Source organism: Tatumella morbirosei, assembly GCF_000757425.2.
GTDB classification, from domain to species: domain Bacteria; phylum Pseudomonadota; class Gammaproteobacteria; order Enterobacterales; family Enterobacteriaceae; genus Tatumella; species Tatumella morbirosei.
On record NZ_JPKR02000005.1, the window covers coordinates 346,029 to 1,050,954 of the forward strand.

Here is a 704,926-nt window from a genome sequence, read left to right on the forward strand (position 1 = left end):
ACGCGCGAGGTTTTCCAACCCCATATTTTCGCCGAGAGTAATCAGCTCAGACACCGGCGTATTTTTTAGTTCGGTAAGATTCATAGTGATGGGTTCTTGACTCGGGGTGTTACTCGAAATGTTAGTCATGAGTGGTATGGCTAAAATCCATGCCTGTAAATAGAAACATATTAACACTGAACTCGACAATGGAGTCGTTATTAAACAGCGACAGACTATGACGAGACGGCCTTGATGCGACGTGGTGGTAAACCACCGGATTGTTAATCCATCTAAATGGAAACACAGACTGGCTTAACAAAGGAAATCTTAGATTCTGACTACTGGTAAGAGCGTAATGCAGTGGGGATAACTTATCACGACAAAATGCAGACGTCCAGTGATAGCACAAAAATAAACCACCACTGGCGTCAGTGGGCATAATTAGCCCAGGTTAGCGTTCAGGAACTCTTTCAGCTGACCTTTAGATAAAGCACCCACTTTAGTGGCTGCGACTTCGCCGTCTTTGAACAACAGCAGGGTCGGAATACCACGGATGCCATACTTAGGCGCGGTGCCCGGGTTGTCATCAATATTCAGTTTCGCGACAGTGAGTTTGCCCTGATATTCTTCGGCAACTTCATCCAGAATTGGCGCGATCATTTTGCAAGGGCCGCACCATTCAGCCCAGAAATCTACCAGTGTCACACCGTCAGCTTTCAGGACGTCGGTTTCGAAACTGTTGTCGGTCAAGTGAACGATTTTATCGCTGCTCATATTTTGCTCCACAGAATTATGCCTGGCGAATTGGCGTATAATGAATCAACGTAAGTTGACTTTATTTCATTGGATACGCTTTCGTAAAGCGACATTAAGCTGATATTCTACCACACTATGAGCAAAACACACTTAACAGAAAAGAAGTTTTCCGACTTCGCCCTGCACCCTAAGGTAGTTGAAGCCCTTGATAATAAAGGATTTCAGTACTGTACACCGATTCAGGCATTAGCACTGCCTTATACCCTTTCAGGGCATGATATCGCGGGTCAGGCGCAAACCGGTACGGGAAAAACGATGGCGTTCCTGACGTCAACGTTCCATTATTTGCTGTCTCATCCGGTGGCTGAAGGCCACAAAGTGAATCAGCCTCGGGCATTAATCATGGCTCCCACCCGCGAACTGGCGGTGCAGATCCATGCTGATGCCGAGCCTCTGGCAGATAACACCGGGTTGCGACTCGGCCTGGCCTATGGTGGAGATGGCTATGATAAACAACTGAAGGTTCTTGAACAGGGTGTAGATATTCTGATTGGCACCACCGGACGGTTGATCGATTATGCCAAACAGAACTACATCGACCTGAGTGCCATTCAGGTGGTGGTACTGGATGAAGCCGATCGTATGTTCGACCTGGGCTTTATCAAAGATATCCGTTGGTTGTTCCGCCGTATGCCTGCGGCGAATCAGCGCCTGAACATGCTGTTCTCTGCCACCCTGTCATGGCGGGTACGGGAACTGGCATTTGAGCATATGAATAACGCAGAATATGTCGAAGTTGAACCTGAACAGAAAACAGGTCACCGCATAAAAGAAGAGCTGTTCTACCCTTCTAACGAAGAGAAGATGCGCTTACTGCAATCCCTGGTAGAAGAAGAGTGGCCAGACCGTGCGATCATTTTCGCCAATACCAAACATCGTTGTGAAGATGTCTGGGGACATCTGGCTGCAGACGGCCATCGCGTCGGCCTGTTAACCGGTGATGTACCACAGAAAAAGCGCCTGCGGATTCTGGAAGACTTTACTAAAGGTCAGTTGGACATTCTGGTGGCTACCGATGTTGCAGCACGGGGGTTACACATTCCGGAAGTGACCCATGTATTTAACTACGATTTACCGGATGATCGTGAAGATTACGTACACCGGATTGGTCGTACCGGCAGAGCGGGTGCCAGCGGGCATTCTATCAGCCTGGCATGTGAAGAATATGCACTGAATTTACCGGCCATTGAGGAATATATCGGCCACAGTATTCCGGTCAGTAAATACAACAGTGACGCTTTATTGACGGATTTGCCTGCACCAAAACGTCTGGCTCGTCGCCCGGCGAACAATAACCGCAGGGGCAACAATAATAACCGTCGCAGTGGTCCTCCACGTAACAATAACCGTAAACGTTCAGGTTAAACCAGCTATGCAGAACGCATCATCACTTTATGCTGCTATTGATTTAGGTTCTAACAGCTTTCATATGCTGGTGGTGCGTGAAATCTCCGGAAGCATCCAGACTGTTGCCCGAATTAAACGTAAAGTGCGGCTGGCGACCGGGCTGAGTCAGGATAATCATTTGTCTGACGAGGCTATGACTCGCGGCTGGCAATGTTTGCGTCTCTTTGCTGAACAACTTCAGGACATCCCTGCCAGTCAGATTCGGGTGGTCGCTACTGCAACCTTACGTCTGGCGACCAATGCGCAGCAGTTTCTTTCAACCGCTGAAAACATTCTGGGATGCCCTGTTGAAGTCATTAGTGGTGAGGAAGAGGCACGACTGATTTATCAGGGTGTCGCTCATACCACCGGAGGCTCTGATCAGCGTCTGGTGGTGGACATTGGTGGTGGCAGTACCGAATTAGTCACCGGTTCCGGGGCAGATACCACGGCATTATTCAGCCTGTCCATGGGATGTGTCACCTGGCTCGAACGTTACTTCACCGACCGTTATCTGACCCGCGAAAATTTTGAACAGGCGGAGCTGGCGGCAAGAGAAAAAATCCGTCAGGTAGCCCCGGTTCTGTGTGAGAAAGGCTGGGAAATTTGTGTCGGCGCATCAGGAACCGTTCAGGCATTGCAGGAAATCATGGTCGCTCAGGGGATGGATGAACAGATCACCCTTAGCAAACTCCGGCAACTGAAACAACGCGCCATCCAGTGTGGCAAACTCGAAGAGCTGGAAATTGAAGGACTGACTCTCGAACGCGCATTGGTATTCCCCAGTGGCTTATCTATTCTGATCGCTATCTTTCATGAATTGCAGATAGACAGTATGACCCTGGCGGGCGGTGCATTACGTGAAGGGCTGGTCTACGGCATGTTGAATCTGCCTGTCGACAAAGATATTCGCACCCGGACATTACATAATGTCCAGCGCCGTTTTGCTATTGACGGAGAACAGGCTCTCCGTGTGCAGCAACTGGCGGATGTTTTTTTTCGTCAGGTCAGCCAGAGCTGGAAACTGGATGCCCGCTGCCGCGAATTACTGCTGAGTGCCTGCGCTATCCATGAAATCGGCCTGAGTGTGGATCATCGTCAGGCTCCTCACCATGCTGCCTATCTGGTTCGTTCTCTTGATTTACCGGGCTTTACCCCCGCACAGAAAAAACTGATTTCTTCTCTGTTACAAAACCAACAGGGCAGTATCGACCTGGCACTATTAACCCAGCAAAATGCTCTGCCTCCGCGCCTGGCTGAACGTATCTGCCGCTTACTGCGACTGGCCATTATTTTCTCCAGCCGTCGTCGGGATGATACTTTGCCGGCCCTCAGGCTACAGGCCAGCGACGAGGCGATGCATCTGACGCTACCCGCAGGCTGGCTGGAAACTCACCCGTTACGGGCTGAATTCCTGGAGCAGGAGTGCCACTATCAGAGTTATGTTCACTGGCTGCTGACTCTCGGCTGATAACAGACACCGGCCGCTTCCCCTGCGGCCGGCGACATTCACCCGCTCTGTTTCTTCGACTTTTCCAGCATAGCCCGCAATCCGGCCACCCGACTCTGGCTGTTAATCATCCGTTCTTCACTGCTGACCTTCTTGCGGTCACCTTCCCAGACCAGATCATCCTGTGGCAGTTCCAGCAAGAATCGACTCGGCTCAGGACGCACCTGCTCGCCATATTGCCGGCGTTCACGACACAGAGTAAACGTCAGCTCTTTCTGAGCCCGCGTAATCCCGACATAAGCCAGGCGTCGCTCCTCTTCAATATTATTTTCATCAATACTGCTCTGGTGAGGTAACAGCCCTTCTTCCATTCCAACCAGATAGACATAGGGAAACTCCAGCCCCTTTGAGGCGTGCAGAGTCATCAGCTGCACCTGGTCCTGATCATCTTCGCTCTCTCCCCGTTCCATCATGTCACGCAGGGTAAAGCGCGTTACTACCTGAGTCAGTGTCATCGGCTCATCCAGTTCATTGCCTTCGAGCATTTCGGTCATCCACTGGAACAGCGTGTTCACATTTTTCATTCGCATCTCAGCGGCTTTCGGACTGGCAGAATTCTCAAATAACCAGCTTTCATAACTGATGCCGTGGATAAGGTCCCTGACGGCAGCAACCGGTTCGCGTTCACTCAGGGTGATCACTGAATTCAGCCAGTGAGTAAAACGTTGCAGATGTTCAAGACTTCTCGCCGGCAGACGCTCCGCCAGCCCCAGGTCAAAACTGGCATGGTACAGGCTTTTATTACGAATGGAGGCCCACTCACCCAGCTTTTGCAACGTTGCCGGACCAATTTCACGACGCGGTGTATTCACTATTCTCAGGAAGGCGCTGTCATCTTCCTGATTTGTCAGAACCCGCAGGTAAGCCAGGATATCTTTAATTTCCGGACGGGAGAAAAATGAGGTTCCCCCGGAAATCCGGTAAGGAATACGGTTCTGCATCAGCAATTTTTCGAACACCCGCGACTGATGGTTTCCCCGGTAGAGAATCGCATAGTCCTTGTAATTCGTTTTCTGGATAAAGTGATGAGCAATCAGCTCACCGGTGACCCGTTCCGCTTCATGATCTTCATTGTTCGCAGTGATCACCTTCAGCAAACTACCTTCACCCAGTTCTGAAAATAATTTTTTCTCAAATACATGTGGATTGTTGGCAATCAGAATATTGGCGGATTTCAAAATTCGCTGCGAGGAACGATAATTCTGTTCCAGTTTGATCACTTCCAGCGCCGGGAAATCCTGACTCAGCAGCACCAGATTTTGCGGTCGTGCACCACGCCATGAGTAAATTGACTGATCATCATCACCCACTACCGTAAACCGGGCCCGTGATCCAACCAGAAGTTTTACCAGCTGATACTGACTGGTGTTGGTATCCTGATATTCATCGACCAACAGATAACGGATGCGCTGCTGCCAGCGTTCCCTGACCTCTTCATTGCGTTGTAGCAACAAAGTCGGCAGTAAAATCAGATCGTCGAAATCCAGCACATTGCAGGAACGCAGATGTTGATCATAGAGCTGATAACAGTGAGCAAACACATTATCCTGTGCCGATTTCGCTAAACCCGCTGCACCCTCCGGTAATACCAGATCATTCTTCCAGTTAGATATGGCAGAAATCAGGTTCTGTAACAGCGTCTTATCTTCTTCCAGCCATGGCTTTGTCAATTCTTTCAGCAATGCCATCTGGTCCTGATCATCAAACAGAGAAAAGTTGGACTTCATGCCCAATGCGGCATATTCGCGTTTGATAATTTCCAACCCCAGTGTATGGAAAGTCGAAATCAGCAGTCCACGGGCTTCTTTACGGCCTAAAGTCTGCGCGACACGCTCTTTCATTTCTCTGGAAGCTTTGTTGGTAAAAGTCACCGCTGCGATATGCCGGGCCTGGTAACCACAGGCTCGGATCAGGTGGGCTATTTTGTTAGTGATGACCCGGGTTTTGCCGGAGCCGGCACCCGCCAGCACCAGACAAGGACCGGTAACATACTCAACGGCATGTTGCTGACTGGGGTTTAAACGCATAAAAAATCGCTCTGTCGATAACTGAAAGAATGGTATATAAAGCGGCAAGTATACACATCTCAGACTGCCGGAGCAGAAATATGGCTAAAACAGCCGCCGCACTCCATATTTTGGTCAAAGAAGAAACTCAGGCGAAAGAATTACTGCTTCGTCTGCAAAAAGGGGCCAGTTTTCAGCAACTGGCAAAAAAGTACTCCACCTGCCCTTCCGGACGAAAAGGCGGTGAACTGGGAGAATTCAGGCGCGGCCAGATGGTCCCGGCCTTTGATAAAGCGGTCTTTTCCTGTCCGTTACTGACCCCATATGGTCCGGTAAAAACCAGCTTCGGGTACCATATTATCAAAGTCCTGTGGCGTAACTGAGTCCTTCCCCTTACGCCACAGACCTGCCCTGATTCTGCCGTTACTGATTTGCTGCCGGTGCCGGCGATGGGGTTTCGCCACTACCTGTGGGAGGATTAAGAATTCCGTCAAAGCGTGTTTTCAGGCTGTTGACGGGGATTTCGGCTTCCCCCTGAGGCTGAACCAGCACCATACTTAATGGCTGTGACAGTTGCAGATGCAGCTCGTGATTCAGCGCCTCCAGGGTTAATCCTCCCAGGAAAGCCTGGCGTAACCGCTGGTATTGTTCCGGTGATATATCCACTACCGCATTCTGCTGCGAACGCAGACGTTGTGACATCAGTGTCTGCGTCCCGGTCCGTGCATAGGTGGCAAAGAGTGTATTCAGTTCTGTCAGTTTTCTGGCCATCAGGCTATCGAACTCACTCTGAGTCAGACCTTTATCCCGCAGGTTGGCAAAATCTGTTGCCACTTTATCTACCTGACCAGGCATGTTCTCCGCAGAGGTATCAATGTTCAGGCCACACTGGGCCCGCTGGTAAAATACGCGACAATCCAGACCAAAGCGGGTATCGGTATTCGTCGTTTCCGGCTCAGCAGGTTGCAGATGCCAGTACAGCACTTCACGGGCCAGGTCTCCCAGCCAGTATTGCTGCAAAGAATGAGAGTCAGTGATCGGTGACCATGGCATATCCCAAATCAGCGATAACCGGTCTCCGACTCCCTGATTATCGACCAGATTGACTGCCTGGTCAGATAACGGAGGTAACACGGCCACCGAAGGTGGAGTATTACGCTTTCCGGAAAGTGACGAAAAAGTTTTGCCTATCTGTTCCGATAACGCACGGGTATCTACATTTCCGACCACATACAGTGTCATGGCATCCGGGGTATACCATTTATGGTAAAAGCTATTTAACTGCGCAACATCTACCGGAACGGCACTGCTGGCCTGTGGGTCATGGGCCAGTAGTGCCGACCCTTTCAGACGATAACGCCACCAGACATCCCCGGGATTGGCAGGCCAGCTGGCCGTAGGATCAGAAGCGCTCAGTGCGGCATTAACCATTTGCGGGTTAATCACCATGCTGCCGGCAGTACCCGCCAGCCATTGTAATGCCTCTTTGAGTAAATCCGGGCGATTAGCAGGTAGACTCAGGTTGTACTGAGTAAAGTCATAGGACGTCACTGCCGGCGCTAAGGTACTATTTTGATCAATACTTTGCCGCCATAATTTTCTCTGCGTGGCGGCATTAATGGCTGTGTTATGAACCAGCGCCAGCCGGGTCAGCAGATGGCTGTAACCCGTCTGTAATGCACTTTCGTTTAATGATCCACTCTCGACCACTAACCGTAATTCAATGCTGTCTGTCGGACGCTGGGGTGTCGAAAGCACCTGCCAGCTGAAACCATTTTTTAGTTTCCCCTGTTGCCAGGCAGGATCTGGCTGAAGGGCCTCAGCGTGCAACGTGAAACTGGCTACGGCGAAGAAAGCCCCGCCCACCCAGTGCATAAATTTGGTGCCCTGCATGTGAACCCCTACATTCAAAAGGTGAAAAACATAATTTTCACTGGCATTTCATTGCCATACATACATTCCAGGTGTTTCTGAATACTGTTTTGATAGAACATCGTTTTTTTGACCACAGAAAAAACCGGATGTCGCGCGACAACGTAAAAAAACATTCAGAAAATTTCGGGCTTTATTATCCAAAAGTCAGGCACTGCGGCAAGGAAAAAGCGAAAAATATCGGAATTGTTCAGGGAAATAGCATGATTAAAGAAAAACACGCCGCCAACGTCGGCAGAATGACGGGAAATCTCCCGGTTTTCACAGAACAGTGACGGCACAAAAAGTATCATCCCTGCCCGTCTGCTTCACGGGCAAGGCAACAACGCAGCTATTCCGACGCCTTATCCGTCAGTCTCGCGGCATCCCACAGTGTCAGTATCTGTTCAATCGCCTGCTCTATACTCTGCTTAGGGGCATTATCGCGGGCCAGAGTGGAAATCCCCAGCATAAAGCTGTCAAACACGGTGGTTAGTGCCTGGGTCGCGGGGCTATTTTGCAGTTCACCACTGCGGATACCCCGGTCAATACAGAACTGAATACCGTCCCGTGTTCTTTGGCGAGAAGCCGTCAGAGGTGCCAGTATCGCCCTGTCCTGTTCAGCGATACAGGACATTACCCCCAGTGCGACCATACACCCCCGTGGATGACCTTCCTCATATTGCATCCGTAGTGATCCTCTGAATGCACTTTCCAGGGCCAAACGTGGCCCCAGACTTTCATCCCAGAGCGTTTCCGTAACCTGCGCATGGGTTTGCAAATAGCACTCTACCGCTTCACGGAATAAAGCCTCTTTCGAACCAAATGCCGCATAAAAGCTGGGAGCGGTAATCCCGCCTCCGATGGCCGCTTTCAACTGAGAAAGCGATGTGGCGTCATAGCCATTCTGCCAGAACAGATGCATGGCAGTGATCACCGCTTGCTGTCTGTCGAATTGTCTTGGTCGTCCGGCTTTCATGGTTCCCCCCTTATGTTAATTAGATACTAATTGATACATATTTATTTGACAACCTGAGCCAGGGCATTTAATTATATATCAACCGGTACATAATTAATTTCCGGCGTATGGCAGACTCTGGCTTAGCCAGGGACCCTGCTTTTCTTTCCCTGCACAACGGAACCTAAACACATGCAATCTCCCCCGGAAGGCGCGAAAAAGCTCCCCGTCTCAGCCCTGCTGGCCCTGGCGATGACCGGATTTATCTGCATCCTGACCGAGACCATCCCGGCAGGGCTATTGCCGCAGATTAGCCAGAGCCTGGCGGTTTCCCCTTCTCTGGCCGGTCAGATGGTCACGGCCTATGCTGCAGGCTCGCTGCTGCTGGCTATCCCGTTGACCTTACTCACCCGTTCATGGCCGGGACGCCGGGTGTTATTACTGACGGTCCTGGGTTTTCTGGTATTTAACAGTCTGACCGCCATTTCCGGTAACGTCACGATGATTATGTTCGCCCGCTTTATGGCCGGAGCCTGTGCCGGCCTGGCATGGAGCCTGCTGGCTGGATTTGCCCGCAGGATAGTCATGCCATCATTACAGGGGCGGGCGCTGGCAATTGCGATGGCTGGCACTCCGGTAGCTCTCTCTCTGGGGGTTCCGGCAGGCACCTGGATGGGTGAGTTGGCTGGCTGGCGGCTGACATTTGCGATAATGTCCGGATTATCACTGCTCCTGACGGGCTGGATAATGCTGTCTGTCCCGAAAGTCGCGGCGGAGTCAGAGTCGCAACAAACCACACTGCGCACTGCTCTTTTGGTACCCGGTGTCCGGCCGGTGCTGGTGGTGGTGTTAGGCTGGATGCTGGCTCATAACATCCTCTATACCTATATTACCCCGTTTATTGCCCCGGCCGGTCTCGCTCCCCGGGTCGATTTGGTACTACTGGTGTTTGGACTGACAGCGCTGGCTGGCATCGTGATGACCGGATATGTGGTTGATCGCTACCTGCGTCAGGCAGTATTACTGTCGGTCGCCGGGTTTGCCCTGGTAGCACTGTTATTTAGCCTGTATGGCACTTCAGCCCCGGCTATTTATGGCGGAACAGCACTGTGGGGCCTGACTTTCGGCGGAGCAGCAACTTTGCTGCAAACAGCCCTGGCCGATGCCTCCGGAAAACATGCTGATGTGGCGTTATCACTCAATGTAGTGACATGGAACAGTGCCATTGCGCTGGGTGGCGTATGTGGCGGGTTGCTGCTCAGACATGGCGGTAGCGAGTCGATCCCACGGGTATTACTCTTGCTGCTGTTAATCACTCTGGGGATTGTATGGCGGGCCGGTAATCATGGATTTCCTGCAGGCAGCAGAGGTAGCAGATAGAAAGTAAACCGGGGCCTACAGGTACGGCCCCGGTTTTTAGCAAATTTCACTGATCGGCGCGACCAGCCACTGTTCATTAAACACCTGTTCCGACAATGCCGGAGAATAAAGATATCCCTGAGCAATATGGATCCCCCTCGCCAGCAGCCAGTCACGTTGTTCTGTCGTTTCAACTCCCTCAGCAATCACATCCAGCTGCATAATATCGGCAATGGAACCCACGATACGTACCATCGTATCATCAGCAGGCAGTCCGGCCACAAAGCTACGGTCCAGTTTCAGGCGACGAACCGGCAGAGAACGAAACTGGTGCAGGTAATGCAGGTTGGAATACCCCATACCAAAATCATCCAGTACCACCGACACGCCGGTTTTTTCAATGGGTCGCAGCAGTTCCATCGCCCGTTCGGTATCATCGATTTTGGCCGTTTCGGTCAGTTCCAGCACGAAACTACCGGGATTAATTTTCAGGTCACTGAGTAAATTCTGCAGATGGCTCACCATCATCGGATCCTGCAATTGTAAGGCCGAAGTATTTACACTGAGTGGCAACATAATTCCGTGAGCCTGCCAGTTCGCCAGAATCCGGCAAGCTTCCTCAAAAACCCAACGTCCAATTTCCGGCATGACACCAATATCTTCGGCCGTGGTGATAAAGTCTTCCGGCAGTGAATATTTTCCGTCATCACGACGGATGCGTAATAATGCCTCTGCTCCCACCAGTTTCCCGCTGTTCATATCGACCTGCGGTTGCAGATAGAGCGCATACTCTTTTTCATGAATCCCCTGCAGGATGTCATGAAATTGTGCCAGCCGGACTTTTGCCCGTTCGGTCATTTGCGGATCAAAAAACAGTATCTGGTTGCCGTTTTCCCGGGTGGCCGACATCATTGCTGAAATCCCATGTTCCAGAAAATCAACAGCGTTCAGATTTTCGGCATGTTGGCTGGCCAGACCAATGCTGACCACAGGACGCAACGGCATATCCTGAAGAGTCAGGGGCTGTGTCAGCTCGTCCATGACAAGTTGGGCCTGCCGCATCAGCAATAAAGGCTGCACACCATGCTCATAAAACATCACAAAATCGGTAGCGGATAGCTGAGCCAGTTGAGAACCTAATCCCAGCGTACGACGCAGTTTATCGGCCAGCAGTCTCTGCAGCAGTTCTTTGTTTTTGGGGCTCAGAATATCGGGAAGTACCGCAATACGCAGCACCATCAGCCCCACAGACTGTCCCTGACCTTTCTGACGCAGATACTGTTCGAGCAGCGCCAGAAAAAGTGTGCGGTTAGGTAACCCGGTAAACCTGAAATGAGTATTCAGACGTTCAACTTCTTCATGTGCTGAATCGGCAATGGCCTGGTTCTGATTGACAGAACGCACCAGCACACCGATTTCATCATCATGGTGGTTTTCCGGCATCATTAATTGCCTGCCCGGATTGTCCTGCAAATCACGGCAAATATTACGCAACGGGTGAATCATCAGACGGTTGATAAACCAGCTGACCGAAACAGATAACACCAGCGCCAGTAACAGGCTGGTAATCACCATGGTCGACAGAGTACTTAGGATAAACTGATACACGCGAACAGAATCCGCTTCCAGCACCAGCCAGGCCAGAGGCTTAGGCAGGCCAGCCGGCTCTGTCGAATAAAGCGGAACGGTTATTCTGACCGGCAACTGAAAAATACGGGCAATCAGCGGCGGAACTTTGTCCGGCTGATTATGCGTAAAATCAATCTGCAAGGCATCCAACTGGTCGGGCAAGCGAATATCCGCATGCCCCAGAATTCCGGCAGGCTTCAACGTATTTAACAGCTGCTGCGCCGCCGGTATATCGGCTTTCAGGACCGCTTCGGACAGCGGTTGACGTATGGTATGAGCAATATTTTCCATTTGCTGCGCATACTCAATCCTGCGCTGTTGCACAAAATGGAATAGCTGTACTGAGATAAAAATACAAATAACCACAATTGCTACGGCGGAGACATTTGCCATCTGCTTAATTGTGAGAGAGCGTTGAACGCGCACAGTAGTCTCCGGACGGATGTCATAAGTATCCAAGTATATCGTAAGACACTATTCACGCTATCAGGTAACTCAGGAAATCGGTAAATTCCTGGCTAAAAGGTGAAACGGCCAGCAAATGACTATCCCCTGCCTCGTACCTGAGGCAGGGAAACGCCCTGCAAGGTTCAGAAAGCGACGGAAGACTCCTGCTGTTCAACCATAAAACAGGCTATCTGATGATCACCATAGGATTTCAGTAACGGCTGGCTTTCAGTACAACATGGCATCCGTTCACGACAACGGGCAGCAAAAGCACATCCGGGAGGTGGATTCAGCGGACTGGGTAATTCACCGGTAAGTTTTATCCGCTGTATTTTGTTTTGCTGGTTGAGACGGGGTGTTGCTGATAACAATGCCTGGGTATAAGGATGACGCGGATGACCAAACACATCCGCTTTACGGCCTTTTTCTACACAGCGCCCGAGATACATGACAATCACTTCATCCGCCAGATGTTCAACCACTGACAGATCATGAGAAATGAAAACATAAGACAATCCCAGTTCCTGCTGTAAGTCCATCATCAGGTTAAGTACCTGAGCACGCACAGAAACATCCAGCGCAGACACTGGCTCATCGGCAATCAGTATTTCCGGGTCCAGCATCAGTCCCCGGGCGATAGCAATTCGTTGCCGTTGCCCACCAGAGAACATATGTGGGTAACGATCATAATGCTCTGCTTTCAACCCCACTTTACTCATCATTTCCATGACTTTCTCTTTCCGCTGCGACTTCGTCAAAGCCGTGTTTATCAATAGCGGTTCTTCAAGAATCTGACTAATTTTTTTACGCGGGTTCAAAGAACCATAGGGGTTCTGAAAAATGATCTGAATTTTTTGTCGGCGTAATTTTTGTGCCTGCGCATCCGGCACCAGCAGATCCTGCCCCTGCCAGAAAAGCTCACCCGCGGTGGGGGTTTCTATCATGGTCAGTAAACGGCCGAGAGTGGATTTACCGCACCCGGACTCGCCCACCACCGCCAGTGTTTGTCCACGCTGTAACGTAAAAGAGACGCCATCAAGAGCTTTAACCAGACGTTCTTTACCAAACAACCCACCGCTCACCGGATAATGCTTTTTCAGCCCATTCGCCTGAAGTAAGGCGGTTCCATTTGACGTCTTATTTATCACAGGCAGGTCTCCCGGCATCATCTAAGGGGAAATGGCATTTCACTTGCCGGCCAGTCATCTCACGTAACTCAGGCTCTTCATTCCGACAAAGCTCAGTGGCATAAGGGCAGCGCGGGTTAAGCAAACAACCGGAAGGGCGGTCATATTTACCGGGTACCACTCCGGGTAAAGATGCCAGCCGGGCTTTATCCGCTGAAAATTCCGGCAGCGAGCGTAACAATGCCTGGGTATAAGGATGACGAGGCGCTGTAAATATATCCTCTGCAGCACCAATTTCGACCACCTGCCCGGCATACATCACAATAATCTGTTTCGCGGATTCAGCCACCAGCGCCAGGTCATGGGTAATCAGGATCAATGCCATATTCTGTTGTTGTTGTAACTCCAGCAACAGTTCAATGATCTGCGCCTGAATGGTGACATCCAAAGCGGTCGTCGGTTCATCAGCAATTAACAGCTTCGGCTGACAGGCAATCGCCATCGCTATCATGACCCGCTGACTCATCCCCCCGGAGAGCTGATGAGGGTAGACATTCAGTCGGGATTCCGGGTCCGGAATCCCGACACTTTCCAGTAATCCGATAGCCCGTTGCCGACGCACCCTGCGACTCCCCCCCTGATGTACCTTAATCGCCTCCATAATCTGGAAACCCACGCTATAACAGGGATTTAAACTGGTCATCGGATCCTGGAAAATCATAGCAACATCCGATCCGACCAGCTGTCGCCTTTGTCTGGAAGATAAGGCCTGCAGATCGGACTGTCCGAAGCTCAGTTTATTTGCAATCACCTTGCCGGGGAAATCAATCAACCCCATAATGGCCAGAGAACTCACGGATTTCCCGGACCCGGACTCTCCGACGATTCCAACCACTTCACCTTGTCCCACCGTATAGCTAATGCGATCGACCGCACGGAACGGAGACTTTTCGTCTCCAAAATGAACCGATAAATTCTCAACACTCAGTAATGTCATTGCGCGGCCTCTTATTGCTTCAGTTTAGGATCAAGGGCATCGCGTAAACCATCACCCACCAGATTAAAAGCCAGTACTGTCAGAAGAATAGTCACCCCCGGAAAGGTAACGACCCACCAGGCACTTTGCGCATATTGCAGTACATCGGATAGCATCGTTCCCCATTCCGGCGTGGGTGGCTGAGCTCCCATTCCTAAAAAACCCAGCGCGGCCATATCCAGAATCGCATTAGAAAAACCGAGTGACGCCTGTACAATCAGCGGAGCAAGGCAATTGGGGAGAATGTTTACAAACATCTGGCGTAACGGCCCCGCACCTGCAACTTTGGATGCCGTGACATAATCACGATGGACTTCTGCCAGTACCGCCGCTCGTGTCAACCGTACATAATGGGGCAGAGCGACAAAGGTCAGAGCCAGTGAAGCATTGATCATTGACGGACCGAAAATAGCCACCAGCACCAGTGCCAGTAACAAACTCGGCAGAGCAAGCATAATATCGACCAGCCTCATAATAACAGCATCCACCACCCCGCCCAGGTAACCTGCCAGCAGCCCGAGAACGATGCCAGACACCAGTGACAGTACCACCACCAGGCAGCCGACCAGTAATGACAGCCGTGCGCCATACATCAGCCGGCTGAGAATATCGCGGCCAACATCATCAGTTCCGAGAATAAAACGCCATTCTCCCCCCTGCTGCCATACCGGAGGGTGAAGTAAAGCATCGCGAAACTGCTCCGTGGGCTGATGAGGCGCAAGAACGCCTGCAAATACCGCCATTAACAACATCAGGGTAATAAATATCAGCCCGACCACCGCTCCGTTATTTCGGCGGAAGTAGTGCCAAAACTCCTGAAACGGCGTCATGGGTTTAGGTGCAGCACTCACACTGCCGGATTCAACAACAGACATGATGCCCCCTTATTTATGATGACGAATACGCGGGTTCACCACGCCGTAGAGAATATCGACAATAAAATTGACCAGTATGATCAATAAGGCCACCAGTAACACGCCCCCCTGAACGACCGGATAATCCCTGCGTTGTAACGCTTCGATGAGCCAACGTCCCAGACCAGGCCAGGAAAAGATGGTTTCAGTCAGGATAGCTCCCGCCAGTAACGTTCCAACCTGCAGTCCGATGACCGTAACGACCGGCAACATGGCATTGCGCAGTGCATGAACGACAATCACCCGCAGCGGCGTCAATCCTTTAGCCCTGGCGGTACGGATATAGTCTTCTCCCAGGACTTCAAGCATCGACGAACGGGTCATTCGTACGATAACTGCCAGAGGAATAGTGCCCAGTACAATGGCCGGAAGGATCATATGCATCACGGCATCTTTAAAATCTCCGGGTTCCCCCCAGAATAAGGTATCAATCAGATCAAAACCGGTCAGCGGGTGACTATCATCAAGGAATACCGTATCGCCAATTCTTCCGGAAACCGGTGTCAGGTTGAGCTTTACCGAAACCAGCATGATCAACATGATCCCCCACCAAAAGACCGGCATCGAGTAACCCGCCAGCGACAGACTGATAGCAGTATGATCGAATACCGAACCCCGTTTAACTGCCGCCAGAACGCCTACCGGGATACCCACCGCTACCGCAAATAACATAGCGCAGATACCCAGTTCCAGTGTGGCTTTAAAGCGGGGGACAAATTCATTCCAGACCGGAATACGACTTTTCAGGGAGACCCCTAAGTCGCCATGCATAATGCCATTGATATAGGTGAGATATTGTTTCCACAAAGGCTGGTCCAAACCAAACTGGGCCAGTAACTGTGCATGTCTTTCGGGGGAGAGCCCCCGCTCTCCTGCCATGATCATCACAGGATCGCCTGGGATCATATGGACAAAAGCAAAAGTCAGCAGGGTAATGCCGATAAATGTCGGGATGACCAGCCCCAGACGTTTCAAAATAAACTGCAGCATAAACAAGTTCTCTTTCATGCCGCCATCCCAAAAGATGGCGATCATTGCTCACAACCCATCGCAGGGTGACCGCAATAGCGCAAAATACGCCACTAAAAATGAAGCACCCCGGCAGTTTCACTCTCCCGGGGTGTTGATATTTGCTGTTATTGTTGAATATCGACGTTATCGAAATGGTGTTTACCTAACGGATCAACCACATATCCGGTCACTTTTTTGCTCACTGGCTCGTAGACTGTAGAGTGAGCAATAATCAGTGCCGGAGCCTGATCATGCATAATCACCTGCGCCTGCTGGTAGTAAGCAATACGTTTGTCATGGTCAGCTTCTGACCTTGCGGGCTGTATTTGATCCTCGAAAGGTTTATAACACCAGCGGGAATAGTTGGAACCATCTTTAGCAGCAGCACAACTGAACAATGTGGCAAAGAAGTTATCCGGATCGCCATTGTCTCCGGTCCAGCCCATCATTACCGTCTGGTGTTCCCCGGCTTTGGCTCTTTTCAGATATTCACCCCACTCATAACTGACGATATTGGCTTTCACGCCAATTTTTGCCCAGTCAGCCTGGATCATCTCTGCCATTCGGCGGGCATTAGGGTTGTACGGCCGTTGTACCGGCATCGCCCACAGATCGATGGTAAATCCATCCGGCATTCCGGCTTCCTTCAGCAAGGCTTTAGCCTGAGCGGGGTCATAAGGATAATCTTTGATCTGACTGTTATAGCTCCACATAGTCGGTGGAATAAGGTTTTTGGCTGCCTGACCCGCCCCCTGATAAACCGCATCAATAATGGCCTGTTTGTTCACTGCCATCGTCAGCGCCTGGCGAACTCTGACATCATCCAGTGGCTTTTTCTGCGTGTTAAACGCCAGATAGCCCACATTCAGACCTGGCTGTTCCATCAGAGTGATATTCGGATCTTTTTTCATGCTGGCAATATCAGCGGGATTAGGATAAGGCATGACCTGGCATTCACCCTTCTGCATTTTGGCATAACGCACAGAGGCATCCGGGGTAATAGAGAATACCAGCCGGTCAATCTTCGGTTTAGGGCCCCAGTATGTCGGATTAGCTTTATACAGAATCCGTGAGTCTTTCTGATACTGCAGTAACTGGAAGGGCCCTGTTCCCACCGGATTCAGATCCACTTTTTCCGGTGTCCCAGCCTTCAGCATATTATCTGCATACTCTTTTGACAGAATCGATGCGAAGTCCATGCCAAGGTCTGCGATAAAAGGCGCCTCAGGGCGGCTGAGGGTAAAGCGGACAGTATCATCATCCACTTTTTCGATTTTAGTAATGAGTTTAGGCATATCCATGCCTTCAAAATACTCATAGCTGCCACCGGAAACGTTGTGATAGGCATTGTTTTTATCCAACTGACGCTCAAAAGAAAACACCACATCATCAGCATTGAAGTCGCGGGTAGGTTTAAAATCTTTAGAGCTCTGCCATTTAACACCTTTGCGCAAATGGAAGGTATACACCTTACCGTCACTGCTCACATCCCAGCTTTCGGCCAGTCCGGGTTGTAACTCCGTAGTCCCGGTTTTGAACTCAACCAGCCGGTTATAGATGGGGACCGAACTCGCATCATAGGTAGTACCCGAAGTGAATAATTGCGGGTTAAATCCCTCCGGAGATCCTTCAGAACAATAGACCAATGTTTTTGCGTGTACAGCAGCAGAAAGCATCAATGTCAGTAATGTTAAACCCGTCGTCAGTGCGCTTTTGCCGGACCGGAATTTGCTCATCTTCGTTGCTCCGTTAAGATGTGATGTGTGTTATTTACTTTTTGTTATTCGTTATTTTGTCAGCAGATTTTCTTATAACAGACGTAACACGCCATAAAACCTCGGATAAAAACGCTAACTCAGGTCAAATAGCGGGATAATCTGCTAAATCGATCTTCTGGTATCTCCCAATTTGTCAACAGATGTGATCAGCTGTCAATAACCGGCAAGCGTTTTTCTTAGCATTACGCTAAAATTCATTAAAATATTTCACCAGATAAAATGACCATAACCACTAAAATTAACAATAATTAATCAATTATCTGGTTCATATCACCATATAGTGATAATAAATTAGTTAATAAAACTATTTAAAAAAGAAGAGAAAAAACAAGTTTTATGCAATCTTCATTTACTATAATTCACTGATTATTCATTTATTCGGATTGTAAATTGATCAGAAGCCTAAGCGGATAATCTAAAAACCATTTATGGCATAAGAAAAATGTTTGACTAAAATTAAGTGCGGAAAGGGTTATTCTACTGCACGAACTTTATACAGTATTAAAGCCGGGAAAACTGTCGGGGAGAGACGGCAACAGGAACGATAAAGAAAAGAATATCCTGGACACCTCACTGGCAGGGCGTGAAGAAAAGCTCAAACCTCCTTCGGAGGTTCTCATCCTCTTTAAACTCCGGACGTAAAAAAACCCGCTGGAAGCGGGTTTCTTAAAATTGGTCGGCGAGAGAGGATGATTCCCCTGCGGGCCGTTGCGAACGCAACGTTGTCTCGCTTCGCTCGGCTCAAACCTCCTTCGGAGGTTCTCATCCTCTTTAAACTTCGGACGTAAAAAAACCCGCGAAAAGCGGGTTTCTTTGAAAATGGTCGGCGAGAGAGGATTCGAACCTCCGACCCACTGGTCCCAAACCAGTTGCGCTACCAAGCTGCGCTACTCGCCGATGGGGGCGAATATTACTGCCGCACTCAGACAGCGTCAACCGCTTTTTAGCAAATCAGCCGCTGATTGACTAAAAAGCAGCCTTCAGCCGCACCATTTATTATCAGCACATATGAACTCAGGACTATCTGACTGATTTATCAACGGATGACTGGCGGCACCAGTTATTCTTCGGATTAATGCCACCATCCGGTGACGTGTATCCCAGGCAACCCAGCAACGAGTCATATAACTCCCGGTGATGGAGAATAATACCGTCTTTCGCCTGTTGCTGAAGTAATGTAAACCTCTGACGGTTAGCATCATCCACCAGATACTTGTCAGAAGCCCACACCAGCACAGGTACACGAAATTGCTCAGCGGGTGCCATCTCACGGGGGGTTCCATGGAAATGCGTATTGCTACTGATTGACTCCCCATGATCTGCAACATAAAACACGATAGCCTTCTTATCCCGTAGCTGACTCAGTACCCCTTCGAGCATAAAGTCTACATAACGTATTGAATTATCGAATGAATTAATCAACTGCTCTTTTGAACAAGAATCATCGACACCGAGGCATTCGGGCTTATATACGGCAAAACTCCGTGGATATCGTTGCGAATAGAGATAATGAGAACCTTTAGTATGCAGTATCACCAGATGATGTCCCTGTGGGTGTCCCTGCAAGGATTGCTGTAATTTCGGAAGCAATAGCAAATCATCTACCGGCTTACCATTATTAACCGGCTCAGAACCTATCTGCTCGCGGAAAGCCATATTATCGACATCGGTCAGCCCATAGAACCAGATTTCACTTTGCATGGCATACAGATCGGAGCTAAACCCCAGTTTCTTCATCACCGCGAATACATTTTGTTCTTTTAAGGTTCTGCCCGGGTCATTAGCGGCCCCTCCTTCGCGGACAAACATACAACGTAATGACAGCTTGGTCGCGGTATCACAGGATTCACCTTTAAAAGCCACCAGATTTTTTTCTTTCGACAGAAGTGGTGTGGTATTCCTTTGATAGCCTAACAGTCCCATGTGATCCCAACGGGTCGTCTCCCCGATAACAAAGACAACATAGGTATCATCAATACCTTTCGGGGCCTGGTAGGTAAAATGGCGGGCTGGATCGAACAGATCATCGCCGGATAACTCTTCATCCAGTTTTGACCAGCCAAACAATCCGGTAGCAGTCAACCAGTTCACCGGAAGATAAGAGTGCGCCACCATTCCGCCATAGCTGGGGAGATCAACATTGGTTTGATGTTCACGGTGCTTGTACTGTTGATCCAGCAAACGTAACGGCAGCCATACCAATGCAATACAGACCACCAGTCCCGCCAGTGCCCGAAAACATTGCCTGCGGCTGGTCACTTGTGCTAATAAATTTCCTTCCAGCCGGCCGTACCATATTAACCACAGTGGTCCGGCACTGGCCAGAACCAGCCACAGATAAAAATAATATCCCACCACCTCTTTCGAAAGGTCAGTATCCGTCGTGAGTACCGAGGCAATAATCCCGTAACCGATAACTACATTAAAGACCATCATGTAATATGCCGACGCCACGGAAATCACCACCACCAGTGAAGCAGAGATCCGGAAAAACAACTTACCACCCAACGATAACATCCGAAAAATAACAAAACTGGTGAGTAGCGCAGCGACTATTTCGGCTGCCGCAGATGACCATTTCAGCCAGTGGCCGTCTGACCATAACCATAGCCCCTGAAATCTGCGATTAAAAACCGACCAGTTAAGTAATAGTCCGATATACACTGCCAATATCCAGCAGAGTTGGCTATTCGTTAACAATTTGATTTTATTCATTATTAAATTCCGGAATATCGGACGTGAGAAAATATATTTAACTCAGAGTCCGAATCCCTCCCGGAGTTCGACATAACTTTAAATATTATGAAATATACGGAATATTCCGGAATACACTAAAAATTAAATAAAATTAATATTATCCATTCGTCTGATACTAAAAACTATTATTCTCCACTTGCTGAATCTGTTGCCGGCATTCTATAGTCAGATTCTAAATAATGGCCTGGAGAGGACCTATGCATTATTCACTGGAAGAAAAAGCAAAGTTGTTTGCCCGCCAGGTTCACCATCAGGCAGATCAAAAACGCAAATACAGCAATGCTCCCTATATTGTACATCCCCAGGCAGTCGCCGAACTGATTCGTCATACAGGAGCTGATGAGGCAATGCTGGCAGCGGCCTGGCTGCATGATACTCTGGAAGATACCCCGACCACTTTTGGCCAGTTACAGCAGCTGTTCGGCCAGGAAGTCGCGGTTCTGGTAGAAATGCTCACCAACCCTCAGACTTCCGAAAATGACACCCGGCTACAAAAAAAACAACGCCATCTGCAGCACACAGCCAAAGCCTGCGCCAAAGCACAAACCATAAAACTGGCAGATATCATTGATAACACAAAAGATATTGTCGATAACGATCCGGAATTTGCCCCAGTGTATCTGGTAGAAAAGCAGATACAGATAGAGTTACTGCGCGACGGAGATCCGGGGCTCTGGCAACAGGCCGAGGCACAGATAAGCCACGCCATTGCGCGGTTATGCCAGCCCCCCTACAATATGCCCGCCAGTTGGTTTACACATCAGGCAGAAAAATATCTGTCCGGCCCGCTGACCGGTTGATAAGACAGAAAGATGATATGCCGCACTTTTTCTGCCTAATTCCCCGTTGGCGGGAGCTGCGCTTTGCACTATCCTTGTGGTCTCTCTGCCTGTAAATATTACAGGTCGTCGAATAACAGGAGTCCGTTCCTTATGGCGTCAGGCATTTTACGTGTTGCGAAGCAGTCCGGAATACTGCTGGCCACAGTGATTATGGTTTTCCAGCTTGCAGGCTGCGGTGATAAAGAAGCCGGGCAAAGCAAGGCATTCAGTGATTTTCTGCAAAATACAGTCATGCGCAGTGGTTCACAGCTACCCACGCTGAGTGAAAATCAGAAAAAAAACTTCGGCAATTTTGCCGGCGATTATGCCATCCTTTATGGTTTTTCTCAGCAGCTAAACAAGGCGATTAACGACGGTATCCGTCCGGTCACCGATGAATTATCGGCAATTAAAGTGCCTGCCGACTATCAGTCACACCGTGACACCCTGCGTCAGGCTGCAGGAGCCCTGAATGTAGTCACTCAGCAGGTACAAAATGCCCGCAATCTGGCCGACAGCAGTAAGTCATCACTGAAGTTACCTGCCGACCTACAAAAAACCTATGATGCCGCCTATGCAAAAGTAGTCACTCAGCCGGCTAATAGTGTGCTGCCATTACTGCCACAACTGCAGGCCCTTAGCCGCTCCGTTATCGATACCGGTGATTTCCTGCAGGCACAAAACAACAGCGTGAGTTTTGCTAACAACAATGTTCAGTTTGCAACCCAGGACCAGGTGAAACAGTACAACACACTGGTCGCAGACATCGCCAGTGCAGCCCCGGTATTGGTTCAGCTAAAAACCGCCATCAGCAACGTTCAGTAATACTGCCAGCTCCCCGCTATCGCGGGGACTATCTTTTTTCTGTCCCCGAATAGTGAGTTTTTTCTGATAATAAACAACCAGAAATTACCCGGATGATTATCCAAATTTCCCGGGGTTTATTATTAATCATTCTGTACACTCACCGGTTTACCTTATATTTTATCTTAGTCTTAACAAAAAGAGCGTTTTCCGGAATTTAAACAGAGGGTTAGTCACCTCTGTCGGCAGATAAAAGGCTGTTAATTAATTTATAAGCGTAATAAAATCCTTCGCGGTAATCTATCAGCTTACACAATAATTTTCTTTGGTATGACGACAGCGGAATATGTGGTCACCAGAGACAGATCTATTTTATAAAAAATAAAGGCACAATAAAAAGTGAAAAAAGAAATACCAGTGATTCTCTGTGGGATATTATGCATGGCCCCGGCTCTGGCGAGCGATCAATCACAAAGTAACGGTTTTATTGCCGACAGCCATTTCGATGTTCTGTTACGTAATGCTTATATTAACCGTCACTATAAAGCTCAGGGAGTCCGTGATCGTGACGAATGGGGCCAGGCCCTTATCGCTAACTGGCAATCGGGTTATACCCAGGGGGTTGTGGGTTTTGGTTTTGATGCTATTGGTCAGTATGCGGTGCGTCTGGATGGTGGTCGCGGCAGAAGCGGTGCGGGCGGTATCGATTTCTTTAAACAGGGCCATGATGGTAAAGCAAAATCTGATTTGGCAAAATTTGGCGCAACAGCAAAAATGCGCATTTCTGATACCGTCATCAGCTACGGTACTCAACGCCCCGAGCTGCCGGTAGTCTCTGCCGATAATTCACGCCTGCTGGCAGAAACCTTCACCGGAGCGATGATCACCTCCAAAGAGATCCGTGGGCTGGAAGTGAATGCCGGTTATCTGACCGATGAACAACGTAAAAGTGATGACCGGCATAACAGTGGCCTGAAAAGTCTGTCATTCGGAGGGGCCAGCTACCAGTTTAACGATCAGTTCAGTGGCTCGTTTTACGCGTCGAACGTCAAACAAACGCTTAGCAAGCAGTATCTGGGTCTGAGTTATAAACAACCGCTGGCAGCCGAACAATCTCTGGCAGTCAATTTCAATGGTTATAATTCCCGCTTAACAAAGAAATATGCCAGCCAGCTTGATACCGGACGTAGTAACACTATCTGGAGCCTGGCGGCAAATTATACCTGGTGGGTTCATACCTTTAAACTGGCTTATCAACAGAGCGACGGTAGTACCGGTTACCAGTATGGTGGATACCGCGATCAGGGCGGCGTCGGTGACGGTGGCAACAGTATCTGGCTGGACAACTCCTACTGGTCAGACTTTAATGGCAAAGGGGAGCGCTCCTGGCAGGCTGCCTATGGCATCGACTTTGCAGGTCTGGGGATCCCGGGACTGGCCTACAACATCGCCTATGTTCGTGGTGACAATATTAAAACCAGCCAGACCAGCAATGGCCATGAACATGAACTGTTTAATCAGATCCAGTACACCGTGCAGAGCGGCGCAGCAAAAAATCTGACACTGAAACTGCGTTACTCCATTCTGCGTGTATCCGGAGATGCTGCTGACTACAACACCAGCGGTAACGAGATCCGTGTGTTTGCAGAATACCCGTTCAGCTTCTTCTGAGTCGGACTTCGCCCCTTTACGCAATTCGGCGCAAAGGGGCCATACTCCCGACGTCCATGCTAAGCTATGACATCATATCCAGCCGACAGACGGTTCTGGTTAAGTCCTCTGGAATTTTGGTGTATCCTTGCCCGCTGATTAACAGGAGTCAACAATGAAAGAACAAGAAAAAGCTGAGATTAAACGTCTGAGCGATCTGCTGGATGCACTTAACCACAAGTCACAGGCACTGATTACAGCCGGTGATATGGAAAAGCTGGGGGAAATTCAGCAGGAAATGCAGACGCTGGAAACTGAAATTACCCGTCTGCGTAATGTCCGTGAGCAGAAACTTAGCACTGAGGCTCAGAAACTGGAAAAACTGCCCTTCCGTCGAACCATCACGAAGAAAGAGCAGGCAAATCTGGGTGCACTGAAAAAAACCGTCCGTGGGATTGTCATTGTCCACCCGATGACTGCACTCGGCCGTGAAATGGGTCTGAATGAAGTCACCGGTTTTGCTAAAAAAGCCTTCTGATCTGCCACTCAACTGCTACCCGTGGGGTATAGCCAGCGCGTCGTTAAACTGCTGATGCAGTTCGCTGAGCAACTGATAACGACGCCGGTATTCTGCCCGTTTTTTACTGGCGATCTCTTCCAGAGGTTTACGTAGCACCTGCAAAGGTAAATCGTAATTCCCATAACTGTTTTGCCAGCCCCCCAGGCTTTCCCAGAATTCACTGTAGCTGGCAAAGAACTTATCCTGCTTGCTGTAGCGATAACGCAGGCTGCGAAATACATGGCTCTTTTCGCTGACAGCCTGAATACCTTCAATTTTTCCAGCCGCCGATAACCAGAAAATCACATCCATCAACAATCTTTTCGGAAACACACCAAAACTGGCGCGGGTAGCCTGACGGATAATATCAGGGGATACTTCGCTGCCAGGCCCCTGTAAACCACCAATAAACAGGACTTTTTTACCGTTCAGTTGGATCACTGAAAACGTCATCATCGCCACGACCTGCTGCTGGTAGTAGAGACATAACATGACCTCACCTTCCCGATCAAACCTGGCAGGACCACAGGTCAGAGAAAAGTGTTGATCATCCTGAGTTGTCCATTGCAACATCGGGGTGGCCGACGGCTGAGTCAACCATTGACGTAAGCGTGGGTTTTCCAGCCCCGACAGTAACTGATAGTGGCTGACAATAGCCTCTGCACGTTGCCGGACACCTAATCCGGCACTCAGATAAGGGCGATGTATTTTCGCTGGTAGCAATCCCTGCCGCTCAAGCAGCGACGGAAATAACTCCAGAGTGGTCAGAGAATTCAGATAATGGTAGCTGACCGCGGGATAACAGCAGCAGCGCAGCAGAAATTTAAGGCTGAAGGATTTGCTCCTCCAGGCTTTATCCGGGCGATACTTGCCACTGATCACTGACCAGAGTAGTGAGATGTTATTTTTTTTCAGTGAGTCATTAATAAGTTCAGACATAACAATGCCAGGGGTCCGGAATCAATCCACCTGAGACTAACGCAAGCAAATTCAACGAAAGTACAATCAGGAACAGGCATCAGCCAACACCAGGCAAAATATGAGTGACGTTTACCTTGTGTTTATTTTTCGTAAGGAGTGATGGCATTTCATTAACAGACAGTCTGTTTACGGTAAGGCAGGAAGTGGTGATTAACACCTTTCAAACAGGAAAAAACAACCTGAGTTTTACTCAGCCGGATAAATGCAGCACAAAAAAAACCGGCAGCACGCAGGCTACCGGTATCAGTGGCTAACGGTAAGATAACCGTCAGAAACGCGTCAGATTATTTTGCTGAAGCAAAACGCGCTGCAGCTTCATCCCAGTTAACAACGTTCCAGAACGCTTTGATGTAGTCAGGACGTTTGTTCTGGAATTTCAGGTAATAAGCGTGCTCCCACACATCCAGACCCAGGATAGGGAAACCGGAAACACCGGCGACAGCTTCACCCATCAGCGGGCTGTCCTGGTTAGCAGTAGAAACGACCGCCAGTTTGTCACCTTTTTTCACCAGCCACGCCCAGCCGGAACCAAAGCGGGTTGCAGCCGCTTTTTCAAATTCTTCTTTGAATTTGTCTACGCTGCCAAAATCTTTCTCGATGGCGGCTTTCAGGTCACCCTGCAGGGTAGTCCCGGTTTTCAGGCCTTTCCAGAACAGGCTGTGGTTAGCGTGACCACCGGCATTGTTACGCAGCGCGGTTTTTTTATCTGCCGGAACCTGATCCAGTTTAGTGATCAGTTCTTCTACCGGCAGAGCAGCGAATTCAGTACCTTCCAGCGCTGCATTGGCATTATTAACATAAGTCTGGTGATGTTTGGTGTGATGGATTTCCATCGTTTCCTTATCGAAATGCGGCTCCAGCGCGTCATAAGCGTAAGGCAGGGATGGTAGTGAATAACTCATGTTCAACCTCTCCATTCTAATGTAAGGACAGCACATCCGAAGGGACGTACTGCATAAGCACTGGCTTATATTATAGTTAAATAATTGATCGGGAAAAGGAGAATCAGTGCATTATGGTCACTAAGGAATTGTTTTCCGGTAAAAAAAAACTGCTGAAATAGCACAATTTCAGCAGTTTCTCAGAACTATGCTACCTGTCAGCGGCCAAGTTCAGTCAGTGACTTGTCCAGTGCTCCCACCAGCCAGTCAATGTCGGCTACCTGAAATGCCAGTGGCGGACGCAGTTTCAGCACATTTCCGTAAGGCCCGGCGACAGACGTCAGTACATGATGCTCACGCAATTTTTCTATCAGGTTAAGTGCCAGTGTTTTATCCGGGCTCTTGCTGTGACGATCTTCTACCAGCTCGAAGCCAATAAACAGCCCGGCACCGCGAACATCCCCAATACATTCGTGTCTGTCCATCAGCTTACGCAGTTCAGCCAGCAGCTGTGCCCCTACCACACGGCTGTGTTCCTGTAATCCCTCTTCCTCAATCACCCGTAACACTGCCTGTGCGGCTGCCATCGCCACCGGATTTCCGCCGAAAGTATTAAAGTAAGGAATATCATCACTGAATGCTGCCAGAACATCACTTTTCGCCAGCAACCCGGAGACCGGAATACCGTTACCCATCGGTTTGCCGGTGGTAATAATGTCCGGCACTACACCATGACGGCCAAAGCCCCAGAATGCATCACCGGTACGGGCAAAACCTGGCTGAACTTCATCGGCAATAAAGATTCCACCGTTTTTGTGTACCACATCGACTGCCTGTTGCAGGAAACCACGCGGATTAGGTAACACACCATCCGAAGAAAAAATCGAGTCTGCCAGAAAACCGGCAAATTTGATCCCGTGAGCTGCCATATCATCAATCTGTTTCTGAATTTCGGCCGCAAACCAGGCGCCAAGGTCAGGGGCATCGACACGATAATCATCCGGGGGAGATACCAACCGGGTGGTTGCCGCCAGTGGCTGACCACTGCCCAGCGCCGGCGATGCCCCGGAGGTGAGGTCACTGGTTCCATGATAGGCTTCTTTGGTCACTATAATACCGGTACCGCCGCTAAAGGAGCGGGCAACACGAATAGCCAGGTCATTAGCCTCTGAACCGGTGCACATATACATCGCTTTATTAATTTCTGCCGGCGCCGTGGCCAGCAGAGCCTCGCTGTAATCGAGGATAGCTTCATGCAAATATCGGGTATGAGTATTCAGCATCTTCATCTGCTGAGTGACCGCTTCAATCACGGCCGGATGACAATGGCCAATACTGGCAACGTTATTATACACATCAAGGTATTTATCCCCGGCGGCATCCCACAGATACTGGCCCTCACCACGCACCAGGTGTACGGGTTTACGATAAAACAGGCGATAAGAGTCACCCAGCACTTTACTGCGTTTGTCGGTCAGATGACGGGTATCCGCATCCAGTGAGGCGGCATGTTCCGCCCGAAAGCTGTTGGTATCCATGATGGTAGAACGAGTGACCATAATTACTCCTGTCGCAATAATCAGTGGGAAAGCCGGGAAGAAATCATCTCTGAGCTCATCATCGCTGATTTTCAGAAAAATGCAACCAAATACACAAAAGCAACAAAATACACATACGGGTTAGCCGGGGCTGCGCTACACTGAGACAACTGTTATCATCCGGCGCAGTTTGCATTGAGGAAATCCTATGTTGCAGGAAACGCGATTACACCGTATACGCTCATTAATCAGTACTCATCATCAGGTCAGTACTGAACGCATTATCAATGAGCTGGGCGTCTCTAGAGAAACTGCCCGCCGTGACATTATCGCGCTGGAACAACAAGGTGTGGCACGCCGGGTGCATGGCGGGATTGTCGCGATAGATGCCCCGGCAGAACCTCCGCTCCCTGTACGTTACGCCGCGCGGGAAAAGGAAAAACGCAGCATTGCCCGCTGCGCGACAGAACAGTTACATTCGGGACAAACGATATTCCTCGACTCCGGCAGCACCACAACCTTGCTGGCACGCGAACTGAGAACCATGTCCGGGCTCACTATCATTACCAACAGCTTGCAGGCAGCACTGGTTCTGACGGCAACCGAGGAAAATGACCATCAGCTGCAACATGAAGTGATTCTGTTGGGGGGAAGCATGTCAGCCGGAACTCAACAAACTCATGGCGGGATCACGGTGAACGAAATCCACCGCTACCAGGCAGATGTGGCCCTGCTGTCACCGGTAGGAGTAGATGCCCTGACAGGTGCCAGCAGTTTTTCTCTGGCGGAAGCGGCAATTGCCGGCGCGATGGCCCGCCAGGCGAAACAGCTCTTCCTGCTGGCCGACCACAGTAAACTGGGGGTCACCAGCCGTTACTGCTACGCTGAGCCGGCAGATATCGGATTACTGATATCGGATAGTGCCGCGGCTCAGCATTATGCCTGGCCTTCGCTGAGTCAGACATTCAGTCAGGTGATTTGTGCCTGATACAGGCGTTGCGGATGGCTATAAATGATTGCACGACCTGGCTTGCTGAATCCCACCAGCGTCAGGCCGCAGCGTTCAGCCACCTCAACGGCGAGCGCGGTAGCTGCTGACACAGCAAACAAGATTTCAACGCCACACATCGCCGATTTTTGCACCATCTCATAGCTGGCACGGCTGGAGACTACGACTGCTCCCTGCTGCCAGCCCTGCCGGCTGCGATGCCCAAGCAGCTTATCTAACGCGACATGTCGGCCAACATCTTCACAGCCCCCGGTTAATTGCCCTTGCTCATCCATCCAGGCTGCCACATGAGTACAACCGGTCTGACGTCCAATGGGCTGAAAGTCAGACAGTTGTGACAGGCCGCTATCCAGTGCCTGCAGATTGAAACGACGGGTAAAAGGCAACGGTGGAACCGGCTTACCGATTTGTTCAAGCTGTTCCACCCCGCAAACCCCACAACCCGTGCGGCCGGCCATCGCCCTGCGATGCTCTTTCAGCGCCATAAAACGTCGTGTCGAAAGTTCAATATGGACCTCAATCCCCTGGCTCTGTGGCAGGACATCAATACCATATATTTCTGACGGAGAACTGATAATCCCTTCAGAAAGAGAGAAGCCCACAGCAAAAGCTTCCAGCTGTTGCGGTGTGGCCATCATGACCACATGAGAAATACCGTTATAGACCAGTGCTACCGGCACCTCTTCTGCCAGCCAGTCCTGACGGGGTGCGGAGTGAGGCCCATCCTCAACGGCCTGACGCGTCCAGACCTGACGGGTGGTTAGCCCTTCGATTGGCGATGCTTCTTCGCCGGAATTCACAGAAGAAATATTCATATGATAGTTCCGCAGATCTCACTGCTGATAATAGTTATCACGGGGTTTTAGCACATTACCCCGCACAAGTGTTAACCACATCAGGGGATGTTATAGCAGCAAGGCAAAGCTTTCCTGTGCGGGTTAACTGTGGCAGAGACAAAAAAAGCGAGCCAGTGGCTCGCTTATCTGAATCATACTTCACCCGTAACGACTTACTGCAGCAGAGAAATATCCGCAACCTGCAGGAACAGATCACGTAATTTAGCCAGTAATGTCAGACGGTTAATACGAATCTCTGGTTCTTCAGCATTCACCATCACCTGTTCGAAGAAGTTATCTACCGCTTCACGCAACTGAGCCAGCTCAATCAGCGCTTCCTGGTAACGGCCTTCGGCAAAGTAAGGTTGCAGTTTGCTGCTCAGTGCACTCACATAGGTTGCCAGAGTAATTTCCGCATTTTCCTTCAGCAGGGATGCCTGCACGCTGTCATTCAGCGGTTCATCAGATTTTGCCAGAATATTGGAAACACGTTTATTGGCTGCCGCCAACGCTGCTGACTGCTCAAGCGTCCGGAAGTGAGAGACTGCTTTCATCCGTGCATCGAAATCTGCCGGTCGGGTTGGCCGGCGAGCCAGTACCGCCTGCAACGTATCAACGCTGTGCCCTTCTTCCTGATACCAGCTACGGAAACGGCCCAGCATAAAATCAATCACATCATCAACTACCGAAGGATTGGTCAGCTTATCCCCGTACAGGCGTACCGCTTCTTCAGTCAGGGTCTGCAGATCCAATGGCAGATTTTTTCCGACAATAATTCTCAGCACACCCAACGCAGCACGGCGCAGAGCAAACGGGTCTTTATCGCCTTTCGGATGTTGTCCGATACCAAAAATACCGGCCAGGGTATCCATTTTATCAGCAATCGCCAGCGAACAGGACACCAGACTCTGCGGCAGTTCATCACCGGAGAAGCGGGGCTGATACTGCTCGTTCAGTGCCACGGCCACATCTTCGGCCTCGCCATCATGACGGGCATAGTGCATTCCCATCACGCCCTGGGTGTCGGTAAACTCAAACACCATATTGGTCATCAGATCGCATTTTGACAGCAATCCAGCTCGGGTCGCATGGCTGACATCGGCACCGATTTTACCGGCAATCCAGCCTGACAATACCTGGATACGATCGGTTTTATCGCGCAACGTTCCCAACTGTTTCTGGAACAGAACACTTTCCAGCCGCGGCAGTTGATCTTCCAGACGCTGTTTACGGTCAGTGTTAAAAAAGAATTCGGCATCGGCCAGACGCGGGCGCACCACCTTCTCGTTACCGGAGATAATTTGCTGCGGGTCGGTCGATTCGATATTGGCAACAAAGATAAAATTCGGTAGCAGTTTTCCGTCCTGGCTATAAACCGGGAAGTACTTCTGGTCACCTTTCATGGTGTACACCAGCGCTTCAGAAGGCACCGCCAGGAATTTTTCTTCAAAGGTCGCCGTCAGCACTACCGGCCATTCCACCAGAGAAGCCACTTCTTCGAGCAGACTGTCATTCAGATCGGCTTTACCCCCGAGTTTTTTGGCCGCCGCTTCCGCATCTGCTTTAATCACAGCCTTACGCGCTTCGTAATCAGCGATCACTTTCCCGCGCTCCTGCAGGATCTGCGGATATTGATCAGCATTCTCAATGCTGAACTCCGCTTCCCCCATAAAACGGTGACCACGGATGGTCCGCCCTGAACTCACCCCCAGCAAGGTAGCAGGGATCAGTTCATCTCCCAGTAACAGAGTCACGGTATGCACCGGACGGACGAACTGTACATCGCTGTCAGCCCAGCGCATCAACTTCGGTACCGGAAGTTTCGCCAGCACACCGGCAATCATCTCAGGTAACAGAGAAACAGCTGATTCTCCTTTCACCACAGCGCGGTAAACCAGCCATTCACCCTTATCAGTCACCAGCCGGTCAGCCTGCTCCACGGTGATGCCATTACCCCGTGCCCAACCTTCAGCAGCCTTAGTTGGCTTACCTTCGGCATCAAATGCAGCCGCAATCGCCGGGCCACGTTTTTCTACTTCACGATCGGCCTGAGAAGCACTGAGTGAAGCAATTTTTACCGCCAGACGGCGCGGGGAAGCAAACCACTCCGTAGCACCATGGCTCAGTCCGGCATTGTCCAGTTCGCTGGTCAGTTGGGAGGCAAAAGATTCCGCCAACTGACGTAATGATTTTGGTGGCAGCTCTTCGGTGCCAATTTCCACCAGTAAGGTTTTATCTGTCATCGCTGCCTCTTACTTGTTGTTATTGCACATCGGGAAGCCCAGGGCTTCACGGGAAGCGTAATAGGCTTCGGCCACGGCTTTGGTCAGGGTACGGATCCGCAGAATATAACGCTGACGTTCGGTGACAGAGATAGCTTTGCGGGCATCCAACAGGTTAAAGCTGTGAGCGGCCTTAAGAATGCGTTCATAAGCCGGCAGCGGCAGCGGTTTTTCCAGTGCCAGCAGGGTCTGCGCTTCTTTTTCGTACTGCTCGAAACAGTTGAACAGGAACGGGACATCGGCATATTCAAAGTTATAGGTCGACTGTTCCACTTCGTTCTGATGGAATACATCACCATAAGTGGTGGTGCCGAACTGACCATCACTCCAGACCAGATCATAAATGCTGTCAACGCCCTGGATGTACATCGCCAGGCGTTCCAGGCCATAGGTGATCTCACCGGTGACTGGCTTACACTCCAGACCGCCTACCTGCTGGAAATAGGTAAACTGGGTCACTTCCATCCCGTTCAGCCATACTTCCCAGCCCAGCCCCCAGGCCCCCAGCGTCGGGTTTTCCCAGTTATCTTCAACAAAACGAATATCATGAATCTGCGGATCAAGGCCCAGCGCCTTTAATGAGCCCAGGTAAAGTTCCTGCATATTCTCCGGCGAAGGTTTAATCATCACCTGGAACTGATAGTAATGCTGCAGACGATTTGGATTTTCGCCATAGCGGCCGTCGGTCGGACGACGTGAAGGCTGGACATAGGCAGAGGCAACGGGTTCTGGCCCCAGTGCACGCAGGCAGGTCATTGGATGTGAGGTGCCCGCACCTACCTCCATATCCAGTGGCTGTACAATGGTACAGCCCTGTTGCGCCCAGTAATCCTGCAAGGTCAGGATCAGGCCCTGAAAGGTCTTGGTATCAAACTTTTGCATGTTGAATTTGCACGCTTTTGGCCGGATGAAAAAAGTGGGTCGTAGTATACCCTTTGACCGGCCGTTGTGCAGCCGGAAATCCTTACATCGCGGCGTTGTCCGCGAAATTCATGTAATGCGGTTTTATCTCACGAGATCTATAAATGGCTTCCTGTGACCAGGGTTTCAGGGTCAACACTGTTGAAACCATTTGAAACCACTGCCGTTCTCAGGAAAGATTCCTTCAGAGTCAGCCTGTGTATACCACCGCCCACTTTAAGGTGCCCGAAGGAGAAACCATTGAACGAAGACATCAAAGCCAGAATGATGGCCATTTGTGATGAAAAAATTGCTGCGAAAGGGAGTCATGTCGGCCTCTCTTTCTACGCATTTTTCTCTAATAAAAATAAGGACCCGGAAACACTAATGGAAGTGGCGCAATGGTGGATTATGGAAATGAAACTGGATCATTTTGAGAAAGCAGAGAAAATCAAATCCCTGCTCAGTGCTCTTTAAGCTATATCAGCTCACTGGTAGCCTTGCGCCTTCAGCAACGGACTCACCGGAACTCTCCTGCAATCTGGATCGGGTACGCCGGAACTGTCTGGCGGAGGAGAATCCTGCCGCCAGCGCCGCTTTCTCGATGCCTTCTCCTTGTTGCAGGCGTTGCCCTGCGACCGCTACACGTAACTGTTGCTGATATCCATGTACAGAGATCCCCAGATAACGACGAAACAGCCGGGTCAGATGGCGGCTGCTGATATGCACACGATCCGCGAGCTCACTCAGCGGCCAGGTCTGTTCAGGGTGCTGACTGATTAAATCCTGAACCTTATGAATGGCCGGATGCAGGTGATTGCGGTAACGCAGCCACGGAGATAATTGCGGATCATCACCGGAACGCCGGAACCAGACCACCATTTCCCGGGCCACTTCAAGCGCCTTCCGGGGCCCGAACATCCGGCTGATCAGGTGCAGCGAGAGATCAATCCCTGTCGTGATCCCGGCACTGGTCCAGATCCCCCGGTCTTCAATAAAGACCCGGTTATCCAGCACACGGGAGTGGGGAGCCAAGTCCCGTAAACGGTCCAGCACCTGATGATGTGTGGTACAGGCCACGCCATCCAGTAATCCGGAGCGGGCCGCCAGTAATGCCCCTGCACAGATACACACCAGGGTCACGTCTCCGCGACGGATGGCAGCCTGTTGTGTGAGCAGCCAGTTTCCGGCTTCTCTGGCTGCTGTCTGTTCCAGTTGCCAGGCTGAATTTTCCACCCCGGGGATAATCAGTAAACTCCCTGTCGGCAACTGTTCCGGCAGGGGAGCAATATCGCTGATGGTCATCTGCGTGGAACTCACCACCGTTGAACAGGGGCCGATGTACCGCAGTTCGATTTCCGGACCGGCCAGCCGCAGAGTTTCCGCCGGACCGGTCATATCCAGAGCCATCACTCCGGGCAGGGTCAGAAACCAGACTGTTACCGCCATCGTCGTTTCTCCTCAGGATACAAGTCAGGATTACTCGTTGAGTCTCTGCAGGCATTCATCTACCGAACAAATCTGCGCAAACCTGCCATTCAGTACCAGTTCAGTTCGTCGTACAATCTGTTCGACAGAATAGGTGACGCCCTGCCACTGCATGTCGAATGTCAGGGTCGCTTCACTGACAAACAGCACCTTAAACCCTAAGTCGCTGGCCACCCGCGCAGTGGTTTCGCAACATTGCTCCGTCCGGATACCGCTAATCACCAGTTGCTCTACCTGGTGCTGTTTCAGCCATTCCAGCAGCGAAGACTCCGTCAGCGCATTATGCACTCTTTTCTGTACACTGACTGCGGCATTATGGTTCAAAAAGGACATCCGCTTAACATAGCCGGACTCCGGCGCAAACGGTCCGCTACTGAGATGAAACACATCAACTACCGGTATATCGAGTTGCTGGCACCCGGCGATAAGCCGGGTTAACTGCTGCGAAAATTCAGGAAATCCGTCGTCTGACCAGAAATCCCGGTGTAAAAAAGAGTCCTGAACATCGATGACGAGTAATGCGCTTTTCATATCCACTCCTGGCGGCTGTGAGGTTCTGCCGACAGTATCACTGCGATAGCCACAGAAAATAATGCCAAATCGGGACATCCTTCCGCCTGCAGCAGACCAGTTTGTGGTTCACAGTGAAAACCCCGCCCAGCGCCACAGAATAATCACCGCAAACAGAATTAGTATGCCGCCTGCCAGCCGTTCCAGTCGCCAGAGAATCCCGGATAATCGTTGCCTGATGCCCTTCAGCCCGAGTAAACCCGCCACACCTAAATCCCAAAGCAGCACGACCATCACCATCCATACCCCGCAACTGATTTGTTGCAGCAGCGTGATATCCGGACCAGTCACGCTGGTCAGTAGTGCCAGGTAGAACAATGCATTTTTGGGATTCAGCGCGGAAGAAGCCAGGCCACTAAAAAACTGGCGGGAAAATGAGGGACACTGCCCGGTCACAGTTTTTGGCAGACGACTATCTGGTTGACTTCGGGATAATTGCCAGCCTGCCCACAACAGATATCCGGCACCGGCCAGTTCTGTCAGGCTATACAGCCATGGGGTGTGGCTCAGCCCACTCCAGCCGGCAATCGCTAATACAATATATCCGCCGTTACCGGCCGCAATTCCGCAGCAAACCCCGGCACTGCCGCGCACCCGGTAGCGGAGAGCATAACTACTGAGCAGGAAAAAATCGGGGCCGGGGCTGAGCAATGCCACAAAGTGTGCCAATGCCAGTAACCAGAAATGCTCAGGAAACAGGAGATGTAACAGTGACATGATAACCTCTGCAAATAAATACAGCGGTCATGCTATGCAGCAGGCAGGATCAGGTATTGTCAGATATTGATCGCTCTTTCACATATTGTCCCGGAGTGGCGGCCATATAACTGACAAACATCTTGTGAAAATGGCTTTGGTCAGCAAACCCGCTGAGATAACTCACCCCGGCAATCGTCTCCCCTTCCCGCAACGCGGCTTTTGCCAGCTCCAGCCTCGCCTGGGTCAGATAACTGCCAGGGGTCATACCGGTATCACGCCGGAAGGTACGAATCAGCGTCTCTTTACGTTGCGAAAACTGCGTTGCCAGTAAATCCAACCCCGGGGGGGCTTGCAAATTTGCCCGGAGCTGTTGTTGCAAACGTATACTGGTCTCTGATAACGCGGCATCAGACTGCCAGCACAATCCGGGTAAATCGACTAAGAACTCTGTCACCTGGCGGATAAGCTGGCTGGCAGAAACTGTGGCTGAGTGCTCAACAATCTGCAAATAACGCCTGAATAATTGCGGATCACGGATAACCGGTAGCTCACTACTTAGCAACGGCTTATTATGCGTCACCCTCATCTGCTGGCGACACCAGACACTGTCCAGGTACAACATATGATAACTGCGAGGCTGGCTTTCCAACGGGTTACAGCTGTGCATTGTGCCGGGCGGTATCACAATCAAATCGCCGGGTTGCAGAACCCACCACTGGCCGTTCAGCTCGCAGCAGGTTTGCCCGTCGGTAACGGCACCGACCGATAACTGCGGATGATAATGGCTTCTGTAAGCCTGAGTGCTGCGGGCCGTGGAGCGTAATTCAAACCAGGGGGCATCTCCCCTGCGGCGAAACTGCTGACTGATAGCCTTTACCTTACTCATAACCCTGCCTGAATCCTTGAACAGACCGTCAGTATATGAGCGTATTAAGAAATTTTCATCGCTAAATCATCGCTTGCTGCCCCCGGATACGCTTACCCGCAAGGTTTCCCGTCGCCAGCCACCGTCGGATAATGATTAAAATAAGTCATCATTTCATCCGTATTTTTCCCCATTAAATCTCCCATGAGAGCACCAATCCGGTCGGATCAACCCATCCACCGATTAGACAAATCGGCCCACGATTCTATACTTAAATTATTCTGAAGATTGTGACCATCGGGTCAGACTGGCCTCTGTTGCTTAAGAGGTTGTTCAGACAGAGGCCGGACCCGGCTGATAAACTCAAACGGAGGAAATATGGTTCAGAAGACAACAATTCATGCACAGTCGCAAACACTGCCAGGCAGTGATGCAAAACTCCAACCCGAAGCCTTGTTTATTCGTGAGGACTACAGGGGAAGTGGTAAGCTGGCAGGAAAAGTTGCACTGATTACCGGCGGTGACAGTGGTATCGGTCGGTCTGTCGTCCAGCATTTTGCGCGTGAAGGGGCTGATATTGCTCTCACCTGCCTGCCAGACAGTGAAGATGAAGCCAGGGATGCCAAAGTGGCCCGGCAACTGGCTGAGCAGGAAGGTCGTAAATGTGTGGTTTATCCGGTAGATCTGCGCAGTGCCGAAAACTGCCGGCAGTTAATTGCCAGTGTGGTCAGTGAATTTGGTCAGCTGAATATTCTGGTGAATAACGCAGGTACCCAGTATCCGAATGAAGATATTACTACCCTGAGTGATGAGCAGTGGATGAATACGTTTGATGTGAATATTCACTCCATGTTTTTTCTGACCAAAGCCGCGATACCTCACCTGAAAGAAAACGACAGCATTATTAATACCACCTCAGTCAATGCCTATATTGGCCCCGAGTTCCTGCTGGACTATACGGCCACCAAAGGTGCCATTGTCAGCTTCACCCGCGCCTTATCGAATCAGATTGTCAGTAAGGGGATCCGGATTAACGCCGTGGCCCCGGGTCCGGTCTGGACTCCGCTGCAACCCGCCACGCTGGGTCACTATAATCCCGAATGGCTGGAGAATTTTGGGCACGAAACCCCAATGGGACGAGCCGGTCAGCCTTCGGAGCTGGGTCCTGTGTATGTGTTTCTTGCCAGCCAGGATTCATCGTTTATCAGTGGCCAGGTTCTGCATCCGAATGGCGGAACCATGGTTGGCGGTTAACCGTAGATTCTCGTTTTCGTGGGGCTGGCATAGCGCACCCACGACCGGTGTCTGAGAGGCGCCTGCCAGAGCGTGCCCTCAGACATAATGCCCGATACCACTGATTAACAGAGGGAATGATGCTATTTACTCATCTGACTGACAGCTGGCTAAGCAAACCTTATCACCATGACTGGCTCGAAAAAGAGAGCCGCAGACTGATGTCATTTTACCGGCGTTCAAAGCACCCTGACGCTGGTTTTGCCGCACTGGACATTCACGGCGAGCTACCTTCCGACAGCCAGCCGGACACCATGCTGACCGCCCGAATGACACACTGTTTCGCTATCGCCAGCCTGCAGGGAGAGCCTGGTGCCGGCGCCCTGGCCCAATGGGGCGTGGAGGCTCTGCTGGGGCCCCTGCGTGATTCAGAGTATGGTGGCTGGCTGGAAGGTAAACCAGAGCAGACTCCGGACGGACGGAAGCAGGCTTACCTGCACGTTTTTGTGACCCTTGCCGCGCTTAGTGCGTCACTGGCAGGGACAAAGGGTGCCAGCCAGTTGCTGGAACAGGCAACATCGGTCATCGACAACCACTTCTGGTCGGAGGAAGAAGGTTGCCTGCAGGAAAGTTTTAACCGTCAGTGGCAGGATCCGGAAGATTATCGGGGCGGTAACAGTAATATGCACGCGACCGAAATGTTTGTTCAGCTCGCGGATGTTACCGGTGACAGTCGCTGGCGCCAGCGTGCCCTGTCGATTGTGACTAAAATCATTCATCAACATGCCCGGGCTAACCACTATCTGCTGGCCGAGCACTTTACCGCACAATGGCAGGAATGGCATGAGTATAACAAGGACAAACCTACCGACGATTTCAGGCCTTACGGGGTGACTCCGGGCCATGCCTGTGAATGGTCCCGGTTGTTGTTACACCTTGAAGCCGCATTACTGCAACACCAGGAAACCACACCAGAATGGCTGTTGGAGGATGCAAAGGGGCTGTTTGAGGCCGGGATAACTTACGGATGGCATGCCGATGGGGCCTCCGGAATGATTTATACACATGACTGGCAGAAAAAACCGGTGACACAGAATCGTCTGCACTGGACGGTGGCTGAAAGCTGTTGTACAGCGGCCAGTTTGCTGAAACGCACCGGTGATATGACCTATGAAAAGTGGTACCGGACATTATGGGACTATATCGCCAACTATCTTATTGATACCCGACACGGCAGCTGGTGGCATGAACTGGATGCCAACAACCAGCCTTCGTCGGTGGTTTGGTCAGGTAAACCAGACCTGTACCATGCCTGGCAACTGACCCTTAACAGCCGTCTGCCATTGGCTCCCACTCTCGGTACCGCTGTCAAAGCCGGGTTAGACAGGATATAACGCAGTGAAACTGACCCGGCGGCGGTGACAGAGCAGCCAGGTCAGCGTTATTTTTTTGCTTTGCGAACCCGTTCCGCCAGCCCTTTCAGGACATAGCGCAATACCTGGTCGCCACATTCGCGGTAATTTTTATGGCCTTCTTTACGGAAGAACGCACTGAGTTCGTTTTCTGACATCGCGAAATCAACCGATTTCAGGATTTGCTGTAAATCTTCGGTTTTCAGCTCAAAGGCTACCCGCAGTTTCTTCAGCATCACGTTATTCGTCACCCGCTTTTCAACTTCCGGAGCAGGAAAACGCGGGTCACGTCCACGCCGGTAGAAAATCAGTCCATTAAGAAAATGCGCCATCACTTTATCATTACAAACCTGATAACCGGCATCTTCTTCCTTAAGCAGATAAGCATGCATTTCCTGCAGGCTGACTTCAGCGCCGCCGGAGATCAAAATCTCCAGCATTTTTTCATCACGCAGATCAAGCATATATCGAACACTGCGTAAAACATCATTGTGCATCATAGTGGTAAGTTCCTGCCGCGCTCAGGCCATAGGCCGCAAGCTGTTTATGTTCATCTGGCGGGCATTATACAAGTCTGCCAGGCCGGGTCGCCTGTTAGTTGAAAAAATAGCGAAATAAACCCGGGCCACCGCAGAGGTTGTCGGGGAAGTTGCCCCGCCGTCAGGCTGACTCGCCGAGGGCTTTATTGACCGCGGGCATAACCTTATCGGCCAATAGCTCGATAGAACGGGTCACTTTTTCATACGGCAGCGCCGCCCGATATTTTAGAAAAAATGCGTCCAGGCCGAGGATATTGGCATAGCCAAAACCAGGGCTGGCAACATATTCGCCACCGGAAAATGTTTAATTCCACAAATCCTAAACCCTGTCGCAAACATTAATACACCACCTACCGCCGAAAAATCCGCCTGCATATTGGGCGTAGTCAATGGCAGAATATATATCGCACCATAAGCGAGAAGTAACTGAATAATCAGCTGTGGAACTGCCACAATGGCTACCGCAAAACCTAAAGAAGTGGCAAAAATTGCCGACGTGAACAGATCCAGGAATGATTTCGCAATTAACACACTGGAATCCCCGGTCATCCCCTCATGCATTGAACCAAATATGCCGGTGCCGCTGGCACAAAACAGCACGATGATCGCCACATAACTTTGCAGAAACGCTTCCTGAGACTGTTGATCACTGCCTTTGGGAGCAAATAATATTTCAACTAACCCTTTGGCTTTTGCGCCCAGCTTACCAATACCTTTTTCCAGATAAACCAGTTCACCCAGTAATGAGCCCAGGATGACGGATAACACCATCACCGGCATATGTGACAGCTTAACCACCAGTACCACCCCCATACACATCGAGGCGGCACCAAAAATCTGCGGCATACTGGTACGAATGCGTTCCGGTAACCGGGTACTTAATACCGCACCCACAATACCACCGACTAATACCGCAGAACCGTTAATAAAGGGTCCGATTATCATTTATTATTACTCCCGTTTATTGCTGCTATCGACTCTCCCCAACGCGGTAAATCGGCACAGTCCACACCCAGTAATCCCAGAGAACGGGCAGCACTATGAGCAATGATTTCTTCTACGCTTTGAGGACGAGCATAAAGTGCAGGCACCGGTGGAAAAATGATTCCTCCCATCTCTGTGACCTGCTGCATATTGCGTAAATGCCCTAAATGTAATGGCGTTTCTCTCGCCATCAAAACCAGTCTCCGGCGCTCTTTAAGAATCACATCAGCGGCCCTGGTGAGTAAATTTTCGGTCATGCCTGTCGCAATGGCTGCCAGGGTATGCATCGAACAAGGGGCAACAATCATGCCATCGGTCCGGAATGAACCGCTGGCAATCGCTGAGCCCACAGCGCGGAAGGGGTAGACCACATCAGCCAGCGCCAGCACATCCTCCTCACTGAGAGTCGTTTCCTGCTCGCGGTTAAGGTGCGCTGAAGGAGAAATCACCACATGGCTTTCCACTCCGGCTTGTCTCAAATAATGCAGTATCTGTACCCCGTATGAGAAACCGGAAGCACCACTGATACCGACAATCACCCTTCTTTTTGCCGTTGTCTGTTGAGCAAACCCTGACATTTTCTTCTCCTCAGTCCGTGATTATTTAGCGCTGAAACCCGGGATAAAACGATTCACATCCACTTCAAGGAATGCACTGCGCTGGAACCGGTCTTTCATATCAAAAGGTACGGTACAGTCGAAGATTGTTTTACAGGCGATACCATGACCACGGACAGAGTGGCTGAATTCCGGATCGTTAGACGGATCTAACGGATGGCAGCGTACGCCAGGAATAAAAATAGTGCTGACATCGCCCTGGTAGCGGGTGGTCATCGCCCACATCACGTCATTCATGTCGTAGATATCGACGTCATCATCCACCAGAATCACATGTTTCAGTTCGATAAAGGCGGAGAATGCCAGTAAGGCTGCCTGCCGCTGTCTGCCTTCGTCGGAAGGGATGGTTTTTTTCACTTTCAGAACCGCCAGGAATTTACCGGTACCTGGTGACGGACAGTGAACTTCCTGAACAAATCCGGGTAAGGCGCGCTCAACTAACTGCAAAATACTGGCTTCAGTCGGGATACCGGCCAGGTTGGTGTGTTCATCGCTTGGGCCGATACAGGTTTGCAGAATCGGATGTTTACGGTGGGTAATGGCTTTCACTTTAATTACGGGTAATGCTGCATTCGCCGGGCCGGTGTAGCCCGGGAATTCAGGCATCGCTTTGCCGGTGTTTGAATTCTGGTCTTCACGCACGGTCACACCAGGCAGGATTTCCCCTTCGATGACCACTTCAGCATTCGCAATCCCGAAGGCACCTTTAACAGAAACCGCTTCGGTCAGCTCTACCGCCTGTTGACGCAGTGCTCCGGCAATCGACAATTCGTCAAAGCCCAGTGGAGTTGTGGGTGGCTCAAAGCAGGCACCGATTTCGATAGCCGGATCAACACCGATACTGATGGTGATAGGTAACGCTTTACCGGCAGCTTCGGCTTTTTTACGGAACACATCCAGGTGGCGGCCCGGAGCAAAGTACATGGAGATTTCATCTTTGCTTTGCACACACAGGCGGTGAATGGTGACATCGTGCTCACCGGTCTCAGGGTCAGCGGCATAGCACATACCCAGAGTGAAATACGGACCGGCATCTTCCGGAGTATTGGTCGGTGCTGGCAAAATTTTCAGGATATCGAAGTCAGGGTCGGTAGCCCGGTGAACCACTTGCTGGCATTTTGCCTGTGAATTTGGGATGACCACAGGGGCGATTGGAGTCGCCACAGCATCCTTCAGCATAAATGCCAGTTTTTCTGGTTCAGTACCGAACAGGCGGGCTACGCGTTTACGTGATGACAACAGGCCAATCAGGACCCGCATATCATTGTAACCTTTAATTTTGTTGAAGATCATCGCCGGACCGACACGGGTAGGACGCTGGACGGTACCGTGTGCTCCGACATAACGATAAACCCCGGATAATTCGGCGATAGGATCGACCGGCTCATCGGTATAAATCAGTTCGTCGTCATACTGACTTAAGACTTCAATCGCACTTCGTAAGTCCGTTACTTTTTTCTGGTTATCTGTCATGGTAAAACCTCTCAGACTGATGTCATCGGTAGGAAATCAACGGCAAAAAATCTCAGGCATGTCATTATCATCCCTCAGGATTTTGATCAGTACCTACTGACCTGCGTCGATTTATTTCCCATCCAGTGTCTGAATTTTGGTGATTATTGTCTAATCACAATAACCGTATTTTTAATAAGTAATCGTTATCAGAAACTCCCCGGAGAGCGGCATGGAATACCGGCATTTACATGCATTTGTGGTCCTGTCTGAAGAACTTCATTTTGGCCGGGCGGCAGGGCGACTTAACATCGCTCAGCCCGCCCTGAGTCAGCATATTAAGGCGCTGGAACAGGAAACCGGACTGCATCTGTTTAAACGCGACCGGCGAAATGTGGAACTTACCTATGAAGGTCAGCAATTACTGCCGCAAGCCAGTCTGGCGCTGAGTCACTTCTCTCAATTCCGCGATCATGTCCGTATTCTGAAACAGGGGCTCAAAGGACATTTAACACTCGGTTATGTCGGCAGTTCGATTCTCGATCCAGCACTATCAATGTTAATTAACAGTTACCGGCAGCATCAGCCGACGATGAGTATCACAATTGAAGAACATAGCGTTGACGGTCAGATATTACGTCTGCTGAATGATCAACTTGATGCGGCATTAATTCGCTCACCGGTGCCCAGAATTCCGGAACTTGATTACCTGGATGTAGTGACCCGATCAATGATTGCTGTGTTACCGGCGGGCCATCCACGGCTGAAACAACCCTGCCTCACGCTGGATGAACTGGCGGATGAAACTTTTCTGATTCAACAGGACCCTCCGGGGATTGGTCTGGGCTGGACCGTGATTGAAGCCTGTCGTCGTGCCGGAATCACCCCAAGACAGGTCATGCAGACCCGCGATGTTTCGGTGGCCTGCGGGTTGGTATCCATGGGAATGGGTGTGGCTATTGTACCGGAAACACAGCGCTCGATTCTGATTCCGGGGGTAGGCTACTGTGAACTGAAAGATAAGCAGGCCACCACTACCCTGACGCTGGCCTGGCAGCGCCGTCGCTATCATCATGCACTGAAGGACTTCATTATGTTTGTGAAAGAGGTCACCGGGAAAAACCATTACTGATCAACAGGCTTTTCGCACTTTCCTCCGGGAAAATCCAGCCAACAGGATTTTGCATTTTGTGATTATTGCCGGTATAACCATCGTCGCACCCGATTTGGATGTCTGTACGTATAGAAGGTTATATGCAGGTGGATACCACAAACGCGCCACTGAAGCGCACTATGAAATCCCGTCATCTGGTGATGTTGTCACTGGGCGGGGTCATCGGCACCGGATTATTCTTTAATACCGGTTACATTATTTCTTCTACCGGGGCGGCCGGGACATTGCTGGCCTATCTGATCGGCGCACTGGTTGTCTGGCTGGTGATGCAATGCCTGGGAGAACTGTCTGTTGCCATGCCGGAAACCGGCGCATTCCATGTCTATGCCAGCCGTTACCTTGGCCCTGCCACCGGCTACACCGTGGCCTGGCTCTACTGGCTGACCTGGACGGTGGCACTGGGCTCAAGCTTTACTGCCGCCGGTTTCTGTATGCAATTTTGGTTTCCACAAGTCCCGGTCTGGATCTGGTGTCTGGTGTTCTGTGTACTAATTTTCGGGCTGAATATTGTCTCCACCCGCTTCTTCGCCGAAGGCGAATTCTGGTTTTCACTGGTTAAAGTCTTCACTATCGTCCTGTTTCTGGTGCTGGGTGCCGCAGCAATGACAGGGGTTCTGCCAATGCACGACGGTAGTCCTGCCCCCGGCCTGCATAATATTACCTCACAGGGTTGGTTCCCCCATGGCGGACTGCCGATTCTGATGACCATGGTGGCGGTTAATTTCGCTTTTTCCGGCACAGAGCTGATTGGGATTGCCGCCGGTGAAACCGAAAATCCGCATAAAGTTATTCCGATCGCTATCCGTACGACCGTGGTCCGGTTGATTATTTTCTTTGTGGGTACCGTGTTCATTCTGGCGGCACTGATCCCGATGCAACAGGCAGGTGTCGAGAAAAGCCCGTTTGTACTGGTGTTTGAAAAAGTCGGTATCCCTTATGCGGCCGGTTTTTTTAACCTGGTGATTCTGACAGCCATTTTGTCGGCCGCCAACTCAGGATTGTACGCTTCAGGCAGAATGCTCTGGTCACTGGCAAATCAGAATACCCTGCCCAATTGCTTCACGCGGCTGACAGCGCGGGGGGTTCCGCTGACCGCCCTGTCCGTCAGTATGCTGGGGGGAATTCTGGCCCTGGCCTCCAGCGTGATTGCCCCGGACACGGTGTTTGTCGCCCTGTCCGCAATTTCAGGTTTTGCGGTCGTCGCCGTCTGGCTGAGTATCTGTGCTTCGCATTTTGTGTTTCGTCGCCGCCATTTACAGCAGGGGAAATCTGCAACCGAATTGCTCTACCGCGCCCCCTGCTATCCGCTGGTGCCGGTACTGGGCTTTATTTTATGCCTGATCGCCTGTGCCGGGCTGGCTTTCGACCCGGATCAGCGCATCGCCTTATGGTGTGGTATTCCGTTTGTCGCGGTATGCTATCTGGCTTACTTTATTACCCGCCGACTGAAAAATCGCGGGACCCCATCAGCGCAGGAGAAACAGTATGCCACGAAATAATCCGTTACCCTTATCCGGTAAACATCAGTCGTTTCTGCTGCTGGACGGTGCGATGGCGACCGAGCTGGAAAACCGTGGTTGCGACCTGACCGACAGCCTGTGGTCAGCAAAACTGCTGAGCGAAAATCCTGAGCTGATAAGTCAGGTTCATTATGACTATTTTAGGGCCGGAGCACAGTGCACCATCACCGCCAGCTATCAGGCCAGCCTGCCAGGGTTCGCCGCCCGTGGCATCTCCGCGGCTGAAGCTCAGGCATTGATTCGTCTCAGCGTCACCCTCGCCGCGGATGCCCGCCACCGTTATTTATCGGAATATCCGGAGGCCGGCCCGTTACTGATTGCGGGTTCGGTCGGACCTTATGGGGCTTTCCTGGCTGACGGTTCTGAATATCGCGGGGATTATCACTGCACAGCGCTGCAATATCAGGAATTTCACCGCCCCAGGCTCGCTGCCTTGCTGGAAGCGGGTGCTGACCTGCTGGCCTGTGAAACTCTGCCCTCTTTTGAAGAAATTCAGGCCCTGGCTGAACTGCTGACTGAATTTCCGCGGGCCAGGGCCTGGTTCTCGTTTACCCTGCGCGATGCACAGCATCTGAGTGACGGCACACCGCTCAGCGAGGTGATTGCGTTTATCGAATGTTATCCGCAGATAGTCGCCGTCGGGATTAACTGTATCGCCCTGGCCGATACCACCGCCGCCCTGAGATATCTGCAGACACTGACACCTCTGCCACTGGTCGTTTACCCTAACTCTGGTGAGCAATACGATGCGGTGAGTAAACACTGGCATTCTGCAGGAGAAGGTTGCGCCAGTCTGGCGGAGTATTTACCTGACTGGCTGGCAGCAGGAGCCAGGCTGATAGGAGGTTGTTGCCGGACGACCCCGGCAGATATCGCTGCCCTGAAGCAATTACAACATCAGGACAGATAAGGGTATTCGCCCCGGTGACAGGCTTCTGGCCTGACACCGGGGCTCCGGTTACCGCTGATGGCGTTTAAGAAAACGCTGACGTACCGGTTTCAGCACCAGCAATGCCAGAACTGCGGTCACAACATCCAGCGTAATTGCGCTGCTGAATACCGGCATCCAGCTTTGGGTATGCTGATACAGCATCGCCGCCAGTGGACCGCCTATCACCGAACCGACGCCCTGAGAGATGTACAGGCAGCCATAGTTGGTGGTGGCATGCTGTGATCCAAAAGTATCGGTCAGGGTTGCCGGGAATAATGAAAAGATTTCGCCCCAGCCAAGAAAAACCACCCCGGATAACAGGACAAATAATACCGCATCATGTCGGCACATCAGCCATAGCGTCATCGCCACAGCCTCCAGCGCAAAGGCAATAAACATGGTCTGTTCACGGCCGAGTTTATCCGAAATAAAACCAAACAGAGGCCGTGTCAGACCGTTGGTAAAACGGTCAATGGTCAGGGCCAGTGGCAATGCGGCCATACCGGCAATCACGATATGGCTGACACCAAAATCACGGGCAAAGGTCGCCATTTGCGAGGTGACCATCAGTCCGGAGGTTGACATAAAGGTCATCATAAAAAACATCAGCCAGAACAGCGGCTGGCGCAGCATCTCACTGGCGGTAAACTGCTTCTGCCGTACAGAACCCCCACTCACCACCTCACTGGCGACTGAGACCGGAGCCTGCTTCAGGCCCTGGCTGGCCAGCACCCCAATTACAGCAAACAGCAGACCAAATGCGGTCAGAGTCATGTTCAGGCCATGCCTCTCCAGAGTCAGAGACACAGGGAAAGTAGTGACAATCGCCCCCATACCATAACCCGCAGCGACCATCCCGGCGGCAAAGCCCCGTTTTTCCGGAAACCAGCGCACGACCAGCCCGACTACACCGACGTAGACAATACCGGTGCCCAGTCCACCGATACCGCCATACACCAGATACAACATGGCGATACTGTGTACCTGGGCAGTTAACACCCAACTGAAACCGGACAACAGGGTACCGATAGCAATCAGCTTTTTGGCACCGAAATAGTCCACCAGCTTGCCCTGAAACGGAGAGAAAAAGGTTTGCAGGATAATCAGCAACGAAAAAGTGACCTGTAGTTCCGGCAACCCGACCGAAAACTGTTCCATCATGGGTTTAGTTAACAGGGTCCAGACATACTGTGGGCTGGAAATTGATGCCATGCAGATCAGACCAAATGCCAGTTGTTTCCATTTTTCACTGGCTGCCACGCCGTCTCTCCCGGCTATTTCAGACGCATAAAGGCTCATACTCATCCCCCTGGGGTATTTTAATTTTTAATCGTCAGGAGAAAGCAATTTATGTGCCAGCCGTCACAGTAGGTAAAACCGCTTACCGGGGGGGGTTGTCACCAGGCGCGAAAAATCCTGACTGTTCGGGTGCAAAGGAAGGCAAGGTCTGGTGCAAAGGGAGCTGAGCTCTGGTGCAGCCGATAAGTCGCAAAACCGTCGGGGACAAGGGAAATGGCCGGAACAGGCTGACATCGACTGCCCGTTCCGGCCAGAGGGATCAGATACCGCCGCTGACCAGTCCGTCAATATGGACCTGAGGGACACCCTGAGAGCACAATTCGATGCGCCCGCGGACTCCATAGACTTCAGCCAGGCTCTGCGGGGTGATCACGTCGGAAGGTGCGCCGCTGGCCACAATACGTCCGGCTTTCATCATCACCACGTGATCACTGTGGCGCAGAGCGATATTAATATCGTGCAATACCACCACCGTGACCATATCCCGGACCCGGGTTTCACGGGACACCAGGCTCATCACGTGATACTGATAGTTTAAATCCAGCGCGCTGAGAGGTTCGTCGAGTAAAAGTAATGAAGGGTTACGCACCAGCGACTGAGCCAGTCCGACCATTTGCTTTTGTCCGCCCGATAATTCATCCATATATCTTAGCGCCAGCGACCCAATACCTACCTCTTCCAGTAGCTGCATGATCCGCTCAGGCGTAAAAGCAGCACCGTGCTGACCGGTCGCCCGTGCCGCCACCAGAATGGACTCCAGTACCTGCAGATGGACTCCGGAAGGCAGGCTTTGCGGAAGATAAACCACTTTGTCGCCACGGTCTGCCAATGTCATCTGATTAAGATTCTGGTCATCCAGCCAGATCTCACCCTGTGCCCGGTTTAGCCCGGCCAGAGCACGTAATAACGTGGATTTGCCGCAACCATTCGGCCCCAGCAGTACCGTCACTTTCCCTCGGGGGATCTGTTCCAGGGTCATATTGTTAATCACCGGACGACGGCGGTAACCGGTGGTTAGCTGCCGTATATTCAGGGAATCGGTCATAAATTCCCCCGGTGACGCAGAATAATCACGATAAAGAACGGCACTCCGACCAGCGAAGTAATGATACCAATAGGAATGATGACTCCTGGTTCGATATTTTTCGACACCACAGAAGCCAATGACAGTACCAGAGCACCAATCAGACCACTGGCCGGCAGATAGAACCGGTGATCTTCACCGACCAGTTGCCTTGCGATATGGGGTGCCACCAGCCCGATAAAACCAATCGGCCCGACAAAGGCCACCGCCAGTGCGGATGCCAGGCTGATACGCAACAACGAAGTCATCCGCAGCCGTGCCACATCAATCCCGAAGCTGGCTGCGCGGTCTTCCCCTAAACGTAATGCGGTCAGTTGCCAGGAACTTCGCATTGCCCACGGCAGCAAAATAACAATGGCAGCCGCCATTATCCCCAGTTTCGGCCAGGAAGCACGGCCCAGACTGCCCATCGTCCAGAAGACCAGTGACTGTAATGTATCTTCACTGGCAATAAACTGCATCATGGCGACCAGGGCATTGAAGGTAAACACCAGTGCAATCCCAAACAACACTACCGTAGTCCGGGTTGCAGCTGTCCGCCGGCTGACCAGATTCAGAATAAAGGCGGTCAGCATGGCAAAGATAAAGGCATTGCCGGTCACCAGCCACTGACCCGGTATCCAGGGAATACCAATACCCAGTACCAACGCCAGCGCAGCGCCGAATGACGCCGCCGAAGAGACCCCAAGCGTAAACGGGCTGGCTAACGGATTATTCAGGATGGTCTGCATTTCACTGCCAGATAATCCAAGGGCAAAACCAATAACCACCGCCATCAGGGTAAAAGGCAGGCGAATATCCCAGACAATCACCCGTGTCGCATCATCAACCGCTGAGGGTTCAACCAGCGCAGTCAGTAAGGTGGTCAGGTTAAGTCGGGCAGGACCGATAGTAAAATCGAGGATGACACTACAGCAAATTGCGATAATCAGCGCCAGAAGCAGTAACACGCGCTTACGAATAATTTTTCGATATTCAGCCCCAACGCTTTCATTCTGGCTGGCAACCGACTCTGTAACAGTACTCATTAATGATACTTCCGCGTTCTGAAAACTGAGAGCATTGTTTGTCAAAGGCACTGGCAGGTGATCTTCTTCTGCGGAAAGGTGAAAACAGCACACTCAGAAGATAATGCTTATCCGTCGACAAAATAGAATAATAATCATTACGAATGATACCCTGAAAATATCCGAATTCAACGTTAAACAATTTACACTGCCTAAACAGCGGTAAGAATTTATAAGTCATCCCCTTCTCTAACTGTAAATCCGCCAGACGGCAATATTCGCTTCCGGATATTTACCAGTCGTAACAGATGCCATTGTTTCCGGCTACTTTTCTGAAGATTGATTGTATATGATTTCAATTCTCATTATTGTTTAGATACAGTTTTACTTAACTGTGACAAATTCGAGTCCATGGCCCATAAACTATTCAGGAATCCTCATGAAGCACGCTAAACAACGTATTCAGGGAGTGGTGCGCTATATTGCAGCCGCTTTGTGTTTATCCCCTCTGGCGGCCCTGGCGACCACTTATCCGCTCACGGTGAAAGATATGGATAATCAGACCGTCGTGATTAACCGTGAACCTCAGCGAATTATCCTGCAGGACGGGCGTGATATTATGGCACTGGCCCTGCTGGACCGCGATAATCCATTTGCCCGGGTGGTTACCTGGAACAACCTGATAAAAAAACAGGACAGCCAGGAGTGGGCATTACTGCGTAAAACCTGGCCACAGGCAGCGGCTATTCCTGATATGGGGCAGTCGGACCAGGGCAATGTCGATCCTGAAACGGTGATTGCCAGCCACCCTGACCTGCTGATTGCTCAGTTGCGTGCGAAACCCGCGCTGGAACAGACCGGGGTCCTGAAACGCTTTCGCGAACTGCATATCCCCGTACTGTTTCTCGATTACGAGCTGCATCCGATTCAGGATACGGTGCCAAGTATTACCCTGTTAGGGAAAGTCCTGAACAAAGAGCAGAATGCCAAAGAGTACACCGATTTCTACCTTTCCCGACTAAAACAGATTAATGATGTTGTTGATCATCAACAGAAAAAACCGCTGGTGTTTATTGAGCCGATTGCCGGTAACTCCGACAACTGTTGCTTTACTCACGCCGGTAATGGCTGGGGAGGACTGGTGGCGGCAGCCGGTGGGATAAATATCGGTACAGAATTGCTGACGGGTTCCAGCGGATTTATTAACCCGGAGAAAATTATTGCTATGCGCCCGGACTGGTATCTGATGACCGGCTCAAAACGTGGTGCCCCCGGCAATCCGGTACTGCCGTTTGGCTACAACACCAAAGTTTCAGATATCAAAGCCAGTTTTGATAAGTTGCTGCAACGCACTGCGGTAGCCAATATCCCTGCCGTATCGGAAGGCCATGTCGGTGGCTTGTATCACCACTTCTACAACCATCCGTGGAATATTATTGGCGTTGAAACTCTGGCTCACTGGTTCTACCCAAAACAGTTGCCAAACCTGGATGCGACTGCCGATTATCACTACATCGTGACCCATTTCACTAAACTGCCCGATGAACCAGATAATCTGAGTTACCGCCCGGCAAAATAAGTCATCCACAGCAGGTGGGGCCCGCCGGGAACTGCCTGCTATCAGTGACCAGCCCCCTCTCACACCGTGGGTTTTTCAGAACAACGGAATGCCCGCAGAAAGGTATCGACTGCCTGCTCTACCCAGCGTTCAACCTGTCCGTCTGTCGGAATCGCCGCCGGATGCGTCAGATATTCATTATAGGATTCTCCCCGCAACAGGCTGACAAACTGGCGAGCTGCCAGATGAGTCCCTGTGCGCTGCAATGCAATATCCCCGGCCTGAACCGCATTCTGCAAATGTTCTTCGACCATTTTAACGATAGTCGCCGGTCCGCTTTGCCAGAAAATATGTCCCAGTGCCGGAAAACGCTGACATTCCCCCATCACGACCCGGTACAGCGCCAGTCCTTTCGGCGAAAAGATAATCCCCAGATAAGCAAGACCCAGTTTTTTCAGAGTCCCTTCCAGGTCACCACTGGTCGGCAAAATATTGCGTACCGCCTGAGTCATTTTGGCACACTGATGCTCAATAACCGCACTGAACAGTGCTTCTTTACTGGTACAAAACGCATAGACGGTGGCCTTCGATACCCCCGCCCGTTGCTGAATCATATCGGTGGTGGCGGCACTAAAACCATGTTCAAGAAACACGTCTGAAGCAGCCTGCAATACTGTCAGTTGTTTCTCTGTCAGCGGTTTCGCTGTCACGACTTGATCCTGCATATTCTCTCCCTGACCGGTACTCACCGGTACATCTTTAACATCTCTGTACAAACCGCATTATAACACCATCTTATAGCACCACATAACTTGACAACTTTAGGAATATGCCATTAACTGTACCGATTAGTACAGCTAATTATCCCCCCTGGTTATCAAAGGTCAGTCTATTTTATGAGTAGTCTTCGTTTTTGCCGTTTTCCGGCACAACTCTCTCTGGCTGTTTGCCTGCTGTTGTCTGGTTGCCTGTCGCCTGCCGGAAAAGTGCCGGATGAGAGCACGGTCGGAGCACAAAGCAGTCAGTACTGGAAAGCTTTGGCTTCACAGCTGCCGGCAATGACGACTGCCGATGTTCCCGACCAATGGTGGTCGGTATTTAATGATCCGTTGCTGAACAGACTGGAGCAGAATGCCGGGCAAAATAATCCGGACATACAACTGGCCGCCACCCATGTGGAACAAAGTGCCGCAATGGCTGGTATGGCGGCTTCTGCACTGTACCCGCAGGTCTCGGTGAATGGCAGTGAAACCCGTTCAGCACTGAGTGCTGACTCCCCCTACGCCAGATTAGGTGCACCGGACAGCAGTTATGAGCTGTGGCAATACGGGATGCAGGCCAGCTGGGAAGTCGATTTATGGGGCCATCTGCGACAACTGCGTAATGCCGCCGCCGAAAATGTGATGGCCAGCCAGTATGGCAAAGACATGGTTCAGGTCTCTGTCAGCAGTGATGTTGCCCGCCAGTATATTTTGCTGCGTGAACTCGATGCACGGCAAAAGGTTCTTCAGGAAAATCAGAAGATTGCCGAAGATATGCTGAAGATTGCTGAAAGCCGTCAACGCAACGGTGTGGCGACAATGAATGAACAGGCATCAGCCAGTGCCGATGACCAGCAAATTGACGCAGAACTGATTGCTCTGCAACAGCAAAAAAATCTGTTAATGAATGCGCTGGCCCTGCTCGCGGGTCAGCCACCGCATCAGTTGGATAATCAGCTCAGTAGCGCCCCACTGCCTGCAATGCCGGCCAATATTCCTGCCGGTATACCTTCTGAGCTGGCACAACGCCGACCAGATATACTGCAGGCTGAAGCACAACTGCGGGCAGCAATTGCCGATACCCAGGCCGCGAAAGCCGATTTCTATCCGCGCATTGGTCTGAACGCCGAAGCAGGATTCCAGTCATACAGCTTCTCCGGACTGGGTGAACCCCATAACCGCTTCTATGGACTGGGCCCGACACTCTATCTGCCCATTTTCCAGGGGGGACGTCTGAAGAGTCAGCTGGCTCTGAGCAAAGCCAGCCAGAAAGCAGCGGCGCTCAACTACCATAAAACGGTATTACAGGCCTGGCATGAGGTGATTAACGCCCTGGATGAATGGAATAGTCAGCAACTGCAATATCCGCGCCTGGTGGCTGCCGAACAACAGAACCGGATTGCTTTACAGGTGGCTGAACGTTCCTGGCAACAGGGTGCCGGCGAATTTAGTGATGTGTTGATTGCTCGCCGTGGTCTGTTGCAAAGCCAGCTGGCCGTCACCCATTGTGCCGCTGCCGGAGAACTGGCACTGGTTGCCTTATATCGCTCACTCGGCGGAGGATGGCAGGCTGGCCTGAGCCAGCAGAGGCATCCGTCATGAGTCAGCCCGCCACCCTCCCTGCACCTGGTAGTACGCCGGGGGCAGCGCCTGCTTCGCCTCCCGCGTTTAGCCTGCGACTGGCCTGCGGACTACTGGGAGTACTGCTGGCCGCTATGCTGGCGGGCCTCAGTGACCGGCTACCCGGTCTGGCACTGGCTGATATCAGTGGCGCCCTGGGGTTCAGCCACGACGGCGCATCATGGCTGAATACCGCCTATGCGGCGGGAGAGCTTGCGGTGATGCCATTTGCGACCTGGTGCGCGATTACCTTCTCGCTGCGCCGTTTTCATCTGTGGATGTTGGGGACTACCCTGGCACTGGCTGCAGTACTGCCGTTTTTACACGCCCTGTCGGTGATGATTATTGTCCGTGCCATTCAGGGGTTCACTGCCGGAGCCCTGATTCCGCTGCTAATGATGTCAGCACTGCGCTTTTTACCCCTGTCAATCCGCCTGCACGGACTGGCGTTATATGCCATGACCGCCACTTTTGCACCCAACATCGCCTTATGGCTGGCCTCACTGGCGGTAGATAAGCTATCTGACTGGCACTGGATTTACTGGATAATGCTCCCGCCAGGTCTCCTGGCCTTTATTCTGGTCGCCTGGGGGATTCCGGTGATGCCACCGGCGCTGGCGCGTATTAAGCAGGGTAACTGGTTTGGAATGGCTTTCGGAATTCCGGGCCTTAGTTTGCTGGCGATTGGCTTGGATCAGGGGGTGCGCCTTGACTGGTTCAACTCACCGGTCATCTGTGCGGCTTTTCTCTGCGCCGCAGTATTCTGCAGCATTTTTATTATCAGTGAATGGTTTCACCCTACCCCCTTCATCCGCCTGCAGCTACTGGAACGCCGTAATTTGTGGCTCGGCTTTATTCTGTTTATCTGCCTGCTGGTGATCATGAGCACGGCAGTCGTTCTGCCGGCCACCATCCTCGAAGATATTCAGGGATTCCGTCTGCCTCAGGTCGCGGTTATGGGGCTGATGGTCGGTGTACCACAGTTAGTGATTGGTCCACTGGTCGCCTTGCTGCTGTATCAGCCGTGGGTCGATGCGCGTAAAACCTTTGCCCTCGGATTATTGTGTATAGCCCTCTCCTGCTGGCTGAACACCCGAATCACCGACCAGTGGATGACTGCTCAGTTTACCACCTCAGTGCTGTTGCAGATGATTGGTCAGCCGCTGTCCATCATATCCCTGCTGTTTCTGGCCACCAGTGTCGTACAACCGATGGAAGGTCCGTATGTCTCGGGGATAATCAACACACTGCGTGCCGCCGGCACCGTGTTTGGCGCGGCGCTGATTGAACAAATCAGTTACCTGCGCGGCAGTTTTCACAGTGAAATGCTGTTAAACAACCTCGGCGGTCGCTGGCCGGAAGCCTCCTCTTCAGTCAGTACCGGACAGGTAGCTGAATGGGTCAGTCAGCAGTCCGCATTGCTGTCCACCGCCGACATTTATTACCTCTTTACCTTTGTCACCCTGCTGTTAATCCCGGCGGTGCTATGCCTGAAATATATTCCGGCCCCGCGTTTGCCGGCCAGTACACCGCCGGCTGCGCCAGCGCCAGCTTCTCCGTCAACGACAGCCAGTAATGGATAATACAACCCGCTATGAGTAAATCATCACGTTTTAAAATCACCGCCATCGTAGTTGCCGTACTGGTGGTCATTGTCGCCCTCTGGCTGATGAACCGGCCGGAATCTGACGCGTCATCACAAACCACCGATGATGCCTACATTCAGGCAGATCTCACCTCGATTTCCCCACGGATTTCCGGGGTCATCAGTCAGGTGATGGTCAGAGACAACCAGTCGGTGAGCGCCGGACAACTGTTATTTACGCTGGACTCTCGTGACTATCAGATTGCGCTGCAACGGGCCGATGCCGGAATTCGCAGTGCTCAGGCTACGCTGGATTCATTAAAAGCACAGATCGAACGCCAGGGAAGTGAGCAGCAACAGGCACAGGCAACTATCGATGCCAGCCAGGCCGATTTACAGTTAGCCGCAGAGAACCGTCAGCGCTTTAGTAACCTGGCCCGTGACGGCTCAGGCACCCGTCAGGCTCAACAAGCCGCTGAGGCGACCTGGAAAACTGCCCGTGCCACGTTAATGAAAAACAACGCTGCGTTACAGGCTATTAAAGATCAGACTCAGGTGTTGCGTGCCGACCAGGAAAAAGCTGCCGCTGATTTACAGCAGGCGAACGTCGCTCATGCCGATGCTCTGCTTAACCTCTCTTATTGCCAGGTGAAAGCACCTGAGGACGGGATTGTCGCACAGCGAGTGGTGCGTACCGGCAGTTATGCCCATACCGGCGAACAGCAGCTAACGCTGGTTCCGTTAAATCGCCTGTATATCAATGCCAACTACCGCGAAACCCAACTGGCGAATGTTCGTCCCGGACAATCGGTCACCTTCCATGTGGACGCCCTGCCGGGAATCACCTTTACCGGTAAGGTCGAAAGTTTGTCGCCAGCCAGTAACGTGAGTTTTTCTCCGCTCCCGGCACATAATGCTACAGGAAATTTTACCAAAATAGTGCAACGTATCACGGTACGTATCGTTCCTGATGCCGGACAGAAAAACCTCGATCGTCTGAAAGTGGGTATGTCAGCAGAACCGACTATCCATACCGATAACCCTTAATCTTTGACTCAGGAGCCGGCGATGCAAACAGGTTACCAGATTACCTTTTTCACCCAGCAGGAACGGGTACATAAACAGCAGACTGTGGCCCAATGGCTAATGGCAACAGCCCGCCAGATGGGGCTTCGCGGCGCGACTCTGACCGGCGGCATTGAAGGGTTTGGTCATGACGGACTCGATCACTGTATCACTCTGTTTGATGTCTCTGCTCAACCCGTCCAGGTGATCCTGGTGGTGACTGAACCTCAGGCTGATCAGTTGTTTGCCTTGCTGGCGGCCGAGAAAATTGAGGTGTTCTATACCAAAACCGCGGTCTCATTTGGTGTCAGTGGTGACAGCAGCCGTTGATTCCTTTGAACTCAGAGACGACCCGCAAGACACTATTAACTAACGGCGTTATCATGCCCGGCAGTTAATCTGCGCACGGCCATTCCCCCGCCGGGGAGTGGCCACTGCATTAACCTCGATGTTCTGCAATCAGCAAAGCTTCAGTATCTGGCTCCAGCGCCCTGAAAATATGCCGTAAATCGCCCGGGTAACACAGATAATCCCCCGGATTCAGCTCGACCGGACTATCTGCCAGCCCCACCAGCGCCCGTCCACGGACTAAAATAATATGCTCGACTGAACCGGGCAGATGAGGCTCAGACAGACGATCACTGCCTGGCTGGACATACAACGAATAAACATCACGACGCGCCCCCGGCGGGCAGTTAGCCAGCAAAATCGCCTGATAGTTTGCCTGGCCTGAATTTACCGCCAAACCTTCTCCCTTGCGTAACAGACGCACCGTGCTCTGTTCCTCTTCCAGTAATCTGGCAAACGGCATATCCAAAGCCATACACAGCGACCAGAGGGTTTCCAGGCTCGGGTTTCCGCTACCGGACTCCAGCTGTGACAGGGTGGACTTGGCAATACCGGCACGACGTGCCACTTCAGCCAGAGAAAGCCCTGAACGTTGCCGTTCCCGGGACAGACTACGGGCGATAACCGAGATAGGCGGATTCATAATTCCCCGAACGTTCGCCATAACGAACGAAATGTTCTTCTTGTAAAACACCGCACAGGTGTTCATTATATCGTACCAGCGTTCATTTTAACGGACTTACTATGGATAAACCACACTATTCCGCTCTCCCTCCGGATGTGATCAAAGCTATCTTACTGGTCTCTTTGGCGGATGGCATTGTCGCTCTCTCTTATGGCTCACTGGCCGGTAGCCTGGGTTTTCCACTCTGGGTCCCGTTAGCGTTGTCCCTGTTGGTGATGGCCGGAGCTTCAGAATTTATCTTTATCGGCATGGTCGCCGGCGGGGGAAGCCCACTGGCCGCCGCTGCCGCCGGGTTACTGGTTAATGCCCGGCACATCCCGTTTGGAATAGCCGTGCGCGATCTGGTAGGGCGTGGCCGACGTAGTATTGTCGGCAGCCATATTATGAATGATGAAAGTGTCATGTTTGGGCTGTCACAACCCGACAGGGTGCAGCAGCGGGCCGCATTCTGGCTGTGTGGTCTGGGTATTGCCATCTGCTGGCCCGGGGGCGTATTAGCCGGATTACTGATTGGTCGCCATCTGCCAGACCCTGGGGTGATTGGGCTCGATGCCGTTTTCCCGGCGATTATGCTTGCCCTGGTGATTCCGGCTCTGAAGAAAAGAAATACCCGCCACCGTGCCGGGGCGGGAGCGTTACTGGCACTACTGACAGTGCCGTGGTTGCCGGTCGGCTTACCGGTACTCCTGTCACTGGCCGGAGTCACACTCAGGGGGAAAAAACATGACCAGTAATCCACTGTTAATCACCGGTATTGCTCTGCTGGCAGCAGGCACCTTTCTGATGCGTTTTGTCAGCAGCCGACTGGGTCACCGGATAGCACTGCCGGATGAATGGCAGCAACGTCTGTCAGACGCCGCCACAACCCTGTTACTGGCTGTGGCGTTAATTGCGACCTTTTACCAGGACGACCACTTTGCCGGATTTGCGCGGCTGTGCGGAGTCGGCGTTGCCGTGTTACTGACGTTGCGTAAACTACCGCTGATTGTAGTCATTGTCGCCTCCGCAGCAGTCACTGCCGTCTTACGGTACTGCGGATTACAATAACCCCTCATGGATAGCCGTCATGCCGCCACTGCCATCCGCCGCCGCGGCATGACGGCAGCGTCTGTTAGTGACGTAGTCTGGATTTCAGCCCCTCCAGCATTACGGCGGCGATAATAATGACACCTTTCACCACTTGCTGGTTATATCCGGAAATATTCATCAGGTTCATCAGGTTAGAAATAATACTCAGGATCATCACACCAATGATGGTATTCAGGACATTCCCCCGCCCGCCCGCCAGACTGGCACCACCGACGACTACCGCGGCGATAACATCCAGTTCAAAACCGACCGATAACACCGGAGATCCTACTCCGGTACGGGTCGAGGCCATCAATCCCGCCAGTCCGCAGGCAAAACCACTGACCGCATAAACAGCAAACTTATACCAACCCACCCGGATACCCGCAAAGCGGGTTGCTGTTTCATTTGAGCCAATGGAGATCACCAGCCGGCCAAACACCGTGTATTTGTAAACCAGATAAGCCACGACAGCGAACAGCAGCAGAATATAAACCGGCAGCGGGATCCCGAACAGGTAACCGGTACCGAAATCCACCAGTGTCATATCGTCGATAAACACCGGCTGTCCCTTGGCGATGATCAGGGCCAACCCGCGGGCGATGGTCATCATCGCCAGGGTGGCAATAAAAGGCGCGATATTAAACAGTGTAACCAGCGTACCCGCTCCGGCCCCGATAATAGCCGCTGCAAACAGACTCGCGAACACTGCCGGCCAGAGACCAATCTCCGGGATCAGAATCGCAACCAGTACGGAAATAAATGCCATCACTGACCCGACCGACAGATCAATACCTCCGGTCAGGATAACAAATAGCATGCCTAACGCAGCCAGTCCGAGAGGTACACTCTGTCGTAGTACGTTGGTAATATTATCGCCACTGTAGAATTTATCAGACAGGAAGCCGGCAACCACCAGCATCAGAATAAAGACGATCAGTGTTGAGTTATTCAGTAAAAAAGTGACAACTTTACCGGATGAGGTTGCTGTCGGTTGCGATGTTTTAACCTGTTCCATAATGTTCCTCATTCAGCCAGTGCACGTTTAGGAATAGCATGCTTCATAATATTTTCTTCAGTAATGTGTTCGCCCTGAAGTTCACAGGTAATACTGCCTTCACTCATGACATAGACACGGTGAGAAAGATTGATCACTTCGATCATCTCGGAAGAGATCAATAAGATCGCAAAACCACGGCGCGCCAGTTCATGGATCACATTATAAATTTCTACTTTGGCCCCGACGTCGACACCGCGGGTAGGTTCATCGAGAATCAGAAAATCGCATTCCGTATTCAGCCACTTTGCAATCACCACTTTTTGCTGATTACCACCGCTCAGACTGGAGACCGGATGTTCTGTCGAACCCATGCGGATTTTTAATTTCTTCTGATAATCACTGGCCAAAGCCCGGTCGCGGGAATGGCTGATCAGTCCCCAGCCAACACAGACCTTTTTAATACGCGACAGCGAAATATTTTCACGAATACTTTGTGGGAGTATCGCCCCCTGATGCTTTCGGTCTTCCGGCACCAGGCCAATACCATGCCGGACTGCATCTGCGGGATGGCGGGAGGTAATTTTGCGGCCATTCTTGAAAACAGTCCCGCTGCTTATCGGGTCAATACCGAACAGGCAGCGCGCGATTTCACTGCGCCCGGCCCCCACCAGGCCCGCCAGACCGACAATTTCACCCTTACGCACCTGCAAATCGATATTGTTTAGCAAACTGCGGGTATTCAGATTTTCTACCCGCAGAATTTCTTCCTGCTGAGGAATATTTTTTTCCGGATAGAGATTTTCAAATTTTCTGCCCACCATCGCCGAAATAATGTCATCTTCGGTACAGGTATGCGGATCAAGTTCCCCGACTGATTCGCCATCTTTAATCACGCTGATAGCATCGGCAATTCTGAATATTTCTTCCAGACGGTGAGAGATATAAAGGATCGTCACCCCCTGCCCTTTCAGTAATTTAAGCTGGCTAAACAGAATATCGATCTCACGTTCGGATAAAACAGCCGTCGGCTCATCCAGAATTAGAATTTTCACATCACGGGCCAGAGATTTCGCAATTTCCACCATCTGCTGATAGGCAACACTGAGATCACCCACCTTCTGCCCTGGCGCAATATCAAATCCCAGACGGCTTAATACCCGCCCGGCCTGCTTATTTAACTCACTCCAGTGAACAATACCTTTTCCGCGGCCTAAACTGTCGAGATAAATATTTTCAGCCACGGTTAAATCAGGTGCCAGTGCCAGCTCCTGGTAAATAATGCCGATACCATTTTCACGGCTCTGTGCCGGTGAGGTAAAATGCAGTTCTTCGCCGTTAATTTTTAATATTCCGTCATCCTTTATATAAATACCCGACAGAATTTTCATTAATGTTGATTTTCCGGCACCATTTTCACCGACAATCGCGTGTATATCACCATGCTTCACCTTTAATGAAACATCTTTCAGAGCATGAATCCCGCCAAAGCGTTTTTTGACATGCTCAATTACAATCGCGTAGTTTTCCATTGGCAGGCCCTCTGCAACCAGCCTCTCCCCTGTCACCAGGGGAGAGGCCATTATCAGAAAATCGAATCTTTTTTATAATATTTATCCACATTATCCTTGGTGATCAGAATAGACGGGATATAGACATAGTCAGGGAAGTCTTTCTGCCCGGCCTGATATTTCTGAATGACATCCAGTGCCGTATTGGTCAGTAAATCAGGGTTATTCGAGGCGGTCGCCTGTAAATCACCGCGTTTAATGGCTTCCAGGCCTTTTTTATAACCATCGTGGGAGAATACGCTGACATTTTGCAGTTTATTCGCCGCACGCAGAGAAAGGATCGCTCCTAAGGCCATATCGTCCATTTCACTGTACACACAGTTAATTTTATCGCCCTGAGCAACAATCATATCCTCCATGGCTTTCAGACCCCCTTGCTGGTCCCAGTTCCCCCAGCCCTGGCTAAGGATCGTCAGTTGAGTATGGTTATATTTACGCAACTGGGCTTCGAGGACACCACGCATAAAGTTATCCCGGCGCGCTTCTCCCACCAGATTTCCCTGATTACCACTGATTAAAACGCAGTTAAGCGGTTTGTCACCGAATTTGTCGACCGCATATTCACCAATCAAAATATTGTTTTTTACGTTGTTTGCCTGCACACGGGTAATCACCGGCGCATCCAGGGAAATATCACTGTCCAGTACCACGACGGGGACATTTTTCTGTTTGGCCATTTGTGTAATCCGCAAACCGGCTTCAGGATCCTGAGGGTTCAGAATTAAATAGTTGATCCCCTGAGAAAGCATATCTTCCACATCAGAGATTTGCTTATTCAGGTCACCACGTGCATCCGTAGTAATTAATTCATAACCGTGCTCTTTGGCATGAATTTTCATATATTCGGTCAGCCCGTTAAAAAAGGCACCATTTAGCGTCCGGTTAGCAAAACCGACTTTAATAGTATCCGCCGCATAAGCGGCTGACGAAACAGAAGCCATAACCAGTGCCATACTACAAACCAGCGTTTTTATTTTCATAATGCTTTCCTATACGTAGGGACAGAGCAGCCAGAGTTTCCTTAAACAGAGGACGCTACCGGCATCGGTTACACCCTTCCCCCGGGATGCCCGGGGGAAGGGTTAAGCTAATATTTTTCGGGCCTCCAGTTGCTGCTGATACATCAGCCGGAACGCTTTCAGACGTTTTTGCAGGTACTCCCAGTGGTCTGCCTGTGGTTGGAAACGTTGTTTTTCCGCCGGTTTGACGCACACTTGTGCTTCATCACCGCCATCGGCAAGCCAGGCTAGCCTGGCTGCGCCTAATGCACCGCCGGCTTCGCTGCCTTCATGGGTAATCATCGGCAGATTAAGGACATCCGCGATTAACTGAGACCATTCAGCACTGCGGGCCCCGCCTCCTACCAGAGAACATTCACTGAGTTCGGTCCCCGCTTCATTCAGCACCCGCAGACCATCGGCCAGGCCGAAGGTAATACCTTCAATCACCGCATAACCGAGATGAGCGCGGGTAACGTCATGTGTCAGATAATGAAAAGAACCGCTCGCCTGAGGATCGTTATGCGGAGTACGTTCGCCAGACAGGTACGGCAGGAAGATCGGCGCATTGCGTCGTTGATCCAGCGTCAGCCTGCCGACTTCTGCCATCAGGGTCGTTTCATCACAGCCAAGGATCTGACAGACCCAGCGCAATGCGCTGGCCGCACTTAACATCACACTCATCTGGTGCCAGCGTTGGGGTAAAGCATGACAGAAAGCATGTACTGCCGATTGGGGGTTTGGCCGGTAGCACTCATTAACGGTAAACAGCACTCCGGAGGTTCCCAGCGAAATAAAGGCGTCTCCCGGTCTGACCGCGCCGATCCCCACCGCACTGGCCGCATTGTCACCGCCACCACCCGCCACCACTAGTCCGGCGGGCAAATGCCATTCGGCGGCGATCTCCGGGGTCAGACGCCCGCCTGCCGCAGAGCCTTCCACTAACGCCGGCATCATTTCCCGGGTCAGATCGCAAGCCTGTAACAGTTCATCTGACCAGTCACGTTTCGCCACATCCAGCCATAACGTGCCGGCAGAATCAGACATATCGCTGATGAATTCACCGGTCATCCGCCAGCGCAGATAATCTTTCGGCAGCAAAACATGCGCGATCCGTGCAAAAATATCCGGTTCATGACGGGCAACCCAGAGCAATTTTGGCGCGGTAAACCCGGGCATCGCCAGGTTACCGGCGATACGATGCAGAGAAGGTGCTTTTGCCGTCAGTTGCTGGCATTGCTCCGCACTTCGCGTGTCGTTCCATAAAATACAGGGGCGTAAAACTTCGCCCTGTTTATCCAGTAACACTGCACCATGCATCTGACCGGATAAACCAATGGCTTTAATCGAGGACCAATGCTCCGCAGCTTTTTCGCGTAACTGACCCATCGCACGCTGTAATGCCTGCCACCAACTTTGCGGGTCCTGTTCTGACCAGTGAGGATGCGGACGTTGAATGGTTAATTCCGCACCGGCAAAGGCCACAATCTTCCCCTGCTCATCAATGACCAGGGTTTTTATTTCGGATGTTCCGACATCAATCCCAAGATACACAGTGCCTCCGGTCAGTGTGCTGCAGATGCCAGCAACGGTTTCAGTTGCGCCACCGTGTCACGCAGCAGCTGAGTAAAACCAGACTGGTTGGCTGCCAGCTCACCGAATAACGCCTCATTCGACGCGAAAAGACCCAGCGGATCTTCTGAATCAAACATCCGGTGTAATTCGTCGGCGTTCATGACCCCGTCCTGATATTCATAAGGCAGCTCACCACGATGCCAGCGCTGCATAAACAGGAAGAACAGTGCCGGCAGGACAGCCGTAGCACGCGGTATCTCTCCTCTGGCATAACATTCCATCAGTGTCGGGGTAATAAAACCGGGGATTTTAGAGAGACCATCTGCCGCCACGCGCTGGTTAGTATCCTGAATATAGGGATTACTAAACCGTGACAGGACAACATCGCGATAAACCTGCAGGTCGAGCGGGCTCGGTGACAGGCAGGGAATGACATCTTCGGTGACATAATTCCACGCCAACTGTTTGATGGCCTCAGTGCTGGTACTTTCATGAATATAGGACTGACCAATCAGCGTTCCTGCCCAGGCAATACAGCTATGACTGGCATTCAGGATACGGATTTTAGCTTCTTCGAATGCCTGCACGGATTCCACCAGTTCGACATCCACATTCTCCAGTGCAGGTCGGCCGGCGATAAAATTTTCTTCAATCACCCACTGAATAAAGGCTTCCCCCATCACCGGTACGGCATCATGGATACCAGTAACTTCCAGGACCCGCGGCGCAATATCCGGAGTCGGACGGGGTGTAATACGGTCAACCATGGTATTCGGGGAGGTGGTCTGTTTTTCTACCCAGTCATGTAACTGTTGCTGGCCGGACAGTGTCAGGAACGTCAGAAATCCCTGACGGAAACGTTCACCATTATGCCGCAGATTATCGCAACTCAGCAGCGTAACCGGTTCTCCTCCCGCCTGTAGCCGGCCGTTCAGGATACGTGTCAGGGCACCATAGATAGTACAGGCTCCACCGGCTAAATCAGCCTTTATATCCGCTTGCTGCGGGTCCAGTCGGTGTTCCGTATCCAGATAATAACCGCCTTCTGTCACAGTAAACGCAATCACTTTGGTGGCCGGCGACGCGCCCTGGGCAATCAGCGCACTCAGTTGCGGGTCGTGAGGTAGAATTTTACGAATCGAGGTAATGGTTTCATAGTCGCGTACTCCTTCCGGAGTGACGGTTTCCAGGGTGTATTGACCGCCTTGTTGTTCCAGTGCGGCTAACAGCGCATCGGCATCATTACGGATATTCCCCAGCGCAATTGACCAGCGTTCATCCTGTTGTTGCAGTAAACGATGCAGATACCAGGCCTGATGTGCCCGGTGAAAAGAACCGGCGCCAAGATGCATCCAGACATTCGGTGTAGTAGTGGTTTCAGACATAATCAGCACCTCCTCAGAGGAATTCATATTTTGGGCAAATGTTTATGTTGTGAATAATTATTTAAAATTAATATATGTGAACAATTACCCTAAATATGAGCAATAAATCACATTTTTATTATTTTAAATCAGCCTGACGGGATTATCAGGCGCTATAGTAGTCATGAACACCCCCGGACACGATGGATGAATAATGGCAAAATCAAATAAAAAACAGGAGCTTGCAGCAAGAGCCGCCTGGATGTACTACGTAGGCGGACAAACCCAGCATCAGATTGCTGAGGTGCTCGGTGTCTCACGTCAGGTTGCACAACGACTGGTCGCCGCCGCCAGTGAGCTCGGGCTGGTAAGGGTTAATATCAATCACAATATTGCAGAATGTGCTTCACTGGCCACACAACTGGCAGAAAACTTTCAGCTGGTCCGCTGTCAGGTTGTTCCTTCTGCGGGACTGGATTCCAGCACCTTAAACCGGATGATAGCCGTAGCCGCAGCCGAAGAACTGGAACGGGTGATTAACCGTGAGCAGCCGCAGATTATCGCGTTAGGCTCCGGCCGCGCGCTTCGTGCTGCTATCAAACAACTGCCGGATTTACACTATCCTCAGCACAGTTGTCTGTCACTGATTGGCGCTATCGCCTCGGATGGCTCCTGTACCCAATATGATGTTCCGCTCAGTATTGCGGAGAAGACTCATAGCAAATACTTTATCCTGCCAGCCCCTCTGTTTGCCGACAGTCCGGAAGATCGGGATATCTGGTGTAACCAGCGGATTTACAAGCTGATCTACGGTAAAGCCAGCCAGGCTGATGTGGCTTTCCTGGGTATCGGGCAAATCAGCTTTCAGTGCCCGCTGCATGCCGACGGCTTTATCGATAGCAGTGACGTACAGCGGCTGGTGTCGGCCGGGGCCGTCGCTGAAATGTTAGGTAATTTTATCGATCAGAACGGTCAACTGGTGGGGGATCTGCTGGATCAGCGCCGTACCAGCATTCCGCTGACACCCTGCCCGCAAAATGAACGGATTGCCTTTGCCGGGGGCACCGAAAAATTCCAGGCAATACAGGCAGTACTGCGTGGACGTTGGATTAACGGACTGGTGACCGACGAAGATACCGCACGACGGCTGCTGTTTAACCATCCGGCAGAAAGCTAATCGCCGGAGAGCTTAGAGAAAGAATAACGGCACCGGGTCGTTCATTTTCCGGCATTTTCCGTGAGGTCACATGGAGGAATGGCAACAGCGCCTGTCAGACGCTGCCACCAGGTTGTGACTGGCCGTAGTGTTAAATGCCGGCCTCCCAAAATCCCGGGGGTGCGTTCTACCGGTCAGCCTTGTTGTAACGAGAAAAAATCCACACTGTCATCCAGTACCAGCATATGGCCGGGATAGTGGCTGCACATCCACTCCGGCTTCAGCGGAGGCAGTACAATCTGCGGAGTCACTCCACAGGCCCAGAAGACCGGCACATAGCCCTCTTCCAGCCCCGGGTAGACGCCAAAATCTGGCACAGTAATATCGCTAATCCCAATGGTTTCCGGCGATCCGTAATGCACCGGCATACCATGACCTGAGGCGTAACGCGCGGTCACTCCGGTGGCCACCGCAATTTTAGAATGATGTACAGGTCGCATGCTGACTGCCATAGGCCCACCTATCTTCCCTGCACTGACACAGGGAATATTGGTGATATAGACCGGAGGGGCCTGATGGCTGACCGGTATTCCTGCCCGGCGAAGCGGGCCATCAAAGGTATGGCTGCACCCCAGCAGGAAAGCGACGGCATCTTCCCGCCAGTGTTGTGTTAAATCATAGGGTTCATCGGCCAGTTCACCGTGGTGCCAGACCCGATAGCGCGGCAGCATACTGCGTACGTCGAAACGGGTGTTTCCGGCAGTGAGCAGATACTCTCCGGGTTCCCCTACCGCCAGCAACGGGCAGACTTTAGGATTACGGACACAGAACAGCAACAGATCCCATGCCTGCGCCGCAGGTACAATCACCAGATTAGCCTGCTGGAAATCATCCAGCATTCCGGCGGTTGGTTGCCGCCACTCTCCGGCGGCAGCCAGTTCACGCAACTGTTGCGGAGTCGTCACCTTCATTTTGACAGCTCCTGTTTATGGGTATCACGCATCCTCAGCAGTACCCACAGACCCGGCACGGCAGCGCAGGCCATAAAGATACCCGGCATAAACAACCAGCCAGTTTTTTCGATAAGCGCAGTCACCAGGTAAGGGGTGATCCCGCCACCGAGAATAGCGCCAATGTTGATACTCAGCGCCATCCCGCTATAACGAACCCGGGTCGGGAACTGTTCCGCATAAGTCGGGTACCCGACTGACTGTACAATCGGCATCGGCAGGCTGGCGATAAACATCGCGACACACGCCAGCCAGTAGTTATGGTGTCCCATCACCGACATCATCGGTAGTACCAACACAACATAGCCCAGGAAACCAATTTTCAGAACTTTACTGCGTCCCAGTTTATCGGACAATCCACCCCAGAAAGGCATCATTGCCGCCATCGCCAGACTTATAAACGCCATTAACCAGAACACCTGCTGCTTGTCATATCCAAGCCAGGTCGTCAGATAGATATTCATAAACACAATGCCAATCCAGTAGCCGGCATTCTGTCCGAAGGTCAGCACAATCACCCGCAGTAACGCAAAACGGTGTTCGCGGATCATGGTGATAAACGGTGTATGTTCCGGTTTTTTTCCCTGACTGAACTCTTTAAAGGCCGGAGTTTCCTCGACCTGATGGCGCATTACCGCCGACAGAATGACCAGTGGAATGGTCAGCAGGAAAGGTATCCGCCAGCCCCAGTGCTGTAACTGTGTGGCATCTACCGTATGTAACATGCATCCACAGACAAACGCGGCCAAAGCACCGCCGAGCGCAACGCCAACCGGAGTAAAGGAGCCATAGAAACCGCGTTTACCCTGCGGGGCCGACTCTGCCACAAAGGCCGCGGCCCCGACAATTTCTGCTCCGGCAAAGAATCCCTGTGCCAGTCTCAACACCACCAGCATGACTGGCGCGGCAATGCCGATGGATGCAGTATCCGGTAACACCCCAATGGCAGCCGTAGACCCCCCCATGCCAAGCACGGTGAGCAGTAATATTTTTCTGCGCCCAAGACGGTCGCCCATCCGGCCCAGTAAAATACCGCCCAGTGGCCGAATCAGAAACGCGCTGCCGAAGACAGCCAGAACGGATAATAATGCTGCCGCAGGGCTGGAGCCGGGGAAAAATAATGGCCCAATAACCGATGCCATAAAACCATAAATACCGAACTCATAATATTCAATTGCAGTTCCGGTCATGGCGGCGACCGCTGCACGCCGGGCCAGTAAATGACGGGCGGCATTTTGCTGGTGTACAGACACCGGCACAAATTCCGCTTCAGTTTCATAGGACATGGTGATTTTGCCTCACAGGTGAATTATTAACAGAACTGCCACAACATCCGGCGTTCTTTTTTATTGTGTGGATATAACAAGCAACCCGGAGACCAATTCCGCCATTGATAGAAATTATTCGTCAGTCGTTATCCTGTATTAAAATAAATGCGGATAACGGGTTATGAATAATATTCATTCTCATTAAAAGGCTAAAAAGACAATATTTCACCTGCCGGATAGCGACGGCAATTTAAAAGGAAACGGGTAAGGGGGAAATATATCCCGGACATTTTCACCAAAATGATCCGGGCTCACCAAAAAGGTGCATTAGAGGATAATTAGCAGGCAGGGATTTTTTCCAGCCACTGCTGGCGTTGCCAGGAAAGCTGTTGTGCAGTATGTAATGATATTTGCTGAAAGCTGTATTGTGCACCAGGTAATGATTGTGCCAGATAGGGCAGATCAATCGCCGCAATGTGCGCAATTTTCGGGTAGCCGCCGGTCGTCTGGCTGTCAGCCATTAATATAATCGGCAATCCGTCAGCAGGTAATTGCACTGTACCGCAACTGACGGCTTCAGAATAGATATTTGCCGGTTGCAACAGAGACAGCTTCTCTCCCTGTAAGCGATACCCCATCCGGTTTGAGTTTTGACTCACGGTAAACTCACCGTTAATAAATTGTTTCTTTGCTTCTTCGGTTAATAAATTCCAGTGTTTACCCGGAATAAAACGTAATGTTTGCTGAGGCTGCGGGAAAATATCTGGCATGCCAAAAGGTGCCCGTAACCGGCTGATATTATGCAGTGGCCAGCGAAAATTCAGTCTGTCACCTTTTTGCAGATTGCGCCCCGAATATCCCCCAAATGTTGCGGCGAGACAGGTACTCTGGCTGCCCATTACTTCCGGCTGAGCAAATCCACCCTTAACCGCCAGATAACTACGCGCCCCTTTACGCCGCGCGCCGAAACTCAGTATTGAGCCGGCCGGCACACTCAGTGGGCGCAGCATTTCCACCGGCTCACCATCCAGTGTCGGAGAGAGATCAGCCCCGGTCAGTACAATCACGGCACGCCGCAGAAAGCGTAGTTTCGGTCCCTGCAATGTCATCTCCAGAGTCGCGGGATCATCACTGTTGCCTGCCAGCCGGTTAGCCAGCTGGTGAGAAAACAGGTCCATCACTCCACAGACCGGAACTCCGAATTGTTGCCAGCGATAACGTCCACTGTCGTATAACGCGCTGGCCAGCCCGGGATGTAAGATTTCAATGGCCACGCAGTGCCTCCTGTTGCAGTTTATCAAACTGTTTACGACTGATGGCCGAGAATCGCACGCTATCTCCGGCCTGTAACAGGCAGGGGGTTGGATGGTGAGCGCGGAACATTAGTAACGGGGTACGACCAATCAGGTTCCAGCCGCCAGGACTCTGCTGCGGATAAATCACGCTTTGCCGGTTAGCAATCCCGATAGCGCCCTGAGGCACACTTAATCGGGGAGTCGAGCGGCGTGGCATGGCAAAACAAGGATCCAGCATTCCGAGATAGGGGTGCCCCGGCAGGAAACCAATCATCATCACATCCACGGCCACAGACTGATGGCGTTCAATCACCTGTTTCGGCGTTAAACCACAGTGGTCAGCGATTTGCGGCAGGTCAGGAGCAAATTCAGGGTGATAACAGACAGGGATCACCACTTCCCGTGGCGTGTGTCTGCTGGCAGGTCGCCAGCTGTTGAGCAAGATTTCCAGCCGGTTATACATCTGGCTGTAGGGCGACAGTTGATTGTCCTGTGCCCAGAGTAAGCCGGGCTGATAATAGATCCCCAGAGTGGCGACCCCGGGCACAATATCGGTGACACCGGGCAACGCCTGTGAAGTCAGCCATGTAGCCAACTGACTGGTCAGCCGCCACGGGGTTTCCGGAACATCCAGGGTAACTATCAGGCAGTCTTCACCCGACGGGTCACAGCGCCAGCGTAGCGCAGAATACGACATTATTGACTCCACAAAGATGCCGGGAAACACTCCCGGCAGACACCCACTGACCGTTTATAATTATTTTGCGAACAGTTGAGACATATCTTTAAAAGCTTTGAATTCCAGAGCGTTGCCGCAAGGATCCAGCAGGAACATGGTCGCCTGCTCACCCACCTGCCCTTTAAAACGGACATAAGGTTCAATCACAAATTTGGTGTTGAAATCGCGCAGACGGGCCGCCAGGCTTTCCCACTCATCCCAGCTCAGGACAATCCCAAAATGAGGTACCGGTACATCGTGACCGTCCACCGGGTTGGTGTGAGCAGACTCCTGGGTCGCAGTGCGCGGATGCTCATGAATCACCAGTTGGTGACCATAAAAATCGAAATCGACCCACTGGGTACTGGAACGACCTTCAGACAGACCAAACACTTCACCGTAGAAATGACGGGCTGCAGGTAAATCATAAACCGGGATTGCCAGGTGAAAAGGACTTAGTGCCATAATTATATCTCCGACTGCTCAGTATTAGCTCAAGGGTGAGATGCCATTTTTATTGATATATTTTTTGATGAAAAGCGAATATTATTAGTTTCAATCAACAATTATTTTGATGAGTGGTAAGCCTGATGCTAAGAGAACTCAAAACCTTCGTTGCGGTCACTCAGTACGGGACCTTTGCCGCTGCCGGACAACGCATTGGGCTGACACAATCCGCGGTCAGTGCTCAAATGCGAATCCTGGAAAATGCCCTGGGTGTTCAGTTATTTGACCGCTCCGGGCGCAGTGTCATGCTGAGTGCAGCCGGCAACCGGATTCTGCCGATGGCCGAAGAGATCCTCGGTATTTTTGCCCGCATGTCCCAGCCAAATAATGTCAGTGAATATCGTGGAGTGGTTAAAATTGGTGCCATTTCTACCATTCAGTCCGGGCTGTTACCCGAGGTTCTGGTAGATATTCAACAGGTTGCTCCACATCTTGAAACCCGACTGGTGCCTGGCGTTTCGTTCAATCTGTTGTCGATGGTAGAAACCGGTGACGTGGATCTGGCGATTACCATCAAGCCCTCATTCAGCCTCGCTAAAGAACTCTGGTGCGAAACATTGTTACGGGAACCCTATGTGCTGATTGTTCCCGAAGGGGTAGACGGAGACGATGCCAGAACACTGCTGCGCGAACAACCTTTCGTTCGATATGACCGCACCTCATTCGGTGGCCGGCTGGTCAGCCAGTTTCTCCGCGAGCAACGACTGGAACCACGACAAATTCTTGAACTGGATGAAATTGAGGCCATTGTCAGGATGGTCGAAAATCGTCTGGGCGTTGCGCTGGTGCCACTTTCCGGCCAGTGGCTGAGCCGTAATGCCAGAGTACGGATTGTTCCGCTGCAGTCCAGAACCTTCTATCGTGAACTGATCATTGTCATGCGCCACGCTAATCGCCGTTCGTCACTGCATATGATGCTCACCCAATGCCTGTTGTCAGGCGCTAAAAGGCTGGAAAGTCACTGGCCAGCACCCGATGCTGAGTGATATTCCATGAGTACAACTCAGGACTGGGTATCGGTGAAATAGTTACGCAGCAACTGCCACATATGCTGAGCAGCAGGGGTAAACCGACGGTCTGAGTTACGCAGCAGGTGGCACTGTGATTCACGGGCTATCGGGTGGTCAATCGGAATCGCCACCAGTTTACCGGCAGAAATCATCTGACCCGCGGCCCTGGCCGACATACAGGAAATCCCTAATCCGGCGACACTGAGTTCCATCGCCGTTGAAAACAAATTACAACGGTAGGCCGGGGTAAAAATTAACCCGCAACTACGAAACATCGCGTTCATGTAACGTTGAAGACCAAACTGTTCGGTCAGCGCTATCAGCCGCTGATCCGCCAGGGTTTCGATACTAATCGTTTGCTCGCCGCTCAACGGATGGTCTGGCGACATTACTGCACATACCGGCCCCCAGCCAAAACTATGCCGTTTCACTTCCGGGTTGCCGATAGGTCCGAAAGCCATGGCCATATCGGTTTCGCTATGAATGACCGCGTTCAGCATCTCCTGCATGCTGGCTACCGTAATTTCAACAAACACCTGCGGATAAGATTTGGAAAAATGGGTCACAATTTCATGAATAAAGGTTGTCACCAGCCCGCCGCCAATCCGGATGGATACACTGCCCCCTTGCATATGGCGCAGATCTTTCAGATGCCCTTCCAGTTTCAGTCTGCGCTGACGGCTTTCGAAAAAATCCTCAGCCAGCAAACGTCCTGCTTCGGTCAGTACCACATTACGCCCACGACGTTCCAGAAGCGGCAACTGTAAATCACGCTCCAGTTGCGCAATCTGCCGGCTTATCACTGACGGATTAATTCCCAGAATATCGGCAGCACGGCGAATACCTCCCTGGATACCGACTTCATACAGGTAGCTCATTGGCTTTTCATGAAACATTTGCGGAGGATCCAGGGTAAGTGTTGACCTGAAAGCAACAATAACACCGTTTATCTGATATTTATATTCTTAAAACGCTTTTAGATAATCGGACTGAATAACGGCAGGTGACAGGCAGTAAATTTTGTTTTTATCACTGCACCATAATAGCGCCACTGCACCAATATAATGCCGATTATTTACTGATAACCTTATTGATATAACTCATTCTGCGCGGTCGGTTGTAAATTTATACCAATATAAACAATCACCCGGACAGATATTGTTTATCCAGCAAGCTTCAGTTTTATTGCAGGCACAATCCCTGCTAACACTCTATTTTGTGGACAGACAAAATAAAGCCCGGCATCTTCCAGCACCAGGGAAATAACCGACTGAAATATGACAGAGAATAATTATGAGCGATAACAACATGACCAAACCAAGCCCGGCGGAGGATGAAACCGCCCTGAAAGTCACCCCCGGGGCATGGATCGCCCTGATAGCTGTGTTACTGGTTTTTTCCGGCCTGTTTTTCAAGGTCAAAGGAATGGACTGGCTGGGGGCCTTTGATTTCACGACGCTGGGAGGTGCCTTCGGTACTATGAAATCCGCAGGCGGCACATTTGTTGGCAGTGGGGGATTCGGCGCCAAAGCCGGCTTCCTGTTTGCCTTGTCACTGGTCCCCACCGTCATGCTCGCCCTGGGATTACTGGAAATTTTCACCCACTACGGGGCAATCCGCGCCGCCCATAAACTCCTGACACCGCTGCTGAAACCACTACTGGGGCTGCCAGGCTTTACCGGACTTGCGCTCATCACCGATCTGCAAAGTACCGATGCAGGGGCCGCTCTGAGTAAGGAACTGTACGACAGCAAACGGATAACCCGTAAACACGTGATTATTATGGGTGCCTGGCAATATTCCGGCGCAGGACTGATTAATAACTATTTTGCGATTGGTTCAGCGCTGTTTGCCTCATTAACGACCCCGCTTATCGTTCCACTACTGCTGATGTTCGTACTTAAATTTGTTGGCGCAGGGCTGGTCAGACTGGCCTTAAACACAGTCTATAAAAAGGATTTCATCAATGAGTAATCAGCTAAATACCCGCGCGAACCCGTTCGACATTTTTGTGATTGGCGCCCGTAAAGGGTTCAATATTGCTATCAATAATCTGATGCCGAACGTAGTCATGGCCTACGTGATTGCCGAAATGCTGAATTTGCTTGGGGTGATGCAGTTTATTGGCCATGTTTTCGCGCCGGTAATGGGAATTTTTGGTCTGCCCGGTGAAGCGGTCACAGTATTACTGACGGCCTGGCTCTCCTCTTCTGCCGGAACCGGCGTCGCCGTCAGCCTGCTGACAAAAGGTACCCTCGATCCTGCACAAATCACCATTTTAATTCCGGCTATCTTCCTGATGGGTGCTCAGTTGCAATACATGGGCCGGCTACTTGGTGTGGCAGATGTGCCGAAAAAATACTGGCCATTACTGATGCTAACCAGCATCGTCAATGCCGTGATTTCTATGCTGATTATGCGTTTTATTGCCTGAAACTATCCACGCGTTCCCGGCGGTATTCCCTGGCCGTCGGGCAGAAAAGATCAAGGAGAGAAGTATGTCACGCACTTTAGAGCACTTTAACGTGCTGCACGAAATTCCCGAGTTAGGTTTTAAAGAGTTTAAGACGTCAGCTTACATCGCTTCGGCGCTGGAAGCCGTCGGATTTAAGGTGACCCGCAACTTTAACGGTACAACCGGTATCATTGCTGAACTGGACAGCGGTAAGCCAGGCCCGGTGTTAGCCCTACGCGCCGATATGGATGCACTGGGCCACATTATTGACGGGCAGCATGTCGCCCGCCACACCTGCGGCCACGATGGCCACTCCTCGGTGGTCCTGACTGCCGCAGAAGAAACGCTGCGTGAAGGCCTGGTGAAGAAAGGTCGTCTGAAAATATTGTTCCAGCCTGCCGAAGAGTTGGGAACCGGAGCCATCGCGCTGGTCGAAGGCGGCGCGCTGGATGATGTGGATATGCTGCTCGGTTTCCACCTGCGCCCTCTGGAAGAGTGTTCAATGGGTCAGGCTGTCGCGGCGATGTACTATTCCGCTTCCGCCACCGTAGAAGCGGTATTTACCGGCAAAGCTGCCCATGCCGCACGTCCACACCTTGGGGTCAATGCTCTGGATGCCGCCGTCCAGGCAGTACAGGCGGTAAACACCATTCACCTCTCCCCTTCTCTGACCTTCAGTGCCAAAGCCACGCGCTTTCTGTGTGATGCCGGAGTGACCAATTCAATTCCTTCTGAAGCCACCGTCTGCTGGGACTTACGTTCTGCCGAAAATGCCCCGATGGCTGAGCTGAAACAGAAAGTCACCGCTGCCCTTCAGGGAAGCGCTACCGCCCTGGGCGCTACGGTCGACATAAAAATTCTCAAGGAGATGCCGGCTGCGATTATTGATGATGAAGCCACCCAAATCATCAGCCAGGCTATCCGCGAGAATCTGGGGGAAGACGCTCTGCTCCCGGCGCGGGCAACCCCTGGCAGCGAAGATTTTTTCCATTATCTGCGTCTTTGCCCGCAGGTGAAAGGCGGGTTCTGGGGACTGGGCTGTAACCTCACCCCGGGCCTGCACCACCCGGAAATGCACTTTGATCGAGATGCTCTGGCGATTGGGGTAAAAATCTTTAAATCCTGCGTACAGCAGGTGCTCGGCGAATAATGGTCACGGCCTCCCTGAAACCGGAGGCCGTCATTTTTTCTGAACATATTGTTGCACAACACCCGCCATATCCACATTCCGTAACCTTAATTCCGGGTCCTCTCTGCCACGGGCTGTTTATGATAAGACATTGCTTGTCATCAACCTTTATCAGGGAGAACTCATGCTGTTAGCCAAACGTCCCAGCCAATTTTTTACTCCGTTGGCCCTGGGGGTTGTCACTTTACTGGCGACTCTTAGTTGTTCCGCGGCACAGGCCGCCAACCGGCAGTGTTCACTCTCTCTGCCTCCCTCCAGCCAGCCGGTGACCGGGGAACTACAGCAAGCCATCGATCAATGCAGTTTACAGGGTGGCGGGACGGTAACATTACCTACAGGAGTCTGGGTAAGTGGACCCCTGCAACTGAAAAGTCATGTGACATTACATCTGGCTGCCGGCAGTGTGCTGAAATCAACGGCTAACCCTTCCGATTTTACCCCGGCATTTATAAGCCAGCCTCTGCGACCTCATGAAGCATTAATCATCGCCAGCCATGTCAGCGATATCGGGCTCACCGGACCGGGAACTATTGACGGACAAGGTCAGCACGGCTGGTGGCCACTGGCCAGCGAGGCGCGGGACCATCTGAAACAGGGAGACAGCCAGTGGTTTAGCCAGCACTGGCCGGGTATTCCTGCCGCTAACGGGATGCCGCGTCCCTGGCTGATTGAATTTGATCATGTTCAGCAAGCCAGAATTAACCAACTGCGGGTCATTAACTCGCCGATGTGGAACGTAGTACTGCGCAACAGCCAGAATATTGCCATGACTAACAGTTCGGTGACTAATCCGCCGGACTCACCGAATACCGACGGGGTAGACATCGTGTCTTCGCAGAATATTACCCTACGCCATCTGACACTCTCGACCGGGGATGATGATATCTCGATAAAATCCGGCCTGGCGGGCTCCGGAAAGGCTGCTGCCAGCCGTGATATCACTATCGAAGATATTGATGTACACCGTGGCCACGGTATTTCCGTAGGCAGTGAAACGGCTAATGGTATTGGTCGTATTACCCTAAATAATCTGACATTTACCGGTACCGATAATGGCCTGCGTATTAAATCCGGACGCGACCGGGGCAGCCGTATTGGCCCGTTAATGGCAAATAATCTGAAGATGAGCCATGTCCGTGTTCCATTGGTGATTACGGACAGCTATGGCGGTAATGGCGGATATTCCGCTGACAGTGTCAGTGCCCTCAGCCCTGAACCTGTCAGCCGCTACACACCCTTTATCCACGATATTTCGGTCAACCATCTGACCGCGACCGGGGCAGACAGTGCCGGGATAATCAGTGGGTTACCGGAAGCGCCACTGCAAAATATTCAACTGAAAAATATCAGAATCTCCGCCCGCCACGGGCTACAGAGTCGTTACGTTGTCGGCCTGCGCAGTCACGTAGATGTCACAACGTTGCCGCATGTGCTGCCATGGCTTCAGGGACCGGACAGTCACTGGACAGCCAGCTAATCACAGAGTAGGTTAAACGCCGCCCGGGAGCCCTCTTCCGGGCGGGATTCTGTGCCTTGCGGGCTTTCCGGGAGAAAAGGATGATGCAATATTCCGATCAATTTTTACCGCAATACCAGTTTCGAGAACAGCATCAACGCCAAATCCCTGCCACCCCGCAGCGTGTCATTATTGCCGCTGAACACTACCGTCCCGAACAAGACCCGTTCTTCCGGAAAATGATTCAACTACGGGAATGGCCACAACGGCTACTGGAACGCACAGGGTGCCGCCCGACATCAGGACATCCTCCCTTCAGCATGGACAATTTCACACTGTTGGAGCGTTCCCATAATTTCCAACTGGCTTATGGGTTGATGGGCAGGTTTTGGGAAGCAGGCTACGGGTTAACTCCTGTCGCAGATATCGACTTTTTCACTGATACCCATCTGCCAGGTACCGCCCGGCTATTACTCACTTTCCAGGCCCTGCCAATCGATGCACAGGTCAGCGTACTGATCACCGAAACCCGGGTATTTTGTCCGGACTCAGCCAGCCTGAAGGCATTTACACCCTACTGGTATCTGATTCGTCCGGTCAGCGGGATGATCCGTCGTCGTATGCTGTCGGCCATTGCCCGCAATGTTACCGGGGGGTGATCCCGTTTTCCGTGGGCAGATGCCATTTACCTGCTGTCTGTCACAGCTAAGGTATTCCAACCCCCCGGCAAAGCCCTGAGCCGCAAAATTATCCTCTGCTCCGCGCCAGCCATTGTACTCCATGGTCTTCACAGACAATCATTGCTCCCTCTGCAGCGCAGTGATACCATCAATCAGCCATATAGATGGCTAAAACCTGCTTAAAAAAATCACCTCAACACTGAATTACGCGTAATAAGGAATGGGTATGTGGCAACAACGACTGGCGGACTTAGTCACCGCCTGCCATTGGATTGGCAGCAAAGGCTGGGCGCCCGCGACCGGTGGCAATATGTCTGTCCGTCAGGACAGCCAATGGTGCTGGCTGAGTGAATCCGGTCGCGATAAAGGCGCTCTGACCACAGATGATTTCCTGCAGGTTGATATTACTACACTGCAGGCACCCTCGGGGCGCAAACCCTCCGCTGAAACCGGCCTGCATACCCTGATTTACCGTTTGTTTCCTGAGGCCAATGTGGTTCTGCATGTCCATACCTCGAATGCCACAGTGTTGTCGCGCATCGAAACCGGCCCACAACTTAACCTGTCCGGTTATGAAATGCAGAAAACCCTGAGCGGCCAGACCAGCCACCTGGATACCGTACCGATTGCCGTGTTCGACAATGATCAGGATATTGCCGCGCTGGCTGAGCGAATAGAACAGTGGTCAGCCACCCATCCGCTGAAATACGGCTTCCTGCTGCGCGGCCACGGCCTGACCTGCTGGGGTAAAGATGTCAGCGAAGCCCGCCGCCATCTGGAAGGACTGGAATTTCTGTTTGAATGTGAGCTAAAACGCCGACTGTACCAGCGCGATTAATCTCCCGAATGAAAGGCCATCAGGATGGCTCATACAGAATGAGTTACCCACACCATTCACTTATTGATACGTTTCCCTGCATTCGGGGAACACAAATTTTCACCGATATGACAGGCAGTAACTGATGAAAACAGCAAACAACCTGACCAGTACCCACTGGGGGAGTTACCACGTAGAAACGACGGGTGATAAAATCGCGTCCATGACACCAGTGGCCTGGGATAAAAACCCGTCCCGGATTGGTCAGTCAATGCCAGAGGCCATTACCGGCAATACCCGCATCCGCCGCCCGGCGGTACGGCTGGGCTACCTGAAAAACGGGCCGGCTTCCCGTGAAGGACGAGGCAAAGAACCGTTTGTCGAAGTCAGCTGGGAGCAGGCGCTCGATTTGGTCGCCCGTGAAATGCAATCGGTAAAACAACGCCACGGAAACCAGGCCATTTATGGTGGCTCATACGGCTGGGGCAGTGCCGGTCGTTTTCATCATGTTCAAAGCCAGTTGCACCGGTTCTTGAAGGGGTTCGGCGGTTATACCGCCAGTACCAATACCTACAGCAGTGCCGCCGGTGAGCGCATCCTGCCCCATATTCTCGGGCCACTCAGTCCGCTGCATACCCGGCATACCCACTTTTCGGTACTGGCAGAACACTGCGAAGTATTTGTGGCGATTGGTGGCCTGCCGCTAAGAAACTCGCAGGTTAATGTCGGTGGAGCCAGTGACCATATGCTGAAACACTGGCTGGAAACCCTGCAGGCAAACGGGGTCAAATTTATCAATGTCAGCCCGGTCAAAAATGATCTGAGTGCCGTCAGCAATGCGCAGTGGCTGCCGGTCAAACCCGGCACCGACACCGCACTGTTGCTGGCCCTGTGTCAGACCTTAATCAGCGAAAATCTGCATGATACGGATTTCATTGCCAGCCACACCGTCGGCTTCGAGCCGTTACGTCAGTATCTGGCGGGTGAAACCGACGGGGTGGTTAAAAGCGCGGCGTGGGCCGCCTCCATCACCGGGTTGGCGGCAGAACAGATTACCGGGCTTGCCCGGACTCTCGCCGGTCACCGCAGCATGGTGAATATTTCCTGGTCATTGCAGCGTTCGCGCCAGGGTGAACAGGCTTACTGGGCCACAGTAGCGTTAACTGCGCTGCTGGGTCAGATAGGTACGCCGGGCGGTGGACTGGCGTTTGGCTATGCCTGTACCAACCTTGCCGGTGCTGACCGGGTCGCATTTTCCGGGCCACGCCTGCCCGCCGGGGAAAATAAGGTGAACACCATAATCCCGGTCGCCAGACTGTCAGATATGCTGTTAAATCCCGGTGGTGAGTATCAGTTCGATGGTCAGGACTGTCGCTATCCGGATATCCGGATGGTCTACTGGGCCGGAGGGAATGCATTTCACCATCACCAGGATCTGAACCGGCTGGTCGACGCGTGGCGACAGCCTGAAACGGTGGTGGTCCACGAACAATACTGGACCGCTCAGGCGAAATTCTCCGATATCGTGCTGCCTGCTACGACAGCACTGGAACGCAATGATATCGGCAGTGGCAGTCACGACGGTTTTATGGTCGCCATGCGTCAGCATATTCCGCCGGTCGGCGATGCGCGTGATGATTATGCCATTTTCTGTGGCCTGGCAGAGCGCCTTAACTTTGCCGATACCTTTACCGAAGGGCGTAATCCGGAACAATGGCTGAAACATCTTTATGAAGAATCCCGCCCACGGGCCGAACAGGATGGTATCAGTCTGCCGAAGTTTGATGATTTCTGGGAACTGGGTAAGCTGGAGTTCGATCGTCCTGCCAGCCCGCAGATATTCTTATCGGCGTTTCGTGCTGACCCGCAGCAAAATCCGCTCTCTACGCCATCCGGTAAAATTGAGCTGTTTTCTGAAACCGTGGCCGGGTTTGGTTACCGTGAGTGTCCGGGCTATCCGTTCTGGGATACTCAGGAATATGATTATCAACAGCAGCAGGCAGCAGAATGGCCACTGCATTTACTTTCCAGCCAGCCCAGAACCCGGCTACACAGCCAGTATGATCATGGCAGCGTCAGCCGTCAGACCAAGATTCAGGGCCGCGAACCCTTATGGATGCACCCCGAAGATGCTGCAGCACGTAATATCAGTGAAGGATCGGTCGTCAGGGTCTTTAACCAGCGCGGGGCAATTCTGGCAGGAGTCCATCTGAGCGACCAGATCCGCCAGGGTGTCGTGCAAATCTCAACCGGTGCCTGGTATGATCCGCAAGATCCGTCAGTTCCGGGATCACTGGATAAACACGGCAATCCTAATGTTCTTACCGAAGATCGTGGCAGTTCACGGCTTGGCCAGGGGTGCAGTGCTCAGAGCTGTAAAGTTGAGATTGAGCACTGGCTGCAACCCGTTCCGGAAATTACTGCTTTTTCCCCCCCGGAATTTGTTGAAATAAATTAATCTTACAACTCTGATGACCCGCGAACCGGCAATAGCGCAGCAACAGCCGGTCAGCGAGGTTATCGCATACTTAAGCCGGTTAATGTTAGTACCTTAAGAGAAAAACCTGGGTTCTGCTGGTATAAATTGTTGCCCGGCGGCACACTGACAGAGTCAGATGCACAGTACCGGCCTACCCTCCTCAGCATACTTTGTGGATCGCTGGCTGGCATCTGTCTCTAACGCACTACTACGGCTGAATGAATGACCCCGGCGGTCGGCTGGCAGAAAGCTGACCACCCCGGCGATTTTTTATCACTACGGAGTTTTACACTGTGTCTGAACCGCTTTTATATCCGGATGAACCTGCCGCCTTTACAGTGACCAATCCTGAAGGCACCTCACCCTTTCTCATCCTGTGCGACCATGCAGGAAAGCAGATCCCACGTCGGCTCGGGAGCCTTGGCCTGAAAGAGTCTGATATTCAGCGGCACATTGGCTGGGATATTGGCGCACTCGCGGTCTCAACACTTCTCAGTCAGTCACTAGACGCGACACTGGTTTCTCAGACCTATTCACGACTGGTGATCGACTGCAACCGGACCCCGGGGGTGGAAAGTTCCATCCCGCTGTTATCTGAAGATACGGTGATCCCTGGCAATGAAGGGATCTCCGCGCAACAAAAAGAAGCCCGTTGCCGGGAGATCTTCACCCCCTATCACGATCAGATCCGGCAGATCCTGGAACAACGACGCCAGCGCGGCCAGACCACCTGTATTCTGGCCATGCACAGCTTTACCCCGGTCTATCTTGGCGTTGCCCGCCCGTGGCATATCGGCGTTTTATACAACCGTCTGAAAGCCTATCCACATGCCTTACTGAAAAGTCTGCATCAACGTAATCAATGGGTAATTGGTGATAACGAACCGTATTCGGTCTCGGATGCCACTGATTACGCGCTGCCACAACATGCCGAAAAGAACGGGATTCCTGCGGTTGAAATTGAATTACGTCAGGATTTAATTGCCGAAAGTGAAGGGCAACAACGCTGGGCAAAAGATCTCGATCTTCTGTTCCGTGAAGCCTGGAGCAACTATCCTGGCGAAGCAAACTAACCCTTCAGAGTGAATCTGCATTTTTCGTCCCCGTCGACCCGGGGGCTATCTGACCTGTGAATATTCATCGGTCTGTTCGGTTTTCCCGACATTCATTGCCACCACCATGCCAGCCATGGCGGCCCAGGTCAGCCACTGAAATGCCTGTTGCCATTCGCTGGCGTTCTGCCCTTTGCCCGGGAATACGCCGAGAACCGCTAAAGTGATCGCCCCGCTCAGATACTGGCTGGTGACAATCACCGCGCTGGCGCGCCCCTGTGAATCCGTGGCGACCCCGCTAAGACCCAGACTGAATATCGCCGGATAGACCATGCCATGACCGAGACCGCTTAGGATCACCCCGACTACAAACCACAGCGATTGCTGACTCAACGCCTCGCTTCCCTGCAGGTAAAACCCTGCAGCGCAGATTAAAAAACCCATGCATAGCAGTTGCGGCGCACGGTATCGGCCCGATAAACCACGATAAACACGGTTACCGGCGATAATTAACACCGCCAGGGGGACAAATAGCATCCCCGTCTGCAGGGCACTGAAATGGTAATATTGCTGCCAGAGCAAAGTCAGCAGGTAAAACTGACTACCGGCACTGGCCATATAACAGGCACTGGCCAGCCAGCTGGCCTGAAACGAAGCCTGCCGTCTTAACGCCGGGGATATCAGTGGCCGTGACGACCATTTTTCGTGCAAAAAAAAACCCCCTGTCAGCACGGCTGCCAGCCGGTTCAGCAGATAATCAGGCCCACCGTCCTGACTGAGCCGTAGTAAAGCCAGAACCAGACAACCTGCCGCCGCACTACCGACTAAGGCTCCTGGCGTGAAAAGCACCCGGGTTTCAGGACGCGGTAGCACTGGAAAATGTCGCCATACCAGCCACAGGATCAGCGTACCTGCCGGGATATTCATTAAAAATATCAGTGGCCAGTAGAGCTGACTGAATATCCCGCCCAGTATCACTCCGGCCACTAATCCCAGGGCGCCGGTAGCACTCCAGACTGTCAACGCCTGCCGGTACGCTTTGCCTGCAAAACGACCTGCCATCAGCGCCAGAATTGACGGTTGCATAAAGGCAGCGGCTACGCCCTGTAACGCCCGTGCCACCAGTAACCATTCCGGCCGGTACGCCAGCGCCCCGGCAACGGAAGCCAGCATAAACAGACCCATCGCCATGCTGAACGTTAACCTTGCGCCCGCCCGATCGCATACGGCTCCACCCGCCAGTAAAAATGCCGCAAAACAGAGCCCATATACCGCCATAATGCCCGTAGCTTCCGCGCTACTGAGTTGCAGTTGACGGGTAATTACCGGCAATGCCACAAACATTACCGCATAATCCAGTGCAATCATTGCCTGTGCCAGACCGGGGACAACCCTGGCGAAAGTGGACGGCCTGCCAGACCATGGGCTTATACCAGGATGCATCTCTCTCTCCGTCATAAAAATGAATAAAATTCATGATTGAATGTTCCGGAGAACAGATTAATGCTTTGCTATACTGGATGACAAAATCATATATTTCATTTAAAGATGAGTTTAATTCAGCTATGAAGCCCACCAGACTGCCACCGTTACTTTCTCTGCGTGCTTTTGATGCGGTGGCCAGACTTTTAAGTTTCAAGCTGGCCGGTGACGATATTGGCGTGACACCTACGGCGATCAGCCACCAGATCCGCACCCTGGAAGAGTCGCTGCAATGCCGGTTGTTTGAGCGCTCCGCAAGAGGAGTCTCCCTGACTCATGACGGAGCCATATTGTTCCGTGCGACCTCTGCTGCCTTTTCCACACTACGGCAGGCGGTTGAAGAAATTACTTTGCCGCGCCCCCGGGGAGCAGTGACCCTGAGTACCACCTCAAATTTTATGACTCACTGGCTGATCCCCCGGTTACCCTCTCTAAAAATCTCCTGCCCTGATCTCGAACTCCACCTGCACACCAGCACCGCTGTGGTGGATATCCGTGGTTCACTGGCCGACTGCGCAATACGCTACAGCCAGCACGTGAACCCGTCCCTGGCCAATACGCTGCTGTGCCGGGACCGTTTTATTCTGGTGGCCAGCCCTTCGCTGGCCATCACCGGGAATGATGACCTGCGACATCAGACTCTGTTTCATATAGATAACCGGCAAATACCTCAGCCTTCACCTGACTGGAAACACTGGCAACAGGTATTTGGCCCGGCAGAACTCGATATCCAGGCGGGAATACATTTCAATGATGAAAGTCACGCCTTACAGGCAGCGATTGCCGGCCAGGGCGTACTCATTGCCAGTGAATTACTGGCCAGAGATGCGCTGAATAAGAAGATATTGCAGGCGCCTTTAGCGCAGAGTCTACCCGGGGGAGAATATTATTTTGTGACCAGCCCGGAGAAACAACAGTGGCCGGAGATACAGCAATTATCCCGCTGGCTGGCAGAGGAATTTTCAACAGCGCGGTCTGCAAATTCCCTGAAATAATCAGGGCATAGCCCTACGTCATTCCACGTAAAAACGCACTTGTCAGCGTGAAAATATTTGTGATAATTTTATCTACGCGGGGAAAATATATCTCCCGCAAACTTCGCCCATAACTCCAGGCAATTAACCTGTATAATCGATAAATATCAAAATATAATTCTGTTCCCAGGAATACATTTAGCTATTTTAGCCCGAAACTTGAAACCCGTCACAGTTTTATACTAAGGTAAATATATATCGATTTATGTCGATATTTTTTTGGCCTTATTCTTTTGGCTTCTTATAGCTTTCTTTCCCTTCTTTATTTCCTGTTTTCTCCATGGCAACGAAAGCTATAAGGCGCCCTCATTGACCACGTTACTGAGGACTGTATGACGAGCACCAGCAACAGCACCGAAAAACAGAAAAAACATTTCTGGAATAAAAAACAAAAAGAACTGACCGTCGATGATATTACCATCGTCGATAACGATATGCTGAAACGCGCCGTGGGCGCTGCGGCACTGGGTAACGCCATGGAATGGTTTGATTTTGGCGTATTCAGCTACCTGGCGGTGACTATTGGTAAAGTGTTCTTTGCTGATGCCAGTGCCACTGCTCAGCTGATTGCGACCTTTGGTACTTTTGCGGCCGCCTTCCTGGTCCGCCCGCTGGGTGGGCTGGTATTTGGTCCGTTAGGTGACCGTTATGGTCGCCAGCGTATCCTGGCGATTACCATGATTATGATGGCTATCGGTACCTTCTGTATCGGGCTAATCCCTTCTTATGACAGTATTGGTATTATGGCACCGTTGCTGCTGCTGGCAGCCCGGTTGTTACAGGGCTTTTCGACCGGCGGAGAGTACGGCGGAGCGGCGACATTTATTGCCGAATACTCTACCGATAACCGTCGCGGATTTATGGGCAGCTTTCTGGAGTTTGGTACCCTGGGGGGTTATCTGCTGGGCGCCGGATTGGTCACGCTGCTGACTTCGGTCATGCCGGCACAAACGATGCTGGACTGGGGCTGGAGAATCCCATTCTTTATTGCCGCCCCCCTGGGTCTGTTTGGGTTATATGTCCGTCTGAAGCTGGAAGAAACTCCGGCGTTCCAGCAACATATGGAAAAACAGGAAGCCCTGGAACACAGTAAACCCCGGCTGAATTTATGGCAGATGCTGAATAAATACCGTGCACAGATGCTGAAATGTATCGGCCTGGTATTACTGTTCAATGTCTCCAACTATATGCTGACCTCTTACATGCCAAGCTATCTGACCGGTATCCTTGGTCTGAGCGAACTGAGCAGCCTGTTACTGGTGATGGTGGTGATGTTTGTGATGATGCCACTGACCCTGTTCTGGGGCCACTGGACCGACCGAGTTGGCCGTCGTCCCGTGATTGCGGGCGGTGCTATCGGTCTGCTGGTGCTTTCTATCCCTTGCCTGATGTTGATTGGCTCCGGAAGTATGTGGGGTGTGTTCGCCGGGCTGATTATTCTGGGTGTGGTACATACCTGTTTCAGTGGAACCATGCCTGCCACGCTGCCAGCACTGTTTACCACAGATATCCGCTACAGCGCACTGGCGATTGGCTTTAATGTGTCGGTATCACTGTTTGGTGGGACCACTCCGTTACTGACCGCCTGGCTGGTAGATAAAACACATAATGTCATGGTGCCGGCCTATTATCTGATGGCTGCGGGTGTCATTGGCCTGATTACCGTATTTACCCTGCGTGAGACTGCACGTAAACCATTACGTGGTTCCACCCCTGCGGTAGCCACCAAAGCGGAAGCCATGCTGCTTATCAAAAAGCTGCAGCGCCGTAATAAGAAAAACGCTGAACCCCGGACTCCTGCGCAATAATTCTCGCCAGGTTTCACACCGCTCAGTCCGGTGTGAAACCTGTTTACCACCCTTGCCCACCCTTTCCCTGTCCATACTACCCCCCCTCCTGACTATTTTGCGTTAACCACGCCACCGTCACGCTTCTCTCTTACCTGTTTCAGCAACCCTTACAACGTGTATTTTTGCCTGGCTCAGCACTCAACATAGTTAACGGCCAGCCCACCACGGGAAGTTTCTTTATATTTTTCATGCATATCTTTCCCGGTATCCCGCATGGTGCGGATAGCAGAATCCAGAGAAATAATATGTGAGCCATCGCCACTGAGTGCCATTTGTGCGGCATTAATCGCTTTCACCGCAGCGATAGCATTGCGTTCAATACAGGGGATTTGTACCAGACCGCCGACCGGGTCACAGGTCAGCCCCAGATTGTGTTCCAGCCCAATTTCCGCAGCATTTTCCACCTGAGCGGGAGTCCCCCCCAGAACTTCGGCTAGCCCGGCTGCCGCCATGGCACATGCCGAACCCACTTCCCCCTGGCAGCCCACTTCGGCACCGGATATAGAGGCATTTTTTTTACACAAAATACCCACAGCAGCAGCGGCCAGGAAAAAACGTACCACATCCCCCGGCGCCGGCGCGCCGGAAAACTGCATGTAGTAATGGAGGACTGCCGGAATAATCCCTGCGGCTCCATTGGTCGGTGCAGTCACCATCCGCCCGCCCGCGGCATTCTCTTCATTGACCGCCAGTGCAAACAGATTCACCCACTGCATTGCGGACAGGGTGGAGGTAATGACATTTGGCTGGCTGGCCGCAATCAATGACTGATGAAGGGAATGTGCCCGCCGGCGGACCTTCAGCCCTCCGGGTAATATCCCTGACGACGACAGCCCGCGCCGGACGCAGGACTGCATCTCCTCCCAGAGCAGCATAATCCCCTGCTCTGTTTCTTCTGTGCTGCGCCAGACTTTTTCGTTTTCCATCATCAGTTGCGATACCGACAACCCTTCACGGCGGCACAGTACCAGCAGTTCTGCCGCAGAAGAGAAATCGTAAGGCAACAACGTCTGTTCGCTGGCTGCCTCCCCCTGCAAAGCCTGCTGTTCATCCACCACAAAACCGCCGCCCACCGAATAATAGGTCGTCTGAACACTGTCACCATTATTGAAAAAAGCCAGTAATGTCATAGCATTAGGATGATAAGGCAGAAACTCATCCCGCAGTTGCATATCCTGAGCCCAGTTAAAACGGATGGGGTGACACCCTGCCAGCAACAAGGTACCGGTTTCCAGCAATTGCTCAATTTCCTGCTGCGCCTCCAGAGGATCGACCTCATCTGGCCATTTTCCGGTTAACCCGGTTATAGTGGCGCGATCACTGCCATGACCTACGCCGGTTGCCGATAACGATCCCCAGAGACGGACAACCACCCGGCAGGTATCGTACAACTGGCCGTTTTCCTGAAGCTGCTTCACAAATAACGCCGCCGCTCTCATAGGGCCGACAGTATGTGAACTGGAAGGACCAATACCGACTTTAAATAAGTCGAAGACGCTAATAGCCATAACAATATCCTTGAGGACGGTTTTCCTGAATTGCGCTAGCCTGGGCTAATTGAACGCCGTCAACAATCGATATTTCCTAAAACAATGATTAGCAGGACTGACAGATGAAAAAAATTGCAAACGCACAGATGCATGCTCACTTGCAGGTTTTTGCCTGTGCAGCCCGACATATGTCGTTTACCCGCTGTGCCGAAGAACTGAATGTGACGCCGGGCGCTATCAGTCAGCAAATTAAGCAACTGGAAGATAAACTGGGATTTTTGTTATTTCACCGGGCCGGCAGAGGTCTGGAACTTACCGCTCCGGGCCAGCGGCTGGCGGTTGTCGCGAATGAAATGCACAGCAGGGTCATTGAAGAGTTAAGGTTACTCAATTCTGCCGGGATTAGCGGTGAATTCCGACTACGGTGTATTCCGTCATTTCTGAATAAATGGCTGATGCCACGTTTACCCGCGCTGGTGCATGATTTTCCTAACATTGAATTAAGGATTACCGCTGAAGACAGCAGTGATTCATTACACGGTAATGACTTTGATTTAGCCATCGATTTAAATGACGGCAGTTACCCCGGGCTGATAACCACCCCACTATTTGAAGAAGAGATTTTTCCGGTATGCTCACCTTCTTTACTGATTAACCGGCCGCCACTGACCGATGTCAACCAACTGAAACATTATCCGTTATTACATGATGTCACTGCCTGGCGTGGTAGCCATGAATATGCCGAATGGGCATTTTATTTACAGGCCGTCGGGGCAGAAGATATCGATGTTCGCCGCGGTCATAAATTTAACCGCAATCATCTGACTATCGATGCGGCTAAACGGGGGATCGGCGTGGCTATTGCCCGCAAAAACCTGATCAACGAAGATCTGGAGGAAGGTTCACTGATCATCCCGTTTGGTACACCGGTCAACGTGAAAAAGAGGTACGTGGTGGCTTACAGCGAAGGGACGCTAAATGAACCGGCAAAACGGGCTATTTATGACTGGTTGCTGGAACAGGCAAGAATGTCCGACAGGAAAATCGCTCTGTAATCTGAAAGGTATTGTCCGACAGTGATCTGCTTCCAGGGCAGTTCACCGGAATGACCAGACTGTCGGACAGTACTGAGCCATCGTTTCATCCTGAAATTTTGAGAGTGCCTGGTTGATAAGTCATCACAGGGGCTTCAAAGCCGCCGCTGCAGTGTTCCGATGATTAAGCAGATTTTATCTTTAATCCCCACGAATTCTTCCTTTTTTCTTTTTATGGCTTATTTTGGGGTGTTTCTGAATGTCATTGTCCGCAGAATAGCCACCAAAATGACAGGTTATTTCCCTGGCAACTGAACATAACAGGCATTCGGTAATAGGATTTATTCAAAAATATATTAAGGAATAGGATTATTCCACCCCGAACGCAGGCCGGATAATCCATTCATTCTGGCGAGAAAACCTCTGTATTTATGGCCACTACCGACTTTTATCTCCTGTTAACTAAAACTCACCGGCGATCACAGAAAAATCCACAATTATTTTCAAAACAGAGGCATAAAAACCTGCACTATAACTTTAAATAATAGCAACCACCTTCTCTGAAGAATAATAACCTACAGAAAAATATACCGCGCAATGATATTTAAAATAAAAAAACAACCCACCCGGTTAAATTTAATTCACTTTTTACCCCTATCTCTGACATGTTAAAGTCATGGTATCCCTCACTCGTCAGGATTTTATTTTATTAGCCGACTGACTTTACTGAGGGATGAGAATTTTTTATGGATAATTTCCTCTATGCAGCCTACGGGTTAATGATAACTCTGAGTAGCGCTGATGTTTTCATTTATCAGGGATTTGATATGAAACTTAATATATTCAGCGGAATGGTATTTTTATTTATTTTATTGCCCGTGACTTCTCAGGCATCAGAATCCACCGCGCAGGCCGTCGCAAGCTGGTCTGCGACAGCAAAAAAAGACACGACCAGCAAACTGGTGGTAACCCCTCTGGGTTCACTGGCTTTTCAGTATGCAGAAGGTATTAAAGGCTTTAATACCCAACAAGGACTATTTGACGTCACCATTTACGGGGATAAAGAATCAACAGCCTTCCGGCTGACATCCCGTGTATTAACCGACACCCTGACTCAGTTAGATAATTCCGGTTCAACATTACAGGTAGGTATTAATTATCATGGCACTTTACTCAATAAAACCACTGATACCACCCTGATTGATACCGCCCGGGGGATTTACGGCGGTGAGCTGAGTAGCTTATCGCAGGGATTTAACCAAAATAGCCGGGCCATGGCTCAGGACCAGTTCACTTTTTCAATTATTAACGGCACAACCGATGGTCAAACTAAGGTCACTGACTTCAGTAGTTTACCGGAAGGAATCTGGAGTGGGGACATTAGTGTGCAGTTTAATGCTGTCTGGACCAGTTAACTGACTATTGTGGCCGGTTTAAGGAATGATGATGAAATACCCAATATTCTGTTTTAGTCTGTTATTTGCGGCTATTCCCTGCTGCCGGGCATTAGATGTCGGTGATATCACAACGTTTATTTACAGCGACCAGAAAAGTATTGGTAAAGAAATTACCAACTCTACCGATAATGGTCGTCTGATTACCCTGCGAATTGAAAAGTTATCATCACCGCTCGCGGACGGAAAGATAATAAATCCTCAGGGCAGAACACAGCAGGAAGTATTAATGACGCCCGCCAGTATTTTATTGCCAGCGAAAAGTAAAGAGCTGATACGCTTTTTCTACCAGGGCCCTGCCGATAATCAGGAGCGCTATTACCGGATAAACTGGAAGGACCAGTCAGTCAGTCAGGCTCCGCAGGAAAAAGCTGTCAGGGAGGCCATTGCAACTTCCTCTGCTCAAATCGGGACCCTGCTGGTGGTTGCTCCGCGCAAGATACACTACGCCTACCTCTATCAGAACGGCAAATTGTCCAATACCGGTAATGCAACATTACGTGTCGTTGCGTATGGGCCCTGCGCCAAAGCGGCAGACCGTTCATCCTGCCGGGAAAATTACTATCTGATACCAGGCAGAAACCGCACGTTCAGCCAGGTCAATGTGGCCGATAAACGCGCCCGGATAGGCATGTGGCAAGCCGGGAAATTTGTGGCAGTGAAATAGAACTTCAGGGAGCCCAACTATGTCCCGGCCGCTAATTAACCGGCTTTATCTGCTGTTGCGGCCCGGGCTTATTGTTCTGGCGCTGATACCGGCAGCCGGATTTGCTGACCGGGAGATATCGCAGGTGAACAATGTGCTGATTCCCCCGGCATTTGCCCGGGCGCTGCAGGAGGGCATGAATATTCCATTATCACTTCATTTGCTGGGCAACAAAGATCGCAGCAATGATCAGCGAATGGGTTATGCTGCTATCCGCCTGCAAGGTCAGCAGATCATTGTCCGTTTTATCGACCCCGAAGAGCAGCAGGATAATGCTGAAGTCAGTGAGTTGGTGCGTCGGAAGCTGAGTGAACTCACCGATATTCCTTTTGACGAACGGTTTCAGATCCTGATTACCGCCAACGCTCGGCTGCAACTGAATCTGCAACAACTGGTTCTGCAATTAGTGGTTAACCGTTCGGCGCTGGGGGAGCGGTTACAGAAGAGAAGCCAGGATATAGGCGCATCGGATGTCCGTGCTCTGAGCAGCAGCCTCCGATACAACCTCGGTATGTATCATAATCAGGCCCGTAATCGCCAAAATAGCAGCTCAGGTTACCTGTCCTTCAATGATGTCACTTCCCTGAGCGAGCACCATATGATTATCGATGGCGCATTATATGGCACGGCCCGTGGTCGTCAGACCGCAACCCTGTATAAAACACTCTATGAACGCGATTTTTCAGGCTATCGGTTTGCTGCCGGAATGCTGGATAGCTGGAATCTGCAATCATTAGGGCCGGTCAGCGCCCTGGCCGCCGGAAAAATTTATGGTCTCTCCTGGGGAAATCAGTCCCGATCGACGGTATTTGATAACAGTCAGTCGGTCACACCGGTCATTGTATTCCTGCCAGCAGCAGGAGAAGTGCATATATCGCGCCAGGGGAAATTGATCAGCGTGCAAAACTTCACCATGGGAAACCATGAAGTTGATACCCGTAATTTCCCTTACGGGCTCTATGATGTCGATATCGTGGTCATGGTGAATGGCGCTGAAGTAAGTCAACATACTGAGAGGATCAACAAATTATTTAATAGTAACAATCTTGCGGGCAGGCCGCTGGCCTGGCAATTCTGGGGCGGGCAGATGAATACTGAACGCTGGCAGGTGTCCGGAGGACGTTCGCTGCCTGGAAAGCGGAGCCTGTTGATCGGATCATCAGGACAAGGATCCTTTGGCCAACTCAGTTGGGCAGCCAGTGGCTATAGCTACGACAGCAATCTGATTGGTGAAACCCGTTTTTCTCTGCCGGTCACAGAGACTTTCTCGGTTAACCACCAGATGATGCTGGCCAATGATAACTCCTATAGCACTCTCAGCAGCCTGACAACCACTCTGCCTGGCGGTTTCAGCTCATTATGGCTGAACCATGAAATTACCCGCATAGGCCATCGGCTTAGACGCAGTGATGCCAGCAACCGGGCCATTGGCGGGACACTGAATCTGAGCGCATGGCAAATCCCGGCCGGGACTCTCAGCGCCAGTTACAACGACGACCGTCTGAATAGCAGCCATTATTATACCGCAGATTATTATCAGACACTGTTCAGCGGAGCCGCCGGAACCCTGGGTCTCAGGCTTGGGGTACAACGATTTAATAATGGTGATAATGGCAGCAGCAGTAATAAATATATTGCTCTCGACTTCTCACTACAATTTGGACAGATTTTCAGTATCGGTTTGACCCATCAGAAAGGTTATACCCTGGCCAATCTGGACGCCCGTCAGCAATTCACTTCAGGGACTTTACGCGCCGCAGGAGCGAATCTGGCCACGGTCGTCTCCGGGGATCCTCGTAACGATAACCGTCTGAGTGGCGGAGGCTATGCACGCTTTGATAACCGCTATTCCGCAGGAACTGTCACTGTTAACAGCAGCGCCGAAGGTAATATTAGCTCCAGCCTGACCGCAAGCGGCAGCCTTGGCTGGCAAGGCAATACCCTGGCCGCCAGCAGCAATGCCGAAGATACTGCCGGCGTGCTCTTCAGGACCGGTCTGCAAAAAGATGAACAGTTAAGCGCCAGTATTAATGGCCAGACATTCGATCTACGCGGCCCGCAGAGCTACTTACCGCTACCAGCCTATGTGCGTTATGACATTGAAATCCTGAACAACCAGCAGTCTGCCGACAGTTTTCAAATCACTCGCCAGCGTAAACAACAGTTGACTCTCTACCCCGGCAATGTCGCAGTCATTGAACCACAAATACAACAACAAATTACCGTCTTTGGTCGGTTATACCGTCAGGATGGCGCGGCACTGGCCAATACTCTGATACAAAATGGTTCACACCGCAGCTATACCGATAGCCAGGGAGAGTTTGTCATTGATATTGATAAGAACCGGCCACTTATCCGGGCTGGTTCAGGAACTCAATCATGCCGCGTTGCCCCTGATCTGCAAAATGCCAGGGGGGCGGTATGGATAGGGAATGCCACCTGCCTTCCGGAGGGATTAACCGATGCAGCAAACTGACCGTCGCTATCAACGCAGCAGAATTATCTGCGGGTCTCTGTGGTTCCTGTTGTTGTTCAGTGCCTGCTGCTTCCCGACACTGAAGGTCACCCGCTGGCCCGACAGAGCCCCGACAAGTTTTGTTTTTATTGAAAACAGTACCAACGATACCTACTTTATCACCCCGGGCGGGGTGATTGATCCACGTCTCACCGGCAGTAATCACTGGACCAGTAAAAAATATACCGGCTCCGGCAGAATTGATCAGCAAAGCCTGGGTTATATCGATAACGGGCACAATACTCTGTTGGTCAATGGCCGTTATTTTGATATGTGGCTGGAAAATCAACCCATTGCTTATCCCCTGCTCGGGCTACGCTGCATCAACTGGTATAAAGGATGCGATTTATCCACCAGCATGATCCCGCCCCGCGCCAGTGATGCCTCAGGATTCTATGGGGTAGACGTGCCTGCCGGAGGGGCTAAATGGATGCATGGCCTGCTCTCAGACAGTTTTTATTACTATCTGGGGCAAATGCCGGTGGGCGGTAAACTCAGCCTGACCATCAATACCTGTGAAACCCCGGTCGCTTACAATGCCGCTGCGGGTCAGCGATGTACTGAACAGTCATCGGGTCGATGGTATCAGGCTAACGTGACTTATCTTAAGGCTGCACATATCCGGTTTATCAATACCAATAACCTGTCTGAAATATTGATTACCAGTGATGGCGTACCGGTGCCGGGAGGCAACAGTACAGACTGTAAATTACAAACAATCAACGGTATTGATGGCCTGAGCTGTAAAATGGCCACTTATCAGTTGCAGAATTCAGGGCTAGTCAACTCTTCTATCCGTATCTTCCCTGTGGTAACAAACCCTGTTCTGGAAGCCGCTATCAAAAGAAATGAATTACAATTCAGCCTCGACGGCAACCAGTGGAAACCCGTCAGTGGTTCTCTGTATTACTACACCTTTGAGCAGATGAAAAAATCAAACTCGTTGTATATTTTCTTTGCGCAGTCTCTATTCAAAAAAATGATACAACTTGGCATGAATGATATTAATACCCAAAAATTCCTGAGCTTTTACCTGAAGAATGCCAGCGTACCAGAGTCCGGCTGGTACGAGTTTCCGGCATCAAATACTATCCGGATAAAACCCGCTGATCTGAGCGTGAGTATTATTTCTGATGATTATTCCCCCTTGCCTGTGAAGACCGGCCAGGTTGGGGCAGGAAAGCCCTCTCTCAATTTTGGTTATCTCATCACGACCAGTGGTAAAACAGCCGCAGATAGCGTCGCCATTAAGGTCACAGGTCCACAGGTAAGTATTTCAGGCAAGAGTTATTGCCTGTTTACATCTGCTGACGGGAAGTTGCAGGTCCCGTTTCCTGGCTGGATAACGTTCACCTCGCGTAACGGAAACCTGAAACGCCTTCCCGGTGGCTGTGATTCGCAATGGCATGACATCACTGAGGCTTTGTGGCAGCCACAACCTTGGCAGGATAGCTATGGTAATCAGGGGATGATTAATAAAACCAGGATCACTTTTTCATTACCTATGGATGATCCCCGCTCACAGCTCACCATCGATAACCAAAACTGGTTCGGTGATGTCAGTTCCTCCGGAGAAATTCATGTTAAAGCCACCTGGAAAAATTTACCCTAATCTGAGGTTATGGCTGATGGTGGGGAGCCTGGCCCTGCCACCTGTGTCGGCCTTGGCGATTGCATCTGCTCATTTAACGCTGGATCTGCCGGCTGACCGCGACTTTATCGCCAGGAAAGTACTCAACAATAATCGTACTCCCCGGGTGTACCAGCTCACACTCTATGCCATTCAACAACCCGCAGACCACGAACAGCGACTCCCTGCCGTTGACGGGGAGTTGCTTTATTCACCTAAAACGCTGGTTCTCCGGCCGGGAGAGAGTGATATTTTCCGGTTTTATTACCGGGGTCCTGCAGATAATAAAGAACGTTATTACCGGATTCTGATTAATGAAATCCCAACCCGACAATCATCAGCGACGGGTAAACCCGGCAGCCGGATCAGTATGGAACCGGAAGTGATTCTTGAAACACTGTTTGTGGTGCGCCCAAGAAAAATTAACTTTAGTTATCAGTGGCAACCCGGCATCGGCCGGTTGATCAATAACGGAAATACTTATTTTAAACTGCTGGTCAAACCGGACTGTCAAAGCAATGAACAACAGGAACAGGCATGGTATTTGCTGCCAGGCAGACAGGTCACCAGTCAGATACTCGCCCGTGCTGCCAGCAGTTATCTGGTTTATTCCGGGCGTTTTATTCCTCTGCGCCAGAATTGCGCCGGGGAATAATTAGCGCTCCGCATCATTCTTCAGAAGACCTGGCGATGACCGGCAATAGCATTGCTGTCCGGCAGCGTCGCCCACAAGGGCTGCAACCGCTGAAAGGCCTGGCGTAATGTGTGCTCATCTGCACTGAAAGGCATACGCAGGTAACGGTCAAACGCCCCTGACAGGCCAAATCGTGTGCCGGTTCCCAGTAATATCCCAGCATCGCTGGCCCTCGCGGCAAACCCGGTGGACTGCATACCTGGCAGTTCAACCCAGAAAGAGAGCCCTCCTGCCGGAGTCAGTGTCTGCCATTCGGGGAAATACTCCTGCATCAGGCGCTGGCAGGTATCACGATGCTGTTTCAGCATGGCACGACGCTGCGGCAAAAACTGCTCACTGTTATCCAACAGCCATCCGGTCGCTAACTGGCTGAGCAGCGGTGAACCTAAATCCAGCGAATCCCGGATTTGTATCAGCGAGGTAATCAGCGAAGATGAAGCCCGAATCCAGCCAATCCGCAACCCACCCCAGAAGCTTTTTGCCGCCGACCCCAGGCTTATCACTCTCTCACTGTCAGGAAAAGCGGCCACCGGCAGGGGAGGTGGCCGGTGATACCAAAGTTCGGATAGTGTTTCATCAATGACCAGCGGTGTATGTGTTCTGGCCGCAATCGCTGTGACCTCAGCCCTGCTGGCTTCATCCATGCAATAACCGGTAGGATTATGATAATCCGCAATCAGGTAAGCCAGCCGTGGGGAAGTCTGGGCAATGGTTGCTTTTAGCCCGGCAATATCCCAGCCCCCGGATAATAAAGGAACCCCCACCGCCTGACAGGATGCCCCACGAATGGCCGCCAGTGCCGACGGATAGGTCGGATGATCAACCAGTACCCTGTCACCTGGCCCTGCCAGCAGCCGCAGTATCAGGGCCAGTCCACTGACCGCACCATTCACCACCATGAGCTGCTCCGGCGTTGTAGGTAAACCACGCTGGCAATAACGCTGTGCGATTGATTCCCTCAGAGACAGCAAGCCTTTCGGGTTATAGCCGGAAGTTTGCAAATGGCCTGGTAATAGTTCCATGGCATGGCTGTAGGCCTGATGAATCTCCGGTCCCGCCACCGGAGAAGCCGTTGACAGATCCAACTGAGTGCCGGAAAGCGCTGTGCCAGCTACGGCCACACGGTTGGCAGGGATCACTACCTGACTGCCGCTTCCCTGGCGACTTTGCAGGAAGCCCTGATCCCGTAGCTGAGTCAGTGCACTGCTAACCGTGGTGCGGCTGATATTCAGGCCAGAGGCCATTTCTCGTTCACCAGGCAACCGGGTCCCCTGTACCAGACGTCCGTCCAGAATCAGCAGGCGCAATGCCGCAGCCAGTTGCTGCCATAAAGGAATCCGTGAAGGTGTCTGTTGCCAGTGCCCGAGCATCTGAATCAGTGACTGATGACCAAACCGTCTTGACGACATATGCGATCCACTTTTTATTAACTGGCTATTAATTAGTAATCCATTTCAGATAACAATCAGTCCACTGTCAACCGGAAATAATGAGAACCACGATGTTGAAGAGATTACTGCAACTCTACCTTGGCCTGACGCTGTACGGAATTTCCTGCGGGATGTACATGCATACCGGGCTGGGTGCCGACCCCTGGGATGTCTTTCATCTGGGCGTAGCGCAGACCCTTTCAGCGAATGTGGGAACCGTGATGATTGTGACCGGGGCCCTGGTACTGTTGCTGTGGATCCCTCTGCGTCAGCGGCCCGGACTGGGTACTCTCAGCAATGTGGTGGTACTGGGACTGGCCGCGGCAGCCGCTCTGGCCGTCATGCCGCCGCTGACTTCCCTGACAGCCCGCTGGCTGATGCTGGCCGCCGCCATTGTTCTCAATGCCATCGCCACGGTGATGTATATATGTGCCGGATTTGGTCCCGGCCCGCGTGACGGCCTGATGACGGGCCTGCACCGCCGTACCGGCTGGTCGCTGCGCTTGATCCGTACCTCTATCGAGGTCACCGTCTTACTGATTGGCTGGGCTCTTGGCGGTAACTTCGGGCCAGGCACGATTATTTATGCACTGGCTATCGGACCAATGATTCAGTTCTTTCTGCCCTGGTTCGGACGAGGCAGACATCTGATATCACCGCAACCCAATAAGCAAGCCGCTATGGTGGTGTCTGATGCAGAAAAGACTCCGTAGTCGCGAGACCCTGTCCGCCAAACCGGCGTATATTCCCGGTGAATGACCAGCTGCTCCTCAACAACTGTAAGCTGCCTGGTTAATTCAGCGAATGATAGTCGTCCAAAATCATGTAGTATGGACGGCTATCGTTTTGACCATAACGGGAAATCAATGAAAGAGACCGTCATCAGTTTTATTTCCAGTGCCGTTTTTTTTGCGGTGTTCTGGGGACTGGCAATGTGGTTCTGGCAATGGAAAAAAGCACACGTCAAAATACCACGGGCCGTCACAGTTTCCTTGATTTCAGGGTTGCTTTATGCCGTATTTCAGTTGCTGGTTAAGAATATGAGGTAACAATTTGTCCGTAAAATTATCCTGCCCGGGCATTTACCTTCCCGGGCAGGGGCTCTGTTCACCGGTGTTAAGCTCATGGCATAGGTTTCGATTTCGACCAGCAGTCCTGTCCGCAACATTAAGTTGACCTGAACTCCGGTACTGGCCGGACGAATTCCCCCAAATGTTTTCAGAATAGCGGCCCTCTGCTGACAGGTATCCCTGTGTTCATCATCCGGCGATGCACAGGTCCCGGATACAGGCAGAGGGTTGCCAGCGTTTACCGTTCCGGAATAACCGGATACAGTTTCAGGTGCATCCCCGGAAGAAATCATGACTCAGTGAGAGTTTTTCATAATATTCTTTTATTAATTGTATTATCCGAAAATGAATAAATGGGTTCAGATAAAATCTCGCGGGCTGCCATTATTATTCACCGGCAGAACTAATGATGGCGAGATGACACTGCCCGCTAAATGGCTTAAGTCAGTTTACCCGGGCAGATAAAATTAACCGGGATATTTTGCCGTTTGTTTTCACCCGTGATACACAGAGATTTCCTGCGAAGTGGCAGAAGTCATGCCGAGGGTTGCTGTATTTAACAATTTATTTACTTTCATTCGTTCGCATTATTATCACTGCCTGTATAACTGACTGGCGGGTCCGCAGCAGAGGCCCGGAGACGAGTGACAACTGCAAGTCCCGTCCCCGGGCTGACAGAATGCAGTACCGGCTGACCGTCGGGATTCAGAAAGGCTTATAATAATCACTCTCTGATTAATGAAGAAAATATTGATACAGCGAGACTTTTGTCCCTCGGCCTCCCCCGGGGACTGGCTGGTAATTTTTTATGTCAGGAGCCATTGACCGCTAAACAAAGGCCGCGCTGAATATTAAAATTTATTTTACTGAATGTTGAATTATTTTATCGGATTGCCCACAACCTGTTGGAAATATCAATAAATTTATATTATGGATATTCGCTATTTTTATCGCTATTATTATTCCGGTCATTAAAGGAGTAATTAAATGAATACGTTTACCCGTGATCTTATTGACTGGATTGAAAAAAATCTGGAAGGAAAACTCACTATCGATGATGTCTCGGCAAAAGCTGGTTACAGCAAATGGCATCTGCAACGTATGTTCAGGGATGATACCGGATTTCAGCTGGCCTCTTATATCCGTTACCGGAAACTTAATAAAGCGGCATTGATTTTGAAAATGACCGATATGCCTGCGGTCGAAATCAGTGAGTTACTGGGATTCAGTTCACAACAGACATTCACCCGGGCATTTACCCGTCATTTCGGTAGTGCACCGGGACAATATCGCAGCAGCCACGAATGGCATTTTCGCGGTATGGTCGCCAAAGCTCATCATTGTAATGACGTACTGCCCCAGGCAGAAGTTGTGACCCGCGGGCCGGATGCTATCCGGGGAACCAGCCTCAGTTATTACTGTGACCATAATGAACTTGAAGATATTGCTTATCATCATCTTCATCGCGAACGCATCGTCGGGGAGATCCTGGCGATGAGAAAAGGTTCACTCCCTGGTTGTGTCGCCGAACATTTTGAACCGGACCCGGAGAGCGGCAAGGTCCGGTTTACTTTGACGTTTAATACGGCATCTCAGGACATCATCATCCGTCCACCTGCATCAGGCCGGTTTTTACGCTTTAATTTTACCGGGACACAGCAACAGTTTGTGGATATGCAGGCCACCATTTATCAGCATGTGATGCCGTTTCGCCCGGAAGCGCGCCGTAACGGCCAGGATATTTTTATCTGTCAGCACAAATATCAGCCTGACCAGCCGTTACCAGAAACTTTCTCCGGCAATTATTATATTCCCGTCTCTCAGGCAGTCATGACAGAGCCGGACTGGCTGTTATAGCCAGTGATGGCCGGATGTCCGCTATCTGTATCGCTATACATCGTTCGGACCGGGCGATGTTACTACTGACTCACTGACTTCCCCGGAGTTTCAGAAAATGAAAAAACTGTTCACACTTCTGCTGCTATCATTCGCTACAGCGACCTCATTCTCCGCCGCTGCTCAGTGGCCACCGGAAACCGGAGCCAAAGTACCAGGCAATGCACTGGAATATCCCACCCGGCTGTCCCCGGTCAACCAGTCACTGGAGCAGATGCTGAACCAGGGAGGTGAGATTATTGCCTCATCCCTGGCCTCTGATGGCCCGGTGGTCACCCTCAGGCTGAACAAACATTATATTTTCTGCCTGCTAAAAGGCGCGGGTAGCGGTTCAGACCAGAATGTTGCAACGTCAAAGTGTTACGCCATGAACTAACGGTTTCCCTGGCAATAAAATGAGCGTTACGATGCATTGATTGATATTTTCCAGTTTCAGAGGGTGGATATTTTCGGCATTCATACAGATGTCGATAACGCGCTCTCCGGAATTTTCTTCCCGCTCTGACCAACAATGAGGCTGCCTGATTAAGGGTTAACGTTGCGTAAACAGTGCCTGCCCTACACTGGCGGCACTGCCGGCAGGTGGGCGGCTGAAAATATTTTTTCTGTCATTAGAAGGCGGCTTTCGGGTCACGCACCCGTACTGATTTATGCAGGGTTTTACACTACCTTCAGTCCGTAAAATTTAACCTGTGACCACGCTCTTTGGCTCAAGAAAAGATTCCAGGCCTGAAATGCCCAACTCCCGCCCTATTCCTGACTGCTTAACCCCGCCAAAAGGGGCCATCAGTTCCGGCACAATGCGGTTAATCAATACGCTTCCTGCATCAAGCTGCCTGGACATCCGTAACGCTCTTTGCGGGTCCTGACTGAAGACATAAGCCTGTAAGCCATAATCGGAATCGTTGGCAATCCGTATCGCATCGGCTTCATCCTGGTAACTGATCACAGACAAGACAGGACCGAAGATTTCTTCACGGGCAATATCCATCCCGTTACTGACCCGGGTAAATACGGTCGGCCTGACAAAAAAGCCATTTTCCAGTCCGTCAGGATGACCTTCCCCACCCGTCAGCAATCTGGCACCTTGCTGTCTTCCCCGACGAATAAATTCCTGTACCCGATCGTACTGGCGCTGACTGAATAAGGGGCCGATCACTGTGCGGGGATCGGCTGGATCTCCGACCTTCAGTTCATCCACCCGCTTTTTAATCTGTTGGCTGACCATTTCCAGTTGAGATTCAGCGACCAGCAAGCGACTACCGGCAACACATGCCTGTCCGTTATTCATAAATGCCGCAGACAGCACCATTGGCAGCGCTACCGCGATATCGGCATCATCCAGTAATACGGATGCTGACTTACCACTCATCCCGAGCGTCAGACGCTTACAACTGTCCATCGCTGCACGGGCAATGATTTTCCCTACCGCGGTTGAACCGGTAAACGAAATCTTAGCGACCCGGGGATGGACGGACAATTCGTCCCCGACTTCTTCCCCCCGCCCGGACAGAATATTGAATATCCCGTCTGGCAACCCAGCCTGATGCAATGCTTCTGCCACTATACGATTCTGTAATGGACTGAATTCGCTAGGTTTGATAACCGATGTACACCCGGCAGCAATCGCAAACGCCAGCTTACTGCACAGAGTGCCCGCGGTACTGTTCCAGGGAATAATCAGCGCCGACACCCCCACCGGTTCCATAAATATTTCCGCATCGCCCGCTTTTCGCTGTAACGGATACTCTTCGAGTACCCGGGCTGCATTCAGAAAACACTGTGCGGAGTACTGACTGACCCAGCGGGAACGGGATACCGGGCCTCCGTATTCCTCAATGGTAGCTTCACAGATAGCTGCCGAATGTTTCAGCACCGCCTGATGAAGTGCCTGCAACATCTCCAGGCGTTGTGCCTTTGTGCTCAATCCAAAAGAAGGTTGCGCCACTGTAGCAGCCCGTATTGCCTGCCGGGCATCAGCCCGACTGGCCAGCCGGGTCGTGCCAATCAGCCTGCCGTTGGAAGGATTATAAATTTGAATAACTTCATTGCCGGTGACCGGTACAAATTTGCCATCAATATAGGCATCTTCTGTCTGCCACATCACTGTACTCCCGAACTGATTAGGTTGATAAGCATGGAACTACAGTCTGGCAGCGAAAGATTGTTTTGATAATATGTTCAGACAGAATCGAAACATCGCGAAAACCGAAACAATGCAAAAAAACGGTCTGGCTGAATTCAGCGTCATACTGGCAGTCGCAAAACATCAGGGCTTCCGCCGCGCGGCAACAGAGCTGGATATGTCTGTTAGCGCAGTCAGCAATGCGGTTTCAGGGTTGGAATCCAGACTGGGGGTTCGGTTATTCCACCGGACAACCCGCAGCGTTTCGCTGACCGAAGCCGGACAACGCTTTGTTTCGCGGGCAGAACCCGCGGTCAGACAACTACTCGACGCGATGGACGAAGCCAGCAGCGACGATACACAGTTGTCAGGTACATTACGGATCAACAGTTCTTTAGGGGCTGCACTCATGGTATTTGCTCCCGTATTCCGGCGGTTTACCGAACGGTTTCCGGCCATTAGTCTGGATATCGTCACCGAAGGACGCCGGGTAGACATTGTCAGTGAGGGTTTTGATGCCGGAATACGCCCTGACTCCCGGCTACCACAGGATATGATTGCTGTACCTCTGATACGGGAAATTCCCCTGGTCGTGGTGGCTGCAGCAGGATATTTTGGCCAGACAGCGCCTCCGCAATTTCCGGCAGATTTACGGCAATTCTCCTGTATTCGTAGCCGGTTACCGGGAGGATTACCCTCTGGCTGGCATTTCTGTCAGAACGCTCAGTCCTTCACTCTGGATGTGTCAGGGCCACTGATACTCGATTCCCCGCAACTGATGCTTGAGGCCGTAAGACAACGTTGTGGCATTGCACAAGTCCCCCTCTGGTATGTCGAAGAAGATATACATGCAGGGAAGCTGGTGAGTGTACTGGGCGACTATGCCGCCACTTTGCCCGGGGTGTCGCTGTACTATACGGGACGGCGGCATATTCCCGCCGCTCTGAAAGCATTAATCACGATTATTCATGAAGTCAATGATGAGCAAATCCGTTAACTCCACCACTACAACGCACCGGCGCAGGCGGCGGCCGAGCTCCATGCCCACTGGAAGTTATAGCCTCCCAGCCAGCCGGTCACGTCCACCACTTCACCAATAAAGTAGAGACCCGGCACATCGCGGGCTTCCATGGTACGTGAAGAAAGCTTATCGGTATCGACTCCCCCGAGGGTAACTTCGGCAGTCCGGTAACCTTCGGTCCCGTTAGGCTGCACCGCCCAGCAGGTCAGCTGTTCCACCAGTTGCTGTTGCTGTTTGTGGTTCAACTGCTTCAACGTCAACTCCGGAACTATCTGCAACTGTTGTAGTGTTTCGGTCAAGCGCTTAGGCAATACTTTGGCCAGGCAGTTCTTCAGACTGAGATTAGGGTGAGCGGTGCGCTGGATATTGAGAAACTCTTCCAGGTCCATTTCCGGTAACAGATTAATCATCAGCCGTTCACCTGGCTGCCAGTAGCTGGAAATCTGCAACATCGAAGGCCCGGACAATCCGCGGTGAGTAAACAGCATGGCTTCTTTAAACAGTGTGCCTTGTTGCGCAGTGACCGTCACCGGCAGTGCCACGCCGGAAAGGGTCTGTAGCTGTTCGAGTAACGGTTTGTGCAGCGTAAATGGCACCAGTGCCGCACGGGTCGGGAATACCCGTAATCCAAACTGTTCAGCAATCTTATAACCCCAGGGGGTTGCCCCAAGGCCAGGCATCGACAGCCCCCCGGAAGCGACAACAAGTTTGTGAGCACTTACTTCAGAACCATTCACGTTTAGCCGGTATTCACCTTGCTCGTCTCGTTCGGTGGTGAGGATCTCGCTGCGTAGTCGCAGGGTAACTTGCCCTTTCTGACATTCCGCCAGCAACAAGTCGACAATTTGCTGGGCAGAATCATCACAAAACAGTTGCCCGAGGGTTTTTTCATGCCAGGCGATACCGTGTTTACCCACCAGCTCAATAAAATCCCACTGTGTATAGCGAGCAAGTGCTGACTTACAGAAGTGAGGATTATGTGACAGGTAGGCGGCAGGCTCGGTATACAGATTGGTGAAATTACAGCGACCGCCTCCGGACATCAGGATTTTTCGGCCGGCTTTTTTACCGTTATCCAGCACCAGGACTTTCAGACCTCGCTGCCCGGCCTGTGCCGCACAGAACAGCCCGGCAGCACCGGCACCCACCACAATAACGTCAAACTTTTCCATATCGCCCCCGCCCGAAAAACGGCTGATTGTAGAGATATGCGTTGCCGGACTCCAGACTGAAAATTTCTTAACACCTCCGGGCTTCGCATAACATTATAATTTTTAAGTATTTTTAAAATTAAACTTTCATGAATCTGTCACATTACTGCAAAAAAAAAGAGATTTTTCTTTCCTGAAAGGACTTATCTCGCCGATAATGCGCGGGGTTCATGTCCTCAAAAAATGGCGTAACGTTTATGCTGCATCTTTTTGCTGGTATCGATTTAAGTACTGGCCTACTACTGGTAGTTGCTCTGCTGTTTGTTTTGTTTTACGAAGCAATCAACGGATTTCATGATACCGCTAATGCTGTTGCCACGGTAATTTATACCCGTGCGATGCGCGCGCAACTGGCTGTTGCAATGGCGGGGATCTTTAACTTTTTGGGAGTTTTGTTAGGTGGTCTGAGCGTGGCTTACGCTATTGTTCATATGCTGCCGACCGATCTGCTGCTCAATGTAGGTTCTGCTCATGGTCTGGCCATGGTGTTCTCTATGTTACTGGCCGCAATCATCTGGAACCTGGGGACCTGGTACTTTGGTCTGCCTGCCTCCAGCTCCCACACTTTGATTGGAGCGATTATCGGCATTGCGGTCACCAATGCCCTGGTCACCGGCACTTCGCTGGTTGACGCCCTGAACATTCCGAAAGTCATCAATGTTTTTATGTCACTGATTCTGTCACCGCTGATTGGTATGGCACTGGCAGGCGCATTAATATTTCTGCTGCGCAAATACTGGAACGGAACACGTAAACGTTCACGGGTCCATATGACGCCAGCAGAGCGGGAAAAGATTGATGGCAAGAAAAAGCCGCCTTTCTGGACACGAATTGCGCTGATTGTTTCTGCCATTGGTGTCAGCTATTCCCACGGCGCCAATGACGGACAAAAAGGCATTGGCCTGATTATGCTGGTACTGATTGGTGTCGCCCCTGCCGGATTCGTGGTGAATATGAATTCTTCAGGATACGATATCACCCGGACCCGCGATGCGGTGGAACATCTGGAGCAGTATTACCAGCAGAACAGCCAGTCACTGCAATCTGTCATCGCTCCGACGGTCAGCCCTGCGGCAATAGCCACTCCGATAGAAGAGTTCCATTGCAGCAATGAGCGCGCGCTGGAAGCCGTGGCCCATGCTCAGGCAATGCTGACCAACCTTAGCAGTTACGACCAACTGAGTGTCGAAAAACGTTCTCAGATGCGCCGCCTGTTGCTGTGTATTTCTGATACGGCTGATAAGGTCGCCTCGTTGCCACAGACCAACAGCCAGGACCGTAAATTCCTGGGCGATTTGCGCCACGATTTACTCGGCACGGTTGAGTACGCCCCGGTGTGGATTATCTTTGCAGTAGCGCTGGCGCTGTCTGTCGGGACCATGGTCGGCTGGCGTCGTGTGGCTACCACTATCGGTGAGAAAATCGGTAAGAAAGGGATGACCTACGGTCAGGGGATGGCGGCTCAGGTGACTGCGGCGGCTTCTATCGGGATTGCCAGTTATACCGGTATGCCGGTATCTACCACCCATATCCTGTCATCTTCCGTCGCCGGCACTATGCTGGTCGATGGAGGCGGTTTGCAGGGTAAGACTATCAAGAATATCGCGATGGCCTGGGTCCTCACTCTGCCGGTTTCGATTCTGTTGTCTGCCGGGCTGTACTGGATTTCACTGCATCTGGTTTAGTGATTTCAGCAGCACGACTGAAAAAGGCTGTCCATATGGACAGCCTTTTTATTATCTGCCGACCTGATTATCCGCCGACGATTTCGCTCTGCGCATAGTAGTCCCGGGCCGCCTGCATACCTGCCCCCTGAATCCCCTGTCGGGGATTAATGCCAAATCAACAACCCGACCAGGCTTATCACAATAATCGCACACAGGCTGCTGGTCAGAATAAACTGCCCGCGCACCCGTTCGCAGCGACGAATAAACTCTTCATCATGGTGTTCAAGATAGCGCTTTGCATGGATATAACGCACCAGCCGCATCTGTTTCGCCGGCTGTCCGTGGGCCGTGAAAAAACCGGCACCATCCACCGACTGATAGAGCAATGGGTCACAACCTCGCAGCACCACCAGCAAGGCCCGTAATGAAGAAAAGTAACGCAGCATATTAATCACACAGACAATACATAAACAGGTAAACAGTACCGTGGTATTAATCATCTCTCCCTCCACCATTCCCCTGAGTGGCAGCCAGTATTACAGGTTTCTCAGGCCGTTTTATTGATAAGTGTAGGTAATATTTCACCCACCGGCGCAATCATTAGTGATAACTCCCCTGAAAAAAAGAACTCTCCCTTTGACCTGACTCACACTTCCCGCTGCCGGTCTGGCAGACAATGATTCTATACTCAGTTGTATAGCCCTATGGTAGGATAAATTCACAGCACACAGTAGAAAATCGCCATAGTGGTCAGCAACCTGTCTGTTGATTGTCCTGTATTAGTGACAATACTGCTGATCCTTACCTTTTTCGTATTTGAGGAGTCTGCCATGTCTTATAAACATATTCTGGTCGCTGTTGATCTGTCTCCGGAAAGCCAGCTACTGGTAGAAAAAGCCGTTTCTCTGGCACGTCCGTACAATGCCAAAGTGTCATTAATTCATGTAGACGTAAATTATTCTGATCTGTATACCGGACTAATTGATGTCAATCTGGGAGATATGCAGAAACGTATTTCTGAAGAAACTCAGACAGCACTCAGCGAATTATCTACCAATGCCGGATATCCGATGAGCCAGACATTAAGCGGAAGTGGTGATCTGGCGCAGGTACTGATTGATGCTATCAACAAATATCACGTCGACCTGGTCATTTGTGGGCATCACCAGGACTTCTGGAGCAAGCTGATGTCATCAGCACGCCAGTTAATCAATACCGTACATATTGATATGCTGATTGTGCCAATGAAAGACGAAGAGTAACTCTCTGAGGTGCCAGGGTCCGGCGACTGCCGGCCCTGACTAAAAGACTACCGGACGCTGAAGCTGTCCGACGATATTACTCTTGCGTAGCCGACACTTCCGGGGCCAGCGAAGGGTAAATGTCAAACCGGTGGCTTTTGGTCACTACCGCCGAAGATGTCGGTACTCCATCCAGAGGTTCAGCATAATCCGGACGTTTGACGACTATCCGTTTCTTAGCCAGCAGACGTGCAGGCTGCAGCAGACTATCCGCATCTTCATCAGCCCCCACCAGCGACTGAAATACCCGCATCTCTTTTTTCACCATGGCACTTTTTTGCCGGTGCGGATACATCGGGTCCAGATAAACCACATCCGGTCGCGGGGTGATTTCACTCAGTGCCTGGTGGCTGGTTGCGTGAATCAGTGACAGTCGCTGTTGCAGCCAGGGGCCTATCTCAGCATCCCGGTAGCCTCGCTGCAGACCATCATCCAGCAATGCTGCCACGACCGGATGGCGTTCCAGCATACGTACCCGACAGCCGCTTGACGCCAGTACAAACGCATCACGCCCCAGCCCGGCAGTGGCGTCCACCACATCCGGCAAATAGCTGCCTTTAATTCCGACCGCTTTGGCCACCGCTTCGCCACGGCCTCCACCAAACTTACGCCGGTGAGCCATCGCTCCCGAGACGAAATCGACGAAAATCCCCCCAAGCTTTGGCTCATCGAGCTTACGAAGCTCCAGGTGGGTCGGGGTCATCACCAGCGCCATGAGCGCCTGCGGGTCATGGCTCAACTGCCAGCGTTCGGCTAAAACAGATAAGGCGCCGTCTCCGGCGCCTGTTTCATCGATCAGACAAATCTTCACCCGTGGCTTATCCCTGGATACCGTAATGCTCCAGCATCGCATCCAGTTGTGGCTCACGACCACGGAAACGGCTGAACAGTACCATAGGTTCCTCAGAACCACCGCGGCTCAGGATATTGTCGAGGAATGACTGACCGGTTTCGCGGTTAAAAATCCCTTCCTCTTCAAAACGTGAGTAGGCATCTGCCGCTAACACATCTGCCCACAAATAGCTGTAGTAGCCCGCGGCGTAACCCCCGGCAAACACATGGCTGAAGGAGTGCGGGAAACGGCTCCATGATGGCGTCGGTACGACGGACACCTGTTTTTTCACTTCCTGCAGGGTTTCCAGCAGACGGGCACCTTTCGTCGGGTCATATTCAGCATGCAGGCGGAAATCAAACAGGCCGAATTCCAGCTGACGCAGGATAAACATGGCGGCGTTGTAATTTTTCGCTGCCAGCATTTTTTCCAGCAATTCCTGAGGTAACGGCTCTCCGGTTTCATAGTGCCCGGAGATAAATGCCAGTGCTTCCGGCTCCCAGCACCAGTTTTCCATAAACTGGCTTGGCAACTCGACAGCATCCCAAGGCACACCACGTGATCCCGGATACGCCTGCGGTTTCGATTTCGGTTAGCATGTGATGCAGACCATGCCCGAACTCATGGAACAGTGTAGTCACTTCACCATGAGTAAACAGAGCCGGTTTACCATTCAGCGGCCGGTTAAAGTTACAGGTCAGATAGGCGACCGGTTTTTGCAGTGAACCATCCGCTTTACGCATCCGTCCGACACAGTCGTCCATCCACGCACCACCACGTTTGTGCTCACGTGCATACAGATCCAGATAGAAACTTCCGCGCAGTTCACCGGTTTCATCATACAGTTCAAAGAAACGCACATCCGGGTGCCAGACATCAATATCCTTACGCTCCTTAGCGGTGATCCCGTAAATACGTTTCACCACTTCAAACAGACCACTGACCGCTTTATTTTCCGGGAAGTAAGGGCGCAGCTGCTCGTCGTTGATGGTATATAAATGCTGTCTTTGCTTCTCGGCGTAGAAGGTGATATCCCACGCTTCCAGCGTATCGACGTTATAGTGGGTTTTGGCAAACTCACGCACCTGATCCAGCTCTTTCTCAGCCTGTGGCCGGGCACGTTTTGCCAGGTCAGTCAGGAAATCCAGAACGTGCTGCGGCGATTTCGCCATTTTAGTCGCCAGCGATTTTTCAGCGAATGAACCGAAACCTAACAGCTGAGCTAACTCATGGCGCAGCGCCAGTTCTTCTTCGATCAGTGGGCCGTTATCCCATTTGCCGGCATTCGGTCCCTGGTCTGATGCACGGGTGCTAAATGCACGGTACATCTCTTCACGCAACGCCTGGTTTTCACAGTACGTCATCACCGGCAGGTAACTGGGAATATCCAGCGTCAACAGCCAGCCTTGCTGATCTTTCGCTTCAGCCTGCTCTTTGGCCGCATCCAGTGCGCTTTGCGGCAATCCAGCCAGTTCGCTCTCATCAGTAATCAGCTTGCTCCAGCCCATGGTGGCATCCAGCACATTGTTGCTGTAGGCCGCGCCGATTTCTGACAACCGTGCGGCAATCTCACCATAGCGTTGCTGTTTGTCTTTGGGTAAACCAATCCCTGATAACTCAAAATCACGCAGTGCGTTATCTACCGCTTTTTTCTGTGCGGTATTCATAGAGGCATAGCTGTCACCCTGTTTCAGGCTGACATACGCCTGATACAGACCTTCATGCTGTCCAACCCAGGTACCGTATTCTGATAACAATGGCAGCACCTGCTCGTAGGCTTCACGCAGTTCCGGGCTGTTTTTTACCGAATTAAGATGGCTGACCGGTGAAAACAGCCGCCCCAGCCGGTCATCGGTCTCAGCCAGCGGCTCGCATAAGGTGTTCCAGGTGTAAGGACCGCCCTGTGCGACGACTTTTTCGACGGTTGCCCGACAGTCCTGCAACGCCTGAGTGACCGCCGGAACAACATGTTCAGGTTTAATCAACGAAAACGGCGGCAGAGTGAATGAGGTCAGTAACGGGTTAGACATAGCTCAATCCTGTTGAAGTTAGAGGCGCTCGGTGTGCGCAATATGATCAGGATGGGGTCATAACAGCAGAAAATCAATCACCCTGTCTGCCAGAAGGAGGGAAACTGTTCACTCAACTCCAGGTTAGTCAGTCAACCGGCAGGAAACCGCCCCGACACCAGCAGGATAAATCGCGGCCTTTACTACTGCCCGCCAGCCAATACTGCTATACTCGGCCCCCCGGCCAAGCAATGCTGCCGGACAGGCTGGAATTTGTCTCTGCCGTGAGGATGTGACGATAGCCGGGTTTGCACCTCACAGAACAAAAGATTTTACAAAGGTTAACAACATGCTGAGCTATCGTCATAGTTTCCACGCAGGTAATCATGCGGATGTCCTGAAACATACCGTCCAGAGCCTGATTATTCAGTCATTACAGGAAAAAGATAAGCCATTTCTTTATCTGGATACTCATGCCGGGGCTGGCCGCTATCTGCTGGGCAGTGAACATGCTGAACGTACCGGCGAATACCTGGAAGGGATTGCCAGAATCTGGCAGCACCCGGAAGCCCCGCCGCAGTTGCAGCCGTATCTGTCGGCCGTCAATGCCCTGAACCGCTCTGGTAAGCTGAAGTATTACCCGGGATCACCGCTGATAGCCCGCCATCTGCTGCGTCCACAGGACTTACTGCAACTGACAGAACTGCACCCGTCAGATTTTCCGTTGCTGCGTAATGAATTTCTGAAAGATGACCGGGCACAACTGTCCCGTTCCGATGGTTATCAGCAACTGAAAGCGAAACTCCCCCCTGCGTCACGTCGTGGACTGATACTGATCGACCCGCCTTACGAAATAAAAACCGATTATCAGGCCGTGGTAGCCGGAATTCAGGAAGGCTACAAACGCTTTGCCACCGGCATCTATGCGCTATGGTATCCGGTGGTATTACGCCAGCAAATCAAACGTATGATTAATGAGTTGCAGGCCACCGGCATCAAACGCATTCTGCAGATTGAACTGGCGGTGCGCCCGGACAGTGATCAGCGCGGAATGACGGCGTCAGGGATGATTGTGATTAACCCACCGTGGAAACTGGCTTCAGAGATGGAAGCCGTGCTGCCATGGCTGCACCAGCAGCTGGTGCCTGCCGGCACCGGCCATACCCTGGTGGATTGGATAGTCCCGGAATAACCGGCTCAGATTTCAACGACCAAAAAATCGTTTGCCAGTTCGGTCGCGGAAAAGACTGACTGGCATTCGGCCAGCAACCGCGGCAGATCCTGTACGCCGTAGCGTGAACTGAAATGCGTGGCAATCAGTCGTTTAGCCCGAGCCTCCCTGGCGGCCTGTGCCGCCTGAATCGTCGTCGAGTGCCCACGACCATTCGCCTTCTCTGCCATCGCAGCTTCCAGTGTCGTTTCATGCACCATCACATCAACATTCGCCGCCAGATTCAGGCTTTCACTGCAGGGTGCCGTATCGCCGAAAATAGCTACCGATTTTCCTTTTACCGGCGGACCGAGATAGTCTCTGCCATCCACCTGGCGACCGTCCGGTAAGGTAATCGTTTCGCCCTGTTTCAGTTGCTGAAACCACGGGCCGGTAGGTATCCCGTCCGCTTTCAGCCGCGGGGCATCCAGCAATCCTGGTTTGTCATATTGTTCAATACGATACCCAAAACAAGGCACCACGTGATTCAACGGGTAAGCCGTGACCCGATATTCACCGTTGTCCACAATCATCCCAGCGTCAATTTCGATAATCTCCAGCGGAAAACTAACCCATGAGCTGCTGAGCGACAGAGCGTTATCGACAAATGCCCGAATTCCGGGCGGACCGTAAATAGTCAGTGGCTGGCTGATACTGCCCATGGAACGGCTGGTCAGCAAGCCTGGCAGGCCAAAGATATGGTCACCATGTAGATGAGTAATAAAGATTTTTTCCAGTTTGCCAGGCTTAAGCGCACTGCGCATGTACTGATGTTGGGTGGCTTCCCCGCAGTCAAACAGCCAGTCTCCGGCCGCCGGTAACGTCAGGGCGATTGCCGTGACATTGCGTTGCAGGCTGGGAGTCCCTGCACAAGTGCCCAGAAAGGTAAGGTACATGATATGCTTCCGCAAGTTCAGTCAGACCAGTTCGCATCCTATCACAACTATAGGTGCAAACTTTGCGGCATTTGCCTGAGTCGCGTTACACTGGACAACATAGATGACAGTACAGCAGATACAGCCTCACCCACCCGGTGACTGGCCGGCTTCCCGGCCCCATGCTCTGCTTAACCCGAAACGGACGGACTTTTTCAATGACTAAACATTATGACTATCTTGCTATTGGCGGCGGCAGTGGCGGAATTGCCTCGATTAACCGTGCAGCAATGTATGGGAAAAAATGTGCCCTGATTGAAGCCAAAGAGCTGGGCGGTACCTGTGTTAATGTGGGCTGTGTTCCGAAAAAAGTCATGTGGCACGCGGCACAAATCTCCGAAGCCATTCGGCTGTATGGCCCTGACTATGGTTTTGATACCACCATTAATCGTTTTGACTGGGCGACGCTGGTAAAAAGCCGCAGTGCCTATATCGACCGTATCCACACCTCTTATGACAATGTGCTGGGGAAAAATAAGGTCGATGTGATTAAAGGTTTTGCGAAGTTTGTCGATGCGCATACTGTTGAAGTCAACGGCGAGCAGATCACTGCTGACCATATTCTGATCGCGACCGGCGGACGTCCGAGCCACCCCGATATCCCGGGCGCTGAGCTGGGAATTGATTCAGACGGTTTCTTTGAACTGGAAGCTCTGCCGAAACGCGTCGCCGTAGTCGGTGCCGGTTATATCGCGGTAGAGATTGCCGGTGTGGTTAACGGGCTGGGTGCCGAAACTCACCTGTTCGTCCGTAAACAGTCTCCGCTGCGCCAGTTTGATCCAATGTTGTCTGAAACGCTGGTAGAAGTGATGAATGCCGAAGGCCCGTCACTGCACACTCACGCAGTGCCGCAGAAAGTGGAAAAGAATGCTGATGGCAGCCTGACCCTGAGCCTGGAAAACGGCGATAAATATACCGTCGACTGCCTGGTGTGGGCGATTGGTCGTGAGCCGGCCACCGATAACCTGAACCTGCAAGCCAGTGGTGTTGCACTGAATGAGCAGGGTTACATTGTGGTGGATAAATTCCAGAATACTAATGTCGCGGGGGTATATGCGGTGGGCGATAACACCGGAGCTGTCGAACTGACGCCGGTCGCCGTCGCTGCAGGACGTCGTTTGTCAGAACGATTGTTTAATAACAAACCGGATGAGCATCTGGATTACAGTAATATCCCGACCGTTGTATTTAGCCACCCGCCAATCGGCACGGTGGGGCTGTCTGAACCTGAAGCCCGGGAGCAGTATGGTGATGATGCTGTCAAAGTTTACAAATCATCATTTACTGCCATGTACACCGCAGTCACCAGCCACCGTCAGCCGTGCCGCATGAAACTGATCTGCGTAGGGCCGGAAGAAAAAATTGTCGGTATCCACGGTATCGGTTTTGGTGTGGATGAGATGTTGCAGGGCTTTGCGGTCGCACTGAAAATGGGTGCCACCAAAAAAGACTTCGACAACACCGTCGCTATCCACCCGACAGGCGCCGAAGAATTTGTGACTATGCGCTAAGCGCCGCATTACTACCTGAAAAGCCCGGAAACGGGCTTTTTTTATGCTTAGCGCTCTGTATTACTCTGCCGACGGATCGCCCGGTTTAGGTAATGTCGCTTTGCCACATTATCTTTCGGTATTTTACCCGCCACATTCAGCAACCGCAGGAATGTCGGGCATTCCAGATGTGAGGGTGCCGGACAGTCAGCCACGTGGCGTAAAGTATCGCGCATCACCATAAGCTGCTCTATCTGTCGGTCCAGTTCATCGGCTTTTTGGTGTAGCCTTTCCCTCGGCAGATCTGACACACGTCCCTGACCCAACATCCCGGCAAGCTCCTCCAGCGAAAATCCCGCCAGTTGCCCCATCGAGATCAGACGAAGCTGTAGCAGGACTTCCGGCAGAAACTGACGCCGTAAACCATGTCGTGCCACCGATGAAATCAACCCCAGCTTTTCATAATGTCGCAACGCCGAAGGCGTGTTCCCGCTTCTGCTGGCGACTTCACCAATATCCAGATACACCATCTCTGACCTCATTCTGACAGTAAGTTGCAAACTGATACTCCGAATAATTTATGCAGAATCCCCGCAGGAGGGAACAGATAACCAGATTTTTAACCGGAAAATGGCGAATGGGAGGCCTTAGCCACAGAATATCGCTGGAGGAAAGAAGGTCAGTTTGCTTCGTGCCAAAAACAACAAGGCCGGGCTTTTTGCCCGGCCTTCAGGAAGACATCCACAGGTATTCCTGTCAGGCAATCTGATGCAAAGCTTCACCCACCGCATCGAACAGACGATCCAGTTCTTCAGGGCGGGTATTAAACATCGGGCCAAACTGTAAGGTATCGCCGCCAAACCGGACATAGAAACCGGCTTTCCATAATGCCATACCGGCATCGAATGGCCGGATGACCGCATCGCCGTCACGGGGTGCCAGTTGGATAGCGCCTACCAGCCCACAGTTACGGATATCGATAACATTCGGGCAGTCACGCAGGCTATGCAGCGCACGTTCAAATACCGGGGCCAGCTCTGCTGACTGAGCAATCAGGTTCTCTTTCTCCAGCATTTCCAGAGTCGCCAGCCCTGCCGCACAGGCCACCGGATGTCCGGAGTAAGTGTAGCCGTGTCCAAATTCGACTGAATGTTCCGGCAATGCCTGTGACATATAGGTATGGTAGATCTCGCTGCTGGCAACCACCCCGCCCATCGGGATCGCGCCGTTGGTGATCTGTTTGGCGAAATTCAGAATATCCGGCGTGACACCAAAGTATTCAGCCCCTGTCCAGTGCCCCATCCGACCAAATCCGGTGATGACCTCATCGAAAATCAGCAGGATATTGTGCTGATCGCAGATTTCACGCAGCCGTTGCAGATAACCCTGCGGCGGAATAATAGCCCCGGCAGACCCGGACAAGGGTTCAACAATCACTGCGGCAATGTTGGAGGCATCATGCAGTTCAATCAGCTTCAGCATTTCGTTCGCTAATTCTACCCCTCCGGTGGCGGCCATGCCTGCCGTAAATGCCTGATCGGTTTGCAGTGTATGTGGCAGATGATCAACATCCATAAACTGACCAAACATCTTGCGGTTACCCCCGATCCCACCGAGGCTGGTACCGGCAATATTCACGCCATGATAACCCCGCGCCCGGCCGATAAATTTGGTTTTCGCCGGCTGACCTTTTGCACGCCAGTAACCACGGGCCATTTTGACCGCCGTGTCGGCTGATTCTGAGCCGGATCCGGTGAAAAAGACATGATTCAGTTCACCAGGCATACGCTCCGCAATCTTCTCTGCCAGTTTAAATGACAGAGGATGCCCGTACTGGAAGGCGGGTGCATAGTCCAGCGAACTGAGCTGTTTTGCCACCGCCTGCTGAATTTCGCTGCGGCAGTGTCCTGCACCACAGGTCCACAGACCCGAGAGGCTGTCAAATAACTGACGCCCTTTATCATCTGTCAGCCAGCGGCCCTGCGCCGAGACAATAAAACGTGGGTCACGTTGAAAATTACGGTTAGCACTGAAGGGCATCCAGTGAGACTGCAGATTAAGCGCAGAAGTATCGATTGATTCAGACATGGTGATTCCTCATAAAGCCGATAAAGAACAGTTTGCAATCAATCGATAGTTAAGTTAAATCCATATAACCATATCTTTAGTTACAGAAAGACTTACCTATATGAAAAGCTTATCGCTCGCACGGGTCAGTGACTTCGACCTTAAACTGCTGAGGATTTTCCGGACCGTTGCCGGTTGTGGCAGCTTTTCTGCCGCCGAAGGAATACTGGGGATTTCCCGACCGGCGATCAGCCAGCATATGAGTGATCTGGAAAAACGTCTGGGGATGCGGTTATGTCAGCGTGGTCGGGCAGGATTCTCTCTTACCGCCGAAGGACGGGAAGTGTTACAGCTCAGCGAAACCATGATGGCATCCATCGAGACGTTCCGCCAGCAGGTTAACCAGATGCACAAGCAACTGCGTGGGGATTTTAATATCGGTATTATCAATAACCTGGTCACCCAGCCAATGATGAAACTCACCCATGCCCTGGAGAGTTTGCGCCGTCAGGGGCCGGGGATTCACATTTCATTAACCATGACCACCCCGACCGAAATAGAGCAGGCCCTGATGGATGGCCGCTATCACGTAGGTGCCCTGCCACTGACGTCACCCTTGTCAGGACTGGATTATTTGCCGTTATACGAGGAAAAATCGTCGCTGTATTGCAGCCATACACATCCACTGTTTTATCGTGATGATGATGCCGTCGCTGACGAACTGGGGCGCTATGATGCCATTGCCCCGGCCGAACGGATGACGGCCGAAACCGTTCGTCTGCATCAGCGGCTGAACTGTACTGCCACCGCCTCCGACCGGGAAGGTATCGCTTTTCTGATCCTCACCGGGCGCTTTATTGGCTTTCTGCCTGATCATTATGCCGCCCACTGGCAGGAAAAAGGGCTCATGCGGCCGGTGGCACCACTGCAACTCCATTTTACCCATACCATCGCACTGGCAACCCGTAAAGGGCGGCAACCGAATGCTATCCTGCAACTGTTCACTGACTCCCTGTCTGCTGCAGGATAATGGCCGGCTTAGGACTGATGGTAAACAGGGATGGCCCCAAAGATAATGCCCCCCACCAGCAATGCCAGACTGATGAAGATCCCCCATTTGATGGAAAAACGTTGGTGGTCTCCAATATCAACCTTAGCCAGTCCGACCAGCAGGTAGACGGAAGGAACCAACGGGCTTAATAAATGAAACGGCTGCCCGACTATCGACGCCCTGGCAATCTCCTCTGCCGAAATACCGTAACCTGCCGCAGTCTGAGCAATTACCGGCAAAATGCCGAAGTAAAAAGCGTCATTAGACATAAAAAAGGTAAATGGCAGGCTGACTAATGCAGTAAAAATAGCCAGATAGGGCCCAAAACTATGCGGAATGACCGATAACAGGCTTTTTGCCATCGCATCGACCATCCCTGTCCCTGATAAAATGCCGGTAAAAACCCCCGCAGCAAAAATTAAGGAAGTGACTGCCAGTACATTCCCGGCATGTGCGGCAATCCTGTCTTTTTGCTGTGAAAGAGAGGGGTAATTCAGCATAGCAGCGACAGCAAATGCCAGCATAAACAGGATCTGAATAGGCAGCGTACCCATCACCAACATCACCAGTAACACTGTTGTCAGTATCAGGTTAGGCCAGAACATTTTTGGCCGCAGATGTTCTGAACCGGAGTCGTCATCTGACAGTCCTGACGTTGCGGGGCCTGCATACAAAGTCTCTGGCGAAATGACCCCCAGCCGACGGCGCTCCCGCAGGCCAAACCAGACCGCAACGCCTACCAGTGAACAACAAGCCAGCAGCATGGCTGGTATCATAGGGATAAAGATATCTAAAGCATCTATCCGGAGGGCCGCCGCGGCCCGGGCCGTGGGGCCTCCCCACGGCGATAAATTCATGATTCCGCTGGCCAGATTGACCAGACAGGTCATTGCCAGGATATTCATCCCCAGTTTGCGATACAGAGGCAAAAATGCCGCAATGGCAATCATATAGGTGGTTGAACTGTCTCCGTCCAGTGAGACCAGCAAGGTCAGAATAGCGGTCCCGGCCAGAACTTTCAGCGGATCACCGCGTACTATTTTCAGAATAAAGCGGACCAGTGGGTTAAACAGTCCTGCATCAATCATCAGACCAAAGTAAAGGATGGAAAATGTCAGCATAACACCGGTCGGGGCCAGTTTTTTTACCCCGTCCAGCATCATCTCGCCTAATCCCTGATAAAATCCCCCTGCCAGTGCAAACAGGGTAGGCACGATGATCAGGGCGATCAGGGCCGACATCCGTTTAGTCATGATCAAATACATAAAGCAGACGACCATTGCAAAGCCCAGTATAGTCAACACAATACACCCCCCGACATTATCCAATGTGCCCCATCTACGTATTTCCCACATCCGACAGGTTGCTTAGCCTTCCCTGAAACCTCCCTAAAAATAAACAATTTGAAACATATAGATCCAACCAAATCAAACTAGCAATAAACTGCAACAATTAAGTAACTTTCGCTCTAAAAATCGAGGTGCATCAAGTTTTGCAGGAGTAGTGCAATATTTTTGTGAACAGGATCGGGTCAGTCAGAGGAATGAGCAGCTGAAAACGGGCAGGCAAACGAGGCAGCAATAACAATGAAACCGGTATCATGAGTAGATATCGGTAATACCCGCCGGGAGAAATGTGTTCTGGCAGGGTTTCCGGACAACTCCCTCCGTCCGGGAAAACAGTCACATAACAATTGTGATACTCACAGGTCTGCAACAATACTGGCAGCCTGTCTGAGAGATCAGTTGCTTTTTCTGAGTCTGATACGGCAGGCTTCAATCACCCAGGCAGAAAAGTTCTCACTACTTTCTTTCTTCAGAGATTCCTGAATATCATTCAGCATATGGTGCGGAAAGCGAATATGTTTAGCGCGTGTTTTCGAGGTGCTCATTTTCATTACTTAGGATTCCTTTAACTCTTTGCTAACATTTATTTAGTATTTATGACCAAAATAAAACAAAATTATAATATTCTGACGATATTAAGAATGTTCAAAATTCTAAAGAATTATATATTCAGATAAAACCAGTCAGGTAAAAAATGTGGAAAACGGCCAGGTTATGCCGGAAGGCAGCATAAATAACCAGATTTTCGACGGTGCAAATTTATTTGTAGTGAGATCTCTGCATACCTCCGGCATTTCAGGCGGCGAAGCCGGGGCAGTAAGCCTCTGCAAGGGTCTGGCGCTGGAATGTGATAACAAAATTTACCGTGATTCACTGCAACTGTGGCGTCATCCTGAGTTATTACAGCAGATTTTAATATTTCTATTAATGAATTTTTGTTCCAGAGAATGTGTCTGTCACAATAAATAACCTTCGGTTATCTGAGTAAATGCCGGAAATAGAGCTATGCCGTACCTCAGCGGAGAAAAACATATTGTCAGTGGCCACCCTCAGCCAGAGATAAATAAAGGATAAAGAAAGATTGGCCGGTAAATTAGCCCGTGAGGTATGAGAGATGCCCCCTGAATCTGTCTGGCAGGTGAAGTATTACGGACAGGTTATCTTCAGGATAATGATAACCATTAAACCTGCACTGACCAGACCAGGAATGAAGGATGAAATAAAGAGTCACAGCCTCCCAGCGCGAAGCATCGCCCGGGAAACAGGTCCGGACGATCTTCCGCAGGAGGTTTAACAGCCCTTAGAAATGGTAATTCGCGCCCACCTGCCAGCTGCGGTCACGGCCAATCCAGCAATAACTGCTGCTGTAACACGTGTAAGTCATCTTATTCGTCAGGTTCTGGGCGCCAGCTTTCAGCGTCAGACCTTTCAGTGATGAACTCAGCACACCCATATCATAGCTGACGGCCAGATCGTACTGAGTGTTGCCCCCGACAGGCGGTAATGAGTTATCTTCCGTGATCTCACTTTTCCCGGTGTAACGCAGACCCGCCCCCAGCATCAGACCATTCAGTACACCGTGATTAAAGGTGTAATCGCCCCACAGATTAAAGCTGTTCAGCGGCACCTGAGTGGCGCGTTTGCCCTGATAATAGTCATCCTGAGTATTCACCGCGTGGGTATAGGCATAATTGGCAATGATATTCACATTGTCGGTCGGCCGGCTGACCACGCCAAACTCCGCGCCCTTAGAGGTGACTTCACCAGTCTGCCGGTAATTAAGTAACCCGGCAGAAGTATAGGTATAGTCGGTTGTCAGAACATTTTTCTGTTTAATCTGGAAGACCGAGGCTGTCAGAGTGGTGGCATAATCCGACAGCAGGTATTTTACCCCGCCTTCCAGCTGCTTGCTGGTCGTTGCTTTTGCCTGGCTGGCGGTCAAAGTTCCTTGCGGTGATACCGGCAGAAAACCTTCAGAATAACTCAGATAAGGCGCAATACCGTTACTGAACTGATACAACGCGCCCAGCCGTTTGGTGACTTTATGCTGATCAATAGACGCTTTACTTCCGCCATCCAGATAATCCGTAGTAGTTGACTGATAGTCGTCGTAACGGGCGCTGGCCAGCAGGTTAAGACCACCAAACTCCAGCTGGTCCTGCAGATAATAGCCTCGCTGGTTGAAACTCAGGCGATCATTCGTCGCTGTATACAGGTCCAGATTACTGCTGGTGACCTGGCTGTAGTCAGGGTCCAGCATATTGATGGAAGGATACTGAGTCCCGTATCGCCAGGTCATATGGGAATTCAGGTGCTGATAGTCGAACCCGGCCAGCAGATGGTTCTGCCAGTCGCCAAAGCTGAAGGTTTTGGTCAGTTGGTTGTCGATATTAAAGCTGTCGACACTCTCATCGGTGGTATAACCGAACCGGGACAGATCGGTATCACTGCTGCCGGTGCCGGTGGAGTAGATACTGCGCTGATGGCTGTCGAGGGTGAAATAACGGGCACGCTGTACCACGCCCCAGCCACTGTCAAACTGATGTTCAAAACTGTAACCCAGCATCCCTTCACGCTGTTTAAATCCGCTCCAGTGGTCGCCGGCATAGGCGCGGCGGGATGCATAACCACTTTGCAGATAGGCCAGTGGCAGCGGATTCGAGGGTGTGAGGCTGGGCATATCTTCATATAACGCACTCAGCGTCAGCCGGGTCTGAGCATCCGGGCGCCAGCTGACCGACGGGGCTATCAGATAACTTTCGTGCTTAGTGGTCTTCGCCTGATCATTACCCTCACTGCCTTTGGCAATCAGACGATAATCCCAGTTGCTGTCTGCAATACGGCCCGTAGAATCGATATAGCCCTCTTTGAGGCTGCGGTTGCCGGTGTTAAATCCGACATCGGTACTCTGCTCTGACTGTGGCTGCTTGCCCTGAATATTGACCAGGCCGCCCGGAGAGGCATTGCCGTACAGCACAGAGGAAGGGCCTTTCAGAATATCGACCTTATCTATCAGAATCGGATCGATAAACGCTTTGGTATTTCCTGCAACATTGTAAGGCAGTTCCAGACCGTCAAAATACTCGTGTTCAGCATCGAAACCCCGAATCTTATATTCGCTCATATAGGTGGTGGAACCACGCAGCTCCGTGGATACACCTGCCTCATAACGCAGGATTTCATTCAGCGAATTGGCATGACGTTTTTCGATTTCCTGATGGCTAATCGAATCTGCAGCCTGTGGGGTTCGGCTTTCGGGGACGGCCGATTTTGTCGCGCTGTTAATATAGGGAGCAACCGCATTCTGCTGACCACCCGGACTGCCATTGGCTGTGACCACTAACGTGTCGGTGGTAGCCGCCTGAACTACAGGCATCAGGGCGAATGCGCTGGTCACCGCCAGAGCACAACAATGCAGACGAAAGTGCGCTGTCTTAACTTGCCTTGCCATAAAAAATATCACCATTTCTTATTGTCAGTAGACGCCTATTATTGCGTTGTTAGGCGGCCTGGCGACTATGCCTGGTGACGGGTTGTGTATGATAAACGACAAAAACCAGCTATCCTGGCGTATTTTTACGCACGCAACGCCAGTTGTGAGGTCAGATGACTCGGGCTGACGCCGTAGCGTCGCCGGAAGGCTGTCGCAAAATTAGTGGCATGCTGATAGCCGGACATCCAGGCCGCCTGCTGCACACTGTAGCCCTGTTGCAGATAACGACGGGCCAGTGCCAATCGGCAATCGCGCAGATAGTTGAATACCGAATCCCCGTACGCCTGGCGAAATTTAGTCCGCAGACTGCTGCTGCTCATCGCTGCCGTTTTCGCCAGTGATTCCAGCGAATGATTTTTCTCGGGGCTGGACTCGAGCAACTGCCGCACCGCCTCCAGCCGGTGATGATCACCCGGTAATGTCAAGAAGCGTGCCCCTTCCGGCTCACTCAGCTGATTCAGTGTCAACCCCAGTAGCTGCAACATCAGTCCTTCCAGCATCAGTTCTCTGGCGACTGCAGTTGCCTGACGGCTAATCGCAAAACGCATACTGACCTGCATATATTCAGGAAGATTCCAGACTGCAACTGGGGCCCGGGTACGTTGCCAGCTCTCCGTGAGAGCCGCCAGTGGTGACGGGGCCTGACATTGCGCAGAGTTCATACCCAGTGAAACTGTCACCAGCCGCTGATCTTTCTGGTGGCTGGCTGAAAGGATGGATTGTCTACCCAGCCTGGTGCTCATAGCGGTGCCCGGCGACATCCGGACCGGTTTGCCGTTGAGGCGTAAATCCACATGGCCGTCCAGTACCACCAGCAAATAGAGCGGTGAACTCCCCACCGAGGTCGACTCATATGGTTGCAGGATTTGCAGATCAGAATGAGTCACACTCATTCCGGAGGCCAGCCGCCACTCTTCCACCTGTCCTCTGACAACATCGATACTCTGATCCTCATCCCCGGCAGGAAAACGGTAGTCAATGGCATAGCGATGTCCGAATTCACGAAAATCCGCAATCCGGAATAACCGTTCATCAGTGTCGGAAGATAGGCTGTTCATAGAAAGTAACCGGCAATGGCAAAATAAGTATTCGCTGGTGAATTATTGGCCGGCATTTTACCACTGTGGATAGCGGAGAGTAAATTAAATGATACTCATTTTCATTTGTGGAGGGGTACAGCAAAAAAGGTCAGAAGAGTCAGTGAGGTGGGAGAGAATACACACCGGGAGCAAAGCTCCCGGTGCAGCGATCAACTATGCAGATGGCGACTACACAGACGAACCACCAGCGCTGCCAGTGCAGCCAGAATTGACAGAATAACAACGCCGTTCCAGCCACCGTGAGTCAGCGCCAGACTTCCCAGTGCAGAACCTGCTGCCATCCCGATAAAAACGGTGGTGAACAGTAATGCATTCAGACGGCTACGTGCTTCCGGCACCAGCCGGAATACGATGGTCTGGTGAGCGACCAGTGAGGCCTGAATACCCAGGTCAAAGATAACCGCACTGATCACAATCAGAACCAGTTTTCCCTCCGCAGGCAGCAGCGGCATCGGTAACATAATCGCAAAGGCAACTATCACCAATCCTGCCCCAAGCTGAGTAACCCGCGCCGGGCCAATACGATCGGCCATGCCTCCTGCCAGCGGTGCGGCCAGGGCACCTGCTGCACCGGCCAGGCCAAATGCCCCGGCCACAGCACTGTCCAGATGAAAATCCTGATATAGCATTAATGCCAGTGTTGACCAAAACGCACTGAATGCCACCGATAACAAGCCCTGCGCGTACGCCGCACGGCGCAATGCTGTGTGCTCATGCCACAGTTTCCACAGCGAATGCATCAGTGAAGTCCAGGGAACCGGAGCTGATGGACGAAATGCCGGGAGAATTCGCCATAATGCCAGAGTAATCAGTAATACCGAGGCGGCTGCAATAAAATAGAGATTACGCCAGCCCAGATATTCGCCAATCAAACCACTGACCACCCGCGATAACAAAATTCCTGTCAGTAGTCCTGTCATTACCGTGCCGACTATCTTCCCGCGGCTATGCTCCGGAGCCAGTGCCGCCGAGGCCGGAACGATATCCTGTGCCACCGTGGCGGCAAGCCCGGTCAGCAGGCTGGCAGCCAGTAATAAATTCAGGTCGGGTGAAATACCGCACAGCAGTAATGCAACCACCAGCAACATACCTTTCAGTGCAATCAGTTTCCGCCGGTCAAACCGGTCTCCCAACGGGGTGAGCAGTAAAATACCCAGTGCGTAGCCAATCTGGGTCAGCATCGGGATCATACCTGACTGGGAGGTTGTGGCATTAAACTGCTTGCCCATAATACCCAGCATTGGCTGACTGTAATAAATGGAAGCCACTGTCAGTCCGGCACCGGCAGCCAGAGTAAACAGTAACGGGGCTGATAATTTCTCTTCGTTCATGGTCTGCTCGATTGCTGACATGATAATTTCTCCGAATCAGGGTTGCATTAAGTAGACCTGAACTCTTTAATGCATGGTAGTCGCAAATTAAACAAAACTGTTATACGTGGTGCGTATGAAAGAGATCTCAGCCGGCAGCATAGACCGTATTGAACTGATGCAAACCTTTATTCGTATTGTGGAAAGTGGCAGCCTGTCGGCCTGCGCCCGCCAGCTAGATGTCAGCCAACCTACCGTGAGCCGACGATTACAGGCATTAGAGAAAATGCTGGGTCAGAAACTTATCCTGCGTACCACCCATGCATTGAAACTAACCGATGACGGAGAACGCTGTTACAGTCGTGCGCGGCAGCTGGTCGGTAACTGGTATGCTTTGGAAGATGAACTGACCAATACCCATGACGAACCAGTAGGGACACTACGCGTACGGGTACCCCATGCCTTTGGCCAGGACCAAATGATAGAGCCGTTGGTCGGCTGGCTGCAAAAATCTCCGGCCCTGAACGTGGAGTGGATGCTGAATGACCGGACACCGGATTTTGTCGCCGAAAACATTGACTGCGCAATACAGGTAGGTGCTCTCAATGACCCCGGACTGGTTGCCATCCAGATAGCCGAAGTTCCGCGCCGCATGGTGGCAACGCCTGATCTGTTGGTCCGTTCCACGCCACTGCAAACTCTTGAGCAACTCGCTGCCCTGCCCTGGCTGTCCCTCAGTACCTTCTACCGTACCGAAATCACCCTGAAACATCAGTCTGACGGCCAAAGCAGAACCATTACCATCAGTCCGAGATTATACAGTGACAGTATTTACGCCATCAGAAAAGCCGCGCTGTCAGGAATGGGGGTTGGCCTGGTATCGTCATGGCTGGTAGAAGAAGACCTTGCTACCGGCCGGTTGCAGGAGCCACTTCCCGAATGGCAGGCCCCGCCACTGCCGGTATGGCTGACTTACCCCTGGGCTAGTTACTATCCCGCCAGGTTACGTCATTTTTTCAGCCTGATAAAACAAGTGATGCCAACCCTGACCGGCACACGGCCGGCGGGCAGGTAAGCCCTGCGCCTGCCAGAAAAAGACACAAAAAGTCACAGTTATTTTTTATACAGAATCCGTTATTTACCATGAGGCATAACGAATCATGTTATTGCTGCCAGAACCCGGTACCACCAGATAATATCCTGGAGTCAGGAAATCACAGTTCTGATTCTGCCGGGATATCTGCCGCTGCCGAAAACCACCATTAACCCATTGAAATTAAAATACATTCAGGAATAACGCACCCGTTATCGCCAAAAAACACTCCCTGAGAAATTCTTCTGACAACTCAAAAATAACGACAATCAACCGGATAAAACATCACACTTAGTGGTGATTAACCAGCATAAAATTCCGAATAAACCCTTAAAAAAATACAGCAGATGATTATTTGCATGCTATATTCAGAAACTTAAGGTAAACATTTATTTAACCTTTAACTACATTTCTTTACTAAGAGTAGGGGTATTTATCTTCTTTGGGGATGTTTCGATGAATAAAGTGTCACTATTTGTAAGGATAATGTCCATTATCCTGTTCCTGTGTGCGATACCGCTGATTATCGGAGGCGGTTATCTGATTTCCCTGGGAGGCTCCTGGTACTACCTGGTCTCCGGGATTGTTCTGCTTATTTCCTCCGTGTTGCTGTTTAAGGGGAAAGCAGCGGGTGTTACCCTGTTTTACGTTCTGTATGTTGCCACTATTGTCTGGACCCTATACGAAAGTGGTTCAGATTACTGGGGCTGGATCCCCAGACTGTCACTGCTCACGGTGATTGGCTTACTGCTATCACTGGCCCTGCCGTCACTGAACAATGGCCAAAAGAAACCTCTGAGCCGTGGCCTTGCCGGGCTGTTTGTGGTGATTTTTATTGTGGCGTTTGCATGGGCTTTTGTACCTTTCCAGAGTTTCCAGTCAACTGACGCTCCGCCGAATGCCCCGCTGGCCAGCCAGGACAACCCACCGGCAAACTCACAGCCGGACAGCGACTGGACCTATTACGGTCGCGACACACACGCTACCCGCTTCTCACCACTTAAGGAGATTAATACCGGAAATGTGGCCAAACTGACCCGGGCATGGACATACCGCACCGGCGATCTGCCGCAACCCGGGCAGGTGAATAAGTGGGCTGCCGAAAACACCCCGATTAAAGTCGGTGATGCGGTTTATGTCTGTTCAGCACGTAACAACATCATCAAGCTGGATGCAAAAACCGGCAAACAAATCTGGAAACATGACAGCGGCGTAAAATATGAAAGCATCCCTTACACCGCCGCCTGTAAAGGTCTGACCTGGTTTACCTCTAAGGTCGTGCCGGAAGGCCAGGCCTGTCATAACCGCCTGATTGTCGGCACCCTGGATGAACGTCTGCTGGCAGTGGATGCTCAGACCGGTGAATCCTGCGCAATGTTTGGTGATAACGGTCAGACCAACCTGTTGACCGGTCTGGGCCACACTGTACCAGGCTTTGTTGCAGTCACTGCGCCGGTACCTATTGTTAACGGTGTGATTATCGTTAACCACGAAGTACTGGATGGCCAACGTCGCTGGGCACCTTCAGGTGTTATCCGTGGTTATGATGCCGAAACAGGTAAGTTCAAATGGGCCTGGGATGTGAATAATCCGGGTGTGCATAGCGAACCGACCGGTGACAAATATTACAGCCGCGGCACTCCGAACTCCTGGGCAGCCATGACCGGAGACGACAAGCTGGGACTGGTGTATGTACCGACCGGTAACTCAGCCGCTGACTATTACAGTGCCATGCGCTCAGCAAATGAAAACCGTGTTTCCTCCTCGATTGTTGCACTGGATGTGAACACCGGCGATGAAAAATGGGTCTTCCAGACAGTCCATAAAGACGTCTGGGATTATGATCTGGGTTCACAACCGACCCTGATTGACTTCCCAGGTCAGAACGGCCAGTCAATTCCGGCAATGATCGTTCCCACTAAACGCGGACAAACGTTTGTGCTGAACCGCGCGACCGGTCAGCCGTTGAGCAAAGTGGAAGAAAAACCGGCACCGGCCAGTGTCATAGCCGATGACCCCCGCAGCCCGACTCAACCCTGGTCAGTCAATATGCCACGTTTGGGATTCAAACCCCTTACCGAAGCGAAAATGTGGGGTATCTCGCTGTTTGACCAAATGGCGTGCCGGATCAAATTCCGCCAGGCAAACTATGTCGGAGAATTCACTCCCCCTTCTCTGGACAAACCCTGGATCGAATACCCGGGATATAACGGCGGCAGTGACTGGGGTAGTGTTGCTTATAATCCGCAAACCGGACTGCTGATCGCTAACTGGAACAACACCCCGATGTACGACCAGCTGGTTACCCGTAAAGTGGCCGATCAACAGGGTCTGGTTTCCATCGACTCTCCGGCGTTCAAAGCCGGTGGTGGTGGTGCGGAAGGTAATGGGGCAATGGCGGATACTCCTTACGGAATTAATGTCTCACCATTCTTCGCTCCGTTCACCCAGATGCTGTGTAACGAACCCCCTTACGGGATGATTACTGCCATCAATATGCACACTCAGAAAGTGGTGTGGCAGCATCCGTTAGGCAGCGCGGAAAATAACGGTCCGTTCGGTTTACCGACCAAATTACCGATCAATATCGGTACACCGAATAACGGCGGACCAATCATCACTGCCGGTGGCCTGACTTTTGTTGCCGCGACCACCGACAATAAAATCCGCGCCTATGACAGTAACACCGGTAAAGAACTGTGGAGCGATACATTACCGGCTGGCGGCCAGGCGACGCCAATGACCTATTCGATAGATGGTAAGCAGTATCTGGTGATTATGGCCGGCGGCCATCACTTTATGCGCACCAATGTCGGTGACTATGTCATTGCTTATGCTTTGAATTAACCGGTCTGTAAAAAGCAACGGCCCCGCCAGATGACGGGGCCGTTTTGTTTTCACATCAGGCGATGGCTAATGGCCAGCCTTGCTGTCACGGGACATTTTATCCAGATACCCCATCACAAATGCCGATAATACAAAGGTCAGATGCAGCAGGATATACCAAAGAATTTTACTGTTATCGATATCCCGCATCTCCATAAACACCCGTAACAGATGAATCGATGAAATGGCAACAATCGACGCGGCCACTTTATTTTTCAGAGAGCCTGAGTCCATCTTACCCAGCCAGTTAAGCTTCTCTTTATGCTCATCAATATCCAGCGCGGAAATAAAGTTTTCGTAACCTGACAGCATGACCATGATAAGCAAGCCACCCACCAACGACATATCCACCAGCGACAGCAGCAGCAGAATCAACTCATTTTCGGTCACAGAGAGAATATGTGGCAGGACATGAAAGATTTCCTGAAAAAACTTAATTGTCAGCGCCAGTAATCCAAGCGATAAACCCAAATACACCGGCGCTAACAGCCAGCGTGTGGCATACATCAGATTTTCGGTAAAACGTTCCATAACAACCCGGGGGATCCTGAGAAAAGAAGGCAGTATACCTGAGCCGATCTCCTCGCTGTAACCCCCGGGATATATTCTTTGCTTCCCGGGGCTACCCTGTGGCAGTTAATCGCTGCCAACAAAACCACCGGTCTGACGCTGCCACAAGCGCGCATACACGCCCTGCTTTTCCAGCAATTGTTGATGATTGCCGGTTTCGACCACTTTCCCCTGTTCCAGCACAATCAGCCGATCCATCCGTGCAATGGTGGATAAACGGTGAGCAATCGCAATCACTGTTTTACCGGTCATCAGCGATTCCAGACTTTCCTGAATGGCCGCTTCCACCTCGGAGTCCAGTGCCGAAGTCGCTTCATCCATAATCAGAATTGGTGCATTTTTGAGTAACACCCTGGCTATCGCGATACGCTGGCGCTGTCCGCCGGAAAGTTTCACTCCACGTTCACCGACATGAGCATCCAGCCCGTAACGACCCTGCGCATCCGACAGCTGCGGAATAAACTCTTCGGCCCTGGCACCGCGGATCGCGGCCTCAATCTCACTGTCGCTGGCATCCGGGCGACCGTACAGCAAATTATCGCGGATTGATCGATGCAATAATGAGGTGTCCTGAGTGATCATACCAATCTGACTGCGCAGGCTCTCCTGGGTTACCGCCGAAATATCCTGACCATCGATAAAAATATGTCCCTGATCAAGGTCATACATCCGCAGCAGCAGGTTCACCAACGTTGACTTACCAGCCCCTGACGCACCAATCAGGCCAATTTTTTCTCCCGGACGGATGGTCAGGTCGATATCAGAAAGAATCGGCCGACCATTACCATAACGGAAAAACAGATGGTCAAAGCTGATTTCACCCGCAGTGACCTTGAGCGCCGGCGCGCCGGGTTTATCCTGGACACTCAATGGCTGAGAAATGGTCGCCATACCATCCTGTACCATGCCGATATTGGCAAAAATACCGTTCACTACCCACATGATCCAGCCGGACATATTCACCAGCCGAATCACCAGACCGGTCGCCAGGGCAATCGCACCTACCGAAATAAGTGACTGGGTCCAGAGAATTAATGCCATTCCTGTGGTACTGACGATAAGTGCTCCATTCAGCGTCGACAGCGTCACATCCATGACGGTAATCATCCGCCCGGCGTGCTGAGTTTTCACTGTCTGCTCCTCAATAGCTGCCTGCGCATTTTTCTGCTCCAGAGAACTATGAGCAAACAGTTTCAGGGTCGCGATGTTGGTATAACCATCGACGATAAATCCCATCAGTTTAGAACGCGCTTCGGAAGAAACGACCGAACGCTGCTTTACCCGTGGCACAAAATACAGCAGGGAAACTACATACAGCACCAGCCAGATAATTAGAGGTACCATTAATTTCCAGTCAGCTGCGGCAAATAATACCAGGGCGGTAATGGCATAGATAAGCACATGCCAGATAGCATCCACCAGCTGTACGGCTGAATCACACAACGAACTGCCGGTCTGCATAATCCGCTGAGCAATCCGACCCGCAAAATCATTCTGGAAAAATGTCAGACTCTGGCGCAATACATATTTATGGTGTTGCCAGCGCATCATGCTGGTCATACGTGGGTTAATGGTCTGGTGAATGAGGACATCATGCAAGGCAATGAACAGTGGGCGAATAATCAGTGCCACCGCCCCCATCCAGCTTAGCAGCAGCCAGTGTTCGGTAAACAATGTGGCTGGTTTTGAGGCGTTAACCAGATCAATAATCTTACTCAGGTAACTGAACAGAGAGACTTCGATCAGAGAACTGATCAGGCCAACCACCAGCAGTCCGGCAAAGCAGGGCCACACCTGACGCAGGTAATAGGCATAAAAACGGCCTATGGTTGTTGGCGGCGCATCAGTGGGAGGTTCCCGGAAAATATCGATTAATCGTTCAAAACGTTCAGATAACATAACAACAAGACCCGATGCGAAATAATGAACCGATAGCTTAGTGCAAAAAATCCTCTCCTTCAGCATTCTGTTAAAAAACAAGTGACCGGCATTAGCCGGCCACGTTGATTACAACCAGTGTTGAGCCTGAATTTTTTCTCCATCAGTAAACCGGCTGAAGCGAAACGGGCGCGGGTCAACAGAAGGCGTACTACCTGACACCAGATCCGCCATCAACTGGCCAGCCCCGGGCCCGATACCGAAACCATGGCCGGAAAAACCGGTGGCAAGAAACAGTCCGGGAACCGACTCGATTCCTGATATCACCGGTATGGCGTCCGGCATGGTATCGATATATCCGGCCCAGCTTTGCTCCGCCTGTAGCGACGATAGTTGTGGTAGCGTCTGATGCAGATTAGACAGAATACGAGCCACCGCTGCGGCATCTGGCTGTGGATCCAGTACGCGTATTTTTTCATACAGAGAGATCTGATCCGCTTTCCCCGGCTGCCATTGCAGCATTTCATGCCAGAAGCGCCCGCTGAGCCGCAAATTGATACTCTGCCGCTCCTGTCGGTAAGCCGGCAGATAGGAGCGCATAAACCGCAGGCTGTCCGGGGTAATATCACTGATACTGGTCGCCGAACTGGCGACCGTCAGCCCGCCGTCCTGGCGCTTACGGATAGCCACACTGCCAAAACTGGCGCTCATACCGGGATCAAAATCCGTGACCGCAGTTCGCAGTACCATACTCAGGACTTTCAGCTGGGGTAAAGTGAGACCACAGCCCTGCATCAACAACCGCGACCAGGCCCCTCCGGCCACCACGACTGCTCCACAACGTATCACGCCACGTTCGGTAATCACTTCACTCACTTTACCGCCGGAATAGCCAATTTGTCTGACCGCGCAATGTTGTTGCAGATTCAGACCCGCCTCACAAGCCGCCCTGGCCAGGGCCGGTGCCGCCAACTGCGGCTCTGCGCGGCCATCACCAGGCGTGTAGAGTGCGCCAAAATAATTCCCCTTAACCCCGGGCATTTTAAGCTGTAGCTGCTCCCGGCTCAGCATTTCGCTGTGAATATCATGCTGCCTGGCTTCCTGCAGCCATTGCTGGTGAGTTTGTAATTGCTGTTCACTCCGGGAAGCATACGCGATTCCGGTAACTGTAAACCCACAATCCTGCTGTAAGCGCTCATTCATTCCTTCCCACAGCTGCATACTCAGGTTAATCAGCGGCAGTTCCCTGATGTCCCGACCGGTTCTGCGACACCAGCCCCAGTTTCTGCTCGACTGTTCGCCGGCAATATAGCCTTTTTCCACCAGTACGGTGGGGATCCCCCGGGAGACCAGAGATAACGCAGTAGCGACACCAATGATTCCGCCACCTATCACTACCACTTCCGTCTGCTGCGGAAACTGTGCAGTAGAATGAACCACCCCGACATTCAGCCCCATAAATCACCTCAGTAATTGTCTTCCACAGCCCAGTTCACCGGAATCTCAGCCACACTTGCAGTGTTGGGCAGCATCAGTACCGTTCTGACCAGTAGCGCAATATCTGCCGGTTGAGTCATTCTTTCTGCAGAAACTTCGGTTAATGCCGTTCCCATATCGGTCGCCACAAATCCCGGACATATAGCGCAGGCACGAATCCCGTCGGCATCTCCGGCCTGTCGCAGCGCATGTGTTAGTGCCAGCGCAGAGAACTTACTCATGGCATACAATCCTGATTGCGCGGATTTCACACGTTTAGCTGACAGGGAGGCCAGTGTAATCACCCTCCCCCGACCACTGACTTTCAGCCACGGCCAGAGTTTGCGGGTCAGCCGCATGGGGGCTTTAACATTGACCGAAAATTGTCGATCGAACTCTTCATCCGTCGCTTCCAGCACCGATCGTGGCAGCATAATCCCGGCATTGTGGATCACGGCATCAATCCGCCCGTAAGCTTTGAGGGTGTTGTCAATCCACTGCTGATCACTGTCACTGTCCAGCGCATCATAGTGACACACCAGCTGTTGCCCGGGTTCCGTCACTGTGACCTCTTGCGGCGATCTGCAACCCAGGCTCACAGCCCAACCATGTTGCATTAGTTCCGCGGCTATTGCTGCACCTATGCCACGCCCACCACCACTAATCATGGCGACCGGATATACTGAAACTGTCATTCTGCCTCCCGAAGTTAACAACACTCTTTCTTTATCGCGGGTTTACCGGTAGTGGCACCCTAATGACTACGGTTATCCAGAGCATCGCGCAGCCCGTCGCCGATGCAGTTAAAACAGGTCACTGCCAGGGTAATTGCCAGCCCGGGCGCCAGCGCCAGCCACGGCGCCTGCTCAAGATACTGCTGAGCACTGTTCAGCATATTGCCCCAGCTCGGCAGTGGTGGCTGAATGCCGTAGCCCAGAAAACTGATGTAAGCTTCCATCAAAATCGCTCTGGCCACCGTCAGGGTAGCAGCCACAATGACAGGTCCGATGACATTCGGTAACAACTCGCGGAACATAATCCAACGCCCTGACAGCCCTAACATTTTGGCTGCCAGGATAAATTCACGCTCCCGCAGTGATTTCACTTCGGTTTCGACAATTCGTGCAACTTCCATCCAACTGGTGACGGCAATTATCACGGTAATCATGACAGGACTGGGCTTGAGGAAAGCCGAGAGAGCCAGTAACAGAAAGACGCCCGGGAAAGAGAGAAAGGCATCGACAATACGCATTAAAATTGTATTGATTTTTCCGCCATAGTATCCGGCAATAATGCCTATCACCGCCCCGAAAGCGATGCTGAGCAGCATGGAAAAAAAGCCCACCAGCAATGATATCCGCCCGGCCATCAGCAAGCGGGCCAGAGTATCTCTTCCCAGCGGATCGCTTCCCAGCAAATGCCAGCCACTAAAAGGGGGTGCAAAGCGATGTCGCAGATCAATATGCAGGTCATCGAATGGCAGTAATGAAGGACCGATGATGCATGCCAGAGTCATCAGCAAAATGATAATCAGTCCGGCACAGGCGAGACGATGATGAAGAAAACGTTGCAGAGTTCGGTTTTTCCACCAGCGGGATGCCGGAGGGAGCGAAATAATGGCAGAGGTATCAGACATAATCTTCTCCTTACTCAGGGCGGATTCGTGGATCGATCAGTGCCGTTACCACATCAGCCAACAAATTGCCTGCCAACACCATGATGGCAGAAAACATTAGCAGCCCCATGACCACCGGATAATCGCTGTATCCCAGGCTGTCGAGAAACAACCTCCCCATCCCGGGCCAGGTAAAAACAGTCTCGGCTACCAGCGCACCGCCCAGAATGGTCGGGAGTTGCATGCCTGCCAGCGCCACCATAGGCAGCAGCGCATTCCTTACCACATGCTTAAGTAATACCTGGCGGGGAGAAAGGCCTTTGGCCCGTGCCGTTTTGACAAACTCCTGGTTAATGGTCTCCAGTGTGGCGCTGCGCATATAACGGCTCCATACCGCAATATCCACGAAAGTCAGCACCAACACCGGCAATACCAGATGATGCAGGATGTCACCCACCGAGCCATCACCAATGGTGTACATATTGCCGGCAGGGAACCAGTGCAATTTAAGAGAGAAGAAGTATATGGCGACCAGACCAAACCAAAAGGTCGGAATCGACAGTGCTATCATCGAAGCCATGGTTGCCACATCGTCAAACAGACTGTAACGACGGACGGCACTTTTAACACCAACCCATACCCCGATGGTGACCGCCAGCAGGGTCGAGGTCACCATTAGCAGCAGAGTCGCGGGAAGATGGGACAAAATAATATGCAGAACCGGCTGCCCGTCCCGGTAGGAACGCCCCCAGTCACCCCTTAACAGATGACTTAACCAGTCAAAATATTGCACTGGCAATGGGCGATTAAGCCCCATTTGTTCTGCCAGCCGGTGTAACGTTTGTTGGCTCATTCCCGGAGTGAGGGCGAACTGGGACAGAGGCCCGCCCGGGGCCAGGTTAAGAGCGGCAAACCCAATCACCGAGACCAGAAACAATACCACCAAGCTTTGGCCGCTTCGCCGTAACAGAAAATTCAGCATCATCCCTCCTTTTCACTTATTGAGCGCGCAGAATGGGTTATGCCCAGTACCAGCGACCGACATTCCAGCTGTCAATCCGTACATTCACATTCGGGATAATATTCATCGCTCCCTGTTTATGCCCCCGTACATTGGCAAACGGGAACAATGGCAGGAAAGGCAGGTCCTCTCTCACAGCCTGTTGAATCTGAGCATAAATCGCTTTTCGCTGGTCCGGGTCAAACACAGTGCTCCCTTTTCTCAGCAATTCATCCACCTTCGGATTCTGGTACTGGAAGGTATTCTGCCCGGCCCCCCCTTTGGCCGGAATTGAGGCTGAAGACATATAATCGCTAGTGTCAGGATCGGCTCCCGTCAGGAAATTCAGCCCGACAATTGAGGTATCAAATTTGGACATCATCCAAAACTCACCCCACATCACCGCTGGCGGAAGATTCGATATTTTCATTTCAATACCGATATCCTGTAATGACTGCTGCATAAATTGCTGCATTTGCTCACGCAGATGATTTCCTGCAGTGGTTGAATTGGTGAAAGATAATCTGACGCCATTTTTCTCGCGGATACCGTCCTTACCAGGCTTCCAGCCGGCAGCATCCAACAATGCTTTCGCTTTATCGGGACTATATTCATGAGCAGGCAGGGAAGGATCGTAATAATAAGATCCCTCCGGCATATAGGTTTCCGTTTCTTTCGGCAAGCCATAATAAAGAGAATCGATAATTGTTTTTTTATCGATAGCATAATAAATAGCCTGTCGGACGACTAACTCTTTGAATTGTGGTCGTTCAAGATTAAATGCAAAGTTTTCCAGCGTGGCGCTGGAAGCGACATCAACCACTTTCCCTGGTAATTTTTTAGCATCCGCATAATGATCGGCAGAAATCCACTGCAGACCCACAACATCGATATCACCAGAGACAAACTGGGTGTACATCACGTTCAAATCGGGGATATATTTATAAATCACCCGTTCCAGACCGGGCCCACCGGCATAATAGTGCGGGTTTGCCACCAGTTCAATATGGTCGCCTGCAACCCGTTGCTGCCAGACAAAGGGCCCTGTACCTACCGGTGCATTATTAAATGGCGCATTATTTTTGTCTTTTACCGGACCCAGTATATGCTCAGGGACGATAAACGTTGATGCAAGAATTGACGGATACGGCGCAAAGGGTTTCTCCATTCGCCAGCTAATTTCAGTCGGAGAGATCACTTTAATATCACGGACTAATTCATGCCCGGTCTTACGCCAGCTCCGAAAATTAGGGTCAACCAGTAGCTGCAACGTGAATTTTACGTCATTGGCAGTGAAAGGTTGCCCGTCATGCCATTTGACATCATCCCGCAATTTAATATGAAAATTCAGTCCATCCTGTGAAATCCCACCATTTTTGGTCGTCGGAACCTCTTGCGCCAGTGCCGGAGTAAATTCACCTTTCTCGTTAATCGCAAATAACGGATCAAAGATACTGAAATGAATCCCTTCATCCACTTCGATATGGGGCAAATGGGGGTTAAATACCGTAGGTTCCTGTGAAAAGCCAATGACCATTTGGCCTTTAGGCTTTGCCGGCATAGCAGCAAATACCTGTCCGAAACCGAACAACTCAGGCAGAGCAAACGTCGTAGCACCGGCGGCAAGATAGATAAGTGCCTGACGGCGGGAGATTTGGGGTAATGTTGTTTCCGGTTTTTTTGACATCGGGACTCCTCGGATTGTCTTCTGACCATAAGAGATGGATGATGTGCCATTGAATTAAAAGTCCGGCGACCAGAGAAACAGAAATGACTGAAAACAGTTCACCTACAGCAGAATTGTCCTGCCAAAATAAGATGTTTAGTTATTATTTATTTCGCAACTCACATTACTGTTAAATAAAATTAAAACAGGCCCGGAGACTGATGAAACTTCAATATTTTATGACACGCATGAATAATGATATTTTTCTCAAATTCAGTGACCATATGAAAAAAGTCTTCATCCTGTTTTCTGGCGAGCCGAATCACTTTTGAAGCAAGCTGATGGCCTTTCGCCGTCAGATAAAGTTCCTGAGAACGTTGATCAGCCGGAGAAACTCGTCGAATAATCAATCCCTGATTTTCCATTTTCTCCAGCAGGCGCCCCATTGAGGAACGATCGCGGACAATAATATCTGCAATATCTGAGGGTCTAATCCCAGGGTGACGGGAAACAATCAACAGCGTGCCTATTTTTCCGGTACCCTTCGCCACATCCAGACCTGAAAGTTTATTATCAAGATCCCGGGAGACCGCTATATTCACACGGCGAATATAGAAGCTCAGCAGTGACTCCAACCCACCAAAATCGGCAGAAGGATTATTAAAATCTGTTGTGGTTAATTCATCCATCGCTCACCTTTTCGAGTAAGACCGGCTGATAAATTCAGTATTCACAGATTAGTGGACAGTCACAACCAGTTTATCCATACGATTTTGTGATTTTATTAAGTAATCAACCTTACGCTCTGAGTCATAATAAAATGATCTTTCCTGATGGGTAATTCAGTTGCTAGTTTGTAATCACGGTAAAATCATCCCTCCCTGAACTACCGCTGATAAAGGATACGATGATGGAATGTCCGGAAATTACTGCCGAGAAAAATATTTTATTATCTGTTCGCCATTTGACTGTGGCATTGCCTGAAGGTATGGACCGCGATTATGCGGTTGAAGATATTAGTTTTGACCTGATGGCGGGCGAAATTCTTTGCATTATCGGCGAGTCTGGATCAGGAAAATCAGTGACTGCACATGCGGCGATGGGGCTGTTACCCCCGGTGCTCAGCGTAAAGCAGGGCGAAATTATTCTAAAAAATCAGAATATATTAGCCTCTGACCCGACAGTGATGCGCAGAGTGCAGGGTAAGACGATTGCCATGATTTTTCAGGATCCCCTGTCTGCACTTAATCCGGTCATGTCTGTAGGCAAGCAAATTTCAGAAGTCATGGTTGCACATGGGGTCGGTACCCCGCTATCACGGCAACAGAAAGTGGTGTCATTACTCGAGGAAGTCGGTTTACCTGACCCGGAAACCCTTCAGCACCAGTATCCTTTTAACCTTTCCGGAGGTCAGCGTCAGAGAGTGATGATTGCTATAGCGCTGGCATTAGACCCCGATGTACTGATTGCAGACGAGCCGACCACCGCGCTTGATGTCACCACTCAGGCACAAATTCTGCAACTTATCCGCAGCCTGCAAAGCCGTAAGGCTATGAGCGTCATGTTTATCACCCACGATTTTGGGGTGGTTGAAGAAATTGCCGACCGTGTCGTGGTCATGCGCAGAGGAAAAGTGACTGAACAGGGGCCGGCGTCACAGGTGCTTCAGCATCCGGAACACGACTATACCCGGCAGCTTATCCAGGCCGTACCACGGTTGTATAACGCACCACGGCCCCGGGAATCCAGCGCGCCGGTGGTTCTTGAAGCCATCAATCTCTGTAAATCCTACCGTAAATCATCAGGGTTATTTGGCCGCTCCCGGCAGGTCACCGCGCTGAATAATGTCAGTTTTACACTACGAAAAGGTGAAACGCTCGGAGTGGTGGGAGAATCGGGGTCAGGAAAATCATCACTGGGCAGGGTGCTGGTAAAATTACTTGAGGCCGACTCAGGGCAAATTATGTTTGATGGGCGGGATATTATTCCTGTCAGGGATAAAGATTTCCGGCCTTCACGCCCGTTGATTCAGATGATTTTTCAGGATCCCTTCGCCTCTCTCAATCCCCGCCAGACTATAGGGACTATATTATCAGTAGGCCCACGAACTCACGGGGGAATGACAGAAACAGAAATCCGGACCAAAGCTCTTAACTTACTGTCATTAGTAGGCCTGGAAAACAGTGCTTACGAGCGGTATCCTCATGAATTTTCCGGAGGGCAGCGCCAGCGGATTGGTATTGCCAGAGCGCTGATGTTTGACCCTCTGTTGCTGGTTGCCGATGAATCCGTATCCGCACTCGATGTTTCTGTGCAGGCACAGGTACTGGAGCTGCTGGTAAAAATTCAGCAAAAAACCCGGGTCGCCATACTGTTTATCACGCACGACCTGCGGGTCGCCAGCCAGGTATGTGATGAACTGCTGGTATTGTGGAAGGGAAATGTGGTGGAACAGGGAACTCCGCAAAAACTGCTCTCTGCTCCGGAGCATGCATATACGCAGACTCTGGTGAATGCTATTCCTGGACAGCGGATGTAAGACTACCCGACAGGGTGCAATCCGCTTAATCATTTCCGCAAGACAGATCTTTTCACCTGCGGACCTTGCCGTGGGTCCAGGGAGCATTCCGGGCCGTTCCGGATATCGGCTGCCTGGAAATTGAGTGGTGAAATGGGATAGCCTGCGAAATATTTTGGCAGACAAATAACCCAAAGTTAGCAGGTCACCCTGCTGTAAACGATTGATTCTGACAGCTGAGATGTCATACAGCTCTCTTATCAAGGTTAAAACGCCGGGAAACTCCTCCCGGCGGCGATAAACCTGAAGAAAATCGATAAAACCGACCCTTATTAATGCATCAGAAACCATGAGACGTTCTGTTTTTCCAGAGCTAAAGCTTTATTCCAGAGTCCCCCGGTCATTACCTGCATCAGAGGAGCGATATAAAAAAATCTTTCGATAAACGGTAGGTATCTCCCTCTTTGATCTGCTGAATCATTATTTTTTCTTTCTGATAATACGATTTATTTTCTTCATTTAATGCGGCCCAGTCAATGTATAACGAATCGTTATATCCCTGGCTATAAATATCCTTACCTGCTTCATTATCAGCCTCGTATTTTTTTCTAATCCATTGTGTTCTTTCACGAGGCACATCAAATATCTCCCTATGCGTCCAGTTATTTATCAACTGATATTTAAGTTCATAAAAGCAGTTACTCAGCATCGAAAAAGCAGAGATATTCTGGCTATGATTAACATCCACCGGAGGAGAGTGACTAAAAATAAAGGCAGAAAGGTAATACTCCAATTCTGAGCCAGGCGGGCAATTGCTTTTTAACACACTGGCTTCAGATTCTATCTCTTTCCATACCGATAATGCTAATGGTTTATCATCAATAACATCGCTGATTGCCTGACACCAGGCATGGAGTAGCTTCTGCTGCTGGTCACTCACTTTGACGATTGTACACTCTGACACCTCACTCAATAACCAGTGCCGGATAACCTGCAGGTGAATAAGACTATAATCCTTACCCAAAATAATCTTTTTTGACAGTTTATTGATTTCGTCAACCTCCTTAAAGGAGAGAAATGACAAAAGGCTTAAAAAAATATCAGGCAATCCAAAAACACGTGACAAATAATCATTATCAGGTTCTATATGCATGAGTAAATTACCCTGCCTTACAGGGCCGCCGGTCATTTTATCTGCTTGATCAAAATTTTCATGTTCCGGCATTAACTGGCTGATAAAAAATTCCATCACATATTGATCATTATAAAAAGAAGGCCAGTCAAAAATTTTATAATGATAAGTGGGTACACCGGAATCATTTTGACAATTATTAACTGTCAGCCATGTGATGAAGTCTGCTTTACTGGTTACACCCTGCTTCCGACCAACCTCCTTGCCATTAGAAAACAAAATAAATGCCGGGATACTCCTGACATTAAGTTCTGTAGAAACTTTAATATAATCATCAATATTAACTTTAACTATGTTGAGGTTTTCTGAATAATCCTCAGACAACTGTTCCAGGACAGGCTCCATTGATTTACAGGGGCCACACCAGGGCGCCCATAAATCAAGTAAAACAAAACCACGCTGTTCACTGACAAACTGAATAATGTTTTCTTCAGTAAAGTTTATCATCATAACCTCTTATAGTATTCCGCTGGTAAAATACGGGTTAGCATGTAATAAAACATCAGATGCTAACCTATATAAATTCAAATATTAAAAAACAGCTAAAAAATTTGATCGCTATAGTGTAATAGCTATAAATTCTCTACTGGTACATATTCCCACTGGCCGTTGGTCGATAATGCCAGATTCATACTATGGTAGCGAATGAGTGTTTCCCTGTGAGCAACACTAACCACATAAATATGGTGTTCCGATAACAGACTATAGACGCGGGCTTCAGTTTCATAATCCAGTGCGCTGGTTGCCTCGTCAAGGAATATAAATTCAGGTTTACGTAATAACACCCGCACAAAAGAAATTATTTGTTGCTCTCCCAAAGAGAGTTCCTTTTTCCAGTCAGATTGAGCATCAAACCCTCCGTGTTTAATAAGAATATCCTCTTTTCCTAACCGATGGAGGATATTAACTATTTCTTCATCAAAATCATTATTATCCTGCAAGGGATAGGTAAATTGTGAACGCAAATTAGCAGTGGTCATATACGTCTTTTGTGGTAAAAACATGATATCATGTTCATTCGGTATATAAATATTACCCGTGGCATAAGGCCAAATTCCAGCAAGCATACGTAATAACGTACTTTTACCAACACCGGTCGGGCCTGTAATAATAGTATTCTCTTTTATTGAAATATTCAGGTCTTTTATCAGTAAAGTAGCATTATCAGGAAGGTAGACATTCACATTGTTGAGCTCTATTTCCCCGGAATAATGACGATCAACCCCCTGGTCTTTACCGTCGTCCTTACTGACAGCACTGTGGATATCTCTTATCTCGTAGACACGATTAACACTCGGCACCATATTAATCACGGATGGGATAATACTGAGTAATCGGTTAGCCATCATCCAGACAAATGTAACACTCCCCGTAACCTGATCGATAGTTCCATATTTAATTAAACCAGAAAAATAGAGTGGTATGATAAAAAAAAGAGGAAAAATAGAATAGAAAGAATCTACAAGTGTATAGACTACTGAAATAGAAAAATTATAAAATATTAATTTTCGTGACCATAGTACACTCTGTGTCAGCAGGGAAAACAATCTATATTTTTCTGAATCCTCACCACGATAGAGTGAAATGACTTCTGCATCATCTCTCAACTGTACTAGCCCGCTACGATAATTTGCAGTTGACTTAATAATATTCCAGTTAATTTTAATCAATGGGTTATTAATTAGTATATAAATAATCAAAACGAAAAACAGAGAAAAAACAACTGAATAACTCAATACGGGAGATACTGATTTTATAATACCTAACTGAATATTAAATCCCATTAAAATACCAAACACTGTCGTTGGAAGAGCCACAATTGCAAGACAAAACGCGCTGATATCCTGTTGAATCCTCTGGTCTGGGTTATCGATTTCCGGGTACATGCCTAATTTATAGTACAAACGGTCAGACAGATAGTCTGCTACTATCTCTTTTGTCAGATTTTTACGCCAGTCCTGAACCAGCCAGGATGAAAAAAAGTCTGTTGTTTGAAACATAACGCCTAATGAAATGCTAATAAAACTTATCCATGTTAATAAACGCCAGTATATGGGCTGTTTTCCTACCAGCGCATTAGTCTGTTCTGCAATTAAATTTGAAATATATCCCCCCAGATAACTGGTACATACTGAGATAAAAATGCACAGTAGCAGCATCGCCCAAGGCCTGTAAGCATTCTTTCCAAACCAATAGCCTTTGCAGAGCTTAGCCGCTCGCTTAAAAAAGGTGATACTTATCCTGTAACGTTCATTATTATTAAGTAGAGATTCATTGATCATTTTTTTAACCCTGGTTCTATTTCATTAGAAGGTAACAGGAGGTTTTCAATTGTCCATTCCCCATCGGAGTGAAGCTGTAGCAGATAGTGATGATATTTTATTACAGTGTCATTATGCGCAATGGTAATTATATTTATATTCATATTAAACAATTGATAATAAATATTTGCTTCAGTATCAGGATCCAGAGCGCTGGTCGCTTCATCAAGAAATACATATCCGGGTTTTGCTAAAATAACTCTTGCCAGTGCTATACGTTGCTGCTCACCGAGTGATAAACAATTTTTCCAGTTTTCAACCGAATCAAGTGAGCCATACTGATTTACCATCTCTGATAAATTGACTAATTGTATTACTGCCAACAATTGCTCATCATTGTAAGCACTCACCGGAAAGGGATAACAAAACTGGTCACGCAACGAGCCACTGATAAGATATGGCCGCTGCGGCAAAAAAAAGATATCCTTTTCAGGGGGTAACTCAACCACTCCTTTTCCTTCAAACCACAATCCTGATAAAACACGAAATAATGAACTCTTACCACTACCTGTTTTTCCCATAATAACTATATTTTGTCTTCCGGATTTATCCGGAGATAACTCAAAATTAAAATCATTTAATAATAAGTTTTTGGTTCCTGGAATATAAATCGTCAGGCCAGTTATTTTCAAACTGTTTCCAACTGCACGTATTATACAATTCTCCGGGTGTTTTCCCCCGGACATATTACGCTCATTGCTTTCCTGAACTTCAGCCAGTCGCGTGATTGAGGGGGCAACGTTTATAATCTGCGGTATTTGGAATGTCAGTATACTAAAGCTCATCATCATCATGCTGGCTGAAGCGACACCTTGCATGACTTCACCATAGCTCATATGACCTTTAAAATACCAGGGCACCAGAATAAGCATCGGAAGTACATCCCAGAGCAACATGATAATACTGGAGGTCATCCCAATAACCCATTGATATCTCACATTAATCATTGTTTTGTTTATGGCTTGTCCCAGAAAACCATGAATAGATGAGGTTTCCGCCTTCTCTCCCCGTAGCAAAGCAATTTGCTCCGCATTATTTCTTGTTTGCATCAGAGAGTAACGGAAATCACCCTCTGCAATTTTAATATTAAAAATTTGGCGGATAGCGGGACGATAGATAAAATAGGTCACGAAAAATCTGAATAACGTATATCCCAGCACCAGCGTAATCAGTTGTGGCGACAACGTATAAAGAATGGATGCCTGGACTATCGTATCACCAACAGATCCGATTACTGCCCTGGGGTTCTCAACAAGTGCACTGCATACCGGAGAAATTTCCTCCTCGATGCGTTGGTCAATATTATCGATTGGACTATCGTATTGAATATTATAATAGTTATTTTTATAAAGAAGTTTTCCTATAGTATCTTTTGCGAGCCATGGCCACCATCTTATATTAATCAACCCCTCAATAAGTGGCATAAGAGAGGTAAGTAACGATCGAAAAAATCCGTAAACAGACAATAAGATAATAAACTTTATGTACTCATCCTGATGCTTAGCGACTAAGGCATCTGTTGCTTCCCTGGTCATTACGGAAAAAGATGCTCCGGAATAAGTGTAACCTGCCATAACTGCGCCCAATAATCCTAACAGCACCCATGATTTCCAGGCTGTTTTCCTTAGCCAGTACATCCGGTATAATTTCCAGACCCTTCTGAAAAATAATGCATTTATTTTGAAATTTTTATTATTACTTTCTGTTTTTTGCATAGACATGATTTTTCCTGAATATTGATAGTTTATATACCTCAGGTTATAAGCACCCTTGATAACACCCTGGAGATTTAATAGTCTAAACACCTTAATAAAAAAATAATTATTCCTGGCAACACTTAAAGAAATGTAACAGGCCCTCTTTTAATTTTTATCACCATCCACCATCAAACAAATAAAATCCAACTATATCTATTCATTTTAACTTCGCATGAGTTTTCCCTTGTGTCACTCAAAAGTACCGGTCAGAGACAACACGTAGTTTCTTGGAGCCCCGTAAAAATAACCAAATGTGCCATAGTTATTTCCAGTGGTTGAATAATAAGTTTTATCAAAAATATTATTCACTAAAAAATCAATATTCCAGTTATTCGTTATCTTATAATCTATATGGGCTGAATAAATTGCATAAAATGGCTGTTTAACAGTAAATGCAGGTGCATAATAAAGGTTAACACGGCTCTGAGTCTTACTTTGGGCAATCACTCCTCCACCAATGGTTATTTTTTTCATCTGTTCATTACCATTGACGAAATTATAGTCTGTCCACACTCTTATCATATGCTTAGGAGTATAGGTATTTACCGTAGACGCATTACCATCAGGGGAGGATGGAGGATTGAAACTGGTTAAATAGTTATAGGATGCCATCAATTGCCAACCGGCAGCTAAACTTCCACTGATTTCACTGTCTATTCCCTTAACTATTTTTTCATTAGGATCCACATCCCAGTAGTACCCATACATTCCATTTTGATTGTAATCAGGGTCATTTATGACGATTCCTGTGTCTGACAACCGTGTTTTATAAAAAGAGACAGAGGCATTAAGGGTACCATCTGCCCTGCCATATTTCAGACCCGCCTCCATGTTAACCCCTTGTTGCGGGGGTAAAGGGGCGCCCTGCTTATCCAGTGACGAAAGCTGCGGACTGAAAACATAGGAGTAATCTCCGAATAATGACCAATCATCACTCAAATCATAACTTATTGTATAGGCCGGACGTTCCCATTTTCTCAGATTGTAACTCGCTTCCTCGAGAGCTGTTTGCTGTGAATTGATTGTTCTTGTATAGATTTTATATCCATCGAGCCGAATACCTATCCCAAGGTGAAGGCGCTTTATCGGAGTAATAACGGCACTGCCAAATACATTCCAGACAGTTGTATCTATTGCTGACAGAGGCCCATAATTTTGTGGATCCACAGGTCCCAGAGGGATGACATGCCAGTTGAAAGGGCTAAGTCCCGGCGAGGTATTTCCAAAAATTCCATAATCAGGAAAGTAACCTGGTGAAGGAATTGTGTAGTCATTGAAAGACTTAGTATAATTTCCACCAAACGTAAATTTTTGTGTTAACCCGCCAACATCATAATTTCCTGATAATTTACTATCCCAGCTATTATCCCTGTTTTTACCTCGGGATACATATCCACTAATAGTACTAAAATTTTCGGTATTCGGGTTTAATCCTCCGGAAGTAGTGATTATCTGATTACCAAACTGTCGGTAACTACCATCATAATTATTTTTCAGTGTCCAGTGTTCAGAAAAGCTCTGTTGCCAGCCGAGGAAATACTCTTTATTTTCTATATTATTGTACGCCCAAGGTTGGGTAAATGAAGTATTTCGTGGAAATTTTGGATCAGTTCCATCATTATACCTCGACAGCCCGCTAATCCAGGGAGTCGCATGTAGACGGCGGTAGTTTACTCCAGCAGTCAGCAGAGTTGAGGGTATGGGATTATACTCCAGGATATTGTAGATTGTGCGATCATCACGGCTGGCATAATGGTAGAAATAATCCTGCTTTTGCCAGGAGAGTACGCTTCTGCCTCGTAAAGTGCCTGTAGCATTAAGCGGCCCGGAAACGTCCAGCATATTTTGATATTTATTCCATGAACCTGCAGCACCGGTATAAATCAATTGAAAGTGATCAGTAGGACGCTTACGCACCAGATTCACTGAACCAGATACTCCTCCTGAAGGGGAAAACCCTCCCAGCAAACTATCTCCGCGCAAAATTTCAATATGGTCATAAATTCCACTGGAAAGATCATTACTGAAACCGTAGGTACTACCATTATTGGAAATATCTATCGTAGTTCCGCCATCTACAGTAGCCTGAGTGAGTGCAAATCCACGAGAATAAAAAGAATTTCCCAGGTTACCGCTAGTCTGAGCCACAGTAATACCGGGCGCTCTGCTTAAAACATCACTCAGCGTAGTACTATTTTGTTCTGTCATCTGTTTATGACTAATCACTGAGACAGATTTTGCCATATCTTTCACATTAACCGCCGTTCCATCCCCGGCACTGGCCATGCTGCCATTAAGACTTCCGGAGCCTTCGGTCGCTGTAATATCACTGCTGCCATTAACCCCCGTGGCAGTCGCAGAGCCCGGTTGCAAATTTTGTCCTTCAACATTCACTACACCGAGTGTTTCTCCTGCGCCATTTTGATTGCTGGTAATATCTACAGGAATAATTTTCAGTTCATGCGTCGAGACCGTTTGCCAGGTTAGCGTGGTCCCGGCCAGTAGCCGGGTGAGCACCATATTGGCATTACCTGTTCCTTTGAAACCACCACTCACTAATCCATTAACCAAACTGTCGTTGGCCTGTACTAAAATATTTGATTGTCGCGAAAATTGGTGTAGTGCTTCCTGTAAGGAAATACCCTGAGGAATACTAAACGCTATCTCTGCACCCGAAACTTCAGATTCAGAAGCCAGAGTCGCAACTGATAAATGACTATAAATTATAATAACAAAAACATTCAAAAATAACTTTTGTCTTATTTTATACATGGCGAAATCTTTCCCCATTGGATTTTATACAGTGGCTATCATTGATATTGCTAATTTTATTAATATTAAATTTCTATTTTTTAATTAAAAAGCCTGGTGTTGTTATTTCATAGAATATTACCTGAAAATAATAATGGTTTTATCTTAATATAAAATTAATTGGTACAGTTAATCTCATTGATGTTCTCCCTGCCATAACTTCTTCAGGAGGTGGTGGCAATTTCCCAACGCGTTCTAATAACATCCGTGATTCCCGGTCCAGAGTGGCATAACCACGACTACGAACTAATTCAATATTACTTATATTCCCCGCTGTATTAATATCAAAGCTTATAATAACGACATCCTGTTGTTTCATTCTTATTGCGTAGGACGGGTATTGCATGTTTTTTTGCAAAATCATCAATATCTGTGACTGCCATTGTTGTTTGACATTAGTTTGAATATTACTTACCGCCCCCACTACTTTTTCATGAGGAGCAGCAGGCTGCTGTGTCAGGGCCTGAGGCTGTTCCTGCTTTTTGGTCATCGGTATCGGTTTATCTCGAGCCGGATGTTTTTGAACGTGAACAGCGTGTGATTTTCTGACAACGTTCTTTACCAGCTTAGGTTTTAACTCTTCCTTTTCTGTGGCGGAAGGCACGTTAATCATAGGTTGCTTTACATTTTCTTTCTCCGGATGAGTTTGTGGCGGGGGCGATATCGCCTCCGTTTCGGGTGGTAATTTTTTTTCAGTCGTAATACTTTCCTGACTGACCATATTAGCTTCTGCCAGGGAGACCTCAAAAGGCATCGCCTGCGGGCTGGCAACAGGCATATCATGATGTAATAGATTTCGTCCGTACAAAAACAAAATAAATATCAAGCCATAAGCAGTAACAGTGGCCAACCCAACCAATAACCAGTAACGAATCTCTTTGCCGGAAATTATAGGTTGATTGAAATAAAATATATGGGAAAGATCATTCATATATAACATCCCCGGACTTATTTTTGTTTTCCTGACAAATCTACCAACGCAATTTTTGTATAACCATTTTGATGCAAAGTTTCCATAATGGTGATCAGCTGTTGATATTCAATCCCTTTATCTGCCTGCAGATAGATGCGGTTATCCCCACCTGGTTTAATAACCCGTTTAATTGCAGAAATTAATTCCTCCTGTTTTACCGGCAGGTCGTTAACATACAGAGTCCCATCTTTTTTGACACTCACCATCGGAGGATGTACAGGAGGTTGCTCCGCTTTTGCCATACCGGATGGCAGGTCAATTTTAATGTTACTCGTCGAAAGCGGTGCTGCAACCATGAAGATAATCAGCAATACCAACATGACATCGATAAAAGGAGTCACATTAATTTCCGATATCTCATTAATTTCGTCAGCTCCGTGATTCAGAGTTGAGAAGCCCATTATCAATTCCTCCGGACACGTTAGGGGCATGTGCCATTACATCCAGTTCCCGGCTTAGCAGAGACATCACGGTAATAGCAACATTATTCAATATTAGTTTATAGCCATTTATCATACGCCCCAGAATGTTATATAGAATCACGGCAGGTACCGCGACTAATAATCCTAGTGCTGTTGCAAATAATGCTTCAGCGATCCCCGGAGCCACAACACTCAGACTGGTGGTTTGTGACTGAGCAATAGAAACAAAACTGTGCATTATTCCCCATACCGTACCAAACAACCCGACAAAAGGAGCGACTGCACTTGTCGTCGCGAGTATGGCTGTTAGCCTGGATATTTTTCTGACCTGCAATACCTCCATATACATAATTTTCGACATTGCGCGTTCTTTTATCGATTGATGATTATCACCTCCCGGGGTCACAGTTTTAGAAATTTCCAGTTCATCTTTTGCAAGTAGTACTGCCTGAGAACAATAGCCTTCCCCTGCAATTTTTGCGTCATTGAGTAATACTGAATTTGCCATTAAAATATTATTTTTTTAATTCTTTTTGACTCCAAAAAAACCTCAACCGTTTTTCCTATCCAGATAAACCAGACCATAAAAGAAGCCAGAACCATAATAATTATTACTGATTTAACAACCACATCTGCATTCTGGTAAAGGTCTAAAGGTGACAAACTGATATCTGCCATAGCAATAATATTCTCCTGATTAAGCCGATGAAATCATCATCCGGTTTAACGTCACGCTAAAAAACATCATCAAAAATCCTGCCGGCTTTGTAAGCCGACACTCTGATGCATACGTAATTAACAACATCACTTAGCCATCATAAAAACAGCTAAACATCGCTCAATAATTTATGGAGAAGGCTACTAATGAGCTTATACACTTACATATTTTAAAAGAAATATAATAATCCGGATTGCTTATATATCTATTGTATAAGAAGCAATGAGTTTAATAACTGCCGCGAATCCTGAAGTCCTGGTTAACTAATAAATTTAATTTATTATTTTTATTTTTTATTTTTTCGGTATGAAATTCAAGGATTACATATTTTACCCCGGCCCCGGGTACCGGCTGAAAGCCTGATGAAAACTTCAGAAATAATTATTATCGAAATGCTAACGGGATTGAGTAATGATATGTACAAAAGGGTTTACTTATTTAAAATGCATGGGTTACCCCGGGCATCCCGAGGGGGCAATTCACTTTCGGTGAAATGGGAAAATCCAAGAAGATATATATAGTGTACTTTATCAGTATGATAGAAAATGATTCCGACAGTGCCAGTGAAGACGGGAGAGAAGTAAATTCGGTCTGGCATCGTAAAAACTTATGACTGAGAACATTTCTGAGAGCTACAAATTAGGAAAATGTGCGCACCAGGTTCACCCGACTACGACTGAAAGGGTCCATATTGAGGTACAGAAAAAATTTTTGGATTTGCTGTATTTCATGGGGTAACGGTCATATCGCATTCTTTAAAAAGAATGCCACCTAAAAATGAGCGACGGAACACATCCTGTCTGTCCCGGACGGCCTCATTCCCGAGTACTCTGTTCGGTACTTTTATCAAAATATTGAGTTACTGTACCCCAGCGAAGCAAGTATTTTGGCTGCCTGATTTAATTGTTGCTGGATTGAGCCCACAGCAGGATTGGCGACAATACCCACAGAGCCGGTGTAACCGCAGCTATCTAATTTGTCAGCAAAACGGGACAATTCCGTCTGAGGACTATCTTTCTTTTCGCCAACAGTACTTCTGGCAACGCTTAACCGCAGGTCCAGGGGATCATAAAACTGCACCGCGTAGATCTGTTCAGTGGAGATTTTATCCAGCCAGGAGGTGTCTCCTCCCTGGGACACAATATGCAGCCAGTCAACCATCAACCCAATATTGGGTTGACCCAGTTGCCGCAGGTGTTCCAGAGCCACAGGCAGAGTAGTGTCTGTACAACCACTGCTGAGTGGCTGGTAGATGATCTTCATATTGTAACGGGCAGCCTCGGAAGCCAGCCATCGCATATCATCATCCACCTGTGTTGCGACAAAATCAGGATGCTCCGGGGGTGTGACTAACAGAGTGTCACATCCGGCCTGCAAAGATAATGCAATGCTCTGACGGACTTCTTCACGCCTTTGCCAGCGCAAGGCATGAGGGGCACCAATAAAGTTTTCCAGCGTTCGCAAATGAGTCAGATGTAATCCATAGCGTTGAAGCAGGATTGAGCATCTCTCACCAATAATAAGCCCTGACTCCGAGGGGTCTGCGGATAAATCAGAGGGTGACGCGTCAATCTGCGAAAAACCGGCGTCATGTATCTGCAGTAACAGTTCGTCATTTAATAACCCGGCAAAACCGGAAGTATTCAGCCAGCGAGTAATGGCCATCAAACAGCACCTCCGCAAAGCACGTATATACAGCCGCCTCCGGCGGGTAACCGGGGCGGAAGGTCAGGGATCAGTGTTTAATACTCTGTCAGTGACCACATTAACGGATCTGCCATCAAAGCTTAATGAAATTTACTTATTAACCGGCTCAGCCAAGAACGTTGACCAACGCGAAGCCGGCAAAAGTCATCAGCAGTGTTCCGAATAAATGCAGGCTGGCGCTGGTCATCGCCCACAGATATTTTCCGGATTGCAGCATTCCCATCAGTTCGGCCGAAAAGGTAGAAAAAGTGGTCAGACCGCCACACAACCCGGTGGTAATCAGCAATTTCCACGCCGGATCCAGTTGTGGATGGCGGGCAAACCATGCCAGCGCTCCGCCGATAATAAATCCACCCACCAGGTTAACCAGCAATGTGCCAAGTGGCAGATCGGCAAACAAGGGATTAAAGCGCATGGCGCACCACCAGCGCAGTAAACAGCCGGCACCACCACCCACTAAAACAGCTATGAAAGAATTGAACATATCGGATTCCTGAATCATTGCGCCGTAGGGGGAAAAGGGAAGTGGCAGACATAATCACCTGACACACCAACCTCCCCCGCAGGCAGGTTAAGTATTATGTCAGGCGTCATCAGCCGCTCAGGTCTCAGAGCGGCGGTTGGTTGAGGTGGAACACCATCACCCCGAAGTCATCATGTACGGCTTTCCGTGGAGGTCAGCGCTAATGAGTTCTGCAATACGGATAATAACCTGTGAACGATAAACAGACAATATTCCCTGACAAGGCGAGATAACCGAACAACAACAGTCATTAGCTCAACAGCCCCAGATGTTCGACAAGGATGGTACAACCGATACCCACCAGCACCACACCGCCAAGCACTTCGGCCCATTTTCCCAGCAACGGGCCGATAAACCTGCCCACTAATACTCCCGTGGTGGCCATAATGGTCGTAGCCGCTCCAATCGCAAACGCAGTCACCACAATGTTGACCTGCAAAAATGCAAGGCCCACCCCGACGGCGAGGGCATCCAGGCTGGTAGCAACCGCGGTCATTGCCAACACCATAAAGCCATGACGTTCAGGTGCTATACATTCATCAGCAGCCCCCTGACGGAATCCGCCAATCACCATTCTGCCACCCAACACAGACAGCAGAATAAAGGCAATCCAGTGATCCCATGCCATAACATATTTGCTGGCCGCCAGGCCAATGCCCCAGCCAATCAACGGGGTCAGCATTTCAATTCCACCAAAAATGAATCCGGTACGGAAGGCTTCTTTAATCCCCGGTTTTTTGAGCGTTGCGCCTTTCCCCAATGCTGCGGCAAACGCATCCATCGACATGCCAAAGGCAAGTATAATTGTGGTAATCACGTCCATTAGGTTTCATCGCTCAGACTTGTCTCTCAGGACAATATAAGGGGTGACAATGAATACCTGCCACCGAATGAAGCGCAGTTTACCATGATTGTATGAATTAAAAAAGACAGTAAAATCATGGTGTTAGTTATAGCAAAGGCTATATTTCATAACATTCGCTAAGTTAGTGCTAAGTTAATGGAAAATAAGGAACTCCCGGTAAAAATCTACCTTATGCTTAGCCATTGGCACCGTACTACACCAAAGTGCCCTCGCATATAGCAACGGGCTGGCGATTGAAACCTGGTGTAAATTCCCGGAGAATACTTCGTAATCTCTTTTGCCCTGGCAGGGTCACAATGAAAAATCCGCTCGAAAGCTTACTTATCCCCGGAGGTATATTATTACTGGGGTTCCTGTCTGCATTATTGCTGCCTGCACCCGCCTTCGGGTTATCGTTGGCGAAAAAGCTGATGTCAGTGTTACACATTATGGATTTGAACCAGCTGTACACGATAGTGTTTGGAATCTGGTTCTTATTGCTCGGTGCGGTGGAGTTTTTTGTAATCCGTCTTCTGTGGCGAAAATTTGCCCGCCAGTGACTGGTAGCCTCTCCCCGGGTAACGGGGAGGCCTGGCCCGGGAGAAACAAGCTGATAACAAAAAAGATACAAAAACTGCTATATTACTGCGCGACTTTCCCCTCTCCAATAACACAATAAATATATTTTATTATCAATTAGTTAATAAGCTGCTTTTTTTTGAGCTTGCTCACGGTTTTATGTTCTGCTTTCTCAGTCTCGTTGACCAACAAAAAAAATAACCATATGAAAATAAACATATTTAATTTTATTAAATGCTGTTTTTTAGGTTATTTTGGATTTAATCATTTATTAAAAACTCTCGGGCAAACACTTGTTTAAATTCGGGGCAAAAATGTTATATTCATAGGTAAAACATATAACCTGCTATTAACTCCTGGCCACAGTAGCCCGGAAAAATTACAGGATAACTTTTGGCCAGTCAGACAAGCCCATCGCTTACCTAAACGGCCCCTTATATTGCTGGTAAACCTGTCAGGGTCAGGCTCCTGACAGCCAGAGGAGATATTGCCTCATGTGTAAATCAACCATGAACCTTTCTCTTGCCATGAGTACCGCCGCCGGTGCCGTGCAGAAGGTTCAGCATGGAAAAGACGTTGATGTGCTACTGATCGGCGCCGGTGTGATGAGTGCGACACTGGGAACTTTTCTGCAGGAGCTGGAACCCGAATGGACGCTGGAAATGGTGGAGCGGCTGTCTGATGTCGCTGAAGAATCCTCAAATGGCTGGAACAATGCCGGTACCGGACACTCTGCACTGGCCGAGCTGAACTACACTCCCCAAAAAGCTGACGGCTCAATTGATATCAGTAAGGCTGTCGCGATTAATGAAGCCTTCCAGATTTCACGTCAGTTCTGGGCCGCTCAGGTTGAAATGGGTCGCCTGAATCGTCCGGAAACCTTTATCAATACCACCCCACATATGAGCTTTGTCTGGGGTGATGATAATGTGGAATTTCTGCGTAAGCGGGTTGCAGCCCTGAAAACCAGTACCCTGTTTCGCGGCATGGAATATTCAGAAGATCCACAGCAAATTGCCCGCTGGGTTCCTCTGTTGATGGAAGGTCGTAAACCCGGAACACGGATTGCGGCCACCCGTACCGAAATCGGAACCGATGTAAATTTTGGTGAAATTACCCGTCAGTTGATTAGCGCACTGCAGAAAAATGATACCTTTACATTACGCACCCGGCAGGAAGTTCGTGAAATTAGTCGCTTACCTGACGGACGCTGGCAGGTCACATTGCAGGATCTGCAATTAAAATCTCAGCGACAACTGATTGCCAGACATGTGTTTATCGGGGCCGGCGGTGCAGCATTACCTCTGTTGCAAAAATCCGGGATTCCGGAAGCCCGCCGCTTTGCCGGCTTTCCGGTCGGTGGTTCGTTTCTGGTGACCGAAAATCCACGACTGGTCAGCCAGCATCTGGCAAAAGTTTATGGAAAAGCCAGTGTCGGAGCACCTCCGATGTCGGTGCCGCATGTTGATACCCGTATGCTGGATGGAAAACAGGTCCTGTTATTCGGCCCGTTTGCGACTTTTTCGACCAAATTCCTCAAACAGGGCTCATTGCTGGACATGTTCAGCTCCATGACTGCCTCTAATTTGCTGCCAATGCTGCAGGTAGGGACCAAAAATATCAATCTGATCAAATACCTTATCGGCCAGGTGTTACAGAACGATAATGACCGGATGGAAGCCTTACAAAATTATGTACCGAATGCCCGTCCGGAAGACTGGCGGCTGGTGACTGCCGGGCAACGTGTGCAGATCATCGAAAATGACAGTAAACAAGGTGGCGTATTACGCCTGGGAACCGAAATTGTGACTTCACAGGATGGCACTATTTCAGCCCTGCTGGGTGCTTCTCCCGGCGCTTCAACCGCAGCCAAAATCATGCTGGATTTGATGAGTAAAATTTTCCCGTCGGAAATGGCCTCTTCCGGATGGCAGCAAAAAATTCGCCAGATGATACCCTCCTTCGGTACTTCTCTGGACGGAGATGTCGCCGCGACCGAGCAGGTATTATCCTCCACCAGCCGTATTTTGAAGTTAGATTACCGGGCACCTGAGTCTTCTGCCGCTGACCCCGTGAGTCAGCCAGTTCCGGCAGCGAATGATGAAGGCCACGACACGGAGAATGTCGTGGGAAAGTAAATAAAGAGTGAATGCTTACTCACTTTTGTCGGCAGATAAAAGTGAGTTAACTCCTTCAGCAATCACTCATCACCGTTGGCTGCAGTGTATTGACTATGCATGGCAGTCATAATCTGTTCTCTGGTCTGGCAGTCACTTTCCCGACACTATTGTTAGTAAGCACACACTCTCTCTGGTGTGCCTGCTCATGCGGCCAGACAGAATTATGGAGTTCCGTTTCGTCCCCAAAGCACATAGCCTTGTCGTTCGGTGAGCAACTGATAATACTGTCGGACTGCCGGGTAATCTGGTCGTTCCAGCGGAGTCTCATACCAACGATTCACGGCCAGCCCGACCGGAATATCTGCCAGCGTGAAATCATCACTGGCGACATAACTACCGGTTTTCTCCAGTTGTTGGTTGAGTATACCCATCGTGTAATTCCAGCCTTTACAGGCCGCGGCCAGCAATTGTGGATCCTGGTGACCAGGCGACTGACGGACCAGTGCGGTAAAAGCATACCGCCATGAGGTATTCAGTTCGGTCGCTTGCCAGTCCATCCACTGGTCAACCCGCGCCCGCAGTTGTGGTTCCACCGGGTAAAGTGCTTCGGCCTGCCGTGAATTTGCCAGGTAACGCAGGATGGTATTAGATTCCCATAACACAAAATCCTCGTCACGGATCACAGGCACCATCCCGTTTGGATTCATTCTGAGCAACTGTGGACAACGACTAACATTGTCGTTCTCTCCGATGTCTTCTCGCTGGTAGACAATATCCAGTTCTTCACATAACCATAATACCTTGCGGACATTAATTGATGTCTCTTTCCCGTAAATGACCAGCATCCGCTATTCTCTCCTGTCAGCAGCCTACAGCCAGCTATCTGCCAGCCTGTAAGAGTAAATATAATACAACCTGCGGCTCCGGGACTGTAAAAATAGCCATCCGCACAACCGGGACAAGGTTTCGTGGCGGAAGGTCCACTGATCCTGACAACCGGCAGGGAATTTCCGGGGGGCATAGGCTCACCACCTGAGCCAGTAGGATACCAGCAGCCCAACTCATAAGGGTCAGGCCCCCGGTATAAGCGGTTAGTCGCCGAGCAATTTGCCAGCTATACTTATTCTGTTATTCATTAACTTAAACAAGGATCCCTGACGTTCATGGTGGAAAAAAAGCTCACGCCCGACGGAGAGAATCAGCAGCCGGCCCCCCTTCTTAAAACCGGTAACCCGTCAGTTGACCGTTCAATCACCCGCGCCTCGGAAGGCATTCACTGGTTTCGCAAAATACCGGCGGTTGCACATTTTCTGCGGGCTCTTGAACGTTTTAATGACCGGCTGGGAAGCCAGTTTGGTGCGGCTATTACCTACTTTTCCTTCCTGTCGATCATCCCGATTTTAATGGTTTCCTTTGCCGCCATCGGTTTTGTTCTGGCATCAAACCAAAACCTGCTTGCTGAACTTATAGAAAAAATTGTCAGCAGCATCAGTGACCCCACCCTGGCAGGGACATTAAAGAGCACGGTAAATACCGCTATTCAGCAACGTACCACTGTGGGTATTACGGGGTTATTGCTGGCGCTCTATTCTGGTATCAGTTGGGTAGGTAATTTACGCGAAGCCATACGTGCACAGTCGCGGGATGTCTGGGAGCGAACTGAGCGTGACCACGAAAAATTATGGCGCAAATATATTCGTGACTTTATCTCTCTGACCGGACTTATGCTGTCGCTGGTCATTGCCCTGTCACTCACGTCAGTTGCGGGGTCTGCACAGGCAGCGATTGTGCATGCACTGGGTCTTGACCATGTTGACTGGCTACGCCCTGTGATGACTATTATTGCCCTGACAATATCTGTTTCGGCTAATTTCCTGATATTCCTGTGGATCTTTTGGATACTGCCACGCCACCAGCCACCGAAAAAAGCATTGCTACGGGGTACTTTGTTGGCGGCCATTGGCTTTGAAGTGATCAAGTTTATTATGACCATCATGCTGCCTAAAGTGGCTTCATCACCGTCCGGGGCGGCATTTGGTTCTGTGCTGGGACTGATGGCTTTTTTCTATTTTTTTGCACGCCTGACCCTGTTTTGTGCTGCCTGGATTGCGACAGCTCAGTATGAAGGCACATCAACGGAAGGTAACGACCCGCAAAACAGTTCTCAGGATGAAACATCTCAAAATGTAAGAGAAAATTAATTCAGTTAAAAACTTCACTCTGCGGATGTTTTTAATACAAAAAGGCCAGATTAAAGTGACCACCTCACTTTTTTTTGGCCTTAAATTAGTGGAATACTCTAAAAAAAACCACCCCCTACTGCCATCTTTCAACAAACACAAATCTTCAAAAATTATCGACTTTTCAGCATCACATCCGCGCCGAATCAGGGAGTTTCTTGATTGAAGGCCATAAAACAGCTGCGTAATATGGTTCGTCCACTGTTACAAAAATAAGAATCTATTATTATGCAAAGCAGCAATACTGAGCCTTACCCGTCACCTGCAGAATCTCCCCCGGTGAATTCAAGAAGCAAAGTGCTTGTCGCCTCTCTGGTAGGTACCGCCATCGAGTTTTTTGACTTCTATATTTATGCGACCGCCGCGGTCATTGTATTTCCGCATATCTTCTTCCCTCAGGGGGATGCCACGGTAGCAACACTCCAGTCGCTGGCGACCTTCGCCATCGCTTTTGTTGCCAGGCCTATCGGCTCTGCCATTTTCGGTCACTTTGGTGACAGAATCGGCCGTAAAGCCACGCTGGTTGCCTCATTACTGACCATGGGCGTTTCTACTGTAATTATCGGGTTATTGCCGTCTTATTCGACTATTGGCGTTGCAGCACCTCTGTTGCTGGCACTGGCCCGTTTCGGTCAGGGGCTTGGGCTTGGGGGAGAATGGGGGGGAGCCGCTCTGTTGGCGACTGAAAACGCCCCGGCAAAAAAACGTGCTTTATATGGTTCTTTTCCTCAGTTGGGCGCACCGATTGGCTTCTTCTTCGCCAACGGTACTTTTTTACTCCTTTCGTGGTTGCTGAGTGATCAGCAGTTTATGGACTGGGGCTGGCGAGTGCCCTTCATTTGCTCTGCGATACTGGTCATTATCGGTTTATACGTCCGTGTTTCGCTGCACGAGAGTCCGGTGTTTGCCAAAATTCAGAAAGAAAACAAACAGGTCAAAGTCCCCATCGGCACTTTACTGTCAAAGCACCTTGGCGCAACTGTGCTCGGCACATTCATTATGCTGGCGACTTATACGCTGTTTTATATTATGACCGTCTATTCGATGAGCTTCGGGACTGCACCGGCACCGATCGGACTGGGCTTCTCGCGTAACAGTTTCCTGTGGATGTTGATGATTGCAGTGATTGGCTTCGGAATCACGATCCCGATTGCCGGAATGCTGGCTGACCGTTTTGGCCGCCGTCGGACCATGATTATTATCACTTTATTGTTGATTGGTTTCTCACTGCTGTTCCCGGCGATGCTGAGTTCCGGCTCGTCATTAATGGTGATGCTGTTCCTGCTGGCCGGTCTGAGCATTATGGGTCTGACCTTCGGCCCCATGGGAGCGTTGCTGCCAGAACTGTTCCCGACTGAAGTTCGTTATACCGGCGCTTCATTCTCTTATAATCTGTCGTCTATCCTGGGTGCCTCTGTCGCTCCTTACATCGCGACCTGGTTGAAAGCCGAGTATGGACTGTTTGCGGTCGGCTTATATCTGGGGACTATGGCTGTCATTACCTTGCTGGCACTCATTATCAGCAAAGAGACCCGCCATCAGACCTTATTTGATGCCACCTGATTTACCGGTTCTTCCCTGACCCAAGGGAAGAACCTCTCTCCAGCCTCTGCTGCTGCGAATACATTGTCAGTACTGACAGCAATTGTTATAACCTTTCCTTCTGCCCCTGCCTTGTGAGATTGAATAATGACTGTCACAGAAAGCCTGATTGCTTATACATTCACCGCCGGATTACTGACTCTGACACCGGGCCTGGATACTGCGCTGGTTCTGAGAACTGCCACTGTTGAGGGGCGTAAGCAGGCAGTCCGTGCTGCTCTGGGAATCAATATCGGATGTATTCTGTGGGGGTTCGCCGTCGCCTGTGGACTGGGCGCTTTGATCGCTGTTTCTGAACTGGCCTATGATGTGCTGAAGTATTGCGGAGCGGCCTATCTTTGCTGGCTGGGCCTTGGAATGTTGCTGCGCCCGCGCAAAGGAATTGCCGGTGCTGATGACAAACACTTCAAAAAAGACACTAACTGGCTGTTGCGTGGCATCACCGGTAACCTGCTGAACCCGAAAGTCGGTATTTTTTACGTATCCTTTTTACCGCAGTTTATTCCGCAGGGCCATTCACTGTTCTTCTGGACTCTGGGACTGGTCGGTATTCATATGTTACTGGGAATCAGTTGGCTGATGACATTGATTGCTGCAACCCAGCCGCTGAGCGCCTTTTTCAAACGCCCGGCAGTCGTCACCACCATGGACCGTGCTACCGGTGCCGTTCTGCTGTCATTCGCCGCAAAGCTGGCCTTTAGTAAGCGTTAACTCCCTGTCACCGGCCCATTCGTGGGAGGGACCGGTAAAAGACAGCGATTCGCCACTTCTGCCTGCCCCTTATCAGCGACACAATAAATATTGCAGACAAAAAAAACTGCCCCCCGAATACGGAGGGCAGTTCATCTGATAATACAGTACGTCGCTTATGGCGTGTAGTTAGCCGGCAACAGCAATACGTTTCATGTCTGTCATATAGCCACGCAGTTTGCTACCTACAGCTTCGATTGGATGGTGGCGAATCGCTTCGTTAACATCACGCAGTTGCGCATTGTCCACCGCATTTCCGCTCAGGGTTTCCTGGCCTAAGTCACCAGTCTGCAGCGAAGCCATAAAGTCTTTCAGCAACGGTACCGCAGCAAATGAGAACAGGTAGTTACCATATTCAGCGGTATCAGAGATAACCACGTTCATTTCATACAGACGCTTACGCGCAATGGTGTTAGCAATCAGTGGCAGCTCATGCAGTGATTCGTAGTAAGCTGATTCTTCGATAATGCCGGAAGCCACCATGGTTTCAAACGCCAGTTCAACTCCGGCTTTAACCATTGCAATCATCACTACGCCCTGGTCATAGTAATCCTGCTCAGCAATTTTACCTTCGAACTGAGCAGCGGTTTCGAACGGGGTTTTCCCGGTTTCTTCACGCCAGGTCAGCAGGTCTTTATCGTCATTCGCCCAGTCAGCCATCATGCCGGAAGAGAACGCACCGGAGATAATGTCATCCATGTGCTTCTGGAACAGTGGCGCCATAATCTCTTTCAGTTGCTCAGACAGCTCATAAGCACGCAATTTTGCCGGGTTGGACAGACGATCCATCATCAGCGTAATACCGCCGAATTTCAGGGATTCGGTGATAGTTTCCCAACCGAACTGGATCAGTTTTTCTGCGTAAGCCGCATCTGTACCTTCTGCTACCAGCTTGTCAAAGCACAGCAATGAACCCGCCTGCAACATACCACACAGAATGGTCTGCTCACCCATCAGGTCAGATTTAACTTCCGCCACGAAAGAGGACTCCAGAACACCCGCACGGTGACCACCGGTCGCTGCTGCCCACGCTTTCGCAATTGCCAGACCTTCACCTTTCGGGTCATTTTCAGGGTGAACCGCGATCAGGGTAGGAACACCGAAACCACGCTTATATTCTTCACGGACTTCAGTGCCCGGACATTTTGGTGCAACCATCACTACAGTGATGTCTTTACGGATAGTTTCGCCAACTTCAACAATGTTAAAACCATGTGAATAGCCCAGTGCAGCACCATCTTTCATCAGCGGCTGAACGGCCTGGACAACGGCGGAGTGCTGTTTGTCCGGAGTCAGGTTAACCACCAGGTCCGCCTGTGGGATTAACTCTTCATAGCTACCTACTTTAAAACCATTGTCGGTGGCTTTACGCCATGAAGCACGTTTCTCGGCAATCGCTTCTGTACGCAGGGCATAAGCAATATCCAGACCGGAATCACGCATATTCAGACCCTGGTTAAGCCCCTGAGCACCACAGCCGACAATCACGACTTTTTTGCCTTTCAGAAAGCTGGCGCCATCTGCAAATTCGTCACGATTCATAAAGCGGCATTTGCCTAACTGCGATAACTGGTTGCGCAGATTCAGAGTGTTGAAATAGTTAGCCATGGGTACTCCGGTTTGGTTGTGTTTGTATTTATCAGGTATTCAGCGGCATTGATTGCATCACTGAGAATACCTCCATCATATGTCAGGATTTCTATTGCTTAAATTGATATATTAACAACGTCATATTGCAATAAGTGCAATACATTACCAGGACAGGCAATGATGGATTTACGCGACCTGAAATTATTTCTTCATCTGGCAGAAAGTCGACATTTCGGGCAAACTGCACGAGCCATACATGTCAGCCCTTCTACGCTATCGCGCCAGATTCAACGGCTGGAAGAAGAGGTCGGTCATCCGTTATTTGTCCGGGATAACCGCTCAGTTGCCCTCACCGAGGCAGGGGAGACATTCAGCCAGTTTGCCCGCCAGACTCTGCTGCATTACCAGCAGCTGCGACATTTAATGGACCTCAACAGCCCCTCACTGAGCGGAGAGTTGCATCTGTTTTGTTCGGTCACCGCAGCTTACAGCCACCTGCCACCGATTCTCGATCGCTTCCGCGCTGAACACCCACAGGTTGAAATTAAATTATCTACCGGTGACCCCTCGGATGCGGTGCAGAAAATCAGTTCGGGTGAAGCGGACCTTGCAATTGCCGGAAAACCTGAATCACTGCCTTCCGGGATTGCATTCAACCCACTGGATGTCTTGCCGCTGGCACTGATTGCCCCAGCCCTGCCCTGCCCGGTTCGCAGTGCAGTCAGTGAGGCAGACCCCGACTGGAGCAGTATTCCGTTTATCTTTCCTGAACAGGGACCGGTGCGGCGCAGTGTTGATCTTTGGCTGCGTCGTCGAAAAATTACCAACCCCATGATTTATGCCACGGTCGCGGGGCATGAGGCGATGGTCTCGATGGTCGCACTGGGATGTGGAGTGGCGTTATTGCCGTTAGTCGTACTGGATAACAGCCCTGAACCGGTCCGTAACCGTATTATGTCGCTGCCGCTAAGTGATACCGGTGAACCCCTGGAGCTGGGGGTTTGTGTGCAGAAAAAGCGGCTCGGAGAGCCGCTGGTGAATGCATTCTGGGATTTACTGTAATTACCGTCCGGCCAGGAAGAAACGGAACGCCGGGTTATCACTTTCATCATGAAAGTCATAACCCAGGGCGGTCAGATGCTCAGCGAAGCGTGGTTCATTATCGCTCAGTTCAAAGGCCGCCAGCACCCTGCCGTAATCCGTACCGTGGCTACGGTAATGGAACAACGAAATATTCCAGTGAGTCCCCAGGGTTTGCAGGAATTTCAGCAATGCGCCGGGAGATTCCGGAAACTCAAAACTGTACAGCCTTTCCTTCAATGGTTTACCCGGGCGCCCCCCGACCATATAGCGCAAATGCAGCTTCGCCATTTCGTCGTCAGACAGGTCAACGACCTGGTAGCCACCTTCGCTCAGTTGGCGAACAATCTCGCCACGTTCTTCGAGCCCACGGGTTAAGCGGACTCCGACAAAGATGCAGGCATTTTGATCATCGGCATAACGGTAGTTGAATTCGGTCACTGCGCGTCCGCCAAGGATCTGACAGAATTTCAGAAAGCTGCCCTGTTGTTCCGGGATAGTAACGGCCAGCAAGGCTTCCCGCTGTTCTCCCAGCTCACAACGCTCTGAGACATAACGCAGTCCGTGGAAATTCACATTCGCCCCGGAAAGCACATGCGCCAGTCGCTCATCTTTAATGTCATGCTGCTGAATATATTTTTTCATACCTGCCAGTGCCAGTGCTCCGGAAGGTTCGGCAATGGCACGCACATCTTCAAAAATATCTTTCATCGCTGAACAGATAGCATCACTGTCTACGGTCACAATATCGTCCAGATATTGCTGGCACAGGCGGAAGGTTTCATTGCCTATCCGTTTCACCGCCACACCTTCAGCAAACAGCCCGACCCGCGGTAAATCGACGGGTTCTCCGGCATCCAGAGCTGCTTTCAGGCAGGCAGAATCCTCAGCCTCTACCGCAATCACTTTGATCTCCGGCATCAACTGTTTAATCACCACCGCCACACCAGCAGCCAGACCGCCACCGCCCACCGGCACAAAAATCCGGTCAATGTGCGCATCCTGTTGCAGTAACTCAAGAGCCAGTGTTCCCTGCCCGGCAATGACCGCCGGGTGGTCGAACGGAGGCACAAAGCTGTACCCATGTTGCTCTGCCAGTTCTATGGCTTTCGCTTTGGCTTCATCAAAGTTAGCACCATACAGATATGCTTCTCCGCCAAAAGCACGCACTGCATCCACTTTGATGTCCGCAGTCGCCACCGGCATGACAATCAGAGATTTTATTCCCCGACGACTGGCAGAGAGCGCTACTCCCTGAGCATGATTACCTGCCGAAGCAGTAATCACACCCTGTGCTCTTTGCTGTTCATTCAGGCCGGCAATCATTGCGTAAGCTCCACGCAATTTAAAACTATGAACCGGCTGACGATCTTCACGTTTTACAACGATGGTATTGCCGAGTCGCGCTGACAGTTTCTCCATTTTCTGTAACGGAGTGACCTGAGTAACCTCATAAACCGGAGAGCGTAAGGCGGCATGAAGATACTCCGCACCCGTAGGTGCGGAAGAAAGAGGTTTGGAAGCAGCCATGATCCGTTATCCTCCCAACTTACTCTTATCGCGTACGGCACCTTTATCGGCACTGGTCGCGAGGGAAGCGTAAGCACGCAGTGCGAAAGAAACTTCACGCTGACGATCATGCGGGGTATATGCCGCACTGCCACGAGCTTCTTCTGCCGCACGACGAGCTTCGATTTCTGCTTCGCTAATATCCAGGCTGATAGTACGGGCAGGAATATTGATATCGATGGTATCGCCATCTTTTACCAGGGCAATTGCCCCACCATTGGCCGCTTCAGGGGACGCATGCCCGATAGACAGGCCCGACGTTCCTCCGGAAAAACGCCCGTCGGTAATCAATGCACAGCTTTTGCCCAGCCCCATCGATTTCAGATAGGTCGTTGGATACAACATTTCCTGCATCCCCGGGCCACCCTTTGGACCTTCATAGCGGATCACCACAACATCTCCGGCAACCACTTTTCCACCCAGGATAGCTTCTACCGCATCATCCTGGCTCTCATAGACTTTCGCCGGTCCACGGAAGGTCAGGATTTCTTTATCAACACCGGCAGTTTTAACAATACATCCATCCAGCGCCAGGTTGCCATAGAGTACAGCCAGCCCACCGTCCTGAGAAAACGCATGCTCACGGGTACGGATACACCCCTGTTCACGGTCATCATCCAGCGTATCCCAGCGACAATCCTGAGAGAAGGCCTTGGTAGTACGGATACCCGCAGGGCCGGCGCGGTACATTTTTTTCACTGCTTCATCGGATGTCAGCATGATATCGTAGTTATCCAGGGTCTCACGCAGAGTCGTACCCAGGATGTTTGGAACAGAAGTATCCAGTAGTCCTGCGCGATCCAGCTCACCCAGAATCCCGATGACGCCACCGGCACGGTGTACGTCTTCCATGTGATATTTCTGAGTGCTCGGCGCCACTTTACAAAGATGAGGAACTTTACGGGACAACCGGTCAATATCAGAGATATCGAAATCGATTTCGCCTTCCTGAGCGGCAGCCAGCAGATGCAGAACCGTGTTTGTCGATCCGCCCATCGCGATATCCAGCGTCATCGCGTTTTCAAAAGCAGCCTTGCTGGCAATATTACGCGGCAGTACAGAAACATCATCCTGTTCATAGTAGCGTTTAGTCAGGCCAACAATACGTTTACCTGCATTGATGAACAACTGCTCACGATCCGCATGGGTTGCCAGCAGAGAGCCGTTCCCCGGCTGAGACAGACCCAACGCTTCTGTCAGACAGTTCATTGAGTTAGCGGTAAACATCCCTGAACAGGAACCGCAGGTAGGGCAGGCAGAACGTTCAATCTGCTCACTGTCAGCATCACTGACATTCGGATTTGCGCCCTGAATCATCGCATCCACTAAATCCAGCTTGATGATTTGGTCAGACAACTTGGTTTTACCGGCTTCCATCGGGCCACCTGAGACAAAGATGACCGGAATGTTAAGACGCAGAGACGCCATCAGCATTCCCGGGGTGATTTTGTCGCAGTTAGAAATACAGACCATCGCATCAGCACAGTGCGCGTTGACCATATACTCTACAGAATCAGCGATCAGTTCACGCGACGGTAGTGAATACAACATCCCGCCGTGACCCATGGCGATACCATCATCAACAGCGATGGTATTAAATTCTTTGGCGACACCCCCGGCAGCTTCAATTTGTTCGGCAACCAGTTTCCCCAGATCACGTAAGTGAACATGGCCGGGAACAAACTGTGTGAATGAGTTAACAACTGCAATGATCGGCTTGCCGAAATCATCATCAGTCATTCCGGTCGCGCGCCACAGTGCGCGGGCTCCCGCCATATTGCGACCATGGGTGGTGGTAGCGGAACGGTACTTAGGCATGCTCTGTTTACTCCAGTCTGAAAATAAAATCGCGGACATTTTCTGTCCGCGTTATCTGTCGAATTATTATGGGTTGACCTGATCCAGCCAGCCCCATTTATCTTCTGTTTCACCGGTAAACAGGCCAAAGAACGCCTGCTGAATACGCTTCGTCACCGGACCACAACGGCCTTCACCTACCTGAATTCCGTCAACACTGCGCACCGGGGTGATTTCGGCAGCCGTCCCTGACATAAAGACTTCATCCGCCAGATACAGTGATTCACGGGACAGAACCTGTTCGCGAACCTCAATACCCAGATCCGCAGCCAGTTTGATGATGGCATCACGGGTAATTCCCGGTAACGCTGAAGAGGTGAATGGCGGGGTAAACAGAATGCCATCCTTGACTTCAAACAGGTTCTCACCTGCCCCTTCAGACACATAACCATTCACATCCAGGGCAATACCTTCCTGATAACCGTGGCGACGTGCTTCGCTGCCAACCAGCAAAGAGGAGAGGTAGTTACCGCCGGCTTTTGCTGCGGTAGGAATAGTATTGGCTGCCACACGGTTCCAGGAAGAAACCATCGCATCAATACCCTGCTCCAGCGCTTCAGCACCCAGGTAAGCTCCCCAGGGGAACGCGGCAATAATCACATCAGTGCTGAACCCTTCTGGTGGGTTAACGCCCAGGCCGACATCACCAACAAATACCAGTGGACGGATATACGCACTTTTCAGATTGTTGACGCGTAAGACTTCACGGCAGGCTTCCATCAGCTCATCAACGCTCTGTGAGACAGGGAAGCGATAAATTTTGGCAGAGTCACGCAGACGTTGCATGTGTTCACGGTGGCGGAAGACAACCGGCCCCTTGTGCGAATCATAGCAACGCACACCTTCAAAGACCGAAGTACCATAGTGCAGTGCATGAGACATGACGCTGACTTTGGCCTCTTCCCATTTAACCATTTCCCCGTTGAACCAGATAAACTCTGCTTTTTTAGTACTCATTTTTTTGTCCTTTTACGCTTCGGCGTGGATTTGTTGTGTTGTCTGTTGTGTAACCCGGACGCTGGTCACGTCCATCAGTTTGGTAAGTTGCGTTGTCAGTAAATCAACCGGACGCAGACTGGTTACGGTCATGGCGATACTGACCTGGAAACCGTCATGCGCCTGAGACATATTCATGGCACAGATGCGGAAACCCCGGTGGCGAACCACCCGCAAAATACGCTCTAATATTTCAGGGCGGGACTGCGCTTCGATAGACAATTGATGCTGGTTCATAAGGTTTCCTCCATCATATCGGCATTACTGGCGCCAGGTGGAACCAATGGCCAGACGTTTTCATACTCATCAATGCTGACATGCAGGAAATAGGGACCGTCACTGTTCAGCATAGCGTCCAGCGCACCATCAATCTGGTCTTTACGGCTGATTCTTTGTCCCGGGATACCGAAGGCACTCGCCAGGGTCAGGAAGTCCGGGTTATCCGTCAGATAAGTTTCGCTGTAGCGTTGGTCAAAAAATAATTGCTGCCACTGGCGCACCATGCCCAGTCGTTGGTTATCCAGCAGCAGGATTTTTACCGGCAGTTTACGCCGTTTAATTGTACCCAACTCCTGAATATTCATCATTATCGAGCCATCACCCGACACGCAGACCACAGGATCCTGCGGGCAGGCGACCTGTGCCCCAATCGCTGCCGGCAAACCAAATCCCATGGTTCCCAGGCCACTCGAGGTGATAAAACGATCCGGTGCATCAAAGTCCATATGCTGGGCAGCCCACATCTGATGCTGACCCACATCGGTCGTCACAATAGTCTGCGGGGATTTTCGTTCTGAGAGGGTTTTTAATAATGCCGGGGCAAAAATGGCTTCCCCTGGATGGTTATAAGCAGGAGAAAAATCGCGCTTCATCGCCGCTGTGGAACTTCGCCATTCTGCGATATCCATTGGCTGACTTAAGGCCGGCAACAACTGCTGCAGGCTGCCCTGCAAAGATACATGTGCCCTGCGCAGTTTATTCAGTTCGGCAGGGTCAATATCCAGATGAATGACAGCGGCGTTAGGTGCAAAGGTATCCAGTTTTCCGGTAACCCTGTCATCAAAGCGGGCGCCGACAGCAATCAGTAAATCACATTCCTGAACCGCCAGGTTTGCCGCCTTGCTGCCATGCATGCCCAGCATGCCCAGATAGGTTTCATCCTCTGCAGCAACGGCTCCCAGGCCTTTCAGTGTGCATACAGAAGGAATACCGGTCATCTCCAAAAATTGACGCAGTGCCGGAACAGCCGCGGCCATGCCCACTCCTCCCCCGGCATAAATCACCGGTTTCTTCGCATGAGCCATGAGTCGGCGAGCCTCGGCCAGATCACCCTCCGGCAATGGCATCATGTCAGCGGGTTGTGGCTGGCGCTCAACAAAGTCTGCGGAACCCAGCTGAATATCTTTAGGAATATCTACCAGAACAGGGCCCGGTCGACCAGAAGCTGCAATTTCGAAAGCACTGGCCAATACCGCTGGCAGCTCTTCCAGTGACTGTACCAGGAAACTATGTTTGGTACAGGCCAGCGATAAACCTAAGACATCGATTTCCTGAAAGGCATCGGTACCCATGACAGCAGAAGAGACCTGTCCGGTGATAGCGACCACAGGAACGGAATCCATCATTGCATCGGCCAGTCCGGTAATCAGATTCGTGGCTCCCGGACCAGAGGTTGCAATACACACTCCGGTTTTTCCTGTTGCCCGGGCATAACCAATGGCTGCCATTACCGCACCTTGTTCATGCCGGCACAGCAGGTGTTCCACACCTCCGTCATACAGCGCATCGTACACTGGCATAATTGCCCCGCCCGGATACCCAAAAACGGTCTGAATCCCTTGTGTCCGTAATGCCTGAACTACCCACTGTGCTCCAGTCATGGCTATTCTCCTGCCTTTTGCCGGGAACAACAGAATTTTGTGCTAGGTTTCATCTTCTGCTCCACATTAAAATACTGTAAGACCTTAAGACCAAAAAAAACCCCCGGACCTGTCGGTGCGGGGGTTCTCTTTCGATTAAGACTTGATTTCTAAGCCTTTCTTTCTCCGAGTGCAGCCCCGCACGATGGTAGAATAATCACCACCACACTAATCACGACCAGGCTAATCACTCGTAGAAGGGCTTTCATAATAAGTACAATAATTCGCTTAATTCGAAGTAATGCCTAAAGAGTTACCATAGATTTATGATCGGTGACAACTTTTTTCTGTGTTTAATTTCCATTTCAACCCGGTAGATTTTTTTAACCCACTGATAAGTATTAGTTATATGTAAAAAACATTTTTGGTGTTTTTTTTGGCAGAAAAACAGAGGACCGACTGCAGGCGCTCACAGTTTAAGCGAAAACCATCTCCTTGCAGGTAGGCTTTTTATGCATCGTCACGCAAAAATGGTCATTTTACCCGCAACATTTCCAGCCGGCGTTTTACACTGCCATTTAACACAAGGAGAGAATATGTCATTAGCCAGAGTAATGACCCGGGCGAGTATTGGCGTTAGTGCCCCGTTGGTGACCATCGAAGCCCACCTGAGTAGTGGATTACCCGGACTAACCCTGGTTGGCCTTCCTGAAACAGCAGTAAAAGAAGCCAGAGAACGGGTACGTAGTGCTATGATTAACAGCGGGTTTAATTTTCCCGCCAGACGTATTACCGTCAATCTTGCCCCGGCAGATATGCCTAAAGAAGGAGGTCGCTATGATTTACCCATCGCTATTGCGATTCTGGCCGCCTCAGAGCAGATCCCGGCATCATCTCTTATGCAGCTGGAGTTTTTGGGAGAACTGGCGCTGAATGGCTCTCTGAGAGCGGTCAGAGGGACTATTCCTGCGGTACTGGCCGCACTGAATGACCAACGAACCATGATACTCTCCCGGGCTAATGAAGCCGAAGCAGGATTAGTCACCCAGGGACCCTGCTATGTGGGAGATACCTTACTCAATATCTGTCACTTCCTGCATGGCAAGAGTGAACTGCCAAAGGCCGAAAATAACCTGCCCGTCCCGCGTCGCCAGCATCCGGATCTTCAGGATATCATTGGTCAGCAGCACGCCAGACGCGCACTGGAGATCACTGCTGCAGGTGGCCATAATCTGCTGTTGATAGGCCCGCCAGGAACCGGAAAAACAATGCTGGCAACCAGACTGCCTGGCATTCTTCCACCGCTCAGCCGTGATGAGGCACTTGAATGTACCGCCCTGCTAAGCCTGAGTCGGGATATTCCCCCTGCAACACTCTGTACCGATCGCCCTTTTCGCGCTCCACATCATAGTTCATCGATGTTTGCTCTGGTTGGCGGTGGCTCGCTACCTCTGCCGGGAGAAATCTCGTTAGCACACAATGGAGTATTGTTTCTTGATGAACTGCCGGAGTTTCAGCGCAAATCGCTCGACTCATTGAGAGAACCTCTGGAATCAGGCGTCATCGCCATTTCCCGGGCGAAGGCAAAAATTACCTATCCGGCGAGATTTCAGCTGATAGCAGCCATGAATCCTGGTGCCTCAGGGAGCTACGAAGGCATTCACCAGCGGCAGACACTCAGCCAGTTGCTACGCTATCTGAATCGCCTCTCAGGGCCTTTTCTGGACCGGTTTGACCTTTCCCTTGAAGTTCCCCTGTTGCCCCCGGGAACTCTTGCTCAGCAACGCCATGTAGCAGAGTCATCGGCCCGGGTTCGTCAAAGAGTCATTAAAGCCCGGGAATTGCAGCAGCGAAGAGCAGGAAAAGTAAATGCGTTAATGGATAACAGAGAGGTCAGAAAATTTTGCCAGCTAAGCGTCGCAGATGCACAGTGGCTTGAACAGGCATTACTGGCACTCGGGCTTTCAGTCAGAGCATGGCAGCGAATTCTGAAAGTTTCCAGAACTCTGGCAGATCTTCAGCAACAGCCGGATATTTCCAGGCAGCATCTGCAGGAAGCACTAAGTTATCGGGCGATGGACAGGTTACTACAGCGCCTGCATAAGCAGCAGTCATGACAGACAGGGTGACAGTTGACCTGCCAATATCAGGCATAAAAAAAGGGCCACAGGCCCTTTCTGATATTCTGTCTTAATCGTCGCTGTCATTAAACTCTTCGACGGTATCCATCTGCGGCTTACCGCCAGACAACGTGTGGAAGCGTTTTGGACGTTTAATTCTGGCCATGTATTTAGACCAGACACGTTCTGCTTCCGTTTCCGGCTCACGTATACCGCGGCAAACTTCGACAAAGCGGCGTTCTTCTTCGGTCACTGGCTCACGCTTAGCAAGATCAAGTTCGTTGAAGGCAAAGCCATGACGCTCAAGTAACTGAGCTTCCTTAATGGTAAAATCACCGTGGCGTGAGAACCCGCGCGGGTAGTTTTTGTTATCAAAAAAACGATTGGTTGTGGTAAAGCTATCCGTCATTTTACACGCTCCTAACTCTTTTATGGTCGTGTGATTTATGGCGCGGAGTATTAGATACGCTTGACAAAGTGTAAAACAAAAGATTTAAATCAATACGATTAGTATTTTTGGAGATGTGATTGTGGACACTGAATTGCTGAAAACTTTCCTGGAAGTAAGCAGAACACGCCATTTTGGAAGAGCTGCAGAAGCATTGTATCTGACTCAGTCAGCAGTAAGTTTTCGCATTCGCCAACTGGAAAATCAGTTGGGTGTAAATCTGTTCACCCGTCATCGCAACAACATACGCCTGACTTCTGCCGGGGAGCGTTTGCTGCCCTATGCTGAAACGCTGATGAATACGTGGCAAATCGCTAAAAAAGAGGTATCACTATCGCTCACGCACCATGAGTTGACCATTGGTGCCAGTACTGCGCTATGGGAGGCCTACCTGACCCCGTGGCTAAAAAGTCTCTATGAGACCAGAGAGAATCTGCATATCGAGGCCAGAGTCGCGCAAAGGCACCTCCTGGTTAAACAGATTCATGAAAGACAGCTCGATGTACTGATTACTACTGAAGCCCCAAAAATGGATGAGTTATCCAGTCAGCAAATTGGCCATATTTCGCTGGCATTGTTCCGCTCGCGACATTCAGAGAAAAAGGAGAAATATCGCTATATCAAGCTGGAATGGGGTGCCGATTTTCATCAGCATGAGTTTTATCTGTCTGGCAACGAAGATACCCCGGTATTGACCACCACTTCAGCCCACATCGCCCGTGACTTACTGCATACCACGGAGGCCTGTGCATTCCTGCCTGAATACTGGCAAACACTGTACAAAGATCTGGTCCAGGTGGCAGATACGGCTACCGTGGTACGGCCACTGTATGCTGTCTGGCTGCAAAATAGTGATCAACAGTCAGCACTCAAACAGCTGCTAAAGGTTCCGGTAGTTTCCCGCTAACAGTTTCCGCTCTTTACATGCCATAACGGGTAACATGACCGGCGAAATCCGGTCAGCAGAGACTACTGATGAGTGAATTTCAGGCAAAAAAAAATCCTTTGCTAAGCAAAGGATTGATTTTTCTGGCAGGGGCGGAGGGACTCGAACCCCCAACACCCGGTTTTGGAGACCGGTGCTCTACCAATTGAACTACGCCCCTAAATAGGGTGGCGGAACGGACGGGACTCGAACCCGCGACCCCCTGCGTGACAGGCAGGTATTCTAACCAACTGAACTACCGCTCCACCGATTCTGTACTGAACTCAGAAACTGTCTGAACCCAGGTATTTCACCTTTTACCCGTCACGGTAAAAGTCATGACCACTGTTCTGGTCGTAATTGGATGCCTGGCAGTTCCCTACTCTCGCATGGGGAGACCCCACACTACCATCGGCGCTACGGCGTTTCACTTCTGAGTTCGGCATGGGGTCAGGTGGGACCACCGCGCTCTAGCCGCCAGGCAAATTCTTGTGCTCGGAATGAATCTTTTATACAGATACTGCGTTACTTCCCTCGCGTTCCTCAGTCACATACTCTGTGTATGCTCCTTCATACCGTCTCAGTCAGTGCCTTGTCTCTGCACAAAATCTTTCATTCCCGCTAATTCTTAAAACCGCTCTGCTCTTACGGATAACACTCATGTCCGCAGAACACTGCTAATTCTTAATTTAACTATCAGGAACTCACTGAAAATCTTTGCGTCTCTGCAAAACGCCTCTGGCGTTGTAAGGTTAAGCCTCACGGGTCATTAGTACCGGTTAGCTCAATGCATCGCTGCACTTACACATCCGGCCTATCAACGTCGTCGTCTTCAACGTCCCTTCAGGACCCTTAAAGGGTCAGGGAGAACTCATCTCGGGGCAAGTTTCGTGCTTAGATGCTTTCAGCACTTATCTTTTCCGCACTTAGCTACCGGGCAATGCCATTGGCATGACAACCCGAACACCAGTGGTGCGTTCACTCCGGTCCTCTCGTACTAGGAGCAACCCCCCTCAATTCTCCAGCGCCCACGGCAGATAGGGACCGAACTGTCTCACGACGTTCTAAACCCAGCTCGCGTACCACTTTAAACGGCGAACAGCCGTACCCTTGGGACCTACTTCAGCCCCAGGATGTGATGAGCCGACATCGAGGTGCCAAACACCGCCGTCGATATGAACTCTTGGGCGGTATCAGCCTGTTATCCCCGGAGTACCTTTTATCCGTTGAGCGATGGCCCTTCCATTCAGAACCACCGGATCACTAAGACCTGCTTTCGCACCTGCTCGAACCGTCACTCTCGCAGTCAAGCTAGCTTATGCCTTTGCACTAACCTCACGATGTCCGACCGTGATTAGCTAACCTTCGTGCTCCTCCGTTACTCTTTGGGAGGAGACCGCCCCAGTCAAACTACCCACCAGACACTGTCCGCAACCCGGATAACGGGTCCACGTTAGAATATCAAACATTAAAGGGTGGTATTTCAAGGATGGCTCCGTACGAACTGGCGTCCGTACTTCAGTGCCTCCCACCTATCCTGCACATCAAGGCTCAATATTCAGTGTCAAGCTATAGTAAAGGTTCACGGGGTCTTTCCGTCTTGCCGCGGGTACACTGCATCTTCACAGCGATTTCAATTTCACTGAGTCTCGGGTGGAGACAGCCTGGCCATCATTACGCCATTCGTGCAGGTCGGAACTTACCCGACAAGGAATTTCGCTACCTTAGGACCGTTATAGTTACGGCCGCCGTTTACCGGGGCTTCGATCAGGAGCTTCTCGCAGAGCGATAACCCCATCAATTAACCTTCCGGCACCGGGCAGGCGTCACACCGTATACGTCCACTTTCGTGTTTGCACAGTGCTGTGTTTTTAATAAACAGTTGCAGCCAGCTGGTATCTTCGACTGGCTTCAGCTCCGGGAGCAAGTCCCTTCACCTACGCGCCAGCGTGCCTTCTCCCGAAGTTACGGCACCATTTTGCCTAGTTCCTTCACCCGAGTTCTCTCAAGCGCCTTGGTATTCTCTACCTGACCACCTGTGTCGGTTTGGGGTACGATTTCGTGTTACCTGGAGCTTAGAGGCTTTTCCCGGAAGCAGGGCATTTGTCACTTCAGTGCCGTAGCACCTCGTCATCACGCCTCAGCCTTAAGAGATTCCGGATTTGCCTGGAATCTCAGCCTACACGCTTAAACCGGGACAACCGTCGCCCGGATGACATAGCCTTCTCCGTCCCCCCTTCGCAGTAACACCAAGTACAGGAATATTAACCTGTTTCCCATCGACTACGCTTTTCAGCCTCGCCTTAGGGGTCGACTCACCCTGCCCCGATTAACGTTGGACAGGAACCCTTGGTCTTCCGGCGAGCGGGCTTTTCACCCGCTTTATCGTTACTTATGTCAGCATTCGCACTTCTGATACCTCCAGCAGACCTCACAGTCCACCTTCAACGGCTTACAGAACGCTCCCCTACCCAACAACACATAGTGTCGCTGCCGCAGCTTCGGTGCATGGTTTAGCCCCGTTACATCTTCCGCGCAGGCCGACTCGACCAGTGAGCTATTACGCTTTCTTTAAATGATGGCTGCTTCTAAGCCAACATCCTGGCTGTCTGAGCCTTCCCACATCGTTTCCCACTTAACCATGACTTTGGGACCTTAGCTGGCGGTCTGGGTTGTTTCCCTCTTCACGACGGACGTTAGCACCCGCCGTGTGTCTCCCGTGATAACATTCTCCGGTATTCGCAGTTTGCATCGGGTTGGTAAGCCGGGATGGCCCCCTAGCCGAAACAGTGCTCTACCCCCGGAGATGAGTTCACGAGGCGCTACCTAAATAGCTTTCGGGGAGAACCAGCTATCTCCCGGTTTGATTGGCCTTTCACCCCCAGCCACAGGTCATCCGCTAATTTTTCAACATTAGTCGGTTCGGTCCTCCAGTTAGTGTTACCCAACCTTCAACCTGCCCATGGCTAGATCACCGGGTTTCGGGTCTATACCCTGCAACTTAACGCCCAGTTAAGACTCGGTTTCCCTGCGGCTCCCCTATACGGTTAACCTTGCTACAGAATATAAGTCGCTGACCCATTATACAAAAGGTACGCAGTCACACCCCAAAGGGTGCTCCCACTGCTTGTACGTACACGGTTTCAGGTTCTTTTCACTCCCCTCGCCGGGGTTCTTTTCGCCTTTCCCTCACGGTACTGGTTCACTATCGGTCAGTCAGGAGTATTTAGCCTTGGAGGATGGTCCCCCCATATTCAGACAGGATACCACGTGTCCCGCCCTACTCTTCGAACTCACAGTATGTGCATTTTCATGTACGGGACTTTCACCCTGTATCGTGCGCCATTCCGGACGCTTCCACTAACACACACACTGATGATGGTTCAGGGCTGCTCCCCGTTCGCTCGCCGCTACTGGGGGAATCTCGGTTGATTTCTTTTCCTCGGGGTACTTAGATGTTTCAGTTCCCCCGGTTCGCCTCGCAACACTATGTATTCATGTTGCGATGATGCACTGAGTGCACCGGGTTTCCCCATTCGGACATCGCCGGCTGTATCGGTTCATATCACCTTACCGGCGCTTTTCGCAGATTAGCACGTCCTTCATCGCCTCTGACTGCCAGGGCATCCACCGTGTACGCTTATTCGCTTAACCTCACAACCCACAGACGTCTTGCAACGACTATGAATCGTAAAAGTTTTTGAGAGACTCTGAATAACTCGCGTTATTCATTGTTTTCAAATTTTCAGCTTGTTCCGGATTGTTAAAGAGCAATATCTTAAACATGACTCGTAAGTCATCTTTAAGATAATTTGGCCGGTGACTTTCACTCACAAACCAGCAAGTGGCGTCCCCTAGGGGATTCGAACCCCTGTTACCGCCGTGAAAGGGCGGTGTCCTGGGCCTCTAGACGAAGGGGACGTGAAATTTGCTGTCGCGAATCACTGATTCGCTAATTTCACGTAAGGGCGAGGTTTTTCTTCAGAAAACCGAGCGACAATGTTATTTGTCACCACCCCCAACGTGTAAACGCCTTGCTCATACTTTCTATCAGACAATCTGTTGTGGACACTTCGCCGGAGTGTATCTTCAGGTAAGGAGGTGATCCAACCGCAGGTTCCCCTACGGTTACCTTGTTACGACTTCACCCCAGTCATGAATCACAAAGTGGTAAACGCCCTCCCGAAGGTTAAGCTATCTACTTCTTTTGCAACCCACTCCCATGGTGTGACGGGCGGTGTGTACAAGGCCCGGGAACGTATTCACCGTAGCATTCTGATCTACGATTACTAGCGATTCCGACTTCACGGAGTCGAGTTGCAGACTCCGATCCGGACTACGACGCACTTTATGAGGTCCGCTTGCTCTCGCGAGGTCGCTTCTCTTTGTATGCGCCATTGTAGCACGTGTGTAGCCCTACTCGTAAGGGCCATGATGACTTGACGTCATCCCCACCTTCCTCCGGTTTATCACCGGCAGTCTCCTTTGAGTTCCCGACCGAATCGCTGGCAACAAAGGATAGGGGTTGCGCTCGTTGCGGGACTTAACCCAACATTTCACAACACGAGCTGACGACAGCCATGCAGCACCTGTCTCAGAGTTCCCGAAGGCACCAGGGCATCTCTGCCAAGTTCTCTGGATGTCAAGAGTAGGTAAGGTTCTTCGCGTTGCATCGAATTAAACCACATGCTCCACCGCTTGTGCGGGCCCCCGTCAATTCATTTGAGTTTTAACCTTGCGGCCGTACTCCCCAGGCGGTCGACTTAACGCGTTAGCTCCGGAAGCCACGCCTCAAGGGCACAACCTCCAAGTCGACATCGTTTACGGCGTGGACTACCAGGGTATCTAATCCTGTTTGCTCCCCACGCTTTCGCACCTGAGCGTCAGTCTTTGTCCAGGGGGCCGCCTTCGCCACCGGTATTCCTCCAGATCTCTACGCATTTCACCGCTACACCTGGAATTCTACCCCCCTCTACAAGACTCTAGTCTGCCAGTTTCGAATGCAGTTCCCGGGTTGAGCCCGGGGATTTCACATCCGACTTGACAGACCGCCTGCGTGCGCTTTACGCCCAGTAATTCCGATTAACGCTTGCACCCTCCGTATTACCGCGGCTGCTGGCACGGAGTTAGCCGGTGCTTCTTCTGCGAGTAACGTCAATCACTGCGGTTATTAACCGCAATGCCTTCCTCCTCGCTGAAAGTACTTTACAACCCGAAGGCCTTCTTCATACACGCGGCATGGCTGCATCAGGCTTGCGCCCATTGTGCAATATTCCCCACTGCTGCCTCCCGTAGGAGTCTGGACCGTGTCTCAGTTCCAGTGTGGCTGGTCATCCTCTCAGACCAGCTAGGGATCGTCGCCCAGGTAGGCCGTTACCCTACCTGCTAGCTAATCCCATCTGGGCACATCCGATGGTGTGAGGCCCGAAGGTCCCCCACTTTGGTCTTGCGACATTATGCGGTATTAGCTACCGTTTCCAGTAGTTATCCCCCTCCATCAGGCAGTTTCCCAGACATTACTCACCCGTCCGCCACTCGCCACCCGAGAGCAAGCTCTCTGTGCTGCCGTTCGACTTGCATGTGTTAGGCCTGCCGCCAGCGTTCAATCTGAGCCATGATCAAACTCTTCAATTTAAAGTTTGATTTGCTTAAACTTATTTAAGCGATGCTCAAGTGTAAAACACTCATAATGAATTTCATTATGTGTTCACTCTTAAGACTTGATATTTTTTACGTCCGGAGACGTTTGATATCAATCCTGCGAGTGCCCACACAGATTGTCTGATAAATTGTTAAAGAGCGTTGCAACTCAACCGCTTAGGTTGTCGCTGCGAGGTGGCGTATATTACGCTTTTCACCTCAGGAGTCAACCACTATTTCGTGATTTTTTCTCCGGACCGAATCGCTTCAGTCCCTGTCACGCCTTGGCGTATCGCGCTTTGCCGTGTCAGTGGGAGCGCATTATAGGGAGATTAATTTTTCCCGCAAGGGTTTATTTTAAAATAATTTCTGAATGACGTTTTTTTATGCATTTCAGTACTAAACTGCGAGTATTTTAAGCGAAGGGAAGCCGTAACGCTGTAAAACGGGCAATAAACGTTCAGTATCAGCGTTCAGTTCAGTACAAAACGCCACATCAGGTAAAAAAGAACACGAAGGCGCAGATTCATGTTGCAACAACCAAACAGTCCTTCTGGCAATCGCGGCCCCGGAATCAATCAGCCTTGTTCCTTCGGGTAATACAGCCTGCAATTCTTCTTTTAACAAAGGAAAATGAGTACAACCCAGTACCACTGTGTCAGGCGGCTCAGGTAAGCTCAGCCACGGACGAACAATCTGCTGTATTTCATTTAACGGAACAAATTCACCATGTAGTTTTTGTTCTGCCAGTAATACCAGCTCAGCAGAACCCAGCATTTCTATCTGACACTCTTTGGCGAACTGCTTCACTAACTGGTGGGTGTAACTACGTTTCACCGTTCCACGGGTCGCTAGCAGACCGACGATCCCGTTTCGGGTAAGCCGGGCAGCGGGCTTGATGGCAGGAACAACACCCACGACCGGAAATTCAAACGCCGCCCTGAGTGCAGGTAAAGAGACGGTGCTGGCAGTATTACAGGCAATGACGGCAATGGAAACGGTGTAATCATGCACTACTGCAGCAGTAATCGCCGTCAGTCGTTCGATAATATATTGTTCGGTTTTCTCCCCGTATGGGAAACCTACGTTATCAAACACATATATATAATGAGCATCGGGCAGTAACTGCCTGATTTCATCATAGACTGACAAGCCACCGACACCTGAATCAAACACCAGAACTGTCGGCCGGTCCCCGGTTACACCAGCGGTAGCGGGCATTAACTCATCCTGAACAACTATAGCCATACACTGTCTCATCGTTATCAATTAACGGAGGGGTTATTCTATCACGATCCCGGCAGCCAAAACCGAACAGCCTGACGGGAACCGGAGAATCTTCACAACTATTCCCTGGACCTCCGGGGCTGGACATCAGCGACGGAATCCCTACAATCGCCGCCTGAAACTCAATAACCAGGATTAATTATGACCCCGGAACATCTTCCCGTTGAACACTATGACGACCAGCTGGCGGAAAAAGTTAATCGCTTAACCTCTATGATGGTGCCCTTTAATGCACCTCAGGCAGATGTTTTTCGCTCACCTGTCAGCCATTACCGTATGCGTGCCGAATTCCGCATCTGGCATCAGGGAGATGATTTGTACCATATCATTTTTGATCAACAGACCCGCCAGAGAATCCGGGTAGACAGTTTTCCGGCAGCCAGTGAGCTTATCAATACGATGATGCCACGGATGATCGCGGCCTTACGAAACAACCAGCTGTTACGCCATAAACTGTTTCAAATAGATTATCTTTCTACCTGTAGTCAGCAAATTATTATTTCTCTGCTTTACCACCGGAAATTAGATGATGCATGGCAGGCAGAAATGGCTCAGTTGCGCGACAGCTTTCGGGCCGAAGGGTTTAACGTACAGTTTATTGGCCGTGCGACTAAAACCAAAATTTGCCTGGATCACGATTATGTCGATGAAGTACTGACTGTCGGTGGTAAAGAAATGATCTATCGCCAGGTCGAGAATAGTTTTACCCAACCGAATGCGGCAATTAATGTGCTAATGCTGGAATGGGCATTGGCAGCGACCGAAGGATCTCAGGGAGATCTGCTGGAGCTCTACTGTGGTAATGGCAACTTCTCATTAGCACTGGCCCGCAATTTTCGTCGTGTACTGGCCACTGAAATCGCGAAACCCTCTGTAGAGTCGGCACAATATAATATTGCCGCTAATCAGACAGATAATGTGCAGATAATCAGAATGTCTGCTGAAGAGTTTACCCAGGCAATGCAGGGGGTGCGTCAGTTCAACCGCCTGGAAGGAATTGATTTAAGCAGTTATGAATGCGAAACCATTTTTGTCGATCCACCCCGCAGCGGGCTGGATTCTCAGACGCTGAAAATGGTCAGCGATTATCCGGTGATCATGTATATCTCGTGTAACCCGGAAACGCTGTGCGACAATTTACACACCCTGTCAGCGACTCACCAGATTGAACGGCTGGCCCTTTTCGATCAGTTCCCCTACACCCATCATATGGAATGTGGGGTACTGCTGCGTCGGAAAGCTTAACTACACCATCGCCCCGCGGCCGGGGCGATAAGCGCTTCAACGTTTCCGACGAAAACGGCTCAGAATCCAGAACACCAGACAGACCATTAACAATGTAGGTACAAAGTTAGAGCCAATCTGCGGATATTGCGCGCGGATCACTGCACTGTACATCAGAATACCCAACAGAAAAAAACCACCAGACAATGAAGGCATGCCTTCCGGCATACTCCTGTTCAGATAACGTTGATGGAGGTACCACACCGCCAGTGCCAGCGCAATGATCGGAAAAAATGAAAACGGGACATAGTGATTAAATAGAGCCGTGAAAGTGCCATTAATCGAAAGGCCGGTGATAAAAGCCAGAATCAATGTCCCTTTATCACGGGGATTTTGCTCAGTCATGTGGTTACCTGTGTTGATTACTGTTCTGATTTGTCTGTGGCTAGCGCCAGCCTCTCCTGCTCGCGGCGATACCAGTAATAAGCACCTTTCGAAATCATTCTTAACTGCAGAACCAGTCGGTCTTCCAGTTTCCGGCGCTGCTCTGCATCCACGTCCAGCGCTTCTGCGCCGGCACTGAATACAATAGTGACCATCGCTTCTGCCTGCGCTTCAGTAAAACTGCGGGGCATATGATTTTCTAATTCAAGGTAGTCAGCAAGTTCGGCGATAAAGTGCTGGATCTCGCGGGCAACAGCGGCACGAAAAGCGGCAGAGGTACCGGAACGTTCACGAAGCAACAATCGAAAAGCATTCGGGTTGTTACCTATGAATTCCATAAAGGTTGAGACCGAGGTTTTAATAATGCTGCCGCCTTTGGCGATACGCTGTCGTGCCTGGCGCATCAGTTGACGAAGCATCAATCCGCTCTCATCGACCATAGTCAGGCCGAGTTCATCAACATCTTTAAAATGCCGGTAAAAAGAGGTCGGAGCGATCCCTGCCTCGCGGGCAACTTCACGCAAGCTTAAGCTGGCAAAGCTACGTTCTGCACTCAACTGGCTGAACGCTGCTTCAATAAGAGTACGCCTTGTACGTTCTTTTTGCTGTGCTCTGACGCCCATCGTTTCTGCCTGTTTACACTTTATAGTCGCACTATATCAAAAATATCAGCGTACAGTGGGGCAAACTTTGTGAACGCCTGTTACCCTGTGTATCGGACATAGAAACAAGAAATAACACGATTAGCGTTAAGCTGCCCTGGTAAAAATGTTATATTTACGTTGTTAGAATGTTTAAAAAATAGGACGTACCGGTATGCAAAAGTCTTACGATTACGATGCCATTGTGATTGGCTCCGGACCCGGTGGTGAAGGTGCTGCTATGGGACTGGTCAAACAGGGAGCCCATATTGCCGTTATTGAGCGTTATCATAATATCGGCGGCGGTTGTACCCACTGGGGAACTATTCCGTCAAAAGCTTTGCGGCATGCTGTTAGCAGGATAATCGAATTTAATCAGAACCCGTTGTATAGCGATCATTCCCGCCTGCTACGCTCTTCATTTTCAGATATTTTGAAACACACAGAAAATGTCATTCAACAGCAGACAAATATGCGCCAGGGGTTTTATGAACGAAACCACTGCGAGATTTATCAGGGCGATGCTCATTTCGTCGATGCCAACACCATTGAAATAGTCTTGCACGACGGAAGCCGTGAAAGGCTCACTGCTGAGAAGTTTGTGATTGCCTGCGGTTCACGTCCTTACCATCCCGATACCGTTGACTTTAGCCACCCACGCATTTACGACTCCGACTCTATTCTCGATTTACACCATGAACCTTCACACGTCATTATTTATGGCGCAGGGGTGATTGGCTGTGAATATGCTTCGATTTTCCGTGGGTTAGGGGTAAAAGTTGATCTTATCAACACCCGTGACCGCCTGCTGGCATTCCTTGATCAGGAAATGTCAGATTCACTTTCTTATCATTTCTGGAACAGTGGCGTGGTTATCCGTCATAACGAAGAATTTGAAAAAGTGGAAGGGAATGATGATGGTGTCATTGTCCATCTGAAATCGGGCAAGAAAATGAAAGCCGACTGCCTGCTCTACGCCAACGGACGTACCGGTAACACAGATTCACTGTCGCTGGAAAACGCCGGACTGGAAGCTGACAGCCGCGGGCTGGTCAAAGTCAACAGCATGTACCAGACCGCACAGCCACATATTTATGCGGTCGGTGATGTGATAGGTTACCCTAGCCTGGCTTCTGCTGCTTATGATCAGGGAAGAATTGCTGCTCAGGCGCTGATCAAGGGGGAGGCAACCGCTCATCTGGTTGAAGATATTCCGACCGGTATTTACACCATTCCGGAAATCAGTTCCGTTGGTAAAACAGAACAGCAACTCACCGCAATGAAAGTTCCCTACGAAGTGGGACGGGCACAGTTCAAACATTTGGCGCGGGCACAGATTGTCGGCATGAATGTGGGTAGCCTGAAGATACTGTTCCATCGTGAAACCAAAGAGATCCTCGGTATCCATTGCTTTGGTGAACGTGCAGCCGAAATTATTCACATCGGCCAGGCAATTATGGAACAGAAGAACGGTGGTAATACCCTTGAGTACTTTGTAAATACCACCTTTAACTACCCGACAATGGCTGAAGCTTATCGGGTTGCGGCGTTAAACGGTCTTAACCGCTTATTTTGAGATCTGACCTGACGCAAACATATGTGCGCTAATCGTCTCTGCCAACTGCTCATAGCGGCTGCGCAGAGGCGAACCAGGACGATAAATCAGTGCAATGGTACGCTGTGGTACCGGCTTATCACAGGTGATATAGCAAACACCGTCTCTTTCACGCTCGTTAGGTACCGCCAGTGAAGGCATCAGCGTAATCCCACTGCCTGCTGCCACCATATTACGCAGCGTTTCCAGACTGGTTGCCCTGAAATGGGTATCTTCATCTGCTCCCGCAGAAAAACAGAAGCCCAGAGCCTGATCCCGCAAACAATGTCCGTCCTGTAGCATCAGCAGTTTTTCACCCGCTAAGTCAGACATCGGGACACGTTCACGATTATGCCAGGGGTGGCCGGAATAGACCGCCAGTTTCATTGGCTCATCAAATAACGGAACTTCGATAAAGGCTTCGGTTTCTTTTACCAGTGCCATGATTGCACAATCAAGTTGCCCGCTGTCCAACTGAGCAAGCAACTGCTGAGTCTGTGCTTCATGCAAATACATCTCCAGCTTCGGGAATGTCTGATGCAACATTGGAATAATTTGCGGCAGCAAATAAGGACTGATGGTAGGAATTAAACCAATATGCAGCGGCCCGGACATGGTTTCACCTTGCTGGCTGGCCATCTCCTTCAGCACTTTCACTTCGCGCAGAACGGTACGAGCCTGATCCACCAGCAATAAGCCAGCCTGAGTGAACAATACCTTACGGCTGGTTCGCTCCAGTAACATCACTCCCAGTTCATCTTCCAGTTTGCGGATTTGGCCGCTGAGAGTTGGCTGACTTACGTGACAGGCATCAGCTGCCCGTCGGAAATGGCGATGTTCTGCCAGTGACACCAGGTACTCAAGGTCGCGAATGTTCATTAAATTCCTTCAGTCTGTGATAGCTCATGGCGATAGATAGCATAGCAATCAACGATTAGCCCTATCAAGATGCGATAGCGATAATAGCCACAATAAATCACAAATACCGTTAAACGCGCAGAAAAGCGCAGGACAGGAGCGATTATGTCAGACAACTACGAAGGCCGTTTAGTACCCGAAGTGACATTCCATACCCGCCAGGGTGATAAGTGGGTGGATGTGACCACTGCCGACCTGTTTAAAGATAAAACAGTTATCGTATTTTCACTGCCAGGCGCATTTACGCCAACCTGTTCATCCAGCCACCTGCCACGTTACAACGAGTTATATAGCGTATTCTCACAGCACGGGGTGGATGATATTTTATGTATCTCCGTAAACGATACTTTTGTAATGAATGCGTGGAAAGCCGATCAGCATGCGGAAAATATCACCTTTATTCCGGACGGTAATGGGGACTTTACCCGTGGTATGAATATGCTGGTCGAAAAAGAAGATCTCGGCTTTGGCGCACGTTCATGGCGTTACTCCATGCTGGTGCGTAACGGCGTGGTAGAAAAAATGTTTGTCGAACCTAACAAACCGGGTGACCCGTTTGAAGTCTCTGATGCCGATACCATGCTGCAATATCTGGCTCCGGACGTGAAACTGCAGGAATCCGTATCACTGTTTACTAAACCAGGCTGTCAGTTCTGTGCTAAGGCAAAACAGATGCTGCAGGAACGCGGTATTCAGTATGAAGAGATCATTCTGGGTCAGGACGCTACGACCGTGAGCCTGAGAGCAGTGACCGGCAGAGCGACCGTACCACAAGTCTTTATCGGTGGGCGACATATTGGTGGCAGTGATGACCTGGAACAGTACTTTCTGAGAGGCTGAGTCGCCATCACTCTGTAACTGAGAATAAAATAGCGGACTCAGGTCCGCTGTTTTACTTTAGGGATCAGGCAAGGCGTTGTTTCGCTTCACCGATGGCCAAAGCGACCTGAGACGGAGCCACACCACCGCGAGCATTACGCTTATCCAGGCAGGATTGTAAAGACAGTACCGGATAAACATCGTCTCCGATGACCGGGCTGAACCCCCGTAACTCATCCAGAGACAGCGCTTCAAGTGCCACACCTTTACTGATAGCCGCAACAACGGCCTCACCCACAATATGGTGAGCTTCGCGGAAAGGTACTCCTTTCGCCACCAGATAGTCGGCCAGTTCGGTTGAGTTGGCGTAACCCTGTTCAGCGGCCTCCTGGCAGCGCGGACGTTTGACCTGAATACCATCCAGTACCAGACCAGCCATATGCAGGCAGTCCAGCCAGGTATCCAGTGCATCGAACAGCCCTTCTTTATCTTCCTGCATGTCCTTGTTGTATGCCAGAGGCAAACCTTTAAGGGTCATCATCATGCCGGTGAGTGCCCCCTGGACACGGCCACATTTACCGCGAATCAGTTCCAGCGCATCCGGGTTCTTCTTCTGTGGCATCAGGGAAGATCCTGAGGTGACCTTGTCAGACAGTTCAACAAATCCGGCTTCCCCGGAATTAAAGAAAATCAGGTCTTCAGCGAAGCGGGACAGGTGAACCATTCCGATAGAAGCGTCAGACAACAGCTCCAGCACATGGTCACGGTCAGAGACTGAATCCAGGCTGTTGCGGGTCGCAGATGCAAATCCAAGCCAGCCCGCCAGTTGTTCACGATCAATCTCATAAGCGGTACCGGCCAAAGCTCCACAACCCAGCGGGCTGACATCCAGGCGTTTCAGAGCATCCTGCAGGCGGCTTTCATCGCGGGCCAGCATCTCGGTATATGCCAGACACCAATGAGCAAAAGTCACCGGCTGTGCCCGTTGCAGGTGAGTATAACCTGGCATCACGGCATCCTGGTTCGCCGAGGCGGTCGCGACCAGTTCCTGCTGGAGCTGGCGAACTGCGTTCAGAAGCTCACTGATTGTCGCTTTACACCAGAGTTTCAGATCAGTGGCTACCTGGTCATTACGGCTACGACCGGTATGCAGTTTTTTGCCCAGCGCACCGACTTTATCAATCAGTTTACCTTCGACCCAGCTGTGAATATCTTCCGCATCACTTTGCAAAATCTGTTCTGGGTTGACCTGTACTTCACTCAGCAGTTCGTGGAGTGCCTGCTCCAGTTGCTGCTGCTCTTCCTGACTCAGCACACCCACCGTGACCAGCGCTTTTGACCAGGCAACAGAACCGGTAATATCCTGTTCTGCCAGCCGGTAATCGAAACGCAGTGAATCATTAAATTGTTTAAAACGCTGGTCTGCTGCCTGCGTAAAGCGTCCACCCCACAGTGCCATTATGATGCTTCCTCTACTGGGTTATTCTAAAAACAGGGCGGCCTTAGCGCCGCCCTGATTCGGGTCTCTTTCTGTTACCGGAACTTATTTGTGATCTTTCAGCGCACGGATACGTGAAGAGAGTGAATACAACCGGATAAAACCACCCGCATGACTATGGTCATACACGTCATCTTCACCAAAAGTCGCAAACTCTTCAGAGTACAGGCTGTTGACAGATTTTTTACGGATGGCCGTCACCTGCCCTTTGTACAACTGCAGAACCACTTCACCGTTAACAATTTCTGCCAGTGACTCTGCAGAAGCCTGCAGTGATTTACGGATTGGGGTGAACCAGCGTCCGTCATACACTACATAGGACATTTCCAGGCCCAGTTGCTCACGCCATTTGAAACTGTCACGGTCCAGTACCAGCTGCTCTACAGCACGCAGGGCATTAACCATGATGGTGCCCCCCGGAGTTTCATAGCAACCACGGGATTTCATACCCACCAGCCGGTTTTCGACGATATCGATACGGCCAACGCCATGTTTGGCACCCAGGGTGTTCAGTTTATTCAGGCATTCAAACGGACTGAGTGCTTCGCCGTTTACTGCAACTACCCGGCCCTTCTCAACAGTAACAGAGACTTCTTCTGGCTGATCAGGGGCTTCCAGAGGATCAACCGTCCAGACCCAGCAATCTTTGTTCGGTGCATTCCACGGGCTTTCCAGTACTCCACCTTCGGTAGAGATATGCCATGCATTCTCATCACGGCTATAAATTTTTTCAAGCGTCGCGGTGGTCGGGATATTACGCTCTTTCAGGTAAGCCAGCAGAGCTTCACGGGAACGCAGGTCCCATTCACGCCATGGCGCAACCACTTTCAGCTGCGGAGCCAATGCGGCATAGGTGCTTTCAAAACGTACCTGGTCATTGCCCTTACCTGTCGCTCCGTGGCACAGCGCATCAGCGCCTACTTTCAGTGCCAACTCAACCTGAGCTTTTGCAATAATTGGACGCGCCATTGAGGTGCCCAGCAGGTAGGTACCTTCGTACAATGCCCCGGTCTGTAGTACCGGATAAACATATTCACTAATGAATTCTTCGCGAAGATCAACAATGTGACACTCAGAAGCGCCGGATTGCAGAGCCTTACTTTCCACCCCTACCAGATCTTCAGGGTCCTGGCCCACGTTGGCGACAAAGGCAACAACTTCACAACCATAGTTCTCTTTCAGCCATGGAATAATCGCGGAGGTATCAAGCCCACCGGAGTACGCCAGAACGAGTTTTTTTTATGCCTTGAGTTTGCATCGTATAATCCTTGAATCAGTCTTTGTCGTTAAGCCAGAATCCGGGTGCCAATTGACACGCCGTTAAATAAATCAGGAAGCTGCTCGGCATGCCGCCAGCTGGCGATATCGACCGGGCGCCCCAGTGTTTTTGCTGCGTCGAGAGCAGCATGAACTTTAACGATCATGCCGTCGGTTATGATGCCCTGAGCGATCAGAGCTTCCGCTTTTTCGGTGGTCATTTCTGCAATACGCTGCCCTTTACCATCCAGAATACCGCTGACATCTGACAACAGTACCAGGGAGGCACCCAGCGTCGCGGCCAGGGCAGTCGCTGCCTGATCGGCATTCACATTCATCAGCAAACCATCATCGGTAATCCCGATAGAGCTGACGACCGGTAAATGCCCCGCGTCCAGTAACGTATTCACCAGCGCCGGGTTACCGGGTGTGGCCTGCCCGACATGCCCCAGTTCTTCATCGAACTGTGCAACATTGACAATACCACCATCGCCCAGTGAAAGCCCGACAGCATTGATGCCATATTTTTTTGCCCAGGCCAACAAGGTTTTGTTGGCGGTCCCTGCCAGTGCTCCGGTGATAATATCTATCTGATCTGCCGGAGTCACACGTAAACCATTTTTCTTACTGACCGGCAAAGCCAGTTTCTTCATCAGTTCATCGACCAGGCAGCCACCGCCATGGACAATCAGCAGAGGGCGCTGGTGACTGTTGCGATACGCCAGTAGGGCATCAAACAGCCGGCCAAGGGCTTCTTCGCTATCCAGCAAAACACCGCCCAGTTTAATGATCAATGGATTTGTCATGGTTACACCCAAACTTAAATCAGAGAAAGTGTTTCAGGGTACCCGAAACGTATATTCATACACTGCACGGCCTGAGAAGAAGCTCCTTTTAACAGGTTATCTTCTGCGCTGACCACAATCACATGTTCGCCCTGCACAGCAAAACCAATATCACAGAATGGCAGACCGACGACAGATTTCAACGCAGGGACACCACTGTCATACACTCTGACCAGTGGTTTATCGTCATAGGCATCATGGAATGCTTTTGCCACATCTTCTGCACTAACACCCGGCTTTAACCGACCGGTAATAGTCGCCAGAATTCCGCGCGGGAAATTCCCCAGGTGTGGAGTAAAAATAACCTGAGTGCCTAAATGAGCAGCAATTTCCGGCTGATGACGATGCGTAAACAAGCCGTAAGGTTGCAGGCTGACTTCACAAAAACTGGTGGTCAGAGAAGCTTTACGTCCGGCACCGCTGACGCCACTGGTGGCATTAATCACCGGCCACTGTTCGGTATTCAGCAATCCTGCTTCCAGTAATGGCCGCAGTGCTAACTGAGAAGCTGTCGGATAACAACCTGGAACGGCAATCAGATTTGCCTCACGCAGGCTGTCACTCTGCCACTCTGCCAGGCCGTAAACCGCTTTTTCCAGCAGTTCCGGATGCTGATGAGTGAATCCGTAATAACGGGTATAAAAACTGGCATCTTTTACCCGCCATGCACCAGACAGGTCAAAAACCACACAGCCTTGCGCTAAGAACTGTGGTGCCAGATCATGACTCACTTCATGTGCCGTAGCCAGAAACACCACGTCGACACCTTTGGCCAGCTCAACAACATCGGTCAGCGGCTGCAACCGCAGATCCACGACTCCTTTCAGCTGCGGATGCAAATCAGATAACAATTTTCCGGCATCCGGGCTTTGCGCAGAGACCGCAACTCCGGTTATGTTTATGTGCGGATGGCGATTCAGGTAAGTGACCAGTTCAACACCAGCGTAACCACTGGCGCCCACAATCAGCGTATTCAACATCAGGCTGTGTACCTTTTACGTAAAGTCTATATTTCAGAAGGGGTACTTGCCGCCTTCCGGATTGCCTTCGTGAGCGAAAACAGTTCACATACTTAAGGCCATAATGTATTTTTATTCATAATAAGTGCATGAATATTGATACATCCTAACCCAAGGACCGTCAACAGTGAAGACAAAATTACCGCCATTTATCGAGCTTTATCGTCAGCTCATCGCCACCCCATCTATCAGTACCACAGAAAGCGCCTTAGATCAGAGTAATGAGGCTCTAATCAATCTGCTGGCTGGCTGGTTTCGCGACCTGGGTTTCCAGACAGAAGTCCAGCCAGTGCCTGATACACGTAATAAGTTTAATTTGCTGGCCCGTGCAGGTAGCGGTACAGGCGGGTTAATGCTGGCCGGCCACACTGACACGGTGCCGTTCGATGAAGGACGCTGGTCACAGGATCCTTTTACCCTGACAGAACGCGACAATAAGCTCTATGGTCTGGGCACTGCAGATATGAAAGGTTTCTTTGCTTTTATTCTCGACACACTGCGTGACATCGATATTACTCAGCTGAAAAAACCGTTGTATATCCTGGCAACTGCCGACGAAGAAACAACCATGGCTGGTGCCAGCTATTTCTCACGCACCACCCATTTGCGTCCCGACTGCGCCATTATAGGCGAGCCGACATCGCTGAAGCCGGTACGCGCCCATAAAGGCCACCTGTCTAAAGCGATCCGAATTCAGGGACAATCCGGCCATTCCAGCGATCCGGGTCGGGGAGTAAATGCCATCGAACTGATGCATGAGGCGATCACGCATCTGACCGGCCTGCGCAATACTCTGAAAGAAAAATATCACCATGACGGATTCGTTATCCCCTACCCAACGATGAACTTTGGGGCGATCAACGGTGGCGACTCCCCTAACCGTATTTGTGCCTGTTGTGAATTACATATGGACCTTCGGCCTCTGCCGGGGCTGGAACTGAATGATTTGCACGAACTGTTACTGGAAAGTCTGGCACCGGTTAGTGAGCGCTGGCCAGGGCGACTGACACTCAGTGATCTTCACCCGCCAATCCCGGGCTATGAATGCCCACGTCATCACGGTCTGGTTCAGGTTATTGAAAAACTACTGGGTTGTGAGACAGAAATTGTAAACTACTGCACTGAAGCGCCATTTATCCAGCAACTCTGCCCGACACTGGTGCTCGGCCCTGGCTCTATAGAGCAGGCCCACCAACCGGACGAGTACCTTGATACTGCCTTTATTCAGCCTACCCGCCAGCTGATTGACCGTGTTGTTCACCATTTTTGTCTGTAATGCTCACGCCGGGTTGTTTTGATTAAATACCCGGCTATTTTTCTTTTTAATAAGAATAACTTATCAAAGAGCGACAATATCAAATTTTATTAAATTCAATGGGTTATGTCATGCCTGATGACTATCAAGTCATTTGACGAATCGTGTGTTACATGGCTAGATAAAAGACAGGGTTATGCTTGACTGGTAACAAACTCAAATAAATACCATAAAGGGTGTCAGGGTCACATGAACGAACAATATTCCGCAATGCGAAGTAATGTCAGTATGCTCGGTAAACTCCTGGGCGATACTGTAAAGGATGCTTTAGGAGAAAATATTCTCGACCGGGTGGAAACCATACGAAAACTGTCTAAATCATCCCGTGCGGGCAATGACACCGATCGCCAGGAGCTACTTTCTACCCTGCAAAATTTATCTAATGAAGAATTGTTACCGGTCGCCAGAGCATTCAGCCAGTTTCTTAATCTGACCAACGTCGCCGAACAATACCAGACCATTTCCCATCAGTCTCAGGGGGCAAATAACCCTGAATTACTGAAACAAGCCTTTGAACGTTTAAAGCAGCAAAAAGGGTTGAGTGAGGCCGATATTCTAAAGGCCATCGAAGACTTATCGATTGAACTGGTCCTCACTGCACACCCGACAGAAATTACCCGTCGAACACTGATCCATAAACTGGTTGAAGTGAACAGCTGTCTGAAACAGCTGGATCACAGTGACCTGACAGATTATGAACGAAACAGTATTCTGCGTCGTTTACGTCAGCTGGTTGCCCAGGCCTGGCATACCGACGAAATCCGTAAAATTCGCCCGACCCCCGTCGATGAAGCCAAGTGGGGTTTTGCGGTGGTCGAAAACAGCCTGTGGGAAGGTGTCCCTGCCTTCCTGCGCGAGCTTAATGAACAGGCGGAAGAGACTTTTGGTATTAAATTACCGGTAGATTTTGTGCCGGTGAAATTTACCTCATGGATGGGTGGCGACCGTGACGGAAACCCGAATGTTACTGCACCTATCACCCGCCATGTGATCCAGCTAAGCCGCTGGAAGGCTGCTGATCTTTTTTTACGGGACATCGGAGTCCTGATTTCCGAGCTATCGATGTCAGTCTGTTCTGACGAAGTGAGAGAACTGTGTGGTGATCCGGAAGCACTGGAACCTTACCGCATGATCCTCAAGCGTATCCGCAGTCAGTTGATTAACACTCAGACCTACCTCGAACGCCGTCTCAAAGGGGATTTCCCGACCCGGCCAAAAGACCTGCTGGTGAATAATAGCCAGCTTTGGGATCCGCTGTTTGCGATCTATCAGTCATTACAGAAATGCGGCATGGGGATTATCGCTAACGGTCAGTTGCTGGATACCCTGCGCCGGATAAAATGTTTCGGGGTTCCGCTGGTTCGTATCGATTTACGTCAGGAGAGCACCCGGCATACTGAAGCATTAGCGGAAATTACTCGCTATCTTGGCCTGGGTGATTATGAAAGCTGGTCTGAATCAGACAAACAGGCTTTCCTGATCCGTGAACTGAATTCTAAACGTCCGTTGTTGCCACAGCAGTGGGACCCAAGCGATGATACCCGTGAAGTACTGGAAACCTGCCGTGTCGCAGCTGAAGTGCCGCAAGGGTCTATTGCCGCTTATGTCATTTCAATGGCTAAAACTCCTTCTGATGTACTGGCCGTTCATTTGTTACTGAAAGAGGCCGGAATCCGTTATGCAATGCCGGTCGCTCCGTTGTTTGAAACACTGGATGACCTGAACAATGCCAACGATGTGATGACTCAACTATTGAGCATCGACTGGTATCGGGGATTTATCCAGGGTAAACAGATGGTCATGATTGGCTATTCTGACTCGGCGAAAGATGCCGGAGTGATGGCAGCCAGCTGGGCTCAATACCAGGCACAGGACGCCCTGATTAAAACCTGCGAAAAAGCCGGTATTGCACTGACTTTATTCCATGGCCGCGGTGGCTCGATTGGTCGTGGCGGTGCTCCCGCCCAGGCGGCGTTATTATCTCAGCCTCCGGGCAGCCTGAAAGGCGGCTTACGTGTCACAGAACAGGGAGAGATGATCCGCTTTAAGTTTGGTCTGCCGGAAGTCACCATTGCCAGCCTGTCACTTTATACCGGAGCAATTCTGGAAGCTAACCTGCTACCACCGCCGGAACCAAAAGCGCAATGGCGTCAGATTATGGATCAGCTATCTGATGATTCCTGTGCCATGTACCGTGGTTATGTGAGAGAACACCCGAGCTTTGTCCCTTATTTCCGTTCAGCAACCCCTGAACAGGAGTTGGGCAAATTACCTCTGGGTTCAAGACCGGCGAAACGCCGTCCGACCGGTGGTGTGGAATCGTTGCGGGCTATTCCGTGGATTTTCGCCTGGACACAGAACCGTTTAATGTTACCCGCCTGGCTGGGTGCCGGTGCCGCATTGCAAAAGACGATTGAAAAAGGTCAGCAGGATGAGCTGGAAGCGATGTGCCGTGACTGGCCATTCTTCTCAACCCGCATTGGAATGCTGGAAATGGTATTCGCCAAAGCAGACCTGTGGTTAGCTGAATACTATGATCATCGTCTGGTAGATGCTTCACTGTGGCCACTGGGTCAGCAGTTACGTGATCAACTGGCAGAAGATATAAAAACCGTACTGACTATTTCGAATGATGCCCACCTGATGGCCGACCAGCCGTGGATTGCAGAATCTATTGCATTACGTAATGTCTATACTGACCCGTTGAATGTGCTACAAGCGGAACTACTGCATCGTTCCCGCGCCCAGGAAGCAGCCGGAGAGGCGGCTAATCCTGAAGTTGAACAGGCACTGATGGTCACTATTGCCGGGATTGCCGCAGGTATGCGTAATACGGGCTAATCTGCTGCCGCGAAAGAAAACTGAAGGGCGCCTGCTGCGGTGCCCTTTTTTAATCACTGCGTCAGGCAGCTACGCTGTGTGGGCGAACACCCAGGGTGTGGCAAATGGCATAGCTCATTTCAGCCCGGTTCAGGGTATAGAAATGAAAATCTGTCACTCCCTCCCTGGATAAAATCTTCACCATATCCATGGCAATATTTGCCCCCACCAGTTTTCGGGTTTCAGCATCGTCATCCAGCCCTGCAAACTGAGAGCTCATCCAGTGAGGAACCCGGACATTAGTCAGGGCAGAAAAACGCTGTAACTGTCTGAAATTACTAACTGGTAAGATCCCCGGAACAATTTCTACCTCAATACCTGCCGCCGCGCAGCGATCGCGAAATCGCAGATAACTTTCAACATCGAAAAAGAACTGGGTAATAGCCCTGTCCGCTCCGGCTTCGACCTTACGCTTCAGGTTTAGCAAATCAGCCTGCGCACTTTTCGCCTCAGGATGAACCTCCGGGTAGGCTGCCACAGAGATGTCGAAATCGCCGACATCTTTCAGCAGTGCCACCAGATCGGCGGCGTGCATGGAGGGCTTGCCACTGCTGTCAGGCAAATCACCGCGCAGAGCCACAATATGACGGATACCACTGTGCCAGTAATCTCTGGCAATGTGACGTAATTCATCACGATCCGCATCGATGCAGGTCAGATGAGGAGCCGCTTCCAGCCCGGTGCGTTCTTTAATCCCTTTAATAATATTGTGGGTACGTCCCCGCTCCCCGGAATTCGCGCCATAGGTGACCGACACAAACTGAGGTTTAAGGATGCTGAGACGATCGATCGAACGCCACAGAATATCTTCCATCTCCTGCGTTCGTGGCGGGAAAAACTCAAATGACACATGAATCCTGCCGTTTAGCTCCGAAAGGCTCTGATTAAGTGCTTCGTACTGATTCGCATGAAAGAAACTCATTCTGTTACCCCGCCACTCACCGCTGTGATTATCATTTACACATCCATACGTTTAGACGTCCAGATGTTCAAAATGACGAATCCCGGCGACAGGGTCAACTGAATTATCGGCAAGTCAGGATGATGAAATTTCATACAGCCTGTCTGCTGTCAATAAACCGGAACGAGGTGTGTTTACAGAGGAGGTCCGGGCAGAGAGAACCCCTGCCCGACAGGATCACAACAATTGTGCCAGACGATTCAGATCTGACTGAATCGCCCCGGCAGTAACATCTCTGCCGGCCCCCGGCCCGCGGATAATCAGGGGATTATCTCTGTACCAGCGGCTTTCAATCGCAAATACGTTATCACAAGGCAGCAGAGCGGCCAGCGGGTGATCAGCACGTACGGCTTCAACCCCTACTCTCCCTTTACCATGAGCATCAAAACGTGCGACATAACGCAGCACTAACCCCATTTCACTGGCAGCTTCATAGCGCTGGAGCATCTGTTCATTCAGCAGATCGGCATTTTCAAAAAAGTGGTCAATCGACTCCCCGGCACAATCATCCGGCACCAGTGATTCTACCCTGACCTGATGAGGTTCGATATCATAGCCTGCTTCACGCGCCAGAATAACCAGCTTGCGCATGACATCCTGACCCGAGAGGTCAACGCGTGGGTCTGGCTCTGTCAGCCCTTGCTGCCAGGCCTGATCCACAAGTTCGGTAAAGGGTACTGTTCCATCATACTGCAGGAACAGCCACGATAAGGTCCCGGAGAAAATACCACTGAGCGATAAAATAGCATCGCCGCTGTCCCGTAAATCACGCACTGCATAGTTGATCGGCAAACCCGCACCTACAGTAGCATTATACAGCCAGTAGCGCCCGGTGCGGGTAAATGCATCACGAATCTGACGCCAGTGAGCACTAGCTGATGAACCTGCGACTTTATTGGCACTGATCACATGGAAGCCGTAACTGGCAAAATCAAGATATTGCCCGGCAATACGACTATCTGCGGTAACATCCAGTACTACCAGATCATCAAACGGATGATCCCGCATCCACAGGAATAATGATTCCTGATCACGAAATTCAGATTCATCTTCGAAAAATGCCAGCGTACGGCTGGCATCCAGACCATCATAATTCAGCAGGCTTTTTTGACTGTCCGCAACACCAGCCAGTACAAATTCAAACCCGGTACGGTCTGACAGGTTTTCCTGTTCCCTGGCAAACAATTCCAGCCAGCGTGATCCAATATTACCTTTTCCAAACAGTACCAGACCGATGCGTTTTTCAGCCCGGAATAGTGACTGATGTAATCCCTGAACCAGCTGCAGCGTTGGCCCGGAGCGCAAGACCGCGACCAGACTGATGTTCTGCTCAGACTGCCAGACAAATTCTACCGGCTGATCTTTAATCTGTTGCCAGAAGCGATGCGCATGCAATGGGTTACGGGCTACCCCGGCCCCCACCATCGCCACCAGAGCCAGGCCATTACGCAAACGAACATTAACCGGCAGTCCGCTACTTTGCAGCATAGACAGTGCACTATCGACCACCTCAGCGGTGTAGCATAACTGCAGCAGGAAGCGATCCGGGTGAGCGCCGGTGGCCAGAGGGCGTAGTTGCGCGCGCGCCAGTAACTGCTCAGCCTCCTTCTTCAGGGCGGCAAAATCCTGCTGTTTCGATATTTCAATTTCAATCAGGCAGACGTCATCATGGCTGGTGACGATCCTGGCACCGGTTCCTGAGGCGAGCACCCGCTCGATACGCGTAGACCCGGCATCCGGCTGATAGCTGCAGCGTAACTGTAATTCAATATCGCTGGCAGATACCGGTTGCAGAGTGCGGGTATGGAGTACCGGAGCCGCCAGCCGCGCAAGCTCACTGGCCTCATCCAGCCTAAGTAATGGCAGTAGGCAGGCATCGTTTACTTTACGAGGATCAGCACTGTAAACCCCGGCGACATCACTCCAGATTGTGACACGCCCTGCACTTGCCAGCGCGCCAATTTGGGTCGCGGAATAGTCAGAGCCGTTACGGCCCAGCAGTACCGTTTCGCCCGCCTGATTACGGGCAATAAAACCGGTGATGACCACCCGTTGACCTTGTCTCTCTGCCAGCAAAGACTGTAAACGTTGTCTGGATTCCGTTTCTCTGACTTCCGGCTGAGCAGCACGTTCCGCACACAAAAACTCACGGGCATCGAGCCAGCTGGCAGCAATATCCTGTTGAGCCAGCAGGGCAGCCATCAGTCTCGCTGACCAGATTTCACCATGCCCTACCACCTCGGCATATACGGCATCGGTGATAGTACTGTCCAGTAACACAGCCAGACGTTCCAACTCGTGTACAAATTTCTGAATCAGTTCGTCAGCCTGTGCTGCAGGTAACAGACTACTCATCAGACTGGTCTGAAAGCGGCGCAAATTCTGCTGCACCTGATGGGCAGATAGGCGGTCAGTCTGGCTAAGCTTTAGCCAGCTAATCAGTTGGTTAGTTGTGCTTCCCGCGGCAGAAACCACCATCAGGTCGCCAGGCTGGCTATGTTCAGCCATAATCCCGGCTACCCGCTGATAGCATCGTGCATCTGCCAGGCTGCTGCCCCCGAATTTATGCAGTTGCCTCACTTCGAGCGCTCCACAGTCTGATGAAATTGTCATGCTTACCCCTTCGTTACTACCCGAAATGCATTTTCCAGATCAGCAACTAAATCTTCATGGTCTTCGATACCTACTGATACCCTTAATAAGGTATCAGAAATTCCGGCCGCGGCCCGTGCTTCCGGAGACATTCCAGCATGTGTCATGGTAGCGGTATGCGAAATCAGGCTCTCCACACCACCGAGGGATTCTGCCAGCGTAAATAATGACAGAGCTTTCAGGAAGGTTCTGACGGTCTGCTCGTCACCATCAAGCTCAAAGCTTAACATTGCCCCAAATCCACGCTGTTGACGCCGGGCAAATTCATGGCCTGAATTTTCAGGCAATGAAGGATGGTATAGCTTCTTCACTAACGGCTGTTTTTTCAGCGCATCGACAATGGCCAGTGCATTGCGTTGTGCTGCCGCCATTCTCGGTCCCAGGGTACGCAACCCACGCAGTAACAGGTAACTGTCAAAGGCGGCACCGGTTACCCCGATATTGTTCGCCCACCATTTCAGCTCAGTCACCAGCTCCGGGTCTTTCGCAATAACTGTACCGGCGACCACATCGGAGTGCCCGTTCAGGTATTTTGTACAGGAATGCACCACCAGGTCCGCCCCCAGAGCCAGAGGATTCTGCAAGACAGGGCTTAGGAAGGTATTGTCGACGACCGACACTGCACCGGCGGCTTTGGCCGCACGACAAATACCCTCAATATCCACGACCCGCAACAACGGATTGCTGGGACTTTCGACCAGTACCAGTTTAGGGCCTTCTGCCATCGCTTCCGCCAGCGCCCGGGGATCCCCCTGGTCAACAAATTTTACTCTGAAAGCACCACGTTTGCTTAGGCTGTCAAATAAGCGATAACTGCCACCGTAGCAATCATGCGGAGCGACCAGCAAATCACCGGGCTTAAGAAAAACAGTAGTCACCAGTAAAATGGCTGACATTCCGGTATTGGTCAGGACCGCTCCGGCTCCACCTTCCAGCTCAGCCAGCGCCTGCTGCACAACATCGCGTGTAGGATTTCCTCTGCGTGAGTAATCGTGGGTACGTGGCTGATTGAAATCCACAAAGTTATAAGTACTGGAAAGATGGATTGGTGGTACTACACAGCCATACTGCTCATCATCATTTAAGCCGCTGCGGACGGCGATAGTCGCTTGCTTATGTGTCATGACGTCATTTTCACTGAGAAGGGGAACAGGTGCACAGAATAACATTCACAAATCGGACGTCAATACATCTAGACATCCAAATGTCTGTGAGTGTAGATTGAGCAATAGAGCAAGAAACGCTAAAATTACCTGGTAAAGTCAAATATCGCCACAATTGTCACTACCTGGATCATCATTTATCAGCAGAGACAAAACTATAATGCAGATATCTGGCATAATTAGCTGAACCCGGCAAGTTAACTTTTTATTAATAAGGTACCCCATGGCTGAATGGAATGCCGAATATATCAGCCCTTATGCTGAGCATGGCAAAAAAAGTGAGCAGGTAAAAAAAATAACTGTCTCTATCCCTCTGAAAGTTCTTAAGATTCTTACTGATGAGCGGACGCGCCGCCAGGTGAATAACCTGCGTCATGCCACCAACAGTGAACTGTTGTGTGAGGCCTTTTTGCATGCTTTTACCGGACAACCTTTACCGGACGATAACGATTTGCGGAAAGAGCGTGGTGATGAGATCCCTGAAGAGGCGAAGGTCATCATGCGTGAAATGGGCATTGACCCGGACAAATGGGAATACTGATTGCGGAAAATTCGCCAGTATGACGGTTCTTTCAGGTAAAAAACGTAAAAAAAACCCGGCCATGCCGGGTTTTTTTACATCCGAATCCGCAGACTCGTCTGTGGGAAACTTATTTTGAACCCGGGATGCTGAAACGTTTGTTGAAACGCTCAACACGACCACCGGTGTCAACAACACGCTGTTTACCAGTGTAGAACGGGTGGCATTTACCACATACGTCCAGGTTTACATCGTGGCCGACGGTAGAATGAGTGTTGATAACGTTACCGCAAGAGCAGGTAATGGTGACAGCTTTGTATTCCGGGTGAATACCTTGTTTCATGGGAGAACCTCTGTAAAAGGCCGTGTCGCTCTCCGTGCCAGGCGAACCTGCACAGCACCACACGCGGTTAAAAGAATTTTTCGTATCTCTGCAGCCACTCGCGGCAACAGAGGCGCTGTATTATACAGAACCCCACCGGCATGATGCAAATAAATTCACCATGTCGGTGATGGGCTTCACCGTGTACACTACGCTTTTTACCCTCCGGAGTTACTGAATGCCCGTCATTAAGGTTGCACTGCCCGTTCCTCTGCCCCGACTATTTGATTACCTCGTCCCCGAAGGAGACGTACCTGTCATTGGCAGCAGGGTGAGTGTGCCCTTTGGTCCCCGAAAAATGACAGGCATTGTGCATGGCATTGCCGCACAGAGTGAGCTGCCGGAAGCACAACTGAAAACCATTGATGCGGTCATAGACAATAAGACTATCTTCCCTGATTCATTGTGGAAACTGCTCAACTGGGCAGCAGATTACTATCATTACCCTGTGGGTGAAGTCTTTTTTCATGCATTACCGGTACAGCTCCGTCAGGGACGGCCCGCACAACCGTCCTCCTTATGGCAATGGTCTGTCACTGAGCAGGGATTATCCACCTCACCTGACAGCCTGAAACGCTCAGAGAAGCAGCAGCGTGCACTTGCCGCATTACGTCATGCACCTCTGCAACGCCATGAACTCAGGCAGCACGATTTGAACGATGCTGTCCTGCAGGCATTACGTAAAAAAGGGATCTGTGAACTGACAGAAATTCTGCCCCCGTTAACCGACTGGCGCTCAGAATACCGGGTTAAGGGCGAACGTTTACGGCTGAATACCGAACAGGCCACGGCTGTCGGTGCCATTCGAAGCCTGGATAATCAGTATGCTGCCTGGCTACTGGCGGGAATTACGGGGTCTGGGAAAACTGAAGTGTATCTCACTGTGCTGGAGAACATTCTGGCTGAAGGGCGGCAGGCATTAGTACTGGTGCCGGAAATTGGCCTGACACCACAGACTATTGCCCGTTTCCGGGAGCGGTTTAATGCCCCGGTCGATGTCCTGCATTCTGCACTGAACGACAGTGAACGCCTGAATGTCTGGCTACGGGCCAGCAGAGGCGAATCCGCCATTATCATTGGCACCCGCTCGGCACTGTTCACCCCCCTTGCCCGCCCCGGTATTATTATTATTGATGAAGAACATGACAGTTCTTATAAACAGCAGGAAGGCTGGCGTTATCATGCCCGTGATCTGGCCGTCTTTCGGGCTCATCAGGAAAACATCCCGGTAGTGCTTGGATCAGCCACCCCTGCGTTGGAAACCTTACACAATGTCAGTACCGGAAAGTACCGTCAGTTAACCCTGACTAAACGAGCGGGCAATGCCCGTCCGGCGTTACAGCAAATTATCGATCTGAAAGGTGTCCGCTTACAGTCGGGGCTTTCCCCGGTACTGATTAATAAGATGCGCCAGCATCTTCAGGCCAATAATCAGGTCCTGTTGTTTCTTAACCGACGCGGCTATGCCCCGGCTCTGCTTTGTCATGATTGCGGCTGGTTGGCGGAATGCCAGCGTTGTGAACATTACTATACCTTTCACCAACAACAACGCCAGTTGCGCTGTCACCACTGTGACAGCCAGCGTCCTCTGCCATATCAGTGCCCGCAATGCGGCTCGACTCATCTGATGCCGGTAGGCATGGGAACAGAGCAGTTGGAAGAACAACTGAAAACACTGTTTCCGGGAATTCCGGTGACCCGGGTTGACCGTGATACCACCAGTCGGAAAGGAACTCTTGAGCAACATCTTGAAGACATTCATCAGGGAGGTGCACGGATTCTGGCCGGTACCCAGATGCTGGCCAAAGGCCACCATTTCCCGGATGTCACCCTGGTGGCACTACTGGATGTCGATGGTGCGCTGTTTTCCGCTGATTTCAGGGCTGCCGAACGCTTTGCTCAGTTGTACGTTCAGGTTGCAGGTCGGGCAGGGCGGGCAGGGAAACAAGGTGAGGTAGTGCTGCAAACTCATCATCCGGAACACCCGCTGTTACATACTCTGCTGTACAACGGCTATTTTTCATTTGCCAGCCAGACGTTACAGGAGCGCCGCCAGGTGAGCCTGCCACCGTTTTCCAGCCATGCGCTGTTCCGTGCTGAAGACTCAGATAATCAACAGGCGGAACAGTTCCTGTTACAACTGCGTAATTTACTGGAGGCCAGCCCACTGAAAGATGAGCACTGTTGGATTATGGGGCCGGTACCGGCACTACAGTCTAAAAGAAATGGTCGCTGGCGCTGGCAGTTACTGGTGCAACATTCTTCAAGAAAGCAACTGCAGCGCATACTGCGACATACCCTGCCACTTTTCTCTACCCTGCCGGCACTAAAAAAAGTGAAATGGACGCTGGATATCGATCCCACCGAGAACTGATTCAATGCCTGATTTGCGTAACAACACGAAAATACAGCGTTGAATAACCGGATTATTGCAAATCTGATATCAGCAGCCACAGATAATCTGCTAACAATAAGGGATACCGTGGTGTACGCTCACCGCTTTGTTAATGATTAACCTAATGCCGGAGTTTGTGTCTTGGAACAGAATTCACTACCGGGCCGCGCCACAATGAAAGACGTTGCCGAAAAAGCAGGTGTCTCCACAGCAACCGTTTCGCGTGCTCTGGCATCCCCGGATAAAGTTTCCGCCATTGCCCGTTTAAAGGTAATGCAGGCGATTAGTGAGCTGGGTTATGCTCCGGACCTGCTTCCTCGTCATCAGCGCAGAAATGATTCTCAGACACTGCTCATCCTTGTCCCCGATATCTGTGATCCCTTTTTCCATGAGATGATTCGGGGCATTGAGGTCACGGCAGCGGCGGAAGGATATCTGGCTTTAATTGGTGATTGTGCTCACCAGGATATGCAGGAAGTCGGCTTTCTGGACCGGATTCTGACCCGCCAGATAGACGGGCTGTTATTACTCGGATCGCAGATCCCTCCCCTGCAGAAACTGGTTCACCGGGATCAATTGCCTCCACTGGTCATGGCTAATGAATTCTCAGCGGACCTGGAATACCCAACAGTACATATCGATAATCTGACATCGGCATTTAATGCGGTGAATTATCTGCTGGATACCGGACTGAACCGGATAGCCTGTATTACCGGTCCCGACACCATTTCACACTGTCGTTACCGACGGCAGGGATACATCCAGGCACTACAACGACAGAATATTGATATCAATCCTCATTACCTGGAGCGTGGCGATTTCTCCTTCGATTCTGGAGCTGAAGCTCTGATTCGTCTGATGAAGTTACCTTCTCCTCCGGAGGCTATCTTTTGTCACAATGACCGGATGGCATTAGGCGTCTTACATCAGGCCGAAAAAATGGGTATCAGAGTTCCGCAGCAGCTATCGGTGATCGGCTTTGATGATATTGACGCGGCCCAGTACAGCCATCCACCGCTGACGACCATTACACAACCCAGATTTGATATTGGCCGGGAGGCGGCGACATTATTGATGGAAATTATTCGTGGCGAGCGTGTTAATGGTGGCTCACGTTTACTGGAAGCCAGACTGCAGGTACGACAGTCAACCTTGATCCCGGCCAAATAGCAGTCTTAGCTCCGCTTTCGGTGATTTTCAGGTATTTTCTCAGGCAGAGTTTACTGGTCAAAGTTCATCCCCTTGAGTAAACTGGAACAGTTATTGCCATTGTATAGATAACCGGGCGGTTCGCCCGCCAGGCTGATTGATAAATTTTCGGAACGAATGTGGCACAAAAAGACTATGTAGGCCGCGGGCGTTCAACAGGGACGCAGCGCAAAAAGAACTCTCCACGAAGCAAGAAGAGCAAAAAAAGCTCAGGACTACCCAAACTGATGATCGTGGTGGCCGTCGCGGTACTGGTCGCCTTTATCGGTGGTTTATGGTTTATTGCTCATCATAAAAAGGAAGAGTTAGAGGAAGTGATGCCGCATAAAAATGCCGGCAATGGTTTACCTCCGAAACCGGAAGAGCGCTGGAAATATATCAAGGAACTGGAAAACAGCCAGACAACGGTGCCTCAACCTACTGAACCTTCCGCAGGCGGCGAAATCAAATCACAAACTCAGTTGACTGATGAACAACGTCAGTTGCTGGAGCAAATGGCCGCTGATATGCGTCAGCAGCCGATCCAGCTTAATGAAGTTCCGTGGAATGAACAAACTCCGGCGCAAAAACAACAAACTTTGCGTCAGCAGGCGGCTACCCGACAGCAACAACAGAATTATCAACAGCAACATAGTTACCAGCAGCCGCAGAATTATCAGCAACAGTCTGATTATCAACAGCAGCAGCTATTGCAGGCTCAGCAAGCTGAGCGCCAGCGTCTGGATAGACAGCAACGTCTTGAGCGTCAGCAACAAGCAGAGAAACAACGCCAGGCTGAACGGCAACAGCAGCTACAGGCAGAAAGACAGCAGCGACTGGAAAAACAGCAGCAGGCTCAGCAACAGTCCGCTCAACAGCAAGTGGATCGTCGTCCTGCAGCTCAGGCTCCAACACCTGCAGCACCCCGTACCAGCCAACCAGCACCGGTCACCCGGGAAGCACCTAAGCCTGCGGCAACAGCGGCTTCCGGAAAACGCTGGATGATTCAGTGCGGTTCCTTTAAAGGCAGTGAACAGGCTGAATCAGTGCGTGCATCTCTGGCTTTTGAAGGTTTTGAGAGCCGTACGACTACCGGCGGTGGCTGGAATCGGGTTGTTATCGGGCCTTATTCAGATCGCGCTAAAGTTGACAGCGTAGTCAAACAACTTCGTAGTTCTGGCCATACAAACTGTATAACTCTCTCCCTGGGGGGTTGAAAGCCTTAACCCCCCTCCCCATATATCCCCTTATGTGACTCCGCGCACCGCGCGGAGTGTTTTTTTCTCTAAAAAGGGGCGGCCCGTGACAACGATTGTAAGTGTTCGACGCAATGGCCAGGTAGTGATTGGCGGTGACGGCCAGGCTACTCTTGGTAATACAGTAATGAAGGGTAACGTAAAGAAAGTACGTCGCCTGTACAACGACAAGGTCATTGCCGGCTTTGCCGGGGGGACTGCCGATGCCTTTACCCTGTTTGAACTGTTTGAACGTAAGCTGGAAATGCACCAGGGGCATTTGGTTAAAGCGGCAGTTGAACTGGCAAAAGACTGGCGTACTGACCGGATGCTACGACGCCTCGAAGCTCTGCTGGCGGTGGCTGACGAGCATGCCTCGTTAATTATCAGTGGTAATGGTGATGTCATTCAGCCCGAAAATGATTTGATCGCTATCGGATCTGGCGGACCTTATGCACAGGCAGCAGCGCGTGCTCTGCTGGAAAACAGCGAACTCAGTGCCCGGGAAATTACCGAAAAAGCACTGGATATCGCGGGTGATATTTGCATTTACACCAACCACAACGTCACTATCGAAGAACTGGCGTCCAGCAAGTAAGGATTTCTAATATGTCTGAAATGACTCCCCGCGAAATAGTAAGCGAACTGAATAAGTTCATCATCGGTCAGGATGGTGCTAAGCGTGCCGTTTCTATCGCCCTGCGTAACCGCTGGCGGCGGATGCAGCTCGAAGCTGAACTGCGTCACGAAGTGACTCCGAAAAACATTCTGATGATAGGCCCGACCGGGGTGGGTAAAACAGAAATTGCCCGCCGTCTGGCGAAACTGGCCAACGCGCCATTTATTAAAGTTGAAGCAACGAAATTTACTGAAGTGGGTTATGTCGGTAAAGAAGTTGATTCTATCATCCGTGATTTGACTGACGCTGCAGTAAAAATGGTCCGCAGTCAGGCTATCGAACGTAACAAGTCACGAGCCGAAGAACAGGCTGAAGAGCGTATTCTTGATGTACTGATTCCTCCGGCTAAGAATAACTGGGGCCAGCCAGAGGCAAACAGTGAACCTTCTGCTGCCCGTCAGTCCTTCCGTAAAAAATTGCGTGAAGGGCAACTGGACGACAAAGAAATTGAAATTGATCTGGCTGCCTCACCGATGGATGTTGAAATCATGGCACCTCCTGGCATGGAAGAAATGACCAGCCAGCTGCAGTCCATGTTCCAGAATCTGGGCGGACAAAAGCAAAAAGCTCGCAAGTTAAAGATCAAAGATGCACTTAAACTGTTGATCGAAGAAGAAGCCGCCAGACTGGTGAATCCGGAAGAGCTGAAGCAGGAAGCTATCGAAGCCGTTGAACAGCATGGCATTGTTTTTATTGATGAAATTGACAAAATCTGTAAGCGTGGACAGTCCTCCGGTCCGGATGTTTCCCGGGAAGGTGTGCAGCGTGACTTGCTGCCTTTAGTTGAAGGCTGTACGGTATCGACTAAACACGGTATGGTCAAAACTGACCACATTTTGTTTATTGCCTCCGGCGCATTCCAGGTTGCCAGCCCTTCAGATCTGATACCTGAACTGCAGGGTCGTTTACCTATCCGCGTAGAGTTGCAGGCGCTGACGGTTAACGATTTTGAACGTATTCTGACAGAACCGAGCGCGTCGGTGACTGTACAGTACAAAGCGTTAATGGCCACTGAAGGAGTCAATGTAGAGTTCAGCGAAGATGGTATTCGCCGGATTGCTGAAGCTGCATGGCAGGTCAATGAAACGACTGAAAATATCGGGGCTCGTCGCCTGTACACCGTGCTGGAAAAACTGATGGAAGATATTTCTTTCGATGCCAGCGATCGTCCGGGAGAATCTGTGACTATAGATGCCAACTATGTCAGCAGCCACCTGGACAAACTGGTTGCAGATGAAGACCTGAGCCGTTTTATCCTGTAACTGAGCGTCTGGCTGTGGGTTTTTCGGCTGTCTGCACTCCGGGACAGACAGCCGGATAACCCCTTTGTTTGACCAGGATTAATATCCTCCCCACGGCATTTCGCTACTCTGATCCCCGGCCTGATAGTTTTTTTCCTGGATGCCGGTAGCCGTAGTTAAAGCACCGTCTCTGAGTGATGATTCGGCGTTTCTGTCATAATAAATGCCACCGTAAGATATTCATCCCGCAACACAGGCCACGTGGCAACGGAGGCTTTTTTGCTATCCATAGAAAGAACGCGATATACTTTAACCACCTCTGGCAAACAGATGATACCGCTATGAAATACGATACCTCCGAACTTTGTGATATTTACCATGAAGAAGTGAATGTAGTTGAGCCTTTGTTTTCTAACTTTGGCGGACGCACGTCTTTTGGTGGTCAGATAACAACTGTCAAATGCTTCGAAGACAATGGCCTGCTTTATGACATACTTGAAGAAAACGGGCTGGGCCGGGTACTGGTCGTTGACGGAGGAGGTTCCGTACGTCGCGCATTGATTGATGCCCAACTGGCGCAACTGGCAACACAGAGTGAATGGGAAGGTATTGTAGTTTATGGATCAGTTCGTCAGGTTGATGAACTGGAGGAGCTCGATATCGGTATTCAGGCCATGGCGGCCATTCCTGTAGGTGCCGCAGGTGAAGGCATTGGTGAAAGTGATATTAGGGTGAATTTTGGCGGTGTCACTTTTTTCTCGGGTGATTATCTCTATGCAGATAATACCGGCATCATCCTGTCAGAAAACCCACTGGCGCTCGAAGAAGACGAAGAAGAAGACGAGTAGTCGTTCTGGCGGCAAACCGGGTGCTCTCGCACCCGGCTCTGGTTTCATTCCGTAACAGAATCAAACCTCATCCATTTTTCCCAGCAGTGCACGCAGGCGTTCCTGCCACTGTTGTTGTTCTTCTTTTAACTGCTGATTTTCACGGGTAAGTGAATCATGATTACCAGCAACCTGTAACGCTTCCTGCTTCAGCGTATTATTTTGTTCTTTCAGCTCTTCAATTTCCATCTGTAACAGGGTGATAGTATCAATCGCCTGCTGTACTTTAGCTTCCAGTTTTTCGAACATTTCAAATGACATTTATATAACCTCTCCTATATCGCAAGGCGTTGATGTGCCAGCTACGATCCTGACAAGCCCTGTAAAATTCCTGTAGCTGGCTACGATAACACGATTGTATGAAGCCTGATCACGCAAGTCCAGTGACCAGGCGAATTCCGGAGCAGTCTGTAACACTTTTCGCCCCGCCCTCACTCTCTTTCCCCTCCGGACTGTTGTTTTTTACCCGTCACAGACAGCAAAATGATCATCCGGCAGGACAATTCAGCAACAAAATACGCGAATTCGCTCATTTTTTTTGACATGGCACACAAATTTCAAGTTCGGTATTTATCGTTTTTGCTCGTTAACGATAAATTTAAATCAACCCTACATAAAAGTCGGGTGACTCAGGGAACGAGTACATAACACCGATAAATTTAACCTCTCTTAAGGAATTCATCATGAGTCAAACGACAAATTCGCTCACAGGCCAGTGCATCGCAGAATTTATAGGTACCGGTTTAATTCTGTTCTTCGGTGCCGGATGCGTGGCGGCAATGAAAGTTGCCGGTGCCAGCTTTGGGCAATGGGAAATTTGTATCGTCTGGGGCCTGGCAGTATCCATGGGTGCTTATGTCAGTGCAGGGATCTCCGGTGCCCACCTGAACCCGGCCGTTACCATAGCACTTTGCCTGTTTGGTAACTTTGAAGGTCGTAAAATCATTCCTTATATTATCGCACAGACTGCCGGCGCGTTTTGTGCGGCAGCATTGGTATACGCGCTTTACCATAATCTGTTTATTGATTACGAACAGACACATCAGATGGTCCGTGGCAGCGTCGATAGTCTGAGTCTGGCCGGAGTGTTTTCGACTTATCCGAACCCGCAAATCAGCGTCCCTCAGGCATTCTTCGTTGAAATAGTGATTACTGCCGTCCTGATGGGAGTCATTATGGCTCTGACCGATGACGGCAATGGCTTGCCACGTGGACCGTTAGCTCCGCTGCTGATTGGTTTACTGGTCGCTGCAATTGGCGCAGCAACAGGTCCTCTGACCGGATTTGCCCTGAACCCAGCCCGTGATTTTGGACCGAAAATGTTTACGGCTCTGGTCGGATGGGGAAAAGTTGCCTTCACCGGTGGACAGGAAATCCCTTATTTCCTGGTTCCAATCTTTGGACCACTGATTGGTGCGTGCGTCGGTGCATTTATCTATCGTAATTTCATTGGCCGCTACTTACCAGTAAACCTTCCTGCGCCTGTGAATGAAAAAGAACAGCCACTGTCACGCTCAGAACAGCATAAAGCGTAAACTTAATAACGAATTCATCAGGAACAGATCATGACTAACGCTGAAAATAAATACATTGTTGCACTGGACCAGGGAACCACCAGCTCACGAGCGGTGGTACTGGACCACGATGCGAATATTATCGCGGTTTCACAACGTGAATTTACCCAACATTATCCTAAAACAGGTTGGGTTGAGCATGACCCGATGGATATCTGGGCAACCCAGAGTTCAACTCTGGTAGAAGTACTGGCACATGCCGATATTCGTTCTGACCAGATTGCGGCGATTGGTATTACAAACCAGCGTGAAACCACCATCGTCTGGGATAAGAAAACCGGCAAACCCGTGTACAACGCTATTGTGTGGCAGGATCCTCGTACCGCTGACTATTGCTCAAAACTGAAAAAAGAAGGTCTTGAGGAATATATTCAGCAAACTACCGGACTGGTCATTAACCCATACTTCTCCGGGACCAAAATCAAATGGATTCTGGACAATGTGGAAGGCGCCCGTGAACGCGCCAAGCGTGGGGAACTGTTGTTTGGTACTGTCGACACCTGGCTGGTCTGGAAAATGACTCAGGGACGTGTGCATGTCACCGACTTCACCAATGCTTCACGTACCATGATATTTGATATTCACAAACTGCAGTGGGATGACCGTATGCTGGACATCCTTGATATCCCTCGTGAGATGTTGCCGGAAGTTAAAGCATCTTCAGAAGTCTACGGCCAGACGAACATCGGTGGTAAAGGCGGGACCCGTATACCGATCGCAGGGATCGCCGGAGATCAGCAGGCGGCATTATATGGTCAGCTCTGCGTACAGCCCGGTATGGCGAAGAATACTTATGGTACCGGCTGCTTTATGTTAATGAATACCGGTACTGAGGCGGTAGCCTCTACCCATGGTCTGCTGACCACTATCGCCTGTGGCCCACGAGGTGAAGTTAACTACGCCCTGGAAGGCGCCGTCTTCATCGGTGGTGCGTCAATTCAATGGCTGCGCGATGAGATGAAACTGTTCTCAGAAGCACTGGACTCTGAATATTTCGCGACCAAAGTGAAGGATTCTAACGGTGTCTATATGGTACCGGCATTTACCGGTCTGGGAGCCCCGTACTGGGACCCCTATGCCCGCGGAGCAATCTTTGGTCTGACCCGGGGTACCAACGCAAACCATATTATCCGTGCCACCCTGGAATCCATTGCCTACCAGACCCGTGATGTGCTGGAAGCTATGCAGAATGATGCGAATACTCGTTTGCAGTCATTACGGGTAGATGGCGGTGCTGTGGCGAATAATTTTCTGATGCAGTTCCAGTCAGATATTCTTGGCGCCCGGGTTGAGCGTCCGGAGGTTCGTGAAGTGACTGCCCTCGGAGCAGCCTATCTTGCCGGTCTGGCGGTTGGGTTCTGGAAAGATCTGGAAGAAGTCCGTTCGAAATCAGTTATCGAACGCGAGTTCCGTCCGTCAATCGAAACGACCGAACGTAACTTCCGGTATGCCGGTTGGAAAAAAGCCGTATCCCGCGCCCTGCGCTGGGAAGATGAACACGAACAATAATCCATCTCCTCTGCCCGCTCGCTGGCGGGCAGAGTCCAATTTCTGAACGCCCGCGTTGTGTTACACTAGCCTCCCTTTTCTTCCCGGTAAGACAGACAATGAAACGAGAACTTGCCCTCGAATTTTCACGGGTGACCGAAGCAGCAGCACTGGCCGGACATGCCTGGCTTGGACGCGGTGATAAAAACCTGGCCGACGGCGCAGCAGTCAATGCAATGCGGGTATTGCTCAATACTCTGGATATTCGTGGTCGGATTGTAATTGGTGAAGGTGAGATTGATGAAGCCCCGATGCTTTATATCGGAGAGCAGGTTGGCAGTGGGCAGGGTGATGAAGTCGATATCGCCGTCGACCCGATTGAAGGCACACGTATGACCGCAATGGGGCAATCTAACGCACTAACAGTGATGGCCGTCGGGAATAAAGGCAGCTTTCTGCACGCTCCGGATATGTATATGGAAAAACTGGTTACAGGCCCGCAAGCCCGGGGATGCATCGACCTGGATCAGCCACTGGAAGCCAATCTGCAGTCTGTTAGCCGGGCTCTGGATAAGCCGCTGTCTGAACTCACCGTGGCTGTGTTAGCCAAACCCCGGCATAACCCGGTCATCACACAACTTCATAAAGCCGGTATCAAAGTCTATGCATTCCCTGATGGTGATGTGGCTGCATCTATCCTGACCTGCATGTCAGACAGCGAAGTCGATGTGATGTATGGTATTGGCGGCGCACCGGAAGGCGTCATTTCTGCCGCAGTCATCCGTGCGCTGGGGGGAGATATGCAGGCTCGCTTACTGCCAAGACATCAGGTCAAAGAAGATTCGGCGGAAAATCGCAGCCTTGGTGAACAAGAGATCGCGCGTTGTACAGAGATGGGAATTACCCCTGGTGAACGGCTCACTCTGCAGCAACTGGTCAGCGATGATGACGTCATTTTCTCCGCGACAGGAATCACTGATGGTGATTTACTCAAAGGAATTACCCGGAAAGGAAATATCGCCACCAGTGAGACGTTATTAATTCGCGGTAAAACGGGCACTGTCCGGCGGATCCAGTCGATTCATCGACTGGATCGTAAAACATCACTACAGTCCTAGCCAGCGACAATCTGGTGGTCACTTTCACGCTGTCTGGAAAGCGACCACCAGCACAGCAGCATAAGTAACGATGTCATAAACATCAGCATACCAAGGCTAAACTGATCGTTCTGCGGTAGTTTTGCTGATAACCAGGCCACGCCCCCGGATCCCAGATTTTGTAAGCCCCCAATCAATGCCCCGGCACTGCCTGCGACCCAGGCATAAGGCTCCATCGCGCCTGAAGTCGCCAGCGGGAACAACATCCCTGCACCGAAGAAATAGAGTGCCGCAGGAACCAGTAAAGTCCAGATATTCATCACATGGAACCAGCCAGGGATCCACATCAGTACCCCCGCCAATAAGCAGCTACAGACCCCAAGCCACATCAAACGATACCAGTCACCCTCACTACGGCGAACATACCAAGCCCCGAAAAAAGCTGCAGGAATTGGCAGGATAAATAATATACTGACGGTAAAACGACTCAGACCCAATACTCCCCCCATCAGTCCCCCACAACTGGCCTCAAACACAGCAATACCCGCCAGTGCACCAATTAATATCACCAGATAGCGAAGGAATGCAGCATCACGCAGCAGCAATGAATAACGGAATAAAAAAGGCCTTGGGACGAGAATTTCCGGCCGGGTTTCTGGTAACCGGCAGGCAATGACTACCATGACCAGCAGGCAAAGCACCAGTAGGAAAGCAAAACAGGCATGCCATCCCCAAAATTTTGTCAGTACCGCACCAATTACCGGTGCCAGCAAAGGACTAATCAGGATTCCCATGTTCAGCACGCTGTTCGCTTTACGCAACTGCCCACCGGAATAGATATCCCTGGGCAGCGTCCGCGCCATCACCCCGGCAACCCCTGTCCCCATCCCCTGGATGGCACAACCGATGACCAGTTGATTGATTGAACCTGCCAGCAATGCCGTCACTGCACCCACACTGAAGATCAGCAGGCCACCAAGGATGACCGGACGCCGGCCAATACTGTCTGAAAGCGGGCCATAAAATAGCTGAGAAAGACCATAGGTGATCAGATACGCCGCCATAATGCCCTGCACATTGCCGCCGGACACCTGTAACGATAGGGCAATATCACTCATCGCCGGCACATAAACCGTCTGAGCCATTTGCCCGACAGCGACCAATACTACTAACAACAACATTAACGGGGTGTGATTCAGATTCTTTTCCATTTTTGTAACAGTAAATTCTTATCCATGATGATTAAACAGCAGTACAGGCTGATCATATAAAAAAAAGCAGCCTAAAATACCATGATTCGCCTTTAAACAATCCCCTGCTAATGAGTGATTATCGGCCTGATTGTCAGGTTTTTTCGGCACAGGTGTACATTATTAGTGACAGTCCGTGATAATTAATGGCACGGGTTTGTCGATATGAGCTTAACCGCGGTCTGAAGGGTGGAAAATTAGTGCTTCACCAGAGATGATAATTCGATGTGCTACACTATTTTTAACTGAGGAGCTCACGATGGCCGATTGGTGTGAAGGTAAAGTCGTCGCAGTAACACACTGGACTGAGGCGCTTTTCAGCCTGTACGTCACTGCGCCGGTAAAACCATTTACCGCCGGGCAATTTGCAAAACTGTCACTGGAGATCAACGGAGAGCGGGTACAACGAGCCTACTCTTATGTCAATGCTCCTTCAGATAAAACCCTGGAGTTCTATCTGGTTAACGTTCCTGAAGGCAAGCTTAGCCCCTCTCTGCACCGGCTGTCGGCCGGGGACTCAATCAGGGTCACCGAAGAAGCTGCTGGTTTTTTTGTCTGTGACGAATTGCCTGACTGTGAAACGCTGTGGATGCTGTCAACGGGAACGGCAATCGGCCCGTATCTGTCCATCTTACAGCAGGGGGAAGGTCTGGAGAGATTTGAAAATATTGTACTGGTTCATGCCGCCCGCTATGCCGCAGACCTGAGTTACCTCCCACTGATGCAGCAACTTCAGCAGCAATTCAACGGAAAATTACGTATTCAAACCATCGTCAGCCGGGAGAAAAGTGAAGGCAGCCTGACAGGCCGAATCCCCGGGTTGATTGAAAACGGTATGCTTGAACAAGCCACAGGTCTGACAATGTCTGCGGACAACAGCCATATTATGCTGTGCGGTAACCCGCAAATGGTCAGAGACACCCAACAGCTACTTAAACTCACCCGCAACATGAATAAACATCTGCGTCGTAAACCGGGACATATCACCAGCGAGCATTACTGGTAATATCTGTGCCGGAAGTTATGATCACTGCCTTAATTAAGGCAGGCTGTCATCATCTCTGCCGAAAAATTAGGTAAGATATATGTCAGTCGTCAACTCAGGGATACCGGAATGAAACACAGGATAAGTCGTTGGTTAACCTGCTGTATGCTGTTAACAGCAGGTGGTGTTGTATTTGCCGATCCACCGACCGCTCCAAAGCTTGCTCCTTACGTTCAACCAGGTGCACCGGTTTTCAGCGAGACCATCCCGCAGTTCCGGGAAAAATTCAACAGTATGAATCCGGGCACGCCGTTACCGGAATACCGTACGGTAGATACCGGCCAGGTACAGAATATGGTTGTACTGGCGGTCAGTAAAATTAACGACTCATTTTATTCATCAACCGCACTCGAACCCGGCACAGGGAAGATAAAATCTCTGCAAATGACCTGGGTTTCTCCCCAGGGGACCGGTGAAAAACAGTCCAGAGATCTGGCATTCCGTTACATGACCGCATTGATCCGTTATTTCTCACCGCAACTTACTGAACAAACCAGTCACCTAAAGCTCGAATCTCTGTTAAAGGCCGCTAAAGTAAACATCCCCTATTTTGATGCCGAAGGCGCACTGCGTTATGTCATCTCAGACCAGGGAGAGAAAGGTATTACTCTCGCCATCGAACCTGTCAGGCTGATACTGAATAACTCGTGAACAACTGACGTTTTATGACGAAAAACAAAGCAGTGATTTGCATTGATCTTTATAATGCTTCACAGACACTATTGCCCGCCGGCAGTAGTCTTTTATGAATCGCGTAATGCGGAGGATATGATGCGACATCCATTAGTTATGGGTAACTGGAAGCTGAATGGTAGTAAACATATGACTGACGAGCTGATTGCCGGTCTGCGTAAAGCATTATCAGGTGTGGACGGTTGTGGTGTGGCTATTGCCCCGCCCGTGGTTTATCTCGACCAGGCTAAGCATGCCGTTTCTGGCAGTCATATCGCTCTCGGTGCGCAGAACGTTGACATTAACCTCTCTGGTGCATTTACCGGTGAAGTTTCTGCGGAAATGCTGAAGGATATTGGTGCCAAATATATCATTATCGGACACTCCGAACGTCGTACTTACCACAAAGAAAGCGATGAACTGATCGCAAAAAAATTCGCCGTCCTTAAAGACGCAGGTCTGACGCCGGTACTCTGTATTGGTGAAACCGAAGCAGAAAACGAAGCCGGGAAAACCGAAGAAGTCTGCGCACGTCAGATTGATGCGGTACTGAATACTCAGGGAGCTGAAGCGTTTAAAGATACCGTCATTGCCTATGAGCCCGTCTGGGCTATCGGTACCGGTAAGTCAGCTACGCCGGCACAGGCCCAGGCTGTGCATAAATTCATCCGTCAGCATATCGCTAAAAAAGACCCAGCGATTGCTGAGCAGGTGATCATTCAGTACGGCGGTTCTGTTAATGATAAAAATGCGGCCGAGCTCTTCACTCAGCCGGATATTGATGGTGCGCTGGTCGGTGGTGCATCACTGAAAGCTGATGCTTTCGCGGTAATTGTTAATGCTGCTGCGGCGGCAAAAAAAGCCGGTTAATATTTATCTTTCAACGGCGCACCAGCGCCGTTGTCTGTTTTAGTATGCCGCACTGATGATCCTGTAACTCTTCCGCTGACCCCATGTTTCCTTTAAGCAGCTGTTTTTTTATGGCCAGTAATACCAGTCTCCCATCAGGCAGGGCTGTCAGCGCCAGACCATAATCCCCCATCTGCCCGGCAGCTCCCGGGATTTCCTGCGCAATACGCACAAATACACTCTGCTGTTCCAGTTCAGCAGGCGTCAGGACCCTGAGCAGATAAGGATGTGAGCGCAGGGTCAGGGATTGCCACTTTTCTGTCAGTCCCGGGTCCAACTCTTTCAGTCGTTGGCGTATATCCGCACGCAGACAGGACATATGAATATGCAGCTGATTTTGTGTCCTCCCTGACTCTGAGTTAATCGTCATCGCCAGATCACTGTCACGTACTGGCGAATGATTTTTATCGGAGAGCAAATGGCGTTCATTCCAGGCAAGGGCAAAAAAGTTAGGGGTGTGTTTTTCCAGTAATAGTGGGCTTTCGATACCGGTAATCTTACTGACAGGCATCAGCAGATATTGTAATGGTCCGACCCTGTCTTTAAACAGAACATAGCCGGCAGATAAATCAACTTTTTCACAAGGCGCAGGCTGATGATTTTTTTCCATATCAGGAACACATTGCTGACTGATAAACTTCCATAAAACGTCAGAATGCTCTTCAAACCGATGTGCCACAAACAGTAAAGCTGCCATCAGAACAATCACCACTCCGATGGCCAGCCTTAGTTTTGCTTTTCCAGAAGATGTCATGAGCCCGGTCATTCCCGATTAATCCGGACTTCATATTACGTTAATCGGGCGGAAAGTCACCTGCGGTGAATTATGGCTTCATAATCTGGTCGTAAGTACCGCCGTCACTGAAGTGGGTCTTCTGAGCTGCCGTCCAGCCACCGAATTTACCATCCACAGTGAAGAGCTTAATTGGCTTAAATTCATTAGAGAATTCTTTCGCCACCGCCGGGTCACGTGGACGATAATAGTTTTCCGCGGCGATTTTCTGCCCTACAGGAGAATAGAGATATTTCAGATAATCTTCAGCCACTTTACGGGTTCCGCGCTCATCAACTACCTTATCAACCACAGCCACCGTCGGTTCAGCCAGGATAGACTCACTTGGGGTAATAATTTCAAACTGCTGGTCTTTTAACTTATTCTTTGCCAGATATGCCTCATTTTCCCAGGCAAGCAGCACGTCACCCAGTCCGCGTTCAGCAAAAGTGTTGGTTGCACCACGGGCGCCGGAATCCTGAACAGTGACATTTTTAAACAGTGCTTTCACAAACGCCTGAGCTTTCTCCTGCGAACCATTATTATGGTCCAGGGCATAACCCCAGGCAGCCAGATAGTTCCAGCGAGCACCCCCGGAAGTTTTAGGATTAGGAGTGATAATCGAAATGCCTGGTTTGATTAAATCATTCCAGTCATGAATATTCTTAGGGTTCCCTTTGCGTACCAGGAAAACAATGGTTGAGGTATAAGGGGCTGAGTTATCCGGTAACTTTTTGATCCAGCCCGGGTTAATTCTGCCGCTGTTAGCAATAGCATCAACATCAGATTGCAAAGCTAGTGTCACCACATCGGCTTTGATACCGTTGATTACCGAGGTTGCCTGTTTTCCGGAACCGCCATGCGACTGGCGAATCACCACATTGTCACCGGTTTCCTGCTTATAATGAGCACTAAATGCTTTGTTGTACTGTTCATAAAATTCTCTGGTCGGATCATAAGAGACATTCAATAACTGAATATCTTTCGCCAGTGTACTGCCGGATACCAAAAGTAACGCTAATCCCACATGCCACTTCTTCATTTTATGCCCCCCTGTTTTATATACCGGTAGGTTGGCACAATCATGGAAATAACTTAAAGAACTAAAAAGACATTTTTATATCACAATTGAATAAACAAGCAGCAGAAGCAGAAGCAGAAGCAGAAGCAGAAGCAGAAGCGACTGTCGGCGAAGAACCCGCCGACAGCAAAGATAATCAATACAATCTTTTCGCGGTGTCCAGCATATCCCGACGGAAAGGACGTTTCATATTTTCGATGGCATCAATAATATCATGGTGTACCATTTTTTCGTTCTGTACACCGACACAACGCCCACCATAACCCTGCAGCAGCAGGTCTATGGCATAGGTTCCCATCCGGAAGGCGAGAATACGATCATAGGCACATGGCGCCCCCCCCCTCTGGATATGCCCCAGAACGGTAGCGCGAGTTTCACGCCCGGTCTCTTTTTCAATATAGCGAGCCAGTTCACTGGCATCACAAATCAGCTCTGTTATCGCCACAATCGCGTGTTTTTTTCCTTTGGCGATACCGGCTTTAATTTCTGTCACCAGTTCTTCGCGGGTATATGGAATTTCCGGGACCACAAAAAATTCACATCCCCCTGCAATCGCTGCAGACAAAGTCAAATCACCACAATGGCGTCCCATAACTTCTACGATAGAGATTCGCTGATGAGAAGAAGAGGTATCACGCAGCCTGTCGATAGCTTCGACCACTGTCTCAAGTGCAGTGTGGTAACCGATAGTATAGTCAGTGCCGGCAACATCATTGTCGATGGTTCCGGGCAGCCCGATACAGGGAAAACCCATCTCTGTCAGCCGTTTTGCGCCCATATAGGAACCATCACCACCGATCACCACCAGCGCATCCAGACCGCGTTTCTTCATATTTTCAATAGCAATCTGGCGGGTTGATTCTTCACGGAATTCGGGAAAACGGGCAGAACCCAGAAAAGTCCCTCCCCGGTTGATCATATCAGAGACGCTATAACGGTCCAGGCTTACCATACGGTCTTCATACAGCCCCAGATAACCATCATAGATCCCAAAAACTTCCAGTCCTTCGCCCAGTCCAGTCCGGACCACGCCACGGATAGCCGCATTCATACCAGGGGAATCTCCACCGCTGGTTAATACACCAATTTTTTTGATCATGACAACCTCAGGATAATTTGACGCTAAGGGTTAATCTTTTCAGTTAACGCGACTGCTGTCTGTGCCGACGCCTGCAAATAAGAGCTTATCTTGCTTAATCATATACCAAATGCCTTTGGCAGGATTGATTTAGGTCACTCAACCCCGTGGTTGCGCAATAATAGCGGTTAAACACAACATTGAACATTTGATCCGCAGCCTAAAAGATAAAACGACCTCGTTTTTCTTCCGCCACAGAGGAACATGGGTCCTGATGAATAATCACATCAGCCCCGGGAAAGTGGGCTTTTAGTGCCTGTTCCAGCTGGTCTGCCCGTTCATGGGCAGTCATTAAAGGCAGGCTGTCATCCATTTCCAGGTGTAATTGAATAAACTTTGTCGGACCTGACTGACGGGTACGCAGATCATGTGCGCCACGCACTCCCTGCCATCCCGAAACAATGCTGATTATCTGCTGAATTTCGTTATCCGGCAATGCTCTGTCAAGTAATGCCTGAACAGCTTCATAGCCCATCCGCAGTGCACAGATCAGAATATAGATACCAATACCAAAGGCAAACAAGGCATCGGCAAATGTGAAACCATACCAGCTTAGTGCCAAAGCAATCAGGATGGCACCATTCATCAATACATCAGACTGGTAATGTAACATATCGGCACGGATTGCCTGGCTGTGCGTTTTTTTGACAACCTGACGCTGGAAATAGACCAGTAACAATGTCGAAACCAAAGCAATCAGCGTCACCACCATACCGACCAGCGGAGCACGAAAACTTCCGGGAGTAATCAAATGCTGAATACTGGTCAGAAACAGAAATAATGCTGAGCCACTAATAAACATACTTTGCGCCAGAGCCGCCAGTGACTCGGCTTTTCCGTGACCAAACGCATGATCGTCATCTGCCGGTTGCAGGGAATAGCGAACTACCAGCAAATTCGTTAACGATGCCCCTATATCCACTAACGAGTCTACCAGTGCAGCCAGTACACTGACCGAACCGGTATACCACCAGGCGATGATTTTGATAATCAACAGTAGTGATGCCAGAACGGTGGCCGCAATGGCAGCGGAGGTTACCAGATTCGCGTAATTCTTTTCCATCATTCACCCGACGTTTATCAACCCTCAGCAGAGAATAGTCTACTGCATCTGTACCGACGTTAAACCTGGGAATGACAGTAAAACCGTTGTAATGCCTTTTGGCCAACTGGCGGGTGTTAACCATTAGTTATAATTTAAGGTAAACACCGAACTGGCGTTCGCCTGACCTGCACTGACCTGGCTGGCTGTGCTGATATAGCGGGCATAAAAATTAAATGTGGCATTACCGTTTTCATCAGCGGTGACCGGCTTTGAAGCATCAGATAAACCGAGCCTACTCATATCGCTGTTCAGCAATTCTATCGCAACGTTTTTAGCTGTGTCTGTCCCACTATCAATGGCTAATAAATCACTGCTCCCGTCAGCCCCTTTGCCGGTAAAGATAATGCTGATGGCAACCGCCGGACAGCCTTCCAGCTGTATAGAAAACGGTTTTCCCGCCGAAACCTTGCCTGCTGCGCCGTTTAGCGTCTTTGCTGCCCAGTTGCCAAGGTCAACTGAGAAATTGTCACTGCCGGCAGAGGCTGCACAGGTCTGTTCTGTCACATTACCCTGCAAAACAACATTAACGGAAGCATTACCAGCAATTGGCATCAGCACACTAATCATAGCGATCAACAGCCCGGGTATATTACGTGTCAGCATGATTTTTACCCTCAATCCCAGGAGATATGCAGTAAGGCATTACTGGTAAAGCTCCCGGCTACCGGCTTTTCCCCGGTCACACTCACCGGCACGGCTTTAATCGCGACAGAAGCTTTTCCCTGGTTATCAAGCTTTACTGTATAACTGCTGGAGGACTGATTAGGCGTCAGCGGTTTCACCGTCGGATCATTTTCCCCTGCACTCAGCAGAAAACCAACATCCTGATTGGAAGATACCAGCATATTTCCGGATGCTTTATTGGTAGTCACCCGAAGTTTGGCCAGGGCAGCCTCCGGGGAACTACAAGATACGTTCAGGGTACGTTGCTGTACTGAGGTGCCGGAAGGCTTACCACCCGCACCTGCATTAAGAAATGCCGTCGATGAAATATCGCCAAAATCCATCACACTGTTATCTATACTCAGGTCGCAATTGGCCGGGACAGGGATCGGCGGGATATACCCGACGCTACACACACCACCTAATTCTGTATTAGCTGTAAGACCATTCCCACGTTCATATTTCCACACGCAAGCCTGGACCTGAAAACCGGGTCGATTCAGTGACGCGGTATTTTGGATAGTTTTACCTACCAGTTTCTTAATCTCTGATACCCCTCTGGCATTAGTGAAGTTTTTTACCGTATCATATACCTGTATAAAGTAAGGATTATAATCTGTACCATCATCTTTTTTGACCATAAGCTGGATTGATAATCCGCATTGAGTCCCGATCAGGCACATACGCCTTAGCGGATAGTCTGTAGATGCCGCAGCAGAATCAATAACAATACCATTCGGGCCAAAATACCATGAAAAATCGTCAACTCTTAGATCACTACTGACCGCAGGTTTAATACATAAGACAGACACAAGAATAACAAGAAAATATTTTAATCTCTTCATCATAACCTCGTAATATTATTTATCACAGCTGATGTTTCGGCGGATAATCTTCTGACGCATTTCCTGTTCCGACAGAGAATAGTTTACTGAGCAGCTCTCATTTTTATTTCCCCCCCATTTGATATTTAATTTTCCCCGTTCTTTAAGGCCACTAAGATAGACCTGCCCATTGTCGCTGATGATCCCTGAGGCCTGACCATCAACCTCTGTTACCATCGAACCAAACGGAATTGGGGTGTTATCATTTTTTCGTAAATTAAATAAGGCCCTATAACCCCGGGAAGTTTTAAAGTCTGCCCTGACAATAGCGCCTTTGGTTGGCACTACATTACGTACGTTATCCTGAATATCGGTGTAATCATCCAGAGAGTTTAAATCAAGCGCGATACGATTATTGCGATAAGCCGTCGCATAAGGCTGATAGGTATAACCTCTGGTGTCGGTTTTTACCCCGGTCTGGTTTTGTACCTTAGTCCCACCTGAGCCGACAGCCTTAATTAATACATTTGTGGTACCCAGTGGCTGACCAAAGGTTATTCCATTACTGTGAATAATTACCCCACCGGAAACGCCATAGTTCAGACTATGGTAAGTATTGCTATAGTTATAACCCAGGTTAGAAATACCGTAAGTACCACGGTAAGCGGTATTCAGTGATCCTGTATTGCCGTTTTGTCCGCTACGCCCTTGGGTAATGCTATAACTCAGATTACGGTCATCCAGAGCCGTGCCACTCAACCCTGAATTCCATACCGTCCCACCACTGGTGCTTTGGTTAGCACTGAAAGTGGCAAACATACTGTCTGTCGGTCGGGATTTATAGGAATTTCCCCCGTTAAACATCGACAGAGGAACCGAAAGGTTAAATGACAGCATACGCTCACCGGTCCCTCTGTCGCGCATTTGATTATAAGACCACGCGAATGTATAAGACATTCCTTTCCAGCCAGAAGTATACCCCGCCTGATAATAACGATCTTTTGCTCCGGTATTCCAGTAAGTTTGTTCAGACCCTGTCAGATAGACTGAACCGAAGTCACCTAACCGCTGATTGATATTTAATCTGACATTCCCTTTTCGGGTATTTTTAAATTATAATAACCTATTGGCGTGTTATTTATCCCTCCCTGTTCATCTGGTAAGGAATCATAGTCATAACCGGACATCCGCTTATAGGTTGAATCACTTAATGTATAAAATCCCCGGGTAGAATAACGATACCCAAGTAAACGAACGGTAGTACCAAAGCTTTCGAGTGATTTTGCGTATAAAAATCGCAACGACTGCCCGCTCTTATGGCTTCCGTCGTTCAGGGTCGCATTTGACTGAGTAAAATCAAAGGATGTGGCCCCCCATTCTCCGATGTTGATACCCAATCCAAGTGCGTAAGACTGATAATCATTACTTATCTGGCTTCCGCCATAAAAAGTAAAACCACGGGAAAGGCCATATAACAATGTCCCCTGCCCATAAAAGGGATTTCCCTGGTCATTAATACCGCTACGAAAACGCCCGACTACGAAATCATATTTCGCACGACCTTCGCGCTGTAATACCGGCACGGTTGAGTAGGGTTGCACATAACGTTGAACAGAACCATCTTTCTCTTCGACCATGATTTCCAGATCACCATTGGTCATCTGAGGATTGATATCTTTTAACTCAAACGGCCCCGGAGGTACATAGGTCTGATAAACAGTATAACCATTTTGTCTGACAACCACTTTAGCATTGGTTTTTGCAACACCACGTACCGTGGGTGCATACCCTTGCAGTGAATCCGGATACATATTGTCTGAAGAATACAACCGAACCCCCCGGAAGGAGTTACTGTCGAACACATCATTCCCGGAATCACTGTCGCCCGCGACCAGTTGCCCTTTTAACGGGATAATATCCCGCTCCAGATAACTGTTAATGTTGTTCCATTGAGACTTACTGTCATAAGACGATGTGGAACGACTCCATGAACCATTATTTCTGAAACGCCAGGCACCAAGGTTAGCGCCACTCATCAGACTCAGGAAATATGAGTCACCATAGGTGCTTCGATCACCATTAAAATTATAGTTAAATAATAGTCCATTGATTCCTTCATCCCACTGTTCCGGGGGTATATAACCTTTTTCTGTCCCTTTAAGAAACGCCTGCGGGATGTTTACGTTTAGCCTAAGTTTTTTAACGTCAAATTCGGTTGACGATGAAGGGACGACATTCGTAATGAACAGGCATTGTTTACCTGACATTCCCTTTTTCAATGACTCTTCGTCCACCATCGCACCAAACCGGCTCAGCCATGACTCATCCAGACAAGGTAATAATCCTTTATTTTTCTTGCTGTTTTCTGCAGATGATGCATCCGGATAAACAAAATTAATATCCCGGGTCATCACAAAGTCTTCATTGAGAAAAATATCAACCTTATAGACTCCCGGGGGAACAGAAGAGCCCGAATCAATAAAACGGGTAAGATCAGCAACCGCACCGGGTTCTTCACTCAAAAACCGTGTATTAAAATAAGATTCAGCATCACTGAACACAGGAGCAGCCAGTAACATGGCCGTAATGATATTAACTCCGGTCTTTATTTTCCGAAGTTTACTACTTTTAAGTATTTTCATTATCAATACTCTGGCTAGCACTTAGCGGCGTTTATTTTCCCTGTGTTGCTGTGACCTGCGGAGTTACAGCACCAAAATCACTGATTGCGCTAAACTTCACTACGCCAGATACTCCGGAAGGAAGATTCACTGTCGTACTCTCCTTCGGAGAAGCCATAATTGCATCAATACTTTTCCCACCCACAGTAATGTTTACCATGTTAACAAAATAGGGTGTCGGATTATTGATAATGAGTTTATTACCCTGAATGACATAAGTTATTTTACCCGGAGCCTGGGAAGAAGCCATCGTCAGTTTAGACGGGCGCACAAATATTTTAATTCGGGTAAGAATCGCCAACTGTAACACATTTTTACTGTCTACATTCTCCTTATCCACCTCAGGAATTGCTTTGACATTTAGCCAGTATACAGATTCTCTGTCTTTCGGAAGCGTGTCGTTGGTACTAATAATCCGGAGGGTGTTTTCACTCTTTTTATCAATCACAAATAAGGGTGGAGTGATAATAAAATCAGAGGTTTTCTTTTGATTCTTATCTTCCGTCCAGGACTGGACCAGATAGCGACTTTTCAGATCACTATTGACAATAGCCAAAGATGTCTGTTTATCAGACTGATCATAAATTACCCGTGTAGCACCTAAAGAAACACCTCCGCCAGCCATTGTAGTTGATGGTATTAATACCATAAGCAGATACAGACTTTTTAATACTCGTCTTAAGTTGACAGGGTTAATATTAATACTCATTATTTATTTCCTCCGGGGAGCGTCAGTTAATGACGGAGAAACCGGTGAATACCGGAATCCATGTCATCTTTCTATGTGATATAAAACGAAAGCTGAAAGTAAAATTATCCGGGCATAAACCCGCCCGGACAATGTGCTGACTAGCATTCTGATATCAGGTAGTTATTCCGTTTGCTCCCTGACACGAAGAAAGCTGTCAGAATTAGTTGTACTGCATGGTAAAGACAGCATCAGCATTTGCCTGACCCGGAGTAGGCTCTGCTGAGGTGGCTTTGTAGCGCGCGGCAAAATTCAGGGTGTTAGTCCCGTCAATCAGGCTGTGTCCCTTGCTGAAGGTTGCGCCATCAGGAGTCATCACTGAAGAGTCTTCATCCAGAATTTCAATTCCGACACCCGTGGCGGTAGCCTCATTACTACCTGAATTTATTGCCAGTAATGTGTCATCTGAAGCCTCAGTCTGTCCGGAGAAAGCGACTTTAGCCGTTGATGCTACTGTGCTATCACAATCATTCAGGACAATTTTAAACGGAATAGTTGCGCTGGTATCGCCGACGCTCTGGAAAGAAGCCGTACGATATTGTCCAAGATTTACGGTCTGATTAGCAGATTCTGTACTCACCGCACAGGCTGCATTCACCAGGCTTCCATTAAAGTGAACCACACCGCCCTGAACTGTCACTGTCGATCCACCATCGTCCGGAGGTGTTGGGTCATCTCCTTCTGCCTGGACACTGGCTGCAGCCAGCAGAGAAGCAGATGTCAGCATTGCTAAGATAATTTTATTCAGTTTCATTATATAAGTTCCTGGTGTTCATTAAATAAATTAACAATTAATATTCATGAGTAATCTTATGTCAGACGATTGCAACTAGAATAAAGAGAACAATACAACTGACTGTTACCTGAGTTCTGACATCACAGCTCTATCCATTTAAGACACTAAACATTCATAAATGATGAATACTTAGGTGATGAAACATTAACCCAGCAACTAACACAATGTTAAGTGGTTAGTTACTTTCATCCTCTGATGTCGTAGAAAATAATAAATTAGGAATATTTCATAATATAATCAATTCTTATCACTTTTTATTATTTTAGATAAAACGCATCCAAAACAATATGTTAAAAAAATAATTGAGATGTAAAATGACATCAATTGATGAAACAGAGATTCTAAGTTAGACTTAATCTCAGAATAAATCACCTTGCAATGGCATCACACATGAAAGAACATGCTAATTATTATTGCATTGCCAATAAAATCATTTATGACACAGGACTTCAGACACTCAATGACCTCAGTATGACGACCACTACAAGATTACTAACCTCAGCTGCTGCATGTTTTACCTGTTTACTTGAAGAGAAAGGAAGAGTTGTCAGTCGGAAAGCATTAATGCATGTAGGCTGGGAAAGAAACGGGTTTATCGTTACTACAAACACTTTTAACCAAAATATCTTATTAATAAGAAAGGCTATTGCAAAAATCACTGAAGAACCTGTTCTGAAAACCATCTTCAGACAAGGAATTACTATCCCTGATGAAGTGAGTGTAATTTCTTTCCAAACTAAAGAATCCCTGAATAGTTACATCAATAATTATTTTAAGACTGTCACCGGAGTCATTACTCCTCTCACAGAAAAAAGTGATAGCAATATTGTGAGTTTAGAATCCGACGTTCCCGAAGTGACAGCAGCAAAAGAAATATCAGAGACACTGGCACTCAACTGTGAGGATGATACTCAAGCGATACTGACTACGGATAATCAGTCATCCTTCAAAAATAAATTATCCGGGAATTTATTGACTAATATCATTGTTATCTTGGTCATATTAATAGCAGCTCTTTTATTCCCAACCTTTGAAATATTCAATGACTATAAGAATAGTAATGCGAAAAATTACCTTCCTCTTGTTCACTATAAAAAAACAACCAGTTTCGATGGTCTCGCAGTCTATCTTGAAGATGATAAATGCCCGACAGACTATGCGTTACCATTCCTTGAAAAATATAGTGATGATTTTAAGAATACTCAGGCTAAAAATCTCTATGTGAATTGTGAAAAGAATATCAACCGGATATCAGTATTCCTCTGCAATAAGGATGTTAATGATCCTACAGCTGAGTGCTCATTTTTTTACTATTTATAGGATGCCGCATGAATACTAAAATGATGTCAATAGGGATAGCGATACTTCTGCTCACTCTGTCCGGTATGTTTTATATCATCAATAAAAACAGGTCAGATGACAGTGCTATCGACTGCTCAGGCCAAATCACCGTCACCAATAACAATAGTAAGCTGACGATGAATGTCCTTTTCTTTATTGATGACAATGTGAGCACAATTTATCTGAAGGGAGTCCTGAATCGCAACGGTAAATCCTTTATCCTGAACCGGAGTATCTATGCCAATGTCACCAGTAATAACAACCACTACCGGTTTATCACACAAAAAATATCTAACGCACAGGAGTCACCTTCCAGCGCGCAGGAATTTTCCGATATGTTGCCAAAATACCTGCAATCGGTGAACGCACCACAGGACTTTTTTATCTATAAAATCAATGCGTCCAGATATGTATTCACCAACGGTTATATTCCGTCACTATATTGTAAAAAAATCAACTGATGCCCGGGCTACACCAGTCACGATGAATACAATAAAGTAAGAAAACCAACGCATATTTATAGAGTTACAGTCTCAAAAGCCCGCAATTCTCCCACTGATGAGTGTTTACTCACTATGTGTATTGCAGGGTTAACATTAAATCCTGAAGCAAAGGCAGGATGGTTAAAGGGGTACTAAATTTCAGGCAAAAAAACCCCTCATTACTGAGGGGGAAGACAGGGATGGTGTCTATGGCAAGGAAAAAGGGATACTACATACTGTTGGTACTGCCTTACGGTAATCAGCCTCGCTGCTTACGGTAACCTGCTGACGCTACGTATATTTTCCATACGTAACTCAAAATTCTTCTGTAAAACAGCCTTTTGGTCAGCTGTTAACAGGTTGTACATCTGATGACGAACTTTCGACATTTCAACTTGTTCACTGGCATGAATCTCAGCCATTTTTTCAACCTGGGCCCGAACCGCTGATTCGTTAAAATCTTTCGCTGTTTCAAGGTCATGCATTTTTTCGATATCCGAAAAAGTCATCCCGGACCTTACGTGACGCGCCTGATACATTAAATCCCGCATTTGCTGGCGCTGCTGTTCAGATAATTCGATACCATCAAACATATGATTTTGTGAATTCTGCGCCATACTATCTGCTGCCACCGGGATTTTCTGTTCCATCTTATCTTCCATCATCCCGTCACATTTTGCAGAAACCTGACCTGCAAAGACCAGCGACGAAAGTGCGATGACGATAATATGGCGCATCCTTGACTCCGGGATTGTTAAACGTTTCTCGACTCAACGGAAACCAGTGTAATCCAGTGGCTGCAAACATCCGTCAGGGGGTGTAAAACTACGTAAAGTGACAACCGGATAACCATGGAACACGGTATTTTTCCTGCGGAGGAAAACATAATGAATAAAATATTGCTGGTTGATGACGATCGTGAACTGACTTCTTTATTGAAAGAATTACTTGAGATGGAAGGGTTTGAGATCGTTGTAGCAGACGACGGCGAACAGGCACTTAGTTTACTGGACAGTTCAATAGATCTGCTGTTGCTGGATGTCATGATGCCAAAGAAAAATGGTATCGACACCCTGAAAGAGTTGCGCCAGCAACACCAGACTCCGGTCATTATGCTTACGGCCCGTGGCAGCGAGTTAGACCGTGTTCTCGGTCTGGAATTGGGTGCTGACGACTACCTGCCGAAACCCTTTAATGATCGTGAACTGGTCGCCAGAATTCGCGCAATTCTGCGTCGTTCAAACTGGAGTGAACAGCAACATACTGACACGGCCTCATCCTCATTACAGGTCGACCATCTGAAACTGAATCCGGGCCGACAGGAAGCCAGCTTCGATAATGAAGTGCTGGAACTGACAGGCACAGAATTTACTTTGCTCTACCTGCTAGCCCAGCATCTGGGACAGGTCGTTTCCAGAGAGCATCTGAGCCAGGAAGTCCTCGGGAAACGTCTCACCCCGTTTGATCGGGCCATTGATATGCATATTTCAAATCTGCGCCGTAAACTTCCTGAACGTCGCGATGGACACCCGTGGTTTAAGACCTTACGTGGCAGAGGCTATCTGATGGTTTCGGCTTCATGATAAGCAGTTTAACCACCCGTATCTTTGCTATTTTCTGGCTGACACTGGCTCTGGTATTGATGCTGGTATTAATGGTACCAAAGCTTGATTCACGGCAAATGACATCATTACTGGAAAGTGAACAACGCCAGGGGATAATGATTGAACAGCACGTGGAAGCCGAACTGGCCCAGGACCCGCCAAACGATCTTATGTGGTGGCGGCGGTTGTACCGGGCCATCGATAAATGGGCCCCGCCAGGGCAGCATTTGCTGCTGGTCACCTCAGAAGGTCGGGTGATTGGCGCCCGCCATAATGAAATGCAGATTATTCGTAATTTCATCGGACAATCTGATAATTCCGATCATCCGCAAAAGAAAACCTATGGCCGTATAGAAATGATCGGCCCGTTCTCTGTCGCGGATGGTGAAGATAACTACCAACTGTACATGATCCGTCCTGCGACCAGTTCGCAGCTGGATTTTATTAATCTGTTATTTGACCGGCCGCTACTGTTGTTGATTGTCACCATGTTGATAAGCTCCCCCTTACTGTTATGGCTGGCATGGAGCCTGGCAAAACCGGCCCGTAAATTAAAACAAGCGGCTGATGAGGTTGCCAGTGGTAATTTACGACAGCATCCTGATCTTGAGTCCGGTCCACAGGAATTTCTGGCCGCCGGGGCCAGCTTTAATCAGATGGTCAGTGCGTTGGAACGAATGATGACAGCACAACAACGTCTTCTGTCAGATATCAGTCATGAATTGCGTACCCCTCTGACACGCCTGCAACTGGCTACCGCCTTACTACGGCGACGTGGGGGGAGAGTAAAGAGCTGAGCAGAATAGAGACAGAAGCGCAGAGGCTAGACGGGATGATCAATGATTTACTGGTATTGTCCCGCACCCAGCACAATAATGCGCTGGTGAGTGAAGCGATGAAAGCTAATCACCTGTGGAATGGCGTTCTGGAAGATGCAAAATTTGAAGCTGAGCAGATGGGGAAAAAGATGGAAGTCCCCTATCCGCCAGGACCGTGGCCATTATATGGTAACCCACACGCTCTGGAGAGTGCGCTGGAAAACATTATTCGTAATGCTTTACGCTATTCTCACTCGAATATCAGCGTCAGCTTTTCAGTTGACAGAGAAGGCATTACTATCCATGTGGATGATGATGGCCCCGGAGTCAGCCCGGAAGACAGGGAACAGATTTTCCGGCCATTTTATCGTACCGATGAAGCGCGTGATCGTGAGTCCGGCGGTACGGGTCTTGGGCTGGCGATAGTGGATACGGCGCTACAGCAACATCACGGTTGGGTTAAAGCTGATGACAGTCCGCTGGGAGGATTACGTCTGACTATCTGGCTTCCGTTATACTCTACAAGGTAATAATTTGATATTCTGCGGCTCTCGTCAGCGGGAGCCAATATGATCAATATCGTTTTATTTGAACCTGAAATTCCACCTAACACCGGTAATATCATCCGACTGTGTGCTAATACCGGTTTTTCCTTACATATTATCGAACCACTGGGATTTGCCTGGGATGATAAGCGGCTACGTCGTGCCGGGCTGGACTATCACGAATTTACGTCTGTCCGCCGGCATGCCAGTTACCAGGCATTTATCGACAGTGAGCAGCCTGCTCGCTTGTTCGCGCTCACCACTAAAGGGACTCCGGCGCACAGTGCGGTAGCATGGCAGGCAGGTGATTATCTGATGTTTGGACCGGAGAGTCGCGGCATACCCACAGACATTCTGGATAGTTTACCGCCCATGCAAAAAATACGCATCCCGATGGTACCGGAAAGCCGAAGTATGAATCTGTCTAATTCGGTTGCCGTGGTGATTTATGAAGCCTGGCGCCAACTTGGCTACGAAGGGGCTCTGGTCCGATAAACCGTGAGATGGTCGGGGGGAAGACTTCCCCCGGAACTTTTAAATCCCGTCGCCAAATTCAAATCCGGCAATGACACCATTGAAATGCTGATCCATATCCATTGAAGGTTTTTCGCTGGTCGGACGGCCAACGATCCGCGCCGGAACACCCGCGACTGTGGTATGCGGAGGAACGGGTTGCAGAACGACAGAACCGGCACCGATTTTAGCCCCCCGGCCAACCTCAATATTACCTAATACTTTCGCTCCGGCCCCAATCATAACGCCTTCCCGTATTTTAGGATGACGATCACCACAGGTTTTCCCCGTACCGCCCAGTGTGACGGATTGCAGGATAGAGACATCATTCTCGATCACTGCCGTCTCACCAACAACAATGCCCGTTGCATGATCCAGCATGATACCGCAGCCAATGGTGGCTGCCGGATGAATATCAACACCGAAAGAGACAGAAATTTCATTTTGCAGATAGACAGCCAGAGACCGACGTCCCTCTTTCCAAAGCCAGTTGCCGATACGATAGGCCTGCAGCGCATGGAAACCTTTCAGATACAGTAATGGTGTTGAATATTTATCTACTGCAGGATCTCGCTGACTCACCGCAGTAATATCCCTGGCCGCAAACCGAATCATCGCCGGATCTTTACGGTAGGCTTCTTCAACAATTTCACGAATGGCAATTGCTGGCATAATCGGATTTGCAAGTTTATTGGCCAGCATATAACTCAGAGCACTACCGAGATCTTCATGTTTAAGCAGTGTCGCATGAAAAAAACTGGCCAGCATTGGCTCACCTTCAGCCAGACTTCTGGCTTCAGCAATAATACTCTCCCAGATTTGTGCTAATTCTTCAGACGACATGACTACACTCCCGATAAAAAAGCGCCCTGTCAGGCGCCTGTATAAGCTTCATGGCTGGTAAAACAAAGATAAATTCAGAGAGCCTCTTTTTCATCTTTCCTTTCACGCCCCAGCAGTGAAAGTGCGGCCTCTTTGGCCGGTTTTCCGCAATAGAGTACCTGAAAAATCTGTTCAGTAATTGGCATTTCGACACCGGCTCTGGCGGCTAATGCTTTCACTTCTTTGGTATTACGATAGCCTTCTACTACCTGACCAATACTTTTTTCTGCATCAGTCACACTATTACCCTTGCCCAGCAACATACCAAAACGACGATTACGTGACTGATTATCAGTACAGGTCAGCACTAAATCCCCCAGCCCAGCCATTCCCATAAATGTGGCAGGATCGGCACCCAACGCAGCGCCCAGTCGACTCATCTCAGCCAGTCCCCGGGTGATCAATGCCGTTCTGGCATTCGCACCAAAGCCAATACCATCCGAGATTCCGGCACCAATCGCAATTACATTTTTGACCGCCCCCCCCAACTGGACGCCGATCAGATCATGATTACTGTAGACCCGAAAGCTCTTACCACAATGCAGCTTATGTTGCAGTGCCTCTGCAAATACCGGTTCAGTCGAGGCGAGGGCAATGGCTGTTGGCATACCTGCAGCCAGTTCTTTGGCGAAGGTTGGCCCCGAAATCACGGCCAAAGGGATGCTATCGCCGAGGATCTCTCTGGCGACATCCTGCAGCAGTCTTCCGGTTTCACGTTCCAGACCCTTCGTTGCCCATACCAGCCGGGAATCAGCTTCCAGGCAAGGTTTAATCTGACTAAGTACGTCACCAAACACATGACTTGGTACTACGACCAGAATGTCCTGGCTGGCAGCTATAGCATCAGTGAGACAGGGTTCAATCACCAGATTTTCGGGGAAAGGTACGTCAGGCAAAAATTCCGTATTACAACGGTCAGCCTGTAATCGTTGGAGATGTTGAGGGTTATGCCCCCACAAAACGACCGGATGACCATTACGAGCCAGCGTAATGGCCAAAGCGGTGCCGTAAGAACCGGCACCGATCACACTGACAGAATGGCTACGGCTATTCATCAGGCTTCCTGTGAAGCACTACCTTCTTGTTCCTGCAGGTAGTTCATGAATAAGGCATCAAAATTGACCGGAGCCAGGTTCAGCTGCGGGAATGTACCGCGTGAAACCAGACCAGAAATACACTCACGTGCGTAAGGGAACAGGATGTTCGGGCAGTATGCACCCAGACAATGCGCCAGTTGGGTCCCTTCAATTCCGGCAATGGTAAAGATACCTGCCTGCTGAACTTCACACAGGAACGCTGTATCTTCGCCGACAGTCGCGGTAACGGTAACACGCAGCACGACTTCAAAAATACCGTCTGCCAGTTGTGAGGATGCGGTGTCCAGGTCCAGCTTAACTTCAGGTTCCCACTCTTTCTGGAATACCTGAGGGGCATTTGGTGCTTCAAAAGAGATGTCTTTTGTATAAACACGTTGGATCTGGAAAGTCATTTCACTGTTATTTTGTTCTGACATGGTACTTGGTCCTGTTAAGTTGAAATTTGTTTCACCCGGGTTTCAGGCTTGCAATAAAGGGTCCAGACCTTGTTGTGCCTCAAGAGCATACAGGTCATCACAACCACCAATATGTTTTCCGTCAATGAAGATCTGAGGTACCGTTGTACGACCGCTACGTTCGATCATACCCGCGCGCTTTTCAGCATCACCATCAATAGCAATCTCATTAAACGCTGCACCTTTTTGTTGTAACAGCGCTTTCGCACGGTGACAAAACGGACAGGTCTGCTTAGTGTAAATATCGATTGTTGGCATTGTCAGCACCTCTGATAAATTATTTACCACGAACCAGCGGGAGGTTTTCACCACTCCAGCCACTGATACCGTCTTTTAATACTGAAACATTAACAAATCCTGCGGCAGACAACTGGCTGGCGGCTTCACCGGCTGACTGTCCGGTCGCACAGACAACAATCACCGGCTGAGTTTTAAATTTTTCAATTTCAGCCAGATTGCCTTTTTTTGATATCAGCTGCGGTCAGATTTACCGCGCCAGAAATATGACCTTTTCGATAATCATCACGGGATCGCACATCAACAACCACGGCATCCTGTTTGTTAATCAGGTGAGTCGCTTCGCCACGACTGACAGTTTTAACTTTAGAAAACAGCCCCTTAAAAGTAGTAACAATCACCAGCACCAATAAAACAACCCAGGCCAGACACAGGACCAGGTGATTGCGCGCAAATTCCATATAATCTTGCATGAGGGGTAACAACTCCAGACCGGACAAAAATAAGATAATATAAGGGTTCTGAGTATACCTGCGCAGCCTGGCATGTACAGACACTAAACACCTGAAGGCGTGATTTATCCGTCATTTTACCAGGCAAATGCCAGATTCCGACACTCTTCCCTTACCTGTTGTCTGATTATGCCATTAATGCCTCATACAAACTATAAATCCCTGCTGCTATGCTGGAAAGCAACCATGCATCGTGAAATAATCAGCGTCCTATGACGAAAAAAAAGCCTGTTACCTGCATTTCGCCAGACATTGCAATTCTGCACCGTCACCGGGGCCGGGAATTGCCAAAACTGGCCTCCTGTCTGCTGTGTGCGGGCATTTTGTGTTTGCCTTTAGCCCTCCATGCTGCTGACGATAACAAAGCGCAACTTAAATCAATACAACAGGATATTGCGAATAAAGAGCAACGCGTCCGTGCGCAGAAAATTAAGCGCAGTGATCTGCTGGACCAACTACAGAGTCAGGAAAAAGTCATCGCTCAGGCCAGCAGACAATTACGGCAAACTCAAACCATTTTGAATGGCATAAACCGCGATATTGCCGCTCTGACCCGCTCGATTAGTGCTCTGGAAAAACGGCAGAGCCGGGAAGAGGATTTACTGGCGCAACAACTGGATGCTGCATTCCGCCAGGGCCAGCATAGCGGGATTGAACTGCTCCTGAGTGGTGCGGCTGGTCAGAGAAACGATCGGATACTCACCTACTTCACTTATCTGAATCAGGCCCGCCAGCAGAATATTGAATCTCTGAAGCAGACCCGTGCGGAACTGGCAGAGAAAAAAGGGGCGCTGGAACAGAAGCAACAGCAACAACAAGGGCTACTCACCCGGCAACAGGCTCAACAGGCTAAGTTGCAGCAAGCTAAAGCAGCCCGCCAGAAAACACTCAGCATTCTTGAGTCATCTCTCGAAAAAGATCAGGCGGATTTAGTTGAAATGCGCCAGAACGAAAGCCGGTTGCAGGCGAAAATCGCCCGTGCAGAACAGGCAGCCCGAGCTCGTGCTGAGCAGGAAGCCCGTGAAGCAGAACAGGTCAGACAGCGCCAGGCTCAGGCTCAGGCCAAAGGCTCCACTTACCGGCCGACTGAAGGTGAGCAGGAGTTGATGGCCCGAACCGGAGGGCTTGGAAGGCCTGCAGGGCAGTATCCATGGCCGGTAAAAGGCAAACTATTACACCGGTTTGGTGAGACACTGCAGGGTGAACTACGCTGGAAAGGATTAGTGATCGGTGCCCCGGAAGGTACCGAAGTCAGGGCTATTGCCGACGGACGTGTGCTGATGGCAGACTGGTTGCAGGGTTACGGACTGGTCATCGTCATCGAGCACGGAAAGGGGGATATGACCCTCTATGGTTATAATCAGAGTGCTCTGGTCAATGTCGGAGCTCAGGTCAGAGCCGGTCAGCCAATTGCCCTGGTGGGTACCAGCGGCGGAAGAGGCGTACCTTCGTTGTATTTTGAAATTCGCCGCCAAGGCCTGGCCGTCAATCCCATCAGCTGGTTAGGAAGATAATGTGTTACATCGTTTAAAGATTGCCACTTTTATCAGTACATTACTTGTCTGTCAGGCGGCATCAGCCGGAAAGCTGGCTATCGTCATCGATGACTTTGGTTACCGGCCAAAAGAGGAAAACCAGGTATTACAGATGCCTGCCGCCATCTCAGTCGCGGTATTACCGGATGCGACTCATGCCCGCGAAATGGCTGTCAAAGCGCATAAGACAGGGCATGAAGTATTAATTCACTTGCCAATGGCTCCTCTCAGCAAGCAACCACTGGAAAAAAACACCCTGACTCCGGACATGAGTAGCACTGAAATCGCCAGAATTATACAGCTCGCCGCTGAGCATGTCCCTTATGCGGTCGGTCTGAATAATCATATGGGCAGTAAGATGACCTCAAGCCTGCCCGGAATGATTAAAGTGATGCAGGTGCTGAGCCACTATAATTATTATTTCCTGGATAGTATGACCATCGGTAACAGTCAGTCAGTGAAAGCCGCTCAGGGGACCGGAGTTAAGGTTCTGAAAAGGAGGGTTTTTCTTGATGACACACAGAACGAAGCTGATATCCGCCAACAATTTCTGCGCGCCGTGAAACTGGCCGAACGTGACGGCTATGCGATCGCCATAGGCCATCCTCACCCGACAACCGTCAGAGTGTTGCAACAAATGCTGCCACACCTGCCAGCGGATATTACGCTGGTCCGGCCCAGCCAGCTACTGAACGAAAGCGTGCGCTCTTCCGCAGCCCGGCCTGATAAAGCCCCAACAGCTCCGGCGAAGAAACCATTGACCGGAGAGGCTCTGTCAGCACAGTGCCACACTCAGTCGCCACCGAAACCGCTGGTGCCGGCAAAAGGAATTGAGATTATTTATAACAGCGTCAAAAACAGCCAGTTTATCCGTGATTTAAAAGCTATTTTTTAATCGTGACTGCCATCTTTTCCATCGGGAAAAGATGGCGTTTCGGATTGCAGTTTTCTGGTCTGCCCGCCTCCCTTTTGCCGCCATCCTCTGACCCTGAATGCGCTTTTCAGGTAAACCTTTCATCATCATAGTGAAAAAATGTGTAGCAGATCGACGGAAGCAAGGTTTCAGCGAGAACATACCCTGCCTTTACGGTGTCTGAAATGGTATGATCGCCCGATATAAACGTGGTATTCCATACTTCACGTCCTCACTTAAAGGTACGCTTATGATTATCGTTACTGGTGGCGCCGGCATGATCGGCAGTAATATTGTAAAAGCCCTCAATGATCGCGGGCATACTGACATTCTGGTCGTAGATAACCTGAAAGATGGTACTAAATTTGCCAATCTTGCCGACCTGAATATCAGTGATTACATGGACAAAGAAGAGTTTCTTGTCAGCGTACTGGCAGGGGATGATTTTGGTCCTGTCGAAGCGGTATTCCACGAGGGTGCCTGCTCGTCCACCACCGAGTGGGACGGTAAGTATATGATGGATAACAACTACCAGTACTCAAAAGAGCTGCTGCACTTTTGTCTGGATCGCCAGATTCCTTTCCTGTATGCCTCTTCTGCAGCCACCTACGGTGGCCGGGATGATAACTTCATCGAAGAGCGCCAGTACGAAGCGCCTCTTAACGTCTATGGCTACTCAAAAATGCTGTTCGACCACTATGTTCGCAGCATTCTGCCTGAGGCCGAATCCCCGGTCTGTGGGTTCCGTTATTTTAACGTTTACGGCCCGCGGGAAGGCCACAAAGGCAGCATGGCCAGCGTTGCATTTCATCTGAATACGCAAATCACTAACGGTGAAAACCCGAAACTTTTTGCCGGCAGTGAAAACTTCCAGCGTGATTTCATCTCTGTCGGGGACGTTGCCGCTGTTAATCTTTGGTGCTGGGAAAACAACGTTTCCGGTATTTATAACTGTGGTACCGGAAGAGCAGAATCTTTCCAGGCTGTGGCGGATGCCGTTTTGGCCTGGCACGGTCAAGGCGAAGTGGAATATATCCCGTTCCCTGAAAAACTCAAAGGTCGTTACCAGGCCTATACTCAGGCCGATCTCAGTAACCTGCGTGCTGCCGGTTATGATAAGCCGTTTAAAACGGTAGCAGAGGGTGTGAGCGAATATATGGCGTGGCTGAACAACAAAGCATAAGAGATTTTCCGGCGATGAAAATATTGGTGATCGGCCCTTCGTGGGTTGGCGATATGATGATGTCTCAAAGCCTCTATCGTACGCTGAAAGCACAATACCCGGGGGCTATCATCGATGTGATGGCTCCAGGCTGGTGCCGGCCGTTATTGTCCAGGATGCCTGAAGTCAGCCAGGCAATTGCAATGCCAATTGGCCATGGTTCACTGGCCATCAGTGAGCGCCGCCGTATCGGTCGTTCACTGCGCGATAATCATTATGATCGCGCCTATGTGCTGCCAAACTCCTTTAAATCTGCACTGATCCCGTTTTTTCGCCGGAATTAAACAACGTATCGGTTGGCGGGGAGAAATGCGCTATGGCTTACTGAACGATGCCAGAGTGCTGAACAAACCGGCTTTTCCTTTAATGGTGCAACGTTACGTTGCTCTGGCCTACCCCGCCGGGGAAGTAACATCCGCGACCGCCCTGCCCCAACCGCTATTATGGCCTCAACTGAGTGTAACCGAAGCTGAGAAAACAGAAACAGCCAGCCTGTTTGAATTACCCGCAGACCGGCCCCTGATAGGGTTCTGCCCCGGAGCCGAATTCGGACCGGCTAAACGTTGGCCGCACTACCATTATGCGGCTCTGGCACAGAAACTGATTGCCAGAGGATACCGGGTGGTATTGTTCGGTTCAGATAAAGACCATGAAACCGGTAACGATATCCTCAACAGTCTTGATACAGATGACACGCCGTTTTGCCATAATCTGGCCGGAAAAACCCGGCTTGAGCAGGCGGTCATTTTACTCGCCAGCTGCGACGCCGTAGTGAGTAATGATTCCGGTCTGATGCATATTGCCGCAGCCTTACATCGTCCGTTAGTGGCATTGTATGGCCCCAGCAGTCCCGATTTTACCCCACCACTATCAAATCAGGCTCGGGTGATTCGCCTGATTACCGGCTATCATAAAGTCCGAAAAGGTGAGGCAGACCTCGGTTATCATCAGAGTCTGATTGATATAAAACCTGCGCGTGTTATGGATGAACTGAGCTTATTACTGACACCTCCGCAGGAGAATGAATGCAGGTCCTGATTGTTAAAACGTCCTCTATGGGGGATGTAATTCATACTCTTCCGGCACTGACCGATGCTATGCAGGCTATTCCGGGGATACGCTTCGACTGGGTCGTAGAAGAAAATTTTAGCCAAATCCCTGGCTGGCACCCGGCCGTTGATCAGGTATTACCCATCGCTATTCGTCGCTGGCGCAAGCACTGGTTTGGCATCCAGCAGCGGGAAGAACGTTTTCTTTTTAAACAAAAACTTCGCCAGCGTCAGTACGATATTATCATCGATGCCCAGGGGCTGATAAAAAGCGCGGCTCTGGTGACCCGTCTGGCACATGGCGAAAAACATGGCGCTGACAAAAACAGTGTCAGGGAGCCTTTTGCCTGTTGGTGGTATGACAAACGTCATGCGATTAAACAGCAACAACACGCCGTTGAACGTATACGAGACCTGTTTGCGAAAAGTCTCGGGTATGAAAAGCCCGCTACGCGTGGAGACTATGCTATCGCCGGGCACTTCACTCATGATCTACCTGCCGATGCCGGGCGTTATATGGTATTTCTGCATGCCACCACCCGTGATAATAAACACTGGCCTGAACAACACTGGCGTGAGTTGATTAAGAAAGTGACGGAACGTGGTTATTGCATAAAACTGCCCTGGGGCACTGAAGCCGAATATCAGCGCGCCATCAGACTGGCAGAGGGACATCCGCAGGTCACCGTCTTACCGCGACTTACACTGGCCGAAGTTGCCCGTGAACTGGCAGGTGCAAAAATCGTTGTGTCAGTCGATACCGGCCTGAGCCATCTGGCTGCGGCACTGGACAGACCCAATATCACACTATATGGCCCGACCGACCCGGGACTGATTGGCGGTTATGGTAAAAATCAGTTAGCCCTGCGCCCGGAGAGTGGCGACAGCATGGGAACTATCTCAGCAGAACAGGTAGACCAACAAATCCAGTTGTTGCTGAATCAGTAACCAGTACGCAGTACCGGACAAACTGTCAGGCGCTGACAGTTACCAGACTTTTATCTAAAACGGTTGATGATGATGTGGAAAAAAATAAAGTACTGGAATCGACAAAAAAACCATCTGCTTCGTCAACTGAAGTTAAAACTGGTAAGGCTACTCTTTGATAGCACTTACCACCGGACAGCACTGGATCTGAGCACAATAAAAAAAGTGCTGATTCTGCGGGATGACAACAAAATTGGCGATATGATTGTCTCAACGGGGCTGTTCAGCCAACTGCACGCTGCCGGTATTTGCGTGGATGTTGTCGCCGGAAAAGATAATGCCTTTATTGCTGAGGCTATGCCTCAGGTGAACAGTGTTCTGCTTTATCCCCGCAAGACTGGAAAAATTCTGCAGACCGCCAGGAAACTGCGTCGCCGCAACTATGACATGGTTATCGACTTTGGTGACTATCTGTCACCGGTTTATTACAGTTTTATCAGCCTGATCAATGGCCGCCATACTCTCGGGTTTAATAAATCAGCATTTTACCGATACGACCTGAATATTGACGCCCCAGCGCTTGATGAGCATGTCACATCTCGCTATAAGCGTGTATTAGCCTTATTCGGGTTACCCTCAGAGCACTACCATTACCAGCTTGCAGTGCCAGGGGCCGAACAACAGAAAGCGCTGGCATTTATTCATACTCTGGTCTCACAGCAATTCGTGGTGATAAATCCTTTTGCGGCAGGTAAAGACCGTACTCTGTCAGAGCAGCAGGTTGTCACACTGATAAACATGATTGCTGAAGCTGATCCACAGCTTCAGGTAGTAGTGATTGGACCGTCGGCACCACTGTCTGCCTTACAGCTACCGGAATCAGCCAGAAAAAACCCGGAACACTCATTCTGGAGTGCTGTAGTACTTGTACAACATGCAAAACTCATCATTTCACCCGATACCTCCTGGGTACATGTAGCCTGTGCTTACCAGACACCGCTTATTGCACTGTACAAAAGTAAAATTATCGATGGCGGGTTAATTAACAATAAAGTCTGGGCGCCAAACTTTCAGCCTTCAACTCAAATCATCACCGATAAGCAGAGTGTTGCGGAGATAGACCCCCTGGACCTGACTGCTGCATTACAAAAATATCTTACTCCTCTGTCTGGCCCTGAACAGGCCCGCGAGGCGCATAAAGACATGACAGCGTAATCATTAACCCGAAAAATATGGTCTGTTCGCGGCTAATCAGTAATACATCGGTCAGACCATATCCAACAAGGCATAACAGCGTCAGCAACAGCAGCGTATTTCTCTGTCTGATACTTTGGCGTAGCACGACCAAATAGAGCCCCCAGAGCACAATTAGCCCGATAATTCCTTGCAGGCTGGCTGTTTCAATACTTTCATCATGCAAATGCACCATCGCATAATCCAGGGCCGATTTATCGGTTCCGTGCTGATCCACATAGCGACTCATCCAGACGAAGCGCTGTTCGGTACTCATACCCCAGGGATGCTGTGCAAACACTGCCAGACCAACCTGCCACATAGCCAAACGCGTTCCCAGAGAGGTTGCATCATTGCCTTCACTTTTCAGGTAGACACTCAAATCATTGCTTGTTGAACGCACACGCTCGGTCACTTCCCCTTTAAACGTGAACATCAGACAAACCATCGCCAGCACCGCTGCCAGAACGATTCGAAACTTGTACCGGGAACGGGAATTGAACAGCAGACAAACCAGAAAAATTATCGGGTGCAGTGCTATTGCCGAGCGGGTCCCTGTGTGCAGGACCAGCCAGTAAGAACTCAGGAAAACAGCAAAAGCCAGCACATATCCTCGTAGTGACTCACGTGACAGCAACAGAAAAGCCAGAGTCAGACTGATACATGAATACATATAAGAGGCATCAGTCGCCCGGGTATTATGAAATTCAATCCGGTCCATGCCTCTGGCTACCTGGATGACACCAATCACCGATGTCAGCAAAAATGCCAGCCAGAAGACAGCCTTGAGCAACCAGGTTTTCTCCGGAAGAAAGTGGCGATATTTCGTCAGGCAGGCCATGATCAGTACGACAAATAACAAGCGTTTTCCTGCCTGCATATGTGAATTATACATATTCGCTATTGCTGCATCTCCGTAGAAAACCAGAAACCAGACGACTTTCACCAAAGCCAGCAGCAACAGCATCAGTGATACAGAGGTCAGAAAGTGGCGAAAATGGCGAATATTGAGACAAACAACCACCAGCGCGATATAACCGGCGATAAAAAAGCATTGTCTGGACAGAGATGAATCTACCAGCGTAAAGATAACCGATACACAAACGAGTAAAAAACAGCACACCGGCAACAGGCGATGACTAATTTTTCCTCCGGAAATCCCGGAGATTCGGGAGGAAAGTTCAGTAAAAAGAGTATTCATTTCGTTACGGTTACCTGTTGCAGTCAAAAATTAGGGCTGTCAGGGCAGATACGCCCGGCAAAGTCTGAGACTGGTATTTTATCCGGTGAAAATCAGCATAACCTTAACTAATCAGCAAAAAATCAGCCTGGTCTGGAAAATAAAAACCACAATTGGTGAGAAATGTCAGAGTGTGGTTTGTCAGCTGATGGCAGCAACTGAGTGGCTATGATCCCGCCGGGAATACCTGCTTTGAACGTTAAGAGACTGGCGCATGACGCTCTACGTAATACTGGTAATATTCAAACAATGTCATGCCACGGGTTCGGGAACTCAGCCATTCAAACAATTGCTCAAGATTTTCATACAGCCTCTCAATATCTGCCGCAGTTTTGAATGTCGGGCTACCGCCAGGCATAAATTCGGAAGAGTGCAGCATAAATTCCACATAATCACCCCCTGTAGCCAGATTTTTCTCTACCACCCGTTTCATCGCCGGCAAATTATCTCTGGAAGGACGCAGCCAGTAGACCGAAGGTGCCCGTTGCCGGCCGCGCAACTTATCAATACCCTGCTTCAAGCGAGTGACTAAGGGGGAGTGCTTATTATCTGTACTCATAGGAACTTCCAGCAGTCCCCCGGATGCGGGTCTGGAAATATCTTCTGCATCTATAAAATATGCCTGGCGCGGAAAATGTGTGTAATCAGTGCCACCGTTACCCTGAGGTGCTCCCTGATTAAAACGCCAGTTAACACGAGGAGTTACAGAGCAATCAACACAGTAGCCCAGTTCAAGTAATATCGCCGCATAACGTTCATCAAACGCCCAGCGGCCCGCCCGATGGCTGCGCATAGGCGTACCAAAGGAATTTTCCAGTAATTCGGTCATAAACCGGACTTTAGCCTTCAGCAAATCATCGGGATATTCAATCAGATAAGGTTGCCATTTCCAGTCATCCTCCGTCAGTGGTTGTTCAGGAGGACTGTTCCAGGCATGCAGGTGCATACCCACTTCCCCCTGATTTCTGGTCACCACATCACTGGCAAACTCGACATAAGCCGGGTCACTTGCCATCTCATAATTTGTCAGCCAGGTCGGCTTAAACTGGTATTTTTCACATAATGCCTGAAAACGCGGCAAAAATCGGGTGTTATCGGTAGTGATTTTACGGTGATTTTGCCAAAGGTTATCACCTTCAGTATCGATTGTGATAAGAAAAGCCGGTTTGGTCATGGGTTATCTCTGATGTTTACCTGAAGGTTTTCTGTTATTTTTGCATACATTCGCAGGAGTGCCGATCTGTATCTGTGACGGCCCCTTCAGCCCGCGGCGATCAGTTAACGCATTCACAGTAAAAGGATATCAACAGTGTCACAACATCATATCGTAATGATTATTGATGGTTTGCCCGGAGGCGGTGCTGAAAAAGTGGTTATCACTCTCAGCCAGGGTCTTCTGGCGCTCGGTCATCGTGTCTCACTGCTTTCGTTACGTGATGTCTGTAATTATACACTACCTGAAGGTATTGATTACCGGGTGATTACCGATACTTCCCGGAGCCCGTGGAGAAAATTAACAGAGCTGTCACGCCGTGCGGGACAGCTCGATAAGGTCTTCCGCCAACTAGTTTCGGAACACGGGTCTGCCGATCTGGTAGTCTCTCATTTACATAAAACCGACCGTATTGTTCGCCGCAGCAAAGCTATCGATCCGCAAAAAACATGGTTCTGCCTGCATGGTGTCTTCTCCCGCTCTTACCTTGGACACCGTACCGGCTTATCCCGCTGGCTGAAAGTAAAAAAAATTCACCGTGTTTATCAGCAACGTAACATTATTGGGGTTTCCCGTTATGTGGCCGATGATCTTTGCCAGCATTTTTCGGTTATCCCGGCAAAACAGCAAGTGATTGCAAATCCGTTCGATTTCGATGCCATATTGGCCCAGGCCACTGAACCGGTTTCTTTACCGGAAAAAAGCTATTTGTTGCATGTCGGTCGTTTTCACGAAGTTAAGCGTCACGATCGCTTGCTGAAAGCCTACGCAATGAGCGACCTCACCTGGCCACTGGTGCTGTTAGGTGAAGGCAGTACAGAACGCACCGAACTGTTGAAACAGCTGGCCCGTGAACTCCATATCTCAGAGCGGGTCATTTTCGAGGGGTTCCACAGCAATCCCTATAACTGGATAAAAAATGCCCGGATGCTGATTCTGAGCTCCGACAGTGAAGGATTTGGCAATGTGCTGGTGGAAGCTCTGATATGCGAAACACAGGTCGTCAGCACACGTTGCCCTGGCGGGCCACCCGAAATTCTCACCGGCAATTTAGCCGCCGGACTGGCAGACCTGACGGCTGAGTCGCTGGCCGCAACAATGCAGCAAACAGACCGCCATCCGGTCAAAATTGAGCCGCAGGTGGTGAGTAATTATCAGCTGGATACCATTTGCTACCGTTACCTGAACCTGATAACCGCAGGAAACACCGATAACTAAACCTGCCAGCCCAACCGCTGTCAGATCTTCTCAGGCAGAAGCCTGCAACGAGATTTTCATCTCACTGAGCAGGGTAAACACATCGTCGACTGGTATGGCCTTCAACGGCTCAAGCTTATCAGTGACCCGCGGATCGCTCATTGGCAGATAGACATAACGATGCAGATGGCGATCCTGGTACGGACCGCTACTTTCCGGTGATTCGGTCACAAACAGACTGAGGGTGGGGGTTTTCAGGGCAAGGGCCAGATGTAATGGCCCGGTATCGCCAGTGACCAGGATATCCATTGAAGAAATAACCCCTAACAGTTCCGGCAGACTGGTTTTACCCACATAACTGGTGATAGCGGCGATCGTTTGCGGCTCTGCACTGGCCAGAACCTGTTCAGCAAGTCCTGTTTCCGCAGGCGACCCAATTAATACGATCTCACTTCCAGGAAACTGCTGAACAATCCGGTCAGCCAGTTCGGCAAAATAACGCGGAGGCCAGCAACGAATACTGGTTGATGCTCCCAACTGAAAGCCGACCCGAAACGTTCCGGGCTGTTTATCTATAGCTTTATAATCACAAGGAACGGCCATATCAACATTCTCTCTGGCGCATCCCAGAGCTGATGCCAGTTCCATTTTCCGGGCAATAATATGGCCGGGAAACTGGTCAAGACCGTAGGTCAGCCAACGGGACATTTTTCCCGTTTCTTTGCCGTAATTATCGCGTACCAGATAGCGACAACCACTCATGGCAGCACTAATCACATCATAAGGAAGATGAGAATGCAGCATTATCGCTAATTCCGGAGAAAAACGTTTTGCCTGACGAGAAAAATGGGCTAATGAACCAAACTTGTTATTCCAGAACAGCACATCATCGTAGAAATCACGCCGTGTAAGTAACTGTTGATATTTTGGATGTGCAACCAGAACAATACGAGCTGCGGGATAACGCTGACGGATAGCCCGAAGCGCCGGAGTGTTGAACATATAATCGCCCAACGCAGTGGTAGAATACACCAGAATAGAGCGAAACTCCTGCTGTGGTAGCTGCTTCCTTTTCTCTGGTGTGCTAAGTGACCGACGATAGAAAAGCCCCAGCCAGGCATCCACCAAACCTATTTTTCTTTTCTTACTTTCTCTCATTTTTAACTAACTAGTTCCTGATAGTGTAAACCGGCGAAAAAAATCTAGTAGAATCAGATACAAATAAACACTCATTTCGCGCACCCCGCAGTCCCCGGGTGTCACTGTCCCGGCAAATCCAACATAAACAAAAGCGCACTTTGCAGGATGAAACAGGCCGTCATATAGTACCACTATGCCTATTCTGTCAGTCGGTTGTTTTGTGCGCGCGACAGGTTTGCACTGCTATACAGACCCTGTCAGGGGGAAAAAATTCGATAACAGCTGATACTCCCCCGGCAAGCCGTGAATTACCGGCCAACCCACAAAATTTTCCGCACACTACACAGGTAACTGGCAGTCACAGGAATTTACCCCACATCCATTTTTATTTGTTACAGTGTGGCGGTTTCGATAATGATTCACCTTTTGGTTAATCATCAGTAATACATTCTGAATATGCCAGACACGAACTTGCCGTAAAAAAACGGGTCTGAAAATAGCACAGAAACCGGATCACTCAGTTTTGGGACTGCCTGATCCCATGAGCCGGAGTTATTTAAATTTAACATAAGTGACAAGTATGAGTCATACGCCAGTATCAGCTTTATCCCCGCAGAGAATACTGATTATTAAATTGCGCCATCATGGTGACATGTTGCTGATAACTCCGGTTATCGCATCACTGCACGATAATTATCCTGACGCCAAAATTGATGTTCTGCTGTATAAAGAGACTGAGCCAATGCTGGTCAACCATCCTCTTATCTCGCACTGTTTTTTTATCGATCGTCGCTGGAAAAAACAGGGTGTACTCCGCCATATTGGCCATGAATGGCGTTTACTTCGAACACTCCGGGTACAGCACTATGATTTAGTCATTAATCTCGCCGACCAGTGGCGAAGTGCCTTGCTCACCCGTTTCACCGGCGCCAGACAACGTCTCGGTTTTGATTTTCCTAAACGCAAAGGTATGCTCTGGAAAAAGTGTCACACCCGGTTGGTCTCTGTCTCCGATCATGAGCAGTTGCATACCGTCGAACAAAATCTTTCCCTGTTGAAACCTCTGCATCTGTCACATATCGATACCCGTGCGATGATGAGCTACCGGCCAGACGACCACGAATTTATTCAGCAATTACTGGCAGAACAGCAGGTAGCAGGACGGTATATCGTGATCCATCCTACATCACGCTGGTTTTTTAAATGCTGGTCAGAAGAAAAAATGGCCAGTCTCATCACACAACTGGCTGCGGAAGGCTATCCAATTGTTCTGACTTCTGGCCCGGACCATGCTGAGACTGAGATGGTAAGCCGGATACAGGCAATGAGTAAAGGTGAGCACATTGTTTCTCTGGCAGGAAAAATGACACTGCCACAGCTGGCGGCACTGATCGATTATGCCGCACTATTTATTGGTGTTGATTCAGTGCCGATGCATATGGCTGCCGCACTGGATACCCCCTATGTGGCATTATTTGGCCCCTCTAAACTCACCCTCTGGCATCCATGGGAAGGCAGAGGAACCGTACTGTGGGCCGGAGATTTTGGTCCTCTACCTCATCCGGATGATATTAAAACAGATACCGACGAACGCTATCTGGATTTAATTCCGGTTCAGGCTGTTCTCACCCCGGCACAGGATCTGCTGAAATGAAAAAAATTCGTCTGGCCATCGTGCGCCAGAAATATCGCCCGGATGGAGGTGCCGAGCGTTTTGTTTCCCGTGCACTGGAAGCCCTGGACCACAAAGATATAGAACTGAACGTCATTACCCGCCAGTGGCAGGGTGACAGCAATCCTGACTGGCATATTCATATCTGTAATCCGATAAAATGGGGACGGATCAGCCGTGAAAAGGGATTTGCTAAAGCAGCGCGTAAACTCTGGCATCATAAGGGGTTTGACATTGTTCAGAGCCATGAACGTATCGCAGGATGTGATATTTATCGTGCCGGTGATGGCGTACATAAACGCTGGCTCTTGCAGCGTTCGCGTATTTTACCAGGCTGGCAACAGCGAAGGTTAATGGCCGACCGTTACCATCGTTATGTAATGCGAGCCGAACGTGAAATGTATACTTCACCGCATCTGAAAGCTGTCATCTGTAATGCCGAAATGGTAAAGCGCGAAATTATCGAAGACTTTGCGTTACCGGCCGAAAAAATACATGTCATCTACAATGCTATCGATCATCAAAAATTTTGCCCGGCAGACGCTTCACAGCGGGAAACCTTACGCCAGCAGTATTCCGTGCCACCACAGGCTCACTGTCTGATTTTTGTCGGTTCAGGATTTGAACGAAAAGGACTCAGGGCAGCAATCCATGCCATTTCTGCTACCGACAGCCATTTGCTGGTCGTTGGCCGTGATAAAACTGAGCAGCAATATCAGCAACTGGCACACTCCCTGGGTTGCGAACAACGGGTTCATTTTGCAGGAATGCAGCCACAAACCTTGCCATTCTATCAACTGGCAGATGGGTTATTACTACCGACACTCTATGACCCCTTCCCGAATGTTATCCTGGAAGCAATGGCCTGTGGTCTGCCAGTGATTACCAGCACTCATTGTGGAGGAGCGGAATTTATCCGCCCCGGGGAGAATGGGTTTGTGACGGACGCTTTGGATATCCCGGCATTGATTCTGGCAATTAAAAAATTACCCGCCAATGGCCCTGACTCGCCAATGGGACAACAGGCAAGGCAAACTATTCTGCCGTACACTCCCGCGTATCTCTCTGAACAACTGTTCCGGCTTTACGAAAAATTATTGTCCGCTTAATCATGTGAAATAATCATTTCTGACGGGAAAGTCGCAGGTCGGTTTCCCCGTCGGCCTAACGTTTTGAAGCTGGGTGGTTTATCCGTCTGCAACGTGCCTAAACAGTTACATTTATGCTACCATTGCCGCAATATTCCAAGCCGATATTCACAAAATGCTGTTGCGTGTATACCAGACTCTGCTCTACCTGATTCAACCCTTTATCTGGGTTCGATTACTTATCCGCAGTCGTAAAGCGCCGGCGTACCGTAAACGCTGGGCGGAACGTTATGGATTTTGCGAAGGCAAAGTCAGACCTGAGGGTATCGTACTACATTCGGTTTCTGTCGGAGAAACACTGGCCGCCGTCCCTCTGGTCAGGGCATTGCGATATCGCTATCCGACGCTGCCGATTACCGTGACAACCATGACACCAACGGGTTCTGAACGGGCTCAGTCGGCCTTTGGTAAAGATGTAGACCATGTCTACCTGCCCTATGATCTGCCCGGAGCCACGCACCGCTTTCTGAATACAGTCCGCCCCCGGCTGGTCATCATTATGGAAACCGAACTCTGGCCAGGTCTGATTCATATTCTGCATCAGCGCAAAATCCCACTGGTCATTGCCAATGCACGGCTTTCTGAACGTTCTTTCCGGGGTTACCAGAAACTGGGCAGGTTTATGCAGAAATTGCTGCAAAGTATCACGCTCATCGCGGCACAAAATGCCGAAGATGGTGAGCGGTTTGTGGCATTAGGATTAAAACGCAGCCATCTTGCGGTCACTGGCAGCCTGAAATTTGATATTTCGGTCACCCCGGAACTGGCAGCCAAAGCGATAACTCTGCGTAGCCAGTGGGCACCCCATCGTCCAGTGTGGATAGCGACCAGTACCCACGACGGGGAAGAAACGATTGTTCTTGAAAGTCACCGTCAGTTGCTAAAACAATTTCCGGACCTGTTGTTGATTCTGGTCCCGCGCCATCCGGAACGCTTTGCGGATGCTAAAGCACTGACCCAACGGGCTGGCCTGAAGTTTATCAGTCGCAGCAGCGGAGACGTTCCTTCGGCCGCCACTCAGGTCGTGATAGGCGACACTATGGGTGAATTAATGCTGCTCTACGGTATTGCAGACCTGGCCTTTGTCGGGGGTAGTCTGACAGAACGCGGCGGACATAACCCGCTGGAACCGGCAGCTCATGCCATCCCGGTGCTGATGGGACCACATACATGGAATTTTAAAGACATCTGCAGCAAACTCGAAGAAGCTCAGGGGTTAATAACCGTGACCGACAGCACCTCTCTGACCAGAGAAGTCAGCACCCTGTTACAGGATGATGACTACCGCAGATATTACGGCCACCATGCTGTAGAGGTATTACGGCAAAATCAGGGAGCCTTGCAACGATTACTGGAACTGCTTGAACCCAATCTTCCGCCACGGACACACTGATGAGTACACGCCAAAGACTTTCGGTGGTGATGATCACCAAAAATGAGGCTGAATTACTCCCGGATTGCCTGCAGTCTGTCGCATGGGCTGATGAGATAATTGTACTGGATTCCGGAAGTACCGATCAGACCGCTGACATTGCCCGTCAGGCCGGAGCCCGGGTGTTTTACAGTGAGCAATGGCCGGGGTACGGGCTGCAACGCCAGCATGCGCAGCAATATGCCAGCGGCGATATGATTTTGATGATCGATGCAGATGAAAGAGTGACTCCGGAATTACGCGCAGCCATAGAAGAGGTATTGCAACAGTCAGCATCCCCGGACAACGTTTACAGCATTGCCCGCAGCAACTGGTTTTTAGGGCGGTTTATGCGCCACAGTGGCTGGTATCCGGATCGCGTAACTCGTTTATATCCGGCCCGCTTTCGTTATAACAGCCACCTGGTTCATGAATCACTGGAGCATTCTGGTGCCAGTGTGATCCGGCTATCCGGAGATTTAAAACATTTAACCTGCCGCGACCTGCATCATTTCCAGCAAAAACAACTGGCTTACGCCAATGCATGGGCAGCCCAGCGTTTCAGTCAGGGCCGCTCCTGCAGTCTGTATTCCGTCTACAGTCACACAGTGGCAGCCTGGCTGAAAACAGCTATCCTGAGAGCAGGAATTCTCGACGGCAGCCAGGGTTGGGTGCTGGCATTGGTCAATGCTCAGTATACGTTCAATAAATACGCCATACTCTGGGCATTAAACAAAACAAAACCGCCAGGAGTGCAATAACCATTATGACAACCCGAGCCATTTATCCAGGAACATTCGATCCACTGACATTAGGGCACCTGGATATTGTTACCCGTGCTGCCAGATTGTTCGATCAGGTAATCCTGGCCATTGCCCGTAACAACACCAAACAGCCCATGTTTAGCCTTGATGAACGGATTGATCTGGCGCAACAGGCGACTTCGCATCTGTCGAATGTCACGGTGCTTGGGTTTGGCGATTTGATGGCGAATTTTGCCAGGCAGCAGCAAGCGAACGTTTTAATTCGGGGTGTACGCTCGGTGTCAGATTTTGATTATGAGCGACAGCTGGCGCAGATGAATAATCATCTGCTGCCCGGACTGGAAAGCGTATTTATGATACCTGCGGAAGCCTACGCATTTGTCTCATCGTCGCTGGTCAAAGAAGTTGCCCGTCATGGCGGGGATGTTTCCGGTTTTGTCACAGGGCAGGTTTGTCAGGCATTGCTGGTCAAACTGGCCCCATGAGATATCATTTCTGACAGTGAGGGCACCAGTAAGTACTGCGTTGCGCGTGTCTGCCACTCTGAATAACCGTACCACAATGCCGACACGGTTCGCCTGCCCGCCCATACACCTGAAGTTCCTGAGCAAAATATCCGGGCTTGCCATCGCTTTGCAAAAAATCCCGTAAGGTCGTGCCACCCTGTTCGATTGAACGTTGCAGTACCTGCTTAATACATTTCACCAGTCGTTGCGCATCTTCATCACTAAGCTGGCAGGCCAGCCTGTCGGGCAGAATTCCTGCAGCAAACAACGATTCACTGGCATAGATATTCCCGACCCCAACCACCAGCTTGTTATCCATCAACCATTGTTTGACAGGAATACGTTTACGCTGCGATTTGTCCTGCAGCCACTGTGCAGAAAACTCATCACTCAGAGGTTCAGGCCCCAAATGTGAAAGCACGCGACTGGCGACTAAATCTGTTTCCCATAACCAGGCCCCAAAACGCCTGGGATCGGTATAACGCAGCACTTTTCCATTACTTAAAACCAGATCAACATGGTCATGCTTTTCTGCCGGTAGTTCTTCCGCCAGTACTCTCAGGCTACCTGACATCCCCAGATGGATGATAATCCATCCCTGTGGCAGTTCCAGCAGCAGATATTTAGCCCGTCTCTGCACGCTTAACACCGGCTGATCACTCAGAGACAATATTTCCGGCGACACTGGCCAGCGTAACCGTGCATTACGCACCACTGCGTGCAATACCGTGGCACCGACCAGATGTGGCTCTATACCACGGCGACTGGTTTCAACTTCAGGTAATTCAGGCATCACAGCTCCTTAACGTCGGTAATGGCTGGCAGTCCCGGAAAACAAAAAACCCGGCCGAAGCCGGGTTTTTTCAGAATACCAAAATTACTTAATTTTGGCTTCTTTGTATACTACGTGCTGACGTACAACCGGATCGAACTTTTTCAGTTCCAGTTTCTCTGGTTTAGTACGTTTGTTCTTCGTAGTGGTATAGAAGTGACCTGTACCAGCAGAAGAAACCAGCTTGATCTTCTCACGAATACCTTTAGCCATGATTTAGTTCCTTAGTACTTCTCACCGCGGGCACGCATATCTGTTAATACAGAATCAATGCCCTTCTTATCAATTACACGCATACCTTTAGCAGATACACGCAGGGTAACAAAACGCTTTTCGCTCTCAACCCAAAAACGGTGTGAGTGCAGGTTAGGCAGGAAACGGCGTTTCGTCGCGTTCAGTGCGTGGGAACGGTTGTTTCCGCTCACCGGGCGCTTGCCAGTTACTTGGCAGACTCGTGACATGTCATATCTCCAAAAATCAAATCAGCTCGAGCTTTGTACTTAGGTTCTGGCCGCCTCGTCAGGCTTTTAACCCATCCAGGCGAGTTCTATGTGAACCCGCTGAGCAGGCCTAAACGCCAAACCCGAGATTCTCAAAGGTGGCGTAGTATACGCTCTGTGGCTCAAACGCTCAAGTCCCGAACAGATAAAGATCTCCCGGGATCGATTAAAAAATGATTGCATTCACCCGGAAACCGCATTGAGCGGCTATTTTTCATACTACAACCAGCCACGTTCGGCGAAGGATACATACTGTCCTTTACCTATCACCAGATGATCTAAAAGCCGGATGTTCAGTAACATACAGACATTCTGAATTTGTCCGGTCACTTCCTTATCAGCAAGGCTCGGCTCAGCATGACCGGACGGGTGATTATGCGCCAGAATTAATGCCGCGGCATTGAATTTCAGTGCTTCTCTGGCGATTTCCCGGGGATGGACTTCCACAGAACTCAGAGAACCCGAAAACATCTTTTGTACTGACAGTACCCGATGCTGATTATCCAGAAAGATTACCACAAAAATCTCACGTTCCTGATGAGCCAACTGACTGGACAGATAATTGAGGGTAATCTGCGGGCTTTCCAATAAATTTCCGGCTTCCATCTGAGCCTGAAAGTAACGCCGTCCTAATTCTGCCACCGCCTGCAGTTGCGTCATTTTGGCCTTTCCGATACCACGCACTGCCAGGTAATCATCTTCTCCTGCGCTCATCAGTGCATACAACGAGCCAAATTGCTTAAGTAGCATTTCTGACAATGCCATCACTCCCATACCGGCCAAACCGGTACGCAGGAAGATGGCCAGTAATTCGGTATCGGTTAATACTTCGGCGCCGTGCCTGATTAACTTCTCTCTGGGTCGTAACTGTTCCATAATTTTTCTCTCCCTGAACAGACTTCATTATCACGGCCCTGAAGGGCCTTTTCTATTACAGTGAAAGCCGCATTCAACCGTCATCACATCACCGCTGACAGATTTACGAGGACCTTCATCCTGTTACCGGATACCTGCACATTTCTCTGTCGGCAAGAAGCAAAGCTGAATAGCTGCCAGGTGCAATGGCAGTTTTGCCGGACGGCGATTATGATAAAATGTCAGGGTCGGGCCAGAGTTCACGGCACCAGACTCAACAAATGAGGCGTTAATGATGGAATTAGACGGTAAAAAAATTCTGCTGGGGGTCAGCGGTGGCATTGCTGCTTATAAAACACCGGAGCTGGTGCGCCGCCTGCGTGACCGCGGAGCCGATGTCAGAGTAATGATGACCGATGCGGCCAGAGAGTTTATTACTCCATTGAGCCTGCAGGCTGTGAGCGGTTATCCGGTCTTCAACAATCTGCTGGACCCTGCTGCGGAAGCCGCCATGGGCCATATCGAACTGGCGAAATGGGCTGACATGGTGATTATCGCCCCCGCGACAGCAGATATCATTGCACGTATCAGCCACGGAATGGCAAATGATTTGGTGACGACAGCGTGCCTGGCAACCGCGGCTCCGGTGGCCATTGTACCGGCGATGAATCAGCAAATGTACCGTTCCCCAATTACCGGTGACAATATCAGTAAACTGGAAAAGTTCGGGATAGCCGTCTGGGGGCCAGACAGCGGCAGCCAGGCTTGTGGTGACGTCGGACCCGGAAGAATGCTTGACCCGGAAGAGATCGTTCGCCATGCTATTCGTCTGGCTGTGCCTGTCACAGACCTGCAACATCTGAAAATTATGATCACTGCGGGTCCGACCCGGGAGCCACTGGATCCTGTCCGGTTCCTGACGAATCACAGTTCCGGCAAAATGGGCTTCGCTATTGCTGAAGCGGCAAAATCCCGTGGTGCCACGGTCACTCTGGTAACCGGTCCGGTATCATTGCCTACCCCTGTTGGCGTTAAACGCATCGATGTGACTACTGCGCTTGAAATGCAGCATGAGGTCATGTCTGCTATCCACGACCAGCACATTTTCATCGGCAGCGCAGCCGTAGCCGACTATCGCGCGGCGATGATTGCCAGTGAAAAGATGAAAAAACAGGGGGAAAGTGATGATTCACTGACCCTTCAACTGATCAAAAATCCGGATATTGTTGCAGGGGTAGCCGCACTGTCAGAAAACCGCCCTTATGTGGTCGGATTTGCGGCTGAAACCCGTAATGTGGAAGAATACGCCCGGCAGAAAAGAATACGAAAACAGCTGGATTTAATCTGCGCAAACGATGTATCGCTGTCGGAACAAGGGTTTAACAGCGATAAAAATGCGCTTCACCTTTTCTGGCAGGAGGGAGATAAAATGTTACCGCTTAGCGATAAACAGCTCCTTGGCCAGCAATTATTAGACGAGATAGTCCGCCTTTATGATGAAAAAAATAGACATTAAGATCCTTGACCCCCGGGTTGGAAAAGAGTTTCCACTGCCAGCCTATGCCACCAGCGGATCCGCCGGTCTGGATTTACGTGCCTGTCTTGATGAACCTTTGGTTCTTGCTGCCGGTGAGACCCGGCTCATCCCTACCGGGCTCGCGATTTATATCGCCGATCCACAACTGGCTGCTGTTATTCTGCCACGTTCTGGTCTGGGCCATAAACACGGGATTGTTTTGGGAAATCTCGTCGGGCTGATTGATTCTGACTATCAGGGACCTCTGATGGTTTCTGCCTGGAACCGCAGCGAGCAGTCTTTTACCATTGAGCCGGGTGACAGAATCGCACAGTTGGTGTTTGTCCCGGTAGTCCAGGCAGAATTTAATCTGGTCGAAGAGTTTACTACCACAGATCGTGGTGAAGGTGGTTTTGGCCATTCCGGCCGGCAGTAATTAATCAGCATCAGCTTCTGTACCTTTCCATCTTCCGGCCTGTCGTCCTGTGACGATAGTGGCCGGAACTTTTGTGTGCATGGGTAGCAATGCAGGAAGATGCTGTTAACCCATATATGCGCGATCAGTAACAGGTACAGCATTTTTAAGGTGATTTTCAGGGGTCTTTAAGGTCATGGCAGAAAAAAAGAACACGAAACGGAATCGTCGTGAAGAAATTTTGCAGGCACTGGCACAGATGCTCGAGTCAGGCGATGGCAGCCAACGCATCACCACAGCCAAGCTGGCAGCTAATGTCGGGGTATCAGAAGCGGCACTGTATCGGCACTTTCCCAGCAAAACCAAAATGTTTGACAGTCTGATCGAATTTATTGAAGACAGTCTGATTACCCGCATCAATCTTATCCTGAATGACGAAAAAGAGACGCTCACGCGTTTAAAGCTGATCGTGCAACTTATTCTGGGATTTGGTGAGCGTAATCCGGGGCTGACCCGCATCCTGACCGGCCATGCATTAATGTTTGAACAGGATCGCCTGCAGGACAGGATTAATCAGTTGTTCGAAAGGATAGAAGTGCAGCTTCGTCTGGTCATGCGCGAGAAAAAATTGCGTGAAGGTGAAGGTTTCAGAACCGATGAAACCCTGCTGGCAAGTCAGTTACTGGCTTTTTGCGAAGGTTTACTGTCACGCTATGTGCGCTCAGAATTCCGCTTTCGGCCGACCGCCGACTTCGATACCCGCTGGCCTTTGCTGGCACTTCAACTGCAGTAATTCAGCGGGCAGAAGCCCGCTGTTGCTGGTAAATATCAGACACCATATTGTTGCTGATAGGCTCTGACAGACGCCAGATGATTAGCCATTTCAGGTTTTTCTTCCAGATAGCTTATCAGGTCCTTCAGGGTAATGATGGAGATGACTTTGCACTGGTAATCCCGCTCAACTTCCTGAATAGCAGAGAGCTCACCCCGTCCGCGTTCCTGACGGTCCAGCGAGATTAATACACCCGCGAGTGTCGCTTTATTTGCCGCTATAATTTCCATGGATTCACGAATAGCAGTACCTGCGGTGATCACATCATCCACCAGCATAATGCGCCCCTGCAACGGGCTTCCGACCAGCAAACCACCTTCCCCGTGATCCTTCGCTTCTTTGCGGTTAAAGCAATAAGGAACATCTCTGTCATGGTGGTCAGCCAGAGCAACGGCGGTCGTCGTCGCAATCGGGATACCTTTGTAGGCGGGTCCGAACAACAGATCAAAATCGATGGCTGAATCTGTCAGCGCCTGCGCGTAAAAACGTCCCAGCAGAGCTAAATCACGTCCGGTATTAAACAGCCCTGCATTGAAGAAATAAGGGCTCTGGCGTCCGGATTTCAATGTAAATTCGCCAAACTTCAGGACCTGCTTATTTAATGCAAACTCGATAAACTGACGCTGCCACGGTTTCATTTTTATTCCTCACATAAAAAAGCGACCCGCAGGTCGCCTGGAAAATCAGTTAGCTAACGCGGCTTTCTGCGCGTCAATCAGGGTATCGATGCCACCGCGGGCCAGTGCCAGCAAACTCAGCAACTCTTCATGGCTAAAAGGTGCGCCTTCCGCTGTTCCCTGAACCTCGATCATTCTGCCGTCTTCCATCATCACGACATTCATATCGGTATCTGCGGCAGAATCTTCGACATATTCCAGATCACAGACGGCTTCTCCGTCAACAATCCCGACAGAGATTGCGGCTACCATCCCTTTCATCGGGCTGGACTTCAGTTTACCTTCAGCTACCAGTGAGTTAAGTGCATCGGCCAACGCCACGCAGGCGCCGGTAATAGACGCTGTACGGGTTCCGCCATCCGCCTGAATAACGTCACAATCCAGCGTAATGGTGTACTCACCGAGTGCCTGAAGATCGACCGCTGCCCGTAATGAACGGGCAATCAGGCGTTGAATTTCCAGAGTCCGGCCGCCCTGCTTACCTTTGGCCGCTTCTCTGGCCATCCGACTGTGGGTTGAGCGTGGCAACATGCCATATTCTGCAGTGACCCATCCCTGGCCTTTACCTTTCAGAAAACGCGGTACGCTTTCCTCAATTGTCGCAGTGCAAAGTACTTTGGTTTCACCAAATTCAACCAGCACTGAGCCTTCAGCGTGTTTGGTATAGTGACGGGTCAGGGTAACTGGGCGAACCTGGTTCGCGCTACGGCCTGCTGGACGCATGATGTATCTCCGGCTGCTATTAACTGGCTGCGCATTATACGGATTTCACCAGCGAATGCCTATGGTCGCGGTGATCAGTCCAGAGTTTTGCGATAACTGTGTAAACTAATTAATATCACCAGACCTCCAATAACAGCCAGTGACAACAACTCCGGCAAAAGTTCAGCCATGGTATATCCCTTCAACATAACCGCTTTGATTAAACGGATGAAATAGGTCAGCGGTAAGCAGGAACCCACCATTTGTGCCCATACAGGCATACTGATAAACGGGCTGATAAATCCGGACAACATTACCGAAGGAATAAAGTAAAACGACGACAGTTGTAATGCCTGAAGCTGATTTTTAGCCACACTTGAAATCATTATCCCGATACAAAGGCACAGGAAAATATAAATAACCAACACCAGGAACAGCAGAGAAAAACTACCAAGTACTGGGATATTAAACAGATAAACCGCAAACCACAGAATCATTAGCGACTGAAATCCACCCACCAGCACATACGGTGTGATTTTCCCGAGTATCACTTCAGGCGCTGTTACCGGAGAAATTAATAAATTTTCCATCGCCCCACTCTCACGTTCCCGGGTAATGGCCAGTGCAGTCATCAAAATCAGGGTAGTACTCAGTATTGAGCCAATAATCCCGGGAATCGTGTTAAACCGGGTTATCCCTTCAGGATTAAACATCCGCTGGATAACCAGTTCAAAGGTATTCTCCTGCTGCAGGTTCCGCAGAGATTCAGGTAAGTCGTACTGAAACATTGAACCTGCGACCTGGCTAAGTGCACTTAACGCATTGCCAATAGCCAGAGGATCAATAGCGTCACCTTGAACCAGCAATTGGGGTTTTTCTCCGCGCAAAATTTTCCGTGTAAACCCTTCGGGAATCGTTACCATAAAAAGAATGTTTCCCCGGACAAATGCATTTCTTGCTTCTTCAGCCGACGGATAGGACTGAAATGAGAAATAATCCGTGTTTTGTACACTACTGATAAAAACCTTACTCAACTGTCCGGAATCATAGTTAATCAATGCTGAAGGTATTCTGTGCGGATCCATATTGACGGCATATCCCAGAATGATCAGCTGAAGTAAAGGGGTCAGAAAAACCATTCCGATACTCACTTTATCGCGACGCAGCTCATGCAACTCTTTCATTACCACGGCTAACCAGCGTGTGAAAGAAAATGGAATTTTTATCTTAATCATGTAGTGGTTTCATCAGATGAGAGAAAGCATCTTCGAGAGTGGTTCCAACCTCCTGAATACCATAACCATCAGGGACCACCTTGCTGAGAATCCGGGCGAGATTGTTGTTATCCGATGAAGTCACGTGCAAAGTTCTCCCGAAAATAACGGTTTGTTGGATCTCCGGGAAACAACGTAATTTCGCTTCCAGGGACGTCAGTCCCTGGCCTGAAATGCTAATCGTTGTCAGCTTCTGAGCATCAATAATAGATTGTGCGGTTCCGTGCGCTAATAGCTTCCCGTACGCAAGGTAAGCCAGTTGGTGACAGCGCTCAGCTTCATCCATGTAATGAGTACTGACCAGAATAGATATCCCTCTGTCTGACAACCAGTGGAGTATCTGCCAGAAATCCCTGCGGGATTTAGGATCGACCCCGGCGGTTGGCTCATCGAGAAATAATAATCCGGGTTGATGGATCATACTGGCGGCCAGAGCCAGACGCTGCTTCCATCCCCCTGACAGATCTTTCGCCAGCTGATTCTGGCGTGATGACAGCCCCATCTCCGACAGCGTTTTGTCCACATATTGCCTGGCCGGTTTTAAATTATGTAATCGTGCAATAAATAAGAGATTTTCCCGGACAGTGAGAGCACCCCACATGGAGAAATACTGGGTCATATAACCTATACGTTTTTTAATATCATCCCGCTGCGTGAAAATGTCATAACCCAGACAATGCCCCAGACCAGAATCCGGGGTCATTAACCCACACATCATGCGTATCGAAGTCGTCTTTCCGCTACCATTGGGCCCCAGAAAACCATAGATTTCCCCTTTGCCGATTTGCAACGAAAGGTCCTTAACAACGTGCTGGTCTCCGAAGTGTTTATTCAGCCCTTCAACATCTATGCACCAGTCATTCATCAGGTACGAGCTCCACCTCAAAAGGCTGACCCACTTTAATCTCTCCGGGCTTAACAGACTCCGGTATCGCTTCAGCCATATAGATTAATTTCTCCCGGCGGACCGTACTGTATATCACCGGTGGGGTATATTCTGTCTGCGGACTAATGTAATTAACCCGACCAGTGAAAGTCCGTGGGCATCCGTCGCAATGTAAGCTAACCTTCATCCCTACGCTTATACGCCCCAGTTGTGGTTCAGGAATATAAAAGCGAATTTTGAGATTACCGTCAGGAAGCAGGCTGATCACAGGCTGTCCGGCTGTTGGCCTCTCTCCTGGCAGATACAGGGTATCGAATACTATTGCCTCTTGTGGGGCAAAAAGCGTACTTTGCTGTATGTCCCTGATAGCTTTATCCCGTTGCAGATTAGCCGATTCCACCCGCAATTGCTGATGACTGATCTGAGATTGTCTTGCGGGTAATTGTCTGGCTTCCAGCTGATGTTGTAGTTCTCTGGCACTCGCTGTCTTCTGGCTGTAATCATTGCTGGCTCGTTGCCACTCTTCGGCCGAAATAACCTGTGTTGAGTAAAGTTTCTGATAGCGAGATAACTGACTTTTTGCCAGACTGGCTGCTGATATGGCCCGTTCAAGTTGTGCTCTTATCACATTCAACTCTTCGGGCCTTTCTCCTGACATTAAATCAGTCAACAATGCCTGCTCAGAAAGATAATTTCTTTCCGCGATATTCATTGTGTTTTGAAGATTATAAGTATCCATTTTTAACAAGGGCTGGCCTTTACTGACGTGCTGCCCTTTTTTTACATAAACCGCTTCTATTTCCTCTGTCGAAAAATTAGAAAGATAAATAAAATCACCATATGAATAACCGTTAAAAGTTAAACTACTCCGAACATCACAGCCGGTCAGGGTAAAAATAAGAAAACCAAGCATAAAACGACATCTGTTGTTTTTGATTAGACATAAACTCAAAATAGCACCCTGACGTTAATCAATTTAATCCACAGTCCATTACGCCCCACGAAATCCCTCATCGTCAAACTCCAGTAATCAGAAAATACCAGGGGTAGCTATTTTTAAGCTTATTCAAAGCACAACTATTTAACCCGACAACAGAATTAAAGGATTTATCCTCAATGATGCGGTGTCGTTCCAAACCGTCAACGGGAAACCACGTTGACGCCTGTTTATCAGGCCAGGGAAGATCAACACCAGTCAGGGAAAGGAAAAAAGTAGGCCATTCCCTGTCTTTAGACGCATCATTTGCGGGAAAAATACCTTCAACATCATTCCCCGGGCTCTTTATGATTTTTTTATTAAAATAAGAAATTTTCTTCCCGGGGGAAAATTCCCTGACTACAGTATCGATGTTATCCATTTCATCTCCAAACCCAGGCATGCCAAATCAGCGTGAGTTAATTACATGCAGAGTTAAATCATCCATGACACTTTAGACTATCAGGTGTCATGACATTTCAAATTAAATTCACCGCGCATTTTCATTAATCAACATCGCATAAACATTGATAATAATCAATAAGCCACTCGTTATTTCTCCTGAAACACAAATAGCATCATTAAAATATAACCCTTAAAAAAAACAGAAAACAAGATATTTACACATCAGAAAAAAATAAAAAGTCTGCAAGCGATTAACTTATGACACTTCATAAAAAAGTTAAATATAAACCCGATATAAACATCGGATTTATACCATATAATCGAAAAACACCCGGAATACTTCATAGCCACAGACAGCAAGGTAATTATACTGCACCCTGTTTATTTTACTGTTTAAGTGGTCTTCTGCCCGGGAAAACTGCTTAGTAAGCATGGCCTGACACTTCCTGTGATTTATATTGACGACTGGCTACCAATGGATTTATTTATTCCTCAACCAGTCCGGGAAACCTGTAAAGAAACAGAAAATTTAATAGTTATGATTACTGGTATAGCGTCCACTGTATAATCACTCAGTCAGCTATTATCTGTTCACCAACTTCCATAAACACGTATGAAACTCTGTAATTCTCTGGAATAATTAATGACAGATTTGGAATATTTATCGTTAATATCTCACCTTCAGTAACCCGATGTTCCCGGGAGCCGGACTGTGGTGGGAAATTTCAGCGGATAACGTGTATTTTGGGTTGATTAATCCGCGTTAAAAAACCATAACTTATTAATATTTAAATTATTTATCTTAAATCATAGCGTTTATTGTGGTTAATCCTGTCCTCGATACAGTACCGCCGCTATAATCGCACCATAACCTGGTAAAAATGAGTAACCGATATGATCCGCAGTATGACAGCCTATGCCCGCCGTGAAGTTAAAGGTGACTGGGGCAGCGCCTCCTGGGAGCTTCGCTCGGTAAATCAGCGCTATCTTGAAACCTATATGCGCCTGCCGGAACAGTTTCGTAGCCTGGAACCAATGATTCGCGAACGTATCCGCCATCGCCTGACCCGTGGAAAAATTGAATGTGCATTACGTTTTGATGCCAGCCAGGGCGCACAGTCGGAACTGATTCTGAACGAAGCGCTGGCAAAACAGCTGATCCAATCGGCCAACTGGGTAAAACTGCAGGCTGATGAAGGCAGTATTAACCCTGTCGATATTCTACGCTGGCCTGGGGTGATGGCTGCCGCAGAGCAGGATCTGGACAGTATCAACCAGCAACTGATGGCCGCGCTGGAACTGGCACTGGATGATTTCATCACTGCCCGCGAAACTGAAGGTCAGGCGCTGCAGACAATGATTGAACAGCGGCTGGAGGGTGTGTCTGAGCAGGTAGTTAAAGTACGTGCCCATATGCCGGAAGTTATGCAATGGCAACGCGAACGCCTGATAGCGAAGCTGGAAGAAGCCGAAATCCAGCTGGAAAATAACCGCCTTGAACAGGAACTTGTGATGATGGCACAGCGTATTGATGTGGCAGAGGAACTGGACCGACTGGAGGCTCATGTCAAAGAAACCTACAACATACTGAAGAAGAAAGAGGCCGTCGGACGTCGTCTCGATTTTATGATGCAGGAATTCAACCGCGAATCTAACACCCTGGGGTCGAAATCTATCAATGCCGATATCACCGCATCCGCGATCGAACTGAAAGTGCTGATCGAGCAGATGCGTGAGCAGATCCAGAATATCGAGTAAGCTATCACAGCAGATCACCCACCAGCATTAAAACCACAAACCCCGCATCGTGTCGGGGTTTTTTGTTATCATGGGCTATCATAAAGACGCAACAAAGCGCATGATTAAAGTGTACACCTGGGTGTACCTATAGCATCAGGTGTACTCAGTTAGGTGTACACCCCCATTTTAATACTCAGGTATTCGCAAATGCCAAAACTAACAGACATGCAGATCCGCGCATGGATAAAGGCCGGGGAGAGGTTTGAGGGTAAATCTGACGGTAACGGACTTTATCTTTCCTACCGTGAGAACTACCAGACTCCTGTCTGGCGATTCCGGTATAAATTTGCAGGGAAGTCCCGAGCCATGATGATTGGTTCATATGCCGAATTATCACTATCAAAGGCCAGGGAGACAGCAAAAGAGCTATCCGCCCGGGTGTCGCTGGGTTATGACGTAGCCGGAGAGAAGCAGGAGCGCAAAGCCGAAGCACTGGCAAAGATGGAAGCCGAGAAAAACGCAATGCGGGTATCTGACCTGGCGGCAGAATATTTTGAACGCCAGATACTCAACCGCTGGAAGCACCCGGACATCCTTCGCCGCCGCATCGACAAAGATATTAATCCCCATATCGGCAATATGAAGGTTGAGGACGTTAAACCCCGCCATATTGATGACATGCTGAAGGCTATCGTAGACCGGGGAGCGCCGACCATAGCAACGGACGTTCTACGCTGGACACGCCGCATATTCGATTACGGCATCAAACGTCATGCGCTGGAGATTAACCCGTGCTCCGCCTTTGAGGTGTCAGACGCTGGTGGGAAAGAAGTAAGCCGTGACCGGTGGCTGACCCGTGACGAGCTGATACGGCTATTCCAGGGCATGAGAAATGCCAAAGGGTTCAGTCGTCAGAATGAAATCACATTCAAGCTATTGCTGGCCTTATGTGTTCGTAAGATGGAGTTATGCGCCGCACAGTGGCAGGAATTCGATTTAGATAAAGCCGTCTGGCACCTGCCGGAAGAACGCAGTAAAAATGGTGACGCCATTGATATACCGCTGCCTCCGCCTGCCGTTGAATGGCTGAGGGAATTACACACCTTTTCATGTAATAGTAAATGGGTGCTGCCTGCCAGGAAGATGCAAAACAGGATGATCCCCCACATTCAGGAATCAACCCTGCCGGTAGCGCTGGCAAAAGTCCGGGCTGAACTACCGGATGTGCCAAACTTCACTATTCACGACTTCCGGCGCACAGCGAGGACTCACCTTGCTGCGCTGGGCGTAGATCCGGTAGTCGCCGAAAGATGCCTGAATCACCGCATAAAAGGCGTTGAGGGCATCTATAACCGGCATCAATACTATGACGAACGCCGGGTAGCATTAACCCAGTGGGCGGCCTTGCTGGTGGCATTAGAGACTGGCTCAGAATACAACGTGACGCCGATTAGAAAGGCGAAGTAGCAGAGCAGATTGAGTCTAGCCCGACGGGGCGAAAAGCGGCAAACCTACCGCCTGGCTCAATCCCTTTTTAGGTTTAACGTTATAGGTGACGTGATGGGAAACGAAGATAAGAGAATACCATTTGTATTTTGTCGCATTAAAAGGGCCGCTGATTTTCTAGGCGTTACCACAGAGGACTTACTTACTCTGGCGGTTACCGGAAAAATAACCTTATGTCTAAGACTGGAGGGCATGTTTTCCAGACTTCACCTTGTAGGATCTGTACCCTATTTAACTAAATGGTTTTCATCATTAGATAGCGACCATTCTGTAATGGCAATGGCAAAAAAAATATCAAAGCATACATCCTTCTCTATTGACCGGATTTCTTACGACGATGAGAGTAATGATCCAATTTTCAACCCCCTATTTAGTAAAACCGTATATGCTGACGGAACAGTCTGTGATGATACATCTGATAGCTTCACAGGGAGAGCGTACGGATTATGGGTTCCACAATTAACGGTAATAACAGAAATAATTAATCGTGGTAAAGCAGATGTCTCTGGTCAATCACTTGGTGTTTACGAAAAAGAAGAAAGCGCACCAAGCCTGTTTTTAATCCCTATGGCTAAAAATTATAAAGACATTCCTTACCTTGAAGAATTTGAAGAAGAAGATAATTTTGAATATAAATTGGATGTTGTCGATATAGCTGAAAATGACCTATGGATCACCGCAGCAGAAGTTCGCCGAATTTTATCGCACAATGGTGACCTATGCGACATGCCTAATATATATATCAGGGATTCAGAGCCCCCACGGCAGAAGATTGTGGAAAAAATACACATGAACACAGAAAGACACGCCGCCAACCGAGAAGGGTTACTAAAATCAGCCATTAACCTCCTTTCTAAGTATCCAGAAGAATGTAGAGGCGGAAAGAAAGAAATCAGCGCCGAAAAATGGGCTGATTGCATATTGAAACGCAAGGATGAGATACCGCCTCTAATGATTACAAACAGGGATGTAATCATTAACAAATTGAGAGAAGCCCTGAATGGTCCCAAAGCATAATAGTAAAGCTACTATGCCTGTATAGTAAAAATACGCTGACTTACCAATGTATGTGTATACAGTTAAATTACCCCTAACGCCGCATATCGCGGCATCACCAAGTTAGGGGACTTATGACTACACACCACGCCACAAGCCACCAGCCATCCTTTGCACTACCACAGACCGGATATATCCGCCGTTTCCGCCTGGCTGACGCGCTAGGGGTTCACGTTGCCACAGTAGACCGCTGGGTAAAGGCAAAAACTATGCCGCAACCCGTGAAGCTGGGAGAAAAAATCACTGCTTTTGATGCGGTTGAGATTAATAACTGGCTGGCAAAGCGGAAGGAGGCAATCTGATGAAAAGAAAAAACCACCCGGCACAGGTGGCTGATTCAGATATTCGCATAGTTGATTCTACACCCGATCCGATGGATATCAAGCCGCCTTACAAAGCTGAAACATTCAGTCTCTATATGCTGACCCACCCAGACGGGATCACCGCACTGGACACCAACGCGCGCACGTTTGAGGATTTTGAGAAGAACGGCACAGGTAAACAATTCTACACCACCTGCTTACATACTGACGTTGCCAAACTCCGTAATCAGTATGGCGTTGATGTATCTGGCGAACCGGTCAAATACGTTTCACGTCACGGGTACAGCACCAACTTTACCAGCTACCGGATTGCTGACCGTAAGGCCGCAGCCCGGGCCGTTGTCCTGGTAAACCGTTGGCGTACTGAGCGTGGAGAATGTCACCTGCCGGCCGAATATTCGCAGCAGCTTATTAACCAGTTCCCGGACACTGCCGACCTGAAATAACGGAGCCTGAAAAATGAAAAATATCAGATTAACTTCTGAGGCCGCCCCTCAGTCTGAGTATGGATTTAGCAATATTAATCCTGCCAGTGAAGACCATATTTCAGTCATCAGATTCGAAGGGAAAACCATTCGAATTGTGAATATCAGCGGTGAGCCGTGGTTTATTGCTAAAGATATTTGTGATGCGTTGGAAATGGCAGATCACTTAGTTGCCTTACGCCGCCTGGATGACGATGAAAAGGGGGAGTATTTAATACCTACCCCTGGCGGCAACCAGCACATGCGGACAGTTCAGGAGTCAGGTTTCTACAAGCTGATTTCCCGCAGCCGTAAAGCAACGATTCCCGGCACATTCGCCCACGGCTTCACCAACTGGGTGTTCCGTGAAGTGATCCCATCTATCCGCAAAACCGGCTCCTATGGCGTCCCGTTCGCGTTCCTGAATGATCACAGTAAACGCCAGGCAGCCTATGACAAAAAGGCCAGTAAGCGCGGTAAAGACCTGCAAGCCTGCAAAGGTGAGAAAGCCCGGTTAATCGCCGAAGAAGCTGAGTTATGGCGCAAGTACCAGCCGCAATTGCCGGAGGTTCACTGATGACCCCACAAAAGCCAAAACGCCGCTTCAGAGACTCACATGGCCACATTGTCGCGCCTATGGGAATGAGTGCGGGTTGTGTTGTGTTTATGCGTGAAGGTTACCCGCATCCATGCCAGCAGCCGCTGGAGAAATTCAAAGCTGAGTATGTGGAGGTGACTGATGATTGCCGTCCAGAGTAATGCCCTGTCACTGGCTGGCCTGTTATCAATTGTTATGGTTGAGAACCTAACAAAACCTGACATTCATCAGCCAAATATTTGTCCGATGTTCGAGCCTTACATACCCGTAATCCGGGTATCTACACCGCGATGCGGGGAAGGTTTTTCGGACATCACCACGCGAGAGAATACTTTTGCTAAGGGCAAAAAAAAGAGCAACGTTGCGAGCGTTGCCCTTTCGACTACAGCCAATAGTTATCAGACTCTGGCTGCCTTTCTTAGCAGGATTAATGCTCAGCGCTTAGCAGAACACATTTCTGAACCATTCTCACTACAAAGACTGCCAGTATTCCTTTTCAGGAACAGAAGGTGGCAGGTCGAGTATACAACTGCCACAAGGCATACAACTAAAAACTTACTTCTGAACTTCAATTACTTTGCCTCGTTAACTACTAATCAGCCTTTTGGTTCAATGCCGCGAGATTGTAACTCTTTTCGGATAATCCGCTTAATCCAAGCAGCCAGGGATTCGTCCCCGTCCTGTTGTTGGGCAGCTTCCATCAATTCCCTGAGTTCAGGATCAAGCCTGAATTGGAATGGTGGATTGCCTCTACGTTCATTCTTGTGTGTTGACACGTTAGCTACACCGATAGTAATGTATATATGTGTGATGACACATTACTATCACATGATACAAAAAACAATGCCCCGCAGTGGTGGAACACTGGCAGGGCATCTAACAACCACCGATAGCGAAAGTATCGAGGAAGCTGTAATGCAGAATATCACACCCGCACAAGGGCGGCACTCGCTCACCCAAAATTCAGGCGCTGACGCTGTGTCATTCGTCTGGATTATCGCCGCAGTTCGCCGTGGCTGTCCGACCGTTAAGGCCACAATCTACCATATCGCCGCCGCGACAGAGCGCGAAGCCCGCCGGACGCTGGCAAAAGATCACGTTTGCTTCTTTGCCGGCCGTATTCGCCAGGGGGTTAGCAATGCGTAATCACTTTGATGTGCGCGGCTATGCCGTCAATAAGCGCGGCCTGACCGTGGGGATCGCCTACCAAATCGTTTCCTCTGACGTTAAACACGCTACGGCCCACGCAATGAGCCGGGCGCAGCAGGAAGGATTTACTCATATCCGTATCAACTATACGCGGGAGGTTCGGGTATGAACGCCATTACCCTGAGCAACAGCAACCTGCCACTGGTGGAGTACAAAGGCCAGCGCGTTGTGACCTTTGCCATGATTGACGAGGCGCACCAGCGCCCAAACGGTACAGCCTCCGCAGCCTTTCGCCGTCACCGTGACCGCTTCACCAAAGGCAAGCATTACGTTGAGCTAAACGCCGAGCAGATCCGCGAAGAAATAAAAGTCACTGGGTACGTTAAACGTACCGAGTTAAAGGGGAAGGCATCCACCGACATTAAACGTCGCTGGATAGTTAGTGACCTATTCCCCATTAAATCAAGCCACGGGATTGTTATCACCGAGCTGGGGTATCTGCTGCTTACAAAACCCTTTAACGATGATTTAGCGTGGCAGGTTCAAGAACAACTGGTAGAGGCCTACTTTCGGCCTAACCCGCACTTCTCCGACATTCGGCCTGTACTCATTCCGAGCATTCAGGAACTGGAAGCCATGCCCCTGAGTGAAGCGCAGAACCTACTGGCAGCAGCCGAGCATAAATCCCACTGGCGACACGGGAAGCACGGCAGCGCAGAAATGAGCCAGCGCAAACGTGAGTTGAAGGTATTACGCCCAGCTATCAAACGTATTACCGCACTAATTCAGATAACAATCCCCGGACTGGAGGCAGTGAAGTGAGCCAGAAGAACAATAACGATGCTTTAGACGCACTGAGCAAAATTAAAAGCCTGTTATCTGCCGCCATGTTTATGACGAAAGACGGTAAAGAGTCAGAGTTACGTTTTGAGCTTATGGAAGTGGCGCATGACACCGCTGCCCATGTACTGGAGGGTTGCCAATGATCCAGCAATTAAGCCTTCAGGAAGTGATGTGCCGCATACAGCAGGCAGAAACAGTATTGACTGTTTGGCTTCATTCGATGACGACAGATGACGGAAAAGCGCCGGATATGGTTGATGCCGTACTCACTATTCTTTCTGGGTTGGCTGATGCCCTGGCTATGGAGGCTGACTTATGAGCCGTGATCATACTTTAGAACAAGTCGCAGAAATGGCACATCAAGCGGAAATCGTATGCAGGATGTGGGAGGACTACCCACACAGCATGGCAGATAGTGAGGTTTCAGCTATGGCAACACTGTTAAGACGCTTGTCAGGCAATGTCGCAGCGTGGCTAATCGAAGAGCAGGCAGAAAAGGATCGCGGGCAATGACAATCCAGCTTGTAGACGCAGCATGTCAGGTTGAACAGGCAGAGGCCGTGCTGTCTATGTGGCTGGAATTTACCAGCGACAAAGAAGAAGCCAGCAAAATAGGCGCAATCCTCACTCTTTTATACGGCGTATATCAGGCAATTGACCGGGCAAATCAGGAAATCAGCGACTTAAAGCACCCGCAATTAAAGGAGCGCAGAGCATGATTACTAAGAATTTCCGGCTCAATGCGCTGGCTAACCAGTACGCAGCAGCACTGTACGATCATGTGACCACCAGCAACCATGGCGAATACTTCATGATTGACGCAGGCGGTGAGGCTATAAGGGTGGAGATATTGGGTGGCATCAAAGGAATGCGCCACCTGGTTGATGGGTTCGCACTGGAGGCTCTGAAAGAGAGTTATCCGGCGGCGCAGTGGGAAGATATTTGCATTGCTGTCCTGTCCCGTTGTGTTAATCGTGACGGCCTGACGGATACGGGCCGAAGCACCTGGGAAAGCATGGTTAGTGATATGGGGTCAACAGTCGCGGGAGGGAGTCATGCGTAATATCGACCTTATCCGCGAAGTAACCACCGCAGCGGCCGGTAACTGGCCTTATGTTATGGCTGGCCTGGCTGTCAGTGTCCCACAGTCACCGCGCCAGCATTCATCCTGCCCGGCATGTGGCGGTAAAGATCGGTTCCGGTTCGATGACAACGGGCGCGGCAGCTTTATCTGTAATCAGTGTGGGGCCGGTGACGGCCTCGACTTGATCCGCAAAGTTCACCAGTGCGACACCACAGAGGCGGCAAAGCTGGTGGCTGATGTGCTGGGTATTGATTACCGGACAGCCGAAACAGACCCAAAATCAGCCGGCCAGAGGCGTGACCAACTGGAACAGCAGCGCCAAAGCCAGGCCGAAGAATACCGGCAGCGTCAGGACGAAACAGAGGAAGAACGGCGGGCACAATTTGATGCTAGGTATCAGCGGCTGGAGAAAACAATAACGGACAGCGAAAGTGAATACCTGGTCACTAAGGGGCTGCGAGAAGTGATAACCCGCTGTCTGCCCGATGGATCAATTCTCCTGCCATTGACGGACGCAGAAGGGAATATCACCGCAGCACAGACTATCTCAAAGATAGGCAGTAAAAAGCTGGTGGCCGGTTCAGCGAAGAAAGGCGCATATCATGCCGTAAACGCACCACAGAAGCCGCAGGCAGTTATTCTTGCCGAAGGTTACGCCACAGCGTTAAGCGTATCCCTGATGCGCCCAGAGGCGCTGGCAGTGGCAGCCATTGACGCAGGCAACCTGTTACCGGTGGCTAAGGTGATGCGCGGGAAATACCCACAGGCGAAAATCATTATTGCCGCAGATAACGATTACCACGATGACGAACCCAACACAGGGAAGCTGGCAGCGATTAAAGCGGCGCAGGCTGTTTCTGGGTGGGTGACGCTACCGCCCGGCGACCACAAAGCCGACTGGGATGATTACCGTCAGCAGTACGGGCTGGAAAAGGCTACAGCAGCATTTAACCAGGGATTGTACCAACCAGAGGGAGGAGCTATGACCGCACAGCTACAGGTGATTAGTGGAGGCAAAGAGACCGGACGGAAGACAGGCGGCGACATAGCGCGGATGCCAGCCAACCAGAAAGCGCGGTTACTTTCTCAGCGATGGGATGAACTGGCAGTAAATCCAGAAAGTCAGGCGGTGTACCAGTATCAGTCCGGGGCATGGGAGAAACTACCGGATAGTGTGATAGAGCGCGAAATGGTTCAGATATTCGAGGAGTTTGAAGCTGATTACACAGAGAAAGGCATTAAGTCCGTTGTCGCTACGATGAAATTACAACTGGATGCGATAGGAGAAGCCAGAAATGACCTAATCGGCTTTGAGAATGGTGTTTATGACCTTAAAACACAGCAGTTCAGCCCGCACAGTCCGGGGAACTGGCTGATGAACCACAACGGAATCACTTACACCGAGCCGGGAGAGGCAGAAAATATTGTTACCCACGCGCCCAGCTTCACAAAGTGGCTGACTCATGCGACCGCCGGTAATGCCCGCAAAGCGGAACGGATTAAAGCTGCCCTGTTTATGGTGTTAGCCAACCGCAGCGACTGGCAGCTATTTATCGAGGTTACAGGGGAAGGTGGTAGCGGGAAATCTGTTTTCAGTGGCATAGCCACCACCCTGGCGGGTGAACATAACACAGCCAGCGGAAGCATGATGACACTGGACACACCGCGGGGCCGGGCACAACTGATCGGCAAAAGCCTTATCCTGATGCCAGACCAGACAAGATATGTCGGGGAGGGTTCCGGCATTAAGGCCATTACCGGTGGTGATGCCGTGGAGATTGACGGGAAGTATGAGAAACAATTCTCGACCGTCATTAATGCCGTTGTACTGGCAACCAATAACGAGCCTATGACCTTCACCGAGCGCAACGGCGGCATTGCCAGACGGCGGGTGATATTTCCCTTTAACATTCCAGTGTCGGATGCTGATAAAGACCCGGAACTGGCAGCGAAAATTCGCCGGGAAATACCGGTTGTGATCCGCCACCTGTTAGCGATATTTGCCGACCAGGACAAGGCGAAACGGCTTCTTATCGAGCAGAGAGAGTCACAGGAGGCAATGAGCGTGAAGTGCCACACTGACCCGCTGTATGGCTTTTGCGGGCATATCATCGCGCTGGGCGAGGCTGTCGGAATGTTTATGGGGAACCTGAATATTTCACCGCGAGCGCCGAGGATTTACCTGTACCACGCATACCTTGCCTATATGGACGCGCACGGGTTCGAGAGGCCATTAACGCTTACCCGGTTCGGATCGGATTTCCCGAAGGTGATGAAGGAGTACGGGGCCGAATATAAAAAGGCAAAGACGAAAGCTGGCATCCGCTACAACATGGAATTAGCCGAGAGTGCTGACGATTGGCTGCCCGCCGTGCCACGACTAAAAGATGATCCAGAATACCCGTAGGAAAGTTTTCCGTGGGATAAGTGTTCACCTGTTCACCTTTTTAAGATAACAAGATGATTTAAAACATAAAAACAGGGTGAACACTTACTCTTTAACTATTCACCAAGTGTTCACCACTGTTCACCTTTTTAAGTTTTATTGCCTGGATGGGTGAACACTTGTGAACAGTTGGTGAACACTACTATTCACCCTTCAAACCCAGACGCAGCAAGGCTTTCAGAGGTGCGGTGAACAGGTGAACAGTTAAAGCGCCCAAAACTTTTCCCCCAGGGGGTAACTTTTAAGCAAGGACTGATGATGAGTACAGAATCCAGCCAGAAAATGACCTATCAGGAACGCGAATCACTGAAAACCTTTACAGACCGGCGCCTTACAAGGCGACATCCAAAGCCTGCAAATGACGCTAAGGATGTTGACCCACTGGATGAGGCAGGCAACACAGATAGAATTTACTGAATATGCCGCTCACTGGACGGCAGCCCAAGCCCGGCGCGATGACGGCAATCACTCTACCGGCGCTATGGCTTATCAATGGCCTTTACGTTCCGGGTTAAAAATCAAACCGGGATACAGCGAATACAAAGGGGAATAATTATGACCGCACAGATTTCAGCGTACGGACGGCTGGTGGCCGACCCACTGTAAGTGGTAAAAATTCTGACGTGCTGGAGAACGCTAAAAAGTTAGCGCGATAAAAACTAGGAAAGCGTGTACTTAAAACAGTCATTTTTTAGCAAGAAAAAAATAATGTTTCACCTCTGGGTTTAAGTGTATATAAATCAATAAATTAATTAATTTATAGTACTTATGTGTCAATAGGTTAATGAACACGTTCTATTGTATAGATCCTAAAGAAATGGTTAGGATTATTCCGAACTTATTTCTCTGGGAACGATAATGAAACTCTCAATAATTGCTTGTGTAATTTCCGCAGTTCTTCTCACGGGATGTGGACCAAAACAACTTTCTCCTGAGGAGCAAAGTCAGGTTGCTCAACTTAAAAGTGAGTTGTCTCAAACTGAGTCAGAGTTGAATTCAACTCAGTCTGAAGCTAATAACTATGCTGGCGGAATTCTGAAATATCTGGCCGAAAGTCATCTCGAAGTACTTAAAACGAATAAAGCGCTGATTGAACAAAGAATTAATGCTATAGAGGCAGGAGCTAAGATTAATGTTGTTATAACAGGGGTCAAACCAGACCCTGATAAAGCAAACAGTATTCAAAAAGATATCGACACTCTTAAAGCACAGATTAAAGAGGCGAAGAACGATGCGGCACAGTATTCTGGTGGTCTAGTTCTTTCCATGAAGCTGGTAGCAATAGCTACCCAGGAACAAACCCTTGCAATGTTACAACAGAGATACTTATCTGCGAAATACGGTCTGGCCGAGGTTAAAAACCCAGTGTTAAACTCGGTTTCAGCACCAGCACCAGCACCAGCACCAGCACCAGCACCAGCACCAACAGATGTCTCTGCAAGTCAGCCCAAAGCAACCCCCAATGAAAACTTACTTCCACCAGCAGATGGGCCATTTGGATTACAGGAAGGCCTAACTCTGAAAAATATTGAAGATATGACTGGTAGCAAACCCATACCTATTGAAGGCTCAACCAATCTGTATTCAATTAGTACGGTGCCGAAGCCCAACAGTGACTTCGAGGGTTTTGGGCTTCTGATTTCTCCAACTGTAGGATTGTGCCAAATAAGAGCACTAGGTAAAACTATTCAATCAGATAGCTACGGGTTGAATATTAAACAAAAGTTTGATGATCTCGACCAAATTCTTACATCCAAATATGGAGCAGGCAAAAAAACTGACTTTTTGCTTTCCGGTTCAATTTGGAAGGAGCCCCAGGACTGGGTGATGGGCCTGAAACAACAGGAGCGCTTCCTCATGAAAGACTGGAAAAATGCCGAACAAACAGCAATGAAGGAAAGTAATTTGTCTGAAGTAGGGATTCAGGCTCGGGCTGTGGATGCTAATTCTGGTTACATTTTCCTTGAATATGATTTTAAAAATACGCCAGCATGTACCGCAGAATTAGAGAGTAAGAAGAAATCCTCCCTCTAAACCGATCACCCGCTTCGGCGGGTTTTTTGGCCTAACCATTAACAGAACTGATCTCTGAGATCGAATTATTGTTTCAAAATACGGAATAAATGCCTTAATGGTTGCGATTATTGCAACTATAATGACTGTATATAAAACCAGCCATAGAGGTGTTTATGACCAATCCAACACTAAAGCCTGTCTTACTCAGTCGCGAACAAATCGCAGCTCTGCGAGAAATCCAAGAGCAGGAGCGCAGCAAATCCCCTCTGAATATCGCGCCTACAATCCATGTTATCGCCCGTCAGTTAATGGATCAGGCTCTGGCCCAACTTCACGGGGCCGCATAATGGAACAACTCAACAGGCTTTCTGATGCCATAGCTTTTGCATACCTGAACTATTTACGTCATAGCACCGGCGGAACCCGCTTTGAACATGACGGCTGGCACGGCGAAATTACCCATGAAAATTTAAGCTATGGGCTGATGATTAACGCCATAGCATTAGCTAAGGGTAATTCAGCAGCCAATGCGGAAGCAGTCGCGTATGGCTACCTCTCCCCTTTGATATGTCTTGAAGGCCGTGAGTACAGAGTGACTGAATGGGGTGTTCACGTCATTGAATTTATGACGCGTAAAGCACTGGAAAAAAATCATAAACCGGCGATTCACTAGGGATAAGTTATGGATAACCAAAAACTGGGAGGCATCTATTTTGATGTGAGTATTGATTGTGAAAAGGCTATAGATGCGCAGAGGAAACTCAGCGGAAGCCTTTCAACAATGGAACAGGGATTCAACCGCCTTGGTCAGCCCGTAGCATCAGCGGAAAAGTCTCTGGTATCGCTTTCAAAGGTGGCAATGTCACTCTCTGCCGCGCTGTCAGTAAAGCAGATTACTGAGTACGCCACCGCCTGGGTTGATGTAAACAATAAACTCGCCAATGCCGTTAAAACCAATGAATCTCTGGCCGAAGTTACCAGCCGTGTATTTGACATAGCGCAATCAACGAAAAGTGATCTTCAATCCACAGCCGCACTTTACGGGACGCTTGAGCGTTCTACCCGCAGCCTGGGACTGAGCTCAGACGATTTATCATCAGTCATTAAAACCGTTAACGAAGGGCTGGTACTCTCCGGTGCCACAACCCAGGAAGCGGCCGGCGCGACACTTCAGCTATCTCAGGCTTTAGCCTCCGGGGCTTTGCGTGGCGACGAATTTAACTCAGTATCAGAGAACGGCAGCCGTCTGGCTCAGGCGCTGGCTGATTCTCTGGGGGTTAATATCGGCCAGTTAAAGAATATGGCCGCTCAGGGGCAACTGACTTCACAGGTAGTAATTAATGGTTTACTGAGCCAGGGCGCGACGATTTCCCAGGAATTCAACAATCACACGACCACGCTGGCGCAGTCATTACAAATTGCCGGTAATAACCTCACTAAGTTTTTCGGACAGAACACCACCGTAAATACATTTTTAACTGCGGCTGGAAGCGGCATTGTTACTCTGTCTGAAAACATTAGCGGTCTGGCTTCAGTCCTCAGTGTCGCTGCGGTGATAATGGGCGGCAGATATGCGGCAGCATTGACTCTCTCTGCAACATCCTCACTGAAAAATACTCTGGCAACCATTCAGCAGTCAAAAGCAGCAGCAACCGCAGCACAGACAGCAACTCTGCGAGCTCAGTTTGAGGAACGATCGGCAATAGCTCTGAGAGATTCAGCGTTCAGGGAGGTTGCGCTTGCTTCCGCTCAGGTACAGTCAGCCACAACAGCAGCGGACGCGGCTTCAGCACAATTACGGTTATCTGCCGCGAGACTGGCAGCTACTGACGCAGCACTGGCAGCAACCCAGGCAACTAACAGGCTGGCAGTGGCACAGGAAGCATCAGCAGTCGCATCCGCATCTTCCAGTGGCGCTATCTCAGGACTGGCCAGAGGCGCTCTTGGATTGGTTGGCGGCCCCGTTGGCGTGGCTATGACCGCCGCAGCCGCTATTTACTATTTCAAGCAACAGTCAGACCAGGCAAAGAAATCTGCTAATGACCTGGCGGATTCGGTCAGTGCTTTAGTCGGCCAGTTCCGTGAAATGAGTGATGTACAGCTGGGCGCTGAAGTAGCAAAGCTGAGCCAGAATATCCCGGCACTGACTGAGCAGGTAAGCGATATGCAAAAAGCCTACAGTGACGCGACTTACCGTGTACAGGATCTGCAAAAAGAGATAACTAATTTCGGAACCAATACTACCCGCGGACGACAGGCTTCTGAGGCATTACAGGGCGCACTCGATGACCAGGCTATCGCTGCTGCCAATTTAGATAAGGCACAGGACAGATTAAGCCAGACACAGAGCGCAGTTAACATTGGACACGCTCAGTTAAACGGTACCCTGCTACAGGGCGCAGATTTACTTTCCAGAGAAAACACTCAGGTAGGTGTTGCTGAGGGGTTATATCGCAAATTTGGCCAGGCACTTGATATTGCGGCGCAGGCAAAAGAAAACTTCAATTCCAAAAGCCTTGTTATGCAGAGGCCGGCTGACGCTGAAGGTTACCTGAAAGACTTAAAAGACCAGAACGACCTGTTAGCTATTCAGGATTTAAGGCAGCGGGCGATAGCTAAAGGCAGGCTGGATTTCCAGAATAAAATTGCCGGGAATAAAAATACTGACCAGGGTTATCTGAATTCATCAAAATACCAGGCTGATATTAATCTGGCCGGTGAACTGGCAGGTAAACAGTACGATGAGCAGCAGGCCGATGCCGCCAGGCAGAAGCAGCAAAAAGCAGGTATTCAGACAGATAATCAGCAGGCAAAAGCAGAAGAAACTGTAGCCCAAAAACTTGAGCAACTCCGTCAGCAGTCTGACCTCAATGCTGTTTCATCCCAAAACCTGACTCTGGAACAGGCAAAACTCCGCGCTGAAATGTCTCTTGGGAAGAATGCCACGGCAGCACAACGGGCAGAAGCTGCTAAATACGCGGAATCAATCTGGCAGCAGGCCGCAGCACTCAAAGCCAGAAATCTGATACCAGAAGTTGCTGAAAATGATGATTACAGCGACAAACAGGCACAGCTCGACCTGCTGAAAAACCAGACTGACTCTCACGGAAAGCTACTGCTGAGTGAACAGCAATATAACGAGCAGTCGGAAAAGCTGGCCCAACAGCATCTTGTTAACCTGCAAAAAATCCACGCCCAGGAGCAGACCAGCAACCCGATAGCATCAGCACGGGCTGAAGTTGACCCTATCCAGCAGTTAACCAATCAGTACAACCAGCAAAAATCTCTGTCTGAGCAATACCAGGCTGAAGAACTGGCAATCCTACAGGCGGCCAATGCCAAAAAGCTGATTAGTGACGAGCAGTACCAGTCAGCGAAAGCCACTACTGAAAATCAGTACCGGATGCTGAGAACAGCGGCTGATAACCAGTATGACGAGCAGAGAACCGCCGCCGAATGGCAGTTACTGAGTCAGCAGGGGTTGGGTTATCAGACCCTGACAAATGCAGTTGATACGTTCAGCCAGTCAGCGGGCAGCGCACTTACCAGCGTGATTACAGGAGCATCCAGCGGCAGAGAGGCAATGGAGCAGTTAGGCCAGGCGATTCTGAGCAGTGTTGTGAATACACTGGTTCAGGCGGCAGTCCAGGCGCTGATTGTTAAGCCGTTACTGGCGGCATTCGGTATGACTGCTGAATCATCTCTTGGCGCGAGTACAGCAGCAGCAGGTGAGTCATACGCAGCCTGGGCACCGGCAGCGGTTGCGGCTTCAATAGCCACATTAGGTACTGCCGCCGGTACCGGACTTGCAGCTTATGCGGGGACGATGCTGGCGGGTACTGCGATTGGCAGGGGCCGAAAGAATGGCGGGCCCGTTAATGCCGGGGGTATTTATCCGGTGGGTGAAGGTAACCTCCCGGAGTTCCTGCAAACAAACAGCGGTCTGTTTATGATCCCCGGAAGTAACGGTCGTGTATTCAGCAACAAAGATATTACCGGCGATAACGGGCAGCCTGTAATACCTAAAGCCAGTACAGGCTCGCAGTATCTGGGCAACTCTGGAAGCACGAATAACAGCACGACAGACAAACAGTCAGGAAATATTCAGGTGAATGTCCAGTTTGTTGACCAGACATCAGGTGGACAGCATTCGTTCCAGGCGCAGGCAGCACAGCAGGAAGGCGTGGTTACTGTAACCGGATTTCTTACTGACATGGCATCGGGCGGCCCTATGTCATCGACGGTACAGTCAATGTTTGGGCTGTCCCGTAAGGCAACCGGAGATTATTGATGGCTATAAAGATAAAGGATTCCGCACATGCCTCCTGATAGCAGGAAAGAACAGGAAAAACACCCGACCCGCTGGCAGAAAGGGAAATCAGGCAACCCAAACGGCAGGCCGGGCAAAGGCGCAGAAATACGGCGACAACTGATGGAGTTAACCCCCGAGGCTATGGACTCAATAACTGCCGGTATTAAAGCCGGTGATACCGCCTGCCTGAAAATATGGGCTGACCGTTGCGACCCGGTGAATAAAGCTACGCTGCCGGCTGTCGAGTTTATGGCTGATACCACCGATTTAACCCGCTTCAGCATGTCTGTACTGGCCGCAATCAGTAAAGGTGAGGTTACCCCTGATATAGGTACTCAAATCATTAACGCCGCTGCCAGTGTTGCCCGTGTCGCTGAGATTGACCAGATGCGCCGTGAACTGGCAGAACTACAGCAGCAGGTACAGGAGATGATGAATGACAATGCGTAAAACGCTGGATGACCTGAGAGCAAAAGTTAACAGTATGTCGCCGGAGGAAAGAATCAGCGGCATTGTGCTGGTGGGGATAGATAAAGACCCTGACGGCGAAATTATTGTTGCCAGCAGGTCATATATCCCGTTCGGAAAACATGGGGGAGAAGCCTGGCAGGAAGAATACCCTGTAGGTGATCCACGGCGCGTGAAATTGGAGCAAGACCAGTGACAACCAAATCCGCACTATCACGATTACGGGCTCAGTTAGCCCACCAGCATAATGACGATTCACGAACAGACGTTTCCGTTATCTCTGCCCTGATGGATGAAATCGCCGGAGACAAGCCAGACGGAACGGCGGCGGCTATCGAGGCCAGGCAGCACAGGCGTACCGGGTATACATTCCCACATAGCCCGGAACTGAGAAGCGCACTCAATATGCCGTCTGATGATTTACCGGCATGTTAGCAGTACCAACCTTTGATGATTTAGACACCAGTACGCGCGCGGGCGCGAGGAGACAGGCCAAAGTGTAAAATTACACTTTGATAAATCATCGGGGTAAACACAGCAGAGGGCAAAAAAGTCCTCTGGAACAAAATCAGCAGGTTATCCTCATAGGCTAAAGGCAGTATCCTGCCTTTGATGATTAATTGAGTCCATAAAAGGGGCAGCCATGCCAGCAAGTGAGAAGAAGAACACGAACCGGTATTTTAATGGTGTAGAAACTACACGTTTAATCGTGACCGTTGAAAGTGGGCTGGTGGCACAGGTTGATGACCTGATAGGCACTCACCGTTACGGCGATATATCCCACCCGTGCCGCCGGAACCGCGCAGAATTCGTCAGGCAGGCCATAGCTGAGAAGCTGACGCGGGACAGTTTAGGAACCACTGAGGCCTAATAGATGGACAGCAGAGCCGGGAAGGTTCGCAGTAGATACGCAAACCGGTACGCAGTGTGGTACGCACCATAAGTACACATCTGGAGTGCGTACCAGTTACAGAATACTACCCAACATTAAACACACCCACTGGGGTTCATATGCACAAGTATTCAAAAGCAGCATTAATTACAGTAGAAGCATGCGCCAGCAACCTTCACTTAAATCTCGATGACGAATGGGATAAAGCTATTAAAACTCTGGGGGTGTCAGATAAGAGTTGCCCCAAACTTGCTTTCAAAGGGCTTTGCTCTGAGGGAATGGTGAAAGGAATTAACCCTGATAGATGCCTGTTCAAACGAGAATCTAAGAATAAAAACTATGCAGTAAAGGCCGCTAATCTTCTACTCACAGGCCATGAAGCAGACGCAAAAACTTTATGGGGCAACGTAATCCATGAGAAAAAGGCTCACAACGGGCAGATGTTCATAGTGATTAACCTATACAATGCGGGGCTGCTTCAAAAGTCCAATAAAAGCGCTGAGTAAATATAGATATTATGGGAGAGCGACCAATGCTAGACCGTACATCGTTAGAATTAGCCGTGCTACAGATGGCTCGACTACAGGGCGAGAAGTTGGATAGACACACGCTATACACCACCCGCAACGAGATTAGAAACGCACTGGCAGCAAAAGAGCGTTACCGCCGAACGATGGAAGCCCCGCCCTACCAGTGGAACAAGCCGGAAAAGTTGAGACGATGATCGTAAGCTTACTCTTATTGACGTAATTGTTGTTATACTATAAACAATATGAACATTGCATAAAACAAACAGTGTTTAACAATAAGCGGATATTCAAAAACTATGTCACTACTTGATTTCGAATCACATAACTCCTTCGAGAGTGCTGTATCTCCTTTTAGGGAGATGGCTGCCTATGAGGCATTGTGGACGGAACAAGGCGCCACATTTAAAACGATTGCCGATAAGTTTCGTAATACGAGTGCGGCTACTTTGCCTTCCGAGCTAGTACCAGACAGCACCATCGATAAATTTAAATCGAAAATTATAGAGATTCTTAACAAATATAATGTTGAGGACTTCGGGGTGCGAGTTCATGGCGCTGGTGAGTATCCAGAAAAATTACGGGACGCTAGACACCCTATAGAAGTCCTTTACTATCAAGGCTGGTGGGATTTAGTCAATACTCCCTCGGTAGCTGTTGTAGGTTCACGTAAAGTTTCAGAGGAAGGTGCTCGCAGAACAAGAAAGCTTGTGAAATGTCTTGTTCAAGATGGCTTTACTATAGTTTCCGGCCTAGCTGAAGGCGTTGATACTAATGCTCATAGAACCGCTTTAGAAATGGGTGGAAAAACTATAGCTGTTATTGGCACTCCTTTGTCTCATAATTATCCAAAACAGAACATAGATTTACAGAAGACTATACGCGAAAACTATTTGCTCATTAGTCAGGTGCCATTCCAGCGTTACCTGAATCAGGATTACCGCAGCAATCGTATTTTCTTTCCTGAACGCAATATAACAATGTCTGCTCTGACTAAAGCAACAGTTATTATTGAAGCTTCTGATACATCAGGTACATTGACCCAAGCGAGAGCAGCCTTGGCACAAGGTAGAAAGCTGTTCATTTTGGAGTCGTGTTTCCAGAATAAATCCATATCGTGGCCTGCTAAATATGAGGCACTCGGAGCAATTAGAGTTAAAGATTATAATGATGTTCGGGAACACTTAAAATGACATTCCGACTAACACAAATCGACGAGTTAACTCGTCCAGATCATTATTATCTAGATGAGACAGATCATTGCTATTTTTTTGGTGAATACACAGCTCGCCAAGGATTTTCGTATAGCAGTACTAACCAGCTAATTTTAAATCTTAAAAAAGGGAATAATGAAAAGGGAACTTTTGCTTATCGATATAAGGGAGTAGCAATACAGCAAGTAGCCAATTTAATAACTAGTACTATTACTAACTTACACGATTATACATTTGTGCCTATTCCTCCTTCGAAGTGTAGTCAAGACCCAGCATACGACGACCGTATAACGGCTATTTTAAGGCTATGTCATCAAACTAACGGTAATGTACAATTTCGTGAGATGATTTCCCAACGTCACTCCATGGGCGCTTCACATAATTCTGCGGCTCGCCCGAGCCCGGCTCAAATAGAAGAAAATTATGAATTTAACCAGGAACAAGCTAATGGTATAAGAGGGACTATTGTAATTTTCGATGATGTTCTTACAGCAGGAAGTCACTATAAGGCCATGAAAGATAAAATAAAAAACATATCCCAAATGTAGGTATAATGGGGCTTTTTGTTGCAAGAACAGAAAGAAACTCTGACATTGTTATGGATTGTGATCTTGCTGATTAATTTAAATCATGAAACAGTTAAGATTGAATGGTGATGGTATTATTTTAAACCCTAATATAAAAAATATACACAACACCATCTTGAATTTAGCTCATCTCTTATCAAAATTAAATTTTAGTAACATCGATATTCATTCATAAATCTATAAAAAGAATTAACTCCATCCATCTGTGAATCTCTCTCTAACCAATATGTAATCATATTCTTTAATAACTCCATCTTTCGCCTCTTTCGCTGCTTTCTTCAAAAGCCAAGATGGTGAGATGCTCACTGGGGTAGCTAGCAAATACCCTTTTTCATGAATATTACTATGAATCGGACAAATAGAATTAAAATATTGTACAGCTAAATCAATAATATTTTCATTTGAGCAGTTAAACTCGATACAAACATCCCTATCATCGTCATAAACAGTCAATATAAAATCAAAAGCATGAGGGTTTAATTTCGCAGTATTCTTTAGAGCTAATTTTATTATAGCTAAAGACTCTATGTTAGGATAAAAATCATTCGCATCTGGATCCCAACCATGATTGCATGCTAATTCAACAGCGGAGGATATACTTATACATGCCATAAAGCCAGTTTCTAATGCCTGATCATTTAAACATAGACTATCAGTAACTAGAGCTATAGCTCTTCCTTTATCATTAATTATAGGCCCTCCACTAAAACCACCTCTAGCCATAGTTGCTAGTACATAACTCAAATATTTGCTTCCTCGCATAATAATTAAGGAACTAATTGTAGAATTAACAGCAACCTGAAATGGATATACAGTTATCGGAATCGGCGGGTAACCAATACATAAAACTTCAGATAATAGCAATGAGTCTTCTGACTGATATATATCATGCGTAAAACTTAACTTAATTGGAGGTATAAATTCATAATTTTCAACTTTTAAAATAGCCACATCCTCATTGGCATTCTCTAAAAAAACTGGTTCCATACATACTTTTAATATTAATGGTCGTTCATTTTCTGAAAGAGGCGTATACCATTCAGCGTTCATATTCAGTGACTGGGTAATGCAAATCTCACGTATAGTATTCTGAAAAACCACATGCTTAGCAGTAACAAAATACCCCTGCCCTATGTGAAAGGCTGTACCAATAGCCTCATCCCCTTCGGGTGTTTTGACTGAAACGTATGCAATACTACGGCAACATTCTTGGTATATTTTTCTCAAAACCCTCTCCAAATTATATTATATAGCAACTTACTTGACCAAAAGGATAGAACAAATATTGAAAATATTTAGAAATTATGCATTGAATAATAAATCAAACACCTCAATTTAAAATATATAATTTCAAAAAAACATATTTCATTCAAGAGCAATTAAATAAACCGGACTAAATAATATATCTATTCTGAATATCGATTAGATTTAACTATATTATTCTAATAATAAAATTATTTTCGTAGCGGTGTCCTTTTGACGCTTCCACGCGCTGTAGATGTCCTTATCCCATGCCTTACCTGCCCTAGTCTGAAAGCCCGCCTCGTTAATCCTTTGAGCAATCACACGTCCGTTATCAAGACCCTGTTTAATGGTATCTGCCACCACTTGAAGAACAGCAGACTCATTATATGGATGCGGGGGAATACCCTGCTTACCGCCAATCAACGCAACGGCCGCAGTTTCCATACGCTCAACTAGTGACAGAATCCGGTGATCGGGATTACTTTCTGGCTGGCCTAACTTCTGACGTACAGCGTCAATCAGCCATGCTGTTTTGTCGGTGCCGGACTCACTCACAGCAGAGGTGAACGATTCAACCAGTTCGGCAGGAATACGGAAGGTTACAGACAGGGACTTACTCATTATGACCACCAGCATGAGGGAGACAGAACGACATTTTACCACCGTAAGACAGCGTAAGACAGAAGCCAGTACCTCCGAGGTAATGCTTTCAAATTCGACCCATCGAAGCTATTTCCGTAGCTTCACCACCTACCGACAAATCAGACCGCTGTTTTACCCCTAAAGTATAAAACCGCTAATTTGTGGTTATTGATACAGGGATTCCCGGAACGATGGTAAAGCCCTGGTCCGGACTTAGGGTAGTTTTACGAGTATTTCGTAATACCGGGATTCCGGTAGTTTACCAGCCACTCAAAGAGACTCACTACAGAGTAACCAGCATTTACCCTGTCAGTTGGGAGCCAATGATATTTGCTCACAAAGGCAGGATGTTGCCTTAGCTTATCCCCTGAGAGTTACCGACAGTAACGCACAAAGTAGGAAGCACCGAAACCGGAGGCTCATGTCCATTAGAGCCGATACCCATATTCTGGGTAACGGTAGCACAGTTCTACGCTTTGCTGCTTAATCATGTGTTTAACACACATTTAGAACCCGCAACCCGCCTCAAAATTGAGGAGAGATACCTTGCTTAAAACGTGAACCTCACAAAACCTCACTTTTCATAGAAGTTTTTTAGAAAAAACCGATTATTTTCATCTATTCCAACAAAATAATTTTTCTTTTTGATAAATAAAGTTGTAGCCACAAGGATGGTTACATCAGAAAAATAAGGAGTTGGATATGATGATGATCATAGAACTCAACGGAGCTGACTTGGCGGCACATAGCTGTGCTTACCGAGTACTATTCGTTGGTAAATACTATGCCGCAATTTGGGCATATTAATGATTTAGGGGCCTATGCCCCTTTTTGGTACATACGGAAACCTACTGACAAATCGGTCGGCAGTATTACGCTTTGCTTTTTAATCATGTGCTTAACACACATTTAGCACCCGGCTCAAAATTGAGTTGGCTGATTTGATTGATAAAAATGACTACCACGCCACAGACCTACTACACAAAAAAGGTAGTGGCCTACCCAACCCCATGAAGGGAGTAAGATTACGGCAAGGTTTTAACCCGGGGTCGTACCGTGGGGATCTAACCAATTGGCAGAATCAGGAAAGGGATTTACTCACTGGATGGCAGGAGCCAGAGCAAGGATAGAAATTAACCATTATCTCCTAGCACTCTAATTTGCCGTGTACACAAGGGTGTACCTATAGCAAACATCTATTATCAGGAATCCAGTAATTACTGGGCTTTAATGGCTGTACTCAATAAACAGATCCAAATAACGTTTCACGCGACCTCGTGTTGTCTCATTAAGTCCTACCTGGACAAAAAGGCCATTGTAAATCATGGCCTTTTTTGTTTTATATAGTCTCACATCGTATCACTAGATCGCGTGTTTCGTATGTACATAGACGTGTACATACTGGCATTTATGACACGCAGTTTATGTACACAGCAATGAGACAAGATAAGCATGGCAAAACTGACAGACTTACAAATCAGAGCATGGATATGATCTCTTCCCTTTGTTCAGTCCCGGTGTAAAGTGGAGTTTCCGGCTTTTCTTTTTCTCAGTGAATGAGGTCATCCGGCATGAAAAAGACACGTTATACGGAAGAACAGGTAGCTTTTGCGCTGAAAACAGGCAGACACCGGCACCCGGGTGAGTTCATCGGGCGAACAATACCGATGGTAGGTTGGATGCTTCCCGCAAGTGATGTAGTAACCATTACATACAAAGCGATCTCTGATTACAACAGAATAGCCCGGGGAAACAATAAAACCGAGTGAGGGAAAACGAGATATTAGCTTTTTTTCGTAAAGAGTTATCGCTAATGACCACTCTCACTATGAAACCAATTCTCATTGATAAATAACCTGACCGGGGCAGAGCTCCCGGCCAGCGTTACCCGGCAGCAATTCATTATCGCTTATAAATCTTCCAGCAACTGATGAGATAACTGACGTAGAGTCGTCAGTTGCTGGTCATTCATACTGATAGAACAACGCAACTGGTTTGGAATATCACTAATTCGTGTTTGCAGAACCCGGGCTTTCTCTGTCAGCAGTGCTTTTTTCACCCGCTCATCTTCCGGCACCGGCACCCTGTTAAGGTAACCTTTAGCTTCCAGCTTTTGTACCAACGGAGTCAGGGTTCCCGAGTCAAACAAGGTTTTCTCCCCCAGTTCTTTAAGAGAGATATTATCCTGTTCATACAGAGCCAGCAGTACCACAAACTGCGGGTAAGTCAGATCAAATTCCTTCAGATACGGCCGGTACTGCCTCATAAGTGCATTGGTCACTGAATACAGTGAGAAACATAGTATATTGTCCAGTTTGTTGATTTCATTCATTTTTATATCCCGGCGATACGATTTACTAAAATTATTATAAATAATATTTGACTAAAAGTATCTTGTGCGCAAGTATTATAAGAACAAGGTGAATTGCAAAACCACCTAACTGAGACCAGGTTTTACAATGCATCATCAACTATCACTGACTAATAGCAGGCTAAATCATGAAAACTAACTTTGATGTTCTGACTTCTGACGTATTTGCCGCTCAGGCTTCGGCTTCTGCCAAACAACCGGCTCCTACCGCCGGAGTAAAAGCATTCCTTGATATTCTTAACTCGGGGGATGGAAAGCCAATGGAACAAATGACTCCGCAGGAAGCGCGCCAGGTACTGATTGGTGCTCAGCAAGGTGTCGAATTACCTGCTGCACAGGTTTCAGAAAAGATTATTGAAGCTGGCGGACAGCGTATTACCCTGAAAATAGTCAAACCGGAAAACAGCAACGCTACTTTACCAGTATTTATGTTCTTCCATGGCGGAGGCTGGGTATTGGGTGATTTCCCGACCCACGAACGTCTGATTCGTGACCTGGTTCGTGAATCTGGTGCAGCAGCAGTATATGTAGATTACACACCATCACCGGAAGCACAGTTTCCTGTCGCTATTCACCAGGCTTATGCTGCCACTCAATGGGTTGCAGAGCACGGAGCGGAAATCGGGGTTGATGGTAGCCGGCTGGCACTGGCAGGCAACAGTGTTGGCGGCAACATGGTGGCTGCCGTAGCACTGCAGGCAAAACAACTTTCAGGACCTGCCATTCGCTATAATGTGATGCTTTGGCCGGTGACTGATGCGGCTTTTGATAATGCCTCTTACCAGCAATATGAGAATAACCATTTCCTGACCAGAAATATGATGAAGTGGTTCTGGGATAATTACACCACCAGCGCGGCAGACCGTAACAGTATTTTGGCCTCACCTTTGCGGGCCAGTAGCGAGCAACTGCAGGGCTTTCCGCCAACACTGATTCAGACGGCCGAACTGGATGTTTTGCGTGATGAAGGAGAGGCATTTGGCCGTCATCTGGATGCCGCAGGCATACCGGTGACAGTCACCCGTTATAATGGCCTGATCCATGATTACGGATTGCTGAACCCGTTAAGTAAAGAGCCTGCTGTAATCACTGCTATTGCAGAAGCTGGTGCAGAATTACGTCGCCATCTGAAATAATCAGCGATGTTGTACGCAAAAACAGCCCGGAAGGGCTGTTTTTTCTGCAAGATGTCTAGTGAGCCTGTTCCCAGTTATCCCCGGTGCCGACTTCAACCAGCAGAGGAACATCCAGTTTCAGGCTACTTTCCATAATATCGCGGATCGCTTTAGTTGCCGTCTCCACTAATCCCTCGTCCACTTCGAAAACCAGTTCATCGTGTACCTGCATTATCATTTTTATCTTTTGCGGATCCTGTTGGCTGAGCCACTGGTCAACATCTATCATCGCCCGTTTAATAATATCGGCAGCCGTTCCCTGCATTGGGGCATTGATTGCCGCACGCTCCGCAGCCTTACGTCGGATAGCATTGCCTGAATTAATATCCGGCAGATATAAACGACGCCCTTCAAGGGTTTCAACGTAACCCTTTTCTGCGGCAGACTGACGGGTGCTTTCCATGTAACGCAGAACCCCCGGATAGCGTTCAAAATACAAATCCATGTATTTTTTAGCCTCTCCCGGCCCAATATTCAGTTGTCGTGACAAACCAAATGAACTCATGCCATAAATCAGTCCGAAGTTGATGGCTTTTGCACTGCGTCGCTGTTCAGCACTGACCTTTTCAACAGGGGTACCGAATACTTCAGCGGCAGTTGCTTTATGAATATCTTCTCCATGAGCAAATGCCTTCAGTAATCCGGCATCCTGGGATAAGTGCGCCATAATCCGTAGTTCTATTTGCGAGTAGTCCGCAGCCAGAATACGTTGCCCTTTAGAGGCAATAAAAGCATGGCGGATACGTCGACCTTCCTCATTACGTACCGGAATATTTTGCAGGTTAGGATCGGTTGACGAAAGCCGCCCGGTGGCCGTTACCGCCTGGTGATAAGAGGTATGCACGCGTCCGGTTAACGGATTAATCATCTGTGGCAGTTTGTCGGTATAGGTAGACTTTAATTTTGATAAGCCACGATGCTCAAGGATCACCTTAGGTAACGGATGGTCAAGCGCCAGCTCAGCCAGAACTTCTTCACTGGTTGAAGGGGCCCCGCCTGGCGTTTTTTTCGTCGGCTTTATCCCCTGCTTTTCAAATAAGATCGTCTGTAACTGTTTCGGGGAAGAAAGATTAAAGGGTTCACCGGCCAGTTCATGGGCTTTTTGTTCCAGCTCATTAAGACGTACGGTCAGTTGCTGAGAGTGTTCTGCCAGCATCGCGGGGTCAATCAACACACCATTACGTTCAACGCGGGAAAGTACCGACACCAGCGGAATCTCTATTTCCTGAAACACTTTCAGTGGCCCGGCTTCTTTTTTCAGTAATGGCCATAATTTCAGGTGCAATTGCAGAGTCACATCAGCATCTTCTGCCGCATACGGGCTGGCCTGCTCCAGAGCAATCTGATTGAATGTCAGCTGTTTTTTACCTTTACCGGCAATATCTTCAAAGGTAATCGTTTTATGATTCAGCCAGCGCTGTGAAAGGCTGTCCATATCATGTTTACCCGCCACGCTGTTCAGGATGTAAGATTCCAGCATGGTATCGAAACGGATCCCTCGCAATTCGATATCATAGTTTTTCAGAACACCACGATCATACTTCAGATTCTGCCCCACCTTGCTACGGTTTTCATCTTCAAGAAGTGGCTTCAGCCTCTGTAGAACCTCATCTCTGTTAAGCTGTGCAGGTGCATCCAGATAATCATGGCCCACCGGTAAATAAGCGGCATCCCCGGGCGCAACTGCAAATGAGAGCCCGATAATATTGGCAGACAAGGTATCGAGTGAGTCTGTTTCCAGATCAAAGGCAAAGAATTCGCTGCTATTCAGCTTGTCCAGCCATTGATCAAAGCTCTGTTGATCAAGAATGGTCACGTAATTATCCGCAGATAATGTCGCCTCAGCCGGAGCGATAGCGGCAGTCTCAGGTTCTGCGGTAACCTGACTCATTTCACGTTTAGCCGGTTTTTTATCATCCAGCCAACGGCCATCTTCAACCTCGGTGATCCAACGTTTAAACTCATACCGGCCAAACAAAGTCAGCAACTCTTCACTGTCCGGCGCATTTACCTGTAACTGTTCACAACTCTGTTCCAGGTCTACATCAGTTTTAATCGTTGCCAGCTGATAGGATAAAAATGCCAGTTCTTTATTTTGTTCGAGTTTACCGGCCATGGTTTTCGCACCACGGAAAGATAATGTGGCAACTTTTTCCAGATTCTCATAAATAGTCGCCATACTACCCAGGCCCTGTAACAGTGCCTGGGCTGTTTTCTCACCCACTCCGGGAACTCCGGGGATATTGTCCGAAGAATCGCCCATCAGAGCCAAATAATCGATGATCAGTTCCGGGGGAATACCATATTTTTCCTTAACTTCTGACGGACCAAGGATAGTATTGTTCATGGTGTTTATCAGGGTAATATTAGACGTCACCAGCTGCGCCATATCTTTATCCCCGGTACTGATGAGCACCGGTCTCCCCTGTTTATCTGCATCCCGCGCCAGCGTACCGATAACATCATCCGCTTCAACCCCGGAAATCACCAACACTGGCCACCCCATTGCCTTGACCATCTGATGAAGTGGTTCTATTTGCGCACGCAAATCATCAGGCATCGGTGGCCGATGAGATTTATAGTCCTCAAATAGTTCATCACGAAATGTTTTACCTTTGGCGTCAAATACTACTGCAGCATGGCTCGGTTTGTACTGGAGCAACAGGCTTTTCAGCATGTTCAGAACACCGTACATTGCCCCCGTCGGTTCACCGGCACTGTTAGTCAGTGGAGGGAATGCGTGGTAAGCACGATAGAGATAAGAGGAACCGTCTACCAGAATCAGGGGGTTTTCTGCAATTTGCGCCATAAGTTGCGATTTCTTCTGTTGCTGTTGGAGATGGCTAAGCATGCCACATCGGGAAGAGAAATGTTGAACCGAAGCGCACGACAACAGTAAAAAATCCCGATTATCTAAGATGATCGCACTGATCTTTCTGTGGATAAGTTTGTGCGTAATTTTATTTTCAGATCTTAGAAGTTAACACACCCACAGCCGATAGCCTGTAAAAACAATATAAATCAAATGGATATATAGTTAATTTAATGATCGACACTGTTGATGCTATTTTTATATTTTGTGGATATTAGTAATTTATATGACTTACCCCTCAACACGTTCAAGGCAAAAAAAACGCCGCAATTGCGGCGTTCTGTTATGTATCTGACGCTTACTTTGAAATCAGATACTTCACCACGTTGACATAATCAGCAACGAAGTTATTCATTGAACTGGTATCAAGACCGGCATTGTTTACCAGATATTTACCATTAACAAATACAGAAGGTACGCCGTTAATGTTGAAATCAGTTGCGGCTTTTTGCTGCTCACTCACCAGAGCTTTTACCGCAAAGCTATTCCAGGCCGCATCATACTCTTCTGAAGTGATACCAGATGCTTTAAGGAAGGCTGCTTTCAGAGAAGCCTGGTCGGTAATGGTCTGGGATTTCTGAATACCATCAAAAATAGGATCGACAACCTTACCTTCAACTCCTAACGCCATGGCTACAGCCCAGGCATGAGTTACCACAGGGGCAAAATCTCCGCCCAGGAAATCAACATGGTAGCGTGTCAGTTTAACGCCTTGTGGCAGACCGTCTTCCAGGGCCTGGTTAATCCGGTATGTACGCTCAAAATCATAGCAGTGCGGACAGAAGAAGGAGAAGAATTCTACGACTTTAGGTGCGCCCGGGATGGCTTTATCCAGGGTAGTATACTGTTTTCCATCGGAGAACGTTGCTGCTGAAACACTGAATGCCAGCATGAAACCAACTAACGCGAGCCAGATCTTTTTCATTTTTTAAACTACTCCAGGTAACATCATCAAAATTGAGGAGATAAAGGCGGTATCGGCTGATGGAGGGTTTTCTCCTGTTCGGAAAAAATAACCACCTGACGACGCCAAAAATCCTCATCGGTAATCCAGGGAAAGGCCAACGGAAACGCAGGATCTTGCCAACGTTTCAGAATCCACGATAAATAATAAACCATGCGCATCGCACGTAAAGGTTCGATCAGTATCAATTCGTTAACATCAAAGTTGCTGAATTCGGAATAAGCTTCCAGCAATATATCCCACTGGATGCGTTGTTCCTGCAAATCACCGTTCACCAGCATCCATAAATCCTGCACAGCCGGCCCGTTACGGGCATCATCCAGATCAACAAAAAAAGGGCCATCACGCCACAGGATATTTCCCGGATGGCAGTCACCGTGCAGTCGTAAAGATTGCCAGTCATCACTCCAGACCTGCTGTAAGGTGACGCCCAGATTATCCAGCACTGTCAGTAAATTACTTTTAACGGCAGGGGGAATTAACGATGAGCCCGCAATAATTTCCCGCGGTTCAGTGAAATACTCTGTCAGACCGAGAGTTGGTCGATGGGCAAACAGAGCTTTTTTACCGGTCTGGTGTAAACGCCCGAGGTATCGACCCACAGCTTCCAGCTGATCGTAATTATCAGTTTCATATTGACGGCCACCTAAACTGGGGAATACTGCAAACCAGAATCCCTCCGAATGATGTAAGGTACGCCCCTGTAATACCAGCGGAGCAGCTACCGGCACTTCATCGGTAGCCAGTTCAGCGGTGAACTGGTGTTCTTCCAGTAACTGTAACTCTGACCAGCGTTGCGGGCGATAAAACTTGGCCACATAACGTCGCTTATCTTCATCACTAAACTGCCAGACCCGGTTTTCATAACTGTTCAGTGCAGTTAGCCCTGAATCAACACGAATCCCGGTATCCCATAGCACATCCAGTATCTTCTCCGGATTGAGCGTTTTAAAATTAAAAGCTGCATCGCTCATAGATAGCCATATCGTTGTCTTCGTTACTGTGCCAAGAATAGCATTATATTGTGGTTTTAGTCTTTAATTACCCCTCTGGCTTTCAGAATCGCCGTTTTAAAATCATCTTCATAATCTTTTTTCAGACCAGGAATCACTGATTGTTTGTCAGAGCCGCGCAACTTCAGGTGATAAATGAGAACATCATCCGGAAGTGATGCAAGTTCACCGCTAAAACCGCTTTCCCGGGCCAGTTGCTGTAAAAACTGCAACAGATTAAGGTCAGATTGCTGCTGCCACGCGGGTAACAATAGTTCCAGCAATTCAGTCAGACGTTTATCTTGCATAAGTAAACTCCCTGTAGGGTTATAATTAACCAGTAAAATATCAGGGTTATGACCACAATAAAAGAGAGGTTATATGAAGGATATTACCGGCGTTATTCTTGCTGGCGGAGCCGGACGGCGAATGGAAGGAAAAGATAAAGGTCTGGTGATGTTTCATCATCAACCTCTGTTTATGCACGTCGCCAGACGCTTTGCGCCTCAGGTCAGCAGATTACTGATCAGTGCTAATCGTAACCATGATATTTATCAGCAATATGGTTACAGTACATTCAGTGACAGTCTGTCGGATTTTCAGGGCCCCCTGGCCGGAATATTAAGCGGTCTTTTAGTTTCCTCCAGCGACTGGGTAGCATTTGCCTCCTGCGATGCTCCGTTTGCACCTGAAAATTTTGTTGACCAGCTCTGGAAAAATAAACAGGAGGATCGGGCTTGCTGGATTCAAACCCGTCACCGCGACCATCCGGTTTTTTGCCTGATAAACCGGCAATTAATCCCCGAATTGAAAAGTTATTTATCCTCCGGTGAGAGAAGAGTCCTGACTTTCTTACAACAATATGGTCACCCGGTGATAAGTGATACTCCTGAATCTTCATTTATTAATATGAACACCAGCGACGATCTCAGGGATTATGAGGAGCAGAAATGACAGTACCGGTACTCGGGATTGTTGCGACCAGCGGCACTGGAAAGACAACGCTGTTGAAACAGATAATACCTCTGCTAAAACAACACGGTATCAGACCGGGGCTTATCAAACATACCCATCATCAGATGGATATTGATATCCCCGGTAAGGATAGCTATGAATTGCGCAAAGCAGGTGCAGATCAGGTCATTGTTGCCAGCCAGCAACGTTGGGCTCTGGTTCATGAAACACCAGACAGTCCACCTCCGGATTTGCAGGCCCTTGCTTTAAGAATGACTCAGAATAGCCTGGATATCATTCTTGTCGAAGGGTTCAAACAGGAACCTATCCCAAGAATTATGCTGTGGCGTAGTGGGTACGGAGAGATTCCTGATTTTCGGTCTGAACAGAATGTTATTGCTATTGCCAGTGATCACTCTTTCACCCCAGGTGATATTCCCTGGCTGGACATTAATGAGCCGGCAATGGTTGCAGAATTTATCCGGAACTGGCTGGAAGCGCGTGAGTAATAACCAGTGGCCCTGCAGCCACTGGTTTTGATACCTGTAAAAGCAAAAAGGCCATCCGTCTGGATGGCCTTTTTGTCTTATTGGATGCCTGGCAGTTCCCTACTCTCGCATGGGGAGACCCCACACTACCATCGGCGCTACGGCGTTTCACTTCTGAGTTCGGCATGGGGTCAGGTGGGACCACCGCGCTCTAGCCGCCAGGCAAATTCTGTGCTCGGAATGAATCTTTTATACAGATACTGCGTTACTTCCCTCGCGTTCCTCAGTCACATACTCTGTGTATGCTCCTTCAGACCGTCTCAGTCAGTGCCTTGTCTCTGCACAAAATATTTCATTCCCGCTAATTCTTAAAACCGCTCTGCTCTTACGGAAAATACTCATGTCCGCAGAACACTGCTAAATTCTTAATTTAACTATCAGGAACTCGCTGAAAATCTTTGCGTCTCTCGCAAAACGCCTCTGGCGTTGTAAGGTTAAGCCTCACGGGTCATTAGTACCGGTTAGCTCAATGCATCGCTGCACTTACACATCCGGCCTATCAACGTCGTCGTCTTCAACGTCCCTTCAGGACCCTTAAAGGGTCAGGGAGAACTCATCTCGGGGCAAGTTTCGTGCTTAGATGCTTTCAGCACTTATCTTTTCCGCACTTAGCTACCGGGCAATGCCATTGGCATGACAACCCGAACACCAGTGGTGCGTTCACTCCGGTCCTCTCGTACTAGGAGCAACCCCCCTCAATTCTCCAGCGCCCACGGCAGATAGGGACCGAACTGTCTCACGACGTTCTAAACCCAGCTCGCGTACCACTTTAAACGGCGAACAGCCGTACCCTTGGGACCTACTTCAGCCCCAGGATGTGATGAGCCGACATCGAGGTGCCAAACACCGCCGTCGATATGAACTCTTGGGCGGTATCAGCCTGTTATCCCCGGAGTACCTTTTATCCGTTGAGCGATGGCCCTTCCATTCAGAACCACCGGATCACTAAGACCTGCTTTCGCACCTGCTCGAACCGTCACTCTCGCAGTCAAGCTAGCTTATGCCTTTGCACTAACCTCACGATGTCCGACCGTGATTAGCTAACCTTCGTGCTCCTCCGTTACTCTTTGGGAGGAGACCGCCCCAGTCAAACTACCCACCAGACACTGTCCGCAACCCGGATAACGGGTCCACGTTAGAATATCAAACATTAAAGGGTGGTATTTCAAGGATGGCTCCGTACGAACTGGCGTCCGTACTTCAGTGCCTCCCACCTATCCTGCACATCAAGGCTCAATATTCAGTGTCAAGCTATAGTAAAGGTTCACGGGGTCTTTCCGTCTTGCCGCGGGTACACTGCATCTTCACAGCGATTTCAATTTCACTGAGTCTCGGGTGGAGACAGCCTGGCCATCATTACGCCATTCGTGCAGGTCGGAACTTACCCGACAAGGAATTTCGCTACCTTAGGACCGTTATAGTTACGGCCGCCGTTTACCGGGGCTTCGATCAGGAGCTTCTCGCAGAGCGATAACCCCATCAATTAACCTTCCGGCACCGGGCAGGCGTCACACCGTATACGTCCACTTTCGTGTTTGCACAGTGCTGTGTTTTTAATAAACAGTTGCAGCCAGCTGGTATCTTCGACTGGCTTCAGCTCCGGGAGCAAGTCCCTTCACCTACGCGCCAGCGTGCCTTCTCCCGAAGTTACGGCACCATTTTGCCTAGTTCCTTCACCCGAGTTCTCTCAAGCGCCTTGGTATTCTCTACCTGACCACCTGTGTCGGTTTGGGGTACGATTTCGTGTTACCTGGAGCTTAGAGGCTTTTCCCGGAAGCAGGGCATTTGTCACTTCAGTGCCGTAGCACCTCGTCATCACGCCTCAGCCTTAAGAGATTCCGGATTTGCCTGGAATCTCAGCCTACACGCTTAAACCGGGACAACCGTCGCCCGGATGACATAGCCTTCTCCGTCCCCCCTTCGCAGTAACACCAAGTACAGGAATATTAACCTGTTTCCCATCGACTACGCTTTTCAGCCTCGCCTTAGGGGTCGACTCACCCTGCCCCGATTAACGTTGGACAGGAACCCTTGGTCTTCCGGCGAGCGGGCTTTTCACCCGCTTTATCGTTACTTATGTCAGCATTCGCACTTCTGATACCTCCAGCAGACCTCACAGTCCACCTTCAATGGCTTACAGAACGCTCCCCTACCCAACAACACATAGTGTCGCTGCCGCAGCTTCGGTGCATGGTTTAGCCCCGTTACATCTTCCGCGCAGGCCGACTCGACCAGTGAGCTATTACGCTTTCTTTAAATGATGGCTGCTTCTAAGCCAACATCCTGGCTGTCTGAGCCTTCCCACATCGTTTCCCACTTAACCATGACTTTGGGACCTTAGCTGGCGGTCTGGGTTGTTTCCCTCTTCACGACGGACGTTAGCACCCGCCGTGTGTCTCCCGTGATAACATTCTCCGGTATTCGCAGTTTGCATCGGGTTGGTAAGCCGGGATGGCCCCCTAGCCGAAACAGTGCTCTACCCCCGGAGATGAGTTCACGAGGCGCTACCTAAATAGCTTTCGGGGAGAACCAGCTATCTCCCGGTTTGATTGGCCTTTCACCCCCAGCCACAGGTCATCCGCTAATTTTTCAACATTAGTCGGTTCGGTCCTCCAGTTAGTGTTACCCAACCTTCAACCTGCCCATGGCTAGATCACCGGGTTTCGGGTCTATACCCTGCAACTTAACGCCCAGTTAAGACTCGGTTTCCCTGCGGCTCCCCTATACGGTTAACCTTGCTACAGAATATAAGTCGCTGACCCATTATACAAAAGGTACGCAGTCACACCCCAAAGGGTGCTCCCACTGCTTGTACGTACACGGTTTCAGGTTCTTTTCACTCCCCTCGCCGGGGTTCTTTTCGCCTTTCCCTCACGGTACTGGTTCACTATCGGTCAGTCAGGAGTATTTAGCCTTGGAGGATGGTCCCCCCATATTCAGACAGGATACCACGTGTCCCGCCCTACTCTTCGAACTCACAGTATGTGCATTTTCATGTACGGGACTTTCACCCTGTATCGTGCGCCATTCCGGACGCTTCCACTAACACACACACTGATGATGGTTCAGGGCTGCTCCCCGTTCGCTCGCCGCTACTGGGGGAATCTCGGTTGATTTCTTTTCCTCGGGGTACTTAGATGTTTCAGTTCCCCCGGTTCGCCTCGCAACACTATGTATTCATGTTGCGATGATGCACTGAGTGCACCGGGTTTCCCCATTCGGACATCGCCGGCTGTATCGGTTCATATCACCTTACCGGCGCTTTTCGCAGATTAGCACGTCCTTCATCGCCTCTGACTGCCAGGGCATCCACCGTGTACGCTTATTCGCTTAACCTCACAACCCACAGACGTCTTGCAACGACTATGAATCGTAAAAGTTTTTGAGAGACTCTGAACAACTTTCGTCATTCATTGTTTTCAAATTTTCAGCTTGTTCCGGATTGTTAAAGAGCAATATCTTAAACATGACTCGTAAGTCATCTTTAAGATAAATATTCAGTGAGCATACTGAATGATGGTGGAGCTAAGCGGGATCGAACCGCTGACCTCCTGCGTGCAAGGCAGGCGCTCTCCCAGCTGAGCTATAGCCCCATCGATGGGTAAACTTCTGATTACCTTAGTACCTTGAATTCTTTTTCAGACAAGGCATGGCTTCGCGACGCATAGTGTACTATGCGAGCCGGAGTCGTAACGCCGTATGAGAAAGAATTGGTAGGCCTGAGTGGACTTGAACCACCGACCTCACCCTTATCAGGGGTGCGCTCTAACCACCTGAGCTACAAGCCTGCAGAAGATTACTGCTCTCTTTATTTTCTATCAGACAATCTGTTGTGGACACTTCGCCGGAGTGTATCTTCAGGTAAGGAGGTGATCCAACCGCAGGTTCCCCTACGGTTACCTTGTTACGACTTCACCCCAGTCATGAATCACAAAGTGGTAAACGCCCTCCCGAAGGTTAAGCTATCTACTTCTTTTGCAACCCACTCCCATGGTGTGACGGGCGGTGTGTACAAGGCCCGGGAACGTATTCACCGTAGCATTCTGATCTACGATTACTAGCGATTCCGACTTCACGGAGTCGAGTTGCAGACTCCGATCCGGACTACGACGCACTTTATGAGGTCCGCTTGCTCTCGCGAGGTCGCTTCTCTTTGTATGCGCCATTGTAGCACGTGTGTAGCCCTACTCGTAAGGGCCATGATGACTTGACGTCATCCCCACCTTCCTCCGGTTTATCACCGGCAGTCTCCTTTGAGTTCCCGACCGAATCGCTGGCAACAAAGGATAGGGGTTGCGCTCGTTGCGGGACTTAACCCAACATTTCACAACACGAGCTGACGACAGCCATGCAGCACCTGTCTCAGAGTTCCCGAAGGCACCAGGGCATCTCTGCCAAGTTCTCTGGATGTCAAGAGTAGGTAAGGTTCTTCGCGTTGCATCGAATTAAACCACATGCTCCACCGCTTGTGCGGGCCCCCGTCAATTCATTTGAGTTTTAACCTTGCGGCCGTACTCCCCAGGCGGTCGACTTAACGCGTTAGCTCCGGAAGCCACGCCTCAAGGGCACAACCTCCAAGTCGACATCGTTTACGGCGTGGACTACCAGGGTATCTAATCCTGTTTGCTCCCCACGCTTTCGCACCTGAGCGTCAGTCTTTGTCCAGGGGGCCGCCTTCGCCACCGGTATTCCTCCAGATCTCTACGCATTTCACCGCTACACCTGGAATTCTACCCCCCTCTACAAGACTCTAGTCTGCCAGTTTCGAATGCAGTTCCCGGGTTGAGCCCGGGGATTTCACATCCGACTTGACAGACCGCCTGCGTGCGCTTTACGCCCAGTAATTCCGATTAACGCTTGCACCCTCCGTATTACCGCGGCTGCTGGCACGGAGTTAGCCGGTGCTTCTTCTGCGAGTAACGTCAATCACTGCGGTTATTAACCGCAATGCCTTCCTCCTCGCTGAAAGTACTTTACAACCCGAAGGCCTTCTTCATACACGCGGCATGGCTGCATCAGGCTTGCGCCCATTGTGCAATATTCCCCACTGCTGCCTCCCGTAGGAGTCTGGACCGTGTCTCAGTTCCAGTGTGGCTGGTCATCCTCTCAGACCAGCTAGGGATCGTCGCCCAGGTAGGCCGTTACCCTACCTGCTAGCTAATCCCATCTGGGCACATCCGATGGTGTGAGGCCCGAAGGTCCCCCACTTTGGTCTTGCGACATTATGCGGTATTAGCTACCGTTTCCAGTAGTTATCCCCCTCCATCAGGCAGTTTCCCAGACATTACTCACCCGTCCGCCACTCGCCACCCGAGAGCAAGCTCTCTGTGCTGCCGTTCGACTTGCATGTGTTAGGCCTGCCGCCAGCGTTCAATCTGAGCCATGATCAAACTCTTCAATTTAAAGTTTGATTTGCTTAAACGAGTTAAGCGATGCTCAAGTGTAAAACACTCATAATGAATTTCATTATGTGTTCACTCTTAAGACTTGATATTTTTTACGTCCGGAGACGTTTGATATCAATCCTGCGAGTGCCCACACAGATTGTCTGATAAATTGTTAAAGAGCGTTGCAACTCAACCGCTTAGGTTGTCGCTGCGAGGTGGCGTATATTACGCTTTTCACCTCAGGAGTCAACCACTATTTCGTGATTTTTTCTCCGGACCGAATCGCTTCAGTCCCTGTCACACCTTGGCGCATCGCGCTTTGCCGTGTCAGTGGGAGCGCATTATAGGGAGATTAATTTTTCCCGCAAGGGTTTATTTTAAAATAATTTCTGAATGACGTTTTTTTACCCACAAGGAGGAAAAAACGGTCGATTCGTTCAGGAAAGACACGAATATCTGCGTTTTTTTCTGCAAGCTCATTATTATTAGTGGAAACGCATTAGTATAATGACAGAACTTTGCCTAAGGGGTCTCTCCGGAAAGAGCCCTCACAGCCAAAAGGAAATTTAATGGTTCGTTCTGCACGTAGTATGGCCGGTCTGCCCTGGATAGCCGCCATGGCCTTTTTCATGCAATCACTGGATGCGACAATTCTCAACACCGCATTACCCGCGATAGCACGCAGCCTTGACCGTCCTCCTTTAGCTATGCAATCTGCGGTCATCAGTTACACGCTGACCGTCGCCATGCTGATTCCTGTAAGCGGCTGGCTTGCCGACCGCTTCGGTACCCGTAAAGTCTTTATTGCTGCGGTTAGCCTGTTTGCACTGGGATCACTGATTTGTGCTTTATCCGGTTCACTCTCTGTGTTGGTTATTTCACGGGTAATTCAGGGAATTGGTGGAGCGATGATGATGCCGGTGGCTCGTCTAGCTTTATTAAGAGCTTATCCGCGAAGCGAACTGCTGCCTATTCTCAATTTTGTCACTATGCCTGGTCTGGTCGGCCCGGTGTTAGGACCTGTGCTGGGAGGTGTGCTGGTCACCTATGCAACATGGCACTGGATCTTTCTGATTAACATACCCATCGCTCTGGCCGGGATATTCTTTGCCCGTAAATATATGCCCGACTTTACCACCCCAAAACGGCGGTTTGATATCCTGGGTTTTTTACTGTTTGGGCTTGGGTTAGTGGCTATCTCTATCGGTATTGAATTATTTGGTGAGCGGCTGGTCCCGGAATTACTGGCTACGGCTATATTAATGGTGGGGATTCTGCTGTTACTGACTTACATCTGGCATGCCAAACGCCATCCTGCTCCGCTCATCGGCCTGCCGATGTTTAAGACCCGGACATTCTCAATTGGTATTATCGGAAATATAGCTTCACGGTTGGGTACCGGATGTATTCCATTCCTGATGCCACTGATGTTACAGATAGGCTTTGGTTATCCGGCAATACTGGCTGGCTGTATTATGGTTCCTACCGCAATAGGATCGATACTGGCGAAATCGCTGGTCACAAGGGTACTACGTTTACTGGGATATCGTAAAACACTGGTGACCGTGACCATTATTATCGGATTGTTCGTTGCAAGTTTCTCATTGCAGTCTCCGGCCCATCCGTTATGGATGCTGCTGATCCCACTGTTTGTCATGGGGATGTTTATGTCAACGCAGTTTACCTCCATGAACACTATAACCCTGGCAGATTTAACCGATGAGAATGCCAGTGCCGGTAATAGTGTACTGGCGGTGACACAACAGTTATCCATCAGTTTTGGTGTAGCGGTTAGTGCAGCTGTATTAAGTTTCTGGCAGAGTTTTTCCGGTACGACTCTGAATCATTTCCATTCGACCTTTATGACCATGGGGGTCATCACCCTTTTATCAGCGTTTATGTTCCTGCTGCTGAAACCGGAAGATGGAAAAAATTTGATTAACGACCGCGCTAAGAAGAAAGGCTAAACGTCCCCCACCGAGGCACGTAGCATTAACTCTGGTGTCAGTACCAGCAATTGCTGGCTGGCATCAGGAGTCTCCATTCGGTGAAGGAGAGTATCGATGGCCAGTTCACCCAGTTCATCTTTAGGCTGACGTATCGTACTCAGCGGAGGCGTCATATAGCGGGCCAGCTCAATATCATCATATCCCATCACCGCCATATCCCGAGGAATAGTTAATCCGGCCTGGAAGAGGGCCTGGTAAACCCCCACGGCCATCGCATCATTGCTGGTAAAAACAGCCTGAGGACGTGGGTCAAGCACCAGCAACTGCTGCATCGCGTTAAATCCGCCCTCAAATTCAAAATCACTATCGACGATATAACCGGGCGGCACCGGCAGCTTTGCTATAGCCATCGCGCGCTTGTAGCCTTCAAGACGCAAACCTGCAGAAGTCTTATCCTGGGGCCCGGCGATACAGGCAATCCGTGTATAACCCCGGGAGATCAGGTGTCGGGTGGCCATTTCTCCCCCGAGCAATGAGTTATCCTGAATAATATCACTGCTGCTTTCGAATGGTGCCCAGTCCATCATGACAGAAGGTATTGAAGGGTAACGCCCAAGGATCTCAGCAGATGGCCGGCGTCTTTCGGTACACATAATAAGTAATCCATCGACGCGCTTTTGCAGTAATGTTTCGAGGCTTCGGTCCATACAGTCCTTATCCCCTTCTGTATTACACAGAATCAGGCTGTATCCCCGTTCATAGCAACTCCGTTCAACTCCCCGCACCACTTCGGCGTAAAACGGGTTACTACTGGCAGTTAACAACATGCCAATCGTTCGGGTCTGATTCATTTTCAGGCTACGCGCCAATGCTGAGGGGGCATAATTCAGTTGGCTGACAGCGGAGGTTACTTTCTCCCGAATCGTGTCACTGACGAACCGGTTATTATTAATGACATGAGAAACAGTGGATGTGGATACCCCCGCCAGTCGGGCCACATCTTTCATAGTAGCCATCTTTAGCCCTGAGCCTGTAAAAAGTGGTCAATCTCATCCCGCCAGGGGACGGAAGGCTGTGCTCCATGGCGAGTGACGGCGATGGCAGCCGCAGCATGCGCAAAGCGTACCGATTGTTCCATCGTTTTATTCTCCAGCAGTGCCGTGATCAAAGCGCCATTAAATGTATCTCCGGCGGCAATAGTATCTATCGCCTCCACCCGGAATCCCGGAATACGCTGTCCTTTGCCCTGTTCACTCAGCCATACCCCGCGCTGGCCAAGAGTGATTAATACAGAACCGATACCCTTATCATGCAGCACCTGTGCGGCTCTCGCGGCATCATCATCGGTTTTTACGGTCACTCCGGTCAGAGTCTGAGCTTCGGTTTCATTTGGCGTAATGATATCTACCAGCGACAATAGCTCATCTGAAAGTTCTGTAGCGGGTGCCGGATTAAGTATGACCTGAGTCTGATTCTGGCGGGCAATATGTGCAGCAGCCAGCACGCTGTCTAACGGAGACTCCAGTTGCATCAGCAACGCATCCGCATCTGCAATCACTTGATGCTGCTGATCAACAAGATCAGTGGTCAACGCAGCATTCGCTCCGGAATAAATTCCAATAGAGTTTTCGCCTTCACCATTCACGAAAATCAACGCAACCCCGGTGGACTCTCCTTCTACGGTGACCAGAGGCGTCACATCAATACGATCGTCTGCCAGTTGTTGACGAATCCGTTCTCCCATATCGTCCTGGCCCACGCAGGCAATAAACGCAATATCTGCCCCACTGCGGCCGGCCGCTACAGCCTGATTCGCCCCTTTGCCACCGAAAGCAACCTGATATTGCTTACCAGTCACCGTCTCACCCGGACGCGGGAACTGCACCAGACTCACAATGTGATCCACATTAATACTGCCAAGAACAACGAGTTTACCGGTATTTTTCATAGAGAAATTCGTCCAGATAAATGCGCCACCCGAAGGTGGCGCGTATCAAACTTGATCTGATTTATTTGGTGATAAGCTTCAGGTCCACCGGAATCCGGGCCTCAACCTGTTGGCCTTTCAGCACTTTATCCGCCGTATCTACACCAATTTCACCAATTTTCTCCGGCAACTGAGCCACTGTGGCTGCCAGTTTGCCACTTTGAACGGCTTTCACACCATCAGGTGTTCCGTCAAAGCCTACCACCAGCACTCCGGACTTACCGGCAGTTTGCAGCGCCCGCATCGCACCCAGCGCCATTTCATCATTCTGGGCAAATACTGCCTGAACATCCGGATGTGCAGTCAGCAGGTTTTGCATGACATTCAGACCTTTAGTTCTGTCGAAATCGGCAGGCTGACTGGCGATAATATCGAATTTATGGGCATCAGACGCCTGTTTGAAACCTTCACCACGTTCACGGGCGACCGATGTTCCGGCAATCCCCTCCAGTTCAATCACTTTTGCACCGTCACCCAGTTGCTTAGCAATGAAGTCACCCGCCATTTTACCGCCCGCCACGTTATCAGAAGCAATATGGCTGACAACCTTACCCTGACTGGCTGCACGGTCAAGCGTGATCACCGGGATATGCGCCTGATTAGCAATTTTTACCGAATTACCCACTGCATCAGAATCAGTCGGGTTAATCAAAATGGCTTTGGTCCCACGGACCATCAAATCCTGTACGTTCGCCAGTTCTTTCGCCGGATTATTCTGCGAATCCAGCACCACCAGGTTATAACCCAGCTTGTCGGCTTCTTTCTGCGCACCGTCTTTAAGAGAGACGAAGAAAGGGTTATCCAGTGTGGAAATCACTAGTGCGATAGTATCTTTTGCCAGCGCCTGAGTACTTAATGTTGCGCCTAACAGTAAGGCCAGTGCAGTGAGTTTTTTCATATTATTAATCCTGTAGGGTAATCGATCATTTACTGCTTTTGTTGTCTACCAGCACCGCCAGTAAAATCACTACAGCTTTGACGATCATTTGGTAGTAAGAAGAAACACCAATCAGATTCAGCCCGTTGTTGAGAAAACCAAGGATCAGCGCACCAATCAGAGTACCCACTATCCTTCCTTTACCTCCGGACAGACTGGTACCGCCGAGCACAACGGCCGCGATAGCATCCAGCTCATAGCCGGTACCCGCCGTCGGTTGTGCCGAAGAAAGACGCGCCACTTCAATGGTTCCGGCCAGCGCAGCCAGCATGCCACACAGCGCATAAACAATGATTTTTATCCGGTTAACGCTAATCCCGGAGAGACGGGTTGCTGCTTCATTGCCACCCAGCGCATAGATATAGCGCCCCAGCCGTGTGTGATGCAGCATGTACCATGCTGCAAGGAAGATGATAGCCATCAGCCAGACCGGGGTTGGCACGCCTAACGGCCGACCAATACCAAACCAACCAAACAGATCTGAATTATCACTAAACCCCGTACTGATCGGACTGCCATTGGTGTACACCATCGTGACGCCCCGTAGCAGTAACATCATGACCAGCGTGGCAATAAAAGCCTGAACCTTGCCTTTAGCCACTATGACGCCGGTAATCCCGCCGATAAATGCCCCCAGCAACAATGACGCGGCAATAGCCAGCAGTGCATTAACTTCCATGCCCACCAGCGATGCCGCCACCGCGCCAGTCAATGCCAGAAGAGAACCGACGGAAAGATCAATACCTGAGGTCAGAATAACCAGCGTCATCCCCACCGCCATAATGGCGTTAACCGAGGTCTGTTGCAGAATATTGAACAGGTTAGCCAGGGTGAAAAAGTTGTGGCTCATGCCAGAAACAATGGCAATCAGCACCAGCAGTGCTATCAGTGATTTTTGTTCAAGTAGCCAGGTCTTACTGAGCAGGCGACGTGAAGGGATTGTGTGCGTACTCATATTATGCCAGCTCCGCGATGTGTTGTTTACCTACTGCTGCCGCCATCAGAATCTCCTGCGAGGCTTGTTCGATAGTGAAGTCACCACTCAGCCGTCCTTCATGCATCACCAGTATCCGGTCACTCATCCCCAGGACCTCTGGCATTTCAGAAGACACCAGAATGATGCTCATTCCGTCTTCTTTAAACTGATTGATCAACTGATATATCTCTTTCTTTGCACCGACATCCACTCCACGGGTAGGTTCGTCGAGGATCAGGACTTTCGGCCGGGTCATCAGGCCACGGGCAATCGCAATTTTCTGCTGATTCCCCCCGGATAGCAGACCCACGGTCTGTTCCATCGAGGGGGTTTTAATGTTAAACAGCTTAATAAAGTCGCTCACCGCCAGTTGTTCTTCGGCATGTTTCAGACGCCCCCCCATGTGACTGAAATACTTAAGAGCCGTCAGCGACATGTTCTCCTTGACCGACATCCCCAGTACCAGTCCATCACGTTTGCGGTCTTCCGAGATATAGACAATACCGTTCTGTAGCCCCTCTTCCGGAGTACGGGCCATCACAGGTTTGCCCTCCAGGGCCACTTTGCCGGCAGTGCGTGGTAGCGCACCATAAAGCACTTTCATCAATTCGGTACGTCCTGCCCCCATCAGCCCGGAGACTCCCAAAATTTCACCTTTCCGTAGGGTAAAGCTGACATTCTCTACTCCGGAACCACTGAGATTTTCCACCGCCATCAGGATCCCCCCTGGCGATTTTTCCAGCCTGGGATATTGTTCTTCCAGTTTGCGACCGACCATCATCTCAATCAGTGAATCTTCACTCAGCGTGTTGACCGGCCGCTCGGCAATAAACTGACCATCACGAAAAATAGTCACGTCATCGCAGATTTCGAAAATTTCTTTCATCCGGTGAGAGATGTAAACAATGCCGCACCCCCGGGATTTCAGCTCATTAATGACCCGGAATAAAGACGCCGTTTCGGTATCCGTCAGCGCATCAGTAGGTTCATCCATGATTATCACTTTGGATTCAAAACTCAGCACTTTAGCAATCTCAACCATCTGCTGATCACCAATGGATAACTCCTCCACTCGCTTATGGCTGCTGAAGCGCAAATTCAGGCGTTTCATTAATTCATCTGCCTGCTGGTACATCTGTTTCCACTGAATGCGACCGAAGCGGTTCACAAACTCCCGCCCCAGGAAAATATTTTCTGCCACACTCAACTGGGGAATCAGGTTAAGTTCCTGGTGAATAATCCCAATCCCGGCTTCCTGGGAGGCCTTAGGGCTGTCAAAAGTCGTCTCTTTGCCCAGCCACTCGAAGCTGCCGGCATCACGGGAATAAATACCCGTCAGCACTTTCATCATGGTCGATTTGCCGGCACCATTTTCACCCACCAGCGCCATCACCCGGCCCGGATAGACCGAAATTGCCGCCCCGGACAGGGCTTTCACTCCGGGGAAAGATTTCTCAATACCCTTTAGTTGCAGTAAAGGTTGCATAACACCCTCAGAAGGTTACGCCAGCATTAAGGATAATATTCGCATAGGGTGAGCACTCCCCACTGCGAACAACCGCCTGACTACACCGTGTTTTTTCTTTGAACTGCTGATGACTGACATAACTGATATCGATGGTATTGCCCTGCTGCAGTTGCAGTGATTTAAGCAAGGCAAGCAGGTCACTGTGCAGATGTGGGTTATGCTGCAAAATCTCTTCAGCGAGAACGACACTCTCTACCTGCAACTCATCAGTGACTGTTTTAACCACCTGTAAAAAACCGGGGATCCCGGCAGTCAGAGCGAGATCGATTCGCCGGGGGCCCTGCGGGACAGGTAATCCCGCATCACTGATGGTCAGACTGTCGGTATGCCCTAAACGAGAAATCACAGACGAAATATCGGAATTCAGTAAGCTGCCTTTTTTCATTTTTTACTCCCCAGCGAAACGTTTCGCTGAATAGAGTTTAGGTAACCACCGAGGGAAAACAATCGGGATATAATGAATCTGTGATGGCTATCCAAACATTTCGCAGCGACCCCGGAGGGAAGAGTTCTCCTCGGAGCAGGCACCGTCAATAACGGGAAGAATGGCAGGAACAGATAATGACGCGTCAGTAAAACCGCAGAGAAAACGAAAAATCGGCCAGAACAACCGTGAGATAAATACCACGGCGCTGACACAATGATGACTTAAGGTAGTTCAGCAGGATGAGAACCGCAGAGTTAAGAATAGGGTTTGCAGTCAATCAGGGAGCGGTCTGCTTAAGACCGCTCCACAATAGCTAAAACTCTACCTGAGTCCCCAGTTCAATCACCCTGTTAGGCGGGATTTCAAACTGATCCGGAGCACGCAGGGCATTACGTTGTAAAGCCAGGAACAACTTACCACGCAGTTGCAGATACCATGGCCGTTTCCCAAGAATCAGCGACTCTCTCGACATAAAGAATGAGGTATCCATCATCCGACAGTTCAGGCCTTCTAACCCACAACGGTGGAAAATTTCCTCAACGTTCGGTGTTTCGCGCCAGCCATAGCTGGCGACCACCCGCCAGAACGTCGGGGATAACTGTTCTATGGTGACACGCCGCACATTATGAACATAAGGCGCATCTTCGGTACGCAGGGTCAGTAACACCACCCGCTCATGCAGCACTTTGTTATGCTTCAGGTTATGCAGCATGGCAAACGGAATAACATTCAGCACTCTGGACATAAAGACTGCGGTGCCAGGCACTCTGACCGGCGGATTTTTCTCCAGAGAAGCTATCATCGCCTCCAGGGAGTTACCGTGTTCATGCATCCTACGGAGCACCCTGAATCGTTCGCTTTTCCAGGTCGTCATAATGATAAACATTACCAGCGCCAGACACAGTGGTAACCAGCCACCGGAGAATATCTTGATCAGGTTGGCACTGAACAACGGTACATCGATACACATCAGGACGATAAAAATCAGCAAAACAGGAAAAATATTCCAGCGCCAGTTTTTACGCGCCACGGTACAGGAAAGTATGGTGGTCAGAATCATCGTACCGGTCACGGCAATACCATAAGCTGCCGCAAGGTTGCTTGAGTGACGGAAGCTGATGATCACCAGCAGTACCGCGATATACAGTAACCAGTTAATGACCGGCACGTAAATCTGTCCCGATTCCATCTCCGAGGTATGGATAATACGCATCGGTGGCAGATAGCCTAAGCGTACCGCCTGGCGGGTCAGCGAGAACACCCCGGAAATCACCGCCTGAGAAGCGATCACGGTGGCCAGGGTAGCCAGCAATAACATAGGTATCAGCGCCCAGTCAGGCGCCAGCAGGAAGAAAGGGTTTTTGATAGCCTCAGGATGGGCTAGCAGTAATGCCCCCTGGCCAAAATAGTTTATCACCAGTGAAGGAAGCACCGCTCCGAACCAGGCAATCCGAATCGGGAGTTTACCGAAATGTCCCATGTCTGCGTAGAGCGCCTCGACTCCGGTAATAGATAACACCACCGCGCCCAATGCAAAGAACGAAACACTTTTATAATGGAGGAAAAACTCGACGGCATACCAGGGGTTAAGCGCCCGCAATACGACAGGGTTGTGGAAAATACTGTTCGCTCCAAGAATCGCCAGTACGATAAACCACAACAACATCACCGGGGCAAACATCTTGCCCACCAGCCCGGTGCCATGTTTCTGGATAAGAAACAGTAGGGTTAATACCGCAATTGACAACGGAACAATGTAACTGTCGAGCGACGGAGCAGCAATTTCCAGCCCTTCAATCGCTGACATCACCGATATTGCGGGGGTAATGACCACTTCACCGTAGAAGAAACTCCCTCCGACCAGCCCCATAATCAGCAGAATCGCTGTCACTCTGGCCCCGGTATTTCTGCCCGCCAAAGACATCAGGGTCAAAATCCCCCCTTCACCGGCGTTATCAGCCCGCATCACGTAGCAGATATATTTTAACGATACGACAAGAATCAATAACCAAAAAATTAATGACAGAAAGCCAAATACTGACTGCTGCTCAATGCCAAATCCAAATTGCCCTGAAAGGCACTCACGCAATGTATACAGTGGGCTGGTACCTATATCACCATACACCACCCCGATAGCTGCTAGCGTCAGTGCGCCGGTCGATTGTTTGTTATTTGAGCTCATATCATTTTATCTTGTTTTTTAACCTATCCCGTAAACAGGTGCTTAACTGCTTGCCAAAGTGGCACAGTATGCACTTATTCATCTGAAAACCCATCCGGTTATTATAAAATGGCACCGAAAATCCATACTGCGCAGGCCAGTGAACCATACTCAGTTCAAGGAATCTTACTATGAACGTTTACCCTAACCCCTTACGACTGGCATTGTACTGATTCAGGAAAATCTCTGCCGGGCTGCAGATCCGGCGACTCTTACAAGGATTTCATAATTATTATGGCACTGACTCATCTTTTAGCTGACAGAATTACACGCCTCAGCAATATGCTGGAAAAAGGTCTGTATGAAAGACACCATACTATCCGATTGTGTCTGTTGGCAGCATTAGCCGGTGAAAGTGTATTTCTGATGGGTCCTCCGGGGATTGCAAAGAGCCTGATTGCCCGCCGGTTAAAACACGCTTTCCTGGATGCCAGTGCTTTTGAATACCTGATGACCAGATTTTCCACCCCCGAAGAGGTGTTTGGTCCGTTATCCATTCAGGCTTTGAAAGATGAAGGTCGCTATCAGCGACTGACCCACGGTTACCTGCCTGAAGCTGAAATAGTGTTTCTGGATGAGATCTGGAAAGCAGGCCCGGCAATTCTCAACACCTTGCTCACCGCGATAAATGAACGGCGCTTCCGTAACGGTGATCATGAAACTACCATCCCGATGAGGCTGCTGATTGCCGCTTCTAATGAATTACCGGATGCAGACAGTGGTCTGGCAGCCTTGTATGACCGGATGCTGATTCGTTTGCGGCTGGATAACGTCAGCAGTAAAAATAATTTCCGTAGCATGCTGGTACAGTCCGGGGAAGAGTCCTTTTCTTCCGCAGAAGAAACACTGCGGATTACTAAAGAGGAATATCATCAGTGGCAGAAAGAGATAGTAAAGGTTAATTTACCTGATAATGTCTTTGACCTTATCTTTCAGCTACGGCGTCAGTTGGAAAACCTTGCTGATGCTCCTTATGTTTCCGATCGCCGCTGGAAAAAAGCTACCCATTTATTGCAGGCCAGTGCTTATTTTAGTGGCCGCCAGTCGATAGCGCCGATCGATCTTATTTTACTAAAAGACTGCCTGTGGCACGACAATGCCACCCTGCAGCTGGTGGAACGGGAAATAACAGAGCTTGTCACCGGACATGGCTGGCAACAACAAGCTATGTTGGTCAGGCTCCACCAGCTTCAGGCCCGAAAACTGGCTCTTCAGCAACAAATGAGCCTTGAAAGAGCCGTGAAGCTGGAAAAACAGAACACACTCTTCAGCCGTAAACCTCACCATATTCTGCCAGATTTGCCCGGAGGAGATCAGCTAACGCTGGTACTGCAAAAAACACTCATCCTGCACGATCAGAAAATCAACCACCTGGTGATCGCCAGAGAGGATCTAAACCAGTGGTTAGTCAGGGGAGGAGAAATTAAAGGGCAACTAAATGGTATGGGGTTTTCTCAACCTCTGGATTTATATATTGATGACCGGGACTGTCTGAATATCAGAGATATCAGCCTGCAGTCGTCATTACTCAGTACCGTCCCCCACGAAACCGGCCAGGAAATTCCGGAAGAAATTACCCACGGACTGAACGAACTGAAAGAGCAGTTGCAAGCTCAGCGTCTGCAGTTTCGCCAGCAACAACATTGTTTGTTTATTGATGACGAGTGGCTGGCAGTGATTGAACGCAGCCTGCAAGATGTTGCTGAACAGATTGAGCAGGCTACCCAATGATCTCCATCGATACCCTGTTAAACCTGTTAACTTTTAACAACTACGATTCAATTAATGATTTTCTGTCTGCACTGCTGGCAGCCCCGCAATTAGTGGTTTTCCTTGAAAAAAGTCCGGCATTAAAAAAGGCCCTGCTGCGCGATCTTCCCGGTATTCGGGCCGCTATTAGTGAAGAGCAAAAAAACACCCCGGTCCCCGCCAGCCTGGCACAGGAATTCCGTTTATTTACTCAGCAAAAGTCTCTGAGTTTGTATGCATTTAGCCAGAATTTATCCGCGACTCTGACACAACTGGAACATCTGAATTCCCCCTTTACCGAAGAAGCAGAAAAACTGGCTGAACAGGCGGATAAAGATGTACTGACCGTCGCCCAGCACACCCTGTTCTTCCAGCGTTGGCGGCTGAATCTTACGCTGCAAACCGTGACATTAAATGAAGGTCTACTGGAAGCCCAGCGGGATAAGCTTATCGCCGAATTACAACAACGCATGGCTCTCTCCGGCCAACTCACCCCTCTGCTGGCCGAAGATGAAGAAGCCGCCGCCGGACATTTGTGGGACATGAGTAAGGCACCGCTGCAAAAAGGCGATACGGACTTAATTATTCAATACAGCGAATTCCTGAGTACTCACTCTGAATTACAGACACTTGCAGAACGGTTAGGTCGTAGCAGAGAAGCACAGGCCATTCCAACGGAGAAAGCTCCACCGGGTGAGCAGACCGTTGAGATCAGGGAAACCGAAGCCGTGCCGGAAGAAGTGAGTGGTATTCACCAGAGCGATGATATTTTGCGCTTATTGCCGCCTGAACTGGCGGCGCTGAGTATGACGGAACTGGAACTGGAATTTTACCGTCGGCTGGTGGAAAAGCGCCTGTTAACCTATCAGTTACAGGGAGAATCGGTCCGTCAGGATATCCGGCAACGACCGGTCACTTACCGGCACAAAGAGCAACACCCTAAAGGCCCGTTTATTGTCTGCGTAGATACCTCCGGCTCGATGGGAGGGTTTAATGAACGTTGTGCCAAGGCTTTTTGCCTGGCACTACTAAAAATCGCCCTGGCAGAAAAACGCGGCTGCTTTATTATGCTGTTCGCCCATGAAGTGATCAGTTATGAACTGACCGCCGACAACGGACTTGAACAGGCTACGCGTTTTCTCAGCCAGCGTTTTCGCGGTGGAACCGATCTGGCGCTGTGTCTGAGTACCGTACTGGATAAGATGGAACTCCCGGCCTGGCTGGAGGCTGATGCCGTCATCATTTCTGACTTTATTGCTCAGCGTCTGCCTGAAAAGCTGATACAACGGGTCTCACACCACCAGCAGCAGAGTAAACAACGATTTCATGCGGTATCAATGTCAGTGCACGGTAAACCCGGCATATTGCAAATATTTGACCATATCTGGAAGTTCGATACCCGCCTCAGAACACGCCTGCTGCGACGTATAAAACGCTGATCCGCTATCCGTCACTTGCCAGCACTACTTATCCGCATTACTGTCACTCCTGTTAGTGCTGTATACGGCATCCTGTGGCTGGATGATTAAGGAAAAAAAATGGCGGATGTGATGCAACTCGATCAGCTCGATCGCGATATTCTGAATGTGTTACTGAATAATGCCAGAACCGCTTATGCGGAGCTGGCTAAGCAGTTTAATGTCAGCGCAGGGACTATCCATGTCCGGGTCGAAAAAATGCGTCAGGCCGGGATTATTCTTGGTACCCGTATTGATGTAGACCCCCGGAAACTGGGGTTTGACGTATGTTGCTTTATCGGCATTATTCTGAAGAGCGCCAGAGATTATCCGGCAGCGCTAAGTAAACTGAAAGCTCTGGATGAGGTGGTCGAGGCCTGGTATACCACGGGTCATTACAGTATTTTTATTAAAGTGATGTGCCGCTCAATAGATGCGCTGCAACAGGTTCTGATCAATAAAATTCAAACCATTGATGAAATCCAGTCCACCGAAACCCTTATCTCATTACAAAACCCCATCAGCCGGACAATCAAACCCTGAGTAGCAGGATCTGTGTGGATAACCTTATCCCCACACAGGTCTCTGCTTTATCTGCCTTTTCTGTAAAAAATAAAAATGAATAACCTTGTTGTCCACAGGTGGATCACTGCTTGATCACAGCGTACAATGCGGCCTTTAACAGAGGGAAGACCGATGGCGGATATTACGTTTATCACAGGCAGCACCCTGGGCAGTGCTGAGTACGTTGCTGAAGAATTAGCAGCACTACTTGAAGAAGATGATATCTCCGGAGAAATCCTTCACGGACCTGCACTCGAAGATGTACCCACCAAAGGACTTTGGTTACTGGTGACATCCACGCACGGTGCCGGCGAAATCCCGGATAATCTTTTACCCTTCTGGGAAGCACTTAAAGAACAGCAACCGGATCTGTCAGCGGTAAGGTACGGAGCGATAGGTCTGGGGAATCACGAGTATGATCTGTTTTGCGGCGCGATCAGAACTCTGGATCAGTTACTTCAGTCTCTTGGGGCGACAAGGATCGGCGATCGTCTGGAGATAGATGTTTTGTTACATGACGTCCCTGAAGACCCGGCCAGTGAATGGTTATCACACTGGAAAACCCTGATTTAAGATCATCTTTCAGTGGCTGTTGATCGTTTAATTGTCATGATCCGTGGTGAATAGTCCTGTTTTAAGATCTTTTTTATGATTATTTCTGTGGATAACTAGCCTGTTACATTGCGTATAACCGGTAGTTATCCAATGAATAACCCGAGACGCTTTTTTGAGCTGTGCATAAGTGACTATTTTGATCTCAGCTTATTCGCGACAGGCACACCGATCATTCACAGCATTCGATCCTTATTAGCTTACTGTTAACTATAGGGAATTGGTACTTACCCACAAGATCGGGCGATCCTAATAAGAGATCTAACAGAAAGATCATACATAAAATAAAGATCTTTCTTTTAAAAGCTTAGGATCCTGCCACTTTCGCAAAACCCGGAATTTAAGTAGAATCCACTGCCGGGATATGATCCCACCCGTTAATTTACCGAGGTATCACTTCATGTTTTATCCAGATCCTTTTGACGTCATCATCATTGGTGGTGGTCATGCAGGAACGGAAGCCGCAATGGCAGCTGCCCGTATGGGCCAGCAAACCCTGCTACTGACCCACAATATCGATACGCTGGGACAAATGTCTTGTAATCCGGCGATCGGCGGGATCGGCAAGGGACATCTGGTGAAAGAAGTTGATGCAATGGGCGGTCTGATGGCTGAGGCTATCGATAAAGCCGGTATTCAGTTTAGAATACTAAACAGTAGTAAAGGCCCTGCAGTCCGTGCGACCCGTGCTCAGGCTGACCGTGTGCTTTACCGTCAGGCTGTCAGAACCGCACTGGAAAACCAGCCGAATCTGATGATCTTTCAGCAAGCGGTGGAAGACCTGATTGTTGAAAATGATCAGGTCGTAGGTGCAGTGACTCAGATGGGATTACGTTTCCGTGCCAAAGCCGTAGTACTTACTGTCGGGACTTTCCTGGACGGTAAAATTCATATCGGAATGGACAATTACAGCGGCGGACGTGCCGGTGATCCACCCTCCATCCCTTTGGCACGACGGTTACGTGAACTACCATTGCGAGTCAGTCGCCTGAAGACCGGGACTCCACCACGAATTGATGCCAGAACTATCGATTTCTCTGTGCTGGCAGCACAGCATGGTGACGATCCTATGCCTGTATTTTCGTTTATGGGTAAAGTCTCAGATCACCCGGCACAGATGGCCTGTTATATCACCCATACTAACGAAGCCACTCATGATGTGATCCGTAATAACCTTGATCGCAGTCCGATGTATGCCGGAGTGATCGAAGGGATCGGCCCTCGTTACTGCCCGTCTATCGAAGATAAAGTGATGCGCTTTGCGGATCGTAATGCGCATCAGATCTTCCTTGAGCCGGAAGGACTGACCAGCAATGAAATCTACCCGAACGGAATTTCAACCAGTCTTCCGTTTGACGTGCAGATGAAAATTGTCCGTTCTATGCAGGGGCTGGAAAATGCAAAAATCGTTCGCCCGGGTTATGCGATTGAGTATGATTTCTTCGACCCTCGTGACCTGAAACCGACCCTGGAAAGCAAATACATCCATGGCTTATTTTTTGCCGGTCAGATTAACGGTACCACTGGTTATGAAGAAGCAGCTGCTCAGGGAATGCTGGCTGGCTTAAACGCAGGTCGTTATTCTGCGGATAAAGAGGGCTGGACACCACGTCGTGACGAGGCTTATATCGGGGTGCTGGTGGATGATCTGTGCACACTGGGTACCAAAGAGCCCTACCGGATGTTTACCTCGCGTGCCGAATACCGTCTGATGCTGCGTGAAGATAATGCGGATTTACGCCTGACGGCGATTGGCCGTGAACTGGGTCTGGTCAATGACGAGCGCTGGGCGAGCTTTAATCAGAAGCTCGAATCGATAGAGCTTGAGCGCCAGCGTCTGCGGGATATCTGGGTCCACCCGAAATCTGATATCGTTTCTGAGGTTAACAGCCTGCTGAGCGCAGACCTGACCAAAGAGGCTAACGGCGAAGATTTACTGCGCCGTCCTGAACTTACTTATTCTCAACTGATGACGTTACCGGCTTTCGGGCCTTCACTGACCAATCCACTGGCTGCTGAGCAGGTTGAGATCCAGGTAAAATACGAGGGTTATATTGCCCGTCAGAAAGAAGAAATCGATCGTCAGCAGCGCAACGAAAACACGCTGTTACCCACCGGTCTTGATTACCGGAATGTCAGCGGGCTTTCCAACGAAGTGATCGCCAAACTCAACGATCATAAACCTTCTTCTATCGGTCAGGCATCCCGGATTTCAGGGATCACCCCTGCGGCAATCTCTATTTTGCTGATCTATCTGAAAAAACAGGGCTTACTGCGTAAAAGCGCCTGAGTACTTCGCGACAACAGAGGAAACCGGCGGGTTTCCTCTGAAAACAGGAATTCCCCGTGATTAATACACTTTCCGCATTGCTTAATAAGGCTGGCATTACGCTAACCGATCAGCAAAAACAACAACTCGTTAGCTATGTAGGCTTACTGGATAAATGGAATAAAGCTTACAATCTCACTTCTGTTCGTGACCCTCAGCAAATGCTGATTCGTCATATTATGGACAGTATTGTTGTTGCTCCGTACCTGAAAGGGGAAAAGTTCATTGATGTGGGAACCGGCCCGGGATTACCAGGTATCCCGCTGGCGATTGTCTGCCCCGGGGCCAGTTTTACCTTGCTCGACAGTCTGGGAAAACGGGTTCGTTTTTTACGTCAGGTTCAGCATGAACTTAAGCTGGATAATATTATCCCTGTCCAGAGCAGGGTAGAGGCGTTCAGTGATCAGCCTTTGTTTGACGGAGTTATCAGCAGAGCCTTTGCTTCGTTACAGGATATGGTCAACTGGTGTGGTCATCTGCCTGCTGCAGAGCAGGGCCGTTTCTATGCTCTGAAAGGGGTTGTGCCGGAAGATGAGCTGTCGGCATTACCCGACCATCTCCGTGTTGAGCAGGTCATTACATTGCAGGTGCCCGAACTGGAAGGGGAACGCCATCTGGTCATACTTAGCCAACACTAAATGCTGATTAAGTGATGCCTGAAGCCTTCAGGTATCACTCTGTTTTAGATTTTCCCGTTTGCACATATCACCGCGGGTCATCCTTCTTCCCCTCCAAAAACCATGTTAAACAGCAATCGCCGCCTGATTCGGTACTCTGGTCGATATTTCTCAGGTAATGATTAATTATTCTGGTTTGATAGCGGACTATCAGCTAACGACATTTGCCTGTTTTTTCGCACTAAGTATAGATCCTGTTAATGGGATAATTACCTGACCAGCATGAAAGCCTGTGTTATCTGAAATTCAGTAAACTCATGGTTAAATTCATTGTATCTGTATGAATTAAATGGTTTTAACTGGAATCTTATACTCTGATTTATGGGTGTTTTTTCCTCCAGAACTTAAAAAAGCCAAAAAACATAAAAAAACATGATCATTTTTATCTTAGTACAATATCTCCTTGTTTTAATTATGTTTATCTATATATCTTATTGTTTACTAAGCATTTTTTTTGATATAGATTAACAAAGTGATAGTTTCTGCTATCCGAAGAGGAGTGAATGACTTCACGCCTTAAAATGTAATCAACTCATTGTTTAAATAAGGATATTTTATGAAAGAGCTTTCAGTGATCGAATCAAATCAGGTCAGTGGTGGTTTGTTTACATTTATCACCGGTCCTATTGGCGCTTTAATGGGGTTTACGATTGGCTCAATTGTAGATTCCGGTTACGCTTCACGTAATCTGAGTTCAGACTTTAAAACATCAGGCGCCATATTAGGGGCTGGGATTGGCGCGATTGTGGGTTTATCACCTATTCTGGCGACAGCCGGTATTGGGTTAGGAGTCACGAGCATTGTCAAAAATGCCCGGAGTATCAAAGAGCAGATGGCGGGTTGATCGTCGTTAATTGATGTTCGGACCGTGATTGCTGACGGTTTTTCATGGGGATTGATCGGTTCAATCCCTTTTTATCGATTTCCTGACCTGTTGTGAGTTTCTTCTCGTTTATTCTGCTTATTCCCGCAATAAAAATAACATTTATAATTCCGGCGAAAATATGAAATTAATGATACTGGGAAAACTTTAATTTATTGTTTTTTTTAATCATTAAACTTTTCCTGTCATGTTATACCTGACTGAGTTGTAAAATAATTGCTAATAAAATGAAATAATGTGCGTTATAATAACAACACGATTTGTGAGGTTATTTGTATTTTTCAGGAGTAATATCCATTTCACCGTAAAAGCAGTCACAGACCGGACAGGCGAAAACCACGGGGCGGCAGGGTGAAAACACCGTAAATCTGCGATTTTTGGCGAAGATTATTGGGAAAAAGTCCTTTCCAGAAAGAATTTTAAATAATTGTTCACCTTTTCTCTACTTACAGATTGAAATCGTAGGAGTGCCCCGTATAATTTGCACGGCTTTTGCTGTTCATTCCTCCGGGAGTGACCGCAGCAGTTTGTGAAGCACACGATATACCCAACATGAGTAAGGGAGAGTAAGAGAGTAATGTCTGTATCTCTTTATAGTTTGAGATTAGCAAGGACAGTGCTGCTTATTCAACTGATGACTTTTTTACTCATCAGTTCATTCTTTGCTTTGAAAAGCATTCACTGGGGAGCTTCTGCTCTGGCAGGGGGGCTATCGGCCTGGTTGCCGGCTGTCCTGTTTACGTTTCTGGCCTGGCGCCTGCAAGGGCAATTACCAGCAAAAGGGCGTGTTGCCTGGAGCTTTGCATTAGGTGAGGTACTCAAGGTATTCACCACCATCGTATTGCTTGTTGTGGCGTTGGGTGTGTTCGGGGCGGTGTTTTGGCCTCTTGGACTGAGCTGGTTATCGGTGCTGGTGGTGCAAATCATTGCACCGGTTGTAATTAACAAAAAAGGGTAAGATGCATCATGGCCGCAGGAGAAATCTCAACCCCACAGGAATACATAAGTCATCACCTGCAGCACTTGCAGCTTGATTTACGTACTTTCCAGTTGGTGAATGCGCACGACGCTCCGGCAACTTTCTGGACGTTAAACCTGGATTCCATGTTTTTCTCTGTCGTACTGGGTCTGGTCTTTCTGGTACTGTTCCGTAAAGTGGCAAAACACGTCACCAGCGGCGTTCCGGGAAAACTGCAGGCGGCTATTGAACTGGTTGTTGGTTTCGTCGATGGCAACGTTCGTGATATGTATCACGGCAAAAGCAAACTTATCGCCCCGCTGGCTCTGACAATCTTTGTCTGGGTCTTTTTAATGAACTTCATGGATTTGTTACCAATCGATCTGCTGCCTTATCTGGGTGAGCATGTTCTTGGTTTGCCGGCATTGCGTGTTGTGCCGTCCGCTGACGTGAATGTCACATTATCTATGGCGTTGGGCGTATTTATTTTGATTCTGTTCTACAGCATCAAAATGAAAGGCGTAAGTGGTTTTGCTAAAGAACTGACTTTACAGCCTTTCAACCACCCGATCTTTATCCCCATCAACCTGATTCTTGAAGGTGTTAGCCTGCTGTCTAAACCCGTATCTCTGGGTCTGCGACTGTTTGGTAACATGTATGCGGGTGAACTGATCTTTATCCTGATTGCGGGACTGTTACCGTGGTGGTCACAGTGGGTTCTGAATGTGCCATGGGCCATTTTCCACATTTTGATTATCTCGTTACAGGCGTTTATTTTCATGGTCCTCACGATTGTCTATCTCTCGATGGCATCTGAAGAGCATTGATTTTTTCTCTCAACACAACTGATTTTATTGAAACAAACTGGAGACTGTCATGGAAAACGTGAGTATGGATCTGCTGTACATGGCTGCTGCTATTATGATGGGTCTGGCGGCAATCGGTGCTGCGATCGGTATCGGCATCCTCGGGGGTAAATTTTTGGAAGGTGCTGCTCGTCAGCCTGACCTGATTCCTCTGCTGCGCACTCAGTTCTTTGTTGTTATGGGTCTGGTGGATGCTATCCCAATGATCGCTGTAGGTCTGGGTCTCTACGTGATGTTTGCTGTCGCCTAGTCACGCCTGGTAATACGGTTGTTCATGGCGCGGTTTAACGCGAATGAACGAATTCTGCCGCTGACCAGGCAATTGGTTGCGGCAGATCAAGCTAACTTAAGAAGAGGCATTGTGCTGTGAATATTAATGCAACAATCCTCGGCCAGGCCATTGCGTTTATCCTGTTCGTCGCATTTTGTATGAAGTACGTATGGCCGCCGATTATGGCAGCTATCGAGAAACGTCAGAAAGAAGTTGCTGACAGTCTCGCTTCAGCAGAACGCGCTCAGAAAGAGCTGGATATCGCTCAGGCTAATGCGTCCGACCAGCTGAAAAAAGCCAAAGAAGATGCTCAGGTGATTATCGAGCAGGCAAATAAACGTCGTGCCCAGATTCTGGATGAAGCGAAAGCTGAAGCTGAAGCTGAACGTAACAAAATCGTTGCTCAGGCTCAGTCCGAAATCGATGCTGAACGTAAACGTGCTCGTGAAGAATTACGTAAGCAGGTTGCGTTACTGGCCGTTGCGGGTGCCGAGAAGATTATTGAGCGTTCCGTTGATGAAGCTGCTAACAGCGACATCGTTGATAAACTGGTCGCTGAACTGTAAGGAGGGAGGGGCTGATGTCTGAATTTACTACTGTAGCTCGCCCCTACGCCAAAGCAGCTTTTGACTTTGCTGTTGAGCATCAAAGTATTGATCGCTGGCAATCTATGCTGGCATTTTCTGCAGATGTTGCACGTGATGAACAAGTTGCTGATATCCTTTCCGGCGCGAAAGCACCTGAAGCAGTATCATCAACCTTTATTGCTATCTGCGGTGATCAACTCGATGAGAATGGCCAGAACCTGATTAAGGTGATGGCAAATAATAAACGTTTGAAAGCGCTTCCGGCGGTTTTGGAACAGTTCATTCAATTACGCGACGCTTATGAAGCGACTGCCGAGGTTGATGTTATTTCAGCCACTGAATTGAATGAAGAGCAGCTGACTAAAATCAGTGCTGCGATGGAAAAACGTTTGTCACGCAAAGTTAAGCTGAATTGCAAAATCGATAAGTCTGTAATTGCGGGCGTAGTCATCCAGGCTGGTGACATGGTCATTGATGGTAGCGTTCGCGGCCGTCTTGATCGCCTGGCAGACGTCTTGCAGTCTTAAGGGGACTGGAGCATATGCAACTGAATTCCACCGAAATCAGCGAACTGATCAAGCAGCGCATTGCTCAGTTCAATGTGGTGAGCGAAGCTCACAATGAAGGTACTATTGTTTCTGTAAGTGACGGTATCATCCGCATCAACGGCCTGGCCGATGTTATGCAGGGTGAAATGATTGCCCTGCCGGGTAACCGTTACGCTATCGCACTGAACCTGGAGCGTGACTCTGTAGGTGCAGTGGTTATGGGCCCATACATGGATCTTGCCGAAGGCATGAAAGTGAAATGTACTGGCCGTATTCTGGAAGTACCGGTTGGTCGTGGTTTACTGGGGCGTGTTGTTAACACCCTGGGTGAGCCGATTGATGGTAAAGGTCCGGTCGACAACGATGGCTTCTCTCCTGTAGAAGTTATCGCCCCGGGCGTTATCGATCGTCAGTCTGTTGACCAGCCTGTTCAGACCGGTTACAAAGCTGTTGACTCTATGATCCCAGTGGGTCGTGGTCAGCGTGAGCTGATCATCGGTGACCGTCAGACCGGTAAAACCGCGATGGCTATCGATGCAATCATCAACCAGCGTGATTCCGGCATCAAATGTGTTTACGTTGCTATCGGTCAGAAAGCGTCCACTATCTCTAACGTGGTTCGTAAACTGGAAGAGCACGGCGCATTAGCAAACACCATCGTGGTGGTAGCTTCTGCTTCTGAATCTGCTGCCCTGCAGTACCTGGCGCCTTATGCCGGTTGTGCTATGGGTGAATACTTCCGTGACCGCGGTGAAGATGCACTGATTGTGTACGATGACCTGTCTAAACAGGCTGTTGCTTACCGTCAGATTTCACTGCTGCTGCGTCGTCCGCCAGGTCGTGAAGCTTTCCCTGGTGACGTTTTCTACCTCCACTCCCGTCTGCTGGAACGTGCATCTCGCGTAAGCGCTGATTACGTTGAAGCATTTACTAAGGGTGAAGTGAAAGGTCAAACCGGTTCTCTGACAGCTCTGCCTATCATTGAAACTCAGGCGGGTGACGTTTCAGCGTTCGTTCCGACTAACGTAATTTCGATTACAGATGGTCAGATCTTCCTGGAATCTAACCTGTTTAACTCCGGTATCCGTCCTGCAGTTAACCCGGGGATCTCTGTATCCCGTGTGGGTGGTGCTGCACAGACTAAAATCATCAAGAAACTGTCCGGAGGTATTCGTACCGCTCTGGTACAGTACCGTGAACTGGCTGCATTCTCTCAGTTCGCTTCTGACCTTGATGATGCTACCCGTAAGCAACTGGAACACGGTCAGAAAGTGACTGAACTGCTTAAGCAGAAACAGTACGCACCGATGTCTGTTGCTCAGCAGGGCCTGGTCCTGTTCGCGGTTGAGCGCGGTTACCTGGGCGATGTTGAGGTTGCTAAAATCCTCAGCTTTGAGTCCTCTCTGCTGGCGTTCGCTGATCGCGAACACGCTGAACTGATGCAGGAAATCAACCAAGCGGGTAACTTTAATGGCGAAATCGAAGAGAAGCTGAAAGCTCTGCTCGATTCGTTTAAAGCAACTCAGTCCTGGTAATGTCGTGCGGCTTGCCTGAAAGGGCAGGCCGTCTGACTTTGAGGAGAAGCTCATGGCCGGCGCAAAAGAAATACGTAGTAAGATCGGTAGCGTAAAAAATACGCAGAAGATCACCAAAGCGATGGAAATGGTCGCCGCCTCCAAAATGCGTAAAACGCAGGAACGCATGGCGGCCAGCCGTCCGTATGCAGAAACCATTCGCAAAGTGATTGGTCACTTGGCGTTAGGTAATCTGGAATACAAGCACCCTTACCTGGAAGAGCGTGACGTTAAGCGCGTCGGCTATCTGGTCGTTTCTACCGACCGCGGGCTTTGTGGTGGTTTGAACATTAACCTGTTCAAAAAATTGCTGGCAGATATGAAAGCATGGTCCGATAAAGGTGTTCAGAGTGATCTGGCCATTATTGGTTCTAAAGGCCTGTCTTTCTTCGGTGCTGCAGGGGCAAATATTGTGGCTCAGGTCAACGGTTTAGGTGATAAACCTGCACTGTCTGATTTGATTGGCCCGGTAAAAGTCATGCTGCAAGCCTACGACGAAGGCCGGATCGATAAGCTTTATGTCGTCAGTAACAAATTTAACAACACCATGTCCCAGACTCCGACCCTCAATCAGCTGCTGCCTTTACCGCCAGCAGAAAATGATGAAGAGTTGAAGAAGAAAACCTGGGATTACCTGTACGAACCCGATCCAAAAGCGCTGCTGGATACTCTGCTGCGTCGTTATGTCGAGTCTCAGGTTTATCAGGGTGTTGTAGAGAACCTGGCCAGCGAGCAGGCAGCACGTATGGTGGCGATGAAAGCCGCAACCGATAACGGTGGCGAACTTATCAAAGAGCTTCAGTTGGTTTACAACAAAGCCCGCCAGGCCAGCATCACCCAGGAACTTACCGAGATCGTCTCGGGGGCCTCCGCGGTTTAACCAGGTATTCCCTGATGAGTTGGTGTTACAGCAAGGCGGCCAGTGAGCGAATCCTGGTAAGCTGACTCAGGTCAGTGACCCGGATGAAAGAACGCAGATAACGCGGCTGTAACGTCAAATAAGACGGGAAAAACGAATTAGGTAGAGGATTCAAGATGGCAGCTGGAAAGATTGTCCAGATTATCGGCGCCGTAGTTGACGTCGAGTTCCCTCAGGAAGCTGTACCGCAGGTGTACAACGCTCTTGAGGTTGAAAATGGTAATACCCCTCTGGTGCTGGAAGTTCAGCAGCAGCTGGGCGGTGGTGTTGTTCGTACGATTGCAATGGGGACTTCTGACGGCCTGAAGCGTGGCCTTAAGGTGACCGATCTGCAAAAACCGATTCAGGTTCCGGTCGGTAAAGCGACTCTGGGCCGTATCATGAACGTCCTGGGTCAGCCAATCGATATGAAAGGCGAACTGCAGAACGAAGATGGTAGCACTGTTGAGGTTAACTCAATCCACCGTGCCGCACCAAGCTACGAAGAACTGGCTAACTCCACTGAACTGCTGGAAACCGGCATCAAGGTTATCGACCTGATCTGTCCGTTTGCTAAAGGTGGTAAAGTGGGTCTGTTCGGTGGTGCGGGTGTTGGTAAGACCGTAAACATGATGGAACTGATCCGTAACATCGCGATCGAACACTCCGGTTACTCTGTATTCGCAGGGGTCGGTGAGCGTACTCGTGAAGGTAACGACTTCTATCATGAAATGACCGAGTCTAACGTTCTGGATAAAGTTGCTCTGGTTTATGGCCAGATGAACGAGCCACCAGGAAACCGTCTGCGTGTTGCGCTGACTGGACTGACTATGGCTGAGAAATTCCGTGACGAAGGCCGTGATGTTCTGCTGTTTGTAGATAACATTTACCGTTATACCCTGGCCGGTACTGAAGTATCAGCTCTGCTGGGTCGTATGCCTTCTGCGGTAGGTTATCAGCCAACACTGGCAGAAGAGATGGGTGTGCTGCAGGAACGTATCACGTCAACCAAAACAGGTTCTATCACCTCCGTACAGGCGGTGTATGTTCCTGCGGATGACCTGACTGACCCGTCTCCGGCAACTACCTTTGCTCACCTGGACTCAACCGTGACTCTGAGCCGTCAGATTGCATCCCTGGGTATCTACCCGGCCGTTGACCCGCTGGATTCCACCAGCCGTCAGCTGGACCCAATGGTAGTTGGCCAGGAGCACTACGATGTAGCTCGTGGCGTTCAGTCTCTGTTACAGCGTTATCAGGAACTGAAAGACATCATCGCGATTCTGGGTATGGATGAACTGTCTGAAGACGACAAACTGCTGGTGTCTCGTGCACGTAAAATTCAGCGTTTCCTGTCTCAGCCATTCTTCGTTGCAGAGATCTTTACCGGTGCACCTGGTAAATACGTTTCTCTGAAAGACACCATCCGTGGCTTCAAAGGAATTATGGATGGCGAGTTTGACCATCTGCCTGAGCAAGCTTTCTACATGGTTGGTTCCATCGACGAAGCTGTAGAAAAAGCGAAGAAACTGTAATTTCAGTTTCCCGGGAGGATTGATATGGCTAAGAGTTATCGCCTGGATGTTGTCAGCGCTGAACAGCAGATGTTTGCCGGTAATGTACAGCATATCCAGGTCTCAGGAAGCGAAGGTGAGCTGGGAATTTTCCACGGCCATACTCCGCTCCTGACTGCCATCAAACCTGGTATGGTTCGTATCGTTAAAGAGAATAACAGCGAAGAGTTTATCTATCTCTCCGGTGGTATTCTGGAAGTTCAGCCAACCAATGTGACGGTCATGGCCGATACTGCCATCCGTGGTGAGGATCTGGACGAAGCACGTGCTCTGGAAGCAAAACGTAAAGCAGAAGATCACATGAGTAAGAGCCACGGAGACGTGGATTACGCTCAGGCCTCTGCTGAACTGGCGAAAGCTATTGCGAAGTTGCGCGTCATCGAACTGACCAGGAAAGCAATGTAAATTAATTACGTTGCAAAAAAGCCGGTAAGTCTCTGCTTACCGGCTTTTTTTATGGTAATAACTGTGGGTGAGATTACCGGGTGATATCGATATTAATTAACAGGGGCTGTTGTACATCATCACGCTCAGCGACCACAGGGAATATCCCCTGGTAATGACCTGCAGTTAATTGTGGATTATCTTCCGGCAGATAGTCCATGACCAACGCGGCGGGTTTAGTTGCACCACAACCGGTAAGTGAGTTCATCGGACGTAACGGCGGTTTACAGGTTGTTTTCCTGCTTGCCCGTAAATTAATCACACTAATATTACCTTTATCATCTTTAACCGGTACTCTGACTTTGCTATAGCCTGTGCCACCATATACGGTTGTCAGTGGCCCCTGACCTGCATTAACTGCCACAAACCCAAAATTTTTGACCATCGTGATATTGTCAGTGGTTAATTGAGATTTACCGGTTAACGTATAATTTTTCACCTTACTCTCATCGGTGAATGGGGATGTAAAGGGATCATAATTGGTAAATGCAAGTGGAATGACCAGATTGTGTAATCGTTGGTCCTGAGTATTCGAAATATGTAATGTCATCCAGCCAGTAAACATGGACATTCCGGGATTATCACTGGCTAAAATATCGACTTTGAGGCTGCGGGTACCGGGTTGGGTACACTGTTCTGCCGTGGTCAGATTGTCGGTGCCACATGGTGTGATTTCCTGTAAACGTATTTTAGCCGGCTCAATATTGCCGTTAGTCGAACGAACTCTGGCGGAAAACAGCGTATAGTCACCCTGATCCCGTAGTCTTCCTTCATAGAGCGCTGTGATTTTAAGCGGCTCCGTGGCTTGCAAATCAATCGGGTCTGTTGGCAGAAAAGGGGACTGGTTAATGTCTCTGACCATCAGCTTACCTTCACCCTCAGTCGCTGCTGAAGATTTATCTGCATCTGGTGCCAGTTGCTTAATTTGCTGATACAGGTAAGGTCCTAATACGGCAATATTATAAGATGATACTGCGGCACGGTGCAGCCCTACCACCATAAGGTCTTTCTGGCTGATTAACGGTGATCCTGAGGAGCCTCCTTCTGTATCACAATTGTGGTGAAGGGTCTTCTCGTCTCCGCCTGTGATAATTTTACAGGCCGTCCCATCATCGTTTTCTGAGGCGATTTTTTTGGGGTGATACCCGGAAAGCCAGTAACAAATACAGGTTCGTTTTCCAGTGCAGATTTGTTAGTTGAAGCGTTTATCGCCAGCGTACCAAAAATCTGCCGGATACCTGCTTCTTCATAAGCCAGTGCATCTGGTTTAAGAACAGCCCAGTCATCAGCTCCTCCATTACCGGCGATAACCACAGATTCCGAATTAATCGTCAAAGTATTTTCCAGAGGCTCGTCACTGCTGCAACCGGGGTACTGATAATTGTACAGCATGCTTAAACTTACAGGTCCTGCATCCCCGGCGATATGGTGATTAGTTATGGCATAGGGTCCTCCCGCAAGATTCCAGGCTGTACCTGCATCATCAGCAATAAACACCGCCCGACTTTTACGGTAAAACTGAGGGTTAATCGTTTTATAGCAACCTGCTAACTGACTCTGGTCAGTACCAATAATAGCTCTCGTTTTACCCACCGGCATATACCGGTAGTGGTCAATGATAATATTTCCTTTATCACTGTTTCCTTCAGGTAATATCAACCTGATTAACAGTTGGTTCCCATTTACAGGGGATGTAATTAACTGTGGTCGGGTTCCATCATAAAACATTTTTTGATTATAAATTTTCCTCTGGTTACCATTATTATCACTGACTTCCAGCCATGATCCCGAAGGAAGTAATATTTTATTAAGGACCAGCGATATTTTTTCAGCACCTTTAACCTGTAACGCCCAGGTTTTTATATTGCTTCCAGATGATTGTTTAATAAGGTTAATATTGACTTTTTTAGTGATGTAGCTACTTTCACTATATTCCTTTGGAATGGTAGGTGTCTTATCATTTAAAGCCATTGCAGGTAATAAATGAAATGAAGACAGTAGCAGTGCGCCTACAGGCATTATCTTTTTCATAAGTTCTCCGGTGGTACCTTTTAAAAGTACTGGTCAGTTTATTCGAAAGATATTTTTATAATGGTCTGAAACAGATATTGGTTAGTTCAGTATTTGAAGGATTATATTTCGGGATAATAGATAATGTCATATAGGTGTGTGCGATATTTAAGGATGATGTCTCTGAATTTATCTGCCCGATGGACTCCTTCCGGGGCGCTGGTGATTTATCAGTCTGCGCGTCCGGGATGGGCAGGTCTTCATAGTACGGAAGATTGAAGGTGAAGGGGATAGTTACACTTCGTTCGGGTAGATTATGCAGTAAAGTATCATTATCCTTTGCTGTATACTGAATTTTTACCGACGAATGAAAGCGATGGCGGATGATGGCAGATAAACAAATGAGTGTGGTTATCCTTGCAGCAGGCAAGGGAACACGAATGTATTCAGACCTTCCGAAAGTTCTTCATCCGCTGGCAGGCAAGCCGATGGTGCAGCATGTGATTGATGCGGCAAAGGGGCTAAACGCAGAAAATATACATCTGGTGTATGGTCATGGCGGAGAGTTACTGAAAACCACCCTCAATGATCCTGCTTTACACTGGGTCGAACAGGCCGAACAGTTAGGAACCGGCCATGCAATGCAACAGGCGGCTCCGTGGTTTGCTCAGGATGAAGATATTCTGATGCTCTATGGCGATGTGCCACTGATTTCTCAGCAAACCTTACATCGGTTACGTGAGCAAAAACCGCAAGGCGGTATCGGATTGCTGACGGTAGTGCTGGAAAACCCGTTTGGCTATGGACGGATCGTTCGTGAAAACGGTGAGATTACCGGGATTATTGAGCAAAAAGATGCCAGCCCTGAGCAACTCAACATTACTGAAATCAATACCGGTATTCTTGTGGCTGACAGCAAAGACCTGCAGCGCTGGCTGGCAAAGCTGAGTAATAATAATGCTCAGCACGAATATTATATTACCGATATCATTGCGATGGCTCATCAGGAAGGCCGCCGTATCGTTGCCGTTCATCCACAAAGTCTTAGTGAAACTGAAGGGGTGAATAACCGCCAACAGCTGGCGACGCTGGAACGTATATACCAGCGCGAAACAGCAGACAAATTATTGCTGGCAGGTGTCATGCTGAGTGATCCGGCACGTTTTGATTTGCGCGGCACCCTGCAACATGGACGTGATGTCACCATCGATATCAATGTGATTCTGGAAGGTCAGGTCGTACTGGGCAACGGTGTAACCATTGGTGCGGGGTGTGTGATCAAAAACAGTGTGATAGGCGATGGATGTGAAATTAGTCCCTATTCGGTGATCGAAGATGCCACCCTGGAAGCTGTCTGTACTGTGGGGCCGTTTGCCCGTCTCCGTCCGGGAACTATTCTGGCGGAGCAGGTACATGTCGGCAACTTTGTTGAAGTCAAAAAAGCGATATTGGGTAAAGGTACCAAAGCCGGTCATTTAAGCTATCTGGGCGATGCGCAGATTGGCGCCAATGTGAATATTGGTGCCGGCACCATCACCTGCAACTATGACGGGCAGAACAAATCTCAAACTATCATTGGCGATGATGTGTTTGTCGGATCCGACAGCCAGTTTATTGCACCGGTGACTGTTGCGGATGGTGTCACTATTGCGGCCGGCACGACAGTGATGAAGGATGTAAACGAGGAATCACTGGTTTATAATCCGAAGCAACAAACCGAAAAAACCGGTTGGTCAAGGCCGGCAAAAAAATAAACACTCTGATTTTTTCCGGACAGCCGGCAAAGACTGGCTTCCGGATAAGCTGTAACAATAATAACCCCCACTCTCTACAAGGCTCGGGGGATCCGTACAACGGAATATCAGGTCAGACGACAATCTCTATGGCGAATACGCCATAACGTCAGGATTAAAAAATATGTGTGGAATAGTGGGTGCAGTTGCACAACGTGATATTGCGGAAATTCTGCTGGAAGGTTTACGCCGTCTGGAATACCGTGGCTATGATTCTGCCGGACTGGCAGTGGTCAATCAACCGGGCGAAATTATCCGTCTGCGTCGTTTAGGTAAAGTACAGGCGCTGGTGGAAGCCGCTGAGCAGCAGCCGTTACCTGGTGGTACCGGTATTGCCCACACCCGTTGGGCAACCCATGGTGAACCTTCCGAAGAGAACGCACATCCTCATGTCTCCGGTAATATTGTGCTGGTACATAACGGAATTATCGAGAACCATGAAGAACTGCGGGTCAGAGTTACAGAACTTGGCTATAAGTTTACTTCAGAAACCGATACCGAAGTGGTCGCTCATCTGATTAATGATGAGCAGAAGCGTGGCGGATCACTGTGTGAAATCGTTCAGCGGGTGATTAAACAGTTACGTGGTGCCTACGGCATGGTGATCATGGACAGTAATGATCCCTCCGTGCTGGTGGCCGCTCGTTCCGGAAGTCCTCTGGTGATTGGTTGCGGTGTGGGTGAAAACTTTATTGCTTCTGATCAGCTGGCATTGTTGCCGGTAACCCGTCGCTTTATCTACCTTGAAGAAGGGGATGTGGCTGAAGTCACCCGCCGTTCAGTCACTATCTATGCCAATGGTAAAGTGGTCTCCCGTCCGGAGATTGAATCTTCCGCACAGTACGATGCCGGTGATAAAGGTCTTTACCGCCATTACATGCAGAAAGAAATCTACGAACAGCCCATGGCAGTGAAAAGCACTCTGCAGGGGCGTTTTCATCAGGGAGTCGTTGATCTGGAAGAACTTGGACCGGATGCAGAGGCTCTGCTCGGCAAAGTTGAGCATATCCAGATAGTCGCCTGCGGAACGTCTTATAATTCCGGGCTGGTTTCACGCTACTGGTTCGAATCGCTGTCTGGTATCCCGTGTGATGTCGAAATTGCCTCTGAGTTCCGCTACCGCAAACCAGCGGTCAGAAAAAACAGCCTGCTGATTACCCTCTCTCAGTCGGGTGAAACTGCGGATACTCTCGGGGCGTTGCGTCTGTCTAAGCAACTGGGTTTCCTGGGATCTCTGGCTATCTGTAACGTGGCAGCCTCTTCTCTGGTACGCGAATCAGATTTAGCGCTGATGACCCGGGCCGGAGTGGAAATTGGGGTGGCCTCCACCAAAGCATTTACCACTCAGTTGACCGTACTACTGATGCTGGTGGCGCAGATGGCAAGGCTGAACGGTAAGCCGGAACAGGTTGAACATGACATTGTCCATGCGTTACAGGCCCTGCCTAGCCGGATAGAGCAGATTCTGTCCCATGATAAGCAGATTGAAGCTCTGGCTGAAGGTTTCTCTGACAAGCACCACGCACTGTTCCTGGGCCGTGGCGATCAATACCCGATTGCCATGGAAGGGGCGCTGAAGCTGAAGGAGATCTCCTATATTCATGCTGAAGCTTACGCCGCCGGAGAACTGAAACACGGACCTCTGGCTCTGATTGATGCGGATATGCCGGTCATCATTATTGCACCAAATAACGAATTGCTGGAAAAATTAAAATCCAACATCGAAGAAGTTCGCGCCCGTGGCGGTCTGTTGTATGTCTTTGCCGATCAGGATGCCGGTTTCACCGACAGTCCAAATATGAAAATCGTTCAACTGCCTCATGTGGAAGAAGTCCTGGCACCGATTTTCTACACCATCCCGATGCAGTTACTTTCTTATCATATCGCCCTGATTAAAGGGACCGATGTTGATCAGCCACGTAACCTGGCAAAATCGGTGACGGTGGAGTAATCCATAGCCTCAGGTTGTCGCAACCAGACTGAACCGTAAAACGTAAAAGCTCTGAACCCGGTGATGTGGTTAACCCGTCCCGGGTTTTTTGTTGGCGGACGAACAAACAACCGGCGATGGACCAGTTATCTGCGCTATTTTTAATGCCGGAAGTCATGAATAAATAGGATTTATTTACATTTAGCCGGGATGTATCACTGGTTTGGCTATTTTTGTTTAAAAAAAATGGATAATTAATTGTTATTACATAAGAATTTGCTCTGGATAAATCAGGGTTTAAGGTGGTGACTGTCTCCGGGCTATGTTATTAACTCTTTATGACATGACGTATAACTGACTGCCGGAGAGAACCATGAAAAAAATAGCCTCCCTGAGCGTATTACTTTTGCTGAGCGGATTCAGCCAGTGGGCGAGTGCAGAGCAGACTCTGCGTTTTGGCGTAGACCCCACCTTTCCTCCCTTCGAATCAAAAGCCAGTAATGGCAAATTACAGGGATTTGATATTGATCTGGGTAATGCCATCTGCGCCCAGGCCAAAGTGAAATGCCAGTGGGTTGAGATGGGCTTTGATGGCAGTATCCCTGCCTTACAGGCGAAAAAGTTTGATGCCATCCTGTCGGCAATGTCGATGACAGAAAAGCGCCAACAGCAGGTCGCATTCAGCAATATGCTGTACAACACGCCCAGTGCCTTACTTACCCCGGCAGGCAGCAAACTCACCGCAGATATTGCAACACTGCGCGGTAAAACCATCGGTGTGGCACAAGGCACCATTCAGGAAGCTTATGCCAAATCGAAATGGGCTTCTCAGGGCGTGAATGTGGTGTCGTACGCGAATCAGATGGAAGTGTATCCGGACTTAGTGGCTGGCCGGCTGGATGCCAGTGTGGCCAATGCGGTTTCGGCCGAACAGGGGTTCTTAGGAACTCCGGAAGGAAAAGGTTTTGAGATTAAAGCCATGCTGACCGACAAAGCAATACTGGGTAACGGTGTAGGTATCGCAGTACGTAAAGGCGATGTGGCTGAGCTGAAACTGATTAATGATGCACTCGCGGAACTTCACGCCAACGGCACTTATGATCGACTGACAAAAAAATACTTTACCTTTAAAGTCTATCCGTGAACCGTATATCCACTGCCACAGGACAGAGTATGTCAGTATTGCCGGATTACCAGACCCAGCGTCAGCATTTTATGACCGCCGCTAAACAGCGCAATGGTATTGTGACTTCATACCCACATCCGCTACCCGGGCCACAGGGCGAACCGCTGTATACCGATGTTGTGGTCATTGGAAATCCCGCAGCTCAAAAGCTGATGCTGATCATTTCCGGGACTCATGGTGTTGAAGGTTATTACGGTTCGGAGAGTCAGTCTGACTGGCTGGAATTTATCGGGCAGTCCCCGTTACCCGATGATACCGCCATTGTGCTCGTTCATCTGATTAATCCCTGGGGCACTGCACATCTGCGCCGGGTCAATGAAGACAATATTGACCTTAACCGTCATTTTGTCGATTTCAGCCAGCCGTTGCCCGAAAACCCGGATTATCCTTTTTGGCATGATGTCTATCACGGGGATCGTCACAGTGCAGACAGCCTGTTGTCAGAAAATCTGGCGACATATGGCTGGCAGACCATGCAGAAAATCGTCGAGGCCGGGCAGTATCAGTCGGCTGACGGAATATTTTATGGCGGGCAGCAGCCTGGTTGGTCTTATCGCATCATGGAAACCATCCTGCGGGACCATCTGAGTGAAGCGAAAGTGATCCTGAGCTTTGATTTGCATACCGGGGCAGGTGCCTGGGGTCACCCGATGCTGCTTTCGATAGCTGAGCAGCCGGTGGCAGCACATCAGTGGGGAAAAGCAGTCTATGGCGAATGGCTGACCCTCCTGTTTACCGGCCCTGGCAGACAGAGTGACACCGGAGTTGCGGCATCTGCTACCGGCTATCTTTCTCAGTTTTTAATTAATTCATTACCTGAAACCTGCATATTACCGCTGGTGGTGGAGTGCGGGACCTATGCCGGGGAAGATATGCATCGTCGAGTCAGAGACGATCACTGGCTGCATCTGCAGGATTATTCCACCAGCCCTGCCAGCGACCCCGTGATAGCCATTAAACAGCAGCTGGCGGAAGGTTTCTGGCCGGCAGATCCTGACTGGAGGTCGCTGGCCGCCTTTCGTACCCGGCAAATTTTTGAACGCGGCTGGAAAGCCCTCTCTGCTAAATAAAACGAGCCATTTCACAGAAATGGCAACTTTACTCTGTAGCGGCGGCATTGGACTCGATCACTGCTCCGCATCGCTGTCAGTAATCTGAAAGTCGCGGGTGATGCCCTGAGTTTGCCGACCCCATTCAGAAGCTTTTGTCCGTTGCTGGTGCAGGGCAAAGGCCTGTTGGTCCGCAAAGCTCTCTTCAAGCCGCCAGATAAAAGGGTCTTCTGTCGGGGTCACACTGAAGGAGAGGCAACCGGCCTCCAGTTTTGTCAGCCGGGTATGTCCGGGCAGATACTGGCGTACCCGTTCGGCTTGCTGTTCATTTTCGCAGATTAAACGGCCACTAAGTTGGATCATCGTATTCTCCCGGGTTACAGACTGACTTAACGTTATACCAGATAATATTTCGGCAGTGTAAGGCCTTAGCGGCTGGCGGCGTTCAGTGCCGGGTTACCGCTCGCCAGCCGTTGGCAGGCTTCGGTGACTTCCGGCGGAAAATCAACATGGCCGATAAAGCCTGCCCCTGCTGGGCCATAGCCTTGAGGATTATCCTGCAGACGGCGAATTTCACCGGTGATCATCGACAGATAACGCTCAATATCCCACAGGCCAGATTCGGTGCCTGCCCCGACGACCGATAAATGCCCCGACTCCTGGTGTAATTGTGGGGTAAACACCGGCCAGCTGATAAACGTGGTTTCGGTTTCACGCCATGCAAAGCGGAAGGTTTCAGTGGTGCGGCGCTGCATTAGCGGGTCCTGAACCAGTAAAACCCTGGCAGGGATGCTCCCGCTTTCTTCCAGCATTTTCAGACTAAATTCTGCATTTTCACCACAGTTCGTCGAGAGCGCCTCGCACAGAATCTGATCATCAGATAGCTGATACTCATGTACAGCAATATAGCGCAGCAGGTCGGCTTCCGTTTCTCCCTGCGGTGGCAGGCTACCCTTTTGTCGGGCTCTGTCATTCAGTGCTTGTTTTAGCAATGCTGTCGAATGACCGATACCGCCACTGATCAACAGCTTCATCTGATGCTGAGCTGCAAACTGCAACGCGGCTTCAATATTCGGTATAATGGCGTGCCCGGCCAGGATCAACATCTCCGCACCGGCGGCGGTTTCGGGGGTAAAAGTATCCCGGGCCAGCCAGCGGCTGAGTATATTAAGGCAGGTGATATCCTGTTGAGTTAACTGCACTGGGTGACTCCCCGGATTAAATGAGTGGCTGGCTATCATGCCGCGACGCGGATTACAGGATATTAATGTATATCATGGATGTGAGCGGTGAGACGGCAGAAAGCGTCGAAAAAGCAGGCCCGGCGAATTATTAACACGACAGACTCTCCCGTGCTCAGAAGAGATCTGATTCAGGAACAAACAGTGAAACTGCCGTGAACAAAGCCGGAAACCTGCGGACAGGTTGCCGGCGGTCAGTCAGATTTGCGCTTGTCCGCCATCGACGAACAGTTCAGTACCGTTGATAAAGCCTGAGGCATCGGAAGCCAGAAACGCCACCACTTTGCCCACTTCACCAGGTTCACCCAGCCGTCCTAACGGAACCTGTGCGGCCAGCGCATCAAACAATCCCTGACGGTGTTCTTCCGGAACCAGATCACCCAAGCCCGGGGTACGAATTGGGCCGGGGCTGACGGCATTCACCCGGATAGCGCGGTCTTTCAGATCCAGAGCCCAGCTGCGGGCAAAATTCCGGACGGCAGCTTTACTGGCACTGTAAACGCTGAAACTGGCTGTCCCTTTTATCGAGGTGGTGGAAGAGGTCAGGATCACCGAGGCTCCCTGAGAGAGTAATGGCAGCGCTTTCTGAACCGTAAATAACAGGCCACGCACGTTGGTCCCAAAGATTCGGTCAAAATGTTCTTCAGTAATGTCGCCCAGCGCCATCATATCTCCGCCGCCGGCATTGGCGAACAGAATATCCAGATGTCCGGAATGTTTCCCGATAGCGTCATAGAGGTTATCCAGCTCTGCTAATTTCGAGACATCGGCCCGGATGCCAATGGCTGAATGACCAATAGTGGCAACGGCGGCATCAAGTTCTGCCTGACGCCGTCCGGTGATATAAACCTGTGCGCCTTGTTTTGCCAGTTCCTGTGCTGATGCCAGGCCGATACCGGTAGTGCCACCGGTGACTAACGCGACTTTACCGTTCAGTGAGTTGCTCATGGTGATACTCCTTCAGAAATCTTGTGAATGATGAGTCTGTCCGACACCGGCACTATTTCCGTCGGTGGTTACAGGCGATGTCGCTACTGTAGTCCTGACGGGATTATCGAAAAATATGCAAAAATGAAAATAACTATCCATACTGGTGGATAATCAGAGTCAGCCTGCAGGAGAGAGTCACTGTGTTGGACCAGTTATTAGCTATCCGCGCTTTTGCCCGGGTCACCGATACCGGTAGCTTTACCCGGGCAGCAGATTCACTGAATATGCCGGTTTCAACAGTCAGTAAGCTGGTGAAATCGCTGGAAACGTATCTGGGGGTCCGGTTATTGTTGCGTACTACCCGCAGGGTAACTCCCACCCCGGAGGGACGGGAGTACTATGAAAATACCGCGAGAATTCTCAGAGATATTGAGGAAATGGACAGTGCACTGAGCCTGGCCGGGCGGCGGCCGCGGGGACAGCTACGTGTAGATATTGGGGCCTCCACCGCCCGCGATGTGCTTATTCCCGCATTACCGGATTTTATGGCGCGCTATCCGGAAATCACGCTCGATTTGGGGGTCGCAGACCGGCAGGTGGATCTGATTAGCGGTAATGTGGACTGTGTGATCCGTGGCGGGCCGATGAATGATTCATCATTGGTTGCACGCCATATTGGTGATGCTGTGATGATCACCTGTGCGACGCCAGGTTACCTGCAACAGTATGGCATTCCGGCAACACCGCAGGACCTGAACGGCGAGCACCGGCTTATTAGTTATCTCTCTTCACTGACCGGCAGGGTTTTTCCCTTTCGTTTTCTTTGCGAGGGTGAACTGACTGAACTGAAAGTACAGCGTAGTCTGGGGATAAATGAAAGCAACGCCCATCTGGCGGCAGCGCAAGCCGGGTTAGGGATTGTTCAGACTTTTACCTATTCAGTGAAGAGTGCATTGCAGCAGGGGACAATGGTGGAAATTCTTAGCGAATGGCGGCCTCCACGTTACCCGTTCCATGTGGTTTATCCACAAAACCGCCATGTAACACACCGTCTGAGGGTGTTTATCGACTGGCTTTCGGAAGTCTTTCCGGCGTTACTGAGCGGAGAAACTGCCGGGAAAGAGGTGACAGGCCCGGCGGGCGGTAAGCCATCTGTTTGATGCCGGGGAGCGGTAATAGCCATGATAGTGCCCCTCCGTAGTCTGTTAACCAGATCATGATACTTTTGCAGCAGATACCTGCTATTTTATCTTTAAATAACCAATATTTCGGGTGTTACTCCGAAAGTAAGGATTTGTTCTCATGCAGGTGAGTAAAGTCTGTTTCGCTACCTTATTATCTCTATCGTTAATCCTCACCGGATGCAGTACCCAGCGTACTATTGTTCAGCGTAATGCTGATCATCTGGCCTGGCAGATGGCCGATCAGGATTTTTCTGCTTCACTCAGAACCCAGGTTCCGGATACGGCCAAAAATCTGACGAATTTCCTGCAGCGTTTTTATGATGAGGGCAAAAAGATGCGTGCGGCCGGGGTGTCGGAAGATCAGGCTCTGGCCGTTGCTGCTTTGCTAAGGGAGCGAATTGTTCAGGGGCAGTTGCCTTCGAATGAAACCTTCGCCGGTAAAACCTACACCTCTGCTCAGTCCGAAACGACTAAAAAGCTGGTGGCACAGACAATCGCTAATACTTTTATCGACGGTTATAACGGGGCTCAGTAATACAGTCCGGTAAGCCGTCCTCCAGATGGAGCATCAGCGGGAGAGTTTTTCCTGCATCAGGCGACGGATACGCGACAGCAGCCATTGTACTGCAGGGTCGTTGTCCCGGTTTCGATGCCAGAGTATGGCCAGAGCAAAATCTGGCATTGCGGCGGGTACCGGGGCTGAATCAAAACCATATCGCTCCTGCCAGTCATCAACCAGCAAAGCCGGCACAGTGGCAAATGCCGGAATTTTACTGAGAATCACCGGCAGTACCGAAAAATGTGTACTGATATAACGTACCTGCCTCGATGTTCCTTGCTCCAGCAACATTTTGTCCATAGCACTCTGACGGGCGCCCCGGTAAGACACCAACAGGTGTGGATGACGGGTAAATACTTCGCGGGTCAGAGGTCTTTGTACGGGGATCTGTTGACTGTCCCAGACGGTAGTGAATCCGCACGTAGCCAGTTGCTCACGGTTTAGTGCGGAGGAACACTGATCACCTGCGCTTACCGCCAGATCAATATTTTCCAGTTCCAGCTCGCTGACGACCTGCCAGGGGTCACAGGCCACGGCATTAAGGGAAATGGCGGGTGCATCCCTCAGAATTTCTGCCAGCAGGTCTGGCATCAGCCAGTGTTCAATCCAGTCGCTCATCCCGATGCGGAGTGTGATTTCATCGGTTGCCGGGTCAAATGTCTGCCTGCTGAACAAAACATTATGCAGTTCAGCAATCAGTGGCGCGAACCGGGCAGATAAAACAGTCGCCTCAGGTGTCGGGTGCATACCCTGAGCGGTGCGGACAAACAGCGGATCATCAAATAATACTCTCAGCCGTTTTAGTGAGGCGCTGACAGCCGGTTGTCCCAGGTGCAGGCGTGCTGCCGCTTTAGTCACGCTGCGCTCTTCATACAATACGCTGAAGACAATGATTAAATTCAGGTCTACGCCATGAAAATCAATATTTTTGATGTTACTCATAATTTCAATCAATTTAATTAATACCACTCACCAGGCTATAGTGCCGGTAATTTAGCCTTTTCTACAACAGGCCGTGAGAGGAAAAAATGACAAAAATGATAGTAGGCGACTGTACGGTTGAAAAAATTACCGAACAAACGGCGACCCTACCGTTGACGGCACTTTATCCGGATCATCAATTGCCGTTACGGGAAGAAACCCGTCCACAAAATGTTGAGTTATCAATACATAGCTGGCTTGTCAGAACTCCTGAACAGGTGATTGTGATTGATACTGCTACCGGAAATGGTCGTCAGCGCGATAATAAGCCGCTTTTTCATCAACTGGATACCCCCTATTACACCCGACTTCTTGCCAGTGGTGTCGATCCCGATGAGGTGTCGATGGTTATAATGACGCATATTCATACCGACCATGTGGGATGGAATACCCATCTGGTTAACGGTCAATGGCAGCCTCTGTTTCCCTCAGCCCGATATATCTGTTCCGCCACGGAACTGGAAGCATGCCTGGCAGATCCGCAGCAGCAGGAACTATTTAACGACAGCCTGTTACCATTGATTACCCGCGGACAACTGGATACTGTCAATGTGAATGAATCCCCCTGTTTTGCCGGAGTGTTGAGCTATTTACCTACCCCGGGGCACAGTATTGATCATGCGTCACTGATCCTTCATTCGGCAGGGAAGTCTGCAATTTTTACCGGCGATATTATGCATCACCCGCTACAGTTTCGTTTTCCGGAATGGAACTCAGTATTTTGTGAAAATAAACTGCAGGCGGTACGTTCGCGTCAAAAGGCTTTGGAATGGGCTACCGCGCATCAGGCCCTCTGGTTTAGTTCCCACTTTGCCGGTTCCTCGGTGGGGCGAGTGACCCGTGATCTTCATCAACAGTATCACTGGCAGGAGGTATGAATGTTTCAGCGTAAGCATTACCCACGGGCATCAGTCGGGAGGCTGTCTAAAGCGTTAGAAGCGGGGGAGGTTACTGCGCTGCAGCTGACCGAATGGGCACTTGATCGAATTTCGGCTGATGACCGGCGACTGCATGCCATCAGCCGGCTGCATGCCGCAGAAGCCAGAGCTGCTGCCACTGCCAGTGATCAGCGACGGGCTGCAGGGGTGCCTGTCGGTAAACTTGAGGGTATTCCGCTGCTGATCAAAGATAATATTGCGGTACGTGGTTGGCCGCAGACCGCGGGATCGGTGGCATTACAAGGGCTGGTAGCCAGCGAAGATGCTCCGCTTATCGCCAGATTACGCGGTGAAGGAGCTGTTCTGTTGGGGCAGACAGCAATGCATGAATTAGCGGCAGGAATTACCGGGGCTTCATCGCTGACCGGGTATACCGAAAATGTCTTTCATACGGGTTATTCACCCGGAGGTTCCAGTAGCGGCTCAGCGGTGGCGGTGGCTGCAGGATACACTCCACTGGCGATAGGCACCGATACTGCCGGCTCTGTGCGTATCCCTGCGGCGTTTGCTCAGATTTACGGATTACGGCCGACTCAGGGGCGGGTGAATATGCAGGGAATTGTCCCGCTATCGCCATCTCAGGATATTGCCGGGCCTCTGGTGAGACATGCCAGTGATCTGCCGCGGATTTATGAAATCATGACCGGTCGGACTCTGACGGAGACCACCGAACAGTTATCGGTAGGTGTTGTTTCTGAGTTATTCGATGAACAGGATCCGGTGGGGTATCAGGTCAGACGGGCACTGAATTTCCCCGCCACGGTTCGATTAACCACCGTGAGCTACCCGGAAATCAGCCATCTTGCCAGTGAAGCCAATATTATTGCTTATGAATTCTCTGAAGCCCTGGCTGGCTTTTTAGCTGACAGACCAGCCGTCCGGTATAAAACATTGTCACAGATTATTGATTCCGGGAAATATCACCCCGACCTCGGGACGATATTTCAGACCCGTGCGGCACACCCCGGCACTGACAGTGCGGATTTTTATCGGGTACAGCAAAAACAGGCCGCATTTTATCAGGATCTGGTGGCTTTCTTTCACCGTCACCGGATTAACCTGCTGGCTTTCCCGGTGATAAGCCAGCCCCCGGTCAGGCACGGTCAGGCTCAAACCGGCAGTAATGCTTTGATTTCAGCGACCACGGGCACCCCGGCTCTGGCATTACCGGCCGGTTTCACCTCCTGCGGAATGCCGACGGGACTGGAGTTACTGGCTCTGCGTGACAGAGAAGATCTGTTGCTGAGAGCAGCCAGTACTTTCCTGCCACCAGAGTGACGTGGTGAGATTCTGACAGAGGATGCAGACAGGTGCTTTGATCTCTGGTGAGTACGATTACGGTAGTAAAGAATTATCTGCATCTATTCGATTTTCAAATTATGTTTCAGTGTATTATTCGTTTTGCGGGTTTTTCTGCGAATGGTAGCGTGATTCTCTTGTTTACCAGACGGAAAACCTGATGAGCTCTCTGAAAGCACAACTGTTAGCCCATTTTTGTACCCTGCTGTTTGGGCTGTCTGCCATTTTTGGGGCACATATCACTGCAGATGCTGCGTCGATTGTGTCTGGCAGAGGGCTGACAGGCATGTTGACGCTGGTACTCTTGTTGCTGTTACTCAGAAATAAACGTCATCCACTGACCGGAACAGACAGAACGAAATTATTTATTAATGGCATGTTGCTCGGATGCCACTGGATCTGTTTTTTTCTGGGGGTCAGAGAAGGAGGGGTGGCGATGGGTACTATCGGCTTTGCCAGTTTCCCGGCATTTGTGATCTTCTTCGAAGGGGTGATGTGGCGCAAAATCCCGGCGAGTGGTGATCTGTTTATCGCCCTGATGATTCTGGGGGGCATAGCATTTCTGGCGCCCTCTGCTGTCGGTCCTCAACACAGTATGGCCGGTATGTTCTGGTCGGTCAGTGCCGGAGCGACACAGGCAGTCGTCGTGATGTTTAACCGTTATCACCGTACCGCCGCCTCACCCTTGCAGTCATCTTGCTGGCAGTGTTTTGGTTGCGCCATGATTGCGCTGTCCGCCGGATTTCATGGAATGGTGCAGAGTTCGGCCAGCGACTGGCTGTTTATTATTTTGCTCGGGGTGATTTGCACCGCGCTGGCTTACTGGTTACTGACATTAAGCCTGAGGACTCTCTTACCACGTACACTCTCTTTGATCCTGATACTTGAACCGGTTTATGCTCTGGTGTTGGCAAAATTATTTCTGCACCAGAATCCGGAATCGACAATGCTGCTGGCCGCGGCTTTGGTGACAGGGGCTTCGGTACTGTCGGTGGTCTGTCCACCGAAACCGGTACTACAGGATAATGTGTAGTCCTGCCATTAATAAACACTGTGGTGAACTGCTCCGGCAATCTCACTGCACCCGCTGACACCACCACCCTGGGCGATGAGTTATGGCAGATAAAACGCTGGATATACGCTGGTTAAAAACCTTCGTTGCGGTCGCCCGTAACGGTTCGATGACGGATGCCACACAGTCGGTATTTCGTTCGCAGTCAGCCATCAGTATGCATATCAAAAATATCGAGACTCTGCTCGGAAGGCCGGTGTTTCACCGGGAAGCTAAAAAAATGATTTTGACGCGGGCTGGCAGAGAATTACTGACCTATGCTCATGACATCTTAAAATTGCATGCAGAAGCCATACAGTATGTCAGTGGAACCGACCTGCGAGGCAAGGTCAGTCTGGGTATTCCTGATGATTATGCCGCGGGCTACCTGCCATTTATCCTGCAAATGCTGGGGGAGAAATTCCCGTTTATCGAACTGTCTATTATTTGCGAACCTTCTCTGAGGCTGATCCCAATGATTGAGGATGGCACCCTGGATATTGCGATTGTGTCCCGGGATGCCCCTCAGAGAGGGACTTTTCTGTTTACCGAACCTCTGGTCTGGGTCGGTAGCCCACATCATCTGCAAAATGAACATGAGCCCTTACCGGTCGCGGTGTATGAGTATGGCAGCGAAGCCAGAGAGAATATCCTGAGTTCTCTGGAGCAAATGAACAGAAGTTACCGGATAGCTTACAGTAGTCCTTATCTGGCCGGACAGATAGCGATTGCCCAAAGTGGTATGGCGGTTGCTGTGCTTGCGGAGTGCAGTGTGCCGGATTATCTGCAGAAAATTGTTCACCCCGATCTGCCACCGTTGCCTGCGCTGGAGGTTTGCATCATTACCCGGGCTTCATCCCCTGACGGCAGCATTAATAATCTGCTGAGTACCGAAATTATCTCAAAATTACAGCAACTTCGCACCAGTCCATTGCCAGTGGTGGACTGAAGGCGCTGAATCATCGGGGGCAGTCGTTTCTGTCGCCCGACTCTTTAGTGCTGCCGCAACATATTGCCACCCTTTTTTCATTGATGTTCCCCAAAATCCCCCTACGCTTTAGCTTATCGGATCAGTCTGTGATTTTCGTAAGTTGGAACCATGCAGAAAGGTATCCTGTAACAGAGGTGTGGTGAACAATCAGATGAAAATTATCAGCTTTCTGAAAAATCCAATGATAGTGGTGTACTGCCTGGCACTGATGGTTGCGCACAACGGCTACATGATGCTCCGGCCCATACTATTGCTGGTAATGGAGAACGCACCAGAAAAACTCCGGAATTTCCATTCATGGCAGGAAGCACTAAGTTTCCTGGAAACTTTTGATATCCCGAGATTTATGATGGGCCTGGTGCTGTTCTGCATGGCCTTTACGTTGCTGATGCGTACCAGGATTGCCTGGTTCAGTTCATTACTGTTGTTGTTCTGTATTGCACTGACCAACCTGATCATTCTGAAAGCTCATCATACTCAGGCGATCTATGCGCTAATTACCATGGGTGGATTACTGTTCTACTGGCGGCATTTTGATAAGCACAGCCTCGGTAGTACCAGTATTTTCGCTGTGGTCAGCGTTCTGTCACTGATCGTTTATGGCATGCTGGGAACACTTTATCTTGGTGACCAGTTTACCCCGCCGGTTAAAGATCTGCCGACGGCGTTTTATTTTGTGATTGTCTGTATGTCTACGGTGGGATTTGGCGATATTCTGCCTCATACCACCGCGGCAAGGATGTTTACCCTGACGGTGATTATTTTCGGTATCACTATTTTTGCCGCATCGGTTGCCTCGATAGCCGGTTCACTCATAAGCCAGAATGTTCAACGTATTCTCAAAGGGCGGTTTTCTCACGTGGAACGTAAAAATCACTATATTGTGGCCGGATCTTCAGCACTGGCACAGAGTGTCAGCCAGGGGCTGGCTGATACCGGCGGGAATGTGACCATCGTCTGTTATCCGGGCAACAAAGCTGAGTTTCCTGAAACGGCTGATGTTATCGAAGGTGATCCCTCCTCGCTTCCCATACTGGAGCAGGCTGGTGCTTCGAAAGCGAAATATATTGTGGCGCTGATGGATAATGACGCCGATAACGCCTTTGTGGTACTGGCGGCCAAAGAGGCCGGCGGCGATGACACCAAAACCATTGCGCTGGTCAATGAAAGTCAGAATATGACTAAGATTAAGCGGGTACGGCCAGACGGTGTGCTGTCGTTGCAGCAACTTGGTAGTGAAATTCTGGTACGTACCCTGAATGGCGATGGTGGCAATAGTCCGATGAATATCGATATCTTCTTTAACAATACTTCTTCGCCGGAAGAACATTAATGGCCGGAGGGGGAATCGTAGTTTTCAGGAGTAAAGATCGACAACTCAATATTTCCACTGTCGTACATCCCGGGAATATTTTGCTTTTCCAGATAACTAATCATCAGGTCCAGTGCCCTGAATGCCTGCAATTCCGGGTTCTGATCAATGGTGTAGGATAAAATATCCTGCTGCAATAACCGGCGGGTAGTGTCGTAGAGTTCATGGGTGATAAACGCTATCTTCTTCAGTGGAGATTTTTATACCTGCCAGTATTCCCATTTGTTACTTATCCCACCAGTATCAGGAAATAATCATATATATCTGTCATATATAATCATTGTACGATTGCACCATTACAGTGATTACCCGCGAATTCAGAATTTCTTTTCGGCAATTTATTTCTGACTCTTAATTTAAAAACACATATAAAACAAAGAATTAATTTAATTCATCTCTGGCATGCTATGTGCATAGCGGTTATCTGTAGCAGAATTTACGGATAACCATGAGGCAGAGGAATAATGAGTCATTTGCAGGAATCTGAATCACCGCATCCCCTGGAGATAAATCAGTTAAGCCACCATTTTGTGCTGGAGAATGGTGAAGAGTTACGGCTGTTTCAGTTTCTCAATTTTGTGGTAAAAGCCGGTGAGATTGTTGCGGTAGTCGGCCGCAGTGGTGCCGGAAAAAGCACCTTGTTTAACCTGATCTCAGGATTACTGAAACCCAGTTCTGGGAGTGTGGTATTGGGGCCGGCAAAAAATGGTGCTGTTGGCCGCATCGCCTACATGCTGCAAAAAGATCTGTTATTACCGTGGCGGACCATTCTGGATAATGCCCTGTTGGGTATTGAGCTATACCGGAAAATTACTCCGGCTGATCGTCAGCGAGCAATTGATATGCTGGCACGTTACGGTCTTTCCTCGGTAGAGAATGCCTATCCGGCCTCTCTGTCCGGCGGCATGAAACAACGGGTTGCCCTGACCCGCACACTGTTATGTGACCCGACGGTGATCCTGCTCGATGAACCTTTCTCTGCACTGGATTATGAAACCCGGCTGATGCTGGAAGATGATGTCATGAATCTGACCAGGACCGGAGAGACCAGCGTCATTCTGGTCACCCACGATATCGACGAAGCTATTGCCATGAGTGATCGGGTGGTCCTGCTAGGCGGGCGGCCGGCAAAAATCGTGATGGAGCAAAAAATCGATCTTACCACCCAGGGACCGAGAACGGCCGTTTCTGCCCGCGGAGCACCTGAATTTCATGATTACCATACCCAAATCTGGGATGGCTTAAGAATGAATAACGTGGCTCACGGTCAATAGGACAGATATCAATGACACAAAATGCAGATAAGCGCAGAGCAACAATCATTGTCTTTTTTATTCTTTTTTTACTGGTGTGTTTATGGGGACTGGCCGCGCAACAAAACTGGATTAACGGCCAGTTATTAGGTTCACCTTACGGTATTTATCACTCAGCCGTTATCGGTCTGACCCAGGGGCAACTGCTCTTTGATACCTGGATTACCTTTTATGAAACCATCATGGGTCTGGTCATTGGTAGCGGGTTAGGAATTATTCTCGGGCTGGGATTATGGTTTTACCCTAAGTTGTCGCAGGTCGGCGAGCAATTTTCCGTCATTCTTAACAGCATCCCGAAAATTGCCCTTGGACCATTGATCATTATCTGGTTCGGCTCAGATACCACGTCAAAAATCTGGCTATCCGCGATCTCTTCATTTGCTGTCGCCATGATTTCTGCCTGCGCAGTGGCCAGGGAAATTGACAGCGATTTAATGAATCTTTTTCGTTCATTTAAAGCATCCAATGCCCAGGTTTTCAGGAAACTGATTATCCCGTCGTCGGTGCCTTGGATTTTTTCCATTATTCGTATCAACGTCGGCTTTTCGCTGATTGGTGCTGTGGTGGGGGAATATATCTCATCAAATAACGGTCTGGGCCATGAAATCTTTGTGGCGGGTTCGCTGTTTGATCTTAATACCGTTTGGCTTGGCGTCATTGTACTGACAGTGATGGCATCGTTAGTAACCTGGTGTATTCAATATATTGAGAAAAGGGTGGTTAAATGGAAAGCATAAAAATGAAATCTGTTCGTAAACTGGCTGCGGTTGCTGTGCTGGCCGGAACCTCCGCATTTGCTTCCTTCGCAGAAGCAAACCAGCCTGCTGTCATTTATGAAGCTTTCCACTCGATTCAGTATCTGCCGTTATATGTCGGTATCGACCAGGGCATTTTTGCCAAACACGGCGTGGATTTAAAACTGATGACTGCCGGAAGCGGTGCTCAGGCTGTGGCGGCGGTGATTGGCGGGCATGCCGATTTCTCTTTACAGGACCCGATGACTGCTGTGTTGGCTCATATTAAAGGTGCGCCGATCACCAATATCGGGCTGGTGGTCGCCGGGGTACCGGTATGGATTATTGCTCCGCCATCTGCCAACCTGCACTCCGAAGCCGACCTGAAGGGGAAAACGGTCTCTACTGCGATGCCACCGAGTACCACCACTTATCTGTTACAGCAACTGATAAAAGATAAAGGGATTCAGGGGGTGAATCTGAGTACGGTTCAGTTGGGAACTGAGTTATCGCCGCTAGGTGTCGGTCGTGCGCAGGCTGCAACCGTTTATGAACCTCAGGTCGACCAGGGGATTGCCAGCGGCTATAAGATTGTTTACTCGTTTAATGACAAGTATCAGGGAGAATTTGCTTTTTCAGCCATTGATGCTCTGCAGTCAACAATCAAAAGTAAACCTGAGATGGTGAAAGACTTTATCGAAGGCCTGGCTGAAGCCGAAAAAGTGATCCATAACTCTCCGGATATTGCCCGCCAGGTAGCGATTAAAGAGTTTCCGACGTTAGATGCTAAAGTCGTGACTAATGCGGTTGACCGGCTGGCAAAAAATAACATTTACGCTGTCGATCCGTATATTTCCGAAGGTGCCTTTAATAATGCCATTAATGTGCAGCAGTACATCGGCAATATTAAACCGGGTCAGGTCACCTACGCGGATGTGGTGCATAACATTTATAAGAAATAATCCGTGATTATTGGGTCATGACAGGAAGCAATATGAAACAGAACACCCCGCTGGAGCAGGCGATAGCTTCGGTACAACAACGAAATCCTGAGTTGAAGGCCTTTGTCTGGCTGCCTGAGCACTATCCGGAAACACCCGGGGGATTACCGCTTTCAGGGATACCTGTCGCGGTGAAAGATCTGATAGACACTAAAGATATGCCTACCGGTTACGGTTGCCGGCTGTTTCAGGGGCACCTTCCGGCGGAAGATGCAAAGATAGTCCGGCAACTGAAAGCCGCAGGTGCGACGATTTTTGGTAAAACGGCCACCACGGAGTTTGCCTGGCGCCACCCTGCGGCCACGGTAAATCCCTGGAATTATCGTCATACTCCGGGCGGATCCTCCAGCGGTTCAGCGGCTGCGGTCGCGGCAGGTATTGTCAATATCGCCCTGGGTACACAAACCGTAGGGTCGGTGATTCGTCCGGCCGCCTACTGTGGTGTCGTCGGATTTAAACCGACTTATGGACGGGTGTCAGTGGAAGGTATTCAGCCACTGGCAGGCTCGCTTGACCATACCGGTTTTATTGTCTCTGATTGCTACTATGCCAGCCTTTGCCAGCAGGTGATTGTCGACAACCAGACCACAGTATCTCACCCTGTCCCAGTGAAGCCACGCCGGGTCCGGTTGTATATGCCCGCGCATTGGCAGTCGGCGGATGAGGAACTGAAAAGCTGGTTTTCCGGGATCATTGGCTGGCTGAATGAGCAGGGGATTGAATGCCGTCCGTTGGAGGCTGCAGATAAAGCACCTGAATGGCTGGCGGCACTGGACACCATTCTGGCCTATGAAGCCTGTCAGGGGCTGTCAGCAAAAATTGGCGCGGACTTATCTGCGGTCGGTAAAGCGACCTCCGCACTCATTCAGCAAGGGAGTGAGATTTCTTCAGAGGTCTATCAGCAGGCAATAACCTTTATGCAGCAATGTCGTCGTCAGCGTGATGATTATTTCCATGACAGCGATGTCATTCTGTCGCTGGCTGCCCCGTCAGTGGCACCGCAAGGGCTGAGTTCAACGGGGGATGCCTCGTTCTGCGCCCCCTGGTCATTCCTCGGATTACCTGCGATGACGCTACCGGGCGGAATTTCCGCTCAGCGATTACCGATAGGTCTTCAACTGATCGGTCATTCGATGAAGGAAAGCGATTTAATCTCGATGGCCTGTTGGTTTGAGTCTCGCTTACCCCGTATTAAAGCTCCTTTGATCGGCGGAGGGAGTGACCGTGATAAGAGTTGACCCGCAACAGTTGCTGACACTCATCAGCGATAAATTGCAGCGTGCAGGTTTGCAGGCACTCCATGCAGAGACCGTCGCGGCATCGCTGGTACATGCAGATAAGCGCGGTGTTCACTCGCACGGAGCATTGCGGACCGAATACTACGTGGAACGAATCTGCAAAGGAGGGATCAATACAACGCCCGAATTTACTGTTCGCCATGAATTACCTTCCGTGATGATTTTTGATGGCGATAATGGTCCCGGGCATTTTGCCGCGCAACAGGCCATGGAGCACGGAATCGACATTGCTCAGCAGCAGGGACTGTGTGCAGTTGGCATTCGTCGTATCAGCCACAGTGGTGCACTGTCATTTTTTGTAGAGCAGGCAGCAAAGTCTGGGATGGTGGCGTTGTCGTTATGTCAGTCTGATCCGATGGTGGTCCCTTACGGTGGCTCAGAACCTTATTACGGAACCAACCCGATAGCCTTTGCGGCCCCGGGAGAAGGTGATGATTATATGATGCTGGATATGGCGACCAGCGTTCAGGCCTGGGGGAAGATACTTGATGCGCGTCTCCGGCATCAGCCAATCCCGGCCGACTGGGCGGTAGACAGTCGCGGCCAGCCAACCACTGATCCTGCGGCAGTGGCGGGCCTGAATGCTATTTCAGGACCCAAAGGCTATGGATTAATGATGATGGTGGATGTGCTGGCAGGAATGTTGCTTGGGCTACCGTTTGGCAAACATGTCTCATCTATGTACCAGAATATGTCGGAAGGCCGCAATCTCGGGCAGTTACACATCATTTTTAATCCTGCGGCATTTACCGACAGTACTGTTTTCAGGGCCAGTGTTTCTCGTTCTATGGCAGAGCTTAAGGCCAGTAAACCGGCGCAGGGAGTTGAACGGGTACTTTATCCGGGTGAAGACTGTATTCTGCGTGAGGCTCTGGCCGCTACCGAAGGTGTGGCAGTGAATGAAGATGTCTGGCGTTATCTGCAAAGCGACACTCTGCATTCTGACCGCTATGAAACCGGCAATCCGTTTAATGGTCGCTGAACTTCGACCTGTCTGAATCCCCTCCTGGTGGGTTAATTCCGGTAATTTCTCTCCGCAGATCCGTTTTCAGGAAATGCGGATTTTTTATTACCGTCATAAATGGTAGGGTGCAGCGCAATGACTAACCTGGTGGCGCGGTAGCATCAGCATGTCCGCGTAGGACAGAGCATAAACCTTCTCAGTGGTTACCGCCGGTCGGTGATTTTTGTGCGGTAGTCAATCTGGGGTAGCCGCGCTTACCTGTTTGCTATCCATAATCCAGAAACTATAATAATCCCTACTACCTGGGCGACTAAGAAATAAGCGCCAATAGCCCTTGATAACCTTGATAGTCACATTGCTGAGGCTACCTCGTTATGGGGTACCCTTACGGAGTAGAGTTGCCAACTCAGTAAGGGCCCTGATGAGCGGAGAGGGAAATAAAATGAGATAACCCACCGATTATTTAGTAATGTGTCATCAGGAAATGAATTGAACGTTGGCACACTGTCGGTTAAATTTGCTTACTATAGACATAATTTTAAACCCAAATAAAGTAAAAAAGAAGGAAGTTTTGAGAAAATGAAAAGAAAAGGGAATATTTTAAATCAGATCGAAGAGGAAATTGAAAAGGTTGAACAAGTAATTGATAAAAACAAAAAACAAATTAAAGAACGTAAATTTATTCGAAATACGGTGATCTCAAGCATTAGTAAAGATGTGTTATTAATGAATGACCAATGGAAAACGTATTTGGTGAAATTAAAGAATGAAATTTCTGATGCTGGTTTTCTTAAAAAATACATAAAGCAATTCGAGTTATCACCAATAACTAAAGATGAGTTTATAGCTTGCTTTGATTTCTTGTTTGATTTGAATATTAGCTCAATGAGGTTTAGTAAAAAAATAGCGGAGATGGAGTTTACCCATATATTGCAATATGCTGCCCATGTAATAAAGATAACAAGATGGTCCAGAAATGGAACCTTATGGACTCATCAAAAAAAGATTTTTTTGGTAATGAATTTATTGTTTTTAGTTCAGGATCTAATGGTGTAAAATACGCCGCCATATATGTTGGATCTACTCCGAAAAGTAATATTAATATTAAGCTTTCAAATAAAAAGACATCCTATAACAGCTTTGATGAATGGGGGGTCTTTTCTGCCGTTTTACAAAGGCTGATCAGTGGGTTTAATAGTCAGGGATCACGATTTATTACTCTTGAGAATATATTAATTGAAATTAGTAGTCTGGAAAACGAAATTGATAAACTCCATAGTAAACTTAATAATTTACATGAGCAGTTGGATGAGATAAAAAGTATTGCCGTAGAAGATGAGAAGCTAAATGAAATTCTTAATCTGATAGGTTTATTTAAATCAGGAGGAAATGTCATACCTAAGGGGATTCTTTTATACGGGCCACCAGGGACTGGTAAGACGATGATAGCCAGAATGTTAGCAAAAAATATGAAATGTCATTTTGAATCGGTAAATGTCTCTGATTTGAAAGGTCCTTATATTGGCCATTCAGCGCAGAGAGTTAAGGAGTGTTGGGAAAAATGCCGGGAAAAATCACCCTCTATTTTATTCGTCGATGAATGTGAAGGTGTCTTTCCACGAAGAGGAAGTACACACTCAGATTCATTTTCTGATGAATTAGTTCAAACCTTTATATCAGAATGGGACGGATTTAATAACTCCACAGATAGCAAAGTTCTTGTAATTGGTGCAACCAATCGGAATGACATACTGGACGATGCTGTCATGTCAAGATTTACTAGTTCTATAGAAATAGGGCTCCCAAAAGGAGATTTACGGGAAAAAATATTCTATAACGAATTGAAAAACGCAGGGATAAAAATTAATATTGATGAGAAAATCATTGTCGAATCGGCGGGTTTATCGGGTCGTGATATAAAAACTATCGTTGCTAAAATTTATGCAACCATAGATCATGAAAGTGATATTTCCTCAGATTACATTACTGAAGAAATAACCAGGTTTAGAGGGAAGTCATCTGTTTTACCTGCAGGGTTATCGTGGGATGATATTATTTTACCTAAGGATGTATTGTTCGAATTCAAGCTTCTTGGAACGAAATTGAAACATTCAGAAAGTTTAAAAAATAGGAATCACTCTATACCTAAGACAACTTTGCTGTTTGGACCTCCCGGCACAGGAAAAACGCAACTAGCGAAGGTTTTAGCGAGTCAGTCAGGACTGAGCTTTATTTCAAGAACAACTGCTCAATTAAAATCAGGGCATATAGGTAAATCATCTCAGAATATTAAAGAAATGTTTGATGAGGCTGAATCAAAGTCTCCTTGTATTATTTTTATTGATGAAATTGATATTCTAACTCCTGGCAGAGAGCAGTCAAATGGGGACTCATTTAATAATGAGATTATTGGACAGTTGTTGCAGGAATTAGATGGGATACATAGTAGAGAAAATATATTTTTATTGGCCGCAACAAACTTCATCAACAGAGTGGATAGTGCTTTGATGTCCAGAATGCAAAACACAATTGAAATAGGACTACCGGACTTAACAGCCAGGATGGGTATTATTAAGCAGCTGATTAAAAATAAAATAATTGACTTTGATGAAAATGAACTTATCGCCAACCTGGCAGATAAAACAGAGGGTCTGTCGGGTAGAGATCTAAAATCCATCGTTGAAAGAGCCGCTGACTTAGCCATTAATCGTTATTTTGATTTTGGAGAAAATAATGGTGATATTATCATTAATAAGTCTGATTTTTTTAATGCACTATCCTGGTTTAATGACAGAAATTAGTTTTTAACCAGGGTGTCAGACCCTGGATATTTATAATAGATAACGTTGTGTACACTACCATCACGGCACAATCCCCTAAAACTGATAGAATCAAGGGAACATTACTGAGGCCGTGCATCATTACCTGGTGGGATAATTAACACCTGATTTAGGAACGAAGAAGTAAACAGACAGTTAAAAATGATACGATCACCCATCAGTTGCAGTGAAGATATAAAAATTAGGAAGATACACAATGTAAATTGCAGTCTCGGGTTTTCTGTCTAAGCCTCTGGTCAGTGAGTTCGTCCCCTTCAGTGACATGCTCTTTCACCTTTCCTCTTATATCCGGAAAAAAACTTCACAAGCTTTATAAAATCTACTATGCAGGCATTTCATTTATTTGGAAAGGTAGACAACTCTGCGGTTTTAATTAGTCGTGTAACTTCACACGGATTTGCCTGCCAGTCTTACTGCATCGATTAACGATATTTTTACCAAAATTACTCGCTGTTATCTTCAGTAAGCATGCTTATCTTAACCAACCCCCCCAACATCGTTATCTAACCTCTTTCGAAACACTCCCGAGCACCACTGTTGAGCTTTCATTCGGGTTTTCAGAATCATTATGAGATGATCCTGAACGAATTCGCCATATGAGTCTGCCCGGTTTGAGAGTTTAATCATTTCGTTACGAGCACACTATTACTGGATAAAATTAGCCATTGGCTACTATCTGAACATAAAACAAAATCAGTAAGTTGTTCGCGTTATAAACATAAATTTCTTTACAGTTTGGTTTTTTTTATGAAAATAAAAAACCTTTCATATCACTATGTGCCATAGTGTTTTTTTTCATTAAAAATAAAGGCTTGTCATGAAAAAAAGAACAATTGTCTCATTCATTTCAATTTTGATTTTAACTGGCTGTCAACAATTTAAAGATTCGTATGATGGTGTCACCAAAACGATGAGTGAATTTTCATTGGATAAAACACTTAATATAAAGAGTGAAAGCCAGGAAGAAGTTAAAACAAAAACAACCAATGATTTAGATGATAAAAAATTCCAAAAAACGTCTTTGAGAGAGATTTGTATTGACTTAAACAAAAATAAATATTCAGCCGTTGATAAATGGGATAAAAAATACATAGAATTTTCATCAAAAGTAGCTATGGTTTCAAAATCAGCCCCAATGTTTAATGGTGATCCGTTTTTCAAATACCCTGAAACAATTCTTTCATTCAAAACAGGGGTCCATATAACTGGATCTGAAAACTGTGTAGTTGTAGCATATTTAAATTTAGACCAAATTAAGAAGATAAATGCGGGAGATACTGTAAAAATAAAAGGTCAGGTAGGTATTCCATCCATTCCCAGGGTATCAGCAGAAGTCGCAGGCAGAGAACTTCAGGCAGAGATTGTAGTATCCCCCTCTGAAATAATTAAATAAAACTTAAATATTCATGATGAAAAGCCAGGTTCTGGTTTATTGAATGATTTAATGTGATTTTTAATAACCAACTGGATAATGTTATTTAATATCCAATTGGTTATTAGATTTATTAAGTCTGTCTTTATGATGATGTTATTGTATTCTGACCCTATCTAAATCAACGGAGTTATTTCATTACCTTTTCCATAACATTCATCCAGATTTGACATTCAGTAATTACTCCCTTCCAGAACTTATCTGACTTTACATTCACCCCAACATTATCAGGTATTATTTTTATATGCCATACCGGGGTGACCAGATCATCGGTATGGATGAAAAAACCATTGTTAGACCATGCCTTAGCGCCGGCCTTATTATTAATCGCATTTGCTTGCATAAGTCCGGTGTAATTATTCATAAAACTACTGCTGCCTGAAATTACATTGACTTTACTAATTCCTTCAACATTATAATTCCAGGACTTAATATTATCAAAACTTACTGTTTTTGATTTCTTTCCTGAAATAAGATCAATAGTTCTTGAATTGGTGTTGATATTTATTCCGTATTCATCACTGCCCAATTTAGCGTAGTAAGTATAAAAACCATCACTCTTTTCATTCAAGTATTTAACATAACTACTCTTGTCGAATTCTTTCCTGGAAGCTTTGTAGGCGATAAATATAAGAACAATACCAATAAGAATATATAAGGGGTTAACTATTGCTTTAAAGTAAAAAGACATCAGAGTTGAGGGGACAAAAAATATAAGGCCTAGCACACCTGACAACCATTTTATTGCGGAATAAATGTTCATTTTTCACCGACACCTTTTTGTTAACTAACATTTTTCTGGTATATAGATATTTCAATGATAAATAATTTTACACTATTATTTCTTTTTTTTCTAAATTACAAGCTTTATTTTGATTTTATCAATGATTAATACTTATGGATTCCGAAAATGATGCTATCTTTGAGCTGTTTCTGCGGTTTTAATTCTGATTCTTTAAGTAGGTTACATGATGTTGAAATGAGTATTCGCACTATTTCTGCTAGCCTTACCTAGGACCAGGCATATCCAGTTCACTTGCACGATATCTCTGCCAAATACGGTGCAGAAAAATCATTGATCTAGTGATGAAGTGCATCGTGATCAAGCTGGTCTCCGCCATAAGAATACTCAGCCATCGACTGCAATCTGCGCTGATGTAGGCCACTAATAGATGACGATCTTGCCAGCACTGTTTTATTTATATATCTGATTGGATATGCCGGTCGCTCCAGGATCATCTCCCTGGTAAAATAACCTCGTTCACACAGAAGATAGCTCTACCTTTCTAATATTGATACGTATGGATGCCACTCTGTAAGCCGCCCATGAGAGAAAAATCTAACTTTATTGGTAAGAGAATGGCTTGTAGCGAATTTAGCGGCGTAACCTGAATCTGAGTCAGCATGCCCTTATAATTTTAATACCGTTAGATTACTTCAAAAAACCATTACGTGTTTATTGAATATAAAACCCTCTATAATTCAGTAGTATTACTTTTGATGTGTATGAGCAGGAGATAACCTGACTCATACACAACCTGATATCTATTTTTTGTATTTAAAGTAAGAGCGAATGGCCAAAAGGATTGAAATAATCAGGTTAAAATAAATTCCAAATCCATACGTAATCATATCATTAAAACTATCAGCGAATGGATTACTTTGATTGCTTCTTCCGGATAATGCAGAAAAAGCATTTTGAGCCTGTTCTTTCATAGTTGCAATCTGGTGATGTATACACCACATAACGATAAGAGTGATAATTACAGGTAAGAAACCAGCAAGAAAAGAGCGTCTATCGTTTATAAATGCAGGGGCAAGAGGAGAAAATAAAGCGACAATAAGCAGCAGGCCATACAATCCTGAGCCACCATTTGGTGTTCCTGAGTTAACATAACCCATGACCCCGGACATATTAAATTTAACAGTTCCACCCATAAAATTGACGGAAGTGAGTCCGTAAAATCCTATTAACAACAAGACAAAAAAAACAGCTCCGATATAAAATTCTTTTTTTGATACTAGTTTAATATTTAGGCCTTTGCTACTGTCCAAAATATAATTCTCCGGGGTTTAGTGATTTTTTTTTTGTGTGTGTTTTTTAGAAGTGAGTGAAATTAAATTCCAACCAGCATTAGTGAACTGGTTATACCTCTTATAAAAAACCTGTAATTTTAATCGCTTAGCTAAAAATCAACCTAAGGTTACTATATTTCGTGAGAAAGTGTAATGTTTTTTATTGGTTGGTAAACTATCACCGGTAAAAGTTGGTAATGCTGTTAACTCACTGATTTCATTGTTGACATTATTTCTGACTTCTGTCTCCTTCTGATCAGCTACTCAAGGTATGAAGCTGAGAACGTTTTTTACCCTGCTGATGGTGGTTATGGTCAGCGGATGCCGCGCGCGTGAGGCGCAAACACCGAAAGAAACCGGTGAAATGCCCTACGGAGGGTTGATTTTGCGTTTTTCACTCCCAGGGCATTACAGGCGCTGGTGACGAAAGCGCAGATTATCGACAGCGAAAAGGAGGTATCCACCTTCCGTACACTGGACAGCCCGCAGGAAAATCCTGACAGAGTGGGAAGCTGGAGCAGTAAGGTGGGCAGGCATGCTCAGTTCAACAAAATCCGGCATCCTTCTGCACAGATGCTGTTCTGTTGGGACTCCATCATCGACAAAAAGACCTACGAGACCGGCATCACCTTCTCATCAGTCCTGCTGGATAAAATTTCGGTGCCAACCGGAAAGGACTGGCGCGGAAAAACGGCCAGGTATAAAACATTGCTGTTCGGACTGGCTCCGGAGGAGAAAGTCCACATCTGACTTCAGAACAGTTGCCCGGTTGTCAATCTGCCGGTTGAACCGGCAAAAATCACCACGCTGCCCGGGCACAAGCTGGATGCCTGTAAAGGGGTTACTCAACATCCCTATGGCTATGTTTATTACGGTGAGATACCTGAATTTATCAAAGGGAAAACCTATCCCTATGGCAGCTGGTAATGATTCAGCGACACTCTGCATTCTGACCGCTATGAAACCGGTAATCCGTTTAATGGTCGCTGAACTTCGACCTGTCTGAATCTCCTCCTGGTGGGTTAATTCCGGTAATTTCTCTCCGCAGATCCGTTTTCAGGAAATGCGGATTTTTTATTACCTGCATAAATGTTAGGGTGCTGATGACTCACTGAAAAGCAAAGTTAATTCAGTGAATAACACGTATCTGATAGCAAAAAAGCACAGAGAGATTCCCCCGTTGTCATTGGATGTATTAATGAAGAGAAGTGCGTATTTACTGGCTGCCGTTTTACTGACCGCCCCGGCCCTGACTATGGCTGCCAGCCCATCGGTTGAAGTGGGTTTTTCACCGGAAGGCACGGCCCGCAGTCTGGTACTGAAAACTATCAATAGTGCTCAACATCGTATCCGTATGCTTTCCTATTCTTTTACTGCGCCAGATATCATGCAGGCATTGGCCAGTGCCAAAAAACGCGGTGTTGATGTCAAAATTGTGGTGGATGAGCGGGGCAACAGAAATAAATCCAGCCTCGCTGCGATGAATTTCATCGTCAATCAGGGGATTCCCCTGAGGACTGATAAACATTATCCGATTCAACATGATAAGACTATCATCGTGGATGATCAGACCGTTGAGACAGGATCGTTTAACTACACTGCCAGTGCTGAGCGTCGGAATTCTGAGAATGTTCTGGTTATCCACAATTCACCTGACCTGGCCCGTGTTTATACCAGTCACTGGCAGGATCGTTGGGATAAAGGCCAGGATTATCACTCTCAGTATTAGATTCCGAAACATCTAATGCCAGTCCGTTATTCCCGGGCCTGGCATCCCATACACTTGTCCTTTTGCTCCCTCTACAACATTCTAAGTGCTCCTCTGTTTTTCACTCCACGGATAACAATGCAGGTCTGTGACGAGGGGGTAATTAACCGATTTGGTTAAATAAATTGCAAGTAAATAGGTTAATTCTGCTTATTTATAGAGCAATCCCTTACGGAGGGATAATTTCGTGAAAATTGAAATCGGTTACTTACTGAAATTTGCTTCCAGATGATTTCAAAACCTATCAATAGTAGGTTATTGATAGGAATTACAATGATATACAATACTCCGCCTCGCGAATCATAAGAAAAATTATTCATTTAATTAACATTTAATAGGTTTTTTTGTGATTTAAATGAGATATTAATCGTTAAAAACTTTATTATATGTCTTGTAATCGCTTTTTTATTTAGTTTCAAATCCGATAGTTTATCTTTCCCCTGGTGTTAATGTACTATTTATTATGGGGTTATAATAAAGAATTTTGTTTTAATTTATTGATATGTATGATTTAAATAATAACCATGTCATCAGAGTGGATATTATTTGTGTTTTTAATTTGAGTTATTTTGATAAGTCAAATGTTAAAAAAAGTTAGCACGCTTATTTTTCAGCTATTTCATTAAACAAAGTGATGTGGTTATTTGCCAAACAACCCGGAATGGTCCTATCCTGATAGGCATCTGGAGGATTTATTAACTTTTGTAATGATGAGTCCAGATTGGCAGGTCGAAATGAAGGTTATTGTAATAATGGTTCTGACCATACCGGAAAGCTGGCCGCCAATTTCTTATTCATTAATTTTTTGGATTAAAAGGCAAACTGTATGAAAATCAAATCACTGGTAGTTGGCGTCCTTTCCGCTCTGTCTCTGTCTGTAACTGTTGCTCACGCAGCAACAACTACAGTCAATGGTGGTACTGTGCATTTTAAAGGTGAAGTTGTTAACGCAGCTTGTGCCGTTGATGCTGGTTCAGTTGATCAGACTGTCCAACTGGGTCAGGTAAAAGCCAGTACTCTGGGTGCGACTGGCGAGACCAGTGGCGCTGTTGGTTTCAATATCCAGTTAGACGACTGTGATACTACTGTGGCAACCACTGCGGCTATCGCGTTTGCTGGCGTGACTGCGACCTCTACCGATTCAGGCACCACCACATCTTACCCTGACGTATTAGCACTGCAGAGTTCTTCTGCAGGTTCAGCCTCTAACGTTGGTATCCAGATCCTGGACAGCACCGGTTCTGCTCTGAAACTGGACGGTGCAAGCTTCAGCACTGCTAAGACTCTGATTAATGGTACCAACACCCTGCCATTCCAGGCGCGTTACTACGCTCTGGGTGCGGCAAGTGCCGGTACAGCTAACGCCGATGCAACCTTCCAGGTTCAGTATCAGTAAGATTCAGTTTCAGGACGATCTTTCAGGCTATGGATGGCCTGCCTTCAGTGCGATGAATCAGAGATCATGATATGTGGAGAATTGGGCTGATTATCCTGATTTTCATATCACAGGGAGCACAGGCTGACAAAAATAATGCTGCCGCTGCCAGTGGTCAGATGCAATTTCAGGGTGAAGTGATTGCTGACACCTGCATTATTGATGATGGTAATCAGTATCTGACTGTAGATATGGGTCAGGCAAGCAACAGTAAATTTAAGCAGGCAGGTGATGATTCTGATCCAGTGATGTTCTCGCTGAATTTCAGACACTGTAGCCCGAATGTCAGCCGGAATATGGTAGTTGCTTTTCGCGGTGTGGCAGATAAACAGAATCCCGACCTGCTGGCGATCGAAACGGGTGACAACGACGCCAGGGGCATAGGAATCGCCTTATTTGATGACAAAGGCAATTTAATCCCGATCAATACCGGAAAACTGGTGGTGAAACCTAAATATGCCGGGCCACTTACCGTCAACCTGACTGCCCGATATCGCTCCACAACGGATAATGTCAGTGGGGGTATTGCCAATGCTCAGGCATGGTTTTTATTTACTTATCAATAATTTAACTTTAAATACAACAAGAATATATTAATTTTAATGTTAGGTTGATTGGCGCAGGAGATTATTGTGATTAAGACAGTACATAAACGTTTTCTGGCGGCGGCCCTGGTGGTTGCTACCTCTTTAGGGCTGGCTAATAGTGCTCACGCAGGTGTAGCACTGGGGGCGACTCGTGTGGTTTATCCGGCAAACCAGAAACAGGTTTCGCTGGGAATCAGTAATAATGACGATAAAAGTACTTTTCTTATCCAGTCATGGGTAGAAAATGCCGCAGGGACCAAAGATAGCCGGTTTGTGATCACACCTCCGTTATTCGTGATTAAAGGGAAAAGAGAAAACAGCCTGCGGATTATTGATGGTACTAACCACAGCTTACCTCAGGACAGAGAAAGCCTGTTTTGGGTCAACGTAAAAGCTATCCCTTCAATGAACAAGTCTCAGCAGTCACAGAATACTCTGCAGCTGGCTATTATCAGCCGGATTAAGATGTTCTACCGGCCGACCGGATTATCGATGGCGCCTGAACAGGCAGCCAAAGCGTTACGCTTTAAAAAGAGTGGTTCAACCCTGACTCTGGTTAACCCGACACCTTATTACCTGACAGTCACTTCACTGCATGCTGGTTCAGCGACATTGGCTAACACTATGGTACCGCCAAAGGGGACATCAACAGTGGCACTGCCTGCCGGGTCTGCTTCTGATATTACTTATCAGACCATCAATGATTTTGGCGCGTTAACCCCGGTAACCAAAGGGATCTTTCAGTAGTTCTGCGGCTGAATGAAGCAGGGATGCAATGTAATGGGGCCGGATAACAGGTTTAAAAACTCAGTTTTTTACCAGGCTGGCGAAGTAAAAACGGGACAATAAACGGGTATTCCTCAGATGACCAGACTCAAAAAATGCTTATCTGTAAAAGGGTTAGCATTTACACCGTTGGCCGTGTTTTTATCCTTCGCCTGCCAGTCAGCCGCCTATGCGGATGTCTACTTTAACCCACGTTTTTTATCTAACGATCCTGGTGCCGTTGCTGACTTGTCGCAGTTTGAGAGTGGGCTGGAAGCTCCTCCCGGCACTTATCGGGTCGATATTTATCTGAATGACGGTTTTATCACTACCCGTAATGTCACTTTCCAGTTGAGCCCGGACAAGAAGTCGCTTGAACCCTGCATTAATCAGAGCCAGTTATCTGAGATGGGCGTCAGCGTACTGGCGATTCCTGGAATCTCTGCACTGGCCAAAGATGCCTGTGTACCTATGGGGATGATCAGCAAGGATGCCAGTAGTCGTTTTGATGCAGGCTCCCAGAAACTGTATCTGAGTATTCCTCAGGCAATGATGCATAGTCGTGCTCAGGGATATATTCCACCGGAGCTATGGGATAACGGTATTACTGCCGGGTTACTGAATTATACCTTTACCGGAAACAATGCCCATACTCCGACAGGGGGCAACAGCACCTATGCCTACCTGAACCTGCAAAGTGGTTTTAACTTTGGCCCATGGCGGCTGCGGGATACCTCGACATGGAGTTACACCGACAGTACCGATGGTTACAGTGAAAACCGATGGAAACACGTTAATACCTACCTGGAGCGCGATGTAGTCCCTTTGCGCAGCCGCCTGACAATGGGCGACAGTTATACTACCGGTGATATTTTCGACAGTATTAACTTTCGTGGTATTCAACTGGCGTCTGATGACAATATGCTGCCTAACAGCCAACAGGGGTTTGCGCCGGTGATCCACGGTATCGCACATGGTACTGCCAAGGTCACCGTCAGACAAAATGGCTTTGACATCTACCAGATTACCGTTCCACCAGGTCCGTTTACCATTAACGACCTGAATGCTAGCGGTAACAGCGGTGATTTGCAGGTTACCATTACTGAGGCTAATGGCTCTGTTCAGTCGTTTACTGTTCCCTACGCATCGGTACCTATGCTGCAACGTGAAGGGCATATCAAATATGGCCTGACGGCCGGGGAGTATCGGAGCGGTAATGATCAGCAGGAAAGCCCGAAGTTCTTCCAGGGAACAGCCATGTGGGGGCTGCCAAAAGGATTCACTCTGTTTGGTGGTACCCAGCAGTCGGATGATTATCATGCTTATAATCTGGGGGTGGGTAAGAACCTTGGCGTTTTGGGTGCAGTCTCTTTTGATTTAACTCAGGCACAGGCGACCCTGGCGGATAAAACCAGCCATCAGGGGCAGTCTCTTCGCTTTCTGTACAATAAATCATTGCAGGATACCGGGACTAACTTCCAGTTGGTAGGTTACCGTTATTCAACCAAAGGCTACTATTCATTTGCGGATACCACCTACAACCAGATGAATGGTTATTCGGTTGTCACCGAAGATGGACAGTTACAGGTCAAACCAACCTATACCGACTTCTATAACCTTTCTTATAGTAAGCGTGGCCGTCTGCAGGCGACCATCACCCAGCAGGTAGGTAAAACTTCAACGCTGTACCTGACGGGAAGTCAGCAGACTTACTGGGGCACTAACAAAGATGACGTCCAGTTGCAGGCTGGGTACAGTAGTTCAATTCGCGATATTACCTATAGTGTTAATTACAGCATTAACCGCAGTGCCTGGCAAAGTGGTACTGATCAGGTGTTATCACTCAACCTCAATATTCCATTTAGCCACTGGATGCGCTCGGATGATACCAGTGCCTTAAGTCGTTCAAATGTGACCTACAGTAGTTCGAGTGATTTGAAAGGCCAGTCAACCAACCAGGTGGGAGTTTACGGCACGCTGCTTCAGGATAACAACCTGAGTTATAACGTACAGACTGGTTATACAGGGGGGGGTAGATACTTCCTCTGGTACAACCAATACGGCATCGCTGTATTATCGTGGCGCTTATGGCAATGCCAACATCGGTTACAGCAGTACTGACGGTTATAAACAGGTTTACTATGGCCTGAGTGGCGGGGTGGTTGCCCATGCGAATGGCATCACCTTGAGTCAGCCGCTCAATGACACTGTGGTACTGATTAAAGCGCCAGGGGCTGATCATGTGTCGGTAGAGAATCAGACAGGTGTCACAACAGACTGGCGGGGTTATGCTGTTCAGCCTTATGCATTAAATTATCGTGAGAACCGGATTGCACTGGATACGAATACACTGGCCAATAATGTGGATATGGATGATTCAGTGATCAGTGTAGTGCCGACTTATGGTGCGGTTGTCCGGGCTGATTTCAAAACACATGTCGGGATGAAAGTCATTATGACTCTGACCCATCAGGGCAAACCGGTTCCCTTTGGTTCTACGGCGACACTGGTCGGCAGCCAGTCCGGCAGTATTGTGGGCGATGATGGTCAGGTGTATCTCTCCGGATTACCACTGTCCGGGAAAGTTAAAGTGAATTGGGGTGACAGTGCAGCAGAGCAATGTGTTGTGAGCTATCACCTGCCGGCAAGCAGCCAGAAGCAAGCTCTCAGTTATGCCAATGCTGTTTGTCAGTAACCGGAGGGATTATGAAACATCATTTAATGGCGCTGCTGGCATTATTACTTTTGAGTAGCCGCAGTTACGCCGCAGACAGCGTGATTAATATCAGCGGGACTGTTCAGGATAATACCTGCGTGGTCTCTACGGCCTCTCAAAATATGACGGTAAATCTGCAAAACTATACTTCAAAAATGTTTACTACCGTGGGTACAAGTACAGGGATGGTGCCCTTTACGCTGACCTTCTCCTCCTGCGGCAGTGCCGCCAGTGCGGTAAAAGTGGGGTTTACCGGGGTGGCGGACACGGTGAACAATACCTTGTTGAAGATAGACAGTGGTGACAGCACCGATGCTCAGGGAATTGGGGTCCAGATTCTTGATTCGGACCAGACGGTGTTGCCAGTTAATCAAAGTGATGACGACATGACATGGCATACGTTGACTGCGGGACAGCAAAACAGTCTGAATTTCTACGCACGTATGGTTTCCACCACTGCGCCGGTGACTGCCGGACAGGTCACGGCCTCAGCCACCATCACACTGGAATTTGAATAAGCCGGGAATAAGATGAGAAAAATAGTTTCAGGACTCGTTGCCCTCGGGATCCTTCTGTTCACCAACACGACTACCGCGGCCGATGTGACCATCACTATTAACGGAAAGGTGGTCGCAGAACCTTGCACTATCGCGACGACTACCGCCAATGTTGACCTGGGAAATCTGTCGACTACGGCATTAGCCACTGCCGGCTCCTACTCTGACTGGAAAACAGTCACTCTGAATCTGACCAATTGTCCGGTGGGGACCAGTAGTGTAGTGGCGACCTTTAGTGGTACATCGGATTCCAGTGGCACTTACTTCCTGAACCAGGGAACTGCCGGCAATCTGGCCGTTCAACTGGCCGACAGTAACGGTAATAATATCACCAACGGTGGTACGCTGAAGTCATCTGTCAGTGACTCCACGCAGGCGACGGCCTTTAATCTTGAAGTGCGCGCGATATCTCCGGACGGAGGTACCACCCAGGGAACTATCCAGTCAGTGGTGAATGTGACTTATACCTGGCAATAAATTTTTTACAGGACTCCGGGGACAGTATATCGACGAGCGTTCATTATCAGATCTGGTTCAGTTAACGCGCAAGGTAGTCGGCTCATATTCCAGACTACCGTCGCCTGTTCGCTTATTCCTTAGTTTCATTGAATAAAGGCTGACAATAATGTCCAAAAAAATCATCTTTCTTCTGGCGGGTCTGCTCATGCTGTGTTCAGCAGGCGCTCAGGCGTTTACCTGCCAGGCTAACGGGACTTCAATAAGCGGTTCGGGCACAGTGACCGTGCCTGTAACCCTGGCACCCAGTGTTCAGTCCACTGAAAATTTGGTCGTCAATCTCGGTAACAGTATCCAGTGTAAGAATGACTTACCCAGTGTTTATAAGGATCCTATTCGGGTAGGGACTGCGTCAGCTTATGCAGGAGCGCTTTCCGCTTTTACCGGCAGTATCACCTATAATGGTGATACTTACTCTTTCCCTCTGCCTTCACCTACCTCCTGGGTCCCGACACCAAACGGAACTTATGCCCCATGGAATACCATCCTCTATCTGACCCCTACAGGGAGTGCCAGTGGCGTGGTTATTCAGGCGGGACAAATATTTGCAACACTGCAACTTCAGAAAGAGGGTAATCCGGGGCAGGTTTCCCAAACTATTACCTGGAATCTGAAAGCAAATAACACCGTCACTGTACCGACCGGTGGGTGTGATGTGTCTTCCCGCGCGGTCACCGTGACGTTACCAAATTATCCGGGTACTCAGTCTATTCCTCTGACGGTTCATTGTGGTTCAACTAAAGCACTCTCTTATTATCTGACCGGAACAACAACAGATACCGCATCCACCATTTTCTCCAATACTTCTTCTGCGTCTCCGGCTCAGGGGATAGGTGTACAGTTGTCTAACAGCAATGGAGTTTTGGCAACCAACAAGACAGTATCGTTAGGTAATGTGGGTACCACTCCGGTCAGCCTGGGGCTTACCGCCACCTATGCGCGGACTTCGGGTCAGGTGGTGGCCGGTAACGTGCAGTCGATAGTTGGTGTAACCTTCGTTTACCAGTAAAGATTTAGGGTTTCGTTGTGTTTTATCCCCGTGACCAGACGGGGATTTTTTTTACCTTTTTATCGGCTCTGGCGTGTACTTTGCATAGATTCTTTTTTTGCAGGGGACTGATGATGACTGACTATATACCGACTACCCTTCGTTTTTTGCTGGCCTCCAGACAGTGTGAACTCAACAGTCTGGGTTGTTTGCTGGACAGTGGAGAGTTGGTGGGGAAAGTCAGCGTACTTATTCACCATCTGCAGCGTGAACGGGGTACGGTCAATCTGTTTCTGTGCAGTGAAGGTCGACAGACCGCTGCAGATTTGCGCCACCGTGAGCAGGATTCACTGCTGTCCCAGCAGGATCTGATGCACTATCTCGATAATACTCAGGCACTGAACCCGGGCCAGCCACAGGCCAGCCGGTTATTTCACTGTGCTGCACGGGCCGTGTATGCGCTGGGCGTATTACAGGAAACCCGCCAGCAAATCACCGGCAGGATCGCCTCGCTGGTGGGCGCGGTAGAAGTCTTCAATGATACTATTCGTCATCTGCTGTCACTGGTGTTTGCGGTCTCTGATGCTTCGGCTGATCCGGCCATCTCACGGGCCCTGATTGCTTTGTTTAGTTTTATGCAGGGCAAAGAGTTGGCAGGGCAGGAACGGGCGATTGGGGTGCGTATCTTCAGCGGGCATATGCCGGAAGATGCAGATGATCAGCCTGCCGGGCAGATCATCAGCCTGATCGAGCGCCAGGAACACTACTTTGCCACATTCATTGAATTTACTGATCCGGACAACCGGCGTCGTTGGCTGGAGATGGTACCCGACAGCGAGTTTGAACGGCTAAGGCGGATTGCCTGTACCCGTAGCAGTTTGCCGGGGAATTCTGATGTCAGCCAGCACTGGTTTCTGCTGGCCACCCGGCGTATCGATACCATGAAACAGCTGGAAGATCACTTGCAGCATACTCTGATGCAGTTATGCCGTGAACGGATCCTCACTACTCAGCGGGCCTGTGATGAACAGCAGGCTGATATCAATAGCCTGAAAACGACGATGGCGGACGGTTATAGCGGTTATTCGGTATTTATGGAGCACTCTTCCGCGGGCGTTCACCGTCAGGGAGGCTGGCTACAAAGTGAAGGCGTTCAGCCACAACTTGGGCAGTCGCTGCTTTCTCTGTTACGCCAGCAATCACAGCGGCTGGATGCACAGAATCAGGAGCTGACTGATTTGCGCGAGGTCCTTCATCAAAGAAAAACCGTGGACAGTGCCAAAAAATTGCTTATGCAGCATCGCCAACTGACCGAAGATGAAGCCTATAAAACGCTGCGTCAGATGGCGATGGATCAGAATAAAAAGATCTCAGATATTGCCGCTGCATTACTGTCAGTCGCCGGGGTATTCGATCATCCCGGCTAAAGTGATATGCACATCAAGGGTGCGGGTATTGTTCTTTTGTGGTGCAGGTCACATTTTTCCCCCTGTGATCCCTGCCTGCCAGCGCTCTGTGATTCTGTCAGTCAGTCCTTCGGCAACGAATTATTTTTCCCCAGCTAAATAAAGGGTTTATTACCCATTTTATGACCGGACCTCCCGGAAGGTTGTGCCGATGGCATGGCTCTTGCTTCAGTAAACTCAAAACTGATTACACCTGTGGGCCCGGCCAACGGCGGCTGAGAACACAGGTTACGGACAATGGCGTCCATCACTGCATATTCACGATGCAGCGGTGGGCGTTTTTTTTTGCCGAAACTGACCGGGCACAGAAGGACAGGGTGAATGAGCCAACAGACAAAAACAGACCGGACTTTTTCCCGACGCAGATTTCTGCAAGGGAGCGCCGCGATAACCGGCAGCCTGCTGGTCCCCGGCCTGATGAACAGTGTATGGGCAGCCGGTTCTGACGCGCCGGAACTGAAAACCGTACAGGTCGGGTTTATCCCCCTCACGGATTGCGCGTCGGTGGTGATGGCTGCGGCGAAGAGTTTTGATAAAAAGTACGGCATCCGCATTGTGCCGCAAAAACAGGCCAGTTGGGCGACGGTTCGCGACAAACTGTTGTCCGGTGAGCTGGATGCCGCCCACATCCTTTACGGCGAACTGTATGGATTGCATATGGGGCTGGCGGGCCCGGCAACGCCGATGGCTAACCTGCTGACCATTAATCAGAACGGCCAGGGGATTACCCTGGCAAACCAGCTACGGGAAGCCGGGATTACCGACCTGGCAGCCCTGCAACGGCATATCGATGCAAACCCGCCTGGCACCTATACCTTCGCACAGACGTTCCCTACCGGAACACATGCCATGTGGTTGTACTACTGGCTGGCAACCGCCGGTATTCATCCGTTACAGCAAATTCGCAGCCTGGTGGTACCGCCTCCGCAGATGGTGGTCAATATGAAAATCGGCAATATGCAGGGTTGCTGTGTCGGGGAGCCCTGGAACCAACGGGCGATTAGCGAGAAGGTGGGTTTTACCGCAGCAACGTCACAGCAAATCTGGCCGGATCATCCGGAAAAAATCCTTGGGACCCGGGGCGACTGGGTTACTGCTCATCCTAATACTGCCCGGGCATTGACCGCCGCTGTGCTGGAAGCTGGCCGCTGGATTGATGCCAGCGAGGCTAACCGGCTGGAGACTGCCAACATTATCGCAGGCCGTGCAGTGATCAATACCGATGTGCATGCCATTGCCGGGCGCATGCTGGGTCGTTATGAAAATGGCCTGGGTCAGACATGGCAGGATACCCATCCGATGCGCTTCTATCACGATGGCGAAGTCAGTTTCCCGTGGCTCTCTGACGGGATGTGGTTTCTGACTCAGCACCGCCGTTGGGGGTTACTAAAAACGGAGCCTGATTATCTGGCTGTCGCCAGGCAAATCAATCGTATCGATATTTATAAACAGGCGGCAGCCGCGGTAGGAAATGTACCGCTTCCCGACAGTGAGATGCGCAGCAGCGTGCTGATGGACGGCAAACGCTGGGATGGCAGCGATCCTGCCGGCTATCTCAATAGTTTTAGTATTCAACAACCAGTGAGGCCAGCATGACACAACAGTCTGAAGTAACTCCGGTAGTGGCGACGCTTCCCGCCTCTACTGCTGTTTCCGGCGCGGCAGCCCCGGCGCCCGTCACCCGGCGTCCTAATGCCATGTTTCGTCGGGTATTCCGCCAGTTGTTTGCCGGACTGCTGGGGGTGCTGTTATTGCTGGGAGGCTGGCAGATGGTGGCTCTGTACAGCCACGGTTTCCCGACCCCCTGGCAAACCTGGCAGTCAGCCATTCCCATTTTCGCTCATCCGTTCTATGTGGCCGGGCCTAATGACCAGGGAATCGGCTGGAATGTGCTGGCTTCGCTGCAACGGGTTGCTATCGGGTTTGGCCTTGCTGCGCTGGTGGGGATTCCGGTGGGCTTTTTGATTGGTCGTTTTCGTTTTATCGCCGACATGTTTAATCCGGTGATTTCGTTACTGCGCCCGGTCAGTCCACTGGCCTGGCTGCCGATAGGGCTGCTTATTTTCCAGCGTGCGGATCCGGCTTCTTACTGGACCATTTTTATCTGCTCTGTCTGGCCGATGATTCTTAATACCGCTGAAGGTGTCCGGCGTATTCCTGATGATTACCTGAATGTCGCCAGAGTACTGCGTCTGTCGGAGTTTACTGTCATGCGCAAAATTCTGTTTCCGGCGGTATTGCCCAACATCCTGACGGGTATGCGTTTGTCGATAGGGATTGCCTGGCTGGTGATTGTAGCCGCGGAAATGCTGACCGGCGGGATGGGGATTGGGTTCTGGATCTGGAATGAATGGAACAACCTGAATGTGGAACACATCATCATCGCTATTTTTGTTATCGGAGTCGTGGGGCTGTTGCTTGAGCAACTGTTGATGTGGGTCGCCCGGCGTTTCAGCTATGAAAAACGTTAAGGAGAGAGTTATGTCTGCCAACCCGATAATCCAGGTACAACAAGTCAGTCAGCAGTTTTCGACGGCCAGCGGTGATTTTCTGGCCCTGGACAATGTCAGTTTTGATATCGCAGCGGGTGAATGCATCAGCCTGATCGGTCATTCCGGCTGCGGTAAATCAACGCTGCTCAACCTGATCGCCGGACTCACTTTCCCGACCCGTGGCGGATTGTTATGCAACAACCGTGAAATTGACGGCCCCGGTCCGGAGCGGGCGGTAGTATTTCAGAACCACTCTTTATTACCGTGGCTGACGGCTTACGAAAATGTCGCCCTGGCAGTAAATCAGGTGTTCCGTGGTCAGATGACCAAAGCCGAAATGAAAGACTGGATTATGCATAACCTGCAACTGGTGCATATGGAACATGCCGCCACTAAGCGGCCTGATGAGATCTCCGGAGGCATGAAGCAGCGGGTCGGAATTGCCCGGGCGCTGGCGATGAAACCGTCGGTTCTGCTGATGGATGAGCCCTTTGGCGCACTGGATGCGCTGACCAGAGCGCATCTGCAGGATGCGGTGATGGATATTCAGCAGCAGCTGCGGACCACCATTGTTTTGATCACTCATGACGTTGATGAAGCGGTTTTGCTGTCAGATCGCGTATTTATGATGACCAACGGCCCGGCAGCGACCGTCGGAGAAGTGATGGACGTTGCCCTGGAGCGTCCGCGCTCCAGAGTGGCGCTGGCAGATGACCGCCGGTATCAGCAATACCGGCAACAGGTATTGCATTTTCTGTATGAGAAACAACCGAAAGCCGCCTGAGCCGTGGCATGCAATGTTGATAACAGCAGCCTGAGGCTGCGGGGGAGCGGAATATGAGTAATATGAGTAAGCCGGTATTAGTGGTTGTTGGACATGGCATGGTGGGTCACTACTTTCTGGAGCAACTGGCCGAACGACAGCTGCACCAACAGTATCAGGTCGTGGTCTTTGGCGAAGAGCAGCATCCGGCCTATGACCGTGTTCACCTGTCAGAATACTTTTCCGGGCGCAGTGCCGAATCATTGTCACTGGTGAAAGATAATTTCTTCGCACAAACCGGCATAGAATTACGCACCCGCAGTCAGGTAGCACATATCGATGCACAGGCCAGGGTGGTGACCGACAGCGAAGGTCATCAGCTGGCTTATGATCAGCTGGTGCTGGCGACCGGGTCCTACGCGTTTGTGCCGCCGGTGCCGGGGCATGATCGTGAAGGTTGCCTGGTCTACCGGACACTGGATGACCTGGATGCGATTGCCGCACACTCCGCGCAGGCTAAAAGCGGAGTGGTTATCGGTGGCGGGCTGCTGGGTCTGGAAGCGGCGAATGCCCTGTTACAGTCCGGCCTGGAGACCCATGTGGTGGAGTTTTCTCCGCGGCTGATGGCCCTACAGCTGGATGATGACGGCGCGCGGATGTTGCAGAAGAAGATTGCTGCTCTCGGGGTACAGGTACATACCTCCCGCCAGACCGTGGAAATCACCCAGGGAAAACACGCGCAACATCAGTTACGGTTTGCTGATGGCACAGAACTGGAAGCCGATCTGGTGCTGTTTTCTGCCGGTATCCGGCCGCGTGATGAACTGGCGGACAGCGCGGGTCTGCAAAAAGGGCCACGCGGTGGGATTGTCATCGATGATTTCTGCCAGACTTCTGATCCGGCCATCTCGGCCATTGGTGAATGTGCGCTCTGGCAGGGCAAAATTTTTGGCCTGGTGGCTCCGGGTTATCAGATGGCGCGATGTCTCGCCGATCGACTGGCTGCGCTGAACAACCCGTTCAGTGGTGCAGACATGAGTACTAAACTCAAACTACTGGGGGTGGAGGTTGCCTCTGTCGGGGATGCCCATGGAACCACTCCGGGTAGCCTGAGTTATCAGTGGACCGATGGTCCGGCCCGGGTTTATAAGAAAATTGTGGTCTCCGAAGACCGCAAATCCCTACTGGGCGCGGTACTGATTGGCGACAGTTCAGACTATAGCCAGCTGCTGCAACGTATGCTGAATGGTATTCCGCTGCCTGAACATCCGGAAAGTCTGATTCTGCCGGCGGCGGCCGGAGAAAGTAGTGGTGGTTTAGGGGTCGCTCTGCTGCCGGAAACCGCACAAATCTGTTCCTGCCATAATGTCACTAAAGGGGATATTTCTCAGGCGGTGGCCGGGGGCTGTACCGAACTCAACGGGCTGAAAACCTGTACCAAAGCCGGAACCGGTTGTGGCGGCTGTGTCCCGTTACTGAAACAGGTGATGGAACATGAACTGACCGCGCTGGGCGTTGAAGTGAAAAAGGATGTCTGCAGCCACTTTGCCTATTCACGCCAGGAACTCTATCACCTGATCCGGGTTAATAATATTCGTTCGTTTGACGAGTTGATCCGTCAGCACGGACAGGGACACGGCTGCGAAATCTGTAAGCCGCTGGTGGGTTCTCTGCTGGCCTCCTGCTGGAATGACTATCTGCTGGAACCGGAGCATATCTCTTTGCAGGATACCAATGATCGTTTCTTTGGCAATATTCAGAAAGACGGGACCTATTCAGTGGTACCTCGTATCCCTGCCGGTGAAATCACCCCACAGGGCCTGATTACCCTGGGTCAGGTGGCTGAACGTTACAACCTGTATACCAAAATCACCGGCGGACAACGGGTGGATTTGTTCGGCGCCCGGCTTGAACAGTTACCGGATATCTGGAGCGAATTACTGGCGGCGGGTTTTGAAACCGGTCATGCCTACGGAAAGTCACTGCGTACCGTCAAGTCCTGTGTGGGTTCTACCTGGTGCCGCTACGGGGTGCAGGATTCCACCGCGTTAGCCATCCGTCTGGAGGAACGTTATAAGGGGCTGCGTTCGCCGCATAAAATCAAAATGGCGGTCTCCGGCTGTACCCGCGAGTGTGCCGAAGCCCAGGGTAAAGACATTGGTGTGATTGCCACCGATAAAGGCTGGAATCTGTATGTCTGCGGTAACGGCGGTATGAAACCCCGCCACGCGGATCTGTTTGCTGCCGATCTGGATACCGAAACGCTGATCAGAACGATCGACAGAGTGCTGATGTTTTATGTGCGTACTGCGGATCGTTTACAGCGAACCAGTAACTGGCTGGATAACCTGGAGGGGGGAATAGGTTACCTGAAGTCGGTGATCCTGGAAGACAGTCTTGGGCTGGGTACCTCACTGGACTGTGAGATGCAGCATATCGTGGCAACGTATCAGTGTGAGTGGAAAACCACCCTCAGTCACCCTCAGCACCTGAAACTATTCCGGGCCTTTATCAACAGCGATCAGCCGGATGAAGCGGTGGTGATGGTTCCGGAGCGCGGACAGATTCGTCCGGCGCTGGCAGAAGAAAAAATCCGCCCTGCGGTGGCTCCGGATGTCAGCGACGAATGGGTGACTGTCGGGCAACTGGAAGATATCCCGGTCAATACCGGTATCGCCGCGCGGTTAGGCTCCCGGCAAATCGCTCTGTTCCGTCTGGGAGGTGATCAACCTGTGGTTTACGCCCTCGATAATCAGGAGCCGGGTACAGGCGCCAACGTACTGGCCCGCGGGCTGGTGGGTGATGAGGCCGGAGAGCCGCTGGTCATTTCTCCGCTCTACAAAAAACGCCTGCGGCTGTCTGATGGTATTAGTCCGGATGATGCCTCAGTCAGAGTACGTTGCTGGCCGGTCAGACTGGAGAACGGTGCTATTCGGGTTAACCGTCAGCCGTTGCCTGTCTCTGAGCCGCAGATTATTGCGGTGGCATCCTGAGCCCCTGAAGAGGAGATAACCGATGAACACTCTTAAGCAACTCATTTCTGTGGCCGACCTGCGCCAGCCGGTGACCGCGGGTGAAGTCTGGCTGGTCGGAGCAGGGCCGGGCGATGTTGAGCTACTGACCCTGAAAGCACTGCGGGTGATTCAGCAGGCCGATGTGGTGGTCTATGACCGTCTGGTCTCAGAACAGATTATGGCTCTGGTCCCTGAGCAGGCCTTGTGCATTGATGTCGGTAAATCCCGGGGTGATCACCGGCTGAATCAGTCACAAATCAATCAGTTATTGGGGGAGCTGGCACAGGCCGGCCAACGGGTAGTGCGGCTGAAAGGCGGAGATCCTTTTGTGTTTGGCCGGGGCGGCGAAGAGATGGAGTCGCTGCAACAGGCCGGTATCGCCTGTCATATCGTGCCGGGGATCACTGCCGCGATCGGGTGTGCCGCCGCTGCCGGATTGCCGTTAACCCATCGGGATTGTGCCCAGTCACTGCGTTTTATCACCGCTCATACCCGTTCGGGGGAAGAGTTGTGTGACGATGTGTCGTTGGCCGCGGGGGGACAAACGTTAGTGTTTTACATGGGCCTGAGTCACAGCTCCCGGCTGTGCCAGCGGCTGACCGGGCTAGGGTTAGCGGGGGAGACCCCACTGGCAATCATCGAAAACGGGACCCGTCCGGAACAACGGTTGCTGATTGCCACCCTCAATACATTGCCGGAGTTGCTGGCTCGTTATCAGCCACAATCGCCAGGTTTGCTGATTGTCGGTGAGGTTGTGAATTATTGCCGGATGCCGGCCTTACGGGTGGCGATGCCTGAGCAGGGTGGTGTGGTGGTTAAGTACGTCGCAGCCTGAGCATCGAGGGAGAGATATTGATGGCGGAACAGACACAGCAGGTTAAAAGCGTTTGTCCTTATTGCGGGGTCGGTTGCGGCATTGTAATGCAGGTGGCTGATAACCGGGTGGTCAAAGTGACCGGTGATAAACAGCATCCTGCCAATCGTGGCAAATTGTGTACCAAAGGACTGACTTGCGCTAAAGCCATTACTGCTCCTGGCCGTCTGGCGCGGGCTTTCCTGCGTAAACAGCGTCACCTGGATCCGGTGCAGGCGGAGATGACGGCCGCAATCCGGGAAACTGCGAACCGTCTGAAGGCCATTATTCAGCAGCATGGACCAGAGGCCGTGGCACTGTATGTCTCCGGGCAGATGTCGCTGGAGGCTCAGTATCTGGCCAACAAACTGGCAAAAGGGTTTATTGCCACCCCGAATATCGAATCTAACTCCCGGCTGTGTATGGCCAGTGCCGGCAGCGGTTACAAGCAATCGCTGGGTGCTGACGGTCCTCCCGGTTCCTACGAAGACTTTGAGCATGCAGATTTGTTCCTGGTGATTGGGGCCAATATGGCCGACTGCCATCCGATTCTGTTTCTGCGCATGATGGCCCGGGTGAATGCCGGTGCCAGACTGATTGTGGTGGATACCCGAAGAACAGCCACTGCGGAGAAAGCCAGCCTGTTTTTACAGGTGAAATCTGGCAGTGACCTGATGCTGATGAACGGGCTGTTGCAATTGCTGGTCAGCCAGGGAAAAACCGACAACGAATTTATCGCCCGTTATACCCGGGGCTGGGAACAGATGCCGGAATTTCTGGCGGACTACACCCTCGATAAAGTGGCGGAGGCTACCGGCCTGGCAGAGCAGGATATCCGTCGTGCCGCTGACTGGATAGGGGAGTCTCCCGCCTGGATGAGCTGCTGGACCATGGGGCTCAACCAGAGCATCCAGGGGACGCTCAATACCAGTGCGCTGTGTAATCTGCATCTGGCTACCGGAACGATATGCCGGCCCGGTTGCGGCCCTTTTTCTCTTACCGGCCAGCCCAATGCGATGGGGGGCAGGGAGATGGGCTATATGGGACCGGGACTTCCCGGGCAGCGTTCTTTGCTGTCGGAAGACGATCGCCGTTTCACCGAAAATCTCTGGGGACTGCCCTCCGGCACCTTACCGCATCATGGCGGACACGGCACTGTTGATATGTTTCAACAGATGGCGGCCGGCACCATCAAAGCCTGCTGGATCATCTGCACTAATCCTGCCGCCAGTATGGCGAACCGGCAGCAGGTTATCCGGGGGCTGCAACAGGCGGAGCTGGTGATTACTCAGGATGCTTTTCTCGATACCGAAACTAACCGTTATGCCGACATACTGTTGCCTGGCGCATTATGGGCAGAAGCCGAAGGGGTAATGATAAATTCCGAACGTAATGTGACCCTGATGAAGCAAGCCGTTAACCCGCCTGGTGATGCAATGGCTGACTGGCAGATTATTGCCAGTGTGGCCTGTGAAATGGGTTTTCGTCAGGATTTTAGTTATCGTTCTGCCAGTGAAGTATTTCTCGAAATTCAGCAATTTCATAATCCACAGACCGGCTACGATCTGCGGGGAATCAGCTACCCGCGGCTGTATGATTCACCGGTACAGTGGCCCAGCCCGCCGGACGATCAGCAATCGCGCCATCCGATACGCTATCTGTCACAGGAAGTCATTTTTACGGATAAACCCGCCAGTACTCCGGTCATTATTTTCCCGACCGCCAGTGGCCGGGCACACTTCCATTGCTGTCTGCCGCTATCTCCGACAGATTCGCCGGATGATGACTACCCGTTTGTGATGAATACCGGCCGCCTGCAACACCAGTGGCACACCATGACCAAAACCGGCCATATTGCCGAGCTGAACCAGTTAAACCCGAACCCATTTGTTGAGATTCATCCTGAGGATGCTCAGCGGTTGAATATTCTACCTGAACAACCGGTTGAGCTGCGTTCCCGGCGCGGGCACGCGATCCTGCCGGCGCAAATCAGCAACAGGGTGTTACCCGGCCACTGTTTTGCGCCATTTCACTGGAATGACGTGTTCGGTGAGAACCTGTCGGTCAATTCGCTGACCAGCGATGCGGTTGATCCGCTATCGCTACAACCGGCGCTAAAATATTGTGCGGTTTCTTTGACCCCGATAGTGACCCCAAAAATTGCTGATGTTGAGCTTATCAACGCTCAACCCGTTACGGAGGCCGTAATGACAGAAAACCCTGCCACCACAGCAGCAGACCTGTTCGCCCGGCAGTTGGTCCCGGGGGCCAGCCTGTCTGAAATGCTTAACGCGGAAGAACAGCGTTATCTGCAAGGATATCTGGCGGGTTTGCGTTTAAGCCCTCCCGATACCTGCGGCGGTGTTCCTGTGCTGCCAGCTACCGCGCCGCTGGGGAATGATATGCGCCTGTGGGTCGATGGGCTGCTGGCGGGATTGTATGCCCGTACTCCGCTGGCAGCTGGCATGGCGTCCACGCTCGCGAACGGGCAGCCGGCCATCAGTTTTGCTGCCGAAACGGCGGCGCCGGTATGGGTATTGTGGAGCTCAACCACCGGTAATGCAGAATCTTTTGCCGCCGTATGTGTCAGCCAGCTGGAACAGGCGGGGATACCTGCCCGATCCGGCTGTGTCTCCGACCACGGGGCGGCGGAACTGGCCAGCGCCGGGAAAATTTTACTGGTGGTCAGTACTTTTGGTGATGGCGATCCGCCGGATAACGGTCTCAGTTTCTGGCAAATGCTGACGGCAGAGTCTGCTCCGTCGCTGTCATCGGTCAGTTTTTCGGTACTGGCGTTCGGTGACAGCAGCTATGACCAGTATTGTGGCTTTGGCCGGCGTCTCGATACCCGGCTGAGTGAACTGGGAGCGACACGGCTTTCTCCCAGGGCCGAATGCGAAGCGGAGGATCTACAACCGGCCAGGTTATGGCTGGAAAATATGACCGGGCTGCTACGCAGCAGTTCTGCTCCGGTAAATATCATGGCTAAACCCACGCAGGTTATCCGGCAAGAGACTGAGCCCGCAGCCCCTGCAAAGTACCATCGTGACAAGCCTTACCGCGCCACGCTGTTGTCCTGTCAGCGACTGAACCAGGAGGGATCACAGAAGGAGACCCGCCAGATAATATTGTCGGTAGAAGGGAATGAACTCAGTTATCAGGCCGGAGATGCCCTGGGGGTCTGGCCAAAGAATAAACCGCAGTGTGTAGACTCCGTACTTAATGCCCTGCAGCTTGATCCACAGCAGCCGGTGACGGTCAGTTCCGGGCAGACGGTCAGTCTGCAGGATGCGTTGACAGGTTACCTGGATTTATCGGTGGTGAGCCGTGAGCTGGCAGAATACCTCGGCAACCATTCTGTCAGCGGTGAATTTCCTCCTCCACTACAGAAGGTGCTGGCAGGTGATTTTACCGGCTGGCAACAGCAGCAGCGGGTGGTGGATCTGCTGGAGGCATTCCCTGCCAGAGTTCGGGCCGATGAATTTATCCGCTATCTGCGACCGATGCGGCCACGGCTCTATTCTGTTTCGTCCAGTCCGTTGCTGACTCCGGATGAAATACATCTGACGGTGTCGGTGATACGTGAGGGTATTCACGGGATGCGGGATGGTGTCTGTTCGTCATTTCTGGCCGATAGCGCTGTCGGTGACAGTATACAGGTGTTTGTAAAACCTCAGGTCAGTTTCCGGATACCGGAAGACGATACATTACCACTGATTATGATTGGTCCCGGTACAGGAATTGCCCCTTTCCGTGCTTTCCTGCAACAGCGCCAGGCCATTGGTGCCCGGGGTCATAACTGGTTGTTCTTTGGTGAACAGCATGCTGACGGTGATTTTTATTATCGTCAGGAGTTGGAAGACCTCCGTCGTGACGGAGTACTGCACCGGCTGGATACGGCTTTCTCCCGTGATCAACCAGAGAAAATTTACGTCCAGCAGCGGATGCTGGAACAAGGCAGTATTCTCTGGCAATGGCTGACGGAAGGTGCAACCGTTTGTGTGTGCGGCGATGCCAGCAGAATGGCGAAAGATGTCCATCAGACGTTACTGCAGATCATCCGTGAACATGGCCGGATGAGTGCCGGTGAGGCAGAGCAGTGGTTGTCAGCGCTGACCCGTCAGAAACGCTACCTGCGTGATATTTACTGATGATTCCTGGCGTGGCGGCTGGCTCCCGGCGGCAGGCCGGTGATCCGTTTAAACGCCCGGCTAAAGGCGGCCTGGGAGGTATAGCCCAGCCGCTGAGCCACGGTTTCTATCGGCAGGCGTTCGTTATTCAGCCACTGGCTGGCGAGCTGCATACGTAACTCAGTGGCATAACGCAGCGGTGATATGCCGATTGTCTGGCGAAAACGACCGGCAAATACCGATCGGGAACTGTGGCACTCGGCGGCGAGTTCCGCCACGGTCCACTCTTTTCCGGGGTTGCGGTGCAAAGCCAGTAATGCCTGCGCCAGCCGGGGATCTTTAAGTGCAGCCACCAGACCACTTCCATTACCACAGCCACATTCTACCCAACCCCGTATCAGCATGGCGGCCACCACTTCAGCAAGCCTGGCCATAATTCCCGGATAGCCAATTCTGCCTGAACAGACTTCCCGTTTCATTGACGAAAGAATTGGCAGTAAGCCCGGATAACGGTCGCTGAGAGTATCTGCCAGCAATTCATCCGGCATTAACCGGATAAGCCCCTGCATCCCGCCAGGATCAAAGGCCATGCAGCCATGAAAAATAATTGTTTTTTCAGGGTTGGTAATTTTGCAGCAGGTATTAATAGCACTCACCGAATCACCCAGTGGAATAGTTTCAGAGGAATCAATATTCTGTATTGCAGCATCGGAATCAGACAGCAACTGATGGTGGGGGGCATGAGGCATAAATACCGCATAACCCGCCGGTAGCGTCTGAATCGTACCATCAGCTTTACGTAACAGAGCACTGCCGGAAGCAATAAAATGGAAGCAGGCATAACCGGGCCTTGCCGGGAAATTAAAACCAAACCGGCTACCGGCTTTAATTTGTCGATACTTCACGCCACGCAACCGCATTCCTGTCAGCAGTTCGCTTATCAGATCAGAAGGTAATTCAGAAAGGGCAGCTTTGCTCATTTTCAGGAGTTTTAGTCAAAAATAACAGACTTACTATCATAGACCCTCCTGGTGTTTATCTCCAGAATCAGGTGATTAACATCATCGGAGGAAATTAATGAGCCATTGTACTGAGCAATGTAGCCTGCCATCTCAGGATGACGCTGGCGTTTCTGCGGCCTGGTTGGCGGTATTTTCACTGGCTGTCGGTGTATTTGGTTTACTGACGGCGGAATACCTGCCTGCAAGTCTGTTATCGCCCATGGCTGACAGCCTGGGGGTGAGTGAAGCGTTAGCGGGCCAGTCCGTGACCGTCACTGCCATCGTGGCACTGTTTTCCGGCCTGTTGGTACCAGGGCTGACACGTAATCTGGACCGACGTACGGTGCTACTGGGTTTTACCTTACTGATGATCGCTTCTAATCTGCTGGTGGCTTTATCACCGAACCTGACCGTATTACTGCTGATGCGGGTATTACTGGGGATTGCGATTGGCGGATTCTGGAGCATGGTGGCCGCGGTGGCCATGCGGCTGGTGCCGGATGAATTGTTGCCGCGGGCACTATCGATAATTTTCAGCGGTATTTCGGTCGGAACTGTGGTGGCCGTCCCTCTTGGCAGCTATCTGGGAGGGGTTGTTGGCTGGCGCAGTACTTTTGTCGCGGCTGCAATTATCGGGATGATCACCTTCCTGTTTCAGTTTTTTACTTTGCCGCGGATGGCACCCAGGCAGGGTGTGACACTGGGCATGATCTTTAGCGTTGCTATGCGCCCGGGGATTGGGGCCGGGTTACTGGGATGTATTCTGATCCATGGCGGACACTTTGCATTGTTTACCTATATCCGGCCGATGCTGGAGTCGACTACGGCTATGGGAGAGGACGGCCTGGCATTGGTTCTGCTGGGATTCGGGGTGGCTAATTTTGCAGGCACGGTACTGGCCGGTTATTTACTGTCAAAAATGCCGCTGGGAACGCTGGTGATGATGCCGGCAGTGGTGGGATTGAGCGCACTGGCATTGGTGCTGTTACCTGCGACGTTGCCAGGTCAGGTCCTGCTGGTTGCTCTCTGGGGTCTGGCCTTTGGTGCGATCCCTGTCGCCTGGTCCAACTGGATTGCCCGTTCAATCCCGGACCAGGCAGAAAGTGCTGGTGGGATGGTGGTGGCGGCCGTTCAGTCCTCAATTGCCGCCGGCGCAGCCGCTGGCGGACTGATGTTCAGCCATAGCGGTATTACCGGCGTCTTTGCCAGTGCCGGGTGCGTCTTACTAATAGCGGCATTATTTGTAGCGCTGCGGGTGAAGGGGGATATTATTCCTCCGGCCAACTGACAACGACATGGGCCGAAGCAGTGACCGGCCCGTGACGGCTAAATTAGCCACGCAGTTAGCGATTATTGTTCTGAAGATAAACATAAAAAGCATATCTGATTATCAGCTATGCTTTTGCCGGATAAATAATTTCATCTTTAAAAATACAGGCTTCAGTATGAACTCATTCATAATGAATTCTCTGAGGCTGTAATGAAAAAGAAAACCGTGTCGGTAGTGATTGCCGGGTTACTGGCAGGCGCACTGACGGTGCCGGTGACGGCGAATGCTGAGGGGACCATCAGCATTGCCCAGCAATTTGGTATCGGCTATTTATTGCTGGATGTGGTGCGGGACCAGCATCTGATTGAGCAGCAGGGCAAAAAAGAAGGCCTTGATATTAAAGTCGAATGGCGGACCTTATCCGGTGCCACCGCCATGAACGAAGGTGTACTCACCGGAGCACTGGATGTGGCTGCGGCAGGCGTCCCGGCGATGCTGACAGTGTGGGACCGGACTTACGGGCATCAGGATGTAAAAGCGATTGCCTCGCTCGGCTCCATGCCGGGTTACCTGCTGAGTAACAATCCGGCCGTCAAAAGTATTAAAGACCTGACAGATAAAGACCGGATTGCTGCCCCGGCGGCCGGAGTCGGTTTTCAGTCCCGGACATTACAGATAGCGACCGCCAAGGTTTACGGAAACAGTGAATTTAAAAAGTTCGATAATATTACCGTCAGTTTGCCGCACCCTGATGCCACGGTAGCATTAATTTCCGGTAAATCAGAGGTCACGGCGCATTTCTCCAGCCCGCCATTCCAGTATCAGGAATTAGAACATCCGTCGATTCATAAAATACTCAGCTCTTATGATGTGCTGGGTGGGCCGGGATCATTTAATGCACTGTATACCACCCAAAAATTCCATGACGAAAATCCCAAAACCTATCAGGCATTTTATAACGCATTAGTGCAGGCGGCGGATTATGTTGAAAAAAATAAAGAGGATGCGGCGAAAATTTATATCCGCCAGGAGAAGTCACACCTGCCGTTATCATTAATCGAAAAAATCATTAATGACCCGGAAAATCATTTTACCGTTTCTCCGGAACGAACCTACGTTTATGCCGACAAGTTATATCAGCTCGGTGTATTAAAACACCACGCAGCCAGTTGGAAAGACTATTTCTTCCCGGAAGCCTGGGTCAACCCCGGCAGCTGATGTCTGGCTAAGAGAGTCATCTTATGAGCGAATTAACCGAAACAGTGCCACCCGCAGAACATTCTCAGCAGTTTGAGATCCGCCCTCTGGCGGGCGCAGGGGCCGAAATTATCGGACTGGATCTGCGTCAGCCACTGAACAACGCCGATTTCCGGCGCATTCACCAGGCACATCTCCAGTACCATGTCCTGGTGTTCCGTCAGCAGACCCTGACCCCGGAACAGCAGATTGCATTCAGCCGCCGTTTCGGACCTCTGCAGATTCATGTGCTGAAACAGTTTCTACTGGAAGGGCATCCCGAAATTCTGATTGTATCGAACATTATCCGCGATGGTCAGCCGGTCGGACTGGGAGATGCCGGGAAATACTGGCATTCGGACCTGTCGTACAAAGAGGTTCCGAGCCTCGGGTCAATGTTGTATGCCAAAATTCTGCCGGAGATCGGCGGGGATACCCGTTTCGCCAATATGCATAAGGCCTGGGAAACCTTACCGGCGGACCTGCGACAGGCGATTGAAGGTAAGCGAGCCGTTCACTCCTATACCGCAACCTACAGTAAACCGAAGTTTGGCACCCAGTGGCGACCGACGCTGACAGAAAAACAGCTCAGCGAAGTGAAAGCCGTCAGCCATCCTGTTGTCAGAACTCACCCTGAAACCGGTAATAAAGCGCTGTTTGTCAGTGAAGGCTTCACCACCCATATTGAAGGCCTGCCGGAACAGGAAAGCAGCCAGCTTCTGCAGGCGCTGTATGATCACAGTATTCGTGAAGAAAATGTCTATACCCACCGCTGGCAACCGGGAGACCTGCTGTTCTGGGATAACCGATCGTTGATTCATCTTGCCACCGGATGCCCGGCAGAATGCCCCCGTCAGTTGTACCGAACCACCATCGAAGGTGACGCCCCGTTCTGAACAGGATATGACAGTAATGACTCAGCCCGCGACGCAACCACCAGCGCCACTTTTATCGCTGAATAATATCAGCCTCGAATACCAGACTCCTCAGCACCGGGTACGCGCGGTGCATGAAGTGAGCTTTGATGTTTATGCTGCTGACCGGTTTGTTTTACTCGGTCCATCCGGGTGTGGTAAATCCAGCCTGTTAAAAGCGATTGGCGGATTTATTCAGCCGGCCAGTGGAGAAATCCTGCTGCAAGGTCAGCGGGTTACCGCTCCTGGTCCTGACCGGATGACGGTTTTCCAGGAGTTTGATCAACTGGCTCCGTGGAAGACCGTGATCAATAACATTATTTTTCCGCTACGGGTAACGGGGCGCTATGACAAAAAGCAGGCGAGGGAAATTGCGAGCTACTACCTGAATAAAGTCGGGCTGTCGCGCTTTGCCGATGTCTATCCGCATATGCTCTCCGGAGGAATGAAACAACGGGTGGCTATTGCCAGGGCGATGGCCATGAAACCCGGGGTGTTGTTGATGGATGAACCTTTTGCCTCTCTGGATGCACTGACCCGGCGACAAATGCAGGACGAATTGCTGGAACTTTGGGAAGAAGTGGGGTCAACACTGGTATTTGTCACCCATTCCATTGATGAAGCCTTGCTGATTGGCAGCCGGATTTTGATTCTTTCAGCTCATCCGGGGCAGGTTCGTGCCGAACGTAACTGCCATCAGTTTACCCGGCACAATTACGGTAACGAAGAGTTTCGTCAGGCCGCCAGGGAAATTCATCAACTGTTGTTTCCGGAACCCTCTCCGGTCACACCATCCAACAAGGAGAGTCATTATGGCGCCACAGCCTTATCTTCGACCCGGCTATCTGCGTGAGGTTACAGTTCCCGGCGCGTTGCAGACCGAAACTCCCTTACCGACAGGTCGGCGGTTGTGGAATCAGGCCTGGATCAGGAAATCAGTGCTGGTTCTGATTCTGCTGGTGATCTGGGAGCTGATCGCCCGCTGGCAGAATAACAGCCTGATGTTCCCGGGGGTTATCGATACTCTGCGGGCTTTCACCGAAGATATGCTGAGCGGGGAATTACCTGGTAAAATATACAACTCACTGAGTTTATTGATTAAAGGTTATCTGATTGGCGCGGTTTTATCACTGGTGTTTAGTGCGCTGGCGGTCAGCAGTCGGATCGGCCGGGATCTGCTCAACACACTGACTGCAATGTTTAATCCGCTGCCGGCCATTGCTTTGTTACCTCTGGCACTCCTCTGGTTTGGGCTTGGCAGCGGCAGCCTGATTTTTGTGATAGTTCACTCCGTGCTGTGGCCGATTGCCCTGAACACCAGTTCAGGATTCAACAGTGTTTCTGAGACGCTACGCATGACAGGGAAAAATTACGGTCTGTCGGGGCCACGCTATGTGGTGCATATCCTGATGCCGGCAGCCTTACCCTCGATTCTGGCCGGGCTCAAGATTGGCTGGGCATTTGCCTGGCGGACACTGATTGCTGCTGAACTGGTATTCGGAGCGTCCAGCGGCAGTGGCGGTCTGGGATGGTATATTTTCCAGAACCGGAACGAACTCTATACCGATCATGTGTTTGCCGGATTGTTGACGGTAGTGATCATCGGTCTGCTGGTCGAAGCGGTAATTTTTTCCGGAATCGAAAAACTAACGGTACGGCGCTGGAAAATATAAAGACTGGCCAGCACAGGTCTCTGACAGGACCTTGTGCTGGCAGGGCCGCAGATTCGTTATTTTAGGATGTACAGACGTCCAGACTTCCGTTATAGTCTCGGAAAATTAACTCAGGGAGAGTTTTCTGTGAAAAAAATACTACTATCTTCGGCCCTTATTGCATCAGCCTTATTACTCAGTGCCTGTAAGCAGGACGACCAGAACAGTATCAAGGTCGCGATTAACGCCGGCCCGGACCAGCAGATTTGGGATACGGTGAAACAGGTCGCTAAAGATAAATATCATCTGGATGTGAATGTCATTACCTTTAATGACTATGTGCAACCGAATGAGGCACTGCTGAATAAAGATGTTGATGCCAATGCCTTCCAGAGTGTGCCGTATCTGGAAATGCAGGAGAAAGAGCGGGGCTATCCGTTTGTAATCCTCGGCAATACCTTTATCTTCCCGATTGCTGCTTATTCCTCGAAAATCAAAAATATTAAAGATTTGCCGGATGGCGCGACGGTCACTATCTCCAATGAAGCGACCACACTTGGCCGTAGCCTGCTGCTGTTGCAGTCTCAGGGACTGATTAAGGTGAAACCTGAGGCGGGTCTGCTGCCCACAGTACTGGATATTACGGCGAATCCGAAGAAGCTGAATTTTGTGCTGGTGGATACTCCACAGCTGACCCGGACCCTGGATGATCCTAAAGTTTACCTGTCGGTCATCAATAATAATTTTGCCTCTCAGGCCGGGTTATCTGCTTCTAAAGACGGATTATTTATGGAAGGTAAAGCCTCTCCGTATCTGAACGTGTTGGTTGCCCGTAAAGACAATGTCGGAGAGAAAAAGCTTCAGGAACTGAAACAAGCCTTCCAGTCACAGGAAGTGCTTGATAAAGCAAATCAAATCTATAAAGGCGATATTATTAAAGCCTGGTAATTTCGGGGCTGCCGGCAGCGGACCTGCTGCCGGTCAGAGTGTCCGTATTAACCTCTGTTTATGGCAATCCCGGTTTCCGGAGCTTCCGGTCCGGGTTTACCAGTCTGCGCATCCTCGCCGGCTCATCACTGAGTTATCCAGAATACTCCGGATGTTTTTAATCCCATAAAATGCTGATGGACATAGGCCAGGTCAGCTTCAGGATCAATATCTTTAAACAATTGCGGATGCAGGAATTTGGCGATTTCCTCCACTGCAATGATATTGGAAGGCAGATCATAGAACTGGTGATAGAGAGCCAGGACCTGATGTTTTGTACCGCCTGGAGTACGTTGAAGCCGGTGCGATTCATCAGGGCTGCCAGCTTTTTATGCGCCAGAGCCGGATCCTGCAGATAACCAAGGGGAACCGAGGCCGATGCTTTGCGGTCATTCTTCCAGTCAGCACCGGTCAGCAGATAAAAATCAGGGTTCAGGGTGATAATTTTTTCCAGGCTGACATCTCCCCCCATACCGCTAAATAATGTCCCCCCCAGGTTGTTGCCCCCGGCCGCCTGAACAAATTCTCCCAGGCTTCCCTGGCCAAAGGTGCTGCAACAAAAATCACCCAGAATTCCGGCACTGCGCTCAATAAACACCGTAGGAATTTGTTGCGGGCTGAGAGTGGCAACCCGCTGGCTTATCAGGACGGCCCGTTGTCGGTAAAAATTCAGAAACTGGCGGGTATTGGCTTGCTGATGAAAAACCTGCCCCAGTAATTCGATACTTCGGGCACTGTTTTGCAGTGGTTTTTGCCGAAAATCGATAAAAATATACGGGATATGCAGGTTATCCAGCCGGCTAAGAACCCCTTCATCTTTCAGCTTCTCCAGCAGACCTATATCGAAAATCACCAGATCGGCATGCATGGCGACGGCATTTTCAGCATCAAAGGTGGTGGTATAGGGATTAGAGAAGGTCGGAATTTTTTTTAGTGCCGGAAAGTTCCCGGCAAATGCGGCCATGATATCCGGTGATTTTTTTTGCAGGGAGTTATCCCATGCCGCAATACTGGCTGAAGGATCGCCGTGAAACACAATGCTCATCGCTTCAATTGCACGGGCATCTGCCAGCATCACATGATGCGGCACCTGTGGCAGATTAACTTTCCTGCCCAGCACATCCGTCACTGTCCCGGCCTGTACCTGGTGCCCAAGCGTGATTAACAGAGTAAGGAGGTAAATGAGTCTGGTCGCAATTTTCATGGGTATTGTTTGCCTGCCGGTGAACATGTCTGTAGTGATAAGAAACACCGTTATGATTAATTAACAAAACAATAGATGAAAGTTGTTTATGAGCAGGACGAGTGGAATTTGGTTAATTGATGTTTCAGCGGGGTAAGTGAATGGAGTTTATGCATTAGTTTAGCTGTAATTTTTATTAGGATTAAATTTTATATCAGATAATTAATTGATATTTATATTGTCTGTTTGTTCTCTCTATTATGCCCGCTGATTTTTAAACGCGGACAGAGAGATATGGCACTAAAATTTTCAACCTGGGCAACCAGTACTTCCGGGGGGTTTTTGCGCTCGGGCGTAGAGCAGGTGACTGACTGGAGCTATGAATATAATCTGGCATTAACCCAGGCGGCAGAAGCTGCCGGATTCTTTGGTGTCTTATTTCCTACCCGTTACAGCGCTCCTCATACCCAACAGAACCAGGCCGATGGTCAGTTAGACCCGCTGACTCTGGCCGCCGCTGTTGCGGTACAAACGCATTCTATCCGGTTAATCACGGCTGTATTACCTGGTTTTGTTCCTCCGGCAACCATGGCAAAAATAGGTGCAACCTTAGACCATATTAGTCGGGGCCGTTGGCACATCAATCTGGTTTCCGGCTGGTTCAAACAGGAACAGGAAAACCTGAGCGTGCCATGGGTTGACCATGAACAGCGCTATAAACGTTCTGAAGAATACTTGCAGGTACTTCAGGGGCTCTGGCAACAGGAAAATTTCAGCCTGGCAGGCCAGCATTACAGTATAAAAAATAGCACGATGCGTCCGTCTCCCTCTCAGAAACCTTACCCAGCCATATTTCAGGGAGGTAATTCCGGTGATGCTCAGGAAATGGCTGGGAAATATTCTGACTGGTATTTTATTAATGGTGCACCTGTTGAGCGGCTGCAACAGCAAATAGACGCGGTCAACAAGGTGGCTCACCCTCTCGGACGTATCGTGAAATTTTCTGTTAATGCATTTGTAATTGCCAGAGAAACCGAAGAGCAAGCCAGGGCTGAATATGAAGAGATTATTGCGGCCGCGGATGAATCTGCAATTGCACAATTTCGTGAAAAAGCCAGTGAAGCTAAGGGAATGTGGCAGTCGGATGCAAGTATCGATAGTTTTGTGGCGAATAATGAAGGGTTACGCACCGGACTGATCGGGTCCTATCAACAGGTTGCCAGCCGTCTGCGCGATATTGAACGGGCGGGAATTGATATGGTTCTTTTGAGTTTTCGTTTCCCTCTGGAAGAAATAAAGGATTTTCAAAAGAATATCATAAGTATTTTAGATTCGACACCCTGAATAAATAAACCTGTCTAAGAGATAAATAATGATAAAGTTGAATACATCCCCTAAAACTGCACTGGCAATTATTCTGGCAGCGACTTTCGTTCTATCCGGATGCGATGATAAAAAAGATAACTCACCGAAAAATAATTCACAGGATAACTCACAAACTATATTACGGGTGGGAACATCAGGTGCCTATCCTCCTTTTGAATCGCGGGATGCGAATGGCAATCTGGTCGGTTTTGATGTCGATGTACTCAACGCGATAGGTAAAAAACTTAATTATAAAATTGAATGGACTACCGCTGAGTTTAGTGGCTTGTTTGGTATGCTGGATACTCACCGTATTGATACTATTGCCAACCTGGTTTCAGTCACTCCTGAACGGCAGAAGAAATATCTTTTTTCTAAAGATTATGCCTATGACGGGGCACAGTTAGTCGTCAAAAAAGACAGCAATATCCAAAATCTTTCTGACCTTAAAGGAAAAGTTCTGGGGGCTATGCTGGGGAATGATTTACAGCAATACGCAGCTCAGTGGGATGCTTCGCATGGTAATCCGTTTACCATAAAAACGTATCAGGATAACAGCGGTGTCTATGACGATGTGGTTAACGGGCGACTTGACGCCTTTATCGACAGCGAAATTACAGCACTGGTACAAATTAAAGCGAAAAACCTGCCATTAAAAATTGCTTCAGATAAAAAACTTTACACCATCGAACAGGCCTTTCCGTTCCGTAAAGATGATAAAGATCAGGCCTTTGTCACTAAATTTAATCAGGCTTTAGATGAGCTTTCCAAAGACGGAACTCTGACCCGGCTTTCAGTCCAGTGGCTGGGTAAAGATATTACTCATCCATAACAGCAAATTATTTTTACCGGGACGGAGATAAGTGATGAGCCATTTAGCTGACACAGAAAGCATTATTGAAAATCTGACCAGCCAGCTCTCTGCAACAGCTGTTGAAAGAGATAAAAACGGCGGGTTGGCATTAGATGAAGTGGAATTATTACGTGATAGCGGGCTGTTGTCTTTAATTATCAGCCGTGAATACGGCGGCCAGGGACTGCCCTGGTCGGCAGCACTGGATGTGGTCAGGCGGCTGGCAAGGTCAGATGGCTCGCTGGCCCATCTCTATGGCTATCATTTCCTGAATCAGGTGGTTGCCAGAATCAGTGGTACTGAACAGCAGTTTGCTGAGTTGCAGCGTCAGACGGTCATCCATCGCTGGTTTTGGGGGAATGCGAATAATTCTCTGGATAAACGAGTGACGGGACGACAGGAATCCGGCGGCTTTCGGCTGAATGGCCAGAAGAATTTTACCTCCGGTTCGCCCTACGCGGACCGGCTATTGATATCGTTCCGCAGAGAAGATCAACCGGACACCATCGTCAGAGCTGTAATTGATCCCGCTTCTCCGGGGCTGCATATCCATAATGACTGGGATTGTATCGGTCAGCGGCAAACCGGCAGTGGTACCGTCAGCTATCAGGATGTGTTTGTTGATCAGAAGGATATTCTTACCCTTGCCCCCTCAGACCGCACATTACCCTTTAATACGTTGGGGCCGGTACTGGCACAACTTATTCTGACTCATGTTTTCCTGGGTAGCGCAGAAGGCGCATTAGCCAGTGCTGCAGAATATACCCGCGAACAATCCCGACCGTGGCACACCTCAGGCGTCGACCAGGCTCAGGATGATCGGTTGATCCAACGGCGATATGGCGAATTTGCAGCACAGCTCGAAGCATTCTCCAGTCTCGCAGACAGGGCCACGGCTGAGTTTGATCAGGCCTTTGAGAGGGGCCTGTCTTTGAATGATGTCCAGCGTGGTGAAACAGCCTACCTTGTTGCGGCGGCGAATGTTTTTGGCGGCAAGGTTGCTCTGGAAATTTGTGGCGGCATTTTCGACGTGATGGGTGCCAGGGCAACAGCCTCACGCTATGGATTTGATCGCTTCTGGCGCAATGTTCGTACTCATACTTTACATAATCCGGCTGAGTATAAGTTACTAACTTTGGGGCGCTATGCGCTGACAGGACAGTTGCCTGAACCCGGGTTTTATTCTTAAGAGCGACATTATGCACTACAGACGATTAGGTAAAACAGAACGAAAGGTATCAGTAGTCGGTGTAGGGACCTGGCAATTTGGTGGTGAATGGGGACGTCCTTTCTCGCAGTCGGAAGTGGATGCCATTCTGGATACCGCCGCCGGGGAAGGGATCAATCTGATTGATACCGCAGAGTGCTATGGAGATCATCTGTCAGAACAACTGATTGGTAATTACCTGTCACGCAGACAGCGTGACAACTGGCTGATTGCCACCAAGTTTGGTCACCATTTCACTGGTAACTTTGACCGGCAAGCCGAATGGCAACCGGCCAGTGTCTTGCGTCAACTGGAAGACTCTCTACGCGCCCTGAAGACCGAGCGCATTGATTTATACCAGTTCCATTCCGGCAGTGATGAGGTCTTTTTTAATGATGAACTCTGGCAATTACTTGCGGATCAGCAACGTGCCGGCAAGATAGGTCATTTAGGGATCTCGGTGGCTAAAGAAGGTAATGCGAAGCAGGTGGCTGCCGCCGCCGGTGTAGGGGCTGAAGTTATCCAGCTGGTGTATAACCGGCTTGACCAGCGTGCTGTGGAACAGGCTTTCCCGCTGACCAGCGAATACGATTTAGGCGTGTTGGCACGAGTTCCGTTGGCCAGTGGTTATTTGAGTGGCAAATATCAGCCGGATGCCGTGTTTGCTGCTGATGATGTCCGTAGCCGGCATGATGCTGAAGAAACCACGCAATTGCTTCTTCAGGTCGCGGAGATCAGACAGCAAGAGGTTCCGGAAGGTATTCCGCTGTCTCGCTGGGCGTTGGCCTGGTGCCTAACCAATCCGTCTGTGGCGGGTGTGATTCCGGGATGCAAGAGCCCGCAACAGGTCACCGAAAATGCCAGGGCGACAGAACTGATTGATGAATTTGGACACTGGGTGGAATTCTGATGAAAGTTGCTGTGATTGGCCTGGGAGCGATGGGGAGTATGACACTCTGGCAACTGGCGCAAGCCGGGGTCAGTGTTGACGGTTTTGAGCAATTTGGCCTGGGCAGTGAACGGAGTGGTATTGGCGGAGAAAGTCGCCTGTTTCGTACTGCCTATAAAGAAGGGGCGCATTATGTCCCGTTGCTAAAACGCTCCAGACAACTCTGGCAGTCGCTGGAGCAGCAGACCGGGACATCGTTATTAACGCTGTGCGGCGGATTGACGATCGGTCAGGAAGATGATGATGGCATCAGTAAAGTCCTGCAGAGTATCCGCCAGTTTGATATTGCCCATCAGCGACCTGAGCCGGAGCAGGCGAGACGTCTCTATCCCGGGCATCGTTTTCATGATGATGAAATAGTTATTTTTGATCAGGAATCGGGATATTTACGTCCGGAGCTGGCAGTCACCACCGCGCTCAGAAAGGCCGCAGATTTAGGGGCTGCCATTTATTCCCATTGCCAGGTAGAAGCGATAGATACCGACAGCCAGGGGGCTTTCATTCGTGTGAATGGCAGCCTCCGGCGCTATGATAAAGTGCTGGTGACGGCCGGCGGGTGGGTAAGAAAATTATTTCCCGTGATGAGCGATGACATATTCGCACGTAAACTCATTCTTTCATGGTTTCCCGCCAGAGATATTTCGTGGTTTACCCCACCGCGGTTTCCGATATTTACCCGACGAACTGAGGGCTACTTTAGTTTTGGTGTGCCTTCCATCGAAGGCAGCATGGTTAAAATAGGTATCAGTACTCCCGGGCATGTTATTGCTGATATCGATAAGGAAGATTTCCGCATCACGGAAACAGAACTTGAGGCGACGCGGTATGTTATCCGGAATTTTATGAATGGCCTGTCAGAAGACCCGGTGCGTACCAGTGGTCATCCGGATGCCTTCAGCAGTGACAAACATTGCGTGATTGGACACCCTCCGGGACAACCGGATTTGCTGCTGATGAGTGGCTTCTCCGGACACGGGTTTAAATTAGCGCCTGCCATGGGCGAAATTGCTATGCAGATGCTTTGTGAGAAGCGGTTAACACTGTCTGTCGACGAGTTTTCTCTGCAACGACTGAACCTGTTTCGCTAACCAGGGGTATATTATGCATCTTGATTTTCATTATCTCATCAATATTATTCCGCAGTTGCTGAAGTATTTACCGATAGTGCTTTTTATTGCCTTCTGCTCTTTTTTCTTTGCCGTGGTTATCGGGATTATTTTTTCGATAATTATTGAAAGAAAAATTCCGGTTATATATTACATCACCCTGGTGCTGGTCTCTTTTTTCCGGGGAGTACCGTCCCTGGTTCAGATATTTATTCTTTATTTCGGATTGCCCCAGTTAGTACCGGCGTTAAGTTCAATTAATGCAATGACGGCCGTGATCATGGCCCTGAGTATCCGAAATGCCGCCTATCTTTCTGAGGTCTTTCGCTCAGCCCTGATCTCGGTGGACCCGGGACAATATGAGGCGGCATTATCGGTCAGTATGACGCGCCGCCAGGCTTACTGGAAAGTTATTTTCCCTCAGGCGGCCCGGATTGCCATTCCGCCGTCGGGTACCTTCTTAATTATGATCCTGAAAGATACCTCGCTGGCTTTTACTATTGGGGTGGTGGATATGTTCGCTCAGGCAAAACTTATGGCTGCGGCCAGTTATAATTTTCTTGAATCCTATCTGGCGATTGGCCTGATTTATTGGGTGCTGACCGTTGTTATTTCATTACTTCAGTCAGTACTGGAGAAATATATCAGTAGGCCTTACCGGAGAGTGTAGATAATGATAACTGTTGAAAATTTATCTAAGAGTTATGGCCCGCACTCAATTTTTGAACGGCTAAATCTGGAAGTCGCTGAAGGGGAGGTGATTGCTGTTATTGGTCCATCAGGGTCGGGTAAGTCGACGCTGTTACGTTGCCTTAATTTGCTGGAACTTCCTGATGCCGGACACATTGCTATAGATAACGTCGCAGTGGATGCACCAAAGATTACTGAACCACAAGCCTTGGCGCTGCGACGAAAAACCGCGATGGTCTTTCAGCATTATAATCTGTTCCGGCATTATACCGCGCTGGACAATATCAGTATTCCTTTACAACTTACGCGCGGAATGAATCGCCAGCAGGCGAACCGAATTGCCCGTCAGCAGCTTGCAGAAGTGGGATTATCAGAGAAAGCTGATGCCTATCCGGTCGCTCTTTCCGGAGGACAGCAGCAGAGGATTGCTATTGCCCGTGCCTTAGCCCTGGAGCCACAGGTGTTGCTTTTTGATGAGCCGACCTCCGCTCTTGACCCTGAACGGGTTGAAGATATTTTGTCACTGATGAGAACCCTTGCTGGCAGAAAGATGACCATGATTGTGGTGACTCATGAAATGGAGTTTGCCTTTGAGGTTGCAGATCGTGTGATCTTTATGGAACAGGGAGGGATAACAGAACAAGGGACACCGGACCAGATTTTTCGTCACCCTCAGCAACTAAGAACCAAACAATTCGTCAATAAATATGCCCGCTATCTGGTGCGGGAATAAAGGATTTAAGCAAGGATTGGTCGATAGCCTGACCCCGGCGACAGGATTGTCCCCGGTTCTCCGCCTTCCGCTGGCGATTAACCGGGGAAGGGGGGGTTATTTCCCGCCCAGCACCTGTTTCATCTGTTGCTCATCAAGTTCACCCACTCGTTTAGCGACAAACAGGGTAGCGACACCGTTTCCGACCAGGTTAGTCAGGGCACGGGCTTCTGACATAAAACGGTCAATACCCAGGATTAGCGCCAACCCGGTGACCGGCAAAGTGCCAACCGCCGACAGGGTGGCCGCCAGGACGATAAATCCACTGCCTGTCACACCCGCAGCCCCTTTTGAAGAGAGCAGCAGTACCACCAGCAGAGTCACCTGATGCCAAATATCCATATGGCTGTTGGTCGCCTGGGCAATAAATACCGCCGCCATCGTCAGATAAATCGAGGTTCCGTCCAGGTTAAAAGAATAGCCGGTAGGGATCACCAGCCCGACCACCGATTTTTTACAGCCGACATCTTCCATTTTTTTCAGCATCCGCGGCAATACGGATTCAGAGGAGGAGGTTCCAAGGACAATCAGCAATTCTTCTTTGATATAGCCAATGAATTTGAAAATGTTGAAGCCGATGTAACGGGACACCACCCCTAGAACAATCACCACAAACAACACACAGGTGATATAGAAACAGACGATGAGCTGACCGAGTTGTACCAGCGAGCCGACGCCGTATTTACCGATAGTAAAGGCCATGGCACCGAAGGCGCCGAGGGGCGCCAGCCGCATGATCATATTGATGATGCCAAAGATGACCTGTGAGAAATTTTCGATAACATTGAAAATCAGCGTGCCGGTATTACCCAGGCGATGCAGTGCAAAGCCAAACAGGATAGCGAACATCAGTACCTGCAGAATATTGCCGCTGGCAAAGGCGCCAATCACGCTATTCGGGATAATGTCCATAATGAAAGACACAATTCCCTGTTGTTTCGCCTGGTTAGCGTAAGTGGTAATGGCGGACGCATCCAGACTGGCCGGGTCAATGTTCATCCCTGCGCCGGGCTGCGCAATATTTACCACAATCAGGCCAATAATCAGGGCAATAGTACTGACAATCTCAAAATACAGCAGGGCAATGGCACCGGTGCGCCCTACGGCTTTCATGCTTTCCATACCGGCAATCCCTGTCACAACTGTGCAGAAAATGACCGGAGCAATAACCATTTTTATCAGTTTGATAAAACCGTCACCTAACGGTTTCATCTGAGTGCCTATCTCAGGATAAAAGTGTCCAAGAAATACCCCGATAGCGATGGCAATAAGTACCTGGATGTAAAGGCTGCGGAACAGCGATTTTTTCATAATGATCCCAGTCAGATAAGATAGCGTTTATTTTTATAGTCTCAGTCAACTACACGCTAAAAAGTAACAGCATGTTAATTAAAATCAAATAACATCACAGAGTTGAATGATGAATTGGTAGTTTTATGAACTGACTCGCTTCAGTAAGCGGGTATTTTTCAATCACCTGGTAATTTTTCTTTTTCTGAAATGCTTAAATTTGTGTGTGAGAATAAAAAATAAACAGAAACAAAATCTGTTGTGGCAGTAAATGCCATGTGACTAAAAAGCTATTGAAGCTGAGTAAAGTCACACTATGCTGGCAGCTATCCGCTAAAACAATGAATAACAACTTCGTCTGCGGTTAGCGGAGCCGGATTTTTATTTTTTCAATTTCATCTAATCAGAGTCAGGAGAATTTATGGGCCAGTTCCAATCGAAAAAAATCACCTACCATTCCGGCAGTACTGAACTGGAAGGAGTACTGGTGTTCGATGCCAGCCTGAAAAACCCGGTGCCGGGGATTGTTATGGCGCCTAACTGGATGGGGGTGACCGATGCGGCCGTTGAACTGGCGGAAAAGACGGTTGCTCAGGGTTATGTGGTGCTGGTGGCTGATCTATACGGTAAAGGGATTCGTCCGTCATCTGCTGAGGAAGCCGGCTCAATAATGATGACCGTAAAAAATACTCCGGAAGAAGCCGGACGTATGGCTGTTGCAGTTCAGGCATTGACTGCTCAGACTGATGCTCCGGTTGTTGCTGATAAAGTGGCTGCTATTGGTTTCTGTTTTGGTGGCCATTGTGCTCTGGAATATGCCCGTAGTGGCGCAGCCATCAAGGCGGCCGTGTCTTTCCACGGAGGGCTGGATACCTGTGGTAGCTATGACGCTAAAGATATTAAAGGTTCAGTGCTGGTTCTGGATGGGGCAGAGGATCCGCTGGTGGTACGGGAGCAACTCCCTGAGTTTGCCCGTGAAATGACCACCGCAAAAGTAGACTGGAAACTTCACAGCTACCAGGGCGCTGTGCATTCCTTCACCGATGTGCATGCCAATGTTAAAGGTGTGGCGGAATATAATGCCGATGTCAGTGCCCGTGCCTTTTCTGCGATGTTTATTTTGTTAGACGAAGTTTTCTGATGATGTCCGGCCATCAGCAAAGGATGGCCGGATATTTTTGTGACGACTGTCAGTCAGGCACTTAGCCACCCTGGTGATTCTGTGTCGCTCTCAGAGCTGATTTCCCTCGTTCATCATTATCATAAATCTGTCATGTTCTCTCCATAGTATGCCTGTCAGACTAATCTGCGAGCGAACCCGATGAAAAACCTGTTAAAAACTCTGCCGTTACTGATACTTCCAGTCATCAGTATCACTGCTTATGCGGCCGATGCCCCCGGAATCTGTGCACCCAAAGCCTATGAAATGGCATTACGTTACCAGCAAAAATCGGCAGAAATAATGGCTCTTCAGTTACAGACCTATAAATTTGCCCGTCAGGACTTTTTGCAGAAGGTGGCACATTTAGCGTCACCGGAAAAGGCTGCAGTAGTAATGGATCTTGATGAAACCGTGCTGGATAACTCACCTTTGCTGGTCCGGGATATGGAGAACTGCCATGACTACACGCAATGGGACACCTGGGATGCCTGGGAAAAGAGGGGGCATCCTGGATTAATCCCGGGAGCCAAAGCGTTCCTGCAAACCGTGAGCGATAAAAAAGTGCATATCTTCTATGTGTCTGACCGCTCTGAAGCCAACAAACAACAAACACTGGCAACACTGCGTGCATTAGGTCTGCCCCAGGTCTCCGCAGAGAATGTATTACTGGATACGGCTTCCAAACAGGTGCGTCGCGAGGCCATCCGGAAGCATTACAACATCATTATGTTATTCGGTGACAGTCTGCCTGACCTTGCGGCGCAGTTTAAAAATAAAAAAACCACCGATCAACAACGTCAGCTGGTGCGCGACAGTGAAGCACATTTTGCCGATGACTGGATTGTTTTACCTAATGCTGCTTATGGCTCCTGGTCTGATGCACAGCTAACCCCCTGGAAGCCTTAGTCTGCCTGTTGGTAGTGCTTCGTTTTGGTGCAATGTCCGCGATGCCTGTGCAACAGCCCATTGCGGGCAGCCTCTGATAACTGGCTCAGGTTTTGCATCATCCCTTACAGGTCCTCATTTTGTAAGGTAGCTTTTAACGTGTCTCAAGCACTGAATGAATACGAACACGAGTCAGTCCCCGCCTCCGCTCGAAAAAGTTTATTTTCCGTCGCCGTAGTCTGGGCGGGTTTCCCGATGGTGATGGTCGGCGCTTTTGTTGGAGCGCAGATTGTGACCAGTCTGGGCTTTACCCGCGGAATGCTGGCTATCATCACCGGTAATATTGTACTGGCCGTGTATGTTGCCTGTCTGAGCGCCCTTGCGGCCAGACAGGGCAAAACCTTTGCGCTGAGTTGCCGGGAAATTTTCAGTCCGGCAGGGGCGAAACTGATTGCGATATTTCTTTCCGGGCTGGTTGTCGGCTGGTTTGCTGTCCAGACCGGGCTGGCGGGGCATGGATTGAATACGTTGCTGGGTCTGCCATTGGGCTGGTCAGTGGTGGTGGTCGGTGTGGCATTTACGCTGCTGTCGATGGCAGGTATGCAGATGCTGAAACCGATTAGTATTATTTCAATCTGCCTGTTTATTATTACCGGTATCATCAGTGTGGTACTGAATTTTCGCCATCACAGCTGGCAGCAGGTAGTGGATTTTACTCCGTCTTCCGGCCACAGCCTGGCGCTGGGCATTGGTGTCACAATGGCCATTTCGGTATTTGTTGATTCCGGTACCCTGACGGCAGATTTTACCCGCTGGTCTAAAACACCTTCTCAGGCGGTTATCGCCTCACTGGCGGCATTTCCTGTGGCAAACACCCTGCCGATGTTGCTCGGCGGGTTAGTGGCTGCTACCGGAGAAGCGACGGACGGTGATTTTGCTCACTTACTGACACAGTTGGGACCGTATTTCGGTGTATTTGCCGCAGTATTCTTTGTGATCAACTGTGCTTCAGTGGCCACTCATGGACTGTACAACGCCGCTTCCGGCTGGAGTTCAGTCATTCCTCTGAGCTTCCGTCATCTGGTGGTGCTACTGGGTATTGTCGGTACCGGACTGGCGCTGGCTGGCATCAGTAACTGGCTGGTGAACTGGCTGAGTTTACTGGGGATAATTGTGCCGGGAATTGGTGGTGCGATTATTGGCTGGATGATTGCCGGACAAGGACGTTATGCGCCGGGTTATCTGATTGCCGGCTGGGTCTTTTCCATAATCTGCAGTACCTTCTGTTACCTGCATGCACCTCAGTATTCTGTCGCGGTGGTTTCCATTCTGTCTGCAGTACTGTTCTGCTTATGTGCATTGCCGTTTGCCAGACAAACCAGTGCTGCCCGTCAGGACAACGCCTGAGGAATGTGCCGGCCCCGCTATCGCGGGACCGGCAGTCGTTGTGCAATCAGCGCAGCTCATAATCATTAAAGATCATTGGCGTGTCGCCACCATCAATAATCTCTACCTTACCTGGTGAGGTGAGGAACGCATCTCCTTTATGCACCCACAACTGGCGGGTACGATTTGGTTTATCTGGCTCGCTGATGAGTACACGGCCTTCGGTGAAAAGACCCTGACTCCGGGCCCGTTCTGCTGATACGTCGTCGTGCTTTCTCCGGGCTGTAAGGTGACCTTCCAGCCTTTCACCGTGGGTTTATCCAGGACTTCATGAAATACCGGCAAATCAGGACGCCGAGCTTCAGGAAAGTGCAATGGGCCATGCTGGCGGATTTCAAAAGCAACCTGTTGATTCACGGTCTGTCCCGTATTGGTGACTTTATCCGTCTCAGACTTACCCTGATGGGCACCGAATTTCACGTTGCCGCTGGCCATCACCGTGTTCACCGCCGGTTTATCGGGATAGGAAATAGTCACCGGACTGCCATCAATATGAGTATTCACATAATCGAGGTGCTGCTCATGGAAGAGGGTAGAGACTCCGGGGGGAATCATCACCCGCATTACCGTGACGTACTGGTTTTCCAGAATCACATGATGTAATGGTTCAAGGTTCGTCGGAACAACTTTTTCTGCTGCCTGACTGGCTGAGGGGGCTGCCAGCATCACAGCAATCAGGCTGAATAAAGACGCTTTATTTTTTAACATGCTAACTCCTGTCAGAATAGTTTTAGTGCAGTCGTGGGCATTATTAACGTTCGACCATAGCGACCCAGTTAGCGCCTGCTCCGGAAGGATAGCGGGACAACAGTGACAGCTCACCACTCTGCGGGTTGATGCTGTACAGTGAAAAATGGTCGGACTGCAGGCCGGTTTCAATCAGGAAATGCCCACTGTTATCAATGGCAAAACCGCGTGGCAGCTTCTCGGTTTTAATACTGCGCAGTAAGTGCAGGCTGCCATCTTTTTCGGAGACCGAAAAGGCGGTCAGCAGGCTGTTGGTACGCTCGGTGGAGTAAAGGAACTTACCGTTTGGGGTGATATGAATGTCGGCCTGCCAGATACGGGGTTTTGGTGTTGCTGGCAGATCAAAATCGCCAGTCAGTGGCCGGGCTTCACCTTTCTGCATGGTTGCCGCAATGTCCGGGGCAATAGAAGGTGTAGCTTCTTCCGGGGTGACGGTACCGTCTTTATTAATTTTCAGTTTCTGGATATTGCCGGCCATTTCGGTTAGCAGATAAATATAACGGTTACCATCGGCAGACGTATGGGGGGCGAACACAAAATGGCGTGGACCAATAGCGGCTTCATGCTGAATATTTACGGCCGGTGGGGTGGCCGGAGTAACCTTGCCACTCTTTGGGTCGAAATGAAACTGCAGGAACTGATCGGCGCCCAACAGTGAGACATATAAAAAATGATTTGTCGGGTCAGTCTGAATACAGTGCGCACGTTTACCAGTATGGACAATCTGTACCGGCGGAGTCTCTACCTTTCCCTGGTCATTGATACGGTTTATGGTAAAGAGGTCTCCGCCATAGGAGGCTGACAGTAAAAATCGGCCAGTTTTATCCAGCGATATATAGGCCATGCTTTCCTGAAGTGGGCTTTCACCGGCAGGTGTTAGTTTTCCGTCTGGCTCAATATGCCAGCTCATCACCCGATAGGGTTTGCTGCGAATAGCGGCATAGAGTGTCTTTTTGTCCGGCGAAACCACCAGAGGCATGACTTTCTTTGCCGCCGCCCAGGTACCGACGGGTTGCATTTTTTGGCTGTTTTTGTCCAGAGACCAGCCAGAGACAGTGCCACTGTCGGCGTTAGAGATGTAAACATAATCCTGTTGTTGTGCAAACACGCTGGCAGACGCGGAGCACAGGCCAAGCAGTGCCGCAGTGAATAACATCTTTTTCATTCAAAACCTCAAAACAGGTTAACGATACTGAGGGTGACAGGCAAAACTCGCTGACTGTTGCCGGCTACAGGGCTGGCTCAACTCCTGTCGGCACTGGCCGGAACCGGGAAAATCAGGGCCTGCATGAAACCGTATATGCCGCAGAGTGCGGCATATCGCGGATACGTGAAAATTCAGGGGCAATTCCCGGGCTGAGAAACGTGCAATGGTGACTGATCTTTCGTATCAATGTTCAGTGGTTCTACTTTACCCATAATGAACATAAATGTGAGCGCACCAAACAGGCATATACAGCCGGCAACGACTAAGGGCACCACAAATGAACCGTGGCTGACACTCAGCATAAATCCGGTAAATGAAGCTGTGACAATCCCCGCCAGGTTTCCGGCGAAATTCTGAATCCCGCCCAGAGTCGCCACATAACCGGAAGCCGGTGCCACATCTGCAGGTAACGTCCAGATATTTGAGGCGGTGAAAGCCAGTCCGGCGTAAGTCAGTGAAAACAGCGTCAGAATCACCGTGATGCTCGAAGTGAAAGCGGCAAAGGCGATCACTGAAGAGAGCAACATTCCGGCGATCAGGCAGGTCTTACGTGCTGCCGTCAGGCTCAGACCCTTTTTATACAGCCAGTCAGAAGTCAGCCCACCCAACAGGCTGCCTGGTATTCCCATCAATGCAGGAATAGCTCCCAGTGTACCCAGTTCTTTTAACGAAAAACCTTGCGACATCGTCAGATATGTCGGGAACCAGGTCACAAAGAAGTAGGTGGCAAAGTTCATGCAGAAGAAACCAATCATCATGCCCCAGACGGTACGGTGACGAAATAACGACCAGAGTTTGATTTTTTCATCCGGACGGGAAACCACCATTTTACGGTCTTCGAGCAGATTCTGACGCTCAGTTTCATCCAGTCCTTTTTTAGTTTCAGGATCACGGTAAAACATCAACCAGACTACCACCCAGACCAGCCCGATAGCTCCGGTAACTACAAATGAAGTTTCCCAGTCCCAGGTGCTAATAAGCCAGGCGACCAGGGGTAACGCCAACGCACTACCGGCACGTGGGCCGGCGTCAAAAATACCGCTGGCGGTGGCGCGTTCTTTCTTAGCAAACCAGGAAGCTACGACTTTCGCACAACCCGGATTACCGCCGGATTCACCGACACCGAGTAACAGACGAGAGATGAAGATGGAGGTAAATCCACGGCCAAAGGCGGTGAAAACGGTGAACAGAGACCACCAGCCGACGGCGACTGCCAGACCGATCCGAGTCCCCAGCCGGTCAATAATACGGCCGGCCGGAATTTGCATTAACGCATAGGTCCAGAAAAATGCACCGAGGATAAGTCCCATTGAAGCATCATCCAGACCGAGATCTTTTTTGATATGTGGTGCGGCAATAGCCAGATTAATGCGATCGATATAGTTGATGGCGATGGCAAAGAAGCAGAAAAGTATCATCAGCCAGCGTATTTTTGGGTACTTGCGCATGCGATTTTCCTTTAGAATTATCACCCGTCAGTTTGTCTGCCGTGGTGTGGCTTATATATGCAGGGGTACAGGCCGTGGTATGTCACCACAATTCTGTTAATCAATGGTAAATTTTAGTAACAGTGATCTACGACATTCATCTACACTATTAACATTGCGTAAAAGTAAGCGATTACAAGAATCAGTCAAGGTGAAAGTAAGCGCTTTCAAAGTGATGACCGGTTTCTGTGTTAATTTTGTGGCGAGCATCACCTTTTAGGAGATTTATCATGGCTGATAAACCGAATACGACACGTGTCTCTCTGGAAGACGTAGCCCGGTTGTCCGGGGTATCCACGGCGACCGTGTCCAGGGTACTCAATGGAAGTGCTACGGTCAGGGAATCACGCAGAGAAGCGGTTGAAAGAGCCTGCAAAGAACTCGGGTATGTGATTAACCGTGCCGCGAGAACTCTGGCATCACGCAAAAGTATGACGATTGGTGCAGTGGTACCTACGCTGGCAATAGAAACCTTTTCCCGGCCTATTGATGCGTTTCAAAAGATGATACACAAGCAAGGATATACCCTGCTGTTGGCAAATTCAGGCTTCGATATGGATATTGAGCTGAACGAAGTCAATAAGCTGCTTGAGTACGGTATCGATGCATTAATGCTGGTCGGACATACTCATCATCCGCGGTTATGGGAGCGACTGGAACAGCAGCAAATTCCTTATATCCAGACTTTTTCTATCGACCAGCACCGGCCAAGTGTCGGTTATGACAGTATCCTGGCATCACGGCAGCTGTTGCAACACCTGTTAGATCTGCAGCATCGTGATTTTGCCGTGATCTTTGGCAGCCCTCCGTCCAACGACAGGTTGTCTGAGCGTCTGGAGGGAATTCGTCAGGGGTTACATGATGCAGGATTATCTCTGGCTCCTGAAAACTGTGTGGACAGTGCTTTCACGATGAATGATGCCCGACAAGCAATGTTCCGTTTGCTGGATGGCCCTAATCCACCGACGGCGGTGATTTGCGGCAATGATTTACTGGCGTTCGGCGCGATGCGGGCAGCCAGAGAACGCTATCTGCGTATTCCTAATGATATTTCGATTACCGGATTTAATGATTATGAATATGCCGAGCATCTTGAGCATCCACTCACCACCATGCGGGTGGATCTGGCGGAAATTGGCAGTCTGGCCGCAGAATATTTACTGTCATCACTACAGGATGTCCGTACTGAGCCGTTGACCTGTGTCACCCCACAGTTGATTATCCGTGGCAGTACCGGTAGTGCTCCACAAAAATAACACGGCATGCAGAGCATGCCGTGTCAGGTGTCAGGCAGATTCCGGGCAGTTACAAATCTTTATCAAACCATGGGCCGCGTCTCAGATAGCTTTTATCCAGTTCTGCAGGATTTCTGACGCCTATTAACGCCATATCACGGTCAATCTCATCCCGCAAAATATGCATCGCATGCTCAATACAGGGAGCTGCACCGATAACACTGGCGTATAAAAATGGTCGGCCGAGAAACACAAAATCCGCGCCCAGAGCCATGGCTTTCATCACATCGGTACCGCGACGAATACCACTGTCGATAATCACCTTCATTTGGCCTTTCCCTGCCGCAATTTCTGGCAAAGTATGTAGCGGCGGTACGGTGTAATCCAACTGTCGGCCTCCGTGGTTAGACAAGATGACAGCATCGGCACCACAGTCCCTGGCCATAAATACGTCTGCCGGTGTCATCAGCCCTTTAATCACCAGATTTCCCTTCCAGCGTCGGCGGATTGCTTCAACATGCGTCCAACTGAGCTTGTCACGGGCATTGGTATTGCGGACTTTGTTAGACATCATCGGTGGGCCGCGCTCAGCATCAGTATTTTCAAAATGCGGAGCCCCGTGGCGAAGGTAAGTTTGCGCCACGGTACCCAGCAGCCAGCGAGGGCTGGTGGCACTCTGCCACATAACTTTGGGCGTAATTTTAATCGGCATACTAAAGCCGCTACGGGTGTTGTGTTCGCGGTTACCCAGCATCGGGGTATCTCCGGTGACCACCAGTGTCCGGTATCCCGCCTGTTCTACCCTGTCGAGTAACCGGTCGATACGGGGCTGATCGCCGGCCAGGTAAGCCTGAAACCAGGCATCCGGATTTTCGGCAATCACATCTTCCAGACGAATCAGCGAAGAGGCACTGAGGATCATCGGAACATCCATGGCTTTGGCGGCCCGGGCCAGATTGATGTCTGCCCGGTAAGAGACAAAAGAAGCACCGCCCAGTGGGGCTATACCAAACGGGTGACGCCAGCGCTTGCCAAATAGTTCGGTCCCCTGGTCGCGACCGGAGACGTCACGGAACATCCGCGGCAGAAAGGTATATTGCTGATAGGCTTCGAAATTCGCGGCAATACCGCGTCCGGTTTCTACACCGCCAGCCACATACTGGTAAATCATCGGTGGCAAACGGCGTCTGGCGTGACGTTCAAAATCATCCAGAGCCAGCAGATCGCGAAACTGGTGCGGTACAGTGCTGGCCGGGCGGGACTGGCTCACAGGAATCTCTGTTGATTTTTCCTGAGGCGCGGGAGTAAGAGATACCGTCATAGTGAAATGTTCATCCTTAAAGACAACAGGTTTCCGGGGGTAACCCGAAATGTAAGCGATTACAAGTTAATGCTTATAATCTGTGCTGTCTAATGATAAATTAACATCCTGTTCATATATTTTTGTGAAGCTCGTCACTATAATAACTATTTTGTAAGCCATTACATTCCGTCTTTACAGTACTATTGACCGCTAAATTATCAGCAATCTGTTGATGAAACCCGGATGACGGAGGAGTTAATGACGCATCGGATCGTTTTACTTCATGCCACCCCTGTAGCAATGGCGCCGGTTCACAGTGCATTTAAAGAGTTATGGCCGGAAGCTGAACTGGTCAATCTGCTGGACGATGGTCTGACCATTGACCGGGCGAAAGAAAAGGAACTCTCTGCGGAGCTATGTGATAGGTTTGTTAAATTTGGTCGGTACGGTCATGCCTGCGGTGCATCTGCGATACTGGTCACTTGCTCAGCATTTGGTCCGGCCATCGAGCAGATGGCCCGGGAATTGCCGATTCCGGTACTGAAGCCCAATGAGGCGATGTTCGCAGAGGCCCTGCAGGCGGGGAAAAACATTGGCATGCTGGCGACATTTGCGCCGTCGGTTATCACGATGGAAGCAGAATTTGCGGAATATGCCAGGCAGCAAAACAGCAATGCCACACTGAAAACGCTGGTGGTGGCCGACGCCATAGATCTGTTACGTCAGGGAGAGGCAGACCAGCATAACCGTTTGGTGGCTGAACGCGCACCTGAACTGGCAGAGTGTGATGCCATTATGCTGGCCCATTTCTCCACGTCACGGGCGCTGGATGCTGTCAGTGCGAAGGTCAACACCCGTGTACTGACCGCGCCACATGCCGCAGTAAACGCATTAAAAAAACAATTTTATGGCTAATTTTCTCTGAGGGTGTCAGGCATGTTGATTGGGGTAATCGCAGATGATTTTACCGGGGCGAGTGATATTGCAGTCACTCTGGCCCGTGGCTTAAAGGGCGAAGGTGGCCTGAAAACTGCGCAATATCTGGGAGTACCGACAGGACCGGCTGACTCGTCCATTGATGCCGGGGTGGTTGCCCTGAAAAGTCGTTCAGTGGCGGCAGAACTGGCAGTGAGTCAGTCGCTGGCAGCCTGTCGTTGGTTACAGGCCCAGGGATGTCAGCAAATTATCTTTAAGTACTGTTCGACCTTTGACTCTACCGCTCAGGGGAATATTGGTCCGGTACTGGATGCCCTTGCCCGCCATTTATCGGCAAAAAGTATTGTGGTGTGTCCTTCATTCCCTGCCCTGGGCCGCACGCTGTACCAGGGACATTTGTTTGTCCACGACAAACTGCTCAATGAATCGGGGATGCAGCATCATCCGGTGACTCCGATGAAAGATGCAGATGTTCGCCGGCTGCTGAGTGCTCAGGCAACCACCCCGGTCAGTCATATTCCCTGGCAGACCGTATGTTCAGGGGCGGCAGAGATAAAATCTCAACTGGCCAGTCTGGCAGCGGAAGGTTCCCGGCTGATCGTGACCGATGCGATAACTGACCATGATCTGGCAGAGATCGGTCTGGCTTGTGCAGGGTTACCGTTGTTATCCGGGGGATCGGCGATTGCCTCCGGGTTACCGCATAATTTTATTCGCGAGGGGAAGGCGAAACCGTCTGACGGTTCATTGCCCGCAATTCACGGCCCGGAAGCTATTCTGGTGGGCAGTTGTTCTGGTGCAACATTGGGACAGATTGAACATCATCGCCGGCAGGCGGCGGTGCTTGCGGTATCTGTGGAACAGGTGATGGAAGGGCAGGTGAGTGCCGAAAGCCTGGTGGAATTTATTCTCAGCCACCAGGGGCAGGCACCACTCATTTATTCTTCCGGAACACCTGAAGAAGTGGCTGCCAGCCAGCAAAAATATGGTCAGCAGGAAACGTCCGCGGCGCTGGAAAATCTGTTTGGCGAGACCGCCAGATTACTGGTGAAAGCTGGTATTCGTCGGCTGGTGGTGGGCGGCGGTGAAACCTCCGGAGCGGTCGTCAGCGCACTATCGCTCGGTCATCTGGCGGTCGGAAAAGAGATAGACCCTGGCGTGCCGGTATTGCAGACCACGGGAGATCAAGCGCTGGCATTGGCCCTGAAATCAGGAAATTTTGGCAGTCCGGATTTTTTTGCCAAAGCACTGGCAGTTCTGGCAGGGGAAGTGCGTGAATAGTTTGCTCCCTTACCTGTTACTGCTGTTGATTGGTGTGCTGGGAATGGTGGGCCACAATATGGCGGTTGTGTATGCCGTGGTCGCCCTGTTCCTGATAAAAATTACCCCGCTGTCCCGGTTCTTTCCGTTTATCGAAACCCAGGGGGTGACCATTGGCATCATCATCCTGACGATTGGAGTGATCGCCCCCCTGGCCAGTGGTGATATGACACTTCGCTCACTGATACGTACCCTGGTGGACTGGAAATCTCTTTCCGCCATCGTGATTGGTATTTTTGTCTCATGGGTCGGTGGGCGGGGTGTCACTTTCCTGTCAGCCCAACCCGGAATTGTCGGGGGATTACTGGTGGGAACCATTATCGGCGTTGCTTTTTTCAAAGGTGTACCGGTAGGGCCGTTAATCGCCGCAGGGTTGGTGTCATTACTGTTTTTAAAATCATAAACAGCAGTTCCGAATAATAAGACGTAAAAAAATTATTTTTATTTTCGCCTCGCTGAACCATGGCTTTAGCCGTGACCGGCAAGGGGATGTTTTGATTAATAACTGAAGCTATGAGCAGGAGTGTAAAAGTGAGACCAACGAGTCTGGCTTTAATTATCGGGCTCTCGGTGTTTTCGGGAAAGGCTGTGCAGGCAGCAGAAAATCCTTCAGCATCGACGATAATTGAGCAAGGAAAGTATTTGTCAGTGGCTGCTGACTGTGGCGCTTGTCATAACTCCCCCGGCAGCGGGGCGGCTATGGCGGGAGGCTATGCGATTGCCTCACCGATGGGCAACATTATCGCCAGCAATATTACCCCGTCAGTCACTGCCGGCATTGGTAAATACACTGAGCAGCAATTTGCCAGGGCCGTCAGGGAGGGGATTAATGCACAGGGTGACCACCTTTACCCGGCAATGCCTTATACCTCCTACAGTAAAATGACTGACAGTGATATTCATGCGCTGTATCAGTATTTTATGCACGGGGTGGCACCGGTCGATACTCCGACTCCGGCCACCCGTCTTCCGTTCCCGTTCTCAATTCGCAGCAGTATGGCGCTGTGGAATATGCTGTTTTCCAGCCAGCAACGTTTCACTCCGGACAGCCAGAAGTCAGCTCAGCTTAACCGTGGTGATTACCTGGTCAATGTGCTGGAGCACTGTGATGCCTGTCATACCCCTCGTAACTTCCTGATGGGCCAGAAAAATGATCTGGCATTATCTGGCGGGCAGGTAGGTAGCTGGTATGCCCCGAATATCACGTCGGATAAAACTGCCGGTATTGGCAGCTGGAGCGATGACCAGCTGTTTCAGTACCTGAAAACCGGTCATGTTGCCGGAAAAGCACAGGCGGCGGGTCCTATGGCGGAGGCCATTGAGAACAGCCTGCAACATCTCAGCGATGATGATTTGCATGCCATTGTGGCCTGGCTGAAACAGGTACCTGCCTCCGGGGCTACAGCGACGGAATCACGTTTTACTCAGGGTGCGCCTTCAGACAGTGAGGCTGCAATGCGGGCGACTGATCATCCGGATGCCGGATGGGTTGTTTTCAGCAACAGTTGTGCAAACTGCCATCAGGCCAACGGTGAAGGTAGCGAGTTTTATCCGTCGTTATTCCACAACAGTGCGACCGGCGCCGCACAGCCGGACAACCTGATTGCGACCATTCTGTTTGGTGTACGCCGTCACGCCGACGGTCAGTATGTGGCGATGCCGGCATTCGGACCTGCCGCATCCTTTGTCGACAGGCTCAATGATCAGCAAATTGCTGATGTGGCTAACTATGTCTTAAAAAATTACGGAAATGCTTCACTGACTGTCACGGCCGATCAGGTGAAAACCGTCCGTGAAGGCGGCCCTGTACCCGCTATCGCTTATCTGTCTAATCCGGCAGTGTTAGCGGTGGGTGGATTGATTGTGTTGGTGATTCTGGGTCTGATCGTAGCTGCAGTACGCAGAAGGGGGAAAAAATGACAGCAAATAATCGCCATTCTTCCGGGATTTCACGTCGCCGCCTGCTGCAGGGGATGGGTATCCTGTCGGTTGCCGGATTATGTGGTTCACTATTCCCTTCTTTCCGTGCAGCCGCCGCGGCGCTTCAGGACAGTGGTTTTATCCCGTTATCTGAATTTTTAGTCAATCGTCGGGTGAACCCAATATTGGCTCAGCGTTACTACGATGCACTGCATCGCCATGATGATAAATTTGATCAGAAGCTGGGATTGCTTAAACAGGATATTCAACCGGGTAAATATCAAAATATCGATGATTTTCTGCAGAAAAATGCGATCGGAACCGATTTACGACAGGCAGCAGCTCAGGTCATTTCTGCCTGGTACACGGGAGTGGTAGGCAACGACGAGAAACTGGAACTCATCGCTTATGCAGACGCGATGATGTATGTGCCCACCAAAGGCATTCTTGTGGTTCCAACCTATGGCAGTGGTCCGATTTCCTGGGCCGCCGTTGACAATAAACCCGCATACCAGGGGCCGGCAGTATGAGTCAGAATAACGTAGATGCAGAAGTCATTATTATTGGTTCCGGGGTGATGGGGGGGCTGTTAGCGACTCAGCTTGCTGCTGCCGGAAAATCAGTGATCATTGTTGAGGCGGGGCCACGGGTAACACGCCAGCAAATTGTTGACCGGTTCAGAAACTCACCGTTTAAGATGTCACTCACCAATATGAAATTACAGGGTGTCGGTTCGCCGTATCCTGATTTACCCCATGTTCCTTCCACTTATGGCAATTACCTGCAACAGGTGGGGCCGGTAAAATATCCGACGAAATACCTGCGTGTTGTCGGCGGTACCACCTGGCACTTTGGGTCTGCTTTATGGCGCATGATTCCAAACGATTTTAAATTGAAGACCTTATACGGGCATGGCAGAGACTGGCCGTTTGGCTACGATGAGCTGGAACCCTGGTATTGCGAAGCCGAGCATGCGTTGGGAGTGTCCGGGGTGGATGGACAGGATGAGAGCGGACACGGGGGTAAACCCTGGCCTCCGCGCTCTAAACCTTTCCCAATGCCAGGCTTGCCGACCAGCTATATGTTTGACCGGCTGACTGAATTATTGGGTAAAGGCGGCTATAACCCGGTACTGGAACCGAATGGCCGGGCCACCCGTCCCTGGGGTAATCGTCCGGTATGTGCAGGTAATAATAACTGCAACCCGGTATGCCCGATTGGTGCTAAATACGATGGTTCGATGCATATCGATGAGGCAGAACGGCTCGGGGCTAAGTTACTCGACAATTCAGTAGTGTATAAAATCGAGGCAGATGACAGCGGTAAAATCACCCGAATCTGGTATAAAAAGCCCGACGGTTCCGAACATTCTCTGACTGCGAACCTGTTTATTGTGGCTGCCTATGGGATTGAGTCGCCGAAGTTATTACTGATGTCCACCTCAGAGAAATATCCGAAGGGTATTGCTAACTCCTCTGATCAGGTCGGCCGTAATCTGATGGGGCATACCGGCATTAGTATGAACTTTATGATGGCGGAAGATGTCTGGCCGGGGCAGGGACCGACAGAATTACTGGTCTATCTTAATAACCGTGATGGTGAGTTCAGAAAAACTTTCCCGAGCTATAAAATCAAAGTGCGTAATACCGTACCGACAGCTGATTATGCATCTGGTCTGATTAGCAAAGGGGTTTTAGGCTCGGAACTGGATGCGCAGTTGCGTAAATTGTCTGCCCGTTCACTGAACTTTGCCATTGATTTTGAGACAGTTCCGTTGCCTGAAAACCGGATTGTCCCGAGCAAAACCAAAACCGATGCCATTGGAATCCCGTTGCCAGAAATATCATACAGTGTGACCGATTACTGGCAGGCAGGGAAAGAAGAGGGGCTGAAAGATTTTGCGAATTTTGCAAAATTATTGGGGGGAGATGTCCTGAAAATCGACACTAATTATCAGGATCGTCAACATATAATGGGAACCACTATTATGGGTGATGACCCGAAAAATTCGGTGGTGAATTCTGATTGCCGTACCCATGATCATCCGAACCTGTATATTGCCGGGACCAGTGTGATGCCTTCGGCATCCTGTATGAACCCGACACTCACAGGGGCTGCGTTAAGTCTGCGGTTGGCGAATCATCTGCTGAAAAACGTTCTGGTATAGCCTGAGTAAACATTGTCTGCCGGAGAATTTATCCGGCAGTCAATGTAGTCTGTCACCGTTAAATCAGTTGATTGAGAGCCGCATATTGTAACAGCATGATGGTTTTGGCATCGTTAATGGCACCGGCTTTCATCGCCTGTAAAGCTTCACTGAAGCTCATCTCCAGCACTTCCAGATCCTCACCTTCTTCCTGCAATCCGCCTCCCGGACTTACTTGATCCGCTGGCTGATACTCTGCCACAAACAGGTGAAGTTTTTCGGTTACAGAACCCGGACTCATCCAGGCTTCAAAAACTTTCTCAACTTTATCTATCCGGTAGCCTGTTTCTTCCTCAGCCTCTTTACGAATTCTCTCTTCCGGCTGCTCGCCCTCAAGTAAGCCAGCCGCAACCTCAATCAGCATACCATCGCTACCGTTCACAAACGCCGGCAGACGGAACTGTCGGGTGAGAACGACCGACTGGCGTTCGCGGTTGTACAACAATAGTGCTGCACCATCTCCATGATCATAGGCTTCACGGTTCAGGCGCTGCCACGAACCATCCCGCCGCTGAAAATCAAAAGTGTATTTTTTGAGCAGATACCAGTCATCAGAAAGTGTCTGTGTATTGACTATCCGGACTCTGTTGTTAGCTGATTGCACTGCCTGGCCTCCCTCGGGATATTCTGATGTCTACCTTTAGCTCACTGGCAAAATGAATCTGCCTGTGCAGCAATGTATTTCGGATATCCAGTGTAACGCCGGGAGGAGGATTGTGATACGTAAAGGCTGCTTTCGCAGCCTTTACGTTCAGACAGGATTAGAAATTAACGTTGGCGGAGATGCCGCCGATAAAGGCATTCTGCACCCGGCTGACGGCACCAGGAGAGGTCACATACTGAAGGTTTGGACGAACCTGCAGCCATTTGGTGGCCTGAACGTTGTAATAAACCTCATAGTCATATTCAGATCCTTTCTGTACCGGCAGGTAAGTCGGGCTCTCATAGCTGTTAGCACCGTAGAACCGGTTTTCATCCGTTAACATCCGGGTGTAACTGGAGTTAACGTGAATACGGCTGGCACCGATACCGATTTCATCATCAGGGCGGGCATCAAACGGTCCTTTCCATACCAGAGAGACTGACTGATAGTTATCGGTTTTTGAGGTTTTGTGATCATTCATCACGGCCTGAACCGTCAGTGTCAGACCACGTTTAGCATCACCGCGCCAACTGGTCAGTTGTTGTTGAGCAACCAGGTAGCCGCCATAGGAATGTGCGGTATCGTTATAGCCACCATTACGCCATGTACCATACACATCATCATGTGTTGAGGAATAGTAATAACCAATACGATAGTTACCCGGCAGACCCTCAGGCCCCAGTTTTGGGGTCCAGCCCAGTTCGACCGGAACCAGGTTGCCGGAAGTCGGGCTAAATTCGAAGCGGAAACCATCGCCACGATCATAGTTGTACGGGTTCTGGTTGTAGAAACCGACCTGCATAAAGACTTCAGGAGTAAAATAGAGTTTTACCCGACCACCCCACTGAGAGACTGGCCAGTTATACCAGTGATCACCACGCCAGTTACCGGCCTGGCCATTGCCAAATGCAAGGTTCTGGAATTTGCTGTCAATGGTATCAAAGTCTTCGCCCACGGTAACGCGACCAGCTTTCACGTCCAGAGTGTGATCAAAGAAACCTTTTCTTAACCAGAATTGTGTAAGACGCCAGGTCTGCCCACGGCCATAAACTTCCTGAACGGAAGACAACATCGGGGCCCGTGGATCGCCTACCTGATCAGAGACATTTCGCCCGTCACGGTTGGTGATGGTCATCTGGAACTCGGTGTCGTTCCAGTTCAGCAGTTTTTCAAGGTCCAGATTGACCCCAAAAGCCCACTGATCGCTGTAGCGGGCCGTGGTCGATTTATCGTAACCCCCTGCCAGATTCGACGCAGATTCCATCGTATAATTGACCTGAAAATCGATACCTTCATCTTTGAGTTGTGAACGAGTACCGCCCCAGTCACCAAACATCCAGGGGGAGTCGTAGCTTAAGGCATCCGCAGATTGGCTGACGGCCGGATAAGCGGAAGCCCCAAGCAGGAACAAGCTCATGACGAGTGTCTTTTTGGGAGTATTGCGCACTGCTTTATTTTTTTTCATGATAATTATTCTTATTAGATGTAAGGGAATTTTACTCTATGAGTGATGCAGAAAATTGTTTTGGAATATCGTGCTCAGATTAATTTAATTATTCAAATTTTAGAGCTAGCCCACAAAATCATGTCCATGGCTAAAGTTTTCTTTTATACCTCCTCCCTGTCTGACGGTTTTCATTATTATTGAATGCCGTGTTACTGCCGAATAAATGAGCATATCTTTCTCCCCGTTTAATCATTGGCCAGAAATTACCCGGGGAGGGGGAGTGTTTTAATTATTTTATAATCAACAGGATACATTTTAATCACGAGGGGTTATCGAAACAGACTGCACTATACAACAAAACAGATAATAAAAAACATAAACGTTAATTTATTGTTACTTTTTATTCCAAAATAACACTTTACCTTTAACCAGAGATAAGAAGCTATTTTAATTAAAAATTATTTCCCTCTGAATACATCGGATCATCTGGCGTAATTTTTCTGGGTTAGTTGAAATAAATCCTTTTATTTCATTGCCTTGATTTATTTTATTTCAAAGGAATGAGGCGAGTTTTAATCTAATGTGGGCAGCGTAAAGGTGATAAATATTTATTTTAGAAAGGTTTTCTGTCTGAGGTAGGTAAAATTATTGTTTTTTAGGAGGTATAAGCATTTATTATGGCTTTTGACAAGAAGCTAAATGTTTTTTTGTGATTTCCATAGAAATAAAACATCAAAATTACTAAAAAAATGCTGAGAAAAGGCTTTATTGACCGGTGAAAATCAGGTACATTTTCAGACGTAGGGTACAGAGGTAAGATGTTCTATCTTTCAGACCTTTTACTTCACGTAATCGGATTTGGCTGAATGTTAGCCGCCCCGTTCATTCAGGTGAACGGGGCGTTTTTTATGGTAACTATTTATGTCAGAATTAACCGGATAATTTACTCAGGTTACGACTCTTCTGGCGCCGAATCTTCGACCGTGGTGGAATAAGTGCTGAACCAGTCATCAAGTTTCTGACTGAGTTTATCCACACCCATCTTCTTCAGGGATGAGAAATACTCGACCTGAATATCACCTTCAAAAGCCTGGCTCATTTCACGAACCATATTCAGTTGTTTTTTCCGGGCACCTGACGCCAGCTTGTCGGCTTTTGTCAGTAACACCAGCACCGGGATATGGCTGGTGACTGCCCATTGCACCATCTGCTGGTCCAGATCTTTCATCGGATGGCGAATATCCATCAGAATAACCAGCCCCTTCAGAGAGTCCCGCATCTGCAGGTATTCCGCTAATGCCCGCTGCCATTTAAGCTTCATCTCTTCCGGGACTTCTGCATAACCATAACCAGGCAGGTCTACCAGCCGGATTCCTTCAGTGACCTCAAACAGGTTAATCAGCTGAGTACGGCCTGGTGTCTTACTGGTACGTGCCAGAGACTTCTGGTTGGTTAATGTGTTTAATGCACTTGATTTTCCGGCATTCGAACGCCCGGCAAATGCCACTTCCACTCCACTGTCTGTGGGCAGATGGCGAATGTCCGGGGCGCTGGTGACAAAATGGGTGACGTGATAATTCCATCCAGACAAGGTCGAGCTCCACATATAAATTTCAGGATAATACCCGCAGTATACCTGTTATAGCGCGAAAGTGCCTGTGCCCTGAGCGTCAGCAAACCATGTAAGAGATCAGCTATTGTCATCTCAGACAATGGCTGAAAAAAATTGATAACTATTAAAATTTATTTTAAATATCATAACTATAAATTAAATCATGAAAAAGAATGCATTTTTGCTGCTTTTTCTGCCTTGCAGAATTGTCAGAATCAACTACATTACACGTCACTCAGGGAGAGGTTCAGGGAAAATCAGGCTCAGGGAAGGACACAGAGCAGATCCTGCCAGGGAACCAGGCAGCAGGACGGAATGAATCTGATGGATAAGATGAGTATCTTAACCGGATGTGAGATACATGACTTTCTGAATGACAGAAAGTATGAAATGAGCGACAGCGCAAGCTGTCGCTTTTTTCTTGTGCTGGTTTCTGCTAGATTTCGCCGCAATTCTATACTAAAGAAAAACAGTTGAGACTGAACACCATGAAACAACCTGCCAAAGCCCCGCGTGCCAGACCTGCGAAACGCAAAACCCGCGCTGAACTCAATATCGAAGGCCGTGAACGCCAGCGTCAGAAAAAACACAAAGGCCTTGCCACGGGTAACCGCAGCAACCCTGAAGTAAAACAGAGCCAGGGCAACCGTGGCATGAAAGACGAAGCCGATCCTCGGCTGGGCAGTAAAAAACCCGTTCCGTTAGTGGCCGAAGGAGCCGTTGCGGCAAAACCGGCGGTAAAACGTCGTGAAGCAGCGCCGGTATTGAGTGCCCGTGAGGAACTGTCGGCTCTCGAAAATAGTGAACGCCTTGATGCATTGCTCGATCGACTGGAAAACGGCGAGAAATTGCCAGCCGAAGATCAGGCCTGGCTGGACAGCACCCTGGATCGTATTGAAGTACTGATGGAAAAACTCGGTATCGATCTTGATGATGACAGTGATGCTGAAGATACCGAAGCAGAAGAGGATATGTACCGCTTACTGAAGGGTAACTAACCTTAATGGCCGGGCATAGTGCATAATGCTGTGCCCCAGCCGGGAATATTTCATTATGTTTTGGCCAGGATCAATTTTAGCGCTGCTGTATGCGTGTTTTCTGCTGTTGTTATTCGCTAAACTACGTCGTCTGTCACGATTGAAATCGCGGTTGCGTCGCAAGAAAATCTTACGGTTATCCGGAGTATCGCGAACTTCTTTCAGACCCCGTCAGCGGAAGGAGTGAACATGTCATTACCACGTATCGAGTGGGACCAGTCATTAATCGAAAAATATAATTACTCCGGACCGCGTTATACCTCTTATCCTACAGCACTGGAATTCGATGAGCACTACAGCGAGAATCAATTCCTGAAAGCGGTTCAACGTTATCCTCTCCGCCCTCTATCCCTTTATCTGCATATCCCGTTTTGCCATCGGCTCTGCTACTTCTGTGGCTGTAATAAGCACGTGACACGCCAGGCACACAAAGCGGATCGTTATCTGGATGCATTGGAGGCAGAAATTCGCCACAGAGCGCCGCTGTTTCGTCAGCGTACCGTGGTTCAGATGCACTGGGGAGGCGGAACTCCAACATTTCTGACGACAGCTCAAATATCCCGGCTGACAGGGATTCTCAGGCAACATTTTACTTTCGCTGCCGATGCCGAAATGTCGCTGGAACTGGACCCCCGGGAAATTGAACTGGATGTCCTTGACCACCTGAAAAGCGAAGGATTTAACCGGCTGAGTATGGGAGTGCAGGACTTTAATAAGCAGGTCCAGCGACTGGTGAACCGGGAACAGGATGAAGAATTTATCTTTGCACTGATGGAACGGGCGAAATCACTGGGTTTTACTTCAGGGAATATTGACCTGATTTATGGGCTGCCAAAGCAGACACCGGAAAGTTTTGCTTTCACCCTGCAGAAAATTCTCTCCCTGCGCCCTGATCGTCTCAGTGTGTTTAATTATGCCCATATGCCAGAGATGTTTGCTGCCCAGCGTAAAATTAATGCGGCGGATTTGCCGGATGCCCGGCAGAAACTGATGATTCTGCAGGATACCATCGCCACTCTGACCGGTGGAGGATACCAGTTTATCGGTATGGATCATTTTGCCCTGCCGGACGATGAACTGGCAGTAGCCCAGCAGAACGGGGTGCTGCACCGTAATTTTCAGGGGTATACGACCCACGGAAACACAGATTTACTGGGATTGGGTGTTTCAGCCATTAGTATGATCGGTGACAGCTATGCCCAGAATGACAAAGTGCTTAATCAGTGGCAGGAGAGTGTGACGGCCAGTGGCAGAGGGTTGTGGCGTGGGGTCAGCCTGAGTCAGGATGACTGTCTGAGACGCGATGTGATTAAGGCGCTGATTTGCCAGTTCAGACTGGATTTTGCGACGACGGAACAACAGTGGGGGATAGTTTTTGAAGACTATTTTGCTGAGGACCTGCAACTGCTCAGGCCATTTATTGACGATGGCCTGGTGACGCTTGAACTACGTCGGTTACAGGTGACGGCTCGTGGCAGGTTGTTGATCCGTAATATCTGCATGTGCTTTGACCGCTATCTGCGGGCTGCCAGCCGACAGCAGCAGTTTTCACGGGTCATATAATAAAAAGGCCCGCAGACACTGTCTGCGGGCCAGTGAAGCACCAGCAATTCGCTATTCCATGCCCAGTTCTTTAAGTTTACGGGTTAGCGTATTCCTTCCCCAGCCCAACAGACGGGCCGCTTCCTGTTTATGCCCCTGGGTATAACGCAGGGCAGTAGTCAATAGTGTTCTTTCCATCTCGGGCTGCGCTTCGGACAACAGATTTTGATGACCGGAACGTAATGCTCTGTCAGCCCATTGCGCCAGTAGCGTGGCCCAACTGTCGGGGGATGACTGTACCGGGGTTTCCGGGGTGCTGGTTTCAAACAGCTCCGGTGGAAGGTCCTGGATCAAAACTTCCTGACCGGCTGCCATTACTGTCAGCCAGCGGCAGGTATTTTCCAACTGTCGGACATTACCAGACCAGTGCAAACGAGTCAGCGCAGCTTCGGTTTCCGGATGTAATATCTTGGTTTCCACCCCCAATTCCCGCGCGGCAATCTGCAGGAAATAGTGGGCCAGCCGTGGGATATCTTCGCGGCGTTCACGCAGCGGGGGCAGATGAATTCGAATAACGTTCAGACGGTGGAACAAGTCCTCACGGAATTTACCCTCCTGCACCCGTAACTCCAGGTTCTGGTGAGTCGCTGCAATGATTCGGACATCCACTTTCACCGGAGCATAGCCACCGACACGGTAGAACTGTCCATCGGCCAGTACACGCAGCAGCCGGGTCTGTACATCCAGTGGCATATCACCAATTTCATCCAGAAACAGTGTGCCACCATCGGCCTGCTCGAACCGTCCCTGACGCACCGAGTTAGCCCCGGTAAATGCCCCTTTTTCATGGCCAAACAGCTCAGATTCAATCAGGTCTTTGGGGATCGCCGCCATATTCAGGGCAATAAACGGTGACTTGGCCCGCGGACTATGGCGGTGCAAAGCATGAGCGACCAGTTCTTTACCGGTTCCTGATTCCCCGTTAATCAGCACACTGATCGAGGAACGTGACAGGCGGCCAATAATCCGGAAGACATCCTGCATTGCCGGAGCTTCACCGATAATATCGGTGGTTGGCCCGCTGGCCGGCTGGTTGCGCGGTTGCTGCTGTTCCTGATAATGGCTGATGGCTCGTTCTACCAGAGCGACCGCTTCATCTATATCAAAAGGTTTTGGCAGATAATCAAACGCGCCTTGCTGGTAAGCACTGACCGCCGCATCCAGATCGGAATGTGCAGTCATAATGATAACCGGCAGCATGGGATGGCGTTTCTTAATTTGTTTAAGCAACGCCAGCCCGTCCATCCCGGGCATGCGGATATCTGACAGTAATACATCCGGTGTTTTGCTGGCTAAAGCCTCCAGCACATCATCCCCGTTATCAAACGCGGTACAACTCAAACCGGCTCCAGTGAGCGCGCGTTCAAGCACCCAGCGGATGGAGCTATCGTCATCGACGATCCAGACTATCCCTCGTTGCATGGAAACCTCACTGGCGAATAGGCAGGAACACCGAAAATTCGGTATGTCCTGGCCAACTGTTAAATTCTATTTTTCCTGAATGTTGGTCAATCAGGCTACGGGCAATGGATAAGCCCAGACCGGTACCACCTTCCCGCCCGCTGACCATTGGATAAAACAAAGTATCCTGCAGCTGCTGTGGGATCCCCGGTCCGTCATCTTCCACATCAATCCGCGCCACCAGACGGTAGCGAACACCATGCAGCGTTAGCTGAAATGCGGTACGGGTCCGCAGGGTGATTGTGCCTCCAGCTTCGCCTAACGCCTGTAACGCATTACGTACTACGTTCAGTAAAACCTGTTCAATCTGATCCGGGTCATGCGGCAATTCAGGCAGACTGGGGTCGTAATCTCTGACCAGAGTGACGTTATCCGGCAGCTCCATCGACACCAGGTTAACAATGCGTTCCGCGACCTGATGAATGCTCTGGGTAACGTGCATGCCAGGTTGTTGAGGCCCAAGCAGCCGGTCGACCAGATTACGTAACCGGTCGGCCTGTTCGATAATCACTTTGGTATATTCATTTAATGACGGGTCCGGCAGGGCTCTGGAAAGCAGCTGGGCGGCACCGCGTAATCCGCCGAGCGGATTTTTAATTTCATGAGCCAGACCGCGCACTAAATCACGGGCGGCAACCTGCTGTGCGTGCTGGATCTGTTCCTGACTAAGACGACGTTGGTTATCCATCGGCGCCATTTCCAGCAGAATCTGTTGATCAGGATACTGCTGAGCGGTAAGAGACATGATATGCGCCCGGCCATCAACCACAATGGTCACTTCACTGTCGGTAAAACCCAGACCGGCTTGCAGACTTTCCAGCATCACCTCAATATTTAAGGAAAAATAGCCGGTGAGTTCCGGGAGCGGCGTACCAAACAGTTTACGGGAACTCTGCGCCAGCAATTGCTGTGCCGCCGGGTTCGCGTAATGGATCACCAGGTTGTTATCGACGACTAACACACTATTGATGAGAGAGTTTAAGATCTGCACTGCATCGGGCTGTGTGTTGGATATCATGTATAATTCTCCGCGTTTACCAGTGAAATACGCTGCTGTTGACTGTGAGATGAGTTGGCGACTCGCTGGTGTTTTCGCTGTATTCGGACAATAAACCGGCAGTAAATCTGAGCTGACTGACCGAAATATCTCTCTGAATGCTGAATTTGCGGAGAAAAAAGCCCATCCGGAGATGGGCTGAAATTTTCCACGGCAACAAAACTACAAGAGAGATTAAACGCTGTAGTAAAGTTCGAATTCCACCGGATGCGGAGTCATACGTACGCGATCATCATCTTCTTTGCGCAGTGCGATATAAGCATCGATAGTATCGTCAGTGAAAACACCACCACGGGTCAGGAAGCTGCGGTCTTCGTTCAGTGCGTTCAGCGCTTCTTCCAGTGATCCTGCTACTTTTGGAATTTCAGCTTCTTCTTCCGGAGGCAGGTCATACAGGTTCTTATCCATCGCATCGCCAGGATGGATTTTGTTGATGATACCGTCAAGGCCGGCCATCAGCAGTGCCGCAAACGCCAGGTATGGGTTAGCCGCTGGATCCGGGAAGCGAGCTTCGATACGACGTGCTTTCGGGCTGGCAACTACCGGGATACGGATTGACGCAGAACGGTTACGGGCAGAGTAAGCCAGCATGACCGGTGCTTCATAACCCGGGACCAGACGCTTATAAGAGTTGGTGGTTGGGTTAGTCAGGGCGTTAATCGCTTTAGCATGTTTGATGATACCGCCGATGTAGAACAGAGCAGTTTCAGACAGGCCGCCGTATTTGTCGCCAGAGAACAGGTTAGTACCGTCTTTCGACAGTGACATGTGGCAGTGCATACCTGAACCATTATCACCAAACATTGGTTTTGGCATAAAGGTGGCAGTTTTGCCGTAAGCGTGCGCTACGTTATGTACCACATATTTATAAATCTGAATTTCGTCCGCTTTTTTCACCATAGTGTTAAAGCGGGTTGCCACTTCGTTCTGGCCAGCAGTAGCCACTTCGTGGTGGTGAGCTTCAACAACCAGGCCCATTTGCTCCATAGTCAGACACATAGCAGAACGGATGTCCTGAGCTGAGTCGACCGGAGGCACCGGGAAGTAGCCGCCTTTAACGCCCGGACGGTGACCTTTGTTACCGCCTTCGTAGGCTTTACCTGTGTTCCATGCCGCTTCGATATCGTCGATAGCAACATGAGAACCAGACATGGTAGCGCCAAAACGCACATCGTCGAACAGGAAGAATTCAGGTTCAGGTCCGAACAGTACAGTGTCAGCAATGCCTGAAGAACGCAGGAAATCTTCAGCGCGTTTCGCGATTGAACGCGGGTCACGGTCGTAACCTTGCAGTGTACCTGGTTCCAGGATATCACAACGAATGATCAGGGTTGGATCTTCGAAGAATGGGTCCAGAACAGCGGTAGTTGCATCCGGCATCAGCACCATGTCTGATTCGTTAATGCCTTTCCAGCCGCCGATGGAAGAACCATCGAACATTTTACCTTCTTCAAAGAAGTCTTCGTTAACCTGGTGAGCAGGGATGGTTACATGCTGTTCTTTACCTTTACTGTCGGTAAAACGCAGATCAACAAACTTAACTTCATGTTCGTTCATCAATGAGAGAACGTGTTCAACGGACATACTAACTCTCCTGAAATATTCATTGTTGTCGTGGGTAGAGAACCTGTACTGGTAAAGGATCACGAGGCGCCGCGCATTTTCCGGTCAATGTTCCCGACAAGCTTCCAACCGTTTCAAACTGTCGTTTTTGCTTAGATAATACAAAGCGAAATCTGTGCCAACTTTATATTTTGTCTGAAAACGGTGTTATAGCGGCCTTTGTGCCCCGTTTAGGGGAGGCACCGAACCGGAGAGATGCACCATTATGATCCAAACTCTGTCATCATACAGCACCATTATAGTGCATAACGTCGAAACAGGGATAATATTGCACTAAAAATGAACGTAGTCTGCCTTGATAATCAGCGGTGGTAAAAAGTCACTGAGAAAGTTTCAAGGAATACTGTGAACATATTCAGTCTTTCGACTAATCCGTGTACAATAGCGCGCTATTTCTAATGCCTGAGGCAAAGCTGTGATCGAAAATTTGCGTAATATCGCCATCATCGCGCACGTTGACCATGGAAAAACGACCCTGGTTGATAAGCTGTTACAACAGTCTGGTACTTTTGACGCCCGTACCGAAGCAACTGAGCGTGTGATGGACTCCAACGATTTGGAGAAAGAGCGTGGGATTACTATTCTCGCTAAAAACACTGCAATTAAGTGGAACGACTATCGAATCAATATCGTCGATACTCCGGGACACGCCGACTTCGGTGGAGAAGTTGAGCGTGTAATGTCGATGGTAGACTCGGTTCTGCTGGTAGTGGATGCGATTGATGGCCCGATGCCACAGACGCGCTTCGTGACCAAAAAAGCATTTGCTCATGGTCTGAAGCCTATTGTTGTTATTAACAAAATTGACCGTCCGGGCGCACGCCCTGACTGGGTCGTTGATCAGGTTTTTGATCTGTTTGTTAACCTGGATGCGACCGACGAGCAACTGGATTTCCCGATCATCTATGCATCGGCAATTCAGGGGATCGCCGGTGATGATCATGCAGAGATGGCGGAAGACATGACGCCACTGTACGAAGCCATCATTAAGCATGTTCCTGCACCAAACGTTGACCTGAATGGTCCGTTACAGATGCAGATCTCTCAGCTGGATTACAACAACTACCTGGGTGTTATCGGGATTGGCCGCATTAAACGCGGTAAAGTCAAACCGAACCAGCAGGTCACTGTGATTGATGCTGAAGGCAAAACCCGTAATGGTAAAGTCGGTAAAGTACTGGGCCACCTGGGTCTGGAGCGTATCGAGAGCACTGAAGCTGAAGCTGGCGACATCATTGCTATCACTGGTCTGGGTGAACTGAACATTTCTGACACTATCTGTGATCCACAGAACGTGGAAGCGCTAACTCCTCTGTCGGTTGATGAGCCTACCGTGAGTATGTTCTTCTGCGTAAATACCTCACCATTCTGTGGTAAAGAAGGTAAATACGTCACTTCACGTCAGATCCTTGATCGCCTGAAGAAAGAACTGGTGCACAACGTGGCACTGCGGGTTGAAGAGACCGAAGACGCGGATGCTTTCCGTGTGTCTGGCCGTGGTGAGCTGCACTTATCTGTGCTTATCGAAAACATGCGTCGTGAAGGTTTTGAACTGGCGGTTTCCCGCCCGAAAGTTATCTTCCGGGAAATTGACGGACGTAAACAGGAACCTTACGAAAACGTTACTCTGGATATCGAAGAACAGCACCAGGGTGCGGTGATGCAGGCGATGGGTGAGCGTAAAGGCGACCTGAAAAACATGGACCCGGATGGTAAAGGTCGTGTGCGTCTGGATTACGAAATCCCAAGCCGTGGTCTGATTGGTTTCCGTAACGAATTCATGACCATGACTTCAGGTACGGGTTTACTGTACTCTACCTTCAGCCACTACGGTGATCTGCGTCAGGGTGAAGTGGGTCAGCGTCAGAACGGTGTACTGATCTCTAACGGTCAGGGTAAAGCGGTTGCTTTCGCACTGTACAGCTTGCAGGACCGCGGTAAGCTGTTCCTGGGTCACGGTGCTGAAGTTTATGAAGGCCAGATTATCGGTATTCACTCACGTTCTAACGACCTGACCGTGAACTGCCTGACCGGTAAGAAACTGACCAACATGCGTGCTTCCGGTACTGATGAAGCCACCACTCTGGTTCCTGCCATCAAAATGACTCTGGAGCAAGCTCTGGAATTCATCGATGATGACGAACTGGTAGAAGTGACTCCTCAGTCTGTACGTATCCGTAAACGTCATTTGACTGAGAATGATCGTAAACGTGCTTCACGTGGCAGCAAAGAGTCTTAACTGACAGCGACTTAGCTGAACAGTGGTACTGATTAAAAAGCCGTCCCTCCGGGGCGGCTTTTTTTTATAGTTCAGTTTTGTAGGGTTTCCTGAAGATGTAACCAGCGAACTATTTCTCCTTCACGACTGAACACGGCTGTCGCCCAACGAATATTTTCCGGAGCATCCTGTTGGCTCTGTTGTTCCCGGTAATACACGACAGCCCCCTGTGGCCATTCATGAATTATCTTTAGCTGATCGAAAGTAATCCGTAGCCCGCGGCGGCTGGCCTGTTGTGCCTGAAGGAAACTCCTCAGTCCCGTTTTATCCAGAGAGCTTCCTGCCGGGGTCATCATGGTAAATCCGTCAGCAAAACGGTCAGTTAAACTGGCGATATCTCCCTCACCCTGACCCAGCCAGAGTTCAAGGGATTTCAGGGTACATTCCACTTCATTTATATAGTCATTCATGGTTTCGGTTCTCTTAGTGAATCATTAACAGGGGGGTGCGGGCGGAAACTGAGCCTCCTGCTGGCCAGCACGGGTAGGCAGGTCACGCAGGCGGCCACGATAAAACAGGTCCTGTAGGCAGTCAGTAGACTCACGGTTTGCAGTAACAGGCTCAGCAACAGACTCAGCAGGGCAACACCAAAACAAAAACTCAGCTGACGATTGATATTCCACAGTGCACTGGCATCCGCCAACTCCGGGCTGTCAATCTCCTGCATAGCACTGTTTTGTGCGGTTGAACTGCACAACGACCCACCAAATCCCATCAATGCATAGCACAGACTGAGGACCAAAGGTGAGGTGGCCTGGCTGATACCCGCGAGCCAGACAATACCCGTCGCCTGAATCAGACAGCCGGTAATGATTAACGGCGCGGGTCCGTAACGCTGAAACAGCTTACCGCTGGTATGGATGGCGAAAAAAGCAGCCACAGACCAGGCCATCATCAGGGCACCATTCTGCGCCGCGCTCAATCCGGCAACTTGTTGCAGCCAGAATACGGCAATGATGCTGACGCCGATAAAAAAACCGGGGGTACAAAGATAGACCAGCATCGAAAACCGCAGCAGTGGGCTGGACAACAAATGCAGTGCCAGTAGCGGATTTGCCTGACGGCGGTTACGACGGACAAACAGTAAGGTCAGCATGATGGCCGGAACCAGCCACAGCAGGCCGCTCAACAGATGGTCTTTGTCACTCAACAGGGTGAGACTCAGAAGCAGGCAGATCAATGCGCCACCACTGGTCAGTATTGCTGTTGTATCCGGCGCAGGCAGTGACTGACGGCTGTGTCGTTCGTCTTCCTGTAACCAGCAAAAAGCAAAACACAGGGTCAGTAAGGAGACCGGCAGACTGGCCAGTAAAACCGCATGCCAGCCGGCACAGCCTACCAGTAATCCTCCCAGTGCGGGCGACACTGCCGGAGCAAGTAACGCGACCATCATGACCAGGGTGGAAATGCGGGTGCGTTCTTTGCCCTGATAAAAATGCCAGGTTAGCGCCTGACCCACCGGTATTAATACTCCGCCCCCTAACCCTTGCACAAACCGCCAGGTGACCAGCTCACCGAGGCTGTTGGCTTCGGCTGTGGCCAGTGTCGCCAGGCTAAACAGGGTTAATGACAGCAGAAACAGACGGCGTGGGCCGAAGCGTCGGCTTAGCCAGGCGCTAAGCGGCATGATTAGGGTCAGGCCAATAATATAACCATTGCTTACCCAGGCCAGATGAGCGACAGGGGCTTGCAGACTGACTGACATGTCAGGAAAGGCCACCGCCGAAATAAACATATTAATCAGATCAAGGAACAGGCTCAGTAAATAGACTGTCGCCACTTTGCCGCGATAGGTCATGATTGTCTCTCCGTGAAGAGCAGACAATTTACCTTTTGCACACCACAGGATAAACGCTGCTGGCGGTGATAAACTATCAAAATTATTTTGACAATAATGAGGGGATAAATGCTGAGCCTGCAGCGTGTCGCGATGTTTATTGCAGTGGTGGAATCCGGCAGCTTTACAGCAGCGGCGGCGACGTTGCGCCAGACGAAAGCGGTCGTCAGCTTTAATATTCGTCAGTTGGAAGCTGAGCTGGGGGTTTCATTGCTGCTGCGCACCACACGCCGGCTGGCATTGACGGAAGCCGGTGATGCCTTATATCTGCGCGGCAAGCAACTGCTACAGCAGGCAGAAGTGCTGGCCAGTGATGTGCGGATGGTTCACAGCGGCTTCAGCGGTGAATTACGAGTCACCAGCACTCCTGAGTTTGGACAGACGCAGGTAGTGCCTGCCCTGGCGGCATTCTCCAGTCAGCATCCGCAGCTCCGCGTACATTTTTCCTCTTCATCACAACCGGCCGATCTGATTGCTGAACGCTTCGACGTGGCTATCCGGCTGGGAACCCTGGCTGATTCACGTTATCGTGCGGCACTTATTGATCGTTTTGCGATTCTGGCGGTAGCCTCCCCACGCTGGCTGGAAAGCCACTCAATCAACACCTTAGAGGTACTGGCTAAAGCCGACTGGATTATTCATGACGGATTAGCGGATGCTCTGCACTGGACATTAGAAGGTTCCGGAGGGCAGCAGGTTCCGCTGACTATTGAAAACCCGGCAAAATTGTCGGCCGATAATTCCTCCGCCTTACGGGCTTTTGCGTTGGCAGGGTGCGGGATTGCGTTGTTGCCGGAATGGCTTGTCAGAGAAGACCTGGCTTGCAGGAAATTATCAGTAGTGCTGCCGGAGTGGCAGTTTCCTGCACAGGGGGTATATGCTGTCTACCCTGATACCCGGTATGTTCCGGCGCGCGTCCGCGGGTTTATCGATTTCTTACGTCACTTTCAGGCCTCAGCCGCTGCAGAGGAAAACCAGCAACCTACAGGGTTGCTCTGAACAGACGTGACTGGCTTGCCTGCCCTTACGCAGTAATCAGCCTGAGTCTGTCAGCCACCCTCTGTTGTGCCTTTTTAAACCAGCAGGTAATGCTACGCCCGGTCTGCCATGCATATTGTATGAGATGATCGACTGATGGTATAAGGCCAGAATGCACAGGTCACAAGCACCACCGGTTGATGAAAATATGTCACGGTTTACGGTGACCCGTTTTGTTGAAATTGTACCGGATGGACTACTATTGTCCTGAAAAGGTTATTTCAGTGACTCGATTTGCCGTGTGAATTGCGAATGTTACATGGCCGGTCACAGCGCAGTTGGCGGACCCTGTTCTTAACCGAAATCTGAAACCTTTTTTCCGGACTGTCTTTTCTGTCAACCCGGACAATTTGCCGCTACATTGAATAGATCACTCGCGACCAGGGAGGCGACTATGCTCTACATCTTTGATTTGGGTAATGTCATCGTTGATATCGATTTTAATCGTGCACTGGGCGTCTGGAGCCACTTAAGTGGGGTGCCTTTAGCGCTGCTGCAAAATCGTTTTACCTTCGATGAAGCTTTTGAACAGCACGAACGTGGTGAGATATCCGATCAACAGTTTGCTGAACTCATCTGCAAAACACTGGAAGTGAATCTGAGTTATGACCAGTTTGCCGCAGGCTGGCAGGCGATTTTTGTCGGTGTGCGGGATGACACCCTGGCGCGGATGAATGCATTACGCGCTGCGGGCCATCGGGTGGTTATTTTATCGAACACCAATAATCTGCACTGTGAATTCTGGCCTCAGCAGTACCCGGAGGTTAGCGCTGCAGCAGATGCGATTTATCTCTCTCAGCAATTGAAAATGCGTAAACCTGAACCCGGGATCTACCAGACCGTGCTGGAAAAAGAAGGGGTGACTGCCAACGAGGTCGTATTCTTTGACGATAATGAAGCCAATATCGATGCGGCCCGTCAGGCCGGAATCCACAGTGTGCTGGTGACCGGACGAGAGACTATCGGGCAATGGTTTGCCTCATCGGCTGTACATTCCTGAAAATCCTCACGGGGGCTGGGTATTTTCTGCCGCCCTGTGTCTCTGTAGTCAGCAGGGAGCTCAACAGCATGAGATTACCGATGAAGATTCCACTCAGATGGCTGGCCGTTCTGTGGCGACGGATTGATGAAGACAATATGACGGTACATGCCGGTAATCTGACCTTTGTATCGCTTCTGGCTCTGGTCCCGCTGGCCACTGTAGTTTTTGCGTTGTTTGCCGCGTTTCCGGTGTTTTCAGAAGTTAGTGTGCAGTTTAAGCACTTCATTTTCAGTAATTTTGTGCCGGCAGCCGGCACGGTGGTGGAAGACTATCTGGAACGGTTTGTCAGTAATGTGAACCGGATGACCGCGGTCGGGGCTATCGGGCTGATTGTCACGGCTTTACTGTTAATGCACTCCATTGACAGCGCTCTGAATACCATCTGGCGTAGCCGGACCAAGCGGCCTTTGGTTTTCTCCTTTGCCGTTTACTGGATGGTTTTAACACTCGGGCCATTACTGGCAGGGGCCAGCCTGGCATTGAGCTCCATTCTGCTTTCCGCTCAGTGGATCAATGACAGCGGTGTTATCCGGCTACTGGAACCGGTATTACGAGTGTTCCCGTTACTGCTGTCGGTTCTGGCTTTCTGGCTGCTTTACAGCATAGTTCCGACCCGTCAGGTGGCTGCACTGGATGCCCTGACCGGGGCAATGGTAGCCGGGGTGTTATTTGAAGCCGGTAAGAAGGCATTTTCGTTATATATCAAGATGTTTCCTTCCTATCAGATGATCTATGGCGTGTTGGCGGTAATCCCAATATTAATTCTCTGGATGTATTGGACCTGGTGTATTGTATTACTCGGCGCTGAGATTACGGTCTCTATTGAGCACTATCGCCAGTTAAAACAATCTCCAAAAGAAGGGTCTGACGCTTCATGATTGCATTAATACAGCGGGTTACCCGGGCCTGCGTCACTGTAGAGGGTGAAATTACAGGGCAGATAGCTGCCGGTTTGCTGGTTCTACTGGCAGTTGAAAAAGATGATGATGAAAAGAAAGCACAGCGTCTAGCTGAGCGGGTTCTTGGCTACCGGGTATTTAGTGACGACCAGGGGAAAATGAACCTGAGTCTGCAACAGGCAAATGGCAGCCTGCTGGTGGTGTCCCAGTTTACCCTGGCCGCCGATACACAAAAAGGTATGCGGCCATCATTTTCAGGTGGCGCCACTCCTGAACTTGCACGGCAGTTATACGATTATTTTAGCGACTGTTGTCGCGGGCAGGGTGTGCACACTGAAAATGGTCGGTTTGCGGCAGATATGCAGGTCAGCCTGGTTAATGACGGACCGGTAACCTTCTGGTTGCAGGTATGAATGAACCTCTGGCCGTCGCTCCGCCGGCGAATCTATCCGGCAACAGGGAGAATCAGTTTATGTACCATTTACGCGTCCCTCAAACGCCACCGGAACTGGAAACTTACTTTCATTTTCGTTGGGAAATGCTGCGTAAGCCACTGAAACAACCCGAAGGCTCCGAACGTGAAGCCTGGGATGCCACAGCACATCATCAGATGGTGGTGGATGAAAATGATCAGCCGGTTGCAGTCGGAAGGCTGTATATTAATGCCGATAATGAAGCTTCCATCCGGTTTGTGGCGGTGGACCCACTGGTCAGAGGAAAAGGCCTCGGCACTCTGCTTATCATGACTCTGGAATCCGTCGCTCGTCAGGAAGGGGTAAAACGGGTGACCTGTAGTGCCAGGGAGGATGCCGTCGAATTCTTTGCTAAACTCGGCTATGTGAATCAGGGCGAGATCATAGCGGCGCAAACCACCCCGATTCGTCACTTCCTGATGATTAAACCGATAGTGACGATGGATGATATCCTGCATCGTGCTGACTGGTGCGGGCAGTTACAGCAAGCCTGGTACGATCATATTCCGCTTAGCGAGAAGATGGGGGTGAGAATACTTCAATATACCGGCCGGAAATTTATTACCACTATGCCGGAAGCGGGCAATCAAAACCCTCATCACACCTTATTTGCCGGTAGCCTGTTTTCACTGGCAACTCTCACTGGTTGGGGGCTGATCTGGTTATTGCTACGTGAACGCCACCTTGGCGGCACGATTATTCTGGCGGATGCTCATATCCGTTACAGTAAACCGATTACCGGGCGTCCCGGTGCTGAGGCGGATTTGGGGTCACTGCGTGGTGACCTGGACCGTCTTGCCCGCGGTCGCAAGGCCAGAGTCCGGCTGGATGTTTCCCTTTCCGGGGACGATGAAACCGGTGCGGTATTTGAAGGTGTCTACATCGTCCTGCCTGCCGATCCGCTGCGGACCCTGGAGCAGGGTGGGTCAGGGATTGATTAAGTTGCCCTGTTCACGGTGAGGCTCTCCACGATGGAGAGCTTCACCGTGATACAGTTACTGAATGCTCCCGCTCTGCATGGTTTGTTGAACCGTACCTGCATCCGTAGCAATACTTAGTGAACCATTCACCGTCGGGGCCAACGGTTTGCCAGCCTGCAGACTACCGGTGGCATTCAGAGTCAGGTTACCCAGGCCGGTCACGCTGGTTACCGGCCATCCCCAGTCCGCAAACATGTTCACCGGAACTGACTGCCCACGCAGATTCACACTAAAGTTACGTGTGGGTTGCTGGGAGATCTGCGCACTACCTACCATAGGCCCTTTATTCACCAGCATTTTGAAGTCATTGATACTAATCCCCCTGGCATCTGCGTGTAATTTTAACCAGGGTGCACGAATATCCTGACGGTTAAAGGTCGCTTCAGCGGCCTGCCACTCACTATCCCCTGACCAGATTCCCCATTGGTGATTTTGAGCCAGCAATAACTGATTTCCGGAGGCATGCAAGGCCGTCATCTGGAAAGGGAAGTCAGGGTTAATATCAATGACCAGTGAGTTGTTAATCGTGAGGTTACGAATCAGTACCGAATCCAGCCAGTCAGGCAGAGGAGCCTGCCAGAACTGTCGCCAGTCTTCTGGCAGCGTATATTCAAGCCCTGTCAGTGAAAGATTATCCACCGCCAGTTGCCGGCTGTCTGAGGACCACGTACCGTTGGCGGTCACGGTGCCGTTAACCCAATGGGTAGTGAAGTTACTGATATTCAACCCCTGAGCCGTTTGTTCCATCGTAGCCTGTGGCTGGGCGAATTCCTGGGTTCCCCAGACAAAGTCACTGGCCTGTACTGAGAGTTTTCCGCCCCCGGCCAGAAATGTGCTGTCGGGAATTTGCGGATTATTCAGTTGCAGATTCAGATCGGTCACGGCCCAGTCCGGGCCTACAATGGTGGCATGGCTGACCGACACCTGGCCCGGTTGAATATTGTGTTGTTCCAGCGGGGCCAACAACTCAGGCAGGCTTTTCGAGGTCTGGAACCGGGTGTTCTGCAGATTCAGTTGCAGGATCTGCCAGCGGTCTGCTTCGTGAATAGCCGAACCCGAGAATGTGCCTCGTTCAGCATCACCGTTAACATTATCCAGCATCAGTTTCTGTGGCGAGACTGAACCACGGGCACTGATATTTGCCAGATGCTGCTGCCCCAGCATCAACTGACCGATGCCAATATGGAAACTATAATTGTTGCCCAGCATTTGAGACTGTGAGGGTTTCCAGGGAGTAATTTCCGCGGTGGTTTCATTAGCCTGATAGCTGTTACTGACATCCGGTTGAACAACGCTGATGTTATTCAGATAGAGATGATTGGCCTGTAACGGGAAACCGGTGCCAGGACGAATGTTCCCCAGGTCGATTTCACCGTCGCTTAGTTGCAGGCTGTCAAAATGCGACGGATCACTGAATTGCAGTAAAGAGAGTCCCAGCGTCACTTTACTGGCAACTACCATGGCCGGTTGCCCGTCATTGCCGAAGGTAAAATCCTCCAGAGTAACAACCAACGGCGAGCTTAAAGAATGCCTTATTCTGCCAATAGACAGATGATAAGCAGTATCGTCGCTAATCCAGCGGCTGAGCGTGCCTGCGCCCCAGGTGCTTTTCAGTGCAAACCAGGCAGCAACGAGTAACAGCAACAGGATGAGCAGCAGTATCAGGAAAAATTTTCCAATAAATTTCATTTTGTCTGTCCTGAATCCTGAGAATGAGCTACTGCCTGTTATGCCTGAATTTCTGACAGACCTCAATGTTGAACATACTGGTTATTGGCAAAAAATCGGAAAGAACGAACGACAAGACGGTAAAGTAACAGCCGAATTCGGCTGTTTACGCCTCCCCGTAACAGGGAGGCAGGGCAACAATTACTTTTCGCTGGCAGTGACAGGAAAAATCAGATTAAGAATAATAGCGGTGATCCCACCTGCAGCAATACCCGAGGATAACAGTGTCTTCAGCCAGTCCGGAGCAAACTGCAGAATCAATGGTTGCTGGGAAACTCCGAGGCCAACGGCCAGGGAGATGGCGATAATCATAATGGCACGGCGGTCGATAGCTTCACGGGCAATAATACGAACCCCGGATGCCGCGATGGTACCAAACATGACCAGAGTCGCACCTCCCAGTACCGGATCCGGGATATGCTGAACCACGCCACTGACAGCCGGGAAAAGACCCAGCAGGATCAGCATCAGCGACACCAGAAATCCAACATACCGGCTGGCGACACCGGTCAGTTGAATTACGCCGTTATTTTGACCGAAGCAGGAATTCGGGAAGGTATTAAACAGGGCAGATACGCAAGAATTCAGACCGTTAGCTAATACACCACCTTTCAGGCGTTTCATATACAGTGGGCCGCTAACTGGTTGCTCTGAAACGTCAGAAGTCGCGGTAATGTCGCCGATGGTTTCCAGAGAGGTCACCATAAATACCAGCATCAGAGGTAGCAGCAGATTCCAGTCAATGCCCAGACCGTAATAGAATGGTTTTGGGATCATGATTAACGGAGCATCAGTGACAGGTTCGCTGACCGGAAGCATATGCAGTGCCCAGGCGAGCAGATAACCAATAGCCATCGCGATAACCAGAGATGCGATGCGCAGATAAGGATTTTTCTGGCGGTTCAGGATAATGATAGTCAGTAAAACCACCCTGGCCAGCAGTAAATTAGCCGGAGCACCGAAGGTATGGTTGCTCAGAGCGGTAAAGCCCCCGCCAATCGAGGTAAGCCCGACCTGTATCAGGGATAACCCGATGATCATCACCACGATTCCAGAGACCAGTGGGGTTATCACCCTGCGGGCATAAGGCAGAATCCGGGACAGCAGCATTTCGGTACAAGAGGCGAGCATCAGGGTACCGAATAGCGCGGCCATCATGGTGTTAGTATCGGCCCCGCCATGTTTTAACGCCAGTCCGCCCATAATCAGTGGCGAAACAAAATTAAAACTGGTGCCCTGAATGGATAATAGTCCTGAGCCGACCGGTCCCCAGGTTTTAATTTGCAGTGCAGAAGCCACACCTGAAGCGAATAATGACATGCTGATAATGTGCCGGGTATCGTCTGCCGGTAATCCCAGCGCCTGACAGATCAATAGTGCCGGCGTAATTACTGCCACAAACATCGCCAGAAGGTGCTGTAATGCGGCAAACAACGCCTGGGGCAGCGGTGGCCGATCATCCAGCCGGTAAACCAGTTCACTACGGGAAGGTGAGGGCTGAGGGTTCAGCGGAGCGTCGGAAGACATTAAAACCATTCCTGATAACCGAAAAGAAAGCGATTGTAATTATCTGTAGACTAAAAGCAAACGTTTGCCGGGGGCAGGGCGTAAAAATCAAACATTGGTAAAGCGTTCGGTCGCCGGGAGCCAGCGGTCAATCAGCGCGGCAGCCTGCTGCGGGTATTTCTGGTGAAGATGCCGGGCAGTGCGCTGTATCCCGGGGATCATTGCCTGATCACGCAATAAATCAGCGACTTTAAATTCGGCATTTCCGGTTTGCCGGGTACCAAGCAGTTCGCCCGGCCCACGAATTTCCAGGTCTTGCTGGGCGATGACAAAACCATCATTACTGTCACGCAACACCTGCAGCCGTTTTTGAGCAGTATGGCTAAGGGGGGCTTTGTATAACAATACGCAGTGGGATGCGACTGCTCCCCGACCAACACGTCCACGCAGCTGATGTAACTGAGCCAGCCCCAGTCGTTCAGGGTTTTCAATAATCATCAGGCTGGCATTAGGAACATCTACCCCGACCTCAATTACCGTCGTGGCGACCAGCAACTGCAATTGATTTTCTTTAAACTGCTGCATCACTGCCTGCTTTTCTGCAGGTTTCATCCGGCCATGGACCAGGCCAATTTTCATGTCAGGCAGTGCCAGTTGTAGCTCCTGACAGGTCGCTTCCGCCGCCTGGGCCTCCAGTTGATCTGATTCCTCAATCAGGGTACATACCCAGTATGCCTGACGTCCCTGCTGACAAGCCTGTTCCACACGACGAATAATCTCTTCCCGCCGGGTATCAGGAATAGCCACCGTGGTCACAGGTGTGCGCCCGGGGGGCAGTTCATCGATGGTTGAGGTATCCAGGTCCGCGTAGGCCGTCATTGCCAGGGTACGCGGGATGGGTGTGGCTGTCATAATCAGCTGATGGGGATGGAACCCCTGTTGCTCACCTTTCTCACGTAACGCCAGACGCTGATGTACCCCGAACCGGTGTTGTTCATCGATGATCACCAATGCCAGCGAATGAAATTTCACCTGTTCCTGGAACAGAGCGTGAGTTCCGACAATCATCTGCACTTCACCGGAAGCAATAGCTTCCTGTTGTGCCTGACGGGCTTTTCCTTTTTGTTTACCCGCCAGCCAGCCAGCCTCAATTCCAAGCGGGGCCAGCCAGTGTCGGAAATTAGTGGCATGTTGCTCTGCCAGCAGTTCTGTCGGAGCCATCAGAGCGACCTGATGACCACTGGCAATCACATTCAGCGCTGTCAGCGCAGCCACCAGGGTTTTCCCTGAGCCTACATCACCCTGAACCAGCCGCAGCATCGGATAATCGTGCGATAAATCCTGCTCAATCTCTTTGACAACACGTTGCTGAGCACCTGTTGGGCTGAAAGGCAATGAGGCAAGAAAGCGTTGAGTTAGCGGGCGGTGAGGAGGGATTGACAGCGCACGATGACGCTGAGCTCCGGCACGAACTGCCAGCATACTCAGATTATGAGCCAACAGTTCTTCGGTAATCAGCCGTTGCTGAGCGGGATGTTTTCCATGCTCCAGATCGGCGAGTTCCATTTCCGGAGGTGGACGATGAAGAATTTTTAATGCCGCAGTCAGTGACATCATTCCGCTATTGAGCTCCGGCGGCAACAGCTCACTCACCGGGCAATTTTCCAGTAGTTCTAGTGCCTGATCAGTCAGTTTACGCAGCGTAGCCTGCCGTATCCCTTCGGTCGTCGGATAGACCGGTGTCAGGGTTTCCTGCAATTCAGTGACATTTTGCTGACCAGTGATCCGGTACTCCGGATGGATAATCTCGGCACCGCGCTGGCCGCGTTTGATTTCACCGTAAGCGACCACATGACTGCCGGTCGACAGATTATTCTTCATGCCGGCATTGAAGTTGAAAAATCGCAGGGTCACAATTCCGCTGCCATCACTGATCTGGCACACCAGCATCCGCCGCCTGCCAAACGTAACCTCGGTGGACAATACTTCACCTTCAACTGTGGCATAAATCCCGGGCAGCAAATCATTAATCCGGTAGAGGCGGGTGCGGTCTTCATAACGCACCGGCAGATGTAGCAGCAGGTCCTGCAAAGTATGCAGGCCCAGTTTGGCGAGTTTAGCCGCCTGGCTGGCGCCGACGCCGGTCAGGGTATTCAGCGGGATGGCGTCGAGCAGGCGGCCTTTCATAGTTTCTGTTTTCGGCTACGTTCGGTGGCCTGCATAGCGGACCACCAGTCATCGGTCGCTTCAATTTCTCCGTCACGATTAATGTGAGGATAGGGCAAACGTTTCTGTTTCGCCACCCGCGCCAGCACCGGATAACCACCTTCAAACAACAGCCGTTGTTGTTCTTCTTCGTCCAGCAGGCAGTGATCTCGTTGGTACATGCCGGCAATCTGTCGCTGTCGCTGTGCTTCATACAGGATAAGTGCTGAAGCGACCGACACGTTCAGAGACTGCACCATGCCGAGCATCGGGATAATAATATCCTGATCGGCCAACGCCAGAGCTTCGCGGGTAATTCCGGTTTTTTCCTGACCCATCAGAATGCAGGTTGGGCGGGTATAATCAATTTCTCGGAAATCGATGGCTTTGTCGGACAGATGCGTGGCCAGCACTTGCATTCCCCGGGCTTTGACAGTATTTACCGCATCCCCGATGGTGCGATGAGTGATCACTTTCACCCAGCTGTTACTGCCGGCCGATGACGATACCATTGTCCGCATCCGCTCGCCCGGCCATACCGCATGAACATGATGAATGCCCACCGCATCTGCTGTGCGGATCACTGCCGAAACATTGTGAGGTTTGTGCACCTGCTCCATGCAGACTGTCAGGTCGTGCTGGCGGCGAGCCAGCATTTCTGAGATCCGTGAAAAACGTTGGTTGTTCATGCCACTAATTACGATTCCGGTGTACTTTTATAACATCCGGCATGACACGGATTTTCCGCATAATATCTGCCAGATGGATACGGTCGCGGACCGTGAGACGCATATAGGCGCTGTAGACCCGGCCGTCACGTTCCTCGGTATTCAGGCTCTGAATATTCGACTGGCTGGCATTGATTGCCGCAGTCAGATTAGCCAGGGCTCCCTGATGATTCAGCATATCGACTTTAATTTCGGTGACGAAATCCTGAGTGACACCGCTGTCATCCCATTCGACCGGCATAAATTTCTCGGCCTCTTTCTGGTAGCCACGAATATTCCGGCAGGAGTCGTGATGCACTACCAGTCCTTTACCCGGACTCACGTGGGCCACAATAGGGTCACCAGGGATAGGACGGCAACATTTAGCGAAGGTAATCAGCACCCCGTCAGCGCCTTTGATCGGCAATTTATGCTTTTTGGACGATGCCTGCGGCATGGCTTCCGGGGCTTCTCCCGGGAGCAGATTTTTAGCCACCACCACACTCATGGCGTTACCCAGACCAATTTCTGCCAGCAGATCGTCCAGACTGGCCAGTTTCATCCTCTCCAGTTCCTGTCGGATATTTTCCTGCGGAACTTCGGCTAGCTTTTTACTGCCCCCCAGCGCATGACTCAACAATCGGCGGCCCAGGCTGACGGACTCTTCGCGTTTCAGGTTTTTCAGTAACTGGCGAATTTTAGCGCGAGCTTTCGAACTGACGACAAAATTTAACCATGCCGCATTCGGTCGGGCACCCGGGGCGGTGATAATTTCTACCGTCTGACCGCTGGTCAGTGATTGTGATAGCGGATAAGGTTGGCGGTCTACCCGCGCACCGACGCACGCGTGGCCGATATCGGTATGCACGGCATAGGCGAAATCGACCGGAGTGGCACCTGCAGGCAGCTCCACGATGCGACCTTCCGGGGTAAACACATAAATTTCGTCGGGGAACAGATCCGATTTAACGCTTTCGATAAATTCAAACGAGTTTCCGGCGCTTTGCTGCAGTTCCAGCAGGCTCTGCAGCCAGCGTTGCGCGCGAACCTGAGCCGTGGTGGTGCCACTTTCGCCTTGTTGCTTATATGCCCAGTGTGCTGCCACACCCATCTCTGCCATCTGATCCATATCTTCGGTACGAATCTGTACTTCTACCGGCACACCGTGTGGGCCAATCATTGAGGTATGCAGTGACTGATAGCCGTTAGCTTTGGGAATGGCGATATAATCTTTGACGCGACCCGGCCGGGGTTTATACAGACTGTGCATCTGTCCCAGTACACGGTAGCAGGTGTCCACATCTTTCACGATCACGCGAAAGGCGTAGATATCCATAATGGAATGAAAACGCTGCTCTTTAAGATGCATTTTCTGATAAATCGAGTAGAGATGTTTCTCGCGGCCACTGACGCGGCAGTCAATACCGGCTTCCTGTAGCCGGCCGTCGATTTCGGCCAGGATTTTCTGAATCATCTCTTTACGGTTACCGCGTGCGGCTTTCACCACTTCTTTAATGACGCGGAAACGATTTGGGTACAACGCCTCAAAACCAAGTTCTTCCAGCTCGGTTTTCAGGTGATGAATCCCCAGCCTGTGGGCTAACGGGCTGTAAATCTCAAGCGTTTCTAAGGCGATGCGCCGCCGTTTGTCCGGACGCAACGAACCCAGGGTCCGCATGTTATGTGTCCGGTCTGCCAGCTTGATCAAAATAACCCTGATGTCCTGCACCATGGCCATAATCATCTTGCGGAAGTTTTCTGCCTGAGCCTCTTTCTTGTCGCGGAATTTCAGTTTATCCAGTTTGGATACACCTTCGACCAGCTCTGCAACACTGGTACCAAACAGCTGTTCCATATCCTGGAAGGTTGCCGGGGTATCTTCAATAACATCGTGTAGTAACGCGGCCATCAGTGTTTCATGGTCGAGTTTCATTTCTGCCAGGATACAGGCAACAGCAACCGGATGCGTAATATAAGGTTCACCGCTGGAACGGGTCTGGCCCTCATGAGCATCACGAGCAACAAGGTAAGCCTGCCTGAGACGTTTTATTTGGTCTTCAGGCAGATATTTTTCAATCAGTTGATTGAGGCTTTCAAACAGATACAAGGGCGGCCTGCACAGTCAGATTAACGACGACCTTCAGCAATGGCGGTGACGGCCTGAAGTTCGGCTGCTTCCTGCTCATGCTGTTCCTGACGATCACGGACATCCAGAATCTGGCTGGTGATCAAACCTTCTTCGATTTCACGTAATGCGATAACGGTAGGTTTGTCGTTCTCTTCCGGAACCAGGGCATCTTTACCACCTACCTGCATCTGACGCGCACGACGTGCAGCGACCAATACCAGGTCAAAACGGTTTCCAACTTTTTCTACTGCGTCCTGAACGGTTACGCGTGCCATAAGTGTGCTACTCCACAGATGAGGAAATGACTGGGCATAATACTGAAAGCTGCTTCAGTGTGCCAATAATTTGCTGATTAATGCATCATGACGGGCTTTCTGACGCCCCATTCGCAGACGTTCTGCACGAATGATGGTTTTCAGATCCGATAGCGCCAGATCAAAATCGTCATTAACAATCAGATAATCGTACTCTGCATAATGACTCATTTCATCTACCGCTTTTGCCATACGTTTTTCGATAACTTGTTCGCTGTCCTGACCACGGCCTCTCAGACGACGATCTAATTCATCTTTTGATGGCGGCAGGACAAAAATTGACCGTGCAGTGGGCATGTGCTGGCGGATTTGCTGTGCTCCCTGCCAGTCAATATCCAGAAACACATCGACCCCGGTAGACAATACCTGCTCGATTGCTTTACGGGACGTGCCGTAATAATTCCCGAACACCTCAGCATACTCCAGAAAGGCTCCGTCAGCGATCATGGCACGAAACTCATCCTTAGAGATGAAAAAATAGTGATCACCCTGAACCTCGCCAGGACGCATATCCCTGGTGGTATGGGAAACAGAGACCTGAGTGTCATACAGAGGCTGTGTTTTTAACAGCGCCTGAATCAGGCTGGATTTACCCGCACCACTAGGGGCGGAAACAATAAACAGTGTACCTTGGGCCATGATTATCTTGAATTGAGTAAAGAGCGGGGACAATATCCTGTCTATTATACACGCCCTGTGGCACTGGCGCAGCGTTTGCATGCAATTAGCCAGATATTTCTTTCAGCACTGATCGCAAATCGTTTGATCGTTCCTGGTAATCTTTCCACTATTTCCCGATGAATTCCCGATAAAACAACAACACTGATGGCACCGCTGTACCAGACATAACATTATGAGGGCATCAGGAGGTGGCCGATGTGGCAGAAACTCAGTGCAGTTGTTCTTATTAGCTATCCACTGACAGGTCTGGCTGAGTGTCCGCCTTGGAGTACAGGTCAGGCCCGCCAGGAAACCCGTCAGTTGACACAACAATTACAGAGCTGGGATGACGCCTATTACCGGCAAGGAATTTCCCGGGTCAGTGATTCTGACTATGACCAACTGCGCCGGCGTCTGGCAGAGTGGCAACGCTGTTTTTCCTTACCGGCAGCCCCGGAGTCGGAGCGCTGGAGGACTTCAGGACGCCAGATACATCCGGTCGCCCATACCGGGGTCAGAAAAATACCGGACCAGGCCACACTGGCAGGATGGATGTCCGGGAAAACAGATCTCTGGGTACAACCCAAAATTGACGGTGTGGCAGTGACGTTGGTGTATCGTTACGGGAAGCTGGCGGCAGTGACTAGTCGGGGCGACGGACGGCAGGGGGAAGACTGGCTGGTGAAAGCTGCTTCAGTAACGGCTATTCCCCAGCATATCGCCACATCAGAAAGCGAAGTGGTGTTACAGGGTGAACTGTTTATGCCACGACAGCACCATATTCAGAGGGTACAGGGAGGGCGTAATGATCGTGCCAGAATCGCAGGTCTGATGCGCAGGCAGGGGCCTCTTCGTTCTGAGGAGTCTCCCGGCATTTTCATCTGGGCCTGGCCGGCAGGACCGCCTTCAATTGCCGCCAGACTGGCACAACTGAACCGCTGGGGATTTCCACTTACCGCCCGCTGGAGCCAGCCAGTCAACAATGTACAACAGGTCGCAGAATGGCGTGAGCGCTGGTTTAATGAAGCGCTTCCGTTTGCCAGCGATGGGGTAGTGGTCCATAGTCTGCCTGCAGCACCGCAAGAGTGGTTGCCCGGTAAAAACCGTTGGTCCGTTGCCTGGAAGTATCCACCACCGGAAAAAAGCAGTCGGGTGACAGGGATACGTTTTGCAACAGGGCGTACCGGGAAAATAACTGTCATCATGGATGTGGAACCTCTGTTGCTGGGCGATAAACGGGTTGCGCATATCAGCCTCGGATCGCCTGCGCGCTGGAAGCAACTGGATATTGTTAGCGGAGATGAGGTGGAAATCCGCCTGGCAGGACAGGGTATTCCGGTCATCAGCCGGGTGATCTGGCGGGTGACCGAACGCTTTTACCCGTCTTTTCCCGGCAGCGGGAAATATGATTCACTTAGTTGTATGTTTGTATCGAAGCAGTGCCACGAGCAATTTTTAGCACGACTGGTATGGCTCAGCCACCGGAAGGTCTTTGGATTCCGGGGAATACAGCGCTCTCGCTGGCAACAGTTAATGCTTACCGGGAATTTCACGCATCTGTTTTCCTGGCTGGAGTTTACGACTTCCGGACTGGCAGAGGAGGCCGGTTTCAGTGACGAAACAGCTCAGCAGATTATTGAGCAATTTCAGAGGGCGAAACGCTTACCGGTCAGACACTGGTGGCTTAGCCTTGGGCTGCCGTTACCGGAACGTGCTGCAGAAGAGTTATCATGGTGGCACTGGCAGGCACTTTCGTCCGCATCGCTGTCAGAATGGCTCAAATTACCAGGTATTGGCAGGGGAATGGCGCAGAAAATTGTGACTATTGGCACGGACCCACAAACGAAGGCATTAATAGCTTTCCTTGCGGAGCAGGGAATACCACCACCATCGGTAAACAACCAGACAGAGCCGGTATCTGTAAAGCTGTCAGAACCCCCGGCGGCGGAAGAAATTTTGCCGAACTGAAAGCAAAAAAGGCAGCCTTGCGGCTGCCCCTCCTGGCAATTCCCTTTGCAACCATTCGGTGGAGTCTTTACAAAATAGCGACTAAAATACCTGATAGTTCAATTCGTTATCGCTGCGTTAAGCACATAGTAACAACCGTTACTATTAGTATAGTTGCAAAAAGTGCTATCGGTGTTTCCCGCCTGTAAAGCTTCCTTTTAATGAAGAGAGCTGTTCAGAGCCCGTTATTCGGTAGTTTGACGAGAGCTTTTGGTTTGTCATAAAACTGTCATATATCGTACATATTACTGTCACCAAACTGTCCTATTTTGCCTCGTGCAGCAAGACGAACTCATTTAAAAATGGCACTGAGCCTGAGATTAACTCCCCCGGAGGGAATATGACACTGATGCGTAATACGGTAGCCCGCATACTGGCAGCAACAATGGCTGTAGGTACTGTTTCTGCTTTTGCAGCAACAAATCTGACCGGAGCTGGCGGTACATTCCCGGCCCCGGTTTATGCCCGTTGGGCCGCAGATTACCAAAAAGCCGACGGTAGCCAGGTGAACTACCAGGGTATCGGTTCTTCCGGTGGTGTGAAACAGATCATTGCTAAAACCGTTGATTTTGGTGCTTCTGATGCACCTCTGAGCGATGCAGACCTGGAGAAGAACGGTCTGTTCCAGTTTCCAACCGTGATTGGTGGTGTGGTTCTGGCGATTAACCTGCCAGGGGTGAAATCCGGTGAACTGACCCTGGACGGGAAGACTGTTGGTGATATCTATCTGGGTAATATCAAAAAATGGAATGACCCGGCTATCGAAAAACTCAACCCTGGTATCAAACTACCTTCCACTAACATTAATGTGGTGCGTCGTGCGGATGGTTCAGGAACATCTTTTGTGTTTACCAGCTACCTGTCAAAAGTGAATGACGAGTGGAAAAGCAAAATTGGTAAAGGCAACACCGTTAACTGGCCTACCGGTCTGGGCGGTAAAGGAAATGACGGCGTTGCAGCATTCGTACAACGTCTGCCTGGTTCAATCGGTTATGTTGAATATGCCTATGCTAAGCAGAACAACCTGACCTACACCAAACTGGTGGATGCTGATGGTAAATCGATTCTGCCTTCAGAGAAGAGCTTCAGTAACTCTGCCAAAGGTGCCGACTGGCAGCAGAGCTTTGCTCAGGACCTGACTTATCAGAAAGGTGATGATGCCTGGCCAATTTCTTCAACCACCTTTATCCTGGTCTACAAAAAACAGGCTGATGCCGCCAAAGGTGCTGCAGTGCTGAAATTCTTTGACTGGGCCTATAAAAACGGCGGCAAAACAGCCGAAAGCCTGGATTACGCTGCGCTGCCAGAGTCTGTCGTAACTCAGATTCGTTCAGCATGGAAAGCGAATATCACAGACAGTAACGGCAAAGCCCTGTATCAATAAGCATATACTCCGTAAAATCTGCGTATCCCCCGGGCGGCTGATGCCGCCCCGTTAATCGTGAAGACAGAGACTCTTATGGCGGAAATAAAGCCGACATTCAAAGCCCCGGGAAAACAGGGCGATATCATTTTCAGCGCATTGGTGAAAATCTCTGCGCTGGTAGTGTTGTTGCTGCTGGGCGGAATTATTGTTTCCCTGATTATTTCTTCCTGGCCAAGTATTCAAAAATTCGGTTTCTCGTTCCTGTGGAATAAAACCTGGGATGCGCCAAATGAGCAGTTCGGGGCTTTGGTACCGATTTACGGGACTGTTGTGACGTCGATTATCGCTTTGCTCATTGCGGTGCCTGTCAGCTTCGGTATCGCGTTATTTCTGACTGAACTTTCTCCCGGTTGGCTGCGGCGCCCGTTAGGCACCGCCATTGAGTTGCTGGCGGCTATCCCCAGTATTGTTTACGGTATGTGGGGATTATTTGTTTTCGCCCCCTTATTTGCTGAATATTTCCAGACCCCGGTAGGCGATCTGCTTTCTAATGTACCGATTATTGGCCAGCTGTTTTCCGGCCCGGCATTTGGTATCGGGATTCTGGCGGCCGGACTTATTCTGGCCATCATGATCATTCCCTATATTGCTTCGGTAATGCGTGATGTTTTTGAACAAACCCCGGTGATGATGAAAGAATCAGCCTATGGTCTGGGATGCACCACTTGGGAGGTTATCTGGAATATCGTACTACCGTTTACCCGTAATGGCGTGATAGGTGGTGTGATGTTAGGGCTGGGGCGTGCCCTGGGTGAAACCATGGCCGTGACCTTTATCATCGGGAATACCTACCAGCTCGACAGCCCGTCTTTGTATATGCCGGGAAACAGTATTACCTCAGCACTGGCTAACGAATTTGCTGAAGCGGAATCCGGATTACATATTGCAGCATTGATGGAGCTTGGCCTAATCCTGTTCTTTATCACTTTTGTGGTATTAGCCATTTCCAAGCTGATGATTTTGCGCTTAGCCAAAAATGAGGGAGCCCGCTAATGACTCAGATGGACCATAAAAGTAGTGCTGAGCTGCAGGCTTCACGGCGAAAAATGCAGGCCAGACGTGGTATTAAAAATAAGATAGCCATCTTTTTATCACTGCTGACGATGGCCTTTGGCCTGTTCTGGCTGGTGTGGATCCTTTGGACTACCGTCTCCCGGGGGATTGGTGGTTTAAACATAGACCTGTTTACCCAGATGACACCTCCGCCGAATATGGACGGCGGCGGACTGGCCAATGCCCTGGCGGGAAGCGGCTTACTGATTATCTGGTCAACACTGGTGGGAACTCCGCTGGGAATTATGGCGGGTATTTATCTGGCAGAATATGGTCGCAAGTCTCTGCTGGCGGAAGTGATTCGTTTTATTAACGACATTCTGCTATCAGCGCCATCGATTGTCATAGGCCTGTTTGTCTACACCCTGGTGGTCGCTTTTATGCATCACTTTTCCGGGTGGGCAGGGGCACTGGCATTGGCTCTGTTGCAAATTCCGATTGTTATCCGTACAACCGAAAACATGCTGAAACTGGTGCCGGATACGATGCGCGAAGCGGCCTATGCATTAGGTACCCCCAAGTGGAAGATGATTCTGGTGATTACGCTGAAGGCTTCAGTGTCCGGCATCATTACCGGGGTGCTTCTGGCGATTGCCCGCATTGCCGGTGAAACGGCACCCTTACTGTTTACGGCGTTATCGAATCAGTTCTGGAGTACCGACATGATGCAGCCGTTGGCTAACCTGCCGGTGACTATTTATAAGTTTGCCATGAGTCCGTTTTCTCAATGGCAGAGCCTGGCCTGGGCAGGGGTGCTGATTATTACCCTCTGCGTATTATTGCTGAATATCCTGGCACGGGTCATTTTTACTAAGCGTAAAAACTAATTTTTGCGGCGTGGCTATTGGCGACGCTGGAATAAGAGAGACGAACAATGAGTATGGCAAATCTTAATGCAGCACCGGCTAAAATCCAGGTCCGTGATCTGAATTTTTACTACAACAAATTCCACGCGCTGAAAAACATTAATCTCGATATTGCCCGTAATCAGGTGACAGCCTTTATCGGTCCCTCAGGCTGCGGTAAATCGACTCTGCTGCGTACGTTTAACAAGATGTTCCAGCTCTATCCTGAACAGCGTGCAGAAGGCCAAATCCTGCTGGATGGCGATAATATTCTCGATATCCAGGATATTGCATTGCTGCGTGCGAGGGTTGGCATGGTGTTTCAAAAGCCAACGCCATTCCCGATGTCGATTTACGATAATATTGCCTTTGGTGTTCGCTTATTTGAAAAACTCTCGCGGGCTGAAATGGATGAACGTGTTCAGTGGGCACTGACCAAAGCTGCTCTGTGGACCGAGACCAAAGATAAACTCAATCAGAGTGGTTACAGCTTATCTGGCGGCCAACAACAGCGTCTGTGTATTGCCCGTGGCATTGCTATCCGCCCGGAGGTACTGCTGCTGGACGAACCTTGTTCCGCACTGGATCCCATTTCTACCGGACGGATTGAAGAACTGATCAGCGAGCTGAAACAGGATTACACCGTGGTGATTGTGACTCATAACATGCAACAGGCGGCACGTTGTTCTGATCATACCGCGTTTATGTATCTGGGCGAACTGATTGAGTTCAGTGACACCGACACCTTGTTTACGAAACCTGCACGCAAACAAACCGAAGATTATATTACCGGTCGTTATGGCTGATGTTTAGCCTGCATCCTGCGGTGCTAAATTTTGCCACCCCCTTTTCGCTGCCAGTGCGGTCGCGATACTGGAGAACATGATGGACAGTCTTAATTTAAATAAACATATCTCCGGTCAGTTTAATGCTGAGCTGGAGCATATCCGTACTCAGGTCATGATTATGGGGGGGCTGGTAGAACAACAGCTCACCGATGCCATCAATGCTATGCAGAATATGGACTCAGACCTGGCTCAACGGGTTATAGACGATGATCAGAAAGTCAATATGATGGAAGTGGATATTGATGAAGATTGCGTCCGTATTATTGCGAAACGCCAGCCGACGGCCAGTGATCTCCGGATGGTGATGGCCATCATAAAAACCATTTCTGAGCTTGAGCGTATCGGGGATGTGGCAGAAAAAATCAGCCGTACAGCCCTGGAAAAGTTCGGTCAGAAACATCAGCCACTCCTGGTCAGCCTTGAGTCCCTGGGGCGTCATGCGGTGCAGATGCTGCATGATGTGCTGGATGCTTTTACCCGAATGGATCTGGAGGCGGCAGTACAGATCTATCGTGAAGATAAGAAAGTGGATAAAGAGTATGAAGGGATTGTCCGTCAGTTAATGACCTATATGATGGAAGATCCACGTACTATTCCGAGCGTGCTGACAGCGTTGTTCTGTGCCCGCGCGATCGAAAGGATCGGCGACCGTTGCCAGAATATTTGCGAGATCATTTTTTACTTTGTCAAAGGTCAGGACTTCCGTCACCTGGGCGGAGATCAGCTGGACAAGCTGCTGGCCGGTGACGAACCTGCCGGAGACGTAACCCCGGAATAACCTCTCACTCTCAGTCTGCCGTTGATTTGGGTGGCAGACTGACGTTCCTCCTGCCTGCCCGGATAACCGTGGATTGTTAGCGCCGCTCTTTTTATACTTTGTCAGAGGGTAGTCTTCCGACAAATCAAGGAGCAGGCACGTGCAAAACAAAAGAACAGTCACCCCGGCAAAAGCGATGCTGGCGGCGGTGAGTGGCTATGCTATGGATGGTTTCGATTTACTCATACTCGGCTTTATGCTGCCGGCCATTAGTATTTCATTATCACTTGACCACTCGCAGGCAGGCTCGCTGGTAACCTGGACGCTGATTGGTGCAGTGATCGGCGGTATTATTTTCGGGCATCTGAGCGACCGGTATGGCCGGGTCAGGGTGCTGACACTGACCATTTTAATGTTTTCAGTGTTTACCGGATTGTGTGCCATTGCTCAGGGATATACAGACCTGCTGGTTTACCGGACTCTGGCCGGTGTCGGGCTGGGGGGAGAATTTGGCATCGGTATGGCGTTAATTGCTGAGGTCTGGCCAGCCAGTAAGCGTAATCGTGCTTCTGCCTGGGTTGGTATTGGCTGGCAGGCCGGTGTACTGCTGGCCGCATTTATTACCCCGTTGTTACTCAATATTATCGGTTGGCGAGGTATGTTCCTGGTAGGTCTGATACCTGCATTAATTTCCTTTGCTATCCGGCATGGTCTCAGTGAACCTGAGTCTTTTATCCGCCAGCCGAAAACTGAACAGCAGCTCTCTTTTGCCTCACGCCTGAAACTATTATGTAAAGACAGTACGACGACTAAAGCCAGTTTAGGGATCTTTATTTTATGTTCGGTGCAAAATTTCGGTTACTACGGCCTGATGATCTGGATGCCCAGCTATCTTGCTTCATCCTTCGGTTTCAGTCTGACAAAATCCGGAATATGGACCGCAGTAACGGTGATTGGAATGACGGTGGGTATTGGGTTGTTTGGTGTGCTCGCTGACCGTTTTGCCCGTTGGAAAATTTTTATTCTTTATCAACTGGGGGCGGTTGTGATGGTGATTGTCTATGCGCAGTTAACTGACCCTGTAATGATGTTGTTAGCCGGAGCGGTAATGGGGATGTTTGTGAACGGGATGATTGGAGGTTATGGTGCACTGATTTCCGATACCTTCCCGGTGGCTTCCCGGGCTACGGCACAGAATGTGTTATTTAACCTCGGCCGGGGAGTGGGAGGATTTGGTCCGTTAGTGATCGGTATGCTGGCGACTGAATGGTCGTTTACCGCGGCAATCACGCTACTCGCCTCTATCTATTTACTGGATATTATTGCCACCCTATTTTTACTTCCACGCCATCAGGGTGAAGATGATGCTCTGGGTGCAATAGGATAATGAAATGAGCAGGCAGAGCATGAACTGTTCGGTCTGCTTAATCACAAACTTTCCTCGTACTTACAGACTTAAACTATTTTTACTGTAAATATTCCTCATTGAATTATTCTGATAATTTCAGAAGAATTTGTATTTTAAAGGAAACTCCGGAGCGAATAACTGTTTTTGAGAATATTTGTTATCTGTTGATTATGCTGTTTTTTTTGTGATTATTAGATTTGCTTCTGGATTTTTTGGAATCTTTGAAGCGCTGTGTTTGCTTATTTACTCCGGGTTTTTGCATGTCAGAGTATTGAAAACAGAAAGTTGCAATGTATATTTGTATCCGACAGCTCTTATGGATAAATAATATTCCATGATGAGTTTTTCTTTGTTATATCCAGGGATTTTTCATAAAAGGAACTATTGATGAAAGTATTAACACAAACTGAAGTACAAACCGTATCTGGTGCTGGGAAAATTGCAGATTCGCTGGGAACTGTTGGCGGAACGTTGGGAACAGCGTTGAATTTCTTCGGAATGAAAAATGCCGTAGCAAATGCTACTGCACTGGGTACCAGTATCGGACTGGTGGTTGAATCCGTTTATGGGGCTATCACCGCTTCGTACAAATTCTTCTTCGATAAAGCATAATTAGCCTTAATCACAAGGGTGCTGTCTTTCTCAGCACCCTTTTTTATATATGGATTGTTTTAATAATGATATTTATCATTACAACCGGTTAATATTTAAATGTGATGGCTGAAAAACATGGAAGGACGTTCAATTTTCAGAAAGGAAGTATTAGAAAATCAAAAAATAAAGTGGCTGGGGAAGGCATTACTGGTTTCAGGGTATCCTTCATGGTTGGTAGGTGTATTCTCTGCACTGTTTTTTATTCTTATCCTCACAGGCATCATTTTTGGTCAATATACCCGCAGAATTGAAGTTGATGGTGAAATTATCTCACGTCAGCAAGCAATTACTCTGTTTTCACCACAACAAGGATTGATTACCCGTGCTTTTTTACAGGCTGGTCAACGGGTAAAAAAAGATGATCCTATTTATGAAATTGATGTCAGCCGCACCACCAGTAACGGTAAAGTGAGCCAGCGTGGGGCGGAAGCAATTAATCAGCAGCTTTTCCTGACCAGTCAGATTATGGAAAAAATCGCGCAAAACAAGCAAACCTCGCTCAACAGCCTTCGTCAGCAATTAACCCGGTACCGTGAAGCCTATGCACAATCTCAGAAATTAGTCAGCAGTGCCAGTCGTGGACTGAAGGATATGCAAAATAGTATGGGAAATTACGATGATTACCTGCGACGAGGACTGATCAATAAAGAGCAGTTTAACAATCAGCGCTATTTGTTCTATCAACAGCAGTCGTCATGGCAGAGTCTGAACACTCAGCTGATTCAGGAAAGTCTGCAAATCATTAATATCGAAACCGAAATTGCGACTAAATCGGCGGATTTCGATAATCAGTATGCGGAATATGCAGTTAAACGCAGCGAACTACAACGCCAACTGGCTGAAGTTAACGCCAGCGGAACATTGATTATTACCGCGCCTGAAGACGGAAGTGTTGAAAATATGGTGTATACCGAGGGACAAATGGTCAGTCCGGGAGACAGCCTGGCTCAGCTTATGCCAGGAGGAAAACCCGATTTTCAGTTGGTGCTATGGTTGCCTGACAGCAGTGTTCCTTACGTTTCCTCAGGGGATAAGGTGAACCTGCGCTATGAGGCTTATCCGTATGAAAAATTTGGGCAGTTCCCCGGACATATTCAGTCGGTATCGCAAATTCCAGCCAGCATAAAAGAGTTATCGATGTACAGCAGTATTGCCCCGGCAAACCCCGCAGCGCCCGGTCAGGCATATTATAAAACGCTGGTGGCATTGGACCGCGAAAGCTTAACTCATCCTGATAAGGCGCTGAGCTGGTCTAATGGAATGAAGGCTAAAACCACGTTATTTCTCGAAAAACGCCCGTTGTATCAATGGATACTGTCTCCTTACTACGATATCCGGCGCAGCCTGAAAGGACCAGTCGATGACTAATGAATTTTTGCAAAATATCAACCGGAGGATTAGTTTTAGCCTGTGGCGCAAAGTTCCTGCCATATTACAGACCGAGGCCGCAGAATGCGGACTGGCTTGCCTGGTCATGGTCTGCCGGTATTTTGGAATGGATATTGATCTTCTGAATTTGCGGCGTCGCTTTGGCATATCCTCTCACGGAGCTACACTCAATACCCTGATCCATATTGCTGGGCAACTGGCGATGAATACCCGTCCATTGTCGCTGGATCTGGATGAATTATGTCAGCTGAAAAGACCAGCCCTTCTGCACTGGGATATGAATCATTTTGTGGTATTGGTGGCGGTCAGGCGATCACGTTTTATTATTCATGACCCTGCACTAGGCCGCAGAGTCGTGGGAATGCGGGAAATGTCAGAACATTTTACCGGGGTCGCGCTGGAAATCTGGCCGGGGAATGAGTTTACTCCCATGAAAGCCAGGTCCGGGGTGAGCCTCTGGTCGATGATGAAAAACATTTCCGGACTCACCGGATTTCTGGCGAAAATCTTTTGTCTTTCGCTGGTGATTGAAGCCGTCAACATTCTGATCCCCATCGGGACGCAACTGGTGATGGACCACGTGCTGATTGCGCGGGACCATGATTTGCTCAGCCTGATATGCCTTGGGTTATTAACCTTCATCCTGTTCCGTACCTTTATCAGCATGTTGCGTGCCTGGAGTTCTCTGGTCACGCAGTCACTGATTGATATCCAATGGAAAACCGGACTGATGGATCATCTGCTACGCCTTCCTCTGATCTATTTTGAAAAACGGAAAGCTGGTGATATACAGTCGCGTTTCGCATCGCTGGATACTATCCGCAATACTCTGACCAGTAGCCTGGTGAATGGCATCATTGATGTGATTGTTTCTGTCAGTGTGATGATTATGATGTTCCTGTATGGGGGCTGGCTGACATTTGTTGTTCTGGGGTTCACATTGTTATATATGGTTCTGCGACTCGCGACCTATCAGCGTTATCGCCAGGCGCAGGAAGAACATATAGTTAAAGGTGCCCGATCCAGCTCTCATTTCATGGAGACGCTGTACGGAATTAGCACCCTCAAAGTATTAGGCCTGTCAGGTACCCGGTCTCAATACTGGCTGAATCTGAATATTGATACGACGAATGCCGGTATCAGGATGAACCGTCTGGATATGTTATTTGGCGGGGTGAGTTCACTGATTGCCACGCTGGACCAGGTGGCTATTTTGTGGCTTGGCGCTTCAATGGTCATTGATGGCCAGATGACCGTTGGTATGTTTGTCGCTTTTAATGCCTACCGCGGCCAGTTCTCTGAGCGGGCATCTTCGCTGATCGATATGTTATTGCAGCTACGGATGCTGGCACTGCACAATGACAGGATTGCTGATATTGTACTGCATGAGGCTGAAGATTTTCAGCCGGCCAGGCGCCTTTGTCAGCCTGATGAGGCCGCAGACCTGGAAGTGCAGGGTCTGAGTTATCAGTATGACAAACTCAGCCGCCCGGTGCTGGCAGATGTCAGTTTCTCAGTTGCGGCGGGAGAAAGTGTGGCCATTACGGGGCCATCCGGAGCCGGAAAAACCACACTGATGAAGGTGATGAGTGGTCTGTTGTCAGCGGAACATGGGATAATCCGGTGTAATGGCATTGATATCAACGGCGTGGGAATTAATAACTACCGGGATGTGATTGCCTGTGTTCTGCAGGAAGATAAATTGTTCGCTGGTTCAATTGCAGAAAATATTGCCAGTTTTAGTGCAGACAAAGATATCCAATGGGTGATTGCCTGTGCTAAAAACAGCCACATTCATGAGGAAATCATGCAGATGCCAATGGGGTATGAAACTCTGGTATCTGAACTGGGTGGTAGTCTGTCCGGTGGACAAAAACAGCGTTTACTGATTGCCCGTGCATTATATCGTCGGCCTTCGCTGTTATTTCTTGATGAGGCGACCAGCCATCTGGACCTGGATAACGAAGCCCGTGTCAATGCTTCTATCCGGCAACTGAAAATCACCCGCATTTTTATCGCCCATCGCCCCTCAACTATCGCCTCCGCCGATCGTGTCATTGAATTAACCTGAATCTCTCAGACTGCGCAGACTGCGGTGCTTTCCGCCAAAGTCTGCAGAATTTTCCCTTTCTGATTGCTAATTTCCGTATGGATTGCTGATGTTTTATTCTGCCGGAATATGTTATTGATTCTGTATGATGTGTGATTTTTGAACCCGCAGGATCTTCTGTGGATCAATACCGGAAAACAACAGGAAAGTTAACTGGCCTGAGTGGCCGGACAGAGGAGCCCCGATGGAATTAACCGGAGTATTTTGGTTCTGGATTGCGATTGCTGCAATTTTTGCATTGATTGAGATTTTCACCGTGACTTTTTTTGGGCTATGGATGGCGATAGCTGCTCTGGTCCCGGCAATCCTGGTCTTTATTGTGCCGTCCTTCCCGATAGCGGGCCAACTGCTGATATGGGTTGTGGCATCACTGATCTGTGCCTGGATTTGGGTTCGCTGGATACGCAGTAAACCTGAACCCTGGATAGTGGAGCCTCTTATTGGCCAGCAGGGAGTATTGGCTTCAGCCCTGACGCCTCCCCAAACCAGTGTTCTGTTACTGAGTAAACCGGTGCAGGGGCGTCAGGAGTGGCCTTGTCTCAGTGATCAGCCGTTAGCCAGACAGACGCGGGTTAAGGTTGTGGCAGTGATTAGCGATGATATCGTGAAAGTCGAAGCCGTTTAATTATTCAGATTTTTTTAAGGAGGAAATCATGTCACCAGGACTTATGGCATTAGCGTTAATTATTATTTTACTGGCAATCAGTTTTTTCAAATGTGTGCGGATTGTTCCTCAGGCCGATCAATGGATTGTGGAACGATTAGGCAAATATCACAGTACACTGAATCCCGGCCTGAATATTCTGATCCCGTTTATTGATGTTGTGGCTTATAAAATGTCGGCCAAAGATCAGTTATTTGAAGTCAAAGGGATAGAAGGGATCACCAAAGATAATGCTACCGTCGGAGTTAACGCGATCTGTTTTATCAGGATTGCGGATCCGAATAAAGCCGCTTACGGTGTTGACAGTTACAGTGCTGCGGTACAAAACCTGGTGATGACGACCATCCGTAATGCTGTCGGTGGGATGAACCTGGATGATACGCTGTCGAATCGTGATCAGTTGGCGATTACTCTGCGAGCCAATATGGAAGAGCAGATGAATGACTGGGGACTGATCCTGAGAACGGTTGATATTCAGGATATTACTCCGTCGGACTCGATGCGTAAATCTATGGAACAACAGGCTGCGGCTGAGCGGGAACGTAAAGCGACAGAAACCCGGGCCGAAGGGAATAAAAATGCGGCGATCCGCGAAGCGGAGGGTAAAAAGCAGGCAATGATTTTAGATGCTGAGGCTAAACTGGAGGCTTCGCGTCGTGAAGCCGAAGCTATAGAAACACTGGCCAGTGGTCAGAAAAAAGCGACAGAGCAGCTTGCTGCGGCACTGAACGTTACCGGCGGTCATCAGGCAATGTCCTTCCAGCTGGCGAACAACTATGTGATGACACTCAGCGAATTGTCGAAGAGTGATAATGCAAAAGTAGTGGCGATGCCAGCAGACCTCGCGCAGGCAGTGGGAGGATTACTTAATGCCGGTGCTCTGATGTCGGTAGGTGCTGAGGCAGTGTCCGGTAATGGCAGTAGCCGCTGATACTCTGCAGGTAAACGATGACCGTGGCAAAGCACGGTCATCATCGCGGAGTGTCAGATCGGGCGTCGGCTAGTTCCTCTGTGACGTTTAGCCGTTACTTCCCGATACAGAAACTGGAAAAAATGCGTCCCAGCAGATCATCGGCGGTAAACTCGCCAGTGATTTCGCTCAGAGCCTGCTGTGCCAGACGTAATTCTTCCGCCAGCAGTTCCCCGGCCCGGGCTCCTACCAGTTGGTATTGTCCCTGAACAAGGTGAGAACCTGCGGCTTCCAGGGCTTCAAGATGGCGACGGCGGGCAATAAAACCACCTTCAATATTCCCCGAGAAACCCATGCTCTGCTTTAAATGGTCGCGAAGCAGGTCAATCCCCGCACCGGTTCGGGCTGATAATCGGATGAGCATGTGTTCGCCATTCTGCTCAGCCCCGAGAGTCTCCCCGGTGATATCCGCTTTGTTACGAATTACTGTGACTGGCAGGGCAGGCGGCAGGCGCGCAACGAAATCCGGCCAGATCAGCTGAGGGTCGGTAGCAGTGGTGGTGGTGCCATCTACCATAAATAGTACGTGATCAGCCCGGACTATTTCCTGCCAGGCACGTTCGATCCCAATTCTCTCTACCTCATCACTGGATTCACGCAATCCTGCGGTATCGATAATGTGCAGTGGCATTCCATCAAGATGGATATGTTCGCGTAGAACATCGCGGGTAGTCCCGGCAATATCTGTGACAATAGCCGCTTCTCTGCCAGCCAGCGCATTGAGCAGGCTGGATTTCCCGGCATTGGGACGACCGGCAATCACCACCTTCATGCCTTCCCGTAACAGGCTGCCCTGACGGGCTTCACTGCGTACGTTATCTAAATCCTGCATTACCTGTTGCAACTGCGCTTCAATCTTGCCATCGGACAGGAAATCGATCTCTTCATCCGGAAAGTCAATGGCTGCTTCGACATATATACGCAGATGGGTGAGTGTTTCAACCAGATGATTAACCCGTTCTGAAAAAACACCCTGTAAGGAGTTAACGGCAGAGCGCGCGGCTTGTTCTGAACTGGCATCTATCAGATCGGCGATGGCTTCGGCCTGAGCCAGATCCAGTTTATCGTTCAGAAAAGCACGCTCGGAGAACTCTCCAGGTTTTGCAATACGCAGACCCGGTAATGCGACGATCCGTTTTAACAGTAAGTCGAGAATGACCGGACCACCGTGCCCCTGTAGTTCCAGCACATCCTCGCCGGTAAAAGAGTTCGGGCCAGGGAACCATAGCGCAATGCCCTGATCAAGCACCGTACCATCAGCATCTTTAAACGGCAGGTAGTCGGCATAACGTGCTTTCGGCAGTTTACCTAATATCTGTTGTGCGACCTCTGCCGCTTTTGGACCGGAAATCCGGAGTATACCTACTCCGCCGCGACCAGGTGGAGTTGCCTGGGCGACGATAGTATCGCTGTGGCTCATAGCTGTTCTCTCTTTACCAATAAAAAAAGGCGGTCCTTAGACCGCCTTATCATATCCTGAGTGATATTCACAAATCACGCAGCAGTGTTGCTGCATGAAAAGTTATCAGGCTTTTTTCTTACGACTGTGCAATCCGCGTTTTTCCAGGCCACGGTAAATCAGCTGTTGCTGAATAATTGTGACCAGGTTACTCACGATATAATACAGTACCAGACCTGACGGGAACCACAGGAAGAAGACCGTAAAGATAACCGGCATAAAGGTCATGATCTTCTGCTGCATTGGGTCAGCAACGGTAGTAGGCGACATCTTCTGGATGAAGAACATAGTGACGCCCATCAGAATTGGCAGAATGTAGTACGGGTCTTGCGCAGACAAATCGTGAATCCACAGGATAAACGGCGCATGACGCAGTTCAACAGAGCCCATCAGCATGTAATACAGAGCCAGGAAGATTGGCATCTGGATTACCAGTGGCAGACAGCCCCCAAGTGGGTTTACTTTCTCTTCTTTGTACAGCGCCATCATCTCCTGACTCATACGCTGCTTATCCTCGCCCATACGTTCGCGCATGGCCTGGATTTTTGGTTGCAGCATGCGCATTTTAGCCATTGAGGTGTATTGCGCACGAGTCAGCGGGTACATGATTCCGCGGACAATAAAGGTAATTACGATAATGGAGAAGCCCCAGTTACCGATAAAGCTGTGGATAAACTTCAGCAGTTTGAACAATGGCTGAGAGATGAACCACAACCATCCATAATCCACGGTCAGATCCAGGTGCGGAGAGACTGCGGCCATCTGGTCCTGAATTTCCGGACCGACCCACAGCGTGGCGTTCAGATTCTGTTCTGCACCGGCAGCAATAGTGACCGGAGAAGATTTATAGCCAACTGCCGCCAGACCGTTACCCAGGTTGCTGGTATACAGTGTGTTGCTGCCGGAAGTCCGGGGAACCCAGGCGGTAGCAAAATACTGTTGCAACATGGCAACCCAGCCATTATCGGTATTAACGTTCAGGTTCTCATTTTCAGCAATGGTATCAAACTTATATTTCTCATACTTTTCATTGCTGGTGGAGTACGCTGCACCACGGAAAGTATGCAGTGCGAAGTTATTGCTACCGGTATCACGGGATTTTGGCAACGTGATGGTTTGTTTCAACTGACCAAACATGGAAACTTCCAGCGGCTGGGCTGATTTGTTATCCACATGATAGTCGACGTCAACAGCGTAGCCGCCACGCTTGAAAACAAACGTTTTGGTATATACCACACCGTTCTCACCGGTCCAGGTGAGAGGTACACGCAGTTCAGTCTGGCCATCTGCCAGCTGATAGCTGTCCTGGGTGGTGGTATACAGAGGACGCGCACCATTCGCCGGGTTGTCTGGTCCATTACGGCCGGTTAAACCACTTTGTGCCTGATACAGAAAATCAGGAGAGGTTTCCAGCAACTGGAAAGGACGGGAAGAACCCAGTTTATCAGGGTAAGTGAGTAACTGTGCCTGTTCTACATCGCCACCACGGGTGTTAATTTCAACAGACAATACGTCTGTTTTAACAGTAATCGTTTTGCCCTGACCACTGGCCGGAACGCCCTGGTTTGCGGCATCACCTGCGGTGCTGTTCGTATTCTGAGTTGTCTGGGTTTGCTGTGGCTGTGGATTGTGGTCCGTCTGCCAGGCTTGCCAGATCATAAAAGACACGAACAGAAAAGCGATGAAAAAAAGATTGCGTTGCGAATCCATCGTTAATTTTCTCTGCTATCAGTGTTTTTTTGGCGGCACCGGATCGTCACCGCCCGCATTTAACGGGTGGCATTTTAATACGCGTTTCACCGTCAACCAACACCCTTTTATCACCCCGAAACGACGTAAGGCTTCGATCCCATACTGGGAACAGGTTGGATTGAATCGGCAATGAGGCCCCAGCAGAGGACTTATTGCCCGTTGATAAACACGAATCAGTACAATCAGGAGCCGCGCGCCAGGCGACAATGACGACGCCATAATTTCTCCAACACTTCCGTCAATGCAGGGTTATCCAGTTCCGCAATCCCTTTTTTAGCAACGATGACAAAATCCATCGCCGGAAGCTCGTGCTGGCGCAGTCGAAAACTTTCCCGGGTCAGACGTTTGATCCGGTTACGTTCATGAGCGCGTTTGACGTGTTTCTTAGCGACGGTAAGACCGATGCGGGGATGCCCCAGCGAATTCTGGCGGCCGAGAATAGTTAATTGCGGCGTGCCAGCTCGTTGTGGCTGCTGGAAAACGAAAGTGAAATGATTGGGAGTTAACAAACGTAACTCCCTGGGAAATGCGAGCTTACCCACCAGGGTTCGCTTTATTACTTAGAAACGGTCAGACGAGCACGGCCTTTAGCACGACGACGTGCCAGAACCTGACGACCATTTTTAGTAGCCATACGAGCACGGAAGCCGTGAGAACGGTTGCGCTTCAGTACAGACGGTTGAAAAGTGCGTTTCATGGCGATTTCTACCTAAACTTGAGAATGTTCACTTGGTGACGCGTAGCTGAGTCAGTAAACCGACCGACGCCTCAGTGTATTTTATTTAAAGAGGCGGGATTGTAATAACTGTACAGTCCTGAGTCAATTTACTTTGGCTAATAATGACACCTTTATGCCTGATTAAGGCTGTTTACTTCAGTCATGATCACCGGATTCCGGAAATCTGGCCGACAAACAGCGTGAGAATTATACGGGCTTCCTTATAAAGAGCAAGGATCGTTAAGGATCATCTGGCGATCGCAGCTTAAAAAACTTCAGGGCTGGGGGGAATGAGCTGTCCGGTGAGATCAACATAAAGATTTTCGGGCCGAAGATTACAGAGCGTGACCTCGCCGCTGTCATTATAAAATCCTGTGGATAAAATGGGTAAAATCCGTGTAGAAAAGGAGGATCTCTTGCCCGCTTTGCGCTATGATCCGTCGTTCCGCTGATGATCCTTCCAGGTTATCCGGCGGTGATGATTTACAGATCGTTGCAGCAGGCGATTTCTACGTCTGTATCAATAATTAGTGTTTTCAAAAGATTAGCACCGTTTCTTGTCTTATTTTTGTACCAGTGGAGTCCGCCGTGTCACTAACGCTTTGGCAACAGTGCCTTACCCGTTTGCAGGATGAATTGCCTGCCACTGAATTCAGTATGTGGATCCGCCCGTTACAGGCTGAATTAAACGACAACACCCTGGCTCTGTACGCACCAAATCGCTTTGTACTCGACTGGGTGCGCGATAAATACATCAATAGTATCAATGGACTGCTGAATGAATTTTGCGGTGTGGATATCCCGCAACTCAGGTTTGAAGTTGGCGCGCGGCCTGCGGCGGCGGCCCCGGCAACGGTACCAGCAGCAAGTGCGGTGACCATGCCGAATATCTCACAACCTGTCCCCCCGGCCCGGCCAACGACCAGCAGCAATGAAGTGCGTCCAAGCTGGGATAATACCCCTGCGCCGGTTGATGTGGCCTACCGGTCGAATGTTAACAGCCGGCATAATTTTGATAATTTTGTCGAAGGTAAGTCGAATCAGCTTGCCCGTGCAGCGGCCCGTCAGGTTGCCGATAATCCCGGCGGCGCCTATAACCCGTTATTTCTGTATGGCGGAACGGGGTTAGGCAAAACGCATCTGTTACATGCGGTTGGTAATGGCATTATCGCCAGAAAACCTAATGCACGGATTGTCTATATGCACTCCGAACGTTTTGTCCAGGACATGGTGAAAGCATTGCAAAACAATGCGATAGAAGAGTTTAAACGCTACTATCGTTCAGTAGACGCGTTATTGATTGATGATATTCAGTTCTTTGCCAATAAAGAGCGGTCCCAGGAAGAGTTTTTTCATACTTTTAATGCCTTGCTGGAAGGTAATCAGCAAATCATTCTGACGTCTGATCGCTACCCGAAAGAGATTAACGGAGTGGAAGATCGGTTAAAATCGCGATTTGGCTGGGGTCTGACCGTAGCTATCGAGCCTCCTGAACTGGAAACCCGTGTTGCTATTCTGATGAAAAAAGCGGATGAGAATAAAATTCGTCTGCCAGGTGAGGTCGCTTTCTTTATCGCCAAACGCCTGCGTTCTAATGTCCGCGAGCTGGAAGGGGCTCTTAACCGTGTGATTGCTAATGCCAATTTTACCGGGCGCGCTATCACTATTGATTTTGTGCGTGAAGCCCTGCGTGACTTGCTGGCTCTACAGGAAAAGCTGGTCACCATCGATAATATTCAGAAAACGGTCGCAGAATACTATAAAATTAAAGTTGCCGATTTGCTGTCAAAACGCCGTTCGCGTTCGGTTGCACGACCGAGGCAGATGGCCATGGCGATGGCCAAAGAGTTGACCAACCACAGTTTGCCGGAGATCGGCGATGCTTTCGGTGGGCGTGACCACACTACGGTGTTACATGCCTGCCGTAAGATTGAGCAGTTGCGTGAAGAAAGTCACGATATAAAAGAAGATTTCTCCAATTTAATCAGAACATTATCTTCCTGACGCTATGAAATTTATTGTAGAAAGAGAGCAGTTGCTCAAACCATTACAACAAGTGAGCGGCCCCCTGGGGGGACGTCCGACATTACCTATTCTTGGCAATCTGCTGTTGCAGGTTAGCGAGGGTGCCCTGTCTTTGACGGGTACCGATCTTGAAATGGAAATGGTTGCCCGTGTTACTCTCAGCCAGCCGCATGAAGCCGGGGAGACCACCGTACCTGCGCGTAAATTCCTGGATATCTGCCGGGGACTTCCTGAGGGTGCTGAAATTCATGTCATTCTGGAAAATGACAGAATGTTGGTACGCTCTGGTCGTAGCCGTTTCTCGCTATCGACGTTACCGGCAGGTGATTTTCCAAATCTGGATGACTGGCAGAGTGAGGTTGAATTTACCCTGCCACAGGCGACTCTAAAGCGACTGATTGAAGCAACACAGTTTTCGATGGCCCATCAGGACGTCCGTTATTACCTCAATGGCATGTTGTTTGAAACAGCAGGTGAAGAGCTGCGTACTGTTTCTACAGATGGTCATCGGCTGGCGGTCTGCTCAATGCCGATTGGTCAGTCATTGCCAGACCACTCAGTGATTGTACCTCGCAAAGGCGTGGTAGAATTGGTCAGGTTGCTGGATGGTGGTGATAACCCGTTACAGGTTCAGATTGGCAGTAGCAATATCCGGGCACATGTGGGCGATTTTATCTTCACCTCTAAACTGGTGGATGGGCGCTTCCCGGACTATCGCCGCGTATTGCCTAAAAATCCGGATAAAACTCTGGAAGCAGGTTGTGATCTGCTACGCCAGGCATTTGCTCGTGCAGCTATTCTGTCTAACGAAAAATTCAGAGGCGTCCGGCTATTTATTACCGAAAACCAACTGCGTATCACCGCCAATAACCCTGAACAGGAAGAAGCTGAAGAGATCCTGGATGTAAATTACCAGGGGAGTGATCTGGAAATTGGTTTTAATGTCAGCTATGTGCTGGATGTACTAAACGCCCTGAAATGTGAGAATGTCAGACTATTACTGACAGATTCTGTTTCCAGTGTGCAAATTGAAGATGTCGCCAGCCAGCATGCAGCTTACGTTGTTATGCCAATGCGACTGTAGCCCGCAATTCTGATGTTCAGTCTGCCTGCAGCAGCATGAGCTGCAGGCAGACTGCTCCCCTGAATGAGTTTGCCTCTCCTCCGGACTGACCTATGGCCCTGACACGCCTGATTATTAAAGATTTTCGTAATATTGCTCAGGCTGATTTAGCCCTGTCAGAGGGCGTGAACTTTCTGATTGGTCCTAACGGGAGTGGTAAAACCAGTGTGCTGGAGGCAGTCTATACGCTGGGGCATGGCCGGGCATTTCGCAGTATTCAGACTGGCCGCGTGATCCGCCACGAACAGTCATCATTTGTATTACATGGTCGTATCGAAGATGTTCACCAGCAGCACAGTATTGGTTTAAGTAAGGACCGTGCCGGTGACAGCAAAGTCCGTGTCGATGGCACTGACGGTCATAAAGTGGCTGAACTGGCCCAGCTATTGCCTATGCAGCTGATAACCCCGGAAGGTTTTACGTTGCTGACCGGAGGGCCGAAATTTCGCCGTGCTTACATCGATTGGGGCTGCTTTCATAATTATCCCGGATTTTTCAGTGCCTGGAGTGATTTACGCCGGCTGATGAAACAGCGAAATGCGGCCTTGCGCCAGGTCACCAGCTATCGGCAATTGCGACCCTGGGATCAGGAACTGGCTCCACTGGCGCAACAGATCAGCGAGTGGCGACAGGCTTACAGTGATGAAATCACCCGTGAAATTAAAGCGACCTGCCAGCAATTTTTGCCGGAATATGACCTGAGTTTCTCTTTTCTGAGGGGCTGGGACAAAGAGAGCGATTATGCGGAGTTACTGGAGCGTAATTTTGAGCGAGACAGAGCACTGACCTATACTGCCAGCGGCCCGCATAAATCTGATTTTCGCATACGGGCTGTCGGCACCCCGGTAGAAGATTTGCTGTCCCGCGGGCAGCTTAAGTTATTAATGTGTGCCCTGCGCCTGGCGCAGGGAGAGTACCTGACACGTCAAAGCGGACGACGTTGTATTTACCTGATCGATGATTTTGCCTCTGAGCTGGATGATGAACGTCGTCATATCCTGGCCAACCGCCTGAAAGCGACCCGGGCACAGGTTTTTGTCAGCGCCATAAGTGTTGATCACGTTATCGACATGAATGATGAAAAGGGCAAGATGTTCAGCGTAGAAAAAGGTAAAATAGCAGTTCAACCTGAAGATTAAAATGAGCGAGAAACGTTGATGTCGAATTCTTATGACTCCTCCAGTATCAAAGTTCTGAAAGGACTTGATGCGGTACGTAAACGCCCCGGTATGTACATCGGTGACACGGATGACGGCACCGGGTTGCATCACATGGTATTCGAGGTTGTGGATAACGCCATCGACGAAGCACTTGCGGGCCACTGCAAGGAAATTATTGTTACTATTCACGCAGATAACTCTGTGTCTGTTCAGGATGATGGCCGTGGAATTCCTACCGGTATTCACCCTGAGGAAGGTGTTTCTGCGGCAGAAGTTATCATGACGGTACTGCATGCCGGCGGTAAGTTTGATGATAACTCGTACAAAGTGTCAGGCGGCCTGCACGGTGTTGGTGTTTCGGTGGTGAATGCCTTATCCGAAAAACTGGAACTGACGATTCGTCGTGATGGAAAAGTCCATCAGCAAACCTATCTGCACGGTGTGCCAAGTGCGCCGCTGAATGTGGTGGGCGAAACTGACTCCACGGGAACATCGGTTCGTTTCTGGGCCAGTCATCAGACGTTTACCAATGTCACCGATTTTGAATATGACATCCTGGCGAAACGGCTGCGCGAACTGTCGTTCCTGAATTCCGGAGTCTCTATCCGGTTGATCGACAAACGTTCCGACAAGAGCGACCATTATCATTATGAAGGCGGAATTAAAGCGTTCGTTGAATATCTGAACAAAAATAAAACGCCAATTCACCCGAACGTGTTCTACTTCAGTACCGAAAAAGACGGTATTGGTGTGGAGGTTGCTCTGCAATGGAACGATGGTTTCCAGGAAAATATTTACTGCTTTACTAACAACATCCCTCAGCGTGATGGTGGAACACACCTGGCCGGTTTTCGTGCTTCAATGACCCGTACGCTGAATGCCTATATGGATAAAGAGGGTTACAGCAAAAAAGCTAAAGTCAGTGCGACCGGTGATGATGCCCGTGAAGGACTGATTGCCGTCGTGTCGGTGAAGGTACCGGATCCAAAATTCTCCTCTCAGACCAAAGATAAACTGGTCTCTTCGGAGGTAAAATCTGCGGTTGAGTCGCAGATGAATGAATTACTGGCAGAATACCTGCTGGAAAATCCGTCTGATGCGAAAATTGTGGTCGGAAAAATTATCGATGCGGCCCGTGCCCGTGAAGCAGCCCGACGTGCTCGTGAAATGACCCGCCGTAAAGGTGCTCTGGATCTGGCTGGTTTGCCGGGCAAACTGGCGGACTGCCAGGAGCGTGATCCTGCATTCTCTGAAGTTTACCTGGTGGAAGGGGACTCTGCTGGCGGCTCTGCCAAGCAGGGGCGTAACCGTAAAAACCAGGCGATTCTGCCGCTAAAAGGTAAAATTCTGAATGTCGAAAAAGCGCGTTTCGACAAAATGCTCTCTTCTCAGGAAGTCGCCACTCTGATCACCGCACTGGGTTGCGGTATTGGCCGCGATGAGTACAATCCGGACAAATTGCGTTACCACAGCATCATTATCATGACGGATGCGGACGTCGATGGTTCACACATCCGTACCCTGTTATTGACCTTCTTCTACCGTCAGATGCCGGAGATTATTGAGCGTGGTCATGTGTTTATTGCTCAGCCGCCATTGTACAAAGTGAAGAAAGGCAAACAGGAACAGTACATCAAAGATGATGATGCGATGGATCAATACCAGATAGCGATTGCGCTGGATGGTGCGACCCTGCATACCAATTCCAGTGCACCGGCATTAAGTGGTGCTTCGCTTGAAGAGTTGGTAGCGATGTTCAATTACACCGAAAAGATGATTAAGCGGATGACCCGCCGTTATCCTGCAGCGATGCTGAAAAGACTGGTGTATCGTCCGACCCTGAGCGATCTCACCGACCAGGCAACCGTTCAGCAGTGGCTGGATGGACTGGTGAGTGATTTAAACGAACGCGAAGCGCATGGCAGCAGCTATTCCGGTTACGTGCGGGAAAATCGTGAGCATCAGCGTTTTGAGCCGGTCTTACGGGTCAGAACTCATGGGGTGGATACAGACTACCCACTGGATTATGAATTTATTGAGGGGCCTGAGTACCAGAAAATCAACGCATTGGGTGAGAAATTACGTGACCTGATAGAAGATGATGCGTTTATCGAACGCGGTGAACGCCGTCAGCCGGTGGCCAGTTTTGAACAGGCGGTGGAATGGCTGGTGAAAGAATCCCGTCGAGGCCTGTCGGTCCAGCGCTACAAAGGATTAGGCGAGATGAACCCTGAGCAGTTGTGGGAAACCACAATGGATCCGGATAGCCGTCGTATGCTGCGGGTTACCATTAAAGATGCGATTGCCGCCGATCAGCTGTTCACCACCCTGATGGGCGACGCGGTTGAACCACGCAGAGCCTTTATCGAAGAGAATGCGCTGAAAGCAGCCAATATCGATATTTAATCAGTACTGCCGAAACATCTGACCCTCTTTGGTGACAAAGAGGGTTTTTTTATTCCGAATCCCGCATTTTGTGTCTTTCCGCCATTAGCCATTAATAAATCCTATTTCATATCTCACTGACCGGAGGCAATACTCATTCCATTAAACCATGGAGGTATGGATGAAAGTTGCAGTTATTGGTGGTGGGGTTATAGGAGTCTCCTGTGCCCATCAGTTGGTTAAAGCCGGTGCTGAAGTTACTTTGTTCACTGAAGATATGTGGGCCTCTCAAGCTTCCGGTCGCTCCCTTTCCTGGTTAAATGCCTCCGGCTGCTGGCCAGAAAGTTATTACCTGTTACGTATGGCGGGGATTGCCCGTTATCAGACGCTGTATCACCGGCTATCACCAATCGACTGGCTCAAATTTTCTGGAGGAGTGTTCTGGTCCCGCCCCGAAGAAGTGGTTGAATGGCACAAGGCGGAAACTGACCATGGTTACCAGTCTGAGCTATTAAATGATCCTCAGCAACTGATGACGATCGAAGCGCTGGTGAATCCACAGGCGGTTAACGGTGCGGCACTGTTCAATCCCGGAGAAGGTTGGGTAAGCCTGCCGGAACTTATTCACACGTTACTGGCAGAATTTACAGCACTGGGGGGGGAAACCGTACAACATGCAGGAAAAGTGCTGCCATCTGCCGATATGGAGGGGAGGATTTGCGGCGTGATTACCCCGGAAGATGGGCTGTTGCCTTTTGACCGTGTGTTAGTCGCTTGTGGGGCTGAAACTCCTGCAGTGGTGGGTTCTCTGGGATACTCTCTGCCGGACGGGTCTGTATTATCAATGCTTGCCATCAGTGAACCAGCCGATATTCTGCCTGACAAGGTCTTCAATACTCCGCGGGTGGCTTTACGTCCAAATCCCGGCCATACACTGGCGCTAGACCATAGTTGGTATGTTGAAGATATCCGCCAGCAGGACGACGGTAGTTTTACAGTCAGTCCACAAATCCCCGCACGTCTGCTGGAAGAAGCTGATCGGATACTTTCCCTTGGAACGCCGTTAAAAGTCGCCAGCTACAAAGCAGGTCGTAAGCCTGTTCCTGCCGATGGTTTTCCGGTGCTCGGTGAGTTACCCGGTTTCCCGGGCTGTTATATTGCATTCACCCATTCAGGAGCCACTCTGGCACTGATTATTGGTGAACTGCTGGCAGGAGAAATGGTGACCGGTAAGCGGCACCCGATGCTGGCTGATTTCCGCCCGGAACGTTTTAATCAGGAATAACTTCAGGCCAGAGAGGGATTAATGAAAAAGTGGATAGTGTTGTTGTTTGCCGGTGGAATGTCCGGTAGTTATGCCGCACAGACTTTGCCTCCCCTCACTGTAGGTATCGATCCTACCTTTCCGCCATTTGAATATATGGATGATTCTGGTCATCTGACCGGTTTCGATGTGCAACTGGGCGAGGAGATTTGTGAAAGAATTCACCGGCATTGTACGTTTGTATCACTGCCGTTTGATTCGCTCATTCCCGCGTTGCAGGCCCGAAAGTTTGACATCATCCTTTCATCGCTGTCGATAAACAATGAGCGCAAAAAGTCTGTCGATTTCTCCCTGCCGCTGTTCAGCACGCCGGTGTATCTGATAGCCGCGAAGAGCAGTCCTCTGGTGGCAAATGCAGCGAGTCTTAAAGGTCATCGTGTGGGGGTACAACAGGGGTCTGTTTTTGAAACCTATGCAGATAAGTACTGGCGGCCACAGGGTGTGGAAGTGGTGAGCTATCAGTCACCTGACCAGATTTACACAGACCTGATCGCCGGCAGACTGGATGCAAGCCTGGATGATGCGGTGTCGGCTACTTTCTCATTTCTGAAAAAACCTCAGGGCGCCGGCTATGCTTTGAAGGGCAGGGAGGTGACCGATACTGCATTATTCGGTCAGGGGACAGGGATTGGTTTTCGGAAAGGCGAAGATCTTCAGCTTCAGCAGCAGGTCAATCAGGCGATCGCCGGGATCTATTCTGATGGGAGTTTTGCAAAGCTGAGCCACCAGTGGTTCACCTTTAATGTTGCAGTACAGCATAAGTAATTCTTCGGATGATATTCGCAGGAAATCAATAATCCAGTCTGATCAGTCAGATACTGTGATCTGTGCGGATTGTTGCCAGGGGAACGCTGTCAGATTCGACGTAAACAGGATAGCATCAGATGATATTCGGTAAATCATGAGGATGTTATGGCAATTAAACTGATAGCACTTGATATGGATGGCACGTTACTGGACCCGGAACATAAAATTACACCGGCAGTAAAATCAGCAATTGCCCGGGCTCAGGCACAGGGGATTATTGTGGTTCTGGCCTCCGGAAGACCCCATATAGGGATGAAGCGTTACATCACCGAGCTTGGCCTGGATACCCCGGGTCAGTTTTGCATCAGTTATAACGGTGCATTAGTCCAGCGTGCTGATGATGGAAGCTGTGTGGCGGAGGTCACGCTGGGTCACGCGGATTACCTGAAATTCTGGCAACTGTCCGTTGAGTATGGCGTCCATTTTCAGGCACTGGATAAAACCCACCTCTATACCCCCAATAAAGACATCAGTAAGTATACGGTGCATGAGGTTTCTCTGACTGGTATTCCTTTGCGTTATCGCTCGCCTGAGGAGATGGACGCTACGCTACGCTTTCCAAAACTGATGATGATCGATGAGCCGGAATTACTGGATGCCGCGATTACCCGTCTGCCACCGGAAATTATGCAGGATTACACAATTCTGAAGAGTGCGCCGTACTATCTGGAAATCCTGAATAATCAGGTAAATAAAGGGGAGGGGGTCAGGAAACTGGCTGAACTCCTTGGCTTCACAGCGGATGAGGTGATGGCGATTGGCGATCATGAAAATGATCTGGCAATGATTGCTTATGCCGGCAGTGGCGTTGCAATGGGCAATGCTATTGACTCAGTAAAACGGCAAGCCCGCTATCAAACCACTACTAATGCAGAAGATGGTGTAGCCCGGGCTATCGAAAAATGGGCGCTCACTGCCTGAAGCTGAAACAGGCATCGCCAGATGCCTGTCCTACCCCTGTTGTTAGTCCTCCACCTTTCTGACTGATTTTTTACACGGGCTTTCACTCCGGTGTCGTTACGGGTCAGCATTGTGTTACTTCATTGTAGCAACAGCCCTTCGGTGTATTCTCATTAAATACAATAATATTAATTAGTTAACAAGATCTGGCTAATGTTTGTCCGGTATTGTTACTCATAGTGACTGAGATCGCATTTTCTGTTAACACGCTAATAGTAACTATAGGTATCATTATTTCATCAAAACTAATGATACTTTTTAAACTTTATTGAGGTGTTAACTATGAAAACGATGACGACTTTAATCACTGCTGCTGCCTTATCTGCATTGTCTTTCGGTGCCTTCGCTGAGTCTGTCTCTGCGACTAGCAGTACTCTGGATGGTGCTCAGGCACAGATTGCTGCAAAAGCCAAAGCAGCAGGTGCTTCTTCATACACCATTACCAGTGCTGTTAATAACAACCGTGTTTATATGACTGCAGAACTGAATAAATAATCACTGATTATGAGTCGATACTTCCGTTTTTTTGTGACGGAGATCGCACAGTTAGTTAATAAAGAAATAGTGACATCAGTTATTATTAGCTGCATCAGGATTATTGATGTCCTGCGTAACAAATCACAGAGAAGGAATTTGACCATGAAAATTATGACTACTTTAGTTGCTGCGGCAGCATTATCTGCCCTGTCTTTTGGTGCTTTCGCTGAGTCTGTCTCTGCGACCAGCAGTACACTGGACGGAGCCCAGGCTCAGATTGCTGCGAAAGCCAAAGCAGCAGGTGCATCGTCATACACTATTACCAGTGCTACTGATAATAACCATGTATATATGACCGCTGAACTGAATAAATAAACGTATATATTCCTAAGTATTATTTTCTGACAGAAATTGTCTTTCTGGATAAGAAAAAATCGACGTAATAAATAACAAAGATGATTTAAATCAGGACAATGTGTGCCCTGCGTAATAAACCATAAAGAAGGAATTTGACCATGAAAACTATGACTACTTTAATTGCAGCTGCTGCATTATCTGCCCTGTCTTTCGGTGCTTTCGCTGAGTCTGTCTCTGCGACCAGTAGTACCCTGGATGGCGCTCAGGCTCAGATTGCCGCTAAAGCCAAAGCAGCAGGTGCATCTTCATATACTATTACCAGTGCGATTAATAACAATCGTGTGTATATGTCTGCAGAGCTGAATAAATAATAAAACCGACAGTATATTATTTTCTGACCGGTAAATACTCTCAGAAAATAACATTAATTTGCCGTGATGAATAATGCTGGTGTGAAATCAGGACAATGTGTGCCCTGCGTAATAAACCATAAAGAAGGAATTTGACCATGAAAACTATGACTACTTTAATTGCAGCTGCTGCATTATCTGCCCTGTCTTTCGGTGCTTTCGCTGAGTCTGTATCTGCGACCAGCAGTACCCTGGATGGCGCTCAGGCTCAGATTGCCGCGAAAGCTAAAGCAGCAGGTGCATCTTCATATACTATTACCAGTGCGATTAATAACAATCGTGTGTATATGTCTGCTGAGCTGAATAAATAATAAAACAGTGTGAGTAAGTCGCCGGAAAAGCTGCCTCAGGGCAGCTTTTCTTGTTTATAGTGGATATGGTACTGGCGCAATGCTACAGAATATTGCATATTCCTCACCACCGGAACCGTAATGGACGCGTGCAATGCAGGAAAAACAATTAACTTTTGACCCTCGCCATCATCAGCTGACAAACTCGCAGATCTGGACTCCGGACAGTCAATGGCTGGTTTTTGATACCCGACCACCGGAGGCGACGTTTAACAGCCTGACGGTCGAGCGTGTAAATGTTAATAACGGGCAGAATGAAATCCTGTATCGGGCTTCACAGGGAGCCTGTGTCGGGGTGATCAGTTGCAGTCCCGGGCTTCCCGAACGCTATGTCTGCATTCACGGTCCCGAGAATCCGGATAAGTTTTGGCATTATGATTTCCATCACCGTCGTGGCGTGATTATCGAGGATGGCCGCGCAATCACTCTGGATGCCTGTGATATTACCCCACCTTATACTCCGGGGGCTTTACGAGGTGGGACTCATGTGCATATGTTTGATAGTGAAGGTGAATTCCTCAGTTTCACCTACAATGATCATGTGATGCATGAGCGATCTTTGGCAGAAGATATGCGTAATGTGGGGGTGGCAGTACCCTTGCACCCGGTAATTGTTTGCGGACAGCATCCCCGGGAATATAACGGCAGCCATTTTTGCGTCCTGGTTAGTCAGACGACGGTGAATCCTCAACCCGGAAGTGATCAGATCAACCGGGCCTATGAGGAAGGATGGGTAGGTAACGCCGGTTATCGGAAAGCCAGCGGTGAATGGCAGCGCAGGGCGCTGGTATTTATTGGAGATACGCTCTCCAGCGAAGGGAGAAAGGTTCCGGAAATCTTTATTGTCGATTTACCAGAACACCCTGAAGACTTTACGACCGATGGTGTTTTTCCGTTGCAGGGACTGACTGACCGTTTACCTTTCCCACCACAGGGAGTAGTTCAGAGAAGACTGACACACACTCGTGGAATTGCGTTACAGCCCCGTCACTGGTTACGAACATCACCAGATGGAAGTATCATCACTTTCCTGATGGCCGATGAGAATGGGATTATCCAGTTGTGGAGTATCTCCCCTGAAGGGGGAACACCTGAACAGATCACCTGTCTCCCCGACAGTATTGCCTCGGTGGTAAACTGGCATCCGCAGGATGATGTAGTGGCTTTTGTATGTGATAACAGCATTATGGCATGTGATATTCGTTCAGGGCTCTGCCGGAGACTGACTCCCCGTACTGAACAGGCACCCTGCGCCGATGCGGTAGTCTGGTCCCCTGACGGGCTGAAAATTGCTTATATGAGGGATATCAGCGGCTGGAGACAACTGTTTATGGTGACTGATTTTTGACCGTGGCCGGTGGGGGAGGCATCATGGTATCTGTCCTGGCCAGAGTTTCGCTTTCAGCGACTCTGGCACGCAGCGAGCTCCCGCCTGATTTATTATCTTTACGGAAGTAATCCCACGGGACCAGCAGAGTATCCATAACTGCAGAAAACGGATAATCCACCACTGCAAGTGTTTTAATCGGCCAGCGCGTATTATGGTCTTCCAGTATTTCAGTATTTGCCCGCGTACCCGAATAGTACCCTTGTTCCGGACCGGTATGTGACATCACACTGGAACAGCCGGTAGCACAGAACGCACACCAGACAATGATACCTGCTGTCGGAATCCGGTTGATTACTTTAATCATAGTCGTCCCTTTTATCCTCAATAACCGATATTTCAGGCAGCTTTACTCGTTGCTTATATAACTCAGATGACTGCGATGGTTCTTTGAGTGTAAGACAATTCTCATTAGTTACCCTAAAAAAACTCGATTTGCTTGAAAAAAATGCGATCGGCCCCATTTTATCAGTAACGCCGCAGGATATCGCCGTCAGGGGTATCTGCACTTTTCGGTCTGTCCCTCAGGGAAGGCTATATATACTTGCTGAAATTCAGGAGTTTGATTATGCGTAACTTTGATCTGTCCCCCCTATACCGTTCAGCCATCGGTTTTGACCGTTTATTCAACCTGCTGGAGTCAAACCCTAACCAGGCGAATGGTGGCTATCCTCCTTATAATGTTGAACTGGTTGATGACACCCACTACCGGATCACAATCGCGGTAGCTGGTTTTTCACAACAAGAACTGGATATTACCTTTCACGACAACATGCTGGTAGTCAAAGGCTCACATCCTGTTGAACAACCAGAGAAAAAATACCTCTACCAGGGAATTGCAGAACGTAATTTCGAACGTAAATTCCAGTTAGCAGACCATATTGTAGTCCGCGATGCGCGGCTGGAAAATGGATTACTGAGTATCGACCTTGAGCGTATTACTCCCGAAGAAGTAAAACCCCGCCGCATTGAAATCAGTGATTCTGCCCGCTAAGTAACGGGTTAAAAGATGCCTGACGCCGCATAAATTGCGGCGTTTTTTATCGACTGCCAGCGGTGGTTCTGCGTTGCCGCTGCCGGATCCTTCCGGCGAAGGTATTAACCAGCAGACCAGCAATAATCACGACAATACCTGTCATCTGGGCAGGGCTCATAGTTTCATGCAATAAAACGGATGCACTGAGTATACCTGCCACGGGTACCAGCAGAGCCATAGGGGCGACCCGCGATGCCTCATAACGGCCCAGTAACCCTCCCCACAACCCGTAGCCGACAATTGTCGACAAAAATGACAGATAGATAACCGAAAATACTCCAGTGGATGAGAAATTGACCAGACTGTTTTTTACAGCATCAGCCCCGTCAAATAACCAGCTGCAGAGTATAAAAGGTAATACAGGGATAAAGGCGCTCCAGACAACCAGCGACATGGCAGGCACCGGATGGTGACGCATAATGACTTTATTTGTGATATTCCCCAGACCCCAGCAAAACGCTGCGGCTAGTGTCAGCAGCAAAGCGATGAGTGGCATGCCATGGGATGTGGTTCCAGCCAGGCTGTGTTCGGCAAGAAAAATCATTCCCAGCACCGAAATCAGTAAGCCGACAACGTTGTACCAGCGCAGTGACTCTTTAAGAAAAACGGCGCCAAACAACAAGGTGAAAAACACCTGAGCCTGCAGTATCAGTGACGCCAGGCCTGCAGGCATGCCGAGTTTTATCGACAGGAACAGGAAAGCAAACTGCCCAAAGCTTATCGTCAGCCCATAGGCCAGCAACCATTTAAAAGGGACTGCTGGCCGTGGAATAAACAGACAGGCGGGAAACGCCACCAGGGCAAAGCGCAGTGTGGCAAGTAAGAAAGGCGGGATACCTTCCAGGCCGACTTTGATAATGACGAAATTTATTCCCCAGATAATCACTACACATAATGCCAGTAACACATCTTTAAATCGCATAATTAAGCCTGTGGCCCGTAAAGGTTAATATTAATTTTCTGCAGAAAAAAACCGGTCCAGCTCCTCTGCAAGGATAACAATCGCGCGTTCTATCTCTTGATTATCAGGGACATAATTCATTCGCATACACTGACGGGTATGCTGCCATTCCCCGGTCAGACCCGGAAAGAAAAAATGCCCTGGTACCATCAATACTCCTCTGGCCTTTAGTCGGTGGTAGAGTTCTTCTGTAGAAACCGGCAGATTTTGGAACCACAGCCAGAGAAAAATCGCACCTTCCGGCTTATGGATCAGACAACGCTCTTCAGGGATGTAACGACGAATCAGGTCAATAGTTTCAGCGACTTTGTTTTTGTAATAGGGCCTGATGACCTGTTCTGATAGCCGCAGCAAATCTTTACGACAAAGCATTTCATGAGCAATGGCCGGACCGACGCTGCCTGGAGCCAGGCTGATGATACCGTTCATATTGCTGAGCGCCTGGATAGTCTCTTCATTGGCTATGATAATTCCACAGCGTGCCCCGGGCAGTCCCAGTTTAGAAAGACTCATGCACAGAATGATATTTGGGTTCCACAGTGCCCGGGCTTCGGTAAAAATGATGCCGGGAAACGGTAACCCGTAAGCATTATCGATCAGCAGTGGAATATTATGTTGGCGGGCCAGTTGATCCAGACCGCTCAACTCCTCATCGGTAATCACGTTCCCGGTCGGGTTTGTCGGGCGTGAAACGCACATCAGACCAATATCATCCCCGAAAACAAGGTTTTCCATATCCACATGATACTTGAACTGTCCTTCCGGCAGGCGACTGATAGTCGGTCTGGCGGCAACGAACAGATCTTCTTCCAGGCCTGCATCGGCATAGCCGAGGTATTCGGGGGTCAGAGGAAACAAGACTTTGCGTGTGGAGCCATCTGCCTGTTTACCGGCAAACAGATTAAACAGATAGAAAAACGCACTCTGACTGCCGTTGGTCAGGGCGATATTCCTGGCCGAGATATCCCAGCCATGGCTTTCTTTCAACGTTCTCGCAAGGCTCTCCAGCAAGGCATCTTTACCGCGGGGACCATCATAGTTGCAGAGTGCCTCTGTTAACGCACCACTTTGCTGCATTTCTGCCAGTAATTGCTGAAAATAGTCATCCATTTCAGGGATTTTCGCCGGATTACCTCCGCCGAGCATGACTGTGCCCGGGGTGCGTAAACCACGCCCCATATCTTCCATTAAACGGGAAATCCCTGTCTGACGGGTAAATTTGTTGCCGAACTGAGAAAAATGCATAGCAGGAGAAAGTTGGTTAATCGCAGGTGCAGTCACGATAGCGCCCGTCTGTTACGGGCGCAATCATAATGATGTTTAATATGAAAATTAAACCATTATTGCTGTTTTACCGACTGAGGGTTGACGCAATTCTTATCCAGTTTTCCGGCCAGCGCGGCAATCAGATTTTCCACACCTTCACGCTTCATTGCGTATCGTGTCTGATGGGTGGCTGAACCGACATGCGGTAAAGTGACCACGTTGGGTAGTGTCAGCAGTTCTGAGTTGGCTGGTATGGGTTCGCGTTCGAAAACATCCAGGCCTGCGGCATAAATCTGCTTATTTTTCAGGGCATCAGTCAGCGCCTGTTGATCGAGGACTGCGCCACGACCCGCATTCACCAGCACCGCCCCGGGTTTCATCAACGCCAGCTGTTGCGCTCCAATCAACTGCCGTGTTTCATCAGAGAGAGGTAAAATAATGCAGACGAAGTCGCTTTTTTCCAGTAACTCTTCAAGACCGCAATACTGTGCCGAAAAGCGCTGTTCTGCGTCCGGGTGACTTGTCCGAGCGTTGTACAGAATATCCATACTGAAACCAAGATGCGCTCGTTGCGCTACCGCCATACCAATTCGTCCCATTCCAATTATACCGAGCGTTTTGTGATGCACATCGATACTGAATAACTCAGGGGTGATACTTTTTTGCCATTTACCTGCTTTGACCCAGTTATCCAGCCAGGTTATGTGTCGGGCACTGGCGAGGATCAGTGCGAAAATGGTATCGGCAACTGTTTCACTTAATATTGTGGTATGCATCAGGGCAATTTGCCGTGCATTCAGGGCATCAACATCGAACAGGTCGTACCCGGCCGTCAGGGTAGAGCAGACACGCAACGCCGGCATTTTGTTGAGTAATGCCTGGTTCACTTTAGCCCCGGAACCCAACAGTCCGACCGCCTGAGAAAAGGCGGTCGCGTGTTGTGCCACGGTATTCTCGCTCAGATCGCTGACTTCGGTTATCTGGCAATGTTCCGACAGAAGACTTTGTAGCTCAGCTGGTAAAGGTTTATATACGATAACCGGGGGTTTCATTCCGCCTCTCCTGGTTTTGAGGTTGTGATTAATGAAAGCCCGTATTACGGGCTGCAGCAGATATCCTGTGTGGTATAACTGCAGTCAGCTTCGGGAGGGTTTAAGCCACTGTCCGCGGAAGCAAACCCATAGCCGGATAGCCGGACAGCAGACCTGAAGTGTGCTGTCTGTTGTGAAAACATCCGGAACATTAATTTAGCCTTTGTCCGGTTTATAAGGTATTACTCTTTCTTGCAGGATCGTCACATTGTATGAAGGCTATCTGCGGGTCATTGAACGCGTCGGATGGACTGTAAAGGCTGACTCGATCCGCGGATCACCAGTTCACCGCTGAAGAAGTGTTCGGTGCGTTCTGACTCTGCCTGTTTTATACGATTGATGACGCTTTGCAGTGAGCGATAACCTATCTGATGAGTAGGTTGCCTGAGCGTGGTGATTCCAGTGCCGACCAGTGATGACCAGTTCATCTCATCAAAGCCGACCAGTCCGACATCAGTACCACAGACAATACCCTTCGCCTGTAACTGCTTAACCACCTGTAATGTCAAAGAACCATTGGCAGTAATAATTGCACAGCGCTGGTGGCGGTTTCTGCTTAAAAAGTCATCCAGACAATGGTTGAGTTCAGCTTCCTGATGTAAGGCAATTTCGGTATTCTCTCCCTGTACTTCCGGATAAGTCGCGACGGTCTGACAAAAAGTTTTAAGTCGTTCTCTTCGGGTATTCACGCTGCCAACAGGCTCGCTGATAAACAACAGGGCGTTATAACCGTTATCAGCCAGATGGCGCGTGACTTTTTCGGAGGCTTCATGGTTATCAAGACCAATGACATCGCAGTCAAAATCTTCAATTTTTCGGTCTATCAGCGTCATGGGCAGGCGGGATTGTTGAAGACGGCTTAGCTCTTCTTCATGCATGCCAACAGCATTAACGATAATCCCTTCAACCTGGTAGCTGCTGAGTAACTGGATATAATATTGCTCCAGTGATACCTCATTATTGGTATTACACATTAGCAGGGTAAAACCATAATCCCGACATGCCGCTTCTATACCACACATGATTTCTACCGAATAAGCATTGGTAATATCCGCAATTATCAGTCCTATGAGGCGTGTCCGACCTCTTTTCAGACTACGAGCCATTTGGCTGGGGCGGTAATTAAGTGTGGCGATAGCCTGCTCTATTCGTTCTTTAAGTGCAGGGGATAACACATTTAACTCGCCATTCAGATAGCGGGAAACACTGGTTTTTCCGGTACCTGCGGCTTTAGCGACATCACTGATAGTGGCTCTTGCTGGCCTGCTTGTCATTCCGTTCCTTCTCCGGTTAAACCTGCAGAAAAGCAGGCCTTGCAAGGTAATTATGCCTGTCCGTCAGCAGATATTCGACCCTGCTTTGAAAAGTGGTATTTATCTGCTGTGATTTATAGTGTGTCAGAAGCATTGTCCGGATGGCAAAAACAGTGGGTCTGATGATCGTTAACCATCCCTGTAGCCTGCATAAAAGCGTAGCAGATGGTGGGCCCGATAAATTTGAATCCACGCTTTTTCAGCGCTGCGGACATTTTCATCGCCACGGGGCTGGTTACCGGAACATCATGTGCATTGCCATAGTGATTGACGACAGGCTGATTTTCTACAAATCCCCACAGGAAATCACTGAACGACTCTCCGGAAGATTCCATAACCAGCAGTGCCTGTGCATTACTGATAATCGCATTAATTTTACCACGGTGCCTGATAATTGAAGGGTCCGACAACCGTGGCTCAATGTCCGGCAAGGTCATTTTCGCGATGAGTGCCGGCGAAAACTGATGAAATAACCGGCGATAAGCTTCCCGTTTTCTGAGCACTGTTATCCATGATAATCCCGCCTGCTGACCTTCAAGACACAGCATTTCGAACAAGACTTGTGGATCTTTCTGTGGAACGCCCCATTCATGGTCATGGTAGGCAATGTAAAGCGGGTCATCACTGACCCAGGAACAACGCTGAATTGTCATTATCGTTTCCCGGAATGTTGCCAAAGTTCACCTATTCTAGCCGGGCATAGCGAAAGCGGCAGGAATATTCACTGCATGTTTTTGCGATCCACGCCGACAAACTTGATACACTATAGGGAGGTGGTTCCGCGATACGGGATTTGTGCGGAACGGGATATTTGATCAGTCAGGTTCTGTTATGCCGGTTAAACTTTTAGCTTCATCTGTCATCGGGCTGGATGAATTCAGCCAGAATCCGCTCTCTGCACTGGAAAATGCAGGGCAGGGGACCCTTGCGGTATTTGATAAGAATGCTCCGGTGATGTATGCGTTGACGGCGGAACGGTTGGCGGAGTTGTTAGCTGCAGAATCTGCTATGCAACGGCCTACGGATGTGGCGCTTGATGATCAGTTTTTTGACCAGCAGGAAGTGTCACCGGTCTCTTTGCGAATACCCGCCGGAAAATTTCCGATGTTTGCCGGCTGGCAACCAGACCCGGACTTCTTGCGCCAGGCTGCAATATGGGGGATAGCATTGGGTGAACCGGTGAGTGATGAAGAGCTGGCTTCCTTTGTCTCTTACTGGCAGGCAGAAGGCCGGACATTTCATCATATTCAGTGGCAGCAAAAACTGGCCCGCTCCCTCCAGGCAGGCAGAGTGAATAAATATCCTCAGACACGCCGCGATCATACTCAGGTGGCGGAACCTGACCGTCAGATTCCTAATGGTTTCAGGGGTGAATAATGAAAACACCGGAAAATCTGTTCAGCCGTTTACAACGATTGATGCCCGCAGGGGTCAGGCCTAAATTCACTAATGGTGAGGAGTTACTGGCCTGGAACCAGCAGCAGGGATTGTTGCGCTCAGAATCCATTGTCCGTGAAAACCGTGCCATGAAAATGCAGCGTATCATGGGACGATCCGGAATTCGCGAGTTACACATTAACTGTTCATTTGACAATTATCGGGTAGAAAACGAAGCACAAAGCAAAGCGTTAACTATGGCAAGACAATATGCCGCAGAGTTTGACAATAGTATTGCCAGTTTTGTCTTTTCCGGGCGACCGGGCACCGGTAAAAACCATCTGGCGGCGGCAATTGGTAATGATTTAATTTTGCGTGGCAAAAGTGTGCTGATTGTCACTGTCGCTGACCTGATGTCGAATATGAAAGGGACCTTTAGTGGTGACAGTCAGTTGACTGAAGAGGGGCTGATTAACGATTTGAGTAGTGTTGACCTGCTGGTCATTGATGAGATTGGCATGCAAACCGAGTCACGCTATGAGAAGGTGATAATCAATCAGATAGTCGATCGTCGTTCCTCATCGAAACGCCCGACAGGTATGTTGTCGAATCTGAATCATGACGGAATGAATGCTTTGCTGGGCGAACGAGTGATGGACCGGATGCGGCTCGGTAACAGCATGTGGGTTCGTTTTGACTGGGAGAGTTATCGCGACCGGGTACGCGGAGACGAATATTAATCTTTGTTAAAGGTTAACTCCCGGTGGCTGATTGTCGCAGAAGTTTCAGTGCTGTCCCGATAAATCCCGAGAAAGTGGGACAATTTTTCAGCTGTAATGCAGATTTACTCTTCATCAGTGCCACAAAAATGTCCTGTATCCCCATCGTTACCTGGTATTCAGCTTTGCTGATAGCCAGTAAAAAATCACCCGGGCACGCTCTTCCCTCCGGCGGATGCCACCCGGGGGCAGCACGATATACACTACCGATGGCCTGGCCTGTAATCCCGGAGAATGAGGCAGAGTAAAGCCTTCCCCCGGGAATATGCAGGCAATCTGCTCACGATGATTCACCGGGGAATAGAAATGTTCATCCACTATTTTCTTCTGCTGCAGCTGATCGCCTATCCGGTGGAACACTTTTTCGTGGGTGACGCGGGGTTGTGCCGTGGATATTTTTCCTGTGCAAAGCGGAAAAAACGGTGAAATGAGGCTATTGTGAGAAAAATTTTTTTAACAACAAATTAAATTCCGGGTTCATCAACAGAGGTGGGGCACCTTTATGTTGGGACAGGCTTCCCGGCAGGATGTTCTGGTGTCATTATCAGAACCGGCCTGCAACCAGGTGATTTTTCATTAATTCAGACAGGAGCCGGCAATGCCGCATATCGAAATTAAAGCTTTCCCGCGAGAACTCACTGATGAGCAAGAAACAGCCCTGTCCAGAGCGCTGACCGAAGTTCTTGAACAGCATATGCAGAGTAAAGAGTCTGCTGTCAGTATTGCGCTCAAATATATCCCGCAGGCAGAGTGGAAAGCCAGGGTATGGGATACCCAGATAGCCCCTGAGATGGATGAGTTGATCAAAAAGCCTGGCTATAAGATGTAAGACATCTTTTGATTGCTGTGCACCATCCCTTATGCACGGTGTATATCTGTATCCGGCAATAGCTTTGCCGGATATATTATTTTTCCTGCCCTTATCGCTCTGTCATCATTCCCGCATATTTTTCTGAAAACAGCATACTGATAAGGGGACTGTCATGCGGGTAGTGACTTTAGCCGGAAGTCCGCGCTTTCCTTCGCGCTCTACGGCATTACTGACACTCAGCCAGAAAATTCTTGAGTCTCAGGGGATTGAAGTGCTTCCCTGGAATATTCAGCATTTTGACCCGGATGACCTGATTCAGGCGCGGTTTGATGCACCGGCTATCTCTCTGTTTAAGGAGGATCTCGCCAGCGCACAAGGTTTGATTATTGCCACACCGGTTTACAAAGCGGCCTATTCCGGAGCATTGAAAACGATTCTGGACCTGTTACCGGAACGCGCTCTGGAAAATAAAGTGGTGCTTCCGGTTGCTACCGCAGGCAGTCACGCCCATCTGCTGGCGATCGATTATGCACTGAAACCGGTACTGAGTGCTCTGAAAGCCCGTGATATTTTACACGGTGTGTTTGCTGATGATTCACAGGTTAAGCAAAGCGACAGAGAGGCAAAGATCGACCAGGTGATTATCGACCGGCTGAATAATGAGCTGAATGCCTTCCTGAATGCACTGAATCGTTTGCATACCCCCATGCTTGCAGGGCTGGTCGCCTGACCTGTGCGGGCATTTGTGGCTATCGTTGAAGGTCAGCCAGTTGCCCGCCATTCTCTTTATCCGCTTCTGTTTCCATACTCTTCCTGTGAAAACCTTTTTTTTGTGACTCCTCACTGGCGTATTGAAAAGAATCCGATAACAATATGCTGTACACTTTGCATCCGGGGTTTTGCCCCGCTGACACTATATCGCTGTTGTTACGTATTGGAAATCTGAGTATGTCTGACGCTATCGAAAGAAAACCGCTGCCGCTGCCAGGTGGTCATAATAAAGTATTGTTGCATTCCTGCTGCGCACCCTGCTCCGGGGAAGTCATGGAAGCCATGCTGGCCTCGGGTATTGAATACACTATCTTTTTCTATAATCCGAATATCCATCCGCTGAAAGAATATGAACTGCGTAAGGAAGAAAATATTCGTTTTGCTGAGAAGTTTGGTGTGCCTTTCGTTGATGCTGACTATGACCGGGATAACTGGTTTGAGCGGGCAAAGGGTATGGAGTGGTCACCGGAACGAGGTGAACGCTGCACGATGTGTTTCGATATGCGCTTCGAACGTACTGCATTGTATGCTCACGAACATGGTTTCCCTGTTATCACATCTTCGCTGGGGATCTCCCGTTGGAAGGATATGAAACAGATCAATGGCTGTGGTGTACGTGCTGCGGCAAAATATCCGGATATGCTCTACTGGGAGTTCAACTGGCGTAAAGGTGGGGGGTCAGCGCGGATGATTGATATCAGTAAGCGTGAACGTTTTTATCAACAGGAGTACTGCGGTTGTATTTACTCACTGCGTGATACAAATCGCCACCGTGTGGCGACAGGGCGTGAACGCATCACCATTGGTGTTCAGTACTATGAGCCGGACCCAAACAAATAACGTACCTGAAAGTTTAAAGGCGTCTGTAAAGACGCCTTTAGTGTTTTTGAGCGTCAGATTACCGGGTCAGGATTTTTTTCTCAGCCAGGTCCAGCGCGAAATAGCTCATAATGATGTCGGCACCGGCTCGTTTGATAGCGCCCAGGCTTTCCAACACTACGTTCTGTTCATCAATGGCTCCTGCCTGTGCGGCGAATTTGATCATCGCATATTCACCACTGACCTGATAAGCCGCCAGGGGCAGGTCGGTACGCTCGCGAATATCCCGTAATACATCCAGATATGCGCCGGCAGGTTTTACCATTAACGCATCAGCACCCTCTGCCTCATCAATCAGTGACTCACGGATGGCTTCACGGCGATTCATTGGATTCATCTGATAGGTTTTACGGTCACCTTTCAGAGCGGTTCCTGCTGCTTCACGGAATGGGCCATAGAATGCCGAGGCAAATTTGGTGGAATAAGACATGATGGCGGTGTCGGTAAATCCGGCGGCATCCAGTGCCTGGCGAATGGCTTTAACCTGACCATCCATTGCCGCCGAAGGAGCGATAAAATCAGCGCCTGCGTGTGCGGCCGCAACGGCTTGCTTACCAAGATTAGTCAGGGTCTGATCATTGTGTACGATACCATCACACAGAACGCCGCAGTGGCCATGGGAAGTATATTCGCAGAAACAGGTATCAGACATCACGATCATTTCAGGGACGGTCTCTTTACAGATACGTGACATCCGTGACACCAGGCCATTTTCTGCCCAGCTGTCACTGCCGGTTTCGTCCAGATGATGAGAAATTCCGAAGGTCATGACAGAACGGATCCCTGCGTTGGCAATACGTTCAATTTCATAGGCCAGCCGCTTTTCCGGAATCCGAACCACACCTGGCATTGCCGTAATTGGCTGGTAATCATCCAGACCTTCTTCGACAAAAATCGGCAGAACCAGATCATTCAGGCTCAGTGAGGTTTCTTTAAACAATTCGCGGACAGATGAATTTTTACGCAGCCTTCTTGGGCGCTGCACAAGAGAAAAATCGGACATGGTTTACCCGGCACTGATTAAAAAATGTAGGGACAGTTTACTCTTTTTAACCAGTGCAGACGATACACGCTGTGCCAATTGTTACATATTCCCCTCAGCATCGGGAACACTGAGGGGAACAGATTACTCGTTAATATCCGGATGCTGTTGCACCAGATTCTTACGTCTCGCTTCCAGGCGTGCGATTTCTTCGTCAATATTTTCGATTTTCTGTTCAATATTGTCGTGATGTTCCTGCAACAATTCGCGGGCTTCTTCCAGGTCTGAGGCCGCAGGAGTTGCACCAATCAGAGGTTTATTGGCGGTTTCCTTCATAAATATCCCGGTCAGTAAACCTACTACCGCAATCACCATCAGATAGTATGCCGGCATAAACAGATTATTGCTGGCTTCGACCAGCCAGGCGGCCAGTGTGGGGGTCAGGCCGGCAATCAGAATCGAGATATTAAAAGCACTGGCCAGTGCGCTATAACGGATATGGGTCGGGAACATGGCCGGCAGGGTTGAAGCCATCACCCCGGTAAATGCATTAAGGATCACAGCCAGAATCAGCAGCCCGGCGAAAATTAAACCAATCGCGCCACTGGTTATCAGCATAAAGGCCGGGATGGCAAAAATCAGCAGCAGAATACTGCCGACAATGACAAACGGGCGACGGCCAAAACGGTCACTGAGCATGCCCATCACTGGCTGAACAAACAACATGCCAATCATAATGGCGATGATAATCAGTACACCATGATCTTCAGAATAGTTCAGGTTATGCGTCAGATAGCTGGGCATATAAGTCAGCAACATGTAGTAGGTGACGTTAGTAGAAATCACCAGTCCTACGCAGGAGAGCAGGCTTTTCCAGTGTTTGGTGGCAATTTCTTTAAAAGAGACTTTAGGACCATCCTGCAAACCTTCCCGGTCACCCTGCTCCAGTTTCTCCACATGTTGCTGAAATGCCGGAGTTTCTTCCAGGGCATTACGCAGGTACAAGCCGACAAAGCCCAGTGGTAAAGCCAGGAAAAACGGCAGGCGCCAGCCCCAGGAGAGGAATTTTTCGTCGCCAATGATGGTGGAAATCAGCACGACAATCCCGGCCCCCATGACAAAGCCAATGATAGAGCCAAAATCCAGCCAGCTACCCATAAATCCGCGCTTACGGTCCGGTGAGTATTCCGCAACAAATATCGACGCACCGGTATATTCACCGCCGACCGAGAAACCCTGTGCCATTTTAGCTATCAGCAACAATATCGGTGCCCAGATACCGATGGAGGCATAAGAGGGGATCAAACCGATACAGAAGGTACTGATCGACATGATCACAATTGTGACTGACAGAATTTTCTGGCGCCCGTATTTGTCACCGAGCATTCCAAAAAACAGTCCACCCAACGGGCGGATTAAGAAGGGGACAGAGAACGTGGCAAGAGCTGCGATCATCTGAATACCAGGTGATGCCGATGGGAAAAAAACTTTACCCAGAGCAAAGGCGACAAACCCATATACTCCGAAATCAAACCATTCCATCGCGTTGCCAAGCGCTGCTGCTGTTATCGCTTTTCGCAACCGGGCGTCATCAATAATAGTAACATCATCAAGCCCAATGGGTTTTATACGCTTCCTACGTAATTTCATATGCATACCTGTATTTAGTTCATAAGTAATCAGTATAATTTCCCGGTAAAAGGTATGTACAAATATTACCGGCGACATTAAGCATAGATGCTTTTTGTCGAAGGAGACCAGCCTGAAGGTACATTAATTAATCGGGTTTTCATCGTTATGAACGGTTAAGTATAACTTTTTTTATGACCAAAGTCATATCAGGCTATATCGGAGCGGTCAGAGCAGCAGAAAGGCGAAAGAATAAATGGCAGTAGGCACAGCTTGTTGGCCGGAGAGCCATAGAGGGTATAGATGGCCAGATTAGGGAGATGGATAAGCCTACCCGTCGTAACGGGTGGGCTTATCAGCAACAGGGGGTTACTTTACAGAAATGGTTTTGACAATATTTTCGGCAGTAGTCTGCGACTGTGCCTGATTATCGGCAGGTAAGGAAATCTGTAAGGTGATTAGCTTGCCATCAATTTTGGTCATGACCACTGTCGACCAACTGGTCTGGTTTTTGGCTGAAATGACACTATCCAGTTGCTGTGCAGGCTGCCCGTTCAGAGTGATAGCTTTATCAGAAACGACCTGTAGCTGTGGATCCCGGTTGCGTTGCTGTTGTTCCAGCCGCTGGGTCAGAACATCCAGTGCTTCGTTGGTACTGTCCCCGGTAATCACAATAATTGCCTGCTGGCCGTTGTTATTAGCGTAAACATGCATATTGTTGCTGGTGGTACCCAGTTTACCGGTCTGATCTGTCATTCCGGTTGGCAGAGCAAAGCTGAGTTTTCCGTCAACCAGTGTGACAGTTTGCAAATCCTGCTGGCTGGCAGCAGCAGCGTGCTGCCCTGCTGTATCTTCTTTTTTCTGATCACATGCGGCCAGCCCGATTACCAATAACCCGACGCTGAGGTATTTAACTAAATTTCTCATCTGAATTCCTTTTTATTGTCCACATTAGGCATCACATCGAAAACGGAACAGAAAATCAATCCGTGGATTGTCACCAAATCTTAGCCGTTGTCACAGCCAGGATCATTCAGCATTAACCTAAACTGGGAGAATGGCCCTGTGTTTTACCGGAAAGCCGTTTCAGGATAGCATTCAACAGTACTCCGTAGGCTGGCAGGAAAAATACCAGACAGATAAATACCTTATAGCTGTAATCCACCAGTGCAATTTCGACCCAGTGTTGAGCCATAAACAGGTCACTGCTGTGGTAAAACGCAATAAAAAAGAAGGCCAGAGTATCGCTGATATTGCCGAGAAACATAGACGCTGCGGGAGCCAGCCACCAATGTGTTGAGCGACGCAGTCGGTCAAACACTGAAATATCCAGGATCTGTCCCAGCACGTAAGCCATAAAACTGGCCAGTGCTATCCGCCCGACCACAGTGTTCATATGTTGCAGAGAATCCCAACCTTGCCACGCGCCCTGATAAAATACGCAGGACACAATATAAGAGATAAACAAGGCCGGCAGCATCGCCAGCATAATGATGCGTCTCGCCATTGAAGCACCAAAAATTCGCACCGTCAGGTCAGTGGCAAGAAAAATAAACGGAAAGCTGAAGGCTCCCCAGGTGGTATGCAAGCCGAAGATATCAACCGGCAACTGCACCAGATAATTACTGGAAGTAATGATCAGTAAATGAAATACCGATAAAATAATGCGGGCAGACAGCCGCTGACGAGGGTTAAATGCGTTCATTTCTGGCCTTTTTAAGTTGGGGTGAGGGAACCCATTGACACTGCCGTAAGCGCTTGTTGCAAAACGGCACAGGAAATTGTACAAGAAAACGGCCGCATGTTACCTGCTTCAGAGGACAATGCAAGAGGGAGACTCAGGTTCACCGCACCGGTGGCGTTTGTCTGCTCTCCGGGCTGGCGTTAGAATAGTGGCTCCCCTTGTTGCACAGAGAAGCTTATGAGTGACCTTTTTAGTACCGCCGGACATACCCTTGATGCCCGGGGCTTACGTTGCCCGGAGCCGGTGATGATGGTGCGTAAAACTATCCGGTTTATGCAGGACGGAGAAACCCTACTAATTATTGCCGATGATCCTGCGACAACCCGTGATATTCCGGGCTTTTGCCGTTTTATGGAACATACCTTAGTGGCCCAGAATACCGAACAACTTCCTTTTCATTTCCTGATCAAAAAAGGCGTATAAAACGACCGGCCTTGCGGCCAGCCGGAGTCGCAGGTCAGTAAAGCCACAGCGAACGTATAATCATAAAATGGCCGATGATAAATAATGCTTCATAAATGACTCTGTCGGCCGCAAACCGGAAGCGGAAGATACTGATCAACCAGCAGATATTGGCCAGTAACAGTAAGTCAGTTCCGGCCATCATGGAAAGTGTTCTATCGGTTTGCAGGCTGAAATATTGCAGCGTTGCGACCCAGCACATGACTAATACCATCGCCAGCATAGTGAACACCGGCCAACGAAGTTCTTCCAGACGGTTCCAGATAATTGCTGCCACCACCAGACCAATCACCAGGAACGTGACCGGTATCGGCCAGTAAATATTCAGGGTGATGCCACGGGTCAGATTGATGGTGTAGAGCAAATAAGAAAGAAAGCTGGCACCAAAGGCATACATCATCTGTTGGCGGGATAGCAAACTCAGTAACCCGCTCGCCATGGCAGCGATCAGGCCTCCTGTCAGTAAATAATCACTGACTGATTGTGTCGGAGCCTGCCATGCCCAGGCCAGCATCAGCAGGAATGTTACCGGTTTAAATAACCAGCGTTGCCAGCGGGGACCCCGGTAAGAGGCATCAATGTACAGCCAGCCAGAAAACAGCACTGCAAGAAATGACCACAGCATAATCTCTTCCTTCATCTTCTTTACACCAGACCGGGAACAAAACGCACACAGCATTAAGGGTTCCGTTTGACTTTCGGCCGCTGCCAACGATTATTACTGTGAATGACAAAAATTGCAGGTGAAATGATGCAGATTTTATTTCTGCCGGTGGGTAACACGGAGGAACGATGAGTAAACCCCCCCTGATTATTATCATTGTCGTCGTTGCCATCGCTTTTCTGGCTGGCCGACAGTTTTTTAAACAGCGCAATGAAAACCAGGTGAATGATGATTCACCCGTGGTGACACAGCAGGCCATGGTGGTCAGTAAACGTAGCTTCCCGTATCCCGATCGTCATACCCGCCAGCAGCAAGTCATTGCCGGAGAGACACTGCGATATGAAGTGACTTTCCGCAGGACTCCGGTTGGCGAAAACTTTAAGGTGCTGATGTCAGAGGCTCAGTATGACGAATGTGAGGCAGGTGCCACGGGAGCCCTGAAGATGCAGGGGACCCGTTTTGTCAGCTTTACTCCGGGTGGCCGTTAGCAGTTATTCAGCCAGGTCTGTGCTCCGGTATTACTTGCCAGGATAGTTTTTTTTCTGCCAGGCTAGCAGTTCAAACACCCCGAAAAAGAAAATCTTAATCTGGGTCAGACCACTGAGCGCAGGGCCGTCTTTGCTTTGGGTGGCACGCAGCAGCACTAGTTGCAGACCGTGCATCACCACCATAAAGAACAGGGCGACATCAATAAAATATTTCAGAGGTTTAGGTGCCGGATGAATCAGATTCATCAGTAAAAAGGCCCAGACAAAAATCATCAGGATACGACCGCCAATTAACAACATAGTTATTCTCCCGGAGAGTCTGTCACGGAACGATAGTACAGACGGTAGGCTACCTGACCTGCCGTTTTTTCGCGATATAGCCGCCAGCTGTCAGGGACCTGTAACGCCCCCTGTTCTGTTTCACACTCGATATAAATCAGGGCTTCACTGGCCAGCCAGCACCGGGTTTCCAACAGAGTTATCGTTTCTGTCAGCAGCCCTTTGCGAAAAGGCGGGTCTATAAACACGATATCGTAAGGCTGACCTGGCTGATTTAACCATTGCAGAGTATTACCCTGAACAACCTGGCCTGTTGCCGCTTTCAGCATCTGTAAATTGGCGGTCAGCTGACGGGCGACAGAAGGCTCCAGCTCGAGCAAAGTCACATGTCCTGCATAACGGGACAGCGCCTCTATCCCCAGAGCGCCGCTACCGGCAAAACAATCCAGACACCGTGACTGAGGTAAATCGGCGGCCAGCCAGTTGAACAGAGTTTCACGGACTCTGTCGGTGGTGGGACGAAGCCCGGCACTCTCCGGCACCGGAAGTTTTCTGCCGCGCCACTGCCCGCCAATAATTCGTATTTGTCCGGCCCCTGAGGGTGCCCGGGAATGTTTATTCATCTCAATCACAACTCTTAATAATTTGTTGCTTAGTTTAACGGGCGCAGACGTGATAAGAAACGGTAAAAAAGGGTGCTGTAATGCAATGCCAGGAAAATGATAGACTATCCGACTATGCTTTCGCGATCCCTGCACTCACCTGAACATGTCAGGGATTTGATAAATTATAAATATGTCCCGGATTATTCTCTGAGGAACCTGTAACGGTTCACGGATCCGGGTCTAAAGGAGTGTCGTTAGATAATGGCAAAAGTAAAAAAAACGGGGCTTTTTCTCCTGGCTGGGTTTCGGTCGCGATGAAGACAGTGCAGAACCGAAAAATCAACCCGCAGAACAAAAAGAAACGCCGGACGCCACTGTAGAGCATAACACTACGGACCATGCTGAAGGTACCTCGTCTGTCCATCCGGAAGAGCCTTCACGGGCGGCGCTGGCCGCACCGGAATTGCCTGACGAAACCGCCCCTGAGGAAACAGTGGTCGTTACTCCACCGCAGGTCACGGAGCCCGGCTCAGTGACCGGACCGGAAACGGCTGAGCTTCATGAGCAGGCACAGCCTTTGCCGAAAGCAGAAGAAGAGCCAGAAAAACCTTCACTGCCCGCCGAACCTGTGGCTGTCGATCAGGTGACGGCAAGCGATATCGTTGCGCAGGCTGGTACACCGTTGCCTGAACTGACTCCGGTATCTGATGTGATTGAACCATCGGCAGCATCCGTGACCAGTAGTGAATCAGCTCCCCGGAATGAGCCAGTGGTGGAAAATACTCCACATCTGACTCAGATTAGTCCGGAAGAGGTCCCATCTGAGCTCTCTGAAACCAGGGTGGCAACAGAGCAGGAAAGACCTACCCGGGAAGGTTTTTTTGCCCGGTTGAAACGCAGTCTGGTGAAAACCCGGCAGAATCTGGGATCAGGTTTTATCGGGCTGTTTCGTGGTAAAAAAATCGATGACGATCTGTTTGAAGAGCTTGAAGAACAATTACTTATTGCTGATGTTGGGGTTGAAACTACCCGTAAAATTATTAGTAATCTGACCGCTCATGCCAGCCGCAAACAGCTCCGCGATGCTGAAGCATTATACGGTTTGTTGAAGGATGAAATGTCTGCCATTTTGGACAAGGTAGAACAACCGCTGGATATTGAAGGAAAAACTCCGTTTGTTATTCTGATGGTTGGTGTGAACGGGGTGGGTAAAACCACCACCATTGGTAAGCTGGCACGTCAGTACCAGTCGCAAGGGAAATCGGTGATGCTGGCTGCCGGAGATACCTTCCGGGCAGCTGCGGTAGAGCAGCTGGAAGTCTGGGGGCAGCGCAACAGCATTCCGGTAGTCTCACAGCACACCGGAGCAGATTCAGCTTCTGTTATTTTTGATGCTATTCAGGCAGCAAAAGCCCGTGGAATTGATGTGCTGATCGCCGATACTGCGGGGCGTTTACAGAATAAATCTCATTTAATGGAAGAGCTGAAAAAAATTACCCGCGTCATGAGTAAACTGGATGACAGCGCGCCTCATGAAGTTATGCTGACCATTGACGCCAGCACCGGGCAGAATGCTATCAGCCAGGCACGTTTGTTCAATGACGCTGTTGGCCTGACCGGTATTACACTGACCAAACTTGACGGGACAGCTAAAGGCGGAGTGATTTTCTCTGTGGCTGACCAGTTCAGTATTCCAATCCGATACATTGGTGTCGGAGAAGGCATCGATGATTTACGGCCTTTTAAGGCCGGAGATTTTATAGAGGCATTGTTTGCCCGAGAGGACTAATTTGGATGATTCGCTTTGAAGAGGTCAGTAAAGCTTATCTGGGGGGACGTCAGGCGCTTCAGGGGGTAGATTTTCATCTGCGCCAGGGCGAAATGGCTTTTCTGACCGGCCACTCCGGGGCAGGTAAGAGTACATTGCTCAAGTTGATTTGCGGAATAGAGCGTCCCAGTGCCGGGCAAATCTGGTTTAGCGGCCATAACATAACGCGTTTGCGTAACAGCGAGATCCCATTCCTGCGTCGGCAAATAGGGATGATCTTTCAGGATCATCATCTGCTGATGGACCGGACGGTTTACGACAACATCGCAATCCCGTTAATTATTTCCGGTGCCAGTGGCGAAGATATTCGCCGCAGAGTCTCGGCGGCTCTGGATAAAGTCGGTCTGCTCGATAAAGCGAAAAGTTTTCCGATTCAGCTGTCCGGCGGGGAACAGCAGCGGGTGGGGATAGCCAGAGCGGTGGTCAATAAGCCAGCCTTACTGCTGGCGGATGAACCTACCGGTAACCTTGATCACGCATTATCAGAAGATATCCTGCGTTTATTTGAAGAATTTAACCGCGTTGGTGTCACTGTACTGATGGCAACTCATGATATGTCTCTTATTTCCCGCAGAAATTATCGTGTGATGACCCTTAGTCAGGGACGCCTGCATGGGGGAGTGGCATGAAACCAGGCAAGGGAAATCAGGTCAACCGGCGGAAGACACCGGCGGCGGCCAAAGCCCGACCGAAGCAAAAACGGGTATCTAAAGAGAAAGCTCTGCGCGGTGGGTGGCAGGAGCAATGGCATTATGCATGGCGTGGAATGCTGGCAGATATGTTGCGCCAGCCGCTGGCGACACTGCTGACGGTCACCGTGATTGCTATTTCACTAACGTTACCCAGTGTCTGTTATATCGTATGGAAAAACGTCGATCAGGCAGCGACTGAGTGGTATCCCGCTCCTCAGCTGACGGTATATCTGTCGAAGACACTCGACGATAATGCTGCCCAGAATGTGATCAATACTCTGAAACAGACTGACGGTGTCCAGCATGTGGATTACCTGAGTCGTGATGAAGCATTAAATGAGTTCCGTAACTGGTCAGGGTTCGGCGGAGCGATGGATATGCTGGAGCAGAATCCGTTGCCTGCGGTGGCTATTATTACCCCGAAACTGAATTTCCAGAATTCTGACACCATGAATACACTGCGTGACAGAGTGGCGAAAGTGAGTGGTGTGGATGAAGTACGGATGGATGATAGCTGGTTCGCAAGGCTCTCTGCTCTGACGGGGCTGGTGGGTCAGGTGGCGTTCATGATTGGTCTGCTGATGGTGGTGGCTGTGTTCCTGGTGATTGGTAACAGTGTCCGTCTGAGTATTTTTGCAAGGCGTGATACCATCAACGTGCAAAAGCTTATTGGTGCAACGGATGGTTTTATCCTGCGACCATTCGTATACGGCGGGGCGATGCTGGGGCTCTCCGGGGCCTTTGTTTCGCTGATTTTGTCTGAAATTCTGGTATTCCGTCTGGAATCGGTGGTGTCACATGTTGCCAGCGTATTTAGTGCTTCGTTTGATCTGAAAGGCTTCTCATTCGATGAAGCGCTCCTGTTACTGCTGGTTTCAGCCATTGTAGGCTGGGTAGCGGCCTGGCTGGCCACTGCACAACATTTACGCCGATTTACACCACAGTAATCCCGGGAAATATTTTTTTGCTATACTATTCCTCTGTTGCCGTAGGTTGGGGAGCAGAGGAATCATCCCCGCAGTACCCCGGTGCCTTGTCAAAATTATTCACAATCAAAAATGAACCTGTGGATAACTTTTGTGTCTTAATGATTAATAGCACACATTGCTTTCGATCTTTTGGCACGGCTGACATAATGTAGGCGCAGGCTGTAAGGATCTGGCAACATTATTGACGAATTCTGAGAGGGTTTGAATGACCAAAGAAATGCAAGCATTAGCTATTGCTCCTCTGGGTAATCTGGACGCATATATCCGGGCGGCAAATGGTTGCCCGATGCTGACAGCCGACGAGGAAAAAGCGCTGGCTGAACGGCTGCATTACCAGGGCGATCTGGATGCAGCGAAAAAGCTGATCCTGTCTCATCTGCGCTTTGTGGTTCATATCGCTCGTAATTACGCAGGTTACGGACTGCCGCAGGCGGATCTGATTCAGGAAGGTAATATCGGCCTGATGAAAGCCGTACGCCGTTTCAACCCTGAAGTGGGTGTTCGCCTGGTATCTTTTGCCGTGCACTGGATCAAAGCAGAAATTCACGAGTATGTCCTGAAAAACTGGCGTATTGTGAAAGTCGCGACCACCAAAGCACAGCGCAAGTTGTTCTTCAACTTGCGGAAAACCAAACAACGCCTTGGCTGGTTTAACCAGGATGAAGTGGAAATGGTAGCCCGTGAACTTGGGGTCAGCAGTAAAGATGTGCGTGAGATGGAATCACGGATGGCTGCCCAGGATATGACGTTTGACCCGACACCGGATGATGAAAGTGCAGAAGGTAAACAGGTAGCTCCGGTGCTGTATCTCCAGGATAAAGCTTCTGACTTTGCTGATGGTATCGAAGAAGATAACTGGGAGTCTCATGCGGCAGATAAGCTGAGTGATGCGATGCAGGGCCTGGATGAACGTAGCCAGCATATCATCCGCGCGCGCTGGCTGGATGATGACAATAAAACCACATTGCAGGAACTGGCCGACAAATACGGTGTTTCCGCTGAGCGTGTTCGCCAGTTGGAGAAAAATGCAATGAAAAAACTGCGTGTCGCTATCGAAGCCTGATCAGTGTGCAGCAGTGAACAGAGGGCGACCTGAGGGCCGCCCTTTTTTATGCCTGCAATTTAGCGGCTGAAAAACCACTGACCGTTCTTTAGCCGAAATCCGCAGGCATAAAGAAACTGGCTGGCTGCCTCTGATAACGGCAGATGACCGGAGCAGATCTTCCAGCGATGGATATCCGGATTGATACGTAAAGTCTCTTCCAGCAGATAACGGCCGACTCCCCGTCGACGGGTGATTTCCCGGACCATGATTTGGCTAATCACCGCTTCAGAAGGCCGTAACTGTAATTCCAGTCCTGCCAGTAATCGCTGATTAAACCGCGCTACATACCAGCGGATGTCATCCTGATGTTGCAGAAAGCCTGCACTTGCTTTCTCCGGCCAGATTTTACTGAGGCAGGCCAGTTCTGCGGGTGAGGGGTGTTGCAGCAATTCAATGGTCAGTCGCATGGTGTCATCCGGTTCTGCAATAAATTATGTGACCAGTGCTCGTTGATGAAATCAGGGTCACATTGTCGGAGTTTGTCATTTGGCAGTCATTTTTCTGTCATCTTATAATAATTTCTCTGTCATTTTTCCGTGTCATTTTACCTCGCGAACTTCCCATAGCGCACGATAATGCCACAGGAAAAAACTATGCCAGTTCTTAAATTTCGTCATCATGCCGCAGGATTAATGCTGGCATTAGGTCTTAGCGGAAATGCTTTCGCGGTTACTGAAATTCCCTTCTGGCACTCAATGGAAGGAGGATTGGGCACTGAGGTTGACTCGCTGGCCCAGCGTTTTAACCAGACTCACCCTGATTATAAAGTGGTCCCGGTTTACAAAGGTAACTACGAGCAGAGCCTGGCGGCAGGGATTGCTGCGGTACGTAGTGGCAATGCTCCTGCCATTCTTCAGGTCTATGAAGTCGGCACCGCTACCATGATGGCTTCTCATGCGATTAAGCCGGTCTATCAGGTGTTTAAAGATGCCGGTGTTCAGTTCGATGAAAAACAGTTTGTCCCAACCATTGTCGGTTATTACACCGATGCTAAAACCGGTCATATGCTGTCTGAACCTTTTAACAGTTCAACCCCCGTTCTGTATTACAACAAGGATGCATTCCGTAAAGCCGGACTCAATCCGGATCAGCCGCCAAAGACCTGGCAGGAACTGGCCTCTGATGCCGCGGCATTACGTAAAGCAGGCATGAGTTGTGGATACGCCAGTGGCTGGCAGGGCTGGATTCAGTTGGAAGAGTTTAGCGCGTGGCATGGTCTGCCATTTGCCTCTGAAAATAATGGTTTCGATGGTACTGATGCGAAACTGTTATTCAATGGCCCGGAACAAATCCGTCATATTCAGATGCTGGAAGATATGAACAAAGCTGGCAGCTTCACCTATTACGGACGCAAGGATGAATCGACCGCCAAATTTTACAGTGGCGATTGCGGCATGACGACTGCGTCATCGGCTTCGCTGGCAGACATTCGTCAGTATGCCAAATTCAACTTCGGTGTCGGAATGATGCCGTACGATGCTACGGTGAAGAATGCGCCACAGAATGCCATTATCGGTGGCGCCAGCCTGTGGGTGATGCGTGGTCAAAGTGATGCTACTTACAAAGGGGTTGCGGAGTTCCTGAAATTCCTCGCGCAGCCAGAAATTGCGGCCGAGTGGCATCAGAAAACCGGTTACCTCCCGGCAACCACAGCAGCCTATGAGTTAACCCGCCAGCAGGGCTTTTATGAAAAAAATCCTGGTGCGGATATCGCGATGAAGCAAATGCTGAATAAACCTCCTTTAGCCTTCACCAAAGGACTGCGTCTAGGCAATATGCCGCAGATCCGTACTGTGGTGGATGAAGAACTGGAAAGTGTCTGGACCGGGAAAGAGACTCCGAAAACAGCACTGGATAATGCAGTTCAGCGTGGTAACCAACTACTTCGCCGTTTCCAGCAGCAGGTTCAGTAATCCAACGTTAGTAAAAACATCCCCTTGCCGGGTCACGCTGGTGAATTCTGCGAGGGGATAGCCCGGGGAATCTCCGCCTGAGGTCAGGTTTTATGTCATCTTCTCGTCCCGTTTTTCGTCATCGTGCATTACCTTATCTGCTGCTACTGCCGCAGATTGCAATTACGGTTATCTTCTTTATCTGGCCGGCTGCAGAAGCGCTATGGTATTCGGTTCAGAATCTCGATCCCTTTGGTTTTTCGGCACATTTTGTCGGTTTAGCGAACTTCACCGCCTTATTCCAGGACCCGTATTATCTGGATTCGTTTAAAACCACGATTATCTTCAGTGCGCTGGTCGCTGCATTGGGGCTGATAATCTCCTTATTTCTGGCCGCACTGGTTGATTATGTCTTACGGATGAAGAAGTTCTACCAGACATTGTTACTGCTGCCATATGCTGTCGCCCCAGCCATAGCTGCCGTGCTGTGGATGTTCCTGTTTAATCCGGGATTAGGGGTGATCAGCCACTTTTTACAGTCGATAGGTTATAACTGGAACTATGCGCAGAATAGTGGGCAGGCTATGTTTCTGGTCGTTCTGGCCTCTGTCTGGCAACAAATTAGTTATAACTTCCTGTTCTTTTTTGCCGCGTTACAGTCGATCCCCCGCTCACTGGTTGAGGCGGCTGCGCTGGATGGTGCCGGACCGGTTCGACGTTTTATGCATCTTTCATTACCCCTGATCACACCGGTCAGCTTCTTCCTGCTGGTGGTTAACCTGGTGTATGCCTTTTTTGATACTTTCCCGGTGATTGATGCTGCCACCCAGGGGGGACCGGTTCAGTCCACTACTACGCTTATCTATAAAATATACCGTGAAGGATTTACGGGGCTGGATCTGAGTGCCTCGGCAGCTCAGTCGGTCGTTCTGATGGTGATTGTCATCCTGCTGACAGTCGTACAGTTCCGTTTTATTGAACGTAAGGTTCGTTATCAATGATAGAGAATCGCCGTGGATTAGATATCTTCAGCCATATCATGTTGTGGCTCGGTATCCTGACAATCCTGTTTCCGCTCTACATCGCTTTTGTTGCCGCGAGTCTGGATAACCATCAGGTTTTCCAGTCGCCAATGTCATTAGTTCCGGGCAGCCATCTGTGGCAAAACATTCAGACTATCTGGACTCAGGGGGTTAGTGCTAACAGCCCGCCTATTGGCAGAATGCTGCTGAACAGTACCCTGATGGCACTGGGAATTACCCTGGGCAAAATAGCCATCTCTATCATCTCAGCGTTCGCGTTAGTCTGGTTTCGCTTTCCGTTGCGCCAGTTCTGTTTCTGGATGATTTTCATCACCCTGATGTTGCCTGTTGAAGTTCGTATCTTCCCGACAGTGGAAGTGGTTTCTCAGCTGCATATGCTGAACAGTTACAATGGCCTGATCCTGCCGATGATGGCTTCCGCGACGGCCACCTTTTTGTTCCGCCAGTTCTTTATGTCACTGCCAAATGAGTTGATTGAAGCTGCGCGAATTGACGGAGCCAGCCCGATGCGATTTTTCTTCGATATTGTCCTGCCATTATCGAAAACCAATCTGGCGGCCCTGTTTGTCATTACCTTTATTTATGGCTGGAACCAGTATCTCTGGCCATTGTTGGTGACCAGTGATTCACGAATGAGTACTGCCGTCGCCGGAATCCGCAGCATGATTTCATTTGGGGAAGGAGTGACTCAGTGGAATCTGGTGATGGCAGCGATGTTACTGACGCTGATCCCGCCATTGATCGTGGTGATAGTTATGCAGCGCGCCTTTGTGAAAGGCCTGGTCGAGAGTGAGAAATAGTCATGGCAAGTGTACATTTTCAGGAAGTGACCAAATCCTATGATGGTAAAAACCGTATCATTCAGCCGTTAGATATCACCATCAATGAAGGAGAGTTTATGGTAATGGTCGGGCCTTCAGGATGCGGAAAATCCACCCTGTTGCGGATGGTGGCAGGGCTGGAAACTATCAGCTCAGGTGACATTTATATTAATGATCAGTGCGTCACGCATCTGGAACCAAAAGAGCGTGGAATTGCCATGGTATTTCAGAATTATGCGTTGTACCCGCATATGACCGTTGAGCAGAATATGGCTTACGGGTTGAAAATCCGCGGTATGGCTAAGGAACAAATTCGTCAGCGGGTATTAAGTGCTGCCCGCAGTCTGGAGCTGGATGCTCTGCTGGCCCGCCATCCACGTGAATTATCCGGCGGCCAGCGTCAGCGTGTCGCGATGGGCCGTGCGATAGTTCGGGAACCAGCGGTTTTTTTGTTTGATGAACCGTTGTCTAATCTGGATGCGCGCCTGAGAGTTCAGATGCGACTCGAGTTGCAGCAACTGCACCAGCGACTGAAAACCACCAGTATTTATGTCACTCATGACCAGGTAGAAGCAATGACTCTGGCCCAGCGGGTTATGGTGATGAATAAAGGGGTAGTTGAACAGGTTGGCACTCCGGCAGAAGTTTATGAGAAGCCTGCCAGCATCTTTGTTGCCGGATTTATAGGTTCCCCCGCCATGAATTTACTGCCTGGGAAAGTCAGTGCCGATGGCCGGGAATTCGTGATCGATCCAAAAAATAAAATCATGTTGTCCACTCAGAGACCAGAACTGGCAAATCAGCAACTGACTCTCGGGGTTCGCCCTGAGCATATTCTGACCGTACCACGTTCGGAAAACAGTTTGCCTGTGCAGGTGGAAACTCTCGAAATCCTCGGTGCAGATAATTTAGTGCATGGTAACATTGGTGGTCACCGGCTGGTGATTCGCTTACCTCATGAACAGCGACCGCAGGCAGGGACAGTGCTCTGGCTGGAGTTTCCGCATAAAGCCCGGCATTTGTTTAATACCACCACAGGATTACGTCTGTAATGACAGAACAACACTGGCCATACCCGCATATCGTCGCCCATCGTGGCGGCGGTAAATTAGCGCCGGAAAATACCCTGGCAGCCATTGATACCGGCCACCGTTTCGGGCATACCATGATTGAATTTGATGCAAAGTTGTCCCTGGACGGACGAATATTCCTGTTGCATGACGATTCACTGGAACGCACGACCAATGGCCAGGGAATAGCCGGGCATCAGCAGTGGCAGACATTATCCGGGCTGGATGCCGGAAGCTGGTTTGGTTTGGCGTTCCGCTCAGAACCGCTGCCCACTCTTGAAGAAGTGGCTGAGCGTTGCAGGGAATATCGGATGATGGCTAATATCGAAATCAAGCCAACGACCGGCGAAGAGAGAACGACTGGCAGGGAAGTGGCCCTGGCCGCCCGGAGATTATGGCAGGGCCAGGTCGCTCCGTTACTTTCGTCTTTTTCGGAAGAGGCGCTGGCAGCAGCGCAGGAAGCTGTTCCTGAACTGCCACGCGGATTATTGCTCGATAGCTGGCGTGATGACTGGCAAACGCTGACTAAGCAACTGGGATGTGTGGCGATTCATCTTAATCATCTGTTACTGGATGCTGAACGTATCCTTCAACTAAAGTCTGCCGGGTTACATATCCTGGTTTATACCGTCAACCAGCCTGAGCGGGCTCGGGAATTACTTGGCCTGGGTGTAGATATGATTTGTACCGACCGTATCGATCAAATAGGACCGGATTTCCGCTGAGTCTTTTCACGGGCAGGTAATTGCCCGTGACGTTTCAGGGCTGAGCGTTATTAATCCGCTGCTGTGATCTCTGTTGCTGCTGTTGGATCTTCTGCTGCAGAGCCTGCGATTCCATCTGCTGATCATTACGCAATTTCATCTGCTGCTGTTGTTGCTGCATTTGCATCTGGTTTTGCATCCGTTGCTGGGAAATATTTGGAGTAACCCCTGCAGGGCGGTTTGTTGTCAGCGGATTGTGGTTAATTGCTGCCACTGCCATCAACGGCAGAGCTACTATTAACGCGGTTAGCAGAGTTTTTTTCATTGTAACCTCGGGTCTAATCAGCTTACTAAATTATAGTTTTGATACCGCCAGCGGGCAAATCTGTGCCTGACTGCCATGTTGTCTTAGCTGGCTGTCAGTCGTTACCCAAAGAGTGCGGATGCTGATTCCTCAGAACACTTTCCGCAGTAAATATCAAAAAAAGTAAAATTTGCCTTTACAAGTGATAATGATAATGATTATTATTCAATTGTTTTCACGAGACATCTCTCTCAGATAACTGGTGAAGACACGACATTGCTCACATTGCTTCCAGTATTTTTTGCCAGCCTTCAGGCTGGCTTTTTTTTGTCTGTTATTCAGCCGATATCACCAGACCACAGTGACTCTCTTCACTTTTTTTGAACAGAGGCTTGAAGTTTTTCCGCTATTTTTTCGTGCTATTCAGGTCCAGACTGGTAAGAAAATCGGAGGGCAATGAGATGATCTATTTACGTAAAGCGGAAGACCGTGGTCACGCACAACATGGCTGGCTGAACAGTTGGCATACCTTTTCTTTTGCCGGTTATCACGATCCAGACTTTATGGGGTTTTCGGCGTTAAGAGTGATTAATGAGGATATCATCGCGCCTGGCCAGGGATTTGGGGCCCATCCGCATAAAGATATGGAAATTCTGACTTATGTCTTGTCCGGAGAGGTTGAGCATAAAGACAGCATGGGGAACAAGGAACAGATTCAGGCGGGTGAGTTTCAGATAATGAGTGCCGGCACCGGAGTTCGTCACTCTGAATATAACCCCAGCAGTACCGATCCGTTGCATCTTTATCAAATCTGGATTATCCCGGAACGCGCTGGTATTGAACCGCGCTATGCTCAGCGGAAATTTGCGGCTAAGCAAGGACGTCAATGGGTACTGACTCCGGATGGCCGGGAAGAGTCACTGATCGTCTGGCAGGATATGACACTATCACGCTGGGCCCTGTTGGCGGGTGAACAGGACAAACTGTCACTGGAAGCTGGCCGTAATACCTGGGTTCAGGTAGTTAAAGGCAACCTGATCATCAACGGGCAGCAGGTAAACACCAGCGATGCACTGGCGCTCAGAGATGAAGATGCGCTGGAGATTGCTGCCGACAGTGACTCAGAGATTCTGATTTTCGATCTTCCACCGGTTTGATAGTCCGTGGCCAGCCCCGTTGCGCGTGATTGCCGACGGGGCATTTTTGTGTGACAAATTAATGCTAAACTCAGCCTAATCTCTCTGGTGTGAGTTTCGCAAACGATGAAGAAGAAAAGACCAGTACTTCAGGATGTTGCCGATAAACTGGGAGTCACTAAAATGACTGTCAGTCGTTATTTACGTAATCCTTCTCAGGTTTCGGCCGCATTAGGAGAAAGGATAGCCGTTGTTCTGGATGAACTTGGCTATATCCCCAACCGGGTCCCGGACATGCTGTCTAATGCTACCAGCCGGGCAATTGGTGTTCTGCTTCCCTCACTGACTAACCATGTATTTGCGGATGTGCTACGAGGTATCGAAACTATTACCGATGCCGCAGGATATCAGACGCTGGTTGCGCACTTTGGCTACGATGCACAGAAAGAAGAGCGGCAGTTACGGTCTTTACTGGGCTGGAATATTGATGGCGTGATCCTCACTGAAAGAACGCATACCCCGGCGACATTACGCATGCTGGAAATTGCCGGAATACCGGTGGTTGAAATTATGGATTCTGCCTCGCCGTGTCTCGATATGGCCGTCGGCTTCGATAATGTGGAAGCGGGACGACAGATGACAGAAATGCTGATTCGTCGTGGACACCGTTCAGCCGTTTATCTGGGAGCAAGGCTTGATGAGCGTACTCTGCAGAAACAGCAAGGGTATGAGTTGGCCATGTGTGAGGCAGGACTGGAACCGATGAGTATTATGGTTGAGATGTCATCCTCTTTTACCACCGGGGCTGTCTTGTTACAGCAGGCCCTGCAGCGCTTTCCACATATGGACAGTCTTTGCTGTACCAATGATGACCTGGCAGTAGGTGCCATGTTTGAGTGTCAGCGGCAGGGGATTGCCGTTCCGCAGCAGATAGCCATCATGGGATTCCATGGGCACGATATCACGCGGGTGGTGACTCCGGCGCTGGCCACGGTGGTTACGCCCCGTCAGCAGATAGGCGAGGAAGCCGCCGGGATGTTACTGCAAAGATTGAAAGGCGTAATGGTGTCAGAGAAAGTGCGTGACCTGGGCTTCAGTATCGATTGTGGTGGCAGTATTTAAGTATTTTTTATGATTCAGTTCACAGTTTGATGTTTTATTTGCCAAAGCTGTTGCCAGTAAATGTCCTGGTCATGACAATGTTTAATTAATTGTTATCGGTAACATTGCTGCATCAACAGTCGGGGCATAAAAATGAGTACAGCTTCTTCAAATCATCATGTGTTTATTCTGATGGGCGTATCCGGCAGCGGAAAGTCGGTAGTCGCCAATCGTGTCTCTCACCAACTGCAAACCGCGTTTCTTGATGGTGACTTTCTGCATCCCAGAGCGAACATTATGAAAATGGCCGATGGGCATCCCCTCAATGATCAGGATCGTCAGCCCTGGCTGCAGGCCATTAATGATGCGGCTTTTGCTATGCAGCGAACTCAGGCTGTATCGTTAATTGTGTGTTCGTCACTGAAAAAAAGTTACCGCGATATTCTCCGCGAAGGTAACAGCAATCTGAAATTTGTTTATCTGAAAGGTGACTTCGATACCATCGAGTCGCGTCTCAAAGCCCGTAAAGGACATTTCTTCAAACCTGCCATGCTGGTAACACAATTCGCCACTCTCGAAGAACCGACAGAGGATGAAACTGATGTCCTTACTGTGGATATCCGTCAGTCGCTGGATGAGGTTGTTGCTGCCACGGTTGACGCGATCAAACACGCAATTCAGTAAGGATTAATAATGATAAGTACCGCAACACTGGTGCTAACAGCGGCCGGATCGGTTCTGCTGCTGTTACTGCTGGTGATGAAAGCCAGGATGCATGCTTTCGTCGCTTTGATGTTAGTCTCCGTTGGCGCCGGAATAATGTCCGGAATGCCACTGATAAAAATTACCGAAACTATGCAAAAGGGTATGGGGGGCACCCTGGGATTTCTGGCTATAGTGGTCGCCCTGGGAGCAATGTTTGGGAAGATTCTTCATGAAACTGGAGCCGTCGATCAGATTGCTATCCGCATGTTGAAAACCTTTGGTGAAAAGAGGGCGCATTATGCGATGGGCATTGCCGGATTTATCTGTGCCTTACCGTTATTTTTTGAAGTCGCCATTGTATTGCTGATAAGTATCGCTTTTGCCGTGGCCAGACGTACTGGCGGCAATCTGGTAAAACTGGTGATTCCTTTGTTTGCGGGGGTCGCGGCTGCGGCGGCATTTGTACTGCCGGGGCCCGCTCCAATGTTGTTAGCCTCGCAGATGCATGCCGATTTTGGCTGGATGATTCTGATAGGGTTATGCGCAGCCATACCGGGCATGCTGATTGCGGGTCCGTTGTTTGGCAGCTTTATATCCCGACATGTTCACTTTTCTCTGCCTGCGGAAGATACTCAGCCGGAGGTTGAAGCCCATAAGCTCCCGTCATTTGGTTTCAGCCTGTCGCTAATCCTGTTTCCGTTAGTGCTGGTGGGGCTGAAAACTATCGGTGCGCATTTTGTAGCTGCCGGGACACCGGTGTATAACTTCCTGGAGTTTATCGGCCATCCGTTTATTGCAATTCTGTTGGCTTGTCTTATCACCATCTATGGTCTGGCTTATCGTCAGGGGATGGAGAAATCAAGGATTATGCAGATCTGTGGTGAGGCACTGCAGCCGGCCGGTATTATTCTGTTAGTCATTGGTGCGGGTGGGGTATTTAAACAGGTATTGGTAGATTCCGGAGTCGGCCCTGCGCTGGGTGATGCCGTGGCAGGTGCTGGTTTACCTGTCGCTGTGGCCTGTTTTATTCTGGCGGGCGCTGTCAGGATCATCCAGGGGTCTGCCACTGTTGCCTGTCTGACGGCAGTTGGGCTCATTATGCCGGTAATCGAACCTTTGCATTACAGTGGCGCTCAGCTGGCTGCGCTTTCCATCTGTATTGGCGGCGGCTCAATTATTTTCAGCCATGTTAATGACGCAGGATTCTGGTTATTTGGTCGTTTTACCGGAGCCTCGGAAGCCGAAACACTTAAGACCTGGACATTGATGGAAACCATTCTCGGGACCAGTGGCGGTATCATTGGTATGCTGGCCTTCTGGCTGCTTAGTTAATCTGACCGGTCTCCTTGCCATAATAACGCCGCAACAGAAAACCTGCTGCGGCGTTTTTTATAACTTCATGTAAGCGCGGATACCATCAAGGAACATTTGAGTTGCCAGCATGATCAAAATTAATCCCATCAGTCGTTCCAGTGCATTCACACCCTTACTCCCGAGCAGTCGTAAAAATATCCCGGACAGTAGCAGAATGGTTGAGGTTATCGCCCAGGCGAGTAACAGTGCCAGCACCAGCATCCCCGGCTGTCCCGGATACTGATGGGACATGAGCATCAGTGTCGCCAGTAATGAGGGGCCGGCAACCAGTGGAATAGCCAGGGGCACCAGAAAGGGCTCTTCACCCGCCGGAAGTCCAGAGCTGTCATTGCCAGGTCCAGGGAAAATCATTTTTATCGCGATTAGAAACAAAATAATGCCCCCGGAGATAGAGACCGTTTCAGCCCGCAGATTAAGGAATGACAGAATCTTTTCACCGGTAAACAGGAACAACAGCATAATAGCCAGAGCAATGAGCAGTTCACGCAGAATAACGATTCGCCGCCGCCGGGGATCAAGGTGTTTGAGTACTGACATAAAAATTGGCAGGTTACCCAACGGGTCCATGATAAGCAGCAGCAGTATGGTGGCGGAAATCATTTCGGTCATGAGTCGCAGAGTATCCTTTAGCTGAACGACAGATATAAGTTCAATTGTTTAAAAAGCCCGGCTCATCGAATTAATTCACTTGCCAGACAGTGTGCATTTTGTAGAGTTGGGGGTCACAGGTAAATCTGATTATTATGCCGGATGCTCAGAACAGGCATTTTAGTTAATTTTTTTCAGTAAAAAGCATCTGGTCAGTATAAATCCGCCCGGTGATCGTATAATCCTGCGATACGTTGTCAATGTTCCTGACAGTGTGGTGTGGCAAAATCTGGCTCAGAATACAGGATAAGCAGGCATAACATGAAAAATGTAGGTTTTATTGGCTGGCGAGGTATGGTGGGTTCCGTACTGATGTCCAGAATGACAGAAGAACGTGACTTTGATGGGATCAATCCGGTCTTTTTCTCTACCTCGCAGCACGGCCAGCCGGCACCGTCATTCGGTGGACGCCAGAATGGTGTTCTGCAGGATGCGGGTGATATTGAAGCATTACGCGCACTGGATATTATTATCACCTGCCAGGGTGGAGACTACACCAGCGATATCTATCCAAAATTACGGGCTTCCGGATGGCAGGGATACTGGATTGATGCTGCTTCAACTTTGCGTATGCAGGATGATGCCATCATTATTCTGGACCCGGTCAACCAGAACGTCATTCACCAGGGACTGGAAAAAGGTATTAAAACCTTTGTGGGTGGTAACTGTACCGTAAGCCTGATGCTGATGTCTTTGGGCGGGTTGTTTAGCCAGGGGTTGGTTGAATGGGCATCTGTTGCTACTTATCAGGCCGCCTCTGGTGGCGGTGCCCGCCATATGCGCGAGCTGTTAACTCAGATGGGTATGCTGCATAACCATGTTGCGAAAGAGCTTCAGGATCCTGCATCTGCGATCCTGGACATTGAACGCAAAGTGACAGATCTGACCCGTTCAGGAACTTTACCGACCGATAATTTTGGTGTTCCTTTGGCGGGCAGTCTGATCCCGTGGATTGATAAACAACTGGATAACGGGCAAAGCCGCGAAGAGTGGAAAGGTCAGGCAGAGACAAACAAGATTCTGGCAACTGATAAAATTATCCCGGTTGACGGGCTGTGTGTCCGTGTAGGAGCCCTGCGCTGCCACAGCCAGGCTTTTACCCTGAAACTGAAGAAAGATATCCCGCTGGCAGAGATTGAGCAGTTACTGGCAGGACATAACGAATGGGTTAAAGTGGTTCCGAATGACCGTGAACTGACCATGCGGGAACTGACCCCTGCTGCGGTGACCGGAACGCTAAGCACTCCGGTAGGACGTTTGCGTAAGCTGAACATGGGGCCTGAATATCTGTCGGCCTTTACTGTCGGCGACCAGTTGCTGTGGGGAGCTGCAGAACCTCTGAGAAGAATGCTACGTCAGTTGGCGGGCTAAGTCTCAGGAATTGAGCAATAAAGAAAGGCGGCTAATCAGCCGCCTTTTTGATCTCTGAGTGAATACTCAGATTTCGGTCACTGTATGCAGTTTCGTCGGCGCAGGCACTGGCACCACAGGGTGCTGTGCCTGTAGCCATTCGGTGATCCGTGCCTGCTGTTCCTGAGTCAGCCACATGCCCTGTTTGGTCCTGCGCCAGATAGCGTCATCCAGTTCGCGGACCCATTCGTGATCGACCAGATAGCGGAGTTCTGCCTCGTAAAATTCATGGCCGAAATTCTCACCTAAATCTTCCAGTTGTTGTGCATTGCCCAGTAATTTCTCAGTATTACTACCATAAGTCCTGGCATAGTGGGTGGCCATAGCGTCGGTAATAAACGGATAGCGCCTGCGTAAGCCAGCCGCAAAATCTTCGCGACTTCCGGAAAAATGTCCACCTGGTAGTACAGAAGTTTTTGTCCACGCCGGACCCGCTTCCGGATAGTATTTTGCCAGTTTTTCCATGGCGTGTTCTGCCAGTTTACGATAAGTCGTCAGTTTGCCGCCAAATACCGACAACAGTGGTGCTTTACCCTGGTCATCATGGACATCCAGTGTGTAGTCACGGGTGACCGCCTGAGGGGAGTCAGATTCATCGTCACACAGCGGGCGCACACCGGAATAAGTCCAGACAATATCCTGACGGGTCAGGCTGTGGCGGAAATGCACATTAAAGACCTTCAGCAGGTAGTCAATTTCGTTATCGTCGATGGCAACCTCTTTAGGATCGCCATGATATTCGACATCAGTCGTACCGATAATGGAAAACTCATCCATCCACGGAATGACAAACACAATCCGATGATCTTCATTTTGCAGGATGTAGGCCTGTTTATCTGTATGGACCCGGGGAACCACAATATGGCTGCCTTTGATCAGACGAATACCATAGGGTGATTTCAGCTCCAGCCCGTGATCAAAGAATTCTTTGACCCATGGTCCGGCAGCATTAACCAGCCCTTTGGCTTGCCAGCGGAATTTCTCTCCGCTGTCAGTGTTTTCGGCTTCAACCACCCAAAGGCCATTTTCGCGCCATGCCCGGGTCACGCGTGTACGGGTTTTTACTTCACCACCGCGTTCGGTCACGGCCTGTGCGTTGACGATGACCATTCTGGCATCGTCGACCCAGCAGTCTGAATATTCAAAGCCGCGGGTAATTTCGGGTTTTAAAACGGAATCACTTCCGAATTTGAGCCCTTTACTGGCCGGCAGACTGGTACGTTTACCCAGATGATCATACAGAAACAGACCCATACGTATCATCCAGGCAGGGCGTAAATGCGGACGATGGGACAGCCGGAAGCGCATCGGAAACGCCAGATGCGGTGCCATTTTCAGTAATACTTCACGCTCGGCAAGGGCCTCACTGACCAGACGGAATTCATAATGTTCCAGGTAGCGTAAGCCACCGTGGATCAATTTTGAACTGGCAGAGGATGTCGCGGATGCAAAATCCCTTGCCTCCAGCATCAATACCGACAGGCCGCGTCCGGCTGCATCTGCCGCAATACCGGCGCCGTTGATACCGCCGCCGATGACGATAAGATCTTTGGTTTCCACGTAATATCCCCCGATGTTCGGAAAATCAATTTTATGTTCGTTTTCGAGCGTAATAGTAGTCGAAAACAAACATTGATGCCAATAGTTAACCAGACGAAAACAATTTTGCGTGATAGAGATAACATAACGACACAACAAAAAACCCTGTGGCGATTTTTTAACGGATTATTGAAAGCCAATATCGGGTTACAATACACAGCAGTGAAGTGATCTGATGAGGTGAATGAGAGACATTATGGAAACTTACGAGTGTATCAGCGTGCAGCAGGCCGGTGAAAAGTTCCGGCAAGGAGCTTTGCTGGTGGATATCCGCGATCCACAAAGCTTTGAAGCCGCACATGTGGCTGAGGCCTTCCATCTGACCAATGGCACACTGAACAATTTTATTGCCAGTGCAGATATGGATCAGCCGGTATTAGTCCTTTGCTATCATGGCAATAGTAGTAAAGGTGCTGCACAGTATCTGATTAATCAGGGGTTTGATCAGGTTTATAGTGTCGATGGTGGTTTTGATGCGTGGAGGATCGCCTTCCCGTCGCAAATCCGCAGTGACGCGGGTCACAACTGAAGAGGTGATGCAGGGGCTCTTTCATGAAATGTATTTCTCAGTTTTCGAACCCGCGCATGGCTCAGGCATTTATCGATTATATGGCGACCCGCGGTATCCGTCTGCACCTCGAAAAACAGCAGCAACACTATCTTTTATGGCTGGATGATGAAGAACAACTGGCAGTGACAGAAGATGAATTAAGCCAGTTTCTGCGTGATCCCAATCATCCCCGTTATCAGGCAGCAAGCTGGGAAAGTGGCGATACCCGGTTTCAGATGAGTTATCCCCGTGGTCATCTGTGGCGGACCATCCGTGAGCGCGGTGGCCCTATGACTATGACCCTGTCGGCTATCTGTATTGTGGTGTTTATCCTGATGCAGATACTGGGAGATGAAACTGTATTGAGCTGGTTATCATGGCCCGACGGACCTGACCAGTATTTTCAGGTCTGGCGCTGGTTTAGCCATGCTTTCCTGCATTTCTCGTTGTTGCATATTCTGTTTAATCTGCTGTGGTGGTGGTATCTCGGCGGTGCGGTTGAGAAACGGCTCGGCACAGGCAAACTGTTTGTGATTACCCTGATATCTGCTTTGCTGACTGGCTGGATGCAGGCGAAATTTAGTGGTGTCTGGTTTGGCGGATTATCCGGAGTGGTTTATGCCCTGATGGGTTATTGCTGGTTACGGGGAGAGCTGGACCCTGACAGCGGCGTCTATCTGGAGCGAGGGCTGATTGTTTTTTCTATTCTGTGGCTGGTGGTGGGTTATTACGGTTTGTTCGGTATGTCGATCGCGAATATGGCACATTTCACCGGTTTGCTGGTCGGGCTGGCGATGGCCTACATGGACAGCCGGGCGGCGATAAAACAGCGCTGACAATTAAAATAATGAATCTCATAACCTACCTTCAGAGGAGTGTAATGTGAAGCAGACCCAGCGTCATGACGTGATTATTGAAATGGTAAAACGTCAGGGATATGTGAGTACTGAAGAGCTGGTCGAACATTTTTCCGTCAGCCCGCAGACCATTCGTCGCGATCTGAATGATCTGGCTGAACAGAATCATATTCAGCGCCACCACGGCGGTGCAGCATTGCCCTCCAGTGCAGAAAACACGGCCTGGCATGACCGTAAGATGATGTTTTCGGAAGAAAAAGCCAGGATAGCTCAGAAGGTGGCTGCACAAATTCCGGACGGTTCAACACTGTTTATTGATATCGGAACTACCCCGGAAGCAGTGGCCCATGCATTACTGAATCATAACCATCTGCAGGTGGTAACTAATAACCTGAATGTTGCTTTGTTACTGATGGCGAAGCCGGATTTCCGGGTGATTATCGCAGGCGGTGATGTGCGTTCACGGGACGGGGGGGTGATAGGCGAAGCAACTATGGACTTCATCTCGCAGTTCCGTCTTGATTACGGCATCCTTGGTATTAGCGGGATCGACATGGATGGTGCATTGTTGGAGTTTGATTACCACGAAGTACGTACCAAACGGGCAATCATTGAGAATTCAAGAAATGTGATTCTGGTTACCGACCATTCTAAGTTTGGCCGTAGTGCCATGGTTAATCTTGGCAGTATCAGTATGTTGGACAGTCTGTATACCGATAAGAAACCGCCGGAAGAGTTGCTGAAAGCCATTATCCAGAGTGATGTTCAACTGGTGCTTTGCTAAACAAAACAGCCCGCATTGCGTTGGAAGACGTTGCGGGCTGTTTGCTGTTTAATAGTAAGAGTGCTCACCTGGCTGGTGTTCTGTCAGGTCACGTACTCCTTTAAGTTCAGGGAACGCGGCCAGAAGCTCTTTTTCAATCCCTTCTTTCAGGGTGACATCCACCATTGAACAGCCGTTACATCCGCCACCAAATTGCAGGATAGCATAACCGTCATCGGTAATTTCCATCAGCGATACTTTACCGCCATGGCTTGCGAGTTGCGGGTTGATTTGGGCCTGTAACTGATATTCGACCCGTTCAATCAATGGCGCATCGTCAGCAACCTTACGCATTTTTGCGTTCGGTGCTTTCAGGGTCAGCTGAGAGCCGAGGTTATCGGTCACAAAATCGATTTCAGCCTCTTCAAGATAAGGGGCACTCAGCTCATCAACATAAGCTATCAGATTGTCGAAGCGGAGTTCAGTATCTGTGCTTTCCACTGCATCCGGAGGACAATAGGAGACACCACATTCTGCACCAGGGGTCCCCGGATTGATCACAAACACACGGATCTGTGTGCCTTCTTCTTGTTTAGCGAGAAGCTTAGCGAAATGCTCCTGGGCGGTGTCAGTAATACGGATCATAGCATTGCTCAATAGTTGACTGAAACAGTGGGTTATAATACGCCCATCACTGTGACTCTACAAGGTTCGGCACAGGCACCAGACCTGGATATCAGCCACAGCAGATTGGGCCAGTAATCGTGATATTTCACCGGCAGTACTACCGCTGGTCACAACATCATCGACTAATGCAACATGGAGTCCTGCCAGCTGTTTTTCAATACAAAACGCATTGTGAAGATTCTGTTTTCTCTGCGAGATATTCAACTGATGCTGCACAGCCGTTTTACGGGTACGGCGTAAAGCCTCTGAATCAAACTCACAGCCCAGCCAGTGAGCCAATGGTTGTGCCAGTAAGGCTGACTGGTTGAATCCCCGCTGCCGGAGCCGTTGTTTGTGTAACGGTGAGCATAGCAGGATATCCGGTTTATGTAGTCCATGCTCTCTGTGTTGCTTAATCCAGCTTAGCAAAATAAGCCGGGCAAGCATCACCGAGAGTGCGGTATAGCCGGAAAATTTAAATTTATGTAACAGCCTGCTCAGTGGTGGTTGATAATCTCCTGCACAGACCAGGTGTTGCCACGGCGGGGGCTTTTGCAGGCAGCGGCCACATTCTGCGCTATCCGTTGCTACAGGCAAGCCGCAACGCAGGCACAATGCCGGCAAGCGTGGAAGACGACGCTGGCAGCTACTACATATACCAGTGGCGGGTAGGGCCAGTGGCAGATGACATAACCAGCAATAACTCTTCAGAGTAAGCATGGTATCCTGATGTTTATTTACGGGGGTCATTTATCATGTCGCTTTACTGGCATACTTGTGGAGAGGGAAAAGCGGATCTTGTGCTGCTGCATGGCTGGGGATTGAATGCCGAAGTATGGCGGCCGGTGATCGGCCCACTCAGTGCACATTTTCGCCTGCATCTGGTCGATCTGCCGGGTTACGGACGCAGTCAGGGATTTCCGGCCCTGAGCCTGGAGCAAATGGTAGCCATTCTGCAGGCGCAGATTCCAGACAATTCGCTGATTGTGGGTTGGTCGCTGGGTGGCCTGGTGGCGACCCGGTTGGCCGGGCTGGCAGAGACCCCGGTACGCGGGCTAATTACCGTTGCCTCCTCTCCCTGTTTCACTGAACAGGAAGACTGGCCAGGAATCAAACCTTCAGTATTACAAGGGTTTAGTCAGCAGCTCAGTCACCATTTTGAAAAAACCATTGATCGCTTTATGGCACTACAAACCCTCGGCACCGAAACGGCACGGCAGGATACCCGGTTACTGCGTGAGGCCATTTTGTCGCAACCTCTGCCGGATCTGTCAGTGCTGAATACCGGACTGGAAATATTACAAACCACGGACTTGCGTGAACAACTACCCCTGCTGAATGTCCCTTTCCTGCGGATTTATGGAGCACTGGATGGTCTGGTGCCAAGAGTCATTGCCGGTAAGGTGGATCAACTGGCAGGACAAGGTCAGTCGGTAGTTATCGGAAAAGCCGGGCACGCACCGTTTATTTCTCATCCGGATTTGTTTTGCCAGTCTGTTAATGACTTTTTGCGTTATTGTTGAATTTTATTTGTAAGTTTGTTGCCTGTTTGCCGGTTGCACACTAATAATTTAGGTGAGTCCCTGAATTACCCCGACTGGACTGCAGTACATGGATTCTCTGTTCACTCAGAGCTATCCCTCTATGCCGTGGGTTTATATGATTAAACGACAAACTAAGAGGCTTACCCTATGAAATTTATTAAATATACAATAACCGCTCTGGTGGCAGGTGTGTTCTCCTTTTCGGCATTTGCAGCCGAAGAAGTGACTCAAAAGCAGGTAGATGAGATGAAACTCGAGTCACTGGGTACGATATCCACGACTAATCATGCAACTTCCCCGATGGATGCTCATAAAATTCTCTCCTCCGAGGCCGACAAAAAAGGTGGCAGATACTTCAGAGTTATCGCCGGACGTGAACATGGTCGTATCAGTGCAGTGGCTGAGGTTTACAAATAACATTTCTTCATGCAGGCAACCTAAGTTGCCTGCATGTGGTGAGATTTTTTACCTTGTAATGCTTCTCTGTTCTTTCGCTGGTTGTCATTCCCTGTCTTAGCGTTGCATACTTAAAAATCAAATCTATACCGCCGATGTTGCCGGTATATCACTTTCTATCTAAAGGTCAGATATGAGTCAGGTTATTACTGTTACTGCATTGATTACCGCAAAAGCGGGCGAAGAACAGGCTGTTGCTGAAGCATTGAAAATCGCCGAAAGAGAAGTGCAGGAGGAGTCGGGTTGTGAAGCCTATATCCTTCATCAGAACCTCGCGAATGCCTCACAATTTCTGATGCTTGAGCGTTGGACTTCCGCACAACATCTGACAGAACATGAGCAGTCACCGGCCTTTAAAAAACTCGGTGCCGCTATTGGTGGGCGTGCTGATATTGAAGTGATTAAATCTGTGCCTGTTGCCGGGGCCGACCACTAAGTCTACTGATATACCTCGCAATGTACATAAAATAGCAGAGCTGGCGGAACACGTTGTTGTGGTCCGCCAGACTTTACTGTCAGGTCGGATCTAACGTTTTTTCCCAAAGGCCGCCGCCAGTGCATCTTCCATGGCACTGTTGCCTGCAGGTTTCTGACGAGATTTGCCATTATCCTGACGAGCTTGTGGGCGCGATTGTCCTGCTGTATTTGCTTGTGCTACCGGTTTACGACGCTCTGATAGTTGTTCGTCCAGGCGCATTGTCAAAGCAATACGTTTACGCTGTAAATCAATTTCCAGCACTTTCACCTTCACGATATCACCGGCTTTCACCACCTGATGAGGGTCTTCGACAAATTTGTCGGAAAGTGAAGATATATGTACCAGTCCGTCCTGATGAACCCCGATATCGACAAATGCCCCGAAATTTGTGACATTCGTAACCGAGCCTTCCAGAACCATACCTGGCAGCAGGTCAGACATCGTATCCACGCCTTCGGCAAAAGTAGCAGTCCGGAATTCCGGACGTGGGTCGCGGCCGGGTTTCTCCAGCTCTTTTAAAATGTCGTTCACAGTAGGCAGACCAAAACGGGAGTCAGTAAACTGTGAGGCGTTTAATGATCGCACTGCAGCACTGTTACCCATCAACTCATCCAGAGCCTGCTGAGTAGCTGCCAGGATGCGTTCTACCACAGGGTAAGCTTCAGGATGGACCGTGGATGCATCCAGCGGGTTATCCCCCTGGTTTATCCGCAGGAAGCCGGCGCACTGTTCAAACGCTTTTGGCCCCAGCCGGCTGACTTTCAGGAGTTGCTGGCGGTTATGGAAACGTCCATTCTCATCGCGCCAATTGACAATATTCTGGGCCATCATCCGTGTCAGGCCCGCAACACGGGTCAGCAGGGCAACCGATGCGGTATTCAAATCGACACCTACCGCATTCACACAGTCTTCCACCACAGCATCCAGTTTTTTCGCCAGCAGGCTCTGGCTGACATCGTGCTGATACTGGCCAACACCGATCGATTTAGGATCGATTTTAACCAGTTCGGCGAGTGGGTCCTGAAGCCTGCGAGCGATGGAGACTGCTCCCCGTAATGAAACATCCAGGTCAGGGAATTCCAGAGCGGCGAGTTCGGACGCAGAATAGACTGACGCTCCGGCTTCACTAACGATCACCTTCTGCGCGGTGACCTGTGGAAATTGCTTCTGAAGATCGAGGAAGAAACGTTCGGTCTCTCTGGAGGCGGTACCATTTCCAATAGCAACCAGTTCTACCTGGTGACGGGTGCAAAGCGCAGCAACAGCCGCTGCTGCTTTTGCAGTCTGTCCGGTATGTGGATACACCGTATCGGTCGCCACCAGTTTGCCGGTAGCATCGACTACTGCAACTTTTACGCCGGTGCGTAAACCGGGGTCGAGCCCCATTGTGGCACGCATCCCGGCAGGAGCAGCCATCAGCAGGTCATGCATATTGCGGGCGAAAACATTAATAGCTTCTTCTTCCGCTTTTTCGCGCAGGGTACCCATCAGTTCAGTTTCCAGATGGAGTAACACTTTAATGCGCCAGGTCCAGCTGATCACGGCTTTACGCCAGTTGTCGGCCGGAGCATTGTTAAAAATGACCTGTAAATGGCTGGCAATCAGCGTTTCGCCATAACTCTCGCGGGGCGGCTCATCCGCTTGTGGGTCCGGATTAATCGACAGCTGCAGTATCCCTTCGTTTCGGCCACGGAACATGGCTAATGCACGGTGAGATGGGACTGAAGACAGTGGCTCATGGTGGTCGAAATAATCGCGGAATTTTATACCTTCTTCGGCTTTCCCTTCGGCGACCCGTGAAACCAGGTGTGCATTTTTTGCCAGATAGTCACGAACTTTGGCCAACAGAACGGCATCTTCGGCAAATTTTTCCATCAGGATATAGCGGGCACCATCCAGAGCGGCGCGGCTGTCTGCGACTCCTTTATCCGCGTCGACATACGGCTGGGCGGTAGTTTCAGGATCAGACTGAGGATTTTCCCATAACTGTGTGGCCAGAGGTTCAAGCCCGGCTTCAATAGCAATCTGCCCACGGGTCCGACGTTTCGGCTTGAATGGAAGGTACAGGTCTTCAAGCTCAGTTTTACTCAGTGTGCTGGTCAGTGCAGTGGCAAGAGCGGGGGTCATTTTGCCCTGTTCTTCGATGGAGCGGAGTATAGTCTGACGACGATCTTCGAGTTCACGCAAATAACCCAGTCGGGATTCCAGCTGTCTCAGCTGTGTATCATCCAGGCCACCGGTCACTTCTTTACGATAACGTGCAATAAATGGCACGGTATTCCCTTCGTCTAACAGATGCACGGCAGAATCGACCTGCTCTGCCCGCACCTGAAGTTCACTTGCAATAATCTGGCTTAGCGAATTTTTCATCTTTTGCATCAGGTTTCTACGGGGTTAATTTATAGCGGACAGTTATACGGACTGAGCGGACAAAATGCCAGTAGCCGCGCTCGCTTTGGGAGATATTCCTACCCGGCGTCAGGGTAGGTGACGGAATTCACATACCAGACAGCAATGCCAACGGGTGTTTCGACTCTGACAGTATCGCCGGGTTCCTTTTTTAACAGGGCTCTGGCCATCGGAGAATCGATGGAGATATAGTCTTTACGGCCGAAGATCTCATCGTAACCCACGATACGGAATTTCCGGATATCACCTTCATCATTCTCAATTTCTACCAGCGCGCCAAAAAATACTCTGCCTTGTTGCTGAGGCGAATAATCAACGATACGTAATGCTTCAAGACTTTTTGTCAGATAACGAACCCGTCGGTCAATTTCCCTTAGCCGCTTTTTGTTATACTGATAATCAGCATTTTCGCTGCGATCACCCAGACTGGCAGCCCAGGTGACTTTCTTTGTCACTTCAGGGCGTTCTTCTCGCCACAAATAGTCAAGTTCCTGCTTTAATTGATTGTAGCCTTCACGTGTAATCAGTGGCGTTCTCATTCGGGATCCCCGGGACGTAATGAAGTGTCAGTAAACAGTCAGCATTTGTAGGGAGGCGCGTCCGTGGAAGTCAGAATTTCGTCATCTGAGCCCGAAAACGGGTTGTGGGGCAGAAATAATGACCCGGAAGCAACTTTACAAGACAGGAGAAAAGTTTGTGTAAATTCAATACATTTCCCTGGCTTCCTCAGACCAAAACAGACATAACTTGCTGTTTAATATGCTTTGTAACAATTTTGGCCAGAATATAAACCATTATAAACTGTCACTGTAATATATCTTTTTTAACAATACAGCATCAGGCAATTGTGCCTTTGGGAGTGAAGAAATGCAGGAAAATTACAAAGTTTTGGTGGTCGATGATGACATGCGACTGCGGGCACTGCTGGAAAGATATCTGACAGAGCAAGGATTTCAGGTGCGTAGTGTGGCGAATGCTGAACAGATGGATCGCCTGCTGACCCGTGAATCTTTCCACCTGATGGTTCTGGACCTGATGCTGCCGGGCGAAGATGGCCTTTCTATCTGCCGTCGCTTACGCAGTCAGAGTAACCCGATGCCGATTATTATGGTGACCGCCAAGGGTGAAGAGGTTGACCGGATTGTCGGGCTGGAAATAGGGGCTGATGATTATATTCCTAAACCGTTTAATCCGCGTGAACTGCTGGCCCGTATTCGTGCCGTCTTACGCCGTCAGGCAAATGAGTTGCCGGGTGCACCTTCTCAGGAAGAAGCGGTGATTGCGTTTGGTAAATTTAAACTGAACCTCGGTACCCGGGAAATGTTCCGTGAAGATGAGCCAATGCCATTAACCAGTGGGGAATTCGCAGTGCTTAAAGCGCTGGTCAGCCATCCCCGTGAACCCTTGTCCCGTGACAAGTTAATGAATCTGGCCCGTGGCCGTGAGTATAGCGCTATGGAACGTTCTATCGATGTTCAGATTTCCCGTCTGCGTCGCATGGTTGAAGAAGATCCGGCACACCCACGTTACATCCAGACTGTCTGGGGCCTTGGATATGTGTTTGTTCCGGACGGCAGTAAAGCATGAAGCGATTCCGCTTCTCGCCACGCAGTTCGTTTGCACGTACCTTACTATTAATCGTTACCTTGCTGTTCGTCAGCCTGGTAACGACTTATCTGGTCGTGCTTAACTTCGCTATTCTGCCAAGTTTGCAGCAATTCAATAAGGTTTTGGCATATGAAGTCAGAATGCTGATGACGGATAAGCTGCAACTGGAAGATGGGACGCAACTCGAAGTTCCTCCGGCCTTTCGCCGGGAGATTTATCGGGAATTAGGTATTTCACTGTATACCAATGCGGCCGCGGAGGAAGGGGGGTTACGCTGGGCTCAGCATTACGAGTTTCTCAGTGATCAGATGGCTCAGCAACTGGGGGGACCGACCGATGTCCGGGTGGAAGTCAATAAAAATTCCCCGGTCGTCTGGCTGAAAACCTGGTTGTCACCCGATATCTGGGTGCGGGTTCCACTGACTGAGATTCATCAGGGGGATTTCTCCCCGCTGTTCCGTTATACCCTCGCGATTATGCTGCTGGCGATTTGCGGTGCATGGCTGTTTATTCGCATGCAAAACCGGCCACTGGTTGAACTGGAACATGCTGCCCTGCAGGTCGGGCAGGGGATTATTCCTCCGCCACTTCGGGAGTATGGTGCCTCTGAGGTTCGCTCTGTGACCCGGGCGTTTAATCAGATGGCGGCCGGAATTAAACAACTGGCTGATGATCGCACTTTGTTGATGGCAGGTGTCAGTCATGATTTACGGACTCCGCTGACCCGTATTCGTCTGGCAACCGAGATGATGGGGGAGGAAGAACGCTATTTGTCCGAATCTATTAATAAGGATATTGAAGAGTGTAACGCGATTATCGAGCAATTTATCGATTACCTGCGTACCGGGCAAGAAATGCAGACTGAGCGGGTTGACCTGAATACTGTGCTGGGTGAGGTGGTTGCTGCAGAAAGTGGTTACGAACGCGAAATTGATAACGCGGTGATGACCAGTGAGTTGTTGCTGGATATCAATCCGCTATCTGTTAAGCGTGCAGTGGCCAATATGGTGGTCAATGCTGCCCGCTACGGAAATGGCTGGATTCGGGTCAGTAGCGGCCGCGAGCTGAACAGGGCATGGTTCCAGGTGGAAGACAATGGTCCGGGAATAGAACCTGAACAGATTCAGCATCTGTTACAGCCCTTTGTGCGGGGCGACAGTGCACGCAGTACCAGTGGTACTGGCTTAGGTTTGGCGATAGTACAGCGTATTATTGATGCTCATCGCGGAGAACTGGAAATTGGCAGAAGTGAACAGGGGGGATTACGTATAAGAGCCTGGTTGCCGGTCCCGGCCTCAGAACTCCCTCAGACGACCACCTCTGGCCATTGAATGCTGGCAGGCTGACGGGAATGCTCATCCCGTCAGCCTGCGGTCAGTTATGCAGTACCGGGCCCGCTTTCACCAACTCTTTACCGGTCTCAGTATCCGTATATTGTTCAAAATTATCAATAAACTTACGTGCCAGAGCCTCTGCGTTTTCCTGCCATTTCTCTGCACTTTCCCAGCTGTTGCGTGGATCTAAAACCCGGTCATCCACATTTTTCAGAGAGACAGGAACCTGCAGGTTAAATACCGGAAGAGTATGCAGCGGAGCCTGTTGTAACTCATCGCTCAGAATAGCATTGATAATGGCCCGGGTATCTTTCAGTGAAAGACGTGAGCCTTTTCCGTTCCAGCCGGTATTGACCAGGTAAGCTTCTGCCCCGGCAGCCTGCATACGCTTCAGTAACACCTCAGCGTAACGTGTCGGGTGCAAAGTTAAAAACGCAGCACCGAAGCAGGCTGAGAAGGTGGGAGAAGGCTTAACTATTCCCCGTTCAGTTCCGGCCAGTTTTGCGGTGAAACCAGACAAAAAGTGGTACTGAGTCTGTTCAGGGGTCAGACGTGATACTGGAGGGAAAATACCAAAAGCATCAGCGGTCAGGAAGATAACTTTACGGGCATGACCCGCTTTCGATACCGGGCTAACAATATTATCAATATGGTTAATCGGGTAAGAGACCCGGGTATTTTCGGTTTTGCTGCCGTCATTGAAATCAATACTACCATCGGCCAGTACCACCACGTTTTCCAGCAATGCATCACGACGGATAGCCTGATAAATTTCGGGTTCAGCTTCTGCGGACAGGTGGATAGTTTTGGCGTAGCAACCTCCTTCAAAGTTGAAGACTCCATCATCATCCCAGCCATGTTCATCATCACCAATCAGCTCTCTGGCCGGATCGGTAGACAACGTCGTTTTTCCCGTACCTGACAGCCCAAAGAATACGGCCACATCGCCTTTTCTCCCGACGTTTGCAGAGCAGTGCATGGAAGCGATATCTTTCAGAGGTAACAGATAGTTCATTACCGCAAACAACCCTTTCTTCATTTCGCCACCGTACCAGGTGCCGCCAATTAACTGGATGCGCTCTGTCAGGTTAAATGCGACAAAATTTTCTGAATGGAGGCCCTGAGACTGCCAGTCAGGGTTGGTACATTTCGCGCCATTCAGCACCACAAAATCGGGTTCAAATTCTGCCAGTTCCGCCTCAGTCGGCCGGATAAACATATTTTTGACGAAATGCGCCTGCCAGGCCACTTCGGTCACAAACCGCACACTCAGACGACTGTCAGGGTTCGCGCCACAAAAAGCGTCCACCACAAACAGGCGTTTGCCTGACAGCTCTGACGTGACCAGCTTTTTTAGTGACTGCCAGGTTTCCTGAGACAGTGGTTGGTTATCATTTTTTCCTTTACTGCTGTCGCTCCACCACACATTGTGGCGGGTAGTGTCATCACGGACGATATACTTATCTTTCGGCGAACGGCCGGTAAAAATTCCGGTATCAACAGAAATTGCCCCATTATTTGTCAGTATTCCACGCTCATATCCTTGCAGCCCGGGATTCATTTCCTCATTAAACAGTGTGTCATAGTCAGGGTTATAAATAATCTCTGACGGGGCGGTGATACCTAATGGCGAAAGATCGGGTAACTTCCCGTGTCTGGAAGACATACGACTGCTCCTTTGAATCCTGAAATTGCAAATGGATGTGCCTGGTTTGATGACTGACAGATTGATCCATGCCGGATGGAATATAATCTGTCTGATGAATCCAGGCAGTTTACACCGGATAGATAATGCAGAAAGTGGGGGCGGGAAAAAGTGTGATGCTGGTTGTAATTCAATTTAATTGTTGGCATTAATTTAAACAATTCATGTCAACAAACGGTTAAACAGAGACCAGGAAGAGCGTGCAACGAGGCACGCTCCTTCGGGAAATCAATGAATTGAGTCGCTACCCGCCACGGCATTGTTACGAATATTAGCAACATCGACAGCGTCATAAATATAATGTGCGCCGCAATAATCACAATGCATATCTATCTGACCATCTTCAGCCAGAATCTGATCAATTTCATCGCTGGCAACGGTCTTTAGGACTTCCCCACACCGCTGGCGGGAGCAGGTGCATTTGAATACCACATCAACCGGGTCGAAGACAGTCACTTCTTCCTGATGATATAAACGCCACAACACGTCAGTCGCGGAAAGTGAAACCAACTCTTCGGCTTTAACGGTATCGGTTAATGTCGCCAGATGCTCAAAATCATTGGCGTCCGTGTCCTGCGCCGGCAGTACCTGCAACAGAACCCCGCCAGCCCCTTGTTCATTCTGCCGAATAATAATCCGGGTCGGTAACTGTTCGGAACGCATAAAATAATCTTCCAGACAGGTGGCCAGAGTGTCACCTTCCAGCCCGACCACTCCCTGGTAACGTTCACCTTTCTCCGGGGTAATGGTAATAATCAGGTAACCGTTGCCGACCATCTGCTTCAGTGTACTGTTGGCAGCGATATCGCCGCGAACCCGGGCTACACCGCGCAACTGCTGATGATTATTACCATTGATCACTGCCATAGATAGCGGGCCATCTCCCTGTAACTGCACAGTAATGTCACCTTCAAATTTCAGGGTTGCAGTCATCAGGCTGGTCGCGACCAGCAGTTCCGCCAACAGTTCCTGAACCGGCTGTGGGTAGTCATGGTCTTTAACAATGTCCTGCAGGGTTTGTGACACATTCACCAGTTCACCACGGACGGCAACATTGTTGAATAAGAAACGATGGAGTTGGTCTTGTACTGACATAAGGTCTCTCTCAGGGCGAATATTTTATTCATCACCCGTTAATTTAAATTTAATTAAATGACGGCGCTCTTTTTTATCCGGGCGTCGATCCGGATGTGGCATCGTCAGGGCAAACTGTTTGCGGGCTAAGGCCTGAGCCTCTCGTTTTTCAATACTTTCCGGCGTTTCCCGGTACAGTAATTGTGCATCTGTGGCACTGCCACGGCGATCACTAATCCCGGTAACAATTACTGTACGTTGATCATTTCCCTGGCGCAAAATCAGCTGTGCATCCATTTCAACATGCTTACCAGGTTTCGCTCGCTGACCGTTATAATGTACCTTGCCGCCTTCAATCATCTCTCTGGCAATAGCCCGGGTTTTATAAAAACGAGCTGCCCAAAGCCATTTATCCAGCCGGACATCCTGGCCGGGATCCTGTGGTTTCATGCTGACCCCCGTCTTATCCTCGAACTGCTGTACATTACCGGTTATGCAAAGCATAACCGAGGTGGCAACAGTGGGCGGTCTGGTCTGAAACTTAATGACCTGACCTGCGCTATCTGTAAGTATGGGTGGATATCGGTAAATCAAGAAACTGAGCACATCCTGATCATCATATCTGCAACCTTGCGATACCAGATCGTATGATGATAACTGACATCCCCATGATAATTTTATCACACAGCAGGCCGTGTATTTACAGTATAACGGTGAATCAGGTACTGAGTGACTATCACCGACCGACCGTGTTTCTGTTTGCAGGGCGGCAGATTACCATATTCAGAGGGGCTCAGAACAATGAACGTGTATCCACGGAGTTACCCAGAGTTGGATTGAAGCATTTATCGTAATATTGCTGGATGGCGAGACTACGCAGATGATCCTTACGGATGCCACGTAACAGCAACACGCAATTTACCACCAGGCATACCACCAGAGCGATTAAGAACAAGGAGGTTAGCAGATAACGCCATAATACCCCGTTACCGGGAGCTTCATGAAGAGAAACATGAGTGGTCCCATTTGCATCAACGGTCAGGGCGGTAATTATCCCGCTGGCACTGAACGGGGTATGTAACAACATGGAGGAGATGCGTTGCAGTTCATCCCACTGTTCCGGTGCATCCAGATTAAATAACGGCACATCCGGTTGCGGCTGTCTGACAAACTGATGCCCCTGATCGCTTATCAGCAGATAGCCGCCAGGTGGCGGGCTGTTCAGAGTTTCGATAGCTTTACGGGTTTCGCTGGTAAAGAAGGTTGCTGCGGCACTGTTGACCAGGTTTTCCAGCGTGGAAGCGCTGACCGGGCGGAGCAGAACATTAATACCATTCAGCTGTCCTGATTTTGCTTTAGTCACCAGAGCATTCCAGTCCCTGGCATTTTCCAGGTTGACCAGAGCATTTTTCAGCCGGGTACAATCCATGGGTTGAGCACATAGCTGATTGGTTTGGATGACAATGTCGGAAAAATCATCAAGCAGTATCATCCCGGACTTTTCGATAGCCAGAGCCAATTGTGGGTTGATTTTCAGGCTGTCTGCTGAGCCCGGGTGCAGTTGACGGCGGATAGTTTCCAACAATGCCAGGGTTTCATCTATCGTTTCAGACTGAGGTAACGGCAGGGGCGTTGCGTTATTCCAGTAAATCGCTGAACAGTCAAAAGGCATATAGCCGTACATTCTGCTTCCCTGATAAGTACCGGGTACTGAACACATTCCCTGGCCTTTGACATTCAGCAGGTCTCCCACCTGAAGTTTCATAGACGAGAGTTGTTTGAGTGAGGTAACTTCGATTCGCTGAGTGCCCTGTAGCCAGGCCATACTGAGTTTAAAAGGGGTACCCGTCGGAACCCAGCTTATCATCATAATCAGAGTCAGAATGGAACCAAGCGCCAGAATGGCATTCTTCCGCCAGCGAACCAGTGGAAATTCACGTATCTCATCGTGCAAAGAGAGGAAGCGTCCCTGGCGCACGACCTGTTTACTGGCATTAATATCAATTTCGGTGATCTTGCCCAGATCATGATGAATATAAGGTTTCCAGTATTCAGGGTACTGCAGATCAATCACGCCCAGGGAAATATTGCTCTGTTCCTGGTTTGATTCACCAAATAATCCCCAGCGTTTGGGGATTCCCTTCATGCAGTGTATTTCCTGAAAATCACTTAACCGGGCAGGGCGGTAGATAAACCAGACGCTTCCGGCGATCATCAACAGAGCGGGAAGAGCCAGCCACAACATGAGTCCGGCCGGAACCAACTGGCTCAAAAATAAAATCAGCATCGCAAGGCAAATTATCAGAGCTTCAGCGGTGCCGTCAGGTCTTGAAAGTTGGTGTTCTTCCGGGGTTTCTTTGCGGATATGCAGCAATTCTATATTACTACTTTTCTCTTTACGGATAGACGCAGAGGAGTTGGCCGGAGCAGCGCGCCGGGCCGGAAGCTCAGAAACTTCCCGGTCATAACTGGTGAGCTGATGCCCGTTCAGTGCAGTGACCAGCAGGATGTTACCGGCAGGAATGAGCTCAATACTATTTTCTGCCGTAATAAATTTTTCCCAGAGAGGGGGAAGATGAATCTCTAACGTATCCAGATAATAACGATGTTGTTGAGGCGATTCAGTAGAGAGGCCGTAGCGGGTTATCGGGTGAGTAACCGAGTAAACTCTGTTGCTCTGCAACGTTAAGACGGGATCTTTACTGGCATTATGCTTGTTTAACAGCGACAGGAACGGCCTGGTTTGGCCTGGGATACCGGACAGATATCTGACAACAGCCTGCTTTTCGTCTGAAGAAATCTTACGGAGCGAGGCAGGTGTCCGTAATAGTATTTTCTCCGGGGAAGTCCGGAACTTCGTGACGTAAATTATTGCGGCGACTGTCAATATAATTGCCAATGCCAATAGAGTGATCATCATGCTCATGCAGTGTTCAACCTGGCCCTGAAAAATTCACAAAGGTGATTTATCCCGGAAAAAATGCAGCATTGTCATTTTTTATCGAAAATATTGCCATTGACAGTCATCCATGCAATGGAAATGATTTCATTATTAGAGGATCATATATTCCGGTGATAGATAAATACGCTATGCCCGGATCATTCTATGATGGACAGTATCTGCAGGGTATCGGTTTATTCTGATTGTATAGCAGACCTTTTCAGGTATAGCGGTGCGGAAAATAATGCCTGACCTGATGACAGATGTGAAGAGTCAGTCTGAGAAATTTGAGCTTAAAGGGGTAGCTGTGGTTCAATAGCTTTTAACTACAAATGCGTTCATAACAACGCTCTTTTCGAGGTTATCAATGGGTCTCCTGAAAAAGCCGGAAATATTAAAAGTCAGTGAGGTTGCCCGTTCCCGACTGTTTACTATCCAGGAAGTTTCCCTGGTATTCAGTAACGGAGAGCGGCGGATTTATGAACGGATGAAGCCCTCCTCGCGTGAGGCTGTGATGATCCTGGCCCTGGACGGGGATTCGGTATTGCTGATTGAAGAATATGCCGTAGGTCTGGAAAGCTATGAATTGGGTTTCCCGAAAGGACTGATTGATCCCGGGGAAACACCTTTACAGGCAGCCCAGCGCGAACTGAAAGAAGAGGTAGGTTATGGTGCCAGGAAAACAGAATTACTGGCCAGTCTGACGATGGCCCCTTCTTACTTTTCAAGTCGGATGAACATTATCGTAGCAGAAGATCTTTACCCGGAAAAACTGGAGGGAGATGAACCTGAGCCTCTTATTCTTCATCGCTGGCCGTTGAATGATCTGCTGTCTTTACTGGAAAAAGATCAGTTCAGCGAAGCCCGTAACGTCAGTGCCTTATTTTTACTGCGTGAATGGCTTACCAGACAGGGAAGGCTCGTGTAAGTATGCCGGACCTGATCAAAAAAGCCGGCAGTGCCGGCTTTTTTGATTCATCGTCATACTCAGAACAGATCGTGGCTCTGGCCGTTATCCATAATCGTTGGACTGGAATCATTGACCGAATATTCGGTGGGTTGGGTTCCGGTAATAAAGTATTCCTGGCGGCTGTTACTGCCTCCTTTCGACAATTTCCCGGTACTTCGGTCAATGGTGACGGTCGTGATCCCTTCGGGGGGAACCAGAGGGCGTAACGGTACACCGTCCAGAGCCACTTTCATATAATCATCCCAGGCAGGTTGGGCACTCTTCGCACCGCCTTCATAGCCCGAAGCCTGATCTTTTATCGCACCAGATAATGTACTGCGTCCAAGATCGCGCCTGGCATCATCAAAGCCAATCCATACTGTCGTCGCGATATCCGGGCCAAATCCGGAGAACCATGCATCTTTAGAATTATTGGTTGTACCGGTTTTACCGCCGATATCATTTCGTTTCAGATCTCTGCCTGCGCGCCAGCCGGTACCCTGCCAGCCTGGTTCACCAAACACATTCGAATTCAGTGCGCTTTTGATCAGGAAAGAAAGCTGTGTACTGATCACATGAGGTGCATATTGCTGATCGGTTGTGGTCTGGTCAGGGGCCTGTTCAAGGTCGGTCTGCGGTGGTGTTGCCGGCGTGGAGGAGGTCTGTCCGGGGATGGCCACATTTTCAATGCTTTCTTCATTGAGTGCCGCAGATTTTGGCGTATCACCATAAATTACCGGGATATTACACTCCGGGCAGGCAATTTTTGGTTTTTCTTCAAAGGCAGTAGTACCGTCGGCATTCTCAATCCGTTGAATGAACCAAGGATCGATCAGGAATCCGCCGTTGGTTAATGTGGCATAGCCACGAACCATTTGCAGAGGGGTGAAGGAGGCTGCACCTAATGCCAGAGATTCGGTATGAACAATATTCTGGTCCGGGAAACCAAGACGTTGTAAATACTTCACAGCATAGTCAACACCCATTGCCCGCATGGCTCTGACCATCACCACGTTTTTCGATAATCCAAGCCCTTCACGTAAACGGATCGGTCCGTCATAAGTATTAGGTGAGTTGTGAGGTCGCCAGTCGGCTCCGGCACCGGCATCCCAGCGGGAAATCGGCGCATCATTAAGCATCGTTGCCAGTGTCAGACCTTTATCCATCGCAGCGGTATAGAGGAAAGGTTTGATGTTAGAACCCACCTGACGCAATGCCTGGGTGGCGCGGTTAAACATGCTCTGGCCGTAATCGAACCCGCCTACCAGGGCGATAATTGCGCCGGTTTTTGAGTTAAGTGATACCAGCGCCGAGTTAACATCGGGTACCTGAGCCAGCATCCACTGGCTGTCGGCCTGGCGTACCCAGATAAGCTGCCCAGGCTGGAGTACCTGATTAACTGCTCGTGGGGTGGCACCTTGCAGAGTATCGGACTTAAAGGGTCTTGCCCAGCGAACGGCATCCAGAGACAGAGATAACGTTGAACCTCCTTTCATAATGACGCTGGCTGAGTCCGGAGTCGCAGACATCACCACCGCCGGATACAGAGGACCGTACACCGGCAGAGAATTCAGCTCATCAGTAATCCGGGTGTTATCCCAGGGTTGATCGGCCGCTTTCCATAGCACTTTCTGCGGCCCGCGGTAACCATGGCGCATATCATAGTCGATAACGTTTTTACGCACGGCATCCTGCGCTGCGGTCTGCAGTTTGCGGGTAATGGTGGTATAGACTTTAAAACCATCGGTATACGCATTATCACCGTAACGTTTTACCATCTCCTGACGGACCATCTCGGTAATATAAGGTGCGGTAAAGACGACTTCCGGGCCATGATAGCTGGCATCAATTTTTTCCTGACGCGCTTCATCATATTGTTGTTGGGTTATGTAGTGCTGATCCAACATACGTGACAGGACCACATTACGTCGCGCTAATGCTCTGGACGGTGAATAGAGCGGGTTAAACGTTGAGGGTGCTTTAGGTAAACCGGCGATCATCGCCATCTCGCTCAGTGTTAACTGGTCGACGTTTTTACCGAAGTAAACCTGAGCTGCGGCGCCGACACCGTAAGCCCGGTAACCCAGATAGATCTTATTCAGGTAAAGTTCAAGGATTTCATCTTTGCTGAGCAGTTGTTCAATGCGGATGGCCAGGAAGGCTTCCCTGATCTTCCTCATCAGTGTTTTTTCTGGTGTGAGGAAAAAGTTACGTGCCAGCTGCTGCGTAATTGTACTGGCGCCTTGCGTTGCATGTCCCGTCATTAACGCAATACTGGCGGCACGGAAAATACCGACCGGGTCAACACCATGGTGTTCATAAAAACGACTGTCTTCGGTGGCAATAAAGGCTTTGACCATTTCCGGTGGGATTTGGTTTAGCTTGAGCGGCACACGTCGTTTTTCACCAAATTGTGCAATAAGTTCGCCATCAGCACTGTACACCTGCATGGGTGTTTGCAGGCGAACGTCTTTCAGGGTGTTTACGTCAGGCAACTGGGGCTCAATATACTTGTATAAGCCATAAACCGAGCCGAGTCCCAGCAACACGCAACACACTGCAAAAATGAATAAATACTTTAAGAACTTCACCTGAAATTTCCCGCTATAGGTCAACCGGATAGTTTATAAACAATCGGCGCGTAGTATAAATGCAAGAGGGATGCTTTGATACGTCATTTTACGGAACAGACACAACGGAGGTGTCGCCGATGTTCTTTTCTCACTGGAATATTGGGCTGGATATCCAGCCCGAACAGGTCACCGCACTGGCTATTCAGCGAAAGCGCGGGGGGTGGCAACTCTGTGAGCAGTGGCAACATGCCCTCAGTGTTCAGAATAGTGCTGAAGCTAATCACATGCCACAGGAAGAGCTGGTTAAACTATTGAGACAGTGGCAGAAACAATGGCCGGAAAAATTTTCATTGCGGGTAGGGTTACCCCCTCATCTGGTGCTGAGACGAAGTCTGAACGTCCCGCCAACTGTGCTTCATGAACCCCGGCTTGGCCATTATGTCCGTACCGCATCTGGTCAGTTATTTCCGGAAGGCCATGGAACTCTGGCTCTGGATTATCAATACAGTAGGGCACACCCACTACAGGTATCTGTCACCCTGGCCAGTCAGTCGGTGCTCCGGCAATGGACAACACTTTTCCAACGTGCCGGTCTTTGCCCTGATGTTTTTGAGCTTATGCCAGGCTGCCTGGCCGTGGTGATGAAACGGCTTCCACAGGCTGGTGACAGGATTTTACTGCATGGCAGTGAAATATTCTGGATGTGGTCCTGTTGCCGGAACGGCGTTGTCAGTGATGGCTGGAAGTTTCGCCAGCAATCACCCGATGCCGCCGCAGTGTGTCTGGAACAATGTCCTGAAGCCACAGAGCGTCTGTTTTGTTGCAGCCCGCAGCAACCACTGCCACCGGGATTTCACCCCTTTCAACTTTTTTCTCTGTTCACTCATCGTGATCCCCCATCACCGGTTCCTGACAGTAGTTTTACTTTAGCCGCCGGACTTGCACTGCGTCAGAGGGACAGGCTATGACCGGGGTGAATTTATTGCCGTGGCGGGAAAAAATCCTTCGTCGCAGAAAGGGGCTTTGGCTGTCAGGAATTGCATTGTTGTTGCTCTCAGTGACTGTGATTTCCGCAGGCTTCAGGCTGTACCTGAAAGGGTACCGGATTCGTTCAGATTTGTGGGGGAGCCAGCAGGAGGCAGCCATTCAGGAAACAGTTCAGTTACTGGCTCTGCAACAACAACTGAATCAGCGGTTGCTCGATTCACAACGGCAAAATAGTGCTCATCGCCGCCAGCAAAAGACCCTCCTGCACTGGAATATGTTCTTATCGCAACTGCCTGTACTAATGCCTGACTCAGTATGGTTGCATTCTTTAAGCCAGCAACAAGGCAGCCTGCTTTTGAGAGGCCAGACAGATACTCTGACGAGTTTATTCATCTTTAGTCGTCGTCTTCGGGCTCAGCCTTTTTTTACCCGTATCGATATTCAGGAGCTAGGGCCGGCTGCTGCCGGACAATATCAGTTCTCACTAAAAGCTGCCCTGGCGGAAGTGATGAAATTTTCAGAGGAAAACAATGATGAATGATACCTGCCTGTCTTTGTTATTCCGGCCACCCAGTCAGCAGTGGATAGTTTTCAGCGTCCTGTCGGCCTCTGTCATTCTTTCTGCCTGCTATATAACTCTTTTGCCTGAGTGGAGACGTTATCAATACAGTGAACAACGATATCTGCAGCAGCGCATGATTCTGACAGAAAAGCGCCAACAGTATGCTGAGTTGGCCACGCCTGAACAGCTGCGTATCCTGTGGCAGTCCGATCATGAAGGTCAGAAAGAGAAGGGCGCAGGCTCGCTGGAGCAATTGCTTTCACCTGGCCAGAGGAAAGTCATTCGTTGGCGTAATGGTGCCCAGCCTGTGGAATTGCAACTGGAACTTCGATGGCCTGACGTTACTGAACTCTTCCTACAGATGGCACAGCTCAATCCGCCCATGTACCCTGGCCGCTTTTCCCTGGAAAACCGTTCAGAGTCAGATGAAAGATTGCAGTTGGCAATATGGCTTAATCTCCATGAATAATGCCTGGTTTTTGCTGTGTCTGTTTACAGGCAGTGTACTGTGTAGCGAACGTGATCCTTTCCGTCCTCTGGCTGATGGTCAGCTATGCCAGACTGATGCGAGCAGCGAAGCACAATGGCAACTCCGGGGAACTCTGCAGCAGCAGGGCAAACAGGCAGTCGTAATGCTGCACCCAAAGAAGGGGCACTATTTATTGTTACCGGGCCAGTTCCTGCCGGGAACATTATGGCAGGTTGAACAGATTGACCGGGGGCGGGTCATTCTTCGACATCGTCCGGAATGCCGACTTCCCGCATGGGTTATGACACTGACGAAAGGATATCGTAATGAAGTTTGACATGCTGTTTTTATGCCTTTTGGCTTGTATTGCTTCTGCTTCTGCTTCTGCTTCTGCTTCTGCTTCTGCAACGTCTGCCAGTAGCAATATGATAACACTTGATTTTGAAGCCACTCCTGTGGACCAGATTTTTTATCGCCTGGCCGAATTTCGGCAGGTGAATCTGGTGATTGCTCCGGGGGTGAACAGGGAAATATCAGTGCGGTTACATCAGATTGACTGGCCACAGGCAGTTTCTTTGGTGGCAGAAATAGCGGGTGTCCAGGCTGAACTCAGGCAAAACATACTGCGTGTTTCGCCAGTACCCCCGAAGAAACAGGAGCAGGAACTTGCTCATCTGCCAGAGAAGAATCATGTTCCTTTGAAGACTCAACGTTTTGTTCTTCGTTATACCGACGTCAATGAGATCCGCTCGCTATTACAAAATGAACGTTCTGGTTTACTGACCACGAACGGGCGTATCTCACTGAACAGTAGAGCAAATATGTTAATTGTTCAGGATACTGAGTCTTCGCTGGCAGATATCGCGCAATGGATAAAAGTATTTGATGTTGCAATCCCTCAGGTTGAAATCACCGCCCATATCGTCACTATTAGCGAGGAGCAATTGAATGAACTCGGGGTTAACTGGGGACTGACTGGCAGCACACTAGTGGATGACATTTTGTCTTCCCCGACGTTGAATATTCCTTTGCAGGCTGAATCACCTTTTATTACCGCCGGAATGACGCTGACAAGGCTTAACGGAAAGATGCTCAACCTTGAATTAAGTGCGCTTGAGCAGGAGAATCAGGTCGAAATCATTGCCAGTCCCAGGCTTATCACCTCTCACGGGAATCCAGCTTCGATTAAACAAGGGACGGAGATTCCTTATGTCGTTTCACAGGGTAAGGACGAAGTGGCGACCGTCGAGTTTAAAGAAGCAGTGCTGGGTATGAAAATTACTCCGGAAGTGCTTGGAGAAGGTAACCTGCGGCTCACTATTCGTATCAGCCAGAATGTACCCGGTAAAGCCTTGCAAAAAGGGAGTAATGTGCCTCTGAGCATTGATAAACAGGAGATTGAGACCAAAGTAACGATTCAGGATGGACAAACTTTGGCACTGGGCGGGATTTTTCAGCAACATCAAAGTCAACAGCAGAATAAGGTGCCCGGGTTGGCAGAACTTCCGGTGGCTGGTCGTTTATTTCGTCGTGACGTGAGTCAACAAACTAAGCGGGAACTTGTGATATTTATCACTCCCAGACTGATATTTCCCTGATAAAGACAGCTATTCTCGCGTCCGGCAGGGATCAACATTGACGCAGCCCATTATTTAGCATAAAAGATTAGCGATTTTGTAAACCCGGAGCAGCTGCCCGGGACCAGATAAAATATCAGGTTATGGCTATTGCCTGCCGTTTGTTTGTTGCAAAAATGAACAAATCACACGGTTAAATATCGCTCCGTGGGGAGAAAGCTTCACCGGAGATCATTTATTTGGTTGCCAAATGGCCCTGAGTGTTGAGATAATTTTTTGTCTGACTCTTATTAACACTTATGAGGTCTCAGTGTCTGTCCCGCCTGTCAGCAAGGCTGAACGCGGGGTATCATCAACGAATTCTTAGTAATACCGATAAAATGGCAGAGAAACGAAATATCTTTCTGGTTGGGCCTATGGGTGCCGGCAAAAGCACTATTGGTCGTCAGTTAGCTCAGCAACTCAATATGGAATTTTATGATTCCGATCAGGAAATTGAGCGACGTACCGGAGCTGATGTTGGCTGGGTATTTGATGTAGAAGGCGAAGATGGTTTTCGTGATCGCGAAGAAAAAATCATCAATGAGCTTACTGAAAAACAGGGAATTGTCCTTGCGACGGGCGGTGGCTCAGTAAAATCACGTGAAACCCGCAATCGGCTTTCGGCCCGCGGCGTGGTGGTATATCTGGAAACCACGATAGAAAAGCAGCTGGCACGTACCCAACGTGATAAACGTCGTCCGTTACTTCAGGTTGATTCTCCTCCGAGAGAAGTACTGGAAGAACTGGCCGATGAGCGGAATCCTCTATATGAAGAAATTGCAGATGTGACCATCAGAACCGATGAGCAAAGTGCTAAAGTGGTCGCAAATCAGATTATTCATATGCTGGAAAGTAATTAATTTGTCTTAAGCAGACTCAGTCGCAGGGTATCGATCATTATGGAGCAGATCACGGTCTCACTTGAAGAACGTAGTTATCCGATCAGCATAGCTGCAGGTTTGTTTGATGATCCTGCATCATACTGGCCACTTAGTGCCGGGGATCATGCGATGGTGGTGACCAATGACACATTGGCACCGCTTTACCTGAGTTCTGTCATCCGGAAACTCTCGGCTGCAGGCGTTATCGTTGATCAGGTGATATTACCTGACGGCGAGCAATATAAGACTCTGACCGTCCTTGAGAAAATCTTCACAGCATTACTCGAAAAACCCCACGGTCGGGATACCACTCTGATAGCCCTTGGTGGCGGAGTCATCGGTGATATGACCGGGTTTGCGGCTGCCTGTTATCAGCGTGGCGTTCGTTTTATCCAGATGCCGACGACCTTACTTTCTCAGGTCGATTCCTCTGTCGGCGGGAAAACCGCAGTTAACCATCCTCTGGGTAAAAATATGATCGGCGCATTCTATCAGCCCGTGTCGGTCATTATTGATACTGATTGCCTGAAAACCCTGCCAGCACGTGAGCTTTCGTCCGGACTGGCAGAAGTGATTAAATACGGTATTATTCTGGATAAAGAATTTTTTGTGTGGCTGGAACAGCACATGGAAGAATTAGTGGCTCTGGATGAAAATGCACTTTCATGGTGTATCCGTCGTTGCTGTGAGATTAAAGCGGATGTCGTCGTGGCAGATGAACGTGAATCCGGGGTTAGAGCGTTGTTGAATCTGGGTCATACCTTTGGGCATGCTATTGAAGCTCATATGGGCTACGGTAACTGGCTACATGGTGAGGCTGTTGCTGCCGGGATGGTGATGGCAGCCCGAACGGCAGAACGTGTTAATGGGTTTACCACCGAAGATACTCAACGGGTTATTACCTTGCTGGAACGCGCCGGACTCCCGGTGAAAGGACCACGTGAAATGGCGGCTGAAGAATACCTGCCGCACATGATGCGCGATAAAAAAGTACTGGGTGGTGAACTTCGATTGGTTCTGCCACGCAATATTGGTGAGTCAGAAGTGAGAAGTGGTGTTGCACATGATATTGTTTTAGCTGCAATCAATGATTGTCAGGCAGACTGATAATACGACATACAGTGTTCTTGCACAGCAATGGACAGCGAGAGACAAACGGTTAAGTATGAGGTGGTTTAATGGATGAGTTTCAACCGGAAGATGAGTTAAAACCTGACGCCAGTGATCGCCCTGCTGCGCGAAGCCGTAAATCATCTCCAGGGCCAAAATTACCTGTTTCCAGACAACATATTATGGTTGCGGTGGGTATTCTGGTGCTGCTGATGTTAATTCTGGGCATTGGGTCTGCACTGAAAAGTCCTTCCGGTAGTGCTCCATCTTCGACAGCAAACTCTTCTTCCGGCAACAGTAAAGACATTGATCTTTCGGGCTCTGCAGGAATGAGTGGTCAGCCAGCCTCCGCTAACTCTCAGGCTCCGGCATCTTCTACTCCGGAGACTACCGTTGCTCAGGGTAATGCTGCTAATCCGACAAATGCCGCATCCGGCCATGATATTTCAATGCCAGCGATTTCCTCGACTCCTTCACAGGGAAATCCTGCTGCACCTACAGCAGATCAGCAACGTGTTACCGTTTCAGGTGATATGGGCAGTGCACTCAATAACACGCAAACCCCTGATGCCGGAGATGCGCCGCAGACATCGTTGCCCACAGCGCCGGCAACCTTAGATCGCACAGGTAAGCTTAAACTGAGTACAACATCTTCCGCAGGAACCGCTGCACCTGCGGCTTCTACTCCAACGGCCGCTCATCGGGCGCCACAGAGCAGTGTCAGCCACAGCAACGAACGTAAGGCGGTAGCCGCTGAGCGTGAACGTGAACGTGAAACCCGCCGAATTGCGGAACAACGCAGGACTGAAGAGCAGCGTCGGATTGCTCAACAGCGTAAAGCTAATCAACAGAAAGTAGCAGAGCACCGGGCGTCAGAATCATCTAAATCCGTTAGCCAGACAGCAAAACCGGTAAAACGTGAGGCTGCTGCGTCTTCCGTCACCCGCACAGAGAAGCCTGCGGCACAGACGGCCAGCCAGTTACCAAGGGGTGAATATACTCTGCAGTTGAGTGGAGCGACCCGCCAGGATGCTCTGAACAACTGGGCCAGACAACAGAAGCTGAGTAATTATCATGTGTATCAGACCGAACGTAATGGTAAACCCTGGTTTGTTCTGGTGAGCGGCTCATATGCAACATCTGCTGAAGCGAAGCGGGCCATTAGTGCTCTGCCAGAGGCGGTACGGGCACAGAGCCCTTGGGTTAAACCTCTGAGTCAGGTGAAGAAAGAGGCTGCAAAGTGATATTCACCGGGGCTGCTGATAGCAGCCCCATCTATAAGCGCAGATCTGCTGTCGGTTTATCCACAGCCATTAATGAAAACATCTCTATTACGACAGCATGAAAAAACACCGCGCTTTCCTGAAGTGGGCAGGGGGGAAATATCACCTGCTTGATGACATTCGTCGATGCCTGCCCGAAGGGGATTGCTTAGTCGAACCTTTTGTTGGTGCAGGCTCAGTCTTTCTGAACACTGACTATTCCTGTTACCTGTTGGCTGATATTAATAGCGATTTAATCAATCTGTACAATATCATCAAAACCAACAGTAGTTCGTTTATTGCTGATGCTCGCCAGCTCTTTACAGCAGAATCGAATGACTCTGATACCTATTATGCTCATCGTAGAGAATTTAATCAGAGTCGCGATCCTTACCGGCGTGCACTGCTATTTCTGTATTTAAACCGCCATGGCTATAACGGGCTTTGCCGTTACAATCTGCGCGGGGAGTTTAATGTTCCTTTCGGGCGCTACCAGAAGCCTTATTTTCCGGAGGCAGAACTGTTATGGTTCGCTGAACGGTCACAAAAGGCGACATTTATCTGTCAGTCATACGATTCTACATTAAGCCAGGCAATGCCGGGTTCGGTAGTGTATTGCGATCCACCTTATGCACCGTTATCGGCTACTGCGAACTTCACTGCCTACCATACCAACAGTTTTAGCCTGCCTGAGCAGATCCAGTTGGCCGAACTTGCCGAAAAACTGGCCAGGGAATGTGCCGTCCCTGTGCTAATCTCTAACCATGATACGGAGCTGACACAGCAATGGTATAAAGAGGCCATTCTGCATGTGGTGAAAGCCCGACGCTCTATCAGCCGTAATGTGAATGGCCGAACTAAAGTCAACGAAATATTGGCGCTTTATCGTTAAACTGACCCTAACCAGCGTCATTCTTCAGGTAATGAGCCTGAAAAATGCTATCGGGAGAGTAGGATGAAAGACTATTTAATAGCACCCTCAATCTTGTCTGCAGATTTTGCCAGACTTGGCGAAGATACCGCGAAAGCACTTGCTGCAGGGGGGGATGTTGTCCATTTCGATGTCATGGATAACCATTATGTTCCTAACCTGACGATGGGGCCGATGGTTCTGAAAGCGTTACGTGATTATGGTATCTCTGCCCCGATTGATGTTCATTTGATGGTCTCTCCGGTAGACAGTCTGATCCCTCAGTTTGCTAAAGCAGGTGCCAGCTATATCACATTCCATCCTGAAGCCACGCTGCATGTTGACCGTACTCTGCAACTGATTAAAGAACACGGTTGTAAGGCCGGCCTGGTCTTTAATCCGGCAACGTCTCTCAGTTACCTTGATTACGTGATGGACAAGATAGATGTAATTTTACTGATGTCGGTTAACCCGGGATTTGGAGGGCAAAGTTTTCTGCCATCTACACTGAACAAATTACGTGAAGCCCGCAAACGTATTGACTACAGTGGTTTTGATATCCGTCTCGAAGTTGACGGTGGAGTTAAGGTCGATAACATTGCCCAGATTGCTGCTGCAGGCGCAGATATGTTTGTGGCAGGGTCGGCTATCTTTGGTCACCCGGACTATAAAAAGATTATTGATGATATGCGCCGTGAACTGGAGAGTGCAAATGGTTCATTTCACTGATATTCGTGCACTAGCTTTTGACCTGGATGGCACCCTGACTGACAGTGCCCCGGGATTGGCAAAAGCAGTGGACTTAACGTTACAGCATATGAATTTACCGGTTGCCGGGGTTGACCGTGTTTCAACCTGGATTGGTAACGGTGCTGATATTATGATGAAACGTGCGCTGACTTATGCATTGCAACATGAGCCTTCAGGTGAAGATATCGTCAGGAGCCGTGGGTTATTTGATGATTTTTATGCACAAACTGCCGAAGAAGGTAGTGCGCTGTTTCCCGGGGTCAGCCAGACTCTGCAAAAATTGCATCAGCAAAATATTCCTATGGCGATAGTCACCAATAAACCTACACCCTTTGTCGCACCATTACTCAAATCACTGGGAATTGACTCACTGTTTTCGCTGGTGATTGGCGGTGATGATGTGATAGCCAAAAAGCCCCATCCGGCGCCAGTCTATCTGGTGCTGGGAAAATTCGGGTTGAATACCAATGAGTTGCTTTTTATTGGTGATTCGCGAAATGATATTCAGTCGGCAAAATCAGCAGGTGTGCGCAGTGTCGGGATGACCTACGGATACAACTACGGTGAGCCTATTGCAGACAGCCAGCCGGATGTAGTGCTGGAAACATTTGACCAACTTTTGCCCCTGCTTGGGCGGTAATGAATCAGGATAAAATCTATGAGTAAACCCATTGTTTTTAGTGGCGCACAGCCTTCAGGTGAATTAACCATTGGTAATTACATGGGGGCACTTCGTCAATGGGTGCAGATGCAGGATGAGTACCACTGCATTTACTGCATTGTTGACCAGCACGCGATCACTGTCCGGCAGGACCCTGTTGCACTGCATAAAGCGACGCTCGATACACTTGCCCTTTATCTGGCTTGCGGGATTGACCCGGAAAAATCAACAATCTTTGTACAATCTCATGTTCCGGAGCATGCTCAGCTCTCCTGGTTACTCAACTGTTATACCTATTTTGGTGAGCTGAGTCGTATGACACAGTTCAAAGATAAGTCATCCCGCTATGCTGAGAATATTAATGCCGGACTGTTTGATTATCCGGTATTAATGGCTGCAGATATCCTGTTGTACCAAACCAATCAGGTTCCTGTCGGGGAAGATCAGAAACAGCACCTGGAACTGAGTCGCGATATTGCTCAGCGTTTTAATGCTCTGTATGGTGATATTTTCCGCATTCCTGAACCCTTTATTCCAAAATCGGGTGCACGCGTGATGTCACTGCTGGAGCCGACAAAGAAAATGTCTAAGTCAGATGACAACCGTAATAACGTCATCGGATTGCTTGAAGATCCTAAATCGGTAGTGAAAAAAATTAAACGCGCAGTGACCGATTCCGATGAGCCGCCTGTGATTCGTTATGATGTTAAAGAGAAGGCTGGCGTCTCAAACCTGCTGGATATCCTGTCCGGAGTGACCGGTCAGCCGGTGGCTGAACTGGAGAAAGAATTCAGCGATAAAATGTATGGGCATCTTAAAGGTGCGGTTGCTGATGCAGTCTCTGGAATGCTGACTGAACTGCAACAGCGTTTTGAACAGTACCGTAATGATGAACAATTACTGAATCGCATCATGAAAGAGGGGGCAGAGAAGGCCAGCCTTCGTGCCCGTGAAACACTGGATAAGGTGTACCAGGCGGTAGGGTTTGTTGCCCGTCCTGTGTAACTTACCAGCCACCAACCGGTAATCTGTTGAGCATAGGGCCACCCACAAGGTGGCCTTTTTTATTATCTGTGACCATAAAAAAACGCCGGTGAACCGGCGTTTTTTGTAACTTACCGCGAAACCTGTCAGGCCGCAGATTTGTTATTCAGCTTGTGTTTACTGACAAAGCCCAGCAACACACTCAGGATGAATACCACCGCATACAGACCGTTGGCGGTAAACAGTGCTGCATGCGGGCCACTGTGGCTCACTATCGGGCTGGTGACCACAAATGTCAGCATGGTACCAATGGTTCCACAGGTAAGAATGAAGTTCACCAGCTTTGGTGAAGCGACTTTGGTCTGCTGAGAGCCAAGTGTAATAATGGTGGTGTAAATAGCGCTGGAACTGAAACCCAGAATCATAATAATAATATGCAGCATTGATACTGCCTGGCTGTGGGTAAACCAGAACATTAATACGGTGGCGAGTCCGGTAATCACTGCCAGGATTTTCTGCATATCAACAAAGCGCAGAATCACACTGAACACCCACATACCTACCATATACGCCGTCCAGAAGTTACCTACCAGTTGTCCGGCTTCGGTAATCGGTACACCAAGATCTTTGGTGGCATATTCCGGTACCCATGAGATAAAACCGAGCTGGCCGAGGATATAGCAGAGTGCGGCGAGAGCCAGCATGAACACGCCCGTCCCCCATTTTTCCTTTTCTGCCGGTTTCAACTGGCTGGATTTAGCCAATACGGGGAATTCCACCATCAGTGTCAGGATAAAAATAGCCACATAGATTAGGCCAATGCAGCAATAAACCCAGTACCAGGGCAGGTTTTTTGCCAGAATCACACCTGCGATGATAGGGAACAGTGTTCCTGCCATGCTGAAGAATGAGTCAGTGAACAACAGTCGCGATCCTCGTTGCCGTCCTTCATACAGATGAGTAATCAGGAAAGTCCCTATCGACATAGTAATGCCACTGACGATACCCAGTACAAACATACATACAGAAAAGACAGCAATACTTTGCCCGGTCACTAAACCGAAGATTGCCACCACCATCAGAATAAAGCCGAAGATAAGCTGGCGTTTTAACGGGATGATTTCCATCAGCCAGGCATTAAGGAAAATGGCCGCCAGAATTCCGGTATTTAGAAAAGTAAAAGTATTGCTCATGCTGGCAACCGGCACGTGAAACGACTGAGCAATATTATCCATGACCATCCCGGTCACAATCACCAGAGCGCCGGTAAGCGCATAGGAGAAAAAGCTAATCCAGGTCAGGCCAATCAGGTTGGTCTTTGTCATTGTTTGACACCCTTGTAAGAATTAAAGGCGGTAATTACCCCAGGGATTGTAAAGTGAATCGTGATCTTTATAAATAATCAATGAAATATCATGGTTTTATTTCATGAGAAACATGATTTTATTCACATAATTCCAGCATGTCATTGATCTTTTCCTGCGATATCGGAGTTTTCTCTCCGGTAAATCTCTGGTTCTTACCCAACGAACTCTCTACAATTGAGCGCATTTTCCGTAGTGTGAATTCCATCAGGGAGTAATTATGTTGAAACGTACTTTGGCGGCAGCTGTGGCATTGCTTGCTCTTTCCTCTGCGGCTGCAGTGGCTGATACTCATGTGTTGCTAACGACTTCAGCCGGTAACATTGAGCTGGAACTGAACGATCAGAAAGCACCGATCACCGTTAAAAACTTTATCAGCTACGTCAATAGTGGCTTTTATAACAACACAGTATTTCATCGGGTAATTCCTGGCTTTATGATCCAGGGCGGGGGATTCACTGCGGATATGAAAGAAAAAGCACCCGGAGCGCCAATTAAGAATGAGGCAGACAACGGACTACGTAACCTGAGAGGGACTATCTCTATGGCACGTACTGCTGATCCGGACAGTGCGACCAGCCAGTTCTTTATCAACGTTTCTGACAATGCCTTCCTGGATCATGGCCAGCGCGACTTTGGTTATGCTGTGTTTGGTAAAGTGATCAAAGGTATGGATGTTGCGGATAATATTTCCCAGGTCGCCACTTCCAATGTGGGTCCTTATCAGAACGTTCCATCAAAACCGGTGACGATTATTTCTGCAAAAGTTTTACCCTGAATAGCCATCCGCCAGTGAGATTACCGGTTAATCTCACTGGCTTTCTGCACTAAAAATGATCCCTGCCGCTGAATCGTCGGATGCCGGAAACGGCGATATGTTCGGAAAGACTTCGGATGATCATCGGGCGGGAAAGGCCAGCCATGTTACTTCTGATCGATAACTATGATTCTTTCACCTGGAACCTCTGCCAGTATTTTACCCAGGCAGGAGTGAGTGTCCGGGTAGAGCGTAACGACGCACTCACACTTGCAGATATTGAAGCATTACCCGTCACTCACCTGGTGATATCCCCGGGACCTTGTACACCTGATCAGGCGGGTATTTCGGTGGCGGCTATCCGTCATTTTGCCGGCAAAATACCCATTCTTGGCGTTTGCCTGGGACATCAGGCGATTGCGATGGCGTTTGGAGGCCATGTGGTTCGTGCCCGACAGCCCATGCATGGTAAAACTTCATTGATTTGCCACGATGGACGGGGGGTGTTCAGTCAACTGAATAACCCACTGACTGTTACCCGTTACCATTCACTGGTTGCAGAGGCTGAAACACTTCCGGATTGTCTGGAGATCACTGCCTGGAGCGAAAACAATCATCAGTTTGATGAAATCATGGGAATCCGACATAAAACCCTGGCAGTCGAGGGAGTTCAGTTTCATCCTGAAAGCATTATGAGTGAGCAGGGTGTAGAATTATTGAAAAACTTCGTTAATCAGGCCGGTTAATGTTTGCCTTTACCTGATTTTTTATGCATATTTTTTGACTGGTTATTTAATTTAACAGACACGACAATCAGGCGGGATATTCAATGGCAAAAGAGACGATGGCAGTAAACCGGGAAACATTTGATCAGGTGATTTTGCCTGTTTATGCGCCAGCTCAGTTTGTCCCTGTCAGGGGTAAAGGCAGCCGCGTGTGGGACCAGCAGAGAAAAGAGTATGTTGATTTTTCCGGCGGGATTGCGGTAACGGCATTAGGCCACTGCCATCCGGCATTGGTTGAAACGTTGAAAACCCAGGGTGAAACTCTGTGGCACACCAGTAATGTTTTCACCAATGAGCCAGCTTTACGACTGGCAAGTAAGCTGATTGCCGCAACTTTTGCTGAGCGGGTCTTTTTTGCCAATTCTGGTGCTGAAGCGAATGAAGCGGCATTTAAACTAGCCCGTTACTATTCATCAGTGCGTCACAGCCCTTACAAAACAAAAATTATCGCTTTCCATCACGCTTTTCATGGTCGTACCTTGTTTACGGTATCGGTCGGCGGTCAGCCGAAGTATTCTGATGGTTTCGGGCCTAAACCGGCAGACATTGTACATGTTCCTTTTAATGACCTGGAGGCAGTGAAAGCGGTGATGGATGACCATACCTGTGCGGTCGTGCTGGAACCCATCCAGGGCGAAGGGGGGATCACACCAGCCACGCCTGAGTTTATGCAGGGATTGCGTGCGCTCTGTGACCAATATCAGGCATTGTTAGTCCTGGATGAAGTGCAAAGCGGAATGGGTCGTAGTGGTAAACTCTTCGCTTATGAACACTATGGAGTTACGCCTGATATTCTGACCACTGCCAAAGCATTAGGCGGCGGATTCCCTGTCAGCGCAATGCTGACTACTGAAGAGATTGCCTCAGCAATGTCTCCGGGAACTCACGGAACGACATACGGAGGTAACCCTCTGGCGTGTGCCATTGCTGAAACTGCATTGGATACCATAAACACACCAGAAGTGCTGGAAGGAATTGAACAGCGTCGTCAGTGGTTTGTTGAAGAACTTGAAAAAATTAATCAACGTTTCTCTGTCTTCAGCGAAATCCGCGGCAAGGGTTTACTGATTGGTGCCGCACTGAAAGAAGAGTATCAGTCGAAGGCCCGTGATTTGCTGCATGCTGCAGCAGATGAGGGAGTAATGATCCTGACTGCCGGTACAGGAGTTATTCGTTTCGCACCGTCCCTGGTGATCCTTGAGCAGGATATCCGTGAGGGAATGTCCCGTCTGGCAAAAGCTGCCGAAAAGATATTTGCCTAAACTAGTCTCTGGTGGCAGCCTTTGGGCTGCCATTATCTTTAGGGTCCGTATTTTTACTTATCAGCCACTGACCGTGACGGGGACGCTGACGCCAGACGATAGACGAAATAGTTCTCATCACCTTAAGATGGCTTAAAATCTGATCCAGCTGTCTTTCCATAATAGTGACCGGGCCGAGGGGGATTTTGTCCGGCGCATCCATGACAAAATTACTATGATCCTCATCATTCTGGTAACGTAGCCGTTGTTGGCACTGTTGCAGCGCGATTTCACAGGATTCCAGATAGCGCTGTGCGAGATCCGGGGTCAGCATGGTATGTTCACGGGCAAGTGTGGTCAGTACATTGATATGCTCAACGATAAACTGGCTATGCGTTACCCACAGGCGCATTTCACTCAGATATTCGTTATCAAAGCCGGGTTCCTGCATGGCCTGATTAAGTGAATTAAACAGGGCGTTATGCCGCTGGTTGGCTTTGATTCTGATATTTTCCAGCACGTCGGCGGTTTGTTCAGGTCCGAGCAGGATTTGTAAGGCGGTCTGGTAGGTCTCCAGCACATCCTGAGCATTTTTACGTAATAAGGCACTTTGCCATTGTGGCCATAGCCAAACCATGCCGGCAAAAGCAATCAGGCAGCCCATCAGCGTATCCAGCAGCCGGGGAACCAGGAAATTCACCCCATTCAGTGATAATAACTGCAGGCTGTATACCGCGGTCACGGTAAAACCAATCGTCGCCCATCCGTAATACTGGCGTGAGAAAAGATAGCTGAACAGTGTAATCACCAGCATCGTGAGCAGGATGACCGGTTCCGGGGTAGATAGCTTCAATGATAAGGCCGCAATAATAAGCCCGACAAATGTGCCAAGAGCACGGTGTTGGATTCGTACCCGGGTGGCGATATAACCATTCTGGCTGACCAGAATAATGGTCATCAATACCCAATAAGGTTTTGGCATATTCAGCGACAGGGCCAACATACTGGCTGCCATCAGCATCACGGAGAAACGTCCTGCAGTACGCAGAGCCGTCGATTTAAATGACAAATAGCTGCGTAACGCCGGCCAAAAAGGTAAACGACGCTGAGTATCTGCCATAATATCACGGCGATAAAGCGGCATCCCTGATTGCAGCACTTTGGCTATTTTACTGAAGTGATAAGAGTAAAATTGTCCGACAGGATTGTCAGGATACCGACGGGCGATATTCTGTAACTCTTCCAGGGATTCACTCATCGAAAACTTGCCGGGTATCTGGTGATACAGGATATTGTCCGCTGTCTTTCTTAACTGCTCAGCTACCTGCTCGGCATTACGCTTGATTATGTCCGCTGACTGGCTTTTTTCCACCAGTTCCCTGACATCTTTGCTCTGGCTAAGAGTGACAGAAATGTGTTCCTGCAAATCTTCGGCCATCATAAATGTCCGGATTAAATAGCGTTCGCGGCTGTTTTTTTCCGCCGAAAGCATATGAATTTGCTGATAGCCAGTATTTATCAGATCGACAACTTTTTGTTGATAATTCAACAGTTCGGGCAGCGATTTATCATAATCGTTACTGCTGAGTAGTGCGTATTTCGCTTCACAATAGTTAGCCAGTGCACGGTACAGCAGGCTAAGAGTTTCCCGCAGCGGCTGATCTTTTGACAGTCTGAACCAATACCAGTTAAACAGTCCGTACCATAATGTTCCGCCGCCATATAATAGTGGCGGGCCCCATACCGGCATTCTTCCAGCCAGACTGAGCGTAAAAGTCATGGCGATCAACGCACCCGGCAACAGACGGCCATGTAATGGACTGATTTCGCCGCAGACACCAATCAGCAGAGGTAAAATTCCGACAATAAATGGTAGTGGGACATTATGTTGCAACAACCATTGCAGCAGAAAGCTGCTGAAGGCAAACAACGATCCACCAATAATAATGCGCTTAAAAAAATGACGGTGCGGAGTGTCCAGCCCGGAAAGATTACAGCATGCGGGAACCAGCGAGAAGAGCAGCCCTTTTTGCAGATCTCCCGCCAGCCAGCTAATCGCAACGGGTAGACAGAGGACCAGCGTTTGACGCAGTGCGTAATTGACTTCCGGATGATAAATAATTCTGCGCCACATCAGATACAACCGCAGGTAGACAGTAAAACGGAACACGGCAGGGGCCTGCCGTGCCTATCACAAATTAACGGGTGCCGTAGACGACGATCGTTTTTCCATGCGCGGAGATGAGATTCTGATCTTCCAGCATTTTGAGAATACGTCCTACTGTTTCGCGGGAGCAGCCGACGATTTGGCCAATTTCCTGACGGGTAATTTTAATCTGCATTCCATCCGGGTGAGTCATAGCATCCGGCTGTCGTGCCAGGTTAAGTAGCGTCTGAGCGATACGGCCAGTCACGTCAAGGAAGGCCAGGTTGCCTACTTTTTCAGAAGTGACCTGCAGGCGCCGGGCCATCTGAGATGACAAGCGCATTAAAATTTCGGGATTGACCTGGATGAGCTGTCGAAATTTCTTGTATGAAATTTCCGCAACTTCACATGCCACTTTGGCACGTACCCAGGCGCTTCGTTCCTGACCTTCCTCAAATAATCCCAACTCTCCAATGAAATCGCCCTGATTCAGATAAGAGAGGATCATCTCCTTTCCTTCTTCATCTTTAATCAGAACTGCGACGGAGCCCTTCACAATGTAGTAAAGGGTTTCCGCTTTCTCACCCTGATGGATAAGTGTGCTCTTGGAGGGGTATTTGTGAATATGACAATGGGACAGGAACCATTCTAATGTAGGGTCTGTTTGTGGTTTACCAAGAACCATTCTCTTCTATCCTCTGTTGTAATCGTGCCGGAAACACAGGGGGTAAGCTCCTGTGGGGCGCTGAAATCATAGGGCATTTTCGGCTGGCATTCACGACAATCAGTCAGGCTCCTTTCTGACGATCCTGCTCGTTTAGCCATAGTTGTCATCGGGTAAAAAAACACTACCCTCTGTTTGTAGCACACCCTGACGAAACTGTCTCCTGTTGTCTTGTCTGACTTTTGTCATTTGGGGCAGATTGCTGTTTATACTCTGAAGGAGTAATCTGGCGGAAATTTTAACAATTGAGAGTGAGCATAATGCAGGCACGTGTGAAATGGGTCGAAGGACTGAACTTTATCGGGGAGTCTGCGTCCGGACACCAGGTTCTGATGGATGGAAACTCAGGCGATAAGGCACCCAGTCCGATGGAAATGGTCCTTATGGCAACCGGAAGTTGCAGTGCCATTGACGTGGTCTCTATTCTGCAGAAAGGCCGCCATGAGGTTGCTGATTGTGAGGTCAGGCTGACTTCTGAACGTCGTGAAGAAGCTCCTCGCTTGTTTACCCATATCAATCTGCATTTTATTGTCAGCGGCCATAATCTTTCGGATAACGTCGTTGAACGGGCAGTAACGCTATCTGCAGAAAAGTATTGTTCCGTATCTTTAATGTTGGGTAAAGGAGTGAACATTACCCATAGCTTTGAAGTGATTAATCGCTAACAAGGCGGTCACGGGTGCCAGTTAGCACCCGTGACCTTAGTTGAGGCAACGCTCTTCCATGAGCCGTTTGACCAGGGGAGTCATAATCAATTCCATGGCCAGCCCCATTTTCCCGCCAGGCACCACCAGTGTATTGATATGTGAAATAAACGAACCCTGGATCATGGCCAGTAAATAGGGAAAGTTAATTTCTTCCAGACCACGAAAATGGATCACGACAAAACTTTCATCCAGTGAAGGGATGGTTTTGGCGGCGAAAGGATTAGACGTATCGACAGTCGGTACCCGCTGGAAATTGATGTGGGTGCGTGAGAACTGTGGAGTGATGTAATTAATATAATCATCCATTGAGCGTACCACTGAATCCATCACTGCTTCTCTGGAGTGGCTTCGTTCACGCATATCCCTGACAAGTTTCTGAATCCATTCCAGGTTCACGATAGGCACTACGCCTACCATCAGGTCCACTTTATCGGCAACGTTATGCTGTTCAGTGACAATTCCACCGTGTAAACCTTCATAAAACAGCACGTCCGTATTGTCCGGCAGTGGCTGCCAGGGGGTAAATGTTCCGGGGACCTGTTTCCAGGGCACCGCTTCATCATAGGTGTGCAGATATTTTCGTGAACGGCCGGTACCCTGCAGGCCGTACTCGTTAAAGGTCTGTTCCAGCAATGAGAAGTCGTTCGCCTCGGGGCCGAAGTAACTGATATGTCGCCCTAAGTCACGGGCTTTGCGGATGGCAACATCCATTTCTGGTCTGCTGTAGCGGTGAAAGCTGTCACCTTCCAGCTCAGCGGCATGAATGTTGAGTTGCTGGAATATTTTACGGAAGGCAAGGCTGGTCGTTGTGGTACCGGCCCCGCTGGATCCGGTCACAGCAATAATAGGATGTCTGGCGGACATGAAAATTTGCTCCCTGGACCGATACGGCTGACAGCATTGTTAGCATGTCTGGCAGCGTGTGTCATCTGTCAGTAAGGAGAAGTTACTACTCAGCTCTGAAATCACTGGCAGGCATCAGAGTTACAGATTCATGTAATTCTGACCAAACGACGACAATTTTCCCTGCACTCAATTGCTGACGAATATCCGCTGTTTTCTCAGCCAGTGTACGCTCATATTCGCCATAATCGGTGCCTTCTCTGAGCACAAAGGACTCGATCAGGTTATCCAGGGTTTCAGGGGAGATTTGTTGCCAGGGAATGATCACGATTATTTATCCAGCCAGGTTGAAAGCCATTGCGGAATGCGTTGTTCAAGCCACATGACCGGACGAGTCAGAGATCCTCCGACAAAGCCAACGTGCCCACCATATGGGGACAACTGATAAGTGATGCTCGGCGACAGATGTTCCGGATTAGGTATCACATCCGGCACCATGAATGGATCATCCTCAGCGTGAATGATCAGCATTGGTTTTTCGACACCAGATAACAGAGGCATGCCACTCGCACGACGATAGTAGTCAGTAGCGTCTATGAAACCATGATTTTTTGACGTGATTTCATCATCAAACTCCCGCAACCGGTGAATCTTATTCAGTCTTTCGGCGGTGATATCCAGTAACCCTGGATAAGCTTTAAGTTTCCGGCGAACGTTCTTTTTCATCTGTGTCAGAAGGTAGAACTGGTAGAAGCGCGAAAACCCTTGTTCCAGCTTAAAGCTACAGGGCTCTAACATCAGCGGAGCGGAAACAATGACACCGGCGTCCAGCAGGCAGTCGTTGCCCTGTGAGCCCATCATGCAGGCCAGCATATTACCGCCCAGAGAAAAGCCGGTGGCGGCGGTCGGAACCTGCCCCATAGTCTGCCTCATCCAGCGTAAGAAATAGCTGGCATCGGCAAAATCTCCGGAGTGGTAATTCTGTTTCCGACGATTGGATTCACCGCTGCAACCCCGAAAATGCATTACCACACCGAGCCAGCCGCGTTTCTGAAATGAGGACAGTAATCCGTGCGCATAAGGACTGTTAACGCTTCCTTCAAGTCCATGAAAAATAACCGCCCGCGATTTATGCAGAGCATGTTGCGGGTTTTCGCTCCAGGCAAGATCAACAAAATCACCATCAGGTAATTCAAGCCTCTGCCAGTAGGGTTTTATCCGCACAATACGTCGCAGGATCCTTGGCAGAAGAGTCTGAATATGAGGGTTTTTCAACTGAGGAATAGGTGTAAATTCCTCCGCTGCGTTACGACAAATTTTCATACCGTCGGGTCTTGTCTGATCCATAACTCACTGTATAGTTTCAAAGGTTAATTTAATCCTGAGACAGGAATGGTGTCACGCATGGAAATGGGATTATTTCTCTCGTTACTTGGCTTTCTTTGGGTCGCGGCAATAACACCAGGCCCTAATAATATGTTACTTACCGCCTCCGGCGCCAATTTTGGTTTCATCCGGTCATTTCCGCTGATGCTTGGCATTATGCTGGGCATGCAGGTCATGTTGCTCATGGTGGCCTTTGGGATTGGTGGCCTTATTCTGGTCTATCCTGCTCTCCATTTATTGCTGAAAGTTGCTGGAAGCCTGTATTTACTCTGGCTGTCATGGAAAATAGGCAGTGCTCCTTATGAAGCACTGGATATCGATAATTCCGCAGTATCCGCAAAGGCAATGCCATTCTGGCAGGGGGGATTATTGCAGTTAATTAATCCCAAAGCATGGTTGATGTCATTGGGTGCGGTGGCAAGTTTTAGTCTCGCAGGTGTCAACTACCGTTCATCGGTGTTGGCCATCAGTTTCGCGATGTTTCTGGTTAATATCGTCGCCGGCGTGATCTGGCTCGGTTTTGGTACCTTTATCAGCCGTTGGCTAAAGAGCCGTCAGTCCTGGACAATTTTTAACATCGGTATGGGATTACTGACCGCATCCTGCGTCATCCTGATCTGGTTATAAATATCCTCTGCGCAGTCAGTCATCAGCTCCGTCATACTCTGTCCTGTCAGTTGCCAGGGCAGGTCATGGTATCGACATAACCTGCAACAAGGGCTCTGACAGCCGACTGTTAGCTCTTCTAAACCTGATGACATGTTCAGCGGGGCACAGAACTCATCGCTTCAAGTTGCTCCTGCATATCAAGCCATTCCATTTCACATTCTTCCAGAGCAGACTGACTTTCTGCCTGAACTTTCAGGGCTGCGGTTAAATCAGTTTTCCTCGATTGTTCATAGATATCGGGTTGGCTGAGTAATTGCTCATTTTCGCTGAGAGTTTTCTGCAGGGCCGACATCCGTTTTTCCAGCTGCTCGATTTTTTTACGTAAAGGCTGGGTTTGTGTCCGCAGCTCAGCTTCACGTCTTTTTTGATCTTTACGGGCCTGGGCGCTGTTTTCCTGGTCTGGTTTGGTGGACTCTCCGGCAACGCTGTTTTTCTGCTGAGTGGTGAGCCATTGCTGATAATCATCCAAATCGCCATCAAATACCGCGACATTTCCGGCATCTACCAGATAGAGTTCATCGGTGGTGGCACGAATCAGATGCCGATCGTGTGATACCACCACTAATGCGCCTTCGTAATCAATCAGCGCTTCGGTGAGTGCCTGACGCATGTCCAGATCGAGGTGGTTGGTCGGTTCGTCCAGCAGCAGCAAATTGGGTCGTTCCCAGACCACCAGAGCCAAAACCAGACGTGCCTTTTCTCCCCCGGAAAATCGTCCGGTGACTTCTTTGACTTTATCACCCTGAAACCCGAACCCACCGAGATAATCCCTGAGCTGTTGTTCTGTTTCCCGCGGGGCCTGGCGTTGTAAATGTTGCAAAGGAGATTCATCGGCCCGCAGATATTCCAGCTGATGCTGGGCGAAATAGCCAAGTTTTATCCCTTTTGCCAGCGTGACTTCGCCTTGCTGAGGGATTAAGTCTCCTGCCAGTAATTTAATTAACGTCGATTTTCCTGCGCCATTCCGCCCCAGTAAACCAATCCGCGATCCCGGGACCAGATTCAGTTTGATCGAGTTAAGAATCACTTTCTCGCCATACCCGGCTGTGACTTTTTCCATTTTCAGCAAAGGATTAGGTAAGCTTTCCGGCGGCAGAAACTGAAAGCTAAACGGGTTATCCACATGAGCAGGGGCAATCAGCTCCATCCGCTCCAGCATTTTTATCCGGCTCTGTGCCTGACGGGCTTTAGTCGCTTTGGCCCTGAAGCGGTCAATGTAGTGCTGAAGATGTTCAACTTTATCCTGCTGGCTTTGATAAAGGGCTTGTTGCTGAGCCAGTCGGGTGGCTCTCTGACGTTCAAAATCACTGTAGTTACCGGTGTATTCGAACAGATTTTCCTGCTCAATATGCAGAATTTTGTTCACTGTTGGATCCAGAAAATCCCTATCGTGGGAAATCAGGATTAATGTCCCGGTATAACTTTTAAGCCAGCGCTCAAGCCAGATGACAGCATCTAAATCGAGGTGGTTAGTGGGTTCATCGAGTAATAACAGATCGGAACGGCAAAGCAGCGCCTGAGCAAGATTAAGTCGCATCCGCCATCCACCGGAGAAGTCTTTGACCGGTGACTGTAATTGCTGCTGGCTAAATCCTAATCCATTCAACAGGCTGGCCGCACGGGACTGAATCGTCCAGGCCTGCACCGCATCCAGTTTGCCATGTAATAAGGCAATTTTATTGCCATCATTTTCTGCGTTAGCCAGAGCTAGTTCACGTTCCAGTTGGCGGTATTCTCTGTCACCGTCTATGACATATTCGATGGCTGGCTGATTCAATGCCGGCGTTTCCTGGTTCACCCAGGCTAACGCCCAGTTCCCGGGGAAGCTGACATTTCCGGCATCACTGGTCATCTCACCTTTCAACAAGGATAACAGGGTGGATTTACCGCAGCCATTTTTCCCCACCAGACCTACTTTCTGGCCCGGATTAATCGTAGCGGAAGCGTTTTCCAGCAGCACCCGGGTACCGCGTCGAATTTGTAGTGAAGAGAAGACAATCATAAGCGCCGTATCGTCAGAATATGTTAAATTATCAGCTAAAGGGAACCAGCGATTAAACCGGAAAGGTAGTTGTGTGCAGCATGGTAGCTGAAATAGTTATCCGTGACGATGATTTGGAGGAGAACAATGTCAACACAGCCCAAAATTCTGCTGCTGTACGCTCATCCTGAATCTCAGGAGTCGGTGGCAAACAGGATTTTATTAGATACTGCAAGGCAGCAGGACAATGTGACTGTGCATGATTTGTATGCCTTCTATCCTGATTTTTTTATCGATATTCACTACGAACAACAATTGCTACGTGAGCATGACATTATCGTGTTCCAGCACCCCTTATATACTTACAGTTGTCCCGCACTACTGAAAGAGTGGTTTGATCGCGTTTTATCGCGGGGATTTGCTACCGGAAACGGGGAGCATGCGCTGGCCGGGAAATACTGGCGCAGTGTTATCACCACAGGTGAACCGGAAACTGCTTATCATCAGCATGGTCTGAACCGCTATCCGATGACAGAAATTATGCGTCCTTTTGAACTCACCGCACAAACCTGTCGGATGCACTGGTTAACACCAATGATTATCTATTGTGCCAGACGCCAGAGTGCAAAAGCGATGAAAACATTCGCCAGTGCTTATGATGACTGGCTGTCCCAGCCATTACCTCAGGGGGTTATTTGATGGAAGGACCAGGCCTGTTAACAGCGGGGGTGATTTATCTGGGCGCAGCGGTGGTGGCCGTTCCTATTGCTGCGAGAATCGGGATTGGCGCAGTGCTGGGTTACCTGCTTGCGGGGATTGCTATTGGGCCATGGGGGGTAGGATTAATCAGTGATGTTGATGAGATTCTGCACTTTTCGGAACTGGGTGTTGTGTTTCTGATGTTTATTATTGGGCTGGAGCTTAACCCCAGTAAACTCTGGGAGCTTCGGCGTTCTATTTTTGGGGTCGGTGCCGCTCAGGTTATTTTTTCTGCGGCGATTCTGGGAGGGTTGCTCTGGCTGACCCATTTTTCCTGGCAGGCAGCATTAATTGGCGGTATTGGTCTGGCAATGTCTTCAACCGCGATGGCCCTGCAGCTGATGCGTGACAAAGGGATGAATCGCAGCGAAGCGGGGCAACTTGGCTTCTCTGTCTTGTTATTTCAGGATCTGGCGGTCATTCCCGCACTGGCACTAATTCCTCTGCTGGCTGGCGGCGATGGCCAACATCATACCGACTGGATTAAGGTTGGCATGAAAGTACTGGCATTTGCCGGTATGTTGGTGGGTGGTCGTTATCTGCTGCGCCCCATATTTCGTTTTATCGCGGCATCGGGTGTGCGGGAAGTTTTTACTGCCTCGGCCTTGTTGCTGGTGATTGGTTCAGCTGTATTCATGGATGCCCTGGGACTGTCGATGGCTCTGGGGACATTTATCGCGGGAATTTTGTTGGCAGAAAGTGAGTACCGGCATGAACTGGAAGTTGCTATAGAGCCTTTTAAAGGTTTACTGCTTGGCCTGTTCTTTATTTCGGTAGGTATGGCCCTGAATCTGGGCGTGTTATATACCCATATTGGTGAAATCGTTCTGGCGGTATTCGTGCTGGTTACGGTGAAAACCCTGGTGTTGTATGTGCTGGCCCGTATCTATGGTTTACGCAGCTCTGAACGTTTGCAGTTTGCCGGAGTACTGAGTCAGGGCGGTGAATTTGCCTTTGTCTTATTTTCGGCTGCAACGACTGCTCATCTGTTTTCAGGCGAACAGCTACCGCTGCTACTAGTGACTGTCACCTTATCAATGATGACAACGCCTTTACTGATGCAGGGGATTGATAAAATTCTGGTTCGCCGGTTCAATAAATCCGGCGATGAAACCAGTGAAAAACATTATGTCGAAGATGATCAACCGCAGGTGATTGTGGTGGGATTCGGACGTTTTGGACAGGTGATAGGCCGCCTGTTGATGGCAAATAATACCCGTATCACGGTACTTGAACGCGATATTAGCGCCGTCAGTCTGATGCGAAAATATGGCTACAAAGTCTACTATGGCGATGCCACAGAGCTCGAATTGTTGCGCGCTGCCGGGGCGGAAGGGGCCGAATCAATAGTGGTCACCTGCAATGATCCGGAAGATGCGATGACTATTGTTCAGCTTTGCCAGCACCATTTCCCGCATCTGAAAATTCTGGCGCGCGCCCGTGGGCGTGTGGAGGCTCACGAATTACTTCAGGCAGGTGTGACACAATTCAGTCGCGAAACCTTTTCCAGTGCACTGGAATTGGGTCGTAAGACTTTGATTAGCCTGGGGATGCATCCGCACCAGGCGATGCGGGCTCAGCTCCATTTTCGTCGTCTGGACATGCGAATGCTACGTGAGTTGATGCCTAACCACGACGATAACGGACAGATTTCGCGGGTCCGTGAGGCTCGTCGTGAGCTGGAAGATATATTCAACCGGGAAATGCAGCAGGAAAAACGACAGTTTGATGGCTGGGATGAGTTTGAATAACGAAGTAAAACCTGACCGGAGGGCGTTATCGCCCCCGTATTCATCACAGGCAGGGTGAGAGATGCGTAAACGTTTTATTGCCGGGGCCGTTTGCCCTGAGTGTCAGCAAAAAGATACTCTGGCGATGTGGCAGGAAAACAACATTGATGTCGTCGAATGTGTAAAATGCGGCCATCAGATGCGTGAGGCTGATAAAAAAGTGACCGAAAATATTCGGCATCATGAACAGATTATTGGCGTATTTACCCCCAAATAGTGCCGGTTTTATCTTTTTTTTGCACTGAAACTTACAGTGGGATTGAATTTCGCTACAATCAGCGCCATTAAGACCGGAGAGGAAAAGTAACCCGTTTTTCCGGTCAGGACCTTTCTGGTTGGTGTTATTGCAGGCAAGAATAAACCAATGAGACAGGATTTAAGTTCTCAACGGTTAGGAGATATCATGAAAGTAGCAAAAGACCTGGTAGTCAGTCTCGCCTATCAGGTACGTACAGAAGATGGCGTATTGGTTGATGAATCCCCGGCAAATGCGCCGCTGGAATATCTGCACGGTCATGGTTCCCTGATTTCTGGTCTGGAAAAAGCACTGGAAAATCATGAGCCAGGTGACAAGTTTGATGTGAATATTGCCGCTGACGATGCCTATGGTCAGTTCGACGACAATCTGGTTCAGCGTGTACCGAAAGATGTGTTTGTCGGTGTTGATGAACTGCAGGTAGGTATGCGTTTTCTGGCAGAAACTGATCAAGGGCCTGTGCCGGTAGAAATTACCGAAGTGGGTGATGATTATGTGGTGGTTGATGGAAACCATATGCTGGCCGGGCAAAACCTGAGCTTCAACGTAGAAGTGATGGCTATCCGTGAAGCGACGGCTGAAGAGCTGGCACATGGTCATGTGCATGGTGAGCATGGCCACGATCACGATCACGATCACGATCACGATCACGGTCAGGAAGGTTGTGGTACCGGCGGATGTGGCTGTCACCACTAATCAAGCCTGAGACAGCCGCTGCCATGCGGCTGTCTGTACTGCCCTCAGTAATGAGGTGGGGGCGTCTCTTCTGACTGAGGGGCGACTAATGACGGTGCGGCCGTTTTCACTTTCTCTGCCAGCATCCGGAATTGGTCCCGCATTTTTGCCATCTCAATTTCGTGTCTGACAACTATCTGATTTAGTTCTTCAATAGTCAGTTCCTGAAAAGCAATCTTGCTTTCAAGCGCTTCCAGACGTTGTTCCCATTCGGACGCTTGCATTCTTCTTCCTCACTATTTCTTTTGCGTGTCATGATGCTCGATCTACGGTGATTATTCGACCCCTGTAACAGTAATTCGTCTGTTTTTTGCTGTCATCGCACCCTCCGCCTTGAAATTCCCGACAATGACCCAATAATTTTTGAAACTTCCTGATGCAAAAAAGGTCGGAGGTTAACAGAGATTGATCGTGCTGACGGTGTGTTACACCGATATATACCGTTATAGTGTGGGTAATGAAAACACAATAATCACCGGAGTCTGATGCTTCGGTTGGGAGATATGGATGAAATCATTGTTTAAAGTCTCATTGTTAGCGACCACATTAGCCGTTGCGCTGAATGCTCCTGTGGTTATGGCTGCGGATACTGCTGCCAAAACAACTGAGCAGGCGCCTAAGACTAATGCTGCATTTAAAGACCAGAACCAACAGTCTGCTTATGCACTGGGTGCTTCACTGGGTCGCTACATGGACAATTCTCTGAAGGAACAAGAGAAGCTTGGTATCAAGCTGGATAAAAAACTCCTGATCGACGGTGTTCAGGATGCTTTCGCTGGTAAGAGCAAATTATCCGATGCTGACATTGAACAGACTCTGAAAGCATTTGAAGCTAAGGTGAAATCAGCAGCTCAGGCGAAAATGGAAAAGGATGCCAAAGAGAATGCTCAGAAAGGTGATGCTTTCGCCGCTAAGTTCGCTAAAGAAGCCGGCGTGAAGAAAACCGCCAGCGGACTGCTGTACAAAGTAGAGAAAGAAGGTACTGGTCCGGCTCCTGTTGATAGCGATACCGTTGTTGTTAACTACAAAGGCACCCTGATCGACGGAACAGAGTTTGATAATTCTTACAAACGTGGTGAGCCATTATCTTTCCGTCTGGATGGTGTTATCCCTGGCTGGACCGAAGGTCTGAAGCACCTGAAGAAAGGCGGTAAAATTAAGCTGGTTATTCCACCAGATCTGGCTTACGGACAGAACGGCGTTCCTGGTATTCCACCAAACTCAACCTTAGTGTTTGACGTTGAATTACTGGATATCAAGCCGGCACCAAAAGCTGATGATGCTGCTAAAGCGCCTGCCGCGGACACTTCTTCAGACGCTAAAAAAGCTCAGTAATGTTGTTCAACCGCCGCATCTCTGCGGCGGTTTCTTTCCCCTCCATGATAAAAGCGCTGGCTTAAGTAATCGACATTTGCCAGACTGATATTTCTGATGTTTCTATTTTTTTGAGTCTGCCCGGCAGTGCTTATGACAGGCTCCTGCTACGTAGGGTAATATCTGTAATGTCTAATCCATTTAATCCCGGCGATATTTCCGATTATGAGCTTCCGGAGCAACATCCGTTTGAACCGGCAGACTATGACATTCTCAAATCATATGAATCGGTTGTTGACGGACTGGCAATGCTGATTGGTTCTCATTGTGAAATTGTGCTGCACTCGTTAGATAACCTGAATTGCTCCGCTATCCGGATTGCTAACGGTGAGCATACAGGCAGACAAGTAGGTTCACCTATTACCGATCTGGCTCTGCGGATGTTGCATGACCTTCATGGTGAAAAAAGTAATGTTTCCCGCGCGTATTTTACCCGGGCGAAAAGTGGTGTGCTGATGAAGTCAGTGACGATTGCTATCCGCAATCATAGCCAACGGGTGATTGGTCTGCTGTGCATCAATATGAATCTGGATGTTCCATTTTCACAGATCATGTCAACTTTTATGCCGCCGGAATTACACCAGGTAGATTCCAGTGTTAACTTTGCCAGCTCAGTCGATGATCTTGTGGCTCAGACAATGGAATTTACCATCGAAGAAGTGACCAATGATCGTAATGTCTCTAATAATTCGAAGAACCGTCAGATTGTGTTGAATCTTTATGAGAAAGGCATTTTTGACATCAAGGACGCGATTAACCAGGTCGCAGATCGCCTGAACATCTCAAAACATACTGTCTACCTGTATATCCGTCAGTTTAAAAGTGGTGATTTCCAGGGGGGTGAACGCTAATGCGTTATTCACTGCTGGTGACCGGAGCACCCTATGGGACACAGCAATCGACCAGTGCATTATTATTTGCCAGAGCGCTTTTAACCACGGGGCATCAGCTGGACAGCGTATTTTTTTATCGGGAAGGTGTACTGAACGCGAATCAGCTGACAGCGCCAGCCAGCGATGAAACAGATATTGTTCGTGAATGGCAGAATCTGCAGCAGCAATATGGAATTGGGCTGCATATCTGTGTTGCTGCGGCACTGAGACGTGGAGTGACGGATGCTTCAGAAGCAAAACGTCTTCAGTTACCGGCAGACAACTTGCAGCCGGGTTTTACTATGAGCGGACTAGGCGCGTTTGCTGAAGCTGCTTCGGTCTGTGATCGTATGGTGCAATTCTGATGAACAGCGTCGCTTTTGTTTTTACCTCGGCTCCACACGGCACAAGTGCCGGCAGAGAAGGGCTGGATGCACTGCTGGCTACGGCAGCTATCAATGAGCGGTGCGGATTGTTCTTTATCAGTGATGGTGTATTACAGATCTTGCCAGGCCAGCAACCCGGAAAAATTTTGTCCCGCGATTATATTGCAACCTTTGGCGTGCTCCCTCTGTATGATGTTGAACAATGCTATCTGTCTGCCGAGTCTCTGTCTGCCCGGGGCATCCCGGCGAGGAGTGACTGGGTATTACCGGCACAGGTTGTCGCCATGGCCGAAATTCGACGACTGCTGGCTGATTACGACAAAATTATTACCTTCTGAGAATTGCACCGCAAATGCTACATACACTTATGCGTTCACCCTGGCAGACGGATATCCGGGGAATGATAATGCTGCTTAGCGCAGACGATGATCTTTTGCTGCTGCAGGATGGGGTTCTGGCGGCCGTTGAAGGGAACGAGTTGCTTCGGGCATTATTACAATCCCCCGCCACTCTTTATGTCTTACAGGAAGATGCTGCTGCCCGTGGGATAACCACTCAAATTTCAGTCGAAGTACAAAAAATAGGCTATAATGAGTTCGTTGAATTGACGGTCAGACATCAGCAACAGCTCGCCTGGTAGCACAGAAGTATTGGTTATTTCTTGACACCTTTTAGCCCGGGCCCTAAAATTCTGCGTCCTCGTAGAAATACGAGGCGATTTATTACGTGTTTACGAAGCAAAAGCTAAATCCAGGAGCTATTTAATGGCAACAGTTAACCAGCTGGTTCGCAAACCACGCGTACGCAAAGTTGCAAAAAGCAACGTGCCTGCGCTGGAAGCCTGCCCGCAAAAACGTGGTGTTTGTACTCGTGTATATACTACCACTCCTAAAAAACCGAACTCAGCATTGCGTAAAGTATGCCGTGTTCGCCTGACCAACGGTTTCGAAGTTACTTCGTACATCGGTGGTGAAGGCCATAACCTGCAGGAACACTCAGTGATCCTGATCCGTGGCGGTCGTGTAAAAGACCTGCCAGGTGTGCGTTACCACACCGTTCGCGGCGCACTTGACTGTTCAGGTGTTAAAGACCGTAAACAGGCTCGTTCTAAGTACGGTGTGAAGAAGCCAAAGGCTTAATGGACTCCGTTAAGTAAGGCCAAACGTTTTAATATAAATGTCAGAATAAACTCGTAGAGTTTTGGACAATCCTGAATTTTCAACGGAGAATTTCCATGCCACGTCGTCGTGTGATTGGTCAACGTAAAATCCTGCCAGATCCTAAGTTCGGATCTGAGTTGCTGGCCAAATTTGTAAATATTCTGATGGTAGACGGAAAAAAATCTACTGCAGAAGCTATCGTATACACTGCGCTTGAGACCCTGGCTCAGCGCTCTGGTAAAACTGAACTGGACGCTTTCGACATTGCTCTCGAAAACGTACGTCCTACAGTAGAAGTTAAATCCCGCCGCGTAGGTGGTTCTACTTATCAGGTACCAGTTGAAGTCCGTCCGGTCCGTCGTAATGCCCTGGCTATGCGTTGGATCGTTGAAGCTGCTCGTAAACGCGGTGATAAATCTATGGCTTTGCGCCTGGCGAACGAACTTTCTGATGCTGCAGAGAACAAAGGTACTGCAGTGAAGAAACGTGAAGACGTTCACCGTATGGCCGAAGCTAACAAGGCGTTCGCTCACTACCGTTGGTAATCACCACGGTGTAGTTGTTAACCCGGCGGACGCTCATGTAGCTAAGCCGCCGTGGTTTACTTACATAGAACGTCCGGAATTCAGAGGAATCAAATGGCTCGTACAACACCCATTGCTCGCTACCGTAACATCGGTATCAGTGCACACATCGACGCCGGTAAAACCACAACTACCGAGCGTATTCTGTTCTACACCGGTGTAAACCATAAAATCGGTGAAGTACACGATGGCGCTGCAACCATGGACTGGATGGCTCAGGAACAGGAACGTGGTATTACCATCACGTCTGCTGCGACGACTGCTTTCTGGTCTGGTATGGCGAAACAGTTTGAACCACATCGTATCAACATTATTGATACCCCGGGACACGTTGACTTTACTATCGAAGTAGAGCGTTCAATGCGTGTTCTGGATGGTGCAGTAATGGTTTACTGTGCGGTTGGCGGCGTTCAGCCTCAGTCTGAGACTGTATGGCGTCAGGCTAACAAATATAAAGTTCCACGCATCGCGTTCGTTAACAAAATGGACCGTATGGGTGCTAACTTCCTGAAAGTTGTTGGTCAGATTAAAAGCCGTCTGGGCGCTAACCCTGTTCCATTGCAGTTAGCAATCGGTGCAGAAGAAGGTTTCACCGGTGTTGTTGATCTGGTGAAAATGAAAGCGATCAACTGGAACGAAGAAGATGCAGGCGTAACTTTCGTTTACGAAGAGATCCCTGCTGAACTGACGGACCTGGCTGAAGAATGGCGCCAGAACCTGGTTGAAGCTGCAGCAGAAGCTTCCGAAGAGCTGATGGAGAAATACCTCGGCGGTGAAGAACTGACTGAAGAAGAGATCAAACAGGCTCTGCGTCAGCGCGTTCTGAACAATGAAATCATCCTGGTAACATGTGGTTCTGCATTTAAGAACAAAGGTGTTCAGGCGATGCTGGATGCAGTGGTTGAGTATCTGCCGTCACCAACAGACGTACCTGCTATTAAAGGTATGCTGGATGATGGTAAAGATACCCCTGCAGAGCGTCACGCAGATGACAGCGAACCGTTCTCTGCATTAGCCTTTAAAATCGCTAATGACCCGTTCGTTGGTAACCTGACGTTCTTCCGTGTGTACTCGGGTGTTGTTAACTCAGGTGACACCGTACTGAACTCAGTGAAATCTGCCCGTGAGCGTTTTGGCCGTATCGTTCAGATGCATGCTAACAAGCGTGAAGAGATCAGTGAAGTTCGCGCAGGCGACATTGCTGCGGCTATCGGTCTGAAAGATGTTATTACTGGTGATACTCTGTGTGATCCAAGCAATCCAATCATCCTGGAGCGTATGGAATTCCCTGAGCCAGTAATCTCTATCGCCGTTGAACCAAAAACCAAAGCTGACCAGGAAAAAATGGGTCTGGCTCTGGGCCGTCTGGCTAAAGAAGATCCATCTTTCCGTGTCTGGACTGATGAAGAATCTAACCAGACTATCATCGCTGGTATGGGTGAATTACACCTCGATATCATCGTTGACCGTATGAAGCGTGAATTCAACGTTGAAGCGAACGTGGGTAAACCACAGGTTGCTTACCGTGAAGCTATCCGCTCTAAAGTTACCGATATTGAAGGTAAACACGCCAAACAGTCTGGTGGTCGTGGTCAGTATGGTCATGTTGTTATTGACATGTACCCACTGGAACCAGGTTCTAACCCTGCGGGCTACGAGTTTGTTAACGATATCAAAGGTGGTGTAATCCCAACAGAATACATCCCTGCGGTAGACAAAGGTATCCAGGAGCAGTTGAAATCAGGCCCACTGGCTGGTTATCCGGTAGTAGACCTGGGTGTTCGTCTGCACTTTGGTTCATACCATGACGTTGACTCCTCTGAGCTGGCGTTTAAACTGGCTGCCTCTATCGCCTTTAAAGATGGCTTTAAGAAAGCAACTCCGGTTCTGCTTGAGCCAATCATGAAGGTTGAAGTTGAAACGCCTGAAGAGAACACTGGTGATGTCATCGGTGACCTGAGCAGACGTCGTGGTATGCTGAAAGGGCAGGAATCTAACGCTACTGGCGTTGAGATTCATGCAGAGGTACCACTGTCTGAGATGTTTGGTTACGCAACTCAGCTGCGTTCTCTGACCAAAGGTCGTGCTTCTTACTCCATGGAGTTCCTGAAGTATGATGATGCGCCGAACAACGTAGCGCAGGCCGTTATTGAAGCTCGTAGTAAATAAGACTACGGTTTAATTTTGAACAGATGCCTTCATCGGATGATGAAGGCATAACGTAAGGAATATCGCCATGGCGAAAGAGCAATTTCAACGTAACAAACCACACGTTAACGTCGGTACTATCGGCCACGTTGACCACGGTAAAACCACTCTGACTGCTGCAATCACTACCGTACTGGCTAAGACCTACGGCGGTGCTGCTCGTGCGTTCGACCAGATCGATAACGCGCCAGAAGAAAAAGCACGTGGTATTACCATCAATACTTCACACGTAGAATACGAAACCCCGACCCGTCACTATGCACACGTTGACTGCCCGGGCCACGCCGACTACGTTAAAAACATGATCACCGGTGCTGCACAGATGGACGGCGCTATCCTGGTTGTTGCTGCTACTGACGGCCCTATGCCTCAGACCCGTGAGCACATCCTGCTGGGCCGCCAGGTAGGCGTTCCTTACATCATCGTGTTCCTGAACAAATGTGACATGGTTGATGATGAAGAGCTGCTGGAGCTGGTAGAAATGGAAGTCCGTGACCTGCTGTCACAGTACGACTTCCCGGGCGACGACACTCCAATCGTTCGTGGTTCAGCGCTGAAAGCACTGGAAGGCGACGCAGAGTGGGAAGCTAAAGTTGTTGAGCTGGCTGGTTACCTGGATTCTTACATCCCTGAACCACAGCGTGCAATTGACCTGCCATTCCTGCTGCCAATCGAAGATGTATTCTCAATCTCCGGCCGTGGTACAGTAGTTACCGGTCGTGTAGAGCGCGGAATCATCAAAGTTGGTGAAGAAGTTGAAATCGTGGGTATCAAAGATACTGCGAAATCAACCTGTACCGGTGTTGAAATGTTCCGTAAACTGCTTGACCAGGGTCAGGCGGGTGAAAACGTTGGTGTTCTGCTGCGTGGTATCAAACGCGAAGAAATCGAACGTGGTCAGGTACTGGCCAAACCAGGTTCAATCAAGCCACACACCAAGTTCGAGTCAGAAGTTTATATTCTGTCTAAAGATGAAGGCGGCCGTCATACTCCGTTCTTCAAAGGCTACCGTCCACAGTTCTACTTCCGTACTACTGACGTGACCGGTACCATCGAACTGCCAGAAGGCGTAGAAATGGTAATGCCAGGCGACAACATCAAAATGGTTGTTACCCTGATCCACCCAATCGCAATGGATGACGGTCTGCGTTTCGCAATCCGTGAAGGTGGTCGTACCGTAGGTGCTGGTGTTGTTGCTAAAGTTATCGCTTAATTGTCGATAATTTACAACCAGCAGAAAAAGGGCGCTTCGGCGCCCTTTTTTATTTTTAAATATAAGCACCTCGGCAGCAATTGAAAATAGTTATTGTAATGCTAACAATTCTCATTTAAAATTGTGTATGAAATATGTACGATATTGAATCCAGGGTCACGATATGTATGTTTGTCTTTGCAATGCTGTGAGTGATAAGGCTATCCGTACTGCAGTTCGTCAACACCAGCCAACTTCATTTAAAGAATTGCAGCGTATCGTTCCTGTGGGTACTCAGTGTGGTAAATGTGTCCGTTCGGCCAGAGAAATATTAGAAAATGAACGGGAATCCATGGTTATCTTCCTCCAGTCTGCCTGATCCTCTGAGCTATAAGTAAATTGCCTGCCTGATAATTGTTGCTTTTTTGACTTCCCTCCACCGCCAACTACTCTGTTAGTAACTGGAAGCGGAGGATGTACTATGAAAGGCGATAAGAAAGTAATAATTCATTTAAATAAACTACTTGGAAATGAACTGGTTGCAATTAACCAGTATTTTTTGCATGCCCGAATGTTTAAGAACTGGGGTCTGATGAGACTCAATGATATTGAATATCATGAGTCCATTGATGAAATGAAACACGCCGATAAATATATCGAGCGTATTTTGTTTCTGGAAGGGTTACCAAATCTTCAGGACCTCGGAAAACTTCGTATCGGAGAGGATGTTGAAGAGATGCTGCGTTCAGACCTTACTCTCGAACTCGAGGGGGCTGCTGACCTGCGTGAAGCAATATCTCATGCCGATAAGGTTCATGATTATGTTACCCGTGATTTACTGATAGAAATCCTTGCCGACGAGGAACATCATATCGACTGGTTAGAAACGGAACTCGAATTGATAGGCAGAGTAGGGATCCAGAATTACATTCAGACACAAATCAAAGAGCAAGCGGATAGCTAATTAAATTGTTCAAAATAAAACATATCCATCCCGCGACTGACAGATAGCATCCAAACGGAAGCGGGATATTTTCCTGTAAGGTGACAAGAATTTTCCTTTGGCAGCATAAAACGGACAGGGCCAACACTGCAGCAATCACCACGACGGACGGTAACAGTTGCCATCCACACCATGCCCCGATACCCGCCAGCAATTTCATATCTCCCTGGCCAATACCTTCAGTTTTCCGCCAAAGACGATAAAGTGCATTGAGTAAAAACAGTGTAAGAAAGCCTAAGCAAACACCTTCAATACGTGCCCGGATATCAGTCAGTGGGAAGTATTCTCCAAGTAGCAGGCCAGACCACAACAAAGCAAATACCAGCTCATCCGGGAGCAGTAACAGACGCATATCAATGGTAGCGAGCAGAAAGAGTATTGAAGAGAACCATAGTACGGCAATAAGGGGTTTCGGATCAGGCTGAAGCCAGTAAAGCAGCAGGCACGCTGAACCATAACCAGATTCAGCCAGAAGCAGGTTTAGCGGCAATGGATGCCGGCAATAACGGCAGCGACCATTTAATAAAGCAAAACTTACCAGGGGCAACAGGTCATACCAACGTAAACGATGATGGCAGGTAAGGCAGTGGGAGGGGGGCTGACAGAGTGACCGCCAGCTGGCAAAAAATGAGCGGCGCGGACAGTAGCGTTCACTGGCCAGGCAAAGGAAGCTGCCAAACAGAGCACCTGAGACAAATATAATGAGTGACATAGGGATTACCCGAAAAATAGCGTCGGGGCAGTTTCTCAGATGAATTGTAGTATCCATAACCCGGAATGATGATTTTCCGGGGCGTGACGTATCTAACGACACCTTAAGCCGCGGATTACACTAAACGCCCGGAAATCATCGCATTTCTGTTGTACGAAAACGCATCAGCTCTTGCTATATGGTCAAATATACGTATAATGCGCGGGCTTGCTGAAATTAGCAGCGCGATTCGAGCAGAATCGCAGGTACGCGATTTGCGTCACCTGACAATACTCCCGATTGGGGAGTTATATGCTGAACGATTACACTCCCCCATCAATCGTAATGGGTGTGAGGAGTAATTATTTTTGTTTATAAAATGTTTGGAGCTCTGGTCTCATGCAGAACCAAAGAATCCGTATCCGTCTTAAAGCGTTTGATCATCGTCTGATCGATCAATCAACCGCGGAAATCGTTGAGACTGCCAAGCGCACTGGTGCGCAGGTTCGTGGTCCAATCCCGCTGCCGACTCGTAAAGAGCGCTTTACCGTTCTGATTTCTCCGCACGTTAACAAAGATGCGCGCGATCAGTACGAAATTCGCACTCACAAACGTCTGGTTGACATCGTTGAGCCAACTGAAAAGACCGTTGATGCTCTGATGCGTCTGGATCTGGCTGCCGGTGTTGATGTGCAGATCAGCCTGGGCTAATCAGGTTTCGAGCGATTAAGAGGTTGATACAATGATTGGATTAGTCGGTAAGAAAGTCGGAATGACTCGTATCTTCACTGAAGAAGGCGTTTCAATTCCAGTAACCGTAATCGAAGTTGAAGCAAACCGCGTTACTCAGGTCAAAGGCCTGGAAAGCGATGGTTACCAGGCTATTCAGGTCACCACCGGTGCTAAAAAAGCAAGCCGTGTTGGTAAGCCTGAAGCGGGTCATTTTGCTAAAGCTGGCGTTGAAGCTGGCCGTGGTCTGTGGGAATTCCGTACCGAAGGTGAAGAATTTACCGTGGGTCAGAGCATCAGTGTTGATATCTTCGCTGAAGTTAAAAAAGTAGACGTAACTGGCACCTCTAAAGGTAAAGGTTTCGCAGGTACCGTTAAGCGCTGGAACTTCCGTACCCAGGACGCGACACACGGTAACTCCTTGTCACACCGCGTACCGGGTTCTATCGGTCAGAACCAGACTCCGGGCAAAGTGTTCAAAGGCAAGAAAATGGCAGGTCAGCTGGGTAACGAACGTGTCACTGTTCAGAGCCTGGAAGTCGTTCGCGTTGATGCCGAGCGCAACCTGCTGCTGGTTAAAGGTGCAGTTCCCGGTGCTACCGGAAGCGACCTGATTGTTAAACCAGCTGTGAAGGCGTAAGGGGATAGCAATGGAATTAGTATTGAAAGACGCGCAGAGCGCGCTGACTGTTTCCGAAACTACCTTCGGTCGTGATTTCAACGAAGCGCTGGTTCACCAGGTTGTTGTTGCTTATGCAGCAGGCGCCCGTCAGGGTACCCGCGCGCAGAAAACTCGCGCAGAAGTCACTGGCTCTGGTAAAAAACCATGGCGCCAGAAAGGCACCGGCCGCGCTCGTTCAGGTTCTGTTAAGAGCCCAATCTGGCGTTCAGGTGGTGTAACTTTTGCTGCACGGCCTCAGGACCACAGTCAAAAAGTTAACAAAAAGATGTACCGCGGAGCGCTGAAAAGCATTCTGTCTGAACTGGTACGTCAGGAACGTTTGATCGTTGTTGAACAGTTCTCTGTAGAAGCGCCTAAAACTAAGCTGCTGGCTCAGAAACTGAAAGACATGGCTCTGGAAGATGTGCTGATCATCACCGGTGAACTGGATGAGAATCTGTTCCTGGCTGCGCGCAACCTGTTCAAGGTTGACGTACGTGATGCAGCGGGCATCGACCCAGTTAGCCTGATCGCCTTCGACAAAGTCGTTATGACTGCTGATGCAGTTAAGCAAGTTGAGGAGATGCTGGCATGATCCGTGAAGAACGTCTGCTGAAAGTCGTGCGTGCACCGCACGTATCTGAAAAAGCGTCTGCTGCGATGGAAAAAACCAATACCATCGTTCTCAAAGTTGCGAAAGATGCGACCAAAGCAGAGATCGTTGCTGCCGTAGAAAAGCTGTTCGAAGTTGAAGTTAAAGACGTAAATACCCTGGTTGTTAAAGGGAAATTTAAGCGTCACGGACAGCGTGTTGGTCGTCGTAGCGACTGGAAAAAAGCTTACGTCACCCTGAAAGAAGGCCAGAATCTGGACTTCGTCGGCGGCGCAGAGTAAGTCGGAGGAGAGAAACAATGGCAATTGTTAAATGTAAACCGACATCTCCGGGTCGTCGCCACGTAGTTAAAGTGGTGAACCCTGAGCTGCACAAGGGCAAACCTTTTGCTCCGCTGCTGGAAAAAAACAGCAAAAGCGGTGGTCGTAATAATAACGGTCGTATCACTACCCGTCATATTGGTGGTGGTCACAAGCAGGCTTACCGTATTGTTGACTTCAAACGCAACAAAGATGGTATCCCGGCTGTCGTTGAACGTCTTGAGTACGATCCGAACCGTTCTGCAAATATTGCACTGGTTCTGTACAAAGATGGTGAACGCCGTTATATCCTGGCACCAAAAGGTTTAAAAGCTGGCGACCAGATTCAGTCTGGCGTTGATGCTGCGATTAAAGCAGGTAACACCCTGCCAATGCGTAACATCCCAGTAGGTTCCACTGTACATAACGTAGAAATGAAACCAGGCAAAGGCGGTCAGATTGCTCGCTCTGCTGGTACTTACGTGCAGATCGTTGCGCGTGATGGTTCCTACGTAACCCTGCGTCTGCGTTCAGGTGAAATGCGTAAAGTCGAAGCTGACTGCCGCGCAACCCTGGGTGAAGTCGGTAACGCTGAGCATATGCTGCGCGTTCTGGGTAAAGCAGGTGCAACTCGCTGGCGTGGTGTTCGTCCTACCGTTCGTGGTACTGCGATGAACCCAGTCGATCACCCGCACGGTGGTGGTGAAGGTCGTAACTTTGGTAAGCACCCGGTCACTCCGTGGGGCGTACAGACCAAAGGTAAGAAGACCCGCAGCAACAAGCGTACTGATAAATTTATCGTACGTCGCCGTAGCAAATAATTTTAGAGGATAAACCATGCCACGTTCTCTCAAGAAAGGTCCTTTTATTGACCTGCACTTGCTGAAGAAGGTAGAGAAAGCGGTGGAAAGCGGTGACAAGAAGCCCCTGCGCACCTGGTCCCGTCGTTCAACGATCTTTCCTAACATGATCGGTTTGACCATCGCTGTCCATAATGGTCGTCAGCATGTACCTGTCTTTGTTTCCGACGAAATGGTTGGTCACAAGCTGGGTGAATTTGCGCCGACTCGTACTTATCGCGGTCACGCGGCTGATAAAAAAGCCAAGAAGAAATAAGGTAGGAGGAAGAGATGGAAACTATCGCTAAACATCGCCATGCTCGTTCTTCTGCTCAGAAGGTTCGCCTGGTTGCGGATCTTGTACGCGGTAAGAAAGTGTCGCAGGCTCTGGATATCCTGACTTATACCAATAAGAAAGCAGCCTTACTGGTTAAAAAAGTTTTGGAATCTGCCATTGCTAACGCCGAACACAACGATGGCGCTGACATCGACGATCTGAAAGTCGCGAAAATTTTCGTCGACGAAGGCCCTAGCATGAAGCGCATTATGCCGCGTGCTAAAGGTCGTGCAGATCGCATCCTGAAGCGCACCAGCCACATTACTGTGGTTGTGTCCGATCGCTGAGACTCTGGAGACTAGCAATGGGTCAGAAAGTACATCCTAATGGTATTCGTCTGGGTATTGTAAAACCCTGGAACTCTACCTGGTTCGCAAATACCAACGAATTCGCTGACAACCTGGACAGCGATTTTAAAGTACGTCAGTTCCTGAACAAAGAACTGGCAAAAGCGTCTGTATCTCGTATCGTTATCGAACGTCCGGCTAAAAGCATTCGTGTGACCATTCACACTGCTCGCCCTGGAATCGTTATCGGTAAGAAAGGTGAAGACGTAGAAAAACTGCGTAATGTCGTCGCGAAAATCGCCGGCGTACCTGCGCAAATCAATATCGCCGAAGTCCGTAAACCGGAACTGGACGCTAAATTAGTTGCTGACAGCATCACTTCACAGCTGGAACGTCGTGTTATGTTCCGTCGTGCTATGAAGCGTGCAGTACAGAACGCAATGCGTCTGGGCGCTAAAGGTATCAAAGTTGAAGTAAGCGGCCGTCTTGGCGGTGCTGAAATCGCGCGTACCGAATGGTACCGTGAAGGTCGTGTTCCGTTGCACACACTGCGTGCGGACATCGATTACAACACCTCAGAAGCGCACACCACTTATGGTGTAATCGGCGTTAAGGTATGGATCTTCAAAGGTGAGATTCTGGGTGGTATGGCTGCTGTTGAACAACCGGAAAAACCGGCTGCTCAACCTAAAAAGCAGCAGCGTAAAGGCCGTAAGTAAGGAGAGTCGCTGATGTTACAACCAAAGCGTACGAAATTCCGTAAAGTGCATAAAGGCCGTAACCGCGGTCTGGCTGCTGGAACGGATATTAGCTTCGGTACTTTCGGTCTGAAAGCTGTTGGCCGTGGTCGTCTGACTGCCCGTCAGATCGAAGCAGCACGTCGTGCTATGACCCGTGCAGTTAAGCGTCAAGGTAAAATTTGGATCCGTGTATTCCCGGACAAACCAATTACTGAGAAGCCGCTTGAAGTCCGTATGGGTAAAGGTAAGGGTAACGTAGAGTATTGGGTTGCCCTAATCCAGCCTGGTAAAGTCCTGTATGAAATGGACGGAGTATCAGAAGAGCTGGCCCGTGAGGCATTCAAGCTGGCAGCAGCAAAACTGCCTATCAAAACCACCTTTGTAACTAAGACGGTGATGTAATGAAAGCAACTGAGCTGCGTGAAAAAAGTGTTGAAGATTTGAACACTGAGCTGCTTAACCTGTTGCGTGAGCAGTTTAACCTGCGCATGCAAGCGGCATCCGGCCAGCTGCAGCAGACCCATCTGCTGAAGCAAGTTCGTCGTGATGTTGCACGCGTTAAGACTTTACTGACTGAGAAGGCGGGTGCGTAATGACCGATAAAATCCGTACTCTGCAAGGTCGTGTTGTTAGTGACAAAATGCAGAAATCTGCGGTTGTTGCTATCGAACGTTTTGTGAAACACCCGATTTACGGTAAATTCATTAAGCGTACGACTAAGCTGCACATCCATGATGAGAACAATGAATGTGGAACTGGCGACGTGGTAATTATTCGCGAATGCCGTCCACTGTCTAAGACTAAGTCCTGGACTCTTGTACGCGTTGTGGAAAAAGCGGTTCTGTAATAGAATCTCTTTTCTGTGAAAAAAATAGATGAACGGCTCGTCTGAGCCGTTCATTTTTTCTACCCATCTACGAGAACCGGTGTTATAATGCCGCGCCCTCGATAATGGGGCTTTTAAACGACCTGAAAGTTAGGTCCCGAAGTAGTAGTTGACATTAGCGGAGCACTAAAATGATCCAAGAACAGACTATGCTGAACGTCGCCGACAACTCCGGTGCGCGTCGCGTAATGTGTATCAAGGTTCTGGGTGGCTCGCACCGTCGCTACGCAGGCGTTGGCGACATTATTAAAGTTACCATTAAGGAAGCAATTCCTCGCGGTAAAGTTAAGAAAGGTGACGTCCTGAAGGCGGTAGTGGTGCGCACCAGGAAGGGTGTTCGTCGCCCTGACGGTTCTGTCATTCGCTTCGATGGTAATGCATGCGTTATTTTAAACAATAACAGCGAGCAACCCGTCGGAACGCGTATTTTTGGGCCGGTAACTCGTGAACTTCGTACTGAAAAGTTCATGAAAATTATCTCTCTGGCACCTGAAGTACTCTAAGGAGCGAATCATGGCAGCGAAAATCCGTCTTAACGACGAAGTTATCGTGATTACCGGGAAAGACAAAGGTAAGCGCGGTAAAGTAAAAAATGTTTTGTCTTCCGGCAAAGTCATCGTTGAAGGTATCAATCTGGTTAAGAAACATCAGAAGCCGGTTCCGGCCCTGAACCAACCAGGTGGCATCGTTGAAAAAGAAGCTGCTATTCAGGTTTCTAACGTTGCAATTTTCAATGCGGCATCCGGCAAGGCTGACCGTGTAGGCTTTAGATTCGAAGACGGTAAAAAAGTCCGTTTCTTCAAATCTAACAGCGAAACTATCAAGTAATTTGGAGTAGTACGATGGCGAAACTGCATGATTACTACAAAGACGAAGTAGTTAAGAAACTCATGACTGAGTTTAACTACAATTCAGTCATGCAAGTCCCTCGGGTCGAGAAGATCACCCTGAATATGGGTGTTGGTGAAGCGATCGCTGACAAGAAACTGCTGGACAATGCAGCAGCAGACCTGGCAGCAATCTCCGGTCAAAAACCGCTGGTCACCAAAGCACGCAAATCAGTTGCAGGCTTCAAAATCCGTCAGGGCTATCCGATCGGCTGTAAAGTAACCCTGCGTGGCGAACGTATGTGGGAGTTCCTTGAGCGCCTGATCATCATTGCTGTACCTCGTATCCGTGACTTCCGTGGTTTATCTGCGAAGTCTTTCGACGGACGTGGTAACTACAGCATGGGTGTCCGTGAGCAGATCATCTTCCCAGAAATCGATTACGATAAAGTCGATCGCGTCCGTGGTTTGGATATTACCATTACCACTACTGCGAAATCTGATGATGAAGGCCGTGCTCTGCTGGCAGCCTTTGACTTCCCATTCCGCAAGTAAGGTAGGGTAAATTCATGGCTAAGCAATCTATGAAAGCACGCGAAGTTAAGCGTGTAAAACTAGCAGACAAGTTCTTCGCGAAACGCACTGAACTGAAAGCGATCATCTCTGATGTGAACGCTTCTGACGAAGATCGTTGGAATGCTGTTCTTAAGCTTCAGGCTCTGCCGCGTGATTCCAGCCCGTCCCGTCAGCGTAACCGCTGCCGCCAAACTGGCCGTCCTCACGGCTATGTAGGTAAGTTCGGGTTGAGCCGCATCAAGTTACGTGAAGCCGCTATGCGCGGTGAAGTACCTGGCTTGAAAAAGGCTAGCTGGTAATTGTCACCAATTGAATCACGGGAGTAAAGACTGATGAGCATGCAAGATCCGATCGCGGATATGCTGACCCGTATCCGTAACGGTCAGGCCGCGAATAAAGTTGCGGTCACCATGCCTTCCTCCAAGCTGAAAGTGGCAATCGCCAACGTGCTGAAGGAAGAAGGCTATATTGAAGAATTTAAAATCGAAGGCGACACTAAGCCTGAACTGGAATTAACTCTTAAGTATTTCCAGGGCAAGGCAGTAGTAGAAAGCATTCAGCGTGTAAGCCGTCCTGGTCTGCGTATTTATAAGCGCAAAGACGAACTGCCAAAAATCATGGCAGGGATGGGTATCGCAGTTGTTTCTACTTCTCAGGGTGTCATGACTGATCGTGCAGCGCGCCAGGCTGGTCTTGGTGGCGAAATTATCTGCTACGTAGCGTAATCGGAGGGTAAAATGTCTCGTGTTGCTAAAGCACCAGTCGTTATTCCTGCCGGCGTAGAGGTAAAACTCAACGGTCAGGAAATTTCGATCAAAGGTAAAAACGGCGAGCTGGCTCGTACTATCAATAAAGCGGTTGAAGTTAAGCAGGCTGAAAACGCACTGACTTTCGCTCCACGCGAAGGTTTCGTTGACGGCTGGGCACAGGCAGGTACTGCTCGTGCACTGCTGAACTCAATGGTTATCGGTGTTACCGAAGGCTTCACCAAGAAGCTGCAGCTGGTTGGTGTTGGTTATCGTGCGGCTGTTAAAGGCAACGCAGTTAGCCTGTCACTGGGTTTTTCTCACCCGGTTGAACATCAGCTGCCTGCGGGGATCACTGCTGAGTGTCCGACTCAAACTGAAATCGTGCTGAAAGGCGCTGATAAGCAGGTGATCGGCCAGGTAGCAGCTGACTTGCGCGCCTACCGTCGTCCTGAGCCTTATAAAGGCAAGGGTGTCCGTTACGCCGACGAAGTCGTGCGTACCAAAGAGGCTAAGAAGAAGTAAGGTAACACTATGGATAAGAAATCTGCTCGTATCCGTCGTGCGACCCGTGCACGTCGCAAGCTCAAAGAGCTGGGTGCTACTCGCCTGGTGGTACATCGTACCCCGCGTCATATTTACGCACAGGTAATCGCTCCGAACGGTTCCGAAGTTCTGGTTGCTGCTTCTACTGTAGAAAAAGCTATCACTGAACAACTGAAGTACACTGGAAACAAAGATGCTGCCATCGCTGTTGGTAAAGCTATCGCAGAGCGAGCTGTCGAGAAAGGTATCACTACCGTTTCTTTCGACCGTTCTGGTTTCCAATATCATGGTCGTGTCCAGGCACTGGCAGATGCTGCCCGTGAAGCTGGCCTTCAGTTCTAAGGTAGAGGTCTAAGATGTCACACATCGAGAAACAAGCTGGCGAACTGCAGGAAAAACTGATCGCGGTAAACCGTGTATCTAAAACCGTTAAAGGTGGTCGTATTTTCTCCTTCACAGCTCTGACTGTAGTTGGTGATGGTAACGGTCGCGTTGGTTTTGGTTACGGAAAAGCGCGTGAAGTTCCAGCAGCTATCCAGAAAGCGATGGAAAAAGCCCGTCGCAACATGGTAAATGTCGCGCTGAATAACGGTACCCTGCAACACCCTGTTAAAGGTGTTCACACTGGTTCCCGCGTATTCATGCAGCCGGCTTCAGAAGGTACGGGTATCATTGCCGGTGGTGCAATGCGTGCTGTTCTTGAAGTCGCTGGGATTCATAACGTTCTGGCCAAAACCTATGGTTCAACTAACCCGATCAACGTGGTTCGTGCAACTATTGATGGCCTGAGCAACATGAATTCTCCTGAGATGGTCGCTGCTAAGCGTGGTAAAACCGTCGAAGAAATTCTGGGGTAATTATCATGGCAAAGACTATTAAGATTACTCAAACCCGTAGTGCAATCGGTCGTCTGCCTAAACACAAGGCAACACTGCTTGGCCTGGGTCTGCGTCGCATTGGTCATACTGTAGAACGTGAGGATACTCCTGCGGTTCGCGGTATGGTTAACGCGGTTTACTACATGGTTAAAGTGGAGGAGTAAGAGATGCGTTTAAATACTCTGTCTCCGGCCGAAGGGTCTAAGCACGCTTCCAAACGTTTGGGTCGTGGTATTGGTTCCGGTCTCGGTAAAACTGGTGGTCGTGGTCACAAAGGTCAGAACTCACGTTCTGGCGGTGGCGTACGTCGCGGTTTCGAGGGTGGCCAGATGCCTTTATACCGTCGTCTGCCTAAATTTGGTTTTACTTCTCGCAAAGCAATGGTCACAGCCGAAGTTCGTCTGTCTGATCTGGCGAAAGTAGAAGGCGGCGTGGTTGACCTGAATACGCTGAAAGCAGCTAACATTATCGGAATTCAGATTGAATTTGCGAAAGTTATTCTGTCTGGCGAAGTTTCTGCTCCGGTAACGATTCGTGGTCTGCGTGTCACCAAAGGTGCTCGTGCTGCAATCGAAGCTGCTGGCGGTAAAATTGAGGAATAAGTGAGCTGATGGCTAAACAACCGGGATTAGATTTTCAAAGTGCCAAGGGTGGAATAGGTGAACTAAAACGCAGACTACTGTTTGTAATAGGTGCACTGATTGTCTTCCGTATTGGTTCTTTTATTCCGATCCCTGGTATTGATGCCTCAGTCCTTGCCAAACTGCTTGAACAACAGCGTGGCACCATCATTGAAATGTTCAACATGTTCTCTGGTGGTGCTTTAAGCCGTGCTTCAATCTTTGCTCTGGGTATTATGCCGTATATTTCGGCATCTATTATTATCCAGTTACTGACGGTGGTTCACCCGGCGTTAGCGGAAATTAAGAAAGAAGGGGAGGCTGGCCGTCGTAAGATTAGCCAGTATACCCGTTACGGTACGTTAGTATTGGCCATATTCCAGGCTGTGGGCATTGCCACTGGTCTTCCGAATATGCCTGGTATGCAGGGCCTGGTAACTACTCCGGGCTTTGCATTCTACTTTACTGCTGTTGTGAGCCTGGTCACCGGGACTATGTTCCTGATGTGGTTGGGTGAGCAAATTACTGAACGAGGTATTGGTAACGGTATCTCGATCATTATTTTTGCCGGTATTGTAGCGGGTTTACCGCAGGCCATTGGCCATACTATCGAGCAAGCGCGGCAAGGTGACCTGAACTTCCTCCTGTTGCTGTTGGTTGCAGTTCTTGTATTTGCAGTGACGTTCTTTGTTATTTACGTAGAACGTGGTCAACGCCGCATTGTGGTGAACTACGCTAAACGTCAGCAAGGTCGTCGTGTATACGCTGCACAGAGCACACATTTACCGTTGAAAGTTAATATGGCGGGTGTAATCCCTGCTATCTTTGCTTCCAGCATTATCCTGTTTCCGGCGACAATTGCGTCCTGGTTCGGGGGCGGTACCGGTTGGAACTGGCTGACAACTATTTCGATGTATTTACAGCCAGGTCAGCCGCTTTATGTGCTACTCTATGCGACTGCAATCATCTTCTTCTGTTTCTTCTATACGGCGTTGGTTTTCAACCCACGTGAAACAGCAGATAACCTGAAGAAGTCTGGTGCATTCGTACCGGGAATTCGTCCGGGAGAGCAAACGGCCAGGTATATCGATAAGGTAATGACGCGTTTAACTTTAGTTGGCGCCTTATATATTACTTTTATCTGTCTGATCCCGGAGTTCATGCGTGAGGCGATGAATGTCCCCTTCTACTTCGGCGGTACTTCACTGCTGATTGTAGTTGTCGTCATCATGGACTTTATGGCTCAAGTGCAAACTCTGATGATGTCAAGTCAGTATGAGTCTGCATTGAAGAAAGCAAACCTGAAAGGCTACGGCCGTTAATTCAGGAGCTTGAGAAGTTACGGAGAGTAAAAATGAAAGTTCGTGCTTCCGTCAAGAAATTATGTCGTAACTGCAAAATCATCCGTCGCGACGGTGTTGTACGTGTGATTTGCAGTGCCGAGCCTAAGCATAAACAGCGCCAAGGCTGATTTTTTCGCATATTTTTCTTGCAAAGTCGGGTTGAGCTGGCTAGATTAGCCAGCCAATCTTTTGTATGTTAATGCGCTCCCATTTGAGTATCCTGAAAACGGGCTTTTCAGAATGGTGCGCAGTTAATGAGTAATAGGAGTGCATAGTGGCCCGTATAGCAGGCATTAACATTCCTGATCATAAACACACTGTCATCGCATTAACTGCGATTTTCGGTATCGGTAAAACCCGTTCCAAGGCGATTTGTGCCTCTACGGGTATTGCCGAAGATGTTAAGATCAGTGAGCTGTCTGAAGAACAGATTGAGCAACTGCGTGAAGCAGTTGGCAAGTTCGTTGTTGAAGGTGATCTGCGTCGTGAAGTTACCCTGAGCATCAAGCGTCTTATGGACCTTGGTTGCTACCGTGGTTTGCGTCATCGTCGTGGTCTTCCGGTTCGCGGTCAGCGTACCAAGACCAATGCACGTACCCGTAAGGGTCCGCGCAAACCGATCAAGAAATAATCGGGGTGGGTAAATAATGGCAAAGGCACCAGTTCGTGCACGTAAGCGTGTAAGAAAACAAGTCTCAGATGGCGTGGCTCATGTCCATGCGTCTTTTAACAACACCATCGTTACTATTACTGATCGTCAGGGTAACGCACTGGGTTGGGCAACTGCCGGTGGTTCCGGTTTCCGTGGTTCTCGTAAATCTACACCGTTCGCTGCTCAGGTTGCTGCAGAGCGCTGTGCAGAAGCAGTGAAAGATTACGGTATTAAGAATCTGGAAGTTATGGTTAAGGGTCCGGGTCCAGGCCGCGAATCAACTATTCGTGCTCTGAACGCCGCTGGTTTCCGCATCACTAACATTACTGATGTGACTCCGATCCCTCACAACGGTTGTCGTCCGCCGAAAAAACGCCGCGTATAACGCCCCGTTTTTTAGGTTAGTTGGAGAAAGAAAATGGCAAGATATTTGGGTCCTAAGCTCAAGCTGAGCCGTCGTGAGGGCACCGACTTATTCCTTAAGTCTGGCGTTCGCGCGATCGATACCAAGTGTAAGATTGAACAAGCCCCTGGTCAGCATGGTGCGCGTAAACCGCGTCTGTCTGATTACGGCGGTCAGTTACGTGAAAAACAGAAAGTTCGTCGTATCTACGGTGTTCTTGAGCGTCAATTCCGTAACTACTATAAAGAAGCAGCTCGTCTGAAAGGCAACACTGGTGAAAACCTGTTAGTTCTGCTGGAAGGCCGTCTGGATAACGTAGTTTATCGTATGGGCTTTGGTGCCACTCGTGCTGAAGCACGTCAGCTGGTTAGCCATAAAGCTATTATGGTAAATGGCCGCGTTGTTAACATCGCTTCTTATCAGGTTTCTCCGAATGATGTTGTCAGCATCCGTGAGAAAGCCAAAAAGCAATCTCGCGTGAAAGCCGCTCTGGAGCTGGCTGAACAGCGTGAAAAGCCAACCTGGCTGGAAGTTGATGCAGCGAAGATGGAAGGTGTGTTCAAGCGTCAGCCTGAGCGTACAGATCTGTCTGCGGACATTAACGAGCACCTGATCATCGAGCTTTACTCTAAATAAAGCTTGAGTACCAAAGAGAGGACACAATGCAGGGTTCTGTGACAGAGTTTCTAAAACCGCGCCTGGTAGATATCGAGCAAGTGAGTTCGACGCACGCCAAGGTGACCCTTGAACCTTTAGAGCGTGGCTTTGGCCATACTCTGGGTAATGCACTGCGCCGTATTCTGCTTTCTTCCATGCCGGGTTGCGCGGTGACCGAGGTTGAAATTGATGGTGTACTGCACGAGTACAGCACCAAAGAGGGAGTACAGGAAGACATCCTGGAAATCCTGCTCAACCTGAAAGGGCTGGCGGTGAGAGTTCAGGGTAAAGATGAAGTCATCCTGACCCTGAATAAATCTGGCATTGGCCCTGTGACTGCAGCCGACATTACCCATGATGGTGATGTCGAAATCGTCAAGCCACAGCATGTGATCTGCCATCTGACTGATGAAAACGCTTCTGTAAGTATGCGTATCAAAATTCAGCGTGGTCGTGGTTATGTGCCGGCTTCTGCCCGAATTCATTCGGAAGAAGATGAGCGCCCGATTGGTCGTTTATTAGTCGATGCTTGCTACAGCCCTGTAGACCGTATTGCCTACAATGTTGAAGCAGCTCGTGTTGAGCAACGTACCGACCTGGACAAGCTGGTCATCGAAATGGAAACCAACGGCACAATCGATCCTGAAGAGGCGATTCGTCGTGCGGCAACCATTCTGGCTGAACAACTGGACGCTTTTGTTGACTTACGTGATGTACGTCAGCCGGAAGTTAAAGAAGAGAAACCAGAATTCGATCCGATCCTGCTGCGCCCTGTTGACGATCTGGAATTGACTGTCCGCTCTGCTAACTGCCTTAAGGCAGAAGCTATCCACTACATCGGTGATCTGGTACAACGTACTGAGGTTGAGCTTCTTAAGACGCCTAACCTTGGGAAAAAATCTCTTACCGAGATCAAAGACGTGCTGGCTTCGCGTGGACTGTCACTGGGCATGCGCCTGGAAAACTGGCCACCGGCAAGCATTGCTGATGAGTAACCGGATCACAGGTTAAGGTTTCACTGAGAAGGATAAGGTCATGCGCCATCGTAAGAGTGGTCGTCAACTGAACCGTAACAGCAGCCATCGCCAGGCTATGTTCCGTAACATGGCTGGTTCATTGGTTCGTCATGAGATCATCAAGACGACTCTGCCGAAAGCCAAAGAGCTGCGTCGTGTAGTTGAGCCGCTGATTACTCTTGCCAAGACCGACAACGTAGCTAATCGTCGTCTGGCATTCGCACGTACTCGTGATAACGAGATCGTTGCAAAACTGTTTAATGAACTGGGCCCGCGTTTTGCGAGCCGTGCAGGTGGTTACACTCGTATTCTGAAGTGTGGCTTCCGCGCTGGAGACAACGCTCCGATGGCTTACATCGAGCTGATTGATCGTCCGGAAGTTCAGGCAGAAGCAACTGCAGAGTAATTTGCAGTTATTAAAAAACCCGCTTCGGCGGGTTTTTTATTGCCTGTATAAAATTGCGGTGCAACACTGAACATGAGCCCCGGAGGGAATCTTTTATGTGGTTGATTGATCAGTTGGCAGAACAGCATATACTTTCAGCGTTAGAAAAAGGCGAGCTGTCCGGTTTACCGGGCGAAGGCAAACCATTAGTACTGGAAGATGATAGTCAGGTCCCTGCAGAACTTCGTACCGCCTATCGTCTGTTGAAAAACTCCGGTTTTTTACCACCAGAACTGGAATTGCGACGTGAAGCCCTCGCACTGGTGGATCTTTTGCAGCAACTTGATCCTGTTGATCATCAGGCTGCTGAGTACCATAAACAGTTGAGACTGCTTGAGCTTAAATTACGCCAGGCAGGATTAAGTACAGAGTTTCTCTATGAGAAACGGTACGGAGAAAGGGCTGCCCGTCGGCTGAACACTAAGTAATCATAATTAAGGAATTTTCATGAGCCAATACCGGCACACTAAAGGTGTCATAAATGATAATGCACTACAGGCAATTTTGTTCGATCCTTTGTTCAGACAAAGAAAAGAGCAGAACAAGAAAGGTAAAGGTAGTTACCGTCGCAAGCCACGCGACAATCGTCAGGGGGGGGGCAATGAAAAAGTGATTTTTCATTGCCCTTTTTTCAATTAAAAAAAACCGTCATACTTATAACATGACGGTTTTCCTGTTGAATAACTTATTGTTTTTCTTTCAGTAAATCGCGAATTTCTGCTAACAGAGCTTCTTCTGCTGAAGGTCCTTTAGGAGCAGGTTCTGCTTTCTTATATAATTTATTCATCAGCTTAATTGCCATGAAGATGGCAAACGCAACGATAATGAAATCGAAAACAGATTGCAGAAAAACACCATATTCCATGACTACCGCGGGGGTGGTGCCATCAGCTGCTTTCAGAACCCACTTGAACTGTTTGAAGTCGATTCCACCAATCAGCAATCCTAACGGTGGCATAATGATATTCGCGACTAATGAGGAAACAATTTTGCCGAAGGCTGCACCGATGATGACACCGACCGCCAGGTCAACAACATTTCCACGCATCGCAAAGTCGCGAAACTCTTTAAACAAACTCATATTATCCCCTGATTACATACTAAGTTAACTCTATTTAAGTTAACTATGATAGTAGTTAATTAGTGCTATTTTTTCCACTTCCATCATGTCACTCTTTTACGTATTTTTACACTCAGGTGGGGCACATAACTCATTTTACAGGCTACTTACTTTGTAGATTGGCGTGCATAGCCTGTGTTTTAACCATATAGCCAGCCTGATACTGGCTTTATCCTGGTGGTTAAAGGAAGAACGGACTCGGCTGGAATAATTTCTCAACATCAGAAACAAATTTCTTGTCGGTCAGGAACATAATGACGTGGTCACCTTGTTCAATCCGGATGTTATCGTTGGCTATCATAACTTCTTCACCGCGAACTACTGCACCGATGATTGTTGCGGGCGGTAATTTAATCTCGCTGATTGAACGTCCCACAACCCGGGATGTTGTTTCATCACCATGAGCAATAGCTTCGATGGCTTCAGCAATACCGCGTCTAAGCGATGAGACCCCAACAATATCTGCTTTACGTACATGGCTAAGTAATGCCGAAATCGTTGCCTGTTGAGGTGATATTGCAATATCAATCACGCTGCCCTGTACCAAATCGACGTATGCGCGGCGTTGTATAAGCACCATCGCCTTCTTGGCACCCATTTTTTTTGCCAGCATTGCTGACATAATGTTTGCCTCGTCGTCATTAGTCACCGCTATAAACAGATCAATCTGATCAATATGCTCTTCAGCCAGTAGCTCCTGATCTGATGCATCTCCGTAGAAAACGATCGTATCGTTTAGCAGTTCAGCCAGTTCCGCCGCACGCTGGGCATTCCGCTCGATCAATTTAACGCTGTACTGCTTTTCCAACTGTTGTGCGAGTCCAAAGCCAATATTTCCGCCACCCACCAACATGATGCGTTTGTAGGGTTTCTCCAGCCGTTGCATTTCACTCATTACGGCACGGATATGCTGATTAGCCGTAATAAAAAATACTTCATCTCCCGCTTCAATAATCGTTGACCCCTGTGGCCGGATAGGCCGATCCTGGCGAAATATGGCAGCTACACGGCTTTCAATGTGTGGCATATGTTCGCGCATTACAGATAAAGGGTTTCCTATCAGGGGACCTCCATAATACGCTTTGACCACACCCAGGCTCACTTTACCCTCGGCGAAATTAACCACCTGCAAGGCCCCGGGATACTGGATCAGGCGATAAATATTGTCGATCACTAGTTGTTCCGGGGAGATTAAATGATCGATTGGGATCGCTTCCGGGATAAACAGTTTTTCAGTGTCTCGCAGGTATTCTGCTGCGCGGATACGTGCAATCCTGTTTGGGGTATTAAATAGTGAATAGGCTATCTGACAAGCAACCATATTTGTCTCGTCAGAGCTGGTTACAGCCACCAACATGTCGGCATCTTCGGCACCTGCTTCCCGCAAAACCCGGGGATGAGATGCCTGACCATTGACGACCCTTAAATCAAATTTGTCCTGCAACTGTCGCAGCCTTCCCGGGTCAGTATCCACAACAGTGATATCGTTATTTTCCCCCACCAGGTTCTCTGCCAGTGTTCCACCGACTTGTCCGGCACCAAGGATAATAATCTTCATTATTGTTTCACTCTTTTCGGTTAAGCGCTTTTGATTAGTTTAGCGTAGAAAAAACCATCTCCGCCGTTCTGCTCAGGGAATACCTGTAAACCATGAACTTCCCCCCCTGGTAACATCACTGCCTGTGCCTCAGGGTGACGTTGCAGAAACGCGGAGATTTGCAGATGATTTTCCTGTGGGAGTATCGAGCAGGTAGCATAAATCATCGTACCGCCGGTTTTAAGATGCGGCCATACAGCTTCCAGTATTTCTGCCTGTAATGACGCCAACTCAGCAATATCATTATCACGTCGCAACCATTTTATATCCGGATGTCGACGAATAACACCGGTTGCTGAGCAAGGGGCATCGAGTAAAATCCGGTCAAACTGACGATCACTACACCACTCTGACGGTGTCCTGCCATCTCCCTGCTTAACCTCTGCCTGCATCTTAAGTCTGGCCAGGTTTTCGCTGACACGGCTCAGGCGTTGTGCATCTATATCCACAGCCATTACTCGTGCGTTTGGTGCAATCTCAAGAATATGAGTCGTTTTACCGCCCGGGGCAGCACACAAATCCAGGATATCTTCACCATCCTGCGGTTCAAGATATAGCGCACAGCGTTGAGCTGAAAGGTCCTGCACCGTCACCCAGCCATCAGCAAAACCCGGCAATTGGCTGACACCCGCCGGCTTTTCCAGCCGGACAGCATCGGATGACAATGGATCAGTAAGACCGGTCATTGCCTGTGCATTCAGGAGTGCCAGCCAGCTATCCCGGCTATGATGTTGACGATTTACTCTCAGCCACATTGGCGGTCGCTGATTATTCGCGTCAATAATTTGTTGCCACTGTTCTGGCCAGCTGGACTGTAAACGTTTGATTAACCATGAGGGATGCCACAGAGTCACGCTTTGCCCTTCCAGGCTTTCCAGTAGTTCTGTCTGACGACGCTGAAATTCCCGTAGAACCCCGTTAATCAGGCCTTTCAGACTTTGTCTTTTCAGTACCACGGCCCCTTCCACTGTTTCAGCAAGAATGGCATGGGCCGGGATTCGCGTATACTGCATCTGATAGATACCCACCATCAACAGGTAATGTAGAGTTCTTTGCTTACCAGTTAATGGCCGTTCCATCAGTTTGCCAATAAGCGCATCTAACTGTGGCAATGTCCGGGCAATACCGAAACAAATTTCCTGCAACAGCGCGCTGTCTTTATCGCTCAGCCCTTTCTGGGCCGCAGGCAATATTGTACTGAGTGACTGGCCTTTATCGACCACCTGCTCAATCAGTCTGGCGGCCAGACTGCGCAGATTTGTTGTTTTTTTCATGAGATATCTTCAATTAGCCAGTATCACTGGCAAATTTTTAACTGCCAGAATCCGGGATAGTGCCAGGGGTAAACCACTCCTGACGTGAATTCAGCAGATCTTTTGCTGGCATAGGTTTTTTGCCGGCTGGCTGGAGTATTTCAAGCTGCAATACGCCCTCTGCTGTGGCGATTTGTATCCCGTGCTTATCTGTGTGTACTACCGTTCCCGGTCTGACATCCTGATGTGGCAGAACCGCGGCCTTCCATACTTTTACTGGCTGACCTTCAATCATTAAGTAGCTGACAGGCCAGGGATTAAACGCACGAATACATCTTTCAAGCTGCTCTGCCGGTAATGACCAGTCCAGCTTCGCTTCCTCTTTACTAAGCTTGCTGGCATAAGTTGCCAGGGCTTCATCCTGTTTTTCGGCGTGAGCAGTACCAGTCGCCAGCTGTTGCAGCGTCTGTAGCATACCCTGCGGCCCAAGTTGCGCGAGAGCATCATAAAGTGAGGCGCTGGTATCGTCAGGACCAATCGGAGAGGTGAGTTTGTACAGCATATCTCCGGTGTCCAGTCCAGCATCCATCTGCATGATGGTGACGCCCGTCTGCTCGTCTCCGGCCCAGAGCGCGCGCTGAATAGGTGCCGCTCCCCGCCAACGCGGCAGTAATGAGCCGTGGACATTAATACAACCCAGCCGTGGCATGTTCAGAACAATTTCTGGCAGTAACAAGCCGTAGGCAACCACCACCATGATATCGGCATCCAAATCAGCAACCAGTTGCTGGTTTTCTGGCTGACGCAATGAGGCTGGCTGAAAAACAGGGATTTGATGGGCTTCGGCAAGTGTTTTTACCGGACTTGCCAACAGCTTTTTTCCACGACCAGCCGGACGGTCCGGCTGGGTGAATACACCGACTACCTGATGCTCAGAAGCAAACAGCGCGTCAAGATGACGCGCTGCAAAGTCAGGGGTGCCGGCAAAAATGATTTTTAACGAGTCGGACACAATCATCCCTTATTTTCGTTTCAGGAAGCTCTGGTCGTTTGCCGGGCAAGCTTTTCCAGTTTCTGACGGATACGCTGGCGTTTTAAAGGAGACAAATAATCGACAAATAACTTGCCCATCAGATGGTCCATTTCGTGCTGAATGCAGATGGCCAGTAAGCCATCTGTTTCCAGCTCATAGGGTTCCCCGTCGCGGTTCAGGGCCCGAATCTTTACCCGTTCAGAGCGTGGGATTAACGCCCGCTGTTCCGGAATAGAGAGACATCCCTCTTCAATTCCGGTTTCACCACTTTGCTCAAGCAGTTCAGGGTTAATCAGAACCAGTTGCTGTTCACGGTTTTCAGAGACATCAATAACGATAATTCGCTGATGGATATCAACCTGAGTAGCGGCCAGCCCGATACCTTCTTCCGCATACATTGTTTCGAACATGTCATCAACAATGCGCTGAATATCTTTGTTTACTTCTTTGACTGGCGCAGCAACAGTACGGAGTCGCTCGTCTGGGAAATGTAATACCTGTAAAACTGACATAGATTTCCGGATCTTTATTCATGATATTAAAATTGGCTGCCTTATATTGTAGACGTTTCATTAAGCGATTGACAGTATTGCCGGGGGGATAAAAGCGACAGGCAGAAGGAGCTGCATGTGGATATCATGGAAAAATGGCTACGCCTTGGTGCGGTTCACGGACTGAAATATCCCGTGAGAGTCGAGGTTGCTACTCGACTGGAGCAACAGACCACAGTCACATACTCTTTCTTACGGTCAATGTCTTTTTCTGAACAGCAGTGCCGACAGTTTCTGAATTGTGATATGTCTCAGATTACTCTTGCCCGGCAATGGCTCGAAGCAGATGAACACTATTTTTTAACCCTGAATGATCCCGGTTATCCACGACTGTTGGCAGAGACCAGCGGTTGCCCATTGTATCTGTTTGTTGCAGGCGATCCGGAAGTGCTTTCATCACCACAGATAGCTATCGTCGGAAGTCGTCAATGTAGCCGCTACGGTCAGCATTGGACTGACTTTTTTGCCGGGGCATTTTCTGTCAGTGGCTTCACTCTCACCAGTGGGCTGGCAGTTGGAATTGACAGTGTGGCACATCGTGCTGCGTTAGCTTCTGGAGGTAAAACCATTGCAGTGTTAGGTAGTGGGTTGCTAAATATCTACCCCCGACAACATCAGGTACTTAGTCGTGAGATTATTGGGAAAGGAGGAGCTCTCGTTTCTGAATTTCCTCTGAACTCGACTGCTCTGCCTGGTCATTTTCCGCGCCGTAACCGAATAATCAGTGGTCTTAGCCTGGGTGTTCTGGTTACTGAAGCCCGGATGAAAAGTGGTTCACTGATCACCGCCCGTTATGCTCTTGAGCAAAATCGTAATGTTTATGCCTTGCCAGGACCGGTGGCTAAACCCGAAAGTGAAGGTACGCATTGGCTCATTCAGCAAGGTGCTTTATTGGTCTCTCACCCCAACGACGTTCTGGAAGATTTGCAGGTTGGTTATCATTCGTTGCGGTTTTCAGTCACGGAACAAATAAATTCGTCACAGTATGGCACTGTTCCATTGCCATTTGCTGGTGTGTTGGCTAACGTAGAAGATGAGGTTACACCTGTTGACGTCGTCGCTGAACGTGCCGGCCAACCTGTGCCAGTGATTGCAGCCATATTGTTAGAGCTGGAGTTAGCAGGATGGATCGCAGCTGTACCCGGCGGCTATGTCCGTTTAAGGAGGGCATGCCATGTTCGACGTACTTATGTACTTGTTTGAGACCTATATCCATACCGAGGCCGATTCGCAGGTTGACCAGGACAGGCTGACAGATGATTTAACCGAAGCTGGTTTTGATCAGGAAGATATCGCGAATGCGTTAAAGTGGCTTGAGAAACTGGCGGATTATCAGGAAGGGCTGGTAGAACCGATCCAGATGGTGTGCGATCCGTTATCAATGCGTATCTACACCGAAGAAGAGTGCCGGAAACTGGATGCTGACTGCCGTGGATTTCTGTTGTTCCTTGAGCAGGTTCAGGTGCTAAACCTGGAAACTCGTGAGATGGTGATTGAACGAGTCACTGCTCTTGATACCCAGGAATTTGAGCTTGATGATCTTAAATGGGTTGTGCTGATGGTACTGTTTAACATACCGGGATGTGAGGATGCTTATCAGCAGATGGAAGAGTTACTTTTCGATGCTAATGACAGTATCCTGCACTGATATTGTTTTCTGTGTAGCCAAATTATGAATAAAACAGCTCTGTTTGCTGTGCGTCATCAGGAAAACTGCCCCGTTTGCGGGGCAGAGTTAGTTATACGTTCAGGTAAACATGGTCCGTTTGCAGGTTGCTCTGCATATCCTGCCTGCGATTATATTCGCCCGCTGGGACCTCGAAACGATGCTCATATCATTAAAATTCTGGAAGGTATCGCCTGCCCGGAATGCGGTGCCGATAAAGCGCTGCGTCAGGGGCGATATGGAATGTTTATCGGTTGCAGTCACTATCCGGAGTGTCCTCACACTGAAACTATTGATCAACCAGATGAGACCGGTATTACCTGTCCTCAGTGTCATCAGGGCTCTTTAGTCCAGCGTCGTTCCCGTTATGGGAAGTCTTTTCATTCCTGCAGTCGTTATCCGGATTGCCAGTTTGCTTTGAATACATCTCCGGTCGCAGGAGAATGCCCGACATGCCATTTCCCGCTGTTAACAGAAAAGAAGACAGCCAGGGGATTACGGCTAATCTGTGCCAGTAAATTATGCGGGAAACCTGTTCCCGAAGATAACCAGGAAGAATAGTATCTATTATGTCCAGTGATTCAGTATCAGGATCTTTTCAGCGTTGCGTTGAACAATTACGGGAAAATGCGGTAATCGCTTATCCTACTGAAGCGGTGTTTGGCCTGGGGTGCGATCCCGACAGTGAGCAGGCGGTAATGGCGCTGTTGGCACTTAAGAAACGCCCGGCAGAAAAGGGTCTGATACTGATAGCAGCCAGCTACCAGCAGTTGGTTCCTTATATCCGTGATGAGGAACTGACGGTGGAACAACGAGATCGTATGTTTTCTCACTGGCCTGGTCCGGTAACGTTTGTTGTGCCATCTTCAGCACCTCGCTGGCTGACCGGAAAATTTGATTCACTGGCTGTCAGAGTGAGTGATCATCCTGATGTTCAAAAACTCTGTACCACTTTTGGCAAACCCCTGGTATCAACCAGCGCGAATCTGTCGGGACAGGAACCCTGCCGGAATGTAGAAGAAGTGATCAGCCAGTTTGGTGCTGATTTTCCGGTACTGCAAGGGATAACCGGCGGGCGAAATAATCCTTCTGAGATCCGTAATGTCATCACTGGTGAACTCATCCGGCAGGGGTAGAAAATGGAACCGTTTGTAGTTTTTGGCAATCCGATCGAGCACAGTAAATCACCCTTTATTCATCAGCTTTTTGCCCGTCAGACAGGTATTGAGCATCTGTACGGACGGACTCTCGTTCCGCTCGGGGAATTCGAACCGGTCGTGGGAGATTTTTTTCGCCAGGGAGGTAAAGGTGCTAATGTGACTTTACCTTTTAAACAAAATGCCTGTGCAATGGCTGATGAACTGACTGAAAGAGCTTCATTATCTAAAGCAGTCAATACGCTGAAACTGCAGCCTGATGGAAAATTACTCGGTGATAATACTGACGGAATAGGTTTGCTTAATGATTTGCAGCGATTACAGATGGTCACTCCGCAATCTCATGTTCTACTGGTCGGTGCCGGGGGGGCGGCAAGAGGCGTTATTCTGCCATTACTGGCATTTGGCTGCAGGATCACCATAACGAACCGTACTTTATCCAGAGCTGAAACGCTGGTGGAAACTTACCAGCATGCCGGGACTATTTTGGCCAGTGAGCATGGTAAGTTAGACGGACAGTATGATCTGATTATTAATGCAACTTCCAGCGGGGTGACAGGTGAAGTGCCTGTGTTACCAGGGAGTATCTTTACCGCAAATACTCACTGCTACGATATGTTTTATCAGCAGGGCAAAACACCGTTTCTTTCTCTGGCGGCTCAGCATGGTGTTACCCGTCTGGCTGATGGCGTCGGGATGCTGGTGGGACAGGCGGCACATGCATTCTTTCTTTGGCATGGGGTAATGCCAGAAATTGGACCGGTAACTGAAGCTGTCAGTCAGTCTCTGAAGTTATGAACCAGTCAATTCAGTTCCCTGATCGTGAAGAATGGGATGAAGTCCGGAAAGCGGTATGTTTTCCGGCGCTGTCTAATGGCATGCAGCTCCAGTGTGCTGTCAGCGCAACAGAACTGCATCGGCGATTTGGCGATGGCCCTGCATTAGATCTGTTCCGTGAATATCGCTGGGATATAGAGGAAGAGATGGAGTCGGTCATCGCAGCTGATCATGATGATCAGGATGGATGGTTCTGGTTATCCTCTGAAAGGTAATCATCTTTCCACTTTACGTAATTTTTTGCAGAAACCAGCAGCCCCTGTTTTTCTTCTTCAGTCAGCGGGCGGATCTGTTTTACCGGGCTGCCCAGATATAGATAACCGCTGGTCAGCCGCTTACCCGGAGGCACCAGGCTACCGGCACCAATCATTATATCTTCTTCTATATAAGCTCCATCCAGCAGAATCGATCCCATACCGACTAACACCCGGTCCTTAATAGTGCACCCATGAAGCATGGCCTTATGTCCGACAGTAACATCATTGCCAATGAGTAAAGGGTGTCCTTGCGGATTTTTCTCTGAACAATGGCTGACATGCAAAACTGAACCATCCTGGATATTTGTGCGCGAGCCAATCTCAATTCGGTTTACATCACCCCGTGCAACGACTAATGGCCAGACACTGGTGTTATCACCCATCACTACATTACCAATGACTACGCTGGAAGGATCAACCATCACATTCGCTCCGGTTTGTGGAAATATACCGGCAAAAGGCCGTAACGGATTCACGGTCATAACTGAAATTCCCTCATCGTTATTTATGAACATCTACATACTCATCCTGAAAAATAGCATTTTTCCCGATATTGATGATGTTTAACCCTTAAAACCAGCAGCTGGCTGGTGGGGTAAAATGCCAGCCATTATCCTCGAATGCCGCTTTTTCGCTGCCAGTACACTTCACAGTTTTGGGAGTTTTAGTGCGAAAAGATTACTAACCATACATTTATCGTTGAATTGTACGGCGATCGGCATAAAAAAACGTCATTCAGAAATTATTTTAAAATAAACCCTTGCGGGAAAAATTAATCTCCCTATAATGCGCTCCCACTGACACGGCAAAGCGCGATGCGCCAAGGCGTGACAGGGACTGAAGTGATTCGGTCCGGAGAAAAAATCACGAAATAGTGGTTGACTCCTGAGGTGAAAAGCGTAATATACGCCACCTCGCAGCGACAACCTAAGCGGTTGAGTTGCAACGCTCTTTAACAATTTATCAGACAATCTGTGTGGGCACTCGCAGGATTGATATCAAACGTCTCCGGACGTAAAAAATATCAAGTCTTAAGAGTGAACACATAATGAAATTCATTATGAGTGTTTTACACTTGAGCATCGCTTAACTCGTTTAAGCAAATCAAACTTTAAATTGAAGAGTTTGATCATGGCTCAGATTGAACGCTGGCGGCAGGCCTAACACATGCAAGTCGAACGGCAGCACAGAGAGCTTGCTCTCGGGTGGCGAGTGGCGGACGGGTGAGTAATGTCTGGGAAACTGCCTGATGGAGGGGGATAACTACTGGAAACGGTAGCTAATACCGCATAATGTCGCAAGACCAAAGTGGGGGACCTTCGGGCCTCACACCATCGGATGTGCCCAGATGGGATTAGCTAGCAGGTGGGGTAACGGCCTACCTGGGCGACGATCCCTAGCTGGTCTGAGAGGATGACCAGCCACACTGGAACTGAGACACGGTCCAGACTCCTACGGGAGGCAGCAGTGGGGAATATTGCACAATGGGCGCAAGCCTGATGCAGCCATGCCGCGTGTATGAAGAAGGCCTTCGGGTTGTAAAGTACTTTCAGCGAGGAGGAAGGCATTGCGGTTAATAACCGCAGTGATTGACGTTACTCGCAGAAGAAGCACCGGCTAACTCCGTGCCAGCAGCCGCGGTAATACGGAGGGTGCAAGCGTTAATCGGAATTACTGGGCGTAAAGCGCACGCAGGCGGTCTGTCAAGTCGGATGTGAAATCCCCGGGCTCAACCCGGGAACTGCATTCGAAACTGGCAGACTAGAGTCTTGTAGAGGGGGGTAGAATTCCAGGTGTAGCGGTGAAATGCGTAGAGATCTGGAGGAATACCGGTGGCGAAGGCGGCCCCCTGGACAAAGACTGACGCTCAGGTGCGAAAGCGTGGGGAGCAAACAGGATTAGATACCCTGGTAGTCCACGCCGTAAACGATGTCGACTTGGAGGTTGTGCCCTTGAGGCGTGGCTTCCGGAGCTAACGCGTTAAGTCGACCGCCTGGGGAGTACGGCCGCAAGGTTAAAACTCAAATGAATTGACGGGGGCCCGCACAAGCGGTGGAGCATGTGGTTTAATTCGATGCAACGCGAAGAACCTTACCTACTCTTGACATCCAGAGAACTTGGCAGAGATGCCCTGGTGCCTTCGGGAACTCTGAGACAGGTGCTGCATGGCTGTCGTCAGCTCGTGTTGTGAAATGTTGGGTTAAGTCCCGCAACGAGCGCAACCCCTATCCTTTGTTGCCAGCGATTCGGTCGGGAACTCAAAGGAGACTGCCGGTGATAAACCGGAGGAAGGTGGGGATGACGTCAAGTCATCATGGCCCTTACGAGTAGGGCTACACACGTGCTACAATGGCGCATACAAAGAGAAGCGACCTCGCGAGAGCAAGCGGACCTCATAAAGTGCGTCGTAGTCCGGATCGGAGTCTGCAACTCGACTCCGTGAAGTCGGAATCGCTAGTAATCGTAGATCAGAATGCTACGGTGAATACGTTCCCGGGCCTTGTACACACCGCCCGTCACACCATGGGAGTGGGTTGCAAAAGAAGTAGATAGCTTAACCTTCGGGAGGGCGTTTACCACTTTGTGATTCATGACTGGGGTGAAGTCGTAACAAGGTAACCGTAGGGGAACCTGCGGTTGGATCACCTCCTTACCTGAAGATACACTCCGGCGAAGTGTCCACAACAGATTGTCTGATAGAAAGTATGAGCAAGGCGTTTACACGTTGGGGGTGGTGACAAATAACATTGTCGCTCGGTTTTCTGAAGAAAAACCTCGCCCTTACGTGAAATTAGCGAATCAGTGATTCGCGACAGCAAATTTCACGTCCCCTTCGTCTAGAGGCCCAGGACACCGCCCTTTCACGGCGGTAACAGGGGTTCGAATCCCCTAGGGGACGCCACTTGCTGGTTTGTGAGTGAAAGTCACCGGCCAAATTATCTTAAAGATGACTTACGAGTCATGTTTAAGATATTGCTCTTTAACAATCCGGAACAAGCTGAAAATTTGAAAACAATGAATAACGCGAGTTATTCAGAGTCTCTCAAAAACTTTTACGATTCATAGTCGTTGCAAGACGTCTGTGGGTTGTGAGGTTAAGCGAATAAGCGTACACGGTGGATGCCCTGGCAGTCAGAGGCGATGAAGGACGTGCTAATCTGCGAAAAGCGCCGGTAAGGTGATATGAACCGATACAGCCGGCGATGTCCGAATGGGGAAACCCGGTGCACTCAGTGCATCATCGCAACATGAATACATAGTGTTGCGAGGCGAACCGGGGGAACTGAAACATCTAAGTACCCCGAGGAAAAGAAATCAACCGAGATTCCCCCAGTAGCGGCGAGCGAACGGGGAGCAGCCCTGAACCATCATCAGTGTGTGTGTTAGTGGAAGCGTCCGGAATGGCGCACGATACAGGGTGAAAGTCCCGTACATGAAAATGCACATACTGTGAGTTCGAAGAGTAGGGCGGGACACGTGGTATCCTGTCTGAATATGGGGGGACCATCCTCCAAGGCTAAATACTCCTGACTGACCGATAGTGAACCAGTACCGTGAGGGAAAGGCGAAAAGAACCCCGGCGAGGGGAGTGAAAAGAACCTGAAACCGTGTACGTACAAGCAGTGGGAGCACCCTTTGGGGTGTGACTGCGTACCTTTTGTATAATGGGTCAGCGACTTATATTCTGTAGCAAGGTTAACCGTATAGGGGAGCCGCAGGGAAACCGAGTCTTAACTGGGCGTTAAGTTGCAGGGTATAGACCCGAAACCCGGTGATCTAGCCATGGGCAGGTTGAAGGTTGGGTAACACTAACTGGAGGACCGAACCGACTAATGTTGAAAAATTAGCGGATGACCTGTGGCTGGGGGTGAAAGGCCAATCAAACCGGGAGATAGCTGGTTCTCCCCGAAAGCTATTTAGGTAGCGCCTCGTGAACTCATCTCCGGGGGTAGAGCACTGTTTCGGCTAGGGGGCCATCCCGGCTTACCAACCCGATGCAAACTGCGAATACCGGAGAATGTTATCACGGGAGACACACGGCGGGTGCTAACGTCCGTCGTGAAGAGGGAAACAACCCAGACCGCCAGCTAAGGTCCCAAAGTCATGGTTAAGTGGGAAACGATGTGGGAAGGCTCAGACAGCCAGGATGTTGGCTTAGAAGCAGCCATCATTTAAAGAAAGCGTAATAGCTCACTGGTCGAGTCGGCCTGCGCGGAAGATGTAACGGGGCTAAACCATGCACCGAAGCTGCGGCAGCGACACTATGTGTTGTTGGGTAGGGGAGCGTTCTGTAAGCCATTGAAGGTGGACTGTGAGGTCTGCTGGAGGTATCAGAAGTGCGAATGCTGACATAAGTAACGATAAAGCGGGTGAAAAGCCCGCTCGCCGGAAGACCAAGGGTTCCTGTCCAACGTTAATCGGGGCAGGGTGAGTCGACCCCTAAGGCGAGGCTGAAAAGCGTAGTCGATGGGAAACAGGTTAATATTCCTGTACTTGGTGTTACTGCGAAGGGGGGACGGAGAAGGCTATGTCATCCGGGCGACGGTTGTCCCGGTTTAAGCGTGTAGGCTGAGATTCCAGGCAAATCCGGAATCTCTTAAGGCTGAGGCGTGATGACGAGGTGCTACGGCACTGAAGTGACAAATGCCCTGCTTCCGGGAAAAGCCTCTAAGCTCCAGGTAACACGAAATCGTACCCCAAACCGACACAGGTGGTCAGGTAGAGAATACCAAGGCGCTTGAGAGAACTCGGGTGAAGGAACTAGGCAAAATGGTGCCGTAACTTCGGGAGAAGGCACGCTGGCGCGTAGGTGAAGGGACTTGCTCCCGGAGCTGAAGCCAGTCGAAGATACCAGCTGGCTGCAACTGTTTATTAAAAACACAGCACTGTGCAAACACGAAAGTGGACGTATACGGTGTGACGCCTGCCCGGTGCCGGAAGGTTAATTGATGGGGTTATCGCTCTGCGAGAAGCTCCTGATCGAAGCCCCGGTAAACGGCGGCCGTAACTATAACGGTCCTAAGGTAGCGAAATTCCTTGTCGGGTAAGTTCCGACCTGCACGAATGGCGTAATGATGGCCAGGCTGTCTCCACCCGAGACTCAGTGAAATTGAAATCGCTGTGAAGATGCAGTGTACCCGCGGCAAGACGGAAAGACCCCGTGAACCTTTACTATAGCTTGACACTGAATATTGAGCCTTGATGTGCAGGATAGGTGGGAGGCACTGAAGTACGGACGCCAGTTCGTACGGAGCCATCCTTGAAATACCACCCTTTAATGTTTGATATTCTAACGTGGACCCGTTATCCGGGTTGCGGACAGTGTCTGGTGGGTAGTTTGACTGGGGCGGTCTCCTCCCAAAGAGTAACGGAGGAGCACGAAGGTTAGCTAATCACGGTCGGACATCGTGAGGTTAGTGCAAAGGCATAAGCTAGCTTGACTGCGAGAGTGACGGTTCGAGCAGGTGCGAAAGCAGGTCTTAGTGATCCGGTGGTTCTGAATGGAAGGGCCATCGCTCAACGGATAAAAGGTACTCCGGGGATAACAGGCTGATACCGCCCAAGAGTTCATATCGACGGCGGTGTTTGGCACCTCGATGTCGGCTCATCACATCCTGGGGCTGAAGTAGGTCCCAAGGGTACGGCTGTTCGCCGTTTAAAGTGGTACGCGAGCTGGGTTTAGAACGTCGTGAGACAGTTCGGTCCCTATCTGCCGTGGGCGCTGGAGAATTGAGGGGGGTTGCTCCTAGTACGAGAGGACCGGAGTGAACGCACCACTGGTGTTCGGGTTGTCATGCCAATGGCATTGCCCGGTAGCTAAGTGCGGAAAAGATAAGTGCTGAAAGCATCTAAGCACGAAACTTGCCCCGAGATGAGTTCTCCCTGACCCTTTAAGGGTCCTGAAGGGACGTTGAAGACGACGACGTTGATAGGCCGGATGTGTAAGTGCAGCGATGCATTGAGCTAACCGGTACTAATGACCCGTGAGGCTTAACCTTACAACGCCAGAGGCGTTTTGCAGAGACGCAAAGATTTTCAGTGAGTTCCTGATAGTTAAATTAAGAATTAGCAGTGCCCTGCGGACATGAGTGTTATCCGTAAGAGCAGAGCGGTTTTAAGAATTAGCGGGAATGAAAGATTTTCCGTTCAGACAAGGCGGCAAGCGCGTGATGAGAAGGAACATACATGAGTATGTGACTGAACAGCACGAGCGAAGCCAACACAGTATGAACGAAAAAGATTCATTCCGAGCACAGAATTTGCCTGGCGGCTAGAGCGCGGTGGTCCCACCTGACCCCATGCCGAACTCAGAAGTGAAACGCCGTAGCGCCGATGGTAGTGTGGGGTCTCCCCATGCGAGAGTAGGGAACTGCCAGGCATCCAATAAGACAAAAAGGCCATCCTGACGGATGGCCTTTTTGCATTGGTATTTCAGAAGACTGTTAACACACAACAAACCGGGACAGTGAAACGTCGCAGCGCCGGTAACAGTACAGGACAGTGAAACATCTGAGCCCGCACATTTATCGGCCAACAGGGAAACTCTGACTGATTTGGGTTAATTCTGTACCTGCAGCCTCAGAAGAGACCGCAGACAGGAGATTAATGCATATTATTGGCTGGAACATCCTGCCACTGGCAGTTGATCGTTTGCTTGCTTGCAGAACAATCACCGGTATGTACCACCATGGTTTCCTGTGGTTGCTGTTTTTTAGCTGCACAGGCAGCCAGCATGGCTGTAAAAAGTATTATGCCGAGAATGCGCATTTTAGGATCTCCCTGGACTCATCTGTTACCATAATAAACGACCCGTCTCATATTGTCCTGCCACTCAGATTATCTCCGGCCTTTTATAAACGATAAAGTCTGTTGCTCATTGCCCAGGCAGACTGGCATAGTGATTGCTTAATGATCTCTATATTCACTGAACGGATAAGACATTGCACTATGACAAAAAAAGCTGACCTTATACTGACGTTAAATGAGCATCACCGTTATGATTCTACTGGCGGGGGATCTCAGCCATTTAGCTGGCCGGAAGGAAAAGGCCTTGCAGTCTATGTTGCGATGAACCTGGAGCATTTCTCCTTTGGTTGCACAGAAGGGGCTAAAATATCACAAGCGGCGAACTCACTGGATATTCTGAATTACAGCTGGCGTGATTACGGAAATCGTGTCGGAGGCTGGCACCTGGCCGAATTATTTGAACGACTTGGGATACCGCCGGCAGTCATCGCTAATACCTCACTACTGGAACATTATCCGGAGCTACTACGACGATGGACTGCATTGCCTGGCAGTGAGTTAATTGGTCACGGCCATACAAATTCGCAGAGACAAGGTGATCTGAGCTCAGAAGATGAATCCAGGTTGATCAGTTACTGTCAGCTACAACTGAGCAGCTATCAGGGGGAAAAAGTTTCTGGCTGGTTGTCACCCTGGATTTCGGAGAGCCAGGAAACCCCTGACTTGCTGAAACAACATGATTTTGAGTACACGCTTAACTGGGCACATGACGATATCCCCGTGACCATGCATACCCGTCACGGAGAACTACTGTCTATTCCTTATCCTCAGGAAATTAATGATATACCTACGATCATTCCGAACGGGACTCCAATAGATACTTTTTGCCAGATGATTGAAGATCAATTTGCAGAATTGTTGGAGAGAAGCAGATTTTCGCCGCAGGTGATGGGTATTGCTCTGCACCCCTATATTGTTGGACAGCCATTTCGTTTTTACCGGTTAAAGAAAACGCTGACGGAACTGATGTTACGCCAGAATGAATTCTGGCTGACGACTCCCGGAGAAATTGCCCTCCATTATCAGCGTCTGAAAGCTGATTAACAGCAGGTGGGATAAATCTGCCGGAAAGAGTCAGACTCCTTCCGGTGAAATATTTCACAGGCAGCCAACTCCCGTTGGCTGATGCATTAGTATGGCGTTTCGAGGCTGTGCCTGAAAGCCGAAACAATCTGTGGGACATGTTGCAGGTTGATATGTCGATGGGTCACCAGACGAAGAACGCCAGGCCTCGCTGCCCGACACAGCATATTATTTTGCTCCAGTCGGCGGATAAATCGTTCGGTTTCATCCTGGCTTTCGGTACCCGGGGTGACCTGCAGGATATTAGTCTGCGGCGGCAGTTCACTGACCAGTGATGGTTTATAATGGCGTAGTTCCTGCCAGATAAGGTGTGCTGTCTTATGGTCCTCTTCCAGCCGCGGGATGCCTTGTTCCAGTGCCACAATACCAGCAGCCGCCATGATTCCAGCCTGTCGTAATCCTCCTCCGACCATTCTGCGGAATGTCCTGGCCCGTTGAATAAATGCTTCATCACCCGCCAGAACTGAACCCATCGGTGCGCTGAGCCCTTTAGATAAACAAAATGTGATACTGTCTGCACAGGATGCTATTTCTTTCAGGGTACGGCCACTGGCGACAACCGCGTTAAAGACTCTTGCACCATCAATATGAACCGGTACACCCGCCTCACGACTGAGACGAGATACTTCTCTCAGGTAGTCATCAGATAACACACTGCCACCCGAATGGTTGTGGCTGGTTTCCATACAGACTAATGCCGTCGGGCCCCCATAGCGGGAATAACTGCCACGTAGTTTTGTTTTCAGTTGTTGCAGGTCCATCTCTCCCCGGTGGGAAGTGATGGCATTACAGAACAGGCCGGCCAGGCAGGAAAGCCCTCCGGCTTCAGAAAGCAGCATATGGGCCTGACTGTCTACGATCGCTTCCAGACCACCTCTCTGATTATGAGTTAATGCTGAAATAACATTACCCATGGTACCGCTGGTGACAAATAAGGCAGCGGATTTTCCGGTAAGTTTAGCTGCTAAAGTTTCCAGCCGGTTTACTGTGGGGTCGCCTTCCAGAGTGTCATCACCCAGAGTGGCACTTCTCATTGCCAGCCACATCGCCTCTGTAGGTGTGGTAACAGTATCACTACGTAAATCAATCATTGGTTTTCCTGTGCAGTATTCAGAGGCTGAGGAGCAGAAAGTTCTTCACTGCTTTCTGGCTTAGCCCATTTCATGACCAGTTTAACGGCTACAGTATTACTGATGACATTTAAAGCCGTTCTTCCCATATCCAGAAATGCATCCACCCCGGCAATTACGGCTAAAGCTTCGACAGGAACGCCTATTGTACTGAGGACCATTGCTACGGCAACCAGCCCTCCGGAAGGTACGTTTGCACTGCCTTTACTGGCAAGGGTGGTAACAATGATAATTGACAGTAGATTTGGCCAGCTTAATGCAACGTGGTAAGCATCGGCCAGAAAGCCTACAGCCAAACCGAAATAGAGGATTGAGCCATCCCTGTTAAAGGCATAGCCTAACGGAAGAACCAGAGATGCGATGCTTTTCGGGACTCCATGAGCAATCAGTTTTTCAATGTGCAGAGGTAAGGTTGCTTCTGAGGAGCGCGTGGCAAATGCCAGTAAGAAGGGCTCACTTACCTCACGAAATGCTTTGACCGGTCGCTCACCTATCATTAGCAGTAGCAGTGCAAAAACCAGTAACAGAATGCCCAGCCCCAGATACATAACGCCAACCAGTTTTGCCAGAGCTATCAGGGTTCCGACACCTTTGGTGGCCAGTAACCAGGAGATGATGGCGAAAATAGCGACCGGAGAAAGGGCAATGATCCAGTCTGTAATTTTAAATACAGCACCCATCAAAGCATCTAATACATCGATTAAAGGTTTGGCCCTGTCACCGGTAACGGCTAAAGCAACTCCCAACAGTGCTGCAAAGACCAGCACGGGTAACAGGTTACCTCCGGACATAGCAACAACGATATTCGAGGGGATCATGTCCAGAAAAAATTTTGTCCAGTCCACAGAAACTGCAATATGTGCCGGCAGGGCTGCATGCTGTGACAAATCAGCCCCGGCCCCGGGATGAAAAATCTGGTTGAGAACCAGTCCGATAATGACCGAAACCACCGTTGCAGCCAAAAAATAAATCATACTGATCAAAGATACTTTGCCAAGCTGGCCGACTTTTTTACCCATCTGACAAATTCCGAGAGTGATTGCAGTAAAAACCAACGGAACCACAATCATTTTAACTGCCTGAATAAAAGCCGTGCCTACGGGCTGAAGGGTTGAGGCAAAATGGGGAAATAACAGGCCAGTGAGTGCGCCGATTATCAGACCACAGAGCATTTGCAAAGGCAGGGGAAAACGCTTCCTGAGCGACTTCCTGGCGGGAAGTTGAATGTGTTGCATTAGGTATTCTCCGGTAAATTTAAGGGGTAATGAGCATCATCAGTCGGGTGGTCATGGCATCCTGCAGGTGATCCTGAATTTTCTGCCGGGCGGCTTCAGCTTCGCCATTACAAATACATTCAATGATTTCAAGATGTTCTCTGATTGCCTGGCGGGTACGTTCCGGGTCGTAATTCTTGATTCCCTGTAAGACCAGACCACTTTGTAAACGCAGACTGGCGTACATCGTGATCAGCCTGAGGTTACCGGACATCCGGAACATCTCGTCATGAAACTGCCAGCCCAGTTCCTGTGCTTGTGTGGTATCGGGGTAGGGCTGACTGAGTAACTGACGCATCTTTTTGGAAATTGACATCAGGTTGTCAGGGTTCCCTTTTTGGGCAGCAAGACTGGCCGCCATACCTTCCAGTGCCAGCCGGACTTCATGGATCTCCTGTAAATCAGTCAGTGACAACTGACGAACGAAAGTACCCCGCATCGGAGAAACTTCAAGCAGCCCTTCCTGAGCCAGCATACGAATAGCTTCACGTACCAGCATACGGCCTACACCAAACTGCAATGAGATTCCTCGTTCTGAAAGCACTTCTCCTGGCTGCAATTCTTTATCGATAATCATCTGACGTAGCCGTAAATAAGTATCATTCCCCATGAAATTTTCCTCAGGTCTTCCACTGGTATACCAGGTGTGCAAATTTCATACCACTCACAAGGACAGAGTCGAATGTTTCTTATTTTCATTAGGTTATTTTTATGGATAAGGTGGGAAAACTATTATTTGCGGGGCGGGCCAAAAAATAATGAACCGGTATAGTGCGCTACAGGAAAGAAGCAGTGCAGTGAATCTCCGGGCAGATACTGAGCCTTTCCTACGGTGCTTATCATCAGCTTTAGTTCTTAATTAGGGGTTATCGGAAAACAGGGGGGTGATTATTCGTCAAAAACCGCCCATGATAGACAAGGCAATATTCTGAATAATAACCGCGCTTTTCCGGCGGATAACTCAACAGAGAGGTTCACATGTCAGGAATTTATGTCGTCTACTTTTCCGGCTATGGCCATACACAGCGGGTGGCTGAAAGTGTTGCTGAGGGGGCTCAGGCCGAATTAATTGCCATCGACAACAACGGTGAAATCACCGGGCAGGACTGGGAAAAACTGAACAGCGCAGATGCCATTATCTTTGGTGCGCCGACTTATATGGGAAGTGCTCCATGGCAGTTCAAAAAGTTTGCCGATGCCAGTTCTAAAGCCTGGTTTACCCGTCAATGGCAGGATAAAGTTTTCGGTGGTTTCACTAACAGTGCCAGTCTGAACGGGGATAAACAAAATACCCTGATCTTCTTCCAGACACTGGCTGCTCAACATGGCGGAATTTGGGTTAGCCTGGGGTTACTGCCTGCGAATACTTCTGCGGCAACCCGTGAAGACCTTAATAATCTGGGGGGATCGGCAGGCCCCTTAATTCAGTCACCTTCTGATGCAGGAGCTGATGTGATCCCTTCCGGAGATCTTGCTACGGCGCGTCAGTATGGCAGTCGCGTTGCCAGTATCTCTGCACGTTTAAAATAGCGATATGGCGAAAGACAGGAGGCACATAGGCTTCTGTCTTTCGCTGCAGGCCAACTCTTTAATAATTCCACTTATCCGGCCCGGTGGGAGACACTTTTCTATCCTGATTAACCGCAACGACCTGATCTTTCAGCCTCCCGATAGTTTTAACAATCTGCCGATATTTTCGCAGGTACGCTGGATATTTTCTGGTCCGCCGGAGAGCAAATTATCAATATTATCAGCCTGTGGAATAATACCGAAGATAGCATCGATGCCTTTGTCGTAGAGCACGTCGGTACCATTACCGATACTTCCCGCAACCGCGATGACCGGAACACCGACCGCTTTTGCCGCTTGTGCGACCCCAAAAGGGGTTTTCCCAAAACGAGTCTGGTGGTCAATGCGCCCTTCACCGGTGAAGCAGAAATCGGCGCCGGTTAGATGCTGTCGCAGTCCGCTATATTCGAGAACTATATCAATACCCTTACGGAGCTCACAGTGGGTAAAAGCCAGCAAGCCGGCCCCCAAACCTCCCGCCGCACCGGCACCAGGCTGACTGGCAATATCCTTACCCAGTTGCTGGTGAATTAACAGTGCGTAATGTGCCAGATTACTGTCGAGCAGCTCGACCATTTCCGGAGTGGCTCCTTTTTGTGGACCAAAAATAGCTGAAGCCCCTTGTTCGCCACATAACGGGTTAGTGACATCACAGGCCACCAAAATATTTACTGTCGACAGGCGAGGATCCAATGTCGAGATATCAATCTTTTCGAGAGCTCCCAGAGCACCTCCTCCGGCAGGAAGTTGCTGATTATCTTTACCGTAAAACCGGGCGCCAAGTGCTTCTGCCATTCCGGCTCCGCCATCATTTGTGGCACTGCCTCCAATCCCTAAAATAATTTTCCGGATCCCCTTATCAAGGCAGGCACGGATCAGCTGACCTGTACCATAGGTTGTTGTTTGCAGCGGATTACGTTCACCAGCGCGGGTATGCTGAATACCACTGGCAGAAGCCATCTCTATGAAAGCGATATTGCCATCGCCACTGATACCATAAGATGCTTCTACCGGAGTGCCGCAGGGACCAGTCACCATCATGGTACAAAGTGTGCCTTTGGTCGCATCAACCAGCGATTGTGTTGTACCTTCACCTCCGTCTGCCATCGGAACGTGAACATAGCGGGCATGCGGGTAAACAGCTCTCAGACCACGTTCCATAGCCACGCAGACCTCCTTTGCGGTCATGCTTTCCTTAAAGGAATCTGGTGCTAAAACAAAAGTTCTGATGTTCATATCGTCATCCTTTTTCAGACCTGATAGCCAACAATAGAGTGGCCACGATAATCATGGTACTGCCGCCTGCACCTCTCTCTGCCAACCCTGGCTATACGCTGTTTAATCGTTGAACCCTGCTTCGATTAATGTGCCGGAACTGTTGCTTTTGAAGCCCCGGGATCGAAAGCATAGCTGTGGCAGAAAGGTCGATTTGTCAGCCCCGGTGGATAAAAATAACGAGGCAGAGGTCGCTGGTGCAAAATGAAAAATATAGCGAAAAATCGCTTAGCAGAAGCACCGTATCTGACCTGCGGAAAATGTATGTTTATGGTACGAATTCGTTATTTTCGTCGTCATTTAAGGCATGCAAAACTGTTCCTGACTGCATACGGCGAGTGAAACAGGAGCCAACATGCTGAAGACGTGAGGTTTATTCTGGCATTGATAGCGGGGAGGAGCTATGTGCAGGCTAACTAAAATCAAGGTGATTTCTGGCCAATTTTTGTGTATTTACCCCATAGCATGAGAATAAGCTCACATTCCGGATATTAAGCAGTTTTACTAAACTGAACCGGCACAGGATATGCAAAAAAGCTGAGAGAAGGGTAAGACCCTGGCCATCACCATGTATCATGGTGGTCAGGGTACAGGTGCTCTGTACCCCGTTAATCATCAGTAATGATCCAGTCCCCTGTGCTCCGCCGCATTATAGCCAAAATAAGCCATCAACAGCGACAGTAGTACCAGAATCGTCAGTGGTGAGTGCCAGCTACCGGACAGATCGTGTAATTTTCCCATCAGTGGCGGACCGAATGCTGCCAACAGGTAACCGACGCACTGTGCCATCCCGGAGAGTGCAGCTGCCTGCAATGCTGACCCGGAACGTAATCCGATAAATGTCAGGCCAAGGATAATGACTGCCCCACAGCTAAATCCAAATAACGCTACCCAAAGTCCCGACAGTCCTGGAAGTGTGAGTAGCCCAAGTAGACTGAGGGTACACAGTAATACCAGTATCACCGTGATACCTTGCTGGCCTTTCAGCTTACGAAGGGCAATACCCGCCAGTAAGCCGGGAATTGCCGAAGTCAGCTGCATCAAACCATGCAGCGAGCCTGCCTGCTCACTGCTATAACCCTGGGTCGTCAGGATAGCCGGGAGCCAACTAACAATGACATAATAAATCAAAGAGTTAGATCCAAGAAATAACGTAACATGCCAGGCAATTTTCGAACGCCACACCAGCTGGTGCGCATTGCCAGCCCCTGCGATCACAGGAGCCGGGGCGGATGATCTCAGTTGCGGTAACCAGACTATCAGCGCGATCAGCGGGAAAATACCCAGTGTCAGCAATGCTCCTGTCCAGCCAATTCCCAGATGAGTTAAAGGTACCATTGCTGCCGATCCCGCGGCGGCAAACACCCCCATAACCAACGAATATTTACCAATAACCTCCGCTACCCGCTGTGGAAAGTGACGTTTTACCAGAGAGGGCAATAAGACATTACACAAAGCGATACCGCAACCAATAAGGGCGGTGCCGGGATAAAGTGTGAATAAACTCCCCAGAGAACGACAAATAATACCCAGGAGAATGATCAGCAGGGCTGCAAACAGTACCCGTTCAGCGCCAAAACGGTGTGCCAGCCCGGCCGAAATGGGGGAAATGATGGCAAATGCCAACAGGGGCAATGTGGTAAGAATACCGATACTGACATCGCTCAGTGAGAACGATTGTGATATTGAATGGAGTAAAGGTGATACGCCAGTGAAAGTCACCCGCAGGCATCCGGCTATCAGGAAAATACCCACAAGCAGCAGGGCAGAACTGGTTTTATTCAAAAGAGACCTCTTTCAGTCATTTAATCAGTGACCGATATCATAGCCGTTGCCCAAGGGTGTTAAATCAGGCTAAATTGACAATCAATCGCTGAATTCGGACAAATTATGCAATTTGAATTAATGCTTGATGGATATAATGCTGATAAGGATGATTCACCTGCGACAGCCTTTCGTATCGTTGGATCAGATAATCAGAGTGAATCTCCACCACATAGCCACCGTAAAGGTCAGCTAATTTTGGCTCTCCATGGGGGAGTGACCTGTCGTGTTTTAGATGCGTTGTGGAGTGTGCCGAAAAATTATGCTCTTTGGATTCCGGGAGGGATTGAACATTCCAATCATGTCACCCGTAACGCACGATTGTGTTTCGTGTTCATTGAACCCAATGCGACCGTGATGCCTGATTATTGCTGTACTCTGGCCCTATCGGCATTGGTGAGAGAGATCATTCTTCATCTGTGTACCACGGTTGGTCAACCGGATGATGCCGCCCGGCGTAGAATGGTTCAGGTATTGTTCGATCAACTACCACAGACGCCGAATAACCAGTATTACCTGCCTTACCCCGGGGATAAACGTTTGCGTAGAATGGTGGAGTATATGAGAACGTTTCCCGACAATATGCAGTCTCAGCATTACTGGGCTGTTGCTTTGGGGATGAGTGAGCGTAATTTATCGCGGTTGATTATTCGTGAAACCGGAATGAATTTTCGTCGCTGGAAACAACAATTGCAGTTAATTCTGGCCATTGAATATTTACTGGAAGGTGAAAGTGTTCAACAGACGGCGGTTCGGTTAGGATACGATTCTGCTACCGCTTTCATTAATATGTTTAAAAATTGTATGAAGCAGACACCCGGACATTGGCTGTCAATTCTGAACGATAATCAGAGGTAATTTAGTATATAATTTCCATTATTATTGGAATTTTCCGGGTTTAATTAATATTTCGGACTATTAACTTGTCTGGTTTAATTTTAGGTTTTTATGTTCTGTATCTTGTTTATATGATTATTTTATGTTCTTTGAAAATAAAACCATGATCATCTTCACATTATATAGAGCTATCCCTTTTCTGTATTTTTTTTATTGTTTATTTTATAGTCTCTGTTATTTAGTCAGGGTCGAGGATGATTATCTGGCGGGTATCATTTTTTTATTAAAAGGAATTAATATGAATAAGTTTTTTTATGCCTTTCTCTGTTATTGAGTACTGTAATCTGTAATGCCTCTTCGTTGAATAATGATGAAATTACTCTTTACTTCGCACGCCATGGTGAAACATTGCTTAATAGCTTTGACCATGTCCAGGGGTGGGCCGATGCTCCTTTGACCGCGGAGGGTAAAGAAGTGGCGCGTTATCTTGGGGCCGGACTGAAAGGTATCCCGTTTGATCGCTTTTACTCCGGAGATCTCGGGCGGCAGCGTGATACTTTGAAAATAGTTCTCCGTCAGACAGGCCAGTCACTGGCTGAGGTGACGGAACTTTCGGGACTGAGGGAGTCGTATTTCGGGAGTTTTGAAGGATTACGTAATGAAGAAATGAGGGATGCAAGTGCACGTGTACTTGGATTTAAAGATCAGGGCGAAATGCTGTCAGAAATGAAGTCCGGTAAAATTTCAATCAGACAATTACAGGATGCAATCTCAGCAGCAGACCCCGCAGGTCAGGCTGAAAACTATAATCAGGTAAAAACCCGTATCTATGCTGCGTTATCAGAAATTGTTGAATCAGCAAAAAAACAACAGGATAAAAATATTCTTATTGTGACATCAGGGATGACAATAATGAATTTGGTATATGAACTAACGGGTAAGCCGGTGCAAATTAAACCCTTAGAGAATGCTTCTGTTGTTAAAATTACTTATAGTAAAGGTAATTATATAATCAATGAGCCCGGAACATTAAAGTATGTAAATAACGGGAAAGTGTTACTGGATAAATAATGTTCAGTAAGTTTTATCATCAGGGAATATATTCTACCGTTGCCAGAGCATTAGTCTCGCTACGGGAGGTCAATATGGATGTCAGATACAGATCCTGGATATGGTTAATTATTTTTACCCCCGGAGTACAGGCGGGTGTTACCAATTCCGATTCTCAGGAAATAAATGAGGGGCCTGTCGGGTCGCCATGGTTTTCCTTTTTTGACCAGTCTGAGACGACGCTTTCTTTAAAGAATTACTGGAAGAGTCTGGATGAAGAAGAGAGTGGCAACCGAAAAACACACAGCGCATGGGGCCAGGGCGCTGAAGCCTCATTTCACTCGGGGGATATCGCCGGTATCCTTGGCGTTGATGTGACATGGACCAGGGTATTCAAACTGGCTGCCAGTGATTATTTTCAGTCGCGTGGAGTACTCTATGATTCAGCGCATCAGAATAAGAAAAGCAGTGCGGCGGGTTATCAAAAATTTGGACAACGTAATATCAGGCTGCAATACAGGCTTGCTGAGAACGATCTGAAAGGCCGAATCGGCTGGATGCCGTTGAAAAATCTCGGAGTAATTACTTCATCCAATCGCTTATCACTGACTACCTATTCTGGCTGGTATGCCGGTATTACTCATAACTCTCTTAGTTTGCAGGGGGGAATAGTCAGAAAATCCATGAGCAGAAGCTCTCCGGAAAATACCCGTTTTATGACCAATGACCGGCAGATGATCCGTTCACTGAACACACTGGATTTACGCTGGAATGACAAATCAAAAAATTTACAGTACGCCTGGGGTGAAAGCAGCGACTATCTCTCAAGGCATATATTACAAGCCACTGTTCGCCCGGTTAGCTCGTTGTCTCTTAATGGGCAAATATATCTTACCAGAGCATTAAAAAATTATCGGGCCATGACGGAAAAATACCGTGATTTTGATAGCAGGGCGCAGCATTTTGCTCTTGAAGCGCTTATTGAAAAAGAACGCTGGCAGACTCGCTGGTCACTTGCCTATACCTCCGCTCCAAGACAAAACAACGTAGGCACCTACCCCTATCATATGAGTAAAAATTCTCGCGGTACATTCAATGCTATGTCGAAAGCCGGTAATGATTACAACCGTGATCGCGAAAAAGTTTTGTCCGGATTGATTGGCTACCAGTTTACCCCGGAAATAAACCTGGGCTTTGTCGGCACGATTGCCCGGTTTAGTTATCAGTCTGTACCGGTAACCACCGGGGAGCTGAATTTTTTTACTCGCTGGAAGCCGGCTGAGAAAACATTACGTAATCTAACCGTTTCGGCAATGTTTGGACCCGGATGGTCTTATAAAACCAGCAGCGGTAAAACACCTCTTCTGAAAGATGCCCGCTTTCAGCGGGCAAACAGTTATGCCGGTGAGCTGGTGGCTGAATACAAATTCAGTCTGTATTAACCGTCGTGGTGTTAACTGTATTGGTTTGCAGGCCAGAGTCTCCTGATGGAGCGTTATGCCCTTACCACAGTAATTCCACAGGTCACTCAGACGGTCTTCAGCGATGAAGACCGTTATTCATTGTTTCGATAATTCCTGACAGTCTCTGGATGACATGTTGGGCTGCTCTCGAGAGTTGTCTGGAAGGTGCTGTGCATAAACCCAGGGTTATGGGTCTCATCTCACTGTTTTTCAGTGGGATAAAACATAACCGTTTCAGGATGATATCTTCCATCACATCCAACCGACTGAGCACGGAAATACCCGCTCCGCGGGTGACAAGACTGCGGATAAGACGAATATCATTACATGAAATAACGGATTCCGGTGACTGACCCGAACGATTGTAAAGTGACTGGACACGCTCATGCACCACCAGGCCGCCACCAGGGATGATATGTCGTTCGTCACGTAGTTCTGAAAGTGAAATAACAGAGCGTGAACTGAGAGGGTGTTCCGGAGGCAGGATCACACCCATTTCAAGTTCGGCGAAGGCGATCACCTCGATCCCACTGACAGCACCAGGATCGAGGATCAGACCGAAATCTACTTCTGAGTCTCTTACCATCCTGGTGACTACAGCACTACTTTCAACCATCAGTTGCAGATTGAGCCACTCCTGTTCGTGGGCAATGGCCGAAATTTCTCCGCACAATGCCCCTTCAGTCAGGGCCTGAACTAACCCGACGGTTACCTTGCCACGCTTAAGCCCCTGGATCTCATCAAAACGTTGCTGCGTCAGGCTGAAATCACGCTGCCAGCGAAGCAGGTCGCTGTAAAACAGTTCTCCTGCGGTTGTCATACGCATACCTTCAGGTAGCCTTTCGAACAAGGCAATCCCAAAACTGTCTTCTGCCTGCAAAATCTGACGATTAATCGCTGATGCTGAGACATGCAGCTTCTCGGCAGCTTTACGAAGGCTACCGCTACGGGCAACTTCCGCGAAATAGACAGCGAAACGTGAGAAAGGTGTCATGGATTACCTGTACAGTTTTTTGCAACACATATGTGCATTAATGCTGATGGACTGATACACCTTAGTTCACACAGAATGTCCTGACAATATCTAAGCCATTACACCTGACAGAAGTGGACGCTGCTATGAATAAAATTTCACCTCCTGCACATTGTACGTTTGAACCGGATGACTGGATGCGTCTGGCGCGTCACTGGCATCCGGTTGCCCGTTCAGTGGATGTCACGACTTCGCCTTACAAAACGGTGTTGCTGGATGAACAGCTGGTGGTGTACCGAACCGGTGAGGAGGTTGTCGTGGCAAAAGACATTTGTCCGCACCGTGGTGTTCCATTGAGTCTGGGATTTGCCGACGAAGGTGGCATTGTTTGCCCATATCACGGCCTGCGGTTCGGTGCCGGAGGGAGATGTAACCGTATTCCGTCAAGCCCCGATCAGGCCATTCCGGCAAAACTTAATCTCACCACCTTTGGTGTAGAAGAGCGTTATGGTCTGGTCTGGGTTTGCATGCTGCCTGACCCGGAAAATCCGGTCAGTCTGCCGGTGATGCCACTGTGGGAGGAACCAGGCTTTCAGCAGATTAACTGCCCCGGGTTTGATGTTAACGGATTTGCAGGACGTCAGGTAGAAGGGTTTCTTGATGTAGCCCATTTTGCGTGGATTCATACTGATACTTTTGCTGACCCTGAAAATCAGGTGGTGCCTGCGTATAACCCGGTGGATACCGGATATGGTTTCAGTGTTGATTACTGGAGTAGTGTCAGTAACTATGCCGCAGATTCTGAGGATAAAGCACCCGAAGGTTTTTTATGGCTACGGCACTTTGAAATGCACCTGCCTTTTACCGCCACGCTGACTATCCATTTCCCGGGCGAATCACGGCTGGTGATTATGAATGCTGCTTCACCGGTGTCGGCCAGGAAAACGCGCATGTTTGCCCCTATTGCCCGAAATTTTGATCTGCATATTCCGGTTCAGGATGTGTATGACTTTAATCAGCGGGTGTTTGAAGAGGACCGGCTGATGGTGGAAACACAGATGCCTGAGAATCTGCCGTTGGATATGACCCTGGAAGCTCACATTCCGGCAGACCGAAGCTCAATAGCCTATCGTCGTAGCCTGAAAAAAATGGGTTTCGGTGAGTTTTTCTTGGTCTAGGGAGCCAAATAATGACGATATCTGTTGATGTGATTGTCGATGCACTTTACCGCCAGGGAGATAATAACCTGGGGGTGACCCTGGTATCGCGGGATGGCCGGCCACTCCCTGAGTGGACGCCCGGTGCACATATTAACCTTCATCTGCGCAAAAATTTGATTCGCCAGTATTCTCTTACCGGTAAGGGAGATAATCCCTTTCAATACGAAATCTGTATCGCACGCGAGAAAACATCACGTGGGGGTTCTGCTTATGTACACGATGTACTGCGTCCCGGGCAGGTAGTGACAGTGTCTGCACCCAAAAATTTATTCCCGCTGGTTCCTGCGGAAAAGGTCATTTTACTGGCGGCGGGTATTGGTATTACGCCGCTCTATGCGATGGCGGAAGCGCTTGAAGCAACTGGCGTACCCTTTGTGCTTCACTATTATCTGAAAACCCGCAACAGTGCGGCGTTTACCCGCGAGCTTTCACGGCCGTTGCAGCATGGTCAATGCGATTTCTGGTATAGCAGTGACGGATATTCTCCCAGAACGCATATTCCTGAAGAATTACTGACTCCTTCTGCGGATACTCATATTTATCTGTGTGGCCCGGAAGGATTTATGACGCAAATGACGGAGAATGCTCTCCGGCAGGGCTGGCAGCAAGCCAGTATCCATACAGAGGCGTTCCGGCCACCGGAGATCCCACAGTCTGTTGATGACAGCGGTGCTTTTACCGTCACGTTGTCCTCAACCGGTGAACAGTTTACTGTCCCTGCAGATAAAACCATTGCTGTCGTGTTGCTGGAAAATGGTATCGATGTTCCACTTTCCTGCGAAATGGGTATGTGTGGCGCTTGCCTGACCCCGGTGGTTTCCGGCACGGTAGATCACCGGGACACCGTCCAGTCGGAGGGGGAAAAATCAGCCGACCAACAACATATCGCCCTGTGCTGCTCCCGCAGCCATTCCGGAGAGCTGGTGGTCGCTTTGTGATACAACGGGCTATGAAATTTTAAGGCAGAAATAAATTTGATAATTAAGCAAATCAACGGTACTTAAAAATAACGCCTAATTTGCGTTGCGGTAAGGATTAAGAAATAAACTTGCCAATATTCCATAAACAAAAAGGCACTGTCCTCGTCAGGAAAGTGCCTTTCTTTTCAAACTGTTACGTATGAGCGATTAGTTCATGCCGTATTTTTTCAGTTTTTTACGCAGAGTACCACGGTTAATACCCATCATTAGTGCTGCACGGGTCTGGTTGCCACGGGTGTACTGCATCACCATGTCCAACAAAGGCTGTTCAACTTCAGCCAATACCAGCTCATACAGGTCATTAACATCCTGACCATTTAACTGAGCAAAATAGTTCTTCAGTGCTTGTTTAACCGAGTCACGAAGTGGTTTTTGGGTTACCTGATCCTGTGAATTCACGGTAGAAACGGTCAGTACGTCAGAATTTACGCGTTGTTCGAACATAGTTCTTTCAGCTCTTTTTTTCGTTTACGCAAGATTTTCGAAGTATGCCTCCAACGCCTCCAGTTGTTCACTGGCATCCTCTATGGCGTTGAATGTGCGCCGAAACTGGTCATCAGGAGCATGTTCCTGCAGGTACCAGGAAACGTGTTTTCGGGCAATACGGTATCCTTTGCCATGACCATAAAAGTCGTGCAGCTGCCGTATGTGTCCAATCAGCATTTGCTTCACCTCAGCGAGTGGCTTTGGCGCAAGCAGCTCTCCTGTGTCCAGATAATGCTGGATTTCCCGGAAGATCCACGGTCTTCCCTGGGCTGCACGGCCTATCATCAGAGCATCCGCTCCGGTGTAGTCAAGCACAGCCCTGGCTTTATGCGGGTCAGTAATGTCTCCATTCGCGATGACGGGAATGGACACGTTCTGCTTAACTGTCCGAATGCTGTCGTATTCTGCGTTACCGTTAAACAGACAAGCCCGGGTTCGTCCGTGAATAGTTAACGCCTGAATGCCACAACGTTCAGCCAATTGGGCAATTTCTATACAATTGCGATTTTCGGTATCCCAGCCAGTACGAATCTTCAGAGTCACCGGAACATCAACTTCATTCACCACCGCCCGCAGGATAGACTCTACCAGCGACGGGTGTTGAAGCAATGCAGAACCAGCCATCTTTCGGTTCACTTTTTTGGCGGGGCAGCCCATATTGATATCAATGATTTGGGCGCCGGATTCTGCATTAATCCTTGCGGCCGCAGCCATCTCATCGGGGTCACCACCGGCAATTTGTACTGAGCGAATACCCGGCTCATCGCTATGCACCATACGCAATCTGGATTTGTCACTGGCCCAAACTTCCGGGTTCGATGACATCATCTCCGATACTGTCATACCTGCACCATTTTCGAAACAAAGCGTACGAAATGGCCTGTCGGTAATACCGGCCATTGGCGCAGCTATCAGTCGGTTTCGGAGCTGGTATGATCCAATGCGCATGGAAAAGAGATGACCTTATATGTTCGCAAGGCGGCGTATATTACGCATTTTTTTGCGAAGATGAAAGGCCAAACTTTGAACAATATACCGTCATTGATCACGTAAATTCATCTTTCCTGAATGATAAATTTAACATAAGTAAAAATATCAATAACTTAGACTGTCATCCAGGTATGGTCACTTAAAAAAATTCTTTCTTTTGCCCCGATATACCAGATAAAAAACAGCCCATGGGACAATTTACAGCATATCTGTAGTATAAAATTTGTCATAAAAGGGCAGATACCCACTAAAAAATCGCCAGACAGTTTTACTGACACGCATTTTAGCAGTAGGCACCAGAACGCAAATCCTGCAGCCTGGCCCCACAACCCTGTCGGAAACTTATCTCCGTTGACCTGTGATACGACACCACTCTTCTTTCTCAGCTACCGGATCCAGAACAAACTTATCTGTATAGGCTGAACAAACATCGTCGGCCTGACTTGCCAGCACACCAGACAGTGCCAGTTTACCGCCACTGACCGGCAGTACACCGATTAATGGGGCCAGTTCGCGAAGGGGGCCGGCCAGAATATTAGCGACGACGACATCTGCGCTCAGTCCGGGGGGTTGCTGATGTGGCAGGTAAAGATCCAGTTTGTCAGATACCCCGTTACGTTCTGCATTGTCACGGCTTGCCTGGATAGCCTGAGGATCGATATCGATTCCGATAGCATGACGGGCTCCCAGTTTAAGTGCGGCGATCGCCAGGATCCCGGAACCACAGCCGAAGTCGATCACCGTTTTTCCTGTCAGATCCTGACTATCCAGCCAGTTCAGACATAGCGAAGTGGTAGGGTGGGTGCCGGTACCGAAAGCAAGCCCAGGGTCCAGCATGACATTGACTGCACCGGGATCCGGGACTTCCCGCCAGCTAGGACAAATCCACAGCCGTTTACCGAAACACATTGGATGAAAGTTATCCATCCATTCACGTTCCCAGTCTTTGTCTTCAATCTGTTCAATTTTGTAGCGGAAACCCGGGCCCGGTTGTGGTTGCTGCTCCAGCATACCTATCACCTGTTGCATATCGGTTTCGGCATCGAACAAACCTATGGCATCCGTATCCCCCCACAACCTGGTCTCTCCTGGTAGTGGTTCATACACCGGGTTGTCGTGTGTATCCTGAAAAGTGACAGATACCGCACCACTTTCAATAAGTGCATCACCTGTCTCTTCAGCGTGAGCACCAGAGGTATTAATTTTGATTTGGATCCAAGGCATAACGTATCTCTTTATCTCTTCACACCCGGCAGCGGGGCGCGGGGTGTTGGTTTACCCAGCCGGTTGCCAATCAGAAACGCGGCCAGACTCAGTAACAGTGACGGAACAATCGGATGGAAATTCCACCAGTGAATATTAAAACTGGCCAGTAATGCGTAGCTGACAGCGCCACACAACATACTGCAGACAGCTCCTGTTGCATTTGCAGGTTTCCAGTATAAACCCAGCAGCAGTGGCCAGAGAAATACCGTTTCCAGGGCACCGAATGCCATCAGGTTCATCCAGATAATCATGTCTGGTGGCCGCCATGCCGTCAGTATCAGAAGTAACCCCAGAGCGAGCGTCAATCCGGTAGACAGCCGACGTAAATGACGTTCATTTGTTGACCGGTGTGGGGATATTCTCAGGTACAGATCTTTAATAATCGTGGCAGAGGCCTGTAGTAAGTGAGCATTTACATTCGACATGATTGCTGCCATTGGTGCGGCAAGAAAGATTCCGGCAGCAAAGGGCGGCAGGACTTTAATCATCAGTGTCGGAATGACTAAATCAGGCACCGTAAGATTTGGAATGACCGCCCGACCCAGGGCGCCGGCCAGATGCATTCCCAGCATCAGCAGTGTCATCATCAAGGTGCCAATAAAAATGCCACGATGCATTGCTTTACTGTCGCGATAAGCAATACTGCGGATTGCGGTATTCGGGAGTCCCAGTACCCCAAAACAGACCAGCACAGTGAATGAGGCCAACAGATGACCATTGATTATATTGCCAGCGCCCTGTGGGTCGGTAAGCAACGGATCAATAGACTTCAGGGTGGTCACTGCCTGTGACGGGCCACCGGCGGCATGAAGTACTGCAAACAGCAGCAGAAAAGTGCCTGCCAGCATCACAATGCCCTGCATGGCATCGTTCAACACGCTAGCCCGAAATCCTCCCAGTGCCGTATAGAGAGCGATTACGCCACCAAAAATCAATAATCCACGGGTATAAGGAACACCTGCAACGGTTTCCAGTAATCTGGCTCCGCCAATGAACTGCACGGTCATGACCGCAATAAAGGCCAGTAGCAATGTCATACTGGCCAGCCAGACTACCAGTGAGCTGCGGAAATGAGCATACAGAATATCGTTAAGGGTGACGGCGTTATAACGCCTGGCCAGAATAGCAAACTTTTTGCCGAGTACACCTAACGACAGCCAGACCGTGGGCACCTGTACCATAGCCAGAAACACCCAGCCCAGGCCATATTTATAAGCAGCTCCGGGGCCTCCGACAAATGAACTGGCACTGACATAAGCGGTTGTCAGTGTCATTGCCAGTAAAAAGCCGCCAAGTGTTCTGCCTCCAAGAAAATACTCACTCAGGAAAGAGCCTTTGGCTCGTTTCTGTTGCCACACGGCAAACAGCGACAGGGCAGCAACGACCAGCAGATAGGCCAGCAAAGGAATCATTATTTTACTGTTCACCGGCATCCTCCAGCGGGATGTCGCGGAATATAAAACGCAGCATCAAAGCACATAAAAACAGAAATAACAGTGGCGCAAACAGGCAGGATAATTCGAACCAGCGGGGGAAACCGGTAATACCCGGAGTATTTCCTCCCAGCCACGCGCTCACAGCCCAGACAATCAGCCAGCCAATAGTCAGTAATAATGACCATCGTGCCTCTTTATGGGCCTGAATAAAGCGAGGATCCATCGCAAACCTCAACCACAAGACAAATAAAAAGGCCGGAAAATCCGGCCTTGGGTTAAATCCAGAAAAAAATTATTTTTCCTGCAGACCCAGCTTTTTCTCCAGGTAGTGGATATTAGTTCCACCCGCCTGAAAATGCTCGTCAGCCATAATTTTTAACTGTAGATCGATGTTGGTCTTAATACCGTCAATAATCAACTCACCCAGCGCATTGATCATGCGGGAGATGGCGACCTCACGGGTTTCGCCGTAAGTGATCAGTTTACCAATCATTGAATCATAATATGGCGGTACAGAATAACCGGAATAAATATGAGATTCCCAGCGAACGCCAAAGCCACCCGGTGCATGGAAACGGGTAATTTTCCCCGGGCTCGGCAGGAAGGTATTCGGGTCTTCGGCGTTAATACGACATTCAATCGCATGACCGCGTACCACAACATCTTCCTGTTTAATGCTCAGCGGCAGACCCGCGGCAACACGTAACTGTTCTTTGATCAGATCCACGCCAGTGATCATTTCAGTCACCGGATGTTCAACCTGAATACGGGTGTTCATTTCGATGAAATAGAACTCGCCATTTTCAAACAGGAATTCAAACGTACCCGCGCCACGATAACCGATATCAATACATGCCTGAGTACAGCGGGTACCGATAAATTTACGCAGTTCCGGAGTAATGCCAGGTGCCGGAGCTTCTTCAACCACTTTCTGGTGGCGACGCTGCATTGAACAGTCACGTTCGGCCAGATAGATAGCATTCCCCTGACCATCAGCCATCACCTGGATCTCGACGTGACGAGGATTTTCCAGGTATTTTTCCATATAAACCATATCGTTATTGAAAGCCGCTTTAGCTTCCGCACGAGTCATAGTAATGGATTGTTCAAGATCTTTTTCGCCACGAACCACACGCATACCGCGCCCGCCGCCGCCGCCAGAGGCCTTAACGATGATCGGATAGCCGATACGTTTTGCAATTTCACGGTTTTTGTCCATGTCATCGCCCAGGAATCCGTCAGAGCCTGGTACGCAAGGAACACCTGCTTTTTTCATCGCATGAATAGCAGAAACTTTATCACCCATCAGGCGAATGGTATCGGCTTTCGGGCCGATGAAGATAAAGCCTGAGCGTTCTACCTGCTCTGCAAAATCAGCGTTTTCAGATAAAAATCCGTATCCCGGGTGAATAGCATCAGCGCCGGTAATTTCTGCGGCTGAAATCAGAGCAGGAATATTCAGGTAGCTTTTAACCGACTGAGCAGGACCGATACAAACGGTTTCATCTGCCAGCAGTACGTGTTTTAAATCACGGTCCGCTGTGGAATGCACTGCCACGGTTTTGATGCCCAGTTCTTTACAGGCACGCAAAATGCGCAGGGCAATTTCACCACGGTTAGCAATAACTATTTTTTCCAGCATGGTTGCCTCGTTATTCGATGACGACCAGTGGCTCGTCAAATTCAACAGGTTGGCCGCTTTCTACCAGGATTGCTTTGACAACACCAGATTTATCGGCTTCGATCTGGTTCATCATTTTCATTGCTTCAACGATGCACAGTGTTTCACCGGCAGTCACTTTTTGTCCGACTTCCACAAATGCTTTAGCATCCGGGCTCGGGGTACGGTAGAAAGTACCGACCATGGGTGAACGGACAATGTGGCCACTCAGCTCTTTGCTGGCAGCTGCTGGTTCAGCAGCAGGGGCAGCGGCAGCGGTTGGAGCAGCAGCAGGGGCTGATTGCATTGGCGCTGCATACGCCTGCTGCATGACAGGGTAACCCATGTTAGCAGGGGTACGGCTGATACGAACTGACTCCTCACCTTCTGAAATTTCGAGTTCAGCGATGCCGGATTCTTCAACCAGTTCGATCAGTTTTTTAATTTTACGAATATCCATGAGTGTGGTTCCGTACTCTGTTTAATTTGAATTTGACAGGCGTTTAACTGCCGTATGTAAAGCCCATGTGTATCCGTCGGGGCCTAATCCGCAAATAATGCCGGCGGCAACATCCGAAAGATAGGAATGATGGCGGAAAGGTTCACGGGCATGCACATTAGTCAGGTGCACTTCAATGAAAGGAATACTGACCGCCAGCAATGCATCACGCAGGGCTACGCTGGTGTGCGTAAATGCGGCAGGATTAATAATAATATAATCCACATTGCCTCGTGCCTCGTGAATACGGTCAATCAGCTGATATTCCGCATTCGATTGCAGGTGACTGATTCCCACATTAAGTTCCTGTGCGAGCTGATTCAATCCACTGGTAATATCCTGCAATGTGGTATGACCATAGGTCTCCGGTTCACGGGTACCCAGTAAATTAAGGTTCGGACCATTCAGAACTAAAATATGAAAGTTGTCAGCCATCGTGTGGCTATCTCCTGCAATAATAAAGACATCGCGTAAAATACTCTCCCTGCCACCATTTGTCACCCATTCTGATGAAAAAGACGGTTTGAGAGGGAGAGTGGGTTTTAATTATACCTGTTTCGTCGCAATTCGCCGCAGGTTAGTCAGTTTATCTGCGAAGTTTATCACTTATGTGCCTGTGGGGTTTTTTAACAGAATTTAACCTCGGAAGCCAATCAGATATATTCAGAAGCCGGTTTTCCGCAGCAATTTTTTGTAACGCAACGCGCATAACAGCAATGCCAGAGCGAACCAGATAAAGGGTTGTGGGGAGTAGGCCTTCACTGACCACAGATAATGTACCGGAACCAGGATGGCCAGCAAATAAATACCGTTGTGCAGCTTTTGCCAGCGTGGTCCCATTTGGATCTGAAGGCGACGAAAAGAGGTGACAGCCAAAGAAAATAATATTAACCAACTGATCATTCCGAGAGTCAGATAGGGACGGCGGACAATTTCCTGACCCAGTAACGAAATATTATGCACCCCCAGTTCCAGAAAATAGTAACTCAACAGATGCAAGGTTGCCCAGGTGAAGCACCATAATCCAATCAGTCTGCGGCAACGCATCAGTAACGGCTGATGAAGCCAGCGCGAAAGCGGGCTGACCAGTAGTGTCAACAGCAGTAGTTTGAGTCCAATCAGGCCGGTAAAGTGCTGAATATCTTTGGCCGGATCGGCGCTAAATTCACCAGCCCGCACTGCCAGCACCAGATAAATAAAAGGGCTAAAAGCGAGAGTATGCAGCAAACACTTGAATGCCACCAGTAACCGTGGTGTCCGGTGGTTCTGTGCTGACATTAAAAGTTTCTCCGTAAGTCCATGCCTTTATATAAAGAAGCCACCTGGTCGGCATAACCGTTAAACATCAGTGTCGGCTGGCGACTGACATCAAATAAGCCGCCGGCACCAATAAATCGTTCTGTAGCCTGTGACCAGCGCGGGTGATCAACATGTGGATTAACATTGGCATAAAAACCATATTCGTTTGAGGCCAACTGATTCCAGGTGGTGGGGGGCTGTTCGCGTGTCAGGCTGATTTTAACTATCGATTTTATCCCTTTAAAACCATATTTCCACGGCACAATCAGCCTCAGTGGCGCCCCATTCTGTGGCGGTAAACTTTTACCATAGACGCCAGTGGTCATCAGGACCAGTGGGTTCATTGCCTCGTCGAGTCGTAAACCTTCAACATAAGGATAATGCAGGCCAGCGCTGTTAAGGCTCTCCTGTTGACCAGGCATTTGCTTTGGATCGTACAAAGTCTGAAAAGCAACATAGCGCGCGTGACTGGTGGGTTCGGCCATTTTCAGTAATGAAGCCAGACTGAAACCTATCCACGGCACGACCATTGACCAGGCTTCAACGCAGCGCATCCGGTAGATACGTTGTTCCATAGGAAATTTTTTAAAAATATCGTCCATGCTCAGTGTCAGCGGGCGGGCTACTTCGCCATCAATACTGATTTGCCATGGCGATGTTTTGAAATGGGTGGCATTAGCCGCGGGATCCGCTTTATCCATACCGAACTCATAGAAGTTATTGTAGCCTTCCACCTTGTTCTCAGGGGTCAGTGTCAGTTTAGCCTGCCACTCAGCCGGAGAGCTAAACCGGAGCGGATGTGTTCCGCTGGCCGGCGCAGGGCTGTCTGAAGAGCCAGTCAGCCAGTCAGTAATTCCTGCGTTCGCCGAAGCGGGCAGGGTCAATGCAGCACCGCTGATCCCCAGTAATTTCAGAAGTTCGCGGCGGGTACGGTTAAATACCTGTTCCGGGGTGACATCGGATTCTTTTAACGGTTTATTCATCGGCAGGCTCCCTAGTGGCCGTCAGGCTCTGTATCAGGCATTGGTCCGTTTTGTCGGAACCGCCTTTGCGATATTCCACCATAATATCTGGCGAAGATTTGTTCTGGTATAGGGAATAACGTAAAAAAACGTGTTTGACACGAGTTGGCACTGTCTGACCAGCTAACTTATGTTATTTTTGCAGGCTTGTCACAAGGGGCGTGACATTGTTTAGAGAACATTTCAGGGAGAACAGGGATGCGTTCAACTGCCCGCCTTACGGCGATCATTACTTTTGCCAGTATGCTGGCAATGTTATTGATGTTAGCCGGATGTATTGCCAGTTTTCTCTGGCTGAATAAACAACGGATCGAGCACCAGTTCAATACTCTGGCCACATCAATGGATCAGGCTCTGTTTACCCACCGACCGCAGGATATGGAAAACTGGTTGCGCGGGATCATGCCGGTGGTGAATATCGAAAGACTTGAGCTCTATGATGGCCGTCAGGTCGTTCTCGCTCTGAGACGTCAGGAAGTGCCGTTACTGGAAGATACCCCGAATCAGTTTTATCATTTTTCAACCACTTTACTGCATCACCCCTCGCTGACCGTACGCATTGCCATTCTGAACCCGGTATTAACCTGGCTGCGTTCATTCGTCGGAATCTCAACGTTTATATTTATGGCACTTGTCGTGCTGGCGATGTCAGTGCTTTTAATATTGCTGCATCTCTGGATGCACCGCCAGTCAATGGGAATAGCGCTGCTGGAAGCCCGTACGGAGCGAATATTACGTGGCGAACGATCATTCGGTGTCAGATCACACCAACAGGAATGGCCGTTACAGGTGGGGCAGGCACTCGATAGTTTGCTGCATGAAGTTGAACAGGCAGGAGTCCGGCACGCGCGGATTGAAACTTTAATTCGTGAATTTGCCTCACTGGACACCGAAAGTGGCCTGAATAACCGGCTGTTCTTTGAATCCCGTTTTGCGACATTACTCGATGAACAGGAAGATGCCAGCGAGCATGGCTGCATTATGATGATCCGTTTTACTGAATCTTCATCTGCCGGTTCCGGAGTGAAAGAACATGCTGATAATCAACAGTTATTTGAGTTGGTTCATGGCTTATCGGCGATGCTTTCCTGTTATCCCGGAGCATTACTGGCGCGCTATTTCCATCAGGATTTTTCGCTACTTCTGCCACACCGTTCACTGAAGGAGGCCGAAGGTATTGCGGCAAAATTGATTACCGCCGCCGATGGTTTGTCTCCTCTGCATAACTACGATAAAGAAGACTTTATACACATAGCTATCAGCGACTGGCAGCGTGGTCAGTCAGTGTCCGGAGTTATGGAACGACTGGAACTGGCGATGCGCAGAGCAACCTTACTGGGAGGGAATAACTGGGCGGTGGAAGAGGGAAATATCAGTATTGCGGGACGCGGAAGCGTACGCTGGCGGACATTACTGGAAAAAACCTGTCAACTGGGAGGACCTGAGCTGTATCAGAAAGCAGTCATAGACAGGGAAGGTTATGTTCATCACCGTGCATTGCAGGGCCGAATTAAAGATGACAATAAATACGTTTTAGCGGCAGAATATATGCCGTTAGTTTGCTCACTGGGATTAGCCGCTCGCTGGGATCGTCAGTGGCTGGCGAGGATAGCGGCTCTGGCTGCCGGAGCGGTGCCGGGTTCATGGTCTTTTCCGCTGACAACCGAAGCTTTATTGCAGGGGCCATTTGTCCGTTGGCTTTATAAGATGTTGTTAGATATTCCCCGTTCGCAAAGAAAACACTTTTTATTTGAACTTGCAGAAGCAGATGTGGGTCAACATATCAATCGGTTGTTCCCTGTACTACGGGCACTGAACGCTTTTGGTTGCCGGATTATTATCAGCCAGGCGGGGCAGACCCTGGTAAGCAGTGAATATCTGCAGCAAGTAAAAATAGAGATGATTAAGCTGGATGCCGGGCTGGTGCGCAATATCGATCGCCGGCCAGAAAACCAGTTATTAGTGAGCAGCCTGGTGGAGAACTGCCTTTCGGCTTCTACACTAGTGTTTGCTACCGGAGTTAAAACCCGGGAAGAGTGGCAGATGTTGGTAAATTTAGGTGTCAATGGTGGACAAGGTGACTATATTGCGCCACCCTTACCGGTTAAATTTGCACAGAGTGTTTCCCGGCGGAGTTTGCCGGTGGATTAGAGAAAAAAGCGGCTGAGTCGTGGTGTATTTCCTTAACCGTGGAACGCGCTACCGGAACAGAATGGCCGGGGCCGGAAAATTAAAAAACTAAATGTTAGATTTTGTTTCTGACATTAGTTTGTGGTCATAGCTTCTGGCCGAAAAATGTCGGGTTTACAGTGCTGTGATGAGTGTTGCCACAGTACGCAATAACACAAATGTACAATTGATTATTTTTTCACCGAAGCAGAATGTTGTTGCGCCTTGTGGCGGCTTCGAGTGGTTGGTAAAGTAAGCGGATTTTATTTTCCGCCCCCAGCTTGCAGGATTACCCCTTAGTATGTTTAAAAAATTTCGTGGCATGTTTTCAAATGACTTGTCCATTGACCTGGGTACCGCCAATACCCTGATTTATGTAAAAGGGCAAGGCATCGTGCTGAACGAGCCTTCTGTCGTTGCTATCCGTCAGGATCGTGCCGGTTCGCCAAAAAGTGTTGCAGCGGTTGGCCAGGAAGCTAAACAGATGCTGGGCCGCACACCCGGTAATATTGCAGCCATCCGTCCAATGAAAGATGGTGTTATTGCTGACTTTTTCGTGACTGAAAAAATGCTCCAGCACTTTATCAAACAGGTTCACAGTAACAGCTTTATGCGCCCAAGCCCGCGCGTACTGGTGTGTGTGCCGGTGGGAGCGACTCAGGTAGAACGCCGTGCTATCCGCGAATCTGCGCTGGGTGCAGGTGCCCGTGAAGTATTCCTGATTGAAGAGCCAATGGCTGCTGCTATCGGTGCCGGATTACCGGTTTCTGAAGCAACCGGTTCAATGGTGGTGGATATTGGTGGGGGTACCACTGAGGTAGCGGTGATCTCTCTGAACGGAGTGGTCTATTCTTCTTCTGTACGTATTGGTGGTGATCGCTTTGATGAGGCTATCATTAACTATGTCCGTCGTAATTATGGCTCGCTGATCGGTGAAGCTACTGCGGAAAGAATTAAGCATGGAATTGGTTCAGCCTATCCGGGCGATGAAGTGCTGGAGATTGAAGTTCGTGGTCGTAATCTGGCTGAAGGTGTTCCTCGCGGATTTACTCTGAACTCTAATGAAATTCTCGAAGCATTGCAGGAACCATTAACGGGTATTGTCAGTGTTGTGATGGTCGCGCTGGAACAATGCCCGCCGGAACTGGCGTCCGATATTTCGGAGCGCGGTATGGTGTTGACCGGTGGTGGTGCATTGTTACGTAACCTTGAGCGCTTGCTGATGGAAGAAACCGGTATTCCGGTGGTTGTCGCTGAAGATCCGTTGACCTGTGTTGCCCGTGGTGGTGGTAAAGCGTTGGAAATGATAGATATGCATGGCGGGGACCTGTTCAGCGAAGAATAATAGCTGGCAGGACTGTACTGATGGCTGGTGGAGTCCGCCGGCCACGTTGCTTGTGAACACCCAATGATGACGTGTCCAGCCTAAGGGAGTGCAGGCTAATCGCACTCCCTTAATATTTGTCGAGGAACACGCAGGATTTATGAAGCCGATTTTTAGCAGAGGCCCGTCTCTGCAGTTACGCTTAGTTTTAGCCGTGATTGCTGCGATAGCGATCATCGTTGCTGATAGCCGCGTGGGTTCTTTCCGCGAAATTCGCAGCTATCTTGATACCTCTGTTAGTCCATTCTACTTTCTGGCTGATGGCCCGAGACGTTTCCTGGATGGCGCTGCAGAGACATTTGCGTCGCGTCAAATGCTTGAACAGCAGAACAATGCGTTGCGCCGTGAACTGATGCTGAAAAACAGTGAGCTGTTGTTACTGGGACAATATAAGCAGGAAAATATTCGTCTGCGGGAGCTGCTGGGCTCTCCGCTGCGTCCTGGTGAGCGTAAAATGATCACTCAGGTAATTTCTGCGGGAGCGGATCCATACAGTGATCAGGTGATCATTGATCGAGGAAGTGACAGCGGTGTTTATGAAGGCCAGCCAGTGATTAGCGATAAAGGGGTCGTTGGTCAGGTGGTCTCCGTTGGTAAATTTAGCAGCAGAGTCATGCTGGTATGCGATGCATCCCATGCGTTACCGGTTCAGGTATTGAGAAATGATGTCCGCGCAATTGCGTCGGGTGCAGGATGTTCTGAGGATCTGCAACTGGAAAATATGACGGGCAGCCAGGATATTCGGGTGGGGGATGTTCTGGTCAGTTCCGGACTGGGGGGACGTTTCCCTGAAGGTTACCCGGTGGCTGTGGTTTCTTCTGTGACTGTAGATACCCGGCGCGCAACGACGGTTATTCAGGCGAAACCAACCGCCGGACTCCAGCGGTTACGCTATCTGTTACTACTGTGGAACACCGGAAATAATGACGGGGCTGCCGTGACTCCGGAAGCTGTTCGCCAGGCTGCCGATGATCGACTGTTACAGATGATGCCCCAGGTGTTGCCGCCGGCGGGTGAGGCGGGTAAAGCACCCGCCAGCGATGATACGGCCCCTGCGGCCGGTGCTACCGTTCCACCGGCGAGCGGAGCATCGCGTGGAGACCGTCCTTGAGTAGTCGTTATCGCAGTCAGGGACGCTGGGTCATCTGGTTATCTTTTCTTGTTGCTCTGATTCTTGAAGTTATGCCGTGGCCGGAACAGATTTATATGTTCCGGCCATCATGGTTATTGTTGATTCTGCTTTACTGGGTTCTGGCATTGCCTCATCGGGTCAATGTGGGGACCGGTTTTTTTCTGGGCGCGGTGATGGATCTCATTGTTGGTTCAACACTGGGGGTCAGGGCGCTGGCTTTAAGTCTCGTAGCCTATCTGGTGGCTTATAAATTTCAGTTATTCCGCAATCTTGCCCTCTGGCAACAAGCCTGCATGGTGACAGTGTTATCGTTATTTGTGGATGTTGTAGTGTTCTGGGCGGAGTTTCTGGTCAGCGATGTGGCTTTCCGACCAGAGATTTTTTGGGGCGGAATAGTCAATGGGGTACTCTGGCCCTGGTTGTTCCTGCTAATGCGTAAAATCCGTTATCAGTTTGCCGTTCAGTGAGTGAAATTATGCTCAGTTTATATCTTGCCTCTGCCTCCCCGCGTCGCCAGGAGTTACTGGCTTTGTCAGGCCTCACTTTTGAACGTTTGATCACCGATGTGGAAGAGATTCGCCGTAAGGATGAGTCTCCTCAGGCATATGTATCCCGGCTATCGGTAGACAAAGCTCTGGCAGGCGTTCGCGTGGCTCCCCAAAACTTGCCGGTTATCGGTGCGGATACTATCGTTGTTTCTGAAGGCAGAGTGCTGGAGAAGCCCCGCAGTGAAGAAGATGCCTGTCGGATGCTGAACGCGCTGTCAGGAAAAACGCACCAGGTGATAACCGCGGTGACAGTAGCCAATCGTCAGCACAGTCTGACGACCAGTGTGACCACTCAGGTCACGTTTCGTCAGCTGAATGCCCGTGATATTGCGGAGTATATTGCCAGCGGGGAGCCTATGGACAAGGCAGGAGCCTACGGAATTCAGGGAAAAGGGGGACGTTTCGTCAGGTCTATCGAAGGCAGTTATTCTGCAGTCGTTGGTCTGCCGCTGGTGGAAACGGAAGAGCTGCTCGGCCAGTTACAACTTTTAGCGGCGGAAAAGGAGCAACATGACGGCTGAATTACTTGTAAATGTCACCCCTTCCGAAACCCGGGTGGCTTATATCGACGGTGGAATTCTGCAGGAAATCCATATTGACAGAGAATCTCGCCGGGGCATTGCCGGAAATATTTATAAAGGCAGAGTCAGCCGCGTCTTACCAGGTATGCAGGCCGCATTTGTAGATATCGGACTGGATAAAGCTGCCTTTCTTCATGCCTCAGACATCATGCCTCATACTGAGTGTGTCGCCGGTGATGAACAAAAAAAATTCAGTGTCCGTGATATCGCTGAGCTGGTGCGCCAGGGACAGGACCTGATGGTTCAGGTGGTTAAGGATCCTTTAGGGACCAAAGGTGCCCGGCTCACTACCGATATCACTTTACCTTCCCGTTACCTGGTCTTTATGCCAGGGGCTTCACACGTCGGCGTTTCTCAGCGTATTGAAAGCGAACAGGAACGCGAAAGACTGAAGAAAGTCGTGGCAGATTATTGCGACGAAAACGGGGGGTTCATTATCCGTACAGCCGCCGAAGGAGTGGGTGAAACGGAGCTGGCCCGCGATGCTGCATTTCTTAAACGATTATGGGGTAAGGTATCCGAGCGCAAAAAACGGAATCAGACACGTTCGTTACTTTATGGTGAACTGGCCCTCGCTCAGCGGGTACTCAGAGATTTTGCAGAAGCCGAACTTGATCGTATTCGTATCGATTCCCGGCAGACCTACGAGTTGTTGCTGGACTTTACTGCGGAATATATGCCGGAAATCACCCGTAAGCTGGAGCTTTATTCCGGGAAGCAGCCAATATTTGATTTATTCGATGTCGAAAATGAAATTCAGCGGGCGCTGGAACGTAAAGTTGAGCTGAAATCCGGTGGCTATCTGATTATTGATCAGACCGAAGCCATGACGACCATTGATATTAACACCGGAGCATTTGTCGGCCATCGTAATCTTGAAGAGACGATCTTTAACACCAATGTTGAAGCGACTCAGGCGATTGCACGGCAACTTCGGTTACGTAATCTGGGTGGGATCATTATCATCGACTTTATTGATATGTCCGATGCAGAGCATCGTCGCCGGGTACTTCATTCGCTTGAAACTGCGTTGAACCGTGACCGGGTGAAAACCGGTATCCATGGCTTTTCAGCCTTAGGGTTAGTTGAAATGACCCGAAAACGCACCCGGGAAAGCCTTGAGCATGTGTTATGTGGTCAGTGCCCTGCCTGTCAGGGGCGCGGTTCAGTCAGAACCGTAGAAACAGTGTGCTACGAAATTATGCGTGAAATTGTGAGGGTGCACCATGCATACGATACCGACCGTTTCCTGGTTTATACGTCCCCCCGGGTTGCCGAAGCGTTGAAAAGTGAAGAGTCCCACGCGCTCGCGGAACTTGAAATTTTTATCGGCAAGACGGTGAAAATTCATGCCGAGCCGCTGTATAACCAGGAACAGTTTGATGTCGTTATGATGTGACTTCCTGAATCTTCCGGGGAAAGTCTTGCGCGTTAACAGGGATGTTCAGTTGTCGATCGGCTATACTGCAATATCAGCGGCCCGGCCGCTGATAATATTGTGTTTTGTATATCCGGATCTGGTTACCGGATGTGAATCAAGGAGAAGTGTGTGAGGCGTTTGCCGGGGATATTATCACTGATAGTTGCTACGCTGATCGTGGTCGTTGCGTTGCTGATCAGTGGTCTCCGTATCCTGATGCCTTATATGAACCAGTACCGTACTGAGCTCCTGTCGGTTGTTTCGTCGGCGACTGACAGCCATATCCAGGCGGGTGAGCTTACAGGCCGCTGGGAAATCTTTGGCCCTTCGGTCGATATTAAAGATCTGCGCAGTACACTTGATGATGGCACTACCCTGACTATTTCTCATGTCCGGCTGGCGCTGGATGTCTGGCAGTCTTTACTTCATGCGCGATTACAGTTTCGTGATCTGACCTTCTGGCAGTTGCAGTTGGATCTTCCTTCGTTACCACAAGCCTCTCCCGGCAGTGGCGGGCACCTGGCTCCTAAGCAGCTACAAAGTCTGTTTCTTCGCCAGTTTGACCACTTTGTATTGCGCGACAGTAATATCACCTTTCCTTCCCCATCCGGTCAGCAGGTTCAGTTAGCGATCCCGCAACTGACCTGGTTTAATGAGCGTAAACGTCATCGTGCTGAAGGTGAAGTCGGGCTGACCAGTTTCACCGGGCAGCATGGTGCTATTCAGGTGCGGCTTGATCTGCAGGATGAAAAACAGCTCATTGACAGTGGACGTATCTGGTTGAAGGCTGATGAGGTAGATGTTAAACCCTGGCTGGGACGTTGGATGCATGACAAGACGACACTTCAGAGTGCTGATTTTAGTCTGACGGCCTGGATTAATCTGAAAAATGGGGCTGTCGACTCAGGGGATTTGCAGCTGAGTAAAGGCAGTGCCAGTTGGCAGGCAGGTCTTCAACAGCATCAGTTAACCGTCGATGATCTGACGGCTCATCTGTCCAGGGCAGGTAAAGGATGGGCGCTATCTATCCCTCAGACAGGTATTGAAACAGACCAGCAACGCTGGCCTCAGGGGCAATTGTCACTGTACTGGCAGCCCGAACAAAATAATTTACTGCGTGCTGCTAATGCTTCTGAAATCAGAGTCAGGGCGACTCATCTTGATTTACAGCGCATGGCTTCACTGGTACCTCTGATGGCACCGCTGGCACCTGAACTGGCTGGACAATGGCAGTCATTGCAGCCGGAAGGTAGCGTGGATAGCCTGGCAATCGATTTTTCGCTGGCAAAACCGCAAACCAGCCGTTTCCAGGCCAGCTGGCACAATCTTAGCTGGAAAAGCTGGAAATCCGTACCTGCGATAACGGGATTATCCGGTTCGGGGAGCGGTAGCTTTGATCACGGACAACTGAGGGTCTCCGGAGGGCCACAAAATATAACCGTCGGGAATGAGTTTCGTGCCCCGCTGGAAATGGAGCGATTCTCGGGTGATCTGACCTGGGATACCCGTGACGGTAACCTGCTCCTTGAAGGGAACAATCTAAAAGTCCGCGCCCGCTCGGTCGATAGCCGGGGAGATTTTCGCTATCAGCAGCCTAAAGACGGAAAACCACGGCTGGATATTCTGGCCGGGATAAACGTATTGGATGCTGGTGATGCATGGCGTTATTTTCCACAGAATCTGATGGGAAAAAATCTGACAGATTATCTGAGCGGAGCTATTAAAGGTGGAACAACCCGTAACGCGACGTTGATTTTCGCTGGCAATCCTCATGATTTCCCGTTCCGTCATAATGAAGGTATGTTTCAGGTGAGCGTTCCGTTAAAGGAGGCGACTTATGCTTTCCAGCCAGGCTGGCCTGCACTTAACCATCTGAATATCGATCTGAATTTTGTCAATGACGGATTATGGATGAAAGCGCCGCTAGCCCAACTGGGAAATGCCACGGCTGCCAACGTTACCGCGGATATTCCGGACTACCGGCAGGAAAAACTGATAATCAATGGTGACATTACGGGCAGTGGTAGTGATATTCATGATTACTTTAAACAGACTCCACTGGCAAAATCGCTGGCTGCGGCCCTGGCACAGTTACAAATTAAAGGGGATGTCAGCGGACATCTTAATCTGGATATCCCGTTGAACGGTAAGCTGGTTACCGCGACCGGTAATGTCGCCTTTAATAATAATGATCTGTTTATCCAGCCACTGAAGACGACGCTGAAAAATCTGCACGGTAATTTCCGCTATGTTAATGGTGCGCTGACCAGTGATCCTATCCTGGCACAGTGGTACGGGCAGCCGGTGACATTTAACTTCTCGACGCTCGAACAGAAAAACGATTTTGCGGTGAATGTTGGTCTGCAATCTGTCTGGCACCCTGAATCAATATCGGTACTACCTGCTGCGTTACGTTCACGTCTGAAGGGAAATCTCCCCTGGAAAGGTAATGTGGATATCAGCCTGCCATATCATGGTGAAGCCAGCTATAAAGTCAGTATTACCGGAGATGCTGGTGAAGTAAGTAGTCACTTACCCTCGCCGTTGGATAAACCAGCCGGTGGCCATCTGCCAATAGCCGTCAATGTTAACGGGAATTTGCAGAGCTTTATTTTGAGTGGCAGCATCAAAGGTGACCAGCATTTTGTCAGTCGTTGGTTACTGACACCCCGATTGAGGCTCGACCGGGGCATCTGGAAAGATCATACGACTAAGACACCCGCTCTTCCGGACAAAGCCGCGATGGTCGTGAATTTGCCGGCTCTCAACGGGGAAGAGTGGCTGGGCCTGTTGACTAATAATAACAATAATAATGACACCAATGAGTTACGCAGCACAGGCAGTCATGTGCAACTTCCTGGTGATGTTGAATTACATACACCCGCGCTCAACCTGGGGGGGCAACGCTGGAATGATTTAACGGTGTCACTGGCGGAATCGATGTCTGGTAATACCACTGTGACCGCGTCCGGCAAAGAAATTCGTGGTGTACTGAATATTAATCACCATCAGCCGTGGCGACTGAATCTTGATTATCTCTATTACAACCCACAATCGCCCTCAGGGAGTCCGCTGACTGGAAAAGTGTCCAATCCATCTACGCTCAGTTTCACTCAGTGGCCAGCATTACAACTGAATTGTCAGCAATGTTGGTTCTCCGGACAAAATTTCGGGAAAATCTCGGGGTCTCTGGCACCTTCCGGAAATAAGTTGGTGCTCACTAACGGTGAGCTAAATGCCGGTCATGCTAAACTGAAGATAAATGGTGAATGGGACAATATTCCGGGAGCCCCACGTACAGCCTTAAAAGGCCAACTGACCAGTGACGATATCGGTCAGACGATGCAATGGTTTGGTACATCAACCCCGGTGAGAGAGGCTCCGCTAAAACTGGACTACGATTTGCATTGGCAAAATGTGCCGTGGAAGCCGGAGATCTCAACACTCAGTGGTATATTGAAACTGCACACCGGTAAAGGTGTGATAGAAAATGTCAGTACTGGCCGGGCCGGGCAGTTGTTGCGGCTGGTCAGTGTCGATGCGCTGTTGCGTAAGTTAAGTTTTGATTTCAAAGATACCTTTAGTGACAAAGGATTCTATTTTGATTCCGTGAACGGTACTGCATGGATACAAAATGGTGTGCTGCAAACTGATAACTTACTGATTGATGGACTGGAAGCGGATATTGCGATGAAGGGACAGGCAGACTTCGTCCGTCGCCGGCTGGACTTTGAAGCTGTAGTCGCTCCGGAACTTTCAGCATCGGTAGGGGTAGCGACAGCCTTTGTAATTAATCCGGTCGTCGGGGCGGCGGTATTTGCTGCCAGTAAGGTTCTGGCACCGTTATGGAATAAGATTTCACTCCTGCGTTATCACATTGGCGGTACCATGGATGATCCGCAGATTCATGAAGTTTTACGTAAGCCACGCACCGCTGAATGAGACAAATTTGACGGCGGAGCAGAATTACAGCAGGCTATATCTAAACGTAATTATACGAGTGAGAAATAATGACACTGAATCTGGTAAGTGAGCACCTGCTAACCGCTAATAATATTAAACAGCAGGATTTATTTTCCCTGTTAAGCCAGCTTTCAGAACGCCGTCTGGATTATGCCGACCTCTATTTCCAGTCCAGTTACCACGAGTCCTGGGGGCTGGAAGACGGTATTATTAAAGACGGTTCATGGAATATTGATCAGGGTGTGGGCATCCGGGCGATCAGTGGTGAAAAAACCGGCTTTGCTTATGCTGATCAGTTGACTCTGAAAGCTTTGCTGCAGAGCGCCGATGCCGCCCGTAGCATTGTTCGTGAATCTGGCAACGGTAAAGTGAAAACCCTGGCAGAAGTTATCCATACCCCGCTGTATCCGGCTTTGAACCCGCTGGACAGCCTGACCCGTGAAGACAAAATTGCGTTATTACACCGGGTGGATAAAACAGCACGTGCCGCAGACCCGCGGGTTCGGGAGGTAAGTGTCAGTCTGAGCGGGGTTTATGAACAGGTACTGGTCGCGGCAACTGATGGCACACTAGCCGCAGATATCCGACCACTGGTCAGGCTGTCAGTCAGTGTTCAGGTAGACTCCCAGGGAAAACGTGAACGAGGAGCCAGTGGTGGTGGAGCCCGGACAGGCTATGAATTTTTCCTTGCCGATGAATCCGGTGAAGTCCGTGCTGACGTCTGGGCTAAAGAAGCAGTGCGTATGGCACTGGTGAACTTATCTGCGGTTGCTGCACCTGCAGGAGCATTGCCTGTTGTTCTGGGAGCCGGTTGGCCCGGAGTACTGTTGCATGAAGCTGTGGGTCATGGCCTGGAAGGTGATTTTAACCGGCGTGGAACGTCGGTATTTAGCGGTAAAGTTGGACAACTGGTGGCTTCAGAGCTTTGTACCGTCGTAGACGATGGAACCCTGTCCGACCGCCGTGGCTCGCTGGCAATTGATGATGAGGGTGTGCCGGGCCAGTATAACGTCCTGATTGAAAAGGGTATTCTGAAAGGATATATGCAGGATAAACTGAATGCCCGACTGATGGGCGTTGCCCCGACCGGTAATGGGCGCCGTGAATCATACGCTCATTTGCCGATGCCACGTATGACAAACACTTATATGCTGGCGGGAGAATCCACACCTCAGGATATTATCGAAAGTGTGGAGTTTGGCCTGTATGCCCCTAACTTTGGTGGCGGACAGGTGGATATTACTTCCGGGAAATTTGTGTTTTCAACCTCAGAAGCTTATCTGATTGAGAAGGGTAAAATTACTACACCGGTCAAAGGTGCTACGCTAATCGGTTCCGGCATTGAAGCCATGCAACAGATCTCAATGGTAGGAAACGATCTGGCGTTGGATAAAGGTGTAGGTGTCTGTGGTAAAGATGGTCAGAGTGTGCCAGTGGGTGTCGGACAGCCGACCTTAAAACTGGATAAACTGACCGTGGGTGGTACTGCCTGACTTCCCGTGACGCTTTATTTGTTAACGCACAGCCCTTCAGGCTGTGCGTTTTAGTTTCTGCTGCGGTATTCCTGATACTTTAGAGCCATCTCGCGGAAGTATTCGGTGAGATAATCGATACAAACCTGCACTTTTAATGGCAGTTTATCTTTTTCGGTAAACAGCGCATATACCGGCCGTGGCTTTGACTGATACCGGGGATACAAAATCTCTATTTCGCCTTGTTTAACATCATCCAGTACCCACATCAGTGGCATATAGGCAATACCGGAGCCAGCTTTTAACCAACCAATCAGGCTGAGTGGATCATTGGTCGCGAAGCGTCCTTTCGGGGACAATCTCAACGTGTTTCCGTCCGGGGCTGTCAACTCAAATTCGTTGTACGGATAAACACTGTATTCCAGCCAGGCAAAGCTTTCTAATTCCTCCGGCCGGGCGGGAAGATCTTTTAGTCCGGGAAAGCGGGTAGAGGCGCAAAGCACCATCGGCATACTGCCCAGCCGTCGTGAAAACAGCGCTGAATTCTCGAGGTTCCCCGCCTTGATCACTAAATCTAATCCGTGAGCGATTAAATCTGGCGAGGGATTTCCGGTGATTAAGTTAACGCTTAACCCCGGGAAGTCGTTCAGTAGTTTTGCTGTCATAGGTGATAAGACAATTCTTGCCATCGTCGTGGTACTGCCAATGCGCAGAGTACCTATGGGGGTATTATTGAAGGCATACAACTGTTCATGAACTTGTGCTGCCTCGCTCAGCATTTTCCTGCATCCCTGGTAATAAATACGGCCAGCTTCAGTGAGACCGATACTACGGGTACTACGATTCAGTAGTTTGACCTGTAATTCATCTTCCAGCTTCGCGATAGTCTGGCTGACGGATGAGACACTGAGGTGCAACTGATTTGCTGCGGCAGTGAAAGAGCCTAAATCAACCACTTTCGCAAACACTGACATACCTTTTAAACGTTCCATTGTTAACTCTGAATTAAAAGTGATTTATGTCACATAAAGTAGAAAACTAACTATCAGACACGTTACTATAATGAGATCCGGTCAATAATTTACGTGCTTGCTGTACCGTCTAAAGTTATACAAATTCAAGTATTTTGACATATGCTTGTGGTTAGCTGGCTATCAGAGAGTGATTGCCCCTGATGCTGATGACCACTATTCCTGGTTGCCTGGGTGTAATGTCATGATTCCAAAGGGTTTAAAATGAGTGTGCATCCGGTTTTAGTCGTCTTTGGGCTATCTTTTCCGCCCATTTTTGTAGAGCTGATCCTTTCGCTGCTGTTGTTCTGGCTGGTGAAGAGGATTCTGACTCCCAGCGGGATCTATGATCTTGTCTGGCATCCTTCTCTTTTTAACACAGCGCTGTATTGCTGCGTCTTTTATTTTGTCTCCAGTTTAATGGTCTGAGGTTTCAGTGAAAACGCTTATAAGAAAAATCGCACGTTATGCGATAACCCTGATTTTGGTGGTCATTGCCATCATCATCGTATTCAGGGCCTGGGTATATTATACCGAGTCACCCTGGACCAGGGATGCCAAATTTGCTGCAGATGTAGTGGCTATCTCTCCTGATGTTACGGGTCTGGTCAGTGAAGTTAAAGTCCACGATAACCAGTTTGTTAAGAAAGGCGAGACTCTGTTTATTGTCGATCGTCCGCGATTTCAGGAAGCCCTGGATGAAGCTCAGGCCAATGTTGAATACTATCAGGCAGTAGTCGCGGAAAAACGCCGTGAAGCTGCACGTCGTAACAAGATAGGTACACAAGCATTGTCGAAAGAAACCGTCGATCAGGCCAATAATGATCTGCAAACCAGCGAACATCAGCTGGCACAGGCTGTTGCAGCCCGTGATCTAGCCCAGATAGATCTGACCCGTACCGATGTGCGGGCACCTTCAGATGGCTGGGTGACAAACCTGACCGTATTCGGCGGGGAGTTTATTACCCGTGGCTCAGTGGCGGTGGCTCTGGTGAAAGCGCAGTCTTTCTATGTTATTGCTTATATGGAAGAAACCAAACTGGATGGAGTTAAACCAGGTTACCGGGCTGAAATTACGCCACTGGGCAGCAACGTCACCCTGCATGGTACCGTAGACAGTATTGCCGCCGGGGTGACCAATAGTAGCAGCACGGTTGACTCCAAAGGGATGGCAACGGTGGACTCTGATCTTGAGTGGGTAAGGCTTGCACAGCGTGTTCCCGTACGTATCCATCTTGATAAACAGCCAGGTAACCGCTTTCCTTCGGGTACTACCGCTACAGTGGTTGTGACCGGTGAAAAAGATCGTCCCCATGAAAAACCTACGTTTATTTCAGGTCTGCTGAACAGATTAAGAGAATTTGGTTAATCGGGGGGAACGATGGTCCAGTATTTTCGTTTTCCGGTTAAATTAACTTTTGCCATCCTGATGGCGCTCATCGTGGGTTTCTATTGTAATTTAGAAACTCCACGCTGGGCGGTCATGACCGCCGGTATCGTTGCCGGCGGTCAGGCATTCGCCGCCGGGGGAGACCCTTATTCTGGTGCTTTGCGGCACCGTGGGATACTACGTATTATCGGGACCTTTATTGGTTGCCTGGCTGCACTGACTATCATGATTTTCACCGCACGGGCGCCGGTGGTCATGTTATTGCTCTGCTGCATATGGTCAGGCTTCTGTGTCTGGTGGTCATCAATGATACGGGTCGAGAACTCCTATGCCCTGGGCCTGGCAGGGTATACTGCATTGATCATTATCGTAACGGTAGATGCCAGCGGTACTCTGCAACTTGTTCCCCGCTTTGCTGTAGAACGTTGTTGCGAAATTATCATCGGTATTGTTTGTGCCATCGTAGCCGATATGATCTTCTCTCCCCGCTCAATCAAGAAAGTGGTCGATCAGGAAGTCGAATCTCTGTTATTAGCCCAATACCAACTGTTACAGCTGTGCGTCAGACACCAAAGTAAAGAAGAACTGGATAAAGCTTGGAGTGCGCTGGTGCGTCGTACCAGTGCTTTTAGCGGTATGCGCAGCCAGTTGCGGATGGAATCAAGCCACTGGCGTAATACCAGTCGGCGTATGAAAATGTTACACACCTTATCTCTCACCATGATTACCCAGGCGGCGGAAACGTTCCTTATTCAGAATACCCGGCCACATTATGTGCCGGCTGATTTCCATCAGCTCATCGATCAGGATGTCAATAATATTACGGATTTGCGGAGGCAACTCAAAGAGTTGCGTCGGTTGCTGACACTTAATGAAACCTCCGATATCCCGGTGACACTCAGTAGCTGGGTAGGTGCCGCTTCTGAGTATTTACTGTTGATGAAAGGCATTCAAAGTAATGCCCGGATAAATAAAACCGAAGAAACTATTCTGCAACGTGAAGGTGAGGTTCATGTCCGTTCTGCTGAAACTCATCCGGCAATGATCAACGGGATTCGCACATTTACCGCGACCGCACTGGGTTCACTGTTTTGGTTGTATACTGGCTGGAGTGCCGGCAGTGCCTGTATGGTCATGCTGGCAGTTGTGACGTCTCTGGCGATGCGCCTGCCTAATCCTTTGATGATGGCGAAAGATTTTTTGTACGGGATGTCGGTGGCGGTACCTTTAGGAGCGATTTACTACGTATTCTTAATGCCGGGCACCCAACAAAGTTTGTTTTTATTGTGTCTGATTATAGGCGCTCTGGCTTTTGTCTGCGGTATTTTTATCCAGAGGCGTCAGCTGGGTACCCTGGGAGCATTTATAGGAACTCTGAATATCATTGTGTTGAGCAATCCTATGAGTTTTTCTATCAATACTTTTATTGATAGTGCTCTGGGTCAGGTGATTGGATGTTTTGTTTCAATGATGGTGATATTACTGATTCGCGATAAATCAAAAGCCCGTACCGGTCGAAAAATTCTCAACCGATTTATGTATGCTGCAGTATCATCATTAACGACTAATCCGGAAAAACGCAGAGAAAATCACCTCCCCTCTCTGTATCAGCAATTGTTTTTGTTATTAAATCTTTTCCCCGGAGATATCGATAAATATCGTCTGGCGTTAACATTAATCATCAGCCACCAACGTTTGCGCAGAGCTGATATACCCCAAAATGCCGATTTGTCTGAATTTCATCGTCGTTTGCGTTATACCGGAGACAGGGTTATCTCATCTCACAGTGAAGAAAAAAAACGTTACTATTATCATCGGCTGTTGCAGGAGTTTGAGATTTACCAGCAAAAGCTTAAGCAATATTCTGCCCCTGTATCAGTGACGGAGCCGGTACACCGGTTAGCCGATATTCTGTCTCGTTACCAGAACACTATGATTAATATCTGAAGCGTGGTCCTCAGTCCTGTAGGGCTGCAGACATCAGAGAGTAAGAGGATGGCTTGGTAAGTTGTAGCCGTTTTATCTTTGTTTCGTGGTGTTAACACGAAAGTTCAGAAATAAAAAAGCCCCCTGAAAGGGGGCGAAGCTGACGTTACTGTAGTGTTATTGTGTAAATCCCGGTGGGAAGCCGGTAACTTACAGTTATTATAATTTTTTAAAATTCTGCATGATTCATCCGGATTATTTATCCAGGCATATAACCTTTATTATTTTCCGGTAAACCTGATTAATTTTGATTCTTATGACAAATATTTCGGTCATGATTCCTGTGTACAGATGGGATATAACCGGATGCTTTTTTATAGACTACTTTTTGAGATTACTTATAAATAATGGCGGTTTCATGATAGTTGCCATTAATATAAGCCTCGGTGACATGATATGCTTTAGCACCCAGGGAAGTTGCTTTATTATTTAATTGTTCGTTGATATCCGAAGGTGATGCATTAATTCCGCTGACGGTAATCACGCCAAAAGACTGCATTCCCCGGGCCTGTTCGCTACTGACAGACTGCGCAGCAAAAGTACTAAATGACAGCGCTGATAACACGCTGACCATCGCCAGGCCGGCTTTTATTTTCACAATAATTTCCTCGTTAATTTTTAATTTTGTGATTCAGATCACGGAGTAAATTATAGATCTGATAACGTAAGAAATTAATGTTTTGCTAATAATGTTTTTTCAAATGAAAGCGATTACCTGGGTTTTTTTATAACAATTTAAACTAAAAATTGATGGTAATTTAACCCAGGATGTGTTTTTTCCTGATATAACAAAATGTTATGCATACTTAACATTAAGAGCTATTTTGTCGGGCGTTAACTCTGGTGTCATATTTCATGTTTGACCAGAAGACTACAGAGGGTAGTGCGGGAAATGGAACCGGGAAGCGTAGCAATACTGGTTGACCGGCATCGTTCAGATGCCGGTATTCCTGACTTAGAGTTCCTGTTCGAACAGAGTCAGAATGGCATCATAAAGTTTTTTCACGGTAAAGTTTCGTGATGGCGTGACAAAGATAGTGTCATCACCGGCGATAGTCCCCAGAATGCCTTCTGCTTTACCCAGGGAGTCGAGTAGCCGGGCAATGAGTTGAGCAGCACCGGGACTGGTATGGATGACGACCAGAGCGTCATTATAATCAATATCCAATACCAGATTTTTCAGTGGGCTGCTGGTGGTTGGAACCCCCAGCTCAGCCGGCAGACAGTAAACCATCTCCATTTTTGCATTTCGTGTACGTACTGCACCGAATTTTGTTAGCATCCGTGAGACTTTAGACTGGTTTATGTTGTTAAAGCCGTCGTCCTGAAGAGCAACTACAATTTCGCCCTGAGAACTAAACTTTTCTTCTTTTAGCAGCGCTTTAAAAGCTCTGATTAAATCTTCTTGTTTAGAGGAGGTTCGCATAGGCTACCATGAGTAATAAAAAGGAATTGCGCAGGGATAATTACATGATTATGCACCTGTGTGAATTTTTATGCAATCGACTAACGGGTATAAAAAGGCGGGAATGCGCCAGGCGCGGATTGTAGCAAATAAATAGTGAATAGTCCAAATGGCCAGATAATCACATTTTTATAGTTTTTTATATTGCAACGGACCAGAGGATAGTTTGTTTAGCTCTGCTGTAGCTTGTCGTCTGGGTTGAGTATGCGGTGACAAACCCCGGGCACTATCGAGGAATCCATTCCGCAGAATGGATAAAAAATCATACATTGACCGGTGAAAGCGAAATGGCGCGCACCTTGCCTGCAGCAGGACGATGATTAGCAATTAAGGAGACGAAGAGTCACTTACGCCGTTGTCCTGCGGGAATTCACGGATGGTTACAGGAATAGTCATCTTTTTATCATTACGCAGTAATTCAACCTCAATGACGGTGCCGGGACGAATTTCAGCGACCTGGTCCATCGTTTCCTGTGCAGAAACCGCGGGTTTTCCATTCACACTTAACAGCAGGTCATTGGCTTGAATGCCAGCCTGTTCTGCAGGGCCTCCGGGAGCAACTTTACTGACCACAATTCCCTGTATCTTATCCAGGCTGTTGCCGTGCCCATTCAGGGCTGGAATTTCCCGTGTGGTTATTCCGATAAATCCACGGATCACCCGGCCATAACGGATAAGCTTATCCATTATCTGGGTAGCCAGAGCTGTCGGGATAGCAAAACCAATACCTTCAGGAGTTTCGCCATCGCTACTTTTATCAAACGTCAGAGTATTTATCCCCATCAACTCACCTTGTGAATTGATCAAAGCACCTCCGGAATTACCCTGATTGATAGAAGCATCAGTTTGCAGAAAGTTCTGGCGTCCTGAGGAACTCAACCCTACGCGGCCGGTAGCACTGATAATGCCCTGAGTGACGGTTTGTCCCAGGTTATACGGGTTACCAATGGCCATCACCACATCACCAATATGGGGGATCCGTTTCCGGTTGATGGGAATAACCGGCAAATTAGTGGCTGAAATTTTCAAAACAGCAAGGTCAGTCATCGTGTCTGAACCGACCAGGGTTGCTTCGTAGAAACGTCCGTCCTGTAATGCCACAATGATCTGGTCTGCATTATTGATGACATGTTTGTTGGTCAGAATGTAACCTTTATTGTTCATTATCACCCCGGAACCCAGGGTGGTAATGCCGCGACTATTATTGGTCTGAGTATTGCGGTTATAGACGTTAACGACCGCAGGTGCCGCCCGCCGTACACCTTGGCTGAAACTGACTATTGGTTCTTCGGCACTATCATCTGAATGGTCAAGCAGAGCCAGCAGGCGGCTTCCATAGTGAAATCCTGGCATCACCAGTAGAATCACTACCGCCACAATAAGGCCGATAATCACCGAACGTAATAATTTGAGTAGCATGCCAGTTGCTTTGCCAGAAGAAAGGTGGCTTAGGATAACATGATAACGGTCGGCACGGGTATCCGCTTGTAACGACCGTTATCAGTGCTTTTTAACGCATTAACAGATAGATACTATCTTTGCCACGAATGACATTCAGAGCGATGACATCCGGTTTGGTGTCGAGGACTTTCTTCAGTTCATCAAGGCTTTGTACCCGCTGGTGGTTAATGCTGACAATCACATCACCGGCATGCAGGCCAACCTGTTCCGCGGCACTTTGTTTACTCACCGAAGTGACTTTCACTCCTTTCTGTTTATCTGTAGTTTCTCCGTTACCAAATTCTGCTCCCTGGAATGCCGGCTGAGGTAACAGGGTCGATGCGCCATTCGATGAGTTACTTTGATCCAGAGTGACCACTACATTGATGGTTTTACCATCACGCAACAATCCGAGACGCACTTTTTCGCCCGGAGCCGCGGTCCCGACTTTAACTCTCAATTCGGCAAATCCGGTAATCGCCTTATCATTCAGGGTGGTAATAATATCACCCGCTTTGACACCGGCTTTATCTGCAGCGGAACCTGGTAATACCTGGGCGACAAACGCACCATGAGTGACATTCACATTGAAAGCTTTTGCCATATCAGCGGTCAGCTCAGTCCCTTTAATTCCTAACTGACCGTGTTTCACCTGGCCGTACTTAATCAACTGGTCGGCAATGTTGATAGCCATATTGCCAGGAATGGCAAATCCGATACCGATATTCCCACCACCGGAGGCCAGAATTGCAGTGTTAATACCGATTAACTCACCACGCAGATTCACCAGCGCTCCGCCTGAGTTACCACGGTTAATTGCAGCATCCGTCTGAATAAAGTTCTCCAGACCTTCAATATTCAGCCCGCTGCGGCCAAGTGCCGAAATGATACCGGAAGTTGCGGTTTGTCCCAGTCCAAACGGGTTACCAATAGCGATAGCGAAGTCACCTACCTGCAATTGGTCCGAGTTAGCTATTTGAATTTGAGTAAGGTTTTTCGCATTGCTGACTTGTATCAATGCGATATCGGACTGGCTGTCACTGCCGATCAGTTTGGCGGTATACTGGCTGCCATCACTGAGTTCGACAGTGATTTTGTTGGCGCCATTAATGACATGATAATTGGTGAGAATATAGCCTTTTTGTGCATCAATAATCACGCCGGAACCCAGTCCTTCAAACGGCTGACCCTGCGAATTTTGTGGTGCTTGTTGGCCAAAGAACTTCTTCAGTGGCTCAGGGATATTCTGATCATCAGATGCCGGCTGAATGCCACTGACTTTTACACTCACCACTGCAGGCAGAACTTTTGCCAGCATAGGAGCCAGTGAAGGGAGTGGTTGACCTTCAACCTTAACTGGCAGACTGGCCTGGACAGGAAGTGAAAAAGACAGATTCAGCCCGGCACCCAGCGCCATAGCCAGCAGTAACGGTGATAATTTTTTCATTTTGCAGGTGTTCTCACTGTTGAGGGTAAGAAATTGCCGGAGTACGCAATAGCGGCAGCGGAAACACAGCGGGCGCATAGGCGCCCGGTGGATCATTTGTGGTTGATCGGGCCGCTTCTCAGTAATCCTGAGGCACCTTCAGAGTAATCCCGCGGGATTTGCACCGGAGCCTGATCATTATCAGCTTCTGCTTCGGTATCCTGCCAGGCAAACGGATTCTGGTCCCCGGGCAAATCAGGTAACAGATCGTTAGAACCTTTCGCCATATGCTGATAAAGCTGACGGTAATCATGTGCCATGTTATCCAGCAATTCGGCACTGCGTGCAAAATGGCCGGTCAGTTCTTTACGGTAATCTTCCAGTTCAGCTTTGGATTTTTCCAACTCATACTGGACGTTACGTTGCTCACGTAATTTTTTATTTCCAAAGCGCATAGCAACAGCGCCAATGACAAGCCCAATTACTAATCCGATTAGCCCATATTCCCAGGTCATAATGACTCCCCTAATTTCCGTTGTTCTTCAGGGCACAACGATTCTCTACTGCATGATAATCAGTTAACAACAAGAAGATAACTTACTTCAATACTAGTCACTATACCCGTTAATCTCCCGGAAGTGGAATCCTGAGTCAGGCTGTCGTACTGTATAACGGTTTTTTTTCGTCAAACGACAACAAACGGACTTTTCCGGATAGCTGAGAAAAATGCAAATGACATCACCCCTGGCCCTGTATCAGCAAGAGCTTACCCGTGGCGCTTTTCAGCCTGATGACGTTCAGAAGGCGGCAATGACCCGACTGGATTCTATTTATCAGTCTTTTACCTCACGGAATACCTCTCAGGTACCCTCCAAAAAAGGCGTGTTTGGCCGGCTTTCCGGATTACTGGGAAAGACTAAACAGGATGAAATAACCCCGGTTCGTGGCTTGTATATGTGGGGAGGGGTCGGACGCGGGAAAACCTGGATTATGGATCTGTTTTTTCAGTCTATTCCTGGTGAGAGAAAACTTCGCTTACATTTCCACCGATTTATGCTGCGGGTACATGAACAACTCACAGAATTGCAGGGGCACAGCGATCCGTTGCTGATTATTGCTGACCGCTTTAAAGCAGAAACCGATTTATTGTGTTTTGACGAGTTCTTTGTCTCCGATATTACCGATGCCATGTTACTGGGTACTCTGATGGAAGCTCTGTTCGGACGGGGTATTACACTGGTAGCGACCTCGAATATTCCCCCCGATGATCTGTATCGTAATGGCTTGCAAAGAGCGCGTTTTTTACCTGCAATTGAGCAGATTAACCGTCATTGTGACGTGATGAATGTTGATGCAGGGATTGACTACCGCCTGAGGACGTTGACCTCAGCTCATCTCTGGAAAACACCCGTCACACCTCAGGCTATTAAAGAGATGGCGTCGATGTTTGGTGTACTTTCGGGTTGTGATTACTCTCAGGCAGAGTCACCGGTGCTGGAAGTTAACCATCGCCAGATGACAACACTCAAAGAACATGGCGGAGTGGTGGCGCTGGATTTTGTTACGCTGTGTGGTGAAGGGCGTAGTCAGCTTGACTATATAGAGCTTTCGCGGCGTTATCACAGTGTATTTTTGTTTAACGTTCCTGTGCTGACAACGGCGATGGAAGACCAGGCAAGACGATTTCTGGCATTAGTCGATGAGTTTTACGAGCGACATGTTAAACTCATTGTCTGCGCAGAAGCAGCGCTGGAAGATATTTATGCCGGCAATCAGCTAAAATTTGAATACCAGCGTTGCCTTTCACGTCTGCAGGAGATGCAGAGTGAAGAGTTTCTGCGCCGCCCTCATTTGCCATGAATGCGAATGTCCGGGCGCGGGGCCGCAATTTTATCGCAAAAAGAGTCGATTTTTAGTCGCGACTTCTCTATACTCTTGCGACCCCACGTTACGGCAAATGGTTTTTTTTTCCCAAAAACCTTTGTGATCCGGTAATTCTATCCGAAGGGGTAGGCTTGCTGGCAAAATGGTCGTGTGAGCCTCAATCGTTTACTTAAGCGTTTGGGATTTCACCAACGTGTAACTTATATTTGGGTAAGCTTTTCAATGAAAACTTTTACAGCTAAACCAGAAACCGTCCAGCGTGACTGGTATGTTGTTGACGCGACAGGCAAAACTTTAGGTCGTTTAGCGACTGAACTGGCTCGTCGTCTGCGTGGTAAGCATAAAGCGGAATACACTCCGCACGTTGATACCGGTGATTACATTATCGTTCTGAACGCTGATAAAGTTGCTGTTACCGGCAACAAGCGTAGTGATAAAATCTATTACCATCACACCGGCCACATCGGTGGTATCAAGCAAGCGACCTTCGAAGAGATGATTGCTCGCCGTCCTGAGCGTGTGATTGAAATCGCGGTTAAAGGCATGCTGCCAAAAGGCCCGCTGGGTCGTGCTATGTACCGTAAACTGAAAGTTTACGCAGGTAACGAGCACAACCATGCGGCACAGCAACCGCAAGTTCTTGACATTTAATCGGGATTACAGGCAATGGCTGAAACTCAAAACTACGGCACAGGTCGCCGCAAAAGCTCCTCCGCTCGCGTCTTTATCAAGCCGGGAAGCGGTAACATCGTTATCAATCAGCGCTCTTTAGAGCAGTATTTCGGTCGTGAGACTGCACGTATGGTCGTGCGTCAGCCACTGGAACTGATCGATATGGTTGGAAAATTTGATCTGTACATCACTGTTAAAGGTGGTGGTATCTCTGGTCAGGCTGGTGCGATCCGTCACGGTATCACACGTGCTCTGATGGAGTATGACGAATCTCTGCGTTCAGAACTGCGCAAAGCGGGCTTTGTTACCCGTGATGCACGTAAAGTTGAACGTAAGAAAGTCGGTCTGCGTAAAGCACGCCGTCGTCCACAGTTCTCCAAACGTTAATTGTTTGCTGCTTTTGCAGCATATCAGTTGGCATCAAAAACCCGCTTCGGCGGGTTTTTTGTTGATTTATCCTCTCCGTTTGCGCCATTTCAGGCATTTTATTGGCAAATCTTTAATCACCCCCCACAAACTGGCGAAGATCTGATAAACTGTCGGCTTAATTTATGCTTGGCAGCAGTTAAGCGATGCGCAGAATTCAGGGAATGGTTGAAAAGAACGCATCTGCATAGGTTGCAAGCGCTATGTTTACTGGTTAGCAGGCCATCGCCGGCTATTCCCGGTATCTTTTTGAGCAAAGTGGAGGTTTTCATGGCTGTCGCTGCCAACAAACGTTCGGTAATGACACTGTTTTCCGGACTCACTGATATTTTCAGCCACCAGGTGCGTATTGTCCTGGCTGAAAAAGGCGTTAGTGTGGAGATTGAACAGGTCGATATGGATAACCTTCCACAGGATCTGATAGATCTGAATCCGTATTGTACAGTTCCTACCCTGGTTGACCGTGAGCTGACGTTGTATGAATCCCGCATTATTATGGAATACCTGGATGAACGTTTTCCTCATCCGCCATTAATGCCGGTTTATCCTGTCGCCCGTGGTGAAAGCCGTTTGATGATGCACCGTATCGAACAAGACTGGTACAGCCTGATGTTCCTGATCGAAAAAGGAACCGCTCAGGAGGCTGATGATGCCCGTAAACAACTGCGCGAACAGCTGCTGGCCATTGCCCCTTTATTTGCCCGTACACCGTTCTTCATGAGTGAAGAGTTCAGCCTCGTGGATTGTTATCTGGCACCGCTATTATGGCGTTTACCTTCCATGGGCGTAGATCTGAGTGGTGCGGGTTCAAAAGAGCTTAAAGGTTATATGACCCGTGTGTTCGAACGTGATTCTTTCCTGGCTTCGCTGACCGAGACTGAACGCGAAATGCGTCTGCAATTTCGGGGTTAATTATGGAAATGTCTGAAATGACAGCACGTCGTCCCTATCTGTTGCGTGCTTTCTATGACTGGTTGCTGGATAACGATCTGACGCCGCATCTGGTCGTAGATATTAATCTGCCCGGCGTGATGGTTCCGCTGGAATATGCTCGTGATGGTCAGATTGTATTGAATATTGCCCCTCGCGCGGTGGGGAACCTGGAACTGACTAATGAAGAAGTGCATTTTAATGCTCGCTTCGGTGGTGTTCCACGTCAGGTTGTCGTGCCTATGGTGGCAGTCATGGCTATTTATGCGCGGGAAAATGGGGCAGGGACGATGTTTGAGCCTGAACCAGCGTATGAACAGCTGGCGGGTGATGATGAGACTCAGCAGCCATCAGAGACGGTGATGTCTGTCATCGATGGCGATTTACCCGATGATGCAGAAACATCTGTTGACGGTGACGACAACGAACCACCTCCTAAAGGTGGCGGGCGTCCTGCGCTGCGCATTGTTAAATAACCATCAACCTCTTTATGCACCGGCCACGATAAGTGGCCGGTTTTCTTTAAGCGATGCCTTCACGTCAGCTATTACGTGGTATAGCCGCCATCGATCAGCCACGATATTCCATGAAGAAACCTGCATCTGACCCTACCGGTAACAATGACACTGTTCTCAAATTCCATTGAAGCTCTTAATCTGAACCCTCTTCTGTTTGCCCTGAGCATTTGAATTGTAAACCCCCGGAATTCCCTGATAGCGGACGTCTTCCTGACGTAATAGCGGAATCAACGTTAACTTTTTGGCCAAAAAAAAAGGCACATAACTGTGCCTTTTCTGTGGTGTTATCCGTTAGGGATTACACTTCCAGGAAATCCATGATCCCTTCTGCTGCTTTGCGACCTTCCGCAATGGCAGTCACTACCAGATCGGAACCACGAACAGCATCACCTCCGGCAAATATCTTAGGATTGCTGGTCTGGAAGGTACTTTCGCTTTTCTCGGGAGCAATAATCCTTCCCTGAGAATCCAGTTCCACGCCAAATTCAGCCAGCCAATCCATTTTATGCGGGCGGAATCCGAATGCCATAACAACGGCATCTGCCGGGATCACATGCTCAGAACCGGCGACGATTTCTGCCCGACGACGGCCGGCTGCATCAGGTGGTCCCATTTCGGTACGGGCCATTTTCACACCGCTGACCCGACCGCTGCTGTTAATTTCCACACCCAAAGGCTGCAGGTTGAACTGGAATTCAACCCCTTCTTCACGGGCATTTTTAACTTCGCGTTTTGAACCTGGCATGTTTTCTTCGTCGCGACGATAGGCGCAGATAACATGACTGGCACCCTGACGAATGGAAGTACGTACGCAGTCCATCGCGGTATCACCACCGCCTAACACGACCACACGCTTACCGTGCATAGTGATGTAAGGCTGGTCCTCCAGTGGCTCAAAGCCCATAGTATGACGGGTATTAGCTATCAGGAAAGGCAGGGCATCATAAACACCGGGTGCCGATTCATTCTCCAGCCCGCCGCGCATTGACTGGTAAGTCCCGACACCAAGAAATACGGAGTCGTACTCATCCATCAGCTCATTCAACTGAATATCTTTGCCGACTTCGGTATTGAGTCTGAACTCAATACCCATTTCGGTGAACAGCTCGCGACGTTTAATCATCACTTCTTTTTCTAATTTAAAAGAAGGGATACCGAAGGTGAGTAAGCCACCGATTTCCGGATGTCTGTCATAAACTACGGCTTTTACGCCGTTACGGGTCAGTACATCTGCACAGGCCAGTCCTGCCGGACCGGCACCGATAATCGCAACACGTTTACCGGTAGGGGTCACGTGAGACATATCTGGCTTCCAGCCCATCTCCATCGCTTTATCATTGATATAGCGCTCAATATTACCGATGGTGACGGCACCGAATTCGTCGTTCAGTGTACAGGAGCCCTCACACAGACGGTCCTGCGGACAAACGCGGCCACAGACTTCCGGCAGACTGTTCGTCTGGTGAGAAAGGTCTGCAGCTTCCATGATCCGGCCTTCATTGGCAAGTTTCAGCCAGTTCGGAATGTAGTTATGGACCGGACATTTCCACTCACAATACGGGTTACCGCAGGCCAGACAACGATCAGCCTGCGCCTTTACCTGGCCTTCCGAGAAAGGCTCATAGATTTCAACAAATTCAATTTTCCGGATTTTCAGCGGTTTTTTGGGCGGATCAACGCGCTGCAAGTCGATAAATTGATAAACGTTCTGACTCATCGTGACCTCTTACTGCGCCTGAACCCGCAGCTCTGCTGCGGAACGGCTACGGTGACCCAACAATGCTTTTACATCACTGGACTTTGGTTTTACCAGGGTGAATTTAGAAGCCCATTCCGGCCAGTTAGCCAGAATTTCTTCGCCACGGCCTGACTGGGTGTACTGAACATGTTCAGTAATCAGTCCGCGCAGGTGCTCTTCATGAATCGGCAGCTGTTCAACATCCAGCACTTCAACCAATTCCGGATTCACGCGTTTACGGAATTCACCATCTTCATCCAGAACATAAGCAAATCCACCGGTCATCCCTGCGCCGAAGTTAACTCCGGTACGGCCTAACACACAGACAATACCGCCGGTCATATATTCACATCCGTTATCACCAATCCCCTCAACAACCGTGATGGCTCCTGAGTTACGTACAGCGAAACGTTCTCCGGCACGACCAGCGGCAAACAGTTTGCCACCTGTAGCTCCGTACAGGCAGGTGTTGCCCGCAATAGTCGCATCGTAACTGCGGAAGGCTGAGCCCATGGGTGGCCGGATTGCCAGCAGACCACCGGCCATGCCTTTACCGACATAATCGTTCGCGTCTCCGGTCAGGATCATTTCCAGGCCCCCGGCATTCCACACTCCGAAACTCTGTCCAGCGGTACCGGAAAAATGGACGCGGATAGGATCGGCAGCCAGGCCCTGATCACCATGAACACTGGCAATAGCACCGGATAAGGTCGCTCCCACAGAACGATCAGTATTCCGAATATCAAAGTAGAACGTTTTGCTTTGTCTGAGTTCGACAAAAGGTAAAGCTTGATCCAGCAATGCTTTGTTTAACAACCCTTTATCAAAAGGAGGGTTGCTTTCTGTGCAATGCAGGGCTTTGCCTGACATTGGCTGTGCCGTCTTCAGCAATGATGAAAGATCCAGTTTCTGCTGTTTGGCGGTAAATCCGTCCAGCTCCTTGAGCAGATCAGTACGACCTATCAGATCAGTTAACCGGGTTACTCCCAGAGAAGCCATAATCTCACGGGTTTCACGGGCTATAAACTCAAAGTAGTTAGTGACTTTAAATGGCAGACCGTGGTAATGGTTTTTACGCAGTTTGTCATCCTGAGTCGCAACACCGGTTGCACAGTTGTTCAGGTGGCAAATACGCAGGTATTTACAGCCTAATGCAACCATCGGGCCGGTACCGAAACCAAAACTTTCGGCGCCAAGGATAGCGGCTTTAACGATATCCAGCCCCGTTTTCAGACCACCATCGATCTGCAGACGGATTTTATGGCGTAAACCATTCGCGACCAGGGCTTGCTGAGTTTCAACTAGTCCCAGTTCCCATGGGCAGCCGGCATATTTTACGGAGGTCAGCGGACTGGCCCCGGTACCACCATCGTAACCGGCGACGGTAATCAAATCGGCATAGGCTTTAGCGACCCCGGTAGCAATAGTGCCGACACCCGGCTCTGACACCAGTTTTACCGAAATCATTGCTTTCGGATTGACCTGTTTCAGATCGAAGATCAGCTGGGCTAAATCTTCAATTGAATAGATGTCATGGTGCGGTGGTGGCGATATCAGTGTCACACCGGGAACTGAATAACGCAGACGCGCGATATAAGGTGTCACTTTATCACCAGGCAACTGTCCGCCTTCACCTGGTTTCGCTCCCTGGGCGACCTTAATCTGGATAACATCTGCATTCACAAGATAAGCCGGAGTCACACCGAAACGTCCTGAGGCCACCTGCTTGATCCGTGACACTTTGTTCGTGCCATAACGTGCCGGATCTTCACCGCCTTCACCGGAGTTAGAGAATCCACCGATGCTGTTCATGGCTTCAGCCAGTGATTCATGCGCTTCAGGGCTCAGAGCACCAATCGACATCGCTGCGGTATCGAAACGTTTATACAGTTCACTGGCAGGTTCGACATCATCAACATTAATGCTGACGGTGTCTTCGCCAGGCTGCAGTTGCAACAGATCACGGAAAGTAGCTGCCGGACGCTGATTGACCAGATCAGCATATTTCTGATAGTCGCTGTATTCACCGCTTTGAACTGCCTGTTGCAGGGTAGCGACGACATCCGGGTTATAAGCGTGGTATTCGCCACCGTGGACGTACTTCAGTAAGCCACCCTGTTCCAGAGTCTTCCGTTGCAGCCAGGCACGTTTGGCCAGGTTAACCAAATCCTGCTGGAAGTCAGTAAAGCTGGCTCCGGCAATACGGCTGGTCACGTTCTGGAAGCACAGACGAGTCACATCCTGGTGCAGACCAACGGCTTCAAACAGTTTGGAACAACGGTAAGAAGCAATGGTGGAGATGCCCATTTTGGACATGATCTTATACAGACCTTTGTTGATGCCGTTACGGTAGTTGAGCATCACATTACGGTAATCTTTTTCGATAACCCTGCTGTCGCACATCTGAGCCAGAGACTCGTAAGCCAGCCATGGATAAACGGCAGTGGCACCAAAGCCAAACAGTACCGCAAAGTGATGCGGATCGCGGGCTGAGGCCGTTTCAACAATGATGTTGGCGTCACAACGCAGATTTTTTTCTACCAGACGAGCCTGTACTGCACCCACGATCATTGGAGCGGGTACCGGTAAACGACCCGGACTTATCTGACGATCGGAAAGCACCAGCAGTACCGTACCCTGACGAACCAGCTCTTCTGCCTCGTCATTCAGTCGATGAATAGCGTGCTCCAGCGTTTCGTTATCCGGTTCGAATGTACAATCCAGGGTATCGGCACGGTAGTATTTGCCTTCCAGCGTGGTCAGCTGGGTGAAATCTGAATAGAGGAGAATCGGCGATTTAAAGCTTACCCGATGCGCCTGTCCTTCAGCTTCACAGAAAACGTTCATTTCCTGGCCGATACTGGTTGCCAGTGACATGACGTGGTTTTCACGCAGCGGATCGATTGGCGGGTTGGTCACCTGAGCGAATTGCTGACGGAAATAGTCATAAATGATACGTGGACGGCTGGAAAGTACGGCAAAAGGGGTATCGTCACCCATTGAACCGACAGCTTCCTGGCCATTTTCTCCCAGTACCCGCAATACGGTATCCAGCTCTTCGCTGCTGTAACCAAACTGCTTATGGTAAGTCGCCAGCATCGCGTCGGATAACTGACGGCTACCGACCTGCTCGTCCGGTAACTCTTCAAACGGCACCAGGCGCTTAACGTTCTTTTCCATCCACTCTTTATAAGGGTGGCGGCTTTTCAGGTCATTATCGGTTTCTGCTGAATGGAGGATACGCCCTTCACGGGTGTCAATAACCATCAGTTCACCTGGACCGACGCGGCCTTTTTCTACCACTTCATCGGGCTGATAGTCCCAGATTCCGACTTCTGAAGCACAGGTAATCAGCTTATCTTTGGTGATGACATAACGGGCTGGGCGTAAGCCATTACGGTCCAGGTTACAGGCTGCATAGCGGCCATCCGACATAACAATCCCCGCAGGGCCATCCCAGGGTTCCATATGCATCGAGTTAAAGTCGAAGAAGGAACGTAATTCCGGGTCCATGTCCGGGTTGTTCTGCCAGGCAGGTGGTACCAGTAAGCGCATCGCACGGATCAGGTCCATACCGCCACTCAGGAACAGTTCCAGCATATTATCCATTGAACTGGAATCTGAGCCTGTTTCATTCACAAATGGCGCCGCATTCTGCAGATCCGGAATCAGTGGCGTATTGAATTTGTATGCACGAGCACGTGCCCACTGACGGTTACCGGCAATGGTATTAATCTCGCCATTGTGTGCCATATAACGGAATGGCTGAGCCAGTGGCCAGCGAGGTACAGTATTGGTAGAAAAGCGCTGATGGAACAGGCAAATAGAGGATTCCAGGCGTAAATCAGCCAGGTCCAGATAAAAGCGTGGCAGGTCGGCAGGCATGCACAACCCTTTGTAGATATTTACCTGGTTTGAGAAGCTGCACACATAGAAATCACTGTCATTCAGTGCTTCAACGCGTTTTTCTATCCGGCGGCGTGCCATATACAGACGGCGTTCCATATCACGCGGGCGCCAGCCAGCCGGTGCATTAATAAATATTTGCTGGATATCAGGCAGAGAGGAGAGTGCAATTTCGCCCAGAACGTCCTGATTGGTCGGGACCTCACGCCATCCGACCACTGACAGTGTTTCGCGAATAATCTCTTCTTCGACAATCTGACGTGCCGCACTGGCTTTTGCTTCATCGGTGCTCATAAACAGCATACCGACGGCATAATTTTTGGCCAGTCTCCAGCCTTTTTCTTCTGCGACAACGCGGAAGAAACGGTCAGGTTTTTGTAACAGCAGTCCGCAGCCATCTCCGGTTTTGCCATCAGCAAGAATTGCACCGCGATGTTGCATTCTGGCCAGGCCATGGATGGCGGTACGTACTACTTTATGGCTCGGTTCACCTTCTATATGGGCGATCAGACCAAAACCACAGTTATCCTTTTCAAGGGATTTATCATACAACATTTAGTGAACCTCCCCGGGCTCTATAGACCCTTAATATTCCGGCAGTCAGACATGCTCAGTGAAGGCGACAGAATGAACGCACAAGGTTGCGCAGTTATTCCTTTATCGCCCTACAGCCAGGACTGGTTTAGTCGATGTGACAAGTGCCGGGAACTTGTTACAGGGAACCTCTGCTACTGCATAAATATGGCGGAAAGTGAATCCGCACAGAAAGCTTCCAGTGGATTTCCAACTTATCGGGAAAGTGAAGTCAGGTCAAATAGTGGCGCGTTTTAAGTTGTTATTGACGATTTTTATCTATCGTTATGATTATTATGAGTTTATGGGGTCATTATGAGGTTTGTTTCGATGGTTGAGGCGTCGATAAGTGTGAGCTGTCTCACTATAGTGCAGTGCTACAATAACTGCACCATGCTGGTGCCAGGGGTAATTCCAGCAGAAAATGCTACAATACTCAGTGTTAGCCCTTAATATATCTGTTTTTCTTATAATGTCATTTTTGCATCTTACGACAGCTCATATTAATAAAATTAATTAAATCTCACGATGATTAACGATGCATAAAACCGGTATTTATATTCATTTTCATTTTCAAGCCGGATGATATCAGAGACTGTTGTCGTGGTACTCATCCCCTGGCTTACGCAACATCGATTTTCTGCCTGATATTTCCGGTGATCCCTGGTGGTAATTTCCCCTCTATCCTTTCTGTGACAACATTTTAGGATATGATGGAGGCTACTGTCAGGGAGCGCGTTATGAAACAAATAAGACTGCTAGCACAATATTACGTGGATCTTATGGTCAAACTTGGCCTGGTCCGTTTCTCTTTACTTCTGGCTTCAGCGCTGGTGGTGCTGGCCATGATTGTCCAGATGGCCGTCACGCTGGTTCTTCAAGGGCGGGTAGAGAGCATTGATGTCGTTCGATCGGTATTCTTTGGTTTACTGATTACTCCCTGGGCGGTTTATTTTCTGTCGGTAGTGGTTGACCAACTGGAAGATTCACGGCAACGTCTCGCCAGGTTGGTGGATAAACTGGAGGAGATGCGCAAACGTGATTTGCAGCTCAACCAGCAATTAAAAGAAAACATTCAGCAGCTGAACCAGGAAATTAACGTGCGTAAGGAAGCGGAGCAGGCCCGCGAACATGCCATGGATAAGCTCAGGGAAGAGATGGCGAGTCGTGAAAAAACGCAAATTGAGCTCGAACAGCAGTCAACTTTTTTGCGTTCCTTCCTCGATGCTTCACCGGACCTGGTATTTTACCGAAATATTGATCGTAAGTTTTCGGGCTGTAACCGGGCTGTTGAACTGTTGACCGGCAGAGTTGAAAAACAGCTGGTTGGCCTGTCCCCTAAAGATATTTATGATGCCGATACAGCAGAGAAGATTCTGGAGACCGATGAGAAAGTCTTTCGTCATAACGTTGCTCTGACCTATGAACAGTGGTTGCAGTACCCGGATGGTAAAAAAGCTTGTTTTGAAATTCGTAAAGTTCCTTACTACGACCGGGTGGGTAAACGTAGCGGGCTGATGGGATTTGGTCGCGACATTACTGAACGTAAGCGCTACCAGGATGCGCTGGAAAATGCCAGCCGCGAAAAAACGACCTTTATTTCCACGATCAGTCATGAACTTCGTACCCCGTTAAATGGCATTGTTGGCCTGAGCCGGATTCTGCTGGATACCGGGCTTAATCAGGAACAGTTGAATTATCTGAAAACCATTCATGTTTCTGCGATTACTCTGGGGAATATCTTCAATGATGTCATTGAGATGGACAAAATTGAGCGGAGAAAGGTTCAGCTTGATAACCAGCCGATAGATTTCACCGAATTTCTGGCTGATCTGGAAAACCTCTCAGGATTACTGGTACAGCCTAAAGGGCTGAAATTTGTCATGTCGACTCAGCTGCCGCTACCACAAACTATTATTGCTGACGGCACTCGGTTACGGCAGATTTTATGGAACCTGATTGGTAATGCGGTGAAATTTACTCGTGAGGGTGAAATTGTCGTCACGGTAGCCTATGACGAACAGCAACAGCAGTTGCGTTTTGACGTTCAGGACTCAGGTATCGGTATTCCGCAAGGTGAGCAGGAGAAAATCTTTGCCATGTATTATCAGGTGAAGGATCAGCATGGAGGGAAGCCCGCCACAGGAACCGGAATTGGTCTGGCAATTTCTCACCGGCTGGCTCAGGTGATGGGGGGGAATATCACGGTGCAAAGTGCTCCGGGGGAAGGGGCATGTTTCAGTCTGCAAATTCATGCACCTCAGATGGAAACCCGTACTGAAGAGATTAACGAAGAAGATATTTTACCCCTGCCGGCATTACATATTTTACTGGTCGAAGATATCGAGCTGAATGTCGTGGTGGCCCGCTCGGTGCTGGAAAAACTCGGTTGCAGTACAGAAGTCGCAATGAACGGGAGTGAGGCATTGGAGATGTTCGATCCGTTAGAGTTCGATATGGTGCTGCTGGATATACAGCTACCGGATATGACCGGACTGGATGTGGCGCGCACTTTACATCAACGATTTGCCGGCCAGCAATTACCGCCTCTGGTCGCGCTTACCGCAAACGTTCTGAAGGATAAAAAAGAGTATCTGGAAGCAGGTATGGATGACGTCTTGAGTAAACCGTTGTCTGTTCCCGCGCTAACGGCAGTGATTGGCAAGTTCTGGAATCAGCATGAGTCCTTAGATGAACCCGGGGAAAATGTTGTTTTAGCCGCGGACGAAGGGCACCTGGATATTGCTATGCTCGAACAGTACATGGAGTTAGTGGGATCGCAGCTGATATATCAAAGTCTTGATATGTTTGAAAAAATGATGCCGGGTTATCTCGATGTTTTAGATTCGAACATGATGGCCAGAGATCAGAAAGGGATTGCAGAAGAAGGACATAAAATCAAAGGAGCTGCTGGTTCGGTAGGTTTAAAACACTTGCAACAGGTGGCGAAGCAGATCCAGACGCCTGAACTTCCTGCATGGTGGGACAATGTGCAGGAGTGGATTGATGAACTGCGTCATGAATGGCGTCATGAAGCCGCGATTCTCAGACAATGGGTAAAAGCCAGGGAACAGAGCACTAACACAAAGCGGCAATAAAAAATGACCCCGGATAAACCGGGGTGCGCGAATATTGCGCCAACACCAGGGAAACTGCAATTCCGCCAGCGAAAAAATTATCGTTAACCGGACGAACCGGGCGGCGGAAGGTATTGGTTAGCTATGACTACTACCTTAACAAAAATTGCGATCACTTTGCCACAATTCATTAAGATTTGTGAAGTTGGAATGTTTCCAGCCAGAAATATTTTAACAATGATTTAGCCAGTATTGTTGCTCAATAATACGCCACCAGATTATGTGATCGTTTTATCCCCGGGCCGGTAAGGTATCGCGGAGCTAAAAAATATGATTAAAACCTTACAGTTATCAGTGTTTTTACTGTCTCTTATTCTGGCCGCTGCTCTGAACCTTGATTTATATAATAAAACAACAGCTAAGAAAAATATCCGAAGAAAGCTTACAAATGATTGACTGATTTTAACAAGTTTCTGAGCTTACCAATTTCACTTGCAGTGGCTTAAAAAAAGTCACCGGTCAGTGAGGAATGATTCCGGAAACCTGGAGCAAAGGGCCAGGCCGTATTAACAGGTGGTTATTTAAACGATCTGTTTTGTTTAACGCCATGTTAAATATATGAGACTGGTTGCCATTGAGCAGAGAATTAAAACTTAAGACATATTGATGTATTGTGAAATTTAGCGTTTTACTGGAACCGATTCCCTACATCTTCTGAAGTCATTGATGTTACTGAAAGTAACCCGTATAAGATGTCGTTTCACTGGCTGCTATTACCCGGGAATTTAGCAATCAGGCTAACACTGACTAATAAATATTTATGAAAAAATCTGTGTTAGCGCTACTCTCAGGAGATGATATGTTTAGCGTAAAAGCCTCGCAGGGATGGATGGATGAGAAAAAAGCATAACGGGGTTGTGTCATGGTTAAAGCGTCGCTTGCTTCGCCTGGTGCTGTTGCTGGCAGGGATTACCTTTGCGCTGATACTACTGTTTTCAGTGGTTCCGGTGCCATTTTCTGCGGTCATGGCAGAACGACAGATCGGTGCATTTCTGTCCGGAGATACGCAATATCGTGCCCATTCTGACTGGGTGAGCATGTCTGAGATTTCACCCTGGATGCCTCTGGCGGTAATAGCCGGTGAAGATCAGAAATTCCCTCAGCACTGGGGATTTGATTTTGATGCCATGCAGTCCGTACTGGACAGTCGTCAGCATGGGGAAATGCGGGGTGCTTCAACGCTGTCCCAGCAGACCGCAAAAAATCTGTTTCTCTGGGATGGACGTAGCTGGATACGCAAGGGAATGGAGGCGGTACTGACGGTGGGTCTTGAAACGGTCTGGAGTAAAAAAAGAATTCTGACGGTATATCTGAATATTGCCGAATTCGGTCCCGGGATATTCGGGGTACAGGCTGCCGCAGAAGCTTATTTCCATAAACCGGCCAGCCAGCTGAGTCGTGAGCAAGCTGCGTTACTGGCAGCGGTGCTGCCTAATCCTATAATTTATCATGCCGCTTCGCCTTCAGCTTATACCCGCCAACGGCAGCAATGGATTTCTCAACAGATGGGGCAACTGGGAGGACGGGAGTTTCTGCAACGATATCACCTGTATTGACAGCGGTACCGTGGTAATCACGGTATTTAGTCCTCATCGAAACCAGCGTTAAATAATTCAATGACCGCCTGTAGTGCTTCGGTTTCCTGTGGGCCGGTAGCTTCTACTTCGATCTGCCCTCCCTGGGCGGAGTCCAGCATCAGTAAGGCAATAACACTACTGGCATCAGCTTCGGTGCCGGCCTCATTACGCAGAATCACTTCTGCATCATAGCTTTGTACCAGTTCAAACAATTTCATTGCCGGGCGGGCATGCATTCCCAGTTTATTTCTGATTTTAACTAATTGCTTGATCGTCATGATTTTTTCTTTTCCAGAGTGCGGTGTCGTGACTGAACATTTTTTCCCCGTGAGCGGAAATAGTCCGCCAGTTGTTCAGCAATATACACTGAACGATGTTTACCCCCGGTACAACCAATCGCGACAGTCAGATAGCTGCGATTGTTGGTTTCCAGCATCGGTAACCAGAGCTCAAGATAGCTCCGGGTCTGATAAATAAAATTATGCACTTCTGTATGACGATCAAGAAACGCAGCCACTGGCCGGTCAAGACCGGTGAGCGGTCGTAGTTTTGGGTCCCAGTGAGGATTGGGCAGGAAGCGGACATCAAAGACATAATCTGCATCGATAGGGATTCCGTATTTAAATCCAAAAGATTCAAATACTATCGTGAGTTCACGTTCTCGTTTACCGAGCAGCCGGGTTCTCAGCATTTCAGCCAGCTCGTGCACTGACATCTCAGAAGTATCGATAATTAAATCGGCTCTCGAACGCAGAGGTTCAAGCAGATCGCTCTCTTCATCAATAGCACTCTCCAGTGACAGGTTTTTACTGGAGAGAGGGTGCAGACGGCGTGTATCACTGTAACGGCGAATCAGTGTATTTCTGTCAGCATCAAGAAATAATAACTGCGGAGAAAACTGAGCGGATAACCGGTTAAAGGCATCCTCAAAAATTTCCGGTGACTCAGGCATATTGCGCACATCGATACTAACAGCCGCAGAAATATTACGTTTTTCCAGTGAGTTAGCCAGCTCCGGCAGTAAATCGACCGGTAAATTATCAACACAATAAAACCCCATATCTTCCAGGGCACGTAGTGCGACAGATTTTCCCGACCCTGACCGACCGCTCACGATCATCAGTACCATGATCCTTCTCCCGTAATAATCCCTGGTTAACAGGCTGATTTATTGTTGTTTTTCGTCGCTGCTTTGCTGCTCTTCCATGATGATGCTGTAGAGTTCCTGGTCACTTTGTGCTGCCCGCAAACGGCGGCACACCGTTTTATCTGCCAGGCGTTTTGCGACCTGAGATAGGGTATGTAAGTGCGTTTTACACTGATCAGCCGGGACCAGCAGCGCAAACAAAAGGTCCACCGGCTGATTGTCGACTGCATCGAATGGAATCGGATGCTCAAGATGAATCAATACCCCAATAGTTCTGAGCGTATCCTCTTCCAGTTTACCGTGAGGGATGGCAATCCCGTTGCCTATTCCTGTGCTGCCCATCCGTTCACGGTTCAGGATTGTCTCAAAAATAGTTTGGTGAGGCAGATTCAACTGAGTCGCTGCCAGTTCACTTATTATCTCCAGCGCCCGCTTCTTACTCTGACAATGTACGTTGTTACGGGTACATTCAAGGGTAAGCACATGGCCAAGTTCAAGTGTCAGATCGCTATTCATATTATTTCGCTTGCAGATTCCACTGCCCATTTTCCGAAGATGGTCACTTATCCGCAGTATTAGCCGTCGGGTTACTTAACAGCAATACCTGCGGATAAAAGCAGCCACGGAGAGGCAATGCCTGCTGTTTGTTTAATGGGATAACTCAGTTTGAAACTAATGCTGTTTCAGTTTTTCTTTGTGGCGGGTTAACTGTCGCGCCAGTTTATCTGTCAGCCCGTCAATGGCCGAATACATATCATCGGTTGTTGCTGTCGCATGGAGCTCACCTCCGTTTACATGTAAGGTTGCATCTGCAATTTGCTGAACTTTCTCGACCTTCAGGACGATATATACCTGATTGATATGTTCAAAGTAATGCTCCAGTTTGGCAAATTTTGTGTGAATAAACTGGCGCAGTCCCTCAGTTATTTCAATTTGTTGTCCGGTAATGTTCAGTTGCATAGGCTTTCCTTCTCATGGTGTCAAAGCAGCTGTTTACGCTGGTTTGAGGGTGGGATAGATAAAGACTCGCGATATTTAGCAACAGTTCGTCTTGCGACCATGATCCCCTGTTCAGATAACATAGAGGTGAGTTTGCTGTCACTCAAGGGTTTACCCGGATTTTCCGATGAGATTAATTTTTTTACCAGCGCCCGAATCGCTGTTGAGGAAGCTTCCCCGCCACCTTCGGTGCTGACATGGCTTGAGAAGAAATATTTTAGTTCAAAAATGCCGCGCGGACTGTGCAGATATTTCTGGGTCGTCACCCGAGAGATAGTGGATTCGTGCATATCGACTGACTGGGCAATATCTGCCAGTACCATTGGCCGCATATACTCTTCGCCTTGCTCAAAAAAAGCCTGCTGCTGTTCGACAATACAGCGGGTAACCCGCAACAGAGTGTCATTCCGGCTTTCCAGGCTTTTAATCAGCCACCGTGCTTCCTGTAAATTACTGCGGATAAACTGATTATCACTGTCGTTGCGCGCGCCGCCACTCATCGCAGCATAATGCTGATTGATGCGTAGGCGTGGCAGGCTGTCGGTATTCAGCTCAACAGTCCACTGGCTGCCTGTTTTACGTACCAGCACATCCGGAATCACATATTCAGATTCACCGGTGTGGATAGACTGGCCCGGACGCGGGTCCAGTGACTGAATAAAAGCCATGGCTTCTTTCAGCACATCATCCTTCAGGCGGGTGACACGCATCAGACTGCGAAAATCATGATTAGCCAGTAAATCCAGATGCTGCCGGACAATTAACCGGGCTTCTTCCAGCATAGGGGTTTCCGGGCTGAACTGTGATAGTTGTACCAGCAGGCAGTCTTTCAAATCGCGGGCACCCACACCTATGGGATCAAAATGCTGTACCCGTTTCAGAACCGCTTCTACCTCTTCAATACTCAGTTCGTCATCACCAATACTTTCCAGAATGTCTTCCAGTGGAACGGTGAGATAGCCGGTATTATCAATGGCATCCACTATCGAAGTGGCAATCGCACGGTCAGTATCACTGAAGGGCGTTAGTTCGACCTGCCACATCAGATAGTCCTGCAGAGACTGAGTGGTTTCGCCCTGATAGACCGGCAGCTCATCATCCTGATAATCAGTACCCGTGCCGGAAGGGGTGCCCGCGGTATAAATTTCATCCCAGGTCGCATCCAGAGGCAATTCCTCCGGCATATCTTTTTGTTCTAATGCTTCACGGGTGTCCAGAGATGCAGTTTCACCCGACTCCTCAGAATCCACTTCGTTAAGAACTTCGGCCTGTTCCAGTAACGGATTACTTTCCAGTGCCAGTTGCAGTTCCTGCTGTAATTCATGCGTAGAAAGTTGCAACAGTCGTATCGCCTGCTGCAACTGGGGAGTCATTGCCAGTTGTTGGCTGAGCCTGAATTGCAAACTTTGCTTCATAGTGAGGAATGAGTTTCCTGAAAAAATTTCATTGAAGACACATTAACAGAGTCAGAGCCGGAACTCTTCACCGAGATAAACACGTTTCACTTGTTCATCGGCAAGAATATGGTCCGGGGTGCCATGGGCAATCAGTTTACCCTGACTGACAATGTACGCGCGTTCGCAAACTGCCAGCGTTTCGCGGACGTTATGGTCGGTAATCAGTACGCCCAGGCCGCTGTCACGCAGATGCTCAATGATCTTTTTAATGTCGATCACGGATATCGGATCAACACCGGCAAAAGGCTCGTCCAGCAGAATAAATTTCGGATTGGCTGCCAATGCTCTGGCAATTTCCACCCTGCGACGTTCCCCGCCTGACAGTGCCTGACCCATGCTGTCACGCAAATGTTCAATATGGAATTCTTCCATCAGTTCATTGGCGCGATCAGCCCGCTGTTGTGCATTAAGGTCTTTACGTACCTGTAATACTGCCATCAGATTATCGTAAACGCTGAGTCGACGGAAGATAGAGGCTTCCTGAGGCAGATAACCAATACCTAATCTCGCCCGGGCATGCAGAGGCAGCAGGCTGATATCATCGTTATCGATAATAATTTTTCCGGCATCCCGTGGCACGATACCCACCACCATGTAGAAGGTGGTGGTTTTACCTGCCCCGTTAGGCCCCAGTAATCCGACAATTTCGCCTGATTTTACTTCCAGACTGACATCTTCAACGACCCGACGGCCTTTGTAAGCTTTAGCCAGATTTTCTGCTATTAACGTCGCCATAACTGTTATTGACTCTTGTTAGGGTGTGCCGGTTTATTATTGTTCTGAAGTTCAGAAGGCATCAGGGTTGTGGTCACACGTTTTTGTTCGCCGCCCTGACTATAAGCCTGCATTTTCTGCTCTTTCACCAGATAAGTGATTCGATCGCCTTTGATATTGCTGTTCAACTGCTCAATGTAGGCATTGCCGGTCAGTTCAACCAGGTCTTTTGCCAGATCGTAATGCAGTTTAGCGGCATGGCCTTTCACCGGTTTACCGTTATCCTGCATCTGGTAGAAGGTGGCAGGATTGCCATAAGCATCGACCAGCGTTTTCTGGCTGTCGCCACCTGGTCTTGTCACTACCACTTTGTCTGCAGTGATCCTGATGGTCCCCTGGGTGATGATGACATTCCCGGTAAACGTTGCCACATTACCCTGCATGTCCATTGACTGATTTTCCGAGGTGATATTTACGGGCTTATCAGAATCACCAGTCACTGCCAGCACAGGCAGGCTGCAACCAAGCAGCGTGGCGACCAACAGCAACCTGATGCTATTTGTTTTGGTTTTGGATTTCATAATCGGTTTTGACCTTTTCAATTAATTCGGCTGTTTTGGCCCGTAAATTGCCACGTAACTTCATCCCGGTTGAACGGAATCCTTGCCCGTAAAGTGTCACCTGATCATCCGAGGTCACATCCTGGGTGGCCAGATTCACCTGTGCATTGTCTGTGGTAATACGTTCAAGTTTAGCATTTGGATTGAGTGCCTTGACTTCGACATGCCCATAAAGATACAGCATCCGGTTTTTGGTTAATTTGGCTTTATCTGCCCTTACTGACCACGCAGGGGCTTTTTGCTGGTCATAGGTCGTCATCACCGGGTTATCGAACCAGCTGACCTGAGATGCATCAAAATAGGATACCTTATCGGATACTAACCGATAAGCTAACGCGCCTTCAGGGTTGTAAACCACCGTGTGGGAGCTGGCTGTGGTATAGGTAGGGCTCTGATCATCCTGTGCCAAAGATATGGGCTGAGAATCCTGATTTGTCAGGTTCCAGCCAATCAGTACTACCGCAATCACTGCCAGCAGAAGGGTAATCCAGCGTCTGCTTGTACTCATATCGATAACCCTTTGGCATCCTCAAATTTATTTTGCGCCATCAAAATAACATCACAAATCTCGCGTACTGCTCCGCGGCCGCCGTTGATACGGGTCACATAATCGGCTCGTTGTACGATCAGGGGATGTGCGTCGGCTACAGATACGCTGAGGCCCACTTTTTCCATGACCGGCCAGTCAATCAGATCATCGCCAATATAGGCGACCTCGTCGGCCTGAAGCGACAGTTTATCCATAAGATCGGCAAAGGCCAAAATCTTATCTGACTGTCCCTGGTACAGATGGCTTATCCCTAGGGTATGACAACGATCTTCCAGCAGTTTGGCTTTTCGGCCGGTGATAATAGCAACTTCAACATTATTGGTTAACAGGCAACGGATACCGTAGCCGTCACGAACATTGAACGCTTTTAGCTCCTCACCATTATTCCCCATATAAATCAGACCGTCAGACATTACCCCGTCGACATCGCAGATCAGTAATTTTATTTTTTCGGCACTGGCTATGACCGCAGGGCTGACAGGCCCGTAACACGTATCAATAGGGAGTTTATTGTTCATCTTTATTTCCTGATCAGACAACACCGGCGCGCAACATATCATGCATATGTATCACACCCACAAGGCGATTGTTATCGGCAACCAATAGTGAGGTTATATTTTTACTCTGCATGACATTCAGGGCATCGACTGCCAGAATATTCGGAGATACACGGATCCCGCCAGGTGTCATGACCTCATCGATGGTGGTTGACTGGAAATTGATATCCATATCGATAACCCGTCGCAAATCACCGTCGGTAAAAATACCTGCGATAGTCATATCGTCTTCAGTCACTACGGTCATTCCCAGTTTTTTGCGGGTGATTTCCAACAGAGCATCGCGTAAAGATGCATGACGTGAAACACAAGGCATCTCATCACCGGAATGCATAACATCACTCACATGTAACAGCAATTTACGGCCCAATGCTCCGCCTGGATGAGACAAGGCAAAATCTTCGGCAGTAAAACCGCGGGCCTCGAGTAAAGCGACGGCCAGGGCATCACCCATCACCAGGGTGGCAGTGGTGCTGGTGGTGGGAGCGAGTCCCAGCGGACAGGCTTCCTGAGGAACCTTCACCGTCAGATGCAGGTCAGCAGCTTTCCCCATAGTGCTCTCTGGCCGGCTACTCAGACAAATCAGGGTAATCTTCAGACGCTTAATCACCGGAATCAGTGCTAGTATCTCGTGAGATTCCCCGCTGTTTGATATGGCTATCACGACATCGCCACGTCCGACCATACCCAGATCGCCGTGGCTGGCTTCTCCCGGATGGACAAAGAACGACGGAGTTCCGGTACTGGCGAAGGTGGCAGCCATTTTTCGTGCGATATGGCCCGATTTCCCCATGCCCATTACGACCACTTTTCCTGTGCAGCGGAACAGGATTTCGCAGGCCCGGGTGAAGTTTTCATTAATGTATTGCTCCAGTTGAGCAAGCCCTTCACGTTCAATGCGCAGTACTTTCCTGCCTGCTTCCTTAAAATCAAAACCCGTCAGGGCCGACTGATCAGACATTTTGATGAATCCTTTTAAAGATCATTAATCATCGGGTAGCCCCAGAGAATGGCAACCCAGACCAAAAATCCGCCTAACAGTAATGCACCGGTCAGCCTGCCGATAGTGCGGTTTTTTTTCAGGCAGATCATCGCAAAAACGGTACTGACACCCAGCATTATCCAGTAGTCACGGGAAAAGGCATTACTGTCAATACGGCCCGGGCAGACGATGGCCGGTAAACCCAGAACAATGGCGGTATTATAAATGTTAGCACCCAACAGATTCCCGACCGCAATATCGCCTTCACCTTTCAGTGTTCCGGCAATGACAGTCGCCAGTTCTGGCAGGCTGGTGCCTATCGAAATGAAAATTAATGCCATCACTAATTCGCTGATGCCCAGATAGTCACCAACAACTATTGCATTGTCCAGAATCATTCGCGTGGCGACAGGTAAGAGTACCAATGCAACTCCCAGCCAGAGACACGCTACGGTATTACCGGCATCTTCGCCCGGCAGCTCTGCAACCTGTTCACGTGAGAGTTGATCGCCGGTAGTGGCCTGGCTTTTTCCTGCAATTCGGATAATTCCCCACAGGTAGAGAATCGCCATTACGACCAGGCAAATACCTTCGGTACGGGTCAGCAGATTATCAGCCAGCAACAGTCCACAAAGTATTGTGACCAGCAACATGAGCGGTAATTCCCTGCGTAACAATGCCGAGCTGATTTTCAGAGGATTGAGTAATGCCGCGCCACCAAGAATCAATAATATGTTGGTGATATTTGACCCGACAGCAATCCCCACGGCAAAATCCCGTTGTCCGTGATTTGCGGCGGACAATGACAGGATGATTTCCGGTAGAGAAGTTCCGATTCCCACCACCGTCATCCCGATGATCAATGGCGGAATTCCCAGTGAACGACAAAGAATGGATGCGCTAAAAACGAGACGATCTGCGCCATAGGCCAGTAACAGTAAACCAAGGACCAGCAGAACAATCGCGACAAGCATGGGAATTCCTTTGCCAAAATCTGTAATGAGCAATCACTGCATTACAGCGAAAAGAGAGATCAGTAGTAAACAAGCGCTGATTTTGACTGTCGAAAAGCCAAAAGTAAATTTTATGACGGAATTACACAAAAACGGCCTGTAATTTTCTGTAAAAATGACAAGGTGCTTTCTCCCGGGCTGGCATCATAGATAACTAAAATGCCCGGACACCTGCAAGGGGTAAACATGGTTCAGCAACAGGAAGGATTAGTGGAAATCCGTGGGGTGAGCTTTACCCGTGGATCCCGCAAAATCTTTGATGACATTTCTTTAACGGTGCCGGAAGGCAAAATCACTGCCATCATGGGTCCCTCAGGTATAGGTAAAACCACGTTATTACGTCTGATTGGTGGTCAGCTGCAGCCGGATAAAGGAGAAATTTTCTTTCACGATGACAATATTCCTGGTTTATCCCGGAGTAAGTTGTACGACGTTCGTAAAAAAATGAGTATGTTGTTTCAGTCAGGAGCCTTGTTTACCGATCTCAGTGTCTATGACAATGTCGCCTGGCCATTGCGGGAACATACATCCCTGCCTCCGGAGTTGTTGCACAGCACGGTAATGATGAAACTGGAGGCTGTCGGGCTGCGGGGGGCAGAACAACTGACTCCGGCTGAATTGTCTGGTGGTATGGCAAGGCGGGTGGCTTTGGCCAGGGCTATTGCACTTGAGCCGGAACTAATTATGTTTGATGAGCCTTTTGTGGGACAAGACCCTATTACTATGGGGGTGCTGGTTAAGCTGATAGATGAACTGAACCACGCATTGGGACTGACCTGTATTGTGGTTTCCCATGATGTTCCTGAAGTCCTCAGTATTGCCGACTATGCTTATATTGTGGCCGGGCAGAAGATTATTGCACAGGGAGATGCCGCACAATTACGCCAGAATGATGATCCGCGTGTGCGGCAGTTTATTGATGGCCATGCAGATGGTCCGGTACCCTTCAGGTATCCGGCCGGTGATTACCTCACCGATTTGCTAAGTCCCGGGAGGCACTAAATCCATGTTGTTACAGGCAGTCGCGTCATTAGGGCGTTGGGGAATTAAGAGCTGCAGGTCATTTGGCCGCGCGGGGTTAATGCTGTTCCATGCGCTGGTGGGTAAGCCCGAGTTTGCAAAACACAGTCGTCTGGTAGTGAAACAAATCTATAGTGTAGGGGTACTCTCACTGTTGATTATTCTGGTCTCGGGGCTGTTTATCGGGATGGTGCTGGGATTACAGGGTTATCTGGTTCTAAAAACCTACGGGGCGGAAACCAGCCTCGGAATGCTGGTGGCGTTATCGCTATTGCGTGAGCTGGGGCCGGTCGTAACTGCTTTACTGTTTGCCGGCCGTGCCGGTTCAGCATTGACGGCAGAAGTCGGATTGATGAAAGCTACCGAGCAGCTCTCCAGCATGGAAATGATGGCAGTGGATCCGATAAGACGGGTCGTGGCACCGCGCTTCTGGGCTGGGGTGATCAGTATGCCGTTACTGGCCATGATGTTTACTGCCATTGGGATTGCCGGCGGTGCACTGGTTGGGGTGAGCTGGAAAGGAATTGATTCCGGATTTTTCTGGTCTGCTATGCATGGCGCGGTCGATTTCCGGATGGATATTGTTAACTGTGTGGTGAAAAGCATCGTGTTTGCGATTGCGGTTTCATGGATAGCATTATTTAACGGTTATGATGCCATTCCGACGTCTGAAGGCATCAGTCGCGCGACGACACGTACGGTAGTTCATTCGTCTCTTGCTATCCTTGGGTTAGATTTTGTGCTGACAGCACTGATGTTTGGGAATTAACGCAATGCAAAGTAAAAAAAGTGAAATCTGGGTAGGTATTTTCCTGTTACTGGCGCTGATTGCCGCGCTATTTCTTTGTCTGCGCGTCGCCGATTTGAAATCCTTTGGCACAGAACCAACATGGAAATTGTATGCGACTTTTGACAATATTGGCGGCCTAAAGGTGAGCTCACCGGTGGAGATTGGTGGTGTAGTGATTGGGCGTGTGACTAATATCTCACTTGATGACAGCACACTCTCACCAAAAGTCACTATGGCAATCGATGATACTTACGCCGGAAAAATACCCGATACCAGTTCGCTGGCGATCCGTACTCAGGGTTTGTTAGGCGAGCAGTTTCTGGCGCTGAATCTTGGATTTAACGACCCTGATTTAGGTTCATCGATCCTGAAGAATGGCGATACGCTGCGTGACACCAAATCGGCGATAGTCCTTGAAGATCTGATTGGTCAGTTCCTTTATAAAAATAACGATAGCGACAAAGACAAGCATTCACCGGCAGGTGCTGACAGTTCTTCTGCGGCAGCGCCGACCCACTAAGAGGATATTCTATGTTATTTAAACGTTTCGTGATGGCAGCCATGCTGGTTATCCTGCCACTGGCAGCAGCCAATGCGGCAGACCAGGTGGATCAGACGAATCCTTACACGCTGATGAATCAGGCGGCGGAGAAGACCTTTTCCCGTCTGAAAAATGAGCAGGCAAAAATTAAACAGGATCCAAACTATCTGCGTACCATCGTTCGTGAAGAACTGATGCCTTATGTCCAGGTAAAATATGCCGGAGCATTAGTGCTGGGACGCTTCTACAACCAGGCCACTCCGGCACAGCGTGATGCTTACTATCAGGCATTTGGTGATTACCTGACACAAGCCTACGGTCAAGCGCTGGCGATGTACCATGGTCAGACATATCAAATCCAGTCCCCGCAACCTCTGGGTGATGCGAATATTGTAGCCATCCGTGTCACAATTATTGACCCGAATGGTCGTCCTCCGGTCCGTCTTGACTTCCAGTGGCGGAAAAACACCCGTACTGGTGCATGGCAGGCCTACGATATGGTGGCGGAAGGAATCAGTATGATCACCACCAAACAGAACGAGTGGGGGGAGTCTGCTACGTACCAAAGGAATTGATGGCTTAACTGCACAGTTAAAAACTTAATGCAGCTCAGCCGATCACTCTGGGCCAGCAGAACTGATGAGCAGCGAACTGCAATGGCAGCAACAGGCCCCGGCATTACGACTGACCGGCAAGCTGGATCATGAAACTCTCCTGCCTCTTTGGAACCAACGAAATACCGTGATGCAGGGGATTTCTGAAATGGACCTTTCCGGGCTGAGTCGGGTGGATTCGGCAGGACTGGCTTTGCTGGTGCACCTGCAGGATATTGTTCGCCGTCAGGGGACTCAGCTAACATTTAGCGGCATCTCTGATAAATTACAGTCATTAATCGCACTGTATAATCTGCAACATATTATTGTTTCTTCGAAGGAAAGCCGTTAATTCCTGCCTTGCACATTAAAAGCCCCTGATTTAATCAGGGGCTTTTGTGTATTTAAGATAATGTCGCTTTCTAATAAGATAGGCGCTGATTATGATTATCGGAAGCTGAAAGCAATGGAAAATAATGAGATTCAGGCAGTCCTGATGCAGGCATTGTCGCTGGACGAAGTTCATGTGAGTGGCGATGGCAGCCATTTCCAGGTGATTGCGGTGAGTGATATTTTCGAAACTATGAGCCGTGTGAAAAAACAGCAGGCAGTGTATGCCCCGCTCATGGAATATATTGCAGATAACCGTATTCATGCGGTATCGATCAAGACCTATACCCCTGCCGAATGGGCACGGGATCGTAAACTGAGTGGCTTTTAAACCTGTTCTTCAGGAAATTCGGGCCAGCAGGTCAGTACCTTTTATGAATGCTAATTGAGAGCTGTGTTAATGGACAAATTTCGAGTACAGGGTCCCACCCGTTTAAGTGGTGAAGTTACCATTTCCGGAGCAAAAAATGCAGCGTTACCGATTCTGTTTGCAGCTTTGCTGGCCGAAGAACCGGTTGAAATTAAAAATGTTCCGAAATTACGCGACATTGATACCACGATGAAATTGCTCGGCCAACTGGGTGTGAAAGCTGAACGTAATGGTGCTGTTCACCTGGATGCCAGCGATGTCACTATTTTCTGTGCCCCCTATGACCTGGTCAAAACTATGCGTGCCTCCATCTGGGCCCTTGGGCCGCTGGTTGCGCGTTTTGGGCAGGGGCAGGTTTCTTTACCTGGTGGCTGTGCGATTGGTGCTCGCCCGGTCGATTTGCATATCAGTGGTCTGGAGCAACTGGGTGCCGAAATTCGTCTGGAAGAAGGCTACGTCAAAGCATCGGTTGATGGCCGGCTGAAAGGTGCCCATATCGTTATGGACAAAGTCAGTGTTGGGGCAACAGTGACTATCATGAGTGCCGCAACGTTGGCGACCGGGACAACTATCATTGAGAATGCTGCCCGTGAACCTGAGATTGCAGATACTGCCGGTTTCCTGAACGCCATTGGTGCAAAAATCACTGGCGCAGGGACTGACAGAATCACGATTGAAGGTGTGGAACGTCTGGGGGGCGGTAGCTATGAAGTGGTGCCCGACCGTATCGAAACCGGGACTTTCCTGGTCGCCGCAGCTATCTCCGGCGGTAAAGTTGTCTGTCGTAAGACCCGTCCGGATACGATGGATGCTGTGCTGGCTAAGCTGCGTGAAGCTGGTGCTGATATTGAGACCGGTGAAGACTGGATCAGTCTGGATATGCATGGGCACCGGCCAAAAGCGGTGAACATCCGCACTGCGCCTCATCCTGGCTTCCCAACAGATATGCAGGCCCAGTTTACACTGCTGAATCTGGTGGCAGAAGGCACCGGAGTCATCACCGAAACCATTTTCGAAAATCGCTTTATGCATGTCCCTGAACTGATTCGCATGGGTGCGCATGCTGAGATTGAAAGCAATACGGCAATCTGTCATGGCACAGATAAATTGTCTGGTGCTCAGGTTATGGCAACCGATTTACGTGCTTCAGCGAGTCTGGTACTGGCAGGGTGTATCGCTGAAGGTGAGACTATTGTCGATCGTATTTATCACATCGATCGTGGCTACGAGCGTATTGAAGATAAACTGCGTAGCCTGGGGGCTCATATTGAACGCGTGAAGGGAGAGGACGAACACGCGGTAGAATAATCAATCGCTAATCGTTTCTCCCGTGAAACAACAGGCCCGGGGCAGAGATGCCTGGGCCTGTTTTATTTCAGGCGGTAAAAGTTACTGTGGCAAGGGCTGTGTCTGCTCATGACGTGGTAGCCGGCGCATCAGTTTTTCCCGGTCGAGTAATTCATGAGTAATGGGGTCATAGTAACGGCTCGGCCATATTTCTGCCGGATGAATATCAATAGCTTTGGCAATCAGCCATTCACCTTTTGGCCACGGGCGGGATAATGCATTCGCCAGGGTTGAAGAGCTTAACCCCGCATTTCTTGATACAGCTGCCAGAGAAGTTCCTTTTTTTCTGAGCGCCGCGATGATATCTGCAGTGTGCCAGTCCTTTTTCAACGTATTCATCTTATTCTCCTTTTCAGATGCCAGCGATGTCTTCCGGACATCGTTTCATTTAACGCGATAAAATTACATCGTTTATGGAAACAGGTATATCAAAAAACGACCAATAATTTCATAAAATTAATTTTAAAACCGCGAATTTACTACAGCCGTCGCAATTCCGGGTAAAAGCTGGCTGAAAACATCTGAAAATAAACAGGCAGGATCAGATAAATGGAGAGAATGGAAAGAGGGGAAGGGCGATCCGTAACGATCGTCCCGGAGTAAAGGCAAAGGCCACGGATCCTTTGCCTGTCGGCAACCGATCCGTCGGGAGATTAATGATCGCGCTGAACAGACATATGGGCCAGTGACTCTAGCGCCTGACGCCACGGAGTATCAGGCAGACCCTGCAATGCCAGAATAGCTTTATCAGCTTCGGTTTCAGCCCGTTGGCGGGTCCATTCCAGAGAACCACATTGCTGCATGGTTTCCTGAACCTGCTCCAGCAGGTGACGACCATTACCTTGTTCAATGGCCTGGCGGATCATTGCTGACTGTTCAGGATTACCGTGTTTCATTGCGTGCAGTAATGGCAGGGTCGGTTTGCCTTCACTCAGATCATCACCGACATTTTTACCCAGCGCAGTATTATCGGCACTGTAATCCAGCAGATCGTCGATCAACTGGAAAGCGGTACCAATATAACGTCCGTAATCCCGTAATGCCTGTTCCTGATCATCACTGGCGCCAGCTAAAATGGCGGATGTCTGGGAGGCAGCCTCAAACAATCTCGCCGTTTTACTGTAAATGACCCGCATATAACTTTCTTCAGTAATATCCGGATCGTTACAGTTCATCAACTGCAGCACTTCGCCTTCGGAGATCACATTAACGGCTTCTGACATCAGGGCAAGGATCTTTAACGATCCCAGACTGGTCATCATCTGGAAGGCCCGGGTGTAAATAAAATCGCCAACCAGGACGCTGGCGGCATTTCCAAAGGCAGCATTCGCGGTGGCTTTTCCCCGACGCATATCCGATTCATCCACCACGTCATCGTGCAGCAATGTGGCGGTGTGAATAAATTCGATCAGTGCGGCGTTGAGAATATGTTGGTCGCCCTGGTAACCGAGTGCTCTTGCTGCCAGAACTGCAATCATCGGGCGAATGCGTTTGCCTCCGCCGCTGACGATGTAATGACCCAGTTGGCTGATAAGCGCAACATCGGAGTTCAGCTGGTCAAGAATGGTCTGATTGACGGCCGACATATCGGCGGAAGTGATTTCTGTAATTTGTTCTAAGTTCATACGTCTTTTCAGTTTTTGACTCGGTTTTGGCCATTTTATGGCCGTTTAAGCAACAGTGTTCAGATAGTTTGTTTCATCCTGTATCTGAATAAATTTCCCTGTCTGCAGTAACGCTGGCTCCCGGCTGTTTCAATAGACGCCAGCGGCCTTCGAATACCACCTATTGTACTTGAATTTTGATTACAGGAAACACCCGGCTGTGCCCTGTGTTTTTTTTCTGCAATACCCTGCAAACGAGGCTTGTCTTCTGTGTGATATTTGCGTAGAATTCGCGCCCTATTGTGAATATTTATAGCGCCGCCTGATTTACTCAGAAAGGGCTAGCGCAGAAGCGGAGTTTTATATGTACGCGGTTTTCCAAAGTGGTGGTAAACAACACCGAGTTAGCGAAGGTCAGACCGTTCGCCTGGAAAAGCTTGATATCGCAACCGGTGAAACCATTGAGTTTGACCAGGTTCTGATGATTGCCAACGGCGAAGAAGTTACCATTGGTGCTCCACTGGTTTCAGGTGGTGTTATCAAAGCTGAAGTCGTGGCTCATGGTCGTGGTGAGAAAATTAAGATTGTTAAGTTTCGTCGCCGTAAACACTATCGTAAGCAGCAGGGTCACCGTCAGTGGTTCACTGATGTGAAGATCACTGGCATCAGCGCTTAACAGGAGATTTGACAAATGGCTCATAAAAAGGCTGGCGGCTCCACACGTAACGGTCGCGATTCTAACGCAAAACGTCTGGGCGTAAAACGCTTCGGCGGAGAAACTGTACTGGCAGGTAGCATCATCGTTCGCCAGCGCGGAACCAAATTCCACGCGGGTAACAACGTAGGTTGTGGTCGTGACCACACCCTGTTTGCTACTGCAAACGGTCAGATCAAATTCGAAGTTAAAGGTCCGGACAACCGTAAATACGTCAGCATCATCGCTGAGTAATGGTTGAGTGGCCCGGCAACATAATTGTTGCCTGACTTAACGAATTAAAGCCCCGCAGCTTGTGCGGGGCTTTTTACATTCTGCTGCCCTATCCATAGTAAACCCCCGCGTACCTCAGCAGAATGCTGTACACTGGACAGATAAAAGACAGAATACTGATACGGGCATGTATGCCGGTATTATCCGCCGCCGGTCAGCAGAGCAGACCCTGGCGGGCCCGTCTGTAGAGCCGGAGTCTTTACAGGCGCAAGAGTGACGGAGAAGAGAAATGAAGTTTGTTGATGAAGCGACAATTCTGGTTGTCGCAGGCGATGGCGGCAACGGTTGTGTCAGCTTCCGCCGTGAGAAATACATTCCGCGTGGTGGTCCTGACGGTGGAGATGGCGGCGATGGTGGCGATGTCTGGCTGTTGGCGGATGAAAACCTCAATACCCTGATCGATTACCGTTTTGAGAAGGCTTTCCGTGCCGAACGTGGGCAGAATGGCCAGAGCCGTGATTGTACCGGCAAACGCGGAAAAGACGTGGTGATTAAGGTGCCTGTGGGTACCCGGATTATCGATCAGGATACCGGAGAGACCATGGGGGATATGACCCGCCATGAGCAGCGTCTGATGGTTGCCAAAGGTGGCTGGCACGGCCTGGGTAACACCCGGTTTAAATCGTCGGTTAACCGTACTCCGCGCCAGAAAACGATGGGTACAGAGGGCGAGAAGCGTGATCTGCAACTGGAACTGATGCTGCTGGCAGATGTCGGGATGCTGGGGCTGCCTAACGCCGGTAAATCGACCTTTATCCGCGCGGTCTCTGCGGCTAAGCCGAAAGTGGCTGACTATCCGTTTACCACTCTGGTGCCGAGCCTTGGGGTCGTCCGGATGGATCACGAACAGAGTTTCGTGGTGGCAGATATTCCCGGCCTTATCGAAGGTGCTGCAGACGGTGCAGGGTTAGGGATCCGTTTCCTGAAACATCTCGAACGTTGTCGTGTGTTGTTGCATCTGATCGATCTGGCACCGATAGATGAGTCAGATCCGGTAGAGAATGCAAAGATAATCCTGGCTGAGCTGGAAAAATACAGCGATAAGCTTTATCAGAAGCCCCGCTGGCTGGTGTTTAATAAAACCGATCTGCTGGATAAACAGGAAGCGGAGAGCCGCGCTAAGGCCGTGGCAGATGCTCTGGGATGGGATGACAAATATTATCTGATCTCTGCGGCAAGCCGCGATGGTGTTAATGCATTGTGCTGGGATGTGATGAGCTTCATCAACGCCAATCCAAAACAGGCGGAAGAAGAAGAGAAGAAACCGGAGAAAGTCGAGTTCATGTGGGACGACTATCACCGTGAAACTCTGGAAAACAATGCTCAGGCTGAAGAAGATGATGAAGACTGGGACGACTGGGACGAAGATGATGATGAAGGTGTAGAGATCATTTATCAGCGTTGATCCCGGACGATCCATGATCTGCGGGCTGATCATTTAAATGCCGGAGCTTGTCTCCGGCTTTTCACAGGCTTAGCCGAGTACGGACACCGTCAGTCTGGCGGTACAGCACAGTTTCCCTTTACTGTTGCGGATCTCTGTCTGCCAAACCTGTAACTGCCCGCCAATATGCAATGGGTGACAGTTGGCATAAACCAGCCCGCTGGAAACAGACCGGTGGTGGCTGGCATTCACTTCAATCCCGACCACACTTTTACCCTCTTCACAGGCCAGGTAACCGGCGACGGATCCCATGGATTCCGCCAGCACCACGGAAGCTCCGCCATGTAGCAGTCCGAACGGTTGTCGTGTTCGTTCATCTACGGGCATTATCGCTTCCAGATGCTGTTCGCCAATCACAGTGAACTCAATACCCAGGTGCCCGACCAGACAATCCTTGCCCATGGCATTTAATGCTTCGAGGGTAATTGGCCGTTTCCAGACAGTTTCCATGCGATCAGGCCCCCAGAGTGGCTCCGCCATCCACCACAATATCCTGTAATACCACGTGGCTGGCCTGAGCAGAGGCCAGGAACAAAATGGTATTGGTAATTTCCTGTGGCTGGGCGATTTTCTTCAGTGGAATGCCTAACTTAAATTGTTCGGGGAAGCCGTCAATAGTCTGCTGTTCAGACTGAGGGGTCTTCCACAGACTGCGTTGCATTTCTGTATCCGTGGAACCCGGAGAGACAATATTACAGCGTACCCCATGCGGGGCCATTTCCAGGCCAACGGTCAGGCATAAACTGCGTAATGCGGCTTTAGACGCTCCGTAAGCCGACATCCCAAGGCGAGGGGCATGGGCTGCATTTGATGCGACAGTCACGATAGCCCCTTGCTGCTGGCGTCGGAACACCGGTAATGTCTGCTGAAACAGATTAAAAGCCCCGCCAGCATTGACATTCAGGCATTGCTGCCAGTCGTCAAACGAAAGCTCATCCGTGGCGCCGATCCGTAGGATCCCGGCGGCATTAATCAGGACATCCAGCCGGTGTTGTCTGGCCAGCAGGTCCTGACAGACTTCAGTCACCTGTTTTGGATCTGCGACATTCATCACCTGACAGTAGAAAGGGTAGTCCTGCCGGTCAAATTTTAAATCGAATCCGGTCACTTCGGCTCCGGCCTGGTGAAATGCCAGCGCGGTCTGATAGCCGATACCCTGACCAGCACCCGTTACCCAGACTTGTTTGCCCTGAAACTCTGGCCACTGGCTCATGCTTTTACCTCCCCGGACAGCAGGCTCCACCAGCCATCCACAGAGGCATTTTTTGCCAGTGCCACAAAATCAATTTCCGGATGCGCCATACGCCAGCGAGCGGCCAGCGCCATCATGCGTACGGAATCCAGACCATAATCGATCAGATTCTCGTCATCTTCCGGTTCATCGTCATCCTCGAGCAATGGCAGAATCATAGCACGCAGGGCACTTTTACTTTCCGGTAGCAGCATTAAATCTTCGGTCGTCACCACTTTACCACTTCGGCCAGCGGTGTAAGTCAGGGCCATCAGGTGCTCTTCACGACTGAAATCGGCCAGCGCATCGGCTACCATAAAAGGTTTGATATTGCGCATAAAGGCATCGGTGGCCGTTGTCAGGCAACCGATATGCGCATACACCCCGGTAATCAGTAACTGGTTACGTCCCATAGTTTGCAGTCGCTGTTCGAGATCTGAACGGTGAAAAGCACTGTAACGCCATTTAGTCAGGACAATATCCTGATCATCAGCCGCCAATGCATCGGTGATCTGCTGCTGATCCGGATGGCGGTTTAAACCCGGTCCCCACATATCATTAAGCAGGGCGCGGTCTTCATCACTCTGCTGATTTGGCTGTGCGGTATAAAATACCGGTATCCCCAACGCTTTACACTGGGCACGTAACCGGGCAATATTTTCAACTACCTGGCGAATTAACGGGCTATCACTCCCCCAGAAATTCAGAAAATAGTTCTGCATATCATGGATAAGTAGTGCTGCCCGTGCTGGTTCGAACACCCACTGAACTTTATTTTCCGGCAATTCATCCACTGCCGGCAGGGTGTAAGACTCAAGCTTAGGGATACTCATGGTCACTCCATCAATCGGTGGTAATTCGGATTATTTTTGTTCTTCGGTCAGCCACTGGCGCAGTGCTTTTTTATCGACTTTGCCTACCGGAGTCAGCGGCAGCTGATCCTGCTGAATAATGCGATCAGGGAGTTTAAATTCAGCAATACCCTGTTCACGCAGGTGTCGGCGTAAATGTGCCGGCTTGATCGGTAGTTTCGCGACGATAAATGCGCAGCTCTTTTCACCCATGAGTTCATCGCTCATCGACACCAGTGCTGCATCGATAATATCAGGGTGACGTTGCAGCAGATTTTCGATCTCCTCGGCAGCAATCTTCTCTCCGCCACGGTTGATCTGATCTTTTTCGCGTCCCTGAACTTTGATATTGCCTTCCGCGGTGATCTCAATCAGATCACCGGAGCAGTAAAATCCTTCATCATCAAAACAGGTCGCGTTATGTGTCGGGTTATTAAAATAACCACGGAAGGTGTAGGGCCCCCGGGTCATCAGACGACCGGTCTGACCTGCCGGCAACAGCTTGCCGTCTTCATCCACCACTCTGACTTCGTCATCTTCACTCATGGGCCGCCCCTGAGTGGTCACAATTATCTCCAACGGGTCATCCAGCCGGGTATAGTTCACCAGCCCCTCGGCCATACCAAACACCTGCTGTAGCTGACATCCAATTTCAGAAATTATCCGCCGGGCCAGAGTTTCACTCAGACGTGCACCGCCGACCTGCAGGACTTTCAGGGAATTCAGTTCACCGTGATTTCCCTGTTCACTGATGGCCTGTAACCAGAGGCTGACCGCCGGGGGCACCAGACCGGTCAGGGTAATCTGGTGTCTGGCGATCAGCGGGAAACATTGCGTGGCACTGGGATCGGCGGCCATAACGACCAGTCCGCCGGCATAGAAAATCCCCAGGCACCCCGGAGAGCTCATCGGGTAGTTATGGGCAACCGGCAGGGCGCACAGGTAACGGGTATCAGCATCGACACCGCAAATATCATTGCTGGCACGAATACTGTAATAGTAATCGTTATGGGTCCGTGGGATAAGTTTCGGGGTGCCAGTACTGCCCCCGGAAAGCTGAAAGAAAGCGACTTCATCTGCAGCACTGGGATCGGCAACAAAATCGTCTGCCGGCGTGGCAAGCCACTCAGCCAGGTTGTGATCGCCATCGATGGCATGATGCATCAGCACCGTCGTCACAGAAGGAATCTGTTCCCTGAACTGATCAAGAAACTGATTATCGGCAAACAGACTATGCCGGCGATCGGCAATCAGTAGTGCGGGTTTTATCTGTTCGGCATAAGAAAACAGCTCAGTACGCTGATGGCTGTACAGGGCATTCACCGGGGCGACACCCAGTTTCAGAAGCGCAAAGAATACCAGGTAAAACTCGTTATTATTGCCAAGCTGAACCAGTGCGGTATCACCTTTCTTCAGTCCGGCTTGCTGAAGTTTGGCGGCCAGACGGGAACTGGCCAGGGCCATCTGCCGGTAGCTGATCTGCGATTCGTCATCGATAATGGCAACAGCGTCATTATCTTTCTGACGATCGGTAATATCACTTAATGGCAGGTCCAGCCAGTACCCTTTGGTACGGTAGCGACTCGCCAGCTCATCCGGCCAGCGTGTATAGGGGATAGTCATGGGAATTACCTTGATTGTTCAAGCCCGAAAGCTTTCAGCATTGTTGTCAGTTTTACGCCGGTTTCCAGCCATTCAGATTCCGGATTTGATGCAGGGACAACACCGGCACCGGCGAACAGGGTGATATCCTGATTATCGACGGTGGCACAACGTATCGTGACGGCCCATTCGCCATTTCCCTGGTCATCGCACCATCCCACCATGCCGCCAAACAGATGGCGGTCGAAAGGTTCCAGCTGGCGGATTAAGGCCAGCGCCTGAGAATGAGGAAAACCACTCAGTGCCGGTGTCGGGTGCAACAGGGTGGCCAGTGACAAAGCACTTTCATGACTGTTCTTCAACGTGCCCCGGATAGAGGTTGCCAGATGCCATAAGGTTCCTGTCGTGACCAGCTCCGGCACTTCGGGTACCGATAACGTCTCGCTGACCGGTTGCAGGGTATCGCGCATGGCGTCAGTGACCAGGCGGTGCTCATGACGGTCTTTGGCAGAGTTCATCAGGGTCTGTCCAGATCGCTGATCAAGTAGCGGATCACTGGCACGTTTAGCTGATCCAGCCAGCGGACAGGAATAAAATTGATTTGCCTGCTTTCTCAGCAATAATTCCGGACTGGCACCCAATAGTGTGGCACCTGAGGATAACGGAACGTGGAAATGATAGTTATCCGGATTCTGTTGCACAATCTGTGACATCAGCGCCTGCAGATCCATAGACTCAGGGCTGTGGATGTTCAGCAGACGTGACAATACGACTTTATCCAGCTCTCCCCGCTTCATCGCCTCAACTGCCCGGGCCACCATCGAGGTAAAAACGTTTTTCTCCGGGACCTGGCGGACATACAGAGCCTGTTCTGCCGGGGGATTCAGTGCTACGGTCGCCACTGCGGTCAGTTGCTGGCGATCGAAAAATTCGTAGCTTTCCGGAATATACAACTCTGACGGTTGACGTGTATCAAACGGAATTGCGCCGACAACTACCGGACGTGAAATTCCGGCAGCCCGGGCATGGCGGAATGCGGTTGCCAGACTTTCCGCACTGGCTGAAAGTTGCGGGTTTACACCGGAAAGAGGCAGTGTCAGACGTTGAAAACAGCCATCAGTAATCAGGCTTCGCCAGCCTGACGTAAACAGAAATCGGCCTTTTAAGGAGGGAAATTCCCGAAAGCAGGGATTTTCAGCCTGTTCCTTTTCTAGCATAGTTGCATCCTGAAATGATAAAATGTATAATAATGATTATCATTTGTATTGTTTCGTGTAACCTAACCGGATCCGTGTAATGTGTCAACGAAATCGTCCTTTGCAGGTAAAAATCCGCAGTTTATGCGAAAAGTCTCCACTGTAAATTCCGGGAAAAAACATGAAAACAGTACACTCAGGTTATAAATGGTTGTTGATGGTATTTTTACTGCCTTTAAGTATGCAAATCAGTGCCATGGAAGGCTGGCCACGACAGGTTCATGGTGAAAACGGCACCATCACGTTACAACATAAGCCTGAGCGCATTGTCTCTACCAGTGTGACATTGACCGGGTCATTACTGGCGATTGATGCTCCGGTGATTGGCAGTGGTGCGACCGCGCCGAACAGCCGTTTTACCGATTCACAGGGCTTCTTCCGCCAGTGGGGAGATATTGCGAAACAACGCCAGGTGAAGCGTCTGTATATTGGCGAGCCGAATGCTGAAAGTATTGCCAGCGAAGCTCCGGATTTGATACTGGTCAGTGCCACCGGAAATGACAGCGCGATAAAACTGGTAAGTCAGTTATCGGCGATTGCTCCGGTGCTGGTAGTGAACTACGACGATAAGAGCTGGCAGCAACTGGTCACGGAACTGGGACAGGCTACCGGCCATGAAGCTCAGGCGGCACAAAAAGTCGCAGAGTTTGATCAACGTGAAAAAGCGCTGAAAGCAAAACTCCGTCTGCCTCCGCAACCTGTCTCAGCAATGGTCTGGAATGGTGGCGGTCGTGAAGTGAATCTGTGGACCCGCGATTCAGCTCAGGGCAAATTACTGGAACAACTGGGTTTCACTCTCGCCACCCCGCCTGCGTCTGTCACCGGTAATTTCAGCATGGGGCACCGTAAAGATATCATTCAGTTATCCGGCGAAAATCTGGCTGCCGGACTGGCAGGTAAAAGCTGGCTGCTATTTGCCAGTACCGACGATACCGTGCCTCAGGTCCTGAAAGATCAATTCCTTTCACAAACGGATGCTGTCCGTAACAAGCAAGTCTATGCAATGGGAAGTGACAATTTCCGTCTGGATTATTATAGTGCCAGCCATCTGCTGACTACCCTGCAGCATCAGTTCGCACATTAATAGTGAGAGAAAACGGTACATGAGTACCGTTTTCTCTGGCCAGTGGCCGCTTAATTTCTTTGCAAGGGTGGCATTTCCAGTTCGTTGAAGGTCCCGAGGGTTATGCGTCAACCGTATTTGCTGATCTTGCTGTTGTTGTTATTTACTCTGTTAACCATACTGAGCCTGATTGCCGGGTCAAAAATGATTCCGGTGACGGAGACCTGGCAGTCACTATTTTCTCCTGAGCACTGTGTATCTCAGGACTGCACAATTATCCGCTTTGCCCGGTTGCCCAGAACACTGGCCGGGATTGCTGCAGGCATCTCTCTCGGGCTGGCGGGTGCGCTAATGCAGACGCTCACCCGTAATCCGCTGGCTGACCCGGGCATTCTTGGGGTTAATTCCGGTGCGTCTTTCGCCATTGTGCTGGGCATCGCCCTGACAGGGGCCGATACCCCGCAGGCCTGGCTCGGATTTGCTTTTGGCGGCGCGATTCTTGCCTTACTGATTGTCGCGCTGACCGGTGCCGCTGCGGGAGGTCGGGTGAATCCGGTACGGCTGACCCTGGCGGGTGTCGCCCTGGCCGCGGTGCTGGAGGGGATGACTAATGGCCTGTCATTAATGAACCCCGAAATTTATGATCATCTTCGTTTCTGGCTCAGTGGTTCGCTGGATATTCGCCAGTTTACTTCGCTGGCGGTGATCTCTCCGGCAATCTTCCTGGCGACAGTGCTGTCGCTACTATTAAGTAAATCACTGAATAACCTGAGTATGGGCGGAGATCTTGCGGTAACGCTGGGTACCCGGGTATTCCGTACCCAACTGACAGGGCTGGTAGCGGTAGCTGTGCTGGCCGGTTCAGCGACGGCGCTGACCGGGCCGGTGGCGTTTGTCGGTCTGATGGCGCCGCATCTGGGGCGTTTTCTGACGGGTGCTGATCACCGGCGGTTACTGCCGGTCACTCTACTGCTCACTCCCTGTTTACTGCTGGCGGCTGACATTGCCGGCCGCTTTATGGCGGTGGGGGAATTACGGGTTTCTATCGTCACTGCGTTAATTGGTGCGCCGGTGCTGATTTTCCTGATACGCCGTCAGTCCCGGGGAGGTGTCTGATGAAGGCCCGTAACCTGACGGTATTAATCTTTCTGTTGTTGTTACTGCTGTTACTCTGTTTTTTATCGCTGACTCGCGGGACCTTGCCGGTCAGTAATGATCTGTTATGGCAGGTGCTGCGGGGGGATGCGCCCCGTGGGATTAGCATGGTGGTTATCGACTGGCGGCTACCGCGTGTAGTAGCAGCGCTGATTACCGGTGCGGCTCTGGCACTCAGTGGCGCCATTTTCCAGTCACTGTTGCGCAATCCACTGGGCAGCCCGGATGTGCTGGGCTTTAATACCGGCGCATTTTCGGCGGTATTACTGGCAATGGTGTTTCTGCCAGGCAAACCAGCGATATTAGCACTGGCGGCGCTGGCGGGAGGCCTGGTAACGGCGGCAATTGTGTATCTTTTTTCCTGGCGTCAGGGGGTGGCAACCTTCAGGTTGATCATCGTCGGGATTGGTGTGCGTGCATTGCTGATGTCACTTAATAGCTGGCTTATCACCACGGCCTCACTGGATACTGCATTATCTGCCGGGTTATGGAGTGCCGGGTCACTGAACGGTATCAACTGGAACAGCCTGCCTCCGGTCGCTCTGATTTTACTGCTGGCAACGGCTGCCAGCGCGCTGCTGGCAAGACGTATGCGATTGCTGGAAATGGGCGATGATATGGCTGCCGCCTTAGGTATTCCGGTCGAACGTAGCCGACTGTGGTTAATGCTGGTGGGGGTGATACTGACTGCAGTATCAACGGCGCTGATTGGTCCGGTGTCGTTCGTCGCGCTGGTCGCACCACAAATTGCCAGTCGTCTGTGTCGTCATGGACCCTATCAACTGATTGCCAGTGCATTCAGTGGTGCTGCTCTGTTACTGGCGGCAGACTATATTGCCACACATGTTTTCGTCCCGTATCAGCTGCCGGTCGGTGTCGTCACGGTCAGTCTGGGAGGGTTGTACTTAATGAGCTTACTGGTCAGAGAGGCACGTCGCAAATGACCGACAGACAATCACCCTTACAGGGGAATCACCTGACCCTCGGCTACGATAAGAAAATTATTGCCCGCGATTTGTCCGTGTCTATTCCTCAGGGGGAAGTGACGGTGATTATTGGTCCGAACGCCTGCGGAAAATCGACCTTGCTGCGTACACTGAGTCGATTACTTACTCCACTGGAGGGGCAGGTGGTACTGGATGGTGAGGCGATTAGCAGTTATCCGACCAAAGAAATTGCGCGGCGGCTGGGGCTTTTACCGCAATCTCCCAATTCCCCGGCCGGTATTACGGTACGCGAATTAGTGTCACGCGGCAGATATCCGCATCAGCAACTGTTTGGCCGCTGGCGTAACGAAGATGCGCAGGCGGTAGATCAGGCAATGCAGGCTACCAGAGTTGACCATCTGGCAGAGCAAACCGTGGATACCTTGTCGGGTGGGCAGCGGCAACGGGTGTGGATCGCGATGGTACTGGCGCAGCAAACCCCACTGTTGTTGCTCGATGAACCTACCACCTGGCTGGATATCACTCATCAGATAGAACTTATGGAGCTGATGCGTGATCTTAATCGCCAGCACGGCAGAACGCTGGTAGTGGTGTTGCATGAACTGAATCATGCCTGCCGTTATGCCACACATCTGATAGCCATGCGTGACGGGCAGATTATCGCTGAGGGTAAACCTTCAGAGATCGTCACTGCAGAGCTGATTGAGCAGGTGTATGGACTGAAATGTATGATCATCAGCGATCCGGTGGCCGGAACGCCGATGGTTGTCCCCTTGGGCAGAGAGCTGCGAACTCCGTAACTGTTGCAACCTGCCGGAAGCACCAGGGCTTCCGGTAAGCATTAGTTATTTCTGCAGGCTTTCCAGCCGCTGGCTGATTGCCGGACCGATGATCGCCAAAACCCCCTCAGAAAAGATTTCTGAATGGGCGCAGTCGACGGGCACAACTTCCAGCTGACGGATATACGGCGCCCAGCATTGCTGTGCATCAGCCCCCTGCAGGCGGGTTCTTTCGGCCAGGAACATGGTGGCCTTACCCCCAAAGTGGGCGCTGGTCGCAGTGGTCAGTAGCCTGACCGCGCTGGCATAGTTCTGACTAATGACTTCAAACATCCCGGCCATATCCTCACCGGCCATTTTCCGCTGACTTTGCATAAATTGCTCACGCTCGCGGTCAACTTCAGCCAGCACTTCCGGGTCCAGTACATTTTTCCCCTGGCGTTCATCCCAGTTTTGGGTTTCCGGTGGCCAGGTATCCAGTAGCCCAAGGAAAGCAACCTGCTCACCGGCGGCTTCCAGACGGGCTGCTACTCCCTGAGCCAGCGTGCCACCCAGCGAATATCCGATCAGATAATAGGGTCCATGAGGTTGCTGCTGGCGGATAAGTTGCAGATGCGCATCACAGATATCGTCTATATGCTGGCTCTGTTGCAGAATTCCGTCGGCGGTTGGCGACTGAATGCCGGTCACTGACCAGTGAGCCGCCAGATAACGACGCAATACACTGAACTGCCAGGCAAAGCCGGAGGCAGGGTGGAAGCAGAATAGCCGGGGGCCATGACTTTCCCGCAGTGGCAGTAATGGCTCATGACCGGCTTCGTTCCCCTGATCCTGCTGCGGTGCCGTCAATAACCGGGCCAGTTTTTCGACGCTGGGTGCGACCATAATCTGTCCGACGGTGATATGTTGGTGTAATTTTTTACGCAAACGTGCCGCCAGCCGCATTGCCAACAGTGAGTGTCCGCCAAGAGCGAAGAAGTCATCTGTGGCAAACACTGTGTCGCAGCCAAGAATCGCGGCAAATTCTTCGGCCAGCTCGCTTTCCAGCCCTGCTGTCGGTTTTCGCTGGTGTTTACCGGAATGCAGAGCCGGTAACGGTAATGCTTTACGATCCAGCTTGCCGTTATTACTCAGAGGGAACTCAGCGACCTGCATAATCGCCACCGGCACCATATGAGCCGGTAAGTGTGCTGCCAGCTGTGATCGCAGTTGCTCTGTGTCTACCGGTTGATCGCTTATTACATAAGAAATCAGCTGGCGGGCATCTTCCCAGCGTTGGTCATGACTCTGGTTTTCCTGCAATACGCGCGCCAGCGTAACAGCCTGTTCTACGCCAGCCTGCTCAAGCAGGACATGATCAATTTCGGTCAGTTCAATACGCTGTCCGCGGATTTTCAACTGATCATCGTTCCGGCCAAGATATTCTATAGCGCCATTAGCCAGCCGCCGTACCACGTCTCCGGTACGGTACATCCGTTCACCTTCAGCACCTGGCAGGGCCACAAACCTGGAGGCAGTCAGACCCGGACGGCCCAGATAGCCCTGAGCCAGTTGAATACCACTTAGCCACAGCTCTCCGGCAATACCTTGCGGCAGAGGTTGTAGCTGTCCATCGAGAATATGCAGTCCGGTATTCCAGACCGGGAAGCCGATGGGCACGCTGCTGCCGGTTACCGCCGCCAGCTCAGGACCGAAAGCCGGGTACCAGCTGACATCCACGGCCGCTTCCGTCGGGCCGTATAAATTGTGCAGTTCCGTTCCGCATAACTGCTGCCACTGACGGGCAAGGGCTGTCGGCAGGGCTTCGCCGCTACAAAATACCCGACGCAGTTCGCGGGCAACCAGCCTCGCACTGTCCGGAGGTAACGATGAAGTAAAGGCCGCTAACATCGATGGTACAAAATGGAGTGTGGTGACATGATAATCGAGTATCAGTCTCAGTAATGCTTCCGGGTCGCGGTGTGATTCCGGCGGTGCCATCATCAACCGGGCCCCGGTAATCAGCGGCCAGAAAAATTCCCATACAGACACATCGAAACTGGCCGGGGTCTTTTGCAATACGACATCGGTGCTGTTCAGCGGATAATGATTTTGCATCCACAACAGACGGTTGACGATAGCCTGATGGCTGACCAGTACGCCTTTCGGCCGACCGGTAGAACCGGAGGTATATATCAGGTAGGCACCATCACCCGCAAGTGGTCCGGGCAATGACAAGGGGCCGCAAAGTGGCGACAACAAAGCATTATAATGGTACTGAGCGACTTCACTGATCGCCCGGAAACGGGAAGTCAGTTCGTATCCGGTAATCAGGAGTTTGGGGGCTGCGTCTTCCAGCATCATCTGCAGACGGTCGTCCGGGTAACCGGTATCCAGCGGTAGCCAGACGGCACCCAACCGAACAATAGCCTGTAATGCCAGCGACAAGCAGACTGATCGTGGCAGGGCGACAGCCACGATATCCCCGCGACTCACACCCGCCTGATGCAGTTGCTGTGCCAGTGCCAGGACCTGCTGGTGCATTTCGTGATAAGTGAGTTGCTGGTGCACATCCGTCAGACCAATTGCCTGAGGTGAAGACAACGCCTGCTGTTCCAGCAGGTCAGATAAGGTGGTTGCCGGCACAGGGTGTCGTGCCTGACCGATATCAGCAAGCTGTTGTTGCTCTTTAGCATTCAGCATGATCGCCTCTGAACATATCAGACCGGCTGACTGGCCAAACTGTTGCGCCAGTAATGGCAGACGATCCAGATGTTCCTGAAGCTGGCCGGCATCATAGCGTCCGGCATTAGCCAGTATTCCAAAAGTTACATCGCCGGATTCGCCAGGAAAAATGGCGATTTCCAGATCACGCACTGGGCCGGAGGCAAGATGACGGGTATCGGCATGCAGGCCATTGAAACTGAGTTGATAATCAAACATTTTAACGTTGATCACCGGACCATACAGCGGATCGCTGTCACCGTGACGGCCGGCATCACGCATCACCTGTTCCGAATCGTAACGCTGGTGGCGGCGGTTTTTCTTAATTTCTTTAGCCAGCCGGGCAGCCAGTTCAGTCAGTGTCAGCCCGGGCTGATAATCGACAGCCATCGGTAATACATTAATGACCGGACCTGTGGCGCACAGGGCTGCTGAGCCAAGGCGACGCATAAAGATAAACCCACTACTGAAAGGTTGCTGTCCGGTCAGACGAGCCAGCCAGACAGCGACCAGCGCAATCGCTCCGTCGGTGAGCGTCAGTTTTTCCGCTGTCAGCTGGTTGCACAGTGGTTGCAGATCGGTGGCGGACAGGGTCAGTTGCAGCCGGATAAGTTCAGTCGAAGGGGGTTGTCCGCTCAGTGGCTGTTCAGAGAGGCTAACTGGCGCAGGCAGTGTATTAACTTTCTCCTGCCAGTAGCCGGCATCCCGTTGCCAGCCGGCAGACTGTTGGTAATCCAGATATTCAGCAACCACGTCACTGAACGGAGTGAACGGAGTCGGCCCCGTATCATTCTGCTGGCATAAAGCCGTGTAGATCTCCGCAATACGACGGGTCAGGGCCGTGAAACTGAAACCATCGATCGCAATGTGATGATAACGCTGATACCAAAGCCAGTGGTTATCTTCGATCTGCAAAATCAGATGACGATACATCGGTTTACCCGGCGCCAGTCGCAAATCACTGTGTAAATCCTGGTGAATCAGGTATTCTGCGGTCTCACGTGGATCAGTCTCTGCACGAAGGTCACGATATTCCGCGTCAATCACCGGTGCCTGACCCGGGCATTGCATGGCTTCACCCTCAATATCTTCAAACACCATATGCAGGGTATCGGCTTCAGCCAAACCATGGCGGATAGCGGCGCTGAGATGTGGCAGTGAGATCTCGCCCCGCAATTCTGTCACATGGGCAACCGCGTAGGCATTGGTGTAAGGTGATAACTGATCTGCCAGCCAGATCCCGGGTTGTGCTGCAACCAGTGGCAGCCAGCGTGTTTGTTCAGACATAATGACTTCCGGTACTCAGTTGTGCCGCAGGACGGATATCTGTCCAGTGTGATTCCAGCCATAGCAGGCATTGTTCCTGTGGGCAGGGGCCATAGACCCGCAACCAGCCGTCAGGGACAGCAATAGATTCCGGCCACAGACTAAACTGCCCTGCATGATTTTTCAGCACGCTGGCAGAGGCATCTGGCTGGTCAAATGGATGAAGATTCTTCATATCAGACTCCTTCCCGGGATGACTCAGGATGAGCATTAAGAGTGGCCTGTAATCCATAGAGCAGCCCGCCACGCCAGCACAGCGCGTCATGGCCCCCCTCAATAAATTTCAGTGTGGCAGTAATATCCTGTCGGCACAGCGCATCGTAGAGAGCACTGTTGGCCTGACAAATCACCTGTTCACGGCGCCCCGCCTCCAGATAAATCCGGCGTGGCGCAGTGGTAAAGGCATGTTGTTCCAGTTGTTCAGTGAGCCAGCCGGTGGGCTGTCCGCGTCCTGGCCACCAGAAAGAGCCGGACAGGCTGACGGCCATGCCAAAGGATTCCGGCTTGTGTAATGTGGCATAAACCGCCGACAATCCACCAAAACTCTGCCCGGCGATCAGTGTTCGCTCAGCCGCCGCTTGCCAGCCGGTCCACTCAGCGACCCTGGGTAGGAGTTCCTGTTGAATAGCCTGCCAGAAATCCGGATTACAGGTCAGTTCCCGGGTACGGTGCTGACGATCGATAATATCGACCATCACGTAAATGGCGGGTGGCAACAATTGCCGATCGGTCAGTGACTGCAGGGGGGCCGCGACCGGCATTTGGTCAGCCCAGAATTGTCCATCCAGTAGCAGCACTAACGGGCGTTCAGGATTGCCCTGTTCACCGCTCTGATATATCCGGATCTTGCGTTGGTTACTGAGCAGAGAGCTGTCCCACAGATACTGTTCCAGAGGAAGTGTCGCTTCCTGATGCTGATCCAGTGGCTGCCATTCGGGCTGCGGCGGGGCATCCGGCATATGCAACGGAGAAACTGACATTCCCCGGCCACCTGACCAGTGTCGCAACGGATTAAGCGGGTCATACCCGGCAAGAGAGAATTTTTCCCGCCACCATTCCCGCCTCTGGTAGATATCTGCTGTGTCGTCAGGTCGTTCAGCGCTGGTATCCGGAATCAGGCAGTAGCTGCCACGCCAGTCGGAAGGCAGCCGGGTTTGCCAGAACCAGACATCCGTCCCGGCTACGCGTTGCAGTGAGCGGGGCGGCGTTTTCTGGTGGTGGTCTGTGATGCCGGTGATATTGATCCAGACATGACGATAGCCGGAGGTCGCTTCATTGCCCTGCGGATCCCGCCACAGAAAAGTGACTTCACATTCGCTGCCAACAGCAGGCGAAATACGCGGAAGTCCTTGTTGTTGCTGTTCTTGCCACCAGGATTCACTCCCGGGGTGCTCGGTAAACCAGTCAGGGATAGCCATTCGCAGGATAGTCAGATCGCTAAAAAAATAGAGTAATTAATAATAGTATTGATAATTATTTCTGTTTGCAATAAGGTGTTGCGGCGTCTGTCTTTGCTGTTGCAGAAACTGCCCTTATCCCTGCCGTCCGCCGGTATTTCTTATTGCAAAAGCAGTTGTCCGCAAAGGCGTAGCTGAACACTTTATGAAAAACGTGGCTCAATAACCGGATTTTCTCCAGCCAGCCTGGTCTGCGCGTGGCAGAAGACCAGGATCATTCTAATGAAAAAAATATCTCTGCTTTCCACTGCTATTTGCCTTGAGCTCGGGGCATCGGCGTTACTCTTTTCATATCCGGTACTGGCAGCTGACACCGCCACTAACGATACAGCGGCCAGCCAGCAACAGGCGACTGAACCAACGGCAGTTAGTAAGACTGATACCGACAGTGGCACGATTGTGGTGACCGCCAGACAACAAAATTTACAGGCACCGGGCGTTTCTACCATTACCGCAGACGAAATCCGTAAACATCCGCCGGCACGTGATGTTTCTGAAATTATTCGTACCATGCCTGGCGTTAACCTGACCGGGAACTCGACCAGTGGTCAGCGCGGTAATAACCGTCAGATTGACATCCGTGGGATGGGGCCGGAAAACACCCTGATTCTGATTGATGGCAAACCGGTTTCCAGCCGCAACTCGGTCCGCTTTGGCTGGCGTGGGGAACGGGATACCCGGGGGGATACTAACTGGGTACCACCTGAGATGATTGAACGTATTGAAGTAATCCGCGGTCCTGCCGCGGCTCGTTACGGTAATGGTGCCATGGGCGGGGTGGTGAATATCATCACCAAACAGGCAACTAACCAGTGGCATGGTTCATGGGATACCTATCTGAATGCGCCACAGCATAAATCGGAAGGTTCCACCAAGCGCACCAACTTCAGCCTGATGGGGCCGGTTTCTGACAGCCTGACACTGAGTATCTGGGGTAATCTGGATAAAACCCAGGCCGACGCCTACGATATCAACGAGTCGCATACTACTCCTCGCCCGGGCTTGTATGCGGGTGGCTATCCTGCTGGGCGCGAAGGGGTTATCGATAAGGAATTGCACGGTAAATTAAACTGGGAATTTGTCCGTAACCAGCATCTGGAATTTGAAGCAGGTACCAGCCGTCAGGGAAATCTGTATGCCGGCGATACCCAGAATACCAACACGACAGATTTCGTAAAATCGATGTACGGTAAAGAGACTAACCGTATTTATCGTCAGAACTATTCACTCACCTGGACCGGGGTCTGGGATAGCGGGGTCAGTACCAATACTTACGCTCAGTATGAAAGAACCCGTAACTCAAGATTGTCTGAAGGGCTGGCTGGAGGGTTTGAAGGCGTACCGAGTGGTGGTTTTGCTGATATCGATTTAGGTGATGTACTGCTGCATAGTGAAGTTAGCATTCCGTTTAACCTGATGGTAAATCAGAACCTGACGCTGGGTACCGAATGGAATCAGCAGAAAATGAAAGACGGAGTATCGACCAGCCAGGCACTGACCGGGGACAGAACCGGGGGGGCAATTGACGGGATAACTACCGGGACACGCGACCCGTACTCCAGCGCCGAAATCTTCTCGTTGTTTGCTGAAGATAATATGGATATTACCGACAGCACTGTGCTGACCCCGGCGCTGCGTTTCGATCACCATTCAGTTTCAGGAACTAACTGGAGCCCGTCACTGAATCTGTCGCAGAATCTCACCGACAACATTACCCTGAAAATGGGGATTGCCCGGGCTTATAAAGCCCCTAATCTGTATCAGACCAACAGAAATTATATTTTATACAGCAATGGCCAGGGCTGTAACGGCTATGCCGGTTCAGGCGCCGGATGTTATCTGATGGGTAACGATAATCTGAAAGCCGAAACCAGTACTAACAAAGAAATCGGGCTGGAATATAAAGATGACGCCGGTCTGCAGGCCGGGGTTACCTGGTTCCGCAACGACTATCGCAACAAGATTGAGGCGGGTACCAGTTCTATTGGTACCAGCAGTACCGGTACTTATATCTACCAATGGCAAAATGTTCCGAAAGCCGTCGTAGAAGGTCTGGAAGGCACGCTGAATATTCCCGTTACCGATACCCTCAGCTGGAATAACAATATGACCTGGATGCTGCAGAGTAAGAATAAAACCACCGGTGATCGCTTATCGGTTATTCCGCAGTTTACCCTGAATTCCGGACTCACCTGGCAGGCGCGTGAAGATCTGTCTCTGGCAACAACCTTTACCTGGTATGGGCGTCAGAAACCTAAACGTCTCGACTATCGCGGTAATGTGGTTAGTTACCCGGACACCCGCGAAGTCAGCCCGTACAGTATCGTCGGTGCCAGTGCGACCTGGGATGCGACCAAAAATGTCAGCATCACTGCCGGGATAGAGAACCTGTTTGATAAACGCCATTTCCGTGAAGGTAACGCCCAGTCTACGGGAACCATTACTTCATCAGGAGTGGTTAACCCGATTACTATCTACGGCGCCGGTGCGAATACTTACAACGAATCAGGGCGGACGTTCTATATGAGTCTGAATACCCACTTCTGATCAGTGAGCGACATAAAAAACGCCGCCCTCAGAAATGAGCGCGGCTTTTTGTTTACCGAATCAGTACTGCTGGTAAAGATCGCGATACAGACGGCTTTCAAAGCGTACCAGCGGAGCGCGGCGGGTACGCTGGTCCTGCGGCGGTACCGCGTAGCCAGAGAGATACTGCACAAACGCGATTTTATTGCCGTTAGCGGTGGTCAGGAATCCTGCCAGGTTATAAACCCCCTGCAAAGAACCGGTTTTCGCCGATAACTTACCATCCACCCCGGCCTCATGCAGACCACCCCGGTACTGCAGGGTTCCGTCATGCCCGGATAATGGCAACATGCTGATGAAGTCCAGTGTACTGTCGTTTTTGCCAATGTATTGCAATGCCTGCATCATGGTGGTGGGGGCGACCAGATCGTGGCGCGACAGCCCGGAACCGTCCATCTGCACCGTATTGCCGAAATCAATCCCGGCTTTCTCTTTCAGAATTCTCCTGACCGCATCAGAACCCGCACGATAAGTGCCTGGTACGTTAAAGTAGTGATGGCCAATGGTTCGGAAAATAGTATCGGCATACATGTTATCGGACACCTTCAGCATATGGTGCAACAGGTCATGTAGCGGTGCTGAATCATGGCTGGCAAGTACGGTACCCGGCGGGGTCGGCTGAGTTTGCCGTAACAGATGACCACTGTAGTCGATATCTGCCTGACGCAATTCATCACGCAGAATTTCACCGGCCCAGGCGGCGCCATCCTGCACAGCAAAGGCTAACGGAAGCGGGTCGGCGCGTTTACGCAGACACCCGGTCAGGGTATAGCGGTTTAATTCACCCGGTACCACATCGAGTTCACAATACTGGCCTTCCGTGGAATTGGGGGCGATAGTCTTCACTTCGCTGAACATATGTGCCGGATAGTAGGAGGCTATACGAATATAGGCGTTTTGCCCGGGAGTATCAGCACTGTAGAGGGCAACAGAAAAACAGTTTTTGTCGATAATTGCGGCCCCCGGTGGAGCACTGAAACACTGGGTCAGATCGTTCCAGGGCCAGCCCGGAGCAGCATCATGGCTGGCAAATACTGAGGTATCAATCACCAGGTTGCCCTGAATATGGGTGACCCCCTGTTTTTTCAGGCTACTCACCATCGCCCGTAAATCCTGACGGGTAAATGACGGGTCGCCGTCGAATCGCGCCACCAGGTCACCCTGTAATGTACCGTTACTGATTTTACCTTTTGTTTCAAACGTGGTCTGAAACCTGAAATCTTTGCCCAGTTCCAGCAGCGCGGCCAGTGATGTGAAAATTTTCATCGTACTGGCAGGCAACGACATACGCTGGCCGTTATAGTCCACCAAAGGTTCCTGCGAGCCGACTTTTTGTGCCAGGAACGCCAGACTGGTCCCGCTTGGCAAATATTGTGTATATTGCTCTACAGGGATAGCGGCCTGAGCCTGCAGAGTAAAAGCGAGAGTCAATCCTGATATAAGTCGTAAAAATCGCATAATCTCGGGCTAAGTGACGGAGGAAGCCGCAATACTACGTCCCCTTATGGGGGAAAGTAAACGATGACCCATAGGGAACTCCGGGGTAAAATACGTATCAAAATGAAAAACTGACGCTTGCCTGTGGTTAAACATGCCCCGGGCAGGCTTGTTTTATTCTGAAATTAATGCGTTGCAGGACGCTATTCTCTGCAGTCATCAGTCAGGATGACACTTCTACACATAAGATAATGAGGAGTTTAAGATGAGTCAGGTTCCTATGACGCTGCGTGGTGCTGAAAAACTGCGTACAGAACTTGAAGAGCTGAAAACTGTGAAGCGTCCCCGCATCATCGCCTCTATCGCGGAAGCGCGTGAACACGGCGATCTGAAAGAAAATGCGGAGTATCATGCTGCCCGTGAAGAGCAGGGGTTTTGTGAAGGGCGTATTCAGGAAATTGAAGCAAAATTATCCAATGCTCAGATCATTGATGTCACTAAAATGCCGGCCACAGGGCGGGTTATTTTTGGGGCAACCGTCACCGTCTATAACACCGCAACCGATGAAGAATCGACTTACCGGATTGTGGGGGACGATGAAGCCGATTTTAAGCAAAATCTGATTTCTGTAAATTCACCGATGGCCCGCGGATTAATTTCCAAGCAACAGGATGATGTTGCGGTAATTAAGACGCCGGGTGGTGATGTGGAATATGAGATTCTGCGGGTGGAATACCTGTAATCTCTTGCTACGCTTAAGTAACAGAATGTCACTTTTACCGGTAAGTGATTCAGCGGATGAGTAAAAATGTGCGGTAACCCTGCATTGATTTACTTAGCGTGGTAACATAAGTTGCCTGAATGAAATGTAAAGAATAGAAAAGGCCGCGGGTGCGGCCTTTTAACCCACAGCACAGCTGTGGCAATTTCTTCGGGCGCCGTTACCGGTACGGCGCAGAAATTCAGCGAGGCAGAGAAATTTTATTCTCTTTTGAGCGGCGATACAGCACCAGTATTTTGCCAATAACCTGAACTTCTGAAGCCTGGGTTTCACGAATAATGGCATTAACAATCAAAGCTTTAGTTTCGCGGTCTTCACCTGCGATTTTTACTTTGATCAGTTCGTGATGTTCCAGCGCGTTCTCGATTTCAGCCAGTACACCTTCGGTCAGGCCGTTGTTGCCTAACATGACAACTGGCTTCAGGGGATGGGCCAGGCCTTTCAGGTGCTGTTTTTGTTTGGTACTCAGATTCATCGTATTATTTACTTACTCAGGGATTGAAAACGGTTCATTCTACCGCCATCTCTGGTATATCGCCAAATCAACGCGAATTATACGTGGTGATTTCTCGCGACAAGCACGAATTAGTTGGAAAAATTATGACCGGTAAAAAGCGTTCAGCCAGTTCCAGCCGCTGGCTTCAGGAACACTTTAGCGATAAGTATGTGCAGCAGGCACAAAAAAAACGGGTTGCGTTCGCGCGCCTGGTTTAAACTGGATGAAATTCAGCAAGGTGACAAATTATTCAAACCGGGCATGACGGTTGTTGACCTTGGCGCAGCTCCGGGGGGCTGGTCGCAATATGTGGTTCAACAAATCGGTTCCAAAGGGCGTATTATTGCTTGCGACCTGCTGCCGATGGACCCTATTGTAGGGGTAGACTTTCTGCAGGGTGATTTTCGTGACCAGGCGGTTTTAGCAGCATTACTGGAACGTGTAGGTGATGATAAAGTTCAGGTCGTCATGTCTGATATGGCACCGAATATGAGCGGTACTCCGGCAGTGGATATTCCACGTTCGATGTATCTGATAGAGCTGGCGTTGGATATGTGTCGGGATATTCTGGCGCCGGGTGGTAGTTTTGTAGTGAAAGTGTTTCAGGGAGATGGCTTCGATGAATACCTGCGGGAAATTCGCTCCCTGTTTACGAAAGTGAAAATTCGGAAGCCTGACGCTTCACGTTCACGTTCACGTGAAGTGTACATTGTAGCGACTGGGCGCAAACTATAGTACCCTACGCTGTCTGTTAACATCGTTGTAATATGAGGTTAATCCCTTGAGTGACATGGCGAAAAACCTGATTCTCTGGCTAGTCATCGCGGTAGTGCTGATGTCGGTGTTCCAGAGCTTTGGGCCCAGCGAGTCGAATGGCCGGAGAGTTGATTACTCAACTTTCTTGTCGGAAGTGAACCAGGATCAGGTCCGCGAGGCACGTATTAACGGGCGTGAAATTAACGTTATCAAAAAAGACAGTGGAAAATATACGACCTATATTCCTGTCAACGATCCCAAGTTGCTCGATAATCTGCTGACTAAAAATGTAAAAGTCGTTGGTGAGCCACCGGAAGAGCCAAGTCTGCTGACTTCTATCTTCATTTCATGGTTCCCGATGCTGTTACTGATAGGCGTGTGGATATTCTTTATGCGCCAGATGCAAGGCGGTGGCGGCAAAGGCGCGATGTCTTTTGGTAAGAGCAAGGCGCGTATGCTTACCGAAGACCAGATTAAGACCACTTTTGCTGATGTCGCCGGTTGTGATGAAGCGAAAGAGGAAGTGAGCGAGCTGGTTGAATACCTGCGTGAGCCGAGCCGCTTCCAGAAACTGGGTGGTAAAATTCCTAAGGGCGTCCTGATGGTCGGTCCTCCGGGTACCGGTAAAACATTACTGGCGAAAGCGATTGCCGGTGAAGCCAAAGTTCCGTTCTTTACCATTTCCGGTTCTGACTTTGTTGAAATGTTTGTCGGTGTCGGTGCGTCCCGTGTGCGTGATATGTTCGAACAGGCTAAAAAAGCGGCCCCGTGCATTATCTTCATCGATGAAATCGATGCGGTGGGTCGTCAGCGTGGTGCCGGTCTCGGTGGCGGGCACGATGAACGTGAGCAGACACTGAACCAGATGCTGGTTGAAATGGATGGTTTTGAAGGTAACGAAGGAATTATCGTTATTGCTGCGACTAACCGTCCGGATGTTCTTGACCCTGCATTACTGCGTCCTGGCCGTTTTGACCGTCAGGTAGTGGTTGGTTTGCCAGATGTTCGTGGTCGTGAGCAGATTCTTAAGGTGCATATGCGTCGTGTTCCGTTAGCGACAGATATTGATGCTGCTATTATCGCTCGTGGTACCCCTGGTTTCTCCGGGGCCGACCTGGCGAACCTGGTCAATGAAGCGGCATTGTTTGCTGCCCGTGGTAACAAGCGCGTTGTCTCAATGGTTGAGTTTGAAAAAGCCAAAGACAAGATCATGATGGGTGCTGAACGTCGTTCAATGGTGATGACCGAAGCTCAGAAAGAGTCAACCGCATACCACGAAGCAGGACACGCCATTATCGGTCGTCTGGTGCCTGAACATGACCCGGTACATAAAGTGACCATTATTCCTCGTGGTCGTGCATTAGGCGTGACTTTCTTCCTGCCGGAAGGAGATGCCATCAGTGCCAGCCGCCAGAAACTCGAAAGTCAGATCTCTACACTGTACGGTGGTCGTCTGGCAGAAGAGATTATCTATGGTGCCGAGAAGGTCTCTACCGGGGCGTCTAACGATATTAAAGTGGCAACCAACCTGGCACGTAACATGGTAACGCAATGGGGCTTCTCAGAAAAACTGGGACCATTACTGTATGCTGAGGAAGATGGTGAAGTGTTCCTGGGTCGTTCAGTCGCCAAAGCGAAGCATATGTCTGATGAGACTGCGCGTATTATCGACCAGGAAGTGAAACACCTGATTGACAGCAATTATCAGCGTGCCCGTACTATCCTTAATGAAAACATGGATATCCTTCATTCCATGAAAGATGCATTAATGAAGTACGAGACTATCGATGCACCACAGATTGATGATCTGATGGCCCGCCGTGAAGTACGTCCACCGGCTGGCTGGGAAGAACCTAAAAATAATGGTTCTTCTTCAGACAACAACAGTGGCACCCCTGCTCCTCAGGCTCCGCGTCCGGTGGATGAACCGCGCACTGAGAACCCGGGCAATACCATGTCTGAATCATTCGATAAATAAGTTGTTTTTGCGTTAAAATACAACCCCGGCTGGTCCGGGGTTTTTTTTGCTGATTTTTGTTGCCGGGAGACCATCTGATGAAGTTGTACGCCAGGGATTCTGAACTTGACCTTTCATTTCCTCATGTGATGGGAATTCTGAATATCACCCCTGATTCATTTTCGGATGGTGGCAGCCATGCGACATTGACCGATGCTATCACCCACACCAATGAAATGGTCAATGCCGGCGCGACTATCATTGATGTCGGAGGAGAATCGACCCGCCCGGGGGCAGCTGATGTCAGTGTAGAAGAAGAACTGGAGCGGGTGATTCCTGTGGTGACTGAAATTGCCCGCCGTTTCGAAGTCTGGATCTCGGTGGATACTTCCCGTCCAGAGGTGATACGTGAATCTGCACGGGCAGGGGCTCATCTGATTAACGATATCCGGGCATTACAGATGCCAGGTGCACTGTCGGCAGCCGCCGAAACCGGATTACCTGTCTGCATTATGCATATGCAGGGGCAGCCAAAAACCATGCAGCAGGCGCCTGAGTATGATGATGTCGTGGCCGAAGTGGACCGTTTTTTTGCTGAACAGATTGAACGCTGCCTCGCCGGAGGCATACAAAAACAGAACCTGATACTCGACCCGGGTTATGGTTTTGGTAAAACACTGGCGCATAATTACCAGTTGCTGGCTAACCTGAGCCATTTCCATCATTTCGGATTACCACTGTTGGCAGGAATGTCCAGAAAATCGATGATAGGTCAGTTATTAAATGTCGGGCCGTCACAACGTCTGAATGGCAGCCTAGCTTGCGCTGTCATTGCTGCGATGCAGGGAGCGCAAATTCTCCGTGTGCATGATGTTAAAGAAACCGTTGAAGCAATACGGGTTGCAGAAGCCACATTAAGAGCGAAAGGATAACAATATGAGTGAGCGTAAATATTTCGGCACCGATGGAATACGTGGCAAGGTTGGAGAAGCGCCGATTACGCCAGATTTTGTCCTGAAACTGGGCTGGGCCGCCGGAAAAGTGCTGGCCCGTCACGGTTCAAAAAAAATCATCATCGGTAAAGACACCCGTATTTCCGGCTATATGCTGGAATCTGCATTGGAAGCCGGACTGGCAGCCGCAGGTTTATCGGCAGCATTTACCGGCCCAATGCCAACCCCGGCCATCGCCTATCTTACCCGGACCTTCCGTGCCGAAGCAGGGATCGTGATTTCTGCTTCACATAACCCTTTTGATGATAACGGCATAAAGTTCTTCTCGACCGAAGGGACTAAGTTACCCGATGATGTGGAAGCCGCGATTGAGCTGGAGATGGAAAAGACCATCACCTGCGTACCTTCCGCAGAACTCGGTCGTGCCAGCAGGATTGTCGATGCTGCCGGGCGTTATATCGAATTCTGCAAGGGGACGTTTCCGAGTGAGCTGAATCTTAATGGTATGAAAATCGTTGTCGATTGTGCCAATGGTGCTACCTACCACATTGCCCCTAACGTGCTGCGTGAACTGGGAGCCGAGGTGATTACCATTGCTGCTCAGCCCGACGGCATGAATATCAATAAGGAGTGTGGTGCTACCGACCTGCGGCTGTTGCAAAAGCGGGTACTGGATGAACAGGCACAACTCGGTATTGCCTATGATGGTGACGGAGACCGGATTATGATGGTCGACCACGAAGGTAATCAGGTCGACGGAGACCAGATTTTGTATATCGTAGCGCGTGAGAAACTCCGTCAGGGGAAATTACGTGGTGGGGTTGTGGGTACCCTGATGAGCAATATGGGTCTGGAGTTAGCGCTTAAACAGCTGGGTATCCCGTTTGCCAGGGCAAAAGTGGGGGACCGCTATGTTCTGGAAAAACTGCAGGAAAAAGGCTGGCAGCTGGGTGCCGAGAATTCCGGACACGTTATCCTGCTGGATAAAACGACCACCGGTGATGGTATTGTGGCCGGTTTGCAGGTGCTGACAGCCATGGTTCGTAACCATATGAGCCTGCACGATCTGTGCAGTGGCATGAAATTGCTACCGCAGGTATTGGTGAATGTGCGTTTCAGCGGTGAGAAAGATCCGCTGACGGCGGAGTCTGTGAAACAGGCCACTGACACAGTGGAGAAAGAACTGGCGGGGCGGGGCAGAGTGTTGTTACGTAAATCCGGCACAGAACCCTTGATTCGCGTGATGGTCGAAGGTGAAGATCGTCAGCAGGTCACATTGCTGGCTAACCGAATTGCCGATGCGGTTAAAGCGGTTTGATAATCTCAGGGTGTAGCCGGATAACCGCTGGCTGCCCCCTGTGTTCAGGCTAAAAACGGGTGTTTTTGGTAAAGTAACGGCGATAATTGTCATCACCTGCTGTTTTTATCACCAAACGAAAAAAGTGCAGTAAATTGCTCTTGCAGAGCGTGTCGCCATTGGTTAGTATTCAGACCCGCTTCTGATGGGTGTGGATATATCCATTGGCGCCTGGTGAAGTTTTAACTGTACGGTAGCGTGCAAGGAAACAGGTTAATTATGTACGAAGCTCTTTTAGTTATTTTCCTTCTGATAGCAGTCAGCCTGGTAGCTATGGTGATGCTGCAGCAAGGTAAAGGCGCTGATATGGGTGCATCTTTTGGTGCTGGTGCGTCAGGAACATTGTTTGGATCTAATGGGTCAGGTAACTTTATGACTCGTATGACCGGCATTCTGGCTGCGCTGTTCTTTATCATTAGTCTGCTGCTTGGCAACCTGAACACGAATAAAACTGCCAAAGGAAGTGAGTGGGATAATCTGAGTGCTCCTGCTAAGTCTGAACAGACTCAACAGCCAGCCAAACCGGTAGTACCAGGTAGTGATATCCCGCAGTAAACAGCAGTAATCCTACTTTCGACGAATGATTTGTCCGTCGTCTTAAGCAGTACCGAGGTGGTGGAATTGGTAGACACGCTACCTTGAGGTGGTAGTGCCCATTAGGGCTTACGGGTTCAAGTCCCGTCCTCGGTACCAGTTCAGTTTAACTTGCATTTTTTGCATGTTCGGCGTAAAATTCGCCACGATTTCGGACGCGGGGTGGAGCAGCCTGGTAGCTCGTCGGGCTCATAACCCGAAGGTCGTCGGTTCAAATCCGGCCCCCGCAACCACTTTCCCTTAGAGTTGTTTTTCAAAATACTAACAGGTCTCCGTATTTACCTGGTTTTGAAAAAAATTCTTTTGGTATGTGTTTTGTCACAGATCGACAAACACAGGGTCCAGTGATAAAAAGCCCCGAATATTCGGGGTTTTTTATTATCAGGTAATAGTGATTTTGGGCTTTATGCCCTTTTTTTATGTCTTGGGGGTGGGCTTGTCCACATTAGAGCAAAAATTAACCGAATTAGTTACCGCTCCGGTTGAAGCGCTTGGCTACGAACTGGTCGGTATTGAGTTTGTTCGCGGCCGTGTTTCGACGCTGCGCATCTATATCGACAGTGAGAATGGTATCAACGTTGATGATTGTGCTGATGTCAGCCGCCAGGTCAGCGCTGTAATGGATGTCGAAGATCCGATTACGGTGGCGTATAACCTTGAAGTTTCATCACCGGGTCTGGAAAGACCGTTGTTTAACGCAGCACACTATCAGCGTTTTACCGGCGATGAGGTAAGTCTGGTGTTGCGGATTGCGGTACGAAACCGCCGTAAGTGGCAGGGCATCATTAAAGCTGTAGAAGGTGAAATGGTGACCGTGACCGTCGAGGGTAATGATGAAGTGTTCGCGCTGAGTAATATTCAGAAAGCGAATCTGGTCCCCCATTTTTAAACGTCCGGATTGAGGCTAACCAGGATGAACAAAGAAATCTTAGCTGTTGTAGAAGCCGTTTCTAACGAGAAATCCCTGCCGCGCGAAAAAATTTTTGAAGCGCTGGAAAGTGCGCTTGCAACGGCAACCAAGAAAAAATACGAACAGGAAATTGATGTTCGTGTTTGTATTGATCGTAAAAGTGGTGACTTTGATACCTTCCGTCGTTGGCTGGTAGTTGACGAAGTGACTCTGCCGACCCGCGAAATTACGCTGGAAGCCGCTCAGTTCGAAGACGAAAGCCTCACTCCTGGCGATTATGTTGAAGACCAGATTGAATCTGTTGTTTTTGACCGTATTACGACCCAGACGGCGAAACAGGTTATTGTACAAAAGGTACGTGAAGCCGAGCGTGCCCAGGTTGTTGACCAGTTCCGCGAGCAGGAAGGTGAAATCATCACCGGTGTGGTGAAGAAAGTTAACCGTGACAATATTTCCCTGGAAGTGCGTCCGACCGATGGCTCTGCGACCAGTGCTGAAGCGGTAATTATCCGTGAAGATATGCTGCCGCGGGAAAACTTCCGTCCGGGTGACCGTATCCGTGGAATTTTGTACGCAGTGCGTCCGGAAGCCCGTGGTGCTCAACTGTTCGTCAGCCGCTCTAAGCCGGAAATGCTTAAAGAGCTGTTCCGCATTGAAGTGCCGGAAATTGGCGAAGAAGTGATTGAAATTAAAGGCGCAGCCCGTGATCCGGGTTCACGTGCCAAAATCGCAGTAAAAACGAATGACAAACGTATCGACCCGGTAGGCGCCTGTGTAGGTATGCGCGGGGCTCGTGTGCAGGCCGTTTCCAGCGAACTGGGCGGTGAGCGTATCGATATCGTGCTGTGGGATGATAATCCGGCACAGTTTGTTATTAATGCCATGGCCCCTGCTGATGTCGCCTCCATTGTGGTGGATGAAGACAATCACACCATGGATATCGCTGTTGAAGCCGGCAATCTGGCTCAGGCGATCGGCCGTAACGGCCAGAACGTACGTTTAGCCTCTCAGCTGAGCGGTTGGGAACTGAACGTGATGACGGTTGATGACCTGCAGGCGAAACACCAGGCAGAAGCTCATGCAGCCATCGATATGTTCACAAAACACCTCGATATTGACGAGGACTTCGCCACTGCACTGGTCGAAGAAGGATTCTCTACCCTGGAAGAACTGGCGTATGTGCCGGTGAATGAGCTGCTGGAAATAGACGGGCTCGACGAAGATATGGTAGAGGCTCTGCGTGAACGAGCTAAAAATGCGTTGACCACCCTGGCGTTGGCCAAAGAAGAGAGTCTGGGTAACCAGAAACCTGCTGATGACTTACTGGCATTGCAGGGGATGGATAAAGATCTGGCTTATCGTCTGGCGGCAAAAGGCGTCAGTACTCTGGAAGATTTAGCTGAACAGGGTATTGATGACCTGACAGATATTGAAGAGCTTTCTGCAGAGAAAGCCGGCGAGCTGATTATGGCCGCACGTAATATCTGCTGGTTCGGCGGTGACGCGTAACAAACAGGAAGGAACAGCATGACTGATGTAACTGTAAAATCGCTGGCTGCAGAAATTGAAACGCCTGTGGATCGTCTGGTACAGCAACTGGCTGACGCAGGGATCTCAAAATCTGAAAATGATTCTGTGACTGAACAGGAAAAACAAAGTTTACTGTCATATCTGAATCGTGAGCATGGAAATGCCGATTCAGGTAAACTCACTTTGCAACGCAAAACACGTAGCACCTTGAATATTCCTGGCACCGGGGGTAAAAGTAAATCGGTGCAAATTGAAGTCCGCAAAAAGCGTACCTATGTGAAAGATGATGCCGAAGCTGAACGCCAGGCAGAAGCAGAAGCGCAGGCACAGCGTGAAGCGGAAGAGACGGCACGCCGTGAGGCAGAAGAAAAAGCCAAACGTGCTGCTGAAGAAAAAGCGAAACGTGAAGCTGAAGATAAAGCTAAGCGTGAGGCAGAAGAAAAAGCCAAACGTGTAGCTGCGGAAACAAAAACAGTGACCAATCAACAAAAGAACGATATGACCCAGGCAGCGCCATCAGAAAAAGCCCGTCGCGAAGCGGAAGCCGCTGAACTCAAGCGTAAAACCGAAGAAGAAGCGCGCCGTAAGCTGGAAGCTGATGCAAAACGCATTGCGGAAGAAGCCCGCAGACTGGCAGAAGAGAAAGGCGACGAGTGGCAGAAGCCGGTTGAAGCCGAAGATGCTTCTGACTATCACGTGACTACTTCCACTCATGCGCGTCAGGCTGAAGACGAAAATGACCGCCAGGTAGAAGGTGGCCGTGGTCGCGGGCGTACTGCTACCAAAAGCTCGCGGGCTAAGAAAAGTAACAAACATTCCGAAGCGAAAACTGACCGTGAAGAAGCACGTGCAGCGATTCGTGGCGGCAAAGGTGGAAAACACCGTAAGGGCAGCGCCCTGCAGCAGGGCTTTAATAAGCCAGCCCAGGTGGTTAACCGCGATGTAGTGATCGGTGAAACTGTCACTGTGGCCGAACTGGCGAACAAAATGGCCGTTAAAGGTTCTCAGGTCATCAAAGCCATGATGAAACTGGGTGCCATGGCAACGATTAACCAGGTTATCGACCAGGAAACTGCTCAACTGGTTGCCGAAGAAATGGGTCATAAAGTCATCCTGCGTCGTGAGAACGAGTTGGAAGAAGCCGTGATGAGTGACCGTGATACCGGTGGAAATACTGAAGCTGAATCACGTGCGCCTGTCGTGACCATTATGGGTCACGTTGACCACGGTAAAACGTCTCTGCTGGACTACATTCGTTCCGCGAAAATTGCTTCCGGCGAAGCCGGTGGTATTACTCAGCATATCGGTGCTTACCACGTTGAAACTGAAAACGGGATGATCACCTTCCTGGATACCCCGGGCCACGCCGCGTTTACCGCCATGCGTGCCCGTGGTGCTCAGGCTACGGATATCGTTATCCTGGTCGTTGCCGCTGATGATGGTGTTATGCCTCAGACAGTCGAAGCTATTCAGCATGCGAAAGCCGCGAATGTACCGGTGGTGGTTGCCGTCAACAAAATTGATAAGCCTGATGCTGATCCGGATCGGGTGAAAAATGAGCTGACTCAGTACGGAATTATTCCGGAAGAGTGGGGCGGCGAAAATATGTTCGTCAACGTTTCTGCAAAAGCAGGTACCGGGGTTGATGATCTGCTGCAGGCAATCCTGTTGCAGGCTGAAGTTCTGGAACTGACCGCAGTTCGCAGCGGTATGGCCAGTGGTGTTGTTATCGAGTCTTTCCTGGACAAAGGTCGTGGTCCGGTGGCGACGGTTCTGGTACGTTCCGGTACTCTGAACAAAGGCGATATCGTTCTGTGTGGTTTTGAGTATGGACGTGTTCGTGCAATGCGTAACGAACTGGGTCAGGATGTTCAGGAAGCGGGTCCATCCATTCCGGTCGAAATCCTCGGTCTGTCAGGTGTTCCTGCGGCGGGTGATGAAGCGACAGTGGTACGTGATGAGAAGAAAGCCCGTGAAGTTGCTCTGTATCGTCAGGGTAAATTCCGTGAAGTTAAACTGGCTCGTCAGCAGAAATCTAAACTGGAAAACATGTTTGCGAACATGACCGACGGTGATGTATCTGAACTGAATATCGTACTGAAAGCAGACGTACAGGGGTCGGTAGAAGCTATTGCTGACTCGTTACTGAAACTGTCTACCGATGAAGTTAAAGTGAAGATTGTCGGTTCAGGTGTCGGTGGGATTACCGAAACTGATGCTACGCTGGCAGCGGCTTCTAATGCTATCGTACTGGGCTTTAACGTTCGTGCTGATGCTTCCGCTCGCCGGGTCATCGAATCCGAGAGTCTGGATCTGCGCTACTACTCCGTCATCTATAACCTGATCGACGAAGTTAAAGCAGCCATGAGCGGCATGCTGGCACCGGAATACAAACAGCAGATTATCGGTCTGGCAGAAGTTCGTGATGTGTTTAAATCACCTAAGTTTGGTGCCATTGCAGGTTGTATGGTGACCGAAGGTGTGGTTAAACGTCATAATCCAATCCGTGTTCTGCGTGACAACGTGGTTATCTATGAAGGTGAGCTGGAATCCCTGCGTCGCTTCAAAGATGACGTTAACGAAGTCCGTAATGGCATGGAATGTGGTATCGGTGTGAAGAACTACAATGATGTTCGCGCCGGCGATTCTATCGAAGTGTTTGAAGTTATTGAGATCAAACGGACTATCGATTAATCGTTACCGGGTTAAGACGATTTGGGAGGCCGCTGGCCTCCCGAATTATTTGAAAGGAGCCAAAATATGGCCAAAGAATTCGGCCGTTCCCAGCGCGTTGCTCAGGAACTGCAAAAAGAAATTGCGTTGATTATTCAGCGTGAAATCAAAGATCCGCGTGTCGGACTCATGGTGACGGTATCGAGCGTGGAAGTCTCGCGTGATCTTGCCTATGCCAAAGTATTCGTCACGTTTCTGAATGATAAAGATGAAGATGCCGTTAAAGGTGGAGTCAAAGCATTGCAGGATGCCTCCGGATTTATCCGCACCCTACTTGGGAAAGCGATGCGCCTGCGTATTGTACCGGAACTGACATTCTTCTATGACAACTCACTGGTGGAAGGGATGCGCATGTCAAACCTGGTCAGCCGTGTTGTTAAACAGGATAATGAACGTCGCGGTGATACCCCTGAAGAGCACGGGGAGGAGTAATGGGACGTCCCCGTCGCCGTGGCCGTGATATCCATGGCGTGCTGTTGCTGGATAAACCTACCGGAATATCCTCCAATGATCTGCTGCAAAAAGTAAAACGTATTTATAACGCCAACAGAGCCGGGCATACCGGAGCGCTGGACCCGCTGGCGACTGGCATGCTGCCAGTTTGCCTGGGTGAAGCGACCAAATTTTCCCGTTACCTGCTCGATTCTGATAAGCGCTACCGCGTGATTGCCCGTCTGGGTCAGCGTACCGACACTTCCGATGCTGATGGTAATGTGGTGCAGGAACGACCGGTTGTGTTCACCCCTGACATATTGCAACAGGCACTGGACAGTTTTCGCGGGGAAACTCTGCAGGTACCTTCGATGTTTTCAGCACTGAAACATCAGGGACGGCCGCTGTATGAGTATGCCCGTCAGGGGATCACCATTGAGCGTGAGCCACGGCCAATAACGGTTTATGAATTGCTGTTTATCCGGCATGAAGGTAATGAACTGGAGCTGGAGATTCACTGTTCTAAAGGAACCTATATCCGGACCATTATTGATGATCTGGGTGAAAAGCTGGGCTGCGGGGCGCATGTGACTATGTTGCGCCGTGTTCAGGTTGCCGGATATCCCACCGACAGAATGGTCACGCTGGAACAGCTACAGGCATTGGCAGAGCCGGATGAACTGGGCGGATATCCTGCAGAGCGCCTGGATGCATTACTGATGCCGATGGACAGTCCGGCGGAAGCCTATCCGCTGGTCAATCTGCCGGAGTCAGTCAGCCACTGGTTTAAACTCGGACAGCCGGTACAGATTGCCGGTGCGCCGGCCGATGGCCTGGTTCGGGTGAGCGAAGGTGAGCACGGCAAATTTATTGGTATGGCCGAGATTGATGACCAGGGGCGTGTGGCACCTCGCCGGCTGGTCGTTGAATATTTCGACTGAGTTAATTGCACTCATGCCTGCCGCAGAGTAGAATGGCGCGGCTTTAAAGTGGGGAGCTGAATTAGAGATCGGCAACCTGAAATCAAACATATACTGGAGTTTATTATGTCTCTAAGCGTAGAAGCTAAAGCAGAGATCGTTGCTAAATACGGTCGTGGTACCAATGACAGTGGTTCAACTGAAGTTCAGGTTGCTCTGCTGACTGCACAGATTAACCACCTGCAGGGTCACTTTTCTGAGCACAAAAAAGACCACCACAGCCGTCGCGGTCTGCTGCGCATGGTTTCCCAGCGTCGTAAACTGCTGGATTACCTGAAGCGTAAAGATGTAGCACGTTACACCAGCCTGATCGAAAATCTGGGTCTGCGTCGCTAAGTCTGACGAATTTTTTCGAGGGTTGGCACTGTGCTTTGCTGCCGGTGAGTATCCGAAGAAAAAATTTGAGCGAGTTTCGCGAAAAGGGGGCCTTTATGGCCCCTTTTTTCGGGCGACTGGCAGTATTTCTGTTAAAACTCATGTATTGTTAACGTGAGTGATCTTTATACGCACGATTCGCGCGGCTAATGAGAAATCTTATCTGGCCATCTGCAGGACAAGATTTGTCATTAGTCGCGAGGATGCTAAGAGATCGAAACCCATACTACAGAGAGCCTGAGAAAAGGCATCTGCACTAAAATTAAAGGATCTAAACTTTGCTGAATCCGATTGTACGTAAATTTCAGTATGGTCAGCATACCGTAACACTGGAAACCGGTATGATGGCCCGTCAGGCGACTGCCGCAGTCATGGCAAGCATTGATGACACCTGCGTGTTTGTTACCGTAGTGGGTCAGAAAAAAGCGAAACCAGGTCAGGACTTCTTCCCGTTAACGGTGAACTATCAGGAGCGTACTTATGCTGCTGGTCGTATTCCGGGAAGCTTCTTCCGTCGTGAAGGGCGTCCGAGTGAAGGCGAAACGCTGATTGCTCGTCTGATTGACCGTCCGGTTCGTCCGCTGTTCCCTGAAGGCTTCGTCAACGAAGTCCAGGTCATTGCTACCGTGGTTTCTGTTAACCCACAGGTTAACCCTGATATCGTCGCGATGATCGGTGCTTCTGCAGCACTGTCTCTGTCTGGTATTCCGTTTAACGGACCGATTGGTGCAGCCCGTGTGGGTTACATCAACGATCAGTATGTCCTGAACCCGACTACCGATGAGATGGCGAAAACCCGTCTGGATCTGGTGGTTGCCGGTACCGAAAATGCGGTACTGATGGTGGAATCTGAAGCCGATATCCTGAGCGAAGAGCAAATGCTGGGCGCTGTGGTCTTTGGACACGAGCAACAGCAGGTAGTTATCGAAAACATCAAGGCACTGGTTGCCGAAGCGGGCAAACCTCGCTGGGACTGGCAGCCTGAAGCCGCCAACGAAGCGCTGAACTCTCGCATTTCTGCGTTAGCGGAAGCACGCCTGAGTGATGCTTACCGTATCACTGAGAAGCAGGAACGTTATGAGCAGGTTAACCTGATCAAGAGCGAAACTACTGCTGCACTGTTAGCCGAAGACGAAACACTGGATGAAGGCGAAATCAGTGATCTGCTGCATGCTATCGAGAAAAATGTCGTTCGTGTGCGTATTCTGAACGGTGAGCCGCGTATCGATGGTCGTGAAAAAGACATGGTTCGTGGTCTGGATGTGCGTACCGGTGTTCTGCCTCGTACCCACGGTTCTGCTCTGTTTACCCGTGGTGAAACTCAGGCGCTGGTGACAGCGACTCTGGGGACTACCCGTGATGCGCAGAACCTGGATGAGCTGATGGGTGAAAGAACTGACAGCTTCCTGTTCCACTACAACTTCCCTCCGTACTCTGTAGGTGAAACAGGGATGGTCGGTTCTCCGAAGCGTCGTGAAATCGGCCATGGCCGTTTAGCGAAACGTGGTGTACTGGCAGTGATGCCGAAAGCCGATGCTTTCCCGTATACCGTGCGTGTGGTTTCTGAAATTACCGAATCTAACGGTTCATCTTCAATGGCTTCTGTCTGTGGTGCCTCTCTGGCGCTGATGGATGCCGGTGTGCCGATTAAAGCCGCTGTTGCAGGTATTGCAATGGGCCTGGTGAAAGACGGTGAGCGCTTTGTTGTTCTGTCCGATATCCTGGGTGACGAAGATCACCTGGGTGATATGGACTTTAAAGTCGCCGGTAGCCGTGAAGGTGTCACTGCACTGCAGATGGACATCAAAATCGAAGGGATTACCCGCGAGATCATGCAGGTAGCTCTGAACCAGGCGAAAGGTGCGCGTTTGCATATCCTGGGTACCATGGAACAGGCTATCAGCACTCCTCGTATTGAAATCTCTGAATTTGCTCCGCGCATTCATACTATTCGTATTAATCCGGACAAAATCAAAGATGTCATCGGTAAAGGCGGTTCTGTTATCCGTGCGCTGACCGAAGAAACCGGCACCACCATTGAAATCGAAGATGACGGTACCGTAAAAATTGCGGCAACTGACGGTAACAAAGCGAAAGAAGCTATCCGTCGGATTGAAGAAATCACGGCAGAAATCGAAGTTGGCCGTGTCTACAACGGTAAAGTCACCCGTATTGTTGACTTCGGTGCTTTCGTCGCGATTGGTGGTGGTAAAGAAGGTCTGGTACATATTTCTCAGATCGCTGACAAGCGTGTCGAAAAAGTGACAGATTATCTGCAAATGGGTCAGGAAGTTCCGGTCAAGGTACTGGAAGTCGATCGTCAGGGTCGTGTACGCCTGAGCATTAAAGAAGCGGTCGAAAAACCGCAGGCAGAAGAAACGACTGCGGCTAACCCGGCTGACGCGGGTTAATCGTTCGATGATTATCCGGGTCTCTGCCAGGAGTGGAGATCCGGATTTATGTTATCGCGAGGGCAGGATTCCTTTGCACGGCAGGCGGATGACAGGATGTTCATCCTAATGTTTGTATTCGGGAGTGGGATAATGAAGCCTTTTTTACGCTGGGGTTTTGTTGCGACAGCTTTGGTGCTGGCAGGATGCAGCAGCTCTAATTGGCGTAAGAATGAAGTTCTTGCCGTTCCTCTGCAACCAACATTGCAGCAGGAAGTTATTCTGGCGCGTATGGAACAAATTCTTGCCAGTCGTGCCCTCACCGATGATGAACGCGCACAGCTGTTATATGAGCGCGGAGTGTTGTATGATAGTTTAGGTCTGCGGGCACTCGCACGGAACGATTTTTCCCAGGCGCTGTCTATCAGACCAGATATGCCAGAAGTATTTAACTATCTTGGTATATACTTAACGCAGGCAGGGAATTTTGATTCTGCCTATGAAGCGTTTGATTCTGTACTTGAGCTTGATCCAACTTACAATTATGCGCATTTAAACCGTGGTATCGCCCTCTATTACGGCGGACGATACAAGTTAGCGCAAGATGATCTGCTGGCGTTCTATAAGGACGATCCTAATGATCCTTTTCGTGCACTTTGGCTGTATCTCGATGAACGCGAGATGAATGCAGACAAAGCGAAAGTAGCGCTCAAACAGCGCTATGACTCGGCGAATAAAGATCAATGGGGATGGAATATTGTCGAATTCTACCTGGGTGATATCAGTGAAAAAACACTGATGGAAAGACTCCAGGCAGATGCTACCGATAACACCTCGCTCGCTGAACATCTCAGTGAAACCAACTTCTATTTAGGTAAATACTACCTAAGTCTGGGGGAGAAGGACAACGCAGAAGCGTTGTTCAAACTGGCGGTTGCCAACAACGTGAATAACTTTGTTGAACACCGATACGCATTGTTGGAACTGGCTGAACTTGGCCAGGCACAAGACGATTTATCAGAATCCGACCAGCAATAGCTGACGTTTTTTAACGCCCTTTGTTTATGCTTCCTGTCATCCTTTGGGGGTGAGGGGCGTTTTATTCGTCAAAAACTTCTAATTTGAGCCGGTTCACACTTTTCAATGAAACTAACTGCAAGTTTTCATGACGAGTTATGTAGACTGGCCGCCGTTATCTAAGAGGCACGTGTACTACATGACTGATATTCAAACCACTTTTGCTGATCTGGGCCTTAACGAATCTATTTTGTCTGCTCTTAACGACATGGGATACGTTAAACCATCGCCTATCCAGGCGGCCTGTATTCCTCACCTGCTGGAAGGCCGTGATGTTCTGGGTATGGCTCAGACCGGTAGTGGTAAAACAGCGGCATTCTCTTTGCCATTGCTGAACAACATTGATCCTGCCCTGCGCGCACCACAAATCCTGGTGCTGGCCCCAACCCGTGAGTTGGCGGTACAGGTTGCAGAAGCTGCCACTGAATTTTCTAAACATATGCGTGGCGTTAACGTACTGGCCCTGTATGGCGGTCAGCGTTATGACGTACAGCTGCGCGCCCTGCGTCAGGGGCCACAGATCGTCGTCGGTACTCCGGGGCGTCTGCTGGATCACCTGAAGCGCGGGACTCTGGACCTGTCTAATCTGCGTGGTCTGGTTCTGGACGAAGCTGATGAAATGCTGCGTATGGGCTTCATCGAAGACGTTGAAACCATTATGGCGCAGATCCCTGACGGGCATCAGACGGCACTGTTCTCTGCAACGATGCCGGAAGCGATTCGTCGTATCACCCGTCGCTTTATGAAAGATCCACAGGAAGTACGTATCCAGTCAAGTATCACGACCCGTCCGGACATCAGCCAGTCTTACTGGACTGCTTATGGCCGTAAAAGTGATGCTCTGGTACGTTTCCTGGAAGCTGAAGATTTTGATGCGGCAATTATCTTTGTCCGTACCAAAAATGCGACTCTTGAAATTGCTGAAACTCTGGAACGTAGCGGTTACAACAGTGCGGCACTGAACGGTGACATGAACCAGTCGCTGCGTGAACAGACTCTGGAACGCCTGAAAGATGGTCGTTTGGATATCCTGATTGCTACCGACGTAGCAGCACGCGGTCTGGATGTGGAACGTATCAGCCTGGTGGTTAACTATGACATTCCACTGGATGCAGAGTCATACGTTCACCGTATTGGTCGTACGGGCCGTGCGGGCCGTGCCGGTCGTGCGTTGTTGTTTGTTGAAAACCGCGAGCGTCGTCTGCTGCGCAATATCGAACGCACCATGAAGCTGACGATCCCTGAAGTAGAACTGCCTAACGCAGAACTGCTGAGCAGCCGTCGCCAGACCAAATTTGCTGAACGAGTGCAGCAACAACTGGAAAGCAGTGATTTAGATCAGTACCGTGCTCTGCTGGAAAAACTGTCTCCGCAGGAAGATCTGGATATGGAGACTCTGGCCGCAGCACTGCTGAAAATGGCTCAGGGCGAACGTCCATTAATCGTACCTGCTGATGCACCACGTCCTCCACGTCGTGAATTCCGTGATCGTGATGACCGGGGTGGTCGTGACCGTGATGATCGTCGTGGTAACCGTGAGGGTGACCGTCCACGTCGTGAGCGTCGTGACGTTGGCGATATGCAGATGTACCGCATTGAAGTGGGCCGTGATGACGGTGTTGAAGTTCGCCACATCGTGGGTGCTATCGCAAACGAAGGTGATATCAGCAGCCGCTACATTGGTAACATCAAGCTGTTTGGTTCTCACTCAACGATCGAATTGCCAAAAGGTATGCCGGGTGAAGTCCTGCAGCACTTTACCAAGACCCGTATTCTGAATAAACCGATGAATATGCAACTGATCGGTGATGCACCTCAGTCATCGCGTGAACCTCGTCGTGGTGGTCGTGATGGCGGGCGTGAAGGTGGTCGCGAAGGCGGACGTCGTTTCTCTGATCGCCGTGAAGGTGGACGTAGTTTCGGTGGCAACCGTGAAGGTCATCGTGGTCAGCGTCGTGAAGAAGGTGCAGCACCGGCTGCACGTCGCCGCGAATACTAATCACTGAGAAAAGGGATCGTGTTCCGGTCCCTGACTGAGTCCGACAAAA

Annotated in this window: 655 protein-coding genes, 9 tRNA genes, 9 rRNA genes, 1 other RNA gene, 9 pseudogenes and 1 riboswitch (1 of these 684 running past the window's edge); of the genes and pseudogenes, 400 read left to right on the plus strand and 283 right to left on the minus strand. The window is 49.6% G+C overall.

All coding sequences use genetic code 11. From position 1 onward, the window contains the following. Together rho and trxA (HA49_RS17130) are read right to left on the minus strand one after the other, a co-directional pair. A protein-coding gene (gene rho, locus HA49_RS17125) for a transcription termination factor Rho (protein ID WP_038015767.1) crosses the window boundary here: on the minus strand, window positions 1–84 show its beginning. 1,176 nt of this gene lie to the left of the window's left edge; the window shows 84 of its 1,260 coding nt (coding positions 1–84); it begins with the start codon at window positions 82–84; the stop codon falls past the left edge of the window. A 339-nt stretch (window positions 85–423) separates the two neighbouring features. Continuing rightward, complete coding sequence (gene trxA / locus HA49_RS17130; protein WP_038015458.1) at window positions 424–756, minus strand: thioredoxin TrxA; 333 nt, start codon at window positions 754–756, stop codon at window positions 424–426. Window positions 757–873: 117 nt separating this feature from the next. Between trxA (HA49_RS17130) and rhlB the strand changes: the two genes are divergently transcribed. Then, a complete protein-coding gene (rhlB, locus tag HA49_RS17135) occupies window positions 874–2,163 on the plus strand; it encodes an ATP-dependent RNA helicase RhlB (RefSeq protein WP_038015461.1) in 1,290 nt (429 codons plus the stop codon). Window positions 2,164–2,170: 7 nt separating this feature from the next. Then, the gene (gppA, locus tag HA49_RS17140; protein WP_038015464.1) at window positions 2,171–3,655 is read left to right on the plus strand and encodes a guanosine-5'-triphosphate,3'-diphosphate diphosphatase; all 1,485 of its coding nucleotides are present in this window, start codon (window positions 2,171–2,173) and stop codon (window positions 3,653–3,655) included. A gap of 38 nt (window positions 3,656–3,693) precedes the next feature. Here the strand turns inward: gppA and rep are convergent, their stop codons facing one another. Beyond that, a complete protein-coding gene (gene rep / locus HA49_RS17145; protein ID WP_038015467.1) occupies window positions 3,694–5,721 on the minus strand; it encodes a DNA helicase Rep in 2,028 nt (675 codons plus the stop codon). 80 nt (window positions 5,722–5,801) lie between these two features. Here rep and ppiC point away from each other — a divergent pair, with 80 nt between their 5' ends. Beyond that, on the plus strand, window positions 5,802–6,083 hold the full coding sequence (gene ppiC, locus HA49_RS17150) for a peptidylprolyl isomerase PpiC (protein ID WP_038015469.1): 282 nt from the start codon (window positions 5,802–5,804) through the stop codon (window positions 6,081–6,083). A 40-nt stretch (window positions 6,084–6,123) separates the two neighbouring features. Here the strand turns inward: ppiC and HA49_RS17155 are convergent, their stop codons facing one another. Further along, a complete protein-coding gene (locus HA49_RS17155; RefSeq protein ID WP_038015472.1) occupies window positions 6,124–7,593 on the minus strand; it encodes a M16 family metallopeptidase in 1,470 nt (489 codons plus the stop codon). Window positions 7,594–7,682: 89 nt separating this feature from the next. Here HA49_RS17155 and HA49_RS17160 point away from each other — a divergent pair, with 89 nt between their 5' ends. Continuing rightward, on the plus strand, window positions 7,683–7,907 hold the full coding sequence (locus HA49_RS17160) for a hypothetical protein (protein WP_156994687.1): 225 nt from the start codon (window positions 7,683–7,685) through the stop codon (window positions 7,905–7,907). A 56-nt stretch (window positions 7,908–7,963) separates the two neighbouring features. Here the strand turns inward: HA49_RS17160 and HA49_RS17165 are convergent, their stop codons facing one another. Next, complete coding sequence (locus HA49_RS17165; protein ID WP_038015476.1) at window positions 7,964–8,590, minus strand: TetR/AcrR family transcriptional regulator; 627 nt, start codon at window positions 8,588–8,590, stop codon at window positions 7,964–7,966. Between the two features lie 171 nt (window positions 8,591–8,761). Here HA49_RS17165 and HA49_RS17170 point away from each other — a divergent pair, with 171 nt between their 5' ends. After that, window positions 8,762–9,949 carry an MFS transporter gene (locus HA49_RS17170; protein ID WP_038015479.1) on the plus strand — a complete coding sequence of 396 codons (1,188 nt, stop codon included), beginning with the start codon at window positions 8,762–8,764 and terminating at the stop codon, window positions 9,947–9,949. Between the two features lie 36 nt (window positions 9,950–9,985). On the opposite strand, the gene hmsP is transcribed toward HA49_RS17170, so the two are convergent. From hmsP to eptB, 9 genes are all read right to left on the minus strand, one after another. Continuing rightward, window positions 9,986–11,983, minus strand: a complete 1,998-nt coding sequence (gene hmsP / locus HA49_RS17175; RefSeq protein WP_038015482.1) for a biofilm formation regulator HmsP — start codon at window positions 11,981–11,983, stop codon at window positions 9,986–9,988. A 164-nt stretch (window positions 11,984–12,147) separates the two neighbouring features. Further along, window positions 12,148–13,170, minus strand: a complete 1,023-nt coding sequence (locus HA49_RS17180) for a peptide ABC transporter ATP-binding protein (protein WP_046791897.1) — start codon at window positions 13,168–13,170, stop codon at window positions 12,148–12,150. Then, window positions 13,142–14,128 (minus strand): dipeptide ABC transporter ATP-binding protein, encoded by a 987-nt coding sequence (dppD, locus tag HA49_RS17185; protein ID WP_038015485.1) that lies wholly within the window; start codon window positions 14,126–14,128, stop codon window positions 13,142–13,144. The genes HA49_RS17180 and dppD overlap by 29 nt, the downstream gene beginning before the upstream one ends. Before the next feature lie 11 nt (window positions 14,129–14,139). Further along, complete coding sequence (dppC, locus tag HA49_RS17190; RefSeq protein ID WP_038015488.1) at window positions 14,140–15,042, minus strand: dipeptide ABC transporter permease DppC; 903 nt, start codon at window positions 15,040–15,042, stop codon at window positions 14,140–14,142. A gap of 9 nt (window positions 15,043–15,051) precedes the next feature. After that, window positions 15,052–16,071 (minus strand): dipeptide ABC transporter permease DppB, encoded by a 1,020-nt coding sequence (dppB, locus tag HA49_RS17195; RefSeq protein WP_038015772.1) that lies wholly within the window; start codon window positions 16,069–16,071, stop codon window positions 15,052–15,054. A 146-nt stretch (window positions 16,072–16,217) separates the two neighbouring features. Further along, window positions 16,218–17,828, minus strand: a complete 1,611-nt coding sequence (gene dppA, locus HA49_RS17200) for a dipeptide ABC transporter periplasmic-binding protein DppA (protein WP_046791898.1) — start codon at window positions 17,826–17,828, stop codon at window positions 16,218–16,220. A gap of 715 nt (window positions 17,829–18,543) precedes the next feature. After that, a non-coding RNA gene (locus HA49_RS21050) (RtT sRNA) lies at window positions 18,544–18,657 on the minus strand. 33 nt (window positions 18,658–18,690) lie between these two features. Continuing rightward, a tRNA-Pro gene (locus HA49_RS17205) sits at window positions 18,691–18,767 on the minus strand. A gap of 123 nt (window positions 18,768–18,890) precedes the next feature. Then, the gene (gene eptB / locus HA49_RS17210) at window positions 18,891–20,585 is read right to left on the minus strand and encodes a kdo(2)-lipid A phosphoethanolamine 7''-transferase (protein WP_038015491.1); all 1,695 of its coding nucleotides are present in this window, start codon (window positions 20,583–20,585) and stop codon (window positions 18,891–18,893) included. Window positions 20,586–20,824: 239 nt separating this feature from the next. Between eptB and HA49_RS17215 the strand changes: the two genes are divergently transcribed. The 4 genes from HA49_RS17215 to HA49_RS17230 all read left to right on the plus strand — a co-directional run bounded on the left by HA49_RS17215 (window position 20,825) and on the right by HA49_RS17230 (window position 24,440). Continuing rightward, a complete protein-coding gene (locus HA49_RS17215; RefSeq protein WP_038015494.1) occupies window positions 20,825–21,427 on the plus strand; it encodes an HD domain-containing protein in 603 nt (200 codons plus the stop codon). Window positions 21,428–21,559: 132 nt separating this feature from the next. Continuing rightward, window positions 21,560–22,273, plus strand: a complete 714-nt coding sequence (locus tag HA49_RS17220; protein WP_038015497.1) for a DUF3053 domain-containing protein — start codon at window positions 21,560–21,562, stop codon at window positions 22,271–22,273. A gap of 378 nt (window positions 22,274–22,651) precedes the next feature. Beyond that, window positions 22,652–23,923, plus strand: coding sequence for an OprD family outer membrane porin (locus HA49_RS17225; protein WP_038015500.1), 1,272 nt, complete (start codon window positions 22,652–22,654; stop codon window positions 23,921–23,923). Window positions 23,924–24,077: 154 nt separating this feature from the next. Further along, window positions 24,078–24,440: a YibL family ribosome-associated protein gene (locus HA49_RS17230; protein WP_038015501.1), complete on the plus strand. Its 363-nt coding sequence runs from the start codon at window positions 24,078–24,080 to the stop codon at window positions 24,438–24,440. A gap of 15 nt (window positions 24,441–24,455) precedes the next feature. Here the strand turns inward: HA49_RS17230 and HA49_RS17235 are convergent, their stop codons facing one another. From HA49_RS17235 to HA49_RS17250, 3 genes are all read right to left on the minus strand, one after another. Then, window positions 24,456–25,400 carry a VirK/YbjX family protein gene (locus HA49_RS17235; protein ID WP_038015505.1) on the minus strand — a complete coding sequence of 315 codons (945 nt, stop codon included), beginning with the start codon at window positions 25,398–25,400 and terminating at the stop codon, window positions 24,456–24,458. 326 nt (window positions 25,401–25,726) lie between these two features. Further along, complete coding sequence (sodA, locus tag HA49_RS17245; RefSeq protein ID WP_038015511.1) at window positions 25,727–26,344, minus strand: superoxide dismutase [Mn]; 618 nt, start codon at window positions 26,342–26,344, stop codon at window positions 25,727–25,729. Between the two features lie 197 nt (window positions 26,345–26,541). Beyond that, window positions 26,542–27,882 (minus strand): aspartate aminotransferase family protein, encoded by a 1,341-nt coding sequence (locus HA49_RS17250; protein WP_038015513.1) that lies wholly within the window; start codon window positions 27,880–27,882, stop codon window positions 26,542–26,544. A gap of 187 nt (window positions 27,883–28,069) precedes the next feature. On the opposite strand from HA49_RS17250, the gene HA49_RS17255 reads away from it, so the two are divergent. Continuing rightward, on the plus strand, window positions 28,070–28,849 hold the full coding sequence (locus HA49_RS17255) for a DeoR/GlpR family DNA-binding transcription regulator (RefSeq protein WP_038015515.1): 780 nt from the start codon (window positions 28,070–28,072) through the stop codon (window positions 28,847–28,849). Here the strand turns inward: HA49_RS17255 and fdhD are convergent. The 3 genes from fdhD to glyQ all read right to left on the minus strand — a co-directional run bounded on the left by fdhD (window position 28,831) and on the right by glyQ (window position 32,870). Next, entirely contained in the window at window positions 28,831–29,685 is an 855-nt protein-coding gene (gene fdhD, locus HA49_RS17260) for a formate dehydrogenase accessory sulfurtransferase FdhD (protein WP_038015518.1), read from the minus strand. The genes HA49_RS17255 and fdhD overlap by 19 nt on opposite strands. Window positions 29,686–29,879: 194 nt before the next feature. Beyond that, on the minus strand, window positions 29,880–31,949 hold the full coding sequence (gene glyS / locus HA49_RS17265; protein WP_038015520.1) for a glycine--tRNA ligase subunit beta: 2,070 nt from the start codon (window positions 31,947–31,949) through the stop codon (window positions 29,880–29,882). A gap of 9 nt (window positions 31,950–31,958) precedes the next feature. Then, a complete protein-coding gene (gene glyQ / locus HA49_RS17270; protein ID WP_038015522.1) occupies window positions 31,959–32,870 on the minus strand; it encodes a glycine--tRNA ligase subunit alpha in 912 nt (303 codons plus the stop codon). A 303-nt stretch (window positions 32,871–33,173) separates the two neighbouring features. Between glyQ and HA49_RS17275 the strand changes: the two genes are divergently transcribed. After that, window positions 33,174–33,365: a DUF6500 family protein gene (locus HA49_RS17275; RefSeq protein WP_038015777.1), complete on the plus strand. Its 192-nt coding sequence runs from the start codon at window positions 33,174–33,176 to the stop codon at window positions 33,363–33,365. Between the two features lie 6 nt (window positions 33,366–33,371). Here the strand turns inward: HA49_RS17275 and HA49_RS17280 are convergent, their stop codons facing one another. The 4 genes from HA49_RS17280 to HA49_RS17295 all read right to left on the minus strand — a co-directional run bounded on the left by HA49_RS17280 (window position 33,372) and on the right by HA49_RS17295 (window position 36,531). Beyond that, window positions 33,372–34,337 carry a GlxA family transcriptional regulator gene (locus HA49_RS17280; protein ID WP_046791899.1) on the minus strand — a complete coding sequence of 322 codons (966 nt, stop codon included), beginning with the start codon at window positions 34,335–34,337 and terminating at the stop codon, window positions 33,372–33,374. 30 nt (window positions 34,338–34,367) lie between these two features. Next, window positions 34,368–34,907, minus strand: a complete 540-nt coding sequence (locus tag HA49_RS17285) for an isochorismatase family protein (protein WP_038015783.1) — start codon at window positions 34,905–34,907, stop codon at window positions 34,368–34,370. Between the two features lie 108 nt (window positions 34,908–35,015). Further along, entirely contained in the window at window positions 35,016–35,663 is a 648-nt protein-coding gene (locus HA49_RS17290; protein ID WP_038015524.1) for a LysE family translocator, read from the minus strand. Between the two features lie 49 nt (window positions 35,664–35,712). Next, window positions 35,713–36,531, minus strand: a complete 819-nt coding sequence (locus tag HA49_RS17295; RefSeq protein WP_038015526.1) for an AraC family transcriptional regulator — start codon at window positions 36,529–36,531, stop codon at window positions 35,713–35,715. Between the two features lie 357 nt (window positions 36,532–36,888). Between HA49_RS17295 and HA49_RS17300 the strand changes: the two genes are divergently transcribed. Next, complete coding sequence (locus HA49_RS17300) at window positions 36,889–37,764, plus strand: SDR family oxidoreductase (RefSeq protein ID WP_038015528.1); 876 nt, start codon at window positions 36,889–36,891, stop codon at window positions 37,762–37,764. A 116-nt stretch (window positions 37,765–37,880) separates the two neighbouring features. Continuing rightward, entirely contained in the window at window positions 37,881–39,137 is a 1,257-nt protein-coding gene (locus HA49_RS17305) for a D-mannose isomerase (protein ID WP_038015530.1), read from the plus strand. Window positions 39,138–39,184: 47 nt separating this feature from the next. Here the strand turns inward: HA49_RS17305 and HA49_RS17310 are convergent, their stop codons facing one another. From HA49_RS17310 to HA49_RS17325, 4 genes are all read right to left on the minus strand, one after another. After that, window positions 39,185–39,655 carry a YehS family protein gene (locus HA49_RS17310; RefSeq protein WP_038015532.1) on the minus strand — a complete coding sequence of 157 codons (471 nt, stop codon included), beginning with the start codon at window positions 39,653–39,655 and terminating at the stop codon, window positions 39,185–39,187. A gap of 264 nt (window positions 39,656–39,919) precedes the next feature. Next, window positions 39,920–40,639, minus strand: a complete 720-nt coding sequence (locus HA49_RS17315) for a DUF554 domain-containing protein (RefSeq protein ID WP_038015533.1) — start codon at window positions 40,637–40,639, stop codon at window positions 39,920–39,922. Beyond that, a complete protein-coding gene (locus HA49_RS17320; RefSeq protein WP_038015535.1) occupies window positions 40,636–41,256 on the minus strand; it encodes a UbiX family flavin prenyltransferase in 621 nt (206 codons plus the stop codon). Before HA49_RS17320 ends, HA49_RS17315 begins: the two co-directional genes overlap by 4 nt. A 21-nt stretch (window positions 41,257–41,277) precedes the next feature. Continuing rightward, window positions 41,278–42,768 (minus strand): UbiD family decarboxylase, encoded by a 1,491-nt coding sequence (locus HA49_RS17325; protein ID WP_038015536.1) that lies wholly within the window; start codon window positions 42,766–42,768, stop codon window positions 41,278–41,280. Between the two features lie 211 nt (window positions 42,769–42,979). Here HA49_RS17325 and HA49_RS17330 point away from each other — a divergent pair, with 211 nt between their 5' ends. The 3 genes from HA49_RS17330 (at window position 42,980) to mmuM (ending at window position 46,351) form a co-directional block, all read left to right on the plus strand. After that, window positions 42,980–43,879, plus strand: coding sequence for a LysR family transcriptional regulator (locus tag HA49_RS17330; protein ID WP_038015538.1), 900 nt, complete (start codon window positions 42,980–42,982; stop codon window positions 43,877–43,879). A 122-nt stretch (window positions 43,880–44,001) separates the two neighbouring features. Next, window positions 44,002–45,420, plus strand: coding sequence for an S-methylmethionine permease (mmuP, locus tag HA49_RS17335; protein WP_046791936.1), 1,419 nt, complete (start codon window positions 44,002–44,004; stop codon window positions 45,418–45,420). Beyond that, window positions 45,407–46,351, plus strand: coding sequence for a homocysteine S-methyltransferase (mmuM, locus tag HA49_RS17340; RefSeq protein ID WP_038015542.1), 945 nt, complete (start codon window positions 45,407–45,409; stop codon window positions 46,349–46,351). Before mmuP ends, mmuM begins: the two co-directional genes overlap by 14 nt. Before the next feature lie 48 nt (window positions 46,352–46,399). On the opposite strand, the gene oxlT is transcribed toward mmuM, so the two are convergent. The 3 genes from oxlT to HA49_RS17355 all read right to left on the minus strand — a co-directional run bounded on the left by oxlT (window position 46,400) and on the right by HA49_RS17355 (window position 49,783). After that, window positions 46,400–47,671: an oxalate/formate MFS antiporter gene (oxlT, locus tag HA49_RS17345; protein ID WP_046791900.1), complete on the minus strand. Its 1,272-nt coding sequence runs from the start codon at window positions 47,669–47,671 to the stop codon at window positions 46,400–46,402. 259 nt (window positions 47,672–47,930) lie between these two features. Then, entirely contained in the window at window positions 47,931–48,716 is a 786-nt protein-coding gene (locus HA49_RS17350; protein WP_038015544.1) for an ABC transporter ATP-binding protein, read from the minus strand. Beyond that, a complete protein-coding gene (locus HA49_RS17355; protein WP_038015545.1) occupies window positions 48,713–49,783 on the minus strand; it encodes a FecCD family ABC transporter permease in 1,071 nt (356 codons plus the stop codon). Before HA49_RS17355 ends, HA49_RS17350 begins: the two co-directional genes overlap by 4 nt. Before the next feature lie 418 nt (window positions 49,784–50,201). On the opposite strand from HA49_RS17355, the gene HA49_RS17360 reads away from it, so the two are divergent. Further along, a complete protein-coding gene (locus HA49_RS17360) occupies window positions 50,202–51,341 on the plus strand; it encodes an ABC transporter substrate-binding protein (RefSeq protein WP_084706457.1) in 1,140 nt (379 codons plus the stop codon). 59 nt (window positions 51,342–51,400) lie between these two features. Here HA49_RS17360 and HA49_RS17365 read toward each other — a convergent pair whose 3' ends face one another. Continuing rightward, a complete protein-coding gene (locus HA49_RS17365; protein ID WP_038015547.1) occupies window positions 51,401–52,045 on the minus strand; it encodes a TetR/AcrR family transcriptional regulator in 645 nt (214 codons plus the stop codon). A 171-nt stretch (window positions 52,046–52,216) separates the two neighbouring features. On the opposite strand from HA49_RS17365, the gene HA49_RS17370 reads away from it, so the two are divergent. Genes HA49_RS17370 through HA49_RS17385 form a run of 4 tightly spaced genes read left to right on the plus strand, consistent with a single transcriptional unit; the run spans window position 52,217 to window position 56,681 of the window. Then, window positions 52,217–53,683, plus strand: coding sequence for an efflux transporter outer membrane subunit (locus tag HA49_RS17370; protein WP_046791901.1), 1,467 nt, complete (start codon window positions 52,217–52,219; stop codon window positions 53,681–53,683). Next, window positions 53,680–55,284 (plus strand): MFS transporter, encoded by a 1,605-nt coding sequence (locus HA49_RS17375; protein WP_038015549.1) that lies wholly within the window; start codon window positions 53,680–53,682, stop codon window positions 55,282–55,284. The genes HA49_RS17370 and HA49_RS17375 overlap by 4 nt, the downstream gene beginning before the upstream one ends. Window positions 55,285–55,295: 11 nt before the next feature. Then, complete coding sequence (locus HA49_RS17380; RefSeq protein ID WP_038015551.1) at window positions 55,296–56,333, plus strand: HlyD family secretion protein; 1,038 nt, start codon at window positions 55,296–55,298, stop codon at window positions 56,331–56,333. A 21-nt stretch (window positions 56,334–56,354) separates the two neighbouring features. Continuing rightward, on the plus strand, window positions 56,355–56,681 hold the full coding sequence (locus HA49_RS17385; RefSeq protein WP_038015552.1) for a DUF190 domain-containing protein: 327 nt from the start codon (window positions 56,355–56,357) through the stop codon (window positions 56,679–56,681). 109 nt (window positions 56,682–56,790) lie between these two features. Here HA49_RS17385 and HA49_RS17390 read toward each other — a convergent pair whose 3' ends face one another. Beyond that, entirely contained in the window at window positions 56,791–57,342 is a 552-nt protein-coding gene (locus HA49_RS17390; RefSeq protein ID WP_038015794.1) for a helix-turn-helix domain-containing protein, read from the minus strand. A 101-nt stretch (window positions 57,343–57,443) separates the two neighbouring features. On the opposite strand from HA49_RS17390, the gene HA49_RS17395 reads away from it, so the two are divergent. Together HA49_RS17395 and HA49_RS17400 are read left to right on the plus strand one after the other, a co-directional pair. Continuing rightward, the gene (locus HA49_RS17395) at window positions 57,444–58,118 is read left to right on the plus strand and encodes an AzlC family ABC transporter permease (protein ID WP_038015554.1); all 675 of its coding nucleotides are present in this window, start codon (window positions 57,444–57,446) and stop codon (window positions 58,116–58,118) included. After that, a complete protein-coding gene (locus HA49_RS17400; RefSeq protein ID WP_038015555.1) occupies window positions 58,108–58,431 on the plus strand; it encodes an AzlD domain-containing protein in 324 nt (107 codons plus the stop codon). The genes HA49_RS17395 and HA49_RS17400 overlap by 11 nt, the downstream gene beginning before the upstream one ends. Window positions 58,432–58,495: 64 nt before the next feature. Here the strand turns inward: HA49_RS17400 and HA49_RS17405 are convergent, their stop codons facing one another. The 5 genes from HA49_RS17405 to dalD form a co-directional block, all read right to left on the minus strand. Then, complete coding sequence (locus tag HA49_RS17405; protein ID WP_046791902.1) at window positions 58,496–59,470, minus strand: ABC transporter permease; 975 nt, start codon at window positions 59,468–59,470, stop codon at window positions 58,496–58,498. An 8-nt stretch (window positions 59,471–59,478) separates the two neighbouring features. Continuing rightward, entirely contained in the window at window positions 59,479–60,981 is a 1,503-nt protein-coding gene (locus HA49_RS17410) for a sugar ABC transporter ATP-binding protein (protein WP_038015558.1), read from the minus strand. Window positions 60,982–61,034: 53 nt separating this feature from the next. After that, window positions 61,035–61,973 carry a substrate-binding domain-containing protein gene (locus HA49_RS17415; protein WP_038015797.1) on the minus strand — a complete coding sequence of 313 codons (939 nt, stop codon included), beginning with the start codon at window positions 61,971–61,973 and terminating at the stop codon, window positions 61,035–61,037. Between the two features lie 129 nt (window positions 61,974–62,102). Beyond that, window positions 62,103–63,572 carry a xylulokinase gene (xylB, locus tag HA49_RS17420; protein WP_038015560.1) on the minus strand — a complete coding sequence of 490 codons (1,470 nt, stop codon included), beginning with the start codon at window positions 63,570–63,572 and terminating at the stop codon, window positions 62,103–62,105. 11 nt (window positions 63,573–63,583) lie between these two features. Continuing rightward, the gene (gene dalD, locus HA49_RS17425; protein ID WP_038015562.1) at window positions 63,584–64,978 is read right to left on the minus strand and encodes a D-arabinitol 4-dehydrogenase; all 1,395 of its coding nucleotides are present in this window, start codon (window positions 64,976–64,978) and stop codon (window positions 63,584–63,586) included. Window positions 64,979–65,171: 193 nt separating this feature from the next. Between dalD and HA49_RS17430 the strand changes: the two genes are divergently transcribed. Beyond that, complete coding sequence (locus tag HA49_RS17430; protein ID WP_038015564.1) at window positions 65,172–66,134, plus strand: sugar-binding transcriptional regulator; 963 nt, start codon at window positions 65,172–65,174, stop codon at window positions 66,132–66,134. 173 nt (window positions 66,135–66,307) lie between these two features. On the opposite strand, the gene HA49_RS17435 is transcribed toward HA49_RS17430, so the two are convergent. From HA49_RS17435 to HA49_RS17455, 5 genes are all read right to left on the minus strand, one after another. Next, window positions 66,308–67,084, minus strand: a complete 777-nt coding sequence (locus HA49_RS17435; RefSeq protein WP_038015565.1) for a D-glutamate cyclase family protein — start codon at window positions 67,082–67,084, stop codon at window positions 66,308–66,310. Next, window positions 67,081–68,409 carry an MFS transporter gene (locus HA49_RS17440; protein WP_052752539.1) on the minus strand — a complete coding sequence of 443 codons (1,329 nt, stop codon included), beginning with the start codon at window positions 68,407–68,409 and terminating at the stop codon, window positions 67,081–67,083. The genes HA49_RS17435 and HA49_RS17440 overlap by 4 nt, the downstream gene beginning before the upstream one ends. A 320-nt stretch (window positions 68,410–68,729) precedes the next feature. After that, window positions 68,730–69,665 carry a 5-oxoprolinase subunit C family protein gene (locus HA49_RS17445; protein WP_038015567.1) on the minus strand — a complete coding sequence of 312 codons (936 nt, stop codon included), beginning with the start codon at window positions 69,663–69,665 and terminating at the stop codon, window positions 68,730–68,732. Continuing rightward, window positions 69,655–70,383 carry a 5-oxoprolinase subunit PxpB gene (gene pxpB / locus HA49_RS17450; RefSeq protein ID WP_038015568.1) on the minus strand — a complete coding sequence of 243 codons (729 nt, stop codon included), beginning with the start codon at window positions 70,381–70,383 and terminating at the stop codon, window positions 69,655–69,657. Before pxpB ends, HA49_RS17445 begins: the two co-directional genes overlap by 11 nt. A 60-nt stretch (window positions 70,384–70,443) precedes the next feature. After that, window positions 70,444–70,869, minus strand: a complete 426-nt coding sequence (locus HA49_RS17455) for a VOC family protein (protein ID WP_038015570.1) — start codon at window positions 70,867–70,869, stop codon at window positions 70,444–70,446. A gap of 125 nt (window positions 70,870–70,994) precedes the next feature. Here HA49_RS17455 and HA49_RS17460 point away from each other — a divergent pair, with 125 nt between their 5' ends. After that, the gene (locus HA49_RS17460) at window positions 70,995–71,897 is read left to right on the plus strand and encodes a LysR family transcriptional regulator (protein WP_038015572.1); all 903 of its coding nucleotides are present in this window, start codon (window positions 70,995–70,997) and stop codon (window positions 71,895–71,897) included. Between the two features lie 17 nt (window positions 71,898–71,914). Here HA49_RS17460 and HA49_RS17465 read toward each other — a convergent pair whose 3' ends face one another. Further along, a complete protein-coding gene (locus tag HA49_RS17465; RefSeq protein ID WP_038015574.1) occupies window positions 71,915–72,817 on the minus strand; it encodes a LysR family transcriptional regulator in 903 nt (300 codons plus the stop codon). A gap of 397 nt (window positions 72,818–73,214) precedes the next feature. Here HA49_RS17465 and HA49_RS17470 point away from each other — a divergent pair, with 397 nt between their 5' ends. The 8 genes from HA49_RS17470 (at window position 73,215) to HA49_RS17505 (ending at window position 82,070) form a co-directional block, all read left to right on the plus strand. Then, on the plus strand, window positions 73,215–73,895 hold the full coding sequence (locus tag HA49_RS17470) for a nucleoside recognition domain-containing protein (RefSeq protein ID WP_038015576.1): 681 nt from the start codon (window positions 73,215–73,217) through the stop codon (window positions 73,893–73,895). Then, on the plus strand, window positions 73,888–74,355 hold the full coding sequence (locus HA49_RS17475; protein ID WP_038015578.1) for a YjiG family protein: 468 nt from the start codon (window positions 73,888–73,890) through the stop codon (window positions 74,353–74,355). The genes HA49_RS17470 and HA49_RS17475 overlap by 8 nt, the downstream gene beginning before the upstream one ends. Window positions 74,356–74,419: 64 nt before the next feature. After that, window positions 74,420–75,526 (plus strand): M20 peptidase aminoacylase family protein, encoded by a 1,107-nt coding sequence (locus tag HA49_RS17480; protein ID WP_038015580.1) that lies wholly within the window; start codon window positions 74,420–74,422, stop codon window positions 75,524–75,526. A gap of 163 nt (window positions 75,527–75,689) precedes the next feature. Next, window positions 75,690–77,042 carry a glycoside hydrolase family 28 protein gene (locus tag HA49_RS17485; protein ID WP_038015582.1) on the plus strand — a complete coding sequence of 451 codons (1,353 nt, stop codon included), beginning with the start codon at window positions 75,690–75,692 and terminating at the stop codon, window positions 77,040–77,042. A gap of 80 nt (window positions 77,043–77,122) precedes the next feature. Next, the gene (locus HA49_RS17490; RefSeq protein WP_245610234.1) at window positions 77,123–77,680 is read left to right on the plus strand and encodes a hypothetical protein; all 558 of its coding nucleotides are present in this window, start codon (window positions 77,123–77,125) and stop codon (window positions 77,678–77,680) included. 247 nt (window positions 77,681–77,927) lie between these two features. Further along, on the plus strand, window positions 77,928–78,539 hold the full coding sequence (locus HA49_RS17495) for a methylthioribulose 1-phosphate dehydratase (RefSeq protein ID WP_038015584.1): 612 nt from the start codon (window positions 77,928–77,930) through the stop codon (window positions 78,537–78,539). A 124-nt stretch (window positions 78,540–78,663) separates the two neighbouring features. Further along, a complete protein-coding gene (locus tag HA49_RS17500) occupies window positions 78,664–80,976 on the plus strand; it encodes a molybdopterin-dependent oxidoreductase (RefSeq protein WP_038015586.1) in 2,313 nt (770 codons plus the stop codon). A 314-nt stretch (window positions 80,977–81,290) separates the two neighbouring features. Beyond that, window positions 81,291–82,070: an N-formylglutamate amidohydrolase gene (locus HA49_RS17505; RefSeq protein ID WP_038015588.1), complete on the plus strand. Its 780-nt coding sequence runs from the start codon at window positions 81,291–81,293 to the stop codon at window positions 82,068–82,070. A gap of 45 nt (window positions 82,071–82,115) precedes the next feature. Here HA49_RS17505 and HA49_RS17510 read toward each other — a convergent pair whose 3' ends face one another. Next, window positions 82,116–83,492, minus strand: coding sequence for an MFS transporter (locus tag HA49_RS17510; RefSeq protein WP_052752540.1), 1,377 nt, complete (start codon window positions 83,490–83,492; stop codon window positions 82,116–82,118). 122 nt (window positions 83,493–83,614) lie between these two features. Here HA49_RS17510 and HA49_RS17515 point away from each other — a divergent pair, with 122 nt between their 5' ends. Then, window positions 83,615–84,526 (plus strand): LysR substrate-binding domain-containing protein, encoded by a 912-nt coding sequence (locus HA49_RS17515; RefSeq protein ID WP_038015806.1) that lies wholly within the window; start codon window positions 83,615–83,617, stop codon window positions 84,524–84,526. A gap of 371 nt (window positions 84,527–84,897) precedes the next feature. Further along, window positions 84,898–86,373 carry a glycine betaine/L-proline transporter ProP gene (proP, locus tag HA49_RS17520; RefSeq protein ID WP_038015592.1) on the plus strand — a complete coding sequence of 492 codons (1,476 nt, stop codon included), beginning with the start codon at window positions 84,898–84,900 and terminating at the stop codon, window positions 86,371–86,373. A 173-nt stretch (window positions 86,374–86,546) separates the two neighbouring features. On the opposite strand, the gene HA49_RS17525 is transcribed toward proP (HA49_RS17520), so the two are convergent. Further along, entirely contained in the window at window positions 86,547–87,923 is a 1,377-nt protein-coding gene (locus tag HA49_RS17525; protein WP_038015595.1) for an L-serine ammonia-lyase, read from the minus strand. Between the two features lie 104 nt (window positions 87,924–88,027). Between HA49_RS17525 and HA49_RS17530 the strand changes: the two genes are divergently transcribed. The 6 genes from HA49_RS17530 (at window position 88,028) to HA49_RS17555 (ending at window position 95,899) form a co-directional block, all read left to right on the plus strand. After that, window positions 88,028–88,960, plus strand: a complete 933-nt coding sequence (locus HA49_RS17530; protein ID WP_038015598.1) for a LysR substrate-binding domain-containing protein — start codon at window positions 88,028–88,030, stop codon at window positions 88,958–88,960. 806 nt (window positions 88,961–89,766) lie between these two features. Next, the gene (gene ecpA, locus HA49_RS17535; RefSeq protein ID WP_038015808.1) at window positions 89,767–90,354 is read left to right on the plus strand and encodes a common pilus major fimbrillin subunit EcpA; all 588 of its coding nucleotides are present in this window, start codon (window positions 89,767–89,769) and stop codon (window positions 90,352–90,354) included. A 31-nt stretch (window positions 90,355–90,385) separates the two neighbouring features. Further along, window positions 90,386–91,060, plus strand: a complete 675-nt coding sequence (locus HA49_RS17540; protein WP_038015601.1) for an EcpB family pilus assembly chaperone — start codon at window positions 90,386–90,388, stop codon at window positions 91,058–91,060. Between the two features lie 19 nt (window positions 91,061–91,079). Next, window positions 91,080–93,575 carry a TcfC E-set like domain-containing protein gene (locus tag HA49_RS17545; RefSeq protein WP_046791904.1) on the plus strand — a complete coding sequence of 832 codons (2,496 nt, stop codon included), beginning with the start codon at window positions 91,080–91,082 and terminating at the stop codon, window positions 93,573–93,575. Further along, complete coding sequence (gene ecpD / locus HA49_RS17550; protein WP_046791905.1) at window positions 93,562–95,226, plus strand: fimbrial adhesin EcpD; 1,665 nt, start codon at window positions 93,562–93,564, stop codon at window positions 95,224–95,226. The genes HA49_RS17545 and ecpD overlap by 14 nt, the downstream gene beginning before the upstream one ends. Further along, a complete protein-coding gene (locus tag HA49_RS17555; RefSeq protein ID WP_052752541.1) occupies window positions 95,195–95,899 on the plus strand; it encodes a fimbria/pilus periplasmic chaperone in 705 nt (234 codons plus the stop codon). Before ecpD ends, HA49_RS17555 begins: the two co-directional genes overlap by 32 nt. A 20-nt stretch (window positions 95,900–95,919) precedes the next feature. Here HA49_RS17555 and yczR read toward each other — a convergent pair whose 3' ends face one another. Next, window positions 95,920–97,347, minus strand: a complete 1,428-nt coding sequence (gene yczR, locus HA49_RS17560) for a MocR-like transcription factor YczR (RefSeq protein WP_038015604.1) — start codon at window positions 97,345–97,347, stop codon at window positions 95,920–95,922. A 92-nt stretch (window positions 97,348–97,439) separates the two neighbouring features. On the opposite strand from yczR, the gene yczE reads away from it, so the two are divergent. The 4 genes from yczE (at window position 97,440) to HA49_RS17585 (ending at window position 100,710) form a co-directional block, all read left to right on the plus strand. Further along, window positions 97,440–98,081, plus strand: a complete 642-nt coding sequence (yczE, locus tag HA49_RS17565) for a membrane protein YczE (protein WP_038015607.1) — start codon at window positions 97,440–97,442, stop codon at window positions 98,079–98,081. 153 nt (window positions 98,082–98,234) lie between these two features. Beyond that, on the plus strand, window positions 98,235–98,417 hold the full coding sequence (locus HA49_RS22095) for a DUF6404 family protein (RefSeq protein WP_038015610.1): 183 nt from the start codon (window positions 98,235–98,237) through the stop codon (window positions 98,415–98,417). Between the two features lie 1,008 nt (window positions 98,418–99,425). Beyond that, complete coding sequence (locus HA49_RS20680) at window positions 99,426–100,295, plus strand: helix-turn-helix domain-containing protein (protein ID WP_052752542.1); 870 nt, start codon at window positions 99,426–99,428, stop codon at window positions 100,293–100,295. Window positions 100,296–100,392: 97 nt separating this feature from the next. Beyond that, window positions 100,393–100,710, plus strand: a complete 318-nt coding sequence (locus HA49_RS17585) for a hypothetical protein (protein WP_038015615.1) — start codon at window positions 100,393–100,395, stop codon at window positions 100,708–100,710. 309 nt (window positions 100,711–101,019) lie between these two features. On the opposite strand, the gene HA49_RS17590 is transcribed toward HA49_RS17585, so the two are convergent. Continuing rightward, window positions 101,020–102,438: an aldehyde dehydrogenase family protein gene (locus tag HA49_RS17590; RefSeq protein ID WP_038015618.1), complete on the minus strand. Its 1,419-nt coding sequence runs from the start codon at window positions 102,436–102,438 to the stop codon at window positions 101,020–101,022. Between the two features lie 112 nt (window positions 102,439–102,550). Here HA49_RS17590 and HA49_RS17595 point away from each other — a divergent pair, with 112 nt between their 5' ends. Beyond that, a complete protein-coding gene (locus tag HA49_RS17595) occupies window positions 102,551–103,456 on the plus strand; it encodes a LysR family transcriptional regulator (protein ID WP_038015822.1) in 906 nt (301 codons plus the stop codon). Between the two features lie 8 nt (window positions 103,457–103,464). On the opposite strand, the gene HA49_RS17600 is transcribed toward HA49_RS17595, so the two are convergent. After that, on the minus strand, window positions 103,465–104,652 hold the full coding sequence (locus tag HA49_RS17600; protein ID WP_038015621.1) for a BaiN/RdsA family NAD(P)/FAD-dependent oxidoreductase: 1,188 nt from the start codon (window positions 104,650–104,652) through the stop codon (window positions 103,465–103,467). A gap of 236 nt (window positions 104,653–104,888) precedes the next feature. Here HA49_RS17600 and pitA point away from each other — a divergent pair, with 236 nt between their 5' ends. Beyond that, entirely contained in the window at window positions 104,889–106,376 is a 1,488-nt protein-coding gene (pitA, locus tag HA49_RS17605) for an inorganic phosphate transporter PitA (RefSeq protein WP_156994700.1), read from the plus strand. 146 nt (window positions 106,377–106,522) lie between these two features. On the opposite strand, the gene uspB is transcribed toward pitA, so the two are convergent. Further along, a complete protein-coding gene (gene uspB, locus HA49_RS17610) occupies window positions 106,523–106,858 on the minus strand; it encodes a universal stress protein UspB (protein ID WP_038015825.1) in 336 nt (111 codons plus the stop codon). 330 nt (window positions 106,859–107,188) lie between these two features. On the opposite strand from uspB, the gene uspA reads away from it, so the two are divergent. Then, the gene (uspA, locus tag HA49_RS17615) at window positions 107,189–107,620 is read left to right on the plus strand and encodes a universal stress protein UspA (protein ID WP_038015627.1); all 432 of its coding nucleotides are present in this window, start codon (window positions 107,189–107,191) and stop codon (window positions 107,618–107,620) included. Window positions 107,621–107,696: 76 nt separating this feature from the next. On the opposite strand, the gene rsmJ is transcribed toward uspA, so the two are convergent. Continuing rightward, window positions 107,697–108,470 (minus strand): 16S rRNA (guanine(1516)-N(2))-methyltransferase RsmJ, encoded by a 774-nt coding sequence (gene rsmJ, locus HA49_RS17620; protein ID WP_038015630.1) that lies wholly within the window; start codon window positions 108,468–108,470, stop codon window positions 107,697–107,699. Between the two features lie 7 nt (window positions 108,471–108,477). Further along, window positions 108,478–110,521 (minus strand): annotated as a pseudogene (gene prlC, locus HA49_RS17625) (oligopeptidase A). A gap of 328 nt (window positions 110,522–110,849) precedes the next feature. Here prlC and HA49_RS17630 point away from each other — a divergent pair. Beyond that, window positions 110,850–111,692 carry a 23S rRNA (adenine(2030)-N(6))-methyltransferase RlmJ gene (locus HA49_RS17630; RefSeq protein ID WP_038015632.1) on the plus strand — a complete coding sequence of 281 codons (843 nt, stop codon included), beginning with the start codon at window positions 110,850–110,852 and terminating at the stop codon, window positions 111,690–111,692. A 5-nt stretch (window positions 111,693–111,697) separates the two neighbouring features. On the opposite strand, the gene rnz is transcribed toward HA49_RS17630, so the two are convergent. Then, the gene (gene rnz / locus HA49_RS17635) at window positions 111,698–112,606 is read right to left on the minus strand and encodes a ribonuclease Z (protein ID WP_038015635.1); all 909 of its coding nucleotides are present in this window, start codon (window positions 112,604–112,606) and stop codon (window positions 111,698–111,700) included. Window positions 112,607–112,803: 197 nt separating this feature from the next. Here rnz and gorA point away from each other — a divergent pair, with 197 nt between their 5' ends. Beyond that, entirely contained in the window at window positions 112,804–114,156 is a 1,353-nt protein-coding gene (gene gorA / locus HA49_RS17640) for a glutathione-disulfide reductase (RefSeq protein ID WP_038015637.1), read from the plus strand. A 47-nt stretch (window positions 114,157–114,203) separates the two neighbouring features. Here the strand turns inward: gorA and HA49_RS17645 are convergent, their stop codons facing one another. Beyond that, window positions 114,204–114,665, minus strand: coding sequence for a helix-turn-helix domain-containing protein (locus tag HA49_RS17645; protein ID WP_038015640.1), 462 nt, complete (start codon window positions 114,663–114,665; stop codon window positions 114,204–114,206). 226 nt (window positions 114,666–114,891) lie between these two features. Next, window positions 114,892–116,223, minus strand: a complete 1,332-nt coding sequence (gene aptA / locus HA49_RS17650; protein WP_038015643.1) for an omega-aminotransferase AptA — start codon at window positions 116,221–116,223, stop codon at window positions 114,892–114,894. A 100-nt stretch (window positions 116,224–116,323) separates the two neighbouring features. Between aptA and HA49_RS17655 the strand changes: the two genes are divergently transcribed. Next, window positions 116,324–117,232: a LysR family transcriptional regulator gene (locus tag HA49_RS17655; RefSeq protein WP_038015645.1), complete on the plus strand. Its 909-nt coding sequence runs from the start codon at window positions 116,324–116,326 to the stop codon at window positions 117,230–117,232. Between the two features lie 8 nt (window positions 117,233–117,240). On the opposite strand, the gene HA49_RS17660 is transcribed toward HA49_RS17655, so the two are convergent. The 5 genes from HA49_RS17660 to HA49_RS17685 form a co-directional block, all read right to left on the minus strand. Beyond that, a complete protein-coding gene (locus HA49_RS17660; protein WP_038015828.1) occupies window positions 117,241–118,557 on the minus strand; it encodes a CitMHS family transporter in 1,317 nt (438 codons plus the stop codon). A gap of 437 nt (window positions 118,558–118,994) precedes the next feature. Next, window positions 118,995–119,150 carry a YlcI/YnfO family protein gene (locus HA49_RS21055; protein WP_156994689.1) on the minus strand — a complete coding sequence of 52 codons (156 nt, stop codon included), beginning with the start codon at window positions 119,148–119,150 and terminating at the stop codon, window positions 118,995–118,997. 749 nt (window positions 119,151–119,899) lie between these two features. Further along, on the minus strand, window positions 119,900–122,050 hold the full coding sequence (locus HA49_RS17675) for a TonB-dependent siderophore receptor (protein ID WP_038015830.1): 2,151 nt from the start codon (window positions 122,048–122,050) through the stop codon (window positions 119,900–119,902). A 125-nt stretch (window positions 122,051–122,175) separates the two neighbouring features. Beyond that, the gene (locus HA49_RS17680; protein ID WP_038015652.1) at window positions 122,176–123,150 is read right to left on the minus strand and encodes a helix-turn-helix transcriptional regulator; all 975 of its coding nucleotides are present in this window, start codon (window positions 123,148–123,150) and stop codon (window positions 122,176–122,178) included. 191 nt (window positions 123,151–123,341) lie between these two features. Then, on the minus strand, window positions 123,342–124,544 hold the full coding sequence (locus HA49_RS17685) for an MFS transporter (RefSeq protein WP_038015654.1): 1,203 nt from the start codon (window positions 124,542–124,544) through the stop codon (window positions 123,342–123,344). Between the two features lie 94 nt (window positions 124,545–124,638). Here HA49_RS17685 and HA49_RS17690 point away from each other — a divergent pair, with 94 nt between their 5' ends. Further along, entirely contained in the window at window positions 124,639–125,577 is a 939-nt protein-coding gene (locus HA49_RS17690; RefSeq protein ID WP_038015657.1) for a LysR family transcriptional regulator, read from the plus strand. Window positions 125,578–126,051: 474 nt separating this feature from the next. Then, on the plus strand, window positions 126,052–128,442 hold the full coding sequence (locus HA49_RS17695; RefSeq protein WP_038015659.1) for a membrane-bound PQQ-dependent dehydrogenase, glucose/quinate/shikimate family: 2,391 nt from the start codon (window positions 126,052–126,054) through the stop codon (window positions 128,440–128,442). A gap of 66 nt (window positions 128,443–128,508) precedes the next feature. Here HA49_RS17695 and HA49_RS17700 read toward each other — a convergent pair whose 3' ends face one another. From HA49_RS17700 to HA49_RS17735, 8 genes are all read right to left on the minus strand, one after another. Beyond that, window positions 128,509–129,012 (minus strand): TIGR00645 family protein, encoded by a 504-nt coding sequence (locus tag HA49_RS17700; RefSeq protein WP_038015661.1) that lies wholly within the window; start codon window positions 129,010–129,012, stop codon window positions 128,509–128,511. Between the two features lie 105 nt (window positions 129,013–129,117). Then, window positions 129,118–130,950, minus strand: coding sequence for an ABC transporter ATP-binding protein (locus HA49_RS17705; protein ID WP_038015663.1), 1,833 nt, complete (start codon window positions 130,948–130,950; stop codon window positions 129,118–129,120). A gap of 108 nt (window positions 130,951–131,058) precedes the next feature. Further along, complete coding sequence (locus HA49_RS17710; RefSeq protein WP_038015666.1) at window positions 131,059–132,387, minus strand: NAD(P)/FAD-dependent oxidoreductase; 1,329 nt, start codon at window positions 132,385–132,387, stop codon at window positions 131,059–131,061. An 8-nt stretch (window positions 132,388–132,395) separates the two neighbouring features. Further along, window positions 132,396–133,100, minus strand: coding sequence for an SDR family NAD(P)-dependent oxidoreductase (locus tag HA49_RS17715; protein WP_038015668.1), 705 nt, complete (start codon window positions 133,098–133,100; stop codon window positions 132,396–132,398). Between the two features lie 59 nt (window positions 133,101–133,159). After that, on the minus strand, window positions 133,160–134,041 hold the full coding sequence (locus HA49_RS17720; RefSeq protein ID WP_038015669.1) for an ABC transporter permease: 882 nt from the start codon (window positions 134,039–134,041) through the stop codon (window positions 133,160–133,162). Window positions 134,042–134,051: 10 nt separating this feature from the next. Then, entirely contained in the window at window positions 134,052–135,002 is a 951-nt protein-coding gene (locus HA49_RS17725) for an ABC transporter permease (RefSeq protein WP_038015672.1), read from the minus strand. Window positions 135,003–135,039: 37 nt separating this feature from the next. Then, entirely contained in the window at window positions 135,040–136,707 is a 1,668-nt protein-coding gene (locus tag HA49_RS17730) for a peptide ABC transporter substrate-binding protein (protein WP_038015674.1), read from the minus strand. Between the two features lie 179 nt (window positions 136,708–136,886). Next, window positions 136,887–137,375, minus strand: a complete 489-nt coding sequence (locus tag HA49_RS17735) for a MarR family winged helix-turn-helix transcriptional regulator (RefSeq protein ID WP_038015677.1) — start codon at window positions 137,373–137,375, stop codon at window positions 136,887–136,889. A 218-nt stretch (window positions 137,376–137,593) separates the two neighbouring features. Here HA49_RS17735 and HA49_RS17740 point away from each other — a divergent pair, with 218 nt between their 5' ends. Continuing rightward, window positions 137,594–139,225 carry a dipeptide ABC transporter ATP-binding protein gene (locus tag HA49_RS17740; protein WP_169748784.1) on the plus strand — a complete coding sequence of 544 codons (1,632 nt, stop codon included), beginning with the start codon at window positions 137,594–137,596 and terminating at the stop codon, window positions 139,223–139,225. Between the two features lie 391 nt (window positions 139,226–139,616). Here the strand turns inward: HA49_RS17740 and trxA (HA49_RS20685) are convergent, their stop codons facing one another. The 11 genes from trxA (HA49_RS20685) to mntP all read right to left on the minus strand — a co-directional run bounded on the left by trxA (HA49_RS20685) (window position 139,617) and on the right by mntP (window position 152,451). Next, window positions 139,617–140,846 carry a thioredoxin gene (trxA, locus tag HA49_RS20685; RefSeq protein ID WP_052752543.1) on the minus strand — a complete coding sequence of 410 codons (1,230 nt, stop codon included), beginning with the start codon at window positions 140,844–140,846 and terminating at the stop codon, window positions 139,617–139,619. A 122-nt stretch (window positions 140,847–140,968) separates the two neighbouring features. Further along, window positions 140,969–142,678: an ABC transporter ATP-binding protein/permease gene (locus HA49_RS17750; protein WP_046791906.1), complete on the minus strand. Its 1,710-nt coding sequence runs from the start codon at window positions 142,676–142,678 to the stop codon at window positions 140,969–140,971. Continuing rightward, window positions 142,675–144,438, minus strand: a complete 1,764-nt coding sequence (locus HA49_RS17755) for an ABC transporter ATP-binding protein/permease (protein ID WP_038015684.1) — start codon at window positions 144,436–144,438, stop codon at window positions 142,675–142,677. Before HA49_RS17755 ends, HA49_RS17750 begins: the two co-directional genes overlap by 4 nt. Before the next feature lie 225 nt (window positions 144,439–144,663). Then, entirely contained in the window at window positions 144,664–147,246 is a 2,583-nt protein-coding gene (locus HA49_RS17760) for a TonB-dependent siderophore receptor (protein ID WP_169748785.1), read from the minus strand. 139 nt (window positions 147,247–147,385) lie between these two features. Continuing rightward, complete coding sequence (locus HA49_RS17765) at window positions 147,386–148,216, minus strand: energy transducer TonB (RefSeq protein WP_169748786.1); 831 nt, start codon at window positions 148,214–148,216, stop codon at window positions 147,386–147,388. A gap of 17 nt (window positions 148,217–148,233) precedes the next feature. Next, on the minus strand, window positions 148,234–148,659 hold the full coding sequence (locus HA49_RS17770) for a biopolymer transporter ExbD (RefSeq protein ID WP_038015692.1): 426 nt from the start codon (window positions 148,657–148,659) through the stop codon (window positions 148,234–148,236). Further along, the gene (locus HA49_RS17775) at window positions 148,628–149,188 is read right to left on the minus strand and encodes a MotA/TolQ/ExbB proton channel family protein (RefSeq protein ID WP_052752544.1); all 561 of its coding nucleotides are present in this window, start codon (window positions 149,186–149,188) and stop codon (window positions 148,628–148,630) included. Before HA49_RS17775 ends, HA49_RS17770 begins: the two co-directional genes overlap by 32 nt. After that, window positions 149,188–149,358 carry a hypothetical protein gene (locus HA49_RS21530; protein ID WP_156994690.1) on the minus strand — a complete coding sequence of 57 codons (171 nt, stop codon included), beginning with the start codon at window positions 149,356–149,358 and terminating at the stop codon, window positions 149,188–149,190. The genes HA49_RS17775 and HA49_RS21530 overlap by 1 nt, the downstream gene beginning before the upstream one ends. Before the next feature lie 886 nt (window positions 149,359–150,244). Continuing rightward, the gene (locus HA49_RS17780; protein WP_052752545.1) at window positions 150,245–151,063 is read right to left on the minus strand and encodes a sugar phosphate isomerase/epimerase family protein; all 819 of its coding nucleotides are present in this window, start codon (window positions 151,061–151,063) and stop codon (window positions 150,245–150,247) included. Window positions 151,064–151,211: 148 nt separating this feature from the next. Further along, window positions 151,212–151,589 carry a fluoride efflux transporter CrcB gene (crcB, locus tag HA49_RS17785; RefSeq protein ID WP_038015694.1) on the minus strand — a complete coding sequence of 126 codons (378 nt, stop codon included), beginning with the start codon at window positions 151,587–151,589 and terminating at the stop codon, window positions 151,212–151,214. Window positions 151,590–151,682: 93 nt separating this feature from the next. Continuing rightward, a riboswitch (Fluoride riboswitch) is annotated at window positions 151,683–151,759 on the minus strand. Between the two features lie 119 nt (window positions 151,760–151,878). Next, the gene (gene mntP / locus HA49_RS17790) at window positions 151,879–152,451 is read right to left on the minus strand and encodes a manganese efflux pump MntP (protein ID WP_038015697.1); all 573 of its coding nucleotides are present in this window, start codon (window positions 152,449–152,451) and stop codon (window positions 151,879–151,881) included. 338 nt (window positions 152,452–152,789) lie between these two features. On the opposite strand from mntP, the gene HA49_RS17795 reads away from it, so the two are divergent. Then, entirely contained in the window at window positions 152,790–153,032 is a 243-nt protein-coding gene (locus tag HA49_RS17795; protein ID WP_038015700.1) for a DUF1158 family protein, read from the plus strand. 513 nt (window positions 153,033–153,545) lie between these two features. Then, window positions 153,546–155,189, plus strand: coding sequence for a malate dehydrogenase (quinone) (mqo, locus tag HA49_RS17800; RefSeq protein WP_038015702.1), 1,644 nt, complete (start codon window positions 153,546–153,548; stop codon window positions 155,187–155,189). Window positions 155,190–155,392: 203 nt separating this feature from the next. On the opposite strand, the gene HA49_RS17805 is transcribed toward mqo, so the two are convergent. Continuing rightward, window positions 155,393–156,016 carry a glutathione S-transferase family protein gene (locus HA49_RS17805; protein ID WP_038015704.1) on the minus strand — a complete coding sequence of 208 codons (624 nt, stop codon included), beginning with the start codon at window positions 156,014–156,016 and terminating at the stop codon, window positions 155,393–155,395. A gap of 318 nt (window positions 156,017–156,334) precedes the next feature. Here HA49_RS17805 and yhjD point away from each other — a divergent pair, with 318 nt between their 5' ends. From yhjD to HA49_RS17820, 3 genes are all read left to right on the plus strand, one after another. After that, window positions 156,335–157,372, plus strand: a complete 1,038-nt coding sequence (yhjD, locus tag HA49_RS17810; protein WP_038015707.1) for an inner membrane protein YhjD — start codon at window positions 156,335–156,337, stop codon at window positions 157,370–157,372. A 267-nt stretch (window positions 157,373–157,639) separates the two neighbouring features. Then, window positions 157,640–158,974, plus strand: a complete 1,335-nt coding sequence (locus tag HA49_RS17815; protein WP_038015709.1) for an MFS transporter — start codon at window positions 157,640–157,642, stop codon at window positions 158,972–158,974. Window positions 158,975–159,100: 126 nt separating this feature from the next. Next, window positions 159,101–159,724 (plus strand): LysE family translocator, encoded by a 624-nt coding sequence (locus tag HA49_RS17820; RefSeq protein WP_038015713.1) that lies wholly within the window; start codon window positions 159,101–159,103, stop codon window positions 159,722–159,724. Window positions 159,725–159,892: 168 nt separating this feature from the next. On the opposite strand, the gene ilvC is transcribed toward HA49_RS17820, so the two are convergent. After that, window positions 159,893–161,371 carry a ketol-acid reductoisomerase gene (gene ilvC / locus HA49_RS17825; RefSeq protein ID WP_038015715.1) on the minus strand — a complete coding sequence of 493 codons (1,479 nt, stop codon included), beginning with the start codon at window positions 161,369–161,371 and terminating at the stop codon, window positions 159,893–159,895. A 162-nt stretch (window positions 161,372–161,533) separates the two neighbouring features. On the opposite strand from ilvC, the gene ilvY reads away from it, so the two are divergent. Continuing rightward, window positions 161,534–162,415, plus strand: a complete 882-nt coding sequence (gene ilvY, locus HA49_RS17830) for an HTH-type transcriptional activator IlvY (protein WP_038015841.1) — start codon at window positions 161,534–161,536, stop codon at window positions 162,413–162,415. On the opposite strand, the gene ilvA is transcribed toward ilvY, so the two are convergent. From ilvA to ilvL, 6 genes are all read right to left on the minus strand, one after another. Further along, entirely contained in the window at window positions 162,416–163,963 is a 1,548-nt protein-coding gene (gene ilvA, locus HA49_RS17835) for a threonine ammonia-lyase, biosynthetic (protein WP_038015717.1), read from the minus strand. It abuts the gene before it with no gap. A gap of 6 nt (window positions 163,964–163,969) precedes the next feature. Further along, a complete protein-coding gene (gene ilvD / locus HA49_RS17840) occupies window positions 163,970–165,820 on the minus strand; it encodes a dihydroxy-acid dehydratase (RefSeq protein ID WP_046791939.1) in 1,851 nt (616 codons plus the stop codon). Between the two features lie 66 nt (window positions 165,821–165,886). Continuing rightward, the gene (gene ilvE, locus HA49_RS17845) at window positions 165,887–166,816 is read right to left on the minus strand and encodes a branched-chain-amino-acid transaminase (RefSeq protein ID WP_038015719.1); all 930 of its coding nucleotides are present in this window, start codon (window positions 166,814–166,816) and stop codon (window positions 165,887–165,889) included. Window positions 166,817–166,828: 12 nt separating this feature from the next. After that, window positions 166,829–167,092: an acetolactate synthase 2 small subunit gene (ilvM, locus tag HA49_RS17850; protein WP_038015721.1), complete on the minus strand. Its 264-nt coding sequence runs from the start codon at window positions 167,090–167,092 to the stop codon at window positions 166,829–166,831. Then, window positions 167,089–168,735, minus strand: a complete 1,647-nt coding sequence (gene ilvG, locus HA49_RS17855; protein ID WP_038015724.1) for an acetolactate synthase 2 catalytic subunit — start codon at window positions 168,733–168,735, stop codon at window positions 167,089–167,091. Before ilvG ends, ilvM begins: the two co-directional genes overlap by 4 nt. Window positions 168,736–168,884: 149 nt before the next feature. Next, window positions 168,885–168,983, minus strand: a complete 99-nt coding sequence (ilvL, locus tag HA49_RS21060) for an ilv operon leader peptide (RefSeq protein WP_071780145.1) — start codon at window positions 168,981–168,983, stop codon at window positions 168,885–168,887. A 327-nt stretch (window positions 168,984–169,310) separates the two neighbouring features. On the opposite strand from ilvL, the gene HA49_RS17860 reads away from it, so the two are divergent. After that, window positions 169,311–170,831: a YifB family Mg chelatase-like AAA ATPase gene (locus tag HA49_RS17860; RefSeq protein ID WP_038015726.1), complete on the plus strand. Its 1,521-nt coding sequence runs from the start codon at window positions 169,311–169,313 to the stop codon at window positions 170,829–170,831. A gap of 73 nt (window positions 170,832–170,904) precedes the next feature. Here HA49_RS17860 and HA49_RS17865 read toward each other — a convergent pair whose 3' ends face one another. Then, entirely contained in the window at window positions 170,905–171,243 is a 339-nt protein-coding gene (locus HA49_RS17865) for a MaoP family protein (RefSeq protein WP_038015729.1), read from the minus strand. A 121-nt stretch (window positions 171,244–171,364) separates the two neighbouring features. Here HA49_RS17865 and hdfR point away from each other — a divergent pair, with 121 nt between their 5' ends. Next, window positions 171,365–172,189: an HTH-type transcriptional regulator HdfR gene (hdfR, locus tag HA49_RS17870; RefSeq protein WP_038015731.1), complete on the plus strand. Its 825-nt coding sequence runs from the start codon at window positions 171,365–171,367 to the stop codon at window positions 172,187–172,189. Window positions 172,190–172,312: 123 nt separating this feature from the next. Here the strand turns inward: hdfR and HA49_RS17875 are convergent. The 7 genes from HA49_RS17875 to murI form a co-directional block, all read right to left on the minus strand. Continuing rightward, window positions 172,313–172,388 (minus strand) — tRNA-Trp (locus HA49_RS17875). Window positions 172,389–172,396: 8 nt separating this feature from the next. Further along, window positions 172,397–172,473: transfer RNA gene (locus tag HA49_RS17880), tRNA-Asp, on the minus strand. 100 nt (window positions 172,474–172,573) lie between these two features. Continuing rightward, window positions 172,574–172,689 (minus strand): 5S ribosomal RNA (gene rrf / locus HA49_RS17885). Between the two features lie 266 nt (window positions 172,690–172,955). Then, a 23S ribosomal RNA gene (locus tag HA49_RS17890) occupies window positions 172,956–175,861 on the minus strand. 191 nt (window positions 175,862–176,052) lie between these two features. Beyond that, window positions 176,053–176,128, minus strand: a tRNA-Glu gene (locus tag HA49_RS17895). Between the two features lie 173 nt (window positions 176,129–176,301). After that, window positions 176,302–177,841, minus strand: a 16S ribosomal RNA gene (locus HA49_RS17900). Between the two features lie 405 nt (window positions 177,842–178,246). After that, window positions 178,247–179,095: a glutamate racemase gene (murI, locus tag HA49_RS17905; protein ID WP_038015861.1), complete on the minus strand. Its 849-nt coding sequence runs from the start codon at window positions 179,093–179,095 to the stop codon at window positions 178,247–178,249. 180 nt (window positions 179,096–179,275) lie between these two features. On the opposite strand from murI, the gene trmA reads away from it, so the two are divergent. Then, window positions 179,276–180,379 carry a tRNA (uridine(54)-C5)-methyltransferase TrmA gene (gene trmA, locus HA49_RS17910; RefSeq protein WP_038015866.1) on the plus strand — a complete coding sequence of 368 codons (1,104 nt, stop codon included), beginning with the start codon at window positions 179,276–179,278 and terminating at the stop codon, window positions 180,377–180,379. A gap of 36 nt (window positions 180,380–180,415) precedes the next feature. Here the strand turns inward: trmA and HA49_RS17915 are convergent, their stop codons facing one another. Both HA49_RS17915 and fabR read right to left on the minus strand, forming a co-directional pair. Continuing rightward, window positions 180,416–180,763, minus strand: a complete 348-nt coding sequence (locus HA49_RS17915; RefSeq protein WP_038015869.1) for a YijD family membrane protein — start codon at window positions 180,761–180,763, stop codon at window positions 180,416–180,418. Between the two features lie 17 nt (window positions 180,764–180,780). Continuing rightward, entirely contained in the window at window positions 180,781–181,425 is a 645-nt protein-coding gene (fabR, locus tag HA49_RS17920) for an HTH-type transcriptional repressor FabR (RefSeq protein WP_038015871.1), read from the minus strand. Window positions 181,426–181,618: 193 nt separating this feature from the next. Between fabR and sthA the strand changes: the two genes are divergently transcribed. Beyond that, a complete protein-coding gene (sthA, locus tag HA49_RS17925; protein WP_038015874.1) occupies window positions 181,619–183,019 on the plus strand; it encodes a Si-specific NAD(P)(+) transhydrogenase in 1,401 nt (466 codons plus the stop codon). Here sthA and oxyR read toward each other — a convergent pair. Further along, window positions 183,011–183,916 carry a DNA-binding transcriptional regulator OxyR gene (gene oxyR, locus HA49_RS17930; protein ID WP_038015877.1) on the minus strand — a complete coding sequence of 302 codons (906 nt, stop codon included), beginning with the start codon at window positions 183,914–183,916 and terminating at the stop codon, window positions 183,011–183,013. The genes sthA and oxyR overlap by 9 nt on opposite strands. Window positions 183,917–184,060: 144 nt before the next feature. Here oxyR and HA49_RS17935 point away from each other — a divergent pair, with 144 nt between their 5' ends. Further along, complete coding sequence (locus HA49_RS17935; protein WP_038015879.1) at window positions 184,061–184,795, plus strand: redoxin family protein; 735 nt, start codon at window positions 184,061–184,063, stop codon at window positions 184,793–184,795. Window positions 184,796–184,859: 64 nt separating this feature from the next. Here the strand turns inward: HA49_RS17935 and argH are convergent, their stop codons facing one another. From argH to argC, 4 genes and pseudogenes are all read right to left on the minus strand, one after another. Then, the gene (argH, locus tag HA49_RS17940) at window positions 184,860–186,233 is read right to left on the minus strand and encodes an argininosuccinate lyase (RefSeq protein ID WP_038015882.1); all 1,374 of its coding nucleotides are present in this window, start codon (window positions 186,231–186,233) and stop codon (window positions 184,860–184,862) included. Between the two features lie 84 nt (window positions 186,234–186,317). Then, window positions 186,318–187,530, minus strand: a pseudogene (locus HA49_RS17945) (argininosuccinate synthase). Window positions 187,531–187,558: 28 nt separating this feature from the next. Continuing rightward, on the minus strand, window positions 187,559–188,335 hold the full coding sequence (gene argB / locus HA49_RS17950) for an acetylglutamate kinase (RefSeq protein ID WP_038015888.1): 777 nt from the start codon (window positions 188,333–188,335) through the stop codon (window positions 187,559–187,561). 14 nt (window positions 188,336–188,349) lie between these two features. Next, entirely contained in the window at window positions 188,350–189,354 is a 1,005-nt protein-coding gene (gene argC / locus HA49_RS17955) for an N-acetyl-gamma-glutamyl-phosphate reductase (RefSeq protein WP_038015891.1), read from the minus strand. Window positions 189,355–189,520: 166 nt separating this feature from the next. On the opposite strand from argC, the gene argE reads away from it, so the two are divergent. Then, complete coding sequence (gene argE, locus HA49_RS17960; protein WP_038015894.1) at window positions 189,521–190,669, plus strand: acetylornithine deacetylase; 1,149 nt, start codon at window positions 189,521–189,523, stop codon at window positions 190,667–190,669. Window positions 190,670–190,897: 228 nt separating this feature from the next. Beyond that, entirely contained in the window at window positions 190,898–193,549 is a 2,652-nt protein-coding gene (ppc, locus tag HA49_RS17965) for a phosphoenolpyruvate carboxylase (RefSeq protein WP_038015897.1), read from the plus strand. A 61-nt stretch (window positions 193,550–193,610) separates the two neighbouring features. Here ppc and metF read toward each other — a convergent pair whose 3' ends face one another. The 3 genes from metF to metB form a co-directional block, all read right to left on the minus strand. Further along, window positions 193,611–194,510, minus strand: a complete 900-nt coding sequence (metF, locus tag HA49_RS17970) for a methylenetetrahydrofolate reductase (protein ID WP_038015899.1) — start codon at window positions 194,508–194,510, stop codon at window positions 193,611–193,613. Window positions 194,511–194,726: 216 nt separating this feature from the next. Beyond that, complete coding sequence (locus tag HA49_RS17975) at window positions 194,727–197,162, minus strand: bifunctional aspartate kinase/homoserine dehydrogenase II (RefSeq protein ID WP_038015902.1); 2,436 nt, start codon at window positions 197,160–197,162, stop codon at window positions 194,727–194,729. Between the two features lie 2 nt (window positions 197,163–197,164). Then, complete coding sequence (gene metB, locus HA49_RS17980; protein WP_038016131.1) at window positions 197,165–198,325, minus strand: cystathionine gamma-synthase; 1,161 nt, start codon at window positions 198,323–198,325, stop codon at window positions 197,165–197,167. 262 nt (window positions 198,326–198,587) lie between these two features. On the opposite strand from metB, the gene metJ reads away from it, so the two are divergent. Further along, window positions 198,588–198,905: a met regulon transcriptional regulator MetJ gene (gene metJ, locus HA49_RS17985; protein ID WP_046791907.1), complete on the plus strand. Its 318-nt coding sequence runs from the start codon at window positions 198,588–198,590 to the stop codon at window positions 198,903–198,905. Between the two features lie 109 nt (window positions 198,906–199,014). On the opposite strand, the gene rpmE is transcribed toward metJ, so the two are convergent. Further along, on the minus strand, window positions 199,015–199,227 hold the full coding sequence (rpmE, locus tag HA49_RS17990; RefSeq protein ID WP_038015905.1) for a 50S ribosomal protein L31: 213 nt from the start codon (window positions 199,225–199,227) through the stop codon (window positions 199,015–199,017). A 217-nt stretch (window positions 199,228–199,444) separates the two neighbouring features. Between rpmE and priA the strand changes: the two genes are divergently transcribed. The 6 genes from priA (at window position 199,445) to rraA (ending at window position 206,852) form a co-directional block, all read left to right on the plus strand. Then, window positions 199,445–201,640 (plus strand): primosomal protein N', encoded by a 2,196-nt coding sequence (gene priA, locus HA49_RS17995; RefSeq protein WP_038015908.1) that lies wholly within the window; start codon window positions 199,445–199,447, stop codon window positions 201,638–201,640. A 162-nt stretch (window positions 201,641–201,802) separates the two neighbouring features. Continuing rightward, window positions 201,803–202,831, plus strand: a complete 1,029-nt coding sequence (gene cytR, locus HA49_RS18000) for a DNA-binding transcriptional regulator CytR (RefSeq protein WP_425427746.1) — start codon at window positions 201,803–201,805, stop codon at window positions 202,829–202,831. Window positions 202,832–202,989: 158 nt separating this feature from the next. Continuing rightward, window positions 202,990–204,066 carry a cell division protein FtsN gene (gene ftsN, locus HA49_RS18005; protein ID WP_038015910.1) on the plus strand — a complete coding sequence of 359 codons (1,077 nt, stop codon included), beginning with the start codon at window positions 202,990–202,992 and terminating at the stop codon, window positions 204,064–204,066. 85 nt (window positions 204,067–204,151) lie between these two features. Next, the gene (gene hslV, locus HA49_RS18010; RefSeq protein WP_038015913.1) at window positions 204,152–204,682 is read left to right on the plus strand and encodes an ATP-dependent protease subunit HslV; all 531 of its coding nucleotides are present in this window, start codon (window positions 204,152–204,154) and stop codon (window positions 204,680–204,682) included. Between the two features lie 11 nt (window positions 204,683–204,693). Next, window positions 204,694–206,025, plus strand: a complete 1,332-nt coding sequence (hslU, locus tag HA49_RS18015) for an ATP-dependent protease ATPase subunit HslU (protein WP_038015915.1) — start codon at window positions 204,694–204,696, stop codon at window positions 206,023–206,025. Between the two features lie 320 nt (window positions 206,026–206,345). Further along, entirely contained in the window at window positions 206,346–206,852 is a 507-nt protein-coding gene (gene rraA, locus HA49_RS18020) for a ribonuclease E activity regulator RraA (protein WP_038015918.1), read from the plus strand. Window positions 206,853–206,912: 60 nt separating this feature from the next. Here rraA and zapB read toward each other — a convergent pair whose 3' ends face one another. After that, complete coding sequence (gene zapB / locus HA49_RS18025; protein WP_038015920.1) at window positions 206,913–207,152, minus strand: cell division protein ZapB; 240 nt, start codon at window positions 207,150–207,152, stop codon at window positions 206,913–206,915. Between the two features lie 422 nt (window positions 207,153–207,574). On the opposite strand from zapB, the gene HA49_RS18030 reads away from it, so the two are divergent. The 3 genes from HA49_RS18030 (at window position 207,575) to glpX (ending at window position 211,071) form a co-directional block, all read left to right on the plus strand. Next, entirely contained in the window at window positions 207,575–208,426 is an 852-nt protein-coding gene (locus tag HA49_RS18030) for an MIP/aquaporin family protein (RefSeq protein WP_038015923.1), read from the plus strand. Window positions 208,427–208,456: 30 nt separating this feature from the next. Beyond that, window positions 208,457–209,974, plus strand: a complete 1,518-nt coding sequence (glpK, locus tag HA49_RS18035; protein WP_038015925.1) for a glycerol kinase GlpK — start codon at window positions 208,457–208,459, stop codon at window positions 209,972–209,974. 98 nt (window positions 209,975–210,072) lie between these two features. Further along, window positions 210,073–211,071 carry a class II fructose-bisphosphatase gene (glpX, locus tag HA49_RS18040; RefSeq protein ID WP_038015928.1) on the plus strand — a complete coding sequence of 333 codons (999 nt, stop codon included), beginning with the start codon at window positions 210,073–210,075 and terminating at the stop codon, window positions 211,069–211,071. On the opposite strand, the gene emrD is transcribed toward glpX, so the two are convergent. After that, entirely contained in the window at window positions 211,068–212,261 is a 1,194-nt protein-coding gene (gene emrD, locus HA49_RS18045) for a multidrug efflux MFS transporter EmrD (RefSeq protein ID WP_038015931.1), read from the minus strand. The two genes, glpX and emrD, sit on opposite strands and share 4 nt — an antisense overlap. A 298-nt stretch (window positions 212,262–212,559) precedes the next feature. Here emrD and fpr point away from each other — a divergent pair, with 298 nt between their 5' ends. The 3 genes from fpr to tpiA all read left to right on the plus strand — a co-directional run bounded on the left by fpr (window position 212,560) and on the right by tpiA (window position 214,887). Beyond that, a complete protein-coding gene (gene fpr, locus HA49_RS18050) occupies window positions 212,560–213,306 on the plus strand; it encodes a ferredoxin--NADP(+) reductase (RefSeq protein WP_038015934.1) in 747 nt (248 codons plus the stop codon). 108 nt (window positions 213,307–213,414) lie between these two features. Next, window positions 213,415–213,996: a DUF1454 family protein gene (locus tag HA49_RS18055; RefSeq protein ID WP_038015936.1), complete on the plus strand. Its 582-nt coding sequence runs from the start codon at window positions 213,415–213,417 to the stop codon at window positions 213,994–213,996. A gap of 120 nt (window positions 213,997–214,116) precedes the next feature. Continuing rightward, window positions 214,117–214,887: a triose-phosphate isomerase gene (gene tpiA / locus HA49_RS18060; protein WP_038015940.1), complete on the plus strand. Its 771-nt coding sequence runs from the start codon at window positions 214,117–214,119 to the stop codon at window positions 214,885–214,887. 10 nt (window positions 214,888–214,897) lie between these two features. Here the strand turns inward: tpiA and HA49_RS18065 are convergent, their stop codons facing one another. From HA49_RS18065 to fimA (HA49_RS18105), 10 genes are all read right to left on the minus strand, one after another. Next, window positions 214,898–215,680, minus strand: coding sequence for a CDP-diacylglycerol diphosphatase (locus HA49_RS18065; RefSeq protein WP_038016134.1), 783 nt, complete (start codon window positions 215,678–215,680; stop codon window positions 214,898–214,900). A 70-nt stretch (window positions 215,681–215,750) separates the two neighbouring features. After that, entirely contained in the window at window positions 215,751–216,740 is a 990-nt protein-coding gene (locus HA49_RS18070) for a sulfate ABC transporter substrate-binding protein (protein ID WP_038015943.1), read from the minus strand. 175 nt (window positions 216,741–216,915) lie between these two features. After that, window positions 216,916–217,878 (minus strand): 6-phosphofructokinase, encoded by a 963-nt coding sequence (gene pfkA, locus HA49_RS18075; protein ID WP_038015946.1) that lies wholly within the window; start codon window positions 217,876–217,878, stop codon window positions 216,916–216,918. Between the two features lie 199 nt (window positions 217,879–218,077). Continuing rightward, window positions 218,078–218,980: a CDF family cation-efflux transporter FieF gene (gene fieF / locus HA49_RS18080; RefSeq protein ID WP_038016135.1), complete on the minus strand. Its 903-nt coding sequence runs from the start codon at window positions 218,978–218,980 to the stop codon at window positions 218,078–218,080. 123 nt (window positions 218,981–219,103) lie between these two features. Beyond that, complete coding sequence (locus HA49_RS18085) at window positions 219,104–219,625, minus strand: fimbrial protein (protein WP_038015949.1); 522 nt, start codon at window positions 219,623–219,625, stop codon at window positions 219,104–219,106. An 11-nt stretch (window positions 219,626–219,636) separates the two neighbouring features. Continuing rightward, window positions 219,637–220,497: a fimbrial protein gene (locus tag HA49_RS20690; protein ID WP_169748787.1), complete on the minus strand. Its 861-nt coding sequence runs from the start codon at window positions 220,495–220,497 to the stop codon at window positions 219,637–219,639. Window positions 220,498–220,545: 48 nt separating this feature from the next. Further along, entirely contained in the window at window positions 220,546–221,586 is a 1,041-nt protein-coding gene (locus tag HA49_RS21890; RefSeq protein WP_245610250.1) for a fimbria/pilus outer membrane usher protein, read from the minus strand. 2 nt (window positions 221,587–221,588) lie between these two features. Beyond that, on the minus strand, window positions 221,589–223,151 hold the full coding sequence (locus tag HA49_RS21895; protein WP_245610235.1) for a fimbria/pilus outer membrane usher protein: 1,563 nt from the start codon (window positions 223,149–223,151) through the stop codon (window positions 221,589–221,591). Window positions 223,152–223,182: 31 nt separating this feature from the next. After that, complete coding sequence (locus tag HA49_RS18100) at window positions 223,183–223,899, minus strand: fimbria/pilus periplasmic chaperone (protein WP_052752549.1); 717 nt, start codon at window positions 223,897–223,899, stop codon at window positions 223,183–223,185. Window positions 223,900–224,101: 202 nt separating this feature from the next. Continuing rightward, window positions 224,102–224,692: a type 1 fimbrial major subunit FimA gene (gene fimA / locus HA49_RS18105; RefSeq protein ID WP_038015951.1), complete on the minus strand. Its 591-nt coding sequence runs from the start codon at window positions 224,690–224,692 to the stop codon at window positions 224,102–224,104. 432 nt (window positions 224,693–225,124) lie between these two features. On the opposite strand from fimA (HA49_RS18105), the gene HA49_RS18110 reads away from it, so the two are divergent. Both HA49_RS18110 and HA49_RS18115 read left to right on the plus strand, forming a co-directional pair. Next, a complete protein-coding gene (locus tag HA49_RS18110) occupies window positions 225,125–226,054 on the plus strand; it encodes a winged helix-turn-helix domain-containing protein (RefSeq protein ID WP_038015954.1) in 930 nt (309 codons plus the stop codon). Window positions 226,055–226,062: 8 nt separating this feature from the next. Beyond that, window positions 226,063–226,536, plus strand: coding sequence for a hypothetical protein (locus HA49_RS18115; protein ID WP_084706462.1), 474 nt, complete (start codon window positions 226,063–226,065; stop codon window positions 226,534–226,536). A gap of 293 nt (window positions 226,537–226,829) precedes the next feature. Here HA49_RS18115 and cpxP read toward each other — a convergent pair whose 3' ends face one another. Next, on the minus strand, window positions 226,830–227,294 hold the full coding sequence (gene cpxP / locus HA49_RS18120; protein WP_038015959.1) for a cell-envelope stress modulator CpxP: 465 nt from the start codon (window positions 227,292–227,294) through the stop codon (window positions 226,830–226,832). Between the two features lie 150 nt (window positions 227,295–227,444). Between cpxP and cpxR the strand changes: the two genes are divergently transcribed. The 3 genes and pseudogenes from cpxR to trmL all read left to right on the plus strand — a co-directional run bounded on the left by cpxR (window position 227,445) and on the right by trmL (window position 230,019). Further along, window positions 227,445–228,140 carry an envelope stress response regulator transcription factor CpxR gene (gene cpxR, locus HA49_RS18125; RefSeq protein ID WP_038016140.1) on the plus strand — a complete coding sequence of 232 codons (696 nt, stop codon included), beginning with the start codon at window positions 227,445–227,447 and terminating at the stop codon, window positions 228,138–228,140. Further along, window positions 228,137–229,509 (plus strand): annotated as a pseudogene (gene cpxA, locus HA49_RS18130) (envelope stress sensor histidine kinase CpxA). Before cpxR ends, cpxA begins: the two are co-directional and overlap by 4 nt. 39 nt (window positions 229,510–229,548) lie before the next feature. Beyond that, entirely contained in the window at window positions 229,549–230,019 is a 471-nt protein-coding gene (gene trmL, locus HA49_RS18135) for a tRNA (uridine(34)/cytosine(34)/5-carboxymethylaminomethyluridine(34)-2'-O)-methyltransferase TrmL (protein ID WP_038015965.1), read from the plus strand. Between the two features lie 39 nt (window positions 230,020–230,058). On the opposite strand, the gene cysE is transcribed toward trmL, so the two are convergent. From cysE to HA49_RS18160, 5 genes and pseudogenes are all read right to left on the minus strand, one after another. Beyond that, entirely contained in the window at window positions 230,059–230,880 is an 822-nt protein-coding gene (gene cysE / locus HA49_RS18140; RefSeq protein WP_038015967.1) for a serine O-acetyltransferase, read from the minus strand. Window positions 230,881–230,954: 74 nt separating this feature from the next. Then, on the minus strand, window positions 230,955–231,974 hold the full coding sequence (gene gpsA / locus HA49_RS18145; RefSeq protein ID WP_038015970.1) for an NAD(P)H-dependent glycerol-3-phosphate dehydrogenase: 1,020 nt from the start codon (window positions 231,972–231,974) through the stop codon (window positions 230,955–230,957). Then, the gene (secB, locus tag HA49_RS18150) at window positions 231,974–232,432 is read right to left on the minus strand and encodes a protein-export chaperone SecB (protein WP_038015971.1); all 459 of its coding nucleotides are present in this window, start codon (window positions 232,430–232,432) and stop codon (window positions 231,974–231,976) included. The genes gpsA and secB overlap by 1 nt, the downstream gene beginning before the upstream one ends. A 42-nt stretch (window positions 232,433–232,474) precedes the next feature. After that, window positions 232,475–232,729 (minus strand): glutaredoxin 3, encoded by a 255-nt coding sequence (gene grxC / locus HA49_RS18155; protein ID WP_038015974.1) that lies wholly within the window; start codon window positions 232,727–232,729, stop codon window positions 232,475–232,477. Between the two features lie 19 nt (window positions 232,730–232,748). Next, a pseudogene (locus HA49_RS18160) lies at window positions 232,749–233,181 on the minus strand (rhodanese-like domain-containing protein). 251 nt (window positions 233,182–233,432) lie between these two features. On the opposite strand from HA49_RS18160, the gene envC reads away from it, so the two are divergent. From envC to HA49_RS18190, 6 genes and pseudogenes are all read left to right on the plus strand, one after another. Then, window positions 233,433–234,734, plus strand: coding sequence for a murein hydrolase activator EnvC (envC, locus tag HA49_RS18165; protein WP_084706463.1), 1,302 nt, complete (start codon window positions 233,433–233,435; stop codon window positions 234,732–234,734). Window position 234,735: 1 nt separating this feature from the next. Then, a complete protein-coding gene (locus tag HA49_RS18170) occupies window positions 234,736–235,650 on the plus strand; it encodes a divergent polysaccharide deacetylase family protein (RefSeq protein ID WP_038015977.1) in 915 nt (304 codons plus the stop codon). Window positions 235,651–235,918: 268 nt separating this feature from the next. Continuing rightward, on the plus strand, window positions 235,919–236,851 hold the full coding sequence (rfaD, locus tag HA49_RS18175; protein WP_038015980.1) for an ADP-glyceromanno-heptose 6-epimerase: 933 nt from the start codon (window positions 235,919–235,921) through the stop codon (window positions 236,849–236,851). Window positions 236,852–236,865: 14 nt separating this feature from the next. After that, window positions 236,866–237,928: pseudogene (rfaF, locus tag HA49_RS18180) on the plus strand (ADP-heptose--LPS heptosyltransferase RfaF). Continuing rightward, window positions 237,916–238,887, plus strand: coding sequence for a lipopolysaccharide heptosyltransferase RfaC (gene rfaC, locus HA49_RS18185; RefSeq protein WP_038015987.1), 972 nt, complete (start codon window positions 237,916–237,918; stop codon window positions 238,885–238,887). Before rfaF ends, rfaC begins: the two are co-directional and overlap by 13 nt. 72 nt (window positions 238,888–238,959) lie before the next feature. Beyond that, on the plus strand, window positions 238,960–240,081 hold the full coding sequence (locus HA49_RS18190; RefSeq protein WP_169748788.1) for a glycosyltransferase family 9 protein: 1,122 nt from the start codon (window positions 238,960–238,962) through the stop codon (window positions 240,079–240,081). Here HA49_RS18190 and HA49_RS18195 read toward each other — a convergent pair. Next, a complete protein-coding gene (locus HA49_RS18195; RefSeq protein ID WP_038015992.1) occupies window positions 240,023–241,300 on the minus strand; it encodes an O-antigen ligase family protein in 1,278 nt (425 codons plus the stop codon). The genes HA49_RS18190 and HA49_RS18195 overlap by 59 nt on opposite strands. A gap of 238 nt (window positions 241,301–241,538) precedes the next feature. Continuing rightward, complete coding sequence (locus HA49_RS18200; protein WP_038015995.1) at window positions 241,539–242,513, minus strand: polysaccharide deacetylase family protein; 975 nt, start codon at window positions 242,511–242,513, stop codon at window positions 241,539–241,541. Between the two features lie 156 nt (window positions 242,514–242,669). Between HA49_RS18200 and HA49_RS18205 the strand changes: the two genes are divergently transcribed. Beyond that, window positions 242,670–243,770, plus strand: coding sequence for a glycosyltransferase (locus HA49_RS18205; RefSeq protein WP_038015998.1), 1,101 nt, complete (start codon window positions 242,670–242,672; stop codon window positions 243,768–243,770). A gap of 30 nt (window positions 243,771–243,800) precedes the next feature. Here the strand turns inward: HA49_RS18205 and HA49_RS18210 are convergent, their stop codons facing one another. Next, a complete protein-coding gene (locus tag HA49_RS18210) occupies window positions 243,801–244,907 on the minus strand; it encodes a glycosyltransferase family 9 protein (RefSeq protein ID WP_038016001.1) in 1,107 nt (368 codons plus the stop codon). A 562-nt stretch (window positions 244,908–245,469) separates the two neighbouring features. Here HA49_RS18210 and rfaQ point away from each other — a divergent pair. The 5 genes from rfaQ (at window position 245,470) to coaD (ending at window position 250,369) form a co-directional block, all read left to right on the plus strand. Further along, entirely contained in the window at window positions 245,470–246,543 is a 1,074-nt protein-coding gene (gene rfaQ / locus HA49_RS18215) for a putative lipopolysaccharide heptosyltransferase III (protein ID WP_038016004.1), read from the plus strand. After that, the gene (locus tag HA49_RS18220; RefSeq protein ID WP_038016007.1) at window positions 246,540–247,670 is read left to right on the plus strand and encodes a glycosyltransferase family 4 protein; all 1,131 of its coding nucleotides are present in this window, start codon (window positions 246,540–246,542) and stop codon (window positions 247,668–247,670) included. The genes rfaQ and HA49_RS18220 overlap by 4 nt, the downstream gene beginning before the upstream one ends. Before the next feature lie 154 nt (window positions 247,671–247,824). Beyond that, complete coding sequence (waaA, locus tag HA49_RS18225) at window positions 247,825–249,102, plus strand: lipid IV(A) 3-deoxy-D-manno-octulosonic acid transferase (RefSeq protein WP_038016010.1); 1,278 nt, start codon at window positions 247,825–247,827, stop codon at window positions 249,100–249,102. Beyond that, on the plus strand, window positions 249,102–249,881 hold the full coding sequence (locus tag HA49_RS18230) for a glycosyltransferase family 2 protein (RefSeq protein WP_038016013.1): 780 nt from the start codon (window positions 249,102–249,104) through the stop codon (window positions 249,879–249,881). The genes waaA and HA49_RS18230 overlap by 1 nt, the downstream gene beginning before the upstream one ends. Before the next feature lie 5 nt (window positions 249,882–249,886). Continuing rightward, entirely contained in the window at window positions 249,887–250,369 is a 483-nt protein-coding gene (gene coaD / locus HA49_RS18235) for a pantetheine-phosphate adenylyltransferase (protein WP_038016015.1), read from the plus strand. A gap of 4 nt (window positions 250,370–250,373) precedes the next feature. Here coaD and mutM read toward each other — a convergent pair whose 3' ends face one another. The 4 genes from mutM to radC form a co-directional block, all read right to left on the minus strand. After that, entirely contained in the window at window positions 250,374–251,183 is an 810-nt protein-coding gene (gene mutM / locus HA49_RS18240; RefSeq protein WP_038016017.1) for a bifunctional DNA-formamidopyrimidine glycosylase/DNA-(apurinic or apyrimidinic site) lyase, read from the minus strand. A gap of 84 nt (window positions 251,184–251,267) precedes the next feature. Further along, complete coding sequence (gene rpmG, locus HA49_RS18245; RefSeq protein ID WP_002436700.1) at window positions 251,268–251,435, minus strand: 50S ribosomal protein L33; 168 nt, start codon at window positions 251,433–251,435, stop codon at window positions 251,268–251,270. 11 nt (window positions 251,436–251,446) lie between these two features. Then, entirely contained in the window at window positions 251,447–251,683 is a 237-nt protein-coding gene (gene rpmB, locus HA49_RS18250; RefSeq protein ID WP_038016020.1) for a 50S ribosomal protein L28, read from the minus strand. Between the two features lie 258 nt (window positions 251,684–251,941). Beyond that, the gene (radC, locus tag HA49_RS18255) at window positions 251,942–252,598 is read right to left on the minus strand and encodes a RadC family protein (protein WP_038016022.1); all 657 of its coding nucleotides are present in this window, start codon (window positions 252,596–252,598) and stop codon (window positions 251,942–251,944) included. Between the two features lie 271 nt (window positions 252,599–252,869). Here radC and coaBC point away from each other — a divergent pair, with 271 nt between their 5' ends. From coaBC to slmA, 3 genes are all read left to right on the plus strand, one after another. Continuing rightward, a complete protein-coding gene (coaBC, locus tag HA49_RS18260; RefSeq protein ID WP_038016025.1) occupies window positions 252,870–254,093 on the plus strand; it encodes a bifunctional phosphopantothenoylcysteine decarboxylase/phosphopantothenate--cysteine ligase CoaBC in 1,224 nt (407 codons plus the stop codon). Then, window positions 254,071–254,529 carry a dUTP diphosphatase gene (gene dut, locus HA49_RS18265; protein ID WP_038016028.1) on the plus strand — a complete coding sequence of 153 codons (459 nt, stop codon included), beginning with the start codon at window positions 254,071–254,073 and terminating at the stop codon, window positions 254,527–254,529. Before coaBC ends, dut begins: the two co-directional genes overlap by 23 nt. A gap of 175 nt (window positions 254,530–254,704) precedes the next feature. Continuing rightward, a complete protein-coding gene (gene slmA / locus HA49_RS18270) occupies window positions 254,705–255,301 on the plus strand; it encodes a nucleoid occlusion factor SlmA (RefSeq protein ID WP_038016030.1) in 597 nt (198 codons plus the stop codon). Window positions 255,302–255,336: 35 nt separating this feature from the next. Here the strand turns inward: slmA and pyrE are convergent, their stop codons facing one another. The 6 genes from pyrE to HA49_RS18300 all read right to left on the minus strand — a co-directional run bounded on the left by pyrE (window position 255,337) and on the right by HA49_RS18300 (window position 260,237). Beyond that, a complete protein-coding gene (gene pyrE, locus HA49_RS18275) occupies window positions 255,337–255,978 on the minus strand; it encodes an orotate phosphoribosyltransferase (RefSeq protein ID WP_038016033.1) in 642 nt (213 codons plus the stop codon). Between the two features lie 45 nt (window positions 255,979–256,023). Continuing rightward, window positions 256,024–256,740 (minus strand): ribonuclease PH, encoded by a 717-nt coding sequence (gene rph, locus HA49_RS18280; protein WP_038016035.1) that lies wholly within the window; start codon window positions 256,738–256,740, stop codon window positions 256,024–256,026. 74 nt (window positions 256,741–256,814) lie between these two features. Then, the gene (locus HA49_RS18285; RefSeq protein ID WP_038016038.1) at window positions 256,815–257,954 is read right to left on the minus strand and encodes an ABC transporter permease; all 1,140 of its coding nucleotides are present in this window, start codon (window positions 257,952–257,954) and stop codon (window positions 256,815–256,817) included. Continuing rightward, window positions 257,947–258,858: an ABC transporter ATP-binding protein gene (locus tag HA49_RS18290; protein ID WP_038016040.1), complete on the minus strand. Its 912-nt coding sequence runs from the start codon at window positions 258,856–258,858 to the stop codon at window positions 257,947–257,949. The genes HA49_RS18285 and HA49_RS18290 overlap by 8 nt, the downstream gene beginning before the upstream one ends. Beyond that, window positions 258,851–259,792, minus strand: coding sequence for an HlyD family secretion protein (locus HA49_RS18295; RefSeq protein ID WP_038016043.1), 942 nt, complete (start codon window positions 259,790–259,792; stop codon window positions 258,851–258,853). The genes HA49_RS18290 and HA49_RS18295 overlap by 8 nt, the downstream gene beginning before the upstream one ends. 103 nt (window positions 259,793–259,895) lie before the next feature. Continuing rightward, window positions 259,896–260,237 (minus strand): hypothetical protein, encoded by a 342-nt coding sequence (locus HA49_RS18300; RefSeq protein WP_156994691.1) that lies wholly within the window; start codon window positions 260,235–260,237, stop codon window positions 259,896–259,898. Window positions 260,238–261,154: 917 nt separating this feature from the next. Between HA49_RS18300 and HA49_RS18305 the strand changes: the two genes are divergently transcribed. The 7 genes from HA49_RS18305 (at window position 261,155) to HA49_RS18335 (ending at window position 266,108) form a co-directional block, all read left to right on the plus strand. After that, window positions 261,155–262,018 (plus strand): YicC/YloC family endoribonuclease, encoded by an 864-nt coding sequence (locus HA49_RS18305; protein ID WP_038016049.1) that lies wholly within the window; start codon window positions 261,155–261,157, stop codon window positions 262,016–262,018. Window positions 262,019–262,207: 189 nt separating this feature from the next. After that, a complete protein-coding gene (locus HA49_RS18310) occupies window positions 262,208–263,467 on the plus strand; it encodes a tyrosine-type recombinase/integrase (RefSeq protein ID WP_038016052.1) in 1,260 nt (419 codons plus the stop codon). A 93-nt stretch (window positions 263,468–263,560) separates the two neighbouring features. Beyond that, complete coding sequence (locus tag HA49_RS20695; RefSeq protein WP_052752550.1) at window positions 263,561–264,523, plus strand: hypothetical protein; 963 nt, start codon at window positions 263,561–263,563, stop codon at window positions 264,521–264,523. A 113-nt stretch (window positions 264,524–264,636) separates the two neighbouring features. Beyond that, a complete protein-coding gene (locus HA49_RS18320) occupies window positions 264,637–264,864 on the plus strand; it encodes a helix-turn-helix transcriptional regulator (protein ID WP_046791909.1) in 228 nt (75 codons plus the stop codon). Further along, the gene (locus HA49_RS18325) at window positions 264,864–265,331 is read left to right on the plus strand and encodes a hypothetical protein (RefSeq protein ID WP_038016053.1); all 468 of its coding nucleotides are present in this window, start codon (window positions 264,864–264,866) and stop codon (window positions 265,329–265,331) included. Before HA49_RS18320 ends, HA49_RS18325 begins: the two co-directional genes overlap by 1 nt. A gap of 13 nt (window positions 265,332–265,344) precedes the next feature. Continuing rightward, window positions 265,345–265,926, plus strand: a complete 582-nt coding sequence (locus tag HA49_RS18330) for a BRO-N domain-containing protein (protein WP_038016055.1) — start codon at window positions 265,345–265,347, stop codon at window positions 265,924–265,926. Beyond that, entirely contained in the window at window positions 265,887–266,108 is a 222-nt protein-coding gene (locus HA49_RS18335) for a DUF4222 domain-containing protein (RefSeq protein ID WP_245610236.1), read from the plus strand. Before HA49_RS18330 ends, HA49_RS18335 begins: the two co-directional genes overlap by 40 nt. Before the next feature lie 435 nt (window positions 266,109–266,543). Here HA49_RS18335 and HA49_RS21900 read toward each other — a convergent pair whose 3' ends face one another. Then, window positions 266,544–266,723 (minus strand): YlcI/YnfO family protein, encoded by a 180-nt coding sequence (locus HA49_RS21900; RefSeq protein WP_038016061.1) that lies wholly within the window; start codon window positions 266,721–266,723, stop codon window positions 266,544–266,546. A gap of 139 nt (window positions 266,724–266,862) precedes the next feature. On the opposite strand from HA49_RS21900, the gene HA49_RS21905 reads away from it, so the two are divergent. From HA49_RS21905 to HA49_RS20700, 20 genes are all read left to right on the plus strand, one after another. Then, on the plus strand, window positions 266,863–267,093 hold the full coding sequence (locus tag HA49_RS21905) for a host cell division inhibitor Icd-like protein (RefSeq protein ID WP_072055961.1): 231 nt from the start codon (window positions 266,863–266,865) through the stop codon (window positions 267,091–267,093). Continuing rightward, a complete protein-coding gene (locus tag HA49_RS18350) occupies window positions 267,086–267,265 on the plus strand; it encodes a hypothetical protein (RefSeq protein WP_038016064.1) in 180 nt (59 codons plus the stop codon). Before HA49_RS21905 ends, HA49_RS18350 begins: the two co-directional genes overlap by 8 nt. Next, window positions 267,262–267,918 carry an ORF6N domain-containing protein gene (locus HA49_RS18355; protein ID WP_038016077.1) on the plus strand — a complete coding sequence of 219 codons (657 nt, stop codon included), beginning with the start codon at window positions 267,262–267,264 and terminating at the stop codon, window positions 267,916–267,918. Before HA49_RS18350 ends, HA49_RS18355 begins: the two co-directional genes overlap by 4 nt. After that, window positions 267,915–268,082 carry a hypothetical protein gene (locus tag HA49_RS21540; RefSeq protein ID WP_156994692.1) on the plus strand — a complete coding sequence of 56 codons (168 nt, stop codon included), beginning with the start codon at window positions 267,915–267,917 and terminating at the stop codon, window positions 268,080–268,082. The genes HA49_RS18355 and HA49_RS21540 overlap by 4 nt, the downstream gene beginning before the upstream one ends. Further along, complete coding sequence (locus HA49_RS18360) at window positions 268,079–268,258, plus strand: hypothetical protein (protein WP_038016081.1); 180 nt, start codon at window positions 268,079–268,081, stop codon at window positions 268,256–268,258. Before HA49_RS21540 ends, HA49_RS18360 begins: the two co-directional genes overlap by 4 nt. 190 nt (window positions 268,259–268,448) lie before the next feature. Further along, a complete protein-coding gene (locus HA49_RS18370; protein WP_038016087.1) occupies window positions 268,449–268,658 on the plus strand; it encodes a hypothetical protein in 210 nt (69 codons plus the stop codon). Then, the gene (locus HA49_RS18375) at window positions 268,655–269,002 is read left to right on the plus strand and encodes a hypothetical protein (protein ID WP_038016090.1); all 348 of its coding nucleotides are present in this window, start codon (window positions 268,655–268,657) and stop codon (window positions 269,000–269,002) included. The genes HA49_RS18370 and HA49_RS18375 overlap by 4 nt, the downstream gene beginning before the upstream one ends. Then, window positions 268,995–271,430, plus strand: a complete 2,436-nt coding sequence (locus HA49_RS18380) for a primase-helicase zinc-binding domain-containing protein (RefSeq protein WP_038016092.1) — start codon at window positions 268,995–268,997, stop codon at window positions 271,428–271,430. Before HA49_RS18375 ends, HA49_RS18380 begins: the two co-directional genes overlap by 8 nt. A 424-nt stretch (window positions 271,431–271,854) precedes the next feature. Continuing rightward, window positions 271,855–272,022: a hypothetical protein gene (locus HA49_RS21545; protein WP_156994693.1), complete on the plus strand. Its 168-nt coding sequence runs from the start codon at window positions 271,855–271,857 to the stop codon at window positions 272,020–272,022. A gap of 305 nt (window positions 272,023–272,327) precedes the next feature. Further along, complete coding sequence (locus HA49_RS18385; protein ID WP_038016095.1) at window positions 272,328–273,503, plus strand: hypothetical protein; 1,176 nt, start codon at window positions 272,328–272,330, stop codon at window positions 273,501–273,503. A gap of 155 nt (window positions 273,504–273,658) precedes the next feature. Continuing rightward, a complete protein-coding gene (locus HA49_RS21625; RefSeq protein ID WP_038016098.1) occupies window positions 273,659–273,832 on the plus strand; it encodes a hypothetical protein in 174 nt (57 codons plus the stop codon). Further along, window positions 273,832–274,158, plus strand: a complete 327-nt coding sequence (locus HA49_RS18395; RefSeq protein ID WP_038016100.1) for a hypothetical protein — start codon at window positions 273,832–273,834, stop codon at window positions 274,156–274,158. The genes HA49_RS21625 and HA49_RS18395 overlap by 1 nt, the downstream gene beginning before the upstream one ends. Before the next feature lie 9 nt (window positions 274,159–274,167). Next, entirely contained in the window at window positions 274,168–277,776 is a 3,609-nt protein-coding gene (locus tag HA49_RS18400) for a tape measure protein (protein ID WP_038016102.1), read from the plus strand. Between the two features lie 27 nt (window positions 277,777–277,803). Then, a complete protein-coding gene (locus HA49_RS18405; protein ID WP_038016104.1) occupies window positions 277,804–278,247 on the plus strand; it encodes a hypothetical protein in 444 nt (147 codons plus the stop codon). After that, window positions 278,234–278,461, plus strand: a complete 228-nt coding sequence (locus tag HA49_RS18410) for a hypothetical protein (protein ID WP_038016106.1) — start codon at window positions 278,234–278,236, stop codon at window positions 278,459–278,461. Before HA49_RS18405 ends, HA49_RS18410 begins: the two co-directional genes overlap by 14 nt. Further along, a complete protein-coding gene (locus HA49_RS21550; protein WP_156994694.1) occupies window positions 278,458–278,700 on the plus strand; it encodes a hypothetical protein in 243 nt (80 codons plus the stop codon). Before HA49_RS18410 ends, HA49_RS21550 begins: the two co-directional genes overlap by 4 nt. Window positions 278,701–278,908: 208 nt before the next feature. Then, window positions 278,909–279,136 carry a ribbon-helix-helix domain-containing protein gene (locus HA49_RS18420; protein WP_038016110.1) on the plus strand — a complete coding sequence of 76 codons (228 nt, stop codon included), beginning with the start codon at window positions 278,909–278,911 and terminating at the stop codon, window positions 279,134–279,136. Between the two features lie 140 nt (window positions 279,137–279,276). After that, window positions 279,277–279,663 (plus strand): DUF6979 family protein, encoded by a 387-nt coding sequence (locus HA49_RS18425; RefSeq protein WP_052752551.1) that lies wholly within the window; start codon window positions 279,277–279,279, stop codon window positions 279,661–279,663. Window positions 279,664–279,983: 320 nt separating this feature from the next. Further along, window positions 279,984–280,877 carry a DNA-processing protein DprA gene (locus HA49_RS18430; RefSeq protein ID WP_038016112.1) on the plus strand — a complete coding sequence of 298 codons (894 nt, stop codon included), beginning with the start codon at window positions 279,984–279,986 and terminating at the stop codon, window positions 280,875–280,877. Then, a complete protein-coding gene (locus tag HA49_RS20700) occupies window positions 280,874–281,446 on the plus strand; it encodes a hypothetical protein (RefSeq protein WP_052752552.1) in 573 nt (190 codons plus the stop codon). The genes HA49_RS18430 and HA49_RS20700 overlap by 4 nt, the downstream gene beginning before the upstream one ends. A 228-nt stretch (window positions 281,447–281,674) precedes the next feature. On the opposite strand, the gene HA49_RS18440 is transcribed toward HA49_RS20700, so the two are convergent. Both HA49_RS18440 and HA49_RS18445 read right to left on the minus strand, forming a co-directional pair. After that, entirely contained in the window at window positions 281,675–282,712 is a 1,038-nt protein-coding gene (locus HA49_RS18440; protein WP_072055963.1) for a S1 family peptidase, read from the minus strand. A 210-nt stretch (window positions 282,713–282,922) separates the two neighbouring features. Further along, window positions 282,923–283,351, minus strand: coding sequence for a hypothetical protein (locus HA49_RS18445; protein WP_038016152.1), 429 nt, complete (start codon window positions 283,349–283,351; stop codon window positions 282,923–282,925). 1,592 nt (window positions 283,352–284,943) lie between these two features. Between HA49_RS18445 and HA49_RS22110 the strand changes: the two genes are divergently transcribed. Continuing rightward, window positions 284,944–285,141 carry an STM2901 family protein gene (locus HA49_RS22110; RefSeq protein WP_038016116.1) on the plus strand — a complete coding sequence of 66 codons (198 nt, stop codon included), beginning with the start codon at window positions 284,944–284,946 and terminating at the stop codon, window positions 285,139–285,141. Between the two features lie 140 nt (window positions 285,142–285,281). Here HA49_RS22110 and HA49_RS18455 read toward each other — a convergent pair whose 3' ends face one another. Beyond that, window positions 285,282–285,704, minus strand: a complete 423-nt coding sequence (locus HA49_RS18455; RefSeq protein WP_038016117.1) for a MarR family winged helix-turn-helix transcriptional regulator — start codon at window positions 285,702–285,704, stop codon at window positions 285,282–285,284. A 167-nt stretch (window positions 285,705–285,871) separates the two neighbouring features. Between HA49_RS18455 and HA49_RS18460 the strand changes: the two genes are divergently transcribed. After that, a complete protein-coding gene (locus tag HA49_RS18460; RefSeq protein ID WP_038016119.1) occupies window positions 285,872–286,879 on the plus strand; it encodes an alpha/beta hydrolase in 1,008 nt (335 codons plus the stop codon). 55 nt (window positions 286,880–286,934) lie between these two features. On the opposite strand, the gene polA is transcribed toward HA49_RS18460, so the two are convergent. The 4 genes from polA to HA49_RS18480 form a co-directional block, all read right to left on the minus strand. Then, window positions 286,935–289,727: a DNA polymerase I gene (gene polA, locus HA49_RS18465; RefSeq protein ID WP_038016120.1), complete on the minus strand. Its 2,793-nt coding sequence runs from the start codon at window positions 289,725–289,727 to the stop codon at window positions 286,935–286,937. Between the two features lie 361 nt (window positions 289,728–290,088). Continuing rightward, window positions 290,089–290,715: a thiol:disulfide interchange protein DsbA gene (gene dsbA, locus HA49_RS18470; protein WP_038016122.1), complete on the minus strand. Its 627-nt coding sequence runs from the start codon at window positions 290,713–290,715 to the stop codon at window positions 290,089–290,091. Window positions 290,716–290,741: 26 nt separating this feature from the next. After that, entirely contained in the window at window positions 290,742–291,728 is a 987-nt protein-coding gene (locus tag HA49_RS18475; protein WP_038016124.1) for a serine/threonine protein kinase, read from the minus strand. A gap of 56 nt (window positions 291,729–291,784) precedes the next feature. Further along, entirely contained in the window at window positions 291,785–292,054 is a 270-nt protein-coding gene (locus tag HA49_RS18480) for a DUF1040 family protein (RefSeq protein WP_038016126.1), read from the minus strand. A gap of 73 nt (window positions 292,055–292,127) precedes the next feature. Between HA49_RS18480 and mobA the strand changes: the two genes are divergently transcribed. Further along, window positions 292,128–292,700, plus strand: a complete 573-nt coding sequence (gene mobA, locus HA49_RS18485; RefSeq protein WP_038016127.1) for a molybdenum cofactor guanylyltransferase MobA — start codon at window positions 292,128–292,130, stop codon at window positions 292,698–292,700. Further along, complete coding sequence (gene mobB / locus HA49_RS18490; RefSeq protein WP_038016129.1) at window positions 292,697–293,209, plus strand: molybdopterin-guanine dinucleotide biosynthesis protein MobB; 513 nt, start codon at window positions 292,697–292,699, stop codon at window positions 293,207–293,209. The genes mobA and mobB overlap by 4 nt, the downstream gene beginning before the upstream one ends. A gap of 86 nt (window positions 293,210–293,295) precedes the next feature. Here mobB and rrf (HA49_RS18495) read toward each other — a convergent pair. The 5 genes from rrf (HA49_RS18495) to HA49_RS18515 all read right to left on the minus strand — a co-directional run bounded on the left by rrf (HA49_RS18495) (window position 293,296) and on the right by HA49_RS18515 (window position 298,650). Beyond that, window positions 293,296–293,411: ribosomal RNA gene (gene rrf, locus HA49_RS18495) — 5S ribosomal RNA — on the minus strand. Between the two features lie 267 nt (window positions 293,412–293,678). Next, window positions 293,679–296,584 (minus strand): 23S ribosomal RNA (locus HA49_RS18500). A 181-nt stretch (window positions 296,585–296,765) separates the two neighbouring features. Then, window positions 296,766–296,841, minus strand: a tRNA-Ala gene (locus tag HA49_RS18505). Window positions 296,842–296,959: 118 nt separating this feature from the next. Further along, window positions 296,960–297,036 (minus strand) — tRNA-Ile (locus HA49_RS18510). Window positions 297,037–297,110: 74 nt separating this feature from the next. Beyond that, window positions 297,111–298,650: ribosomal RNA gene (locus tag HA49_RS18515) — 16S ribosomal RNA — on the minus strand. A 554-nt stretch (window positions 298,651–299,204) separates the two neighbouring features. Here HA49_RS18515 and mdtD point away from each other — a divergent pair. Further along, window positions 299,205–300,602, plus strand: coding sequence for a multidrug transporter subunit MdtD (gene mdtD / locus HA49_RS18520; protein ID WP_038016159.1), 1,398 nt, complete (start codon window positions 299,205–299,207; stop codon window positions 300,600–300,602). Here the strand turns inward: mdtD and rbsR are convergent. From rbsR to kup, 7 genes are all read right to left on the minus strand, one after another. Further along, window positions 300,599–301,600, minus strand: a complete 1,002-nt coding sequence (rbsR, locus tag HA49_RS18525) for a ribose operon transcriptional repressor RbsR (protein WP_211259083.1) — start codon at window positions 301,598–301,600, stop codon at window positions 300,599–300,601. The genes mdtD and rbsR overlap by 4 nt on opposite strands. Window positions 301,601–301,602: 2 nt before the next feature. Next, entirely contained in the window at window positions 301,603–302,532 is a 930-nt protein-coding gene (rbsK, locus tag HA49_RS18530) for a ribokinase (protein ID WP_038016161.1), read from the minus strand. A gap of 61 nt (window positions 302,533–302,593) precedes the next feature. Then, window positions 302,594–303,469, minus strand: coding sequence for a ribose ABC transporter substrate-binding protein RbsB (rbsB, locus tag HA49_RS18535; RefSeq protein ID WP_038016164.1), 876 nt, complete (start codon window positions 303,467–303,469; stop codon window positions 302,594–302,596). Window positions 303,470–303,494: 25 nt separating this feature from the next. After that, complete coding sequence (gene rbsC, locus HA49_RS18540; RefSeq protein WP_038016165.1) at window positions 303,495–304,463, minus strand: ribose ABC transporter permease; 969 nt, start codon at window positions 304,461–304,463, stop codon at window positions 303,495–303,497. Between the two features lies 1 nt (window position 304,464). Then, window positions 304,465–305,970, minus strand: coding sequence for a ribose ABC transporter ATP-binding protein RbsA (gene rbsA / locus HA49_RS18545; protein WP_038016167.1), 1,506 nt, complete (start codon window positions 305,968–305,970; stop codon window positions 304,465–304,467). Window positions 305,971–305,977: 7 nt separating this feature from the next. Then, window positions 305,978–306,397: a D-ribose pyranase gene (gene rbsD / locus HA49_RS18550; protein ID WP_038016168.1), complete on the minus strand. Its 420-nt coding sequence runs from the start codon at window positions 306,395–306,397 to the stop codon at window positions 305,978–305,980. Window positions 306,398–306,752: 355 nt separating this feature from the next. After that, entirely contained in the window at window positions 306,753–308,621 is a 1,869-nt protein-coding gene (gene kup / locus HA49_RS18555) for a low affinity potassium transporter Kup (RefSeq protein WP_038016169.1), read from the minus strand. Between the two features lie 273 nt (window positions 308,622–308,894). Between kup and ravA the strand changes: the two genes are divergently transcribed. From ravA to HA49_RS18635, 16 genes are all read left to right on the plus strand, one after another. Further along, the gene (gene ravA, locus HA49_RS18560) at window positions 308,895–310,391 is read left to right on the plus strand and encodes an ATPase RavA (RefSeq protein ID WP_038016170.1); all 1,497 of its coding nucleotides are present in this window, start codon (window positions 308,895–308,897) and stop codon (window positions 310,389–310,391) included. Further along, complete coding sequence (viaA, locus tag HA49_RS18565; RefSeq protein ID WP_038016172.1) at window positions 310,388–311,848, plus strand: ATPase RavA stimulator ViaA; 1,461 nt, start codon at window positions 310,388–310,390, stop codon at window positions 311,846–311,848. Before ravA ends, viaA begins: the two co-directional genes overlap by 4 nt. Before the next feature lie 99 nt (window positions 311,849–311,947). Then, on the plus strand, window positions 311,948–312,409 hold the full coding sequence (gene asnC, locus HA49_RS18570) for a transcriptional regulator AsnC (RefSeq protein WP_038016174.1): 462 nt from the start codon (window positions 311,948–311,950) through the stop codon (window positions 312,407–312,409). Window positions 312,410–312,562: 153 nt separating this feature from the next. Further along, window positions 312,563–313,003, plus strand: a complete 441-nt coding sequence (mioC, locus tag HA49_RS18575) for an FMN-binding protein MioC (protein ID WP_038016176.1) — start codon at window positions 312,563–312,565, stop codon at window positions 313,001–313,003. Window positions 313,004–313,442: 439 nt separating this feature from the next. Further along, complete coding sequence (gene mnmG, locus HA49_RS18580; RefSeq protein WP_038016178.1) at window positions 313,443–315,332, plus strand: tRNA uridine-5-carboxymethylaminomethyl(34) synthesis enzyme MnmG; 1,890 nt, start codon at window positions 313,443–313,445, stop codon at window positions 315,330–315,332. Between the two features lie 56 nt (window positions 315,333–315,388). Continuing rightward, window positions 315,389–316,009, plus strand: coding sequence for a 16S rRNA (guanine(527)-N(7))-methyltransferase RsmG (gene rsmG, locus HA49_RS18585; protein ID WP_038016179.1), 621 nt, complete (start codon window positions 315,389–315,391; stop codon window positions 316,007–316,009). A 595-nt stretch (window positions 316,010–316,604) separates the two neighbouring features. Further along, window positions 316,605–316,892, plus strand: coding sequence for a hypothetical protein (locus HA49_RS18590; protein WP_038016181.1), 288 nt, complete (start codon window positions 316,605–316,607; stop codon window positions 316,890–316,892). A gap of 616 nt (window positions 316,893–317,508) precedes the next feature. Continuing rightward, on the plus strand, window positions 317,509–317,889 hold the full coding sequence (atpI, locus tag HA49_RS18595; protein WP_038016182.1) for a F0F1 ATP synthase subunit I: 381 nt from the start codon (window positions 317,509–317,511) through the stop codon (window positions 317,887–317,889). An 8-nt stretch (window positions 317,890–317,897) separates the two neighbouring features. Next, window positions 317,898–318,716 (plus strand): F0F1 ATP synthase subunit A, encoded by an 819-nt coding sequence (atpB, locus tag HA49_RS18600; RefSeq protein ID WP_038016184.1) that lies wholly within the window; start codon window positions 317,898–317,900, stop codon window positions 318,714–318,716. A gap of 49 nt (window positions 318,717–318,765) precedes the next feature. Continuing rightward, window positions 318,766–319,005 carry a F0F1 ATP synthase subunit C gene (gene atpE / locus HA49_RS18605; protein ID WP_038016186.1) on the plus strand — a complete coding sequence of 80 codons (240 nt, stop codon included), beginning with the start codon at window positions 318,766–318,768 and terminating at the stop codon, window positions 319,003–319,005. A 116-nt stretch (window positions 319,006–319,121) separates the two neighbouring features. Continuing rightward, window positions 319,122–319,592 (plus strand): F0F1 ATP synthase subunit B, encoded by a 471-nt coding sequence (atpF, locus tag HA49_RS18610; RefSeq protein WP_038016188.1) that lies wholly within the window; start codon window positions 319,122–319,124, stop codon window positions 319,590–319,592. A 14-nt stretch (window positions 319,593–319,606) separates the two neighbouring features. After that, a complete protein-coding gene (gene atpH / locus HA49_RS18615) occupies window positions 319,607–320,140 on the plus strand; it encodes a F0F1 ATP synthase subunit delta (protein ID WP_038016190.1) in 534 nt (177 codons plus the stop codon). Window positions 320,141–320,154: 14 nt separating this feature from the next. After that, window positions 320,155–321,696 (plus strand): F0F1 ATP synthase subunit alpha, encoded by a 1,542-nt coding sequence (gene atpA / locus HA49_RS18620; RefSeq protein WP_038016191.1) that lies wholly within the window; start codon window positions 320,155–320,157, stop codon window positions 321,694–321,696. Window positions 321,697–321,748: 52 nt separating this feature from the next. Beyond that, window positions 321,749–322,615, plus strand: a complete 867-nt coding sequence (atpG, locus tag HA49_RS18625) for a F0F1 ATP synthase subunit gamma (RefSeq protein WP_038016193.1) — start codon at window positions 321,749–321,751, stop codon at window positions 322,613–322,615. A gap of 155 nt (window positions 322,616–322,770) precedes the next feature. Continuing rightward, entirely contained in the window at window positions 322,771–324,168 is a 1,398-nt protein-coding gene (atpD, locus tag HA49_RS18630; protein ID WP_038016195.1) for a F0F1 ATP synthase subunit beta, read from the plus strand. Between the two features lie 24 nt (window positions 324,169–324,192). Then, on the plus strand, window positions 324,193–324,612 hold the full coding sequence (locus HA49_RS18635) for a F0F1 ATP synthase subunit epsilon (RefSeq protein ID WP_038016197.1): 420 nt from the start codon (window positions 324,193–324,195) through the stop codon (window positions 324,610–324,612). Window positions 324,613–324,685: 73 nt separating this feature from the next. Here HA49_RS18635 and HA49_RS18640 read toward each other — a convergent pair whose 3' ends face one another. Continuing rightward, on the minus strand, window positions 324,686–325,651 hold the full coding sequence (locus HA49_RS18640; protein ID WP_046791910.1) for a hypothetical protein: 966 nt from the start codon (window positions 325,649–325,651) through the stop codon (window positions 324,686–324,688). Between the two features lie 17 nt (window positions 325,652–325,668). Beyond that, complete coding sequence (locus tag HA49_RS18645) at window positions 325,669–326,682, minus strand: hypothetical protein (RefSeq protein ID WP_046791911.1); 1,014 nt, start codon at window positions 326,680–326,682, stop codon at window positions 325,669–325,671. A gap of 365 nt (window positions 326,683–327,047) precedes the next feature. Here HA49_RS18645 and glmU point away from each other — a divergent pair, with 365 nt between their 5' ends. The 4 genes from glmU (at window position 327,048) to HA49_RS18665 (ending at window position 332,640) form a co-directional block, all read left to right on the plus strand. After that, window positions 327,048–328,415, plus strand: a complete 1,368-nt coding sequence (gene glmU / locus HA49_RS18650; protein ID WP_038016672.1) for a bifunctional UDP-N-acetylglucosamine diphosphorylase/glucosamine-1-phosphate N-acetyltransferase GlmU — start codon at window positions 327,048–327,050, stop codon at window positions 328,413–328,415. Window positions 328,416–328,578: 163 nt separating this feature from the next. Next, the gene (gene glmS / locus HA49_RS18655) at window positions 328,579–330,405 is read left to right on the plus strand and encodes a glutamine--fructose-6-phosphate transaminase (isomerizing) (RefSeq protein ID WP_038016200.1); all 1,827 of its coding nucleotides are present in this window, start codon (window positions 328,579–328,581) and stop codon (window positions 330,403–330,405) included. Window positions 330,406–330,757: 352 nt separating this feature from the next. Further along, a complete protein-coding gene (locus tag HA49_RS18660) occupies window positions 330,758–331,528 on the plus strand; it encodes an ABC transporter substrate-binding protein (protein ID WP_038016202.1) in 771 nt (256 codons plus the stop codon). 29 nt (window positions 331,529–331,557) lie between these two features. Beyond that, on the plus strand, window positions 331,558–332,640 hold the full coding sequence (locus tag HA49_RS18665) for a DUF2817 domain-containing protein (RefSeq protein WP_038016204.1): 1,083 nt from the start codon (window positions 331,558–331,560) through the stop codon (window positions 332,638–332,640). Window positions 332,641–332,697: 57 nt separating this feature from the next. On the opposite strand, the gene HA49_RS18670 is transcribed toward HA49_RS18665, so the two are convergent. The 3 genes from HA49_RS18670 to HA49_RS18680 form a co-directional block, all read right to left on the minus strand. After that, window positions 332,698–332,982 carry a putative quinol monooxygenase gene (locus HA49_RS18670; protein ID WP_038016205.1) on the minus strand — a complete coding sequence of 95 codons (285 nt, stop codon included), beginning with the start codon at window positions 332,980–332,982 and terminating at the stop codon, window positions 332,698–332,700. Window positions 332,983–333,047: 65 nt separating this feature from the next. Further along, window positions 333,048–333,821, minus strand: a complete 774-nt coding sequence (locus HA49_RS18675) for a YdcF family protein (RefSeq protein WP_038016207.1) — start codon at window positions 333,819–333,821, stop codon at window positions 333,048–333,050. A 237-nt stretch (window positions 333,822–334,058) separates the two neighbouring features. Continuing rightward, on the minus strand, window positions 334,059–334,808 hold the full coding sequence (locus HA49_RS18680; RefSeq protein ID WP_038016209.1) for an SDR family NAD(P)-dependent oxidoreductase: 750 nt from the start codon (window positions 334,806–334,808) through the stop codon (window positions 334,059–334,061). Between the two features lie 185 nt (window positions 334,809–334,993). Here HA49_RS18680 and HA49_RS18685 point away from each other — a divergent pair, with 185 nt between their 5' ends. After that, window positions 334,994–335,950, plus strand: a complete 957-nt coding sequence (locus HA49_RS18685) for a LysR family transcriptional regulator (protein WP_046791942.1) — start codon at window positions 334,994–334,996, stop codon at window positions 335,948–335,950. 142 nt (window positions 335,951–336,092) lie between these two features. Beyond that, entirely contained in the window at window positions 336,093–336,509 is a 417-nt protein-coding gene (locus HA49_RS18690) for an Exc2 family lipoprotein (protein WP_038016211.1), read from the plus strand. A 33-nt stretch (window positions 336,510–336,542) separates the two neighbouring features. Here HA49_RS18690 and HA49_RS18695 read toward each other — a convergent pair whose 3' ends face one another. Further along, window positions 336,543–337,475, minus strand: a complete 933-nt coding sequence (locus HA49_RS18695; RefSeq protein WP_038016676.1) for a LysR family transcriptional regulator — start codon at window positions 337,473–337,475, stop codon at window positions 336,543–336,545. Between the two features lie 86 nt (window positions 337,476–337,561). On the opposite strand from HA49_RS18695, the gene HA49_RS18700 reads away from it, so the two are divergent. The 5 genes from HA49_RS18700 to kch all read left to right on the plus strand — a co-directional run bounded on the left by HA49_RS18700 (window position 337,562) and on the right by kch (window position 343,126). Further along, on the plus strand, window positions 337,562–338,392 hold the full coding sequence (locus HA49_RS18700; protein WP_038016213.1) for an MBL fold metallo-hydrolase: 831 nt from the start codon (window positions 337,562–337,564) through the stop codon (window positions 338,390–338,392). After that, entirely contained in the window at window positions 338,393–339,730 is a 1,338-nt protein-coding gene (locus HA49_RS18705; RefSeq protein ID WP_038016215.1) for an amidase, read from the plus strand. A gap of 181 nt (window positions 339,731–339,911) precedes the next feature. Further along, window positions 339,912–340,784 carry a DMT family transporter gene (locus HA49_RS18710; protein ID WP_038016216.1) on the plus strand — a complete coding sequence of 291 codons (873 nt, stop codon included), beginning with the start codon at window positions 339,912–339,914 and terminating at the stop codon, window positions 340,782–340,784. An 82-nt stretch (window positions 340,785–340,866) separates the two neighbouring features. Beyond that, window positions 340,867–341,751, plus strand: coding sequence for a LysR family transcriptional regulator (locus HA49_RS18715; RefSeq protein WP_038016218.1), 885 nt, complete (start codon window positions 340,867–340,869; stop codon window positions 341,749–341,751). A gap of 193 nt (window positions 341,752–341,944) precedes the next feature. After that, window positions 341,945–343,126 (plus strand): voltage-gated potassium channel protein, encoded by a 1,182-nt coding sequence (kch, locus tag HA49_RS18720; RefSeq protein ID WP_038016220.1) that lies wholly within the window; start codon window positions 341,945–341,947, stop codon window positions 343,124–343,126. Here kch and HA49_RS18725 read toward each other — a convergent pair. After that, entirely contained in the window at window positions 343,123–343,302 is a 180-nt protein-coding gene (locus tag HA49_RS18725) for a hypothetical protein (protein WP_038016225.1), read from the minus strand. The genes kch and HA49_RS18725 overlap by 4 nt on opposite strands. Window positions 343,303–343,629: 327 nt before the next feature. Between HA49_RS18725 and HA49_RS18730 the strand changes: the two genes are divergently transcribed. From HA49_RS18730 to HA49_RS18765, 8 genes are all read left to right on the plus strand, one after another. Then, a complete protein-coding gene (locus HA49_RS18730) occupies window positions 343,630–344,439 on the plus strand; it encodes an ABC transporter ATP-binding protein (RefSeq protein ID WP_046791912.1) in 810 nt (269 codons plus the stop codon). Window positions 344,440–344,450: 11 nt separating this feature from the next. Continuing rightward, window positions 344,451–345,215, plus strand: a complete 765-nt coding sequence (locus HA49_RS18735; RefSeq protein WP_038016227.1) for an ABC transporter permease — start codon at window positions 344,451–344,453, stop codon at window positions 345,213–345,215. Beyond that, window positions 345,203–346,174: an ABC transporter substrate-binding protein gene (locus HA49_RS18740; protein WP_038016229.1), complete on the plus strand. Its 972-nt coding sequence runs from the start codon at window positions 345,203–345,205 to the stop codon at window positions 346,172–346,174. Before HA49_RS18735 ends, HA49_RS18740 begins: the two co-directional genes overlap by 13 nt. 32 nt (window positions 346,175–346,206) lie before the next feature. Next, window positions 346,207–347,451, plus strand: a complete 1,245-nt coding sequence (locus HA49_RS18745; RefSeq protein ID WP_052752554.1) for an amidase — start codon at window positions 346,207–346,209, stop codon at window positions 347,449–347,451. Further along, window positions 347,441–348,493 carry an ureidoglycolate dehydrogenase gene (allD, locus tag HA49_RS18750; RefSeq protein WP_038016680.1) on the plus strand — a complete coding sequence of 351 codons (1,053 nt, stop codon included), beginning with the start codon at window positions 347,441–347,443 and terminating at the stop codon, window positions 348,491–348,493. The genes HA49_RS18745 and allD overlap by 11 nt, the downstream gene beginning before the upstream one ends. A 561-nt stretch (window positions 348,494–349,054) precedes the next feature. Beyond that, window positions 349,055–349,531, plus strand: a complete 477-nt coding sequence (locus HA49_RS18755; RefSeq protein WP_046791913.1) for a hypothetical protein — start codon at window positions 349,055–349,057, stop codon at window positions 349,529–349,531. Further along, entirely contained in the window at window positions 349,462–351,276 is a 1,815-nt protein-coding gene (locus tag HA49_RS18760) for an AAA family ATPase (protein ID WP_052752555.1), read from the plus strand. Before HA49_RS18755 ends, HA49_RS18760 begins: the two co-directional genes overlap by 70 nt. A gap of 856 nt (window positions 351,277–352,132) precedes the next feature. After that, on the plus strand, window positions 352,133–352,708 hold the full coding sequence (locus HA49_RS18765) for a hypothetical protein (protein ID WP_038016235.1): 576 nt from the start codon (window positions 352,133–352,135) through the stop codon (window positions 352,706–352,708). Window positions 352,709–352,877: 169 nt separating this feature from the next. Here HA49_RS18765 and HA49_RS18770 read toward each other — a convergent pair whose 3' ends face one another. Both HA49_RS18770 and HA49_RS18775 read right to left on the minus strand, forming a co-directional pair. Further along, window positions 352,878–353,510, minus strand: coding sequence for a DUF4755 domain-containing protein (locus HA49_RS18770; protein WP_038016237.1), 633 nt, complete (start codon window positions 353,508–353,510; stop codon window positions 352,878–352,880). Between the two features lie 782 nt (window positions 353,511–354,292). Then, window positions 354,293–354,802: a hypothetical protein gene (locus tag HA49_RS18775; RefSeq protein ID WP_038016239.1), complete on the minus strand. Its 510-nt coding sequence runs from the start codon at window positions 354,800–354,802 to the stop codon at window positions 354,293–354,295. Window positions 354,803–355,243: 441 nt separating this feature from the next. Between HA49_RS18775 and HA49_RS21910 the strand changes: the two genes are divergently transcribed. The 16 genes and pseudogenes from HA49_RS21910 to HA49_RS18855 all read left to right on the plus strand — a co-directional run bounded on the left by HA49_RS21910 (window position 355,244) and on the right by HA49_RS18855 (window position 376,894). Further along, a complete protein-coding gene (locus tag HA49_RS21910) occupies window positions 355,244–355,573 on the plus strand; it encodes a DUF2931 family protein (protein WP_245610237.1) in 330 nt (109 codons plus the stop codon). Between the two features lie 505 nt (window positions 355,574–356,078). Beyond that, the gene (locus HA49_RS18785; protein ID WP_425427755.1) at window positions 356,079–356,552 is read left to right on the plus strand and encodes a phospholipase D family nuclease; all 474 of its coding nucleotides are present in this window, start codon (window positions 356,079–356,081) and stop codon (window positions 356,550–356,552) included. Window positions 356,553–357,417: 865 nt separating this feature from the next. Beyond that, window positions 357,418–357,987: a type 1 fimbrial major subunit FimA gene (gene fimA / locus HA49_RS18790; protein ID WP_038016243.1), complete on the plus strand. Its 570-nt coding sequence runs from the start codon at window positions 357,418–357,420 to the stop codon at window positions 357,985–357,987. A gap of 71 nt (window positions 357,988–358,058) precedes the next feature. Beyond that, window positions 358,059–358,592 (plus strand): fimbrial protein, encoded by a 534-nt coding sequence (locus tag HA49_RS18795; protein ID WP_084706466.1) that lies wholly within the window; start codon window positions 358,059–358,061, stop codon window positions 358,590–358,592. A 66-nt stretch (window positions 358,593–358,658) separates the two neighbouring features. Beyond that, the gene (locus HA49_RS18800; protein WP_425427747.1) at window positions 358,659–359,360 is read left to right on the plus strand and encodes a fimbria/pilus periplasmic chaperone; all 702 of its coding nucleotides are present in this window, start codon (window positions 358,659–358,661) and stop codon (window positions 359,358–359,360) included. Window positions 359,361–359,477: 117 nt separating this feature from the next. Then, window positions 359,478–362,073 (plus strand): annotated as a pseudogene (locus HA49_RS18805) (fimbrial biogenesis usher protein). An 11-nt stretch (window positions 362,074–362,084) separates the two neighbouring features. Beyond that, window positions 362,085–362,612, plus strand: a complete 528-nt coding sequence (gene fimF / locus HA49_RS18810) for a type 1 fimbrial adaptor subunit FimF (RefSeq protein WP_038016247.1) — start codon at window positions 362,085–362,087, stop codon at window positions 362,610–362,612. 12 nt (window positions 362,613–362,624) lie between these two features. After that, window positions 362,625–363,128 carry a type 1 fimbrial minor subunit FimG gene (gene fimG / locus HA49_RS18815; RefSeq protein ID WP_038016249.1) on the plus strand — a complete coding sequence of 168 codons (504 nt, stop codon included), beginning with the start codon at window positions 362,625–362,627 and terminating at the stop codon, window positions 363,126–363,128. A gap of 148 nt (window positions 363,129–363,276) precedes the next feature. Continuing rightward, window positions 363,277–364,176 carry a fimbrial protein gene (locus HA49_RS18820; RefSeq protein ID WP_038016250.1) on the plus strand — a complete coding sequence of 300 codons (900 nt, stop codon included), beginning with the start codon at window positions 363,277–363,279 and terminating at the stop codon, window positions 364,174–364,176. Between the two features lie 110 nt (window positions 364,177–364,286). Then, window positions 364,287–365,582: a nitrate- and nitrite sensing domain-containing protein gene (locus tag HA49_RS18825; protein WP_425427748.1), complete on the plus strand. Its 1,296-nt coding sequence runs from the start codon at window positions 364,287–364,289 to the stop codon at window positions 365,580–365,582. Between the two features lie 360 nt (window positions 365,583–365,942). Beyond that, window positions 365,943–367,217, plus strand: coding sequence for a CmpA/NrtA family ABC transporter substrate-binding protein (locus HA49_RS18830; RefSeq protein ID WP_038016254.1), 1,275 nt, complete (start codon window positions 365,943–365,945; stop codon window positions 367,215–367,217). After that, window positions 367,214–368,092, plus strand: a complete 879-nt coding sequence (ntrB, locus tag HA49_RS18835; protein WP_038016255.1) for a nitrate ABC transporter permease — start codon at window positions 367,214–367,216, stop codon at window positions 368,090–368,092. Before HA49_RS18830 ends, ntrB begins: the two co-directional genes overlap by 4 nt. A gap of 10 nt (window positions 368,093–368,102) precedes the next feature. After that, window positions 368,103–368,897, plus strand: a complete 795-nt coding sequence (locus tag HA49_RS18840) for an ABC transporter ATP-binding protein (protein ID WP_038016257.1) — start codon at window positions 368,103–368,105, stop codon at window positions 368,895–368,897. A gap of 62 nt (window positions 368,898–368,959) precedes the next feature. Then, window positions 368,960–371,869, plus strand: coding sequence for a nitrite reductase large subunit NirB (gene nirB / locus HA49_RS18845; RefSeq protein WP_038016690.1), 2,910 nt, complete (start codon window positions 368,960–368,962; stop codon window positions 371,867–371,869). Between the two features lie 22 nt (window positions 371,870–371,891). After that, window positions 371,892–372,725: a uroporphyrinogen-III C-methyltransferase gene (cobA, locus tag HA49_RS18850; RefSeq protein ID WP_038016258.1), complete on the plus strand. Its 834-nt coding sequence runs from the start codon at window positions 371,892–371,894 to the stop codon at window positions 372,723–372,725. A gap of 20 nt (window positions 372,726–372,745) precedes the next feature. Further along, the gene (locus HA49_RS18855; protein ID WP_038016260.1) at window positions 372,746–376,894 is read left to right on the plus strand and encodes a bifunctional nitrate reductase/sulfite reductase flavoprotein subunit alpha; all 4,149 of its coding nucleotides are present in this window, start codon (window positions 372,746–372,748) and stop codon (window positions 376,892–376,894) included. On the opposite strand, the gene HA49_RS18860 is transcribed toward HA49_RS18855, so the two are convergent. After that, window positions 376,888–377,853 (minus strand): AraC family transcriptional regulator, encoded by a 966-nt coding sequence (locus HA49_RS18860; RefSeq protein ID WP_038016262.1) that lies wholly within the window; start codon window positions 377,851–377,853, stop codon window positions 376,888–376,890. The genes HA49_RS18855 and HA49_RS18860 overlap by 7 nt on opposite strands. A gap of 97 nt (window positions 377,854–377,950) precedes the next feature. Here HA49_RS18860 and HA49_RS18865 point away from each other — a divergent pair, with 97 nt between their 5' ends. The 6 genes from HA49_RS18865 (at window position 377,951) to HA49_RS18890 (ending at window position 383,894) form a co-directional block, all read left to right on the plus strand. Continuing rightward, complete coding sequence (locus tag HA49_RS18865; protein ID WP_038016263.1) at window positions 377,951–379,162, plus strand: MFS transporter; 1,212 nt, start codon at window positions 377,951–377,953, stop codon at window positions 379,160–379,162. A gap of 192 nt (window positions 379,163–379,354) precedes the next feature. Beyond that, window positions 379,355–380,362: an ABC transporter substrate-binding protein gene (locus HA49_RS18870; RefSeq protein ID WP_038016265.1), complete on the plus strand. Its 1,008-nt coding sequence runs from the start codon at window positions 379,355–379,357 to the stop codon at window positions 380,360–380,362. A gap of 23 nt (window positions 380,363–380,385) precedes the next feature. After that, window positions 380,386–381,276, plus strand: a complete 891-nt coding sequence (locus HA49_RS18875) for a TauD/TfdA dioxygenase family protein (protein ID WP_038016266.1) — start codon at window positions 380,386–380,388, stop codon at window positions 381,274–381,276. A gap of 16 nt (window positions 381,277–381,292) precedes the next feature. Next, window positions 381,293–382,147, plus strand: a complete 855-nt coding sequence (locus tag HA49_RS18880; protein WP_038016267.1) for an ABC transporter ATP-binding protein — start codon at window positions 381,293–381,295, stop codon at window positions 382,145–382,147. After that, window positions 382,107–382,967 (plus strand): ABC transporter permease, encoded by an 861-nt coding sequence (locus tag HA49_RS18885; protein WP_038016268.1) that lies wholly within the window; start codon window positions 382,107–382,109, stop codon window positions 382,965–382,967. Before HA49_RS18880 ends, HA49_RS18885 begins: the two co-directional genes overlap by 41 nt. A gap of 126 nt (window positions 382,968–383,093) precedes the next feature. Beyond that, window positions 383,094–383,894, plus strand: coding sequence for a MetQ/NlpA family ABC transporter substrate-binding protein (locus tag HA49_RS18890; protein WP_038016692.1), 801 nt, complete (start codon window positions 383,094–383,096; stop codon window positions 383,892–383,894). A gap of 125 nt (window positions 383,895–384,019) precedes the next feature. Here the strand turns inward: HA49_RS18890 and HA49_RS18895 are convergent. Beyond that, window positions 384,020–385,143: pseudogene (locus tag HA49_RS18895) on the minus strand (ABC transporter substrate-binding protein). A gap of 267 nt (window positions 385,144–385,410) precedes the next feature. Between HA49_RS18895 and HA49_RS18900 the strand changes: the two are divergent. From HA49_RS18900 to HA49_RS18930, 7 genes are read left to right on the plus strand one after another with little or no spacing between them, the layout of a single operon-like run. After that, the gene (locus tag HA49_RS18900) at window positions 385,411–386,460 is read left to right on the plus strand and encodes an LLM class flavin-dependent oxidoreductase (protein ID WP_038016269.1); all 1,050 of its coding nucleotides are present in this window, start codon (window positions 385,411–385,413) and stop codon (window positions 386,458–386,460) included. A 28-nt stretch (window positions 386,461–386,488) separates the two neighbouring features. Then, window positions 386,489–387,313, plus strand: coding sequence for a transporter substrate-binding domain-containing protein (locus tag HA49_RS18905; RefSeq protein WP_038016270.1), 825 nt, complete (start codon window positions 386,489–386,491; stop codon window positions 387,311–387,313). Window positions 387,314–387,347: 34 nt separating this feature from the next. Continuing rightward, complete coding sequence (locus HA49_RS18910; RefSeq protein ID WP_038016272.1) at window positions 387,348–388,523, plus strand: acyl-CoA dehydrogenase family protein; 1,176 nt, start codon at window positions 387,348–387,350, stop codon at window positions 388,521–388,523. Between the two features lie 10 nt (window positions 388,524–388,533). After that, window positions 388,534–389,451, plus strand: a complete 918-nt coding sequence (locus HA49_RS18915) for an aldo/keto reductase (protein ID WP_038016273.1) — start codon at window positions 388,534–388,536, stop codon at window positions 389,449–389,451. Continuing rightward, window positions 389,451–390,578 carry an N-methyl-L-tryptophan oxidase gene (solA, locus tag HA49_RS18920; RefSeq protein ID WP_038016275.1) on the plus strand — a complete coding sequence of 376 codons (1,128 nt, stop codon included), beginning with the start codon at window positions 389,451–389,453 and terminating at the stop codon, window positions 390,576–390,578. Before HA49_RS18915 ends, solA begins: the two co-directional genes overlap by 1 nt. A gap of 13 nt (window positions 390,579–390,591) precedes the next feature. After that, window positions 390,592–391,266: an amino acid ABC transporter permease gene (locus tag HA49_RS18925; protein ID WP_038016276.1), complete on the plus strand. Its 675-nt coding sequence runs from the start codon at window positions 390,592–390,594 to the stop codon at window positions 391,264–391,266. 3 nt (window positions 391,267–391,269) lie between these two features. Next, on the plus strand, window positions 391,270–392,019 hold the full coding sequence (locus tag HA49_RS18930; RefSeq protein ID WP_038016278.1) for an amino acid ABC transporter ATP-binding protein: 750 nt from the start codon (window positions 391,270–391,272) through the stop codon (window positions 392,017–392,019). Window positions 392,020–392,115: 96 nt separating this feature from the next. Here the strand turns inward: HA49_RS18930 and HA49_RS18935 are convergent, their stop codons facing one another. Then, window positions 392,116–393,369, minus strand: coding sequence for a dicarboxylate/amino acid:cation symporter (locus HA49_RS18935; RefSeq protein ID WP_038016281.1), 1,254 nt, complete (start codon window positions 393,367–393,369; stop codon window positions 392,116–392,118). Between the two features lie 400 nt (window positions 393,370–393,769). On the opposite strand from HA49_RS18935, the gene HA49_RS18940 reads away from it, so the two are divergent. The 3 genes from HA49_RS18940 (at window position 393,770) to HA49_RS18950 (ending at window position 396,802) form a co-directional block, all read left to right on the plus strand. Next, a complete protein-coding gene (locus HA49_RS18940; protein WP_038016283.1) occupies window positions 393,770–394,489 on the plus strand; it encodes a dienelactone hydrolase family protein in 720 nt (239 codons plus the stop codon). Between the two features lie 180 nt (window positions 394,490–394,669). Continuing rightward, window positions 394,670–395,416 carry a 5'-nucleotidase, lipoprotein e(P4) family gene (locus HA49_RS18945; RefSeq protein ID WP_038016284.1) on the plus strand — a complete coding sequence of 249 codons (747 nt, stop codon included), beginning with the start codon at window positions 394,670–394,672 and terminating at the stop codon, window positions 395,414–395,416. Window positions 395,417–395,554: 138 nt separating this feature from the next. Next, window positions 395,555–396,802, plus strand: a complete 1,248-nt coding sequence (locus tag HA49_RS18950) for a purine-cytosine permease family protein (RefSeq protein WP_072055964.1) — start codon at window positions 395,555–395,557, stop codon at window positions 396,800–396,802. A gap of 102 nt (window positions 396,803–396,904) precedes the next feature. On the opposite strand, the gene HA49_RS18955 is transcribed toward HA49_RS18950, so the two are convergent. The 3 genes from HA49_RS18955 to HA49_RS18965 form a co-directional block, all read right to left on the minus strand. Beyond that, window positions 396,905–397,549, minus strand: a complete 645-nt coding sequence (locus tag HA49_RS18955) for a hypothetical protein (RefSeq protein ID WP_245610239.1) — start codon at window positions 397,547–397,549, stop codon at window positions 396,905–396,907. Window positions 397,550–397,592: 43 nt separating this feature from the next. Next, window positions 397,593–398,753: a lactonase family protein gene (locus HA49_RS18960; protein WP_038016290.1), complete on the minus strand. Its 1,161-nt coding sequence runs from the start codon at window positions 398,751–398,753 to the stop codon at window positions 397,593–397,595. 173 nt (window positions 398,754–398,926) lie between these two features. Further along, on the minus strand, window positions 398,927–400,243 hold the full coding sequence (locus tag HA49_RS18965; RefSeq protein WP_038016292.1) for an MFS transporter: 1,317 nt from the start codon (window positions 400,241–400,243) through the stop codon (window positions 398,927–398,929). A gap of 269 nt (window positions 400,244–400,512) precedes the next feature. Between HA49_RS18965 and HA49_RS18970 the strand changes: the two genes are divergently transcribed. Beyond that, the gene (locus HA49_RS18970; protein ID WP_038016294.1) at window positions 400,513–401,538 is read left to right on the plus strand and encodes a LacI family DNA-binding transcriptional regulator; all 1,026 of its coding nucleotides are present in this window, start codon (window positions 400,513–400,515) and stop codon (window positions 401,536–401,538) included. Between the two features lie 49 nt (window positions 401,539–401,587). Here HA49_RS18970 and HA49_RS18975 read toward each other — a convergent pair whose 3' ends face one another. After that, a complete protein-coding gene (locus HA49_RS18975) occupies window positions 401,588–402,838 on the minus strand; it encodes an alpha-hydroxy acid oxidase (RefSeq protein WP_038016297.1) in 1,251 nt (416 codons plus the stop codon). A 240-nt stretch (window positions 402,839–403,078) separates the two neighbouring features. On the opposite strand from HA49_RS18975, the gene HA49_RS18980 reads away from it, so the two are divergent. From HA49_RS18980 to HA49_RS19005, 6 genes are all read left to right on the plus strand, one after another. Further along, window positions 403,079–403,735 (plus strand): aspartate/glutamate racemase family protein, encoded by a 657-nt coding sequence (locus tag HA49_RS18980; RefSeq protein WP_038016300.1) that lies wholly within the window; start codon window positions 403,079–403,081, stop codon window positions 403,733–403,735. A 21-nt stretch (window positions 403,736–403,756) separates the two neighbouring features. Further along, window positions 403,757–405,037, plus strand: coding sequence for a 3-oxo-tetronate kinase (gene otnK, locus HA49_RS18985; protein ID WP_038016302.1), 1,281 nt, complete (start codon window positions 403,757–403,759; stop codon window positions 405,035–405,037). A 1-nt stretch (window position 405,038) separates the two neighbouring features. Then, window positions 405,039–405,479 (plus strand): DUF441 domain-containing protein, encoded by a 441-nt coding sequence (locus tag HA49_RS18990; RefSeq protein ID WP_038016699.1) that lies wholly within the window; start codon window positions 405,039–405,041, stop codon window positions 405,477–405,479. Between the two features lie 110 nt (window positions 405,480–405,589). Further along, window positions 405,590–406,996 carry a c-type cytochrome gene (locus HA49_RS18995; protein WP_038016304.1) on the plus strand — a complete coding sequence of 469 codons (1,407 nt, stop codon included), beginning with the start codon at window positions 405,590–405,592 and terminating at the stop codon, window positions 406,994–406,996. Then, a complete protein-coding gene (locus tag HA49_RS19000) occupies window positions 406,993–407,526 on the plus strand; it encodes a sugar dehydrogenase complex small subunit (RefSeq protein WP_038016306.1) in 534 nt (177 codons plus the stop codon). The genes HA49_RS18995 and HA49_RS19000 overlap by 4 nt, the downstream gene beginning before the upstream one ends. Next, complete coding sequence (locus tag HA49_RS19005) at window positions 407,523–409,163, plus strand: GMC family oxidoreductase (protein WP_038016309.1); 1,641 nt, start codon at window positions 407,523–407,525, stop codon at window positions 409,161–409,163. The genes HA49_RS19000 and HA49_RS19005 overlap by 4 nt, the downstream gene beginning before the upstream one ends. A gap of 58 nt (window positions 409,164–409,221) precedes the next feature. Here the strand turns inward: HA49_RS19005 and HA49_RS19010 are convergent, their stop codons facing one another. Together HA49_RS19010 and HA49_RS19015 are read right to left on the minus strand one after the other, a co-directional pair. Further along, a complete protein-coding gene (locus tag HA49_RS19010) occupies window positions 409,222–409,806 on the minus strand; it encodes an NUDIX domain-containing protein (RefSeq protein ID WP_038016311.1) in 585 nt (194 codons plus the stop codon). 157 nt (window positions 409,807–409,963) lie between these two features. Further along, window positions 409,964–411,310 carry a carbohydrate porin gene (locus tag HA49_RS19015; RefSeq protein ID WP_038016312.1) on the minus strand — a complete coding sequence of 449 codons (1,347 nt, stop codon included), beginning with the start codon at window positions 411,308–411,310 and terminating at the stop codon, window positions 409,964–409,966. Between the two features lie 800 nt (window positions 411,311–412,110). Between HA49_RS19015 and spfP the strand changes: the two genes are divergently transcribed. After that, window positions 412,111–412,158 (plus strand): small protein SpfP, encoded by a 48-nt coding sequence (gene spfP / locus HA49_RS22115; RefSeq protein WP_071892919.1) that lies wholly within the window; start codon window positions 412,111–412,113, stop codon window positions 412,156–412,158. A gap of 86 nt (window positions 412,159–412,244) precedes the next feature. Here the strand turns inward: spfP and yihA are convergent, their stop codons facing one another. Further along, window positions 412,245–412,883: a ribosome biogenesis GTP-binding protein YihA/YsxC gene (gene yihA / locus HA49_RS19020; protein ID WP_038016700.1), complete on the minus strand. Its 639-nt coding sequence runs from the start codon at window positions 412,881–412,883 to the stop codon at window positions 412,245–412,247. Between the two features lie 509 nt (window positions 412,884–413,392). Between yihA and yihI the strand changes: the two genes are divergently transcribed. Together yihI and hemN are read left to right on the plus strand one after the other, a co-directional pair. Further along, window positions 413,393–413,902 carry a Der GTPase-activating protein YihI gene (yihI, locus tag HA49_RS19025; RefSeq protein WP_038016315.1) on the plus strand — a complete coding sequence of 170 codons (510 nt, stop codon included), beginning with the start codon at window positions 413,393–413,395 and terminating at the stop codon, window positions 413,900–413,902. 228 nt (window positions 413,903–414,130) lie between these two features. Further along, window positions 414,131–415,504 (plus strand): oxygen-independent coproporphyrinogen III oxidase, encoded by a 1,374-nt coding sequence (gene hemN / locus HA49_RS19030; RefSeq protein ID WP_038016317.1) that lies wholly within the window; start codon window positions 414,131–414,133, stop codon window positions 415,502–415,504. Between the two features lie 51 nt (window positions 415,505–415,555). Here the strand turns inward: hemN and glnG are convergent, their stop codons facing one another. The 3 genes from glnG to glnA form a co-directional block, all read right to left on the minus strand. Then, complete coding sequence (gene glnG, locus HA49_RS19035) at window positions 415,556–416,965, minus strand: nitrogen regulation protein NR(I) (protein ID WP_038016321.1); 1,410 nt, start codon at window positions 416,963–416,965, stop codon at window positions 415,556–415,558. Window positions 416,966–416,972: 7 nt separating this feature from the next. Continuing rightward, the gene (glnL, locus tag HA49_RS19040) at window positions 416,973–418,022 is read right to left on the minus strand and encodes a nitrogen regulation protein NR(II) (RefSeq protein ID WP_038016323.1); all 1,050 of its coding nucleotides are present in this window, start codon (window positions 418,020–418,022) and stop codon (window positions 416,973–416,975) included. 213 nt (window positions 418,023–418,235) lie between these two features. Continuing rightward, window positions 418,236–419,645: a glutamate--ammonia ligase gene (gene glnA, locus HA49_RS19045; protein WP_038016325.1), complete on the minus strand. Its 1,410-nt coding sequence runs from the start codon at window positions 419,643–419,645 to the stop codon at window positions 418,236–418,238. Between the two features lie 454 nt (window positions 419,646–420,099). Between glnA and typA the strand changes: the two genes are divergently transcribed. Next, window positions 420,100–421,923, plus strand: coding sequence for a ribosome-dependent GTPase TypA (gene typA / locus HA49_RS19050; protein WP_038016326.1), 1,824 nt, complete (start codon window positions 420,100–420,102; stop codon window positions 421,921–421,923). A gap of 71 nt (window positions 421,924–421,994) precedes the next feature. Here the strand turns inward: typA and HA49_RS19055 are convergent, their stop codons facing one another. Both HA49_RS19055 and HA49_RS19060 read right to left on the minus strand, forming a co-directional pair. Then, complete coding sequence (locus HA49_RS19055; protein ID WP_038016329.1) at window positions 421,995–422,372, minus strand: DUF4440 domain-containing protein; 378 nt, start codon at window positions 422,370–422,372, stop codon at window positions 421,995–421,997. Beyond that, complete coding sequence (locus HA49_RS19060) at window positions 422,369–423,760, minus strand: MFS transporter (RefSeq protein ID WP_046791914.1); 1,392 nt, start codon at window positions 423,758–423,760, stop codon at window positions 422,369–422,371. Before HA49_RS19060 ends, HA49_RS19055 begins: the two co-directional genes overlap by 4 nt. A 108-nt stretch (window positions 423,761–423,868) precedes the next feature. On the opposite strand from HA49_RS19060, the gene HA49_RS19065 reads away from it, so the two are divergent. The 5 genes from HA49_RS19065 to fabY all read left to right on the plus strand — a co-directional run bounded on the left by HA49_RS19065 (window position 423,869) and on the right by fabY (window position 428,192). Continuing rightward, on the plus strand, window positions 423,869–424,798 hold the full coding sequence (locus HA49_RS19065) for a LysR family transcriptional regulator (RefSeq protein WP_046791915.1): 930 nt from the start codon (window positions 423,869–423,871) through the stop codon (window positions 424,796–424,798). 433 nt (window positions 424,799–425,231) lie between these two features. Beyond that, window positions 425,232–425,837 carry a glucose-1-phosphatase gene (yihX, locus tag HA49_RS19070; RefSeq protein WP_038016331.1) on the plus strand — a complete coding sequence of 202 codons (606 nt, stop codon included), beginning with the start codon at window positions 425,232–425,234 and terminating at the stop codon, window positions 425,835–425,837. Window positions 425,838–425,905: 68 nt separating this feature from the next. Beyond that, complete coding sequence (locus HA49_RS19075; RefSeq protein ID WP_038016334.1) at window positions 425,906–426,757, plus strand: virulence factor BrkB family protein; 852 nt, start codon at window positions 425,906–425,908, stop codon at window positions 426,755–426,757. Beyond that, window positions 426,754–427,191, plus strand: a complete 438-nt coding sequence (gene dtd / locus HA49_RS19080; protein ID WP_038016336.1) for a D-aminoacyl-tRNA deacylase — start codon at window positions 426,754–426,756, stop codon at window positions 427,189–427,191. Before HA49_RS19075 ends, dtd begins: the two co-directional genes overlap by 4 nt. Before the next feature lie 59 nt (window positions 427,192–427,250). Next, window positions 427,251–428,192, plus strand: coding sequence for a fatty acid biosynthesis protein FabY (fabY, locus tag HA49_RS19085; RefSeq protein WP_038016706.1), 942 nt, complete (start codon window positions 427,251–427,253; stop codon window positions 428,190–428,192). A gap of 54 nt (window positions 428,193–428,246) precedes the next feature. Here fabY and HA49_RS19090 read toward each other — a convergent pair whose 3' ends face one another. From HA49_RS19090 to gmk, 7 genes are all read right to left on the minus strand, one after another. Next, on the minus strand, window positions 428,247–429,920 hold the full coding sequence (locus HA49_RS19090; protein ID WP_038016339.1) for an AsmA family protein: 1,674 nt from the start codon (window positions 429,918–429,920) through the stop codon (window positions 428,247–428,249). Window positions 429,921–430,100: 180 nt separating this feature from the next. Further along, window positions 430,101–431,486, minus strand: coding sequence for a uracil-xanthine permease family protein (locus tag HA49_RS19095; protein WP_211259086.1), 1,386 nt, complete (start codon window positions 431,484–431,486; stop codon window positions 430,101–430,103). 87 nt (window positions 431,487–431,573) lie between these two features. Beyond that, a complete protein-coding gene (gene recG, locus HA49_RS19100; RefSeq protein WP_046791916.1) occupies window positions 431,574–433,652 on the minus strand; it encodes an ATP-dependent DNA helicase RecG in 2,079 nt (692 codons plus the stop codon). After that, complete coding sequence (gene trmH, locus HA49_RS19105; RefSeq protein WP_038016344.1) at window positions 433,649–434,359, minus strand: tRNA (guanosine(18)-2'-O)-methyltransferase TrmH; 711 nt, start codon at window positions 434,357–434,359, stop codon at window positions 433,649–433,651. The genes recG and trmH overlap by 4 nt, the downstream gene beginning before the upstream one ends. A 4-nt stretch (window positions 434,360–434,363) precedes the next feature. Then, on the minus strand, window positions 434,364–436,484 hold the full coding sequence (spoT, locus tag HA49_RS19110; RefSeq protein ID WP_038016345.1) for a bifunctional GTP diphosphokinase/guanosine-3',5'-bis pyrophosphate 3'-pyrophosphohydrolase: 2,121 nt from the start codon (window positions 436,482–436,484) through the stop codon (window positions 434,364–434,366). Between the two features lie 20 nt (window positions 436,485–436,504). Further along, window positions 436,505–436,780 (minus strand): DNA-directed RNA polymerase subunit omega, encoded by a 276-nt coding sequence (gene rpoZ / locus HA49_RS19115; protein WP_038016347.1) that lies wholly within the window; start codon window positions 436,778–436,780, stop codon window positions 436,505–436,507. A 54-nt stretch (window positions 436,781–436,834) separates the two neighbouring features. Next, the gene (gmk, locus tag HA49_RS19120; protein WP_038016349.1) at window positions 436,835–437,458 is read right to left on the minus strand and encodes a guanylate kinase; all 624 of its coding nucleotides are present in this window, start codon (window positions 437,456–437,458) and stop codon (window positions 436,835–436,837) included. 237 nt (window positions 437,459–437,695) lie between these two features. Here gmk and ligB point away from each other — a divergent pair, with 237 nt between their 5' ends. The 12 genes from ligB to HA49_RS19180 all read left to right on the plus strand — a co-directional run bounded on the left by ligB (window position 437,696) and on the right by HA49_RS19180 (window position 451,571). Next, complete coding sequence (ligB, locus tag HA49_RS19125) at window positions 437,696–439,447, plus strand: NAD-dependent DNA ligase LigB (protein WP_052752558.1); 1,752 nt, start codon at window positions 437,696–437,698, stop codon at window positions 439,445–439,447. 379 nt (window positions 439,448–439,826) lie between these two features. Further along, window positions 439,827–440,870: a phosphate ABC transporter substrate-binding protein PstS gene (gene pstS, locus HA49_RS19130; protein WP_038016352.1), complete on the plus strand. Its 1,044-nt coding sequence runs from the start codon at window positions 439,827–439,829 to the stop codon at window positions 440,868–440,870. Window positions 440,871–440,945: 75 nt separating this feature from the next. Next, window positions 440,946–441,905 carry a phosphate ABC transporter permease PstC gene (gene pstC / locus HA49_RS19135; protein ID WP_038016354.1) on the plus strand — a complete coding sequence of 320 codons (960 nt, stop codon included), beginning with the start codon at window positions 440,946–440,948 and terminating at the stop codon, window positions 441,903–441,905. After that, on the plus strand, window positions 441,905–442,792 hold the full coding sequence (pstA, locus tag HA49_RS19140; protein ID WP_038016365.1) for a phosphate ABC transporter permease PstA: 888 nt from the start codon (window positions 441,905–441,907) through the stop codon (window positions 442,790–442,792). Before pstC ends, pstA begins: the two co-directional genes overlap by 1 nt. 53 nt (window positions 442,793–442,845) lie before the next feature. Beyond that, a complete protein-coding gene (pstB, locus tag HA49_RS19145) occupies window positions 442,846–443,616 on the plus strand; it encodes a phosphate ABC transporter ATP-binding protein PstB (protein WP_038016709.1) in 771 nt (256 codons plus the stop codon). Window positions 443,617–443,695: 79 nt separating this feature from the next. Then, complete coding sequence (gene phoU / locus HA49_RS19150; RefSeq protein WP_038016368.1) at window positions 443,696–444,436, plus strand: phosphate signaling complex protein PhoU; 741 nt, start codon at window positions 443,696–443,698, stop codon at window positions 444,434–444,436. A 175-nt stretch (window positions 444,437–444,611) separates the two neighbouring features. Beyond that, on the plus strand, window positions 444,612–445,802 hold the full coding sequence (locus tag HA49_RS19155; protein ID WP_046791948.1) for an MFS transporter: 1,191 nt from the start codon (window positions 444,612–444,614) through the stop codon (window positions 445,800–445,802). A 408-nt stretch (window positions 445,803–446,210) separates the two neighbouring features. Continuing rightward, the gene (locus HA49_RS19160) at window positions 446,211–446,435 is read left to right on the plus strand and encodes a hypothetical protein (protein ID WP_038016374.1); all 225 of its coding nucleotides are present in this window, start codon (window positions 446,211–446,213) and stop codon (window positions 446,433–446,435) included. A gap of 117 nt (window positions 446,436–446,552) precedes the next feature. Then, on the plus strand, window positions 446,553–447,845 hold the full coding sequence (locus HA49_RS19165) for an HlyD family secretion protein (protein WP_038016378.1): 1,293 nt from the start codon (window positions 446,553–446,555) through the stop codon (window positions 447,843–447,845). Further along, the gene (locus HA49_RS19170) at window positions 447,838–449,937 is read left to right on the plus strand and encodes a peptidase domain-containing ABC transporter (protein ID WP_038016384.1); all 2,100 of its coding nucleotides are present in this window, start codon (window positions 447,838–447,840) and stop codon (window positions 449,935–449,937) included. Before HA49_RS19165 ends, HA49_RS19170 begins: the two co-directional genes overlap by 8 nt. 223 nt (window positions 449,938–450,160) lie before the next feature. Next, complete coding sequence (locus HA49_RS19175) at window positions 450,161–450,601, plus strand: NfeD family protein (RefSeq protein WP_038016387.1); 441 nt, start codon at window positions 450,161–450,163, stop codon at window positions 450,599–450,601. Window positions 450,602–450,629: 28 nt separating this feature from the next. Continuing rightward, window positions 450,630–451,571 carry an SPFH domain-containing protein gene (locus HA49_RS19180; RefSeq protein WP_046791917.1) on the plus strand — a complete coding sequence of 314 codons (942 nt, stop codon included), beginning with the start codon at window positions 450,630–450,632 and terminating at the stop codon, window positions 451,569–451,571. Window positions 451,572–451,665: 94 nt separating this feature from the next. On the opposite strand, the gene mnmE is transcribed toward HA49_RS19180, so the two are convergent. From mnmE to rpmH, 5 genes are all read right to left on the minus strand, one after another. Next, window positions 451,666–453,030: a tRNA uridine-5-carboxymethylaminomethyl(34) synthesis GTPase MnmE gene (gene mnmE / locus HA49_RS19185; protein WP_038016390.1), complete on the minus strand. Its 1,365-nt coding sequence runs from the start codon at window positions 453,028–453,030 to the stop codon at window positions 451,666–451,668. Window positions 453,031–453,135: 105 nt separating this feature from the next. Beyond that, window positions 453,136–454,779, minus strand: coding sequence for a membrane protein insertase YidC (yidC, locus tag HA49_RS19190; protein WP_038016391.1), 1,644 nt, complete (start codon window positions 454,777–454,779; stop codon window positions 453,136–453,138). 18 nt (window positions 454,780–454,797) lie between these two features. Further along, the gene (gene yidD / locus HA49_RS21070; protein WP_072055967.1) at window positions 454,798–455,040 is read right to left on the minus strand and encodes a membrane protein insertion efficiency factor YidD; all 243 of its coding nucleotides are present in this window, start codon (window positions 455,038–455,040) and stop codon (window positions 454,798–454,800) included. Beyond that, window positions 455,004–455,363 carry a ribonuclease P protein component gene (gene rnpA, locus HA49_RS19195; protein ID WP_038016392.1) on the minus strand — a complete coding sequence of 120 codons (360 nt, stop codon included), beginning with the start codon at window positions 455,361–455,363 and terminating at the stop codon, window positions 455,004–455,006. Before rnpA ends, yidD begins: the two co-directional genes overlap by 37 nt. A gap of 14 nt (window positions 455,364–455,377) precedes the next feature. Further along, entirely contained in the window at window positions 455,378–455,518 is a 141-nt protein-coding gene (rpmH, locus tag HA49_RS19200) for a 50S ribosomal protein L34 (protein WP_000831330.1), read from the minus strand. Window positions 455,519–456,127: 609 nt separating this feature from the next. Between rpmH and dnaA the strand changes: the two genes are divergently transcribed. From dnaA to HA49_RS19260, 12 genes are all read left to right on the plus strand, one after another. After that, window positions 456,128–457,543, plus strand: coding sequence for a chromosomal replication initiator protein DnaA (dnaA, locus tag HA49_RS19205; RefSeq protein ID WP_038016393.1), 1,416 nt, complete (start codon window positions 456,128–456,130; stop codon window positions 457,541–457,543). Window positions 457,544–457,547: 4 nt separating this feature from the next. Further along, complete coding sequence (dnaN, locus tag HA49_RS19210; RefSeq protein ID WP_038016394.1) at window positions 457,548–458,648, plus strand: DNA polymerase III subunit beta; 1,101 nt, start codon at window positions 457,548–457,550, stop codon at window positions 458,646–458,648. Between the two features lie 92 nt (window positions 458,649–458,740). Then, on the plus strand, window positions 458,741–459,826 hold the full coding sequence (recF, locus tag HA49_RS19215) for a DNA replication/repair protein RecF (RefSeq protein ID WP_038016397.1): 1,086 nt from the start codon (window positions 458,741–458,743) through the stop codon (window positions 459,824–459,826). Window positions 459,827–459,844: 18 nt separating this feature from the next. Beyond that, the gene (gyrB, locus tag HA49_RS19220; protein WP_038016400.1) at window positions 459,845–462,253 is read left to right on the plus strand and encodes a DNA topoisomerase (ATP-hydrolyzing) subunit B; all 2,409 of its coding nucleotides are present in this window, start codon (window positions 459,845–459,847) and stop codon (window positions 462,251–462,253) included. 160 nt (window positions 462,254–462,413) lie between these two features. Then, window positions 462,414–463,517, plus strand: a complete 1,104-nt coding sequence (locus HA49_RS19225) for an NAD(P)/FAD-dependent oxidoreductase (RefSeq protein WP_245610241.1) — start codon at window positions 462,414–462,416, stop codon at window positions 463,515–463,517. A 21-nt stretch (window positions 463,518–463,538) separates the two neighbouring features. Beyond that, window positions 463,539–464,321 carry a transporter substrate-binding domain-containing protein gene (locus HA49_RS19230; protein ID WP_038016404.1) on the plus strand — a complete coding sequence of 261 codons (783 nt, stop codon included), beginning with the start codon at window positions 463,539–463,541 and terminating at the stop codon, window positions 464,319–464,321. Between the two features lie 147 nt (window positions 464,322–464,468). Then, window positions 464,469–465,284, plus strand: coding sequence for a sugar-phosphatase (gene yidA, locus HA49_RS19235; protein ID WP_038016406.1), 816 nt, complete (start codon window positions 464,469–464,471; stop codon window positions 465,282–465,284). 321 nt (window positions 465,285–465,605) lie between these two features. After that, the gene (locus HA49_RS19240; protein ID WP_038016409.1) at window positions 465,606–465,818 is read left to right on the plus strand and encodes a YdgH/BhsA/McbA-like domain containing protein; all 213 of its coding nucleotides are present in this window, start codon (window positions 465,606–465,608) and stop codon (window positions 465,816–465,818) included. Window positions 465,819–465,962: 144 nt separating this feature from the next. Further along, window positions 465,963–466,175 (plus strand): YdgH/BhsA/McbA-like domain containing protein, encoded by a 213-nt coding sequence (locus HA49_RS19245; RefSeq protein WP_038016413.1) that lies wholly within the window; start codon window positions 465,963–465,965, stop codon window positions 466,173–466,175. 140 nt (window positions 466,176–466,315) lie between these two features. Continuing rightward, window positions 466,316–466,528 carry a YdgH/BhsA/McbA-like domain containing protein gene (locus HA49_RS19250; RefSeq protein WP_038016414.1) on the plus strand — a complete coding sequence of 71 codons (213 nt, stop codon included), beginning with the start codon at window positions 466,316–466,318 and terminating at the stop codon, window positions 466,526–466,528. Window positions 466,529–466,665: 137 nt separating this feature from the next. Then, window positions 466,666–466,878, plus strand: a complete 213-nt coding sequence (locus tag HA49_RS19255; RefSeq protein WP_038016414.1) for a YdgH/BhsA/McbA-like domain containing protein — start codon at window positions 466,666–466,668, stop codon at window positions 466,876–466,878. A 133-nt stretch (window positions 466,879–467,011) separates the two neighbouring features. Next, on the plus strand, window positions 467,012–468,265 hold the full coding sequence (locus HA49_RS19260; RefSeq protein ID WP_038016415.1) for a YidR family protein: 1,254 nt from the start codon (window positions 467,012–467,014) through the stop codon (window positions 468,263–468,265). Here HA49_RS19260 and HA49_RS19265 read toward each other — a convergent pair. Next, on the minus strand, window positions 468,246–468,608 hold the full coding sequence (locus HA49_RS19265; RefSeq protein ID WP_038016713.1) for a YceK/YidQ family lipoprotein: 363 nt from the start codon (window positions 468,606–468,608) through the stop codon (window positions 468,246–468,248). The genes HA49_RS19260 and HA49_RS19265 overlap by 20 nt on opposite strands. Before the next feature lie 264 nt (window positions 468,609–468,872). Between HA49_RS19265 and ibpA the strand changes: the two genes are divergently transcribed. Beyond that, window positions 468,873–469,298: a small heat shock chaperone IbpA gene (gene ibpA, locus HA49_RS19270; RefSeq protein WP_038016416.1), complete on the plus strand. Its 426-nt coding sequence runs from the start codon at window positions 468,873–468,875 to the stop codon at window positions 469,296–469,298. A 46-nt stretch (window positions 469,299–469,344) separates the two neighbouring features. Here ibpA and HA49_RS19275 read toward each other — a convergent pair whose 3' ends face one another. The 5 genes from HA49_RS19275 to HA49_RS19295 all read right to left on the minus strand — a co-directional run bounded on the left by HA49_RS19275 (window position 469,345) and on the right by HA49_RS19295 (window position 474,624). Continuing rightward, window positions 469,345–470,262 (minus strand): EamA family transporter, encoded by a 918-nt coding sequence (locus HA49_RS19275; RefSeq protein ID WP_038016418.1) that lies wholly within the window; start codon window positions 470,260–470,262, stop codon window positions 469,345–469,347. Between the two features lie 30 nt (window positions 470,263–470,292). Beyond that, window positions 470,293–471,546, minus strand: coding sequence for a valine--pyruvate transaminase (locus tag HA49_RS19280; protein WP_038016715.1), 1,254 nt, complete (start codon window positions 471,544–471,546; stop codon window positions 470,293–470,295). Between the two features lie 95 nt (window positions 471,547–471,641). After that, entirely contained in the window at window positions 471,642–472,619 is a 978-nt protein-coding gene (ghrB, locus tag HA49_RS19285) for a glyoxylate/hydroxypyruvate reductase GhrB (RefSeq protein WP_038016421.1), read from the minus strand. A 269-nt stretch (window positions 472,620–472,888) separates the two neighbouring features. Beyond that, window positions 472,889–473,932 carry a LacI family DNA-binding transcriptional regulator gene (locus tag HA49_RS19290; protein WP_038016424.1) on the minus strand — a complete coding sequence of 348 codons (1,044 nt, stop codon included), beginning with the start codon at window positions 473,930–473,932 and terminating at the stop codon, window positions 472,889–472,891. A gap of 113 nt (window positions 473,933–474,045) precedes the next feature. Next, on the minus strand, window positions 474,046–474,624 hold the full coding sequence (locus HA49_RS19295) for a DNA-3-methyladenine glycosylase I (RefSeq protein WP_038016426.1): 579 nt from the start codon (window positions 474,622–474,624) through the stop codon (window positions 474,046–474,048). 178 nt (window positions 474,625–474,802) lie between these two features. Here HA49_RS19295 and dnaT point away from each other — a divergent pair, with 178 nt between their 5' ends. Then, the gene (gene dnaT, locus HA49_RS19300; protein WP_038016428.1) at window positions 474,803–475,348 is read left to right on the plus strand and encodes a primosomal protein DnaT; all 546 of its coding nucleotides are present in this window, start codon (window positions 474,803–474,805) and stop codon (window positions 475,346–475,348) included. After that, a complete protein-coding gene (dnaC, locus tag HA49_RS19305; protein WP_038016430.1) occupies window positions 475,348–476,088 on the plus strand; it encodes a replicative helicase loader DnaC in 741 nt (246 codons plus the stop codon). The genes dnaT and dnaC overlap by 1 nt, the downstream gene beginning before the upstream one ends. Before the next feature lie 147 nt (window positions 476,089–476,235). Here dnaC and HA49_RS19310 read toward each other — a convergent pair whose 3' ends face one another. Then, window positions 476,236–476,445, minus strand: coding sequence for a hypothetical protein (locus tag HA49_RS19310; RefSeq protein WP_038016431.1), 210 nt, complete (start codon window positions 476,443–476,445; stop codon window positions 476,236–476,238). Window positions 476,446–476,725: 280 nt separating this feature from the next. Here HA49_RS19310 and pptA point away from each other — a divergent pair, with 280 nt between their 5' ends. The 3 genes from pptA (at window position 476,726) to HA49_RS19325 (ending at window position 478,549) form a co-directional block, all read left to right on the plus strand. Further along, a complete protein-coding gene (gene pptA / locus HA49_RS19315) occupies window positions 476,726–476,956 on the plus strand; it encodes a tautomerase PptA (RefSeq protein ID WP_038016433.1) in 231 nt (76 codons plus the stop codon). A 154-nt stretch (window positions 476,957–477,110) separates the two neighbouring features. Continuing rightward, entirely contained in the window at window positions 477,111–477,668 is a 558-nt protein-coding gene (gene ssuE / locus HA49_RS19320; RefSeq protein WP_038016435.1) for an NADPH-dependent FMN reductase, read from the plus strand. Window positions 477,669–477,886: 218 nt separating this feature from the next. Further along, the gene (locus tag HA49_RS19325; protein ID WP_038016717.1) at window positions 477,887–478,549 is read left to right on the plus strand and encodes an epoxyqueuosine reductase QueH; all 663 of its coding nucleotides are present in this window, start codon (window positions 477,887–477,889) and stop codon (window positions 478,547–478,549) included. A 58-nt stretch (window positions 478,550–478,607) separates the two neighbouring features. Here HA49_RS19325 and hemB read toward each other — a convergent pair whose 3' ends face one another. The 4 genes from hemB to HA49_RS19345 form a co-directional block, all read right to left on the minus strand. Then, window positions 478,608–479,591 (minus strand): porphobilinogen synthase, encoded by a 984-nt coding sequence (gene hemB, locus HA49_RS19330; protein ID WP_038016436.1) that lies wholly within the window; start codon window positions 479,589–479,591, stop codon window positions 478,608–478,610. A gap of 123 nt (window positions 479,592–479,714) precedes the next feature. Further along, entirely contained in the window at window positions 479,715–481,220 is a 1,506-nt protein-coding gene (gene proP / locus HA49_RS19335) for a glycine betaine/L-proline transporter ProP (RefSeq protein ID WP_038016719.1), read from the minus strand. 348 nt (window positions 481,221–481,568) lie between these two features. Continuing rightward, window positions 481,569–482,126: a DcrB family lipoprotein gene (locus tag HA49_RS19340; RefSeq protein ID WP_038016438.1), complete on the minus strand. Its 558-nt coding sequence runs from the start codon at window positions 482,124–482,126 to the stop codon at window positions 481,569–481,571. A gap of 112 nt (window positions 482,127–482,238) precedes the next feature. After that, window positions 482,239–482,904, minus strand: a complete 666-nt coding sequence (locus HA49_RS19345) for a 7-cyano-7-deazaguanine/7-aminomethyl-7-deazaguanine transporter (protein ID WP_038016439.1) — start codon at window positions 482,902–482,904, stop codon at window positions 482,239–482,241. Between the two features lie 216 nt (window positions 482,905–483,120). Here HA49_RS19345 and tusA point away from each other — a divergent pair, with 216 nt between their 5' ends. Continuing rightward, complete coding sequence (gene tusA / locus HA49_RS19350) at window positions 483,121–483,366, plus strand: sulfurtransferase TusA (protein WP_038016440.1); 246 nt, start codon at window positions 483,121–483,123, stop codon at window positions 483,364–483,366. A 34-nt stretch (window positions 483,367–483,400) separates the two neighbouring features. On the opposite strand, the gene HA49_RS19355 is transcribed toward tusA, so the two are convergent. After that, window positions 483,401–484,030 carry a lysoplasmalogenase gene (locus HA49_RS19355; RefSeq protein ID WP_038016441.1) on the minus strand — a complete coding sequence of 210 codons (630 nt, stop codon included), beginning with the start codon at window positions 484,028–484,030 and terminating at the stop codon, window positions 483,401–483,403. A gap of 167 nt (window positions 484,031–484,197) precedes the next feature. On the opposite strand from HA49_RS19355, the gene HA49_RS19360 reads away from it, so the two are divergent. Beyond that, entirely contained in the window at window positions 484,198–484,557 is a 360-nt protein-coding gene (locus HA49_RS19360; protein ID WP_038016443.1) for a DUF2500 domain-containing protein, read from the plus strand. Between the two features lie 30 nt (window positions 484,558–484,587). Here the strand turns inward: HA49_RS19360 and HA49_RS19365 are convergent, their stop codons facing one another. Together HA49_RS19365 and rsmD are read right to left on the minus strand one after the other, a co-directional pair. Continuing rightward, window positions 484,588–484,857: a DUF1145 family protein gene (locus HA49_RS19365; protein ID WP_038016447.1), complete on the minus strand. Its 270-nt coding sequence runs from the start codon at window positions 484,855–484,857 to the stop codon at window positions 484,588–484,590. Window positions 484,858–484,859: 2 nt separating this feature from the next. Further along, complete coding sequence (gene rsmD / locus HA49_RS19370; RefSeq protein WP_038016448.1) at window positions 484,860–485,459, minus strand: 16S rRNA (guanine(966)-N(2))-methyltransferase; 600 nt, start codon at window positions 485,457–485,459, stop codon at window positions 484,860–484,862. A 280-nt stretch (window positions 485,460–485,739) separates the two neighbouring features. Here rsmD and ftsY point away from each other — a divergent pair, with 280 nt between their 5' ends. From ftsY to rpoH, 4 genes are all read left to right on the plus strand, one after another. Then, the gene (ftsY, locus tag HA49_RS19375; RefSeq protein WP_046791918.1) at window positions 485,740–487,230 is read left to right on the plus strand and encodes a signal recognition particle-docking protein FtsY; all 1,491 of its coding nucleotides are present in this window, start codon (window positions 485,740–485,742) and stop codon (window positions 487,228–487,230) included. Between the two features lie 5 nt (window positions 487,231–487,235). Beyond that, window positions 487,236–487,898 carry a cell division ATP-binding protein FtsE gene (gene ftsE, locus HA49_RS19380; protein WP_029685343.1) on the plus strand — a complete coding sequence of 221 codons (663 nt, stop codon included), beginning with the start codon at window positions 487,236–487,238 and terminating at the stop codon, window positions 487,896–487,898. Next, window positions 487,895–488,908, plus strand: a complete 1,014-nt coding sequence (ftsX, locus tag HA49_RS19385) for a permease-like cell division protein FtsX (RefSeq protein ID WP_038016453.1) — start codon at window positions 487,895–487,897, stop codon at window positions 488,906–488,908. The genes ftsE and ftsX overlap by 4 nt, the downstream gene beginning before the upstream one ends. Before the next feature lie 247 nt (window positions 488,909–489,155). Continuing rightward, window positions 489,156–490,013, plus strand: a complete 858-nt coding sequence (gene rpoH, locus HA49_RS19390; RefSeq protein ID WP_038016455.1) for an RNA polymerase sigma factor RpoH — start codon at window positions 489,156–489,158, stop codon at window positions 490,011–490,013. A 59-nt stretch (window positions 490,014–490,072) separates the two neighbouring features. On the opposite strand, the gene panM is transcribed toward rpoH, so the two are convergent. Next, complete coding sequence (panM, locus tag HA49_RS19395) at window positions 490,073–490,462, minus strand: aspartate 1-decarboxylase autocleavage activator PanM (protein ID WP_038016457.1); 390 nt, start codon at window positions 490,460–490,462, stop codon at window positions 490,073–490,075. 186 nt (window positions 490,463–490,648) lie between these two features. On the opposite strand from panM, the gene ugpB reads away from it, so the two are divergent. The 5 genes from ugpB (at window position 490,649) to ugpQ (ending at window position 495,606) form a co-directional block, all read left to right on the plus strand. Further along, window positions 490,649–491,968 carry a sn-glycerol-3-phosphate ABC transporter substrate-binding protein UgpB gene (gene ugpB, locus HA49_RS19400; protein WP_038016459.1) on the plus strand — a complete coding sequence of 440 codons (1,320 nt, stop codon included), beginning with the start codon at window positions 490,649–490,651 and terminating at the stop codon, window positions 491,966–491,968. 92 nt (window positions 491,969–492,060) lie between these two features. Next, entirely contained in the window at window positions 492,061–492,948 is an 888-nt protein-coding gene (ugpA, locus tag HA49_RS19405; protein ID WP_038016461.1) for a sn-glycerol-3-phosphate ABC transporter permease UgpA, read from the plus strand. After that, entirely contained in the window at window positions 492,945–493,790 is an 846-nt protein-coding gene (gene ugpE, locus HA49_RS19410) for a sn-glycerol-3-phosphate ABC transporter permease UgpE (protein WP_038016462.1), read from the plus strand. The genes ugpA and ugpE overlap by 4 nt, the downstream gene beginning before the upstream one ends. Before the next feature lie 2 nt (window positions 493,791–493,792). Further along, window positions 493,793–494,863, plus strand: coding sequence for a sn-glycerol-3-phosphate import ATP-binding protein UgpC (locus HA49_RS19415; protein ID WP_038016464.1), 1,071 nt, complete (start codon window positions 493,793–493,795; stop codon window positions 494,861–494,863). After that, window positions 494,863–495,606, plus strand: a complete 744-nt coding sequence (ugpQ, locus tag HA49_RS19420) for a glycerophosphodiester phosphodiesterase (RefSeq protein WP_038016476.1) — start codon at window positions 494,863–494,865, stop codon at window positions 495,604–495,606. Before HA49_RS19415 ends, ugpQ begins: the two co-directional genes overlap by 1 nt. Window positions 495,607–495,640: 34 nt before the next feature. On the opposite strand, the gene HA49_RS19425 is transcribed toward ugpQ, so the two are convergent. After that, window positions 495,641–495,910, minus strand: coding sequence for a DUF2756 domain-containing protein (locus HA49_RS19425; RefSeq protein ID WP_038016481.1), 270 nt, complete (start codon window positions 495,908–495,910; stop codon window positions 495,641–495,643). A 440-nt stretch (window positions 495,911–496,350) separates the two neighbouring features. Between HA49_RS19425 and HA49_RS19430 the strand changes: the two genes are divergently transcribed. From HA49_RS19430 to gntU, 4 genes are all read left to right on the plus strand, one after another. Beyond that, window positions 496,351–497,046 carry a pirin family protein gene (locus HA49_RS19430; RefSeq protein WP_038016482.1) on the plus strand — a complete coding sequence of 232 codons (696 nt, stop codon included), beginning with the start codon at window positions 496,351–496,353 and terminating at the stop codon, window positions 497,044–497,046. A gap of 105 nt (window positions 497,047–497,151) precedes the next feature. Beyond that, a complete protein-coding gene (gene gntR / locus HA49_RS19435) occupies window positions 497,152–498,147 on the plus strand; it encodes a gluconate operon transcriptional repressor GntR (protein ID WP_038016484.1) in 996 nt (331 codons plus the stop codon). 132 nt (window positions 498,148–498,279) lie between these two features. After that, on the plus strand, window positions 498,280–498,810 hold the full coding sequence (gntK, locus tag HA49_RS19440; protein ID WP_038016485.1) for a gluconokinase: 531 nt from the start codon (window positions 498,280–498,282) through the stop codon (window positions 498,808–498,810). 12 nt (window positions 498,811–498,822) lie between these two features. Next, entirely contained in the window at window positions 498,823–500,163 is a 1,341-nt protein-coding gene (gntU, locus tag HA49_RS19445) for a gluconate transporter (protein WP_038016721.1), read from the plus strand. A 57-nt stretch (window positions 500,164–500,220) separates the two neighbouring features. Here the strand turns inward: gntU and HA49_RS19450 are convergent, their stop codons facing one another. After that, window positions 500,221–500,814 carry a YhgN family NAAT transporter gene (locus HA49_RS19450; protein WP_038016486.1) on the minus strand — a complete coding sequence of 198 codons (594 nt, stop codon included), beginning with the start codon at window positions 500,812–500,814 and terminating at the stop codon, window positions 500,221–500,223. A gap of 300 nt (window positions 500,815–501,114) precedes the next feature. Here HA49_RS19450 and asd point away from each other — a divergent pair, with 300 nt between their 5' ends. Continuing rightward, window positions 501,115–502,224, plus strand: coding sequence for an aspartate-semialdehyde dehydrogenase (gene asd, locus HA49_RS19455; RefSeq protein ID WP_038016489.1), 1,110 nt, complete (start codon window positions 501,115–501,117; stop codon window positions 502,222–502,224). 66 nt (window positions 502,225–502,290) lie between these two features. Here the strand turns inward: asd and glpD are convergent, their stop codons facing one another. Continuing rightward, window positions 502,291–503,823 (minus strand): glycerol-3-phosphate dehydrogenase, encoded by a 1,533-nt coding sequence (glpD, locus tag HA49_RS19460; protein WP_038016723.1) that lies wholly within the window; start codon window positions 503,821–503,823, stop codon window positions 502,291–502,293. A 235-nt stretch (window positions 503,824–504,058) separates the two neighbouring features. Between glpD and glpE the strand changes: the two genes are divergently transcribed. Genes glpE through HA49_RS19475 form a run of 3 tightly spaced genes read left to right on the plus strand, consistent with a single transcriptional unit; the run spans window position 504,059 to window position 506,053 of the window. After that, window positions 504,059–504,391: a thiosulfate sulfurtransferase GlpE gene (gene glpE, locus HA49_RS19465; RefSeq protein WP_072055969.1), complete on the plus strand. Its 333-nt coding sequence runs from the start codon at window positions 504,059–504,061 to the stop codon at window positions 504,389–504,391. A 23-nt stretch (window positions 504,392–504,414) separates the two neighbouring features. Beyond that, window positions 504,415–505,248: a rhomboid family intramembrane serine protease GlpG gene (gene glpG, locus HA49_RS19470; RefSeq protein ID WP_038016492.1), complete on the plus strand. Its 834-nt coding sequence runs from the start codon at window positions 504,415–504,417 to the stop codon at window positions 505,246–505,248. Between the two features lie 46 nt (window positions 505,249–505,294). After that, entirely contained in the window at window positions 505,295–506,053 is a 759-nt protein-coding gene (locus HA49_RS19475; protein ID WP_038016494.1) for a DeoR/GlpR family transcriptional regulator, read from the plus strand. A gap of 48 nt (window positions 506,054–506,101) precedes the next feature. On the opposite strand, the gene nfuA is transcribed toward HA49_RS19475, so the two are convergent. Both nfuA and gntX read right to left on the minus strand, forming a co-directional pair. Beyond that, window positions 506,102–506,677 carry a Fe-S biogenesis protein NfuA gene (nfuA, locus tag HA49_RS19480; protein ID WP_038016496.1) on the minus strand — a complete coding sequence of 192 codons (576 nt, stop codon included), beginning with the start codon at window positions 506,675–506,677 and terminating at the stop codon, window positions 506,102–506,104. 57 nt (window positions 506,678–506,734) lie between these two features. Beyond that, entirely contained in the window at window positions 506,735–507,418 is a 684-nt protein-coding gene (gene gntX, locus HA49_RS19485) for a DNA utilization protein GntX (RefSeq protein ID WP_038016498.1), read from the minus strand. Between the two features lie 32 nt (window positions 507,419–507,450). Here gntX and bioH point away from each other — a divergent pair, with 32 nt between their 5' ends. From bioH to HA49_RS19500, 3 genes are all read left to right on the plus strand, one after another. After that, the gene (bioH, locus tag HA49_RS19490) at window positions 507,451–508,221 is read left to right on the plus strand and encodes a pimeloyl-ACP methyl ester esterase BioH (protein ID WP_038016499.1); all 771 of its coding nucleotides are present in this window, start codon (window positions 507,451–507,453) and stop codon (window positions 508,219–508,221) included. A gap of 168 nt (window positions 508,222–508,389) precedes the next feature. Then, on the plus strand, window positions 508,390–508,659 hold the full coding sequence (locus HA49_RS19495) for a YdgH/BhsA/McbA family protein (RefSeq protein ID WP_038016501.1): 270 nt from the start codon (window positions 508,390–508,392) through the stop codon (window positions 508,657–508,659). Between the two features lie 172 nt (window positions 508,660–508,831). Further along, window positions 508,832–509,134, plus strand: coding sequence for a putative quinol monooxygenase (locus HA49_RS19500; RefSeq protein ID WP_038016503.1), 303 nt, complete (start codon window positions 508,832–508,834; stop codon window positions 509,132–509,134). 90 nt (window positions 509,135–509,224) lie between these two features. On the opposite strand, the gene HA49_RS19505 is transcribed toward HA49_RS19500, so the two are convergent. Beyond that, on the minus strand, window positions 509,225–511,546 hold the full coding sequence (locus HA49_RS19505; RefSeq protein WP_038016505.1) for a Tex family protein: 2,322 nt from the start codon (window positions 511,544–511,546) through the stop codon (window positions 509,225–509,227). A 98-nt stretch (window positions 511,547–511,644) separates the two neighbouring features. After that, window positions 511,645–512,124, minus strand: a complete 480-nt coding sequence (gene greB, locus HA49_RS19510) for a transcription elongation factor GreB (RefSeq protein WP_038016507.1) — start codon at window positions 512,122–512,124, stop codon at window positions 511,645–511,647. 328 nt (window positions 512,125–512,452) lie between these two features. Here greB and ompR point away from each other — a divergent pair, with 328 nt between their 5' ends. Together ompR and envZ are read left to right on the plus strand one after the other, a co-directional pair. Next, window positions 512,453–513,172, plus strand: coding sequence for an osmolarity response regulator transcription factor OmpR (ompR, locus tag HA49_RS19515; RefSeq protein ID WP_025901501.1), 720 nt, complete (start codon window positions 512,453–512,455; stop codon window positions 513,170–513,172). Beyond that, on the plus strand, window positions 513,169–514,524 hold the full coding sequence (gene envZ, locus HA49_RS19520) for a two-component system sensor histidine kinase EnvZ (protein WP_038016510.1): 1,356 nt from the start codon (window positions 513,169–513,171) through the stop codon (window positions 514,522–514,524). The genes ompR and envZ overlap by 4 nt, the downstream gene beginning before the upstream one ends. A gap of 43 nt (window positions 514,525–514,567) precedes the next feature. Here the strand turns inward: envZ and pckA are convergent, their stop codons facing one another. The 4 genes from pckA to HA49_RS19540 form a co-directional block, all read right to left on the minus strand. Continuing rightward, window positions 514,568–516,193, minus strand: coding sequence for a phosphoenolpyruvate carboxykinase (ATP) (gene pckA, locus HA49_RS19525; RefSeq protein ID WP_038016512.1), 1,626 nt, complete (start codon window positions 516,191–516,193; stop codon window positions 514,568–514,570). Window positions 516,194–516,460: 267 nt separating this feature from the next. Beyond that, window positions 516,461–517,327, minus strand: coding sequence for an Hsp33 family molecular chaperone HslO (gene hslO / locus HA49_RS19530; RefSeq protein ID WP_038016514.1), 867 nt, complete (start codon window positions 517,325–517,327; stop codon window positions 516,461–516,463). A gap of 24 nt (window positions 517,328–517,351) precedes the next feature. Further along, the gene (gene hslR / locus HA49_RS19535; protein WP_038016516.1) at window positions 517,352–517,756 is read right to left on the minus strand and encodes a ribosome-associated heat shock protein Hsp15; all 405 of its coding nucleotides are present in this window, start codon (window positions 517,754–517,756) and stop codon (window positions 517,352–517,354) included. A gap of 343 nt (window positions 517,757–518,099) precedes the next feature. Beyond that, the gene (locus HA49_RS19540; protein ID WP_038016517.1) at window positions 518,100–520,232 is read right to left on the minus strand and encodes an IgaA/UmoB family intracellular growth attenuator; all 2,133 of its coding nucleotides are present in this window, start codon (window positions 520,230–520,232) and stop codon (window positions 518,100–518,102) included. Between the two features lie 382 nt (window positions 520,233–520,614). Between HA49_RS19540 and nudE the strand changes: the two genes are divergently transcribed. After that, window positions 520,615–521,175: an ADP compounds hydrolase NudE gene (nudE, locus tag HA49_RS19550; protein WP_038016520.1), complete on the plus strand. Its 561-nt coding sequence runs from the start codon at window positions 520,615–520,617 to the stop codon at window positions 521,173–521,175. A 59-nt stretch (window positions 521,176–521,234) separates the two neighbouring features. On the opposite strand, the gene mrcA is transcribed toward nudE, so the two are convergent. Beyond that, window positions 521,235–523,787 carry a peptidoglycan glycosyltransferase/peptidoglycan DD-transpeptidase MrcA gene (gene mrcA, locus HA49_RS19555; RefSeq protein WP_038016521.1) on the minus strand — a complete coding sequence of 851 codons (2,553 nt, stop codon included), beginning with the start codon at window positions 523,785–523,787 and terminating at the stop codon, window positions 521,235–521,237. Between the two features lie 119 nt (window positions 523,788–523,906). Between mrcA and HA49_RS19560 the strand changes: the two genes are divergently transcribed. From HA49_RS19560 to trpS, 12 genes are all read left to right on the plus strand, one after another. After that, window positions 523,907–524,737 (plus strand): type IV pilus biogenesis protein PilM, encoded by an 831-nt coding sequence (locus tag HA49_RS19560; protein WP_052752559.1) that lies wholly within the window; start codon window positions 523,907–523,909, stop codon window positions 524,735–524,737. Continuing rightward, a complete protein-coding gene (locus HA49_RS19565; protein WP_038016522.1) occupies window positions 524,734–525,297 on the plus strand; it encodes a PilN domain-containing protein in 564 nt (187 codons plus the stop codon). The genes HA49_RS19560 and HA49_RS19565 overlap by 4 nt, the downstream gene beginning before the upstream one ends. Continuing rightward, the gene (locus tag HA49_RS21630; protein WP_169748790.1) at window positions 525,287–525,787 is read left to right on the plus strand and encodes a HofO family protein; all 501 of its coding nucleotides are present in this window, start codon (window positions 525,287–525,289) and stop codon (window positions 525,785–525,787) included. Before HA49_RS19565 ends, HA49_RS21630 begins: the two co-directional genes overlap by 11 nt. Then, entirely contained in the window at window positions 525,780–526,124 is a 345-nt protein-coding gene (locus HA49_RS21635) for a DNA utilization family protein (protein WP_038016525.1), read from the plus strand. Before HA49_RS21630 ends, HA49_RS21635 begins: the two co-directional genes overlap by 8 nt. Further along, window positions 526,114–527,385: a secretin N-terminal domain-containing protein gene (locus tag HA49_RS19580; protein WP_052752560.1), complete on the plus strand. Its 1,272-nt coding sequence runs from the start codon at window positions 526,114–526,116 to the stop codon at window positions 527,383–527,385. Before HA49_RS21635 ends, HA49_RS19580 begins: the two co-directional genes overlap by 11 nt. A 359-nt stretch (window positions 527,386–527,744) precedes the next feature. After that, window positions 527,745–528,266, plus strand: a complete 522-nt coding sequence (gene aroK, locus HA49_RS19585; protein WP_029685383.1) for a shikimate kinase AroK — start codon at window positions 527,745–527,747, stop codon at window positions 528,264–528,266. A 39-nt stretch (window positions 528,267–528,305) separates the two neighbouring features. After that, window positions 528,306–529,394 (plus strand): 3-dehydroquinate synthase, encoded by a 1,089-nt coding sequence (aroB, locus tag HA49_RS19590; RefSeq protein WP_038016527.1) that lies wholly within the window; start codon window positions 528,306–528,308, stop codon window positions 529,392–529,394. Between the two features lie 71 nt (window positions 529,395–529,465). Continuing rightward, window positions 529,466–530,641 carry an SPOR domain-containing protein gene (locus HA49_RS19595; RefSeq protein ID WP_038016530.1) on the plus strand — a complete coding sequence of 392 codons (1,176 nt, stop codon included), beginning with the start codon at window positions 529,466–529,468 and terminating at the stop codon, window positions 530,639–530,641. A gap of 97 nt (window positions 530,642–530,738) precedes the next feature. Beyond that, window positions 530,739–531,551 (plus strand): adenine-specific DNA-methyltransferase, encoded by an 813-nt coding sequence (dam, locus tag HA49_RS19600; RefSeq protein ID WP_038016531.1) that lies wholly within the window; start codon window positions 530,739–530,741, stop codon window positions 531,549–531,551. Between the two features lie 63 nt (window positions 531,552–531,614). Further along, complete coding sequence (rpe, locus tag HA49_RS19605) at window positions 531,615–532,298, plus strand: ribulose-phosphate 3-epimerase (protein WP_038016533.1); 684 nt, start codon at window positions 531,615–531,617, stop codon at window positions 532,296–532,298. Beyond that, window positions 532,282–532,959 carry a phosphoglycolate phosphatase gene (locus tag HA49_RS19610; RefSeq protein ID WP_038016536.1) on the plus strand — a complete coding sequence of 226 codons (678 nt, stop codon included), beginning with the start codon at window positions 532,282–532,284 and terminating at the stop codon, window positions 532,957–532,959. Before rpe ends, HA49_RS19610 begins: the two co-directional genes overlap by 17 nt. 18 nt (window positions 532,960–532,977) lie before the next feature. Then, window positions 532,978–533,985 carry a tryptophan--tRNA ligase gene (gene trpS / locus HA49_RS19615; RefSeq protein ID WP_038016538.1) on the plus strand — a complete coding sequence of 336 codons (1,008 nt, stop codon included), beginning with the start codon at window positions 532,978–532,980 and terminating at the stop codon, window positions 533,983–533,985. Between the two features lie 125 nt (window positions 533,986–534,110). Here trpS and tsgA read toward each other — a convergent pair whose 3' ends face one another. Next, window positions 534,111–535,289 carry an MFS transporter TsgA gene (gene tsgA, locus HA49_RS19620; RefSeq protein WP_038016540.1) on the minus strand — a complete coding sequence of 393 codons (1,179 nt, stop codon included), beginning with the start codon at window positions 535,287–535,289 and terminating at the stop codon, window positions 534,111–534,113. 259 nt (window positions 535,290–535,548) lie between these two features. On the opposite strand from tsgA, the gene ppiA reads away from it, so the two are divergent. The 3 genes from ppiA (at window position 535,549) to argD (ending at window position 538,132) form a co-directional block, all read left to right on the plus strand. Then, window positions 535,549–536,106: a peptidylprolyl isomerase A gene (ppiA, locus tag HA49_RS19625; RefSeq protein ID WP_038016542.1), complete on the plus strand. Its 558-nt coding sequence runs from the start codon at window positions 535,549–535,551 to the stop codon at window positions 536,104–536,106. A 143-nt stretch (window positions 536,107–536,249) separates the two neighbouring features. Continuing rightward, on the plus strand, window positions 536,250–536,831 hold the full coding sequence (locus HA49_RS19630; protein WP_038016730.1) for an anthranilate synthase component II: 582 nt from the start codon (window positions 536,250–536,252) through the stop codon (window positions 536,829–536,831). 83 nt (window positions 536,832–536,914) lie between these two features. Further along, window positions 536,915–538,132: a bifunctional acetylornithine/succinyldiaminopimelate transaminase gene (argD, locus tag HA49_RS19635; protein WP_038016544.1), complete on the plus strand. Its 1,218-nt coding sequence runs from the start codon at window positions 536,915–536,917 to the stop codon at window positions 538,130–538,132. A 1-nt stretch (window position 538,133) separates the two neighbouring features. On the opposite strand, the gene HA49_RS19640 is transcribed toward argD, so the two are convergent. Next, a complete protein-coding gene (locus tag HA49_RS19640) occupies window positions 538,134–540,245 on the minus strand; it encodes a YccS/YhfK family putative transporter (RefSeq protein ID WP_038016731.1) in 2,112 nt (703 codons plus the stop codon). Between the two features lie 64 nt (window positions 540,246–540,309). Next, a complete protein-coding gene (crp, locus tag HA49_RS19645) occupies window positions 540,310–540,942 on the minus strand; it encodes a cAMP-activated global transcriptional regulator CRP (RefSeq protein WP_038016546.1) in 633 nt (210 codons plus the stop codon). 299 nt (window positions 540,943–541,241) lie between these two features. Here crp and HA49_RS19650 point away from each other — a divergent pair, with 299 nt between their 5' ends. Beyond that, complete coding sequence (locus HA49_RS19650; RefSeq protein WP_038016549.1) at window positions 541,242–541,646, plus strand: OsmC family protein; 405 nt, start codon at window positions 541,242–541,244, stop codon at window positions 541,644–541,646. Window positions 541,647–541,682: 36 nt separating this feature from the next. Here HA49_RS19650 and HA49_RS19655 read toward each other — a convergent pair whose 3' ends face one another. The 3 genes from HA49_RS19655 to HA49_RS19665 all read right to left on the minus strand — a co-directional run bounded on the left by HA49_RS19655 (window position 541,683) and on the right by HA49_RS19665 (window position 543,878). Then, window positions 541,683–542,552, minus strand: a complete 870-nt coding sequence (locus HA49_RS19655; RefSeq protein WP_038016550.1) for a phosphoribulokinase — start codon at window positions 542,550–542,552, stop codon at window positions 541,683–541,685. Between the two features lie 85 nt (window positions 542,553–542,637). Next, window positions 542,638–542,859, minus strand: a complete 222-nt coding sequence (locus HA49_RS19660; RefSeq protein ID WP_038016553.1) for a YheU family protein — start codon at window positions 542,857–542,859, stop codon at window positions 542,638–542,640. 2 nt (window positions 542,860–542,861) lie between these two features. Further along, window positions 542,862–543,878, minus strand: coding sequence for a hydrolase (locus HA49_RS19665; protein ID WP_038016555.1), 1,017 nt, complete (start codon window positions 543,876–543,878; stop codon window positions 542,862–542,864). Between the two features lie 57 nt (window positions 543,879–543,935). Here HA49_RS19665 and HA49_RS19670 point away from each other — a divergent pair, with 57 nt between their 5' ends. Next, a complete protein-coding gene (locus HA49_RS19670; protein ID WP_038016557.1) occupies window positions 543,936–544,544 on the plus strand; it encodes a LysE family translocator in 609 nt (202 codons plus the stop codon). A gap of 136 nt (window positions 544,545–544,680) precedes the next feature. Here the strand turns inward: HA49_RS19670 and HA49_RS19675 are convergent, their stop codons facing one another. Beyond that, a complete protein-coding gene (locus HA49_RS19675) occupies window positions 544,681–546,588 on the minus strand; it encodes an ABC transporter ATP-binding protein (protein ID WP_038016559.1) in 1,908 nt (635 codons plus the stop codon). 126 nt (window positions 546,589–546,714) lie between these two features. Between HA49_RS19675 and kefG the strand changes: the two genes are divergently transcribed. The 4 genes from kefG to slyD all read left to right on the plus strand — a co-directional run bounded on the left by kefG (window position 546,715) and on the right by slyD (window position 550,068). Further along, complete coding sequence (kefG, locus tag HA49_RS19680) at window positions 546,715–547,266, plus strand: glutathione-regulated potassium-efflux system ancillary protein KefG (protein WP_038016561.1); 552 nt, start codon at window positions 546,715–546,717, stop codon at window positions 547,264–547,266. Next, window positions 547,266–549,077, plus strand: coding sequence for a glutathione-regulated potassium-efflux system protein KefB (gene kefB, locus HA49_RS19685; RefSeq protein ID WP_038016563.1), 1,812 nt, complete (start codon window positions 547,266–547,268; stop codon window positions 549,075–549,077). The genes kefG and kefB overlap by 1 nt, the downstream gene beginning before the upstream one ends. Before the next feature lie 61 nt (window positions 549,078–549,138). Continuing rightward, window positions 549,139–549,333, plus strand: a complete 195-nt coding sequence (locus tag HA49_RS19690; protein ID WP_038016564.1) for a YheV family putative zinc ribbon protein — start codon at window positions 549,139–549,141, stop codon at window positions 549,331–549,333. A gap of 186 nt (window positions 549,334–549,519) precedes the next feature. Further along, window positions 549,520–550,068 carry a peptidylprolyl isomerase gene (slyD, locus tag HA49_RS19695; RefSeq protein ID WP_038016566.1) on the plus strand — a complete coding sequence of 183 codons (549 nt, stop codon included), beginning with the start codon at window positions 549,520–549,522 and terminating at the stop codon, window positions 550,066–550,068. A 44-nt stretch (window positions 550,069–550,112) separates the two neighbouring features. Here the strand turns inward: slyD and HA49_RS19700 are convergent, their stop codons facing one another. After that, window positions 550,113–550,331, minus strand: a complete 219-nt coding sequence (locus HA49_RS19700; RefSeq protein WP_038016568.1) for a SlyX family protein — start codon at window positions 550,329–550,331, stop codon at window positions 550,113–550,115. Between the two features lie 283 nt (window positions 550,332–550,614). On the opposite strand from HA49_RS19700, the gene fkpA reads away from it, so the two are divergent. The 11 genes from fkpA (at window position 550,615) to bfr (ending at window position 558,847) form a co-directional block, all read left to right on the plus strand. After that, entirely contained in the window at window positions 550,615–551,442 is an 828-nt protein-coding gene (gene fkpA / locus HA49_RS19705; protein WP_038016570.1) for an FKBP-type peptidyl-prolyl cis-trans isomerase, read from the plus strand. A 167-nt stretch (window positions 551,443–551,609) separates the two neighbouring features. Beyond that, complete coding sequence (locus HA49_RS19710) at window positions 551,610–552,332, plus strand: helix-turn-helix transcriptional regulator (RefSeq protein WP_038016572.1); 723 nt, start codon at window positions 551,610–551,612, stop codon at window positions 552,330–552,332. Further along, window positions 552,332–552,718, plus strand: a complete 387-nt coding sequence (gene tusD, locus HA49_RS19715; protein ID WP_038016574.1) for a sulfurtransferase complex subunit TusD — start codon at window positions 552,332–552,334, stop codon at window positions 552,716–552,718. Before HA49_RS19710 ends, tusD begins: the two co-directional genes overlap by 1 nt. Then, window positions 552,718–553,077, plus strand: coding sequence for a sulfurtransferase complex subunit TusC (gene tusC / locus HA49_RS19720; RefSeq protein ID WP_038016576.1), 360 nt, complete (start codon window positions 552,718–552,720; stop codon window positions 553,075–553,077). The genes tusD and tusC overlap by 1 nt, the downstream gene beginning before the upstream one ends. 14 nt (window positions 553,078–553,091) lie before the next feature. Next, window positions 553,092–553,379: a sulfurtransferase complex subunit TusB gene (gene tusB / locus HA49_RS19725; protein WP_038016578.1), complete on the plus strand. Its 288-nt coding sequence runs from the start codon at window positions 553,092–553,094 to the stop codon at window positions 553,377–553,379. 124 nt (window positions 553,380–553,503) lie between these two features. Continuing rightward, complete coding sequence (gene rpsL / locus HA49_RS19730; RefSeq protein ID WP_003852912.1) at window positions 553,504–553,878, plus strand: 30S ribosomal protein S12; 375 nt, start codon at window positions 553,504–553,506, stop codon at window positions 553,876–553,878. Between the two features lie 95 nt (window positions 553,879–553,973). Beyond that, complete coding sequence (gene rpsG / locus HA49_RS19735) at window positions 553,974–554,444, plus strand: 30S ribosomal protein S7 (RefSeq protein WP_038016579.1); 471 nt, start codon at window positions 553,974–553,976, stop codon at window positions 554,442–554,444. A 93-nt stretch (window positions 554,445–554,537) separates the two neighbouring features. After that, window positions 554,538–556,652 carry an elongation factor G gene (gene fusA / locus HA49_RS19740; protein WP_038016581.1) on the plus strand — a complete coding sequence of 705 codons (2,115 nt, stop codon included), beginning with the start codon at window positions 554,538–554,540 and terminating at the stop codon, window positions 556,650–556,652. 67 nt (window positions 556,653–556,719) lie between these two features. Next, entirely contained in the window at window positions 556,720–557,904 is a 1,185-nt protein-coding gene (gene tuf, locus HA49_RS19745; protein ID WP_038016585.1) for an elongation factor Tu, read from the plus strand. A 163-nt stretch (window positions 557,905–558,067) separates the two neighbouring features. Further along, the gene (gene bfd / locus HA49_RS21075) at window positions 558,068–558,262 is read left to right on the plus strand and encodes a bacterioferritin-associated ferredoxin (protein ID WP_072055970.1); all 195 of its coding nucleotides are present in this window, start codon (window positions 558,068–558,070) and stop codon (window positions 558,260–558,262) included. Window positions 558,263–558,364: 102 nt separating this feature from the next. Further along, window positions 558,365–558,847 carry a bacterioferritin gene (bfr, locus tag HA49_RS19750; protein WP_038016587.1) on the plus strand — a complete coding sequence of 161 codons (483 nt, stop codon included), beginning with the start codon at window positions 558,365–558,367 and terminating at the stop codon, window positions 558,845–558,847. On the opposite strand, the gene HA49_RS19755 is transcribed toward bfr, so the two are convergent. After that, window positions 558,825–559,598 (minus strand): prepilin peptidase, encoded by a 774-nt coding sequence (locus HA49_RS19755; RefSeq protein ID WP_038016733.1) that lies wholly within the window; start codon window positions 559,596–559,598, stop codon window positions 558,825–558,827. The two genes, bfr and HA49_RS19755, sit on opposite strands and share 23 nt — an antisense overlap. Before the next feature lie 378 nt (window positions 559,599–559,976). On the opposite strand from HA49_RS19755, the gene rpsJ reads away from it, so the two are divergent. The 30 genes from rpsJ (at window position 559,977) to HA49_RS19900 (ending at window position 574,316) form a co-directional block, all read left to right on the plus strand. Next, window positions 559,977–560,288 carry a 30S ribosomal protein S10 gene (gene rpsJ, locus HA49_RS19760; RefSeq protein WP_001181005.1) on the plus strand — a complete coding sequence of 104 codons (312 nt, stop codon included), beginning with the start codon at window positions 559,977–559,979 and terminating at the stop codon, window positions 560,286–560,288. 31 nt (window positions 560,289–560,319) lie between these two features. After that, a complete protein-coding gene (gene rplC / locus HA49_RS19765) occupies window positions 560,320–560,946 on the plus strand; it encodes a 50S ribosomal protein L3 (protein WP_038016589.1) in 627 nt (208 codons plus the stop codon). 10 nt (window positions 560,947–560,956) lie between these two features. Next, window positions 560,957–561,562, plus strand: a complete 606-nt coding sequence (rplD, locus tag HA49_RS19770; RefSeq protein ID WP_038016591.1) for a 50S ribosomal protein L4 — start codon at window positions 560,957–560,959, stop codon at window positions 561,560–561,562. Beyond that, window positions 561,559–561,861 carry a 50S ribosomal protein L23 gene (gene rplW, locus HA49_RS19775; RefSeq protein WP_038016593.1) on the plus strand — a complete coding sequence of 101 codons (303 nt, stop codon included), beginning with the start codon at window positions 561,559–561,561 and terminating at the stop codon, window positions 561,859–561,861. Before rplD ends, rplW begins: the two co-directional genes overlap by 4 nt. 17 nt (window positions 561,862–561,878) lie before the next feature. Continuing rightward, window positions 561,879–562,700, plus strand: coding sequence for a 50S ribosomal protein L2 (gene rplB / locus HA49_RS19780; RefSeq protein WP_038016594.1), 822 nt, complete (start codon window positions 561,879–561,881; stop codon window positions 562,698–562,700). 16 nt (window positions 562,701–562,716) lie between these two features. Then, window positions 562,717–562,995, plus strand: a complete 279-nt coding sequence (gene rpsS / locus HA49_RS19785; protein ID WP_001138115.1) for a 30S ribosomal protein S19 — start codon at window positions 562,717–562,719, stop codon at window positions 562,993–562,995. A 14-nt stretch (window positions 562,996–563,009) separates the two neighbouring features. Beyond that, on the plus strand, window positions 563,010–563,342 hold the full coding sequence (gene rplV, locus HA49_RS19790; RefSeq protein ID WP_038016596.1) for a 50S ribosomal protein L22: 333 nt from the start codon (window positions 563,010–563,012) through the stop codon (window positions 563,340–563,342). A gap of 17 nt (window positions 563,343–563,359) precedes the next feature. Beyond that, window positions 563,360–564,061 (plus strand): 30S ribosomal protein S3, encoded by a 702-nt coding sequence (gene rpsC / locus HA49_RS19795; protein ID WP_038016598.1) that lies wholly within the window; start codon window positions 563,360–563,362, stop codon window positions 564,059–564,061. Between the two features lie 12 nt (window positions 564,062–564,073). Then, on the plus strand, window positions 564,074–564,484 hold the full coding sequence (gene rplP, locus HA49_RS19800; RefSeq protein WP_025902045.1) for a 50S ribosomal protein L16: 411 nt from the start codon (window positions 564,074–564,076) through the stop codon (window positions 564,482–564,484). Next, a complete protein-coding gene (rpmC, locus tag HA49_RS19805) occupies window positions 564,484–564,675 on the plus strand; it encodes a 50S ribosomal protein L29 (RefSeq protein ID WP_038016599.1) in 192 nt (63 codons plus the stop codon). The genes rplP and rpmC overlap by 1 nt, the downstream gene beginning before the upstream one ends. After that, on the plus strand, window positions 564,675–564,929 hold the full coding sequence (gene rpsQ, locus HA49_RS19810) for a 30S ribosomal protein S17 (protein ID WP_038016601.1): 255 nt from the start codon (window positions 564,675–564,677) through the stop codon (window positions 564,927–564,929). The genes rpmC and rpsQ overlap by 1 nt, the downstream gene beginning before the upstream one ends. A gap of 170 nt (window positions 564,930–565,099) precedes the next feature. Next, complete coding sequence (rplN, locus tag HA49_RS19815; RefSeq protein ID WP_025902042.1) at window positions 565,100–565,471, plus strand: 50S ribosomal protein L14; 372 nt, start codon at window positions 565,100–565,102, stop codon at window positions 565,469–565,471. Window positions 565,472–565,481: 10 nt separating this feature from the next. Next, on the plus strand, window positions 565,482–565,796 hold the full coding sequence (gene rplX, locus HA49_RS19820) for a 50S ribosomal protein L24 (protein ID WP_038016604.1): 315 nt from the start codon (window positions 565,482–565,484) through the stop codon (window positions 565,794–565,796). Between the two features lie 14 nt (window positions 565,797–565,810). After that, complete coding sequence (rplE, locus tag HA49_RS19825) at window positions 565,811–566,350, plus strand: 50S ribosomal protein L5 (protein WP_038016606.1); 540 nt, start codon at window positions 565,811–565,813, stop codon at window positions 566,348–566,350. A 14-nt stretch (window positions 566,351–566,364) separates the two neighbouring features. Next, window positions 566,365–566,670 (plus strand): 30S ribosomal protein S14, encoded by a 306-nt coding sequence (rpsN, locus tag HA49_RS19830; protein ID WP_025902039.1) that lies wholly within the window; start codon window positions 566,365–566,367, stop codon window positions 566,668–566,670. A 33-nt stretch (window positions 566,671–566,703) separates the two neighbouring features. Further along, window positions 566,704–567,096, plus strand: coding sequence for a 30S ribosomal protein S8 (gene rpsH / locus HA49_RS19835; RefSeq protein ID WP_038016608.1), 393 nt, complete (start codon window positions 566,704–566,706; stop codon window positions 567,094–567,096). Window positions 567,097–567,108: 12 nt separating this feature from the next. After that, window positions 567,109–567,642, plus strand: a complete 534-nt coding sequence (rplF, locus tag HA49_RS19840; protein WP_038016611.1) for a 50S ribosomal protein L6 — start codon at window positions 567,109–567,111, stop codon at window positions 567,640–567,642. A gap of 9 nt (window positions 567,643–567,651) precedes the next feature. Then, window positions 567,652–568,005, plus strand: a complete 354-nt coding sequence (rplR, locus tag HA49_RS19845; protein ID WP_038016613.1) for a 50S ribosomal protein L18 — start codon at window positions 567,652–567,654, stop codon at window positions 568,003–568,005. Window positions 568,006–568,019: 14 nt separating this feature from the next. Then, a complete protein-coding gene (gene rpsE, locus HA49_RS19850) occupies window positions 568,020–568,520 on the plus strand; it encodes a 30S ribosomal protein S5 (RefSeq protein WP_025902035.1) in 501 nt (166 codons plus the stop codon). A gap of 5 nt (window positions 568,521–568,525) precedes the next feature. Beyond that, window positions 568,526–568,705, plus strand: a complete 180-nt coding sequence (gene rpmD, locus HA49_RS19855; protein ID WP_038016616.1) for a 50S ribosomal protein L30 — start codon at window positions 568,526–568,528, stop codon at window positions 568,703–568,705. Window positions 568,706–568,708: 3 nt separating this feature from the next. Further along, the gene (gene rplO, locus HA49_RS19860) at window positions 568,709–569,143 is read left to right on the plus strand and encodes a 50S ribosomal protein L15 (protein WP_038016619.1); all 435 of its coding nucleotides are present in this window, start codon (window positions 568,709–568,711) and stop codon (window positions 569,141–569,143) included. Window positions 569,144–569,151: 8 nt separating this feature from the next. After that, complete coding sequence (secY, locus tag HA49_RS19865; protein ID WP_038016622.1) at window positions 569,152–570,483, plus strand: preprotein translocase subunit SecY; 1,332 nt, start codon at window positions 569,152–569,154, stop codon at window positions 570,481–570,483. Between the two features lie 32 nt (window positions 570,484–570,515). Then, window positions 570,516–570,632 (plus strand): 50S ribosomal protein L36, encoded by a 117-nt coding sequence (gene rpmJ, locus HA49_RS21080; protein ID WP_004160566.1) that lies wholly within the window; start codon window positions 570,516–570,518, stop codon window positions 570,630–570,632. A gap of 146 nt (window positions 570,633–570,778) precedes the next feature. Continuing rightward, entirely contained in the window at window positions 570,779–571,135 is a 357-nt protein-coding gene (gene rpsM / locus HA49_RS19870) for a 30S ribosomal protein S13 (RefSeq protein WP_038016625.1), read from the plus strand. A 16-nt stretch (window positions 571,136–571,151) separates the two neighbouring features. After that, window positions 571,152–571,541, plus strand: a complete 390-nt coding sequence (gene rpsK / locus HA49_RS19875) for a 30S ribosomal protein S11 (protein ID WP_004160563.1) — start codon at window positions 571,152–571,154, stop codon at window positions 571,539–571,541. A gap of 33 nt (window positions 571,542–571,574) precedes the next feature. After that, complete coding sequence (rpsD, locus tag HA49_RS19880) at window positions 571,575–572,195, plus strand: 30S ribosomal protein S4 (protein ID WP_038016631.1); 621 nt, start codon at window positions 571,575–571,577, stop codon at window positions 572,193–572,195. A 26-nt stretch (window positions 572,196–572,221) separates the two neighbouring features. Continuing rightward, a complete protein-coding gene (locus HA49_RS19885) occupies window positions 572,222–573,211 on the plus strand; it encodes a DNA-directed RNA polymerase subunit alpha (protein ID WP_038016634.1) in 990 nt (329 codons plus the stop codon). 40 nt (window positions 573,212–573,251) lie between these two features. Continuing rightward, window positions 573,252–573,638, plus strand: a complete 387-nt coding sequence (rplQ, locus tag HA49_RS19890) for a 50S ribosomal protein L17 (protein WP_038016637.1) — start codon at window positions 573,252–573,254, stop codon at window positions 573,636–573,638. Between the two features lie 95 nt (window positions 573,639–573,733). Beyond that, the gene (locus tag HA49_RS19895) at window positions 573,734–574,105 is read left to right on the plus strand and encodes a DnaJ family domain-containing protein (protein ID WP_046791919.1); all 372 of its coding nucleotides are present in this window, start codon (window positions 573,734–573,736) and stop codon (window positions 574,103–574,105) included. A 19-nt stretch (window positions 574,106–574,124) separates the two neighbouring features. Beyond that, the gene (locus tag HA49_RS19900) at window positions 574,125–574,316 is read left to right on the plus strand and encodes an alternative ribosome-rescue factor A (RefSeq protein ID WP_046791920.1); all 192 of its coding nucleotides are present in this window, start codon (window positions 574,125–574,127) and stop codon (window positions 574,314–574,316) included. Between the two features lie 46 nt (window positions 574,317–574,362). Here the strand turns inward: HA49_RS19900 and mscL are convergent, their stop codons facing one another. From mscL to def, 5 genes are all read right to left on the minus strand, one after another. Then, window positions 574,363–574,758, minus strand: coding sequence for a large-conductance mechanosensitive channel protein MscL (gene mscL, locus HA49_RS19905; RefSeq protein WP_038016642.1), 396 nt, complete (start codon window positions 574,756–574,758; stop codon window positions 574,363–574,365). 220 nt (window positions 574,759–574,978) lie between these two features. Further along, window positions 574,979–576,355: a Trk system potassium transporter TrkA gene (gene trkA, locus HA49_RS19910; RefSeq protein WP_038016644.1), complete on the minus strand. Its 1,377-nt coding sequence runs from the start codon at window positions 576,353–576,355 to the stop codon at window positions 574,979–574,981. A 20-nt stretch (window positions 576,356–576,375) separates the two neighbouring features. Then, window positions 576,376–577,668 (minus strand): 16S rRNA (cytosine(967)-C(5))-methyltransferase RsmB, encoded by a 1,293-nt coding sequence (gene rsmB, locus HA49_RS19915; protein WP_038016647.1) that lies wholly within the window; start codon window positions 577,666–577,668, stop codon window positions 576,376–576,378. A 37-nt stretch (window positions 577,669–577,705) separates the two neighbouring features. Beyond that, window positions 577,706–578,659, minus strand: a complete 954-nt coding sequence (gene fmt / locus HA49_RS19920; RefSeq protein ID WP_038016735.1) for a methionyl-tRNA formyltransferase — start codon at window positions 578,657–578,659, stop codon at window positions 577,706–577,708. Window positions 578,660–578,679: 20 nt separating this feature from the next. Then, window positions 578,680–579,192 (minus strand): peptide deformylase, encoded by a 513-nt coding sequence (def, locus tag HA49_RS19925; protein ID WP_038016650.1) that lies wholly within the window; start codon window positions 579,190–579,192, stop codon window positions 578,680–578,682. 117 nt (window positions 579,193–579,309) lie between these two features. Here def and dprA point away from each other — a divergent pair, with 117 nt between their 5' ends. The 6 genes from dprA to HA49_RS19955 are packed head-to-tail and all read left to right on the plus strand — an operon-like array spanning window position 579,310 to window position 583,106. Next, window positions 579,310–580,434: a DNA-protecting protein DprA gene (dprA, locus tag HA49_RS19930; protein ID WP_038016653.1), complete on the plus strand. Its 1,125-nt coding sequence runs from the start codon at window positions 579,310–579,312 to the stop codon at window positions 580,432–580,434. Then, window positions 580,406–580,879, plus strand: coding sequence for a DUF494 family protein Smg (gene smg, locus HA49_RS19935; RefSeq protein WP_038016655.1), 474 nt, complete (start codon window positions 580,406–580,408; stop codon window positions 580,877–580,879). The genes dprA and smg overlap by 29 nt, the downstream gene beginning before the upstream one ends. Before the next feature lie 24 nt (window positions 580,880–580,903). After that, the gene (locus HA49_RS19940) at window positions 580,904–581,458 is read left to right on the plus strand and encodes a DNA topoisomerase family protein (RefSeq protein WP_038016657.1); all 555 of its coding nucleotides are present in this window, start codon (window positions 580,904–580,906) and stop codon (window positions 581,456–581,458) included. 8 nt (window positions 581,459–581,466) lie between these two features. Continuing rightward, a complete protein-coding gene (gene tsaC, locus HA49_RS19945) occupies window positions 581,467–582,033 on the plus strand; it encodes an L-threonylcarbamoyladenylate synthase type 1 TsaC (RefSeq protein WP_038016661.1) in 567 nt (188 codons plus the stop codon). A gap of 3 nt (window positions 582,034–582,036) precedes the next feature. Beyond that, a complete protein-coding gene (gene aroE, locus HA49_RS19950; RefSeq protein WP_038016664.1) occupies window positions 582,037–582,852 on the plus strand; it encodes a shikimate dehydrogenase in 816 nt (271 codons plus the stop codon). Next, a complete protein-coding gene (locus HA49_RS19955) occupies window positions 582,849–583,106 on the plus strand; it encodes a DUF1488 family protein (RefSeq protein WP_038016666.1) in 258 nt (85 codons plus the stop codon). Before aroE ends, HA49_RS19955 begins: the two co-directional genes overlap by 4 nt. Here the strand turns inward: HA49_RS19955 and HA49_RS19960 are convergent. Further along, window positions 583,070–583,630, minus strand: coding sequence for a gamma carbonic anhydrase family protein (locus HA49_RS19960; RefSeq protein WP_038016738.1), 561 nt, complete (start codon window positions 583,628–583,630; stop codon window positions 583,070–583,072). The genes HA49_RS19955 and HA49_RS19960 overlap by 37 nt on opposite strands. A 631-nt stretch (window positions 583,631–584,261) precedes the next feature. Between HA49_RS19960 and HA49_RS19965 the strand changes: the two genes are divergently transcribed. The 4 genes from HA49_RS19965 (at window position 584,262) to rrf (HA49_RS19980) (ending at window position 589,527) form a co-directional block, all read left to right on the plus strand. Next, a 16S ribosomal RNA gene (locus tag HA49_RS19965) occupies window positions 584,262–585,801 on the plus strand. Between the two features lie 173 nt (window positions 585,802–585,974). After that, window positions 585,975–586,050: transfer RNA gene (locus HA49_RS19970), tRNA-Glu, on the plus strand. Between the two features lie 191 nt (window positions 586,051–586,241). Further along, window positions 586,242–589,147 (plus strand): 23S ribosomal RNA (locus tag HA49_RS19975). A 264-nt stretch (window positions 589,148–589,411) separates the two neighbouring features. After that, a 5S ribosomal RNA gene (rrf, locus tag HA49_RS19980) occupies window positions 589,412–589,527 on the plus strand. 224 nt (window positions 589,528–589,751) lie between these two features. Here the strand turns inward: rrf (HA49_RS19980) and HA49_RS21555 are convergent. Next, window positions 589,752–589,916 carry a hypothetical protein gene (locus HA49_RS21555; RefSeq protein WP_156994696.1) on the minus strand — a complete coding sequence of 55 codons (165 nt, stop codon included), beginning with the start codon at window positions 589,914–589,916 and terminating at the stop codon, window positions 589,752–589,754. Window positions 589,917–590,096: 180 nt separating this feature from the next. On the opposite strand from HA49_RS21555, the gene HA49_RS19985 reads away from it, so the two are divergent. Then, window positions 590,097–590,999, plus strand: coding sequence for a polysaccharide deacetylase family protein (locus HA49_RS19985; protein WP_245610243.1), 903 nt, complete (start codon window positions 590,097–590,099; stop codon window positions 590,997–590,999). A gap of 86 nt (window positions 591,000–591,085) precedes the next feature. Here HA49_RS19985 and HA49_RS19990 read toward each other — a convergent pair whose 3' ends face one another. The 3 genes from HA49_RS19990 to HA49_RS20000 are packed head-to-tail and all read right to left on the minus strand — an operon-like array spanning window position 591,086 to window position 594,052. Then, window positions 591,086–592,129 (minus strand): threonine aldolase family protein, encoded by a 1,044-nt coding sequence (locus HA49_RS19990; protein ID WP_038016757.1) that lies wholly within the window; start codon window positions 592,127–592,129, stop codon window positions 591,086–591,088. Then, the gene (locus HA49_RS19995; protein WP_072055971.1) at window positions 592,126–593,403 is read right to left on the minus strand and encodes a dicarboxylate/amino acid:cation symporter; all 1,278 of its coding nucleotides are present in this window, start codon (window positions 593,401–593,403) and stop codon (window positions 592,126–592,128) included. Before HA49_RS19995 ends, HA49_RS19990 begins: the two co-directional genes overlap by 4 nt. Before the next feature lie 19 nt (window positions 593,404–593,422). Then, complete coding sequence (locus HA49_RS20000) at window positions 593,423–594,052, minus strand: GntR family transcriptional regulator (protein ID WP_038016760.1); 630 nt, start codon at window positions 594,050–594,052, stop codon at window positions 593,423–593,425. Between the two features lie 368 nt (window positions 594,053–594,420). Here HA49_RS20000 and HA49_RS20005 point away from each other — a divergent pair, with 368 nt between their 5' ends. After that, entirely contained in the window at window positions 594,421–594,972 is a 552-nt protein-coding gene (locus HA49_RS20005) for a flavodoxin family protein (protein WP_038016762.1), read from the plus strand. A 129-nt stretch (window positions 594,973–595,101) separates the two neighbouring features. Here HA49_RS20005 and HA49_RS20010 read toward each other — a convergent pair whose 3' ends face one another. Both HA49_RS20010 and HA49_RS20020 read right to left on the minus strand, forming a co-directional pair. Next, entirely contained in the window at window positions 595,102–596,247 is a 1,146-nt protein-coding gene (locus HA49_RS20010; protein WP_038016764.1) for a glycerate kinase family protein, read from the minus strand. A 654-nt stretch (window positions 596,248–596,901) separates the two neighbouring features. Continuing rightward, complete coding sequence (locus HA49_RS20020; protein ID WP_038016769.1) at window positions 596,902–598,071, minus strand: MFS transporter; 1,170 nt, start codon at window positions 598,069–598,071, stop codon at window positions 596,902–596,904. Window positions 598,072–598,176: 105 nt separating this feature from the next. On the opposite strand from HA49_RS20020, the gene HA49_RS20025 reads away from it, so the two are divergent. From HA49_RS20025 to HA49_RS20040, 3 genes are all read left to right on the plus strand, one after another. Further along, window positions 598,177–598,968, plus strand: coding sequence for an AraC family transcriptional regulator (locus HA49_RS20025; protein WP_038016771.1), 792 nt, complete (start codon window positions 598,177–598,179; stop codon window positions 598,966–598,968). A gap of 339 nt (window positions 598,969–599,307) precedes the next feature. Then, window positions 599,308–600,018 carry a histidine phosphatase family protein gene (locus HA49_RS20035; RefSeq protein ID WP_245610245.1) on the plus strand — a complete coding sequence of 237 codons (711 nt, stop codon included), beginning with the start codon at window positions 599,308–599,310 and terminating at the stop codon, window positions 600,016–600,018. Then, window positions 600,018–601,439: an OprD family outer membrane porin gene (locus HA49_RS20040; RefSeq protein ID WP_052752563.1), complete on the plus strand. Its 1,422-nt coding sequence runs from the start codon at window positions 600,018–600,020 to the stop codon at window positions 601,437–601,439. The genes HA49_RS20035 and HA49_RS20040 overlap by 1 nt, the downstream gene beginning before the upstream one ends. Window positions 601,440–601,536: 97 nt before the next feature. Here HA49_RS20040 and HA49_RS20045 read toward each other — a convergent pair whose 3' ends face one another. After that, window positions 601,537–602,454 carry a LysR family transcriptional regulator gene (locus HA49_RS20045; protein ID WP_038016773.1) on the minus strand — a complete coding sequence of 306 codons (918 nt, stop codon included), beginning with the start codon at window positions 602,452–602,454 and terminating at the stop codon, window positions 601,537–601,539. A gap of 125 nt (window positions 602,455–602,579) precedes the next feature. On the opposite strand from HA49_RS20045, the gene HA49_RS20050 reads away from it, so the two are divergent. Then, window positions 602,580–603,611 carry an aromatic ring-hydroxylating oxygenase subunit alpha gene (locus HA49_RS20050; RefSeq protein ID WP_038016775.1) on the plus strand — a complete coding sequence of 344 codons (1,032 nt, stop codon included), beginning with the start codon at window positions 602,580–602,582 and terminating at the stop codon, window positions 603,609–603,611. 11 nt (window positions 603,612–603,622) lie between these two features. Next, window positions 603,623–604,591 (plus strand): PDR/VanB family oxidoreductase, encoded by a 969-nt coding sequence (locus HA49_RS20055; RefSeq protein ID WP_038016777.1) that lies wholly within the window; start codon window positions 603,623–603,625, stop codon window positions 604,589–604,591. Between the two features lie 189 nt (window positions 604,592–604,780). On the opposite strand, the gene fis is transcribed toward HA49_RS20055, so the two are convergent. The 10 genes from fis to msrP all read right to left on the minus strand — a co-directional run bounded on the left by fis (window position 604,781) and on the right by msrP (window position 613,252). Then, window positions 604,781–605,077 carry a DNA-binding transcriptional regulator Fis gene (gene fis / locus HA49_RS20060; protein WP_000462905.1) on the minus strand — a complete coding sequence of 99 codons (297 nt, stop codon included), beginning with the start codon at window positions 605,075–605,077 and terminating at the stop codon, window positions 604,781–604,783. Window positions 605,078–605,101: 24 nt separating this feature from the next. Then, window positions 605,102–606,067, minus strand: a complete 966-nt coding sequence (gene dusB, locus HA49_RS20065) for a tRNA dihydrouridine synthase DusB (protein WP_038016779.1) — start codon at window positions 606,065–606,067, stop codon at window positions 605,102–605,104. Window positions 606,068–606,451: 384 nt separating this feature from the next. Then, a complete protein-coding gene (gene prmA / locus HA49_RS20070; RefSeq protein ID WP_038016781.1) occupies window positions 606,452–607,333 on the minus strand; it encodes a 50S ribosomal protein L11 methyltransferase in 882 nt (293 codons plus the stop codon). 11 nt (window positions 607,334–607,344) lie between these two features. Further along, the gene (panF, locus tag HA49_RS20075; RefSeq protein WP_038016783.1) at window positions 607,345–608,808 is read right to left on the minus strand and encodes a sodium/pantothenate symporter; all 1,464 of its coding nucleotides are present in this window, start codon (window positions 608,806–608,808) and stop codon (window positions 607,345–607,347) included. Continuing rightward, window positions 608,792–609,034, minus strand: a complete 243-nt coding sequence (locus HA49_RS20080) for a DUF997 family protein (RefSeq protein WP_038016785.1) — start codon at window positions 609,032–609,034, stop codon at window positions 608,792–608,794. The genes panF and HA49_RS20080 overlap by 17 nt, the downstream gene beginning before the upstream one ends. A 69-nt stretch (window positions 609,035–609,103) precedes the next feature. Beyond that, window positions 609,104–610,453: an acetyl-CoA carboxylase biotin carboxylase subunit gene (gene accC / locus HA49_RS20085; RefSeq protein WP_038016787.1), complete on the minus strand. Its 1,350-nt coding sequence runs from the start codon at window positions 610,451–610,453 to the stop codon at window positions 609,104–609,106. Between the two features lie 10 nt (window positions 610,454–610,463). Further along, window positions 610,464–610,931 (minus strand): acetyl-CoA carboxylase biotin carboxyl carrier protein, encoded by a 468-nt coding sequence (gene accB / locus HA49_RS20090; protein ID WP_038016789.1) that lies wholly within the window; start codon window positions 610,929–610,931, stop codon window positions 610,464–610,466. A 21-nt stretch (window positions 610,932–610,952) separates the two neighbouring features. After that, a complete protein-coding gene (aroQ, locus tag HA49_RS20095) occupies window positions 610,953–611,405 on the minus strand; it encodes a type II 3-dehydroquinate dehydratase (protein WP_038016791.1) in 453 nt (150 codons plus the stop codon). A 228-nt stretch (window positions 611,406–611,633) separates the two neighbouring features. Next, the gene (gene msrQ / locus HA49_RS20100) at window positions 611,634–612,248 is read right to left on the minus strand and encodes a protein-methionine-sulfoxide reductase heme-binding subunit MsrQ (protein WP_046791923.1); all 615 of its coding nucleotides are present in this window, start codon (window positions 612,246–612,248) and stop codon (window positions 611,634–611,636) included. Further along, window positions 612,248–613,252 carry a protein-methionine-sulfoxide reductase catalytic subunit MsrP gene (gene msrP, locus HA49_RS20105; protein WP_038016793.1) on the minus strand — a complete coding sequence of 335 codons (1,005 nt, stop codon included), beginning with the start codon at window positions 613,250–613,252 and terminating at the stop codon, window positions 612,248–612,250. Before msrP ends, msrQ begins: the two co-directional genes overlap by 1 nt. A 237-nt stretch (window positions 613,253–613,489) precedes the next feature. Here msrP and csrD point away from each other — a divergent pair, with 237 nt between their 5' ends. The 8 genes from csrD (at window position 613,490) to tldD (ending at window position 625,981) form a co-directional block, all read left to right on the plus strand. Next, entirely contained in the window at window positions 613,490–615,442 is a 1,953-nt protein-coding gene (gene csrD / locus HA49_RS20110) for an RNase E specificity factor CsrD (RefSeq protein ID WP_038016795.1), read from the plus strand. A gap of 319 nt (window positions 615,443–615,761) precedes the next feature. After that, on the plus strand, window positions 615,762–616,805 hold the full coding sequence (mreB, locus tag HA49_RS20115) for a rod shape-determining protein MreB (protein WP_038016797.1): 1,044 nt from the start codon (window positions 615,762–615,764) through the stop codon (window positions 616,803–616,805). A gap of 139 nt (window positions 616,806–616,944) precedes the next feature. Further along, window positions 616,945–617,955, plus strand: a complete 1,011-nt coding sequence (gene mreC, locus HA49_RS20120; RefSeq protein WP_038016799.1) for a rod shape-determining protein MreC — start codon at window positions 616,945–616,947, stop codon at window positions 617,953–617,955. Further along, complete coding sequence (mreD, locus tag HA49_RS20125) at window positions 617,952–618,443, plus strand: rod shape-determining protein MreD (RefSeq protein ID WP_038016801.1); 492 nt, start codon at window positions 617,952–617,954, stop codon at window positions 618,441–618,443. The genes mreC and mreD overlap by 4 nt, the downstream gene beginning before the upstream one ends. 8 nt (window positions 618,444–618,451) lie before the next feature. Continuing rightward, complete coding sequence (locus HA49_RS20130) at window positions 618,452–619,045, plus strand: Maf family protein (RefSeq protein ID WP_038016958.1); 594 nt, start codon at window positions 618,452–618,454, stop codon at window positions 619,043–619,045. Beyond that, window positions 619,035–620,504: a ribonuclease G gene (gene rng / locus HA49_RS20135; protein WP_038016803.1), complete on the plus strand. Its 1,470-nt coding sequence runs from the start codon at window positions 619,035–619,037 to the stop codon at window positions 620,502–620,504. Before HA49_RS20130 ends, rng begins: the two co-directional genes overlap by 11 nt. Before the next feature lie 150 nt (window positions 620,505–620,654). Further along, entirely contained in the window at window positions 620,655–624,467 is a 3,813-nt protein-coding gene (yhdP, locus tag HA49_RS20140; protein WP_038016805.1) for an AsmA2 domain-containing protein YhdP, read from the plus strand. A 68-nt stretch (window positions 624,468–624,535) separates the two neighbouring features. Continuing rightward, window positions 624,536–625,981 (plus strand): metalloprotease TldD, encoded by a 1,446-nt coding sequence (gene tldD, locus HA49_RS20145; RefSeq protein ID WP_038016807.1) that lies wholly within the window; start codon window positions 624,536–624,538, stop codon window positions 625,979–625,981. Window positions 625,982–626,031: 50 nt separating this feature from the next. Here tldD and aaeR read toward each other — a convergent pair whose 3' ends face one another. Next, window positions 626,032–626,952: an HTH-type transcriptional activator AaeR gene (gene aaeR / locus HA49_RS20150; protein ID WP_038016808.1), complete on the minus strand. Its 921-nt coding sequence runs from the start codon at window positions 626,950–626,952 to the stop codon at window positions 626,032–626,034. A gap of 243 nt (window positions 626,953–627,195) precedes the next feature. On the opposite strand from aaeR, the gene aaeX reads away from it, so the two are divergent. The 3 genes from aaeX to aaeB are packed head-to-tail and all read left to right on the plus strand — an operon-like array spanning window position 627,196 to window position 630,307. After that, window positions 627,196–627,399 carry a p-hydroxybenzoic acid efflux pump operon protein AaeX gene (aaeX, locus tag HA49_RS20155; protein WP_038016811.1) on the plus strand — a complete coding sequence of 68 codons (204 nt, stop codon included), beginning with the start codon at window positions 627,196–627,198 and terminating at the stop codon, window positions 627,397–627,399. A gap of 7 nt (window positions 627,400–627,406) precedes the next feature. After that, complete coding sequence (gene aaeA, locus HA49_RS20160; RefSeq protein ID WP_038016813.1) at window positions 627,407–628,339, plus strand: p-hydroxybenzoic acid efflux pump subunit AaeA; 933 nt, start codon at window positions 627,407–627,409, stop codon at window positions 628,337–628,339. 12 nt (window positions 628,340–628,351) lie between these two features. Then, window positions 628,352–630,307 carry a p-hydroxybenzoic acid efflux pump subunit AaeB gene (aaeB, locus tag HA49_RS20165; protein ID WP_038016816.1) on the plus strand — a complete coding sequence of 652 codons (1,956 nt, stop codon included), beginning with the start codon at window positions 628,352–628,354 and terminating at the stop codon, window positions 630,305–630,307. 373 nt (window positions 630,308–630,680) lie between these two features. On the opposite strand, the gene HA49_RS20170 is transcribed toward aaeB, so the two are convergent. The 5 genes from HA49_RS20170 to zapG form a co-directional block, all read right to left on the minus strand. Then, the gene (locus tag HA49_RS20170) at window positions 630,681–630,944 is read right to left on the minus strand and encodes a YdgH/BhsA/McbA-like domain containing protein (RefSeq protein WP_038016820.1); all 264 of its coding nucleotides are present in this window, start codon (window positions 630,942–630,944) and stop codon (window positions 630,681–630,683) included. 357 nt (window positions 630,945–631,301) lie between these two features. Then, complete coding sequence (gene argR / locus HA49_RS20175) at window positions 631,302–631,772, minus strand: transcriptional regulator ArgR (protein ID WP_038016822.1); 471 nt, start codon at window positions 631,770–631,772, stop codon at window positions 631,302–631,304. A 366-nt stretch (window positions 631,773–632,138) separates the two neighbouring features. Then, window positions 632,139–633,230: an outer membrane-stress sensor serine endopeptidase DegS gene (gene degS / locus HA49_RS20180; RefSeq protein ID WP_038016824.1), complete on the minus strand. Its 1,092-nt coding sequence runs from the start codon at window positions 633,228–633,230 to the stop codon at window positions 632,139–632,141. Between the two features lie 91 nt (window positions 633,231–633,321). Then, a complete protein-coding gene (locus tag HA49_RS20185; protein WP_038016961.1) occupies window positions 633,322–634,698 on the minus strand; it encodes a Do family serine endopeptidase in 1,377 nt (458 codons plus the stop codon). Between the two features lie 92 nt (window positions 634,699–634,790). After that, window positions 634,791–635,192 (minus strand): Z-ring associated protein ZapG, encoded by a 402-nt coding sequence (gene zapG, locus HA49_RS20190; protein ID WP_038016825.1) that lies wholly within the window; start codon window positions 635,190–635,192, stop codon window positions 634,791–634,793. Window positions 635,193–635,403: 211 nt separating this feature from the next. Here zapG and zapE point away from each other — a divergent pair, with 211 nt between their 5' ends. From zapE to sspB, 5 genes are all read left to right on the plus strand, one after another. Next, window positions 635,404–636,537, plus strand: a complete 1,134-nt coding sequence (gene zapE, locus HA49_RS20195) for a cell division protein ZapE (protein WP_038016827.1) — start codon at window positions 635,404–635,406, stop codon at window positions 636,535–636,537. Window positions 636,538–636,783: 246 nt separating this feature from the next. Beyond that, window positions 636,784–637,212 (plus strand): 50S ribosomal protein L13, encoded by a 429-nt coding sequence (rplM, locus tag HA49_RS20200; protein ID WP_038016830.1) that lies wholly within the window; start codon window positions 636,784–636,786, stop codon window positions 637,210–637,212. Between the two features lie 15 nt (window positions 637,213–637,227). Next, the gene (gene rpsI, locus HA49_RS20205) at window positions 637,228–637,620 is read left to right on the plus strand and encodes a 30S ribosomal protein S9 (protein ID WP_038016832.1); all 393 of its coding nucleotides are present in this window, start codon (window positions 637,228–637,230) and stop codon (window positions 637,618–637,620) included. 309 nt (window positions 637,621–637,929) lie between these two features. Beyond that, window positions 637,930–638,571, plus strand: a complete 642-nt coding sequence (gene sspA / locus HA49_RS20210; RefSeq protein WP_038016835.1) for a stringent starvation protein SspA — start codon at window positions 637,930–637,932, stop codon at window positions 638,569–638,571. A 2-nt stretch (window positions 638,572–638,573) separates the two neighbouring features. Next, window positions 638,574–639,065 carry a ClpXP protease specificity-enhancing factor gene (gene sspB / locus HA49_RS20215; protein ID WP_038016837.1) on the plus strand — a complete coding sequence of 164 codons (492 nt, stop codon included), beginning with the start codon at window positions 638,574–638,576 and terminating at the stop codon, window positions 639,063–639,065. A gap of 340 nt (window positions 639,066–639,405) precedes the next feature. On the opposite strand, the gene HA49_RS20220 is transcribed toward sspB, so the two are convergent. Together HA49_RS20220 and gltB are read right to left on the minus strand one after the other, a co-directional pair. Next, entirely contained in the window at window positions 639,406–640,824 is a 1,419-nt protein-coding gene (locus HA49_RS20220) for a glutamate synthase small subunit (protein ID WP_038016839.1), read from the minus strand. Window positions 640,825–640,833: 9 nt separating this feature from the next. Beyond that, a complete protein-coding gene (gltB, locus tag HA49_RS20225; RefSeq protein ID WP_046791924.1) occupies window positions 640,834–645,306 on the minus strand; it encodes a glutamate synthase large subunit in 4,473 nt (1,490 codons plus the stop codon). A 758-nt stretch (window positions 645,307–646,064) separates the two neighbouring features. Between gltB and arcB the strand changes: the two genes are divergently transcribed. Both arcB and mtgA read left to right on the plus strand, forming a co-directional pair. Further along, on the plus strand, window positions 646,065–648,422 hold the full coding sequence (gene arcB, locus HA49_RS20230; protein ID WP_038016841.1) for an aerobic respiration two-component sensor histidine kinase ArcB: 2,358 nt from the start codon (window positions 646,065–646,067) through the stop codon (window positions 648,420–648,422). 872 nt (window positions 648,423–649,294) lie between these two features. Continuing rightward, complete coding sequence (gene mtgA, locus HA49_RS20235; RefSeq protein ID WP_038016843.1) at window positions 649,295–650,017, plus strand: monofunctional biosynthetic peptidoglycan transglycosylase; 723 nt, start codon at window positions 649,295–649,297, stop codon at window positions 650,015–650,017. Window positions 650,018–650,043: 26 nt separating this feature from the next. On the opposite strand, the gene npr is transcribed toward mtgA, so the two are convergent. The 11 genes from npr to HA49_RS20290 form a co-directional block, all read right to left on the minus strand. Next, window positions 650,044–650,316, minus strand: coding sequence for a PTS phosphocarrier protein NPr (npr, locus tag HA49_RS20240; protein ID WP_038016845.1), 273 nt, complete (start codon window positions 650,314–650,316; stop codon window positions 650,044–650,046). Further along, window positions 650,313–651,167 carry an RNase adapter RapZ gene (gene rapZ, locus HA49_RS20245; RefSeq protein ID WP_038016847.1) on the minus strand — a complete coding sequence of 285 codons (855 nt, stop codon included), beginning with the start codon at window positions 651,165–651,167 and terminating at the stop codon, window positions 650,313–650,315. The genes npr and rapZ overlap by 4 nt, the downstream gene beginning before the upstream one ends. Before the next feature lie 39 nt (window positions 651,168–651,206). Further along, a complete protein-coding gene (gene ptsN / locus HA49_RS20250) occupies window positions 651,207–651,701 on the minus strand; it encodes a PTS IIA-like nitrogen regulatory protein PtsN (protein ID WP_038016963.1) in 495 nt (164 codons plus the stop codon). Window positions 651,702–651,857: 156 nt separating this feature from the next. Continuing rightward, a complete protein-coding gene (gene hpf / locus HA49_RS20255; RefSeq protein WP_038016849.1) occupies window positions 651,858–652,145 on the minus strand; it encodes a ribosome hibernation promoting factor in 288 nt (95 codons plus the stop codon). A gap of 20 nt (window positions 652,146–652,165) precedes the next feature. Then, window positions 652,166–653,599 carry an RNA polymerase factor sigma-54 gene (gene rpoN, locus HA49_RS20260; protein ID WP_038016851.1) on the minus strand — a complete coding sequence of 478 codons (1,434 nt, stop codon included), beginning with the start codon at window positions 653,597–653,599 and terminating at the stop codon, window positions 652,166–652,168. 51 nt (window positions 653,600–653,650) lie between these two features. After that, window positions 653,651–654,376 (minus strand): LPS export ABC transporter ATP-binding protein, encoded by a 726-nt coding sequence (gene lptB, locus HA49_RS20265; RefSeq protein WP_038016853.1) that lies wholly within the window; start codon window positions 654,374–654,376, stop codon window positions 653,651–653,653. A 5-nt stretch (window positions 654,377–654,381) separates the two neighbouring features. Next, the gene (gene lptA / locus HA49_RS20270; protein WP_038016855.1) at window positions 654,382–654,936 is read right to left on the minus strand and encodes a lipopolysaccharide ABC transporter substrate-binding protein LptA; all 555 of its coding nucleotides are present in this window, start codon (window positions 654,934–654,936) and stop codon (window positions 654,382–654,384) included. After that, window positions 654,911–655,483, minus strand: a complete 573-nt coding sequence (gene lptC / locus HA49_RS20275; RefSeq protein WP_038016857.1) for an LPS export ABC transporter periplasmic protein LptC — start codon at window positions 655,481–655,483, stop codon at window positions 654,911–654,913. The genes lptA and lptC overlap by 26 nt, the downstream gene beginning before the upstream one ends. Continuing rightward, on the minus strand, window positions 655,480–656,043 hold the full coding sequence (gene kdsC, locus HA49_RS20280; protein WP_038016858.1) for a 3-deoxy-manno-octulosonate-8-phosphatase KdsC: 564 nt from the start codon (window positions 656,041–656,043) through the stop codon (window positions 655,480–655,482). The genes lptC and kdsC overlap by 4 nt, the downstream gene beginning before the upstream one ends. A gap of 13 nt (window positions 656,044–656,056) precedes the next feature. Then, window positions 656,057–657,043, minus strand: coding sequence for an arabinose-5-phosphate isomerase KdsD (gene kdsD, locus HA49_RS20285; RefSeq protein ID WP_038016860.1), 987 nt, complete (start codon window positions 657,041–657,043; stop codon window positions 656,057–656,059). A 14-nt stretch (window positions 657,044–657,057) separates the two neighbouring features. Next, window positions 657,058–658,038: a calcium/sodium antiporter gene (locus HA49_RS20290; RefSeq protein ID WP_038016861.1), complete on the minus strand. Its 981-nt coding sequence runs from the start codon at window positions 658,036–658,038 to the stop codon at window positions 657,058–657,060. A 225-nt stretch (window positions 658,039–658,263) separates the two neighbouring features. Between HA49_RS20290 and mlaF the strand changes: the two genes are divergently transcribed. From mlaF to murA, 7 genes and pseudogenes are all read left to right on the plus strand, one after another. Then, window positions 658,264–659,079, plus strand: a complete 816-nt coding sequence (gene mlaF, locus HA49_RS20295; RefSeq protein WP_038016863.1) for a phospholipid ABC transporter ATP-binding protein MlaF — start codon at window positions 658,264–658,266, stop codon at window positions 659,077–659,079. 4 nt (window positions 659,080–659,083) lie between these two features. Then, a complete protein-coding gene (gene mlaE, locus HA49_RS20300) occupies window positions 659,084–659,866 on the plus strand; it encodes a lipid asymmetry maintenance ABC transporter permease subunit MlaE (protein WP_038016865.1) in 783 nt (260 codons plus the stop codon). Between the two features lie 4 nt (window positions 659,867–659,870). Continuing rightward, window positions 659,871–660,407 carry an outer membrane lipid asymmetry maintenance protein MlaD gene (mlaD, locus tag HA49_RS20305; RefSeq protein WP_038016867.1) on the plus strand — a complete coding sequence of 179 codons (537 nt, stop codon included), beginning with the start codon at window positions 659,871–659,873 and terminating at the stop codon, window positions 660,405–660,407. Window positions 660,408–660,418: 11 nt separating this feature from the next. Further along, a pseudogene (gene mlaC, locus HA49_RS20310) lies at window positions 660,419–661,068 on the plus strand (phospholipid-binding protein MlaC). Then, a complete protein-coding gene (gene mlaB, locus HA49_RS20315) occupies window positions 661,068–661,373 on the plus strand; it encodes a lipid asymmetry maintenance protein MlaB (protein WP_038016871.1) in 306 nt (101 codons plus the stop codon). Before mlaC ends, mlaB begins: the two are co-directional and overlap by 1 nt. A gap of 114 nt (window positions 661,374–661,487) precedes the next feature. Continuing rightward, a complete protein-coding gene (gene ibaG, locus HA49_RS20320) occupies window positions 661,488–661,742 on the plus strand; it encodes a BolA family iron metabolism protein IbaG (protein WP_038016965.1) in 255 nt (84 codons plus the stop codon). A 69-nt stretch (window positions 661,743–661,811) separates the two neighbouring features. Then, the gene (gene murA, locus HA49_RS20325) at window positions 661,812–663,089 is read left to right on the plus strand and encodes a UDP-N-acetylglucosamine 1-carboxyvinyltransferase (RefSeq protein ID WP_038016873.1); all 1,278 of its coding nucleotides are present in this window, start codon (window positions 661,812–661,814) and stop codon (window positions 663,087–663,089) included. 81 nt (window positions 663,090–663,170) lie between these two features. Here murA and HA49_RS20330 read toward each other — a convergent pair whose 3' ends face one another. Together HA49_RS20330 and ispB are read right to left on the minus strand one after the other, a co-directional pair. Beyond that, window positions 663,171–663,467 carry a helix-turn-helix domain-containing protein gene (locus HA49_RS20330; protein WP_038016875.1) on the minus strand — a complete coding sequence of 99 codons (297 nt, stop codon included), beginning with the start codon at window positions 663,465–663,467 and terminating at the stop codon, window positions 663,171–663,173. Between the two features lie 314 nt (window positions 663,468–663,781). Further along, window positions 663,782–664,753, minus strand: coding sequence for an octaprenyl diphosphate synthase (gene ispB, locus HA49_RS20335; RefSeq protein ID WP_038016878.1), 972 nt, complete (start codon window positions 664,751–664,753; stop codon window positions 663,782–663,784). Window positions 664,754–665,096: 343 nt separating this feature from the next. Between ispB and rplU the strand changes: the two genes are divergently transcribed. From rplU to cgtA, 3 genes are all read left to right on the plus strand, one after another. Next, on the plus strand, window positions 665,097–665,408 hold the full coding sequence (rplU, locus tag HA49_RS20340; RefSeq protein ID WP_038016880.1) for a 50S ribosomal protein L21: 312 nt from the start codon (window positions 665,097–665,099) through the stop codon (window positions 665,406–665,408). A 15-nt stretch (window positions 665,409–665,423) separates the two neighbouring features. After that, on the plus strand, window positions 665,424–665,681 hold the full coding sequence (gene rpmA, locus HA49_RS20345) for a 50S ribosomal protein L27 (protein WP_038016882.1): 258 nt from the start codon (window positions 665,424–665,426) through the stop codon (window positions 665,679–665,681). 268 nt (window positions 665,682–665,949) lie between these two features. Then, window positions 665,950–667,125 (plus strand): Obg family GTPase CgtA, encoded by a 1,176-nt coding sequence (gene cgtA, locus HA49_RS20350; RefSeq protein ID WP_038016884.1) that lies wholly within the window; start codon window positions 665,950–665,952, stop codon window positions 667,123–667,125. Window positions 667,126–667,194: 69 nt separating this feature from the next. On the opposite strand, the gene HA49_RS20355 is transcribed toward cgtA, so the two are convergent. The 5 genes from HA49_RS20355 to HA49_RS20375 are packed head-to-tail and all read right to left on the minus strand — an operon-like array spanning window position 667,195 to window position 672,065. Then, window positions 667,195–667,614 carry a hotdog fold thioesterase gene (locus HA49_RS20355; protein WP_038016967.1) on the minus strand — a complete coding sequence of 140 codons (420 nt, stop codon included), beginning with the start codon at window positions 667,612–667,614 and terminating at the stop codon, window positions 667,195–667,197. Window positions 667,615–667,618: 4 nt separating this feature from the next. Beyond that, window positions 667,619–668,377 (minus strand): 2,3-dihydro-2,3-dihydroxybenzoate dehydrogenase, encoded by a 759-nt coding sequence (dhbA, locus tag HA49_RS20360; RefSeq protein ID WP_038016887.1) that lies wholly within the window; start codon window positions 668,375–668,377, stop codon window positions 667,619–667,621. After that, window positions 668,374–669,228, minus strand: a complete 855-nt coding sequence (locus tag HA49_RS20365) for an isochorismatase family protein (RefSeq protein WP_038016889.1) — start codon at window positions 669,226–669,228, stop codon at window positions 668,374–668,376. Before HA49_RS20365 ends, dhbA begins: the two co-directional genes overlap by 4 nt. 30 nt (window positions 669,229–669,258) lie before the next feature. Next, window positions 669,259–670,869: a (2,3-dihydroxybenzoyl)adenylate synthase gene (locus tag HA49_RS20370; protein ID WP_038016891.1), complete on the minus strand. Its 1,611-nt coding sequence runs from the start codon at window positions 670,867–670,869 to the stop codon at window positions 669,259–669,261. Between the two features lie 5 nt (window positions 670,870–670,874). Next, window positions 670,875–672,065, minus strand: a complete 1,191-nt coding sequence (locus tag HA49_RS20375) for an isochorismate synthase (protein ID WP_038016893.1) — start codon at window positions 672,063–672,065, stop codon at window positions 670,875–670,877. Window positions 672,066–672,261: 196 nt separating this feature from the next. On the opposite strand from HA49_RS20375, the gene fepB reads away from it, so the two are divergent. The 4 genes from fepB (at window position 672,262) to HA49_RS20395 (ending at window position 676,069) form a co-directional block, all read left to right on the plus strand. Then, complete coding sequence (gene fepB / locus HA49_RS20380) at window positions 672,262–673,188, plus strand: Fe2+-enterobactin ABC transporter substrate-binding protein (RefSeq protein WP_245610253.1); 927 nt, start codon at window positions 672,262–672,264, stop codon at window positions 673,186–673,188. A gap of 72 nt (window positions 673,189–673,260) precedes the next feature. Continuing rightward, window positions 673,261–674,283 carry a Fe(3+)-siderophore ABC transporter permease gene (gene fepD / locus HA49_RS20385; RefSeq protein WP_084706470.1) on the plus strand — a complete coding sequence of 341 codons (1,023 nt, stop codon included), beginning with the start codon at window positions 673,261–673,263 and terminating at the stop codon, window positions 674,281–674,283. Further along, a complete protein-coding gene (gene fepG / locus HA49_RS20390) occupies window positions 674,283–675,266 on the plus strand; it encodes an iron-enterobactin ABC transporter permease (protein ID WP_038016900.1) in 984 nt (327 codons plus the stop codon). Before fepD ends, fepG begins: the two co-directional genes overlap by 1 nt. Further along, window positions 675,263–676,069 (plus strand): ATP-binding cassette domain-containing protein, encoded by an 807-nt coding sequence (locus tag HA49_RS20395; RefSeq protein WP_038016901.1) that lies wholly within the window; start codon window positions 675,263–675,265, stop codon window positions 676,067–676,069. Before fepG ends, HA49_RS20395 begins: the two co-directional genes overlap by 4 nt. 45 nt (window positions 676,070–676,114) lie before the next feature. On the opposite strand, the gene HA49_RS20400 is transcribed toward HA49_RS20395, so the two are convergent. The 3 genes from HA49_RS20400 to fes are packed head-to-tail and all read right to left on the minus strand — an operon-like array spanning window position 676,115 to window position 681,495. Next, window positions 676,115–680,038: an enterobactin synthase subunit F gene (locus tag HA49_RS20400; protein ID WP_038016905.1), complete on the minus strand. Its 3,924-nt coding sequence runs from the start codon at window positions 680,036–680,038 to the stop codon at window positions 676,115–676,117. Beyond that, the gene (locus HA49_RS20405) at window positions 680,031–680,252 is read right to left on the minus strand and encodes an MbtH family protein (RefSeq protein ID WP_038016907.1); all 222 of its coding nucleotides are present in this window, start codon (window positions 680,250–680,252) and stop codon (window positions 680,031–680,033) included. The genes HA49_RS20400 and HA49_RS20405 overlap by 8 nt, the downstream gene beginning before the upstream one ends. Before the next feature lies 1 nt (window position 680,253). Beyond that, entirely contained in the window at window positions 680,254–681,495 is a 1,242-nt protein-coding gene (gene fes, locus HA49_RS20410; protein WP_038016909.1) for an enterochelin esterase, read from the minus strand. 261 nt (window positions 681,496–681,756) lie between these two features. Between fes and HA49_RS20415 the strand changes: the two genes are divergently transcribed. After that, a complete protein-coding gene (locus HA49_RS20415; RefSeq protein WP_038016911.1) occupies window positions 681,757–684,081 on the plus strand; it encodes a TonB-dependent siderophore receptor in 2,325 nt (774 codons plus the stop codon). A 60-nt stretch (window positions 684,082–684,141) separates the two neighbouring features. Here the strand turns inward: HA49_RS20415 and dacB are convergent, their stop codons facing one another. After that, complete coding sequence (dacB, locus tag HA49_RS20420; protein WP_038016912.1) at window positions 684,142–685,578, minus strand: serine-type D-Ala-D-Ala carboxypeptidase; 1,437 nt, start codon at window positions 685,576–685,578, stop codon at window positions 684,142–684,144. Between the two features lie 244 nt (window positions 685,579–685,822). On the opposite strand from dacB, the gene greA reads away from it, so the two are divergent. Further along, entirely contained in the window at window positions 685,823–686,299 is a 477-nt protein-coding gene (greA, locus tag HA49_RS20425; protein WP_038016914.1) for a transcription elongation factor GreA, read from the plus strand. 220 nt (window positions 686,300–686,519) lie between these two features. On the opposite strand, the gene yhbY is transcribed toward greA, so the two are convergent. Next, a complete protein-coding gene (gene yhbY, locus HA49_RS20430) occupies window positions 686,520–686,813 on the minus strand; it encodes a ribosome assembly RNA-binding protein YhbY (protein WP_038016916.1) in 294 nt (97 codons plus the stop codon). 125 nt (window positions 686,814–686,938) lie between these two features. Here yhbY and rlmE point away from each other — a divergent pair. From rlmE to HA49_RS20510, 17 genes and pseudogenes are all read left to right on the plus strand, one after another. Next, window positions 686,939–687,569 (plus strand): annotated as a pseudogene (gene rlmE / locus HA49_RS20435) (23S rRNA (uridine(2552)-2'-O)-methyltransferase RlmE). A gap of 55 nt (window positions 687,570–687,624) precedes the next feature. Further along, window positions 687,625–689,568 (plus strand): ATP-dependent zinc metalloprotease FtsH, encoded by a 1,944-nt coding sequence (gene ftsH, locus HA49_RS20440; RefSeq protein WP_038016920.1) that lies wholly within the window; start codon window positions 687,625–687,627, stop codon window positions 689,566–689,568. Window positions 689,569–689,645: 77 nt separating this feature from the next. After that, window positions 689,646–690,479 (plus strand): dihydropteroate synthase, encoded by an 834-nt coding sequence (folP, locus tag HA49_RS20445; protein ID WP_038016922.1) that lies wholly within the window; start codon window positions 689,646–689,648, stop codon window positions 690,477–690,479. Between the two features lie 4 nt (window positions 690,480–690,483). Beyond that, window positions 690,484–691,818 (plus strand): phosphoglucosamine mutase, encoded by a 1,335-nt coding sequence (glmM, locus tag HA49_RS20450; protein ID WP_038016925.1) that lies wholly within the window; start codon window positions 690,484–690,486, stop codon window positions 691,816–691,818. 258 nt (window positions 691,819–692,076) lie between these two features. Continuing rightward, window positions 692,077–692,412 carry a preprotein translocase subunit SecG gene (gene secG / locus HA49_RS20455; RefSeq protein ID WP_038016927.1) on the plus strand — a complete coding sequence of 112 codons (336 nt, stop codon included), beginning with the start codon at window positions 692,077–692,079 and terminating at the stop codon, window positions 692,410–692,412. Window positions 692,413–692,463: 51 nt separating this feature from the next. Then, window positions 692,464–692,550: transfer RNA gene (locus tag HA49_RS20460), tRNA-Leu, on the plus strand. Window positions 692,551–692,607: 57 nt separating this feature from the next. Beyond that, window positions 692,608–692,684 (plus strand) — tRNA-Met (locus tag HA49_RS20465). Between the two features lie 203 nt (window positions 692,685–692,887). Beyond that, window positions 692,888–693,340, plus strand: coding sequence for a ribosome maturation factor RimP (gene rimP, locus HA49_RS20470; protein WP_038016969.1), 453 nt, complete (start codon window positions 692,888–692,890; stop codon window positions 693,338–693,340). 24 nt (window positions 693,341–693,364) lie between these two features. Then, window positions 693,365–694,870, plus strand: a complete 1,506-nt coding sequence (nusA, locus tag HA49_RS20475; protein ID WP_038016929.1) for a transcription termination factor NusA — start codon at window positions 693,365–693,367, stop codon at window positions 694,868–694,870. 18 nt (window positions 694,871–694,888) lie between these two features. Further along, the gene (infB, locus tag HA49_RS20480; RefSeq protein WP_038016931.1) at window positions 694,889–697,585 is read left to right on the plus strand and encodes a translation initiation factor IF-2; all 2,697 of its coding nucleotides are present in this window, start codon (window positions 694,889–694,891) and stop codon (window positions 697,583–697,585) included. A gap of 66 nt (window positions 697,586–697,651) precedes the next feature. Next, window positions 697,652–698,056, plus strand: coding sequence for a 30S ribosome-binding factor RbfA (gene rbfA / locus HA49_RS20485; RefSeq protein WP_038016933.1), 405 nt, complete (start codon window positions 697,652–697,654; stop codon window positions 698,054–698,056). Continuing rightward, complete coding sequence (gene truB, locus HA49_RS20490) at window positions 698,056–698,997, plus strand: tRNA pseudouridine(55) synthase TruB (protein WP_038016935.1); 942 nt, start codon at window positions 698,056–698,058, stop codon at window positions 698,995–698,997. Before rbfA ends, truB begins: the two co-directional genes overlap by 1 nt. A 105-nt stretch (window positions 698,998–699,102) precedes the next feature. Then, window positions 699,103–699,372 carry a 30S ribosomal protein S15 gene (gene rpsO / locus HA49_RS20495; protein ID WP_038016938.1) on the plus strand — a complete coding sequence of 90 codons (270 nt, stop codon included), beginning with the start codon at window positions 699,103–699,105 and terminating at the stop codon, window positions 699,370–699,372. A gap of 317 nt (window positions 699,373–699,689) precedes the next feature. Next, complete coding sequence (pnp, locus tag HA49_RS20500; protein ID WP_038016941.1) at window positions 699,690–701,822, plus strand: polyribonucleotide nucleotidyltransferase; 2,133 nt, start codon at window positions 699,690–699,692, stop codon at window positions 701,820–701,822. Between the two features lie 132 nt (window positions 701,823–701,954). Further along, entirely contained in the window at window positions 701,955–702,839 is an 885-nt protein-coding gene (gene nlpI / locus HA49_RS20505) for a lipoprotein NlpI (RefSeq protein ID WP_038016971.1), read from the plus strand. 105 nt (window positions 702,840–702,944) lie between these two features. Then, window positions 702,945–703,001: a protein YrbN gene (yrbN, locus tag HA49_RS22100; RefSeq protein ID WP_156994705.1), complete on the plus strand. Its 57-nt coding sequence runs from the start codon at window positions 702,945–702,947 to the stop codon at window positions 702,999–703,001. Window positions 703,002–703,017: 16 nt separating this feature from the next. Then, window positions 703,018–704,877 carry a DEAD/DEAH family ATP-dependent RNA helicase gene (locus tag HA49_RS20510; protein ID WP_038016944.1) on the plus strand — a complete coding sequence of 620 codons (1,860 nt, stop codon included), beginning with the start codon at window positions 703,018–703,020 and terminating at the stop codon, window positions 704,875–704,877. Window positions 704,878–704,926 lie beyond the last annotated feature (49 nt).

What these genes read in the sequence shown, in the direction of transcription:
- trxA (WP_038015458.1), bottom strand. Translation starts at nt 756, where the DNA reads ATGAGCAGCGATAAAATCGTTCACTTGACCGACAACAGTTTCGAAACC.
- rhlB (WP_038015461.1), top strand. Translation starts at nt 874, where the DNA reads ATGAGCAAAACACACTTAACAGAAAAGAAGTTTTCCGACTTCGCCCTG.
- gppA (WP_038015464.1), top strand. Translation starts at nt 2,171, where the DNA reads ATGCAGAACGCATCATCACTTTATGCTGCTATTGATTTAGGTTCTAAC.
- rep (WP_038015467.1), bottom strand. Translation starts at nt 5,721, where the DNA reads ATGCGTTTAAACCCCAGTCAGCAACATGCCGTTGAGTATGTTACCGGT.
- ppiC (WP_038015469.1), top strand. Translation starts at nt 5,802, where the DNA reads ATGGCTAAAACAGCCGCCGCACTCCATATTTTGGTCAAAGAAGAAACT.
- HA49_RS17155 (WP_038015472.1), bottom strand. Translation starts at nt 7,593, where the DNA reads ATGCAGGGCACCAAATTTATGCACTGGGTGGGCGGGGCTTTCTTCGCC.
- HA49_RS17165 (WP_038015476.1), bottom strand. Translation starts at nt 8,590, where the DNA reads ATGAAAGCCGGACGACCAAGACAATTCGACAGACAGCAAGCGGTGATC.
- HA49_RS17170 (WP_038015479.1), top strand. Translation starts at nt 8,762, where the DNA reads ATGCAATCTCCCCCGGAAGGCGCGAAAAAGCTCCCCGTCTCAGCCCTG.
- HA49_RS17180 (WP_046791897.1), bottom strand. Translation starts at nt 13,170, where the DNA reads ATGCCGGGAGACCTGCCTGTGATAAATAAGACGTCAAATGGAACCGCC.
- dppD (WP_038015485.1), bottom strand. Translation starts at nt 14,128, where the DNA reads ATGACATTACTGAGTGTTGAGAATTTATCGGTTCATTTTGGAGACGAA.
- dppC (WP_038015488.1), bottom strand. Translation starts at nt 15,042, where the DNA reads ATGTCTGTTGTTGAATCCGGCAGTGTGAGTGCTGCACCTAAACCCATG.
- dppB (WP_038015772.1), bottom strand. Translation starts at nt 16,071, where the DNA reads ATGCTGCAGTTTATTTTGAAACGTCTGGGGCTGGTCATCCCGACATTT.
- dppA (WP_046791898.1), bottom strand. Translation starts at nt 17,828, where the DNA reads ATGAGCAAATTCCGGTCCGGCAAAAGCGCACTGACGACGGGTTTAACA.
- eptB (WP_038015491.1), bottom strand. Translation starts at nt 20,585, where the DNA reads ATGAATAAAATCAAATTGTTAACGAATAGCCAACTCTGCTGGATATTG.
- HA49_RS17215 (WP_038015494.1), top strand. Translation starts at nt 20,825, where the DNA reads ATGCATTATTCACTGGAAGAAAAAGCAAAGTTGTTTGCCCGCCAGGTT.
- HA49_RS17220 (WP_038015497.1), top strand. Translation starts at nt 21,560, where the DNA reads ATGGCGTCAGGCATTTTACGTGTTGCGAAGCAGTCCGGAATACTGCTG.
- HA49_RS17230 (WP_038015501.1), top strand. Translation starts at nt 24,078, where the DNA reads ATGAAAGAACAAGAAAAAGCTGAGATTAAACGTCTGAGCGATCTGCTG.
- HA49_RS17235 (WP_038015505.1), bottom strand. Translation starts at nt 25,400, where the DNA reads ATGTCTGAACTTATTAATGACTCACTGAAAAAAAATAACATCTCACTA.
- sodA (WP_038015511.1), bottom strand. Translation starts at nt 26,344, where the DNA reads ATGAGTTATTCACTACCATCCCTGCCTTACGCTTATGACGCGCTGGAG.
- HA49_RS17250 (WP_038015513.1), bottom strand. Translation starts at nt 27,882, where the DNA reads ATGGTCACTCGTTCTACCATCATGGATACCAACAGCTTTCGGGCGGAA.
- HA49_RS17255 (WP_038015515.1), top strand. Translation starts at nt 28,070, where the DNA reads ATGTTGCAGGAAACGCGATTACACCGTATACGCTCATTAATCAGTACT.
- fdhD (WP_038015518.1), bottom strand. Translation starts at nt 29,685, where the DNA reads ATGAATATTTCTTCTGTGAATTCCGGCGAAGAAGCATCGCCAATCGAA.
- glyS (WP_038015520.1), bottom strand. Translation starts at nt 31,949, where the DNA reads ATGACAGATAAAACCTTACTGGTGGAAATTGGCACCGAAGAGCTGCCA.
- glyQ (WP_038015522.1), bottom strand. Translation starts at nt 32,870, where the DNA reads ATGCAAAAGTTTGATACCAAGACCTTTCAGGGCCTGATCCTGACCTTG.
- HA49_RS17275 (WP_038015777.1), top strand. Translation starts at nt 33,174, where the DNA reads ATGATGGCCATTTGTGATGAAAAAATTGCTGCGAAAGGGAGTCATGTC.
- HA49_RS17280 (WP_046791899.1), bottom strand. Translation starts at nt 34,337, where the DNA reads ATGGCGGTAACAGTCTGGTTTCTGACCCTGCCCGGAGTGATGGCTCTG.
- HA49_RS17285 (WP_038015783.1), bottom strand. Translation starts at nt 34,907, where the DNA reads ATGAAAAGCGCATTACTCGTCATCGATGTTCAGGACTCTTTTTTACAC.
- HA49_RS17290 (WP_038015524.1), bottom strand. Translation starts at nt 35,663, where the DNA reads ATGTCACTGTTACATCTCCTGTTTCCTGAGCATTTCTGGTTACTGGCA.
- HA49_RS17295 (WP_038015526.1), bottom strand. Translation starts at nt 36,531, where the DNA reads ATGAGTAAGGTAAAGGCTATCAGTCAGCAGTTTCGCCGCAGGGGAGAT.
- HA49_RS17300 (WP_038015528.1), top strand. Translation starts at nt 36,889, where the DNA reads ATGGTTCAGAAGACAACAATTCATGCACAGTCGCAAACACTGCCAGGC.
- HA49_RS17305 (WP_038015530.1), top strand. Translation starts at nt 37,881, where the DNA reads ATGATGCTATTTACTCATCTGACTGACAGCTGGCTAAGCAAACCTTAT.
- HA49_RS17310 (WP_038015532.1), bottom strand. Translation starts at nt 39,655, where the DNA reads ATGATGCACAATGATGTTTTACGCAGTGTTCGATATATGCTTGATCTG.
- HA49_RS17315 (WP_038015533.1), bottom strand. Translation starts at nt 40,639, where the DNA reads ATGATAATCGGACCCTTTATTAACGGTTCTGCGGTATTAGTCGGTGGT.
- HA49_RS17320 (WP_038015535.1), bottom strand. Translation starts at nt 41,256, where the DNA reads ATGTCAGGGTTTGCTCAACAGACAACGGCAAAAAGAAGGGTGATTGTC.
- HA49_RS17325 (WP_038015536.1), bottom strand. Translation starts at nt 42,768, where the DNA reads ATGACAGATAACCAGAAAAAAGTAACGGACTTACGAAGTGCGATTGAA.
- HA49_RS17330 (WP_038015538.1), top strand. Translation starts at nt 42,980, where the DNA reads ATGGAATACCGGCATTTACATGCATTTGTGGTCCTGTCTGAAGAACTT.
- mmuP (WP_046791936.1), top strand. Translation starts at nt 44,002, where the DNA reads ATGCAGGTGGATACCACAAACGCGCCACTGAAGCGCACTATGAAATCC.
- mmuM (WP_038015542.1), top strand. Translation starts at nt 45,407, where the DNA reads ATGCCACGAAATAATCCGTTACCCTTATCCGGTAAACATCAGTCGTTT.
- oxlT (WP_046791900.1), bottom strand. Translation starts at nt 47,671, where the DNA reads ATGAGCCTTTATGCGTCTGAAATAGCCGGGAGAGACGGCGTGGCAGCC.
- HA49_RS17350 (WP_038015544.1), bottom strand. Translation starts at nt 48,716, where the DNA reads ATGACCGATTCCCTGAATATACGGCAGCTAACCACCGGTTACCGCCGT.
- HA49_RS17355 (WP_038015545.1), bottom strand. Translation starts at nt 49,783, where the DNA reads ATGAGTACTGTTACAGAGTCGGTTGCCAGCCAGAATGAAAGCGTTGGG.
- HA49_RS17360 (WP_084706457.1), top strand. Translation starts at nt 50,202, where the DNA reads ATGAAGCACGCTAAACAACGTATTCAGGGAGTGGTGCGCTATATTGCA.
- HA49_RS17365 (WP_038015547.1), bottom strand. Translation starts at nt 52,045, where the DNA reads ATGCAGGATCAAGTCGTGACAGCGAAACCGCTGACAGAGAAACAACTG.
- HA49_RS17370 (WP_046791901.1), top strand. Translation starts at nt 52,217, where the DNA reads ATGAGTAGTCTTCGTTTTTGCCGTTTTCCGGCACAACTCTCTCTGGCT.
- HA49_RS17375 (WP_038015549.1), top strand. Translation starts at nt 53,680, where the DNA reads ATGAGTCAGCCCGCCACCCTCCCTGCACCTGGTAGTACGCCGGGGGCA.
- HA49_RS17380 (WP_038015551.1), top strand. Translation starts at nt 55,296, where the DNA reads ATGAGTAAATCATCACGTTTTAAAATCACCGCCATCGTAGTTGCCGTA.
- HA49_RS17385 (WP_038015552.1), top strand. Translation starts at nt 56,355, where the DNA reads ATGCAAACAGGTTACCAGATTACCTTTTTCACCCAGCAGGAACGGGTA.
- HA49_RS17390 (WP_038015794.1), bottom strand. Translation starts at nt 57,342, where the DNA reads ATGAATCCGCCTATCTCGGTTATCGCCCGTAGTCTGTCCCGGGAACGG.
- HA49_RS17395 (WP_038015554.1), top strand. Translation starts at nt 57,444, where the DNA reads ATGGATAAACCACACTATTCCGCTCTCCCTCCGGATGTGATCAAAGCT.
- HA49_RS17400 (WP_038015555.1), top strand. Translation starts at nt 58,108, where the DNA reads ATGACCAGTAATCCACTGTTAATCACCGGTATTGCTCTGCTGGCAGCA.
- HA49_RS17405 (WP_046791902.1), bottom strand. Translation starts at nt 59,470, where the DNA reads ATGGAACAGGTTAAAACATCGCAACCGACAGCAACCTCATCCGGTAAA.
- HA49_RS17410 (WP_038015558.1), bottom strand. Translation starts at nt 60,981, where the DNA reads ATGGAAAACTACGCGATTGTAATTGAGCATGTCAAAAAACGCTTTGGC.
- HA49_RS17415 (WP_038015797.1), bottom strand. Translation starts at nt 61,973, where the DNA reads ATGGCACTGGTTATGGCTTCTGTTTCGTCAGCCGCTTATGCGGCGGAT.
- dalD (WP_038015562.1), bottom strand. Translation starts at nt 64,978, where the DNA reads ATGTCTGAAACCACTACTACACCGAATGTCTGGATGCATCTTGGCGCC.
- HA49_RS17430 (WP_038015564.1), top strand. Translation starts at nt 65,172, where the DNA reads ATGGCAAAATCAAATAAAAAACAGGAGCTTGCAGCAAGAGCCGCCTGG.
- HA49_RS17435 (WP_038015565.1), bottom strand. Translation starts at nt 67,084, where the DNA reads ATGAAGGTGACGACTCCGCAACAGTTGCGTGAACTGGCTGCCGCCGGA.
- HA49_RS17440 (WP_052752539.1), bottom strand. Translation starts at nt 68,409, where the DNA reads ATGTCCTATGAAACTGAAGCGGAATTTGTGCCGGTGTCTGTACACCAG.
- pxpB (WP_038015568.1), bottom strand. Translation starts at nt 70,383, where the DNA reads ATGTCGTATTCTGCGCTACGCTGGCGCTGTGACCCGTCGGGTGAAGAC.
- HA49_RS17455 (WP_038015570.1), bottom strand. Translation starts at nt 70,869, where the DNA reads ATGGCACTAAGTCCTTTTCACCTGGCAATCCCGGTTTATGATTTACCT.
- HA49_RS17460 (WP_038015572.1), top strand. Translation starts at nt 70,995, where the DNA reads ATGCTAAGAGAACTCAAAACCTTCGTTGCGGTCACTCAGTACGGGACC.
- HA49_RS17465 (WP_038015574.1), bottom strand. Translation starts at nt 72,817, where the DNA reads ATGTTTCATGAAAAGCCAATGAGCTACCTGTATGAAGTCGGTATCCAG.
- HA49_RS17470 (WP_038015576.1), top strand. Translation starts at nt 73,215, where the DNA reads ATGAGCGATAACAACATGACCAAACCAAGCCCGGCGGAGGATGAAACC.
- HA49_RS17475 (WP_038015578.1), top strand. Translation starts at nt 73,888, where the DNA reads ATGAGTAATCAGCTAAATACCCGCGCGAACCCGTTCGACATTTTTGTG.
- HA49_RS17480 (WP_038015580.1), top strand. Translation starts at nt 74,420, where the DNA reads ATGTCACGCACTTTAGAGCACTTTAACGTGCTGCACGAAATTCCCGAG.
- HA49_RS17485 (WP_038015582.1), top strand. Translation starts at nt 75,690, where the DNA reads ATGCTGTTAGCCAAACGTCCCAGCCAATTTTTTACTCCGTTGGCCCTG.
- HA49_RS17490 (WP_245610234.1), top strand. Translation starts at nt 77,123, where the DNA reads ATGATGCAATATTCCGATCAATTTTTACCGCAATACCAGTTTCGAGAA.
- HA49_RS17495 (WP_038015584.1), top strand. Translation starts at nt 77,928, where the DNA reads ATGTGGCAACAACGACTGGCGGACTTAGTCACCGCCTGCCATTGGATT.
- HA49_RS17500 (WP_038015586.1), top strand. Translation starts at nt 78,664, where the DNA reads ATGAAAACAGCAAACAACCTGACCAGTACCCACTGGGGGAGTTACCAC.
- HA49_RS17510 (WP_052752540.1), bottom strand. Translation starts at nt 83,492, where the DNA reads ATGCATCCTGGTATAAGCCCATGGTCTGGCAGGCCGTCCACTTTCGCC.
- HA49_RS17515 (WP_038015806.1), top strand. Translation starts at nt 83,615, where the DNA reads ATGAAGCCCACCAGACTGCCACCGTTACTTTCTCTGCGTGCTTTTGAT.
- proP (WP_038015592.1), top strand. Translation starts at nt 84,898, where the DNA reads ATGACGAGCACCAGCAACAGCACCGAAAAACAGAAAAAACATTTCTGG.
- HA49_RS17525 (WP_038015595.1), bottom strand. Translation starts at nt 87,923, where the DNA reads ATGGCTATTAGCGTCTTCGACTTATTTAAAGTCGGTATTGGTCCTTCC.
- HA49_RS17530 (WP_038015598.1), top strand. Translation starts at nt 88,028, where the DNA reads ATGAAAAAAATTGCAAACGCACAGATGCATGCTCACTTGCAGGTTTTT.
- ecpA (WP_038015808.1), top strand. Translation starts at nt 89,767, where the DNA reads ATGAAACTTAATATATTCAGCGGAATGGTATTTTTATTTATTTTATTG.
- HA49_RS17540 (WP_038015601.1), top strand. Translation starts at nt 90,386, where the DNA reads ATGAAATACCCAATATTCTGTTTTAGTCTGTTATTTGCGGCTATTCCC.
- HA49_RS17545 (WP_046791904.1), top strand. Translation starts at nt 91,080, where the DNA reads ATGTCCCGGCCGCTAATTAACCGGCTTTATCTGCTGTTGCGGCCCGGG.
- ecpD (WP_046791905.1), top strand. Translation starts at nt 93,562, where the DNA reads ATGCAGCAAACTGACCGTCGCTATCAACGCAGCAGAATTATCTGCGGG.
- HA49_RS17555 (WP_052752541.1), top strand. Translation starts at nt 95,195, where the DNA reads ATGTTAAAGCCACCTGGAAAAATTTACCCTAATCTGAGGTTATGGCTG.
- yczR (WP_038015604.1), bottom strand. Translation starts at nt 97,347, where the DNA reads ATGTCGTCAAGACGGTTTGGTCATCAGTCACTGATTCAGATGCTCGGG.
- yczE (WP_038015607.1), top strand. Translation starts at nt 97,440, where the DNA reads ATGTTGAAGAGATTACTGCAACTCTACCTTGGCCTGACGCTGTACGGA.
- HA49_RS22095 (WP_038015610.1), top strand. Translation starts at nt 98,235, where the DNA reads ATGAAAGAGACCGTCATCAGTTTTATTTCCAGTGCCGTTTTTTTTGCG.
- HA49_RS20680 (WP_052752542.1), top strand. Translation starts at nt 99,426, where the DNA reads ATGAATACGTTTACCCGTGATCTTATTGACTGGATTGAAAAAAATCTG.
- HA49_RS17585 (WP_038015615.1), top strand. Translation starts at nt 100,393, where the DNA reads ATGAAAAAACTGTTCACACTTCTGCTGCTATCATTCGCTACAGCGACC.
- HA49_RS17590 (WP_038015618.1), bottom strand. Translation starts at nt 102,438, where the DNA reads ATGTGGCAGACAGAAGATGCCTATATTGATGGCAAATTTGTACCGGTC.
- HA49_RS17595 (WP_038015822.1), top strand. Translation starts at nt 102,551, where the DNA reads ATGCAAAAAAACGGTCTGGCTGAATTCAGCGTCATACTGGCAGTCGCA.
- HA49_RS17600 (WP_038015621.1), bottom strand. Translation starts at nt 104,652, where the DNA reads ATGGAAAAGTTTGACGTTATTGTGGTGGGTGCCGGTGCTGCCGGGCTG.
- pitA (WP_156994700.1), top strand. Translation starts at nt 104,889, where the DNA reads ATGCTGCATCTTTTTGCTGGTATCGATTTAAGTACTGGCCTACTACTG.
- uspB (WP_038015825.1), bottom strand. Translation starts at nt 106,858, where the DNA reads ATGATTAATACCACGGTACTGTTTACCTGTTTATGTATTGTCTGTGTG.
- uspA (WP_038015627.1), top strand. Translation starts at nt 107,189, where the DNA reads ATGTCTTATAAACATATTCTGGTCGCTGTTGATCTGTCTCCGGAAAGC.
- HA49_RS17630 (WP_038015632.1), top strand. Translation starts at nt 110,850, where the DNA reads ATGCTGAGCTATCGTCATAGTTTCCACGCAGGTAATCATGCGGATGTC.
- rnz (WP_038015635.1), bottom strand. Translation starts at nt 112,606, where the DNA reads ATGTACCTTACCTTTCTGGGCACTTGTGCAGGGACTCCCAGCCTGCAA.
- gorA (WP_038015637.1), top strand. Translation starts at nt 112,804, where the DNA reads ATGACTAAACATTATGACTATCTTGCTATTGGCGGCGGCAGTGGCGGA.
- HA49_RS17645 (WP_038015640.1), bottom strand. Translation starts at nt 114,665, where the DNA reads ATGGTGTATCTGGATATTGGTGAAGTCGCCAGCAGAAGCGGGAACACG.
- aptA (WP_038015643.1), bottom strand. Translation starts at nt 116,223, where the DNA reads ATGTCTGAATCAATCGATACTTCTGCGCTTAATCTGCAGTCTCACTGG.
- HA49_RS17655 (WP_038015645.1), top strand. Translation starts at nt 116,324, where the DNA reads ATGAAAAGCTTATCGCTCGCACGGGTCAGTGACTTCGACCTTAAACTG.
- HA49_RS21055 (WP_156994689.1), bottom strand. Translation starts at nt 119,150, where the DNA reads ATGAAAATGAGCACCTCGAAAACACGCGCTAAACATATTCGCTTTCCG.
- HA49_RS17675 (WP_038015830.1), bottom strand. Translation starts at nt 122,050, where the DNA reads ATGGCAAGGCAAGTTAAGACAGCGCACTTTCGTCTGCATTGTTGTGCT.
- HA49_RS17680 (WP_038015652.1), bottom strand. Translation starts at nt 123,150, where the DNA reads ATGAACAGCCTATCTTCCGACACTGATGAACGGTTATTCCGGATTGCG.
- HA49_RS17685 (WP_038015654.1), bottom strand. Translation starts at nt 124,544, where the DNA reads ATGTCAGCAATCGAGCAGACCATGAACGAAGAGAAATTATCAGCCCCG.
- HA49_RS17690 (WP_038015657.1), top strand. Translation starts at nt 124,639, where the DNA reads ATGAAAGAGATCTCAGCCGGCAGCATAGACCGTATTGAACTGATGCAA.
- HA49_RS17695 (WP_038015659.1), top strand. Translation starts at nt 126,052, where the DNA reads ATGAATAAAGTGTCACTATTTGTAAGGATAATGTCCATTATCCTGTTC.
- HA49_RS17700 (WP_038015661.1), bottom strand. Translation starts at nt 129,012, where the DNA reads ATGGAACGTTTTACCGAAAATCTGATGTATGCCACACGCTGGCTGTTA.
- HA49_RS17705 (WP_038015663.1), bottom strand. Translation starts at nt 130,950, where the DNA reads ATGTTATCTGAACGTTTTGAACGATTAATCGATATTTTCCGGGAACCT.
- HA49_RS17710 (WP_038015666.1), bottom strand. Translation starts at nt 132,387, where the DNA reads ATGGGGCTGAATGTCGGGGTGGTTCATTCTACTGCACAGTTTCCGCAG.
- HA49_RS17715 (WP_038015668.1), bottom strand. Translation starts at nt 133,100, where the DNA reads ATGACAGTTTCAGTATATCCGGTCGCCATGATTAGTGGTGGTGGGCGT.
- HA49_RS17720 (WP_038015669.1), bottom strand. Translation starts at nt 134,041, where the DNA reads ATGTCTGATACCTCTGCCATTATTTCGCTCCCTCCGGCATCCCGCTGG.
- HA49_RS17725 (WP_038015672.1), bottom strand. Translation starts at nt 135,002, where the DNA reads ATGCTGAATTTTCTGTTACGGCGAAGCGGCCAAAGCTTGGTGGTATTG.
- HA49_RS17730 (WP_038015674.1), bottom strand. Translation starts at nt 136,707, where the DNA reads ATGTCAAAAAAACCGGAAACAACATTACCCCAAATCTCCCGCCGTCAG.
- HA49_RS17735 (WP_038015677.1), bottom strand. Translation starts at nt 137,375, where the DNA reads ATGGATGAATTAACCACAACAGATTTTAATAATCCTTCTGCCGATTTT.
- HA49_RS17740 (WP_169748784.1), top strand. Translation starts at nt 137,594, where the DNA reads ATGATGGAATGTCCGGAAATTACTGCCGAGAAAAATATTTTATTATCT.
- trxA (WP_052752543.1), bottom strand. Translation starts at nt 140,846, where the DNA reads ATGATGATAAACTTTACTGAAGAAAACATTATTCAGTTTGTCAGTGAA.
- HA49_RS17750 (WP_046791906.1), bottom strand. Translation starts at nt 142,678, where the DNA reads ATGATCAATGAATCTCTACTTAATAATAATGAACGTTACAGGATAAGT.
- HA49_RS17755 (WP_038015684.1), bottom strand. Translation starts at nt 144,438, where the DNA reads ATGTCTATGCAAAAAACAGAAAGTAATAATAAAAATTTCAAAATAAAT.
- HA49_RS17760 (WP_169748785.1), bottom strand. Translation starts at nt 147,246, where the DNA reads ATGTATAAAATAAGACAAAAGTTATTTTTGAATGTTTTTGTTATTATA.
- HA49_RS17765 (WP_169748786.1), bottom strand. Translation starts at nt 148,216, where the DNA reads ATGAATGATCTTTCCCATATATTTTATTTCAATCAACCTATAATTTCC.
- HA49_RS17770 (WP_038015692.1), bottom strand. Translation starts at nt 148,659, where the DNA reads ATGGGCTTCTCAACTCTGAATCACGGAGCTGACGAAATTAATGAGATA.
- HA49_RS17775 (WP_052752544.1), bottom strand. Translation starts at nt 149,188, where the DNA reads ATGGCAAATTCAGTATTACTCAATGACGCAAAAATTGCAGGGGAAGGC.
- HA49_RS21530 (WP_156994690.1), bottom strand. Translation starts at nt 149,358, where the DNA reads ATGGCAGATATCAGTTTGTCACCTTTAGACCTTTACCAGAATGCAGAT.
- HA49_RS17780 (WP_052752545.1), bottom strand. Translation starts at nt 151,063, where the DNA reads ATGGCCATTACTCGCTGGCTGAATACTTCCGGTTTTGCCGGGTTATTA.
- crcB (WP_038015694.1), bottom strand. Translation starts at nt 151,589, where the DNA reads ATGTTCAATTCTTTCATAGCTGTTTTAGTGGGTGGTGGTGCCGGCTGT.
- mntP (WP_038015697.1), bottom strand. Translation starts at nt 152,451, where the DNA reads ATGGACGTGATTACCACAATTATACTTGCCTTTGGCATGTCGATGGAT.
- HA49_RS17795 (WP_038015700.1), top strand. Translation starts at nt 152,790, where the DNA reads ATGAAAAATCCGCTCGAAAGCTTACTTATCCCCGGAGGTATATTATTA.
- mqo (WP_038015702.1), top strand. Translation starts at nt 153,546, where the DNA reads ATGTGTAAATCAACCATGAACCTTTCTCTTGCCATGAGTACCGCCGCC.
- HA49_RS17805 (WP_038015704.1), bottom strand. Translation starts at nt 156,016, where the DNA reads ATGCTGGTCATTTACGGGAAAGAGACATCAATTAATGTCCGCAAGGTA.
- yhjD (WP_038015707.1), top strand. Translation starts at nt 156,335, where the DNA reads ATGGTGGAAAAAAAGCTCACGCCCGACGGAGAGAATCAGCAGCCGGCC.
- HA49_RS17815 (WP_038015709.1), top strand. Translation starts at nt 157,640, where the DNA reads ATGCAAAGCAGCAATACTGAGCCTTACCCGTCACCTGCAGAATCTCCC.
- HA49_RS17820 (WP_038015713.1), top strand. Translation starts at nt 159,101, where the DNA reads ATGACTGTCACAGAAAGCCTGATTGCTTATACATTCACCGCCGGATTA.
- ilvC (WP_038015715.1), bottom strand. Translation starts at nt 161,371, where the DNA reads ATGGCTAACTATTTCAACACTCTGAATCTGCGCAACCAGTTATCGCAG.
- ilvY (WP_038015841.1), top strand. Translation starts at nt 161,534, where the DNA reads ATGGATTTACGCGACCTGAAATTATTTCTTCATCTGGCAGAAAGTCGA.
- ilvA (WP_038015717.1), bottom strand. Translation starts at nt 163,963, where the DNA reads ATGGCTGCTTCCAAACCTCTTTCTTCCGCACCTACGGGTGCGGAGTAT.
- ilvD (WP_046791939.1), bottom strand. Translation starts at nt 165,820, where the DNA reads ATGCCTAAGTACCGTTCCGCTACCACCACCCATGGTCGCAATATGGCG.
- ilvE (WP_038015719.1), bottom strand. Translation starts at nt 166,816, where the DNA reads ATGAGTACTAAAAAAGCAGAGTTTATCTGGTTCAACGGGGAAATGGTT.
- ilvM (WP_038015721.1), bottom strand. Translation starts at nt 167,092, where the DNA reads ATGAACCAGCATCAATTGTCTATCGAAGCGCAGTCCCGCCCTGAAATA.
- ilvG (WP_038015724.1), bottom strand. Translation starts at nt 168,735, where the DNA reads ATGACTGGAGCACAGTGGGTAGTTCAGGCATTACGGACACAAGGGATT.
- ilvL (WP_071780145.1), bottom strand. Translation starts at nt 168,983, where the DNA reads ATGAAAGCCCTTCTACGAGTGATTAGCCTGGTCGTGATTAGTGTGGTG.
- HA49_RS17860 (WP_038015726.1), top strand. Translation starts at nt 169,311, where the DNA reads ATGTCATTAGCCAGAGTAATGACCCGGGCGAGTATTGGCGTTAGTGCC.
- HA49_RS17865 (WP_038015729.1), bottom strand. Translation starts at nt 171,243, where the DNA reads ATGACGGATAGCTTTACCACAACCAATCGTTTTTTTGATAACAAAAAC.
- murI (WP_038015861.1), bottom strand. Translation starts at nt 179,095, where the DNA reads ATGGCTATAGTTGTTCAGGATGAGTTAATGCCCGCTACCGCTGGTGTA.
- trmA (WP_038015866.1), top strand. Translation starts at nt 179,276, where the DNA reads ATGACCCCGGAACATCTTCCCGTTGAACACTATGACGACCAGCTGGCG.
- HA49_RS17915 (WP_038015869.1), bottom strand. Translation starts at nt 180,763, where the DNA reads ATGACTGAGCAAAATCCCCGTGATAAAGGGACATTGATTCTGGCTTTT.
- fabR (WP_038015871.1), bottom strand. Translation starts at nt 181,425, where the DNA reads ATGGGCGTCAGAGCACAGCAAAAAGAACGTACAAGGCGTACTCTTATT.
- sthA (WP_038015874.1), top strand. Translation starts at nt 181,619, where the DNA reads ATGCAAAAGTCTTACGATTACGATGCCATTGTGATTGGCTCCGGACCC.
- oxyR (WP_038015877.1), bottom strand. Translation starts at nt 183,916, where the DNA reads ATGAACATTCGCGACCTTGAGTACCTGGTGTCACTGGCAGAACATCGC.
- HA49_RS17935 (WP_038015879.1), top strand. Translation starts at nt 184,061, where the DNA reads ATGTCAGACAACTACGAAGGCCGTTTAGTACCCGAAGTGACATTCCAT.
- argH (WP_038015882.1), bottom strand. Translation starts at nt 186,233, where the DNA reads ATGGCACTGTGGGGTGGACGCTTTACGCAGGCAGCAGACCAGCGTTTT.
- argB (WP_038015888.1), bottom strand. Translation starts at nt 188,335, where the DNA reads ATGACAAATCCATTGATCATTAAACTGGGCGGTGTTTTGCTGGATAGC.
- argC (WP_038015891.1), bottom strand. Translation starts at nt 189,354, where the DNA reads ATGTTGAATACGCTGATTGTGGGCGCCAGTGGTTACGCTGGTGTTGAA.
- ppc (WP_038015897.1), top strand. Translation starts at nt 190,898, where the DNA reads ATGAACGAACAATATTCCGCAATGCGAAGTAATGTCAGTATGCTCGGT.
- metF (WP_038015899.1), bottom strand. Translation starts at nt 194,510, where the DNA reads ATGAGTTTCTTTCATGCGAATCAGTACGAAGCACTTAATCAGAGCCTT.
- HA49_RS17975 (WP_038015902.1), bottom strand. Translation starts at nt 197,162, where the DNA reads ATGACAATTTCATCAGACTGTGGAGCGCTCGAAGTGAGGCAACTGCAT.
- metB (WP_038016131.1), bottom strand. Translation starts at nt 198,325, where the DNA reads ATGACACATAAGCAAGCGACTATCGCCGTCCGCAGCGGCTTAAATGAT.
- metJ (WP_046791907.1), top strand. Translation starts at nt 198,588, where the DNA reads ATGGCTGAATGGAATGCCGAATATATCAGCCCTTATGCTGAGCATGGC.
- rpmE (WP_038015905.1), bottom strand. Translation starts at nt 199,227, where the DNA reads ATGAAACAAGGTATTCACCCGGAATACAAAGCTGTCACCATTACCTGC.
- priA (WP_038015908.1), top strand. Translation starts at nt 199,445, where the DNA reads ATGCCCGTCATTAAGGTTGCACTGCCCGTTCCTCTGCCCCGACTATTT.
- hslU (WP_038015915.1), top strand. Translation starts at nt 204,694, where the DNA reads ATGTCTGAAATGACTCCCCGCGAAATAGTAAGCGAACTGAATAAGTTC.
- rraA (WP_038015918.1), top strand. Translation starts at nt 206,346, where the DNA reads ATGAAATACGATACCTCCGAACTTTGTGATATTTACCATGAAGAAGTG.
- zapB (WP_038015920.1), bottom strand. Translation starts at nt 207,152, where the DNA reads ATGTCATTTGAAATGTTCGAAAAACTGGAAGCTAAAGTACAGCAGGCG.
- HA49_RS18030 (WP_038015923.1), top strand. Translation starts at nt 207,575, where the DNA reads ATGAGTCAAACGACAAATTCGCTCACAGGCCAGTGCATCGCAGAATTT.
- glpK (WP_038015925.1), top strand. Translation starts at nt 208,457, where the DNA reads ATGACTAACGCTGAAAATAAATACATTGTTGCACTGGACCAGGGAACC.
- glpX (WP_038015928.1), top strand. Translation starts at nt 210,073, where the DNA reads ATGAAACGAGAACTTGCCCTCGAATTTTCACGGGTGACCGAAGCAGCA.
- emrD (WP_038015931.1), bottom strand. Translation starts at nt 212,261, where the DNA reads ATGGAAAAGAATCTGAATCACACCCCGTTAATGTTGTTGTTAGTAGTA.
- fpr (WP_038015934.1), top strand. Translation starts at nt 212,560, where the DNA reads ATGGCCGATTGGTGTGAAGGTAAAGTCGTCGCAGTAACACACTGGACT.
- HA49_RS18055 (WP_038015936.1), top strand. Translation starts at nt 213,415, where the DNA reads ATGAAACACAGGATAAGTCGTTGGTTAACCTGCTGTATGCTGTTAACA.
- tpiA (WP_038015940.1), top strand. Translation starts at nt 214,117, where the DNA reads ATGCGACATCCATTAGTTATGGGTAACTGGAAGCTGAATGGTAGTAAA.
- HA49_RS18065 (WP_038016134.1), bottom strand. Translation starts at nt 215,680, where the DNA reads ATGACATCTTCTGGAAAAGCAAAACTAAGGCTGGCCATCGGAGTGGTG.
- HA49_RS18070 (WP_038015943.1), bottom strand. Translation starts at nt 216,740, where the DNA reads ATGAAGAAGTGGCATGTGGGATTAGCGTTACTTTTGGTATCCGGCAGT.
- pfkA (WP_038015946.1), bottom strand. Translation starts at nt 217,878, where the DNA reads ATGATCAAAAAAATTGGTGTATTAACCAGCGGTGGAGATTCCCCTGGT.
- fieF (WP_038016135.1), bottom strand. Translation starts at nt 218,980, where the DNA reads ATGGAAAAGAATTACGCGAATCTGGTAACCTCCGCTGCCATTGCGGCC.
- HA49_RS18085 (WP_038015949.1), bottom strand. Translation starts at nt 219,625, where the DNA reads ATGCTGACACGTAATATACCCGGGCTGTTGATCGCTATGATTAGTGTG.
- HA49_RS21895 (WP_245610235.1), bottom strand. Translation starts at nt 223,151, where the DNA reads ATGAAAATACTTAAAAGTAGTAAACTTCGGAAAATAAAGACCGGAGTT.
- HA49_RS18100 (WP_052752549.1), bottom strand. Translation starts at nt 223,899, where the DNA reads ATGAGTATTAATATTAACCCTGTCAACTTAAGACGAGTATTAAAAAGT.
- fimA (WP_038015951.1), bottom strand. Translation starts at nt 224,692, where the DNA reads ATGAAACTGAATAAAATTATCTTAGCAATGCTGACATCTGCTTCTCTG.
- HA49_RS18110 (WP_038015954.1), top strand. Translation starts at nt 225,125, where the DNA reads ATGAAAGAACATGCTAATTATTATTGCATTGCCAATAAAATCATTTAT.
- HA49_RS18115 (WP_084706462.1), top strand. Translation starts at nt 226,063, where the DNA reads ATGAATACTAAAATGATGTCAATAGGGATAGCGATACTTCTGCTCACT.
- cpxP (WP_038015959.1), bottom strand. Translation starts at nt 227,294, where the DNA reads ATGCGCCATATTATCGTCATCGCACTTTCGTCGCTGGTCTTTGCAGGT.
- cpxR (WP_038016140.1), top strand. Translation starts at nt 227,445, where the DNA reads ATGAATAAAATATTGCTGGTTGATGACGATCGTGAACTGACTTCTTTA.
- trmL (WP_038015965.1), top strand. Translation starts at nt 229,549, where the DNA reads ATGATCAATATCGTTTTATTTGAACCTGAAATTCCACCTAACACCGGT.
- cysE (WP_038015967.1), bottom strand. Translation starts at nt 230,880, where the DNA reads ATGTCGTCTGAAGAATTAGCACAAATCTGGGAGAGTATTATTGCTGAA.
- gpsA (WP_038015970.1), bottom strand. Translation starts at nt 231,974, where the DNA reads ATGAATAGCCGTAGCCATTCTGTCAGTGTGATCGGTGCCGGTTCTTAC.
- secB (WP_038015971.1), bottom strand. Translation starts at nt 232,432, where the DNA reads ATGTCAGAACAAAATAACAGTGAAATGACTTTCCAGATCCAACGTGTT.
- grxC (WP_038015974.1), bottom strand. Translation starts at nt 232,729, where the DNA reads ATGCCAACAATCGATATTTACACTAAGCAGACCTGTCCGTTTTGTCAC.
- envC (WP_084706463.1), top strand. Translation starts at nt 233,433, where the DNA reads ATGACGAAAAAAAAGCCTGTTACCTGCATTTCGCCAGACATTGCAATT.
- rfaD (WP_038015980.1), top strand. Translation starts at nt 235,919, where the DNA reads ATGATTATCGTTACTGGTGGCGCCGGCATGATCGGCAGTAATATTGTA.
- rfaC (WP_038015987.1), top strand. Translation starts at nt 237,916, where the DNA reads ATGCAGGTCCTGATTGTTAAAACGTCCTCTATGGGGGATGTAATTCAT.
- HA49_RS18190 (WP_169748788.1), top strand. Translation starts at nt 238,960, where the DNA reads ATGTGGAAAAAAATAAAGTACTGGAATCGACAAAAAAACCATCTGCTT.
- HA49_RS18195 (WP_038015992.1), bottom strand. Translation starts at nt 241,300, where the DNA reads ATGAATACTCTTTTTACTGAACTTTCCTCCCGAATCTCCGGGATTTCC.
- HA49_RS18200 (WP_038015995.1), bottom strand. Translation starts at nt 242,513, where the DNA reads ATGACCAAACCGGCTTTTCTTATCACAATCGATACTGAAGGTGATAAC.
- HA49_RS18205 (WP_038015998.1), top strand. Translation starts at nt 242,670, where the DNA reads ATGATTATTGATGGTTTGCCCGGAGGCGGTGCTGAAAAAGTGGTTATC.
- HA49_RS18210 (WP_038016001.1), bottom strand. Translation starts at nt 244,907, where the DNA reads ATGAGAGAAAGTAAGAAAAGAAAAATAGGTTTGGTGGATGCCTGGCTG.
- rfaQ (WP_038016004.1), top strand. Translation starts at nt 245,470, where the DNA reads ATGAGTCATACGCCAGTATCAGCTTTATCCCCGCAGAGAATACTGATT.
- HA49_RS18220 (WP_038016007.1), top strand. Translation starts at nt 246,540, where the DNA reads ATGAAAAAAATTCGTCTGGCCATCGTGCGCCAGAAATATCGCCCGGAT.
- waaA (WP_038016010.1), top strand. Translation starts at nt 247,825, where the DNA reads ATGCTGTTGCGTGTATACCAGACTCTGCTCTACCTGATTCAACCCTTT.
- HA49_RS18230 (WP_038016013.1), top strand. Translation starts at nt 249,102, where the DNA reads ATGAGTACACGCCAAAGACTTTCGGTGGTGATGATCACCAAAAATGAG.
- coaD (WP_038016015.1), top strand. Translation starts at nt 249,887, where the DNA reads ATGACAACCCGAGCCATTTATCCAGGAACATTCGATCCACTGACATTA.
- mutM (WP_038016017.1), bottom strand. Translation starts at nt 251,183, where the DNA reads ATGCCTGAATTACCTGAAGTTGAAACCAGTCGCCGTGGTATAGAGCCA.
- rpmG (WP_002436700.1), bottom strand. Translation starts at nt 251,435, where the DNA reads ATGGCTAAAGGTATTCGTGAGAAGATCAAGCTGGTTTCTTCTGCTGGT.
- rpmB (WP_038016020.1), bottom strand. Translation starts at nt 251,683, where the DNA reads ATGTCACGAGTCTGCCAAGTAACTGGCAAGCGCCCGGTGAGCGGAAAC.
- radC (WP_038016022.1), bottom strand. Translation starts at nt 252,598, where the DNA reads ATGGAACAGTTACGACCCAGAGAGAAGTTAATCAGGCACGGCGCCGAA.
- coaBC (WP_038016025.1), top strand. Translation starts at nt 252,870, where the DNA reads ATGATGGAATTAGACGGTAAAAAAATTCTGCTGGGGGTCAGCGGTGGC.
- dut (WP_038016028.1), top strand. Translation starts at nt 254,071, where the DNA reads ATGATGAAAAAAATAGACATTAAGATCCTTGACCCCCGGGTTGGAAAA.
- slmA (WP_038016030.1), top strand. Translation starts at nt 254,705, where the DNA reads ATGGCAGAAAAAAAGAACACGAAACGGAATCGTCGTGAAGAAATTTTG.
- pyrE (WP_038016033.1), bottom strand. Translation starts at nt 255,978, where the DNA reads ATGAAACCGTGGCAGCGTCAGTTTATCGAGTTTGCATTAAATAAGCAG.
- rph (WP_038016035.1), bottom strand. Translation starts at nt 256,740, where the DNA reads ATGCGTCCAGCAGGCCGTAGCGCGAACCAGGTTCGCCCAGTTACCCTG.
- HA49_RS18285 (WP_038016038.1), bottom strand. Translation starts at nt 257,954, where the DNA reads ATGATTAAGATAAAAATTCCATTTTCTTTCACACGCTGGTTAGCCGTG.
- HA49_RS18290 (WP_038016040.1), bottom strand. Translation starts at nt 258,858, where the DNA reads ATGAATGACTGGTGCATAGATGTTGAAGGGCTGAATAAACACTTCGGA.
- HA49_RS18295 (WP_038016043.1), bottom strand. Translation starts at nt 259,792, where the DNA reads ATGCTTGGTTTTCTTATTTTTACCCTGACCGGCTGTGATGTTCGGAGT.
- HA49_RS18300 (WP_156994691.1), bottom strand. Translation starts at nt 260,237, where the DNA reads ATGGATAACATCGATACTGTAGTCAGGGAATTTTCCCCCGGGAAGAAA.
- HA49_RS18305 (WP_038016049.1), top strand. Translation starts at nt 261,155, where the DNA reads ATGATCCGCAGTATGACAGCCTATGCCCGCCGTGAAGTTAAAGGTGAC.
- HA49_RS18310 (WP_038016052.1), top strand. Translation starts at nt 262,208, where the DNA reads ATGCCAAAACTAACAGACATGCAGATCCGCGCATGGATAAAGGCCGGG.
- HA49_RS20695 (WP_052752550.1), top strand. Translation starts at nt 263,561, where the DNA reads ATGGGAAACGAAGATAAGAGAATACCATTTGTATTTTGTCGCATTAAA.
- HA49_RS18320 (WP_046791909.1), top strand. Translation starts at nt 264,637, where the DNA reads ATGACTACACACCACGCCACAAGCCACCAGCCATCCTTTGCACTACCA.
- HA49_RS18325 (WP_038016053.1), top strand. Translation starts at nt 264,864, where the DNA reads ATGAAAAGAAAAAACCACCCGGCACAGGTGGCTGATTCAGATATTCGC.
- HA49_RS18330 (WP_038016055.1), top strand. Translation starts at nt 265,345, where the DNA reads ATGAAAAATATCAGATTAACTTCTGAGGCCGCCCCTCAGTCTGAGTAT.
- HA49_RS18335 (WP_245610236.1), top strand. Translation starts at nt 265,887, where the DNA reads ATGGCGCAAGTACCAGCCGCAATTGCCGGAGGTTCACTGATGACCCCA.
- HA49_RS21905 (WP_072055961.1), top strand. Translation starts at nt 266,863, where the DNA reads ATGCAGAATATCACACCCGCACAAGGGCGGCACTCGCTCACCCAAAAT.
- HA49_RS18350 (WP_038016064.1), top strand. Translation starts at nt 267,086, where the DNA reads ATGCGTAATCACTTTGATGTGCGCGGCTATGCCGTCAATAAGCGCGGC.
- HA49_RS18355 (WP_038016077.1), top strand. Translation starts at nt 267,262, where the DNA reads ATGAACGCCATTACCCTGAGCAACAGCAACCTGCCACTGGTGGAGTAC.
- HA49_RS18360 (WP_038016081.1), top strand. Translation starts at nt 268,079, where the DNA reads ATGATCCAGCAATTAAGCCTTCAGGAAGTGATGTGCCGCATACAGCAG.
- HA49_RS18370 (WP_038016087.1), top strand. Translation starts at nt 268,449, where the DNA reads ATGACAATCCAGCTTGTAGACGCAGCATGTCAGGTTGAACAGGCAGAG.
- HA49_RS18375 (WP_038016090.1), top strand. Translation starts at nt 268,655, where the DNA reads ATGATTACTAAGAATTTCCGGCTCAATGCGCTGGCTAACCAGTACGCA.
- HA49_RS18380 (WP_038016092.1), top strand. Translation starts at nt 268,995, where the DNA reads ATGCGTAATATCGACCTTATCCGCGAAGTAACCACCGCAGCGGCCGGT.
- HA49_RS21545 (WP_156994693.1), top strand. Translation starts at nt 271,855, where the DNA reads ATGAGGCAGGCAACACAGATAGAATTTACTGAATATGCCGCTCACTGG.
- HA49_RS18385 (WP_038016095.1), top strand. Translation starts at nt 272,328, where the DNA reads ATGAAACTCTCAATAATTGCTTGTGTAATTTCCGCAGTTCTTCTCACG.
- HA49_RS21625 (WP_038016098.1), top strand. Translation starts at nt 273,659, where the DNA reads ATGACCAATCCAACACTAAAGCCTGTCTTACTCAGTCGCGAACAAATC.
- HA49_RS18395 (WP_038016100.1), top strand. Translation starts at nt 273,832, where the DNA reads ATGGAACAACTCAACAGGCTTTCTGATGCCATAGCTTTTGCATACCTG.
- HA49_RS18400 (WP_038016102.1), top strand. Translation starts at nt 274,168, where the DNA reads ATGGATAACCAAAAACTGGGAGGCATCTATTTTGATGTGAGTATTGAT.
- HA49_RS18405 (WP_038016104.1), top strand. Translation starts at nt 277,804, where the DNA reads ATGCCTCCTGATAGCAGGAAAGAACAGGAAAAACACCCGACCCGCTGG.
- HA49_RS18410 (WP_038016106.1), top strand. Translation starts at nt 278,234, where the DNA reads ATGACAATGCGTAAAACGCTGGATGACCTGAGAGCAAAAGTTAACAGT.
- HA49_RS18420 (WP_038016110.1), top strand. Translation starts at nt 278,909, where the DNA reads ATGCCAGCAAGTGAGAAGAAGAACACGAACCGGTATTTTAATGGTGTA.
- HA49_RS18425 (WP_052752551.1), top strand. Translation starts at nt 279,277, where the DNA reads ATGCACAAGTATTCAAAAGCAGCATTAATTACAGTAGAAGCATGCGCC.
- HA49_RS18430 (WP_038016112.1), top strand. Translation starts at nt 279,984, where the DNA reads ATGTCACTACTTGATTTCGAATCACATAACTCCTTCGAGAGTGCTGTA.
- HA49_RS20700 (WP_052752552.1), top strand. Translation starts at nt 280,874, where the DNA reads ATGACATTCCGACTAACACAAATCGACGAGTTAACTCGTCCAGATCAT.
- HA49_RS18445 (WP_038016152.1), bottom strand. Translation starts at nt 283,351, where the DNA reads ATGAGTAAGTCCCTGTCTGTAACCTTCCGTATTCCTGCCGAACTGGTT.
- HA49_RS22110 (WP_038016116.1), top strand. Translation starts at nt 284,944, where the DNA reads ATGAAAAAGACACGTTATACGGAAGAACAGGTAGCTTTTGCGCTGAAA.
- HA49_RS18455 (WP_038016117.1), bottom strand. Translation starts at nt 285,704, where the DNA reads ATGAATGAAATCAACAAACTGGACAATATACTATGTTTCTCACTGTAT.
- HA49_RS18460 (WP_038016119.1), top strand. Translation starts at nt 285,872, where the DNA reads ATGAAAACTAACTTTGATGTTCTGACTTCTGACGTATTTGCCGCTCAG.
- polA (WP_038016120.1), bottom strand. Translation starts at nt 289,727, where the DNA reads ATGGCGCAAATTGCAGAAAACCCCCTGATTCTGGTAGACGGTTCCTCT.
- dsbA (WP_038016122.1), bottom strand. Translation starts at nt 290,715, where the DNA reads ATGAAAAAGATCTGGCTCGCGTTAGTTGGTTTCATGCTGGCATTCAGT.
- HA49_RS18475 (WP_038016124.1), bottom strand. Translation starts at nt 291,728, where the DNA reads ATGAGCGATGCAGCTTTTAATTTTAAAACGCTCAATCCGGAGAAGATA.
- HA49_RS18480 (WP_038016126.1), bottom strand. Translation starts at nt 292,054, where the DNA reads ATGCAAGATAAACGTCTGACTGAATTGCTGGAACTATTGTTACCCGCG.
- mobA (WP_038016127.1), top strand. Translation starts at nt 292,128, where the DNA reads ATGAAGGATATTACCGGCGTTATTCTTGCTGGCGGAGCCGGACGGCGA.
- mobB (WP_038016129.1), top strand. Translation starts at nt 292,697, where the DNA reads ATGACAGTACCGGTACTCGGGATTGTTGCGACCAGCGGCACTGGAAAG.
- mdtD (WP_038016159.1), top strand. Translation starts at nt 299,205, where the DNA reads ATGGTTCGTTCTGCACGTAGTATGGCCGGTCTGCCCTGGATAGCCGCC.
- rbsR (WP_211259083.1), bottom strand. Translation starts at nt 301,600, where the DNA reads ATGGCTACTATGAAAGATGTGGCCCGACTGGCGGGGGTATCCACATCC.
- rbsK (WP_038016161.1), bottom strand. Translation starts at nt 302,532, where the DNA reads ATGAAAAATACCGGTAAACTCGTTGTTCTTGGCAGTATTAATGTGGAT.
- rbsB (WP_038016164.1), bottom strand. Translation starts at nt 303,469, where the DNA reads ATGAAAAAACTCACTGCACTGGCCTTACTGTTAGGCGCAACATTAAGT.
- rbsC (WP_038016165.1), bottom strand. Translation starts at nt 304,463, where the DNA reads ATGAGTACGCACACAATCCCTTCACGTCGCCTGCTCAGTAAGACCTGG.
- rbsA (WP_038016167.1), bottom strand. Translation starts at nt 305,970, where the DNA reads ATGCAACCTTTACTGCAACTAAAGGGTATTGAGAAATCTTTCCCCGGA.
- rbsD (WP_038016168.1), bottom strand. Translation starts at nt 306,397, where the DNA reads ATGAAAAAAGGCAGCTTACTGAATTCCGATATTTCGTCTGTGATTTCT.
- kup (WP_038016169.1), bottom strand. Translation starts at nt 308,621, where the DNA reads ATGAGCTCAAATAACAAACAATCGACCGGCGCACTGACGCTAGCAGCT.
- ravA (WP_038016170.1), top strand. Translation starts at nt 308,895, where the DNA reads ATGGCACTGACTCATCTTTTAGCTGACAGAATTACACGCCTCAGCAAT.
- viaA (WP_038016172.1), top strand. Translation starts at nt 310,388, where the DNA reads ATGATCTCCATCGATACCCTGTTAAACCTGTTAACTTTTAACAACTAC.
- asnC (WP_038016174.1), top strand. Translation starts at nt 311,948, where the DNA reads ATGGCGGATGTGATGCAACTCGATCAGCTCGATCGCGATATTCTGAAT.
- mioC (WP_038016176.1), top strand. Translation starts at nt 312,563, where the DNA reads ATGGCGGATATTACGTTTATCACAGGCAGCACCCTGGGCAGTGCTGAG.
- mnmG (WP_038016178.1), top strand. Translation starts at nt 313,443, where the DNA reads ATGTTTTATCCAGATCCTTTTGACGTCATCATCATTGGTGGTGGTCAT.
- HA49_RS18590 (WP_038016181.1), top strand. Translation starts at nt 316,605, where the DNA reads ATGAAAGAGCTTTCAGTGATCGAATCAAATCAGGTCAGTGGTGGTTTG.
- atpI (WP_038016182.1), top strand. Translation starts at nt 317,509, where the DNA reads ATGTCTGTATCTCTTTATAGTTTGAGATTAGCAAGGACAGTGCTGCTT.
- atpB (WP_038016184.1), top strand. Translation starts at nt 317,898, where the DNA reads ATGGCCGCAGGAGAAATCTCAACCCCACAGGAATACATAAGTCATCAC.
- atpE (WP_038016186.1), top strand. Translation starts at nt 318,766, where the DNA reads ATGGAAAACGTGAGTATGGATCTGCTGTACATGGCTGCTGCTATTATG.
- atpH (WP_038016190.1), top strand. Translation starts at nt 319,607, where the DNA reads ATGTCTGAATTTACTACTGTAGCTCGCCCCTACGCCAAAGCAGCTTTT.
- atpA (WP_038016191.1), top strand. Translation starts at nt 320,155, where the DNA reads ATGCAACTGAATTCCACCGAAATCAGCGAACTGATCAAGCAGCGCATT.
- atpG (WP_038016193.1), top strand. Translation starts at nt 321,749, where the DNA reads ATGGCCGGCGCAAAAGAAATACGTAGTAAGATCGGTAGCGTAAAAAAT.
- atpD (WP_038016195.1), top strand. Translation starts at nt 322,771, where the DNA reads ATGGCAGCTGGAAAGATTGTCCAGATTATCGGCGCCGTAGTTGACGTC.
- HA49_RS18635 (WP_038016197.1), top strand. Translation starts at nt 324,193, where the DNA reads ATGGCTAAGAGTTATCGCCTGGATGTTGTCAGCGCTGAACAGCAGATG.
- HA49_RS18640 (WP_046791910.1), bottom strand. Translation starts at nt 325,651, where the DNA reads ATGGTGGTAGGGCTGCACCGTGCCGCAGTATCATCTTATAATATTGCC.
- HA49_RS18645 (WP_046791911.1), bottom strand. Translation starts at nt 326,682, where the DNA reads ATGAAAAAGATAATGCCTGTAGGCGCACTGCTACTGTCTTCATTTCAT.
- glmU (WP_038016672.1), top strand. Translation starts at nt 327,048, where the DNA reads ATGGCAGATAAACAAATGAGTGTGGTTATCCTTGCAGCAGGCAAGGGA.
- glmS (WP_038016200.1), top strand. Translation starts at nt 328,579, where the DNA reads ATGTGTGGAATAGTGGGTGCAGTTGCACAACGTGATATTGCGGAAATT.
- HA49_RS18660 (WP_038016202.1), top strand. Translation starts at nt 330,758, where the DNA reads ATGAAAAAAATAGCCTCCCTGAGCGTATTACTTTTGCTGAGCGGATTC.
- HA49_RS18665 (WP_038016204.1), top strand. Translation starts at nt 331,558, where the DNA reads ATGTCAGTATTGCCGGATTACCAGACCCAGCGTCAGCATTTTATGACC.
- HA49_RS18670 (WP_038016205.1), bottom strand. Translation starts at nt 332,982, where the DNA reads ATGATCCAACTTAGTGGCCGTTTAATCTGCGAAAATGAACAGCAAGCC.
- HA49_RS18680 (WP_038016209.1), bottom strand. Translation starts at nt 334,808, where the DNA reads ATGAGCAACTCACTGAACGGTAAAGTCGCGTTAGTCACCGGTGGCACT.
- HA49_RS18690 (WP_038016211.1), top strand. Translation starts at nt 336,093, where the DNA reads ATGCAGGTGAGTAAAGTCTGTTTCGCTACCTTATTATCTCTATCGTTA.
- HA49_RS18695 (WP_038016676.1), bottom strand. Translation starts at nt 337,475, where the DNA reads ATGAGTAACATCAAAAATATTGATTTTCATGGCGTAGACCTGAATTTA.
- HA49_RS18700 (WP_038016213.1), top strand. Translation starts at nt 337,562, where the DNA reads ATGACAAAAATGATAGTAGGCGACTGTACGGTTGAAAAAATTACCGAA.
- HA49_RS18705 (WP_038016215.1), top strand. Translation starts at nt 338,393, where the DNA reads ATGTTTCAGCGTAAGCATTACCCACGGGCATCAGTCGGGAGGCTGTCT.
- HA49_RS18710 (WP_038016216.1), top strand. Translation starts at nt 339,912, where the DNA reads ATGAGCTCTCTGAAAGCACAACTGTTAGCCCATTTTTGTACCCTGCTG.
- HA49_RS18715 (WP_038016218.1), top strand. Translation starts at nt 340,867, where the DNA reads ATGGCAGATAAAACGCTGGATATACGCTGGTTAAAAACCTTCGTTGCG.
- kch (WP_038016220.1), top strand. Translation starts at nt 341,945, where the DNA reads ATGAAAATTATCAGCTTTCTGAAAAATCCAATGATAGTGGTGTACTGC.
- HA49_RS18730 (WP_046791912.1), top strand. Translation starts at nt 343,630, where the DNA reads ATGAGTCATTTGCAGGAATCTGAATCACCGCATCCCCTGGAGATAAAT.
- HA49_RS18735 (WP_038016227.1), top strand. Translation starts at nt 344,451, where the DNA reads ATGACACAAAATGCAGATAAGCGCAGAGCAACAATCATTGTCTTTTTT.
- HA49_RS18740 (WP_038016229.1), top strand. Translation starts at nt 345,203, where the DNA reads ATGGAAAGCATAAAAATGAAATCTGTTCGTAAACTGGCTGCGGTTGCT.
- HA49_RS18745 (WP_052752554.1), top strand. Translation starts at nt 346,207, where the DNA reads ATGAAACAGAACACCCCGCTGGAGCAGGCGATAGCTTCGGTACAACAA.
- HA49_RS18755 (WP_046791913.1), top strand. Translation starts at nt 349,055, where the DNA reads ATGAAAAGAAAAGGGAATATTTTAAATCAGATCGAAGAGGAAATTGAA.
- HA49_RS18760 (WP_052752555.1), top strand. Translation starts at nt 349,462, where the DNA reads ATGGACTCATCAAAAAAAGATTTTTTTGGTAATGAATTTATTGTTTTT.
- HA49_RS18765 (WP_038016235.1), top strand. Translation starts at nt 352,133, where the DNA reads ATGAAAAAAAGAACAATTGTCTCATTCATTTCAATTTTGATTTTAACT.
- HA49_RS18770 (WP_038016237.1), bottom strand. Translation starts at nt 353,510, where the DNA reads ATGAACATTTATTCCGCAATAAAATGGTTGTCAGGTGTGCTAGGCCTT.
- HA49_RS18785 (WP_425427755.1), top strand. Translation starts at nt 356,079, where the DNA reads ATGGCTGCCAGCCCATCGGTTGAAGTGGGTTTTTCACCGGAAGGCACG.
- fimA (WP_038016243.1), top strand. Translation starts at nt 357,418, where the DNA reads ATGAAAATCAAATCACTGGTAGTTGGCGTCCTTTCCGCTCTGTCTCTG.
- HA49_RS18795 (WP_084706466.1), top strand. Translation starts at nt 358,059, where the DNA reads ATGTGGAGAATTGGGCTGATTATCCTGATTTTCATATCACAGGGAGCA.
- fimF (WP_038016247.1), top strand. Translation starts at nt 362,085, where the DNA reads ATGAAACATCATTTAATGGCGCTGCTGGCATTATTACTTTTGAGTAGC.
- fimG (WP_038016249.1), top strand. Translation starts at nt 362,625, where the DNA reads ATGAGAAAAATAGTTTCAGGACTCGTTGCCCTCGGGATCCTTCTGTTC.
- HA49_RS18820 (WP_038016250.1), top strand. Translation starts at nt 363,277, where the DNA reads ATGTCCAAAAAAATCATCTTTCTTCTGGCGGGTCTGCTCATGCTGTGT.
- HA49_RS18825 (WP_425427748.1), top strand. Translation starts at nt 364,287, where the DNA reads ATGATGACTGACTATATACCGACTACCCTTCGTTTTTTGCTGGCCTCC.
- HA49_RS18830 (WP_038016254.1), top strand. Translation starts at nt 365,943, where the DNA reads ATGAGCCAACAGACAAAAACAGACCGGACTTTTTCCCGACGCAGATTT.
- ntrB (WP_038016255.1), top strand. Translation starts at nt 367,214, where the DNA reads ATGACACAACAGTCTGAAGTAACTCCGGTAGTGGCGACGCTTCCCGCC.
- HA49_RS18840 (WP_038016257.1), top strand. Translation starts at nt 368,103, where the DNA reads ATGTCTGCCAACCCGATAATCCAGGTACAACAAGTCAGTCAGCAGTTT.
- nirB (WP_038016690.1), top strand. Translation starts at nt 368,960, where the DNA reads ATGAGTAAGCCGGTATTAGTGGTTGTTGGACATGGCATGGTGGGTCAC.
- cobA (WP_038016258.1), top strand. Translation starts at nt 371,892, where the DNA reads ATGAACACTCTTAAGCAACTCATTTCTGTGGCCGACCTGCGCCAGCCG.
- HA49_RS18855 (WP_038016260.1), top strand. Translation starts at nt 372,746, where the DNA reads ATGGCGGAACAGACACAGCAGGTTAAAAGCGTTTGTCCTTATTGCGGG.
- HA49_RS18860 (WP_038016262.1), bottom strand. Translation starts at nt 377,853, where the DNA reads ATGAGCAAAGCTGCCCTTTCTGAATTACCTTCTGATCTGATAAGCGAA.
- HA49_RS18865 (WP_038016263.1), top strand. Translation starts at nt 377,951, where the DNA reads ATGAGCCATTGTACTGAGCAATGTAGCCTGCCATCTCAGGATGACGCT.
- HA49_RS18870 (WP_038016265.1), top strand. Translation starts at nt 379,355, where the DNA reads ATGAAAAAGAAAACCGTGTCGGTAGTGATTGCCGGGTTACTGGCAGGC.
- HA49_RS18875 (WP_038016266.1), top strand. Translation starts at nt 380,386, where the DNA reads ATGAGCGAATTAACCGAAACAGTGCCACCCGCAGAACATTCTCAGCAG.
- HA49_RS18880 (WP_038016267.1), top strand. Translation starts at nt 381,293, where the DNA reads ATGACTCAGCCCGCGACGCAACCACCAGCGCCACTTTTATCGCTGAAT.
- HA49_RS18885 (WP_038016268.1), top strand. Translation starts at nt 382,107, where the DNA reads ATGGCGCCACAGCCTTATCTTCGACCCGGCTATCTGCGTGAGGTTACA.
- HA49_RS18900 (WP_038016269.1), top strand. Translation starts at nt 385,411, where the DNA reads ATGGCACTAAAATTTTCAACCTGGGCAACCAGTACTTCCGGGGGGTTT.
- HA49_RS18905 (WP_038016270.1), top strand. Translation starts at nt 386,489, where the DNA reads ATGATAAAGTTGAATACATCCCCTAAAACTGCACTGGCAATTATTCTG.
- HA49_RS18910 (WP_038016272.1), top strand. Translation starts at nt 387,348, where the DNA reads ATGAGCCATTTAGCTGACACAGAAAGCATTATTGAAAATCTGACCAGC.
- HA49_RS18915 (WP_038016273.1), top strand. Translation starts at nt 388,534, where the DNA reads ATGCACTACAGACGATTAGGTAAAACAGAACGAAAGGTATCAGTAGTC.
- solA (WP_038016275.1), top strand. Translation starts at nt 389,451, where the DNA reads ATGAAAGTTGCTGTGATTGGCCTGGGAGCGATGGGGAGTATGACACTC.
- HA49_RS18925 (WP_038016276.1), top strand. Translation starts at nt 390,592, where the DNA reads ATGCATCTTGATTTTCATTATCTCATCAATATTATTCCGCAGTTGCTG.
- HA49_RS18930 (WP_038016278.1), top strand. Translation starts at nt 391,270, where the DNA reads ATGATAACTGTTGAAAATTTATCTAAGAGTTATGGCCCGCACTCAATT.
- HA49_RS18935 (WP_038016281.1), bottom strand. Translation starts at nt 393,369, where the DNA reads ATGAAAAAATCGCTGTTCCGCAGCCTTTACATCCAGGTACTTATTGCC.
- HA49_RS18940 (WP_038016283.1), top strand. Translation starts at nt 393,770, where the DNA reads ATGGGCCAGTTCCAATCGAAAAAAATCACCTACCATTCCGGCAGTACT.
- HA49_RS18945 (WP_038016284.1), top strand. Translation starts at nt 394,670, where the DNA reads ATGAAAAACCTGTTAAAAACTCTGCCGTTACTGATACTTCCAGTCATC.
- HA49_RS18955 (WP_245610239.1), bottom strand. Translation starts at nt 397,549, where the DNA reads ATGTTAAAAAATAAAGCGTCTTTATTCAGCCTGATTGCTGTGATGCTG.
- HA49_RS18960 (WP_038016290.1), bottom strand. Translation starts at nt 398,753, where the DNA reads ATGAAAAAGATGTTATTCACTGCGGCACTGCTTGGCCTGTGCTCCGCG.
- HA49_RS18965 (WP_038016292.1), bottom strand. Translation starts at nt 400,243, where the DNA reads ATGCGCAAGTACCCAAAAATACGCTGGCTGATGATACTTTTCTGCTTC.
- HA49_RS18970 (WP_038016294.1), top strand. Translation starts at nt 400,513, where the DNA reads ATGGCTGATAAACCGAATACGACACGTGTCTCTCTGGAAGACGTAGCC.
- HA49_RS18975 (WP_038016297.1), bottom strand. Translation starts at nt 402,838, where the DNA reads ATGACGGTATCTCTTACTCCCGCGCCTCAGGAAAAATCAACAGAGATT.
- HA49_RS18980 (WP_038016300.1), top strand. Translation starts at nt 403,079, where the DNA reads ATGACGCATCGGATCGTTTTACTTCATGCCACCCCTGTAGCAATGGCG.
- otnK (WP_038016302.1), top strand. Translation starts at nt 403,757, where the DNA reads ATGTTGATTGGGGTAATCGCAGATGATTTTACCGGGGCGAGTGATATT.
- HA49_RS18995 (WP_038016304.1), top strand. Translation starts at nt 405,590, where the DNA reads ATGAGCAGGAGTGTAAAAGTGAGACCAACGAGTCTGGCTTTAATTATC.
- HA49_RS19000 (WP_038016306.1), top strand. Translation starts at nt 406,993, where the DNA reads ATGACAGCAAATAATCGCCATTCTTCCGGGATTTCACGTCGCCGCCTG.
- HA49_RS19005 (WP_038016309.1), top strand. Translation starts at nt 407,523, where the DNA reads ATGAGTCAGAATAACGTAGATGCAGAAGTCATTATTATTGGTTCCGGG.
- HA49_RS19015 (WP_038016312.1), bottom strand. Translation starts at nt 411,310, where the DNA reads ATGAAAAAAAATAAAGCAGTGCGCAATACTCCCAAAAAGACACTCGTC.
- yihI (WP_038016315.1), top strand. Translation starts at nt 413,393, where the DNA reads ATGAAACAACCTGCCAAAGCCCCGCGTGCCAGACCTGCGAAACGCAAA.
- hemN (WP_038016317.1), top strand. Translation starts at nt 414,131, where the DNA reads ATGTCATTACCACGTATCGAGTGGGACCAGTCATTAATCGAAAAATAT.
- glnG (WP_038016321.1), bottom strand. Translation starts at nt 416,965, where the DNA reads ATGCAACGAGGGATAGTCTGGATCGTCGATGACGATAGCTCCATCCGC.
- glnL (WP_038016323.1), bottom strand. Translation starts at nt 418,022, where the DNA reads ATGATATCCAACACACAGCCCGATGCAGTGCAGATCTTAAACTCTCTC.
- glnA (WP_038016325.1), bottom strand. Translation starts at nt 419,645, where the DNA reads ATGTCCGTTGAACACGTTCTCTCATTGATGAACGAACATGAAGTTAAG.
- HA49_RS19055 (WP_038016329.1), bottom strand. Translation starts at nt 422,372, where the DNA reads ATGAATGACTATATAAATGAAGTGGAATGTACCCTGAAATCCCTTGAA.
- HA49_RS19060 (WP_046791914.1), bottom strand. Translation starts at nt 423,760, where the DNA reads ATGACCTATCGCGGCAAAGTGGCGACAGTCTATTTACTGAGCCTGTTC.
- HA49_RS19065 (WP_046791915.1), top strand. Translation starts at nt 423,869, where the DNA reads ATGCTGAGCCTGCAGCGTGTCGCGATGTTTATTGCAGTGGTGGAATCC.
- yihX (WP_038016331.1), top strand. Translation starts at nt 425,232, where the DNA reads ATGCTCTACATCTTTGATTTGGGTAATGTCATCGTTGATATCGATTTT.
- HA49_RS19075 (WP_038016334.1), top strand. Translation starts at nt 425,906, where the DNA reads ATGAGATTACCGATGAAGATTCCACTCAGATGGCTGGCCGTTCTGTGG.
- dtd (WP_038016336.1), top strand. Translation starts at nt 426,754, where the DNA reads ATGATTGCATTAATACAGCGGGTTACCCGGGCCTGCGTCACTGTAGAG.
- fabY (WP_038016706.1), top strand. Translation starts at nt 427,251, where the DNA reads ATGTACCATTTACGCGTCCCTCAAACGCCACCGGAACTGGAAACTTAC.
- HA49_RS19090 (WP_038016339.1), bottom strand. Translation starts at nt 429,920, where the DNA reads ATGAAATTTATTGGAAAATTTTTCCTGATACTGCTGCTCATCCTGTTG.
- HA49_RS19095 (WP_211259086.1), bottom strand. Translation starts at nt 431,486, where the DNA reads ATGTCTTCCGACGCTCCGCTGAACCCTCAGCCCTCACCTTCCCGTAGT.
- recG (WP_046791916.1), bottom strand. Translation starts at nt 433,652, where the DNA reads ATGAAAGGCCGCCTGCTCGACGCCATCCCGCTGAATACCCTGACCGGC.
- trmH (WP_038016344.1), bottom strand. Translation starts at nt 434,359, where the DNA reads ATGAACAACCAACGTTTTTCACGGATCTCAGAAATGCTGGCTCGCCGC.
- rpoZ (WP_038016347.1), bottom strand. Translation starts at nt 436,780, where the DNA reads ATGGCACGCGTAACCGTTCAGGACGCAGTAGAAAAAGTTGGAAACCGT.
- gmk (WP_038016349.1), bottom strand. Translation starts at nt 437,458, where the DNA reads ATGGCCCAAGGTACACTGTTTATTGTTTCCGCCCCTAGTGGTGCGGGT.
- ligB (WP_052752558.1), top strand. Translation starts at nt 437,696, where the DNA reads ATGTGGCAGAAACTCAGTGCAGTTGTTCTTATTAGCTATCCACTGACA.
- pstS (WP_038016352.1), top strand. Translation starts at nt 439,827, where the DNA reads ATGACACTGATGCGTAATACGGTAGCCCGCATACTGGCAGCAACAATG.
- pstC (WP_038016354.1), top strand. Translation starts at nt 440,946, where the DNA reads ATGGCGGAAATAAAGCCGACATTCAAAGCCCCGGGAAAACAGGGCGAT.
- pstA (WP_038016365.1), top strand. Translation starts at nt 441,905, where the DNA reads ATGACTCAGATGGACCATAAAAGTAGTGCTGAGCTGCAGGCTTCACGG.
- pstB (WP_038016709.1), top strand. Translation starts at nt 442,846, where the DNA reads ATGGCAAATCTTAATGCAGCACCGGCTAAAATCCAGGTCCGTGATCTG.
- phoU (WP_038016368.1), top strand. Translation starts at nt 443,696, where the DNA reads ATGGACAGTCTTAATTTAAATAAACATATCTCCGGTCAGTTTAATGCT.
- HA49_RS19155 (WP_046791948.1), top strand. Translation starts at nt 444,612, where the DNA reads ATGCTGGCGGCGGTGAGTGGCTATGCTATGGATGGTTTCGATTTACTC.
- HA49_RS19160 (WP_038016374.1), top strand. Translation starts at nt 446,211, where the DNA reads ATGAAAGTATTAACACAAACTGAAGTACAAACCGTATCTGGTGCTGGG.
- HA49_RS19165 (WP_038016378.1), top strand. Translation starts at nt 446,553, where the DNA reads ATGGAAGGACGTTCAATTTTCAGAAAGGAAGTATTAGAAAATCAAAAA.
- HA49_RS19170 (WP_038016384.1), top strand. Translation starts at nt 447,838, where the DNA reads ATGACTAATGAATTTTTGCAAAATATCAACCGGAGGATTAGTTTTAGC.
- HA49_RS19175 (WP_038016387.1), top strand. Translation starts at nt 450,161, where the DNA reads ATGGAATTAACCGGAGTATTTTGGTTCTGGATTGCGATTGCTGCAATT.
- HA49_RS19180 (WP_046791917.1), top strand. Translation starts at nt 450,630, where the DNA reads ATGTCACCAGGACTTATGGCATTAGCGTTAATTATTATTTTACTGGCA.
- mnmE (WP_038016390.1), bottom strand. Translation starts at nt 453,030, where the DNA reads ATGAGCCACAGCGATACTATCGTCGCCCAGGCAACTCCACCTGGTCGC.
- yidC (WP_038016391.1), bottom strand. Translation starts at nt 454,779, where the DNA reads ATGGATTCGCAACGCAATCTTTTTTTCATCGCTTTTCTGTTCGTGTCT.
- yidD (WP_072055967.1), bottom strand. Translation starts at nt 455,040, where the DNA reads ATGGCGTCGTCATTGTCGCCTGGCGCGCGGCTCCTGATTGTACTGATT.
- rpmH (WP_000831330.1), bottom strand. Translation starts at nt 455,518, where the DNA reads ATGAAACGCACTTTTCAACCGTCTGTACTGAAGCGCAACCGTTCTCAC.
- dnaN (WP_038016394.1), top strand. Translation starts at nt 457,548, where the DNA reads ATGAAATTTATTGTAGAAAGAGAGCAGTTGCTCAAACCATTACAACAA.
- recF (WP_038016397.1), top strand. Translation starts at nt 458,741, where the DNA reads ATGGCCCTGACACGCCTGATTATTAAAGATTTTCGTAATATTGCTCAG.
- gyrB (WP_038016400.1), top strand. Translation starts at nt 459,845, where the DNA reads ATGTCGAATTCTTATGACTCCTCCAGTATCAAAGTTCTGAAAGGACTT.
- HA49_RS19225 (WP_245610241.1), top strand. Translation starts at nt 462,414, where the DNA reads ATGAAAGTTGCAGTTATTGGTGGTGGGGTTATAGGAGTCTCCTGTGCC.
- HA49_RS19230 (WP_038016404.1), top strand. Translation starts at nt 463,539, where the DNA reads ATGAAAAAGTGGATAGTGTTGTTGTTTGCCGGTGGAATGTCCGGTAGT.
- yidA (WP_038016406.1), top strand. Translation starts at nt 464,469, where the DNA reads ATGGCAATTAAACTGATAGCACTTGATATGGATGGCACGTTACTGGAC.
- HA49_RS19240 (WP_038016409.1), top strand. Translation starts at nt 465,606, where the DNA reads ATGAAAACGATGACGACTTTAATCACTGCTGCTGCCTTATCTGCATTG.
- HA49_RS19245 (WP_038016413.1), top strand. Translation starts at nt 465,963, where the DNA reads ATGAAAATTATGACTACTTTAGTTGCTGCGGCAGCATTATCTGCCCTG.
- HA49_RS19250 (WP_038016414.1), top strand. Translation starts at nt 466,316, where the DNA reads ATGAAAACTATGACTACTTTAATTGCAGCTGCTGCATTATCTGCCCTG.
- HA49_RS19255 (WP_038016414.1), top strand. Translation starts at nt 466,666, where the DNA reads ATGAAAACTATGACTACTTTAATTGCAGCTGCTGCATTATCTGCCCTG.
- HA49_RS19260 (WP_038016415.1), top strand. Translation starts at nt 467,012, where the DNA reads ATGCAGGAAAAACAATTAACTTTTGACCCTCGCCATCATCAGCTGACA.
- ibpA (WP_038016416.1), top strand. Translation starts at nt 468,873, where the DNA reads ATGCGTAACTTTGATCTGTCCCCCCTATACCGTTCAGCCATCGGTTTT.
- HA49_RS19275 (WP_038016418.1), bottom strand. Translation starts at nt 470,262, where the DNA reads ATGCGATTTAAAGATGTGTTACTGGCATTATGTGTAGTGATTATCTGG.
- HA49_RS19280 (WP_038016715.1), bottom strand. Translation starts at nt 471,546, where the DNA reads ATGCATTTTTCTCAGTTCGGCAACAAATTTACCCGTCAGACAGGGATT.
- ghrB (WP_038016421.1), bottom strand. Translation starts at nt 472,619, where the DNA reads ATGAAACCCCCGGTTATCGTATATAAACCTTTACCAGCTGAGCTACAA.
- HA49_RS19290 (WP_038016424.1), bottom strand. Translation starts at nt 473,932, where the DNA reads ATGACAAGCAGGCCAGCAAGAGCCACTATCAGTGATGTCGCTAAAGCC.
- HA49_RS19295 (WP_038016426.1), bottom strand. Translation starts at nt 474,624, where the DNA reads ATGACAATTCAGCGTTGTTCCTGGGTCAGTGATGACCCGCTTTACATT.
- dnaT (WP_038016428.1), top strand. Translation starts at nt 474,803, where the DNA reads ATGCCGGTTAAACTTTTAGCTTCATCTGTCATCGGGCTGGATGAATTC.
- dnaC (WP_038016430.1), top strand. Translation starts at nt 475,348, where the DNA reads ATGAAAACACCGGAAAATCTGTTCAGCCGTTTACAACGATTGATGCCC.
- pptA (WP_038016433.1), top strand. Translation starts at nt 476,726, where the DNA reads ATGCCGCATATCGAAATTAAAGCTTTCCCGCGAGAACTCACTGATGAG.
- ssuE (WP_038016435.1), top strand. Translation starts at nt 477,111, where the DNA reads ATGCGGGTAGTGACTTTAGCCGGAAGTCCGCGCTTTCCTTCGCGCTCT.
- HA49_RS19325 (WP_038016717.1), top strand. Translation starts at nt 477,887, where the DNA reads ATGTCTGACGCTATCGAAAGAAAACCGCTGCCGCTGCCAGGTGGTCAT.
- hemB (WP_038016436.1), bottom strand. Translation starts at nt 479,591, where the DNA reads ATGTCCGATTTTTCTCTTGTGCAGCGCCCAAGAAGGCTGCGTAAAAAT.
- proP (WP_038016719.1), bottom strand. Translation starts at nt 481,220, where the DNA reads ATGAAATTACGTAGGAAGCGTATAAAACCCATTGGGCTTGATGATGTT.
- HA49_RS19340 (WP_038016438.1), bottom strand. Translation starts at nt 482,126, where the DNA reads ATGAGAAATTTAGTTAAATACCTCAGCGTCGGGTTATTGGTAATCGGG.
- HA49_RS19345 (WP_038016439.1), bottom strand. Translation starts at nt 482,904, where the DNA reads ATGAACGCATTTAACCCTCGTCAGCGGCTGTCTGCCCGCATTATTTTA.
- tusA (WP_038016440.1), top strand. Translation starts at nt 483,121, where the DNA reads ATGAGTGACCTTTTTAGTACCGCCGGACATACCCTTGATGCCCGGGGC.
- HA49_RS19355 (WP_038016441.1), bottom strand. Translation starts at nt 484,030, where the DNA reads ATGCTGTGGTCATTTCTTGCAGTGCTGTTTTCTGGCTGGCTGTACATT.
- HA49_RS19360 (WP_038016443.1), top strand. Translation starts at nt 484,198, where the DNA reads ATGAGTAAACCCCCCCTGATTATTATCATTGTCGTCGTTGCCATCGCT.
- HA49_RS19365 (WP_038016447.1), bottom strand. Translation starts at nt 484,857, where the DNA reads ATGTTGTTAATTGGCGGTCGTATCCTGATGATTTTTGTCTGGGCCTTT.
- rsmD (WP_038016448.1), bottom strand. Translation starts at nt 485,459, where the DNA reads ATGAATAAACATTCCCGGGCACCCTCAGGGGCCGGACAAATACGAATT.
- ftsE (WP_029685343.1), top strand. Translation starts at nt 487,236, where the DNA reads ATGATTCGCTTTGAAGAGGTCAGTAAAGCTTATCTGGGGGGACGTCAG.
- ftsX (WP_038016453.1), top strand. Translation starts at nt 487,895, where the DNA reads ATGAAACCAGGCAAGGGAAATCAGGTCAACCGGCGGAAGACACCGGCG.
- rpoH (WP_038016455.1), top strand. Translation starts at nt 489,156, where the DNA reads ATGACCAAAGAAATGCAAGCATTAGCTATTGCTCCTCTGGGTAATCTG.
- panM (WP_038016457.1), bottom strand. Translation starts at nt 490,462, where the DNA reads ATGCGACTGACCATTGAATTGCTGCAACACCCCTCACCCGCAGAACTG.
- ugpB (WP_038016459.1), top strand. Translation starts at nt 490,649, where the DNA reads ATGCCAGTTCTTAAATTTCGTCATCATGCCGCAGGATTAATGCTGGCA.
- ugpA (WP_038016461.1), top strand. Translation starts at nt 492,061, where the DNA reads ATGTCATCTTCTCGTCCCGTTTTTCGTCATCGTGCATTACCTTATCTG.
- ugpE (WP_038016462.1), top strand. Translation starts at nt 492,945, where the DNA reads ATGATAGAGAATCGCCGTGGATTAGATATCTTCAGCCATATCATGTTG.
- HA49_RS19415 (WP_038016464.1), top strand. Translation starts at nt 493,793, where the DNA reads ATGGCAAGTGTACATTTTCAGGAAGTGACCAAATCCTATGATGGTAAA.
- ugpQ (WP_038016476.1), top strand. Translation starts at nt 494,863, where the DNA reads ATGACAGAACAACACTGGCCATACCCGCATATCGTCGCCCATCGTGGC.
- HA49_RS19425 (WP_038016481.1), bottom strand. Translation starts at nt 495,910, where the DNA reads ATGAAAAAAACTCTGCTAACCGCGTTAATAGTAGCTCTGCCGTTGATG.
- HA49_RS19430 (WP_038016482.1), top strand. Translation starts at nt 496,351, where the DNA reads ATGATCTATTTACGTAAAGCGGAAGACCGTGGTCACGCACAACATGGC.
- gntR (WP_038016484.1), top strand. Translation starts at nt 497,152, where the DNA reads ATGAAGAAGAAAAGACCAGTACTTCAGGATGTTGCCGATAAACTGGGA.
- gntK (WP_038016485.1), top strand. Translation starts at nt 498,280, where the DNA reads ATGAGTACAGCTTCTTCAAATCATCATGTGTTTATTCTGATGGGCGTA.
- HA49_RS19450 (WP_038016486.1), bottom strand. Translation starts at nt 500,814, where the DNA reads ATGACCGAAATGATTTCCGCCACCATACTGCTGCTGCTTATCATGGAC.
- asd (WP_038016489.1), top strand. Translation starts at nt 501,115, where the DNA reads ATGAAAAATGTAGGTTTTATTGGCTGGCGAGGTATGGTGGGTTCCGTA.
- glpE (WP_072055969.1), top strand. Translation starts at nt 504,059, where the DNA reads ATGGAAACTTACGAGTGTATCAGCGTGCAGCAGGCCGGTGAAAAGTTC.
- glpG (WP_038016492.1), top strand. Translation starts at nt 504,415, where the DNA reads ATGAAATGTATTTCTCAGTTTTCGAACCCGCGCATGGCTCAGGCATTT.
- nfuA (WP_038016496.1), bottom strand. Translation starts at nt 506,677, where the DNA reads ATGATCCGTATTACTGACACCGCCCAGGAGCATTTCGCTAAGCTTCTC.
- gntX (WP_038016498.1), bottom strand. Translation starts at nt 507,418, where the DNA reads ATGCTTACTCTGAAGAGTTATTGCTGGTTATGTCATCTGCCACTGGCC.
- HA49_RS19495 (WP_038016501.1), top strand. Translation starts at nt 508,390, where the DNA reads ATGAAATTTATTAAATATACAATAACCGCTCTGGTGGCAGGTGTGTTC.
- HA49_RS19500 (WP_038016503.1), top strand. Translation starts at nt 508,832, where the DNA reads ATGAGTCAGGTTATTACTGTTACTGCATTGATTACCGCAAAAGCGGGC.
- HA49_RS19505 (WP_038016505.1), bottom strand. Translation starts at nt 511,546, where the DNA reads ATGAAAAATTCGCTAAGCCAGATTATTGCAAGTGAACTTCAGGTGCGG.
- greB (WP_038016507.1), bottom strand. Translation starts at nt 512,124, where the DNA reads ATGAGAACGCCACTGATTACACGTGAAGGCTACAATCAATTAAAGCAG.
- ompR (WP_025901501.1), top strand. Translation starts at nt 512,453, where the DNA reads ATGCAGGAAAATTACAAAGTTTTGGTGGTCGATGATGACATGCGACTG.
- envZ (WP_038016510.1), top strand. Translation starts at nt 513,169, where the DNA reads ATGAAGCGATTCCGCTTCTCGCCACGCAGTTCGTTTGCACGTACCTTA.
- pckA (WP_038016512.1), bottom strand. Translation starts at nt 516,193, where the DNA reads ATGTCTTCCAGACACGGGAAGTTACCCGATCTTTCGCCATTAGGTATC.
- hslO (WP_038016514.1), bottom strand. Translation starts at nt 517,327, where the DNA reads ATGTCAGTACAAGACCAACTCCATCGTTTCTTATTCAACAATGTTGCC.
- hslR (WP_038016516.1), bottom strand. Translation starts at nt 517,756, where the DNA reads ATGAAACCACAGGATCCCGGCCAGGATGTCCGGCTGGATAAATGGCTT.
- HA49_RS19540 (WP_038016517.1), bottom strand. Translation starts at nt 520,232, where the DNA reads ATGAGCATGATGATCACTCTATTGGCATTGGCAATTATATTGACAGTC.
- nudE (WP_038016520.1), top strand. Translation starts at nt 520,615, where the DNA reads ATGGGTCTCCTGAAAAAGCCGGAAATATTAAAAGTCAGTGAGGTTGCC.
- HA49_RS19560 (WP_052752559.1), top strand. Translation starts at nt 523,907, where the DNA reads ATGTTCTTTTCTCACTGGAATATTGGGCTGGATATCCAGCCCGAACAG.
- HA49_RS19565 (WP_038016522.1), top strand. Translation starts at nt 524,734, where the DNA reads ATGACCGGGGTGAATTTATTGCCGTGGCGGGAAAAAATCCTTCGTCGC.
- HA49_RS21630 (WP_169748790.1), top strand. Translation starts at nt 525,287, where the DNA reads ATGATGAATGATACCTGCCTGTCTTTGTTATTCCGGCCACCCAGTCAG.
- HA49_RS21635 (WP_038016525.1), top strand. Translation starts at nt 525,780, where the DNA reads ATGAATAATGCCTGGTTTTTGCTGTGTCTGTTTACAGGCAGTGTACTG.
- HA49_RS19580 (WP_052752560.1), top strand. Translation starts at nt 526,114, where the DNA reads ATGAAGTTTGACATGCTGTTTTTATGCCTTTTGGCTTGTATTGCTTCT.
- aroK (WP_029685383.1), top strand. Translation starts at nt 527,745, where the DNA reads ATGGCAGAGAAACGAAATATCTTTCTGGTTGGGCCTATGGGTGCCGGC.
- aroB (WP_038016527.1), top strand. Translation starts at nt 528,306, where the DNA reads ATGGAGCAGATCACGGTCTCACTTGAAGAACGTAGTTATCCGATCAGC.
- HA49_RS19595 (WP_038016530.1), top strand. Translation starts at nt 529,466, where the DNA reads ATGGATGAGTTTCAACCGGAAGATGAGTTAAAACCTGACGCCAGTGAT.
- dam (WP_038016531.1), top strand. Translation starts at nt 530,739, where the DNA reads ATGAAAAAACACCGCGCTTTCCTGAAGTGGGCAGGGGGGAAATATCAC.
- rpe (WP_038016533.1), top strand. Translation starts at nt 531,615, where the DNA reads ATGAAAGACTATTTAATAGCACCCTCAATCTTGTCTGCAGATTTTGCC.
- HA49_RS19610 (WP_038016536.1), top strand. Translation starts at nt 532,282, where the DNA reads ATGGTTCATTTCACTGATATTCGTGCACTAGCTTTTGACCTGGATGGC.
- trpS (WP_038016538.1), top strand. Translation starts at nt 532,978, where the DNA reads ATGAGTAAACCCATTGTTTTTAGTGGCGCACAGCCTTCAGGTGAATTA.
- tsgA (WP_038016540.1), bottom strand. Translation starts at nt 535,289, where the DNA reads ATGACAAAGACCAACCTGATTGGCCTGACCTGGATTAGCTTTTTCTCC.
- ppiA (WP_038016542.1), top strand. Translation starts at nt 535,549, where the DNA reads ATGTTGAAACGTACTTTGGCGGCAGCTGTGGCATTGCTTGCTCTTTCC.
- HA49_RS19630 (WP_038016730.1), top strand. Translation starts at nt 536,250, where the DNA reads ATGTTACTTCTGATCGATAACTATGATTCTTTCACCTGGAACCTCTGC.
- argD (WP_038016544.1), top strand. Translation starts at nt 536,915, where the DNA reads ATGGCAAAAGAGACGATGGCAGTAAACCGGGAAACATTTGATCAGGTG.
- HA49_RS19640 (WP_038016731.1), bottom strand. Translation starts at nt 540,245, where the DNA reads ATGTGGCGCAGAATTATTTATCATCCGGAAGTCAATTACGCACTGCGT.
- crp (WP_038016546.1), bottom strand. Translation starts at nt 540,942, where the DNA reads ATGGTTCTTGGTAAACCACAAACAGACCCTACATTAGAATGGTTCCTG.
- HA49_RS19650 (WP_038016549.1), top strand. Translation starts at nt 541,242, where the DNA reads ATGCAGGCACGTGTGAAATGGGTCGAAGGACTGAACTTTATCGGGGAG.
- HA49_RS19655 (WP_038016550.1), bottom strand. Translation starts at nt 542,552, where the DNA reads ATGTCCGCCAGACATCCTATTATTGCTGTGACCGGATCCAGCGGGGCC.
- HA49_RS19665 (WP_038016555.1), bottom strand. Translation starts at nt 543,878, where the DNA reads ATGGATCAGACAAGACCCGACGGTATGAAAATTTGTCGTAACGCAGCG.
- HA49_RS19670 (WP_038016557.1), top strand. Translation starts at nt 543,936, where the DNA reads ATGGAAATGGGATTATTTCTCTCGTTACTTGGCTTTCTTTGGGTCGCG.
- HA49_RS19675 (WP_038016559.1), bottom strand. Translation starts at nt 546,588, where the DNA reads ATGATTGTCTTCTCTTCACTACAAATTCGACGCGGTACCCGGGTGCTG.
- kefG (WP_038016561.1), top strand. Translation starts at nt 546,715, where the DNA reads ATGTCAACACAGCCCAAAATTCTGCTGCTGTACGCTCATCCTGAATCT.
- kefB (WP_038016563.1), top strand. Translation starts at nt 547,266, where the DNA reads ATGGAAGGACCAGGCCTGTTAACAGCGGGGGTGATTTATCTGGGCGCA.
- HA49_RS19690 (WP_038016564.1), top strand. Translation starts at nt 549,139, where the DNA reads ATGCGTAAACGTTTTATTGCCGGGGCCGTTTGCCCTGAGTGTCAGCAA.
- slyD (WP_038016566.1), top strand. Translation starts at nt 549,520, where the DNA reads ATGAAAGTAGCAAAAGACCTGGTAGTCAGTCTCGCCTATCAGGTACGT.
- HA49_RS19700 (WP_038016568.1), bottom strand. Translation starts at nt 550,331, where the DNA reads ATGCAAGCGTCCGAATGGGAACAACGTCTGGAAGCGCTTGAAAGCAAG.
- fkpA (WP_038016570.1), top strand. Translation starts at nt 550,615, where the DNA reads ATGAAATCATTGTTTAAAGTCTCATTGTTAGCGACCACATTAGCCGTT.
- HA49_RS19710 (WP_038016572.1), top strand. Translation starts at nt 551,610, where the DNA reads ATGTCTAATCCATTTAATCCCGGCGATATTTCCGATTATGAGCTTCCG.
- tusD (WP_038016574.1), top strand. Translation starts at nt 552,332, where the DNA reads ATGCGTTATTCACTGCTGGTGACCGGAGCACCCTATGGGACACAGCAA.
- tusC (WP_038016576.1), top strand. Translation starts at nt 552,718, where the DNA reads ATGAACAGCGTCGCTTTTGTTTTTACCTCGGCTCCACACGGCACAAGT.
- tusB (WP_038016578.1), top strand. Translation starts at nt 553,092, where the DNA reads ATGCTACATACACTTATGCGTTCACCCTGGCAGACGGATATCCGGGGA.
- rpsL (WP_003852912.1), top strand. Translation starts at nt 553,504, where the DNA reads ATGGCAACAGTTAACCAGCTGGTTCGCAAACCACGCGTACGCAAAGTT.
- rpsG (WP_038016579.1), top strand. Translation starts at nt 553,974, where the DNA reads ATGCCACGTCGTCGTGTGATTGGTCAACGTAAAATCCTGCCAGATCCT.
- fusA (WP_038016581.1), top strand. Translation starts at nt 554,538, where the DNA reads ATGGCTCGTACAACACCCATTGCTCGCTACCGTAACATCGGTATCAGT.
- tuf (WP_038016585.1), top strand. Translation starts at nt 556,720, where the DNA reads ATGGCGAAAGAGCAATTTCAACGTAACAAACCACACGTTAACGTCGGT.
- bfd (WP_072055970.1), top strand. Translation starts at nt 558,068, where the DNA reads ATGTATGTTTGTCTTTGCAATGCTGTGAGTGATAAGGCTATCCGTACT.
- bfr (WP_038016587.1), top strand. Translation starts at nt 558,365, where the DNA reads ATGAAAGGCGATAAGAAAGTAATAATTCATTTAAATAAACTACTTGGA.
- HA49_RS19755 (WP_038016733.1), bottom strand. Translation starts at nt 559,598, where the DNA reads ATGTCACTCATTATATTTGTCTCAGGTGCTCTGTTTGGCAGCTTCCTT.
- rpsJ (WP_001181005.1), top strand. Translation starts at nt 559,977, where the DNA reads ATGCAGAACCAAAGAATCCGTATCCGTCTTAAAGCGTTTGATCATCGT.
- rplC (WP_038016589.1), top strand. Translation starts at nt 560,320, where the DNA reads ATGATTGGATTAGTCGGTAAGAAAGTCGGAATGACTCGTATCTTCACT.
- rplD (WP_038016591.1), top strand. Translation starts at nt 560,957, where the DNA reads ATGGAATTAGTATTGAAAGACGCGCAGAGCGCGCTGACTGTTTCCGAA.
- rplW (WP_038016593.1), top strand. Translation starts at nt 561,559, where the DNA reads ATGATCCGTGAAGAACGTCTGCTGAAAGTCGTGCGTGCACCGCACGTA.
- rplB (WP_038016594.1), top strand. Translation starts at nt 561,879, where the DNA reads ATGGCAATTGTTAAATGTAAACCGACATCTCCGGGTCGTCGCCACGTA.
- rpsS (WP_001138115.1), top strand. Translation starts at nt 562,717, where the DNA reads ATGCCACGTTCTCTCAAGAAAGGTCCTTTTATTGACCTGCACTTGCTG.
- rplV (WP_038016596.1), top strand. Translation starts at nt 563,010, where the DNA reads ATGGAAACTATCGCTAAACATCGCCATGCTCGTTCTTCTGCTCAGAAG.
- rpsC (WP_038016598.1), top strand. Translation starts at nt 563,360, where the DNA reads ATGGGTCAGAAAGTACATCCTAATGGTATTCGTCTGGGTATTGTAAAA.
- rplP (WP_025902045.1), top strand. Translation starts at nt 564,074, where the DNA reads ATGTTACAACCAAAGCGTACGAAATTCCGTAAAGTGCATAAAGGCCGT.
- rpmC (WP_038016599.1), top strand. Translation starts at nt 564,484, where the DNA reads ATGAAAGCAACTGAGCTGCGTGAAAAAAGTGTTGAAGATTTGAACACT.
- rpsQ (WP_038016601.1), top strand. Translation starts at nt 564,675, where the DNA reads ATGACCGATAAAATCCGTACTCTGCAAGGTCGTGTTGTTAGTGACAAA.
- rplN (WP_025902042.1), top strand. Translation starts at nt 565,100, where the DNA reads ATGATCCAAGAACAGACTATGCTGAACGTCGCCGACAACTCCGGTGCG.
- rplX (WP_038016604.1), top strand. Translation starts at nt 565,482, where the DNA reads ATGGCAGCGAAAATCCGTCTTAACGACGAAGTTATCGTGATTACCGGG.
- rplE (WP_038016606.1), top strand. Translation starts at nt 565,811, where the DNA reads ATGGCGAAACTGCATGATTACTACAAAGACGAAGTAGTTAAGAAACTC.
- rpsN (WP_025902039.1), top strand. Translation starts at nt 566,365, where the DNA reads ATGGCTAAGCAATCTATGAAAGCACGCGAAGTTAAGCGTGTAAAACTA.
- rpsH (WP_038016608.1), top strand. Translation starts at nt 566,704, where the DNA reads ATGAGCATGCAAGATCCGATCGCGGATATGCTGACCCGTATCCGTAAC.
- rplF (WP_038016611.1), top strand. Translation starts at nt 567,109, where the DNA reads ATGTCTCGTGTTGCTAAAGCACCAGTCGTTATTCCTGCCGGCGTAGAG.
- rplR (WP_038016613.1), top strand. Translation starts at nt 567,652, where the DNA reads ATGGATAAGAAATCTGCTCGTATCCGTCGTGCGACCCGTGCACGTCGC.
- rpsE (WP_025902035.1), top strand. Translation starts at nt 568,020, where the DNA reads ATGTCACACATCGAGAAACAAGCTGGCGAACTGCAGGAAAAACTGATC.
- rpmD (WP_038016616.1), top strand. Translation starts at nt 568,526, where the DNA reads ATGGCAAAGACTATTAAGATTACTCAAACCCGTAGTGCAATCGGTCGT.
- rplO (WP_038016619.1), top strand. Translation starts at nt 568,709, where the DNA reads ATGCGTTTAAATACTCTGTCTCCGGCCGAAGGGTCTAAGCACGCTTCC.
- secY (WP_038016622.1), top strand. Translation starts at nt 569,152, where the DNA reads ATGGCTAAACAACCGGGATTAGATTTTCAAAGTGCCAAGGGTGGAATA.
- rpmJ (WP_004160566.1), top strand. Translation starts at nt 570,516, where the DNA reads ATGAAAGTTCGTGCTTCCGTCAAGAAATTATGTCGTAACTGCAAAATC.
- rpsK (WP_004160563.1), top strand. Translation starts at nt 571,152, where the DNA reads ATGGCAAAGGCACCAGTTCGTGCACGTAAGCGTGTAAGAAAACAAGTC.
- rpsD (WP_038016631.1), top strand. Translation starts at nt 571,575, where the DNA reads ATGGCAAGATATTTGGGTCCTAAGCTCAAGCTGAGCCGTCGTGAGGGC.
- HA49_RS19885 (WP_038016634.1), top strand. Translation starts at nt 572,222, where the DNA reads ATGCAGGGTTCTGTGACAGAGTTTCTAAAACCGCGCCTGGTAGATATC.
- rplQ (WP_038016637.1), top strand. Translation starts at nt 573,252, where the DNA reads ATGCGCCATCGTAAGAGTGGTCGTCAACTGAACCGTAACAGCAGCCAT.
- HA49_RS19895 (WP_046791919.1), top strand. Translation starts at nt 573,734, where the DNA reads ATGTGGTTGATTGATCAGTTGGCAGAACAGCATATACTTTCAGCGTTA.
- HA49_RS19900 (WP_046791920.1), top strand. Translation starts at nt 574,125, where the DNA reads ATGAGCCAATACCGGCACACTAAAGGTGTCATAAATGATAATGCACTA.
- mscL (WP_038016642.1), bottom strand. Translation starts at nt 574,758, where the DNA reads ATGAGTTTGTTTAAAGAGTTTCGCGACTTTGCGATGCGTGGAAATGTT.
- trkA (WP_038016644.1), bottom strand. Translation starts at nt 576,355, where the DNA reads ATGAAGATTATTATCCTTGGTGCCGGACAAGTCGGTGGAACACTGGCA.
- rsmB (WP_038016647.1), bottom strand. Translation starts at nt 577,668, where the DNA reads ATGAAAAAAACAACAAATCTGCGCAGTCTGGCCGCCAGACTGATTGAG.
- def (WP_038016650.1), bottom strand. Translation starts at nt 579,192, where the DNA reads ATGTCAGTTTTACAGGTATTACATTTCCCAGACGAGCGACTCCGTACT.
- smg (WP_038016655.1), top strand. Translation starts at nt 580,406, where the DNA reads ATGTTCGACGTACTTATGTACTTGTTTGAGACCTATATCCATACCGAG.
- HA49_RS19940 (WP_038016657.1), top strand. Translation starts at nt 580,904, where the DNA reads ATGAATAAAACAGCTCTGTTTGCTGTGCGTCATCAGGAAAACTGCCCC.
- tsaC (WP_038016661.1), top strand. Translation starts at nt 581,467, where the DNA reads ATGTCCAGTGATTCAGTATCAGGATCTTTTCAGCGTTGCGTTGAACAA.
- aroE (WP_038016664.1), top strand. Translation starts at nt 582,037, where the DNA reads ATGGAACCGTTTGTAGTTTTTGGCAATCCGATCGAGCACAGTAAATCA.
- HA49_RS19955 (WP_038016666.1), top strand. Translation starts at nt 582,849, where the DNA reads ATGAACCAGTCAATTCAGTTCCCTGATCGTGAAGAATGGGATGAAGTC.
- HA49_RS19960 (WP_038016738.1), bottom strand. Translation starts at nt 583,630, where the DNA reads ATGACCGTGAATCCGTTACGGCCTTTTGCCGGTATATTTCCACAAACC.
- HA49_RS21555 (WP_156994696.1), bottom strand. Translation starts at nt 589,916, where the DNA reads ATGCGCATTCTCGGCATAATACTTTTTACAGCCATGCTGGCTGCCTGT.
- HA49_RS19985 (WP_245610243.1), top strand. Translation starts at nt 590,097, where the DNA reads ATGACAAAAAAAGCTGACCTTATACTGACGTTAAATGAGCATCACCGT.
- HA49_RS19990 (WP_038016757.1), bottom strand. Translation starts at nt 592,129, where the DNA reads ATGATTGATTTACGTAGTGATACTGTTACCACACCTACAGAGGCGATG.
- HA49_RS19995 (WP_072055971.1), bottom strand. Translation starts at nt 593,403, where the DNA reads ATGCAACACATTCAACTTCCCGCCAGGAAGTCGCTCAGGAAGCGTTTT.
- HA49_RS20000 (WP_038016760.1), bottom strand. Translation starts at nt 594,052, where the DNA reads ATGGGGAATGATACTTATTTACGGCTACGTCAGATGATTATCGATAAA.
- HA49_RS20005 (WP_038016762.1), top strand. Translation starts at nt 594,421, where the DNA reads ATGTCAGGAATTTATGTCGTCTACTTTTCCGGCTATGGCCATACACAG.
- HA49_RS20010 (WP_038016764.1), bottom strand. Translation starts at nt 596,247, where the DNA reads ATGAACATCAGAACTTTTGTTTTAGCACCAGATTCCTTTAAGGAAAGC.
- HA49_RS20025 (WP_038016771.1), top strand. Translation starts at nt 598,177, where the DNA reads ATGCAATTTGAATTAATGCTTGATGGATATAATGCTGATAAGGATGAT.
- HA49_RS20040 (WP_052752563.1), top strand. Translation starts at nt 600,018, where the DNA reads ATGTTCAGTAAGTTTTATCATCAGGGAATATATTCTACCGTTGCCAGA.
- HA49_RS20045 (WP_038016773.1), bottom strand. Translation starts at nt 602,454, where the DNA reads ATGACACCTTTCTCACGTTTCGCTGTCTATTTCGCGGAAGTTGCCCGT.
- HA49_RS20050 (WP_038016775.1), top strand. Translation starts at nt 602,580, where the DNA reads ATGAATAAAATTTCACCTCCTGCACATTGTACGTTTGAACCGGATGAC.
- HA49_RS20055 (WP_038016777.1), top strand. Translation starts at nt 603,623, where the DNA reads ATGACGATATCTGTTGATGTGATTGTCGATGCACTTTACCGCCAGGGA.
- fis (WP_000462905.1), bottom strand. Translation starts at nt 605,077, where the DNA reads ATGTTCGAACAACGCGTAAATTCTGACGTACTGACCGTTTCTACCGTG.
- dusB (WP_038016779.1), bottom strand. Translation starts at nt 606,067, where the DNA reads ATGCGCATTGGATCATACCAGCTCCGAAACCGACTGATAGCTGCGCCA.
- prmA (WP_038016781.1), bottom strand. Translation starts at nt 607,333, where the DNA reads ATGCCTTGGATCCAAATCAAAATTAATACCTCTGGTGCTCACGCTGAA.
- panF (WP_038016783.1), bottom strand. Translation starts at nt 608,808, where the DNA reads ATGCCGGTGAACAGTAAAATAATGATTCCTTTGCTGGCCTATCTGCTG.
- HA49_RS20080 (WP_038016785.1), bottom strand. Translation starts at nt 609,034, where the DNA reads ATGGATCCTCGCTTTATTCAGGCCCATAAAGAGGCACGATGGTCATTA.
- accC (WP_038016787.1), bottom strand. Translation starts at nt 610,453, where the DNA reads ATGCTGGAAAAAATAGTTATTGCTAACCGTGGTGAAATTGCCCTGCGC.
- accB (WP_038016789.1), bottom strand. Translation starts at nt 610,931, where the DNA reads ATGGATATTCGTAAAATTAAAAAACTGATCGAACTGGTTGAAGAATCC.
- aroQ (WP_038016791.1), bottom strand. Translation starts at nt 611,405, where the DNA reads ATGGCTGACAACTTTCATATTTTAGTTCTGAATGGTCCGAACCTTAAT.
- msrQ (WP_046791923.1), bottom strand. Translation starts at nt 612,248, where the DNA reads ATGTCAGCACAGAACCACCGGACACCACGGTTACTGGTGGCATTCAAG.
- msrP (WP_038016793.1), bottom strand. Translation starts at nt 613,252, where the DNA reads ATGAATAAACCGTTAAAAGAATCCGATGTCACCCCGGAACAGGTATTT.
- csrD (WP_038016795.1), top strand. Translation starts at nt 613,490, where the DNA reads ATGCGTTCAACTGCCCGCCTTACGGCGATCATTACTTTTGCCAGTATG.
- mreB (WP_038016797.1), top strand. Translation starts at nt 615,762, where the DNA reads ATGTTTAAAAAATTTCGTGGCATGTTTTCAAATGACTTGTCCATTGAC.
- mreC (WP_038016799.1), top strand. Translation starts at nt 616,945, where the DNA reads ATGAAGCCGATTTTTAGCAGAGGCCCGTCTCTGCAGTTACGCTTAGTT.
- HA49_RS20130 (WP_038016958.1), top strand. Translation starts at nt 618,452, where the DNA reads ATGCTCAGTTTATATCTTGCCTCTGCCTCCCCGCGTCGCCAGGAGTTA.
- rng (WP_038016803.1), top strand. Translation starts at nt 619,035, where the DNA reads ATGACGGCTGAATTACTTGTAAATGTCACCCCTTCCGAAACCCGGGTG.
- tldD (WP_038016807.1), top strand. Translation starts at nt 624,536, where the DNA reads ATGACACTGAATCTGGTAAGTGAGCACCTGCTAACCGCTAATAATATT.
- aaeR (WP_038016808.1), bottom strand. Translation starts at nt 626,952, where the DNA reads ATGGAACGTTTAAAAGGTATGTCAGTGTTTGCGAAAGTGGTTGATTTA.
- aaeX (WP_038016811.1), top strand. Translation starts at nt 627,196, where the DNA reads ATGAGTGTGCATCCGGTTTTAGTCGTCTTTGGGCTATCTTTTCCGCCC.
- aaeB (WP_038016816.1), top strand. Translation starts at nt 628,352, where the DNA reads ATGGTCCAGTATTTTCGTTTTCCGGTTAAATTAACTTTTGCCATCCTG.
- argR (WP_038016822.1), bottom strand. Translation starts at nt 631,772, where the DNA reads ATGCGAACCTCCTCTAAACAAGAAGATTTAATCAGAGCTTTTAAAGCG.
- degS (WP_038016824.1), bottom strand. Translation starts at nt 633,230, where the DNA reads ATGCTACTCAAATTATTACGTTCGGTGATTATCGGCCTTATTGTGGCG.
- HA49_RS20185 (WP_038016961.1), bottom strand. Translation starts at nt 634,698, where the DNA reads ATGAAAAAATTATCACCGTTACTGCTGGCTATGGCGCTGGGTGCCGGG.
- zapG (WP_038016825.1), bottom strand. Translation starts at nt 635,192, where the DNA reads ATGACCTGGGAATATGGGCTAATCGGATTAGTAATTGGGCTTGTCATT.
- zapE (WP_038016827.1), top strand. Translation starts at nt 635,404, where the DNA reads ATGCAAATGACATCACCCCTGGCCCTGTATCAGCAAGAGCTTACCCGT.
- rplM (WP_038016830.1), top strand. Translation starts at nt 636,784, where the DNA reads ATGAAAACTTTTACAGCTAAACCAGAAACCGTCCAGCGTGACTGGTAT.
- rpsI (WP_038016832.1), top strand. Translation starts at nt 637,228, where the DNA reads ATGGCTGAAACTCAAAACTACGGCACAGGTCGCCGCAAAAGCTCCTCC.
- sspA (WP_038016835.1), top strand. Translation starts at nt 637,930, where the DNA reads ATGGCTGTCGCTGCCAACAAACGTTCGGTAATGACACTGTTTTCCGGA.
- sspB (WP_038016837.1), top strand. Translation starts at nt 638,574, where the DNA reads ATGGAAATGTCTGAAATGACAGCACGTCGTCCCTATCTGTTGCGTGCT.
- HA49_RS20220 (WP_038016839.1), bottom strand. Translation starts at nt 640,824, where the DNA reads ATGAGTCAGAACGTTTATCAATTTATCGACTTGCAGCGCGTTGATCCG.
- gltB (WP_046791924.1), bottom strand. Translation starts at nt 645,306, where the DNA reads ATGTTGTATGATAAATCCCTTGAAAAGGATAACTGTGGTTTTGGTCTG.
- arcB (WP_038016841.1), top strand. Translation starts at nt 646,065, where the DNA reads ATGAAACAAATAAGACTGCTAGCACAATATTACGTGGATCTTATGGTC.
- mtgA (WP_038016843.1), top strand. Translation starts at nt 649,295, where the DNA reads ATGAGAAAAAAGCATAACGGGGTTGTGTCATGGTTAAAGCGTCGCTTG.
- npr (WP_038016845.1), bottom strand. Translation starts at nt 650,316, where the DNA reads ATGACGATCAAGCAATTAGTTAAAATCAGAAATAAACTGGGAATGCAT.
- rapZ (WP_038016847.1), bottom strand. Translation starts at nt 651,167, where the DNA reads ATGGTACTGATGATCGTGAGCGGTCGGTCAGGGTCGGGAAAATCTGTC.
- ptsN (WP_038016963.1), bottom strand. Translation starts at nt 651,701, where the DNA reads ATGAATAGCGATCTGACACTTGAACTTGGCCATGTGCTTACCCTTGAA.
- hpf (WP_038016849.1), bottom strand. Translation starts at nt 652,145, where the DNA reads ATGCAACTGAACATTACCGGACAACAAATTGAAATAACTGAGGGACTG.
- rpoN (WP_038016851.1), bottom strand. Translation starts at nt 653,599, where the DNA reads ATGAAGCAAAGTTTGCAATTCAGGCTCAGCCAACAACTGGCAATGACT.
- lptB (WP_038016853.1), bottom strand. Translation starts at nt 654,376, where the DNA reads ATGGCGACGTTAATAGCAGAAAATCTGGCTAAAGCTTACAAAGGCCGT.
- lptA (WP_038016855.1), bottom strand. Translation starts at nt 654,936, where the DNA reads ATGAAATCCAAAACCAAAACAAATAGCATCAGGTTGCTGTTGGTCGCC.
- lptC (WP_038016857.1), bottom strand. Translation starts at nt 655,483, where the DNA reads ATGAGTACAAGCAGACGCTGGATTACCCTTCTGCTGGCAGTGATTGCG.
- kdsC (WP_038016858.1), bottom strand. Translation starts at nt 656,043, where the DNA reads ATGAACAATAAACTCCCTATTGATACGTGTTACGGGCCTGTCAGCCCT.
- kdsD (WP_038016860.1), bottom strand. Translation starts at nt 657,043, where the DNA reads ATGTCTGATCAGTCGGCCCTGACGGGTTTTGATTTTAAGGAAGCAGGC.
- HA49_RS20290 (WP_038016861.1), bottom strand. Translation starts at nt 658,038, where the DNA reads ATGCTTGTCGCGATTGTTCTGCTGGTCCTTGGTTTACTGTTACTGGCC.
- mlaF (WP_038016863.1), top strand. Translation starts at nt 658,264, where the DNA reads ATGGTTCAGCAACAGGAAGGATTAGTGGAAATCCGTGGGGTGAGCTTT.
- mlaE (WP_038016865.1), top strand. Translation starts at nt 659,084, where the DNA reads ATGTTGTTACAGGCAGTCGCGTCATTAGGGCGTTGGGGAATTAAGAGC.
- mlaD (WP_038016867.1), top strand. Translation starts at nt 659,871, where the DNA reads ATGCAAAGTAAAAAAAGTGAAATCTGGGTAGGTATTTTCCTGTTACTG.
- mlaB (WP_038016871.1), top strand. Translation starts at nt 661,068, where the DNA reads ATGAGCAGCGAACTGCAATGGCAGCAACAGGCCCCGGCATTACGACTG.
- ibaG (WP_038016965.1), top strand. Translation starts at nt 661,488, where the DNA reads ATGGAAAATAATGAGATTCAGGCAGTCCTGATGCAGGCATTGTCGCTG.
- murA (WP_038016873.1), top strand. Translation starts at nt 661,812, where the DNA reads ATGGACAAATTTCGAGTACAGGGTCCCACCCGTTTAAGTGGTGAAGTT.
- HA49_RS20330 (WP_038016875.1), bottom strand. Translation starts at nt 663,467, where the DNA reads ATGAATACGTTGAAAAAGGACTGGCACACTGCAGATATCATCGCGGCG.
- ispB (WP_038016878.1), bottom strand. Translation starts at nt 664,753, where the DNA reads ATGAACTTAGAACAAATTACAGAAATCACTTCCGCCGATATGTCGGCC.
- rplU (WP_038016880.1), top strand. Translation starts at nt 665,097, where the DNA reads ATGTACGCGGTTTTCCAAAGTGGTGGTAAACAACACCGAGTTAGCGAA.
- rpmA (WP_038016882.1), top strand. Translation starts at nt 665,424, where the DNA reads ATGGCTCATAAAAAGGCTGGCGGCTCCACACGTAACGGTCGCGATTCT.
- cgtA (WP_038016884.1), top strand. Translation starts at nt 665,950, where the DNA reads ATGAAGTTTGTTGATGAAGCGACAATTCTGGTTGTCGCAGGCGATGGC.
- HA49_RS20355 (WP_038016967.1), bottom strand. Translation starts at nt 667,614, where the DNA reads ATGGAAACTGTCTGGAAACGGCCAATTACCCTCGAAGCATTAAATGCC.
- dhbA (WP_038016887.1), bottom strand. Translation starts at nt 668,377, where the DNA reads ATGAGCCAGTGGCCAGAGTTTCAGGGCAAACAAGTCTGGGTAACGGGT.
- HA49_RS20365 (WP_038016889.1), bottom strand. Translation starts at nt 669,228, where the DNA reads ATGAGTATCCCTAAGCTTGAGTCTTACACCCTGCCGGCAGTGGATGAA.
- HA49_RS20370 (WP_038016891.1), bottom strand. Translation starts at nt 670,869, where the DNA reads ATGACTATCCCCTATACACGCTGGCCGGATGAGCTGGCGAGTCGCTAC.
- HA49_RS20375 (WP_038016893.1), bottom strand. Translation starts at nt 672,065, where the DNA reads ATGCTAGAAAAGGAACAGGCTGAAAATCCCTGCTTTCGGGAATTTCCC.
- fepB (WP_245610253.1), top strand. Translation starts at nt 672,262, where the DNA reads ATGGTATTTTTACTGCCTTTAAGTATGCAAATCAGTGCCATGGAAGGC.
- fepG (WP_038016900.1), top strand. Translation starts at nt 674,283, where the DNA reads ATGAAGGCCCGTAACCTGACGGTATTAATCTTTCTGTTGTTGTTACTG.
- HA49_RS20395 (WP_038016901.1), top strand. Translation starts at nt 675,263, where the DNA reads ATGACCGACAGACAATCACCCTTACAGGGGAATCACCTGACCCTCGGC.
- HA49_RS20400 (WP_038016905.1), bottom strand. Translation starts at nt 680,038, where the DNA reads ATGTCTGAACAAACACGCTGGCTGCCACTGGTTGCAGCACAACCCGGG.
- HA49_RS20405 (WP_038016907.1), bottom strand. Translation starts at nt 680,252, where the DNA reads ATGAAGAATCTTCATCCATTTGACCAGCCAGATGCCTCTGCCAGCGTG.
- fes (WP_038016909.1), bottom strand. Translation starts at nt 681,495, where the DNA reads ATGGCTATCCCTGACTGGTTTACCGAGCACCCCGGGAGTGAATCCTGG.
- HA49_RS20415 (WP_038016911.1), top strand. Translation starts at nt 681,757, where the DNA reads ATGAAAAAAATATCTCTGCTTTCCACTGCTATTTGCCTTGAGCTCGGG.
- dacB (WP_038016912.1), bottom strand. Translation starts at nt 685,578, where the DNA reads ATGCGATTTTTACGACTTATATCAGGATTGACTCTCGCTTTTACTCTG.
- greA (WP_038016914.1), top strand. Translation starts at nt 685,823, where the DNA reads ATGAGTCAGGTTCCTATGACGCTGCGTGGTGCTGAAAAACTGCGTACA.
- yhbY (WP_038016916.1), bottom strand. Translation starts at nt 686,813, where the DNA reads ATGAATCTGAGTACCAAACAAAAACAGCACCTGAAAGGCCTGGCCCAT.
- ftsH (WP_038016920.1), top strand. Translation starts at nt 687,625, where the DNA reads ATGGCGAAAAACCTGATTCTCTGGCTAGTCATCGCGGTAGTGCTGATG.
- folP (WP_038016922.1), top strand. Translation starts at nt 689,646, where the DNA reads ATGAAGTTGTACGCCAGGGATTCTGAACTTGACCTTTCATTTCCTCAT.
- glmM (WP_038016925.1), top strand. Translation starts at nt 690,484, where the DNA reads ATGAGTGAGCGTAAATATTTCGGCACCGATGGAATACGTGGCAAGGTT.
- secG (WP_038016927.1), top strand. Translation starts at nt 692,077, where the DNA reads ATGTACGAAGCTCTTTTAGTTATTTTCCTTCTGATAGCAGTCAGCCTG.
- nusA (WP_038016929.1), top strand. Translation starts at nt 693,365, where the DNA reads ATGAACAAAGAAATCTTAGCTGTTGTAGAAGCCGTTTCTAACGAGAAA.
- infB (WP_038016931.1), top strand. Translation starts at nt 694,889, where the DNA reads ATGACTGATGTAACTGTAAAATCGCTGGCTGCAGAAATTGAAACGCCT.
- rbfA (WP_038016933.1), top strand. Translation starts at nt 697,652, where the DNA reads ATGGCCAAAGAATTCGGCCGTTCCCAGCGCGTTGCTCAGGAACTGCAA.
- truB (WP_038016935.1), top strand. Translation starts at nt 698,056, where the DNA reads ATGGGACGTCCCCGTCGCCGTGGCCGTGATATCCATGGCGTGCTGTTG.
- rpsO (WP_038016938.1), top strand. Translation starts at nt 699,103, where the DNA reads ATGTCTCTAAGCGTAGAAGCTAAAGCAGAGATCGTTGCTAAATACGGT.
- nlpI (WP_038016971.1), top strand. Translation starts at nt 701,955, where the DNA reads ATGAAGCCTTTTTTACGCTGGGGTTTTGTTGCGACAGCTTTGGTGCTG.
- HA49_RS20510 (WP_038016944.1), top strand. Translation starts at nt 703,018, where the DNA reads ATGACTGATATTCAAACCACTTTTGCTGATCTGGGCCTTAACGAATCT.